This window comes from Metaclostridioides mangenotii (genome assembly GCF_017873185.1).
Classification (GTDB): domain Bacteria; phylum Bacillota; class Clostridia; order Peptostreptococcales; family Peptostreptococcaceae; genus Metaclostridioides; species Metaclostridioides mangenotii.
The window spans coordinates 517,046-1,277,818 of record NZ_JAGGJX010000001.1 but is presented as its reverse complement, the minus strand read 5'-3'; the positions used below and the strand labels follow the sequence as shown (position 1 = coordinate 1,277,818).

The window sequence follows — 760,773 nt, the reverse complement described above, 5'->3', positions numbered from 1 at the left end:
AGTGCAGCAATGTATGGAGCTTATCGATACTAATAGATCGAGGACTTGACCTGATTTTAGATGATTTACTAAATTATATATGTAGTTTTTAGAGTGCTAACAAATTAAAGTGCTGATAAAATCTTCATATGCTGGTGTGGCTCAACGGTAGAGCAGCTGACTTGTAATCAGCAGGTTGTAGGTTCGATTCCTATCACCAGCTCCAAATGGATTGTGTTTATACATAATCTTTTTTACTTTAGACCAATGGTTATATTTAGGACTATAAAATTGATAGTTGTATCAGTTTAAAATTCATTAATATGATTATAAAAACAAACAAATTGCAAATAAATTTATTAATCAAGTAAATCAGATAATCGCAAGTAGTTATGCTACTTGAGGAAAGTCGGAGCTCCATAGAGCAAAGGTGCTAGGTAACGCCTAGTGGAAGCGATTCTAAGGATAGTGCAACAGAAATAAACCGCCATTTATATGGTAAGGATGGAAAGGCGAGGTAAGAGCTCACCAGCGGTTAGGTGACTAGCCGGCTATGTAAACCCCACCTGGAGCAAGACCAAGATAGGATTAAAGAGTGCTGCTCGTACTCTCCGGTAGGTAGGTTGCTTGAGCTTATCGGTGACGATAGGCCTAGAAAGATGATTATCTAATACAGAACTCCGCTTATAGATTTGCTTGATTATAATAAATTAAATAAAAAAATGCTTTACAATGAAATTTAAGATTTTATTGTAAAGCATTTTTTTATTTGTATAAATATTATTTAAAGAATATACGGCAATATATATGTTATTTTTTAATATAAACAATATTTTTGTTTATTAAATTAAGAATATATATAGATTTTGAAGAGTAAATTATAATGTATTAGTTATATAAATTTCTGGTGGTATATAGAAATCTTGACAAATGAGTTTTATTGAACTACTATAAACTCGTAAAAACAAAAGAAACATTTATAATAGCCTATTTTAATAAAATGGAGTTAAATTAGGTAGAAATTTTATAATAATATTTAGACCATAAGCAGGAATATAAATGTGTCAGGGGTGATAAAATGGAAGAAAAAATAACTTTAGTTATAGGAGTTATTGGAGCAGATGTACACGTAGTTGGAAATAAAATACTCAATTACGCATTCACAGAAGCTGGATTTAATGTAATCAATTTAGGTGTAATGGTTTCTCAGAAAGAATTTATTGAAGCAGCAATAGAATCAGATGCAGATGCGATTGTCGTTTCATCACTTTATGGACATGGGGAAATCGATTGTAGAGGGTTAAGGCAAAAATGTGATGAAGCTGGACTAAAAAGTATAAAACTATATGCTGGTGGAAATTTAGTTGTCGGTAAAGCAGATTTCGGTACTGTTAAACAAGTATTTCTGGACATGGGATACGATAGAGTTTATCCTCCTGGAACTTCCCCAGAAATCACCATTTCAGATATTAAAATAGATTTTGGATTGGAGTTATCTAATGAAAGTATACCTAACATCTGATTTTGGAAGTACATTCACCAAACTAACAGCTATAGATATAGAAAGCAGGGAAATTATAGGTACCGCTAAATCATTTACCACCGTAGATACAAACGTAATAAATGGTTTTAAATCTGCACTAGATGAAATAACTAATCAATGTGGCAATATCAATTTTGATAAAATGATAGCGTCGAGCAGTGCAGCAGGTGGACTAAAAATGGTATCCTCTGGGTTAGTTGACGATATAACAGCTAAAGCTTCGCGTCTTGCAGCTACAAGTGCTGGTGCAAAAGTATTGAAGACTTATTCTTATGAATTAAGTAAAAAAGAACAACAAGAAATATATAATATAGAACCTGAGATTGTTTTACTGTCGGGAGGAATAGATGGAGGAAATAAAGATGTAATACTCCATAATGCTAGAATGATATCTGAAATTGAGAAAAAATTTTCTGTGATTATCGCTGGTAACAAATCGGCTTCAGATGAGGCGGCGGAAATAATAAATAGATCTGGAAAGGAAACAGTTGTATGTGAAAATGTAATGCCAGTATTTAATAAGCTAAATATACTACCTGCTAAGAAAGCAATACGCGATTTGTTTATTAAAAATATAATATCAGCTAAAGGGCTTGAAGAAGTTCAGGAACTTATGGCTTATGAAATTATACCTACTCCTCTAGCAGTTTTTGAGGCATCGCAATTATTGAGTAGGGGAACAGAAAAACAAGCTGGATTGGGCGAAATAATGGCTTATGATGTAGGGGGAGCGACAACAGATGTTTATTCATTGTCAGATGGCAATCCATCAAGACCTAATGTGTATATGCAGGGAATAAATGAGCCCTATGCTAAGAGAACTATAGAAGGGGATATCGGCGTTAGATATAGTATAAGCTCTTTGGTTGAAGAAGCGGGTCTTGACCGTATATGTGTTGAATCAGGGGCTACTGAGGATGAAGTTAATTTATGGATCGAAAGTTGTAGTAAAAATCCTGAGATTTTACCAACAGGATTAGAAAAAAATATAGATGAAGCAATGGCAAGTGAAGCTATAAGGATTTCTGCAGCGAGACATTGTGGATTTACTGAGACCACTTTTTCAACTATAGGAGAGGTTTTAATTCAAACTGGTAAAGATTTGACTGGAGTAAAATATATTATTGGTACAGGGGGTTCGGTTGTAAATAGCCGAAGTCCTATAAATATTTTAAAGAAATCTGTCTATGTACAATCTGATATAAATTTATTGAAGCCTATTAGTCCTAAATTTTTATTAGATAAAAGAAATTGCTTTGCGGCTATGGGATTATTGGGAAGAATAGAGCCAGAGATAGCTTTAGATATTATGAAAAAAGAATTTGTTGAAATTAATTAAGTATAACTGACATTTAAATATTATCATTCTTAAACGTATATAAAGTATTTTCGAATTTGATTATAAGAAATAATGGGAACTATATAATTTATAGGGAGCGATTAATTGTATGAATACAGATTTAAGAAATGAAAAATTAAGTGATGATTTATTTTGCAGTATACAAAAAGAAGTATTTGATCAATGGAATACATCAAAAGGTATCGACTTTAAAGAAGCAGTGGAATATCAAAAGAAGATACCTGATAATAAGCGTTTTTCTGATAAACTCAATAATGCAGAAAATAACGGGGTGACATTGATACAACCACGTGCAGGAGTTGCACTAGTTGACGAACACATTGAGCTTTTAAAATATCTAGAAGATGAAGGTAGGGCAGATTTACTACCTACAACTATTGATAGCTATACTCGACTTAATCGCTACGAGGAAGCCGAAGTTGGAATTAAAGAAAGTCAAAAATCAGGGCGTTCAATGCTCAATGGCTTTCCAGCAGTAAATTACGGCGTAGATATATGTAGAAAAGTAACTAGTGCTGTTAAAAGTCCAGTACAAGTACGCCATGGGACTCCGGATGCAAGACTATTGACTGAAATTTGCATAGCTGGAGGATTTACCTCTTATGAAGGCGGAGGAATTTCTTATAACATACCTTATTCAAAAAATCATTCCATAGAAAAGACCATATTTGATTGGCAGTATTGTGACCGCTTGGTTGGTATATATGAAGAAGCTGGGATTACTATAAATAGAGAGCCATTTGGTCCATTGACTGGTACATTAGTACCACCTTGTATATCTAATGTTGTTGCTATAATCGAAACCTTGTTAGCTGCTGCTCAGGGGTGCAAACATATAACTGTCGGATATGGACAGTGCGGCAATATTATTCAAGATATTGCGGCAATTAAAAGTTTAAAAAAGATGACTAAAAAATATCTAGATATAAATGGATTCTCTGATGTAACAGTCACAACTGTATTACACCAATGGATGGGCGGTTTTCCACAAGATGAATCTAAGGCTTTTAGCGTAATATCATGGGGAGCTGCTACGGCTTCCCTTGCAGGAGCAACAAAAGTAATTGTTAAGACACCACATGAAGCTGTGGGGATACCTACAAAAGAAGCAAACGCAGCGGGGTTAAAAACAACAAAGCAGATAGTATCTATGTTAAAAGATCAAAGTTTATTAAGTCTTAAAGAAGTTATTGATGAGTGTAGAATCATTGAAGCAGAGATGGAGAATATACTTTCTATTACAGAGGAATTGGGCAAGGGAGATTATGCTATTGGCACTGTCAGATCATTTGAAGCAGGAATCATAGATATTCCATTTGCACCAAGTAAGTACAATATGGGCAAAGTTATGCCAGTTAGAGATAATAATGGAGCAGTACGTTTCTTAGAATATGGCAATATACCTTTTTCAAAAGATATTATAGATTTTCACAGAGCTAAACTTGATGAAAGGGCAAAGAAAGAAAAACGCGATGTGAATTTCCAGATGGTTATAGATGATATTTACGCTATTGGGAAGGGGTATTTAGTTGGAAGGCCAAGACAGTAAATTAAGATAGTAAACCAATACAGTTTATTAGTTAACCAATACAGTAAATCAAACATATTTGTAACTAAAATATAGGAGGTGTATATATGAAAATTATAGATTTGATTTGTTCAAAAGGTAAGACAGGTTTTTTCTTTGATGATCAAAAAGCTATTAAGCTAGATGCCGAGGCAGACGGAAATACATATGTTGGTAAACCTGAGTTGCCAGGATTTAAGAGTATTAGAGTTGCAGGTGAATCTATATCTGTTATGTTTTTATTAGAAGATGGTCAGGTGGCATATGGAGATTGTGCAGCTGTTCAATACTCTGGTGCAGGAGGTAGGGATCCACTGTTTTTAGCTGATGATTTTATACCGATTATAGAAAGATGTATTAAACCTATATTTATTGATAAAGACATCACAACTTTTAGGGAGATGTCAGAAGTGGTAGACGGTTTAGAAGATGAAAAAGGTAACAAACTTCATACAGCTATACGTTACGGTGTAACTCAGGCTGTTCTAGATGCTGTAGCTAAATCAAAGCACAAGTTAATGGCACAGATTATAGCTGAAGAGTACGGACTAAAAGTATCGGATAAACCAATACCTATATTTTCACAGTCTGGAGATGATAGATACTTAAATACCGATAAAATGATTTTAAAATCTTCAGATATTCTTCCTCACGCTTTGATTAATAATGTAGATTTAAAACTCGGTAAAAATGGTGAAAAATTAAAAGAATACATTGGATGGCTTAGAGATAGAATTATTGATAAAAGACCTTATGGAAATTATTATCCAATACTTCATATAGATGTTTACGGTACATTAGGAATTGCGTTCAACATGGACTTTGAAAAAATAGTAGATTATTTAGGAGAGTTAGAAAAAGAAGCGAGACCATTTAAGTTGCGCATAGAAGGGCCTGTAGATGTCGGCGGTAGAGAGGCGCAGATGGAAGCATTGAAAATTATACGCAGTATGGAAGAAGAAAAGGGAATTAGCGTAGAGATTGTTGCGGATGAATGGTGCAATACTTATGAGGATGTACGCTATTTTACAGACAATAAATCTGGACATATGGCACAAATTAAAACACCCGATTTAGGCGGAATAAATAATACTATTGAAGCTGTAGTGTACTGTAAGGAGAATGGTATGGGAGCATATCTTGGAGGAACATGCAATGAGACAGATCGTTCAGCTCAAGTATGTGCACATATTGCAATGGCGACAATCCCAGATCAATGTCTCGCAAAACCAGGGATGGGTGTTGACGAAGGATACATGATTGTTTACAACGAGATGCAGAGAATAATTATGCTTAATGATAAAATGGGGGGTAATTAACATGAAGGAGTTAAGAGTACTTTCACCTACAGCTATATTAGGCTATGGATTTCCAGAGGAATCTTTTCTTGAGGGGATAAAAAGAAATCCTCATGTAATAGCGGTTGATGCTGGATCAACAGATCCAGGGCCATACTATCTAGGGGCGGGGGTTTCATTTACCGATAGAAATGCAGTTAAAAGAGATATGGAGTATTTGCTAAAAGCTGCTGTAGAAAAGAATATACCAGTGATTATAGGAACGGCTGGTGGATCAGGTGCGAATTGTCATCTCGAGTGGAATCTAGAAATACTTAAAGAGATTGCTAAAGAAAATCAGCTATCTTTTAAGATGGGCATAATTGAAGCAGAAATAGATAAATCTATCGTTATGCAGGAACTAAAAAATGGGAAAGTCAACCAGCTTTACCCCGCACCTAAAACAACTGAACAAGATGTTGAAGATTCAGTAAGAATTGTAGCGCAAATGGGTGTGGAACCTTATCTTAAAGCTTTGGAAGGAGGAGCGCAGGTAATTTTAGCAGGAAGGACTTATGACCCTGCTGTATTTGCATGTTTAGCGGTTAAAGAAGGTTTTGATAAGGGGCTAGCTATCCATATGGGGAAAATACTAGAATGTGCTGCTATTGCTGCTACTCCGGGAAGTGGAAGCGATTGTATGTTTGGATATTTAAGAGAAGATCATTTTGAATTAGAGCCATTGTCATCTATACGCAAGTGCACAACAATGTCTGTTGCAGCACATACTTTATACGAAAAGAGCAACCCAACTAGTCTACCAGGCCCAGGGGGAATATTGGATTTATCGGATACTAAATTTGAACAGTCTAAAGAAAATACAGTTATAGTGAGAGGAAGTCGTTTTATACCGACAGATGGCACTTACTATGTGAAGTTAGAAGGAGTTAAAAAAGTAGGATATAGAACGCTTTCTATTGCAGGTGTTAGAGATTCAATAATGATAAGTAAAATAGACGAGATTATTGATACAGTTAAAGATATGGTGTGGTCTAACTTTGAAAATTTCAATTCCAACGAATTCTTCTTGGATTTTAAGATATACGGTAAAAATGGAGCTATGGGTATATTTGAAAATCTAGATTTTGAAAGTGGTCAAGAGATTGGAATTGTTATTGAAGCTGTGGCACCGACACAAAAATTAGCAAATACTATCTGTAGTTTTGCTAGATCTACCTTATTGCATTTTGGATATGATGGTCGAATCTCAACAGCGGGCAATTTAGCATTTCCGTTTTCTCCTTCAGATTTTAAGGCTGGGGAAGTGTACGAGTTCAGTGTATATAGTTTAATGGAATCACCTGATCCATGTAAGTATTTTCCGGTAGAAATTAAGATGTGTAACAAGGGGGAATTAAATAATGTATAAATTAATTGATGTTGCGGATGTTATAAGGAGTAAGAATTCAGGACCCCATGAATTGACTTTTGATATAATATTTTCTGAACTTGAAGTATATAATAAATTTTCCAAGGCTAATGTAATAACTAAAGAATCTTTTGCAAAATTATATAAAATTGATATTAAAGATGTAATAGATGTTATATACTTTGATCCTGCCAAGGCAGTTAAAATAACAATAGTTAGACCTATAAGTTCAGGAGCACTTGGAGAAACAGATGTATATGGAGCCCAACAGCATTCTCCACTGTTAGATTTCAAATTCGATCTTTAGAATTTTTTAAGTATTAACCCAGAAAAATTTTCTAATGATAACATATTATTATAAATTTGGAGATGATTTAATGAGAGCACTGCACGAGTTTCATATATACTCTGTGTACTTTGCCCCGAGGGGAAGAGAGAGGCTTCTAAAGATGGGAGATCAGATTTCACAATGGTATTTAAGTTATGAGGATAGATTAATCGGTATAGTCGGTGACTCCGGAAGTGGTAAATCGCTAATATTAAAGGGGATGTTTCCGGGCGTTGACCTTTCTAATGATGATGATGGACTGGATATACATAAGGTAATGCAGGTTCGCAATGGTCTAGATCAAAATTATAGAAATGCGTCTTATCATATAGATATGAGATTTCAACTGGCTTTTGCACAGATGTATGAAATCGTTGATTTTGTAAAGGGTGCACTAGAAAACGGTAGAAGGGTTATTATTGAACATTTTGATTTGATTTATCCATATTTGAAAATCAATGCAGATTTACTATTGGGTATTGGAGAAGAGATTATAGTAACCAGACCGAACCTGTTTGGCCCTCTGCCTAAAGATATCTACAATATAGTTATATCTTCATTAAAATACCGAAGAATGGCCCATACTGCGGAAGATTTGACTACCTTAGTTTTAACTAAGGATTATGAAAAACCATTTAAGCCAATAAATAGTGATGTCAGGGGTGGATTTATTCTAAACTTTGAGAAAGAACCTGATATTAATATAGAAGAGTTAGAAAATAAAGTAAAAAATATGATATCCAAGAATTTGGACATTAGTTATCGAGATGAAGAACATATATGTATTGGAGAGTCAGAGATAGTGAATTGTACAGGGCCAAGGATACATGTTAGAAACACATCAGAAATAGAAAACTTTAATTTGTTAAAAGAGTTTAAATACGACCGTTCGATAGATTTATACTCTTTAGTAGGAACTGTAGGGAAGCGCAGGACTGACATTGAAGGTGACGATTTAAATAAGATCTTCTGGAAGGAAATGTAATCTATTCAAAGGGATATCAGCGTGATAATATTAGATTATAGCCTTAAGATATAATTAATGTAATATACTTATAAAACCTTATATTGTAAATTTTATATAAAAATATAGTTACCTATATAATTGTACAATTATATAGGTTTTTTATTTGTCTTTTTTAAAAATATAAAAATAAAGTAAAAACTTCTTTTGTAGAAACTTATAAAGTCGTATATAGTAAAAAATGTTATAATAAAATAGTTATCTGAAAAAAATGATATGTTATAATGGAATATGAGTAAGTATGTAATAATTGAAACTTATCTGAATTTTAATTAAAAAGTGAGAAAGATCATTTAACATAGATTACAGTAAAAATACATTGTTGAGGAGTGGAGAATTTGGAAGAAAAGAATAACTTAATAAAAAATACTGTTTTGAATGTAGCATCGAATTTCTTAAAACAAGAGACTAAGATAAATGAAAAAATGGATGCGACTCTAAATAAAAAATTCGAAAAAGTAGATCTAAATGAAAGTAAATATGTTGAACTACTTAAGTTTAATATACTATTCTATAAAACTCTGTCTAGAAACATAGAGCCTTTGATAGGCAAGTGGATAACTGACAAGTACATACCTAATATAGACGAGCTAGAAAAAGATCTTGAATTAATCACCGCAAAATGTAGAAAGTATGTAAATAAAGCCATGAAAGAAGATATAAAGCTACTTAAAGTAGACGATTTAAGAAGCTTCTTGGCTTATGATAAGATGGAGATTAATGAGAAGAAGAGAAGGCTAGAAAAAGATTATAAGGTACTTAATCTATACAAAGATCTTTTAAATATTCTATTTAGAAAAATAAGTTTAGATAGAGATGAATTTGAATTTATATACGATTTAGACTATGTAGAAGTAAAGAGAGATCTTAAAAAAGAAATAATTATATGTGTAAATAAGATATTATCAGATTCAAAAGCAGAAATTGTAGGAGATTCTCTAGATGATGAAGATGAGTTTGACTACTCAGAGGAAATGGAGCTTGTGTCTGAAGAAAAGAACGATCAGTTTAAAGATCACAGTGAGCATTCAGGTATAAACGATGTTGAGGTTACGTATCTAACCAAACTTGGAGGCCTAAGTGCGAATAGCATAGAAAAGTACATAAACAATGAGTACAAGAAAATTTTAAAGCTAGAGGATATAACTAATGATGAAGCTCTAGGATTCGGTACAGAGGGAATAATTGACTTCGCTGCGGGATCTATTATTCTCGAGTTTTTAAATAATAAGAATAGAGACCTAATTGAAGGCGCTATGAGACTAGTAGCAATAGGTGAATTTGGAGAGAAGAACTTCAAGGACTACATGAAATCCATTATTAAGGATGAAACAGTTATAAATCTTGAAGTATGGAACGAAGCTTGTAAGATAATTAAAAAGAATTTTAGCAATATAGTGGGTTCAGAAATCGCATCGAAAAATGTAGCTAGTTTTAATGATATAGATATGGATGAATACGTCTATATGATAAAAAATGCAGATAAAAATAAGCACTTTAAAGATAGCTTTGCTGTAAGAGAGATAGTTACAGCTAAAGAAAAAATCGACAAAAATCAAGCTATGAACGATAATAAAAGCAATAATACTCATCCAGAAGAGACAAAAGTATTTAAAGAACTTGAAATACTTAAATCAATGGGAGAGAAAGATGGAGAAGATGTTGAAAGAAACGAAAAGCATAAGTTTGTTGAATTAGCTGATAGTATTGAGGAAAAAGAAAATTATAAAGAGAGTCATAAGGGTGATGAATTAGAAAATGATGTATATGTACCTGGATTTGAAGATTTAGAAAAATTCAATGAAGAGTACAAAAAAAATACAAGCTTTGGCAATTCAAGCCATAGTGAAGATGAAATAATGTCTGAAGATATAGTAATTAATGAGCAAGTAAGCTCAAATAGCGATGACGAAGACGATAGAGACGTAGATGGTGAAGCCCTTCCGAAGACAAGAAGAGTTAGGGATGCTATAGTAGCCATAGCGGTAGTAGCAGTGGTAGTTGTGATTTACTTTACAACAGTTAAAGGAAGCAATAGACCAGATCAAAGTGCATCAAATAACACTCAAACTCAGAGCCAAAATACAAATAACAGCTCAAATAACAGTTCAAAAAAAGAAGTAGACAAGAAAGCTGCAGCTGAAAAAAAGGCTAAAGAGGCTGAAGCAAAAAAAGCAAAAGAAATGGAAGCTCTAAAAGACGGTGGCGGAGAGTACTACAGAGTGTATGCTGGAGCTCACAATAGTGAGAGTAGTGCTAAAGAAGCTCAGGAGAAGTTTTCTTCTAAGGGAATTGATACTAAAATAGTTAAGAGCAATGGATACTTCAAAATAGATGCAGGCGATTTTGACGATTACAATGAAGCTACTGAAAGAACTAGTGAACTTTCAAAAAAATCGATTGATACGTATATTGCTAAATATGATAAATATTACGACTACAAAATAGATGAATTTAAAAAATCTGCAAAGAAGATGAGTGACGAAGAATTAAAAGAAGAGTACAATGATCTTAAAGACGAATTAAAAGGTAAATCTGGTTCTGCTTACAGAGAATACTCTAAGAACTTAGATGAGATTTACAACGAACTTCAACAATAGTATTGGTGTAAATTATTATTTATTATAGTTAGTGGTGTTTTGTAATTACAAATATCTGTTAGGAGTGTGTAATTATGCTAAAATTAGGTGAAAAAGTTATATATGAATTAGATTCGGACTATTTTGATCTCAAAGGAATAAATGGTTTTTCTAAAACAAATAAAAATCTATTTATAACTAATTTAGGGAATATAGTAATTGGAGAGGGTTCAGATTTAGATGACTTAGTTGGAATTAAGTATATCTACAGTTTTTCTGAAAATAAAGAAAAGCTTGTATCATATTTAAAGGATAATAAAATATTTGTTGAAGGTATAGATTTTTCATTTTATTTGGAGAATGATGGATCTAAAAAAAGAGCTAGAGCGGATTTGAAGATGGTTTTAGGAGTAGTTGATTATGAGATGATCTGCGCTAATCAGAGGGATTTTATATTTGCTATAAAAGATAGTGCAACTATACTCAGCATCGATGGTTCTAAAAACTTTATAGGTGGTATAAATTGTGATCACGAAAAATTCGTATTTATGGGCAGTAAAAATAGATTTGAGATATACTTTTCAGATATTGAGAGGGATGTTGTAGAAAATGGATATGTTTCTTTAAAAGGATACTTTCATATAGAGAGAGAAGGAATTGTAGCAAGATCTATCACAATATTCAACGATAATATAAAAAATATAATTCCATCAAATATAGAGGAAACAGTAAAAGAGAACCATAAAATCGGTAACTTACCTCCAGAATCGGATGTAGTTTTTTGTAAAGTTACTGGCAATATACAGGGTTGTGACTATAAAAACGCAAATACCCTTATGATAAGATTCCAAGGTCAGCTTATATTTATAAATAAAAAGACTAAGAAACAATTACTTTCTGTCGATGAAAATAGATGTTACAAGCTTTCATTAGATAAAGACTTAATTGTGTTCGACGGAAAAAATGTTTTTAATTTATATATAAATGATAAAAATAGAGATATAATGAGAATTGACAGTTTAAATGATATTGAAGACGAAAAAGTCGGTTATACGGGAAACCATACGCCATTTTTTATAGAACAAGTCGATGACAAGCTTAAGATAAGCAAGTATAAGGATTTAGATATACTATCTATAGATGATGAAAAAATTCTAGATATAGTAGTAGACAACAATAAAGTAATTGTAGATAAGGGCTATGTTGAAACCAAGATAGTGTTCCAAAACCAAGTTGTAAGTATGTACTTGAGAAAGACTATGACAGAAAAACTTATAAAGGATACATATAGATTTTCAAAAGAATCACTTCTGAAAGAAATGACTACCGAAGTCGTTTTTGACAACTGGGCAAAAGCTATGAATGATATGCTTCTTTACAATTTCTTCTCTAATATGTTCTATATAAAAGAAGAATTAGATAAAAGTTTGGCTAGTCAATTAAATGATGAAATCAGAATCGATTTAGTCAATAAACTTTATCGAGATATACAAATTCAAAAAAATGACTTAGATTTGATTTCAGCTTACTATCCTAGAGTAATAGAATCTCAAAATAATTCTATGTTAGGTAAATTTGGGGTAGACTTTAATAGCGATACATTTAATGTTTTACTTAGTATAAAAAGTGTGGCTTTAGATTTGTTAGATAAATTTTATAGACACTTAAATCAGATAGAAGATAGTCTCAATAAAATTATATTTGTTATCTCTGAGGATGAGCATAAAAAGTACAATTACAGAATGCTTAAAGAAACTGATAGCGATAAACTAGATATATTTTTAAGACAAGCATCAAAAAAGCTAAATCATTTAGTAAAAGATATGTACCCATACTATATTGAAGAAGCTAGCCTATCGATAAAAAGTGTTTTTGACTCATTAAAGAAATACTATGTAGATATAAAAAGCGATGGTATAAAAGATATATTATTTGATAAAATCACAGAGACATATGTATTTAAGCAATTACCTATAAATGAAGAGACAAATTATAGAAGAAAAGATATAATTGAAGATATGTACAAGCTTATAGGGAATGGACTAAACAATTTGGATAATAAAAAGTTCTTTATTGGAGAAAATACATATATTACAAATTCTACTGTGTGGAATCTGGAATATAAATTATTAGATTTAAGCTCTCAAGATAGAGATGAGACATCTTCTTACATTGAAGTTGATTTGGATAAAGAGATCTATGAAAATTTAGTAGAAGAAGAGAGCATCGATGAAATAAGTGGGGATGAGAGTATACTAAGAGAAATTATAACAGAAATGGATATAGACGATGAATCTAGTATAGATATGGCATATCAAGAGCTTGATGTGGATATTGACGAATTAGATTCGGATTTAGACGATGTAGATTTTGATATAGATATAGATGACGATATAAAAGAGCTATTAGATGATATATAAGGCTCAATTAGAAAATATTAGTAAAATATTTACAAAATATGATAAAATTAAGATGAGAATCAAAGTTTAGGAAAGAGGTAAAAAAATGACAGTTTTAGTAACCGGAGGCGCAGGGTATATTGGAAGCCATACCTGTATAGAATTGTTAGAGGCAGGTCATAATGTTGTCATAGTAGACAACTTGTGCAACAGCAATAAGATTGTTGTAGATAGAATTGAAGAATTGTCTGGAAAGAAACCTGTATTCTACGAATTCGATGTAACTAATGTGGAAAAAATGGAGACGGTTTTTAGAGAACAAAAAATAGATTCTATAATACACTTTGCGGCTTTAAAAGCAGTTGGAGAGTCTGTAAAAAAGCCTATTGAATACTACAGCAACAACCTTATAAGCACGTTAGTGCTATTCGATTTAATGAAGGCTTTCAACGTGAAAAATTTTGTTTTTAGTTCTTCAGCTACAGTTTATGGAGAACCGGAGACTTGTCCTATATTGGAGGATTTCCCACTATCAGTGACAAATCCATACGGAAGAACAAAGCTAATTATAGAAGAAATGCTAACAGATATATATAAGTCTGATCATTCTTTTAACATAGCACTTCTTAGATACTTTAATCCTGTAGGTGCGCATAAAAGTGGTAGAATAGGCGAAGAGCCAAATGGTATTCCAAACAACTTAATGCCTTATATTACTAAAGTGGCAATTGGAACATTACAAGAATTAAGTGTGTTTGGAGGAGATTATCCTACTCACGATGGAACTGGGGTAAGGGATTATATACATGTACTAGATTTAGCATCTGGACATGTGAAAGCACTTGAAAAACTAAAAGAAAATCCAGGACTTGTAATATACAATTTAGGTACAGGTAAAGGCTACAGTGTAATTGATTTAGTAAAAGCTTTCTCAGAAGCTAGTGGGAAGGATATTCCATACAAGATAACGGACAGAAGAGATGGAGATGTAGCTATTTGCTATGCAGATTCTTCTAAAGCATATAAAGAACTTGGTTGGAAAGCTAAATACCAATTAGATGAAATGTGCAAAGATTCATGGAGATGGCAAAAAATGAATCCAAATGGTTATGAAGATTAATTATAAATGATTTGATTGTAAGTAATTTGATTATAAGTAATTTGATCTTAAATAGTACAATTATAAATAGTTTAATTTTAAATAGCAAAAAGCATTGAGATATGGAATTATAAAATCCACAACTTAATGCTTTTTTATTTTTAAATTTATTTTATAAAGTTGATTTTGTGAACTTGAGTTAAATAACGCTTATAGATAGAAAATAGCTATATTTGTGCAGTTGATTATCCGAAATTTGTATACAAATTTTGGATACAAATTTAACTATATTATATATAATATTATTTGGTATAGAATAATTTGTCGACTTTAAGTGTAGTTACTTTGATTGGTTCATTTGAATTTATGCCATTTCTACCCCTTGTTTTAACATTACTGGCTTTAATTACAATAGTTTTATTCAGCGACTTAAAGATGTTAGATCTATTTAAAGCGGTAAAAGTATTTATAATAATGTCTATAGGTTATATGGGATTTATATTATTAGCTAGATATATTAGCGGTCAGCCTCTTATGATTATTACGGTTTTGGGATTAGGTTTTAAAATAATTTTAATAAGCGTTTACTCAGCAATATTTGTAAAGACTACTGATCCTACTGAGTTAGTTATATTGCTTATAAAGTACTTTAAAATTAGTCCGAAATTTGCATACGCATTTTTAACTGCATACAGATTTTTACCAACATTTAAGGAAGAATTTGAAATCATTAAACACGCCCACCAAGTAAGAGGTATAGAAGAAAGCAAAAATATTTTATTAAAGATATGGAATACAAAAAGATACATTATTCCTATGATGGCTAACGCAGTTCGTAAAGGGATAAGAATATCTATGTCTATGGAGACGAGAGCATTTGGAAAAACAAAAAGTAGAACTTACTATAGAAAACTGACTTTACACAAAGATGAAATAATTTATACATTAATTTACATTTTAGCAGTATTGTCAATTACTTTGATTCTTTCATATTTTGGGCTTACTAATTTAGGTCTAAAATTTGTTTCATAAATATATAAGAGGGGGTGATGAATATGCCAATTAAGAATAAAGCAATATCCTATGGTCTACCACAAGATAAATTCAACACAGAGCTTGTAAAGGAATACTGTGAGGATCTAAATTGTATACTGGATATGCCAAGGAAGCCTGTTGGGGTAAAACTTTTATTTACAGAGGAAGAATACGACGATATAGAATGGAAAGAGCCAGGAGGGCAACTTGCTTACTGTTGTATAGTTGAAAAAGCTACTAGGGGAATGTCGTTTAAAGCTAGATTAAAACACATAAACTGCGATGGAGGTACAACTGCACTAGCTTTAGAGCCATCAACGCCTAGAATAGAATCTGGTGCTGAGTATTTTTCATATAATTTATACGCTACTCAAGCCACAGCTAGAAGAGTAAGAGAAGGAGTTAAAGGACTTTATAGAACTGGATCACCTACTTATGGAATTGCAGTAGCACCATTAGAAGATTTTGAGATTACACCAGACGTAGTTATACTTATAGTAAATCCATATCAAGCGATGAGATTGCAACAAGGCTATGTATATCATACAGGAGAAAGAATAAACTCAACAGTAGCAGCAATGCAAGGTATATGCTCAGAGGTGACTGTTGAGCCGTATATGGAAGGAAGAATGAATATATCTACTCTATGTCCAAGTACTAGATTCTTGGCTAAATGGAATGCTGAAGAGATGGCGATTGGGATACCTTTTGAGAAATTTACTAGCACTGTTGAGGGAGTATTAGCCACTTTAAACACAACTGACAATGTAGATAAAAAAGAAGAAATAGCTAAGAGGTTTAAAGAGAAAAATAAAGATGCTAGTTTCATTACATATGACGTACAATAATATGCAAAAAATATATAACAAATAATACAAAAAAATATACTAAATTAGTAAGCAAAAAGAGAGCTGGGGAAGCTCTCTTTTTGCTTTACTAATGATTAAATTAAAATTAAAAACATTATATTATCTTAGGATTAAGTTAACATCAAGTTTACTGCTGCTAAAATTCCGATTATCCAAAGTGTGATGCTTATCTTATTAGTCTCTTTAGCTACTATGTGCATAAGTACATAGGATATAAATCCGAAACATAGTCCAGTACTTATACTGTAAGTAAGAGGCATCATTATTATTGTTAAAAATCCTGGTACAGCGATCTTCATATCCGTAAAGTCTATATTTTTAATGTTTTGGAACATAAACACTCCAACCATTACTAATGCTGGTGAAGCTGCATATGTTGGAACTATTCCCAATAGCGGAGTAAATATCAAAGCAAGTATGAATAGAGACGATGTTACTACTGTTGCAAGTCCAGTTCTCGCTCCTGCTGCAATACCTGATGCTGATTCAGCATAAGTAGTTACAGTACTAGTACCTAAGAATGAACCTAAGATTGTTGCAGATACGTCTGCGTAAAGCATTTTATCTAATCCTTTTATGTTTCCGTCTTTGTCCTCTAACCCCATTTTCTTACAACAAGTAATTAATAGTGATAGAGAATCGAATAAATCTATAAACATAAAAGAGAAAATTGGTCCGATTAATGAAAATTTAAGTGCCGCCATAATATCTAATTTAAAGGCTATTGGAGCTATACTTGGTGGCATAGATATAATTGCTTTTGGTAATTCTGTAAAACCAAATATTATTGAAATTATTGTAGTAATTATTATACTTATCAGAATACTTCCTGTAACCTTTTTATATTCTAGGGCAGCCATAAGTGCAAGACCTAAAATTGATATCAAAACTGTTGGAGTAAATTTACCCATAGCTACAATAGTGTCAGGATTTGAAGTTACAAGTCCCATACTTTTAAGCCCAACGAATGATATAAAAAGACCGATACCTGCCGCAGCTGCCTGAGCTAAATCTTTTGGTATAGCGTCTGCTACAGCTTTTCTAAGTCCAGTTACAGCTAGAACTAAGAACACACATCCAGATAAAAATACAACACCTAGAGCTGTTTGCCATGGTATGCCGGCTCCAAGTACTAATGAGTATGTGAAAAAGGCATTTAATCCCATACCAGGCGCCAATGCGAATGGTGCATTTGCTATAAGTGACATTATCAATGTACCGATTGCTGATGCTAATATAGTAACTGTTATAAGTGCTGCTTTGTCCATTCCAGTAGTTGATAGTATTGCGGGATTTACGAATACTATGTACGCCATAGTTAAAAATGTAGTTATTCCGGCAATTACCTCAGTTTTGATATTAGAACCACGCTCACTTATTTTAAAGTGCTTGTCCAAAAAAACTGAAAGCTGACCATTATTGTTATTTGACATTGCTTCATATACCTCCATGTGTTATTTATAACTTTTTATTTATATTTTGTATTATAAACCAAAATAAGATTATTTGCAATAAATAAACGTATAATATTCGTGTTTATCACTTTAAGAACAGGCAAAGGGATATTAAAACAAAATAATATTCGTATTTATTGATCAGATTTTAGATATCTAATGATAGAAATTGATCGTTTAGATCATAGTTTGATTCTATAGCTTCTAAAAATATTTTATTATAGTATTTTGTTCATTTTTCAAGTATTATATTAATAGTTTATAGTATTGGAGGGAATATATAAGTGGTAAAATTAATAAATATTGATAAGCCAAAAATATCAGAGGTACTTACTTAGACATCAGACGTTTACGAGGAATTGCGGAGTAAATATAGTTCAATCTGATTTTTCTGAAGCTGTATTTCAAGAAATAAAAAATGAAAAATTTGCTGTGGATCAAGTTGAATTAAATCGAGCTATTTTTACAGGATCAAAGTTAAAAAATCTAGATATATCATCGAGCAGTATAGAGGATATAGATGTTCGTATTGAAGATATAAGAGGTGTTAAATGCAGTGTTGCTCAAGCATTAGATTTTACTAGATTTATGGAAATTAAAATCAAATAAAAAAAGAATATATTTAACAGAAAATTTAATCTATTTAATGAAATCTAAAAAATTGACAAAATTCTGCAAATTATATTATACTTTATTTCTGGGATAAAAAAATTAATTAATTTAGGATTGGAGGTTGGCTTATGAGTAAACAGATGAAAGACATTATAATAGTAGGATTTGCACTTTTTTCAATGTTCTTTGGAGCTGGTAATTTATTGTTTCCACCGTATTTAGGTTTAGTATCTGGGCAGAATTGGCTTTTATCAATATTTGCGTTTGTTTTAGCAGATGCTGGTATCGCACTTTTAGTTATAATCGCTTCAGCTAAGTGTTCGGGAAGTCTTGACGATATACTTTCTAGGTCAGGTAAAACTTTAGCAAGAATTATAAGTATTGCAGCGCTTTCGTGTCTTGCTCTACTAGTAATACCAAGAACAGCGGCGACAACTTACGAAATGGGAATAATGCCTATAATAGGTGATTTTGGAAGTCTATCAAGAATAATTTGTTCGATGATATTCTTTGCGCTTACACTTGTTTTAACAATAAAAGGTTCAAGAGTAATCGACATTATAGGTAAGTTTCTAACACCTGCATTATTATTAGTACTATTTATATTAATTATTAAAGGAATTATTACTCCAATAGCGGATCCAAATCCAGCACAGTTGATAGATCGAAATTTATTTGCAGAAGGATTTACGCAAGGATATCAGACTATGGACGCGTTGGGCGCTGCTTCAATGGCAACTATTATGTTGTTATCTTTAGCACATAAAGGATATACAGACGAAAAACAAAAAATAAGCATGACTATTAAATCCGGGGTAGTAGCTTGTGTATTCTTAGGTCTTGTGTACGGTGGTCTTGCATTCTTAGGATCTACAGTATCTACGATGTTTGGTACAGATGTACCACAAGCGTCTTTACTAGTTGAAATCACAAACTTACTATATGGATATACTGGCAAAGCTATACTTGGTCTTATAGTAGCACTTGCTTGTTTGACTACTGCAATAGGGCTTACTTCTGCTATAGCAAACTATTTTGCCGGAATAACAAAGATCAAGTATGAGCAATATGTAATTGGAATATGTGTGGCAAGTACAGTAATAGCAAACTTAGGTGTTGATTTTATAATTACGTTTTCAGTACCGATACTTCAACTTGTATATCCAGTACTTCTTGTGTTAGTATTGATGACTCTTGCAGGAGCTCACATTAAAAATGACAATGCCTTTAAAGGGGCTGCATATGCGACACTAGCTACGAGCATGTTTAATATACTTTACAGTTTGACTGGTATATGTGGATTTATAAATCAAATTCCACTTACAGATTTAGGTTTCAACTGGATTATACCAGCAGTAATATTTGGGCTGATAGGATCTTTTATAAATATAGGATCAAACAATCATTCTCAAAAGGCTGAAAGTTAAAAAATAAAGTGAATTAGAAAAGCTTGTGAATTTATATAAAAACCTATGAAGAGCTCAAAGAAAATTTTGAATTCTTAATAGGTTTTTTTTGATGCTATCATTCCTATATAAATTTGACATAAAATATGATAAAATTATAAGATAGTTAATTTGTTGATATTAATATAATTTGCGATAATTTAATGCAATCAGGAGGCTTTATAAATATGTTTAAAAAAGTTACAGCACTACTGATGACGATGACATTAGTGGTTATGACGTCAGGATGTAGTATGTTGACAAAGAATAAAAATAAAAAAGAAGAAGTAAAAGATTTTAAGGTTATTGTGTTTACCGAAAGTAAAAGTGCAAATAAGGATCAATACAATGCCGTAAATACTTTAGTAAAAGACTTTAAAGAAAAGAACAAATTAAAAGAAGATGAGAAAGGCAAGAAGAAGCCAAAGAAGGAGATAATTCACGAAGTTCTTCCAGCGAATTTTGAAAATAATCCATATGAAACTGAAAAGAAGATAGATAAATTTACAAAGGATAAAACTGTACAAGCATTTGTAATTGCTACAGATAAGCCAGGTCTTTTACTTGCTTTAAAGAATGTTAAAAAGAAAAGACCTGAAGTAATAACTATGTCTGCACCAATGGGAGAGAGTGTAAACGATTTAAGTGAATATGTAGATGTGAACTTAGGAATGAATCCAAAGCAGAGAGCTATTTCGATGGTTAAATTAGCTAAAAAGCTTGGAGCAAGGACGTTTGTCCACTACTCAACACCACAAGATCTAACTGATAAGAAAATATTAGAAAGAAAAGATCAAATTAAAATTGCTTGTATAGATGAGCAAATAGGATTTGTGGAAATCGGACTACCGGACTATACAAATGACCAAGAGAAAAAGGCTATGAAGGATTTTTTAGAGAAAGATATTGATAGCCAAGTCAAAAAATTTGGTATAGACATAAATGTGTTTGGAGCTAATGAAGATTTAGATACTATTATACTCGACAAAGCTAAGGATTTAAAATATATTGTAGCTGAGCAAAGTACTCCAAATCCAACTAAGAGTTATCCAGAAGTTATGGGATTTAAAGTTGCTAAAAAGGATGAGGAAAACTACGAGAAGTTAAATGATAAAATAAGCGAAGGTGCAAAAAAATATGGTCTATCTAGCAGGCTTGGAGGATACACAATGCCTTATAATGTATTCTTGACAATGTTTGCTACAGAATTAGCTGTAGAGATGGTTACAGAAGACCTTACTCAAGAAGATGTATGCGATGATGAGTATTTAGAAGCTTTTGCAGAGATTAGGTTCGGAGTTGGGACAAAGTTTGAAGATTTTAGTGATACAATTTATAATTATCAACTTATGGGTCTAGATCCGTTAATATATTAAGTAGCTTGCCGCAAAATATATTGATTTAAAAACTATGATTTTTAACTTTCTTGGAGGTGTTTGAATGGGTAAGTATGATTTTGACAAAATAGTAGATAGAATAGGTACAGATTCTGTGAAGTGGGATTTTAGAACTATGTGCTCTCCTAAGGCTCAAAAGGATGGTCTACCTCTGTGGGTTGCCGATATGGATTTTGAATGCGCTGATCCTATAATAAAGGCGCTACACGATAGAGTTGATCATAAGATTTTTGGCTATAGCTCTAATAATTCTGGTGAGTATTTTGATGCGTTTTGCAATTGGTACAAAAGAAGATTTGGCTGGGAGATAGATAGAAAAAGTGTTGTATTCGCTCCTGGTGTTGTTCCTGCATTAGCTATACTAGTTAGAATTCTTACAAATCCTGGGGATGGGGTTATTATACAAAGACCTGTTTATTATCCTTTTACTAATAAGATTGAAAAAAATGATAGAAAAGTTATAAATAACTCTTTGATTTATGATGATGGTACATATAAAATGGATTATGATGATTTAGAAGAAAAAGCAAAGGATCCAAAGAATAAGGTTTTAATTTTATGCAGTCCTCATAATCCAGTCGGTAGGGTTTGGAGTGAAGACGAGCTTATAAGAGTAGTTGATATATGTAAAAAACACGATGTATGGATAGTTGCTGATGAAATACACTCTGACCTTGTAAGAAAGGGAATTAAGCATACACCGATACAGTTACTTTGTGATGATTACAAGGATAAGATTGTGACTTGTGTTGCTCCAAGTAAATCTTTTAACTTGGCAGGAATGCAATCATCAAATATTATTATAAATAATGCTGAACTTAAAAAGAAATATCTAGATGAGGTAGTTTCAACTGGTGGGGTACATTCTCCAAATCCTTTTGCGATAGTATCTACAGTAGCGGCGTATAATGAAAGCGAAGACTGGCTTGATGAATTAAACGATTATCTAGATAAAAATATTGATTTTATTAAAGAGTATTTAGAGAATAACCTTCCTAAGGCGAAGTTGATTTATCCAGAGGGAACTTACTTAGTGTGGATAGATTTGACTACTTACGGATTAAGCGAAGTGGAACTTGAAGACCTGATGTTTAAAAAAGCAAATATTCTTCTTGATGAGGGATATATATTTGGAAAAGAGGGAATTGGTTTTGAAAGAATCAATGCAGCTTGCCCAAAATCAATACTTGAGGAGTGCTTAATTAGAATGAAGGATGCACTTGACTCATTATAGGATTTAAAACAATATTTAAAAAATTCAAAATAAAATGTATTGACAAAAGATAATTAATATCTTATTATAGTCAATAAGAATTAATAGACCTGATAAAGACTTTGAAGGGAAGAGTAAATACGGTTTAGAGTTTTAGCGAATTGGTGATGGTGAAAGACCAATAACAATATCTGTATTGAAGAACGTCCCGGAGTTTCTAACCGAAAGCTTTTAGTTAGTAGGCTTAGACGGAGCCAAACCGTTACAATATTGGAATGTATCGAGATAATCTGTACATATGAGAGAGTTTAATTATAAACTAATTCGGGTGGTACCGCGGAAGAGTAGCCTTTCGTCCCTTTATAGGGATGAGGGGCTTTTTTTATTGAAAATTATTAGATATAAATTTATATTATAAGGAGTGTAGCGACATGAAAAAGATAATACCAGCAGGATATAAAAGCGATTTGGGAACTTTAGAAACTCAAATAGCTATAAAAGAATTAAAGGACTTTTTTGAGTCTAATTTAAGTAAAGAATTAAATTTAACGAGGGTATCTTCACCGTTATTTGTTCTACCAGAGACTGGGGCAAACGACAATCTTAATGGAGAAAAAGCAGTTAATTTTGATATTCCTTTTATGGGAAAAAACGCTGAAATAGTGCAATCTCTTGCTAAGTGGAAGAGACTTGCCCTAAAGAAATACGGATTTCCAGTAGACAGTGGAATATACACTGATATGAACGCTATAAGAAAAAATGAAGAGCTAGATAATATACATTCACTTTACGTGGATCAATGGGACTGGGAATTTGTAATCGATAAAGAGAGCAGAAATATAGATAAATTAAAAGAGACGGTTAGCAGACTATACAAAGTGTTTAAGAACACAGAAGAGTATGTATGCGGTCTTTACGATATAAAACCGATTCTTCCAGAAGAAATATACTTTTTAACTTCTCAGGAACTACTTGATATGTATCCTGATTTAGATCCAAAAGAGAGAGAAAATGCAATAGTAAAAGATAAGAAAGCTGTATTCTTGATGCAAATAGGAGTTACATTAACTTCAGGGCAAAAACATGATGGAAGAAGTCCAGATTATGATGACTGGGAATTAAACGGAGATATACTATTCTATAACCCAGTACTCGATGAAGTTTTAGAACTATCATCAATGGGAGTTAGAGTAGATGAAGAGACTTTAGACAATCAGTTAAATATAACTGGATGTCAGGACAGAAAAGAACTTGACTACCATAAGATGTTACTTAATGGAGAGCTTCCATACACTGTAGGTGGAGGTATTGGCCAGTCTAGAATATGTATGTTCTTCTTGAGAAAAGCTCATATAGGAGAAGTTCAAGTTGGAATATGGCCACAGTATATGATAGATGAATGCAAAGCATCTGGAGTTAGATTATTATAATATAAATTTTAAGACTGTATTTATACATACCTATGGGTTATGGTACAGATTTACAAGTTCAATATCTCAATTATCACTAATGCAGTTTCGTATTATACTATTTCATCAGATTAAAAATGGCAAAATGTAGGTGCATAATAAAACCTTGTTTACCTTAATTTATAATGGTACAATTTAATTACTATTAGATAAATAAAAAATTAAATGAGATATGGGGCTAGTGATGAAAATCAAACACACGTAGTCAGCTTGGAAGGTGATAAATATGGATATTTTCATTAATATATTAAACAGAATTTTAGATTTCTTTAAGAAAATACTAGTTCGATTTAAAAATGCAAAATTTGGGATTTTATTTATTACAGATATATTCAAACTGCCAGAATTTTTATTTGACGCAAGAGCGAGTATATTTAGCAAAATGAAAGTAATTGGTTCGTTTGTATTCACTTTAGTATATTTTGGCTCTCCTGTAGATCTAATGCCAGAAGCTATTTTCGGAGGATTTGGATTTATCGATGATCTAATAATTCTGATTTGGTTTTTAGGGATTATGAGCGAGGAAATACAAAAGTACAAAAAGAGTATTGGCGGAGCAAAAGATCCAAACGTTATAGACGATGTAAATTTTAAAGTAAAAGATGAAGATTAATGTCGAGGTTGAAGTTGAAGCCATAATTTAGTTCGAAATCGAGTTAAAAAATGAAATCAAAAATATTCTTAAATAAAAGACCTATATATAGTTTAGAATCAAAATAGCTGTTTCAAAATAATTTGAAACAGTTTTTTTTATGTAAATATAATTAAATAGAACGAAATCAAAAGTTATGTTTTAATTATTTTTTTAAAAATTTGATATATTTTAAATTTAGGAAAATTAGACATAATCTTGACTAGAGTGATTAAATTTACTATGATATAGATATTGCATTTGTTAAAATGATGTTATATTTGTTAGAAATGTAATGAAAATGTTATATTTGTTAGAAATGTAATGAAACCGTTAACTATGCAAAAAAATCAAGGGGGAAAAGAATTATGAAAAAGAAAAAATTAGGTTTGGTACCTAAGCTAATTTTAGGTATCATAGCCGGTATTCTTATCGGTAGCTTTTTACCAAAAGGATTCGTTCAAGTTTTAGTTACGATCAGTACTCTGTTTTCTGCATTCTTACAATTTGTTATACCATTTATAATTATTGGATTTGTAACAGCTGGTATAGCAGAACTAGCTACTGGAGCAGGAAAATTATTGGGAATAACAACTGCAATATCTTATAGTTCAACACTAATAGCAGGTCTTATAGCTTTTACTATTGCAACATTAGTATTCCCATCGTTTATAGACCCTAGCGCTGCTAGTCTAATAGGCGATCCAGAGGCAGGAATGTTATCTGCAATATTCACGATACCACTTGAGCCAATGGTAGATGTAACTGCTGCGATAGTGTTTGCATTTATGATGGGTCTTGGGATATCAGCACTTAGAAATAATGGAAAAGGAGAAGTAATGTTTAATTTCTTCCAAGATTTCCAAGAAATAGTTACTAAAACGTTGTCAACTGTAATTATACCTTTATTACCATTATACATAGCTGGTACGTTTGCCAATATAACTTACGCAGGACAAGTTTGGAATATACTTAATATATTCTGGCGAGTGTACTTAATTGTTATACCTCTGCACTTAATATACGTTGCTTGTATGTTTGTAGCTGCAGGAGCTTATTCAGGTAAGAACCCTTTCCAACTTATAAAAAATCAAGTACCAGGTTATTTAACAGCTATAGGAACTCAATCATCTGCGGCTACTATACCAGTTAACGTGGAATGTGCTGAAAAGAACGGAGTAAGCAAGCAGATAAGAGAGTTTGTTGTTCCACTTTGTGCTACTATACATCTAGCTGGAAGTATGATATCTATCACTTGCTTTACAGTTGCTGTTTTAATGATGAACGGTATGCCATTCGGGCCGGCAGTAATATTCCCATATATTGCTATGCTAGGAGTTGCTATGGTTGCAGCGCCGGGAGCACCAGGTGGAGCGATAATGAGTGCACTTCCATTCTTACCAATGGTTGGAATACCTTCAGATGGAGGATTAGCAAGTTTAATGATAGCTTTATACTTAACTCAAGACAGTTTCGGTACTGCTGCCAATGTATCTGGAGACAATGCAATAGCTGTAATTGTCGATAAGATAAACAACAATCTTAATAGAAAAAATGGCGGAAAAGAAAAGACTGCCTAGTCTCAATCGAGAATATTTAATCTCGAAAAAAGTACAAAAAAATAATACAAATATTTTAAACATAAGTAAGGGATGAACAAGTTGTTTTTAGACTTGTTCATCCCTTAATTTTTTGAAGTAAAATACCTATAAATTCTATCGACTAATTACAGAAAATTTCATTTAACGATTTAATTAAAAGCTTATTCTCTTCGTGCTTTAATGTACACACCCTAAAGAAACATTCATCCAACCCTTCAAATGAAGCACAGTCTCTGACAATAATCTTATTTGGAATAAGCTTCATTCTAAGGTCAGCAGCAGTCATAAGACCGGATTTTATCTTGCAAAGTATAAAGTTTCCTTGAGTATCAAAAGCTTCGATTTTATCTATTTTACCTAGTTCGTTTAAAAGATATGATCTCTCATCGCTTATAGCATTTATTGTTTCGCTTATATAGCTTTCATCTGCAAACATTATTTCGCCCATATTAGATGCGATAACATTTATATTCCACAGATCCATATGGCTTTGGATTTTATTTTTAATATCGTCATTTGAAATAAGTCCGTATCCAAGTCTAATTCCAGGAGTAGAGAAAAATTTAGAAGTACCTCTAATTACAAAAAGATTTGGATAATCGTCTACTAACTGTGTAGCTGAGTAGATATCGGTATCAGTAAACTCGATGTAAGTCTCATCAACCATTATAAATGTATCTGTTGATTTTAGTATTTTTTCAAGTTCAGTTTTAGTAAAAGCAAATCCCGTTGGATTGTTGGGATTGCAGATGACTATAATATCGTACTTGTTGTTTGATATATGGGAAATTAAGTTGTCCACATTTATTTTGAAGTTATCTTCAGATTTATTGAAGTACTTATCAATTTTTGATCCAATCAAGTTTAGTTCTTTTTCGTACTCAGAATAGGCAGGAGATAAAAGCAGTGATTTTTTTGGCTTAATTGTGTTTATATACTGAGATATAAGTTCTGTAGCACCACTTCCAAGTATCATGTTTTCTTTTTTACATTTACAGTATCCTGATATAGATTTTTTTAAATTTATATAATCAGGGTCTGGGTACATAGATACAAAATCTATATTATTTATAATAAAATCTTTTGCTTTTTGGGATGCCCCAAAAGGATTTATATTCGAGCTAAAGTCCATAAACTCTTCTTTAGAGAATCCATATTTTCTAGATAGATCGTACAAATTTGCACCATGGTTATTTTTCATTTTAAATCCTCCATTATTATTATCTATTTGATATAGTAATTATAATATAAATAATAGTTTATTCCAAATTTTTATCAAAAATTTAAATTATATCTAATTTAGCATCAAAATATCTGAAATTTATTCAATTTGAGATTTTCATATGTTATACTTTATATGAGTTGATTTTTGAAACGGAGGATAAAAATGTATAAGATCACAGGGGTAATGTTGTCAGAAGAAGAGATAAAAGCTAAAGTAATTGAATTAGCAAAACAAATAGAGAAAGATTATAAAGGTGAAGATGTCCTTGTAGTTGGAATCTTAAAAGGAGCAAGTGTATTTGTTGCAGATCTAATCAGATGTATCGATTTAGATGTAAATATCGATTTTATGAGCGTATCTAGTTATGGTGCAGGGACTCAAACATCAGGTTCAGTTAAAATATTAAAGGATCTAGATGTAAATATCGAAGGAAAAAATGTTTTAGTAGTTGAAGATATAATAGATTCAGGTCTTACACTTAGCAACTTGGTTGCGACTTTAGAGACTAGAAAGCCAAAGTCTTTAAAACTATGTACACTTTTGGACAAACCAGAAAGACGTACAGCAGATATATATGTAGATTATGTAGGATTTGTTATTGAAGATAAATTTATAGTTGGATATGGAATTGACTATGATGAGAAGTATAGAAATCTACCTTATATAGCTATAGTAGAAGATATATAAGATTTAAGTGTTTAAATACAGAGGCTTACCTTAATTGGTAGGCTTTTACTTTTTAGTTTTTTGTGAATTTTAAATAATTTACTAGGAGATAAATATGGATATTCAAATGGATATACTACTGTTTTTGCAAAGTATTAGATCAGATTTTTTAAATATGCTATTTCTAATGTTTTCAATTAGTGCTGAAGTTATTATAGTGTTTATAACTGCTATTGTATACTGGTGCATAAATAAAAAATTTGGACAAAAGATTTTGTTTTCACTATGTGGTAATATAGCATTAAATTCTTTTATAAAGGAATTTGTAAGGGCTCCTAGACCAATTGGTAGCCCAGGGTTAAAGTCGTTGAGAGTGGAGACTGCAGGAGGTTATTCGTTTCCGAGTATGCACACGCATATGGCAACAACATTTTGGATTAGCATTTCAAATTGTTTTAAAAAGAAGTTTTTATATGTAATTGCATTCATTATGATAGTAGGTGTTGGAGTATCAAGACTGTATTTAGCAGTACATTGGCCAGTAGATGTACTTTTCGGTTGGATTTTCGGCATAATTTTTACAATTTTACTTGGAAAAGTTTTTGACTACGTGGATGGTACAAAAAACTACACACCTATGATTTTAATGTTTATAGCGTTTTTTGTATACGTTTTATTTATACAGAGTCATGAGTTTTTAAAAATGTTTGGTGTATATACAGGGTTTATAATTGGATATATCGTAGAAGATAAGTATATAAATTTTAGTACAGATTTAAGTAGAAAATCAAGACCTGGAGTAATCGGAGGAAAGTATGGAAGATTTTCCAGCAGAAGGTCAGTAAAAGAATTAGCAGAAATGTACGTCAAGAGACTAGTTTTTGGGCTTTTTACTCTAGGAGCTTTATATATTATATTAAAATTTTTAACAGTTTTTATAACTGGCAATTTAGGTTTGGAGTTTTTAAGCTGGATTCTTGACTATACAAGGTATGCAGCGGTTGTTTTTTACGCAATAGCAGGAGCACCTGCGCTTTTTAAGGTTATTAAATTAGATTAGAAGAGAGTGGATTATTTGAAGAGAATAATAGTGATTGGCGGCGGTCCAGCTGGAATACTAGCTGCTTGTACTGCCTCAGATAGAGGAGAAAAGGTAACATTAATAGAAAAAAATCACAAGCTTGGAAGAAAGCTTTTGATAACAGGAAAAGGGAGATGTAATATTACTAATGACTGTGATACGGAAGATTTTATAGAAAATGTTCCTACAAACGGTAAATTTTTGTACAGTGCATTTTATACATTTACAAATTACGATGTAGTCAAAATGTTTAACGATGATGGAGTAGCTACAAGAGTTGAAAGAGGAAAGAGAATATTTCCAGAGAGCGATAAAGCAGTAGATGTAGTAAAATGCCTTGAGAGAAAGTTGAAAAAAAGCAATGTAGAAGTGTTATTAAACACAAAGGTACTAAAGATTGTAGCAGAAGATAAAAAAATTAAAAAAGTAATGTTGGATAATAACAAAGAGATAGAATGTGATTCAGTTATTATTGCTACTGGTGGAGTAAGTTATCCACTTACAGGATCAACAGGTGATGGATATAAATTCGCAAAATCACAAGGACACACAGTTGTTGATACAAAGCCATCTCTTATTGGAATAGAGGTTCAAGAAAAGTTTGTGTCATCGCTTGAAAAGCTTTTGCTTAAAAATGTGAGTATAGATGTGTACAACAGTAAACATAAAAAAGTGTACACTGATTTTGGCGAGATGGAATTTACTAAATTTGGACTAGATGGAGCGATAATAAAATCAGCAAGCTCTAGAATGAAGGATACAACTAAAGAAAATTACACTATTACAGTAGATCTAAAGCCAGCTTTGGACGAAAGTAAATTGGACAGCAGGATTCAAAAAGATTTTAAAAAGTACAACAATAAAAAATTTGAAAATTCTTTAGATGATTTACTTCCTAAAAAGATGATTCCTATAATTATAGAGCTCAGCGAAATAGATCCGTATAAACCAGTGCACCAAATTTCTCGTGAAGAGAGAAAAAATTTAATCAATCTACTTAAAAATCTTAAATTTACTGTAAAAAGATACAGACCAATTGAAGAGGCGATTGTTACTTCTGGAGGAGTAAAAGTAAATGAGATAAACGCAAGTACGATGGAATCGAAGTTAGTAAAAGGATTGTACTTTGCTGGAGAAGTTATCGATGTAGATGGCTACACTGGGGGATTTAATTTGCAGATAGCTTTTTCAACTGGATACTTAGCCGGGTTAAACTGTTAGATAAAAAGATACTTGAAATAAAGGATTTGCTATAAAAATTAAAGCTTTTTATTATTTAATTTTTTTGTTAATAATTACCTGAATTAAAAATGATTATCTTCACATAATATAATCAGCAACACAAATAAATCAACAGAAGGAAGGTAATCATTATGGCAAGTAATAACAACAGTTCAAACAGAGTAGTAGTTCCAGGAGCTAAACAAGCTTTAAACCAAATGAAAATGGAGATAGCTAACGAGTTAGGAATGAACAACTACCAAGCTATGGACAAAGGAAATTTAACATCAAGAGATAACGGTTATGTAGGTGGTTACATGACAAAAAGACTAGTTGAAATGGCTGAGCAACAAATGGCTGGTAAACAACAACAATAGTCTATAACAATTTAAAGAGCTACAAGATGTAGCTAGAGCTATCTCAATTTTGGAGTTAATCTTCGAAATGGAGATAGCTCTTTTATTTTTAAAAAAATGTAATAAAAATTTTATTTGAGGATAGACTAATAACAAGAGAATTATCTAATAAGGAGTGAAAATGATGGTAAATTTTGAAGAAATAAAAACTCAATTTATAAATGCAGATTTAGATGAAAAAATAAGAATTTATACGACTACAGAAGGTTTAACAGTGGAACAGTTTAAAGAATTACTTAGATACTATCCAATACAATACTTATCCAAATTAGAAAAGGCACTTGGATAAAACAAAAAAGCCGATATGTAAATTTTAAAAAAATTTGCATATCGGTTTTTTTAATTATTTTTTATTTATCTAAATATTTTTTATAATTGAGATTTCATTTTTACATTTTCGATGATTCCAGTATGTGTTTGAAAGTTAAATAGTTTAGCGTATTATATGATAATTTATAAAATTAGGATAGATTATGTAAATATAAATATATTTATGTATAGATACAATCGATTGGATTACAAGTGATTGGCAGTGTAGACTAGTGATAAGAAGGTATTCACAATAGACTGTATACTAGTTTAGAAATATAAGGATGTTTAATTATAAAATCTTTATGACAAAATTTTGGAGGGAAGTAAATGAATTATGAAGAACTTTTAAAAGATATGGAAAATTATAAGGATACTATGACAGATGAAGAGCGCTTGACAGCTTATTTTAAAGGAGAAGAAGTCGACAGGATTCCATTTAACTTGATGGAACTTGAGAATTCAGCACCGCTTTACGGCTATACAGTGGGAGAGTTTAGAAGAGATATTAATGTTCAGTGTGAAGTTATGGGTAAACTGGGAGAGGAATTTGGGTACAAAACTATACCAGCCAATCTTGGGTTAAAAGCTATTGGAGAAGCTGCTGGTTCTATTTTAGAATACCCTGAAGAAGGTATTGATTTTATAAAAGAGTACATATTAGATAATTATGAGAAACTAGATTCTATGAAAATCGTAGATCCATATAAAGACGGAAGTTTGCCGGCTACATTAAAAAGAGTTAAGTGTATGAAAGAAAGATTTCCTCAAAATGAAGTGAGTATTGAAATAGCTGGGCCACTTACAACAGCAAGTGCGGTCAGAAAACCTGAACTTATACTTAGGGACATAATTAAAAATAAAGAGAGATTACACCAATTATTGAACTACAGTGTAAAATCTACACTTGCATGGGTAGATGCGGTCTGTAAGGAATTTGGACCTTCAGAAGTTACTATTTGTGATCCTGTTGCTTCGATGAGTTTGATTAATATAAAGCAGTTTGATGAATTCTCAAAGCCGTACCTGAAAAATTTAATAGATGGAATCGTAGAAATATCTGGTATACCTCCAGTTGTTCATATCTGTGGTAAATCAAAAGCTATATGGAAACCAATTGTAGATTTGGGAGTTTCAACTTGGAGTATAGACAACTGTGAAGATATAGAAGAAGCTAAAGATTTAATTGGAGATTATGTAACGATAGCAGGAAACATACCACCAGTGGAAATTATGAAGTATGGAAATATTGATGATGTAGTAGAATCTGTTAAGGAGTGTATTAAAAATGGAAGCGATAGCCCAAAAGGATATATACTTTGGTCGGGGTGTGAAATTCCAATGGGAACTCCAAAAGAAAACCTATACGCGTATATTTATGCAGCGAAAAAATACGGCAGAGGTGCTCAAATAGGTAAGATTTGCAAAGGCGTTTTGGAAGAAGTAGATAATGTAAGCACAATATAAACAAGCTGTGTGATAGCAGTGTATATATAAATAGATAATTTAAATATAACGATTGGAACATATAGATACAACCGATTTGATTAGCGTTAATTGTAAGTGTAGACTAATAATAGACAATGATAAAATAGCTAAACTGTACTGTTTAAAGATAAATCCTAAAGGGGGAATTTTATGAATTACGAAGAGCTTTTACGTGATATAGATAATTATAAAGATACTATGACAGATAGTGAACGTATGGCAGCCTATTTTAAAGGCGAGTTAGTCGATAGGATACCATATAAATTGATTGGTCCAGACGTTTCTGCTCCACTTTACGGCTATTCAATAGGAGAGTTTAGAAGGTCTTTAGATGTACAGTGTGAAGTAATGGATAAGTTAGAAAGTGAGTTTGGATTTGGTGGTATAGATGTAAGTTTAGGATTAAAAGCAATTGGAGAAGCAGTCGGATCTACTTTAGAGTATCCAGAAGACGGTATGGATTTTTTATCAGAATACGCATTAGATGATTACGCAAAATTAGATTCTATGGAGATTGCAAATCCATATAAAGATGGAAGACTTCCTGCTATGCTTGAAAAAATAAAATATATGAAAAAACGTTATCCGCAAAAAAGTATAAGTACAGGTGTAGCTGGACCAGTTACTACAGCAGCTGCAATTAGAAAACCAGAAAACGTGCTTAGAGATGTTATTAAAAATAAAGAAAGACTACATCAACTGATCGACTTTGGAGTTAAATCTTCATTGGCATGGGTAGAAGCCGTATGCAAAGAAGTAGGCCCAGTGGCTGTTTCTATTTCAGATCCAGTAGGTTCGCTTAGTCTTATAAACGTAAAGCAGTTTGAGGAATTTTCAAAGCCACATTTAAAAGAGTTAGTAGATGGGATAATAAAAATAACAGGTAAACCCCCTACAATACATATATGCGGAAAGACAAAGGGAATATGGAAACATGTAGCTGAGATTGGAGTATCAATGTGGAGTATAGACAATATTGAGGATATAGAAGAAGCTAAAGCAGAAATCGGAGATATGGTTGCTATATCTGGAAATGTACCTCCAGTGGAAGTTATGAAGTATGGAACTATAGATGATGTTATAAATTCAGTAAAAGAGTGTCTTATAAAAGGAAGCGACAGTCCTAAAGGATATGTGCTTTACTCAGGATGTCAAGTACCTCTTGGGACTCCAAGAGAAAATATACTTGCATTTATATACGCTGGTAAGAAATACGGAAGAGGAGCTCAGATTGGCAAGCTGTGTCAAGGTCTTGATGGAGAGAAGCTTTCTGAAACAAGTATTTCTGAAGTAAGTCTTTCTGAAGTAAGCCTTTCAGAATAAATAAGAACTTTGGAGATGTATTAAATGACTAAGATACATGTGATTTCGGGATTTTTAGGGTCAGGGAAGACCACATTAATAAAGAAGTTAATTGAGAAACTAGATGGAAAAAAAGTAATAATAGAAAATGAATTTGGAGAAGTCGGAATAGATGGAGAGATTATAGGTAGAGAAAGCTACGATGTCGTTGAGTTAGCTCAAGGATGTATATGCTGTTCTATGAAAACCGATTTTGAAGAGGCTATACTATCTATATTAAAGGATTTAGATCCAGATCATATAATTATAGAGCCTACAGGAATTGGTATGTTGAGCCATGTATTAAGTATACTTAAATATAAAGAAATTAGGGACAAGTGTATGGTCATGTCTCCTATAACTTTGGTAGATACACTGGATTATTTTGAACAACTAGATAATTTTGGCGGATTCTTTACTGATCAAATTGGTAATGCAGGTACAATAGTTTTCAGTAAGGTACAGTTAATAGAAGATGGTAATATAGATAAGATCGTAGATTCAGTTAGAGAGTTGAATAAAAATGCTGAAATTATCTCATGTGACTGGGATAACTTTGATGAAGTAAATTACAACTCTCTTACAAATGTACAGTATGATTTAGACGAAATGTACACAAGTTTTATAGAAAATTCAAATGAAATAAGCGAAGGAATATACAGTATAAGTGTAAAAGAGCCGAAGAGATTCAGTAAAAGTGAATTAGAACAAATGTTGGCAAATATATCAAATGATGAATATGGAATTGTAATAAGGGCTAAAGGATTTATCACTGGTAATGATGGAGACTTTGAATTTAGCTATGTTAATGGGAGATACACTATTACAAAAAACATTCTCAGCAATTCTGAGAGAATCTGTGTAATAGGTAAAAATCTCGACGAAAATAATATATTTAAATTACTATTAAATCAAGGGAGAGAAAATTATGGGTAGCAAAAAATTATTCCAAGAAATAAGTGAAGCATTGATTGATATGGATGATGATATAGTAGAGGATCTTTGTAATGAATCATTAAAACTATCTATACCAGCAGAAGAAACTATTACAGAAGGATTATTAGTTGGAATGAATAGAGTTGGAGAACTTTATGAAGAAGAGGAATACTTCCTACCTGAGGTAATGATATGTTCAGATACACTAAATATAGGTTTAGACATACTGAAGCCTCATATTAAGACAGATCACACTGATGAACCTATAAAAATAGTTATGGGAGTTGTCGAAGGAGATACTCACGATATAGGTAAAAACTTAGTAAAAATAATGAGTGAAGCATCTAATATAGAAACTTACGATTTAGGAAAAGACGTTCCATTAGATAAATTTATAGAGACGGCTGAAGAAGTAAATGCAGACTTTATATGTATGTCTACGCTTATGACTACTACAATGTCAGGAATGGAAAGAGTTATAAAAATGCTTGAAGAAAGAAATCTTAGAGATAAATACAAAGTTATGATAGGCGGAGGTCCAATATCTCAAAAATTTGCGGACTCAATAGGTGCCGATGCGTATACAGAAGATGCTAATGAAGCTGTTAAGAAAATAAAAGAGCTAGTAGTTGCAGTATAAAAAAGGAGTAAGAGATGCCTAAAATAGACTTTTTAAATGAATCAAGATGTATTGATGTAGAAGAAGGTTCTCTTTTACTAGATGCAATAAGAAGCGCCGGATTAGATATAGAGACTCCATGTAATGGAAGTGGAACTTGTGGTAAATGTAAGGTAATTGCCACAGGAGAATTATCAGATCCAAACGATAGTGAAAAGAAAATAATAGATTTAGCTAAAGATGAGAGATTGTCATGTATGGCGCTTGTGTATGGCGATGTTGAAGTAGAAGTAATTAAAACTGACAAAAATCTTAAAACTATCAATAGAGGAAAGAGTATTGAGTTACCTGTAGATAGTTCTGTAAAAGTAGTTAAATTACCGAATATTGATAGAACCAACAAAAGTCCATATATGGACATATTAAACTACGATGTAAATTCTTTGAAATTGTACAACGAGATTTCAAAGATAGATTTTAATTTTGTAGATGATATTTGGGGGATATTATTTGAAGAAGAGTTACTAAATATATATAAAGATAAAAAACGCATACTGGGAGTTTCAATTGATATTGGTACGACTGGAATATCGTATTACTTGGTAGATATAGAAAGTGGAGATATTATCGATAAATTTTCATCTCTAAACCCACAAACAAAATACGGAAGTGATGTTTTAACTAGGATTACATTCTGTATGGAAAATTCAAATGGCGCTGAGCTGCTGCAAGAGTTAATAGTAGAGGAAATAAATCTCTCAATAAAGACTTTATCTAGTAGATGCAATTTAGCTTTAGATGATATTTACCATATAACTGTAGCGGCAAATACAACAATGATGCACCTGTTATTGGGAATAAGTCCAAAATCATTGGCTAAATCACCGTATAGACCGATTTTTCTAGATACTAAAGACACTAAAGCTATAAACCTAGGTATAAAGGTAAATGATGAAGCTATACTCAGTATTGTTCCCGCTGCATCTGCATATATTGGAGGGGATATACTAGCTGGAATTATAGCTTTAGATCTTCCTAAGTACGATGGAGCTGTGTTTATAGACATCGGAACCAATGGAGAGCTTGCGGCGCTAAAGGATGGAAAGATAATATGCACTTCTACAGCAGCAGGACCAGCTTTAGAGGGTATGAATATTGAATGTGGATGTAGGGCTGAAAAAGGAGCTATAGAGTCTTTTAGCATAGATGAGGACTATAATATGATCTATGAGACTATAGGTGGCAATAAAGCAAAAGGTATTTGCGGAAGTGGGCTTATAGATATAGCTGCGTCCCTAGTAAATAGAAATATTTTAACCAAGTCTGGAAGATGGAATAAGAACTTAGATGAAAGAATATCAGATAGATTAAGAGATAAGAAATTTTATATAACTAATGATGTTTACATATCTCAAAAAGATATAAGGCAAATTCAGTTGGCAAAAGGTGCTATATCCACAGGTGTCGTTATGATGCTTAAAGAAATCGATCTTAAATTAGAAGATGTATCTAAAGTATTTATTGCAGGTGCATTTGGATTTCATATAAATCCAGACAGTATTAGATCAATAGGATTAATTCCCAAGGAAGTAAAAACGGATATAGAATTTTTAGGAAATACTTCTCTTGAAGGGGCTAGATTAGCTCTTATAAATAGAGAATGTTTAAAGGGTTTACATAATCTAAATGGCGATATAGAGGTATTGGAATTATCTCTTAAACCAGAATTTCAAGAAGAATTTATAGGACAGTTAAATTTTTAGAAAAGGTGATAGTATGTCTATTAAAAATATTTTTAAATGTATTGGCAGCGATAATACAACTGTTTCCGATGAGATACTCGATAAGTTGGGAGTAAGTTTTGAAGTTGCTAATAAAGATTCAAAGAAAATGGCAGAATTGTCTAGAGAATTAAAGCGTGATATGGGGATTGTGTACTGCATAGTTCCATTTTGCCACACTGCTGAAGCCGATGCTTTTGGAAGTACTGTTGTATTTGATTCAAAGGCAGGGAATAGAATAAACCAGTCATTTGTTAAGGATGTTGAGTCATTGGAAAGCATAGACCCGATAGATTTCAGTACTGGTAGAATACACGAGATATTAGAATCTATAAAAGAGCTAAAGGATGCTGGCGAAAAAGTATGTTTAAATGTTACAGGTCCAATAACAATAGCGACAGCAATAGTAGATAATAGACTTTTTTATAAATTAGTTAGAAAAGACAGGGAAGTTGTAGATAAACTTCTCGGTAAGATTGAGGAAAGCTTAGTTGAATACATTACTAAAGGTGTAAATGCTGGTGTCGATATTATCTCATTTGCAGATCCTGCTGGAACTCTTGATATTGTAGGCCCTAAAGTATATGAAGACCTTTCAGGTAAGTCTACTTTAAGGGTATTTAAAAGAGTAGAAGGTGTACTTGGGGATTCGGTAGTCCATATATGTGGTAAAACTTCTACATCTCTTGAAGAGTCTGGCTTAATAAATAGCAGAAAAGTAAGTTCTCATGGAAATAGTTATGGGGAGGTTATTGAAAACTATAAAAGCGAAGATGGAGATGTAAAGTTTATAGGTCATTGGTGTATTAAAAGAGAAAAAAATGATAAGAGTTTAGTATGTTGTGACTTATTGTAAAATTAAAAGATGATAAGAAGTTAATCTGTTGCGCTATTGTAAAATTTAATAATAAAAAATTATAGATTATTGAAAAGATGCCTAGAAATGGGCATTTTTTGCTTAAACAGGTTGCTCTTTTTTATAATAAGAAAAAACAAAAAAAGCAAAATGACACATTATAATGTCATTACTGCTTTTTAATAATATTTACTGATCAGAAGATTTCTGAACATGAATATTTTATCTATGCTTACTTCAGCTTGTAGACGTAATTGTAGAATCTTTCATCGCCGAGATCAATAGACCCCGTCATTATAAATTTAGATAATGAATCTATATCATCAGCTGTTAAATACGTATCTGGAATGTTAAGCTTATACCCGCTAGAAGCAAGCAAATGCTTAAATTCAATTCTTTTTTTTATTTCATCAGATTCTTCTGTTTTGCCGTTGAGACATTTTTTATGGTCGGTTAAACTCTTGTTTTGATTGTCGATAAGTATGTTGATATAGTCAACATATGAATGTTTGAAGTTTTGATTTGACAGAAGACTTTCGTTGACGACATTAGTTATTGATCCATCTTCAAGTATATTATCAATAAATTTTTCCGCAGTCAGCTTACCTGAACTAACACCTTTTTGATACTTTCTAAGTACTTTTTTTGTTTCGCAGTAGATCTTATTTCTAGTTTCTAGATCAAAGTCCTTAATTTGCATTAAAACACTTCCTTCTAATTATTTTACATAATTGTATTATTTATCGATATTTTGCCAATAATTGAGAGAATAGATTTATTGTCTAACTCTATTATAACCAATATTGAGTGCAATATGATGGAAAACAAGAAAAGAAATTGTAAAACTTTAGAGGTGATTGTATGATAAATGGATTAATTAAGCTTTTTTACTCAGAAATTGTAAAAACTAAGATGAAAAGTATGAATTCAAATGGCTATGATGTAAGGGATGAATATAAAGGAATAAGGGATATTACTTTAAAGATAGATAGTGTATTCTTTAAAATGCTAAAATTAGCCTTGGGTTGTATAGTGATTTTACTAGCGTACAGCATAAATAAAATCTTATCTGTAGGGGTAGTGCTGGTAGGCATTATTTACATTATTTACAAAATAAAATTAGAAGAAGAAATAAAAGAGTACATTGCAAATATTAAAACGAATATTGAAGTTTCAAAAATAGCGAATATAAAAGAAAAAGGCAGGGTTGGAATAAATGCGCTGATCACTCTGCTAGTTATAGGATTTCTTACAGGGTTCAATATATTTATAGTTTGTAGTTTCGCAATAGTTTTTATGTTTACTCTTAAAAATATATGTTAGAATACTTGTATGTAGTTTAAAAGTTTTAATGGGGGAATTTAGATGAGCAATGAAAGTTATAAAATGAAAAATTTAGTTGAAATAACAGCTATTGTAACAGAATCAACAGACTTTTATAGTATAAAAGATAAAATAGTAGCAAAAATGCTTGAAGTTGTGCATCCGGCGAAAGCTTGTGTTAATTTATTCTACGAAAATGATTATAATAATGCTTATTTGGTGTGCTCTAGCACACTTGAACATGTGCCTGGCATATTCCCAGCTAGTGATAGAAAGGGCGCTAAAATAGATTTTGATACGTATTCACAGTATATTCACGATGCTGTTGAACAAAAGAAGGTTATATATGTAGAAAATGTATTTGAAGATGATAGAGCTATTAATGAAAGGGATCTGGCTAAAGACGAGGGTTATCTAGGGAGAATAGTATTTCCTCTTATGGTAGATGGAAAAGTTGTAGGGTTTATGACTTGCTTCTTAACAAAAGATGATTATGTAACAGAAGAAGATATAAACTTTATAGCATCAATTGCATCTCTTCTTAGTTTATCTATTGAGATAACAAATAAAAACAACAGTGTACAAAGTTTGATCGATAAGTTTAGAGTGGCTATCAGTTATATTAATGATGCGACTAAAAAGCTATACCAAAACAAAAGTATAACTGAGTTTTTAGAGAATCTAAGTAAACAAGCTTGTAATATCACTAATAGTAGAGAGTCTCTTATAATACTCGATGAGCACGACAACTTTCAAAAGATGATGAGCTGTTACAACAAGGATGAGAACAAAACAAATCTCTATCCAATAAAAAACAAAATTTTATCGAATGAATCTCTAGGTGGATTTGTCAATGATATTAAAAGTGAGAATGCTATAAAAGTTGATAGTTATATATACTATAAATTGCAAGATAAGGACAAGATAATCGGCTGTATAGTGTGTGCTAACAGTAAAAATTATACCAATGACGACCTAAATATACTTAGAATATTAGCGAGTCAGGTATCGGTTGCAATGCAGCTTTACGAGTACAATGATCAAGAGGTAAAACACAAGGTTCTTGAAAAAGAATTAAATATTTTGAACAAGCAGCAACAACTTATTATGGACAAAGGTAAGATGGAGTTTAACTCAGAGAAGGAATTGTATTTTTATCACAGACCTGCGAAAGTTGTAGGAGGCGATTTCTACTACGCAATGGATTTAGATGAAAAGCATGTTGTATTTATTGTGGCGGATGTTATGGGGCACGGTATTGTTTCGAACTACGTTGTAGCTATGATAAAAGGAGCGTTTAAAGTTCTTTGTCACCAGTACGAATCTACTAGCGAAATACTTACAAACCTAAATAAAATACTATACGATGAGTTTGATAAAATGGGTGTATTTACTACATGTTTAGTGGGAATAATAAATACTGAACACAATATAATAACAGTGTCAAATGCAGGCCATTACTCTCCTATAATCGTTACAAAAAAAGGCGATATAGTAAAAAACAACAACTGCAATAAAGGTATTCCTATAGGAGTAATGCAAGATGCTTCGTATGATGAAAATTCATTTAGTATTGTTAACTACTCAATGCTTTGCATGTATACTGATGGAGTGTTAGAAATTAAAAATGACTCAAAAGAAGAGTACGGAATAGCAAGATTAGAAGAGTTTTTAAAGAATAACTACACGCTTAATCAAGAAGTAATTGTTGAAAATTTAAAATCAGACTTACAAGAATTTTCGTCTAAAGATTATTTTGAAGATGATATATTGGTTGTTATGTTAAAAGATATTTAATTAAATTGACATTAACTATTATATTTATATTGATACATTGAATTTACATCTATTTGAATTGACTTTTTTTAATAGATGTAAATTTTTGTGCCAATTTAACAAAAAATTAACAAATACTGGGGAAAACGATTATAGCTTTATTCTATAAAAAGACTGGTCATTATTGATTGTTAATTCATATTATTAAAAGAAATTTGTTAGTTATTGTAGAGATATTGTAGAGATAAGTATATTCCAATGCTTTGGTATATACGAATTTTCAGAAGTTTATAGAAAAATTAGAAAATTGAGAGATTTACTTGTCAAAAAATACATTAAGTCGTATAATAAAATTGATTTTATATAAATCTTTATGTATAATCGAAGTGTAAGTAGGTTAAAAGTAAGTTAAAAGAAATTTAGTAATATAGGAGGTATTATATGAATTTACCAATAGCTTTGTCTAATAAACATATTCATTTAAGTCAAAATGACATAGATGTATTATTTGGAAAAGGACACCAATTAACAGAATTTAAACCATTATCTCAACCAGGGCAATACGCATGTGAAGAGAAAGTGGATTTAGTAGGTCCAAAAGGAACTATAAAAGGAGTTAGAGTACTAGGTCCAGCAAGACCACAAACTCAACTAGAAGTTTCTTTAGCTGATGGATTCTCACTTGGAGTAAAAGCTCCAATTAAAGAATCAGGTGATTTAGCAGGATCTCCAGGTGTTAAATTAGTTGGACCAGCTGGTGAAGTTGATTTAGCTGAAGGAGTTATTGTTGCTGCTAGACATATACATATGAGTACTGCAGATGCAGAAAAATTTGGTGTTAAAGACAAGCAAATTGTTAAAATAAAAACTTCAGGGGCTAGAGCACTAGTATTTGAAAATGTTTTAGTTAGAGTTAGTGATAAGTTTAATTTAGAAATGCATGTTGACCTTGAAGAGGGAAATGCTGCCGCTGTTAGAAATGGGGATTTAGTTGAACTAATAGCTGAATAATTAAACTTTATTTACTATGGAAAAATTTAACTGAATAATTTTAAATTTATGATATAATGTATGAGATTAATAAATCGATTATTTATTTTGAATAATTTTAAAATTTAACACAACTATTTTAAAGTATTTATAAAAAATAATTGGATTTTATTTAATTTGTAGTATCATAAAGATAAGGTGATTATTTGCATATTTTTGTGCATTTATATATTTATTCTTAATATAATATTTTTAATTTTAGATGATTTTAGTAGATAGTTTTGATATAAGCGTAAGAAAAAAATGTATTACAAGGGAGGATGTATTTAATGGCTAAATTTATGAAAACAGTTGACGGTAATACAGCTGCAGCACATGTTGCGTATGCGTATACAGAAGTAGCGGCTATATACCCAATCACACCATCTTCAACTATGGCAGAATTAGTTGACGAGTGGGCATCACAAGGAAGAAAAAATGTATTTGGAGAAATTGTAGACGTTGTTGAAATGCAATCTGAAGGGGGAGCGGCTGGTGCATTCCACGGTTCTCTTCAAGGTGGAGCATTAACATCTACATTTACTGCATCTCAAGGTTTACTATTAATGTTACCAAACATGTACAAAGTAGCAGGAGAATTATTACCAGGAGTATTCCACGTAACAGCTCGTGCCCTTGCATCACAAGCTTTATCAATATTCGGAGATCACCAAGATGTTATGGCTGCTAGAGCAGCTGGCGTTGTTTTACTTGCTTCTGGATCAGTTCAAGAAGTTGCTGACATAGCTCCTGTTGCACATTTATCTGCAATAGAAGGTAGATTACCATTTATCCATTTCTTTGATGGATTTAGAACATCTCACGAAATACAAAAGGTTGAGCTACTAGACAATGAAGAATACGCTTCATTATTAGACTTCGACGCAGTACAAGCATTTAGAGATGGAGCATTATCTCCAAATCATCCTGTAACTCGCGGTACAGCTCAAAACCCTGATATATACTTCCAAACTAGAGAAGCTTCTAACAAATACTATGACAACATAGTTGGAATTGTTGAGAAGAACATGAAGAAAATGAGCGATTTAACTGGTAGAAAGCACTGTCTATTTGATTACTACGGAGCAGAAGATGCTAAACATGTAATCGTAGCAATGGGATCAGTTACTGAAGCTATAGAAGAAACTATAGATTTTGCAAATGCAAACGGAGAGAAATTCGGTTTAGTTAAAGTTCATTTATACAGACCATTCTCAATGAAACATTTCTTAGATGCTATGCCATCTACAGTAGAAAGAATCTGTGTACTTGATAGAACTAAAGAGCACGGAGCTAATGGCGAGCCATTATACTTAGATATTAAAAATGTATTCTACGGAAAAGAAAATGCTCCATTAGTAGTTGGTGGAAGATATGGATTAGGATCAAAAGATACTACTCCTTCAGATCTAAAAGCAGCATTTGATAACTTAGTATCAGCTGAGCCAAGAGACGGATTCACTATAGGTATAGTTGATGATGTAACTCATACTTCATTACCAGTAAAAGAAGAAGTTAAGATAGCTTCTAAAGGTACTGTAAGATGTAAGTTCTGGGGATTAGGATCAGACGGTACAGTTGGAGCTAATAAACAAGCTATCAAGATTATCGGAGACCATACTAACAAATATGCTCAAGCATACTTCGACTATGACTCTAAAAAATCTGGTGGTATAACAATGTCTCACTTAAGATTTGGAGACGAGCCAATAAGATCTACATACCTAATAGACGAAGCTGATTACATAGCTTGCCATAAGCAATCATATGTTAACCAATACGATTTATTAAAAGGTCTTAAAAAAGGTGGTACATTCGTACTAAACACTATATGGGATCAAGAAGGATTAGAAGAAAACCTTCCAGCTCATATGAAACAATATATAGCTAAGAATGATATCAACTTCTATACAGTTAACGCTGTTAAATTAGGACAAGAAATCGGACTTGGAAACAGAATAAACATGATAATGCAATCTGCATTCTTCAAACTAGCTGAAATAATACCAGTTGAAGATGCTGTTAAATACTTGAAAGAGTCTATAGAGAAGACTTACGGTAAAAAAGGTGAGAAGATACTTAACATGAACTACAAAGCAGTTGATGCTGGTATAAACTCACTAGTTAAAGTTGAAATTCCAGCTGCATGGACAAATGCAGTAGATGCTCCAAAAGAAGAAACTAACGAACCAGAATTTATCAAAAATATATTAAGACCAATGACTGCACAAAAAGGTTATGATCTACCAGTAAGTGCATTCAACGGTTACGAAGACGGTACATTCCCTAATGGTACTGCAGCTTATGAAAAACGTGGAATAGCTGTTAATGTTCCAGAGTGGCAAATAGAAAACTGTATCCAATGTAACCAATGTTCTTTCGTATGTCCTCATGCTACAATAAGACCATACTTATTAACAGAAGAGGAAGTTTCTAATGCTCCTGAAGGATTAGATGCTAAGAAGGCAATTGGTAAAGGATTTGAAGGATTACAATACAAAATACAAGTAAATACTATGGACTGTACTGGTTGTGGAAACTGTGCTGACGTTTGTCCAGCTAAAGAAAAAGCTTTAATTATGAAGCCAATCGAAACACAACTTGATGTACAAGTACCTAATTGGAATTATATAAGCGATCCTAATAAAGTTGCTCCAAAAGGTGATTTAATGGCTCCAACATCAGTTAAAGGTAGTCAATTCAGACAACCATTACTTGAGTACTCAGGAGCTTGTGCTGGATGTGGTGAAACTGCATATGTTAAGTTGATCACTCAATTATTCGGAGATAGAATGATGATAGCTAATGCTACTGGATGTTCATCAATTTGGGGAGGATCAGCACCATCAACTCCTTACACTACAAACCATGAAGGTAAAGGTCCATCTTGGGCAAACTCATTATTTGAGGACAATGCTGAGTATGGATTCGGAATGTACACAGCTGTTAAGCACTTAAGAAACAAAATAGCTGGAGACATGAAGAAATTATTAGAAATGGAAATATGTGATGAGTCTAGAGCTGCTTACACTGAGTGGTTAGAGGCATTCAACGATGGAGATGCTTCTAAAGTTGCAAGTGCTAAAGTTATAAGCTTCTTAGATAACTTCGATTACAGTAAATTTGATTCAGAAATGGAAGCAATCAAATTAATTAAAGATATAGATAACAACAGAGATTACCTAGTTAAGAGATCTCAATGGATCTTCGGTGGAGACGGTTGGGCATATGATATCGGTTACGGTGGATTAGACCATGTTCTTGCATCAGGAGAAAATGTAAACGTACTTGTTATGGATACAGAGGTTTACTCAAATACAGGTGGTCAAGCTTCTAAAGCTACTCCAGCTGCTGCTATGGCTAAATTCGCAGCCTCTGGTAAAAAGTCTAAGAAGAAAGACCTTGGTATGATGGCTATGACTTACGGTAACGTATATGTAGCTCAAGTTGCTATTGGAGCAGACAAAAACCAATTTGTTAAAGCACTTATAGAAGCTGAGAAACATGAAGGACCATCTATCATAATAGCTTACGCTCCATGTATAAACCATGGTATAAAAGAAGGTATGGGAAGAACTGTAGCAAATGAAGAGCAAGCTGTTAAAGCTGGTTACTGGCATTTATACAGATACAACCCAGAGCAAAAAGTAGATGGTAAGAGCGGATTTACACTAGATTCTAAAGCTCCATCTGCAAGCTTCAGAGATTTCATACTTGGGCAAGTAAGATACGCAGCAATAGCTCAACAATTCCCAGAGCAAGCTGAAGGTCTGTTCACTATGGCTGAAGATGATGCTAAAGACAGATACGAAGGATACAGAATCCTAGCAGAAAGAAACTAATATAAAATAATATTTTATAATATAAAAGGCGACTTCAATAAATGAAGTCGCCTTTCTTTTATATGTCTCTCAAATAACTCAAGTGCCTTAAATGTTTTAAGTATCCCAAGTATTTCTAGTTTTTTTATTACTTTAATTGATTTAAGTGATTTAATTGTTTTGTGTTTACTTACAATAGTTTAGGTAATAAAGTATAATGTATTTAAGATAAATTACAATTGCAAAGAAGGGAATGAAGAATATGAAAATAGGATTTATTGGAGCAGGACATATGGGTGGAGCCATGATTGAAGGTTTAATTAAAAGTGAATACATACCTGCTGAGTCAGTAGTAGTAAAAGGCGGTAGAAGTAAAACTACATCAAATCTTCAAGAAAAATTACACTTTACATTAATTAATGATTATAAAAGCTTTTCAGATTGCGATATTGTAGTTATAGCTACTGGATCAAATATAGTATTAAAAGTGTTAGAGGAATTTAAGTCTGAGATAACATCAAATCCTATAATTGTATCTGTTGCAGCAGGTTGTTCAATGGATGAAATGAAGACATTATTAGGGGAGTCTTTCTCGATAGGACATGCTATTCCAAATACACCTGTAAGCGTTAATGCAGGTATGACTGGTATATCATTTAGTGAGAATTTCACAGAGGATGATAGAGACAAGGTAATGGGTATGTTTAAGGCATTAGGTGGTACTGTAGAGGTTGAAGAGAGGTTATTAGGTACATTTGGTACTGTAGCTGGATGTAGCCCTGCATTTGTCGATGTATTTATGGAAGCTCTTGCCGACGCGTCTGTTATGAATGGACTTCCAAGAGACTTATCTTACGAAGTAGTAGCTCAGATGATGCTTGGCTCTGCTAAGTTAGCTTTGGATTCTAAAAAGCATCCAGGTGAGTTAAAGGATGGTGTTTGCTCTCCAGGTGGAACAACTATTAAAGGTGTTGCTGCTCTAGAGAAAAATGGATTTAGATATGCGGTAATAGATGCTGTAAATGCAGCTAATAACTAATATAAAATGATACTTATGAAATGATATATAAAAAATTATATATTAAAAAGCTGATTTTTAGGATCAGCTTTTTTATTTATGTGAAGTGCTAGCGATTATATTCAAATTGTCTGATCTTCTTCAATAGGGTTTAACATATTTTTCATTTTTCTATCCATCAGATAGTAGAACATAACGTTTCTGTGATTGAATTTAAAGACTGCAAGCTCGATATCCTTTTCGTAAGGCTTCATATATAAGTCTTCGTTTTTATACATCTCTTTATCACTTCTTGGATAGTATCCAAGCTTCTCATAGAAACTCCATGCGTTATCCCTAGCATCTAATACGATCCTTTTAAATCTAAAAAACTTAGCTATTTTTTCTGCACTAGTCATTAATTTTTTTCCAATACCATGACCTTGTAGTTTTGAGGAAATAGCAACTTGTCTAATTTGTACAGCGTCCGAAGACAGTCTGTCGATAGATAAAGTACCTACGATCTCATTTTTATAATATGCTGCTAAAATAATGAATTTCTTCTCGTTTTTAGGCATACTTTCTATCAAAGGTAGGTTAGAAGGTTTATTGAGTATTTCATTTCTAAGTTCCAAAACCTGTTTATAAGATTTAGACCCCCATGTTACTGGTCTTATTTTAATTTTTCCTGCCATAGACATTCCTCCTTTTCTCTTAGGTACCTAACTAATGTGTAAACTAGTAAAAATACAGATTATCTATCTAGTTTTGAATCTATACTTTTATTTAATTCTTTAAGCTTTGAACATAAAGTAGACTGTTCTTTTTCAGTTAAAGAATCAAATATATCTTTAGTCATATCTCTGTACAATACTATGAATTTTTGAACTTCTCGCATCCCTTTTTCAGTTAAAAAAATATTTGTAACTCGTTTATCATCAGGATTTATTCTTCTTTCGATTAATTTTCTATTTTCGGCTTTCGTGACTAACTCACTTAGTGATCCTGGTCGAATTTCCAACATTTCTGAAAGTTCTTTTTGTGCGATTCCGTTGTTATTATGTAAACATTCTAATAGTCTTCCTTGGCTCATAGCAGTACGACCTATTTTATGTTTTTTTAATAATTCTATTTGTCTGAGTCTTGATAAAATCACAAAGTCCCTGAACTCATCAAATAAAATTTCTGATATTTCTTTGTGCATTTAAATTACCTCAATTTTTTATATAGTTAGGTGCCTTAGTAATATTTTATTATTTTCTTTTTAAGTTGTCAATATTTTTTTTTATAATTTAAATTAAATTTTTTTATTCATCAGTAGTACTTATATCGCCGAACAAATTGCTTTCTGTTTTATAGTTTTTTGGAGAAACTCCATAAGCTTTTTTAAAAGCTCTTACAAAGCTAGAATAGTCGTTAAATCCACATTTATTGCATACATCCATCATTAAATTTCCTTCTTTGATCAGGGACTTAGCCATTAAAAGTCTTTTTTGTACTATGTAATTGTGTATAGAAGTACCTGTTTGTGACTTAAATTTCCTCATAAGGTAGTATTTACTTATATAAAATTCTGTCGAAAGAGTATCTATAGAAAGATCCCCACCGATGTTCTGTTCAATGTAATAAAGTACATTTTCAACTGTGCTATCGTATTTGACATTTCTATCATCGCTTTCAGAGCTTAATAGAGATCTATTTAAAAATACCATCAACTGTAAAAACAATGAATTTCTAAGAACATCGCTTCCAAAGCCAGAGTCTTTTTCGGCAGCTTGAATTTGTTCAATATAACTTCTTAAAGTATCTATTTTGGGATCGCTAAGTGACAATATATAATGTTTATTGTCTTTAGAAATTTCAAAGCATTTGTTTAAGTTATTATTTCCTTTATTATATTTTTGAAAACAATCTGGGTTTATCCAAATTGCTATCCTGTTATAATTTACATTAGGGTTTATAACTGGTTTATGAATTTCGGTATTACTTATAAATAGTATATCTAATGGTTGTAGCTTGTACTGTTTACCTTCTATAAAATATGTAACATCGCCGTCTAAAAAAATGATTATCTTGTCAAAGTCATGATGATGGTATTCGAATTCTATGTCTTTTTTATCGTTTATACTAAATATTTTAAAATCCTCATTTAAATATCCTATTTTATTATGTTTATCTCCCATATTTACCCTCACAAAGTTTTTATATATATAATAGGGCATTTTTTACAATATTTCAAGCATTATTAGCAATTTACTTAGCAAATAGATAACAATATAATGGGGAAAGGAGGATTTTAAATAATAGTAATGTGGTGGAACTTTTGTTGATATGTAGATATTCGCTACATGTCAGACAAAGTGCGTCTGAAAATGGCGCGAGTATCTACATATCAACAAAAATCCCACCGCATTACTATTATTTAAAATCTCCATTGAAGTAAGACCGGAAGGTCAAGAACAAAGGCAAGAACGAATAATAATTTATGATTATGGTATTTGAAGTTGTAGAGTATATAAGATTGATTTTAAATAATAGAGATGTTATTTTTATTGATATATAATATGAAGGGCATGTCAGACAAAGTGTGTCTGAAAATGGCACGAGTATTTACATATCAACAAAAATCCCACCGCATTACTATTATTTAAAATCTCCATTGAAGTAAACCGGAAGGTCAGAACAAAGGCAAGAACGAAGAATACCAAGTGCGAATATTAATTTATGATTATGGTATTTGAAGTTGTAGAGTATATAAGGTTGATTTTAAATAACATCGTATTACTATTATTTAAAATTACTAATGAAGTAAAGGCGAAGAGCAAAAGCAAGGAACAAAAATAAAAGAATTGAAATATATCTATATGATATGAAGTTATAGAGTATATAAAGTATGAAAAATTAATGATTGTTTAAAATAGGCGTTTTTAGGAGGAAGTTTAATGTTGTTACGTGATATGATTAAGGGACTTGATGTTGTTAGTGTTGTGGGAGATTTGGATGTTGAGATAGAAGATTTTCAGTACGATTCTAGAAAGGTTTCTGAGGGAACTTTGTTTGTGTGCGTTAAGGGATTTGTATCTGATGGACATAAGTATATAAATAGCGCGATTGAGAAAGGTGCAAAGGCATTTTTAGTAGAGGATGATGTTTTTGTCGAAGGCTGTACTTTTGTAAGAGTTGATAATTCTAGAAGGGATATGGCTAAGGTAGCTGATAATTTTTACAGTCATCCATCTACTAAGTTTGATGTTCTTGGAGTTACGGGTACTAATGGTAAGACTAGTATAACTACTTTTTTGAATGAGATTTTGTCACGTGCACAAAAAAGAGTGGGTCTAATTGGTACTATTAAAATATTTGATGGTATTCACGAGGTTACTTCTAGTTCGACTACTCCTGAAAGTGTGGATCTTCAACATATTTTTGATAGTATGCTAAATAATAAGTGCGATTATTGTGCTATGGAGGTTTCTTCTCATTCGCTTGCTTTAAACCGTGTTGATGAGACTAAGTTTAAGCTTGGTATTTTTACTAATCTTACTCCTGATCATCTCGATTTTCATAAGGATTTAGAGGATTATAGACAGGCGAAGGAAAAGTTGTTTTATATGACTACTGGAGCCAATATCATAAACATAGATGACGAGGGCGGACAAAAGATTTATGAGAATATTAAAGATTTAGATACTCCTTGTTATACTTACGGTATCGAAAATCAAGCTGATTTTATGGCTAAGGATATAAAGTCTGATTCTGATGGTGTATCTTATAGACTTATAACTCCAACTTATGAGGAGGTTATATTTGTTCCTGTTCCTGGTATGTTTACTGTTTACAATACTCTTGCGGTGATAGCTGCATGTTACAATTTGGATATAGAAAAATCTGTATATAAAGAAGGGCTTAGAGTTACTAAAGGTGTATCTGGAAGATTTGAAACTGTGCCTAATGATAGAGGTATGAGCGTTATTGTAGATTATGCACATACTCCAGATGCTTTGGAAAATGTACTTAAAACTAGTGAGGAATTTGCTAAAGGTAAGGTTATTTCTGTATTTGGATGTGGCGGTGATAGGGATAGTGAAAAGAGACCTCTTATGGGTAAAATAGGGCAGAAGTACTCTGATGTTTGTTTTATAACTTCGGATAATCCTAGAACAGAAGATCCAAATGCTATACTAGAGGATATCGTTAAAGGTATAGATAAAAATGTAGATAACTACAATGTAGTTGTGGATAGAAAAGATGCTATTGAAAAAGCTATAGCGATGGCAAAAGAAGGGGATGTTGTTATTATTACTGGTAAAGGACACGAAGATTATCAGATAATAGGTACTACTAAACATCACTTCGATGATAAGGAAGTTGCGAGAGATTTTTTAGATAGTTTGGATAGATAGAATACAATATAGTTAATGAATATTGCAAAATGGATGTCTCAAAAATTGATATTTTAATCAGTTTAGAGACATCTCATTTTTATTGTTTTGATGATAGCTTATAGAAATCAGCGGGTGATTTTTCATAGGGAATTATCACAGAAAATGATTGATTTTTTCTATCCTCAAATGTAAAAGTGTTCCATGGATTTTTTTAGTCTCATTTATTTTAGCAAACTTTTTTGATTACATTAAATTTATATTGATTCCATATAAGAAAATATTTAATGTAGACAATTCATTTTCTCTCGTAATAGTTATGCTTTTTTCTCCTTGTCGAATAAAACCATGACTATCATAGAAACCATAATTACATGTTGTATCAGTGAATAGATAAATATTATTAGTAGATTTATATTTAAGATATTGAAAAAGATTATTTAACAATTTATTACCAACACCATAACCTTGACATTCTTGTGTAACAGCGAAAAGAGTAAGAACGCCATCAAAATCTTTTTCACTGTCTATAAGAAGCTCTTTATATGTTTTACGCAAAATTTTATATTCATTTATATCACATTTAAATAGTTTAGCTGTAGTTATCATTAAAGAAGAATAGAATCCCAGTAAGAGTAAATAAGGTAAATGTTTTATATATTGATAATCTTTTTTCGATTGACCTAATATAACACCAACAAATTTTCCGTTTTTTTCTGCTATACAATTAAAAGTTTGCTCAACTAGACAACTATATAGATAAGTTTTTAGAAAATACCTTAATACTATAGGATTATCTACATATTTATATAGGCCAAAACTTTTATTTATAATTGACTCAATTTCTCTAAAGTCACTTTTTCTTATTTTTCTGAATAGTACTTTATCCATTTTGTAATTCGTCATATTTATTAAACTCACCTGCCCATTCAAAAGCCTTTTTAGAAATTATAACAGCTATAATTTCATTGATAACTGCAGCTGCAGCTATTGTACCTTGAATAATTTTTGCACTCTCAGGAGCTGGAGTGGATAATACGGAGACGGCAATACCAGTAAAAACTAATGACACACCTGAATGGGGTAATAATACAAGTCCTAAGTACTTCTTAACGGTGTTAGGCGAATTGGTAATCTTCGCTCCATAGTAAGCGCCACTGTATTTTCCTATTGATCTTGCCAGAATATATATAACAGTGTATAATCCTGCTCCAAAAACTAACCTAAAATCAAGTGGTGTACCAAGATTTAAGATAACTATTATCATTGAAATACCAAGTATAGGATTAAATGAGAGCATAATTTTATTTAAATTTTCTTCAGTAATTAAATTAGCGAAAGTAGCTGAAAAGGCCATACCAATTAACATGAAATTAAGTACTGGTTTTGGTAAAACAAAATTGTTGAAAAAGAAACCAATACTTGAAGCAATTAATAATGTACTTATCAAAATCAAATTTGAAATATAAGGAGGATATTCTTTTTTAAAAAATAAGCCTACAATGAATCCAAATATTACTCCAATTATTATAGGTAATAAGATTACTACTAGTATCATATATAAAGGAAGTTTTTGATCTGATATATGATTAGACACTACGGAAATCGTTGTAAAGAATACAATAACAGCTACCACATCATCAAGTGCTGCCATAGGGATTAACGTTTTTGTAACAGGACCATCTGTTTTAAATTCACGTACAATTGAAAGCGCTGGTGCCGGTGCTGTTGCAAGTGCAATACCTCCAAAGATAACTGAAAGATAAAGTGGGACACCTGTAAAATAAAATGCAATGCAAAATATTATGCTAACAACAAAATAAGTACCCAGTGATTGAGTCAATGTTGTAATAATGATTTGTTTTCCAGTTTTTTTTATTCTATTCCAGATTAGTTCTGTACCAATTAATAAACCGACTGTACATTCTAATATATTAATAATGGTTTTATACCAATTTGAATTTAAGAGTTCATTATTGATAAGACCTAAAGCATGAGGTCCCAAAAGCATTCCTGCTAAAAGCCAACCCAAAATTGATGGTAATTTAGTTTTTGATACAATCTTACCGACTAAAATTGCTAATGCAATTGAGACAATAAGACGTATTAATAATATAATCAAATTTAATTTTCCTCCTTTGCTATTCCATAAAGTATAATATCAAGTAGTTTAGATAATTTTAATTCATGCATCTCGACCAAAGTGTTAAAGTCTGAGTTTTCAAATGATTTATTTTGAAAATAACCATTATACATTTCCTGAAATATTACGAAAAATTCCAATGCCTCATTTTCTGTAATTTCATCTCTTAATGGAATGTTATTAATTATCTTCTTATAATATTTAATATTTATATGATCAAATTCTTTTCTAAGTTCTTTAATTTGTTCTCTTAAATGTCTCGGAGGTTGTATAATTGATTGAAAAAATATATTACTATATAAAGGATTAATATAGAAAAAATGTTCCCTTCGATCTAGGTAAATTTTTATACTATTTGTGCTTTTGTTAGGTATAATATTACTTTCTTCTACGTCTTTTAGAAATTCCGTAAGTTTATCAAAACAAGATTTTACACATGTTAGATATAAGGCTTCTTTATTTTTAAAATAATGATAGATTAATCCTTTAGATATTCCATTTTCAATGCATATATTATTGATTGATGCACCTTCATAACTTTTAGTACCAAATTCCACTAGTGCCGAGTTTAGTATTTTTTCTTTACTGATTTTATTTTTTTCTTTTTGTTTCATAAAAATCCTCCAACAATACAAAATTGACTGTGTAGTCTATTTTGTATTATATTAGAAACAAACCGGGTAGTCAATATTATTTAATAATTAATGCGAGCCAAATCAAGTAAGACATTCTTTTAGCAAATTGATAAACTATTACACAACTTTGATAAGAAACTTATTTTTGTTGGTTTACAGGGAAGTTATCAAAGGGGTGTGGCAACTGAAGAGAGTGACTTTGATGTCGTAGTAAAACTTGATGATCTAAGAATTGATGATTTTAGCTCGTATAGGAAAATTGTAAGTACCATGCCAGAAAGTGGTGCAAGAAGATTATTAACATGGAAAATTATTAAACTAAAATGAGCGATCAATAATATTATTGATCGCTCATTCTTATTTTACAATCTATTAAACGTTAAATCTAAACAGGATAACATCTCCATCTTTAACGATATAGTCCTTACCTTCAAGTCTAACAAGACCTTTGTCTTTAGCAGCAGACATAGTTCCATGTTCGACTAAATCGTCGAATGCTATAGTTTCTGCTCTTATGAAACCTCTTTCGATATCAGAGTGAATTTTACCACCTGCTTGAGGAGCTTTTGTTCCAACTTTTACAGTCCAAGCTCTAACTTCTTGTGGCCCAGCAGTTAAGTATGATATAAGACCAAGTAGTGCATAAGAAGATTTTATAAGTTTATCTAGACCTGATTGCTCAAGACCAAGAGTTTCTAAGAACTCTCTTTTCTCTTCATCAGAATCAAGTTCAGAAATTTCAGCTTCTATTTGCGCGCAGACAACTACAACTTCAGCATCTTCAGTAGCTGCATAATCTCTTACGATTTTAACGTATTTATTGCTATCTCCATCATCAGCTAAATCGTCTTCGCCAACATTTGTTGCGTATATAACTGGTTTTGAAGTTAGTAGGTTTAATGAATTTACAAAAGTTTGCTCATCTTCATTAAATTCCATAGTTCTCACACATTTGTTGTCTTCAAGAGTAGCTAAGATTGATTTTAAGAACTCTAGCTCAGAAGCAAGAGTTTTATCAGCTTTAGCAGCTTTTTGAGTTTTTTGTACTCTTCTTTCTAATATTTCTATATCAGAGAATATAAGCTCTAAGTTTATAGTCTCTATATCTCTAAGTGGATCTACAGAACCGTCTACATGAACTACGTTTGGATCTTCAAAACATCTTACAACGTGAACTATAGAGTCAACTTCTCTGATGTGAGATAAAAATTTGTTTCCAAGTCCTTCACCTTTAGAAGCACCCCTTACAAGACCTGCTATATCACAGAATTCTATTGCAGTAGGCACTAATTTTTTAGAACTGTATAGTTCTTGTAATTTATTTAGTCTTTCATCTGGAACAGATACAACACCAACGTTTGGATCTATTGTACAGAAAGGATAGTTTGCAGATTCAGCTCCTGCTTGAGTTATTGCATTGAATAGCGTACTTTTACCGACATTCGGTAATCCAACTATACCTAATTTCATTATGATCTTCCTCTCATTTGTTTTATATAAATTTAAACAATTTTGTCTAATTGTAAATTTTAATTATAGACATATACGTTAATTATAACATAAACAAATAGTATGTTGTTTAGATTTCAATAAAATTTGTTGGATTATATGGTAAGAATTCTACGATTGCCGATAATTTAATAGCTTTCCTGTTTACTTTTCGGACAGTAAAGCGGAAAGTTAATTAAGTCTGTATCCTCCTGCATCCTAAGTCTTGTTATATTTTTGAAAGGACTTTATCCATTTCGTCTACTTCATTACACACGAGTTACAATATGGATATTAAAAGATATTATAAAGGTATAAAATTTTATGAAAAAAATGTATTTTCACCTTTCTGCAGGAAAGTTTAAATTGGAGCGTATAGTAGATAAAGTAAAACATAAAATAAAAATTATAAATGAAAAATGAAATATCGAGATCATATAGCCAAAAATACATAGCGATGTAGTAAGATTATTTTGTAAAAATAGGTTACTTAAACCAAAAATTAACCTATTTTGTTTTTTGTGGGGAATATTATTTAAAATATTGGTAAATATATAAATGTAAGTTAAGAAATTTTGTGTAAAACAAAAAATAGTATTTTATAAAAGGAGTAGTTTATATGGAATATGAAAATGAAAGAAGAACCGGTAAAGATAATAGCGTGTTAAGATGGCTAGGAAGATTTGTATTAGTTGCAATCATTTTAGCAATAACATCATTTGTAACTCCAGGATTTTCAATATCTGGAATGTGGTCATATTTAATAGCAGCGGTAGTAATATCAGGGATAGATTATTTAGTAGAGATGTTTATAGGAGTCGATGCATCTCCTTTTGGAAAAGGAATAAAAGGATTTGCAATTGCAGCAATTATAATATACTTAGCACAATTTTTAGTTCCTCATATGAATGTATCTATTATGGGTGCAATATTGGCTGCTGTAGTTATTGGTATTTTAGACGTAGTATTTCCAGCTAGAGCTATGTAATTTTAATTACCTATGTATAAAATTATAAGTTCTATGGAAAATACGTCAAGCTAAACTATTAAGAATTAAATTAATTTTAAAAATTTGTTAATAAAATAGGTTAACAAAAAAATATCGTTTATATTTATTGTTGAGAACCGTATCATAGGTAAGTGATACGGTTCTATTTATAATCATCTAAGTCAGAGGAATACGAAAAGTCTGAATTAAGACTTTCTACAATTAAAGAGATAAAGAAAAGCGCGAAGTATCTGGCTAATAGTCAATAATTCGCGCCTTTTTAATTAAAATATTGTAGTGTTTTAAATTCAAAAATGGGTATAAATTAGTAAATATAAAGTCTATCATATTAAATATTATAATTATTGGTTATAATTAATATATAAAGATATAGGAGGTAGCTATGAGCGATTTAAAAAGAGTAGATTTAGGTAATAATATAAATTTGACGTTGATAAAGACTTCAAAATTTAAAACGAACTTAGTAAGTGTTTATATTCAAAGAGAATTAGATAGAGAAGATGTTACTAAAAATGCGCTGTTGCCATCTGTAATAACTAGCGGTAGCAATAAATATCCAACTTTAAGAGAAATATCACATAAGTTAGATAGTCTTTATGGTGCATCACTTCTGTCAAATGCAGGGAAGAGATCAGAAAAACAGATACTAGAGTTTAAGATATTGGGTATTAATGATAAATTTATTGATGAAGATATATTTAAAGATATGATTGAGTTTTTAAATGAAATAATAAATAATCCATTTATTGAAGATGAAGGATTTAAAGAAGAATATCTTAATCTGGAAAAACAAAACTTAAGAGATAAAATAAAGGCAGCTATAAATGATAAAAAATCATATGCGCAAAGCAAATGTGTTGAAGCAATGTGTAAAGATGAAAGATATAGTATAGATGAAAATGGTTATGAAGATGACATCGACTCTATTACAGCGGTGGATCTATACAATCACTACAAAAATATTCTTAAAACATCTCCTATCGATATAGTGGTAGAAGGTAATTTCGATGAGGATTTTGTAGTAGAGTCTATAAAACAAAACTTCAAGTTTGAAAGAGGAGAAATAATCGAAATACCTAGAGGGGAATTTTCTAAAAAGGTAGATGAAGTAAAAATAGTCGAAGAAAAAATGGATATTACTCAAGGTAAGTTGGTTATGGGATACAGAGCAAATGTAGATTACATGGACAACGATAAATACTATTCATTGGTAGTAGGAAATAGTGTTTTTGGTGGAGGCGCTCACTCAAAACTGTTTAACAATGTAAGAGAAAAAGAAAGTTTATGTTACTATGTTTATTCATCAGTTGAAAAGTACAAGAGTATAATGTTTGTTTCATCTGGTATAGAAGCTCAAAACTACGAAAAAGCGGTTAAAATAATAAAAGAGCAACTTGAAGATTTAAAAAATGGAAAAATAACTGATCAAGAAATTTCAAATAGTAAGAGCGCACTAATCAACTCGGCTAAATCTGTTACAGATAATATTGGCGGCATGTCAGAGTTTTCTTTTGCACAATCTTTTGCTAAAACTAACTCAACAGTCGAAGATTTAATCAAAAGTATAGAAAAAGTTACAGTAGACGATATAGTAAATGCTGTAAAAGACATAGAGCTTGACACAGTTTACTTTCTTAGAAACTAGATGAGGAGGATTATATGAAAAAAATAGTCAACGATATATTAAAAGAAGAAATTTATTATAAAAAGCTAAAAAACGGTTTAGATGTTTATTATATGCCTAAAAAGGGATTTACAAAAAAATACGCAATATTAGGAACTAATTATGGATCAAATGAATTAGAGTTCGTTCCAATAGGAGAAAAGGAAAAGTTTAGAGTAAATGAAGGGATAGCACATTTCCTAGAGCATAAAATGTTTGAGCAGCCAGATGGAGGAAATGCCTTTGATGAATTTTCAAAGCTTGGAGCAAGTGCTAATGCTTTTACAAACTTTACTATGACTGCATATTTATTTACAGCAACAGAGAACTTCTATGAAAGCCTTGAACACTTGATAAAGTATGTTCAAACACCTTATTTTACAGATGAAAATGTAGAAAAAGAGAAAGGAATTATAGAACAAGAAATAAAAATGTACGACGACGATCCAAATTGGAATGTTTACTTCAATTGCCTTAAAGCTATGTATGAAAATTATCCTGTTAAAATCGATATAGCTGGAACAGTTGAAAGTATATACAAAATCACTAAAGATGAATTATACAAGTGCTACAATACATTTTATAACCCGGGAAATATGGCATTATTTGTAGTGGGAGATTTAGACGAAAATAAAATTATGGAAGTAGTAGAACAGTCTAATAACTACGATGTAGAGAAATTAAACCATGAAATTGAGAGATTTTATCCAGAAGAACCTACAACAGTAGCTCAGAAAGAAGTTGTAAAAAAATTCCCTATATCAATGCCTATGTTTTATATGGGATTCAAGGACGATAAAGTAGGTATTAGTGGAAGAGAGCTTCTTAAAAAAGAAGTAACAACAGATATACTACTTGATATGATATTTGGAAAAGGCGGAGAGCTTTTTGAAGAACTCTATAAGACAGGTCTTATAAATGAAAACTTTGGAGCAGGATTCTCATCACAAGTAGATTATGGATTCTCATTAGTTGTGGGAGATTCTAAAGATCCGAGAAAAGTTCAAAGAGCTGTATTTGATCAAATAAATAAATTGAAAAAAGAAGGGTTATCAAAAGAAGATTTCGACAGAGTTAAAAAGAAGAATACAGGTCAGCTTCTTAAGAGCTTTGATTCAATAACTAATATAGCAAACAGTTTTATTTCTAATAATTTTAAAGGTATAAATATACTTGATTATGTAGATGTAATAAAAGAAGTTAGTTTTGAGGATGTTGTGGATAGATTAAATAATCACCTTAAAGAAGAACTTAGCGTAATATCTATAGTTGAACCTAAGTAAGAAGAATTAATAAACGGCAGTGTCTCCATTTGGATTTAGATATTATATATCTAATGAAAATAGAGATGCTGTCATTTTTCGAAAGCGTTTATGAGGGGGCGTTTGTATGAATACTACAAATATAAAAAAGTACATATTTAGTTTTTTAGGAGCGTTATTGATATCTTTAATTACAGTATTTGTTTTTGTTTTTTTAATGCTTTTCGAAGAAGTCAACTTTTTATTTTCAAATCAAATCATCGGTAATACATTACTTTTTACAGCTTCTTTGGTAGTGATATTAATATTAGCTATAGTTTATAATGATGGAATTTACAATAATCCAACTAAAAAAATATCTGTAAAAAGTTTTTTTAGCTATGATAAAAAATATGTGTTATTAGTACTGTCATTAATAATAATTTCAATATTATTTGTAGAGACTATACACATAATAACTTCGAAAATAAGTCAGGGACATGATGCCGACATAAAATTTAGTACTGTTGATTTAATAGGAGCGTTTACATATACCCCGTTCATAGAAGAATTAATATTTAGAGGTATATTTTTCAATCTTGCTTTTAACAATTTGGATATGGAAAAGAAAATAGTAAAATACATTGTTATTATAGTTAATATTATGTGTTTTCTGGTTATACATTATATTGATTATGGATCATATTTTGTATCAATATTGATATCATTGCTTCCGAAACTAGCGATCTCAACATCACTCGTATTTGTATATTTAAAAACAAGAGATATAAAATACAATATTATTTTACATATGTTGTACAATTTTATTATTATTTTTGTTTCGTATATAAATTATTAATAAACGGATTATCAAGAAATAAAGAAATGAAAAAAGGATTGTGATTGGGCTTGTAACATCTCGGGACGCCCAATCACTTTGGAGTAAACCAACAACCATGATATATGGTTAAGGTTTATGAATATATATTTAAATTTACATTATAATTATGAAGTAATTATGAAGAAAATCTAGTCTTTAGAAAATCTATATAACTAAAAGAATCCCTGTAGATTTATATTGAAAACTACAGGGATGATTTTTCTATTTACTCAATAAACTAAGAAAGCTTGTCCTGCTGACTGAGTTTTAGATATTTAGTGTAGGAATTAAAGTTCTCATTCCGAGTATAGTTTCAGAGATAAGTTCGTCCAGTGTCCAGCCCAGTTCCTCTGCACCTTGTTTAATTACATCTCTAGAACATCCGGCAGCGAAGCCTTTATCTTTAAATTTCTTTTTAACTGATTTAAGTTCTATATCTACAACACTTTTTGAAGGTCTCATTATTGCAGCTGCTCCTATTAATCCAGTAAGTTCATCTGATGCGAATAAAATTTTTTCCATCTGTTTTTCTGGTTTCGCAACTGACCCAGTAAGGCCGTAACCATGAGAAGTTGTAGAAAATATTACTGAGTCGTCTATATCCTCAGACTTCATAATTTCAACTTGCTTTACACAGTGTTCATCTGGATAAAGTTCAAAATCTAGATCGTGAAGCACTCCTACAATCTCCCAAAAGTCCGTGTTATCAGGATCATATTTCTCGGCGAAATACTTCATAACTCCACCAACTATAAGTCCATGTTTGATGTGAAATTCATCCTTGTTGTATTTCTTTAATAGTTCAACAGCTTGATCGTAATTTGGTATATAAGCCATATTATGCCTCCTACTTGTACTAAAAATTTTGTGTTTACAAATATTTAAATATTTGTAAACAGTTTTTAAGATAATAAATATTGAATGTTATTCTAACATAGTAATTGTTCAAAATCAATGTATTAGTGTAAATATTCTGATATTGAAATGTGTATTAAATTTGAAATTTAATTTAAATCTAATATAAACATCGTAGTTAGTGGAGTATAAACTTGTATTAAAGATAATAATGTAGATATAGATTTGTATAGTTATATTGAGAATAGATATGCGGGAAGATATTATTTTAGAGTATCGCTTTAGCTTATAAATAATAATAGAAATTTTTTTGTAATAAGATTGTCTGTTATGTTATTATGATTTAGAGGTTGATCTATTAGTATTGATTTTAATAAATTTAAAGTATCAGTTTATTTGAACCCAATCATGTTAAAGGAGAAATTTAATGAAGAAAAAGAGAATAATCATGATAGTACTAGTAGTTGCTTGGATGGGGTTGATTTTTAAATTTTCTAGCGAACCGGGCAATATATCTACTCATAAATCAGATTCAGTTATAAAGGCGATACAAGGTATTAGTAAAAATACACTGTCAAATGAGAAAAAGAAAACTGGTTTTGGATATACAGTTTCTATTAGAAAGACAGCTCATGTGTGTTCATATTTAATTCTTTCTATATTAATATTTACAGCAAGTACATACATTACAAAATCCCAGCTAAAATCATACAGAAACGCATTTATAATATCTTTTATTTATGCGGTATCAGATGAAGTGCATCAGTTTTTTATTCCCGGGAGGACGGCTACAGTAAGAGATGTATTTATTGATATGTTTGGTGTAGTTTTGGGTATGTGTATTGTAGCGATTGTATTAAGTATATATAAACATAAATCGAATAAAAAAATAGGTCAAAGAGGTGTATAGATGGATAGAGTAGCTTTTAGTTTATTTGGCATAGATGTAATGTGGTATGGTATTTTGATGGCAGCAGGAATGATGACCGCTATATTAATTGCATTAAAGGAATCCAAAAGAGTTGGAATAGACGAAGATGATGTAATTAATATCGCTATAATTGCCATTCCTGTTGGCTTAATATGCGCAAGGATTTACTATGTAGTGTTTAATTGGAGTGATTATGCTGGAAATTTTATGGAGATGATAAATGTCAGAGGTGGGGGTCTTGCAATTCATGGAGGTCTTATCGGAGGAATTTTAGCGGGATTTTTATATACTAAATTCAAAAAGATGAATTTCTTTAAAACAGCGGATTCTGTGATGCTAGGAATGCCACTAGCTCAAGCAATTGGTCGTTGGGGAAATTATATAAATGGGGAAGCACATGGAGGCCCTACTGATCTACCTTGGGGAATTATGGTCGATGGAATGAAGGTACATCCAACATTTTTATATGAATCTGTCTGGAATTTATGTGTATTTGCATTTTTAGTTTTTACAAGAAAGAAAAAGAAGTACGAAGGTCAGATAATGGTAAATTATATTGTTCTTTACTCTCTAGGACGATTTTTTATAGAGGGGCTTAGAACAGATAGCTTAATGTTTGGTCCTCTTAGAATGGCCCAAGTAATCAGTTTAATTGGAATAATAGGTGGGGTAATAGCTCATTTTTATCTAAGCAATAAAAGTAAAGTCAATAAAGTAGAAAAAGGAGATAATTAGATGGAATTTCATCATGTATCCGTGCTTTTAAACGAATGTATAGACGGTTTAAACATAAAACCAGATGGAGTATATGTGGACTGTACAATGGGTGGAGCAGGACACTCAATAGAGATAGTAAAAAAATTATCGAGTGAAGGTCTTTTTATAGGATTTGATCAAGATATCAATGCAATAAATACAGCTAAAGAGAGACTGAGTGAATACAGTGACAGAGTAAAATTTGTACACAGTAACTTCGAAAATATAAAGTCTGAACTTGAAAAACTAGGAATTACAAAAATCGATGGAGTTTTGGCAGACCTTGGAGTTTCTTCTCATCAACTCGATGAAGCGGACAGAGGTTTTTCATATATGCAGGATGCTCCTTTAGATATGAGAATGGATGTTAGAAGCGAGTTCAGCGCTTATGATGTTGTAAACAACTATAGTGAAGATGAGTTGAATAGAATTATTAAAGATTACGGAGAAGAGAACTGGTCAAGACGTATTGCAAAGTTTATAGTCGAAGCAAGAGAAGAATCCCCTATACAAAATACTGGAGAATTGGTAGATATAATAAAAAAAGCTATACCTAAAAAAGCTAGAATAGATGGACCTCACCCTGCAAAGAGAACTTTCCAGGCTATAAGAATAGAGGTAAACAACGAACTCGGTGTAATAACTAGTTTGATAAGGGATGTTGCGTCTATTATGAATAAAGGTGGCAGGATTTGTATAATCACTTTCCACTCATTAGAAGATAGAATAGTAAAAAATGAATTTAAATACTTAGCAATAGACTGTATTTGCCCACCGGAACTTCCAATGTGTCAATGTGATAAGGAAAAAGAAGTAAAGGTAATCACTAGAAAACCGATACTTCCAAGCGATGAAGAAGTAGAAGTAAATCCTAGATCAAGAAGTGCAAAGTTAAGAGTAGCAGAGAAGATATAGATAAAATCTATATCTTTTCTTATATATATAGATAAAGATGATAAATAATGTCTGAAATTTCAACAAATTTTTTGATATAATTAAATAAATATATTAAACTTATGGAGGAATAATTATGAAACTTAAGACAAGCAAAAAAATAGTATCTTTATTGATTGTTATAATGTTAGGTATCTCTGTTGCAGCATGTTCAAATAAAGAAGATAAAGCAGCGGATAAACCTAAAGAGGAAAAAACGCAACAAACAGAATCTAAAGATGAAAAAAATGTAACGACAAAAGATGAATATACATACGATAACAACGAATATCTTACAAGTATAGCTTGGTTAGAGAAGAATATGAAAGATAATAAAAATCTAGTTATAATTGATGCTAGAAGCGATAAAGACTATGCAAAAGGTCATATACCTGGTGCAGTAAACGTTGCATGGCAAGGGCTTTCTAAAATGGAAGGTAAAGCAGGAGATAAAGACTGGGGAACTCTTCAAGGTGAAGAAGATCTATCTAAAGCTCTAGGTGCTTTAGGAATATCTAAAGACAGTCAAGTAGTTGTTTATGCAAACAAAGATGCTTGGGGAGAAGATGGGAGAGTGACTTGGTCTCTAAAAAGAGCTGGTGTAGATGCGAGAATGTTAAATGGAGGATTTGATCTATGGTCTTCTGAAAAGAAAGAAACTACTAAAGATGTACCAGAAGTAAAACCTTCAGAAATGACTGTATCTGAAATTAAACCAGATATGAATATATCTACTGACGATTTAAAGAAAGAATACAAAGACCTAAAGGTTATTGATACTAGAGCAAAAGACGAGTACGACGGCGCTGTTAATTTCGGTGAAGCGAGAGGCGGACATTTACCAGATGCAATAAATGTTCCATTTACTGAGTTATACAATGAAGATGGAACTCTAAAAAATAAAGATGAAATAGTTAAGATAATGGAAAAGGCTGGAGTTAAAAAAGAGGACAGTATAGCAACTTACTGTACAGCTGGGATAAGATCAGCTCATATGGCTTTAGCTCTTAAAAATGCTGGTTTTGAAAATGTAAGAAACTATGATTCTTCATTCTACGAGTGGGCTGCTGATGAATCTAATGAAGTAGTGAAGTAGTGACGTGGATAAAATATATAGAAATATAGAGAAAGACTTATTATAAAAGCTTTCTTGTTGGTTGTACAGGGTTGTATGTAGAGTGCATCCCTGTGCAACCTTTTTTAAACGAAATTATAAGGAGTGATTTTGATAAAACATATGTATAAAATTTATATTAAAAAAATCGTCTTTATATTAGTCGTATTAGGTCTGTATTTACTGTTGCCTCAAGTAAAGTCATTTGTGAACCAGGTTGTATTTTACTTGAGTATGGATAATATCTATGCTATGAATGGGTATATTGCTTCTTTTGATTCAACATCTTACCTTATGTCAACGCTTCTAATGGTATTTCAAGCGGTGATTGCTCTGCTTTCATCTACAACTATTATGCAGGCGAATAACGATGTATTTGGTATGGCAGTAGGGGTCGTAGTTTCATGGATAGGGCTTTTAGCTGGATCTACAGTTTGCTTTTTATTGGCTAAATTTTTGTTAGGGTATTTTGTGAAATTTATAATCAAAAAATTTAAGCTAGAAAAAATAGGCGATTTCGTAATTAAAAATGGAGATAGTATAGTGTTATTATCTAGAATGTTGATCTTTTTACCTTTTGATGTGATAAGTTATATACTCGGTTTATCTAATGTTAGTTTTAAATCTTATATAAGATCGACAACTTTGGGATGTATTCCATATTTAGCGATGCACTCTTATTTCGGAGTAAATTTAACTGTTAGTATAAAATATTCTATATACGGGGTGTGTATTTTAATAGCTTTGTCTATATTGATTTTATTATTAAAGAAAGTAAGGATATAAGTAAATAAGATTATGGAATAGATCTTACAGAGAAATAGCGCAAAATATAGAATCTATACTTACAAGCTTATAAATTAAGTATTATTTAGTTATTAAGAAGGAGGTTTTTATATGCCGAGAATAAAAGAATCTAATTTGGGGTTAACAAACTTTCAGAAATTACTTGGTCATAATCAAAATATACTAGATTTACACAAGTATTTCTAGCTGATCCAAAATCAGTACCTGATTCTTCTTTTGAAATCTTAAAAGAATACTTTTCTGATGAGGAGATAAATGAACTTTGCACTTTTATTACATTTACTACTGCATCTCAATACTTTGGTTCTTTAATAAAATTAAAATAAAGTACAATACTCAAAAATAATAGCATCTTTTTTCTTTTTTTAATAATTCAATATTTACTCCATTGGATTCAAAAAAATTTTCACCTTCTATACTTAAACACAAACCAGATAATGTCTTTACTATATAATTCTTATTAAGCATCCAATCCGTAATCTGTACGCCGATTTTTCCAGCTAAGTGATCATAACATGTCCTACCTAAATACAACTTCTGATCTTCAATACTTTGAGTTAATGACCTTGAAGGTTTTAAAGGAGAAATCTGAAGCCAATTTTCAAGCATTTGAGCCAATTCATCATTATTCATTTGATAATAATGAAATCATCCATGTTTTTCCATAACTATCCATTGTGATTCATTAAGCCTTTCTAAATGATAAGAAGCAGTATGAGATTTAATTCCAGCAGCTCTGGCCAACTCATTAACTGTATGAAATTCTCCATCCATCATCACCATAAGAATGGTAGATCGTGATTTGTCAGCTAAAATTTCTGCTAATTGTGATATTTGTGGAGTTTCAGTCATAATTATATTCTCCTAATAATTTCATATATCGATGAGTATTGATCTATCTATAGTATATAATAGCTTATATAAATTGTAAAAGGATTGGTATTATGAAATATAAATTTCTAAATAATATTAATCATGAAAGGATGAAAGATATGGATATTAGAAAACAATCATACTTAGCAAAACAATTTCAAGAAATGCACCGTCGTAATAAAATGTTTATACTCCCTAATGCGTGGGATGTTGGTAGTGCAGTTATATACGAAAAACTCAATTTTCCGGCAGTTGGAACAACAAGTGCTGGGTTTGCTTATAGTTTAGGATATTCTGATGGAGAAAAAATTGATTTTGAATACATTGTTCAAAGTATAAGCAAAATGACTCAAAGAATATCTGTTCCTGTGAGCGTAGACATTGAATTAGGTTATGCTGACACAATTGATGGAATAGTAGAAAATGTAACTAAGATTATTAAAGCTGGCGCAGTTGGAATTAACATTGAAGATGGATATTCCAAACCAACTCCTCATCTAGAAAATCTTGATTTTCAAATAAAAAAAATACAAGCGATATCTAAGCTTAGAGAGACGTTGAATATTCCTTTTGTTATTAACGCCAGAACTTGCGTGTATTTCATTAATGCAGGAAAAGATGATGAGGATAGGCTATCAATTGCTATTGAAAGAGGTAAAGCTTATCATAAATCAGGAGCTGATTGTATATTTATACCTGGAGCAATTGAAGAATGTAATATTTCAAAATTAGTAGAAAATATACCTTCACCAATTAATCTCCTTGCTACGCCTACAACAAATAATCTAAAAAAATTAGATCTATTAGGAGTTAGGCGTTTGAGCCTTGGTTCTGCTCCAGTTAGATCTGCTTATTCAAACTTAATTGAAACAACAAAACAGATACAGGATGAAAACAAAATTTCAAAGTTATTAGATCACGATTTTTCTTATGATATAGCAAATAAACTATTTGAACGTTAACAGTTAATTCAATCTTTTAATTTCCAATATAAATTTAAACTACTTATTTTAAATTTATATTGGAAATTCTTGATATAACTTAAATAAAAAATAAGGATAGCATAATAAGCTATCTATTTACCTTATTAAGAGTCTATGAATTAATCTATTACAAGTTATTTTATTATCTTCTTTATTTTATTTTTTAAAATATAATCTAATTGATTATCGGATTTTAAAATCTAATGTCATGATATCCGTGCTGTGAATTTTTGCTGCCCAATAACCTCTATCACTAGCGTTTAAACTAAATAATCCTATACTGTTATGCCCATTTTTGTCTATTAGATATCTGTCGTTGTATTGATACAAAACTTCATCTTGATTTGTGATAGAAACTAGCTTGCCAATATTTTTTTCATTTAACACTTCCCATATTTTCATAAGTGTCCTCCGTAACAAATTTTATTTTATATTGATTTGGGTCTATTTCTATAAAGACATGTATTCAGTTAGTTTTATAATGTTATAACAAGTAGCTGATAACTCACTGTATAAATATATTCATTTATATCTAAAAATAATTACTAATTAATTTCTTCAATTTCTAATCTTTTTACCTATTTCTAGCATATATTTTCATTTGTAAGCTTTTTTGAAACTTACTAATCTTTAAATTTTTGTTTAAAAATCTATTTTATAATTGCTTATGATGATGCTAATTTTTACAATAACTACTATTATTAGGATTGCTGATAATACTATACATATAAATGCCAAATTTTTAATTAAATTCTCCATTATTTAATAAATTTTAAAACTATTTTATAAAATACTATAATGTTTTTGCAGCTTAGTACGAATATAATATTGTAAGGTATTATTAACTTACATAAAAATGGCAAGGATGCCGATAAAAAACTATGGAGGGTAATATAATGAGAATTAACAACAACGTAAATGCTTTAATAGCAAACAATCAAATGAATAAAAATACTGCTTTACAAAGTAGATCAATGGAGAAATTATCTTCTGGTCTAAGAATCAAAAGAGCGGCAGATGATTCAGCAGGTTTAGCAATATCTGAAAAGATGAGAAATCAGATTAAAGGATTAAATCAAGCAGGATTAAATGTACAAGATGGTATATCTGTAGTACAAACAGCAGAGGGTGCTTTAGAAGAAACAGGGAATATTCTAAAGAGAATGTCTCAATTATCTGTTCAAGCTGCAAATGAGACAAATACAGCTTCAGAAAGAGAGAAAATTGTTAACGAATTAACTCAATTAAATGACGAAGTAGTTAGAATGTCAAAAACTACAGAATTTAATGGTAAACAATTATTAGATGATTCTTATGATAAAATAAGTCTACAAGTAGGTACAAGTGGTGATTCGAATAATCAAATTGATATAACATTAGTTAATACTGCTAGTTTAATGGATACAGCCGGTATTACTCAAGCTAATATAGACTTGATGAAAACTGATGACGATGCTGGAACTACTGCAGCTAAGACAATGATGGCAAACATTGATAAAGCTCTTGCTAGCGTAAACTCTGCAAGATCAACTATAGGTGCACAACAAAATAGACTTGAGTCAACTCAAGTAAACTTAACTAATACTGCAGAGAATGTTACTGCTGCAGAATCTAGAATAAGAGATACAGATGTAGCTAGTGAAATGGTTCAATTATCTAAATTAAACATATTAGCCCAAGCATCTCAATCGATGTTAGCACAAGCTAATCAACAACCACAAAGTGTATTACAATTAATGCAATAATCAATAATTTCTTTATAAAGAGTAGGGTTTTTTATCTACTCTTTATTTGTATTTTAAAATTTAATTCTTGAAGACACATATCCTAGTAAGATATATAAGTAAATAAAATTATAAATCAATTTTACATCGAAATCTGATTAAGTTGTATACAGAATTAGCCATATACCAAAGACCCGTTTATAGCGGGTCTTTTATTTTGTAACTGAATAAATGAATTACCAAAAAATTGCATAATATCTCAAAAAATTACAAATGTCATAACATTAGTTGACATATCAATTAATTGAGCGTATAATAGTTGACATATCAACTAAGGGGGTGTAGATATGCCTAGAAGTATAGGAAGATTAATCTCTATTCTTTATAGAAAAAATCAAGTTTATATGAATATAGCTCTAAAAAAATATGGGATTACATCGGCTGAACAGCCCTTTTTAACAAGTCTGTATATTAGGAACGGGGCAACACAAGATGATATATCAAATCATCTGAATATAGACAAAGCTGCAACGACGAGAGCAATACAATCGCTTATGGAAAAAGGTTATGTTACAAAAGAAAAAGATCCTAATGACAAGAGATGCAACAGAATATATACTACATCTAAAGCTGAAGATATCAAGCTAGAGATCATACAGCGATTATGGGATTGGAATGATTTTTTGACTGAAGACATGGATGAGGCTTCAAAAGACTTTGTGTATTCAGCGCTAGAAAATATGGTTTTAAAAGTAGAAAGTACAGATTTTAAAAAGAAATGGAGGGATAAATAATGGAGATAGTCAATCCACTAGGAGAAGATAAAGTATCTAAATTATTAATGAAATTTTCAGTCCCTGCTATTGTAGGTATGATGGTAAATGCTGCTTACAACATTATTGACAGGATATTTATAGGCAATAGTCCTGACTTAGGGGCTAATGGTCTGGCAGGTATAACAATAGGTTTTCCAATTATGATAATCCTTATGTCTATAGGGATTTTATTTGGCGTTGGTGGAGCTACGTTATTTTCAATTAAACTAGGAGAAGGAAAAAAAGAAGAAGCCGAAGAAGTTTTAGGAAATGCTTTTGCAATTTTAATTATAAGTGGTATAGTTTTTATGATCATCGGTGAATTATTTCTAGAGCCAATATTAATTTTGTTCGGTGCAAGTAAAGAAGTGCTTCCGTATTCAATGACATTTATGAGAATAATTTTCTTGGGTGCAGTATTCCAAGTAGTAAGCATGGGTATGAATAGCTTTTTGCGTGCTGATGGTCAACCAACACTTGCGATGATTACTATGTTTATGGGCGCAGGGACTAATATTATTCTGGACGCTATACTTATAAATTGGTTGAGAATGGGTATGGCAGGAGCAGCGATAGGTACAATTACAGCTCAATTCATATCATCAGTTTGGATTGTTTCATATTTCTTTGGAAAGAGATGTAATACTAAAATAAAATTTAAAAATATGAAATTAAAACGCAGTATTTTAGAAAAGATAACTTCACTGGGTATGCCTGGTTTTTTAATGCAGTTAGTCAACAGTTTACTAAATGTAATTTTGAATAAGAGCTTATTTGTTTTCGGTGGAGACCTTGCAGTATCAGGTATGGGTATAGTTAACAGTTTACAGACGATTTTACTTATGCCGGTTACAGGACTTAACCAAGGTGTTCAACCTATAGTAAGTTTCAACTTTGGAGCTAAAAAGTACCACAGGGTTAAAGAAGCAGAAAAACTTGCAATCACAGTTGCTACAGTAATTGTAGTCGTGGGTTACGTTGTGACAAGAGTATTCCCAGTACAGCTGGTTTCCTTATTTAACCAAGATCCAAAATTAGTTGAGTTTTCAAGCTATGCACTTAAAACTTGGTTTATGAGTTTACCAGTAATAGGATTCCAGATACTTGCTTCAAACTTCTTCCAATCAATAGGAAGATCAAAAACAGCAATATTCTTGACTCTTACACGTCAGGTAATTCTATTGATACCAGCTATACTTATTTTCTCAAATGTTTGGGGTATAACTGGATTACTACATTCAGCTCCATTTTCAGATTTAGGTTCTGCAATACTTACAGGAACTTTCTTCTACTTTGGGATTAAAAATCTCGGCGAAAATGACAGATTGCCAGAAGTTGAAACAGCAGAGAAAATAGGATAATAGATAGATACTATAAAAATTAACTATGGAGTATTCAAATAAAGTAAAATACAGATTAATACCGTTTATATGGTAGGCTATTGCCGAATAAGTAATTTAACTACTTGATAACGAAATGATTATGGTAATATACATAAGGATATTTATTTACGGATATTTATTTACAGACTAACTTGTAAATAAATATCCTTTTTTATTGACAAAGAACCGTCCAGACGGTATAGTAAAAGTGGCGTAATATGATAAGATTATACAAGAGGATAGGAGTATACATGATGAATAAAAAGAATGTTACTAAAGAAAAATTACTTGATTCAGCGTCATTTATTATTCAAAATCGAGGTATGGCCCACTTTACTTTAGAATCAGTTGCTTCACATGCCGGTGTAAGTAAGGGTGGTCTTTTGTACCATTTTCCAAATAAAGAAGCGTTAATTACAGGGATTTTAGATCGCTTAATCGATAGCTATGATAATGAGATTGCAAAACATATAGATAAGTTTGAAGATAGGAAGGGCGAGTGGAGCAGAGCTTATATGGAATATACATTTAAGGATATGATCAAAGACAAAGATATGGGTACCGCATTAATAGCCTCAGTTTTTTCAAATCCTGATCTTTTGAATAAATTAAAAATTCAGTATGAAAACTGGCAACACAATATAGAAAATGACGGAATAGACCCAGTAACAGCAACTATAGTCAGATTGGTATCTGATGGATTGTGGTTTGCAGAGATTTTCGGTCTAGCTCCGATCGATGAAGATTTAAGAATTAAGGTATTTAACAAATTGCAAAATATTATTGAAGAAGGTGATAACTAATGGCATACATGCATTTATTTTTTGCAATTATCGGTGAGATTTTTGGAACGTCTCTATTAAAGATGTCGGATGGTTTTTCAAAATTAATACCTACCATAGCATCCATGACTTCTTTTGTATTGGCGTTTTATTTTTTATCAATGTCATTAAAATCAATTCAGCTAAACACAGCATATGCAATGTGGTCAGGTGTAGGAATTGTAATTACGACAGCGGTTTCTGTATTATTATGGAAGGAAAGCATTAATTTCGCAAGTTTTGCAGGTATAGGCTTGATACTTGTTGGAGTTATTGTTTTAAATTTATACGGACCTAGTCATTAGGATTATAGTGTATAATTTATTAAATAGAAATAGAAATAGAAATAGAAATAGAAATAGAAATAGAAATAGAAATAGAAATAGCGAGAGAGATATTTTGAGTATTATACTTAGAATATCCCTCTCGCTATTTCTATGCTTAAGATAATTGACATAGATGTATAATAATGATAAAGTAGTTTCCAAAAGGAAATCATATTTACTACGGAGGGATATATTTTGAAGGGATTTTTAAAAACAGCCTTGGCAAATCTGCAATGTGAGTTTGTAGCTGAAAGAAATAGTGTCAACTCTAAAGAGATCACATGGTTTCAATACGATATACTTGCTATTTTAAAGGAAGAAGGGTCTTGCTTACCAGCTTACTTAGGTCAAAGATTAGGCGTAACTCGTGTAAAGTTGTCAAAAGGATTAAAAGGGCTAAAAGATAAAGGTTATATTGTGCAACAAAAGGGAGAAGATGATGGTCGAGAGATGATAACAAAACTTACAACGAAAGGAATTCAACTGTTGAATAAAATAGATACTGCACACGATGATTTAAAAGATACAGTAGAACAAGTATTATCGAGTGAAGAACAATTGATCTATACTGAATTATCGGTAAAAATTACTCAGGCGTTAAAAGAAAGAAGGCTTTCTAATGAAAAATGAAATAATTGAGATCGTTCATGCTAATGAAAATAATTTGAAAAATGTCTCGCTTAAAATACCTAAAAACGAGATAACAGTAGTTACTGGAGTATCTGGTTCAGGAAAATCATCTCTAGTTTTTGATACATTAGCGGCAGAGTCACAGCGAATGTTAAATGAAACTTATTCTAGCTATGTTCAGCAAATATTACCACATTACAGCCGTCCTGATGTAGAAAAAATCAGAAATTTGCCTGTATCGATTGTTATCAATCAGAAGAAACTAGGAGGAAATGCTCGATCTACAGTAGGAACGGTTACTGATATTTATACATTATTACGCTTATTGTTTTCAAGAATCGGAGCACCATTTGCAGGCTACTCAATGGTTTATTCATTCAACAATAAGCAAGGTATGTGCCCCTACTGTCAAGGGCTTGGTGTAAAAAAAGAAATAAACTTACATAAATTAATTAATTTTGATAAAAGTCTGAATGAAGGAGCTATTCAGTTTCCTACATTTCAACCTGGAGGCTGGAGGCTTTCTCGTTATACTGAATCAGGTTATTTTGATCAAAATAAAGCAGTTGCAGACTATTCTGAAGAAGATCTCAACCTTCTTTTGTATGGAAACGAAAGAACTCCTGATCATCCAACACAATACTGGCATAAAACAGCAAAATATATCGGTATCATCCCTCGTTTAAACAAATCATTTTTAGAAAAGGAACAAAATCAATATAAAGAAGAAATAGAGAATATAGTTAATGAACAAGTTTGCTCATATTGTAATGGTCAGAGACTCAATGAAAAAAGTTTATCAAGTAAAATAAACGGAAAATCGATTGGTGACTGTTCTGAAATATCTGTAGGAGAGCTAATTTTGTTTATCGAATCAATTAAAGACTCAAAGGTACAAGGTGTAGTAGAAGATATCATCGACCGTCTAAGATCTATTGAATACGTCGGTTTAGATTATATAAATTTAAACAGAGTCACAAGTACTTTATCAGGTGGAGAATCACAACGTATCAAGATGGCAAAACACCTCAATAGCAGTTTAAGCGATATTATGTATATTTTTGACGAACCGAGTACAGGATTACATCCCTATGATATTGAAGGTGTAAATAAAATATTTCAAGGACTGCGAGATAAAGGAAATACAGTTATTATCGTAGATCACGATCCAGATATAATTAAAATTGCCGATCATGTGATTGATATGGGTCCTAAATCAGGTATTTGCGGTGGAGAGTTACTCTTTGAGGGAAGTTATGAACAATTGTTGTTAAGCGATACTTTGACTGGAAAAGCTATGGTAAGTAAACATAGATTAAAGCTAAAGAAAAAGACTTTTTCCGACTTCTATATTTTAAATAATGTTTCAAAGTTTAATCTTAGAGATGTTTCAGTTAAAATCCCAAAACAGGCATTAACTGTCGTGACAGGCGTGGCGGGTTCTGGTAAAAGCACTTTGATTTCAAAAGAATTTAAAGAAGTTCATCCAGATAGTATTTTGTTGGATCAGCGAGCAATCAATGGATCGACACGCTCTACTATAGTTACGTACTTAGGAATTTTTGATGAAATAAGAAAGGTATTTGAAAAAGAAAGCGGTAAATCTGCTTCACTATTTAGCTTCAATGGAAAAGGTGGATGTTCTTTATGCAAGGGGAGAGGTTTTATAAAAACTGATCTAGCATTTATGGGAGATGTCGAAGAAGTTTGCGAGTTATGCAATGGGAAACGATATAGCAAAGAAGCAATATCCTATAAATATAAAGGATACAACATCGGAGAAATCTTAGAATTAACAGTCAATGTGGCATTATCTGTTTTTGAAGAGGTAAAAATAACAAGAGGTTTAAAAGCCCTTGTTGAAGCGAATTTAGGATATATTAAGTTGGGACAATCTCTGAATACATTTTCGGGCGGTGAGATTCAAAGACTTAAATTAGCAAATATATTACTTGAGCTAAAAGGGAATATTTTGATATTGGATGAACCAACTACAGGTCTTCATGAATCAGATATTGAAAGTTTGATTGAGCTGTTACAAAGAATTATAGATAGAGGTGTAACCGTTATTGCTTTAGAGCATAATCTGTCAGTTATGTGTGAAGCAGATTGGATTATCGATCTGGGTCCAAAGGGAGGCTCTAAAGGCGGTCATATAATGTTCATGGGTCATTTAGGAGATTTTGTGCACTGTGAAAATTCCTTTACTAAAGATAGACTAGTTCAATATGTAGAAAGTAAGAGTATAATTGTATAAAAAATTATAAATCTAAAAAGGATTTTTAGATCTCACAAAAAATGAGAGATAAAAATCCTTTTTTATTTTTGTAGAATTAAAAAAACAAATTAATACAATATTTCTTACAGTATTAAAAATAATGTATTAATTTAACGACAAGTTATTAGAGGAAGAAGCACCTAAATACACAAATATAATTATAGATATAAAATAATTTTAGCAGAGGTGATTAGCATTGAGTCGAAGTAAAATGAGTAGGGAAAAGAAAATAAATAGAACGAGCAAAGTAAGAAACATAGATGAATATAAAAAGGATAATAAGAATAATTATAAAAAAAGAAAAGGAAATAAAGCTAAGAGGAAACTTCCGAAATTTTTAATCTTTGCTGCAACATTTGGAGTTATCATTTTAAATTTATGTGGATATGCAAAAATATCAGAAATGAAGTACGACATTCACTATCTGGAGCAAGATCTTAGGAAGAAAGAGATTACACTTGATGAATTAGAAACTGAACACAAAAAAGATGAATCTATTACTGAAGTAGAAAATAATGCTAAAGAGACATTAAGTATGGACTATCCTAAAAAAGAGCAGATTGAATACATCAATCTAAGTGAGTAGGGGGTAAGGGTTTGAAAAAAGTTAATCGAGTTAGTAAAAAGAGACTTGTTCTTGTGCTCGTTTTGGCGTGCGTACTATTTTTTGTTTTAGTTCTTAGAACTGGGTATCTTCAACTTATAAAAGGAGATTGGCTCACATCAAAAGCTATGGAGCAACAGACGAGAGATATTCCAATAGAGCCTAAGAGAGGTACTATATACGATAGAAATATGAAGGAAATGGCAGTAAGTGTAACAAAGTATACGGTTTGGTGTAAACCAGTAGAAGTAAAGGATAAAAAAGGAGCGGCTGAAAAAGTATCTAATATTATAGACGAAGATTACAAAAAAGTTTACGATTTAGTTAATAAAAAGAATATGGCACTTGTAAAAGTTAAGAGATGGATTGATGACGATAAGGCAAAGGAAATAAGAGATGCTAAATTACCTGGAATTTGGGTTGCTGAGGACAATAAAAGGTACTATCCTTATGGAAATTTTGCATCATATGTACTAGGGCATACTTCAGATGATGCTACAGGGATTGCTGGTATTGAGATGCAGTACGACAAAAAACTTAAAGGCAAGGATGGAAAGTTAATAGTTAGTACAGATGCTTCAGGTAGAGAGATTCCACAGGGGATGGAGAAGTACTATGAACCGGTACAGGGAAATGGATTGGTACTTACAATAGATGAAGCGGTTCAACACTACTCAGAAAAAGCAGCACAAAAAGCTTATGAACTAAATAATGCAAAGAGAGTAACCGTTATTGCAATGGATCCTAAAACAGGAGATATACTATCTATGGCATCAAAACCTGATTACGATCCAAATGATTCTAGAACACCGATATACCCATATTATGAAGATGAATTAAAAAAATACAGCGATAAAGATAAGATAAAAGGGTTATTCCAAATGTGGAGAAATCCGGCTGTAAATGATACATATGAGCCAGGATCTACATTTAAACTTCTTACAACTTCAATTGCAATAGAAGAAGGAGTAGTTAAGGACGGAGAAAAGTTTACATGTACAGGAAGTGTAACCGTTGGTGGAAGAAAATTAAAATGTTGGAGACACTACAGACCTCATGGTTCGCAAACTCTTGAAGAAGCAGTACAAAATTCTTGTAACCCGATTTTTGTTGAACTAGGGACTAGAGTTGGCGTTAAAAAGATGTACCATTATTTAGATGCTTATGGATTGATGGATAAAACAGGAATAGATCTTCCGGGAGAAGCAAAAGGTATTGTTTATAATCAAAAAAATGTAGGTCCTGTAGAACTTGCAACAATGTCATTTGGTCAATCGATATCAGTTACACCTCTTCAGCTATTGACTGCTATATCAGCACTAGGTAATGATGGACAATTAATGCAGCCTAGATTAGTAAAGTCGTACACAGATAATAAAGGTAATGTAACAAAAACGGTAAAGCCGAAATTAGTAAGAGAGGTAATTCCAAAAGAGTCGGCAAATAAAATGATGGAAATAGCGGAATCAGTTGTAAGTAAAGGTTCTGGTAAAGCAGCTTATATACCAGGATATAAAATAGGTGGAAAAACTGGTACAGCTCAAAAAGTTATAGATGGAACATATGCACAAGGTAAGTATATCTGTTCATTTGTAGGTATTGCCCCGACAGATGATCCGAAGATAGCCGTTATAGCTATTGTAGACGAACCTAATGGCGTAAGCGCATTTGGTAGTACAACAGCTGGACCGATAGTAAAAGAAGTACTTGGCGAATCACTGGAATACTTTGGAGTGAAGCCGGTTTATCAAGGTGAAGAGAAGAAAGAGTTTGAAAAGAAAGAGACTAAAATCCCAGATATTAGAGGTCTGGCAATTGAAGATGCAGTTAAAGTGCTTGAAGATTCAAAGCTTAAGGCTAATTTAGATACTGATATTACTATTCCTAAGGGAGCAAAGGTAAAAGATATTTTCCCAAAACCAGGTGTAAAAGTATATGAAGGATCAAATATAACAGTCTACACTTAAAGTTGTAACAAATTGGGCTGTCTAGGTTAAAATTTTAATCATTTTCAAAATTATTCCAAATTTTTTATATCATTATTGTAATATTATAGAAAAATTTGGAGTAATTTAGTAAAAAAGTAACAGATAATTAACATATCACTATAAACACCTTCAAAAATTGATAAATATAGTATATAATTAAAAAGTTAAGAGTTTATCGTAGGGCAATGTATATATCGGTATACATTGCCTTTTATTGCTAGAGAATATAGAAATTAGTAAGGAGGAATATTAGGCGTGAATATGTTAACCATAGAAGAGTTAGTAATAGCAAGCGATGGTAAACTAGTATGTGGAGAGCCTACAGATACTATTGCTGATATTGTCATAGATAGCAGGGAAGCAAAAGTTAATAATGGTTTTGTAGCAATTATAGGCGAGAATTTAGATGGACATACATTTATAAATTCTGCAATTAAACAGGGTTGTAAAACTATCATAAAAAATAAAGATTATGAAATAGATCTAAATGACAAAAATATAAATATAATAGAAGTAGATGATACTACTCTGGCGCTGGGAACTATGTCAAAGTTCTATAAAGAAAAATTTGATATAGATTTTATTGGTGTCACAGGTAGTGTTGGTAAAACTACGACTAGAGATATGATATACTCAGCGCTATCTTCAAAATTAAATGTATTAAAAAATCAAAAAAATTTAAACAATCATTTTGGAGTACCGCTTACATTATTTAAATTGGACGATAGCCACGATTGTGCAGTTATAGAGATGGGTATGTCACATTTTGATGAAATCAAATACTTAGCAGATATTGTAAATCCAAGGATTGGGGTTATTTCTAATATTGGATTATCTCACATAGAAAACTTAGGATCTCAAGAAGGAATACTAAAAGCAAAAATGGAAATTTCATTAAACTTCGATGAGAATAATATACTAATAGTAAATGGTGACGATAAGTATTTATCTACACTAAAAAACAAAAAATTACCGTACATATTGAAAACATTCGGTTTTGAAGAAGACAATGACGTGTATTGTGAGGAATTTACTTTAGACGAGAAAAGCACAAGATTTACTTGTGTTATAAATGGCAAAAAACATGAAATATTTATACCTATAATGGGGGAACATAATATATATAATGCCATGGCTGCTATATTAGTTGGACTCAGCCTAAATCTATCCATAGAAGATATGAAAGAAGGTCTTAAAAATTTTGAAGGAACTAAAATGAGACTAGATATTGATGACAATGGCGATTATGTTGTGATTAATGATTCTTACAATGCCAGCCCTGACTCAATGTCGGCTGCGCTTAAGATATTAGGAAGATACAAAAAAAGAAGGATAGCTATTTTAGGTGATATACTTGAAATGGGTGACTTTGTTGAAAGTGGACACAGATCAGTTGGAAAATCAGTAGTTGAAAATTCTGATGTTCTTATAACTATAGGAAAAGATTCCGACTATATAGGAAAAGAGGCACTTGATCTAGGTTTCGATAAAAAAAATGTGCATCATTTTTCTAGTAGGGATGAGGCAATAGAAAACCTAGATGATATACTTAAAAAAGACGATGTAGTACTAGTTAAGGCTTCGAGAGGAATGAAGCTTGAAACTGTGGTAGAATATATAAATAATAAATAGATTTTATTATCTAAAAGTTGATATATAACTATTAAAATATTCAATGAAAGATATTAAGAAAGATAATAAATATCAAACAATAAATAACAATTGACAATTAACTTTAACTTAAAATATACGAAGTTATGACAAGGGAGAGGAGTTTAATATGTTAGGAATAACAGAGCTTACGTATACGTCGATTATATCATTTCTAATAGTGATAATATTAGGACCAATATTTATACCTATGCTTTCAAAATTTAAATTTGGGCAGACAGTTAGGGACGACGGACCACAAACACATTTAGCTAAGAATGGGACACCTACAATGGGTGGGGTTATAATGATCTTAGCGATACTTATAACAGGACTTACAAGAAACAGAGTGAGTAGCGATATGGCAATAGGACTTTTGTGTATCACTGGCTTTGGATTTGTAGGATTTTTAGACGATTTTATAAAAATAAAAATGAAGAGATCTATGGGGCTTAGAGCTTATCAAAAGATAATACTTCAAGTTGCATTAGCTTTTTATATTGCATACTATCAGTATACTTCTTCACCTGGAGCTACTCAGCTAATTATTCCTTTTACAGATTTATTTATAAACTTAGGAATATTCTATATACCTGTGATGATGTTTGTTATCATTGGTACTGTTAATGCTGTAAATCTGACTGATGGATTGGACGGACTAGCATCAGGGATTACACTAGTAGTATCTGCATTTTTCATGTTGTTTGCTGTAACTATATCAGCAAACACTGAAGTCGCCGTACTAGCCGCTGCAACAGTAGGAGCGTGTTTAGGATTTTTAGGATTCAACTCATATCCTGCAAAAGTATTTATGGGAGATACTGGATCTATGGGTCTTGGTGGCGCAGTAGTTGCATTTGCTGTACTTACAAACTCAGCTTTATTGATACCAATCGTAGGTGGTATATACTTTGCTGAGGCTATATCGGTAATACTTCAAGTTGGATCATTTAAAATGACAGGAAAAAGAATATTTAAAATGGCTCCAATACACCACCACTTTGAGCAATGTGGTTGGCCAGAGACAAGAGTTGTATTTGTGTTCTGGATTGTAACTGTAATACTAGCTTGGATAGGAATAATATCCGTATTTTAGATTTAGGGGGAGTAAAAATGGACTTGGCAGACAAAAAAATATTATTGGTAGGACTTGCTAAAACAGGTGTATCTGTGATTAAGTGTTTAGATAAATTAGGAGCACATGTTGTAGTTAATGATGTAAAAACAAAAGAAGACTTAAAAGATATACTTAAAGAACTAGATTCTTTAAAAAATGTAGAATACATATTAGGCAGTCACCCAGAGAGAATTGAAAATATAGACATGGTCGTAGTGTCACCAGGAGTCCCGCTTGATCTACCTTTTATACAAAAGCTATACAAATTAAACAAAGAAATCATAGGGGAAGTTGAACTTGCATACAGGCTTTCAAAAGAACCCACTTTTATAGGCATAACAGGAACTAATGGAAAAACTACGACTACAACTTTAGTCGGAGAGATATTTAAAAGAGCAAACAAGGACACTTATGTATCTGGAAATATAGGTTCACCAGTTATTGACACTGTTGAAAAAGCAGTTAGGGATTCATATGTAGTAACAGAACTTAGCAGCTTTCAACTCGAAAGTACAAAGGAATTTAGACCTAGAGTTAGTGCAGTTCTAAATATTACAGAAGACCATTTAAATAGACACAAAACTATGGAAAATTACATAACTGCAAAATCTAAAATATTTACAAATCAAACTAAAGATGATTTTTGCATTTTAAACTATGATGATGAAAATACTAAAAATCTAGAAAAGGACTGTGCTGCTAAAGTGATATTTTTCTCTCATAAAGAAAAAATCTCTGGCGGAGTATATTTAGATGAAAATAATAATATAATTATAGATATAGATGACAAAATTATATTATTAAACAAGGACGAGATTAGCTTGCCAGGAATTCACAATCTAGAAAACTGCATGGCTGCGATTGCTATGTCATATGTATGTGGTATAGAAGTAGAAGTTATAAGAGATACAGTAAAAACATTTGAAGGCGTTGAACACAGACAAGAGTTTGTAAAAACTTTAAATGGAGTAAACTATATCAATGATTCAAAAGGTACTAATCCAGATTCAAGTATAAAAGCATTGGAGTCATATAAAAATCCGATAGTATTAATAGCAGGTGGTATGGATAAAGGAAGTAGCTTTGATGAAATGTTAGAAGTAGCTAAAGCAAATGTCAAAGCCATCATACTTATGGGAGAAACGGCCATTAAAATAGAAAAATCTGCTAAAAATAAAGGGATTAATGATACCTATATCGTAAATGATATGGAAGAAGCAGTAAGGATTTCTCATCAGATATCTAAAGAAGGTGATATTGTGCTTCTTTCGCCAGCTTGTGCGAGTTGGGGTATGTATGAGAATTTTGAAGTAAGAGGTCAAGACTTCAAAGATAATGTGCACAATTTAAAATAATCTCTTATCTCGAAACTTACTTAAATGCAAGAATGGAGGTAGGTTTTTAGTTGCCTAGAGAAAAGTTAAAAAAGCAAATAGGAATAGGAAAAGATACTGAGTTCGATGGAGTTATTTTTTATACTACAATGATCTTAGTATTTATAGGAATAATAATGGTGTTTAGTGCAAGCTATATACAGTCTTCATTTAAACACAATGACTCATACTACTTTCTTAAGAAAAATATTGTATACGCTACATTAGGATTTATAGTCATGATGGCTACATCAAAGATAGACTATAGATTTTGGAAAAAGAACGCTAGTTATGTAGGAATTATAGCAGTAGTGTTTTTAGTATTAGTTTTAACTCCTCTAGGAATAGAGGCAAATGGAGCTAGAAGATGGCTTGGTATTGGAGCGCTTACGTTTCAGCCCGCAGAGATTGCCAAATTCGCAACTATATTGCTTACAGCAAAGCTTATAGAAAAAAAGTATGACCAGATTAAGTCACTGACAAAGGGAGTTTTACCGCTCTTAATAGTTCCGTGTGTATTTTTCGCCCTTATTATCCTTCAGCCAAATCTTTCAACTGCTGGAACAGTAATACTCGTTACGTTTGTAATGATATTTGCTGCAGGAATGGATATGAAGATAATCTTTACTATGATTGGGCTTGGCGTGGCATTATTTGCAGTGTTAGTAATTGCTGAACCGTATAGACTTAGTAGAGTTACATCGTTTTTAGATCCGTTTCAAGATCCTCTTGGAAGCGGCTATCAGGTTATTCAGGGACTATACGCATTAGGATCAGGAGGAATCTTTGGTCTTGGTCTTGGACAGAGTAAACAAAAATATTTTTATATTCCTGAGCCACAAAATGACTTTATATTTGCTATAATAGGAGAAGAGCTAGGCTTAATAGGATGTATAGTAGTAATTATGTTATTTATAATATTAGTATATCGATGCGTTAGAGTAGCACTTAAAACAACTAATGTATTCGCCTGTATGGTCGTAATAGGAATAGGGGCGCAAATCGGTATACAGGCTGCACTTAATATTGCAGTCGCAACTTCTTCTATGCCAGCTACAGGAGTTGCACTTCCGTTTATAAGTTATGGAGGTACATCGCTCACCATCTTTATGGGGGCAGTTGGTATAGTACTAAACATCTCAAAGCATGTCAAAATTAATAATTAACAGGGGATGATTAAAGAATGAAAGTTATGTTATCTGGAGGAGGTACTGGAGGCCATATTTATCCAGCGATATCTATTGCCAATAGAATTAAGGACGAATATCCAGATGTTGAAATACTCTTTGTAGGAACAGAAAAAGGAATAGAATCTGAAATAGTGCCAAAGAACGGTTTTGAGCTTAAAACTGTTACTGTTCAGGGTTTTAATAGAAAAATAGATCTTGAGAATATAAAAAGAGTCTTTAGGCTTTTTAAAGGTATGGAACAGGCTAGAAGGGTAATAAAGAAGTTCAAACCAGATGTGGTTATTGGTACTGGTGGATACGTAAGTGGTCCTGTACTATTTAATGCTTCTATGAAAAAAATCCCGACTATAGTTCATGAGCAAAATTCTTTTCCAGGAGTAACTAACAAAATACTAGCCAAAACTGTTACTAAAGTTTTGACTAGTTTTGAAGATTCTCACAAGAGATTTCCAGAATCTACTAGAGAAAAACTTGTTTTTACAGGAAATCCTGTTAGAAAAGAGATACTTATCGCTAGAAAAGATAATGCTAGGAAAAACCTTGGTATAAGTGAAGATAAAAAAATGGTTCTTTGCTACGGAGGTAGTGGAGGATCTAGAAAGATAAATAATGCCATGAAGCTACTTATCGAGAATATGGTATATGAAGATGTAGCTTTTGTATTTGCAACAGGAACTAAATTTTATGATGAATTTATTGAAGAAATAGGCTATATAAATCTAAAGCCTTATCAAAAGGTTGTACCGTATTTAGAAGACATGGCAAATACGCTTGCAGCTAGTGATTTAGTAATAGGTAGTGCAGGTGCGATATCCTTAGCTGAAATTACAGCTCTTGGAAAACCTTCAGTAATAATACCAAAGGCTTATACAGCAGAAAATCATCAGGAGTACAATGCAAAGAGTATTGAAAAGCAAGGTGGAGGTGTTTGCATACTTGAAAAAGAGCTTACACCAGAAAAATTAAATGCTACAGTGTTTAAATTGCTGGGAGACAGAGAAGCGTTAATAGACATGTCTAGAGCGAGTAAAGATATTGGAAAACCAGAAGCTATCGATTTGATTTTCGATGAAGTTATGAAGGTTGTAAAATCAAATAAAAAACAGGATTCTAATTCGAGCAGTAAGGTTAGTAAAGAAGAGAAAAAAGTACAAGAGACCTTTAGCGATTCAAAAACAGAGCCTAAAGTTATCGGAATAAAGAAAAAGTAGATTTATTTAAGAAGGAACAGATCGTTTGATTACCAAGTTAAAACTATAAGTTGTAATTTAAACTAAAATAAAAACTTAAAATAGTACGATAAAATACCCTTAAAATTTACATTAATCAGTTTGTTAAGACTAAGAAATGTGTAAATTTTAAGGGTATTTTTGTGTATTTAAGTGTTTTTAACAAAGAATGGCGCAATATGTCTAAAAATAACGCTCTTTTTTTGTAGGAGTTACAATTACTAAAGTTGTATTTAATTACAGAAGGGAGATGACAAAATGAAAAAAAAGCAAAAAACTAAAAAGAGACTTAATCCAAGTAGGGTAATGATAGTGTTGGTGTTTGTACTAATGTTTTCCTTTTCAATATGTGCAGTACTTGTGAGTGATATTTTTAATGTTAAGTATATCGAAGTAAGCGGAAATGAAAAAGTAACAAAATCAAGTATACTAAATACAATAGGCACAAAAAAAGATAAAAATATATTTATGTACAGTAAAAAAGATATTATCGAAGGAATAAAGAAAAATTCATATATAGATACTGTAGAAGTAGATAGAAAACTACCAAATAAAATTATTGTAAAAGTGGTAGAAAAAAAGGTTTTTGTTACATTAAAAGACGGAGACAACTACTGCTATATAGATAGAGATGGTAATTTATTAGAAGAGCTAAAAGGTACAAATGAGAGTAGAAACGATAAAATTATCGAAATAGATTACTCTATAGAGGACTATAAAACTATAAAGTTTAAGGACCAAAATTCAAAAAATAAATTCTTTTTACTTATGTCTGTTTTAGAAAAATATGGTATGTATAACGAGACAAAGCAAGTAAATATGCAAAAAGATAGCAATATAGACGTGTTGACTAGAGGAAATATAAAAATCTTACTACCTAACGATGACAATTTAGATTATAATATACATAGAGTTAGTAAAGTCGTTTTAGACTTGAACAACAAAAAAATTAGCAGGGGTTCTGTAGACTTAACACAAAACAAATACGCAGTTTATAGTCCAGAATAATAGGATAGTAAGGACGTGGTAGGGTTTGAAAATGAAGTTTTCTAATAAATATATAGTAATAGCATGTGTAGTATTAGGATTTCTGGTCACTTCACAGCTTAAATCTATAAATTTAGAAAATAAAGGTGTTTCGACGAATAGAAGAGGCGAAGAGTTGACAAGTGAGTTGAAATCACTAAATAATAAAGAAGATAAATTAGAAGAAGAGATATTGGAGACTAAGAAAAAATTAGATACATATAAAAATAGCGGGGATGAAGGTGCTCTAAAGCAAGAAATAGATAAATATGAAAGGTTATCTGGATTGACGGATGTCGAGGGAAAAGGTATAGAAGTAACCATAAATCCCATTAATCAAGGCGATAGACTAGCCGATAGCAAAAATATAATGTATAATTATGATTTAATATTGTCTATTATAAACAAACTAAACTCAGCTCAAGCGAGTGCTATCTCTGTAAATGGAAATAGGATTGTTTCAGATACATACCTGCATTTAGAAGGAGATCAACTTTACATAAATGAAAATAAGCTCAAGAGTCCACTGGTAATAAAGGCTATTGGGGATTCAAATACACTAGCGTCGGCACTTAATATCAAATACGGTATTGTCTGGGAAATAGAGCAGCATTACAGTGCAAAGGTGGATATTGATAAGAGCGATAATATAAAAGTAAATTCACATAGTGGAAAAATAAATTTGGCTGGTAAATAAAATATGAAAAATAAATTTGTTGTACTGGGTACATTTATACTTGGAATAATGATCTCTATATTTATAAAATCATTTGATCCAGACAAGATATATATGACTTTAGATCAAGTTGGAAAAATTGAATCTGAAATTGATGCCAAGAAAGAAAAAATTAACTTGCTTGATAAAAAACTGGGAAGATATGAAGAAGATCTAAAAAAATATGAAGATAGAACTAGATCCAAGGAAATAAAAGATGTAATGGAAGATGAACTTTCGAGCTTAAAAGATAGAAGTGGACGAACAGACATTGAAGGGGCTGGCATAATGATTACTATGAACGACAGCGATCGTGACGTAGAGAGTGGAGAAGACCCGAATGATTTAATAATTCACGATATAGATGTTCTTAGGCTTATAAATGATCTTAGGAAATCAGGTTCAACAGCGATCTCGATAAATGGAGAGAGAGTTTTAGGTAAAACTCAGATAAAATGCTCTGGATCAACTATAACAGTGAACGATACTACATATGGTCAACCTTTTGTAATTAGGGCGTTAGGTGATGTAGATGATCTAAATGCTGCGGTTTTATCTCCGGATTCATACGCATATTCGCTAAAGGAAATATACAGCATAAATATTGAAGTTGAGAGTATGAATAATATGAAAATTAAGAGAATTAGTTAATAATTTAAAATTTATTTATAGAAAATACTTAAAAATTTGTATAAAATTTTACAAAACCATTGTATAATTTTACTAGTTTAAGTAGAATAAAGAAGGAGACTAATATGATTTGGATATTATCAAGTCTAGCACTTGGAGTAGCGGTAGGATATTTTGTTCCATTTACGTATCCAATTGACTACACAATATATGTTTCTGTAGCTATACTTGCAATAATGGACTCAGTCTTTGGAGCAGTAAAATCGAGTTTCGAAGATAAGTTTGAGAATATTATCTTTATTACAGGTTTTTTAGGTAATACTCTCTTAGCCGTAATAATGACATATATAGGTGAAAAATTAGGTGTACCACTTTACTATGTGGCTGTTTTAGTTTTTGGGATGAGAATATTTAATAATTTCTCAATAATAAGAAGATATGTGATAAAAACTATAACGAATAAAGAATAATAGTAAATAATTAATTTATTACATAAAGTTATCAATTTAGTATTTATTAAATAAAGTTATAAAATAAGAGGAAAATTTGTATATTTGTGGAATATGAAAAATTATAGAACAACAAAAAACTCAAAAAAATGGTATAATCATTTCATACGATTATTTTGAATCATGATATAAGGAGGTTTATAGATGCTAAACTTTGACGTAGAATTAGATGAAAGTGCAAAAATCAAGGTAATAGGTGTAGGTGGCGGTGGTAATAATGCTGTAAACAGAATGGTTGAGGCCCAACTAAAGGGAGTAGAGTTTATAGCAATTAATACAGATAAACAAGCTTTAGTTACATCTAAAGCTGAATATAAAGTACAAGTAGGGGAAAAACTAACTAGGGGACTTGGAGCTGGGGCTAACCCGGAAGTTGGGAAAAGAGCAGCAGAAGAGAGTAAAGATGAGATAGTTAATTTACTTCAAGGATCAGATATGGTTTTCGTAACTGCCGGAATGGGTGGCGGAACTGGTACTGGAGCAGCTCCAGTAGTAGCAGAATTGGCCAAAGAAATGGGAATACTTACTGTAGGGGTTGTTACAAAGCCATTCGCATTTGAGGGTAAGATAAGAATGAAAAATGCTGAGGGAGGAATCGAAGCATTAAAAGCTAAAGTCGATACCCTTATAACTATACCAAATGATAGATTATTGCAAATAGTTCAAAAAAGTACATCTATGTTAGATGCGTTCTCTATTGCTGACGATGTTTTAAAACAAGGTATTCAGTCAATATCTGACCTTATAGCTGTTGAAGGTCTTATAAACCTTGACTTCGCCGATGTAACTACAATCATGAAGGATAAAGGACTTGCTCATATGGGTATAGGAAATGCAAGTGGAGAAACTAGAGCTGTAGATGCAGCAAGACAAGCTATCCAATCTCCACTACTAGAAACTTCGATAAAGGGCGCAAAAGGCGTTCTGTTAAATGTTACAGGTGGATCTAACTTAGGTCTATTTGAAGTCAACGAAGCTTCGACTTTAGTTATGGAGTCTTGTGACCCAGAAGCTAACGTTATATTCGGAGCATCTATCAAAGAAGATTTAGGCGACGAAATAATGATTACAGTAATTGCAACCGGTTTTGAGGGTATTAGAGATGATGTTATAGAGTCTAAACCAAAATCTAGTGTTAGATCATCTTTAGACACTACAATTAAATCTTCAATCAGAGATATAGATGAGGATGAAGAAATATCAGAAAAACTTGATGATGCTAAAAATACAGATATTGTTGAAGACGACAGTATGGAAATACCAACATTTTTGAGAAGAAGAAGATAGTTCTAACAAGTATTTTTTGTCAGTTGTATATTATAAAAATAATATTTATACTTTACATAAATTATGCGGGTTACGTTCAAGAAACGGTAACCCGTATTTTTTGTAGAAATTTAAGTCATCTTAATAATGAAAAATTACGTTAAATTTTATATAATCATAAGTAAGAATTGATAGGAGGTGAAGCGTATCATTATTCGTATAGCTATATGTGAAGATGAAGAAGAGCAGCAAAATATTTTAAAAAGTCATTTAGATCTAATATTTAAAGAATCTAAATATGACTATGAGTTGTTTGTTTTTAGCTCAGGTGAAGAACTTATGGAGAATTATCCTCGAGAAATAGATATTTTTTTGCTGGATATCTATATGGGAGAGATAAATGGTATTGAGGTAGCTAAAAATATAAGAAAGATAGATCAAGACTGTGAAATTATATTTATTACTTTTTTTCATGGTCATGTCAGGGAAGGGTATGAAGTTAGAGCGTATCGTTATTTAACAAAGCCAGTTGAATTTTTAGAACTTAAGAAACATCTATTGAGTTGTATTGAGAAAATCATTGAGTCAAAAAATAATGAATTAATAGTATTTGATGAGGATAATGTATACAAGATAAGTATAAATTCTATTTTGTACACACAGAATTTAAAAAATGATATGGTAATACATACCTTAAAAAGAGAATTTAAAATTAAGAACAAAATTGATTTAATAGAAGAAGAGCTATTAAAGTATTTTTTTATAAAATGCAAGAAAAATTATATTATAAACTTAAAGTATATATGTTCAGTTAAAGAAAATGTAATTGAGTTAATTAATGGAGAGACTATACCTTTCAATAAAAAAAATGTAAAAGATCTTCAAGAGAAAATAATAAATATGACGTATTAGAGGTAAAGGCATTTATGTATAAATTTGTTTATATTATTGCATATAAAAAATGACGCAGCTAGTCAATATAACTAGATGTGTCATTTTTTATTGCAAAAATTAGGCGCAATAGATTTTGATGGAACTTAATGACAGATTAATAAAGAATTTGTTTTGAATTCGACCATCAAAAGTGACATAAAATTTTATGTTACTATCCTATAATGGATTTATGGAAAAAAGGGGATGAAACAAATGTATTTTGAGTACTATGTTTTAGAAAACCTTATAGTAAATTATATTATTATAAGTTGTACATCTATTCTTACTAAAAAATATAATTCCCTAAAAAATAAAATACTAGGAGCGTCTTTAGGAGCAATATATGCAGTTGCATACCTGTATCCTTCACTTGGCATTCTTTTCACAATACCATTTAAAGTTCTACTTATGACATTTATTATTTTTGTATCATTTAAGCACTACGGTAAAAGAGACTTTATTAAGACATCTTTAGTATTTTATTTGGTGAATGTATTTATTTCTGGGACTACATATTTTATTATTTATTTTACTGGTATAAGCCATATGAAGATATCATTTTTAATAGTATGCGCTTATGCAAGCTGCGAACTTCTTAAACATATTTACAAGGATATCAAGATGATCAAGTATATCGACAATTTGACTAAAAGCATAAGGATAAAAATATTTGACAATGAATTTGACTGTAAGGCTTTAGTAGACAGCGGAAATATGCTTAAAGATCCTTTTAGTAAGAGTGAGGTTGTTATGGTGGATGCAAGTGTCGTTAAAAATATGATGCCTAGTTTTTTAATGGGTGTAGACTATGCTGACCTAGATATCGAAAGAGCAGAAGAAGTAATCCGAGATTTGGACAAAGAGATCTCAAAAAAAGTTAGGTTAATACCTTACAAACATGCAGGAAGCTCAGAATCAAAAATAGTACTTGGATTTAAGGCTGATTATATTGAAGTTGATGACCAAAAAGTCGGAGATATAGTCCTAGGAATTGCAGACTTAGAAGAATCTGATTACAAAGCTATAATGAGCCCAACTTTATTACCAAATATTTAATTATAGGGGGAAAGAGATGTTTAGATTAAAAGAAAAAATAATGAATGTGATACTAAAGATAGGAATTAAGCTAAAGATAATCAAGCCCAAAGGAGTTTACTATATGGGTGGAGCAAACATACTTCCTCCACCATTAAAAGCGCATGAAGAAATTGAACTATTAAAAAAATTAGAAAATGACGAAAGTGTAAAGTCTATATTGATCGAAAGAAATCTAAGATTAGTCGTATACATATCTAGAAAATTTGAAAATACGGGCATAGATGTAGAGGACTTGATATCTATAGGTACAATTGGTCTAATAAAGGCTGTAAATACTTTTAAACTCAATAAAAACATCAAACTCGCTACATATGCGTCTAGATGTATTGAAAACGAAATACTTATGTACCTTAGAAAAAACAACAAGAAAAAGACAGAGGTATCATTCGATGAGCCGTTAAATGTAGATTTAGATGGCAACGAGCTTCTTTTGTCAGATGTGCTCGGAACAGATAATGATGAAATATACAAAATTATCGAAGAAGAGATAGATAGAGACTTGCTTCTTATGGCTCTAGATCGATTAAACGACAGGGAAAAGCAGATTATGGAATTAAGATTTGGTTTAATAGATAAAGGTAATGAAAAAACACAAAAAGAAGTAGCTGGAATGCTTGGTATATCTCAGTCCTACATATCTAGACTAGAAAAGAAAATAATCTCCAGATTACAGAAAGAGATGAAAAAATTTGTATAAAAAGAAATAAATATCTTTTAAAAGTATAAAAAATTGGGAAATGTAAATAATTTCATTAAGTAATACTTTTAAGAGAGGACTGAAATAAATGAAAGTTAATAAGGTTGAGATATGCGGTGTCAACACATCCGAGCTTCCAGTTCTTAAAAATAAGGAAATGAATGAACTTCTTGTAAAAATAAAAAATGGAGATAAAGAGGCAAGAAGAGTCTTTGTAAGGGGAAATTTGCGATTAGTTCTTAGTGTTATAAAGAAATTCAACAACAGAGGCGAAAATATAGATGATTTGTTTCAAATTGGTTGCATTGGATTAATAAAATCCATAGACAATTTCGATTTAAGTCAAAACGTCAGATTTTCCACTTATGCAGTACCTATGATTATAGGTGAGATAAGACGATATCTAAGAGATAACAATCCGATAAGAGTCAGTAGGTCTTTAAAGGACACAGCATATAAAGCACTTCAAGTTAGAGAAAGATTGATAAGTGAAAATTCAAAAGAACCGACAGTTACAGAGATAGCAAAAGAATTAGAGCTGGAAGTTGAATATGTTGTTATGGCACTTGATGCTATACAAGATCCTATTTCGCTATTTGATCCAGTATATCAGGACAATGGAGATGCAATTTATGTAATGGATCAAGTTCAAGATAAAAAAGATACAGATGAAAATTGGCTTCAGGAAATTTCATTAAAAGAAGCCATAAAAAAATTGAATAGCAGAGAGAAGTTAGTTCTAGATTTGAGATTCTATAAAGGGCGTACTCAAATAGAGGTCGCTGATGAGATTGGAATATCGCAAGCTCAAGTATCTCGTATTGAGAAAAACGCACTTAAAAATATGCGAAAGTACGTCTAAATAATTGATGAAAAGCATAGAAAAATAACGTAAAAATAGATTGAAAATGTAGAAAATAATTTTATGAACAAGAAATGACCTGAAAAGGTCATTTTTTTTTATGCTAGTACATATTTATTTTTATAGGAAGGGTGAGTATAATATGATTAGAGTATCTGATATAATGGAGAAGGAAGTAATAAATGTTAAAAATGGAAAAAGACTAGGATATATTACAGACATAGATATGGATGTGTACGAAGGAAAGATAGTATCATTTACTATTTATGGCGATGATAGCAGAAGTTTTTTTTCAAGAGGTGGAGCTGAAGAAGTTATTTTCTGGCATGACATACTTAAAATAGGATGTGATACAATAATAGTAAATATAGGCTCTGAACTTAGCCTCGATGAATTAGAAATTTAATTAACTGAGGAGGAAACCAATGCAATGTCCTTACTGTAAATACAAAGAATCAAAAGTAATAGATTCTAGACATACAGATCCTAAGTCAATAAGACGAAGAAGAGAATGTGAAAGTTGCAAAAAAAGATTTACAACTTATGAAAAAATAGAACTTACACCTCTAATGGTAATCAAGAAAGATAAAAGTAGACAGCCTTTTGATAGAGACAAGATCAAATATGGAATCCTAAGAGCGTGTGAAAAAAGACCTATATCAATAGACAGTATTGATGGTGTAGTCAATAATATTGAAAACGAACTCAACAAAGGTTTTGTTGAAGAGATCGAAGCGACAGAAATAGGCGAGATGGTTATGGATCAACTTAAAAACTTGGATGAAGTAGCTTATGTAAGATTTGCATCAGTTTATAGGCAGTTCAAAGATATAAATACATTTGTAAATGAACTGGAAACAATATTAACAGAAAAGGGTGACTAAAGTGAAAGATTATATTAACATAAACTATATTGATGAAATAAGCGATTCTTTTAATTTAGCCGTAACTTATAAAAGCCTAGATGCAAAATTAAAAGAAGATATGAAAAATGTATGTGACGGATGTGGTTTCACTTTCGAAAATATGACTAGTAATATCCAAATACATTCTGATATAGTCAATGTAGTGGATGAAAGTAGTATTTGTGATAAAGAAGAAGGAGATGCACTTGTTACAAATTTAAAAAATGTACCGCTTTTAATATTTACAGCGGACTGCGTACCTATATCAATTATAGATAATGTAAATAAGGCGATAGGACTTGTTCACGCGGGTTGGAGAGGCACTTATGAACAAATATCTATGAAGACTATAGAAAAGATGCAGGAGCTATATAATTCGAAGCCTGAGGACCTTGTATGTATTATAGGTCCATCGATAGGACCATGCTGTTACGAGGTATCAAAAGATTTAATAGATAAATTCGTTGATAGATTTGAAAAAACTACCGATAATATATACGAAAGTCACGATGAAAGTGTATTTTTAAATTTATGGTCAGTTAACAAATCTATACTTAAAAATAGTGGAGTTAAAGAGGAAAATATTCACGATATGAATCTTTGCACAAGTTGTAGATCGGATGAATTTTATTCTTATAGAAAAGACGACAAAACTTTAGGAAGAATTGGTACAATACTAGAGATAAAATAGGAGGATCAAAACGAATGAAAAATAATAAAGTGCTTGTAATAGACGATGAGAAATATATAGTTGAGCTACTGAAATTTAATTTAGAAGTAGATAACTACGAAGTAAGCTACTCTTACGACGGATTTGATGGATTTATTAAAGCGAAGGAAAATAAACCAGATCTTATTCTTCTAGACTGGATGTTGCCAAATATCAGTGGAATAGAAGTTCTAAAAAAAATTAGAAGCGATAAAGATTTAAAAGACGTGCCTGTTATAATGCTTACAGCTAAAAACATGGAAAACGACAAGGTAGAAGGTCTGGATATAGGTGCAGATGATTATATAACAAAACCATTTAGTATAAAAGAATTAATGGCTAGGATAAACTCAGTTCTAAGAAGATACAATACTACAAGTAGCGATGAGCAAGATATACTATCTGTAGGTGATTTAGAGCTGGATTTAAACAAACATCAAGTTACAAAGGGAACAGAAAAAATAGAACTAACATTAAAAGAGTTTGAGCTCCTTAAACTTCTTATTCAAAATAGAGGGAAAGTACTTTCTAGAAACTATTTACTTGATAAGATTTGGGGATATGAGTATTATGGAGAAACTCGTACAGTTGACGTACACATAAGATATCTAAGAAAGAAAATAGAAGATGAAAATAAAGCAGAAAGATATATAGAGACAATAAGAGGCGTAGGATATAAAATAGACTAAAAATAAGTTTTTTACCGTAGTTGAAATTATAGTAACGACGGTTGAGATTATAGTAACAAAGTTTAAATTGTAGTAATAACAGTTAATATTATAGTTACAATAGTTGGCTATAAAATAGGTCATAATAAGATTTAGAGGTGTATAATATGGAAGAATTAGGTAATATATATATTCTTGTGATGATGCTTTCTGTAGTAGTAGCGATTCTATCATTGAGATACACTTTAATACTTAGAAAATATTTGAGAGAGTTTACGATAGTTTCAAAAAAAGTAAGTAATCAAGAATTTAACGCTAGGTTAAATATATCTGCAAAAGGTGAACTAGGTGAGTTAACTAGAAATTTTAATTACATGATAAAGAATATGGATAATGCGTTTGAGGAAGTTAAGAATAAACACTTACAACTTATATCCATATTACAGAGTATTTCACATGGAATACTCGCTATAGATATAAATGGCAATATTATGTTGATAAACGATGAAGCTAAGAGAATGATAAAAAGCGATCTAGAGTTGCCAGTTGAAGATTACAATATCAATATTATTATTAAAGAAAAGCAAATTCTAAAATCAATACTAAACTTTATGGGATCTAACAAGAGTGAGAAAGTTCAAACCACTACTAAACAAGGGATTGTTTACAAAATCAAGCAAGATCCAATTTATCTGCAAAACTCAAGCAATGTTATGATAGGTTCTATTGTTAATATTGAAGATATAACAGAAAGAGTAAGACTAGAAAATATGCGTACAGATTTTGCAGCGAATGTAAGTCATGAGCTAAAGACACCACTTACTTCAATAAGCGGTTTTGTTGAGACTTTAAAGTCAAATGAAGATATTGATAAGGATACAAGAAACAGATTTTTATCTATTATTGAAGGAGAGTCTGACAGATTGACGAGGTTGATAGATGATATACTATTTATTTCATTCCTAGAAGGAAAAGACGGGGTACCGGTTGAAGAGGTAGTAATGTACGATGTATATAGCGAAATTAAACAAATTACATCACATGCAGCTGAAATAAAAAATATAGAAGTCAATTGTGAATGTGAAGATAAAACACTTTCTATAACTACAAATCGAGATTACTTAAAACAAGTTTTCTTGAATCTGATGGATAATGCCATTAAGTACACTCAAAATAATGGATATGTAAATGTAGAAATTGAAGATGAGGTCGACTTTATATCTATAAAAGTAAAAGATAATGGGGTCGGAATACCAGAAGATGAAGTAGATAGAATATTTGAGAGGTTTTATCGCGTAGATAAAGCTAGAAGCAGGGATGTCGGAGGTACAGGACTTGGACTTGCGATAACTAAGCATATAGCTAAATCACTACAGGGAAGTGTTCATGTAAATAGTAAACTCGGTGAAGGTAGCGAATTTGTGTTTAGTATTCCTAAACAGATGAAAAAGAAACAATAAAAACTATAAATAACAATTAAGATCATAAACAATAGTAATAAAGTGATATAAATAGCAATAGAAAAACATATAAATTATAATATTAAAAAATTTCCTTGATAAAAAGGAAATTTTTTTTGTTTTTTGAACAAACTATATACAAAGGAGTTGAGATAATGGAAGAAAGTTTACTTAGTTCCACTGTATTTAGACAATCGTTACTAGTTTCGGTAGTAATAGGAATTTTATGTAGAGGTCTAGTTTTAGTGGTTAAAAACAAACAATACCCTTCAAGACCTCAAGATTATTTAGAACAAATAATATCTTCTGGACTATCCGCTGCACTTGGAGCGATTGTATTACCTGCAATTTTAGATAAAGAGTACGCGGCGCTTACTTTTTTTGCAATTGCAATACAACAGTTTCAAGGGCTTGCAGATCAAGAGAGGATAACACTTAAAAATACAGACAATGAGGAGATAGTTCCTAAAGGCGATGCGTATGTGGAGGAAATTGCTTCGACATATGAATCGAGAAGTTATATAAGTTTGTTTTCTGCTTTGGCGGCATCTGTTGCTTATATAGGAGTATTTAGAAAATTTGATTCTGGATTCTTAGTTTGCACTATTTCGGCTATTGTAGCAGGTGGAATAGTAGGATTGGTATTTAGAAAGTATCTAAAGAGAAAGAGTTTGGATGAAGTTGCAACCGTAGTACCTGCTAAAATAATTTTCGATGGTCCGCTTCTAAAAGTAAATGATACTGTTATTACTAATATAGGGCTTGATGATATGAAGAAGAAGTACATTGAAAAGGGACTTGCTATTGAGATAAAACCTAAAAATAAAGAAATGTTTGGAATTATAAATGATCTTGGACAGAGACAGGCTATAATACATAATATCTTTATTCATCTCGGTATTGACAAAGACTTGGATGAATTCGATATTGTAGCAATGTCAAAAGTTGACCCGAAAAAACAAACAATAGTAATACCTTATGTTCCTATTTTAAAAGATATGGAAGAGATGATTAAATCAGCTAAAAGTGCTCCTATTTTAGAAATATCAAAAGGCAAAAAAGGATATTTAAAGACAGAAGCAAAGTAAAAGTAAAATAAAACTTAGATGAAAAGTAAAAAATTAATAAATATATAACTGTAGATTCTCGAATTAGAACTCTAAGTATCTAAGTAAAAAATTTGTAATAGGAGTGATTACATGGATTTAGCATTTTATATGGGGGTTATTGTCGGTATAGTGTCGAGAATTTTAATGCTCAACACAGATCAAGAGCAATACCCAACATATCCAAATATATTGATATCTCAGCTGATACTTGCATTCGTAGCTTCAGCGCTTGGCGCACTTCTTGTCCCGGCACTTGTCGCTAGATCTTATACATCTATAACTTTTTTATCACTAGCAGCTGAACAATTCAGACAAGTTAGGGCAAATAGAAGAAATACACTTCAAAATGTGGAACCAGCCCAATTGGTAGATAGAGGAGAAGCGCTTATAGAGGAGATAGCAAGAGCTTATGAAGTTAGAAACTACATGTGTATAATTACATCGTTTATAACAGTAGGGCTTAATAGATTGATAACCGTTGAGACAGGAATTAACGATACAGTAAGTATTATTATAAGTGCAGTTGCGGGGCTTGCACTGGCATTTGGGCTTAAAAAACTTCTTACAAGGAAAAGTATTAGCGATATTGCCGAAGTTGTTGCAGTTCCAATAACATTTAGCGACGAATCGATACTAAATGTGGGAGATGTAAAAGGAATAACAAATATAGGTCTAAAACAAGATAGAGATGTGTATATTAATAAAGGTATAGGAATAGAAATAATTCCAAAAGATAGGGACTATTTAAATGCAGGAATTATCTATAATTCGGGACAAAGACAAGCTATAGCATTTAATATTTACTCAAGACTCGGACTTTATGGTGATAGTGATGACCCAGCATTTACTCCAATTTTAAGAAGAAATGCAGAAAAAGAGAGTATAGTTCTTGCGTATATTCCGGTTTATGGAGGATTGGAAGAAGTTATTGAGGCCGTCAAATCTTGTCCAATACTAGAAACAGCTAAAGGGAAAAATCTATCTCTAAAGAATTACAAAATAGGGTCTTTGAATAAGGAGGTAAATTAGATGTTTACTAATATAGGTATTAATGACTACACGCTAGCTATAATAACAACTGATAAAGATATGAAAATCAGTGGAGGATGTCCGATTTTCTACGCAAATGATGAAGCTGACCTTCAAAATAAAGCGATGCTAATATCGAAGTGTGTTGGTGGAATGGTGCACGATATGACAAATGGGACTTTGATAGTAGTAAAACATTAATTATATATTATTTAGGTTGTATATTAGGTGAGTATTAGTTCTAATGTACAACCTAATTTTATTTATAGATTTAATTGCAATTAAAATGTGACTAGGCAATATATATAGGGCTAGTTGACGTCAAATAAAGAAGTATGATAACATAAAAAGATATGTATAAAAAGAGTGGTGAATAAGATGGAAGTAAACGTAAAAAATGCTAATAATATAATAAATAAGGTATCTAAAGGTAGTATCGCAGAAGAATTAGATATTGAAGTAGGAGATTTACTTGTATCTATAAATGAACAACCAATACGTGATATAATAGAATACAGATTTCTATTAAGTGATGAATATTTAGAGGTTGAGATTGAAAATAAATACGGGGAATTGTATTTATATGAAATAGAAAAAGACTACGATGAGGATCTTGGTATTGAGTTTTCAAATCCTATTATCGATATGGCAAAGAGTTGCAGAAATAAGTGTATGTTCTGCTTTGTGGATCAATTGCCAGAGGGTATGAGAGAGACTCTGTACTTTAAAGATGACGATTCTAGGCTTTCATTTTTACAGGGGAATTTTGTTACTCTAACTAACATGAGTGATGATGATATAGAAAATATTATAAAATATAGAATTAGTCCGATAAATATCTCTGTTCATACTACAAATCCAGAGTTACGACAAAAAATGATAAGCAATAAGTTCGCCGGGAAAGTTTACGGCATCATGAAGAAACTGGCAGAGGCTGAGATTACTATGAACTGTCAAGTTGTTTTATGTCCAGGTGTAAATGATGGAGAAGAATTAAGAAGGACTGTCTACGATTTGATCGAATTATATCCATATGTAAATAGTATAGCGGTGGTTCCAGTTGGAATAACTAAATACAGGGACAACCTCCCTAATCTTGAAATATTTTATAAATATAATGCAAAAACAACTATAGACCAAATACATAAAATTCAAGAAGACTTATTGGAAAAAGTTGGGACAAGGTTTGTGTTTTTATCAGATGAATTTTATGTTTTAGCTGATAGAGATCTATTAGATTACGATGATTACGAAGGGTTTTTACAGTTTGAAGATGGAGTAGGTATGATCAAAAAAATGGGGACTGAAATTAGACAATACCTAGATTCGCTCCCTTCAAATAAACCTGTAGAAAAAAGAAAAATCTCTATAGCAACGGGTCATTCTGCATATAAATTTATGAGAGAAATGTCTAATTTAGTAATGAAAAAATACTCAAATATAGAGATTAAAGTTTATGAAATAAAAAATAAGTTTTGGGGTGAAACTATTACTGTATCAGGCTTAATAACTGCAAAAGATATTGTAGAGCAGTTGAAAGGCGAAGATATAGGAGAAGTTTTATACATTACTAGAAGTATGCTAAAAGCTGATGAAGAGATATTTTTAGATAATATTACATTAGAAGAGTTACAAGACATTATGAAAATAAAAATTATTCCATGTTTAAACGAGGGAAAAGATTTTGTAGATAAAATTATCGATTAAATATGTATAAAAGGAGATAAATATATGAACGTAAGTAGACCGATTGCTGCAATAGTTGGAAGGCCAAATGTTGGTAAATCAACGTTATTCAATAAGTTTGCAGGCAGAAGAATTTCAATAGTTGAAGATACCCCAGGTGTAACAAGAGACAGAATATTTGCTGAGGTAGAGTGGTTGAACAAATATTTTACACTAATAGACACAGGAGGAATAGAGCCTGAGAGCGAAGATATTATACTTTCACAGATGAGAGATCAAGCTATGCTTGCTATGGATATGGCGCATGTAATTCTCTTTATAGTCGATGGTAAAACAGGGCTTACTCCTGCTGATAAAGAGATAGCACAAATTCTTAGAAAAAGTAAAAAACCGGTTATTTTAGTTGTAAATAAAATAGACAGTCAAAGCCAAATCAACAATATATACGATTTCTACGAACTAGGATTTGGAACTCCATTCTCAGTTTCAGGTGCAAATAGTATGGGTCTTGGAGACCTACTTGATGAAGTAGTTGAAAATTTCCCAGCAGGACTTGATACAGAATACGACGAAGAGTTAATAAAGGTTGCTATTACTGGTAAGCCAAATGCAGGAAAGAGTTCAATCCTAAACAATATTCTTGGAGAAGAGCGTGTTATAGTAAGTTCAATAGCAGGAACAACTAGGGATGCAGTAGATACTTACTTTGAGAAAAACGATCAGAAGTTTTTACTTATAGATACTGCTGGTATAAGAAGAAAGAGTAAAATATACGAAAAAATTGAAAAATACAGTGTTATAAGAGCTATGAGCGCCGTTGACAGAGCAGATGTAGTGTTAATTGTAATAGATGCAGTTGAAGGCCCTACAGAGCAGGATACAAAGGTTGCAGGAATCGCCCACGATGAAGGTAAGGCTTGTATATTTGTAATAAATAAATGGGACTTGCTAGAAAAAGACAATAAAACTATGAAAAACTATCAAATAGATATAAGACAAAAATTCCCGTTTATGATGTATGCGCCTATAATTTTCGTATCGGCAATTACGAATCAAAGAATGAACAAAGTGCTTGATACAGTTGTATACGTATCAAATGAACATTCAAAGAGAATGTCAACATCAGCTCTTAACGATGTTATAGGGGAAGCTGTAATGTTAAATCAGCCGCCATCAGATAAAGGAAAGAGACTTAAGATATACTATGGAACACAGACGGATATTAGACCTCCAAAGATTACACTGTTTATAAACGATAAGGAATTAACTCATTTCTCTTATCAAAGATATCTTGAAAACAAGATCAGAGAAAACTTTGGTTTTGAAGGAACTACAATAAGATTTGATTATAAGCAAAAGGCTAAAAAATAATAGACTTATAGCCTAAGGAGGTACAGAAGTGGTTACATTTGGATATATTGCAATTGCTGTAATTGCATATCTTTTAGGAAATATATCGACTTCTTATATTATAGCCAAGAAATTTTCAGGAGTTGATATAAGGACACAAGGTTCAGGAAATGCAGGTTCTACAAATGTACTTAGAACTATGGGAAAAAGAGCGGGTGCTGCTACTTTTATTGGAGATTTATTAAAGGGTACAATATCTGTTCTAATTGGAGAGATTATTGGTAATTTTATAGGTGTTGACAGAACTATTGCTGGATACGTAGCTGTGATATTTGTAGTTGTAGGTCACAATTGGCCGGCTTTTCTAGGATTTAAAGGTGGGAAAGGTGTTGCAACATCCCTTGGGGCAATGCTAGCTATCAATCCTATTATTGCACTATCATGTCTGGGGATATTTATAGTTGTAGTTGCAGTCTCTAAGTACGTATCCCTTGGATCGGTAGTAGGAATAGCATTTTCAGCTCCATTCATGTTGATAAGTAAGAATAATCCTGGGTTTGTGGTAGCTTTATTTTTAACTCTATCTGTAATGTATACACATAGAGCCAACTTAAAAAGACTTATAAAGGGTGACGAAAACAAAGTTGGAAGAAAAAAAGAAGAATAATTTAATAAACATAAAATAACAGTTAAACAAGAATAGTTAAAATTAGGGGTGTTTGATGTGGAAAAGGTATGTGTATTAGGTGCAGGTAGCTGGGGAAGCGCATTAGCTCTAGTTCTTGCGAAAAAGGGTTATGAAGTATGTATGTGGACTAGACATTCGGATCAAGCTGAAGAAATTAACAAAACTAGAGAAAATACAGCTTATCTTCCTGGGATAATATTTCCTGAAAATTTAAATTTAACTTCAGATATTGAAGAAGCAGTAAAGGGATGTAATATGATAGTATCTGCGGTTCCTTCACAAGCTTTTAGAAGTACTTGCAAAACTATTAAACCTTTTATTAATGAAGATCAAATAATTATAGATGTAGCGAAGGGATTAGAAAAGGGGACTGGACTTAGATTATCAGAAGTTTTCAAAGAAGAGCTTCCAAATAATCCATATGTTGTTTTATCAGGGCCTTCTCATGCCGAAGAAGTAGCTAGAGATATTCCAACTACAGTAGTAGTAGCATCTGAGGATATAAAAATAGCTGAAAAAGTTCAAGATCTATTTATGGCTCAAGCGTTTAGAGTATATACTAACCCTGATATAGTAGGTGTTGAACTTGGAGGAGCTTTCAAAAATATAATAGCTTTTGGAGCTGGAATCTGTGACGGTATAGGTTACGGCGATAATGCCAAAGCAGCACTTATGACTAGAGGAATAAGTGAAATGAGCAGATTAGGAGTAGCTATGGGAGCAAATATGACTACATTTGCAGGTCTTTCAGGAATAGGAGACCTTATAGTTACATGTACAAGTATGCACAGTAGAAACAGAAGAGCTGGTATTTTAATCGGACAAGGAAAAACTCTAAAGGAAACATTAGACGAAGTAAAAATGGTTGTTGAAGGAATAACTGCAACTGAAGTTGCTTACGAAGTAGCCAAAAAACTTGGAGTAGATGTACCGATTACAAATGCTATTTTTGCAGTACTCGACCAAGGTAAGAATCCAAAAGAAGTTGGAATTGAGCTTATGGTTAGACAGAAGAAACATGAAATGGAAGAGATAATAAATCTATAAATTAATAGATAATAAAATTTAATATCTCCATCATTTACAATAATGATTATAGAAATATTGTAAATGTTAATTAGGCAAATAGTTAAGTGATCGTCGCTTCTATTTGCCTTTTTATTTATAAAAGAAGGTGATTTATTGAAAAATGTACTAAATTAGCTCAATCTTATTTATTATGTAATTAAAATTCTATAATTTAAAATTTACTTAAATACAATGAATTTTTTATTATAATTACTCCATACAGTGCATGGGAACTTGCTAAAATAAAAGGTGCTAAAAAGCATTTCAGTAATAGATAATTTAAACGTTATATCAAAAAGCTCAGGAGTCATTTGAAAATATATACCGTCTTCTTCTAACATATATTTATTTATATAATCTATATTATCTTGGCTTAAAGCGGAATTGACTATATTTCTTTCTTTAGAATTCAATCTGCTATAATAGAAATCTACATATGTATTTCCCATACCATTTTCATTAATTTTTTGTAGTAAGAACTCTTCAAGTTCATTATCATTTCCTTCTATAAAATGATGCTTTAGGTTATTAAATCCTTTATCAATGCTCTCTATATAGAGGCAGTTTTTTTCTTTTAGCTCTTCAAGACTTATACTCACAAGTTTGTTATTTTCTTTCATAATTTCACCTCGCTCTGATCATTTAAATAATATCTAAATTAGCATATTTAATTGAACCTTAGATTATAAAATATATAAATATTAATAAAATTTGCAGTTATTTTCTAATAAACCTATTTATAAACTTATAATATTGATGGGTAAATAGTCCGAATACTACTCCGTAAAGAGTAAAAAATAGTTGGTTGTAGCTATATAGATCTGGTAATAAATACTGCATTACATTTAACGTAAGTATAGCAAAATTAGCCAATACTAACACTGAAATAATTTTTCTAATCATATTAATTTTTCTCCTATAACTTTATTATAACTAATTTTATGAAAAAATATAGCCCCTATCAATAGTAGGAGCTAGTTTCTATTTATGCAATTTTTATTACTTTGACTATTTTATTGACCTGATTATATTAATTTGGTTACTCTGTAAGAAACGTGGAAAAGATAATTATAATAATGACGTGAGGATTGTAATTTATGTATTTATAGATATTTGGTTTATATATATTTGTCTAAGGGTATAAAGACTTGTATGTAAATAAAAGTTAAAATTAAATGAAAAGGAGAAATAATTATGAATAGTTTATTTGATCTTAGTGGAAAAGTAGCTGTAATAACTGGAGCATCGTCAGGACTTGGAATACAATTTACAAAAGCACTTGCTGGGCAAGGGGCAGATGTAGCGATACTTGCTAGAAGAAAAGAAAAATTGGATGAATTGTCAAAAGAAATATCTTCAACTGGTAGAAAGTGTCTAGCTATAAAATGTGATATTACAGATGAAGAAGAAGTGATAAATGCAGTAAATGAAATTAAAGATTATTATGGAAAAATAGATATATTAGTAAATAATGCAGGAGTTGCAAATGCAAAAAAAGCAGAAGAGCAAACACTTGATGAGTGGAACACAGTAGTAGATGCTAACTTGACTGGTGTTTATTTAATGGCAAGAGAAGTTGGAAAGGTGATGATTGATAACAAATACGGTAAGATTATAAACTTAGGTTCTATTCACAGTAACTTAGCTATAGGAACTAATACAATATCGTCATACTGTGCAACTAAAGGTGCAGTTCAGATGCTTACAAAATCATTAGCATCAGAGTGGGCTAAGCATAATATTACGGTTAATGCTATAGGCCCAGCATACTTTGAGTCGGAGATGACAAAAAGAGCAGTGGAGAATGATGCATTTAATGAGTTTGTTAAATTTAGAAGTCCAATGGGAAGAATAGGTAAGCCAGGTGAGTTAAATGGAGCACTTATTTACTTTGCTTCTGATGCGTCAAGTTATACGACAGGACAATTGTTGAATGTTGATGGTGGCTGGAATACTATATAGTGGAAATGGTGAATTAATTAGGGTTCGATAGATTTAATTTAAATAGCGGTATTTAATTGAGAATGCGACTACCACAGCTTGGGAAAAAGGCTGTAACTGTAGTCGCATTCTTATTTAAATCCCACTATTTTAAAAAAAATCCACCAAACCCGAATTAATTTCCATTAGAAGTAAGTAAGTGCGTATTGGAAAAGTCAAATTCAATTCTACCAACAAATAATATATAACAATTGTTATTTAGGTGTATATTTTTATTCTAGAATTGTAGCAAGACTTAAAATAAATAATATAACTGCCCTGTTTTGCCTATTAAATGACCAGTTTTGCTAAATTAAACTTAATGAGGAAGAAGTTTAGTATAATACATCTATAATAGGAGAACATAGCATGATTATTGTATATTCAAAATAAATCTTTTATTCCTGTAACAAATTATAAGCTAGAAGTGTAAGAAATATCAATTTGACGTTTGTATAATTAATATAAACGATAATCGTATTAGTTTAGTTATAAATTTTAAACTACATTATAGGATATTTTTCTCTGACCATATAAAATTTTACAATACAAAAAGTACCTTAAAATAAAGACATTAAAACTAAATTAATATTTGTGAACATATGGAGGTGAAAATATGTGACGAATATTTTTAAAGTACAAATTTGACATCACGGACATAACGTAATTAAAATTTTAAAGGAGATGAAGTTTAAATGATTAAAAAAAATTTAGCAATTTTAACATTAACAGGTTTAACTTTTAATTTTTTAGCACCTATAGTTAGTTACGCAGATAGTCAAACAAATGTAGATTTACAAAAAACATATAGTATTAACTCAGAAAAAGATTTAAAGGATGTATTAAAAGGTGTTTCAGGTGAATATAGTATAAAAAATAACTCCGATCAATACGAATTAGTTAAAAAAGAAAAAGATGAGCTAGGATTTACTCACTATACTTTAAGGCCAAAAGCTGATGGATACTTCGCTGAAAAGTCGGAAGTTAAAATACATACAAATGAATCTGGAAAGGTTGTTTTTGTAAATGGAGATCTAGATCAAGGTAAACTTGAGGTTGAAAACAAAACTATAGTAGATAAGAACAAAGCTATTGATTTAGCTTTTAAGTCAATAGAAAAATCACGCAGTGAAGTTAAAAACTTATCAGGTACAGATGTTATAAAAGAAGCCAAAATTGTTGTTGATGAAGAAACTAACAGATCAGTTTATAGTTTGGAAATAATATATAGTTTACCTGAACCAGCTCATTGGGTAATTAAAGTAGATACAGAAAATGGTGAAATAGTTGGTAAACAAAATCGCTTAGAAAATGCTACGATAACAACAGGCTCTGGGATTGGATCAAATGGAAAGGTTAAATCTCCGTTAAACTTGACAGAGGAGAGTGGTAACTTTTATTTATTAGATAAAACTCAGAAAGGTACTATAGGTACTGTAGGCTTTAAATATTTTGAAGAAAATAATATAATAGGTAGCATAATTTCTAATGCATTAAATTCTTTTAATGATGATAAATTTAAAGCAGGTGTAGATGCTCATTACTTTACAAACCATGTCTATAAATACTATAAAGATGTACATAATAGAGAAAGTTACGATGGAAAAGGAGCAGATATATATTCTTATGTAAATGTACCTGATCCAGAAACAGGCGGGAATTGGAGTAATGCTGCATGGACTGGTGCAGAAATGATTTATGGCGATGGTAATCCAAAAACTGAATATCCTTTCTCTGCAGCAGATGATGTTGTAGCACATGAAATCACACATGGAGTTACATCAGCAACAGCTGACCTAGTTTATGAATTCCAGCCAGGAGCATTAAATGAGTCTTTTTCAGATGTGTTTGGCTACTTTGTAGACGATGAAGATTGGACAATGGGTGAGGATTTATATAAAGCACCTAATACAGCTATGAGAAGTTTAAAAGAGCCTAGAAAGTATAATCAACCAGACCATATGAGAAATTATTTAAATCTCAGTATAAATACTGATTATGGTGGAGTTCACATCAATAGTGGAATTCCTAATAAAGCTGCATATAATACTATTACAAAATTAGGAAAAGAAAAATCAGAACAAATTTATTACAGAGCTCTTACAAAATATTTAACAAGACAGTCAAATTTCTCGGAAGCTAATCGAGCTTTAATTCAATCAGCAAAAGATCTTTATGGAGCACAGGAAGCCTCAGTTGTTAAACAAGCATGGAGTGCAGTTGGGGTAAATTAACATAGTAGAGTATTAAATCAATATATTTAAAAAAAGTGGAAAAACTTATAGTAATATATTTGTAGTTCGTATATTTGTACATACCTGAATGTATACAGTATACAATAGTTCAAAAAAATATCTTTAAAAAGTAAGGATGGATAAAAATAGTTGCTTTGAAATAAAGCAACTATTTTTGTTGTACTGAAATCTAGTTATACTTTTTATCATATAGCAATTTCTATTTAGCTGGAGGAGTGATAACATAGTACTACAATCTCCATTTTACAAACCGATGGATTAGAATTGCCATCGTCCGCAATTTGTGATTGAACCTCAGATAACATCAACCACACAATATCTAAAAAAACTGTAATATTAAAACCTACATACAAATATACTTTAATAAGATTAAATGCATGGAGGGAATAATATGAATAATAATATATACGAAGACATAGCAAAAAGAACGCAAGGGGATATCTACATAGGTGTTGTTGGTCCTGTTAGAACAGGGAAATCGACTTTTATCAGAAAGTTTATGGAAAAGCTGGTTATTCCAAATATTGATAATGAATTTAAAAAAGAGCGTACTAGAGATGAAATTCCTCAAAGTGGATCTGGTAAAACCATTATGACTGTTGAACCTAAGTTTATTCCTGCAGATGGTGTGGAGATAAAGATAAGAGACACTATGTCCTTTAATGTTAGGATGGTGGATTGTGTTGGTTACATAGTTGATGGAGCACTTGGTCATGAGGAAGATGGAAAGCAGAGACTTGTTTCTACTCCTTGGTCACAGGAAGCAATGAGTTTTGAAAAAGCTGCTGAAATCGGAACTAAGAAGGTTATCAAAGATCACTCTACTATAGGTATTGTTATGTTGACTGATGGTACTGTTACTGGGATTGAAAGAGATAGCTACGTTAATGCTGAGGAAAGGGTTATTAAAGAATTAAAGGAACTTGATAAGCCATTTGCTGTAGTTTTAAATACTCTTAATCCGAATAGTGATGAGACTGATATGCTTAGGAAGGAATTGGAAGAAAAATATGAGGTGCCAATTATGCCGCTTAATGTAATTGAGATGGAAGATAAGGAAATAGAGGGTGTTATGGAAGCTGTTTTAAATGATTTTCCTATTACTGAGGTTAGAATAAATCTTCCTAAGTGGATTGAAGGTTTGGAAAAAGACCACTGGATTAAGAGTGAGATTATATGCTCTCTAAGACAAAACATAGCTGATTTAAATAAGATAAGAGATATAAATGATATTATGAATGGATTTTCTGAGCTTGAGTTTTTAAATTGCCCAGGGGTGGATAATGTTAAGCTTGGTGAGGGCGTTGTAAATATAGATTTGGAAACTAAACAGGACTTATTTTACAATGTTCTAGAGGAAAAGAGTGGATTTAAGATTGAGGGAGATTATCAACTATTGAGTTTGATAAGCAGATTGTCTAAGATTAAAAATGAATATGATAAAATAGAGAGCGCTCTTATAGATGCAAAGATTGGCGGTTATGGTGTTGTTGCTCCGTCTTTAGATGAGCTTACTCTTGAAGAGCCTGAGATTATGAAGCAGGGTAAACAATACGGCATAAAACTTAAAGCAAATGCGCCTTCTCTTCATATAATTAAGGCAGATATTTCTACAGAAGTTTCTCCTATTGTTGGAAATCAAAATCAAGGTGAAGAGATGATTAAGTATTTACTTGATGTGTTTGAGCAAAATCCAAGTGATTTATGGGAGTCAAATATGTTTGGGAAGTCTTTAAATGATCTTGTTAAAGAGCAGTTACAAAGTAAGCTTTATACAATGCCAGAAGAGATTAGATTCAAAATGCAAAAAACTCTACAAAAAATAGTTAATGAGGGAAGTTCGAATATTATAACTATAATTCTTTAATTGTCGATTGTTGTAGAAATGGCATACCTGAAATTTTTGTGTAAACCTCCTGATTGGTGTAAAATAAAATTATACTAATTGGGAGGTTGTTTTTATCTATACAATCTATTGTTTATGTATAGATTAAACATTCACTTGACATCTTTTTTATATCATCCTAGTAAACGTTTATAAGGATATCGGAGATTGATTTTAGGGAGGGATTATTATAAATAGTAAGATCGGTATAATAGTCTGTAGCAATGAGTCAAGAGTAAGATTAGAAGAAATTTTTAAACGTGATGTAAAACAAGGGTATGTAGTAATTGGCGATTTAGATAAAATTACATTTGAGGGACAGGTCTTGAGACTTGTAGATATGGGTGCAGGCGTGATTGTTGTTATAGGTGGAGGTGATCACTTAACTTTTGAAAAGATTGGTGTGCCTATAATAAATTTAAATTTAAAAACAGAAGATATTTTAAAGGCACTTTATAAGTCAAAAAAATATTTAAAGACAGTAGTATTAATAAAAGATAATAATAAAACAAACTATGATTATAAGATGTTGAAAGAATTATTAGACATTGACATCGTGGAGGATTTCTTCGATCTTGAATCTGAAGTAGAAAACAGTTTATTGAAGTATTTAGACCGAAAAAATGAAGTTGTTATAGTTGGAGAGAGTAAAGTATGCGATTTAGCTGAAAAATATGGTATAGATAATAAGCTATCGAGGTAGGTGAAAAATCTATAAGAGAAGTTATTAACTACAGCAAAAACATACTTAAAGCAGCGGATGGTAAAGTAATTGCTCTCGATCAGGGGAAAGAAGGACTTAATTCTAGATATACATTTCAGGATTTTAAATATAAAGATAGGGTTACAAAAGAATTTATAGAAGAAGCTAAAATTGTTGGACAAACTGATTATACTCTTCTTCTTTACGGAGAAAGTGGATCGGGGAAAGAAATTATAGCTCACAGTATACATGATATTAGTAAGAGAGGTTTGAATAATTTTGTTCCAATAAACTGCTCTGCTATTTCAGAAAGTTTACTGGAAAGTGAGCTCTTTGGTTATGAAGAAGGTGCATTTACGGGCGCGAGAAAAGGTGGAAAACGCGGTATATTTGAGCTGGCGAATAAGGGAACGTTATTTTTAGATGAAATAAATACTCTTCCTCTAAGTATTCAAACGAAATTACTTAGAGTTATAGAGGAGAGACAGATAATGAGAATTGGATCAGATCATTTGATTCCTCTAGATATTAGAATTATTGCAGCAACAAATGAGCATTTAATAGATAAAATTGAACAGGGTTTATTTAGAGCGGATTTATTCTATCGTTTGAGCAGTTTGGAATTAAATATTCCACCTCTGAGGGAGAGGAAGAAGGATATATTGCTTTTATTTAGAAATTTTGTATATGAGACTATGCTAGAAAATTCTATGGATAAATTGAATGGAGTGAATGGGATCAATTTAACTGATAACGAGATAAAAATATTAAATGACTACAACTGGCCAGGTAATGTGAGAGAATTAAAAAATGTTGCTAGAAAATATGTAATTACTGGGAAGATAAAATTAGGTAAATACAAAAGTAGCTCTCTTTATGTGGTTAAAAATGAAAATGTCGATAATGAAGTGACTGAATATGATGTTGGCGATATAAATAGTTTAAATATTGATATTAAGGAAATTCAGAAATCAGTTGAAGTTAAAATAATAGATATGATGATAGAACAGGGATTATCTAAAAATGAAATTGCAAAAATTTTAGGTATAAGTAGAACGTCTCTTTGGAAAAAGTACAATCAAAATGTATAAAAATTAAAAGCTTGAGTAATCTTTAAAATTATGATTATACGATTTTTTACAAATAATGTTTAGATAAATTAACATTTGTTCATTTATCTAAACATTATTTTTTTTATTTAAAATAATTATTTAACACATAAATTGGAAGATTCAGAAAATTGTATAATCCATTAATTATTATAAGATATAAGTCTAAATTTAATTAAAGATTTAAGGTTTAAATAGAGAAAGCAATAGATGGCATACTAATTGCTCATTTAAATTATGAAACTATTATACAAAGGAGTGATTTTTTATGAATTCAAGTATGGCTGCAAAGCATGCAATATGGCCTAGAAAGAAGGATATAATCTTTGGTTTAGCGGGAAGAGCACAGGAAGCAGAAAAAAAGTTAGGCAGAGAAAACGTTATCAACGCTACACTCGGTTCGATTGTTGAAGATGATGGAAAAATAGTTGCATTTAAAACTGTGTACGACGAATATAAATCATTTGATAATGCCGAATTTTGCGCATATGCATCTATTGAAGGTCAGCCAGACTATCTTGAAGCAGTAAAAAAAGCATGTTTTAAAGATTATACTCCAAATGGATATATAAAAGCAGTGGCATCTCCTGGAGGAAGTGGAGCGATTAAGCTAGCTCTTTGGAATTATACTAATTATGGCGATAATGTTCTTACATCAGACTGGTTCTGGGGTTCTTATACTAGTATCGCTGAAGAGGGTGGTAGAGGTGTCGTAACTTATAAGCTCTTTGATGAAAATGGGGAATTTAACTTTCCATCATTTAAAGAGAGTTTCCTCAATTTAGCTCAGAAACAAGACAGAATATTTACGATCATAAACACACCAGCTCACAATCCAACAGGCTATAGTGTAACTGAGGATGAGTGGGATCAGATTTTAGGGCTTGCTAAAGAAGTATCTAAAAATGATAACAAGAAGATAATATTTTTAGTAGATGTAGCATATATTGATTATGCAGGTGATGATAAACAAAGTAGAGGTTTCTTTAAGAAGTTTTCAGATTTGCCAGACAATATCTTTACAATTGTAGCATACAGTATGTCGAAAGGATTTACAGCGTATGGAATGAGAATGGGAGCTGTAATTGGAATTAGCTCAAATTCAGAAGTGGCTGAAGAATTCTACTACTCATGTACCCACACTTGTAGAGCTACTTGGTCAAACTGTAACAGAAGTGCAATGACATTATTGTCGAATATAATTAACAATCCAGAAAAGATGATTGCGTATGAGGCTGAAAAAGAGAAGTACAAAAAGTTATTAGAAGTTCGAGCTAAGGCTTTTGTAGATGAAGCTGAGAAAATAGGGCTTGAAATACTGCCTTACAGAGTTGGATTCTTTATAAGTATTCCTTGTGATGACCCAATGACAGTCGTTGATGAATTGGCAAAACATAATTTATTTGCAGTTCCATTGGAAATGGGCGTTAGGTTTGCTATTTGCTCTGTAGCAGAGGATAAATGTAAAGCTTCACCAAAAATCATAAAGAACGTACTAGAAGAAATGGTAGCAAGTGGAAATATGTAATTAATTTATAAGGTGATGGAGGAATTTATTATGAAAAAATTAATGACAGGAAATGAAGCTATAGCTCGTGGAGTATATGAGGCGGGAGTGAGATATGCTTCGGCTTATCCAGGTACTCCAAGTACTGAAATATTAGAGAATATAGCATTATATAAAGACGATATAGTGGCTGAGTGGGCACCGAATGAGAAGGTTGCACTCGAGGCTGCTGTAGGAGGTTCTCTAGCTGGAGCGAGAACGTTTGCTTCTATGAAGCACGTTGGTGTTAATGTGGCAGCAGATCCTCTATTCACATATTCGTATATAGGTGTAAATGGTGGAATGGTATTGTTATCGGCAGATGAGCCAGGTATGTACTCATCTCAAAATGAACAGGACAATAGAAACTATGCTAAGTTTGCTAAAATTCCACTTATTGAGCCTTCAAATAGTCAAGAGGCAAAAGATATGATAAAAGTTGCTTATGAAATAAGTGAAGAATTTGATACACCAGTTTTAGTTAGAACAACTACAAGACTTGCTCATTCTAAGAGCGGTGTGGATTGTTACGATAGAAAAGAAGTAGAGATAAAAGAATACATAAAAGATGTTCAAAAAACTGTTACTGTTCCAGCAATTGCTCAAAAAAGAAGAGTTATTGTAGAGGAGAGATCTAAAAAGCTTTACGAATTCGCAAATAAAACGAATTTAAATTTCTCTGTGATTAACAGTACAGAAATAGGTGTTGTAACTTCGGGAATGTGCTATAATTTCGCGAAAGAAGTATTTGGGGACAGCGTTTCATATATGAAGTTAGGATTTACTAATCCTATGCCTATAGAAAAACTTAAGGAATTTGCCAACAAAGTAGATAAAGTTTTTGTAATAGAAGAAAATGATCCGTTTATAGAAGAACAATTAAGGGCAAATGGAATCGATTGCATAGGTAAGGATGTATTCCCTCCTTATGGCGAAATGACTCCAGATGTTATAAGAAAATCTTTATACGGGGAGTCAAATGAGACTATAGATTATAAGAAAGATTTAGTTGTTCCAAGACCTCCAAGTTTCTGTGCAGGATGTCCACATAGAGGTTTCTTCTATGCTCTAGGAAAGAGAAAGAATGTAGTTGTTTCAGGAGATATAGGATGTTATTCTCTAGGATTTGCAGGTCCTTATAATTCACTTGACTGGATTATATGTATGGGTGGAAGTTTGAGTGCAGGACATGGGGCTCAAAAAGTATTTAATATGAACAAAGACAATAAGAAGAGAGTCGTAGGAGTTTTAGGTGATTCTACATTCTTCCACACAGGAATCAATTCACTTTTAGATGTAGTTTACAATAAAGGAAACACAATATCTGTAATTCTGGATAATAGAATAACTGGAATGACTGGCCATCAAGATAATCCAGGAACAGGATATACTCTTCAAGGAGATCCAACTACAGAAGTTGATATAGAAGCGATGGTGAGAGCTTGCGGTGTCAAACATATAAGAGTTATAGATCCAAATATACTAAAAGAAGTAAATGAAACACTAGACTGGGCATTAGCACTAGATGAACCTTCAGTAATAATTACTAGATGGCCTTGCGCTCTTAAAAAATTCTCTGAAGAAGATAAAGAGGAGTTTAAACCTTTGTTCACTACTAAAAATAGAGTAGACCACGATCTTTGCATAGGATGTAAGATGTGCACTAAGACAGGTTGTCCAGCGGTAGTATTTGATCACGAAAAGAAAAAATCAAATATAGATAGAGAACAGTGTGTTGGATGTAATGTCTGTGCACAAGTTTGTCCAAAAGACGCAATAGTTAAGGAGGAGAATTAATATGACTAAGAGTATACTTTTGGTAGGTGTTGGTGGTCAAGGAACTATCCTTGCAAGTAAGCTTTTAACTACAGGTCTATTAGAAGCTGGATACGATGTGAAAATGAGTGAAATTCATGGTATGAGCCAGAGAGGAGGATCAGTTTCTTCTCAAGTTAGATATGGTAAAGAGGTTTTCTCACCAGTTATAGAGGTTGGAGGGGCAGATATCCTAGTTTCTTTTGAAAAGATGGAAACTCTTAGATGGGTTGAGTATCTAAAGCCAGATGGGCATATAATTTCAAATAACTTTAGGATAAATTCGATACCAGTTTTGACAGGAGCTGCAGAGTACTTTGAAAAAGATATCGATGAAGAGTTAAAGAGACTAAATGCTGCAGTTATAGATGCTGGAGAAAAAGCTGTGAAACTAGGTAACTCTAAAGTAATGAATATAATTCTTTTAGGAAGTCTGGTAAAAATAATGAAGTTGGAAGATATTAATTGGGAAAAAATTATTAGAGAAAATGTAAAAGAAAAATTTATAGATATTAATATAGAGGCCTTCAATTTAGGTAAGGAATTAGCTGTTAAGTAATAAAATAAATATAAAGTATATACAGCATTTTATTAAAAATATATTTAGCATAAAGTAATGAAAAGAATATACAAGATTATATAATAAAAATAATATGCAGCTTTAAATAATAAAAAGTGTACAGAATTATAAAAAAATCTAGAGATAAATTCTAATTCAAATATATCATAAATAAATATATTTGAATTAGAATATCTTAATTAATACTGAAAGGGAGTAGAAATATGTCATATAGGATTTTAGCCATAAACCCAGGATCAACATCTACAAAAATAGCTGTTTACGATAATGATATTTTGAAGATGTCGAGCTCAATAGAGTATTCTTCTGAAGAAGTAGATAAATTTGAAAAAGTATTCGATCAATTTGAGATGAGAAAAGATTCTGTTTTAAAATCTCTTGAGGAAAACAATATTAATATAAATACTTTAAGTGCTGTAGTTGGAAGAGGTGGAGCACTTCCTCCTGTAAAATCAGGGGCTTATAAAGTAAATGAAGCGATGTTAGATTATTTAGAAAATAGACCAGCTTTAGAACATGCTTCAAACCTAGGTGCTGTTATAGCTAGTTCAATAGCAAAACCTCTAAATATAGATGCTTACATATACGATTCTGTAGCTGTGGATGAGATGGAGGATATCGCTAGAGTTACAGGTATATCATCTATTGAGAGATCGAGTACAGGACATGCACTAAATACAAGAGCAATGGCTTTAAAGTACGCCAAACATTCAGGCAAAGATTACAAAGACTTAAATTTAATTGTAGCCCATATAGGTGGTGGAGCGACTATATACCTACATGAAAAGGGAAGAATGGTAGATATGTTGTCAGATGATGAAGGTCCGTTTTCACCTCAGAGATCTGGTAGAGTTCCTGGGACTAAATTAGTGAAATTGTGTTTTACTGGTGAGTACAGTCAACATGAGATTCTTAGCTTGATCAGGGGAAAAGGTGGTATTGTATCGCATTTAAATACTGCTGATGTAAGAGATGTAGAAAAGATGATAGAAGACGGCGATGAAAAAGCCAAATTAATATACAATGCAATGATATATCAAATAGCCAAGGGTATAGGAGAAATGGCTACAGTGGTTGATGGCAACGTCGACGCTATAATAGTTACGGGTGGAATAGCTTATTCTGAAAAGTTCACATCTCAGCTTGAGAAAAAGGTTAAGTTTATATCTCATGTCGAAGTTATGCCTGGTGAGAATGAACTTGAATCGCTTGCTTATGGAGTACTAAGAGTTTTAAGAAAAGAAGAATCTTATTGGGATTTTAAAGAAAATAAAAATTAACCTTTTTAAAGGATTGGGGGAAGAAACATGAGCAAACAGATGAAAGATATCATAATCGTTGGATTTGCACTTTTTTCAATGTTTTTTGGCGCAGGTAACCTACTGTTTCCACCATATTTAGGTCTAGTATCAGGTCAGAGTTGGCTAATAGCAATAGTAGCCTTTGTCCTTGCCGATGCAGGTATTGCACTTTTAGTTATAATCGCATCTGCTAAGTGTTCTGGAAGTCTAGATGATATTTTATCTAGATCGGGTAAAACCTTAGCGAGAATAATCAGTATTGTAGCTCTATCGTGTCTTGCACTTCTAGTTATACCTAGAACAGCTGCTACTACTTATGAAATGGGTGTAATGCCTATAATAGGCGATTACGGAAGTCTAGTTAGGATACTTGCTTCAGCTATATTCTTTGCACTGACACTAGTTCTTACAATTAAGGGATCTAAAGTTATAGATATAATAGGGAAATTCTTAACTCCTGCATTGTTATTAGTGTTGTTTATACTAATAATTAAGGGAATCATATCTCCAATAGCAGATCCAAATCCTGGGCAATTGATAGAAACAAATCTATTTGCAGAAGGATTTAAACAGGGATATCAAACAATGGACGCTTTAGGGGCTGCATCTATGGCGACGATTATGCTACTGTCTCTAGCCCATAAAGGTTACACTGATGAGAAAGAAAAGATAAGTATGACTATTAAATCGGGTATTGTTGCATGTGTCTTCTTAGGACTTGTATACGGGGGTCTTGCATTCTTAGGATCAACAGTATCTACAATGTTTGGTACAGACGTTCCTCAGGCATCTTTGTTAGTCGAAATCACCAATTTGATCTTTGGATATACTGGTAAGGTTATATTAGGGGTTATAGTTGCTCTAGCTTGTTTAACTACATCAATAGGTCTTACTTCTGCTATATCAAATTACTTTGCAGGCATAACTAAATTCACATACGAACAATATGTTATAGGTATATGTGTAGCGAGTACAGTTATAGCAAATCTAGGCGTTGATTTTATTATTCAATTCTCAGTTCCAATACTGCAATTAGTTTATCCAGTGCTTCTTGTACTAGTTTTAATGACACTTGCTGGAGATTATATTAAAAACGACAATGCCTTTAAAGGTGCAGCATATGCTACGTTAGTGACGAGTTCACTAAATGTAATATTCAGCTTGACAGGAAACTTCGGATTCGTTAATAAGCTTCCTCTTACTGGACTAGGCTTCAACTGGGTAGTGCCAGCGTTGATATTTGGGATAATCGGAGCATTTATTAATAGCAACTCAAATAAAACTAAGGCAGGTGCCTAATCGATTAACTAGAAATAAAAAACATAGTACTGTCAAATCTATAATAATAGCCCCGGTAAGGGGCTTTTTTTGTTGCCTATTACATTAAATAATAACAATGAGACAGCACTGTTAAACCATTAATAATTTTTTATACAAATAAAATAATAAATTGATTGACATAGAGTAAGTTTTTTATGCTATATAAACGCGAATAAAAGGGATTGAGGAAATATAGATAGATATAGAGTTAATATAGGTCAAATAAAGGAGGAATTAGTAAATTATTTCTCAAAGGAAAATATATTAAAAAGAAGAACTATTTATGTAAGAAGAAGTATTTATTTTACAAAGGTCAATGTCAATTATTCTTGGAAGTGATAGATAATTTCTAGAGATGGCTTATAGTGACTACAATCTATGGTTTGAATACTTAAAAGTATGCTCTTAATAGGGGGAGAGACATTGAGAAAAATCAACAAATCTAAGCTTTTAATTTTAGGGTTAATTTTATACTTATTTTTTAATGCAGTAATAGCTTTGATCGGTAAAAATGTGGATCTTTTGACAGTTGAAGCTAAAGAATACGATTTGAAAAACACCGTTAGAGGAATGATAGAAAAAGATTTAAACAGCGAAAAAACTTTTTTAACGACGTATCTAGATGACAATAGTGTAAAGACGTATGAAGAAGGTCAAAGAGTAGAAATAAAGTATAATGAGGTCGATATTGATGCAATTGTATACAAAATTTATCATAATAGTGGAAAAAACTTGCTTAGATTAAAAATAAATGACGAAAATGTTGTAAATTACAGTACAAGAGAGCAAGAATTTGATATAATATATAAGCATATAGACTGTTTTAGAATACCTAAGACTTCAGTTGAAATTAAAAATAATAAGCAAGGTGTGTTTGTTGTAGAGGAAGAATACCATCGTGCAAAATTTAAATATCTAGAGAATATTATTCATGATGATGAAGATTACGTTTACGTAGACTACTATAAAAACGAAAAAGAAAAGATAGATACAGTAAGTTTGCACAATAGGATCATTTTAAAACCTAATAGCATAAACACAAATATAAGAATAAAGTAGGTGGTAAAATGGAGTCTATTAAAGATAATTTGTTTGAAATTAGAAAGTCTATTAAAGAAGCTGCCAATAAAGCAGATAGGTCTGAAAATGGAGTTACTCTGTTAGCCGTTACAAAAACTGTTGAAACCGATGCTATACAAGAAGCTATGGCAAATGGGGTTACAGAAGTTGGTGAAAATAAACCGCAAGAGCTAGTTAGAAAGTACGACATTATAGGTGACAAAGTAAAGTGGCATCTAATAGGTTCTTTACAGACAAATAAAGTTAAGTATATAATCGATAAAGTGCATATGATACATTCTTTGGACAGGATTTCTCTAGCTAAAGAAATTCAAAAGCAGGCTGAAAAAGTAGACAGGACTATCAAATGCTTAGTTCAGGTTAATATTTCTAAAGAAGAATCCAAACACGGTATATATGTAGAAGATGTGGTAGATTTTGTAAAGGAAGTTTCAAATAACTTTAAAAATATCAAAATTGAAGGCATGATGACCATGGCGCCATTTACTGAAGATGAAATTGAAGTAAGGAGCGTATTTAAAGGTCTTAAAGAACTATCAAACGAGATAAAAGATCTGAATATACCAAATGTCGATATGGATGTTTTGTCTATGGGGATGAGTCATGACTATAAAATAGCTATTGAAGAAGGAGCTACTATTGTAAGAGTAGGAACTTCGATATTTGGAAAAAGAGATTATAGTATAAATAAGTAAAATAGTATAAAATAGGTAAAAATATGAATTATATTAACTAAGGAGGTCGTAACAGTGGGAGACGGAATAATATCAAAATTTAAAAATTGGATAGTTGAGGAAGATGAAGAGTTCGTAGAAGAAGAATACGAAGAAAGCGTAGAATCTGTTCTTGGGGAAGAGGATTTAAACAACGCATTTAACGCTTCTAAGGGAAGCAAAATAGTTAATCTACATACAGCAAATCAAATGAAGGTTGTAATTGTTGAACCAAAAGTTTACGATGATGCTGCTACAATAGCTGATCATTTAAAACAAAGAAGGGCTGTTATAGTTAACCTTGAAGGTTTAGCGAGTACAGAAGTTCGTAAATCTATATTTAACTTTATGAACGGAGCTGTATATGTATTAGATGGAAGTATACAAAAGGTTTCTAAATCTATATTTATATTAGCTCCAAACAACGTAGATATAGACGCTAATATGAAAAAAGAGTTAGAGAGCAAAGCGTTTTTCCCTTGGCAAAATAAATAATAAAAGGTGGTTGAAACATGGGAAGTTTACAGTTTACTATCTTAAATATCTTATTAAAGCTATTGCAAGTCTTGACTTGGGCTATAGTTATTAAAAGCTTAATGACTTGGTTTCCGGGTGGAAGACAAAGTAAAATCTACGATTTTTTAGATACTTTGACTTACCCGATAGAAAATCCAATAAGATCTTTAATGTATAGATACACAAATGGGCCTATAGATTTTTCTCCTATGATTGCGATATTAGTGTTGATTGCTATAGAAAGAATAATAATATCTATTTTTAGTTAAAAAGCTATGGACAAACTAACATTAACTAATCATATAAGAGATATAGATTTAAAAAACAAAATGTTTAAAGTTATTGATAAGGCAAACGGCTGTATGAAAAACTACGATGTAAGGTTTACTGAATTTATGAACCCATTTGAAGTAACAAATGCCACTTCGATTTTAAATTCGTATACTGATATAAAATACGGTATTGATGGCGGATTCAATGAAGCCGAGAGAAGCGTAGTATCAATCTATCCCTACTATATGGAAAGTGACGATGTAGAAGCAGGAATTAGATTTTTACAAGTAGAAGGTAACTTTAAATTTAAGAGTATTTCGCATAAGGATTATTTGGGTGCAATTTTAAATCTAGGTATCAAAAGAGAAAAAATAGGGGATATAATTATACATGATGAATTTTGTCAGGTGGTAGTCGACAAGGATATTTGTGATTTTGTGATCATGAATTTAGAAAAAGTCTCTAGAAATACTGTAAAGGTAACGGAGATTTCAAGGGATGATCTTATCATGTCTGACCATAAATATAAAGAAAAGAGTATGACTGTTCAAGCGGATAGGCTGGACTGTGTTATAAGTGCGGTGTATGATATATCTAGGCAGGACAGTCTAAAATATATAAGTGCAAATAAAGTTCATGTAAACTTTGAGAGCATTTCCTCTAAATCGAAGTCAATAAAAAGCGGAGATTTGATTTCTGTTAGAGGAAAAGGCAGGGTTGAGATAGAAGATATAGGTGAACTAACAAAAAAGGGGCGCCTCAAATTAAAAGCGAGGTTACTTGTTTAGTAATAATTATTGTAGCAGGGAGGAAAATCGATGTTAACTCCAATGGAAATAGAGAACAAAGAGTTCAAAAAAGGACTTAGAGGCTATAGAGAAGAAGACGTTGATGAATTTTTAGATATTGTAAAAGAAGATTATGAACAACTTACTAATGAAAACAGAAACTTAAAAGAAAAAGTTGATCTGTTTAGAGATCAAATAAACAAATACGAAAATATTGAGGAGACTTTAAAGGCAACTTTAATAACTGCTCAAAGTACTGCCGAAGATACTTGCAGTGCAGCAAACAAGAAAGCTAAGATAATTGTTGAAGAAGCGGATCTAAAATCTAGACAGATTATAGAGCAAGCCAATAATCGTGTCGTTGAAATAAGAAAAGAGTACGACTCTCTAGTAAAAGAATTTAAAATTTTTAGAAATAAATTCAAATCTCTTCTTGATGATGAAACTAGAAGTATAGACGAAATTTTTTACGATGTAGATGATAATTGTGGAAATGTTTTTGAGGGAACTGCAGTTTATAAGTATGAAAATACTAGTTTAAAAGATCTTGAAAAAATATCAAATACAGATCCTCTATCTGTTGATATAAAGCTTAAAAAATCAAAAAATATAGACGATGAAGCAGCTACTACACTGTAGTAATTGCCTGATAATTTTTGAATTTTAAAAAATGTATTGACTATTCAAACAATTTGATATATAATTTCGTAATATACACATTAATAGATAATAATGACTAAGATGGAGACAGTAAACTTTAAGAGATTTTACAGAGAATTGGATTAGCTGAGAGCCAATAAGTTTAATAAAGTTGAATATCACTCCTAAGTTGCAGGCTGAACGATAAATTTCTACTAAGCTGTGCCGGGTAATTCCGTTAAAGATACCAGAGTGCTAGACTATTGTCTAGAATTAGGGTGGTAACGCGATCACAACTCGTCCCTTATATTTTATAAGGCGACGAGTTTTTTTAGTTCCCAAAATTATTAAAATTAGAAAACCATTAGAAAGGGTGATATATATGGCAAAATTTAAGCAACTATTTGACGGAACAGTAAGTCAAGCTGAAGAGAATGTATTTGACTATTGGCAAAACATAAAGTTACTTGATAAAACTATAGAAAAAGGTGAAAATGATCCAAGTTATGTATTTTACGAAGGACCGCCAACTGCAAATGGAAATCCTGGTGTTCACCACGTGCTATCTAGAACTTTAAAAGACTCAATGTGTAGATACAAAACAATGAGTGGTTACCAAGTAAAGAGAAAAGCTGGATGGGATACTCACGGTTTACCAGTTGAGATTCAAGTTGAGAAGCAATTGGGATTAACTAGTAAACAACAAATAGAAGAGTACGGTATAGCTGAATTCAACAAAAAATGTAGAGAATCGGTTTTCTCTTTTGAAAAGCAATGGAGAAAAATGACTGATAGAATGGCTTATGAAGTTGATTTAGACGATCCTTATATAACACTTGACAATGACTATATAGAATCAGTATGGTGGATACTTGATAAATTCAATAAGGAAGGTTATATCTACGAAGGACACAAAATACTTCCTTACTGCCCAAGATGTGGAACAGGTCTTGCATCTCATGAGGTAGCTCAAGGGTATAAAGAAATAAAAAATAATACTTTAGTAGCTAAGTTTAAAAGAAAAGGTGCTGACAACGAGTACTTCTTAGCATGGACGACAACTCCTTGGACACTTCCATCAAATGTAGCTTTAACAGTTAATCCAGATGTTGACTATATAAAAGCTAAAAAAGGTGAAGAGGTATACTATGTTGCTAAAGCTTTAGCGGATAAAGTATTAGGTGAAGATTACGAAGTTTTAGAGACATTAAAAGGAAAAGATTTAGAGTATATCGAGTACGAACAATTAATGCCTTTTGTAGAAGCAGATAAGAAAGCTTTCTTTGTAACATTAGGCGACTACGTTACAACAGAAGATGGTACTGGTATAGTTCATACAGCTCCAGCTTTTGGTGAAGATGACTACAATATAGGTAGAAAGTACGGGTTGCCAATTTTACAACCAGTTGATGAAACAGGTAAATTTACAACAACTCCATGGGAAGGTAAATTCGTAATGGAGGAAGGGCTAGACGTTGAAATAATCAAATGGCTAGCTAAAGAAAACAAACTACACAGTAAAGAGAAAGTTGAACACAACTATCCACACTGTTGGAGATGTCAAACTCCACTACTATACTACGCTAAACCAAGCTGGTATATAGAGATGACAAAACTTAAAGATCAATTAATAGAAAACAACAATACAGTAGAGTGGTACCCAGCTTTCGTTGGAGAAAAGAGATTTGGTAACTGGTTAGAAAATCTTAATGACTGGGCGATATCTAGAAGTAGATATTGGGGAACTCCATTCCCAATCTGGAGATGTGATTGTGGACATATAGAATCAGTTGGATCAAGAGCTGAACTTGCTCAAAAAGCTATAGAAGAAGTAGATCCAAAGACTATAGAACTTCACAGACCATATGTAGATGATATACATTTAAAATGTGATAAGTGTGGGGGATCAATGACTAGAGTATCTGACGTAATAGACTGTTGGTTTGATAGTGGTTCAATGCCTTTTGCACAACATCACTACCCATTTGAAAATAAAGAAAGATTTGAAGAATTATTCCCAGCAGACTTTATATCTGAAGGAATAGATCAAACTAGAGGTTGGTTCTACTCACTTATAGCTATATCTACATTTGTGATGGGTAAAGCACCTTACAAGAGAGTTCTTGTTCCTGATCTAGTGCTAGACAAAGATGGTAAGAAGATGAGTAAGTCTAGAGGAAATACAGTTGATCCAATGCAGTTATTTGAAGAGTACGGAGCAGATGCTGTAAGATTTTACTTACTTTATGTATCTCCACCATGGACACCAACTAAATTCGATAAAGAAGGATTAAAAGAGATCCAAAGTAAATTTACAGGAACAATGAAGAATGTGTACAATTTCTTCACTCTATATGCAAATATGGATGAAGTAGATCCTAGTGAATTCTTCGTTGAATACAAAGATAGACCAGAGTTAGACAGATGGATTCTATCTAAGTTCAACAACTTATTAAAGCAAGTAGAAAAAGATCTAGATATATTTGAATTAAATAAAGTACTGAGAATGATGTTAGACTTTATAAACGATGATTTATCTAACTGGTATATCAGAAGATCTAGAAGAAGATTCTGGGCTACTGAGCTTACAGCAGATAAAAAAGCTGTTTACAACACAACTTACGAGTTGTTAACAGGAATAAGTAAAATGATAGCTCCTTTTGCACCATTTATGTCAGAAGAGCTATACAGAAACTTAACTGGAGAAGAATCAGTTCATCTATCAAGCTACCCAAAAGCTGATGAAAGTCTATTAGATGCTAAACTAGAAGAAAAAATGGATTTAGCAAAAGATCTTGTTACACTTGGTAGAGCTTCAAGAGAATCTGAAAGAATAAAAGTTCGTCAACCACTTCAAAAAGTACTAGTTGATGGAAAATACGAAACTTTAATAGGCGATTTAGTTGAGCTTATAGAAGAAGAGCTTAATGTTAAAGAAGTAGTATTCGAAAAAGATCTTGGAGAGTTTATGAACTTTAGCTTAAAGCCGAACTTTAAGGAAGTTGGTCCAGTACTTGGAAGTAGAATAGGTGCTTTCACTAAGGTATTAAACGGGCTTGACGGACATGAAGTTGTATCAAAACTTGACAATGGCGAGACGTTAACAGCAAACCTAGATGGTGAAGATTTTGAATTCGGAAAAGAAGCAGTTCTTACTAACATAACTGCAAAAGAAGGATTCAATGTAGTTCTTGAAAATAACTTATTCGTTATATTAGATACTAAGATAACAGATGAGTTGAAGAACGAAGGATTTGCAAGAGAGTTTGTATCTAAGGTACAGCAATTAAGAAAATCAAATGACTTTGAGGTTCTTGACAACATAACTGTTGACTACTGTGCTGATGAGGAGATAGCAAAAGCTGTTGAAAACTTTGAAGATTACATCAAGTCAGAAACTCTTGCTTTAGAATTAAATAGAGTAGAAGATGAGTCACTTGAGAAGCAAAATCTTAATGACCATATGACTGGAATAAAGGTTACTAAAAAGTAGTTTACACAAATTAATTGCCACAAAAGCCATCGATTGTTGAGTTCAATCCAAGGGAATTTTATCGGCACGAAATTGATTGTCGCTAATTCAACAAGTCGATGACTTTTGTTAGTTCAATATCTTTGTGGTAAAGGCCGAAAGGTAAAAATCGAGAAGCGAAAAAAGCAAATATAAAAAGTCGGGAAATATTAAGTTTCCCGACTTTTTACATTTTAATTAGTTTATATCTTATTAATATATCATAAGATTTTGTGCAAATACATTTCCCTCTGAATTTAATCCGACAACACAACCATCCAGTAAATAAATATCTGTAATATTATGCCAATTTTCTAAATCTGAAAATAGCGATTTATCTTCTAAATATGAAGCTGTTGAAACTGAACCATCTTGTTTAACTCCAATTACATATTGGTATCCCATTACATTATCTGAAGCATATTCAGGGTCAATTTTTCCAGTTGCCGTTTTTTTTATATCAGACCAAATATCTATATCATCATCATAAGGAAGAGTGAAACCTTTTATTAATACCGTTCCATCTGATTTGGTAGCTACTATTGATGTCTCTGTTGAATAAACATCTGCAATATCGCTCCAATCAGAGATACTATTTTCATTGTATATATCATGCCCTTGTGATACCAACGTTTTATCTTTTTTAAGACCTATGATACCGTAGTCGCTATCAGTGTAGAGTTTCTCTATATCGGTCCACCCTGACACATCAATATAATCAAAATTTTCACCAGCTGATACAACTGTTCCATCCTTCTTTAGCCCAAAAACAGAGTCTGCTAGGGTATATATGCTTGATATATCGACCCAATCTTTTTTATTGTAGTGGTAATTTACATAATTATCTTCATCGAGAAGTCTACCAGCCATTAAAACCGTACCATCGCTTTTTAAACCGATTGTATTACCATCTCCAGCCTTAACATCAACTAAGTTATTCCAGTCGTAGAGATCGCATTCAGAGTAATTGTTGTATCCAGATGCTACAGCAGTACCGTCATTTGTAAGACCAACTATATGAGATGACTTTGATGATATAGATTTAATATTATTCCAATCTAAAATATCATTGAAAACATACTCATCGTTTTCATCAGAAATTGTATATACGACAGTCCCATCATTCTTAAGCATGTATACAACCTGAGTTAAATATGAATCAGAGTTTGTAAAATCATACTTAGAAGTAACTATCTGCTTAACATCATTGTAATCAGAATTTAAGGATTCAACCATACTATCCATACTGTAATAGTAATCTTCATGTGTAGTTAAACTGTCTTCAGAACCAGATCCAGAACCAAAATCAAATATAGATATCAAGAAGAAAATAATAGCAATTACAATTCCTAGAGCACTAAACTTTTTTTGATTATCATTAGAGCTAGTTTCTTTGTCACTTTGAGGATTATCGCTTTTCCTAGGTATTTTGTATTTATTTTTTGCAAGTTTGATTTTTTCTTTAGTGCTCAAGCCAGATTTTCTTATTTTGTCTGTTTTTCTTTTTTCTGATGCCAAAACTTTTTGTGCATCCTGTTGATCTTTACTTAGGTTTTTAGATTTGTTTTTCATATTGTTTTGTTTATATGGATCATAATTGTCTTTAGATTCAATATGCTCAGTTTTAATTTGATTGTTGTATTTTTTTTTAGTATTTGTAGACTTATTTTTAGCGTTATAAGTATTAACAGAAGCGTTGTTTTCAACATTAGAATCTGCATATTTATTTGGTTGATTTAGTGAAAAATTTAAATCGCCAATTTTTTCTGTATTAGTCTCATTCCATGTATTAGAGTAGGTATCAAATTCTATTGCTTTATTATTTGAATACTTAATGAAGCTTAAATCATCAAACTCTATTTTTTCCAGAGATATTTCAATATTTTTCACTTTTTTACTTTTAAGAGGAATAGAGTCGTCCTCACCAAATGAATTTCCAGGTTTTATATTGATAAAACTATATGAATATTTTACTTCTTCAGGTAATGTTCTTCCAGATTCATCAATACAGCGAATATTTAAATTTACTTCTTTTATATTTTTGCTTGAAATATTTTGAACATTTAGTTGTAAAATTAGTTTATCTCTATACTTATCGAAATATATAGTCCCATTTGTTACTTTGATACCCCAGTCTTTATATGAAAACTCTTTGTTAATATTTTTAACTATTTCGTACCTAGACCTCAACATATTATTCCCTCACTTTTTTAGTTATAGAATAGAAAATATTCTTAGTAATTTCGGCGTATTTTAAAAATTGATGTATAAGTATATTACCATTTGCGTCTAAGCCAATTATCCATCCATCTATTATATGAATTTTCTTTGATATATTTCTATTTCAGAGAAAATATTTTTATTATCATGCTTACAAGTAAAATTCCCAATAGTATCATTATACTTAATTTGGTGTTGATTTTATATATAGTTTATTTAAGTTAGGAGAATAGGGAAGTAATAAAGATTTTATACAAGAATTAAATTGGGGAAAATAAAAATCGGGAAAGCAAAGTTTCCCGATTTTTATAATATTTGTACTTGTTTTATCCAACCACGCATATTTCTTTTGTATAGTTGTTTAATATTTCGCATCCATCTTCAGTTACTAATACTAAGTCTTCTATTCTAACTCCAAGATCTCCTGATAAGTATATACCTGGTTCTATTGAGAATATCATACCTGGCTGAACTTCATCAGTGTTTATAGCAGATACGTCACCTTTATCATGACATTCAAGTCCTATAGAGTGACCAGTTCTGTGAGTAAAGTACTCACCGTATCCTTTTTCGGTTATATAGTCACGAGCAGCTGCATCTATGTCACAGAATCTAACTCCTGGTTTTATAATTGATATAGCTCTCTTGTTTGCTTCAAGAACTATTTCAAATATTTCTCTACCTTTTTCTGGTATTTCTTTGTAGAATACTGTTCTAGTCATATCAGAGCAGTAGTTGTTTTTAACACATCCTATATCTAATATTACAGTATCACCTGGTTTAGGAAGGTCTTTTCCTGGCATTCCATGTGGGTTGGCAGCGTTTGCCCCAAATCCAATTATTGGATCAAATGAGAATCCATCAGCTCCTAGGTCTTCGTATATATTAGATAGTATACCAACTAATTGTTTTTCTGTGCGATCTCCAGTTACAGATTCTTTAAGTTTAGCCATAGCTTGGTCATTTAATTTCGAAGCAAGTCTCATTGCGTCTTTTTCTTCTTCATCTTTGAATGTTCTTAGTGTATCTATTATGTAAGAAGTATCTATAAATTTGCTTCCTCCACCTAATTCCATTAAGTTTAATAAGAATCTAGCTGGCCAGTTTTTATCAACACCCATAGTTGCATTTTTATCTACTTCTTTAGCAATTATTTCTATAGGATTTTGGTTGTCGTTGAAGTAAACGATTTCAATACCTAAATCTTGATGTATAGGGAACAGCCCATTGATGTATAATTTGTGTTTTCCGTTTACATTTAAGTAAAGTGATAACAATCTTTCACCTGGATGAACTAATTCTTCTGTTAAATAGTATATTGATGTTGGATCACTTACTAACATTTGAGTTAGATTGTCTTTTTTCATTTGTTCTAAAACTGCGTTCAATCTTTGAGTTTTCATAAAATTCTCCTCCTAAGTATAATTAACCACACTTCAATTTTATCACTAATAATATGAAAAAAGTATAGATTTATGAAAAATATAAGTAATAATTATAATTTTAAAATTATGAATAATCTGATATTAATTTTGGTTTTTAAATTAATATGTATTATAGTGAATCACTATGATATATTAGGGTAAAGCTTAGATAAAAGATAACTATTGATCGAGGTTATTGTATTTGATGTTAATATGTTGATGACAAGCGGAGGAATAGAATATGAACACTGTAATAGTAAAAAATATTACTTTAGGGGAAGGAAAACCTAAAGTTTGTGTGCCTATGATCGGTAGAAATATCGATTTATTAAAAGAAGAAGCCCGTATATTAAAGTATATAGATGCTGATTTGATAGAGTGGAGAGTAGATTATTTCGATGATGTTAATGATATAGACAAAGTAGAAAAAGCACTATCTGAAATAAGAAAAGATTTAAAAGATATACCTTTACTGTTCACTTTTAGAAATGAAAGAGAGGGTGGGGAGTGTAGTGTAAGCGGGGGATACTATTTCAAATTATACGATTATATAATGAAAACTGGTGAAGTAGACATAATAGACATAGAGCTATTCAGCAAAGAAAGTGAAATAAGAGAATTGATAGAAAAAGCACACGGAGCAGGCGTAAAGGTAATTGTATCTAACCATGATATCTATAAAACTCCACCAAAAGATGAGATAATATCGAGACTTTGTAAAATGCAAGAAATAGGAGCTGATTTACCTAAGATTGCAGTTATGCCAAAGAGTTCAGATGATGTGTTGACGCTTTTAGAGGCGACTAATACAATGAAACAGAAATGCTCAACTAGACCGATAATTACTATTTCTATGGGAAATTTGGGAGTAATCAGCAGGTTGTCAGGAGAATTATTCGGATCTTGTATGACATTTGGATCGGCTAAAGCCGCAAGTGCTCCAGGCCAGATTGAAGTTAAGGAATTAAAAAATATCTTAGATTTGTTACATGTAAAATAATATACAGTTGACAATTTAAACTTGAAAGCATATCATAAAAATATAAATAATTAATAATTAAAAATATAAGTCCTGTGAAAAGGAGTAGTAGTTAAATATAGTATCAATACAGAAAGCTGAGAACGATGAGATCTCGCAAGAATTATTTAATGAATGGACCTTGGAGGTATTGAGTGAACATATATTTAGCAAGTAGTGAATATATAATTAGCTCAAATCGTAGCTGAGCGTTAAATCAGAACTAGAGAGGCATAGTAATTTATGCAATTTAGGTGGTACCACGGAGATACGTCCGTCCTATATTTTTAGGGCGGATTTTTTAATTTAAAAAAACATAAGAGAAATAAAAGATAAAAAGGAGTGTTATTATATGAAAACAATAGGAATAATTGGAGCTATGGACGAAGAGGTAAGTATACTTTTAGAGCTAATGGAAGTACAAAAAACTGTGAATAAAGCTAGTTTAGTTTTTAATCAAGGAATAATTGAAGGAAGAAATGTTGTTTTAGTTAAATGCGGAATTGGTAAGGTAAATGCAGCACTTTGTGCACAGATACTTATAAGTGAATTTGGAGCAGATGCAATAGTAAACACTGGTGTTGCAGGTGCCCTTAATGAGCAATTGGATGTAAATGATATAGTTATATCTACTGATGCTGTAGAACACGATTTTGATGCAATAGCATATGACTATCCAAAAGGAGTAATACCTCGTATGGAGACTTCTGTTTTTAAAGCTGATGAAAGGCTAATTGAGGCTGCATATAGTTCATCAATTAACAGTACAAAACATAATGTATTCAAAGGAAGAATAGCGACAGGTGATATATTTATTGCATCTAAAGAACTAAAAGATTCAATAGTAGAAGAGTTCGGAGCTTACTGTGGAGAGATGGAAGGTGGAGCAATAGCACATGTTTGTTATTTAAATAATACTCCATTTGTAATAATTAGAGCAATGTCAGACAAAGCTGATGATAGTGCTAATGTTACATACGAAGAATTTGTAATTGAAGCAGCACATAACTCAAAAGATATAGTATTAAACATGCTAAAATCAATATAATTTAAAATAAGAAAATTAGGAGGCGAGAAAATGAGCGAAAAAAAAGTAATATTTAGTGGGGCTCAACCATCTGGAAAGATGACTTTAGGAAACTATTTAGGAGCGATAAAAAATTGGACCCTACTGCAAGATGAGTACGAATGTTACTATGGTGTTGTAGACCTTCATGCTATAACAGTTCCTCAAGAAGCGAAGACTTTAAGAGCAAATACAATGGAGCTTCTTGCTCAATATATAGCTTGTGGACTTGATCCAGAGAAGAACACAATATTTATACAGTCACATGTAAAGGAGCATTTAGAGCTAATGTGGGTCTTAAATTCTATGACTTATATGGGTGAACTCAACAGAATGACTCAATTCAAAGATAAATCTCAAAAAAATGAAGCTAACTTAAATGCTGGTTTATTCACTTATCCTGTACTAATGGCAGCGGATATTCTTCTTTACCAAACAGATTTGGTTCCAGTTGGTGAAGATCAAAGACAACATCTTGAGTTAGCACGTGATCTTGCTAATAGATTTAACAACAGATATTCACCTACTTTTGTAGTGCCAGAAGGATATACACCAAAAGAGGGTGCGAGAGTTATGAGCTTACAGGAGCCAACTAAGAAGATGAGCAAATCAGATGCAGATGAAAATGCGTTTATACTTTTAGCTGACGATGCTGATACTATTAGAAGAAAAATCAAAAAAAGTGTTACAGATTCAGTTGGAGTTGTAAATTACAGTGATGAACAACCGGGATTAAAAAATCTTATAGATATATATTCAAATCTAGAAGAAAAATCAGTTGATGAAATTGTAGCTATGTATGAAGGTAAAGGTTATGGAGACTTCAAAGCAGATGTAGCAGAAGTTGTTGTAGAGTCACTTAGACCTATAAGAGAAAAATATATATACTTATTGGATAACAAAGATTATCTTAAAGAGATATACACTATGGGTGCTGAAAAGGCTCAAAGAAAAGCTGTAAAAACTTTAAGAAAAGTATACAAAAAGGTAGGATTCACTTCTCTTTAGATATAAATAAAAAAAAGCGTGATATTTATTAAGTCATAAATCATTTGGTTAGTAAAAAGTTTTAGTATTTTTAAATTGCTTTCTTCACATACTACTCTATATTAGTAGGTTTAATTTATAAAAAATTTTATAAAATAATCTAAATATCAGAATAGAGGTGCGAGATGGATTTCAATAAATACAAAGAAGAATTATTAAAAGAAAAAGATAAATTAAATAAATTAATAGGAAAAATGGAAGACAATACTGTTTTTGGAGATACAACAAAACACACTAGTGAGAAGTATACATCTGGTGAGTTGTCTAGTTATGACAACCATATTGGAGATATAGGAACAGATGTATTTATGCAGGATATGCAAAATAGCCTTATAACTCATGAAGAGGGAAGGTTGTATCAAGTGGATAAAGCATTAGATCGTATAGATGAAGGAACTTATGGAACTTGTGAAGAATGTAAAAGCAGTATAGAAAATGATAGACTCGATATTATTCCAGAGACAAATTTATGTAATAAGTGTGCAAAAGAGATGGATAATTTTCCAGATGATAGAAGGGATTTAGATAGAAATCTAATAAATAAAAAGCAACATTTTTATTCTGAATACCTTACAGATTTAACTGATTTAAACAAAAATAATGATTTAGAGGATTAAACTGATGAAATAGATAGACAATGTAAAAATAAAAAAATAAGAGGATATTCCAGATGGAATTCCTCTTTAAATTTTAGTTATTTTGATGTGATTATTATTTATTTGCTTTATATATTTATCTAACATATATAATATATATTTAAATATTATTCATTTAACAATGATTTATCTGGTGTAACAATTATCTTAACCTGTTTTTTCTTGTCAGGACCTGTTAGTGTACCAAATCCTTCTTCAACTATATCGTCGAGATATACTTTTTTAGTTATATATCCATCAGCTTTGATTCTGCCATCATCCATTAATGCAACTGTTGCAGGGAATTCATGTCTGTATGCTAAAGTACCCACTATTTTCTTTTCTGTAAATACTAATTGATTAGGGTTAAAACTTACATCGCCTTCCCAAATACTAGTTATTATCATAGTCCCATTATATTTCAAACTATTAAGTCCTGTATCAAATCCGATTTTAGCTCCTGTAGTTTCAAATGCAAAATCTACACCCACGCCACCAGTAAGCTTTTTAACTTCTTCAGCGATATCAACAACATTAGGATCGAGTACAACATCTGCACCTGCTCTTTTTGCATACTCTTGTCTTATAGATTTCCTTTGTAAAACCACCACTAATTTTGCTCCAGCAGCTTTTAAGCATTCTATAGTTGCAAGACCAATTGGACCTGAACCAAGCACTATAGCAGTGTCTCCTACATTGAAATTGGCAATTCTTATAGAGTGCAGAGCGACAGCCATTGGCTCAATTAATGCCCCTTGTTCATAAGTCATGCTGTCCGGTAGTTTATGTATATATTCTTCTGGGAATACAGTGTACTCTGCAAGTCCGCCACCGCTACCACATAGACCATGGAATCCTAATGAAGAACATAAATTATATTTGCCTTCTAAACAAGCAGGACATTCTCCACAAACAACCATGGGTTCTACAACAACTCTGTCGCCAGCTTTAAAGTTAGTTACACCTTCGCCTATTTCGACTACTTCTCCTGAAAACTCATGTCCAAGAACTACTGGAGCTTGATTCTTACTTAATGCATGTGGTTGGTCAACTGGTATAAAAATAGGTCCTCCTAGATACTCATGTAAGTCTGAGCCACATATCCCACACCATTTAACCTTGATTTTTACATTTCCTTTAGTAACTTTAGGTTCATCGATTTCTTCGACCCTAATATCGTTTTTATTGTACCAAAGCGCTGCCTTCATAGTAAAAATTACCTCCTAATTATTATGATTGAATATATAGTTAAATTTCTAACATATAATTAGAGCAAATTTTATACCAAATTTCGATTTTGTATAATTTTCTTATTAAATATTTTTGTTTCTTTTATTTATTTCTTTATAAACGTTTATAATCAGCTATTTATATTACGGATTTTGTAGAAATTTTATAAAAATATAATTCTAATTTAGAATATTAAATTTATAAATTAACGAATAATCTCACTTTGATACAATTTGATGTGGTTCAAAATGAGACTAATTATAATGTAATCTCATTTTGATACATTATGTGTTTGTTCTAAGTTTATTTCTTTTATATTGTATTTTTTGAACTTCCTATATATAGTAGCCCTGCTTATACCTAACAATTCTGCGGATTTCAATATATTTCCATCACAGAAATTAATAGCTTTGATTATATTTTCTTTTTCCAAAATATCAAGTGGAACTATTTTATCTGCATCAGCTAATTTGACCTCGAGTATATCTTTTTTTATATGTACTCTATCTGTAGATGATATAGAAATTATATTATTTTCACTGGAGTAAAAATCTCTCTCTATAACATTTCTTAACTCCCTAACATTTCCCGGCCAATCGTACTTTTTTAGATGATTTATATAATCATTTTTTATAATCTTGTATTTAGACTTATTTTTTAAATTGAGATTATCTATAAAGTACTTTGCTAGAAGCTCTATATCTTCTTTTCTTTCCTTTAATGGAATTGTTTTGATATTCATTACATTTAACCTGTAATACAGATCTTCTCTAAAAGTTTTATTAGCAATTTCATCCTTCAACTTTTTATTTGTTGCTCCTATTATTCTAACATCTAATTTCTTCTCATAATTTCCGCCGACTCTGACAATAGTATTATTATCTAAGACTCTCAGCAGTTTTGATTGCATGTCTAATGGCAGCTCTCCTAATTCATCTAAAAAAATAGTTCCACCATCTGCAAGCTCAAACTTACCAGGATGTCCTTCTTTAGCAGCTCCAGTGAAAGCTCCTCTGTTATAACCAAAAAGTTCGCTTTCCATTAACTCTCTTGGTATAGAAGCACAGTTTATAGCTACAAATGGACCATTACATCTGTCGCTATAGTTGTGTATTGATTGAGCAATTAGCTCTTTGCCAGTACCACTATCGCCCTCGATTAATATATTACAATCACTCGAAGCTGCCTTTTTAGCAAAATTTATCATGTACTGCATATTATTATTATTGGTAATTATGTCTTTGAAATTGTAAGTAGCGTTATAGCCTACTACCTTACTTACAAACTTATGTACAGATTTACTTTCTCTAAACGTTATAACTAAACCCATAAATTTACCGTTTACATTCATAGGTACTACGTTTGAGATACATTTAATTATATTGTTTTTAATATAAAAATCACATTCTATACTGTTGAAATGTTCGTTGCTATTTTCGGTAATATAATCGAAGTTTAAATTTTTTAATACCTTTTTAATATCTAATTTAAGAATTTTATCTCGATCGAGATCTAGAATACTTTCTGCTATATTATTAACTCTTTTAATATTGAATTTTTCATCAATAACTATCATACCTTCTACTATAGAATCAAAGGTTATATTTAATAAGTTATAGGACATCACAAGCTCTAATTGTTTCTCTATAGATTTTGCAGCAGCAATAACTATTCCCAAAGTATGCAAATGTGCATCCTTATATATACCGGACATATTAATACATCCTAAGATATTACCATCACTATCATGAACTGGCGCTGATGAACATGTCCACGAATGCTGTTTTATTCCATAGTGTTCAGCGCCTATAGTTTGAATAGGTTCGTTTAAATACAGACAAGTTCCAATTGCATTAGTACCTACTGTCTTTTCTGACCATAAAGCTCCTTTAGTAAACCTCAATTCTTCAGCCTTATTTAAAATACTATCATCGCCAATAACCTCTAATATATATCCTTCTTTGTCAGTAAGGAACAAGGCAAAACCTGAACCGGATATAGTTTTATATAAACTGTCCATTATCGACTGCGCCGCAGATACTAATTCGATATTCTCCTTTATCTTAATTTCTACAGGAATTTTATATTTATCAAGACCACTGCCATCCATGTAATTAACATTATATTTTTTACACCTTACCCAAGAATCTACTATATTTTTCTTTACTGTCTTATCGACTTTACCGTATTCAACAAAATCTCTCCATGACTTTACATTTAATTCCTTACATTTATTCATAAAATCACCCTTATCCTAGAAATATATAAATAAAAGCTTTTGTAACTTATATTGCAGTTAATTCTCTAAGTATATATCATAACTTATTGATTATTTTTCATCACACAAATTTTTTAATTTCTCCTTATCTACAATGGAGATTATTCCACGTTTTGTTTTTATAATACCATCTTTTTGCATATAATTCAAAAGACGACTAATTACCTCCCGAGCAGTTCCAAGGTGTTTTGCAATTTCTTCGTGGGTTATACTTAAATCTACCATATTATGATACATGTATTCTTCATGCAAAAATAAGGATATACGACTAATCATGTTTTTATTTAAAATCTGGTCTAATAGCCACATTATATCAGAAAAGCGGGAAGACATAAGTTCATTAGTATAATTTGAGACAGATAAAGAGGTTTTCATTAGGTTTTCATATATATGTGCTGGTATTACGAAAACAGTTGTATCCTCTTCTGTTTCTAGCATAATATCAAATGTTATGTCTTTAAAAATGCAAGATGATGAAAATAAACACATATCATAGTTGAACAGCTTAAATAATGTTATTTCTTTTCCGCTATCAGATATTGTGTACACTCGCAGTTTTCCGCTCTTGATTATAATAAATCCATTACATTTTTCATTTTCATTGATTAGACTTTTAGAAAGATATTTTTTTTCAGAACAATTATTTTGAATTAGTTGCTTTTCTTTGGAAGATAATTTATTCCAAAATGGTAAATATTCATTTATATTCATAATTTCCTCCTTATCATTTCGTGACAATATCACATACAAGATTTATTATAAATGATAAATTTATATAGCACAATGAAAACGGATAGGAGGAAATAGAATGTTAACCTCAACACTTTTGGGTTTAATCACTATGTATTTATTTAGACCTAGGTCTTGGTGCGTATACTGTCCTATGGGAACAATGACACAAAATATTTGTAAAATAAAAAACAAATTTGGGCGATAGCAGAAGAAATTCAAAATGCACTATGGAATGGGTCTATATATCACATGTCGATTTCAGTGGTGATTTATATGTATCTAATTCAAAAACTAAAGGTGGGGGATTGGTAAGTATTAGAATACCGATTAGGAAAATTAAGAGTCAATAATAACAATCATGGTGTTATGCAGTATAATACGTACATATGCGATTTGCATATTGTACATGTGAAAATTGCATGTCGCTATGGCTTTTTGTATAATATAATAATATTTGGATAATTAATTAGTAGGAGGAACGAGTATTGATATATGCGTTCCATAGTGTTCAGTGCCTATAGTTTGAATAGGTTCGTTTAAATACAGACAAGTCCCAATTGCATTAGTGCCTACTGTTTTTTCTGACCGTAAAGCTCCTTTAGTAAACCTCTCTTATCAACTTTACCGTATTCCACAAAATCTCTCCATGACTTTACATCTAGTTCCTTACATTTATTCATAAAATCACCCTTATCCTTGAATTATATAAATAAAAGCCTTTGCAACTTATATTGCAGTTAATACTTTAATCATACATCATAACTTTCAACTTTTTACGCTCAAGAGCTCATGCTTTTAGCATAATAAAAATATCATTCTTTCAACATAACTGTTAAAAATTATTTGAATTATTTATTTGAGTTTAATATCGAAATTTAAGTCGGATAACTTTTTTGATCTATTTAGTTTTATATTACAATAAAAATTATAATCTTTTTATAAATCCTTATAAATTCCTTAAAATTGTTTCTTATAATGAAATAACTAATGAGGGAGGTATTAAATATGAACAATTATATATTACAAACTACAAATTTAAGTAAAACTTATAAGGAGCAACAAGCAGTTAAAAATGTTTCTATAAATATAAAGAAAAATTCAGTCTATGGTCTTTTAGGACCAAATGGTGCAGGCAAATCTACACTGCTAAAGATGATTACTGGAATGATTAAACCAACTTCAGGAGAAATATTTTTCGATGGAGGAAAGTGGAGCAGAGATGATTTAAATAATATTGGATGCTTAATTGAGTCGCCACCACTTTACGATAACTTGACAGCTAGAGAAAATTTAATGGCTAGAACATTGCTTTTAGGTATTCCAGATTCTAAAATAGACGAAGCTTTAGAAATAGTGGATTTAAAAAACACTGGTAAGAAAAGAGCTGGTCAATTTTCAATGGGGATGAAGCAAAGACTTGGAATTGCAATAGCGCTTTTAAATAATCCAAAACTGCTTATATTAGATGAACCTACAAATGGGTTAGATCCTATAGGTATACAAGATTTAAGAGAGCTTATCCACAGTTTCCCACAAAAAGGAATTACTGTTATAGTATCTAGCCATATACTCTCAGAAGTTGAAATGATAGCAGACCACATCGGTATAATAAGTGATGGGGTACTTGGTTATGAGGGTGAATTGGAAAGAGGGCAAGATTTAGAGAAGCTATTTACTGATGTTGTTAAAAAAACTAGGAGAGAAGGGGTATAATATGTTAAATTACTTAAAATCAGAAAACTTAAAAATGAAAAGAACATTTGGAAAAAAGTTAATATTTATACTACCATTAGCTCTATTAGCGTTGACTTTATCACTAGGAGCTATGTACTTTCAAGTTAATTCTTTGAATTGGTGGTACACTACGCTGTTGCCGGGATTAATAGCTTTATATTCAGCTATGGTAAATCAAAAAGAAAATAAAAAACTCTCTTACAGAGCTGTTTTATCACTTCCGGTGGATATGCAAAAAGTTTGGATTTCTAAGATAATATTAATACTATTAAGTATATCAGTAGCTTCAGCATTTGTAGTATTAGGAGTATTTGTAGGGGGATTATTTTTACCAAAACTAATAGATTACACTACATCACAGATTCTACTTGCATTTGTAGCTATGGTAGTAACAACTATGTGGCAGATTCCTTTATGTTTATTTATAGCTAAGAGATTTGGTTTTATGTTGACTTTACTATTTAATGTAGTGCTTTCAATTTTTGGTACGATCACAGCAGTGGAATCATTGTGGTGGTTATATCCTTATGCCTGGACACCGCGTATAATGACTACAATTGTAAAAATTCTTCCAAATGGATTATTGGCAGAACCTTCAAATTCTATGATAGATACAAGTACGGTTCCGACTGTTTTATTGTCTTCATTGATAACTTTTACATTAGTTACATTTATTACTACAAGATGGTTTAAAGGACAAGAGGTGAAATAATATGGATGAATTGTATAGATGTTTAAAATCAGATTATTATAAGTTAAGACATACTTCAGTATTAAAGTTACACATTGTTATACCAGTGGCTATAAGTTTTATATTTTTAATGTACTTTAAGATTACAAATTATAATATAAGCACTATGGTAAGCGCTTATTTAGAAGTAGTGGCGGTAGGATTCCCGCTTATTATATCTATAATGACTAGTTTAGTAGTAGATCAAGAAGAGGGAGCGGGTCAATTTCAAGTACTCCTTGCAAGTACTAAGAAAAAATCAGTGACATTTTTAAGCAAGTTAACTTTACTTATATGTTTAGCAATTATATCTGTTGTAATTTCTGTTGGTATATTTGGGATTGGTATAAAAGGAATGAGTATTTACTTTTATATAAAATCAGTTTTATATTTAGTAGTAAGTAATATTTTTATATACATACTACATTTAATTTTAAGCTTAAAGTTTGGAAAAGGGGCATCGATAGGAGTAGGATTAGTTGGAACACTAACATCTGCATTAATGTTAACAGGTCTTGGTCATAAAATTTGGGCATACACTCCATGGGCTTGGGGAGGCAGATTTTCCGACTATATTGTTTTACAAGAGGTCGATCAAAATTTAGTCTCTATAGTTAGCGCTGAGATTAAAAGAGGTTTAATTCCAATGTGTGTTTTAACCGTATTGATTTTAATATTTTCAACTATATGGTTTAAAGGTTGGGAAGGAAGAAAAGTTTACGAATAATTTGATATATTTTAAATAAATACAAATAGCTAAATTAAAATATGTTATTATTAATAATTAATAGAGGTATTTAAACAAAATAATTGAATCAGATTGATTTAAAGTATTTTAAAGGGGATATGCAATACGGTTATATATACTTATATAATGCAGTTATACAAAGGAGTTCATTATGGGGATGATACTAGCAATTGATGATGAAGAAGATATATTAGTTTTAATTAAAAATATACTGAATAAAGATGGGCATACTGTTACAACTATAAATGATTTAACCATGTCAGATATGTCATTAGATAGATTTGTAGATTACGATCTAATACTTTTAGATGTAATGATGCCAAATATAGATGGATTTACTCTGTGTGAAAAAATTAGAACTAAAGTAGATTGTCCAATAATATTTTTGACTGCCAAGACTATGGAAAACGACATAATGTACGGTTTAGGTCTTGGAGCTGACGACTATATCACCAAACCTTTTGGTGTTGGAGAATTGCGAGCTAGAGTAAATGCTCATATAAGAAGAGAACAGCGAGAAAAGCACAGTTATCTAGTGGTTTCAGATGTAAAGTTCAGCTTGGCGGGCAAAGAGGTATTTGTAAAGGATGAACGTGTAAATTTTACAAAGAGCGAGTACACAATATGTGAGTATTTGGCAAAAAATAATGGACAGGTATTTTCAAAAGACAGAATTTATGAAGCCGTTTATGGTTACGATGGTGAAGGAAATAGCTCAGCGATTGCTGAACATATAAAAAATATAAGATCGAAGTTTGATTCAGTTGGATTATCTCCAATAGAGACTGTTTGGGGAGTTGGTTATAGGTGGAAGTAAAGGTGAGAGCTGATTCATTGAGAATGACATTTTTAAAATTTATTGCTTCGGCAGGTATCGCAGTATGTATAGTTGCTGCCATACTTATAGTATCATCTATGAGCTATATCGATAATGCAGGGTTTATTCTACCAGCTAATTATAGTGAACAGCTAGCCATGAAATCGAAAGATACATTGTCTAGTGCGAGTAAAATTACACCTAATGTAATACCTGAAGGAAGTGAATATGCTTTAATCGACAAAAACTATAGTATAGTAGACTCAGATATAGACCCCAAGTTACTAAATAATGTACTCGAGTATGTTAAATCAGATGATAAACAAGATAACGGTATAAGTCACAATGATTTTTTGTATCAGATAGATAGAAAAGACGGTTATTTAGTACTTAAATACACCTTGGAATCTAGATATAAGTCAGAGACTCTCAATCGAGTACTTCCAAAAAGCGATAACGTTATTCTAGCTGTGTGGGTTATAGTAGAAGCTGTTACAGTTATTGCTGTAGCAATTTACTTTGCAAATAGATTAAAAAGAAATCTAGATCCTTTAATAAGAGCGACTGATAAAATAAAAGAACAAGACCTAGAGTTTGAAATAGAAAAGACTAAAATTAAGGAATTCAACGATGTTATTTATTCATTAGATGAACTAAAAGTTGAGCTAAAAAAATCACTAGAAGAGCAATGGAGAGTAGAAGAGAGTAAAAAAGAACAGGTATCATCTCTTGCTCACGATATAAAGACACCGATTACTATAATAAAAGGAAACTCCGAACTGTTGTTGGAATCTGAGTTAGCAGAAGATCAGCAGCTTTATCTTAAATATATATTGAAAAATTCAAATCAAATCGAGGAGTATTTAAAGAAATTAATTGAGATATCACAAGAGGGAAAAGGTGACGAAATCAATATTGAAAAAGTTAATAGCTCAGAGTTTTTAAAAGATATCAACGATCAAATAATAGCGATCTGCAATACTAAAAATTTAAAATTACACCTAAAAGAAAAAGATGTTCCAGAAGAGTTGTATTTAGACCGCGATTTGTTAAGTAGAGCTATTATGAATCTTGTATCAAATGCGGTAGATTATTCGTCGCATAACAGTATATTAACATTTTCAGTTAGAAAAATGGTATCTGAGAATGAAGAAGATAGAAAAAAAGTCGGAAGTGAAGAGAATAGACAAGGAAATAAAGGCAGTAAAGAAGGCCGCATAAAAGTCGGAAAAAAAGATGCTAAAAAGGGCAGTAATGAAGGTAGCAGAGAAGATTTTATAGAGTTTGCGGTAGAAGATAGTGGAAGTGGATTTTCTGAGAAGAGCATAGCACATGTAACTGAGCAATTCTATATGGACGATAACAGCAGAAATTCAAATATGCACTATGGAATGGGTCTATATATCGCAAAGTCGATTTCAGTCAAACACGGTGGGGATTTATATGTATCTAATTCAAAAACTACAGGCGGTGGATTAGTAAGTATAAAAATACCGATTAGGAAAATTTAAGAGTCAATAATGACAGTCATGGTGTTATGCAGTATAATATATGTACATACGCAATTTGCTTGTACATGTTAAAATTGCATGTCGCTATGGCTTTTTGTATAATATAATAATATTTGGATAATTAATTAGTAGGAGGAACGAGTATTGATATATGCGTTAATAATAGTAGTACTTTTAGGGATAGATCAGATATCAAAGTTATTGGCACTAAAACATTTACAAGATGTATCGACAATACCGATTATAAATAATATATTCCACCTGACTTATGTGGAAAATAGAGGTGCCGCATTTGGTATGTTGCAAAACAATCAAATAATATTTGTTGTAATAGCTTTAATAGCATCGATTTTTGGAATTTACTATTTATGTACTAAAAAAATTCACATAGTTGGTAAAATAGGAATAATGCTTTTGATATCAGGAGCATTAGGAAATCTTATAGATAGAATGAGACTTGGATTTGTTGTAGATTTCTTAGATTTTAGAATAGTATGGCAGTACGTATTTAATATAGCTGATGTTTTTGTTGTTGTCGGAACGATTCTTCTGTGTACTTTCATTTTATTTTTCGACAATAAAGAGAAGGTGAAGTAATGGAAGAAATTAAGATTTTTACAGTTGAAGATTTTGATGGAGAGAGATTAGATGTATACATATCGGAAAAATTTCAAGATTTTTCAAGAAGTGCTGTACAGAAAATAATAAAAGATCAAAAGGCTAAAGTAAATGGAAAGATAGAGAAACCTAGATATACAGTTAAACTTGGGGATCGTATTGAAGTTGAAATTCCAACGTCTTCTAAAATAGAGATAGTACCTCAAAATATACCGCTCAACATAGTATATGAAGATGAGGATCTATTAATCGTAAATAAAGAGCAGGGAATGGTCGTTCATCCTGGCGCAGGAAATTACGAAAATACATTGGTAAATGCACTTTTATTTCATACAGATGGTAAATTATCAACTATTAATGGAGATGATACAAGACCTGGAATAGTTCACAGAATAGATAAGGATACATCCGGATTATTGATGGTAGCTAAAAATGACAAATCTCATATATTTTTGGCAGAGCAGTTAAAAGAGCACTCAACAAAGAGAGAGTACCAATTTATATGCTATGGTGTTGTAGATGAAGACAATATAACTGTAGATAGACCAATTGGAAGGAATCCAAAAGATAGGCTGAAGATGGCAGTGGTAGAGGGCGGAAAAAATGCAATAACCCATTTTGAAGTTATTGATAGATTTGATAAGTTTACACATATGAAGGCTAGGCTAGAAACTGGAAGAACACATCAGATCAGAGTTCATGCGAACTATATAAAACATCCACTTTTAGGTGATAGCGTGTATGGTCATAAAAAAGAAAAAATTAAACTAAATGGTCAGGTTTTACATGCTAAAAAACTTGGATTTGTACATCCGACTACTAGAGAATATATGGAGTTTGATTCAGAGCTCCCAGAGTACTTTAGAGATCTTTTGATAAAGTTAAAGTCTTTGTAGATTTACACAGTATTAAAAAGAGGTTGAAAGATCTTAACAAAAATTGTATACTTAAATATACTAGTAGCGAATTTTAGAAGTCTTTAAATGATACAGAGATGTCATAAGCCCGAGGAAGAATACTTTATTTTTTCGATATTTAGGAGATTATAACTTCTTGTCTTATGATAAGAAGTTTTTTTATTTACATAAAAGAACTTTGCAATAATATACTAAAAAATTCAGTTAAATATTAATTAAAAGGGAGGAGCTTTGTCAAAGTAGAATTTCAGATCTAATAATTATTTTTTAAATCTAATAATTATTTTGACAATACTAAAACTATGGTTGAAAAAGCATTATTGATGGATGAAAAAGCTATGGCGAGGGCAATAACTAGAATAAGTCATGAGATAATTGAAAAAAACAAAGGTGTAGAAGATGTAGTATTAGTAGGAGTTAGGACTAGAGGAGTCCCAATTGCAAAAAGAATAGCTAAAAAGATAGGGCAAATAGAAGGTGCCGAAGTTAAGACAGGATTTATAGATATAACACTTTACAGGGATGACCTTGTAAAAATAGATACTGAGCCTATTGTAAATGGGTCTTATCTTGATTTCGATATAAATGGTAAAACAGTTGTGTTGGTAGATGATGTGCTTTACACTGGAAGAACTGTTAGAGCTGCTTTGGACGCATTGGTTGATATAGGAAGACCTAATGCTATTCAGTTAGCCGTTTTAGTAGATAGAGGGCATAGAGAGCTTCCGATAAGAGCTGACTATGTCGGTAAAAATGTGCCAACTTCTACACAGGAAATAATATCTGTAAAATTGATTGAAGCAGATGGAGAAGATTCAGTTACTATTAACGAGTAATTATAAATATATTTTAAAAGTATTAGACTTATATTGAATATTTTGATATAATTACCTTGAAATCAAATACGTGTAAAGAAAGGGTAAGGAACTAAGAATATGAGAATGTAATTTATTTGAATTAATTTAAAGCACAGAAATTAAAAAAATCTATTTATATAGATTTGATATTGTGATGCTTAAATTAAGGAGAGTAAGTTATTTCATAATAGCTTAGTTTGCATACCCTTTTTTGGTGTCTCTCTTTATATTTAAGTATCTATGAGGAGGGATTTTTTTGTTATTAAATATAAATAAATTAAAGAAAGTTTACGGTGATAGAACAATTTTAAATATAGATACTTTCAATGTTTTTGAAGGTGACAGAATAGGTTTAGTCGGAGGAAATGGAGAGGGGAAAAGCACTTTATTGAAGGCTATAATAGGCGAGGTAGATATTGATGAAGGAAGTATATATTTAGACGACAGTTACTCATATATTTCTCAGTTAGACAATAATTTCAATGCTTGTGAAGATAGTAAAGCAAAAAGTCTGTTAAATGCACCTGGAGATTTTAGAGACACTCTATCAGGAGGAGAAAAGACAAAACTCAAAATTGCACAGGCATTAAAAGATGATAAAAAACTTATTATAGCAGATGAACCTACTGCTAATATTGACACAAAGAGTATAGAAATACTGGAAGATATGTTTAAAAGCTTTAGAGGAGCTATGATTATAGTATCTCATGATAGAGAGTTTTTAAATAAGCTGTGCAATAGCATAGCGGAATTAAAATGTGGAGAGTTAAAGATTTATCCAGGCAACTATTCAGATTACTTAAACCAAAAGAAGCTTGAAACAGATAGAGAAGACTTTGAATACCAAAGTTATATAAATGAGAAGAAGAGACTTGAAAAGGCAATGTTAGGTCAGAAGAAGATGAGCAAGAATATTAGAAAAACTCCAAAGAGAATGGGGAATTCTGAAGCCAGACTTCATAAGATGGGTGGACAGCAACAAAAGAAAAAAATTGATAACACTGTAAAATCGATTCAGAGTAGAATTGACCACCTAGAAGTTAAACATAAACCTAAAGCAGATAGAGAAATCAATATAATAATAAAAGAAGGTCTAGAGGTAGTAGGTAAGAATGTACTTGAGGCAAAAAAACTTAGTTTAAAAGTTGATGATAAACTTTTATTAGATGAAACCTCATTTAAGGTAAAAAGAGACAGTAAAGTGGCTCTAATCGGTGAAAATGGCACAGGAAAGACAACTTTACTTAAGGAGATCATAAAAAATGATAACGAGAACTTGAGGTTAAATCCAAGGGTTGTAATAGGTTATTTTGATCAAGAACAAAGAACTTTAGATGACGATAAAAGTATTATAGAGAATATAAAATCGAAGTCCTCTTTTGACGAAACTTTTATAAGGATAAATCTAAATCTATTTGGATTTTCTCAGGACGATATCTATAAAAAAGTAGGAGTTTTAAGTGGAGGAGAGAAGGTTAAAGTATCTCTTTGCAAGATTATACTTGAAGATAACAATCTGCTCGTTTTGGATGAACCGACGAACTATTTAGATATTGTATCTATTGAAGCTTTAGAGCAGGCTATAAAAAGTACTAATAAAACCGTATTGATAGTATCTCATGATAGGGATTTTATTTCGAACACTTGTGATACCGTACTCAAAATAATGGATAAAAAGGTTGAAGAGTATAATTCAGGTTATGAAGATTACCTTATTTTTGAAGAAAGTGGTAAAAAAAGCTGTAAGGATAAAAAGGACCTGAAAAGTGATGAGATATTAATTCTTCAAAATAAATTGAGTTTTTTAATATCTAAAATGTCTATAGAAAATGATGAAAAGAAAAAAGACAAACTTGAAGATGAGTATAAGTCTTTACTTGAAAATATAAAGGATTTAAAAAGTTTATAGTGTATATAAAATAAATTAGAGTTAGTCAATCGGCAGGTAGAGCTGTCGTTGGCTAACTCTTTTTATTGATGTTATGGTTAGTACATTTATTCGTCTTTTGGTTTTAATTTAGCTACCATTTCTTCAGTTGGAGTTACATAAAGAGTACTGTTTGTTTCGTAGATTACCATTCCGGGCTTAGAGCCACTAGGTTTCTTAACATTTTTCTTTTTAGTGTAGTCTACAGGAACTTTTGATGACATTTTTGATTTACTAAAGTATGCAGCAAGCATAGCTCCTTCAAAGATTGTATCATCGCTTACTTCTTTGCCTGCACATTTTATAATTACGTGTGATCCTGGGATATTTTTAGTGTGCATCCAAATATCATCGTAATCGGCAATTCTAAGTGTCAAATGATCATTTTGTTTATTGTTCTTACCTACAAGTATAGTAGTTCCATCTGATGATATAAATTTATGCGGTGAAGTTGTAAGAGCTGTTTCCTTTTTGGGTTTAGCTTTACCTTGTGCTTTTGCATATCCAAGTTTTATTAATTCTTCTCTTATATCCTGTAGTTCATCCATATTCTCACAGTTATCTATACTTAGAATAATATTTTCTAGATAGTTTATCTCTTCTTCATTTATAGCCATTTGATGTGTTATCTCTTTTTTAGCGGTTTTTAGTTTATTGTACTTTTTGAAGTATTTTTGGCTATTTTCAGAAGGCGTAAGATTTTCGTTCAACGGAATTTTTATATTTGAATAATCTGGAGAGTAGAAGTTTTGAACTTCGATCTCCTTCATACCTTTTTCTACCATATAAATGTTGGCAGTTAAAAGTTCACCTTTTAATTTGAATTCATCTGCATGTTCAGAATCTAAAAGTTCCTCATTCTGCTTTTTCTGTTTGTTGTAAAGCCTATCAAGTTTTATTGAAATACTTTTTCTAAGGTCAGATGCACGCTGATGGATCCTATCCTTTACATCTCTAGTTAAATAGTAGTTTTCAAGGATTTCACACATACTTTCTCTCGATATAGATTCTAAATCATTGTAAAGAGTTAAGTTTACACAACTGAAATCCATATACTTATCAATGCTTCTATCCACTATTATTGATGGAAGGTATTTGTTGTTGGATATATCCTTAAATAGTCTATCAAATTCAAGATATAAATCACCTAGATCGCTGTCTGAAACTTCTGTAACGTCCTTTTTTGGATCGACATCTGCTCTAAAACAAATTTCCTTGGCAATAATTGGACTAATACCTAAAAATTTAGAATAAAGACCTTTAAAAACAGGACCTTCATAAGTTTTTATTGATTCAATAAATTTACCTTTATTTACTTTATCTAGAGGATTGATTTTATCCTGTGCAGGAGGAAGCTCATATGTAAGTCCAGGTAGAATTTGACGAACTCTACTTATACTTACTGGAACTCTCTTTGCAGAATCAAAGATTTTACCGCTCTCTGATTGAGCAAGTATTATATTGCTGTGTCTGCCCATTATTTCTACAATAATATCTTTAGAAGTTTTTTCTTTTAATTCATCATAGGATTCTACACTTATTTTTATGATTCTCTCAAACCCTATCTGAGAAACTCCTGTAATAATTCCGCTCTGTATGTGCTTTCTAAAAAGCATACAAAACACGGGTGCTTTTTTAGGATTTTCTTTTTTATAATTGTTTGCAATGTAAACTCTCGGGTTAGATGCACTCGCACTGAGTACTAATTTATAGTTATTTGGATTATTTCTTATATTTAAAACAATTTCATCGTTTTCTGGTTGAGATATTTTATCGACCTTTCCGCCGACTAGTTTTGATGATAATTCGTCCACTATAGAATGTATAACTAAGCCATCTAAAGCCATAAAACTCACTCCTTTCATAGGCACTTAGTGCCAATAAACTAATTATACTAAAAACACCCCGAAATAGAAACTTATATTTAAATTAGCTATATGTATTATTTTGCAATTATTACTGTTAATATCCCTATACAAGAGGTATAATATAGTATTAGGATAAACTAAAATAAGGAGCGATATTATGAAATTCTGGAAGTTACATGGAATTGGGAATGATTTTATTGCTATAGATGGAAGGTTTGATGGAATTGATCCAGCAGACTATTCCGCACTTGCTAAAAAAGTGTGCAATAGAAGATTTTCTGTCGGAGCAGACGGTTTGCTAGTTGTAAAAGATACGGATAAGGCTGACACTGAAATGGTTTACTACAATTCTGATGGATCGCGTGGAGAGATGTGCGGGAACGGTCTTAGATGTTTCTGTAAATATGTGTACGACAACAGTATATTTAGAAAAGAGACAATTAGCGTGGATACGCTTGATGGAATCAAAAATGTAGTTTTAAGTACAGACAGTGGAAATCTAAATTCTATAAAGGTAAATATGGGAAAAGGAAGTTTCTGTGCAAAAGATGTTCCTGTAGTTACGGACAAGGAAATGTTTATAGATGAAGAAATCGTAATTTTAGATAAAAAGTTAAAAGCGACTTCTATTCTTATGGGGGTACCTCACACTGTAATATTAGTAGACGATCTAGATGTAAATTTTACAAAGAAATACGGAAGAGAAATTGAGAAAAGCGATCTATTTCCCAATAAGACAAATGTTAACTTTGTAAAGGTAGATGACAGGAACAACATATCTGTAAGAACTTGGGAGAGAGGTTGTAGCTATACGTTAGGTTGTGGAACGGGTATGACAGCTTCAGCGATGGTATGTGATTATCTAGGTAAAGTTGAAAAAAGTGTAAATGTAACTTCTGAAGGTGGAACGGTTAGAATTGATATAGAGGACTCAATGTATATGACAGGTCCTGCAGTAAAAATATGTGAAGGATTTTTGGAGGTTTAGTATGGCTATAAGTATGACTGGCTTTGGTAGGGGTGAGTATAAAGACGACAACTACTACTTTTTAGTTGAGTGTAAAACTATTAATCATAAGTATTCGGATATAAATATAAGAATGCCGAGAAAGATATTATTTTTAGAAGAAAAAGTTAGAAATATTGCTAAGAACTATATTCGCAGAGGTAGAGCAGATATATATATCAAATTTGAAATATTGGGAAATGAAGATGTAAATTTAAAGCTCGATGAAAATTTGGCTGCTCAATATGTGGACATACTAAAGAAATTAAAGGATAAATTCGACTTAGTCGACGATATTAGTGTAATGAGTGTAGCGAAGTTTCCTGATGTAGTATCAACTGAGGAGAAAGAAGAGGATGAAGATCTTATTTGGTCAAAGTTAAATGAAGCTCTTGAAGAGACATTTATAAAGTTAAAAGAAATGAGATCTGAAGAAGGAAGTAAATTAGCTGAAGATATATCTATGAGATGTGATTTCTTAAGTAAATACATCGAAGATATAGAAGGATTTTCAGATAGAGTTGTTGAGGATTACAAAGAAAAACTCAATGCAAGAATCAATGACTTGTTAGATGATCCTAGCGTAATAGATGAAAGTAGACTAGCTCAAGAAGTTGCTATATTTGCTGATAAGAGCAGTATAACTGAGGAGATAGTTAGATTTAAGAGTCATATTGATCAACTTAAAAAGACTGTTGTAAAAAATGAGTCGATAGGTAGAAAAATAGACTTTTTAATTCAGGAGATGAATAGAGAGACAAACACTATTGGATCTAAATCATCAGACTTAAATATAACTAACTTAGTAGTAGAAGTAAAGAGTGAACTAGAAAAAATTAGAGAACAGATACAAAATATAGAGTAAAATAATGATATAATTTAATAACATAATGTTTTAATTTAGAAGGGAATTAAGTAGATGTTTAAGAGAAAGGGACTTTTGCTAGTTGTATCAGGACCATCAGGTGCTGGTAAAGGAACAATTTGTAAGGCGTTGCTTAAAGCAAATGAAGATATAAAGCTTTCAGTATCCGCTACTACTAGAAAACCTAGAGTTGGCGAAGTAGATGGAATTAATTATCATTTTGTAAGTAAAGAAAAATTTCAGGATATGATTTCTCACAATGAATTTTTGGAGTATGCTCAGATTTATGATAATTTTTACGGAACACCTAAGTCGTCTATTATGGAAAGCTTAAATAATGGACAAGATATATTATTAGAGATAGAAATGCAGGGTGCTATGCAGATAAAAAATGTATATCCTGAAGGAGTATTTATATTTGCTCTTCCGCCTTCACTTGAAGAACTAAAAAACAGAATAGTAGGAAGAGGCACAGAAACAATGGAAGAAATAGAAAAAAGATTTGGATGTGCCTATGAAGAAATTAAACTAATAGAGGATTATGACTACTTTATATTTAATAAAGATATTGACACATCTGTTAAAGAGATACAAAATATAATAGCATGTGAAAAAAATAGAGTTAAAAGATACAAAGATATTATTTTAGATAAATTTAAGGAGGAATTATAATTATGTTAAAACCATCTATAAATGAAGTTCTTGAGAGGATAGACAATAGATATTTCTTAGTAGGAACAGTAGCGAAGAGATCTAGAAATTTAATCGACGGTGCAGAGCCGCTTGTACCGACTAAAGATAGAGAAAAACCTGTCAGCATAGCTACTAGAGAGGTTGCAGACGGTCTTTTAACTTACAGATTGCTTACTGAAGAAGAAATAGAAATAGAAGAAGCTAGACATTACGAAGAACAACATCAACATTTGAGGGAAGAAGACTAAAATGTTAAATGGTAAGACAGTTGTTTTAGGAGTAAGCGGTGGTATTGCAGTATACAAATCATGTGATATAGTAAGTAAACTAAAAAAATTAGGGCTAAATGTTCACGTAATAATGACCGAATCAGCTACGGAGTTTGTTTCACCGTTGACATTTCAGTCGTTAAGCCAAAACTATGTAGTTTCAGATATGTTTGCTGAACCGAAAACTTGGGATGTAGAACATATTTCTTTAGCAAAAAAAGCCGATTTATTTTTAATAGTTCCTGCTACAGCCAATGTAATAGGAAAAATTGCAAATGGTATAGCTGATGATATGCTTACAACTACAGTTATGGCGACAAAAGCACCAATATTATTAGCTCCAGCCATGAATACAAATATGTATGAAAATGTTATAGTTCAAAAAAATATAGAGTTTTTAGAAGGTCTTGGATACAATTTTGTAGAGCCAGATAGCGGAAGATTAGCATGTGGAGATATAGGGTCAGGGAAACTTGCCAATGTAGATACTATAGTGAGTAGAGTTGTAGATATGCTAAATGTAGAACAAGATCTTAAAGGTCAAAAGATAGTTGTGACTGCTGGACCAACTGTAGAGAGAATAGATCCAGTGAGATACTTATCTAATCGATCTACTGGAAAAATGGGTTATTCAATAGCAACAGAAGCAGCTAAAAGAGGCGCTGAGGTAACTCTAATTTCTGGACCGACAAATCTAAAAGCTCCAAACGGTCTATCAAAATACGTACAGATTGAGTCTGCAGAGGATTTATATAAAGCAGTTGTAGATAATTTTGACGACAACAAGGTGTTTATACAGAGCGCCGCTGTGGCTGATTATAGGCCGAATGAGTATTCTGTTAAAAAGATTAAAAAGAGCGATGATGACCTAGTTATAAATTTAGGTAGAAATAAAGATGTCGCATATGAAATCGGAAAAAATAAAAAAGATAAAGTGTTAGTAGCATTTGCAGCTGAAACTAACGACCTAGTCAAACACGCTAAAGGTAAGATTACTAAGAAGAATTTAGATTTTATTGTTGCAAATGATTTGACACAAGAGGGCGCGGGATTTAAAGCTGATACTAATATAGTTAAAATAATAGATAGAGAAGGCAGTATTGAAGAATACCCTATTATGAAAAAAGAAGAAGTGGCAAATATAATATTAGATAAAGTAAAAAATATTTTATAGAAATTAAATGATCTGTCTGTGTTGGCAAAATAAATGAGCCTATACATAGATAGATTATTTTATTTGGTGTAAAATAAAGGATAGAGATAAAAAAGGTAGGGAGAGGGATTAGAAATGGCAAGTTACGCTGAGGTTGTTGTAAGAAGCAATTCTACGTATACCGATAACCTATTTACATATCAAATCCCTGATTATTTTGAGGGCAAAATAGAAGTCGGTCATAGAGTACTCGTACCATTTGGGAGAGGAAATAAACCAGTTGAAGCTTTTGTGTTCAAATTGATTAATAAATTTGATGAGGCTTTTAAAGTTAAGAATATAGTTGAGATACTAGATGAAAATCCGATTTTTAGAGAAGAAGATATAGAGTTGGTATCTTGGATGAAAAATAGATATTTGTGTACTTATATAGACTGTATAAATCTTATATATCCAAAAGGCTACAAGTTGAATAATTATAAAGTTATTTCTCATGGAGTTAAAATTAAAAACATTGACGTGGATTTAACTCAAGAACTATTGGATGAATTAAAAGAAGATGAAAAAGATGTAGTAGAAAAACTTCTTTTTAGTAAAGGAAAAATAAAGGTTGATAAGTTAAGTTATATAAAGAATGTAAATAATGTGATAAATAGGCTTGAGAAAAAGGAATATATAAAACTAGGCTGGGAGTATGACGATAGAGAAAATGAAAAGATGTTATGCTATGTATCACTTTGTTTTAAGGGTGTAGAACTCGAAAAATACATTGAAGACAATAAAATTCGAATAGGAAAAAGCCAGAAAAAAGCGATCGATTTTTTAAATGACAATGACGATGTAGAGATTAATGATTTAATGGAAATACTAGGAGTATCTAGACAGAGTATAAACACACTGTCGTCAAAAGGTGTTATAGAATTGGATTTCAAACCTTACTATAGAGAACCTGAGTTTAACTTTAAATCAGAAAATAAAAAAGTGAATCTGAATGAAGAGCAGAAAAATGCTGTAAATATAGTGACTTCTCAGATGTTTGAAGATGATAAAAAACCTTATTTGATACACGGAATAACTGGAAGCGGTAAAACAGAAGTGTATATGGAGATTATAGATCATGCGCTTAGTCAAGGGCTTAGCAGTATTTTATTAGTTCCAGAGATATCTCTTACACCTCAGACAATATCTAGACTTAAAAATAGATTTGGACCTATTGTTGGAGTTTACCACAGCAAACTTTCAGAAGGGGAGAGACACGATGTATATAAAGCTATAAAAGCTGGTAAAGTAAGAATACTTATAGGAGCAAGATCAGCTTTATTTGCGCCTTTTGATAACTTAGGGGCGATTATTATAGACGAATTCCATGAGACATCTTATAAAGCCGAAAATAACCCTAAATTTAGTGCGATAGAAGTCGCTAGATACATGTCTATAAAAAATAATATAACATTAGTATTTGGATCGGCTACTCCTTCAGTTGAGGAGTACTACAGAGCAAAAACAGGAGAGTACAACTTAATTGAAATAAATAAGAGAGCGAACAACAAGCCGCTTCCAAAGATAAAAATAGTAGATATGAAGAAAGAACTTGATGTAGGAAACACAAGTATATTTAGCAGTGAACTCATCAAAGAGATTAAAAGGACAATAGAAAGTGGTAGTCAAGCGATTCTATTCTTAAATAGAAGAGGCTATGCAAATTTTGTATCTTGTAGAAAATGTGGGTATGTATTCAAGTGTAACGACTGTGATATATCGCTTACTTACCACAAGTACAATAATTCTGGAGTATGTCACTACTGTGGTTACGAGACCACAATTCCCAAGACTTGCCCAGAATGTGGAAGTGAACATATAAAGCCTTTTGGTACTGGAACCCAAAAGATTGAAGAGGAATTAAAGACTATTCTTCCAGATGTAAAGACACTTAGAATGGATAAAGACACTACATCTAAAAAAGGTTCTCTAGAAAAAATTCTAAATAAATTTAAGGATAGGGAAGCGGATATCTTAATCGGAACTCAAATGCTAAGTAAAGGTCTAGACTTTGAAAATGTAACGCTTGTCGGGATTTTGTCTGCAGATATGATTTTAAATTTCCCTGATTTTAGGAGTTTTGAATCTACTTTTCAACTTATAACTCAAGTTTCTGGGAGAGCAGGAAGGTCGGATAAAGAGGGAGAGGTAGTTCTCCAGACTTATGATACTGATCATTACGCTATTATACATGCGATTAATTATGATTATGAAAGCTTTTACGAGGATGAAGTAAAAATAAGAAAGGCTTTTGGATACACACCTTTCTGCAATATGATGAGGGTTGTGGTAAGTGGTGAAGACGAAGTAGATGTAAAAAAGAGTATCGACAACTTACACAGTTCATTAGTATACTTATTAAAAGAAAGAGGAATAGACAATTTTGATTTTATATTAGGGCCAAATCCATGTTCTATAACTAAAATTAAGCAAAACTATAGATGGCAAATATTATTTAAAGACGACAATATTGAAATTAATCTATTAAAGGGTATAATAAAATATATATGTATAACAAAGAGGGATTTTGTCTTTAATAAAAAGGTAAATGTTTCAATTGATATAAATCCAAACACAATATTATAGTAAAATATTTTGTGGTTAAATAAATTAGAAAAGTAGAGATTGTAAATAAATATAGAGATTTTATGTACAAGTTAAGAGGAGGATAAAATGGCACTTAGAAGAATTGCACAAATTGGAGAAGAGGTACTTAGAAAAAAATCGAGAAAAGTAGAAAAAATAGATGATAGAATACTACAGTTATTAGATGATATGGCGGAAACAATGTATGAAGCAGAAGGTGTAGGACTTGCAGCACCTCAAGTTGGAATTCTAAAGAGAGTAATAGTGATAGATATAGGAGAAGGTTTGATTGAACTTATAAATCCTGAAATAGTTGAGTCTTCTGGTGAGCAAATAGACCCTGAAGGTTGTCTAAGTGTTGATGGAGAATCAGCAGACGTAAAAAGACCAATGTACGTTAAAGTAAGAGGTCTTAATAGAGAAGGTGTGGAGGTAGAATACGAAGCTGAGGAATTTTTAGCTAGAGCATTCTGCCATGAGACTGACCACTTAGAAGGTGTACTTTTTGTAGATAAGATAGAAGAGTAAAAAGTTGTTTTAGTTGTTATGGCTATACGTTTAACAAATAAAAGCAGTGACTTTAACAAGTTAAAGGGGGGCGAATAATGGCACTTAGAAGAATTGCACAAATTGGAGAAGCAGTACTTAGAAAGAAATCAAAAAAAGTAGAAAAAATAGATGATAGAATAATACAGTTACTAGATGATATGGCAGAAACAATGTATGGAGCTGAATGTGGTGGCGGACTTGCTGCACCTCAAGTTGGAATACTTAAAAGAATGATAGTAATAGATTTAGGAGAAGGATTAATCGAACTTATAAATCCTGAGATAATAGAGTCTTCAGGCGAACAGATAGGACCAGAAGCTTGTTTAAGTGTGCCGGGAAGATCAGAAGAAGTAAAAAGACCGATGTATGTTAAGGTTAGAGGGCTGAATAGAGAAGGTGTAGAGATTGAATACGAAGCTGAAGGATTTCTAGCTAGAGCATTTTGCCATGAGACAGATCATTTAGATGGCGTATTATATGTAGATAAAATAGAGAAGTAATAGGAGCTGATATTTATGAAGATTGTTTTTATGGGAACACCAGAAATAGCAGTCCCATGTTTAGAAAAAATTATAGATGAAAAACACGAAATTTTAGGTGTTGTAACTCAGCCAGATAAACCAAAGGGTAGAGGGAAAAAACTTGCAATGTCGCCTGTAAAGGAGCTTGCAGTTAAGCATGATATAGATGTTTATCAACCAAAGAGAGCTAGGGAAGAAGAATTTATCAATGAGATAAAAAATCTCTCTCCAGATTTAATAATAGTTGTAGCTTTCGGTCAGATACTTCCAAAAGAGATACTGGAAATACCAAGATACGGTTGCGTAAATGTACACGTTTCACTGCTTCCTAAGTACAGAGGTGCTGCGCCTATTAACTGGGTGATAATAAATGGCGAAGAAAAGACAGGAGTATCAACAATGTATATGGATGAAGGCTTGGACACTGGTGATATTATACTGCAGAATGAGATAGATTTGAACAACGAAATTACGGCTGGAGAGCTACACGATAAGATAATGTATATCGGGGCTGATTTACTTAAAGACACAGTTGAAATGATAGCTAAAGGTACTGCTCCTAGAACAGTCCAAATTGATGAGGAGTCGTGTTATGCACCGATAATGAATAAAAGTCTTGGTAAAATAGATTTTTCTAAATCAGCTAAAGAAATTCATAACTTAGTTAGAGGTGTAAATCCTTGGCCTAGCTCTTATACAACTTATGAAGATAATACAATGAAGGTTTGGAAGACTAAAGTAACAGATAAAGACAGCGGGGACAAACCAGGAACTATTGTCGAAGTGGATAAAGAAGGTATAGGAGTCTGTACAAAAGATAAAGTTATACTTTTAGAAGAGATTCAGATGCCAAACAAAAAAAGAGTATTGGTAAGTGAATATATAAAAGGTAACACAATAAAAACTGGGGTAGTGTTAAACTAGGTGAGAATATGACTGAGATAAAGAAGTACTCAGCGAGTATATGTATTTTGATTTTAGTGCTTGGAGTTTTAGTAGGAGTGGTAGATTTATTTGTGACTAGCTATAACGATATGTTTTCAAAGTTAATTATAGGTTTATTTGTAGTAGTTGTGACGATTATTATTTTTTCAACATATGTAACGTATTTGATTGTAAACGAAAAAAAAGTAAATTCAACTATTATGAGATTTAACTTTAAGATAGTAAATATACTGTTTCCTATTGTTACATATATATCCTCAGTACTTAAGATATCAAAAGATGATATGAGAAGGGTATATATTAAGCTAAACAATGAATATATATACAGTGGTAAATATAATTTTGAACCAGAGGATATAATAATACTTATACCTCACTGTGTTCAAAATAACTTATGTAAATTAAAAATAACTAATGATATAGATAACTGCAATAAATGTGGTCTTTGCAGTGTAAAAGATTTAGTTGCTCTTAAATTTAAACATAATGTAAAAGTATTTGTAGCTACAGGTGGAACTTTGGCTAGAAAGATAATTATAGATAATAGGCCAAAAGCAGTCATAGCAGTAGCTTGTGAAAGAGACCTTACATCAGGAGTTCAGGATGTAAATAAAATACCAGTGTTAGGAGTTTTTAATAAAAGGCCAAACGGACCTTGCTTTAACACTGGTGTAGATATAGAGGATGTGGAAGAGGCAATTGATTTTTTGAGGGGAAACATTGGTTTTAAGCACTGTGAATATTAATTTTCAAATAATTAGGAGAGTGTTATATAAATGTATTACGGATACTGGGGATTTGACCCAACTATGATTATATTAATACCAGCTTTATTGTTCACTATGTATGCTCAGTTTAAAGTTAGTTCAACTACTAATAAATACTTAAAAGTACGCGCTTACAGTGGATATACAGGAGAGCAGGTGGCTAAAAGAATACTTAGTGTAAATGGATTAAATGATGTTAGAGTAGAGCCTATAGGAGGCCATCTGAGCGATCACTACGATCCTAGAAAGAAAACTGTAAGATTATCTAAAGATGTGTACTCAGGAACATCGATAACTTCGATTTCAGTTGCAGCCCATGAGTGTGGGCACGCTATACAACACGCTCACGGATATGTACCGCTAAACATAAGAAGTTCGCTAGTTCCAGTTGTAAACTTTGCATCAAACGCTTCGTGGATACTTATTATACTAGGATTTATAATGAGTGGTCCATTTTTGAAATTTGGGATACTTTTATTCTCACTTACAGTTTTATTCCAAATAGTTACACTTCCAGTTGAATTTAACGCTTCTAGTAGAGCAGTAACTCAGCTTGCTAGTCTAGGGATAGTCGATGAAGGTGAAAAAAGACAAAGTAGAAAAGTTCTTACTGCGGCAGCACTTACTTACGTTGCAGCTGCTCTGACAGCAGCACTTCAACTACTTAGATTAGTTTTGATAGCTCAAAGAAGAAACGATTAATAAGAAAATAAACAATAATTTTAGGCTGAAAATATCGATTTACTTCCAACGAGTAGATAAACTCGTAATGTCAGTTATGAGATATTTTTAGCCTAATTTACTTTTACTAGCTTGAGGAGAGAAAAATTATGAACGCAAGAGAGTTTGCATTTAAAGTGATATGTGATATAGAGACGAACAAAAACTATTCAAATATCTCAATTAATAAGCATTTCAAAAATATCGAAATTAAAAATGCAGAACGTGGTTTTGCAACAGAACTAATCTACGGTGTAGTAGAAAATAAATACTACATAGACTATATAATCAATAAGCTTTCAAAGATAAAAGTAAAGAAAATGTCTACATTTGTTAAGACTATACTTAGAATGGGAACGTATCAAATATTGTTTTTAGATAGTATCTCTGACTACGCAGCTGTGGATGAGTCTGTAAAGCTTGCTAAAAAATACGATAAGAGATCATCTGGGTTTGTAAATGCGATCCTGAGAAATGAAATAAGAAACAAAGAAACTATTAAAAATATTGATGAAAAAGATGAAGTGAAGGCTCTTTCGATAAAATATTCGTATAATCCATGGATGGTTCAAAACTGGATAGAAAAATTCGGCTTAGATTTTACTAAAGATTTATTGGAAGAAAACAGTAAAAAGCCAAATCTTTATATACGTGTAAACACTACAAAAACTACTAGAGATGAACTTATAGAAAAGTTAACTAAAATGGGAGTTGAGTGTAGTAAGATAAGCTTTATAGAAGAGGCAGTAGAAGTTAAAAACTTAAAAAATATCGAAAATAACGAATTATTTAATCAGGGATTATTTACAATTCAAGATATAAGTTCTATGATAGTAGGGAAAACTATTAATCCAAAAGAAAACTCTTTAGTTTTGGATGTATGTAGTGCGCCTGGTGGAAAGACTACGCATGTTGCTACAATTATGAATAATACAGGAAAAGTTGTTGCTAGAGATATTTTTAATCACAAGTTGAAGCTTATTAAATCTTCTGTAACTAGACTTGGACTAAACAACGTAGATGTGGAAGAATACGATGCACTAAAGTTCGATGAAAAAAGTGTAGATAAGTTTGACTATGTACTTACAGATGTGCCTTGTTCAGGGCTTGGAATAGTTAAAAGAAAGCCCGAGATAAAGTTCAAAGAAAAAGAAGATCTAAAAGAATTACCTGCAATTCAGAGGAAAATTCTCGATAATGCCTCAAAATATGTAAAGATAGGTGGCACACTTGTGTACAGTACATGTACGATTCAAGACGAAGAAAATATAAATGTTGTCAAAGCATTTTTAAAAGATAATGAAGGATTTAAATTAGATCCTATAGATTCAGTAGAAATAGATTTAGAAGAACAAAACAGCGGAGTGCTGAAGATTTATCCTAATGTGCACGCTATGGATGGATTCTTTATAGCAAAATTAGTGAGAGTTAGGTAGTGATATAGTGGAAGATAAAAAAGTAGCGATGAAAAATTTTACCGAGGATGAGATAAAGGAATACATGAAGGAAATCGGAGAAAAAGCATTTAGAGGAAGTCAGATTTTTTCATGGATATATAAAGGTGCAGAAAATTTTGATGATATGAAAAATATTCCCAAATCTTTAAGAGAAAAATTAGAGCAAAACGCTTATATAGGAACTTTAGAACAGGAATTAAAACTAGAGTCTAAGATAGATGGAACAAAAAAATATTTGTTTTTATTGGCGGACGGAAATATAATAGAAACAGTGATGATGGACTATGGAGATAGAACGACAGTATGTGTCACTAATCAGGTAGGATGCAGAATGGGATGTAACTTCTGTGCATCTACAATCGATGGTCTAGTCAGAAATCTGGAGCCGTGGGAAATTTTAGATCAGATTATGCAGGTTCAAAAAGACACTGGTAAGAGAGTATCAAATGTAGTAATGATGGGAAGTGGAGAGCCGCTAGATAATTTTGAAAACTCTAAAAAATTCCTGGAAATTGTTAACGAAGAGAATGGCTTAAACTTAGGATACAGGCATATAACACTATCGACTTGTGGTATTGTACCTAAGATTTACGAGCTTGCAGATTTAGAAATACCGATAAATCTTGCAATATCTCTCCATTCGCCATATGATAGTATTAGAAAAGAGATAATGCCTGTTGCAAAATCTTACACTATCGATGAAATAATAAAGGCTTGTCGTTATTATATAAAAAAGACAAATAGAAGAATCACTTTTGAGTACTCTTTGATAAAAGGTGTAAATGACTCTGAAAAAGAAGCAGATGCACTTGCTAAGCTACTTAAAGGTATGTTATGTCATGTAAATCTTATTCCTATAAATAAAGTCGATGAAAGGGAATACGAAAAGCCTGATAAAGTATATATTTACAAATTTAGAGACAATCTTGAAAAACACAATATACCTGCCACAGTTAGAATATCAAGAGGTTCTGATATAAGTGGAGCTTGTGGTCAGTTGAGGAGAAAATATAAGTGATAACAAGGAGGAAATCGTATGGATTATAGTTGTGCCTCCCATATAGGAAAAATAAGAAAGAACAATGAAGATTACTGTGAGGGAGAAATTATAGAAACAGAATTTGGGCCTATGGGCATATTTGCAATAGCTGATGGTATGGGTGGCCATAACAAAGGCGAAGTTGCGAGTAAATTGGCAGTTTCCAACATAATTAAATTTCTAAAAGAAAATCTATTGCAGAGGGAAAGTATTAAAATTGACTATATCGATGACGTTCTAAAACAAGCTTATAACAATGTAAATACGATAATACACAATAAATCTAAAGAAGCTTTGGAATTTGATGGTATGGGTACAACACTAGTAACTGCAATAATCTACAACAACAACATCTATGTTGCAAACGTAGGCGATAGTAGGTGCTATTTGTTACACGACAGAAAATTTGATAAAATAACAATAGACCATTCTGTAGTTGAAGAACTTATAATGGCAAAAGTTATTACAGAAGAAGAAGCAAAGACTCATCCTCAAAGAAACCATATAACTCGTGCTGTAGGCACAGACGATATGGTTGTTGTAGATATATTTAAAAAGAAGCTGAGAGAAGGAGATTTTATTCTCATGGCTACAGATGGGCTTATTGGATTTGTAAATGATAATGAAATAAGACAAACAATAATTGAATTTAAAGAAGAAGATATAGATGAAATAAGCGCTAAATTGATAAATATGGCAAATGATGTTTCTGGTAAAGATAATGTTTCTGTTATCTTAATAAGAGTATAATTAGGACGGTGATAATGTGGGAGAAACAATTTTAGGAAATAGATATGAGATCATCAGAAAGATTGGCGATGGGGGTATGGCCTTTGTTTACGAGGCTAAAGACAAGTTGCTAAATAGAACCGTAGCTCTAAAGGTCCTTAGACCAGAGTTTGTTGATGACGAGGAATTTTTAACAAAATTTAAGAGAGAAGCTGAAGCGGTAGCTAGTTTATCTCACCCAAATATAGTTAATGTGTACGATGTAGGCGAAGATGGCAAAGTTCACTATATAGTAATGGAGTTTGTAGATGGTCAAAACTTAAAGGAGATTATACAAAACGAGGGAACTTTAGATGAATACACTGCTTTAGATATAACCAAGCAGATTGCATTAGCTCTTGGTGCTGCCCATAAAAAGGGTATAATACATAGAGATATAAAGCCTCACAACATACTTATCTCAAATGAAGGTAGAGTAGTTAAGGTAGCTGACTTTGGTATTGCGAAAGCTGTATCGAATACCACTGTAACTAATATAGGAAGTGTTATAGGATCTGTTCACTATTTTTCACCAGAACAAGCTAAAGGTAAGTTTGTGACTAATAGTGCAGATTTATACTCATTAGGTATAGTTATATATGAAATGTTATTAGGAAAAGTTCCTTTTAGAGGTGACAGCCCTATTTCAATAGCGCTTCAACATATTAACGATGATATCGAGTTTACATCTGATGAAAAAGTTAGTATACCACAGAGCGTTAGAACTTTAATAAAAAAATTAACTGAGAAATCTGCTTCAGATAGATATCAAACTGCTGAAGAATTAATTGAAGATATTGATTACATTGAAAAAAATATAGATCTAGATTTTATCAAAGAGTACAATGACTTTGAAACTAAAAAGATAGATCCTAAAAAATTAAACTTAGAAAACCAGTCGGTATCAGAAAAGTTAAATCCAATGTCAATTCCAGATATGGAAGAAGACGATAGTTACTTTGAAGATGAGTACGAAGATGAAGATGAGTACGAGGATGATGACGATGACGACTATGAAGAAGAAAAGAGAAGATCAAAAAGGCGAGAGAGAAGAAAGAAGAAGAAAAAGAAAGATAGTCCAAAGACTAAAAAGAGATTAAGAATTGCAGCTGTAATACTTATAATTATATTAATGGCTCAATTCGCATTTGCATATAAAATGTTTATAAAACCAGCACTTGGAGGGGACTCTGTTGCTCCAAATCTTGTAAATATGACATTAGACGAAGCTAGGACAGAGTTAGATAAAATGGGAGTAAGCATTAAAGTAAAAAGCAGTGAATACAGTGAAGATGTAGAAGAGGACTGTATAATTTCACAGACACCTCCAGCAGGTACAAAGTTGGATAAAGGAGATGTAGTAGCTGTAGTATTAAGTAAAGGAGCAGATAGTATATCGGCTCCAGATGTTGTAGGGCTTACGCTGAGCGATGCAAAAGAGGCTCTTAAGGATGCAAATCTGAAACTGGGAACGGTCAAATACGAATACAGTACAAATGAAAAAGAAGGAACTGTACTAAGTCAAAGTCCAAGAGCGGGATCTACAAACGTAAAAGAGGGAGATAGAATAAACCTTGTTGTAAGTAAAAAATCAGATGAATCTGAAGTTATAGATCCAAATGAAAACAAAAATGATGATAATAATACTACTCAACCGCCAGATCAAGGCACAGGTAATGAATCAGGAACCGGAACAAATCCAGGAACTGGAACAAATCCAGGAACTGGAGGTGAAACAAATCCAGGAACTGGAACAAATCCAGGAACTGGAACAAACCCAGGAACTGGAACAAATCCAGGAACTGGAACTGGAAATGGATCAGAAACAGGCTCAGGAAATGGATCAGAATCAGGTGGTTCTGGGTCGGGCTCAGGAAATGGATCAGGTGGATCTGGAGGATCTGGCAGTACAGATACTGAGTAATAGGGAAGCCACATAATTTATCGATTGTTGAATTTAATAAAAATACAATGTATTTTTATAGGGCTGTCTCAAAATTTTGAGACAGCCCTGATTTTATGTAATAAAAATATATTTAAATATAAATAAATTTTTGAGGTGAGATTGATGATACAAAAGAAAACCGTTTTAATTACAGGGTCATCTAGGGGCATTGGAAGCAATATGGCAGAAAAGTTTGCTAGGGAAGGCTATAATGTTTTAATAAATTACAATAAGTCTAAGGATAAGGCTAAGGAACTACAGACTAGATTAGAAGGCGAAGGTCTTTCTGTTAAAACATTTAAGGCTGATGTAAGCAAGAGAGATGAAGTTGAGTCTATGTTTGAGTACTGTTTAAAAGAGTTTGGAGATTTAGATGTTCTTGTAAATAATGCGGGTGTAGCTAAGGGAATGCTATTTACTGATATTTCTGATGAGGACTGGGACAACCTTATGAATGTAAACTTAAAAGGAGTGTTCCATTGCGCACAAACTGCTCTTAGACATATGATTTCTGAAAAAAAGGGTAAAATAATAAATATATCTTCTATATGGGGAATAACTGGTGGATCTTGTGAAGTACACTATTCTACATCAAAGGCGGGAATAATAGGTCTTACAAAGGCACTTGCAAAAGAAGTTGGACCTTCTAATATACAGGTAAATTGTATAGCTCCCGGCGCTATAGTTACGGATATGTTAGAGCAAATAGATGGAGATGACCTTGAGTTATTTAGACAGGAGACTCCTTTGATGAAACTTGGAAAACCTGAAGATATATCTAATTGTGCACTGTTTTTAGCATCAGATAAGGCTGATTTCTTTACAGGACAAGTAATAAGTCCAAATGGTGGAATTGTTATTTAGGTAAAAATATATTAAAATTATAGATAAGATAGAGAAAAGTATTATTTTGGTAAATAATACTTTATATAAAAACGAAACTATAAAAAGAGGAGGTATTTAATGTTAAAGGGACAAATTGTGAAAGGAATAAGTAGTTTTTATTACGTAGATACAGAAAATGGACTTTACGAATGCAAAGCTAGGGGAATACTTAGAAAAGATAAAATCACACCACTAGTTGGCGATAGAGTAAAGATAAATATACTAGATGAAGTGGAGAAAAAAGGAATAGTGGAAGAGATTGAGGACAGAGATTCTGAACTTATAAGACCTCCTATAGCAAACGTAGATAAGGCACTAATTGTATTTGCAATAAAAAACCCAAACTTAAATTTATCCCTTTTAGATAGATTTTTGGTTCTTTCTGAGAGAGAAGGATTGGAAACTGTAATTGTATTTACAAAGATAGATTTGGATTCAGAAAAATCTTTAAAAAGTATTAAAAATGTTTATGAAAGATGTGGATACAATGTAATACCTGTAAGCAATGTGGACAATTTAAATGTAGATAAAGTAAAAGATGAGTTGAAGGATAGTATAACTGTTTTTGCTGGCCCATCTGGAGTTGGTAAGTCGAGTTTGCTAAATGAAATAGATGAAGATTTTAAACTTCAAACAGGAGAAGTAAGCAATAAGATAAAAAGAGGAAAGCATACTACAAGACATGCTGAGCTATTTAAACTTGAATTCGGCGGAATGGTTGCAGATACGCCGGGATTTAGTTCTCTTTCTGTAGACGATATAGAGGAAGATGAATTAAAAGATTACTTTATTGAGTTTGGAGATTACGGAAATTGTAAATTTGGAAATAAATGTATACACGAAAATGAACCGAAATGTGGAGTAAAAGAAGCTGTAGAGAATGGAGATATATCTAAAGAAAGATACGACAGCTATTTGCAGCTTTTAGGTGAAATTAGAGAATTCAACAGTAGGAGGTATTAATATGATGAAGTTAGCACCGTCGATATTATCGGCTGATTTCGCAAGATTACTTGAGGATGTAAAAAAGGTTGAAACTGCAGGTTGTGAGTACTTACACATAGATGTAATGGATGGTCATTTTGTACCAAATATAACTTTGGGACCAGCAATAGTAAAGAGTTTAAGAAAAGATGTAGATATGGTATTTGACGCACACCTTATGATCGAAAATCCAGATATGTATATAAAGGATTTTGTGGATGCAGGATGCGATATTATAACAGTTCATCAAGAGACTTGTGTACATCTTCACAGAACGATACAAAATATAAAATCTTATGGAATCAAGGCAGGAGTATCGTTGAATCCAGCTACACCAGTGGAGAGCATCAAACATGTACTAGAAGATGTAGATATGGTTCTTTTAATGTCTGTTAACCCTGGATTCGGAGGTCAATCATTTATACCGTGTGTACTGGATAAAATTAAAGAAGTAAAGAGAATAATCGATGAAAAAGGTCTTAATGCAGATATAGAAGTTGACGGTGGAGTTAAAAGTTCAAATATTGGAGATGTAGTAGCTGCTGGTGCAAATATAATAGTTGCGGGATCAGCAATATTTAACAGTGACAGTATTGAAGGCGCTGTTATATCATTGAGAGAAAATGCTGCAAAAAGTCAGGCGAAACAAGTATGAAAATAGGTATAATACTTAACGGAGAAATAGATGATTATAAAAATATCAAAAAAATTATGTTGGATGAAAAATACAATTGTATTATTTGCTCTGATGGTGGGGCTAATCACGCTTATGAAATGGATATAAATCCAGACTATATACTTGGAGATTTGGATTCAATCGACCCAGATAGAATTGATTATTATAAAGAGGCAGGAGTATCATTTAAGAAGTTTCCAGCTAAGAAGGATGAAACAGACACGGAGTTATGTATTTACTTAGCCAAGACCCTTGGAGCGGATCAAGTAGATTTTTATGGTGCTCTTGGAGGACGAATAGATCATACATTAGCAAATGTTAAGTTGCTATACTATACAAAAGAAGAGGAAATTTATTCTAGAATTTTATCGACTAAGGAAGACGTATACTTAATAGAAGATAGTGAGATGGTATTACATGGGAACAAAGGCGATACAATCTCTGTAGTAGCTGCTAAGGGCGATGCTGAGGGCGTTACACTACTAGACTTGGAATATCCCCTTGATAGGTATTATATGAAGTACTCAAAGCCTATTGGGATATCAAATGTTATGTTAAAGGATACCTGTAGAATTAAGGTTGAAAAAGGATGCTTATTGGTAATTAGAAATAAATAGTTTTAAAAATTTTACGAAATAAAAATTGATTATTAGATCACTCGAATGTTTAAGTTAAAAAGGACATTTAAGTGATCTTTTATATAATTGAACAATAGTAGATAATTGCTTAGATAAGGTTACTTATATTATTTGAAATTAGGTGAGTTAGAGAAAAGATCTTATATTAATTGTTATCCCTTCCGAAGCCAAAACAACAACCAAAAATCAAAATTTATTCAGTATAAGCATAGATAGCGTCTCTAAGGAACTCAGCGAGCCCAGGTTGATCTCTATCATAATATGCGGTAAATCTCTCGTCATCCACATACATCTGCGCTAAGCCCCTATGAGCTTCTTTAGAATAGCTACTCCAAGTGAAACCTAACCAACTTCTGTGTAAATCTGCAACTTCATGTGCCAAAGCAGATTTAGGATCTCCAATTTTATAAGCTTCATTGAGTTTTTCAAGAATTTCTTTACTCATTTCCTCCATAGCTCGGTAATCATCTTCTGACATGCCTTTAAACTTTTTATACGACTCATCTACGCTTTCCTTACCGTACTTTTCTCTTATTTCATCGCCGTACTTTTTATCGTTTTCGCTAATAAGCTTATCTTTAAAGCCTTCAAATTTTTCTTTATCACTCATTTTTAATTTACCTTCTTTTAATTTTATAGTTTTTTCAACATTGGCAAGTAGCAGTTCTATCTGTTGTTTTTTCTCTATTAGATTTTTATGGTGATCTTTAAGTGCACCTAATTCGTCAAACTTATTTGAGTTTACAATGTGTTTAATACTATCTAATTTTAGCCCAAGTTCCCTGTAAAAGAGAATTTGTTGAAGTTTATTTACTTCTTGCTCTCCATATATTCTGTACCCTGAAGAATTAACTCTACTTGGTTTTAATAGATCAATTTCATCGTAAAATCTTAAAGTTCTTGAACTAATGCTGGCTAATTTAGATAATTTGTTTACTGTGTACTCCATTAAAGCACCTCTTTTCTAATTGTTGTATATTGTTTACCGATGTTAATTTTTAATATACACCTTTACGTAAGGTAAGAGTCAAGAGTTAAAAAATATTTTTAAAAATTTTTCATTATGGTATAAAGAGAATTGAATTTGAATAAGTTTAATATATAGAAAGGTTTATGTACTAAGGATATGTGGAGGTGTGCTATGAGAAACAACAACAAATCTAAAGTTTTAATAGGTATGCTTTGTTTATCTATAGGTGTAGCTACAATTTTATCAATAATACTACCTGGTTGGATTTGGTCCACACTTACTGCATTGATACTTATTGGATGTGGAGCGCTATTATTTTTTTGTTAAGTGATTTTACTATATAGTCTGGGGTGATTGTCGGTGAAAATAGTTACAATTAGATTGCCGAGATGGATATCTAATATAATACTTAGATTTATGAGAAAATTTAAAAGAAAATAAAAAGTAAAAAAGCCTACTTTCGGAAGTAGGCTTTTATAGTATAAGTCAAATTTGACTTATGCTCTTTCAACTTTACCAGAACGTAGACATCTAGTACAAACTTTTACTCTTCTAGGAGTTCCATCTATTAGAGCTCTTACATTTCTTAAGTTAGCTGACCATGTTCTTTTATTGTGTTTATTTGAATGTGTTACTTGGTTTCCTGATACTCTACCTTTTCCACATACACTACATATTTTTGCCATTTCTGTACACCTCCTTAAATGATAACTATTTAGAGACTAAAAACATATTTATATTATCATAAATATCAAAGACTTTCAATAGAAATATATATATTTACTTAACATATATTGAAGAAATTCCAATTATCATATAAAATTATATATATATTTTCTTTTAAAGTAAATACGTTTGGCGTAAAAAATTTAATAAATATTTAAATTATTTGCTACATTTTAGCTAAACGCGTTTAAACGAGAAGAGAAGGTTTAAATTATTCTTTATTTATAGTATGATATGATTATATTTTATAATACAATTAGAAAGAATAAAGAATATAATAAAAATTTAAGGGGGTTAAAGTATGAATGCTATAACTAACCAATATGGATATATAAGAATAGATAATCAAGTGATTGCACAAATAGCTTATAGAGCGGCTATGGAGAGCTACGGTCTTGTTGGGCTGGCTTTTAAATCTAAAGGGATAGTAGAACTTTTAAAAGGCGAGAATGCTACTAAAGGTGTAAGAGTAGAGGAATTAGAAGAAGATACCATTGCAATAGAGCTTTATGTTATAATACAATACGGTACAAATATATCTACAGTTGCCAACAACATAATTGAGAGAGTTAAGTATGTTGTTGAAACTATGACTAGCTTAAAAGTGGGCAGAATAGATATTAATGTACAAGGTATCAGAGTTAAGTAATTTCGCGGGAGGAAGAATATGATTCAATATATAGATGGAAAAAAGCTTAGAGAGATGTTTGTATCAGGTGCAAACAATCTTCAAAATCACAAGGATTTAGTTGACAAGCTGAATGTTTTCCCAGTTCCAGATGGTGATACAGGTACTAATATGTCTCTTACAATATCTTATGCCATGCAAGAACTGTCTAAAGTAGAAAATGATGATATTACAGATATAGGGAAGGCTCTTTCTAAAGGTTCTCTTATGGGAGCTAGAGGAAACTCTGGGGTAATTCTATCTCAGATAATAAGAGGTATAGCTAAATCAATAGAAGGAAAAGAAAAACTTTCTACACAAGATTTAGCAAAGGCATTTAAAAATGGTTCAGATACTGCATACAAGGCAGTAATCAAACCAATAGAAGGAACAATTCTCACAGTAGTACGAGAGAGTGGAGATTATGCTGTAAAGTTAGCAGCTAGAGAAAAGGACATAGTTAGATTTATGTCTCTACTTGTTAAAGAATCAAACGCATCTCTAAAGAGAACTCCAGACCTTCTAAAAAATCTAAAAGATGCTGGAGTTGTAGATTCTGGAGGAAAAGGTCTAGTATGTATATACGAAGGAATGTACGAGACTTTACTTGGAAATTCAATAGTTAAAAATGATAGATCAGCAAGCTCAGTTTCAAGTGTACCAGTACTACATAATGCAAATATATCGAGTGAAGATATAAAGTTCCAGTACTGTACAGAATTTATACTAGAGAGCGATAAAGTAGAAGACACGACAATTAGAGATATAATGTTAAACTACGGAGATAGTTTAGCTGTAGTTGGCGATGACGGAGTTATAAAAGTACATGTCCACACTAATGATCCAGGAAGTGTACTACAAGAAGCTCTTCAATACGGTCAACTTATTACTACAAAGATAGAAAACATGAAACTACAACATGAAAACACTTTATTAGAGATAGGTAAAGAATCAGAACAAGTAAGTGCTACAGTAGAAGAGAGAGACTTCGGATTTATAGCTACATCTATGGGTGAAGGTCTTGCAAAGATATTTAAAGACTTCGGCGTGGATCATGTTATTGAAGGCGGTCAAACGATGAACCCTTCTACGGAAGATTTTATGAAGGCTATAGATAAAATAAGTGCCAAAAATATTTTTATACTTCCAAACAATGGAAATATAATTATGGCTGCTAATCAAGCAAAAGAGTTGAGTGACAAAAACATAATAGTACTTCCTACTAAAAACACTCCACAAGGTTTCTCTGCTTTAGTAAGCTTTAACGGAGAAGCAAGTGCAGAGGAAAATGAAGAAGCTATGTTAGAAGCACTTAAGTCTGTTAAATCAGGCCAAGTTACATTCGCTGTAAGAGATACAGTTATGAATGAGATTGACGTTAAAGAAGGCAATATAATAGGTATAGCAGAAGGAAATTTACTTGCAGCAGGCGAAGATGTAGAAGAGACTACTGTGAGATTGGTAGAAGACCTAGTTAATGAAGACACTGCAATTATAACTTTATTCTATGGAGAAGATGTTACAGAAAGTCAAGCTTCTGATTTAGGAAATATACTAGAAGCTAAATACGAAGATATTGATATTGAACTATATTATGGAGGACAACCTCTTTATTACTATTTAATTTCAGTTGAATAATGATATTAATAGTCCTGTATAATCAGATTACTTTTTTAAGTAGGATTATACAGGACTTTTGTATAGTAGGTGATAGTGTGAATAATTTAAATAAAGATGTGCAATATATCAAAGGTATCGGTCCACAGAGAGCTACAAAACTTGCAAAACTAGGAGTATTCACTCTTAAGGATTTACTATATTATTTTCCGAGAACCTTTGAAGATAGAAACAACATCAAAAAAATTGCTCAGTTAGAAGATGATGAAAAAGTAACAATAAAAGCGATTATTACAAACGTAAATACTTTTAGCCCGAGAAAGGGTATGACGATAACCAATATAAATGTAAAAGATGAAACAGGACATGCTAGACTATCTTTTTTTAATAGAGGATACATTAAAAATACATATAAATCAGGGGACAGTATCTTAGTATTTGGAAAAGTGAAAATAAGAAATGATAGGATCGAATTGAATTCCTGTGAAATAGAATACCTTACAAATGCTCCAAAACAGACTGGAAGACTTATGCCAGTGTATCCTCTTACATATGGTGTTACAAATAAAGATGTAATGAATATGGTGAAGACAGCTATAGAATCAGAGGAAATTGAGATAGAGGAATACATGCCAAAAGCTATAATAGATAAGTACAATCTGTGCGATATCAAATACGCTATAAAAAATATACATGCACCTGCCAGTAAAGAAAATTTAAAAGTAGCTCTATATAGAATTATTTTTGAAGAACTTTTAATCCTCCAGCTAGGTTTGTTTATGTTTAAAAGCGGTAGAAGTGAGTCAAAGGGAATTGAGTTTAAAAGAGACGAAGGTCTCGAGAAAATTCTGGATTCATTGGCATTTAAACTTACCAAGGCACAATCGAATTCTCTAAATGAGATAATTGAAGATATGGAGTCAAATAAAGTAATGAACAGATTGGTGCAAGGGGATGTCGGTAGCGGTAAAACTATAGTAGCTATGTTAGCACTTGCCAACTGCGTTCTAAACGGTTTTCAAGGTGCAATAATGGCTCCTACAGAGATCCTAGCACATCAGCACTATGAATCGTTTAACGAGGTGTTAGGAGGCTTTGGTATTACAAGTGAACTTCTAGTTGGAAGTTTAACTAAGAAGCAAAAAGAGAATATACTTGAAAGAGTAAAAAATAAAGAAATAGATATATTAATAGGTACTCATGCTTTGATTGAAGATAAGGTGGAATTCGATAATATTGGATTAGTTGTAACTGATGAGCAACACCGCTTTGGAGTAATGCAGAGAGGCAAATTGTCTCAAAAGGGAGACAATCCAGATATACTAGTTATGACTGCGACTCCAATTCCAAGAACATTGGCTCTTATTCTTTACGGGGATTTGGATATATCTATTATAGATGAATTGCCTCCCGGAAGAAAACCTATTGAGACTATTGCAATAGAACAGAAAAAAAGAGATTCTGCGTACAATACATTGGTAAGAGAAGAGGTAATGAAGGGCAGACAGGTGTATATAGTTTGCCCGCTTGTGGAAGAGAGTGAAGCTATTGAAGCTCAGTCTGCGGTTGAACTAGTAGAAGATTTGAGGATAAACTACTTTGATGATTTAAGATTGGGTCTTATTCATGGAAAGATGAAGGCAAGTGAAAAAGATAGTGTAATGAGTGATTTTAAAGAAGGTAAAATAGATATACTTGTATCCACAACTGTTATAGAAGTTGGAGTGAATGTACCAAATGCTACTCTGATGATAATAGAAAATGCAGAAAGATTTGGACTAGCTCAGCTTCACCAGCTTAGAGGTCGAGTGGGTAGGGGAAGTCATAAGTCTTATTGTATACTGATTTACAAGTCAAAAAATGAAATTTGTAGACAGAGAATGGCTATAATGGAAGAGACCAATGATGGATTTAAGATTTCTGAAAAGGACTTAGAAATCAGAGGACCTGGTGAGTTCTTTGGGACTAGACAGCACGGCTTACCTGAATTAAAAGTTGCAAATCTATTTCAACATATGAAGATATTAAAACTAGCTCAAAAAGAAGCTAGATATATGCTTGGAGAAGATAGAAAACTTCAACATAGAGAGAATAAGTTACTAAAAAAAGAAATTTTAGAGAAATTTAAAGATATATTAGAAGAAGTAGCTCTTAATTAATCAAAATTTATGTTAAAATATATTTTGAGCTGAATTTTGTAATAAGAAGGAGAACAAAAGATGAGGATAATTTCTGGTAGAGCAAGAGGACTAAAACTCAATGCTCCGAAGAATAACGATATACGCCCTACAACGGATAGAATAAAAGAATCTTTATTTAACATTATAAATCCGTATGTACTCGATAGCGAGGTTTTAGACCTATTTGCAGGCACAGGTTCACTTGGACTTGAATGCCTTTCAAGAGGGGCAAAAAAATGTGTATTTGTCGATTCTAGCAAAGAGAGTATTAAGGTCTTGAATTCAAACATAAAAAAGGCAAACTTTGTAAGTGAAAGCCAGGTTCTAAATTATGAATTTAATAATGCTCTAAACTCACTAAAACTAAAAAATAGAAAGTTTGATATAGTATTTTTAGATCCTCCATATTACGAAAATATGTTTATAGAGGCGATAAAAAAGATTGATAGCTTTGATTTAATAAATGAGGATTCAATAATAGTAGTTGAGCACGACAGCGTTGATAAATTTCCCGATACTTTGGGAAGATTAAAAAAACACAGAGATAAAAAATATGGAAACACTACACTAACTTTTTATAAATTGGAGGATAAAAATGAATAAGCAAGTAAGGAAAGCGATGTTTGCTGGTAGTTTTGATCCAATAACAAATGGACATTTAGATATAATCAATAGAGCGGCTCATATATTTGATGAACTTCAGATAGGAGTTCTAAATAATCCAAATAAACAAGGTCTATTTACATTTGATGAGAGAGTAAATTTAATCGATTCGTGTATTGGGCATTTAGATAATGTAAAGGTTGTTTCTTTTAATGGACTTCTTGTAAAGTACTGTGAAGAAAATGGAGTAGATACCTTAGTTAGAGGGATTAGGACTGGAACTGATGTAGAATATGAACTTCAAATGGCTAGAATGAACAAAGAGCTAAGTCCTAACATAGAAACTATAATGTTACCAAGTAGTACCAATTATTCTTTCATAAGTTCTTCCCTTATAAAAGAAGTATTGATATTTGATGCAGACATCAAAAACTTGGTTCCAGAGATTGTTTTAAAAGAATTAAAGAAAAAGAACCAAAAGGGGGATTAGTTATGAAGATAGATTTAGAATTATTAGATTTATTTGCAGAATTAGAGGGGATAGTTAAAAACGCTTCAACTCTTCCTTTTTCTCAAAAATGTACTGTAGATAGAGAAGAAATTATGGCTGTGGTAAACGATATAAAGACCTTAATTCCAGAAGAAATCAATCAAGCTGTATGGATCAATAAAGAGAGACATAAACTTATAAGTGAAGCTAAACAAGAGGCGTCAAACATAGTTGAACAAGCGAATAAGGAAGCTGAAAGAATTAGAAGAGATTATACAGATGAAGTAGAGAGCATGAAGAAGAATTCTGAAGAAGCTGTTAAAGCTTATGTAGAGTCTAGTGAGCCTATGAAAAAAGCTGAAGTACAAGCTAGAGATCTTGTAGAAAAATCTGAAAACGTCGCACATGAAATTAGAGTAGGAGCTATTGAGTACGCAGAAGATGTACTTTCTAGTGTAGAGTACAATTTAAAGAATATATTAGAAGAAATAGCGGAAAATAGAAAAGAATTAAAACCAAAAAAGTAAATTTAAAAGACTTAGAAGATTGTTAACTTCTAAGTCTTTTTTAGATATCATATACAGGTTATTCAATAAAGAAATTTTCATATGCTTCATCCACAGGTTGTTTTGAAGCGCCGATATATTTTTGAGTAGTTTCTATAGAGCTGTGATTTAATAACTCTTTTACTATTTCAAGGTTGTAATTGTTGTTTTTGAATTGAGTAATTGCAAATAACTTTCTAAAACTATTTGTACTGATATTTTGTAGTCCCAGATAATTACATATGATTCTTAGCTGTTTTTGTATAGTTTTAACTCTTATGTCAATCAAGTAATCATCTTCTAGAAGAGTTCTGTAATCTACGTATTCTTGAACTACTTCAACTATATTTTTGTTTATAGGTCGACTTTGAAGTTGGCCAGTTTTTTTATTTTCTGTTTCTAAAGTATTGCCTTTAAAATTTGAGACCTTAAGTTTAAGGATATCCGTTATTTTAAGACCTAAATTTGCTTCAAGCATCAGAGCCAATGCAATTCTTTCGTTTTTTCTGAAAATCTTTTCTTGGCCATTTTCAAGATATTTAAACCCCTTGTGTAATAGTTTCATTATTTTCCTGTATTCATCAATTTCGACAGCCCTTGTTAACATAATTAATCACTCCAATCAGTTTGATAATCTATGTATATATAATGATCCTCTGATAAGATTAATTATACTATATTTAACATCTAATTAGTTAATTTTATTAAACTTTTTGCAAAAATATTTAGAAAAGTATCTAAATTTGTTCATCTTTAATGTAGCAGATACTAGATAAGTCGAAATTGTTATGTAAATAATGATTTTGTAGTAGTTCATGTAGGATACCCATAAGACATTGTCGAATATTATGTTGTTTGACAGATTAAAAGTTGACGTAACTACTGAAGTTTTAAAAATAGGGTATAGTAAAAATAAAAATACTGCGGCAAATAGTCCGTGCAATAGTTTACTCGATATGTAGAGCCTTATATTGATATCTGTTTTAGCGAGGAAAGTACAGCATTGTGATAGTATTGAAAGTCCACTAAATCCTATTAAAAAGCTGGCAAGTGTAGCCTTAATTTGTTCAGAGCTACCCATAACCTGTGAGATCTTGTTACACCCGATCGTTATTTCAAATATACCGCTTATAAATGCGTTGCAGAGTTCTTCGGTAATGCCGAACACAGATAGAGGGATATGTATTATAAATGAAATAATATGTATTATATTGAATAGAGTCAAAACTCTAAATACTACAGAAAATATAATTACAAATCCTCCTATTGTGAGTAGCGTATTTACTCCGTTATAAACTGCATTTCCAAACATAACGAAGAAATTGCTATTAGAATATTTAGTTTCTACAACATTTTTGATATTTGCTTTTAAAGATTTTTTATTTTCAGGAAGAGATTCCCATCCATAGTTTCTAAATAGAAGTCCGACCGTAATTGTGCCTAGGTAGTGGCAAATAATCATTAAATAACCTAGAGCAGAATCTTTAAACATTCCAGTTCCTACAGATCCGATGATAAATAAAGGCCCAGAAGTAGAGCAAAAGGATACCAGCCTTTGAGCCTCAGTTTGTGATATTTGATCTTTAATTCTAAGTTCAGAAGCTAGTTTCGCTCCGACTGGGTACCCAGATATAGTTGAAATTGCAAAGACTAAAGCGCCTTTTCCGGATACGTTAAATACGAATTTTGTTATAGGATTTATAATAAAACCTATAATATCTATAACTTTTAAATCTACAATCAAGCTTGCCCCTACTATAAAAGGAAGGAGGGAAGGAACTAATATATCGATCCATATGTCAATTCCTTCTTTGGCAGCAGATATAGCTTCAACAGGAAATATCACAATTCCAATTATGAGTATTAAAACAACTAAAGCTGGGGCCAAGAATACAAAGATTTTTTTATTATTCATATACATAAATCACCTAATTATAATATTTTATTTCTATACAGAATGTATATTAGTAAGGCGTTATTTTTATGAATAAGTAAATTACTCATTTAGATAAAATGGTTGTACATAGTAGTCGTAAGGGCCCTTAAATTTATTCCCGGTTCTTTTAAAATATACTGCGTTGTATATATTTGAAGCTTTTATATCGCTTTCGATAAGAGTTTTAAACATTGGATTATTTAATAAGAACTCTATATTTGAGAATTTATTTATTATATTGATATCAGAGTTAATTTTAATTTCTTTAATAATCTCTCGGCCCTTGTTGTTAAATGCTAGAATTCTAATATAAGGCATCTTATCTATTTCCTTTGCTATTTTTATTTCATCTTTTGTTATGCCGAGAAGGATGTTATTTAGAATCCTTTTTACTTTAGTCATGGTATACCTTTTGCTTTTAACTGAATTAACGAGATTATAAGTATTGATTGCTGAAAAAGCTTCTGTATATATTTTGTTTTCAATGCCTTCATTTACCTCGAAAAAATCAGAGAGTCTCTCTTTATCTCTAAATACGGAAGTTTTTAGAGAGTCAAAAAACATTTCATCGTACATAAGTGGAATATTTTCTTCTAATTTATCTTTTAGTATTTTGTAGGAAGTAGACGGCATTGTATCGATTAATGTATCTAAATTGTCTTTGTAATAGGCAGCGCTGCTATTGCCAGATTCGCCAGTACTTCTGTTGTTAGAATTAAAAAAGTTGTTGCTATTTGAGACAAATGCACTCTTGTTACTGTTTGAATCAAATATACTATTATTTTTTAATTTATTTCTTATTGCAGTTGCAGATGATATATTTCCCGTTATCTCTGTTGAATTGTATTCCGACTGAATTCTTTTTATAGTTTGGGGTTTAATAGAACTATTTAATTTTATAAGTCTTTTAATGTATTCTATACCGAGTATGTTATTTGGATTGTTTAAAACTTTTTCAATATCATCAATATCATCTAAGAACGTGTTGTATTTAGAAAAATAAGTAGCTTCTTCGCCCGTATAGTTGTCATCTGATTTAATTTGTCCTATATAATCTATAAGAGCTTTACTTCTAGCAACTGGAAAAAGCATTCCAAGGTCTAGATAACTTTTTAGAAAAGTTTTAAATTCTAAAGGTTCAGATGATAAAATATCGGCAATTGTATATAAAATGCCTATATCCCCGACTTCGCTACCAAAACAAATAGAATTTACACAGTTCAATGAATTTAATGTAGTTATGGCGCCTTGTGAGAACAGCTCAGCGCTTTGACAAGCGTAAAGAGTAGGTAACTCTACAACTAGATCTACTCCAGCTCTGACAGCCATTTCTGCTCGAGTATGCTTATCTAAAATCGCAGGTTCCCCCCTTTGTAGAAAATTTCCGCTCATTACAGCTATAGTATGGGTGGAATTAGTTTTTTTCTTAGATTCATTTAAATGAAACAGATGGCCATTGTGAAATGGATTGTATTCAACTATAAGTCCTAATATATTCATAAGATTCTCCTTCTAAGATCTATCATTAAATATCTATCATTATATATAAATTTTACCAAAAGTATTTGTATAATGTAACTATACTTATTGATTATAATTTGTAGATAAAATATGATTACATCTTTATTATAGCAAAACTATACACACATAAAATTATTGTTATAATGTTTTTATATTATTCGTATAAAAAATGCCATATAGTTGCATGATTCTGAAAATAATGCGTGAAAGGTATATACTTTTATATAAAAAAGTGGTATATTGTTTATGTTAAAATCGTTAATAATATAGTGAAATAGCTATATTAATGAATATAACTTAATTATTTGTCAAATATAGAGTTGTATACATAACTGTTATAAAATTTAGGAGGATGAAAATGAAAGTATTAGTATTAAACTGCGGAAGTTCTTCACTAAAGTATCAATTAATAGATACAAACGGTGAAGAAGTATTATGTATAGGATTAGTAGAAAGAATTGGGATAGATGGATCAATTCTTAAACATGAAAAACAAGGTAAAGACGATAAACTTGTTATCGAACAACCTATGAAAGATCATAAAGATGCTATAAAGCTTGTACTTGACGCTGTAGTAGATGCAGAGTACGGTGCAGTTAAAGACATGAAAGAAATAGATGCAGTTGGACATAGAGTTGTTCACGCTGGTGAGAAATTTGCATCTTCTGTAGTTATAACTCCAGAAGTAGAAGAAGCTCTTAAAGAGTGTATAGATTTAGCTCCACTTCACAACCCAGCAAATATAATGGGAATAGATGCTTGTAAAGCAATACTTCCAGGTGTACCAATGGTAGGAGTATTCGATACTGCATTCCATCAAACAATGCCAGAATCTTCATACCTATATGGATTACCTTATGAGTTATACACTAAATACGGTGTAAGAAGATATGGATTCCATGGAACTTCTCACGATTACGTATCTCAAAGAGCTGCAGAAATGCTAGGAAAAGATAGAAAAGATCTTAAAATAGTAACTTGTCACTTAGGTAATGGTGCTTCTATAGCAGCTATAGACGGAGGAAAATGCGTTGATACATCAATGGGATTCACTCCTCTTGAAGGATTAATAATGGGAACTAGATGTGGAGATATAGATCCAGCTATAATACCATTCTTAATGAAAAAAGAAAACTTAGACGCTGACGGAATAGACAACCTTATGAATAAACAATCAGGAGTTTACGGAATGTCAGGAGTATCTGCAGACTTTAGAGATATAGAAGATGCAGCAGCTAAAGGAGATAAAAGATCTCAAGTAGCTCTAGAGACTTATGTTAAGAGAGTTCAAAAATATATAGGTTCATATGCAGCAGAAATGAACGGATTAGATGTAGTAGTATTCACAGCTGGTGTTGGTGAAAACGGAAAAGCTTTAAGAGCGGAGATGGCTTCTAATATGGAATTCTTAGGAATGAAATTAGATAAAGAAGCTAATGACGTTAGAGGTAAAGAAACTGTAATATCAACAGCTGATTCAAAAGTTAAGATATTATTAATTCCAACTAATGAAGAATTAATGATAGCTAGAGATACATTAAGACTAGTAAAATAATTATAGAAATTTATTAATAAAAAGTCGTAACATTTGTCATAATAATTATGACAAATGTTTTGGCGTTTATTGAATTTTTCGAAAAACATCTATCAAGTAAAAATACTTGACAAATAAATGCTGGATTTGTATAATAAGTTTGGTAAAGTTTTGAGGTGAATTTTAATGATAATCAGTGTTGAAAAACTTAACAGAAAAGAAACTGAAAAGACAGTCTTGAATTTTAGTGAAAATATTGGTACTATTAGTTATCGTGGAGATGTTTTTAATTTAGCATCACCTTTAAATCTTCAAGGTACGATAACAAAGTCGAAATCTGGATTATACATAGATGTTGATGTTGATTTCACTATTGTTGAAAATTGTTCAAGATGTCTAAAAGATGTTAAAGTGCCTTTAAATTACAATATACAAGGTTTCCTTGTTAAAGAGGAAAACTATGTAGAAGACGATTTCGAAGATTTCGATGCGTTTTTCTACGATGGATCTGAAATGGATCTATTAACTATAGTAGAACAGACCTTGGATTTTAATTTACCGAGCAAGGTTCTTTGTGATGAACAGTGTAAAGGCCTATGTTACAAATGCGGAGCTGATTTAAATATAAAAGAATGTTCTTGCAATGGAGATACAAATGACGAGGGCAATATTGACCCGCGTTTTGCTAAATTAAAAGACTTATTTAAAAATGACTAAGGAGGTGGCGTAAATGGCAGTACCAAAGCGTAAAACATCTAAATCAAAAAGAGATATGAGAAGAGCAGCTAACTCAAAAATGGAAGCAACTAGTTTCGTAAGTTGCCCACAGTGTCATGAGCCAAAATTATCACACAGAGTGTGCCCAGATTGTGGATATTATAAAGGTAAAGAAGTAGTATCTAAATAGTATTTAAAGAGGTTGCCTCAAAACTGATTGACCGACTGCTTGTGTTTTAAAGCAAAATTTATTGCTTTTAATTAGACTGTTTAGTACAAGCGATTGGTCAATCAGTTTTGATGGATTCAATCTTATGGGAAAAGGCTTAAAATAAAAATATTTAGTATTTTTATGATTGTAAAAAGGTTGTTTTAAGAGCGATTATTAAATCGCTTTTGAAACAACCTTTTTTGAGTGTGAATCTAGAATAATAGAGACTGAATATATAGTTTTAATTTAAGGTATTATAGTAATTAACAGCAAAAAAATAAATTTAGATAATATAAATTCAAATTAATTAATATAAAATAAGCAATTTAGTGTTGAAAAACTTTATTTGATATTATATACTACTATTAGTAGCTGGTACTAATTACTGCTATAAATTTGGAGGTTATATGAAGAAAAAGAGTAAGGCCCAAAGACAGAAAGAGCTGGTTAAGATCTTAGAAGGGGATCCTTTCTACACTGACGAAGAGCTATCTAGTGTATTTAATGTCAGCATCCAAACGATAAGGCTTGATAGGATGAGTCTAAACATCCCAGAACTTAGGGAGAGACTTAAAACTATAGCAGAAACTCAAGGCTCCAAAGTTAAGACTCTTGGAAAACAAGAGATAATAGGAGAGATAATAGAGTTATCTGTTGGGCAACTTGGTATATCCATGCTAGAGATCACGGATGATATGATTTATACAAAGACCAATACAGTTAGAGATGCATATGTATTTTCTCTGACAAGTTCGCTTGCAATGGCGATAGTTAACGCTCCAAAGGTAGTACTAAGGTCTGCAAATATAAATTGTATAACAATGATAGAGAATAAAGATAGACTCATAGCAAAAGCGGAAGTCCACAAGAAAGAGGACAGAAAGCATTTTGTAAAAGTCGTTGTAAATAGTAGAAATCACGATCAAGTATTTAAAGGAGATTTTATATTTGAAGAGATAGACTAGTATATACGATTTCAAAATGAGTATGTACTAGTCTAACTGTTTGCATAAAGTTTCGTGAATATAGGAGGCAAAGATATGAAAATAGTTATTGATGGAATGGGCGGAGATAATGCACCTTCTTCAAATGTTGAAGGAGCGGTTGAGGCAATTAAGGAATACAATATAGATATTGTAATAACAGGAGATAAAGAAATATTAGAAAAAGAATTCTCCAAATATGAATTTGATAAAAGTAAATTAGAGATATTGGGAACTACTGAAGTTATAGAAAATGAAGATAAACCCGTTAAAGCTATAAGAAAGAAGAAAGATTCTTCAATGGTAGTAGCACTTAACCTTGTAAAAGAGGGAAAAGCGGATGCGGTAATTTCAGCTGGTAATACAGGTGCACTTCTTGCAGGTGGACTGTTTGTAGTTGGAAGAATTAAAGGAGTAGATAGACCATGTCTTTGTTCGGCGATCCCGAATGTAAAAGGCGGAATGACTTTAATTGCAGACTGTGGAGCCAATGCAGATTGTAAACCGAAAAACCTTTGTGAGTTTGCAGCTATGAGCAGTATATACTCTAAAAAGGTACTGGGTATGGATAACCCTAGAGTTGCTACTGCAAATGTAGGGCTAGAAGAAGGTAAAGGAAATGAGTTAGTTAAAAAATCTTTTGAAGATATTAAAAAATTAAAACTAAACTTTATCGGAAATGTTGAAGCTAGAGAGATACTTAATTCTTATACAGACATAATAGTATGTGATGGATTTACAGGAAATATGCTTCTTAAATCAGCAGAAGGTGTTGCGCTTTCAGTGCTAGATCTGATAAAGCAGACTTTTGTATCTAGTACTAAGAGCAAGATAGGAGCACTTTTATTAAAAGATGAACTAAAAAAACTGAAGAACTTTATGGATTACGCTGAGTATGGAGGAGCCCCTCTTTTAGGTTTAAAAGGCGGAGTTATAAAAGCTCATGGTAGTTCAGATTCTAATGCTATAAAAAACGCTATAAACCAAGGTATAAAGTTTTCTAAAGGTGAAGTAGTAAAGGATATAGAAGAGTTTATAAAAGATTATTCAAAAGAAAGTGATAACGACAAAGACGATAACGATGTAAAAGGTAGCAACAAAAATAGAGATGAAGAGTAAAGCTCTTTGGAGGTTTAATATAGTTATGAAGATAAAATCTGGAATATTAGGGGTTGGAAGCTATTTACCCGAAAAATGTGTTGATAACTTTTACTTTGAAGGTATTATGGATACATCTAATGAATGGATTACAACTAGAACAGGGATAAAAGAGAGAAGAGTTGCAGCTGAAGAAGAAGCTACATCTGACTTAGCTATAAAAGCTTCATTAAAGGCTTTAGAATGTGCCAATTTGGCTCCTGAAGATATAGACCTTATAATTTTAGCTACTCTTACTCCTGATATGCTCTTACCGTCGACAGCTTGTATAGTTCAAGAAGGAATTGGTGCAGTTAATGCTGCTGCATTTGACATTTCAGCCGCTTGCACAGGTTTTGTATACGCTCTTACTATTGCAAAACAGTTTGTGGAAAACGACACTTACAAAAATATTCTTGTTGTTGGATCAGAAACTAGTTCAAGAGTTTTAAACTATGAAGACAGAGCTACATCTGTGCTGTTTGGTGATGGATCAGGTGCTGCTGTAGTTGGTAGAGTCGAAGACGGCGGAATACTTTCTACATACCTAGGAGCAGATGGTAAAGGAAAAGACTATCTTAAAATACCAGCAGGTGGTTCAAGAAATAAAGCAAGTCAAGATACTGTACAGAACAACATGCATACAATACACATGGCTGGTAGCGATGTGTTCAAATTTGCAGTGAGAAAGATGGCAGAAACTTCTCAAATAGCAATAGAAAAAGCAAATTTGGAAGCAAAAGATATAGATTTATACGTACCTCATCAAGCAAATGCGAGGATAATAGAGGCATCGGCTAAGAGATTGGGACTTAGCATGGACAGTGTATTTGTAAATTTAGATAAATATGGAAACATGTCAGCTGCTTCTATACCAGTAGCCTTAGATGAAGCATATAGAGAAGGAAAAATAAAAAAAGGTGATAAGATAGTGGTAGTTGGATTTGGTGGGGGTCTTACATGGGGATCGTCGGTAATCGAATGGACATTATAAGGGAGGTTATTTATGAATAGAATATGTGAATTATTGGATATTAAATACCCTATAATACAAGGTGGAATGGCTTGGGTTGCAAATGCGCCTCTTGCTGCTGCAGTATCAAATGCAGGAGGGTTAGGAATAATAGCCGCTGGCAATGCACCTAAAGAAGTTATAAAAAATGAGATTGATAACTGTAGAAAATTAACTAACAAAACTTTTGGAGTAAATGTAATGCTACTTTCTCCATTTGCAGATGACATTATAGACTTAGTAATAGAAGAAAAGATTCAAGTAATAACAACAGGAGCGGGAAACCCTGCAAAACATATGGATAGATTAAAAGAAGCAGGAGTAAAGGTAATACCTGTAGTTCCGACTACAGCACTAGCTCAGAGAATGGAAAGATTTGGAGCTACAGCAGTTATAGCTGAAGGAACAGAAGCTGGTGGACATATAGGTGAAGTTACAACGATGGTACTTATACCTCAGATATCAGACAGTGTTAGCATACCAGTTATAGCAGCTGGAGGAATAGCTGACGGTAGAGGAATAGCAGCATCATTTGCTTTAGGTGCTCAAGGTGCTCAAATCGGAACAAGATTTATATGTAGTGATGAGTGTACAGCTCATGAAAACTACAAACAACTTGTTATAAAAGCTAAGGATAGAGATGCAGTAGTAACTGGAAGAGTAACAGGACATCCAGTAAGAACTTTAAAAAATAAATTATCAAAAGAATTTATTAAAATGGAAGCAGCAGGTGCTACACCAGAAGAATTAGAAGCAAAGGGTGTAGGTGCACTAAGATTGGCTACTGTAGATGGTGATAAAGATAAGGGATCATTTATGGCAGGTCAAATAGCTGCAATGGTTAAAGATATAAAACCATGTGAAGAGATAGTTCAAGATTTAGTTAAAAAGGCAAAAGAAGTAATGCCTAACATAAATTTATAGGAGGAATGTTATGGCAAAAATAGCACTAGTATTTCCAGGTCAAGGAGCACAGTATACAGGTATGGCAAAGGATCTGTATGAAGGTAACGCTATAGCTAAAAATATAGTGGACACTGCGTGTGAGAATCTCAACATGAATATTAAAACTATAATGTTTGAAGGTCCAGATGAAGAGCTTTCAAAAACAGAAAATACTCAGCCTGCGATATTGATACACAGTATAGCAGCTTATGAAGCCTTAAAAAGTGAAATAGATCTAGAATTTGATGTTTGCCTGGGATTGTCTTTAGGTGAATACAGCGCGCTTGTTACAGCTGGTGTACTAGATTTCAGCGATGCTGTAAAGCTTGTTAAAAAAAGAGGAAAGTACATGCAAGAAACTGTACCTCTTGGAAAAGGTACTATGGCAGCGATTTTAGGTATGGAAAGAGAGCCTTTAAAAAAGATAATAGATGAAATAAAAGGAGGGGTTGTAGAAGTTGCAAACTACAATTCTCCAGGTCAGATAGTGATTTCAGGTGAGACAGAAAAAGTTCGCGAAGCTATGGAAAAATGTAAAGATAGTGGAGCTAAGAGAGCTGTCGAGCTAAGTGTAAGCGGTCCATTTCACTCGTCTATGTTAAAAGAAGCGGGAGAGAAGCTGTCTTTGGAGTTGGATAAGGTGAATATAAAAGATTCTAGCATAAAAGTAGTATCAAATGTCAATGCTGGCTACTACAATGGAAATTGCAAAGAACTTTTAGTGAAACAAGTTAGTTCATCAGTGCTTTGGGAGGATTCAATATCTAAACTTATAGATGAAGGTTACGATACATTTATTGAAATCGGTCCAGGAAAAACACTTAAAGCATTTATAAAGAAAATATCCTCACAAAAAGATGCAAAAGTAGAAATTCACAATATTGATGGCATAGATTCTTTTGATAAATTTGTAAATAACTATAGAAATGGGGAAATCTAATGATGAATTTTATAGATAGAACAGCCGTTGTTACAGGGGGATCACGTGGTATAGGTAAAGAAGTTGCTAAAAAGCTGGCATCTTTAGGAGCCGATGTAGTGATCAACTATACTTCAAACGAAGAACAGGCGAATATTACTAAATCTGAGATAGAAGGTATGGGAGTTAAGTGCTTGGTTGTACAGTGTGACGTATCTAAATCAGATCAAGTAGCTGAAATGATGGACTCAGTAGTAAAGGAATTCGGAAAAATAGATATACTAGTAAACAATGCTGGTATAACAAGAGATGGGCTTCTTATGAGAATGAAGGAAGAGGACTTTGATAAAGTAATAGATATTAACTTAAAAGGAGTTTTCAACTGTACAAAAGCTGCTACTAAGTACATGATGAAGAAAAAGTATGGTAAAGTTATAAACATGGCATCTATAGTTGGAATTATGGGAAATCCAGGACAGACAAACTACTGTGCATCAAAAGCAGGAGTTATAGGATTTACTAAGGCGTCTGCTAGAGAGCTTGCATCTAGAAATATAAATATTAATGCAGTAGCACCTGGATTTATCGATACAGATATGACTCAAGTACTATCAGAAGATATAAAAAAATCAATGCTTGCTAATATTCCTAAAAAAACTTTTGGAAAGCCGGAAGATGTTGCAAACTTAGTTGCATTCTTAGCAAGTGATATGTCTGAATATATAACTGGCCAAGTTATAAATGTAGACGGCGGGATGGTAATGCAGTAGACAATAGAATTGTGAAATGGTAACATGATAACTTGAAAAAGTTATTTTAATTAAAATATATTAAATAGAAAATTAGGAGGAAACATAATGTTTGATAAAGTTGTAGAAATAATAATAGACCAATTAGGTGTAGAAGATAAGGTAATAACAGCAGAAACATCACTAATGAAAGATTTAGAGGCGGATTCACTAGACGCTGTAGAAATAATAATGGCTCTTGAAGACGAATTCGAATTAGAAATACCAGATGAAGATGCTGAAAACTTTAAGTCAATCGGAGATATAGTTAAATATATCGAATCACAAAAATAGTAGTAGGCTGACAAATAGTGGAGGTATTCTATGAACAATAGAAGAGTAGTTATAACTGGGCTTGGATGTGTTACACCAGTTGGAAATGACAAAGATGAATTCTGGAAGAACATCAAATCAGGAGTATCTGGAATAGATACAATAACTAAATTTGATGCTAGCACATACCAAACACAAATAGCTGGAGAAGTAAAGAACTTTGATCCAGAGCAGTTTATAAGCAAAAAAGAAGTAAAGAGAATAGATAGATTCACACAATATGCAATTGCCTCTGCAAAGATGGCTGTTGAAGATTCTAAACTAGACTTAGAAAAAATAGATCAATATAGATTTGGAGTTATAATAGGGTCTGGTATAGGTGGAGTGGAAACAATAGAGACACAACACAAGATTATGTTAGAAAAAGGAAATAAAAGAGTAAGCCCATTCTTTGTTCCAATGATGATCGGTAATATGGCAGCAGGCCAAGTATCGATATTCTTAGGTGCAAAGGGACCAAATACAAATGTGTGTACGGCTTGTTCATCAGGAACTCACTCAATTGGAGATGCCTTTAAGATAATACAAAGAGGCGATGCTGATTTAATGGTATCTGGAGGTTCAGAAGCTGCTGTTACAGGTCTTGCATTTTCAGGATTCTGTAATATGAAGGCGATGTCTGTTAGAAATGACGATCCAAAGGCTGCATCTCGCCCATTTGACAAAGACAGAGATGGGTTTGTAATGGGAGAGGGAGCAGGGATACTTATTCTTGAAGAATTAGATCACGCTTTAAATAGGGGAGCAAAGATTTACGCTGAGGTTGTAGGATATGGATCTACTGCAGATGCGTATCATATAACTACACCTGCTGAAAATGGTGAAGGCGCAGCTAGATCTATGCAGATGGCAATAGATGATGGAAATATAGATATAGGTGATGTAGATTATATAAACGCGCATGGTACATCAACTCCATATAATGATAAGTTCGAGACAATGGCTATAAAGTCTGTCTTTGGGGACAAAGCGTACGATTTATGTGTGTCATCGACAAAATCTATGACAGGACACTTACTAGGAGCCTCAGGGGCAATAGAAGCCGTTGTATGTGCACTTAGTATAGACGAAGGATATGTGCCGCCTACAATAAATCTAGATAATCAAGATGAAGAACTTGATTTAGATTATATTGCCAATGTAGGAAGAGAAAGAGAAGTCAAATACGCTCTATCAAACTCATTAGGTTTTGGTGGTCACAATGCAACATTAGCATTTAAAAAATACTAAGGAAATTTTTACAAAACTGATTGAATTATTGGATTCGCTCCACGGCCTGTTATGGTATGAAACAAAGTGCCGCGAAACACAATGATTTAATCAGTTTTTTTATGTCATAAAAAAGTTTATAGGTAAATAATATTTGAATTATGTTTAAATTATATTCGAAAATACTTTAAAGTTAGAGATGTATTACATTGCTTTTATTTGCATAATTAACTCATTATGTTATAATCATTTAAACAACTTATATTATTAAATAAGGTTGTTTGTAGCGGCAAGAGGAGATGATTTTATATGATAGAGATAAAAAATGTAACGAAAAAAATTGGAAATAAGACTATATTAAAGGATATTTCACTATCGATAGATAAGGGAATGTTGGTTGTACTTATAGGATCTAGTGGTTGTGGAAAGACAACAACACTAAAGCTTATAAATAAATTAATCAAACCAACATCTGGAGAAATATATATTGACGATAAACCTATTTCAAAACAAAATGTTATAGATTTAAGAAGGAATATTGGGTATGTGATTCAGAATACAGGTCTGTTTCCACATCTTACAATTAAAGAAAATATTGAATTAATTCCAAGATTGAAGAAAGAAAAATCAATAGAGGAAATAGAGCAAAAGACTGTAGATTTACTTAAAATGGTCGATTTAGATAGTAGTGAGTACTTAAACAAATACCCTTCAGAATTAAGTGGTGGTCAGCAACAGAGAATAGGTGTTGTAAGAGCGATAGCAACAGATGCCGATATAATACTTATGGATGAACCATTTAGCGCACTAGATCCGATAACTAGAACTACACTTCAGGAGGAATTATTCAATCTTCAAGAAGAACTAAAAAAGACAATAATATTTGTTACTCATGATATGGATGAGGCATTAAAGATTGCAGATAAGATTTGTATAATGGAAAATGGTTGTATAGCGCAGTTTGATACCCCTGAGAATATACTTAGAAAACCAGCAAATGATTTTGTAAAAGACTTTGTAGGAGAAAATAGACTTTGGGATAATCCTGAGTATATAAAAGCTAAGGATATAATGATAAAAAACCCTATATCTGTTAAGGGAAACCGTAGAGTTACTCAAGGAATTGAGATAATGAGAACTAGTAAGGTAGATAGTTTATTGATAGTAGACAAGGAATATCACTTGGCTGGTATAGTAACAGTAAAAGATATAAAAGCTACTTTTGATAAATCTACTACACTACAAGATATAATGTCAAAAGATCCACTATATGTAAATGAAAGTGATACACTAGTAGAAGTCTTAGAAGTCATGAATAAAAATTCAGTAGGATATATGCCTGTTATTTCATCTAAGGGGACATTAGTAGGGTTAATCACACGAAGTAGTTTGCTTTCAGTATTGAGTGAACAATTCCTTGAGATGGAGGTGAGTATACTTGGATAGTTTATTTAATTTCTTAATACAACAAAAAGGTAAAATTATAGAGTTATTTATTCAACATATTAGCTTAACTGCATCAGCGATAATAATAGCTATAATAGTTGGTGTTCCTCTTGGTATTTTGATATCTAGGGCTCCGAGACTTAGAAAAATAGTATTAGGTTTCGTAAACTTGGTACAAGCTGTTCCATCTATGGCGTTACTTGGGTTACTTGTTCCTATCCTTGGTATAGGAAGCAAGCCAGCTATATTTTCAGTAGTTATATACTCGCTACTACCTATTGTAAAAAATACGTACATAGGTATTAGCAGTATTGATCCTGTAGTATTGGAGTCTGCAAAAGGTATTGGACTTACAAAAAATCAGACATTATTTAGAATACAATTTCCACTAGCTCTACCAATAATAATGGGAGGGGTCAGAATATCGGCTGTAACAGCAGTTGGACTAATGACACTTGCAGCATTTATAGGAGCAGGTGGGCTTGGATACTTAGTATTCTCTGGGGTTCAAACTGTAAATAACAGTATGATACTTGCAGGGGCAATACCTTCATGCATTTTAGCACTTTTGGTCGATTATATATTCTCGCAGATAGAAATAGCAGTAACTCCAAAAGGCTTGGATCTAAAAAGACGTAAAAAGAACTTTATAGGCTTAAAGGTTGTAAGTGTTATACTTATTGTAACAATAATCTTTACGGGAATAGTTCCAGCGATATCTGGCAAAAAAGATACGATAACGATTGGTTCAAAAAACTTTACAGAGCAATTAGTTCTAGGTAATATGTACGCTGATTTAGTAGAGGAGCATACAGATTTAAATGTAGAGAGAAAGTTAAACTTAGGTGGATCTTCAGTAACATTTAACGCTCTTGATAGTGGAGAATTAGATATGTATGTCGATTATACTGGTACTATATTATTGAATATAATGAATCATGAAATAATCAGAGATCCTGATAAAACGTATAAAACAACTAAAGATTTTATGGAAAAAGAACATAAGATAACATTGCTCGATCCTCTAGGCTATAACAACACATTTACACTTGCTATGAAACCAGAGGTTGCAGAAAAATACGGTATAAATTCGATGTCTGACTTAAGTAAATTCAGTAAGAATATGATTCTCTCATGTACACTTGAGTTTGAAAATAGAGAAGACGCTTATATTGGATTATCAAAATTATACGATATGAAATTTAAAGATGTTAAAGCAGTAGATGGAAGTCTAAGATATCTAGCTATTGAAAATAACGAGGCTGAAGTAATAGATACTAACTCTACAGAGGGTCTTATCAAAAAATACAAACTTAAAATACTAGAGGATGACAAGGGATTCTTCCCACCATACTATGCAACACCGATGGTTAGAGAAGAAACTCTAGAAAAATACCCTGAGCTTAAAAGAGTTTTAAACATGTTGTCTAATAAAGTTGATCAAGAAACTATGATAGAGCTTAATTACCAAGTAGACGAACTTGGAAAATCTCCAGAAGATGTAGCTCATGAATTCTTAGTAAAAGAAGGACTAATAAAATAGGTACAATTTTGAACATTAGAGCGAAATATTCCGCATGGGTATTCATTAGACTATCAAAGTGAATATTTAAAATATAATAGTTAGGCAATTGAACATAAATAAAACAAAAGTGACCTTTTAGATAAGGAGATGCCTGAAAAGTTATTTAATTAAACTTTTTAGGCATCTCTTTTTAATTCAAAAAACTCAGCCCATTTAATTACTCATTTTATTTAATATACGTGAGAAGTTTATCTGATAAACTTTCTCTGGACGACCTCTATGTTTCTTAGAAACATTTGAATTGGCTAATGTTGCAACTCCAGATTCGTGAAGTACGTTTAATATGCGATTAGCAGTTCTTAGTGTAACATTTAAGTAGTCGGACAGTATTTTGGCTGTAATCTCATTTGTACCTCTCTCATCAATCACTGACATTATTTTAGATATATTTGCACTCGATAGTGGAATATACGATGTAAGTTTATCTACAATAAGGCTGTCAGCGGCATTGATAATTTTATTTTCTGAGTAAAGCGGACCAATCAATTGATTGGTGTCATCTATAATATAAGTGCAATTTCCTCCAAGTTCTGCTGATTTAATATTTGCATTTCTAGCATTGCTTTCAGAGTGTGTCTTTGTATTTCCTATTCCCCATCCGATATTTATGTTGTAGCGAATATTATTTAGTACATCATCGATAAAGAAATCTCTATATCCGTTTGTTAATTTATACAAAGTGTCTTTAGTAGTGTGTATTTCAATTTTCATGGAACTTTTAATTACCTGAATATTGTAGTAACCATTTTTAACTAATAAATCTGAAACTAGACTGCAAAGCCTAGCTAAAATTTCATCATTATCAAATACAAATTTTTCATCACTGTACTCAGTGCTGTCGATTGTTATAATTCCAGTAGCGAGTTTGTTTTTATCTAATCTATCAAATTCTAATTTATTAAGCACATTTGAAAAAGTATTTAATATAGATTCAGATGATGGAGACATGTATACGCACTTGTATCCTAAGTCATTTAAGATATTGCTGAGTATATAGTTTCTAGTTATTGATAAATTTATCTTGTTATTTTTCCATAAATCTAGATGAATGTCTAAAAGTGTATCATTGAGAATTTTAAAGTCGCGTACTGGTTGATCAATATTGAAATCGCGAATTGTATACGGACACTTTTCATGGTCTATCAATGAGTATATATCGTAGTAGTTGTTATCCATCCTTAAAAAATCCATGAACATTTTAGATATGTCTAAGCTTCTGTCTTCAATCAATTCTTTAAAGATATATTTGTAGAAATCTCTATCTCCTAGCCTTAAGTAATCCATTGGTACAGCAATATATTCAATGCTTTCTTTAATCATTGAATACGTTATAACACCACTGAATACAAAGGCATCATATTTCTTTACATTTTCATTGTAGATGTTAATAAGTTTTGTGTAAGAATCGAAATTATCTACTACAATAAGATCTACTTCGCACTTATCGCTTATTTTATCTATAGTCTTATAAAACCAATCATTTATATAATAATCAGTAGTAATGAAACCTATTCTATATTTCATTTTTTCCTCCTTAAATTTCATGCCAAGAAGTACTAGTCCAAATCAATTCTATAATAGTCTTTAAATAGAGTCAATATTTTCTGAAAATAAATAGAAAAATATGTTGTTAAATAAGATAAACATGTAAAATAACAAAAATTCAGAAAATAAAAAAAGTATTGACGAATTAAATGAAATGGTGGTATCCTTATTACAAGACTAGTCTTTAAACATTTCCAAAATAAAAAAAGTCCTTGAAAGTATGACAAACATAGTAAATAGCAATAAGGCGAAATTAAACAATTAGGGGTGAATATTTTGAATAATTATTTAAATGAAATTAATGGATTTATCGACAGTAAAAAAGATGAAATTATCGATTTATGGAAAGAGATAGTTAACCTAGAAAGTTTTACTGCTGACAAACAGAGTGTAAACGTTGTAGCCAACAGATTGAAAACTGAATTTGTAAAAGAAGGATTTGATGTAGAGCTGATAGATGTTGGACCAAACGGAAATACATTAGTTGCAACTCTAGGATTGGACAGAGGTAAAGAACCAGTAATATTCTCTGGACATATGGATACTGTTTTCAAAAATGGAACTTTTGGAGAAAATCCTTTTAGAATCGAAGGCGATAAGGCATATGGACCTGGAGCCTTAGATATGAAAGGCGGAATCGTAATAGCATTATACGTAATTAAGGCTTTAAACTCAATTGGATACGATGAAAGACCATTAAAAGTAATATTATCAGGAGATGAAGAAAGTGGACATGAAGGTTCAACTGGAGAGAAAGCATTACTTGATGCAGCAAAAGGTGGATATTGTGCATTCAACATGGAGACAGCACTAGTAGATAACAGCTTATGTACTGGAAGAAAAGGTAGAATTGGATGTGTTGTTGAGATTGAAGGTGTTGAAACACATGCAGGAAATGACTTTGCAGGCGGAAGAAATGCTATTGAAGAAATGGCTCACAAGATATTAGAAATACAAAAATTAACAAATCTTGATGAAGGTATAACAGCGAGTGTAAGTGTTATTAGCGGTGGTAGAATACCAAATGCAATACCAAAAGATTGCAAAATAGATGTAGACATAAGATTTGACAAAGTTGAAGATATGGATTCAATAAAACAAAAAGTAAATGATATTTGTACTAAAACATATGTAGATGGTACAACAACTAAAGTAAGATACATAGCTCAATTAATGGCTTTTGAAACTACTGAAAATGTTATGAAATTCTATGATTTTGTAAATGAAGTTTGTGAGGAGAATGGTTTCGAGAAGTTTGGATCTAAGATACTCGGGGGAAGTTCAGACGCAAGTTATTTAACTATTGCAAACGTTCCCACTATATGTGCATTCGGTGTTCAAGGTCAATGGAATCATACAGCTAGAGAGTATGCGCTTGTAGATTCAATGTTTGAGAGAGCAAAGATAATATCAACAATTGTACTTAACTTAGATAAATTTAAATACTAAAAATTGTAGGGGGAATTAAATATGGAAAAAGCAAAAGAGCCAAATAAGGTAACTTGGAAAGGCTACCTGTCACTATTTTTTCTTATAGTATTATTCTCTGGGGTTTTCAAAGATGCAAATAGCTTTTTAAAGGCATTTGACTTCGCAAACCTTACAGGAAGTTTTGGACAGATAGTTGATGGAGTAGACTTTACAGGTAAAGGAGGATCTGGAGCTAAAGATGGATTTCTATTCGCTTTAACATTAGTACCTACTGTATCACTTGCAGTTGGACTTATAGATGTAGTTGAATCAATGGGGGCAATGAAGGCTGCAGCAAAGCTATTCAACCCAATTCTTAGACCGTTACTTGGTATACCAGGAACTGCCGGTATAGCTTTCGTATCTTCTTTCACTAGTTCAGACGTAGCTTCTATAATGACTAAAGAGCTTGTTGAGAGTGGGGATCTGACGGATGATGAACGTACAATATTCGTAGCATACCAGTATGCAGGTTCAGCTGTAATACTTAATACAATAAATACACAGGCACCTTTACTTCCAATAGCACTTATGGCAGTTGGTCCGATAATCTTAATAGAGATATTCTGTAAGTTATTAGGTGCAAATTTAATAAGACTTTATATCAATATAAAGAATAAAAAGCAAGGGAGTGTTGCATAATGACTCAACAAACAGGTAATGTAGTAGAGAACAAAAAACCAAAGAAGTCTATAGTTGAGATATTTATGAACGGTGCTAAAAAAGGATTTTATATAGGTGTAGAACAAATACTACCTGCCATGATAATGGGTTATATGATAGTTACAATATGACAAGTGTTAAGGTTGAAAGCTTTAAATATCAACGTTTATCGAGGGTTAGATATATAGAAAATACTAGATTGCCACCATATTGCCACCGCAAAACTAAATGACGGCAATTTAACCATTGATATAATTTTCAAAAGTATCTACTGCGATTTTCTGTGATTCTTTTGTGGAGTGACCGTAAGTATCTAATGTAATAGATATTTTTGCATGTCCTAATCTTTTTTGCACTTCTTTAATATTAACCCCTGACTGAATAAGCATAGTAGCGTGTGTATGCCTTAACATATGAAACGTGAACTCAAAGCCAAGTTCCTTTTTTGCAATTTTTCCTATAATGCTAGAGGTAGATTTAGGAGTAGTATAATTCCCACTTTCTGAAGTACATACCATTCCTTTAGCAGGATAATCTTTGTCTAAGTAAAACTCACCATATTTTAATTTGTTTTCTTTTTGCAATATTTTATGTTCTTTTAATATTTTAACTAAAGTATCCCCTATTAAAATAGTTCTGTTAGATGTTTTTGTTTTAGTAGTCCCAAACGAAAAGCCATTACGCAAATTATATACAAGAGTTTTATTAACGTTTATCGTCTTTTTAGTCAAGTCTATATCGTCCCATGTTAAAGCACATATTTCCCCGATTCGCATACCGGTATGATAACCTATTAGCAATGGCATATTTAACAGGCGACCTTTTGGAAATTTCTCTAATAAGATATTAAATTGATCTTTAGATATAGTTTTAACCTCATGTTCAGCAGTATCATTGTATTTAGGTATTTTTACATTTACACAAGGGTTGTATTTAAGTAGTTGCATTGGGTTAACGGCATACTTTAAAGAATTATATATAACAGATACATATTGCGATAGACTACTTTTGCTATAACCATCTTTATACTTAGTATTACAAAAGTCTTGAAGTAAAGCAGAATTTAAAGCGTTTAATTTGTAACCACCAAGCGTTGGCTTAATATGCTTATCAATTACTAACCTGTATTTTTGTTTAGTGGTTGTTTTACAATTAAGTTCAACGTAGTTTTCATACCAGTAATCAAGGTAATCATTAAAAGTCATATCACTTTCATCTACATAAGTTCCAGTATCGTCAAACTCGCTAAGTGCTTCTCTTAAAGCTTTTTCTGCTTCTTTTTTAGTATCACCTCCTACGCGTTCAACTCTTTTTCTTTTTCCATCTACAATACCAAGATCGAAGTAATAGTACCATTTCTTACCTCTTTTTCTTACGCTTCCTTTCATGCTTTATCCTCCTGAAATTCTTGAATTATTACATGACTATATAATATCACAAAAAGAACATACATAGAAAATTACATTTTATGACAAAACAATCGTTTTCTTTGTTGTATAATCAATAATATATATATTATTGAGGGAGGAAGTTTTTATGAAATTCAAACAATTAGTAACAATTGCATTATCATGTGCGTTATTATTATCGTCAAATATAACCACTGACGCTTATAACAAACCTAATGTTGAAAAAATAGTAGGTAAAGACAATTACGAAACAGCAGCATTAATAGCAGATAAACAGAAATATAACACAGCAATACTTGTAAATCTAGATAATTCTATAGCAGATGGCCTTAGTTCAAGTGGTTTATCAGGAGCTGTAAATGCACCAATATTATTAACTAAAAAGGATAGTATTCCAGGCGTGACAATGACTAGAATTACTAATGTAAAGAAATTATATATTATCGGTGGAGTAAATTCAGTAAGTCCAAGTGTGGAGAATAATTTAAAATCAAAGGGTATAACAGTAATAAGAATACAAGGTCAAGATAGAATTGAGACTAGTTTAAATGTAGCTAGCGAGATCAAAAAGTATAGCGATTCAAAGTATGCGTTTTATACAAATGGCTTTAAAGGCGAGGCTGATGCAATAAGCATTGCCCCTATCGCTGCTAGATATAAGGCTCCTATCATACAAACCGATGGAATAAAAACATCTTATAAGTCTAATGCAAATGAAAAGTATGTTATAGGTGGAGTGGCATCTATGAGTGAATCATTGGTTAAGCTAACAGGATCATTCAGAATAGGCGGAAAGGATAGATTTGAAACAAACTCATTTATAAATGAAGGAATATATGACAAAAATGGAGAGGGTATATTTTATGGTTTTAACCATGAATGGGAAGCGGGAATGCCCAAACGAGAAGGAATTACATATGTATGTGATGGGTATAATTTAGTTCCAGGATTAGTGAGTGCGCCGCTTGCAAAATGGGAAGAGTTTTATCTTGTGTCAAAGGGAGCTAATACAAGCGCTTTAGATCGTGATAACATTAGGATATTAGGGAATATTGATAAAGACTTAGAAGATAGATTAATGAAGGCCGATCCATTAGTTGAAGATTTGCTTGGATTATGGAAGATGGGAACAGATAATTTCTGTTCTATGGGAAAATTCACTTTTAACGATTCATATGCGGGTATATATAGTGCTAATTATGATATTATAAATATAAATAGAAATGATGTTGAATGGGTTGAAATTCTAATTAAAGATGGAAATGAGAAACGTATAGCAGCTGTTGGTTTTACAGATAAATCACACACTTATATTTTTGTAAGTTATTTAAATAAAGAAAATGGAAAATTCGAAAATGCACACACATATAAAAGAGATAGTCAAAGTTCATGGGTTTATATGGAAGAAGCTGAAAAAATTGCAATAGATGCTTGTTTAAATAGGTATAAAGGTGAGATAACAAGAAAAGATATCTCTATAAGATATATAGGGATGGAGTCTGAATTAATAGGGGTAGGAGAACCTACGTATGCTTTTGCACTCGAAATAAAATATGATGGAAGACTAGTGAATAAGTATATATATGTAAATCAGAGGACAGGTGAGGTTTATGGGAACTTGACGGATAACCTAAATTTGTCATAATCTAATATAAAAAACACCTTGCAGTAATAAAGGCTGCAAGGTGTTTTTTTATTATAAAACGAAAATATATTACAATAACTGACAAAATTTACCAAAAGGAAATATTTTCCAGTTATAGAATTGTATAAATATAGCCTTAAATAAAACATTAAGGAGGTACATATAAAACTATAGTTTAAATTTTATTAAATATAATATTGTGGTTGTGTAAATAAAAAGTTTGGTGTATTATAAAAATATAGAACAGGTGTTTGATGTATTCGGCAGAAATTGAAATTGGAGGGGTTTCATTGAGAGAAGAAATTATACATAATTTACTATTAGCATTGGATAACATTAGTTTACCAAATTTAAAGCTAATGCTTAGATTTGCAGAAAGATTAAACAATAAAAAAGACGCTTAAAGGCGTCTTTTATTTTTTTACCATATTACTCATCAATTCCGTTAGGAATTCTTTTTGTTCATCGGTTAATTCACTGAAAACTTTTATCATATTTTTCATAAACTTATCATCATTAGCAATAATATCGCCCATAACACCAGCTATGTATTCATCTTCTGTAGTATCAGCGAATATTTTCCCTTCACCTGTTCTAAGCCAATCTTCGTTAATTCCATATTCATCGCAAATATCAGAGATAACCCTATCCGTCATTGAAATATTACCACGTTCTATATTACCAAGATTAGACCTGCTTATATTTATAGGTTTTGAGAATTCTTCTTGTGTAAGTTTTAATATATCTTTTCTTAATGTTCTTATCCTTTCGCCCAAAATTGCACCTCCGCAAAACATTTTATTGTTAATTTAATAATATCATCAAAACAAAATGTTTGCAACAAGCATTTTTGATTAAAATAATACAAATTATTGCTTGACAATAGCAAAAATACGAAATACAATGGTTATAACAAGCAAAAGGAGGTGAAAAAATGAAAAACATAAAATTTTTGGACAATTTAACAGATCATGACAAAACAACTGTAGCAATGACATTATTATTTCAGAAATTAAATCCTGAGCAGAAAAATTATATAGCGGGAATGAGTGAAGGTATGTTAAAAGCAAATGAAATGTTTGAAAACGCAAAAGAGACTCAAAAAAATTAATTAACAAATTTCTAAAGTTTAAATTTAAATTTAGAAATTACATAATGAAAGGGGATAAACATGAATAATTTAGAGCCAATAAACTTTAAAAATCAAAACGTAATAACAACAGAGCTACTAGCAGAAGTATACGGAACAGACACAAAGAATATTAGTAATAATTTTAATAGAAATATAAATAAGTTCGAAGAAGGGAAGCACTATTATTTTCTAGAGGGCATGGAATTAAGAGAGTTTAAAGGTAATCATCTTTTAGAGGACAACCTTAAGTTTGCTCCTAAACTATACCTTTGGACAGAAAGAGGAGCAAGTAGACATTGCAAGATTTTAGATACAGATAAAGCATGGGAACAATTCGATAACTTAGAAGAAACATATTTTAAAGTTAAAGAAAATCCACTTTTAAATATGTCAAAAGAACTACAGGCAATATTTTTGGTAGACAAGAAACAACAAGAACTAGAAAAGGGTCAAGAAGTTCTAACTAAAAAAGTTACTAACTTAGAAAATAAAATGACTATCAATTATGAACTAGCCGAGAATATCAGATCAGAGGTTAGTGCGAAAGCGGTACATAGTTTAGGTGGTTATAACTCACCAGCATATAAAAAACTAAGCAAGAAAGCATACAGTGCGCTTCATAGAGATTTAAGAGGTTACTTTAAAGTTAATAGTTATAAAAACTTATCTGTAAAAAGATACGAAGAGGCAATTAATTACATACAAGGATGGACACCAGGAACAAATTTAAGACTTGAAATAAAGGAAATAAATAATCAAATAGAATTTGAGATGGTTAATTAGGAGGGATTAATATGACAGATGAGCAGTTCAAAGAGCTAAAAAGGATTACTAGACTAAACAACCCAAATGATTATTTACTATCTGTTACAGATGTAGCAGATAGGCTGGGTGTAGGTACTAAGCAAGTATATAAGTTAATAGATGGCGGAAAACTTCCTTATTTAACATATGGAAATGGTTACGCACACAAAGTTACTAACAAAAAGTTAAATGAGTTTATAGAACAGTTAAACGGTAAAGATTTATCGGAGTTTTTTAAAAAATAAAATGGATAAGCAGGAGGATTTTAAAATGAGTAAATTATCAAAAATTATAGCAGGAGCCTTAATATTATTAAGCTTAACAATCGGAGCAGTAGCAACTTATAACATTAATCATATATACGATAGGATCGCAGAACTAGAAGAGGTTAATAGCCAACAATACCACAGAATTTTAAGGTTGGAAAATAAATAAGAAAGGAGTGATGTTTAATGACTAGATTAGAATATGTAAAAGAAAGATTCGCTTTTAAGGAAGATTTTGTTATACAACATATACACCCAACATCAGAAGAAAATTACGACCCTTCAAAAAGTAATTTTGACAACTGGAATATGGAAATGACAAAAGAAGATTACAAACACTGGGGGAAGAGCTTGAATAGAGTAGATGAAATGTTAATAAATCAACAGAATACAATGGTACAAATAGGAGGTAAATAAATGAACTTTATAACTTATCTAATAGGTTGTATCAAACATAGAGAGAAACCGTCTCTAAAGCACTACGTAGATTGTGTAAATACAATAGAAAACGCTAAATCAGAGTTAAAGGAGTGGATATAAATGAACAAGTTAAAAGGAAGCATGATGGTTGTTGATTCGAATATTAACACAGTAGAGGAAATGCTAAAGGATAATGAAATAAGATTGTCAGAAATTAAGCGAACTGCAGTTAAATATTGTTCACGAGATGAGGGCAAAATAGAAAATCAGCAATTAGTTGTAAATGATTTAAAATCGCAACTTAAGATGGCAAAGACAATCAGAAAAGATCTAGTACTAACACAAGAAAGAGAAGAACAAAAAGAAAAGAGCCACGGCAATGGCTCAATTCAAGACTTGCAAAAATTAATTACGTTAATTATACCACAGGAGGCATAATTATGAAAATAAAAGACTTAGAAACAGATATATTACTTACAAAATTAGATACTAGTTTTGTGGATGAAGATTACAAAATGGGATATATCAACGGTTTAGAATCATTCACTAAAAGATATAAGCAAAATTACAGTTTAATTGATTTAAAGAAACATTTAATAGATTCTACAGAAGGATTCAAAGGAAGTTATATAGATGGCTTTGTACTTGCATATAAAAGCAATCTTACAAAGCTAGAGAAGGAATTAAAACATTAATATATTGGGGGAATTAATTATGAATAACAATAGAGATATTGTTTTAAGACAAGTAAATAATTTTACTGGAACTTTATTAACAAAAGAAGAAGAGGCACTACCTAAAGGATTTAATCCACTTAGATTTAGACAAAATGCAATTACAGTACTTAACGATACAAAAGATATAGAGAAACTAAAAGGGCAAGAATTTCAGATAGCTAGAACACTAATGAAAGGTGCTTACTTAGGATTAGACTTCTTCAATAAGGAATGTTATTGCATTATATACGGCGGAAAACCAAGCTTTCAAACGGACTATAAGGGCGAGATAAAACTTGCTAAAAAATACAGTATGAATCCTATAAAAGATATATATGCAAAGTTGGTAAGAGAAGGCGATGATTATGAGTCGGAAATTATAAACGGGCAGCAGACAGTACATTACAAGCCTAAACCATTCAACAATGGAGATGTTATAGGAGCTTTTGCAGTTTGCCTATTTCATGATGGAAGTATGTTACATGATGATATGAGCAAAGAAGAGATAGAGGAAACTAGAAGGAATTACTCAAAAATGCCTAATGGTCCAAGTTGGACAAAGAGTCCAGGAGAAATGTATAAAAAGACAATTTTAAGAAGGTTATGCAAATTAATAGAACTGGATTTTGATAATATAGAGCAAAAAAGAGCATTTGACGAAGGTGGAGACGCTACATTCGATAATGCCGACGAAATAAAAGAAGCTAAGGAAAAATCAGTATTTGATGATGATAAGGAAGATGAAGATACAATTCAAGATGCGGAATTTAAAATAATAGATGATAGTGAGGAGCTTGAAGGGCAAACAAATATGTTTGGAGGGGATGAAGTTGCTACAGATAAATAAGGATAACTACTTTAGTTTAGAAGCTGACAGGGAATATTTCTCTGTCTCCCAATTCAAAAGCTTTAGAAGTTGCGAAGCTAAGACGATGGCTAAGCTTAACGGAGAATGGTCAGACGGAGACAACGATGCTTTCATATTAGGATCTTATGTACATGCTTGGAATGAGGGAGCTAACTTAGGGGAATTTAAAGCGAATCATCCTCAAATGTTTAAGAAAGATGGTTCTTTATTAGCTAAGTATGCAATAGGCGACAAGATGATTGAGACATTGCAAAACGATCCTTTCATACAACGAGTTAGAGAGGGAGAAAAAGAAGTAATAATGACCGCTGAATTGTTTGGGGCTCCTTGGAAAACAATGCTTGATATATACAATCCAAATAAAGAATACTTTGCAGATTTAAAGACTACAAGAGATATAAGGTCAAAGATATGGAATGAAAATGCAAAGACTAAACAGAACTTCATAGTTGCTTATGATTATGTACTACAGATGGCAGTATATGCAGAAATAGAAAGATTAAACAGAGGTGGAGACAAACACCTACAATCTTTCATAATAGCGGTATCTAAAGAAGATATCCCAGATAAGGAAGTAGCTTGGGTTAAGGAAGAATATATGCAGGACAAGCTCGTGGAAGTAGAAATAAGGCTACCACATTACATAGAAGTTAAACAGGGATTAGTAAAGCCAACTAGATGCGAATGTTGCGATTACTGTAGGAGTACCAAAGTTTTAAAAGGTCCAATTAGTTTTACAGAATTATAAAAGTAGGTGGTGGGATTGAGCGAAAAGACAGAAGTAAAGATCGAAAACAATAGCATATTAAGCAATGGATATGGCTTAATCCCACAGATGGTGGCAAGAGATAAGACCATATCCATAGGAGCAAAAGGATTATATTCTTACTTGTCTAGTATGGCAGGAGCAACAAAAAGAACTTGCTATCCATCAAGAGATTTAATAACACACGAATTAAATATTGGTAAAAATACATTTACTAAATATTTAAATGAATTAAAAAAGAGCGGATATATAAGAGTAAAAATAAATCGACAGGATGGAAAAAGGTATAACAATATTTATGAAATTTTATTTGATGTAGATGAAATACATAAAGAAAGCGAGTTGCAAAAAGATAAAAAAATAGCAAAGCAATGTACCAAAAATGAGGACATAGAGCAATGTATCGAAAAAGAGGACATAGAGCAACGTACCAAAAATAGCGACATAGATGTAAGTATTGAAAACAAGCCAATCTTTCAACGTACCAAAAATGAGGACATAGAGCAACGTACCAAAAAGCAAGACGTTGAAAATGAGGACAGTAATAGTAACAGTATTAATATTAATTGTTGTTGTAGTAGTAATATATCTATTTATGATAAGGACGAGCCTGTGGATAAAAAAAATGAGGACAATAAAAATAATCCAATATATCCAATTGCTAGGTATGAAGTCATTAAACGCTTTGATTATTTTAGCAACATAGAAATAGAAAAAGTAGTTGATTCATTTATCGAGAAAAAGAAACCTATACCTTATTTAATTGAAAAAATGAATCTGGTTTTGAATACGAGAAATTTGGACAGCATAGTTGGGTTTCTGATAAAAGCAATTAAAGAAGATTATAAACAATATGGAGCAGAGAAAATACTTGAACAGAAGATTCAAGAATTAGATAAAAGGAATTAGCAAGAAAGATATCAGAAATGCAAAGATAAGACATCAAGATAAGTTGCTTAAACGTAAATGGGGATTAGGAGAATATATTAATTTATAGGAGGGTTGTATATGAGAAGTAAAGTATTACAAATGGCAGCTGCAGAAGCAAGTAAAAAATATGGAAAAGAAACAGTGGAAGCTGTTTTGAAAGAGGTAGACAAAGCTAGAGAAAATCGAAAAAGCGGAGAAAATAATGATAGTAAAACTAGAAGATAGGCAAGCCTTAATAGATCTAGCAAGGGTATATTGGCTTGATGAAGGATTTAATATTCTTGAAGCGTTAATTAAGGCTGAGAGAGATTTGGAGGGTGAATATGATTAATGATATAGCAATCGTAATAATACTTGTCTTAGTGGCGATAGGGACGTTAATTGCAGTATTTTTACTTGGGCGTTGGGTTGAATGTAAAAAGCACTCAGACGATAAGGAATTATCAGATGATGTATTTAATAGATGTATGGATTTGGACAAAGAAAATAGATATTTAAGAGGTCGATTAGGGTTAGATAATTTAACTAATGAGGTCAGCAATGTTAAAGATAAATCGAATCTATAATATGGACTGTTTAGAAGGTATGAGGCGGATTGAGAATAAGTCGATAGATATGATTTTGTGTGATTTGCCTTATGGACAAACTAAAAATCACTGGGATATTCCAATACCATTAGATCTACTATGGAAACACTATAAAAGAATAATCAAAGATAACGGAGCTATAGTGTTATTTGCAAGTGGTATGTTTACTGCAGAACTTATGCAAAGTAATAAAGAAATGTGGAGATATAACTTAGTCTGGGATAAAGTTCTAACGACAGGTTTCTTGGATGCGAACAGAAGACCTCTAAGGAGACATGAAGATATATGTATATTTTATAAACAGCAACCATCATATAGTCCACAAAAGACTATAGGAAATGTAAATCACTCAATGGGATATTCAACTAAATACAGAACTAATAACAACTTTGGGGAGTTTGAATTTAAAGATAATCGAGAAGAATTGGGAGTCTTGAAACATCCGACTTCAATACTAAAGTTTCCAAAGAATCATCCAAGTAAAATGCAGCATCCTACAGAGAAGCCAATTCCATTGTTCAGATGGTTAATAGAGTCTTTTTCTAAAGAAGGTGACTTGATTTTAGATAATTGCATAGGAAAAGGAACAACTGCAGAGGCTTGCATCGAATTAGGAAATAGAAATTTTATAGGATTTGAAAATGATATAGATATGTTTAATATAGCTAATAAAAATATAAGAAATGTTCAAAGAAAATTAATAATTTAACTGAGGATGATATGTGGAGGTAAGTAATATGGAAAAAACTTGTGATAACTGTTATTGGAGCATTAGCGAAGATCAATGTATAAAAAAACTAGAACCTAAAAATAAATGCGAAGAACATAACTATGAATGTTTTTATTGTAATAGTGAGGCAGAATATATTTCGGATGATAAATCTTACTGTACAGATTGCCTTATACAAAGTTTTTGCCTTGAGACTAACACAGTGACTCATTATAGCCTTGATGGAACATATTTAGGATCTGACGATGATATAAACGAGGTTATAGAAGGAATTAAAAACAGTGGTTATGATGTTAAGAATGTTTAGGAGGCTAGTGATATGAGTTTTGAATGCACAAAAGGTGATAAAACAGAGTTTGCTTGTATTAACTGTGAAGGCTGGGAAGAACAAGAATTTGTTGAATATTTCTTTGCGAAAGAAGAAAACAAGACGAAAGAAAGGTGGAAATGTTGCAACTGTGAAGGTATTAATGATGTCTATCAATTAAAAGATATGAATAGATAAATTGGAGGGTTAAAGCATGCACGAGCTTTATACGATTACAGATGGTGAATTATTTTTACATACAAATTTTACACATACTTTCACAGAAAATATAGTTGAGGCACTTAGGTTCAAAACGCAATAAGATGCAAAGTATTATATTAAGAAATTCAATGATAGATGGGCGAATGATATCGATTTTAAAATGTTAAAAGTAACATGTACTTTGGAAGAAGTGGGGGCATAGAACATGAATAACATAACTTTAGTTGGAAGATTAACAAGAGATCCTGAATTAAAATATTTCCAAAGTGGTACTGCTAAATTAACATTCAGTATTGCAGTGGATAGGGATTATAAAACAAAAGATGGTAATAAGCTTACAGATTATATACCAGTTGAGGCATTAGGTAAGTCGGCAGAAACATGGTCTAATTACTTAGGAAAAGGAAGACAAGTAGGGATACAAGGTTCTATGTATGTAGACAGATATACAGATGAAAGCGGAAACAACAGGACATTTACTAAAGTTCATGCTAAGAACGTGGAGTTTTTAGATTCTGGAAAAGATAAAACAAGCAATGAACCACAGTTTGAACCTCAAGGATTAGATCCACAAGGATTTCAGGCTATAGATGATGATGATATACCGTTTTAAATAAGGGAAATAAATAAAAGTTCAAGGTCGGTATGGTAAAACTTAGACTGATCTTGACTATGAGGGAGGATTCAAGTATGGCTAAATACAAACATAAGAAAAGCAAGATGATTATAGATGCAGCACCTTATGCAAATGGACTAGAAGATGGATTTATGGATGGTAAGCCTTTTATATATGCAACATTAGGAAAAATTAAGCAAGAGGTTAAAGAATGGGATTACATAGCTGAGTTAGAGGATGGTAGTAAGTATTTATTTTGCAAGGTAGCAATAGAGAAAAATTATAAGAAGGTGGGAAATTAGTATGGCTAAGTATAGAAAGAAACCAGTTGAGGTAGAAGCCTTTGAACTTGGTAAAGATGAAGTTCCAAATTGGTTCAGGGAAGAAGGAAATATAGAGATTGAATTTGATTGTAACGGTTATCAAAACGAAAATAGAATGACACTCAATGGAAATACCATTGTTACAGTAGGAGAATTCATAATAAGAGATGCTTATGGCGAAATTTATTCATGTGAAGCTGGTAAGTTTAATACGACTTATGAGAAGGTGGAGGATTAGAGTATGGCTAAGTATAGAAAAATACCAGTAGTAATTGAAGCAGTTAGATGGACAGGCAATAATGAGAGAGAAGTGTTTGATTTCTTAACACAAACTAAAGATAAGACTATTGATCTACGAGGTGAAAACTTTAGAATTGATTTATGTAACGGAGGTTGCCAAGTAGGTGATTTATACATAAAAACATTAAATGGAGAAGTGAAGGCAGACATAGGAGAATATATTTGTAGAGGTGTAAAAGGTGAATACTACCCATGTAAAGCTGATATATTTGATATGACTTATGAGAAGGTGGAAGATAAAAATAGTGTGATTATAAATAATTTCAAGCTAAAAAATGAAGAAGCAAAGGCTTTGATAGAATTTATGGGCGAGCTAAGTCTAGGTATAATAGGGAAAATTAATGATACTTATGACATAGGATCAAAAGATATAAAACTTGTAGCAAAAGGTATAGAAAAAATATATTCGAGATTAAAGTTAACAGATGATGAAGTAGACGAAAAAGAGATTGAACAATTCGAATTTCTGAATGAGCTTGAAGATAAATTAAAAGGTCTTTGGAGGGATTAAAAATGATTATACATAAATTTATAGTACATGTTTTAGATAAAAATAGTGATGTACCAATACTGAATGATTTTGAAGGAAAGATTACACAAGAGGTTGATGGATTCTTTCAGAAAATAATTAAAAGAGTTAGTAAGGATGATGATGTAAGAAAGGCAGTATTTAAAGAATATAACGATAATACAATTAAAAATTGCTGTGAACAAATAATATATAATTCAGATACATTTTTAGATAACTCAAAAGAGATAGCATCTTATTTATTTGAAATTATGAGGATTAATTCAGAATTAGAATCTTGTGACTTGGCTATATGCTTATACACCAATAAAGACGAGAATAATGTTGCAATACTAAAGTTAGACTATAAAAAACTTTACAATCATTCAATAGAGTTTGTAGATGAAAAGTTTAATATAAATTTTAAATCTAATGAAGTTGGAGTCATTGAAACACAAAAACCTAAACAATGTGCTTTGATAGGGGTTAGTGGAATAAATGGCGAGTATCATCTTAAAGTATTGGACAAGATCTCAGAAAAAGAGGGAATTGAAACTAAATTTACAACACAATTTCTGAATATTGAGAAAATACTTGATGATAAATATATGACTAAGGCATTTAAAAAGAGTGCGGATAATTGGATTACTAATGCTATAACTGATATAAAGGTGGCTGAGAGTGTAAGAGGCGGGTTAAATTATGTACTTAAGGAAAATGATGAAATAGATATTAAAGATTTTGCTGATGGTTTTTTACAAGAGGATAAAAAAGAAAGCTTTATTGAACTCATGGAAGAAAAGGAAATAGAAAATTTTTACATAGATAAAGATTGGGTTAACAAGAAAGTTAAAAAGAGAAAAATCAAGACGGACAACGGATTTAGTATAGATGCAAATATAACGGATTTTGAAGATCCGATGAAGTACAGTATTAGAAAAAATGAGAACGGAACAGTTGATGTTGTTATTAAAAATGTTTGTTTCTATGAAGAGAGATAGTGAAATTATGAAAATGAAAACTAAAAAAACACAAAGTAAATACAGGTCTAAAAAGGTTGTTGTTGATAATATTAAGTTTGATAGTAAGTTTGAAGCTGAATATTATACTGATCTTAAAAGAAAAAAAGAAAAGGGCGAAATAAAAGATTTTGGTTTGCAGTATAAATTTGAATTACAGCCAAGTTTTAAAAAAGATGGAAAAACTAAACGATCAATTACATATATAGCTGACTTTGCAATATATCATAATGATGGACAAGTAGAATACATTGATACGAAAGGTTTTTCAAGTGATGTTGCGAAAATAAAACGAAAGATGTTTGACTATAGATACCCAGACAGCAAATTAACATGGATATCTAAAAGTTTTAAATATGGCGGTAAAAATGGATTAATTGAATATGATGAATTACAGAAAAAAATAAGAGAAGCAAAGAAAGTGAAGGAAGTTATTTAAGTAAGGGGGAGTATTTGGGTATGACTAAAAAAGATTTATACAAAGTGGTAGAAGCAAGATTACATAATTATAAGAACTTAGATATGGAGATAAACCGTACCAAATTAGATATAGAAAGTTACAAGGCTGAGTTTATAGGATGTAAAGCTATAACGTATCAAGAGGATTCTGTAAGTCCTACAAATAAGTTTAACTCAACAACAGAAAATGAGGTTTTGAATAGAGAAAAAGAATTAGACATTATGCAAAAAGAGTTAAAGAAAAAGGAAATAGAGAAATTAAGAATTGAAAATGCTCTAACATGTTTAGATAGCAGAGAAGAAGAGTTCTTTAAATTATATTTTGAAAGTAAAGACAAATATAAGCACAGCATGGTAAGTATTAGCTTAGATTTATGTATGGACAGAAAGACATGTTACTTACTTAAAGATAAAATTATATATAAAATGATGGACATGTTATACCCAAAACTTAAGGAAATGGAATTACCTTTGTTTAAAGTGAAAAATTCCACACTTTTTCCACACTAATTCCACATTTATTCCCCAATCATGCCCCATTTTATTAATATAACCATGAGATAATTGTATTGTGGAAAAATATTCCACGACAAACAATTTCATAACTGGCTAGGCTTCGTTAAAGGGACTTGTCTAGCCAGTACATGCAAGTAGTGGATCCCGTAGGTTCGATTCCTACGACTTGCACCTCCTTGATTAATATATATAGTGGGTGAGGTTGGTTACCTCACCCTAACGTGTGAAGTGCAGTATTAATCTATGTGCAACTCATAGACTTCGCTTAACAATTATATTTTGTATTCATTTTAGCTAATGGATGCAACCTCTTTAGGAAAACTAGGCATCTATTGTTAAATAATGTCAAATTATATATAATTAAGTAAAATATATAAGGGAGGATATTATGGTTACAGTAATTAATTTCACCATCGGAGCAGTATCGTTATCGGGTTTGATTTACTTTATATTTAAAAAGGCTTTTGAATATTGGTTAAAAGCAAAAGAGACAGAGCATAAAAAAGAACTAGACAAGCAACTAGAAGAATTTAAGTTAAAAAAACAAAGCGAATTAGATTTAAAAAAAGAAGGTTTTAAAATCGAAAGAACTAGGTTATTAGAACAGAGTAAATTAAGATTTACTAAGTTGCATGAAGATAGAGCTTTTGCTATTAAAAAACTTTATTTAACGTTGTTGAGCTTAACTGAGAAACTTAATGTTTACTTGAATTTTGCTATGGATAGAGAAGACTTCATAATTGATGGCGAAATAAAAGAGGAGTATATTGCAAGGCTAGAAATATTAGAAGAAAATCTAAAAAATAAATTCGAGGAATTTTTAAACATTTCTGACATAAATTTAATTTATTTTAGTGCTGACACAGAGAAAGTATTAGGAAATATTAATTATTCAATAGATTTAGTTTTAAAAGATTTTGAGTCAAATAAAATTTTTAAAAGACTTAAAATAACTTCGAAAGAGAAAGAAGCAAAACAAGAAGCAGATGAAATATTAAAAAATGCAAAAAAACTATTAGTATTAGAATTTAGAGAAATACTAGGAGTAGAATAGGCAGAAAGAACTCTAGAGATAGGGTTCTTTTTTAATGCAATAAAATAAGTAGGAGAGGATAATGAGTAAAAAGAAAGTTTGGGTTGATGCAGGACTCATAGGAATGACTATAGATTTACCTAATGAGGAACTAAGAACGATAAATAAAGACATGAGGAAGATACCTAAGAGTCCGAAGGTAACTAGAAAAAATAAATAAAATAGCTTTTGCGAGGTGAGGTGATGGCTAAAGGCAAGTATCATGATTGGATAACAAGAGAAGGATTGATTAAGATTGAAGGTTGGGCAAGGGATGGCTTAACCAATAAACAAATTAGCCAAAATATTGGCATATCAGAAGAAACTTTATATAAATGGATAGTTAAGTATACTGAGTTATCTGAGTCCCTAAAAAGAGGCAAAGAAGTCGTTGACAGAGAAGTTGAGAATGCTTTATTGAAAAGAGCTTTAGGTTATGAATATATAGAGACAACAAGAGAAGGTATAGGCAGTCAACTAAAAGTTACTAAAGAGGTAATAAAACAAGTTGCCCCAGATGTTACAGCACAGATATTCTGGTTGAAGAATAGAAAGCCTGAAGAATGGCGAGAAAAGAAAGAAGTAGAACATACAGGCAATATAAATAATCCATACGAGAACCTTACAACAGAGCAGTTGCTTAAACTTGCGGAAATAGAGGATGCAGAAGATGGATAAGAAAATGATTAGTCTCGGAGCTAAGATAGAATTAGCTAAGCGAGATTTTTTTTATTATTGCCAACTTAGAGCGCCAGACTTTTATAAATCAGATAGAGCATATCTTAAAGAACTTTGCAGAGCCTTTCAGGACTTCTATGAAGGTGACGACGAGGTTCTTATATTAAACATCCCTCCAAGACATGGGAAAAGCCGTACAGCTGGGTTATTCGTTGAGTGGGTGTTAGGTAAGAATCAAAATGAAAAGATTATGACTGGATCTTACAATGAAACATTATCAACTATGTTCTCTAAGAATGTAAGAAATGCTATCCAGGAAGAAAAAGCAGATAAATATAAACCTGTATACTCAGATGTATTTCCTTGTGTCTGTATTAAACAAGGTGACGGAGCTATGAACTTATGGAGTTTAGAAGGTGGATATAATAACTACTTAGCTACTTCTCCAACAGGAACAGCTACAGGCTTTGGAGCTAGTATGTTAGTTATTGACGACCTTATTAAAAATGCTGAAGAAGCCTATAACGAGAATGTATTAGATAAACATTGGGATTGGTACACAAATACGATGTTGTCACGTCTTGAAGAGGGCGGAAAGATAATCATAATAATGACTCGTTGGGCATCTGGTGACCTTGCAGGCAGAGCAGTAGAACATTACAAGGAAGAGGGCAAGAAGGTACGACATGTTGTTATGAAAGCCTGCGAAGATAATGGCACAATGCTGTGTGATGAAGTCTTATCTCTTAGGAGTTATAAATCTAAAGTAAGAGCAATGGGAGAAGATATCGCAAGTGCTAACTATCAACAGGAGCCAATTGATATCAAAGGTAAATTATATTCAAGCTTCAAGACGTACACAGAATTGCCACCACATTATGAATCAATACAAAGTTACACAGATACGGCGGATGAAGGAAGTGACTATTTATGTTCTATTGTATTTGGTGTGTTTAAAAAAGAAGCCTATATATTGGATATTTTATATACAAAAGAGAGCATGGATATAACAGAGACAAAGACTGCTAAAATGTTTTACGAAAATAAAGTTAATGTAGCAACTATCGAAAGCAATAGCGGGGGTAGAGGTTTTGCAAGAAGCGTAGAAAGAATATTATTAGATGAATTTGAAAGCAATTATACTTTTGTAGATACGTTCCATCAATCTAGAAATAAAAAAGCAAGGATCTTATCTAATGCTACATGGGTAATGAAACATATATATTTCCCTTGGAATTGGCGAGATAGATTTCCAGAGTATTATAAAGCTATGGAATCCTACCAAAAAGAAGGTAAGAATAAAAACGATGATGCTCCGGACGCTACAACAGGAATTGCAGAGACTGTTATAAATGGCGATAACTTTAGCTTTGATTAAAGGTAGGTGATTATATGTTTAGATTCATTAGAAAGGGGGTTGCCAAGCTGAATAGTGTATTAAATAAACCACAAGAACAGTCGCCGAATAATATAAGATACTTGGAATATGAAATAAACCAGTGGAAGCGTTCAAACACTCGTAAAATGCAAGTGATTGGCGAGGAATATTACGACGACAAGCACGATATCTTAAAAAGAAAAAGAACTGTAATCGGCGAAGATGGACAATTAGAAGAAGTCGATAATTTACCGAATAATAAAGTTATGGATAATCAATATAGTAAGCTTGTAGATCAAAAGGTTAACTACTTATTTGGTAAGCCGTTTACATATGAGACAGATAGTGAAAAATATACAGAAGCATTAAAAAAAGTCTTTAATAAAAAGTTTCTAAGGATGTTTAAAAATTTAGCTGAGGATTCTTTAAACGGTGGTTTAGGTTGGTTACATCCTTACTATAACGACATTGGAGAGTTAAGTTTTAAACGGTTTGAAGCTAGAGAAATACTTCCTTTTTGGAAAGACTCAGAGCATACAGAGCTAGACTTTGCAATTAGACTTTATGAAACGGATATATTTGAAGGTAGCGGAAAACAAACAGTTGAAAAGGTAGAAGTATATTCAACAAGCGGTATTGATAGATATATTTTAAGAAATTATTGCTTAATACCTGATTACGAGAATCCTCATTCATCACATCTTACTATAGTAGAAAATGAGAAGTTGCAAGAGGTCAATTGGGAGAGAGTTCCGTTAGTTGCTTTTAAATATAACAACAATGAAACACCATTAATCAAACGAGTGAAGTCATTGCAAGATGGTATAAATATAATGCTATCCGACTTTGAAAATAACATGCAGGAAGATGCTAGGAATACTATATTGGTGCTTATAAACTATATGGGGCAGAACTTAGGTGAATTTAGAAAGAATCTAGCAACCTATGGAGCTGTTAAAGTTAAATCAAGCGATGGTGGAAATGGTGACGTTAAAACATTAGAGGTTAAAGTTAATGCTGAGAACTATAAAGCTATTTTGGACCTGTTCAAGAAAGCTATCATTGAAAACGGTCGAGGATATGATGCAAAGAGTGATAGAATGCAGAATAACCCGAATCAGATGAATATACAGAGTATGTACTCGGACATAGACTTAGATGCTAACGGAATGGAGACAGAGTTTCAAGCTTCATTTGAGGATTTACTTTGGTTTATTAATGCTCACCTTGTCAATACAGGCGAAGATAATTTTTTCAACGAAGAAGTAAATATTATATTCAACAGAGATATTCTTATTAATGAAACTGAATCAATTGAAAACTGTCAGAAATCTGATGGGATTATTTCAAGAAAAACTATCATTACTGAACACCCTTGGGTAAAAGACGTTCAGACGGAATTAGATAGAATTGAAGACGAAGAAAAAGACAACCTAGAAGATGAAATGAATAGGATTCCAAAAGACATTGATGATCTTAATAAACAATTAGGTAGTGGTCAGCATGGGGAATAAATCTAAGATTAAAGCTAGGAACAGTAAATATTGGCATGATAGATTTGTAAATTTAGAATTAGCAAGATTAAATAAATCGAAGAAAATATATAGAGAAATTGAGAAGGAATATATTAAGGCAATAAGAAATATCGAAAAAGATATATCAAAATGGTATATAAGATTTGCAGAGAATAATTCGATAAGCTTTACTGAGGCTAAGAGATTACTTAGCTCTAAGGAACTAGATGAACTTAGATGGGATATAAAAGAATATATTAGCATTGGTAGAGAAAATGCAGTAAATGAAATGTGGATTAAAGAACTAGAGAATGCTTCAGCTAAGTATCACATAACAAGGCTTGATAGCTTAAAACTGCAAATGCAACAACACCTGGAAGTGTTATTTGGTAATGAATTAGATAGCGTTGATAAATTGATTAGGGATACTTATTCTAGTGGCTATTATCATACAGCCTTTGAAATAGCAAAAGGTACAGAAATAGCAGTTAATCTAGTTGCGCTAGACACAAATAAAATTGAGATGATAATATCTAGACCTTGGACCAGTGATGGGACCAATTTTAGTAAGAGGATTTGGGGAGAACGTAGACCTGAGCTTATTAATTATCTAAATAAAGAATTAACTCACAGCATTATACGTGGTGAAAATCCAAAGAAACTTATAAGTAAGATGGCCAAGAAATTTAATACTAGTAAAAGTAGAGCTGGTAATCTGATAATGACGGAATCAGCTTTTTTTGCGTCCGCATCAAGGAAAGACTGTTTTGAAGATTTAGACGTAGAAAAATACGAAGTTATATCGACGCTAGATTTCAAAACATCAGAGATATGCCAAGATATGGATGGAAAAATATTTGATATGAAAGATTACGATATTGGTTCAACTGCACCACCGTTTCACCCAAGATGCAGAACTACTACTGCTCCTTATTTTGATGATGAAATAGGGGAAAGAGCAGCAAGAGGGAAAGATGGGAAAGTTTATTATGTACCAAGTAATGTAAGCTATAGCGAATGGTATAAAAAATACGTTAAATAGGAGGTAGTTAATGAATAATAAAAGATGCGAAAAAATATGTACCTTAAAGAGAATGGAAGCAGTATTTAATTCTAGAAATGAATTAATAAGACAGCAAGATGGTCTACATACTATTGAAGATACTAAACAATCTAAGGAGCTATCAAAGGCATATGATAACTTTGAAGAGTCATACGTAGATATTATATTAGCAGAGTCGAGGTATTTACAGGGGTTAAAGGAAAACAAAAATATTGAGAATGCTAAAAAGTTAATTAAAGGAGATATAAAAGAAGCACAGGAATTATATAAAGCATACGATAAGGATATATTTAATTGCAAACAGCGTGTCAAGGAATCAGAAAAGAAAAAAAAGGATCTTAAAGAGCCTATAACATGCCGTCCTATTGAAATATACATAGACATGAGTAAAGACATAAAAGAAATAGACGTAGAAGAAATAACGGATCAACTTGCTAAACAGGTTAGAGAGAGGATAAAAGAAATCGAACAATTACTATAACGCACCTAATAGGGTGCTATTTTTATGCGGCAAATTCGTCATTTTGGTATTTTGGACGAAAACTATAAAGACAAATATACGCAGACTGAACTGTGATAACAAATGTTTTTGAAAGGTGGTAAAAAGAATGACTAAGAAAGAACTTATAGAGCTTGGTTTAAGCGAGGAAGATGCTAAGAAGGTTGAGGAAGCGTCAACAAATGAATTAAAGAGTTTTATACCTAAGAACAGTTTTGACGAGGTTAATAACAGAAAAAAACAGCTTGAGACTGATGTGACTGAAAGAGATAAACAACTTGAAGATCTTAAGAAGAATGCAGGAAACACCGAAGAGTTAACTATGCAAATTGAGAAACTTCAGGCTGAGAACAAAGTAAATAACGAAAAGCATGAGGCAGAAGTTAAAGAAATAAAGATATCTAATGCTATAGAGAAATCTCTTGCTGGCGCAAAAGCTAAGAATCTTAAAGCTGTAAAAGCTCTGTTAGATTTAGAGAATGTAGATTTACTTGAGGATGGCACTATCAAAGATTTAGATAAGCAAATAAAAACTTTAAAAGAGAGTGAAGAATCTAATTTCTTATTTAACTCAGATGAGAATAATACTAATTTCAAAGGATTTAAACCGGGTGAAGGCAATCCTAATCCAACACCTAAACCAATGAACGAAATGAACTATGCAGAACTTTGCGAGTACATGGAAACCAACAACCAACAACTATAAAAAAGAAAGAAGGTAATAAATAATGGCAGATACTAAATTTGATGCAAAAAGCTTTAATCCCGAGGCATTTGGAGCTTATATTGAAAATGTACCAAACTTAAAAAGAAATGAACTAATAAAGTCAGGAGTTTTAAAAAGAAATACTGAGATAGCAAATGCTTTCAGTTCCCAGACAGGAACAGCTTATGCGAGATTGCCTATGTTTGGGAATCTAGATGGAGAAGCGCTTAATTATGATGGAATAACAGATATAGTTGCAACGACAACGACAACTTTTGAGAGAGGCGTAATTGTAATAGGTAGAGCTAAAGCGTGGGTTGAAAAAGACTTCTCTTCTGATATTACTGGTGGAGTTGACTTTATGTCTAACGTTGCGAACCAAGTTAGTGCATATTGGGAGGAAATAGATCAAGATACATTACTAGCAATAATCAAAGGTATATTCTCTATTACAGGTGCAGAGAATAAGAAATTTGTTGATGAACATACTTTTGATATTTCAACTCAAGATGGTGAGTCTGCTATATTAGCAGCAGATACACTAAATAAAGCAGTTCAAAAAGCTTGTGGAGATAATAAAGGAGCCTTTACATTAGCGATAATGCACAGTGCTGTAGCAACTAACCTGGAAAATTTACAATTACTTAAATATTTCACATACACTGATTCAAATGGCATGCAAAGGGATCTAGCAATGGGTAGTTGGAATGGACGTGTTGTATTAATCGATGATGCAATGCCAACTAAGCAAGTACCTAAAAACGGAGAAGTTGAAGGCTATACTGCTTATACAACTTATATACTAGGCGATGGAGCTTTTGATTTTGAGCCTATAGGTGCAAAAGTACCACATGAGATGGCTAGAGATCCTTACAAAAATGGAGGTCAAGATACATTAATAACTAGACGAAGAAATGTATTTGCGCCTTATGGAATTTCTTATGAAAAGAAAGCACAATCAAGCTTGTCTCCTACCAATGCAGAGTTAGCAAATGGTACTAACTGGACGCTAGTAAATGACGGAAGTTCTAATTATATTGATCGTAAATCTATAGCAATAGCCCAGATAGTGTCAAGAGGATAGGTTATGATTAAAATAGAAAAAGATTTATTATTAGAAGATATAAAAAACAGGCTTGAGTTCTTCGGATATACCTTACTTGACTCCGATAGCTTAGCTTTAGACTTTGTAATAGATAAAGTAGAAAACTCAATAAAGAATATATGTAGTATAACTGAAATTCCTGACGGACTTTATCAAGTAGAGATTGATAGGATTTGTGGGGAATTTTTATTTGCAAAGAAACAGTCTGGCCAATTAACTGAATATGATTTTGAAGCCTCAATTAAAGAAATAAAAGATCTGGACACAACCGTTGTATATGCGGTTGGTTCGGACTCTTCAGAAAAACAATTTGATTTACTTATTGATGGTCTTAGAAATTGTGGTGAAGGAGAGATATTAAGCTTTAGGAGGTTAAGATGGTAGAACAAATATCTAAAGCTAAGAAGGCTATTCAAATGCTATATTTTGATAGATGTACAATTTACGGAATACAAAAACATAAAGACCCTATTACAAAAGAAATAATAGAAAAAGATGAAGATGTTATATATTCTGATATGCCTTGCAAATTAAGTTATAAAGACGTTTCGCAAGCTTATAATGACGGCATATCGAGTACAGTTAATCAAGTTATAACTTTAAAGTTGGATAATGAGCTAGTTGTTAAGCCTGGTTCAAAGATTGTTGTAACTAGAAGCGGAAGCACTACAACGTACAAAAATAGCGGCGCCCCAGCTATAGGAGTAAATCAGCAAATTATAACTTTAGAATTGTTTAAGGAAGAGGCATAATCATGTCTAACAATCTTGATATAAGACAACTGAAAAGAGTTAGAGATAAAATGCAAAGGGCAACTAACAATATAGATGGCTTATGTATAGATATAGCAAAAAGACTCACAGCCAGCCTATTAGGAATGGCAATTAGACGAACTCCTGTTGATACTGGTTTCCTACGACAAAGTTGGAATACAAGAGACTATGTTATTAGAAAAATAGGTAGTGTATATAAAGTTGAGATAATCAACTCGGCGTTATATGCAAGCTATAGGGAGCATGGACATAGAAAACGTGGTGGTAAAGGTTGGGTACAGGGAAGCTTTATGCTTACTATATCCGAAAAACAGTTAAAAACCCTAGCACCAAGAATAATAGAAAAGAAAGTAAATGATTATTTAAGGGAGTGTTTTAAGTAATGCTAAATGAAATGATAACAGGCATTAGGCAAAAGCTAGATAAAATAAGTAAAGGTTTAGATGTCTATACAGAAAATACTCAGCAAAACTATACATTTCCTAGTTTTTTTATTTACGCAGTAAGTAGTGAGTTATCTTATGCGTTAGACAATAGGAGAGATTACAAATGCACATTTGAAATTATGTATAGGCCTGATGAGGATTGCAAAAGTCCTAATAAAGAAATGAACACTATAGCTGATATGTTGTATGAAGGTTTAGAGGTTGTAGTGATTGAGGGTGAAAAGTTTAGGGCTGAAAAGATGGAAACTAACATAGATCTAGATGTTCAGTTGCATTTTTATGTGGACTATACCGCAACGCTTACAGAAGAGGTTGCTAAAGATAATCCAATGGAGGATTTAGTCATATACGGTGGATTAAATAAAGAGGAGGCTTAATAAATGGATGAAAATGAAAAAGTTGAGATAAAGAAAAAAACAACAAAAGAAGAAAAAGATAAATTTACTAAAGGACAGTTAGTAAATTCTAAAAAGTATTTTAAAAAGAAATACTTAATAAAGGCTTTACTAGATGATGAGAAATCTTATTCACATGATGAGGTGGACCAACTGTTGAAAAAGTTTTATGAAAAAGAGGTGAAGTAGATGAGCTTAGGCGGAGGAATATTCGAGAGCCAAAATCACAATATACCTGGTACATGGACAAACTTTGTAAGTGCAGAAAGAGCAAAAGGGGATATTGGTATTAGAGGTACTGTAGCGGTCCCATTTGAATTTGAATGGGGAGAACAAAACAAAGTTGTAGAATTAAGTTACGATGACTTTGTTAGGGAGTCTCAAAAGTTATTTGGTTATAAATATAGCCACGAAAAGATGCTTCCTATAAGAGAATTATTTAGGAATGCTACAAAGTTATTAGTTAGCAGAATTAATGGTGGTTCTATTGCTACTTGCGAGTTGGGGGAAGCTAGATATCCAGGTACTAGAGGGAATAACGTAAAAATAGTAGTACAGACGAATGTGGATGATGTTTCTAAAAAAGATATTTACACATACCTAGATTATGACTTGGTTCACAAGCAAACTATAAAAGATAAAGATGAAATAAGAGATAATGACTATATAGTATTTAATAAAGAGACTGAATTAACACTAACGGCTGGAACACCTCTAGAGGGTGGAACAAACGAGGCTGTACAAGGTGAATCTTACAGTCTCTTTTTAGATGCAGTAAGTTCTTACGGATTCAATGTTTTATGTTGTCCAGCAACAGATAAGGATATAAAACAAGTTTTCTTAGAGTTTACAAAATATATGAGGGATTCTCTAGGTGTTAAGTTCCAAACTGTAGGATATAAAGTGGTTGATGCCAATTATGAAGGAGTCGTTTCTGTTGAAAATGATATATCAACAACTGGAGCAGACAAGCATAATTTAGTTTACTGGACTGCTGGTGCATTAGCTGGTTGCAACCTTAACGAAAGTTGTACAAATAAAACATACAATGGAGAATACGAAATAAACACAAATTACTCTCAAATAGAATTAGAAGAATTTGTTACTATGGGGAAATTTGTGTTCCATAAAGTAGGGCAAGAGTTTAGGGTGTTAAAAGATATTAATACATTGGTTGAGTTCACAGATGCTAAAAATGACGAGTTTGCTAGTAATCAATCTATTAGGATCTTAGATTATATAGCAAACACCTCGGCTGCTTTATTTGGCAACAATTATTCCGGCAAAAGACAAAACACAGAAGATTCTAGAATAGCTTTATGGAATGAAGAAGTAAATATGCTCTCAGAACTATTAAACATAGGCGCTCTAGAAGATTTTGAGCCGGAGGATGTAACTGTAGAAAAGGGCGAAAGCAAAAATGCAGTCATTGTTAATATTGCAATTATATTAGTGGGTGCTATAGAAAAAATGTATATGAATGTAATAGTTGCGTAGGAGAGGAGGAGTTATAATTTATGAGAACAATGACAAGTAGGGATATAGTAAATGGTGCTTTGGCAAAATGCTTTATCACACTAAATGAAAATAGATATGAATTAGCTAATATAAAGAACTTAAAAGCTACAGTAACATTCAACAAACAAGAAGAAAATATTATGGGTACTACGGCAACAATAAATATAGCTACAACATGGAAGGGTACATGTGAGGGTGAGATGTTTTATAACTCGTCAATTCTTGCAAAAATGGCTGAGGAATTTCAAAACACAGGTAACTTGCCATACTTCGAGATAATGACAGTAAATGAGGACCCTTCAAAATCAGTTGGCAGAAATACAACTATTCTAGAAAACTGTTTACTTGATGAAGTTGTTATAGCGGCAATTGATGTAGATAATGCAACACTTAAGCAAGACTTTAAATGTACTTTTGAGAAATTCAAATTACCTGAGACATTTAAGGATTTACCTTTAGCGTAATATAAATAAATATAAAACATAAAAGAATGGAGATTGATAGAATGAAAAATTTAGAAAGCTTTTTAAATCGTAGTAAAGCAAACGCCGATAATATTAAATTTGTTGTTGATGAGAACATTATAGATGAGGAAGGGAATCCTATTGAATGGGAATTAAGGAAATTAAAAGCAAAAGATGGAGACTTGGCACGAGACGAAGCATTGCAATTAAATGTAAACACACAAGAAGCAAAATTCAATCAAAGACTTTATACCAATAAAATAATGGCTATGTCAGTTGTTTATCCTGATTTAAATAATGCCGAGTTACAAGATGCTTACGGAGTTCGTACCCCGGAAGATTTGTTGGTATCTATGCTTGATCTAGTTCCATATCAAAAATTAGAAAAACAAGTAGATTTAATAAACGGATTTAGAAAATCATTTAATGAAGATAAAAAAGAAGCAAAAAACTAATAAGGAGCGATCCAGAAAGTTGGATCGCTCATTTATGTTTGCATAAGTTTAATATACTTCCATGGGATTATACAGAGTTATCTCCTGAGCGCAGAGCGTTTTTAGCAGGCAGTTTGGAAGTACAATACGAAGATAAAAAAGAAGCATTAGATAAAATCAATTAAAGGGTATGCCGATTTTGGTATACCCTATTATTTTTAAAGAAAGGAGGATGTGTAATGGCAACTATACAAAGTTCTATAGGCTTAACGGACCAGATGTCACCAATCCTACAGGGTATAACTAATACACTTAATATGACTATTAGTGCTATGGAACAATTAGGCAGAGAATCGGAAATATCTTTTAATACAGACGGTTTTGCTAGTGCAAGGGCTGAACTTAACCAAGCTGAGATAGCTATGAGTCAAATAGGATCTTCTATTAATAATAATACAACTGGACAGTCTAATTTTAACGAAGAAATAAGAGAAGGAAATAGCTTAGCAGGGAATATGCTTGGATCTTTAAAATCCATGTTAGGTGTTTATATGGGCTTTCAAGGGATTAAGATAACGCTAGGTATTGCAGATGAATTTTCAAGTATAACGGCAAGACTTGGAAATATAAAGGATAGCTTGCATACAACTAATAGTTTTACACAAGAGGTTGCGGATTCAGCTATGCGTGCTAGAGGTAGCTTTTCTTCTATGGCTCAAACAATTTCTAGAATTGGTTATACTGCAAAAGGTTTATTCAGTAGTGATGAATTAATTCAATTCACTGAGAATGTTCAAAAAGGTTTCGTTATAACTGGGGCAACAGCAGATGAAGCAAGTAACGCTATGTTGCAATTATCCCAAGCGATGGCTTCGGGTCGAATGCAAGGAGACGAGTTAAACTCTACGCTGGAAAATAACTCAGCCGTTTCGAAAGCACTAGCAGATCATCTTGGGGTAAGTATTGGACAACTAAAAGAACTAGGTGCAGATGGTGAAATAACTTCAGAAATAATAAAAGAGGCAATACTTAATGCCACAGATGAAATTAATCGCGACTTTGAAAAAATGCCTCTCACTTTTGGTCAAGCTATGGAAAATATAAAGACTCAAGCTCAATTAGCATTTGCACCAGTTTTGTGGGTAGTTCAACAAATAGGAGTTGGAGTTGCAAGTGCTGCTAGTGGAATAATAAGTGTATTTAGTGAAATATCACCAGTCGTATATGGGGTAGCTACTGTAGCGGCTGCAGGATTTGGTACCTGGGCTACTGCGATGCTTATTGCTAAAATAGCTAGTTTAGATTTAGGCAGAACACTTTATTCATTAAATGTTCAAATGGTACTTGGTCAAGTAGCTGCCCAAGGTTTTGCTGGTAGTCTTATTTCAGCTTTTATGGCAGTTCTTGGTCCTGTAATATTATTAGGCTTAGCAATAACTTCCGCAGTAGGGTATTTAACCAATTTAGGAATGACCTTAACGCAAGTATTTGAATATGCGGTCGGTATAATAGGATCTGTTATAGCTATACTTGGTTTTCTAGTAGTAGCTTTTTCTTTAGTACAACTTGCCATTAATGCTGTGTCAATAGCCACTTTGATATGGAGTGCCATAGTATCAACAAACCCTATTGTTTTCTTAATAATGGCTATAATAGCAGGCTTAGCGGTAGTGATAGCAGCCCTATATCAAACTGGTGTAACCACTGGTCAAGTACTCGGATTTATGGGCGGGATGTTTAGCATGCTGTATACCTTAATTAAGAATATACTTAAAAATCTATGGAATGGTTTCGCCAGCATAGCCGAATTTTTTATGAATGTGTGGAGGCATCCTATTGTCTCAGTTGCGGGTCTTTTCGTACATATGGTTAGTGGCATATTAGACAATTTATCATCTTTAGGAAGCGGTTTAGACCAAGTAGGAACTTGGATAGCTCAAGCTTTTGTATGGGGTGCAAATAAGGCTATAGGAGCTATTAATTGGATTATAGATGCTCTCAATAAAATTCCTGGCATTGATATAGGCAAGAAAGATCTTTTAGCAGATCCAGGAAAAATGACAGGTGCAGGAGATGCCCTTCGAAAAGCATCTAGAGATGCAGAAAGTGAATTCGCTGATTGGGCTAATGAGAAAACTGGCGGAGAGTATATATTCACTAAAAAATTTGAAATGGAAGATTTAGGGGATTCATTTAATAAAGGTTATGATTGGGGAAGCAAATTAGATCTCGGTAATTTACTTGTTAATCCTTTTGGAGACAATGTATTCGGCGATAAATCCAACGACAAAGTAGATAATTGGGGTTCAGGCTTAGATAGCAACCCCTTAAAAGGTGGAAGTGATGCAGAAAAAAGGACAGCGGATGCAACAGAGAAAATGGCCAAGAGTATGGAGGCATCTAAAGATGATCTAAAATATCTTAGAGATATCGCTGAACAGGAAGCCATAAGTAGATACACATCTCCAGTTATAACGATAAATCTAGAAGCCTCATACAATGGCCAAAATGTTGATAATGATGTAGATGGATATCATCAATCGTTAGCCGACACAATAATAGATAGGTTAAATTCGTCATATGTGGGGGTGTAGAGATGACAGATAAGGAAAAATTAATCGAGAACTTAGAATTAGCAGCAGAGATAGCAGAAGGAATGCTATACAACAAAGGTGGTTATGGCGGAGCATATGAGTTTTGGCTAGATAATTTATTGCTACCCATAACCCCTTCAAAAATGAAAGTTAATATAAAAAACAGAAACACAACCGTTGATCTAGTGAACGGTGACGAGATTAATATACTTAGAAAGCCTGGATTAACAGAGATAGAGTTTGAATTTAGGCTTCCAGCAAGCGGATATTATTATTTAAATAGTTTATACACTCCTGCAATGGTTTTAAAAAGACTTGAGAAAATGAAAAACAGAATGAGGACCAGTTTAAGGACATATTCAGACAATGCACTTGAAACTGATTTTTTAGCTCCTGTTATATTTCGTGTAATAACTAATGACAATAGAATTGGTTACTATACAAAAGGTGTATCTATTGAAGATTACTCAATTGTACAGGATGCGTCAAAAGGTAAAGATATAACTGTATCGATAAGATTAAAAGATTATAAATATTACAGAACAATAGTGTACAAAGAGATCAAACCCGACAAGCCTGCACAAACTGAAACAGAACGTCCAGTCAGCAATAACAATCCAAACGCTAACACGACTCCTGCGGGAACAAAACATGTTGTTAAGGGTGGAGAAAACCTCAGTGATTTATGCTTGAGATATATGAGAGACGGAAGCAAGGCAATGACAGATAAAATGTATCAAAAGAATAAGGCAACTATGGATGATTGGAATAAGAAAAATGGACAAACAAAATATCCAAAGATGATTTATTCAGGGGAGGTGTTGTATTTTGGGTAGCTCCCATGTTGATGCTAGGTTATTAATAGCACACTTCGATAATTTTTATGAACCTATTACATACGATGAAATAGTTTTATCTATAGAAAGAAAAGGAACACCTTCTAAACTAGAGTTTACCGTTGTTAATGACAATGTTGCAGATATGAAATCCGGCGCAATTGATTACTTCTGTGAGGGGAACTCGGTTAGGTTAGTAATAGGCAATAGGGTTATATGGCACGGTCGTATCTTTGCTAAGAAAAGAGATAAACAGCAGCATATAAAGGTTACGGCATATGATAAAATGTTTTATTTAAAAAAAGAGTCTTACAACTTAGTTGTTGAGAATACTACTGCATCACAGATTATATATTATATGTTTAAAAACACGCCCTTTTATCAGAATGCTAATATCGGAAAATTTGATGATACCAAGCACAAAATACCTTCTGTTGTATTTTCATGTGTACCTTGTCTTGACGCTATTCAACAGGTTTTAGACACAACAGTGGAGGCGACACAGAAAATATATACATTATTCGATGATGCTGGGATTGTTAACCTAAAAGAGTTAGGAAATATGGAACTAGATTATTACTTAACTAATGAAGTGTTTGAAGATTATGAGTATAATAGCACAATTGCGGATTCAACATATAATGCGGTTTGTTTATATAGAAAAGAAAAAGACACTGTAACAGAAAAGGTTGTTTACACTGATAATAATTTTAATAAGAAGAATAAAGAAACATATGAAGGTTACGAAAATTTTTATAGAGATTCTATTAGGGCATGGGGACATTTGGCTCATAGCGAAGAGGTGAATTCGCCTGAAATAAATTTAAGAGAAAAAGCTTTAGCAATGCTTAGAACGCATAATCAAAAATTTAAAACTTTAACAGTAAAAGGTTGCTTCGGGAGAATTGATGTAAGGGCTGGGTGTTTAATACCAGTGCATCTAGATTTAGGGGACTTGACATTAAATAATAAAATGATGGTTGAGAACGTAAAACATAAATTCAAGCATGGGCATCATACGATGGATATGCAGTTAGTTGGAAACGAATTTGTTTCTAGTACTATAGAGAGTGCTGGTAGGGCGCAAGAGGAAAATAAAACACTAGATATTAGGTTTAATGGTGGCAGCTCTAGCGGTTCTGGACAAAAAATACTAAACGGTAAAAAAATACAAGTTCAATTTACAGCTTACTGTCCAGGTGGTGGGGGAATAGAAGGTCCACAAAAAGATATGTATGGTAGAAAACTTATGCCTGGTGAAATGAAAATGGCAATACCACGAGGTTTGTGGCAAGAGCTAGGATACAATAAAGAAACGATAAAGGATAGGCAGGCTCAAATAGGGAATACCGGAACTGATAAAGATGGACAAGTACGATTGATCGTTGATACGCTTGATAATTCTAAACCTAATATAGTAAAAAGAGACGGCAAATGGGTATGTGATCTAGTTTTCCCAAGTATGAAAGAAGCTAATCAATGGGGGAGAAAAAACGGAACATTAATAATAAGTGATGGAACTGGTTTTACTTACCCGACTACTGCAAATGGCGACTCAAGCATGCCACCAAAAGTTCAGCAACTTATTAATGTAGCTAAAACAAAAATAGGCTGTAAATATGTATACGGTGCAGCGAGGAATCCAAGCAATAAAGGGCAGAGTGTATTTGACTGTAGTAGTTTTGTACAATGGTGTTACTACCAATTAGGAATAAAAATTCCTGGTGATACTGGTAGCCAACTAAAAGCAGGAACTGCGGTATCTTGGGAAAATAGAAAACCAGGAGATATAATTATAAGTCAAAGTAGTTCCAGCGGCTCAGGTAGACACGTTGTTCTATATATCGGAAATGGGGAGACTATAGAGGCGCGTGGAACAGCATATGGAGTAGTGAAATATAAAGAACGTTCTAAAGGCAGCGTATTGTCTGTAAGGAGATTTATATAATGCCAGATATATATGATGCACTAAAAAAATTATGTCATGAAGTAGTAAAAAGTTATAATCATACGTCTGTTTTATATGCTAAAGTTATACAAACTAAACCTCTAAAAGTTCAGTCAGATTCAGAATTATTTTTTAGTGAACCGTTACAATTGATATTAACTAGTAGAATTGAAGAGTTGAGAAATGAATCAAAACTAAAAAACGGCGACATGGTAGCTTTAATAAGTTATGCTAATGGACAAAAATATTTAGTAATAGATAAGGTGTGATAATATGGAATATAACAATTATTTAGATGATCCATGGGAGACATTTGGGGACTTTGAAATTGGTACATATCCAACTAAAACATATAAGTTGCATTCTGAGAGGGAAAATGGAATTTACAACCATGCCGATGGCATAGAAGCTGTCAAGCAAGCTGTATATAAAATACTCAATACTGAGAGATATGACAATCTAATCTATAGTTGGAATTATGGGGTTGAGTTAAATCACATTATAGGCAAACCACTAGGTTTTGCAACTAGTGAAATTGACAGAGTAATAACAGAAGCATTAACTCAAGACGATAGAATTGATTCAGTGAGCAACTTTAATTTTAATAAGGTTCAAGGTAAAAAGAATGCTATAGAGGTATATTTTACTGTTAATTCAATTTTCGGTGAGTTTAAATCAGGTTCTATAGTTCAAATATAAAAGGTGGTGAGTGAATGATATATAGCGATGTATCTTTTAATGCGATACTTTCAAGGATGCTAGACCAAGTACCTGATACTATGGACAAAAGAGAAGGTTCTATTATTTATGATGCTTTGGCACCTGCGGCTTTAGAGCTGGCTCATTGTTATGTAGATTTAGAAGACTTCTTCAACGAGTGCTTTGTTGACACATCTAGTAGATACTATTTAGAACTTAAATGTAAAGAAAGAGGAATAACTCCTTACCCAGCTACTTATGCAGTCGGAAAGGCTGAGTTTGATAAAGAGGTCCCTATCGGGAATAGGTTTAGTTTAGGAAGCGTAAGTTTTGTAGTAGTAGAAAAAATAAGTGATTTAGTTTATAAAGTAGAATGTGAACAACCAGGAGAGTCAGGGAACGTAACAGGGAGATTGATAGCTATAGATTTTGTGCAAGATTTGGAAACCTCTATTTTGACACAAATAATTATTCATGGCGAGGAAGAAGAGGAAACAGAGTCTCTTAGGAAGAGGTATTATAATTCGCTTGATGCACAAGCATATGGAGGAAACACAGCAGATTATAAAGAAAAGGTACAAGGTTATCAAGATGTTGGGGGAGTTAAGGTATATCCTTGCTGGAATGGTGGCGGAACTGTAAAGATAGTATTTTCAGATAGCAAAGGAGAAGCGCCATCACAAGAGTTTGTAGATATTATGCAAGATATAATTGACCCCATAGAAAAAACAGGCGAGGGCATAGGAATAGCTCCTATAGGACATAAAGTTACAGTTGAAGGTGTAACAGATCAAGTAATTAATATAGGTTTGGACCTATTATATAAAGATGGATATACCTTCGAGGATGTAAAAGGCAGTATAGAGGAAGTTATTAGGTTGTATTTAGAGGAATTGAATTTAAGCTGGGCTGATGAAGACAACATAATAGTTAGAAAGAGTAGAATAGAAACCCGTTTAATTGATTTAACGGGTATTTTGGATGTTACAAAAATCATAATTAATAACGTAGATGAAAACTTTACAGTTGAAAGCAATAGTATAGCAGTGTTTGGGTCAGTAGGTGAGATAGATGCTTAATAAGGTTAACTTAAATGAATATCTTCCTAAATATTTAAGAGAAGTCAAAGAACTAAAGCAGATAACAGATATAGAAAATAAAGAATTTGAATTGTTGAAAAATGAATTAAATATGTTTGTTCAAGAAAACTTCATAGATTTAATGGAGTCAGAAGGATTAAAACGATGGGAACAGATACTCAAAATAAAGCCATTTGCAAGTGATACGGTTGAGGATAGAAGGTTTAGAATAAAATCACGTCTTCTTGATAGATTGCCTTATTCACTTCCATCTTTAAGATTTAGGCTAGATGCAATGCTGGGTGAGGGCAAATATAAACTTAACATTGATTATGACAAATATATATTAACTTTAAAATTAGAATTAACAGTAAAGAGTCAGTTTAATGATGTTGTAAGCATGTTATACAATGTGTTACCAGCTAATATGTTACAGCATATAGAATTGGCATACAACCAGCACCAAACATTCTATAAATACACACATGCAGAGTTGCAAGCTAAAACCCATAATCAACTTAGGGAAGAGGTGATTTAATGAAATATACAGAGAAATTAGGTTTAAAGAAACCAGATCAAACAGACTTTTATAATGTAGAAGATTCTAACTTTAACATGGATAAAATCGACTCAGAAATAACTATTTTAAAAGATGGCATTGAGGAAACTAAGGAGAAAGTAGACAATATAGAGCTTACAGGAAACAAAGTAACTATAGCGGACGCAGAGAACAATTTTACGAGCGTAAATGTAGAAGGTGCATTGCAAGAATTAGCAAACAAAGATAAGGAGCTAACAAATAAGGATAAAGCACTAGATACCAAGATAGATACAACTAAAAGTGCATTAGAAACGGCTATAGCTAATAATAAGACAGAGATAGACGGAGAAATAGCCAATTTAAAGCAATCTGTCAGTGATGGTAAAGAGTTAATCGCTACCGCCACTACTGGTAGAGGTGTACCGACAAATGGTAGCGATTCGTTTCAGAAGATGGCGGATAATATAGATAGTATTAAGACAAAGTTGCCTATTTTGGAGGGTGATGTTGGGGTTACTGAGGATGCTGAGGGTAATGTATATGGGGTAGAGAAAATAGTAGAGAGATTATATTATGAAGCTCCAATTGTTTTGAATAAGTATTTCTCTGAGAAACCTACAGATGTGGGGAAACCTACATATATATTTCCAGACAAGGGTGGTGGTGTATATTGCGGATGGGATAAATACCTAAATAGAATATCTTCAAATGCAGATACAATATGGAAAGCTACGTTTTCAAATTCTGTTATAAAAACCCTTATTGATAGCTTAGGCAACACGTACACTATATTCGGAGGAATTTCTATACAAAAATTTTCTCCAAATGGGGAATTGGTGTGGGATAAAGAGTTGGTAAATATTAAAATAAAAGATATAAGCATAGATAAGAGTGATAATATTTATATTATTACTGATAATGAGATTAAAAAAATAACAGACGAAGGTAATATTATTTGGTCAAAAGGCACTGACGTATTATTGTTATTTGTCTATACAGATATGTATAATAATGTTTATCTTGTAGATTCAAATAACAATATATTAAAATTAACAGAAAACGGTGAAGAGATCAGCAAAGCGGCATTGAATAATTTGGGTAGTTCGATAGTTCAAGATTCTATTATAGTAGATAATGAAGGTAATATTTATTATGGCACAATTGATAATTCTAAAGCAATTGTAAAGTGCAAGAGTACTGGTGAGGCTATATTTCAAAAAGCACTTAGTCCTGACGGGAGTTACTCTTATGCTTATGCTTATGCAAGATTATGTTATATAGATGAATTTAATTACCTTTATACTGTACATTATGATGGTACTATGCGTAAATTTTCTCCTTCAGGTGCTGAATTAGGCAAACACCCAAGAGTGGCTACATCGAGAGCTATAACTGCATTTAATGGCACAATTTATTTATTTATCCGATATGATTCATCATTAGCTAGTTTTAAGTGTGTTAAAGACAATTACGTTTTGGAAAAGGTAGCAATATTAAAAGAAAGAGAGGTTCAATAATGATATTTTTAGGAAATTTAGAACAAATAAAAGATAATAAATACAAAGTTGGTTTAATACACTATAAACCAGAACTATTACAAGATACAAGTAATGGTATATTAGTAGAAAACCTACCAGAGCCTACACAGCAAGATGGAAAGGTAGCTGTATTATATGTGAATATAGATACAAAAGAAGCTTTTTACGAGTATGAAGATGCTCCGATTTCAGAAAATGATAAAATAGACTTTCTAGAAAAGCAAGTTGCGGATTTAACATTTATGATAATGCAACTGCAAGGAGGTATTAACTAATGAATTGGTATTTTAATATAAATTACTTCTATAACAATAAGTTATGGACGATATCACAAGTTAAACTTGCAGTAGATTTAAACAAGATAACAGAAACACAATATAAGGAAATAACGAGCGAGGACTATACTAAGTAGAGTTCTTTTTTATTGCATAAAAAAAGTCAAAGTGAATATAATAAAATATAATATTGATTAAATCACAACAAACTCATGAAGTATCAGTGTTATAAACATAATTATACCTTGAAAAAACACCTTGATATAAACGAAAAAAATTATTCACCTCAGGATAGAGGTGTTTTTTCTTTGCAATTATGTATTAAATTGGAACTGAAAATGGTTAGAATTAATATATTATATTAGCACTAAAAACATCGTTACCTCTTAATTATATAGTGCTAGCTAGATTGTTATATTTACTGAATTCAAAGAGCATCTACACTTGTAGGTGCTTTTTTATTACAAATTTAGGGATAGAATTATTTCAAATGGAGGTATTTATGGAAGATTTCGTTGCACAATTTATTAACGTGGGTGCAATCGGTGTTATAGCATATGTTTTATTTAAAAACACGCTAGAAGAAAAGAAACAGGATCGAGAATTATACAGAAAAAGTGTAAATACATTTACTGAGACTTCAAAACAATATGCTGATAGTATACAGAACTTGAGTTTACGTATGGAGAATGTAGAAGAGGGTAACGAGAGGATCGAAAATAAACTTGATAAAGTTTTAAATAAATAAAAGGGGTGATTTTATGGATATTATGAGTTTTATACCAGAACAGTTAATTATATTGGTAGTAACGTTAAATGTGCTAGGATTTGCATGTAAGAGCGTACCTAAACTAGATGATAGATGCATACCGATTGTTTTATTAGCTATCGGAATAGTATTTAGTACTTGTATTGTAGGATTCTCTGTAACTGCAATTATGCAAGGTATCTTGTGTTGGGGTGTGGCTATAGGAGCAAATCAAACAGTTAAACAATTTAAACAATAGATAAGGGGGAGTAATTTATGGGTTTAATGCAAAGTTTATTACCGAGTTCAAAATATAATAGGAAGTGTCCATATAGTATGACACCTATAGGTGTATGTGTTCACAACACATATAACGATGCCCCAGCTATAAATGAAATAACATATATGAAGAATAACGACAGTAGTACAAGCTACCATATTGCAGTAGATGATAAAGTAGCAATACAAGCTATTCCGTTTAATCGCAACGCTTTTCATGCTGGCGATGGCGGCAATGGCACTGGAAATAGAAAATATATAGCTGTAGAGATTTGTTATTCTAAGAGTGGTGGCGAAAGATTTAAGAAAGCAGAGTCTAGAGCAGCTAGTGAAGTTGCTACAATACTTAAACAATATGGTTGGGGAATAGAAAGGGTTAAAGCACATAGAGACTTTGCTAAGAAGGATTGTCCGCATAGAACAAATATGACTGAGTTTAAAAAACTAGTTCAAGATGAGTTGAATAAATTGACTAATAAAACACAGCAACAACAAGGTTACGAAAATGCAATAATCTATAGTGGAGATAGAGACAAAGCAGCGGCAATTATAATGAGAGAATATCTCCCTAATTCAACTATAGTAGATATTGCAGACTATAAGAGTTACATGTGTAGAAATGCTTACGCTATAGGTGGTGGAGCAAGTAAAGGGTTAGAGAAGTTTCCAGACAATGTTACTAAGTTTGTAGGTAATAACTTTAAGGAGACATATAGGAAAGTAGTAAAGTGGTTGGAAAATAGAAAATTGATGTAGATAGTAAAAGGGTAGCTTATTGCTACCCTTATTTTTTATTAAGTTATTTTCATTTAATATTGTTAAAATAGCTTTTTATAAATTAAAACTGGCAACTCTTTTTCATACAATGCAAGTTTCTCTACCAAAGTAATGAAATGTGGCATTTTCGTATGTCGTTGCAACGCTTCTATATCTTCCCATTCCTCAATGAGGGTAAGGTTATTAGAATTGTCTAGTTCTTGAAATAGCTCATAAGAGACACATCCTTTTTCTTTTAACGTCTCCTTTACCAATAACTGATACAGATTCAGAGCATCAGATAAACAGTTCTCTTTTATGACACTTCGTTGAATTACTTTTATCATTTACATTTCTCCTAACGTTTTTTTCGGATAACTCAGTATTTAGTATAAAAGATACCCTTATTTTTATTAATCAAGCACATGTATTATAACATTAATTTGAATATTGTTTTACAAAATGAATGCTTAAAATAACCTATCATTGATCATACTACACCTAAGAGGTGATAGTATGGATATATTCGACGAAAAAGGAATCAAGCCAATGCTAATAGCAGAACAACAAGAGGCATTTGACTCTCCGGATTATATATTTGAATTAAAATTAGACGGTATTAGATGTATAGCGTATTTAGATAAAGATAATACAGATTTAAGAAACAAAAGAGATTTTAAGTTGATACCAAGGTTTCCAGAGTTAGACCAGCTACATAGATACGTGAACGAAAAGTGTATACTTGATGGGGAACTTATTGCAATGAATAATGGAGTTCCAGACTTTTACGAATTGCAAAGAAGGACATTATTAAATGATCCCTTTAAAATGCAACTAGCAGGCAAGAAGTATCCAGTAAGTTTCATTGCATACGATATAATCTACTATAAGGATAAGTTAGTTACAGATTTACCTTTAATAGAACGAAAGAAGTTATTAGATAAGACTATAAATGAAATGGATAGATTTGCGATATCTAGATATATAGAAACTAACGGAAAAGCACTATATCAAGTAGCTGAACAACAGAAGCTTGAGGGTATTGTTGCAAAGCATAAAGATAGTAAATATTGGTTTGATAAGAAATCAAAAGAATGGATAAAAATTAAATACATGAAGGATGAGGACTTTGTGATTTGCGGTTATATTTTAAAAGAGAACAATATGACTAGTTTAATAATAGCCAAATACAATAATGCTAATGAGTTAGTATATAAAGGACATGTTACTTTAGGTGTTAGTCTTAGAAAACTCAATCAATATAAATATAAAAAGACTGAAATACCACCTATTAAAGAAGTTCCTACTGGAAATGAAGTTGCAGTTTGGATAGAACCTACCTTAGTTGCTACAGTTGAGTATATGCCAAACGAAAGAGGTTCATTAAGGCAACCTGTTTTAAAAGGAATTAGGCAAGATAAGTTACCGAATGAGTGTATAGAATAAATAAGAGTAGCGTAATAGCTGCTCTATTTTTTTATGTAAAAATTCAACAAGGACACGCAATAAATGAATATAACTTACATAAGATTAAGTAAGCAGTATATAAAGTTACTTAAAAGGAGTTGATTTTTTGGCTAAAAAAGGGAATGTGTATCAGGTATCTTTTAAAGAAAATATACAAGAGATAGAGCTGATGGATTACATGTTAGATAAGGCAGAAATCATGGGGATTAGTACTTATATTAAAATGTTAATCAAGAGTGATATGGAAAAGAACAGAAACATTGAAAAAAATTTATAAATTAAAAGAGCCACAGGACTGGACCTCCATATGGCTCTAAACACTGATTGAATTATTAAAAATAATTCTTATATATAATTCTACAAAATTTTAATAATTCCTTCTTATTTATACAATTATCCTAAAAAAGTTCTTTGTAATATATCTATTAGGAGAGCAGCTCCAAACCACATAAAAGCTTCCATTTTATAACCTCTAGATAAAATTTTATATTAATAGTCTAACCATATTAAGGGGGATTTATTTATGTTATTAAAAAAGAAAGTTGTTGATACTTATACATTTAGAGAATTTAAAAAGTTAAATGAGTTAGAGACTATAACTTTACTAGATAAAAGCATAGATTATTTAAAAACCAATAAAAAATTATATTTAAAAATAGTAGTTATTATGGCATTAACTTTGCACTATAGCGTCAATCCTATCTATGCACAGAATATAGAAAATACTTTAAATAGCACATTTAAGCAACTTATTAATCTATTAATGAGCTTTGCCAAATACGGTTGTATCGCAATGGGTTTAAAGTCAGCAATTGAAAGTATGTTAAATGGTGGTAGTTTTAGAAATGCAACTATGTCTGGACTTCAATATTGGGCAGGTTATATTTTCTTACAGTTATACCCTAAATTATTTGAAATGATAAAAATATCTTAAAGGAGGGTTTAATATGAAAGGATTTGTAACAGAACAATTTGACAGTATTTTAGGTGCAATGAACAACGCTAGTTACAATGTACTGTTAATAGCTGGATTAGCAGCAGCTATTATGTATATTTTCGGATGGGATAAAGGTAAAAAAGTAGCTACTTTATGCCCAATCTTATATCTCCTAATAAAAATAATAGGGGGTGCATTACTTGTTTAAGAGAACTAAAATAATGAGGTTTAGTGAGCTAGTTGAAGTTAGAAAATCAGAATATGTAACGCTTCAATTAATACCCACTAAATCAAATAAAAATAATCAAACAGGAACGATTACATCCCTTATAAATAAAACATTTATGAAGTTATTCGGACAATTACTTAGATTGGAAGATAAGAAACTTATAATAGAGCATAGATCTAAAGTAAGTTTTTATATACGAATTACTAAAAAGGAAACACAATTCTTTTTTATGATACCTAAAATTCATTTAAATTTATTTAAAACTAAATTTGCATCTATATGGAAAAATATAGAGATTAAAGAGATAGATCAATTGCCTATAAATATAAATGATTTTTATAAATATCAACTCAAGTATAAATTTAAGGATTCTCTATCTTTAAACGTAGATAAAAGAAGCAATGACTTATTATCATCAAACATGTCTGTATTAGAAATATTAGAGAATGATGAAGAAGTAGGTATATTATATAATTTTATTCCAGTTAGAGAAAAGGAAACTAATTATTTTAAAACAGTTACTTATAAGAATGATATAAAAGATTACAAGAGCGGAAAGAATCTTAAACAATCTAAGAATGTAATTGATTTAGGAGTAATAACATTAAAGTTTTTCATAGATTATTTAAATGAGTTTATAAGTGGATTTTCAAATAAAAAGACTCTGTATAGAAGTACTTTTCTATCGGCTCCAAAGGAAGTATCTAGTAGCACAGAAAGAAAAATTAAGGGTGACTTATGTAAAACACAAATCGTTGTATTGACTAAATCTAAGGATATTAGTAGGGGAGAACAATTAGCAACATCTACATGTAATAGTTTTAAGGCTATATCTGATGATAACGAATTAGTGAGTAAAAAGATAACCAAACAAATTAATATTAAAAGTACTGTTTTACAAGGAGTAAAAGAAAATCACACATCAGAAGATGAATTACAAAATTTCATATCCTTACCTGGTAAAGAGTTGATAGAAAATTACAAGAATATAAATCATAATGAGATTGTTGAAAAAGCTGTGCCTGAATGCTTACAAAAAGGAGATATGCTTATCGGAAATGTTAAATACAAGGACAATAAACAGAAAGCGTACTTTAGTAGTCATGAACAGATTAAAAGAGCAGAAAGGGTTTTAATAGGTCCAAAAGGTAGCGGAAAATCACATAAAACAATTAACATGGCAGTAAATGCTATAAATATAGGGAGAGGGGTACAAGTAATAGATATAATAGAAGATTGCAAGATATCACAGGAGATTGCTAAAAATACACCTGTAGATAAATTGGTAAGGGTTAATTGTGCTGATATTAATTATATTCAGGCCTTCTCTTACAACGAAATACCAATTAATAAAGATATGGAGCCATTCGAAATAGTGTCAAATTCGATTAAAAGAGGTCAACAGTTACATGTATTGTTAGATTCTATTAACTCAGATACAAGTCAACTTACTGCAAGAATGATTAAGTACTTATATGCTGCATCTGCTATTGTTTATAGCGTTAAACCAAATGCAAGTTTAACGGATATTATAGATTGCTTATCTTGCGTGGAAATAAGAGATAAATATATTAATATGCTTAGTGATGAATTAAGAGATTTACTAGAAAACAGAATTAAGAAATTGAATGAACTTAATAAGGTAGAAAAAACTAAAATTGTAAATTGCGACAGTAAGGTTGATGGAATACTAGATCGTGTTTCTATGCTAGAATTGTCACTTGAAACTGAATTAGCGTTAAATAAAACAAGTGATAATAATATCAATTTTGTAGATGTCATACAACAAAATAAGGTGGTATTGATAGAAATACCAGAAGATGTATTTACCAACAGTGCATTAAAAAACGTTATGGCCACTTTCTTTTTAAGCAAAATATGGCTCGCTAAAAAGCAATTAGCAAAAGATCAAAAAGCTGAAACAGAACTGTTCTTCGATGAATTTTATAAATGCCCTAATGCAACACAAATTTTTGAAGAGATATTTGCAGAGGGTAGAAAATATAACCTTATTAGTACAGTGACACTACACAGTGTATATGAACTTAATAATAAATGTAGATCCCAACTTAGAAGTGGCGGAGCGTCATATATGTTATTGTATGGATGCGATATACAGAATTTTAAATACTTAAATGAATATTTTAGCAATTGCGGATATGAAGAAGATGACTTAATTAACTTAAAAGAATATCATGCTTTATGTTTAATAAAAAATGAAGAGAAGAATTATTCTAGTTTTATTGCGAAACTACCTGCTTAATTGTAGGTAGTTTTTTTATGTAAGAATTAATGAACTTTAATTAAACTTATACAAAAAAATAGAGAAATCAAAATAAATAGATTTCCCTCAAGGTCACTTTAATCGATTACACTTAACGTTTATAACATCTTAAAACAAGTTTAAGAACGCTACGCTTGTAATTCACTTGTGTAATAAAGTGTATGCGTATTAATTGTTAAATGTGCATGTCCTACAATAGAATTCTAAGAAAAAATATAAAAGACATCCAAATAGTTAGATCTTTTATTTTGCCGTCATTTTGCCACCGTAAATAATAAATATAAGAGTCTAAATAATAGATATATATATACTATAAGTTGACAAGTTGTTTACTTTAAACCGTTTAAAATTCAATGTATATAGTCTTTATATATACTACATATATGATATATATTAACAAGTTGTGGTAAGATAGTTACATTCTTACAATTAACAGGACTTGTCGATGTATTTGGTAAGGTATTTGGACCAGTTATGGGTATCTTTGGACTGCCTGGAGAATCTGTTGTTGTATTGATATCAGCATTCTTTGCGAAAGCAGCAGGTGCTGCTACGGCGGCAAACCTGTTTGCTCAAGGTCTAATAACAGCTCCACAAGCTACAATACTTATAATGCCATGTATGTTAATGGGTACACTAGTTGGACACTATGCAAGAATAGTGTTAGTTGCAAATACTAGTGCAAAATATAGAGGAATATTGCTATTAGTTCCTATATTCGACTCAGTGGTAGGTATGTTACTTATGAGATTATTCTTAACTTTATCAGGGCTTATGTAATTTAATTATTCTTAAGTTTGAATATAAAAAATACAACGTTTGCATAAAAATGTTTATATAGTTTACAAAATATCAAATGCAGTTTATAACTGCATTTGATATTGATTTTTAAATATAAAATCTTAAATTATTATATTGTAAACCTTTAAAATTGGTGATAACATATTTTTAGATACATTAATTTAGGAGGAATTGACATGAAAGAGATATGCTTAAAAAATGATACTAAAGTTGCTATTAGAGATGGAAAAAAAGAAGATGCACAAGCGGTAATCGATTTCTACAATGAAGTGGGCGGAGAAACTCCATTCTTATCTTTTGGAAAAGGAGAATACAAAGCGTCTCTAGCTGATACAGAGTCTGGTATTGAATCATCAAAGTCTTCAGACAACTCAGTCATGCTGATTGCATTTGTAGGAGATGAAATAGCTAGTATAGCTACTATTGATTCTAATCAAAAGGCAAAGGGCAAGCACGTAGGAGTATTAGGTATAGTTGTAAAAGAAAAGTACTGGGGAATTGGACTTGGCAAAGAACTTATGATAGATCTAATAGAATGGTGTAAGGGCAACGGAATCACTAAGAAAATAACTCTTGTTACCAATGAAGAAAATACTAAAGCAATTGAACTTTACAAAAAAGTAGGGTTTGGTGTAGATGCAATACTTGTAAAAGAGAACTTCTATGGTGGTGAGTACACTAATTTAGTAAGAATGTCTTTACTTTTAGGCATATAGACTTTTTTATGATTTTTTTCTTGCAATAAATTAATTAAATTACAATATTAAAAGACTAGATACATATCTAGTCTTTTTGACGTTTTTTGTATTAATTTATTGCAAAAATACTAATTAATATAATAAATAAAGAAAATTAATTATATTAATTAGTTTTAAAATGTGAATAATTAAATCTCTGTAGTTGTATTAATTTAAGGTTTTTAGAATTATGTAGTTGCGTGTGTTTTATGATATAATCAATACATAAAACTAATAAATTTCTAAGATAATTTGGAGGAATAAAATGAAAAAGTTGTCTAATATATCTTACGAATATTTGAACAGCAAACTTAAATATTTGAGATTATTATCAAAGACCTACCCTAGCATTTCAGAAGCTAGTGCAGAAGTAATAAATTTAGAAGCAACTCTAAATCTTCCAAAAGGAACTGAGCATTTTGTAACCGACTTACATGGTGAATATGAGCCTTTTGTACACGTATTAAAAAATGGATCTGGAGTTATCAAAAGAAAGATAGAAGAGCTTTTTGCGGAAACACTATCTGAAAAAGAAAAAAAGATGTTAGCTACATTAGTGTACTATCCTGAGCAAAAACTAGACCTTATAATAGAGCAAGAGACTAATATGGAGGAATTCTACAGACTAAATATATACAGACTTATTGAACTTTGTAGATACGCTTCTAGTAAATACACGAGATTAAAAGTAAGCAAACTCTTACCTGATGAATTTAAATATATAATAGAAGAATTATTACACGAAGATATAAAGAGTGAACATAAGGAAAAATACTTTAAAAGCATAGTAGAGACAATTATAGAAGTCGATAGAGCTAAGGAATTTGTAATAGACATATCTACTGTTATACAAAAACTTGTAGTGGATAGATTACATGTTATAGGTGATATATACGACAGGGGACCTAGACCTGATATAATAGTAGACAAACTTATGGAGCATCACTCTGTAGATATACAGTGGGGAAATCACGATATACTTTGGATGGGGGCTGCTGCTGGAGAGAAAACTTGTATAGCCAATGCCCTTAGGATTTCTGCTAGGTATGCAAACTTAGATATACTAGAAGATATTTATGGAATAAATCTTCTTCCGCTAGCTACATTTTCACTAGATACGTATAAAGACGATCCATGTGATCAATTTATGCCGAAAATAAGTGACCAAAACTTTACAACTAGAGAAAAGTCTTTAATGACTAAAATGCACAAGGCTATAAGTATAATTCAGTTTAAACTAGAGGGAGAAGTTATCAAAAGAAGACCAGAGTTTGAAATGGAAAATAGGCTTCTGTTAGATATGATAGACTACGATGCGTCTACAATAAATTTAAAGGGAAAGACTTACGAGTTAAACGATACTAATTTCCCTACAATAGATAAAAACGATCCATATAGACTTTCTGAAGAAGAAAATATGGTAATGGAGAGATTGGCAACTTCGTTTAAAGGAAGTGAGAAGCTACAAAAACATATTTCATTTTTATTTTCCAAGGGAAGTATCTATTTAAGAGCAAACTCAAATCTGCTTATACATGGATGTGTACCGTTAAATGAAGATGGAAGTTTTATGTCTATGAGTATAAAAGGAGAAGAATTCTCTGGAAAAGAACTAATGTTAAAAATGGAGTCTACAATTCGAGAAGGATTTTTTATGCAGAAGAGATGTCCTAATAAGCAATACGGTATGGATATGATGTGGTATATGTGGACTGGTAAATGTTCTTCACTGTTTGGAAAAGACGATATGACGACATTTGAGAGATATTTTATAGATGATAAAGAGTCACATAAAGAAAAGAAAAATCCGTACTACAAACTTAGAGAAGATGAAAAAGTTTGTAGAAGTATATTCGATGAATTTGGCTTAGATTATGAAGAGTCTCATATTATCAACGGTCATGTTCCTGTTGAAAGTAAAAAAGGAGAAAGTCCTATAAAAGCCAATGGAAGAATTCTAGTAATAGATGGAGGTTTTTCTAGAGCTTACCAGAGAAAGACTGGTATAGCTGGTTATACACTTATATACAACTCGAGAACTCTACAGCTAGTATCACATGAGCCGTTTAGCTCTGCAGAAGAAGCTATAGAGAATGAGAGCGATATACTTTCAACTACTGTTGTAGTTGAGCATAAAGCCAATAGAAAAATGATTAGGGATACTGATGATGGGGAAGTTATTCAGGAAAAAATAGACGACTTAAAACTACTCCTTTTGGCTTACAAAAAGGGGTTAATTAAATCAGGCCAAGATAATTTGGTTTAAATATAATTTAAAAAGGGGATAAAGTCTATGAAAACCAAAGAATTGTCTACACCAAACTTTATATTAAATCTAGATGTACTAGAGAATAATATAAAAACTGTTCAGGAGTTGAGCGACAAAAATAAAAAAGAGCTTTGGCCAATGACGAAGACTCATAAATCATCTGCAATAGCAAAGATGCAAATTAAATATGGAGCTAAAGGTCTTTTAGTAGGAACTGTGGATGAAGCGGAGTCTTTTATAAAAGCTGGAGTAAAAGAGATTACTTTTCCATATCCGATAGCTAATCCAGTCGATATAAAAAGAGTTATAGACCTTACAAAAAGGGGAAGAGTTATACTTAGTTTTGATAATGTTGAAAGTGCAAAAATCTGGAATGAAATGTTAGTGGAAGTAGACTCTACATTAGAGTATTTTATTTTAATAAATTCAGGACTTAATAGATTAGGGGTACTTCCAGAAGATTGTGTATGGTTGGCAAAGAAATTATCAGAGTTTAAAAACTTAAAGTTAATCGGTATAAGTACTCACCCAGGACATGTCTATGGAATCACTTCTGGTAGTGGGGTAGCTGAAATATCAAGACAAGAAATCGCTACTATGTCTACAGCTAAAAATCTACTAGTGGAAAATGGTTTTGAAGTAGATGTAGTTGCTTCAGGAAGTACACCTACATTCTTTGATGTTGTAGACGATGAAGCTTTGGATGTACTTAGACCAGGAAATTACGTGTTTTACGATAATATTCAGCTGTCGCTAGATGTATGTAAAGAAGAGGATTGTTCTCTGACTGCTCTTGGAACAATAATATCAAGACCAAGTGAAAATCTATTTATAGTAGATGTTGGAAGTAAGTGTTTGGGATTGGATAAAGGAGCTCATGGAAGTGCTTTGATAACTGGTTTCGGAAGAGTTAAGGGACACAATGAATTAAGTGTAATCGGCTTATCTGAAGAAGTTGGAAAAATACAAATAGAAGGCGATACAGATTTAAGTATTGGCGATAAAATAGAGATAATACCAAACCACTCTTGTTCTTGTTTAAATATGACAAGTTATGTTGTTGGATATAGAGGGGATGAGGTGTCTGAGATAATAGATATCGATGTAAGAGGTAACTCTAAAAAGCCAGTTATATAAAATTGTTTAAGAATAAGCCCCTAAATTACAATTTAAAAGTTGTAATTTAGGGGATTTTATTTATATATTGACCTATCCCCTAGGGTTCGATTTAAAATGGTGATTTTTATAGCAGCAATGAAAAAAATAAGAGTTTTTTGAAAAGTTAAATACATTTTAGAAAAATTAATTGAAGTATTTCCAGAGGTTTTGGAAGGCGAAAAATGAAATAAATTAAAAATAGAGTAAATTAAAAGAGGTAGGAATTTTATATCAATTGTAATTAAGGTTATTAGGCTTTAATTTACTAGTTGATATTGAGATGCCTACCTTTTTGTGTTCATTTAAAATTTCTGGTTATATTTTAGGACATGTAAAAATAGAATTATATAAACAAGAGAGGAGGACAAGGAATGAATAAATTACCAAGAGAAATAATCAAATCACTGTCGCCACACATAAGAGAAATCATAGAAAAAATATCTAAAGAAGATGTAAGAATTACAGGAAATTTTGAAATAGAAGAGATAAGATTAAGAGCTAATAAACCGCTTATATTAAATGCAAACAATACAGACTACTTTTACGATGCAGATACAGAGGGTCTAAGTATCTATCCATTAAATCCTTATATAGTTACGAAGGAGGATGTGGAGCAGACTTTTCAAATAATTTGCAAGTACTCAATACACTCTTTTATGGACGATATACAAAAAGGATTTATTACACTTAGCGGAGGGCATAGAGTTGGCTTAGTTGGAAAAGTAATAGTTGAAAATGGACAAGTAAAGAATATCAAGCACATATCATCTCTAAATATAAGGGTTTCAAGGGAGATTAAGGGATGTGCCGATAAGATATTAGGATATATTATAGAAGGAAAAAATAAAGTTAACAATACAATAATAATATCTCCTCCACAATGTGGTAAGACAACGCTTTTGAGAGATATAGTTAGAAATTTAAGCAACGGAAATGAACAACTAGGATTTCATGGTATGAAAGTATCTCTTATAGATGAACGTAATGAGATAGCCGGATCGTATTTAGGAATTCCTCAAATGGACGTTGGAATTAGGACAGACATAATTGAGACATGCCCTAAAGAACTCGGAATAACGATGTTACTTAGATCGATGTCGCCAAATATAATAGTTACAGATGAAATAGGAAGTGAGCAGGAAGTAAAGTCATTGTACACGGCTCTAAATGGAGGTGTAGGTCTGATAACAACTGTACATGGGGATTCTATTGAAGATATAAAAAATAGAAGAGAGCTAAGCAGGCTGCTTGACGAAGAGCTATTTAAAAAAGCTATAATACTCTCCGCAAAAAATGGAGCGGGAACAATTGAAAAAATATATGATCTAGAAGAAAAGAGATGGTATTTTGCAAATTAAAATAATGCTGATAGGATTTTTGATAGGTAGTAGTTATTTGATAGGTGAATACATCTATAAAATGTATGTAAGTAGGCACAGGCAAATAAATGACCTTATAAGAATTCTTGAAATAATAAGGATGGATTTATCATTCGGAATGTACACATTAGAAGAGATATTCGACAGAGTTGGGGATAAAGATTCTTCAGTTTACTCTAGATTTTTTAAAAGCATGTCGTACGGTTTAAAGAGTGATGATATAGGGACTCTCGATGATATATTAACTAGTAATATTGTTATTTTAAATAAAGATACGTATTTAGCATCTAAGGAAGTAGATGAAGTGAATAAATTGATCGCGACTTTGGGAAAAAGCGATGTAGAATCTCAGCAAAGGATGATAGACCTTACAATTGAGAATTTGAAGAAACATACTAGTGAGACAAAAGAAGATATAACAAAAAAAGGAGTGCTTTATAAAAAGTTAGTGACATTTGTAGGTATTGGTGTATGTATAGTTTTATTTTAAAACAAAATAAATTCTACTTAGGGGTGATAATGTGGATATAACTTTAATTCTAAAGGTAGCAGGTATAGGAGTTCTTATTTCAGTGTTAAATATGGTTTTAGAAAAGACTGATAGAAAGGACTGGACGGGACTTACAACTTTAGCTGGCGTAATAATAGTTCTTGGACTTGTAATAACAGAGATTAGTACGCTTTTTAACACTGTTAGAACTATGTTTCAACTTTACTAGTAGGTGGTGATAATTTGGAAATAATGCAATTAATCGGAGTTGCACTCGTTTCAACTACACTCTGCTTAGTAATAAAAAAAGATAGACCTGAAATAGCAAACTTTATAGCAATTATTACAGGCGTAATAATATTAATGTCTGTAGTATATAAACTCAATTTTATTATAGAGGGAATACAGGGATTAGCAGACAAAGCAAATATTCCTACAATGTATATATCCTTAATTATAAAATTGATAGGAATAGCGTATCTAGTGGAGTTTGCTATTTCACTTTGCAAGGATTGTGGGGAAAATAATATAGCCTCAAAACTTGAATTTGGAGGGAAGATAGTTGTAATGTCGATGTCTTTTCCAATTTTATTATCTATTGTGGAGATGGTACTTAGTATTATTCCATCGTAATAAATGAGAGTGCAAAATAAATACTTATAGCTAATGCGAGGAGTAGATAACTTATGAAAAAAACTTTTTTTAAGTTAATGTTGATTTTTCTAACCACTCTATTGTTGTTAAATGCACTGTCACTAAATAGCCATGCAGAAGGACAAAGTGAATTTGATGGAACACAAAAGAGTATTGACAGCTATATTAATGGGCAATTGGACAAAGTAAATATTGATGAAATACAAAAATATTTAAATGAAGATGATGTATTAAATGATGTAGATTTAAAGACATTTATAAAAGATCTCTTTAAAGGAGAAAAGAATATATTTGATCTATTTAGCAAAGATGGCATTAAGATATTGCTATTTGACGAGTTTAAAGCAAGCTTAAAGGTAGTTTCGGTGATATTAGTACTAGCACTACTATCGGCTATTCTAAAAAGTTTAGACAACTCATTTGCATCTGGAGCAGTAAGCCAGATAGCCACATACATAATTTTTATAACCATGGTCTCGCTTACCTTGGTCGGATTCAAGGACGTGCTTGAAATATGCTACAGCAGTATCGACAGGACTATTTCACTTATGCAGATAATGATGCCGATACTTATAAGTTTCTTGCTCTTGATTGGTTTTCCAATTACATCGACTACTTTAAATCCTATATTTCTAGGTGGAGTTACATTTATAAATGTAGTATTTAAAAAGTTCTTATTTACATCAATGATAGTTGCTTTTGGAGTACTTATAATAAATAATCTATCGAAAAACTTAAAGCTAAAGAAGATGTTTTCATTTATAAAGCAATTTAATCTAGTTTCTATAGGAGCTATGTTTACAGTTTATTTGGGACTAGTGTCACTTCAGGGGCTTTATGTAACTAGTTTTGATAAGTTTAGTATGAAGACTGCTAAATTTGCTGTAGGAAATTTTATACCAGTTGTAGGAGGATTTGTTTCAGATTCTATAGATATAATTCTTTCGTCTTCGCAGCTTATAAAAAATATATTTGGGGGAATTGGACTTGTTATACTTATAGGTCTGTGTATCGTGCCAGTTATAAAAATTATATCTGTAATATTCGTGTACAAGGCAGTTGCAATTGCAGTAGAGCCAATAGGTGAAGAGAGTATTTCTACTTTTTTAAATGAGGTCGCAAATCTTATGATAATAATGTTGGCTTCAGTTATCGCAATATCTGTAATGTTTTTCGTCACAATAGCCATTCTCACATCAATAAGTGTTGTTGGTCGGGGATAATCGTATGGGCTAAAGTTTAGATTGAGGTGTATTTTATGTTCGAGAGCGTTAAATTGTGGATAGTTAGTGTTTTGATAGGTGCTTTTATAGTAAACATAGTCGATATGCTTTTGCCTAAGTCTTCTATAAAGCCTTATATAAATTTAGTTCTGAATTTTATATTCGTATTTATAGTAATAACTCCAGTAGTAAATTTTTTTAGCAATAATATAAGTATGGAAGATAGAATTTTAAAATCTATGAATGAATACAATAAGAAGTATGAGGATAGTTCAAATTATTTAGCAAAAGAGACCGGGACTACTTCTAGTCTCTCAAGTGGATATGAAGAAAGCCTAAAAGAGGTTATAAAACTCAAACTAGATGATTACGGATATGATTTAGAAGATATAGAATTAGATGGATCGAAGATAAATAATATAAAAATAAAAGAGAAAAATAGTAATAAAGAAAGTCAGACAAACATAGAATCTAGTGAAAAAGAAAATTCTAAAGAAGTCTTTAATAAGAAAGATGAACATAAGCTAAAACTAAACCAAGACAAACTTAAAAATGATTTAGTAAAAGTACTGGATGTTTCAGTAGAGACAATACATATTGATAAATAGGAGTTGAAAAGATGTTTAAAAACTTTTTTAAGAATCTGAATGAAAAGGATAAGAAAAAGCTTTACTCACTGGTTATAGTAGCAGGAATTTGTGTAGTATCCCTGGTGTTGTTATCAGTATTTCCTAACGGTTCCAAAGATAAAGAGGAAGCTGATGAAGGAGCTGCAGATGAAAATGTAAGTGTTTCTGAGAACTCAAATCAAGCAGATATGGAAAATAAATTGACGAGAATACTTACAAAAATTGAAGGTGCCGGAGATGTCGATGTAATGGTTACTTTTGAATCGAGTGAAGAGATTCAACCAGCATATAATTCTAATCAAACTACCGAAACGACAGAAGAGAAGGATGCGCAGGGAGGAGAGAGAACTGTTACTACATCGAGCGAAAACAAAACAATGATTACATCTGGATCAAATGATTCTGTGGTAATAAAAACTATAGAGCCGAAAATTAAAGGTGTAATAGTAGTAGCTAGCGGTGCAAGTAGTCCTAAAGTTAAAGAAACTCTTTATAGCGCAGTGCAGACTTCGTTGCAAATAGCAGGACATCAAGTTGAAATATATTCTAAGTAAGCGAATTTACAGTCTGTATTTAAGTAAAATAATCAAAATAACTTGTTTTAAAAAATAAATTATTATTACATATATGGGGGGAAGAATATGAAATTTAATTATAAAGGAAGAGGATTTGTTGTACTATCACTTACAGTAATGCTTATAGCTGTAGGTACAGTAAACTATAAACTTAGTAAAAAGTCACTACTTGAAACATCACAAGAATTTAAGGCGTACGAACAAGCGCAATACGAAAAAAACACTGAAAATGCTAAAACTGATGAAGCAGATTCAAAAGATACAGTGAACAAAGAAACAGCTAAAACAGAAGCAGAGAATAAAGAAACAGAAATACAAGTAGTAGATAGCAAAAACAGCAAAATAGATGAAAAAGTAACAGAGACAAGTAAACAAATCAAAGAGCAATTATCATCAGAAAAGAATATGAAAAAATCCACTTACATACTTGATATGAAAATGACTAGAGAAAAACAGAGAAATGAGCTTGTTCAGGATTTAAATGAAATGATAAATAATCCTTCTACTACAGAAGAATCTAGAAAAGAAGCATCAAATATGAAACTTAGCTTAGTTAAGAGTCAAGATACCGAGCTGAAGATAGAGAACATACTCAGTACAAAGGGATATGAAGAAGCCCTAGTTTATATAAGCGATGGCAAAGTAAATGTAGTAGTAAATGAAAAGAAAATAGATAAAACTGATGCAGCAAAGATATTTGACCTTGTTGCAGAGCAGGCAAATGTTGAGTATGAAAATATAAAACTTACAAATAATAGTAAGTAAAAGTTTAGGGGCATTATGCCCCTTTTTTATTTATAAATTATAGGTACTGAGTATAGAGTAAAATAAAGAATTACTAAAGCATAAATTATCTACCTTAAGAAAAAAAAAGCAGATTTTAAACTTTTTTATATCTATTGTAAAATATTTTATAGTATAGATAAGTTTGGTTATAAAAAACAAGAAACTACATAAACTAAATATTAAATATAGTTTTAGTCAACCCTACCTTGCAAATATCGGTAGTATTTGGTATCATTATACTTATAAAAAAACTACCTTAAAATGGGAGGTAAATGTTAATGGAAGAGAATAAATTTGGACAAGTAAAGATATCAAATGATGTAATAGCTACAATAGCTGGAATAGCAGCATTAGAGGTTGATGGTATAGAGACATCTACAACTTTTACAGATAAATTGTTAAAAAATAATGGCGTTAAGATACAGGTTGATGATGATGATGTTAGCCTAGATGTAATGATCGTTATAAAACATGGCAAACCAATACCAGAAGTAGCTGCAAAGGTTCAAGAAAACATAAAAAATACTGTTGAAACAATGACAGGGTTAGTAGTTTCTCAAGTTAATATTCACGTTCAAGGAATCAGCTTTAAGAAAGAAAAAGTTGAGAAAGAAGAAACGTCTAAAAAAAGCTAATCTATACCCTCTGATATTTCAGAGGGTTATTTGTTTTTATATATATTATAATTTAAAGGAGAATCACATTTAATGAAAAATGATAGAGCACAAAAGGTAACTACCAGAGAGTATATGATGAAGTTTATGTATCAGGTAGAAATAAACAAGAAGGAAGAGGAAGACTTATTAGAGTTAGTAGAAGAGTTTTTAAATTCAAATACAGAGTTCATAATAGAGAGATACAAAGAACTTAGAGAAAAGTATTCAAATGATAAGAAACTTGAAATAGATGTTGAAGAGATAGAACTTGAAGATGCAGTAGATAAAGACTACGTTGTAAGTTTTTGTGTAGCAATAAATGAAAATAGATTAAATATAAATCGATTAATAAATAAATACGCTAAAAACTGGACAGTGGACAGAATGCCTAAAGTAGATTTATCTATACTTAGAATATCTATATGTGAAATTCTTTACATGAATTTGCCTAATAAAATTTCTATAAATGAAGCTGTCGAGCTTGCAAAGATTTACTGTGATGACAAATCTCCAAAATTCATAAATGGAATACTTGGAAGTATTGTAAATGAAAACGAAAAATAACATAGTAATTGGAATTGACACTAGCTGCTATACTACTTCAATAGCAGCTATATCTTTTGATAGAGATATTATTTTAAATGAAAAGATAATGTTAAAAGTCAAAAAAGATTCTAAGGGGCTTAGACAGAGCGAGGCAGTTTTCCAACATGTAAATAATCTGGGATATATAAGTGACCAATTGAATAAAATACTAGAGGAATGCAATGTAGTAGCGATTTGTGCATCTTCAAGACCTAGGCCTATTGAAAACTCATATATGCCTGTTTTTACAGTAGGTCATAATTTCGCGAAGCTATATTCAACGATATCAGGTTCTAAGTTTTATGAGACAACACATCAAGAAAATCATATAGAATCAGTTATACTAAATTCTAGGATTAAAAACACAAAAAGATTTTTATCAGTTCATATATCTGGAGGAACCACAGAGATTTTACTATCAGAGAAGTTGAGTGAAAATTCAGTAAATGGAGATTATAATATAGAAATAGTAGGTGGAACTAGAGATGTGAGTTTTGGGCAGCTTATAGATAGATTGGGAGTTGAATTTGGATATGAATTCCCTTGTGGAAAATATATTGACGAAAATTCTTTGAATTGCCACTTAAATATAGATAAGGGATTAAAGACCTCTGTAAAAGACGGTTATATGAATCTATCAGGGATTGAAAATCAAATAAATAAATTTATAAAAGAAAAGTATAAGGATATAGAAAGTGCGGACAAAAATTACGTATCAAAATTACTAATGGATACTCTTTCTAGAAGTCTTTCTAAATCACTTATTTATATATGTGAAAAATACGAAGTATATGAGGTATTATTTGCAGGCGGTGTTTCTGCTAGTAAATATTTATCAAAAAGCATAACAGAAAAGCTCTCTGAAAATGGTATTAAAGCATATTTTTCAGAGCCTAAGTATTCAACAGATAACGCAGTGGGTTGTGCTATAATAGGTTTAAACAAATTTTTAGGAGAATAAATATGGAAATTAGAGCTTTGGATATAAGTGAGGCAAATTCATATATAAAGAGAATATTGATAAACGATCCCATACTGGATAACCTAAAAGTAAAGGGCGAGATATCGAATTTTAAAGTGCACAGTAGTGGAAATGTCTATCTATCTTTAAAAGATGAAAATTCTAAGCTAAACTGTGTAATATTTAAAAGCAACTACAATAAAAACTTAGATCTAGACAATGGAACTAATGTTGTTGCAAAGGGATATATTTCTGTATATGAAAGAGATGGAGCGTATCAACTATATATAAATGAAATAGAAATAGAAGGAATAGGAAACCTCCATATCGAGTTTAATAAATTAAAGGAAAAGCTGAATAAGGAAGGCCTGTTTGACCCAAAATATAAAAAGGCTATACCGAAAATGCCTAGCTCTATTGGAGTAGTAACATCGCCCACTGGAGCTGTAATTAGAGATATAATAAATGTAATAAAGAGAAGATTCCCTAAAGTTAATATCAAACTTTACCCAGTAAATGTACAGGGAAGTAAATCTAAAGATGATATTTGTGAAGGCATAAGATTTTTTAATAATATAGAAAATGTAGACACAATCATAGTTGGACGTGGAGGAGGATCTATAGAAGAGCTTTGGTCTTTTAATGAAGAAGATGTAGCAAGAGAGATATTTAAATCAAAGATACCGATAATATCTGCAGTTGGACATGAGACCGATTTTACAATATGTGATTTTGTATCGGATATGAGGGCTCCAACGCCATCTGCTGCAGCTGAACTTGCAACTCCATCTATTGATGAAATAAATTATAAACTAATAAATATAAAGAATAGAATATCAAAATCTTTAACAAATCAGATCAATATTGATGAATACAAGCTAATGACTACATTTGATAAAATAAATAGCTATTTAGAGTCGTATATTATTAAAGATAAAATTATACAACTAGATAAGATATATGATAAAATAACCTTTGGGGTAGAAAATAATCTCAAATTTAAAATCGAAAAACTTGTGAATACAGGTGCAGTTTTACACAATTTAAGTCCTTTAGCAACTATGGATAGAGGATATAGTATTCTCCAAAAGGACGGAGATGTGGTTAAGAGCGCGAATGATCTAAAGGTAGATGAAAAAGTCGACATTGTGCTAAAAGATGGTAGCATAAACTGCACAATTGATAATATAAAAGTAGATGAGGTATAGATAATGAACCTAAAATATGAAGAAGCATATTTGAGACTTGAGGAAATACTTAGAGATTTAGAGTCTAATAACGCTAGCCTCGACGAGTCATTAGAACTTTACGAAGAAGGTATTGCTCTTTACAAGCACTGCAATAAGCTTTTAGAAGACGCACAACTTAAAATAAGCAAGTTCAATAGACTTGGTGTAGAAGAAGAGCTAGATTTAGGGGAGGAATAATATGGAATTCAACAGTTCATTGAAAGAAAGAGCAAGTCATATTGAAAATATTTTAAAAGAAAATATGCCAAAAGAAGAGGGCTATCAAAAAACTGTAATAGAAGCTATGAACTACAGTCTTAGCGCAGGTGGAAAAAGACTAAGACCAATCCTAACTTTAGAGGCTTGTAAAATTGTCGGAGGAATTGAAGAAGATGCGATTCCATTTGCAGTTGCAATAGAGATGATACATACATACTCACTTATACACGATGATCTTCCTGCGTTGGATAACGACGACATGAGAAGAGGCAGACCGACAAATCATAAGGTATACGGTGAAGCTATGGGAATTTTAGCTGGAGACGCGCTTTTAAATTACGCATTTGAAATTATGTTAAAAGGATCTCTTGGCAAAAATAACCCAGAAAAGTATTTGAGCGCAGTGTATGAAGTAGCTAGGCATGCTGGAATATACGGCATGATTGGCGGTCAAGTAGTAGATGTTGAAAGCGAAGATAAACAAATAGGTAAAGAAAAATTAGATTATATACACAACAATAAAACCGCTGCTATGATAATTGGATGTATGAGAGCAGGAGCAATAGTTGGTGGAGCTGATCAAGTCGAGCTTGAGAGCGTTACTAATTATGCAAAAAATATAGGTCTTTCATTCCAAATAGTAGATGATATTTTGGATATAGTAGGCGATGAAGAGAAGCTGGGTAAAAAGGTAAACAGTGACATAGAAAATAATAAATCAACATATCCATCTTTACTAGGATTAGAAAAATCTAGAGATATTGCGACAGAATTGATATCAGATGCTAAGAATAGTATAGAAACTACATTTGAAAGCGTGGATTTTTTGAAGGGATTAGCTGATTATATTATTTCACGAGAATGTTAAAATCAAATCTGTAGAATTCTTAGGAGGGTGACATGGAATTTTTTTTAGAGCTTCTAAATAACGGCGCTTTGGGTATAAGTATAGTAGCTTGTTTTTTAGCTCAATTTATAAAGATATTCACAGGGAAAAACAAAAGAATAGAGCTAACAAGAGTACTGACATCAGGTGGTATGCCGAGTTCTCACAGTTCATTTGTAACTAGTTTAGCAACAGTTGTGGGGCTTGAGAAGGGCTTTAATTCAACAGACTTTGCTATAACAGCAGTTTTGGCTCTAATAATAATGTACGATGCCGCTGGTGTTAGAAGGGCTGTTGGAAAGCAAGCTATTATATTAAATCAAATAGTAAATGATATTCAGCATAATAAGCCGATAGAGCAGAAAAAACTAAAAGAACTTATAGGTCACACTCCTATGGAAGTTTGGTTTGGTGGACTGCTTGGGGTACTGACTGCTTTAGTATTAATTTAAGCGTAAACTGTCTTGAAAAAAGTTGTTTTTGGGACAGTGAATTTTTATATATAAATGTATTTTAAAATTAAGCAAAAGGTGTGAATAATATGTACGAGTATTTAGATAAAGTCAATTCTCCACAAGATATTAAAAATATGAATATAGATAGTATTGATTTACTTGCAAAGGATATACGCAAATTTCTAGTTAAATCAATATCTGAAACTGGTGGTCACCTAGCATCAAATCTGGGGGTTGTTGAATTGACTTTGGCTTTACATAAAGTTTTCGACAGTCCAAAAGATAAGATAATCTGGGATGTAGGACACCAAGCGTACGTTCATAAAATAATCACTGGAAGAAAAGATGCGTTTCCAACACTTCGCCAGTTAAATGGGCTTAGTGGGTTTCCAAAAGAAGAAGAGAGTGAACATGATATATTTGACACAGGTCACAGCAGTACATCGATATCTGTAGCAGTAGGTATAGCGTGTGCACGAGATATTAAAAAAGAGAAATACGATGTAATTCCCGTTATTGGGGATGGTGCTATGACAGGTGGAATGGCTTTAGAAGCCCTAAATTACTTAGGCGATATAGGAACTGACATGACAGTTATTCTAAATGACAATGAGATGTCAATAGATAAAAATGTTGGAGGTATGTCAAAGTACTTCTCAAGTCTTATAAAAAATTCAAGTGTAGATATATTTAAAGATGAATTTGAAAAACTTTTAAGTGTTACATCTACTGGAGAGTTTATTTCAAAAACTGCTTATAAATTAAAAGACACAATAATTAATAGCTTTTCACCACAAGAGAGTGAATTCTTTGATTCAATAGGTATAAAGTATATAGGGCCTATAGATGGTCATGATACTAAACAGCTTATAGAGTCTATGACATATGCTAAATTTTTAAAAGGTCCAAAGATACTACATGTAATAACAAAAAAAGGTAGGGGTTACAGGTACGCAGAGAATCATCCAGATAAGTATCACGGTGTTTCAAAGTTCGATATAAAAGAAGGTGTAGTACCATCTGGTAAGCAGTCTATTTCAGATGCAGTTGGTGAAAAACTTATAGAAATGGCATCGCGTGATGACAAGATTGTTGGCATTACAGCTGCTATGCCATCTGGAACAGGTATGAATCTATTTGAAAAAGTTTATCCAGATAGATACTTTGATGTAGGTATAGCTGAGCAACACGCTACTACTTTTGCAGCCGGACTTGCTAAAAATGGACTTAAACCGTATTTTGCAGTGTATTCTACATTCCTTCAGAGGGCTTACGATCAATTAATTCACGACGTCTGTCTTACTAAAAAGCCAGTGACATTTATGATTGATAGAGCAGGTCTTGTAGGAAACGATGGTGAAACTCATCATGGAGTTTTCGATCTAAGTTATTTAAATCCAATACCAAATATTGTGGTTATGGCTCCAAAAGATACAAAAGAGCTAGAAGCTATGATGGATTTATCTCTTAAATTAGATTCTCCAGTGGCTATTAGATATGCTAGAGGTAATAGTTATTGTCTAGATACTGGACACTACGGAGAAATAAAACTAGGAGAATATGAGGTTTTAAATCAAGGTGAAGATGTAGCTATTTTAGCTATAGGAAATATGGTTAAACAAGCACTTGGTGCTTGTGAGGAACTTAAGAAGAAAAACATAGACGCAACAGTTGTAAATGCTAGATTTTTAAAACCGATGGATGAAGAGCTTCTAAAAAAATTATTTAAAGACCATAAAAATATTATAACAGTTGAGGACAACTCAAAAGTAGGCGGTTTTGGAAGCAGAGTAAATAATTTTGTAATACAAAACAACTGCAATGTAAAGGTAGTTAACTTGGGTATTTCTGAGGAGTTTATAGAGCACGGAAGCCAAGATGAGCTCTATGAAATAGTGAGTATATCATCAAGTAAAATCGCTGAGGAAGTAGAAAAGATTTTAGAAAGGTAATCTTATGAAAAAAAGAATAGATGTTTTACTAGTTGAGCAAGGTTTTTTCGACAGTAGAGAAAGAGCAAAAAAATCACTTATGGCAGGTCTTGTATTCGTCGATAATCAGAGATGTGATAAGGCAGGCACAGAAGTTAAAATAGATTCTAAAATAGAAGTAAAAGGAAATCCAATTCCATATGTAAGCAGAGGAGGGTTAAAGCTGGAAAAAGCTTTAAAAAACTTCGATCTTACACTAAAGGACAAAGTCTGTATGGATATAGGATCATCCACAGGAGGATTTACAGATTGTATGCTCCAGAATGGTGCAACAAAAGTATTTTCTATAGATGTTGGCTACGGACAGCTTGCTTGGAAGCTTAGACAAGACGAGAGAGTTGTATGTATGGAGAGAACTAATATAAGATATGTTACTTTAGAAGATATAGGTGAGCCTGCTGATTTCGCATCGATAGACGTATCATTTATATCACTAAAGCTAGTTCTTCCTAAAGCAAAGGAACTTTTAAGAGAAGGAGGAGAAGTAGTAGCTCTTATAAAGCCACAATTTGAAGCTGGTCGTGAAAAAGTAGGTAAAAAAGGCGTAGTTAGAGAGAAATCAACTCATATTGAAGTAATAGATATGGTTTCGAGATTTGCATTAGAAAACGGATTTGAGATACTTGAGTTGGACTTCTCACCTATTAAAGGGCCTGAGGGAAATATAGAGTATTTAATTCATTTAAAGAGCACAGATGCAAAGAATATGTTTGATGAGGAAAAATATAAAATCAAGATAGAAGAAATTGTTGAAAAGTCACATACGATGGATAAGTAGTTATAAGTAGGATATTAAAGGGGGCTATATTTTGATCCTTGAGATGTACATGAGAAATTGTGCCTTGATAGAAGAACTTAGGCTTAGTCTAGATGAAATGTTAAACATACTTACTGGAGAAACAGGTGCAGGTAAATCAATTATAATTGACGCACTAAACCTAACTCTTGGGAGTAAATATGATAGATCTTTTCTGAGAAAAGGAACTGATAAAGGGCTTATTGAGATAGTATTCCATACAGAAAACAAAAAGATCTTAAATTATTTAGCAGCGAATGAAATCGATGTAGAAGATGACCATTTGATCATAGTCTCTAGAGTGATTTTCTCAGATGGTAAAAGCTCAGCAAGAATCAATGGAAGAACGGTTAAAATATCTACTCTTAAATACATAACTGGGATGATGGTTGATGTTCACGGACAGCATCAAAATAACGCCCTACTAGATGTAGAAACTCATATTGAGTTCTTAGATTTATTCGGTGGCGATTATCTCGACAAGTATAAAGATAACTACAGATCTATTTACAATAAATACAGTGAAGTAAGAAGATCTTTAAATATTTTAACTGAGAATAAAGATGATATGCAGATTCAAAGAGAGATAGACTTACTAAATTTTCAAATCAATGAAATAGAGTCTGCAAATTTAAATGAAGGTGAGTATCAAGAACTTCTAAAAAAAAGAGATGTATATAGAAATAGCGAAAAAATTTACAATAAATTAAACCTCAGTTACGAAGGACTTCACAATGGAGAGATTAATATTGTAGATTTAATTGGAGTAGTATCCAAAGAGTTGCACGATATAGCTCAATACGATACTAAATTAGAAGAGTACAGCAATGATGTTGAGAGAATAATGTACGAATTGCAAGATATTTCTTCTGAGATTAGGGATTATAAAGAACATATAAACTTTGAACCTTATGAACTTGAGCAAGTAGAAATACGAATAGACGAGATAAATAATTTAAGACGTAAATATGGAGATACAATAGAAGATATACTGAAGTATTACGACAAGATTGTATGTAGATTAGATGAGATAATAAATAGAGATGAAAGAGTTGAGGAGCTAAAAAGAGAGTTGGCTGCTCTGGAAGAAGATCTCATAGTAAAAGCTGCAGACTTAACGACTGCCAGAAAAGAATTGGCGCTTGAATTGGAGAAACTTTTATTAGTTGAACTGGACAGCTTGAATATGAAACATGTTTCATTTAAGGTTGAGTTTTCTAAAGGTGTATTTACATATGAGGGTAAAGATAATGTTGAGTTTATGGTTTCATTCAACTTAGGTGAAGATATGAAGCCAATAAATAAAGTTGCATCTGGAGGAGAGATGTCTAGATTTATGCTTGCATTTAAGACTATTTTAGCGGATATAGACGGAACCGATACTCTGGTATTTGATGAAATAGATACAGGTATAAGTGGAGTAGCAGCTCAAATAGTTGGCGAAAAGCTTTCAAATATTTCTCTCAAAAAGCAGATAATATGTATAACCCATCTTCCGCAAATTGCAGCAAATGCTACAACACATTTCTGTATAGAAAAGCATATACAAAATAACAGGACGTTTACTAATATTAAAAAGCTCGATGAAAGCAGCAGAGTCGATGAAATAGCTAGGTTGATTGCTGGAAGTAAGATAACTGAGAAGACTATTGACCATGCAAATGAGATTATAGAGACGGCTAGAAAGTAAGGATAGAATATAAAATCATTCTAAATTAGATTGATTTTATATTCTATTTTTTTATTTAATGTAAAACTATAAATTCTTTGATTGAATGAAATTATTATTTGATTTGTGATAAATGGGTATAAGTATTGAGTATAGCTAATCGTTAAAAATATTTAAAAGTTAATATATAATAATTATTTATTATTTTTAATGATTAGTATAAAAAGTTGATAGGAGTGAATAAGTATGTCTATATACGATTTCAGTTTTAAAGATATAAATGGGAAAGACGTATCAGTATCAGATTTCAAGGAACAAGTTATATTGATAGTAAATACAGCCAGCAAATGCGGTTTTACGCCTCAGTATGAGGGGCTTGAGAAATTGTATAAAGAATACAAAGATCAGGGGCTAGTGGTAATAGGATTTCCTTGTAATCAGTTTGCTGAACAAGAGCCGGGAAGTAATATTGAGGTTGAGGAATTTTGTAAGATTAGATATGGAGTTTCATTTCCTCTTTCTGAGAAGATAGAAGTTAGAGGCGAAAATATAGATCCTATTTTTGAGTATTTAACTGATAACACATCATTTGAAGGATTTGGAAAAGGAATAAAAGCTATAGGATTAGGATTGGCGCTCAAGAAAAAATACAAAGAAGAATATAGCGATAATTCTATCAAATGGAATTTTACTAAGTTTTTGATAGATAGAGGGGGGAATATAATAGGTAGATATGAACCTACTGCTACTCCCGAAAGTATGGAGCCTATTATTAATAAATACCTTAAGAAATAAAAGTGATAGAAGTCTGAAATATAATAAAAGTTTAAAAATGTGCTACAAAATAAAATTCCTGGGTATATAAGTTATTACAGGCTGATAGAAAATAAGAAATAACATAATGAAGAAAATAGATCATAAAAAATATAATTAAAAGGAATGGTGGAAAATATGTCGATTTACAATTTTAAATACCAAACAATAGAAGGTAAAGAAGCATCTCTTGCAGATTTTAAGGACAAGGTAGTGTTAATAGTAAATACAGCTAGTGAGTGTGGGTTTACTCCTCAATATGAAGGTCTAGAAAAACTTTACAAGGAGTACAAAGATCAAGGTTTAGTAGTGATAGGATTTCCATGTAATCAATTTAATGGACAAGAGCCGGGAAGCAACAGCGATGTAAAAGAGTTTTGTTCAATAAGATATGGAGTTACATTCCCATTATCTCAAAAAATAGAAGTAAGAGGCGAAAACCAAGATCCGCTTTACAAATATTTAACTGATAATACAACTTTTGAAGGATTTGGAACAGGAGAAATGGCTGATTTACTTGATGGAATTGCTAGAGAAACATATCAAGATGAGTATAATGACAGTTCAATAAAATGGAACTTTACTAAGTTTTTAATAGGCAGAGAGGGTAATATTATAGCTCGTTTCGAGCCAACTGTTGATCCATCAAGTATAGAAAAAGATATCAAAAGTGCACTGTAAGTTTCACAAATTCTTTTGTATATAATTAAGAGCTAAAAAATTATTAAATATAAAAAATTAGATATATATTATATTAATACACAGATTTTATTTAAAGAATAAATTTGTGTATTATTTTTTGTTAAAAATTGGTTAAATATGATTAAAAAGAGTGATATAATATATACTTAAGGAATTATATAACAAAGAAATTTTAATAAAAATACAATTTTATTTTATATTTTTTATCTTAATCTAAATTAGAATTCTTACGCTTTAGTTTTGTATAAACTGACAAATAATAATTCATGGAATGATAAACAAATTTAAAATTAAGGAGGATGTTAAGTTTGAATACGATATACTTTGTTATACCTTGCTACAATGAAGAAGAGGTCCTTAATGAGACAGCAAAAAGATTAAAAATCAAGTTGAATTATCTCATAGAAAATAATAAGATTTCTGACTCTAGTAGGGTGGTTATGGTAGATGATGGTAGTAAAGACCGTACTTGGCAAATTATTGAAGAATTAAATGATAAGGAAAGCTTGTTTGAAGGGATTAAACTATCTAGAAATAGAGGACATCAAAATGCTCTTCTAGCAGGTTTACTTACAGCAAAAGAGCATTACGATGCAGTTATATCTATGGATGCAGATTTACAGGATGATATAGATGCAATAGATGAATTTATTGAAAAGTATATTCAAGGTTGTGATGTTGTATACGGAGTGAGAAACAGTAGAAAGAAGGATTCATTTTTTAAACGAAATACAGCTCAGATGTTTTATAAAGTAATGAGTTCTTTAGGAGTAGATATTGTTTATAATCATGCTGATTATAGACTAATGAGCAAAAGGGCTGTGGATTCACTTTCTAACTATAGAGAAGTAAACTTATTTTTAAGGGGGATTGTACCTCTAATAGGTTTTAAGTCTGATAAGGTATATTATGAAAGAAATGAACGTTTTGCAGGTGAATCTAAATACCCACTAAAGAAAATGATATCTTTTGCATGTGAGGGCATAACATCTTTAAGTGTAAAGCCTATAAGAATGGTGCTAACAGTAGGATTTATTGTTTTTATATGTAGTTTGCTAGTTTTAATTTACTCATTAATACAATGGGCAATAGGAAATACGATAACAGGCTGGACAACTACAGTTGCATCAATATGGACTCTTGGTGGTATACAAATTTTGTGTATTGGGATTGTTGGAGAATATATAGGAAAAATATATTTAGAGACTAAGGATAGACCAAAGTTTATTGTTGATAAATACATAAGAAATTAGAAATAATAATTGATTTGATTGGAGTAGAAAATGAAATATAAAACTATTAGAGAAGGTATACTAAAGCTATTTACATTAGTGTTTATAATAACTTTTATATATATAGTCTATATTGCTATATTTAATTGTAGTATTGAAAACTTCAAGATTAATTCAATAGGAGTTTTTGTAGGAAGTGTTTTTCTAATATTGATTTTATATATTTTAGATAAATACTTTGTAAAACTAGATGAGCATGTACTTTTTAAGATTAGGATTTTTAGTATTATAACTATGATTTTTTTACAAATTGCCTTTATTATCTTCTTAAGAGTAGGATTAAGTTGGGATTATGGGGCTATTAATAATGCAGCTTTTGAATTTGCACTTGGGAAAGAAATGCTACCGGACTATTTTTACCTTTTATATCCAAATAATATAGGATCAACTCTTTTCCTTGGATATATATATAAATTTGTAAGTATCTTTACGAACGATAAAGAGATATTTCTGAGAGTTGGAATTATATTAAATCTTTTAATGATAAATTTATCGATTTTCACAACATATTTTTTAATAGATAAAATATTCGGAGAGAGTAGAGCTACATTATTTAGTGTGTTTTCACTGACGATAACTCCTTTATACGCGTATTCTCAAATTGTATATACTGATACACTTACAATGTTTTTTCCAGTAGGAATGCTTTTGTTGCTTTATAAATACAATGAAATCATAAAACACAGTGCAAACTCTAAGTATAGGAAGATACTATATTTGATTGGAATCGGTATTTTAGGAGTTATAGGTACTAACCTTAAAACAAACATAGTAATTTGCCTAATTGCAATAATAATATTTTTACTATTAACATCGAGTATTTTCGATGGATTAAAAAGGATGACTTTCATCTTACTACCTTTTATCGTAGGTAGTATTATTATTCATTCTATTTTTTCACTTTATATACCAGTTTCATATAAAGATGCTGGACTTCCATATACTCATTGGATTATGATGGGTCTTAGCGGAGCGGTAGGAAGTTATTCAGAAGATGATGTAGCAAAGTCAAGAGAAGTTAAAGAAAAGTATGGAAAAGAGGCAACAGCTGAATATAATAAGAATGTTATAAAAAGTAGATTAAAAGAGTTTGGAGTAAGCGGATATACCAAGTTTTTAAAACAAAAAACTTCACTAACATGGGGTGATGGTACATATTATTCTACTAATAAATTAGGTAGACTACCCTTTAAAAAAACAGACCTTTACTATCACGTGGTTGAAGGTAATAACGATGTGTTTGTTTACATAAGTCAAATTTCACATACAGTTTTAATGTCTGGAATATTAATAGCAGCAATTGGTTATTACAAAAAGTCGTTTGATTTTATAAAAGTGCTTCTTATAGCTATTTTTGGAGTATTTCTATTTTTGATTCTTTGGGAAACAAGACCTAGATATTTAGTCTGTTTCTTGCCAGTAATCATAATAACAGCATTTTACGGATTAGATTGTATCTTTAAGTTTATAGATAAAATTAGATCACCTCAAAACTAATAAGTTTTGAGGTGATTTTTTATATCCAAGACCATTACTTTTTCACCTTTGGTATCAAGTTCACCATTGAATTCAAATCCATAAGTTTTATATAATTCAATAGCATTTATATTGTCTTCATAAATACTTAAATAAATTTCTTCGCATTCATACTCTCTATATAAAGAATCTATTAGAAATTTCAATGATAATTTTCCATAACCTCTTCCTTGAAATTTGTGATCAATCATAAATCTATCGAGCCAGACTCTGTTGTCTTCAAGTTTTCCGTACATAGAAAAGCCGATTAATATATCATCATTGTAAATTCCAACAGTTTTCCAAGCTTCTTCAAATTTTGACTCAGCAATAGAATAAAGATTGCTCTCAATAAAGTTAGACTGATTGTTTTTTACAGATAAATTAATTAAATCTATCCAATTACACTTATCTGCATATCTTATCTCTAAGCCCACACTTTAACCACCTTTCAAATACTTATATATTTTATTATATCAATAATTTTGTTGCATTATAATTAGCAAAAAATAAAAATATAAAAAATAATATATAAAGCAAAAGAAATACAATAAAAATAAAAATTTATACTGAATAAATAGACACCCCAATAGGAATTATAAATGTATACAACTTAGGGAGTGATAAATCTATGAAAAAAAATAAGTACAATAAAAAGTTTTTGGTAAATATAAAAATTTTTACGGCGATAATCACATTTACATTAATAATAGTTTGTGGACATATTTATTATAACAATGGATTTGTCCTTAACAATTTAACAACTTTTATAGATAACAAAATAAAAGATAAAGAAGTCTGCAGTTTTAAAAAAGAGAATAAAAAATTTGTGTATCCACTTGGTAATATTATTGGAATCAAAGCAGATACAGACGGTGTACTGGTAATAGGTTATGAAGAAGAGAATGTTGAGTATATTGGCGGAATACAAATAGGGGATAATATAGTAGAAATCAACAAAGAGAGGGTAAAAGATAGTCAAGATGTGTTTGAGATTTTAAAGAATTTAAATAAATTAAACAAAAACCCCGATATGGTGGAAGTTAAATTTGAAAGAGATAATATTTACAAAAAAGAAAATATTAAGCTTAAAAATGATGGAGAAAAACTTAAATTAGGACTTTGGGTAAGAGATAAGATATCTGGAGTTGGGACAATGACATTTTACAATCCAGAAAACAACAAAATCGGAGCGATTGGACATGCAATAAAAGATACAGATACAAATGAGCTTTTAAAAATAAGGAATGGACGGATATATCGACCTAAAAATATTAGAATTGTAAAATCTACAGAAGATAAGATTGGATACATCAAAGGAGACTACGAAAACTCTGATATTGTTGGAAAATTTTTAAATAACGCAGATATTGGTATAAGCGGAGAATTTGTAAGTGAAAAAGGTAAGGATTTGAAATTAGGGCATAAAGAAATGCAGCTTATGGAGGTTGGAGATGTAAATGAAGTAAAAAAAGGTAAAGCTTATATATTATTTGAAGATAAAAATAAAAATATAACATCTTTTGAAATAAAAATAGAGGATATTGTGACTTCCCGTGGAAATCATAAAGAGATCATAATAAATGTAGTAGATAAAAATTTGATTGATTACACTGGAGGTATTGTACAAGGTATGAGCGGCGCTCCAATAATACAAAATAACAAAATAATCGGAGCGGTTACACACGTATCTAAAGAAGATTCTAAAAAGGGCTATGGTATTTTAATTAACGAAATGATAAAATTATAGAGAATCTAATAAAATTTTTTATTTCTTTGAAGGAATATAATTTATGTGTGTCGAATAAAGATACTAGTATGATAATTATAAACCAGTTTAGTGTATGAAGTTTGATTTTTCTGTATAATTAAATGTTTTTGATGGGGGGATTTTTAGTGAACGAAAAAATCAAGATAGTTTTGGCAGATGACAATAAGGATTTCTGTCAAGTATTAAATGAGTATTTATCAAATGAAGATGATATCGAGGTCTTAGGTATCGCAAAGGATGGAATAGAGGCATTAGATTTAGTTAAAAAGACTCAACCTGATTTACTGGTATTAGACATTATAATGCCACATTTAGACGGATTAGGTGTAATTGAAAAGCTTAACAGCATGGATATTGCAAAGTTTCCTAAGATTATAGTTTTATCTGCAGTTGGCCAAGACAAGATAACACAAAACGCTATAAGTTTAGGTGCAGATTACTACATTGTGAAACCGTTTGATTTTGTTGTATTTATAAATAGAATCAGAGAATTAGTGTCAAACAAGTCAGTAAAAATTGAACCAAAACAAAATTACGAAACTCAAATGACTAGAAGTGATTTTGTGAAGAATGTTGGAAACATAGAAACAGAAATAACTAACATTATACATGAAATAGGAGTTCCAGCTCATATTAAGGGCTATTTATATCTAAGAGAAGCCATTAAGATGGTTATAGAGAATGTAGAGCTTTTAGGCGCGGTAACTAAGGAATTATACCCAAGTATTGCAAAGAAATTTAATACTACTCCTAGTAGAGTTGAAAGAGCCATTAGACATGCAATAGAAGTTGCGTGGAGCAGAGGTAAAGTAGATACTATAAATCAATTGTTTGGATACACAGTTCATAACACAAAAGGAAAACCAACAAACTCAGAGTTTATTGCTATGATTTCAGATAAACTAAGATTAGAGCACAGTATGGTTAAATAATTGTAATGTAATAGCAAAGTCCTCTTTTTAGAGGACTTTCTTTTTTATATATAAAAACATAAAATACAGTAAAAACTTAGATAAATAAACTAAAATGATCTTTAGATAAATATAATTAAGGAAGAAAAACGTAGAAAATTGTATACATAAGCTCGAATATACTTAAAACATTTATTTTATTGTTAACTAATGCTATAATATAATGTGATTTTAAAATTGATGGCGGAGGTTTAAAAATGAGAGTCGAAGCTCCAATAAAAGTAGATAGGAAGACAAAAAAGCTTGCTAAGAGACTTGTCAGTGGAGATATAGCAGTAATCAATCACATTGATATTGATGAAGTCGCTGCAAATTCTCTAGTTGAAGCTAAAATAAAGCTTGTTGTAAATGCGGCTCCTTCTATAAGCGGTAGATATCCCAATAAAGGCCCTGGGATACTAACTGAAAACAATATATTAATCATAGATAACATTGGTGAAGAATTATTCGATGAATTAAATGAAGATCAAATTATCGAAGTTATAGATGGGAAGATATACAGAGAAGGTGAATTATTAGGCGAAGGAGAAGTTTTAAATTTAGAACTTGTTGGAGAAAAAATTAAGAAAGCCTATGAAAACTTATCATTTGAACTAGATAGATTTATAGATAATACAATCGAATATGCTAAGAAAGAAAAAGGTTTTATATTAGGTGAAGTAGAAATACCACAGGTTAATACAGAGTATGCAAATAGACATGTACTTATAGTGGTAAGAGGTCAAGACTACAAAGAAGATTTAAGCACGATGATCTCCTATATAGAAGAGGTAAAACCTGTATTAGTTGGAGTAGATGGTGGGGCAGATGCTTTAATAGAATTTGGATACAATCCCGATGTAATAGTCGGCGATATGGATAGTGTAAGTGATTTTGCTCTTAAACAGGCAAAAGAGATAGTTGTACATGCTTATCCTGATGGTAGGGCACCTGGACTTGAAAGAGTTAAAGATTTGGGGCTAGACGCAATTGTATTTCCAGCACCAGGTACAAGTGAAGACATTGCTATGCTTATAGCATATGAATACAAAGCAGAACTTATAGTAGCAGTAGGGACTCATTCCAATATGATTGACTTCCTAGAAAAAGGTAGAAAAGGTATGGCAAGTACATTTTTAGTTAGACTAAAAATAGGGGCAAAGCTAATAGATGCAAAAGGAGTTAACTTACTGTACAGAAGTAAGCTCAAATTTAAATATATAATTGCACTTCTTGCAACAGCTTTATTCCCTGTATTGATACTCGCATATTTATCACCGGGAGTTCAACATTTTATTCAACTGATGCAGTTAAAGTTTAAACTGCTTTTACAGATGTAGATAGAGGAGGATTACAATGCATATTAATATGAAATACTACATTGTTACCATAGGTGCTATATTTATAGCTTTAGGAATAGGTATACTAGTAGGGTTTAATCTAAACAATAATGAACAATTAAGTGAACAACAAGCAAATATGATAAATGATTTAGATGAAAAATTCGAATTGTTAAAGGATAAGAATGATTCTTTAAAAGGTGATTTAAGTAAATCTACTGAAAAATACAACAGGGCAGTTGCTTTTATCAATAAAAATGTAGATAAATTAATAGATTCTACATTAACTGGTAAAACTGTAGGTATTATAACATTAAATGAAAATTATGATTTCAGCGAAGGAATAACTACTACCCTTGATAAGACAGGTGCGAAAGTTGGATTTAATATTGTTCTTAAAGACTCTATTAAACAAACTGCTAAGTTAAAGGAAGTATCTCAAAAGGTTGGTGTAGATTTGAGTACTACAGAAGGGGCAGTAAAATATATTACAGATGCTCTAAATACTGAAGATGCAAGTACAAAACTGGAGTATTTACAAGAATTAGATGTAATAAAGCTTAACTACTTAGGCAGTACTTATTTAAATTATGATTCTGTAATACTATCTGCTGGAGATGATTCAAAAAACGCTGAAAAAGATTTTGGGAAGTTGGATACTTATTTAATCGATTCTTTTAAAGGTCAAAACAAATATATAGTTGAGGTGCAGAATTCGGATGTAAAGACATCTTATGTAGAATTCTATTCTAAAAAGAAGGTTGCAACTATTGATAACATAAATGAAGGTAGCGGAAATATATCGCTAGTAACACTTTTAAAACAAGGAAATAAAATAGGTAACTTCGGTACTTCAAAAACTGCAGAAAGTTTAATTCCTTCAGAAGATTAAGTAGATTTAAGGAGAGAATGTAATGAACCAGTATATTAGTATAATAATACCAGTTTACAATGAAGAAAAATTTATAAAAGATACTTTAGATGGAATAAAAGATATAGATGACATATCTGAAATAATAGTCATAGATGACGGATCTAGTGACAATACTGCAAAAATTATCAGTGAGTACTCTTTGGATAAGGTAAAATTTCATAAACTAGATAGAAATAGAGGCAAAGGCTATGCTCTAAACTACGGTTTAAAAATTGCTTTACAAAATGCGGATATAATAGGATTTTTAGATGGAGACTTGGGAACTTGTTCTTCCGAAGTAGAAAAACTAATACTTCCTGTGAAAAACAATGAAGTAGACGTAACTATTGCTAGATTTCCATCCGCTAAGAAAAAAGGCGGCTTTGGTCTAGTAAAAAGTTTAGCTAGAAATTCTGTATTTGAGTTGACTGGAGAAGATTTGACATCTACAATTTCAGGTCAGAGAGTCTTTAAGAGAGAAGTGCTTGAAAAATTCGATGAAATGCCATATGGATACGGTGTTGAAGTCGGAATGACTATTGATATACTTAAACATGGATTTAAGATAAAAGAGATACTTGTGAATATGACTCACAATGAAACTGGAAGAAGTTTAAAAGGTTTTATCCATAGAGGTAAACAATACTACCATATAAAGAAAATAGTAAAAGAGAAGAAAAAAGAGTGGAGGTAGTATAGATGATAGTATTAGATACTTATTTGCTGTATATAATGCTGCTTTTAACAGGTTTGCTTGGAACTTATATATGTATACCTTTATTTAGAAACATGATGATATCAGGCGATATTATAAGGCCTAATTACAATAAAGAAATGATACCTGTGAGCATGGGAATTGTATTTTTACCTATGCTAGTTATAAATAGTATTATATTGGCGTTCTTGACAATTAACTACGAGAGTTTGTTGTATATATTTATGTTCGACTTTTCGCTTATTTCAATGTTCTTTGCAGGAGTTCTCGATGATATTATAGGAAATCGAAATGTAAGTGGTCTTAAAGGACATTTTAAGAGTTTATTTAAAGGGACTCTTACTACTGGTGGATTTAAAGCGTTATTTGGTGGAATAGTAGGCCTTTTGATATCTGTTACAATAACAAAAGATATTGTGAACATAATCGTAAATACGCTGGTAATCGCCCTTTCTACAAATCTGATGAATTTATTGGATTTAAGACCTGGAAGAGCCATAAAAGTATATTTACTTATAATGGCCGCAGTATTTTTAACTGTAGGAGGATTTGTACAAGTATTGCCGCTGTTAATAGTACCTAATGTACTTGCATATTTCAATCACGACTTAAAAGCAAAAGCGATGATGGGAGATACCGGTTCAAATGTTCTAGGTATGTCTATAGGGCTTGTGATAGTATTTGGATACTCATTTGAGATTAGAGTTGGTTGGCTTGTATTTTTAATATTGATTCATATTCTGACAGAAAAGTATTCGCTAACTAAGATTATTGAAAAGGTAAAAGTACTAAATTTCTTAGATAGATTGGGAAGGTAGCTTATGATAAGTAAAAGATTAGGAAAAGTAATATCGATAATCAGCCAAAATGGAGATTTAGACGATCTGATTGTAGTTGTAAACGGAGAAGAACAGAGAGCTTACAACTATCCAAAGATGACTGGAGAAATAAGTGTAGGCGATGAGGTGCTTTTAAACACAACTGCTGTGGAGTTAAGTTTGGGAACAGGTGGATATCACTTTGTAATTTCAAATTTAAATAACTTAGAATCCCAACTTACAGAAGGTGGACATATCATGAAACTTAGATATACACCTTTTCAAATTAAAGTGGATGCAGTTGAAGAACAAGAGAGCGAGTACCACAGCAAATTTTCAGAGTTTAAAAATTTAAAGAATATGCCTGTGGTTGTGGGAACTCTACACAGCATGTTAACACCGTTTGTAGCATCTTATAAAAAACATAATCAAGATAAAAAATTGGTGTATATAATGACTGATGGAGCCGCACTGCCAATGTATTTAAGTAAAAATGTAGAAAACCTAAAAAATAAGGGATTGATAGATAGTACAATTACAATAGGAAATGCGTTTGGTGGAGATTACGAGTGTGTAAATATCTACACAGCTTTGATTACAGCAAAGGATATATTAAATGCAGATGCAGTGTTTGTAAGCATGGGTCCTGGAATAGTAGGAACAGGGACGAAATATGGGTTTACAGGCATAGAACAAGGACCGATACTGGATGCAGTAGCTAAACTTGGCGGCTTTCCTGTAGCAGTACCTAGAGTTAGTTTTGCAGATAAGAGAGATAGACACTATGGAATATCTCATCATAGTATCACAGTATTTAAAGAGATTGTAAATGAAAAGGTACACATACCTCTGACTAAATATGAGCAAGATAAACTATGTAAGGTTAAAGAGCAAATAGAAACAAATGGATTAAATAAAAAACACAATCTTGTATTTATAGAAAATAACAATACAAAAGAGGATTTAGAGCATTTTAATCTAAGAGTTAAAAGTATGGGCAGAGGTTATAATGAAGATAGAGAATTCTTTGAAGCTGCAAGTACAGCTGCATATTATATAACGGAGGTAGAAAATGGTATTAGAAGAGAAAACTATTAAAAGTGATAAGATATATACAGGAAAAATAGTTAGTCTAAGAGTTGATACTGTTGAGATTCCAGAAAAAGGATACAGCAAGAGAGAGATAATCGAGCACGGTGGTGCTGTAGGAATAGTGGCTATAACTGATGATAATAAAATAGTTTTGGTTAAGCAATTCAGAAAACCTATTGAAGATGCTCTTGTTGAAATACCTGCAGGTAAACTAGAAATAGGTGAAAATCCAAAAGAGTGTGCAATAAGAGAACTTCAAGAAGAGACTGGATATACGGCAGAGAATATAAAACTTATTCATAAATTTTATTCGTCAGCAGGATTTTCCAATGAAAAAATATTTATATATCTAGCGACAGGATTGACGCCTGGTGAAACAATGCTTGAGAGCGATGAATTTTTAGATGTAATGGAAATTGACGTAAAAGAAGCGTTTGAAATGGTTATAAAAAATGAGATAGAAGATGCAAAGTCTACTATAGGAATATTAATGACAAAAGATTTAATTTAAGAATAACCCCCTGTCCAAAAGCATAAAAATATATAAAGGACAAGGGGGGATAAATTTTGAGAAAAACTTCGAGAAAAGATGATTTTGATTCACTGAACAGAAGTATAATGATTGTTGGAATATTGTTTATAATTTCAGTTGCGATAGGTACTTATTTAAACAAAATAATCCCTGGATCAGGGAATATGATAGATAACATAAATCCAACTGTAAATTATTATAATTCTGGGATAAGTGTAGTGCAAACGGTTTTTGCAAACTACAAATCCGATTTGCTATTTATGGGGATAATGGCTATTTGCGGATTATTTGTAATTACAGTTCCATTAGCTGGACTAGTTTTTATTTTGAAGGGGATATCAATAGGATACGCTATTAATAGCTGTATAATAGCGTTAAAAGTAAAGAGTACAAGTTTAGTTGTACTAGTAATAATTAAGAATTTAATTATTATACCAGGGGGGATTTTATTATTATTACTTGCTATAAATTATTTTAGAGAACTTATTTATAGATACAAGAGAGTAAGCAATAGGAATATTTTTTCACTGGTAAAGAGATATGTATTTAATGTACTGATTGTGATAATAGTTTCTACAGGCCTACAATTGGTATTAAATACAGTTAGTATTGGTATTATGAAGTTCCTAGCTAGATAGAAGGAGTTTATTATGGACGTTATAGAGGGATACATAGATTATATAAAAAATAAAAAAAAGCTATCAGAGAATACAGTTTCATCATATTTTATGGATATAAAGAGATATAGAGAGTACATTGTAAAAAATAATATAGAATTACATGATATTGTAGAAAATGACATAATCAGCTTTTTAATTCAATTAGAAAAGGAGAATATATCTGTTGCTACAATAGCTAGAATGATATCTTCTATTAAGTCTTTTCATGAATATTTATTTTTTAATCATATATGTAGTGACAATCCAGCACAAAATATGAAAAAACCGAAAATAAAAAAAGATAGTGTGGAAATACTAACAGAGGAAGAAATAGTATCTTTATTAGATTTTCCTAAACTTGATACTCCAAAGCTTATAAGAGATAAAGCAATTTTTGAACTTTTGTATGGAACAGGTATAAGAGTATCTGAACTTGTAGATATGAATTTAGTTGATGTAAATTTTGATCTAGAATATATTGATTGCAATGCTTGTAAAAACAAGAGGGCAATACCTTTATTTGACACTACGAAGTACTATCTACAGATGTATATCAATGAATCTAGATCAAAGTTGGCATATGAATCTGAAGAAGCTCTATTTGTAAGCTCTTTGGGATATAGATTTACAAGACAAGGACTTTGGAAGATAATCAAGAAGTATTCAAAATTAGCAAATATAGATAAGAATATCAATCCTACGATGCTTAGACATTCATTCGCTATACATCTTTTGAACAAAGGTGCAAATATCGGTGTTGTAAGCAAGATACTCGGAAATTCAAATTTGTCTAGTCTTCAGGTATATATAAATCAGGTTGATCAAAATATTCGAAGGGAACTTAAAGATAAGCATCCTCGAAAATAATAAATAAACGGCTAGCTAATTTATGTTTATAACATTTTAGCTAGCCTATATTTTTGTATAGTTTTTTTATATATGTCTTTAAATTAAGTATTTTTCTGCATTTATATGTTAATATATTTTTAAATGTGTTCTTAATAATGATTTATTACATATAATATATGTAGAATTTTTAAGGAGTTGATTTTATGAGTAGGATTATTTGGATAATAATTGATAGTGTGGGTATTGGTGAGCTTCCTGATGCAGATAAGTTTGGGGATGTAGGTTCTAATACTATTGGAAATATTGTTAAATCTCAAGGAGATATCATTATGCCCAATATGATTGATATGGGTATTGGTAATATTGATGAAGTTGACTTTTTAGAGAAAAAAGATATGCCATCTGCTGTTTTTGGAAAGTGTGCAGAGGTTTCTCAAGGAAAGGACACTACAACTGGACATTGGGAAATGGCTGGAATTATTGTAGACAAACCATTTAAAACTTTTCCTAATGGATTTCCTAAAGATATAATTGAGGAATTTGAAAAACAGACGGGTAGAAAAGTTGTAGGAAACAAACCTGAGTCAGGTACTGTTATTTTAGATGAATACGGTGAACACCAGATGAAGTCTGGCGATGTAATCGTATATACATCTGCAGATAGTGTTTTTCAAATCGCTGCACATGAAGAAATAATTCCTCTTGAAGAACTTTACAGTATGTGTAAGATTGCAAGAAAGATAATGAGTGGCGATAACGCCGTTGCTAGGATAATAGCCAGACCATATATAGGAGATAAAAAGGGAAACTTTGAAAGAACTTCAAATAGAAGAGACTATTCTGTAGATCCTTTTGACACTACTGTATTAGACAATATTAAAGATGCAGGCCATGATGTAATAGCTGTAGGAAAGATTGAAGATATTTTTAATGGGCAAGGAATCACTGAGGCTGTTCATACTAAGGATAATATGGATGGAGTCGATAAAACAATAGAATACATCGAGTTGAACAATAGTGGTCTTATATACACTAATCTGGTAGATTTTGACTCAAAATACGGACACAGAAGAGATGTAAAAGGGTATAAATATGCCATAGAGGAATTTGATGCTAGGTTGCCTGAAGTATTTGATGCTATGAATGAAGATGATATATTGATAATAAATGCCGATCATGGGAACGATCCTACTTACAAAGGAACTGATCATACTAGAGAGTATATTCCGCTATTAATATATGGCGGCAAGATAAAAAAAGGAGTAAACTTAGGAATAAGAAATAGTTTCTGCGATATTGGAGCTACTATTGCAGATATTTTAGGAGTAGAAAAGACTAAGCATGGAGTTAGTTTTAAAGAAGAATTATTCTAAACATTTTGGAGGCTGTTAACTATGTACGATAAAATTGTAGAGAGTTCAAAATATATAAAGGATCAGTTAAATGCTAAGCCTAAAATAGGATTAATCCTTGGATCTGGTCTAGGTTCTATTGTAGATAGCATCGAAGACGCTGTGTATTTAAATTATAAAGATATACCTAATTTCCCTGTTTCAACAGTTGTAGGACATGAAGGAAGGCTAGTCGCGGGTAAATTAGAAGGTAAATATGTAGTGGCGATGCAGGGTAGATTTCACTATTATGAAGGTTACTCTCAAAGAGAGGTTACTTTTCCAGTTAGAGTTATGAAGGAACTTGGAGTAGAAACTCTTATAGTTACAAATGCTGCAGGAGGAGTAAATAGGGATTTTGTACCTGGGGATCTGATGATTATCAAAGACCACATTAATTTTAGCGCAAATAATCCTTTAGTAGGTTCAAATGACGATAGATTGGGAGATAGATTTCCGGATATGTCAAATGGATATACAGGTAAATATATAAATTTAGCTAAGGAGTCTGCAAAAAAACTAGATATAAATATAAAAGAAGGAGTCTATATGTTCTTTAGTGGGCCAAACTACGAAACTCCTGCTGAAGTTAGGATGGCTGGAATTTTGGGTGCTGATGCAGTTGGAATGTCAACTGTACCGGAAGTCATTGTAGCTTCACATTCGAAATTAGATGTAATAGGAATTTCTTGTATAACAAATATGGCAGCGGGTATACTCGATAAACCTTTGTGCCATAAAGAAGTAATAGAGACAACTCAGAAGGTAAAGTTGGATTTTATGAAATTAGTTAAGAGTATAGTACAAAAATTATAGCTTAGGTAAAGGAGATTTCGCATTGAGAATTTACGATATAATTAAGAAAAAAAGAGACAACCGTGAGCTTACAAAAGAAGAGATATATTATTTTGTAGAAAAGTATTCTAAAGATGAAATACCGGACTATCAAGCGTCTGCACTTCTTATGGCAATTTATATCAATAAGATGACTGAAAAAGAAACAATCTATCTAACAGAAGCTATGATGAAGTCAGGAGATATGATAGATCTATCTAATATAAATGGAATAAAAGTCGATAAGCACAGTACAGGTGGAGTGGGAGACAAGACTACTATTGCCTTAGCACCATTAGTAGCTGCGTGTGGAGTTCCAGTGGCTAAAATGTCTGGAAGAGGACTTGGGCACACTGGTGGAACCTTAGACAAGTTAGAATCTATTGAGGGATTTTCTATAAATATGAGCGGAGATGAATTTATCGATTCTGTAAACAAGCATAAAATAGCAGTTTGCGGGCAGAGTGCAGAGGTAGCAGTAGCAGACAAAAAACTTTATTCACTTAGAGATGTCACAGCTACCGTAGATAATATATCGCTAATTGCATCAAGTGTGATGTGTAAAAAATTAGCTTCAGGAGCAGATGCTATAGTGTTAGATGTAAAGACCGGCGAAGGTGCCTTTATGAAGACAATAGATGATTCTTTTGAACTTGCAAAATCTATGGTGGAAATCGGAAATGGAATGGGAAGAGACACAATAGGTGTTGTAACAGATATGAGTGAACCCTTAGGCTTTGCAGTTGGTAATTCATTAGAAGTAATAGAAGCTATAGAGACGTTAAAGGGAAATGGACCCGAAGATTTTGCTAAGCTTTGTGAAACTCTAGGAGCATATATGTTACTGTTAGCAAAAGTTGTCTACAGTTTTGATAAAGGGGTTGTAAAGATAAGAGAAGTTATTAAATCTGGAGCAGCAATAGATAAGTTAAAAGAGTTTATTGAAAATCAAGGTGGAAATAAAGATGTAGTAGACGATTACTCTCTATTTAAAAAATCAGATTATATTTACGAGCTAAGATCAGATCAAAACGGTTACATAGAAAAGATAGAAGCAGAGGAAGTCGGTGTAAGTGCGATGATCTTAGGGGCGGGTAGAGAGACAAAGAATGATGCGCTAGATCTTACTGTTGGAATTATTTTAAATAAAAAAGTTGGAGATAGAGTAAGTGATGGAGAGGTACTTGCATATATCCACTACAACAACGATCAAAAACTAGAAGTAGCTAAAAAAAGATTAAAAAACTCTTATTCAATATCTAGCAACAAAGTAGATAAGAATAAACTTATCTATGGCATTGTGTCGAAGGATGGAGTTATAAAGGTCGATTAAAATTATAAAACTGCCAAACGGCAATAAAATCCGTTTGGCAGTTTTATTTTGCAATAAATAATTCTAATACTATATATTATTTATATTGTAACTTTAAGTGTCATATGGTTCATTTTATACATTTCATATTTGATTCCAGATAAATATGTTCTGCTACATAAAAAATGTTGTAAATCGAAGAAAATTTGCTCCTCTTCAAATGATTTTTTAGAATATTTGCGTATAGAGAACTAAATAAAGTGGATTATAAGGTCTATTTTAGAAATATTATAACAAAAATTGGTATTGTTCAATTATTACTAGGGCAATCTATAGTAATAATCAGTTATTTAGCTAACTTGAAAATTATCTTAGTAAGATTTATAATATAGAAAGTGTAAATACGCATAAGGAGTAGAAAATACTATGATACGTAAAAACAAAAAGTTGAAAATAGTTTTACTGTCAGTGCTAGTGATTGCAGTAGTTGCTTCGGTAGCTGTAGTAAATCAAATAGGTCCGTACAATAAAAAAAATAAAACAGATGTCTTAGTAGAAATACCGAGTGGATCGTCGATTTCTAGTATAGCTAAAGTTTTATCCGAAAAAAAATTGATTAAAAATGAATTTTTGTTTAAAATTGTAGCTAGAACAAATAATGAATATTCAAATGTTAAAGCGGGAACTTACATGATTAATCAAGGTTATTCTAATAAAGATATTTTAGATACGCTTGTTTTGGGTAAAGTTCATAATGTGGGCACAAAAATTGTAGTTCCTGAAGGGGCAACTTCTAAAGAAATCATTGCTACATTAGTGGACAAGAACTTGGGAGAAAAAGAGGTTTTTGAGTCTCTAGTTAAAGATTCGAAGCAGTTCTCTAATGAATTTAAATTCTTAAAAGAAGATGGAATAACAACTCTTGAAGGTTTCTTATATCCTGCTACTTATTATTTTGAAGAAGGTAAAATTTCTGAAAAAGATATAATAATGAGTATGTTGTCTAGATTTGATAATATGTACACTCAAAAGATTAAACTTGAAAAGGAAAAATCTAAATTAAGTTTAAAAGATATTATGAGTATGGCATCTATAATTGAAAAAGAAGCTGTTTTAGACAAGGATAGACCTATTATTTCCAGTGTATTTTATAATAGAATAAAAATAGGTATGCCTTTGCAGTCTGATGCTACGATTCAATATATATTCAACGAAAGAAAGAAGATAGTTACTTATGCAGATCTTAAGATAGATTCACCGTACAATAGCTATAAAAATAAAGGATTGCCTCCTACACCGATTGCAAATCCTGGAATTGGATCTATTGAAGCGGCTATAAAACCTGCAAAAACTGATTATCTGTATTTTGTTGCTAAAGTTGACGGTGGAAACAACTATAGTAAAACTTATGAAGAACACTTAAAGTACGTTAAAGAGTATAAAGATGATAGAGATAAGTTAAATAAAGATAAAAAAGTGAATACATCAGATCAAAATTCTAATAAAGACCAGAATGGTGAAGAAAAACAAGATAAAAAACAACAATAAAATATTAGTATTTTATGTTTATCTAGGAGATTTATTTATGAGTAATATTGTTAATGAAAAAGTAGAAGATTATATAAGAAATACACTTAAAGATAAGACAGGACTTTTAAAAGAGTTAGAGGATTATGCACATGAAAACAATGTACCGATAATACACAAAGAAGTGTCTGATATGCTAAACGTGCTTTTAAAAGTACAGAAGCCAAAGAGGATACTTGAAGTAGGCTGTGCAATAGGATATTCATCTATATTTTTTGCAGATACACTAGATGGAGATGTAGAGATAATTACGGCTGAAAGAAATGAACAGATGATAGAAAAAGCAAAAGAAAACTTTAAAAGAGCAGAACTCGAGAATAAAATAACTATACTAGAAGGAGATGCTGAAGAGAATCTCGCTAAAGTTGAAGGTGAATTCGACATGATTTTTATCGATGCAGCAAAGGGACAGTATAAGTTGTTTTACGATATGGTTATAGATAAGCTAAAAGTCGGAGGACTTTTGATTTCCGACAATATTCTGTACAAGGGAATGATAGCTCACGACGATTTTGTAGTAAGAAGAAAGAGGACTATAGTTAAGAGAATGAGAAACTATTTAGACTTTATATGTAATTGCGATTACCTTACTACATCTCTAATACCTATTGGTGACGGAGTTGCTTTGAGTTATAAAGAGAAAGAAGAGGGGAAGTAATGAATTTGAATAAAGTAGAACTTTTAGCTCCAGCAGGAGATTTAGAAAGATTAAAAATAGCAATAACTTACGGTGCTGATGCAGTTTACATAGGTGGAGAGATCTTTGGAATGAGAACTGCAGCGAAAAATTTCAGTAAAGAAGATATGAGAGAAGGGGTTATTTTTGCCCATGAAAGAGGAAAAAGAGTATTTGTAACAGTTAATATAATTCCTCACAATGAAGACTTTAAGGAACTTCCAGAGTATCTGAAAGAACTTGAGGAAATCGGAATAGATGCGGTTATATTAGCAGATCCGGGTGTACTGAGCGTAGTTAAAGAAGTTATTCCGAATATGGAGGTACATATTAGTACACAAGCCAATAATACAAACTACATGAGTGCAAATTTCTGGTACAAGCAAGGAATTAAAAGAGTTGTTATGGCAAGAGAAATGTCATTTGACGAAATAAGTGAAATAAGAGAAAAAACTCCAAAGGATATGGACATAGAAGCATTTGTTCACGGTGCAATGTGTATATCTTATTCTGGAAGATGTTTAATAAGCAACTACATGACAGGAAGAGATGCGAATAGGGGATCTTGCGCGCAATCATGTAGATGGCAATACCACTTAGTTGAGGAGAAAAGACCTGGAGAATACTTCCCTATCTATGAAGATGAGAGAGGTACATTCTTCTTTAACTCAAAAGATTTATGTATGATCGAGCATATACCTCAAATTATACAATCTGGAATCTACAGTTTAAAAATAGAGGGAAGAATGAAGACTGCTTACTATGTAGCATCAGTTGTTAGAGCATACAGAATGGCAATTGATGAGTACTACAAAAATCCTGAGACTTGGGAGTTTAATCCGATGTGGTTAAAAGAACTAGAAAAAGGAAGCCACAGACATTTTACAACTGGTTTTTATGTAGACAAGCCAGAAGCTTCTGAGCAAAATTACGACTCTGCATCTTATGTTAGAAACTACGACTTTATCGGTATAGTTAGAGACGTTGAAGATAGCGGATTAGTAATTACTGAGCAGAGAAACAAAATGTGCGTAGGAGATGAAATAGAGGTTATGGGCCCTTATAAAGAGACTACATATACAACTATTGAAGAAATGTACAATGAAGATGGTGAGCCAATTGAGTCAGCTCCACATCCAAGACAGATTGTTAAACTAAAAATTGGTGTTGAAGTAGACAAGGATTATATGTTAAGAAAGATAATTGAAGAAAAAGTAGAAGGCTAAGCCTTTTAAATCACAGGATGTAGTAATTATGTAGGAATAAAATTAAATTTAATCCCTATGTAATAACTACATCCATTTTATATTTTAAAGCAGAAATTATATCAATAAATATAAAACTCGTTAAATATGTCCAAAAATATTAGCATAAAACGTTATATAGTTACTATTAAAACATTTATTTATACAATATTTATTAAATAATTATAAGTATGAGGAGGAAATAGAATGAATTATATACAACCAATTTACGATGTGAATTATTACTTTAATATTTACTTTTATTTATCTGCATTTCTTATAATTACAAACTCGATCTTTTTTTTAAAGAAGCAACAAGATATAATTGCATATATAATAAATTCGTTTTTTTGCATAGCCTTTACAGTATCTACTACATATCTGTCAGCAGTATTTATAGATGAACATAATGGCGATGGAAATCCAATATGGCTTTATTTCTTGATAGGGGAAGTGGTAGTTACGATTGTAGTTATTTGTATTTATTCAAGAAAGAATAGAAAGAAAGAGCACAGAAATAGCAGAGAGAAATTATAACAAATAAGAATAACAAGTAAAATGGCTTATCTGAAATTTACAATTTTAATGATTGAATTACTAAGAGACTATTATAAAATAAGTGTAGTATAAAAATTAAAATATATGGCTTTAATAAGGGTTATGTGATTTAATCTTTATGAATAAGAAGGAAAGCAGGTAGTTTTGTGATGGATATAAACAATATTAGAGATATGATAAAATCAAAGGAAGTATTCGATTACAATATAATGCTTATAGGTTTTATGGGAGCTGGTAAAACCACAGTATCTAAACATCTATCTAAAATCCTAGGTATGAACTGTATAGAGATAGATGAATATATAAAGAATGAACAAGGAATGTCTATATCTGGCATATTTGATAAGTATGGTGAAGATCACTTTAGGGATCTAGAAAGTAAAGCAATTGAAGATTTGAAAAAAAAATCTGGAAATATAGTTTCATGTGGAGGAGGAGTAGCACTTAGAAGCTGTAATATCGATGCTATGAGGTCACAAGGAAAAATCATACTACTAACAGCAAATTCACAGACTACATTAGATAGAGTGAAAGAGAGCGATGAAAGACCGATACTAAATGAAAATATGAATGTGGATTTTATAGAGAGCCTTATGGTAGCGCGTAAAGAGAAGTACTTAGCATCAGCAGATATTATTGTAGATACAAATAAAAAATCTGTTGAAGAAGTATGTGAAGAAATCGTAGAAAAACTAATTGATCTTGAAAAATAATTTGTATAAAAGAGTATTAGCCCCTTGCAATTGGTCAATATTATAATTGTTAAGGGGTGATTCCATGTCTAGATTAAAAAATTCATCTTCTGGTGTTATGGGCAGAAGAATATATATATTATTTATTGTATTAGTTATGGTTTTTGGGATATTGATATACAGGATTGTAGATATTCAAGTTTTAAAGAGCGAGAAATACAGTAAAAATGCAGAAAATCAAAGTGTGGAGAAAGTAGAACTAAACAGCGGAAGAGGTATTATATACGATCGAAATGGTAAGAAGTTAACAGATACTGTTAAAAAGACTGTACTAGTTGTAGAAAAAGAAAAATTAAACAACAATTACAAACTAATAGATTTAATCAAGAAAGCTACAGGAATTACAGAATTAGATATTTATAAAGCTATTCAGCAGCAGATGGATAAGACTCTTGTAGAATTAGAAGTGAAAAAAATAGACAGCAAGTATACAGCTCAATTAATAAAAAATGGAATTTTGATTGAAGAGAAAACTTCAAGGTATTCTAAAGATAATTTACTATCCCATACAATTGGATATATAAATAAGGTAGACAATGTTGGAAAAATGGGAATCGAAAAAAGTCTTGATAAAGTTCTTAAAGACTCAAATGAGAAGTATGTAAGTGTATTTAAAGCTGGACGTATTGGAAATAAAGATGATTTAAATATCCTAAAAGGTGGTATAAAAAAAGTAGTAGAAAATGCAAACGACAAACATGTAAAACTTACAATAGATTCAGTCATTCAAAAAAAGGTGGAAAAAATCGCAGATAAAGAAGAGCATCCAACGGCGATAATTGTATCAGACGTAAATACTGGAGAGATACTAGCTATGAGCTCTAGACCTAATTTCGATCCGAATAACCTTACTAAGAGTTTGCAGGGAAAAGATAGAGAATTTGAAAACAGAGTAATAAAATCGACATATGCCCCAGGTTCCGTTTTTAAAATGGTAGTGCTATTCTCTGCATTAGAGAATGGAATAGTTGATGACAATTATACCTATACGTGCACTGGACAAACTAAGGTTGGAAACACCAATGAAATTCTAAAATGCCATAAGCACAACGGCCACGGATTTCAAAATTTAAATAATGTATTTTCAAATTCATGCAATCCTGCTTTTTTAGATATAGGTATTAAACTTGGGAGTGAAAAAATTCTGAAGACTGCGGAGAAACTTCATTTATTTGAAAAGGTAGACATTGGATTAGATGAGGAAAATATGAGGAAAAAACCAGAGAAAATATTCCTTAGAAATTTAGCAATAGGTCAAGAAAACATGGAATTTACTCCAATACAAATAAATCAAATGACACAAATTATAGCTAATAACGGTACTTATAAACCATTAAAGCTTTTTGATAGTATTGTAGATAATGAGGGTAAAAGTATAAAAACTTTTAAATCCAATAAAACAGTGGAGATTATATCACCTTATGTTAGCACTAGAGTGAAAGATATGATGAAATTAGTTTCTACTGTTGGAACAGCAAAAGTTTTAGAAGATTTAGAAGGCGGTTCAGGAGTCAAGACTGGTACCGCTCAATCAAATATTAATAAAATACCAATAGAGCATGGGTGGACAACTGGATATTATCCGGCGGATAGACCGAAGTATGTCATAACAGCAATTGTCGAAGGAAATACAAAGGGAAATAAATCAGCAGTGCCTTTATTCAAAAAGATATGTCAAAGTTTAAATTAATTACACTATAAATAAACTAATTTAACTCTAGTAAAAAGAGGACACCTTATAACAATAAGGTGTCTTTAATAATTTGTAATTTATTATTAATAGAATTGAATTAGATATAAAAAGAGATTTTATAGAAGAACATTATATATATAACAAAGATGATAGTATAATTAGAAAAAATGTAAGATATAAGGCATCAAAATATAAAAATGTTAATATTATATTAATGATGTATACTAATATTATTTAGGAGGGCATATTGTGGATGATTTAAAAATGTATATCAATGGTGAATGGATAATAAATACCAATAATAAAAAGAGAAAAATAATAACACCTATAGATGGAAAAACAATAGCTATAGTCACAGAAGGGGATAATAATTGTGTAGATAAAGCAGTGAAAGCTGCCAAATATACCATATCAAAAGATCATCAATGGAAAAATATATCATTAGGAGAAAAAAGTTATATATTAAATAAAATAGCAGAGCTAATAGAATCTAAAGCAGAATTAATAGCTGAAACAGAAACTAGAAATACAGGAAGGCTATATAAAGAAACTATAAATGATGATGTAATGGGTGCAGCAGCTGAATTTAGAAATTATGCAGGCATATTGTCTGAAATAAGTGGAAAAACACACAGCCAATACTCCGGATTATTTTCATTGAGCATAAGAGAACCTATAGGAGTATGTGGAATAATAGTACCTTGGAATTATCCTCTACTTACAGCCTCATCTAATATAGCAGCTGCTTTAGCAGCAGGAAATCCGATAGTTGTAAAACCATCCTCATATACACCGCTGACAACAATACTATTATTTGAAATATTTGAAGAAGCAGGACTGCCTAAAGGGGTAGCAAACTTAGTTCTTGGATCAGGTAATGAAGTAGGTATGAGTTTAGCAACACACGAAGATATAGATATGTTAGTTTTTACAGGGAGCACTAAAACAGGAAGTAAAATTATACAAAGCTCTAAAAATACTAAAAAAATGTTAATGGAATTAGGTGGTAAATCTCCCATATTAGTATTTGATGATGTAGATATTGATACAGTTGTTGATAATATAATGCTTTCCATATTCCTAAGTCAAGGTCAAGTATGTATATCAGGTTCTAGGGTATATGCACAGGATACTATATATGAACATTTAATAAATAAACTAGTTGAGAGAACTAAAAAAATAAAACTAGGAAATCCTATGGATGAAAAATGTCAGATGGGACCTATATGTACAAAATCTCATATGGAAAGTATTTTAGATTATATAGATAGTGGAATAAATGAAGGGGCAAAATTAGTTTGTGGAGGGAAAAGAGCACAAGGAAATGGATTAGAAAATGGATGGTATATAGAGCCAACAATATTTACAGATTGTAAGCAAGATATGAAAATAGTTCAAGAAGAGATATTTGGACCAGTGTTAACAGTTCAGAAATTTACAACTGAACAAGAAGTTATAGATATGGCAAATGATACTAAATATGGATTAACCGCTCAGGTATACACTAATGATTTAGGTAAAGCTATGAGAGTAGCAAATCAAATAGAAGCAGGTATGATATGGATAAATACTTATTTAGAAGGGAATGCAGGATGTTCAGTTAGTCCATATAAACAAAGTGGACTTGGTACTGTGGGAGGAGTTACAGGCTTATTAGAGTTTACTAAAAGTAAGTTAATACACATAAGAACTGAAGTGAAAAGAACGGGATGGTTTGATAATTAAAAGGTGATTGCCTTGGAATTTGGCTTTTTTATCTGATGATGTTTGGATAGTCAATGATTTTAAAGAGACATATAGATTTGTTGGAAAAGATAAATTAATGTAGACAGTAAAGGGTAGCTTAATTGCTACCCTTTTTTTGTGTCCTCCCACCCCCTAGGGAGATTCTCTCTAAGCTAATATTGTTTTGTTTTTTAATATCTTAAATATTTCTTAATTAATTTGCACAATAGAATTAATGGATATTACTATATAGTTATTATGGATAACACTATTATCTCTATTAGTATTTACATAATAGAGATAATATAAATAAAATATATGAGATTGTAATAAATAAAATAAAACATGAGATACTAAGAGATGAAAAAGATTTAAATGAGGTAACTGAACTTAAAAAATTAATATAAAGTATAAAGAAAAAGTATTCAGAAGTAGTAAGAAGCTATGAGAGTTATGAATATTAAAAATATTTACATAATCTCTATTATAGATTTTATACATGTTTCTTCTGATGACATAGGAAGGAGAATATTTATTACATGTCAAATACAAAACAGGTACCACAAGATAGAAGCTTAGATAATACTCTTGCTTTGATGCGCGAAGGGTATCAATTTATTAAAAACAGGGTTAATCAGTATCATTCTGATATATTTGAGACTCGCTTATTTGGTCAAAAAGTAATTTGCATGAGCGGGGAAGAGGCTGCGAAGATTTTTTATGATTCAGAGCTATTCATTCGAAAGAATGCGACCCCAAAACGAATACAGAAAACATTATTTGGTGTAGGTGGAGTTCAATCTTTGGATGGTGAAGCACATGCTCATAGGAAGAGACTATTCTTATCACTAATGACTTCAACACAACAAATTAGACTTGCTAACCTTGTCATGGAGAAGTGGTTAGATTCCGTTAAAAATTGGGAAGGGGTAAAGAAGATTGTACTTTTCGATGTATCAAATGAGATTTTATGTAGTGCAGCATGTCAATGGGCAGGGGTTCCGCTTCTGGAAACTGAAGTAAAAGAGCGAGCAGAGGACTTTAGTTCAATGGTTAGCGCCTTCGGTGCGATTGGACCGCAGCACTGGATAGGAAAAAGAGCTAGAGCCAGAGCTGAAAAATGGATAAGAGGTGTCATAGAAGATGTCCGTGCAGGTAAGATTAAAACTGAAAAAGGATCTGCGCTTAATGCTATTGCTTTTCACAGAGAATTAGATGGCAATCAACTGGATGCCCAAATCGCTGCGGTAGAACTTATTAATGTATTACGTCCTATTGTTGCTATTTCAACCTTCATTACCTTTTCAGCTTTAGCGTTGTATGAGAATCCAAAGTGTAAAGAGAAGCTAAAAACAGGTGAAAGTAATGAGTTTAAAATATTCGTACAGGAAGTTCGACGCTACTACCCATTTGGGCCATTTCTAGGTGCAAGAACGCGAAAAGATTTTATCTGGAATCAATGTGAATTCAAAGAGGATATGCTAGTACTTCTTGATATCTATGGTACTAATCATGATTCCAGATTATGGGATAAACCTGATAAATTTAGGCCTGAGCGTTTTAAGGAACGAAATGAAAACTTATTTGATTTTATACCTCAAGGTGGTAGCGATCCTGCTAAAGGGCATCGCTGTCCAGGGGAAGGTATTACTATTGAAATCATGAAAACTAGCATAGATTTTCTTGTTAATAATATTGAGTTTGAAGTACAAGACCAAGATTTAGGTTATAGTCTTGAAAAAATGCCCACACTACCTAAAAGCGGATTTGTAATGAGCAATATTAAACGAAAAACTCCGATTGGTAGGGAATAAGTCAAATGAACGATAGCTTACATTGGCATTTAGGGTGAGTTAATAGAAACGACTAAATGGTTTCTAATCCTGAAAGTCCTGTAATAAAAGACCAAAGTATGTTATAACAGCGATTGTCGAAGGAAATACAAAGGGAAATAAATCAGCAGTGCCTTTATTCAAACAAATATGTAAAAATTTGGAGTAATGTAAAAAATATGTTAAATATTTAGATTATTTTAAGGAAATAATTGACAAAATAATACAAAAAATCAAAATACTCTTGCAATTATATAAAAAAATTGTAAAATTAAAATTAATATAAATATATCTATATTTTATTTAAGATTATTTAATAAGAGGAGGGTTACAATGAAAATATTAGTAACAGGATTTGATCCATTTGGTGGAGAAAAAACAAACCCAGCTGAAGAAGCTGTAAAGCGTATTAGTAACAATATAAATGGAGCAGAAATTGTTAAGGTAATAATACCAACTGTTAGAGATAAGTCACTTCAAGTTATAGAAAAAGCGATTGAAGCTAACAAGCCTGATATAGTTATATCTATAGGTCAAGCAGGAGGTAGATTTGAAATAACTCCAGAAAAAGTTGCTATAAATATTGATGATTTTAGAATAGAGGACAATGAGGGAAATCAACCAATAGATGCTGCAATTAGAGAAGATGGCGACATTGCGTACATGACGAGTTTACCAGTAAAGGCTATGGTAGAGCATATGAAACAAAACGGTATACCATCATCATTATCGTATACAGCAGGTACATTTGTGTGTAATCATGTAATGTATGGAGTTCTTTATATGATCGACAAAAAATATCCAAATATAAAAGGCGGATTTATACATATTCCGTTTTCGACTAGTCAAGTAATTGATAAGAAAAACACTCCATATATGTCTTTAGACGAGATTGTAAAGGGATTAGAATTAGCTATAGAAGCTTGTACTCTACACTCTGAAGATATAAAGGTTAAAGGTGGTGAAATTTGCTAATGGAAAATCTTGAGGAATTATTAAACGAAAAGAATTTTTTTTACTACGATAAAAAGACATGTGAAATTGATGGGTTAAATGGCAGTATAATTATTCCTAAAAATGCGACTTTAGAAGATAAATTAAAGGCAATAGATTTATGTGCATTAGTTGGATTTAAAAGTACAGCACTCGATTTACCAATAGTTAAAATATCTGAAGAAAATGAAAGTTTAAGCGAGAGCGATTTAAAAATATCTGAAGTGGATATTTCTGATTTAAGTAAAAACTTTATATCTGGTTCTAAAGTTGTTGAAATTGTAAAAAAGGAAAAGTTAGCTTCATCTGAAAAAGTATACAATATGAAGTTAGAAGATTTAGAAGATATATCCTCTTTAGAAAAGGGGCTTTTAATTGATACAGATAATGATTTTTTAGCCGATGAAATTAATGCAAAAATAGTTTTAGCAAAAGACTGCTCAAATCAGGAATTTGTAGCGGCTTGTAATATTGCGACAATTTTTGGATTAAATAGTTTAGGTTGTAATATTCCACTTGCATGTGCTGAAGATGAGTTGGACAAAGACTGCGACAAAATAAAGGTATTCGTAGGCAAAAAATTTAAAAATAGAAACAATAATGATTGTGAAAATAATATCTCAGTTAATTGTGAAAATAATTCTTTGATCATATCTGGATATAACGATGAAATAATTGAGACTTCAGAGTTTTTCTGCAAAAACTACGAGTATTTAATCAAAGAAAATGAAGTATCTATAAAAGAATTTAAACGTGATATAGTCGACTTCTTAAAACCTCAAACAAATACTGAAATAGAAAATATTTTTGTGAAAGAGTACAACTTTGATTGGGAAGTTGATGAAGTTAAAGAGATTTTCAAAGATAAATTATCAGGTAAATTATCTGCTAATGATGATGTAGAAGTTAAGATCTTAGTTAGTGAAGAGAAAGAAATTAGAGATGATCTAAAAGAATTTGTTTTTGATTTCTTAGATAGAGAAAATATAAAATTATCTAAATGCAATGTGTTTTGTTCATATAAACAAGGGTTAAGTTGGATAACGGAAGAACTAGTTCCACAAATGAAAGAAAAATTAAGTTTAGACAACATTGGAAAGATAGACCTTTATTTTAAGCCGTTTTTACCGGAGGGCAAGACGAGTTGGAATGATGAAGATGGATCTATTCCAAATATAGATGCTTCTAGATCGGACGATCCAGAAAAATTCTTTGATTTACCTATAAGACTTGTTCAAGAGCTATTCCCAGTAGATGATTTGATTGAACAAGAGATAGGTTTATCTAGAGATAATATCGAGTTTAAAATGCAAGAAAATGGAAATACCGATTATGAATTTATCGTTTACGATAAGTGTGGGCAAATTATATATAAAGATGTATTCGATGTCGAGTATTCAGAAAGACCTTATCTAGATGAGTTCCCGGGAATAGGAAAAGTTCATCCAAATACAGGACTTGTTGAGGTAAAGGTAAATGGAGAAATTGTATTAAAACAAACTGTAAAAACTGATGTAGAGAGAATATGGGACGTTTACCAATCGGAAATACTAGAAGATTGTAAAAAATATATTTTAGATAAAACTGATGGAAATCCTATTATGGAGAAACAGCCTTTCTTCAATACTCTTAGATTAGAAATACTTACTAGTGAGCCAGACTACAAGCTAGATATTAGACAAGATATTATATCTGTACTAAGTGCACTTCATGAAGATATGTATTTTGCAGGGCTAGATTTCTTCAAGACATTGGGAATCAAAACTGTTGGACAGGCATTGGAAGAGCCAGGTTTAATACTTCCTATTATCAAGAAGAGAAATGGTCAAGGAACGTATATGAAAGCTACATTAGAGGTATCAAGAGATGAAGAATATGACAGAAATTGTGTAATTGTAGATATAGATAAAGTTTATGTAAAAGAAGGATTGCTAGATAATGTTTATGTAGATATAAAGACGGAAGATACAGACAATATAGAGTTAATGAATAGAGTTAAGGCAATCGAAGAAAAAATATTACCTTCACAATATGGATTTAAAACGTTACATATAAATATAAACGGTAAAGACGTCGAACTTATAAATAGCAATAGATTTGTAAAACAAGAAGGATCTATAGATATAAGGGATATAGATATACCTCAAGATAGAGTTATAGGCTACGACGAGTATATAGATATATTGGACAAACTTAAAAAAGTAGACGGAATCAAGGTTTGGAAGGCTTCGAAATCTTATCAAAATAGAGATATTTACGCTATAGAGATAACAAAAGAATACAAGTCTAGTATTGTTTCTCGAGCTAAACTTATAAATAACAAACCTGTATTCCAGATAAACAACAGACACCATGCTAATGAGATATCTAGTACAAATTCATCATTCTTACTATTAGAGCAACTTTTACATGATGAAAAGTATAGAAGTTATTTAGATAAATTAAATATAGTTATGATACCTTTTGAAAACGTAGATGGAGGATATATACACTACGAACTTCAAAAAGACAATCCAGAGTGGCAACTTCATATAGCTAGATTTAATAGTGTTGGAAAAGAATTTGCAAAAGAGTACTTCAAAGAAGACAGCAAATACACAGAGAGTAGAGCACTTACAAAACTATGGTATAAATGGCTACCAGATATACTTGTCGACAACCACGGTGTCCCAAAACACGAATGGGATCAACAGTTCTCAGGTTACACATCACCTTGGTTTAAAGGATTCTGGTTACCTAGAGCGCTATTCTACGGATACTTCTGGTATTTAGATTCAGAAAAATATCCTGACAATAAGATACTTAGTGAAGCACTACAAGATGTAGTAAGCGATCAGATAAATGGAGATAAAGAAATAAAGGGATGGAATTTAGATTGGCAAAATAGATTTGAGAAGTACGCTCATCAATGGATGCCGAAACTATTCCCAGCTAATTACTACAAAGATTTAATTTACTACTGGATACCTTACCAACCAGATCCAAACGCATGGCACGTATCTCATAGATACCCTTGGATAACTGCACTTGACTGGACAACAGAGGTTTCAGATGAGACAGCTCAAGGAAAATATTTAGATCTTTGCAGTAGAACACATAATATCTCAGATATAGCAACTATAGATATGATGGCTAATGCTAAGTATAAATTTAGAGAAGATGTTGTTAAAAAAGACAATCAAGTAGTACTTAAAAATGTAAGAATAAGACCAATACAGGTATAGGGGCTTATAATTGAGGAGGAAAATAAATGATTAAATTAATCGGAATTTTGATTATAGTTGTTGGATTTGCTTTAAAGTTTAATTCAATAGCTATTGTAATGGCAGCCGGTATAGTTACTGGCTTAGTTGGAGGAATGTCAATAACAGATATACTTACAACATTAGGGGAGACATATGTTGCAAATAGATATATGGCTATATTTATTATCACATTGCCTGTTGTTGGAGTGCTCGAGAAAAACGGACTGAAGCAAGTTGCTGGGGATCTAGTTAAGAAGATGAGCAAAGCTACACCTGGTATATTAGCTATAGGATACACAATTATAAGAGGTTTCCTAGCGGCATTCAACGTAAGTTTTGGTGGAGTTGCAGGATTTATAAGACCAGTTATATCACCGATGTCAGAGGCTTCTGTTGAAAAATACGGTAAAAAGCTTGATCCTAAAGATCTTGATGAGATCAAAGGTATGAACAGTGCTGCGGAGAACGTGAGCTGGTTCTTTGGTCAGGTTCTATTTATTGCAGGATCAGGAATACTTCTTGTTAAGAGTACGCTAGACCCAGTTGGCTATACTATAGATCCAGTTGCGGCAGTTAGAGCAGAAGTACCAGTATTTATAATAGCAGTTATAGTTTCAGCATTCTTCTTTATGATGACAGATAGAAAGATCATGAAGAAATACAAAAAATAACAGACAGGAGTGATGGATATGGAAACAAAAGATATTCTAATGGAAATTATATATATTGCATGTGCTCTTATGTCTGCATATATAGGACTTAGAGCCCTAAATGATAAAGAACAAAAAAATAGAGCAGGTACAGCTATATTCTGGCTAGCGCTTGCAGCAGTATTAGGATTAGGTAATTTTATTCCTCCAATAGCATCAGGAATACTTGTAGTAATAATGACTTTACCACCTATATTAAACAAAGTATCTATAGGTGTAAATAAAGAAATATCAGAAGATTTTAAAAGAAAAATGGCAGATAAATTAGGGAACAAGATATTTATTCCAGCTCTATCAATGGGAATACTAGCTTTAGTATTTGGTATTGCACTTCCAAACCTTGGAGCGTTAGTTGGATTAGGATTTGGTATACTAGTTTCTGCGATAATGATACTTATAATGGCAAAAGACAAAGTAAGTGCTATACCATCTGAAGGTAAAAAACTTTTAGAATCAGTTGGACCGCTTGCAATACTGCCACAGTTACTAGCTTCATTAGGAGCTATATTTGCTGTAGCTGGAGTTGGTGAAGTTATAGCAGGAATTGTAGGCAATTTTGTTCCAGAGGGAAATGTAACAATAGCAATAATCATATATGCAGTTGCAATGGCTCTATTTACAATGATCATGGGAAACGCATTTGCGGCATTCTCAGTAATAACTGTAGGTATAGGTATACCATTTATACTTAAGTTTGGTATGGATCCAAACGTAATAGGTATAATAGGTTTAACAAGTGGATACTGTGGAACATTACTGACTCCGATGGCAGCAAACTTCAACATAGTTCCCGTCGCTATATTGGAGATGAATGATAAATACGGAGTTATAAAGAAGCAATTACCAATTGCTCTTGTAATGTTAGCAGCGCAAATAGTTTTAATGATAGTAATGGGTTAATTAATGAAAGCTTTTAAGATCTTTGTTTACGGAACCCTTATGAAGGGTTATCGTAACTACGACAAATATTTAGACGGACATATTAATTCAATAAAAAGTGCATATGTACATGGGAAGATGTATCATTTACCTGAAGAAGAGTGCCCGGCCATAGTAGAAGGAAACGAAAGAGTCTATGGTCAGGTATTGGAGGGTATAGATGACGACAAAGGTACAATACTTAACTCTGTAGATGTGCTTGAGAAGTATTTTGGAAACAATTCCTCTGTTATGTACGAGAGAAGAAAGAAGGAAGTTTTTTATGAAGATGGTACTAGCGAGATGCTGGATATGTACATATTTGTAAATAATGACTATCTTGAAGCTCACGATTCCATTTACATTGAGGATGGAGATTGGGATAGCTTTAAAAAGGCTATTTAATTAAAATTAAAATTTATATTTTTAGATCACAGCTCCTTATCTGTTTAATTAAATTAAGCAGATAAGGGGCTTTTTAGTGAATTAAAAATAAGCAAATAAGTTTTTGAGTGCAAATGAATTGCAAATAAGTTCTTTATTAGAATTAGATTAGAAATACTTATAAATGAATCTTCCAATTTTAAATCATGTTATAATAAAAGTCAAATAATGGAAATTACAATAAAATGTTAAGGGGATTGGGTGATTTTATATTGAAAAAAAAGAAAATTAAAATATCTTTACTGTTATTAGTTTTGATAGTCACAACGTTATTTGGTACAACCTTGTTTTCTGAAGGCGGTAATACTGACAGTAAAGATAAGAAAATTGAAGAGCTAATAAACGGAGTAATGCAAAAGTCTAAGATTCCAGGGGTTTCTATAGCCATAATAGATGAAAATAATAAAAAATATCAATCGTATGGGTATTCAGATCTTAAAAAGAAAACAGATGTTTCTGAAAAAACTCTTTTTCAAATTGGTTCATTATCGAAATCATATACAGCATTAGCTATACTATCGCTTGAAGAGGAAGGGGAATTGTCCTTAAATGACAATGTAAGTAAGTATATTCCTTGGTTTAAAGTACAATATAACAATAAAAACGTAGAGTTAAAAATTTCGGATTTACTTTATCAGAGGAGTGGATTTACAAATAATAAAGGTGATTACGAATTACCAGATACCAATATTAGTTTAAAAGATACTATTAAAAATTTAAGCAGATCTGAATTATCCTTTTATCCTGGAACAAAGTATACTTACTCAAATATTAATTACAATATATTAGGTTTAATAGTAGAGTCAGCTTCTGGAGAGTCTTATGAAGATTTTATGAAACATAATGTACTTTTACCACATGGACTCAGAGATACATATATTAATCCAGAAAAGGCATATAGCTCAAAAAATATGTCTACTGGCTATAAATTATCATTTTTAAAAGCGAAGCAACTTGATAACGAAATAATAACTGGGAAAATCCCCGCAGGTTATATTATCTCTGATATTAGAGATTTGAGTAGCTGGCCTTATGCTACATATGCGTTCAGATGAAACTAAAAATGAAACTAAAAATAATGTTTCTAATGTTTTACAAAAATCACATGTTCCTGATTTATCTGTAACATCAGTAGAAGGGAATCATTACGCTGCTGGTTGGTTTATAAAAGATAATGAAAATACTATTTATCATACAGGTGGAACTTCTAATTATTCTTCTACCATGATTATAGATAGTGAAACTAAAAGAGCTGTTTGTGTACTTGCAAATATGAATTCAGCTAGTGATGTTCAATATATAGGAGAGAATGTTTTAAATATTTTAAATGATAAAGATACAACCTTATACAAGCACGATATAATATATATTTTTGATATGATCTTTATGATAATAACGGCTATATCTTTTGTATTAATTTTGTTATTTATTGCATGGAGAGTTGGTTTAGTAAAACAAATTAAAGGAAAGAAACGTACTACATTTGCAATTATACCCGAAAAATATAATTACAAATAAAATCTAATTTTTAATATAAAGATAAGTAATTAAATTGGAATAGTCCCATCTAGAACTATACGTATTCTAGATGGGACTATATAGGGGGATTTAGAGCTTAAAGAATAGGTAAACTGATTAAGACTAAAATCTGCTTAAGATTCTTTACTCATTTCTTTCTGAAGTTTATTTAACGCTTTCTTCTCTATCCTAGATACATAAGATCTAGATATGTCTAATTTTTGTGCTATCTCTCTTTGAGTTTTATATCCAAGGGGTGTGAGTCCATATCTCAATTGCACAATTTCTCTTTCTCTAGGAGTGAGTATATCGTTCAATTGTTTGTATAGTTTACCAACTTCTACTTTTAATTGAACCTCATCGATCACGTAGTCGATATCTGTTCCTAGGATATCAAGTAAATTAATTTCATTACCTTCTCTGTCTGTTCCTATAGGGTCTTGAAGTGACACCTGGACCTTATTCTTTTTATTTGTCCTTATATGCATCAAGATCTCATTTTCGATACATCTAGATGCATATGTAGCTAGTCTAGTACCTTTGTCGATTTTGAAAGTGTCAATGGCCTTTATAAGCCCTATAGTGCCTATTGATATTAAATCATCTTGATCTTCTGCGGCATTGTTGTACTTTTTTGCTATATAGGCCACTAATCTCATGTTTCTCTCTATTAAAATATCTTTAGCATTTCTGTCTTCCTCTATTTTAAACTCAGTTAAATATTTGATTTCCTCTTCAGGGGTTAGTGGTTTTTCAAACGATTTAGCAGTAGTCAATAAGTCACCCCCTTTATACGGTCACCTTAAATTATATGAAGAGGACTTATCCAAGTTGACTGATATAGCTAAAATAAAAGAGTAATAATACGGACTTAATAAATATATTTAATTGTTGTTTATAATTTGCATGGTGAAGTTAATGATTTATTAAGGGGAGAGCATATAAAATAAACTTGGTTATATTTACGAATAATAACTATTCGGGTAATATTAAGGATATATTTGAATAAATACAATAAAATTTGAAATTATATAAGATATATTTGGAATCACAAATAGGTATAATTGTACATATCAATGTCAATAAAATAAAGGAGAACAAGTTATGGAAATAAATGCAAAAACAAAAACTACATGTCTTTTTGGACACCCAGTGGATCACAGTTTTTCTCCAGTTATACACAACTACCTTTACGAAAAATATCAACAAAATATTTTATATGAATGTTTTGATGTGAGTAAAGAAAATATAAAAACCGCTGTAGAGGCTATAAAGGTTTTAGGTATAATTGGGTTAAATGTTACGATTCCACATAAGGTAGACATTATGAAATGTTTAGATTTTTTAGATAAAAAGTCTGAGCTAGTAGGGGCAGTTAATACTGTTAAAAATGAGGGAGGTGTTTTGACAGGATACAATACTGATGGAGTAGGGTTCGTTCAGTCTATATACGATAAAGGATGTACTGTAAAAGGAAAGAAAATACTTATACTGGGTGCAGGCGGGGCTTGTAGAAGCGTATCTATAGAACTTGCAATTGAAGGTGCAGAGACTATTGAGATAAGAAATAGAAGTTTAGAAAATGCAAATAGTATTGTAGAAATAATAAATTCAAACTTTGAAACTAAATCTAGCTGTAGTAGTAAACAGGTTTCTAAGGAGGATCTTCAAAGTATAGATATACTTATTAACACAACCCCAATAGGCATGAAAAGCAAAGACTGCCCAATTGATGAGAATATATATATAGATAAAGATATTCTTGTATGTGATATAGTGTACAATCCTCATAATACAAGTCTTATAAAGTGGGCGAAGAGTCAAAGTTTGGACACAATGCACGGAATTGATATGCTTGTAAACCAAGGTTTGGCGGCGTTTTATATATGGACTGGAATCAAACCATCTTTGGAAGATAAAGAAAAAATAAAAGAGCTTTATGAAAAATCAATGTAGTATTTTAAAAATAACATATTGATGCAGTAGCTTTAAAATACTATATAATGCTGTACGTTGGAGAATAATGAGTAAATTGAGTGAAATTTGGATTTTTGAGAGGAGAATCTATTGAGAAAAAACAAGGGTTTTATCGTTATAGAGTGTGTAGTAAGCCTTTCGATACTGACTATATCAGTCTATTTGGTATCTACAGCTCTTCAGAATAGCTATAGGCATATTGTAAACAATGAAAAGAATAGAACGATGTTAAACTTGGCGAAATCTCACCTAGTATATCAAAAATACAAGATAAAGAATACAGAAAATGAAGTAATAGAAATAAAAGCTTTAGATATAGAAAGCAAAGGAATTGGAGAATACGAAGTTTCAAGTACAGTTATACCAAATGATAATTTTTATAAAAACTACAAAGTAAGTGTGAAAGTTGTAGGAGATAAGAGAACTATGGAGTTGGTTAGCTATGTTACGAAACAATAGAAACAGTAAAGGGTCGGTATTGATTGTTTCGCTTTTGGTATTCTCTATAATAAGTACAATAAGTATTGTTAGTATTAGTTGGATATTTACAAATAGCAAAATATTTAGTTTGGAATATAAAGATAATCTTCTAAAGGAAGGTTCACTGAGTGGATCGGAAATAGCAAAGAGCAATATATTAAGAAATATAAGAAAAGCTATAGATACAACTTCTAATGAAAGCGGGTTTAATGAGTATTTCTTAGGAAATAACATGGAAAGTTTTATTAATGATATAAAGAACATAAGCAGTAGCGGATTAGAAAATGTAACTCTTAAAGTAAGGGATAATAGAGTTACTGAAGAAAATGGATATTTGGCATTTGGGATTGTAAGCACATCAAAGGACGGAAATTATTATAAAACAGTAAATGTCGATGTAGCGATTAAAAATCCATATAGAATAGAGGATGACACTATAAATCTAGAACCTGATAATAGTGAAGTAAGCCAAACTGAAAACTATGTGAAACAAGAAAATAATACAGAAGAAAACAATTCAAGAGAAAATGATACAAAAGAAAACAATGACTTCGACGAGTGTGACTTTCTTAGATTCTATAATTACAGGGGGCTTTAATTTGAAAAGAGAAGGAATGTGACCGTAGTTGAACTTGTTGTAACAATAAGCGTAATTATTTTAATATCAACTTTGTGTATTCCAAAAGGGAGTGTAGATAATAGGGCGATTAACTTATTCTCAAGGCAGTTTTGTTCGGATATTAGGTTTGTGAGGCGAGAAAATATGCTTGGAAACTATAATACTTACATATACTACACTAAAAAAGAGCGTGTAGAAGGATATATTTTAAGAAAGGATGGGGAAGATATAAAGACCAACCTTTTACCACAAGATGCAAAGATAGACCATAGTTTAAGTACTATAAAATTTAAAATTGATGGATCTCCCGCAGAAAAGGGATCTACTATTGAGGTGTATAAGAAGAAATACTGTAGGTACATTACTATAACGCCTGTAAGTGGAAGAATTCTTCTTAAGGAAGATAAGTATGAAAGTTAAAGATACGTTTCATAAGGTGCATATGAAACTTATGAAACGAAATTCAAATGCTTTTAACACTCATAATTCTAATGGATATTTGTTAATTGAAGGTGTAGTCTCATTGTCTGTAGTTGTAGTTATATCTTTTACTCTTTACTCACTTCTAAGTATTAGTTTAAATTTAAAAAATAAAATGAACGATTCTCTTGAACTTCAACAACAAGCTGTTGAGATGACAAAGCATATTGAAAGTATAATTTCAAATAGCAAGGGAATTATAAGTATAGTTCCTAGAACAAATAGCGAAGGTTCTAAAGGAAGAAATGTTGAGGAATCTGGAGTTGGAAACAGTGAAGAAGTAGAATATATAAAAAATGGAGAAATTGGCAAAGATTTATTTGTAGATACTAGCTCAATTAAGCTAAAATATTCATCTGAAGACAATAATATAGATGATAAAGAAATTTATTTAAATGAAAATAGAGATAAAGTATTCGTAACTTCAATGAAAAACGGATCTAGCCAACCTGGTGGGTATGAAATTGGCGACTATGTAGATAATATGTTTATACAAAACTCAGTAGACGGTAGGTATATTAAAGTTCTTTTAAAACTATCTAAAAACTCGCAAAAATATACAACAGAATTTGATATAAATATGTTGAATTTTGAGTAAAAGGCAAAATATATAGCATATATTATGCAAAATACACTAAATCGTATTTAATATTAAAAAATAAAGCTATAAGCTGTGTCAAATCCTTGTTATATGTGTGTATTTTGTGATATGATAATACTAGAAAAATTTGTAATCATGTACTTTAAGAATTTATAGGATATGATTTAAATAAAGTATGGTTAATGCTACCGTAATTATAAGATTTTAGATGGAGGAATAAACATATGGTATCAGCAGGAGATTTTAGAAAAGGTATAACATTTGAAAAAGACGGACAACCATGTCTAGTTGTAGACTTCCAACATGTTAAACCAGGTAAGGGAGCGGCTTTTGTTAGAACAAAATACAAAAACTTAAAAACTGGGGCTACAAGAGAAGAAACTTTCAACCCAAGTGAAAAGTTCCCAAAAGCTATAATTGATACAAGACAAATGCAGTATTTATATAACGATGGAGAATTATATTACTTCATGGATGAAGAGACTTATGAGCAAATTCCTTTGGACTATAGCCAAGTAGAAGAAGCTGTTAAATACTTAAAAGAAAATGAAGTAGCTACAATAAGATTCTACCAAGGTCAACCTTTCCAAGTAGAGGCTCCAAACTTTGCAGAATTAGAAATTGTTGAAACTGAGCCTGGTATAAAAGGTGATACTGCAAGTAATGTTACCAAAGCAGCTACTGTAGAAACAGGAGCAGTTGTACAAGTTCCATTATTTATAAACGTTGGTGACAAGGTTAAAATAGATACTAGAACAGGTGATTACTTATCAAGAGTATAAAAAGATTTATTAAATAGGTATATAAAAGCTTATATGTCTTAATAATATAATATAAGATGTATAGGCTTAAATTATATATTAAATATGAAAGTGAGGAGACTATATGAAACATTTATATGAAGAAGTTGCTTATTTAAAGGGATTAGCAGAAGGAATGGATATCGACAAAGAAAGTAAAGAAGGAAAAATGATACATAAGATAGTTGATGTATTAGAAGTTTTTGCTGATTCTATAGTAGTCTTATCAGAAGATCAAGATGATTTAAACGATTATGTTGATTCGATAGATGAAGATCTAGCTGATGTTGAAGATAGTTTAGAGGAGATATTCGAAGATGAAGATGATGAAGATTATGACGATTTAGATTTCATCGAGATGGAGTGCCCTAACTGTGGAGAATTAGTAGATATAGACGAAGACTTACTATACGATGAAGATGTTGATATAGTGTGCCCAGAGTGTGATGCAGTGATATTATCTTCTGAAGACGATGAAGAAGTTTGTGGTTGTGGTAATTGCACAAGCGACGAAGAGTAATAGATTTGTAAAATTCAAAACTGCCTATGAGACTCAATATTATGTGTTTCATAGGCAGCTTTGCTTTTATGAATATTATATTTAGTTTTTGCAATAGTTAGCGAAAAATAGTAAAATATACAGTATATAAGTATGTTTTGGAGGTGAATTATGAAAATTAATAGAAAATTAATAGAAAATATACAATGTTTTGAAAAAGTTATAGGTTACGACTTTAAAAATAAAGATTACATCCTTGAAGCGCTTACTCATAGTTCATATTCTAATGAGAATAAGAGATTTAACTTCAATGAGAGGTTTGAGTTTCTAGGAGATTCTGTATTAGGTGTTGTAGTAAGTGACTATTTATTCAGATCAGAGCAAAATTTACCAGAAGGTGAACTTACAAAACTTAGAGCAAATATAGTTTGTGAAGAATCACTAAATGAAGTTGCTACAAATATAAATTTAGGTGATTATATGTTACTTGGAAAAGGTGAAGAGGCGACAGGAGGAAGACAGAGAATTTCTATTCTGGCAGATGCCACTGAAGCCGTAATAGCTGCAATATACCTAGATGGAGGATTTGAGTGTGCTAGAGATTTTATCCTTAAATTTATGGGGGATATAATCCAAGATACTAGAAAAGGAAATATATTTAGAGATTATAAAACTCACCTACAAGAATTACTTCAAAGTCGAGGAGAAAACAATATTTGGTACAATCTGATAGAAGAAAAAGGGCCAGACCATAATAAGAGATTTGTCATGGAAGTTGGTATAAATGATGATGTTTTAGGTGTGGGAGAAGGCAAAAGTAAAAAAGAAGCTGAACAATTGGCTGCTAGAGCGGGACTTAAAAAGATCCGATAGTTATACAACTAATTTATGAATTACAGAGGATGATAATAATGAAGAAAAAAATAATTCCTATATTTGTACCTCACGAAGGATGTCCTCACGACTGTATTTTTTGCAACCAGAAAAAGATAACAGGAGTGAGTACCAATGTAACAGAAGAAACGGCTAAATCAGTAATTGAAGAATGTCTTGAGTATATAGATAGAGATTCAAATATAGAAATTGCGTTTTTTGGAGGAAGTTTTACTGCCATAGATATAGATATACAAAGAAAATTATTGGCAGTAGCTAAAAGTTATATAGATAGCGGGGATGTCGATTATATTAGATTATCGACAAGGCCTGATTGTATAGATGAGCAAATTTTAAGTATGTTAAAAGAGTATGGAGTCAGAATTATAGAGCTTGGAGTGCAGTCACTTGACGAAGATGTACTGGACGAGAGTATAAGGGGACATAAAAGCGAAATAGTCTATGAAAGTGCAAGATTGATAAAAGACGCTGGATTTGAGCTTGGATTACAGATGATGCTTGGTCTTCCTACAGATACTGAAGAGAAGTGTCTCTACACTGCAAAAGAATTTATAAAAATGAATCCTAGTTGTGTAAGAATTTATCCTACACTAGTTGTTCAGGAAACAGGGCTTGAAAAATTGCTTTCAGAAGGAAAGTACACTCCTTTTACTTTGGAGAAAAGTATAAGTATAGTTAAAAAATTGCTGGTGCTTTACTATATAAATAATATTAATGTGATAAGGGTTGGGCTTCAAGCGACAGATGACATTCAGATGGGAGAGGCGGTAATAGATGGACCGTACCATCCAGCTTTTAGAGAGCTTGTGGAGTCAGAAATGATAAAAGACTACATAGAGAATGAAGTAATAAGCAATTACAAGTTTGATAAAGAGTTAGTAATTAGGGCCAACAAAAAGAATATATCAAAACTTGTAGGCAATAAAAAGTCAAATAAAAATTATATTATGAAAAAATTTGGACTTAAATTAAAGATAGAAGAGACAAATATAGATGAAGATCAACTACACATTTTGATAGATCAAAGAAATATACTGGAAATAAGTATGAGCGATATTTACTCTAAATTGTTTAGTGTTTATAATCTTTAGAGAAATAATTGATTAAGGAGAAAGACATTGTACTTAAAGAGATTAGAATTAAAGGGATTTAAATCATTCCCAACGAAAACTGATATTTTTTTCAACAAAGGAGTTACATCTATAGTAGGTCCTAATGGTAGTGGAAAAAGTAATATATCGGATGCAGTAAGATGGGTTTTGGGAGAACAGAGTATAAAGAGCCTTAGAGGCGATAAGCTAGAAGATGTTATATTTATTGGTACTGAAACAAAAAAGGCTATGAATTATTGTGAAGTTGAGCTAACTATTGACAACTCAGACAATGAAATGAATATTGATTTTAGTGAGGTTACAATAAAAAGAAGAGCATATAGAAATGGCGAAAGTGAATTCTATTTAAATAACAAAGTTTGCAGGTTGAAAGACATAAAAGAGCTTCTTTTAGATACAGGAATAGGAAAAGATGGATATTCTATTGTAGAGCAGGGTAAAGTTGATGAAATAATTAGCAACAACCCTCAAAATAGAAGAAAGATATTCGATGAAGCTTGTGGTATATCTAAATACAGATATAAAAAGAATGAAGCAGAAAAGAACCTACTAAATACGAAAGAAAATCTTGAGAGAATACAAGATATATACATAGAAATAGAAAAACAAATAAAACCTCTATACAATCAACAGTTAAAGGCTAAACAGTATAAGGAATTTACAGAGAGGTTAAAAAAACTTGAAGTAAATAGCTTTTTAAGAGATATTGAGAATTTGGACAAAGAGATCGCTGAGCTTGTTGAACACAGCAATATGATAGAAGCAAATCTCAAAGAGAGAGAAAAGGAAAAAGAAACTGTAGAAAATGAGGCAGCTGAACTAGATAGAGAGTCAAAAGTTTTAGATGAATCAATAGAAAAGGCTGTAGAGTATATTAATTCTATAAAGGAAGTTATATCAGAAAGAGATATGCAAATCAACCTTATAAATGAAAGAATTAAAAACTTTAAGAGAGAGATTAACGCAAAACAAAAAGAATCTTCTGAAGCTGATGAAAAACTTAAGGTGTATAAAGGCAACTTGATAAATCTTGAAAGAAGCCAAGAAGAAAATAATCAATTAGTTGAGAAGCTAAAATCTGAAATAGAAGAACGAGAAGCAAACAATTCAGATAAGAAGTCTTCAATACAAGGTCTAACAGAAGAAATTGAAAACTTAAAGGAAGGCATAATAGACATTCTTAATATGAAGCAGGAACTTAGTAATAGGCTATCTGCGATGACAGCAAATAAGGAAAATATGCTTTCAAGATCAACAGATATTGAAGTTGAACTCGATGAAATTCTGTTTAAAGTAAAAGGGAAAAATAAGGAACTTGAAGAAAGTCTGTCAAGCGTGGAAAACAGTAAGACTGCATTTAATAAGTTAATTGGAAGTAGAGATTCTGAGCTAAATGAAGTAAGAAATCTAAAAAACTTTGCACTTGAATTGGAAGGTAAAATACAAAAAAATAATTATACTTTAAACGACTATAAATCTAAAATAAACATTTACAATGAAATGGAAAATCACTATGAGGGATTTAATAGAGGCGTAAAGGAAGTTTTAAAAAATAAAGGTCTTGATGGAATTCATGGAGCGCTTGGTCAGCTTATTGGAGTGCCTAGAGAATACGAAAAAGCGATAGAATCAGCACTTGGTGGTTATCTGCAAAATATAATTACAAAAGATGAAGTAAGTGCAAAAAATGCAATAAACTACCTTAAGAAAAACAATCTAGGGAGAGTTACATTTTTACCTATAAGTATAATAAAAGGAAATCCAATAAACCTAAAGGCTGTAAATACTAAAAATAAGGCTATAGGAATTGCAAGTGAGCTGGTTTCATACGATGTAAAATATAAAAATATTTTAGAAAGTGTTTTGGGTAGAACTGTAATTGTAAAAAATATGGACACTGCAATTGGGTTTGCAAATGAAACTGGGCATAAGTTTAAAGTAGTAACACTTGATGGAGAAGTTCTAAATATAGGAGGATCTCTGACAGGTGGTAGTTTGAAGACAAATGGAAATATACTTTCTAGAAAAAGAATAATAAGCGAATATAAAGAGAGCATAAAGAAACTAGATAAAGAGATAGCTACAACTCAAGAAGAGCATAGATATATAGCTAAAGAAATAACTGATAAAGAACAAAATCTTACAGTATTAGAAGCGAAAATTAAGGATTCTGAGAAACAAATTTTTGAATTAAATCTACAAAATAGCAACTTAAAGAACGATATAGAAACTTTTGAAATTAGCCATGGAAAATTAGTAAAAGAAAAAGCAGGTATCTCTGAAAATCTAGCGTATACAATGGAAAGAATAGACTTAATAAATAATGATATTAAGGCATTGGATGAAAAACATTCGAAAAACAAGCTGAATATAGAAAAAAATACTGAGTTGCTTAAAAATCAAAATGATGTATTTGAAGGGGATAAGATCAGCTTTGATAAACTCAAACTAGATCTTGTTAAGTACAGTCAGACATCTGAAACAATAGCTAAAGATATAGAGAGAATTAAAACTGAATGCTCAGAACTTGAATCTAAAAAAGAAGTTCTAGAAGTATCTGTAGATAAGTTGAAAGAAGAAATTAGAGAGCTATCTGAACAATCAAAACTAGAAATCGATGAAAAAAATAATTTAGAAGAACAGCTAACAGAAAGCGAAAATAGTTTAGATAATAAGCGCATTTCAAAGGTAAGTATAAAAGAAAAGTTTGAAGAGGCTAATAAAAAAGTCAAAATCATCGATAGACAGTATATACATTTCAAAGAGAGTTTATTTAAAGTTGATTCTAAACTTGACAGAGTAAGAGCTAACCATGAATTTTGTCTTAATAAACTTAATGAACTTTACGGCCTTACCTATATATTGGCAAATGAACTTAAAGATGAAGAATTGAATGTAGATAAAAAAGTTATATATAGCCTTAAAAGAGAAATAAAAGAACTTGGAAATATTAACTTGGATTCTATCAAAGAGTATGAAGAGATAAAAGAAAGATATGATTTCTATAGTGTTCAAAAGAAAGACCTCGAGGATTCAATAAAAAGTATAGAGGAAATAATAAATTCGCTTGAAAAAAATATGAAGGATGAATTCGAAGTTCAGTTTGACAAAATTAATGAAAAGTACAAGTATGTACACGACAGATTATTTGGGGGTGGACATGGAGAACTTATACTTGAAGATAAAGAAAATATTTTGGAGAGCGATATAAGTATAGTTTCACAACCGCCTGGAAAGAAAATGAAAAATTTAAACCTATTATCTGGTGGAGAAAAGGCACTTACAGCGATAAGTATATTATTTGCAATACTTATGACTAAACCGACACCGTTTTGTATACTGGATGAGATAGAAGCACCACTTGATGATGCTAATATCTATAGATTTGGAGAGTTTCTAAAGGATTTATCAGAGGATACACAATTTATAGCTGTAACTCATAGAAGGGGTACTATGCAGGCTTCAGATTTTATATATGGAGTTACGATGCAGGAAAAAGCTATATCAAAGATTATTGGTCTAAAACTTAGTGAAGCTGAGAAGATATCAAATGCTATGTAAGTCATAATGAAGAAGTGGAAATTTACTTAAATTAAATAAATTGCTTAATCAGGAGGAAGATAAGTGTTCAAAAAGTTTTTTAAATCGAAGAAACAAGAAGCTAATCAAGATGAAGTTAAAGATATAGAACAAGTTTCACAAGAAGCAGATGAATCTCAGGAAGTTAATAAATCTGAAGAAATTAGTGAATCACAACAGTCTCAGGAAGCTATTGAAGAAGTTACATTAAAAGAAGGCTACATTAAAGAAACGGACATTAAAGATACAGATATTAATGATACAAATAATGATGTTAAAGAAAAAGATAATAAAGAAGTGAAAGAAGTTGAAGTATCAGAAGAAGTTGAAGAATTTGAAAAAACTGATGAAAGTGTAGATTTTGTAAAGGGAGCAGAAGTCGCAGAATCAGAAGAAGTAGACAGTGAAGTTCTTCAAGAAGAATTAGATTCAATTCAAGAAGAAGTTCAAGAAGAAGTTCAAGGAGAGGATTCTGCAGAAGAAAACCTTAATATGTTTGAAAGGCTTAAACAGGGCCTTACGAAAGCAAAACAGGGAATAACTTATAAAATAGATACTATACTTAAGTCTTACACAAAAGTAGATGAAGAGTTGCTTGAAGATCTAGAGGAAATTCTTATAACATCTGATGTAGGAGTAAATACTACAATGGGTATAATTGATTCTCTTAGAAGTAGAATCAAAGAAAAAGGTATCACAGATCCAATGGATGTTAGGATAGAGCTGAAAAGTATAGTAGAAGAGATTCTATCAGAAGAAAATACTAAATTAGATATAAATCCATCTCCGTGTATAATACTTATGGTAGGAGTTAATGGAGTTGGAAAAACAACTACAATAGGAAAACTTGCAACTAGATATAAAAAAGAAGGAAAAAAAGTTTTACTTGCTGCAGCGGATACGTTTAGAGCAGCAGCTACTGAGCAGTTGGATATATGGGCTAAGAGAGCAAATGTCGATATAATTAAGCATAATGAAGGAGCAGATCCCGGAGCTGTAGTATTTGATGCAGTTAAGGCTGCAAGAGCTAGAGGCGTAGATGTTCTTATATGTGATACTGCAGGGAGACTTCATAACAAAACAAATCTTATGAATGAGCTTGGTAAAATATTTAAGATAGTAGATAGAGAATTCCCAGAGGCTAAGAGAGAAGTACTTCTAGTAGTAGATGCTACAACAGGACAAAATGCTGTTTCACAGGCAAAGACATTTAAAGAAGTGGCAGATATAACTGGTATAGTTCTTACCAAATTAGACGGTACTGCAAAAGGTGGAGTAGTGATTGCAGTTAAGTCTGAAGTGGATGTACCTGTTAGACTTATAGGTGTAGGAGAAAAAGCGGAAGATCTTCAAGACTTTGATGCTAAACTGTTCTCAGAAGCTCTATTTGGAAATTAATATACAATAGGATAATGCTATAGTTAAGGTATATTTTGATTTCAATAGTATGTTGAGATAATTAATAGCTAATAGAGTGAAATTAATTGTTGACAATGTAAAATTTATAAGTTAAAATACAATGTGTAAAGTAAAAGAACTTTACAGTATGATGTTTGGAAGTGTTTGATATGAATATCGAAAAAATGGTTGAAGTAGGTTTATTATTTGAACAGTATAGAGAGTTGCTAACGAAGAAACAGAGTGAAATAGTTAGTTTATACTACGAAGAAGACTACTCACTTGGAGAGATAAGTGAGAATTTAGGTGTTTCAAGACAGAGTGTGTACGATACGCTTAAAAGATCAGAAAAGATACTTAGAGACTATGAAGATAAACTTCAATTAGTTTCTAAACTTCAAGAACACGAACAAAGCATAAAATTGATACATGAAGAACTTGTCAATTTAAAAGAAAGTTTAAAAAGCAAACAAGACTGTGATGATTTAATCCCTAAGTTGGAAAGTATAGAAGATATATGTAGGGGGATGATAAAATGATATTTGAAGGTTTATCTGATAAACTGCAAGGAGCATTTAGTAAGCTAAAATCAAAAGGAAAACTTACTGAAAGCGATATAAAGGATGCAATGAGAGAAGTTAAACTGGCATTACTTGAAGCCGATGTTAACTTTAAAGTTGTTAAAGACTTTGTTAGAAAAGTGCAAGAGAGATGTGTTGGTCAAGAAGTTATGCAGAGCTTAACTCCAGGTCAACATATAATAAAAATAGTTAATGAAGAGCTTACTGAGCTTATGGGCGATGTTCAAAGCAAAATAAGTATATCTTCAAAACCGCCTACAGTAATAATGATGGTTGGTTTGCAAGGTGCTGGTAAGACGACTACATCTGGTAAATTAGGGGGATACTTTAAGAAACAAGGTAAAAAACCTCTATTAGTTGCCTGTGACGTATACAGACCAGCGGCTATAAAACAATTACAGGTAGTAGGTGAAAAACTGGATATCCCAGTGTTCAGCATGGGAGATAAAGAAAAGCCTCTTGACATAGCAAAGGCAGGATTTAACCATGCTACTAAAAATGGTAATGACATAGTTATAATAGATACAGCAGGACGTCTTCATATAGATGAAGTTCTTATGGAGGAGTTACAGTCGATAAAGACTGAGGTCAAACCACATGAAATACTTCTTGTAGTTGACTCAATGACTGGACAAGATGCTGTAAATGTCGCTGAAAGCTTCAACGAGACACTTGGAATCGATGGAGTAGTACTTACTAAACTTGATGGTGACACTAGAGGTGGAGCAGCTCTTTCAATAAAAGCTGTAACACAAAAGCCGATCAAATTTATAGGTATGGGCGAGAAGCTTGAAGATTTAGAACCTTTCCATCCAGATAGAATGGCTTCAAGAATTCTTGGAATGGGCGATGTACTTAGCCTTATAGAAAAGGCACAGGAGTCAATAGATCTTGAAAAAGCAAAAGAATTAGAGCAAAAAATAAAGAAACAAGATTTGGATTTTGAAGACTTCCTAGAGCAAATGGAACAAATTCAAAATATGGGTCCATTAGATAAAATATTGGGTATGGTGCCAGGTATGGGAAATGTTAAAGACCAACTTGGAGACGTAGATGTCAACGGCAAAGAAATGAAGAGAACTAAAGCTATAGTTCAAGCGATGACAGTTTATGAGAGAAGAAACCCAGCAGTGCTAAACGCATCGAGAAAGAAGCGTATAGCAAGAGGTAGTGGAACTAGTGTTCAAGATGTAAACAGGCTTATAAAGCAATTCAATGAAATGAAAAAGATGATGAAGATGTTTACAGGAGCACAAAAAGGCATGAAAAAAAGAGGCGGCCTGGGAGGTTTACCTTTTTTCAAATAAATAATAAAAAATAACAATTTTTGGAGGTGCTGTAAATGGCAGTTAAAATAAGATTAAAAAGAATGGGTGCAAACAAAAAACCTTTCTACAGAATAGTAGTAGCAGATTCTAGATCACCAAGAGATGGAAAATTCATAGAGGAAATAGGATACTACAATCCAGTTTCTGAACCAAAACAAGTGAAAATAAACGATGAAAAAGCTGTAGCGTGGTTAAAGAATGGTGCTCAACCAACAGAAGCAGTTAAAAACTTACTTGCTAAAAATGGAGTAATGGAGAAATTCGAAGCTTCTAAATAATAAAATATTTTTATTAGGAGATGTATGATATGAGGGAGTTAGTTGAAGATATAGCTAAAGCTCTAGTTGACAAGCCCGATGAAGTTGTCGTTAATGTAACTGAAGACAAAGGTGTTACTATCTTGAAGCTTACAGTCGCAGATGACGATATGGGTAAAGTTATCGGAAAGCAAGGTAGAATAGCAAAAGCTATAAGAACTGTTGTGAGATCGGTAGCAAACAAAGAAAAAATCAAGGTTACTCTTGAGATAATATAGAGACGGGGGTTAGGTATTCACCTAATCCTTTTTGTTTATAGTATATAATAGTATAATATTTATATAACTATACATATTAATTAAAGAAGGTGAAAATATGGATGAGAAATTGGCTCACTTTAAGATTGGACAGATAGTAAATACTCAAGGACTAAAGGGAGAAGTAAAGATATATCCACTTACCGACGATATAAATAGATTTGACGACTTAGATAAATTTTATTTAGATAAAGATCTACAAAAAGAATGGGAAGTAGAGAAAGTAAGATATAAAGGAAAAATGGTCATAATGAAGATAAAGGCCATAGATTCGATTGAAGATGCAGAGAGACTTAGAAATAAATTCATCTGTGTAGGAAGAGAAAGCACTAGAGAGCTAGACGAAGATGAATTTTTTATAGCAGATATGATAGGAATAGATGCTTTTACTGTTGATGGAGATCGTTTAGGAGTACTTAGAGAAGTTCTTCAGTACTCAGCGAACGATGTTTACGTTATAGAAGGCGATGGTAAGGAGTATTTGATACCTGCCATATTAAAGTTTGTTCCAGAAATAAATATGGCAGAAAGAAAAATGATCATAGACCCAATAAAGGGAATGATAGACTAGGTGATAATATGAGATTTCATATAATGACGCTCTTTCCAGATATATTTACTTCTTATATGAATGAAAGCATAATGAAGAGGGCCGTTGAAAAAGAAATTATAGAAGTACATGTGTACAATATAAGAGATTATTCCGAAAATAAGCACAAGAAGGTAGATGACTATCCGTTTGGAGGTGGAGCCGGTATGGTTATGACTCCACAGCCTATATACGATACTTACAGACATATAATAGATGAATTTGATATAACAGATCCAAAAGTTATATATCTAACTCCTAAGGGAAGAGTATTTAAACAACCTATAGCAGAAGAACTATCAACAGATGAGGATGTAATACTGTTATGTGGTCACTACGAGGGTGTAGATCAAAGGATAATCGATTTAATAGTTACAGATGAGATATCGATTGGCGATTATGTACTGACTGGAGGAGAGTTGCCAGCGCTTATAATGATCGATGCAATATCTAGACTTATTCCTGGAGTTTTAAACCAAAATGAATCTTTTGAGGAAGAATCTTTTAAAGATGATCTACTTGAATATCCACATTATACAAGACCGAGGGAGTTTAAAGGTTTAAAAGTTCCAGATGTGTTGCTTTCAGGAAATCATAAAAATATAGATAAGTGGAGAAATAGCGAGTCTATAAAGATAACCAAAGAGAGAAGAGAAGACTTGTACAAGAAGTCTTTAAAACGATAGAATCTATAAATATAAATTTTATATAAATTGTTTTTAAATGCAAATATTTCTAATAAAGACTATTATTATCGCAAAAAGCTTGTAAAGAGGTACTTTATATAGTATAATATAAAATGTTGAAAATACGGGCGTTCCTCTGTTTACAATGGTCAAGTAGTTAAGAACGTCTATGATATCAGGAGGAAGAAAGATGAACGAATTATTAAAATCATTAGAGCAAGAACAGTTAAAAAGTGATATCCCTAACTTTGGACCTGGGGACACTGTAAAAGTACACGTAAGAATCATAGAAGGTAAAAGAGAAAGAGTTCAGGTATTCGAAGGTGTAGTTTTAAAGAGACAAGGTGGAGGAGCAAGAGAGACTTTCACAGTTAGAAAAATATCTTTCGGTATAGGTGTAGAAAGAACTTTCCCAGTTCACTCTCCAAAACTAGAGAAGATAGAAGTAACTAGAAAAGGTAAAGTTAGAAGAGCTAAACTACATTACTTAAGAGGTAGAGTAGGTAAAGCTGCTAAGATAAAAGAAGCAAGAAGATAATTTTAGAGGCTTTACTTTAAATAGGGGGGACTGAGTTTTCAGTCCCTTTTCTGTTTTAATTGATAGAGTAATGTTTAATTAATAAAATATATAGCATAGATATTATTTATATAAATAGGAGTATTTAACGCTTCTAAACTTACGAGGAGGTAGTAAGATGTCTAAAGATTTCGATGAGTATTTATTGGACGACAACCTGCATATAAACTGGTATCCTGGACATATGAAAAAGACTAAGGAATTGGTTCAAAACAACTTAAAACTTGTTGATGTAGTTGTAGAGCTTTTGGATTCGAGAATACCGTTTAGTAGTAAAAATCCAGAAATTGATGAATTAGTAGGGAATAAACCAAGAGTAGTTGTTTTAAACAAGATAGATATGGCAGATAGAGAGAAGACAGATAGATGGATTAAGTACTATGATAAATTAGGTATAAAGGCTATTCCAGTAGACGCTATGAAGGGGATTGGAGTAAATAAAATAATAGACGAGTGCAAAAAGGCGAATAAGGAAAAAATGGATCACCTTATAGAAAAAGGAAGAAAAGAACGTGCTGTTAGGCTTATGATAGTAGGGGTTCCTAATGTTGGAAAATCGTCGTTAATAAATAAGTTAACTGGAAGAAGGAGCACTCAGACAGGAGACAAGCCTGGAGTTACAAAAGGGAAGCAATGGGTGAGGTTAAAAGGAAACTTAGAACTTCTAGATACACCAGGTATCTTGTGGCCAAAATTTGAAGATCAAGAAGTGGCTCTTAATCTTGCTTTTAGTAGAGCTATAAAAGATGAAGTGTTAGATGTGGAAACTTTAGCACTTAGACTAATTGAAAAACTTATGTTAATAGAGCCTGAAAAGCTTAAAGAAAGATATAAATTAGATTCATTAGGTGAAACACCTATAGAGACTATGGATATGATAGGTATAAAAAGAGGATTTAGAGCTGGAAAAAATGAGCTGGATTACACGAGAATAGCGACTACAGTTTTAAATGAATTTAGAGAGGGAAAAATAGGGAAAATAACTCTTGAAGATGTAACCGATATTAAAAATGTGTAAAAAGTATATAAAAAATTAAAAAAATATATAGCAATTTAAAACGAGCAGTATAGTGTAGAAGTTAAGGTGATTTTGTCTTAACTTCTATTTTTTTTAATTAATTATATTATTAAAAATAAAAAAACTATAAAAAAAATTTAAAAAGATAATTTTCATACTTAAAATGCTATTGGGAATTTTTTAACAATTCAAAACCTTCTTGACACTTGAATTTCAAAACTATATAATAATCTTGAAATGTTAAGAAAACGTTAACTAATTAAAACTAAATTTATTCAATTAACAAAATTAACTATTTCTTAATGAACGCATTTATAATTATAAAACTTACTTAAGGCAACTTAAGTACAAAAAAATTAGGAGGTTTACAATGGAAACGACCAGTGTAAGGGGAAAAGACGTAATAGTTTTCGGATTTGCTTTATTTGCAATGTTCTTTGGAGCAGGTAACTTAATATTTCCACCGTATCTAGGAATTATAACAGGACCAGAATGGTTGACAGGATTTATAGGATTTACACTAGCAGACGCAGGGCTAGCTTTATTGGCTGTAATGGCTACAACAAGATTTAACGGTGATGTTAACAAAATGTTCGAAAGATGTGGTAGAAAACTAGGTATAGTTATAGCGTGTGCAGATATCCTATGTATAGGGCCTTTTTTGGCTATTCCGAGAACTGGAGCAACAACGTTTGAAATGGGTATAACTCCACTATTTGGAAACTCTATACCAGTATTAGCGTTTTGTATAGTATTCTTTATTCTAACTTATATACTTACGATAAAGCCATCAAAAGTTGTTGATATAGTTGGTCAGTACTTAACACCAGCATTATTTATAGCACTTACAGTAATCATAATTAAAGGTATAGTTGATCCAATAGGGCCAATTGTAGATAAGCCGATGATAGATGGTGTATTTGCAGAAGGTATAGGTCAAGGTTACCAGACTATGGATGCGTTTGCAGCCATAGCTCTAGCATCTGTACTTATAGTATCTTTAAACGAAAAAGGATATAAAGGGTCAAAAGTTAAATTGAAAGCAATACTTGTATCAGGCATAGTTGCATGCGTTGGTCTAGCTCTAGTCTATGGAGGTCTTTGTTTCTTAGGTGCGACAGTATCAACTATGAATGATGTAAATGCAGTTCAAACTCAAGTTATAGTTAATATAACTTTCCAACTGCTTGGAAGTGTAGGTAAATCAATACTTGCAATTGCAGTTGCACTAGCTTGTTTAACCACATCAATAGGTTTGACTTCAGCGACAGGGCAATACTTTGCAAAGCTTACAAATGGAAAAGTTACTTACGAAAAAGTAGTTTTAGCTGTTTGTATATTCAGTGCAGTAGTTGCATCTATGGGTGTTGGAAATATTATAAAATTGGCTTCTCCAGTACTTAGTGTAGTTTACCCACCTTCAATAGTACTTATAATATTAGCATTCTTTACTGAAAAAATTAAAAATGATAATGTATTTAAATTCTCAGTTTACATGTCTCTTGTAGTAAGTATAGCGACTGTATTGACTACTTATGGAGTGAGTATACCGATATTAAAAGTTTTACCATTTGAATCTCTTGGATTTAACTGGGTTGTACCGGTTATTATAGCTGGTATAATAGGAAACTTTGTACCGTCTAAGAGCCAACAAAGAGAATATGTAATAGAAGAAGCATAAAATTTATAGATGTTTAATAGTTTAAAAATTAGTGATTAAGTCTTAATAAATAAAAGATGATTTCTCAAATCAGAAATCATCTTTTTAATTTATAAACTAATAAAAAACCTAAATATAATAGGCTACCTTTAATTACTCGGTAATATAAGGTAGCCTTAATTGGTATTAAATTAATAAATTAATTAACAGCCATTTTTGGCAATACGTTATTAGCACTATCATTAGTAGTCAATACGTCTTTAACACAGCCTAAACTTATGCTAACGATATTATCAACTGCTGTTGTAGTGAAATAACCGATATGGTGAGTAAATAATACATTTTCCATACTAAGCAATTTCTTTATTTGTGGATCAGTAAGATCGTGGTGAGGGATTATTTGGTTTAAGAAAGCTCCCTCAGTCTCAAATGTATCTAGGGCCGCACCACATATGATACCGTTTTCCAGGGCGTCGATTAAATCATCAGTATTGATAATTCCACCACGTCCTGCATTTACTATAAATGAGCCCTTTTTCATAAGTTTTAGATTGTCTTTATTTATCATGTGTTTTGTATCTTCAGTAAGTGGTGTATGAAGAGAAATTACATCTGCTTCTTTAAGAACCTCTTCTAAAGTATTTTTATAAGTTAAAATATCTTTTAAAGAATCGTTTTCGTAAGCATCATAAGCTATTACATTAGCTCCTAAGCCTTTAAATAATTTAGCAGCAGTAGAACCTATTTTACCAGTACCAACTACACCCACAGTTATTGATCTTATCTCTCTAGCTATTAGGTTAGCTGACCATCTAAAGTCACCAGCAGATACATTTCTATTTATTAGATGCATATTTCTAAGAAGATTCATTGTTTGAGTTACAGCTAACTCTGCAACAGAGTTTGGAGAATAAGCTGGAACATTTGTAATTATAAGACCGTTTTTTATAGCCTGATCTAAATCGATCATATCAACACCAGCTGTTCTTGAAGCAATTTGTTTTATTCCAAATTCTTTTAACTTCTCGTAAACTTCTACTTCGCTGATCGGATTAGTTTGTTGGATTGCAATTCCATCATACCCTTTAGCTTTATCTACAGTTGCAGCAGATAAACCTTCAGCAATTGTATCAACTTGAATATTACTTCCATTTTCCTCAACCCACTTTGATATTGCTGGTAATTCATGTTCACGTGTACTAAACATCAATATTTTCATATTAAAGCCCCCTTATTGTTTTGATAGACAAGCGATCATACAATTAAAAATATAAACGTAATATATTATAAATAGAAACTATATAGATATATGATTTATGCTTTATCTATTTATTAATATTTCTATAATGATTCTAAATGTAGTTTCAAAACCTAGAATCACTATTTGTAAAAATGCACACTGCTAAAAAATAGCACATTGGTAAATAAAAAATTAACCAAAAATGTGATTTGATGATTACATGATAGCATGCGGTTGTTAAAATTACAACAAGATAAATGTTAAATTTTTCAACAAAATATTTGTATTTATTTAAAATAAAAATCCATATGTTGGTAAAAACTTGCACAATGCAAGACTGAAGTGGTCTTTTGCAATGAATTTAGTTTTTATAGCGATATATATAAATTCTATAAAACCCATGAGAATGTGTAAAAATTAACGATATCTATGAAAAATACCAAGTTGGCACGTTAAATGCTTAACAGTATTGTGAGTAAAATAAAATTTAAGCTCAAAATATAAAAATTTTATTTTTTAAAAGTTCTTAATTACAAAATTCAGTATTATATAAATTTAAACTATGCAGGAGGTTGGGTTATGGAAAACAATGGATTATTAAAAGGGGTAAGAGTTGTAGAGCTTTCGAGTTTCGTTGCAGCTCCTTGCTGCGCTAAGCTACTAGGAGACTGGGGAGCAGAGGTAATAAAAATTGAGCCACTTGGCGGTGATGGGATAAGAGTTATGGGTGGAACTTTTAAATCACCGTATACAGATGAAGAAAATCCAATGTTCGAACTAGAAAATGGAAATAAAAAAGGTATAAGCGTAAACGTTAAAACAAAAGAAGGGGTTGAAGTACTTCACAAACTTCTAGAGAAATCAGATATATTTGTTACTAATGTAAGAGAGCAAGCTCTTGCAAAAATGGGTCTTACTTACGATCAACTTAAAGATGCTTTCCCAGGACTTATTCATGCACACATATTAGGGTATGGAGAAGAAGGTCCATTAAAAGATAAACCAGGATTTGACTATACAGCATACTTCGCTAGAGGTGGAGTTAGCCAGTCATTAATGGAAAAAGGAACTTCACCATGTAATACAGCAGCTGGATTTGGTGATCATTATGCAGGTATATCTCTTGCAGCAGGAATCATGGCAGCTCTTTATAAGAAACAAAAAACTGGTGAAGGAGACAAAGTAACAGTAAGCTTATTCCACACTGCACTTTATGGAATGGGAATGATGGTTACTACATCTCAATACGGAAATGAAATGCCAATATCAAGAGCAGAGCCAAACAGTCCACTTATGACAACTTACAGATGTAAAGACGATAAATGGATACAACTTGCTCTTATCCAATACAATAAATGGCTTCCTAAATTCTGTGATGTTATAAACAGAAAAGATATTATGGAAGATGATAGATTTAACGATATAAGTGTAATGCCACTACATGTAAATGAAATGGTTGAAATAGTAGAAAAAGCAATGCTTGAAAAAACTCTTGATGAATGGTCAGTACTTTTAGAAGAAGCAGACCTTCCTTTTGAAAAAGTTCAAAGTTGTGAAGATCTACTTACTGATGAACAAGCATGGGCAAACGATTTCTTATTTAAAACTACTTATGCAAATGGAAATGAAGGTGTACTTGTAAACGGACCAGTTAAGTTTAAAACTATGGGAATAAAAGAATACTCACCAGCTCCAAGAATAGGAGAGCATACAGAAGAAGTGCTTAGAGAGTTAGGATACAGCGATGATGAAATATCAGCTATGGTAAACTCACAAGCTATAAAAGTAGATGCTGTAAAAGAATTAGTCTAGATTTAAAAAGGAGACATGAAAAATGTACACAATGGGATTGGATATAGGGTCGACTGCATCTAAAGGACTAATTTTAAAAGATGGAAAAGAGATCGCGGCTTATTCAACAATTCCTTCAGGCACAGGGACTAGCGGGCCTGCTAGAGTTCTTGAAGAGTTGTTTTCAAAGTTAAATATAACTGAAGGTGATATCGAAAACACTGTAGTAACTGGTTATGGTCGTATGAAATACGCAGATGTTCACAAACAGATAAGTGAGTTAAGCTGTCATACAAAAGGCGTAAAGTTCTTAATACCTACAGTTAGAACAGTGATAGATATCGGAGGTCAAGATGCTAAAGCTCTTAAATTAGATGAAAATGGGGTAATGCTTAACTTCTTGATGAACGATAAATGTGCTGCAGGTACTGGAAGATTTTTAGATGTAATGGCTAAGATTGTCGAAGTAGATGTATCTGATCTTGGTAATATATCAATGAAATCTCAAAATGAAGTACCTATAAGCAATACTTGTACAGTATTTGCTGAATCAGAAGTTATATCACATTTATCAAACGATATAGCTATTGAAGATATAGTAGCTGGAATTCACACTTCAGTGGCTAAAAGGGTTGCCAGTTTGGTAAAGAGAATTGGCGTTAAAGAAGATGTAGTAATGGTTGGGGGAGTAGCTAAAAATCCAGGTGTAGTAAAGGCTATGGAAAAAGAATTAGGAACAAAGATAATAGTTCCAGAGATACCTCAACTTACAGGTGCCTTAGGGGCAGCTATATATGCTTATAATGAAACAAAAAAATAATAATAAAGAGGGATGAAAATGTCTGAAAAAAAAGATGCTAAAACAGTAATCAATGAGCTCTTAGCTGAGCAGTATGCAAATGCTTTTAAAGCAAAAGAAGAAGGTAGACCAGTTGGTTGGGCAACTTCAGTATTTCCTCAAGAATTAGCAGAAGTTTTCGACTTAAACTTATGCTATCCAGAAAACCAAGCAGCAGGAGTAGCAGCTAAAAAAGAATCTTTAGAGTTGTGTGAAAAAGCAGAAGCGGAAGGATATTCTATAGACTTATGTGCTTATGCTAGAACAAACTTTGGTTTCCTAGAAAAAGGAAAAAGTGATACTTTAGACATGCCTACACCAGATTTTCTACTTTGCTGTAACAACATATGTGACCAAGTTATCAAATGGTATGAAAATATCTCAAAAGAGTTAAAAATACCTATGATAATGGTAGATGTTCCTTTTAATAATGAAGATCATGTTACAGAAGAGAGAATTGAATACATTAAAGCTCAGTTTGAAGAAGCTATAAAAGAGCTTGAAAAAATATCAGGTAAAAAATTTGACCCTAAAAAATTCGAAGAAGTTATGAAGATATCTTCTGAGAATGGTAGACTTTGGAAGTACTCAATGAGTTTACCAGAAGGTTCTGATCCATCTCCAATGAATGGATTTGATCTATTTACTTACATGGCAGTTATAGTATGTGCAAGAGGTAAAAAAGAAACTACTGAAGCATTTAAGATATTGATAGAAGAATTAGAAAGCAATAAGGAGAACAAAGTATCTTCATTTAGAGGTGAAGAAAAGTACAGAATAATGATGGAAGGTATACCTTGTTGGCCTTCTATTGGATATAAAATGAAAACTCTAGCAAAATATGGAGTAAATATGACTGGTAGTGTTTATCCACACGCATGGGCACTTCAATATGAAGTTAACGACCTAGATGGAATGGCAAGAGCGTACAGCGGAATGTTTAATAATGTCAACCTAGATAAAATGACAGAGTTTAGAGTTAACTCTCTAAGAGATGGTAAATGTGATGGAGCTTTCTATCATATGAATAGAAGTTGTAAGCTTATGAGTTTAATCCAGTACGAAATGCAGAGAAAAACTGAAGAAATAACTGGTATACCATCAGCAGGTTTTGACGGTGACCAAGCAGATCCAAGAGCATTTACAAAAGCACAATTTGAAACTAGAATTCAAGGTCTAGTCGAAGTTATGGATGAGAGAAAAAATCTTAATAGAGGTGAAATATAATGGAAGCTATTTTATCTAGAATGCAAGAAGTAGTTGATAATCCAAATGAGGTAATCAAAAAATTTAAAAAAGAAACTGGAAATAAAGCTATCGGATGTTTCCCAGTATACTGTCCAGAAGAAATAATACATGCAGCTGGCATGCTACCTGTAGGTATATGGGGAGGACATACCGAATTAGATTTAGCAAAACAGTACTTTCCAGCATTTGCGTGTTCAATAATGCAATCGGCATTAGAATTTGGACTTAAAGGGGCCTACAACGAACTTTCAGGAGTCATAATTCCTGGAATGTGTGATACATTAATATGTTTAGGCCAAAACTGGAAATCGGCAGTACCACAAGTACCTTATATAGCGCTAGTATATCCACAAAATAGAAAATTAGAATCAGGTGTAAAGTACCTTGTAAATGAATACAAAAATATTAAAACTAAACTTGAAGAAATATGTGGACATGAGATAACAGAAGAAAAATTGCAAGAAAGTATTGAAGTGTACAACGAGCACAGAAAAGTTATGCAAGAATTCGTTGAGTTATCTCCTAAATATGCTAATACTATAAAACCTTCAGTTAGAAATTTAATTATAAAAAGTGGATTCTTTATGAAAAAAGAGGAACATACTGATTTAGTTAAAAATTTAATTGCCGAATTAAATAAAAAGCCAGTTGAAGAGTGCACTGGAAGTAAAGTAGTACTTACTGGGATATCTCTAGATTCGAAAGATATATTAGATATATTAGAAGAAAACAATATGACTGTTGTAGGAGACGACTTAGCTCAAGAAACTAGACAATTCAGAACTCTAGTTCCAGATGGAAAAGAGGCTCTAGAAAGACTGGCTAGACAATGGTCAAACATTGAAGGATGTTCATTAGCTTACGATCCAGATAAAAAACGTGGATCTATGATAGTAGATGAAGTTAAAAATAAAGATGCTGACGGTGTTGTATTCTGCATGATGAAATTCTGTGATCCAGAGGAATACGATTACCCTGTAGTTAAGAGTGATATAGAAGCTAGTAATATTCCAACTCTATATATAGAAATAGATCAGCAAACTTCAAATAATGAGCAAGTTAGAACAAGAGTTCAGGCCTTCACTGAGATGCTTAGCTTAGCATAAACCTATATTTGTAACAATCGAAATCTCTATACTTAATAAACTAAGACATAAATTATATGCAAATTTGAAGATAGCTATTATTTATAGAGATTTCGTTTTAATAATACCTCATATCAAAAATAAGAGAATATAAAAATGGAGGAGACTATGTTATTTAATAAAGAGCAAGAACTTTTAAGAAAAGCCGTAAGAGACTTTGTAAGTAGAGAATTGGCGACATTACCAGAAGAAATAGATAAGACTGGTGAAATGCCGAGAGAGCTATTGGACAAAATGGCACAAGCTAAATACACAAGCTGTACTGTACCTGAGGAATACGGGGGAGCAGGTGCTGGATATGTGTCGTATGCAATAATAATGGAAGAACTTAGTAGAAGATGTGCTTCAACTGGAACTTATGCAACTGCAGCAGCATCTCTAGTATCTCTACCAATACTTAACTTTGGAAATGAAGAACAAAAACAAAAATATTTAAGAGGTATTGCATCAGGTGAAATGATAGGTGCATTTGGTCTTACTGAGCCAGGAGCTGGATCTGATGCTTCAGCACAACAAACTACAGCAGAACTTGATGGAGATCATTATATATTAAATGGTAGAAAAACTTTTATAACAAATGCTCCTATATGTGATGTTGCTATAGTAATAGCTGTTACAGATAGATCAAAAGGATTAAAAGGAACAACAGCATTTATAGTTGAAAGTAAATGGGAAGGTTTCTCTTGCGGAGCTCATGAAGATAAAATGGGTATCAGAGGAACTCAAACTTCTGACTTAATATTTGAAAATGTAAGAGTACCTAAAGAAAATCTTCTAGGAAAAGAAGGTATAGGATTTAAAATAGCTATGAATACTCTTGACGCTGGTAGAATAGGAGTAGCTGCTCAAGCTCTAGGAGTTGCTCAAGGGGCACTTGATGAAGCTATAAAATACACAAAAGAGAGAGTCCAATTTGGTAAAACACTTTCAAAATTCCAAAATACTCAATTTACTTTAGCTGATATGGAAACAAAAGTAAATGCAGCTAGAGGGTTAGTTTACGATGCAGCACAAAAGAAAGATGCTGGAATAGAAATGACTAAAGAATCAGCTATGGCTAAATACTATGCAGCTGAAATTGCCAATGAAGTTGCATACAAAGCGCTTCAACTACACGGTGGATACGGATTTATAAAAGATTATCCAATCGAGAGAATATATAGAGACGCTAGAATAATGTCTATATACGAAGGTACATCAGAAGTTCAAAAAATGGTAATCTCTTCAAGTATTTTAAAATAAACTCAGCATTTTAAAATAATTTATACTAGTTAAATGGAGGTAAAGACTTTGAAAATATTAGTTTGCGTAAAACAAGTTCCAGATACTAATGAAGTTAGAATAAACAAAGAGACGGGGACACTTATAAGAGATGGTGTTCCAAGTATACTAAATCCTGACGATGCAAATGGATTAGAAGAAGCTCTAAAGTTAAAAGATAAACACGAGGGTTCAACTATAACTGTAATTACAATGGGACCTCCTCAAGCAGATTTTATGCTTAGAGAGTGCTTAGCTATGGGTGCTGATGAAGCTATACTACTTAGCGATAGAGCATTTGGAGGAGCTGACACTTGGGCAACTTCAAATACTATAGCTGCAGGTATCAAAAAAATTGGCGACTACGATATAGTATTTGCAGGAAGACAAGCGATAGATGGAGATACAGCTCAAGTTGGTCCACAAATTGCTGAAAAACTTGATATACCTCAAGTTACTTATGTACAAGATTTCTCTATAGATGGAGATACAGTTACGGTTCAAAGACAGTTAGAAGATGGATATGAAGTTATAAAAGTTAAAAAACCAGTTCTTTTAACAGCTGTTAAGGAATTAAATGAACCAAGACATATGTCTGTTGATAAAATAGTAAAAGCATTTAAAACAGAAGTGAAAGTTTGGTCAATAGATGATTTAGACGTAGAAAAAGAAGAAGTAGGATTAAAAGCATCACCAACTAAAGTATTTAGATCGTTCACTCCTGACCCAAGAGGTAAGGGAGATATACTTAGAGGCAATCCAGAAGATATTGTCAATACAGTACTTGTAGGACTAAAACAAAAGCACATTATATAAGTTGGAGGTTAAGATGGATACAAAAATGAATGAAACTATAAAAGACTTTAGCTCATACAAAAATGTTTGGGTATTTGCGGAACAAAGAAATGGTGAAATAACGCCAGTTGTTATAGAGTTACTAGGTGAAGGAAGAAAGTTAGCTGATGAAATAGGAGTAGGCCTTTGCGCTATACTACTTGGAAAAGATATCGATGGCTTAGCCAAAGATTTAGTTGCTTATGGGGCAGATACAGTTTACACTGCTGATGATGCACTTTTAGAAAAATACACAACAGATGCTTATACAAAAGTTATAACAGATGCAATAAACGAAATAAAACCAGAAATAGTTCTTTATGGAGCTACACATATAGGAAGAGACTTAGCTCCTAGAATAGCATCAAGAGTAAGTACAGGCTTAACTGCAGACTGTACTAAATTAGAAATAGATCCAGAAGATAAAAAACTAAAACAAACTCGTCCTGCTTTTGGTGGAAATATAATGGCTACAATTATATGTCCTAATACAAGACCTCAAATGTCTACAGTTAGACCAGGAGTTATGGATAAAGCAGATAAAGATACTTCTAGAGATGGTAAAATAGTTCCAATCGCTTTCAATATTAGCAAAGATGATATAAGAGTAGAAGTAATAGAAACAGTAAAAACAAAGAAAGATCTAGTATCTTTAACAGATGCAAATATAATAGTATCTGGTGGACTTGGAATAGGAGGTCCAGAAGGATTCGATATGTTGAAACAGTTAGCTGACAAATTAGGTGGTGTAGTTGGAGCATCTCGTGCAGCTGTAGATGCTGGATGGATAGATCACTCTCACCAAGTTGGGCAGACAGGAACGACTGTTAAACCAAACCTATATATAGCTTGTGGTATATCTGGAGCGATACAGCATTTAGCTGGTATGCAGTCTTCTGACTTTATTATAGCTATAAATAAAAACGAAGTGGCTCCTATACTTGATGTAGCAGATTATGGAATTATTGGAGATGTTAAAGAGATAGTTCCTCTTCTTATAGAAAAACTTGATAGTGTTGACGATTTAGTAGCGCTTGTTAATGCTTAGAATTTGATCGATATGTATAAAATTTATACTTTATAGTAGGCCTAACCCGAATAATCCTTGTATATAAGAATTTTATTATTATATACAAGGATTATTTGATTCAGTATCTAAATATATAGTTAATCAAATACAAGCTAAGTATTTATAATTAATTATATAAAAAACATAATAAAATATAGTAAATTCGACAAAATAACAAATTTAATAATAAATTAACAATTAGAGCAAATATAAACATTTTAACATGCTATAATATTATTAAGTCTTAAAAGTTGTATTTTATATTTCAACGGAGTTTTAATTTACTAATTTAGGAAGGGCTGAATAAAGTGTACAATGATTTTAGAGGCTTTATTAATCATTTAGAAAATCCAGCAATTTTATGCAGAGAAACTGGTGAAATACTCGAATTCAATGCACAGATGAAAAAGATTTTTAATTTTGTCGATGTAGACAAGCCATTGAATATAGCTGAATTAGACAGTACTTTTAATGGGAAGGACTACTTCTCAAGTAATAGAAAAAAGGTAAAACTCAGAGATTTAAAAATGTTTGTAGATGTATACTCAATTAGAGATTACAAAAATGAGACCAATTACATTTATCTATTTGAAAAATCTATGATAACAGATAATGTTGTAGAAGATATTATCGAACATATCGATGAGGTCGTTGTTGTATTTAATAAAGATGGCGTTATTGAAAAAATGAACAGTATTTGTGATGAAATCTTACCTTTTAGAAGAAAAGATGTTCTTGGTCGAAATATAAACAAGTTAGTTTATATGGGAATGGTAGAAGATCCTATAATTCTGAACATGTTGAACATTAAAAAGAAAACCTACAAAAATATAATTTATCCTGGTGGAAAAGTAATTGCGTATACTGCTGTTCCTATATGTGATAATAAGGGAAATGTAAAAGGCGGGGTTCTTACGGGTAGAGATATATCTAGAGTCATAAATCTAGAATCACATGCAAAACACCATGGAGTAGTTGTAAATTCAGAGTACATAAGTAAAAGTAAAGTTATGGAAAACATTAAAAATGTTGTCAAAAGAGCTGCGGCTTCTGATTCATCGATATTTATAACAGGAGAATCTGGAGTAGGTAAGGAGATAATAGCTAGAGAGATATGTAAGTACAGTCCTAGAAGAGATAACCCTTTTATAGCGATTAACTGTGGTGCAATACCAAATGAATTGTTAGAGTCAGAGTTCTTTGGATATGAAGAGGGATCGTTTACAGGAGCTAAAAAGAGTGGAAAAAAGGGAATATTTGAACAAGCCAATGGAGGGACTATCTTCTTGGATGAAATAGGTGAGTTGCCGCTTCAAATGCAGAAGAAGCTACTTAGGGTAATTCAAGAAAACACTATTACCAGAGTAGGAGGAAGCAAACCTATAAAAATTGATGTAAGGTATGTTAGTGCTACAAATATCTCGAATGAGGATCTTCATGACAATTTAAAGTTCAGACAGGACTTATACTACAGACTTAGTGTAATTCCAATAAAAATACCGCCATTAAGAGAGAGGAAGGAAGATATAGTCCCTCTGGTAGAACATTTTTTGGAGTTGTACAATGGCAAATACAATAGAGAGATAGAGATTTCTCCTGATGTAATGAATTTATTAAATGAACATTCATGGCCAGGCAATATAAGGGAGTTAAAGAATATAATAGAAAGGTTTATAGTATTGTCAGTTAAAAATACTATAGGCGAAGATGAGTTTAACATGCTTCTAGATCTAGACAATTTATCGGAGGAAAACGATTTGACATCGCCGATAGTTATCAACGGTATTGTAAATCTAAATGATGCTTACAAGATAGTAGATCAAATAATTATACCTCGGGCTATAGATAGGTATGGTTCTATTACTAAAGCATCAGAGAAGATAGGAATAGATCCTTCCACAATACACAGAAAGATAAAAAGCGGACATATTAGTCTTTAGAATAATAGGCTATTTTAATAGAGCGATATAAATATTCGCGTTCTACTAATATTTGTGATGTATAACAGAATGTATATTGATAATGTAAATGGATATGAAAATATTTAAAATCGTATAAATTTTGGAGTTATTTGTAAATTGTAGATATTTTAATGAATTGTGCGAAAAATTTAACAAAAGAAACATAAGCTGCATAAATTTATTGACAAATACTTCTCTAAAACATTATAATATTACACATGATCCTTAAGTTTGGCTTAGGGATCGTGGTATTATTTATAAAACCAAATTAAGTAATGAGGAGGAATTTTATGGGTGGTAAACGAATGAAAGATATGATGGTAGTAGGATTTGCTCTGTTCGCCATGTTCTTTGGTGCAGGTAATCTTATATTCCCTCCATATCTCGGAGTTCTATCTGGTACGCAGTGGTGGATCGCATTTTTAGGATTCGTTTTTGCAGATGTAGGACTAGCGTTACTTGCAGTATTAGCTGCGACGAAATTCAATGGAAATACGGAAGAGATGTTCAAGAGAGCAGGAAAAGGTTTGGGGATATTGCTAGGTTGTGCAATAGTGATATGTATAGGTCCACTTTTAGCTATCCCTAGAACAGCGGCAACAACATATGAGATGGGTATTGTGCCAATCTTTGGAAGTGGATTTAGTCCAATTTTATTCTCGATTATATTCTTCGCTATAACTCTTTTCTTAGCGATAAGACCTTCAAAGGTTGTCGATATAGTTGGACAATATCTTACACCAGCGTTACTTGTAGCTTTAGCAATACTTATTATAAAAGGTATCTTTGCACCACTTGGAGAAATCAGGGACAGTACTTTGATTAACGGAGTATTTGCAGAAGGTATTGCACAAGGTTACCAAACTATGGATACGCTTGCAGCGATAGTATTTTCTACTGTTATTATACTTTCGGTAGTTGGCAAAGGTTATACTGAAGAGAAGGACAAATTAAAGATGACTGTAGGATCTGGGGTAGTAGCAGCCATTGGTCTTGCTCTTGTATATGGTGGTCTTGCATACCTTGGAGCAACAGTTTCTAAAGTATATGGACAAGACATAGCTCAGACTGAGCTAATAGTTAGCATAACAGCTTCTCTACTTGGAGATACTGGTAAAATACTATTGGCGTTAATAGTTGGACTAGCATGTCTTACAACAGCTATAGGGCTATCATCTGCAGCCGGTCAATATTTCTCAGATATAACTAGAGGAAAGTTAAAATATGAGTATATTGTAATATTTGTCTGTGTGTTTTCTGCTGTAGTTTCAAACTTTGGAGTAAGTACAATTATAAAATTTGCAGCTCCAATATTAAGCATAGTATACCCAGCTACACTTACTCTAATAATACTATCTTTATTTGGCGATAAAGTTAAAAACGACAATGTATTCAAGTGTTCAACATACATGGCGTTACTAGTAAGTGTCCTAACAGTTGCTACAGAGTATGGAATCAATGTTCCACTTGTAAATAGTTTACCATTACATGAATTAGGATTTAACTGGGTAATACCTGTTCTAATTGCGGGAATAATTGGAAGCTTAATTCCTTCTAAAACTTCTTTAGCTAAAACCAATTAAACAAAGTAAAATAAGATAATTTATTATAATCGTCGATACTAAAAAGTATTGGCGATTTTTTTAGCTTATATAGCTTCATATTACACTTTTTACAAGCTAATTTGAACATATATAACAGATGTTTAAATTAGTTAACGCAAAATTAACTTTTTAACACAATGTTAACGCTATATGACAATACTCTCGTAAAATTACATGATATAATATTATTGCCACGAAAAAGCAAGAAATCATTCATAAAAACTTAATAATAATAAATAGTGCTAAAGTTAGAGCTTTGGTTTCGGTTTATCATAATCTTGTAATACTACTTATAGTCTTAAAATATCTGAAAATTTTGAGAGTATAGTATTATTTATAAAAAATAAAGAAGTAATAGGGAGGAAATTTTGTATGGGTGGTAAACAAGTAAAAGACATGATGGTAGTAGGATTTGCACTATTTGCTATGTTCTTCGGTGCAGGAAATCTTATATTCCCACCATATCTAGGTGTTTTAACTGGTCCTCAGTGGTGGATATCGTTTTCAGGGTTTGTATTTGCGGACGTTGGTCTAGCACTATTAGGAGTAATTGCATTAATTAAGTACAATGGTAACGCAGAAGCGATGTTATCAAGATGTGGTAAAAAATTAGGTATCTTAATGGGAACAGTAATAGTAATATGTATAGGGCCTCTAGTAGCAATTCCTAGAACGGCTGCATCTACATATGAAATAGGTATCTTACCTACGATAGGTCCAGGGTTTAATCCGATATTATTCTCAATAATATTCTTTGCGATTACTCTTGCTCTATCAATAAGACCTTCAAAGGTTGTTGATATAGTTGGTCAATATTTAACACCAGCACTATTAGTAGCGTTAGCTGTACTTATAATTAAAGGTATAATAACTCCACTTGGAGATATCAGACCAGATTCACTAATTGATGCAACGTTTGCAGAAGGTATTACTCAGGGGTACCAGACTATGGATGCTTTAGCGGCAATTATCTTCTCTTCAGTAATAATTCTATCTGTTGTGGATAAAGGTTATACTGAAGAAAAACAAAAATTCAAGATGACAATAGGTTCTGGTATAGTTGCAGCTATAGGACTATTTTTAGTATACGGTGGTCTTGCATATCTTGGGGCTACAGTTTCTAAACAATATGGTGCAGACATAGCTCAAACTGATCTAGTAGTTAAAATAACTGGTGCATTATTAGGAAACGGTGGTAAAGTGCTTCTAGGACTTATAGTAGCCCTTGCATGTCTAACAACCGCAATTGGACTTGCTTCAGCAGCCGGACAATATTTTGATGACCTTACTAAAGGAAAATTAAAATACGAGTATGTAGTAATATTCATATGTGTATTCTCAGCAGTAGTATCTAATTTTGGAGTTAGTACAATAATAAACTTTGCAAGCCCAATACTTAGCATAGTTTACCCTGCTGCAGTAACAATGATTATACTTTCATTATTTACTGAGAGTATCAAAAATGACAACGTATTTAAATTCGCTACATATATGGCATTACTAATAAGTGTTCTTACATTAGCTAATGTTCCGTTTGTAAATAGCTTACCATTTGCACCTCTTGGATTTAACTGGGTTGTTCCAGTTGTAATAGCTGGAATTATAGGTTTCTTTGTTCCAGACAAAAGTGCAAAGATAGATAGTAAGGTCATAACAAAGTAATAATAAAAATAAAATAGTATAAAAATGTATAATTTAGATCGTCGATACCAATAATATTAGTATCGGCGATTTTTTTATTTACAAATAATACCTTTTCTCAATAGTATATAGTCTTAATGCTTAAAACAGTATAGATTGATAATTGTGTATATTGCTTTAATAAAAATTATTATTTATTTTCTGATTTATGAATGATTTTTATCTATTTTATAATTCAATTCTATACTTTAAGAGTAAATGGATAAACTGATATAACCAAATTTTAACCTATTTAACAGATAATTAACGCAATATAACAATACTCTCCAAATAAAAAATGATATAATATTGCTAAGATAAAAAAGAAGTATAAAATAATTGAAATGAATACCGATATTGAGATAGTCGACTAAATGTTGAAAATTAGACGATTTAAATGTCGAAATAGTTATGTTTTATCAATAAATGTCAATATATTTGTAGAATTTACCGGGAATGAGGATTTTACTCATGTGGTATTTTTTTATAAAACTTTAAATTTATTGAATTTAGTTAAAAATAGAAAAAAGGAATAATTTCTTGCAATATATTGACGAAAAAGTTTTTTCTAACTCTATTTAATGCTACTCAGTCTTTAATGTTGGGGATTGTAGTATTAATAATAAATTTAAAAGGTAATAAGGAGGAAAATTTTATGGGTGGTAAACAGATAAAAGATATGATGGTAGTTGGATTCGCGTTATTTGCAATGTTCTTTGGCGCAGGGAATCTGATATTTCCACCATTCCTAGGTGTATTAACCGGAGTTGATTGGTGGATTGCATTCTCAGGATTTGTATTTGCAGATGTAGGTCTTGCACTACTAGCAGTAATCGCATTAATAAAGTACAATGGTAATGCAGAAGCAATGTTATCAAGATGTGGCAAAAATTTAGGTATTATAATTGGTTGTGCAATAGTAATCTGTATAGGGCCTCTAGTAGCAATTCCTAGAACAGCGGCATCAACTTACGAAATAGGTATATTACCTACGATAGGTCCAGGGTTTAATCCAATATTATTTTCAATAATATTCTTTGCAATTACTCTTGTTTTATCGATAAGACCTTCAAAGGTTGTCGATATAGTCGGTCAATACCTTACTCCAGCATTATTAGTAGCTCTTGCAGTGCTAATAATTAAAGGAATAATGACTCCGCTTGGAGATATTAGACCAGATTCACTTATCGATGCAGCTTTTGCAGAAGGAATTACTCAAGGGTATCAGACCATGGATGCTCTAGCGGCAATTATATTCTCATCAGTAATAATTCTTTCTGTAATAGGTAAAGGATATACTGAAGAAAAAGAAAAGTTTAAGATGACGTTAGGTTCTGGAATTGTCGCAGCTGTAGGACTGTTCTTAGTATACGGTGGTCTTGCTTATCTAGGTGCTACAGTTTCTAAACAGTACGGTGCAGATATAGCTCAAACAGAATTAGTTGTTAATATAACTGCCGCTTTATTAGGAAATGGTGGTAAAGTGCTTCTAGGAGTTATAGTTGCTCTTGCATGTCTAACAACTGCAATAGGTCTTGCTTCAGCAGTTGGGCAATACTTCCACGATCTTACTAAAGGAAAATTAAAATACGAATACGTAGTTATATTTGTATGTGTATTCTCTGCAGTAGTATCTAACTTCGGTGTTAGTACAATTATAAACTTCGCAGGTCCTATACTTAGTATAGTTTACCCTGCAGCAGTTACAATGATAATTTTATCGTTATTTACTGATAAAATTAAAAACGATAATGTATTTAAATTTGCAACATATATGGCATTGCTAATGAGTGTTCTTACTGTTGCTATAGACTATGGATTCAATGTTCCATTTATAATGAGTTTCCCTCTAGCTCCACTTGGATTTAACTGGGTGGTTCCAGTAGCTATTGCAGGAGCGATAGGATTCATGGTACCATCTAAAAGCTCTACAGTTAGCAAGTAAATTTTAATTTCAAAAAATTATAATATATTTACAAAAATCGTTGGTGCTCAGCTGAGTGCCAGCGATTTTTATGTTTTTTCCAAAAATACTAGACTTTAATATAAAAAATTAAATAGTATAATATAAATATAAGTTTAATCTACAATGTGACAGTGAAGAATAAAATATTTAAAAACTTTCAACAAAAAATGTTTTAGATTAACGAAAAGGGTTATTAATTAGATGTAGAAATATTTTGGAGGGGACCTATGAATCAGATAATAAAAAGAGACGGAACGACAGAATTATTTAGTAAAGACAAAATAGAGGACGCAGTATATAAAGCGAGTATAAACAGCGAAAAAGGTGCTGATCGAGAAATTGCAATTGAAGTCGCTGATAAAATAGATAAAAAATACGCGCTAGGTGGACAAAATCCATCAGTTGAAGAAATACAGGATTTAGTTGAAGTCTTACTAATGGAGACAGACAGAAAAGATATAGCAAAGCACTATATATTATATAGAGAGAAAAGATCTGAAATAAGAAAGAAATCTTGGGAGTTGGACGAGCTTCAAAGTTCTATTTGGAAAAACAAATACAGATTTAATAATGAAAACTTTGACCAATGGATCAACAGAATATCAAATAAAAATCCTAGAATTTCAAAACTTATAAGACAGAGAAAGTTTTTATTTGCAGGAAGAATTTTAGCTAACAGAGGTCTATATAAAACTGGTAAGAAGGTTACATATTCAAACTGTTATGTTATAGAGCCGCCACAAGATAGTATAGAAGGAATATTTGATACAGCTAAAAAACTAGCTAGAACTTTTAGTTATGGTGGAGGTGTTGGAATAGATATTTCAAAACTTAGACCAAAGGGCGCTCTGGTAAATAATGCAGCTAAGCATACTACTGGTGCTGTTTCATTTATGGATCTTTATAGTTTAACAACAGGTCTTATAGGTCAAAGAGGTAGAAGAGGAGCTCTTATGATATCTATGGATGTAAGCCATCCTGAAATTGAGGAGTTTATAGATATAAAAACAGATTTAGAAAAAGTAACTAAGGCGAATATATCAGTAAAAATTACAGATGATTTTATGAAAGCAGTAAAAGAAAGAAAACCATTTGACTGCACATTCTATGTAGATACTACTGGTGAGACTGTAGTTAAAACTATGGATGCCTTTAATTTATTCAACAAGCTTGTAAAAAATAACTGGGATTATGCAGAGCCAGGAATTCTTTTCTGGGATAGAATAGAAAAGCACAACTTTATGAGTGAGGATGAGACATTCTCATTTGCAGGTGTTAATCCATGTGCGGAAGAGCCACTACCAAGTGGAGGAAGTTGTCTACTTGGATCTATAAACCTTTCTGAGTTCGTTATACAGCCTTTTGGTGATCACGCTACATTTGATATGAATAAACTTAAATCTTGCGTTAGAGAGTCTGTTATAGCGTTAAATGATGTACTTGATGAGGGATTAAATCTACATCCTCTTGAAGAACAAAGAGAGAGTGTAGGAAAATATAGACAAATAGGTTTAGGAGTTATGGGAATCGCTGATATGCTTATCAAGATGAGCATGAAATACGGTTCAGATGATTCGCTTAAATTATGTGAAGATATAGCTAAAACTATATTAAATGAATCAGTTATACAATCGGCTTTAATAGCAAAAGAATACGGTCCATTTAGCGAGTATAAATACGATAAAATATCTAAATCGAAATTCTACATTAACAACTTAGATGATGAAGCTAAAGAAATGGTTGAGAAGTACGGTCTTAGAAACTCTCAACTGCTTACAATACCGCCAACAGGGTCTATATCAACTATGATTGGTATAAGTGGAGGAATTGAGCCGATATTCAACCTTTCGTATATAAGAAAGACAGAAAGTTTACACGATGAAGATGTGTACTACAAAGTTTACACTCCAATAGTAAAAGAATACATGGATATTAAAGGAATTACAGAGGAAGAAGATTTACCTGATTTCTTTGTAACTGCAATGAATATAGATTATAGTGGTAGAATAAAGATGCAAAAAGTATGGCAGGAATATGTTGATGCTTCTATATCGTCAACAATCAATATACCATTTGAAACTACCATTGAAGATGTATTCAATATATATATGGATGCTTGGGAAGCAGGGCTTAAAGGAATCACAATATTTAGAGATGGATGCAAGAGAAGTGGTATACTAATAAATGAAAAGCCAGAAAAAGACTCTAAAGATAAAAAAGGATCTGATAATGCTAGAGAAGAGTTAGCTTTAACTGTTGAAGAAGAAAATGTAGACCTTATAAATGAAGAAATAGGTCAAAGTGAAAAATTTGTTTGCCCTGAATGTGGTAATGAAGGAATAGCTAACACAGGCGGATGTAGTATATGTCTAAAATGTGGTTACAGTGCTTGTAGTTAATATTAAATTTACATTTGCTAGCTACTATTAGACAGGCAAACTTCATATAAGGAGACGTCATGGATAAGAAAAGTGTAAAAGAGATTAAAGAAGCAATAGAAAATTTAGAATTAAGTAGATATATGGAGTACATAGATTTACTTAGATCAGATGATAGAAAATCGGTACAAAATTTAGCTCTTAAGCTAGCAAAAAAACTTGATAAAATCAGAGCCGAAGACGAAAGGCTAGAAAAAATAAATATATATGAAAATGAAGGCTACAACAAAGGCTACCTGTATATAGGTGGTATAGATGAAGCCGGGAGAGGTCCTCTTGCAGGTCCTGTCGTGGCTTCTATAGTAGTTTTCGGTAAAGATACAAAAATAGAGGGAATTGATGATTCGAAGAAATTAAGTGAATCAAAAAGAGAAGAGTTGTTTGAGATAATAAAAGAGAAGGCTCTAGACTATGGGATTGGGATAGTTAATAACGAAGAAATAGACAGAATCAATATTTTGAATGCGACGTATTTGGCTATGCAAAAGGCAATAAATAGCTTAGAAAAAACTCCAGACTACCTGCTTGTAGATGCTGCACATATTCCAGGAATTGATATAGATCAAAACTCCATTATAAAAGGGGACTCGAAGTCGATTTCGATAGCCGCCGCTAGTATAATCGCAAAAGTGACAAGAGATAACATAATGTATCAGTACGATAGAATGTACCCAGAGTATGGATTTAAATCACATAAGGGGTATGGTACTAAAGAGCATTATGAAGCCATAGATAAAAATGGTATTATTCCTATACATAGAAAGAGCTTTTTGAAAAAATACTTTAAATAGTTAGAATTTTGTTATAATATTAAATTAACAATTATAATTATTGGGGGGTTATGAGATGGATTATAAAGATGTTTTAAAGACTGCAAGAGAAAATTTTGATGGAACTTGTAGAGTCTGTAAGGATTGTAATGGCGTTGTCTGTGCTGGTGAAGTGCCAGGTATGGGAGGTAAAGGAAGTGGATCTTCTTTTATAGAAAATAGTAAAAGTCTAGAAAATGTTAAAATAAATATGAGAGTTATACACAATGTTACTAATCCAGATACATCTATAGAACTTTTTGGTAAAAAGATGGATATGCCTTTATTTGCAGCACCTGTAACTGGTACAACTATAAATATGGGTGGGAAAGTTACGGAAGAAGAGTATATAAATGGTGTTGTAGAAGGCTGTAAAAAAAGTGGAATATATGCTATGGTAGGAGATACAGCAGTTGATGCTTTCTTATTAGAAAATCTTGATACTCTGAAAAAACACAATGGCGATGGAATAGTATTTATAAAGCCTTGGGACAATGAGAATATAATAAGTAAGATAAAACTAGCTGAAGAAGCTGGTGCATTTGCTGTTGGAGTAGATATAGATGCTTGTGGGCTAGTTACACTATCTTTATACGGAAAAACTGTAACGGCAAAGACTGTTGACGAGATCAAAGAGCTAGTAAATTCTACAAAACTACCTTTTATACTGAAAGGCATAATGACTGTAGAAGATGCTTTAATGGCAGTAGAAGCTGGGGTTGATGCAATAGTAGTTACAAATCATGGTGGAAGAGTATTGGACTGTACACCTGGAACTGCGGAAGTGCTTCCTAAGATAGCTGAAGCAGTAAAAGGAAAAGTTAAAGTACTAGTAGACGGTGGAGTTAGAACCGGGGTTGATGTTCTAAAGATGATAGGTCTTGGGGCAGATGCAGTTTTAATAGGAAGACCTTTTGCTACAGCATCATTAGGTGGAGCGACTGAAGGAGTAAAAACTTATGTAAACAACCTAAAGTCAGAGTTAAACAATGCAATGGTGCTTACAGGTTGCCAGACAGTAGAAGATATAGATTCAAAGGTAATATACAAGTAGATCAAAATAATATTATTTAATAATAGTATTATCAAAATATAATTTTAGATGTTATTTTTGAGGAGGTATTTGTATGAATGAGAAATCTTATAAAGAAGCCTTAGATGAATTAAAGACTTTTGTAACCGAAAGAAAAGAAATGGTAATAAAGGCAGAAGACTGTATTGACAGATATATTATGGATAGATCATTGCCTCTAGAGTACAAAGACAAATGTGTTGAATGGCAGCAAGAATTATCTGATGTCATTGAAAAGCAACTGATACAAGCTAAAGAACTAGCTGAAGTACTGGGTTCAAAAATAAATAATTAAGTAATATAAAGATTTGTAAAAAAATAAGAGGGGTTGTATCTATGATTAATACAGCTCCTCTTATTTGTTATTTATTAGTATATTATAGAGATTATAAATCTATTATAAAAATTTTAACTTCTTACGAAATCCCTGAGTTTAAAGCTTCCAGCAGTTAGAAACACAAGCCCTATAAGAAGTATTGATATTAAATTTATTAAGATGTTATTTGTTGACATCAACGCATCTATAGTCCAGTAAAATGGAGTAAACTTAGCCAAGTTATTTATAAAATCAGAATTATACGATGGTATTATTTTATTAATACAAAGGGCGATACTGACTATAGAGTAGAATATTGCAAACATATTCATAGAAGCTAAATTTGATTCAGTTTTAAAAATTCTAACCATAAATATTACAAGTCCAGTCGATGTAAAACAGTTTGCTAGTACAAGAGCAAGCATATTTAGATTTAATTCTACACCTGTAATTATATTCAATAGAACTAGTAAAATGGAGTAGACAATTGCTTGTACTGAGAAAATACTAAAAAACAAACTGAACATTATTTTGAGATTTTTATTTTTAGTAGATAAAAGCCTAGAAAGAACATTTGAATATTTTAACTCCATAAGATCCCTTGATAAAGCGGTTGTAGAAATATACATCATATAACAGATCATAAATACTATTAAAAATGAACTGTCGGGAATTACTGATTTTTTTTCGACTATATGTGAAGCTATCTTGTTGTCTATAACACCAGGAGCTACGAGTTCTTTTAATGAATCATTTATATACGATTCAATCTCGGTTTCTGCAAATAGACTTCCACTTCCTTTAGAGGTTTTTATACATTCTACTTTAGGTTTAATCGGTTTGTTTATATTTTTAGAAAAATCTTTATCAAAAACAAATACTGCTGAAACTTTATTTTCTTTAAGAAGCTTTACCGCTTCTGACTTTTGGTCTAGACTAAATATGTTCTTCTCTAGATTTAATTTTCTAATCAGACCTGATTCATACTCTCCGTTTTGATCTGCAACAATAGCGATTTGTGAAAACATATTAGAGTCGCTTAAATCGTTACTTAGAAAATTTACACCTAGTACTACTACAAATGGCATTAAAGCCATAGAAACAAGTATAGAAGGATTTTTTATATATCTTTTTACATTTGCTAAAATAAGTTTAATTGTACTCATTATATCTCCCTCCAACTAAATTTTTCTTTTACAACTGTTAGAACTATTAAGACAAGCGATACAATAATACATGTATTTACAGTAGTACTTATATTTGCGTAGTTATTGTATAAATTAAAATTACTAAACATTTCATTTATTAGATATGTTGGTGATAAATTAGAAAACTTATCTATTAATGAATCAGAGAAACCGTTAAGCATTCCTCCAAATACAACCTCCAGTACTAATAGAAGGTATGTAAAAACAGTACCAATCTTCTTTGGAAAAACTGATGATATAAAATTTGATAATGCAGCTACAAAAATAGAGGCTACAGCAGAAAGCCAAATTATAACAGCAAAATTACCTTTAAAAGTAATACCTAAAAATCTATAAAACATTATATAAAGTGTTAAGAATATAAATGAATACAGAAATATTGATAGTGTATTGTGAAATAGAAGTTCTACTCTTGATACTGGCAGTGAGTAAGTTCTCTTATATAGGCCTGTATACTGATCTAGGTGAGCACTTACAGCATTTGACATAATCATCATTATAACTAAAAATCCCAATAGAGATAATGCGTAAAATTCATATGAATTTGGCATTATGTCTGGCTTTATATATTCAGTAGCTAAAGCTTTTTTAGTGAATATTTGTTTAAAATTGTTATTATCAGCAGCTTTCACTTTGTTTAGATAGAGCATTTCATGATAGTTATCTAAAACGCCGCTTATTATAGTAGATTTATTTCTATTTTTATCATCAATTTCTTTAATGTATATATTACTTGGAGTTTTACTTTCTACATTACTTGAATAATCACCGGGAATTAAAATTTCTATGTTTGAATCGTTTTCATTTTTAACTATATTTACTAATCCATTTAAATCGTTTTTTATATAATTTTTCAGATTCTCGGAATAAGCTGTGTTGTTTTTGTCGACAATATTTACATTGAATTTCTCAATATCGGCTGGATTCTTAAACATACCATCAGTTATAGCGCCCATAAACCCTGCTAGAAATAGAGGTAGGAGCAAGAGCGTAACTATATACATAATAAAGTTATTTTTTATTCCTTTAAAAAAAGTTTTAATAGATATATAAATTTTCATATTATCACTCCTGTTCTTGAGTTTTGAACTTTTTACCTGTTAGATTTAAAAAGACATCTTCAAGACTCGGTTCGTTGTACGAGATTTTAATTATGCCTGAGTCGTTATTTGCTATAATTTTTAAAGCACTTGTTAGTTCAAAATTTTTATCTATCATAAAAGACAGACTATATCCAGTATTTTCTTTTAGTGAAACAATTCCTTTTGTTTGTAAAAGCTCTTCAATAAGAGTTTTAGTTATATTTTTTAACTCTAAATCTAAAACACTATTTGATGATACCAGAGATTTTAGATAGACGTTATCTCCAAACGCAACTTCTTTTCCTTCGTCTATTATATAGACCTTTGAACATAGATTTTCTACTTCTTCAATGTAGTGGGATGTATATATTACAGTTGTTCCTTGTTCTTTAGAAATCTTTTTTACAAAGTTGAATATTTGATTTCTCGATTGAGTATCTACACCAACAGTAGGTTCATCAAGTATTAATATTTTTGGATGATTTAGTAGTGCAATAGCTATATTAAGCCTTCTTTTCATACCACCAGATAGCTTTTTGACTTTCTTTTTCTTTACATCTTCAAGGCCGGTGATCTTTAAGGCTTCATCAATTCTCTCGTATAGATCTATTCTGTTTAAACCATAAAATGCGCCAAAATACTCTAAATTGTCAAAAGGAGTTAGATGTTCCATTATAGCTAATTCTTGTGGAACAAGACCTATAATAGATTTGGACTTTATTGAGTTTGTTCTTAAATCTAAACCATTTATCTCTACCTTTCCGCTATCAGGAAGCATAAGGTCTGAAATTATACTTATAAGTGTAGATTTTCCAGCTCCGTTTGGACCGATCAAACCAAAAATTTCACCTTCTTCCACTGATAAACTTACATTATCTAGTGCTAATTTATCGTTAAATCTTTTAGTGACATTGTCTATTTTTAAAATATTCATTAACTTCACTCCCTATAATTTTGTTTATGTTTATAGTTTAAATTAATTCTTAGGTTTTATCTATTACGAAAAGTCATAAAAAAAATGACTTAAGTCATTTTTTAAAAGTTTTATTTGGATTTAAATTCATCTATAACACAATTTTATTTTTGTATGCAAATATCGCAAGTTGTGTTCTGTCTCTTAGCTCTAACTTCCCTAAGATAGTGCTGATATTATTTTTAATCGTTCCCTCTGATAAAAATAAATTTTCACTTATCTCTTTATTGCTAAGACCTTCTGCTATCAGCTTAATTATATTCACTTCTTTATTGCTTAAGTTAAACTTATCGAGTACATCGTCACTTGATACAGATTTCTCTGTAGATAAAATTTTCTTTGCGATATCTTTAGCTAGTACAATATTTCCAAGATTAGCAGATCTAATACCCTCATGTATTATGTCATCAGAGCTGTCTTTAAGAAGATATCCAGACGCTCCATAGTTAATAGCATCTTTAATATAGTCGTCATCGCTAAAGGTAGTCAAAATAAGTATGCTAATGGACTTGTCAAACTCTTTGATAAGTTTTGTTCCTAAAACTCCTGAGCATATTTTCATTCTTATATCCATTAGAACTAAATCGACTTCATTTTTTTTACAAAATTCTAGAGCTTCATATCCATCACCTACATCGCCGACTATATCTAAATCATCGTATGAAGATAGTATTATTTTAAGACCTTGCCTAATAAGCTTTTCATCGTCAACTATGAGTACTTTAATCTTATTCAATTAATCCGCCTCCAAATATTCTAGGTACTGTAGCTTTAACTGTAAAACCACTTTGAGAGTTTAAAAACTCTACCTTACCATTTAATTCGTAAATTCTCTCATTTATACTATTTATTCCATTGCCCTTGTCAATTTTGATGCAACCTATACCATTGTCACTTATGGTTGTGATAACATCGCTTTTATTGAACATAATGTATATTTTTACTTCACTAGCCTTACCGTGGCGCAAAGAATTGGAAAGCGACTCCTGGATAACTCTATATAAAGTTATTGATTGCTTTTGAGATAGTGACCAAGTATTTTTGGATATAGTGAGTTTTACATCGCAGTCTGTAAGCTTTTTAAAATTTTCTACTAATTCTTTTATCTTAAATAGATTCTGATAATTTTCGTACTCATCGGGTTTTAAATCAGTAACAGTGCTCCTAACTTCTTGAAAGTTCTCTTTTACAAATTCTCTAAGTCCAGAAACTAGTTCAGCCACTTCAGGTTTGCCTTCTAATAATTTTTCAATAGCGCCTAGCTGAATTATAGTTGTAGACATAGAGTGGCCAACACTGTCGTGGATTTCCCTTGATATCCTATTTCTCTCTTTCAAAATTGCTAGTTGTTCTACAGAACTCGCGTATACTTCTAAATCCTTGTTATTTCTTTTCAATAAATCCTTGGATATCTTTAAATTTTCATTTATCTCTAAATACTTTATTTTAGAAGTATATTCACTGTTAATATATTGGCACAGCGCTATAACAATAGAGTAGATGAAAAATGCCTCTAAAGCGTTAAAAAGCGAAATCTTATAGCTTAGGTACGCTCCTAAGATTAACGATGCAATAAATAGTGTGTATTTATAAATTTTATCTATAAAGAAAGAAATATCTACAATTAAAGGTATCAAAAATAGAGTATTAAAGTTTTTGATATAAGAGCTCAATATAATTAACAGTATAAATTCTAAAAACAATGATATAAACAGAGGAACTTCTCTGTCCTGAAAGCTAAAGAATCTAACTTGATTATTTATTACTATAATAAATAATAATATTATTACAATATCTGGAGCTTGGCTAAATTTTGATAGTGAAAAGGCTATAATCATGATGAGGCATATGTACCTTATATAAATAATTAGCTTGTTTTTGGTCAATATAATGAACCACTCCCTTAGATATATTTAAAACTACATTATTTAGTTAATTATATCTTACAGAATCGTAAATAGTCTATAAGTTTATTAAGTTGTTAAATAATATGAACTTATATGTAAAAAATCTCTTAACTGTAAAGTTGAATACTTACTTCAAGTGATGACGATAATTAAAATAATTAAAATATTTTGAATTGGAGATGGTGTAGATTGAAAAGTAAAGCTTCAAACAAAGAGAAAGGAATTTTTGGAGAGGCTGTGGCAAATGAGTATTTGACTAAAAATGGCGCAGAGATACTTGAAACAAATTTTTCTAGCAACTTTGCAGAGATAGATATAATAGCGAAGTTAGATGGGCAGTTGATCTTTGTGGAAGTTAAATCTAGGACTAGTCTAAAATTTGGTTATCCTTCAGAATCCGTTGACCTAAAAAAGAGGAGAAAGATCATACAACTAGCACAATTCTACATTTCAAAAAATAATTTATTCGAAGTACCTGTGAGATTTGACGTAATAGAAGTGTTTTTAATAGAGACAAAACTTAGACATATAATTAATGCCTTTTAATAAATGTGAGGAGAGTGTTTATGTTAAGTATTGTGAATTCAAGTAATTTAATAGGTATAGATAGTTTTTTAGTAAGGGTAGAAGTCGATATAACAAATGGGATACCAAGTTTCCATATTGTAGGACTTCCAAGTACTGAAATAAAGGAATCCAGAGAACGAGTAAAGTCTGCAATTTTAAACAGTGGTTATAAATTTCCAAGCTCTAGAATAGTTGTAAATTTATCGCCAGCAGATTTAAAGAAAGAAGGAGTATTTTTCGATTTATCCATATGTGTTGGTATATTAAGAGGAGAAATTAATACTGAAAATAAGTTTATTGAAGAGAGTTTGTTTATAGGCGAAATATCTTTAGATGGAAGTATAAAAAAGGTAAGGGGAATACTTCCTATGATACTTGGAATAAAAAAATACAGTATTAAACGAGTTTTTATTCCTGTGGGCAATCACAAAGAGAGCAGTTTTATTGACGGTATTGATATTATACCAGTAAAAAATCTGAGTGAATGTATAGAGATATTGAATAATTTACATAAGATTAAAAAGCGAAAACATAAATATAAAGATTTGGATTTTAAAATTTATCCAAATTACTCTAAAAAAGGAGAGGATATATATGAAGAAGACTTATCTGATATAAAAGGTAACTACTTTATAAAAAGAGGTGCAGAAATATGTGCATCGGGTAATCACAATATGCTCATGATTGGACCGCCTGGTTCCGGTAAGACGATGCTAGCTAAAAGAATAAGAACTATACTTCCAGATATAACTAAAGATGAGATGATAGAGGTCAGCAAGATATACAGTGTACTTGGATTAATAGATCCAGACAAAGGGATAGTTGATAGAAGGCCTTTTAGATCTCCACACCACACAGCGACCAAACAAGCGCTTGTAGGTGGGGGAAGTGATGCAAAACCTGGTGAAGTAACACTAGCGCATAGAGGAGTGCTTTTTTTAGATGAATTAGCAGAATTTGATAGGAAAATATTAGAAACTCTAAGACAACCTATAGAGGAGAAATACATAAATATATCGAGGCTTAAAAACAATATAAGATACCCATGCAATGTGCTTTTAGTAGCGGCAATGAACCCTTGTCCTTGTGGTTACTACATGTCAAACACTGAGTGTAGATGTAGAAATTATGAAGTGGATAGATATCACGGTAGAGTTTCCGGACCGCTCTTGGATAGGTTTGATATATTTGTTGAAGTAAATCAAGTCTCTTTTGAGGATTTTAACGACAATAGAAAATATGAGAGCTCAGATGAAGTAAAATCTAGAGTAAGTAAAGCAAGAGAAATACAGGAATTTAGATTTAAGGGAAGCAATATTAAAGTAAATAGCGAAATAAATTCTTCTCATTTAAATAAATATTGCAATATGAATAAAGATGCTGAAGAAGCTTTAAAAGAAATCTTTAAAAAATATAATTTAAGTAATAGAAGCTACACGAAACTTTTGAAGATGTCTAGAACTATAGCGGATTTAGAGGGCAAAGAAAACATTGGTTATGAGAATATTTTAGAGGCTTTTTCATTTAGAAAAGCCTTTTATAATTATTTTAAATAAAAACTTTCTGAGGTGTGTACTATGGAAAAGAGAGATATGTACTTAATGTTAAAATCTATTGCATGTGTGGGAAATATAGCTATTGAAAAGATCGAAGATAAACTAGGTGATTTGGAAATTTTATTCGACTTATCAGATAAAGAAATATACGATTTAGAAAATTTAAACTTGAATATTAAAAAAAATATAGTAAAATATAGAAGTCAAGCATATTTAGATGAACTAAAGGAAAACTTATATAAAAAGCAAGTTGAGTTTATATGCTCTAAAGACGAACTATATCCTAAAAAATTAAGAAACACTTACAACAATCCAAAAGTACTTTTTTATAAAGGGAATATAGAGAATATAGATAATAATATGAATATAGCTATGATAGGATCCAGAAAACCTACATATTATGGAATTAACTGTGCTAGAAAGATGAGCAGGCAGTTATCAGATGTGGGGATAAATATAGTAAGTGGTCTGGCTATGGGAATTGATTCGTATTCACATTTAGGATGTATTGAAGGAAGATCGAAGACTATTGCTGTTTTGGGATCGGGGGTCGACAACCCTCTACCTAAGAAAAATATAGGTTTAGCGAATAAAATAATTGAAGATGGTGGATTACTATTGTCAGAGTACAATGTAAATTCATCTGTGAAGTCGTGCAATTTTTACAGTAGAAATCGAATTGTAAGTGGGATAAGTGATGGAGTTGTTGTGGTAGAAGCAGCTAAAAAAAGTGGATCGCTTATAACTGTAGATTTTGCTTTAGAACAAGGCAAAAATATATTTTCGGTACCTGGTAATATAAATTCTGACCTAAGTAAAGGTTGTAATAAAATTATTAAAGAAGGTGCAAAATTAATAGAAGATATAGAGGACATTTTAGAAGAGTACAATATAAAAGCAATTAGCAATCAAAAAAAAATATTTGATGTAGATAATTCAAGTTTAAATGCGGATAGTAAACACATTGTATCCTTAATAAAAAAAGAAGGAAACTTGCATATAGATAAAATTTGTGATTATACTGGTATAGATATAAAGTCAGTAAACATAATTTTAAGCAAATTACAGCTTGAAGACATAATAATTGAAATGAATAATAATACATACAGTTTGAATGTATGATTTAAATAGATGGATGGGGGTGTTTGTTTGTGGCTAAATCACTAGTTATAGTTGAGTCACCTGCAAAAGCTAAGACTATAGAAAAATTTTTAGGAAAAAGCCATTATACAGTAAAAGCATCAGTTGGACACGTGAGAGACTTACCTAAAAGTAAATTAGGAGTAGACATAGAAAACAACTTTGAACCTGGTTATATTAATATTAGGGGAAAAGGCGATGTAATTAAGGAACTAAAAAAAGAAGCAAAAAAAGCAAAAAAAGTATATCTCGCAACTGACCCCGACAGAGAGGGAGAAGCTATATCTTGGCATTTAGCACATATACTGAGTTTAGAAGAAGATGATGAATGTAGAATAGAGTTTAATGAGATAACAAAGGATGCAATAAAGAAAGCGATTAAACACCCTAGAAATATAGACCTAGATCTTGTAGATGCACAACAGGCTAGAAGAGTTTTAGATAGACTACTTGGATACCAAATAAGTCCTATCCTTTGGCAAAAGGTAAGAAAAGGTCTTAGTGCTGGTAGAGTGCAGTCTGTTACAACGAAACTTATTTGTGATAGAGAAAAAGATATTAAAGCCTTTATTCCGAAAGAATACTGGACAATAGATCTAAATGCAAAAACTAAAAAGGGTGAAGATATCAACTTTAAGTTCTACGGTAGAGATGGAAAGAAGTTGGATCTCGAAAACGAAGAAGTAGTAAATGAAATACTTAAAGCAATCGAAAATAAAGAGCTTGAAGTAGCTAGTATAGAATCTAAGTCTAGACGTAAATCAGCTCCTAAGCCTTTTACAACGAGTATGTTGCAACAGGAAGGTGTAAACAAACTGTCTTTTACAACTAAAAAGACTATGATGATAGCTCAAGAGCTTTATGAAGGTGTAGATATAAAAGGTGAAGGAACTGTCGGTCTTATATCTTATATCAGAACAGACTCAAAGAGAATCTCTGATGAGGCTAAAGGAAAGGCAATGGACTATATCCTTGATAATATAGGTGAAAACTATTACAAAAAGGAAGTAAAGAAAAAAGAAGCTAAAGAAGGTAAGAAGGTTCAGGATGCCCATGAGGCGATCAGACCTACTTCTGTTGATAGATCTCCCGACAGTGTAAAAGATTCTCTTACTAAGGATCAATTCAAGCTTTACAATTTAATCTGGAGAAGATTCGTGGCAAGTCAAATGGAGGACTCTGTTTTTGATATACTAAATGTTGAGTGTAATATAGACAATATAATATTTAAGGCTACAGGATCTAAAATGAAATTTGATGGTTACACAAAAATATACAACTTCTCAGATAGGGAGGATAGAATTCTTCCAAGTATCAGTGAAGGTGAAAAATTAAAAGTTGATGAAGTACTTCCAGAGCAACACTTTACACAACCGCCTGCTAGATATACAGAGGCGAGTTTAGTTAAGACTCTTGAAGAACTAGGTATTGGTAGACCTAGTACTTATGCACCTACAATTGCAACGATCCTCAATAGAGAGTACGTTGAGAAACAAGGCACTAGTTTACATCCTACTGAACTAGGTATAATAGTGACTGATATATTGGAGAATAATTTCCAAAAATTTATTGATGTAGATTATACAGCCGATATGGAGAGAAAGCTGGATAAAGTAGAGGAAGGAAAGACCGAGTGGAAAGAAGTCGTTTCTGAATCATACGAGCCGCTTAAAGAAGCCATAGAAGTTGCTATAGAAAATATTGAAAAAGTAAACATGGATGAAGAAATAGATGAGATATGTGAGAACTGTGGATCTAATATGGTAATAAAATACGGTAGATTTGGCAAATTTATTGCATGTAAAAATTATCCAGAGTGCAAAACATCCAGACCCCTTGTAAATAAAATAGGCGTTAAATGTCCAAACTGTAAGGATGGGGATATAATTCTTAGAAAGTCTAGAAAAGGGAAAGCTTTTTATGGATGTACAGGATATCCAGATTGTGACTTTGTTTCATGGAACAAACCTACAGGAGATATATGTGAAATTTGTGGGTCATATATGGTTGAAAAGGTTACAAAATCTGAAACTAAGATAGTTTGTTCAAATAAAGAATGCAAGGCTGTAAAGGTAGTTTCTGAAGAAGAAAAAGAATAAAATAATGTAAAAGATTGAAAATTTTAAAAAATGAGAAATTTAGCTTGAAAAAAATTATAATATATGATACTCTTTCAAGTGTACAGATAAAATGATGAATTTAAGCTTAAAATATGAAAATAAAAAGGTAAATAAATGGCCTAGATTTCATGAGGAGATGATTAGATGGCAAGTGAGGTTCTACAAAAGACGAGAAAGATTAATAAAATTTTACAGACAAGTGGCGGTAGCAATGTATCTTTCGATTTACTTTCAAGAGCATTAGGGGAAGTACTTAGTTCTAATGTTTATGTAGTAAGTGCGAAGGGAAAAGTGCTTGGTCTTTATCTTAATGATGCGGAAGATAGTTCAGTTATTGAGGATGAAATGACAAAGCAAAAGAAATTCCCAGATGAGTATACTGAAAACTTGCTGTCTGTAACAGAAACTCAAGAAAACATAACTGGAGACGTTTTATTAAAGATTTTCCCGCTAGAACATAATAGAGTACATAAATACTCTACTGTAGTTCCAATACTAGGAAGTGGTCAAAGATTAGGTACAGTAGTTCTTTCGAGATACGAAGAGTTATACAACGATGACGATTTAGTTGTGTCAGAATACAGTGCGACTGTTGTGGGGCTTGAGATTCTTAGAGCTATCGGTGAAGAGCTAGAAGAAGAGATGAGAAAGAAAGCAGTAGTTCAAATGGCTATAGGAACATTGTCATACTCAGAATTAGAAGCCGTTGAGCATATATTCGACGAATTAGATGGAAGAGAAGGATTACTAGTAGCGAGTAAGATTGCAGATAGAGTTGGTATAACTAGATCTGTAATAGTTAATGCGCTTAGAAAGTTTGAGAGTGCTGGAGTGATAGAGTCTAGATCTCTAGGAATGAAAGGTACTCACATTAAAGTTCTTAACGACAAACTTATTGAAGAACTTAAAAAGCTAAAAAATGATCAATAAGCAATAAGTTATGCACTTAATAAGGTATCTATACTAATAGATACCTTTTTTAATAGAGTTTAAAATGTATGATAATATTGTATTGTACAGATAATTTGTATAGATAAAAGGAAATTAATTTTTGAAATAGAGGAGATGGGACGTATGCCTTTAGCCGATAAAATTAGACCTAATACACTTGATGATGTAGTAGGACAAAGACATATAATTGGAAAGGGAAAAGTACTGACAAAGATTTTGGAGTCGGGTTTTTTGCCTAATATGATTTTTTATGGACCTCCTGGTGTTGGTAAAACTACAGTGTCTGAAATTATCGCAAAAAAGAGCAACAAAGGTTTTTACAAAATAAATGCGACGAACTCTTCGCTTGAAGATATAAAGAAGATAATAGCTAAGTTAGATGAAATCGACAATATAAACGGTATACTCCTTTACATAGATGAGATACAGAGTTTTAATAAAAAACAACAGCAATCTATCTTAGAATTTATGGAAAACGGTCAGATAACTCTTATAGCCAGTACAACAGAAAATCCATACCACTATGTGTACAAGGCATTGATAAGTAGATCTACTGTGTTTGAATTTAAGCCAGTAGAAAAAGCAGAAATACAAAGAGGGCTTAAAAGGGCGATTGACATTTTAAAAGAAGATAGTTTTATGGAAATTGAATACACTGATGCAGCTTTGGAGAGTATAGCAGATATATGTGATGGAGATATGAGAGTTGCACTAAATACTTTAGAAGTTGCCGTTTATTCGACTAAGCCGAATCGAGAAAATATTGTAAAAGTTGATCCAGAGGCTGTCAAAAAATCCAGTTTAAATAAAACTCTAAACTTCGATAGAGATGGAGATAGCCACTATGATATTCTAAGTGCATTTCAAAAATCGATAAGAGGAAGTGATCCTCAAGCTTCTGTTCACTATCTCGCTAGGCTCGTTAAAGGCGGAGACCTTATTAGCATATGTAGACGACTTCTTGTAATCGCATGTGAGGATGTAGGGCTTGCCTATCCAAATGCAATAGTTGTTGTTAAAGCTTGCGTAGACGCGGCTATGCAGCTTGGATTTCCTGAAGCTAGAATACCTTTAGCTCAAGCTACAGTGCTACTTGCTACATCCCCTAAATCAAATTCAGCGTACCTGTCTATCGATAAAGCATTGGAAGAATTGGACAATGAATATGTAGGAGATATACCTTCTTATTTAAAAGGATCTGGAAAGTATTCAAACGATGGTTGTGAAGTGTACAAGTACTCCCATGATTACGAAAATCACTATATAAAGCAGCAGTATTTACCAAACGAAATTAAGGACAGTAAATACTATATTCCTCAGGAAAACAAAACTGAAAAGGGCATAAAAAACCATCTTGATTTTTTAGATAAAAAATGAAAATTTTAATGTTGACAAATTTACTAGGATATAATAGAATAAAGATGAAATCAAATCATACTGTTTTAGTATGAATTAGTTTTCATTATACAGAGGTGATGAAATATGAAGCTATCGACAAAGGGTAGATATGGTCTAAAAGCTATGTTTGTCTTGGCCTTAGAGCAGGACAAGGGGCCTATACCTCTAAAACTAATAGCAAACAGGCAGAATATATCTATGCAGTATTTAGAGCAAATATTTTCTGCACTTAAGAAGGCTAATTTAGTGAAGAGTGTTAGGGGAGCACAAGGTGGATATCTATTAGCTAAGAATGCAAAGGACATAACTGTAGGTGATGTCTTAAATGTCTTAGAGGGTCCAGTGTCTATATCTGAGTGTATGTTGGACGAAGATATATGTGAAAACTCAAATACATGTGTAACTAAAGGAGTCTGGGAAAAAATTAAGAAGGGTATAGAAGACGTTACATACTCTATAACACTTCAAGACATGATAGATGATAATTTAAAGAATATGCAAGAAAAAATATAGAATAATTAAAAGATTTGGAGATGAATTTGATGGAAAAAAGAAGATTATATATGGATTACTCAGCTACTACTCCTGTAAAACAAGAGGTTGTGGATGCGATGCTACCTTATTTTACGGAGTACTTTGGTAACGCATCTAGTTTCCACACATTTGGTAGAGAGGCCAAAGAAGCTCTAGACAAAGCTAGAGAACAAGTTGCTGATCTAATAAATGCTAAGCCAGGTGAAGTGTTCTTCACAGCGGGTGGTAGTGAAAGTGATAACTGGGCTCTAGAAGGTGTAGCTTACGCCAATAGAGAAAAGGGTAATCATATAATCACTACTAAAATAGAACATCATGCTATACTTCATACTTGTGAATACTTAGCTAAACATCATGGATTCGAAATAACATACCTTGATGTAGACAGCGAAGGTAAAATAGATTTAAAAGAACTTGAAGATGCTATAAGAGATACTACAGTACTTATAAGTATTATGTTTGCCAACAATGAAATCGGTACTATCGAGCCGATCAAAGAGGCATGTGCAATAGCTAAAAAACACGACATATTGTTCCACACTGATGCAGTTCAAGCTGCTGGTAATATTCCAGTAGATGTTAAGGATCTTGATATAGATTTAATGAGTATGTCTTCTCACAAGATCTACGGTCCCAAAGGTGTTGGAGCTCTATATATAAAAAGAGGTGTAAAACTTCACAATCTAGTACACGGAGGAGCTCAAGAAAAAGGTAAAAGAGCAGGTACTGAAAATATCCCAGCGGTAGTTGGATACGGAAAAGCTTCTGAATTAGCTAAACAAAATTTACCAAATCATATCGAGACACTAACTAGACTTAGAAAGAAACTTATAGATGGAGTATTAGAAGCGATACCTTTTACAAGAGTTAACGGTAGCTTAGAAGATAGATTGCCGGGAAATGTTAACTTCGCATTTGAATTTATTGAAGGAGAAGGAATACTTCTATTATTAGATATGTTAGGAATAGCTGGTTCAAGTGGATCTGCTTGTACATCAGGATCATTAGATCCTTCACATGTACTTTTAGCTATAGGATTACCACATGAAATAGCTCATGGATCACTTAGACTTACAGTAGGTGATTTTACAACTGATGATGATATAGACTACATCATAGAAAATCTTCCAAAAGTTATAGAAAGACTTAGAAGTATGTCTCCACTATACGATGATGCAAAAAGAGCAGGAAGAGTTAAATAGCAAACAGTATAAACTATATATAGATAAATTGATTGGAGGAACTCATTATGCAACAATACAGCGATAAAGTTATGGATCATTTCCTAAATCCAAGAAATATGGGTGAAATAGAGGGAGCAAGTGGTGTAGGTGAAGTTGGAAACCCTACCTGTGGAGATATAATGAAGGTATATCTTGATATAGATGGCGATACAATAAAAGATGTTAAGTTCAAAACATTTGGATGTGGATCTGCTATAGCAAGTTCATCAATGGCGACTGAGATGATAAAAGGTAAAAAAATTAAAGAAGCATTAGAATTGACAAATAAAGCAGTTGCAGAAGCTCTAGATGGATTACCACCAGTTAAAATGCACTGTTCAGTGCTTGCTGAGCAAGCGGTAAAAGCGGCTTTGATAGATTATGCTAAGAATAATAATATAGATATACCAGAGCTTGATGGATATGTTATAGACGATGCTCATGATCATGAAGTGCCAGAAGAAGAAGACTAAAAAAAGAATATTAATATAACCGTAAAGGCTGAAACATCTGATTTTAATTAATACAAGAACTCTTGTTATTTCAGTTAAAATAATGTTTCAGCTTTTGCGGTTTTGATCTGTAAAGAAGTTTTTGTTATACTGCTATTAAGAGGTGAACTTATGAAGAAGAAGGTAATGATAGGTATGAGTGGCGGAGTAGATAGTTCTGTTGCTGCATATTTACTAAAAGAACAAGGATACGACGTTGTCGGCGTAACTATGAAATTATGGCAAGATGACGATGAAGAGATAGAGCTTGAGGGAGGATGTTGTTCTCTTTCAGCTGTAGAAGATGCCAGACGTGTTGCAAATAATATAGGTATACCGTTTTATGTATTAAATTTTAAAGATGTATTTAAAGAAAAAGTTATAGACTATTTTGTGGACGAGTACTTAGATGGAAAAACTCCTAATCCATGTATAGCTTGTAATAAATATATAAAATTTGACGAATTCTATAAAAAAGCAAGACAAATAGGATGTGACTATGTAGCTACTGGACACTATGCAAAAATAGAAAAAGACGAAGAAACTGGCAAATATTTGCTAAGAAAATCAGTTACTGACAAAAAAGATCAGACATATGCTCTATATAATTTGACATCTGAGCAACTAGAACACACTTTACTGCCTATTGGTGACTATGAGAAGGATAGGGTAAGGGAAATAGCTAAAGAAATGGGAATGCTAGTGTACAATAAACCAGATAGTCAAGAAATATGCTTTGTAAAAGATAATGATTACGTTAATTATGTAAAAAATCATACAAATAAGAGTATTGAAGAAGGATATTTTGTAGATACTAAAGGAAATATCTTAGGAAAGCATCAAGGAATTATACATTATACAATAGGTCAGAGAAAAGGCCTAGGTATTGCATTTGGTAAGCCAATGTTTGTAGTAGATATAAATCCTAAGAACAATACGGTAATCTTAGGAGACAATGAAAATCTATTTAAAACAGAACTTATAGCTAGAGATGTGAATCTAATATCAATAGATAAAATAGAGGAGCCAATGAGGGTTGAGGCAAAGATAAGATACAGTGCAAAGCCATCCCCAGCGACAGTTTACAATAATGGAGATGGAAGTATAAAAATAGTATTTGACGAGCCACAAAGAGCTATAACCAATGGACAATCAGTAGTTATGTACAATGGAGATATTGTTGTAGGCGGTGGAATAATAACTAACGAGTAGAACTATTAAGTAAAAAAATAAAGTTTTACATCGCAACAGTATTGATTAATTTCATAAAATTTAGTATATTAGTATAATAGTATATTTATTAAAATTTAAAAACTAGCTTTGACGAGGAGTAGTAGATTATTTAAGTTCTATCAGAGAGAGGGTATGGTGGAAACCCTTAGAATGTATCAATCGAAGCAGTCTCTGAGCTACAAGTTTGAACTAACAGTAGAATTTGTCGGTAGTCACGTTATAACTGAGGTTTTCCGAAGATACTACAATTTTTGTAGTAATTAGGGTGGTACCGCGATATAGTCGCCCCTATAATTATTTAATTATAGGGGCGATATTTTATTTTAATCAATTAAAATAATAAGAATTAAGATTTTAAACAAAAAAGTATTTTAAATTATAATAATTTATAAAATCAAAAATTATTTAGGAGGAAATGTTATGGAAAAATTAGGTTTGAATGAAATAAGAAGAAGATTTTTAAATTTCTTTGAATCAAAAGATCACTATGTAGTAGAGAGTTATCCTTTAGTACCAAACAACGATAAGAGTTTGTTGCTAATAAATGCGGGGATGGCACCTCTAAAGAATTATTTCTCTGGAGTAGAAGTACCACCTAGTAAGAGAATGAGCACATGTCAAAAATGTATAAGAACTGGTGATATTGAAAATGTCGGAGTTACTGCAAGACATGCTACATTCTTTGAGATGATGGGTAACTTTTCATTTGGAGATTACTTTAAAAGAGAGTCTATAAAATGGGGTTGGGAGTTTGTAACTGAGCACTTAAACATACCTCAAGATAAGATATGGGTTACTGTTTATGAAGAAGATGATGAAGCTTTTGAAATATGGGAAAAGGAAATGAACTTCCCAAAAGAAAGAATAGTTAGACTAGGTAAAGACGATAACTTCTGGGAAATAGGAGTAGGACCTTGTGGACCTTGTTCAGAGATTTATTTTGATAGAGGGGAAGAGTACGGTTGCGATAATCCAGATTGTAAACCAGGATGTGACTGTGATAGATATTTAGAGTTCTGGAACCATGTTTTCACTCAATTTGATAGAGACGAACAAGGAAACTACAATTTACTTGATAATAAGAATATAGATACTGGTATGGGACTTGAGCGTATGGCTTGTATTATGCAAGACGTTGACACTATATTCGAAGTTGATACAATAGGTTATATTTTAAATACAGTTGAAAAACTTACAGAGACTAAATACGGAGAAAATCCAAAGTCTAATATGTCTATAAGAATAATTACAGACCATATAAGAGCTGTAAGCTTTATGATAAGCGATGGAGTACTTCCATCAAACGAGGGTAGAGGTTATGTTCTTAGAAGACTTCTAAGAAGAGCTGCTCGTCATGGAAAGCTTCTAGGCGTAACTGATTCATTCTTATTCAAACTAGTGGATGCTGTAATAGAAGTTAGTGGAGAAGCTTATCCAAACTTAGTTGAAAAAGAAGGATACATCAAAAAAGTAATAAGAATAGAAGAAGAAAAATTCAGCGAAACTATAGATCAAGGTACAGAGATACTTGCTTCTTACGTTGATGAACTTAAAAAATCAGGGAAGAGTGTATTAAGTGGAGAGAACGCGTTTAAACTATACGATACTTACGGATTCCCAGTTGATTTAACTAAAGAGATACTAGCAGAAGAAAACTTAACACTAGATGAAGACGAATTTAATAGAGAAATGGAAGAACAGAAAAAGAGAGCTAGATCAGCTAGAGGGAATATGGAAGGCGAAGGATGGAAAGAGGATCCAATATCTAAATTAGACGAAACTATAGATAGCGAATTTGATGGATATGACGATTTAAGCTTAGATGGAACTGTAGAAGTTCTTGTTAAAGAAGGCGAGTTAGTTGACTTTGCATCTAAGGGAGATAGTTTAATAGTAGTACTTGATAAGACTACATTCTACCCAGAAGGTGGAGGACAAGTAGGAGATAAAGGGCTAATAAAAGCTGACGGAGTTGTTGTAGAAGTTGAGGAAACTAAAAAAGGTGCAAACAACAGTATAAAACACTTCGGTAAGATTTTAGAAGGCGAAATAAAAGTAGGAAGTAAAGTTAAGACTTTCGTTGATAAAGAAATTAGAATGGCATCTGCAAGAAATCACAGTGCTACTCACCTACTTCACAAAGCATTAAAAAATACACTTGGAGACCATGTTAATCAAGCTGGTTCGCTAGTTACTCCAGATAGACTTAGATTTGATATAACACACTTCGAGCCTATTTCAAAAGAGGAACTTTTAAAAATTGAGCAAGAAGTAAATGATGCAATTTTATCGTCATTGGATGTAAAATGTGATATTATGGATATTAAATCAGCGAAAGAAAAAGGAGCTATGGCATTATTTGGCGAAAAGTATGATAATGAAGTTAGAGTAGTTTCTATAGGGGATTATTCATCAGAGTTATGCGGTGGAACTCACTTAAAAAATACTTCACAAATAGGGCTATTTAAGATATTATCTGAAGGTGGTGTAGCTGCAGGAGTTAGAAGAATCGAAGCTATAACAGGTAGAGCTGTTTACAAATACATCTTAGACAAAGAAAATGATATACAAGATATATGTACTGTTCTAAAGACTAAGGAAGAAAATCTTTCTCAAAGGGTTGGAGCTATTTTAGAAGAAAATAAAAACTTAGCTAAAGAGCTACACGATGTTAAGTCTAAAGTAAGCTTACAGTCAGCTGACGCAATTCTAGATTCAAAAGTTGATATAGAAGGAGTAAGTTTGATAACTTATAAATTAGAGAATACAGATATGGAGACACTTAGAGAGACAGCAGATAATTTAAGGGATAAATTAGGCTCAGGAGTTGTAGTTTTAGCCAATATTGCAGATGATAAAGTTAACTTCGTAGTAACAGCTACTAAAGATGTTATAGACAGAGGAATTCACTCAGGTAATATAGTTAGAGAAGTTTCAAAAATAGCTGGCGGTAAAGGTGGAGGTAGACCAAACATGGCACAAGCTGGTGCTAGTGATGTTACTAAGGTCGACGTAGCCTTAAACAGCGCAAGTGAAGTTGTTAGAGGGCAAATTAAATAACAGTATTCACTTTAAGGAGGTTTTTATTTTGGAAAAAGATTTAGACTTTACAATGAAGTTTGAAGGAATTAACGAAGAGAAGTTAAGTGTTAGCGAGACTATTGACTTTGTTCACAAAGCTTTAGTTGAAAAAGGGTACAATCCAATAAATCAAATTATAGGATATTTACTTTCTGGAGACTCAAGTTATATAACAAGCTATAAAAATGCCAGATCTGTGATTAAACAATTTGAGCGAGATGAAATACTTGAAGAAGTCTTAATGTACTATTTAAATAGAAAGTAGGTCGATTATGAAAAAAATTGTGTCTTTGATAGCAGTAGTTATGGTATTAATACTCAATGCTACTCAGTTTGGATATGCTGAGGAAAAAGGAAAAGTTATATTTATAAATATGAATCGAACTAATCTTATAAATATGCGAAAAATACCTATTTTAGAGAATGAAATAGATAGAAGAGGTTATTTAGCATATATGAACATTAGGGGAGATAAGGGTACTAATGATAGAAGATCTTATGCTAGCATGGGCGCAGGTGGAAGGGCTAATGTAAGTAAAATTGAGGATCCGATTATATTCAATAATACGAATAAAGAGGATGCTAAAAAATTCAAGGCTGTTACAGGAAAAGACGCTAAAGAAATAAACTATTTAAATGTTAATAGATCTATAAATGAAAATTATGAAAATGGAGAGTTTGGATCTAGCTTAGGGGTATTAGGTCAAACTTTGTCAGATAATAATTTAAAGACAGCTGTAATTGGTAACTCAGATATAGTTGATAATGGAAAACTATTAGAAAATAGAGATCTGTGTTTAATGGCTATGGATCAATATGGTAGAATAGACATGGGAAATATTGATGACATTAATAAAAAAGATTTAAGTATGCCATTTGGTATCTCAACCGATTATGATAAACTTCTCAATGAAACAAAGAAATACCATTCTCAAAGTGATGTTGTTTATGTAGATTTGGGAGATACTTATAGACTTGACCTCTATAGAAATAGTTTAAATGATAATTCCTTTAATGAAATGAGGAATAATATTGAAAAGAAGATAGATGAATACTTAACACAAGTTTTTAAAATGGCAGGGAAAAATGACATTATTTATATAGCTAGTGGATTTCCAAGTGATATTGATTTTAAGAATAAGAGAAGATTAACTCCGATTGTTAAATTTAAAGGAGATGGTAAAGGCTTAATCTCATCTGCAACAACTAGGAGAAATGGTATTACAGCGAATCTAGACGTTGGAGTGGATATATTAAATGAATTTGGCCTTAAAAATAAATTAATGGTTGGAAAGCCATTTAACTTAATTGATAAAAACAATAATGTAGAGTATTTATTAGGCGAATATGAAAAAATCGTATCTATTACAAATGTACGAGCGACGATTATTAATACATTTGTAAGTGTAATTTCTATCTCGTGGATTATAGCTACAGTTGCGATATTAATTAGAAATCGTATACCAAGTAAAGAAAAAATATTTAATATTTTAAAGGAATTGATAAAACTAGGAATATTGATGCCTTTATCTTTTATGATAGCTACTCTTTTTAACTTTAAATCACAGATAGGAATTTTAGTTGGAATTTTTATGGTTGCTTCTATTTTATATTTACTGGGAAGAGTTTTATTTAAAGATGATTTAAAACATATGGGATTTTTCTCTGGAGCAACGATACTGTTAATAGTATTAGATTCTATTTTGGGTACGTATATGATGAAAAATAATATCATGAGCTACGATGCTATAGTAGGTGCCAGATACTATGGAATTGGTAATGAGTATGGTGGAGTAATTATAGGAAGTAGTATATTTGCTATTTCTGTACTTATGAACTATAAGGAGATTCCAAAATGGACCGTTATATTGGCAAGTTTGGTGATACTGATAACATGTGCATACCCATCAATGGGTGCAAGTGTTGGCGGAGCAATTTCTGAATGTGTTGCATATCTGTTATTTATATTCCTAATATTCAACATGAAAATTGATTTGAAGAGAATATTGATATTAGGATTTTCTGCAGTAGCTGTAGTAGCAATTTTTGCATATTTAGACATTGTTTCTGGTGCTGAATCACACTTAAGTGGTTTTGTTCAACAAATTATGCTTAAGGGTCCAGGGCAGATAATTCAAACATTCACTAGAAAAATTGAAATGAATATAAAAATAGCACAGACGAGTGTTTGGGTAAATATTTTGCTTGCTGGAATAGGTATAATGGCAGTATTAATATTTAAGCCATCGAAGCACTTTAAAAGAGTTATGATAGAGTATCCGATTATATTTAAAGGACTTGTTTCATCAGTAGTAGGATGTGTAGTTGCCTTATTAGTAAATGATTCTGGGATAGTAGCAGCGGCAACAGCATCAATTTATATATTTATACCTGTTGTGATAATAAGTATAAATATGATTATTTTTAATGAGAGTAATACTAGTGAAATTTAGTGATGATAGTACAATGAATGTGTTGTATACTCTAAGAATGAGCACTTTTTGAACAGAAAGTAGGTAAAACAATGAAAAAGAAGATTGTATCTCTGATGGCTGTAGTTATGATACTGTTAGTCACGGCTACTCAATATGGATTTGCTGAGGAGAAAGGGAAGGTTGTATTCATAAATATGAATAGAACTAACCTAGTGAGTATGCGTAAGGTACCTACTCTGAAAAAAGAATTAGACAACAGAGGATATATTGCGCTTATGAATATCAGGGGAGACAAGGGGACTAATGATAGACGATCGTATGCCAGCATGGGTGCAGGTGGTAGAGCAAATGTTACCAAAGATGAAGATGTAATTAACTTTGGTAATGTAAGTAAAGAAAATGCAAAAATATTTGAAGCTGCTACAGGGAAAAAAGCAAAAGGCATAAACTACTTAAATGTAAATAGATCAATTAACGATAACTTTGAAAATGGGGAATTTGGATCTACCCTTGGCAAAATGGGACAAACTCTATCTGATAATAATCTTAAGACAGCAGTTATCGGTAACTCAGACACATTAGAAAATGGGGAAACTGTTAAAAACAGAGATTTATGTCTTCTTGCTATGGACGAGTACGGTAGAATCGATATGGGAAATGTAGACGATATAAATATAAAAGATACAAGTATGCCATATGGAATATCTACTGATTACGAAAAACTTACAAATGAAACAAAAGAATACTACTCAAAAAGTGATGCACTTTTTGTAGATCTTGGTGACGCTTATAGATTAGACGCCTATAAAGGCAGCTTAAACGAAGATACTTATGAATCAATGAGAAAAAATGTAGATGAAAAGATTGATAATTATTTAAAAGAAGTTTTTAATATGGTTGGAGAAAATGATGTAGTCTATGTAGTAAGTGGATTTCCAAGCAATTTAGATTACAAAAATAAGAGAAGACTTTCTCCAGTAGTAAAATTTGAAGGTACAGGCAAAGGTCTTCTAACATCATCTACAACTAGACAGAATGGAATAGTTGCCAATTTAGATATAGGTGTTGATATACTTGATGAATTTGGAATCAAAAGCGATTCTATGGTAGGGAGATCATTTAGCAATGTAGATAAAGAAGAAAATGTAGAGTACCTACTTGGAGAGTACGAAAAGATAGTGTCTATATCCAATATAAGAGGTACTATAATAAACATATTTGTAAGTGTAGTTTCTGTATCGTGGATTATTGGAACAGTTGCTATACTGTTTAGAAACCGCTTTAGACACAAAGAAAAAGTATTCAATGTGTTAAAAGAGTTAATAAAGTTAGGTATAATAATGCCGCTATCGTTTATGATTGCACCTCTAATGAATTTTAAAACTCCTATGGGAATACTGCTTGGTATATTTGCCGTAGCATTGGGACTGTATGTTATAGGAAGAGTATTTATTAAAGATGACCTAAAGCATATGGGATTCTTTGCAGGTGTTACAATAGCGCTTATTGTAATAGATTCTATGTTTGGAACATTTATGATGAAGAACAATATCATGAGTTACGATGCTATTGTCGGAGCTAGATATTATGGGGTCGGCAACGAGTACGAAGGTGTAACTATAGCTAGTGCAATATTTGCACTGTCAGTTCTCATGAATTACAAGAAGATTCCAAAGTGGTCAGTAATAGTAATAAGTTTGATAATACTAATAACAAGTGCTTATCCATCTATGGGTGCAAATGTTGGTGGAGCAATCTCTGAATGTGTAGCATACCTGTTATTTATACTTCTGATTTACGATGTGAAAATCGACTTTAAGAAAATAATCCTTTTGGGATTGTCAGCAGTAGTAGTGGTAGCAGTATTTGCTTTCTTAGATATTAAAACAGGATCAGGTTCTCACTTAGGGGCATTTGTTCAGCAGATTATGGTCAATGGACCTGGTGAGATAATACAGACATTTGTTAGAAAGATTCAAATGAATGTTAAGCTAGCTCAGACTAGTGTATGGGTAAATATACTGCTTGCAGGAATAGCTATAATAGCTGTGTTAATATTTAGACCATCGAAACACTTTAAAAAAGTTATGGTAGACTATCCGATAATATTTAAAGGATTTATATCATCAATGGTAGGATGTATAATTACATTATTGGTAAATGATTCAGGAATAGTAGCAGCTGCTACAGCATCGATTTATATACTGATACCTATTGTGATAATAAGCATAAATATGATAATATTTAATAAAGAGAATATAAGCAAGATGTAATATTTAAGTTAGTCGGGGTTGATGCCCTGGCTAATTTATTTTAATAATAAAAAAAATTAAAATTGGTAAAGCTTATAATGTCAACACAGGTAATATAAGGATATAAGTTATTAGGAGAAATAAAATTATGTTAGATGGAAGAATTATGGGGCTCGATATAGGAGATAAGACCATAGGGGTTGCTGTAAGTGATCTAATGGGATTAACTGCACAAGGAATAAAAACAGTTCATAGAGTTGGAAAAAAGAAAGATATAGAAGAGCTAAAAAAGATTATTGCTGAAAGACAAATTAACAAGATAGTTTCTGGTCTTCCGAAGAATATGAACGGGGATATAGGGCCACAAGGTGAAAAGGTAATGAAATTCTGTGAGCTTTTAAAAGAGGAAACTGGTTTAGAAGTAGACCTTTGGGATGAGCGTTTATCTACAGTTGCGGCAGAAAGATCGCTGTTAGAGGGCGATGTAAGTAGGAAAAAAAGAAAAAAAGTAGTTGATATGCTTGCAGCAGTGATTATCTTACAAGGGTATTTAGATTTTAAAAGACATTAACAGAGTACGCATAAGTATATTAACTGTATAAAAAAGACTAAGGTTTTTACGCCTTAGTCTTTTCTAGTGATTTAAATCGTTTCAATCCCGAAATAGGATAGCTTTAAATATTTATACAAAAACAGAAATAGCTAGTAAACCATACAGTACAAATACTACTACAGCAATTATGAATGTAACAAAACCTGCTCTATTCCATGTTTCTTGAATAGCTAAAAATGTTTCTATATCTTTATCAGTTTTATTCCAAGCCCATTCGTTTCCTTTAAAGCCACAAACAAATACCCATATAAAATTCACAAATGGTATTAAGCATATTAAAGGTAAATAACTCTTATTTCCAAATCCCCAAATTATATTGTGCATAAATGCTCCCCAGTTCCATCCCTGAACTCGTTTTAAATCATCCTGTGTTTCAAATTGCATATTATTATCCATAATATTCATCTCCCTAAAATTGATAAAAGTGCAAGTTTATTTTAACTTTATATATTAAATTATGCAAGAGTTTTTATATAATGCTTGTTTAATATTTTATTTTAAGATATAAAGAGTATGGAATAATGAATATATTACAACAATATCAGGTAGTTTATGTTTATATTAAACGTCTTCGGGTAATAATAATAGCGTATATTAATACATATTAGTAAATAATATGTTGGTAGAGGATATTACAAGAATATTTAGATTATAAAAGAAATTAGTTAAATGATTGTAAAATAGTATCTTAATGATATATAATAGATACAATAATATTTATACGAGGTGAGATCATGGAAGATAACATAATAAGTTTAATTGATGAAGATGGCGAGACTAGCCAATTTGAAATAATATTGACTCTTGAAGCAGAAGGGAAAGAATATGCAATTCTTATGCCTGTAGAAGATGAAGAAGCGGAAGAAGCTCTTATCTTTAGAATAGATCAAGACGATCAAGGGGATATATTACTACCAATTGAGAGTGATGAAGAATACGAAACAGTAGTAGCAGTATACGATACTCTAATGGAAGAAGAAGGTTTAAACTTCGACGACGAACAGTAGAGGTATTGACAAATATTGCTTAATAATCTAAAATGATAGGTAATAAAGATTATCAACTGAAAACGAGGCGATATTATGTTGAATACATTCGATGTATTAAAAGATAGGTTGAAAGAAACTGGATTTAAAATTACTCCTCAAAGAAGAGCTATAGTTGAAGTTTTAATTAAAAACGATTGTTCACACCTGAGCAGTGAAGAAATCTATGATTTAGTTAGGAAAGATTGTCCAGAAATAGGACTTGCAACTGTTTACAGAACAATGCAGCTTCTAGATGATATTGGTGTGATATCAAAACTTAATTTAGACGATGGTTGCATAAGATACGAAATAAATTTACATGATGAAGATTCTCACAATCATCATCATCTTATTTGTAAAAGTTGTGGGAAAATAATAGAAGTAAAAGAAGATTTGCTGGATAATATTGAAAAAGAAATTCAGGAATTATATAAATTTAAAATTGTAGATCATGAAGTCAAATTTTATGGTTTATGTGAGTCTTGTAAAGAGTAATTTAAAAAATAGAGGATATGTTGTATTTGCTCAGATTTTATTTGAATTCTAGCCAATACATGATATCCTCTATTTTTATTTTATTATTTATTTTTGGATTATAATTTATATATTGATAGAAGAACTATAGCAAATAGAACGAGTATAAACAGGTACTCGGCAAAATTGCTGAATTTTCCTCCCACTTTTAAAAATCCAAGAGATATTTTTTTGTCACTTATTGGATAAAATAGTGGGACACCTTGTTTCGTGAATAAATCTCCCATAAATATATGGCTACCGTATCCAATAGTTCCATAAATAGATAAATAGCCCAATCCAGAAACCAATTCAATCTGCTTTAGTATAAAGTAGATCATAATTACTGCGAACAAACTATGGGAAAAGCTTCTATGTTTAAGCCATGGAAAAACTGCAAAAATTAGTGCAAACATAACAAAATATATTTGAACGTTTATAAAATATAAAGAAATAGCTAACAATATAAATATAAGCGATAAAAAAACTTTTCTGATAAGTGTATGAGTGATTTTTGCCTCAATTATTATTATAGCGACAAATGTTATTATAGCGCTTATATAGAAGTTTTCATTTATATTTATAGAGATAAAAAAAATAAGTATATTCACCAAATAAATAAAAATTTTATATATATATTTAGATATATCATTTTTAAATATTAGTTGTGATATAGAAGAATTAGGTTGGTCTAAATCAGGTAAAATTGAAAAAATAGTGGCGACCAAAATACCGACTATCGAAATAGGAATTTTAAATATTAATGATGTCTGTATGGCTGTTAAAAACCCGATTGCACCATGAGATTTGCCGCGCATAAACCCTCCTAATTAGTAACTTTATAGTATTTAGAGAATATCAGAATTAGATAATTTTGTCAAAATAGTACAGTTTATGTATTATAAATATGGCTTAAAATTAAATACAAACTATGTTACAATGTAAGTAACTGGTAAAGAGCGTGTGATTTGATATTAATAGTAATTTTAAAATTAAATAGACAGAAGGAGATGATGCAATTGATCAAAAAAAATGCCAATAAGATCAAGGTAATGGCCTTGGGCGGACTCAATGAAATCGGTAAAAATATGACTGCGATTGAGTATAAAGATGAAATAATTGTAATCGATGCGGGACTGAGCTTCCCGGAAGATGAAATGTTAGGAGTGGATATCGTAATCCCAGATATCACTTACCTTGTGAAGAACAGGGACAAAGTTAAAGGGATATTTATTACACATGGTCATGAGGATCATATAGGAGCACTACCTTATATACTTAAGAAGATAAACGTACCCGTATATGGATCTAGATTAAGTGTAGGGTTGATTCAAGTTAAACTTAAAGAACACAAAATGAATAATATCAAAATAACAACGGTTGCTCCAAGAGAAATAATAAAAGCAGGATGTATGGATGTCGAGTTTATTAAAAATAATCATAGTATACCAGATGCCTACTCCATAGCTGTACACACAGATCAAGGGATAATATACCATACTGGAGACTTTAAGGTTGACTTTACTCCAATAGATGGTGATGTTATGGACCTAGACAGACTCTGTGAGTTAAGCAACGAAGGAGTTCTTTTAATGTTGGCGGATAGTACCAATGTGGAAAAACCAGGATTTACTATGTCGGAGAAATCAGTAGGTGTTGGTTTAGACGATGTATTTGCAAAATCTAAAGACAGCAGGATAATTGTAGCTACATTTGCTTCAAATATTCACAGACTACAACAGATAATATATGCAGCTGAAAAATTTGGTAGAAAAGTCGCAATGTCTGGTAGATCAATGGTAAATGTATTTGCAGTTGCTAAAGATCTGGGGTATCTAGAGATATCTGACGACATGATGATTGATTTAAATGATATATCTAAGTATGAAGACAAAGAATTAGTAATAATAACTACTGGTTCACAAGGGGAGCCTATGTCAGCTCTTGCAAGAATGGCATATTCAGAGCATAAAAAGGTTGAAATCAAAGATGGAGACGTTGTTGTAATGTCTGCTCATCCAATACCAGGAAATGAAAAGTTGATTTCAAAAGTAATAAACCTTTTATTAGAAAAAGGTGCATCTGTTGTTCACAGCGATGTAGCAGATATACATGTATCTGGACATGCTTGCCAAGAAGAATTAAAACTTATTCATACACTAGTTAAGCCAAAATACTTTATGCCAGCTCATGGTGAGTATAGAATGCTAAAAACACACGCAAATTTAGCAAAACAACTTGGTATGAATGAAGATAATATATTTATCATGCAAACAGGAGATATACTTGAATTAGATAAAAATTCAGCTAAAGTTGAAGGAAGAATTCAAACAGGAAATGTATTAGTTGATGGATTAGGTGTAGGAGATGTTGGAAATATAGTTCTTAGAGATAGAAAACACCTGTCTGAAGACGGTTTAATGATAGTAGTGGTTACTATATCAAAAGACGAAGGAAAAGTCCTAGCAGGGCCAGATATAATCTCTAGAGGATTTGTATATGTTAGAGAATCAGAAGATCTTATAGGTGGAGCTAAAGATGTAATTAAAAATGTACTTTTAGAATGCGAAGAAAAGAACATTAAAGAATGGGCTTACCTTAAAAATAATATAAAAGAAAATCTAAAGGATTACTTATACCAAAAAACAAAGAGAAATCCTATGATACTGCCAATAATAATGGAAGTATAGTTGTATGAAAGAGCTTTAATTTTTTAAAGCTCTTTTTTTTTGAGAGGCCGTGAAAAAGTTGGATATTAGATATTCTTTACATGTTAGACAAAGAGTGTCTAAAAATGCGGAGCATATCTAATATCCGACTTTTTAGCTATTCTCTGATAGAAAGAAGAGCTTAAAAAATTAAGACTTCTTTAGGCCACGGAGTGGCATTGATATGTAGAATGAGATTACGTAAATAAGCATAGGAAAATATGAACTGATCATGTAGACAAGTAGCCGTCCAGAATGCTCAGTGCATATTTCCTATGCTTATTTGCTTTGTTGATTTAAAATAGATAGCGATTTCAAAATTTTAGTTTTTATGTAAGGAAATACCATAGTAATATTTAGGAATTTGCAAAAGCTATTTGTGTAACTGATTTTTTGTGAATTTAATTTTTTGGAGGTGTTATCTTTGGAGAAAAAAAATATAGATGATAATGCAATACGGGCCTTGAAACAGCTTAGGTTGGAAGTTGCAAATGAATATGGTGTGGATAGGGAATTTGTTTTTGATGCTTTGGAAAATGCTGCTTCTGGTGGAGTTTTGGAGGGGTATTTTGGAAAATTACCGTCGATAAATAGTGATAAAAAAACTAATGGTAAGGTTAGGGAATAAAAAAACCTAAAATAGAGAAAATAACTGTAAATATATATAAAGAGGTGAGAAAGATTGAAAAAAATAACTAGTATGTTATTGGCGATGATGATTGCACTTACCCCTGTTCGATTTTCGTATGCTAACAATAATGATAGTGAGAAACAAAAGACTGAACTTGCTTCTAAATCGGCTATTCTTATGGATGTTGGAACAGGTAAGGTTCTCTATGAAAAAGATCCCCATAAAAAGCTTCCACCTGCTAGTGTGACGAAGGTTATGACTATGCTGCTTACGGTTGAGGCTATTGATGAGGGAAAAATAAAGCTAAATGACAGTGTTCAAATAAGTGAAAATGCTTCTAGTATGGGAGGTAGCCAGATATTTTTAGAGCCTGGAGAAACTCAGACTGTGGATGATCTTTTAAAAGGTATTGCGGTTGCATCAGCTAATGACGCTTGTGTTGCAATGGCAGAACATATTTCTGGTAGTGTTGAGGAGTTTGTTAAGAAGATGAACTCTAAGGCTAAAGAATTAAATATGAAGGATACAAATTTCGTTAATACAAACGGTTTACCTGTAGATAATCACTACACTTCGGCAAATGATATAGCTATTATGTCAAGGGAATTATTAAAGCACGATATGATTAGTAAATATCTAACGACTTGGATGGATAAAGTTGTTGTTGGAAAGAAAAAGGTAGAAGTCGGTCTTGCTAATACTAATAAAATGATTAAACATTTTAACGGAGCTACTGGCGTAAAGACTGGATTTACTAAAGAAGCTAAGTATTGTCTTTCAGCGTCGGCAAAAAGGGGAAATACCCATTTAGTTGCGGTAACGTTAGGAGCTGAGACTTCTCCTGAAAGATTTAGCGACGCATCTAGTTTACTTAACTACGGTTTTGCAAACTACGAGAGTGTGAAGATAGCTAATAAAAACGACAGAGTCGGAAAACTCAATTTAGATAAGGCTGATGATAATAAAATTGACTTAGTTGTAAAAGATGACCTAACTGCTTTAGTTAAAAAAGGTGAATCTAAAGATTTTAAAAAGGTAATTAAACTTGAGCAAAATCCAAAACTTCCAATTAAAAAGGGAACGGTTTTAGGAAAAGTTCAGATAATGAAGGATAATAAAGTAATAGGTGAAGTCGATCTTATAAATACTAAAGATATTAAGAAGGCAAGTTATATTCAAATGCTTCAAAGAATCATAGAAAATATGATATAATAGTATAATTGTTAAATTAAAAAAGAAGTCTGATGGCTTCTTTTTTAATTTACTTCATAATTTAGATGTAATTTAATAACAACTTTGATTAAACTACAATAAATTGATATAATGAGGAATATAAAAAATTAGGAGAGAGATATATGGGATTAGGAAACTTCGATATAACTACACTGATAAATTCAGTTGTTGCAATAGCCGTAGCGATATCAGTCCATGAATTTGGTCACGCTTTTGCAGCCCATTTACTTGGAGATGATACAGCAAAAGATGAAGGTAGAATGTCTTTAAATCCAATGAATCACGTTGATCCAATTGGTATACTGATGTTGTTTATTTTTCATTTTGGATGGGCAAAACCCGTTCCAGTAAATCCGAATAACTACAAAAATTATAGAGTTGGTAACTTTATAGTTTCTATGGCCGGTGTTGTGTTTAATATATTAACTGCTATACTATGTTTAATTTTGATGAATTTTATAAAAGTATATTATGTTGTAGATATTTTAAATTTAATTATTATGTACTGTATGGGATTGGCTGCATTTAATTTACTTCCAATACCTCCACTAGATGGATGGGGAGTTTTAGCATCGTTTATACCAGATAGATTTAGCGAGTACATGTATCAATTTGAAAGAGTAGGTTTTTTTGTGCTTTTAATAGCACTTGTAACAGGATTATACACTGTAGTGCTAAATCCTATATACAGTGTTATATTTTCAATAGTGACATTCTTTGCAGGATATAGATAAAGAGGTAATAAAATGGAGTATAATTTTCAATTACAAGTATACGAAGGTCCTCTGGATCTTTTATACGATTTAATAACCAAACATAAAATAGAGATAAAAGATATATCTATTGTGGATATTACAAATCAATATATCGATTATTTAAAGATGATGGATAAGATGGACTTGGAAGTAACTAGTGAATTTATAGCAATGGCATCAAAGCTTCTTGAAATTAAGTCAAAGTTTTTATTGTACAATAAAAAAGAAGATGAAGAAGATCCTAGGATAGATCTTATGGAACAGTTAGAAGAATATAAAAAATTCAAAGAGGCATCGCAAGAACTCAATAAAAATATAAGATATATAAACGATAGATTCTATAGAAATCAACAAGAAATAGTGGCAGATGAGTCTATTTCATTTGAAGATATAACCTTAGAAGATATAATGAAAATTTTGCCTAATATTATAAGCTCTAGAAAAATCAAAGATACTGTAGATGAAATTGATGAAAAACTAGATAAGCTTATTAACAACAAAATAGTTCCTATAGAAGAAAAGTCTAAATACATAAGAGAGCTTTTGCAAAAAACAGATGAAGCAAAGTTCTCGAAAATTATTGATGGATACGATATAAATGAAGTAGTAGCTACATTTTTATCTTTGCTCGAGTTAATAAAAGTTAAAGAGGTAGTAGTAGAGCAAGATCTTTTATTCAACGATATTTTAATAAAGAAAAAGCTGGAGAATTAGATTATGAGACGTGAAGATATAAAATATATAATAGAAGCGGTTATGTTTGCATATGGTGATCCAATAACTATAAAAGAGTTAAATAGCATAATCAATGATGAATTATCTCCTAAAGAGATAGAGATCATGTTAAATGATTTAATAAATGAATACAGAGAAAAAGATAGAGGCCTGCAAATAATCAAGTTAGAAGATAAATATCAAATGTGTACAAATACTAAATATGCAAATTTCATAAGCAAAATTATAGAACCTCAAAAGAAAAAAAGTCTGAGTCAGGCAACGCTAGAGACGCTTACAATAATAGCATATAAGCAACCTATCACAAAACTTGAAATAGAAAATATTAGAGGTGTTAAATGTGATAAGGCTGTAAGTACTCTATATGAAAATGACTTGATTGTAGAAGCTGGAAGGCTTGAAAAAATAGGAAGACCAATTATTTATAAAACAACCGAAGAATTTTTAAAGACATTGGGAATCGAAAAGCTAGAAGATCTTCCACCTTTAGATCAGTATAAATTAAAGGAATAATGCAACATGTCTCGAATCGTATAGAAACTTAAAAGATAATAAGAGAGGTCTTGAAAATAATGTATATTATTTTTGAGGCTTTTTTTATTTTTAGATTTTAAGTTTCAATATAATGTTAATGATTTTATGCTATATTTTATTGAAAAGAGTATAGTTATTAGTTTTTTTGATGATAATATAGATATGAAACTTTTTGAATTATATGGAGTCAGTGGAGCAACTTTAGCAATAGTTTTAGTTTTTACACTTATATTTATAATTTCTATTTCTTCTTTAAATATAATTATATATTCTAAGATAAGGAATGAAGATGTAGTTATAAATTTAAATGTAAAATTTCTATTTAATTTAATAAATATAAATAGACAGATTTACCCAGCCGAAGAAAAAGAAAAAAGAGAGAAGGGGAAAGCGAAGTATAAGGAGAAAAATTTATTGCTGGCCGACGACATTTTAAGTATTTACTATTTATTAAGCAAGGTAAAATTAGAGGAATTTTACTCAGATATAGAGTTTGGAAATACAAATATACAGTTTACATCATTTATATTTATACTTATAAATACAGTATACGGTAATATTATAAATCTTATAAAGCCTAAAAAAATATATTTAAACGTAAAGCCAAACTATTTAAAAGATTACTTAGTTGGTAATGTAAAGCTGCATTTAAAACCAAGGATAAAGGATTTAATTTATTTAGGAAGAACCCTTTACAGTATATATAAGAAAAATAAAGGCGAATTTAGGGAAGGTGATAAAGATGAGAGCGACAGGGTCGATCAAGAATCTTATGGAGACAACTGTTGAAACCATTAAAGGTTCTATAGATGCAAATACTATTGTAGGGGATCCAATTCAGACTGAAAGTACTGTAGTAGTCCCTATTTCTAAAGTAACAATAGGATTTGGAATCGGTGGTGGAGAGTACTCCAAAGGGTATGATAAAAATAAAAAAGTAGAAATCGATTTAAATAACAGTGAAGAAAGAAATGATACAAATTTTGCAGGTGCAAGTGCAGGTGCAATTTCAATTCAACCAGTTGCCTTTGTGGTAGTTGAAAATGGCGAAACACGACTTATGAGTATGGACAGCAGTGTAAATTTAGTAGACAATATATTGAACATAACTCCAAAGGTATTAGAGAAAATTCAAAATATGTCGAAAAACAATAAAAAAGAGTGTGATAAAAAGGGAAAGAAACATCATAAAAATAAAAGATAATATTAACTTATAGGAAAAAGACTTTCTAAATAAAATGAGCGATTGATTACTCGTACTATAATCAATCGCTCATTTTGGTTTAGAATTAAATATTAAATCTTTAATCCTAAAAGTTGGCAATCTGAGAATAAATCGAAGATTATCTTATCTGCCTTTTAGGTTTAATTCATCATTAATAGCAACAGGGATATAAATGATGCTTGTAACTATACAGAAAATAAGTATACTAAACACATTGTAGTTTAAAAATGCGTAAGGATAATTCGAATTAGTTATTGTATTCAATATAAATAAAAGAGGAAAATAAAGTGTACATGCAATTAAATTATCCTTAACTGCGGAACTATTTATTTTAAATTTTCTTACCTCTGTCATATATATTAAACAATATATGATTAAACACTTAGTAAATAAAAATAGTCCAGATTCAATACTAAAAAAAGTAGTATCTAGATCTCTAAAGAACCAAATTTCACCGAAAGTGGATACAATACTCCAGGAGAAATACACATTGAATAGGTGATATTTTTTTAATATGAATATAGCAAATGCCAAGTACACTACTATAAAGCTAGTTCCTATAGGCATTGAAGTACCTACACTGTACTCTTTTGAGAAAGTTTTAACCATTTGGTCCAAAACTACAGAAAAAATGAGTAAAACAGAAAGAATCTTTTCAATAAAATAGCTATATGGTAGCATATTTTTTATTAACTTAGGACAAAAAAGTAAAAATAGAGCAAATAAAAATATTACTACTAAATGATTGCCAGAAAAATGGCTGATATCGAACATGTTAACGATCCTCCCTCTAAACACTTAATTGTATATGTATATTCACTAAGACGTAATTTAATATATAATATAATAAATGTATTAAAAAATATTATATATTAAAAATATCAACATAAGATAAAGGAGGTAATTTAGTTGCAAATAAAAAAAGCAGTTCCAGAAAATATAGACAAAATAATGGAAATAGTAATGGAAAATAAAAAAATAATGATAAATGAACACAATACACAGTGGGATGATACATATCCGATGAAGGAGAGTTTTGAAGAGGATATAAAAAATGGGGAACTATATAAAATTTGTGAAGGTGAAGAAATGTTAGGCGTAATTTGCTTAAATGAAGTTGAGGCTAAAGAGTACATAAATGTAAACTGGTCAAAAAAGGGGCCTGCAATAGTCGTACATCGAATGTGTATTACTCCTAATATACAGAAAAAAGGAGTTGGAAGGAAGTTTATAGAATTTGCAGAAGAATTAGCTAAAGAAAAAAAGTACTTTTATATAAAAGCTGATACTTACGATGAGAATATTAAAATGAATAATTTTTTACTTAAATGCGGATTTGTAAAAACAGGTGAGGTAAATTTAAGAAAGAAACCAAAACATTTTAATTGCTATGAAAAATTATTGTAAGAACTAGTTAATACATTACACAAATAAGTCATGAAACATCTGTTTCATGACTTATTAAAATCTATAAATTGTTATTAAAGTCTATTTAAAGGATTGGGTTGTGTAGAAAATTTATAAACCTAATCTTTTTTCTTTATGTAGCCTCTTTTTTCAAGTTTAGCTATATGCTCTTTTCTTATTTCTTCTATATTTATTCCGTATTGTTCTTCAAGTTTAAACATCATTGTGATACAAGTTTGAGCTACATCCATTAATTCTTTTGCTGTTTTTTCTATTATTTCTATTTCATCTAGAGAATTATTTTCTCCGCTTAAATTCCTGTATTTACCTATACATTCAGCTAATTCACCTTGTTCTTCACCCATTTTTATAAATGTAGATTCTAAAGTTGGGCTGAGGTTGTTTAGTTCTGGTAGGGAAATTGTCTTTAATTTCATAATTATCTCCTTTCAGTGGATTAATTTATACTATCAAAAATCCTTTAGACATTATACTAAAAATGTATAATAATATCAAATATTAATCTATTCTGATTCTAGAACTGCCTTATATAATATCTCTCCAACTGGTTCATTGATTACGACACTAGCATTTCCATCGTATCCAGTTTTACTTTTGTTTATAAGTACTATATCTTTTCCCTTATAATAGGATACAAAGCTTGCAGCGGGATATACAACTAGAGAGGTTCCCCCTATGATCAATAGATCGGCTTCTTCTATAGCTCTTATAGCATTGTTTATTATGGTATTGTCTAGTGCTTCTCCATATAAAACAACATCTGGCTTTACTATAGATCCACATTCATCACAGTGAGGCACACTGCCTTCTAAATTTAACATCTCGTTTAAATCGAAAAATTTATTGCAGTTCAAACAGTAGTTTCTATGGACACAACCGTGTAATTCGTACACAGTTTTACTTCCGGCCATTTGATGTAATCCATCTATATTTTGAGTGATCACAGCTTTTAATTTTCCTAATTCTTCTAGTTTTGCAAGAGCTATGTGTGCTTTATTTGGTTTTGCATCTTTGTATATTAGTTTGTCTTTGTAAAATTTGTAGAACACATCAGGATACATAACAAAGAAAGAGTGTGATACTAATTCTTCTGGAGAAAAGTTTTTATTTAGCTTTTCATTAAAAAGCCCTGAGGCACTTCTAAAATCAGGGATATCTGATTCTGTAGATACTCCAGCTCCTCCAAAAAACACTATATTATTCGATATATCTATAAGTTCTTTTAATTTATCTATACACATATTGATCTCCCTTCTGAAACAAATACTTCATTCATATTATTAGATTGTATAAAACGAGCTTATTATTACATTATATCAAACTAGTAAAGTTATTGGTATTACCGTAATTTTCAAGCTAATATACACGGGCAACGTGTGTTCTGTATTTACCTTTTAAAATAATTGTCGTATAATATAAAAGAAATAGTTACAAATTTATTACAAAATAAGAAAAAGGTGGGAGATTGAGTGAATAAAAAGACTTTTATAACTACGCTGATAGTTTTACAGATGGCAGCTCTTAGTGTCAATGCTACAGGTAATCAGACGGTTTTAGATAATAATGCTAATAAGACAGCACAAAGCACAACAAAATCCAAATGGGATTCTGTTTATTCAAATATGGTTGAGGCCGGAAAAATAGGAGATAGAATTTTAAATCCTGGAGATGAAAATACAGGAGAAGATGACGGTAAGGTAATAGATATGGATGGAGCAGTGGTAAACCACAGTCCTCTTGATTATTCATTATCAAATCATGTTGATAAACAACTTTCTCAAGGAACAAACTTGGTAAACAAAAATGCATCAAAAAGCAGTGAAATGATGACTACTTATTTGATGAAACAATTGTCTAGATCATATGTAAATGCAGAGAGGACTGATTTAGAGTATTACCTAAATCCTTATAACTTTACAGATACAGAAAAAGGTATGATGCAGTTTTTAAAGACCAACACATACAGAGAAGTATCAGTTGATAGATTAAATACATACTTAAATTCAAAGACAACAGATATATTTCACAATAAAGGACAAGCCTTTAAAGATGCAGCTAAGAAGTACAATATAGATCCAGTTTATTTTGTGGCTCATTCAATGTGGGAGACTGGATACGGAAAATCTACATTAGCACAAGGTCAGCTTTTAACAACGTTCAAAGGAGAAAAATTAGAAAAGCCAGTGATGGTTTACAATTTCTTTGGTATAGGAGCAGTAGATGGTACAGCCAATCTATCTGGAGCAGAAGCTGCATATTCAAATGGATGGACTACTATAGATGCAACTATAGATGGATCAGCTAAGTGGATATCTGATAGTTACTCAAATAGCGCTAAGTACAATCAAAATAGTGTTTATAAGATGAGATGGAATTACGATATAACTTGGCATCAATATGCTACAGATGTAAACTGGGCTAACGGAATCTCAGGTGTTATGTACGGGTTAATAAATATTTACGACCCTAACGCTGTTTTAGAATTTGAAATACCACAGTATTGTAAATAAAATTAATTAAGATAGAAAATTTTTTACATAGACTATGAAAGTTAATATATTGATATTAGTATTTAGATACCGAGATGTAAATTGGGTATAAGGTTATAGAGATTACATAAATTTCTATAGCCTTTATTTATTTTGAATCAAATTTATATGATATAATTTACTTTGAGTCAAGCTTAATAAATAAGTAAATGATGCAATATCTCTTTGGAAAGGAATGATTAAATGGATAGTGTTAAAGAATATTTGGACAAACTTGAAATAAACAACAGTATTCTCGATAGGCAGTTGAAAGAAGTGTATATTCAGCGTGTAGTCTACTTTAAGGAAGATAAAATTGTATACTTTCACCTTACATCTAAGGATATAGTCCTTCACGACTTTTTAGACATGCTTAGTAAAGAGCTATCTGGCAAGCTTGGCTATTTTCGAGAGATTAAGATAAAAATTAAATATACAGGTTTAGAAAGATCGAAGAATAAAGATATAGTGAAGAAATATTGGAGTAATATTCTCTATATATTAAAGAGCATCTGTCCAGCCCTCGCAGGTTGGCAAAAACAGGTTGAGTACATGTGTCTAGACGATAACTTAAAAATAAAACTTCCAAAGACTATTTTTTACGATAGACTTATGAGTAAAAATGCTATACATGTATTAAATAATGTTTTTACAGAAGAGCTAGGTATGGATTTAAATATAACACTTGAAAAAGCGGTTGATGCAGAGATTGATATAGATAGCATTATTAAAAACAGCGACAGTGAGCTAGAGGAAAGAATAAAGGCACTCGAGCTTAAGGAGTCTGAAATAGATCAAGAAACTGAAGAAGGTTGTGCTGTTTTAAACGATGAAGTTGATGAAAATATGATTTTTGGCGACAATGTAAATGCACCGGTAGATTCTATCGATAGTTTAAAGGAGTCTTCAGGTACAGTCGGTATAGTAGGCGACATTTTCGATGTTGAGATAAAAGAACTTAGAAACGGTAAGATATTAATGATAGCGCTTATAACAGACTATACGAGTTCTATAGCGTGTAAGTTATTCTTAACTGATACTAACAAGGATGGTGTACTTGATCGTGTTAAAAAGGGTACTTATCTAAAAATTAAAGGGGATGTAATTTTCGATACTTACCAAAGAGAGATAAGTATGACTATAAGCGGAATTAGATTAGAAGAGAGACCTCAGAGATTTGATAAATCCGAGGAAAAAAGAGTTGAACTACATGCACATACTCAAATGTCTTCAATGGATGCTATATGTTCAGTTAAAGAGCTTGTTAATAGAGCAGCTTCTTGGGGTCATAAAGCTATTGCTATAACCGATCATGGTGTAGTTCAAGGATTTCCTGATGCGATGTCTGCTGCTAAGGCAAATGATATAAAAGTTCTTTATGGAGTTGAGGGATATTTAGTAGAAGATGATTTTAAGATAATAGAAGGTGCAAATGACAAAGAACTTTCTCAGTCATTTGTAGTATTTGATATTGAGACAACAGGTTTTTCTAATACGAATGATAAAATTACTGAGATAGGTGCAGTTAAAATACAGGACTTTAAAGTTGTAGATAGATTTAGTGAACTAGTAAATCCAGAAAAAGATATATCCTATAAAATACAAGAACTTACTGGAATAACCAATGATCTAGTTAAGGACAAACCGACTATTGAGGAAGTGCTACCTAGGTTTATGGATTTTATAGAGGATAGTGTATTAGTTGCACATAATGCAGAATTTGATACTGGATTTATATCAGAAAAGTGCAGACAGATGGGCTTAGATTACAATAGCAAAAGCGTAGATACATTGATGCTTGCGAGAGTGCTTCTTCCTGAATTAAAAAGGCATAGACTAAATGTTGTAGCGAAAGCTTTGGGGATTCAACTTTTAAATCACCATAGGGCTGTAGATGATGCTGATGCTACTGCACTCATATTTATTAAATTTTTAGAAATGTTAAAAGAGAAGGGAGCAAATACTTTAAGCGAGGTTAATGATGTACTCGGAAAGATAGACTACACTAAGTTAAACACTAGCCACATAACGCTTATAGCTCAAAATCAAACAGGAATTAAAAATCTTTATAAAATAGTTTCTGATGCACATATAAATCACTTTTACAGAGCTCCAAGAATATTAAGAAGCGTCTTAAATGAATATAGAGAAGGTTTAATTATCGGGTCAGCTTGTGAGGCCGGTGTAGTGTATCAAGCAGTAAAGAAAAATACACCTGATGAAGAGTTAGAAAAAATACTTGAACTCTACGATTACATTGAGATTATGCCGACTGATAACAATCAATTTATGATAGATAAAGGTGAAGTAAGAGGCAAAGAGGAGTTAAGGGATATAAACAGGAAACTTGTAAAAGTAGCAAAAAAATTCGGCAAAATACCAGTTGCAACTGGAGATGTCCACTTTTTAGATAAACATGAAGCAATTCTTAGAACAGTGCTGAAATATTCACAAGGGTTTAAAAATGATGAAGAGGAAACTTACCTTCATTTTAGAACAACAGATGAGATGATTGAAGAGTTTAGCTATTTGGGAGAAGAGTTAGCATACGAAGTAGTGGTTAAAAATACCAATAAAATTGCAGATATGGTCGAAGATGTAAAACCTATACCTGATTCTACATATCCTCCAATTATTGAAGGATCAGATGTTGAACTTAGGGAGATGTGTTATAAAAATGCGATTAGGATTTATGGTGATCCTCTCCCTGATATTGTTAAAAAGAGATTGGATAGAGAGTTGAACTCTATAATAAGCAACGGTTATGCAGTTATGTATATAATTGCCCAAAAACTAGTTGCAAAATCTATGGAGGACGGTTATCTAGTTGGATCTAGGGGATCTGTTGGATCTTCTTTTGCGGCGACAATGAGCGATATAACAGAGGTTAATCCACTTCCTGCACACTATATTTGTGAAAATGAAGACTGTAAGTATTCGTATTTTTACGATGTCGGTGAGTGGGGATCCGGTATAGATTTGCCTGCGAAAGACTGCCCTAAATGCGGAAGACCCCTTGCTAAAAATGGTCAGGATATACCATTTGAAGTTTTCCTGGGATTCGAGGGAGATAAGGAGCCAGATATAGATCTTAACTTTTCAGGAAACTATCAACCCATTATACATAAATACACTGAGGAGCTTTTCGGTGAAGGGTATGTATATAGAGCGGGGACTATAGGTACGGTTGCGGATAAAACGGCCTTTGGATACGCAAGAAAGTATATAGAAGAAAATAATATTACTGTACCAAATGCAGAAGTATTGAGGCTTTCAAGTGGATGTACAGGAGTTAAACGTACATCTGGACAGCATCCTGGTGGCGTTATGGTTATACCGGATTATAAGGATGTTTACGACTTTACACCAATTCAGTATCCAGCTAACGATAGGGAATCAGGGGTTATAACTACCCACTTTGATTATCATTCTATAAGTGGTAGAATTCTTAAACTAGATATACTTGGACACGACGGTCCGACACTTATAAAAATGATAGAAGATATTACTGGAATAAATATATTAGATATACCACTGGACGATGAAAGGACAATGTCTTTGTTTACATCGACAGAAGCTTTAGGGGTAACTCCAGAAGAGATAGGTTGTCCTATTGGTTGTTTAGCTATACCAGAGTTTGGGACTAAGTTTGTTAGACAGATGCTATTAGATACCAAACCTACAACATTTGCCGAGCTGGCTAGGATTTCTGGACTTTCACATGGTACCGATGTTTGGGTAAATAACGCTCAAGACTTGGTTAGAGATGATATAGTGGGGCTTAAAGACGTTATATCAACACGTGATGATATAATGAACTACCTTATATTCCAAGGGCTTCCACCAAAGATGAGCTTTACTATAATGGAGAATGTTAGAAAGGGTAAAGGTCTAAAGCCAGAACACGTTGAAGAAATGGTTAAAAACAATGTGCCTGATTGGTATATTCAGTCATGTAAAAAGATTAAGTACATGTTCCCCAAAGCCCATGCAGTCGCTTATGTTATGACATCTTTTAGGCTTGCATATTGCAAGGTAAATTATCCTGAGGCTTTTTATGCTACTTACTTTACAACCAAAGTAGAGGATTTTGATGCCGATTTGGTTGTGAAGGGAATGGACGCAATTAAAGGAAAGATGAATGAAATAGAAGCTATAGGTAATGATGCTACAACTAAAGAAAAAGGAATGTACACAGTTTTAGAGGTTGCACTAGAGATGTACGCAAGAGGTATAAAGATTTTACCCGTAGATATATATAATTCTGATGCTAAAGAGTTCAAAGTACTGGGAGAAAAAACTTTACTTCCTCCAATGACTTCTTTACAGGGACTTGGTGAAAATGCTGCGATAAATATACAAAATGAGCGTAAAAAAGGAGAATTCATCTCGAAAGAAGACCTTAGAAAGAGAGCAAAAGTTTCAAAACCAGTTATAGAAGTTCTTACAAATCACGGATCGCTAGAGCGAATGAGCGATAGAAATCAGCTTTCTTTATTTTAAAAATTTGCAAATCCAGTAAATGTGTGATATTATGTAATTAAAATATCATACTTGGTCAAAAATAAGAGTGGGGCGTCAGTTCTCACTCTTTTGTTTTATGATATGTTGGATTTACTACAATTGAATAAGGAGGTTTAAAATGAAAAAGAATTTAGAAGCTTTAGTAGAAAGCATAGTAATAGAAGTTACAGACAGTCATGGATTTGAATTAGTAGACGTAGAGTACGTAAAGGAGTCAGGGGAGTACTACCTGAGAATATATATAGATAAACCAGAGGGAATATCACTTGCTGAATGTGAAACAATAAGCAGAGAACTTAGTCCTATACTTGATGAAAAAGACCCAATACAAGAGAACTACTTCTTAGAGGTTTCTTCTCCAGGTCTAGACAGACCTCTTAAAAAAGAAAAAGATTTTATTAGATACAAAGGTAGAGATGTTGAACTTAAACTTTATAAACCTTTAAATGGCAGTAAGCAATTTGAAGGGACACTTTTAGAATTGACACCAGAGAATATTATAAAATTAGAGATAAACGGAAGTACAGTTGAATTTGATAAAAAAGATGTCGCTATAATAAGATTGGCGATTAAGTTTTAAAGGTATAATAAAACTATGGAGGAAAATGGGAAAATGAATCACGAGTTTATGGAAGCATTGGATGAATTAGTAGTTGATAGAGGAGTAGATAGAGACATATTAATTGACACTATTGAGCAAGCAGTTTTAACTGCATACAAAAAGAACTTTGGATCAGCTCAAAATGTTAGAGTAGAGTTTGACAAAGAAAATGGAATAAGAGTTTTCTCTCAGAGAACTATAGTGGATGAATCTGACTTATACGATGCTTTTTTAGAAATCGATATAGAAGATGCAAGAAAGATAAATCCTAACTATGAACTAGGGGATATAATTGAAAATGAAGTTACTCCTAAAGACTTTGGAAGAATAGCAGCTCAGACAGCTAAGCAAGTAGTAGTTCAAAGAATAAGAGAAGCTGAAAGAGAAATAGTATACAATGAATTTATAGAAAAAGAAAATGAAATAGTAACAGGAGAAGTTGCAAGAGCAAACAAGAATGTTGTTCATGTAAACTTAGGAAGAATAGAAGGCGTTATGACTCAAAGTGAGCAAATACCTCAAGAGTTCTATAAAGCGGGACAAAAAATGAAGTTCTTTATACTAGAAGTTAAGAAAACTAATAAAGGGCCACAAATTGTTGTGTCTAGAAGTCATCCAGGACTTGTTAAGAGATTATTTGAAGAAGAAGTACCTGAGATTTACGAAGGTATTGTTCAAATAAAATCTGTAGCTAGGGAAGCTGGATCTAGAACTAAGATGGCTGTTAGGTCTATAGATGAAAAGATAGATCCAATTGGAGCATGTGTTGGCCCAAAAGGACTTAGAGTAAAAAACATAGTAGACGAACTTGGCGATGAGAAAATAGATATAATCAAGTACGACGAAGATCCAGCTGCATTTATATCAGCTTCACTTAGTCCATCTAAAGTAGTTAAAGTTGATGTAAACGAGGCAGAAAAATCAGCTCTAGTAATTGTTCCAGACTATCAATTATCATTAGCCATAGGTAAAGAGGGACAAAATGCAAGACTTGCAGCTAAACTTACTAACTGGAAGATAGATATAAAGAGTGAATCTCAAGCTGAAGAGGAGATGCTGGCAGCTGCAAATAAAAAAGAAGAAGTTTTATCTGAAAATGTTGAAGATGTAGACAAATTAGATGAAGCAATGGATTTTGAAGATATAAATGAAGTAGTAGATACAGATGAGATAGATGAAGTTCAAGAAAATGAAATAGATGATGATAATTTAGACGATTAGAGATAATAAGGAGGGGTTATTTTTGAAAAAGGTAAAGAAAGTGCCTCAAAGAAAATGTATCTCATGTCAAGATAGAGATTCTAAAAAAGAGCTTATGAGAATAGTTAAAAACAAAGATGGAGAAATCTTTGTGGACAAAACTATGAAGGCAAATGGAAGAGGAGCTTATATTTGTAAAAGTGAAGAATGTATAAAAAAAGCTATTAAAAGCAAAGCTTTAAACAAGGCTTTCAAAATGGAGATTCCAGACGAAGTTTATGACAGTATATTATCGGAGTTAGACAGCGATGATAAATAATGTAGATAAATCAAAAAAAGTCTGTTCATTTATAGGGCTTGCTATGAGAGCAGGAAAAGTTGTATCAGGAGATGATTCAACTCTGTTAGAATTAAAGAAGGGCAGAGTTAAATTAGTCTTAATAGCCGAAGATGCTTCAAAAAACACTCAAAAACTATTCAAAGATAAGTCATCATATAGAAATATACCATATATAATCTGTTTAACTAAAAACGATATGGGATTATCTATGGGAAAATCTCCTAGAGCCGTAGTTGGAATAAAGGATGAAGGTTTTGCAGATAGTATTAAGCGATTAATGGAAGTTTAAAATATAATAGGGGGTGATCTTGTGTCAAAAACAAGAGTATACCAGGTAGCAGAGAATTTAAATGTATCTACGGAGGATTTAATAAAAAAACTCGCTGAAATAGATATAAACGTAGAAAAAGATGATGTTCTAGAAGATGAAAACCTAGAGCTTGCGATGGAATTATTTGGGTCGGAAGACGAAGATAATGGAAATAAAATAGTAGTAGAAGGTGAAATAACAGTTAAGGACTTAACTGAGAAATTAAATAAACCAGCTTCAGAAATAATAATGAAACTCATGAAAATGGGAACAATGGCAACAATAAACCAAGAGATTAGTTTTGAGATGGCTTCTTTAATAGTAAATGAGTATGGATTTGAATTAATTCAGTCAGAAAACGATGAGAAAGAAGCTCAAGAAATAGAAGAATTAATGCAAATAGAAGAAGATAAAGAGGAAGATTTAAAACCTAGACCACCAGTAGTAACAGTTATGGGTCACGTTGACCACGGTAAGACTTCTCTACTTGATGCTATAAGAGAATCGAATTTTATATCAGCAGAAGCAGGTGGAATAACTCAACATATAGGTGCCTCTGAAGTAATGGTAAATGGTCAAAAGATAGTATTCTTAGATACACCTGGACATGAGGCCTTCACTTCAATGAGAGCTAGAGGGGCTCAAGTTACGGATATAGCGATACTAGTAGTTGCCGCAGATGATGGTATAATGCCTCAAACTATTGAAGCTATAAACCATACTAAGGCTGCTGGAGTTCCGCTAATAGTAGCAATAAACAAAATAGATAAACCAGAAGCAAACCCTGACAAAGTAAAACAAGAGCTTGCTGATCAAGGTTTACTAGTTGAAGACTGGGGTGGAGAAGTTATATCTGTACCAGTATCAGCAAAAAAGAGAGAAGGAATAGACACTCTTCTTGAGATGGTTCTATTAGTTGCTGAAGTTGAAGAATTAAGAGCAAACCCTGACAAGAGAGCTGTTGGAACAGTAATAGAAGCAGAATTAGATAAAGGTAGAGGACCAGTTGCAACTGTACTTGTTCAAGGAGGTACTCTAGAAGTAGGAGATCCGATAGTTGCAGGAGCTGCAAGTGGTAAAGTAAGAGCTATGATAAACTCAAAAGGTAAAAGAGTAAAAGTAGCTGGACCATCTACAGCAGTTGAAATATTAGGACTTTCTGAAGTTCCTCAAGGTGGAGATCAATTCGTTGAAGTTCCAACTGATAAAATAGCTAGAAGCGTCGCTGATAGAAGAAAACAAATGCAAAGAGATGAGCAAATGAAATCTTCTCAAAGATTGTCTCTAGATGCACTATTTGAACAAATGAACGAAGGAAATGTAAAAGATCTTAACATAGTTATAAAAGCAGACGTACAAGGTTCTGTACAAGCTGTTAAGCAATCACTAGAAAAACTTTCAAATGAAGAAGTACAAGTTCAAGTTATTCACGGTGGAGCAGGAGCTGTAACAGAGTCAGACGTACTACTTGCAGCTGCATCTAATGCGATAATCATAGGATTTAACGTAAGACCAGTTCCAGGGGCTGAATCATTAGCACAAAAAGAAAAAGTAGATGTAAGAACTTACACTATAATCTACAAAGCTATTGAGGATATACAGCAAGCAATGACTGGTATGTTAGACCCAGAGTACGTTGATGAAGAAACTGGTAAAGTTGAAATCAGAGAAATATACAAAATATCTGGAATCGGTACAGTTTGCGGATGTTATGTAACTTCTGGTAAGGTATTTAGAAATTGTAAGGTTAGAATAGTAAGAGATAGTATTATAATTCATGAAGGTGAGATCGCTGCACTTAAGAGATTTAAAGATGATGTTAAAGAAGTTAATACTGGGTATGAATGTGGTATTAGTATCGTTAACTATAACGATCTAAAAGAAGGCGATATTATAGAGGCGTATATAACTAAAGAAGTACAGAGAAAATTATAAAATATCAAATACCTAAAATATCAACAGATAATTTAAGGTTAGATAAGTAATTTTAAATAATTATACAATCAGTATTAATAGTTATAGGCCAAATTTTGTATAAAGAAGGTTGATAGCATGGCATCATACAATAGAACAGCTAGAATAGCTGAGGAAATAAAAAAAGTTGTAAGCACAATGTTGATAAGTGGAGTAAAAGATCCACGTATAAATTCTATGGTAAGTGTAACAGATGTAGAGGTTACAAACGACCTTAGATACGCTTATGTTTACGTTAGCATACTTGGTGGAGATCAAGATTCGACTCTTTTGGGACTTAAAAGCGCTGGCGGATATTTAAGAAGAGAATTAGGTAAAAGTATAAAACTTAGATACATTCCTGAAATAATATTTAAGGTTGATGACTCTTTAGAGAGAGGAATGTACATGGAAAAACTTATAAATAGTGTAAATAAGAAAAGCTCAGATAAAGTAGAGGTAGAAGACGATGACAAATAGTATAGACAATATACTAAAGTGTATAGAAGAAAATGAAACTTTTCTTGTAACATCTCATGTCAGCCCAGATGGAGACAATCTGGGGTCTACACTGGCTACTTACTACGCATTAAAAAAACTAGGTAAAAAGGTATTTTATGTGCTTGATGATACTATTCCTCTAAACATGAATTTTCTAGTTGATGGAGTAGAAAAACTTAGTTCACAGGAATTTAGTCAAAATGACTATGTAGTAATTACACTAGACTGTGGAGACAAAAATAGAATATGTATAGATAAAACTTTAATTGAGGGTGCAAAAGTACTTGTAACTATTGATCATCATGCAAGCAACGATGGCTACGGAGATATAAACTTTATAGATACTGAAGCTTCATCTACATGTGAGCTTGTATATAGACTTTTAAGTAGATATAAAAAACTAAACGGAGTCAATCTTATAGATGAGAAAATCGCTACAGCACTTTACACAGGTTTAGTTACAGATACAGGTAACTTCTCCTATACAAATGCAGATGAAGAGAGCTTCGAAGTAGCAAGAAACCTTCTAATGATGGGTGCAAAAAAAGAAGACATAATAATCAATGTATTTCAAAGCAATTCATTCAGCTACTATAAGCTGTTAGGTGAAGCTCTAAATACATTAGAAGTGCACGGTTCAGAAGTTGCATGTATAACCTTGACTAAGGATATGCTGGATAGAAACGATATCAGTTACAATGATGTCGACGGTATAACTACTTACACTAGAGATATTAAAGGAATAAATATAGGTATTTTATTCAAGCAGAGAAATGAAAATGAAGTTAAAGTAAGTTTGAGATCTAAAAACAATACAGATGTTAGTAAAATTGCACAAGTATTTGGAGGCGGAGGTCATACAAGAGCTGCAGGATGTACTATTGCAGACTCTGTAGATGTCGCTAAGAAGAAAGTACTAGATGCAGTTTTAAACACATTACAAGGTGAGATCAATGAATAAAGTTATTAATATTCTAAAACCAACTGGTATGACATCGCATGATGTTGTAAGTGCAGTCAGAAAAATTTTGAACACTAAAAAAGTTGGTCATACAGGAACACTGGACCCAGACGCATCAGGAGTACTTCCAATATGTGTAGGGAAAGCCACAAAGATAAGTGAATTTATACTTAGTAAAGACAAAGAGTACTTATGTGAGATGACTTTAGGAATAAGTACAGATACTTATGATTCATCTGGAACAATTTTAAATAGATCGGATAATATAGATTTTGACATCGAAGATATAGAAAAAGCCTTTGATAAACAGAGGGGTGAAATTGAACAATTTCCCCCAGTTTATTCGGCTTTAAAGATAAATGGAAAGAGAATGTGCGATTTAGTCAGAAGTGGTAGGGAAGATGAAATCGTACTAAAATCTAGGAAAGTAAATATAAAAAATATAGAAATTCTTAGATTTGAAAGCAACAAAGTTGTGTTTAAAGTAGAGTGTTCAAAGGGTACATACGTTAGAAGTATATGCCATGATATAGGTGAAGAACTAGGATGTGGAGCACATATGTCTCTGCTTATAAGGACTTCTTCAGGAATGTTCAAGTTAGAAGATTCAATTACACTTGAAGAATTAGATGCCAAATTTAAAGATGGATCACTTGAGGATTATCTTAAAGATGGAGATGTAGACTTTGTGCTTAGAGAGTATAAATATATTTTGTTAAACGACAATGCCTTAAAATACTATACAAATGGCGGCGCTATTGATGAGAGAAGATTTTTAAAATCAGACTACAGAGATAACGATGAATTTGTAAGGGTTTATAGCAAAGATGAGTTTATAGGAATTGGGAAATTGACTAAAAGTAATAACATAACTACAGTTAAAAGTGTTAAAATGTTTGTGTAGACTATATTTTTGACGAGGATATTTATATGGAAATAATTAAATCATTAGATAAAATTAAAGATATTTCACACAGTGCTGTTACCATAGGAAATTTTGATGGAGTACATAAAGGGCATCAAGTTTTGATAAATAAGACTGTAAAAGCCGCCAAAGAAAACGGCGTAAAGAGTGTTGTTTTTACTTTTGAAAATCACCCAGTAAACTTTTTTAAGTTAGATACTGTAAAAAATATAATTAGCAACGAGGATAAACTCAAAATTTTTGAGTCTATGGACGTAGATGTAGCTGTAATTGTTCCGTTTGATCATTATATGACTACTGTAGATCCAACTGCATTTGTAGAGGATATTTTAGTAGACAAGCTGCATGCTAAGTTTATTATTATAGGTCATGACTTTAGTTTTGCAAAAGAAAAAATGGGAAACTCTAAGTTTTTACAGAGTGTACAGGATAAATATAAATTTGATGTAGAAATTGTAGAGCCAGTTATGATAAGGGGCAAAAGGATAAGTAGTACATATATCAGAGAGCTAGTATCAAATGGCAGAGTAGAAGAAATAAAAGAATACCTTGGCAGAAACTATAAAATCAGTGGGGAAGTAATCCATTCTAAAAAGTTGGGTAGAACCATCGGATTCCCAACTGCAAATATAAGCATGGACAAAGGTATGCTTACGCCAGACATTGGAATATACGCATCAATAGTAAATATAGATAAAGAGTTGTATTTTGGCGCGACTAATGTGGGATATAATCCTACTGTAAATGGCCAGAGCTTATCTCTAGAGACCAATATAATAGACTTTGATAAAGACATATATGGAAAAATTATAGAAGTTGAATTTTTGGAAAAGATAAGAGATGAAATAAAATTTGACGGTATAGAAGGTCTTAAAAATCAACTTGCTAAGGACGTAGATTACGTTAAGAGAAACTATGTTTGCAAAATAAAATAATTTATGTTAAAATAGTTTAGGAAAATAACCATTACTCGGCATTTGAATACTCCAATCAATGCTTAGTATTTGGCGATTATTAAATATAATGGAGGTTTTACAAATGAACAAAGAAGTAATCATAAATGAATATGCAAGAAAAGAAGGAGACACAGGTTCTCCAGAAGTACAAATAGCTTTATTAACTACTAGAATCAATGAGTTAAACGAGCATTTAAAGATTCATAAAAAAGATCACCACTCAAGAAGAGGACTTCTTAAAATGGTTGGTAGAAGAAGAAATCTATTAGCTTACCTAAAAGAAAAAGATCTTGAAGGATACAGAGCATTAATAGCAAAATTAGGATTAAGAAAGTAATTTATTTCTATATTAAAGCAGGTATTTAAGATACCTGCTTTTTTGTAATTTTTATCGAAATCCCAAATATCTACATATTTTAAGTAATTTCCGATTTTTTAAGAGGTATAGTGTATAAGTCGTATACAATATTTAAATTATTTAGTATTTATTAATAGAAATTCGTACATATTGAACTTATAGAGGAAAAACATAACTTATATAGAAATTTTATTATATGAAGGAGGAGATTATTTTGAAGATAAAATTAGTTTGTGATAGTCTGTGTGATATACCAAAAGAAATAATGGAGAAAGAATACATTGAAATAGTTCCGCTTACTATAATGGTTGATGATAAGGAATTTAGAGAAGGCGTTGATATAAATAAACAAGAGTTTTACGACTTGGTAAAAAAAATAAATGTTATACCAAAGACGTCTCAAGCCACATATATGGAATTTAAAGAGGTTTTTGATAAGTATATCGCAGAGGGTTATGAAATTATTTGCCTGACAGGTGCAGCGAATACCTCTGGAACATTTCAAAGTGCTACATTAGCTAAAAATGATACAGATCAAGATAAGATACATGTATTTGACACACGCAATTTATCTCTTGGAAGTGGACAGTATGTAATTAAAGCATGCGAACTACTTGAGAGCGGAATGGATGCAAATGAAATAGTTGAAGAATTAGAGTCAATTTATAGCAGTGTTAGACTAATATTTATGCCTTACACTCTAAATTTCTTAAAGAAAAGTGGCAGAGTACCAATTACTACAGCTTTAGTAGGAAATATGTTAAATATAAAACCTATATTTTTCTTCGATGATGGAGAAGCTAAGCTTGTCAATAAAGTAAGAGGATCAAAGCAAGTTGCTACTAAACTTGTAGATATGATATTAGAGCTTTGTAAAGGAAAAAATATAGAAAATATGATATTTACTATAGGTTGTGGAGATAATATAGAGGATATAGACAAATTAGAAGAAGAAGTTAAGAAGAGAATAAATTGCAGAAGGCTTTTATTTACTAGAGGTGGAGTTGCAATTTGTTCACATACAGGTCCGGATATACTTGCTATAAGTTGCTCAAATTAAGTGCTTTATTGATATACAAGTATATTTATATTGTCTAATTATACTATTTTTGATAATATATTACTTAGGACTATGAACGTGTTTTTATATAAGAGGAGGACAAGCATTAATGTTTGAACATAAAATTTATAAAATGGATTTCGCAGGAAGAGAGCTTTCTGTTGAAATAGGCAAGATTTGTGAACTATCAAGCGGTAGTTGTATTGTAAGATACGGTGACAGTATGGTAATGGTGAATGCAAGTAAATCATCTAAGCCAAGAGCCGGGATAGATTTCTTCCCACTAAGTGTGGATTTTGAAGAAAAGTTATATTCTGTAGGTAAGATACCTGGAGGATTTTTAAAGAGAGAAGGAAAACCTTCTGAAAAAGCTGTACTTACTTCTAGATTAATAGATAGACCGATAAGACCATTATTCCCAGATGGATTTAGAAATGATGTTCAAGTTGTTGCTACAGTTTTATCTGTGGACCAAGATTGTACACCTGACATTATGGCTATGATAGGATCATCAATATCATTATCAATATCTGAGATACCTTTCAACGGGCCAACAGGATCAGTTTGTGTAGGGCTTGTTGATGGAGCTTTTGTTGTAAATCCTAACGTAGAGCAAAGAGAAAAGAGCAGTATGCACCTAGTTGTATCTGGTACAAAAGATGCGATAATGATGGTTGAAGCTGGCGCTGATGAAGTTCCAGACGACGTTATGTTACAAGCTATACTATTTGCTCATACTGAAATCAAGAAGGTTGTTGAGTTTATAGAAGGTATAGTAGCAGAAGTAGGTAAAGAAAAATTAGATATAGAATTACACTGTGTAAATGAAGACATAGATAAAGCTGTTAGAGACTTTGCAACTGACAAGATGAGTGCAGCAGTAAAAACAGTTGAAAAGATGGAAAGACAAGAGAAGATGGATCTAGTTAAAGAAGAAACTCTAGGTCATTTTGCTGAGAAAATAGATGACTTCGAAGATTTCCAAAGCGATATAGAAGAAGTTTTACAAGGGATAATAAAGGAAGAAGTTAGAAAGTCTATAGTACATGATAATCTTAGACCAGATAACAGAAAACCAGAAGAGATAAGACCTATATGGTCAGAAGTTGGAATGGTCCCAAGAACTCATGGTTCAGCTATATTTACTAGAGGTCAAACTCAAGTATTAAATATTGCAACACTAGGTGCATTAGGTGATGTTCAAAAACTTGATGGACTAGATGAAGAAGAAAACAAGAGATACATGCACCACTACAACTTCCCGGCTTACAGTGTTGGTGAAGCAAGACCTTCAAGAGGTCCAGGTAGAAGAGAGATCGGACACGGTGCTTTAGCAGAGAGAGCGTTAGTTCCAGTTATACCTTCAAAAGAAGATTTTCCATATGCAATAAGATTAGTATCAGAAGTACTTAGTTCAAATGGATCTACATCTCAAGCGAGTGTTTGTGGATCTACACTATCACTTCTTGATGCTGGTGTACCTATAAAAGATATGGTTGCAGGTATAGCTATGGGTCTTATCAAACAAGACGGTAAAGTAGCAGTACTTTCTGATATACAAGGTATGGAAGATCACCTAGGAGATATGGACTTCAAGGTTGCAGGTACAGAGCATGGAGTTACAGCTATACAAATGGATATAAAAATCGCTGGTATAGATGAAGAAGTTCTTAGAAGAGCTTTAGCTCAAGCTAAAGAAGGTAGAATTCATATACTAAACGAAATGAGAAAGACAATATCAGCTCCAAAATCAGAATTATCACCATACGCTCCTAAGATCGTTAAGATGATGATAGATCCAGACAAAATAAGAGATGTAATAGGGCCAGGTGGAAAAATTATAACTAAGATAATAGACGAAACTGGAGTTAAAATAGACATAGAGCAAACAGGTGAAGTATTCATATCTGGAATAGAGGCTGAAATGATAGCCAAAGCTCAAGAGTTAATCAACAATATAGTTGTAGAGCCAGAGGTTGGACAGGTTTATAAAGGTAAAGTAAGTAGAATAATGAATTTCGGTGCCTTTGTAGAGATACTTCCAGGTAAAGAAGGATTACTTCATATTTCGCATATAGCTCATGAGAGAGTTGCTAAAGTTGAAGACGTTTTAAACATCGGAGATGAAGTAGAAGTTAAAGTAACTGAGATAGATGAAAAAGGTAGAGTAAACTTATCTAGAAAAGTTTTACTTCCAAAACCTCAAAAATAATTACTTTTGTATTGAAAAGAGTGGTTTAATTAAAAGAACAATAAGCTGATTAGTTGTTTCAACTGACTAGAATGTATTTGATTTTAGTCAGTTACAAAACACTATTCAGCTATTTTTATGTCTTTTTTTAATTTATTTTCCAAGTGAGGATGTTGAATATTTATTTGATAATCTAAATGATTGTTTAATGGGACTGTTTATGAATTTAATATCAGCAGTTCTTTTTTATATTGTGAATTATATATTAAAGTTTTAATCTAAAGAACATGCAAATTAAGTTATAATATACGTATGGGGTCTAATTTGAGGAGGAAATGAAAGTGAAATCGATATTACTACTAGAAGACGATGAAAATCTAAATAGGGGAATTAGCTTGAGATTAGAAAGAGAAGGATACATAGTTTACTCTAATTACGGAGTAAGTGAAGCTATAGATTGTTTTAATAAGCATGCAATAGATTTGATAATAAGCGACATATCCTTAGGTGATGGGAGTGGAATAGATTTTTGTAGAGAAATAAGAAAACAGAGTGATGTGTATATAATATTTTTAACAGCTTTAAATCAGGAGATTGATATTGTAAATGGATACGATATGGGAGGGGATGACTATATAACCAAGCCATTCAGCTTGATGGTTCTTATGTCCAAAGTAAATGCACTGATGAGGAGAATAGATAGTCCAGATAGGCTAACTCTTGTTTCTGAGGAAATAAGAATTTCATACAAAGATATGAAAGTTTTCAGGAACGATGATGAAATACAACTCAGCAAAACTGAGCTTCAGCTTCTTATTTACCTTATGGAAAATTCAAAGCAGATTGTCTCTAAAGAGCAGATATTAACCCATGTATGGGATAGCGAAGGGCAGTTTGTGGACGACAATACGGTTTCTGTAAATATCAGTAGACTTAGAAATAAGTTGGGGGCTGATTATATTCAAAATGTGAGAGGAATGGGCTATATATGGGTAAAGGGAAGCAACAAAGAGTAATTATTATCTTATTTCTATTATTTCTAGTCGTGTTTGCAAATTGTGTGATTTTATATAATTTTAATAAACATATACAGTATGAAGATAATAGGAAACTTGGAATTTTAATCAATAAACACCCTGAGTTAGAGAAAGATCTGATTGAAGTATTTGAAGGAGATAGGGCTTACTCAAATTCTGATGTAGACTCTGGAAAGTTTTTAGAAGATAAATACGGATACACAATTAAAAATAGGAAGAGCACGGTGATTATAAAAACATATACAAAGTTTATTGTAATGAGCATCTTGCCTGTTGGAGTATTTGTATTACAAATAGATAGGTCTATTCAAAAGAGAGAGGATAGAAGTAATATTAAAGAGATTGAAGATTTTATTCAGTGTATACGACATTATAAAGATAATATATACAGTTATAAATTTGAAGAACATGACCAAAAATCTAGTTACAGTTTATACTTTAGAAAACTTGAAAACGAATTATATGAACTCGGTGGCAAATTAAATGTACTTAGAGATAATATGGTAGCTGAAGAACGTGATACTAAAGAGATGGTTACAGATATATCACATCAATTAAAGACGCCTCTAGCATCGCTAAAAATGAGTTATGAGATAGCAGATATAAATACTTTCTCAGAAGAAGAGAGAAGTAGTTTTTTAGCTAAAGGATTTGATGAAATAAAGAAACTTGAAGGGCTTTTAGATGCTTTGATAAATGTATCTAGGCTTGAAGCTAATATGATTGAAATAAAACCCACTTCTTATAGTATAAAAACGACTTTAAAGGAATCAATGAGCACTGTATTTATGAAGGCTTTTGATAAAAACATAGAAATTATTACTGAAGAATTTGAAGATATCAATATTTTACACGATCCAAAATGGACGAGAGAAGCTTTTGTAAATGTATTAGATAATGCAGTTAAGTATTCTGAAAGTGGGACAAGTATAAAGTTAAGAGTTCAGAAATTGATCAACTATATTATAGTAGAAATAGAAGATGAAGGAATTGGAATTGATAAATCAGACTATACAAAGATATTTAAAAGGTTTTATAGAGGTAATGCTAAAAAAGTTGTGGAGTCTGAAGGATCAGGTGTTGGGTTATACTTAGTCAGAAGAATTTTAGAAGAGCAAGGCGGAAGTATTAGAGTAAAAAAATCACTTTCTGGAGGAAGTGTATTTCAGTTGACTTTGCCAATAGAAAAGATATAAAATCAATTGATTTATATATTAAAAAGAAGTCTTACAAAACTGTAGACATATTGAAAGCCTCCTGTAAGATTGTCTTAGTAAACTAAATATAGACAGAGGGATAACAAATAGGAGGTATGGAGATATGAATGCGATACTTGAGGTAAGAAATTTAGTGAAACATTACGGGTCAGGAGAGAACTTAGTAAAAGCTATAGATGATACAAATCTTGAAGTAAAAGAAGGAGAATTTATAGCTATTGTAGGGAGGTCTGGATCTGGAAAAAGCACACTTTTACATATGATTGGTGGTCTTGATAGACCGGATTCAGGAAAGGTATTTATTGCAGAAAAAGATATATTCAAATTAAAGGATGAAAAGCTAGCTGTTTTTAGAAGAAGAAAGATAGGATTTATTTTTCAAAATTATAATCTTATCCCATCTCTTAATGTTTGGGAAAATATTGTGCTTCCAATAGGTCTTGATGGAAATAAAGTCGACGAAAGTTTCGTTATGGAGATAATCAGAAGTGTAGGTATGGAAGAAAAATTAAAATCACTTCCGAACACTCTTTCAGGAGGTCAACAGCAAAGAGTAGCAATTGCACGAGCACTAGCTTCTAAACCGGCAATTATACTTGCAGATGAACCTACGGGAAATCTTGACTCTAAGACTGAAATGGAAGTTATAACACTTCTTAAATCTTGTGTAACAAAATACGGACAGACTTTAATCCTTATTACGCACGATGAGACTATTGCTCAGATGGCAGATAGAATCGTAGTTATAGAGGACGGCAAGGTGGTGAGCGCGCATGAAGACTGTAACTAAAACTGCGCTTGCGAACTTAAAACAAAATAAAGGCAGAAATATACTTTCGGGTATTGCAATAGTTCTAACTACAATTCTTATGCTTGCTACAATGACTTTTGGATTTGGTATGGTTAAACTACAAGCAACTGCAGTTAATAAGGTTTATCCAACATGGCACGTAATGTACAGAGATATGCCTGAGCATAAAGTAGAAGCATTAAAACAACATGCAGATGTAGAAACTTTGGGTAAAAGAATAGATATAGCAGAAGCGACTGTAAAGGACAGTAATGTAAGACTTATCAATTTGGACAAGACATCTGTTGAGTTAAATAAAGTAGTGTTAAAGTCTGGAAAAATGCCAGTTAGTAAAAATGATATAGCTTTAACGCAAGGTCTACTTAATAAATTTGGAAAAAATTTAAAGGTGGGAGATCTAGTGTCGCTTCCATATCAGATTATAGAAAAAGATGGGCTAGGTTATGAAAAACAAGCCGAGTTTAGAATTTCAGGTATTATAAAAATAGATGGTGAAAAGCCAGATCAAAAACAGTTTGCTGGTTACATATCAAGTGAGTTTATGAAAGATCAGTTACCAGAGGATGAACGACTTTATAGAGTTATGTATAGGTTGTCTAATGCAGATAAAATGACTACAGATGATATTAATGCTTTAACTAAAGAGATAGCGGCAAATTTTGGAGTTAAAGATGCTGATATAGTTGAAAATAGCGAATACCTTTGGGCAAATTATGTGGATCCAGATATATTTTCGATAATAGCAATTATAGTTTTAGTTATTGCTTTTGCGGGAGTTCTGACAGTGTATAGTATCTACTATGTTTCTAATATTCAGAAGGTGCAGGAATTTGGAAAACTTAAAGCTCTGGGAGCTACAAAAAGACAGATTAAAAATATTATATTGAAGGAAGGTCTATTAGTTGCATGTATAGCGATACCTGTAGGGCTGATACTTGGATTTATAATAAGCAATATATTCTTTAAGTATTTCATTACTTCAGTAAATGCGGATAATGCTCTCAGTAAAGTTATGGTAGAGTTGATAAAAGATGGATCAGTTTCTCTATTCAATATATATATAATTCTGTTGACTGTAGTGATAACTTTTATTACAGTATTCATATCGCTTTTAAAGCCTATGATTACAGCAGGTAAGATATCTCCAGTTGAAGCGATGAGATACGGAGGAGATGTCAAGATTAAGGCTAAAATAAGACAAGGGTCGAAAGAAATAACTATTGGAGGTTTGACTAAAGCAAATTTATTACGAAATAAAAAGAGAACAACGATAACGATATTTACACTAGGGGCAACAGGTATACTATTTATGGTAATTGCGACTGTACTTTCTTGTGCAAATCCAAGAGAGATGGCTAGGCAAGAGATATTATATGATCATCGTATTCAAATTGAATCTTCAAATCACGACAAAATGAAACCAGAACTGAGTTGGGACAATATCCCAAAAAATAATCCTCTAAATGCAGAGTTTGAAAAACGAGTTTTGGATATAGATGGAGTTAAAGAAATAAAGAAGACAAAGTCATTAGATGCGACTCTAGATGATTTTAAAGAAGACACTAAAATGTATCCAGTGTCTGTAGATGGGTACGATGATAGCTTTGCAAAAGAATTTGAAAAGTCAGTAGTAGAAGGAAAAGTTAAATATAGTGATTTAAAAAATAGCGATACTATAATGTTGTCCAATCGTATTACAAGATGGTTTCCAGAAATAAAGGCTGGGGATAATTTAAATTTAACTCTAAGTGTAGATGGAAAAAAGGTAAAGAAAACATTTAAAGTAGGAGCAATAGTAGAGTTATCGTTCGCGTATACAGCAGACATAGTGATGCCAATCTCAGAGTTAGAAAAACTGACTGACAATAACATTACTTATAGTTACGAAATAATAGCTGATAAAGAGAAGGGCGAAAAAATAGAGAATGAACTAAAGTTGTTGACTAAAGATCAAGAGATATTAAAATACTCTAGTTATCAAGAACAATTGGAAAAGTGGGAAAATCTAATGGATATAACATCAAAAGCCTGTTATGCTTTTATGATTATAATTTCTGCTGTTGGTGTTATGAATCTTATCAACACTATGATAAATAGTGTTTATACAAGAAGACGTGAACTTGGGATTATGCAGGCAATAGGTCTTTCGAATAAACAACTTATAAAAATGTTCCAAATAGAAGGGATATTCTATACAGTGGGAACTCTAGTAGTTACGCTTGTATTAGGTAATATAGCTGGATATGCGATGTTTCTAAATGCTAAAGCTGAGCATATGCTTAATATAAAAACTTACAGCTATCCGCTCGTTCCAACAATACTGCTAATTATAACAATTGTGATTATACAATTTGTACTTACTTATGCGATTAGTAGAAGCTTTAAAAAGCAAAGTTTAATAGATAGAGTGAGATTTTCTGAATAGAAACTTTTAACTAAAAAATTAATAATACAATATGGAGAACCTATATATAAGATAATTGTAGCTTTAACTAAAGATTATCTGCTATGTAGGTTTTTTATTTCCATTTATAAAAATTAAAAAATAACCATCTGAAAAATAGACAATAAAAATGATATGTCTATCAGTGAAATGATTTGTTTAATTATCTACAATAAGCATACAAATGAGATAAAACATTACAAAACATAACAAAACAATACAAAAACTTAGACATCGTTTTCACATTATGATATACTAAAAAAGAATTTAAATTTAAAGTAAGAGTACTATAGAAAATTTAAATTAAAAAATAAAGGAGAAAGATTATGATAAAAAAGATCGCAGTAATTGCTTTAGCACTATTTATATCAATAGGAGCTACTGCATGTAATTCAAAAGGTGAAGATCCAAACGATAAGGCTAAGACAGAAACTTCTACTAATAAAGAAGCAAGTGCAAAAGATAAGGAAAAACAAGAGACACTTTTTGTTTACTCAGGTGCAGGGCTTAAAAAGCCAATGGATGAAATAGCACAAAAATTTGGTGATGAAAATAATGTGAAAATCGAGTGCAGCTATGCTGGATCAGCTCAACTTATAGCTCAACTTGAGACAAGCCAAAAAGGAGACGCATTTGTAGTCGGGTCTGAGCCTCTTTACATAAAAGCAGAGGAAAAAGAACTAGTTGGCGATCATAAAGTAGTAGCTCATCATACACCAGCAATAGTTGTACCAAAAGGAAACCCTGCTAAAATAGAAAATTTAGATGACCTTTCTAAAGACGGAGTTAAGCTTGTACTTGGAGATAAAGAAGCGAATGCTATAGGAAAAACTACTCAAAAAATACTTGAGAAGAATGATTTAAAATCAGTAAACGACAATGTAGTTTCTACAGCAGCAACTGTAAATGAAATGGTTATGCAGCTTACAGCTGGCGATGCTGATGCTACTATAGCTACTAAAGATTCAGTATTTGGAAATGATGATGTTGAAGTAGTTGAGATAGATCCAGACAAGAATATAGATCAAATTATATCCGGTGGAACAGTTGAATACAGTGAGAAAAAAGATATGGCACAAAAATTTATAGATTTTATTGCGTCAAATGAAGGAAAAGAAATATTTAAAAAATACGGTTTTGAACCAGTTAAGTAGTGGTGTAAAGTTTGAAAAATAAAATTTTTGATGTATTATTGACAGTATTTTTTGTATTAGTTTTATTATTTATTGTATCTCCACTTGGAATGCTTATAATAAGAGGCATTAGCTATGTACCTGTATGCCTAGGATCTGAAGAAGTGCAATTTGCTATAGCATTAAGCATGAAAACATCATTTATTTCAACAGTTATATGTTTAATATTGGCATTACCGACTTCATATTTTTTACATACTAAAAAAATTCCCTTTAAAAAATTAGTAGTTCAGGTTATAAATTTACCGATGTCTTTACCTCATTTAGTTTCGGGGATAGCACTCCTTCTTTTATTTGGAAGATTAGGAATAGGAAATGATCTTCAGCAAATAATTAATCTTGATTTTGTATTTACAAAACAAGGGATTGTTCTCGCTCAAGTATTTGTTAACTTACCGCTTACAATAAAGATTTTAAATACTGCTTTGAGTGAGAGCAATGAGAAGATGGTATTTGTCGCAAGAACTCTTGGATGTAATAGTTGGCAGGCATTTAGGCATATAACCCTTCCAAATTTAAAAAGGGGAATAATATCAGCTACTGTAATGACTTGGTCGAGAGCATTAGGTGAATTTGGTGCAGTTGCTATGATTGCAGGTTCGACACGAATGAAAACTGAAATCATTCCAACATCGATATATTTAAATATGTCAACTGGAGATGTGGATATAGCAGTTGGAATAGCTGTGATTTTAATAATAATATCCATTACATGTATGACAATTTTTGAAGTATTATTTAATAGGGAGGTCGGGGAAAAATAATGTTAAAAATAGAAAATCTATCACTCGAACTCCCTTCCTTTAGTCTTAGAGATAATAGTTTGAGTATTGATGGTTGTAAATACTTTGTATTGTTGGGATCTAGTGGATCGGGAAAAACACTATTTCTAGAAACTTTAGCTGGAAGGTATAAAGATGCAAAAGGAAAGATCTTATGCGATGATTTAGTTATTTCTGATTTACCGCCAGAGAAAAGAAATATAGGTTTTGTATATCAGAATTTTGAGCTATTTCCAAATATGAATGTAGAAGAAAATATAAAATTTCCTCTACAATTAATGAAAGTCAACCTTGATATACAGAATGAAAAAGTAGATAAATTAGTCGACTTGCTACAAATTAAAGGTCTAAAGAAGAGATATCCAAAGAATTTGAGTGGTGGGGAAAAACAACGTGTAGCTTTTGCAAGAGCTTTAGTTGCGGAGCCATCTATACTTTTATTAGATGAACCCATGAGCTCACTAGACTATATTACTAAAAAACGTGTAAGCAGCATTCTTAAAGATGTGTATACAGAGTATAAGCCTACAGTTATTCATGTCACACACGATATATCAGAGGCAATGTTCTTTGCTCACAATATAGGTATAATGAACAACGGTAAAATAGAGCATATTTTTAAAATAGATGATGAAATAAAGCAGAAGGGGGAGTCCTTTTTTTATGAATATATTTGATACATTGAGAGATTATCTTATTAAAGAAGCGCAATACAATGACTTAGATTTAGATATGGTTAGTATAGTATCGAAATCATTAACACCAGATGAGGCAATAGGAGATACAACTCGAAAAGATTTTCCAATATTAATAGGAAAAGAGATAATGCTTGAAGCAGACTTTAAAGGTGCAAAAGGTCAGGCATTTACATCAACGCCATCTATGTTTGAGGGGACATTAAAAGAAATCCTAGCACTTGATTTAAATGGCAATCCGTACAATAGGAGTTTATTTATAGCATCGTTAAACGCAGTATTGAGATATTTAAATCAAACAGACAGGACTATTCATTGTAAAAACAACGAGCCTGAGGAATGTGCAAAGAATTTCCCGGGATTTATCAAAAGTAAATTCAATACTCCAAAGGTAGCTATAGTAGGATATCAACCTGCAATTATAGACAATATTAAGGATTTTTACGATACTAGAGTTTTAGATTTAAATCCAGACTTTGTAGGAACGGTACAGTACAATGTCAAGATAGAAGATGGAATAAAAGATTACGAAGATGTAGTAGAGTGGGCAGATGTTATAATTTGTACAGGAAGTACGCTATGTAATAATTCTATTTTAGATTTTATGTATTTAGATAAACCAGTATATTACTATGGAACTACAATAGCTGGTGCAGCTGATATACTAGGATTAGAGAGATTGTGTTTTTGTAGTAAGTAATTAGCTTGAATTAAAGCCAAATCAAAAATATAAAAAATTATTTAATAAAAAACTCAAAATTCAAATCAATGATTAGAATAAATTTTCATAATTAACTTGATATGATTTCGGAGTTTTTATTTATATTGTACTACTTTATAACTGGTTTTATTTTACGCTGCTCATAAAAATAAAGGAAGTTACATCCTGGTCAGAGAGTTTGATTTAACTTTATATACACAAAGTAAATACACTAAATAATATCATAAAAACACTTGTCTATTAATAGTATTAAATAGGAAATAAATTTGTCCATAGATTGGGGGAGTATTTATGATGATGGTGGTTCTCACTAAAAAAAAGCTGAAAAAAATTATTACAATTATCTTAGCTTTAGTTTTGGCCATTGCAGGCGGTGTATTTTTGTTAAATAAAGACAGTAAAACCGTTTTTAGATTTTTAGATTTAAACGCACCATATGAAAGGGGGAACAAGAAAGATAGCGGTTATGTTGCACTTACATGCAATATAGATTTAGGTTGGGAGACAGAGTACATAGAAGGTATACTAGAAGTTCTTAAAAAAGAAGATGTAAAGATTACTTTTAATGTTACAGGTAAGTGGGCGGAAAAAAATAAAGAAGAGCTTCTGAAGATCAAGAAGGCTGGTCATGAGATAGGAAATCACGGATATGAACACTTGAACTATTCAACATTATCTTATGAGGATAACTTGAAACAGATAAGCACTTCTAAAAAGATAATCGAGGGTATAATAGGTGAAGAGACTAAATTTTTCCAAGCTCCTGCAGGTTCATTTGGGGATGAGACAGTAAAAGCTGCAAAGAAACTGAATTATATTCCTTTTAAGTGGGATGCTGACACAATTGACTGGAAGTATAGGGAACAACCAGATATAATAGTAGATAGAATAAAAGGTAAGGATCTAAAAGATGGAAGTATAATATTAATGCATCCAACTAAAGCGACTACTCAGTGCATTGATGATATAATTAAAATAGTTAAAGACAAAGGACTTAAGCCTGGAAGACTTGGTGATGTTTTTAAAACTGAGGTGTAATCGATGAAAAACTTAGCAAATTTACAGTGAAGTCATTAATTATAAAACTTTATGTATTTTTCAGCTAGAAAATAAATTTTTGGAGGAATATAATGTATAAAGTAAAGACATTAGAAAATGGGTTGACCATAATAGGAGAAGAGATACCGTATTTGAGATCGGTTAGTATGGGGGTATGGGTTAATGTTGGGTCTCGCATGGAAAATACTTCAACTAGTGGGACATCACATTTTATAGAGCATCTACTGTTTAAGGGAACCAAAAATAGAACAGCTAAAGAGCTAGTTAGTGAAATTGACAATATAGGTGGGCAAATAAACGCATTCACGAGTAAAGAATGTACATGTTTTTATGTAAAGCTATTAGATGAGCATATAGATGTAGGTCTAGATATTTTAAGCGATATGGTATTAAACTCTGATTTTGATGAAGAAGAGATAAAAAAAGAGAGATCTATAATAATTGAAGAGCTTAAAATGTATGAGGATTCACCTGATGATTTGTCATACGACCTATTGGTTGAGAATATATATAAAGGTCATAGTTTAGGCATGAATATAATAGGCACTGAGGAATCACTTGAAGCTATGACTAGAGATTCAATATTCGATTTTTTCAACGAATACTATGTACCAAATAATACTGTTATTTCTATATCCGGCAATTTTGATTTTGATAAAATAGTTTTAGATATAAGTGATAAGTTTAAAGATTGGAAGAAAAAAGAAGTATGTATAGAATTTACAGAGGCTGAATTTAAGCCATGTTTTGTTACAAAGAATAAAGACACTGAGCAAGTAAATCTTTCATTGTGTTTGAAGGGAATTCCAATGGAAGACGACAAAGAGAGTTATGCGATATCAGTTATAAACAACATATTTGGTGCGAGTATCAGCTCTAGATTATTTCAAAAGATAAGAGAAGAACAAGGTTTAGTTTATTCTATATATTCAAGTCAGACTCTTTACAGAAAGTGTGGAGAGTTAGGTATTTTTTCGAGTATGAGCAACGAAAATGTAAAAGAAGTATACAAATTGATTTTAGAGGAAATAGAAGATTTAAAGAAAAATTATATAACTGAAGAGGAACTTGAGTTTAGTAAAGAGCAATTAAAAGGAAGCTATATTTTGGACTTAGAGAGTACAAGCAGCAGAATGATGATGATTGGGAGATCAATGCTTCTAAATAAAAGAGTAAAAACTACAGATGAAATACTAGATTGTATAAATAAGGTCGACTTAACTACAGTTAAAAACGTTATAGATAAAGTTTTTGATGTAACCAATAAAGGAATTTGTTTGGTTGGAAGAGATGTAGAAGAGATAGACTGCTTAGATTAAATTTAAAGTAAATCTGTGGAGGGGTATTTATGAATTTATCTGAAATAGCGGGTAAAGAAATAGTTAACTTGGTAACTGGCGAGAGATTAGGTATAATAGGAGAGTGCGATCTGATTTTAGACGAGACAACTGGGAGTATTTTAGCTCTTTTAATACCTCAAGAAAGAGGATTTTTTAGTAGAAGAAGAAATGATTTATTTCTTGAAGTGCCGTGGAGAAATGTTAAAAAAATCGGAAACGACATGATAATTATAGAATACGATGGTCATATATAGGAGGACATTATGGAGATTTTGGTGCAGAAATTTGGTGGTACATCAGTTGAATCATATGATAAAATGGCAAAAATTTGCCAAATAGTAAAAACTCAAAAAGACAAAGGTTTGGATTTGGTACTGGTTGTATCAGCTATGGGGAGAAAAGGTGCTCCATACGCAACTGATACACTAATAAATCTCTGCGGTGATATAAATTCAAATCCATCAAAGAGAGAGATGGATATTATAATGTCTTGTGGAGAGATGATATCTGGAACAATTCTTGTAAATATGCTTATTGCAAATGGAATAGAAGCTGAATTTTTAACAGGTCAGCAGGCTGGGATTTTAACTACAGATACTTATTCGGATGCTAGAATAAAATACATCAATCCTAGTAGAATAAAACAAGCTCTTAAGCAAGATAAGGTTGTAGTTATTGCAGGGTTCCAAGGAGTTACAGATGAAGGTGAGATTACAACACTTGGAAGAGGTGGAAGTGACACTTCGGCTGTTGCTATAGGAAAAGCACTTGAATGTGATACTGTGGAAATCTACACAGATGTAGATGGAATAATGACTGCAGATCCGAGGATAGAGCCTGAAGCTAAGATATTAGACTTTATAGATTATGAAGAAGTATTTCAAATGGCAGATAAAGGAGCGAAAGTTATACATCCAAGAGCAGTTCAACTTGCTAAGAGCGGAAATATAACACTAGCCATTAAAAATGCCATGAATCCAACTTACAAAGGAACTAAGATTGGATATATGAATAGCTACACTTTAAATGATGATGAATACGAAGAAGAAAATGAACTTAAAGTAGCAGTAGCTCATAAAGATAATATTGCACAGGTTAGAATTAAAACTGAGGAAGACAAGTTTACAGAGATTCTAGATGAGATAGTAAATAAAAATATAAGCATAGATATGATAAACTTCTTTATAAAGGAAAAGACTTTTGTAGTTGATGAAGTTAATATCGAGGAATTAAAGGTTGTGCTTGATAGTTTTAACCTTGATTATGAGATAATAAGAGATTGTGCTAAGGTAACGCTTATAGGTTCTAAGATAGTTGCAGTTCCTGGAATAATGTCTAAAATAGTGAGAGGTTTATCTAAAGATGGAATTTCCCTACTTCAGACATCTGATTCTCATATGACTATTTCATGCTTAGTAAACAGAGAAGATATGAAAAAAGCAGTTCATGCAATTCACAATGAGTTTTATATAAAATAAAATACTTTTAGAAAGAATATAAAAATGGATTGAGTATTCGATTATTTATAATATATTAAAGTTGTAGATTTAATATATGTATTATATAGTCAATTACTCAATCCATTTTCTATAAGCTCTTTATTTTTTCTGAGCTATAAAATTTGAAACTATTGTAGATACACCCGCAATACAGCTACCAGAGCCCAATAATGACTTACCCTTAACTATTTCTATAGCCCCAACTACAATCATGATAACACCTAGGGTTTTACCCACATTGCAGCCTATTCTATTGATATGAGCTGGTGGAGAAGTTAAAATATTAACCTTTTTAAAAGATTTTTCTAATGATTTTTGAGATATATCTTTTGTTTTATCTATTAAGTTTTTGTTATAATTTTTCATTTTGCCTCCATTATATATTTATTATACCAACCGTTGGTATGTATAAAAGTAAAATATATTCTTTTCATAAAATTGTAGCTTTACAAAAAGAATAATTGAAATTTATTTAATTTTTAAAAGCATTCATATTTTTATAGGTATTAACGAATATATCGATTATTTCATCAGTTATTATATCAGCACCAAGTTGTTTCATTAGGTTTTGCAGTACAATTAACCTCTGTTTTGTTTCTTCTATGGATCGACTATATATAACTGGATTTATCCATATATTGATAAGAAGCATAAAAACTTCACTGCATTCAAGAGGATACTCAGTTTTAATTGAGCCATCTTCTCTTCCTTCTATAAATAACTTAGAAATAATCTGGGCGTCATCAATAACAGAAGCTTGAATACCAGCAACCACAAATTGAGGATTTTTAATTTGAGATGATAAAATGGTATCAATTGAATGGTTTTCCTTATCTTTTGAAATTTCTAGTATGATCTTTTTTAACTTTTCTTTTGCATTTTCTGCTTTTGTATTTACGATCAAGCTATTTAAAAGATCTTTCGCGTAACTAGAACGCCTCTCTATAATCGCGTTTAGTATATCTTCTTTTGATTTAAAGTGGTGATATATAGCGCCTTTTGACATCTTTAATTCATTTAAAATATCTTGTATAGTAGTTTTTTCATAGCCGTTTTTATTAAATAGAGTAGTAGATATAGCCAATATCTGCTCTACAGTTTGCTCTGGATATTTATTTCTTGACATAGCTTTATAATACCCCCTTTATACCAACCGTTGGTATGTTTAATTTAACATTTTGATTTAATAATGTCAATAGTTATATTTTTAGTAGATATATTTAGCGATTTTGGTAAAACTAAGTTAAATATATTTATTGATAGGAGCATTTATTATGGAGAATTATAAGAATAATATTAATGAAGATGAATCCGAGGATACTTTCGAAGATGAAGATTTGGAGAATATAAAGGAACTTGGTAGACCAAATGGAATCCCAGATACGAGTAGAGATATAGAGTGTATTACTATAATCGGAGAAATTGAGGGTCATTATATGAACAACCCTCAAAAAAAGGCTACAAAATACGAACATCTAATCCCACTTTTATATGCAGTTGAAGAGAGTGATGAAACCAAGGGGGTTCTTGTTATATTAAATACCATGGGTGGAGATATTGAAGCTGGACTTGCGATTGCAGAGTTAATAAACAGTTTATCAAAAAAAGTTGTATCACTCGTACTAGGAGGAAGCCACAGTATAGGTGTCCCATTAGCTACTGCTGGGGATTACTCTTTTATTGCGCCAACAGCTACTATGGTAATTCATCCAGTTAGGACAACAGGTCTAGTAATAGGTGTAAACGAGACATTTGAGTATTTTAAAAAGATGCAGGAGAGAATCACACAGTTTATAACTAGAACTTCAAATATAAAAAAAGAGGATATAGAAGGACTTATGCATTCTAGAGATGAACTCGTTAGCGATGTAGGAAGTGTACTAATTGGAAAAGAAGCAGTAGAGTACGGATTAATAGATGAGGTCGGTGGGCTTAAAGACGCAATAAATAAACTGAGAGAATTAATAAATGAAGAAGAGGTTTAAAGATTACTAATTTGTAACGAAATCAAATAAGTTTGTTTATTTTAGATACTTTATGCTATAATTATGTAAGCAAAACAGAGGTGTTAGTGTTTAGACATTAGCACTTTTTGTTTTTAAGGCTTAAACATGTAAAAATGGGGAGTGATTTTTTATGGCCACTAAGAAGAAAAAGAAAAAAAAGAAAGGCAGTAAGTTAGGCTTTAATTCTGAATACCATAATCTGATTACAATATTTATAGGAATTTTTCTTTTATATAGTTTAAATTCTAATACGAATGGATGGCTGCCATCAGTGATGCAGAGTCTATTTAAAGGTCTATTTGGTGGACTTTCTATAGTAATTCCTTTATTATTTATCCTTACAGGAATATTGGGATTTTTCGATGGCAACGAATACATATACAGATTTAGAAAGACCAAACTATATTATGTAGCAATATTGTTTATATTCGTATTTTATGGTTTATTAAATGTGCGAAGTCTTCCAGTGGATAGTCCACTTAAGGCTAGCATGATAAGTGATGTTATGGATATGGGGGTAAAGGGCACAGGTTGTGGACTTATTTCCAGTACAATATCATTTTATATGACTAAAGTATTTGGTATATTTGGCGCATGGCTTATAAGTTTATTTATGCTTATATTAGCAGTTTTATTTATCTTCAATATATCTATAAAAGATATGATAAATGGACTAAAATTTATGTCAAACAATCCTGAAGCTAGTAAGATGAGCTTTAAAGAAAAGATGGCTAGTATGAAAAAGTCAGCCGTAAATATTATGACAGATGAAGTTGATGAAGCTACTGTTCCTCAAAAAACAGGTTTTTTCAAAAAGATGTTTTCTAAAAACCAAGATAATGAAGGAACAACAAATGTAGATGATAGTAATGTAGTAGATGAGGATGTATTAGACGACAATGTAGATGATAAAACTATCAAGATTGTTGGATTTAATAAGGCAGAAGATGAATACCTTGAAATATTAGAGGGAACAGCAAGTATGCCGGAATTAGATGTACTTAAAGAATTACAAAAAGCAGGGGATAAACCTGATAAAGTTGAAGAGAAGAGCAATGCAACAGTTGCTGATTTAAATAAAACAAGAAATAGTAACAGTACTGATGATATTAAGATCTTTGATTCAACTCAACCTATGGGAGTTGAAAAAACAAACTATGATAATTACAAAAAGCCTAGCGTAGATCTTTTAAACAAGGCTCCTAAAAAAGCAGATGAAAACGGCAAGAAAAAAGTATTAAAAAATGCTGCCCTGCTTGAAAAGACGCTTGCTGATTTCGGAGTAGAAGCCAAAATCAATCAAGTAACTGTTGGGCCTACAATAACTAGATACGAAATACAGCCAAGTCCTGGTGTAAAAGTTAGCAAGATAGTTAACCTGACAGATGATATAGCTCTTAGCTTAGCTGCAAAGAGTATAAGAATAGAAGCTCCTATACCTGGAAAAAGCGCAATAGGAATAGAAGTTCCAAATGAAGAGGCTCAAATGGTAACTGCTAGAGAGATTCTAGAGAGTGATGAATTTAATAATTTCAATTCTCCACTAGCAATGGGTCTTGGTAAAGATGTTGCAGGAAATATAATAATTGGAGATATAGGAAAGATGCCTCACCTTCTTATAGCTGGTTCTACAGGATCAGGTAAGAGTGTGTGTGTAAATACGCTTATAAGTAGTATACTTTACAAGGCAAATCCTGATGAAGTAAAACTTCTTTTAATAGATCCAAAAGTTGTTGAACTTGCAAACTACAACGGTATACCACATTTACTTATACCAGTTGTAACTGATCCAAAGAAAGCTGCAAATGCTCTTAACTGGGCGGTAGTAGAGATGAATAGAAGATACAAACTATTTGCAGAAAACCAAGTTAAAGATATTGGCGGATACAATGAAAAGGTAGTAGATGATAAACTACCTAAGATAGTAATAATAATAGATGAGCTTGCAGATTTAATGATGGCGAGTGCAAATGATGTTGAGGATTATATATGTAGATTAGCTCAGATGGCAAGAGCCGCTGGAATGCACTTGATTGTAGCTACTCAAAGACCATCAGTAGATGTAATCACAGGTGTAATCAAAGCAAATATACCATCTAGAATAGCTTTTGCTGTTTCATCACAGACAGATTCAAGAACTATACTAGATACAGGTGGAGCTGAAAAACTTCTAGGAAAGGGAGATATGCTATTCTACCCACTAGGTGCGGCAAAGCCAGTAAGACTTCAAGGTGCATTTATATCTGAAGGCGAATCTGAGAGAGTTATAGATTTCGTTAAAGATCAAGTTAAAGACGAAGTACAGTATGAAGAAGACATAATTGAGACAATTTCTAAGGTCACTACTTCTAAAACAGATGATGAAGATGAGTTTCTACATGAGGCTATAGAACTCGTAGTAGATAGCGGTCAAGCATCAGCATCTATGTTACAGAGAAGGTTTAAAATAGGATTTAACAGAGCTGCTAGACTCATAGACTCAATGGAAGAAAGAGGAATAGTCGGTCAAAGTGAAGGAAGCAAACCTAGAAAAGTATTAATAAGTAAAGAGGATTTAGAAGGTGAAAATTAGATGACAGTAGAGATTGAAGAAGCTCTAAACTTAGAAAAAGTAATTTTTGTAGATGTAAGAACGGAAAGCGAGTATGAGGAAGACCATATATTAAATGCTATAAACATGCCTCTATTTATGAACGATGAGCACAAAGATGTAGGTACTATATATAAGATGCTTGGAAAACATGAAGCTATACAGAAAGGCTTTGATTACGTATCATATAAACTTAAAGATATGTATTTAGAGCTTTCTAAGCTTGCAAATGAATACGATAATATGGTTGTTTACTGTGCAAGAGGTGGGATGAGAAGCGGAAGCATTACCAATGTCATATCATCTCTAGGCGTAAATGTCTACCAACTAGAAGGTGGATACAAGTCGTACAGAAACTTTGTTTTAGATTATTTTAAGACTGCTATGGAGAAAAAGAAACTTGTATCAGTACATGGACTTACAGGCGTAGGTAAAACAGATTTACTTCATATGTTGGAAGAAAAAAATGTAGACGTATTAGACCTTGAAGGAATAGCTAAAAATAGTGGATCTATTTTTGGGTTTATAACATTTGAAGAGAAATCTCCATCTCAAAAGTTATTTGAGACAGAAATATTTGAAAAACTATATTTTTCAAAAAAAGATTTTATCTTTGTTGAAAGTGAAAGCAAGCGTGTAGGTCATAACTCTGTACCGAACGAGATATATGAGTCTATGATAGGCGATTGTCAACATATAATACTTGAAGTTAGCCTAAAAAACAGGGTAGATAGGTTGTGTAGAGATTATATTTATTCTAAAAATGAGGATAATATAGATGATCTTAAAGAGTGCATAAACAAATTTAGAAAAAGACTAAGCAATAAAGTAGTAGATGAGTACATTGAACTTTTAGAGACTAAAAAATATGAAGAAGTAGTAGAGAGGTATTTACTTGAATACTACGACCCGCTTTACACACACTCTATAGAAAAGTATGAATACGACGAAGTTATAAATTTTGATGATGAATCTAAAGCTTTAGTTAAAGTATTAGATTACTACAATCGATTGATTGTAAAAGACAGTTAGAATTTAAGATATTATTGTAAATTTAAGGAGATGTTTATATGAACTTACCCAATAAGTTGACTCTATTTAGAATCTTATTGATACCAGTTTTAGTATTATTAATTCTATTAGAAGTTCCAAATAGATTCCTTATATCTAGTGTTATATTTATAATTGCATCTATTACAGATGCTCTAGACGGGTATATAGCCAGAAGAGATAACTTAGTAACCGATTTTGGGAAATTTATGGATCCACTTGCTGATAAGCTGTTGGTTATTTCGGTTCTGATATGTATGGTTGAAGTAGATCTTGTAAGCAGCTGGATGGTCATTATAATAGTTGCTAGAGAGCTTACAGTAAGTATACTAAGAGCTATTGCTGCAGCTGATGGAAAAGTTATAGCAGCTGGAGGAAGTGGAAAGCTGAAGACGATAACTCAGATGGTTTCTATAGTGGTATTATTTTTAGGAGCGCATTTTTACAATGTCTACTTGCTTAATTTTGGTACAGGTCTAATATTTATAGCTACACTTCTTACTCTTTATTCTGGATGGGAGTATCTATACAAGAATAAAGAAGTATTTATGGAGAGCAAATAGTATATTTAGAAATAGGATAAAAATAATATTTAAATACAAATAGTTAAGAGTTGATAGGTATGTAATTGGATATAATATATTAAGCGTATGGTTAAGCAGCAGCTAGAGCCAAGCTTGGGATATTCGCATTCAATTTCATGCCTATTTTCTATTTATATATTGAATGTGTTGTACAAAGATTATATGATTATTTTCTGGAAAGAAATTTTATGTTTAATGAAGGGCAAAAATGTTAATAAATAAGATAGGGAAAATAAAAAATAAAAAATCAGGAGTAATGTATTTTTTAAATTGACTCTATTAATATTATGATATATAATTAATGTACAACAAAGAACAAATGTTTGATTTTATATATATGAAGGGATGGTATTGAGATGAGCGTTGATCAAGAAAAATTAAAAGCCTTAAACGAGGCACTGGGGAAAATTGAAAAAGACTTTGGAAAAGGATCTGTAATGAAACTTGGAGAAGCTACTTCTATGTCTATAGATGTAATATCAACAGGAGCTTTAGGGCTTGATATAGCTGTAGGTATAGGTGGACTTCCAAGGGGAAGAATAGTTGAGATATACGGACCAGAATCATCAGGTAAAACAACTGTTGCACTTCACTGTGTAGCAGAGGCTCAAAGAACGGGTGGGATTGCAGCATTCATAGATGCAGAGCATGCGCTTGACCCTATTTATGCAAAGGCGCTTGGCGTTGATGTAGACAACCTTATAATTTCACAACCTGACACTGGAGAGCAGGCACTAGAGATAGCTGAAGCTCTTATAAGAAGTGGAGCTATAGATATAATAGTAGTCGATTCAGTTGCAGCTCTTGTTCCAAAAGCGGAGATAGATGGAGACATGGGAGATTCTCACGTAGGTCTTCAAGCTAGACTTATGTCGCAAGCTCTTAGAAAATTAACAGGATCTATCAAAAAATCTAACTGTGTAGCAATATTCATAAATCAACTTAGAGAAAAAGTTGGAATCATGTTTGGTAACCCTGAGACTACAACAGGTGGACGTGCTCTTAAGTTCTATTCATCAGTGAGACTTGATGTAAGAAGAATAGACAGCATCAAACAAGGTGACAAAATTGTGGGCAACAGAACTAGGGTAAAAGTTGTAAAAAATAAGGTTGCACCTCCATTTAAACAATCAGAGTTCGACATAATGTATGGAGAAGGTATATCTAAGTCTGGAGATCTACTTGATATAGCTGCGAATGTTGATATAGTTAAAAAATCTGGTTCTTGGTACAATTATGAAGATACTAAACTAGGACAAGGTAGAGAAAATGTTAAAAAATTCTTAGAAGATAATCTAGATTTAACTGAAGAAATAAACAAAAAAGTTAGAGCGTATTATGAGCTAGATGCCACTGATGAAGTAGATGGCGAAGACAAAAAGAAAAAGGTAGATGTAGAACAAGTTAAAATTGAACAATAGACTTAAGAAGATTATATATAATTAATAAGTAATAAAAGGCATTCCACACTCCTGATTAGCTTGACACAATATAGAAAAGATTATAAAATTAAAAGAGGGTAAAATATATAAATTTAATTAGATAGAACAGTTTGACTATAATTAATGAGGATATTTTTATCATATTTACGACGTTTTGGTATACTAAATGACGTTTTAGTTTAATAACTAATGAAAAGGAGGTGGATGTCATAGAGATTGTAATAGGTATTATATGTGCAATTATTGGTATTTTAGCAGGATATATTGTTAGAAAAAACGTATCTGAAGCAAAAGTTGGCCAAGCTGAAAACTTAGCTAAAGAAATAATAGATAAAGCACATCGAGACTCCGAAACGGTACAAAAGGAAAAATTATTAGAAGCAAAAGAAGAGATCCACAAATGGAGATCTGAAGCTGAAAGAGAGAATAAAGAAAGAAGAAGCGAAGTACAAAGATATGAAAAAAGAGTTATTCAAAAAGAAGAAGTTTTAGATAAGAAAATACAAGGATTAGAAAACAAAGAATCTAATTTAGCAGAAAAGGTTAAATTAGCAGAGGCAAAAGAAATAGAAATAGAAGATATCAAAGCACAACAACTATCTAAATTAGAAGGTATTTCAGGTATAACATCTGACAGAGCAAAAGAGATAATCTTAAGCAATGCTGAAAGAGATGTTAGACGTGAAATGTCTATGATGATTAAAGAAGTTGAAACACAAGCAAAAGAAGATGCAGAGAAAAAATCTAGAGAGATTATTGGATATGCAATTCAAAAATGTGCTGCTGATCATGTAGCAGAGACTACAGTTACAGTAGTAAATCTTCCTAATGATGAAATGAAAGGTAGAATAATTGGTAGAGAAGGTAGAAATATAAGAACCTTAGAAACTCTAACTGGTATTGATCTTATAATAGATGATACTCCAGAAGCAGTAATTTTATCAGGATTTGATCCAATAAGAAGAGAAATTGCAAGAATTGCCCTTGAAAAACTTATAGCAGATGGAAGAATACACCCTGCTAGAATAGAAGAAATGGTAGAAAAAGCTAAAAAAGAAGTCGACAATATCATCAAAGAATACGGTGAACAAGCTGCATTTGAGACAGGTGTTCACGGACTTCACCCAGAGCTTATCAGACTTCTTGGTAGACTTAACTACAGAACAAGTTATGGACAAAATGTACTTAAACACTCTATTGAAGTTGCCCATTTAGCTGGTATCATGGCTGCAGAAATAGGTGCAGATGTTAGATTAGCTAAGAGAGCAGGATTAGTTCACGATATAGGTAAGGCTGTTGACCACGAGATGGAGGGTACACATGTAGAAATAGGTATGGATTTACTTAGAAGATATAAAGAATCTAAGGATGTAATTCACGCTATGAGTACTCATCACGGTGATTACGAGCCTCAGTCAGTTGAAGCTGTTTTAGTAACAGCAGCAGATGCTATATCAGCAGCTAGACCTGGAGCTAGAAGAGAGACTCTAGAAGCTTATATCAAGAGACTTGAAAAACTCGAAGAAATAGCTAGTTCATACGATGGTGTAGAGAAGTCATATGCAATACAAGCTGGTAGAGAAATAAGAATCATGGTTAAACCAGAAGATGTTAACGATGAGGAATTACACTTACTAGCAAGAGATATGACTAAGAAAATTGAAGATGAACTTGAGTATCCAGGACAAATAAAAGTAAGCATAATAAGGGAAACTAGAGCAATAGAATATGCTAAATAATTAGAAGTAAAGGCCACAATTAATAGATATCATTCTATTTATTGTGGTTTTTTATATAAAAGCTTAGTTTTAAATGTTATAATTATTTATAACATAAGGAGGTAGTTATAAGTGATTCAATATGTAGATATAAAATCCCAACTAGATGCCCTAAAAATAAAAGAGATTGAAAGAACTTTCTATGAAAAGTTAGACAAAAATACTAAGATTATTCCAAAGGTTACTCCTTTTAAAGGTATAAATACAGACTTGCTGTATATAAAAGACAATAAGCCGTTATTTATAAAATTTGTGGATACTACTGAAGATTTATTTTCAATACTAGAAGAAGAGCTAATAGAAGTTATGGATGAAGAGTTTGGTCTATTAAAAAATAAAATGAACCTTAACTTTAGAAATATAAGTTACAACTACATTTTCATCATGCCTTATGTAGAGATCGATGATAATTTTGGTTTTGATGAATTTATAAAAAATCACGTTATAGATAAAAATAAACTTTCAGATATAATCGGTGGAAAAATATCTTTAGATGAATATTTACAAGATGAGAACGATGGAGTAAGTCTAAATTTATATCTGTTAGATGTTTGTTCGGAGTATTATTTGATAAATGATTCTCTGCATCTAAATGAAAACTTTAAAAAAATTTCTTTTTACAATGATGACTATGAGTATACAGCGACAATGATGGAGGAATCTCAGATAAAAGAGGCTATATCTATAAATTATGGAAACTCTCTAATCGAAGGGGCTTCGGGTACTGGTAAGACATCAATAATGCTTTCTAGAGCGATAAAATTATCAAAAGTATACCCACATCATAATTTTCTGATCTTTACCCACAACAAACAGTCATGCAATGAATTAAGAGAGCTGCTTGAGATACTATATAAAGACAATAATAATTTAGAAGTGCATACATTTGGGTCATTTATTTTCAAATTAGCTAAAAAATACAGCCTGATACTTGACTACACTATGTTAAAAAATGATTATGAGAAGACATTTAAAAATCTGGTTAAACAAGCAGAGAATATTATAAAAAATAAAAATATGTTCAAAGGAATATTTATAGATGAAGCTGAGTGTTTCGCAGATGATGATATAAAATTTATACAAGAGTTTTTGTACAAGGCTAAATATATCTTCAACATTTACTCATGTGGATCTTTAAATATCTCAAACAATCTAAATATATTTAAGACTCCATATGAGTATATAGAGTTTGACGAAAACTTATTTCTTAATTGCAACTATAGACAGACTAAAGAACTTGCGGGGTTTGTAAATAAATTTGCAGAGAACTCAAACAAATTTATAAGAAATCTAAAGAGCAATGTGGATTACGATATTTTCTACAAAATGGATGCTATAAGGAGTTTGGATAGCTCAGTGGATATAATTAAGGTAAGCGATCTAGACGATCAAATAAGCTCTGTTATTTGGGAAATAGAGTATCTTACAAGTAAACTAGGAATAAAGCATGAAGAAATAGCTGTAATATATCCGTATAACAAGAAAAGACTGAAAAATGGAAATACAATATACTTTCAGTACATGTTGAAAAAAGCATTTGAATCAACTAATATACCATATATATATGCAGACGAAAACTTGACCAATCTAAGCAAGAAGATGGGAGTTACGCTATCTAATATATACACAATAAAGAGTTTAGAGTACAAGGCTGTTATTGTATGTGAATTGGAGATGTTGTACAACCAAACTATAGCTGATACGGATCAGGACTATCAAGTTAATGATTTTGTTGGAGATTTAAATAAGATTTATCTTTCTTTGAGCAGGGCTTCCAACTGCCTTAAGATCGTTACGACTTTTGATGAAGATGGTAGTGACCTTGTGAAACTTATAGTGGATTCTAAATAAGCGAAGGTTGAGAAAAGGGATGTTGATGGAGATAGATTTAATATATCACCATCAACATCCTTTTTCTCTTCCTTGAACTAAAATATAATACGGAGGATGATTTAAAGTCTAGTCTTATGTTTGATATAGTATTTGAAGAAGGTCAGAAACAGTAGACTCCGACTCTAAGTGATGGTGAATCTCAAAGGATTAAACTTGCCAAAGAGATTGGCAAAAGGCGTAAAGGTAATATTCTTTATTTACTAGATGAGCCAACTACTGGCCTTAGTCTATAATACCGCAATGCTATTCAGTTATTGGATGAACTCGTAGTAAACTGAAATCCAGTCATTGTTGTTGAGCAAACCTCGAGATATATGGCAACTAATTAAGAATTATATCCTTCCAGCTATAAAAAGCTAACAGCATACAACAATTCTCACAAAAGAATAGTTTTATATGCCTTTAAACTAATGTTTTGCACTATATAAAACCAAATGAGAAGAATAATTGAATAAGGCACAAAATGTAAAAGATGAAGGTGTCCAACACAGTTACAGACTTTTTCCAAATCTGTGGTGCTGGACATCTTCATCTTTTATAGTTTGAATTATTTAATTATTCTTTTACCTCATTATTTTAAAACAAAGAAATAAGCCAAAACAATTATACCTAATACTATACGGTAGTAACCGAATGGTTTGAAGTCATGTTTTTTGATATAATCCATAAATAATTTTATAACTACTACAGAAACTAAGAATGCAACTACTGATCCGATAAGTAGTACAAGCCATTCAAAGCTTGAAAATGCAAATCCTGTTTTTAAAAGCTTTAATGCACTGGCACCTAACATTGTAGGGATCGCCATAAAGAATGAAAACTCAGCAGCTACAAATCTTGATGTTCCAAGTAAAACGGCACCTATTATTGTAGAACCAGATCTTGATGTTCCTGGTATAAGGGCTAAACATTGAAATAACCCTATCGCAAAAGCTAATTTATATGTAACGTCTTTGAAGCTGTTAAACTTAGGTTTTTTATTTCTGTTTTCTAACATTATCATTATTATACCGTATACTATAAGAGCTATAGCAACTACGGTAGAGTTGAAGAACAATTCATCTATTTTGTCTTCGAATAATACTCCTATTACTCCTGATGGAATTATAGCTATTATTACTTTTATCCATAAATCGATAGTTTCATTTTTTTGTATAGAAGTTTTATCTTTGTCAAATGGATTTAACTTCTTAAAGAATATCAATAATACTGCAAGAATTGAACCGAATTGTATTACAACTAAAAATGTATTTATAAAACTCGCAGAGAAGTTTAGTTTAATAAACTCATCGACTAATATCATATGCCCTGTACTACTTACTGGTAACCACTCTGTGATTCCCTGAACAATACCTAAAACGACAGCTTTAAGTATCTCAATTAAACTGAATCCTTCCAAATTTTACTACCCCCAATACTAATTTTTTTCAATAGTTATTATATGCTAAGTTTACTAATTTATAATATCATAGCATTGATAAGTAGACAATAGTAAGTAATTTTCATTTTAAGTATATTTAAGATATGATATAGTAATGTTATACATGAAAGTAATGGTAGGGGTGATTAGATGAATAATGTGAAAATGTTAGAAGATTTTGAGTATGAGGTTTTTAATAATTTTTCTGTAAAGATGAATCCCAATACAAAGTACGATTATTTTTCAAAGCTTGTACAATTTAAGAAGTTTATAGGTGGTAAAAATTTTGTAGATGTAGATAAATACGATTGTGAGAAGTTTATGGAATTTGTAAAGAAAACTTATGCTAAATCTACTTCAGAAAAAGTATACAGTTATTTGCATAGCTATTTCAACTACCTAAATAGGGAGAAGTATGTTAAGATTAATCCTTTTAGAAGTATTGAAAAACCGACTGTTACTAGGATTAAAAATAAAGATGATGTATTAAATATAGAGGAAATAAATAAACTTTTAAGTATAGTTCCAAAATTAAAAGTAAGAGATAGAGCTATTATAGTTTGCCTGATAACAACTGGATGCTTGCTAAATGAGCTTGTAAATCTGAAATGGAAAGATATCCATAAAGATCCAAATGGAGAGGTATATATTAAATTAGGAAAAGGAAGAAAAGAGAGATCGATGTTAATTCATCCATACCTTTTATTTACTTTAGAAGAGTATAGAGCTTCTTTGGGTCTTGGAGAAAATATAGATAACTGTGATAGTTTTATTTTTACAACTCAAAAGAGCGATTTTATAACTGATAGAAATGTTAGAATTATTGTAAGAAAAGCTCTCGATATGGCTGAATTACCACAGTACTCAGCTAGAGACTTTAGACATTCCTACGCTGCTATAAATTTGATGTTTGGGCTTGATGAAGAGGAACTAAAAAATAAACTTGGATGGAGTGATAAACACTATGCTCAGAGATACAAGTATGTTTTAAACTTTATGTCTGATGGGAAGGTCGATAATATTATAGAGTTTTAATAGTAAAAATAAAAGAAAAAGTTATAAAATATGAATAAAAGCTTTAAAATACTTGTTATTGTTCGTGAAATTTCATATAATTATTATGTTGATATAATTATTTAAATATATTAGGAGGACTTATTAATGGTAGACAATAAATATACTACGTATACAAACCCGTTGACAGATAGATATTGCAGTAAAGATATGAGTTATATATTTTCACCGCAATTTAAATTCTCAACATGGAGAAAATTATGGGTTGCACTAGCTGAAGGAGAACATGATCTAGGTTTAAATATAACTGAAGATCAGCTTAATGAGCTTAGAGAAAATATAGATAATATAAATTTTGATGAAGCTAGAAAAATAGAGAAAGAAGTAAGACACGATGTTATGTCTCACGTTAAAGCTTTTGGATTACAGTGCCCAAAAGCTAAGGGAATAATACATCTTGGTGCTACTTCAGCTTATGTTGGAGATAATACTGATGTTATCCAGATGACAGAGGGTCTTAAACTTTTAAGAATTAAATTAGCTAATTTAATAAATAACTTAAAGAAATTCTCTTTAAAGTATAAAGATATTCCAACTCTTGGATTTACACATTTCCAAGCGGCGCAGTTGACTACTGTTGGAAAGAGAGCTTGTCTTTGGGCACAAGATTTATTGCTTGATTTAGAGGATTTAAACTATAGACTTGATAATATGAAGCTTAGAGGGGTTAAGGGTACTACTGGTACTCAAGCAAGCTTTTTAAGTTTATTCGATGGTGACCACGATAAAGTTAAAGAATTAGATAAAATAGTTTGCGCTAAGATGGGATTTGAATCATCATACGCTGTAAGTGGACAAACTTATACTAGAAAACTTGACTACCAAGTTATAAGTATACTTTCAGGAATTGCTCAAAGTATGCACAAGATGACTAATGATATAAGACTTTTACAACATTTAAAAGAATTAGAAGAGCCATTTGAAAAAAATCAAATAGGATCATCAGCTATGGCATATAAGAGAAATCCAATGAGAAGTGAAAGAATATCTTCGCTGAGCAAGTTTATTATATCTGAATCGCTAAGCCCTGCTATGGTTCAATCAACTCAGTGGCTGGAAAGAACACTAGATGATTCTGCAAATAAGAGACTTGCTATACCTCAAGCCTTTATGGCAGCAGATGCAATACTAGATATAGGTATCAATGTAACAGATGGTATGGTAGTTTATGAAAATATGATAAATAAACATGTAAATGAAGAATTGCCTTTTATGGCTACGGAAACAATTCTTATGGAAGCTGTAAAAAGAGGTGGAGATAGACAAGAACTTCATGAAATTATAAGAGAGTACTCAATGAAAGCGGCATATAGAGTTAAGCATGAAGGCTTAGATAACAACCTTATTTCTCTAATAGTTGAAGACGATTCATTTAAAATGAGCAAAGAAGAGATATTGTCTATAATGGATCCAAAGAACTTTACAGGAAGATCTAGTGAGCAAGTAGATGACTTTGTTAAAGATGTAATTGATCCGGCTCTAAAAGATTATGAAGATGAACTTGATAAGGTAGATGTTGATTTGCGAGTATAGAAAATGTATTATAAAAAGCTGACTTAAATGTTTCGCTCCATTGCAAAATAATCGGTACGATTTTGAATGGCGAAGTTTTTTAGATTAAAACTATATAGTAAAAAGGAATCTGTTTTAATATAAATTAGACGGATTCCTTTTTTATTTACTTCTTATTTTTAAATAGAGTTTTAATTAACTATATTTAATAATACAGTGCAAAAAATGCCAATACAAAATGTAGTAACCAACCTTTGTAATAATATTGTAATTGAAAAAAATAGATAGAATAAATATAATTAATATATTGGCTAAAAAATTAGAATCCAATATAGATTAAAATAAGTTACTATGAAATAGTATAATCTATGGATATATGAGAAGTAGTAAAAATTATTAAAAACACAGTAATAAAAAGCATTTTTTATACAATATATACAAAATGGAGGGGTTTTTATGGAATACTATTTACTTGATGTTTTTACAACTGAAAAATTTGGAGGAAATCAATTAGCTGTATTTACAAATCAACAAAAAAATGAACAATTACTACCAGATCAAATGCAAAAAAGGAATATTACAATCTGAAGATTCTGGGGAATATATATGGAATTTAGAAGAAAATGTTGGAACTATCCCAGTAAAAATAGTTAAAGAAAATGCTAAAATCGTCAATGTTGAAATGAGTCAACCATTACCAACTACTGGAGAGAAGTTTAAAGACTTAAAAATCATAGCTCAACTATTATCAGTGGAAGAAACAGATCTTGATGATAGGTTACCTATAATTAGTATGTCTGCAGGCGTTCCATTTATATATATACCTTTAAATTCTGTCGATGCTATGAAAAAATTCAATTTAGACAGGATATATGGGAAAAATATTTTAAAGTGACAGAGGATTTTAAACATATATTTACATTCACAACGAATACAGGTGATTTGCCTGTTGATGTTTACAGCCGAATGTTTGCGCCTGCCATGGGAATTAATGAAGATCCTGCAACAGGAGCTGCAAGTGGTCCTCTAGGAGTGTATTTAAGTAGGTATTATTATAAAGACAGCGAACCAAACAATATAGAAAGAATAGTAAGCTTACAAGGGGTAGATATTTGTAGACCTAGTAGGATTACTATCAATGTAGGGAAGTGTAATTGCGAAATTATTAGTATTTCAATTGCAGGTACCTCAGTGATTATGGGGAAAGGTCAGTTATTTTTATAAGTTAAGTTAATTAGCATAATCAATATTAGTGCATATATAAATTGCGTATATGAAAATAAAAAGAGCAGCTATTAAAACATATTTTAGTTTTGAGAGCTGCTCTTTTTTATTTTAATTAATTTATCTTTATATATTAAGCTTTAGCTTTTAATGCAACGTATTGCTCTAAACCTTCTTTAAGTAGAGTAGCTGCATTTTGAAGATCTGTTTGGTTAAGGATGTAAGCAAGTCTTATTTCGTTTCTTCCCAAACCTGGAGTTGCATAGAATCCTTCAGCTGGAGTAAACATTACTGTAGAATCATTTTTACAGAAGTCATTTAACATCCAGATAGCGAAATCTTCTGCATTGTCAACTGGAAGTTTTGCAACTATGTAGAATGCACCAGTTGGTTTTTCGCAGATTACTCCGTCAACTTTGATTAATTCGTTGTATAAAACATCTCTTCTTTTTCTGTACTCTTCGTTAACTTCTTTGAAGTATGAAGCTGGAGTTTTGTAAAGTGCAACAGCACCGACTTGATCTAGTGTAGGAACACAAAGTCTTCCTTGGCATAATTTAAGTATTTCAGCAATAAGTCCTTTGTTTTTAGATGCTACAGAACCAATTCTAGCTCCACAAGCACTGTATCTCTTAGAAACACTATCTATTATTATAACTCTATCTTCAATATCTTTTAAGTTTCCGCAACTTGTATACTCAAGCCCATCGTAAACGAATTCTCTATACACTTCATCAGCTATTAACCAAAGATTGTTTTCTTTAGCTATATCAGCCAACATATGAAGTTCATCTGTTGTATATATAGCTCCAGTAGGATTACCTGGATTAGATATTAATATAGCTCTAGTTTTGTCGTTTAATTTAGAAACTATCTCTTCTTTAGGTGGTAAGTGGAATCCGTTTTCTGCAGTTGTAGTAACAGGGTTCATTTCTACGTTAACTGCCTGACCAAATCCATTGTAGTTAGTGTAGAATGGTTCTGGAACTAGGATATTATCGCCTGGATCACAAACAGCCATCATAGTGAACATTAATGCTTCACTACCTCCGTTTGTTACTAGTATTTCATCTTTATCAAAATCAATATTATATGTCTTGTAGTAATTTTGTAGTGCTTCTATTAATTCGGGAATACCTTCTGAACCAGCATACTCTAGAACTTCGCTTTTAAATTCTTTTACTGCATCAAAAAATCCCTGAGGAGTTTTGATATCAGGTTGACCTATATTAAGGTGATAAACTTTTGTTCCTCTTTTCTTAGCAGCTGTAGCATAAGGTGCAAGTCTTCTAATTGGTGAAGATTGCATAGATGTTAATCTTTTAGAATATTTCATAATAAATACCTCCCAATAAAAATATTAAAATGTAATAAAGTCTTTCTATGCGTCGAACATAAAAATATTTAAATACAACTTTATAATATCATAGAATAATTTAAAAATCAGCATAAATTAAAATATAATTTTAAATTTTTCAGATTATTTATACAAATTGTTGCGAAAATAACAGAATATTGGGAATTGTCGTTATTGTAAAATAAAGTAAATCTATTTAATCAATATCCTAAATAACATATAATAGAGATATATGTAAAAACAATTTTATTGGCGAGGTGTATTTATGAAAGAATTAAGGAGAGATAAAATTACTGATGATTTAATAATTTTTGCAGCCGATCGAATTAAAAGACCGCATGACAAAAGTTCTAATCAAATAGAAGAATCAGAAGAAGTGGGGATTTACAATGAATGGTGCCCATTTTGTAGGGGAAATGAGAAGTATACTAGTGAGCCTACTTTCGAATTAAGAAAAGATTCGGAGTGGTATGTAAAATCGGTGTACAATAAGTTTCCTATAATAGATGAATCATCATCTCAGATATTTGGAAAACATGAGGTTATGGTCGATACATATAGACATAACGGGAGCTTTTACAACATGACAGAAGAAGAATTTGAAGATATGTTTATCATGTTTAAAAATAGGTATAAATCATTAATACAGGAAGAAAAAGTAGAGTATGTAAATATATTTAAAAATTTCTTGAGAAAAGCTGGAGCATCACTTATGCATCCACATTCTCAGATAATGTCGATGTCTTTAGTGCCGCCAGAAGTGCAAAATGAATTAAATATAGCGCTTAAATACTATGAAGAAAATGCAAGATCTCTTTATAGCGATATCATCAAAGAGGAATCAGAGTTTAAAAATAGGGTTGTATATAATGGAAATTCATTCTTGGTAATAGTTCCATATGCTACTAAATACAGTGGAGAGGTTAGAGTTATATTTAAAGATAATATTAAATTTGAAAACTTGACTGATGGAGATATAAAAGAGCTTTCTTATACATTTAAAAAATTATTTGGAAATATATATGAGATGAATGGATATATGCCATTTAATTTATGCTTTCATACTCATCCTAAAAATATAGATACAGAAGATTACTTCAATGCACACATTCATATAATACCGAGAAGGTTTAATTTCGGAGGTTTTGAGTTGGGCGCAGATGTGCATGTATCATCGATAGACGCTGAAGAACTAACACTTGCTTTAAGAATTTAGTGATAAAATTTATTGCTAAAATCTATTTTAGAAAAAGCAAACAATAAACAATTGTGTGATGAGAATTATAAGATATAAATAAAATCTTAATTAAATAAACTAGTTGGTTATAATTAATGTTGTTATAACAAAAGCAATCAGGAGGATAAAATGAAATTAATATCGTGGAATGTAAATGGTATAAGAGCGTGTGTCGGTAAAGGGTTTGTAGACTTTTTTAATGAGGTAGACGCTGATATATTTTGTATACAAGAAAGTAAACTTCAAGAAGGGCAGATAGATTTAGAGTTAGAGGGTTACCATCAGTACTGGAATTACGCTGAAAAAAAGGGATATTCAGGGACTGCAATATTCACTAAACAAGAGCCTCTAAATGTTTCTTACGGACTGGGGATTGAAGAACATGATAAAGAGGGTAGAGTTATAACTTTAGAGTTTGAAGATTTTCATATGGTTACAGTTTACACTCCAAACTCTCAAAATGAGTTAAAAAGACTTGATTACAGAATGAAGTGGGAAGATGACTTTACAGACTACCTTATTAGATTGGACAATATAAAACCAGTAATAGTTTGTGGAGATTTAAATGTAGCCCATCAAGAGATAGATTTAAAAAATCCAAAAAACAACAGAAAAAATCCTGGATTTACTGATGAAGAAAGAGCAAAGTTTACAAATTTACTAGATAGAGGATTTATAGATAGTTTTAGATACTTCAATCTAGAGCTTGAAGGTGCGTATTCTTGGTGGTCTTATAGATTCAATGCTAGAAAGAACAATGCAGGATGGAGAATTGACTATTTCTGCGTATCTAAAAAATTAGAGGATAGACTAGAAGGTGCAAGCATTCATACAGAGGTATTAGGTTCAGACCATTGTCCTGTAGAACTTGTTCTTAAATAATGCAATTTTTTACAGGGTTCTTTTAATAATAAAAATATTGAGAATTTGGCTGAACTATTATATAATAATTAATAACAAAGAAACAAAACACGAATATTGTCAAGAAAAAAATGTTCAATGTTTGTTAATATAGGTAATATTGTATATATAGCTTAGCGAATAAATTCATAAAAATGGGAGAGAGAATGAATGAAGGAATTACTGTATTTTATTGAAAAAGAAAACTATACTGACGATGAGCTTAAAACTGTATTAAGTGAGAATTCAAATATTAAGTTTGTATCACTTATGGGTGTCGATCTTGGGGGCAATGCAACAGATGTAAAAATACCGATAAACTTATTTTTAAAAGATATTAAAAAGTTTTTATCTTCTGCTATTCAGACTGATGGATCAAGCGTTGAGCTATATGAAATAGCTACTTTAAACAATGCAAAAGTCGATCTAATGCCTGATTCAGAAGCAAGATGGTATATTGATTACAACAAAGAGAATATCGATGAAAATACTGGGCTTCCAGTTGGAACGTTGATAATACCAGCATATTTAATTCATGATAATAAAAAAGTTTGCTCTAGAGGAATTATTGAGAAGGCCGATGAGTATTTTAAGGAATCTCTTCTAAAAATCTTTAGAGAGTATCCTCATATGATTAATAATTTGGGAATAGACTCTGTAGACGACATTGTAGACATATCGCTTACTACAGCAACAGAATTAGAGTTCTGGGTAAATACTCCAGAAGACAAGGCAAACTTAGAAAAGCTTTATGTTTCGCAAAGTTTAAAAGAGCAATATTGGAAGAGAACACATGGAGTAATTAGAACTTGTCTTGAAAAGACTCTTTCAGAGCTTCAAAAATTAGGAATCGAGCCGGAGTTGGCACATAAAGAAGTTGGAGGAATTCCAAGTTCAATAAGTATAGATGGTAAAATAAATCACGCTATGGAGCAATTAGAAATTTCTTGGAAGTTTGCTCGTCCATTGCAAGCATGTGACAACGAACTTTTAGTTAGAAATGTAATAGACGATGTATTTTCTTCACATGGATTAGAAGTTACATTCAAAGCAAAGCCAATTGAAAAGGTTGCAGGCAGCGGAGGACATACACATATAGGAGTAAGTGCGAACCTAAAAGACGGTAGAGGTATAAACTTACTTGCGCCTAAAAAACTAGAAGATGATTACCTTAGTGAAATAGGATATGGGGCACTTATGGGAATACTTAAAAACTATGAGGTATTAAGCCCGATAGTTACATCTACTAGCGATGAGTTCAATAGATTAGTTCCGGGGTTTGAAGCTCCAGTTTGTACTGTTGCCACACTAGGTCACGCATATGAGATTCCTTCTAGAAATAGATCAGTATTAATAGGCGTAATTAGAGATTTAAAGAGCCCTAGAAATATGAGATTTGAACTTAGATCTCCAAGTCCTCTTTCAAATACATACCTTGTAGCAGCTGGATGCTATCAAATGATGCTTGAAGGTATTAAAGCAGTTGCAAAGAGTGGATTAGATACTAAAGTTCTCGAAAAAGAAATATCTAAAGATGTAGGAGATGAGAGTTTCTACTTAGAAAAAGATAGAGCGTATAGAGATGAGAATAATATATTTAATTACTATACAGAAGAAGAGAGAGTAAAAAGATTTGGGGTTCCGCCTAGAACTGTATTTGAAAATATGAAAAATTTAGATAAGCATAAAGATAAGCTAGAATCTTTAAAGCAAGGTGGAGTTTTTACAGATATAATAATAAACTCTTTCAAAGTTGGAGCATTAGATAAATGGCAAAAGCAACTTACTTCTAGAATAATAAGAAACGACGTAAAGATTATCAGAGGCATAGAAAAAAGACATACAAATGACAATATGGATGCTCTTGATGAAGTAAACTGGAATGCTATATCAGATCTTAAATACGATATAATGAAGGATACTTTAACAAAAAAATCTCTTTTTACTAGAATTAAAGATGCAATAAACGAAAAGGATTACGAAGCAGCTTCTAATTTACAGTTAGAGCTTAAAGATAAGATAGATGAAATCCAAGAGCTTTACCTAGTTTATAAGAAAAATATATTCTAGAAAATGTATTTCAGAGTATATATCCTTTAAGTGTAGTAAAAATACAGTGAAAATTAAACACTTGAAATAATATGCTGAAAATTTTAACTTTACCATATTAACTAGGTATAGGTTAATAATAAAATTAAGATCGATTGTTGTATAGAAATATTAGATTAAATATAATATTCTAGCCAACAATCGATCTTTTTATTTTAGTAATTCTTCTAAGTAATCGGGAATTTTATCTGGATGTATTAACTGCATAAACTCATCTAGGTTTTCTTTAGCATAGTCTATAAAAGAATCTAATTCGCCCTTTACAAGTTTTTCTAGGAGTACTTGAAGATCTTTATCCGTTTTATATACAGAACCTATTCCCTTATCAATTATAAATTTAGCGTTTTCAATTTCCTGACCGACCTTTGGATACTTTAAAATAACAGGTGTTTTAGAATTGATGGCTTCAAATAAAGTTGCACCTCCAGGTTTAGTCAACATAAGGTCATGATTAAGTATCAATTCATACATATTTTCAACAAATCCAAGTACCTCTATATTTTTTAGAGGATATTTCTCAGTAAGAGTCTTGTACAATTTATGGTTTTTACCAGTTACTATTGTGACCTTCATAAGGTATTTGTATCTAGAGACAAAACTGTCCAGCCAGTATATAAAGTCTTCATCAAATTCAAAGAGGCCCCTTCCGCCTCCGAGAAGTAGAAGTCTATATTTATATTGTGATTCGGTTTTTTCCTCTGAGCTAAATCTCTTATCTACAGGAACTCCAGTGACCTTTATAGATTCAGGAGATATACCTTTGTGAACAAATCTATTCTTTATTTCATTTGTGGGTACAAAGTACATATCTGTTTTTTCATAGATCCATTCATTGCTGTCTACAACATCCGTTACAACTGTTACACTTGGAATATCTATGTCTGGATTTTTGAGCTTAAACTCATTAACACAGCCACATGCAACTGGAAATGTAGAGACTATAATATCAGGTTCAATTTTTGATATGTACTCTGAAACCTTTGGAGCATACAGCCTGTGTGATATATCGTGTTTTGTATCAACTGATTTCCTAAAATAGTAATATGAGTTGTATAAAGCAGGAGTATACTTGGTATTGTTTTCGTAAAGTGTGACCATAGGTTTATTCATTTGAGGTATGCTGATTGTTATAAAATTTCTAATGATAATATTGTAATCTGGATTTTTATCAAGTAAATAATCTTTAATTGCATTAGCAGCACTCGTGTGTCCAGCACCAAATTGGGCAGTAAGAATTAGTATGGTCTTGTTGTTATCTTTCAATTTTAGGCACCTCCGTAAATTAAAGATGTTAGTGTAATTATACATTTCAGAGAGTTTTTATTCAACATTTATATAAAAATATATCAATCTCTATTGTGTGTTACACAGTACTGTGTTATTATAAATACATAAACAATAGGCATACTTATTAGATGTGCAAAAATTTTTAATATACTACTGTGTATTGCATACTACTATGTATGATAAATTATATAGCAAGGAGGAAATGTATGAATACACAATTCAAAAAGGGAGTGCTTGAGATTTGCGTACTGGCGTTGATTGATAACAGAGATATGTATGGATATGAAATTGTGCAAAACATCTCTAAGGTCATAGATGTAAACGAAGGTACAATATACCCGATACTTAGAAGGCTTACAAAAGATTCATACTTTGATACATACATTTTAGAATCTTCAGAAGGTCCTGCCAGAAAGTACTACAGGATCACAGAGATTGGAAAAAATAATTTGAAAGAAATGTTACACGAGTGGAGAGCATTTATAAAAGCAGTTGATGTGCTTATTAGCAATGATGGAGGAGGTAGTGGCTTTGAGTAAACAAGAATTTCTAGAAATTTTACGAGATTATTTAAAGAAAGATTTTTCTGATGATGAAGTAAACGATATAATAAGGGATTATGAAGAATATTTTGTAGACGGAATAATAGAAGGAAAAAGCGATATGGAGATAATATCTCAACTTGGATCCCCAAAGACCATTTCCGAGGAATTTGTATCTCAGATTAAAGGAGATAAGATTTCAGAAGATAATGATCAGATAGTAAACAAAAGAGTATTAAATAGCAAGATTAACGATGCTAAGCATAAGACTGGTAGAGGTATAAAACAAATTGGTATAAAGATAAGTGAATTTTTTAAAAAATCACAAAAATGGTTCACAGAACTGTTGACTTTAAATATTGAAAAAGAAAGAAAAAGAAATTCTGGAGGTATAAGCAGAGCTTTAGTTTTTAGTGCTTTAATAATACTTACCATGTTTATGTTACTTCCTTTTGGTAGTTTAATATTATTTATACTTTCAACATTAGCTGGATTAGTTGCATCTGCAATTACATCTATTATTATGATTCCATTCGTATTTAAGTTTATCGGCATAATCCCAGATACATGGCTGGTATTTGTATTTGGATATATAGCCTTTGTAGGTTTTCAAATATTGGCATGGCAAATCGTGATACTTGTAGTGACATTTTGCAAAGGGCTAGTTAGAAAATATGTCCATTGGATTAAGACAAGAGGAATATATATAAGAGCTTCAAAGAAAAAAGATATTAGATACAAGTCTGTTGATTTAAGCAAAGGAGATGGAGAGCGTGAATAAAAAAATATCGATAGTGGCAATAGTTATGTTAGTTGTAGGTATAATTGGAACTGCTTGGTCTTTTCTATATGCTACTCCAAGTATATCTGATTTTAAAGCTGAAAAAGAGTATCAAGCGAGCCAAGAGTATAATATTTTTGAGGAAAAAGTGGATATAGATAAGTTGGCAATTAACTCATACTCAACAAATATAACTATAAAACACCACAATAAAGATAGCGTACTAGTTACTAAAAGAGGTGTTACTAATAATTTAAATTACAGTATTTCAAACAAAGATAAGACTTTGATCGTAGAAGAAGATAAGAATAGAATTTACGGTAAAGAAATAACGGATATAGACTCAATGGTAAGAACTTTCATAGATGAAATATTTGTTTATGAGGATATCTCTATAATAATTTATTTGCCAAATAAAGTAGACTTAAATCTAGCTATAGGTAGTGGCGATTTAAATATAAAAGATGATATATTTTTAAATGAATTTAAATTAACTTCTGACAGTAGCTTCATAGGAGATTCGCTACCTAAAGAAATTCAGAATTTAAAAACTTTAAATATAAAGTCTTATAGCGAAATATCAATGCCTGTAAAAAGTATAATTGGAATAAAGGACATAACGCTTACATCTAATTCAGTTGGAATTTACTCAAATGATGATGAAATGATAATAGAGGATGTAGAATCTAAATTGCCAGAGAATATAACTATATTAGAGCAAGATGTTGGTGAAGATGGTAGAGGGGAAGTTAGCATTGATTCACAAGTACCAGTAGCTAAAAATTTAAATATTGAAGCGCCAAATTCACAATTAACTTTAACACTTCCTACTAATAAATATAAGTTTAATTACAATGTCCACTCAGAGCAAAGAAATGATATTAACTTTGATGGTCTTGAATATGATGAAGATGGAAATGAAATAAAAGAAGAAAAAATAGATATAAACGGAATAGTAGACAAAGCTTTAGAAAATTTAGAGACTCAATATAATGTAAAAGCAAATGTAGGTTATCTAAATAAAAACTAAAATTGTATACTTTATAAAAAGGGGATTGATACAACATCAGAGCAGAAATGCACTATGGATGAAAGCATTAAGTTTAGCTCTAAGAGTATTAAGAGTGAATACGAAGATTAATAATAATATTAAATAAAAAAAGTAAAAAATGGGATGTAATTAAAGTGATTGAATACAGCTTTAATTACATCCCATTTAGTTTTTTAGGAACCTACAAAAATGCGAGATCACCTAAGAAATTCTCAAACATGACCCCTTCATTTCTGTCAGTGTCAAATTTAGAAGTATATGTAATAGTTTTATATATAAACTCATTTGCAGTGTTTACTGCTAATTCAAAATCGAAATCATTAGTTAACATACCGCATAAGATAGATGCAAATATATCGCCAGTTCCACTGTAAGACTTATTATTGTACTTAGAAGTTGTAAAAAACGTCTTATCAGTGCTTCTCTCGTAGGCAAAATTAAGAACATTTCCATTTCTAACAATTCCGGTAATAACTACCTTTTCTGGACCTAGATCTGATACTTCGTGGGCAATTTTCATAATTTCCTCATCTGTATAATCTAGTTTTGAATAATCCTCACTAGCTAAATAACACGCTTCTGTTAAATTTGGAGTTGTTAAATGTGAATGACAGACTAATTTTCTTAGCTCAATTCTCATATCTTCATTAAAACAAGAATACATTTCTCCATTATCTCCCATAACTGGATCTACAACTACAAAAGAATCCGGATGATTTTCTATAAAATCTGAAACAATATCGACCTGCTGTTTTGAACCTAAAAATCCAGTGTATATAGAGTTGAACTCAAATCCTAATTTATCCCAAACTTTTGTATATTTTGGCATCTCATCAGTTAAATCTAAAAAAGAGTACTCTGGATAACCTACTTGGTTAGATAATACTGCTGTTGGAAAAGGACAACATTGTACCTTTAGTGCTGAAAGAACAGGTAAAGCTACTGTCAATGAACATTTCCCTACACCCGAAATATCGTGTATAGCAGCAACCTTTTTTTGCATAATATTCCCTCCATTGCTATAAATTGATCAGTGTGCCTAAAATTTTATGCACAAATACTAATATAACTATATTACTACTAATAGCATAAAAAAAGTAGTTTATTAATTAAAATTATCTAAAAAATATAGTGTTTTGATACAATTTATTGTTAAATCTGGACATAATAGAATATATGAACGTCAAAATTAAGAAAAGATGTACTGTTTGGAGGTGTAGTTTTGAAAAAGCTTAATTTAAAAAATAAGTACATCAAAGGAGTAGTTGGACTTGTACTTTTAGTTGTTTTCTTTGGAGCAGGATTTTATACATTAAGAAATACTGATTTATCAGAGGAAAGTTTAGAATCAAGTAAACTTATCGATACAAAGGATGATAAAGGAAAAGAGGTAAAGGAAGATAATAAAAACAAACTAGAAAAGGAAACTAAAGAAGAGAGAAAAGCTAGAGAAGAAAGAGAAGAATATAAAATTATACTCGAAGATTTATTTGATTTTAGAAATACGGCTATTTTGAATAAGAATGAAAATATACTAAAAGGTATATTTGATACAGATAAAAAATTCGGACTTTGGGCATATGAGCATGAAATCAAAAAAATGAAGTATCTAGAAAACTGGTCTAGTAAACAAGGTGTTAAATTTAAGAATATAAAGACTAAAGTAAATGTTAGAAAAGTTAGGGAAAGAGAGAAGAATCTTTACGGCGTAATTTGCTCTGTATCAACAGAGTATAAATACACATATACAAATCAAAAAAATAAAGTGAATACGTTTAGAATTGGGACAGAACACTATCTACATGTAAAGAAAGTAAAAAATAAATATATTATTACTAAAGAGTGGTATACGGACCCTTTTGCGGATTCTTTAAATTTAGAGAATATAAAGTCTGATGACATTAGAAATTTTATAGACTCTAAGAAAGAGGTAGAACTAAACCTAACTCCCGAGCAGAAAAAAGGTGTTTCTTATGCTCACAAATATGCTGGATCAGCAGCTGATGAAGAAGATGGACTTAAGTTCAATGAAAACTATAGAAACTATAACCCTGAAGGTGGGGACTGTGCAAATTATGCCTCACAGATAATGTTTGAAAGTGGACGTTTTGAAAAAAATGCGACTTGGAATTACAGTGAAGGTGCAGGCACAAAAGCATGGGTAAATGCACAGGCGTTCAAAAATTATTTGCTTTATAGTGGAAGAGGATCGCTTTTAACAAAGGGAACTTTTGAAGAAGTCTACAAAGAAGCATACTTTTTAAGACCTGGCGATATCGTGGGATATGAAAAAGGTGGTAGGATAACACATGTATCGACTGTTACTGGTCTTGACTCAAAGGGATATCCTTTGGTGACTTGTCACAATACAGATAGACTTTTAGTTCCGTGGGACTTAGGATGGAGCGATAAAGACATTAAATTTCATATTATTAAAGTAAATTATTAAATTATTAAAAAAATAAAGAATTTAACAATGTATAGTTTAATATTAATTGACAAAGGTAAGTCAATGTGATAAAGTAGAACTAAGGTTACAGATAAAGTAGCTAAATTTGTTTGTTTTTAGGAGGATTTATTAATGAAAACTGGTGTAGTTAAATGGTTTAACAATGAAAAAGGTTTTGGATTCATATCTGTAGAAGGTGAAGACGATGTATTCGTACACTTCTCAGCAATACAAGGTGACGGATACAAGTCATTAGAAGAAGGACAAAGCGTAGAATTCGAAGTAGTTGATGGTGCTAAAGGACCTCAAGCTGCTAATGTTGTTAGATTATAATTAAAAATTCATATATATTAGTATTCTAGTAATATGAGAGATTAACCGCTTTTTAGCGGTTTTTTCTATTTTTTAAAAAAATAAATTTAATATAAACAAATCAATCAAAATCAATAAATCAATTACCAAAAAATAATTCATATAAAAATAACAATAAAAGCGTTAATTAACCTTTAAATGTGTTAAAATTAAGTGGAGTGGTAAGAAACTTAGATTTAAAATAATAAATTTAAGTATTTTAATAAGTTTGGGGGTGTATAGTGTAATGAATATATTGTTTTTTCTTACTCCAAAGAGTGAGGTTGCATACATATATGAAGACTACACTATAAAACAAGCTATAGAGACGATGGAGCACTATAGATATTCTTCAATTCCGATAATTAATAGAGATGGTGAGTATATAGGAGCTATTACAGAAGGAGACTTCTTATGGTCATTAAAAAACAGAGATACTCTAAATCTGAAAGAATTAGAAAAAATGCCTGTTACTGAAATTAAAAGAAAAAAAGATAATGCACCAGTAGCGATAAATGCTAAGATAGAGGATTTAGTAATAAAATCTCTAAATCAGAATTTTGTACCTGTAATCGATGATCAAAATATATTTATTGGGATTATCAAAAGAAGAGATATAATAGGTTACTGTTTTGAGAGAATGAGCCTTGAAGAAGAAATTGTACTAGATAGATAGTTAATATAAAATTGAATTAAAAAGTAAAAAATAGGAATATTATTATATGAGTACATCATTAAAGATGTGAACTATAATGATGTTCCTATTTTTTTGCTATAAGCTTTTTAATCAACGCTATTATTAATCATAGCGAAATATAAAAAGAAAGGTGATAGCACATTGCTATCCTGCTGAATTTCCGGACAATGTAACTAAGTTTGTTGGTAATGACTTTAAAGAGACTTGATATATCTATCTTTTTATTCAATTTGAGAATACATAAGATAAACAGAAAATATAATAATAAGGGGTTTAATAGACTAGATATTAAATAACTACAATAAAATGAGGAGTGGTTATTAATGACTAATAGTAATGATTATAGATTAGATGGAAATAATAATGTTATTTATGATATAAATGTAACATTTACACCTAATTTTTTTAATGAGTTTGAATCAGCTGGTTTCCAGTACGATTTCATGAGATTAACTGATGATCTTGGAGTGCTGCGTTTAAGTGAAGAAACTTATTCACAAGGGTTAGAAAATATATTAGCATTGCGATCAGTGATTAGTATTGAGAGAACTGTAAGGATGGCACCACTATCCAAAGTTAGTCTAGGGGTTGAAAATGGAATTGTAGCAACTGAAGAGATAGGAGTTAATTACTTTAAAAATAACCCCAATATATCTATAACTGGTAGAGGAGTAATAATAGCAGTTGCAGATAGTGGTATAGATTATTTACATCCGGACTTTATATATCCAGATGGGACGTCAAAAATACTCTATTTATGGGATCAGACAAAAGATGGTATACCTCCAGAAGGATTTTATTTTGGAACAGAGTATACAAGGGAAGACATTAATAGAGCTATACAGAATAATGATTCAAGTTTATCTCAAGATGAAATAGGAAGAGGAACGATGATTAGCGGTATATGCGCTGGTATGGGAAACGTAAATCCAGAATATGCAGGAGTTGCATATGAAGCCGATTTGATTATTGTAAAACTTGCTACGTTAGAAGGATTCTATAACAATGCGATGTTGTTTGCATCAACAGAGTATGCATATAGAAAGTCTAGACAATTAAGAAGGCCTATAGTTATAAATATATCTTATGGAAGTAATAATCTTATAGGGCTTACAAACATAAATACAACAAGATACTATGAAAGAGGTTATTGTGAGGTTGCTGGGGCTGGAGATGAGGGAGATACACAAACACATACTACTGGGAGACTACAATTTAATGGAGATACAGCCAGTGTCGAGATTGAGCTTAATGAAGATGAAGAGGATCTAACTATAGACGTGTGGGTGCAAAGGCCAGATTTAATAGAACTAGAAGTAGTTTCACCATCAGGTGAAATTACTAGGGGGGTAAGTGCTTATTATAATTACCTTGAAGTAAGAGGACTACTTGATTTAGAGGGTACTTATTATACAATAACCTCGAGATACCCTACAACCGTGTCAGGTCAACAATTTATACAAATATATTTACGAAATGTAGTACGTGGTATTTGGACGATAAGACTTACTGGAATTAATATAATTAATGGAAGATATAATATATATTTGCCAAATAGAATATTTATAAATAGTGGAACAAGATTTAGAAATTCTGTTCCATCTTATACCATAAATTATCCTGCGATTAGAGAAGAAATTATAACCGTAGGTGCATATAATTCATTAAACAGAAGTCTATGGAATAGTTCTTCAAGAGGTCCAACTATCCAAAATTGGGCAAAGCCAGATATCATTGCTCCAGGAGTAAATATTATCGCTCCTTTACCTGGAAATACTTATGGGACTATAACAGGGACAGGAGCATCAGCAGCACATGTTTCAGGGGCGGCAGCATTGTTTTTTCAGTATACACTTGTGGATGGAAATTACTATAATCAAGGGTACCTATCTAATTTCAAGACATTTATAAAATTGGGTGCTGATCGTTCTTTAAATATAGTTTATCCGAATTATAGTTATGGATACGGAGTTTTAAACGTAAGAAGAATGTTTGATTTTTTTAGATAGGAGGTAAATATGGAAAAATCATTTTATATAGTGTACCAAGAAGGTTTAGACTTAGCATCCGCTCTTAGGGAGAGAGGTTTAAATAACTTTATTATATTAAATGAAAGGCTTGCTGTCCTATACACGCCATTAGATTTCAATTCAAATATATTAAGAAGTATATATGAAATCTCTTGGTTCAATGAATCTGATCCAATGAGCTCTTTGATAGATTTAACAGACTATGTTGAAGTTGGAGATGGAGCAAGAAGTGTTTCCGGAGCGAATTATCTTTATAATAATATTTATAATGATATTACAGGAAGAGGAGTCCTTATTGCAATAATAGATTCAGGAGTCAATTATTTACATCCTGATTTAACTAGAGATGATGGATCAAGTAAAATAATAAGGTTATGGGATCAAGAAGGCAGCATAAATCCTCCGCCGGAAGGATATTTGTTTGGAAGCGAATTTTCAAGAGAAGAATTAAATGCTGCTATAGCAAGAAATGACGGTAGTCTAAGTAGAGATGATGTAGGAACGGGTACAATGGCTGCTGGTATTACAGTAGGTAGCGGAAGGGTAAACTCTAACTACAAAGGAATTTCAGAAGGATCTGATTTAATTGTTGTAAAATTAAGATCATATCCAGGACGATATTATGTTGAAAAGCGTAATTATACAACATCTGATTTTTTGGCTGCGTTTTCATATGTTATAAACGTTGCACTTAGGGAAGAAAAGTCTCTTATAATAAATTTAACTGTTGGGCAGAGATCTTCATTGGGATTTATAACAGCCTTAAACACATTTACTGAATTAGATTATCCAGGGATTGTTGTGGTAAGCGGTGCAGGAAATCAAAGGAATACTTATATACATTATGCTGGTAAATTTAGAAATCAGATGGATGTAAATGATATTATTATTGAATTCGGGGATGGTCAAAATTTAGATATTTATCTCGAAGGGAGTGACTTAGATAGAATAAATGCAACTATAATTTCGCCGTCAGGAGAAGAGAGTTATACAGCAATTTATGCTCCGGATTACTATGAATACATAGGAAAATTCAATTTAGAAAATACAACATACAGGATTAGATACTTTTATCCTCGGTTATCTACAGGATCTGAATTTCTGGAGATAAACCTTAGAAATATGAAACCTGGAGCGTGGACCCTTAGAGTTAGATCTGATGTATTCCTAAATGGAGAATATCATGTTTATTTACCAAACAAAAATCTTTTAGGCGCTAATGATGGGTTTATAGATACCAGTTCTTTTTCAACTATAACCTTTCTTGGAACTGGCGAAAATATAATTACTGTTGGTTCTTATGACAATAAATATGATAGCATATATGTTGGTTCATCAAAGGGCCCAACAAAAGGAGTTTCTGTGAAACCTGATTTTGTAGCTCCTGGTGTAAATATTATATCAACTCACGGTAATGATAGCTATAGATCAGGTACAGGAACTGGTATTAGCAGTTCTGTTACATCTGGCATGTTAGCACTAATTATGGAGTTTTTAAGTAAACAAAGTAGATATCCAAAATTATTATTATATACCCATGTTTTAAAAACATATTTAATGATAGGAGCAACAAGAAATGAATTATACGAATATCCTAACGATTCTCGAGGATATGGATTAGTCGACTTTAGAAGAACCATACAAATAATATCTGATACTTTATAAAGCAATATAAAAGAGATCCTATTATTAGGATCTCTTTTATATTTGCCGTCATTTTGCCACCTAAAAACACAGAATTTAGAATACACATTATAGCATTCTATAGTTCGATATGTTAGAGTTGGCAATTTTAAATATAATATTTTCAATAGGTTGAATCTATTTAAAATATATTCTATAGTTAGTTATAAGATAGCAAGAAGTATAACACATTGCTATCACCTTTTTCTTTTTATATTAACGTATTATTCTTTGTGGCTTACAAGATTACCGTATTTAGCATTTAAAGAAGCTATTTTTTCACCGTAAACTTGGTTTTGTTTTTGGTACATTAAGTTCTTTTCTATTTCTCCTTCAACTTCTTCAAAAGTTGATTCTCCACCAGCTTGAACATCATCTAATTTTATTAAGTGGTATCCAAATTGAGTTTTAACAGGTTCGCTTACTTCACCTTTATTCATGCTGAATACAACTTCTTCAAATTCTGGAACCATTTGACCTCTAGAGAAAGTTCCTAAATCCCCACCAGCTTCGTTAGAAGGACAAGTAGAGTGTTGTTTAGCAGCATCTTCAAAAGATACATCTCCAGCTTTTATTTGAGAAAGTATTTCTTTAGCTTGATCTTCTGATTCTACTAATATATGTTTAGCTGAAGCGTTTTCAGGTTTTACAAAAGAAGCTTTATTTTCTTCAAAGAAAGCTAATTTCTCTTCTTGAGTTAAGCTTACTCCTGACAATACTTTGCTTATTGCAACTTGCTTTAATAAGTTAGCTTTAACTTTTTCAAGTTCAACTAAGAAAGCTTCTTCTTTATCTAATCCATCTTCTACTGATTCTAAATAGAATAGTTCTTGGTTTATTAAGTCATCTAGTAATTGTTTTTTACCTTCATCAGTCCCAAAATGCATCGCTTGGTATTGATCCATTGTTCTAAGCGCACTGTCGATATCTAAATTAGTAATTTCTTTTTCTCCAACTGTTGCAAGTACTTTTATTTCCATAATTATTTACTCCTTTTTATTCTTGTATTGTGTCAAACCACTAATTAAAATGATATCAGAAAAGTCTCCTTATGTCTAACATAAAAATCCAGTAATTAATTTGATTTTTAATAAAATACTGTAATCACAGCAAGAAGTAGCGATGCCATTATCCCTACAATTCCTTCTTCTCTTTTGTATCTAATTGCTTTTAATACTGAAAAATAGAAGTAAGCACCAATTAGAGCTATTTTTATGTATAGAAAAGTTAAGTTTTTTGGAAATATTAAAAAACTGTATAAGGTGCTTATAAATGCGAGTATAGTGCTAAAGTTATAGTAAACTTCTATTTTATCAATTTCATAATTACACTTAGTTTTTAAATATACATAGTAAACTGTATATACAATACAAAGAATAGAGTAGATTGTAACTAACGATATTTCAATAATCTCATTTGAGATAACTATCCATTTGTACCAGATTATCGGCCAAAACACTAGGGATAATATTTTGAAATAGTTATCGATATATTTTGTATCTTTCATTGTAATTCCCTTTCTATGCAGTATTATAATAATAATTTATTTTATGTAATTAATATCATTATAACAAAGTATTTAAGATATCGATAAAAAATAAGTTTACAAGATTCTCTTAAATTCACTAAAATTTGTTACTGGAGTATTTTATTTAGTATGATATTTAAAAATATAACCTAATTATTAGAAAAAATTCTAGCAAATCAATTTTTTAGTTGACTCATTTATGCTCGTAATGTAAACTATAGATAACAAAATACGAACAGATGTTCTAGTTTATAATAGTAGGAGGTTCTATATGGATAGAAAAGAATTATTTAAAAGTATTGAAGGTAAACTGTTCAGTTATAAAAATATCGATAATGAAATTAAAGCTTTAGAGTTGGAAATTGAAGATGTAAAGAACGAATACAGAGGATGTAAGTCAATTGTATACGAAGAGAAAGTTAATAATTCTTTAGCTAAATCTTCTAGCATCGAAAATGAAGTTATAGCTAAAGAAAGAAAAATAGAGCATTTAGAATACACAATGAGAAAAAAAGAAATAGAACGTAAAAAGATATCAAATGCTTTAGAAACACTTGATAAACAGGAAAATGAGTTTTTTGAATACTTTTATCTTCCAGAAAGGAAACCTAGCTTTGTATCTATTTCTCAAAGGATGTTTATTGACAGAAGTCAATGCTATAGGGTCAGAGATAAAGTCGTAGATAAATTCGCAAAGATGATATACCCAGATTATGAGATTTAAAGATTGTATTACGGTGAGGCATTTATGAAACACTTTTACTACAAATAAGAGAAATTTTACTATTTCTACTTGATATACTGTTAATATAGAAATTTATATAAATTTACTAAAAAGTACTTATTGTAAACAATTAGGTATTATAAAATTGCCCAAACTTGTTATGGCATAAAAATGTTCATGGAAAAAGTCTACAGAGACTAAAAACTTGGAGGAATACATGAAAAAACAAAAGAATATAAAGGTTTTTACTCAAGGCGAGTTAGATGAAATAATAAAAAAGAGAGTAAAGAGAGAGGCTAACAAGAATTCTAGAGTAGAAGCTGAAAATCGTGTTTTAAAAGATCAAGTATTTAAACTTGAACAAGAACTAGAAAAATACAAATTTATAAATTTAAGCGAGGACATATTTTCATATAAAAATCCAGCTAAAGAGTTATATTTATGTCCTTTTAGAGTTAAGAGGTGATCGATTGCTTACAAACCAGATGATCTTAAACAAGTATGTAGAAATAATATCAGAAAATTTTATCGATAAGGTCTGTATCAATGGTGACAATGAACAAGACCAAGGCTTGCCTGAAGATCATTTTTCAGTACAGATATCTACAACGAGTACTACTGCTTCAACATTCAGATCAAATCTCAAAAGTATTTCCATATCAATTAAATATTTTCAGAAATTTAATAAAGAAAAAATTTATATATATGAGATATTGGACAAACTTGAAAGACTATTTAATAGAAGTCTAAAGGTTGAAGATAGAACTTTAGAGTTTACAAAGTCAAGCACAGAAATAAAGAAGCAAGAAGAAGTAAAAGATGGATATGTACTAGATTATTCTACCTTTATAGATTTCTATGGTGATATCTACCAAGATGAAGAGAATAATGAAGTTATGCAAAATATAAAATTAAAGTTAGGAGAGTGACGTAAAATTATGGGTTTACCAAATATTAATATATCTTTTAAAGAGTTGGCTTTAACTGCTAAAGAACGTTCTGCTAGGGGGATAGTGTCATTAGTACTTAGAGATAAAGATGCTTTAGGGTTTAAAGAAATACATGAATTAGATGATATACCATCAGGTTTGTCAGAAGATAATAAAAAACTTGTTGATTTAGCACTTATAGGAAATATTAACTCACCAAATAAAGTAATAATATATGTATTAAGCGAAGTGGGAGAGGTATTAAATGAAAGTAGTGAGATTCGATCTGCGTTAGATTTCTTAGAGACAAAGGAATTTAATTACATTTGTATGCCTACAGCAACTGATGAAGAAAAAGCAATAATAAAAACATGGGTACAGAAACTTAGAGATGAAGATAGAGTTAAAGTAAAGGCGATTTTAGCAAATGTAGATGCTGACTATGAAGGTGTAATTAACTTCACGACTGATGATATAAAGCAAGAAAGCGAAAGTTTTACTACGGGAGAATTTACTGCTAGGATAGCAGGTCTTATAGCTGGAACTCCTCTATCTCAATCAATTACTTATGCAAAGCTTGAAGATGTTGACGATATACCGAAGATGACTAGACAAGAAGCAGAGGCGAAAATAGACTCAGGAGAATTAATACTTATAAAAGAAGCCGGAGCTATAAGAATAGCAAGGGGAGTTAACTCAAGAAAAACCTCTACTCCTGATAAGGGAGAAATATTCCAAAAGATAAAGATAGTAGATACATTAGATTTAATACATAATGATATTAAAAAGGTAATTATAGATGAATATATAGGAAGAGTCACTAACAATTACGACAATAAATGTTTGCTTGTAGTAGCAATCAAAGAATATCTAGAAGAATTAGAAAAAGAGCAACTTATAATGCCTTCTTCAGTAGTAGATATAGATATGGATGTTCATAAAACATACTTAAAATCGAAAGAAATAGATATATCTAATATGTCAGATCAAGAAATAAAAGAAGCTAACACTGGTTCTAATGTATTCCTAAAAGCCAAGGTAAAATCACTTGATGCAATGGAAGACGTAGAATTAGCGATAGAAATATAGGGGGTGCTTATTAATGAGTTCAAGAGGAAGAATAGAAGCTAGAAATGTAATGAGTGGTACAAGCGGTGAACTTTGGTTAGATGGAGATAAAGTAGCTGAGGTTAAAAAATTCCAAGCAAAACTAGAGTTAACAAAAGAAGAGGTAGTTATAGCAGGTCAAATGGGTACTGATACTAAGTATATGGGATACAAAGGTAAAGGATCCATAACGCTTTACAAAGTTAGTTCAAGAATGGCTAAACTTATTGGAGAAAAGCTTAAAGTAGGTGAAGACCCAAGATTCACAGCGATAAGTAAATTAAACGATCCAGATGCTTTTGGATCTGAGAGAATTGCAGTAAAAAATATAAGTTTTGACGATTTAACTCTTGCAGATTGGGAAGTTGGTGTAAAAGGAGAGGTAGAAGCTCCATTTACATTTACTGATTACGATTTTATAGATTTAGTATAGGCATAGAAGGAGAATATATATGAGTACATTATCAAAAAAACAAAATATAGTGGATTTACTTTTAAACGCAGATTTGAATGAACTGGAAAGACCAAGTAAGATAGTAGAGATAAAAAGATTATCAGAAATTTTTGGTTCGGAATTTAAAGTTAAGTGTATAGCACTTTCTCCAGCAAAAGACGCTGAGATATCAGATATGTGTATAAGCTTTGATGAAGGAATGAAGACTGATATTGATATATCTGAAATGCAGGTACTTACACTTATTGAAGGTGTTTGCGATTTAGAAGGAAAACCTCTATTTAAAAATAAAGAACTTATGGATAAATTTGGATCACCGACTCCAAAAGAGCTTATAAGAAAAGTGCTTTTACCTGGAGAGCAAAGTAATCTGTACAAAGTTATACAAGATGCTATGGGATATGGTAAAGGCACTGTAGTAGAAGAAGTAAAAAACTAATAAGGACGGATAATAAAACCTCAATAATGTACTATTATTGGAAGAAAAAGGGTATTATGCCGTCCTTTTTCTATACGATGGATAAGGGCGAGTTTAAGCTAATAGAAGCATTTTTTACTATGGAGTTAGAGGAAGAGATAGAAAAGATGAAAAGCGGCTACGGCTTTTGTCCATTTATAGGAGGTGGTGAATAGTGATAATAGATGAAGTAGTAAATGAAAGTGTTATAACAACAAGAGTTGAACTTATTGATAATTACACTTCAAAAATGCAAAGTATAATTCAAATAACTGAGAGATTCACAAGAACCACAGAAAAGGTAGCAACGTATACAAAAGATATGTCCAAAAAAATGGAATCAAATTCTAAAGTATCACAGGTAGCTTTTTCGAATATAGGATCTGCGGCAAAATCAGCTAGCTTAAATGTAGTTGGGTTGTCTAATAGCGTTGATACTGTTGCAGGTAGCTTTAGTAATGTAATTGCAAATGCAAGTACATTTTCTGGAATTATTGTTGGAGCTAGTATTGTTGCAAATATGGTTAGTACGAGCTTTAAAAGGCTTGCAAGTAGCATAAGTTTTGTATCTGCTAGTATGGGATCAATGGGAACGAATATGAATTCATCCATGATTTCAACTTCAAAATCTGTAAATGGACTTACAGCTAAAGCGACAGCATTAAAAGCTAGTATGTCTTTACTTAGGTCAATAACTAATAAAGCTAATCAGTTTAAGGTAAATATAAATGCAAAAGAAAATGTAAGAAAAACAGTTGGAAGTATTATGATAGGCTTAATTTCATTACAAAATATGGCTAAAGCTAATATAGAAGTTAAAGCAATTAAAGGTAGCAAGGCAGCTCAAGGTGTACAGAGTTTAATAGGCAAGTTACAAAATCTTAAGTCTGGAAAATGGTCCGCAGTAATTTCTGCTAAAGATATGGTTACAGGAGTTGCTAATCGTGCTTTAGGTGGACTTAGAAACATTGGAGGAAAAGCTTGGAACACTACAATCAGGGCTGTAGATTTGGTTTCTGGAGTCTCTAAATTAGCGTTTAATGGCATTAAAAAGTTAACTGGTAAGGTTTGGAACATAACACTTAGAGCAACAGATATGGTCACTAAAATTATAGGTGGAATAGCTGGTAAACTTGGGAAGCTAGCAAAGGGAGTAACTGTAGGTATAAAAGCAGGGGTTCAAGGTCTAGGAGAGGACCAGCTTAGAAATGTTACTATGAGTAGAGTAATAACAAATTCTGGAACAGGAAAAGTTCAATCTAAAGAAAAAGCCAAAGCATATGATAGAGATATACAAAAAATAGGGGCATCTGCTTTGTTAAACAGAAGTGATGCAGGATTGCTTGGAACTAGAGGTTTGATGATATCAGGTGGAAATACTGAAAAAGCAAAACTCGCAACTAGAAATATGGCTAGTGTAAAAGCATTTACTGGTAGCACAAGGACATCATTTGAAATTGCAGAGGCTTTTAGTAGTGCAAAATCCGGAGATTTAAGCAGTTTAAATAATATGTTAGGTGAGGACTATTCTAGCTTTGAGGATGCGATGAAGGGAATTCAAGAAAAACAAGGTGGGATTTTAGACGAGTACGAAAAGACGATACCCGGAAAATTCTCAATGTTGAAGCACAGTATGCTTACTGGTATGATAGACGCAGTAGCGCCATTTGAAGGTGTTATAGTTGGAATGATGGATAAAGTTATGTCTATGATTAATACAGTTGGTCCTGGACTTAAAGATTTCTCTGAAAGAATAGCAACCGTTATGAGTGGTGGGGAACTTACTGAAGGTAATCCTATGATAAACCAAATAGCAACTATAATTGGAAGTATACCAGAGGCAATTTCCAATGTTATGAGTATGCTTACTGAAAGTATTGACTTTGAAGCGATTCTTGCAGTTTTCCAACCTGTATTTGATCTTGTAACTTGGTTTTTAGATGATATAAACAATAATTCTGGTGTTGCATCTGGATTAATGAGCATACTTGGAACAGTTATAACTACAGCATTTGAGATGATGGGACCTGTAATTGAAGCAGTTGCACCGATTATTCAAAGTATATTAACTTTTATTGCAGAGCACAGTCAATCAATAAATAATATAATTTCTGCTCTAGCAACTATATGGGCGGCTGTATGGGGAGTTGTTGGTCCAATTTTACAAACAGCTTGGGATCTTATTTCTCCAATATTAGGAAAAATACTGGATCTTGTAGGCGGCGTAGCTGGTCATATAGTTTCTTTAGGTGATAACTGGAAAAAATTGAAGGCGAAATTCGCAGAAAATCCTGTAGTGGGAACAGTAACAACTATATTTAGTAAAATTGGAGAATTCTTTGGTGCAAGTGCAGGAAAGGCTGCTGGCGGTACAGCAAAAAGAGCAGCTGGTACTGGAAATGCGTTTGGTTTAAGTTATGTTCCATATAATGATTATATGACTCGTCTTCACGAAGGTGAGATGGTGCTTACTAAACAAGAGGCCAACAAATATAGAAGTAAAAATGGTTCAAACATGAATATTGGAAAACTCGCAGATACAATTGTAATTCGTGAAGAAGCAGATATAGATAAAATAACATCAAAATTAGTGCAAAAACTTAATGATAATAGAATTGCGTATGGAGGTGCTTTTTAATGGAAATGTGGCTTAGCCAAGCAGATGATAAATTCAGATTTCCAGTGTTCCCTCCGTCATTTAATCTAGATGGAAAGGCAGTGCTCGATAATACAAATATTGTAAAGCTCGGTGAAATGAATATTTTTGGTGGTACATCACTTAGATCTATTGAAATAAATACCATGTTTCCGAATAAACAGTATTCTTTCTGTGATTACAATGACTTTCCTAAACCGTACGATTGTGTAAATAAATTGGAACGATGGATGAAGGAAGGTTTTATACTCAGGTTTACAATAACTGAGACGAACATCAACTTAGAAGTAATTATCGAAAGTTTTAAATATGGAGAAAAAGACGGAACTAGGGATGTTTACTTTACTCTACAATTAAAAGAGTACAAGAGATTTAAAATAAATAAAATTGAAGATAAACCAAATGAAACTAATAAACAAGAGACGACTAGGCCAGATAAAAATGATACTGCTAATAAGACAGAAAATAAACAGAGAACCCACAAAGTAACCTCAAATGACTGTTTGTACTCACTTGCAAGAAAATATTATGGGGATGGAAGTTTGTATATGAAAATATTTGAAGCTAACCATGATAAAATCAAAAATCCGAATGTTATCTATGACGGTGATATTTTGATTATACCTTAAGGTGAAGTACCATGATTGAAGTTATAATCATAAAAACTAATGGAGATAAGTTTGATATATCTCCATTAGTGGAAAAAATAACTTGGAGTGGGGATTACAAGCAGAGTGCAAGAAAACTTGAGTTTTCGTTGATGGCCAGCAGTTGCGATATAAATGTTGCAAGTGTTGATATACCTCTTGGAAGTGCAGTTGTATTTTATGAAAATCAAAAAGAAATTTTTAGGGGTACTGTATTTACTAGAAGTAAAAATTCCTCTGAAAACAGTATCGATTACCTAGCTTATGATCGTGGCGTTTATTTACTTAAAAATAAGGGAGCATATAATTTTACAGATACTCCAGCAGAAAAAATAGTAAATAAAATAGCTGAAGACTATAAGTTATTTGTAGGAAATATAGTTGAAACAAAAATAAAGGTAACAAAAATTTTTATGGATGTAAATCTATATGAAATTATAATGTCGGCATATACGATTGCAGCAAAAGAGAACAAGAAAAAATACATGTGTTTCTTTAAGCAAGATAAATTATATTTAGAAAAAAAAGGCATTACAAAGTTAAAAATTGCTTTTGAAGAGGGAGTAAATATAAAGTCTACGGACTATTCTGAGAGTATTGAAGACATAGTGAATAAGGTTCTAGTGGTAGACGAAAGTTCTAATAAAGTTGCGGAATACAAAAAAGACAATATACCTCTTTATGGAACTTTTCAGGATATACTCCAAGTTAAAAAAGGTGAAGATACAAAGAAACAGGCAGAGGAAAAATTCAAAGATGTTGAAAAAAGCTGTAGTTTAAGTGGTTATGGTAATACAGATTGTATTACGGGCTATGGAGTAGAGGTAAAGGATTCATACACTGGTTTAGTTGGACATTTTTATATAGACAGCGATAAACACAGTTGGAAAAAGGGTGAGTATTCTATAGATTTGAAGCTAAACTTCCAAAATCTCATGGATGAACACGAAGCAGGAAAAGACGAAATAGAAAGTGAAGAACTAGAAGGTGGAATGAGCTTAAATGGTACTAAAGTAAAAGCTTTATTCACAGCATACTATCCACACAACAGTAAAATGGAAGGTGGATTCTACGATTGTCAGGGAAAAAGACTTAACCCATCTAAAAAAACTTGTGCTGCTCCTAAAAGTATAGCTCTTGGAACAAAAATTCAAGTTCAGGGAACTGGTACATCTAGGGATGGAGAAGTTTATAAAGTAAACGATAGAGGTGGAGCTATAAAAATCAGAAATGGAGTTTATCAGTTCGACTTACTCATGAGCTCTGGTTCTGAATGTAATCGTTGGGGTAGAAAAAATGGAAGTGCTGTTTTAGGCGATGGTTCAGGTTACTCTCCTGGAAGTATAGGAGGATATACTGCAACCGGAAAGGCTGCAGATTTAATAAGGGTAGCTATGGCTAAGAGAGGAAAAAGATATGTATGGGGTGCAACTGGGCCTAATACATTTGACTGCTCCGGACTTACTCAATGGTCACATAAACAAATAGGAATTAATATTCCGAGAGTTGCAAGAGCTCAAGCTGCTAGTGGAAAGTCTGTAAGTAAAAACAGCATGAAGCCTGGAGACTTAGTTTTCTTTAAAAAAGGAAAAAATCCAGTACACCATGTAGGAATATTTCTTGGAAATGGAGAGTATCTACATGCACCGCAAACTGGCGATGTAGTAAAGGTGAGCAAACTTAGTTCGAGAAGAGATTTCTACAGCGTAAGAAGATATGTGTAGGAGGTGATATTTATGGCAGATGCAATCAACGATCTAATAGGGATCATGAGAGAAGAGGGAAATGTAAACTACGAAAATCCTTTTTTAATTGGAGTTATAACAAGAGGATATCCAGATATAATGGTCAAGATAGGAAATATTGAACTAAGTAAGCAAAACCTAATGATAGATAAATGGTTGCTGGATAGAAACGATGTAAGAATATCATCTAGTCAAGATAATATAACACATAACATAAGTGACAGAATAGAAGAGGGCGATAAGGTCATAATGATCAAATCAGGTGAGAAGTATATAATAACGAATAAGGTTGTGAATCTATGAGTGAATTATTTCCCTTTATAACCGTTCCAGAAGATTTCAGACCACCTAGCAGTAGAAAGTTAGAGAAATTTAAAGAAATTGCATGGGATTTTGAAAAAAATGAGCCTATTATTGAGAATAATAAATTTAAGATAATAGAAGGAAATGAAGCCCTAAAAGTATGGATATACAAATGTATAAAGACAAATAGATACGAATACGAAGTATACAGCTGGGACTATGGAACTGAGATATCGGATTTAATAGGTCAGAGGTATACAAAAGGGTTAACAGAGAGTGAAGCCAATAGATATATAAAAGAAGCGCTAGAAGTTAGCCCTTATATAACAAATGTAGATACAGTTAACAGTAATTTTGAAAAAGACGTTTTAAGTGCCAGTGTAAAAGTCACAACTATATACGGGGAGGTGGAAGTAAATGTATAGTAAGCAGACCTACGAAGTAATCAAAAATAGAGCTTTATCCAATATAGACTTAGATCTGTACAAAGGAGAGGGCTCTTTTTTAAATAATATGATAGCTGGAACCAGTACAGAACTGGCCAAAATGTACATAGAATTATCTAATATACATAAAATGGCTTTTATACAGGAGACATATGACACCTTCCTTGATGCCAGAGTAAACGAGTTCGGTATTTACCGAAAAATGGGAACAGAAGCTACAGGCGAAGTTGAGTTTATAGGCAAGGAAGGTAGAGAAATAAGCAATGGAACAATTATCTCGTACAATGACCTTATGTATATAGTTATAAAAGATGTAGTAATTGGATCAGAAGAGGGAAACACAAGTCCAGTACAAGCTCTTGAAATCGGAGTCGAATATAATATCCCATCTGGCACAGAGTTTGAGTTGATGGATGAAATAAGAGATATAGAAAGAATAACAAACTTAAAAGACTTTACTGGTGGAACTGAGATTGAAGACGATGATGAACTAAGAGATAGATTTTATAGGCTACAAAGAGACCCTGCCACGTCAGGAAATATAGCTCATTACGAGCAATGGGCTTTAGAAGTTGAAGGCGTGTACAATGTGAAAGTATATCCTAGATGGGATGGCCCGGGCAATATAAAAGTAATGGTACTTGGAAATGACAATGTAGCAGTTGACGAAGAAATTGTTCAAAGAGTAAAGGATCATATAGAAGAAGAGATGCCTATTGGAGTAACTCTGACAGTAGTTACACCTACTAATTTAGATGTAGTGATAACTGTTTCTATTGAGGTTGAATCTGGATATACACTTGAGTCAGTCAAAATATTATTCTTAGAAAATATAAGCACTTATCTTAGAAATGTAAGGGAAGAAATTATTTATACAAAAGTAAGTGCAATACTAGGTCTTACCGATGGTATAAAAGATTTTATAGATTTAACAATAAACGGAAGTACAGAAAATATTTTGGTATCAGAAGACAAGATACCATCAGTTAAAGAGATCGATATTAGAGAGGTGGTTTAATGAAATTAATAGATAAACTACCATCCTTTGAACACAACCCTGTAGGCTATGAGATACAGGGTTCTTTTGATAAAGAATTAGATATATTATCAAATATAAAAGCAGAGACTTTTGATCAATTATTTGTAGATACAGCAACTTGGGGACTAGACTTCTGGGAAGATATACTATCGATAAAAACCAATAACAGTCTTAGATATGAAGTAAGAAGAAGCAATATCAAAGCTAAAATGAGAGGTAGAGGAACAACTACAAGTGAAGTAATAAAAAATATTTGTGAGGCTTACATAAAAAATGAAGCGAAAGTTAGACAGTATCCAAATGAATTTTTATTTGTACTTGACCTTATAGTAAACAAAACAGACTACAAAACTCTTTTAGAACTAGATAAGTTTGTAGAAAAGATAAAACCATGTCATCTTGAGCATAGGTTTAACATGATATTGCAGAGCAAGGACAATAGCTACGTTGCAAGTATTTGCAATAGTGGAGATCATACAACAATATATCCTTGGCTACCAAGTGATATAGAATTAAGAACAGATATAAAAGTTGGAGTTAATAATGATATTAGTATAGACAACACAACAATATATCCGAGAGAGGTGATTTAATGGCACAGCAAAAGTACTACACAATTCTTACAGAAGTAGGAAAGAGTAAAATAGCAAATGCAACAGTGCTAAATGAAAAAGTACAATTTTCTAAGATGCAATTAGGAGATGGTGGTGGCAGTCAGTATGAGCCACATGAAAAACAGACAGAGTTAAAAAATAGAGTTTGGGAAGGCAGTATTAGCAATGTAAAGGTTGATGAAAACAACCCTAACTGGATTGTTGTAGAAACAGCAATACCAGGAAATTCAGGTGGATTTACGGTTAGAGAAGTTGGACTTTTTGACAATGCAGGTGAATTATTAGCTGTAGGTAAATACCCAGAAACATACAAGCCTGTTGTAGATGATGGTTGCGTAAAGGATTTATTTGTCCGAGTAATTCTAATGGTAGTAAACACATCGGCTATTACTTTAAAAATAGATCCGACTGTTATACTTGCTAGTATGAAGGATTTAAATGATTTAAGAAAAGAAGTAAGCACTAAAATTGATACAGCTAAGACAGAGTTAAATAGCAAGATATATGAAGTGAGAAGTGACCTAGATAGTATTGAACTTACAGCTGAGAAAGTAAGTGTAAAAGATGTAAATAATAATTTTACTAGCGCTAATACAGAGGGCGTATTACAAGAATTAGCAGGTAAGGATAAAAGTTTAGATACTAAAATTGATTCAACAAAATCAGATTTAACTAATCAATTCGATCACTTCACAGGAGAAATAGACAATTTAAAGCAATCTGTCAGTAGTGGGAAAGAGTTAATCGCTACCGCTGTTACTGGCAAGGATGTACCGACAAATGGTAGCGATACGTTCCAGAAGATGGCGGATAATATAGATAGTATTAAGACTAAGTTGCCTATTTTGGAGGGTGATGTTGGGGTTGCTGAGGACTCTGGGGGTAACGAATATAATGTAAAATTATTTTCAGATAGAAGAAAAAAAGTAGGATCAACTTATACCGATATTATTGTCAACGATGGAACAAGCTCATACAACAATATAGTTGAACTCAAAGAAAATCTGTTAATAATTAAAGTCGGAGATAGATTGCAAAAATATGATTTTGATTTAAATAATATAGGTCAATTTATTGGGTCTGCATATAATCAATATATAGCTTTAGATGGCTTTATATATGGAGTTGCTTCAAGTAGAATAGATCAAATAGATGAAACTGGAAAAATAATTAAAACTACTATAGTCGAAGATAAAAAAGTTATGAAATGTCTAGTATATAGTAATGGATATTTTTATATTGGTTCTAGTACTGGAGAAATCTATAAAATTTCTAAGGATTTTACAAAAAACACAAAAATAACACCTTATAGTTTAAGCATTCAATCAATAACAACAGATAAAAATAATAATGTTTATTTTGGAAATGAAAAAAATAGACTTACAAAATTAAATGGTAATAATGAATTTATATGGACTAAAGAATTTGAAAATACAACAAAAAGAATTGAAGATGTTGAAGCAGATAGTAGAGGTGATATATATATTGTTGGAACAGATAATATATTAAGAAAAATAAATTCAAATGGTAATATTATTTGGTCATATGAAAATGGTTATAATGCATATTTTAGAACAATATTTATAGATGAAGAAGATTTTATTTATGTTGGATCATATCCTTCACCTTCTTCATCTGCAATACAAGAGATACCAGGTATGATGTTTGTATTTAGTCCTAACGGAGATATACAATATATAAGACCACAAAGAAGAAGGGAACTAAATTCTATATATAAAAAGGATAAGAATAATTTATTTATTGGTGGTTCTTTTTCAACACTTGAGAAAATAAAAGAAAATTATACAGTCGAAAAAAATGCAATTGCATTATTAGAAAGGAGAATATAAAAAATGATATATATTAAAATTGATAACAATAATACAGTAACAACGCAACACTTCTATCCTTTTGATATAGAATTAGGATATGGAAAAACAGAAGAAGAATTATTAAAAACTGGTTTTTTAGTAGAAACTATTCCAGAAGGAGAAAACATACCAGGAAAAGAAACAATTTTAAAATATGATAAAGAAAGTAATTCTTTTTATTTTGAATATGAAGACATTCCAAAGAACGAAGAGGAATCACTAAAAGATAAAATAAAAGTGCTAGAAAAACAAGTAGCAGATCTATATTTCATGCAATTGCAAGGAGGTACTAACTAATGAATTGGTATTTTAATATAAATTACTTCTATAACAATAAGTTATGGACAATATCACAAGTCAAACTAGCAGTAGATTTAAATAAGATAACAGAAACAGAATATAAGGAAATAACGAGCAAGGACTATACTAAGTAGTCTTTTTGGTACGATAAAAGTGTAATTGTTTACATCAGAAACGATGAGACATTTGCACTTATTTTAATTTATAATATAGGTGTAATTTGTTTGACGATAGTTTTTTTGGATTAACCACATCCGGAATAAAAACTGTTAAACATCTCCTTATTATAAAGATTCGATTAAGCAGGTTGAAACCCTAGGGCTTTCGTGTAACGAACCAAAATGAATTGTAATAAGTGCAGGTGTCTACAATTACAATATATTTATTGGGGGTGATCGCATGATAAGTGTAGGAATTGACGTATCAAAAGGAAAAAGTACTGTATGTATATTAAAGCCATATGGCGAAGTGATTAATTCACCATATGAAATTAATCATACCGAAACAGATCTTTTAAATTTGACAAACACTATTTTTAACTTTAATGAAGAAACAAAGGTTATAATGGAGGCGACTAGTTCATATCATTTGCCACTGATTAGTTACTTAATAGAAAAGGGCATCTTTGTATCTGTAATAAATCCATTAGTAATGAAAAAGTATGTATCAATGACACTAAGAAAAGGTAAAACTGACAAGTTAGATTCAGCGAAAATAGCAAACTATGGAATAGATAATTAGTTTCGTTTAGAGAAGTTCAAAGTAACCGATGAGGTGTATTTAGAGCTTAAGTTACTTGGAAGACAATATTCTCATTACATAAAAATGAGAGTAGAAAGCAAATTAATGCTTAGTAATATTCTTGATAAAACAATGCCTGGCATTAAAAATTTACTAAGAAGCAATTCTTCTAAACCCGATAGGGATAAGTTAAATGACTTTGTTGAAGAGTATTGGCATTTTGATAATATAACTAAGAAAAGTGAAAAGCAATTCTCTATCCATTATCTTAAATGGGCAAAGAAAAAAGGATACCGTCAAAGTGAAACTAAGGCTAAAGAGATTTATGCGTTAGCGTTAGATGGAATCCCAATAATATCATCTAGTACACCATCTACCAAAATGTTAGTACTAGAATCTGTTAGAGTTCTCAAAGAGATAGAGAAAACTATCACACTAATTTTAACACAGATGAAGGATTTAGCAAAAGGATTAAAAGAGTATGAAATTGTTAGGAATATGCTAGGGGTTGGAGAAACACTTGCTCCTAAGTTAATTGCTGAAATTGGGGATGTAAGGAGATTTAAAAATGGTAAATCATTAATTGCTTACGCTGGTATAGATGCTCCGCCTTATGAATCTGGAAACTTTAAAGGAACAAAACGAAGGATATCTAAACGGGGGTCTGCACTATTAAGAAAGACTGGTTATGAAACGATGAAGTGTATAAAAAGTTGTAAACCTCAAGAAGATCCAGTATATCTATTTATGATTAAAAAAGAATCGGAAGGGAAACCTTCAAAAGTTGCCAAAATAGCAGCATTAAATAAATTTCTAAGAATATATTATGCAAAAGTTAAAGAGATTTACTCTGCTTAATATACAAAAATAATAATTGATTAGAAGGCTAAAAAGTGAAATCTTCTTAGTCTTAATTTTAATGCAAATAAACGGCAAAAAAATTAATAAAAAAACCTGCTATAAGAACTTGATTTTACTTAGCAGGTTTTTATTGCAAAAATAATTAAATTAAAATACCAGCTCAGATTATCTGAGCTGGTATTTTATAAACTAAAACTTCTTAGCAATTTCAGAAGCCTTATCCTTAGCGGCACCCATAATTTCATCTTTCTTATCAGGTGCGGCATCAATCCCGTCAATATGAATAGCTTCGTAGTCGAATATACCGAAGAATCCCATCATATGCTTTAAATAAGCGTCACCAAAATCAACAATAGGAGCACCTTCAGAACGGTCGTAAACTCCACCACTTGATTGTATGTGAAGAACTTTCTTGTCCTTTAAAAGACCAACTGGACCTTCTGCAGTGTAAGCAAATGTCTTTCCAGCAACACATAAAATATCTATATAAGCTTTCAAAACTGGAGGGAAGAATAGGTTCCACATAGGATTTACAAAAACTATCTTATCGGCCTCCATAAATTGGTTTAATAATTCATCATTTCTTCTAACTTTTTCTCGATCTTTTTTTGGTAAAGTATATACTGATTCACCACTTTTCAATACTGACCAAGCATCAAATATATCTTGGTTTAAAAATGGGATATCGCCTTTAAATAAATCTAATGTTTCTACATTATCGTTAGGATGGTTGGCTTTCCAATCATTTAAGAAATGATCTCCAACATTCATTGATTTTGATTTTTCGCCTGTTAGCGGACTAACAGTTACATATAATAATTTTGACATTGATTTACTTCCTCTCGTTAATTAAGTTTAATATTTTTCAGCTAAATCTTCAAACAGTTTGTATATAAACTCACGTTCTTCTTCTGTATATTTTTCAAAGAGTTGAGTCTTATGTCGAACCTCATCTTCATGCCTTTTAGCGGCAAGTTTGAAAAGGTTTTCGCCTTTACAAGTTAATGTTAATTCAAATTCTTTTAGATTGTCTCGTTTGCAGTTTAGAGCAATCAGTTCTTTTGATTGTAGCTTTTTGCAAATCTTTGATGTAGCACCTCTAGTTATAAGCATTAGATCTGATAATTCACTTTGATTGATTCCATTATTTGCACCTATATGGTAAACAGATTGAATTTCAGATAAAGTTAAGTTGTTCTCCAAGTCAATTTTCTTTGAAATTTCTTGTATAACTTTTTTTGTTTCTTCCTTAGTTTTCTCTCTTCTTCTAAGAAATTTAAATAGACTGGCTAAAACTTTTTCAGTATTGATACTAATCACCCCAAATATTGTTTCTTGGAAACTATTTTACTATTTAAATGATCGAAAGTCAATATTAAATGATAAAAATTATCAACTAATGCATTTTCGCAATAACCACAATAAAATACATTGAAATTTTAAGCTTTACTTAATTATGGAATAAATTTATATCAAAAAAATCTATACAATTAACCTGAGTGGGTATAAAATAATTTAAGTGATAAATAAAAGAAAAATGACAGGAGTGATAGCAGTGGCTAATTTATATACAAAAACAGGAGATAAAGGTCAGACAAGTTTGTTTGGTGGAAATAGGGTTAAAAAAGATAGCTTAAAGGTTGAGAGTTATGGAACTTTAGATGAGGCAAATTCAATGTTAGGTCTTGCGTACTCACAAATTACAGATGAAAAAATTAAAGAATATATAGATAAAATTCAGAGAAAGATCTTTAGTGTTGGAGCAGAGCTTGCGAGCGATGATAGGGGATTTAAGATGCTAAAAGATAGCGACAAAGTAACAGAAGAAGATGTTACAGCATTAGAAAAAATAGTCGATGAATGTACTGAAATAGTTGGAGTTCAGACTTATTTCGTAATTCCAGGGGTTAATTTATCTTCGTCTGCTTTGCACGTAGCTAGAACTATAGTAAGAAGAGCTGAAAGATGTGTGGTTAAATTAAAGAGGACTGAAGATGTAAGACCGGAAGTTGTGAAGTATATAAACAGATTGTCAGATACAATATATGCTCTTGCGAGATTAGAAGAGCATAGAAGTTCAAATACAGAAGATAATAGAAAACTTTAAGGCCCTGTATAGAATCGAATTACTGTAGTTAGTTTAAAGTTATAATACAACTTTGAATTGTATTAACTTAAACAATGAAAACGAGCTTAATAAAATAAGCTTAAATTAAATAAAAAGAGCTGTATCAAAATCGATTACTATCGCTTGATTACAGCTCTTAAATTACATTTTATTAACTAAAACAGCTATTTTAGCTTCTGGGTTGTAGCTAATCTGAACAATTTGATTCTTCTTAAGATTTTGAAGATCCTCACCGCCGTAAGATATTTGTAGTTTAATAGGTTGTTTACCTTGTTTAATTATCGCAACAAAATCTTTCTTGCCCTTTTTATCAAGACTTATCAGATTGCCTGCGTAAGGTTTGAAGTTTTGGTACTTCTTGCTAGAGCTTCTTATGTAGAAGAATGCTCCAACAGCTACTAAGATATTTACACCAAGTAAAATCCATCCATTAATCTTAAGGAAATTACCTCCTAATAGCACTATAAACATTAAAACAATAGGGATAATAGCCTTTTTCATAAGTAGTTTCCCGATAATTTCGTTAGCCTTTTTCTCAGGGCCGCTCATAGTCTTAGATCTAGCAAATGACTGTGCGAATTTGTCCTTAAAGCCCATGTTAATCCTCCTAATCCAATTAAAAAATAATTTAGTTATAATGACGATATTTTTTCTCCTAGCGCATGTACAATTTTTTACACATGCACTTAAAATTATATCGATGTAAAGCAAAACATAATAGATATTTTAACATATATTTGCAGAAAAGAAAATGATCGAAGAACAAATATATGATTTAAAATATTTATTCTATAAATAAATACTATTATAGTAGCTAAATAAGCAATTTTAATATGATTTAAGTAAATATTACAGCTAAATTTATATTTAAAATAACTGATATAATAATTTTATGTAGTTTATATTTGAGGTGAGATCGTGTCATACAAGGCGAAAAATAAGATTTAAACTTTATATTTCATCACTCTCACAAGTATTTTCATTATCACATATATCCTCGGTGATAGTATTTTCTAATTCTTGGCTTTCAAAAATTTTTAGCTCAATCATACCTTCAATTTTTATTTGATCCTTTTCGCGAAGTTGTCTAAATAGTTTTAAAAGATTTTCCTCATCATGAGTAATTTTTATAGATGGATATTTTTCATTATCCTCTTTCACAAAGCTAACTCTCTTTGGTTCTTCATCTAAACACAACAGGTAGTCAGTAGTTACATCGAAATACCTAGCAATAGATTTCAGAATTGTGAAATTAGGTTCTCTTAAATCCTTTTCATATTTACTTAGATTGTCAAAATCTAGAATCTTCATTAATTTGTCCTGAGTTAGGTTATTATCTTTTCTCAGCTTAGCAATCCTTTTTCCTAATGTATCCATAGTGACCCCTTTCTTTTAAAAGTCAATTTGACTTTGATATAATTTCTGAATACAGTATTTTTTACAAAATAAAGTCTAAATGACTAAAAAAGTATTGACTTAAAGTCGTTTTGACATTATAATGTAGTTATTGATACGAATTCATATCATAATTTTAGCATATATTTACATCAAATAGGGAAAGTTTTATTTTGATGTTTTTTTATAATATTTACTAAAGTATATAGAAATATACAGTTGGCAGAATTATGCGCAGAAGGGCTTTATTTAAATACTATAAAAAATTCACACTTAGTTTTTATATGAATTGTATTAAGGAGGTCTTGTAATTGACGGCTAGAAAAAAAGATATACCTATGTTTGGGATAAACGTGAAAAAGAGACTTATCGAATTAAGGATGACACAGCGCGAACTTGCAAAGGATATAGGAGTGAGCGAAAACTATTTGACGGACATACTTAGTGGCAGAAGATCTGGTAAGAAGTACAGACATTTAATTTACAAAAAAATAGGACTAGATGATCCTGATTTGCTATAAATAGACAATAAAATTATAGTATAAATACATACAATATAGTAAATGGAGCTAAAGAAAATTACGGATGGTTCTTTATACCTATATGGAAATAGAATGATCTGGAAATTTGTCGCAATATTAAGAAAAATAGTTCTATCTATGTAAAAATAATTGAGATATAATATATTTATAGTTCATTATAAAAAAGCTGGTTACTAATATGTAAGCAGCTTTTTTATAAAACGATACAAAGATATCAAAATGACAACTTTAGTCTTAGCATATCAATATTCAAATAATGTATTTACTTCGTATAAAGCTATAGAATAGTTAGTTTTATATAAATTATTAAATTTGTAAATCAGAAGGAGAAGTGATGTATTGTTAAGAAAAGGGGATTTTATATGGATAGGCGTTTTACTTGTATTTATAGCTATATTAGCAATTCCTAGCAGTAGAGAAGGATTTATTAATGTAACAGAAGCACATCCGTATATTGGGGGATTTTTTAAGTTTGCTGTTCTAGCTACAATGGGAGACTTATTGGGAGCTAGGGTTTCATCAGGTTATTACAAAAAGCCAGTTGGATTTCTACAAAGAGCAGTAGTCTGGGGATTTATAGGGGTAGTGACAACTTTGGCTCTTTCAATATTTCCAGCGGGTGTTGCATTTGCACAAGGTAAGGGGATGTTGCCTCTAGAGGGAAGTATATTCTTTAAGGCTCTGTTTACAAGTATGGTGATGAATATAATACTATCACCAGTAATATTTATGTTCCACAAATTTACAGATACATATATAGATACTAAATATACAACTGAAGTCCATAAAATCACTTTGAGGGAGATTGTTGATAGGATAGATTGGTTTACTTATGTAAACTTTAGTTTGTTCAAAACTATTCCGTTTTTCTGGATTCCATGTCATACAATAGTATTTTTATTCCCAACAGAGTACAGGGTAATTGCCTCTGCATTTGCTTCAATTGCGCTTGGGCTAATCTTAGCACTTGCAAACAGCTCTAAGGCTACTGCAGAGTAAGGTGTAATAGAATTTAAATATGAGAAAACGCGAGAAAACAAATAAAATGAATGAAAAAATAGCAAATAATATTTACTAAATAACGAATAATAATAAATAAATGAATGAAAAATTATCTTAAGTAGAAATTTACTCTCTTAAGATAATTTTTTGTTTTTATAATAAATTAGTGTAAAATAAACATAGATAAACTTTATTCTTAAAATAAAATCAAAGGAGAGTTGTTATGGAAAAAAACTATATCATGGCTCTTGACCAAGGAACTACGAGCTCTAGAGCTATAATTTTCAATAGAGAAGGCGAAATAGTAAGAGTGGCGCAGAAAGAATTCTCTCAAATATTTCCCAAGCCAAGTTGGGTCGAGCACGATGCAATGGAGATCTGGGGATCACAGAGTGGTGTTCTAAGAGAGGTAATAGAGACTGCAGGTATTAGACCTGATGAAATAGCTTCTATTGGAATTACAAATCAAAGGGAGACTACTGTAGTGTGGGATAAGCACTCTGGAAAACCTGTGTACAACGCTATTGTATGGCAGTGTAGAAGAACTTCTGAGATATGTGATGATTTAAAAAATAGAGGTTTAGAAGATAAAATAAAAGAAAAAACAGGGCTTTTAATAGATGCTTATTTTTCTGCTACTAAATTAAAGTGGATATTAGATAAAGTAGATGGAGCTAGAGAAAGAGCAAAAAAGGGTGATTTGTTATTTGGAACTATAGACACTTGGCTTATTTGGAATTTGACGCGTGGAAAGGTGCATGTAACTGATTTTTCAAACGCATCTAGAACTATGATGTTTAATATAAATACTTTAGAGTGGGATGAAGAAATTTTAGACGAGTTAGACATACCTAAGTGTATGCTACCTGAAGTAAAGCCATCGAGTTATCTATATGGATATACTGATGATCATATGCTTGCAGGTGCAGAAATACCTATATCGGGATGCGCTGGAGATCAACAAGCAGCTCTATTTGGGCAGACTTGTTATGAAGAAGGAACAGCTAAAAATACCTATGGCACAGGATGTTTCTTACTTATGAACACTGGTGAAAAACCAGTTAGATCTAAAAATGGACTTCTCACTACAATATCATGGGGAATTAACGGAAAGATTAACTACGCACTTGAGGGAAGTATTTTTGTCGCCGGGGCATCAATTCAGTGGCTTAGAGATGAATTAAACATTATTAATACTGCTGAAGAGAGCGAAGAGTATGCAAGTAGAGTAGAGGATACAAATGGAGTGTATGTGGTGCCAGCTTTTACTGGGCTTGGTGCACCATATTGGGATATGTACGCTAGAGGAACTATATGTGGATTGACTAGAGGGGCTAAGAAAGAGCATATTATAAGGGCAACTTTAGAATCTATAGCTTATCAAACTAAGGATGTACTTCAAGCTATGCAGGATGACTCGGGTATAGATCTTAAAGCTTTAAAAGTAGATGGTGGAGCTAGTAATAATAATTTTTTAATGCAGTTTCAATCAGATATCTTGGATGTAAAAATATTTAGGCCTGAGATTGTAGAGACGACAGCTTTGGGGGCAGCGTATCTTGCTGGTCTTGCTGTAGGTTTTTACAATGATAAAGATGAGATAAGCTCAAATTGGAAGATTAAGAGAGAATTTAACCCTCAGATGAATGAATGTGTAAGAGATGATAAGTATGCTGGATGGAAGAAGGCTATCTCGAGATCGTTGGGGTAAGACTACTTTAAATATAAAAAGCTGGAGAGCATACGAACAGATTGAATGATATATAGACTTATGTCTAATTATCAATAAACTCGTACACCCTCCAGCGTATGACTATTTTTTGTCATATAAAAACATAGGAACTGAATTGTATATGTGTTGGTCTCCAACGGCAAGAACTATGTCACCCTCCAAGAACTCTATGTAAGGTCCTGGTGAAATTATAAGCTCTTCACCTCTTTTAATTGCTACAATAGTAGCGCCTGTATTCTGCCAGAAATTTGTGTTTGCCGCAGTGTCGCCTATATATTTACAATCACTCTTAATTTCAAATTGAATAGGAACTAAAGGGTTAATTATTTCGAGTCTATTAGAATAATCAATAATTTTTCCAATAGTATCAATAATTTTAACATCTATATCAGCTTTACTATCAATTAAATCTCTAAGAGTAGACTTGTACGAAGAAATATTAGTTATATCTTGGTATTTCTTTATAAATGAGTAAGCCTTTTCAGAAGATAAAACTATAACACCCTTACCTTTCACACTTTTAACGACATCAATATCTTCTAATATTTTTACTGCCCTTCTGATAGTTTCAGGAGAGACGTTGTATTTTCCGGCAAGAATAGAACGACCGTATAAAATCGTATCTTCTTTAATCTCACCAGTATAAATCTTGTTTGCAACATCCAAAGCTATTTTTTGGTATATTGGCATGGTATAATTGTTGTCCATAACATCCTCCTTGCATAATAATATAACACTTAAATATGGCTTAATTTAAATGTCCTTATTTCCATTGTATAATGTAATATTTTATATGTCTAGTTTATGATTGTAATTTTATAAAAATATAGACAAATCTTTTTATAATTTAAAGAAAGTATAGATGTTTTTGAAATAAAGTAATGTGTTTTAATGAAAAATGTAAAATTATGTTGAAATATAAAAAGACCAAGATGGAACTCAGTCTCTTATATTTATTGAAAACTATCTTTCTTATGTTTTTTTTTCTTGCCATCTTTATTGAAGTATTGACCACACTCTGATAATAGATGAGATAGTATAGCGAATAATACTTCAGTTCTAAATGGAATACTTATTGAAGTCATTATTTCATCCAATATATTCATAGTTAAAAATGTAAGTGTGAAATCCAATACGAAATCGCTAAGTTTATAAAGCCAGTAAGGAAGTCTATTTGAATATCTAAATACATCTAAGAATGTAGTACATGCAAAATCTATAGGTCCTGTGATACAAAAGTATATTAAAAAGAAAATAATTACAGAAAAAATTGATTCATACTCAAAACCAAGGAATGATAAAAATCCTATACCTACAAATGTGAATACAATAAAGGACAGTCCGAAGAAAAAGGCAAATACCATAATTAAGTAAAGAAACTCTGAAAAAGGAATTTTTCTCTTGTTGCCTATTTTAATCACCCCTTTACAATAAGATTTGTATTTACTTATATAAACAATAGCATTCTAAGTACCTCATAGTAATCATCTGTTTCAAATAGTACTGTATGAGCATCTATTTTTTTCATATTTGGATAAAATGATGCTTTAAATGCTTTGTAGTGTTCTTTATATCTAAGTTCAACTTTAAAGTGTTTAGGTAGTTCTATTAAATGTCTTGATAAATCTCCTTGAAGAGATTCTTTGACTCCGTTTTTAATTTGTTCTACAGCTAAGTTAGGATGAATTGATATCGATCCATTTCCGTATCCCTTTAGTACAGGTACTGTAACTATATTAGGATTTAATTCTTTTGCAGTTTTGCAAAGTTCTTCATCGCCACTTAAAAAGGCTATAGGTACTTTGTGGTAAGCGCAAGCATAAGCATTAAAAGTAAATTCTGAAGCGGTTTTATCGTTTATTTTTATGTGGCTGAAATCTAAATCCATTGTATGCGCCAAAGGATTTCCATCGGTAAATGCAGCAGAGTGATATCCAGTAAATAGGCAGGCATCAAAACTACAATCAAGCCCAGACACCATAACTTGTGGATCCTTTGACCAGCCTCTAAATATTTTTGAACATTCAGGAAGCGTAGCAGGATTTATATTTCTTGCGCTATCATGTGCATCTTTTACTAGAACTTCTTTAGCACCAGCCTCATTGGCACCAGTACAAGCTGCTGATACTTCTTTACTCATTTGATTTCTGCATTGAGTTGAGGATTCGTTTTCTAAAATTGTTTCTGACCAGTCGACAATACCGCATGTGCCTTCAATATCAGCACTTAAGTATATTTTCATATAATAGCCCCCCTATTTATTAGTGTAAGATAAAACATTTTTAACATGTGTCATAACTCCGTATTTCAAACAATCTTCGTCTATATTGAAAGTAGAAGAGTGTAGAGGAGACCCTATATTTTTATCGGTATTTTTGCAACCAATATGATAAAATGCACCATCGCATATTTCTAGATAATAAGAAAAATCTTCTGCTCCAAGACAACCACTTTCTCTAATTATTATTCTATCATGTTCAAACAGTTCTGTAGCGTTTTTTTTAACATAATCAATAATTTTATTTGTGTTTTTTAGGACAGGGTAGCCTTTTTCTATATTTATACAGGCATTTCCACCTAAACTCTTTGAAGATAGTTGTGCTATCTCAATGATTCTTTTTTTTGTTAAACATCTAACATCTTCGTTTAAAGTTCTAAGAGTTCCTCTAATATTTACTTTATCACATAAGATATTTTCCTTTATACCTCCATTAATTATACCCATAGAAAGGGCAACTGAATCTAGTGGGTCCACATTTCTACTGGATATAGTTTGCAAAGATGTGATTACATTTGCTGCAATCACTATAGCGTCAGTTCCTAAATGAGGGTAGGCTGCATGGCATTTTTCACCTGTAACTGTTATATCAATTGTATCTGTAGAAGCATTTAGTGTGTTATACTTTAGCTCGAGAAATCCTGTATCAAGCCTTGGATCTACATGTAGACCAAAAATACAGTCGACTTTTGGGTTATCCATACATCCATCTTTTATCATAAGTTGAGCTCCACCTACCGTCTCCTCTGCGGGTTGAAAAAAGAATTTTACATTTACATTTAACTCATGTCTTAAGTTGTATAAAATCTTACATGTTCCCAGTAGGATTGCAGTGTGAGCATCATGTCCACAAGCGTGCATTTTTCCTGAATTTGTAGAACTATATGAAAGATTTAGATCCTCGGTTATTGGAAGCGCATCTATATCTGCCCTTATAGCTACAGTTTTTTCCTTACCTGAGTCTATATATGCAGTTACACCAGTATGATCATCGTAAATTTTGTAATCGATACCTATCTCATCTAGATACTTTATTATTTTTTCTTTTGTAACAAATTCTTCTAAGCCAAGCTCTGGAGTTATATGTATATCTCTTCTAGCATCTATAATCCATTTTTCAATTTCAGTACATATATCTTTGATATTTAACATAACATTTCCTCTCTATGAGTATATTTTTTTATCTACCTATACTAAACTATATTATATGAAGATAAAATATTGAACAGACATACACGAGTATTGGTTAAATATATTATAAAAATGCTCTAAGTATCATATCTTGTAACTGAGAGATACACATATGAATAAATATGAGGTGATAATATGATAGGAATAGTTGCTCCATCAGGACCTTTAAGGGATGGAGACTTAGAAGATATAAAGAAATGTATAGAAAGCTATGGACAAAAAGTGAAATTTAGCAGAAGCTGTTATCTAAATCACAAAGGATATTTAGCGGGCGATGACTTCGCTAGATGTAGAGATCTAGAAGCGATGTTTCTGGATGATGAAGTGGATGTTGTTATGTGCCTCAGAGGTGGATATGGTGCAATGAGGATTCTCGACATGATCAACTACGATATAATTAGATCTAATCCTAAGATATTTATAGGATTTTCAGATATTACAGCTCTGCACTTAGCATTTTATAAAAAATGTGGTCTTAAAACTTTTCATGGAATAATGGGAGCAAGTTCTCCAAGATGGGATAAGTTTTCTTATAAGTCATTAGTAGATGCTATTAATTTCAAAAATGAGCTGGTTTTAAAAAATCCTAAACATCAAAAAATACATAAAATTTTTGGTGGAATTGCTGAGGGTGAAATTGTAGGAGGAAATCTGGCACTTATTGTATCTACGCTTGGAACAGAATATGAAATAGATACAAAGGGCAAAATACTTTTTATTGAGGACATTGGTGAACCACTTTATAAACTGGATAGAATGATGACCCAACTTAAAATGTGTAAAAAATTAGATGAATGTAATGGAATCATTTTCGGAGACTTTAAAGATTGTGCTGATGAAAAAGATATATACAATCTTTTAAAAGAGACATTAAAAGATTGTAAGAAGCCATCAATATTTAATTTGAAATCTGGGCACTGTATGCCCATGCTTACAATTCCGCTGGGTGAGAGATGTGTTTTAGATGCAAACGAAAAGAATATCAAGATTTCAAGAAAAATTTAAATAATTAAAAATTTATTTTATGATAATATATATCCTAAAAAGTCAATGTTTTTCAAATTATGACGATAAAATATGTTATAATCTTTACAAAGTAGATTTTTATAGCAAGGAGGAATAAATATGTCTGATGACAGAATTATAGATTTTAATGAATTAAAGAATAAAGTTAAAGATAGCGATGTAGATAAATTTGAACAATATATATATAACCTTTATTTCTCAGTAATGGATGGAAATATTACTATGTCGGAGTTTTCGAATAAGATTGTAGATTATATGAAAGACAACAATATTTCTGAGAAGAAGTTTATGAATATCCAAAAGCAGTTTATGGAAAGATATGGCATGGACACCAATGAAATAGAGAGTCAACTTAAGGGTTTTGGAATAGATCCAGCAAACTTAGGTCTGAGTAATGATGGTAATAATTTTACAGAAGAAAATATAGATGCTTTAAATAATAGCATTGGGTTTTACGAAATATACGGGAGCAAAATTGAACCTAAGAGTTGTATATTTACTACTATTAAGAATGACACAAACGACATAGAAGTTATAATAGATCAAGAAAAAATTATGTTGTGCAGTGATAAAAAAATAAATCTTATGGATTCTGAGTTAAACGAGTTTTTATTGGCATATAAAAAGATGTTTGATAAAAAAATAAGAGTAGTTATGTGTGAGACAACGAATAAATACGATTACTAAAATATTATAAAAGTAGATTATACAAGACGGTAGTTTGATTTTTTATCAGCTATCGTCTTATATAAATATATTGGAAATTTATTTGAAAAATATATCGAATTATACATATCTTTTACTAAAAAAAGAAAGCGTTATCTCAGAATAACTTTGTGTGTATAAATAAAATATATGTAAACAATATGAAGTATAGTGAATATACATAGAGATTAAGCAGCTAATACATAAAAGCGTAAATTTGATTTTGAAGAGAGGAGGGGACGAAAGTGAGTGAATTTAATTTAAATTTAGAGACGAAGTATTGGAGCGACTTATTAGACAGTTATACAAATGTAGCAAAAATACCTTACGATTATTTTAATAAAGAGTCCGATGAAAAGCTATTGTTTAAATCGCTTATATTAGAAGAAAGTATATACAAAAAGCTTATTGATTTTTCAAGCAGAAATGGAATTTCAATAGAGATTATAATTGAAACTATATACGGTTTGATACTTCAAAAATATACTTACGTAGAAGATGTCGTCTTTGGAAAGACACTAGATTTTGTCCCTTTAAGAATATACTATAAAAATAATTGCAGTTTTATGAAACTGTTAAAGAAGGTGCAGCATCAGTGGATTAGATCACTTGAATACGCAAATAATCCATTTATATATATAGAAAATGAAAGTCTTTTAAAAGATAAACTTATTAATACAGTCCTTTTTTATAAGGAGATGGATATGCAAGATTGTATCGAGAGGTTTGATAAATTATACGAATTTTTTGTGGTATTGTCAGCAAGAGATTGTCTGGAAATCCAGATAGGATATAATAATGCAGTATACAAATCAGAGACAGTAAATAGAGTACTTGGGGAATTTAGAGATATAATTGAACAAATTCTAAAAGATGAAAACATATTAGTTGATGATATAGAATTTATATCGAAGTCTGAAAAAGATGTTGTTCTAAACAACTTTAACAACAATCAAAGAGATATCCCTATAAACAAAGACTACATATCTCTCTTTAGAGAGTGTGTAGACAAGTACCCCGAAAATATAGCAGTAAGAGATGAATATAAATGTATTAATTATAGAGAATTAGATAAATTAACTGATAAACTTGGAGGATACTTAAATCATATAGGAATTCATGCTGAAGATATAGTTGCTGTTATGTTGCCTAGAAATTTAAATATAGTGGTTGCAGCAATTTCAATAATGAAGGCTGGAGGAATATTTTTTCCTATAGATATAAACAACCCAAAAGAGAGAATAGAATATCTACTTGAGGATAGCAATGCAAAGGTTGTAATAACCTCTGATGAGCTTAAATACAAGGTTAAATCCATAGATACAACGATAGTAGATATAGATAGTAACTGTTACTTAGATAGGGTTTACAAACTTACAGAAACAATAACTCCAGATAATGGAGTGTACACAATATCTACTTCAGGATCTACAGGAAGACCAAAGACTATGACAATCGAACACAAAAGCCTAATAAATATGTGTTTCCACAGTATAGAGTCTATTGAAATAACAGAAGAAGACATATGCGGCGTATATTTGAGCTTTAGTTTTGATGCAGTTATGAAACAGATATTTCCTTACTTATTAGTAGGTGCATCAGTAGATATAATGCCAGAAGAATCAAAATTCAACGAATACACAGTAAATGAATACTGTGAGGAAGAAGATATAACGGTCTTGGCTCTACCTACAGCTATCGCAAAGCTTTTTATAAAGAACTGTAACAATTTCTCTATAAGAGTTCTTCAAACAGGAGGAGAGCGCCTAAAGGGGTACAAACACAGGGACTATAAACTCTATAACGAATATGGACCAGCAGAATTCACAGTAATATCGACTTCATTTCTAGTAGATAGAGAATACGATAGAGTTCCAATTGGAAAGCCAATATACAACACTTACGCATATGTATTAGATAAAACAGAGAAAGTCTGTCCAATAGGTGTACCAGGAGAACTATGTTTATCTGGAGTTCAAATTTCTAGGGGATACCTAAGAGACGAAGAACTTACAAAGAAAAGTTTTGTACCAAATCCATTTAGAAAAGACGAGTATACAGAAAAGATGTACAGAACAGGAGATCTTGTTAGGTGGCTTGAAGACGGGAGCCTAGATTACATTGGAAGACTTGACAACCAGGTTAAAATAGGAGAGTTCATAATAGACTTGTATGAAATAGAAAATACAATAAACAGAATTAAAGAAATAAAGAGTTCAGTATGTGTATCTAGAGAAGATGAAGAAGGCGAAATGTATTTAATAGCTTTCTATGTAGTTGACGATCACGATTACGACGATGTGAATTCAAGGTCTATAAGGTATTATTTGGAAAGGCAATTACCGAGTTATATGATTCCAAAGATAATTGTTAGGATTGATAAAATTCCAGTTACTCCTATCGGTAAGGTCAATAAAAGGGCACTTCCTATGTAGTATGGTTGGCTATTTAAATCCGGGCAATGCAATCAAAGTGGATATATTGCACCACAGATTGGGAAAAAGTCTGTAATTGTGCAAGATATCCTCTTTACTTACATTGCCCGGATTTAAATAGCCTTCCTTATAATAGGTGCGTTAAGAGCGGAATGGCTAAATCACCCTTAAAGCAATGTTTTCAGATCTTAGGTTTGGACTTTTTTCCACCAAAATGGGAGGAAAATAATAATTAAATAATGCAAAATATAAAGGGTGGAGATGACCAGCACAGTTACAGACTTTTTCCCAATCTGTGGTGCTGGACATCTCCATCCTTTATATTTTGAGCTATTTAATTATTATTTTCCTTCATTTATCTCTTCTACAAGATTATTCAGATATTCCCATCTTTCATACTTATGTTCTAGCTCGCCTTCCAATTCAGCTTTCTCATCTAGTATTTCCTGTAGCTTTGTAAAATCTGTAGCAAATTCTGATGTGCTGTTTTCAAGAGCTTCTATTTTTTTCTCAAGAGTCTCGATATCTTGATCAATGTTGTCGTACTCTCGCTGTTCATTGTACGAAAGTTTTACTTTTTTCTTTTCTTTTGGTTTTTCTGAGCTTTGTTTTACAGTACTTTTTTCTGGGGTTGAGCTTAATTTAATATCTTCTTCAAATTCGATATTTTGTATTTCCCTGTAAATAATGTAGTCAGAGTAGTTCCCTGTGTATATATAGATTTTACCATTTCCTTCGTAAGCGAATATTTTACTACAAACTCTGTTTAAGAAGTATCTATCGTGTGAAACAGTTATTATAACACCGTCAAAACTGTCTAAATAGTCCTCTAAGATATTTAAAGTAGTTATGTCTAAGTCATTGGTAGGCTCATCTAGTAGAAGAACATTAGGAGCCATCATAAGGACTCTGAGTAGGTGAAGTCTTCTTCTTTCACCACCAGATAGTCTGTTTATTTGGGTGTACTGCATTGAAGAGCTAAATAAGAATTTTTCACACATTTGAGATGCTGTGATTCTAGTTCCATCTGCTGTTTCTATATAGTCACTTGCCTCTTTTACATAGTCTATTGCCCTCTGATCTGGGTCCATATGACTGTCATCTTGTGAGAAGAATCCTATTCTTACGGTTTCACCTATCTCTATTGTTCCGCTGTCTGGTTCGATAGTTCTGTTTATTAAGTTAATAAGAGTAGATTTACCTAAACCATTTTTTCCTATTATTCCAATTCTGTCGTTACGGGCAATTGTGTAGTCTAAATTATCTATTACCTTTTTATCTCCAAATGATTTTGAAATATTGTTTATTTCAATTATCTTTTTACCTAATCTACTTGAAGATACTGAAATATCTATGTTTTCATCTTGCTTTGAAGTTTCTTTATTAACGAGATCGTCGAATCTCTGAAGTCTAGCCTTTTGCTTTGTACTACGTGCTAGAGCGCCTCTTCTTACCCATTTTAACTCTGTTCTTATTAGGTTTTGTCTTTTATCCTCTATACTGGCTTCCATAGCAAGTCTCTCTGATTTACGCTCTAAATAAGTAGAGTAGTTGCCATCGTAGCTAAATAGTCTACCTTTATCTAATTCTATTATCCTATTTGTTACTGCATCTAGGAAATATCTATCGTGAGTTATCATTAGCAAAGAACCTTTTCTAGAGTTAAGATACTCTTCGAGCCAATCTATAGTGTCGTTATCTAGATGGTTAGTAGGCTCATCTAATACCAATAAGTCACACGGAGTAATTAATGCAGACGCTAGTGAAATTCTCTTTTTCTGACCTCCTGATAATTCTTGTATCTTTTGAGAAAAATCATTTATTCCAAGTTTTGTAAGTATTGATTTCGCTTCACTTTCTAAATCCCATAGGTTTAAATCTTCGATAATTTCCTGTACTTTTAATATTTTTTTGTTGAGTTCATCGCTCTGATTTTTACTAGATTTTTCAAGTAAGTCATTGTATTCACCTATTATTTTAAGTTCTTTTGAAGAACTGTTAAATACTTGCTCTAGTACATTTGAATTTTCATCGTAGTTTGGATTCTGAGGTAGGTACTTGATTCGAAGTCCGTTAGTTTTGATTATTGAACCAGAATCGCTAATTTCTGCTCCTACTATTATTTTTAGTAGAGTAGATTTACCAGTACCGTTAACTCCGATCATACCAATTTTCTCACCTGAATTTATTCCAAGTGAGATGTTGTTAAGTAGCGGTTTTTCTGAATAATTCTTGCTTATATTTTCTAAAGTTATTAAATTCATAAATTTCACCTTTAAGTTTTATTTTCATTCAATATACAATATAATAAATTTATTTTTAGATTTTAATATAATATCTTATAAACTTACTAAATCGATTATTTATTTTTCGAAATGCTGATAGTCTGGATTTTTCCAGTGACCTCCCCAGCCCCAACCCCTGTTAGTGAAAGCTTTATAACACAGGTCGTATTTTTTTATCATTCCTATTTTAATATCATCTCTATTTGCATATGACTCAGAACCCTGTGGTAGCACAGCAGTTTCTGTTACATGAGGATTTTGTTTGGGATTGATGTCTATTGCAAGTCCTTTAGCATGATTTGAAAGAGTATCTGTTCCAGCAATTACTCTGTAACAAAATGCAGAGGTATTGTTATCTTCCATAGAAGCCTCATCATCTCCGTCGTAGTCATCGATTAACTTCATTTTTTCTATAGGATATTTTTTTTCATAAAGTTCTTTAAATATACTTACAGCTTCTGCTGCGACTTCTTTGCTTACAACCATTTCACCGTTATGTATCTTGTTGTCAAATCCGTAGTAAGTTAATTTTAAATAAGAAAGATCGCTAAATTTTATTAAACTATCTTCCTTAGGCATAGATTTACCTACCATTCTGAGCCTAACTTCATAAGGTATTTCAGAATGAGTGAAGATAACTTCTACTTTTTCCTCTTCTTTAGTTTCTTCTTCTTTAACTTTATTAGAATCAGAAGCTTCTTCATCTTTTTTAGCTTCTTCTGTAGGTTTTTCTTGATTAGGTTGCTCCCCTTTGGTTTCTGGTTTAGCACTTTGTGACGCAATTACTTTAGAGGTTGTCTTAGGATCCTCTTTGGATTTTAACATTGTGTAGATCTTAAATCCTCCAAATGCCAAACCTGATATTATTCCGATTAATACTAACAGAGTAAGCATTAATTTTGCTTTATTAATCTTTTTTTGTTTTTTATATTTTTTAGCCATTTTTAACTCTCCTGTTTACATATAAACTATATATATTATAACTCAAAAAAACGAACTAGGCTAACAGTTTTAGTTAGTTTAGTCCATTTCTCTGACTGTTTCTCCTATAATTTTTATTCCTTTTTCTATTTCTTCATGTGTCAGCCTTGAAAATCCAAGTCTAAGTGTATCGTGTCCTTTTCCGTCAACTGAGAATAGATCACCCGGCATAAAGATAACTTTTTTCTTGTAACACCTATTCAATAGTTTTCTGGAATCTATATTTTTAAGTTTTATAAAAAGATGAAGTCCACCATCTCCTAAGATGTACTCATGTAATATATGTTCTTTAGCACATTCATATGCAAGATTGAATTTATCGCCGTAAACTTTTCTTATCTTTTTAATATACTTTTCGAAAGCATCGTTTTTAAGATAGTCAAATAGTATAGCTTGATCTAAAAATGACGTGTGTATGCTTCTACATCTTTTAACGCTCTCAAGCTTATCAATGACATGTTTATCCGCAAATATCCAACCAATTCTAAGCCCTGGGAAAAGTATTTTTGAGAAACTTCCGATGTATATTACACCGTTGTTTTTATTGTCTAGAGAGCAGATAGGGAATATATGAGAGCTGTTGTAGAGAAGCTCTTCATTAAATCCATCTTCTATTATAGCTATGTTGTGTTTTCTCATTATTTTGTAGAAATTGTATCTGTCTTCAGGCATCATAACAGTTCCGGTAGGATTATGGTATGATGGTGTTATATATGCAAATTTAATTTTTTCTCTGTTAGCAGAGATTTTCGATTCTAACATGTTAAAATTTAGTCCATTTTCGTCTATATCTACACCTTGCATCTTTAAACCATGTGTTTTCATAAGCTTAATTGATGTGTTGTGAGTAGGGTTTTCACAGATAATTGTGTCACCTGGGACGGTAAAGGAAGAGAGAATCATATCAAACCCTTCTGTAAATCCATTTGTAATAAGGATATCTTTATTTGTTGTATCGACGCCTTTTTCTTTCATATAATTCAATAAATAGTCAATAAGAGGTTTATATCCTTTGGCATAACCATAGTTTAAAAGTTTGTGGCTCTCAAGTGAGATTCTGTTTAAAAAGGATTTTTTTAGTTCTTCTATATCGAATAGTTCTCCATCTGGTGAGATACTTTTAAATGATATTAAATCAGAGCTCCATGGAATTTCATTTTTTACTATATCCAACTCATTTGCAGATTTTGAATAGTCGTTTTCTAGGTTGCTCCAATTTATTGACCATGGAGTAGTGGATATAAAGTTTTCAGAGTTAACAAAAGTCCCTTTTCCAGACACTGAGTAAATTAAACCTTCAGCTTTAAGTTCGTCGTATGTAGCTATAATTGAATTTCTACTTACATTTAGAAACAAGCTTAGCTCCCTCGTTGAAGGGAGCTTACTGTTGTTTGGAATAAGACCTTTCGAGATCATATCCCTTATATATGTTTTAATCTGTATATAAACAGGTTCATCATCGTTTAGTTTTAGATTTGAAAATAACAAGTTATCACCTCTAATTAATTTACTGTAATGAATTAATATTACTATTAATACAGATAATTTTCAAATCTTTCTGATAGAGTTAATAAATTACTGTAAAGAGTATTCTATAATTTTATCTAAAAGTTGAGAATAGCCAATTCCTCTAGCTGCTGCACTTCTTGGTATCAAGCTAGTTTTAGTCATTCCTGGAAGAGTATTAAGCTCTAGCACATATATATTATCTCCATCGATGATTACATCTATTCTTACATAAGCCTTGCAGTTAAATATTTTCCAACACTCTTCAGATATTTTGTTTAATTTCTTTTGAAGATCCTCGTCTAGGTATACAACTTCTTCAGTAGCTCCGTTATCAAGAGAGTACTTTGATTCATAGTCGAAAAACTCAGAATCAGATTTTATAGATATTGTAGGGAAGACCTCTCCATTTAATACAAATGAAGTAAATTCTCCACCTGGTATATATTTTTCTATCATTACAAATTCATCGACCTCAAGTCCTTCTTTTACTGCGTTTTCAACATCATCTTTGTGTTTTACAAAGAATGTAGCTACACTTGATCCACCAGAGTTTGGTTTTATAAATACAGGATAACCCATGTTTTCTATAAAATCGTAGTCAATCTCGTCAACTGATTTTACAACTGTCCATGGAGCAGTAGGTAAGTTTGAATCTCTAAGCATTTTTTTACTTACGTTTTTATCCATGCACATACCACTGCAAAGTGATCCACATCCTGAGTAAGGTATATCCATAGTTTCTAAAAGGTGCTGAACACACCCATCTTCACCGAATTTACCGTGAAGTGCTAAAAGTGCAAAATCTATATCATCTGTAATTTTAGTGAATACATCTTTTTTATCGTCTATTATTATTTTTACAACATCGTATTTATCTCTATTTAAATTATTGTAAACTTCATTTCCTGAATTTAAAGAAACTTCTCTTTCAGAAGAAATACCACCCATTATAACTGCTATTTTCATAATTTACCTCCAACTATTTTAATTTTAAAGTTTTTTTATTTGATCGTCTTAATAAAGTATATGTTTTTATAGATTTATTTGAAAGTACCACTAAGATGTAAGTTTTAGTGAGTAGTGGTTTAATATTTAATTTTTAGGTATATTAATAATGTGAAAAAGTTGAAAATATGTTAACTGATTATTTACTCAATTGATATGTAAGTGCAAATTTGCTAAAATCAAAGTTATACAAAATATGCAGCATTTAAGTGTTGGACTAAAAGGAGTGTTGAATGTGAAAGCAGAAATAATAAGCGTTGGAACAGAGCTTTTGCTAGGGGATATAGTAAATACAAATTCTCAGTATATTGCTAAAGAATTAGCATCTATTGGAATAGAGGTCTACCACCAAAGTACAGTAGGAGACAACGTAGAAAGGCTATTCGAGTGTTTTAAAGAGAGTATAGAGAGAAGCGATGTTGTCATCACAACTGGAGGGCTTGGGCCTACAACTGATGATTTAACAAAAGAAGTAGCTGCAAAATATTTTGGACAAGAGCTTGAGCTTCACGAACCTTCTTGGGAATATATTAAATCTCTTATAGAGAGAAGAGGAAGAAAAGCTGCCCCAAACAATAAAAAGCAGGCGTATTTCCCAGAAAGTGCATTAGTTCTTAAAAATAACAACGGAACTGCACCAGGCGCTGTTTTGAGAAAAGACGATAAGGCAATAATAGTGCTTCCTGGGCCACCAAGAGAGATGGTTGCTATGTTTAATGAAAGTGTTATGCCGTATTTAAAACAATTTACAGATGATAAGTTGATATCAAAAACTCTAAGACTTTACGGAATAGGAGAGTCGGATCTTGAATTAGAGATAATCGATATAATAAATGGACAAAATAATCCAACAGTTGCGCTTTATGCAAAAGAGATGGAAGTAACTATAAGAATTACTGCAAAGGCAAAAGATGAAGAAGAAGCTGAACGATTAATTAAACCAGTAGAGGACAAGATAAAGGATAGAGTAGAAAAGTTTGTTTATACTAATGATGATAACTACAGTGGAGAAAGCAAAAATGTACTTGAAGAAGTAGCTGCAAAACTTCTTGTCGATAAAAACTTGAAAATAGCTGTAGCAGAGTCGTGTACAGGAGGTATGGTATCTTCTGCGTTAATAGATTACCCGGGAATTTCATCGGTGTTTGTCGAGGGTTGTGTAACCTATTCAAACGAAGCAAAGATCAAAAGACTGGGGGTAAAAGAAGAAACATTAAATAAATTTGGTGCAGTAAGCGAAGAAACTGCAATAGAAATGGCAGAAGGAGTTTCTAGAGGATTTAATACAGATATAGGAATCTCTACAACAGGAATTGCTGGGCCTGATGGTGGATCAACTGATAAACCAGTAGGGCTTGTGTATACAGCGGTACACATAAAAGGAGAAACAAAAGTTTTTAAAAATATTTATAATGGTGATAGACAAAAAATAAGGGCAAGAGCTACTAGAGATATATTAAATAATTTAAGAATAGAACTTTTAAAGTTGAGCTAGGGGGCATGGTTATGATAAAACAGATTTTTTGTGATTTAGATGGCACTCTATACAATGATGATAAGATAAGCACAGAAGACATAGAAGCTATCAAAAAAATAGAAGAAAAAGGTGTTATTTTTAATGTAGCGACTGGAAGAATGTTTAGCCAAGCAAAAAAGATAGTAAAAGAAGATCTAGAAATAGATGGATATTTCATATGCGAAAATGGAGCATTTGTATACAATAACAAAGAAGAGCTAGTATTTAAGGGAACTATAGATGATATGCTTGTAAAAAAAGTTATAAATAGGTTTGAATCAAAAGAGGCAGATATGTACTTTAAATATAAAGGAAAAGCTATTGTTTTAGATGAGGATTCAGATTTTAAATTTTTTTCAACAAATTTTATTGTAGATCCAGACTTTATAAATAGAAATAGTTATGAAAATATGGTAGGGAACATTGGTATAGCATCTAAAAACCCTGAAGAGCTAGCTAGACTAGAGCTTTACCTAACTAGTGAGTTTGGTGAAGTACTGGATATCTATCTATCAAGTGATATAACGCTAAATATTGTACCTAAGAAGGTTTCTAAAAGAGCTGCGATAGAATATGTATGTAGATTGTCAAATACTGATATGGATGAAGTTATGACTATTGGAGATTCTCCAAACGATATTTGTATGTTAGATGGATTTAAAAATAGTGTAGCGATGTCATCATCGAGAGAGGATGTTAAAAGCTGTGCAAAATACACTGCTGATAGCGTTGCCGAGGCGATAGATATAATAATTAAAGAGTATTAAAATCAAGTTGTGTTAGAAATCTATGGCTAGTCTGTAATTTTCTAAGAAGTTGTAAACTAGATTATTAAAAAGAATTAGATATATACAATTGAAAAAATAATAAAATGAAGATATAAAAAGGAGATTTAAATTTGAGCTTTACTACATCAAATTTAAATCTCCAGTATTTTTTTTAGTATATTTATAATCCTTAACCACAATTTGCGATGTTGTATGAAGCTACAGTATTAGATAGTATATTATCTAATATGTAATTTACTACACTTTTACACATATAAGTAGAAAACCTTAAATCATTATAATGATTTTTATTTGCTTCGTATTCTTTATATAAGTTATTGAAGAATGTTTCAAAACTGTTTTTTATTTCCATAGGTTTAAAAATTGAGAAGTCTATTTCCTTAGCAAAAGATGAAAGTTCTCTTTCGTATACAACATGTCTATTCATACTGTGTTTAAACTCCCAACGTTCATTGTGAGCTATACAGAAAAAATCGCACAGGAAGTGACATATAACCCCTAGCTCTTGGCTGAGTCTACTTATAGAAAAATACTTAGTCATATAGTCTAAAGTCAGTGAACTAAGGTGTTTAATCTTTTCAACAACCATATCTAGAGATTCTTCCATGTAGTGTTTTTTTAGTTTATACTTAGAAAAAGCATCCGGTTTAATATTTCCATAAATAAAATTTTTATCACTCAAAAAAAAGCTTTTATTATCATCCATATTTTCTAGTATTGATCTTGCTATAGTAAAATGGGTATTCATTAACATAGTTACACCCCTTAGATTCATAAGATTTTTAATACATACATTATATAGTATGGCTCCGTTTGTAAAAGTTTAACCATAAAACTCTCAACTCTTTCAATAATAGCAGTTAATATGGATTTTTACAATATGAAAATAGTGTAATTATTAGTAAAATTTTTGATAAAATAATAAACTTCTATTAATATTTTTGATCGATATCTTTTGTTAAATTTTTTGATAAAACAATGGATTATTAGGAGTATTTCCAAACGATTTATATCTACTGTGTATGTTCCAATTTCTTTCCTTGATACGAATCCCTAGACTTCAAAGTATCATCTATTTGGTTTAGTACTTCCCATTTTTTTAGGCTCCAGAGTGGTCCAGCTAATTCATCCCTTTTTCCGTCACCTGTCAGTCTGTGTATGATCATCTCTTTAGGTAAAATTTCCAATTGATCGCACACTAAATTTATATATTCATCTTTTTCCATAAGTTTTAGTGATCCATTTTTTAACATTTTCTCCATAGGAGTATCGTATATTACGTGGAGTAGGTGTATTTTGATGCCATCTACGCCCATTTCTCCTACTGCTTTTGCAGTTTCCATCATCATGTTGTAGTCTTCGCCAGGAAGTCCATTTATTATGTGGACTACGGTTTTTATATTCTTAGATTTTAATTTTTCTACACCTTCGAGGAATTCTTTGTAGTCGTGGCCTCTGTTTATTATTTTAGATGTCCCGTCGTGTATAGTTTGAAGTCCTAATTCCACCCAAAGGTTTGTCCTTTTGTTTAGTTCTCCAAGGTATTCTACTACATCATCAGGTAAACAGTCAGGTCTAGTTGATATTGATAAACCAATTACATCATCCAGTTCAAGTATTGTTTCATACTTTTCTTTTAAAACATCTACGTTAGCATATGTGTTAGTAAAAGCTTGAAAATAGCCTATGTACTTAGCATTATGCCATTTTTTGTGCATCATTTCTTTTATTTTATAAAATTGATCTATTAGATCATCTTTTGGATTACCAGCAAAGTCTCCAGAACCTTCCTTACTACAATACGTACAACCCCCATGGCTGATTGTTCCATCTATGTTTGGGCATGTAAACCCAGCGTTTATAGATACCTTAAAGACTTTTTCTCCAAAAGTCTTTTTTAGATAATAATTCCAAGTATGGTATCTTTTATTATCAAATGCATATTCAAATTTTTTCAAATCATTCACCTTTTCAATTTATAAATAATAGTTAAATTCCAACAAAGATATGTTATCACAAATCAGCTCGTGGTACAAACGGAGTATAGTAATTCTTATAAGTTAAAAGTAAAATTTAAAGGAGTATATAGTACTTATCCAATTTTATTAACCATATAATTAATATTATACAAACTTTAGGAGGTAATTCCGTGTACAAATTTGCTTCTATAATATTTGCTTTGCTAGCAGGAGGTTCAACTGCGTTAGAGGCTTTTATCAATGGAGAATTAGGAAAAAACACAACAGCTCTTGTAGCTACTTTTTTTAGTTTGCTAGTTGGAGCTGTATTTTTTTTGATAAGTATTGTACTAGCTGGGGATGTTAAGGAATTGGTATTTATTAGAGACGTAAATCCAAAATTTCTACTTGGAGGTATATTTGGCGGGCTTATAATTTACTTTACAATTATGGCAATTCCATCATTGGGAGTGTCTAATACCTTGGTAATAATCCTAGTCTCTCAGATTCTGCTTGGATTTTTTATTGATTCTATTTTGCTAGGTGAAGTGACTATGCACATTTATAAATATATAGGAATAGCACTAATGGCTATTGGAGCATTTTTTATATTAAACTAAAATACAATAAGTTTTTAGGACAGGATAGTGTATGATTTGGTATACTTATTTTATACAATTTATAGGAGGATTCAAATTGGATAATAATAAGTTTGTTTTATCTTTTAGCGGAGGAAAAGACAGTATACTCTCGCTTTATAGAATGATTAAAAATGGTAATAAGCCTGTAGCACTTCTTACAACTGTTAATAAAGCTGAGGGAAATTCTTGGACACATAGTTTAGAAGATAATATATTACATAGAATTAGTAAAAGCCTAGATATTCAGATTTTGTATGCCGAGTGTAGTGTAGAAGACTACGAAGTGAGTTTTGAAGAAGCTTTAAATAAGGCAAAGCACTTAGGAGCTACTATGTGCGTATTCGGTGATATAGATATAGCAGATCATAGAAAATGGGATGAAGATAGATGTAAATCAGTCGATCTAAAACCAGTGTTTCCGCTTTGGAATGAGGATAGAGAATCTATTGTAAATGATTTTATAGATTCTGGTTTCACTGCTATTATTAAAAAAGTAAATTTAGAATATATGGATGAAAGTTTTTTAGGAGAAGAATTGACTAAAGAAGTCTTATCAAAAATCAAGGATACAGGATCTGACTGCTGCGGAGAAAATGGGGAATACCATACAGTGGTTGTGGATGGACCTATTTTTAATACAAGGATAGAACTAAATAAAAAAGAAATTTCAGTAGATCATGGATACGGAAATCTTGTAATAGAATAGAAATGAATTGACTTATATTAAAAAAATCGTATATAAGTAGTATAAAAAAAGTTTGAACAACAGTTATTTTACTGTTGTTCAAACTTTTTATCAGTTTTACTTATAAAGTACTACTTAGATTCGGATACAGGTACGCTTATAAGTTTATAGTTTCTCTTTAAAAGAATTAATGATATTATCATACAGATAAATTCAGAAACTATTGTTGAATACCAGATTCCCTCTCCGCCGAATAAGAATATCATCGTAAATAGAGATACAGTTACTATTATCAATCCTCTACCAAGAGAAATTATAGTCGATATAAGTGGGCTTTCAACAGAAACGAAGAAAGCGGATACTATGACATTCACTCCTAAAAATAAGAATGATACCGAGTATATCCTAAATACTCTAACAGCTTCATTAAATAGAGCAGTTTCACTTCGATGTATAAATAGTGATACTATAGGTTCACTAAAGACTATGCAGGCTAAAAATACGACTACGGACGCTGTGATTATAGACTTTGATCCCATCTTAAACAGTGTTTTTACATTTTTGAAATTATTGGCTCCAAAATAGTAGCTTGAAAGAGGTTGCATACCTTGAGCGATACCAATCATCGTCATAAGTACAAGTATATTTATGTAGTTTATGACGCTGTAGTATATTAAGCCAGACTCGCCGATATACCTTTGGATATTTAAATTAAATAAAAGAATTACCACTCCAGCACTTAGCTCAGTTAAAGAATCAGGAAATCCTATAGCAGCTATTTTACCGATAGCTTTGAAATCGACTTTAAATCTAGTAAAATTTAGAGTAGAACTTTTTCTAAAAAAGTGAACTAAAAAGAAAGCAGTAGCCATGACTTGTGAAATACCAGTAGCGTATGCAGCTCCTTTAACACCCCATCCAAATTCCAGTACGAAAAAATAATCTAAGATTATATTTGTAATAGCCGAAATAACAACTCCAACAGTTGCTAGTATTGGAAAACCATCTGTTTTAATAATAACCTCTAAAGAATAAGACACTATAAAAAAACCATTGAAAAACATTACTATTCCAAGGTAGTCTTTGACCATGTCTACAGTAGAGTCTGTGGCACCTAAAAACATAGCAAGACTGTCGAGATTAAAATATGCTAATATAAGAATAATTGCCGATAGAACAGTTATAAAGACTATATTAAAAGTAAACACTTCATTAGCTGACTTTATATCTTTTTTACCAAGTAAAACTGCAATAACAGTAGATGCTCCTGTAGAGAAGAGAAGGGATACTGCAAAAATAAAGTTTATAAAAGGCATAGAGATATTTACAGATGCCAACGCTAGTTCTCCAACTCCTTTGCTTACGAAGATACCATCGACCATAGTGTAGAGTGAAAACACCCACATTGATACCACAGATGGTCCGAGATACCTTATAAATTTTTTCTTAAGACTAATATTTTCATTTGACAAAATATTCGAGTCCATATTACCACTCCTTGTGCTAATTAATTTAACGTAAAATTGAGATAATACATCTTATAGCTATAATAGATAATAAACTATGGTATAATACCAAGGTCAATGGAATTTTATAATTTTCAAATAAATTTCAAAATTATTTTGAGCATAATTGTAAATATAATACTTTATAAAATATGATTAGGAGAAAATATGAAAGAATACTATAAGATTGGAGAAATTTCAAAGATATACAATATAGGAAGAGACTCATTAATGTACTACGAAGATATCGGGATACTAAATCCTCTAAGAGATACGAATGGTTATAGAATGTACAGCCTGTCTGATATATGGAAACTTAATATGATAAAGGAGTTTAGGCTGTTAGATTTTCCTATGAAAAGAGTAAAAGAGTACATAGATGACAGAACGATAGATTCTACAAAACAGATTTTAAATGAAGAATTAGGATTGATAGACCAAAAATTAGATGAACTAATAAAGCATAAAAAAAATATAAAAAAGAGATTAATATCAATTGAAAATGCGCTTGAAAATGTAGTAACAGAAAATGTAGGAGTAAAGCATATTAAAAGCAGAAAGGCATTTATACTAAATGCAGACATAAAAAAAGATGAAGACTTTGATATCCTAATTCAAAAACTACGAAAAGAGCATGAGGGAAAATTCGATATAATTGGAAACAATAATTTAGGAGCAGTATTTTCTGACGACTCAATAGCAAATAATCTCTACAACGAATTCAAATCGGCGATATGTTTTTTAGAAGAAAGAGAAGATGCCTACGATATTGTGTTTGAAGAAGGTTATTACGCATCACTTAACTACACTGGAAGCTACACAAATAATAAAGAATGTATAGAAAAAATTTACAAATTTGTGAAAGAAAATGATTTCAAAATAACAGGAAGTGCAATTGAAATATACAAGATTGATATTCATGAAACGGGAGAAGAAAGAGAATTTATAACAGAGATTCAAGTACCAGTTCAAAAGCTTTTATAAAAAATTGGTTAATTGGTACTTGATAAGAATAATAATAATTTAATTTATTAAAAAGGTATATTTCTAAGTTAAATATGTTTTATTTTAAATCTATCACAGAAAATGTCTAAAATAAATATATTATAAATTAAACATCTCTTGGAATGTCTTAAAAATAAATAAAGAGGCTATTAAGCCTCCTTTATTTACTAGTTTTTAGGTAAACTATCTAAAGTTTTTAATTTGTAACCTTCTTTTTCCCAATGAGTGATGACTTCATCAAGAATCTCTGTATTAGTTTTAGAATTAGGATGAAGTAAAACTATTGCACCTGGATGAGTCCTTGAATAAATCTTTTCTTTTGCAAATTCATGTGTAGGTTGATTATCTTCATACCAATCTACATATGCAAAGCTCCAAAAAATAGATTTATATCCGAGATCTTGAGTGTATTTAAGTGAACGTTCACTAAATTTACCCATCGGAGGTCTAAAGTACTTAGGCATATCCTTACCAGTAACTTTTTTATAAGCTTTCTCAACGCTGGTAATCTCTTCTTTAAATTTTTCGAAATCTGTTATCCCAGCCATAGAAGGGTGCGTTTTAGAGTGATTGCAAACTAGATGACCTTCTTTGACCATTCTTTTAATTATTTCAGGATTTTTTTCAATGTAACTCTCAACTACGAAAAATTGAGCTTTGGCATTGTGTTTCTTTAGCGTATCAAGTATTTTTTCTGTGTTTCCGCTTTCATATCCGGCATCAAAGGATAGATAAAGAACTTTTTCATTATTTTTACCTACGTAATGTGAGTCGTATTTCTTAAAAAATTCAGCTTCTTTAATCGGTGTTGGCTGTTTACCATCTTCTCTTGGGTTAAAATACCAATTGTACTCCGTAGTACTTAAATCAGATATCTGCGTTTTAGTTTTGCTTAAAAAACTAGAATCAAAAAAAACCATTCCGCAAATAATTAATCCAAATAGTCCAAGGAAAATATATTTCTTATAATTTATATCCTTCACAAAATCACCTCTTATCAAATGTACATATTTATTAGTTATAGTTTTGATTATTGAGGTTAAAATTATTCATAGATAACTTTAAAAATTTAATTTTACTTTTAACACAACATAAACTATAATTTTTTTAGGAGATAAGTAACTATAATAAAATATTTGGAGGTCGTATTCTTGTCAAATAAAAAAGTTTATGCCGTTAGAAATGGTAAAAAAACAGGGGTATTTAATACTTGGGATGAGTGTAAGGAACAGGTAAATGGTTTTAAAGGTGCAGAATATAAGAGCTTTAAGACATTAGAAGAGGCTAAAAATTATGTATATGGAAGCGATTTAAAAAAATTTGAAATAGATGAAAATACAGTTGAAGCTTATGTAGATGGAAGTTATGAACATTCTATTAAATTGTACGGATCAGGTGTAGTTATACTAAAAGGTGATGAAGAAATAACATCTTTTAGTGTAAAAGGTAACGATAAAGATTTAGTAGATATGAGAAATGTAGCAGGAGAAATAGAGGCATCAAAAATAGCTATGAATTACTGTATAGAAAACGGTATAAAAAACTTGATACTGTACTTTGACTACGAGGGAATAGAGAAGTGGTGTATAGGAGCTTGGAAGACAAATAAAGTAGGAACTATCAATTACAAAAAATACTACGACAGCATTAAAGATAATTTAAATGTTAAATTTGTAAAAGTTAAAGCGCACAGTGGCAATAAGTACAATGATGAGGCGGATAGACTTGCTAAACTATCAATTGATAAATAAAATGTAAAAATAAAAGTGTTTATGAAGGATAGTAATTAATACTACTTATATTATATTAAGGGAGCAAAGAATATGTCTAATATGTTAAAAAGAATAATTTTAATTTTTTCTCTTATAGTATTTATTATTGGACTTGTATATATTGTAAACGATATAAGTAAAAAATATCTAAGTGCAAATGATAAAAATTCTATTAAAGATGTAGTAGAGGTTTTTGTTAAAGAGGATTATAACTTTAATGGAGGGAAGAATACTTTTTCAACAGTAGCTTCTGATGAATTTAAGCAATATTTAAAAGCTAGAAATGATTTAAAGAAAACAAATAATGATATCAATGGCTATAAGCCATTTGAAGGAAAGTTTGAGTTTGATTTTAAGAGTATAACTAAATATAAAGATACTGTTAAAGTTAATGTATATGTATCAGAAAATTTTTCTTATGATTCAAAGGGAGAGATAGTAAATGATGCTGGAGCTGGTAATGATTATGTGATTTATCTCTCAAAACTAGATGATTCCTGGAAAATTATGTCTGCAACAATAGATGCAAATGTAGATCCAGTAGATTCTTATTTTAATGTTAATAAAGAATTGGGTTATGAAAAAAATAAAGGACAAAAAAATAATGATATAAATGAAAATTTAAAAAAGATGTTGAAAAAAATTTATGAAATTAAGATAAACTTATATTCATAAATATATTATTGTAAAGTTAATGATCATACTTTGTGTAACCTCCCGATTGGTATAGGATAAAAATATACTAATTGGGAGGTTTTTTAAAGTTTACACAAAGCTTTAGGATTTACCTATTTAAATATTAATTCATCTTACCTTTTATTAAAGTTAATATTCTAAGTGAATATACCGTAGACACCTTCCAGTTCTTCTCTTAGAATCTCCGGATCATTTATTCCTTGATACATTGTATTACCTAATATATTTGCCTGATCGTAAGTAGAAGTCCACGAGAAAATTCCTCCAAGACATCTAGTAAGGACGTATTGTGTTTTCAAGAATAGAGATAAAGAATCTTCAAACGACATTGCAAATTCTCCCTCTTTAGTTAAATACGGAACAAGTGCTTCTTGATCGAATCTATATTGGTAACCGTTTTTATTTATATAATCTCTTCTAAGTTGATCGTAGGATCTAGTTAAATAAGATCCTAATCTACCGTAGAAAGGAACTCCTAAGAGTATCTTTTCAGGAGGCATCCCTGCATTTATTAGGTTATCTACCATCGAATCCACACTGTATCCAGCTAAAGATAGATCTGATGGATATAGGTTAGCGTGGTGTTTCCTAGCGTTAGCGCCAGTTTCACCAGCTGTGAAATCGTAGCTCATTAAGTTGAAGTAGTCAATTATAGGGGCTATTTTTTCTATTTCAGCACTGTTGTTTATATATGCATTATCTCCAGTACCCGCAACGCTTAGCCACTTGTTTGGACCTATAACGTCTCTTATTGCCGTAAGTAATAGCGTGAAATTTTCTCTGTCTTGCGGTCTAGATTTTATACCGGCAGCGCTAGTACCAGGATATTCCCAGTCTATATCTATTCCATCTAGATTGTATTCATTTATTAAAGCGTTTACTTCTCTTGCAAAATTATACCTTGATGTAGGTGTAAGAGCAGCGTCGCTAAAACCATCTTTGGAGTGCCCCAAAAAAACACTAGTATACTTTTAATTTTATCTCTAAATTACACTCATCTGTCTTATGAGCTTCATCTTTGTAATAATAAACTTCATCAATTATACTTTTTAACAATTTATTTTTCTCTTTAGGAGTTTTAGCTAAATCATAATATTCTAATACATTTCTTAATTTTAAAACAACTTTACTGTAGTCATTTTCCTGATAATTTTTTAAGTTAGAGTTTAGATTTCTTAGATTTTTATTTATGTTTTCAATTTTATCTTTTATATATTCTGAACGATCTAAAAAAGTATCTTCATCGTAAATTCCTCTTTCAAGAAAATTGAATAAGTTAATTTTTTGTTTTTCTAATTCATCTAATTCAGAATTTAATTTTTTAATTAATTTTTCATCTAGTATCTTTTTCTCATCAACAGTTTTATTTTTAATATCTTCTTTTCTGACCATAACTTGATAGTTGTTTAAAGTATCTTCTAAAAACTCTAATAATAATTTTTCTAAATAACTGATCCTAATTGAAAGATTACCACAACTGTGTTTACACCATAGATATGTTCTTTCTTCATCTTTAACTTTTCTTTGCATTGCATGATTGCATGTTTTACATTTTAATATACCGGCAAATGGATTTTGTAGCGCATGATGTCCTCCAAAATGTAAGCTTTTTATACGGTTTTCTCTGATTTCTTGTGCTTTTTCCCAAGTTTCAATATCAATTATTGGTTCATGTTTCCCCTCATAGCAGAGTACATTTTCAGCGGAGTTTTTAACTCTAATTTCATTGCCATTTTCATTATATTTTTTAGTGTTTACTATTTTACTATACATAATATATCCACAATAAGCCTTGTTCTGTATAATTCTGTTTATCGTAGAAGGTGTCCATTTATCTATTTTTATGGGGCTTAAACCTTTATTGTTTAAATGATTTGCTATTTTATAAATTCCCATGTCCTCATTAACATATAAATCATAGATTAATTTAATTATGTAAGCTTTATCATTTTTTATAAGTATCTTTTCTTTCTTATCGTTTTTTGCAATGTCATATCCAATAGGTGCAGTACCGAATATAAATTTTCCTTCTTCAATACTTTTTTTACGACCTCGTTCTAATCTTTTCTTTATCATTTTTAATTCTTGTCTAGCGATAAATGATTCTAACTCAGTATATTGTTCATCTAAATCATTTTCTAAATCGTATATTTTTTGTGGAGTTATAATCTTTGTATTACTATTTTTAAAGGTTTCTAATATAACACCTTGGTCTTTCATACCACCACGACCTAAACGGTCAATATCCATTACTAATACAGCATCATACTTTTCATTTTCTACCTCTTGTAATAATTCAATCATTCTTGGTCTATGTATTATGGATTCGCCACTTACTAGCTCTTCTTTGATTTCAACAATATTATATTTTTCTTTCTTGGCTAATTTCAGAAGTGAGGATTTATGCCTTTTTAATGTCTCGAATTCGCCATTTTTCTCAGCTTCTAAATCAGCTCGTGATTTACGTAGGTATATTGCTACATTCATACTAATACCTCCTTATACAGTATCTATATTCGTTTTAAGGATATTTTATTATGTATTTGACTTAAAAAAATGATAACTGATTGAAATCTTCTTTTCATTTATTTAGCAATAAAAACGTTAACGATATGGTTTGAAAATGGCATATTTCCAATAAAGATAAGTTTGTTGATCTAAAATGAATAGGACAAATTTTATTAGACATATACCTATTTAGGGAGGTGGACTCTTATGAAAAATAATGATAAAGTTGTCCCAATTGATGAAAATGTAATACAGGGTGAAAAGGTAGTTGATAAATTACTAAAGCGAGGGGGTAGTACAGGATACATTATACTTCCGAAATATACATGTGATGAAGATAGAATCAAAGCAAATGAAAAAGTAAGAAAGATATGTGCTGAAATAGTAATGAATAGAGCTGATGAAGGAGTATATCTATAAAAAAGAGGTGATTCAATGGCCTCTTTATCTTAAAATGGACAAGCTAAGAATTTTATACGCTATGGATTACTTGATGAACTTGAAGAAACAATGCAAGAAAATTTTAAAGCAATTTATGAAGGGTCTGATGTAATTGCTAAGCAATTAAATCTGTTCAATACTATAACATTATGTAATCAAGACGATATTGAAGGTTTGAAACATGTAAAAGAATATTCATTTTTACATTAAATATATTGAATTTATTTTATTCACATCAAAAAAACAACATCTTACAACATAAAGGATCAAAATTTTTATTGATTATGCTATAATTTACCAAAGTCCAAAGAAGCATAATTTTAAACTTTATAATAGGTCTTTTAAATTAACAAAAAGGGGGTGAATTAAGTGTGTTTAAAAATTTCAAGTTAGTAATTTCTATATTCCTAAGCATTATTCTTTTAATTAATCCGGTATCTAATATTTATGCAATTTCAAGTAACAATGATTTTTATAATAGAGAAATTTTATCAAAGAATCTCGATGAAAATGATGAAGTCTCTAGTAACAAAAGTTTAAAAGAAAACTCTAATGGCATAGAAATTAATAACTCACAAACAAAAGAAAATACTTTAATAGAATCTTTTGCGGATGCGGGTGAGGTAGAGGTATCTAATTGGAGTGAATTTGAGAGTGCATATAATGATGCTAGTGTCGAAAAAATAAAACTTACAAGTGATATAGAAAAAACTACAACTGCAGCATTAAAAGCAAGAAGCACTAGCATTGAAATTGATGGGCGTCGTGTACATCCAGATGAGAATGGTAACTATTATTATAAACTAGCCTTATCTTTTAATAATACCAATTCAACTCTTCCATTTAAGGCTGCAACTGAGGTTCAGATTTTTGATATGCATGATTTAATAATATCGCAAAAAGGAATAGGCAGTATTACTGCAGGTAATGGTCCTACAACAAAGAAAGCCTTTATAACACAAAGCGCTCTTGCTGATAGTAGAAATTGGAAATTTAGATTTGGAAATATATCTACTGATAATACCGCAGATATTGAAGGAGCAGCTATTGGAAGATTATTAATGGCGATTAGCGCAGAAATAACATTTTATGGCGCTGTAAATCTTAGAACTACAGCTGAAATAGCATATCCAGGTAGTGTTGTTTTTGAGAGAAATACTGAGTTTATGGGGAAAGTTGTGGCAAAAAATGTGTCGTGCTTTTGGTACTATAGCTCTACAGGAGGAACTGGAAGTAGTAGAAACTTTACAGCATTAGATGGTGCAAAAGTAAATCTTCAAGGATCAAATGGTACTACATATCCAGCTATCTATGAACAATATAATACTGTTGAAATAGGTGAAGAAAATGGTTCTGGAGCTGATTTTTCTATAACTATGAAAGGTTATCCGTATGATACCTATAAAGTAGGTCAAAAATTTATAGCAAATGCAAATTCAAAAGTAAATATTACAACTACAGGTACAAGTAATGTAATAAATTTAGATGCGGCTAATTCAGAATTCCATATACGTAAAGATGCAGAATTTTATGCTATAGCTAAACCGAATTATTATATTATAAATATCACAGGTGGAAATTCTGTCTTTAAGATAGATAGTGCAGCAAAGTATGATATAAGACATATGGGGAAAGGACAAGCGATAAATAATTATTACAATACTTCCCATGTGTATCTAAATAACGTAGATATATCCTTTTGGGATAAGGGTAAAGATTATATGGGGCCAGCAACTTATGACTTTGGCGATATTGAATCATTTGATGGACCTGGAGGAACAACAGCAGCGACATCTAGTAGTGAAAATCTAGCGAATAAGTTTAATGAAACAGAAAATAGATTAGCTAAGTTTCAAAAATATTCGAGAATATCAGGTATCAACACAAAGCCAGAAGTGGAATTTGTCACGAGAGAAGAGGCTTCTACTTCAACTAATTGGGTACCAAGCCCTAATGATTCTAATAGAATATTCTCTGTTACTGATGCCGATAAAAAAGTTGAGGCAAGAGTGATTAAAGGATGGGTACCAGATGATAATGGAATAGATGAGTTTGGTAATGTAAACTTAATACCTGTATATACTGAAAGTAGTTATGCTGATATAACTTTATATAGCAGCATAGATAATGAAGAGCATACAATGACAGCAGATTCAGAGGGCTTATATAAATATACATTGTCAGATTACTACCCAGCTGGAACTATAATTAAAGCATATGCTACTAAAAAATTAGATAATTCGCAAGATAATAAAGGGCAAGTGTCTGAAATTGAGGTTAGAGATGCAACACCACCAGATCCAGTAACTTTAATCACAAATGTTGATATGCTTACAAAAAAGATTGTAGGTACAGGTGAGCCTGGTGCTACTATAACATATAAGATTAATGGAACTGATGCTAATGAGAATGGTGCTCAAATAACGGCTATAGTTGATGAAAATAGAAAATGGGAAGTCAATACGCCAGAAGAAACAGGTGCTAGCGGGCAAGTATTTGAAATAGGAGATATTCTTCAATTTTTTTCTACTGATTCAGTTGGAAATACAACGCCAATCAATCAAGTAACCTATAGGGATAGAACTTTTGAAAAAGGTACAATAATAACAATTGTAGACGGAAGTCTAACGTTTCAGGTGCCTTCAAGTATTACATTTGGAGACATATATTATACTGTCCAAAATGGTGCAAAGGGGTGGGGTAATATAGCAGACCAAACTCTTGATGTAACTGATACTAGAACAGTAAAAAAAGAATGGACTTTAAAAGCAAGGATGTCTAAACAATTGACTAATACAGATGGAACAAAAACTTATGACAATGCTATATATTATGTTTTTAATAATGACAGTAGACAAGCTTTAACAGACAATTTGATTCTGATAAAAAGTCATAAAAATGAGGACAATGCTCCATTTGTTCTACTAGAAAACGATAGGAAAAATGGTCAAGGCTTATATATTGATGTGCCTGCAACCAGAATTATATCTGGCGAGTACAGCGCAACAATAGAATGGAATTTAGAAGATGTTCCTATAATACCTTAGTTTGCAAAAAAATCTCTAAAATAAAAATTAATTATTGAAGGGAGTAAAAATGAAATTTAAATTATTGTCAAAGATAGGAATTTGTATTTGTGTGATGACTCTTTTGCCTGTAGGTACAGCTTTTGCTAATGATGATTTTGTAAAAAGAAAATCAAATTCTGATGTTGGAATTAGATTTGAAGATAGTGGCAATTCAGGTGGCGGTGGAGTGAAACCGGAGCCAAAGACATCATCAGTGGTGCTGGCAAGTGGTGAGAAATATACAGATATTTTAACGTCTACAGTACTTGCCAACGAAAAAGATGCTTCAATCCTCTTAACTCAAAAAAATAACATAGGGCTATCAACTTTGGAAGAAATCGAGAGACTTAAAGTTAAAGATATAATAATTGTTGGTGGAGAAGAATCGGTGTCTAAAAATGTGGAAGTACTTATTAATAATTATGGGGAAAAGACAAATTCAAGCTATAAAATAACAAGATTAGCTGGATCTGATAGATACGATACAGCGGTTAAAGTTGGCAATGAAGTAAGAAAAATAACAAAGAAGTTAGACGATTCAGTATTAGTTGATGGAACTAATTTTTCAGATATAATAACAATATCTTCATATGCATCACAAAAAAGGATACCTATACTTCTAACAGAACCAAAAAAAATAAACCCAACTACATATGAAGCTCTGTATAGATGGGGAATAAACGATGTGACAATAGGTGGAGGATATAATTCAGTTTCTGCATCTATTGAAAAGGATCTAGAAGATTTTAAAAGAATAAGACTTGCCGGATCTGATAGATACGAGACTGCCACAGTAATAGGCGAAGAGATAAGGAAGTTAACTGGAAATAAAAAAGATTTAGCTTTAGTAGATGGGACTAATTTCCCAGATGGGATAACGATAAACCCTTTGGCAGTTGATATTGGGGTCCCTATATTACTTACAAATCCGAAAAAACTTACAGATATAACCAAATCTAAGATTAAGGATTGGAAAATTGAAAAAGTAATAATTGGTGGAGGATATGATTCAGTTTCAAAAGAAATTCAAAATCAACTGTCAACTTTAAAAAGTGAGAGGATTTCAGGAAAAGATAGATACGAGACAGCAGTAAAAATATCTCAAAGACTTAGAAAGTAAAACTATTTAAAATAAAAAATATTTGATTTATATTAATTGGAGGGAATAATTATTATGAAATTTAAAAAATTATCAAAGTTAGTAGTTGTATCGGGGTTAGTAATGGCATTTGGAACAAGTTCAATATTTGCAGTAGATGGAGGAGTTAAAGACTCAAATGTAGGAGTTAGATTTGTAAAATCAGATGTTCCAACACCGCCTGTAGATCCAGAGAATCCAGACGAAACAATAGATCCATTTCCAGAGGGCGGTGGAACTAATGGGCCTTTATCAATAGATTTCGTTTCGGATCTTGACTTTGGAGAACAAAAAGTATCAAGTCAAGATGAAACGTATTATGCTTTACCACAAAAAACATGGGCAGCTGGACAAAATAAAGTTAATGAAGAGCCAGCTGGGCCAGAAAAACCAAACTTTGTTCAAGTTACAGATAGTAGAGGGCTTGAAACAGGATGGGAATTAACTGTTAGCCAGAATGGACAACTTAAAACAAGCGACGATAAAGCATTAACTGGAGCTGAGTTAAGATTTAGAAATGCTAATATAGTTACAAATGCAGAATCAGGAAAACCTATAATAGGGGGAGAGGCTGACACAAGTTCATCTATAGCAGGCGCTACTAAATTTGCATTAAATACGGATGGAAGTAAAGTATCTGTTATGAAAGCTGAAGATGGAAAAGGTGCAGGAACATTTCTTACTGTTTTTGGAAATACTAGCACTAAAGATTCAAGTATAGAGTTATTTGTACCAAAAGCTACTACTAAATATGCTGGTAAAGACTATAAAACTACATTAACTTGGACATTAACTGATACTCCACAAATATAGACTAAATGATGATTTAAGTAAAAAATTATATCAGACAAAATAGTTAATTCAATTATGAATTAATCGATTTTATAAATTTTAAAATACAGGGAGATTAAATTATATGAAAAAAAAATTGACATCGATTATATCATCATTTCTTGTTGTTTTTATGATGTTTACAAATACATCTTATTCAGCTGAGTTAAATTTCTCTGTTTATACTGTAATACCAGAAAACCAAATAGACAAGAGTAAAACATACTATAATCTTTTAGTGAAACCTAACAATGAACAAGTGTTAAAAATGGTTCTTAAAAATACTACAGATAAAGATAGAGTTATTAATGTTTCTATCAATTCGGCTACGACAAATACAAATGGGGTAATTGATTATGGAGAAAATAATATAAAAAACGACCCTACTTTAAAATATGACATGTCTGAAATAGTTTCCGTACCATCAGAAATAACTGTTCCTAAACATGGAGAATATACATTAGAGATGAATGTTAAGACTCCTATTGAGGTCTTCGATGGTGTTTTAGCAGGAGGTATTCAGTTACAGGAGAAAGAAACAGAGGCTAATAAAGATAAAAAATCTATGATAACAAACAAATACAATTATGTAGTAGGTATTTTACTATTTGAAAACATAGATCAAGTTATAGATCCTGATCTTAAGTTACATAAAGTAATGCCTACACAGGATAATGCTAGAAATGTTATATCATCCAATCTTCAAAATATAACACCGACTTTTGTAAAAAATATGTCAGTGCATACAAAGGTATATAAGAAAGATGATAAAAATAAAAATGTAATGTATTCTTCTGATAGTGAAGATATGCAGATGGCACCCAATTCAAACTTCAATTATTTAACTAGACTTGAGGGTAAAAAGTTAAAACCAGGTGTTTATATTTTAAATTTGGTGGCGACTTCTGAAAAGAACAAATGGGAGTTCAATGAAGAGTTTGTTATAAAAGGTGATGTAGCTAATAAATTAAATTCTAGTGATGTCAGTATAGACGACAGCTTTAATTGGATTTATATTCTAGTTGGAGTACTTGTTTTTGTAATAATATTATTAATAGGTTTATTAATAAAATTATTAAATAAAAAGAAAAAAATGAGTGATTTGTAAAAAATACAAATTTATATAATTATAAAAGAGTCCCCATTATATTACTTAAAAGTTATATAGATGGGGACTTTTAATTTAACTTACTGATTATCATATTCAACATATATAAGATGGTAAGTATAAAATACAATTAGATAAAATATTAGAATAGATATCAAATGCTGATATGCTATAAAACTTATAATTCTTACTACTAATTTTAAAAAATGGGCCTATGATCTAATCTTAAATTATATTAGATTTTAAAAATTGTAGAAAAAAATAGGTGAAAAAAATAACGATAGATTGTTGCAATTTATAATTTGAGTGCTATCATCATAAATATAAGTATAAATATAAAATTAATCAAACACATATAACATATAATTACTCAAAAGATGGAGACCTGTAGGATACATAATGGTATTCGAGTATTATCTAAAGTTTGTGACTAGAGTTAAAAAAAGTTTATGAAACCAGGTATAGGTATGCAGTAAAAAATCATTTTAATAAGGGAGGATATTATGATAATAAATGATGTTAAAGTTTATGAAAATTTAGCTGTTGAATTAAATGATCGTATATGTACAGTGAAAGTGAATAGACCTCAAGTACTTAATGCGATAAATGCAAAAACTTTAAAAGAACTTTATGAAATATTTGAAGACATCAATAATGATGAAGATATTGATGTAGTAGTGTTAACTGGTGAAGGAAAAGCATTTGTTGCTGGAGCTGATATTGCAGATATGAAAGACTTAAATTCTTTGACTGCTAAAGATTTTAGTAGACTTGCAAGCAAGGCTTTTAAAGAAATTGAAGATAGTAAGAAAATCGTAATAGCCGCTGTAAATGGATTTGCTTTAGGCGGGGGATGTGAGATAGCGATGGCATGTGATATAAGAATTGCTTCTACTAAAGCTGTATTTGGTCAACCAGAAGTATCTCTTGGCGTAATACCAGGGTTCGGTGGAACTCAAAGGCTTACAAGATTGGTTGGAATGGCAAAAGCAAAAGAGTTAATCTTTACTGGGCGAATTATTAAAGCAGACGAAGCTGAAAAGTTAGGTTTAGTAAATAAAGTTGTTGAGCCAGAAGTTTTAATTGAAGAAGTTGAAAAACTAGCAAAAGCAATAGCAAAAAATGCTCAACTTGCTGTCAGATATTCTAAGGAAGCTATAAAACTTGGTTCTCAAACTGATATAAATACTGGAATAGATATAGAGACTAATTTATTTGGGCTCTGTTTTTCAACTAAAGACCAAGAAGAAGGTATGTCGGCTTTTATTGAAAAGAGAGACGCTAAGTTTATAAAAGGATAATTAAACTATTAAATTAAATATATTAACTAGATTAAATAAACTGTTTAATTTAACAGTTATAAATACTATAACAGGAGGTATATCTATGAAATTAGCAGTAATAGGAAGTGGAACTATGGGTAGTGGTATTATACAAACTATAGCAAGTTGTGGCCAGGATATATGTTTAAAGAGTAGAAGTAAAGAATCTATAGACGAATGTTTAACTTTATTAAATAAAAATTTATCAAGATTAGTTTCTAAAGAAAAAATAGATGATGCTAAAAAAGAAGAAATATTAAGTCATGTTAGCTCAACTATTGACTATGAAGATTTAAAAGATATGGACCTAATAATAGAAGCATCTGTAGAGAATATGAATACTAAAAAAGATATTTTTAAATTATTGGATGAATTATGCCATTCGGAAACTATTTTAGCGACAAATACTTCGTCACTATCTATAACAGAAATAGCCTCTGCAACTAAAAGACCAAACAAGGTTATAGGGATGCATTTTTTTAATCCAGTCCCTATGATGGATTTGGTTGAAATTATAAGTGGTCAATTAACATCAAAAGTAACTTTTGATACAGTCTTTGAATTATCTAAGAGTATCAATAAAGTTCCAGTAAATGTATCTGAATCTCCTGGATTTGTAGTAAATAGAATACTTATACCAATGATAAACGAAGCTATCGGTATATATGCAGATGGTGTTGCAAATAAAGAGGAAATAGACGAAGCAATGAAGCTAGGTGCAAACCATCCTATGGGACCTCTAGCATTAGGTGATTTAATAGGATTAGATGTTGTTTTGGCGATAATGAACGTTTTATATACTGAATTTGGAGATACTAAATACAGACCACATCCACTCTTGGCTAAAATGGTTAGAGCAAATCAACTAGGAAGAAAAACTAAAATAGGATTCTATGATTATAATAAATAGAAATAGATAAGAGGAATAAGGAATACTTACAAGAGAGGAGATCTATGTGGATATAAAGCATCTAAAATATTTTGTTGAGATAGTAAAATGTGATTTAAATCTTTCGTTAGCATCAAATGAATTACACATATCACAACCATATCTAAGTCAGATAATAAAAAATTTTGAAGAAAATGAAGATGTGTATCTATTTGACAGGTATAAGGGAAGATTAAACGACCTAACACCAGCAGGAGAGAGATTTTATGTTAACGCAGAAAATATCTTAAATGAGTATGAAAATATGATGGAGGATTTGAGAGAGGATTCTGTTAAATTCAAAGGTAAAGTAAGAATAGGGATACCACCTTTAATACTTGGAATAGTGTTTTCAGATGTAGTTGCACAACTTGTTGCAAATAATCCAGATATAGAGTTCGATATTGTAGAGAAGGGGGCACATGAGTTAAATAGTATGCTTATTTTACGGGAATTAGACTATGTGGTGCTCCTACAACCAACCGGAATTGATAAAAGTGTAATTACAGAACATATACTTCAAGAAGACAAGCTTACTGCATTTTTAAATGTCAATCATCCACTTGCTCGAAATAATAAAATAGATTGGAAAGACTTAAACGAAGAATTGCTTGCAATATTTGATCCAACATTTATGATACATCATAAATTAATGCAGAAATTTACTGATGAAAATGTGAAACTAAAAAGGTATATCATGTCAGGTTCGTGGGATTTTCTGCTGCAAACAACTACAAATTCTGAATTCATAACTATTTTACCATCACCTGTGCACGACTTCTTTAAAAATGATCAGATTGTAGAAAGATCATTTAATGATCCCATAACATGGAAAGTATTATTATGTAGACCCAAGAAGGATCGATATAGTCATGTAAATCAACACGTATTCAATTTTATAATTGATTTCTTTAAGAATAAAAATACTTAAATTGTTTTTCAGATAGAATCTCAAGAATTAGTTGAACACTCAGAGTATACGGAATAATCTCTGAGTGTTCAACTAAATACTTTTTTTGCATTAAAAACGGCATTTAAGTTGTGAGACATTTGCACTTATTTTAAATTCAAGCTATTTATTTTTCATATATAGTTTTTACTTATATATCATATAACAAATACGACTTAGACAATAACGTTGTTTTTACATTAATATATACTTAGAGCATTAAAATTTGATATAGAAAATATCATAAGAAAATCGAAATGCTTACACATCAATTTGTTACCTCAATTGCAATAACAAGCTGAACTAAATTTTAATTTCAGGTAATAACCATTATGAAAAAACAATTATCATTTTAGAAAAAGTAATTAATTATATGATTATTTACAAATTGTTTATTCAAAATCTAACATTCAATTCTAGCATAAGTTAAGTAATTAAAAGAATTTATTACTAGATCTAACGTTAAATATACTTATGACACAAATATCCAAATTATATAAACAATTAAATGAAATCCTAGTTAACTAAATAACTGTATTTGAAGAGTTCAGTATGTGTATGAAACAATATTGATATTACAAGGAGGGGTTATTTATGAGAGAAATAGTTATACTATCGGCAGTCAGGACGCCTATAGGGTCTTTGGGTGGTGCTCTTAAAGATGTAAGTGCTGTGGATTTAGGAAGTATAGCAGCTAAGGAAGCTATCAAAAGAGCAAACATAAAATCACATATGATAGATGAAGTACTAATAGGTAACGTATTGAGTGCTGGCCTTGGGCAAAATGTAGCTAGGCAAGTTGCTATAAAATCTGATATTCCTGTTGAGGTTCCAGCTCTTGCTATAAATAAAGTTTGCGGTTCTGGACTTAGAGCAGTTAGTATGGCAGCACAGTTTATTGCACTTGGAGATTGCGATGTAGTTTTGGCTGGTGGATGTGAAAGTATGAGTAATGCTCCGTATTTATTAAATAAAGGTAGATATGGATATGGCTTAGGTGATAATAAATTAGTAGATTCGTTAGTAAATGATGGATTAACTGATGCATTTAATGATTACCATATGGGAATAACTGCCGAGAACTTAGCAGAAAAATTTGGAATAAGTAAAGAAGAGCAGGATAGATTTGCACTTTTAAGTCAAGAAAAAGCAAAAAATGCTCAATTAAACAACAGATTTAAAGATGAAATAGTAGAGGTTAAAGTGCCACAGAAAAAAGGCGATCCTATAGTAGTAGACACTGATGAACATCCAAAACATAATACTACAATAGAGAAGTTAGCCAAGTTAAGAACTGCATTTAAAAAAGATGGGACTGTAAGTGCAGGTAATGCATCTGGAATAAATGATGGGAGTGCTATGGTTATTCTAATGAGCAGGGATAAATGCGATGAATTAGGGCTAAAGCCATTAGCAAGTATTGTTTCTTATGCCTCAGCAGGGGTTGAGCCATCTATAATGGGATATGGTCCAGTTCCAGCCACAGAAAAAGCTCTGAGAAAAGCAAATCTAAAATTAGATGATATAGATTTAATAGAAGCTAATGAAGCATTTGCAGCTCAAGCTTTATCAGTTGAAAAAGGGTTGAAATTTAACATGGAAAAAGTAAATGTAAATGGAGGGGCAATAGCACTTGGCCATCCAATAGGAGCTAGTGGATGTAGAATATTAGTTTCTTTAGTTCATGAAATGCAAAAAAGAGATACAGCACATCTAGGACTTGCTACACTTTGTATAGGTGGAGGTCAAGGCACTAGCTTAATAATAAAAAAATGCTAATAAATATAATTACTTAAAATAAGGGAGATATTTATGCAAAAATATGAATTATTAAAACAAATGTATAGAGAGTTTACTATAAACGAAGTGGCTCCTATCGCGCATGAAATTGATGAAGAAGAAAGATTTCCGTATGAAACTGTTGAAAAAATGACTAAATGCGGGATGTTAGGAATACCTTTTCCAAAAGAGTATGGTGGTGAAGGCGGTGACTATTTAGGTTATGCAATGGCAGTTGAAGAACTATCAAAAGCTTGTGGAACTACAGGTGTAATAGTATCTGCTCATACCTCATTAGGAGCGGCTCCAATATTTCAATTTGGATCAGAAGAACAAAAGCAAAAATTCTTAACACCTTTGGCTAAAGGTGAGAGATTAGGTGCATTTGGTTTAACAGAGCCAAATGCAGGAACAGATGCAGCAGGTCAACAAACAACGGCAGTATTAGATGGTGATAATTACATATTAAATGGAACAAAAATTTTTATAACTAATGCAGGTCCAGCAGAAATTTATGTAGTTATGGCAATGACTGATAAATCTAAAGGAACTCGCGGAATATCAGCCTTTATAGTTGAAAAAGGTACAGAAGGATTTAGTATAGGCAAGAAAGAGAAGAAACTAGGCATAAGGGGTTCAGCAACTTGTGAACTTATATTTGAAAATTGTAGGATACCTAAAGAAAACTTGTTAGGAAAAGAAGGTCAAGGTTTTAAAATAGCTATGAAAACTCTAGATGGTGGTCGTATAGGTATAGCAGCTCAAGCACTAGGTATCGCACAAGGTGCATTAGATACTACAGTAGATTATGTTAAGGGGAGAAAGCAATTTGGAAGAAGCATATCTTCTTTCCAAAATACCCAATTTGAACTAGCTAATATGAAAACTAAAATTGAAGCTGCAAGACACTTAGTCTATGAAGCTGCAAAGAAGAAAGATGAAGGCAATTCATATAGCGTAGAAGCTGCAATGGCTAAACTTTATGCAGCGGAAGTTGCAGTGGAAGTTACAACTAAAGCTGTTCAACTTCACGGAGGATATGGATATACTCGTGAATACGATGTAGAAAGAATGATGAGAGATGCAAAAATAACCGAGATATATGAAGGAACAAGCGAAGTACAAAAAATGGTTATAAGTGCAGATCTATTAAAATAGTTTTTCAGGAGGAATCGTATGAATATTTTGGTTTGTGTGAAACAAGTACCAGATACAACAGAAGTAAGATTAGACCCAAAAACTGGGACATTAATAAGAGATGGTGTACCGAGTATAATAAACCCAGATGATAAAGCTGGAATAGAGGAGGCCGTAAGGTTAAAAGAAAAAATAGGGGCTACAGTTACTGTATTATCAATGGGACCTCCTCAAGCTAAAAATGCATTAAAAGAAGCAATAGCTATGGGTGCAGATAGAGCAATACTTCTTACAGATAGAGCATTTGCAGGGGCAGACACATTAGCTACTTCAAAAACTATAGCAGGAGCAATTAAAAAATTAGACTATGATTTAATAATAGCAGGTAGACAAGCGATAGATGGAGATACTGCACAAGTTGGTCCTCAAATAGCAAATCACCTTGATATACCATCTATAACTTATGTTGATAAGTTGGATGTAGAGGGAGATTATGTAGTTGTAAATAGGGCTTTTGAAGATGGATATCAAGTTATTAAGGCAAAGATGCCAATTCTTATAACTACTTTGCAAGAGATGAATTCTCCAAGATATATGAAAGTTTCTAGAATATACGATTGTATGAATAATAATATGATTGAAACTTGGACATTAAAGGATATTGATGTTGGCTTAGAAGAGATAGGTTTAAAGGGTTCTCCTACAAAGGTTAAAAAATCATTTACAAAGGGAGTAAAAGCTAAAGGAACTGTCCACGTTGTAGACGAGAGAGAAGGAGCATCAATAATAATAAATGCTCTTAAAGAAAAACATATAATAACAGAAGTAAAGGTTAGTAATATATAATTTGATGAATTTTCTCTTAAAAAGTAGTGATTATGGAGGTAGATTTATGAGTGTAATGGTTTTTGTAGAACAAAGAAGCGGTGAAGTACAAAATGTCTCTTTGGAATTATTAGGGAAAGGCAAAGAGTTAGCAGATAGATTAGATGATAAAGTATGTGCTGTATTATTAGGATACAATGTTAAGCGATTATGTGAAGAACTTATACAATATGGTGCAGATGAAGTTGTTTGCGTCGATGATGAAAACTTAGATATATATGTAACAAGCACTTACACAAAAGCATTTTGTGAAGTTATAAAAAAGAAGGATCCAGATATAGTTTTAGTAGGCGCAACTACAATAGGAAGAGATTTAGCGCCGAGAGTTAGTTCAAGTGTTGAGACAGGACTTACAGCTGACTGTACATCACTTGATATAGATGATGAAAATAATGGATTACTTATGACAAGACCAGCATTTGGCGGAAATATAATGGCTACTATAATATGTCCTGATCATAGACCTCAAATGAGCACTGTAAGAGCAGGTGTTATGAAAAAATTAGAAAAAGACTCATCTAGAACTGGAACGATAGAAGATTTCTCAGTTGATTTATCTAATGAGGGAAAAAGTATACAAGTTATGGATTTTATAAAAGAAAATATAAAGCAAGTTAAAATTGAAGATGCCAAAATACTTATATCAGCTGGCAGAGGTCTAGGATCTAAAGAAAACCTGGATGCCTTATATGAATTAGCAGATATATTAGGAGCTGAAGTTAGTGCATCGCGTGCTGTAGTTGATGCTGGATGGGTTGATAAAAATCGTCAAGTAGGTCAAACTGGAAAAACTGTAAGACCTGACTTATATATCGCATGCGGTATATCAGGAGCAATACAACACATAGCTGGTATGGAAGGATCTGAGTATATAATAGCTATTAATACAAATCCTGATGCTCCTATATTTGAAAACGCTGACCTTTCTATAGTAGGCGAAGTCAACAAAGTTGTGAAAAATTTAATACAAGAATTAGCATAGTATATACAACACATATTTCAAAATACAAATAATCTGATTAAAGGAGAATGTACATATGAAATCAATGATTAGAATGAGAATGAGCAGCCATGATGTTCATTACGGTGGAAATTTAGTAGATGGTGCAAAGATGCTTCAATTGTTTGGGGATGTTGCGACTGAACTATTAATACAAAATGATGGAGATGAAGGCTTATTTAAAGCTTATGATAGTGTAGAATTTATGGCCCCAGTATACGCAGGAGATTATATAGAAGCTGTAGGTGAAATTGTTAATGTCGGAAATAGTTCTAGAAAAATGGTGTTTGAAGCTAGAAAAGTTATAATACCGAGAAATGACATAAATGATTCAGCAGCAGAGGTTTTAAAGGATCCAATAGTAGTTTGTAAAGCTAGTGGAACTTGCGTAGTACCAAAAGATAAGCAAAGATTATAGTTTATTTAAGGGGAGGATTTAATATGCAAAAGGTTATAATAACTGCGGCTATATGTGGTGCTGAGGTAACAAAGGAGCATAATCCAAATGTACCGTACACTGTAGAAGAAATAGCGAGAGAAGCAAAGTCAGCTTATGATGCCGGAGCAAGTATAATACATCTTCATGTAAGAGAGGATAATGGTGCTCCTACACAAGATAAAAACAGATTTAAAGAGTGTATAGATGCTATAAAAATTGCATGTCCAGATGCCATTATTCAACCTTCAACTGGAGGTGCAGTTGGAATGAGCAATGAAGAAAGAATACAACCTGTAGATCTTTATCCTGAAATGGCAACATTAGATTGCGGAACATGTAACTTTGGTGGAGATGAAATATTTGTAAATACCGAAAATACTATAAAAGAGTTTGGAAAAAGAATGATAGAGTTAAATATTAAGCCAGAGATAGAAGTATTTGACAAGGGTATGGTAGACATGGCTATTAGGCTTAATAAAAAAGGGTTTATTAATGATAATATGCATTTTAACTTTGTTATGGGCGTTAACGGGGGGATAGGTGCAACTTATAGAGATTTAATGTTTATGAGAGAAAGTATACCTCAAAATTCCACGTTTACAGTAAGTGGTATAGGGAGATATCAATTTGACATGATAGCCTTAGGTGTATTAATGGGTGGACATGTAAGAGTTGGTTTTGAAGATAATGTTTATATGAAAAAGGGAGTACCAGCTTCATCTAATGGTGAATTTGTTCGAAAAGCAGCAAATATTGTAAGGGAACTTGGAAGAGAAGTTGCAACGCCGGAAGAAGCTCGTCAAATACTTGGTCTAGAAGCTAAGATATTAAGAACACAAGAAGCTTAGAATACATTGAGGGGGTGTCTAAAATGAATAAAGTTATATCTTTGGAAACACTAAAGGGACTTTTTAAAGATGATATGACTATTATGATAGGCGGATTCTTAGGATGTGGAACAGGAGAAGTCCTTATCGATTCACTTATAGAATCAGATGTGAAAAATTTAACTATAATAGGGAATGACACTTCCTATGTAGATGAAGGGATAGGAAGACTTATTGTTAATAATCAAGTTAAAAAGGTTATAGCTTCTCACATAGGTACAAATTCAGAAACCGGAAGACTGATGAATGAAGGAAAACTAGATGTTGAGCTATCTCCACAAGGAACGCTTATAGAGAGGATAAGAGCAGGTGGATATGGTTTAGGTGGAATATTAACTCCTACAGGAGTAGGCACTATTGTAGAAGAAAATAAACAAATAATAACTATAGATGGAAAAGAATATTTATTAGAACTTCCATTAAGAGCCGATGTTGCTCTTGTAAATGGGAGTTTGGTAGACGAGTTTGGAAATACAGTATATAAAGGTACAACTAAAAATTTCAATCCAATGATAGCTATGGCAAGTGATATAGTAGTAGTCCAAGCTGAAGAATTAGTAAGTGTAGGAAATATAGATAAAGAATTGATAATGACTCCAGGTGTAGTAGTAGATTACATTATAAAGGAGGAAAAATAATGAATCCTAAAGAGGTTATAGCTAGAAGAGTAGCTAAAGAATTAAAAAACAATCAACTAGTAAATTTAGGAATAGGGCTTCCCACATTAACCACAAATTATATAGAAGAAGGTGTAAATTTAACTTTCCAATCAGAAAATGGAATGGTTGGAATGGGTAAAGTTGCGAATGAAGATGAAATTATTCCATATATAACTAATGCAGGTGGTCAATATGTAACTATAAACGATAATGGCGCTTTCTTCGATACATCAGTGTCTTTTGGAATCATAAGAGGAGGACACGTAGATGTAACAGTACTAGGAGCACTAGAAGTAGATCAACATGGAAACTTAGCTAATTGGATAGTACCTGGAAAAATAGTGCCAGGTATGGGTGGGGCTATGGATTTAGTAATTGGTGCTAAAAAAGTTATAGTTGCCATGTTACATACCGCAAAAGGTAAATCTAAAATCCTAAAAAACTGTACTCTTCCATTAACTGCAAAAGGTGTAGTTGATATGATAATAACTGAATTTGCAGTTATGAATGTTACAGAAGAAGGATTAATCTTAACTGAAATAAGTGAAGATATAACGATAGAAGAATTAAAAGAAATGACAGATGCAGATTTAATAATATCTGATAATTTAGTGTATACGAAAGCACAATTAGTATAAAAAGAGGGGGTTAGAAATGAAAGGATGCAAATATGGAACACATAGAGTTATTGGTGAAAATTCACTTCCACAACCAGCAAAAAAAATAAACAACGATATGAATATATATGATAATGAAATCTTAATAGATGTACACGCATTGAATATAGACTCAGCAAGTTTCAACCAAATAGAAGAAGAATGCGATCATGATATAGAAAAGATAAAGTCAAGAATATTAGAGATAGTAGAAGAAAAGGGAAAAATGCAGAATCCGATAACGGGCTCTGGAGGTATGTTAATAGGAACTATAGAGAAAATAGGTCCTGACTTAGTAGATAAAATAGATTTAAAAGTAGGAGACAAGATAGCAACATTAGTATCACTATCATTAACACCGTTAAAAATAGAAGAAATAATAGATATAAAAGCCGATATAGACAGAGTTGAAATTAAGGGAAAAGCAATTTTATTTGAGAGTGGAATTTATGCTAAGTTACCAACAGATATGGAAGAAAACTTAGCATTAGCGGCACTTGATGTTGCTGGAGCACCTGCGCAGACACAAAAATTAGTTAAAGAAGGAGATAGTGTTTTAATACTTGGAGCTGCTGGAAAATCTGGAATGCTTTGCTGTTATGAAGCTAGAAAAAAAGCAGGTGAAAGTGGAAGAGTAATTGCTCTTGTTATAGATGACGAACAAGCGACATTCTTAAAGGAAAATAATCTTGTAGATTCAGTAATAGCTGTAGATGCTAAAAATCCTACAGAAGTTCTTAAAAAAGTATTAGAGGTAAATGACGGTAAAGAGGTTGATTTAGCGATAAACTGTGTAAATGTTCAAAATACAGAAATGAGTACAATATTGCCAGTTAGAAATGGTGGAGTAGTATACTTTTTCTCTATGGCAACAGTATTCACAAAAGCAGCTCTAGGAGCTGAGGGTGTAGGGAAAGATGTAGATATGATAATAGGAAACGGGTACACTAAGGGGCATGCAGATGTCACGTTAACTGCTTTGAGAGAAAGTGCGACATTAAGAAAAATATTTAAGAATTTATATATATAACTAGGGAGGATATAAGTTATGGAAAGAAAAATATTTACAAATGTTAGCAATGAATTATGGAATGATTGGAATTGGCAAGTAAAAAATAGAATAACTACAGTTGAAGAATTAAAAAAATATATTCCACTTACAGAGCATGAAGAGCAAGGTGTTAAGGAATGTCTTAAAACTTTGAGAATGAGTATAACACCGTACTACTTATCATTAATTGATCCAACAAACCCTAATGATCCTGTTAGAAAACAAGCAATACCAACATCAGATGAGTTGAAAGTATCAGATGCTGACTTAGATGATCCGCTTCATGAAGATGGAGACTCACCTGTTCCAGGCCTTACACATAGATATCCAGATAGAGCTTTGCTTTTAATAACAGATCAATGTGCGATGTACTGTAGACATTGTACTAGAAGAAGATTCGCAGGACAAAATGATGGAGCACAACCAGTTGATAGAATAGACAAGGCTATAGAATATATAAGAAATACACCTGCTATAAGGGATGTATTATTATCAGGTGGGGATGCACTTTTAATGAGTGATGATAGACTTGAATACATTATAAGGAAGTTAAGAGAAATACCACATGTTGAAATTGTGAGAATTGGAAGTCGAGTTCCTGTTGTTATGCCACAAAGAATAACTGACAATTTAGTAAATATGTTGAAAAAATATCACCCTGTATGGTTAAATACACATTTTAATCATCCCAAGGAAATAACACCTGAGGCTATAGAGGCTTGTACTAAAATGGTAAATGCAGGTATACCTCTGGGTAACCAAAGTGTTCTACTAAGAGGAGTAAATGACTGTATGCATGTAATGATGAAGTTAGTAAATGACTTGGCAAATATAAGAGTTAGACCATACTATATATATCAATGTGACTTATCTAATGGAATAGAGCACTTTAGAACACCAGTAGCCAAAGGCATAGAAATTATGGAAGGCCTAAGAGGCCATACATCAGGATATTGCATCCCAACATTCGTAGTAGATGCACCAGGTGGTGGTGGTAAGACTCCAGTTATGCCTAATTATGTAATATCTCAAAGTTATGATAAAGTTATCCTTAGAAATTTCGAGGGAGTGATTACTACTTATACAGAGCCAAGTAATTACAGTCATACATGTGAGTGTGAAGTCTGTAAAGGTGAAAAAGTAGTCGAAAAGGTAGGGGTAGCAGGACTTATAAATAATCAAAGAAGTGTACTTGAGCCAGTTGGATTAGAAAGAAAGAAAAGAGAACTTAGTGCTCAATTAGGATAAAATAATTTTTAAAGTACCTGAGATTTATTATAAAAATTATAATTTTGGGTCGCATATTGATGTTTATTTCTTAAAATTGCAGTTCAAAGATTTAACAAAGATATTATAAACTCGCATGAGTTTATAATATCTTTGAACAATAAATGTACGCCGATTATAAAAATCAATTTTAGTTTTAAGGATATGATTATGAACATATTAGATGAAATACTAAGATATAATAGTCTATCTATTATAGGTAACTACAAAAATGTGGGCAAAACTACTACTTTAAACTATATTTTAAAAGAATGCTTAAATAAAAATATAGTGTTAGGACTTACATCGATAGGTGTAGATGGAGAAAGTTTAGATGTTGTTACTAAAACTCAAAAGCCTAGTATATATGTAAACAAAGAAACTATAATAGCTACAGCTACAAACTTAGCTTTAAGCAGTGATATAACTAAAGAGATTTTAGAGTTAACAGGCATAACGACACCCATGGGAAATATAGTTATATTTAGGTCTTTAAGTGATGGATATGTTGAGCTTGCAGGACCATCTATAAATACTCAAATAAAGTACATATGTGAAAGGTTAAAATATTATGGAGCAGACCTGAGTATGGTTGATGGAGCTTTATCAAGAAAAACATTAGGTTCGCCATCTATTACAGATTCTACAATATTTTGTAGTGGAGCTGTAATTGATAAAGACATAAATAAAGCAGTTGAAAAAATAGTATACGAAGCTAATATTTTAAATCTCGCTAAAATTAATGACGAAAGATTTTATAAAATCTATGAAAATTTAAAAACATATAAGGTAAGTTTAGTAGATAAAGACTATTCATTTAAATTTATAGATATAAAGACTACTTTAAATTCTTCAAAAGAAATTATAAAGAGAGTAGACAAAAATACTAAATATGTAGTTGTAAATGGTATAGTAAGCAATGAATTTATAAACAACTTTATAAAAAGTGGCAATGAATATAAAAATATTACTATATTGGTTAGTGATAGCACAAAGATATTCTTAGATAAAGAAATATTTGATAAGTTTATAAAGCTTAAAGGGGATATAAAAGTAATAAACAAGATAAATTTAATAGGATTAAGTATAAATCCAACATCAATAGAAGGGTATAGCTTTGATAATAAGTATTTTACAGAGAGTATACAGAACAAAACAGACATAAAAGTGTTTAATGTTGCTAATATATAAAAATAAGTTTTTATAAGCAAGAAGGTGATTATATATCAAATCATTTATAATGAATGAAGTAAATACGATAACACCATATGGTGGGAAAGAAAAAGCTAATATAAAAATATATAAAAAAGAAAATAGTAAGAAGCTTACAAAGGAGCTTAATTATATAGAAAAAATAATTAATGGATTAAATGAAAATAAAGCTGTTTATAACGATATAGAGTATGCATTTTGTAAAACTAAAAATATAAAAAATACTATAGAGAGATTAAAAAATAATAGTGTATTAGATGAACTAGAATTATTTGAAATAAAAAATTTTGCTATAAATACTAACGAGATAATTAGTAACTACCAAAAATTAAACATAACTATAGATTATATAAATTTTAAAGATCTAGAAGAAGTTGTTAAGTTATTAGATCCAGACGAACTTAATTTAGCCACATTCCAAATATATAATTCCTATAGTAAAAAATTATCTTCCATTAGGAAAAATAAGCTAAATATAGAAAAAAAGATTTTTATTGAAACAAATCCAGATAGAATAGAAACATTTAAAAAAGAAAGATTAAATATTGTTTTAAATGAAGAAAAAGAAGAATTAAAAATTAGAAAATATTTAAGTGAAAAACTATTTAACTATATAAATAATATTGATGAAAATATGAAATCTATAGGTAAATTGGATTTGCTTATTGCCAAGGCAAACTTAGCAATTAAGTACAATGCAGTAAAGCCTACTATAAATAATGAAAATAGGATTTGCTTTGAAAATCTTGTAGATCCAAATCTTAAAGAAATTTTAAATTCGCAGAATAAAGAATACATTCCAATTAGTATAGATATAGATAATAAAATTACTATAATAAGTGGTGCTAATATGGGCGGTAAGAGTGTAAGTATGAAAACAATAGCCCTTAATCTATATTTATTCCAATGTGGTTTTTATGTATTTGCTGAGGAGGCTAATTTATGTGTATTAGACTTTATATATTTAATAAGTGATGACATGCAAGATATAAATAAAGGACTAAGCACATTTGGAGCTGAAATTATAAAATTAAAAGAAATAATAAAACTTATGAAGGTAAGAGACGGATTTGTAGCTCTAGATGAGTTCGCCAGGGGTACAAACCCAGTAGAAGGAAGAATGCTTTTAAAAGCCATATGTGAATATTTTAAAAATTATAATTCTATCAGTTTAATATCTACACATTTAGATGATATAAATATAGATGATGCTACGTATTATCAAGTGATAGGTCTTAAGAATGTAGACTTTAATGGACTAAAACGTCAAATAGATTTGAAGGTTGGGATGGGTCTAAATGAGAACTCAAATGGAATAAAATTACTTCAAGAATATATGGATTATAGACTAGAAAAAGTTAGTAAAGAAACTAAAGTTCCAAAGGATGCTTTAAATGTATGTAAGTTATTAGGACTAGATAATGAGATTATAGAAATAGCTGCAAACTGGATAATAAAGCTTGAGGAGGATTAATATGAGTAAACTAAATTTAGATTACAAAATAGTAGAAAAAGTTCGTAAATCAGCACGCAATATAGTATTAGATACACAAGAGTTTATAAATAAAAACACCACAGTATCAGTTGAAAGAACAATACTAAGATTACTTGGTGTAGATGGTGTAGATGAATTTGGAGTGCCTCTACCAAATATTGTAGTTGATAGCATTAAAAACTCAAATGATGGATCTTTAGGAATGGGTGTTGCCTATTACATAGGTAATGCAATGATAAACACAGGTCTTACTCCACAAGAAATAGCAGAGAAGGTATTAAATGGAGATTTAGATTTATGCAACATTAAAGAACATGATGTTTTTGATGTTAAGCTTAAGATAAATGATATAGCTAAAAAAAGTGTAGAACAAATAAAAGTTAACAGAAATAAAAGAGAAGAATATTTAAATGAATTTGGTGATAAGAAAGGCCCGTATCTATATTTAATAGTTGCAACTGGAAACATATATGAAGATATAACACAAGCAGTTGCGGCAGCTAAACAAGGTGCAGATATTATAGCTGTTATAAGAACAACGGGTCAAAGCTTACTTGATTTTGTACCATATGGTGCTACCACTGAAGGTTTTGGTGGGACTTATGCAACAGGTGAAAATTTCAGACTTATGAGAGAAGCACTAGATGAAGTTGGAGTTGAGCTAGGAAGATATATTAGACTTTGTAACTACTGTTCTGGTTTATGTATGCCAGAAATAGCAGCTCTTGGCGCACAAAATAGACTTGATGTTATGTTAAATGACGCTTTATATGGAATATTATTTAGAGATATAAACATGAAGAGAACTATGATAGACCAATTTTTTTCAAGAATAATAAATGGATTTGCAGGGGTTATAATAAATACAGGTGAAGATAACTACTTAACAACAGCAGATGCAGTAGAAGAAGCGCATACCGTTCTTGTATCTCAATTTATAAATGAACAATTCGCACTTGTTGCAGGACTTCCAGAAGAACAGATGGGGCTTGGACATGCTTTTGAAATAAGTCCAGACGTTGAAAATGGTTTCTTATATGAATTAGCCCAGGCTCAGATGGCTAGAGAAATATTCCCTAAGGCACCTCTAAAATATATGCCTCCTACTAAGTTTATGACTGGTGATATATTTAAAGGTCAAGTACAAGATGCTTTATTTAATATGGTAACTATAATGACAAACCAAAAGCTACACTTACTAGGGATGCTTACAGAAGCTATACATACACCATTTATATCAGATAGAGCAATTTCAATAGATAACGCTCAATATATATTCAATACTATGAAAGATATTGGAGAAGAAATAGAATTTAAAAAAGATGGATTAATGTGTAACAGAGCTGATGAAGTTTTGAATAATGCATATGATTTAATATCTGAAATAGAAAAAGATGGATTATTTAAAACTATAGAAAAAGGTAAGTTTGCAGGTATAAAAAGACCGATAGATGGTGGAAAAGGACTTGATGGAGTTGTTATGAAAGATAGTGTATACTTCAACCCATTTATAGATTTAATGTTAGGAGGTAAATGCTAATGAGTGGATCATATTCTTTGGAAAATAAGGAATACGACAAAAATCTTGATTTAAAAAATGTTAAACCTTATGGTGATACATTAAATGATGCTAAAGTACAAGTTAGCTTTACATTACCAATAAAAGACGATGAAAAAGGTATAGAAGCTGCAAAACTTACTGTTATGAATATGGGACTAGGTGATATAAATGTAGCTCATCATAAAGCACTTGACAAGGAATTTACTTTCTATGTTGTATATGGAAGCTTAGAAAAGGGTGTTAATTACGAGGATATTCATGTAGAAGTAGCGCAAGAAGATACTATGGACAAGAAAGAAATAGAAAATTACATAAAAGAAAATATAAAAAGGGATGTAGTGATAGTAGGAGCAAGTACTGGAACTGATGCGCATACAGTTGGAATAGATGCAATAATGAATATGAAAGGATATGCAGGTAATTATGGTTTAGAAAGATATGAAGGAATAGAAGCGTACAACCTGGGTAGTCAAGTTACTAACGAAGAATTTATAAAAAAAGCAGTTGAACTTGAAGCTGACGTGTTGTTAGTTTCTCAAACTGTAACTCAAAAAAACATTCATATAGAAAACCTAACAAATCTAGTAGAATTGCTAGAAGCCGAGGGTTTGCGTGATAAAGTTATACTTCTTTGTGGTGGCCCAAGAATAAGTCATGAACTTGCAAAAGAACTAGGTTATGATGCAGGGTTCGGAGCAGGTAAATTTGCACAGGATGTTGGAAGCTTCTTTGTAACTGAATTAGTTAATAGAAATTTGGCATATACAGAATAAAGTTCATAGCCTAATTGAAAGATCATCATACTGCAACATCTAGCTAAAATAGTTAAACTTAGTAAAATTGAGTATATAAAAATATATTATATCAGGAGGCCTCATTCCATGAGAGTTTTGATTGGATTTTTTAAGTTTTCACCAGTATTTGTACTGGCAGGTTTAATGATTTCAGGTATGAATTGTTTAATTGCAGCTCCAATTGCTACGGTATATGCGTTTATTGTAGCAACAATAACAGATAAATTGAAATTTGATGAATTAGTTGATTGCGCAGTTGACAATGTAAAACATTTAAATTTAGTTTTCTTTATATTGATGCTCGCTTACGCTATGGCAGAGATATTCATGGCAACTGGAGTTGGTGCGGCTATAGTTAACATTGCACTTTCTTTAGGCGTTACAGGTAGATCAGTGGCAATTGTTGCATTTGCAGTTACATGCACACTTTCTGTAGCTACTGGAACTTCATGGGGAACTTTTGCTGCATGTGCACCAATATTCTTATGGTTAAACCATATGGTTGATGGCAATATATTACTGACAACTGCATCAATAGCAGGTGGTGCTTGTTTTGGCGATAATATAGGTCTTATATCAGATACAACAGTTGTAAGTTCTGGGATACATAATGTTGAAGTAGTAGATAGAGTAAAGTCACAAGGACCTTGGTCTGTAGTATGTCTAGTAATTGCAGCAATTCTTATATATATAATAGGCATACATATGGGATTACCAACAGAGGCTGCAGATGCTTCATTAGCGATAGAAAAGATTCCTACACAAGTAATGGTCGATTTAAAGGCACAAAGGCCATCAGCGGTAGATCTATTAAATCAAGTAAAAACTGGAGTACCATATTATATGGCGATACCATTAGTACTTGTTTTAATCGTAGCGTTTAAAGGATTACCTACGTTATTATGTCTATCTGTGGGTATAATTTCATCATATATACTTGGTATTTTTGCTGGGACAGTTGAATCATTAAATAGCTTTTTAGCTTTAATAATGACAGGGTTTGAGGGAGCAGGTTCTTGGGTTATAGTCATGATGATGTGGGTTGGAGCATTCGGGGGAGTAATGTCTAAGATGAAAGCTTTTGAACCTTTATCAATCTTAATATTAAAAATTGTTAGAAATGTTAGGCAATTAATGTTTATGAATGGTCTATTATGTTTAGCAGGGAATGCAGCTCTTGCAGATGAAATGGCACAAATTGTCACAGTAGGACCTATAACTAAAGAATTAGTTGAGAAAAATGTAGAAGGTAGTAAGGAAGATATATACACATTACGATTAAGAAATTCCACATTTGCTAGTTCTCTTGGGGTATTTGGCTCTCAATTGATACCATGGCATGTTTATATAGGTTTTTATATTGGTATACTTACAGCAGTATATCCGCTTTATCAATTTAAACCTTTTGATATAATACAATACAATGTAATGGCATTTGTTACAGTAGGATCGATACTTATACTAACATTAACTGGATTAGATAGATTTATTCCTAAGTTTGGTTTACCTAGAGAGCCAGATGTAAAGTTAAAGAAAAAAGAAGTGGAAGAATACGCATCAGACAAGTAGATCAATGTAAAAATAATTAACAATTTGAAGTGAGATCCTAAAGTAGGGCTTAATTGAATAAATCTTAATTTTTGTGAATCTCCGATTTAGTATATATAAAGATATATTATTTCGGAGATTTTTCATTAGTTGAAACTAAAGAAATGAGAAGATTATGAAACTTATTGATATGGTTAGATATAGATAGATTAGGACATTATTTAGTTCAGAGAGGAATATGACAGAATTATAAAAAATTAGTACCATTAGCCTTTCAAATGAATAGTAATAATTATATATAGTAAAAGTGATAAGTTTTATACGTATCACTTTTTAAGTATGCGTTTATTTAAATTTGGAGGATAATATTATGAAAAAATTTATTAACGATATTTATACCAAGATATCAGAAAACAAATCGAGTCAATTTCCTTTCAAAATCGAAGTCATTGCTGAAAATTTATATGTACCCTGGGCTATAGATATAAGCGATGAAGGCAATCTATATTTTACTGAGCGTTCTGGTACAATTAGAGTTATTAAAGATGGTAAACTTAATCCACAACCACTCATAACACTTAGTGCGCCCTTTGTAAATCAAGGTGAAGGAGGTTTGATGGGTATTGCTCTAGACCCAAATTTTTCGCAAAATAAATATATATATGTTATGCATTCATATGCAGAAGGCAATCAGATTTTTAACAGAGTTGTCAGATTAGTAGAAAAAGAAAACATGGCATATATAGACCGAGTTCTTCTGGATAAAATCCCTGGAGGACAATTTCATAATGGCGGAAGAATAAAGATAGGGCCCGATCAGAATTTATATATAACAACAGGAGATTCAGGTATTTCTGCATTAGCACAAGATCCCACAAGTAAAGCCGGAAAAATACTACGAATACAATTAAACGGAAGCATCCCTGAAGATAATCCGATTATTAATTCACCTATTTATAGCTTAGGTCATAGAAATCCCCAAGGCTTAGCATGGAATTCAAAAAATGTATTATATGAATCAGAGCATGGCCAGTCAGCACATGATGAGATAAACATAATACATCCAGGTGCTAATTATGGTTGGCCTCTAGTTCAAGGGGATGAAGAATCCACGGAAGTTACGGTTCAAAAGCCTTTGATACACAGTGGAGAAGATACATGGGCACCTTCTGGAATTGCCTTCGTAAATCAAGGACCATGGCAGGGAAAATTACTAGTTGCTAATTTGAGAGGACAGCAACTACTAGTTATCTCGCTAAATGATAAAGGAACAGCAGTGAAGAATGTAGAATTTTGGCTAAAGAATGAGTTTGGTCGTTTACGTGAGGTTATACAGAGTAAGGATGGATCAATTTATATAACAACAAGTAATAGAGATGGAAGAGGTAATCCTGATATAAAAGATGATAAAATTATACGCCTAATTCCGAAATAAATTAAGGACTTCTTCTAAATAGTATGAGTAAATCCCATTCATGAAGATATAAAAGGTACAAAGATTCTAATACGCTAACTAGAGCATGCCATTTATTCATTTTATTACTCCCTTGTTAATTGTACTTGATAATAGATTTTCAGATTTCTATGAAATATAAATAAGGTAATGATGAGTCTCTTTAAATTCAGTAAGATTATATTTTAAAGAAAAAAGTATGACTGCATTAGTTATTGCACAATATAACAAATGAGCGTTCAGTAAATAGTTTGCTGTTTGGAAAGAACCAAATTTAGTAGCTACTGTAACTTAGATAAGCATCCAAAATTAAAATAATCTAAAGAGGTGATTTTATGTATCCAATTTATGAGCCAATTGGTACAAAAGAAGAATGTAAAGAGGTAAATATAGGTTTCCCTCCTCAACAACAAGAGTTACCAGGATTTGAGTATAAAATGTGCCCTAGACCTATATCCGATAATACTGACTACATTGGAAGCGGCAAACTCAAGGATAAGGTAGCAATAATAACTGGTGGTGATAGCGGTATAGGTAGAGCAGTAGCTTATGCATTCGTTAAAGAAGGTGCACACGTTGCCATATCGTATTTAGATGAGCATATTGATGCTAACGAAACAAAGGCAGCTATAGAAAACTCTGGTGGTAAATGTATATTAATACCCGGTGATTTAAGATATCCTTCTACCTCTAAAGAAGTAGTCGAGAAGACACTAAACACCTTTGGTAAAATAGATATACTAATAAATAACCAAGGAATGCAAGTATATCAGGAAAGTATACTAGATATAAGTATAGAACAATTAACAAAAACTTTTGAGACAAATGTTTTTGGATATTTCTATCTTACTCAAGCAGTTCTTCCTCATCTAAAAAAAGGTGCTACTATAGTTAATACAACATCTATAACTAGTTATGAGGGAAATGCTAACATGATTGACTATAGTGCTACAAATGGTGCTAGAACATCATTTACTAGATCTCTAGCTCTATCATTAGTAGATAAAGGTATACGAGTTAATGGAGTTGCCCCTGGACCTATTTGGACTCCTCTTCAACCCTCATCACAACCGCTAGATGAGATAGTGATATTTGGATCAGCTTCTCCTATGGGTAGAGCTGGTCAGCCATTTGAGGTTGCGACTAGTTATGTATTTTTGGCATCTGATGATTCTAGCTATATGACTGGTCAAGTACTTCATCCTAATGGAGGTACAATAGTAACTGGGTAACATTATTAATAGAGAGCTAAAGATAGAGCAGTGTATATTTAAATTGCTCCTATTTTTAGTTCTTTATATTTATTCAAATATTATATTCTTATAATATAGAGTTATTCCATACATTTTCTGTAGAATATTATCAATCTTATTCCAATTATTACACATTTTTTATAAACAACAATTAAATAAATATAAAAATTTTAGTTTCTATTTCTAAAATCAATGTATAAAAACATTATCAATGACAATATTAAAAATAAGAATAGAGAAGAAATGGATATCTTATTGTTTTTACATTCGTAATACAGTTAGTAATCAAATTTAATTATTTAGAATAAGAGATTTACATTTTTATGAATAATCCTAGGAGAGGTGATATGTGTGAGTTCTATATGGAGAAGTGAAGTTCCCAGGGATAAGTTGGTGATAACAAAAAAGAAGATAAAAAATCATACCAAAGCAGATGTTGTGGTTATTGGTGGCGGTATGGCTGGGATTTTAACTGCATATCTTCTTCAACAGAGTGGCGTGAACGTTATCGTAATTGAAGCAAATAAAGTTGGTTCAGGGCAAACAGAAAATACTACTGCAAAGATAACTGCATTACATGGTCTAAAATATAATAAACTCCTAAATAAAATGGGAGAGGAAAATGCAAATAAATATTATCAGGCTAATTCAAAAGCAATTCAACAGTATAGATCTATAATTGAAGAAAATAATATAATTTGTGATTTTGAGGAGAAAGATAGTTATGTATATAGTAGAAATAATATAGAAAATATTGAGAATGAACTAAATGCGATCGATGCTTTAAAGATTCCAGCTGATTTTGTTAAGGACACGAAGTTACCATTTTCAATAAAAGGTGCTATAAGATTTCGTCATCAAGCTCAATTTCATCCTTTGAAGTTTTTAAATTCTATAAGTGAGTCATTAACAATATATGAGGATACAAGAGTTATTTCTGTAGAAGAGAATATAGGCGATAATAATAATAATAAATTAAAGATTTTTACAGAAGATGGGACTATTTATTCTGATTGGTGCGTTGTGGCAACTCATTTTCCGTTTATAAAATTCCCTGGACTTTACTTTACAAGAATGTATCAAGAGCGCTCATATGTGGTAGCATATGATAAAGCACCGGATGTAAGTGGTATGTATATTGGCGATAGTATAAGTGATTATTCTTTTAGAAATTATAATGGACATTTAATAATGGCTGGAGGAAATCATAGAGCGGGTGATCCTTTATCAAGCAATAGTTATCAAATAATAAGAAAAGCAGCTAAAGAGTTTTATCCTAAAAGTCTAGAAAAATACCATTGGTCAGCCCAAGATTGTATGACTCTCGATTCTATACCATATATAGGTTGTTATTCTTCTTCTTTAGAAAATGTTTTAGTTGCTACAGGATTCGAAAAATGGGGTATGTCGACCTCTATGGTCGCTGCAAATATATTAAAAGATAAAATAATTGGTAGAGAAAATGAATTTTCAGATACCTTTTCTCCACAAAGATTTGATATGTCTGCAGTATCTAGCAATTTAATGAAAAATACCATAGAAGCAGTGAAAGGAATCTCTAAAGAAGGTTTATCAATACCTTTAAAAGAGGTAGAGGATATACAAAAAGGACAAGCAAAAAGAATCCTGTACAATGGCAAAAAAATAGGTGCATATCGAGATGACAATGATAAGATTCACTTAGTATCTACAAAATGTACACATTTGGGATGTCAATTAGAATGGAACCCGAATGAATTAACTTGGGATTGTCCATGTCATGGTTCAAGATTTAACTATAAGGGAAATCTATTAAATAATCCTGCTATGGAGGATGTATGTATTGATGGCATAATTGAGAAAAATTAGCTTAATATATTTGCTGCTTAATATATCTTAATTTAAGTAAGATATGTGAAATATTAAAATATCAGTTATATTAGACTTCTAAATGAAAAATATTAGAGAATTTACCATATTCTTTTTTAAATATTACACAATAATTGAAAGGCAGTACTTGCAATGCTTTGAGGTTTGGGGTGCTTAGTAGATGGTTTTCTAAAGCCATCAACACCCCATCCGCCAATTGCTGCAATTATTTTTAAACTAGGTTTTTCGGCTTTTAAATTGATCATTTGTCTTAAAAAGTTTGGTGTAGGTACAAGAAGGGTACCATCAGGTCTTATTTCAACAAAAGCATAGATAGCCACATCCAGTAACTGTGCATCTAGATTTGTAGGATTTCCAAATACATACTGTGCTACAATTCTGTCTAAATCAGGACAATCAAGTTCTTCATTTATAACATTGTACAAATCAGATATTTGAGGTCTGTTGACATTTTTCTTCTTACTGTAACTGCTTAGCGTTTCTTTAGCTATGCTCTTTATATTTTTATTTTCATCGTAGTCATGGTTTTTGTAGTTATCGTCGTAAAAATTTGAAACATCCTCTTCTATTTTTAAATCCTTATCTAAATCATGGCATGAATCCATATCTTTATTATCTTGTATTTTGTTTTTTTGATCTTTATTATCTTTGTTATCTTTAACTTTATTATCTTTAACCTTATCATCTTTATCTTTTGAAATTTTATTGTCAAAGAAATTCTCTTTGTATGCTGAAGCGTTGGCGCTATCATGAGGAACAAAGCATAAATACCAATCCATAGATGAATATTTTTTGCTACAATTTTTTAGACTGTTTTTTAAATCCTTATATTTTTTCGGATGGGGAAGAATAACTGGCTGCCCTGGAAACCAATTCCGAGGTATGACGTGAGTACAAATAGGTATTAATTTTCAATGACTTTTAATTCAACGTATAGGTCAAAATTATCGTTTCTTTGATCAGGTCTTTTATAATATATTGCTTCTTTGATAACGGATTTTAATAAATTATTTTTTTCTTTAGCTGAATCAGTAATAGGATATAATTCTAAAACTTTTCTTATTCCGGCCACAATCTGCTTATCATCTTTCATAACTGTTTTCATTCTAGCGTTTATTTCATCAATGCTTTTATTTAGAGTCTCAGTTCTGGACTGTATAATTTGAGTTCTTTCTAAAAAAGTGTCATCGCCATAAATGCCTCTTTCAAGTAAGTCGAAGAGTTTATTTTTTTGCCTTCCTAGTTCTTCAAGTTCTTTTTTAAGTTCATTAAGTGCCTTTTCATTTATATCTTTCTCAGAATATGTTTTTATACTTGCGATATCGGAATTAGCTATTTTAATTTCATAGTTATTTAAATATTCTACAAGTGAGTCAAGGAGAGCTTTCTCAACATATTCAAATCTAGCGCCTTTGTTTCCACATCTACCTCTACATGTCATGTGTCTTATTCCTCGACCGAGGTGAGAAAACATTACTTTTCCACAAATTTTACACTTCAGAACTCCAGCAAGCGGATTACTTAGTTTATTAGTGTGATTTGTATGAGTATGCGACTCCCTTATTTTTCTAGCTTTTTCCCAGATTTCTTCTGTAATTATTGCAGGATGTTTGCCTTTTGAAACTATTACATTTTTATCATCATTTTTAATTCGGACAGAATTTCCATTCTCGTTCATTTGTTTTGTAGTTATATTTTTTTGCCATTCCAAAACTCCTGTATAAATTCTATTTTGTACTATATTTCGTATCGAAGAAACAGACCAATTATCACTTTTGTAAGCAGGTAAATGTCTATTATTTAAATATCTAGCTATTTTTGTGTACCCCATATCTCCGTTAATATATAAATCGAAGATCAGTTTTACGGTTTCAGCCTGTTCATTAGGTTCTAATGTCCTTTCCTTTTTACTTATATTTACGATATTATAACCGAATGGAGCATCGGTATAAATGTAGTTTCCCTCCTCGATACTTTTTATACGACCTCTCTGCATACGTCTATTTATAAGTTTAAGCTCCTTACGTGCCATAAAAGCTTCAAACTCAGAATATTCTTCGTCAAACTCATCCATTAAATCATAGGTCTTTCTTGGAGTTATAATTTTTGTTCCGCTATCCTTAAAAGTTTCTAGAATAACTCCTTGATCTTTCATATCACCACGGCCAAGACGATCTATATCCATAACTAAAACAGCATCATATTTTTTTGCTTCTACTTCTTTTAAAAGATCAAGCATCTTTGGTCTATGCAGAATAGATTCACCCGATACAATTTCTTCTTTTATTTCAACTACATTTAAATTGGTTTCTCTAGCTAATTTTAAAAGTGTAGATTTATGTCTATTCAACGTCTCGAATTCGCCGCTTTTTTCGGCTTCTAAGTCTGCACGAGACTTACGCAAGTATATTGCTACATTCATATGTATTCCCCCTTAAAACCTATCTATAGTAATTATATTAATATGAACATTTTGTTATCACTTATGCTTAATTGATATCCATCTTAGAGAACTTAAGTACGAGAATTATATAATGAAAAATGGCACTTAGACGATACAGTCTTGTTGTATTGTGCAAATATTTATTTGAAAAATGTTATGAGAAGGTGGAGGAATAAAATATTGGATCAATTTAGTAGAAAATTAATAAAATAAATATTGTAAGCTTCTTTTGACTTTGAATAATTTTCACTCAAAGTTTATAGCTTTACAAACAAAAATAAAAATAAGATTGAATAAGTTTAATCAATCTGTCTTAGGAAGGATTGTAAAATGCATAGACAAACTCCTTGCGAACACAAATTCACAAGAACTCGCAATATACAGATAGCGTATAGAAAAAACGAGCAGATTATTAAATACTATGATTTGTATATCTGCAATTTTTGTTGTTATTCGTATGAAATAATCACGAATGAAAAAAATATAATAATTAAATAGTTTATAGAAGGTGCTTTTACTTTCACTAAGCACCTTCTAATCTAAAATAATAAAGTAGATATAATTGATAGTTAATTTTCAATATCAGGGGAGTGTGTCAGCCAAGATAGGCCAAGATTTCATAATGGACATGCTCGAACGACAGATAAAACGAGATATTTTGAACAGTCAATTAAGTATTTATATGGAAAGAGACACTATTTCGAGGGATTAATTAAAGTAAGTATAGTCATTTATTTAAAAATACCTAAGAAACCGAGCTCTGAAAGACAAACTAAAAAGGATATAGACAATATGGTTAAGGTGTACTGCCTCGCATGTAGACTTTAGTACTAGGTGCAACTTCTGAAGTTTGCGAAATAGTTTTTCCTCCCTTAAACAGAATATAAGGAAATAACTAATGAGGACTATACTAAGTATTCTTTTTTTATTGCATAATATCAAGTTCGATTTAATATATTGTAATAACATCATTAGATAAATCTAAAAAATATAAACTATAAAAATTATTCTGTTAACACTAAAAAGCATCTTTAATATATGAGGTGTTTTTTAGTATTAAATTTAATAATTGTATATAATATGTAACACAGGATTATTGATTCACATCGTATTTATCCTTACATTTTGCATTATGTATTATATATTCATGAAAAAGCACCGTTTTATGTGGTGTTTTTTTATTGCAAATTATGGGGTAGATAATCTTCCCTTATATAAATTATAAAGTTCGGAGGTATTTGAATATATATTCAGAGAAAGTAAGCACTATTGTAACTTTAATATGCACAGCTCTAACGTGGATGTTAGGCACATGGGATATAGCTATAACAGTACTTTTAATGTTTATAGTACTAGATTATGCGTTAGGGCTAATAAAAGGTAAAGTCCATAAGAGGTTAAAAAAATGGGTTTATTGGTTTAGCGAAGGAGAGTGCAATATTTATAGTATTAATAGTAGCGTGGTATGCTTAATCACTTAATAGGTAATGGCACATGGGTGTTTAGAACTTGTATGGTTATGGAGGATTAGATATTATAGATATGTTCAATTTATTTAGATAGGTTTTTAAGAAAGTAAGCTATATGATATCGACACTTTTTTGCATTAAATTTCATTAACAAAAAGGAATCTCATCTTTAATGTAGAATATTATCAAAAATTATTCTAATAATGGTGGTGGAATGTTATGAAAAAATTGGCGAACTTAAGTAAAAGATTTAAAAGTATTAAATACGACTTATGGGGATACAGTAAGATGAAGGAATTTTTCATTGAAAGTGCAATAAAAGCTATAAAAAGAGGAGAAAATAGAGTATACATAACTTTTGAACCTTATCATCCTATTAATGATTCAGAAATATTTCATAGAGATGTGAATGGTTATATTATATTTAAGTATCCTTTTCGTTTAAATGGATCTCTTGTAAATAAAGAGGTGGTTATGGACGTTATGAAAAATTGGTTAATGTCTGAAGGATTAGTTGTATTAGATGATGTAGAACATTTAAAAGTGGAGCTATAATTGTTAATTTTATAATTAATGGAATGTATATATTTAATAAGTGAATAGAATAATCTAAAAAACTCCATAGATCATAATAAAATAACATACCATATTAATAAACGTAAATAAGAGGGCATGTTACCTTACTATTATTTTCCTAAAACATTTATAGGAATGAATTAAAAATTTACTTTGTTACTTATAAGTAAAAAGCTTAAAGAAAGTAGTCCTTTTATTAGAGCTAATATAAAAAGGTTTAATAGTATGGGACTTATTTTTTTCATTGAAGCAGTAGTTCAAGCAATTTATAGTTCAATATTTACTCCTAATGAAGGTTTAGCTCAAATACTTGGACTTAATATAACTATAGAGCTAGTAACATTGGCAATTTTTTCTATAACATTCTTTTTAATAGCAGATGTATTTGAAAAAGCAGTAAAAATAAAAGAAGATAATGACTTGACTATATAGAATAGGATCGATAATATGCCGATTATAGTTAATTTAGATGTAATGATGGCAAAAAGAAAAATCTCTCTTAAAGATCAAGCAGATAAAATAGAACTTACAAATGCAAATTTATCAATATTAAAAACAGGTAAGGAAAAGCTATAAGTAAAGAAAAAGAGTCAGACCAGATCAGGTAACTGAGTTTGTAGGTAATGACTTAAAGAAACATATAATTTAGTTTTAAAATGGTTAAAAGATAAGAAATAAATATAAATATGTATAAGGGTAGCTTAATTGCTACCCTTATTTTTTATGTAAGTAAGATACATTATAAATTGAATAACTCGTTAAAATTCAAAGTTAAATAATTCTTTAATCGGAGTATCTAAAACTTTTGATATTCTAACGGCTAATTCAAGTGAAGGATTATATTTAGCATTCTCTAAACGTGCGACAGTTTCTCTTCTAACATTTACTTTATCAGCTAATTCTTGTTGAGTTAATTTTTTAAGTTGGCGATATTTTTTTAAATTACTTATAAACTTCGTCATTTCCATGTGGCTGAGTTGTAAATTATAACTTTAAGCAAACTTATAGAGATATTAATATAATGTACTATACTATAAATAAGTTTTTATATTGTTAAATGTCATATTTCGTAACAATTAGGTATAAGATTCATAATATAATATTGTGAGGAGCTTTAAATATCTCACAAACAAATTTAAAGGAGATAGATATATTATGGGCTGTCATAGAAGAGACCATTGCGATAGAGATAGAGATAGAGACAGAGACAGAGACAGAGACAGAGATTGTTTCGATAGAGATAGAGACAGAGATAGAGACAGAGACAGAGATTGTTTCGATAGAGATAGAGATAGAGACAGAAGAAGATGTCATAACAATTGGAATAGTTGGAATAGATGTCATTGTTCAAACAGATGTAATAATTGGCATTGGTGTATTAAATGTAGTGGTAGAGATAGAGATAGAGATAGAGATAGAGACAGAGATTGTTTCGATAGAGATAGAGATCGCTGCGATAGAGACCACTGCAGATGTCACTGCTGGTAGTTATTAATAGGGTAGCAATTAAGCTACCCTATTTTTGTGATTTATTTTATATTTGAAATTTTTATAAGTATATAATTATATAAGTTTGCATTATTTAATTCATCAGATATTATACTGAAAATAATACGCCTATCATATTTATTGAATACTGCTATGGAATAGGATTCGGTTAAATGTATTCATACATAATAAACCACCTAAGTATTTTTATATAAATATATGGCTAATTAACGTTATGTATACTTTAATAAAAATGAAGCTTATAATTACCAACCTTTGTCTATACTAATCACAGGATGGAGATAATATGATATATTCGATAAAAAGGAATTAAACCAATGCTAAAAGCGGGTTGTTAGAGTTAGTGGTTATAAAATAGAAAAATGTGAAAGTGGGTAGCGTAAGCCGCACACTTTCACATTAATAAACCAGAATATTTAATACGTTCATTGTTGATTATCTAATTTTTTTATAATTGAGTTATCAATTTCACTTTTTTCTATTTTTTTATTACTAGAGACAATTTGGCGTTTCTCTTCCCATTGGATTAAATAATACTGATTTTGTTCTAATTTACTTTTAGTAGAGAGAATTAGTTTTCTAGGTTTAGCATCCTTGTTATATACTGTAGCCTCATATTCGTAGTAACCTTCAGTAAATTTTGGTTCAGATACAATTTTTACATAATAATCTATTGTTGAATAAATCCCATTATTTGAAAACAACGCGTACCAACCTCCAAAAATCACAATTGTAATTATTATAGCTATTATACTTAAAAAACGTTTCATAATTTATCACCACCTCGACATTATTATAAATTATGATTAATAATATATCTATCGATATAACTAACATAATACTAACAATATTGTAAGTTTTTAATTTGTAATATTTCTTGACGATGAGAGGAATAGGTCTTGTTTACTAAGAGCTGTCTCATATAAATCCTAAAGATAATCATGTGTATATCCAACTGCGTTTAGATGATATGTGAAGTGATGTACCCATGTCGTACCTGGAAACCAATTTGCTGGAGTGAATACGTCTTTATCATCTGATGTCTGAAGAGCATCTACTATTCTAAGTATTTCTGGTATATTTCTTCCCGTAGAAACAGGGTAGTATAAAATTGTTCTTAAAATTTGGTTGCAGTCGATTATAAACACAGATCTTAAGCAGTAAGTTTCTGTAGGTTTAGAAATCATTCCATAGGTTCTAGATATTCTAAGATCTCTATCTTCTATAATAGAGAAAGGAATTTCTACACCAGTAATCATAAAAATATTGTACATCCACGCTAAATGAGAATTGTTACTGTCATTATTAATAGCAAGAAGTTCTGTATTTCTATCTGCAAATTCCTTGTGGTACTTTGTAAATTCTAAAAATTCTGTTGTACAAACTGGTGAAAAATCGCTTGGATGAGAAAATAGTACAACCCACTTTCCTTGAAAGTCTGATAGCCTAATAGGACCATTAGTAGAATTAGCCGTGAAGTCAGGAGCTTTGGATCCTAGGTTTGGCAGATTTGGCATGTAAATCCCCCCTTATATATATCGTCTACCCTATACTATTAAAGAAATTTTATTAATGTTACGGCTAAAAATTAATATATTAAAAAATATTGACTTTTTTTTAGATAATTTGCAATAAGAATTGCTATTTTACAACATTTTTGGTATAGTTATGTATAACGATAAATGTCAGAATTATGAAAAGCATGGGGGGATTAGGTTGAAAAAAATATCAAAAATATTTGTTAAGTCAGCATTAATATGTTTTTCCGTGACTTTCGCTCTTATATTAATTAACTCAATAATGGGGGTACATGTAGGCCTAGATTACTATTTCATGGCTGCTTGCGTATTTACAATGTTTTTAACTATAGGTACAGTGCTATGTAACTCTAGAAGAATATTTGCAAAACACAAGAAGGTTGTTAGAAGAAGTAGACCAGTGGCGTCACCTCAAAGAAGTACAGCGGGAGTGGCAAGAAGAAAAATATCATAATCTATGTATACACTTTAGTGTGGTGTGACATTATAAGTATAAAGTAAAAACACAAAAGTAAATGTGTTTTTATTTTTTTTTCCAATATTATGCTATAATAAAAAATAGGGATGAATTTGAGTTAAAAATAAATATTTGTAAGCGGAGAGGTTAAATAATGAACTTGAAAGAGTTATTTGAAAAAGCTATGGATTTTATTGAGACCCACAGTAAATCGATAGTAAGAATTTCAGTATCTATATTGGGATTGATAGCTTTACTCATCGTGTTACTACTTAATAATAATTCAGGTGTGAGAAATGAAGCGACTACTTTAGTCAATAATATTGAAAATAGGCAGTATTCGATTGCACTAGATTATTATAACAATTTAGAGAAAAAGTTCTCTAAATCTAAGATGAATAGATTTAATAAGGTTGTTTCCAAGAAGATAAACAAATTGCTTATAACTAGCGGAGATAAATATATACAGGGGCAGATATCCAAAGAACAGTTTATAAACTTAGTAAATACAATAAACTCATTAGATAAGGTTGAAATAAAACTGGATGATATAATAGACCAGGCAAGCAGAGTTAGCGACGTATACGAAAAAGAAAAAATCGATTATGATATGGCGATATCGTATATCAATTCTGTTTCGATCTTAAAAAATGTGGGTAAAGAAATTGATAAATACAAAAAAAATATAGAGACTTTCCATGAGTCTAGAGAAGTGTACAAAAATGGAGTAGAAAATCAAAAGACATACAACTATGTTGAAGCCATTGAAGAGTACGAGAAGGTCTTAAAGGAAGATAAGAAAACTTATGACTTAGCTCAAAAAGCGAAGAAAGAATGTATAGATGAGATGTACGATTACTACATTAAAAAATCAAAAGAAACAAATATTTCTGGAGACTATGAAGGGGCTCTTGAATATATTGAATATCTAAAAACATATTACCCAGATGATACCGATGTTCAAACTTTAGAGAAAGAATACCAAAAGAATTTATCCTTGTATACGTTAACTAATGAAGATATTTTAAATATCGTTTCAAAAGAGAGTAAAATTGAGAAGAACAAGTTATCTATAACTTCTCTTCCTCAAATGATTAACGATAATAAATATTACTATGTGGAAGTATATGAGGGGGATGAACTTATCAATGAAGCATTAATTAGCGCCCAAACTAAAAATCTTTATTCATATAAATACGGTAAAAAGGACTACAATATTCCTTATGGAAAAGGATATTTTATGATTGAGGAGAATGGAAACTTTAAGTTCAGCATTAAAGAGGACGATGCAATTATACTGTTAAAAAATAGTTTAAATGAAAATAAAAATGAATACAAAAAAGTTGAAATTGTAGACCAAAATAAAGCTAATAGATATATTGACAGTGATAAAAAGATTGAAGGTATTTTGGGAGATAAAGAAAACATATACTATCTTGCTGTAGCTAACCAGGGATTCTTTAAAAAGAAAGAGATTTATGCAATTAATATTTATACAAAGCAGGTATACTCTGTTACTAATGGAAAGCTTAGTAAGTATTAAGGCAGCAATTTGGGATTGTTAGATAATATGTGCTTTAAATATAGATTTGGAAAATAAATTGGGGTAAGGAGATATTATGTAATGGAAGGTAAGAAAAAAATAGCAGCTATAACTACAGCTGTCATAGGGGTTATATTAATTGTATTTTTAGTCATTATGTCGCTAAATATAAGTAACGATAAGGTTGTTAAAAACACTTATATAGGTAATGTAGAGATAGGTGGATTAACTAAAGAACAAGCTAAACAAGAAATTCAAAAAAACTATAAGTTCCAAGATATTAAATTAGAATACGATGGAAAAGAGTGGTACATTGCACCAAGTCAAATAGACATAGATTTCGATTTAAATAAAACAGTTGAAAATGCTTTTAATTCGAATAGAAAAGACGGCTATTTCACTAATTTAAAAAATACTATATCATATTGTTTTGGAAGTAAGAATACTGTATTAGCAGTAATAAGTTATGATGAAACTAAACTTAAAAACGAGATGAATGCTATTTCTAAAGATATAAATAGAGAAGTAGAAAATGCAACTATAAATGTGAATGAACAAGTAACAGTAGTTCCAGAAAAAAATGGTAGAAAACTAGACATTGATAAGAGTATAAAAACTCTTAAAGCTCAAGTAGGAAAAGGAAAGTTCGAAGATAAGTTAGCAGTAAATGAAGAGCAGGCTAAGGTTAAAAAAGAAGATTTAAAAGACATTAACACAACTTTATCTTCTTACTCTACGACTTTTTCTACTGGCCAAGTAAATAGAAGTTACAATATAGCTATAGCATCTAAGAGTTTAAATAATATAGTGCTAAAGCCAGGTGAAGAATTTTCGTTCAATAAGACGACAGGAAAAAGAATTAAATCAAATGGATATAAAAGTGCTCCTGTTATAGAAAACGGAGAAATGCAACTCGATTACGGCGGCGGAGTTTGTCAGGTATCTTCGACACTTTATAACTCGGTGCTTTTATCAGGACTTGATATAGTACATGTAAAAAATCATACTATTCCATCAAGTTATGTTATTAAGGGAAGAGATGCAACCGTTGCAGATAGTGGAATAGATTTACTATTCAAAAATAGTTTTGATCATCCAGTTTTTATAAAGAGTCATGTTGATGGGAATACTCTTTACACTGAAATATACGGAAATAAAGCAGATATGAAAGATGTTGAAATAACAACGAGTGTAGATGGAGTTTCACCTACTGGATACAAGAGAGTTAACGATCCAAGCATGCCTGCTGGTAAAGAGAAAATAGATAAAAATGGAAGAAATGCCTACTCTGTTTCTACGTATAGAATATTTAAGGATAAAGATGGAAAAGTTATAAAGAAAGAAAAAGTAGCATCTTCATACTATCCTAAAAAAGAAGGAGTTATCTTAGTAGGGACAGCGAAAGCTCCTGAAAATGCTGACAACAATACAAATGAAGGTGAATCTAATACGCCAAATCCACCATCTGGCGGAGGATCAAGTTCAGGTGGATCAGGATCAGGTGGAAGTTCAGCCGGATCTGGGTCAGGATCAGGTGTATCAGATGGATCAGGTTCTGAATCTGGAGGATCTGGCGGAGGTACACCAGAGCCACCAGCAGAAGGACAATAGATATAAATTTTGACACATTAGGAGGGATTACTTTGAATTTGAATAACATAACAAATTATATTCAGAGTATTTGTGAGAATATTTCTAATGTACTCGACGTAGATGTAACTCTGGTTACTAATGATTTAACAAGAATAGCAGGAACAGGAATATTCAAAGATAAGATAGGTGAGACTATCACTGAAAAGTCTGCCTACTCTATGGTTTTGCAGACTGGTGAGTCATATGTTATCGTCAAAGAGCTGGATGAAAAATGTAATAATTGTTCAAACAGAGAGAGTTGCAAAGAGCTTGCAGATATCTGTACACCTGTTAAACTAGAAGATCAAATACTTGGAATTTTGGGCGTTGCTGCTTTTAGCGAAGAGCAAAAGCACAATATACTATCAAAGGACAAATATCTTACAGAGTTTATTATGAGTATGTCCGATCTGATTTCGTTTAAATTAGATGAGATGTACGATCAAGAAATAAAAACCATGTCTGATGTGGAAAAAGAAGTTATAGAAAAAGCCATTAAGAAATACGGAAGCAATACTGAGGCAATGAAACAGATAGCAGATGTTTTAAATATTGGTATCGCTACGCTTTATAGAAAAGTTAAAAAATACAATTTGAATAATTAGTATTTATTATTTTGAAGAGGTTATCCATCTAAGTTTGGATAATCTCTTTTTTTATGAGCAAATTATAAAAATTTATTGAAATATGCTTTAAAGAGATTCAAAGTTGATTATACTATTAGTATAAGCAATTTATAATTTAGTTAATTTAGTTTAGATAAAGAGGTGTAAAATGGAGAGAATCGATTACATAGATGATATACTTGATATTCAAAGAAAGTTCTATAGTTCTGGTAAAACTAGAAAAGAAGAGTTCGTTTTAACGCAATTAAACGCACTTAAAATGACAATTATTGAGAATGAGGATATAATATTAGAAGCACTTAAAAAAGACCTAAACAAGAGCAATTTTGAAGCTTATGAAACTGAGATAGGAATTATTATTTCAGAAATAAATTATGCAATTAAAAACGTTAAAAGATGGAGAAGACCCGTAAAAGTAAAAACACCTATAATTAATTTTGGATCAAGGGGTTATATTTATAATCAACCTTATGGAAATTGTCTAATAATATCTCCATGGAACTATCCTTTTCAACTGACATTATCGCCTCTCATTGGAAGTATAGCTGCGGGAAATTGCAGTGTAGTAAAGCCTTCAGAGATGTCTCAAAACACTTCTAAAGTTCTAAAAGCTATACTAGAAAAATCATTTGAAAGAGGATATATTGATGTAGTTGAGGGTGGAATTGAGGTAAATGAGTATCTACTAAACAGCAAATTCGACTATATATTTTTTACAGGAAGCCCTAGTATAGGGAAGATAGTAGCTAGGCAAGCATCCGAAAGTCTAACGCCTTTTACATTAGAACTTGGAGGTAAGAGCCCATGTATAGTAGATAAATCTGCGGATATAAAATTAAGTGCTAAGAAGATAGTTTGGGGAAAGCTTATTAATGCGGGACAAACTTGTATAGCTCCTGACTACATATTGGTGAATAGCGAAATAAAGCAAAAACTAATTGAAGAGATGATCTTTTATATAGAAAAGTTCTATACCAAAAATACATTGAGTTGTGATGATTACGTAAGTATCATCAACGAAAAACATTTCAGTAGACTAATAGGATTAATTGATAAAACTAAGGTTGTTTATGGTGGAAATTACAAAAAAGATGCACTTAAAATAGAACCGACAATTCTAGAAAATGTAGTATTAAATGATGAAATTATGCAAGAAGAAATATTTGGACCATTGATACCTATCATAGAATATGGTAATTTTAATAACATAGAAAAAATTGTGTCGGCAAATAAAAACCCTTTGGCATTATATGTGTTTTCAAAAGATAAAGAGTTTGTAAATAAAGTTATAGAAACTATTTCTTTCGGGGGTGGATGTGTAAACGACACTATAATGCATATTACTAACTACAATTTGCCGTTTGGAGGAATCGGAAGAAGTGGTATAGGATCATACCATGGTAAAAAGAGCTTCGATTCATTTTCACATAAGAAGAGTATAATGAAATCAAACTCAAAGATGGATATAAAGTACAAGTACCCACCTTACACTGAAAAAGCTTACTCGCTTATTAAAAAAGTGTTTAATACCCTATAAAGTGTCGGTATAAGATATGGATTTTAACAAAAGGTTTGTTAGTTTAAAAGTCGAAGATTTATTTTTGAAAATTTGAAAGGAAGTGATTGAAATTTTAGGTATAGATATTATTGCAGATATAAAAAAAATGCAGCCCAAAGAATTAGATATAAGTTTAATTGAAGTGAATGAAGATCTAACATTTTTTAAGGTAAAAAATGAAGAGGAAGATAAACTTTCTAGGATTTTACTAGAAAGTTTGATAACAGAAAATATAAAAAAAGAAACTTTAGATTCTTTAGAATTTACAGCAAGTGATGATATTAGAGAAATAAGTGATGAAAAAATATTAAAATCATATGAACTATACAATAATGCTTTAAGTCTGGCATCTGCAAATTACATAACTGGAGCAGAAAGACTTATTGACAAGGCGTATAAAATTTACAACAGAGATGTAGATATATTAAATTTAAGAGGTATTATAAAATTATTAAAATGCGATTTTTCACAGTCATTTAATAGTTTTTACATAAGTTCAGCCTATAAAGATGTAAGTATTTCTAAAAAATATATAGATATATTTACATCAGATGAATTTGAGGTGTTTCTAGAGAGGTACAATCATGCGGCTAGATTTATAAATGAAGGGCTTAACTATGAAGCTATAGAGATACTAGAGAACCTAATCGAGGAGGAACCAGAGTTTTTAAATCCTTATGTAATGCTTTCGCTTATGTTTAATAAGGTAGATAAGTATGAAAAAAGCAATTTAGTGTTGGACAAACTTAGATTTATAGATATAGATAATGAAGTAGTTCAAAAAAGAAGTTTAGATATAGAAAGGGAAGAAGATCAAAAAATAAATGCAGTGTCGAAGTACAAAAGTGATAAAAAGAGTGATAACAAAACATGGAACTCTCCGAAGTTAGCTATCGGAATTTCAATTGTAGCCTTGCTAGCAATAGTTTTTGTATACAACAATAACAGTAAAATAGATGATCTCAACAATAAATTAGAAAAGAAAGAAGCTAAACTAAGCATGCTAGAGGATAAAGTAAATAAAGGTAACGGAGATAAAGAAGCTAAAAAGGTTACAGATAAAGAAGCAGATAAAGAGATAAGTAAAAAGCTATCAAATAAGGATGAAGATGATTTATTTGAGAATGCTTTTAAGCTTAGAAAAGTAGAAGACTACGAAGGAGCTATAAATTACTTCCAGAAGATTGTAGATAATGGAAATAGAAAAAAGTATATCTCAGAGTCTATGTACCAACTTGCAGTGCTTAATTCCAAGATAAAGAACGATGATGAAGCTATAAAGTACTACAAAAAATATATAAATACTTATTCAAAGAATGATACATACTATGATGATTCATATTATGAACTTGGTATGATGTACTATAAAAATGGGGATTTAAAGAATGCTAAAAAGACATTTTACAGTCTAAAAAGCGAAGTACCAGATAGTATGTACAATAATTCAAAAATAAAAGAAATACTTAAAGAAAATTAGAATTCCTCCGTAAAAATGATAAAATAGCTGTTAGTTTGGAAAATATAATAAAAAATTTAAAAAAAATTTAAGAAGTAAAATGAAAGCATCTATATGTAGAAATCATTTTATGAACAATAATAAAATAAAAATTGCATTTATAAGGATTAAAAACCTAAAAAAATATATAAGTTGGCATCTAAATTGCATGTATATTAAAAGTTTATAGGCAAAACCTATAAATATAAATAAATGTTTACTTTTGCAAGTTATATAAAAAAATGGTCAGATTTTGGCAGAAGTAAGATCTCCTGTTCAATAGTATAAGTTATTTGTCAAATAGCGAAAAATAGAGTCTAGACATATAAAATAAAGAGAATATAATATACATGTAATATAGAGGTTTGAGTATTTTATTAATTCTTAATTTACTATTAGAAATAATAAGTGTTTGAGGATGTAAATCCTGAAGGGAGAATACAATGAGTGAAGTGAGAGACGTCCTACATGAGCGTCAATGGTTAAGATTTAGTTTTATGATTTTGGGGATGGTGGTTTCGGCATTAGGTATAAATGGTTTTTTAAGACCAGCGCACTTACTGAGTGGAGGAGCTACAGGGATTTCTACGTCAATAAACTACATTACAAATATAAATGTAGGATTGTTAACATTTTTAATCAATATACCAATTTTTATTTTAGGTTTTATATATCTTGAAAAAGAGTTTTGCATAATAAGCATGATAAATATGGTGATATTTTCTGTGCTTCTAGGTTTAACTCAAGATATAAGTCAGTATATACCTATACATGATATTTTACTTCAAAGTGTGTATGGAGGAGTGCTATCTGGTCTAGGTGTTGGAATGGTTCTTCGAACAAGATCATCTCAAGGTGGTACAGATATTATCGCGGCAATATTGAAGATAAAAAGAAATATTGAGATGAAAGATACAGGTTTTGCAATAAATGCAGTTATTGTACTTGTAGGAAGCTTTTTATTTGGTTTAGATTTAGCACTGTACACATTAATAGGTTTATTCTTAAATGCGTACACAATGTCATTTATAAAAGATGCACTTAATTATCAAAAATCAGTTATGGTTATATCTAATGAAAATGATATTATAGCTGACGAAATAATGAGGAGTTTAGTAAGAGGCGTTACTTTCTTAAAAGCAGAAGGTGCTTACACTCATGAAAATAAAAAAATAATTTATACAGTAGTTTCTTCTTGTGAGATTCCAAAGATTAAGAGAATCGCACTTAAATACGATAAAAAAGCTTTTATATCTGTAAATGATGTAACTGAAGTTAAAGGTAGAGGATTTAAGGCAAAAGATCTTTAGGATATAAGCGAAAACCGTCGATACTGTTGCTAAATCGAGGTTTGCATAAGTTGGATAAGCAAATAAAAATATTTTATATTTTTACAAGGAATTGTACTAAGATAATTAAAAATTATTTTAGTACAATTTCTTTTTTATTTTATTTTTTGAAATTTAGATTTTTAACTGGATCTTATAAGATAGACTTTATTTTAACCCGAAATTATAATGATTTTGCTTAATACAAAAAACTGCAGAATATATAAGTTATGCAATATATATAGGAAATTCCTTAGCGTTGATATATAATAAAACTATGATTTAGTTTAAGTGACATTGGGGGAGTAGTTTATGAAATTATCTAGTGAACATATGGATGCTTATAGACAGTATCTTAAGTATATAAATGATGTAAATAAATTGGTTAAAAGCGTTGAGAATATGAAGAAGCATTCGTATAAAAAGGAACTTTACGCTACTAGTGAAGAGATATATGAGCTTGAAGGTAAAAAGGAGCTGGAAGAGGAAAATTTGTCTAAGAAAGTGAAACACAAAATTTATAAGTTTTCAAATGGCGACGTCTATATAGGCGAAGTTGAAGGCAGAAATATGAATGGAAAGGGTTTTTATGAATTTTTCCATGTAGATGGTGAAGAAAACTTTATTACCTATTCTGGAGAATTTAAAGAAGGTGAAAAGTACGGGTGTGGAGAATTTAAATTTGAAAATGGAAATGTGTATACAGGATCATTTGAAGAAGATACTATGAATGGTATTGGTCAAATTATGTACAAGAGCAACGATGTATATATTGGAAATTGGAAAGATGGCAAAAAAAATGGATTCGGGATATACATTTGGAGTGATAACTACATTTACGCGGGAGACTTTAAGGACGGAAAAATGGATGGTTATGGCGTTTGTTACGATGAATTTGATGAGATAATTTACAGTGGAGAATGGAAGAATAGCCTAATTGACGGTGTAGGAGTGTATAATTGGGGAAATGGGAAAAGATATGAAGGAGAGTTTTTCCAAGGTAAAAAACATGGAAAGGGAATTTTCTATTTAAATGATGAGCTTGTTTACGATGGGACATGGAAATTTGATAAACCATCTATATTTGATAAAAGTTTAGATGAAATTTTTTCTTTTAGATTGTAGACTAGTACAGCAGTATTTAATGGGGGAGTGTTATATTGAAAAAATTAATAACTGTAATCTTGGTGATTGCTATATTTATATTTTATGACCAAGATATAGTAAATCAATTAATAAATTTAGATACTGTCGATAAAACAAAACAAGAGCAAAGTGTAGTTCAAGATGAACATGTTAATCAGCAGACAGATACAAGTATCGATAATTTTTATAACTTGCAAATTGGAGATAGTGAAAAAACTTTAATCAATGCAATTGGCGATCCTGCAAGAGTTGATAAAAGCGAATACGATTTCAATTGGTATGTATACAATCAGTTCGAAGCTAAATTTTGCATGGTCGGCGTAGAAAATGAAAAAATCGTCGCACTGTACAGTAATAGTATAGACTCAAAAGAGATAAAAAATATAAAAATAAACGGAAATAAAAACCTAATCAGAGAAGTTTACACACCTCTAAAACGAATTAAAAAGGGAAATACTAATTATGTTATTAATTCTAAGGAACAGTATGATATTGTTGAAATTGGAGATAAGTATGTTACAGTTTTTTACGACATATATGAGGGAAATAGAATAACTTCATATGAAGTCGTTACTAAACAGGTTGAAGATAAAATAGCACTTTTTCCAAAAGAGAGTGGAGAGCTTAGAAAATCTTATGAACTTGAGATAATTGATATGGTAAATAGCGTCAGGCAACAGAGAAACTTAAAGAGCCTTGATTACAGTCAAAAAGCTACGATAAGTTCTAGAAAACACTGTAAGGATATGAAGGTCAATAAATTTTTTGATCATATTAATAAAAAAGGCAAGGGACCAGGCGATAGGATGAAAGCTGAAGGTATTATATTTACTTTAGCAGGAGAAAATATTGCAGCAGGTCAATTTAATTCAATTTACGCACATGAAGCGTGGATGAATTCTGAAGGACATAGAAAAAATATTTTGGGGGAATATAAATATATAGGAGTTGGAGTAGAATTTGGTGGAAGTTATAATATGTACTATGGCCAAAACTTCTATAAATAGCAAAATATTTTGAAGGGACTTTAGTTATAATGAAAAAATTAAATATTTCAATGAAGCCAATAAAAGTTACATTCAAGTCAAGTGTTATTGTAGTTTTGGGTATTTTACTTTCAATGGGCCTTTACGCGTGTGATAAGGATGGAGCTAAAGAAACCGTAAAAATGAAAGAAGCAGATAATATCGTTGTTGATCATGGTTCGAGGGAGAAAAAGGTAGTGGCCCTAACTTTTGATGATGGACCTCATCCAAAAGAGACAGATCAAGTGCTTGATGTGTTAAAAGAATACGATATAAAAGGAACTTTTTTCATCGCTGGGAAACATGCTGAGTGGTATAAGAAGCCTCTTATACGAGCTAGCAAAGAAGGTCATGAAATAGGGAATCACACTTTTAATCATTACGATATTAGTACTCTTAGTAGTGAACAATTAGAAGAAGAGATTTTAAAGTGTGAAGAAGCAATAAAATCTGTAACTGGAAAGAAGACTAAATTATTTAGACCTCCTTTTGGAAGCTATAGAAAAAACAATCTAGTGGAAATAGCAGAAAAAAATGGATATAAAATCGTACTCTGGACTGGATTTGACGCTAAAGACTGGAAAAATCCATCAGCAGGAGACATAGCCGATAATATATACAAAAATGTAAAAAATGGAGATATAATATTACTCCATGATTATGGAACAAAAAATACTGTAGAGGCATTGAAAATATTAATACCTAAGATGAAAAAAGATGGGTATAGATTTACTACAGTTTCGGAACTTATAAAGTAGACTTGAAAAATTTAGAGTTTTTTGTTTTGGGGTGATGTTATGAGGGATAATATATATTCTAAATATATAGATGAAGTAAATAAAATTAAACAAAATAGCGGAGTTTACGCTATTTTTTTAGTTGGATCAAGTAAAGCTATAGATTTGAAAAAAGTTGGACAAAGTGTGAATGACATAGACATATTTGTTATTTGCGATAGTGAAGAAAAACAGGTTAGAGTAATAAAAGATATTGATGGGTTAAGTTTTGATATAAATTATTTTTCTAAAAAATATTGCGATGAGATGATAGAAAAAAGAGAGATTTTTTTTATTAATGAGATGGTTGATGCAAAAGTTGCGTATGATAGTATGAATATCTCAAAAGATTTAATAAAATCATGTAAAGATTCATTTGCTAAAGGTCCTAAAAAGTTGATAGCAAGCGAAAAGGACTATATAAAGCAGGAATTATACACTAATCTTTTGAAACTTGCAGATAAACAAAAATATAATGAGATAGAATATCATTTTTTGACGAATTTATTTTTAAAAGATATAATAATTGGGTACTTTAGTATAAACGACATATGGTTGCCGAAAGAAAAAAAATTGCTTAAAGCTTTACATAAAGAAAATAGAGAGCTTTATATATTGTTTGAAAATGCGTACAGAACGAAGGATTATATAGATCTGAATAAAATTTATATATATGTATTTAGAGATGTAGATATTAAAAAATATATTAAGTTAATTTACTAATTAATGAGGTGATATTATGAACCAAGAAAATAAGGATAAAATAAGAAATGCTGTAAGAGATATATTAGAAGCTATTGGAGAAGATCCGACTAGAGAAGGATTAGTCGATACACCTGATAGAGTTGTTAGAATGTATGAAGAGATTTTTTCGGGGTTAAATGAGGATGCTAGTGAACATTTAAAAGTTGTATTTCACGATGAAGATCATGAAGAGCTTGTTATAGTTAAAGACATTCCTTTTTATTCATATTGTGAGCATCATTTAGTACCGTTCTTTGGTAAAGCTCATATCGGATATATACCGAAAGCTGGTAGACTTACTGGTTTATCTAAAATAGCTAGAGTAGTTGAGACTCTTGCAAAAAGACCTCAATTACAGGAGAGAATAACTAAAGAAGTTGCTGATTTAATAATGACTGAATTAAAACCTTATGGAGTTTTAGTTGTAATAGAGGCTGAACATATGTGTATGACTATGAGGGGCGTTAGAAAACCAGGATCAAAAACGATTACATCTGCAGTAAGAGGTGTGTTTGAAAAGGATTTAGCAGTAAGATCTGAGGCTATGAGTTTACTGACAATGAAAAGCTAGTTAGGGGTGGATTTTTTGTTAGAATACGGTAAAAAAACTTATATAATGGGAATTTTAAATGTAACACCAGACAGTTTTTCGGATGGTGGAGATTTTGATAATGTAGATAGAGCTTTAAAACACGCTAAAGAAATGGTAGAACAAGGTGCAGATATTATAGACTTAGGCGGCGAATCTACTAGACCAGGTCACACAGTTATAAGCTCACAAGAAGAAATAGAGAGAATTACTCCTGTAATTAAAAGACTAAAGACTGAAACCTCTATATGTGTTTCTGTAGATACATACAAGTCTGTTGTGGCAGAAGCTGCTTTAAAATTAGGCGTAGAAATGATCAATGATATTTGGGGATTACAAAAAGATGATCTTATGGCTGAAGTAATTGCTAAGTACGACGCGGAAGTTTGCATTATGCACAACCAAGACGGCACTGAGTACAAAGGTGATATAATGGCATCTATTAAGTCTTTTTTAAATAAAAGTATAGAAATTGCATTAAATGCTGGAGTAAAAAAAGAAAAGATAGTACTAGACCCGGGAATAGGGTTTGGAAAAACATTTGAGCAAAATATAGAAGTTTTAAAGAGAATGGTTGAGTTAAAGGATCTTGGATATCCAATACTTTTAGGAACCTCTAGGAAAAGAGTCATTGCAAATGTACTAAATACAGATCCTAAAGATAGAATGGAAGGTACCGTAGCTACTACAGTTTTGGGTATAAAAGACGGGGTAGATATAGTTAGAGTACATGATGTTCTTGAAAACTCTAGAGCTGCTAAGATGGCTGATGCAATTATAAGATAAGGTGGAGAACTATGGATAAAATTTTACTTAATAATTTAGGCTTTTATGGATATCATGGGGTATTATCTGAGGAAAATACTTTGGGACAAAAATTTTTTTTAGATATAGAGTTGTATTTAGATATTCATGAAGCAGGTATATATGATGATATGGATAAGTCTGTTAGCTATGCAGATGTGTACAGTGTAGTAAAACACATAGTTGAGGAGAGAAGATACAATCTTATTGAAGCGTTGGCAGAAAATATTTCCTCAGAAATCTTATCTAAATTTGAATTGATCAAAGAAGTAATGGTGAGAGTTAAAAAACCTGAAGCACCAGTTAACGGTATATACGATTACTTCGGTGTTGAGATAAGGAGATGCAGAGATGAATAAAGTTTATTTGGGCCTAGGGACAAATATGGGTGATAGACATTTAAACTTAAGAAATGCTGTTGAGTTCTTAGATGAATACGAGGGTATAAATATAATAAAGCAGTCTAACGTTTACGAAACCAAAGCTTGGGGATATACTGAACAAGATGATTTTTTAAATATGTGTGTAGAGATTGAAACAGAAATAGATAAATACGACTTGCTTAAAATTTGTCAAGAAGTAGAACAGAAGCTACACAGAAAAAGAATTATTAGATGGGGACCTAGAACGATAGATGTGGATATATTATTTTACAACGATTTTGTATCGGATGATGAGGAACTTATATTACCGCATCCAAGAATAAAACAGAGGGCTTTTGTTTTAATACCTTTGTTGGAATTAGATGAAGATATAATTTTGGAGGGGGAAAATCTTAGACATTATTTAAAACTTCTACCTCGTGGGGATATAGAAGGAGTAAAGGAGTTATAGTAGATGAAGGAAAATATAATAAATGACAAACAGAAAATAATTATTAGATCATTTGATAATGTCATTGATTTAAATAAAGATAAATTGCTAATAGCTGGTCCATGTGCTATCGAAAGTTACGACCAGCTTGTAGAAACTGCGAAATTTGTCAAAAAAACAGGATGCAATGTACTAAGAGGCGGGGCATATAAACCTAGAACTTATCCAGAATCTTTTCAAGGTTTAGGTAAAGAAGGCTTAGAAATACTTAATTCTGTGAAAAACGAGATAAAGATACCAGTTATTACTGAACTTATGGATGTAAGAGACTTAGAATCTTTATACGATGTTGCAGATATAATTCAAATAGGTTCTAGAAATATGCAAAACTTTACTCTGCTTAGTGAAGTTGGGAAGCAGGACAAACCGGTAATGCTCAAAAGAGGGATGTCTTCGACAATTAGAGAATGGATAGGTGCATCTGAGTACATTGCCAACGAAGGAAATAATAAAGTAATAATGTGTGAAAGAGGCATAAGGACTTACAATGATTACACAAGAAATACATTGGATTTGGCAGCAGTGCCAATTATACACAAGGAGACCGGTTTTCCAGTTATTGTAGATCCAAGTCATTCGACAGGAATTAGATTTTTAATAGAACCTATGTCAAAGGCTGCATTAGCTTGCGGTGCAGATGGTTTGATGATAGAAGTTCATCCAGATCCAGATAATGCACTGTCGGATGGAGCACAATCGTTGAATTTTAAAGAATTCGAAGATCTTGTTAAGTCTATAGATTTGTAAATACACCTTTATTAGGGACATTAATCTTTAATAAAGGAGACTCTAATCCACTTTTTTATTAAAGATTAATAGAAAAACACATAAAAAGTCAAATTTAATTAAAATATTTCAAAATAAATAAAAAAATTTATTTTTTAAGAAGGATATCAACATAAAAAGTCGAATTATGTACAAGAGTGATTGACAAATTTACAATATCGTGTAAAATGGAAATGTTAACATAAAAAATAATCACACCAGAAGGTGATAATATGAATGATATGAAAGACATTATAGATGAGGTTAAATCTAGATGTGAGATATCAAGTATAATTTCAGAGTATATGGCAATTAAGCAGTCTGGCTCAAATTATAAGGGATTATGTCCTTTTCATGGTGAAAAGACACCTTCATTTCATATAAACACATCTAAGCAAATTTATAAATGTTTTGGTTGTGGCGAAGGTGGAGATGTAATAAACTTTGTAATGAAGATGGAAAACTTAGACTTTATGGATTCGGTAAAGCTATTAGCTAGTAAATGTGGATTAGAAATAAATACCAATATAAGTGATGATGCTAGATTAAAAATAGAGAAATCCAAAAAGTTTCAAGATGTATACACTGAAGCCGCAAGATTTTATTTTTCGAACTTAACTGAAGGAAGAAATAATGGTTACGATTATTTGAGAAATAGAGGTTTAAGTGACAAAATCATAAAAAAGTTTGGCCTTGGGTTTTCTAAAGATTCATGGAGTAATCTAAAAGAGTTTTTACTTTCAAAAGGATACAATGAAGAGGAATTGCTCGAATGTGGTTTGATTTTAAAAAATAAGGACGGAAGTAATACCTACGACAGATTTAGAAACCGAGTTATGTTTCCTATTTTTGATTATAGGGGAAATATAATAGCTTTTGGTGGTCGAACTTTAGACAATTCAATTCCCAAATATCTAAATTCACCTGAAACATTGATATTCAATAAAAGAGAAAATTTATATGGACTAAATTTTGCTAGAAAGAAAATTGACAATAGAACTATTATACTGGTTGAAGGGTACATGGATTTAATTTCTTTAGTTCAATATGGAGTAGAGAATGTATCCGCAACGCTTGGTACAGCACTTACAGATCAGCAAAGCAGTTTGATAAAAAGATATGTAGACAATGTAGTCATTTCGTACGATTCAGATTCAGCAGGTGTACAAGCTACACTGAGGGCAATTGATATACTTGTAAGATCAGGTATAAACGCCAAAGTATTAAATCTAAGAGATAGCAAGGATCCTGATGAATTTATCAGAAAATACGGAGTTGATGAATATAAGAAAGAAATAGAGAGTGCAAGTCACTATATAAAGTACAAAATCGATAATCTTAAAGGAAGCTATAACCTAAATAGAGATGAGTATAAAGTAAAGTATATAAAAGAAGCTTGCAAGATAATAAAGGCATTAAAGAGTCCTATAGATTCAGATTATTATATAAGTTACTTAAGTCAAACTATGGGCATAAGTATTGACTCTATAAAAAGAGAAGTTTATGGAAATAACTATAATAAATCATATAACAGTAAATTTAATAATAAAATAAAGGAAAAACCTATTGAAAAAGTTGAAGTTAGAACTGATGGTAAAATGGTTTCTGAAAAGTTATTGTTGAGAATAATGTTAGAAAACAAAAAAATAAGGGAAATAATACTATTAAAGATCAATAGCGAGGACTTTTTCTTTGAAAAAAATATAGAATTTGCAAATTTTATTATTAAAAATCGAGAAATGGATAAAATAACTATTGACAAAAATGAAAGTTTTTGTATAGACGAAGAATATATTGAAGATATTAATTCTATATCCTTAAATAATATTGATTTCGAGAATACAAAGGAAATAGATGAAATAATAAATACAGTAAAAAGAAATACACTTGAAACACAAATAGGGAACTTATTAAAAGAGCAAAAAGAACTAGAGAATAATCATGATGCGAAAGAGGTAGATGGTAAAATTATGGAAATAGCTTTGAAAATTGTTGAGATAAATAAAATGTTAAAGAGTTTGTAGTGAAAGGAGGTTTAAGTGTGGAGAATAAATCTATTAAAGAAACAAGTAAAATTGCCGCTAAGAATTTAATTGAAAAAGGGAAAAAACAAGGATCTCTTACACTACAAGAAATTGTAGAAGCACTTTCAGAGACTGAGTTAGATAAAGATAAAATAGAAAGTCTTTATGAAACATTTGGTAACTTTGGAATAGAAGTTATTGATACAAAAGATGGAAAAGCTAGTGCAGATTTCTCATCTAAGGATGATGAACTAGATGTAGGAGCTATTGATGTTCCTAAAGTAGATGAGGATGCAGAAGATGAAGTAGCATCTCCTGAAATAGAAAAAGTTGATTTATCTTTACCTAAAGGTATAAGCATTGATGATCCAGTTAGAATGTACCTAAAAGAAATAGGAAAAATACCTCTACTTAAACCACATGAAGAAGTTGAGTATGCAAAGAGGATGAACGACGGAGACGAGATAGCAAAGCAGAGATTGGTTGAAGCCAACCTTAGACTTGTTGTAAGTATAGCTAAAAGATACGTCGGAAGAGGGATGTTGTTCCTTGATTTGATTCAAGAAGGAAACTTAGGACTTATAAAAGCAGTTGAAAAATTCGACTATACAAAAGGCTATAAATTCAGTACTTATGCAACATGGTGGATAAGACAAGCAATAACTCGTGCAATAGCAGACCAAGCTAGAACTATAAGAATACCGGTTCACATGGTTGAAACGATCAATAAACTTATAAGAGTATCAAGACAATTGCTTCAAGAGTTAGGAAGAGATCCTAAGCCAGAAGAAATAGCTAAAGAAATGGAAATGACTGAAGAAAAAGTTAGAGAGATAATGAAGATAGCTCAAGATCCAGTATCTTTAGAAACTCCAATAGGTGAGGAAGAGGATAGTCACTTAGGTGATTTTATTCCTGATGATGATGCACCAGCACCAGCTGAAGCAGCAGCATATTCTCTACTTAAAGAGCAGATAGAGGATGTACTAGATTCTCTAAACGAAAGAGAGCAAAAAGTATTAAAATTAAGATTTGGGCTTAAAGATGGAAGAGCGAGAACTCTTGAAGAAGTCGGAAAAGAATTCGATGTAACAAGGGAAAGAATTAGACAAATAGAAGCCAAAGCTTTAAGAAAATTGAGACATCCAAGCAGATCGAAAAAACTTAGAGATTACTTAGATTAATATAGAAGAGCTGATAATTAACAGCTCTTTTATAGTTTAAACTTATATAAGATACAGAGGAGGAAGTTTTAACTTGAAATTGACGAGTAGATTAGAAAAGATAGCATCGCTAGTTACAGAAGGAAAAAAAATTGCTGATGTAGGTACTGATCACGGATATATACCTGTATACTTACTAAAAAAAGAAATTATTCCATTTGCAGTACTATCGGATGTAAATAAAGGGCCCCTTGACAATGGTAAGAAATTGGTAATGAAGAACAATTTAATAGAAAAAGTCGATTTCAAACTTGGTTCGGGGATAGATGTACTAGAAAAAGATGAGGTAGACGAAGTTATAATTGCTGGAATGGGTGGAATGCTCATTGCAGATATATTAGAAAATAAGAAGAGTGTATCACATCATTTACAGAAGTTAATTCTACAACCAATGCAGGCACAGTCAAGTTTAAGACAGTATCTTCTTGAGAATGGATATAAAATTATAGATGAAGTACTTGTAAGAGAGGATTTTAGAATATACGAGGTAATTGTAGCTAAATATACAGGAAAAAATACTGTTGTCAAGGATGATATATATTTTGAAGTTGGAGAGCAACTTGTTCAAAATAGAGATCCTCTATTAAAGGATTTTGTAGAAAAGAAGATAAAGTCTTATACAGATATACTTGAGCATTTAAAAGATATAGACAGTGAATCAATAGAAAAAAAGAAAATTGAGACTAAAGCTAAAATAGTTAAACTTGAGGAAATTATAAAAACTATTGAGGAGTGATCAAATGAAATTACAAAAATTAGTAAAAGTAATTGAGGAGAAATATCCAGTTAATTTGGCCTACGGTTGGGATAATGTAGGTTTGCTAGTTGGAGATTTGGACATCGAAATAAAAAAAGTACTAGTTAGCATTGAAGCCAATGATAAACTTGTTGAAGAGGCAATAGAGAAAGATGTGGATTTAATAGTTACACATCACCCATTTATATTTAGCAAAATAAATAGGGTTACTACTTCTGACTATAAGGGTAAGCTGATACATAAACTAATAAAAAACGATATAGCAATCTATAGTACACATACCAATTTTGATATCGCATTTGACGGATTAAATGATTATTTTATGACGTTATTGGGAATCGAGGAAAGTGCAATACTAGATGTGACGTATTCAGAGCAGCTTTACAAACTAGCTGTATATGTTCCAAAAGATCACGTGGAGAATGTTAGAGATACGATATGTGATGCTGGAGCTGGATATATAGGCAATTATAGCCACTGTACCTTTAATATAGATGGTAATGGTACATTTATGCCACAAGAGGGCACTAAACCTTTTATAGGGGCTATAAACGGTTTAGAGAGAGTAGAAGAAATTAAGGTCGAGACAGTTGTACCTCAAAAGATTTTAAATAATGTTTTAGGCGAAATGTTAAAATCACATCCATATGAAGAAGTTGCATATGATTTATATAAAATAGAAAATAAAGGTAAATCTTTTGGCCTTGGAAGAGTTGCGAACTTAAATGAAAAAATAACATTAGAAGAGCTGGCAAATTTAATTAAAGAAAAATTAAAAATGAAGCATATAAGAGTTGTAGGAGACTTAAATACAGATATAACGAGGGTTGCAGTGGTAACGGGGTCAGGAAGTAGCTATGTTAAAGACGCTAAAAATAAAGGCGCTCAAGTTTTAATTACAGGCGACCTTAAATACCATGAGGCTCAGGACGCATTAGATATTGGAATGACTATAATTGATTGTGGCCATTTCGAAAGTGAGTATATATTTAAAGATATTATGAAGGCATTTTTAGTCGAAAAAGTCGATTTGGAAGTAATTCAAAGCGAAGTAGATTTAAATCCAATTAAAACAATATAATTTTAAAATAATTTCAATATAGATTTAAAAGTCCATTTCAACTAAAATAATATATACAGTTTTTTTAAAAAAGATATTGACAATTTTATGAAAATTGAATATTATTATATCAATACAAAAATAAATAATAACCCTTTGATGAGGGAGAGTAATCAAATTTAGGTTCAAAATAGAGAGTTGAGGGTGGTGGAATCTCAACAAGAAAAAATTTGGTGAATGGGCCTCTGAGGAATTGACTGAAATTGTGCAAACAATACTAGGTTTAATCGGGATGACGCACGTTATAGCGGATAGGGTATGATAGTACCTGAAAATGAGATGTATAGAGATTTTAATATATTAGAATCACTGTATAATTTAGGTGGCAACGCGGATAATCTCCGTCCTATTGATTTAGGACGGAGTTTTTTTATTTTCAAAATATAATATGGAAAGTTAAAATTTATCATTAAAGAATATTAATCTTACAGGAGGTGAAGAGATGTTGTGAACAGTGAATGAATACAAGAATAAGTACAATTTTAAAACAAATACAAATAATTTAAATTTATGGAGGAAAGAATATGAAAACAAATACAAGAAAATTAGTTTTAAACTCAATACTACTGGCAATAGGTTTACTGTTACATCAACTTACACCAGCCTTAGGATTTCCAATACAGCCTGATATGGCACTTGCAATGATGTTTGTAATAATGGTTTTAAATAAAGACGATTATAAAACTTGCCTGGTAGCAGGAATAATAACAGGAGTATTTACAGCACTGACTACAAAGTTTCCAGCAGGTCAAATACCAAATATCCTTGATAAGACAATAACTGTAAATGTAATGTTCGCTTTTATGTATATTGTTTACAGATTACCTTTTTTAAAAAAATTAAGCGAAAAGAAAAAAGATACGATAGTAACAAGCTTACTTCTTCCAATAGGAACTCTAGTAAGCGGAACATCATTTTTACTTGCAGCAAAGCTTATAGTCGGTCTACCAGGACCGTTTTCAGCTTTATTTGTGGTAGCAGTGCTTCCTGCAACAGTTTTAAATCTAGTAGCTGGATTATTCCTATTTAAAGTGGTTAAAATGACATTGAGTAGAGCTGTTTCTGCATAAAATAATAATTTTACAAATTTGTTAAAATATTCAAAAAATGTCATAATTAAAAAATTTATATATTTTGTATCTAGTTGTAAATAATGTATTTGACTTAAACCATAATTTTTATTTAAATTATACAAATACTAATTACAGAAACATAAAACTAGAGAGGAGAAAATATAAATGTTTAATATGTCAAAAAAATCAATGATGGCAGAAGCAGTAATGCCGAAAAAAAGATCAATGATGAAGACTTCAATGATGATAACAGGAGCCACACTAGCTGGAGTAGGAGCATATGCGTCATACAAAGCTATAAAAAACCGCAATGAACAAAATCAAATGAACATGGCATTTGACGATGATTATGGATACAACGATTTTGACTTTGACTACAGTCCACACTACGATAATTGTCATAGACAACACAAAAATGATTATAATGAATTAAAAGAAAAAGTAAATGAATTCAACAATTCTCATAAAGTAAGTAGTGGAGATCATAATCATCAACACCATCATGAAAATCATAGTGGACACAATTTTCATATAAAAGCAAAAGAAGAAGTAGAGAAAAGTGACCCAGTAAAATTTGAAAGCAAAGTGGATAATAAAGAAGAAAGCAAGAAAAATAACAATGCAATTAAATAAAACAACTTTGCTATTAATAAAAAATTAGAGTGATATTAAATAAATCACAATATAAAAAAGATCTATAAATTATAAATTTATAGATCTTTTTTTATATCCTTTAGTGGCCAGTGAGTCTACTTTGACCAAATTTTTCTTTAAGAGGAGTACCGAATTTATTGATAGGTCCCTTCAAGAATACATTGACTCCAATTGCAACTAACATAAATATAAGCATTGCAATAATGTCTTTGATCAAGTTTGGCATATAAATGCCACCGAGAGCTTCCCTAGACGCTGATATAGCATAAGTAAATGGTAGTATGGGATTTATTAATTGGAAGAACTTTGGCGTAACTTGTATAGGGAATGTTCCCCCAGCAGCGGCAATTTGAAGTACTAATAGTACAATCGCCATAGCCTTTCCAATATTACCAAATACTGAAACCAGTGAGTAAACTATAAAGTTAAATACCATACTAGTAAACATTAAAAGCAATACAAATAGTATTGGATGAACCATCTTTACTCCGAGTAAAAGTATATCCCCGACTCCAATTATAAAACCTTGAATCAGAGCTATACTTAAAAATGTAAGCGCTCTTCCAAAATAAGCTTCATAAGGTTTATAATTTCCTTTAACAGTTGTAGTTAAAAGAGCAGATAATAGTAAAATTCCTACCCAAGTTGATAATACACTGTAAAATGGAGTCATAGCAGCCCCATAATTTTCTATAGGGAAAAGCTTGTTGGTTTCTACTTTGACAGGTTCCCTTAAAAATTCTGATTTAGATAAAATGTCGCTTTCTAGAAGTTCAACTAACTTTTGCATATCTTCGCTATTATTTATCTTATCTAAAACATCTACAATTTCGTCGACCATTCCTTTAGCAACAGGAAGTTTTTCTTGGACAAGTTTAATTGTATCATCAGCATCTTTTGATAGATCTAAACAAAGTGTAAGTATTTCTTCAACTTTTGGAAGTTTGTTCTCAGCTTTGTCTAGTACTTTTATAATATCATTGGCAACCTTAACTCCACCTTCAAATATGCTGTTTATAGGTTTCATAATATCTCTGTCAAAATTATTTAGTAAATTTGATCCAAGTGAACCTATATCATCACAAATCTTTTTAAGATTATTTAAAGAATCAATTGAAGGTTTTTGTCCATTTGCAATCTGTGTTTTAATATCATTTACTGTGCTTATAGCACTGTCTGTATTTGAGTTTATATTTTCTAATTTATTAATTACATTTGTAAATGAATGTAGGCTCGATAATTCATCTAGCTTTCTAACAAAATCCAACAGAGTTTGGTTTAGAGACTTAATGCTCGATAGTTTGTTGTATATATTATCGAGTATCTTAGCAGCGTCTTCACTTCCGTTATTAACTGCATTTACTAGATCTGATGTAAGTGTCGAAGCAGAAGAAGATATATCTACAATCAAGTTTAGATCCGATTTAATTAGTGGAGCTATTCTATTTGCATTATTATTTGTATCTTGTAAGAATTCTTTTATATCATTTGATAGATTCTTGGTATCATTAATAGTATTCTTTATTGTAGGTAGATCGCTTTTTACATCGTTTATTGTATCATTTAATTTTGATGTAGCTTTAGAAGCAGTTCCCATTGTTTTATCTATGTTTGAGAATTTTCCCTGTAAATCTTTAAGTGAATTCTCTACTTTAGATAATTTTGGCAGTTCTTTTTCTAATCCTACCCCGATTTCATTTGAAAATCCTAGAATGATTTCACTTACAGTTTTAATTACTGTTTGATTTACCTGAAGTTGGATAGTTGATGCTCCTTTTTCAGTAATTTTTGGTGCAATTGCGTTTATTTTTTCATTTACAGTATAGATGATAGTACCTTTTTTCACATCCGATGTTATTAAAGAAGTTAAATCTTTTGAAAAATCTTCTGGAATAATTACTGAGGCGTAGTATTTACCACTTTTAACGCCTTCAATCGCTGTCTTTTCATTTACAAATTGCCAACCTAAGCTGTCGTTGTCATGAAGTTTTACTATTAACTGATCACCGACATTAATCTTTTGGTTTGATATTTCTGTCCCCTTATCTTTATTAGTGATAGCAACTAGCATATTTTTTGTATTTCCATATGGATCCCATGATGCTTCTATATTAAACCATGCGTACAGTGATGGAAGTAGTGCTAGACCTGTTACAATAACAAGGACAGTGTAGTTTCCCTTGATATCTTTTAAATCACCTTTAAAAATTTCAAGAATATTCTTCAAAAATCTCACCTCCTTAGCGTATATTCTGAAAATAAATTTTTATAATCAATAGTAGATTATATTCCTTTTTTTGCAATTAGTAAAGTGGTATTTTACGTATCATTGAAATACTAATATTTCTGAAAAATTAATCAAATTAAAATATCTAAAAAAAATGTATTTGCCACCGTAACCAGCAGCTCGGTAGAAAAAAGAATTTAGGCTATTTTACCATTGAGTCTAATATATTTGCAACTATACGTGAAGATGTATCATAAGAGTGAGTGTAAGAATTTCAAATTAATGTTATGTATACTTTTATAAAAATGAAGCTTAAATTAACCAACCATTGTCTATACTACTCATAGGAAGGTGATTGTATGGATACATTTGATAAAAAAGGGGAGATAATGTGGGTTTCATACAAACTTAACAATTGCAAGGTTCTTATTACTATATTATAATAAAAAAGCAGATTATTTATAATACGGTAACATCGTTTATTATATATAGGAATTATATATAGGAAAGACTTATTGGTATAGAATCACTAAATTTTTAAATGAAAGTAGGTGATGGGTTAATTCTTCCACATTCTTAAATGAAATGCTGGTTTTCCTAACCTTTAAAATATGAAAAAACTTAAAATGAATTGGAATTTATGGACGGAAGGACTTCTTTTTGTCATTACCGTTATTTTTATTTATAAAGTTGTTGCTAATTTACAACCGATTATAGAAAATATTCGGAGCTTTTTAGGTGTTATTTCTCCATTTATTATTGGAATCATTATCGCTTATTTTTTGAATGTTCCTTGTAATTTGGTGGAAAAGCAAATTTCTAAAGTAAAATACCAATTTATAGTAAAACGAGCTCGGATTATTAGTGTGCTAGCAATATATTTGGGTGCAATTCTTATAATTATGCTTATTATCAGTTATGTTTTTCCAATTATAATAAAAAATATTTTAGAAATTGCTAGAGATATTCCTTTTTACCACTATGACATTATTCAGTGGGTTGGAAATTTAGATGTAAGTAGTTTTATAGGTTTTTTTGATTTAAAAGCTGCTTTGGAATCTTTCCTTAGTACATACTCAGTGCAAGACATACTTATTCATATTACTACAGGAATTGGTTCTATTAGTGGATATGCGTTGGGGATGACTTCAAGGGTTGTTAATCTTTTTTTAAGTATTATTATTTCTATATATACATTATTATATAAGGATCTTTTAATAGCGACAATAGATAGAATTGCAAAATTATTTATAAAAAAGCGCTCACTTGAAATTATTAAATCGTATCTCTATCAAACAAATGAGATTTTTTACAAATTCATTTCTACACAATTTTTGGATGCGTGTATTTTAGGAGTACTGGCTACAATTATATTAGCATCAATAGGTGTCAAATATGCCGTAACATTAGGTATTTTATTAGGTATATGTAATATGATACCTTATTTTGGCTCTATGTTTGCATCTATTGTAACGGTAATTATTACCTTTTTAACAGGTGGAGCAACCCTTGCGATTATAACTGGAATTTCTTTATTAATTTTACAGCAAATTGATGGAAATATCATTGGACCAAGATTAATGGGAGGCGCTCTGAATATGAATCCAATTTTGATTATTCTTTCTATCACTATTGGAGGAGCTTATTTCGGAGTTATAGGTATGTTTTTATCTATTCCAATTGCAGCAATGCTAAAAATTATATTTAATAACTTTATCGAATTGCGTGAGAAAAAAATATTTACTAATGAAGGTAATAAATATAAATAAACATTTTTAAGGACTAGGACTAGATTAACATACTAGTTCTTTTTTTATGCTTAAATACACCATACATTGACTATACTACTTATAGGACGGTGATAGTATGGATATAAACTCTCTGCAAAAAAGTATACAGATTTAGATACAATATGTATAATAGTATATAAAATATAGGTGCATTCGAAAGGGTGCGCCTATAATACTTTTACATAGAGGTGATATTAAAATGGAATTTAAAAACAATAGTATAAAAGAAAAATTAACAACAGTTGAAAAAGAATTAACCGATAGACTTATTGGACAAGATAAATTTATTTCAGATTTATGTAGCTTCTTCTACGAGAAGTTTAAAAATAATGAATGTGGGATGTTATTTTTAATAGGCGATGAAGAGACTGGAAAGAAAACTAGCGTTAGGACAATCTTTGAATCAATTGATTACTCAAAGCCCCAAAACTCAAACAGCTCAAATAATACAAAGATAGTTGAGCTTGATCTATCATCATACAGTTTTAACTTTGGTTACTACGCATTCTTGACTGATTTATATGAGGCGTTGAATAGTGATACAGAATGTATACTATTTAAGCACGCAGATAAAGCTGATGCAGATACGATCAGGATACTTTCGAAAATACACCCAAATAGCCATATCGAGCTTGACGATGAGTATGTAGTAAAAAATAAATTTATGGTTAAAGCATCTGATGGCGATAAAAATTCTATAAAGAGTATGGATTGTAAAGATAAATTTTTAGTATTTACAGCAAATGATCTTTTCTTTGATTTAGAAAAAACTATGGGAAGCGAGTTTATCAAAAAAGTAGATGCACTTCTTTACACTAAACAATTAAACAAAGAAGAAAAGAGTGAGCTTCTTGAAAGAGAAGTAATAAATGCAATAAAAACAATTGAAAGTCAGTTTAAGGTAGATATAGTGGCTCAAAGAGGAGATACTGATGAATACACAAAACTGTATAAATTTATTCAAAAGAATTACAGAAGAGATAGTAACTTTGGTGTTTCAGAATATGTATCGTATATTTTTACAAAACCTATAACTAACTTAATGTATAGAAAGTCAGATGAAGGAATTAAAACTGCTGCGATATACGTGGAAAATGAAGATATATTCTGTAAATTTCACGGTGAAAGCTACAATCTAAGAGACTATTCGACGCCGACTTTAGAGGAAGCCAAATACAAATTAAATTCAATAATAGGAATCAAAGATTTGAAGAATTTTATAGACAACATAAAGACAAATTACAAAGTACAAAAGATAAGGGAGAGACTTGGGCTTCAAACTTCAAATATATCTCTTAATATGATATTTGCTGGAAATGCAGGAACTGGAAAAACAAATGTTGCAAGGATTACTTTTGAGTATTTAAATGCACTAGGAGTGTTGTCAAAAGGAGTATTTAAAGAAGTAAGTAAGGCAGACTTTATAACAGAAAATACTGCTGATGTAGCTAAGAGAACAAATGATATAATAACTTCGGCTATTGGTGGAGTTTTATTTGTAGATGAGGCATATTCACTTTGTGAAAGCGATGAAGATAAGGTTGGAAAAGAAATTGTAGATGCACTTTTAAAGGGAATAGAAGACAATAGAGATGATTTAGTAGTGATACTAGCTGGTTATGAAGAAGATATGGAGAAATTTTTAAGCTTTAATCAAGGACTTAAATCTAGATTCCCAAACTGGATTCATTTTGAGGACTACAATCCAAGAGAAATGTACGAAATAGCTGTAAATATAGCAGATTCTAAAGGATATAGAATAGCTAATGATGTAAAGATAGGACTTATTGATCTGTTTGAGAGAAATCAGTTTGCAGGTAAAAATGATCTGGGAAATGCTAGATTTGTAAGAAATGTAGTTGAAAACGCGATAATGGATGCTTCTAAAAAATACTTAACAAATAGAGAGAAAGAAATAGATTTACTAGAAAAGGATAACTTCAACTTTAAAGTAAACACTAAGTTTGATCTTGAAAATAAATTAAAAGAACTTATAGGACTACCACAAGTTAAAGATTTACTTAGAAGTCAGTACAAACTTATAATAGCTCAGGAGAAACGAAGAGCTGCAGGTATAAATACAAAAGTAGAGCAGAATTTAAATATGGTATTTGTAGGAAATTCAGGTACTGGTAAAACTAGTGTTGCAAGGATTGTAGCCGAAATGTTAAACAGTATGGGAGTACTTAAGTTAGGACAGCTTATAGAGACAAATAGATCTAGTTTTGTGGCGGAAACTCTTGTAGACACTCCTAAAAAAACTGAAGATAAGTTCAAAGAAGCAATAGGTGGGATACTTTATATTGATGAAGCTTATACACTTTGCAGTGATCACATAGGAAAGCTTGCATTTGAGAACTTGCTAAATTTAATAAACACATATTCGGATGATGTAATAGTAATTTTATCTGGCCATGAAGATAAGATGAAGGAGTTTTTTGAATCAAATAGTGGATTGCAATCTAAATTCCCTCTTTGGACAGTTTTTGAAGACTACGAGCCTAATGAACTTTTTGACATGGCAACTAGACTTATAGAATCAAAAGGATTTAGAATATCAAACTCTGGATTTAAAGCACTGAAAAATAGCTTTATATTTGTAAGCGATAGCATAGAAGAACAGTCTAGAAATGGCCGTTTGGTTAAAAATTATGTTGAAGATATAATAAGAAATCAAAGTATAAGAGTTGCTGAAAAAGAGTCGAATATTTATGATATGAACTTAATTATTTCTACAGATATAGATAAAAGCAATATAATAAATACAGACAGTGAATTTAATTTAGAGGACAATTTAAATAGATTAACTTTTAACGAAGATATTAAGAAATTCTTTAGAGAACAGTATAAATTCATAAAAATACAAAATAAAAGAAAAAAATATGGGCTTTATAGAGATTCTAGAAATTATCAAAATATGATTTTGGTTGGAGAACAGGGGACAGGTAAAAAACCTGCAATTAAATTGATTTCTAAAATGTACTATTCTTTAGGGTTTATTGATTACAAAAAACCTGTAATTTTAGATAGCGCAGAGATAATAAGCGCATACGAAAATAAAGAGAGCGTATACGATTTACTAAATAAACATCTAGGAAAAATACTGATAATAGACAGAGTAAATAAGTTTTTTGAAGATAATAGACACAAAGAAATACTGCAATATGTTTATAAATTTGTTGAGGAAAACAGCAAAAAAATAATAGTTGCCTTTATCGATGAATCTGAAAAATACGATAAAAATTTAACAGAATATAAATCACAGAATTATATATTTCCTATACTTCTTAAGTTTGGAAATAGAGGACCTCATGAGTTATATAATTTGACACATAATCTAATAAATGAAAGCGGGTTAATGTTAGAAAAAGATATAGAATGTTTCCTTGAAAAGACCATTGAAGATTTGTATTTTAGCGATTTAATAGGTCTGAAAAACAGTAGAATAGCTGAGGCTTTTGTAGATGTTTTAATCAGAGTTCAGAGTTCTAGAATTTTTGATAATAAAATTGGATTTGAAGGCATAAACTTAATAAACAAAGATGATGTAGTGGGAAGTAAAGAAAGAATAATAGACCAATATAAAAAATAGAGAATCTTCTTCTAATTTTTAGTGATTAGTAAATAAAATACGTAAATTTAGAAATACTATCTAATACAGCGTAAATTATAGCTAATAATAAAATTTTAGGAGGAAAGTAGATATGAAACTAAAGAAATTGTCTTTATTAGGTTTATCGTTGCTATTATCACTTAGTGTAGTAGCTTGTACCAAAAAAAATCAAGAAAGAGTTGGCGATGATGCTAACAGAGCTAAAAACAATGTGGAAGCAAAAGTTGATGACTATACAAATTACTATACAACAGCTTACAACGATTATTCTATGGGTATGGATAAATACTCTATGTATAACACTGTAGAGAGTGTAAACAAAGTTTATGAAACAAAAGAATATCCAGGGAATGAAAAATATCTAAAAGAAGTGAAAGATGCTTACAAAGATTCTAGAGATAAAACTCAAAATTTTGTAAATTCACTTAAAAAAGATGGAAAGACTGAAGACAAAGAGCTTAAAGGAATGCACGATAAACTTATAGCTGAAGGTGAAAAAACTGTAAAGGAAATGGATGTTAGAATTAATAGACTAAATGAGATTTCTGATGAAGATATGAAAAGAGATCAAAATGGATTTATAACATTAGTCCACGGAATTACTCATACAGGAAACGATATACAAACAGGATTTGGCAACATGGTTAATGACATGAATAAAAGACTTGGGATAAATATAAATAAAAAATAAGTTTTTTAAATAAAGTGTTTTAAAATATCGATATAAAAAACTAAAAAAGTTGTTGACAATTATAATTAATCAATATAATATGTATTTAACAACAAAACGAAACAACAAAAAAACTAAAAAAGAAAAATTAATAAGTGTACGTCTTATCAAGAGAGGTGGAGGGACTGGCCCTGTGAAACCCGGCAACCAGTATATATTTATATACATTGGTGCTAAATCCTGCAACTAATATAGTTGATAGATGAGTATAAATAGAGTCTTTAAGGCCTGAGTTTATACTCAGGCCTTATTTAATTTTTAAATTATATTTCCTAGTTTAAATATAAATTTAAAGAATCTAGAATCTATGATTTAAGCAGGTAAAATGATATATAAATTTACTTATATAGGTGATGATTGGAGTAGTTTTAGCAATTGGAAGGGGGCATTATAATGATTACCATAAATAAAGTCAATAAGTTTTATGGGGATACACAGGTTCTTAACGATGTAAGCATAGATATAGAATCTGGTGAAATATTTGGAATTATAGGTCACAGTGGGGCAGGGAAATCAACACTTCTGAGATGTATAAACGGTCTAGAGGAATACCAAGGAGGAAGTGTCAAAGTAGATGACAAAGAAGTAAACTCGCTTGACGAAAAAGAAACTAGAAACTTAAGAAAAGATCTTGGAATGATATTTCAACACTTTTCTTTGCTTGAGAGAAAGACGGTTTTTGACAATGTAGCATTACCTTTGGAATGTTTTGGATATACAAAGCAAGAAATTAAAGAAAGAGTGCTAGAATTATTAGATTTAGTAGGTATCTCTGAGAAGAAGAATGAAAAACCAAGGAACTTAAGTGGTGGACAAAAACAGAGAGTGGCAATAGCGAGGGCACTTGCGCTAAATCCAAAAGTTCTTCTATGTGATGAAGCAACATCAGCGCTAGATCCAAATACTACAAAATCAATACTTTCTTTGCTAGAAGATATAAATAAAACTCTAGGTATAACTATAATAATGGTAACTCACCAAATGGAGGTTATAAAACAAATATGTTCTAGGCTTGCAATTATGGAAGATGGCAAAGTACTCGAAATTGGAGATACAGAAGAAATTTTCTTACAAAACAATAAAAGCTTAAGAAAGCTTATTGGAGAAGAGAGCATAATTCTACCTAAAGGAACTAACATAAAAATACTGTTTGCAAAAGATATATCAAATGAATCTATTATAACTACGATGGCTAGAGAATTAGATATAGATGTATCGATTATATTTGGCAAACTTGAGCAGTTTAAAGACGATATACTTGGATCTTTGATTATTAACATACCATCTGAAAATGGAGAAAAAGTAAGAGAATTCTTAAGAGACAAGAATATTAGATGGGAGGATTTGACTAATGGCACTGAGTGATTTTTTAAGCAATATTTTTATAGAAGCACTTTTACAGACATTGTACATGATAATAGTACCTACAATAGCAGCGACTATTCTGGGATTTATACTTGCAATTATACTAGTAGTAACAGCTCCAAATGGACTGAAGCCAAATAATTCAGTGTACAATGTACTTGGATTTATAGTAAATGTATTTAGAAGTTTTCCGTTTATGATACTTATAGTTGCACTTATACCAGTTACTAGAGTGATTGTTGGCTCAGCGATTGGAGAAACTGCTGCAATAGTTCCAATAACTATAGGGGCTGCTCCATTTATTGCTAGGGTAATAGAAAGCGCTTTAAATGAAGTGGATAAAGGGCTTATAGAAGCGGCAAAATCTTTCGGGGCGACTAAAAGACAAATAATATCTAAAGTCATGATAAAAGAGGCGCTGCCATCTATAATTTCAGGTATAACTTTATCGGTAATATCTATACTTGGATACACTGCAATGGCAGGAGTGGTAGGTGCAGGTGGACTTGGTAATGTAGCATTAGTGTATGGACACCAACAGTTTGATACACCAGTAATAGTCTATACAGTAATTGCACTTATAATTTTAGTCCAAATAATACAGGGTATAGGAAATATACTCTACAAGAAACTTAGATAAAACAGTACTATTTTGTCTAAAAAGGAATTATGTAGAATTATTAAATATATAAATATAAATTATATATTCTATAAATATAAAATTAAAACAGGGGGTATTACTATGAAAATTAAAAAGGTTTTAACACTAACACTGTCACTACTGCTTACGGCTTCAATGATAGGATGTTCACCAGCTAAAGGCGATGACAAAGAGGATACAAAGGCAGCATCAAAAGAGGATAAAGTAATAACAGTAGGAGCAACTGCAAATCCACATGCTGAAATACTAGAGGAAGCTAAACCACTTCTTAAAGAAAAAGGATATGATTTAAATATAAAAGTATTTAACGATTATGTGCTTCCAAATACAGCATTAGATGAAGGATCTTTAGATGCCAACTTCTTTCAGCATATTCCTTACTTAGAGGAAACAGTTAAAGAGAAAGGATATAAGCTTACATATACATCTAAAGTTCATTTAGAGCCAATGGGATTCTATTCAGAAAAGCTTAAAGATATAAAAGATATAGCTGATGGATCTACTATCGCAGTACCAAATGATCCTACTAATGGAGCTAGAGCACTTAAATTACTTGCTGACAATGGTGTTATAAAAGTAAAAGACGCTGAGTTAATAACTAAAAATGATATAACAGAAAATCCTAAAAATATAAAGATAAAAGAGATGAATGCAGAGCAATTACCTACAGTACTTAAAGATGTTGACGGCGCAGTAATAAATACTAACTACGCATTAAACGCTGATTTAAATCCTTTAAAAGATGCTCTTGCTATAGAATCTAAAGATTCTCCTTACTCAAATATATTAGCATGTAGAGAAGATAATAAAGACAGTGAAAAAATAAAAGCCCTATCAGATGTATTAAATAGTAAAGAAGTTAAAGCATTTATAGAAGAAAAATATCAAGGTAGTATAATACCTTCATTTGAATAATAAAAAGTAATTTTGGATAATTAAAATTTGATAAATTTAGAAAAAGTAAGTAAAATTTTTTACTTACTTTTTTTATTATTCAGAAACTGACAAAATTTTCTCTTAAATCATGATAGTATATTCATGTATGAGACAAAAAATATATAAAGAGAGGCATGTTATGAGATTTAAAACAGCTTTACAGGAAAATAAGATGTTTATTGTTTTCACTATATTACTTAATGTTATGGCATTTTATAGTATAAATATGTATATGTTCTTCATAAATGTATTTAAAATAACTTTATTATGTATATTTGGATATTCTATTGTTTATTCTAGAGGGCTAAAGCAAGATATGTTTATGAACAACCTCAAGATTAGCTGTACAGTTTTAATTATAGTAGGTATATTAGGCGTTAGTGTCGACATAGAGGAGTATATTAGGTTTCTGTTGCTGACACTTACCGTAAATAATTTCTCTATATTTGCTTATAAAGTTTTGATTAAAAGACTTGATTTTGGAAGATACAAACTGCTATTTACGTATTTATCAATTATTATTTTAGAGTTTGTAGCAAGAAACTTTTTTTACGATATAAATGTAAATAATCAGATAGCGATTATAAATTTAATATTATGTTTAATCAATTTAATGTTAGTCTTATATAGCAATACAAATAAAAATATCGATTACGAAAATATATTGAAGCGTCTATCTGCAGTAGCAGTACTTTCCACAACTGCATGTATATTTGCAATAAAAAGTGTGGCTCTTATAGATAAATTAAAATTCTCGTGTTTATCTCAATTTTTACTTTGTATAAGTGTATATATATCTTATACATTCAGTGTAAGACAAAAAGTAGTAGTTCCTTATTCTGAACTTCATGTAAGCAATGAAAAATTAAATATAAATAAAAACCGACTAGATAAGCTTAATTCGGCTATAGAAAAAGACATACATATTCAACAGACTCTAAAAAATCACATAATTCACAGGAAAGAGCTATTGATACAAGCTCTAAATAATATGCCAGATGCGTGGGCTATAATGAACTATGACCTTAGTATAGTTTACAGCAACTTTAAATTTAACAAAGAGTTTATGAGAGATAAAATCTATTTAAAGAAACTTTTAGAGACTATAAAACAGGAAAAAGAAATTTTTGACAGCAATAGTGAGACATTTAATTTTAATGATAGAAGGTTAGTTTTAATTGAGAGAATCTATCTACTTAGTATCAACTATAATATTGAAGAAGATGAATATCTAGTGAGTTTAACTGATATTACGCAAGAATCTATAATGGATAAAAGAATTAGAGATATAAATGAAGACTATGAGAAAATAATCTTAAATATACCATGCCCTATAATGGTTAGGACTACAGAAGCACCCAATGGCGATAATACAATTGTGAGTATAAATAAAAGCTTTGAGAATAGTTTCGGAGTTACAGCAAAACAATTTAGACATATGACAATAGAGAACTATATTTCTGGGTTTAATATAGATTTATTTGATAATAGGAACTTCAAACGACTTGGTTTAAATATAGACGAGAGAGAAGATATAATTAACTATGGATCCGCGGCCAACTGCATTGTAAACTTCGCAATGAAAGATAATTTCGGTGAGGAGCGGGTTGAGGAAGTTAGAGTTGGAGATTACTATTCAGACAATAGACTCTATAAATTGCTTACTTTTAGAAACATTACTAAAGAGATTAATATACTAAAAGATACTAACGACCAAAAGATCGTGTATGAAAAATTACTCGATGCGATACCAGAAGCATTATTTTTAGAAAATATGTCAACTTCACGTGTAATTTATACAAATGTGGCATTTAATAAATTATTTGGTATTGAAGATGATGTTTTAGGGGTAAATACACAAAAGTATAGAAATATTTTAGTAAAAAAATACATAAACAATCTTAAAAACGGGGATAAGAGAAAGAGTATACATCTTGTAAACGAAAAAAACCAAATAAAAGAAGTCGAGATGATATCAAGGAAGCTTTACTTTGGACAAAAAGAGAGTAGAGTAAGAAAAATAAGGGATTTAAGTGTGCAAAGGGAATCAGAAAGACTTAAAAATGCACTGCTTAAGCAGAGAAAGTACGATCAAATGAAGATGGAGTTTTATGCTAATATTTCGCATGAACTGAAGACTCCTCTAAATAATATCTACAGTTCTTCACAACTTATAGAAAAACTATTTGATAAAGGAAAGATAAAAGAAACTCAAAATATATTAGAAGAACATTTAAAAATAACGAAACAAAATATGTTTAGACTGATGAGACTTATAGATAATATTATAAATATTTCTCAAGTAAAATCTGAAATATATAAAGTAAGAGCTGTAAACTTCGATATTATAGAGATTACGGAAGGCATAGTCACATCAATTAGCAGTTATTCTAGATCTAAAGAGATCGATGTTGTATTTGATACAAATGAAGAAGAAATTATGGTTGGACTAGATCCTGAATCAATAGAAAGGATAATCCTAAATTTAATATCAAATGCAATCAAATTTACTCATAGCGGCGGTGAAATATTAGTTGGAATTTACAAGCGCGGAGAAGAAGTTCAAATAGTTGTAAGAGACAGTGGTGTAGGTATAGAAGCTGAAAAGCTCAAAGACATATTCAAGAGGTTTAAACAAATAGAAAACAGTGGAATTTCTAATGAATTTGGTAGTGGTATTGGACTTTGTTTAACAAAATCTCTTGTTGAGATTCAAAATGGAAATATAGATATTTCCAGTAAATTAGGGGAAGGTACTGAAGTTACAGTTATATTCCCAATAAAAGAAGTTGTAGAGGAAATATCAGATATAAGAGAATACGACAACAATATTGAAAAATTTGAAATAGAATTTTTCGATATTTATAAAGAAGGATAGAAATTCTTTCGGCATAATAATTTTATATATAAAATTGTAGTTAAGATATAGACAAATCCTAGCTAATAAATTATATTTAAATTAGCAATGTTGAGAAAATACAGTTACATATAAATTTACTATAACTATAAAAATATGGAAGATAATATTAGAGGTGGCAATTTTGAATAAAGATATAGGTGCTAAAATAAAACAACTTAGAACGCAGAAACAGATGACTTTAAAATATATGAGTGAGCAGACAAATTTATCTATAGGATTTCTATCTCAACTAGAAAGAGGATTAACTAGTGTAGCTACTGATTCCCTAGCTAAAATAGCAGATGTACTAGAAGTTGAGCTTACATACTTTTTTATGAGACCAAAAGAAAGAAAGAGAAGGGTACTTAGAAGTTACGAAAAAGAAGTTTTCGATATATCAAACTCAATGTTTATCCATTATCATTTATCTGCAAGTTTAAAAGATAAACAACTTCTTCCGAGACTTATAGAAATTCTTCCAAATAAAACCGACGAGGAGATTTGCAGTTATATTCATGAGGGAGAGGAGTTTGTATACGTATTAGAAGGTGTTTTGACCGTATTTTTAGGTGATGAGCAGATAGATATGTATCCTGGAGATTCTATACACTACGATAGCGAGAAAAACAAGCACAATTGGGCAAATTACACTAATAAAATGGTTAAGATATTAGTGGTAAGTATTCCGAACCCATTTAGAGAAGATCAAATATAGAATAACAGATATAAAAGATTAAATATAGAAGAAATATTAAACGGGAAATTTAAAACCGCCTCATTTTTTGAGGCGGTTTTTTAGTGATCCATTATACTTTTGTATCTTACTATATTCTATACTTTAGTTAATATTAGAATAAACCTTTTACCCAGTTTACGAGTTTAGTGAAAAAACCATCTTCTTGGTTTTCTTTATTTTGATCATTTGAGTTGTTTTCTAATTCGTTATCTTTATCTCCTGCATTTTGATCAGCATCACTGTTACTCGTACTGTTGTCTGTATTATTATCTGAACTATTATTAGAATTGCTATTTGCATTATCTGAAGAATTGTTTGATGTATTTAACACATCTTTATCTGTTGAATCTATTACTGCGTTAGATCCTAGTGCATCGTCATTTGTATTATTTAGGATACCTACATTGCCACTTCCTCCAGAGAATAACCCTGCAAACCAATCTTTTACTTTTGTGAAGAATCCTTCAGTGTTTCCTTCGCCTATATTGTTTAACTCTTCGTTTACATTATCCTTTACATTTTCAAGAGTATTTTTCATACTGCTATAGTCGTAATCTTGTTTAGATATTTTAGACATTATATCTTCTATTTGTTTTTTCTGTTCAGGTGTAAGTGTAATATTGTAGTTGTTAGTTATGTTATTTATTGTATCGGCTATTTGGATAACATCTGAAGTACCATTTTTTATTATCTCTGATTTTATATCATTCATAACTCCAGTAGCTTTTTCTTGTCCAACTTCATCTCCTAAGTTTCCAGTGACTACTAATTCTTCTGAAGCTATTTCCTTTTTAGTTTCGTCTAGTTTTTCTCCTGAGGCATCTTCAAATGCTTTCATTATACCAGTTAATGCACCAGTTCCACTTACTTTGTATGGAGCAGCTGCTATTACGTTGGCATTGTCTAGTCCTGCAGTTGATAAAGTTGATGCTATCATTGAACTTGTTACCCATGTTAAATTAGCAGTTTTAACATTTATTCCACCTTTTGAAGTAGGTTCAACATATGAACATGAGATAGTAGCTTTACCTAATTGAGCTTCACTTGCCACTCCTTGTAGGTACTTTCTCTCCTCAGCGTTTGTAACATCTAAAGTCAATACCTCATCTTTATTAACACCGAAATAATCTAACATTTGTTGTTTTTGAGAAGGTGTTAAGTTTACACCGAGAGTAACGACGTTAGATCCATCTGCATAAGCTAGGTTGAAGCTTCCTAAAACTACCATTGCAGATACGATTATTGAACTCGCCATCTTTTTTAATTTCATAATAGACCTCCTAGTAAACTATATTTACATAGTAATTGTTTTTTTGCAAAAACTAATTTAGATATTCGCATTTAAGTGTATATCAAAGTTATACCTAATATAAACTAAAATAAAAACTAATGCGATTACAAGATTGTAATAAAAGATTGGAGATATGTCAAATATAATTTATGTATTATGTAAATTTTAATAAATATGAATTTACACTATTTTGCTCAACCAATTGAAAAATTAATACATTTATTATACTATAAGAGATGGAGTAAAATTTGTAACTTTTAGTTTGAAAGGAGAAAAAATGTCTAAAGAATTAGTGAAAGATAGAGTGATAAAATACTTCATTGAGGATTTATTAGTACCACAAGATATGATAGATACAAATGTAGAATTGTCAGAGTTTGAAGAAGGTGCAGAAGGAGTAATTGATATTGTTGTAAATGCAGTTGACGAGGATGATTACTATGTACCTGTAATGATTTGTCAGTGTTTAGATGAAGATATACCGTTAGAAGGCGATATACTTGAAAAACAAATAGATTTCTTGGAAGAGATTGACAATATAACTACATCTGGTAGACTTGTTCTAACAAATGGAGATGAAATGATGTATGCAGATTGGAAAGGTGAAGAATACGATACTGAATCTGCTCTACCAAACTATGAGACTATGGTTAAGGAATTTAAAGAGTCAGAAAAAATGGCTCTAGCTTTTGAACAAGAGCACAATCACGATCATGAAAATTGCGATTGCTGTGACCACGATCACGACCACAAATAAAAATCGATTGTAAGTTAGAAGTTTAGTCTTGCTTACATTTTTAGTATGATTAAGCCAGAAGACTTTAATATGTTTTCTGGCTTAAATTATTGTAGAATAGCTTTAAAATTAATATATTCAGAGGTTAAATAATCCTTAAATTTGACACATAATGAAACTTATTTATTTAAAATGTAGAAATTTATATAATATAGGGAGGAAAATGAAAATTAAAGCAGAATATATTTATATAGTTTTTTATCATTATAACATTTCAAAATACACATAACAAATTTGAAATATAAGTATAGTTTATAGTGAGTAAAATAAAATGTTAGTTTGATAAAGGGGTGGACTTATGAATGTATTAGAAGGAAATTTAAAGCGAAATAATTCCTACGACAGCGTTTCAAATGCGATGAGGATGTATCTTAATGATATTGAAGGGTATGAAATGCTTACTGCAAAAGAAGAAGTAGAACTTGCAAAACAGATAGTTAATTCTTCGAGTACTGCTAAGGAAGAGTTTATAAATTCTAATTACCGTCTCGTTGTAAGTATTGCAAAAAAATACAAGAGAGAAAGTATGGATATGCTCGATTTAATTCAAGCTGGCAATATTGGACTTATAAAAGCTGTAGACAAGTACGACTATAAAAAAGGATTTAAGTTTAGTACTTATGCTACTTGGTGGATAAGGCAAAGCATTACTAGGTATATAGATGACTGTGAGTATATAATTAGATTACCTGTTCATCTACAGCAAAAAATAAGCATGTTAAAAAGAAAAAAACAAGAATTTGTAAATATATACCTAAGAGATCCAAATGTAGAAGAGTTGGCTGATTATTGTGACTTGGATGTCGACAAGGTAACAGAAGTGCTGAATAACAATAAAAATATAATATCTTTAGATAGCCCTATTAAAGATGACGAGGACGGAAGTCTAGTAGAATTTATTCCATCGGATGATACTTTAAATGATATTGTTATAGATGAAGTTGAAAAACACAATTTACAAGAGAAAATAGACGAGGTCCTTTCGTTTTTAACAGATCAAGAAGAAGAGGTATTAAGAAGTAGGTTTGGGCTAGGCGAAAGCGAACCAAAGACACTTGAAGAAATTGGAAAAATATTTGGAGTAACAAGGGAAAGAATAAGACAGATCGAGGCTAAAGCTTTGAGAAAACTTAGACATCCAAGTAAGCTAAAGCAACTTGAGAATTTTTACTAAGGAGAACTATTAATGATAGATATAATGAGTAAGGTAGATTTGACACTTCTGAAAGCTACAGCTAAGTGGGAGGACATAAGAAATTTATGTGATGAAGCTAAGGGTACAAAGGCATTTTCGGTTTGTGCTCCACCGATTTATGTAAAGAGGGTATCGGATTATTTAAATGGCGATATAGCAGTTTGTACTGTTATTGGATTCCCACTTGGATATCAAACGACTGAGCTTAAAGTTTACGAAACAGAGATCGCGTTAAAAGAAGGCGCAGATGAGATCGATATGGTTGTAAATTTAACAGATCTTAAAAATAGAGACTACAGTAAAATAGAAGATGAAATAAGAAGAATAAAACAAGTAGTAGGAGACAATATTTTAAAAGTTATAATAGAGACTTGTTATCTAGATGATTCTGAAAAGATAAAGATGTGTGAAATAATAAATTCTGCTAAAGCTGATTTTGTAAAAACTTCAACTGGTTTTGGAACATCTGGGGCAACTTTGGAAGATATAAAGCTTTTATCAGACAACATATCAGATAGTATCAAAATTAAAGCATCTGGCGGGATAAGGACGAAAGAATTTGCCGAAGAACTAATTAAAGCTGGAGCTTCGAGAATTGGTTGTAGCTCTGTATTAAATGATTAAATATTTAATGCAAACACTTTATGTGCTAGCTTGTAAATAACTGAACACTGCCAAGTTGGAGTATTCGGATTTTTATTAGCTAGCACATTTATATATTGAGATTATTAATAGGTATTATTTATTGATATCATTTATATATAATTATTTATATATTACAATCAAAATACTTTTATTATTTATTATCGAAATATTTTTGTGCTTTATAATTTATATGATTAAGTTGTAAATTTGTGTAGTTAAGAAACAAACTGCAAAGGCGATTGCAGTAGGAAGTAAAAAGCCTACAAGCGTCCATTTATTGCTTTTAGTTTCCTTTCTTATAGTAAGTAAAGTAGTAGCACATGGCCAGTGCAACAAACTAAACAACATTACATTTAAAGCTGTTAAGTAAGTCCAACCATTATCCAATAAAACCTTTCCGAGTGCATCAAAAGAATCTAATTCTATCATAGATCCGGTAGCTAAATAGCACATCATAAGTATAGGTATTACTATTTCATTTGCAGGAAAACCAAGTATAAAAGCAAGTAGAATAAAACCATCCAATCCGATAAGTTTGGCAATTGGATCTAAAAATGAACCGATATGTGATAGTACACTTATGTCACCTACATATAAATTAGCCAGAATCCAAGTTATTACACCAGCTGGAATTGCAACTATTACAGCTCTTCCGAGAACAAATATGGTTCTATCGATTATAGACGTATAAATAATTCTACCAACTTTGGGAACCCTGTAAGGAGGGAGCTCCAATGTAAATGTAGATGGTACACCTTTTAATAAAGTTTTTGATAAAGTATAAGAGACTAAAAGTGTCGTTATTACCCCTAATATCATAATACCAGTTACTGAAAGCGCCGTAATAACACTTGAAGTAAATGAGTTGGTTACGACTGAGCTGAAGAATATTGTTGAAATAGCTATCAAAGTTGGGAACCTTCCATTACAAGGTACAAAGTTATTTGTAAGGATTGCAATAAGCCTTTCTCTCGGGGAGTCAATAATTCTACATCCAATAACCCCTGCTGCATTACATCCAAAACCCATGCACATAGTTAGGCACTGTTTTCCGTGTGCACAAGCTTTTTTAAATAGATGGTCTAAATTGAATGCAACTCTAGGTAGGTATCCTAAATCCTCTAGCAATGTAAATATAGGGAAGAATATAGCCATTGGAGGAAGCATTACAGATACAACCCATGCTAAAGTTCTATAAAGGCCTTGTACAAGCATATTATTTAACCACTCTGGTGCATTTAAACTAGACAGTAGAGCAGATAAATTAGGTTCTCCACTAAACAGTACATTTGCAAGAAGCTTAGACGGATAGTTCGATCCTTGTATAGTAACCCAAAGTATGGCTCCGAGAAGCAATAACATTATTGGAAGCCCGAACAATTTTGATGTAAGAATTCTGTCGACTTTTTCTTCTTTATCAAGAAGATCACCTTTACTGTTTGAACTAACTTGCTGACTTAGTTTTTGTGCGTAATCATAGTTGATTCTGGTAAATTCATCCCTGATAAATTGTTTGTCTAGATCATCTGGGATCATTTCTTTTATCTTATTGATACTATCGATAGTATCTTTAGTAAGATAATTGTTCATAGATTCAAATATACTTTCGTCTTGGTCGATTAATCTAAGACTTAGCCATCTAGAATTAATATCTGGAATAATTTGCTTTATCTCTGGTTCAATTAAATTTACTATTTCTTCTATTTTTTCATTATAATATATAGTTTTTACTTTTTTAGAAGAGGTACTTGAGGATATTGTATCTATACTTAAAAGCAATTCGTTCATACATTCCCCATTTCTAGCTGCAGTCAAAACAACTGGAATCCCAAGTTCTTCTTCTAATAAATCTTTGTCTATAACAATTCCTTTTTTTCTGGCTTCATCTACAAGATTTATACATAAAATCACTTTATCTGTCAGTTCCATTACTTGAAACAGTAAATTTAAATTTCTTTCAAGACATGTTGCATCGCAGACGACTACGACAGCATCTGGGTTACCAAAACATATAAAATCTCTTGCAACAATTTCCTCTTGGGAAAGTGCAAAAAGCGAGTAAGTTCCTGGCAAATCAACTAAAATAAAGTCATTGTCATTGTATTTGAAACTTCCTCTAGCCGTTGCTACAGTTTTTCCAGGCCAGTTGCCAGTATGCTGTTTTAGACCAGTTAAGTAATTGAATACAGTACTTTTTCCAGTATTGGGATTACCCGCCAAAGCAACCATAGTCTCACTATCTTTTTTTTCGATATTAAACATATCTTTTAAAGAATTGATCTTTGTTGAGCTATGTGTCAAACCCATTTAATTAATCCTCCTGTTGATGTATTTATTTATTAGAGACCAAAATAAGATTACTTTCTTCTTTTCTTAGAGCAATTTTTGTTCCTCTTACTTTATAAACAGTTAAATTGTTCTTTGGTCCTTTTCTAATAACATCTATAGAAGCTCCCCTAGTTAATCCTAAAGCGAGCATTCTCTCTCTTAAATTACCGCTTGATAGAAGGGTCTCAACTTTTACTGTGTTGCTTTCTTTAATATCGCTGAGTTTTTGCATAGTGACACCTCCTTAAAATATTTAGATTTAGATTGAGTTGATCGTTCTATTTTAAACTATGTATATCTGTGTCATTTCGTTACGGCTTTTGATAAAAGAAAATAATAAATACTTTTTAAATTCAACTAGATTATCTTAAATATTTAAGCAGAGTAAAGTATAAAAAATAAAGTGAAAATGCGTGAAAGGTGAGAATATAATTTGAATATTTGTTTATAATATAGAAAAAGGTTGACAATTTAAAGAAATCCTAATATATTATAATTAATATATAAAAGAATAAAGCTATGATAGGAAGAAGTAGAATTAAAATTGGTTTTGCAGAGAGTCCCAGTTTGGTGAAATGGGATAGATTGATTTAATTTGAATACATCCTAGAGCAGTATCTCTGAACATTACAGTAGGAGTATATCGTTTAGTACGCGTTACAGTACTTGAGTATGTCTTTTTGAATACTTATTAAGGCTAGTGCTGAAAAGCATTGGTGAAATTAGGTGGTAACACGTGAGTAATACTCTCGTCCTTTTATAGGATGGGAGTTTTTTTATATTTAAAACGAAATTATACAAGATTAAAGGAGGATTCATATGAATAATTTAGATGACAAAATGAAAATAATCATGAAGGGTGTAGACGATTTAATAGATGAAAAAGACCTTAAGGAAAAGCTAATTAAATCTGAAAAGGAAGGGAAACCCCTTGTAGTTAAGTTGGGACTAGATCCAAGTGCACCAGATATACACTTAGGTCATACGGTAGTTTTAAGAAAGATGAGACAACTTCAGGATTTAGGTCACCAGATAGTAATAATAATAGGTGACTTCACAGGAAAAATAGGTGACCCTACAGGAAAGTCTAAAGCTAGAAAAGCTTTATCAACAGAGCAAGTACTTGCAAATGCGAAGACTTACGAAGAACAAATATTTAAAGTTTTAGATAAAGAAAGAACAATAGTTAGATTTAACAGTGAGTGGCTAGCGAAATTAAACTTTGAAGATGTAATAAATCTTGCAGCTACAATAACAGTAGCTAGAATGTTAGAAAGAGAAGACTTTAAAAAGAGATACGAAGGACAAATGCCTATTTCAGTGCACGAATTTTTCTACCCTTTAATGCAAGCATATGATTCAATAGCTATAAAAGCTGATATAGAGTTAGGTGGAACAGACCAAAGATTCAACCTGCTTATGGGAAGATCATTACAAAAAGAATTCGATATGGAGTCTCAAATCGTTATAATGATGCCTCTACTAGAAGGTTTAGACGGTGTAGAAAAGATGAGTAAGAGTTTAGGAAACTACATTGGAATAGATGAAGAAGCTGGTCTAATGTACCAAAAATCAATGGAGATACCTGATGAACTTATAATAAAATACTACAATTTAGTTACTGATGTTCATCCTGATGAAGTAGAAAAGATTAAGTCACAGTTGGATAACGATGAAGTAAATCCAAGGGATATAAAGATGAGACTAGCGAAAGAAATAGTTACTTTATACCATGGTGAAGAAGCCGCTAATCAAGCTGAAGATAGATTTAAGAGCGTATTCCAAAAAGGACAAATACCTTCAGATATACTAACAGTAGAAGTTGCAAAAGAAAGCCTTGATATAGCTGCTGTTGTAGTTGAAAATGGTTTGGTTCAAAGTAAGAGTGAAGTTAGAAGACTTGTAAGCCAAGGCGGAGTTAAGATAAATGGAGAAAAAGCGACTGATCTTAACAATATACCTGATGAAGCTGAACTAGTTATACAAATAGGTAAGAAAAAATTTATAAAATTAGTTCTTAATTAATAGCTGCTATGCAAATTATCGATTGTCGGTATTACTACATTGTGAAAATCAGACAAGATTTTGAGTGTTGTGGGATCGACGATCGTCAAACAGCGCTGGTAGCCTAATTTTTTTATTAAAGTAAAAAAATATTTTCTAAAGGTGTTTACAAAAATCAATTAATATATTAATGTATTATTATAGACAAATATTCATAAAAAATTCGTCATAACACATTTTTGTTGTGCCACGATGCTTATAGAAAAACTCTCTGCATTTTTAGGGGGTTTTAATTTTGCAAAAAAACGATAAAGGAGGTAGTCTATATGAAAAAATATTATGGAGAATTAGGATTAATAATAGTATCTATTGTATGGGGAGGCGGGTATGTAGCTACTCAGTTTGCACTAGATGGAGGACTTACACCACTTCAGATTATAACTATGAGATTCTTTTTAGCAGCAGTATTTATCAATGTAATATTCTTTAAACATATTAAAGCTAATATAGATAAGAGAGCTTTAAAATCTGGAATCATGTTAGGTACATTTTTATTTGTGGCATTTACGCTACAAACTATAGGTCTTATGCATACTACACCATCTAAAAATGCGTTTATTACATCGGCGAATGTCGTAATTGTGCCATTTATAGGACTTTTAATATACAGAAGAAAACTTGATAAATTTGGTGTAATAAGTAGTTTTATAGCATTAATAGGAATAGGAATACTATCATTAGAGTCTGACTTTAGTATTAATTACGGAGATATGCTTACATTATTATGTGCATTTGGGTTTGCTTTTCACATCTTCTTTACTAGTGAATTTGTAAAAAACAGTAGCCCTATAGTTTTAACTGCTATTCAATTTACAGTTGCATTTGTGCTTTCTGCAATTGTTCAGGTAGGTTCAGGACAGTGGGGATTTGTTGCAGAGCCAAAAGGATACTTGGGAATATTTTTCCTAGCAGTATTTAGTACTAGTATTTGTTTCTTTTTACAGACAGTTTGCCAAAAGGTAGTGGATGGAACAAAAGCAGCTATTATTTTATCAACTGAAGCAGTATTTGGAACTATTTTTTCGGTTATAGTACTACACGAGTTACTTACGGCTAAATTAATAGCAGGAAGTATACTAATATTTGTAGCTATAATTACAGCTGAGACTAAGTTATCATTCCTAAAAAGAAAAGATAGAAGAGATACTGAAGAATTGGAAGAAGAAAGACCAATTGAAGTTGCCAAATAATCCATTTTATACTAAAATTAATCTTAAGGTAATAATTAAAAAATTTAAATTTTTATGTTTAATATAATTCATCTAGGGTATTAATAATGATGTAGCAATATTTATTAAAATAAAAATTTAAATGAAAAATTAATTTTAGGAGGAAATGAAACATGAAAAAATGGGTTTGTACAGTATGTGGATATATACACGAAGGGGAAACTGCTCCAGAGCAATGTCCAGTATGTAAAGTAGGAGCTGATAAGTTCGAAGAAATGAAAGGTGAAATGGTTTGGGCTGACGAGCACAGAATAGGTGTAGCTCAAGGTGTTGACGAAGAAATAGTAGAAGGATTGAGAGCTAACTTTACAGGAGAATGTACAGAAGTTGGTATGTACTTAGCTATGAGTAGACAAGCGGATAGAGAAGGACATCCAGAAGTAGCTGAAGCTTACAAGAGAATAGCTTTTGAAGAAGCTGAGCATGCTGCAAAATTTGCTGAGTTATTAGGAGAAGTTGTTGTAGCTGACACTAAAGAAAACTTAAGAGTTAGAGTTGACGCTGAGTACGGTGCAACTGATGGAAAATTAAAATTAGCTAAGAGAGCTAAAGAATTAGGACTAGATGCTATACATGATACAGTTCATGAAATGTGTAAAGATGAAGCTAGACATGGTAAAGCATTCTTAGGATTATTAAACAGATACTTCGAAAACTAAGAATAGATAAGCATTATCAATGCTTTTAATAAAAAATATAACGAAAAAAATGTATTTGCCACCGATTTACCACCGAAAGGTATAAGTTGGTGGCAAATTTATTTTATATACCTTTCATACATATCAATTGTATTTCTTTGAGAATCTTCATAATAGTGCGCATATATATAGTAATTCTAATATTGGCATGCCCTAATCTTTTCTGTATCTCTTTTAGGTTCACGCCACTGTTCATTAACATTGTTGCATGCGTATGTCTTTATCAATATATTTATAGTACTGTCCGTATCTCAACTTAATTTCCAGTTGATACTTTTTATGATCATTTAAAATACTCATTAAAGTATCGCCTATTATAATAGTACGGTTTGAAGTCTTATATGTGTAGAAATGCTTACGCTATAGGTGAAGGGACATGAGAGGATTAGAGAAGTTCCCAGACAATGTAACTAATTTTGTAGGTAATGTTCAAGGAGATATATAGTAAAGTGGTTGGGTGGTTGAAAAAGAGAAAATTGTTGTAGATAGTAAGAGGGTAGCTTAATCGCTACCCTCTTACTATCTCTTTTTTGTGAATTGGTAAATTGACTACAGTGATAGTATATCAACAAAGAGGTATTTGTTTATTAACATTTTTTAAAAATAAAATTTTTCTACAAATAAATACATAAACATACATGTAACAACAATAATATAATATCATATATATTTATTATAGTGGATTATTAAAATTTACTATAGTTTACTAATATTGCAGGAGGAAGATAATATGAATAGATTTGAAAAATATAATTATAATAATGTAAATTATTATAAGAAAAAAGGAAATATAAACAATTATTGGCAAGATGATTGTGATTGTTGCGAATGCTCACATGAGTGTAATTGTTGCGAATGCTCACATGAATGTAATTGTTGTGAATGCTCACATGAATGTATTTGTTGTTGTAAAGGAGCAACAGGAGCAACAGGAGCAACAGGAGCAACAGGAAGAACAGGAGCAACAGGAGCAACAGGAAGAACAGGAGCAACAGGAGGAACAGGAGCAACAGGAGGAACAGGAGCAACAGGAAGAACAGGAGCAACAGGAGGGACAGGAGCAACAGGAAGAACAGGAGCAACAGGAGGAACAGGAGCAACAGGAAGAACAGGAGCAACAGGAGGAACAGGAGCAACAGGAGGAACAGGAGCAACAGGAGGGACAGGAGCAACAGGAGCAACAGGAGGGACAGGAGCAACAGGAGCAACAGGAGGAACAGGAGCAACAGGAGCAACAGGAGGGACAGGAGCAACAGGAGTAACAGGTCCACCTACACCACCATGTGGTAAATCAGGAATATCAGCAGCATTGACAGCTTTACAACAAGCAGTACTAGAAGGTACAACAACGAAACCAAATGTAATAATATCCACTCTTAATCAAAATATAACAGGAACAATAGAAAATGTTTCGGCTGATATAGTGACAGTAAATAATAACCAAGGAACTTTTTTAATATCAATTTGTAACATTACTTTAATAGACTTTCTGGAACAACAAGGTGGGCTTGATGTTATTGTAACACCAGCTTGTGATCCAAATGCACCTCAATGTGAATGTGATGATGGTGTACACGATATAATTGCAGCTAAAGGTGCTAACGCATATACTCTGGCTGTAGTAGATAATAATAGTTCACCAATAGCAAATGTAACTACAGTGCTATTATGTAATGATGTTGTATGGGTAGAAAATAATAATAGAATGTTTATAATACCACTTAATAATATATTCTTTGTACATTAATTAGAAAATAAATGTATCTTATGAAATAAGTTTATAAATTAATTAAGTACTTTCCTAGATTGATATATTAATAATAGTTATTTTTCGTAAGTGGTTATAAGAAAGTAGCAGCTATAAAAAATTTTTAAAAGTTGATAAGAAAAAAGTCTTTATGGGTTACATGTAATCAATAAAGTTAATGATAATATTCAATGTTTAAAGCATCCGATTTGGCAACGGGTGCTTTTTATTTTCTTTAGTAGATAATAAGGATTAAGTCAAACATATAAACATTAATAGGATAGCTTAAATGCTACCCTCCTTATATTTTATTGGATAAGTGAATATAATAGACTAGATAAAATTACCCCTCCAGATAAATAAATCGAATTATTGAACAATAAATAACCGATACAACCAAAAGATATAGTTAAAGATGACATACTACACATAGGAGGTTGATAGTATGGATATATTTCGTGAAGATTTTAAGTATAGACATTAAGAATAATTTATCGCGTCGACCTAAAAATGGTATAATTGAATTAGATGAACTTATGATAAGGGGGATTTACTGTGATTTTAATAAAAAATGGAAGACTTATAGATCCTAAGACGAGGGTAGATGCCAATTTAGATATAGTTATTAAAGATGGCAAAATATATAAAATAGGATCTTTTGATGAAGGCGATTATAGTGAAGTTATAGATGCAAAAGGATGTGTAGTTGCCCCAGGGCTTATAGATGTACATGTTCACTTTAGAGATCCGGGATATACATATAAAGAAGATCTAGAAACAGGAGCAAATTCTGCTGCTAGAGGAGGGTTCACTACTGTAGTTTGCATGGCAAATACTAAGCCAATAGTAGATAATGAAGAAACTCTTAAATATATATTAGAGAAATCTAAAGAACTCCCAATAAATGTTTTACAATCAGCTTCAATAACAAAGTCGTTTTCTGGAAGACATATTGTTGATATGGAGAAATTAAAAGATTTAGGGGCTGTTGGTTTTACAGATGATGGACTTCCTATTATGGACAGCAAGGTTGTAATGGACGCTATGTTCAAGGCTAAAAATTTAAATGTACCACTTAGCTTTCACGAAGAGGATCCATCGCTTATAGAAAATACAGGAATCAATAGAGGCAAAGCAGGAGAGAAATTAGGAATAATTGGAGCTCCAAGAGTAGCGGAAGATGTAATGGTAGCTAGAGATTGTATGTTAGCGCTTCATACAGGCGCTAAGGTAAACATACAGCATATAAGTTCAGTAGTAGCTGTAGAATCGGTTAGAATGGCAAAAAAATTGGGCGCAGATGTAGTTGCTGAGGCTACACCACATCACTTTACTTTAACAGAGGATAGCGTTCTAAAATACGGTACAAATGCAAAGATGAATCCGCCACTTAGGACCGAAGAAGATAGATTAAGTATAATAGAAGGTTTAAAGGATGGAACAATAGAAGTAATTGCGACTGATCATGCACCTCATACTAAAGAAGAAAAAGGCGGAGATTTTATAGATTCGCCTAGTGGAATAATAGGGCTTGAGACATCACTTGGGTTGGGTATAATGAGTTTAGTAGATGAAGGGCATCTTACACTTATGGAATTACTAGAAAAGATGACCATAAATCCAGCAAAAATTTACGGACTTGATGTTGGATCAATAGAAGAAGGAAAAAAAGCAGATATAGTTATATTTGATATAGAAAAAGAATGGAAAGTAGAAGAGTTTGCATCAAAAGCATGTAATACGCCATTTCTTGGTTGGATTTTAAAAGGAAGAGTAGAGTACACAATTTGCAATGGAGAAGTAGTGTATAAACACGATTAGAAAAAAATATGAAAATTAATAAAGAGCGGTTCTTAGAAAAGAGCAAAGCATAATATCAATTATAAAAGGCAGTACTATAGTATATAAAGTATACTATGTACTGCCTTTTTATTAATTTCTATTTGTATATTGCTTTGATAGGATCGAGTTTTGATGCTTTATATGCAGGAATCATACCGAATACGATTCCGGTAATGATAGTCGCAAGTGTTGCGTAAAGAACACTGTTAAAGCTTGGAATAACCTCGAAACCAATTCGAGGTGATACATAGTTTGTAGCCGCAAGCCCAACAAATATTCCAAGTATCCCTCCTACAACTGTAATGAATATAGCCTCAGTTAAAAATTGAAGTAAGATCGATATAGGTTTAGCACCTATAGCTCTTCTGATACCAATTTCACGTTGTCTTTCCATTACAGAAACATACATTATGTTCATTACTCCAATACCTCCGACAGACATTGCAGCAACCGTTATAAATGAAACCACTTTATTAGTACTAGATGTTATAGTTTCTAGTGCCTGCATTTGTTCTGTAGGATCTGGAGTTGTGTAGGAACCATTTATATCTGGATGTAACTCATACAATTTTTCGATAATAGTATTCGCTACTTCAAATACATCATAACCATCTGAAACTCTCAAATCTACCATTTGTATATCTGTATTGTAATTGCTTTGATCATTCATCAAATCGTTAAAAGCTTTTTTAGGAGTAATGGCAGTTGGATATTGTCCACCCATAGGTCCCATAGCAACTTGATTGTTTTGGGCATTTGGATCAGAGCTATCATCTACGACTCCGATAACTTCAAAAATAGAACCACTTATAGTAATTCCAGAACCGATTGCTTTCTCTGGGTCTCCAAATAAGTCAGTTGCATTTTGAAGAGTTATAAGAACAACTTTTCTTTTTTCATCATCTAGAGTAATTCCTCTACCAGCAACTAAATCTATTTTTGTATCTTTTTTCATAGGGCTGACTTCAATAGAAGTAGATTTTTTATCAAAAGTTGCTTCATTGTAGTAGGCGCCAGTATCGAATACTCCTTTACTAGGAGAAAGTTTTTCAATGCCTTCAACAAAAGAGAGCTCTTCTAAATCTTGAGTAGTAATGGGCTTTAAAAAAGCAGTTAAATCATCCATACTTTGATCATTAGGTTCAAAATAAATTACAGTTTGCTTTGAATTTGCAAGACTTACAGATTCGGTTATTTGTTTTTCAAAACCATTACCAACAGAGCTTACTACAATCACAGATGTAACACCTATTATGATAAATAAAAGAGCTACAGCTACACGCAGTTTATGACCTTTTAAGTTTGCCAGTGAGTTTTTTATTAAATTCATGACTACACCTCCGATTCCGAAACGAATACACCATCTTTAAGTCGTATAACTTTTGTAGCATACCTAACCATATCTTGATCGTGTGTAACCATAATTATAGTTTTACCTTTTCTATTTAGATCTTTTAGTAATTCCATAATATCAGAACTTGTTTCACTATCTAGAGCACCAGTAGGCTCATCTGCAAATATAATTTGAGGATCATTTACAAGAGAACGCGCTATAGCGATACGTTGTTGTTGTCCACCTGATAATTGCAGGGGTTTCATTTTAATCTTATCTAAAAGACCAACAGCTCTAAGTTTATCTTCTACAATTGATTCTCGTTCATCTCTCTTTAGAGAAGAGTTGTATGTAAGTGGTAATTCAACATTTTGATAGATACTTAGTGTTTCTATCAAGTTAAACTGTTGGAATATAAATCCAATATTGCTGTTTCTAAAATCGGAACGTTGATTTTCACTTAAATTTGTTACATCTTTGCCATTAAAAAAATAATGTCCTTCGTTAAATCTATCTAAGAACCCTAAAATATTTAGAAGGGTAGTTTTACCACTACCCGATTTTCCCATTATTACTACAAATTCACCTGAATTAATCTGTAGATTTAATGATTTTAATACATGAATTTCTTCTTTCCCTACTTTGTAATACTTCTGTATATTCTCTAATGAAATCAGCATATACTAACCTACAGTTGGAAAATCTTCTTCAGGTTCAGGGTCTGGTTGGTTTTCAAATGGGTTGTCTATACCGCCATCTTTATCAGTATTTCCAGGAGATCCCGTTGATCCTGGAACAGGATCGCCTTCTTTCATATCTTCTGTAGGGAATTTAATTATAACATCATTTTCTTCAAGTCCACTTCTTACTACTGCCGAATTTTCAGTATGAGTTGATACATCGACTAATTGTTTTTTGATAACTCCGTCCATATCTTTAAAGACATAAGTATTTCCTTTTTTATCCTCTTGGATAGCTGAAGCTGGTATTTTAAAGCTAGAGTTTTCAACTTTTACTGATGCTTGTATATGGAATCCGTTTACTAAATTTTCTTGGCTGTCAAATTGTACGCTTATATCGTAATAAGACATTGTAGAACCCTGCTGTCCATTCATATTTGCAACAGAATTAGAAGGTCTATCAGAAATAGAACTTATACGACCAGCTAATGTTTCATCAGTTGAAAATACTAGAATTTCAACTGTTTGATCAATAGCTAACTTAGGAAAATCTTGTTCGCTAGCTTGTCCCTTCATGTACAATTCAGTACTTTCTAAAGATATAAGCGAAGACGACACAGGTTGTTCTAAGTTTTGTGCTTGAGACTCTGAGTCATTTACATATACCTTACCATCAAACGGAGCAGTAGTTTTTGTATAAGCCTTGTTGTTAAGAGTAGATATTTCTTTATTTAATCTACTTATATCACTGTCTAAAGTTTTTATAGTGATGCTATTTTCAGGAGTATTAGGTAGATCTTTCTTTTGTTTTTTATACTGTTCTACCTGTGTTTTTAAGCTGTCTATTTGAGAGACTATAGCTTCATTTTTGCTTGTAAAAAGTAGTGCTCCTTTGCTAACCTCCTGTCCATCTTGAACACTAACGCTGCTTAGCTCTGAACCTGCTGGTACATCGAAATCTTTTGATTGTTTTGGCACCACAGAACCATTTATAAAGATTTTTTCACTTTCAGGGATAGTGTATGTTTCAGTTAAGTTATTTTGCACATCTTCAACATTTTTTTTCTTATCAATAAAAGATAGTATCCCTAGACAAATACATATAATAATTGCAATCCCTATGTAAATTTGTAATCTTCTATTTTTAAACCTTTTTAAAAACGACATTTTTTCCTCCTTAATATTTACAGACACACTTTAAGATATTACATGTTAACGTTAAATTCGATAGTAAATAGAGTATATTTTCCGTACTCAGATTCAACTTTAATATCGTGTTTTAATTTATCAGAAAGTTCTTTCACCAAATATAATCCAAGACCTGTAGACTTAGCATTGTACCTACCATTGTTTCCAGTGAAACCTTTATCAAAGATTCTACTTAGGTCCTCTTTTTTTATGCCACAACCATGGTCTTCCACCTTTAATTGTAAATAATTTTTTGTTTTTTTGCAAGTAATAGATATATCATTGTTTGAAGAAATATACTTTAGTGAATTTCCAACAATTTGTTCCAAGATAAATGTCAGCCATTTTTTATCCGAAAGCACTGTGTAGTCAAGGTTTTCAAGTTTTAAAGAAATTTTTTTATTTATAAAATATGTTGAATATTTTTTTACAACATCTTTTACAATTCGCTCTAAATTTACATCTTGTATAAAGAAATCTTTGTGAAAGCTGTCAAGTCTAGAAAAATACAAGACTCTCTCAAGTGCATTTTCGATTCTGAAAATTTCAGTGTTTATGCCTGTGAGTACTTCATCAAATTCCTCATCTTCGTTATCTTCGATAATTAATTTTACTATGGATATAGGAATCTTTACATCGTGAACCCATAAATTTATCATGTCTTTATTTTCTTCAAGCTCTTTTTTGTTATCGTTTAATATCTTATTAGAGCTATCTTGATATTCTCTCAACAAATTTAAGTAAAATTTTTCTTCTTCATTTGAATTGAATATAGTAAGCTCATTAAAATTATTATTATCTATACCTTCTTTTAATTTATTTATAAAAACTTTTTTATTTAGGTATTTTAGACTCAAATAGGTAGTTGTAAGTACTACATCTATTAAAGAGATGTACATAATAGTATCCATAAAGACATAATCAATTGGAGAGAAAACTAGAGTAAGTGTTATCAAAAGCAAAAGTGTTAGATTGTATATAAAAAAACTGTAGTTATCTTTTAAAAATTTTTTTATAGTCATTTATTCACCATACCCAACTACATTATTATGTAGCCTAGACCTCTCTTGGTTTCTATAAAGTTTTCTAACCCTATGTCTTTTAACTTAGACCTTATTCTATTTACATTTACAGTAAGCGTATTATCATCTACAAACCAATCGCTGTCCCACAACTTTTTCATGAGCTTGTCTCTACTAACAATTTTCCCGTTTGACTTCATAAGTTCATGTAAAATTTTAACCTCATTTTTTGTAAGTTCAATAGAATTATTACTGAATTCTATTGAAGCAGTCGATAAATCTAATATAACTCCATTGTGTACTATTTTATTAGAGTTTGATTCTGCAAAATTATAGGTTCTTCTAAGTAGAGCATTTACTTTCGCAATTAGTATATCTATAGAAAATGGTTTTTGTATATAATCATCCGCACCTAAATTAACACCCATAATCACGTCCATATTTGAATCTCTTGAAGATATAAATATTATTGGAGTTTTTGAAAATTTTCTTATTTCATTACACCAATGAAAACCATCGTAAAACGGAAGATTTATGTCAAGCAGTACAAGGTGAGGATCGTATAATTTAAATTCTTCTATAACATTTTCTAGGTCGTTGATAGGATACACTTCGTAACCCCACTTAGTTAGAGACTCAGCTACCTTTTTTTTGAGTGTAGAGTCGTCTTCAATTATCATTATTTTAAACATAGTTTACCTCCGAATTTATTAATCTACCTTACATAATTGTAACATTACTTTAATGAAGATGAATGGTTTATTTTTATGTAGGTAGATATAATATTATTATAATTAACTTAGGAGGTAAATTTATGAGAGATATTTTAGTTGTAGAAGATATAAAAAAAGGATTTGGAAAAAGAGGAGCTAAGTATGAGGCCTTAAAAGGAGTAAGTTTTAATGTGAAAGAGGGAGAGTTTATAGGTATAATGGGTGCATCTGGAGCAGGAAAGTCTACTCTTTTAAATATAATATCAACTATAGATGCACCAACTTCTGGAAATGTATTTATAGATGGAGTTGATATAAATTCGATGAATGATAATGGGATAGCAGATTTTAGGAGGGACCATCTAGGATTTGTTTTTCAAGATTCAAATTTACTAGAGACACTTACAATAAAAGAGAATATTATGTTACCTTTAGCACTTCAAAATGAAAAAGTAGATGTTATAGAAACAAGAGTTAATGAAGTCGCAAAAGCGTTAAGTATAGAAAATACTTTAAACAAATATCCAAATGAAGTATCAGGAGGGCAGAAGCAAAGAGGTGCAGTGTGTAGAGCTATTGTAGGAAAGCCATCGCTAGTACTTGCAGATGAGCCGACAGGAGCTTTGGACTCAAAGTCTGCCAAAGAGTTGCTTCAATCTTTTTCTAATTTAAACAAAGAGAACAAAACCACTATATTAATGGTAACTCATGATGCTGTAAGTGCCAGTTACTGTGACAGAATACTTTTTATAAAAGACGGTATTATATTTACAGAATTAGTTAAAGGCGATAGTACAAATGAATTTTACCACAAAATTATGGATACATCAGCAATGCTTGTGGGGGTAGATAAAAATGAAACTTTATAATATTTCTATAAAGAACTTAAAAAATAGCGTTTCAAATTACACAATGTACTTTGCATCGATAGTGTTTTGTGTATTTATATTTTTTAGTTTTAAATCTATTCAGTATAATGAGGCATTAAACTCTGCAGGAGTTAAAGTTTCTGCAGCTGTAAATGTAGGATCTATAATAATAGCAGGATTTGTTTTTCTATTTATATACTATTCAAATTCATTTTTTATAAACAGAAGAACTCAAGAAGTAGGTACCTATAGTCTGCTTGGTATGAGAAAGAATAAAATAGGACAAATATTTTTACTAGAAACAATAATTATGGGATTTGTGGCAACTGTAATAGGAGTCGTCTTTGGATTTTTATTTTCAAAGCTTATAACAATGATGCTTATGAAATTAATGAACCAAATGGTAGTAGTAAAAATGTCGTTTAGTTTTATGGCGTTGATTCAAACTGTCTTGATATTTTTGATAATTTTTATAGTTATTGGAGTTAGAAACTTTTTAGTTATAAGAAATAAAAAACTTATCGATCTATTTAAAAAAGCTCCAGAAAAAGTGTCAAGTGGTAAATCGACTACGATTAAAGGTATACTGGGTACAGTTTTAATTTTGATAGCTTACTATATGGCAACTGGGAAGTTTATAGAAAATCATATAGATTCTGTATTTTTAATATTAATACCTGTAATACCTGGAACATTTTTGTTCTTTTCATCAGCTGTAAGTTTGATAATAAATATAATTAACAAAAATAAAAAATATTATTACAAGGGAAGAAACCTAGTAGCATTTTCAGAACTTAGATATAAGATACAAAAAAACAGCAAGATACTTGCTACTATTGCTATACTTATTGCAGTTAGTGCAACAGTATTTGGGCTTACAACATCATTTTACTACAATATAAGCAGTATCTTAAAAGAAGATTATAAGTACAGTTTTGTTGTGAATGTATCTAATGACAGTGTAAATACACAAGTTGATAAAATATTAAAAAAATATGATGATAAAAATAAAGTAATATTTGATAAAAAAGTAAAACTATTATCTTATAACGATAAGTATAACTCTGTGAGAAAGGGTACTGGAAAACCTATCTCATCAGGGAGCGATACAGATATAATTAGAGAGAGTGACTTTAAGGATTTGATGGACTACCAAAAAGAGAGCTTTACAGGAATAGGGTCAGACGATGAAGCTATAATTATATCGAATAGTATGGTTGCTAAAAATTTTGAAAAAGCAAATGGAAATGATTTAAAATTAATTCCTTTTGAAAATAAAAGCGATAAAGTTTACAAATTCAAAATACTTGATGAAATTCAAAATACAAAGATCAATACTAATACTACATATTCATTAACTGTAGTTAAAGATAGTGTTTTCAATAAACTTTTAAAAGATGGTGAAGAAAGAGAAATAAGACTTGTAGATGTAAATAATAAAACCAACTCAGAAGAATTATCTACAGATCTAAGAAAACTTATGGATAGTAGTTATACTTCAGAATATCCTTTTAATTTTTCATCATATGTGGAAAACTACAATGGTATGTATAATTCAATTGGATTAGTATTGTTTATAGGAATGTTTTTAGCTGTAGTATTTATGCTTTGTACAGGAAGTATTATATTTTTAAAACAATTATCAGATATATACGACGATAAAGATAGATATATAATGCTTAAAAAAATTGGAGCAAGCAACAAAGATATAGAAAAAATTCTATCTAAACAGCTTAGACTAGTATTTTTACTTCCACTGTTTGTAGGAACTATTCACAATATATTTGCAATGACTATAACACAAAGACTTTTATCAAATTCAATAGTAGTACCTATAACAATAACTCTTTTAGTTTATTATATAGGTTACTTCCTGTATTATATAGCAACTTTAAAATACGCAAAAAAACTTATTATAGAATAAGAAATAAACAATCAATTAAAATAGTGAAGAACCTTAAAAGAAGGGTTGTTTCCGTAGTATGTAACTGACGGAGACAACCCTTCTTTTTTAGTATATAATAAATCTATAAGTACTATAGAATATAATTTAATTGGGAGGTAGTTGGATGAAGTTTGACGTTGAGAATCATGTATACAATTCAAAGAGAAATGTTGTCTTTGGAAAAAGTGGAGCTGTGGCTACTTCAGTACCATTATCATCACAAGTAGGATTAGAAATACTGAAAATGGGAGGAAATGCAGTTGATGCAGCTGTAGCAACTGCCGCGGCTTCTGCAGTAGTCGAACCAGTAAACAACGGCATAGGAGGAGACGCATATGCGCTCGTTTGGATAGAAGAAGAAAAAAAGCTTTACGGCCTTAACTCAAGTGGCTTTGCTCCAGAAAAGATGACGCTTGATAACTTTAAAGGATTAGATGAAATGCCAAAGTACGGTTTAAAACCTGTAACAGTACCTGGAATACCTGCAGCTTGGGCTGAGCTAAATAAGAAATTTGGGAATCTTTCATTGATGGACTGTTTAAAGCCGGCAATTAATTATGCAAGAGAAGGATTTGTAGTGTCGCCAACCGTTGCAAAAATATGGGAAAAAGACTACAAGCTTTACAAAAAAGAGTTTAAAGGTGAGGAATTTGAACCTTGGTTCGACACATTCTCTAAAAATGGTAGAGCACCTGTAGCTGGTGAAATTTTCAAATGTGAAGATCAGGCTAGGACTCTTGAGGAAATTGCTAAAACTAATGCAGAGAGTTTTTATAGAGGAAGTATAGCTGAGAAGATAGATGCTTTTTCTAAAAAATACGATGGATTTATACGAAAGTCGGACTTAGAGCAATTTTATCCAGAGTGGGTTGAACCGATTACTACAGATTACAGGGGATACACGGTATCAGAAATACCCCCAAACGGACATGGATTAACAGTGCTTATGGCACTTAATATATTAAAAGGATTCGATTTAAATGGATCGAGAGAAGATAGCGATAATTTACATAAAATTATTGAAAGTTTAAAACTAGCATTTGCAGACACAAAGACTTATGTAACAGATATAAAACACATGAAATTAGAACTAGAGGCTTTACTAAATCAAAGCTACGCAGATAAAAGAAGAGAATTAATAAAAGATAAAGCAATTCAACCGGAATCCGGAGATCCATACTGTGGTGGAACCGTGTATTTATGTAGTGCAGACAAAGACGGAAATATGGTCTCTTATATACAAAGCAACTACATGGATTTTGGATCTGGAATAGTAATTCCGGAAACAGGAATAGCTCTACACAATAGAGGAAATAACTTTAGCTTAGATCCGGAGCATCACAATGTAGTAGCGCCATTGAAAAAACCTTACCACACTATAATCCCAGGATTTCTAAGTAAGGATTCAGAAGCTGTAGGAGCATTTGGAGTTATGGGGAAATTTATGCAACCACAAGGTCACATTCAAGTTTTAAGCAATATGATAGACTTTGGATTAAATCCACAAGATGCTCTAGATGCACCAAGATGGCAGTGGATCAAAGATAAAGAAATAGAAGTGGAGCACGAGATGCCTATAAATTTAATTTACGACTTAGCAAAAAAAGGTCATGATGTCAAAGTGATATATGATAATCTAAACATGGGAAGAGGACAGATAATAATAAAAAACGAGCATGGTAGCTATGCTTGTGGAACAGAATCGCGTTGCGATGGATGTGTGGCGGTTTATTAGAATTTCGAAGTAATAGTAAAAGGATTAATTAAAGCTTCTAAAAAAAGGATAGATCAAAGTTCCTAAAAAAATAAGTCATAGACTATGTCTATGACTTAGAAAATTTATATTATGTACGATCACAGGGCTTGACCCAACATTTACTCTTCGCCTACCATTATTGAGTTTCCCTCGTAACTTATCCAATCGCTGAAGCTCCCAATATATATTTTATGTGGGATATCTAATTCTCTAAGTGCAAGACTGTCCACACATGCAGAAATTCCAGAACCGCATGATAGTATTATCTCGCTGTATTTATTTAACTCCTCAAAATGGTTTTTTAAGAATTCAATATCTTTAAGCGATCCTTCGTCATAGTTATTATTTAAAAGATCCTTGCAGAAATAATTTTTCGCACTAGGTATGTGCCCGGCTTTTTCGTATGCTGGTTCTGTGATACCTTGGTATCTTTCGTTTGAACGGCAATCCACAATCACTGTTTCATCACTGTAAAGTTTAGATTTCACATATTCCATAGGTACTACCAAGCTGTCATCTACATTCACATCTAGAGTTTTTCCAACCACTTGTGGTTCATTAATCTTTGTTTCAATTTTGCCACCGTTTTTTATATACGATGTAAGTCCGCCATCTAGTACATATATATTTTTTAGTCCCATATATTTTAACTGAAAGAACAGTCTTGAGGCACCGTTTAAATCTCCATCATCATAAGCAATTACAGTAGTGTCATTATCGATACCTAATTTTTCTAGCTTTTCTTTCAAAATATACGGATCCTGGATTGGATTTTTGCCACCGTGCTTTTCGGCTGGTTTAGACAAATCTTTATCAAGGTCTAGTATAAAACTACCTGGGATATGGCCTTTTTTATAAGAGTCTATTCCGTAAGTTCTATTTATTAAATCAAATCTACAGTCTATAACAACTAAATTGTCTTCTTTATCTAAAATGTCAATTAGTCTTTTTGCTGATATTGTGTTGTTCAAATTAACCGCCTCCATTTAATAGTAGAATTTTTAAAACCCTTCTTATTCATTATGTTATTATAAAAATTGTCTCAAGTAAATATATATTTTTATATTACAAAAACAAAAAAATATAGTATAATCATAGTTGAGTATATAGTTAAATTTCTAATTAAACAAGATCATGACATAAAACTAGAATTAACTTATTTTATCATTTTAATGCAGACACATTAGTTAATTTAAATTAGTCTTTGCAGCTTTATGTCTGAATTTATATTTTTTGTTTAAGTTTTTTATTATGATGTGAGTTAAAAAATATATTTTTTAGAATGGAGAGTTGAGAGATGAGTTACAAGATAGTTAGCAAAAGAGAACTTACAGATAACATTTACTTAATGGATATTGAAGCTCCTAGAGTTGCGAAATCTGCTAAGCCAGGTCAATTTATCATAATCAAGACTGATGAGAAAGGTGAAAGAGTTCCCCTTACCATAGCTGATTACGATAGTGAAAAAGGAACAGTAACTATAGTTTTCCAAAGCGTTGGATCATCAACTAAAAAATTAGCTCAATATGAAGAAAATGAATATGTTATGGACTTTGTAGGTCCATTGGGGCAGCCAAGTGAGTATATTCATGAAGATATAGATGAGTTAAAGAAACAAAACATTCTGTTTGTAGCAGGTGGTGTTGGTTCTGCTCCAGTATACCCACAAGTAAAGTGGTTTAAAGAAAATGGACTAGATGTAGATGTTATAATAGGCTCTAGAACTAAAGATTTAGTAATTTTAGAAGATCAAATGAAAACAGTTGCCAAAAACGTTTATGTTGCAACTGATGATGGAACATATGGATTTAATGGTAGAATTCCTGATTTAATTAGAGATTTAGTCGAAAATCAAGGTAAAAAATACGATCATATAATAGCAATTGGGCCTATGATCATGATGAAGTTTGTATGTCTATTGACTAAAGAGTTAAATATACCTACAACAGTTAGTTTAAATACAATAATGGTAGACGGAACTGGTATGTGTGGAGCATGTAGAGTAAGAATTGGTGACGAAATTAAATTTGCATGTGTAGACGGACCAGAGTTTGATGGACATTTAGTTGACTTTGATGAAGCGATGAGAAGACAAGGAATGTATAAGACTCAAGAAGGAAAAGCAGCTTTAGAGTCTGAAGATGGTGGTAACAGTCACCATGCTAATTGTGAGTGTGGGGGTGACAAGTAATGAGTGCAAAAGTTAGAGTGCCAGTTAGAGAACAAGATCCTAAGGTTAGAGCTACAAACTTTGATGAGGTTTGTCTAGGATATAATATAGAAGAAGCGGTTGAAGAAGCGCAAAGATGTCTTGGATGTAAAAAGCCTAGATGTGTTGAAGGCTGTCCAGTTAGCGTTGATATACCAGGATTTATACAAAAGGTTAAAGAAAAAGATATAGAGGGTGCTGCAAAAGCCATTGCAAAAAATAGTTCATTACCTGCAGTCTGTGGTAGAGTTTGCCCACAGGAAACACAATGCGAAGGTGTTTGTATAGTTGGAATAAAAAATGAGCCAGTATCAATAGGAAAACTAGAAAGATTTGTTGCAGATTGGTCTAGAGAAAACAATGTAAACCTTTCTGAAACAGAGCCCAAAAAGGATGCTAAAGTTGCTGTTATTGGAAGTGGACCAGCGGGGCTTGCATGTGCAGGCGACTTAGCTAAAAAAGGATATACTGTAAAGATATTTGAAGCAATGCACGAACCAGGAGGAGTTTTAACTTACGGGATACCTGAGTTTAGACTTCCAAAGAGCGGAGTTGTACAACCTGAAATAGAAAACATTAAAAAACTTGGCGTTGAATTAGAGACAAACGTAATCGTTGGTAGAACAATCACTATTGAGCAGTTACAAGATGAAGGATACAATGCTATATTTATAGGATCAGGCGCAGGATTACCTTCATTTATGGGTATTCCAGGTGAAAATGCTAACGGAGTATTTTCAGCAAATGAATACTTAACAAGAGTAAACTTAATGAAGGCTTACAAAGCAGATTATGATACACCGATTAGATCGGGTAAAAGAGTAGTGACTGTAGGTGGAGGGAATGTTGCAATGGATTCCGCAAGAACAGCACTTAGACTTGGATCTGAATCTTATATAGTTTACAGAAGAAGTGAAAAAGAGCTTCCAGCGAGAATTGAAGAAGTTCACCACGCAAAAGAAGAAGGAGTAGTTTTCCATACTCTTACTAACCCTAAAGAAATTCTAGTAGATGAAACTGGAAATGTTAGAGGAATGGTATTAGTTAAGATGGAGCTAGGAGAGCCAGATGATTCTGGAAGAAGAAGACCTATAGAGATAAAAGGATCTGAATTTGAAATAGAGGCGGATACAGTAATAATGTCTCTTGGTACTAGCCCAAATCCACTTATTTCATCAACTACTAAAGGACTTGAAGTAAATAAGAGAAAGTGTATTGTTGCAGATGAGTCTGGTCATACGACAATAGATGGTGTTTACGCAGGTGGAGATATAGTAACAGGAGCTGCTACAGTTATATCAGCAATGGGAGCTGGTAGAAAAGCTGCTGCATCTATAGATGAATATTTAAAAGAAAATGTTTTAAATAAAAACTAATAGAAACATAAAAAAATATAAATATATAAATAATAAAGAAAATTTTTACCCTAGCATAGCCTCTTGTAAAGAGGTAGTGCTAGGGTTTTGATTTACAATTGAAAATGAAAATCTAGTAGGATTAACCATTGGTTTTTTAAATTAGATAGTATATAATAATTAATTGAGGTTATATAAAATTACGTTTTTTAGATAAGAGGGGAGCATTTCGCTTCCCTTGAATCATGTTCAAAAATTTTATTCAAGGAGGACAATGGATGGTTAGTCAACAAATACTTGGTACAGAGCGCATTAGCAAACTTCTGATAAAATATTCAATACCAGCGATAATAGGTATGTTGGTAAATAGTTTATACAATGTTGTAGATAGAATATTCATAGGAAATATAGAAGGCGTAGGCTCTTTGGCTATAACAGGTCTTGGTGTTACAATGCCTATAATGACTATAATATTAGCTTTTGGTATGTTAATAGGAATAGGAACAACAACTACGATTTCCCTAAAACTAGGTGAAGGAAAGGTAGAAGATGCACGTAAATTAATTGGAAATGCTATGACACTTTCAGTGGTAGTAGGAATTATTTTAACTATAATAGGACTTGTTTTTCAAGATCAAATATTAATTTTATTTGGAGCAAGTGAAAATACAATTTTCTATGCAAAGGAATATATAAATATTATTTTAATGGGTACAGTAGTGAATCTACTTGCATTTTCTTTAAATCACTCTATAAGGGGAGATGGGGCACCTGCAATTTCTGCTGGTATCATGATAGTTGGGTGTTTAACAAATATAATTTTAGACTATGTCTTAATATTTATTTTTGGAATGGGTATTAAAGGAGCTGCTATAGCAACTGTTACATCACAAGCTTTAACGGCAGTTTTAACTATAGCTTACTATGTAAGCGGTAAATCTAACTTAAAGTTTGAGAAGAAAAGCTTAAAATTAGAATCCCATCTAGTAAAAGCAGTTTTTGCAATAGGTATGTCTTCATTTGCTATGCAGCTTGCAGCTAGTTTGGTACAAGTTGTATCAAATCACGCCCTTAAAAGTTATGGAGGAGATTTAGCTATAGGGGCTATGGCTACAGTTTCATCAATAGCTATGTTCTTTTTAATGCCTGTTTTTGGAATGAACCAAGGAGCGCAGCCGATAGTTGGATTTAACTATGGTGCTAAACAATACGATAGAGTTAGGAAAGCCTATATGGGATCACTAGCCGCTGCAACTATTTTGCTTACATTTGGATTTTTAGCTGTACAGTTATTCCCACATGCAATCGTAGGTATATTTAACAAAGACCCTGAGCTTATGGCGATATCTGTAAATGGGCTTAGAGTATACCTATTCATGTTGCCTATAATAGGGATATCAATTATCGGTGGAGTATTTATTCAGTCAATAGGTAAGGCTAAGATGTCAATGATACTTAGCTTACTTAGACAGGTTATACTATTGATACCATTTATAATTATACTTCCGAGATTTATGGGGTTAAAAGGAGTTTGGATGGCTCAACCGTTATCAGATTTAATTGCGGTAATTCTTACTGGATATGTAGTTAACAAGGAATTAAAGCGTCAAAAGCAGTTGATGATAGATCAAAATAAAGCTATATAAAAATAAATTGTCTTTGTTTAAATAAATTATTTTTTTCTAAAAATTGTAAAGATTAAGTATTTATGCTAAAATTAAATCACTTTAGGTTAAAGAAATTAGATGTTATGGAGTGATTAAATGAATTTTTTGGATAAAGATATATTGTCAAATGCAAGGGTTAGTATGAAAGTAGTAAAAACTCTTTCTAAAATAAATGAATTTAAAGGTAGACAGATCGTATATAAAAAACAAAATAAAGAAATTTTAGATAATTTGTGTGAAACTTCTTTAGTCGATTGCGCGTTATCTACTCATATAGGTCAAAATTCAAGAAGAAGAGAAATGGATATAGAAAAACTTGTGAATGGTGAAAGGATACCATCTACAGAGGATGAGTGGAGTGTAGTTGAATATAGAGATCTAGTTAAGACTATCAATAGTGCGTACTATACTATGAATTTAGATGCAAAGTTAATTGCGGAACTACACGGTTACTTGTACAAGTACTCAAATCAAAGGGGCGGATTTTTTAGAGTAGATCTAAGTTCTGAAGTTGAAAATCTCTGCGATTCATATCACAAACTTTTGGAAGAAGACGAGGTTGATGTACTTATATTAATAGCTACGATTGTACTAGAGTTTATATTACTTCATCCTTTTAATAAAGGAAATGTAAAAATGGCCAGGGTACTAATGCTACTTACTTTAAATCAAAATGGTTACGAGGTCGGAAGATATATTAGCTTAGGTAAAGTATTTGATGAAAGTTCTTTAGAGTACTTTGAGAGGATAAAAATCTTGAGCTCGCATCTTGGTAGAGGTGAGTACGATATAAACACTTGGCTTGAGTATTTTTTAGAAAGCATACTTATAGCTTATCAAAAGCTAAATGATAGCTTGAACATAACAGATAAAGATAAAGTAACAAAAACTCTTAGAATAGAAACTTATATCAATTCTACTCTTGGATACTTTACCAAGCAAGATATAAAGGATTTGTGCCCAGATATACCTGATCCTACTATTAATAGAGTATTTAATAATCTTAGAAGAGAAGATAAGATTGAAGTTATTGCTAGAGGTAGAAATGCTAAGTGGAGAAAAAAATATTAGTACAAGCAGTAAAATTGTATAAATCTATGAAATATTAATTTATAAAACTATTAAGGCACACCTAAAGTTAATTTAAAACTTTTTGTGTGTCTTTTTGATTTCAATAATTTAACTTTAATGACTATTTGTTTGTCTACTTGTATAAAAGGTTTTTCAATAGAGATACTAATAGAAAGAAATAAGGAGGTAACTATTTTGAAAAAAAAACTACTTTATATAAGTGTGAATTCAAAACCCGAAGATTTATCTTCAAGTAAAACTGTTGCAAGAAAATTTATAAATAGATTTTTAGAGAGAAATCCAGATTTTATTTTAGAAGAAATAGATCTGTATAAAAATCATATCCCAAAATTAGAATATCAATATTATGAAAAAAGAAATTCACTTGTAAAAGAAGATAAACTTACAAATTTAGGAGAACAAGACAAAAGAGAAATAAATATAATAAACGAACTTTGTGATCAGTTTGTGGAAGCCAGAGTATATGTAATATCTTCTCCAATGTGGAGTTTATCATTTCCATCACAATTAAAAGCTTACATTGATTGTATAGTTCAAGATGGAAAAACTATTACATTTGATGACGATGAAAAACCAGATGGATTATTAAATGATTTTGACAGAAGTGTAGTGTATGTACAATCGTCTGGAGCCAAAATACCGTGGATTATGAAACCGATATTAAATAAAGGCTTAAATTATATTGAAAGTATAATGAAGTTTATAGGCATAAAAAAATTTGAGGAATTATTAGTTGATGGGACAGGAACTACAGAAGAAGAGAGGCAAAGTTCTTTGAAAAATGCCTATGACAAGATAGATGAGGTTATAGATAGTTTGAAGTTTTAGCATTTTATTTAAACTAATAGGAAATTTAAAGCGTTTGAAATTTAAAAACCTGCTTTGTATGAAGAATTATCCATATAGAAGCAGGTTTTCTTTTATTGTGGCATTTAAATCTATATATTACAATATCCAATATACTTATAGTCACTAGGGATATTATATGTTTTGTCAGTCTTTTCTAATGTCCAACTTGTATCAAATAATGTAGTTCTTACAATTGATTCGAAAAATAGCATTACTATACCAGCATCTATTTTTGATTCATAAGTGTTTGTATACTCATCATTTCTTACAGCTAGTATAACTTTTCCTCCATCAACTATAAATCTCCATGGTTGTCTATTTAAAGTCGAAGGGGCCATTCTTGCATAGTTAAAGGCATCTAGTAAAGCTCTTTCAGCTAATGTTTCAGCATCAATATTTTTACCCCATTCATCAATATAAACTATTTCTTCTACACCAAGTCTTGTAGATGTATCGTTGTCAACTATCTCCATATTTGATAGTGAGTAGCTTTCACCAGTTTTAGTCGGGTTAACTATTTTTTTCTTATAAGAAGTAGCTTCGTAGCCAAGTGCTATTATTGCTGAAATATTTTTGTTAGAACTGATCTCAAGTTTGTCTAATATTTTCTCGCTGTCTTCAAAAGTTATCCAACAAGAGTCAATTTCAATTTCTGTTGCTTTTAATACTATGTTTTCTCCAATATAACCAGCATTTTCAATGTGGTTATCAACAACTTCTGATAGAATAAATATGTAGTTTGGAGCTTCTATCATATTTCCCTTATAACCAGCTATATTTTGTAGCTTTTCGGATACTTTGTCCCTAGAGTTGTCAAGTAGCTTGATTTCTACTTCGATGTTTGGAACAAGCTTTTTACAAGAATCTGAAAACTTTTCTAATTCAACAAGTTGCTCTTGCTTTATCGGAGTGTCTTTAAATTCTCTTATTGATTTACGATTAGATATAAGTGCTTTGTAATCCATTATATTAAACCTCCTAATACTATATTTAGCATAAATATATTATTAAATATTTTAGTTCTTATATAGATAATATCATTATAAATTCTATATAGTCAACAAATATAGAATAAGTGCAATTAAACTTATTAAATTTTATATTACAGTAAATATACATGAAATTTATCCACACAATAAAAACCTATATTGATTAAAACAGTTTCAATATAGGTAAAGTATATAAATAAAAATCCACGAAATAAATACTATCTACATGCGCAAGATCCCGCTATATGTTTTTCTTGTATTGCGTATAACTTTAATTCATGTACTACCATTATATCTTCTAAATTATCTGAAATACTTACAATTCTTAAACATTTGTTTCTTATTTCAGGTGGTAATTCAGGATCATCTGTTAAATTTACATAGTCATCATATCTATACATAAAATCATCCCTTTACATTTAATTAAATATATTATACTATATTTAAGGAAATTTTATTTAACTTTAATTAAAGCTTTTACAATTAATTAGTTTTTTATACAAACTTCCTTTATATTATTGCAAAAGAATCTATTTAATGATGTGAAAACGATTTAATTTTAACTAAATTTCTAGAAATATAAAATTTTATAAAGTAATATGAAATTAAAAATATATTTAATATTAACTTTAGATTATTTTAACTGCTTCTTAATATTATTATACTATAAATTATTTTTAGTTTAGAAAAAAAGTTTATTGGTTAAAATAATCGATTTTAAAGAATAGTTTTAAATGTATGTAAAATTTTTAAAATATATTTGAATTTTTAGAAATTTATATTATACTTATTAAAGTATATAAAATATTTGTATTATAAAAGTTTGTATTAAAAATTGAAAATTAGGAGGGAATTATATGAGTAATGAACTTAAAAAGACGCTTGGACTGTCAGCAGCAATGTCGACAGTTATTGGTTCAGTAATTGGATCTGGTGTGTTCTTTAAGCCTCAAGCAGTTTACGCACTGACTGGCGGTGAGCCTGGCCTTGGAATGTTAGCATGGCTATTTGCAGGACTTATGACAATTGCAGCTGGTTTAACAGCGGCAGAAGTTGCAGCAATGATACCTAAAACTGGTGGAATGATGGTATATATTAAAGAAATTTATGGAGACAAATTAGGATTTTTAGCAGGATGGATGCAAATAGTGTTATTTTTCCCTGGTATGGCTGCGGCTCTTGCTGTTATATTTGCACAGCAATTTACTGAAATGATTGGAGCTACACAATTTCAATTGCCAGTAGCAATTGGTTTAATAATTATAGTTGCTTTCTTAAACACGATGGGATCTAAAACTGCAGGTGGAATACAAACAGTATCAACTGTATGTAAGTTAATTCCTCTAGTAGTTATAATGGTATTTGGTTTCATAAAAGGTAGTGGAGAAGCTGACGTGTTTAGACCGCTTGTAGGTTCAGGTGTTAGTTTAGGAAGTGTAATTGGGCAAGTTCTTATAGCTATACTATTCGCTTATGAGGGTTGGATGAATGTTGGGGCTATAGCTGGAGAGATGAAGAATCCAGGAAAAGATTTACCAAGAGCTATAATAGGTGGTCTTACAATAACAACTGCAGTATACTTTGTTATCAACTTAGCTTACTTATGGGTTTTACCTGCTAGTCAATTAGCACTAGAAACATCACCAGCTTCAGCTGTTGCTACAAAAATATTTGGCGATGTGGGCGGTACTATAATATCTGTTGGTATACTAATATCAGTATTTGGTACATTAAATGGATACCTATTAACAGGACCAAGAGTTGTATATACATTAGCTGAGGATAAAACTCTACCGTTCTCTGATAAATTAGCAAAGTTAAACGGTGCTAAAGTTCCGGCAAACGCTATTATATTTATGGCTACAATAGCTGGTATATACGCTTTAACTAACCAATTTAACTTACTTACAGACTTAGCAGTATTTGCAAGTTGGTTATTCTATGTACTTACATTTATAGGAGTTATCAAACTAAGAAAAACACAACCAGATACTCCTAGAAGTTATAAAGTTCCGCTATATCCAATTATACCGTTAATTGCTATAATAAGTGGATCTTTTGTATTAATAAATCTATTATTATTCTCTGGTTGGGGACCTAGATTGGTAGCTTTCGGAAGTTTAGGTATTACTGCATTAGGTTTACCAATATACTTAATGAATAAGAAAAATTAGATTAAAAAAATATATTTAAGAATTAAAATATTTTATATAAAAAAGTCCTAGTTTAACTAGGGCTTTTATTTTGCTATAATATAATTATACAAATTAATATTAAATTTGATAATTATTTTAAAAAATTTAAAACTTTTTGTAGAAACAAAACGTCTATATATTAGGTCGTTTTTTATATGCGGGGTATATAAGCGTAAATAGCAAAATTTGGAGGAATTGCAATGAGGAAAAAGAATATATACAGTAGAAACAGTAGAAACAAGAAAAAAAGAATTAATGGAAAGAAAGTATCGATAGTATTGGGAGGAATTGTTGTAGTTGCAGCTGCCGCGTTCGGTATAATAACTTTTAAAAACAATGCTAATGTAGAAGAAAAGGCTGTAAGAGACTCTGAGCTTGCGAATAGTACTGTAATGAGTATTGTTAGCAACGCCTCTGGAGAAATCAATAAAGGGCCAAGCAAGAGCGCAGGAAAGGTAGCATATATAACTATAGATGATGGACCGTCACAGTTTACCGATCAATTGATTAAAGTTCTAGAAAAGCATAATGCTAAGGCTACATTCTTTATGATTGATGGTAACATGAAAGCATATCCAGAGCAGGTAAAAAATATAGTTAATAGTGGAAATACACCTGGATTTCACAGTGTAACACACGATATAAAAAAGCTATATAAAACTCCGACTTCTGCTAAAGAAGAATTTGATCAAAATGATAGAACACTACATGAAATAACAGGAACAAATTCAAAAGTAATCAGAATACCTTATGGGAGTAAGCCTTATACACCACAAGCTTCTTATGATGCCATGATCGCAGCTGGGTATAAAATTTGGGACTGGGATTTAGACACTATAGACTGGAAAGCTAACTCTACTCAGATTGTGGACAGTGTAAAAAATCACGATCCTTCAGCAGACAGAGTAATTGTTCTTATACACGAAAAGCAACAGAGTTTGGACGCATTGGATCCAATGCTTACGTATCTAGCTTCTCAAGGTTATGAATTTTTACCAATAGAGCAAAACCAAACTCCACATAATTATTGGCTTAATAACTTAAAATAGAAGTAATAATTATATTTTGAATTATAAATAAGAATTGACGAGGTGCATTATATTGAAAAAAATAATCTACATAGGAATTATAGGACTGATTTCTATTTCGCTTACAGCATGTAGTGGGAAGAGCATAGCGACTGTAAATGATGTTGAGATAACAAAAGAAGGTTTTGAAAAGACTAAATCAATACTGTCTTTGACAAATGACTACTTAAACGGGGAAACTTTTGATGATATGAACAAGTCATTAGATAAAAAAGGAAAAAAAGATTTGGAAAATATGTTAATATCATTTATGATAGATAATGAACTTTTATATCAAGAGGCTAAGGATAAAGGATTTTCTCCAAGCAAGGCAGATATTAATTCTAAATACGAAGAATTAAGCAGAGATATAGAATCAAACGCAAGCTATAAGAAAGAGTTGGATAAAGCAGGTGTTGATAAAGAGTACTTACTAAAAGAGATATCTAGAGATTTGACAATTGAAAAATACAGAAAAGATTTTATAGATAAGTTGAATATCAGTGAAGAAGAAATTCAAAATTACTATAGAAACAATAAAGATGAATTTAAAGTACCTGAAGTCGACGCATCACATATATTGATTTCGACTTTGGATAAAGAGAAAAAAACTGTTAATGATACTGAAAAACAGAAACTTAAAGAAAAAGCAGACAAAGTTTTTACTGAGCTTGAAAATGGTGCAAATTTTGAAGCATTGGCTAAAAAGTATTCAGATGATAAATCTACTGGAAAAAACGGTGGTGGGCTTGGATATTTTACTAAAGATAGTAAAAATGCCGAGTTTACAAAACATGTTTTTAGTTTAGAAAAAGGTAAAACTTCAAATGTATTTGAAACTAGTTATGGATACCATATTGTAAGGATTAATGACAAGAAAAATAAAAATTTAAGTTTTGAAGATAGCAGAAGTATGATTAGAGAAAAAATTATTAATGGAAAGTTTTTAAAACATTTAGATTCATTGGAAAAAAATGCTGATATAAAAAAATAGTATAAGTTTAAATCTTAGAAAATCGTCCTAGCCTGTAATCGAGAGGAGATTTACAGGATGTTTAAGAGTGATAACAGAATAAAAGCTGAGGAGTATATTATTGAAAACAAAAACTCGTTTTATAGAGTCGCATATAGTTATACAAAAAATGAAGACGATGCACTTGATGTAGTACAGGAGTCGATATATAAAGCTCTTTACTCCGTTGATAATCTTCAGGATATAAATTATATAAAGACATGGTTTTATAAAATACTTATCAGAACAAGCATTGACAATATTAGAAAAAATGCTCGATATAAAAATTTAGTTTCTACTGAACTACCTTTAGATCAAGATGGTGTATACGATAAATATACAGATATTGACTTAAGAAAAGCTTTAGAAGAGCTTCCAATAGAGTATAAATCTATATTGTTACTGAGATTTTTTGAAGATTTAAAAATTGAAGAAGTTGCAGAGATACTGGATGAGAATGTAAATACAGTAAAAACCAGACTTTATACAGCACTTAAAAAATTAAAATATAAAATTAAAGAGTAGGCGTTGCTAAATGGATAAATTCGAGGCCTTAGAAAAATTAAAAACGGACTATAAAAATATGATTATACCGAGTAAGTTAGATAATTTGATCAATAAAAATACTATTGATAGCATGTCAAATATTATTTTGGTTAAAATAAAGAGAGAAAATTTCGGTAATATAGATAATAATTCATATTGAGAATTAAATAAATAAAGTTAGTGATGTATATAACTTAACTAAAAATACAGAGGAACTGACCTCTGTATTTTTTTATCGTAAGTTTAATTATCAATAGGATATAATATATACAAAGAATTAAAATAAAAGTAATGTTATATGTTAAAATTAAATAAAAATGAAAAAAACACCATATAATCAAATATAAGTGTAATTTTTTATAAAGATATTTTAAAAGGAGAGATTTATGTTATCTATATATAATAAATTTAGGGAAATAGTAAATAGATTAAATTACAGTGAACTCAGTTCAAGAACTGCAGAGCTATCGTTTTTTATTTTACTTTCTATATTTCCATTTTTACTTTGTTTTATAAGTGGAGTTGCTTATATTCCTGAATTTCATTTAAATAAATACTCAGGGATGTTTGCAAGTATTATGCCTACAAGTGTATTTGATGTATTATCATCGATTATAGTTTCTGCAATTGACAATAGGAATTTAAAGTTTCTTTGCATGAGTTTAATTTTGACAATGTGGACTACTTCGAGAGCCGTAAAAGCATTAATTAAAGGGATGAACAAGTCTTATCGTGTAAAGGAAACAAGGTCGTTCTTTAAAATAATGTTTATATCTTTTTTCTTTACATTTATTCTTCTTTTGTTAATCTTTATGTCTATAATATTTTTAATTTATGGAGAAAAAATAGGTCTTTTCTTATTTACATTTGTGGGTCTTGATAATGTATTTTTAACCTTGTGGAATATACTTAGATACAGTATAACAATAATAATGATAATAGTTGTGTTCACAATACTTTACAAGTATACTCCAAATAAAAAAATAAATTTTAGAGAAGTAGTTCCTGGATCAGTATTTGCGACATTTTCGTGGTTTTTGGTATCATACGTATATTCTTATTATACAAATCACTGGGCAAATTACGAAGCTATATACGGAAGCATAGCCGAGATTATAGTTCTTATTACATGGATTTATTTTAGTAGCTGGGTAATAACTATAGGTTATGAATTGAATATAAGACTTTACTACAGAAGAAATACTATATTAACAAAGAAAATTAGAGAAAATTTACAAAACTGAAGACTATATTAAAAAGTAATATAAATACAGATAGTATTATATTGATTTTTAACCATTCATATAATGATGTATACTATATACAAAAATATGATTATATAAGATGCAAAAATAGCTATGAACAATGATAAAGAGTAGATAAATTGTAAAAATATGTTATAAGTATGTTATAATTAAATAAATATGTCGTAATATACATAAATTAACACTTTATTCTATAATAAGGAGAATCGATTTAAAATGGGAACTTTTGTAGGATTCTTAGATTATTTAAAAAATATGCCTATTCCAGCCATACTTTGTAATAAGTATGTGATTGAAAATAAAGAAGTATTTGAAGTAAAATACGTAAATGATAGTATGCTAAATATTACAGATAGTAAAATTGGCATAGGAAGCATTGATTTTACTAAGTTATTTAATTTAACTGAACAAAATAATATAAATAAAGACATGCAATGTAAATGCGATAGAACTTATAAATATATACCTAAGTTAAAAACATGGTTTTGTGTAGAGTCACAGGTACTGAGTGATAGTGAAGTTGTATTTTATTTTAAAGAGATTATTTTAAATTACAATAATTTAAACAATGGATTTATATATAGAGAAGATTATTATAATTTTATTTCAGACAATATAGATAACTTTTTACAATGTATCAGGAAGATGGAAAAGGGTTCAGTTAGGTATAATGAAACGATGGATCTATTTTTAACTTTTATAGATGAAAATGAGATTTTAAGAGAAGATATAGAAGAAGATGTTTATTTAAATAAAATGGGAGATTTTACAAATATAGTACATGAGCTTATAACTCCTATAAACTTGATATATTCATCCTTACAAGTTATTGAAAAAAACGGATACGATTTACTGGAAAGCAATCAAGCGATAAGAAGAAACATAAATATCATGAAGTTGAATACTACAAGAGTGCTAAATCTTGTAGAGAATATAATTGATTTTACCAAGCTTGAATCAGGGTACAACGACTTCAATCCGGAAACTGCTAATATTGTAAGCTTTATTGAATCAACATGTCTTTCTATAGTGGAATTCGCATCCGAAAAGCATATTCAACTTATTTTTGAGTCGGAGACAGATGAGTTGTTTTTAAGTTTCGACAAGGACAAGATAGAGAGAATACTACTTAATTTATTGAGCAATTCAATTAAATACAATAACGAAAATGGTATAATTAAGATAAATTTATCTATTAAGGAAGATTATTTCAATATCAAACTAATTGATAATGGGATAGGAATACCTAAAGATAAAATAGATAAGATTTTTGATAGATTCGAAAAAGTTAACAGAGTCGGAATAAGTAGACCTAGGGGTAGTGGGATAGGACTTGCATTAGTAAAATCCATGGTAAATATGCATAATGGAAAAATAAGCCTTAAAAGCGAGGTCGATGTTGGAACTGAATTTATAATATCGCTTCCTATATAGTAATACATAAATTAATATATGATTTAAAGCTCTTATTTGATAAATATCAGAGAAGGGCTTTTATATTAGAAGTTTAATATAGATTTTCGACTAAATCCGATAAAATCACTAAAATAATAGCAAATTTTGCAACTCAAAATTATAGTTATTTTGACTAAGAATTTAAACATCTATTTTATTTTAGAGCGTTAAGCCAGGATATGTAAGTATCCTGGCTTAACATTTTTTTATTTAAATTTACTAGCTTGCTTTTAATTCTATTTCTAAATTTTTTCCGTGATAGTAGATAAGATCTATTATTTTACTGCTTATAGTAACGGCAATTATTGAGTAGAATACATTAAAGGCAGATAAGTATAAAAGCGATAATAATAGTATCGAAATATCTGCAATAAGATAAATTTTTCCGAGCCCTAAAGATGTAGTCTTAGAAATCACTAATGCAATGGCATCATCTCCTCCAGCTGCACAGCCTGCTTTAACTATAAGCCCGACCCCGATACCTACTGTGGTACCAGCAAAGATTGTAGATAATAACATACTATCAAATCTGGGCACTATTGGACCGATAATTTCAAAGCAGTAGTAAAGAACTGAGAAACTTACCGATGCGATAATTGAGTAAATAAAGAATTTTTTACCAAAGAATTTATATCCGACCAATAACAGTGCAATATCTATAACCACATTGGCAATTGATGGCTCTATATTAAATAAATTTTTCAGCAGTAGTAAAAGTCCTAACACTCCACCTTCTGTAATATTGTTTAAATAATAAAAATTGTAAACTCCAAATGCAAGTATGGAAGAACCTATAAAAATTAATAGTATTCTCTCCATGTTCGTCCGGCTAATCATAAAAAACCTTCCCTTCTTTTAACTTATATCTATTATATGCGATAAAAATAGGTTTGTATATGCAGATTTTAAAAACTAAATATTATACAGTTTTTTATAAAAAAAATCAATAGTTTTTATTGAAAAAATTATAAAAATTTAGATTTGAATTATAAGTTAGTATTTGCAATGCTTTTAAGAATAAATAGACGCCAAAAGTTTTTAATAATTAATTTAAGGTTTAGTATAATTAACCGTTGAGTTTATATTAATTTTTTATTTGTTTACATATACTAAGTATTTAGCGATATCGTTAATATACTTAGTTTATTTTAAAAATGTGACTAATTTTTCAAAAAAATTAAATATTTTAAAAAAGGGTTGTATTATCAAATTGATAATACTATAATGTATTTATTATTATCAATTTGATAGTAAGATTAATTTTTAGGAGGAAGTATTATGATATATGAAAATATTTTAGATTTAATTGGAAATACACCATTGTTTAAAATTAACAATTTGGAGATAAAAGATAAAAACACTGATATATATTTAAAATTAGAAAAATCAAATCCAGCGGGTAGTGTTAAAGATAGAGCAGTATTTGGTATGATTGAAGGTCTTGAGAAAAGAGGAGAACTTAAAAAAGGAGATGTACTTGTAGAAGCTACTAGTGGAAATACAGGGATAGCTCTTTCTATGGTCGGCAGAGTAAAAGGATATGAAGTTGTAATAGTGATGCCTGAGACAATGAGTGTAGAAAGAAGAAACCTTATGAAGGCGTATGGAGCAAAGCTTATACTTACAGATGGTAAAGAGGGAATGGCAGGGGCTTTAAATAAAGCTCAAGAGCTTTTAGATAGTAATTCGAATTACAAGTCATTGAAGCAATTTGAAAACGAAGACAATCCAAATATACATTATAGAACAACAGCGGTAGAAATATACAATGATCTAGAGGATATAGATATATTTATTTGTGGAGTTGGGACATCAGGAACACTTACTGGAGTAGCAAAATATTTAAAAGAGAAAAAACCTGATGTTAAGGTTATAGCAATAGAACCAACTAAATCACCTGCAATATCAGAGGGTAAATCAGGTCCTCACAAGATACAGGGTATAGGAGCAAACTTTGTACCTATAAATTATGATGAAACTTTAGTAGATGAGGTATTAACTGTTCATGACGATGATGCTTTTGAGACCGTAAGAGTATTAGCTGAAAAAGAAGGTCTTTTAGTTGGAGTTTCATCTGGAGCAAATGTATTTGGTGCTATCGAGATTTCTAAAAAGTATCCGGGTAAAAAGATTGTTACTATAGCTCCGGATGGTGTAGATAAGTATATGTCCATGGGTATATTTGATTAATATATATAATTTATATTAAAAAGGGAGTTGGGTTATTTGTTTAGGAGAATAAACAAAGATTTGGAATATATTATGGAAAATGATCCCGCGTCTAAGTCAAAAATTGAAGTATTTTTACTTTATCCTTCTGTTCACGCCATGATTATGCATAGGGGAGCTCATTTTTTATATAAGAAAAAGAGATTTTTTTTAGCGAGGCTTATGTCTCAATTATCTAGATTTTTTACTGGGATTGAGATACATCCTGGAGCTGTAATTGGAGAGGCTATATTTATAGATCATGGAATGGGAGTTGTAATAGGTGAAACAGCTATAGTAGGCAATAGAGTTACAATATTCCATGGAAGCACATTAGGAGGCACAGGAAAAGACAAAGGAAAGAGACATCCAACTGTTGGAGATAATGTGCTTATAGGAGCAGGAGCGAAGGTATTAGGGCCTATAAATATAGGATCTAATGCTAAGGTAGGTGCTAATGCAGTTGTGCTTCGAGATGTTCCAGATGGTGCTACAGTTGTAGGTATACCTGCCACTGTGGTGAATAGGCAAAATATAGGAAAAAATAAAATAATTTAATAATTACTTAAAAAAATATTCGAGCTATTGTGAAAATTGAAACTAGTATTTGCAATAGCTCTTATTATATGTTAAATTTGCTTAACATTTCTTTACATATACTTTACTTGACCATGTTCTCAAAGAAGATTATTATATTAGAAAATAAAGAAAACGTTTCTATAGTATAGTAGAGCTTTGCAATTATAAAAAAATTAAAACGTTTCCATAGCTTTTTCTTAACTATAGAAAACTTTATTTTGGACTTGAAATGATTTAAATTGGGAGGGGAATTTACTATGGAGTCTGAACAGCAACTGGAAAGAGGTTTAAAGAACCGTCACGTGCAGTTAATTGCAATTGGAGGTGCCATAGGAACAGGTCTATTCTTAGGATCAGGTAAGTCAATACACTTGGCAGGGCCATCAATACTTTTGGCATATCTGATAACTGGTGTAATTTGTTTCTTAATAATGAGAGCTTTAGGAGAGCTATTGCTTTCTAACTTAAATTATCACTCGTTTGTGGATTTTGTTGGTGATTATCTAGGAGACGCTTTTGCATTTGTTACTGGATGGACGTATTGGTTCTGTTGGGTATGTATAGCAATGGCAGACTTAACTGCTGTAGGTATGTATATTCAGTTTTGGTTTCCAACCGTACCGCAGTGGGTGCCAGGTTTAATTTGTTTAGTTATACTTGTAGCAATGAACTTAGCCACAGTCAAACTTTTTGGAGAGATGGAATTCTGGTTTGCTCTAATCAAGATTATTGCTATCTTAGCATTGATAGTTGTCGGAATAGTCTTAATATTTAAAGGTGTTGAGGCAGGTGGAACCAAGGCTAGCTTCTCGAACTTGTGGAATCACGGTTTCTTTGCAAATGGTATAAATGGATTTGTACTATCGTTCCAAATGGTTGTGTTTGCATTCGTTGGAATAGAGCTCGTTGGTCTTACAGCTGGTGAAACAGCAGACCCAGAAAACGTAATACCAAGCGCTATAAACAATATTCCTATACGTATACTTATATTCTATATAGGAGCTCTAGCTGTAATCATGAGTATCTATCCATGGAATCAAGTTGATCCAACTGCCAGCCCATTTGTTAAGGTATTCGCAGTTATAGGTATAACAGGAGCAGCGAGTGTAGTAAACTTCGTCGTGTTAACTTCAGCAGCTTCAGCTTGTAATAGTGGGGTATTCAGTACAAGCCGTATGATATTCTCATTAGCAAAAGAAGGAGATGCACCAAAACCTTTTAGTAAATTAACAAAAAACAAAGTTCCAGCAAACGCTCTATATTTTTCAGCAGGAGTAGTTACGGTTTCAGTTATACTTAATTATGCTATACCAAGTGCTGCAACAGTATTTACACTTATAACTAGTGTTTCAACAGTTTGTTTCATATATATTTGGGGAATAACTGTAATTTGTCACCTTAAATATAGAAAAACTAGACCTGAGTTAGCAGCTAAAAATAAATTTAAAATGCCTCTATATCCAGTGTCTAACTATATAATACTAGCATTTTTAGCATTTGTATTAGTAGTGTTAGGTCTGGCTGATGACACAAGATTTGCTTTATTTGTAACTCCAGTATGGTTTATTGGATTGATTATTTGTTACAAATTAAAGAAACCAAAAACTAATAGTCAGGATGCAAAATAATACTGAATTTTAGATAGTATACCTAATAATTGAATCCGTATTGTATAGAAAAATTTTGGATAATGATATAAAATGATATTTATAGAAGCATTATTAGGTGGTGATCATTTGTTTTATACTTATATCGTTAGTTGTAGAGATGGAAGCCTCTATACAGGTTACACGACTGATATAAAGAGAAGAGTAGAGGAACATAAGAAAGGTGTAAATTCTAAATACACTAGAGCGAAAGGGTTTTCTGAGCTAAAAGTTTTGTTTCTAAGTTCTAGCAAAAGCAAAGCAATGAAGCTTGAATATTCAATAAAGCAATTGGATAGAAAGAAGAAGCTAATGCTAATTGAAGATCCAGAGTTACTCAAAAAATATTTAGAAGGAGCTTTAGAATATACAATTTGTGATATAAGTAATATATAAACGCAATATACAATTGTATTTCATAACTTGACATAAAAAAACAGTGTACTATAATTATATATAGATATAATTAAATAGAAAAAGCTAGGGGTGCAATTTGCTGAGAGGATGTTCCGACCCTTTAGACCTGATCTGGGTAATTCCAGCGTAGGCAAGCTACACTTAGATTTTGATATATAAATATTTATAATTTAAAAGCTATGCCATATCGGGCATAGCTTTTTTTAGTGCACAATATTAATAAAATTTAGGAGGAATAGTTATGCAAAAGTACAGAGTACCAACACTTACAATAGCTACTTCAGATTCATCAGGAGGAGCTGGAATACAAGCGGATTTAAAAGCATTTAGTGCATTAGGAACTTACGGAATGAGTGTAATAGTAGCTATAACGGCGCAAAATACAGAAGGAGTATACGGTATTGAGGCACTTAGTACAGATATAATAGAAAAGCAAATGGATGCTGTTTTTACAGATATATTTCCAAAGGCAGTGAAGATTGGAATGGTGTACAGCTCTGATATAATTTTACAAGTTGCTGAAGGGTTAAAGAAATATAAACCAGAGTATGTCGTGTTGGACCCAGTTATGATTTCTAAAAGCAACTGCCCTCTTTTAAAGCAAGATGCAATGGAAAATTTAATAAAGAATCTAATACCTCTTTCTTATATACTGACTCCAAATGTACCTGAAGCTGAAGAGATAACTGGAATAAAAATAGAAAACATTGAAGATATGAAAAAAGCTGGTGAAAAAATACTTGAAATGGGAGCAAAAAATGTTCTTATAAAAGGTGGACATTTAGAAGGTGATGCTACGGATGTGCTTATGGGTAAAGACTTGCTGGAAGTTTATGAAGGGAAGAGGTACGACAGAAAAAATACTCATGGAACAGGGTGTACTCTGTCATCATCAATAGCTTCATACTTAGCTTTAGGATACGATATCAAAGAAGCCATAAGACTGAGCAAAATATACATTTCTGAAGCTATTGAGCACAGTTTCGATATTGGTAAAGGTGTAGGGCCTGTACATCATTTCTATAAGTTTGAATAGATTTTAAATAAATTATAGAGCAAAATTTAAATAGAAAAGGAGGAATTTATATGAAAGATTTATTTATTTTAACGGATAGGGTTAGACAAGCTAAGCCTCTTGTAGTTCAGTACACAAATAAGGTAACTATTAATGAATGTGCAAATGTGACCTTAGCTATAGGAGCTAGCCCTATTATGAGTGCATCGATCGATGAAGTAGATGATTTGGTGAGCTCAGCGAATTCATTAGTAATTAACATAGGGGATATGGAGTCTGGGGAGTTATTTATTAAAGCTGGTAAGGCTGCCAATAAGTTTAATATTCCAGTAGTTTTAGATCCAGTTGCAGCATTTGCATCACAAAAAAGAAGAGAGCTAATCGAAGTTCTATTAAAGGAAGTTGATTTCACTGTAATAAAAGGAAATATATCAGAAATGAAGTTTTTAGCTGGATATGAGTTCAATGGTAGAGGTGTAGATTGTTTTGATGAAGATGATCCTACAGAAGTAGCAATGCTTTTAGCTAAGAGATACAAGTGTATTGCAGCGGCAACAGGTAAAATAGATGCAATAAGTGATGGCAAAATTACATATAAAATTTTTAATGGAGATGAAAATTTACAAAGAGTTACAGGTACAGGGTGTATGTGTACAAGTTTAGTGGGATCATTTTTAGGTGCGACTGAAAATACACTAAATGCTGCTACTATGGGGATATTGTCAATGTCACTCAGCGGAGAGTTAGCTGGAATTAACGATCCCGGTATAGGTACTTTTAGGGTTAATTTAATGGATAATTTGAGTAGTTTAAGCGTAGAAAAATTAGAGGCATTTGCAAAAATTGAAAAAATATAAATCGAAAGTTTTTATGGAGGCGGAATTTAGTGGTAGATAGAGAGAAATTAAAAAAAGAGCTTAAGCTTTATCTGATAACAAATTACGAGATGGTAAAAGAAAGAGATTTCTACAGTTGTATTGAAGAAGCACTTAAAGGTGGAGTCACTATATTACAACACAGGGAAAAAAATGTATCAGGTAGAGAGTTTCTAGGTAGAGCGTTAAAACTTAGAGAGCTCACTAGAAAATATGGTGTAAAGCTGATCATAAATGACAGAGTAGATATCGCACTTCTATGTGATGCAGATGGAGTTCATGTTGGACAAAGCGATATAGATGCAATAAATGTAAGAAAGTTAATTGGTGATGATAAAATTTTAGGAGTATCAGCTAAAACTGTAAATGAAGCTGAGAAAGCTTTAGCTGATGGAGCAGACTATATAGGCATAGGAGCTATGTTTACGACTAATACAAAGGGCGATGCAGAATATTCTTCATTTGAGACTGTCAAAGAGATAAGGGCAAATGTAGATATTCCATTTGTTTTAATAGGGGGAATAAGTTTAGAAAATGTAGATCATCTAATACCGTTAAATGCCGATGGGTATTCAGTAATATCTTCAATACTTAAGGCAGATGATATTTACAATCAAACAAAAAAATGGATAGCAAAAATTAATTAAATTGAAAAAGTGACTTATGTCACTTTTTTTAATTACTTTATTAATTGGAAAAATATTGAAATAATTGATATTATAGTTAATGGGGAAAATTAATATAGTAGTCAATATTGAGAAAGAGGGAAGTGATAAAAATGATTGAGGTAAATTCTCTTAGTAAGATTTTTACAAAAGAAGTAAAAGATAAGAAGAATAAAAAGAAGAGATTTAAAACTAAAAAAGAAGACTTTTTAGCTGTAAATAATGTAAGCTTTAAAGCCAATAGGGGTGAAATAGTAGGGATACTGGGCCCAAATGGTGCAGGCAAGACGACACTATTAAGAATGCTTGGAGGAATACTTACACCTACTTCTGGAGAGATAATAGTAGGTGGACATGATTATTTAGTTGATAAAAATTTGGCTAAAAAAGAAATAGGATATCTATCAGGAAATACAAAACTATATGGTAGACTTTCTCCAAGAGAGCTTATGAATATATTCGGGAACCTATATGAGATGGATAAAAGTGATATAGAAAGAAAAATAGAATCTATAATAAGAGTTATGGATTTGGAAGGATTTATTGATAATAGAATAGAAAATTTGTCCACTGGCCAAACACAGCGAACATCAATAGCTCGTTGTCTTATTCACTCGCCTGAAGTGTATATATTTGATGAACCTACTCTTGGTTTAGATGTACTGAGTAGTTCGTCGATTATAGAATTTATGAAGTATGAAAAAGCAAATGGAAAAACAGTTTTATACTCGACACATTATATGGAAGAGGCAGAGACACTCTGTGATAAAATCATAATGATTCACCAAGGAAGAGTAATTGCTCAAGGTACATCTGAAGAGTTAAAGCAAAAGACAGATAAGAGTAATTTAAGAGATGTATTTATAGAGCTTGTCAAGGAAAGAGGTGAATACGATGAGATTTAATATAGTAAAACAAGTTTTTAAAAAAGAAATGATAGATATATTAAGAGATAAAAAGACGTTATTTATGATGATAGTACTTCCTATAATTTTATATCCTCTTATGATGGTGGGGACATCACAAATAATGATGATGTCTATGAACGATATAAATAAACAAGAGATAAATATTGCCTTTAGTTCAGAGCCAGACAAAGAATTGGTAAATACTATAAAAGATCCAAAGTCTGAACAGAGAAATATCAAGGATGAAAAGCCATCAAAAGTTAATGTAATTAAAGTAAAAGATTATAAAAAGGCAATATCTGATGGAAAGATAGATGCGTATGTAGATATCCAAAAAAGTGAAGACAAAATGGACTACAATGTATACATAGATTCATCTGCAAATAAAGCTTCAGTTGTATCTAATAGGATTGAAGATGCTTTTAATGAGTATAAAGGTGAGTTAGTAGATAAAAATATAAAAGAAAGTGGTATGAGCCCAGATAAAGTACTTAATCCGATAACTTATAAAGAAGTAGATGTAGCGAAGAGCGAAGAAGTAGCTGGTAATCTTTTAGGTAGAATTCTTCCATTTATACTGGTTATAGGGATACTTATGGGGGCAATATATCCAGCAATTGATGTAATGGCAGGAGAAAAAGAGAGAGGTACTCTTGAGACATTATTTACTTTGCCTATATCTAATTTAGAGCTAGTTATAGGTAAATATCTGTCGGTGTCATTAATAGCTATACTTTCGGCTGTATTCAATATACTATCGATGGTCATGTCGATAGCTTTAATAATTAACAGCTCCGGTGATTTAGGAGAAATGGGATTTGCTTTTTCTAATTTTAGCAGTTTAACATTACCTATAATAATTACATTAGTTTGTATATGTATATTTGCAATGGTAATATCTGCAGCTAGTATGTGTGTGTGTTCTCTAGCTAAAAGCTTCAAAGAAGCACAAAATTATATTACTCCATTAATGCTTTTGGTGATGATGCCTTCATATGTATCTATGGTGCCAAATATGGAGTTAAATGGAATTAATGCGATGATACCAGTTGTAAATATATCATTGCTTATAAAGAGTGTACTTTCATTTAACAGCAGTTTTGCTCTTATAGGTGTAGTACTTCTATCAAATATAATCTTTGTTATAATAGCTTTATTAGTACTATCAAAACTATTTAATTCAGAGGAAATTCTATTTGGTAATGGAAGTGGATTTTCTTTCTTAGAGAAGAGATCAAATATCAAAAAAGGTACCTTACCTAAACCTAGTGATGGATTTGCCGCGTATATACTTGCTCTTGTTTTACTTATATTTGTAGGAAGTTATGTACAAATGAAATACGGCATGTATGGTATTGTAATGACACAGGCTATATTTATAATCATTGTATTTTCATTTATTTTTTATATAAAGTCAAATCCTATAGAAGTTTTAAGCTTGAGAGCGCCTAAAATATTACATGTAGTCGGTTCTTTAATTCTCTATATAATAGGCTATATTATGATAATAATGATTACAAATACGCTTCTTAAATTGCTCCCAGAAAATATGAAGGTTGTTGAAGCTTTAAATGATGCACTTTATATAAAGGGAAATCTGCCTTTAAATATATTGATTATTGCAGGAACTCCAGCGATTTGTGAAGAGCTGTTATTTAGAGGATTTATATTCTCTTCTCTAAAAAATATTCAAACTAATAAAAAAGATAGCAAGAAAGCAATTATTTTTGCTATATTAGTAAGTTCATTGCTGTTTGGTATAATGCATATGAACTTTATAAGAATAATACCTACTACAATACTGGGGATAATTTTTGCTTATACACTGCATAAATCTGGTTCTATATTTGTGCCAATGCTTTTACATTTTATCAATAACTCTATATCTGTAATAGGAATACATTTTCTAAAAGCCAATCCACATTTAGGATTTATAACTATGCAAAATGATTTGTTAGATTTTGATTTATACAGGTACTTAGCGATATTTGCAGTGTACTTTGTAATATTTCAGAGTATTAAGTTTATTAAGTCAAAGAAAAAAGTAATAATCAGTGAGTGAAAAATAGTGTAATAATATTCTGCTTATTAGTAAATAATAGAATTAAAATAAGGAGGTTATTATTATGAAAAAAATTAGTACATTATTAATAATGCTGGTATTTGTATCTTCTTTATCAGCTTGTGGTATGAATACAAATAAAGAAAGGGCAAAATCTGATAAACAAAGTATAACGAGTAATGTTAAAGATGAAGTATATGAAAATAATCAAGAAGCAGATAAAGTATCAAAAGAAGATAATTTAAAAGATAAAAAATTAAAATTATCTTATACGGAGGCTATAGAAAAGTTCAGAGAAAAACACAAAAATACTGACATTGTAGAACTAGAGCTTGATAAAAATCACAATTACTATCTTTATGATGTAGAAGCCGTTGATGATGAAAACAAGTATGAGTTCAGTATAGACGCACAAACCTCTAAAATCATAAAAGATGAAACTGAGATGCTTGATGAACATGAGAAAAACGGAGTTGCAAGAGAGCAAAAAATCAATTTTGACGAAGCAATAATACCAAGTAAGGCTATGGATATCGCTACTAAAAAACAAAGTGGGGTAGTAAAAGAGTGGTCTTTAAAAAATAAAAATGGTATAACTTACTATGAAGTAAAAATAATAGAAAACAAAACAGAGCATAAGGTAAAAGTTGACGCTAAAAGTTCCGAAGTATTAGAAGTAAAAAAAGATTAATAATATATAAAAATTTAAAGGCTATATTCATAAGTAATTTACTGTGCTTTTGATATAGCCTTATTTTTTTACTTTATTTCACTATTTATAATTGAGCATTTAATTTAGATCTATTTGAGTTTATTATTTCGCAAAAAACAAATTTTTCGAATATTTTTGAACTTATTTTAAATTTCTTGTTTAAGAATTAACTTACATGGTATAAATATAACAATATAACTGGGAGGGGATAATTATGTCACTAAAATCGTTAGAAATTAAAAAGAACTTACATTGGGTTGGAGCACTAGATCCAGGTCTTAGAGTGTTTGATATTATAATGTATACTCCATACGGAACTACATATAATTCTTATGTTCTAAAAGGCAGTGAAAAGACAGTATTATTTGAAACTGTTAAAGACAAGACATTTGACCAATACATTGAAAGACTAAAAGATTTAGAAATTGACTTGAACACAGTTGACTACATAGTAATAAGTCACACAGAACCTGACCATGCGGGTAGTGTTGAAAAAATGCTAGACTTAGCGCCAAATGCTAAGATAGTTGCATCTGAAAGAGCTGTTACTTTCCTTAAGGAAATCGTTAACAGAGATTTTGAATACACAACTGTTGAAGATGGAGATACTCTTTCATTGGGAGATAAAACTCTAGAGTTCTATTCAGTACCGATGTTACACTGGCCAGATACTATTTACACATATATCAAAGAAGACAAGACATTAGTTACTTGTGATTCATTTGGTAGCCACTACAGCAATGAAAAAATAGTAAACACTTTAAATGAAGAAGAAGAAAAGAACTACCTTGACGCTTTAAGATACTACTACGACAATATAATGGGTCCATTTAAACCATTTGTTGTAACTGCAGTCGATAAAATAAGAGATTTGGATATCGATGTGATCTGTCCAGGTCACGGACCAGTTCTTACTGAAAACCCAAGAAGAATAGTAGATTTATACTACAAGTGGAGTTCTGAAGAGCAATTAGTTTTAGAAAAAGAAGTTACAATATGCTATGTTTCAGCTTATGGATATACGAAAACTGTAGCAGATACTGTAAAAGATTATATAGAAAAAAATACAGATTATAAAGTAAATACTTTTGATTTAGTAGATAGCAAGTTAGAGGAAGTTATGCCTAAAGTCATAAATTCTCAAGGAATTATACTTGGTACACCTACAATATTAGGAGATGCGTTACCACCTATATGGAACATATTAATGTCTCTTAACCCAGTAATTCACGGTGGAAAAGTTGCATCTGTATTTGGATCATATGGTTGGAGTGGTGAAGGTACTGAAAACCTTATGGAGAGATTAAAACAGTTGCGAATGGTTACTATAGAGCCACTAGCTGTTAACTTCAAGCCATCACACGAAGAGATTGGGTATATAAATCAATACGCTGACAAATTTGTAGAAAAATTAAAGCATACATTCTCTAAGAAAAAAGGTAAGAAGAGATTTAAATGTGTTATATGTAATGAAATATTTGACGGTGATGAGCCACCGCAAGTTTGCCCAGCGTGTGGAGCTAAAGAAGATCAATTTATAGAAGTTTACGAAGAGGAAATCCTTTACCATAAAGATACTAATGAACACTATGTAGTTGTTGGAAATGGTGGAGCTGGATTCTATGCAGCAGATGCAATAAGAAAGAGAAACAACACTTGTGATATAACTATGATAAGTGATGAGAGCGAATTAACATACTACAGACCAGCACTTTCTGATGGTTTAAACGAAGTACTAGGAAAAGATTTCTTCATAGCAGATAAAAAATGGTATGAAGAGAACAATATAAAAGTTAGATTAGAAACAAGAGTAGACAAGGTAAACGATAAAGATTCTACTTTATCAATAGGAAATGAAACATTAAAATACGATAAACTTATAATAGCCACAGGAAGTAGCAACTTTATACCTCCAATAGCTGGTCATGACTTTGACAATGTATATACACTTAGAAATAAAAAACACCTAGAAACTATAAAAGTTGCAACAGATAAAGCTAAAAAAGTTGTAGTAATAGGTGGAGGACTTCTTGGACTAGAAGCAGCTTGGGAGTTCAAACTAAAAGGATTAGAAGTAGTAGTAGCTGAAGCTATGGACAATATTCTGTGCAGACAACTTGACACTGAAGGAAGTGCAATACTTAGAAGTTGCATAGAAGAAGATGCTAAAGTAACAGTTATGACTGGCGTTGCAGTCGAATCAATAGAAAAAGCTAACGGAACTACAAATGTCGTATTTAAAGATGGAAACAAAATTGACTGTGATATGGTAGTGTTCTCAATAGGAGTAAGATCAAACATAGGAATAGCGAAAGACACATCATTAGATGTAGAAAGAGGAATAGTAGTAAACAGAAACATGAAGACTTCAGTAGACAACATATTCGCATGTGGAGACGTAGCGCAAATAGAAAACGCAGTACTAGCAATCTGGCCAACAGCAATAGAAATGGGTAGAATTGCAGGAGCTAATGCGTGCGGTGACGAAATTGAGTTTGAAAATGAAAGCTACCCAGTATCACTAGATGCTATGGAGGCAAAAGTTTTTACTCTAGGAAATATACAAAATTATGATGGAGAATTAAGCTTGAAAGATCCTAAGAACAAGATTTACAAAAAGTTATTTATGAAAGATGATAAGTTAGTTGGAGCTATATTAATAAATGATATGAGCTCAACTGTTAAGGTAATGAGACTTATGGGGCAGGGCGCTAATACGAATGAAGTTGCCAAAGAACATATTATATAAATGGGAAAATAAATGTATTGATTAAGATAAATTAAAAAAATCAAATGAGACATACTGCACCACAGATTGGGAAAAGTCTGTAACTGTGCAATATGTCTTATTTGTTTTCACTTTATATTAATCGATCCATTATTTTCTGCTATTTCCACCATTAAAATTCACAAGAGCTTGTTTCCAATTAACTACATTAAACCAATTATCAATATAATCAGCTCTAACATTCTTGTATTTCAAATAGTAAGCATGTTCCCAAACATCTAACCCAATCACAGGGGTTAAATTATCTGACACAGGGCTGTTTTGATTCGGTGTAGTGACTATTGATAGCTTTCCACTAGAATCCTTCACTAACCAAGCCCAGCCAGATCCAAATACGCTAGAAGAGGCATGTTTAAATTGTTCTTTAAAATTTTCAAAAGATCCAAAATCTCTTTCTATAGAAGCCCTCAGTTCTTCTGAAGGTTCGGTTTTTTCAGGTGACATTATGTCAAAGAAAAAACCGTGATTATATGCTCCACCTGCGTTATTTAAAACAGTTTTTTGAATATCTTTAGGTAGTGTGTCGATGTTTTGCAGAAGCTCAACTAGAGAGTATTTGTATAACTCTGGATATTTTTCTAAAGCTTTGTTTAGATTATCGACATATGCTTGATAGTGCTTATTGTGGTGCAAAATCATAGTTTCTTTGTCAATATACGGCTCTAATGCGTCGTAAGCGTATGGCAAAGGTTTAACTTTAAAAGCATTTTGATTAGGTGCTAATGCAATTGAGTTAGTTAACGATGAAATTGTAAAAATAAATGATAAAACAAGTGTAACTAAAAATTTTTTCTTCATAAAATCACCTCATTAATAGTATATCTATGTTATATAAAACTATTAGGACATTTAATGGAATTTATTCAATAAAATTCTTTTTTGATTTTTTTATTTTAGGTTAAATCATTAGAATCTTATTAGAATAGCTGCGATTTTGAGGACAAATCAGTAGTAAAAATGATATAATACTATTAATAATGAAGGAAACTTTAATAAATAAGATAAGTAAGGAGATTAAAACTATGGGTATAACATTGGCAAAAGGACAAAAAGTAGATTTGACAAAAACTAATCCAGGTCTTAAAGACATTTTAGTTGGATTGGGTTGGGATACTAATAAATACGATGGTGGCTCTGATTTTGATTTGGATTCAGCCGTTTTTTTGACTGGATCTAATGGTAGTGTTACGAATGATGGTGATTTCGTATTCTACAATAACTTGAAGCACAGTTCTGGTTCAGTTGAGCATTTGGGTGACAATAGAACTGGTGAAGGTGATGGAGATGATGAAGAGGTTTTAGTTGATTTATCAAAGGTACCAAATAATATAGATAAAATATCATTTACTGTAACTATTCACGATGCTTTAGAAAGAAGGCAAAATTTTGGACAAGTAAGTAATTCATATATAAGAATAGTAGATAAAGATTCAAATGAAGAACTTATCAAATACGAACTTGGAGAAGATTTTAGTATAGAGACTGCAGTAGTTGTAGCAGAACTTTACAGACACAATGGCGAATGGAAATTTAATGCTTTAGGAGCTGGATTCGAAGGTGGACTTGCAGCACTTTGTGGAAACTTTGGTATAAACATATAGCTGTTTAGCATATATAAAAAGAGTTTTAAATTTGAATTTTGACGGGGGGATTTTATGGCAATCGTACTTAAAAAAGGACAAAAAATAGACCTTACTAAAGGAAATCCAGGTCTTAAAAAAATAAAACTTGGACTTGGATGGGATACTAATTCATTTGACAGCGGACATGACTATGACTTAGATGTTAGTGTATTTATGGTTGGGAAATCTAATAGAGTAGAGAGAGATGAAGACTTTATATTCTATAACAATTTAAAGCACAGCTCTGGTTCGGTTGAGCATTTAGGAGACAATAGAACTGGTGAAGGTGATGGAGATGACGAGGAAATCGTAATGGATTTACCTAAAATACCAGAACATATTGATAAGGTTGCAGTAACTGTAACAATATACGACGCTGAGCAGAGAAGACAGAACTTTGGACAAGTTTCAAATTCATATGTAAGAGTAATAAACAATGAAGATGATGAAGAGATACTTAGATATGACCTTGGAGAAGAGTTTAGTATAGAGACTGCTATAACTGTTTGTGAAATATATAGATACAATGGCGAGTGGAAATTTAGTGCTGTTGGCGCAGGTTTTGAAGGCGGGCTTGAGGCACTTTGTAGAAACTACGGATTAAGTGTTTAGAATATTATAAAGCAAAAAATGGAGGTTTAGTATGTCAATTAATTTAAATAAAGGTGATAAAATAGATTTAAAAAAATCTAATCCAGGTTTGAGCAAGATTACTGTTGGTCTTGGATGGGACCCCGTTTCTGAAGGCGGAGGAGGTTTTTTAAAAGCTCTATTGGGTTCTAGTAAAGCTAATATCGATTGTGATGCTTCTGTTTTTATGTTAGATAATAACGGAAAGCTAGACAATGTAAAGGATTTAATTTATTTTGGAAACTTAAAGAGTAAATGCAGATCTGTTATCCACACTGGAGATAATTTAACTGGCGATGGAGATGGAGATGACGAGCAGATATTAGTCGAACTTGACAATATACCAAGTAGAATACATAAACTGCTATTTGTGGTAAATATATACGATTCTACTCGTAGAAATCAGCACTTTGGTATGATAAAAAATGCTTTTATAAGAGTAGTAGATCAAACTACTCGTAAAGAAATAATTAAATACAATTTATCTGATAATTACGCTGATAAGACTACATTAATAGTTGGATGTATATTTAGAAAAGATGGTAGTTGGCAATTTGCAGCGATAGGTGAGGGAACTAAAGATTCAAGTCTTACAGAAGTTTTAAAAAATTTAGACAAGATTGAGAGAGGTTATGGAATCTAAGAGTATGGAAAATAATAAAGAAAAAATGAAGTATTTTAATCACACCGGTCTTGAAGTTCTGGAAGAACTATCAGTTGATTGGGAAAAAGGTCTATCAGATGAAGAAGTTAAGATTAGGAGAGAAAAATATGGCTTAAATGAATTTACACCAAAAGCGGAAGAGAGTTTTTGGGATAATTTAAAAGATGCCTTAACTGAACCTATGATCTTAATACTTATAGTGGCTGCAATAGTAAGTGCATTAATCGGTGAGACTCACGATGCTATTGGTATAATAGGAGCAATATCTATAGGTATAGCAATAGGTATGATAACGGAAGGTCGTTCAAAAAAAGCTGCAGATGCCCTTTCAAAAATGACAGAAAATATTGAAGTTAAGGCTATGAGAAATGGAAAGATACATCAAGTTTCTAAGAGTGAATTAGTACCTGGTGATATAGTTTATGTCGAAACTGGTGATATGATTCCAGCAGATGGAAGACTTATCGAGTGTGTTAATATCAAAGCAAGAGAAGATATGCTTACAGGTGAATCAGACGATGTTTCTAAGAGATGTGAAGTTGTAGTTGAAATGGAGGAAATAGAATCTAAAGGAAATATTATAATTCAAGACCCTATTCCTGCAAAACAGATTAACATGGTATTTGGTGGAACTCTTATAGCATACGGTAGAGGTATAATGGTAGTAACTGATATAGGTGACGAAAGTGAAATGGGTAAAATAGCTCAACATCTTTCAGATCCAGATGAAGAAACACCGCTACAAATAAAACTTGGTAACTTAGGTGGAATGATCGCTAAGATATCTAGTGCTGTAGCATCTTTATTGTTTATATATATGATTTTCCAATCAGCTAGCAAAGGTATACTTAATGTTGATACATCAGGATTTATGCCATTCCTAGAATCTATAGGGCCTGCTAAAACTGCGTTTACAGTGTGTGTTGCATTAATAGTTGCAGCTGTTCCAGAGGGCCTTCCAACTATGATAAATATGACACTTGCAATAACAATGCAGAAGATGGCCAAGATCAATGCCCTTATAACTAAAAAAGAGGCTTGTGAGACAATAGGTTCAGTATCAGTAATCTGTTCTGACAAAACTGGTACACTTACTGAAAATAGAATGACTGTTGAAGTTGTAAATGTTGATGGTGAGTATATTGATGGCAGTATTACAAAATCAAACAGTTACTTTATAGAAAACTGTATAATAAATTCAACAGCAGATATAGAAAAAGTAGAAGGTGAAGTTAAATATCTAGGAAGTGCAACTGAGTGTGCTCTTTTACTTTACAATGATGATAAAGATTATATAGGTATCAGAAGTTATTCAGAAGTGGCTGCACAAAGTCCATTCTCTTCTGAAACAAAGAGAATGACATCTCTATATAAAGATAATGGTAATTATGTATTGCTATCGAAGGGTGCTCCTGAAATAGTACTTGATCTATGTTCACATGTTCAAAAAGGAGAATATATAGTACCTATTACAGATACAATAAAAAATGAAGTACTAGAAGAAATCAAAAAGCTCCAAGTAAAATCAATGAGAAGTTTAGGTTTTGCATATAGAGAGGTATCATTAGCAGATGAAGAAGCTGCGATTACAACAGAAGATAAATTCGTTAATGTAGAAACTTTAGAAGAAAACTTAGTATTTGGTGGATTTGTCGGTATAAGAGATCCATTAAGAAATGATGTAGTTGAATCTGTTAATTTAGCAGGGCATGCTGGTGTATCTGTAAAAATGCTTACAGGAGACAATATAATAACAGCTAAAGCTATAGGTGAAGAATTAGGTCTTTTAAAAGATAATATGAGAGCAGTTGAAGCTTCTTATATAGATACTTTATCAGACGAAGAATTAAGAGAAGAAATTAAAGATATCGCTATAGTTGCAAGAAGTAAACCAGAGAGTAAGATGAGAATAGTAACAGCTCTTCAAAAATCAGGTGAAGTAGTAGCGGTAACTGGTGACGGAATAAATGATGCACCTGCACTTTCTAAGGCAGATGTTGGTATAGCGATGGGTATAAGTGGTACTGAGGTTTCTAAAAATGCTGCAGACATTATACTTACAGATGATAGTTTTAGTACTATTGTTCAAGGTATTAAATGGGGTAGAGGAATTTACGATAACTTCCAGAGATTTGTACAGTTCCAGCTTACAGTTAATATAATTGCATTCTTAGTGGCGATAGTATCTCAAGTAATGGGACAAGAAATGCCATTTACAACAATACAATTACTTTGGGTTAATATAATCATGGATGGACCACCAGCGCTTGCACTTGGCCTAGAGCCAGTTAGAGATTATGTACTTAACAGAAAGCCAGTTAATAGAAATGCAAATATAATTTCTAAAAAGATGATGTATTCTATTTTATCAAATGCTTTACTTATAACAGTACTTATAGTAGCTCAATCTACATTTAACTTCTTAGGTGTTGATGAAGCTCATAAAGGAACTGTAATGTTTGCACTATTTGCATTCTGTGCACTATTTAATGCGTTTAACTGTAGAGAATTTGGATCTGACAGTATAATACCAAACTTTACTAAGAACAAATTAGCTGTACAGATAATTCTAATCACAGGGATAGCACAAGTAATCTTTACACAAGTGTTCCAAGACTTCTTTAACTCAGTTGCAATGGACGTAGTAACTTGGCTAAAAGTTATAGGAATATCATCACTAGTAATTGTTGTTAACGAATTAGTTAAATTCTGTGTAAGGATAGTAAATGTAAAAGAAGAAGCTTAATTTTGAATATCAAATAAATAAGAATAATAAAAAAAAATAAGAAATAAATTGGAAATTATAGAAAATTTAAATTAGCTAAAAAATAATTAAATAAATGATAATATATTATAGCTAAAATGTAAATTTAATAGTAATATTATATTACAGATTGCCTCAAAGAGAGCTTTTAAAAGTTAAACTAAGTAATCTTTGGGGCATTTTTCATAATTTTTGAGGGATAGGAGGGTAAAAATTGAAAGATTCATCGGTGTTTGGAAAAATATTTTCCAGTCAATCGGACAGAGGTAATTACACTCCTTCAAAAGCTTACTTAAGTTACTTTATTTTATACTTTGGAGTTGGTGAGGAAAATCTGTACAACTTAGAGATATACAAAACTAACTACAATATAGAAAATAGAAAAGATATAGCTCTATTTACAGAAACAATTCCAAATCCCAGCGATTTTGATCTTATAAACTATTTTAAAGACGGACTAAAAAATTACAGAAATAGTTTGGAAGAATTAGATTTAGAGATTATAAAAAACGAAGAAATAAATCTAAAGATAAAAAGGGCAATGGACTTAGTATTAGATGAAGAAAAAAGTGAATTTGCTAATGATAGAGTAAAACAAAACTTTATTATAAAATTAATGTCTTGGATAAATGAGTATATAGGTGAACTAAACATAGATAAAAACGATCCCCCAAAAGTTGTTTTTTATGGGGATGCAAAGAAGCACGAACTTCTTTTTATGTTAACTCTACATCTTTCAGGGTTTGATATACTTTACCTAAATCCAAACTCTAAAGCTGATACAAGTTTTTTGAAACAAGATAAACACAATATAGAAATTGAAGAAGGAAATATCGTTGACGAAGTAATTTCATTTGAAGATAGAAATGAAATGGGCGAAAAAGTAGATAAAGGATCAATTAAAAAGGCCTATACTATTGGAGCAGAAGCTTCTAAGAGGATAAGCGAAGAGCTTTTAAATGAGTCAGGTTTTATAAAGCCGTGGCAGCTACAAGATAGGATGATTAAAAATCTACTTTTAAGTACTACTGTAGACGAAATATCTATTTACTGGAATGAGCCGTCTAAGCTTAGACCTGGTTTTAAATTTGATTCGTATTTTGTAGATATGCCAGTATTTTTTTCTAAGATTGATGGAATTTACAGTGATAAGATGGAGTATGTAGAGTTTATAGACAAGCTTAGAAATTCTACTTATACGTATTTTATAGAGTACAATGGTTATACAAATGTGTTTGCTAGAGAATTTATAAAAAATGCTTTTAGCCTTTCATTTTTACTGTCTACGGATGTAAAACTAGATAAAAAGCCTATTATAAATAACCAAGATTACACTATATCAACTCTTAGCATACAGCAGCAAATAATGATTTTAGAAAAAGTAGAAGAGTTATTTGAAGGTAATATGTTTATAGAAGGGCTAAACATCGAGGATAAGATAAGAGGACTATACACAGTGCTCCATATGGATAAGCAGTTTGTTAGGATGATAAACAACTTCGATTATTCAGGTATAAATCCTAAGTTGGTTTTATATATTGGTAAGAGCTTTTTACTGAGTAAAGAAATTTGTTTCTTAATGATTTTACTAAGTAAGATAGGATTTGATATAATTATTTTGTCCCCTGGAGGAGAAAATACTGTAGAGAATATTATAAACAGCAGTTTAATAGATCGACATAGATTAGACAGAATGGAATACGATATGAGATTAAATGATCTAAATGAGGATGTTCCTTTATTTAAAAAGTTATTTGGGAAAAGGAGAAAATATTAATGGCTATTAACATGAACAGTCTATCAAAAGATAACAACAATCAACCAGAAGTGGTTGAAGGAAATGCATTAGTAGTAGAAGATAACTTTGATATTGTGGAGTACACTAACACAAAAAAGAATGAACTTAGAAAATCCAGAGAAGTTGAAGCACTTACATCCCTTATAGAAGTAGAAAACCCAGATTCAATACTTAAGTTTGGTCGTGACGCTTCACAAGGAGTTGCTAAGGTTTCAGACAATCTATTAAATACTATTAGAGTTAATAAAAACGAAGAAAACTCTAAAATGTTACAACACTTAGCAAAAATAATGGACAAGTTTGATATAGATGATTTTCAAGATACTAAAGAACCCAATTTTATACAAAAAATCTTTAAAAAGGCAAACAATGCTTTAGAGATGATGTTCCAAAAGTATGAAACTCTAGGTGGAGAAGTAGAGAAAATACAAATAGAGCTTGAAAAGTATGAAAGAGAAATAGGAATGTCAAACAAGCAGTTGGGAGCTATGTTAAATGAAAACTTTGATTTCTACAACGAGCTTCAAAAATATATAGTAGCTGGTGAAATGGCAGTAGAAGAGATGGACAATGAGATCCTTCCGCATTATAAGCAGTTATCAGAGACTAGTGGGGATCAAATGGATTTAGTTAACTATCAAGATCTACTTAAGATATACGATATGTTAAACCAAAGAGTGTACGACTTGAGAATAGCTGAAAATATATCTATTCAAACTATTCCTATGTTAAAGGGGATGCAACACAATAACTACAATTTAATTAGAAAAATAAATAGCGCCTTTGTAGTTACACTGCCAGTATTCAAGCAATGCTTATCACAAGCGATACTTCTTAAAAAGCAAGAGCTTCAAGCACAATCACTTAAAGCATTAGATGATAAAACTAATGAGCTTTTACTAAAAAATGCACAAAATGTAAGTCAACAAAGTGCTCAAATTGCTAGAATGGCAGGTTCAAGCTCTATTCAGATAGAAACTCTTGAAAAAATGCACAATACTATAAAATCAGGAATTGAAGAGACTATGAGAATAGAAGAAAACAGCAGAGTTTCAATAAAAGATAATACGAAGAGATTAGAAGAACTAAATACTAGTATTATTTACAATAAATAATAGTTAAGGGCTGATTTGTATAAAGTCAGCCCTTAAAAGTATTAGAGGTGGATATTTTGAGATATTTTGATTATCTAAGTGAAGATACTCTGAACAGAGTATTTTATAAAAAGCCCATTGAATTTGATAAAAAAACTGATAGAAATATTTTAAAATACGCTCTTGGTGCATTTTTATATATGCCAGCTACTCAGTATGATATGATACAGAAGAACATTTCAAGTGAGTTAAAAGGTGCAAGGCCCCTAGCTATATGCTTAGAAGATGCAGTTGGTGCCAGTGGAGAAAAAGAGGCTATAGAAAATGTGGAGTCAATATTAAATGAAGTAAGGCAAAGTAGCCTTAAAAATAATTTTAAACTGCCGATAATCTTTCTAAGAATAAAGAATCTGGATCAATTCCAGAAGATCAAAGATATAGTTTATACAAATCAATCTATAATTACAGGATTGCTTATTCCAAAGGCAAACTCAAAGATTATAGAGTCTTTTATTGAGCTTATGGATTCAAATAACATAAAAGATATATATATTATGCCTATTATCGAGACAAGTGAATTTATATACAGGGAATTAAAAGACAAAAGCTTTTTAGAGCTGTACGATACAGTTCTAAAACACAGGGAGAGAATACTTAGTCTTAGAATTGGACTTACCGATATACTCGGACTGTTTGGAGTTAGAAGAAGCGAAAAATTCTCTATATATGAAAACAATATATGTTCGGCATTTATCAGTGATATGGTTACTTATCTTAACAGACCAGAAATAGATATACCGATATCTGGTGGAGTGTCAGAATTTTTTAACATGAATGATGCAGAGATTAAAGAAAAATATATAAAGGAAATAGAGCTAGACAAGTTTCATGGCTTAGTAGGAAAAACTGTTATACATCCTAAGCAAATACGAATTGTACAAGCTCTGTGTTCAGTTAGCTTTGAAGATTATTTTGATGCGGTTAACATTATTGAAAGCTTTGGCGGAAAATATGGCGTAAGTAAAAGTGCATCTGGAAAGAGGATGAATGAAACTAATCCTCATTTAATTTGGGCAAAAAGGACAATAATGTTATCAAAAATCTATGGAGTATTAAATGAAGGAGTAACATATGAGGAATTACTTAAATTTTAACTGTACAATGGATATAACTGAAAATCCTATGGATCTAGACATAAATGACTTTTTAGATATTGCAATCAGAAATAATAAAAAGAGAAGATTTTTATTTGTGTCTAAAAATTTAGGAAAACATCTAGCCTGTAAACCGAGTAAAATGGATGAGTTAGGGAAGATGATTGTAGATATGTACAATAAAACTGTAGAACCTAGTTGTGGTACAGTAATTGCATTTGCAGAGACTGGAACAGGCCTTGGGCATAGCTTTTTTGATCATATAAAGGGTGATTACGAGTTTGTACATACTACAAGAGAAGAAGTAAAGAGTTTGAGGAAGTTAGAGTTCTTAGAAGAGCACTCACATGCTACGGATCAAAATTTATACTATGATAATTTAGTACAGTTTAAATCTGGCGATGAAATTATATTGGTAGATGATGAAATTACTACAGCAAATACTTGTTTAAATATTATTAAAAAAATACAATCCATATACCCGAAAAAGAGATATACGATATGTTCAATCTTAAATTGGGTAGAAGGAGAAAATATTGAAAAAGTAAAGAAATTAGAAAAAGAGTTAGAATGTAAAATTGAGTTTGTGTATTTATTTAAAGGCAAGTTCAAATTCGATATGGATGATGAAGAAGTATATAGATTAGAAGATATAACAGAACTTGAGATAGCATCTACTGTGACTGATGAAAATAGCTGTATTTCAGATGTAGATACTAAAATACCTAGCGATAAATTAACTCTTGACTATGTAAGTTTGGGTATGGATGACTATATAGATCAAAAAGAGTATATAAAGTACACTGGCAGATTTGGTATAGATAAAAAAGATCAATCTAGGTTAAAGGAAATAGTTAAAAGAGAAAATAAAAAACTTATTTTTGATATTAATAAATACGAGGGTAAAAAAGTTCTGTTTTTAGGAACGGAAGAGCTTATGTACATACCAATGTTGTTTGCAAAGGAGAATGAAAAAAATATTGACTTGTACTACCATTCAACTACGAGAAGCCCGATAATAGCAGTAGATGATCAAAACTATCCGATTAAAACTAAAAATCTTATAAATAGTTTCTACAATTCAAATATAGATAATTATATTTACAACATAGACAAGGATGGCTTTGAGGAGTGCTTTTTATTTGTAGAATTGGCAAAAGAAAAAGAAGAATTCTATGATTTTATTGAGTTATTAAAAAACACAAGTATAGAAAAGTTAACTGTGGTGAGTTTTAATAAGCTGCATTAAACGCGCTGTTTTTGACATATAAGACTTTAGACGAATTTTACTTGCAGAGGAGATGATAAATTGAAGAAGTTTGGAACGTATTCACAAGATGATGTAGTGTTTTTATTAAAAGATATTTCAGATAATATTGAAGAACAGGGAAACAAAGAACGTGAATTAAAGATACAGAGTGGAACTCATTATTCAGAGATGATACCTATAGAATATGAAGTAAGTGAAGAGTATTTAAAATTGTACCGTGAAAAACTAGAAGAGACAAAAGATAAATTGTCCTATGCGATAGGCATGATGTGTGAAAAAATAATAACTAAAAATGGAAAAGATGTCGTACTTGTTTCGTTGGCGAGAGCGGGTACCCCTATAGGAATACTTGCTAAGAGATATTTAAGGGATAGATACAATTTAAATCTCAGCCATTACACTATATCGATAATTCGAGACAGAGGAATAGATTTGAATGCTATGTCTTATATAATAGAGAATCATAAAGATTCAGAAATTCAGTTTATAGATGGTTGGACAGGTAAGGGAACTATTTCGCGTGAATTAGAAAAGGCGTGCAAGGTTTTAGAAGCTAAATTTGGGAAGAAATTTGATCCTACACTTGCAGTTTTAGCTGACCCTGCTGGATACTCAAGTCTATATGGAATAAGAGAGGATTTTTTAATTCCTAGTGCATGTCTTAACTCTACTGTATCTGGCTTAGTTAGCAGAACTGTTCTTAGAAGCGACTTGATTGGAGAAAACGACTTTCATGGGGCTAAGTTTTACGACCATTTAGTAGATAAAGACGTATCTATAAATTATGTTGAGACTATTGAAAATTGTTTTGAAGATCAATACAAAACTATAGATGAAGGCATGAGTAAATGGACGGAAGATAAACTTACTAAAGACGGCGATAAAGATGTTGCAATGATAAAGAGCGAGTATAAAATAGAGGATGTTAACTTTATAAAACCTGGGGTTGGAGAGACTACTAGAGTTTTACTTAGAAGGATTCCGTATAAAATACTTGTAAAAGATCTAAATGATGAAACTCTGGACCATATTTTTATTCTAGCTAAAGAAAAAAATGTAGAGGTTGTAGAGGCAGATTTAAAAGCCTACAGATGTTGTGGGATAATAAAGAATATGAAGGATATTTAGATTAATACTATATTAAAATTAATTTTTAGTAGGAATAAAAATATTGAAATAATTATAAATTAATTAATCTCAGTGAAAGCGAGATTATAATATAATGAAATTCAAAGATATTCTTACTAAAAATATAAAGGAGCAGTGCATGTTAGTTTTTTCTGATCTAGATAGAAGCATAATATATTCAAATAAATTTTTAAATACAGACGTTGATTATTCAAATATAGAAGTATTTGAAGGTAGAGAAATATCATATGTTTCAAAGCTTACTATAGATATGATTAAGCAGATACAAAAAAGGGGTTTGTTTATTCCAGCTACTACTAGGACGCTAAATCAGTTCAACAGGATAGAATTTTCAAAGTTTGGTATAAATTTTCCGTGGGTTATTACTTCCAACGGTGGAGTTATCCTAAGAAATGGTGAGGTATTAGAAAGTTGGAAAGTTAAATTGAAAGAAGTTCTGTCAAAGTCGAAATCGATTGACGAAGTAGTAGAGAGTTTTGAAAAATACAAAGATTGTCCGGGTATTTTGAAATTTAGAAAGGCTGAAGAATTGTTTTTCTATTTGGTTGTGGATTTAGAGGTTTTCAAAATAAATATGTTACAGGAATTTACAGATACACTTGATACGATAGGTTGGAAGGTATTTGTGAGTGGCAGAAAGATATACTTTCTTCCAAGTGGATTGACTAAAGAAAATGCTGTTGAATATTTGGCTAAAGAGGTTGGAATAGAGACGTTTTATTCGATAGGGGATTCATTGATGGATGATGGTATGTTGTCACTATCTGATAATCCATATACTTTAAAGCATGGAGAGCTATCTAATATTGCTTTAGTTAGAGGCTTTGAGTCAAGCGAATCTGTGGGAATGAAGGGCACTGAAGAGATTTTAAAAAGTATAATTATAAAGGTAAAGATAGGCGAAGAATTAAATACTGTGAAAGCTTAGTGTAAGCAATAGGTCATACTATACTGCACTTTATGTTATTTAAAATCTAAGATTGGAAAATTTGTGGTAAAGAGGGATATATATGAACTATGAAGAGTTATTAATAGAGATGGAAAAGTACAAAGATACTATGACTGATATGGAGAGAGGGCTAGCTTATTTTAAAGGTGAAGAGGTAGATAGAATACCGTATACGCTAATAGACCATGACACAGCAGCTCCATTATACGGTTATACAATTGGAGAGTACAGAAAGTCTATGGATGTGCAATGTGATATTATGGAAAAGATGAAGATAGAGTTTGATTTAAGTGGATCAGAAGTAGGCTTAGGTCTTAAGTCTATTGGAGAAGCATTAGGATCAACAGTAGTATATCCAGAAAATGGGATGGATTATGTATCTGATTTTGTTTTAAAAGATTACAGCATATTAGATACTATGAATATAATAGATCCGTACAAAGACGGAAGATTGCCGGATTTAATCGATAAAATAAGATTTCTTAAAAAGCACTATCCAGAGATGATAATAGCCACAGATGTAGCAGGTCCATTTACAACCGCTGCATCTATTAGAAAACCAGAAAACGTTCTTAGAGATGTTATCAAAGATAAAGAGAATTTACATAGACTGCTTGACTTCAGTGTGAAATGTTCACTTGTATGGGTTGAAGCAGTGTGCAAAGAACTTGGGCCAGTACCTGTAAATATAGGAGATCCTGTTGGATCACTTAGCCTTATTAATGTCAAGCAATTTGAAGAATTTTCAAAGCCGCATTTGAAGGATTTAATTGATGGAATTAAAAATATAACTGGATTTACACCATCGATACACATCTGTGGAAAGACTAAAGGAATATGGACACACCTAGTAGAAATAGGAATTAAATCTTTAAGTATTGATAACTGTGAGGATTTAGAAGAGGCTAAACTTTTAGTTGGAGATAAATTAGCTCTAGCTGGAAATGTACCTCCTGTTGAAGTTATGAGAGATGGAACAATAGATGATGTTATAGAAGCGGTAAAGGTATGTTTAAGAAAGGGAAGCGACAATCCTATGGGATATATGCTATTTGCAGGATGTCAAGTTCCTTTGGGTACTCCTAGGGAAAATTTACACGCATTTGCATATGCTGCTAAAAAGTATGGAAGAGGAGCACAAAGAGGAGAATTGTGCAAAGGTTTATTTGATTAATTTGATACAATATTTTAATAATTATAGGTCTTCTTTGGATCTGTTATCAATGTATTTATGTTTTAATAAAGATTGATAGTAGTAAACAAAGTAGACCTATAGTTATTTTTGGATATTGTAGTTGTATAACTATTTAATCATATAATATAATAAAGTAGAGATATTGTAAGAATATTTAAAAAATATTGGGGAGGTATAAGATGAAGAGTTTGATAAGTTCCGATAATATATGGGTCTTGTGGGCTATAATAACCGGTTGGGCTGCTTTTAGTATATACTTAGAGCAAAAGTACGATTGGGCTTCTAAAGTCTCTGGTGCAATAATAGCTTTAGTTGGAGCAATGGTACTATCTAATTTAAAAGTCATTCCAACTGAATCGCCAGTTTACGATCAAGTTTGGGGTTATGTAGTACCATTAGCAATTGCTTTACTTTTATATCAATGTAATATTAAAAAAATTTGGAAAGAAAGTGGAAGGCTGCTTATTATATTTTTAATAAGTTCTGTAGGAACTATGACTGGTGCAGTTGTAGGATTCTTAGCACTTCAAAAACTAATTCCAAATTTGTATATGGTTGCAGCAATGATGTCTGCATCTTATATAGGTGGTGGAGTCAACTTTGCAGCGATGTCAGGTGCATTTGAGGTTCCAGGTGATTTGGTGTCTGCTGCTGTAGTAGCTGATAATCTATTAATGGCATTATATTTCTTTGTATTGATATCTATACCATCTATAGCATTCTTCAGAAAGCACTTTGAACATCCTCATGTAGTTGAATTTGAGAGTATGGAGGTTAAGTCAGGAGAGACAGCGGCATCGAGCTATTGGAGCGGTAAGGAAATTGCACTTAAAGATATAGCTTTTGCAATTGCGAGTGCATTTATAATTGTGGCAGCTTCTGTACAGTTGGCAGCTTTACTCGCATCGATTATACCTACTTCAAATCCTTTATTTTCGATGCTAAATACTCTATTTGGAAACCAGTATCTAATTATAACAACTATAACGATGTTGCTTGCTACATTTTTGCCTAAGTTCTTTGCAGGAATAAAGGGAGCACAAGAGATTGGAACATTTTTAATTTATCTCTTCTTTGTAGTTATAGGTGTACCAGCTTCTATAGGATTAATTATTCAAAAATCTCCGCTGTTGCTTTTATACTGTGTAGTAATGGTAGTTATAAATATGATAATCACTTTTGCAGGCGCTAAAATATTTAAATTTACTCTTGAGGAAGCTATACTTGCATCAAATGCAAATATAGGTGGGCCGACAACAGCTGCAGCAATGGCTATTTCTAAAGGGTGGACTAAACTAGTGGGGCCTATACTTATTGTCGGGACTCTTGGGTATATAGTTGGAAATTACTTTGGACTTTTTATAGGAAATATATTGATGTAATTTGAGATTTGCAATAATTGACTTAAAAAATGTAATGCTAATGCTATAATTAATGATTATTATGACATTGGAGGGTATATATACTTAAATTATATGCTGGATAAGATGGTTGAAATTTAAACTGTTTTATCCGGCTTTTTTTATTTACCGACCTACATAATAACATTGCTCCATTAAGAACAGCTAAATAACCGATTAAACATAAATTAAAAACGAAATTTATTTTATTGAGTTAATTCTTTAAAAAACTTGCATTATCAAAATGATAGTTGTATAATATACAATGAAATTATCAATTTGATAGTTGATTAATCATTATCAATGTTAGTATATTTCGGTAGGGTCAATATGCCGATATAAGTAATTAATAAATTATAATAAAAAGGAGATTTACAATGGCAAAAAGTTCGTTTTTTTCAAAATTTCTAATGATTACAGATTTAAAGACAATATTTTTCATAGCTGTATTATTAGGAATGTTTATTTTTGTTAATAAATTAGGGAAGAAGAAAGTTAACTTCTCCATGAGGACCATTATTGCAACAATTATGGGGCTCGCATTAGGTATAATAATACAATTGGTTGCTGGTATGCCAGATGACCCGACTAAAGTTGTATGGTTGCAGGAGGTAACTAAATGGTATGGTCTATTTGGAAGTGGATTTATGGCTCTATTAAAAATGCTAGTCGTTCCAATTGTATTTATATCAATACTTAGAGTAATAATCAACATGGAGGATGGAGAAAATTTAAAATCTATGACATTTAGAACTATAGGAATGTTATTAGGAACTACAGCGATAGCAGCAACTATAGGAATTGTTGTAGGAAAATTTATGCACTTAGGAGAAGGATTTAAAGGTATTGTAGACAATACTGCACAAATGAAAGAGATAACTTCGGTAGTTGATACATTAATTGGATTATTACCAACAAATCCAGTTCAAGCTATGGCAGATGCAAATATAGTTGCTATAATTATATTTGCTGCATTCTTAGGTCTTGCAGTTAAGGAATTAAATAAAAAATATGAAGATATAATAAAACCATTTGTGGACCTAGTAGAGGCACTTTATAAGATCATAGTAAGTGTCGCTATGACAGTTATAACATTGATGCCATATGCGGTTGTAGCGATGCTTGCAAATACTATAACATCAGGTGGGATAGGGTCAATGTTATCAGTATTAGAGTTTGTTCTTGCACTTTATGTTTCTACAATTATACTGTTTATAGTTCACTTAATAATAATAGCACTTAATGGTTTGAATCCTATAAAATATGCTAAAAATGCAATAGAGCCATTAGTATTAGCTTTTACATCTCGTTCAAGTTTAGGAACACTTCCTGTAACAATAAATAACTTAGTTGAAAAACAAGGTGTAGAAGAAAGCGTATCAAGTTTTGCTGCAAGTTTAGGAGCTAATATGGGTATGAATGGTTGTGCTGGTATATATCCTGCTCTTATGGCTGTGACAATAGCAAATATGGCTGGAATAGAAATGAATGCTACGTTCTATGCAATGTTATTTATAGTTATAACAATAGGCTCTATAGGTATAGCAGGGCTCCCAGGCACAGCTACAATGGCAGTATCAGTTGTATTATCTGGAGTTGGGCTTGGTCCATATTTTCCGTTGGCAGCAGGAATACTAGCGATAGATCCTATATTAGATATGGGTAGAACTATGATAAACGTAAATGGATCTATAGTTACTTCAATAATTGTTGGAAAGTCTTTAGGAAAAGTAAATAAAAATATTTATTATAAGGATGGAGTGGAAAACTAGTGTAGGCGCTCTGCCTTGGACAAATTACATCTTTGGTCTCGGAAATATTTTACTATGGAGCACTCTGATATCTATTATTGGCTGGGTTATTCTATTAAAGTCGAAGTTAAATACAAAAAGTATAAATTAAACCTTAATAATAGAATTTATTGCAGTATCAAATAAATAACTTTATATTACTTTAATGAAGAAGAGTCTATCTTAATTTTTAGGTTAAGATAGACTCTTTTCAATTATATAACTAATATATGAATATAGATTTAAAAATGACAAATTTATATATAATGCGACCAATATAGACTAAATTATATTCAGAGTTTGCTCAGTTATTTTTGCAGAGTATTGGAGATATTATAATGCTTAGATTATATTAAAAATTGGAAACATTATACACATACACTTATATTGTGATGTATAGTACTATCGAATATAGTGTGGATTTTGCTGTTAAAGTATTTTTTTTCCAAACAAACCTGCGACTAGCACCTCAGTATTACCTCCAAGGAAGTATTCATCGATATCTATTTTATCTAAAACTGATCTTATAGCGCCTTCTTCATGGTTTACTCCAGTTAAAGCATCTTCAACAAAAGAAACATCTCTTCTGCCGAAAAAGTCCCCATATAATTTAATCTCAGTTATAACGCCCTTATCTACATTTAAGTTGAATTCTACATTTCCACCTGGATATTTAAGTTCATTAGTAAAGTTATACTTTGGAGATTTCCCAAAGTTCCATTCCCAAGTTCCGTATTTTTCATCAACTAATTTTTGTATGTTTTCTATATCGCTCTCACTTAAAGTATAAGGCTCGTTATCTGGATTTGTTTTAGATAGATAATCCATAATAGTATCTTTAAATTCTAAAATATCCATTTCGATTTTTAAGTGATCACTTATATTTGTAACACGCGCCTTAACAGATTTAATTCCCTTGCCTTCTAGTTTTATAGGTTTAACCTTTAATGCACTAGAAAGATCGTTTATCTGAGAAGAAAACATTAACGTTCCGTGGTGCATAGTTTTATTTTTATAGTTGTACTGTGCATTTCCAGAGAACTTTTTGCCTTCTATAAGTAGATCATTTCTGCCAGAAAATTCGGCGTTTACATCCATAGTTTTAAGTAGATCTATTATAGGTTGAGTAAATCTTCTAAAATCACTGAAACTGTTGTCATTTGATATAAAAGTGAAGTTTATATTTCCTAAATCATGGAAAACAGCTCCTCCACCAGATTGTCTTCTTACAACTGGAATCGAATGTTCTTCGATATAATCTAAATTAATCTCTGATAGTATATTTTGATTTTTTCCTACAATTATTGAAGGTTCATTTCTCCAAAGTATAAACAAATCACTGTCGAAATTTTTTAGCAAGTATTCTTCCATAGCTAAGTTAAAATACGGTCTTGTCTTATCATTATAAATTAGTAACATAATATTTCTCCCTCTTTAAATTTTGCGTATTTGAGATTTCGTTTGTCAGTCTCTATACTATACATCTGAAATCTAATATTTAACCGTCTTGTAATTATTGATAAGTACTATTTAAATTAATCTGTTATGTACAGTAAATTACAAGCACTAAAGATTAATTTTTTACTACCTTATATGTATAGAATATTATAACATGTATTCTTAGTTCGTAATATATAAAGACATTAGTAAAGTCGTAGAATTCTTGTGAATTTCTATAGATTATAAATTATAATTTTGCTGAAATTATTGTATAATAAAGGTATAACATCTCTAATATACTAACAAATGACATATCTTTATACAGTATTCTGTTTTATCTAATATAAAGAAACTGTATGTTGGTTTTTAAAATCTAATAAAAAGGATGAAGTTTAAAATGGATAAGATTATTGTGTGGTCAAAGCAGCATGTAAATGTGCTAAATGAACTTCAAGAAACTGGTAGATACATTGCAAAAAAAGAGTACATAAAAAAGGACCTTAAAGAACATGCTAACTTGGTACTTGAAGTGTATGATTGGTATGTAGACAAAGCCTCAAAAAGTATAAAAAGGCCAAAAGATGCTGAGTATCCAATTTGGGTGTCGCTATCTAAAGAAGCGACTATGTTGCCTAGCAAAGACACTGTAATATTAGAATTAGAACTTGATCCAAAAATCATTATGCCCGTAAATATAAACAAGTGGGGAACTATACTAAATTATTCTTACATTCCAAAAGATGAAAAAGATTCGAAGAGGCATAAAGAAATTTTAAAGATTTATGGGACTAATGATGCTCAGGCATATATGTCTCAATTCTATCCTGGCATAAAAAAAGAAATCGTAAAGAGTTGGGATCTATTGTTTGATGATTCTGTTGTTATTGATAAAAATAAAGAAAAATACGGAACCATATGGGAGGTTAGAAGTGAATGGATAGCAAGTGTAATACAGTAAGGTTATTTGCTTCACTAAACAATTCAGTTTTAGATATCATTGAAAGAGAAGGAATATGTTTTTCAAAAAAGGAATTTATTAAAAGAAAGTATCAAGAGAGTTCTAAGATATTTATTACAGCCTACAGCTGGTTTGCTGAAGAAGCTAGTAAAATTGTAGAAAAACCTGATAGAGCGGAGTATCCATACTGGGTTTTTATAGACTTGTATAACCTAGAGAGATTTCCGAATACAAGTATTTTAGAATTAGAAGTTCCTATTGGTGAAGTCTTATTTTTTGATATGTACGACTGGAACAAAATTCTTAGTTTAGAATACATAGCTCAAGATAAAAATGATGATAAAGAATTTAGAGATATGTTAAAACAATACGGCATTAAGCATGACAGTGATATAATGCTTACAAGTTTTTACCCCCAGCTAAAGAAACAGGTTACAGATAGTTGGTCTAAATTATTTTTGCATAATGAAGAGATTAAATCTGGGGATTATTCTTGTGTTAAGTCTGTTCAAGCATCAGTTTGGCAGATAAAAAAAGAGTGGATTGTCGACTATGATTGTTAAGTGAAATTTAACCTTATGTTCAGATATATACGCTTGAAAGATAACAATTTATAAGCTATACTAAAGCAAGTGAAAATTGAATAAGTGAAAATTGAGGTAGAGGAGCAGTATCCATAAGTAATAGCGAGGAGTTAAAGCGCGTTGATTTGCTATAAAAGGGGATGTTGCCGAAGTTAGTGGCTGAAGCTTTTAGGTCATTTGTCTGGGTATGTATAGAATATATACATAACTGTCACATTAAATTTTGTGGTGAGCTATCATTTGAGGAATTATAAATAATACATATTGATTTTGCATATGTCGATTATGCCTTGGGTGTTTAAGCCTGAGGCTTTTTTAGTTTCCCTATAAAAATCTCGACCAAATTTATTCACAGCATAGAAGGAGAGGGTTTAAGTTATATGTGGAATAAAAAATTATATACAATTCTGACTACAATAATTATATTTTCGATGTTTACCGTTATAGGGTTTGCAGAAGGAAGTGATGTAGCAGCAATAAATGCACAGAAATTTGGAGTGTTGACATTAATACCTCCACTAGTAGCAATAATATTAGCATTTGTGACAAAGAATGTTGTTATTTCATTAATGCTTGGAGTTGTTGCAGGAAGCTTTGTGCTTCAAGTAACTGGAAACAATGTATTTGTTGCATTGATATTGTCAATTTTGGATTTAGTAAATAGATCGATAGAGTCGTTATCTGATCCGTGGAATGCAGGAATAATCTTGCAAGTACTTGCAATCGGTGGAGTAATTAACCTGGTTGCTAAAATGGGTGGTGCCCAAGCTATAGCAGAGGTACTAGCTAGAAAAGCTAAGACAGCAAAGGGAACACAACTTATTACATGGTTTTTAGGACTGTTAGTTTTCTTTGATGACTATGCAAACTCTTTAATAGTCGGTCCAATAATGAGGCCAGTATCTGATAAAATGAAGATTTCAAGAGAAAAACTTTCATTTATAATAGACTCCACAGCAGCTCCTGTTGCTGGGCTTGCAATAATTTCTACTTGGATTGGACTTGAAGTCGGTCTAATAAATGACGCATTTAACAGCATAGGGATAGAGGTAGATGCTTTCGGAGTGTTTTTACAGACTATACCATTCAGATTTTACAATATACTGATACTAGCATTTATAGTTATTTCTGCAATACTTCTTAAGGATTTTGGACCAATGAGAGATGCTGAAATCAAGGCGAGAAGAGGTGGAAAATCTGCAGGTTATGATTCATCAGGTAAAGTAGAAGATGACTTAGCTCCTAAAGAAGGTGTTAAGCTAAGCGTTTGGAATGCAATAATACCAATAGGAACATTGATAGTAGTAGCTCTTATATCTTTCTATTACAGTGGTTATACAGCAATTGAGGAATCTGGTGATGCGACTCTTACTGCTTTATTTAAAGATGCACCATATTCTTTTATAGCTATTAAAGAAGCTTTTAGTGCTTCTAACGCATCGTTAGCTCTATTCCAATCTGCATTTGTAGCGAGTATTGTAGGTATAGCTATGGCAGCAGGTAAAAAGATATTTACTGTTTCTGAAGCCATAGATGTTTGGATCGACGGGATGAAGACTCTAGTTATAACAGGTGTAATACTTATATTAGCCTGGTCATTGAGTTCAATTATAAATGAACTTGGAACAGCTGCATATATGATTCAAATGTTATCTGGATCTTTACCAAACTTCTTATTGCCATCGCTTATATTTGTACTTGGATCTATAATATCATTTGCAACTGGTACTTCTTATGGAACTATGGGAATACTTATGCCTTTGGCGATACCTCTTGCATACTCAATGAATCCAGATATGGGTTATATAATCGCAAGTACGAGTGCTGTTCTTACAGGAGCGATATTTGGAGATCACTGTTCACCAATATCGGACACAACTATACTATCGTCAATGGGAGCAGGTTGTAATCACTTAGATCATGTCAGAACTCAAATGCCTTACGCTCTATTTACAGGGGTTATTACTATTGTATTCGGTTATATACCAGTTGGACTTGGGCTTCCAATATATATTGCATTACCATTAGCCTTAGCAGCTATATTCATAGGTATACAAATATTTGGTAAGAGTGTAGAAGATGATGATGTAGAGATTGAAAAAACTATTGCTGAATAGCCAAAGATATTTAATTGAAATTATTAGTTTAATAAAAAAACAATAAAATAGATAACATTAGAATTATAAAAATAGCTTGAATCTCCAAGCTATTTTTATTTTTAAGAAATTTTATTGTACAAAGTATAATATAAAAATATTAAATTAACTTGAAAAAAGGATTATTATGATATATACTGAAACATGATGTTAAATATATGTTAATTACGTTAACAATATTAAAGAATTATAAATGAATACTAGGTAGAGGCGCAGTATCTATTAGTAATGGTGAGGAGTTAAGCACGTTGATTTGCCATAAAAGGAGATATTGCCGAAGTCAATGACCAATGCTTTAAGGTCATTAGTCTGGGGATGTATAGAATATATACATAACTGTCACATATATTTGTGATGAGCTATCATTTGAGGAATTATACTTTTATTCAAGTAGTCGATTTATGTATATCAAAACCTTAGGTGCTTTAGCCTAAGGTTTTTTTTGTTCTCAGGTCGCAATATCTGTATTCATAAAATATAAAAGGAGGAGTAAATATGAGAAACAAAAAACTTTATACGATTTTGACTACGATAATTATATTTACAATGTTTACTATTATAGGTTTCGCAGAGGAAGTCGATGTAGCACTTATTAATTCGCAAAAATATGGGGTGTTGACACTTATACCGCCATTAGTCGCGATAGTATTGGCATTTATGACTAAAAACGTAGTAATTTCATTAATGATAGGAATAATGTCTGGAAGTTTTATACTTCAAATTAGTGGAAACAATGTTCTTATAGCATTTATCAAGTCATTTTTAGATCTTGTAAACAGATCAGTAGAATCTCTATCGGACCCATGGAATGCGGGAATAATTCTACAGGTACTTGCAATAGGGGGAGTAATTAATCTAGTTGCAAAGATGGGTGGAGCAAGAGCTATTGCTGAGTTACTTGCAAATAAAGCTAAGACAGCTAGAGGAACACAACTTATTACATGGTTTTTAGGTCTTTTAGTATTCTTTGATGACTATGCAAATTCATTGATAGTTGGACCAATAATGAGACCAGTATCCGATAAAATGAAGATTTCAAGAGAAAAATTAGCATTTATAATAGATTCAACGGCAGCACCAGTAGCAGGTCTTGCCATTATTTCTACATGGATTGGACTTGAAGTAGGGCTTATAAACGATGCTTTCAACAGTATTGGAATTCAAGTAGACGCATTTGGTGTATTTATACAGACTATCCCTTTTAGATTTTATAATATATTAGTACTTGTATTTATAGTTATTTCAGCTGTTCTTCTTAAAGAATTTGGTCCCATGAGAGATGCAGAGATAAGAGCTAGAAGACTAGAGAAATCAGATGTTGAGTTAGCCACTAGTAAAGAAGAGGATGATTTAGCTCCTAAAGAAGGTGTTAAACTAAGCATTTGGAATGCAATAATTCCTATAGGTACATTAGTAGTAGTTGCTTTAATATCATTTTACTACAGTGGATACACAGAGATAATGGCTTCAGATGACACAGTACTTATCAACATACTTAATAATTCACCGTATTCATTTTCGGCTATAAAAGAGACTTTTAGTGCCTCAAATGCCTCTTTAGCATTATTCCAATCAGCATTTATAGCGAGTATTGTTGCTATAGTTATGGCTGTATCTAAAAGGATCTTTAATGTATCAGAAGCAATCGATGTATGGGTTGACGGTATGAAGACATTAGTTATAACAGGAGTAATATTAATACTTGCTTGGTCTTTAAGTTCAATTATAAAAGAGCTTGGAACAGCTAAATTCCTTATTAAATTATTGTCGGGATCGCTTCCAAATTTCTTATTACCATCGTTAATATTTATACTTGGAGCAATTATATCATTCGCAACAGGAACTGCTTATGGAACAATGGGTATTCTTATGCCGCTGGCGATACCTCTTTCATACTCAATGAATCCTGAAATGACTTATATACTAGCTAGTACAAGTGCCGTACTAACAGGAGCAATATTTGGTGACCACTGTTCACCTATATCTGACACAACTATTCTTTCATCGATGGGAGCGGGATGTAATCACATAGACCACGTTAAGACACAGATGCCTTATGCACTTTTTACAGCAGTAATATCAGTTGTATTTGGATATATCCCAGTAGGACTTGGACTACCTGTATATATAGTTTTACCAGTTGCAATTGTAGCTGTATTCGCTGGAATTCAAATTTTAGGTAAAAAGGTAGATGTAAATGACGGTGTTGAAGATACAACTGAGAGCATAAAGATTTAAAATATAAATTTTAATATTTCTTTCTTTCATTAAAAAAATATAAAAAAAACTTGCAATATTGTTCAAAAGATAGTACACTATAAAAGTGGTAAAAATCACATAAGCGGATGTGGCGGAATTGGCAGACGCACTAGACTTAGGATCTAGCGCCTTTGGCGTGGGGGTTCGACTCCCTTCATCCGCACTACTAAAGCCCAGAGCTTAGATTATATCTAAACTTTGGGCTTTTTATTTATTAGATGACTTTTATATTTTGAAATGCTAGAATAAATAGTATGTGAATAATAAAAAATATGGGAGTGATTTTATGAAAAATAAATATGCTTTTTTGCTAATGGGACCTCATTATAATCCTGATGAGCACTTTGCCTGTTTTGAAACGAAAAATCAGGTCACTTATATCTGTACAGTTAGAAATTTTAAAGAAGCTTACTTAAAAGCAGTAGAGTTACAAAAAGATGGAGTAGGTGCAATAGAACTTTGTGGAGCATTTGGTGAAGGTGAAGCACAAAAGATAATTGACCTTACAAACAACGAGGTAGCTATCGGATTTGTAGTACATAAGTCAGAGCAAGACAGCTTATTTGATAACTTCTTTTCTAAATTTTAATATTTGAGCTATGGCTTTCTAAAATAAATTATAGTTATTTTTGGAAAGCCTTTTTATTTATTTTTGAATATGACATATAGTAGTCAATATGAGCTAGAGGATGTTTTGTCATTAATTGAAATTAGAAAAAAGCCTTTAAAAATATTATAGCGTGAATATTAGATGATGTCTTAATATCTACGCTATGATATTTCTATTTATTTTTTTTACTTATATTAATTAAAACCATCAGTACTTGAACTAGAATAATAGCAATCAATCCTAAAATAGTAAAATAATAACTTGTGTAGCTCTCAACGCTAAAGGCATATAAAAAGTACAGGGATAATGATGAAAATACTATTAATGTTAATGAGCTGATTTTAGCTCGTTTTTTTACTACTAATAAAATCGAGAATATAATCGATATAACTAATACTATGCTGAAAATCTTTAATAAACTATCTAATGGATAGTTTGTAGCCCATTCTATATTTTTAGACATAACATGCCTAACCATTCCCATTCTTGTTTCTGTAAAGTACTGAACAGCTATACAGTACACTATTAATGAAAACTGTAAAAAGGCTAAGAGGTGATTGATAATTTTTTTCATGAAGTTTAAACCTACTTTCTATTTTCTAGATTAATCATATAAAATTTGAATAATTAAGTCAACACAAGTATGTATGACCACTTAGAAATAAACAATACATTGAAAAGTTTTAATGAAATTGAAAAAATGTGGGATGAGCGGGATATTATAATGGCGTTTGGTATGCGTGGGTAAATGAAAAAATCTTCCTATACAGATTGGAGATCGTAGAAAATAATTGAATACAATAGTATAAAAGAAGATTTAGAAGCAAAATTATGTATTTTTATATTTATTTCGTTATTTTCATAGAATTTTCTGAAAAATTTTGATATTATAAAATATATGTAAAAATGATACGTACAATGTCAAAAATTGGAGGGGAAAAATATGAAAATTAATAAAATGTTTTTTATAGGTTTAGGAGTAATTTTATTTGTGGCGACTCTAGGTGGGTTGTTTTCTAGAAAAGTGCTTAAATAAGTTTTTTAAACCATACTTGCTAAAAAAGCAAGATATATAACTAACATAATGCTAGATAATACTGATAGATATGATTTATTAAATATTGACTTAAATTAAGATAAAAAAATAGTGGGCCTCGATTTAAGATTTAAAATTACTAGAAATAAATTTGATTTAATCTTGATCGAGGTCGATAGTTCTAAGTGGAAATAGTAGAGATAGAAGCTATTCTAGAGTACAAGTAGAATTATTTAACGACAGTTTTTAATAAACTGTCGTTTTTTGTCGATCCATTTTAGTGTAAACATTTAAGAGATCATAGATTATAAATCAATCAGTTGGTTAAATAATTTTATCATGGATTTAGAGATTCAATAGTAATAACTCACTCCACCTCCCACAAGCATAATATCATGTTAAGCATATCAACTTTTCATATTTCTTGCTTATTATTTTTAATCACTAAACAATAGATAATTTAAATAATAAAAAAATATATATAGATAATTTGTATAGTGAATCAATTACCTTCTAATTATTTGACTTTAAAGAAATTATTGCTTATAGTTTTATTGTACATTTGTATATTTTATTGAATAATTAGATAGAAATATGAGAGGATTTGGGTTATTGAAAGCAGCAATCATAATATTTACTAGAACCCCAATTCCGGGGAAAACAAAAACAAGATTACAAAATTATTTAACACCAATAGAGTGTGCACAACTTCATAAAAACTTTATAAAGGATGTATATGTTTCGTGCAAAGATACGGGTAAGGATATTTTTATATTCTATACACCTGATGAAGGACTTGAAATACTTAAAAAGATATTTATTGATGAATTGAGGTATTATCCTCAAACAGGAAGTGATATTGGAGTTAGGATGGGAAATGCAATAGATACAATTCTAACACTTGGATATGATCGGTGTGTGTTGATTGGAACTGATATCCCGACTATAAAATCTAAAGATATAATTAGTGCACTAGATAAACTTGATGATAGTGATGTATCCTTGATACCCACTTATGATGGTGGATACTGTTTAATTGGAATGAAAAAAAGCAATATGGATGTGTTTATACACCAATCTTATGGACACAGTGAAGTTATTGAAAATACAAAGCATAACTTAGATAAGTTGGGACTTATTTATTATTTATGTAACCCATGTTTAGATATTGATGAAAAAGAAGATCTGATAGAACTTTGGAACAATAAAAATAATAAAGAATACTACTGCGGACATACACAAAAATACCTTGAGACAATCTCGAGCTTGTTCAGGTGAGGATGATAAAATGAAAATAGATCAAATAAAAGAGTATATCAATAATAATGAAGTTAGAAAGTCATTAAATATACAATCTAATAAAGAGATTGAAGTATCATTGTTGGGACAAGGAGAGTATAATGTTAATTTTCTATTTATAAATCCTGATAATAATAAGAAGTTAGTACTGAGATTAAATACTGCAAGTCAAATGAATTTAGACGATCAAATCTCTTATGAGTTTAATGTATTAAAAATGCTTGAGTTGAGTGGAAGAACACCAAAGCCGATATTTGTTGACTCAAGTATGGATAAACTACCTTATGGTTTATTAGTAATGGAATTTCTTCCAGGAGTTTCATTAGACTATAAAACCGATTTAGAGATAGCTGCAAGTTGTTTGGCCGATATTCACTGTGTTGACTTTAACAAAAACAATCACCTTATTACTCCAAAGAACCCATTAAAAGCAGTGCTTGAAGAGTGCGTAGAGATGTCATCAAAATATTTGAATTCAGATATTGGTGATAAAAATATAAAAATTATAATAAAGAGATTGATTGAAAAAAGTGAAAGAAGTGTTTTAAATATCAATGAAAATTTAAATAAATACCATATTATAAACACAGAACTTAATTCAGGTAATTTTCTGATAAATGGAAAGGGTAAAAATAATTATATTATTGATTGGGAGAAACCTATATTAGGTGAAGTTGAACAAGATCTGGGACATTTTCTTGCTCCTACGACAACATTCTGGAAGACAGATGTTATACTTACAAGAGCGGAGATGGAAGAGTTTGTGAGAATGTACATAGAAAAAGTTAATGGTAGGTTTGAAACTAATAATTTATGGGACAAATTAGAAAAATACATTATAATTACTTGCTTAAGAGGGATTACTTGGTGTTCAATGGCGTGGGTAGAATATCAAGCCCCAGATAAACTTATTAGAAATGAGTTTACATACAATAAGATAGAGAATTATTTAAAGGAAAGCTTTTTGTTAAATATTGAGGATGAGTACTTTAATAAATTATAAAGAGTTTAAATTTGTAATACATCAAAATACTGTAAGAAAGAGGTTTTTATGAAGAGAAAAAGTAAAATTAAATTAATAACAGTTGGTATTATTCTGCTTTTTTTATTGATTTATATGTTTGTACCTTCAGTCAAAGGTCAAATTAATGAAGTTGTCTATATTTTATCTAGTATGAATGTAGATGGAGTTATAGAGTATATAAGATCATTTGGTGCGTGGGCTGTAGTAATATCGTTTTTACTTATGATATTTCAGTCAATTGCCGCTCCAATACCTGCATTTTTAATAACATTTGCCAATGCAGCCATATTTGGTTGGTGGCAAGGTGCAATTTTATCGTGGACGAGTGCTATGGCTGGAGCTGCACTGTGTTTTTACATAGCAAATATTCTTGGTAGAGATGCTGCTGAAAAATTGACAAGCAAAACGGCATTAGAAAGTGTAGACGGTTTTTTTGAAAAGTATGGGAAACATACTATATTGATATGTAGATTGCTTCCGTTTATGTCTTTTGATATTGTAAGTTATGCTGCAGGCCTTACTTCTATGTCGTTTATTTCTTTCTTTGTTGCTACAGGTATTGGTCAATTACCAGCAACTATTATATATTCTTATGTAGGTGGAATGCTTACAGGAGGTATTAAAAAACTAGTAATGGGACTTCTTATATTATTTGCAGTTTCAGTACTTGTTTTTATGATTAAGAAAATTATTAATGATAAGAAAAAAATGGACAACGGTGCTCAATAGTAGACGTGATTTGAAGGGATGATTTTATGTCAAAGAAAAATAAAAAGCTTATTGTTACTGTATCTTTAATTGCAGTATTTGTTGCAGTATATTTTACCTGCTTTAGAGATATAGGAGCTGAAGACATACGAAATTACGTGAATTCTTATGGATATTGTGCTCCTATTATATACATTGTTATTTTTACATTTTTGCCAATAGCTTTTTTTCCAGTGCCAATACTAGCGCTCGCGGCTGGTTTGGCTTTTGGGCTTTGGAATGGGACACTTTATACAATTATAGGGGCTGGGCTAAACAGTGCAATAATGTATTATATGGCTAAGTTTATGGCAAAAGATTTAGTAGTAGAATTTCTTAAAGGTAAGTTGGCAGAAAAATGGTGGGATTTATTTGAGGAAGCGGATTCAAAGAGTGGATTTTTAGTGGTATTTGTTTTAAGGCTAATACCGTTGGCTCCATATAATGTGATAAACTATGGAGCTGGGCTTACATCTATTAGTTTTAAAAATTATATTGTAGCGACCCTAATAGGGATACTTCCAGGAACATTGGTATTTTTAAATATCGGGGACAAGGCTATCGATGCAAAAGATCCAGCATTTATAGTTTCAATAGCGCTCTTAGTGATGTTGACAGTAGGATCACTTTATTTGGCAAAAAAGGTTACTCCAAATAATTTTACCAATAAAAAATAGTTTGTGATTTTGAGGTGTTAAGGTATTGAGGTTTTCGATAATTATTCCTGTGTTAAATGAAGAAAAAAATATAGGGTCTATAATTGATAATATATTAAAAGTTAAAGGAGATTATGAGATTGTATTTGTAGATGGTGGAAGCAATGACAATACAGTTTCTATTATAGGAGATAAATATAAGGTGATTTCATCTGAAAGAGGGAGAGCAAAACAGATGAATCAAGGTGTCTGCGAAAGTAAAGGAGAGGTTTTATTGTTTCTTCACAGTGACAGTATACTTCCAGAAAGCGCTTTAAAAGATATTGATAAAGTACTTAAAAGCGGATACAGAGTTGGTTGTTTTAAAGTGAAATTTGACAGTAATAGGCTGCTTATGAAGTGCTGTGGTTTTATGTCAAATATGAGAGTTAGGTATAGGCAGATAGTTTTTGGAGATCAAGGTATGTTTATTTATAGAGATGATTTTTATAAGATTGGAGGTTTTATGGACCTTCCTATTATGGAGGATTATCAATTTTCCCTTGAGGCTAAAAAACACTACTCTATTGGGCAGACTAAATCTAAGATAATAACATCTAGCAGGAGGTTTATAAAAAAAGGTGTTATTAGAACTATGTGGAAGATGCAGCGACTTCAGTGGATGTTTAGAAATGGTGAGGATATTGAGAAAATTGCTTCTATGTACAGAGATGTAAGATAAGGAAAATAATTAATAAATAAAAAAATGCTATTTTATTAAATCTATATAAGATTGAATATAGAGTTAGGAGATTTGATATGGAAACTTATTATAATAAAGAAGATTTAGGGAAATTTGGAACTATGGGAGAAAACGCTCCAGAATTATGGGAAAAGTTTATGGCGTACTATGGAGAGGTTTTTGAAGAAGGTGAGCTCACAGCTAGAGAAAAAGCTCTCATTGGACTTGCTGTTGCTACAGCAGTTCAGTGCCCATACTGCATTGATTCATATACTCAGTCATGCTTAGAGCATGGAGTAAACCAAGAGCAAATGGTTGAAGCAATACATGTGTCTGCTGCTATAAAAGGTGGAGCGACTTTAGTGCATGGAGTTCAAATGAAAAATGTAGCTAAAGGGTTAGAACTTTAATGTTATAAAACAGGGATAATTAAGAGTGAAAATAATACGAGTATAATTAAAGTGAGGACTGAGAATGAGTAGAAACAATTTAGTTGATAATTTGGAGTATATACAAAAATTTACTGATAGAGTTGAAAATAAGGAATTGCTGTATACAAAGGGCAACTTGTCAACAATGCAGTTAAATATTGGTAAGCTTTGCAACTTAGCTTGTAAGCACTGCCATGTCGAAGCAGGTCCAAACAGAACTGAGCTTATGACATTGGAGACAATGAAGGATTGTATGGACGTTTTTGAAGAAAATAATTTTTCTGTTTTAGATATAACGGGTGGCGCTCCAGAAATGAACCCAAATCTGAAGTACTTAATTGAAAGTGCAAGAAAACTTGGAAGTAAAATAATGGTTCGTTCAAATTTAGTGGTACTAGACGATCCTAAATACGCTGATTTAATGGAGTTTTTTGCAAGTCATAAAGTTGAAATTGTCTGTTCGCTTCCTTATTACACTAAAAGCGATACAGATCGCCAAAGGGGAGAGGGAGTTTACGAAGATTCTATAAATATACTAAAAAAATTAAATGAACTCGGATATGGAATTAAAGATGATCTTGTACTAAATCTTGTATATAACCCAGGAGGAGCATTTTTACCGCCACCGCAAGAAGCTATAGAAAGAGAGTATAAAGTTAAACTCGATAAAGATTGGGGAATTAAATTCAATAGCCTATTTGCGATAACAAATAACCCAATAGGTCGTTTTGGAATTTTCTTAGAAAGAACTAAAAATCTTCAAGGATATATGCAGAGACTTTCAGATAGTTTTAATTCAGGAACCGTTGAAAGTATGATGTGTAGAGATCAGATTTCTATAGGTTATGATGGTAAATTGTATGATTGTGATTTCAATCAAACATTAGAACTGACTACTGAAGGTATAAACAATATTGTCGATCTAAAAGGTAAAAAGCTAGAGAGAAGAAAAATAAGTGTTGGAAACCATTGTTACGCTTGTACAGCAGGAAGTGGCTCTAGCTGTGGAGGTACAACAGCTTAAACAAACTAAGAGGTTTTGTTTTAAACGAAATGATTTATAATAACATAAAAGAACCCATTTAAGTTAAAATAACTTTTAGATTAACTTTAATGGGTTCTTTTAATTAATTATGTAAATGATTCTATAATATTTCCTCTAATATCTTTGTAGTTTCAGTAACAACCTTAGGGCAGAAAGTATTTAGTAAATTTTTTTCGTGAATTTTTTCTGCATCTTTAGGATCACTTATATCGAATCCCAATAAATTTTTACAGACAACAGAGTCGTATTTTTCTAAAAATTTATATCTAAACTCCATAAGTTTTTTAATATTTAAACCTTTTGCCTCACCATCATCCGGTAAGTAGTGTCCGTACTTTAACCCTATTGCCATAAGTGCACCTGTTACAGCACCACAAGTTTCCCCCTCGAACATACCAGCTCCAAAGCATGCAGCTACTTTATTTGCAGTTTCATTATCTATATCTAGTATCTCAGATGCGCAGCTGAGTACTATTTGAGCACAATCAAAACCTTTGGAAAACTGATCTAAAACTTCTTTTTCATCCATAAAATAACCTCCTATACAAATCTCGCACATGTCAAAATTGAGTATATATTAGGAGGATATAATTGTCAATATAATGAATATAGATATAATCTATACTAATATTTATATAAATAATGTAAAACTATACATATTAATAAAATTAAGTTTAAAATAAAATCTATACTACTAAATGGAATAAAATAAAGGGATTTTGGCTATTGATATAAAAATAACTGAGTTGACATTTGGGCTAAAAATTCATACAATTTATATACAAAGTATGTGATAAATTTTGATTTAATCAATTTATTGAGCATAAAATAATTTCACAATAAAAAATTAGAGATTTTACATCTAAAGGTTAAATTAACGGTATATGAATATATAATTGCTACTTCATATATCTTTTTTTGTATAGGTATGTAAATTATTTTATAAACATTGAAATATATAAGTCAATATTTATTGTATGTTATAACTAAAAATATTGAGGGGGGTACTATAATGGAAGAACTAAAAAGAACTTCGCTTTATGATACTCATAAGGAACTAGGCGCGAAACTAGTGGACTTCGCTGGTTGGGAAATGCCGTTGGAATATGAGGGAATCAATAAAGAACATGAAATGGTTAGAAGCAGTGCTGGATTATTCGATGTATCACATATGGGTGAAGTAGAGGTAAAAGGTGAGAATTCTGAAGAGTTTCTACAGTACTTACTGACAAATGACTTTAGTAAGTTAAAAGAGAACTCTATTTCATACACACCAATGTGCTATGAAAACGGAGGCGTTGTAGATGATTTACTAGTTTACAAGTTGGCTGATAAGCACTATATGCTGGTGATAAACGCTTCAAATATAGATAAAGACTTAGAATGGATAAAAAAACACAGTACAAACTTTAATGTTGATATAAATGATTGCTCTGGAGAAACATCTCTAGTAGCTATCCAGGGCCCAAAGGCACAAGAAATACTCCAGAAAGTTGTTGAGATAGATTTAGAATCGATTAAATTCTATAAGTTTGCTCAGAATGTTAAAGTGTGTGGAAGGTCTTGCTTAGTTTCTAGAACTGGATACACAGGAGAAGATGGGTTTGAAGTATATTGTGAGAATGAAGATTTAAAGGCAGTTTGGGATTGTTTACTAGAGATCGGAGGGAAGGAAATATCACCTGCTGGACTAGGAGCTAGAGACACTCTTAGGTTTGAAGCAGGACTCCCTCTGTACGGCCATGAGATAAGTGAGCATATATCTCCTGTGGAAGGTGGTATTGGATTCTTTGTTAAATTTGATAAACCAAATTACATAGGTAAACAAATACTTGAGCAAGAAAAGAAAGAGGGAAGTAAGAGAAAAATCGTTGGATTTGAAATGAAGGGAAAAGGAATGCCAAGAGGCGGTTTTGATATAAAGATTGGCGATGAGACTGTTGGTTTTGTCACTACTGGATGTGCATCTCCTACAACGGGCAAAATTTTAGGATTGGGATTAATAGATGCAAAGTATCTTGAAATTGGAACAGAAATAAATATAGCTATAAGAAAAAGGGTCGTACCAGCTGTAATAGTTGAGAAACCTTTCTATAAAAAAAAGTACAAAAAAGATGATGTAAAAATAGTCGAAGAAAAGAAGGATAATAATGTGTCAGCAAATATAAATAAATTTAAATACATACCAGCGACATTTGAAGATAAAGAAAAAATGCTAAGTGTAATTGGATTAAAGTCTACCAAGGACTTATTTTCAGACATACCAAAAGAAGTAAGGCTTGGAAGAGAGCTAAATCTAGATACAGCAAAATCAGAGCTAGAAGTCGCTAAAATTGTAAAAGGGCTTGCAGATGAAAATGTAAACCTTGAAGACTTAGTTTGTTTCTTAGGGGCTGGGTCATACGATCATTACATTCCGTCTGTAGTTAAACATGTGACAGGTAGATCAGAGTTTTATACATCATATACACCTTACCAAGCAGAAATAAGCCAAGGAACCCTACAAGTTATATTTGAATTCCAATCAATGATAGCTGAAATAACAGGTATGGAAATCGCAAATGCATCGATGTATGATGGTGCTACAGCATCTGTAGAGGGATGTATTATGGCTATGGCTCAAACTAAAAAAAATAAGATAGTAGTTGCTAAGAGCGCTCATCCGGAAACTCTTGAAATTCTACACACTTACTTAAGATTTAAAGACTGTGAAATAGTAGAAGTAGATTTCTCTGATGAATACGGATCTACTGATTTAGATAAACTTAGAAATGTAGTTGACGATAAAACTGCATGTGTGTTTGTTCAAACTCCAAACTTCTTTGGAATTATAGAAGATCTTAAAGAAATAGAGAGGATAACTCATGATAATAAGGCAATGTTAGTAGTTGGAGTTGATCCTATATCTCTTGGAGTACTAAAAAGCCCTGGAGAATTGGGGGCAGATATAGTAGTTGGGGAAGCTCAATCACTAGGAAACTCTATGAACTTTGGTGGACCATATGTAGGATTTATGGCAAGTAAATCAAAATATACAAGAAAAATGCCTGGTAGAATAGTCGGTCAGAGTTTAGATAGTCATGGAAAACCTGCATACGTTTTAACTCTTCAAACTAGAGAGCAACATATAAGACGTGAAAAAGCAACTTCTAATATCTGTTCGAATCAAGCACTCAATGCTCTTGCTGCCTCTGTATACATGGCTACTATGGGTAAAGAAGGACTTAGGGAAGTTGGACTTCAGTCTATGAAAAAAGCACACTATACTTTAAATAAACTAGTGGAAACTGGAAAGTATAAGCTAGCTTTTAAAGGACGATTCTTTAAAGAGTTTGTAGTTAAAAGTGAAAATAGTGTAGTAGATATAAATCAAAAGCTTTTAGAAGGAAATATACTCGGCGGATATGATATAGAAAAGGATTTTAAAGATCTTAAAAACTCTTCTTTAATTTGTGTTACTGAAAAGAGAAGCAAAGATGAAATACATAAATTAGTTGAAATAATGGAGGGGATATAATGAAGAATTATAATAGTTTACTTATAGATATTTCTAAAAAAGGTAGAAAAGCCTATTCACTTCCGCAATTGGATATCGACGATATAGACCTGACAGATATGGTAGATGCTCATTTGATAAAAGAAACTGAACTTGGATTGCCAGAGATAAGTGAGGTTGATCTAATAAGACACTACACTCAATTGTCTAATAAAAACTTTGGAGTAGATACAGGATTTTATCCTCTTGGATCTTGTACGATGAAGTACAATCCTAAAATAAATGAAGATATGGCTAGAATGCCTAGCTTTACAGAATTACATCCTTACCAACCAGTAGATACAGTTCAAGGTTCACTAGAACTTATGTACAATTTATCTCAGATGTTGTGTGAGATTACAGGTATGGACGATGTAACACTTCAACCATCTGCTGGTTCTCACGGAGAGCTTACAGGACTTATGCTTATTAAAGAGTACCATCTGAATAGAGGAGATACTAAAAGAACAAAGGTTATAATACCTGATGCAGCTCATGGTACAAATCCTGCTAGTGCTGCTATGGCAGACTTCGATGTTGTACAAATAAATTCAAATAAAGATGGATCAGTAAATATGGAAGAGCTAAAATCTATATTAAATGATGAGATTGCAGCTTTAATGCTTACAAATCCTAGTACTCTTGGATTATTTGAGGAAAACATAAAGGAAGTAGCAGAACTTGTGCATAAAGCTGGCGGTCTGCTTTACTACGATGGGGCAAATATGAATGCTATTATGGGAATAACTAGGCCAGGAGATATGGGATTTGATGTTGTTCACTTAAATATACACAAGACTTTCTCAACACCACACGGTGGAGGGGGTCCTGGAAGTGGTCCAGTTGGAGTTAAAAAAGAGCTGATTCCATTCTTACCGGTACCCACAATCGAAAAGGTAGATGGAAGATATGAATTAAACTACAATAGAGAGAAAACTATAGGTAAGATCAAAAACTTCTATGGAAACTTTGGGGTATTGGTAAGGGCATATACATATATTCTGACAATGGGTGGCGATGGACTTAAAGAAGCCAGCACAATGGCAGTTCTCAATGCCAACTACATCAAAGAAAGTTTAAGAGAAGACTATATATTGCCAATCGATAGAGTTTGTAAACATGAGTTTGTACTTGGAGGACTTCCTAGGGGAGAAGCAAATATTAAGACTTTAGATATTGCAAAGAGACTTCTTGACTACGGATACCATCCACCAACAATTTACTTCCCGCTTATCATAAAAGAAGCACTTATGATTGAGCCTACAGAGACAGAGAGTTTAGAGACTATAGATGAATTTATAGTTGCAATGAAGCAAATAGCTAAAGAAGCTGAAGAAAACCCTGAGATATTAAAGAATGCACCTCATAATACCATTGTGGGTAGAATTGATGAGGCAAGAGCGGTTAAAAAACCAATACTAACTTGGAAGCAAATCGAAGCTTAATGTCGCTACACTCGAAAAATCGATAAGTTTGTTGTTTTAAGCTTTAAGGAAGAAGTAAAAATTATAGGGATACAATAAAGCAGATGAAATCTGCTTAATTGTATCCCTAATAGTTTTGTACTTCTTTTACTTCATTTACTTAATTAAAAAATCGGTCTAACAAAATATTGGCTCTTTTATTAGGTTACCTTGTACATATCTATCTACTATATTTCTATCGTCTCCAATGTATATAAATCTTTCAAGTCTTTCTATTATAGAGTAATTATCATGGTTTAGGTTGCAATCATCGATTACTAATGCGTCGAATTCAAAACCTTCTTCAAAGCTACCAACCATACCAAAGAAACTTCCACCGCTTTTTGTAGCCATGTAAAACGCTTCTGATAGTGTTAAGAAGTCGTACTCTTTATCAGATTTAACCCACCATAGTTTTGATACTTGAATTGCTGAAACTATTGCATCAAATATAGATAGCGAATGTCCTCCGCTAATATCTGATCCCAACGATACTTTTACACCGTTATTCATTAATTTTCTAACTGGCGAAATTCCACTTCCAACATTGAAGTTTGATGCTGGGCAGTGAACTACTGTTACACTGTTTTCCTTCATCAGTTCTATCTCTTCGTCAGATGAGTACACACAGTGAGCCATAAGCGTAGGAGTTTGACCGAATAGGTTGTATTGATTGTAAGCATCACCGTAAAACTTTGACTTTGGCTCTAGCTCTTTTACCCATTCAATTTCACCTAAGTTTTCTGATAGATGAGACTGGCTAGGGACATTGTATTTTATACATAAATCTCCAAGACCTTTTTAGGAGATCGCTTGTACAGCTTGGTACAAATCTAGGTGTAATTATAGGTTTTACAATAGAATCTTTTTTACTGTATTCTTTTAGTATTTCTTCAGTATCTCCTAGAGATTTAAATGTGTCTTCAAGCAAAGGATCTGGACAGTTCATATTCATGTTAACTTTACCAACGTACGCACCAAGTCCTGCCTTTTCAAATAAATTCATAAGCTCCCTAGTAGAATCTTTGTGAACTGTAGCAAAGACAGATGCTCTAGTCGTTCCTGCTCTCCACATCTCTTTTACAAATTTTGGGTACATATTTTTAGCATAATCTATGCTTTCGTATTTTGATTCTTCTGGGAATGTATAACTGTTTAACCATGGAAGAAGTTCTTTGTCCATAGCCATACCTAAGTTTCTAAACTGCGGTGCATGACAATGTAGATCATTCATCCCAGGTATTATTATTTTGTCAGTATAATCTATTACATTGATATTTGAGTACTCGCTTGGAAGTTCATCAAATATTCCTTTAGTTTTACCGTCTTCTATAACTATATAGTTGTTTTCAAATACTTTAAACTCTTTTGGAGTTTCAGTGAAAACTATATTTCCTTTTAGTATATTAACCATGCTAGACTCCTTATATTTATTAATTATATTTTAAAAAAGTGTACATTAAAACAAATTAATTCGATTAAATTCGTATATATGGGTATTATAACATAAATTTAAGAAATCAAGGACTCAATTTTGTAGAATTAAGTAGTAGAATTGAAAAATTTGAAAGATCTTGTTTGTTATACTTTTTTTAGCAGTACATTTTATGATACAATGGGTAGAAAGAGAAATTTAGGAGTGTAAAAAATTGATACTAAATAGAGCAAATTGGAACAAAAAATCTTATACAGATCTTCTAAGTTACATTGAAGATTTACAGGAAGCCGAGTACAGGGATTTCAATAAAAAACTTATTCCTGGAGAAGATCATATACTAGGAATTAGAATTCCAGTTTTAAGAAAGATGTCTAAAGAAATTATCGAAGGGAATTGGAGAGAATATTTAAGCGTTTGCGAAGATACATACCATGAGGAACTACTACTGCAAGCGATAATTATATCAAGTATTAAGAGTGAATATAATGAAGTAGAAAAATATATAGTAAAGTTTGTACCTAAGATTAGAAATTGGTCAATATGCGATACATTCTGTTCGGGATTGAAAGTAGCTAAATTAAATAAAGAAAGGATGTACAAACTTGTCAAAGAAAATATCTATTCAGAAAATTTTTGGCAGGTCAGATTTGCTATTGTAATGCTTTTGGAATATTATATAGATGAAGCTTACTTAAAGGATATATTTTGTTTTTGCGATGATATTAATTCAGAGGAATATTATGTTCAAATGGCAATAGCTTGGTTAATATCTATGTGTTATGTGAAATTTGAGGGAGAAACTCTAAATTATCTAAACAATAACAACTTAGATAATTTTACTTATAATAAAGCTCTACAAAAAATTGTAGAGTCATACCGTGTAGATAATGAAAAAAAGAAGATAATAAGAAGTATGAAGAGAAAAACTAGAAATTAAAAAATTATGGAGGTCTTTAGATGGACGTAAACGAAAGAATCGATAACTTTTTAAAACTTCAAGAAAAAAATTTAAAGTTTGTTGATATATCGAAAGAACTTGGAATAAGTCAAAGCACTTTAAGAACCTTTCTAAATAAAAAAGGATATAAGTCCATAAAAGGCAAATATATATTAAAAAATGATTTTAATGACAAAGTTGAAGATAAGTTAAATGACAAAAAAGATAACAATATAGAAAAAAACGTAGAACAACTTGATTTCGCTAATGTAACGGGAATAGATGATGTTAAAGAAAACAGCAGCAATACTAAAGCTAAATTAAAAATAGAAGAAATGGCAAAAAAAGATGATAAAAAAGCACAGTCAAATACTAAAAAACAAGTATCAAAAAAAGAAACGACAAAGCAGACAACTGATAAGACAGTAAACAACAAGACAACTAGCAATCATACAAAGACTAAACAAGAAGAAAATAAAACATCAACTAGAAAAAATACAACAACTAAGCAGTCTGCTTCTAAACAAACAACTAAAAAAGAGTCTGTAAAAAAAGATAGTACAAAAGAAAACTCTGCAAAAAAAGATACTGTAAAGAAAACAAAAACAAGAGTTGATAGAAAAATAAATGTGACTCAAGAAGACTTAGATAAGTTATGTGAGGTGTATGATTGGTATTTGCAGGTTAAAGATTACGCCAATGATATAAATAAAATTAAAAAATCTGATGAAAAAGATATATTTGTAGAAGATGAAAAGATAGTAGAATTTAAATCTACATCTATTAGGGTAGATATAAATACATGGAATGAATTTGATAGACTATGTAGTAATTCAAAATATAGCAAGTCGGTGATATTAACACAGGCATTAAAGGATTTTATGAAAAAAAATAAGGATCTGCTATAAAAATAATATCCACAAGAGGTGCTAAGACAATGAAAACATCAAAAATTGTTTATATAGTATTATCTTTGGTTGTAATCACTTTTTCAGTAAGTGCTTGCAAGCAAAGTAGTGATACAAGTAAAAAAATAGAAATAAAACAAGATGAAGAAGATAATATTGATATCGATAAAAATAATGCAGAAGCCATTAATATAGAAAAGATTAAATTTGATGACGTAGATAAAGACACCACTAACAAAAGATTGACAAGAACAAAGGTAGAAAATAATTCTATTTTTAATCTATCAAACATAAAGCTTGTGTATAGTGAGTACGATAGAAATGGTAATTTAATTTCAACAGATTCAAATGCTTTTCTTGGTATTACTTTGCGTCCAGGGGAGACTGCGTATGTTGATTTAGAGCATAAAGAATTTGCAAATATTATCGAAATTACATCTTATAGTTATATTGCTGAAGGAAAAAGAGTTAGTGTCAATATGAGAGACAGTAAGATTGACATTAAAAAGTCAAAGATAGTTACAGAAAATAGTAAATCGTACGAAACTTTAGTACTATCTGACTTCAAAAAACTTAACGATGCAGATGAGGGAAATACTTATAGTTTGAAAATGAAAAACTCGTCTTCTAAAGATCTTGGAAACTTGATATTAAAGGTAGCTGAAATTAATGAAAATGGTGATTATATCAATTTGGAGCATATAGCCTACAATAGTGTATTAAAGGCTTCTGAGGAAGCAGAGATAGATGTTATAAGCTCAAAAGAGACAACAAAATTAGAAGTAGTTGGTTATATATACAATGATGCCGACCAAAACTTAAATGTAGACATAGATTTTAAATCGCATAAGGCTATAATAGACTAGGTAGCATTTATTATTATTGGAGGAAACAATGAAAATTTTAATTGTCGAAGATAATAAAGAACTTTTAGAGACCATTTCAAGTGAACTTAACTATTACTTTGAAACAGAAGTCAGTAGAGATGGTGAAGAAGCATTATACTTGATAAATCAAAAGATATACGATTTAATTATTCTAGACTTAATGCTTCCAAATCTAGGAGGTATGGAAATTCTTAAATCGATGAGGGACAATAATATTGAAGTTCCAGTTTTGATTCTCACTGCAAGAGAAGAGTTAGATGACAAAGTTGAGGCATTTAAAATAGGCGCGAACGACTATCTTACAAAACCATTTTATATGGAAGAACTTGTCGCACGAGTGTATGCAATATTAAGGACAAATGGAAAAATAAAAGATGAAAACTCTCTAAAATTTAAAGAGATGTATATGGATTTAAGCAAAAAGAAAGTGTTTATCAATGATGAAGAAATAAAGCTTCAAAATAAGCAATTTAATCTTTTAGAGTATTTTATGCTAAATAAAGGTTCTATTTTGCTTAAAGAGCAGATATATGACAGAATATGGGGTATAGATTCTGATGCTACAATCGAGATTGTAGAAGTTTACGTGAGTAATCTCAGAAAAAAACTTAGCAAATTTAATTACGACAAATATATAAAAACTAAACGCAAGGTAGGTTATATGTTTGATGATAAATAAAAATATATTTTCTGAAACTAAAAATAATTTAATTAAGATGTACATATTGGTAGTTGGCAGCTTTATGATAATTTTTTCGTTTTTTATTTTCTTATATTTCACTGCTATGACTTATGGTAGTGTAGATAATGAGATTAAAAGTGAATACAATTATATAATGATGCAACTAAAGAGTACATCTTTTTTTGAGCCTATCAGGCTTGAGGACCCAAAGGATATGGTGTATGTCTATGAAAATGATAGAATAAGATACTACACGCGAAACGAGTATTTTGATGAAATACTACCAAATATAGAAAGTGAGAAAATTAATAACTTTTATAAATATACAAAGAATGGACATACATTTAGAGCTTTAAGTGTAATAGAGGGAAAATATAAAATACAGATTATAAGAAATATTGATTCGGAACTAAATTCTAGAAGACAGATTACATCTGCACTATTGATTGCCGTATTGGCATCGATAGTAATAACATATTTTGTGGCAGTGTATCTTACTAGAAAGGCATTAGTCCCAATTGAAAACGTATGGAAGAATCAAGCTAAGTTTATTCAAGACGCTTCTCATGAGCTTAGAACCCCAATAACCATAGCTTCCTCTAAGTTGGAAAGTGTGCTAAAGCATCCAGACAATACTATCAATGATGAAGTCGAAAAAATAGCAGTTGCTATGAAGGAGACAAGAAAAATTAAAAAGATGGTAAATGATCTGTTGAGCCTAAGTAAAGAAGATACAGTTGTAAATATCAATCTAAAAAAAGTGGATTTAGTATCTTTGATAAAAGAAATAGCAGATGATTATATAGATATAGCAGAAATTCAAAAAAAGAATTTTGAGTTCGAATCTGATTTTGAGGAGTTGGTTATAGATACTGATCAAAACAAACTTAGAAATTGTATACTTGTATTTATTGACAACGCATTTAAATATACTAAATCTGGAGACAGCATTTCTATAATTTTGAAGGAAAATCTGTCAGTGGGTGGACTAAGTATCTGTATAAAAGACACTGGGTGTGGAATTAAGGATAGCGAAATACCCTATATATTTGACAGGTTCTTCAGAAGTGAAAACGTTAGAGATAAAGATATCGATGGATCAGGGATAGGTTTATCAATTGCAAAATTAATCAGCAAAAATTTATCAATAAAAATAAATGTTAAATCAAAGCTAGGTGAGGGAACGGAATTTGAATTATTAGTTCCTTATAAAAATCTATAAAATTTAAAAAATTGTTTTTTACAATAAACAATGGGTATAATATTATCATATAAAAATATTAAAAGATTTTATTAGTCAAATTTTTTAATACTAAACATATTATAATATATAAATATATAACAATTTAGTGGGAGGTAATTTAATATGGCAAAAATTATTAATACAGCAGAATTTAGAAATCAGGTTGAAGATGGAAGAGGAGTAGTAGTGGTAGATTTCTTCGCTACATGGTGTGGACCTTGTAATATGTTAGGTCCAGTATTTGAAGAATTAGGTGAAGAAATGAAAGAAGAAGCTAAATTCTTAAAATTAGATATAGATCAAAGTTTAGAAATAGCACAACAATTCAATGTTTCAACTGTACCAACAATGATGGTTTTCAAAGATGGTAAAGCAGTTGACACTATGGTTGGATTTATGCCAAAGGATAAGATAGAATTAAAAGTAAAATCTCATTTATAGAATAGGTGAAAAAATATGCGTTATGATATAGCAATAATAGGCAGTGGTCCTGCTGGCTTATCAGCTGCAATAAATGCTAAGATAAGAAATAAGAGCTTTATCTTGTTTGGAAACGACAACCTAAGTACTAAGCTTACAAAAGCTGCGTCGATAGACAACTATTTAGGATTTCATGAAATAACGGGAGAAGACTTAAAAGAGAAATTTGTAGAACATCTTGAAAAGATGGAGATATCTATAACTAATAAAAGAATAAACAACATCTACGCGATGGGAGAGTACTTTACTTTACTGTGTGGAAGCGAGATGTTTGAAGCGACAACAGTGATACTTGCCACTGGAGTGGAGTATACTAAGCCTATCAAAGGTGAAGAAGAGTTTTTAGGAAGAGGAGTTAGCTATTGTGCTACTTGCGATGCACCTCTTTACAGAGACAAGAATGTCGCTGTTATAGGATACAATGATGAATCACAAGAAGAGGCTAATTTTTTAAATGAACTTACATCAAAAACTTACTTTATTCCTATGTATAAGAGCGAATTTCTTATGAGAGGATCAAAGATATTAGAGGATACAATTGAAGTAATAAATGATAGACCAGTTGAAATTAATGGTGATAATCTTGTAAACAATATACAGTTTAGAAATATAGAAGAACTTGCAATAGACGGAGTATTTGTTATAAAAGATAGTACATCTCCTGCATCGCTTGTTCCTGGGATAGATATTGAAGACAGACATATAAAAATTGATGCTATGATGAATACAAGCATAGCTGGATGCTTCGCCGCTGGAGATTGTGTGGGTAGACCCTACTCATACATAAAAGCTGCCGGACAAGGTCAGATAGCGGCTCTAAGTGCAGTATCTTATTTAGACAAACTTAAACTAAAAAATAAGTAGATATATACAAAACTATATGAACTATATAAATAAAAAGATCCTCTCAAAAGTAATGTAATTATTTTTGAGAGGATCTTTTTTATTTATAGATTAAAATATTTATAGTTTCTTTGAGTTTTTTTCTGATTTAGATATATTTCTTAGAATTTTATCTAGATTTTCGTTTAAATCTTTTAAATCTTCACTATCCACATTGTAATTTAAGAATAGTCTTTCCATTTCTTCATTTATTGAATTTACCTTGTTAGTAACTTCTACAAAAGTAGAGAAGTTACTGCTATTTTTAGCATTTTCAAATTTATTTAAATCTTTGGTGATAAAAGATACAACCTCGTATTCATCGGTAAATACACCTTGTGGGATCGGATATGGCTTTATCCTTTGAAGGAAAAACTGATCCTTTGTATTGATATTGTACGAGTAAGTTACTTTCCACTCTTCACTTAATTTAAATTCGATAAAGTATAAATAGCTTCTTACTTTACTTATTTTAGTAGCTCCAAGTTGTCTGAGTAGAACTTCTATCGAGTCTCCTATTGCCGTGTTTTCGTTCATTAAAACATCCCCTTTATTATATTTTAAATAAATTTAATTACCAAATATACTGTTGAAATAGCTACTGACAGAAGCATTATAGGGAATCCAACTTTAAAGAATTCCTTAAATGTTATGGGATAACCGTGTCTCTGACTCACTCCTGCTAAAACTACATTGGCTGATGCACCTATTAGAGTCCCATTACCGCCTAGACAAGCTCCGAGAGAAGTTGCCCACCATAGTGGCGTAACATCTATGCCTTGAGCCTGCATAGTGAGAATAAGCGGTATTATTGTAGCTACAAATGGAATATTATCTAAGAATGAAGATACAATCGCAGATAACCATAGGATTATAAGCATTGTAAGAATCATATGACCTTCAGTCGCCCCGATTATTAATTCGGCTAAACTATTTATCAGACCCACTTCTACAAGGCCTCCAACTACTATAAAAAGACCCATAAAGAAGAAGATAGTAGACCACTCTACATCCAATAATATTTCATCTACATCTTGCTTACCTATAAGAAGCATTACTACTGCTCCAGTTAGTGCTACTACACAAGATTCTATTTTTAGAGAACTATGGAATGCAAATCCAAATAAAATAAAGAACATTACAACAAGACTTTTTATCATAAGTGTTTTATCTTTTATAGATTTTGTTTCATCAAGTTTTAAAATTTTGTTTCTAGCTTCATCGTCTACCACAAGTTTTTTAGCGTATAAGAATTTACAGCATATGATCATAGCTATAAGTATTACAATTATTACTGGTGAAAGATTTACCACAAAGTCCATAAAGCTTAGGTTTGCAGCGCTACCTATCATTATATTTGGTGGATCACCTATAAGTGTCGCCGTACCACCGATATTAGATGCAAGTATTTGTGATAGTAAAAATGGTACTGGATTTAGTCCTAAAATTTGTGTGATTGTGATAGTCATAGGACCTATAAGTAAAACTGTTGTTACATTATCTAGTAGAGCAGATAAAACTGCAGTTATAATTATAAAGTACACCATGATTTTCCAGGGATCACCTTTTGTCTTTTTTGCTGTCCAAATTGCAATATACTCGAAAAGACCCGAGTTTTTAACTACTCCTACATACAACATCATTCCTACTAAAACCCCGATAGTGTTGAAATCTATATGACTTAATCCTTTGTCAAAGGTCAATATGTTGAATAAGATCATAAGTAGTGCTCCACCAAGAGATGCAACAGAGCGATTTATTTTTTCTGTTATAATGGCAGCCATTACTATTAAAAAAATACTAAGTGCTATAATTTGTTGTACTGTCATAAATAATACCTCCATTTTAAATTATTACTAGTTATTTCTAGTTAGCAATATTTATATTAGCCCTTTTTGCAATATAATTCAATGGAAGTTGAAAAGTAGTTTTTTTAACACAATATTAACAAATTTAAACTCTTATTAACAGGAAATCGCTGTTTATAACAATCCTGTTGATAAAATTATAACATAATAATGTTGGGATTTGATCTAAAATCAATATTTTCACCATTTAAGTAAGTATGAAATTATCATCAAAGATTAAAAAATGAATAATTAAAAAAAAATTATGCAATATTTCGCTTGATAATTATTTTTCATAATATTATAATTGTATTAATGAAATTTTTTAAATAAATAATTCATTTTGTAAATATTATTATTTATTTTGAATTTGTCAATTATTATAAAAAGAAGGGAATTGAGTTATGGAAATTTCGAATTATATAATATCATTTATTAATAATAAAGTTGTATTAGTAAATGACTACTTATGGTCTTATATTCTTATCATTATGTTGGTAGCTACAGGAATTTATTTTACTTTTAAGACTAAATTTGTACAATTTAAATATTTCTTTGAGATGTTTAGATTATTGGGGGACGGATTTTCAGACAAAGATGTAAAGAAGTCTGGAAGTATATCATCTTTTCAGGCGTTTTGTATTAGTACATCATCTAGAGTAGGTACTGGAAATATTGCTGGTATAGCGATAGCAGTTGCTATTGGGGGGCCAGGATCTGTATTTTGGATGTGGGTCATTGCATTAATCGGTTCAGCATCTAGTTTTGTCGAGAGTACACTTGCTCAAATATATAAAATAAAAGATGGAAAATCATTTAGAGGTGGACCAGCCTATTATATGGAGCAAGGTTTGAATAAAAAGTGGATGGGTATTGCGTTTTCAATACTGATATCGATTTGTTACGGTTTTGTTTTCAATGCTGTTCAAGCTAATACTGTTTCATTAGCTTTTAACAACGCATTTGGGATAAGCAAGGTTACGATGGCTATTGCTCTTGGAGTTCTTACTGCTTTAGTAATTTTTGGAGGCGTGCACAGGGTTGCAAAAGTTTCTGAAGTTATAGTTCCAGTATTTGCGAGTCTTTATATACTTGTAGCTTTAGTTATAGTACTTATAAATATTACTGAGGTTCCAGCAGTGATTAAATTAATTGTCAGCAGTGCATTTGATTTTAAGAGTATGGCTACTGGAGGATTTATTGGAACTCTTATGACGGGAGTAAAAAGAGGCCTTTTCTCTAATGAGGCGGGTATGGGTAGTGCGCCTAATGCAGCAGCTACAGCAGACGTAAAACACCCTGTAGTTCAAGGGCTTATACAGTCACTAGGTGTATTTACTGATACAATAATAATATGTAGTTGTACAGCTTTTATGGTTCTTCTTTACTCAGGATACTCTACTAGTAAAGCTACTGGAATAGAGCTAGCTCAGGAGGCTCTAACATCTCATGTCGGTGCACTTGGAGCAATATTCGTTGCAGTTTGTATATTCTTATTCGCGTTTAGTTCAATAGTTGGGAACTACTACTATGGAGAGTCAAATATTGAGTTTATGAGCGGAAGTAAAGTTAAGCTAAATATATTTAGAGTTTTTGTAGTTGCTATGGTTTGTTTTGGATCAATAACACAAGTAGAAGTAGTTTGGAACTTAGCGGACTTGTTTATGGCTCTTATGGCTATCATAAATATTATTGCTATATTATTCTTAGGTAAATACGCATTTATGGCACTTAATGACTACACAAAGCAGAAAAAGGCTGGAATAAAAAATCCTGTATTTACAGTAGATGATATTCCAGAGCTTCAAAATGTTTCTGAGTGGCATGGGGATAAAAAATAAAACATATAATTATATAATTAATTTCACCTTATTTAGGTAAATGATAAAGACATATAAAAGTAACAATACTTGTGCTTTTAATATGTCTTTATTTTATTGTGATATAATAAATTGTATAATTTAAATAATAGGAGAGTGGATATATGAACACGAGACCTTTGGACATACTATCCAAATTTTACGGATATAAAAACTTTAGAAGAGGCCAAGCGGAAATAATAAATTCTATAATAGATAAAAAAGATGTAGTAGCTATAATGCCTACTGGAGGGGGTAAGTCTATATGTTATCAGATACCTGCTTTGGTATTTGATGGGCTTACTATAGTGGTTTCTCCTTTGATATCGCTAATGAAGGATCAAGTAGATGCACTTAATGAAATAGGAGTAAAAGCAGGATTTATAAATAGTTCACTTACAGCAAAACAATTTGGTAAAGTTTTAGATGAAATAAAAAATGATGAGCTGAAGCTTATTTACATTGCGCCAGAGAGGTTAGATAGTGATGAATTTATAAACTTAGTTTGGGATAAAAATATTAGTCAAGTTGCAATAGATGAAGCTCACTGTGTTTCACAGTGGGGACATGATTTCAGACTTAGTTATAGAGAGATACCTAAATTTATAAAAATATTAAAAAGTAAACCAGTTGTTACTGCTTTTACAGCGACTGCTTCAAATGAAGTCAGAGAAGATATAGAGAGACTGCTACTATTAGAAGATCCAGAATGTTTTATAACTGGATTTAATAGAGAAAATCTTACTATCAATATAGTTAGAAATTCCAATAAAAGAAAATATATGTTAGATTACATACAGAACCATAAATCGGAATCAGGTATAGTTTACGCAGCTACTAGAAAAGAAGTAGAAAAAATCCATGAAATTTTGGAATCAAAAGGATTTTCAGTAGCTAGGTACCATGCTGGATTGGGTAACAAAGAGAGAACGAGTAATCAAGTTGAATTTATAAAAGACGATATAAATATCATGGTAGCGACAAATGCTTTTGGTATGGGTATAGACAAGCCCAATATAAGATGGGTAATACATTACAATATGCCTCAAAGTATAGAAAATTACTACCAAGAGATAGGTAGAGCTGGTAGAGATGGAGAAAAAAGTGAATGTATATTGATGTTTACTCCTGGAGATATTCAAGTTCAAAAGTACTTAATTGATTTAGGTATAGATAATCCAGATCGTAAACTACATCAACATAAAAAACTTCAACAGATGATAGACCTTGTATATACTAATTCTTGCTACAGAAAAAATATACTGACTTATTTCGGAGAAAACTTCGAAGAGGACTGTGGTAATTGTAGTAACTGTTTAAATTCTGGTGAGATGGTGGATAAGACTGTAGATGCTCAGAAAGTTATTTCATGTATTTACAGGATGAAAAGATCTTACGGAATAACTACTATTGTCGATGTACTAAGAGGTTCTAAAAATAAAAAAGTGCTACAATTTGGTTTTGACAAACTATCTACATATAATATAATGAAAGATTATTCTAGTGATGATTTAAAGACTTTTATAAATACATTGGTTTCACATGGTTATTTGGATATGGTAGAGAGCCTTGGATCTGGAGGAAGGGGAAGTTTTCCGACAATCAAGTTAAATGATATATCAATGGATATACTTAAAGGTAAAATTCAGGTTGAATTTAAAGAAGATGTAATAACAGAGGTTATTGAGGTTAAAGATGAGCTTTATGAAAGCCTTAGAGAACTTAGAAAGAAAATATCTGTATTACAAAAGATTGCTCCTTATATGGTATTTGGTGATGGGACACTTAAAAGCATGTCTATGAAAATGCCAACTACACAAAAAGAGATGTTAAATATATCTGGAGTTGGTCAAGTTAAATACGAAAAGTATGGAGAGCAATTTGAAAATGTAATTAAAGAATATATGGATAAAAACGGAATTGAAAGAAAAGTAGATAAAAAATCTCTTGAGGAAAACGATGAAGAGGCCGTAAAAGAAAAATTAAGCTCTAAAAGAAAATATGAAGAAGTTGAAATAGAGGACGAGTTTTTTAGAGTTGAGTCCAATAAAGTATTGTATGATGTGTTAGACATATTTAGAAAAAAGTGTGCTGAAAAAGAAAGAAGTTTACCATCAATGGTTTTATCTAAAGATACTATTAAGGAAATAAGTGGCAGATATCCAATAAATCAGGAACAGCTATCAGATATAGGTGGGATAGGGCCTACTAAAGTTAAAAAGTATGGAAAAAGTATAATTAATATTGTTAATGAGTATATTGATAAAAACTCAATAGATACTTTATGGACTGTTAAAAAGAGAAAGACATTGATACTTGATGGAGAGAGCAGAAAGAAAAATGAAATAGCTTTAGATTTATTAAACCAAGGTCAAAACGTAGAAGAAGTAGGAGAATTTTTGGAAACTTCACAGTCTACAGTCTTAGGTTATGTACACGCTTATTTGGAAGAGGGAAATAACCTGACATTTGATTTAGACATAAATGGATACTACGATGTGCAAGAAAAAGAAATGATATTAGATATGTGTAGTAAGCACGGTGACAAAAACTTAAATATTTTAAAGAGAAAACTGCCGGACAATATAAAATACGAAACTATACGAGCTGTCTTGTTGGATAAATTGCTCGAAGATATGAACAAAAAAATGTAAAATTGTGATTTATGCCGTAAGTTTTTTTCATAAATAAGCAAGTTTTGATATGAAATAGATTAAATATGCGAAATAATGCACTAAAAACTATTTTAAGAACAATTATTGTTATGGACAACAAAAGTATCAAAGAATAATGCCGAAACGCATAGAGGGTGTAAATATTGCCTGGGAAATGGGAATATATATGAAAGACGATATTAAGAAATGTGAAACTTGTAAATAGTTTTCATACTATTAATATAGTATATAGCATATTTAGAGTTTCGTTTGAATTATATGTGAATTTTAGTTTGTAATACTCAAATAGCTTTAAAAAAATGTTAGAATAAATATGTAACAAAAAATACAGATCGACTACGAGAATTACAGGAGAATTAATTATGGGATTAAAAGAATTTGACTTTATTGAAGAATCTATAGAGATGTTGAGAACGATGAGTCCTGCTCTAGAGAGTATATCAGATGAAATAAAGGATCACTTTGAAGAAATTTTAAAAGAAAAAAATCAGGAGTATATAAACCTTACTTCTAGGATTAAATCTGAACCGAGCTTGAGAGAGAAGATTATAAGAAATAGATATATCAAGAAGTACAGTGAAGCTGGAGATTTGATTGACAATATGTCAGATATAATCGGTATTAGAATAGAGTGCAGGTTTATAGAAGATGAAGCTAAAATATATAGATTGTTTCGTAGACACTTCAATAAAACAGATGACAAGATATACTACTACAATAAAGATAATAAAAGTATCAAACTAAAGTTATCAGAAAAACAACCTAATAAGCAGAAAAATGGTTTTGAAATATACAAGATCGACGGTGTTTATGACTATTTAAATAAAGAAGTAAATTTTGAACTTCAGATAAAATCACTGGTAAATGTGTTCTGGAGTGAAATTGAACATAAAATAATATACAAAAATAATACGTATTTACTTGCGGATAAATTTATAAAAGATATGATGTCTTCGATTAGAAGCAATTTAACAATGATCGATGGACAGCTGCTGAGTCTTTATAAAAACTTTAATTCAAATCAAAAGTTCAATATGAATACTAGTAAGATGGAGATGGAAAAGCTGTTTGCAAAGCTTGTGTACGATGTATTCTACGATAAGATGGACAGCAGTATAGGTTTTGTAGTGGACTTTAAAAAGCCATGTGAGACTATACTAAACTACTCATTTAGCAAAAAGGAAATTGAAGAAGACGATTTAGGTGAATTCATGTTGGAAGAATTCTTGAGGTTAGGTGAGATTGTAAATAAAGAAATCGACTTTAATGAAGAGTTAGTATTTGTAAACGAACCAGATTTTGAGGATGATTTTTGTAAAACAGTTGGAGAACATTTTAGAAGTAGATTGAATACAGAGTTCCCTTGGAATTTGTTCTTTAGGATTTTATTTGAGATAGAGCAATGTGATAACAAACAAGATTTTGAAAATTTTGTACTATATATAAAAGAAAATATTATAAGTGTGGAAATCAAGGAACAACTTCAAAGTTACTTTAAAGAAGATTCCGATAAGATTGTAGATGAAATATATAAATGCGTTGCTGAAAGCATAACTAAAATAGACAGCGTAGAGATATTATATAATTATAACTTAGAAAAGATAGCTTTCAACTGCGGTGAAGTAGTAGGATTGATATGTAGGGAATTTGATACTTATGAAGAGTATACAAATAGCAAAGAAGATCTGCTGACATCATTTAAGGAAAAGATAACTCAAATATTTGAATAAATTTTTAACAACACTCATATATTAATTTGCAAAAGGAGAGGAGTCAAAATTCAACCTATACAGAAGACTGGAGTTATTTTAGCTGGGGGTAAAAGTAAAAGAATGGGTAAAAATAAAGCATTTTTAAAATTTAAAAATAGCAACTTTATTGACATTGCCATTGAAGCCTTTAAAAATTTTGATGAAGTAATAGTCATATCGAATGAAAAAAACTTATTTTCAAATTATAACGTCAAAGTATATGAAGATGAAATAAAAGAGTTGGGACCTATAGGTGGTATATACACAGCTTTAAACGTTTCAAAATACGATATTGTTGTTGTTGCCTGTGATATGCCTTTTGTAAATAGCTTTGTAGTTGAAAAGATTGCAAAGCAGATGTATGATATAAGTATAGTTTCTGTATACGATGAAAAAATACAGCCATTGTGTTCTGGTTATAAAAAAGAAATATTAAAAGAAGTAAAATTATGCATAAGCAAGAATAATTTGAAGCTTAAAAATCTAGTAGACAGAATAGATAAAAAACATGTATACTTTAACCTAAGCGAAAATTATTTCAAAAACATCAATACTATAGAAGAATTTGAGAATATAGATAGAATATAAAATAGTATGGTAAATTTATAAGATATGCTTAAGTATGGAAGGAGATATATATGAATCTTAATAGATACAATTCATGGGCTGTTGTAACTGCTGAGTGCAGTAAAGAGAGCAAAGCTTTTTCAATAATTAAAGAATTACAGGATAAGGATTTTAAAGTAGTCGCTATAGATGAAAATTTAAATCCAATAGATGGAGTAGAGGTGTACGAAAGCCTTAAAGATGTACCAAACAATATCGATGTTGTCACAATCGTTGAAAAATACACTATGATAGAATCTATTTTTGATGAAATGGAACTTTTAGACATAAGAAATCTGTGGTTTGAAGAGGGAAGCTTTAATGCAGCAATTTTAAAGAAGGCTAAAGAGCTTAAATTAAATATAGAGCATGAATCAGATCTTTGCAGAGAACTTAACGATCTATAAGATCGATAGTTTTTTTGTGAAATAAATAGTTTTGTAGAGTTAATAAATAGCTTTATCAATATAAAAGTATATTATAATTTAAAATAAATTGAAAGAAATCATTAAACTTTACAGATGATTTCTTTTTTTATGTAGATTAAGTATGAATATAGGGATTTATATTATATAATGTATATGTAGACTTTAATTTTTTATTAGTATGTATTAAAATAATAATTAATATATAAATTAAAACAAATGAATAATTTGTTTTGAGGAGGATATATGTTTAATGTAGCAATTATAACTCTTAGTGATAAAGGATCTCGCGGAGAAAGAGAAGATATTACTGCTAAGAGACTTATAGAATTTGTTGAAGGTAAAAAAATATATAGAGTTGTAAAGTATTTATTGCAAAGTGACGATTGCGATGAATTAAAAGAGAATTTAATAAAATTATGTGATAGCAATGAAGTGGATTTGATTCTTACCAATGGCGGTACAGGGTTTTCGCAGAGGGATAATACTCCAGAGGCAACTAAGGCTGTTATAGAGAGAGAAATACCGGGACTTAGTGAGTACATGAGAATGAGATCGACAGAAATAACAAAGCAAGCTATTTTAAGTAGAGGTGTTAGTGGTATAATAAAGAATACAATAATAGTAAACTTGCCGGGAAGTCCTAAAGGAGCCATTGAAAATTTAGAGTTTATTATAGATGTGTTGCCTCATGGTATTAAGATATTAAAGGGAGAAGCTACAGAATGTGCCACTAATGACAAAAAATAATTAGCAAAGAGGTAGATTCAATATGGTAGATAATTATGGAAGAGAAATAAACTATCTTCGAATATCGCTGACTGATAAATGCAATTTAAGATGTCTATATTGTATGCCAAATGGTGTAGAGTTTGATGATGAGTATATAAATGATTTTTTGAGTTTTGATGATTATAAATTTATTATAAGCTCTATGGCTGAAATGGGAATCAATAAAGTTAGATTTACAGGTGGAGAACCTCTTTTATATCCTAAATTAGAGGAACTTATAAAGCATGCTAAAGATTCTGGTATAGATGATGTGTGTATGACTACTAATGCGATAGGGTTGACTGAAAGACTTCAAACGTTGAAACAAAATGGGCTTAGAAAAGTAAATATTAGTCTAGATTCTTTAAAAGAGTATAGATACAAGTCTATAACTCAGGGTGGAGAGTTGAAAGATGTACTATCGGCTATAGATAAATGTATTGAACTCGGAATAAAAGTTAAGATAAACTGTGTTGCAATCAAAGGATTTAATGATGATGAGATACTAGATCTTATGAATATGACTATAAGAAAATATGTAGATGTTAGATTTATAGAATTGATGCCGCTTGGAGAAGCTAGGAAAATATACAAAAAAGGATATTTAAATATTAAGGATATGATAAACTCAGTTGATGGCCTAGAAAAAGTTGAAGATACTGAAAATAGTACAGCTGATTACTATAGATTTAAGAATTCAAAGGGAAAAATAGGTGTAATTACACCTTTAAGCTGTTCTTTTTGTGATACTTGCAGTAGACTTAGACTTACATCTAGAGGATTTATCAAAACATGTCTACATTCTAAAGAAGAAATAGACATAAAACCTTTTATAAATAAGCCACTACTGTTTAAGGCTGAAATGAAAGACATTGTAAAATCTAAACCTGAGAGACATCATTTAATAGAAAATAAAACTACAGATACTGATAGATGTATGTACGAAATTGGAGGTTAGAATGTTAACTCATATAAATGAAAAAGGTTATGCCAAAATGGTGGATATAAGCGATAAAGATGATACACAGAGAGTAGCCATAGCAACAGCTACAATAACTCTGAGCAAGGAAGCATTAGAAAAGGTAAAAAATGGTCAAATTAAAAAAGGTGATGTTTTGTCAGTGGCACAGGTTGCAGGTATTATGGGCGCAAAGAATACATCCAATAATATACCTATGTGCCATCAAATAAACCTAGTAGGATGCGATCTAGACTTTGAGATAGACGATGAAAACTCTTGTATAAAGATATATTCGACATGTAAATCAATGGGTAAAACAGGAGTTGAGATGGAAGCATTAAATTCATGTTCCATAGCGGCTCTTACAATATACGATATGTGTAAAGCAGTAGATAAGAAGATGGTAATAAGCAATATCCATCTAATAGAGAAAACTGGTGGAAAATCAGGTGACTTTAAATTTTAGGGTGAGGTAGGAGATTATGGCTAAGGTAGTATCAATTAACATTAGTGAAAAAAAGGGAGTAATAAAAGTCCCTGTAAAGAGTGCTGAACTAAAAGTAGATCATGGAATAGTAGGAGATGCTCATGCTGGCAATTGGCACAGACAAATAAGCTTACTTGGTGATGAGAGCATTGACAAGATGAGACATGCAAAGTCTGATTTAAAATCAGGTGACTTTGCTGAAAACATAACTACAACTGGTATAGAAGTATTCACTCTTCCGATTGGGACAAGACTTAAGATGGGCGAGTGCGAAGTAGAAGTAACTCAGATAGGTAAAAAATGTCACAGCGGATGTGAAATAAAACAGATTACAGGTGACTGTATAATGCCTAGAGAAGGTATATTTGTTAAAGTCATAGTAGGCGGGGCTTTAAATGTAGGAGATGAAATAACAATCCTTTAGTTTATATTCTACTAAATTTGGGAAATACTTTAAAGATTAAACGGTATTCGTTAAGTACGGTGCCGTTTTTTTATGTGCTATTTTTAAAAAAAGTCATAAAGAAGCGATTGTGCGAATAGAATCTAATATTTAGATAATGTATTTAGGTGGTGATTTTATGGCGTCAAAAGGTTTACCTAGAAATTCAGATGAGAAGTTTTTAAGGATAAGAGTTCTATCACACACTGGTGACAAGGTTAATATAAAGTTGCCGATAGAATTTTCTAAGCAGATGATTCAAGACAACGCTTTGGATTTTTTTGAAGAAAATGATGGAGTAATAGACGGCAAGAAGATAACAGATATGTTAATAAGCGCTTTCGACTACGATCTGACAGGTGAGATAGTTACCTTTGAAAGGAAGAATAAGGATATAATAAAGGTATTTATCGGATAGAAGTTTAGATAAGATAATCTGTAAAACTAAAAATCACTTCCAGTATTGTAGATTTAAAATGTTGTGTATTTAAATCTATAAATATTGAAAGTGATTTTATTTTGTATTTAAATATTAATATATTTTTAAGTTAAATGTTTATTGGAAATCTAGAACCATTCTAGCGATATTTTTACAGTGGTCCGAGATTCTCTCTATATTTGTAAGTAAATCTAAGAATATTACTCCGGCATCTATAGTACAATCGCCTTCGTTAAGTCTAGTTATATGAGCTTTTCTATATGTTTTTTCTAAATAGTTTACTTCTTCTTCAGTTTTTAATACTTCATTAGCTAAGTTGAAATCCATATCGTTAAGAGCTGTCAAAGAGTACTCTAGATTTTTCAATGTTTTACCGTAGATTTCATTTATTTCTTTGATAGCAGTTTCAGAGAATACTAAATCGCTCTTGATCATTTCTCCTGCTAATTCTGCTATATTTTCTGCGTGATCTGATACTCTCTCGATATCATTTACAGTATGGTAAAGTGAATCTATCATAAATCTCTCATCATCTCTTAGTGGCTCTTTTGAAAGCTTTAATAGATAACTGAGTAGGTCTTTCTGAAGCTTATTGACCGTCTTTTCAGATTCAAATGCTTTTTTGAGTACAATATTATCTTTATCGATTAAGGCGCTCATCGAATACTTTAGAGTATTTGTAGATTTATTCCCCATTCTAACGACTTCTTGTACTGAGTTTGCAAGAGCTATTGAAGGTGTTTCGAACATTCTATCATCAAGGTATTTTGTATTGCTTGAAATTTCATCTTCATTCTCTTTAATAGGCATAATCTTAGTAGAAAGTTTTACTATGTATTTAGAGAATGGAAGCAAGATAATCACGTTTGTTAAATTAAACAGTGTATGTGCATTTGCAAGTTGTCTAGCCGTATTTCCCGGATCTAGGTATGTTACAATTGCTGAGATAGGTTTGTTTAATATAAGCATAAATATAATTGTTCCGATTACATTAAAAGATAGATGCATTATAGCTGCTCTTCTAGCGTTTCTACTTGCACCAACGCTTGATATAAGAGAAGTAACACAAGTACCGATGTTATCTCCATAAAGTATAGGCAGTGCAGCAGATAGTGGAAGAATTCCCTGAGATGCTAAAGCTATTAGCATACCCATAGAGGCGCTGGAACTCTGAATAATACCTGTAATCATAAAACCGGCTACAACTCCTAGAATAGGGTTCTTACCAAAGTATAAAAGGGCATCAGTAAAAGACTTATACTGAGCTAGAGGTTCCACTGCATTTTTCATAAATTCCATACCAGTAAAAAGTATACCAAAACCTATAAGAATTTCAGCAGTATGTTTTACTTTATCATTTGTAGCAAATAAATAAAATATAATACCTATACCAAGTGCTAATGGAGCCAATGCGTTAAGATCGAAAGATACCAATTGTGCAGTAACAGTAGTACCGATATTAGCCCCCATTATAATACCTATTGCCTGACTCAAGTTCATAATACCTGCATTTACAAATCCTACGACCATTACCGTAGTTGCACTAGAACTTTGGATAATACCTGTTACGACTGCTCCAACGAGAACTCCCATAACGACATTGCTTGTTAGCATTTCGATTATTTTCTTTAACTTATTTCCGGCAGATTTCTGAAGTCCTTCACCCATAAGGTTCATTCCGTAAAGAAATAGACCAAGTCCGCCCATAAGGCTAATTGCTATATTCACTTGTATCCTCCTAAATGATTATTTAATTTTTATTTTTGGCATAAAAAAGTCTCACAGATATAGAATAACAAATTTGCTCAAAGATAATATTAACATACTGTTAAGTAAAAGTTAAGAAAATGTTAAATAAAGGTTATGAAAATTTATTAAATTTGTTAAATTTGTTATAATATTTAACAAAAAGTTTAGAATTAGGTTTAATTTAAAAAAGATTTAATATTTCACAAATCCTTCCATTTGAAGTATAATAAGAGGTAGAGATTAATTTTAGGAGGTTGCTTTGAAATACATACAAATAATGATTCTATCAATGATACCAATTACTGAACTCAGGGGAGCGATACCAATAGGCATAGCTATGGGTTTAAACCCGATTGCAGTATATATAGTGAGTGTGATTGGATCGACTTTAGTTTCAATACCACTTGTGCTGACTTTTAGGCAAATGATGCACTATTTAAAAAGAAAAAAACTGTTCACTAAAATAGTAGAAAAGATAGACCGAAAAATAGATACTGGAATCAAAAAATTAAAGAGCGCAACAATGATCGGTCTTATAATATTTGTCGGAATACCACTTCCGACTACTGGAACATGGACGGCTTCTGCTATTGCCTCTATACTAAAGATGAGGATAAGGGATGTGCTATTTGGAGTGTTTGTAGGTAATGCTATCGCTGGAGTTATAGTTTCTGCTATTTCTTTACATCTGATATAAAATATCAAAATCTATCCTTTGGATTGTAAGCCGTAGCGTAAAACCTACGGCTCTTTTTAATTCTATTTAAATTATAATTATGGGGGAAAAATATGTTAAAGTACTTACAAAAACCACCTATTTACACTCAAACTGGTATTAAATTTTGTACACAATATGTAGGGGTTAGAGGTCATTACTACATTATAGAAAGGTTTTTAAATATTTCCATATAGAAAATAAAATGATTTTTTTAATTTTATAAGTTTTGTAGGGAGGAAATTAGATTTGGCGCCAAAGTATAAAGTGTGCTGCCAAATCTTATTTAATTTATATATATTTTTTTGGATAATAAATCACTTTATAAAATTAAGTTTATACATGTGATTTGACAAGTTAGAACTTAATAATTAAAATAATAGATGTAATTAATTAATTAAGATAATTAACTTCATTTTAATTATAAATTTCTGATAAGGGGTTGAAATATGAAACTATCAACTAAAGATTTAATTTTATGTGGTATATTTGCAAGTATTACGGCTATTCTCTCTCAGATATCTATACCGCTTCCTTTCACTACTGTTCCTCTTACAATGCAGACTTTTGCAGTAGGACTAACTGGAGTAGTACTCGGTGCTAAAAGAGGATTTATATCCCAGCTTATCTACGTTTTAGTTGGAGCAGTAGGATTGCCAGTATTTGCTCAGATGACAGGAGGAATGGGAATTGTATTGGGTCCTACAGGAGGTTATATACTAGGGTTTCCGATTATGGCACTTATAGTTGGTTATTTTAAAGATAAATTTGATTCAAAGATTGCAATTATATTTGGTATGATTTTAGGACTACTGGTGGATTACACACTTGGAACTGTAATGTTTATTTTTATAACAAATATGACCTTTGTTCAAGCTTTACTTGCATGTGTAGTTCCATTTATTCCACTGGATTTAGTAAAAGTAGTATTTGTTTCTGTAATAGGGACAACTTTATCTAAAAGATTGTATTTAAGTAAGGTTTAAATTAAAATGATATAAAGATGAATTAATGGAGATTCTAATTATGGGATCTCTATTATTTTGTAGCATCTTTTTATAAAATACAACAGGTGAATTTTAAGAATTTTATTTAAATTATTCTTTAAATTTTGAGGAGAGAAAAATGGAAAAAGAAGATTTTTACTTTATGTTAAGAACACTGTATGAGAATTGTGATGGAAGAGAGAATAAAATAGACAGAGAGCTAATAAAGATGTATATATACGATTTTAAACCATTTGATGAAAATTTTTTAGTTTTACAGCCAAGTGAGCCAATAGGGGAAAGCCGTTACTTACAAATGGCACCATCGAGAAAAAATGAAGAACTAGAAGTAGAGACTAGAATCTACTTCTCAAATTCAGATGATGAATTTAAACACTACAGAAAGAGTTTTGGATTTTCTGAGAATGAATTTAATGAGATATATACAATTTTTTGCAGCTATTTAGATAAAAAAGTTCCGGATTTAAAGTCGTGGAATGATGTAACTGAAGAATTTTAATATACTAAATAATAATTAACAATGAACAGAGGAGATAAAGATATTATGGAATCATTAAATATATACGCTATTTCTAGCGATGATGGATTAGATATGTTGGGACAACTTTTAGAGAATATGGATTTTTCAAATTTCAGGCTAAAAGATATGATTGAAAACTTGGAAAGGGACAATGCTTTTGAATACGAAGAAAGAGGGGATATTGCAGCGATACTTTTGGCTGAGATTGTATCCATTTACAAAAAAGAGCTAGAAGATGGGTTTGGAATAACTTTTAGAGATAAATCGAGTATATTGATACTTGATAACGACAGTTTGTTGATGATATTGAAGAGTTTAGAAATAATAGATGAACAACATGAGATATACGAAATATGGAGTGAAGATGAAGATGGGGAAGACTGGTTTTCACATTTAGAAAGAATGAAATCAGTTATCGATGATACTTTAAAACAAAATATAGATATTTTAGAGTTATATTAACATAATTATATCTTATTTTTACAATACAGATATAATTTAGAGAGGTATAATAGTACAAAAGATGTCTTGAATGATATAATAAAAAACATTTGGAATTAATAAAAAGATGTTTGAAAGGATTTAAAATATGATAGAAAAATACAATTGGATAACTGAAAAAGCTAATTCTTTAAAAGGGTCAAATATAACATTTAAAGAAGAATGGGATGCACATGTTTTTAAAATAGCTGATAAAATGTACGCTTTTATAGGGCATGATAATGAAGGTCGAGATATTTTAAATATAAAAGGGCTTCCTGAAGCAAATGAAGAGCTTAGAACTTTTTATAAGGGTATAATACCTGGATATTATTCAAATAAAGTACATTGGAACTCTATCTTGCTAGCGAATGATGATGCACCAGAGAATAACGTAGTATTGGATTTACTTCAAGAATCTTATGAATTAGTATTTTCTAAACTTACTAAAAAAGTAAGGGCTGAGATTGAAGGAAAATAAGTATACGAGCATTAGAATAAAAAATTTTAAAAATAAGTACTGTAAGTAATATGCAAAAGCCTTAATATGTTAGGGCTTTTTATTTTTTGTAAAATTAAAGTATAATATTAATAGCAACTAACTTTTAAATAAATAACTTAGAGAAATTTATTATATTAACTAGACAAATTACATAATAAATAATTAAGGAGAATATATGATAAAAATAAGACCGCATCATATTTTGTGTATGAGAGCATATCAAGGCAACGGATATAGTGAAGAGTTCAATATTAATATGAAAAAGGTAATTAAAGATGTCGATTTATACAATATGATCTATAACAAAAATCCCGATATTTCTAAAGATACCCAAGTCGAACTTATTTTTGGATTAGATTCACTTTGCTGTACCTGTCCAAATAATTTAGGCGAAGAATGTAGAAGCCAAGAAAACATAAATAGCATAGATAAAAATACAATAGAGATATTCGATTTAAAAGAGGGCGTATACTTATATAAAGAGTTAGAAGAGAAGGTATATAAGAATATAAATAGTGATTTTTTTGATCAAATATGCAGTAAATGTGAATGGAATATCAGTATGAAGTGTAAAGACTTTGTGGTTTCACAGTATTAATTAAATGTACATTAGAGTGGGGTCAAAAGATTATGTTTAACAGGATATTTGATAATAATATTTAATTAATATTATATATAGTTAGTCAAAATATATTATTTTAAATAAAAGCTATAGGAGGTATTATTATGAAATTGAGAAAATATATAGCAATATTTGTTGCTGTATCACTACTGGGCCTTGTCGGGTGCTCTTCAAATGACGAAGCCACTGGTGAAAAAAACAATATTGCAAAAGCAAATACTAAAAGTGAAACTACTAAAGAAGACAATGATCAAAATAGATCAGAAACTGAGGATTTATACGGTATAGAAATAAAACCTACATACAATAAAGAGAAATTAAATCAATCTGGTCAAGTAGACAGTATAAAGTATAAAATAACAGATATACAAGTTTCTAAAGGAAAGGTATCAGACGAAGTTAGAGCAAAAGAATTAGAGGTTGAAAAGGATAAGGAATTTACTGTAGTTACTTTATTTGCAGTATTTGAAAATAAAACAGATAGAATAGTGACTTACTATCCAAGTTCATCTACTTTAGTTGCAAAGACAGATGGCGGTGAAACAGATAAAGCAGATTTTGCAAATTTAATCGATGAAGAGTTAGATGAAGATTATGTAGCTAAAGACAAAAAAGAAGGATCGTTTTTCTTTATACTTAAGAATACTAACGTAGAAGATTTAAATAGCGTCGATTTATCTTTAGATGTTCCGCTTCAAAGTTATGTAGATCAACCAGTAATCAGTATCAATACAAAATAAAGTTTGGAGAAACTCTCAAAAGATAAAATATATTATCTTTTGAGAGTTTCTCCTTTATTTTATAATTATTGCTATCATTTTTTAGAGATTGGGATTAGTAGCTCGGAAATCCAAATGTAGCATATCTATTCCGTAGTAGTGCTTAGTGAATTTACCCACAACTTCCATCCCATTTCTCTTTGCAACATTTTGAGAAGATATATTGGTATTAGAAAAGCACTCGATAAATCAGAAGATGCTATTGAAGAATACACTGATGAAATCAATAATTAACATATATAATACTACATAGAATAATCAATTTGAATGTCGAGAAAACCTCTAAAAATAAGGGGATTTCTTGGCTTTTTTTATTTAAAACTATTTACATTGAATATTTCAAAATATATTTTCTGGAGCTATTTATTATCAAAGAAGTATTTATATTTTTTATTAAAAAATGAGTTCCAAAGAGATTAGAAATATTAATACATGAGAATGAATTTCGTTATTGTTTTTTTTAAGTATTGATGTTATAATGACAATAGTTAAATATTGCTAGTACCTTAATTGGTGAGCATATAGTTATTATTTAAACACTAAGGATGGTGAAAGTTTATGATGCCGCTTACAATGTTACGTTCAGGTGAGACCTTTTCCGTTAAGAAAATAACAGGAAAAGATGAAATAAAACATCATTTAGAAAATCTAGGATTTACGGTAGGAACAGAAGTTACTGTTGTTGCAGAAAATGCTGGAGGAATAATCTTAAATGTTAAAGGTTCACGTATAGCAATAAATAAATCTATGGCAAAACGAATTATGATATAAATACAAGGGGTGAGGGTTTATGAAGACACTTAGGAATGTTGCAAATGGCGAAACTGTACGTGTAATTAAGATACATGGACAAAGTGATATCAAGCGCCGTATTATGAATATGGGTTTAACAAAGGGTACTGAGGTACTAGTACGTAAAGTTGCTCCTCTAGGGGATCCAATTGAAATAAATGTACGAGGTTATGAACTGAGTCTGCGTAAAGATGATGCAGAAATCATCGAAGTTGAGTAAAACATACTAAAGGAGGAGATTAGATGTCATTGAAGATTGCACTAGCTGGAAATCCCAACTGTGGAAAAACGACAATGTTTAATGACTTGACTGGAAGCTCGCAATATGTGGGTAACTGGCCAGGTGTAACTGTAGAGAAAAAAGAGGGAAAATTAAAAGGGCAGAAAGATATTATTATACAAGATTTACCGGGAATTTATTCATTATCACCGTATACACTAGAAGAAGTTGTATCAAGAAATTATTTAATTCATGATAAGCCAGATGCTATTATAAATATTGTTGATAGTACTAACATTGAAAGAAACTTATTTTTAACTACACAATTGATTGAAATAGGCTTACCTGTTGTTATAGCCTTAAATATGATAGATATATTGAAAAAAAATGGAGATACAATTGATACAAAGAAATTAAGTGAACATCTTGGATGTGAAGTTATTGAAACTTCGGCACTCAAAGGCATTGGTTCAAAAGAAGTGGTAGAAAGAGCTATATCGGTTTCAAAAAGAAACTCTAGTTTTGGACAAAAGGGTATTTTTTCAGATCAAATTGAAACAGCATTAGAAAAAATAGGAGACTTAATCAAAAGTAACCTAGATGGCGAAAATATACGTTGGTACTCAATAAAATTATTTGAGCGCGATAGTGAAATAATGAAACAAATTAAACTTGATGAGTCCACTAAAAGTGAAATAGAAAGTATAATCGACCAGTGTGAAACTGATTTAGATGATGACAGCGAAAGTATAATCACAGATTCACGTTATACTTATATAACTGATATAACTAAAAAATGCGTTAAACATAAAAATAGAAATAAAGAGTCAGTATCGGATAAGATCGATAAGGTTGTTACGAATAGAATACTTGCACTGCCAATATTTGCAGCTATAATGTTCCTTGTTTATTATATTTCTATATCTACAGTTGGTACGTGGATGACAGACTGGGTAAATGACAGTTTATTTGGAGATAGTATGATACCAGCAGCTATAGGAAGTTTCTTAGATAGTGTTGGTACAGCTGAGTGGTTAAACTCACTAATACTTGATGGTATTGTTGCTGGGGTTGGAGCTGTTCTTGGATTCTTACCACAAATGCTTACTTTATTCTTATGTTTATCAATCTTAGAAGATTGTGGTTATATGGCTAGAATAGCATTTATTATGGATAGAGTTTTCAAGAAATTCGGTTTATCTGGTAAATCTTTTATACCTATACTTATAGGTACTGGTTGTGGAGTTCCTGGGATAATGGCATCTAGAACCATTGAGAATGAAAGTGATCGCCGAATGACAATTATTACCACTACATTTATACCATGTGGAGCTAAACTTCCAATTATAGCACTGATTGCAGGAGCTTTATTCCCTGGTTCAGCTTGGGTTGCCCCTTCTGCATACTTTATTGGAATTGCAGCTATTATTACTTCAGGTATTATATTAAAGAAAACAAAGTTATTTGCTGGAAACCCAGCACCGTTCGTTTTAGAGCTTCCACCATACCATATGCCTGCTCCTAAAGGTGTTTTAATCCATATGTGGGATCGTGGGAAAGCATTCGTTAAAAAAGCAGGAACAATTATATTACTTGCAAGTGTATTAATATGGTTCTTAAGCACATTCAACTGGTCTATGCAGATGGTTGAAACAAATGAATCGATGCTTGCTACATTAGGAAAATTAATTGCTCCACTATTTGCACCATTAGGATGGGGGAATTGGAAGGCCGCAGTTGCTTCAATAACAGGATTAATTGCTAAAGAAAATGTTGTTGGAACATTTGGAGTACTTTATGGATATGCCGAAGTTGCTGAAGACGGTTTAGAGTATTGGGCAACATTAAGAGCAGAGTATACTCAACTTGCAGCATACAGTTTCCTAGTATTCAACTTACTGTGCGCTCCTTGTTTTGCTGCGATAGGTGCAGTTAGAAGAGAAATGATGTCAGCAAAATGGACTTGGTTTGCAATTGCTTACCAAACAGGATTTGCATATATAGTTTCACTTACTATATATCAATTAGGTATGTTCTTTACTGGTAACGGGTTTGGATTTGGAACTGCAGTGGCAATTTTAATAATAATAGCATTTATTTATCTTCTGTTTAAAAAATCTTATATACCAGAGGAAAAAGTAAAAACTGCTGCATCACATGCAAGTCGTTAAATTAGGTTTTATTATAGAAAAGTGGTGAGAAAAAATGGCTACTATAGTTATTGCTTCAATTGTATTTATCTGTATTGCATTTGCAGGATACAATACATTTAAATCATCAAAAAAAGGCCCTGGTTGCAGTTGCGGTTGTTCTGGCTGCGACAAAGCTAATGGGTGTCATTAATTCAATTTATAAGGGTGCAGATAAAGTTCTGCACCCTTAATATATTTTACATTTATAAATAACAGTATATTTTATTTTATACACTGTTTATTAGAAAGGACATATATGAATTTAATATCCAAATTACAACCAGTATTTATTATCATAGCTGGAATAACAGGTATCATTCTGGGACAAAATCATTTTATTGCATCAGTATCAGCACACTTTATTGAGTTACTCTTGATGTTTTTGTTATTTTTTATATTTTTAGGGATAGATATAAAAGATATAACTAATTCATTTAGCAATATAAAATTTTCGATATCTAGCTTGATCATTAACTTTATGTGGACGCCTATTATAGCTTTGATATTGGGCAAAGTTTTTCTTTCAAATGAAGTTGATTTACAAATAGGTTTATTAATGCTACTTGTAACACCATGTACTGATTGGTATCTTATTTTTACAGGAATATCAAAGGGGAATATACCTTTAGCATCATCTATTCTCCCTTTAAACTTGGTTCTACAAATTTTATTACTTCCTGTGTACTTATATTTTTTAATTGTAGTACAATATCTTTTGACATTATGCAAATAATATATAGCATTATTATCGTTTTGGTAATTCCTTTAACTGTTGCGACAATAATGAAGCGGATACTTAGCAAATCCACTAAAGGTGCGAGCATTTACGGCATGTTTAAAGAAAATGAGGATAATGTACAAATTACTGTATTATGCTTAGCAGTGGTGGCTATGTTTGCATCACAAGGTGAATTATTGGTAGATAATCCTCCGTTATTTTTAATGATGTTAATACCGCTTATTTTATTTTTCGTTATAAGTTTTGTATTAGCACTTTTTATAGGGAAATGCTTAAAAATGCCTTATAGTGATAGGATTTCATTGTTATTTACTACTTCTGCAAGAAATTCGCCGATATCTCTTGCCATTGCTACCGTCACTTTTCCAGATCGTCCGGTTATATCCTTGGCATTAGTTATTGGACCATTAATTGAATTGCCTATCTTGTCTATATACACATACATCGTACAGAGAATAAAGAATCGAATTAATAGTAAGTCTTAGAATAATAATTTCGATTTTTAAAATACGATACTGATTAATATATTATGAAAGTAAAAAATAGACCTTTACTGCTATAAACACTTATCAGTAAAGGTCATTTTATATAAAATTTAAAATTTATTATGTAAAATTAAGTCCTAGCTAAAAATGTTTATAAAGAACAATATACATGGTACGCTCACAATGTCTAAAAGAAAAGAACTTACCATGGGAACAACTAGCAAAGCCTTTGGAGACGGACCGTATTTATCTGTGAGTGTAACCATATTAGACATAGCATTTGGAGTAGCACCGATTCCATGGCCTATAAGCCCACTTATTATTACTGCAGCATCAAATGTTTTTCCAAGAACCTTAAAACATATAAAGACCCCATATACGATTATAAAAATTACCTGACAGATGACCATAAACAGTATAAGTGGAAGCAGTGAAGAAAGCTTATACAGGTCTATATTCATTAAAGAGATAGTCAAAAAAAGCCCTAGTGAAATATCTCCAATAAAAGTTATAATATTAAAGTCGATTTTAAAATATTTAACTCTATCATTTACATTTCTAAAAATTACAGCAATAAACATACATGTAACAACTATAGGTAAAACAAATCCATTTAGTTTAAATGCTAATTTGCTTATTAGATCGCCTGTATTTATACACAGAAGTATTATCATAAGATGTTCCATAAAAACTAAAGGGTTTAAATTGAAGGAAATATCTTTTTTTACAGTTGATTTATTTTTATTTGATGAACGTCTATTTGTATTTAAATCAACATTAGGTTTTAAATTATGTCTTTCTATTAACAACTTGCCAACTGGTCCACCTAAAATACCTCCAAATATCAATCCTAAAGTGGCGGCAGTAACTCCAAAACTTATCGCATTTTCAACTCCAAAGCTTTCTATTGTCTGACCAAAGGCAGCTGCGTATCCGTGTCCCCCTTCCATTGAAATACTCCCACACATCAGACTTAGAAGCGGATCTATATTCAGGAATTTGGAGAGAGCTAAAACCAGTATGTTTTGAGAGAATGCCAGAAAAGCACATAAGACCCAGTATCTGAATAGAAGATTACCTCCGTTTTTAATGAGTTTAGTACTTATGCCTAGACCTATAGTGGTGAAAAATAGATATATAAACATAGTAGTATAATGTGCGCTAATAATAATTTTAATTAATCCCAGCTGTTGAAGTATTAAATTCAGAAGTGAAAATAAAATTCCCCCTATAATTGGAGAAGGAATACAGAGGTTATTTAAAAATTTTATTTTGTTTCTTAAAAAATTCCCAATCACAAAAAAAATTATAGCAACCATTAGTGTTTGAGCGGTATCTAACTTTAAAATCAATTTAATTACCCCCGTATCGTTAATAAAGTAATACATTTTTACATTAGTTAATATTTAAAAAATAATATTCTTATTAAATCTATGATTGTTTTATTGTGTAATATAACCATTTAACAAATTTGATAAAAATCAATTAAATATATTTGGCATTGATGCATCGTAATAGAGTATAGTCTAATTTATCTAAAAAACTTATAAGGGATGAATCAGATGCAAAATATTTAGAATTTTATTATCTATATTATTAAAAAATCAATTAAAATAGTTGAATTTAAATGGGCTTTGTTATATATTATATATAACAAATAGATTGAAGTAATTTTCTCTGTTTGTATATTCGCGTATGAAATGGAGTGGTTTAATTTGGGGAATCTGGGTTTGCTATTAAAGATAGACTTAATAAATTTATTGAAAATAAATAATCTAAAGTCAAATAAGAGCAAAGATAACAAAAAAATGATAGCATTTGCTATTATTTGTACAATAATTTTAGGATTTATAGGTTATTTTTTTTATAATATATCTTCAGGGATTATAACATTATTGATTGAATATAATAATCAGAACTTTGGACCGGAGATTGTGTTGTTAGGAGGATTTTTTCTATCAATTCTAATTACGTTTTTTACTTCGATTTATAAAGCTCCATCGTATTTATTTCATTTAAGAGATTTTGATATACTTACTAGCTTACCTATAAAAGATTCTACGATACTTGTAAGTAAGATAGTTGGGATGTTGTATACAAATTACTTTTTTTCGTTTTTTATAATGGTTATTCCTTCTATAGCTTACCATGTACAGCTAGGCAGCTATCCTTTATTTGGATTAGTTCTTTTTTTACTTTTTTTAACTACTCCGCTATTGCCAATTACAATATCTGCTATTATATCTTATATACTTGGAGGTATATCATCAAAGATCAAGTATAAAAACCTTATTTTAATATTTGGAAGTATGGTTTTACTTATAGGTTATATGATTCTTATGATGAAAATTCAGTCTTCATCAACATATTTTATTGAAAATGGGTCATCTATTATCAGAACAATTGAAACGGTGTACCCGCCGAATTTCTATTTTGTTGATGCACTGAAAAATTGTAACATTATATCGCTTATAATATTTTCTTTGTACTCTTTAGTTCCTTTTGCTATTTTTATATTGATTTTTTCAAAAGGATTTAGAAAAATCAATTCTAGAATGAAGGGAATTGGTAGCGCTTCAACTTACAGTGTAGGAAAAATCAAATCATATTCATTGATAAGAGCTTTGGTAAATAGAGAGTTTAGAAGATATTTTGGTATTTACAGTTATATAGTAAATACATCTTTTAGTCTTGTCATGCTAGTTGTAGCTTCAGCAGCATTGATTTTATTTGGAGTTGATAAAGTTGGAGATTTTTTAGATGTTGAAATTATTATGAATATAATACAACTGCAAATACTAATTTTTATACTTCTTATTTTGTTATTAACATGTACAACATACTGTTCGATATCTTTAGAAGGAAAAAATCTCTGGATACTAAAATCTAGCCCTATAGAAGAAAAAGATATATTTAAGAGTAAAATATATATGAATACAATACTGAATACACCTATCACTGTATTTAGCTTTATACTCTTATCAGCTTATTTTAAATTTGATTTAGTTTTTAGCATTATTTCAATTATAGGCATTATAGCTTTTGCATTTTTAGTAGCTATAATTGGATTGGTAGCAAATCTTATGTTCCCAAATCTAAATTGGAAAAATGAAGTCGCAGTAGTTAAGAGAAGTGCTAGTATGTTTTTTACTTGGATAGCAATTGCTATATACTTAGGCGTATTTTTCATTGTAGGTACACTTACTAATTTTAATAATGTAGACTTATTCATACTATTGGCTGTTTTGATAACAGTTTTTATAGATTTAGTTATTTGGAAATGGCTTAAAGTTAAAGGATCGGAAATTTTTAGATCATTGTAATAGAGAAGGAAGTCTTATTAATGAGTTCATCTTTCAAAAGCAATAAAAACCGGTTATATTTTAATTATTTTATTGCTTAAAATAGATTAAAGATAACTTATATTTATGTTATCTATACTGATTTTTAAAAAACTTAGAATCATCAATACACGAACTTTAATATAAATATGAGATATGAATATTTATAGGAATATATACAATAATAAAAGTAAATACAAAAATAATTTACTGGAGAAGTGTATATGAATATAGAAAATAGAACTATTAAAGAAATAAAAAAATCGAAAAAAATTGATAAAGATAAATTTGAAATTTCTAAAGAATTAACTGATGTCAAAAAGATTGGAGATATATTGGGAGATAGAGTAAAGAACAAGAAAAGAAATTTACCATCTTAATGATATATAATAGATTTTATGTTTGATAAATACTATAAATTTGTTATAATGTATAAGTAGAAAGAATTTTGTAGAAACAAATAAAATCATCAAAAATTGAATATCAACACTATTTGTAAGATTCCCTTGTAAATATCATATACGAACATTAAAGTTTTATATGACATGTGGTATAAGGGTTTTTTATATTTTATGGCGATAATTTGGAAAAAACTTTGTTTTGTAATACTTTTTATATTAAACTTAGAGACTTTAGGAGGATGATGGTGTGTTTACTGTTATGGATATAGAGCAGCCTACCACTGAACAAGAAGCCTATTCTATACTGACAAAGAGAAAGAACAATCAAGTTATAGGTGGAAGTGCTTTCTTGAGAATGGGAAAAAAGAGAATAGGGACAGGAGTAGAACTATCTAAATTAAATTTAGACTATATTAAAGAAGTTGATAACTACGTGGAAATAGGGGCTATGACGACTTTAAGAACATTAGAAACTAGTACTATATTAAAAGAGTCATTTGGAGAGATAATAAGTGATTCACTAAGGGATATTATTGGTGTACAATTTAGAAATGTTGTAACAGTAGGAGGCACAGTCTTCTCAAAATATGGATTTTCTGATTTAATAGTTGCGCTGCTATCTCTTGACACTGAGGTAGAACTATTTAATGCAGGAAGAATGAAATTAGATGATTTTTTAGTTAAAGAATGTGAAAAAGATTTACTTACAAAGATATACATAAAAAAGGCAGATAAGAAAGCTGCATATAAATCTCTTAGAAATGCTAAAAGCGACTATCCAATATTAAATGTGTCTGTATCTAATGATAAAGGTGGATTTAAGATATGTATAGGAGCTAGACCTCAGAGAGCCGTTGTTGCAAGACTAGCTAGTGACTATTTATCAAGAAATGAGCTAAATGATGCAAATATAGATAAAGCTCTTGATTTGATAACTGAAGATGTTAGTTTCGGAACTAATATGAGAGGAACTAAAGAGTATAGAGAAGCTATTAGCAAGGTTCTTGTAAAAAGAGCTATTACGGAGGTTATTTAATGTTTGTAGAATTAAAGATAAATGGAAAAATAAAAAAGATAGATATAAAACCAGATGAATGCTTAGTTGATACACTTAGAAACCTTGGAAATTTAAGCGTAAAAAGAGGTTGTAATACAGGAAACTGTGGACTATGTTCAGTTTTAATTAATAAAAAACCAGTCCTATCTTGTGCAATGCTTACAGTTAGAGCTGTTGGTAGTGAGATAGTTACTATAGAAGGTATGGAAGAAGAAGTGGCTAAATTTGCGGATATACTTGCAAGTCAAGGTGCCGAGCAGTGTGGATTCTGTTCTCCAGGGTTTATACTTACGGTTATAGCAATGAAGAATGAACTTCAAAATCCAACTGATGAAGAAATAAAACATTATTTAACAGGCAACCTATGTAGATGTACAGGATATATGGGTCAGCTTAGAGCAATAAAAACTTATCTAGGGGGTGAGTAATATGAGAATAGTCGGAAAAGGAATCAGAAAAATTGATGCAATGTCAATAACTACAGGGAAAGCTGTATATACAGACGACTTAGCTTCTAAAGATGCACTTGTAGTTAAAATTCTTAGAAGTCCTCATGCTTACGCCAAAATAAAAAATATTGACACAAGTAGAGCTGAAAAGCTAGAAGGTGTGGAGTGTATACTTACGCACAAAGATGTACCAGATACAAGATTTACTCTTGCTGGTCAAACTTATCCAGAACCGTCTCCATACGACAGACTTATACTTGAAGATGTTGTTAGATATGTAGGCGATGAAGTAGCGATAGTTGCGGCTGTAGATGAAAAAACTGCGATTAAAGCAATGAATATGATAAAAGTTGATTATGAAGTGTTAGAGGCAATTATAGATTTCGAAAAAGCTATAGAAAGCAACGTAACAGTTCACGAAGAAGAAGTAAAGTGTAACTTTGATATAGGATTTGATTCAAAGAAAAATATAGCTTCTAAGCAGGAGTACGCTAAAGGAGATGTAGTAAAAGTTTTAGACGATTGCGATATAGTCGTAGAAGAAACTTACTACACTCAAGCTCAAGCTCACGCTATGATGGAGACATACAGATCGTACAACTATTTAGATCATGCGGGAAGATTAGTAGTGATAAGTTCTACTCAAATACCTTTCCATGTAAGAAGACATTTATCGAGAGCTTTAAATATACCTGCGAGCAAAATCAGGGTAATAAAGCCTAGAATAGGTGGAGGTTTTGGTGGAAAGCAGACTGCATGTACTGAGATATTTTCTGCAATAGTTACATTAAAAACTGGAAAGCCTGCTAAGATAATTTACGATAGAACAGAGACTTTTAATTCAACTACTAGCAGACATGCAACAAGAATTAAAGTTAAGATTGGTTCAAATAAAGATGGAATAATAAGAGCAATAGATATAGAGGGACTTTCAGATACAGGAGCTTATGGTGAACACGCTTCGACTACTTTCGGTTTAATAGGTGAAAAGACATTACCTCTTTACAATAAACTAGAAGCGGCTAGATTTGCTGGTGATGTTGTTTATACTAATAAAATGCCAGGTGGAGCTCTGAGAGGGTATGGAGCTACTCAAGGTAACTTTGCTGTCGAGTCTACAGTAAACATGCTTGCAGACAGATTAAATATAGATCCTACAGAACTTAGAATGAAAAATGTTGTAGCTGAAGGTGAGACTACATTTGCATATGGAAAACATGTACAAAGTGCTGATTTAGAGAGATGTATAAATAGAGGTAAAGAATTAATCGGTTGGGATGATAAATATCCATCTATGGATCTTGGAAATGGAAAAGTTAGATCAGTAGGTATGTCCCTTACTATGCAGGGATCAGGTATACCTAATTTAGATAAATCATCTGTTGAAGTAAGACTTGATGATTATGGAAGCTACGTACTTATGGTAGGATCGACAGATATGGGAACCGGTAGTGATACTGTTCTTGCACAGATGGTAGCTGAGGTTCTTTTAACAGATATGGATAGAATAACTGTTATAGCATCTGATACAGATATGGTACCATATGATCCAGGTTCTTACGCATCAAGTACTACTTATGTTACAGGAATGGCAGTTGTTAAAGCAGCTGAAGATCTTAGAGATAAAATTATAGAGTCTGCTTCAAATCAATTAGAAATAGACATAGAAAATTTAGAATTTGATGGAAATAAGGTGTTCTCAGTAGAACACAGTAAAGAAATATCAGTGTTTGATATATCTGTAAACACTACAATAGGAAATAGATGGGAACAACTTATAGGATTTGCTTCATATGGAAGTAGTGTTTCTCCTCCTCCGTTTATAGCTGGATTTGCAGAGACAGAAGTCGATAAAGAGACTGGAAAAGTTGATTTAATCAATTATGTTGCAATAGCTGATTGTGGTACAGTTATCAATGAAAACCTTGCAAAGATTCAAGTTGAGGGTGGTATTGTACAAGGTATAGGTATGGCGATGTTTGAGGAAGTTAGACACACTGATAATGGATATATGGATACAAACACGTTTATGCAGTACAAGATACCTTCAAGAGAAGACGTTGGCAATATAAAAGTTGAATTCGTTGAGACTTATGAACCAACAGGTCCATTTGGGGCTAAATCAATAGGTGAAGTAGTAATAAACACTCCTCTTGCTGCAATACAAGATTCAGTATTCAATGCTGTAGGTGTAAGAATTAATAACCTACCTATAACTCCAGAAAAAGTATTTATGAAATTAAATAAATAATCAAGCAAATAATTAAATATATAAATAAGAAAAAGATAAGGCTCTTTTATGATGTTAAAGCATAGAGGGGTCTTGTTTTTATGCAAAATTAGACTAACATAATTATATTCATTAAGGTGAGAATAATGAAATAGAGGTAAGTCTATACCTAAAGAAAATCAAAAGCAAAGAAGTGAAAAGGTTAAAAAAGATATAATAGATGTCGCATTAGAATTAGCTCTTTCTAAAGACTTTGAGGCATTATCTATGAGAAAATTAAGCAAAAAAATACAGGAGAATTAAACATTGAAGATATTGATAGAAACATTTACAATATGGAGTTCATTTTTAGGATTCAACTTAAATATAAGCAGGCTGATAATATATCTGTAGAAGAAGCAGATATATTATTTGATATACATATAAAGATGGTATTTGAAGGTATTAGAAAATAATATTTATTTGTTAAATTGTAGTCAAAAGGTGATTTTTTAGAGTATAATAATAGTAAGAAGACAAACATAGTTTAAATTAAATTTATGCGTTTTCTTTAATCATTAAAAGCTTGTATGTACTTCTAATATTATCGATTAGGAGGGGATACTATGGAACTTAGTTCAAAGGAAAGATTATTTTTATTTAATCAATACGAGATACTTAAACATTTAGATAAAGATAATGTTAAAACTTACTTGGAGTATCAGGAAATCATAAGAAAAGGTTTTAAATACAATTATATCGATTTAATAGAAAATATCAACAGTAAAGGCACTGAAGAAGATGTATCAAAGTTTATATTTGATGTATTTGAAATGTATAGAATGCTTATCAGGTCTTATAATGATTTAAGTCGAATAGACAAAACTAGAATAAATAAATACGATATTGTATTTAGAGGGTTTGACATACTTGAAGAAATAAATTACTACACTTATGCTAAATTTATCATTGAGGATTTAGAGCTATATAAAGATATAATCAGAGAAGAAGGATTTAAAATGGATTCAAAGACTCCAATGGTAGAGATTTACAAAAAAAGAATTGATAAATGTAGAGAAGATATTGAAGAGCCTTATAGCGTTTTAAGCTTAAAAGAGCTAAAAAGTATAATAAATATTAATTAATAACCGCATCAAAACTTAACTATAGTTAAGTTTTGATGCTTTTTTATATTTGATATGTTTTCCTTAGTACCTGATAGAGTTATCTTTTTCTAATTTAGGGGAACAAGGGTTAGGACTGCAGTTAGAATATAACTTGTAAAAATTAATAGGTGTAATTTATTGAAAAATAGTATATAATGTATATTGAAATTAATAAGACAGTTCGTGAGCCTCCTGTCTCTAAATAAAACTACGGTGAATGATATACATTTATTATATAGATGTATTATTTTGTGTCAAAAAACCGTAGAATTTCTCTGCGGTTTTATTTTGATTACAATTATATTTACGTACTCTAGGCTTAATATTTAAAAAATATTAGGAGGAAAAAAATGAAAGGAAATACAAAAAAAATTGCTGTTACAGCTTTAATAGCAGCAGTATACGCAGTTCTTACAATCTCTCTTGGATTTATGAGTTACTCAAATATCCAGTTCAGAGTTGCTGAAATTATGATACTTTTGGCGTTTGTAGACAAAGACTACATACCAGGACTTACTTTGGGATGTTTTTTGGCAAATATATTAGGAGTTTACGGTATACCAGATACGATATTTGGTACACTTGCAACATTTATAAGTGCATGTTTAGTATATCAGACAGGCAAACAAATGGGAAAAAGTACGATGTCACTTATAATAGCATCTCTGTTGCCAGCATTAGTCAACGCTCTTATAATAGGTTGGATGTTGAACAAGTTTGTGGGATTGCCTTTAATCTTATCAATGGCGCAAGTTGGAATTGGAGAGTTTGTTGTTATTACTATAGCAGGTATACCACTTTTTAAAGCGGTTGAAGGTAAATATGGTGTTTTAGTAAAAAACGCTTTTAATTAATAAAAGTAAATAAAATATGTATTTTTGAAGGATATATGAGATAATATTTCATATATCCTTGTTTGTAAAAAATATATATAATTTAAATATAAATTTTAAAAATTAGAAAATATATTGTAAAATTTAATTATAGAGGATTATAAATGTAAAAAATATACAACAGTTAGGAGCATTTAAATGGAAGAAATAGTAAAGAGCGCTAAGATTATAGCTATAGGTGATGAAGGAATAAATAACTTAAAACATATAGAAGAAGATATTATAGGAAATATGGATATTGATAAGATTGAAATAAATCAAGATGTAGACAAAGATTATATTAGAAGTATTTTCGATGGTATTGAAATGCTGTTTTTAATCTACTCATCAGAAGATAAAAGGACTAGTGATATTGTAAAAGCAATATCTTATATGTCTACAGAGAGAAGAGTTTTATCGATAGGAATAAACACTTCATCTAATGATAAAAAAGAAGAGATGGGTGTAAATAGAGAGTTTAGATTACATGCTGAAGAACTTAGTGAGTTTACTAACATGATGAATTTGATTGTAGAATCGATTTCTGATTTAACTCTACTGTACTTAGATAGAACAGATTTAAAAGAAGTGATAGCAAACGAAAAGGGTATAGGTTACTCTTATGTGGAATTTAAACCAAATGATGATTACTATGATGTAGCAAAAAATATAATCGGCAGTATGAAATCTATAGGTAATGAATTTTTAAACAAGAAAAGCCTTATGTTTATTGAAGGAAAAATAAGTCTAGAGGATGTAAATAAACTTACTGATTGTATTAATGATGTAAAAGAAGAGAAGTACGATATAATTTTTTCTCTAAATCTAAAAGGAAATGATGATAATAAAGTGAAAATTGGATTAATTCATAATTAATTTACAGCTTAATAAGAACTTAGCTTTTATATGATATAATATATTGATATATATTTTAATAATTTGGAGTTGGTATAATTGTTAAGACAGGATGATTCAACAATTTATGAAGGAATAAAAGTACACAATGTCTGGGGAACTACTACAGTTGACTCTATAATTGGCGAATCTGATGTAATGATTGCACTAAAGAATCGAATAAAGAAAATAGGCAATAGCGATTCTACAGTTGCAATAATGGGAGAGAGCGGTACAGGAAAAGAGCTTATTGCTAGAGCAATACACCTAGCAGGCAATAGAGGAAATCAAATGTTTGTTGCTCTAAACTGTGCAGCTATACCAGAGCCACTCCTTGAGAGTGAACTGTTTGGATATGTAAAGGGTGCATTTAGTGGTGCAGATGCTAAGGGTAAAGTAGGAAAATTTGAACTAGCCAATGGCGGAGTAGTTTTTCTAGATGAAATAGGTGATATGCCACTTCAGCTTCAATCAAAACTTTTAAGAGTACTTCAGGAAAAGAAATTTACAAGAATAGGCTCAAATGAACTTTTGGATATTGATGTTAGAATTGTATCTGCAACTAATCAGGATTTATATAAACTAGTTGAAGAAAAAAAGTTTAGAGAAGATTTATACTATAGATTAAATGTAATACCAGTAGAAGTTCCCCCATTGAGAGAAAGGGGAGAAGATATACAGATACTGATTGATAATTTTATAGATAAATACTCTAGAAAGTTGAAGAAAAATGTCACTTCTATAGACCCTGAAGTAGAGTATATTTTTAGTCACTACCCGTGGCCTGGTAATATTCGAGAACTTGAAAATGCTATTGAGTTGGCTATTAATTTGCTTGAGAGCGATGGCGTTATTCACAAAGGTCTAATTAATAGAAATATAATTGAATACTTTAAAATGAATAAAAAACAAAATAAGTTTTTAGTAGATGGTATATGCGATATATCAAACAGCCAAGAGATACTAACGCTTAACGAATTTGAAAAATTGTACATAAAAAAGGTAGTTGAACATTTCGGAAATGATACTAAATCAAAAAAATTAGCTGCAAAAAAACTAGGAATATCTTTAGCAACGCTATATAGAAAAATTGAAGGATAAGATTTTTCTTTTCTCAATTTTAAAAACTGTTATAAAAATATTAGAAAAAGTACTTTGAAATCGATTTCAAAGTACTTTTTTACTATTTAAAGGAGTTTTTCGGAAAGAATTGAATAATTTTAACAAATAATTAACAAAGTCTAGAATTAGACTTATAAGACTTCGTGATGATTATTTGAAAAAATAAAACTAATTTTATATAAAAAATAAAAATTTGGCATCATTTATGCTTTAAATTAAGTCAAAGGCAATTGACATAAAACATATATCTAAACTTAAATTGACCTTATAAAATTGTTAGGAGTGATTTTAGTTGGAAAAGAACAAGGTTACAAATGAATCTGTATTTGATCTTGAAGGAAAACCGCCTTTGTTAAAATGTCTGCCGCTATCGTTACAACATATACTCGCTATGATAGTTGGTACAGTAACCGTTCCAATAGTAGTTGGGAGCGCAGTGGGTGTACCAGGAGATCAGATAACGCTATTAGTACAATATGCACTGATAACAGCAGGTGTGGCTACCCTAATTCAGCTATATCCGCCATTTGGATTTGGATCTGGTTTACCAATAATCTACGGTATTGGTTTTACCTATGTACCAACATTAGTGGCAGTGGCAAAAGGATATGGTATAGCTAGTATATTTGGTGCACAGATTGTAGCAGGTATTGTAACAATAATAATTGGTATCTGTATTAAGAGAATAAGAAAATTATTTCCAAACATTGTTACTGGCACGGTAGTTCTTACAATTGGCCTATCATTATTCCCAGTAGGTGTAAATTATATTGCAGGTGGTACTGGTAACGCCAACTATGGATCATTAGCAAACTGGGCTTTGGCTACATTTACACTATTTGTAGTAATTGGATTAAATCAATTTGCAAAAGGATACGCTAAGTTAGCATCGCTATTTTTAGGAATTATGATTGGTTATGTTGTTGCATTTGTATTTGAAATGGTTGATTTATCTCCTATCAAAGAAGCGGGATGGGTGGCTCTGCCAAAACCATTATCGTTTGGGATACAATTTGATCTACCAGTTGTGTTATCTGTAGCAATAGTAAGTATTGTAAACGCAATTCAAAGTATAGGAGACCTATCAGCTACAACTATAAGTGGAATGGATAGGGATATAACAGGAAAAGAGCTATCAAGAGGAGTTATAGGCTCTGGCATTGCAACTATATTCGGATCAATATTTGGAGGACTTCCACCATCAGCATACAGTCAAAATGTTGGGATTGTAGCTATGAATAAGGTTATAAGTAAATATGTATTCGCTATTGCTGGAATATTCATGCTATTAGCTGGATTTATACCGAAATTTGGTTCACTTATGACTACTATTCCATATGCTGTTTTAGGTGGGGCTACAATGTCGATCTTCAGTATGATTATGATGACAGGTATGAGACTTATATTTACTCAGGAGTTATCATCAAGAAATACAACTATAGTTGGTCTGGCAATAGCCCTAGCAATGGGAATAACTTCGGTACCAGAAGCACAAGTATTATTCCCTGAGTTTGTACAGATGGTATTTGGAGAATCGCCAATAGTAATAGCTGCGATAGTTGCATTTACTCTAAACTTAATAATACCTGAGAAGAGTTTAGCTCAAGAATCCAAGGAAAGGGCAGAAATGGTATCAGCAAAGAAGTCGAAAATTAAAGAATTGAAGAAGGAAGTGTAATAAGTTCATAAGCATAAAAATATTTAAAAAATATTTATGTATGGGAGGATTTATTTTATGAAAGTAAACAACACATCAAAGTATGATTTAGATGGGATTCCACCTTTAAAAGAAGCGGTACCACTAGCTTTACAACATTTACTAGCGATGATAGTGGGAAATATGGTTCCTGCAATTCTTATTGCAAACGTTGTCGGACTTAATCAAACGCAGTCAACTATGCTTATACAAGGATCTATGTTGGCGGCGGGATTAGCAACATTTTTACAATTATATCCTATTCCTTTATTTAAAGGATATAAAATTGGAGTAAGGCTTCCACTGATGATGGGTATGAGCTATGTATTTTTAGGAGCATGTATTTCAGTAGCAGCAGAGCATGGTCTTGCAGCACTATTTGGAGCACAAATTGCAGCAGGAGTAATAGTTTTCTTTATAGGATTTATTATCAAGAAGATTAGACATATATTTACGGCTGTTATCTCGGGAACTATCATTGCATGTATGGGAATTGGACTTTTCTCAACAGCTATAAAAAACTTGGCTGGCGGTGAAGGTACTGAGCTCTTTGGTAACCCAATTAACTTTTTAATTGGTGGATTCGTAGCGATTATAATAATTATGATCAATAAATTCGGAAAAGGATTAGTAAAAAATTCATCAATACTTATAGGAATTGTAGTAGGATATGCGGTTTCTCTTGCAGCTGGAATAATTGATTTCTCTGCAGTACAAGGGGCAGCTTTTATATCTCTACCGACACCAGTAGCATTTGGATTAGAATTTAAACCTGAACTAATAGTTATGTTCACTATAATTTATATAATAGGAATCGTAGATATGATGGGCGCAACTACAATAGTTACAATGGGAGCAATGGACAGAGCGGTTACAGATGAAGAACTATCCTCAATAGTTTTAGGTAATTCAATATCATCAATAATATCTTCAGTTTTCTCAGCATTACCGACTGGAGTATTTAGCCAGAACACAGTAATAGTTTCAATGAACAAAGTGATAAGTAGATATGTAATAGCTTTAGGTGCGGCAGTTTTATTACTAGCAGGTGTATCACCATATTTAGGGGCTATTATGACTACAATTCCTAACTGTGTGATAGGTGGAGCTACAATAGTAGTATTCTCATCTATAGCAATGTCAGGATTCTCAATTATAGGTTCAGACGGATTTACAGAAGAAAATAACCTTATAGCTGGAGTTTCTATAGCAGTAAGTATAGGTGTATCTACATTCCCGCAGGTATTAAATCAGTTCCCAGATATTGTACAGACAATAGTAGGAAATTCTTATATAGTATCAGGAGCTGTTATAGCAATTCTTCTTCAAACAGTATTTAAACTAAAGTTATTTAGTAAAGATGAAATAGCTGCTTCAAAGGAGAAAATCGGATAGTATTTGAAGAAATGTATTATAATAATAAATTTTATTTCAAATGGAGGGGACTTAAGTGATCGATATACTTATAAAAAATGCAATAATTGTTACGGTAAATAAAAATAGAGAGGTTTTATTTGATGGAGCTATAGCAATAAAAGACGACAGAATACTAGATATAGGAAATTCTAAAGATTTAGAATTAAAATATACAGAAGTTAAAAAGGTAGTAGGAGGAAATGGAAAAGTAATCTTCCCAGGATTTATAAACACTCATAACCATCTTTTCCAAGTGCTTCTTAAGGGGCTTGGAGATGATATGGCATTAGACGGGTGGTTAAACAGCATGATGTTCCCGTCAGCTAAGTTTTTAACTGAACAAGACACCTATGATGCAGCTATGCACGGATGTGTAGAAGGACTGAAGAGTGGAATAACTACAATGGTTGACTACATGCACACTCACAATAGAGCTGGTCTAACAGATGGAATTATAAAAGCTTATCAAGATTTAGGTATAAGAGGTGTAATAGGAAGAGGATGTATAGATCTAGGTATTCACAAAGAACTAATTGAAGATGTAGTAACAGTAGAAAAAGATCTTAGAAGATTATTCGATAAATATCATAACTCTTATAATGGCAGAATCAAACTATGTGTAGCACCTTCTTCAATGTGGGCTATATCAGAAGAAATGGGCAGAATGTTGTGGAAGATAGTTAAAGAATACGATTCATATTTTACAGTTCACTTATCAGAAACTGATTTTGCAAGAAACAAAACAAAAGAGATACATGGAGAAATAGATATTAAACTACTTGAAAAGTGGGATATATTAGGTCCTGAAGTTGTAGCGGTGCACTGTGTATGCGTTGATAATGAAGATATAGAAATTCTTAAAAAATACAACATCAAGGTTTCACATAATGTTGCAAGTAATATGTATTTAGCATCAGGTGTGGCTCCGGTTCCCGAAATGTTAAAGGCTGAAATAAATGTAAGTTTAGGATTGGATGGCGCCGCTAGTAACAACTCACAGGACATGGTAGAGCTTATGAAACTTACAGCACTTCAACATAAAGTAGACAAATGTGATCCACTAGCCATATCAGCTGAAAAAGTTTTAGAGATGGCAACTATTGAAGGGGCTAGAACTCTTAGAATGGAAGATGAAATAGGATCGCTTGAAATTGGTAAAAAAGCAGACTTAGTAGTGTTTAATTCGATGCTTTCTCCAAAATCGATACCACTTCACAACCCAGTATCTACATTAGTTTACTCATCTACTATGGACAATATAGAAACTGTAATAGTAGATGGAAACATGATAATGGAAGATGGAGACATTAAAACAATTGAAAGTGAAGAAAAAGTATATAAAAATACACAAAAGGCAGCAGAAGAATTATGTAAAAGAGCTGATATAAGTAATAGGATGGAAGGCCATACATGGAATAGCTTGTTCTAAGACAGATTTAAATTAATATTTCAACTTGTAAATTACATAAAAGCGCTTATTTATTCTTAGGAGGTTAAATATGAAACAGATAAAATTAGATGTAAATAATTACATTTACGATGTATATATAGAAGAAAATGAAACTCTTTTATATGTACTTCGTGAAAAGTTAAATTTAACGGGGGCAAAAATAGGATGCAATAGCGGTAGTTGCGGAGCATGTAAAGCTTTAATAGACGGTGTTGATAGGAAAACTTGTAAAGCGCTTGCTAAAGACTTTGAAGGTAAAAAGATTGTTACAATTGAAGGATTTGCAGATGGAGATAAGCTTCATCCAATACAGAAATCATTTATTGAAGTGGGGGCAGTTCAATGTGGCTACTGTACTCCGGGAATGATTATAACAACACAGGGACTTCTAAATAGAAATCAATCACCTAATGAAGATGAAATTAGAGAAGCTTTCAAAGGAAATCTCTGTCGTTGTACTGGATATGTAAAAATTATAGAAGCAGTTAAGCTATCTGCTAGAAAGTTAGGAGGTAAGTAATATGGAAAGAGTTATAGGTAAATCTTATCCTGTGAAAGATGCAGCTCTAAAAGTAACAGGACAACTGAAATACGTTTCAGACCTTAAACCTCAAAACGTATTACACGCTAAATTGCTCCTAAGTCCTGTTGCACATGCAAAGATAAAGAGTATAGATGTGGATGAAGCTTTAAAGGTTGAAGGTGTAAGAGCAGTGGCAACACATTTAAATTCTTCCAATATAAGATACAACGGAGCACTTAGATTCTTTGAACACGATATACCAAAAGATGAAGCAGTGTTTAATAAAACTGTTAGATATGTAGGGGATAGGATTGCAGCTGTTGCAGCCGAGACAATTGAAGCGGCAGAAAAAGCTGTGAACCTAATAAAAGTTGAGTACGAAGAGTTGCCAGCAGTGCTTACTATACAAGATGCAATAAAAGAAGGTGCGGATTTAATTCACGGTAAAACAAATAAAATCGCAGAAATGGAGATAGATGCGGGGAATGTAGATGAAGCTTTTGAAGAATGTGATAATGTATTTGAAGATGAATACAATGTACCTGCAATACACCATGGTGCAATAGAAACACATTCAGTAATTGCTCACTATGACTACAACCACAATTTAACAGTTTATACTCCTTGCCAAAATACATTTGCATTTAGAATAATACTTTCTCAGATATTTGAGATGCCACTTCACAAGATTAGAGTTGTAAGACCGGCAATAGGCGGATCATTTGGTGGAAAACTTGAGATGACGATAGAGCCAGTGGCAGCAGTACTATCTATAATGACAAAAAGACCTGTAAAGCTTGTATTAAATAGAAAAGAATCTATTATAGCTACAAGAACTCGTCATGGTGCTTATGTAAAAATAAAAACTGGTGTTAAAAATGATGGAGAGATATTAGCGCAAAATATTGAAATATACACAAATACAGGTGCATACGCATCGAGTGCGCTTAATGTTATGGGTGCACTAAGCCACAAGGTATACAAAGTATACAAAATTCCTAACATGAGATTTAAAGGGATTCCTGTTTATACAAATACGCCTATAGCCGGTGCTATGAGAGGTTATGGATCTCCACAAGTATTTATGGCTCAGCAAGCACAGATCGGTAAAATAGCAAAGACTTTAGGATTGGATTTAACTTATGTTCAAGAGAAGAATTCAGCTGAACCTGATAGTGTAGATGTAAGATTTAACGCACCTCTTGGAAATCCAAGAATACTAGACTGTATTGAAAAAGGAAAAGAGTTATTTGGATGGGATGAGAAAAAGAGACTACCTAAAGAAGAAGAAAAGTACTACAGGGGAGTCGGAATGGCCATAGGTGCTCACGGAAACGGAGTTTTTGGAGCTCATAGAGATGTAATAACTCTGACTCTTAAGCTAAACGAAGATGGAACTGCAACACTTATCACTGGTGTTCACGATATGGGTAATGGAGTTGCTACAATGCAGACTATGATGGTTTCAGAAGTTTTAGGTATAAGACCAGAAGATGTTGAGACTTATGAAGCAGATACAGATGCGTGTACATTTAACTTAGGGGACTATGCGAGTAGAGGCGTGTTTGTAGAAGGTGCAGGAGCTAAAAAGACTGCTGAAAAATTAAGAGAGATGATATTAGTAGAAGCAGAAAAATTAATGGAAGTTCCAAAAGAGAATTTAATACTTGAGGATGGTTTAGTTGTAAATAAAGAAGACAAAAATCAAAGCAAGACTCTATCAGATGTAGCGGTATTTACTCAAAGTAAATCATTGAAAGAACTATCTGTTGTAGAGAGCTTCTCATCTCCAGCGGGGATAACATCCTATGGAGTGCACTTTGCAGAAGTACTAGTAGACAAAGAAACTAAGAAAGTAAAGGTTGAAAATTTCGTGGCAGTCCACGATGTTGGAACAGTAATTAATCCTATGAATCTACAAGGACAGCTAGAGGGCGGAATTCATATGGGTCTAGGATACGCTCTTAGTGAAGAAGTAAATTTCGATGAAAAAGGAGTTCCTTTAAATGATGAGTTCACATCTTACAAAATGCTTAGAGCAAATGAAATGCCCGACATAAGGATTCATTTTGTAGATGGATTTGAAAAAGATGGACCGTATGGAGGTAAGAGTATAGGTGAATGTGCAGTAGTGCCATCAGCACCAGCAGTTGCTAATGCCGTGCTAGATGCTACTGGAATAGAAGTTCATTCATTGCCAATAAAACTATAATAATTAATCTTAAAGGCTTATAGAAATGTTGAGTAATCTAAATCATTAATTTAAAAATTATAATATAGAGATGAAAAGGGGAGACATTATGGCTAAAATATTAGGAATTTGTGGAAGTCCAAGAAAAGGTGCAACGGAATACGCACTTATGGAAGCTTTAAAAGAGGTTGAAAAGATACCGGGAATAGAGACAGAATATTGGTCAGTTAGAGGTAAAAAAATTGGACCTTGTGTTCACTGTGATGCCTGTATTAGAAATAAAACTATGTGTATCATAAAAGACGATATAGTAGAGCTAGAAAAGAAAATACTTGAAGCTGATGGGATAATAGTTGCTTCACCAGTTTATGATATGAGCATTACAGCTCAACTTACAGCGGTATTTAATAGATTAAGACCGATGTACTTAGTTCACTCAGGAGAGTTACAAAACAAAGTAGGAGCTGCTATAACAACTGGTGGAACTAGATATGGCGGAGAAGAACTCGCTAAACTGCCAATAATAAACTTTTTTCTAATGCACGAAATGCTAGTAACTGGTGGACTTGGTGGATGTTATATAGGCGGTACAATATGGAGTAAAGACGAAAAAGCTAAAGGAGCAAAAGAAGATGAAGTAGGAATGGATTCGGTTGTAAGACTTTCAAAAGGTGTAGCTGAAGCTGTAATGGTTTCAAAGTGCGGATTAGAAATCTGGAATAAGCAGAAACAAGAGTTAAACTTAGCACAAGATGAAAAATCTCCACTCAGAGATCACTTATCGACAATATAAAAAAATTCATAAATAAAGGTCTGATGTTGATGTTACATCAAAAGCAAAATAAAATAAATTTATGAGGTGAAAAGATGATCGATATTCTTATAAAAAATGCAATAGTAGTTACTGTAAACAAAGAAAGAGAAGTACTATTTGATGGGGCAATAGCAATAGAAGGAAATAAAATACTTGATATCGGAAGTTCAGAGGAAATAGTTGATAAATATTGCGATGCTAAAAAAGTTATCGATGCAAAAGGTAAGGTTATATTCCCAGGATTTATAAATACACACAACCACTTATTTCAGACCCTGTTAAAAGGATTGGGAGATGATATGGTTTTAAAAGATTGGCTTGAAACTATGACATTCCCAGCAGCTAACTATTTAGAGCCAAAAGATACTTACGACGCAGCTATGTTGGGATGTGTTGAAGGACTTAGAAGTGGAATAACAACTATGGTTGATTACATGTATCCTCATAGTAAGCAAAATTTATGTGATGGGATAATAGACGCCTATAAAGAACTAGGAATAAGGGGGATACTTGGAAGAGGATGTATGAATACTGGAGCACAGTTTGGAGTTCATCCAGGAATAATGCAAGATGTAGAGACAGTTGAAAGAGATGTAAGAAGACTTTTTGAGAAACACCACAATTCAGAAAATGGAAGAATAAAAATTGGAGTTGCACCAGCGGCAATATGGTCTAACTCACAAGATATGTTAGAGATGCTATGGAGAATAACTAAGGAGTACGATAATGCGCTATTTACAGTACACATTTCAGAAACACCTTTTGATAGAGAGGCGGCAAAAGAGCTTCACGGAGAGTATGATATAAATGTTTTAGAAAAATTAGGAATACTTGGGCCAAATGTGCTTATGGTTCATTGTGTATACCTAACTGAAGATGATATGGAACTTACTAAAAAACACGATATGAAAGTATCTCACAACACTGCAAGTAATATGTATCTTTCTTCAGGGGTAGCTCCAGTTCCAGAGATGCTTAAAAAAGGTATCACTGTTAGTTTGGGAGTAGATGGTGCTGCTAGCAACAATTCACAGGATATGTTAGAACTTATGAAGCTTACAGCGCTTCAGCATAAGGTTAACAAATGTAATCCTCTAGCTATTTCCGCAGAAAAAGTTCTTGAACTTGCGACAATAGACGGTGCGAGGGCTATAGGTATGGACGATGAAATTGGATCTTTAGAAGTTGGGAAGAAGGCAGATTTACTTATATTCAATCCGATGTTATCGCCTAAAGCTATACCTATGCACAATCCAGTTTCTACATTAGTTTACTCATCGAGCTTAAAGAATATCGAAGGAGTAGTAGTAGACGGAAATGTAATAATGGAAGATTCAAAAATTCTTACTACAGATGAAGAGAGAGTGCTTAGAGACGCACAAAATACAGCTGAAAGACTATGTGAGAGAGGATCAATAAAAAATAGAATGGAAGGCCACAAGTGGAATAGCCTTTACTAATAAATTTTGAGTTAATTATATTTACTATACTGAATTTGGAGTGATATATTTGATTATTAAATGTACTATAAATGGGAAAAAGAGTGAATTAAATATTAATCCAGATGACTTTTTAGCAGATACACTTAGAGAAAACGGGTATGTGAGTGTTAAAAAAGGTTGCGACACTGGATCATGTGGCCTATGCACAATAATGATAAATGATAAAGCAGAGCTATCATGCAATTTCCTTTCAGCTAGAGCAGATGGTCAGAATATCACAACTCTAGAAGGGGTGCAGAAAGAGGCAAAAGAATTCGGAGATTTTCTTGCAGAAGAGGGAGCAGATCAATGCGGATTCTGCGCTCCGGGATTTATAATGATGGTTTTAGCTATGAAGATAGAGTTAAAAAATCCTACTGAAGAAGAAGTTATAGATTATCTAAATGGAAATTTATGTAGATGCACTGGATATAAGGGTCAACTTAGAGCTATACACAGGTACCTAAATTCAGTGAAATAACAATTACTTAAACTATAATAAGTAATAAGATATTAGAAATAAAAAATTCATACAAGAGGGGGATATTATGGTAACCATAAAGGAGTATGTGGTCCCAACGAGTTTAGACGAAGCTTATGAATTATTAACATCTAAAAGAAACAACGTAGTACTAGGCGGAAGTAGTTTTCTAAAATTGGGCAGTAAAAATATAGGGACAGCAATTGATCTTAAAGATATAGATTTAGACTATATAGATGAAGACGATGAAAATATACTTATAGGTGCAGATGTAAGCCTTAGAAAATTAGAACAAGATAACTTAATAAAGACTTACTGTGGAGGTATAATCTCATGTGCAGTATCTAATATAGTGGGAGTGCAGTTCAGAAATGGAGCTAGGATTGGTGGTAGTGTTTTTTCAAAATATGGATTTTCTGATTTAATTCCCCCATTACTGGCAGTTGGAGCTAAGGTTAAACTTTACAAAAGAGGTACTTTAGATTTAGAAGAGTTTTTAGAAAGCGACTACGAGAAAGATATACTTGTAGAGGTTATATTAAAGAAAAAAAAGGCTAAAGGAATATTCGATTGTATAAGAAAATGTACAGGTGATTTCCCAGTATTAAATGGAGCTATAGTCTGTGAGGATGAAAAGTACACAATTGTAATAGGTGCTAGACCTCAAAAAGCAGTAATAGCTAAGAAAGCCAGTGAAGTACTAACTATTGAAAAGGATATAGAAAAGGCATCGGATTTAGTTAAAGAAGAGTTGTCGTATGGCAGCAATTTAAGAGGTAGTAGAGAGTATAGATCTGATATGGCTAAGGCACTGGTGACAAGAATGTATATGAGTATTGGATGTGATAAGGATGATAAATAAAGGGATAAGAAAAATTGATAGCGAGGCAATAGTTACTGGTAAACCTATATATACTGAAGATCTTATAATGCATAAAGATGTACTTACAGTTAAATTAATGAGAAGTCCTCACGCATTTGCGAAAATTAAAAATATAGATGTAAGTAAAGCTCTTAAAGTTGAAGGTATAGTAGATATATATACGTACAAGGATGTACCCAATTATAGATATTCAATGGTGGGGGAGTCTTATCCAGAAGCTTCTCCCCATGATCAGCTAATTCTTGAAGATGTAGTCAGATATGTAGGAGATGAAGTAGCCATAATCGCAGCTGAAGATGAAGAATCGGCTTTAAAAGCAATGAAACTTATTAAAGTTGAATACGAAAAGTTAGAGCCGATATTGGATGCTACTAAATCAGAAAATAACCCGATATTAATTCACACTGAGGACGATCTATTTTCTCCGTTCGACTTTGGACTTGACGCAAGTAGGAATATAGTTTCAAGAGAAAAATTTTCAAAGGGTGATGTAGATAAAGAGTTTGAAAACAGCGATGTGGTTATAGAGAGATCGTATATAACTCAGCCTCAAGCTCACTGCATGATGGAGACGCATAGGGCGTATACATACATCGATGCAAACGCTAGATTAGTAGTTATATCTGCCAACCAGTCAGCTTATCATATGAGGAGACAAATAGCCAGAGCTATAGGTTTAAAGCACTCACAAATAAGAGTTATAAAACCTAGAATCGGAGGTGGATTCGGAGGTAAAAATATAGCAGTAACTGAGATATATGCTTCTTTTGTAACTTGGATGACTAAAAGGCCTGCAAAGCTTATATACACTAGAAAAGAAACTTTTGCTATGACAAATACAAGACATCAAATGTTCTTTGATATAAAATTAGGTTCAGATAAAGAAGGAAATATAAAAGGTATAGAGCTTAGGGCGTTAAATAATACTGGAGCATATGGAGATAATGGCCCTTCTGTTTGCTCAGAGTCAGGTCATAATACTCTACCTGCTTATAACGATGTGCCAGCAATAAAGTTCGATGGAAGAACTGTATATACAAATTTGGTTCCAGGTGGAGCACTTAGAGGATATGGAGCTACTCAAGGTACATTTGCTCTAGATAGTGCTATAAATGAGTTGGCTCAGGAACTGGGAATGGACCCAATAGATCTTAAACTTAAGAACATAATAAAGGATAAATCGGATGGAGGAATAATGAACTTTCCGATTAGAACCTGTAAACTGGATGAGTGTATCAAAAGAGGTAAAGAATTGATAGGATGGGATGAAAAATATCCTATTAGAGAAATTGGAAATAACAAAGTTAGAGCGGTAGGAATGTCTATAGCAACCCATGGATCTGGTATCTCAGGGATTGATATGGCTATTGTAAATATGAGAATGGACGAAGATGGAACGTATAAACTTATGTCCGGATCGTCAGACCTCGGAACTGGTTCAGATACTATATTAGCTCAAATAGCAGCTAAGGCATTAAATACTACTTTAGATAGAATATCTGTTCATACAGGGGATACCGATATGTGTCCATACGATACAGGTGCATTTGCATCTTGTACGACTTATGTAACAGGAAGTGCAACAATAAAATCAGCGGAGAGTTTAAAAGCAAAGATATTAAAAGTAGCAAGCAAAAAACTCGAAATTCCAACAGAGGACTTGATGTTATTTGAAGACAGAGTTTGCAGTATAAATGAAATTGATAAATTTGTACTTCTTGAAGAGTTAGGAAGGGAATCAGTTGGAGGTGGAGACCAAGAAGTACTTTATTCATCCGAAAGTTTTGGAATAAAAGAGAGTGCCAAACCTTTCTTGGCGGGATTTGTTGAGATAGAGCTAGACAAAACTACAGGTGAGTTTGAAATAATAGACTACGTTTGTACAGTAGACTGTGGAGCGGTTATGAACCCGACACTTGCGAGGATACAAGTAGAAGGTGGCGTTACTCAAGGGATCGGTTTAGCGGTCTATGAAGAGCCAAGACATGATGAGGATGGGAATCTTCAAACAACTAGTTTCCTTCAGTACAAAGTCCCAACTAAAAAAGAAGTTAAAAATATACAAGTAGAGTTTATAGATAATTACGAGCCATCGGGCCCTTATGGAGCAAAATCGCTTGGAGAAATAGTAATACACACTCCAGCACCAGCGCTAGCAAATGCAGTATACAATGCTGCAGGAGTAAATATTAGGGAATTGCCAATAACTGCTGAAAAAGTATATATGTCTATGAAGAATAAAAAATAGGGGGTAAGCATTTATGATTGCAATAAAAAGTAAGTTCTTAATGTCCTCTGTAGATGATATATACGCTGATCACGCTGTAGTTATAGAAGACGAGATTATAAAAGATATAATTCCAAATGTGGAGTTAAGAAGTAAATATCCTGGTGTAGAGATTATTGACAAATCAGAAGCAGTGGTAATGCCAGGATTTATAAATGCTCATATGCACCAGTATGGAGTTCTATCTAGAGGAATTCCAGCCAATGTTGAATTTAATGATTTTGAAGGTTTTTTAAATGACTATTGGTGGCCATTTATAGAAAATAGAATAGGTTTAAGGGAAGTTAAGGCAACTACTGTCACTTCAGCAATTGAGCTAATTGAATCAGGTGTCATAGGTTTATGTGACACTCTAGAAGCTCCGAATACAGAAGAAGGAACTCTCATAGAACAAGGTAAAATTATAGAAAACTTAGGAATGAAAGCAGTAATATCCATTGAAAGCTGTGAGAGGATAGATTGTGAAAATGGACTTAAGTGTTTAAAAGAAAATGCTGATCTTATAAGATGGAGCAAAGAAAATAGTAAATTGATTTCAGGGATGATGTGTACTCACACTAGCTTCACATGTTCAGCAGATTTTATAAAAAAAACCAAACAAATGGCTCTAGTATTAGACGCTCCAATGCAGTTTCACTTATCCGAAAGTACTTACGAACCAAATTACACAGCTAAATACTTTGGAACAAAACCTGTAAAGTACTACAATGATTTAAATATTCTAGATGAAAATATACTTGTATCGCAATGTGTTAAAGTTGACGATGAAGAAATAGAGATATTAAAGGAAAGAGGAACGAAGGTAGTTCATATGCCACTGAGTAACTGTGAAATAGGAGGAGGTTTTTCGCCAGTACAGAAAATGCTAGATGAGGGTATAAAAGTCGCGCTTGGAACCGATGGATATATTAATGATTTCTTTGAAGTAATGAGAGGGGCTTTTTTAATACATAAGTCGGTTGCAGAAGATACGACAGTCATGTCTGCAAAGACCGTACTTCAAATGGCTACTGAACATGGAGCATACGTTTTAAACTTAAAAGACTCCGGAAAGATAAAAGTTGGAAATAAAGCAGATGTAATTGTCTTAGAAAATAAATTCAAAACACCTATAAACCTTGATAATATATATGATCAAATAGTTGTGCATGGAAGAAAAGAGTTTGTATCAAATGTATTTATAAATGGAAAGAGGGTTTTAAAGGATTACGAATTATCTGGTGTAGACAAAAAATCTGTTGAAGAAGATATGAAAAAAGTAGCGGAAGATTTCTGGAAGTTTTAATTAAGTTATATAAATAAATATCGATAAGATGGGAAAAGAGGCATAGTATGTATAATTTTTTAGGAAAAGAATTAAAATCACCATTAATAATAGGATCAGGGCCTTTAACATATAGTGCTGAAGGATGTAAGATACTTAGCGATTCAGGTGCTGGTGCTGTGGTCACTAAAACTATAAGGAGATTAAGAGCTATAAATCCAGCTCCACATATGGTTAGAAACACAAATAATGCACTAATAAATAATGAAAAATGGACTGACTTTGAGCCAGATCAATGGATAGATTACGAGATTCCAAAGATGAAGGAAAATGGGACTGTTTGTATAGCATCAATTGGTCACACTCTTGAGGAAAGTAGCGAGCTTGTAAAAAAAGTGGAAGTAGCAGGAGCTAATTTTATAGAATTGGTTTCTTACGATTATAACGATCTTATCCCGATGCTTAAAGATGCAAAAAGCAAAGTAAAAATACCCATAATAGTTAAACTGCCGCCAATGGCTGATGATATATCAAATCTATGTAAATCATTAGAAGAAGCAGGAGCTGATGCTATAACAGCTTGTGACTCTGTGGGACCTGCTTTTAGGATTGATATAGAGACAGGAAGACCTCTTTTAGGTGGAGATGGATTTGGATGGTTAAGTGGAGATGTTATAAAACCAATAACGCTTCATAAAATATATGAAATACGACAAAAGGTAAGTATACCTATAATAGGTCTTGGAGGATGTGTAAGCGGAGATGATGCTGTAGAGATGATTATGGCTGGTGCCGACTTTGTTGGAATCTGCTCGGTAGTTATATTAAAAGGACCTGAAGTAATAACTAAAATCCACAAAGATCTAAATGCAAACTTAGATAGATTAGGTTATGGAAGTATTGAAAACGCACGTGGGGTAGTCCACAAACACATGGGAACTGTAAACGAGAGAGAGAGTTTTGAGTTTACTTTTGTAGAAGATAAATGTGTGAGATGTAGAATGTGCGAAAAAGTATGTGCGTATCAAGCTAGAAAGCTAAATGACAAGATGGAGTTAGATGAGAAAGAATGTAGATACTGCGGACTATGTTTATCAGTATGTAAGCCAAAGGCACTAGGAAGAAAGTTAGATACGTTAAAAGTTATTGTTTAATAAAATATCGATCGACTAGAGCTGATGAATTAAAGGAGCTGTATCAAAAAAATTTTTGAGACAGCTCCTCTATTTATTTTTATTATATTTTGTAGTAGTATAACTTAAAGAGATTTTTTATTTCAAATAGATATTTAAAGAAACTATGGATTGAACAAATACAACTTCTCGATATTTATCGAGTGGGCTTTTTTATTTTTTATGAAATGTAGGGAGAGTGATAAATTGAAGGTAAACAGTAAAAGAATACAAAATGCAATAGAAGTGATTGGACAGTATAATTCAACACTGGGAAATGGCTGTACTAGATTTCGGATGAAGAGGGATAGGTATTAAAAATGTTAAATATAAAATTATTTTTTAAAAATTTAATCAGATATTTAGAAGTAGTATCTATACCCAGTTTAATAATACTTCTAATTTTGATTCCGATACTTTCAAGTGTTACAACATTTATACTAGATATAAGTGGGATATCTTTTATATCGTATACGAATATAAAAGATATACTATTAAATCATCCTATAACATTATTGGGGTTATTAACAGTATTTTCTATAGTGATAATAACGGTATTTCTAGAATTTACTTTTTTACTTTTAAGTGTTTACTACATAAGGATGGATAAAGATATAAAAATTGGGAGGATAGTAGCATTAACTGTTGATCAAATTAGTAAAGTTTCGCCGGGATCTTTTGTATTCTTTATATTTTATTTTTTACTGATACTTCCATTTAGCGGATTAGGGTATTCAACAGCATTGTTATCAAAAGCCGCTATACCAAATTTTATTATCGATTACATATTTGAGGGAAAGTTTGTATATATAGCACTACTTGCTATTTTCTATTTCGTTATGTTCTACCTTGCAATTAGATTGGTATTAGTTTTACCACTTTTGATTTTAAAAAAGAATACTATAAAATCAGCAGTAGTTGAAAGTTGGAATATCACAAAAGGTAAAATTCTTAAAATCATTTTTAGGTTTATGTCGGTAGTAGTAGTTTTTGTATTTGCAGTGATTTTAGTATTTTTTTTACTTTACCAAATGCAAGTATTTTTTGACAATAACTTACCTGATTTAGCACTTTACAGTGCAGTAGTGTCTCTACTTTTAATTCAGCTTATAGCAATCGTTTTAACAGCATATATAACAGTCTACTTTTTTGAACTGTTACTTGAAATTCTATTTAAAAGTAAAGCGATTAAATGCCAACCAAATAATAGTCTTAAGTACCATAAAGATAAATACAATAAAATAAAAATTAACGATATATTGATTAGAATAAGTGTGCTTATAACTATAGCTGGTGTTTTATATTTCAATTTTGCTTATATGCAGGGGCTTTTGACATCAAAACCTATGACGATATCTCATAGGGGAGTTAGCTTGAGAAATGGTGTTCAGAATACTTTAGATTCATTAAATACTATAGTTGATCACAGTCCAGACTATGTAGAGATGGATATTCAAGAAACTAAGGATCATAAATTCGTAGTTATGCACGACAATTCTCTAAAGAAACTAGCTGGATTAAAAGCGAATACCTCCAAGCTTACTTTAAAAGAGCTTGAAGAAATAACTATACGTGAGAATGGATTTGAAGCTAAGATACCAAGCTTTGATGATTACTTGAAAGAAGCAAAACTAAAAAATCAAAAACTTTTGATAGAAATTAAAACAACTAAATATACTAGTGATGATATTGTAGATTTATTTATAAAAAGATATAAAGCTAACATATTAGAAAATGAGCATATAGTACAGTCATTAGACTATAAAGTTGTAACAGAATTAAAAGAGAAATCACCTGAGCTAAATGTAGGTTACATACTTCCATATAATTTAGCGGGTATGCCGAGCATTAGGGCAGATTTCTTTACTGTAGAATATACTACTATAGGAGGTAGGTTTGTAGATAAAGCTCACAAGTTAGGTAAAAAAGTTTTTGTGTGGACGGTAAATGATGAAGAGGTTATAAATAATATGATATTCCTAAATGTAGATGGAATTATAACTGACAATATGACTCTACTAAATAGGGTTATAGAGGATGAGACTAATTCTCCGACTTATGCGAATAGATTATTAAGTTTTATATCCGAATTATATGGTTAAATTAATACTATAAAGTTAAAAAATATCCTAAAAGTATTTTAATTAATGCCTTTAGGGTATTTTAATATATAAACAGAATATGTATAATTTTTATTTACAAATCAATTTGCTTCAAGCATGGAACAATATTTATAATATTGAGATGAGGTGTCAATTTAATATTATAATAATAATATAAAAGTGAATATGAATTAATAAATACATGTTGTAATTAATTGAGGAAAGCAGAGGGATGCTTATGAGTTTAGATAGTTTAATTGATATAAAAAACAGTATGGATAAAAAAGAAATAATAACCGTAGTAGGGGCGGGGGGAAAGACATCATTTATAGATTCGATAGCACAAATATATAGAAAAAAATCTAGAGTGCTTTTAACTACTACTACAAAAATTTTTGTTCCGTGTGAAGCTTCCTATGAAAATATGATCTTACTGGATGATATTTCTGAAGAGGAACTTTCAAATTTAAATTTTGTAAAAGGTATTACAGTATGCGGAAAATGTATTAATGAAGACAATAAAATTGTAGGAATCGATTTTAAAGATCTAAAAAAGCTTGAGGATAAATTTGATTTGATCTTAATTGAGGGTGATGGATCAAAGAAAAAGAAACTAAAGGGATGGAATGACAACGAACCTATAGTATATGAAAATACCACAAAAACTATCGCTATATTAGATATCACTTCTTACAATATGAAGATAAATGAAGAGAATATACACAGATTAGATAAGTTTATAGATCAAATAGGATATAAAAACAATCTATATAAAAAATTAAACAAAGGTGTAGATGTATCTGATCTAGTAAAGATTGTATTAAATAAAAAAGCTCTATTTAAAAACTCAAAAGGGGAAAGAGTACTATTTATAAACAAAGTTGAAAATAATGGAAGAGAAGCTATAGCTAGAGAAATTATGAAATCAATTATAGAAAAAGATGAAAATATAAAGTTGTATTTTGGGAGTATTAAGCAAAATACATGTACACTATACAAATAAACTATATTTAAATGTGGAAATATAGTTGAAATAAATACTATAATGTATTTTAATATAATTATGTAGAATTATGAGGATGATATTATATGATAAGTGCGATTATTATGGCTTCTGGATTATCTAGAAGGATGGGTGAGAATAAATTGCTGTTAAGGTACGGCAATTCTATTTTGGCTGAGAATGTATTTAGAGTAGTTAAAGAGATGAATTTTGACGATGTAGTCGTAGTTAGCCAGTATGAAGAAATTTTTAAACTAAGTGATAAATATAATTTTAAGATTATATACAATAAAAATGCTGAAGTAGGTCAGAGCGAGTCCATAAAATTGGGATTAAATAATGTTGTGAATTCTAAGGGATATATGTTTTTTGTAGCGGATCAGCCTTTTTTTGATATATTTTATTTAAAAGAGCTAGTTGAAGAATTCAAAAATGATCCTGAATATATTGTGATACCGAGAAGCAATGGAAAAACTGGAAATCCAGTCATCTTTCCGTGTAATAAAAAGGGAGAGCTAATGAATTTACAAAATGATGAAAAAGGTAAAAAAGTGATAGTTCAATCATCCAAAATAAAATACGTAGAAGTACCTGAAAAGATGTTACTTGATATTGACACAATAGAAGACTACAAAAGGTTGGGAGGAAATAAAGATGAAATTAATTAATACAGTTGATGCAGTTGGGCAAGTTTTGCTACACGATATAACTCAGATAATTCCTGGAGAATTTAAGGGAAGAAAGTTTAAAAAAGGACATGTTGTAAGTGAAGAGGATATTCCTGTACTTTTATCACTAGGTAAAGATCACCTTTATGTGTGGGAAAAAGAAGAGGGTATGGTTCACGAAAACGATGGAGCAGTATTTTTAAGGGAACTAGCAGCTGGTGAAAATCTAGATTTTTCTGAGCTAAAAGAAGGAAAGATAGATTTCTTTGCGGCTTGTGATGGATTGCTTAAAATAGATAAAGAAGCTTTATTTGATTTAAACTATGTAGATGAGATTATGATGGCTACTCTTCACGATAATTTTGTGGTTAAAAAAGGGTTAAAAGTTGCTGGAACTAGAGTTATACCTCTTCTTATACACGAAGATAAACTTAAAGAAGTAAAAGAAGTTGTTGGAGATAGAAAAATAGTAAATGTGGTACCGTTTAAGCCTAAAAAAGTTGGTATAGTTACTACAGGGAATGAAGTATTTTACGAGAGAATAAAAGACAAATTCGGTCCAGTTATAGATAAAAAAGTTAAAGATTTCGGATGTGAAGTTATCGGACAAACAATCTGTCCAGATGATAAAGAAGTCATAACAAAAGCAATAAAAGACTTTATAGATCAAGGTGCTGAGCTTGTATGTTGTACTGGTGGTATGAGTGTAGATCCAGATGACGTAACTCCTACAGCTATAAAAGATACTGGGGCCGATCTTGTAACTTATGGTTCTCCAATACTGCCAGGTGCGATGTTCTTACTTGCATACTATGGAGAAGTTCCAATAGTAGGAATACCGGGATGTGGAATGTACAGTAAAATAACAGTATTTGATGTTGTTTTACCTAGACTATTAATAGATGAAAAGCTTACAAAAAGAGATATAGCAGCTTACGGTCATGGTGGGTTATGTATGAATTGTGAGGTATGTACTTACCCTGCATGTAACTTCGCGAAAATATAGTGATATTAAGGCTTGCGCCTTGACTTAATCCTATATTTATTATATGATAACAATGTTGCGTAAATATAAAAAGAAGAAAGGAAATATCATTAATGTTACAAGTTACGGATGTAGGTCTAAGATTTGGTGATAAAGAATTATTTAAAGAAGTTAATTTAAAATTTACAAAAGGTAACTGTTACGGGATAATCGGAGCTAATGGTGCAGGTAAATCTACGTTCTTAAAAATATTATCTGGTGAAATAGAACCAAATAATGGTAATGTATCTATTACAGATAAAGAGAGAATGTCAGTACTTAAGCAGAATCATTTCGAATACGAAGAAGAAACAGTTATAAATGTGGTAATTAGAGGTCATGAAAGACTTTGGAATATAATGAGCGAGAAAGATGCTCTATACATGAAAGAAGATTTCAGTGAAGAAGATGGTATAAAAGCTGCGGAATTAGAAGGAGAATTTGCTGAACTAGATGGATGGGATGCAGAGACTAATGCAGAAAAAATACTAATGGGTCTTGGGATAAACAAAGACATGCACTATAAACTAATGAAGGAATTAACTGGGGGAGAGAAAGTTAAGGTATTATTAGCTCAATCTCTATTTGGTAAACCAGAAATACTACTAATGGATGAGCCGACTAACCACTTGGATTTCAAATCAATCAACTGGTTAAATGACTTCATAATGGATCTTGAAGATTCAATTGTAATCATAGTTTCGCATGATAGGCATTTCTTAAACAAGATATGTACAAACATAGTAGACGTAGACTTTGGTAAAATCCAAATGTACGTAGGTAACTACGACTTCTGGTACGAATCAAGTCAATTAGCATTACAACTATCAAAAGATCAAAACAAAAAGACTGAAGAAAAGATAGCTCAATTAAAAGAGTTCATAGCAAGATTTAGCTCAAATGCTTCTAAAGCAAAGCAAGCTACATCTAGAAAGAAACAATTAGATAAATTAGAACTTGATGATATACAACCTTCTAGAAGAAGATATCCATACGTTGGATTTACTCCAGCCAGAGATATCGGTAACGAAGTACTTGAAGTTCACAATTTAACAAAGACAATAGACGGAGTTAAAGTATTAGATGATGTATCATTTAGATTAGCAAGTGACGATAAAGTCGTATTCCTAGGTGATGAATTATCAACTACTGCTTTACTTAATATACTTATGGGTGAGCTGGAACCAGATAGTGGAAGCTTCAAATGGGGAGTTACAACTACTCAAGATTATCTACCAAAGAACCACAATAAATTCTTCGATGGTGTAAGTTACTCACTAGTAGATTGGTTAAGACAGTTCTCTGAGGAGAAGAGTGAAAGCTTCATAAGAGGTTTCTTAGGTAGAATGCTTTTCTCTGGAGAAGAAGCTCTAAAAGAAGCTCAAGTATTATCTGGAGGAGAAAAAGTAAGATGTATGCTTTCTAAGTTAATGCTATCTAATGCGAACGTGTTAGTATTAGACGATCCAACTAACCACTTGGATCTTGAGAGTATAACTTCAGTGAATAAGGGGCTTGAGAAGTTTCCTGGAGTACTTCTATTTACTTCTCATGACCATCAATTTATTTCTACTCTAGCTTCTAGAATTATTGAGATTACCCCAAGTGGTCTTATGGACAGAACTATGGATTTCGATGAGTATCTAGATAGTGATGATATTCAGAAACAGTTAAAAGAGATGTATGGAGATGCTAAGAAGTAGATTGATTTAAGAAAAAATGATAGATGAGTGCTATCTAAATTATATTGTATAACAAAAAATATCTTTTTATTTAATCTAAGATGAAAAAATGTGTGCTAACATTTTTGATTTTTAATTTATTTAAAGAGGTATTTTTTTATGCAATTAAACGAATTGATTGAGGAATTTTTAATGGAGCTAGAAATACGGAATTCCAGTAAAGAAACTATAAGGAGTCATAAAAATAGTTTGAAAATCTTTAATGAGTATTTGGGTGATGTTGAAATTGAAGAAGTAAAATCTATTGATGTAAAAGCTTTTACTATATTTAATAAAGAAAGAGGGTTGAAACAGAAGTCACAAAATATATATATTTCTTCAATTAGGGCTTTATATTCCTATTTGATTGAGGAAGATATAGTAATGAAATAGTAAACCTAGAGTTGTACCAATATCTAAGAAATTAATAAAACTTATGATGAAGTATGAGAGAGTTTACAGTCTAAGATTGAATATGTAATCGTTGAAATATTTCAAAAAAATATTCAAACATTAACTGAAAGTAAAATGGGTTAAAAAAGATATATGTTAAAACTGTTTAACCCATAGAAAATATTCAAATAATATTAAGTGGTATAATTCAAAACATAATAAAACAAAACAAACCTAGAATTACTCATAAAAACAAAAAAATGAATAAAAACATTTATTTTGATTTATTTGGCATACCTGTTGCTATATATAATTAATAACTCTGAACTTACCAGAGAATAAATTTTAAATTTTAGGAGGATATTATTATGAAAGTAACAGTAGTAGGAAGCCATTTATGCCCAGACACATTATATGCATTATGTCAATTAAGAGACAAGAATATAGAGGTTGATTTCAAAGATTTATCATCAAGCTTACCAGATTTAAAAGAGTACCTAACTCTTCGTGATGGCCTAGAAATCTATAACAGTATAAAGGCTGAAGGTGGAATAGGAATCCCATGCTTTATACAAGAAGATGGAAGTAAAACATTCGACTTGCATGAAATTTTAGCAAAATAATCAAATATGGATGTTTCGATAAATACAATCAATAAAAAAGGGGATGTCTCAATAAAATGGACCCTTTGTCAAGTATACTATAAAAAAAAGGGTGCTATGAGACTCCAAGAAGTTGATTCCTGTATTGTACAGGAGTCAGCTTTCTTAAATTCCACTGACAACGGTCATTATTATAATAATCCATATAATCATCAATTAAAATTTTAAGTTCTTCTAATGTTGTACAGTTTTTACAATCAATTTCATCCTTCATATGTCCAAAGAATGACTCCTGCGGAGCATTATCCCAACAATTACCCCTTCTAGACATAGACTGGCCTAAGTTGTTTTTCTTAAGTAGTTTTTGAAATATTGGACTTGTATAATGAGAGCCTTGGTCAGAATGAATAAAAGCATCTTTAATTAGGTATAAATTAAAAATAGGTAAAGAATTAGAAATGAGAATTTTTGATTTATAAATAAATTATTGTTATAATCGATTGTAAGTTATATATTATTGCAGTATAAGGAGTTGCTATGGAAACTAGAGAACTGGCTATAATAACATTAAAAAAAGATGCAGGGGAAATTTATGCAAATCAAATAAAGTATTTTTTAGGTGACAATACAAAAATAAACTTATACTCCTTTGAAGAGGGGAATGTTAAATTTTTTAATGAAAAGGTTATACTTATTTCTGTAAAGTTAAAGTATGATGATATTACATCGATATGTTCAAATGATACACAAATCATAATACCAAGCCTAACTTTTGAAAAATCTAGTTTTAAAAAGATCTCAAATATAGATAAGAATAAGACTGTATTTGTATATAATTTATCTAAAAGTATGGCACTTGAAACTATAACCATAATACGTAGATTAGGGATTAATAAACCTAACCTTTTACCTAGTTATCCTGGATCTGATAATATTTTGCCTAATTCTGTAGTTTTGACTCCAGGAGAAGAAATTTTAATCGAATCTTATAACAGTGAAATAATAGATCTTGGCTATAGAATAATAGACTTAGGTTGTATAGCTGATATAGCAATTAAGTTAGACCTAGAGCATTTAATTAAAGAAGATTTACTGAATAAATTTATAGATAAAATCGTCCCGACTAGTTATATTACAGAAAAACTTTTAGTAGGTCAAACTAGATTAGAAAATAAGTTTGAATTTTTACTATCTTCTATCGATGAAGGATTAGTTTGTATAAGTGAAGATAAGATTGTTCAGTTTTATACCCATGAAGCTAGAGAAATATTAGGTGTAAATGATAATGACATGATTGGAAAATACATTGGTAACTATATAAAATCTTTTGATTTTAGTCAAATAAAAAAGGAGACAAAAAACCAACAAAAACTTGTTAAGGTTAATAATATAGATATAAATTTAGAAATTAGATATGCAGATATAAATGGATTTAGTGGGTTTATAATAAAACTAGCTAAGTTTTATGAGGTTGAAAAAAAGCAAGCAAAGCTTAGGACCCAGCTTTTAAGTTCTGGTAATGTAAGTAGATATAGTTTTGATGATATAATTGGTTATAGTGAGGATATAATAAATAGTAAAAAAATTGCCTATAAAATGGCACAATCAAATTCATCTATATTAATAATAGGTGAAAGTGGAACAGGTAAAGAGCTTTTTGCTCAATCAATACATAATGTATCATCTAGAAAACAAGGGCCATTTGTTGCGGTAAACTGTAGTACTTTTCAAGAAGAACTTTTACAAAGTGAGCTATTCGGATATGATGATGGAGCCTTTACAGGGGCTAAAAAAGGTGGGAAGATAGGTCTATTTGAGCTTGCCAACAAAGGGACTATATTTTTAGATGAAATTGGAGAGGTGGACTTAAATTTACAGGCAAGTCTACTTAGAGTTATTCAAGAAAAACAAATTAGAAGGATTGGTTCAGATAAAGTTATTGATGTAGACATTAGAATCATAGCCGCTACAAATAGAGATATAAATAAATTAGTATGTGAAAATAAATTTAGAAAAGATCTATTTTATAGATTAAATGTTCTTCCTTTAAAAATAAGTCCCTTAAGAGATCGCATCGGAGATCTATTTTTAATATTCGATTCGTTTAAGAAAAACTTAGATGCTCACTTTAACCTTTCTGATGAAGTTGTAGATATATTTAAAAGATATAATTGGGAAGGAAATATAAGAGAATTAAGAAACATATCTGAATATTGCTCTTATTTAGATAAGAGTTTAATTGAAGTATCTGACTTACCTGACTATATATTTGAATCTTTAGGAGTTAAAAATAAATGTTTAAAATTACTAAATGAAAAAGATCTAGATAAGTTTAAATTTAAGAGAGATTTAACTGATTATATTTTTGTTTTGGATAAAATATATCGAGCTTATAATCTTAAACATAGGATAGGACGAAGAAAAATATATGAATATGCAATAGAGGAAAAGGTATTTTTAACTGAACAGCAAATTAGGAGTATTCTTATTGAACTTCAGGACTTTCAACTTGTGAAAATCTTATCGGGTCGTGGAGGAACTATAATTACTGAAAAGGGAAGAGAATTTCTAAAACAATACTAGTTAAAATCTACCTCGTCTATACTATTGATAGAATCCACGGAAAAGCGAGTGTTTCAGAATTAATTTTTCAATTAGTTTTGAAATACCCTCTTTTTAGTTTTGATATATTATTATAATATATCAAAACTTAGTATTAATTGATAGAGTTATGAATGATGCAAAGTCGAAATAAAGTGAGATAAAATTAGAAAATAAAATATAAGCTAAGACAACATAAAACCATATAATATAGAAGATAATCATTATTTAACAAAAAAATTTTATTATTTTATTTTTAAATTTACTAGCGCCAGATAATAAAAAAATTTACATAATATGTAGAAGTTTATCAATGTTTAAATAAAATTCGATACAAAATTTAGAGAATTATATGAATTATATGCGAAACTATAATAGAATTAAAGATTTGTATTATAAAGTTTTCAATATAAAAGAATAGCTTTTTAAGCTTGGAATATTTATGTTATACTTACTATATATAACTATTTTGGAAATTTAAGGGGGATGAAATGAAGAAATTATTAGCTATTTCACTAACAATTTGCTTAATACTTAGCAATATTATAGCATTTATAAATCCTGTAAAGGCAGACGAGAAAAAAAGCATACTGGACTCAGCAAAATTAATTCATAGTGATTCAATAGAAAATCATGTATGGGGATTATCTGAAGCAGTGACACTAGAGTACAAATGGTCTATAAAGAGCAAAGAAAAGGATTTCAAAGAGACGTTTAGTATTCCAGATGAGCTAAAGATAGAGAATGAGTTTAATTCCAACATACTTACTTCAGAAGGTATTGATTTGGGTACACTTAATGTAACTACTGATGGAAAAGTGACAGTGCATTTTACTGATCAAAGCAATTATATCGAGAAGAATAATGATATTAAGGGTGTATTTACGTTTAATACTATATTTAATCCTAAAGTAGTAGACAAACCAGGAGATTATAAAATTGATTTTGGTATAGGTCCTGATACTTATAATATAAAAATTGTTAATAAGGAAACATATTCATACATTGATGAAAAAAATGGTGACAAAACATCGGATAAGTCAACTGGAAATGCAGATGTTGTACTAACTACTGTAGATTCTATAGATAAAAATAAATTATATGGTGCTATATTTGATCTATTAGATGAAGCTGGAAATATGATTAGAGAAGGATTGACTACAAATGGTGATGGCATAATAATTATAAAAGATTTAAAACCTGGCAAATACAACTTTGTACAAACAAAAGCCTCTGATGGTTATGTGTTGGATTCAATGAAAATTTCCTTTGAGATAAAAAGCGGTCAGCATGCATCTATAAATTTAATAAAAGAGAATGATAAAGAAGATATGATAAAACCTAATACAGGAAGCGTTATGCTTGTTGCTGTAGATTACAAAAGTGATTACAATATACCAGGTGTTGAGTTTAAATTGCTAGATTATAAAGAAAATATGTTAGAAGAAGGATTAGTTACAGATAGGAATGGAAAGATAACAATAAAGAATTTAAAACCAGGAAAATATATATTTGTACAGACAAAGGCTTCTGAGGGATATAGATTGGACAGTAAAAAGATTGAATTCCAAATTAAAAATGGAGAATTAGTTGTTGTAAAATCAGTAAATTATAAAAATGGTGTTTATCCACCTGGTACAGAGACAGGAGGAAACAATAACAATTCTGGAAATACGAATAACACTGGTAAGCTTACTGGACTAAACACAAATAAACCAGCGACTTTACCTCAAACAGGAGGAGTTCTAGGAAGCGTAGGCATCTTGTTTGCCGGATTATCTATGGTAGGTTTAGGAGTATATCTATTTAGAGTTAAAAAAGCTTAGTTATAAATAGATATAGTATTAAAGATATTTAAAGTTATCTATTTCAAATCAGATAGAATCTTTTTATAACATTAAATAAATATAAAATTTACATCGCTATTATAAAAAAATAACCTTATGTTAAAACTATTATGTTTTAACATAAGGTTATTTTAATTAGTACTGAAATAAATTACATAGTTGATATTGAATCTTCACTTTTACTGATCAGTCTAAAACAAACAATTCCAGCAATTATAATTCCTATTCCACCGATAATTCCAACAGGAGAAGGCCCTATAAATGGATTGGGATTAGTTATAGATGAAAATAGCAATCCAGATGCAGCAAAACCATTGAACATGGCATGACATATAACCGCAGGAATACAGCTTTTAGCCTTTATAGTTACATATGAAAATATAGAGCCCAGAAATACACAGAATACTGTCATAGAGAAAATCCCACCAAAAGGATAAGACGGATATCCAAGTCCATAGTTATGTCCCATTGCTATAAGAGGCGCATGCCAAACTCCCCATATTACACCACTGATTAGAGTAGCTTTAAGCGCAGAGAACTTCTCTAAAAGATTGGGAAGTAAAAAACCCCTCCATCCTAATTCTTCACCTAGACATGGAATAAAGTTTACAACGGGTGCAATAAATACTGCCAGTACCAATTGGCTAATTAATGACATTTTAATCTGTTGGTCATTTGGTATAGGGCGGTTAGCAGATGCCATTTGAGATTTAGTTGCCTCTATCATAGTAGTCATATTTAAATCTAATTGATTAGGAAATACTAGGAAGTAAATAACAGCACCTAAGGCTATAAGTACTGCTGGTAAAATCCAAGCAATAAAATAGTATTTTTTATTATTTTTAAAATTAGGCTTTAACCATAGATCCTTGAAATTTTCCTTTGTTATAAGTGTAGTGATTATAACACCGATAGCTGGCATAAACATACATGTCATTACAATTATAGTAGAATTTGGATTTTGATATCCGCCATTAGCCATTAAACCGAATGCAATTGACCAAGTAAGAATAAAAGTTATTATTACAAAAATACTTATCTTTTTCATATAATAATACCCCCTTAAAATCATATTTGTTATAGTTAAAGTATAACAGCTTGTTTTTCTATATGCAATAAACGAATAGAAAAAAGATTGTGAAAATTAAATTCAGTATAGAATTATATGAAAATATAACAGATTTGAGAAATATGGGTTATGTGGTATACTTAATTTGTAAAAATCTATGGAGGAAATAAAATTAATAAATATGTAATCCGAACGCAGAAAAAAGGAAAGTATTTCTCTAACGAACACCTTTACGATGATGCGTTGGAAAATAAGGTTTTAGGAAACTGTTATTAGATAATATAATTTGGAAATAAATTATTATTAAATAAAGAAAGGAAGTTACAAGGGAGATATATTAAAAGCTTGAAACAGAATTTTTAATACTTTCAGTAACAATTTATATATGAATATAAAAAGACTAATAGGAATTATTATAATAGCAATGGGAATAGGATTAATAGGATTTTCTTTCTATGCAAGATGGGATACAGATAATGAAAATAATAAATCTATAGATAAATTTGAAGAGGTTTTATTGGAAAAGAAAAAAGGAAAAACCAATGACAAAGTCGATCTCAATGATGGAATAGGTATAATAAGCATTTCTAAAATAGATCTGAAAGTAATTATAAAAGAAGGGACTGATATGAAGACTCTTAGACGTGCAGTCGGTCATTTTGAAGGGACACCAATGCCTTGGGAAAATGGGAATTTTGCAATTGCAGGTCATAGACAGTATACATACGGAGAGTTTTTTAATAGAGTTGATGAAATTGAAACAGGGGATTTAATAGAGATACAAACTTTAAATGGAAAATTTGAATATAAAGTTGATGGAAAGAAAGAGGTTGAAGCAACTCAAGTTGAAGTGTTAGATAACACACCAGAAGATAAGATTACTATTGTAACATGTGTTAAAGGCGGTAAAAAACGAGTAGTTTTAACTGCTTTAAAAGTTGGAGTTCAAATTTAAGCTATTAATTTAGTAAATAATTATATGTGCGTATCTTAAAATTGATGAAAAATAATGGGAACAAATAGAAAAGGATTTAGAGTTTTTATAGAAGAAAATGACTAAAACCTTTAACTTCTAACAACTGTAATTTAACCTAGATAAGGAATTGATTATTTTGATAACAGGATAAAAGAGATGATTGATAAATTAAAAAATAAATATTGACTATATCTAGTGTTTTAAATCATATAGATACTTTTTATGTATACAAAAAAATTTCTGCATTAACATATTTAAAATATAAATTATGTTAATATAATAGTATAGAGAAATTTTACTGAAGCTGAATTCCAGCAACAAATGTCCAGTATAATAGTAAAGAATAAAATAAATAGTAAAATATGGGGGAGATAGAAGTGGACAAAAATCTTAATTTTGTAAACGAAAAAAAAATAGAGAGAACTATTAAATCACTAGAAAAAAATAATATGAATGGTTACCTAGTCAAAGGAAAAGAAGAACTTATACAAAAAATTGAAGAACTAGTGGATCAAGGGGCTACTGTAGGTATAGGTGGATCTATGACACTCTTTGAAACAGGCATAATAGACTATTTAAGAACAGACAGATACAAATTACTAGATAGATATGCTGACGGTCTTAATGGCGATGATATGAAAAATATATTTAGACAGTCTCTTTTGTCAGATGCATATTTTACAAGCACAAATGCTATAACTGAAGACGGTGGTCTCTACAATGTAGATGGAAATGGAAATAGGGTGGCTGCCATGCTTTACGGACCAGACAAGGTTATAATTATAGCTGGTGTAAATAAAATCGTTAAAAACGAAGCAGAAGCGGTTGAAAGAGTAAAGAATATTGCTGCACCAGCAAATACGAAACGACTTGGAATTAAAACTCCTTGTGAAGTTACAGGTAAATGTATAGATTGTTCAAGTGAAGGTAGAATTTGTTGCGAGTACACTACAATAAAAATGCAGAGAGCAAAAGGAAGAATACATGTAATTTTCCTAAATGAAAGTTATGGATATTAATAAATTAAGTATTTTATTTATCTAATTATTATTTAGGGGAACTATCTCGTTTTCCACTGTTTAATACAGTTTTAAGTAAAAAACTTGTCGTGTAAATATCTCATTTTTTAAGCTGTATAGTGATTATGCTATACAGCTTTTTTTGAAAAGTAAGAGATTTTTTTATGAAAGCCGTCATTTAAAATCAAATGATAGCAAATGAAAGGTTAGTGCTTTAGTTATAATTAAAATTTTTAATGTAAATAAGGAGGTCATCATGGAAAAGATAATTACTCGAGATATTGTTCTTGATGAATCACTAAAACTATTTTCAGTGCGTGGATATGACGGTGTGGCAATAAGTGACATTGCAGAAGAGATGGGTATAAATAAAGATTATGTCTATAAATTTTTTAGCACAAAAAAAGATATATTTAAAGCAATAATAAAAGAAGTTACACTTAGAGTTGACGCGGTTTACAAAAAAATGTCTGTTCCTATTGGCAGCTATGCTATAGAAGAGTATGCAAATATGTCATTTCAGAGATTAGAAGATTTATGTTTTGAAATTTTTGATATGTATTTAAACGATGAGGTTGTATCTAAGTTTAGAAAAATGCTTACGATACAGCAGTATTCAGATTTACATATATCGAAAATATATAATGGAATTTTTATAGATGGTCCTTTGAATACCGAGGTAGAATTGTTTAAGGGATTAAAAGAAAAGGGTGTGCTTAAAGATGCAGATCCGCATATAATGGCTTTACAGTTTTACGCACCACTTTTTCTATTATTTTATAAATTCGATTATAGACCATACGATGAAAAAAGGATAAGAGAATTGATAAAAAAACAGATATCATCTTTTTTAGATAATTATTTGGTTAAGATAGAGAATTGAACGATTAAGCGATTGGAAATTTTAATAGACGACCTTTACTACTTAAAGATCGCCTTTTATTAAATAGCGATATTAATAAATATTAACTAATATTAAATACCAATATCGTTTAAAAGTTTATTAAATTTCTTTTCGCTAAGTATTTCATTTGTAACAAATTCTCCATTGTAAAATAAGCTGTAACTTGTAAATGGTGATGGAGCACTTTGAGCTTCATCAGTAGTTTCAAACTTTACTAATTCAAATTTTATATTTCTATTATCGGCGATTTCTTTGATAATAGGCGCGTATTTATGCGAATGTGGACATTGATTAGCGTAGTATAAAACAAATCCATTTTTATTATCTATGTATTTACTAACCCATTTTTTAAATTTTGGTACATCTACATCTTCCTTGAAGGGAAGGTAAAGAAGCTCGAAGTATGGATCAGCGTAGTCTGCAGTAATAAAGCCTTTATACTTTAGGTACTTAGGATCAGATAAAAAAGGCATTTTTTTCTTTGATGAGATTACAGTAAGGCCATCTTTCCCCTTAGACTTTGCATCTAAAATACATTCATTAAGAAGCTCATTAGCATAACCTTGTCCCTTAAATTTTCCTGAAACCCAAAAACAGTTAATATGTATAAAATTATTAGCATCTATAGGACACCAAGCTTTTTCAGCTGGAATATACTCAATTAAAACTTTTCCACGCTCATCTAATTTTTTGAAAACTAGTCCGTCATTAAATCTTTGTGACATCCATGATTTTTTAGAAGATACACATGTTTCTCCTTTTTTTTCTGATATAGCACAACATATGTGTTCATTTTCTAAATTCTCTAAAGTTACGTCTATTATAGGCAAAATATTCTCTCCTTAATTAGAATTCCAACGCTTTAAAGTTGGCGAAAAACCATTCATCATTTTTCTAGCTTCTTCTTCTGTCATTTCAGAATTTCCTGACATCATATGTGGAATGCAAATCTCAATCATTTGTTCCATAGTCACATCTGATGTAAATTCACCATTATCATAACAGTATTTACAATAATCATCGTTTAGAGAAGCATCCTTATTTTTTCCACAAAGATCTGCATCATTCATAGGCATTGCACAAGATTGACAAATTTTTATATTCATATTTAATCCCCCTAATAATATATTTATTATCATAATATCATATAAAGATGACAATATATGTCATATTAAAATAAATATTTGTTTAACATAGAAATTAATTTTTTTAGCATAAAAATCGCAGTTAGATTATACATTGTACTAGTCACATAAATTTTTCTACAAGTTAATAAACTTTAGATAGTAAATTAGATTTAAAAACTTAGAAAATAAATTGGAGGATTAGTATGATTGAAAAATTGCTTAGAAATACAGTTAAGGATTTGAACCAGTATATTCCTGGAGAGCCTATAGAGAAAGTTAAAGAGAAGTATGGAGTGGATGAGATAATAAAACTAGCTTCAAATGAAAATCCATTAGGGGCATCACCAAAAGCTATTAAGGCAATGAAAGACATGTTAGATATATCGCATCTATATCCCGATCCAGAGGCAAATGATCTTAGAAGAAAGCTAGCATTTAGTTTAGGTCTTAAACAAGATAACTTTATAATAGCAAATGGGGCAGATAATATAATAACACTTTTAGGTGAGGGATTTGTAAATAAAGATGATGAAGTAATCTACTGTAGTCCATCTTTTCCATCTTATAGAACTGCAATAATAAAAAATGAAGGAATACCTGTAGAAGTTCCGCTTACTCCCGACTACAAATACAATTTAGATGGAATTTTAGAAAAACTTAATTCTAAGACAAAAGCAATATTTATATGTAATCCAAACAATCCAACTGGAACTCTATTAGACGATAAAGAGTTGGATAATTTTATCAAAAAAGTTCCGGAAAATGTGATAACAGTTATAGATGAAGCGTATATAGAATTTATAGAAGATAAAAATTACAAAGATTCAGCAGACTATGTAAAAGATAATGAAAACGTTGTTGTAGTAAGAACATTCTCTAAAATATATGGATTGGCAGGATTGAGAGTAGGTTATGCAATTGCAAACTCAGATATAATCAAAAGTTTATTTATGGTTAGAGAGACGTTTGCTGCAAACAGAATCGCTATAAGTGGTGCAGTAGCTGCTTTAGATGATGAAGAATTCTTAATCGAGACTTACAATGTAAATAAAGAAGGCAAGGGATACCTAAAAAGAGAATTCATAAAAATGGGATTTGATGTAGTCGATTCTCAGGCAAACTTTTTATATGTAGATATGAAGACAGACATAGATAAATTGTTTGAAGATTTAAAGAAGAAAGGATTTGTAATACGACCAAGCAAGACACACGTTCGTGTAACTATAGGAACTATGGAGCAAAATAAAAAGTTTATAAATGCTTTAAAAAATGTATTAAATAAATAGAAATAAGGCTATCTCATCAGTGAGATAGCCTTATTTTAATTGCTAGATCTTGCAACAGTTAAATCATGTTAAATATTCTACCTACCAGCCTTTAAATATGATAATCGATAAATTTTGCATAAATTTTACTTAATTTTAAATGAGCTTTTAAGTGGAACGACTCTATTAAATACAAGTTTGTCCTCAGTAGTATATTTATTATCTATACTGAAAAATCCATTTCTAACAAGTTGGAATTTATCGAAAGGTTTAGCATCTTTTATTTGAACAGACTCAACAAAACCTTGAAGTATATCAATAGAATTAGGATTTATTTGGTCTAAAAAGTGCTTACCTTCATTTTCTGGAGCGTCATCCAAGATTAATGGTTCAAATAATCTAAACTCACAAGGTTTAGAATCATTAGCATCAACCCAATGAATAGTAGACTTTACCTTACGACCAGTAAATCCAGAACCACTCTTAGTCTCAGGATCGTAAGTACAATGAACTTCTACTACATTTCCATTTTCATCTTTTATAAAATCATTACACTTTACAAAGTAAGCGCCCTTTAGGCGAACTTCGTTTTCTGGGAACAACCTAAAGTATTTTTTAATCGGTTCTTCCATAAAGTCATCTTGCTCTATATACAATTCTCTAGAGAAAGGAACAAGTCTCTTTCCTTGAGTTTCATCTTTAGCATTGTTTTCTATTTCTAACATTTCAACTTTGCCTTCAGGGTAATTAGTAATAACTAATTTAAGTGGCTTCAAAATACCCATAGCAAGAGGAGCTTTGCTTTGTAGATCTTCTCTTAGGAAGAAATCGAGCAGTTGGCTGTCAACTTGAGAGTTAACCTTAGACACACCGATCTCTTCACAGAAATTACGTATAGATTCTGGAGTATAACCTCTTCTTCTAAGCCCTGATATTGTTGGTATTCTAGGATCATCCCATCCATCTACAACATTGTTATCAACTAATAATTTCAGTTTTCTTTTACTCATAACAGTATTATTCATATTAAGTCTTGCAAACTCTATCTGTCTTGGAACTTTTTCCATTTCACATTCTTTTACGAACCAATCGTAAAGCGGTCTTTGGTCTTCAAACTCTAGTGAACATAGAGAATGTGTTATTCCTTCAATAGCATCTTCTATTGGATGTGCAAATGAGTACATAGGGTATATACACCATTTATCTCCAGTATTGTGATGATCAGCATGAGAAATTCTATATATTACTGGATCTCTAAAGTTTATATTAGGAGATGACATATCGATTTTGACTCTTAAAACTTTTTGACCATTTCCAAATTCACCATCTCTCATTTTTGTAAAGAGATCTAAGTTCTCATCAATAGATCTATCTCTGTAAGGGCTGTTTTTACCAGGTTCTGTAAGAGTACCACGGTGTTCTCTTATCTCATCGGCAGTCAAATCATCTACATATGCCTTGCCTTTTTTTATTAAAACTAAAGCTCTTTTGTACATTTCGTCGAAGTAGTTTGATGCGAATAAAAGTTCATCCCATTCAAATCCTAACCATTCGATATCTTCTTGTATTGAGTTAATATACTCTACATCCTCTTTAACAGGATTAGTATCATCAAATCTTAAATTTACTTTTCCTTTAAATTCCTCAGCTAGACCAAAATTTAGACAAATACTTTTTGCGTGTCCAATATGTAAATATCCATTTGGCTCTGGAGGAAAACGAGTTATAATACTTTTGTGCTTTCCAGTCTCTAAGTCGTCTAGAATTATATTTTTTATAAAGTTAGACGAAGTTGTTTCATTTGACATATTATAATAACCTCCTTAAAAATTTATTTATATTGAAATATAACAATATATTACATTTCATTCCATAATACTAATTCTAATTCAATATTGGAAAAAAATAAAGATATAATTAAAGTATTCAGCTAAAAATGCTTTTTTATACTAAAATACTCACTGATTGCTTCAAAGGTATTTAAATTTAATTAAAAGCTATTTTATATTTCAATTAATAAATTATAGCACATGATTTCACTTCAAGCTCTATTCATTCGTGGTAGTGTGTATTGAAAATATGTAGTATTATGTATATAATGTTAAAAATATAGATTACAAATTTAAAAATTGTATGGTTTATGTATTTTATTAGTTAAGGAGAATCTTATGAGAAAGTTTATTAAAGGAATATCTTATATAATAGTTGCTCTTCTGCTTCTTGGGGGTATAATGTTGTATTTATTATCTCCTTCAAAAAAAGCAGAAATTGATTACAGTGAAAGTAAAACTATGACAATTGAAGACATAGTTAAAAAATCAAATATTGGATCAATGGAGATACTTAAAAATCCTACAAGGTTAAAAGGAGAAGTAAATATCGGCAACAAAGATTTAAAAGATATAGTCTATACTGTTCTACTTAAATCTGGAGTTGATGAGTTAATGTACAATGAAGTTGAAATAGTAGACGATTCTATCGCGGTAAAAGTTCCGTATAAGGTAATGGGATTTATACAAACACAAGTAGATTTTGAATTAATTCCAGAAATTCAAGGTGAGGACCTAATATTTGAAATAAAGGATATACATGTAGGTAAACTACCTATCAGCAATAGTTTATTTGAAAAATCTCTAGATTATATTCAAGCAAATAAAGATTTCAGGATAAAAGACAATAAAATTATAATAGATAAGAGTTATGTTTACCCAGCTAAATTAAATAAAGTCACGGTAAAAGATAATAAGTTAAATTTGGATTTAGAGATGGAAATTGGAAGTGTACTAGATTTTTTAAATAACGGAAGATAAGAAGTATAATGAGCTATTCATTTTAATACAATTAATGATGAATAGCTCATTTTTTTATAAATATAGGTAATTGTAAGAATTCATTTTTTATGGTAAAATTAAAAGGTTATTATACATTTTTTTAATTATATTAAAATAAGAGAATTTATCGATGTTGCTTATATATTTGTTATATTAAATTTTAGACAAGAATGTATAACAGATGTAAGGGGGGAAGATATGAAGAAAATTTATATTGTTACGACATATACTGGTACGGTATTATCATATATTATAAGAAATTTTAGTGGCAAGCAGTATTCACATGTATCACTTGCTATTAGTGAAGATTTGAATCCAATGTACTCATTTGGTAGGCTAATTCCAACAAACCCGATTTTTGCAGGATTTGTTGAAGAGAATATAGATGAAGGGCTGTACGCTATAAAAAAAGGAACTGTATGTAGAGTTTATTCATTGGAGGTAACTGACTTTCAGTATGAAGAGCTAGGGAGAAATATAAAGAGAATAAAGAAAAATAGAGATAAATTTGATTACGATAGAAGAGCACTTTTATGTATACCTTTAAACGTAAACAGACAACGTCCGTTTAAGTACGTATGCTCAAATTTTGTTGCAACTATGTTAGATAGAAGTGGTATAGACATCTTAGATAAACCATCTTATAATGTTAAGCCAAATGATTACTACGATCTTGAGGGGCTTAATCTAGAATACGAAGGTTTAATTTCTCATTACAATAGAAGAGTTAAATCCACTATACCAGAAATGCTTAATTACTAATCAAAAATTAAATTTTAATCATTAATAATAATTTGTAGCTATAGTTGCAAATTATTATTTGTTTTTTGTAAGAATATGGATATAATAAGTATTAATCAATACAATAAACAGGAAAGGGGTATTGAATGAAAAGATATCTAAAAACATATGGAGTTGCATTTTTAGTTGTTGCGTTATATGCTTTTGTAAAGCTGCCTGTTATCAGCTTTAACTTTACATCTACAATATCTGTAGGAGTAATATTCTTTGTAATTGCTGGTTTCCTCGACATGATGTTGGATAAAGGTGAGACTACATCAAAGACAGCTAAGTACAACTTTACTATAGCTATTGGATTGGCAGTAATTATGTTTGTAATTCCTTTTATTACTACAACGCCAATACTTCATGCTAAGGCATACAGAAACTTAATTGGCGAAGTGAAGGAAAGCGAATTCACAAACGATATTAGCCCAGTAAGTGTAAACGACATCCGCCTTGTTGACGAGGAGATGGCTAGAAAACTAGGTGATAAAAAACTTGGTGAGGTACCAGCTATAGGAAGTGTTTCGAAATTAGGTAAGTTTCACGTTCAAAATGTAGATGGGGAGCTTTACTGGGTAGCGCCACTTGTACATAGAGATATTATAAAGTGGGCTACTTCGCTTAGCGGATCAAGTGGATATGTAAAAGTTTCAGCTAGCAATCCACAAGATGTACAACTTGTACAAAAAGTTGGGAATAGAGATATAAAAATAGTTTACCAGCCAGAAGCTTATCTGCACCAAGATCTTCAAAGACATTTATATATACATGGAATAATGAATGTAGGTATGTCTGACTTCACATTAGAGATAGACGATGATGGCATGCCGTATTGGGTAGTAAGTTTGTATAAGAATAAAATTGGTTTCGGTGGATCAAACGCAGTAGGAACTGCTATAGTTGATGCTGAAACGGGAGAAATAAAAAGATATTCTGTTGAGGATACACCAAAATGGGTAGACAGGATTCAACCGAGTGAATTTGTAACAAATCAGATAGCAGATTGGGGCCTTTACGTAAATGGTTTTATAAACTCAATGTTTTCTGAAAAGGGAGTTTTGGTTCCAACTGAAGGTATATCTTTAGTTTATGGAGATGACAATAAATCTTACTGGTATACGGGTATAACATCATCTGGTGGAGATGAATCTACTATTGGATTTATGCTAATCGATTCAAGGACTAAAGAAGCAAAACTGTACAAACAACCAGGAGCAACAGAACTTGCAGCTATGAAATCAGCTGAAGGTAATGTTCAAGAAAAAAATTACGAAGCGACTTACCCTATTATGTATAATATTTTGGGTAATCCAACGTATGTATCCTCACTAAAAGATAAAGCTGGCCTTGTAAAAAGGGTAGCATTTATATCAGTTGAAGACTACAATGTACTTGGAATTGGAGAAAATAAAAATGAAGCTCTTAGAAATTACAAAGAAGCTTTAGAGTCTAAGGGCAATGATCTTGTAATAGACAACAATGCCGATGGTATAAAGGACAATACAATTGAAGGGATAGTTACTAGAATAAGCCCAGATGTTAAGGGTGGAAATACATCTTACTATATAACTATAGATTCAAAAGTTGATGTTATATTTAAAGAGACTTCTAAGATATCAAATAAATTACCACTTACTCAAGTAGGCGATAAAGTAAGTATAAATTACGAAAAGGCCGAGGATGGAATCACCGAAATGACTAAGTTTGACAACTTGAGTATAGGGGATGTAGCTAAACCAAAAGAATAAAAAATATAGGATTGATATAAAGTGCAATATCTATATAAGGGTCTGCCTCAAAAGCGTTATAATTTGCTTGAGAGTCAGACCCTTATTATTTTATCGCATTATGTCAATATTTCTTATCTCAAAATTAGTAAATTAAATCGACCCTATTTAATATAATAGTAGTACAACTTTGAAATTTTATAGACTTCAAGGAGATTAAAAGCAATGACAAATTTAGAAAAAGACATATTACTTTTAATTAGCAGGGTTCGTTGTGTAACTGAAACTCAGATAAAAAAGATCTATGGCAATAAAAAAACATATCCTAGAAAAAATTTTAAAAAAACTTTAAGGAGAATGTGTAATGAATATACTCTTAAGAAATATTATTGCAATATAGATAATTCTATATTCAGTGATACCTATGTTTATTATTTAAATGGCGGTAATATATATGAAGGAGAAGATTTGTTCAAAGCGCTTTTGGGGACAGAACTTTTGATCAAACTCAAAGGCGCTGGTTATAATATAAATAGATTTTACAGAAATGTAAGCGTTGACAATAAGACGTATGATATTTATGTGCTTTATACAGACAGATCAGGAGAATTAAAGCAGCTTATATGCGATATATATATTGACGACGTAGAGTGTGAAGATATAGACCTTTACAAATATAGAAATATAAACAATCAAATTGAGAGATCTACAATCCCGTTTTTTGAAATTCCAAAAGTTTTGATAATATCATCTAATAAAATATGCGATTTATCAGAAAAGTACTTATATAGAGATTTTTTGAATATAGATTTTGTAGATTTAAATCTAAATAAATTGTTTAAATATTTATAAAAATTTAAGTAAAAAAAACGTATAATTTTTGGTAGATGAAAAAAATACTTGTTGCAATATTTTAACTTATGTGATTAAATTAAATATATCAAATTAATAAAAATGTACCTGAGGTAGAGGCGCTGTATTTATAAGTACTCATTCGTAGTCGGCAGATGTTGATGATTGAGGAAAGGAACTACAGCCGAAGTTGATCTGTTGGCAAACATGTCTTCTGGACTTATACATAATATGTATGAGGCTGTCACTTTCCATAGTGGTGAGCTACAAGGTTACTTGGTTTATGTAAATTATTACGTCCAAAGTATACCTTTGGGCGTTTTTTATTATATATTTATCATTTGAAGGAGAGGCTTTATTATGGGGATAATTGTTCAAAAATACGGAGGAAGCTCAGTTGCTAGTACTGAAAAAATAAGATCTATTGCTGAGAATATAATAACTAGAAAAGATGAAGATACTAAAATAGTAGTCGTTGTATCTGCAATGGGAAAAACTACTGATGAATATATAAAGCTTGCAAAAGAGCTTAGCAATAAGCCAGATAAGAGAGAGCTTGATGTTTTAATGTCAACAGGAGAGATGATATCTGCATCCCTCTTAGCGATGAGTTTAAATGAGCTAGGGCATAAGGCAGTTAGCTATAATGCTTACCAACTGGATATTCAGACAAGTGGATTACACGGTAAATCACTTATAAATGATATAAATGTAGAAAAAATTGAAAGTAAACTTCAAGATAATAATGTAGTTATTGTTACGGGATTCCAAGGTATAAATAGTGAAGGTGATGTTACAACTTTAGGAAGAGGTGGATCTGATACATCAGCAGTTGCTTTAGCTGTAAAATTAAATGGAAAGTGTGAAATATATACAGATGTTGATGGAATATTTTCAGTAGATCCTAGAAAATACGATAAAGCTAAAAAACTCAATGAGATAGAATATGAAGAAATGTTGGAATTAGCCAGTCTTGGAGCTCAAGTCATGCACTCTAGAAGCATTGAATTAGCTCAAAAATACGACGTTGAAATTTATGTTGGACGTACATGTGGTAAAGAAAAAGGTACATACATAAGGGGGAAAGGTCAAATGAATTTAGAAAGCAAAGTAATTACAGGGATTGCAGCAAGCGATGATGATAGCGCTATTACAATAAAAGATTTTAAATTAGAGGATGTTGCAGGCTTGTTTGAAGATATAGCAAATAAAGGTATAAGTGTAGATATGATAAGTCAAACAGCACCAATAGAAGGGCGTATAAATGTATCATTTACAATTCCGAAAGAAGAAGTTAATTTATGTAAAGAAATGGTACAGGCTTATTCAGACGGAGATAATATGCTTGTAGATAATAATATAACTAAATTTTCATTAGTAGGTCTTGGAATGAAGGATACTTCTGGAGTTGCGTCTAAAGTATTCAAGATTTTTAAAGAAAATAATATTGTAGCAAAACTTATAACTACATCTGATATACGTATTACATGTGCCATTGATTCTAAGAAAAAAATGGTGGCAATAAACAAAGTCGCGGGCGAATTTAATTTATAATTAGGAGGTAGTTATGAGACTACATGGGAGCATGCAGATAATAGAAAATGAACTTAGTATAGGAGGGGTACCTTGTACAGAGCTTGCAAAAAAATATTCAACTCCACTATATGTAATAGATGAAAAACTTATAAGACAAAACTGTAGAGAATATATAGATAATTTAAATGTTAAAGAAGGTAAAAATAAAGTAGCTTATGCAGGAAAGGCATTCTTACCTACAAATATGTGTAAGATCATAGATGAAGAGGGAATGAACCTTGATGTTGTATCAGGAGGAGAACTTTATACTGCTTACAAGGCAGGTTTTCCTATGGACAAGGTGTTCTTTCACGGAAACAACAAGACAAAAGAAGAAATAAGCATGGGGATAGAATTTGGCGTTGGAAGATTTGTTGTAGATAACTTCTATGAACTAGACTTGATTGAACAGATTTGTGAAGAGAAAAACAGAGAACAAGAGATATATTTTAGAATCACTCCAGGGATAGAAGCTCATACTCATGAGTATATAAAAACTGGGCAAATAGATTCAAAATTCGGATTCGCTCTTACAAATGGTGATCTAGGTAGAGCTATAGAAAGACTTCAAAACTACGGAAAAATAAAATTAGTTGGACTTCACGCTCATATAGGTTCACAAATATTTGAAATAGAGCCTTATCTAGATACGGTAGATATAATGATGAATTTAGTAAAAGAAGTAAAGGAAAAGTACTCTCTATCTCTTACAGAAGTAGATCTAGGCGGAGGAATGGGAGTTTACTATACAAAGGAAGATTCTCCTATAGAAATAAAAGACTTCTGTAAAGCTATAGTAAATAGAGCCGAAGAAACATGTAAAAACTTGAGTATAGATGTTCCAGTGTTGGTAGTTGAGCCAGGGAGATCTATTGTAGCAAATGCAGGAAGCACACTTTATACTGTGGGATCAATAAAAGATATAAAGGACGTTAGAGTGTATGTAAGTGTAGATGGAGGAATGACTGATAATGTTAGACCTTCTTTATACCATGCAGGGTATGAATGTAGCATTGTAAACAAAGTAAATAACGAAACTGTAAATAAAGTTACTATAGCGGGAAAATGTTGTGAGAGTGGAGACATATTGATAGCGGATACTGACATAATGGATATAGAGAGTGGAGATATATTAATAACTACTTCGACTGGTGCTTATGGTTATTCTATGGCGTCAAATTACAATAAAATACCTAGATCAGCAGTAGTTACAGTATTAGAAGGAAATGATAGATTGATATGTAAAAGAGAAAGTTATGAAGAATTACTGTCTTTAGAAGTTAGATAACATTTAAAATATATTTTACAATATTCTATGTTTTATTAAGTATAAGAGACATTTAATAACAAAAAATGTAATTGTATTACATGATTTGATAATTTAACTTACTTTTCACTATTTCAAAATAAATCCAATTGTGATAGAATTTATACTATATAGTGAGGGGGGTTTAGATGAGGACAAAGATTATATTGATGATTACATTAGTATCTCTGCTTTTTGTGGGATGCTCATTTAACAATAAAGATGTAGACTACTATGAAAAAGGCACACAAGAATTAGAAGACAGCAAATATAAAGAAGCTATGAAGAGTTTCTCGACTGTTCTTGATGAAGACGATACAAATCAAAATGCTAAAGCGATGTATCTGCAAGCTATGAGGATGTCTAAAGCTCTTAATTTTAAAGAAGAAGATGATTATCGAAGTGCGATAGAACAACTTGAATTTATATCTAAAATAAAAAATGGTTCTTCTACAGTAAAAAGTAAAGCTATTAAGCTTAAGAAGCAGTTTAAGGATGAGTTAGAAGAAGAAAATAAAAATAAAGAAAGTAGAAAAGAGAGTGCTAAAAACAGTGCTAAGGGCGACTTAAGCAGGGTTGAGCAAGATGCGACAAATTCGCAATACGGTAGAAAAGTAAAAAAAGATAAATATAAAAATAGTTACAATAATTCAAACAGCAATCATAGCTCTGGAGATTCCGGAGAATCAAATGAAAACTCAGGAGGAACATCAGGATCGGGTGGAAATCCTGAATCAGGGAGCTCAGGAGGGTCAAATGAATCGGGAGGAACATCAGGATCAGGCTCTACTAATACTGAAGGAGGGTCAAATGGGGCCGCACCTCAAACAGCTCAATAGAATTAAATTTAAATAATAAATTAAAACCTGCTTGGTCTTAGGTAGACCAAGCAGGTTTTTTATAACATGAATTAAGATTGAACAACTGAATTAAAATCGGCTGTTTAAACTATTATTGCAATCTCTTTTTAATGTAGTCACTTATCTGTAGATTAATTATGGCAGCAATCGGAATAGATATAAATAGTCCAACCAGACCAAATAACTCTCCTCCAATAAGAACTGCACTTATAATCCAAAGAGGATTTAAACCTACCTTGTCACCTACAACCTTTGGGCCGATAAAATTTCCGTCTAATTGTTGAACTACTAATATAAATACGGCAATCCAAAATGCCTTTACAGGACTGTAAATTAGAGTCATACTTATCGGTAAAAACGCTCCAATAAAGGGTCCGAAGTATGGTATCATATTGGTTATAAATATAATAAAACTAAAGAAAAAAGCATTTTCTATTTTAAATACAAATTGAAATCCTAAAAAGACTATTGCCCCAACGATTAGTGATTCTATAATCGTTCCAACTAAATAGTGGTAGAAAATTTCATGTGACATTTTAAAGAACTCAATAGTCTTATCTGTACGACCTTTTTTCAGAGAGGCGTACAAAAGTCTTTTAAATCCTCTGGCAATTTTCTCTTTATCAAATAACATATATATCGACAAAATAACTCCCATAATTATATTAAATATAATAGATGTTATACTAAAAATATAAACTATTAAATTTGTAGATATATTTGTAAGTGTATTTACACCTTTACTCAGTAATTCATTTAAGTTTTGTTGAAGGTGAGGTAGAGTTGCCTCAAAAAATTCTTGTTTGGATATTCTTTTCTCCAAGGCGGTATTTAAAAACTCAATGTAGTTAGGGATTTCCTTCATAATACTATTTAAAGTGTTTATAGTAGCTGGGATAAGTAATTTAAAAATTATAAAAATTAGTATTGTTATAATTATATATGAGAATAATATATTGACTAACCTATGTGTTTTAAATCTATTCTCAAAAAACATTACAAGTGGATCTATAAGCAAAGCAAGCAGTATACCTATTAAAAATGGACTGAAAAATCTAGCTATACTTCCAATCCCAGATATAAAAATCCTTGGGTTGTCGATGATTTTGAATATCAAAATAGATATTGAGATAACTATTACATAGTTTTTAATATTTTCTTTTGTAAACATGTTACCTCCCATAATTTATTTAAATTTGTAGCAATGATATATATAGTATTGCTATAAATCTTGAATAAATTACATATAATTAAAATTTAATAGATATTAAATTTATTTTTATGTTGGGATATAGTAAAATATAATTAATATCGATTGAATAATATAAATTCAATTAGAAATAGAAGGTGGAAATATGAGAATTAATAAATATATTGCAAGTTGCGGAATTGCATCTAGAAGAAAAGCAGAAGAACTTATAACTGCAGGAAGAGTAAAGATTAATGGAGAAGTAATTTATGAATTGTCGTATAAAGTTGACGAAGAGAATGATAAAGTAGATGTCGATGGAAATACAATATCTCTTAGCAACAATAATGTATATATTGTACTTTACAAACCAGAAGGTTACATAACTACAGTTAAAGATCAATTTGACAGACCTAGTGTCTTAGATTTGGTTAAAGATATAGATGAGCGACTTTACCCAGTTGGAAGGTTGGACTATGAAACTAGCGGACTTTTGATACTCACAAACGATGGTGATCTCACTTATAAGTTGACTCACCCAAAGCACAATGTAGATAAAGTGTATAATGCAAAGTTGAAAGGAATACCAAACGACATTGAAATAAAGAGATTTGAAACAGGGCTTGAGATAGAAGACTACAAGACCGCGCCAGCTAAAATAAAAATACTAAAGACATTTAGAGACAAAGGCTACTCTGAATGTGAGATAAGAATACATGAGGGCAGGAACAGACAAGTTAGAAAAATGTGTAGAGCCATAAACCACCCTGTACTTAATCTTAAAAGAGTCAATATGGGAAAAATAGGACTAAAAAATCTTAAAGTAGGCGAGTATAGGCATTTAAATTCGGAAGAAGTAAGTTATTTAAAGAATATAAGATAGTGTAAATAACGCTGAATAATTACATTTTATAATGATATTTAATTTAGAAGTAGAATTAAATTAGGACTGCTATAAATTGAGGAGTAATAAATGAAAAGAGCTAAATATTTAACTAAAATAACGGATATAAACAAAATTTACTTAGAGAAGATTGTAAAAAGTGGAGATATCGTAGTTGATGCAACAATGGGAAATGGCTACGACACTAAGCACTTAGCAGGAGTTGTAGGTAAAAATGGTTTTGTGTATTCATTTGATATTCAGGAAAGTGCATTGGAATCCACTAGAAAATTACTAGAAAAATCAAATTTAGACAGCAATGTTAAATTGATCCACGATGGTCATGAAAATATTTTAAACTATGTTTTTGAAGAAGTATCTTGTGTTTTATTTAATTTAGGGTACTTACCTAGGGCAAATCATGATATAATAACTAAGCCAGAGACTACGATAAAAGCGATAGAGGGCAGTCTAAAATTGTTAAAACCAAATGGTGTAGTTAGCATAGCAATTTACACTGGACATGAGGGTGGATTAAATGAGAGAAATGCAGTATATGAATTTGCAAAAAATCTTTCACAAGATGAGTTTAATGTATTAGAATGTGCATTTTTAAATCAGGTAAATGATCCTCCACAACTTTTAATGATCGAGAAGAAAATGTAACTGAGAGATCAAGAAAAACTTGACATTAAAAAATTAATAGATATCATATATATTGAAGGGTGTACAATTAATAGATTTTAATTTTCATAGAATTAAAGTACGCCGATAGGTCGAAGTAAAGTTACAGAAAATTCAGGGAATTGATTCTTAAAATTGATAGGGAATTAATTTCAGAAATTTAATTTAGAAACAACTTAATCTCTTAAAAGACTTTAAATAAAGTATTAAAAAGAGATTTTATATACGAAAGGAAGATAAAAATGGATGATATAAAAGATATGAAAGATGGGAAGCACTTAATATCAACTATTCAGTCGCAGTATACAAGGCTAAGTAAAGGCCAGAAACTTATAGCTCAGTACATTTTGAATAATTACGATAAAGTGGCGTTTATGACTGCATGTAAATTGGGAGAGACAGTTGGAGTTAGTGAATCTACAGTAGTTAGATTTGCAAATGCTCTTGGATACAATGGTTATCCAAAACTACAGGCAGCTTTACAAGAGTTAATAAAAAATAAGCTTACAACAGTTCAAAGGGTTGACATGGCAAATGAATACTCAAGTGATTTTGCAATATTAAATAAAGTCTTAAAAAGCGATATAGATAATATAAGAGTTACTCTTGAAGAAATAGATGAGAAAGCTTTTGAAGAGGCTTCAAATAAGCTTCTTAAAGCTAGAAAAATATACATCTTAGGTGCTCGAAGTTCTTTTGTAATAGCTCAGTACTTAGGATTCTATCTTGATGTTATACTGGACAATGTTCATGTTATTAGAATGGATATGGGGGATGCTTTTGAGCAAGTTGTAAGAATGTCTGAAGAAGATGTAGTTATAACTATTAGTTTCCCGAGATACTCTAAAAAATCTTACCAAATAGTTAGTTATGCGAAAGAAAAAGGTGCACACGTAATATCTATTACAGACAGTTTATTCGCACCAGTTGCATCACTATCAGATAATACACTTCTAGTTAAAAGCAATATGGCGTCTTTTGTGGACTCTCTAGTTCCGCCTTTAAGTGTTGCGAATGCCCTTGCTATTTCAGTTGGTATGAAAAAGAAAGAAGATATAAAACAGCACTTTGATGATTTAGAGCAGATATGGAAGAAATACTCTGTATACGAATAAAATTACTAAAAAATCAATTTTTTAAATATAAAATATATCTATAAATAAAATTGGATAAAATATTTAATTTTAATATTAAAATTAAAACAAGAAATTAAAGCTAGCTGAATTTAGTATTTGGCTAGTTTTTTAGTTGACAATGTATTTAAAATAAATTAATATAGATAGAAATAATAGAAAAATAAATCCTGGGAAGAAGAGAAGTAGCAGTAAGCTAATTTATAGAGAGCCGAGATAGGTGGAAGCTTGGCAGTGATGTTTATGTGAATAGAGCTTTGGAGGATATTGCAGGAAATTAGTATTGCAATAGGTGTTCTCGCCTTAAGAGATCGAGTGGGTAAGATATTTTTATCAATAAGTGTGGTAACGCGGGTTATATTCGTCTCTTGGTCTTTGACTGAGGGTTTTTTTAGTTGTATCAATATTTATGTATTTAAATTTACGATGCAAATTAATATATAATTGGGTTAGCGCGCTATTGTTAGAATGTTTTACTAAGAAGAGTGGTACCGCGCAAAGTCGCCTCTTAGCATTAATTGCTGAGGGGCTTTTTTAATACAAAATTTAAAAAGAGGTTAGGTGAGTGAAATAATTATGAAAAGTATGAACAATATAAGTTTAAAAGGTAGAAATTTTTTAACACTGAAAGATTATACTAGGGAGGAAATTAAGTATCTGTTGACTCTAGCGAGTTATTTAAAAACAAAGAAAAAGGTCGGTATAAAAGGAGATTTGCTTGAGGGAAAAAATATAGCTCTGCTATTTGAGAAGACATCTACTAGAACTAGATGTTCATTTGAAGTCGCAGCTCACGATGAAGGGGCCTTAACTACATATCTTTCGCCTGCTGATTGCCATATGGGCAAAAAAGAATCTGTTAAAGATACAGCGAAAGTATTGGGGAAATACTACGATGGAATACAATTTAGAGGCTTTAAGCAAGAGACAGTAGAGACTTTATCTGAGCACTCAGGGGTACCTGTATGGAACGGTCTAACCGATCAATACCATCCGACGCAAATACTAGCAGACTTCCTTACAATAACTGAAAATGTAGATAAAGACCTCGATAAAATAAAACTTGTCTATGTTGGAGATGCAAGAAATAATATGGGTAATTCTCTCTTGATAGGATGTGCAAAGGTGGGAATTCACTTTGTAGCTTTAGCTCCAAAAGAACTTTGGCCAGTTAAAGAATTGATTGAAGAAATGAAAGAGGTATCTAGAAAGTCACATGGTAAGATAACATTGACTGAAGATATAAATGATGTAAAAGGTGCAGATGTAATATATACAGATGTTTGGGTTTCGATGGGTGAAGAAAATATGTACGAGTCGAGAATAAATCTTTTGACAGATTATCAAGTAAATATGGATATGATAAAGAAGACAGAGAATAATAATGTGATTTTCTTACACTGTTTACCAGCATTTCACGACTTAGAAACAGAAGTAGGGAAGGAAATATACGATAAGTTTGGGCTTAAAGAGCTTGAAGTAACAGATGAAGTATTCAATTCAAAACACTCAAAAGTTTTTGAAGAAGCGGAGAATAGAATGCACACGATCAAGGCTATTATGGTTTCTACTATCGCTGGTGCAAATATGGATAATAAATTTTAAAATATTATAAATGAATAAATTGTAGAGTGGTCATTATTAATTAGTAAAAGTGATACGATATAAAAAATAATCAATTTATTAATACCTAGTAGGAATAAAAATAATTTTTTTTAAAAGATTACATAAAATATTATAAATTAGGACTAAAATAATTGAAATTAGTCAAAACTTATAATGACAAAAGTTAAGTGATAAGACTAATAAAAGTTTACCTCATTGCTTAACTTTTGTCGTTTTTAGTTTTGACAAGCTTATTTTTTTGTAATATATTTACTTTAGATAAAAGTGAAAGAAGGTGAGGATAATTTTTAATTCGAATAAAACGGGTAAAAAAGATTTAGAAGATCATTATACAGAGAGTAGGAATGTGCTTTTTGAAAAAAATAAATACTCAAACATATCTATTAAAAACTATTTAAAAGTTGTAGAAAAATCCTATACAAAGAAGGACTTGATTCCCCTTATGCTTTTGAGTCTTATGGATAAAAACAACAAGATTTATATGACACTAGATGAACTTTCAAAAGAATTTGATTATCCAAAGACAACTCTTTCAACAAATTTCACTGAACTAAAAAAAAGAGATTTTTTGCAGAGAGTAAAAAATGGGGAATATATGATAAATCCATCCATTTCGTATAGAGGAAGTAAAATGGATAGAGATAGGCTGTTAGATGAATACAACGGCTTAAAGGTTAAAAAAGGAAATGATTCAAGTAACAAAAAAGCTTATAAGGGAAGAAGGTAATAAGATGAGTTTAAAAGTTGATAGAAATATATTACAGTGGTTTGATCGTTTTTTTGAAGAAGGATCTACTACACTTAGACAACATAATTTCCTTAGTAATCTTAGCCAAAATAATGTTTATAATAAAAACAACGTAGCATTTACTCTTAAAAAAAGCAATTCTAACTACTGGAAACTCTATTTTGAACTTTCAAATGATTATATAATCAAACTAAGACAAAATGTTCACCCTCTGTTTAGAGAGTATATATATGAACAAATCTCAATATATAACAATAGCCAAATTTACAACTTTATTAATACAAATATACTTAGAGTGTTTAAGAATGTATCTAATTACGAGTACGACTACATTGAAAATATATACGTAATAGATTACAGTCAGAAATTTTTAGAAAAATGCGAGAATTTATTGGTTGGAGAAAGTAGATTTTTAACCAATGATTTATATATAAATGCCGACAAAAAAGACAGTATAGACTTCTTTAATGGAGATAAAAGTTTTATACTAACGCTTCAATTTAACCCAGACAATAATGAAAATTTGCTAGATAGTCTCTTGGATCTTAGAAAATCAATAATAATAAATGAAAAAAATTAAATCAATTTAAAATAATCAAGACTAAATAATATAGAAAAAATATGAACTATTATCTAAATATAATAATTAAAAAGAAAAAGGAGTGATTTAAATGGACGTAGAAAAAATGACAGTGAGAGTTCAGAAAAGTTTAAATGAGGCATTTAATGAAGCAGTTAAAAATCACAATCAACAAGTAGATGTAATCCATCTTTTTTCAGCGCTTGTAAATCAAGAAGATGGGCTTATTCCAAATATAATCGAAAAAATGAATGTATCCATTGATGCACTTAAAAACTCAATCTACTCTGAGATTGATAAGCTTCCAAAAGTATACGGAGATGGTGCAGATTCTCAAGGAGTAACTGCTACAAGACGTATTAATGAAGTTCTTATAAAAGCCGAGAGTATATCAAAAGAATTTAAAGATCAGTATATAAGTGTTGAACATGTAATGCTGGCAATTATTGATCTAGAATCAAAAAATACAGTTGGTAAAATATTGAAAGAGTACAATATAACTAAAAGTGAATTTTTAAAAGTTCTTCATCAAGTTAGAGGGAACCAGAGAGTTGATTCGTCAGATCCTGAGGGAACTTACGATGCACTTGCAAGATACGGTATCAATCTAGTTGACTTAGCAAAAAAACATAAATTAGATCCAGTTATAGGCAGAGACGAAGAGATAAGAAGGGTAGTAAGAATACTTTCAAGAAAGACTAAAAACAACCCAGTATTAATCGGTGAGCCAGGTGTCGGTAAGACAGCTATAGTAGAAGGGTTAGCCGAGAGAATAGTAAGAGGGGATATTCCAGAAGGATTAAAGGATAAAATTGTATTTTCACTTGATATGGGTTCACTTATAGCTGGTGCTAAGTATAGAGGTGAATTTGAAGAGAGATTAAAAGCGGTACTAAAAGAAGTTCAGAGTTCCGAAGGCAGAATAATTCTCTTTATTGATGAGATTCATACAATTGTAGGCGCTGGAAAAACGGAAGGTTCTATGGACGCAGGTAACTTAATAAAACCAATGCTTGCTAGAGGTGAACTGAATTGTATAGGTGCAACAACTTTTGATGAGTACAGAAAATATATTGAGAAAGATAAAGCTCTAGAAAGACGTTTCCAACCTGTTGTAGTTTCTGAACCAACTGTAGAAGATACAATTTCAATACTAAGAGGGCTTAAAGAAAGATTTGAGATTCACCACGGTGTAAGAATTCACGACAGTGCAATAGTAGCAGCGGCAAAATTATCAGACAGATATATCCAAGATAGATTTTTACCAGATAAAGCTATAGACTTGATAGATGAAGCTGGAGCAATGATACGTAGTGAAATAGATTCTCTTCCTACAGAGCTAGATGTAGTTAGAAGAAAGTTATTTACTCTAGAGACAGAGAGAGAAGCTCTTATTAAAGAAAAAGATGAAGACAGTATACAAAGATTAGAGAATATACAAAAAGAAATAGCAGAACTTAAATCTAAAAACGATGAAATGACTGCAAAATATGAAAAAGAAAAAGGTAATATACTAGAGATTAAAAATTTAAAATCACAACTAGACGACGCTAAAGGAAAAGTTGAAAGATACGAAAGAGAGTACGATTTCAACAGAGCAGCAGAGGTTAAGTACGGTGAAATACCTACCCTAGAGCAAAAGATAAAAGACTATGAAGAAAAAATGGAGGAAAGCTCTGAAAATGCTCTTCTTAAAGAGGAAGTTACAGAGGAAGAGATATCAGATATAGTATCTAAATGGACTGGTATACCTGTTACTAGACTAGTAGAAAGCGAAAGACAGAAATTATTAAAACTTGAAGATGAACTTCATAAAAGAGTTATAGGTCAGGACGAAGCTGTAACAGCAGTATCAAATGCAGTAATTCGAGCGCGTGCTGGTCTTAAAGATGAGAAAAAACCTATTGGATCATTTATATTCTTAGGGCCAACTGGCGTTGGTAAGACAGAGCTAGCTAAAACTTTGGCTAGAAACCTATTTGATGATGAAGACAGTATAATTAGAATTGATATGTCTGAGTATATGGAAAAACAAGCGGTTTCTAGACTTGTAGGACCTCCTCCAGGATATGTCGGATATGAAGAAGGTGGACAACTTACTGAAGCAGTAAGAAGAGCTCCATACTCAGTAATTCTATTTGACGAAATTGAAAAAGCACATGAGGATGTATTTAATATGTTCTTACAAATACTTGATGACGGTAGACTTACAGATAACAAAGGTAAAACAGTAGATTTCAAAAATACTCTAATAATTATGACTTCAAATATAGGAAGTAACTATCTATTGGAAGCTGGTGGAAATATCACCGAAGAAGTAAATAGCATGGTTATGAGAGAGATGAAAATGAGATTTAAACCAGAGTTTTTAAATAGGGTCGATGACATAATTATGTTTAAACCACTTGATAGAAAAAATATCAAAAAAATTATAGATATATTTATGAAAGACTTAAAAAACAGACTTACCGAAAAGAATATAAATGTAGAAGTTACAGAATCTGCAAAAGATATTATGGTAGAAGAAGGTTACGATCCAGTGTACGGTGCGAGACCATTAAAAAGATATATAGGAAATGTATTAGAGACTACTATAGCTAAAAAGCTAATAGCAGGCGAATTATATAATGGTTGTACAATACTTGTAGACAGTATAGATAATAGTATTACTGTAAATTTAAAAGAGTAGTATAAATGCATATATTGATATAAAGTAAAACTTAAAATAAAGCTTGAAATAAAAGAGTATTTGAATAAAGCTAGAAATATTCGAATAAAATAAATGGTTTCAGATAAATAATCATATTGAGAGGATTTAAGATTCGTTAATTCAATATGAATCATTTAACTGAGACCATTTTTCGTTAATTTATATGTTATTTGTCATACATTTTAAATCCATTACCTACGGCTTCATGAATATCAGTAATTATAATAAATGAATTTGGGTCTGTTTCCTTGACCAGTTTTTTCAGTTTTACTACTTCTTTTTTTGCCACTACAACCAGTATAACTTTCTTATCTGAACCTGTGTACGCACCTTCGCCATTTAAAATAGTAGCTCCTCTTTCAAGGTCTTCTATAATAATCTGATTTATCTCTTTGTACTTATCAGATATTATCATAAATGATTTTGAATAATCAAATCCTTCGATCATAAGGTCGCTCATTTTAACGATAATATAAAGAGCAAGGGTTGAGTAAAGAGCTATTTCTATCCTTCCTGTAACAATACCAGATAAAGCGACAACTACAGAGTCTACAATCCCCATCAATACTGGCACACTAAGGCTTGGGATATATTTATTTAGAAGTAAACCTATAAGGTCTGTTCCACCAGTAGTACCGTTTATTCTAAAGATAAGGCCATGTCCAAATCCCATAAGAATAGAACCAGATATAATAGCGAGTATTATATCATTTGTTACATCTATCATAGCTAGGTTATCGGTAACTTTTAGGGCAAGTGTTAGAAGCAAAATGCCGAGCACAGTTTTTATACAGTCTTTTCTGCTTAGAATTTTAAAAGCGAGTACAAATAACGGTATGTTTAATACTAGGTTTACTACCCATAGAGGAATTGGCGAAATAGTGTTTATTACTACAGCTAGACCAGTAAGCCCACCTGGTGCTATTGAATGAGGATTAAAAAATAAATTAAGTGATGCAGCCATCAAAAAACACCCGACTACTAATATTAAAACTTCTGAAATAGTTATTCTATCTTTTTTCATTACATCACTCCTTTGTTTATATATAGTATACTTTACATTATTTAACTTATTTATAATCCTTGAATACAAAATACATAAAATAACAAATAAATAACATAATACTAAGATATGAGAATGTAGTAATTTATAAAACAGCATAATACTTTAACGGTTGCAATTTCGACGTTTTTAATTTTAAAAGTCGTTGCACCTGACTGACATTTAACTGATTAATCGTCCCAGAGCTTTTTATAAAGATGGAATTAATTTTTTAGCTGGCGGTACGAATGATTGGGGTTATGGCACTAACATAGCATATACTTATATACCTTAAATGAAAGGGGAAAAATAAAATGAAAATACAAATATGGGATAAAAAAAGCAAGATAAATAATATAGATAAAGAATATATTTAAAAAAATAGTTTGCTTAATGAAGGAGATGTTTTTTTAGTTAACAGCACAACAATATAAGCAAATAACGAGCGAGGACTATACAAAGTAGAGTCCTTTTTTATAAATAAAAGAGATTAAAGTGAATATAATAATATTATACTGAACATAATTAATACCATTATTGATCAGTAACTTTGTCATTGTTTTTTCGTATGAATAAAAAGTTGAGTTCTTTTTTATGAATAAAAATAATTAATGTACGCATTATACTACCTTGGTTTCCCTATACTAAAGGTGTTTTTTCGTTTGCTTCTACAATTGTAGTTGCTTTCTTATTGCATAATATGAAGATAAATTTAATATATTGTATGGACACCGAAATAAGATATATATTTATAATCTTTCAGTGTTATTTTATAGTATTTTCCTATCAAAAAAACACCTTATATTTTTAAGGTGTTTTTTGGTATTATATTGTATATAATATGTACACAGGATTATGGGTTCACTTAATCGTGTTTCTCCTTACATTTTGCATTATGTATTATATATCATGAAAAAGCACCGCTTTATGTGGTGTTTTTTTATTGCAAATTTTGGGGTAGATTAGTCTATCCCTTATATAAATTATAAGATTCGGAGATGAATGAGGAACTGATAAAACATCAGATTGAGACACATAAATGTAGAATCGATAACCACTCAGAAAGATTAGACAAACTAGAACAGCAACAAGCTGCTTTTGCTATACAAATAGAAACATTATGTAGCGATTTAAAGGGATTAACAGGAGTGCTTAAATGGTTAGTAGGTGTATAATTACAACACTTATAGGGTTCTTTATATATATGGTGCAAGCAGGATTAATTAGATAAAAGGGGGTGATTATATGGATATTATGATCCATAGGAGGTTGATAGTATGGACATATTCGATGAAAATGGAATTAAGCCAATGTTAATAGCGGAGATGCAAGAGGTTGCGAATTTAATAGTTGCTTAGTTGCTATTCTATTTTTAATTTTGAAAATAAAAACTCTTTTCGACACATTTTTTAAGTTATTTTTTTAATACATTGTTATAATAAAATAGTTATTAACTCAATCGATATCATCTTAGTTGAATTATGATTTTACCAGACAGACAGTCAGTTAGGGGGCAAGGTGCTTTATTTAAATTATTTAAAAACTGAGTACCGATTATTTAATGAGAAATAAGTTAACTTTTTCAAAAAAAAGAAAAACAATATATTCTTTTTTCTGTAATAAAAATGATTCAATAGAATTTGCATTAACTTTTATACCAGCTTCTATTATTATATCTATAATTGAAGATATTTTAAATTTTAAAAAGACACTTATTACTGGTGTGATTTATTTTTTTATATTTATGGTTATTTATATGTTTATAAATTTTTGTATAAAAAAAGTATTAAAATATTTATTAGAGACTTATCATTGCAGTATTTTTTCAAAAATAATAACTTGGGCATTATGTGCTTTAACATGTTTTATTTACATTTTCTTTATTGTAATAATTCTCATAGTAATTTGGATTGGATTCTGTTATTTTACAGATATGCTTTAAGTGTGAGCCTTAGAAAACTTAATCAGTATAAATATAAAAAGAAGGGATTGGCGCCACCGATTAATTACGTACCTAGTGGTAATAATTAGGATGCTGTATGGTTAAAATCGAAACTTGTTTGTACTTTTGAGTATATGCCGAATGACAAAGGGAGTTTAAGACAGCCAGTTTTAGGAGATATAAGAGATGATAAATTACCAACAGAGTGTAGAGAATAGTAAAAAGGGTAGCTAAAATTGCTACCCTTCTATTATTTACATCAATTAACATTATTAAATTTAGTCTCTGCAATAAGTGCAACATCTTGAACATTATGAAGAAAGTATAAATTTTTAAGTTTTATTAATACATTTCTTTAACAGTAAGTTCTTCGGTAACATTAAATCCAAACCCATCTTTGCGGATTCTATTTACTGTTTCTTTCACAAATTTATCTGCATTTTCTATTGCCTCTTCAGCAACCATAATACCTTTTTTAGTTATTTCACCTTTACCTAACATTTCAGCGCCGATGATTAGTGGTATTGCTGTAAGTGGAGCCATATTTCCTGCTACTCTTCCTATATAAGAGATGTTTTTACCATCTTTTTTACCGTGTAGCTCTGTGGCTGCACAAGCGGTAACTCCCTTTAAAAATTCCTTAAGTTCCTCTTCTGTCATTACTGGTTGATTAGATTTTTGTTTTAATAATACAGCTAGTGCAAAATCACGAGGTGATACAGGATTACCATTGATGTTGAGTGGATAATTTGATGTAAGACCTGCTAAGCTTAGTTCTTTAAAACCTTCGTATGCTGAGGCTGGTTCAAGGCTGAATCTTACTGATACGTTTTGAATTCCTGATGAGTATCTAGGGAATGTAAATACTTCAGGATGACCTATTCTAGTAACTTTACGAATACCATAAGGTTTTCCAAAGTCGAAATCCCATTCTTCACGGAATGAAGGTTCATTCAATTTCACTCCATTTTTAATGTATGGAGCATTATGTACACATTCTAACATATGTCCAAGTACTGCAGGACCACCTGGTTCTTTCTCATCACATGCAAAGTAAAATATAGCTTCGTTTACTGAGTCAAAATAACGTTGTTCTGCACTACATGCTAGTACTGATAGAAATCCTGGGCTAGCACCCAGACCCATTATCATACTAAGACCTTTTTCTTCGGCTTTCTTTGGCAAGTCTGATTCAAATATTTTATTAAATGCTTCGATGTCATCGCAGAAATCAATATAGTGTTTGCCAGCTTTAATTGTAGTTTCAATAATCTTATATGCAAAAATATGATAAGGACCTGTACAGTTAGCAACTACATCACAATCCTTTATAAGTTCGTATAATGCATCTTCGTCAGAAACATCAACTTCTGCTGCTTTCACTATTGGTGAGTTAAGATTTTCTACAATTTTCTTATTTTTTTCAAGATTACGAGATGAAATTATTACCTCGTCAAAAATACTACTATGATTAATTAAATCCTTAATGCCATAAAGTGCTTGAGAACCTGCTCCACCTAATACGACTAGTTTCATAATAATCCTCCTAAATTTATATTTATGTATTCCTCTATAAACTTTTCGTTATAACATTATATTCAATAAATATAAAAGTATTATAAATTTGAAGTTATTGTAATTTATTTTTAATTTCCGAACATTTGAAACTACCCGATTTTAAGTAAATTATGCTAATCGTAGGACAAGAAATTGAGGCACATCATTACCCTTTTTGTGCCAGTTAGAAAACTTGGGGTACGTGCTTGTAATTTATCTAATTCTAATTATGTATCTCATCTATTTTCTCATACCTTTACATGTCAATAAAACGCTTATCAAATGACATTTATAGATAAACTTAAATATAGATTCGGACATTATGCAGTTCAAAGAGGCATTGCTCTAGTAGATACTGAGTTATCACATATTAATCCTATCGATGATCATGTAATATATTCTACTGCATTCAGATAACGTAAAAAGATCTGGATGCTAATCCATTAATCCGACGTTAAACAATATATACGATATAATGAAAACAAAAACATCGGAGGAATAAATGAATACAACAAATGAAACTGAAGAACTAAAAACTGAAATTATAAATATGATAGAAGAAATAGCAGAAACACTAAATGATGAAGAGTTGGAAGAGTATGTATTTAAATAATTTACTTTTACACAAATTTTCTGATAATTAGTGGAATTTGCATATTAAATAAGTTATAATAGAATGATTCAGTATTAAATATACAATATCAGAGGTGATGAATATGGCTAGTTTGACTTTAGAACATATAAAGGGAAATACATATTATATTCCACTTCCTACGATTGTAGGAGTGTATGTAGATAATGGCGATGCTATTTTAGTAGACAGTGGGAACAATAAAGACACTTCTAGAAAAATACTTAGGCTTTTGGAAGAGAATAATCTTAAAGTAAAATTAATTATAAACACTCATTCTAATGCCGATCACATAGGTGGAAATTCTTATTTTAAAAATCAAACAAATTGTGAAGTTGCAACGACTAAATTAGAATCTTATTTTACAGAAGATCCTATACTTGAATCATCGTTTTTATACGGAGGGAATCCAAGCAAGGCGCTAAGAAATAAGTTTCTACTTGCTAAAGAGAGTAAAGTAGATCATATTATAGAGGCGGATGGGAAAATACTAGACACAGATTTTGAAGCTATATCACTGCCTGGTCACTACTTTGAAATGATAGGGATAAGAACTCCAGACGATGTAGTATTTATTGGCGATAGTTTGATGCCGCAAAATATAATCGAAAAATACCACTTATTTTATTTATTGGATATAGAATCTCAGTTTAAGACGCTAGATAAACTTGAGGATCTAGAAGCTTCATATTATGTTCCAAGTCATTATGTACATATGGAAGATATAAAAGATCTAATAAACGTAAATAGAGAAAAAATGAATGAAATATTAAATAACATAGAAGATATATGTGTTGATCCACTTACAATTGATGGAGTACTTGCAAGAGTCTGTAAGCTGTATTCTATAAAGCTTGATGCAAATCAATATGTGTTGCTTGGAAGCACTATAAGATCGTATATTACCTATTTATATGAAAACAATAGAGTAGAGTATATTTTTGAAGAAGGCGAGATGCTTATAAACAAAGTGAAATAATCGAACTTAATTAAATAATTTAAAAAATCAGGTTGTAGCTTTTAGCTATTAACCTGATTTTTATTTAAACCATTTAATTGTTAAATAATAAAAGTATTAGATATACGGTTAAGATTTGATACTTTTGACAATATCGAAGACAGCGTATATCAGCAATAATGCTATCCCTATATATATAATCTTACCTATAGGATTAGCTGCGTTGATAGTCCAACCAACTCCGAATCTTTTTGGAATCATTAATGAAGGATCATTTTTATTATAGTATACAAGACCAAATATCCAATTTTCTTCTTTGTCATCAGGCGTAAAAGATGAACTAGATTTAAGGTTTGATGATTTAACAAATTGTACTATCAGTAATATGGCAGATAAAATCATTAGAACAGTACTAATAATATAAATATAGAAATTTATATCAGTGCCATTTATGATTGAATATACTGAATTTATATATATTATACTTAAAGAGATTATAAGTCCCAAGAATGAATAGCCAAGGTAATTTAAAAACTTTAAAGTTACTTTTTTGCTTGAAACTATATCTTCAGTGTCTATTTTAATTCTTGACTTCATAGTTGAAATAGACATTAAGGTTAAAATTAGTACAATAAATAATAATAGCCCGATTTGCAATAAAAAGTTTCTAAAAGTATTTTCTACAAATCCATCTGCTACACCGTTGAAATTCCAATGTATAGGGATTAATTCGAGCGTACTGTTGTAGTTTGCAATTGAGTAAATAGTAAAGATTACAATTAAAATAAAGTTAACAGCAAAGTATATCTTAAATTTATTTATTATTTTATTTCTTTCAGAAAGTACGCTTGTATCAACCATTGCAACTATTTTAGATGGTTCTAAATTATCTTTTAATTTATTTTTTAGGTTCTTAGCAGAAGTATGAGTTTTTATATATATAACTGTTTCAAAAACTAAAAATAAAAGGATTGGAACAGATAGAACTATACTATCACTACTAATTCTTAAAATAAGAACATAGGAAAGAGCTATTGTAAAGAAGTAACTTAGAGTAAGCAGCTTTTTAAAATTTTGGTCTAAAGCTTTTAATTCATTTAAATCTTTGTACTTTTGATCTATCATAATTCCATAGAAATGTTTTTTTGATGTAAGTTTTGTCATAAATAAAAACATCAAGTACATTAAAGTAAGAGTAAATAATAGAATTCCTATATTTAATCCATTATTCATATCTTTTCACCCCGCAGTTATTATAAAATTTGTCAGATAAAGACAAAAATTCCTCTTTACTTATACCAGAGAGATAAGATTTGGCTATCAAGAGCTCTAAATCTTGTTTGTTATTATTCATAGTAGGATTGTCTTTCTTTAATGGTAGATCCGCGACGATAGCTCCTTTTCTTCGATCTATATTTAAATATCCCTCACTTTTAAGTTCATTATACGATTTATTAACAGTATGAAGGTTAACCCCAATGTTTTCTGCCATTACCCTTACAGAAGGCAGAGATTCATTAACTTTTAGATTACCAGAAGCAATACCTTTAATAATTTTATTCTTAATTTGTAAGTATATGGAGGTATCGCTATTAAAATCTAATTCTAAAATCATTTTATCACCTCCGATTTAAAATTTATGTATATATATTATATAATATATATAACAGATTGTCTATATGTGCTTAGTTTCAATATCGTTCTTTATGATAAACTTAAATAAATATTTTAGATACATAATATAACTACTGCAAAAAAATTATCTATATCTGTTATAATAAAGCTTTGAGGGTAGTTATATTATGCCTTTAATGTTATTTAAAAGTATTGGTAAATACAATTCTACTAACTAAAAAAAGATTATTAATAGAAGAGGTGAGCTATTGAGTTTTAATATGAATAAAGCATATGATAAGTTGTATCTTTCTTATAAAAAAGATTTTGAAAAAGATAGTCCTTTTAATTACGATTATGAAAGACCTGCTATGATGAAATTATTAGATGAATCATTAACGGGAAAATCTATATTAGATGCTGGATGTGCTGGTGGTTGGTATAGAACCGAGGCCAGAGGTGAGTTTTAAAGAAAAAGATCCTAATAACTACAATAGATTGATGTTAAATCCAAATTTCTTGATAATTAAAGCATCGAACAATTAATTGTAGAACATCGAGGACTTAGTTTTTTTATAACTTGCTTTTATGATATAATAAAGTGTTAAATAATAATACATTTTTATTTAAATTGATTTAAATAGTGGGAGGAAATAATGGGAAATATATTTTATATAGTAAGGCATGGACAGACAAACTGGAATATACAAGGAAAAACTCAAGGTCATGGTAACTCTGACTTAACAGAAAGTGGAGAAAGCCAAGCAAAACAACTAGCTGAGAGTTTAGTTGATCACAATATAGATTATGTTTTTACAAGTGATTTAGGACGAGCAGTTCAGACAGCAGAAATAGTGGGAAATAGACTTGGATTGAAAGTAGAGAAAACTAATGGTCTTAGAGAGATGGGATTTGGAGTTTGGGAAGGTCTACTTATAAAGGAAATTCAAAAAGACTATGCAGAGATTTATAATACATGGAGAAATGAGCCACATTTAGTGAATATACCTGGTGGTGAGACCCTACATATAATCAAGGAAAGAGTAGATAAATTTATTGAAGGAATAAATGAAAAATACGATAATAAGCGCATCGTACTAATAACGCATTCAATAACGCTTCGTGTAATGCTTTTATCTTTCCTCAACTCAGGGATGGAGAATGTATACAGAATTAAGCAGGACAATACGGCTCTTAATATTGTAGAATTTAAAGATTATGGACCAGTTGTTGAAAAGATGAATGATACAAGTCATTTAAGAAATCATACAAATATAAGCAACTCAGCTTTAGAATAGAGACTTAGTTTTATAATAATAGATTTTGAGGAGAATTTTATGTCTAAAATATTAGTTGTAGGTGGTGGGCCGTCTGGAATCATGTCTGCCATAACTGCTGCAAAAAATGGTCATGAAGTTGTTTTACTTGAGAGAAATGGAGAACTCGGTAGAAAACTTAAGGCCACAGGTGGAGGAAGATGTAATTTTACAAACTACAGAGAAATAGAAGATTTTTTTGATAAAATAGTTACCAATAAAAAGTTCTTGTACAGTAGTTTTTATACTTTCACAAACAGGGATTTGATCTCGTTTTTTGAAGAAAATAGTCTTGAGTACAAGGTTGAAGAAGAAAATGATTTTAAAGTGTATACAAAAAATGATAAATCAGTTGAATTGATAGATACTTTAAATAAGATACTTATAAATAACAAAGTTAAAATCATGTACAACAAAAAAGTAGAGGATTTTATAGTAGAAAATAATGAAGAAAATTCTAAAGTTACAGGAGTTTTACTTGATTCAGGAGAAAAAATCTACTCAGACAAAGTGATTGTCTCTACAGGTGGTATGAGCTATACTTACACAGGATCAGATGGTTCTATGTACAGTGTATTAGCGAAGTACGGACACGATATCAAAAAAATATATCCAGCTTTAGTGCCACTTAAAATAAAAGATCAGTGGATTAAAAACCTACAGGGAGTATCCATGAAAAATGTAGATGTAATGTGGAAGGTGAAAAAGAAAAAATTCCACAAAGTAGGAGATATGTTATTTACTCATTTTGGAATCACAGGACCATGTATACTAAAAGTATCTTCATATATAAATAAGATATTAGAAGAAAATGAAGTAGAGCTAACTATTGATTTCCTTCCCGAGATTTCAGGTGAAGAAATAATAAATGTAATCAAAAAACAACCGAGTAGGAATATAGTAAATAATTTAAAAGAAATTTTACCACAAAACTTCTCTAAGGAAATAATTATAAAATTAAACCTATCAGATAAAAAAGCATCTGATATGACAAAATCTGAAGAGCAGATGATTATTGAAGAAATAAAGAATATGAAATTAGTATGCGACGGTACTACTGGTCTGAATACTGCAATGGTAACTTCTGGAGGGGTTTCTGTAAAAGATATAGATTCATCTACTATGAAATCTAAAAAAATAGACGACTTGTATATTACAGGAGAATTAATTGATATTGATGCAGAAACTGGTGGTTACAATTTACAAATAGCTTTTTCTACTGGATATTTAGCAGGTTTAAGCGTTTAATAATAAAAATTGAGGTGTATTAGTATGAATAATTTAGTAATTGCTGTAGATGGACCTGCTGGAGCAGGCAAAAGCACTATAGCTAAAATTATTGCAGATAAGCTTGGTATAAACTATATAGATACTGGAGCAATGTATAGAGCTATAACTTACAAATGCTTAAAAAACAATATAGATGTTGAAAATACAGATGAAGTAGTAAAGTTAGCAAAAAATACAGATATAGATTTTAAAGATAACAATATCTACTTGGACGACAAAATAATAAATGATGAAATCAGAACAGTAGATGTGAGCAACAATGTCTCTAAAGTATCAAAAATTAAAGAAGTAAGAAATTTGTTAGTAAATGTTCAACGAAATATCGGATCAAAAAGTTCAGTGATACTGGATGGTAGAGACATTGGATCAGTAGTATTTCCAAATGCCGATTACAAATTTTACATTGTAGCTACTCCTGAAGAAAGAGGCTCTAGAAGATTTAAAGAGATGAAAGAAAAAGGTTATGACGTAAACCTTGACGAAATAATAAAAGATATAGTTGATAGAGATAAAATGGATATGAATAGAAAATTTGCACCTCTGGTTAAAGCAGATGATGCGTTAGAAATAGACACTACAGGTAAATCGATTGACAAAGTTGTTGCAGAAGTTGTATCGAAAATTAAAGCCTAAAATAATTGTTTTAGTTAGGAGAGATAAAATTGAATTTTTATAAATTTGCTATATATCTGTTTAGAGGGTTTTGTAAGATATTTTTCAGGTATGAAATAATAGGTGCTGAAAATATACCAAAAGAGGGAAATTTGGTAATAGCATCAAATCATAAATCAAATTTTGATCCAGTGTTTTTGGCAGCATCAATTTTAAATAGAGAAATTGCAGCAGTAGCAAAAAAAGAGTTATTCGATATAAAAATATTAGGATTTATACTTAAAAAATTAAATGTTATACCGATAAACAGAGATAAGCCAGATGTATCTACTGTAAAAAATATTTTAAAAGCTATTAAAAACGGGTATGTACTTGGTATATTCCCAGAAGGTAAAAGGATTAAAGGAAATGAATTTGGAGACGCTAAAGCTGGTCTTGCTTTATTTGCGATAAAAAGCAAAGCTGATGTAGTTCCAATAAGTATAATTTCAAATTATAAAATATTTAGCAAAGCTGTAGTTTACATGGGAGAACCTATATCATTAGAACAGTATTATGGCAAAAAATTGAGTAATGAAGAGTATGAAAAAATTTCACAAGAAATTTTGGATGTAATCAAAGATAATTACTTTAAATATTCTAAATAGGGAGCATAGATATGAATATAAAAATATCAAAAAACGCTGGATTTTGTTTTGGCGTTAAAAGAGCTATGAAGATGGCATGGGATGAGGTTGAGAGTGGAGATGACGGCATATATGCACTTGGACCCCTTATCCACAACAAACAAGCTGTCGATAAGTATGAAGAAAAAGGTCTTAAAACTGTAGATGAAGTTAGCGATGTGCCTCCAAACATGAATATGATAATAAGATCGCATGGGGTTGCTGAAAAGATTTACAATGAAGCCTTAGAAAAAGATATAAATATTGTAGATACAACGTGCCCTTTTGTTAAGAAGATACATAATATAGCTAATGAGCACTACAATAAAGGGTACAAAATAATTGTTATAGGTGATGCTAAACATCCAGAGGTAATAGGAATAAACGGTTGGTGTGATGACTCAGCAATAGTTATCAAAACTCTAGAAGAACTAAATGACATAGATTTTGATAATACACTTAAATACTGTGTTGTAGCTCAAACTACAATAAATTCAGTTTTGTACAATGAAATTACAGATTCTTTAAAAGAGAGTTTAAAAGAAGTTGTGTTCAACGATACAATTTGTTCTGCTACCAAATCTAGACAACAAGCTGCTAGAGATTTATCCAAGGAAGTGGATTGTATGATAGTTATTGGAGGGAAACACAGTTCTAACACACAAAAATTAGTAAAAGTTTGTGAAGAATACGTCCCTACTTTTGCAATAGAAACGAAGAATGAAATTGATAAAGACGAGATTTTTAAATACAGTGAGGTTGGAATTACGGCTGGGGCATCGACTCCAGACTGGATAATAGAAGACGTACTGGAGTACTTGAAATCTCTATAATTTAATAAAATGTTTACTAATTGATCTATGTGGTTAGAATTTTATTAGTTAATTTTAAAAATAGGAGATGATATTATGGAGCTTATAATATCTGCATCTGAAGAATCTTTTCTACATGTAGGATCAATGATTGGGTTTTTCATATTGCTTTTTGAATATATAAACCACAAAACAAGTGGTAAATTCACTAGCGCCATTTCAAGCAACAAGAAATATCAGCCAGTTTTTGGTGCCTTGATAGGTGCAATACCTGGTTGTGGAGGTACTTTAGCAATAGTACCGCTTTATATAAGTGGAAATCTAAGCTTTGGTACCATAATAGCAAGTTTAATAGCAAGCTTAGGAGATGCCGCATTTGTTTTAATTTCGGCAAACTTTAAATTATTTATATTTATTACAATACTTACAACTATAACTGGTATAATAACCGGCTACATAGTTGACGGTTTTAAACTCGGTGAAAAACTTGGTCTTGGAATTTACAATAAAAAAAGAACTGAAGAAAAAGACATTAAGTTAAATAATGGACATAGTCACTCGCACAGTCATGGACACAGCCATGTAAATAATGATGGCAAAAGTCATGAAGGATCAACTATGGATAAAATGTCAGCTGAGCACGGAACAGTAAACAATTTTGCTTTTGTTATAACCCATGGTATAGGATATAAAGTATACATCTCTATGCTTATAATAGGATTTCTGCTTATGGTAGTTTCTCATTCTGGATTAAACTTGCCATTTAAAGAAGCTATACATACATTAGAGGAGCTTATATCTGTTTTAGGTATACTTTTATCAATAGTGTATATGTGGTGCTTTAAAAAGGTATTTAAGAACGAAAATACGCATGAAGCTGAAAATAAAAAGTTATCTCTTAGAGAGATGTTAATTCACTCAGTAGGTGAAATTTCATTTGTTATAACTTGGATTTTTGTAGCATATTTTGTATATGATATAATTATACTTTTATTTGGAGGAGATCAATTCTTAGTAAATCTAGTATTGTCGACAGGAGTAATAAGTGTATTTATAGGTGCTGCTCTAGGATTAATTCCAGGCTGTGGTATACAGATAGTATTGATGTCGTTTTATCTAAAGGGGAATATTCCACTAGGAGCATTGGTAGCAAATGCAATCTCACAAGATGGCGATGCGCTATTTCCAATTTTGGCTATGGATAAGAAAGCAGCAATGTGGTCAATGATAATAACTACCATTCCCGCCGTATTTGTTGGGGGCATTGTATATATGGTATTTGGATAGTTTTGTATTAAAATAAATAAATATGTATTAAAAAATGAGCGATTGATAGTTTCTAATGACATAAAGATTTCACCTACGAAATTCAATGTAACTAGAAACAGGCAATCGCTCATTTTTGATGAGTATATTCTATCAAATACACCTTATAGCATTATACATTTGAAGTATAGTACATTAATTCTCTATGATTTAGAATCATTGTGATTTAAAATATAAAGTTTTCAGCTTAAAAAACACATTAAAACATTAAAAAATAAAATTTCATTGTATTTTTAGTAATAATATTAAAAAAACTTACTAACTAATGATTGTTTTTGGATTTTCTTTAAGTAATGTTATTGTAAACTTGATCTATAAGTATTTATCATAGTTAAAATAATGAAAATTAGGCATTAAAACGATGAGCAAAGTTTACACTATCTTATCTAAATAGTATAATGAACGAGTTGGAAAATGGAGTGATCTTCAAAAAATTATCTAGATAATAATTTAATATTTAGAAGGAGTTTTTATGCAAAATAATAGAGCTATAAATACAAAGGAATTAGTATTGTGTTCACTTTTCACAGCTATGATTGCAATTGGAGCTTTTATCAAGATTCCTATACCTTTTATGGATTATTTCACATTACAGTTCCTTTTCGTAATATTGGCTGGAATGATTCTAGGCCCTAGATTGGGAACTATTTCAGTTACAATATACATAGTTATAGGGTTAATGGGCTTTCCTGTGTTTGCGGCAGGCGGTGGTATCCAATACATACTAAAGCCGAGCTTTGGCTACCTAATAGGATTTGGCGTCTGCGCATTTGTCATTGGATATATCTGTGAAAAAATAAAAATACCAAACTTCAAACAATACCTTATTATTTCATTTATAGGAATGTTTTTTACATATTCAATCGGTTTTATTTACAAATATTTAATCCTTAATTTATATATGAATGAAATTACTCCTATAGGTGTGATAGTGTTGTCTGCATTTCCACTTGATATTCCAGGAGATGTAATTTTATGTATCGTCGGCTCGAGTATTGCAAATCAATTACGCCATGCACTAAAAAAGGAGTATACACTATGATAACTAATTTAAAGAAACAAATATTATATGGTTATAAAATCACAAAACAAGAAGCATTAAAATTGATTGATGTTGATTTAGATGAACTCTGTGATGCTGCAAACGACATCAGACTTCATTTTTGCGATAATTCATTTGATATATGTACTATAGTTAACGGAAAAAGTGGAAAATGTTCGGAAGACTGTAAATACTGTGCTCAGTCTTCTTATTACTCAGCAAATATAGAAGAGTATCCTCTTTTAAATACTAAAGAACTCAAGCGTGAAGCCATTTATAATGATGAAAATGGGATACTTAGGTATTCAGTAGTAACATCAGGCAGAAATCTATCGGACATAGAATTAAGTGAAATATGTATTAGTTATAAAGAAATCAAACGAAGTTGTGAAATCTCTCTTTGTGCTTCACATGGACTTTTAACATATGACCAATTTGTAAAACTTAAGAGTTGTGGTGTAATGAGATATCACAACAATCTTGAATCTTCGCGTAAATATTTTAAAAATATTTGTACAACACATACTTACGAAGACAAGGTAGAAGCGATTTTAAATGCACAAAAGTCTGGATTAGAAGTGTGTAGCGGTGGAATTATAGGTCTTGGAGAAACTATGGAAGATAGAATAGATATGGCATTTGAACTTAAAGATCTACATATCAATTCAGTTCCTATTAATGTCCTTAATCCAATAAAGGGAACTCCATATGGAGATTTAGAGGTACTTGATTACGATGAAGTTCTAAGACTTGTAGCTATATTTAGATTTATACTGCCGAATGCTGCACTGCGTCTTGCAGGAGGTAGGGGGCTACTTTCAGATAAAGGAGAGAAGGCTTTTATGTCGGGTGCAAATGCTGCAATATCAGGTGATATGTTGACTACATCTGGTATAAGTATAAAAGAGGATATGCAAATAGTAAAAAATCTTGGATTTGAGGTGAAGAGAATATGAGTAAAGGAATATTTGTAACTGCAACTGGTACAGATATTGGAAAGACTTATATTTCTTCTTTATTAG

735 protein-coding genes, 2 tRNA genes, 1 other RNA gene, 3 pseudogenes, 5 riboswitches and 7 other annotated features (1 of these 753 running past the window's edge) are annotated in these 760,773 nt (G+C 31.3%); of the genes and pseudogenes, 631 read left to right on the top strand and 110 right to left on the bottom strand.

Going from position 1 to position 760,773, the window contains the following annotated elements; genetic code table 11:
* Nucleotides 1–130: 130 nt before the first annotated feature.
* From J2Z43_RS06195 to J2Z43_RS06130, 14 genes are all read left to right on the top strand, one after another.
* Nucleotides 131–205, top strand: a tRNA-Thr gene (locus tag J2Z43_RS06195).
* 138 nt (nucleotides 206–343) lie between these two features.
* An RNA gene (gene rnpB, locus J2Z43_RS06190) (RNase P RNA component class A) lies at nucleotides 344–682 on the top strand.
* Between the two features lie 375 nt (nucleotides 683–1,057).
* Nucleotides 1,058–1,501, top strand: a complete 444-nt coding sequence (glmS, locus tag J2Z43_RS06185; RefSeq protein ID WP_209456316.1) for a methylaspartate mutase subunit S — start codon at nucleotides 1,058–1,060, stop codon at nucleotides 1,499–1,501.
* Complete coding sequence (gene glmL, locus J2Z43_RS06180) at nucleotides 1,479–2,861, top strand: methylaspartate mutase accessory protein GlmL (RefSeq protein WP_209456315.1); 1,383 nt, start codon at nucleotides 1,479–1,481, stop codon at nucleotides 2,859–2,861. Before glmS ends, glmL begins: the two co-directional genes overlap by 23 nt.
* Nucleotides 2,862–2,970: 109 nt before the next feature.
* Nucleotides 2,971–4,431, top strand: coding sequence for a methylaspartate mutase subunit E (locus tag J2Z43_RS06175; RefSeq protein WP_209456314.1), 1,461 nt, complete (start codon nucleotides 2,971–2,973; stop codon nucleotides 4,429–4,431).
* 86 nt (nucleotides 4,432–4,517) lie between these two features.
* Nucleotides 4,518–5,768, top strand: a complete 1,251-nt coding sequence (locus J2Z43_RS06170) for a methylaspartate ammonia-lyase (RefSeq protein WP_209456313.1) — start codon at nucleotides 4,518–4,520, stop codon at nucleotides 5,766–5,768.
* 1 nt (nucleotide 5,769) lies between these two features.
* A complete protein-coding gene (locus J2Z43_RS06165) occupies nucleotides 5,770–7,155 on the top strand; it encodes an acyclic terpene utilization AtuA family protein (protein WP_209456312.1) in 1,386 nt (461 codons plus the stop codon).
* Nucleotides 7,148–7,462: a DUF4387 domain-containing protein gene (locus J2Z43_RS06160; RefSeq protein ID WP_209456311.1), complete on the top strand. Its 315-nt coding sequence runs from the start codon at nucleotides 7,148–7,150 to the stop codon at nucleotides 7,460–7,462. Before J2Z43_RS06165 ends, J2Z43_RS06160 begins: the two co-directional genes overlap by 8 nt.
* Nucleotides 7,463–7,532: 70 nt before the next feature.
* On the top strand, nucleotides 7,533–8,468 hold the full coding sequence (locus tag J2Z43_RS06155; protein WP_209456310.1) for an alanine-tRNA synthetase second additional domain-containing protein: 936 nt from the start codon (nucleotides 7,533–7,535) through the stop codon (nucleotides 8,466–8,468).
* 368 nt (nucleotides 8,469–8,836) lie between these two features.
* Complete coding sequence (locus J2Z43_RS06150; RefSeq protein WP_408631516.1) at nucleotides 8,837–11,107, top strand: SPOR domain-containing protein; 2,271 nt, start codon at nucleotides 8,837–8,839, stop codon at nucleotides 11,105–11,107.
* Between the two features lie 74 nt (nucleotides 11,108–11,181).
* On the top strand, nucleotides 11,182–13,506 hold the full coding sequence (locus J2Z43_RS06145) for a hypothetical protein (protein WP_209456309.1): 2,325 nt from the start codon (nucleotides 11,182–11,184) through the stop codon (nucleotides 13,504–13,506).
* Between the two features lie 85 nt (nucleotides 13,507–13,591).
* Nucleotides 13,592–14,605 carry a UDP-glucose 4-epimerase GalE gene (gene galE / locus J2Z43_RS06140; protein WP_209456308.1) on the top strand — a complete coding sequence of 338 codons (1,014 nt, stop codon included), beginning with the start codon at nucleotides 13,592–13,594 and terminating at the stop codon, nucleotides 14,603–14,605.
* Nucleotides 14,606–14,905: 300 nt separating this feature from the next.
* On the top strand, nucleotides 14,906–15,616 hold the full coding sequence (locus J2Z43_RS06135; RefSeq protein ID WP_327786924.1) for an energy-coupling factor transporter transmembrane component T family protein: 711 nt from the start codon (nucleotides 14,906–14,908) through the stop codon (nucleotides 15,614–15,616).
* Nucleotides 15,617–15,639: 23 nt separating this feature from the next.
* Nucleotides 15,640–16,467, top strand: a complete 828-nt coding sequence (locus J2Z43_RS06130) for a DUF169 domain-containing protein (RefSeq protein ID WP_209456307.1) — start codon at nucleotides 15,640–15,642, stop codon at nucleotides 16,465–16,467.
* Between the two features lie 131 nt (nucleotides 16,468–16,598).
* Here J2Z43_RS06130 and J2Z43_RS06125 read toward each other — a convergent pair whose 3' ends face one another.
* On the bottom strand, nucleotides 16,599–17,921 hold the full coding sequence (locus tag J2Z43_RS06125) for an NCS2 family permease (protein WP_234925981.1): 1,323 nt from the start codon (nucleotides 17,919–17,921) through the stop codon (nucleotides 16,599–16,601).
* 324 nt (nucleotides 17,922–18,245) lie between these two features.
* Between J2Z43_RS06125 and J2Z43_RS06120 the strand changes: the two genes are divergently transcribed.
* From J2Z43_RS06120 to J2Z43_RS06090, 7 genes are all read left to right on the top strand, one after another.
* The gene (locus J2Z43_RS06120; RefSeq protein WP_209456305.1) at nucleotides 18,246–18,551 is read left to right on the top strand and encodes a hypothetical protein; all 306 of its coding nucleotides are present in this window, start codon (nucleotides 18,246–18,248) and stop codon (nucleotides 18,549–18,551) included.
* A gap of 131 nt (nucleotides 18,552–18,682) precedes the next feature.
* A complete protein-coding gene (brnQ, locus tag J2Z43_RS06115) occupies nucleotides 18,683–19,981 on the top strand; it encodes a branched-chain amino acid transport system II carrier protein (RefSeq protein ID WP_209456304.1) in 1,299 nt (432 codons plus the stop codon).
* A gap of 206 nt (nucleotides 19,982–20,187) precedes the next feature.
* Entirely contained in the window at nucleotides 20,188–21,375 is a 1,188-nt protein-coding gene (locus J2Z43_RS06110) for a DUF3798 domain-containing protein (RefSeq protein WP_209456303.1), read from the top strand.
* Nucleotides 21,376–21,439: 64 nt separating this feature from the next.
* The gene (locus J2Z43_RS06105) at nucleotides 21,440–22,630 is read left to right on the top strand and encodes a MalY/PatB family protein (RefSeq protein ID WP_209456302.1); all 1,191 of its coding nucleotides are present in this window, start codon (nucleotides 21,440–21,442) and stop codon (nucleotides 22,628–22,630) included.
* Between the two features lie 92 nt (nucleotides 22,631–22,722).
* Nucleotides 22,723–22,972 (top strand) — a binding site (T-box leader).
* A 68-nt stretch (nucleotides 22,973–23,040) separates the two neighbouring features.
* Nucleotides 23,041–24,039: an aspartate--ammonia ligase gene (gene asnA, locus J2Z43_RS06100; protein WP_209456301.1), complete on the top strand. Its 999-nt coding sequence runs from the start codon at nucleotides 23,041–23,043 to the stop codon at nucleotides 24,037–24,039.
* A gap of 265 nt (nucleotides 24,040–24,304) precedes the next feature.
* A complete protein-coding gene (locus tag J2Z43_RS06095) occupies nucleotides 24,305–24,691 on the top strand; it encodes a YkvA family protein (RefSeq protein ID WP_209456300.1) in 387 nt (128 codons plus the stop codon).
* A 386-nt stretch (nucleotides 24,692–25,077) separates the two neighbouring features.
* Nucleotides 25,078–26,289, top strand: coding sequence for a dicarboxylate/amino acid:cation symporter (locus tag J2Z43_RS06090; RefSeq protein WP_209456299.1), 1,212 nt, complete (start codon nucleotides 25,078–25,080; stop codon nucleotides 26,287–26,289).
* Between the two features lie 142 nt (nucleotides 26,290–26,431).
* Here J2Z43_RS06090 and J2Z43_RS06085 read toward each other — a convergent pair whose 3' ends face one another.
* Complete coding sequence (locus tag J2Z43_RS06085) at nucleotides 26,432–27,511, bottom strand: pyridoxal phosphate-dependent aminotransferase (RefSeq protein ID WP_209456298.1); 1,080 nt, start codon at nucleotides 27,509–27,511, stop codon at nucleotides 26,432–26,434.
* Nucleotides 27,512–27,697: 186 nt separating this feature from the next.
* Between J2Z43_RS06085 and hpt the strand changes: the two genes are divergently transcribed.
* The 11 genes from hpt to J2Z43_RS06030 all read left to right on the top strand — a co-directional run bounded on the left by hpt (nucleotide 27,698) and on the right by J2Z43_RS06030 (nucleotide 38,249).
* The gene (gene hpt / locus J2Z43_RS06080; protein ID WP_209456297.1) at nucleotides 27,698–28,222 is read left to right on the top strand and encodes a hypoxanthine phosphoribosyltransferase; all 525 of its coding nucleotides are present in this window, start codon (nucleotides 27,698–27,700) and stop codon (nucleotides 28,220–28,222) included.
* A gap of 94 nt (nucleotides 28,223–28,316) precedes the next feature.
* On the top strand, nucleotides 28,317–29,261 hold the full coding sequence (locus J2Z43_RS06075; RefSeq protein WP_209456296.1) for a phosphatase PAP2 family protein: 945 nt from the start codon (nucleotides 28,317–28,319) through the stop codon (nucleotides 29,259–29,261).
* A gap of 15 nt (nucleotides 29,262–29,276) precedes the next feature.
* Nucleotides 29,277–30,503 (top strand): BaiN/RdsA family NAD(P)/FAD-dependent oxidoreductase, encoded by a 1,227-nt coding sequence (locus J2Z43_RS06070; RefSeq protein WP_209456295.1) that lies wholly within the window; start codon nucleotides 29,277–29,279, stop codon nucleotides 30,501–30,503.
* 152 nt (nucleotides 30,504–30,655) lie between these two features.
* Entirely contained in the window at nucleotides 30,656–30,880 is a 225-nt protein-coding gene (locus J2Z43_RS06065) for an alpha/beta-type small acid-soluble spore protein (protein ID WP_209456294.1), read from the top strand.
* A 160-nt stretch (nucleotides 30,881–31,040) separates the two neighbouring features.
* Nucleotides 31,041–31,208, top strand: a complete 168-nt coding sequence (locus J2Z43_RS06060) for a hypothetical protein (protein ID WP_185748224.1) — start codon at nucleotides 31,041–31,043, stop codon at nucleotides 31,206–31,208.
* A 350-nt stretch (nucleotides 31,209–31,558) separates the two neighbouring features.
* The gene (locus J2Z43_RS06055) at nucleotides 31,559–32,695 is read left to right on the top strand and encodes a uroporphyrinogen decarboxylase family protein (protein ID WP_209456293.1); all 1,137 of its coding nucleotides are present in this window, start codon (nucleotides 31,559–31,561) and stop codon (nucleotides 32,693–32,695) included.
* A 171-nt stretch (nucleotides 32,696–32,866) separates the two neighbouring features.
* Complete coding sequence (locus tag J2Z43_RS06050; protein ID WP_209456292.1) at nucleotides 32,867–34,039, top strand: uroporphyrinogen decarboxylase family protein; 1,173 nt, start codon at nucleotides 32,867–32,869, stop codon at nucleotides 34,037–34,039.
* 24 nt (nucleotides 34,040–34,063) lie between these two features.
* Nucleotides 34,064–34,993, top strand: a complete 930-nt coding sequence (locus J2Z43_RS06045) for a CobW family GTP-binding protein (RefSeq protein ID WP_209456291.1) — start codon at nucleotides 34,064–34,066, stop codon at nucleotides 34,991–34,993.
* Nucleotides 34,986–35,633, top strand: coding sequence for a corrinoid protein (locus J2Z43_RS06040; protein ID WP_027701439.1), 648 nt, complete (start codon nucleotides 34,986–34,988; stop codon nucleotides 35,631–35,633). The genes J2Z43_RS06045 and J2Z43_RS06040 overlap by 8 nt, the downstream gene beginning before the upstream one ends.
* 14 nt (nucleotides 35,634–35,647) lie before the next feature.
* Complete coding sequence (locus J2Z43_RS06035) at nucleotides 35,648–37,375, top strand: ASKHA domain-containing protein (RefSeq protein ID WP_209456290.1); 1,728 nt, start codon at nucleotides 35,648–35,650, stop codon at nucleotides 37,373–37,375.
* Nucleotides 37,376–37,388: 13 nt separating this feature from the next.
* Nucleotides 37,389–38,249, top strand: coding sequence for a uroporphyrinogen decarboxylase family protein (locus J2Z43_RS06030; protein ID WP_209456289.1), 861 nt, complete (start codon nucleotides 37,389–37,391; stop codon nucleotides 38,247–38,249).
* A gap of 232 nt (nucleotides 38,250–38,481) precedes the next feature.
* Here J2Z43_RS06030 and J2Z43_RS06025 read toward each other — a convergent pair whose 3' ends face one another.
* The gene (locus J2Z43_RS06025; RefSeq protein ID WP_209456288.1) at nucleotides 38,482–38,949 is read right to left on the bottom strand and encodes a hypothetical protein; all 468 of its coding nucleotides are present in this window, start codon (nucleotides 38,947–38,949) and stop codon (nucleotides 38,482–38,484) included.
* 161 nt (nucleotides 38,950–39,110) lie between these two features.
* Here J2Z43_RS06025 and J2Z43_RS06020 point away from each other — a divergent pair, with 161 nt between their 5' ends.
* From J2Z43_RS06020 to proC, 5 genes are all read left to right on the top strand, one after another.
* Nucleotides 39,111–39,572, top strand: coding sequence for a hypothetical protein (locus tag J2Z43_RS06020; RefSeq protein WP_209456287.1), 462 nt, complete (start codon nucleotides 39,111–39,113; stop codon nucleotides 39,570–39,572).
* Nucleotides 39,573–39,614: 42 nt separating this feature from the next.
* A complete protein-coding gene (locus tag J2Z43_RS06015; protein ID WP_209456286.1) occupies nucleotides 39,615–41,369 on the top strand; it encodes a GAF domain-containing SpoIIE family protein phosphatase in 1,755 nt (584 codons plus the stop codon).
* 420 nt (nucleotides 41,370–41,789) lie between these two features.
* A complete protein-coding gene (gene pduL, locus J2Z43_RS06010) occupies nucleotides 41,790–42,359 on the top strand; it encodes a phosphate propanoyltransferase (RefSeq protein ID WP_209456285.1) in 570 nt (189 codons plus the stop codon).
* A gap of 308 nt (nucleotides 42,360–42,667) precedes the next feature.
* The gene (nifJ, locus tag J2Z43_RS06005) at nucleotides 42,668–46,219 is read left to right on the top strand and encodes a pyruvate:ferredoxin (flavodoxin) oxidoreductase (RefSeq protein ID WP_209456284.1); all 3,552 of its coding nucleotides are present in this window, start codon (nucleotides 42,668–42,670) and stop codon (nucleotides 46,217–46,219) included.
* A 232-nt stretch (nucleotides 46,220–46,451) separates the two neighbouring features.
* A complete protein-coding gene (gene proC / locus J2Z43_RS06000; protein WP_209456283.1) occupies nucleotides 46,452–47,237 on the top strand; it encodes a pyrroline-5-carboxylate reductase in 786 nt (261 codons plus the stop codon).
* A gap of 101 nt (nucleotides 47,238–47,338) precedes the next feature.
* Here the strand turns inward: proC and J2Z43_RS05995 are convergent, their stop codons facing one another.
* The 3 genes from J2Z43_RS05995 to J2Z43_RS05985 form a co-directional block, all read right to left on the bottom strand.
* A complete protein-coding gene (locus J2Z43_RS05995; protein WP_051599190.1) occupies nucleotides 47,339–47,890 on the bottom strand; it encodes a GNAT family N-acetyltransferase in 552 nt (183 codons plus the stop codon).
* A 59-nt stretch (nucleotides 47,891–47,949) separates the two neighbouring features.
* Nucleotides 47,950–48,399 carry a MarR family winged helix-turn-helix transcriptional regulator gene (locus J2Z43_RS05990; RefSeq protein ID WP_051599191.1) on the bottom strand — a complete coding sequence of 150 codons (450 nt, stop codon included), beginning with the start codon at nucleotides 48,397–48,399 and terminating at the stop codon, nucleotides 47,950–47,952.
* Nucleotides 48,400–48,502: 103 nt separating this feature from the next.
* On the bottom strand, nucleotides 48,503–49,378 hold the full coding sequence (locus tag J2Z43_RS05985; RefSeq protein WP_209456282.1) for an AraC family transcriptional regulator: 876 nt from the start codon (nucleotides 49,376–49,378) through the stop codon (nucleotides 48,503–48,505).
* Between the two features lie 759 nt (nucleotides 49,379–50,137).
* On the opposite strand from J2Z43_RS05985, the gene J2Z43_RS05980 reads away from it, so the two are divergent.
* On the top strand, nucleotides 50,138–51,598 hold the full coding sequence (locus J2Z43_RS05980; RefSeq protein WP_209456281.1) for a UDP-N-acetylmuramoyl-L-alanyl-D-glutamate--2,6-diaminopimelate ligase: 1,461 nt from the start codon (nucleotides 50,138–50,140) through the stop codon (nucleotides 51,596–51,598).
* 225 nt (nucleotides 51,599–51,823) lie between these two features.
* Here the strand turns inward: J2Z43_RS05980 and J2Z43_RS05975 are convergent, their stop codons facing one another.
* From J2Z43_RS05975 to J2Z43_RS05965, 3 genes are read right to left on the bottom strand one after another with little or no spacing between them, the layout of a single operon-like run.
* Complete coding sequence (locus J2Z43_RS05975) at nucleotides 51,824–52,468, bottom strand: GNAT family N-acetyltransferase (RefSeq protein WP_209456280.1); 645 nt, start codon at nucleotides 52,466–52,468, stop codon at nucleotides 51,824–51,826.
* On the bottom strand, nucleotides 52,461–53,699 hold the full coding sequence (locus tag J2Z43_RS05970) for a cation:proton antiporter (RefSeq protein ID WP_209456279.1): 1,239 nt from the start codon (nucleotides 53,697–53,699) through the stop codon (nucleotides 52,461–52,463). Before J2Z43_RS05970 ends, J2Z43_RS05975 begins: the two co-directional genes overlap by 8 nt.
* A gap of 2 nt (nucleotides 53,700–53,701) precedes the next feature.
* Nucleotides 53,702–54,334, bottom strand: a complete 633-nt coding sequence (locus J2Z43_RS05965; RefSeq protein WP_209456278.1) for a TetR/AcrR family transcriptional regulator — start codon at nucleotides 54,332–54,334, stop codon at nucleotides 53,702–53,704.
* 126 nt (nucleotides 54,335–54,460) lie between these two features.
* Here J2Z43_RS05965 and J2Z43_RS05960 point away from each other — a divergent pair, with 126 nt between their 5' ends.
* Nucleotides 54,461–54,682 carry a nucleotidyltransferase domain-containing protein gene (locus J2Z43_RS05960; RefSeq protein ID WP_209456390.1) on the top strand — a complete coding sequence of 74 codons (222 nt, stop codon included), beginning with the start codon at nucleotides 54,461–54,463 and terminating at the stop codon, nucleotides 54,680–54,682.
* Nucleotides 54,683–54,727: 45 nt separating this feature from the next.
* On the opposite strand, the gene ychF is transcribed toward J2Z43_RS05960, so the two are convergent.
* Together ychF and J2Z43_RS15305 are read right to left on the bottom strand one after the other, a co-directional pair.
* Nucleotides 54,728–55,825, bottom strand: coding sequence for a redox-regulated ATPase YchF (gene ychF / locus J2Z43_RS05955; RefSeq protein WP_209456277.1), 1,098 nt, complete (start codon nucleotides 55,823–55,825; stop codon nucleotides 54,728–54,730).
* Between the two features lie 167 nt (nucleotides 55,826–55,992).
* A complete protein-coding gene (locus tag J2Z43_RS15305; RefSeq protein ID WP_334299287.1) occupies nucleotides 55,993–56,076 on the bottom strand; it encodes a cysteine-rich KTR domain-containing protein in 84 nt (27 codons plus the stop codon).
* Between the two features lie 386 nt (nucleotides 56,077–56,462).
* Here J2Z43_RS15305 and J2Z43_RS05945 point away from each other — a divergent pair, with 386 nt between their 5' ends.
* From J2Z43_RS05945 to J2Z43_RS05930, 4 genes are all read left to right on the top strand, one after another.
* Nucleotides 56,463–56,831, top strand: a complete 369-nt coding sequence (locus J2Z43_RS05945) for a phage holin family protein (RefSeq protein ID WP_209456276.1) — start codon at nucleotides 56,463–56,465, stop codon at nucleotides 56,829–56,831.
* Nucleotides 56,832–57,234: 403 nt separating this feature from the next.
* Entirely contained in the window at nucleotides 57,235–58,497 is a 1,263-nt protein-coding gene (gene yfmF, locus J2Z43_RS05940; RefSeq protein ID WP_209456275.1) for an EF-P 5-aminopentanol modification-associated protein YfmF, read from the top strand.
* 14 nt (nucleotides 58,498–58,511) lie between these two features.
* The gene (yfmH, locus tag J2Z43_RS05935) at nucleotides 58,512–59,798 is read left to right on the top strand and encodes an EF-P 5-aminopentanol modification-associated protein YfmH (protein ID WP_209456274.1); all 1,287 of its coding nucleotides are present in this window, start codon (nucleotides 58,512–58,514) and stop codon (nucleotides 59,796–59,798) included.
* Nucleotides 59,799–59,904: 106 nt separating this feature from the next.
* Nucleotides 59,905–60,615 (top strand): CPBP family intramembrane glutamic endopeptidase, encoded by a 711-nt coding sequence (locus J2Z43_RS05930; protein ID WP_209456273.1) that lies wholly within the window; start codon nucleotides 59,905–59,907, stop codon nucleotides 60,613–60,615.
* A 288-nt stretch (nucleotides 60,616–60,903) separates the two neighbouring features.
* Here J2Z43_RS05930 and J2Z43_RS05925 read toward each other — a convergent pair whose 3' ends face one another.
* Nucleotides 60,904–61,473 (bottom strand): hydrolase, encoded by a 570-nt coding sequence (locus tag J2Z43_RS05925; RefSeq protein ID WP_209456272.1) that lies wholly within the window; start codon nucleotides 61,471–61,473, stop codon nucleotides 60,904–60,906.
* A gap of 445 nt (nucleotides 61,474–61,918) precedes the next feature.
* Between J2Z43_RS05925 and J2Z43_RS05920 the strand changes: the two genes are divergently transcribed.
* The 5 genes from J2Z43_RS05920 to J2Z43_RS05900 all read left to right on the top strand — a co-directional run bounded on the left by J2Z43_RS05920 (nucleotide 61,919) and on the right by J2Z43_RS05900 (nucleotide 66,011).
* Nucleotides 61,919–62,401, top strand: coding sequence for a VanZ family protein (locus J2Z43_RS05920; protein WP_209456271.1), 483 nt, complete (start codon nucleotides 61,919–61,921; stop codon nucleotides 62,399–62,401).
* Nucleotides 62,402–63,157: a prolipoprotein diacylglyceryl transferase gene (lgt, locus tag J2Z43_RS05915; RefSeq protein ID WP_209456270.1), complete on the top strand. Its 756-nt coding sequence runs from the start codon at nucleotides 62,402–62,404 to the stop codon at nucleotides 63,155–63,157. It begins immediately after the preceding gene.
* Nucleotides 63,158–64,093, top strand: coding sequence for a 16S rRNA (cytosine(1402)-N(4))-methyltransferase RsmH (gene rsmH, locus J2Z43_RS05910; RefSeq protein WP_209456269.1), 936 nt, complete (start codon nucleotides 63,158–63,160; stop codon nucleotides 64,091–64,093).
* Between the two features lie 115 nt (nucleotides 64,094–64,208).
* Nucleotides 64,209–65,207, top strand: coding sequence for a sulfurtransferase (locus tag J2Z43_RS05905; RefSeq protein ID WP_209456268.1), 999 nt, complete (start codon nucleotides 64,209–64,211; stop codon nucleotides 65,205–65,207).
* 252 nt (nucleotides 65,208–65,459) lie between these two features.
* Nucleotides 65,460–66,011, top strand: coding sequence for a TVP38/TMEM64 family protein (locus tag J2Z43_RS05900; RefSeq protein WP_209456267.1), 552 nt, complete (start codon nucleotides 65,460–65,462; stop codon nucleotides 66,009–66,011).
* 357 nt (nucleotides 66,012–66,368) lie between these two features.
* Here the strand turns inward: J2Z43_RS05900 and J2Z43_RS05895 are convergent, their stop codons facing one another.
* Nucleotides 66,369–66,665 carry a hypothetical protein gene (locus J2Z43_RS05895; RefSeq protein ID WP_209456266.1) on the bottom strand — a complete coding sequence of 99 codons (297 nt, stop codon included), beginning with the start codon at nucleotides 66,663–66,665 and terminating at the stop codon, nucleotides 66,369–66,371.
* A gap of 15 nt (nucleotides 66,666–66,680) precedes the next feature.
* Nucleotides 66,681–66,884, bottom strand: coding sequence for an ArsR/SmtB family transcription factor (locus tag J2Z43_RS05890; protein WP_209456265.1), 204 nt, complete (start codon nucleotides 66,882–66,884; stop codon nucleotides 66,681–66,683).
* 140 nt (nucleotides 66,885–67,024) lie between these two features.
* Here J2Z43_RS05890 and J2Z43_RS05885 point away from each other — a divergent pair, with 140 nt between their 5' ends.
* Nucleotides 67,025–67,867, top strand: coding sequence for an isocitrate lyase/PEP mutase family protein (locus tag J2Z43_RS05885; protein ID WP_234925980.1), 843 nt, complete (start codon nucleotides 67,025–67,027; stop codon nucleotides 67,865–67,867).
* 204 nt (nucleotides 67,868–68,071) lie between these two features.
* Here J2Z43_RS05885 and J2Z43_RS05880 read toward each other — a convergent pair whose 3' ends face one another.
* Nucleotides 68,072–68,290 (bottom strand): hypothetical protein, encoded by a 219-nt coding sequence (locus J2Z43_RS05880; RefSeq protein WP_027701461.1) that lies wholly within the window; start codon nucleotides 68,288–68,290, stop codon nucleotides 68,072–68,074.
* Nucleotides 68,291–68,784: 494 nt separating this feature from the next.
* On the opposite strand from J2Z43_RS05880, the gene J2Z43_RS05875 reads away from it, so the two are divergent.
* The 35 genes from J2Z43_RS05875 to J2Z43_RS05705 all read left to right on the top strand — a co-directional run bounded on the left by J2Z43_RS05875 (nucleotide 68,785) and on the right by J2Z43_RS05705 (nucleotide 103,402).
* Nucleotides 68,785–69,633 carry a flagellin N-terminal helical domain-containing protein gene (locus J2Z43_RS05875; protein ID WP_209456263.1) on the top strand — a complete coding sequence of 283 codons (849 nt, stop codon included), beginning with the start codon at nucleotides 68,785–68,787 and terminating at the stop codon, nucleotides 69,631–69,633.
* Nucleotides 69,634–69,959: 326 nt separating this feature from the next.
* Entirely contained in the window at nucleotides 69,960–70,406 is a 447-nt protein-coding gene (locus J2Z43_RS05870) for a MarR family winged helix-turn-helix transcriptional regulator (protein WP_027701463.1), read from the top strand.
* Entirely contained in the window at nucleotides 70,406–71,788 is a 1,383-nt protein-coding gene (locus J2Z43_RS05865) for an MATE family efflux transporter (RefSeq protein WP_209456262.1), read from the top strand. Before J2Z43_RS05870 ends, J2Z43_RS05865 begins: the two co-directional genes overlap by 1 nt.
* A gap of 275 nt (nucleotides 71,789–72,063) precedes the next feature.
* Complete coding sequence (locus J2Z43_RS05860; RefSeq protein WP_209456261.1) at nucleotides 72,064–72,612, top strand: TetR/AcrR family transcriptional regulator; 549 nt, start codon at nucleotides 72,064–72,066, stop codon at nucleotides 72,610–72,612.
* Complete coding sequence (locus J2Z43_RS05855; RefSeq protein WP_209456260.1) at nucleotides 72,612–72,935, top strand: DMT family transporter; 324 nt, start codon at nucleotides 72,612–72,614, stop codon at nucleotides 72,933–72,935. Before J2Z43_RS05860 ends, J2Z43_RS05855 begins: the two co-directional genes overlap by 1 nt.
* A gap of 216 nt (nucleotides 72,936–73,151) precedes the next feature.
* Nucleotides 73,152–73,586, top strand: coding sequence for a MarR family winged helix-turn-helix transcriptional regulator (locus tag J2Z43_RS05850; protein WP_209456259.1), 435 nt, complete (start codon nucleotides 73,152–73,154; stop codon nucleotides 73,584–73,586).
* 325 nt (nucleotides 73,587–73,911) lie between these two features.
* Nucleotides 73,912–75,843, top strand: coding sequence for an ATP-binding cassette domain-containing protein (locus tag J2Z43_RS05845; protein ID WP_330617459.1), 1,932 nt, complete (start codon nucleotides 73,912–73,914; stop codon nucleotides 75,841–75,843).
* A gap of 217 nt (nucleotides 75,844–76,060) precedes the next feature.
* Nucleotides 76,061–76,450, top strand: a complete 390-nt coding sequence (locus tag J2Z43_RS05840; RefSeq protein WP_234925979.1) for a hypothetical protein — start codon at nucleotides 76,061–76,063, stop codon at nucleotides 76,448–76,450.
* An 11-nt stretch (nucleotides 76,451–76,461) separates the two neighbouring features.
* The gene (locus tag J2Z43_RS05835) at nucleotides 76,462–78,435 is read left to right on the top strand and encodes a stage V sporulation protein D (protein ID WP_209456257.1); all 1,974 of its coding nucleotides are present in this window, start codon (nucleotides 76,462–76,464) and stop codon (nucleotides 78,433–78,435) included.
* 282 nt (nucleotides 78,436–78,717) lie between these two features.
* On the top strand, nucleotides 78,718–80,088 hold the full coding sequence (locus J2Z43_RS05830) for a UDP-N-acetylmuramoyl-tripeptide--D-alanyl-D-alanine ligase (RefSeq protein ID WP_234926091.1): 1,371 nt from the start codon (nucleotides 78,718–78,720) through the stop codon (nucleotides 80,086–80,088).
* Nucleotides 80,089–80,236: 148 nt separating this feature from the next.
* Entirely contained in the window at nucleotides 80,237–81,202 is a 966-nt protein-coding gene (gene mraY / locus J2Z43_RS05825; protein WP_209456255.1) for a phospho-N-acetylmuramoyl-pentapeptide-transferase, read from the top strand.
* A gap of 17 nt (nucleotides 81,203–81,219) precedes the next feature.
* A complete protein-coding gene (gene murD, locus J2Z43_RS05820) occupies nucleotides 81,220–82,578 on the top strand; it encodes a UDP-N-acetylmuramoyl-L-alanine--D-glutamate ligase (RefSeq protein ID WP_209456254.1) in 1,359 nt (452 codons plus the stop codon).
* Between the two features lie 50 nt (nucleotides 82,579–82,628).
* Complete coding sequence (gene ftsW, locus J2Z43_RS05815; RefSeq protein ID WP_209456253.1) at nucleotides 82,629–83,762, top strand: putative lipid II flippase FtsW; 1,134 nt, start codon at nucleotides 82,629–82,631, stop codon at nucleotides 83,760–83,762.
* A 17-nt stretch (nucleotides 83,763–83,779) separates the two neighbouring features.
* Nucleotides 83,780–84,997 (top strand): undecaprenyldiphospho-muramoylpentapeptide beta-N-acetylglucosaminyltransferase, encoded by a 1,218-nt coding sequence (gene murG, locus J2Z43_RS05810; protein ID WP_209456252.1) that lies wholly within the window; start codon nucleotides 83,780–83,782, stop codon nucleotides 84,995–84,997.
* A gap of 276 nt (nucleotides 84,998–85,273) precedes the next feature.
* Nucleotides 85,274–86,023, top strand: coding sequence for a cell division protein FtsQ/DivIB (locus tag J2Z43_RS05805; RefSeq protein ID WP_027701475.1), 750 nt, complete (start codon nucleotides 85,274–85,276; stop codon nucleotides 86,021–86,023).
* A gap of 31 nt (nucleotides 86,024–86,054) precedes the next feature.
* Nucleotides 86,055–86,738 carry a DUF881 domain-containing protein gene (locus J2Z43_RS05800; protein ID WP_234925978.1) on the top strand — a complete coding sequence of 228 codons (684 nt, stop codon included), beginning with the start codon at nucleotides 86,055–86,057 and terminating at the stop codon, nucleotides 86,736–86,738.
* A 3-nt stretch (nucleotides 86,739–86,741) separates the two neighbouring features.
* The gene (locus J2Z43_RS05795; protein ID WP_209456250.1) at nucleotides 86,742–87,407 is read left to right on the top strand and encodes a DUF881 domain-containing protein; all 666 of its coding nucleotides are present in this window, start codon (nucleotides 86,742–86,744) and stop codon (nucleotides 87,405–87,407) included.
* Nucleotides 87,408–87,511: 104 nt separating this feature from the next.
* The gene (locus J2Z43_RS05790; RefSeq protein ID WP_209456249.1) at nucleotides 87,512–87,856 is read left to right on the top strand and encodes a small basic family protein; all 345 of its coding nucleotides are present in this window, start codon (nucleotides 87,512–87,514) and stop codon (nucleotides 87,854–87,856) included.
* A 183-nt stretch (nucleotides 87,857–88,039) separates the two neighbouring features.
* The gene (gene ftsZ / locus J2Z43_RS05785; protein ID WP_027701478.1) at nucleotides 88,040–89,182 is read left to right on the top strand and encodes a cell division protein FtsZ; all 1,143 of its coding nucleotides are present in this window, start codon (nucleotides 88,040–88,042) and stop codon (nucleotides 89,180–89,182) included.
* A 177-nt stretch (nucleotides 89,183–89,359) separates the two neighbouring features.
* On the top strand, nucleotides 89,360–90,073 hold the full coding sequence (locus J2Z43_RS15135) for a LytR/AlgR family response regulator transcription factor (RefSeq protein WP_209456248.1): 714 nt from the start codon (nucleotides 89,360–89,362) through the stop codon (nucleotides 90,071–90,073).
* A gap of 225 nt (nucleotides 90,074–90,298) precedes the next feature.
* Nucleotides 90,299–91,150: a sigma-E processing peptidase SpoIIGA gene (locus tag J2Z43_RS05775; protein WP_234925977.1), complete on the top strand. Its 852-nt coding sequence runs from the start codon at nucleotides 90,299–90,301 to the stop codon at nucleotides 91,148–91,150.
* A gap of 16 nt (nucleotides 91,151–91,166) precedes the next feature.
* Nucleotides 91,167–91,889: an RNA polymerase sporulation sigma factor SigE gene (gene sigE, locus J2Z43_RS05770; protein WP_027701481.1), complete on the top strand. Its 723-nt coding sequence runs from the start codon at nucleotides 91,167–91,169 to the stop codon at nucleotides 91,887–91,889.
* An 88-nt stretch (nucleotides 91,890–91,977) separates the two neighbouring features.
* Complete coding sequence (sigG, locus tag J2Z43_RS05765; protein WP_027701482.1) at nucleotides 91,978–92,751, top strand: RNA polymerase sporulation sigma factor SigG; 774 nt, start codon at nucleotides 91,978–91,980, stop codon at nucleotides 92,749–92,751.
* A gap of 142 nt (nucleotides 92,752–92,893) precedes the next feature.
* Complete coding sequence (locus J2Z43_RS05760) at nucleotides 92,894–93,157, top strand: YlmC/YmxH family sporulation protein (protein WP_024621846.1); 264 nt, start codon at nucleotides 92,894–92,896, stop codon at nucleotides 93,155–93,157.
* A 19-nt stretch (nucleotides 93,158–93,176) separates the two neighbouring features.
* The gene (gene nrdR / locus J2Z43_RS05755) at nucleotides 93,177–93,635 is read left to right on the top strand and encodes a transcriptional regulator NrdR (RefSeq protein ID WP_027701483.1); all 459 of its coding nucleotides are present in this window, start codon (nucleotides 93,177–93,179) and stop codon (nucleotides 93,633–93,635) included.
* Nucleotide 93,636: 1 nt separating this feature from the next.
* On the top strand, nucleotides 93,637–94,347 hold the full coding sequence (gene pgeF / locus J2Z43_RS05750; RefSeq protein WP_209456247.1) for a peptidoglycan editing factor PgeF: 711 nt from the start codon (nucleotides 93,637–93,639) through the stop codon (nucleotides 94,345–94,347).
* Between the two features lie 14 nt (nucleotides 94,348–94,361).
* A complete protein-coding gene (locus J2Z43_RS05745; RefSeq protein ID WP_209456246.1) occupies nucleotides 94,362–95,054 on the top strand; it encodes a winged helix-turn-helix domain-containing protein in 693 nt (230 codons plus the stop codon).
* A gap of 146 nt (nucleotides 95,055–95,200) precedes the next feature.
* A complete protein-coding gene (locus J2Z43_RS05740; RefSeq protein ID WP_209456245.1) occupies nucleotides 95,201–96,493 on the top strand; it encodes a HAMP domain-containing sensor histidine kinase in 1,293 nt (430 codons plus the stop codon).
* Between the two features lie 155 nt (nucleotides 96,494–96,648).
* Complete coding sequence (locus J2Z43_RS05735; RefSeq protein WP_209456244.1) at nucleotides 96,649–97,581, top strand: YIEGIA domain-containing protein; 933 nt, start codon at nucleotides 96,649–96,651, stop codon at nucleotides 97,579–97,581.
* Nucleotides 97,582–97,692: 111 nt separating this feature from the next.
* Complete coding sequence (locus J2Z43_RS05730; RefSeq protein WP_209456243.1) at nucleotides 97,693–98,631, top strand: YIEGIA domain-containing protein; 939 nt, start codon at nucleotides 97,693–97,695, stop codon at nucleotides 98,629–98,631.
* Nucleotides 98,632–98,832, top strand: coding sequence for a capping complex subunit for YIEGIA (locus J2Z43_RS05725; protein WP_209456242.1), 201 nt, complete (start codon nucleotides 98,632–98,634; stop codon nucleotides 98,830–98,832).
* A 177-nt stretch (nucleotides 98,833–99,009) separates the two neighbouring features.
* The gene (locus J2Z43_RS05720) at nucleotides 99,010–100,338 is read left to right on the top strand and encodes a DUF512 domain-containing protein (RefSeq protein WP_209456241.1); all 1,329 of its coding nucleotides are present in this window, start codon (nucleotides 99,010–99,012) and stop codon (nucleotides 100,336–100,338) included.
* 24 nt (nucleotides 100,339–100,362) lie between these two features.
* Nucleotides 100,363–101,688 carry a ribosome biogenesis GTPase Der gene (gene der / locus J2Z43_RS05715; RefSeq protein WP_027701490.1) on the top strand — a complete coding sequence of 442 codons (1,326 nt, stop codon included), beginning with the start codon at nucleotides 100,363–100,365 and terminating at the stop codon, nucleotides 101,686–101,688.
* A 28-nt stretch (nucleotides 101,689–101,716) separates the two neighbouring features.
* Nucleotides 101,717–102,334, top strand: a complete 618-nt coding sequence (gene plsY, locus J2Z43_RS05710; protein ID WP_209456240.1) for a glycerol-3-phosphate 1-O-acyltransferase PlsY — start codon at nucleotides 101,717–101,719, stop codon at nucleotides 102,332–102,334.
* A gap of 57 nt (nucleotides 102,335–102,391) precedes the next feature.
* Nucleotides 102,392–103,402 (top strand): NAD(P)H-dependent glycerol-3-phosphate dehydrogenase, encoded by a 1,011-nt coding sequence (locus J2Z43_RS05705; protein WP_209456239.1) that lies wholly within the window; start codon nucleotides 102,392–102,394, stop codon nucleotides 103,400–103,402.
* Between the two features lie 200 nt (nucleotides 103,403–103,602).
* Here J2Z43_RS05705 and J2Z43_RS05700 read toward each other — a convergent pair whose 3' ends face one another.
* Both J2Z43_RS05700 and J2Z43_RS05695 read right to left on the bottom strand, forming a co-directional pair.
* Nucleotides 103,603–104,043, bottom strand: coding sequence for a hypothetical protein (locus tag J2Z43_RS05700; protein ID WP_209456238.1), 441 nt, complete (start codon nucleotides 104,041–104,043; stop codon nucleotides 103,603–103,605).
* A 97-nt stretch (nucleotides 104,044–104,140) separates the two neighbouring features.
* Nucleotides 104,141–104,326, bottom strand: coding sequence for a hypothetical protein (locus J2Z43_RS05695; protein ID WP_027701494.1), 186 nt, complete (start codon nucleotides 104,324–104,326; stop codon nucleotides 104,141–104,143).
* 291 nt (nucleotides 104,327–104,617) lie between these two features.
* Between J2Z43_RS05695 and J2Z43_RS05690 the strand changes: the two genes are divergently transcribed.
* From J2Z43_RS05690 to ileS, 17 genes are all read left to right on the top strand, one after another.
* Nucleotides 104,618–105,385, top strand: coding sequence for a glucose 1-dehydrogenase (locus J2Z43_RS05690; RefSeq protein WP_209456237.1), 768 nt, complete (start codon nucleotides 104,618–104,620; stop codon nucleotides 105,383–105,385).
* A 713-nt stretch (nucleotides 105,386–106,098) separates the two neighbouring features.
* A complete protein-coding gene (locus tag J2Z43_RS05685) occupies nucleotides 106,099–107,637 on the top strand; it encodes a M4 family metallopeptidase (RefSeq protein ID WP_209456236.1) in 1,539 nt (512 codons plus the stop codon).
* A 412-nt stretch (nucleotides 107,638–108,049) separates the two neighbouring features.
* Nucleotides 108,050–109,525, top strand: a complete 1,476-nt coding sequence (gene spoIVA, locus J2Z43_RS05680) for a stage IV sporulation protein A (RefSeq protein WP_209456235.1) — start codon at nucleotides 108,050–108,052, stop codon at nucleotides 109,523–109,525.
* A gap of 343 nt (nucleotides 109,526–109,868) precedes the next feature.
* Nucleotides 109,869–110,246 (top strand): PrpR N-terminal domain-containing protein, encoded by a 378-nt coding sequence (locus J2Z43_RS14745; protein ID WP_234925976.1) that lies wholly within the window; start codon nucleotides 109,869–109,871, stop codon nucleotides 110,244–110,246.
* Entirely contained in the window at nucleotides 110,237–111,337 is a 1,101-nt protein-coding gene (locus J2Z43_RS14740) for a sigma-54 interaction domain-containing protein (protein ID WP_327786931.1), read from the top strand. The genes J2Z43_RS14745 and J2Z43_RS14740 overlap by 10 nt, the downstream gene beginning before the upstream one ends.
* A 286-nt stretch (nucleotides 111,338–111,623) precedes the next feature.
* Nucleotides 111,624–112,883 (top strand): pyridoxal phosphate-dependent aminotransferase, encoded by a 1,260-nt coding sequence (locus J2Z43_RS05670; RefSeq protein WP_209456234.1) that lies wholly within the window; start codon nucleotides 111,624–111,626, stop codon nucleotides 112,881–112,883.
* A gap of 30 nt (nucleotides 112,884–112,913) precedes the next feature.
* Nucleotides 112,914–114,698 carry an indolepyruvate ferredoxin oxidoreductase subunit alpha gene (iorA, locus tag J2Z43_RS05665; RefSeq protein WP_209456233.1) on the top strand — a complete coding sequence of 595 codons (1,785 nt, stop codon included), beginning with the start codon at nucleotides 112,914–112,916 and terminating at the stop codon, nucleotides 114,696–114,698.
* 1 nt (nucleotide 114,699) lies between these two features.
* A complete protein-coding gene (locus J2Z43_RS05660; protein ID WP_209456232.1) occupies nucleotides 114,700–115,275 on the top strand; it encodes an indolepyruvate oxidoreductase subunit beta in 576 nt (191 codons plus the stop codon).
* Nucleotides 115,276–115,499: 224 nt separating this feature from the next.
* Nucleotides 115,500–116,576: a butyrate kinase gene (buk, locus tag J2Z43_RS05655; RefSeq protein WP_209456231.1), complete on the top strand. Its 1,077-nt coding sequence runs from the start codon at nucleotides 115,500–115,502 to the stop codon at nucleotides 116,574–116,576.
* Nucleotides 116,577–116,603: 27 nt separating this feature from the next.
* Nucleotides 116,604–117,896, top strand: a complete 1,293-nt coding sequence (brnQ, locus tag J2Z43_RS05650) for a branched-chain amino acid transport system II carrier protein (RefSeq protein WP_209456230.1) — start codon at nucleotides 116,604–116,606, stop codon at nucleotides 117,894–117,896.
* A 444-nt stretch (nucleotides 117,897–118,340) separates the two neighbouring features.
* Nucleotides 118,341–118,976 (top strand): HlyD family efflux transporter periplasmic adaptor subunit, encoded by a 636-nt coding sequence (locus tag J2Z43_RS05645; protein ID WP_209456229.1) that lies wholly within the window; start codon nucleotides 118,341–118,343, stop codon nucleotides 118,974–118,976.
* Nucleotides 118,977–118,984: 8 nt separating this feature from the next.
* On the top strand, nucleotides 118,985–119,692 hold the full coding sequence (locus J2Z43_RS05640) for a YggS family pyridoxal phosphate-dependent enzyme (protein WP_209456228.1): 708 nt from the start codon (nucleotides 118,985–118,987) through the stop codon (nucleotides 119,690–119,692).
* A gap of 54 nt (nucleotides 119,693–119,746) precedes the next feature.
* Nucleotides 119,747–120,205, top strand: a complete 459-nt coding sequence (locus J2Z43_RS05635; protein WP_024621870.1) for a cell division protein SepF — start codon at nucleotides 119,747–119,749, stop codon at nucleotides 120,203–120,205.
* A gap of 17 nt (nucleotides 120,206–120,222) precedes the next feature.
* Nucleotides 120,223–120,495: a YggT family protein gene (locus J2Z43_RS05630; protein ID WP_024621871.1), complete on the top strand. Its 273-nt coding sequence runs from the start codon at nucleotides 120,223–120,225 to the stop codon at nucleotides 120,493–120,495.
* Nucleotides 120,496–120,501: 6 nt separating this feature from the next.
* The gene (locus J2Z43_RS05625; RefSeq protein WP_209456227.1) at nucleotides 120,502–121,287 is read left to right on the top strand and encodes a YlmH family RNA-binding protein; all 786 of its coding nucleotides are present in this window, start codon (nucleotides 120,502–120,504) and stop codon (nucleotides 121,285–121,287) included.
* Between the two features lie 30 nt (nucleotides 121,288–121,317).
* Nucleotides 121,318–121,926 carry a DivIVA domain-containing protein gene (locus J2Z43_RS05620; protein WP_209456226.1) on the top strand — a complete coding sequence of 203 codons (609 nt, stop codon included), beginning with the start codon at nucleotides 121,318–121,320 and terminating at the stop codon, nucleotides 121,924–121,926.
* Nucleotides 121,927–122,016: 90 nt separating this feature from the next.
* Nucleotides 122,017–122,234, top strand: a binding site (T-box leader).
* A 74-nt stretch (nucleotides 122,235–122,308) separates the two neighbouring features.
* Nucleotides 122,309–125,419, top strand: coding sequence for an isoleucine--tRNA ligase (ileS, locus tag J2Z43_RS05615; RefSeq protein WP_209456225.1), 3,111 nt, complete (start codon nucleotides 122,309–122,311; stop codon nucleotides 125,417–125,419).
* Nucleotides 125,420–125,650: 231 nt separating this feature from the next.
* On the opposite strand, the gene J2Z43_RS05610 is transcribed toward ileS, so the two are convergent.
* Both J2Z43_RS05610 and J2Z43_RS05605 read right to left on the bottom strand, forming a co-directional pair.
* Entirely contained in the window at nucleotides 125,651–127,630 is a 1,980-nt protein-coding gene (locus J2Z43_RS05610; RefSeq protein WP_209456224.1) for an RCC1 domain-containing protein, read from the bottom strand.
* Nucleotides 127,631–127,983: 353 nt separating this feature from the next.
* Nucleotides 127,984–129,060, bottom strand: a complete 1,077-nt coding sequence (locus tag J2Z43_RS05605; protein WP_209456223.1) for a M24 family metallopeptidase — start codon at nucleotides 129,058–129,060, stop codon at nucleotides 127,984–127,986.
* A gap of 262 nt (nucleotides 129,061–129,322) precedes the next feature.
* On the opposite strand from J2Z43_RS05605, the gene aroD reads away from it, so the two are divergent.
* From aroD to J2Z43_RS05585, 4 genes are all read left to right on the top strand, one after another.
* Nucleotides 129,323–130,081 carry a type I 3-dehydroquinate dehydratase gene (aroD, locus tag J2Z43_RS05600; RefSeq protein ID WP_209456222.1) on the top strand — a complete coding sequence of 253 codons (759 nt, stop codon included), beginning with the start codon at nucleotides 129,323–129,325 and terminating at the stop codon, nucleotides 130,079–130,081.
* A 65-nt stretch (nucleotides 130,082–130,146) separates the two neighbouring features.
* Nucleotides 130,147–130,384 (top strand) — a binding site (T-box leader).
* 67 nt (nucleotides 130,385–130,451) lie between these two features.
* Nucleotides 130,452–131,147 (top strand): 5'-methylthioadenosine/adenosylhomocysteine nucleosidase, encoded by a 696-nt coding sequence (locus tag J2Z43_RS05595; protein WP_209456221.1) that lies wholly within the window; start codon nucleotides 130,452–130,454, stop codon nucleotides 131,145–131,147.
* Between the two features lie 30 nt (nucleotides 131,148–131,177).
* The gene (trpS, locus tag J2Z43_RS05590) at nucleotides 131,178–132,173 is read left to right on the top strand and encodes a tryptophan--tRNA ligase (RefSeq protein ID WP_027701514.1); all 996 of its coding nucleotides are present in this window, start codon (nucleotides 131,178–131,180) and stop codon (nucleotides 132,171–132,173) included.
* Between the two features lie 164 nt (nucleotides 132,174–132,337).
* A complete protein-coding gene (locus J2Z43_RS05585; protein ID WP_209456220.1) occupies nucleotides 132,338–132,829 on the top strand; it encodes a TraR/DksA C4-type zinc finger protein in 492 nt (163 codons plus the stop codon).
* Between the two features lie 146 nt (nucleotides 132,830–132,975).
* Here the strand turns inward: J2Z43_RS05585 and J2Z43_RS05580 are convergent, their stop codons facing one another.
* From J2Z43_RS05580 to J2Z43_RS05570, 3 genes are all read right to left on the bottom strand, one after another.
* Entirely contained in the window at nucleotides 132,976–134,055 is a 1,080-nt protein-coding gene (locus tag J2Z43_RS05580) for a 2,3-butanediol dehydrogenase (RefSeq protein ID WP_209456219.1), read from the bottom strand.
* Between the two features lie 293 nt (nucleotides 134,056–134,348).
* Nucleotides 134,349–136,316 (bottom strand): sigma-54-dependent Fis family transcriptional regulator, encoded by a 1,968-nt coding sequence (locus J2Z43_RS05575; protein ID WP_209456218.1) that lies wholly within the window; start codon nucleotides 136,314–136,316, stop codon nucleotides 134,349–134,351.
* Nucleotides 136,317–136,406: 90 nt separating this feature from the next.
* Nucleotides 136,407–137,066, bottom strand: coding sequence for a Crp/Fnr family transcriptional regulator (locus J2Z43_RS05570; protein WP_209456217.1), 660 nt, complete (start codon nucleotides 137,064–137,066; stop codon nucleotides 136,407–136,409).
* A gap of 97 nt (nucleotides 137,067–137,163) precedes the next feature.
* Here J2Z43_RS05570 and J2Z43_RS05565 point away from each other — a divergent pair, with 97 nt between their 5' ends.
* The 10 genes from J2Z43_RS05565 to cplR all read left to right on the top strand — a co-directional run bounded on the left by J2Z43_RS05565 (nucleotide 137,164) and on the right by cplR (nucleotide 146,928).
* Nucleotides 137,164–137,292 carry a 4Fe-4S binding protein gene (locus tag J2Z43_RS05565; protein WP_330617454.1) on the top strand — a complete coding sequence of 43 codons (129 nt, stop codon included), beginning with the start codon at nucleotides 137,164–137,166 and terminating at the stop codon, nucleotides 137,290–137,292.
* A gap of 800 nt (nucleotides 137,293–138,092) precedes the next feature.
* Complete coding sequence (locus tag J2Z43_RS05560) at nucleotides 138,093–138,800, top strand: lantibiotic protection ABC transporter ATP-binding protein (protein WP_209456216.1); 708 nt, start codon at nucleotides 138,093–138,095, stop codon at nucleotides 138,798–138,800.
* A gap of 1 nt (nucleotide 138,801) precedes the next feature.
* A complete protein-coding gene (locus tag J2Z43_RS05555; protein ID WP_209456215.1) occupies nucleotides 138,802–139,533 on the top strand; it encodes a lantibiotic immunity ABC transporter MutE/EpiE family permease subunit in 732 nt (243 codons plus the stop codon).
* 1 nt (nucleotide 139,534) lies between these two features.
* Nucleotides 139,535–140,278: a lantibiotic immunity ABC transporter MutG family permease subunit gene (locus tag J2Z43_RS05550; RefSeq protein WP_209456214.1), complete on the top strand. Its 744-nt coding sequence runs from the start codon at nucleotides 139,535–139,537 to the stop codon at nucleotides 140,276–140,278.
* Between the two features lie 172 nt (nucleotides 140,279–140,450).
* Nucleotides 140,451–141,116: a response regulator transcription factor gene (locus J2Z43_RS05545; protein WP_209456213.1), complete on the top strand. Its 666-nt coding sequence runs from the start codon at nucleotides 140,451–140,453 to the stop codon at nucleotides 141,114–141,116.
* A complete protein-coding gene (locus tag J2Z43_RS05540; protein WP_209456212.1) occupies nucleotides 141,107–142,627 on the top strand; it encodes a sensor histidine kinase in 1,521 nt (506 codons plus the stop codon). Before J2Z43_RS05545 ends, J2Z43_RS05540 begins: the two co-directional genes overlap by 10 nt.
* A gap of 144 nt (nucleotides 142,628–142,771) precedes the next feature.
* Entirely contained in the window at nucleotides 142,772–143,224 is a 453-nt protein-coding gene (gene lspA / locus J2Z43_RS05535; protein WP_209456211.1) for a signal peptidase II, read from the top strand.
* Nucleotides 143,224–144,141, top strand: coding sequence for an RluA family pseudouridine synthase (locus J2Z43_RS05530; protein ID WP_209456210.1), 918 nt, complete (start codon nucleotides 143,224–143,226; stop codon nucleotides 144,139–144,141). The genes lspA and J2Z43_RS05530 overlap by 1 nt, the downstream gene beginning before the upstream one ends.
* A 323-nt stretch (nucleotides 144,142–144,464) precedes the next feature.
* Entirely contained in the window at nucleotides 144,465–144,998 is a 534-nt protein-coding gene (gene pyrR / locus J2Z43_RS05525; protein WP_209456209.1) for a bifunctional pyr operon transcriptional regulator/uracil phosphoribosyltransferase PyrR, read from the top strand.
* A gap of 277 nt (nucleotides 144,999–145,275) precedes the next feature.
* The gene (cplR, locus tag J2Z43_RS05520; protein ID WP_209456208.1) at nucleotides 145,276–146,928 is read left to right on the top strand and encodes an ABC-F type ribosomal protection protein CplR; all 1,653 of its coding nucleotides are present in this window, start codon (nucleotides 145,276–145,278) and stop codon (nucleotides 146,926–146,928) included.
* 86 nt (nucleotides 146,929–147,014) lie between these two features.
* On the opposite strand, the gene J2Z43_RS05515 is transcribed toward cplR, so the two are convergent.
* Complete coding sequence (locus J2Z43_RS05515; RefSeq protein ID WP_209456207.1) at nucleotides 147,015–148,793, bottom strand: Rqc2 family fibronectin-binding protein; 1,779 nt, start codon at nucleotides 148,791–148,793, stop codon at nucleotides 147,015–147,017.
* A gap of 178 nt (nucleotides 148,794–148,971) precedes the next feature.
* On the opposite strand from J2Z43_RS05515, the gene dapF reads away from it, so the two are divergent.
* The 19 genes from dapF (at nucleotide 148,972) to J2Z43_RS05420 (ending at nucleotide 167,298) form a co-directional block, all read left to right on the top strand.
* A complete protein-coding gene (gene dapF / locus J2Z43_RS05510; protein WP_209456206.1) occupies nucleotides 148,972–149,802 on the top strand; it encodes a diaminopimelate epimerase in 831 nt (276 codons plus the stop codon).
* Nucleotide 149,803: 1 nt separating this feature from the next.
* Entirely contained in the window at nucleotides 149,804–150,685 is an 882-nt protein-coding gene (locus J2Z43_RS05505; RefSeq protein ID WP_209456205.1) for a YicC/YloC family endoribonuclease, read from the top strand.
* A gap of 54 nt (nucleotides 150,686–150,739) precedes the next feature.
* On the top strand, nucleotides 150,740–151,357 hold the full coding sequence (gmk, locus tag J2Z43_RS05500; protein ID WP_209456204.1) for a guanylate kinase: 618 nt from the start codon (nucleotides 150,740–150,742) through the stop codon (nucleotides 151,355–151,357).
* Between the two features lie 2 nt (nucleotides 151,358–151,359).
* Entirely contained in the window at nucleotides 151,360–151,626 is a 267-nt protein-coding gene (rpoZ, locus tag J2Z43_RS05495; RefSeq protein WP_027701534.1) for a DNA-directed RNA polymerase subunit omega, read from the top strand.
* Nucleotide 151,627: 1 nt separating this feature from the next.
* The gene (coaBC, locus tag J2Z43_RS05490; RefSeq protein ID WP_209456203.1) at nucleotides 151,628–152,821 is read left to right on the top strand and encodes a bifunctional phosphopantothenoylcysteine decarboxylase/phosphopantothenate--cysteine ligase CoaBC; all 1,194 of its coding nucleotides are present in this window, start codon (nucleotides 151,628–151,630) and stop codon (nucleotides 152,819–152,821) included.
* A 114-nt stretch (nucleotides 152,822–152,935) separates the two neighbouring features.
* On the top strand, nucleotides 152,936–155,425 hold the full coding sequence (gene priA / locus J2Z43_RS05485) for a primosomal protein N' (RefSeq protein WP_209456202.1): 2,490 nt from the start codon (nucleotides 152,936–152,938) through the stop codon (nucleotides 155,423–155,425).
* An 87-nt stretch (nucleotides 155,426–155,512) separates the two neighbouring features.
* A complete protein-coding gene (gene def / locus J2Z43_RS05480; RefSeq protein WP_209456201.1) occupies nucleotides 155,513–155,953 on the top strand; it encodes a peptide deformylase in 441 nt (146 codons plus the stop codon).
* A gap of 77 nt (nucleotides 155,954–156,030) precedes the next feature.
* Nucleotides 156,031–156,474 carry a peptide deformylase gene (gene def, locus J2Z43_RS05475; protein ID WP_209456200.1) on the top strand — a complete coding sequence of 148 codons (444 nt, stop codon included), beginning with the start codon at nucleotides 156,031–156,033 and terminating at the stop codon, nucleotides 156,472–156,474.
* 15 nt (nucleotides 156,475–156,489) lie between these two features.
* The gene (fmt, locus tag J2Z43_RS05470; RefSeq protein ID WP_209456199.1) at nucleotides 156,490–157,419 is read left to right on the top strand and encodes a methionyl-tRNA formyltransferase; all 930 of its coding nucleotides are present in this window, start codon (nucleotides 156,490–156,492) and stop codon (nucleotides 157,417–157,419) included.
* An 8-nt stretch (nucleotides 157,420–157,427) separates the two neighbouring features.
* Complete coding sequence (locus J2Z43_RS05465; protein WP_209456198.1) at nucleotides 157,428–158,186, top strand: DUF116 domain-containing protein; 759 nt, start codon at nucleotides 157,428–157,430, stop codon at nucleotides 158,184–158,186.
* Nucleotides 158,187–158,216: 30 nt separating this feature from the next.
* Nucleotides 158,217–158,909 (top strand): zinc metallopeptidase, encoded by a 693-nt coding sequence (locus J2Z43_RS05460; protein ID WP_209456197.1) that lies wholly within the window; start codon nucleotides 158,217–158,219, stop codon nucleotides 158,907–158,909.
* A gap of 128 nt (nucleotides 158,910–159,037) precedes the next feature.
* Complete coding sequence (gene rsmB, locus J2Z43_RS05455; protein ID WP_209456196.1) at nucleotides 159,038–160,363, top strand: 16S rRNA (cytosine(967)-C(5))-methyltransferase RsmB; 1,326 nt, start codon at nucleotides 159,038–159,040, stop codon at nucleotides 160,361–160,363.
* A gap of 7 nt (nucleotides 160,364–160,370) precedes the next feature.
* A complete protein-coding gene (gene rlmN / locus J2Z43_RS05450) occupies nucleotides 160,371–161,402 on the top strand; it encodes a 23S rRNA (adenine(2503)-C(2))-methyltransferase RlmN (protein ID WP_209456195.1) in 1,032 nt (343 codons plus the stop codon).
* An 18-nt stretch (nucleotides 161,403–161,420) separates the two neighbouring features.
* Complete coding sequence (locus J2Z43_RS05445; RefSeq protein WP_209456194.1) at nucleotides 161,421–162,173, top strand: Stp1/IreP family PP2C-type Ser/Thr phosphatase; 753 nt, start codon at nucleotides 161,421–161,423, stop codon at nucleotides 162,171–162,173.
* A gap of 16 nt (nucleotides 162,174–162,189) precedes the next feature.
* Nucleotides 162,190–164,115 carry a Stk1 family PASTA domain-containing Ser/Thr kinase gene (gene pknB / locus J2Z43_RS05440; RefSeq protein WP_209456193.1) on the top strand — a complete coding sequence of 642 codons (1,926 nt, stop codon included), beginning with the start codon at nucleotides 162,190–162,192 and terminating at the stop codon, nucleotides 164,113–164,115.
* Nucleotides 164,116–164,262: 147 nt separating this feature from the next.
* Nucleotides 164,263–165,000: an elongation factor P 5-aminopentanone reductase gene (gene ymfI / locus J2Z43_RS05435; protein ID WP_209456386.1), complete on the top strand. Its 738-nt coding sequence runs from the start codon at nucleotides 164,263–164,265 to the stop codon at nucleotides 164,998–165,000.
* 99 nt (nucleotides 165,001–165,099) lie between these two features.
* Nucleotides 165,100–165,984, top strand: coding sequence for a ribosome small subunit-dependent GTPase A (gene rsgA / locus J2Z43_RS05430; RefSeq protein ID WP_209456192.1), 885 nt, complete (start codon nucleotides 165,100–165,102; stop codon nucleotides 165,982–165,984).
* A gap of 1 nt (nucleotide 165,985) precedes the next feature.
* The gene (gene rpe, locus J2Z43_RS05425) at nucleotides 165,986–166,660 is read left to right on the top strand and encodes a ribulose-phosphate 3-epimerase (protein ID WP_209456191.1); all 675 of its coding nucleotides are present in this window, start codon (nucleotides 165,986–165,988) and stop codon (nucleotides 166,658–166,660) included.
* Nucleotides 166,657–167,298, top strand: coding sequence for a thiamine diphosphokinase (locus tag J2Z43_RS05420; RefSeq protein WP_209456190.1), 642 nt, complete (start codon nucleotides 166,657–166,659; stop codon nucleotides 167,296–167,298). Before rpe ends, J2Z43_RS05420 begins: the two co-directional genes overlap by 4 nt.
* 214 nt (nucleotides 167,299–167,512) lie before the next feature.
* Here J2Z43_RS05420 and J2Z43_RS05415 read toward each other — a convergent pair whose 3' ends face one another.
* Nucleotides 167,513–168,268 (bottom strand): MerR family transcriptional regulator, encoded by a 756-nt coding sequence (locus J2Z43_RS05415; protein ID WP_209456189.1) that lies wholly within the window; start codon nucleotides 168,266–168,268, stop codon nucleotides 167,513–167,515.
* Between the two features lie 192 nt (nucleotides 168,269–168,460).
* Between J2Z43_RS05415 and J2Z43_RS05410 the strand changes: the two genes are divergently transcribed.
* Complete coding sequence (locus tag J2Z43_RS05410; protein ID WP_024620702.1) at nucleotides 168,461–168,616, top strand: hypothetical protein; 156 nt, start codon at nucleotides 168,461–168,463, stop codon at nucleotides 168,614–168,616.
* A 170-nt stretch (nucleotides 168,617–168,786) separates the two neighbouring features.
* Here J2Z43_RS05410 and rpmB read toward each other — a convergent pair whose 3' ends face one another.
* On the bottom strand, nucleotides 168,787–168,975 hold the full coding sequence (gene rpmB, locus J2Z43_RS05405) for a 50S ribosomal protein L28 (protein WP_027701553.1): 189 nt from the start codon (nucleotides 168,973–168,975) through the stop codon (nucleotides 168,787–168,789).
* 341 nt (nucleotides 168,976–169,316) lie between these two features.
* Here rpmB and J2Z43_RS05400 point away from each other — a divergent pair, with 341 nt between their 5' ends.
* The 6 genes from J2Z43_RS05400 (at nucleotide 169,317) to J2Z43_RS05375 (ending at nucleotide 175,099) form a co-directional block, all read left to right on the top strand.
* A complete protein-coding gene (locus J2Z43_RS05400) occupies nucleotides 169,317–169,664 on the top strand; it encodes an Asp23/Gls24 family envelope stress response protein (protein WP_024620704.1) in 348 nt (115 codons plus the stop codon).
* Between the two features lie 18 nt (nucleotides 169,665–169,682).
* A complete protein-coding gene (locus tag J2Z43_RS05395) occupies nucleotides 169,683–171,320 on the top strand; it encodes a DAK2 domain-containing protein (protein ID WP_209456188.1) in 1,638 nt (545 codons plus the stop codon).
* A 77-nt stretch (nucleotides 171,321–171,397) separates the two neighbouring features.
* The gene (gene recG, locus J2Z43_RS05390) at nucleotides 171,398–173,458 is read left to right on the top strand and encodes an ATP-dependent DNA helicase RecG (RefSeq protein ID WP_327786923.1); all 2,061 of its coding nucleotides are present in this window, start codon (nucleotides 171,398–171,400) and stop codon (nucleotides 173,456–173,458) included.
* A gap of 60 nt (nucleotides 173,459–173,518) precedes the next feature.
* On the top strand, nucleotides 173,519–174,082 hold the full coding sequence (gene rsmD / locus J2Z43_RS05385) for a 16S rRNA (guanine(966)-N(2))-methyltransferase RsmD (RefSeq protein ID WP_209456186.1): 564 nt from the start codon (nucleotides 173,519–173,521) through the stop codon (nucleotides 174,080–174,082).
* Nucleotides 174,075–174,572: a pantetheine-phosphate adenylyltransferase gene (gene coaD / locus J2Z43_RS05380; RefSeq protein ID WP_027701557.1), complete on the top strand. Its 498-nt coding sequence runs from the start codon at nucleotides 174,075–174,077 to the stop codon at nucleotides 174,570–174,572. The genes rsmD and coaD overlap by 8 nt, the downstream gene beginning before the upstream one ends.
* Before the next feature lie 2 nt (nucleotides 174,573–174,574).
* Nucleotides 174,575–175,099, top strand: coding sequence for a hypothetical protein (locus tag J2Z43_RS05375; protein WP_209456185.1), 525 nt, complete (start codon nucleotides 174,575–174,577; stop codon nucleotides 175,097–175,099).
* Nucleotides 175,100–175,157: 58 nt separating this feature from the next.
* Here J2Z43_RS05375 and J2Z43_RS05370 read toward each other — a convergent pair whose 3' ends face one another.
* The 3 genes from J2Z43_RS05370 to J2Z43_RS05360 all read right to left on the bottom strand — a co-directional run bounded on the left by J2Z43_RS05370 (nucleotide 175,158) and on the right by J2Z43_RS05360 (nucleotide 178,553).
* A complete protein-coding gene (locus J2Z43_RS05370) occupies nucleotides 175,158–175,724 on the bottom strand; it encodes a tyrosine-type recombinase/integrase (protein WP_209456184.1) in 567 nt (188 codons plus the stop codon).
* An 84-nt stretch (nucleotides 175,725–175,808) separates the two neighbouring features.
* On the bottom strand, nucleotides 175,809–177,032 hold the full coding sequence (gene ylbJ / locus J2Z43_RS05365) for a sporulation integral membrane protein YlbJ (RefSeq protein WP_209456183.1): 1,224 nt from the start codon (nucleotides 177,030–177,032) through the stop codon (nucleotides 175,809–175,811).
* A gap of 81 nt (nucleotides 177,033–177,113) precedes the next feature.
* Nucleotides 177,114–178,553 carry a nucleotidyltransferase gene (locus tag J2Z43_RS05360; protein ID WP_209456182.1) on the bottom strand — a complete coding sequence of 480 codons (1,440 nt, stop codon included), beginning with the start codon at nucleotides 178,551–178,553 and terminating at the stop codon, nucleotides 177,114–177,116.
* A 379-nt stretch (nucleotides 178,554–178,932) separates the two neighbouring features.
* On the opposite strand from J2Z43_RS05360, the gene J2Z43_RS05355 reads away from it, so the two are divergent.
* From J2Z43_RS05355 to J2Z43_RS05295, 13 genes are all read left to right on the top strand, one after another.
* Nucleotides 178,933–180,129, top strand: coding sequence for an acetate/propionate family kinase (locus tag J2Z43_RS05355; protein WP_209456181.1), 1,197 nt, complete (start codon nucleotides 178,933–178,935; stop codon nucleotides 180,127–180,129).
* A gap of 165 nt (nucleotides 180,130–180,294) precedes the next feature.
* Entirely contained in the window at nucleotides 180,295–180,825 is a 531-nt protein-coding gene (locus J2Z43_RS05350; protein ID WP_209456180.1) for a YceD family protein, read from the top strand.
* Between the two features lie 13 nt (nucleotides 180,826–180,838).
* A complete protein-coding gene (gene rpmF / locus J2Z43_RS05345; protein WP_024620715.1) occupies nucleotides 180,839–181,015 on the top strand; it encodes a 50S ribosomal protein L32 in 177 nt (58 codons plus the stop codon).
* Between the two features lie 428 nt (nucleotides 181,016–181,443).
* Entirely contained in the window at nucleotides 181,444–182,001 is a 558-nt protein-coding gene (fapR, locus tag J2Z43_RS05340) for a transcription factor FapR (protein WP_209456179.1), read from the top strand.
* A 75-nt stretch (nucleotides 182,002–182,076) separates the two neighbouring features.
* Nucleotides 182,077–183,138, top strand: a complete 1,062-nt coding sequence (plsX, locus tag J2Z43_RS05335; protein WP_209456178.1) for a phosphate acyltransferase PlsX — start codon at nucleotides 182,077–182,079, stop codon at nucleotides 183,136–183,138.
* Between the two features lie 25 nt (nucleotides 183,139–183,163).
* A complete protein-coding gene (locus tag J2Z43_RS05330; RefSeq protein ID WP_234925974.1) occupies nucleotides 183,164–184,150 on the top strand; it encodes a beta-ketoacyl-ACP synthase III in 987 nt (328 codons plus the stop codon).
* Nucleotides 184,151–184,162: 12 nt separating this feature from the next.
* The gene (fabK, locus tag J2Z43_RS05325; protein ID WP_209456177.1) at nucleotides 184,163–185,092 is read left to right on the top strand and encodes an enoyl-[acyl-carrier-protein] reductase FabK; all 930 of its coding nucleotides are present in this window, start codon (nucleotides 184,163–184,165) and stop codon (nucleotides 185,090–185,092) included.
* Nucleotides 185,093–185,102: 10 nt separating this feature from the next.
* A complete protein-coding gene (gene fabD / locus J2Z43_RS05320; RefSeq protein WP_209456176.1) occupies nucleotides 185,103–186,053 on the top strand; it encodes an ACP S-malonyltransferase in 951 nt (316 codons plus the stop codon).
* Between the two features lie 2 nt (nucleotides 186,054–186,055).
* Nucleotides 186,056–186,802 carry a 3-oxoacyl-[acyl-carrier-protein] reductase gene (gene fabG / locus J2Z43_RS05315; RefSeq protein WP_408631521.1) on the top strand — a complete coding sequence of 249 codons (747 nt, stop codon included), beginning with the start codon at nucleotides 186,056–186,058 and terminating at the stop codon, nucleotides 186,800–186,802.
* A gap of 87 nt (nucleotides 186,803–186,889) precedes the next feature.
* Nucleotides 186,890–187,114 (top strand): acyl carrier protein, encoded by a 225-nt coding sequence (gene acpP, locus J2Z43_RS05310; protein WP_024620722.1) that lies wholly within the window; start codon nucleotides 186,890–186,892, stop codon nucleotides 187,112–187,114.
* Nucleotides 187,115–187,144: 30 nt separating this feature from the next.
* Nucleotides 187,145–188,383 (top strand): beta-ketoacyl-ACP synthase II, encoded by a 1,239-nt coding sequence (fabF, locus tag J2Z43_RS05305; RefSeq protein WP_209456174.1) that lies wholly within the window; start codon nucleotides 187,145–187,147, stop codon nucleotides 188,381–188,383.
* 288 nt (nucleotides 188,384–188,671) lie between these two features.
* Nucleotides 188,672–189,808 (top strand): ABC transporter ATP-binding protein, encoded by a 1,137-nt coding sequence (locus J2Z43_RS05300; protein WP_209456173.1) that lies wholly within the window; start codon nucleotides 188,672–188,674, stop codon nucleotides 189,806–189,808.
* Entirely contained in the window at nucleotides 189,801–191,351 is a 1,551-nt protein-coding gene (locus J2Z43_RS05295) for an ABC transporter permease/substrate-binding protein (protein WP_209456172.1), read from the top strand. Before J2Z43_RS05300 ends, J2Z43_RS05295 begins: the two co-directional genes overlap by 8 nt.
* A 195-nt stretch (nucleotides 191,352–191,546) precedes the next feature.
* Here J2Z43_RS05295 and J2Z43_RS05290 read toward each other — a convergent pair whose 3' ends face one another.
* Entirely contained in the window at nucleotides 191,547–192,917 is a 1,371-nt protein-coding gene (locus J2Z43_RS05290; protein WP_209456171.1) for a hypothetical protein, read from the bottom strand.
* A gap of 288 nt (nucleotides 192,918–193,205) precedes the next feature.
* Between J2Z43_RS05290 and J2Z43_RS05285 the strand changes: the two genes are divergently transcribed.
* From J2Z43_RS05285 to J2Z43_RS05275, 3 genes are read left to right on the top strand one after another with little or no spacing between them, the layout of a single operon-like run.
* Nucleotides 193,206–194,387, top strand: coding sequence for a M20 family metallopeptidase (locus J2Z43_RS05285; protein WP_327786922.1), 1,182 nt, complete (start codon nucleotides 193,206–193,208; stop codon nucleotides 194,385–194,387).
* 21 nt (nucleotides 194,388–194,408) lie between these two features.
* Entirely contained in the window at nucleotides 194,409–195,050 is a 642-nt protein-coding gene (locus J2Z43_RS05280) for a nucleoside recognition domain-containing protein (protein ID WP_209456169.1), read from the top strand.
* On the top strand, nucleotides 195,050–195,202 hold the full coding sequence (locus tag J2Z43_RS05275; protein WP_234925973.1) for a hypothetical protein: 153 nt from the start codon (nucleotides 195,050–195,052) through the stop codon (nucleotides 195,200–195,202). Before J2Z43_RS05280 ends, J2Z43_RS05275 begins: the two co-directional genes overlap by 1 nt.
* A 108-nt stretch (nucleotides 195,203–195,310) precedes the next feature.
* Here J2Z43_RS05275 and J2Z43_RS05270 read toward each other — a convergent pair whose 3' ends face one another.
* Nucleotides 195,311–196,459: a tyrosine-type recombinase/integrase gene (locus J2Z43_RS05270; protein WP_209456168.1), complete on the bottom strand. Its 1,149-nt coding sequence runs from the start codon at nucleotides 196,457–196,459 to the stop codon at nucleotides 195,311–195,313.
* A gap of 148 nt (nucleotides 196,460–196,607) precedes the next feature.
* Here J2Z43_RS05270 and J2Z43_RS05265 point away from each other — a divergent pair, with 148 nt between their 5' ends.
* Nucleotides 196,608–198,125, top strand: coding sequence for a cell wall-binding repeat-containing protein (locus J2Z43_RS05265; protein ID WP_209456167.1), 1,518 nt, complete (start codon nucleotides 196,608–196,610; stop codon nucleotides 198,123–198,125).
* Between the two features lie 413 nt (nucleotides 198,126–198,538).
* Here J2Z43_RS05265 and J2Z43_RS05260 read toward each other — a convergent pair whose 3' ends face one another.
* Entirely contained in the window at nucleotides 198,539–198,901 is a 363-nt protein-coding gene (locus J2Z43_RS05260) for a helix-turn-helix domain-containing protein (protein ID WP_234925972.1), read from the bottom strand.
* Between the two features lie 158 nt (nucleotides 198,902–199,059).
* On the opposite strand from J2Z43_RS05260, the gene J2Z43_RS05255 reads away from it, so the two are divergent.
* From J2Z43_RS05255 to J2Z43_RS15130, 55 genes are all read left to right on the top strand, one after another.
* Complete coding sequence (locus J2Z43_RS05255; protein WP_209456165.1) at nucleotides 199,060–199,236, top strand: hypothetical protein; 177 nt, start codon at nucleotides 199,060–199,062, stop codon at nucleotides 199,234–199,236.
* Between the two features lie 60 nt (nucleotides 199,237–199,296).
* The gene (locus tag J2Z43_RS05250; protein ID WP_209456164.1) at nucleotides 199,297–200,040 is read left to right on the top strand and encodes an ORF6C domain-containing protein; all 744 of its coding nucleotides are present in this window, start codon (nucleotides 199,297–199,299) and stop codon (nucleotides 200,038–200,040) included.
* Between the two features lie 11 nt (nucleotides 200,041–200,051).
* Nucleotides 200,052–200,306 (top strand): helix-turn-helix domain-containing protein, encoded by a 255-nt coding sequence (locus J2Z43_RS05245; RefSeq protein ID WP_209456163.1) that lies wholly within the window; start codon nucleotides 200,052–200,054, stop codon nucleotides 200,304–200,306.
* 25 nt (nucleotides 200,307–200,331) lie between these two features.
* On the top strand, nucleotides 200,332–200,496 hold the full coding sequence (locus J2Z43_RS05240; protein WP_209456162.1) for a hypothetical protein: 165 nt from the start codon (nucleotides 200,332–200,334) through the stop codon (nucleotides 200,494–200,496).
* A gap of 17 nt (nucleotides 200,497–200,513) precedes the next feature.
* Nucleotides 200,514–200,744, top strand: coding sequence for a hypothetical protein (locus tag J2Z43_RS05235; protein WP_209456161.1), 231 nt, complete (start codon nucleotides 200,514–200,516; stop codon nucleotides 200,742–200,744).
* Entirely contained in the window at nucleotides 200,745–200,867 is a 123-nt protein-coding gene (locus J2Z43_RS15025) for a hypothetical protein (protein WP_268828387.1), read from the top strand.
* Nucleotides 200,868–201,185, top strand: a complete 318-nt coding sequence (locus tag J2Z43_RS05230) for a hypothetical protein (RefSeq protein WP_209456160.1) — start codon at nucleotides 200,868–200,870, stop codon at nucleotides 201,183–201,185.
* A 2-nt stretch (nucleotides 201,186–201,187) separates the two neighbouring features.
* On the top strand, nucleotides 201,188–201,442 hold the full coding sequence (locus tag J2Z43_RS05225) for a hypothetical protein (RefSeq protein WP_209456159.1): 255 nt from the start codon (nucleotides 201,188–201,190) through the stop codon (nucleotides 201,440–201,442).
* Between the two features lie 19 nt (nucleotides 201,443–201,461).
* Entirely contained in the window at nucleotides 201,462–202,310 is an 849-nt protein-coding gene (locus J2Z43_RS05220) for a RecT family recombinase (protein WP_209456158.1), read from the top strand.
* Nucleotides 202,288–203,079 (top strand): PD-(D/E)XK nuclease-like domain-containing protein, encoded by a 792-nt coding sequence (locus J2Z43_RS05215; protein ID WP_209456157.1) that lies wholly within the window; start codon nucleotides 202,288–202,290, stop codon nucleotides 203,077–203,079. Before J2Z43_RS05220 ends, J2Z43_RS05215 begins: the two co-directional genes overlap by 23 nt.
* 15 nt (nucleotides 203,080–203,094) lie before the next feature.
* On the top strand, nucleotides 203,095–204,006 hold the full coding sequence (locus J2Z43_RS05210; protein ID WP_209456156.1) for a helix-turn-helix domain-containing protein: 912 nt from the start codon (nucleotides 203,095–203,097) through the stop codon (nucleotides 204,004–204,006).
* Between the two features lie 99 nt (nucleotides 204,007–204,105).
* Nucleotides 204,106–204,252 (top strand): hypothetical protein, encoded by a 147-nt coding sequence (locus tag J2Z43_RS05205; RefSeq protein WP_209456155.1) that lies wholly within the window; start codon nucleotides 204,106–204,108, stop codon nucleotides 204,250–204,252.
* Complete coding sequence (locus J2Z43_RS15020; RefSeq protein ID WP_268828386.1) at nucleotides 204,230–204,358, top strand: hypothetical protein; 129 nt, start codon at nucleotides 204,230–204,232, stop codon at nucleotides 204,356–204,358. Before J2Z43_RS05205 ends, J2Z43_RS15020 begins: the two co-directional genes overlap by 23 nt.
* Entirely contained in the window at nucleotides 204,351–204,593 is a 243-nt protein-coding gene (locus tag J2Z43_RS05200; RefSeq protein WP_209456154.1) for a hypothetical protein, read from the top strand. The genes J2Z43_RS15020 and J2Z43_RS05200 overlap by 8 nt, the downstream gene beginning before the upstream one ends.
* Nucleotides 204,568–205,323, top strand: coding sequence for a DNA-methyltransferase (locus J2Z43_RS05195; protein ID WP_209456153.1), 756 nt, complete (start codon nucleotides 204,568–204,570; stop codon nucleotides 205,321–205,323). Before J2Z43_RS05200 ends, J2Z43_RS05195 begins: the two co-directional genes overlap by 26 nt.
* 28 nt (nucleotides 205,324–205,351) lie before the next feature.
* Nucleotides 205,352–205,651, top strand: coding sequence for a hypothetical protein (locus J2Z43_RS05190; protein WP_209456152.1), 300 nt, complete (start codon nucleotides 205,352–205,354; stop codon nucleotides 205,649–205,651).
* 12 nt (nucleotides 205,652–205,663) lie between these two features.
* On the top strand, nucleotides 205,664–205,849 hold the full coding sequence (locus J2Z43_RS05185) for a hypothetical protein (protein WP_209456151.1): 186 nt from the start codon (nucleotides 205,664–205,666) through the stop codon (nucleotides 205,847–205,849).
* A gap of 229 nt (nucleotides 205,850–206,078) precedes the next feature.
* Nucleotides 206,079–206,486, top strand: a complete 408-nt coding sequence (locus tag J2Z43_RS05180; protein WP_209456150.1) for a single-stranded DNA-binding protein — start codon at nucleotides 206,079–206,081, stop codon at nucleotides 206,484–206,486.
* A 77-nt stretch (nucleotides 206,487–206,563) separates the two neighbouring features.
* A complete protein-coding gene (locus J2Z43_RS05175; protein WP_209456149.1) occupies nucleotides 206,564–206,791 on the top strand; it encodes a hypothetical protein in 228 nt (75 codons plus the stop codon).
* 1 nt (nucleotide 206,792) lies between these two features.
* A complete protein-coding gene (locus tag J2Z43_RS05170) occupies nucleotides 206,793–207,050 on the top strand; it encodes a hypothetical protein (protein ID WP_209456148.1) in 258 nt (85 codons plus the stop codon).
* 3 nt (nucleotides 207,051–207,053) lie between these two features.
* Nucleotides 207,054–207,623: a hypothetical protein gene (locus tag J2Z43_RS14735; RefSeq protein WP_234925971.1), complete on the top strand. Its 570-nt coding sequence runs from the start codon at nucleotides 207,054–207,056 to the stop codon at nucleotides 207,621–207,623.
* 2 nt (nucleotides 207,624–207,625) lie between these two features.
* Entirely contained in the window at nucleotides 207,626–208,621 is a 996-nt protein-coding gene (locus J2Z43_RS05160) for a nucleoid-associated protein (protein ID WP_209456147.1), read from the top strand.
* Nucleotides 208,608–209,078, top strand: a complete 471-nt coding sequence (locus J2Z43_RS05155; protein ID WP_234925970.1) for a DUF1064 domain-containing protein — start codon at nucleotides 208,608–208,610, stop codon at nucleotides 209,076–209,078. Before J2Z43_RS05160 ends, J2Z43_RS05155 begins: the two co-directional genes overlap by 14 nt.
* Nucleotides 209,079–209,098: 20 nt before the next feature.
* On the top strand, nucleotides 209,099–209,608 hold the full coding sequence (locus tag J2Z43_RS05150) for a hypothetical protein (RefSeq protein WP_209456146.1): 510 nt from the start codon (nucleotides 209,099–209,101) through the stop codon (nucleotides 209,606–209,608).
* A gap of 394 nt (nucleotides 209,609–210,002) precedes the next feature.
* Complete coding sequence (locus tag J2Z43_RS05145; protein WP_209456145.1) at nucleotides 210,003–210,668, top strand: hypothetical protein; 666 nt, start codon at nucleotides 210,003–210,005, stop codon at nucleotides 210,666–210,668.
* A gap of 61 nt (nucleotides 210,669–210,729) precedes the next feature.
* Nucleotides 210,730–210,867: a hypothetical protein gene (locus tag J2Z43_RS05140; RefSeq protein WP_209456144.1), complete on the top strand. Its 138-nt coding sequence runs from the start codon at nucleotides 210,730–210,732 to the stop codon at nucleotides 210,865–210,867.
* A 23-nt stretch (nucleotides 210,868–210,890) separates the two neighbouring features.
* Nucleotides 210,891–211,364, top strand: a complete 474-nt coding sequence (locus J2Z43_RS05135; RefSeq protein WP_209456143.1) for a transposase — start codon at nucleotides 210,891–210,893, stop codon at nucleotides 211,362–211,364.
* The gene (gene terL / locus J2Z43_RS05130; protein ID WP_209456142.1) at nucleotides 211,357–212,742 is read left to right on the top strand and encodes a phage terminase large subunit; all 1,386 of its coding nucleotides are present in this window, start codon (nucleotides 211,357–211,359) and stop codon (nucleotides 212,740–212,742) included. The genes J2Z43_RS05135 and terL overlap by 8 nt, the downstream gene beginning before the upstream one ends.
* A 14-nt stretch (nucleotides 212,743–212,756) precedes the next feature.
* Complete coding sequence (locus tag J2Z43_RS05125) at nucleotides 212,757–214,256, top strand: phage portal protein (RefSeq protein WP_209456141.1); 1,500 nt, start codon at nucleotides 212,757–212,759, stop codon at nucleotides 214,254–214,256.
* Nucleotides 214,246–215,298, top strand: a complete 1,053-nt coding sequence (locus J2Z43_RS05120; RefSeq protein WP_209456140.1) for a minor capsid protein — start codon at nucleotides 214,246–214,248, stop codon at nucleotides 215,296–215,298. Before J2Z43_RS05125 ends, J2Z43_RS05120 begins: the two co-directional genes overlap by 11 nt.
* Nucleotides 215,299–215,308: 10 nt before the next feature.
* On the top strand, nucleotides 215,309–215,800 hold the full coding sequence (locus J2Z43_RS05115; protein ID WP_209456139.1) for a hypothetical protein: 492 nt from the start codon (nucleotides 215,309–215,311) through the stop codon (nucleotides 215,798–215,800).
* 127 nt (nucleotides 215,801–215,927) lie between these two features.
* Complete coding sequence (locus tag J2Z43_RS05110) at nucleotides 215,928–216,524, top strand: phage scaffolding protein (protein WP_209456138.1); 597 nt, start codon at nucleotides 215,928–215,930, stop codon at nucleotides 216,522–216,524.
* Nucleotides 216,525–216,546: 22 nt separating this feature from the next.
* Nucleotides 216,547–217,608: a phage coat protein gene (locus J2Z43_RS05105; protein WP_209456137.1), complete on the top strand. Its 1,062-nt coding sequence runs from the start codon at nucleotides 216,547–216,549 to the stop codon at nucleotides 217,606–217,608.
* 3 nt (nucleotides 217,609–217,611) lie between these two features.
* Nucleotides 217,612–218,013 carry a hypothetical protein gene (locus J2Z43_RS05100; RefSeq protein ID WP_209456136.1) on the top strand — a complete coding sequence of 134 codons (402 nt, stop codon included), beginning with the start codon at nucleotides 217,612–217,614 and terminating at the stop codon, nucleotides 218,011–218,013.
* Nucleotides 218,007–218,381 carry a hypothetical protein gene (locus J2Z43_RS05095; RefSeq protein WP_209456135.1) on the top strand — a complete coding sequence of 125 codons (375 nt, stop codon included), beginning with the start codon at nucleotides 218,007–218,009 and terminating at the stop codon, nucleotides 218,379–218,381. Before J2Z43_RS05100 ends, J2Z43_RS05095 begins: the two co-directional genes overlap by 7 nt.
* Nucleotides 218,382–218,383: 2 nt before the next feature.
* Nucleotides 218,384–218,785, top strand: coding sequence for an HK97 gp10 family phage protein (locus J2Z43_RS05090; protein WP_209456134.1), 402 nt, complete (start codon nucleotides 218,384–218,386; stop codon nucleotides 218,783–218,785).
* Nucleotides 218,785–219,225: a phage tail terminator family protein gene (locus J2Z43_RS05085; protein ID WP_209456133.1), complete on the top strand. Its 441-nt coding sequence runs from the start codon at nucleotides 218,785–218,787 to the stop codon at nucleotides 219,223–219,225. The genes J2Z43_RS05090 and J2Z43_RS05085 overlap by 1 nt, the downstream gene beginning before the upstream one ends.
* 3 nt (nucleotides 219,226–219,228) lie before the next feature.
* Nucleotides 219,229–219,432, top strand: coding sequence for a hypothetical protein (locus J2Z43_RS05080; RefSeq protein WP_209456132.1), 204 nt, complete (start codon nucleotides 219,229–219,231; stop codon nucleotides 219,430–219,432).
* Nucleotides 219,433–220,740: a phage tail sheath family protein gene (locus J2Z43_RS05075; protein WP_209456131.1), complete on the top strand. Its 1,308-nt coding sequence runs from the start codon at nucleotides 219,433–219,435 to the stop codon at nucleotides 220,738–220,740.
* 20 nt (nucleotides 220,741–220,760) lie between these two features.
* Nucleotides 220,761–221,225 (top strand): phage tail tube protein, encoded by a 465-nt coding sequence (locus J2Z43_RS05070; protein WP_209456130.1) that lies wholly within the window; start codon nucleotides 220,761–220,763, stop codon nucleotides 221,223–221,225.
* Nucleotides 221,226–221,266: 41 nt separating this feature from the next.
* Complete coding sequence (locus J2Z43_RS05065; RefSeq protein WP_209456129.1) at nucleotides 221,267–221,680, top strand: phage tail assembly chaperone; 414 nt, start codon at nucleotides 221,267–221,269, stop codon at nucleotides 221,678–221,680.
* Nucleotides 221,681–221,718: 38 nt separating this feature from the next.
* A complete protein-coding gene (locus J2Z43_RS15015) occupies nucleotides 221,719–221,844 on the top strand; it encodes a hypothetical protein (protein WP_268828385.1) in 126 nt (41 codons plus the stop codon).
* A gap of 54 nt (nucleotides 221,845–221,898) precedes the next feature.
* Entirely contained in the window at nucleotides 221,899–224,253 is a 2,355-nt protein-coding gene (locus J2Z43_RS05060) for a tape measure protein (RefSeq protein WP_209456128.1), read from the top strand.
* A gap of 2 nt (nucleotides 224,254–224,255) precedes the next feature.
* Entirely contained in the window at nucleotides 224,256–225,089 is an 834-nt protein-coding gene (locus tag J2Z43_RS05055) for a hypothetical protein (protein ID WP_209456127.1), read from the top strand.
* Nucleotides 225,082–227,037, top strand: coding sequence for a C40 family peptidase (locus J2Z43_RS05050; RefSeq protein WP_209456126.1), 1,956 nt, complete (start codon nucleotides 225,082–225,084; stop codon nucleotides 227,035–227,037). The genes J2Z43_RS05055 and J2Z43_RS05050 overlap by 8 nt, the downstream gene beginning before the upstream one ends.
* Nucleotides 227,037–227,306 carry a DUF2577 family protein gene (locus tag J2Z43_RS05045; RefSeq protein ID WP_209456125.1) on the top strand — a complete coding sequence of 90 codons (270 nt, stop codon included), beginning with the start codon at nucleotides 227,037–227,039 and terminating at the stop codon, nucleotides 227,304–227,306. The genes J2Z43_RS05050 and J2Z43_RS05045 overlap by 1 nt, the downstream gene beginning before the upstream one ends.
* A gap of 4 nt (nucleotides 227,307–227,310) precedes the next feature.
* Nucleotides 227,311–227,736, top strand: a complete 426-nt coding sequence (locus J2Z43_RS05040; protein WP_209456124.1) for a DUF2634 domain-containing protein — start codon at nucleotides 227,311–227,313, stop codon at nucleotides 227,734–227,736.
* A 14-nt stretch (nucleotides 227,737–227,750) separates the two neighbouring features.
* Entirely contained in the window at nucleotides 227,751–228,815 is a 1,065-nt protein-coding gene (locus J2Z43_RS05035; protein WP_234925969.1) for a baseplate J/gp47 family protein, read from the top strand.
* Nucleotides 228,808–229,353: a putative phage tail protein gene (locus J2Z43_RS05030; RefSeq protein WP_209456123.1), complete on the top strand. Its 546-nt coding sequence runs from the start codon at nucleotides 228,808–228,810 to the stop codon at nucleotides 229,351–229,353. Before J2Z43_RS05035 ends, J2Z43_RS05030 begins: the two co-directional genes overlap by 8 nt.
* On the top strand, nucleotides 229,353–230,873 hold the full coding sequence (locus J2Z43_RS05025; RefSeq protein ID WP_209456122.1) for a hypothetical protein: 1,521 nt from the start codon (nucleotides 229,353–229,355) through the stop codon (nucleotides 230,871–230,873). The genes J2Z43_RS05030 and J2Z43_RS05025 overlap by 1 nt, the downstream gene beginning before the upstream one ends.
* Complete coding sequence (locus J2Z43_RS05020; RefSeq protein ID WP_209456121.1) at nucleotides 230,873–231,169, top strand: hypothetical protein; 297 nt, start codon at nucleotides 230,873–230,875, stop codon at nucleotides 231,167–231,169. The genes J2Z43_RS05025 and J2Z43_RS05020 overlap by 1 nt, the downstream gene beginning before the upstream one ends.
* Entirely contained in the window at nucleotides 231,169–231,306 is a 138-nt protein-coding gene (locus tag J2Z43_RS05015; protein WP_209456120.1) for an XkdX family protein, read from the top strand. Before J2Z43_RS05020 ends, J2Z43_RS05015 begins: the two co-directional genes overlap by 1 nt.
* 365 nt (nucleotides 231,307–231,671) lie before the next feature.
* Nucleotides 231,672–231,917, top strand: a complete 246-nt coding sequence (locus J2Z43_RS05010; RefSeq protein ID WP_209456119.1) for a hypothetical protein — start codon at nucleotides 231,672–231,674, stop codon at nucleotides 231,915–231,917.
* Between the two features lie 13 nt (nucleotides 231,918–231,930).
* Nucleotides 231,931–232,176, top strand: a complete 246-nt coding sequence (locus J2Z43_RS05005) for a phage holin family protein (RefSeq protein WP_209456118.1) — start codon at nucleotides 231,931–231,933, stop codon at nucleotides 232,174–232,176.
* A 17-nt stretch (nucleotides 232,177–232,193) separates the two neighbouring features.
* Entirely contained in the window at nucleotides 232,194–232,952 is a 759-nt protein-coding gene (locus J2Z43_RS15130; RefSeq protein WP_209456117.1) for a peptidoglycan recognition protein family protein, read from the top strand.
* A gap of 62 nt (nucleotides 232,953–233,014) precedes the next feature.
* On the opposite strand, the gene J2Z43_RS04995 is transcribed toward J2Z43_RS15130, so the two are convergent.
* On the bottom strand, nucleotides 233,015–233,299 hold the full coding sequence (locus J2Z43_RS04995; RefSeq protein ID WP_209456116.1) for a putative quinol monooxygenase: 285 nt from the start codon (nucleotides 233,297–233,299) through the stop codon (nucleotides 233,015–233,017).
* Between the two features lie 169 nt (nucleotides 233,300–233,468).
* On the opposite strand from J2Z43_RS04995, the gene J2Z43_RS04990 reads away from it, so the two are divergent.
* The 31 genes from J2Z43_RS04990 (at nucleotide 233,469) to J2Z43_RS04840 (ending at nucleotide 262,321) form a co-directional block, all read left to right on the top strand.
* Nucleotides 233,469–234,398 carry an ATP-dependent DNA ligase gene (locus J2Z43_RS04990; RefSeq protein WP_209456115.1) on the top strand — a complete coding sequence of 310 codons (930 nt, stop codon included), beginning with the start codon at nucleotides 233,469–233,471 and terminating at the stop codon, nucleotides 234,396–234,398.
* A gap of 127 nt (nucleotides 234,399–234,525) precedes the next feature.
* On the top strand, nucleotides 234,526–234,696 hold the full coding sequence (locus J2Z43_RS04985; RefSeq protein ID WP_209456114.1) for a hypothetical protein: 171 nt from the start codon (nucleotides 234,526–234,528) through the stop codon (nucleotides 234,694–234,696).
* 246 nt (nucleotides 234,697–234,942) lie between these two features.
* Complete coding sequence (locus J2Z43_RS04980) at nucleotides 234,943–235,353, top strand: hypothetical protein (protein ID WP_209456113.1); 411 nt, start codon at nucleotides 234,943–234,945, stop codon at nucleotides 235,351–235,353.
* A 13-nt stretch (nucleotides 235,354–235,366) separates the two neighbouring features.
* Nucleotides 235,367–235,564 carry a hypothetical protein gene (locus J2Z43_RS04975; protein WP_209456112.1) on the top strand — a complete coding sequence of 66 codons (198 nt, stop codon included), beginning with the start codon at nucleotides 235,367–235,369 and terminating at the stop codon, nucleotides 235,562–235,564.
* Nucleotides 235,557–237,848, top strand: a complete 2,292-nt coding sequence (locus J2Z43_RS04970) for a hypothetical protein (RefSeq protein WP_209456111.1) — start codon at nucleotides 235,557–235,559, stop codon at nucleotides 237,846–237,848. Before J2Z43_RS04975 ends, J2Z43_RS04970 begins: the two co-directional genes overlap by 8 nt.
* Before the next feature lie 411 nt (nucleotides 237,849–238,259).
* The gene (locus J2Z43_RS04965) at nucleotides 238,260–238,649 is read left to right on the top strand and encodes a nucleoside recognition domain-containing protein (RefSeq protein WP_209456382.1); all 390 of its coding nucleotides are present in this window, start codon (nucleotides 238,260–238,262) and stop codon (nucleotides 238,647–238,649) included.
* 197 nt (nucleotides 238,650–238,846) lie between these two features.
* Complete coding sequence (locus tag J2Z43_RS04960) at nucleotides 238,847–239,386, top strand: GNAT family N-acetyltransferase (protein ID WP_209456110.1); 540 nt, start codon at nucleotides 238,847–238,849, stop codon at nucleotides 239,384–239,386.
* A gap of 286 nt (nucleotides 239,387–239,672) precedes the next feature.
* Nucleotides 239,673–241,673 carry a fructose-1,6-bisphosphatase gene (locus J2Z43_RS04955; protein ID WP_209456109.1) on the top strand — a complete coding sequence of 667 codons (2,001 nt, stop codon included), beginning with the start codon at nucleotides 239,673–239,675 and terminating at the stop codon, nucleotides 241,671–241,673.
* Between the two features lie 27 nt (nucleotides 241,674–241,700).
* A complete protein-coding gene (locus J2Z43_RS04950; protein ID WP_209456108.1) occupies nucleotides 241,701–242,813 on the top strand; it encodes an alanine racemase in 1,113 nt (370 codons plus the stop codon).
* Between the two features lie 392 nt (nucleotides 242,814–243,205).
* Entirely contained in the window at nucleotides 243,206–244,192 is a 987-nt protein-coding gene (gene spoIIIAA / locus J2Z43_RS04945) for a stage III sporulation protein AA (RefSeq protein ID WP_209456107.1), read from the top strand.
* Nucleotides 244,182–244,703 carry a stage III sporulation protein AB gene (locus J2Z43_RS04940; protein WP_209456106.1) on the top strand — a complete coding sequence of 174 codons (522 nt, stop codon included), beginning with the start codon at nucleotides 244,182–244,184 and terminating at the stop codon, nucleotides 244,701–244,703. The genes spoIIIAA and J2Z43_RS04940 overlap by 11 nt, the downstream gene beginning before the upstream one ends.
* A gap of 31 nt (nucleotides 244,704–244,734) precedes the next feature.
* Nucleotides 244,735–244,932 carry a stage III sporulation protein AC gene (gene spoIIIAC, locus J2Z43_RS04935; RefSeq protein WP_024620734.1) on the top strand — a complete coding sequence of 66 codons (198 nt, stop codon included), beginning with the start codon at nucleotides 244,735–244,737 and terminating at the stop codon, nucleotides 244,930–244,932.
* Between the two features lie 23 nt (nucleotides 244,933–244,955).
* On the top strand, nucleotides 244,956–245,336 hold the full coding sequence (spoIIIAD, locus tag J2Z43_RS04930; RefSeq protein ID WP_234926066.1) for a stage III sporulation protein AD: 381 nt from the start codon (nucleotides 244,956–244,958) through the stop codon (nucleotides 245,334–245,336).
* Nucleotides 245,337–245,389: 53 nt separating this feature from the next.
* Complete coding sequence (gene spoIIIAE / locus J2Z43_RS04925) at nucleotides 245,390–246,580, top strand: stage III sporulation protein AE (protein ID WP_027701583.1); 1,191 nt, start codon at nucleotides 245,390–245,392, stop codon at nucleotides 246,578–246,580.
* Nucleotides 246,581–246,615: 35 nt separating this feature from the next.
* Nucleotides 246,616–247,188: a stage III sporulation protein AF gene (locus tag J2Z43_RS04920; RefSeq protein ID WP_209456104.1), complete on the top strand. Its 573-nt coding sequence runs from the start codon at nucleotides 246,616–246,618 to the stop codon at nucleotides 247,186–247,188.
* An 11-nt stretch (nucleotides 247,189–247,199) separates the two neighbouring features.
* A complete protein-coding gene (locus tag J2Z43_RS04915) occupies nucleotides 247,200–247,763 on the top strand; it encodes a stage III sporulation protein AG (protein ID WP_209456103.1) in 564 nt (187 codons plus the stop codon).
* Between the two features lie 87 nt (nucleotides 247,764–247,850).
* A complete protein-coding gene (locus tag J2Z43_RS04910) occupies nucleotides 247,851–248,549 on the top strand; it encodes a SpoIIIAH-like family protein (RefSeq protein ID WP_209456102.1) in 699 nt (232 codons plus the stop codon).
* 299 nt (nucleotides 248,550–248,848) lie between these two features.
* Entirely contained in the window at nucleotides 248,849–249,205 is a 357-nt protein-coding gene (locus tag J2Z43_RS04905) for an Asp23/Gls24 family envelope stress response protein (RefSeq protein ID WP_027701587.1), read from the top strand.
* A gap of 72 nt (nucleotides 249,206–249,277) precedes the next feature.
* Nucleotides 249,278–249,790: a transcription antitermination factor NusB gene (gene nusB / locus J2Z43_RS04900; protein WP_209456101.1), complete on the top strand. Its 513-nt coding sequence runs from the start codon at nucleotides 249,278–249,280 to the stop codon at nucleotides 249,788–249,790.
* Nucleotides 249,774–250,772 carry a Kae1-like domain-containing protein gene (locus J2Z43_RS04895; RefSeq protein ID WP_209456100.1) on the top strand — a complete coding sequence of 333 codons (999 nt, stop codon included), beginning with the start codon at nucleotides 249,774–249,776 and terminating at the stop codon, nucleotides 250,770–250,772. The genes nusB and J2Z43_RS04895 overlap by 17 nt, the downstream gene beginning before the upstream one ends.
* 2 nt (nucleotides 250,773–250,774) lie before the next feature.
* Nucleotides 250,775–251,980 (top strand): exodeoxyribonuclease VII large subunit, encoded by a 1,206-nt coding sequence (gene xseA, locus J2Z43_RS04890; protein WP_209456099.1) that lies wholly within the window; start codon nucleotides 250,775–250,777, stop codon nucleotides 251,978–251,980.
* Nucleotides 251,981–251,983: 3 nt separating this feature from the next.
* Nucleotides 251,984–252,199, top strand: coding sequence for an exodeoxyribonuclease VII small subunit (gene xseB / locus J2Z43_RS04885; RefSeq protein ID WP_024620744.1), 216 nt, complete (start codon nucleotides 251,984–251,986; stop codon nucleotides 252,197–252,199).
* 1 nt (nucleotide 252,200) lies between these two features.
* On the top strand, nucleotides 252,201–253,088 hold the full coding sequence (locus J2Z43_RS04880) for a polyprenyl synthetase family protein (RefSeq protein ID WP_209456098.1): 888 nt from the start codon (nucleotides 252,201–252,203) through the stop codon (nucleotides 253,086–253,088).
* 32 nt (nucleotides 253,089–253,120) lie between these two features.
* Nucleotides 253,121–253,558, top strand: coding sequence for a divergent PAP2 family protein (locus tag J2Z43_RS04875; protein WP_209456097.1), 438 nt, complete (start codon nucleotides 253,121–253,123; stop codon nucleotides 253,556–253,558).
* Between the two features lie 89 nt (nucleotides 253,559–253,647).
* Nucleotides 253,648–255,513, top strand: a complete 1,866-nt coding sequence (gene dxs / locus J2Z43_RS04870; protein ID WP_209456096.1) for a 1-deoxy-D-xylulose-5-phosphate synthase — start codon at nucleotides 253,648–253,650, stop codon at nucleotides 255,511–255,513.
* A 4-nt stretch (nucleotides 255,514–255,517) separates the two neighbouring features.
* The gene (locus J2Z43_RS04865; protein WP_209456095.1) at nucleotides 255,518–256,330 is read left to right on the top strand and encodes a TlyA family RNA methyltransferase; all 813 of its coding nucleotides are present in this window, start codon (nucleotides 255,518–255,520) and stop codon (nucleotides 256,328–256,330) included.
* Nucleotides 256,331–256,361: 31 nt separating this feature from the next.
* A complete protein-coding gene (gene recN, locus J2Z43_RS04860; RefSeq protein WP_209456094.1) occupies nucleotides 256,362–258,038 on the top strand; it encodes a DNA repair protein RecN in 1,677 nt (558 codons plus the stop codon).
* Nucleotides 258,039–258,263: 225 nt separating this feature from the next.
* On the top strand, nucleotides 258,264–258,812 hold the full coding sequence (locus tag J2Z43_RS04855) for a glutathione peroxidase (RefSeq protein WP_209456093.1): 549 nt from the start codon (nucleotides 258,264–258,266) through the stop codon (nucleotides 258,810–258,812).
* A 156-nt stretch (nucleotides 258,813–258,968) separates the two neighbouring features.
* Nucleotides 258,969–259,511 carry a glutathione peroxidase gene (locus J2Z43_RS04850; protein ID WP_209456092.1) on the top strand — a complete coding sequence of 181 codons (543 nt, stop codon included), beginning with the start codon at nucleotides 258,969–258,971 and terminating at the stop codon, nucleotides 259,509–259,511.
* Nucleotides 259,512–259,840: 329 nt separating this feature from the next.
* Nucleotides 259,841–260,785, top strand: coding sequence for a glycosyltransferase family 2 protein (locus J2Z43_RS04845; protein WP_408631515.1), 945 nt, complete (start codon nucleotides 259,841–259,843; stop codon nucleotides 260,783–260,785).
* A gap of 30 nt (nucleotides 260,786–260,815) precedes the next feature.
* Entirely contained in the window at nucleotides 260,816–262,321 is a 1,506-nt protein-coding gene (locus J2Z43_RS04840; protein ID WP_209456090.1) for a glycosyltransferase family 39 protein, read from the top strand.
* Here the strand turns inward: J2Z43_RS04840 and J2Z43_RS04835 are convergent.
* Complete coding sequence (locus tag J2Z43_RS04835; RefSeq protein WP_209456089.1) at nucleotides 262,318–262,776, bottom strand: GNAT family N-acetyltransferase; 459 nt, start codon at nucleotides 262,774–262,776, stop codon at nucleotides 262,318–262,320. The two genes, J2Z43_RS04840 and J2Z43_RS04835, sit on opposite strands and share 4 nt — an antisense overlap.
* Nucleotides 262,777–262,970: 194 nt before the next feature.
* Between J2Z43_RS04835 and J2Z43_RS04830 the strand changes: the two genes are divergently transcribed.
* The 28 genes from J2Z43_RS04830 to J2Z43_RS04695 all read left to right on the top strand — a co-directional run bounded on the left by J2Z43_RS04830 (nucleotide 262,971) and on the right by J2Z43_RS04695 (nucleotide 293,410).
* Entirely contained in the window at nucleotides 262,971–264,089 is a 1,119-nt protein-coding gene (locus J2Z43_RS04830; protein WP_209456088.1) for a SpoIVB peptidase S55 domain-containing protein, read from the top strand.
* Between the two features lie 131 nt (nucleotides 264,090–264,220).
* Nucleotides 264,221–265,042 (top strand): sporulation transcription factor Spo0A, encoded by an 822-nt coding sequence (gene spo0A / locus J2Z43_RS04825; RefSeq protein WP_027701602.1) that lies wholly within the window; start codon nucleotides 264,221–264,223, stop codon nucleotides 265,040–265,042.
* 236 nt (nucleotides 265,043–265,278) lie between these two features.
* On the top strand, nucleotides 265,279–266,400 hold the full coding sequence (steA, locus tag J2Z43_RS04820; protein ID WP_209456087.1) for a putative cytokinetic ring protein SteA: 1,122 nt from the start codon (nucleotides 265,279–265,281) through the stop codon (nucleotides 266,398–266,400).
* A gap of 16 nt (nucleotides 266,401–266,416) precedes the next feature.
* On the top strand, nucleotides 266,417–267,292 hold the full coding sequence (locus J2Z43_RS04815; RefSeq protein ID WP_209456086.1) for a copper transporter: 876 nt from the start codon (nucleotides 266,417–266,419) through the stop codon (nucleotides 267,290–267,292).
* A gap of 22 nt (nucleotides 267,293–267,314) precedes the next feature.
* The gene (locus J2Z43_RS04810; protein ID WP_209456085.1) at nucleotides 267,315–268,007 is read left to right on the top strand and encodes a glycosyltransferase family 2 protein; all 693 of its coding nucleotides are present in this window, start codon (nucleotides 267,315–267,317) and stop codon (nucleotides 268,005–268,007) included.
* A 5-nt stretch (nucleotides 268,008–268,012) separates the two neighbouring features.
* The gene (locus J2Z43_RS04805) at nucleotides 268,013–268,846 is read left to right on the top strand and encodes a glycosyl transferase (RefSeq protein WP_209456084.1); all 834 of its coding nucleotides are present in this window, start codon (nucleotides 268,013–268,015) and stop codon (nucleotides 268,844–268,846) included.
* Nucleotides 268,847–268,849: 3 nt separating this feature from the next.
* Nucleotides 268,850–269,944 carry a DUF3866 family protein gene (locus J2Z43_RS04800; protein ID WP_209456083.1) on the top strand — a complete coding sequence of 365 codons (1,095 nt, stop codon included), beginning with the start codon at nucleotides 268,850–268,852 and terminating at the stop codon, nucleotides 269,942–269,944.
* Nucleotides 269,919–270,449 (top strand): NUDIX hydrolase, encoded by a 531-nt coding sequence (locus J2Z43_RS04795; RefSeq protein ID WP_209456082.1) that lies wholly within the window; start codon nucleotides 269,919–269,921, stop codon nucleotides 270,447–270,449. Before J2Z43_RS04800 ends, J2Z43_RS04795 begins: the two co-directional genes overlap by 26 nt.
* 56 nt (nucleotides 270,450–270,505) lie before the next feature.
* On the top strand, nucleotides 270,506–271,108 hold the full coding sequence (locus J2Z43_RS04790; RefSeq protein ID WP_209456081.1) for a hypothetical protein: 603 nt from the start codon (nucleotides 270,506–270,508) through the stop codon (nucleotides 271,106–271,108).
* Between the two features lie 12 nt (nucleotides 271,109–271,120).
* Nucleotides 271,121–271,996: a tyrosine-type recombinase/integrase gene (locus tag J2Z43_RS04785; protein ID WP_209456080.1), complete on the top strand. Its 876-nt coding sequence runs from the start codon at nucleotides 271,121–271,123 to the stop codon at nucleotides 271,994–271,996.
* Nucleotides 271,997–272,181: 185 nt separating this feature from the next.
* The gene (locus J2Z43_RS04780; RefSeq protein ID WP_209456079.1) at nucleotides 272,182–273,351 is read left to right on the top strand and encodes a phosphopentomutase; all 1,170 of its coding nucleotides are present in this window, start codon (nucleotides 272,182–272,184) and stop codon (nucleotides 273,349–273,351) included.
* 21 nt (nucleotides 273,352–273,372) lie between these two features.
* Nucleotides 273,373–274,185 carry a purine-nucleoside phosphorylase gene (locus tag J2Z43_RS04775; RefSeq protein ID WP_209456078.1) on the top strand — a complete coding sequence of 271 codons (813 nt, stop codon included), beginning with the start codon at nucleotides 273,373–273,375 and terminating at the stop codon, nucleotides 274,183–274,185.
* 22 nt (nucleotides 274,186–274,207) lie between these two features.
* On the top strand, nucleotides 274,208–275,536 hold the full coding sequence (locus J2Z43_RS04770) for a pyrimidine-nucleoside phosphorylase (RefSeq protein WP_209456077.1): 1,329 nt from the start codon (nucleotides 274,208–274,210) through the stop codon (nucleotides 275,534–275,536).
* A 405-nt stretch (nucleotides 275,537–275,941) separates the two neighbouring features.
* Nucleotides 275,942–277,063 carry an endolytic transglycosylase MltG gene (gene mltG, locus J2Z43_RS04765; RefSeq protein ID WP_209456076.1) on the top strand — a complete coding sequence of 374 codons (1,122 nt, stop codon included), beginning with the start codon at nucleotides 275,942–275,944 and terminating at the stop codon, nucleotides 277,061–277,063.
* A gap of 37 nt (nucleotides 277,064–277,100) precedes the next feature.
* Nucleotides 277,101–277,760, top strand: coding sequence for an O-methyltransferase (locus J2Z43_RS04760; RefSeq protein WP_209456075.1), 660 nt, complete (start codon nucleotides 277,101–277,103; stop codon nucleotides 277,758–277,760).
* Entirely contained in the window at nucleotides 277,760–279,004 is a 1,245-nt protein-coding gene (locus J2Z43_RS04755) for a peptidase U32 family protein (protein WP_209456074.1), read from the top strand. Before J2Z43_RS04760 ends, J2Z43_RS04755 begins: the two co-directional genes overlap by 1 nt.
* 225 nt (nucleotides 279,005–279,229) lie before the next feature.
* Nucleotides 279,230–279,559, top strand: coding sequence for a hypothetical protein (locus tag J2Z43_RS04750; RefSeq protein ID WP_209456073.1), 330 nt, complete (start codon nucleotides 279,230–279,232; stop codon nucleotides 279,557–279,559).
* A gap of 170 nt (nucleotides 279,560–279,729) precedes the next feature.
* Entirely contained in the window at nucleotides 279,730–280,293 is a 564-nt protein-coding gene (locus J2Z43_RS04745; protein ID WP_234926063.1) for a shikimate kinase, read from the top strand.
* A 64-nt stretch (nucleotides 280,294–280,357) separates the two neighbouring features.
* A complete protein-coding gene (locus J2Z43_RS04740) occupies nucleotides 280,358–282,022 on the top strand; it encodes a peptidoglycan D,D-transpeptidase FtsI family protein (protein ID WP_209456071.1) in 1,665 nt (554 codons plus the stop codon).
* Nucleotides 282,023–282,274: 252 nt separating this feature from the next.
* Entirely contained in the window at nucleotides 282,275–283,750 is a 1,476-nt protein-coding gene (locus J2Z43_RS04735) for an aldehyde dehydrogenase family protein (RefSeq protein WP_209456070.1), read from the top strand.
* Between the two features lie 539 nt (nucleotides 283,751–284,289).
* Nucleotides 284,290–285,564, top strand: coding sequence for a cytochrome P450 (locus J2Z43_RS04730; protein WP_209456069.1), 1,275 nt, complete (start codon nucleotides 284,290–284,292; stop codon nucleotides 285,562–285,564).
* A 351-nt stretch (nucleotides 285,565–285,915) separates the two neighbouring features.
* Nucleotides 285,916–286,557: a pyroglutamyl-peptidase I gene (gene pcp, locus J2Z43_RS04725; protein WP_209456068.1), complete on the top strand. Its 642-nt coding sequence runs from the start codon at nucleotides 285,916–285,918 to the stop codon at nucleotides 286,555–286,557.
* Nucleotides 286,557–289,799, top strand: coding sequence for a M14 family metallopeptidase (locus tag J2Z43_RS04720; protein WP_209456067.1), 3,243 nt, complete (start codon nucleotides 286,557–286,559; stop codon nucleotides 289,797–289,799). Before pcp ends, J2Z43_RS04720 begins: the two co-directional genes overlap by 1 nt.
* 26 nt (nucleotides 289,800–289,825) lie before the next feature.
* A complete protein-coding gene (locus tag J2Z43_RS04715) occupies nucleotides 289,826–290,491 on the top strand; it encodes a DUF969 domain-containing protein (RefSeq protein WP_209456066.1) in 666 nt (221 codons plus the stop codon).
* Nucleotides 290,492–290,509: 18 nt separating this feature from the next.
* Nucleotides 290,510–291,430 (top strand): DUF979 domain-containing protein, encoded by a 921-nt coding sequence (locus J2Z43_RS04710; protein WP_234925968.1) that lies wholly within the window; start codon nucleotides 290,510–290,512, stop codon nucleotides 291,428–291,430.
* A 3-nt stretch (nucleotides 291,431–291,433) separates the two neighbouring features.
* Nucleotides 291,434–291,853, top strand: coding sequence for a gamma-glutamylcyclotransferase family protein (locus tag J2Z43_RS04705; protein ID WP_268828384.1), 420 nt, complete (start codon nucleotides 291,434–291,436; stop codon nucleotides 291,851–291,853).
* Between the two features lie 251 nt (nucleotides 291,854–292,104).
* Nucleotides 292,105–292,947: a serine hydrolase domain-containing protein gene (locus tag J2Z43_RS04700; protein WP_209456063.1), complete on the top strand. Its 843-nt coding sequence runs from the start codon at nucleotides 292,105–292,107 to the stop codon at nucleotides 292,945–292,947.
* Nucleotides 292,934–293,410, top strand: a complete 477-nt coding sequence (locus J2Z43_RS04695; RefSeq protein ID WP_209456062.1) for a hypothetical protein — start codon at nucleotides 292,934–292,936, stop codon at nucleotides 293,408–293,410. The genes J2Z43_RS04700 and J2Z43_RS04695 overlap by 14 nt, the downstream gene beginning before the upstream one ends.
* A 134-nt stretch (nucleotides 293,411–293,544) precedes the next feature.
* On the opposite strand, the gene sigK is transcribed toward J2Z43_RS04695, so the two are convergent.
* Nucleotides 293,545–294,186, bottom strand: coding sequence for an RNA polymerase sporulation sigma factor SigK (gene sigK / locus J2Z43_RS04690; RefSeq protein WP_209456061.1), 642 nt, complete (start codon nucleotides 294,184–294,186; stop codon nucleotides 293,545–293,547).
* A gap of 328 nt (nucleotides 294,187–294,514) precedes the next feature.
* On the opposite strand from sigK, the gene aroE reads away from it, so the two are divergent.
* From aroE to brnQ (J2Z43_RS04590), 20 genes are all read left to right on the top strand, one after another.
* Nucleotides 294,515–295,366, top strand: a complete 852-nt coding sequence (aroE, locus tag J2Z43_RS04685) for a shikimate dehydrogenase (protein WP_209456060.1) — start codon at nucleotides 294,515–294,517, stop codon at nucleotides 295,364–295,366.
* Nucleotides 295,367–295,477: 111 nt separating this feature from the next.
* Nucleotides 295,478–295,846 carry a type II secretion system protein gene (locus tag J2Z43_RS04680; RefSeq protein WP_209456059.1) on the top strand — a complete coding sequence of 123 codons (369 nt, stop codon included), beginning with the start codon at nucleotides 295,478–295,480 and terminating at the stop codon, nucleotides 295,844–295,846.
* The gene (locus J2Z43_RS04675) at nucleotides 295,830–296,465 is read left to right on the top strand and encodes a hypothetical protein (protein WP_209456058.1); all 636 of its coding nucleotides are present in this window, start codon (nucleotides 295,830–295,832) and stop codon (nucleotides 296,463–296,465) included. Before J2Z43_RS04680 ends, J2Z43_RS04675 begins: the two co-directional genes overlap by 17 nt.
* Nucleotides 296,466–296,483: 18 nt before the next feature.
* Entirely contained in the window at nucleotides 296,484–296,906 is a 423-nt protein-coding gene (locus J2Z43_RS04670; protein WP_027701627.1) for a pilus assembly FimT family protein, read from the top strand.
* Entirely contained in the window at nucleotides 296,896–297,564 is a 669-nt protein-coding gene (locus J2Z43_RS04665; RefSeq protein WP_234925967.1) for a hypothetical protein, read from the top strand. The genes J2Z43_RS04670 and J2Z43_RS04665 overlap by 11 nt, the downstream gene beginning before the upstream one ends.
* Before the next feature lie 227 nt (nucleotides 297,565–297,791).
* Nucleotides 297,792–298,349: an elongation factor P gene (efp, locus tag J2Z43_RS04660; protein ID WP_024620780.1), complete on the top strand. Its 558-nt coding sequence runs from the start codon at nucleotides 297,792–297,794 to the stop codon at nucleotides 298,347–298,349.
* Between the two features lie 103 nt (nucleotides 298,350–298,452).
* On the top strand, nucleotides 298,453–298,887 hold the full coding sequence (locus J2Z43_RS04655) for a CD1247 N-terminal domain-containing protein (protein ID WP_209456057.1): 435 nt from the start codon (nucleotides 298,453–298,455) through the stop codon (nucleotides 298,885–298,887).
* Nucleotides 298,888–299,037: 150 nt separating this feature from the next.
* A complete protein-coding gene (gene rnc / locus J2Z43_RS04650; protein WP_209456056.1) occupies nucleotides 299,038–299,739 on the top strand; it encodes a ribonuclease III in 702 nt (233 codons plus the stop codon).
* A gap of 38 nt (nucleotides 299,740–299,777) precedes the next feature.
* Nucleotides 299,778–300,851, top strand: a complete 1,074-nt coding sequence (locus J2Z43_RS04645; protein WP_209456055.1) for an elongator complex protein 3 — start codon at nucleotides 299,778–299,780, stop codon at nucleotides 300,849–300,851.
* 27 nt (nucleotides 300,852–300,878) lie between these two features.
* A complete protein-coding gene (smc, locus tag J2Z43_RS04640) occupies nucleotides 300,879–304,433 on the top strand; it encodes a chromosome segregation protein SMC (RefSeq protein ID WP_209456054.1) in 3,555 nt (1,184 codons plus the stop codon).
* A 63-nt stretch (nucleotides 304,434–304,496) separates the two neighbouring features.
* Complete coding sequence (gene ftsY, locus J2Z43_RS04635; RefSeq protein WP_209456053.1) at nucleotides 304,497–305,849, top strand: signal recognition particle-docking protein FtsY; 1,353 nt, start codon at nucleotides 304,497–304,499, stop codon at nucleotides 305,847–305,849.
* Between the two features lie 170 nt (nucleotides 305,850–306,019).
* On the top strand, nucleotides 306,020–306,388 hold the full coding sequence (gene ylxM, locus J2Z43_RS04630) for a YlxM family DNA-binding protein (protein ID WP_209456052.1): 369 nt from the start codon (nucleotides 306,020–306,022) through the stop codon (nucleotides 306,386–306,388).
* The gene (ffh, locus tag J2Z43_RS04625; RefSeq protein ID WP_209456051.1) at nucleotides 306,385–307,737 is read left to right on the top strand and encodes a signal recognition particle protein; all 1,353 of its coding nucleotides are present in this window, start codon (nucleotides 306,385–306,387) and stop codon (nucleotides 307,735–307,737) included. Before ylxM ends, ffh begins: the two co-directional genes overlap by 4 nt.
* Nucleotides 307,738–307,772: 35 nt before the next feature.
* Nucleotides 307,773–308,036 carry a 30S ribosomal protein S16 gene (gene rpsP, locus J2Z43_RS04620; protein ID WP_024620788.1) on the top strand — a complete coding sequence of 88 codons (264 nt, stop codon included), beginning with the start codon at nucleotides 307,773–307,775 and terminating at the stop codon, nucleotides 308,034–308,036.
* Between the two features lie 29 nt (nucleotides 308,037–308,065).
* On the top strand, nucleotides 308,066–308,293 hold the full coding sequence (locus tag J2Z43_RS04615; RefSeq protein WP_027701637.1) for a KH domain-containing protein: 228 nt from the start codon (nucleotides 308,066–308,068) through the stop codon (nucleotides 308,291–308,293).
* Between the two features lie 97 nt (nucleotides 308,294–308,390).
* Nucleotides 308,391–308,903, top strand: a complete 513-nt coding sequence (gene rimM, locus J2Z43_RS04610; protein ID WP_209456050.1) for a ribosome maturation factor RimM — start codon at nucleotides 308,391–308,393, stop codon at nucleotides 308,901–308,903.
* An 8-nt stretch (nucleotides 308,904–308,911) separates the two neighbouring features.
* Complete coding sequence (gene trmD / locus J2Z43_RS04605) at nucleotides 308,912–309,607, top strand: tRNA (guanosine(37)-N1)-methyltransferase TrmD (protein WP_209456049.1); 696 nt, start codon at nucleotides 308,912–308,914, stop codon at nucleotides 309,605–309,607.
* A 190-nt stretch (nucleotides 309,608–309,797) separates the two neighbouring features.
* On the top strand, nucleotides 309,798–310,145 hold the full coding sequence (rplS, locus tag J2Z43_RS04600) for a 50S ribosomal protein L19 (RefSeq protein WP_209456048.1): 348 nt from the start codon (nucleotides 309,798–309,800) through the stop codon (nucleotides 310,143–310,145).
* Nucleotides 310,146–310,302: 157 nt separating this feature from the next.
* Nucleotides 310,303–311,202, top strand: coding sequence for a ribosome biogenesis GTPase YlqF (gene ylqF, locus J2Z43_RS04595; protein WP_209456047.1), 900 nt, complete (start codon nucleotides 310,303–310,305; stop codon nucleotides 311,200–311,202).
* Nucleotides 311,203–311,572: 370 nt separating this feature from the next.
* Nucleotides 311,573–312,883, top strand: a complete 1,311-nt coding sequence (gene brnQ / locus J2Z43_RS04590) for a branched-chain amino acid transport system II carrier protein (protein ID WP_209456046.1) — start codon at nucleotides 311,573–311,575, stop codon at nucleotides 312,881–312,883.
* 178 nt (nucleotides 312,884–313,061) lie between these two features.
* Here brnQ (J2Z43_RS04590) and J2Z43_RS04585 read toward each other — a convergent pair whose 3' ends face one another.
* Nucleotides 313,062–314,081, bottom strand: a complete 1,020-nt coding sequence (locus J2Z43_RS04585; protein WP_209456045.1) for a D-2-hydroxyacid dehydrogenase — start codon at nucleotides 314,079–314,081, stop codon at nucleotides 313,062–313,064.
* A gap of 600 nt (nucleotides 314,082–314,681) precedes the next feature.
* Between J2Z43_RS04585 and J2Z43_RS04580 the strand changes: the two genes are divergently transcribed.
* The 15 genes from J2Z43_RS04580 to J2Z43_RS04510 all read left to right on the top strand — a co-directional run bounded on the left by J2Z43_RS04580 (nucleotide 314,682) and on the right by J2Z43_RS04510 (nucleotide 334,112).
* The gene (locus J2Z43_RS04580; RefSeq protein WP_209456044.1) at nucleotides 314,682–315,914 is read left to right on the top strand and encodes a CaiB/BaiF CoA transferase family protein; all 1,233 of its coding nucleotides are present in this window, start codon (nucleotides 314,682–314,684) and stop codon (nucleotides 315,912–315,914) included.
* A gap of 22 nt (nucleotides 315,915–315,936) precedes the next feature.
* Nucleotides 315,937–316,713 carry an acyl-CoA dehydratase activase gene (locus J2Z43_RS04575; RefSeq protein ID WP_209456043.1) on the top strand — a complete coding sequence of 259 codons (777 nt, stop codon included), beginning with the start codon at nucleotides 315,937–315,939 and terminating at the stop codon, nucleotides 316,711–316,713.
* A gap of 18 nt (nucleotides 316,714–316,731) precedes the next feature.
* Nucleotides 316,732–317,958: a (R)-2-hydroxyisocaproyl-CoA dehydratase subunit alpha gene (gene hadB / locus J2Z43_RS04570; protein ID WP_027701646.1), complete on the top strand. Its 1,227-nt coding sequence runs from the start codon at nucleotides 316,732–316,734 to the stop codon at nucleotides 317,956–317,958.
* On the top strand, nucleotides 317,958–319,085 hold the full coding sequence (hadC, locus tag J2Z43_RS04565; protein WP_209456042.1) for a (R)-2-hydroxyisocaproyl-CoA dehydratase subunit beta: 1,128 nt from the start codon (nucleotides 317,958–317,960) through the stop codon (nucleotides 319,083–319,085). Before hadB ends, hadC begins: the two co-directional genes overlap by 1 nt.
* Before the next feature lie 147 nt (nucleotides 319,086–319,232).
* Nucleotides 319,233–320,366: a putative isocaproyl-CoA dehydrogenase AcdB gene (acdB, locus tag J2Z43_RS04560; RefSeq protein WP_209456041.1), complete on the top strand. Its 1,134-nt coding sequence runs from the start codon at nucleotides 319,233–319,235 to the stop codon at nucleotides 320,364–320,366.
* A gap of 48 nt (nucleotides 320,367–320,414) precedes the next feature.
* Nucleotides 320,415–321,200 carry an electron transfer flavoprotein subunit beta gene (gene etfB / locus J2Z43_RS04555; protein WP_024622056.1) on the top strand — a complete coding sequence of 262 codons (786 nt, stop codon included), beginning with the start codon at nucleotides 320,415–320,417 and terminating at the stop codon, nucleotides 321,198–321,200.
* A gap of 25 nt (nucleotides 321,201–321,225) precedes the next feature.
* Nucleotides 321,226–322,266, top strand: a complete 1,041-nt coding sequence (locus tag J2Z43_RS04550) for an electron transfer flavoprotein subunit alpha/FixB family protein (protein WP_209456380.1) — start codon at nucleotides 321,226–321,228, stop codon at nucleotides 322,264–322,266.
* 329 nt (nucleotides 322,267–322,595) lie between these two features.
* Entirely contained in the window at nucleotides 322,596–324,227 is a 1,632-nt protein-coding gene (locus tag J2Z43_RS14725) for a sigma-54 interaction domain-containing protein (RefSeq protein ID WP_209456040.1), read from the top strand.
* Between the two features lie 311 nt (nucleotides 324,228–324,538).
* Complete coding sequence (gene brnQ / locus J2Z43_RS04540; protein WP_209456039.1) at nucleotides 324,539–325,831, top strand: branched-chain amino acid transport system II carrier protein; 1,293 nt, start codon at nucleotides 324,539–324,541, stop codon at nucleotides 325,829–325,831.
* Between the two features lie 393 nt (nucleotides 325,832–326,224).
* Entirely contained in the window at nucleotides 326,225–327,514 is a 1,290-nt protein-coding gene (gene brnQ, locus J2Z43_RS04535; RefSeq protein ID WP_209456038.1) for a branched-chain amino acid transport system II carrier protein, read from the top strand.
* A gap of 673 nt (nucleotides 327,515–328,187) precedes the next feature.
* Nucleotides 328,188–329,477 carry a branched-chain amino acid transport system II carrier protein gene (gene brnQ, locus J2Z43_RS04530; RefSeq protein ID WP_209456037.1) on the top strand — a complete coding sequence of 430 codons (1,290 nt, stop codon included), beginning with the start codon at nucleotides 328,188–328,190 and terminating at the stop codon, nucleotides 329,475–329,477.
* 248 nt (nucleotides 329,478–329,725) lie between these two features.
* Nucleotides 329,726–331,897, top strand: a complete 2,172-nt coding sequence (locus J2Z43_RS04525) for an adenosylcobalamin-dependent ribonucleoside-diphosphate reductase (protein ID WP_209456036.1) — start codon at nucleotides 329,726–329,728, stop codon at nucleotides 331,895–331,897.
* A gap of 59 nt (nucleotides 331,898–331,956) precedes the next feature.
* Nucleotides 331,957–332,727, top strand: coding sequence for a ribonuclease HII (locus J2Z43_RS04520; protein ID WP_209456035.1), 771 nt, complete (start codon nucleotides 331,957–331,959; stop codon nucleotides 332,725–332,727).
* 55 nt (nucleotides 332,728–332,782) lie between these two features.
* A complete protein-coding gene (locus J2Z43_RS04515; RefSeq protein WP_209456034.1) occupies nucleotides 332,783–333,799 on the top strand; it encodes an alpha-hydroxy-acid oxidizing protein in 1,017 nt (338 codons plus the stop codon).
* A 73-nt stretch (nucleotides 333,800–333,872) separates the two neighbouring features.
* Nucleotides 333,873–334,112: a hypothetical protein gene (locus tag J2Z43_RS04510; RefSeq protein WP_209456033.1), complete on the top strand. Its 240-nt coding sequence runs from the start codon at nucleotides 333,873–333,875 to the stop codon at nucleotides 334,110–334,112.
* A 113-nt stretch (nucleotides 334,113–334,225) separates the two neighbouring features.
* Here J2Z43_RS04510 and J2Z43_RS04505 read toward each other — a convergent pair whose 3' ends face one another.
* The 5 genes from J2Z43_RS04505 to J2Z43_RS04485 form a co-directional block, all read right to left on the bottom strand.
* Complete coding sequence (locus tag J2Z43_RS04505) at nucleotides 334,226–335,299, bottom strand: ABC transporter permease (RefSeq protein WP_209456032.1); 1,074 nt, start codon at nucleotides 335,297–335,299, stop codon at nucleotides 334,226–334,228.
* Complete coding sequence (locus tag J2Z43_RS04500; protein WP_209456031.1) at nucleotides 335,299–336,402, bottom strand: ABC transporter permease; 1,104 nt, start codon at nucleotides 336,400–336,402, stop codon at nucleotides 335,299–335,301. Before J2Z43_RS04500 ends, J2Z43_RS04505 begins: the two co-directional genes overlap by 1 nt.
* Nucleotides 336,403–336,406: 4 nt before the next feature.
* Entirely contained in the window at nucleotides 336,407–337,357 is a 951-nt protein-coding gene (locus J2Z43_RS04495; protein WP_209456030.1) for an ABC transporter ATP-binding protein, read from the bottom strand.
* A 130-nt stretch (nucleotides 337,358–337,487) separates the two neighbouring features.
* Complete coding sequence (locus tag J2Z43_RS04490; protein WP_209456029.1) at nucleotides 337,488–338,132, bottom strand: response regulator transcription factor; 645 nt, start codon at nucleotides 338,130–338,132, stop codon at nucleotides 337,488–337,490.
* The gene (locus tag J2Z43_RS04485; protein ID WP_209456028.1) at nucleotides 338,125–339,234 is read right to left on the bottom strand and encodes a sensor histidine kinase; all 1,110 of its coding nucleotides are present in this window, start codon (nucleotides 339,232–339,234) and stop codon (nucleotides 338,125–338,127) included. Before J2Z43_RS04485 ends, J2Z43_RS04490 begins: the two co-directional genes overlap by 8 nt.
* 258 nt (nucleotides 339,235–339,492) lie before the next feature.
* Here J2Z43_RS04485 and J2Z43_RS04480 point away from each other — a divergent pair, with 258 nt between their 5' ends.
* The 15 genes from J2Z43_RS04480 to ruvX all read left to right on the top strand — a co-directional run bounded on the left by J2Z43_RS04480 (nucleotide 339,493) and on the right by ruvX (nucleotide 358,855).
* Nucleotides 339,493–339,849: a YraN family protein gene (locus J2Z43_RS04480; protein WP_209456027.1), complete on the top strand. Its 357-nt coding sequence runs from the start codon at nucleotides 339,493–339,495 to the stop codon at nucleotides 339,847–339,849.
* A gap of 20 nt (nucleotides 339,850–339,869) precedes the next feature.
* Nucleotides 339,870–341,426 (top strand): YifB family Mg chelatase-like AAA ATPase, encoded by a 1,557-nt coding sequence (locus J2Z43_RS04475; protein WP_209456026.1) that lies wholly within the window; start codon nucleotides 339,870–339,872, stop codon nucleotides 341,424–341,426.
* 21 nt (nucleotides 341,427–341,447) lie between these two features.
* Nucleotides 341,448–342,548, top strand: coding sequence for a DNA-processing protein DprA (gene dprA / locus J2Z43_RS04470; RefSeq protein WP_209456025.1), 1,101 nt, complete (start codon nucleotides 341,448–341,450; stop codon nucleotides 342,546–342,548).
* Between the two features lie 29 nt (nucleotides 342,549–342,577).
* Complete coding sequence (gene topA, locus J2Z43_RS04465) at nucleotides 342,578–344,665, top strand: type I DNA topoisomerase (protein ID WP_209456024.1); 2,088 nt, start codon at nucleotides 342,578–342,580, stop codon at nucleotides 344,663–344,665.
* Between the two features lie 165 nt (nucleotides 344,666–344,830).
* Nucleotides 344,831–345,616, top strand: coding sequence for a GTP-sensing pleiotropic transcriptional regulator CodY (gene codY, locus J2Z43_RS04460; protein WP_024622042.1), 786 nt, complete (start codon nucleotides 344,831–344,833; stop codon nucleotides 345,614–345,616).
* A gap of 144 nt (nucleotides 345,617–345,760) precedes the next feature.
* Nucleotides 345,761–347,014: a replication-associated recombination protein A gene (locus J2Z43_RS04455; RefSeq protein ID WP_209456023.1), complete on the top strand. Its 1,254-nt coding sequence runs from the start codon at nucleotides 345,761–345,763 to the stop codon at nucleotides 347,012–347,014.
* Nucleotides 347,015–347,119: 105 nt separating this feature from the next.
* Nucleotides 347,120–347,548, top strand: a complete 429-nt coding sequence (locus tag J2Z43_RS04450) for an RrF2 family transcriptional regulator (RefSeq protein WP_027701669.1) — start codon at nucleotides 347,120–347,122, stop codon at nucleotides 347,546–347,548.
* A 29-nt stretch (nucleotides 347,549–347,577) separates the two neighbouring features.
* The gene (gene nifS, locus J2Z43_RS04445) at nucleotides 347,578–348,771 is read left to right on the top strand and encodes a cysteine desulfurase NifS (protein WP_209456022.1); all 1,194 of its coding nucleotides are present in this window, start codon (nucleotides 347,578–347,580) and stop codon (nucleotides 348,769–348,771) included.
* Between the two features lie 47 nt (nucleotides 348,772–348,818).
* On the top strand, nucleotides 348,819–349,265 hold the full coding sequence (gene nifU / locus J2Z43_RS04440; protein ID WP_024622039.1) for a Fe-S cluster assembly scaffold protein NifU: 447 nt from the start codon (nucleotides 348,819–348,821) through the stop codon (nucleotides 349,263–349,265).
* Nucleotides 349,266–349,415: 150 nt separating this feature from the next.
* Nucleotides 349,416–350,495, top strand: a complete 1,080-nt coding sequence (gene mnmA, locus J2Z43_RS04435) for a tRNA 2-thiouridine(34) synthase MnmA (protein WP_209456021.1) — start codon at nucleotides 349,416–349,418, stop codon at nucleotides 350,493–350,495.
* A gap of 99 nt (nucleotides 350,496–350,594) precedes the next feature.
* Nucleotides 350,595–350,809 (top strand) — a binding site (T-box leader).
* A gap of 127 nt (nucleotides 350,810–350,936) precedes the next feature.
* Nucleotides 350,937–353,576 (top strand): alanine--tRNA ligase, encoded by a 2,640-nt coding sequence (alaS, locus tag J2Z43_RS04430; protein WP_209456020.1) that lies wholly within the window; start codon nucleotides 350,937–350,939, stop codon nucleotides 353,574–353,576.
* Between the two features lie 28 nt (nucleotides 353,577–353,604).
* Nucleotides 353,605–353,862, top strand: coding sequence for an IreB family regulatory phosphoprotein (locus tag J2Z43_RS04425; protein ID WP_327786920.1), 258 nt, complete (start codon nucleotides 353,605–353,607; stop codon nucleotides 353,860–353,862).
* Between the two features lie 7 nt (nucleotides 353,863–353,869).
* A complete protein-coding gene (locus tag J2Z43_RS04420) occupies nucleotides 353,870–356,050 on the top strand; it encodes a hypothetical protein (RefSeq protein WP_234925965.1) in 2,181 nt (726 codons plus the stop codon).
* A 71-nt stretch (nucleotides 356,051–356,121) separates the two neighbouring features.
* A complete protein-coding gene (locus J2Z43_RS04415; protein WP_209456019.1) occupies nucleotides 356,122–358,305 on the top strand; it encodes a hypothetical protein in 2,184 nt (727 codons plus the stop codon).
* Between the two features lie 127 nt (nucleotides 358,306–358,432).
* Nucleotides 358,433–358,855: a Holliday junction resolvase RuvX gene (gene ruvX / locus J2Z43_RS04410; protein WP_024622035.1), complete on the top strand. Its 423-nt coding sequence runs from the start codon at nucleotides 358,433–358,435 to the stop codon at nucleotides 358,853–358,855.
* A 111-nt stretch (nucleotides 358,856–358,966) separates the two neighbouring features.
* Here ruvX and J2Z43_RS04405 read toward each other — a convergent pair whose 3' ends face one another.
* Nucleotides 358,967–359,293 carry a ribonuclease G gene (locus J2Z43_RS04405; protein ID WP_209456018.1) on the bottom strand — a complete coding sequence of 109 codons (327 nt, stop codon included), beginning with the start codon at nucleotides 359,291–359,293 and terminating at the stop codon, nucleotides 358,967–358,969.
* A 338-nt stretch (nucleotides 359,294–359,631) separates the two neighbouring features.
* On the opposite strand from J2Z43_RS04405, the gene J2Z43_RS04400 reads away from it, so the two are divergent.
* Both J2Z43_RS04400 and J2Z43_RS04395 read left to right on the top strand, forming a co-directional pair.
* Entirely contained in the window at nucleotides 359,632–359,904 is a 273-nt protein-coding gene (locus tag J2Z43_RS04400) for a DUF1292 domain-containing protein (protein WP_027701679.1), read from the top strand.
* Nucleotides 359,905–359,979: 75 nt separating this feature from the next.
* Complete coding sequence (locus J2Z43_RS04395; RefSeq protein ID WP_024622033.1) at nucleotides 359,980–360,420, top strand: Fur family transcriptional regulator; 441 nt, start codon at nucleotides 359,980–359,982, stop codon at nucleotides 360,418–360,420.
* A 98-nt stretch (nucleotides 360,421–360,518) separates the two neighbouring features.
* On the opposite strand, the gene J2Z43_RS04390 is transcribed toward J2Z43_RS04395, so the two are convergent.
* Nucleotides 360,519–361,256: a metal-dependent hydrolase gene (locus J2Z43_RS04390; RefSeq protein ID WP_209456017.1), complete on the bottom strand. Its 738-nt coding sequence runs from the start codon at nucleotides 361,254–361,256 to the stop codon at nucleotides 360,519–360,521.
* A gap of 195 nt (nucleotides 361,257–361,451) precedes the next feature.
* Between J2Z43_RS04390 and J2Z43_RS04385 the strand changes: the two genes are divergently transcribed.
* From J2Z43_RS04385 to J2Z43_RS04350, 8 genes are all read left to right on the top strand, one after another.
* Nucleotides 361,452–363,128 (top strand): ribonuclease J, encoded by a 1,677-nt coding sequence (locus J2Z43_RS04385; RefSeq protein ID WP_185748337.1) that lies wholly within the window; start codon nucleotides 361,452–361,454, stop codon nucleotides 363,126–363,128.
* A 442-nt stretch (nucleotides 363,129–363,570) separates the two neighbouring features.
* On the top strand, nucleotides 363,571–363,774 hold the full coding sequence (locus J2Z43_RS04380) for a CD1290 family small acid-soluble spore protein (RefSeq protein ID WP_234925964.1): 204 nt from the start codon (nucleotides 363,571–363,573) through the stop codon (nucleotides 363,772–363,774).
* Between the two features lie 54 nt (nucleotides 363,775–363,828).
* The gene (locus tag J2Z43_RS04375) at nucleotides 363,829–364,989 is read left to right on the top strand and encodes a D-alanyl-D-alanine carboxypeptidase family protein (protein WP_209456016.1); all 1,161 of its coding nucleotides are present in this window, start codon (nucleotides 363,829–363,831) and stop codon (nucleotides 364,987–364,989) included.
* A gap of 143 nt (nucleotides 364,990–365,132) precedes the next feature.
* The gene (locus J2Z43_RS04370) at nucleotides 365,133–365,744 is read left to right on the top strand and encodes a site-2 protease family protein (RefSeq protein ID WP_209456015.1); all 612 of its coding nucleotides are present in this window, start codon (nucleotides 365,133–365,135) and stop codon (nucleotides 365,742–365,744) included.
* A gap of 12 nt (nucleotides 365,745–365,756) precedes the next feature.
* Nucleotides 365,757–366,479, top strand: a complete 723-nt coding sequence (locus J2Z43_RS04365; RefSeq protein WP_209456014.1) for a segregation and condensation protein A — start codon at nucleotides 365,757–365,759, stop codon at nucleotides 366,477–366,479.
* Nucleotides 366,480–366,482: 3 nt separating this feature from the next.
* Nucleotides 366,483–367,013 carry an SMC-Scp complex subunit ScpB gene (scpB, locus tag J2Z43_RS04360; protein ID WP_209456013.1) on the top strand — a complete coding sequence of 177 codons (531 nt, stop codon included), beginning with the start codon at nucleotides 366,483–366,485 and terminating at the stop codon, nucleotides 367,011–367,013.
* Nucleotides 367,014–367,196: 183 nt separating this feature from the next.
* Nucleotides 367,197–367,823 carry a DUF2953 domain-containing protein gene (locus tag J2Z43_RS04355; protein WP_209456012.1) on the top strand — a complete coding sequence of 209 codons (627 nt, stop codon included), beginning with the start codon at nucleotides 367,197–367,199 and terminating at the stop codon, nucleotides 367,821–367,823.
* Complete coding sequence (locus J2Z43_RS04350) at nucleotides 367,777–368,238, top strand: spore germination protein GerW family protein (protein WP_209456011.1); 462 nt, start codon at nucleotides 367,777–367,779, stop codon at nucleotides 368,236–368,238. The genes J2Z43_RS04355 and J2Z43_RS04350 overlap by 47 nt, the downstream gene beginning before the upstream one ends.
* Before the next feature lie 144 nt (nucleotides 368,239–368,382).
* Here J2Z43_RS04350 and J2Z43_RS04345 read toward each other — a convergent pair whose 3' ends face one another.
* Complete coding sequence (locus J2Z43_RS04345) at nucleotides 368,383–369,033, bottom strand: TMEM164 family acyltransferase (protein ID WP_209456010.1); 651 nt, start codon at nucleotides 369,031–369,033, stop codon at nucleotides 368,383–368,385.
* A gap of 135 nt (nucleotides 369,034–369,168) precedes the next feature.
* Here J2Z43_RS04345 and J2Z43_RS04340 point away from each other — a divergent pair, with 135 nt between their 5' ends.
* A complete protein-coding gene (locus tag J2Z43_RS04340) occupies nucleotides 369,169–369,666 on the top strand; it encodes a GNAT family N-acetyltransferase (RefSeq protein WP_209456009.1) in 498 nt (165 codons plus the stop codon).
* Between the two features lie 119 nt (nucleotides 369,667–369,785).
* Here J2Z43_RS04340 and J2Z43_RS04335 read toward each other — a convergent pair whose 3' ends face one another.
* On the bottom strand, nucleotides 369,786–370,103 hold the full coding sequence (locus tag J2Z43_RS04335; RefSeq protein ID WP_024620660.1) for a MazG-like family protein: 318 nt from the start codon (nucleotides 370,101–370,103) through the stop codon (nucleotides 369,786–369,788).
* A gap of 87 nt (nucleotides 370,104–370,190) precedes the next feature.
* On the bottom strand, nucleotides 370,191–370,928 hold the full coding sequence (locus tag J2Z43_RS04330) for an NAD-dependent protein deacylase (RefSeq protein WP_209456008.1): 738 nt from the start codon (nucleotides 370,926–370,928) through the stop codon (nucleotides 370,191–370,193).
* Nucleotides 370,929–371,156: 228 nt separating this feature from the next.
* Between J2Z43_RS04330 and J2Z43_RS04325 the strand changes: the two genes are divergently transcribed.
* From J2Z43_RS04325 to dapG, 26 genes are all read left to right on the top strand, one after another.
* Entirely contained in the window at nucleotides 371,157–372,197 is a 1,041-nt protein-coding gene (locus tag J2Z43_RS04325; RefSeq protein ID WP_327786919.1) for an N-acetylglucosaminidase, read from the top strand.
* 222 nt (nucleotides 372,198–372,419) lie between these two features.
* Nucleotides 372,420–376,718 carry a PolC-type DNA polymerase III gene (locus tag J2Z43_RS04320; protein WP_209456007.1) on the top strand — a complete coding sequence of 1,433 codons (4,299 nt, stop codon included), beginning with the start codon at nucleotides 372,420–372,422 and terminating at the stop codon, nucleotides 376,716–376,718.
* Between the two features lie 139 nt (nucleotides 376,719–376,857).
* Nucleotides 376,858–377,319, top strand: a complete 462-nt coding sequence (locus tag J2Z43_RS04315; RefSeq protein WP_209456006.1) for a ribosome maturation factor RimP — start codon at nucleotides 376,858–376,860, stop codon at nucleotides 377,317–377,319.
* Between the two features lie 33 nt (nucleotides 377,320–377,352).
* Nucleotides 377,353–378,561 carry a transcription termination factor NusA gene (gene nusA / locus J2Z43_RS04310; RefSeq protein ID WP_209456005.1) on the top strand — a complete coding sequence of 403 codons (1,209 nt, stop codon included), beginning with the start codon at nucleotides 377,353–377,355 and terminating at the stop codon, nucleotides 378,559–378,561.
* A 22-nt stretch (nucleotides 378,562–378,583) separates the two neighbouring features.
* Complete coding sequence (gene rnpM / locus J2Z43_RS04305) at nucleotides 378,584–378,859, top strand: RNase P modulator RnpM (protein ID WP_027701696.1); 276 nt, start codon at nucleotides 378,584–378,586, stop codon at nucleotides 378,857–378,859.
* The gene (locus J2Z43_RS04300) at nucleotides 378,849–379,169 is read left to right on the top strand and encodes a L7Ae/L30e/S12e/Gadd45 family ribosomal protein (RefSeq protein WP_209456004.1); all 321 of its coding nucleotides are present in this window, start codon (nucleotides 378,849–378,851) and stop codon (nucleotides 379,167–379,169) included. The genes rnpM and J2Z43_RS04300 overlap by 11 nt, the downstream gene beginning before the upstream one ends.
* Before the next feature lie 21 nt (nucleotides 379,170–379,190).
* Nucleotides 379,191–381,125 carry a translation initiation factor IF-2 gene (infB, locus tag J2Z43_RS04295; protein ID WP_209456003.1) on the top strand — a complete coding sequence of 645 codons (1,935 nt, stop codon included), beginning with the start codon at nucleotides 379,191–379,193 and terminating at the stop codon, nucleotides 381,123–381,125.
* A gap of 117 nt (nucleotides 381,126–381,242) precedes the next feature.
* A complete protein-coding gene (gene rbfA / locus J2Z43_RS04290; RefSeq protein WP_027701699.1) occupies nucleotides 381,243–381,623 on the top strand; it encodes a 30S ribosome-binding factor RbfA in 381 nt (126 codons plus the stop codon).
* Nucleotides 381,613–382,605, top strand: coding sequence for a DHH family phosphoesterase (locus tag J2Z43_RS04285; protein ID WP_209456002.1), 993 nt, complete (start codon nucleotides 381,613–381,615; stop codon nucleotides 382,603–382,605). Before rbfA ends, J2Z43_RS04285 begins: the two co-directional genes overlap by 11 nt.
* Nucleotides 382,598–383,509, top strand: a complete 912-nt coding sequence (gene truB, locus J2Z43_RS04280; RefSeq protein WP_209456001.1) for a tRNA pseudouridine(55) synthase TruB — start codon at nucleotides 382,598–382,600, stop codon at nucleotides 383,507–383,509. The genes J2Z43_RS04285 and truB overlap by 8 nt, the downstream gene beginning before the upstream one ends.
* Nucleotides 383,510–383,535: 26 nt before the next feature.
* Entirely contained in the window at nucleotides 383,536–384,465 is a 930-nt protein-coding gene (locus J2Z43_RS04275; protein ID WP_209456000.1) for a bifunctional riboflavin kinase/FAD synthetase, read from the top strand.
* A 103-nt stretch (nucleotides 384,466–384,568) separates the two neighbouring features.
* Nucleotides 384,569–384,823 carry a 30S ribosomal protein S15 gene (gene rpsO / locus J2Z43_RS04270; RefSeq protein ID WP_077065764.1) on the top strand — a complete coding sequence of 85 codons (255 nt, stop codon included), beginning with the start codon at nucleotides 384,569–384,571 and terminating at the stop codon, nucleotides 384,821–384,823.
* 235 nt (nucleotides 384,824–385,058) lie between these two features.
* Nucleotides 385,059–385,904, top strand: coding sequence for a DegV family protein (locus J2Z43_RS04265; RefSeq protein ID WP_209455999.1), 846 nt, complete (start codon nucleotides 385,059–385,061; stop codon nucleotides 385,902–385,904).
* Nucleotides 385,905–386,013: 109 nt separating this feature from the next.
* Nucleotides 386,014–388,116, top strand: coding sequence for a polyribonucleotide nucleotidyltransferase (gene pnp / locus J2Z43_RS04260; RefSeq protein ID WP_209455998.1), 2,103 nt, complete (start codon nucleotides 386,014–386,016; stop codon nucleotides 388,114–388,116).
* 314 nt (nucleotides 388,117–388,430) lie between these two features.
* Nucleotides 388,431–389,111, top strand: coding sequence for a response regulator transcription factor (locus tag J2Z43_RS04255; protein WP_234925963.1), 681 nt, complete (start codon nucleotides 388,431–388,433; stop codon nucleotides 389,109–389,111).
* 44 nt (nucleotides 389,112–389,155) lie between these two features.
* Entirely contained in the window at nucleotides 389,156–390,328 is a 1,173-nt protein-coding gene (locus J2Z43_RS15125) for a sensor histidine kinase (protein WP_209455996.1), read from the top strand.
* A 124-nt stretch (nucleotides 390,329–390,452) separates the two neighbouring features.
* Complete coding sequence (locus tag J2Z43_RS04245) at nucleotides 390,453–391,139, top strand: ABC transporter ATP-binding protein (protein ID WP_209455995.1); 687 nt, start codon at nucleotides 390,453–390,455, stop codon at nucleotides 391,137–391,139.
* Nucleotides 391,123–393,585, top strand: a complete 2,463-nt coding sequence (locus J2Z43_RS04240; protein WP_209455994.1) for an ABC transporter permease — start codon at nucleotides 391,123–391,125, stop codon at nucleotides 393,583–393,585. The genes J2Z43_RS04245 and J2Z43_RS04240 overlap by 17 nt, the downstream gene beginning before the upstream one ends.
* A 344-nt stretch (nucleotides 393,586–393,929) precedes the next feature.
* Nucleotides 393,930–394,757, top strand: coding sequence for a molybdate ABC transporter substrate-binding protein (gene modA, locus J2Z43_RS04235; RefSeq protein ID WP_209455993.1), 828 nt, complete (start codon nucleotides 393,930–393,932; stop codon nucleotides 394,755–394,757).
* Between the two features lie 11 nt (nucleotides 394,758–394,768).
* The gene (locus tag J2Z43_RS04230; RefSeq protein ID WP_209455992.1) at nucleotides 394,769–395,560 is read left to right on the top strand and encodes an ABC transporter permease; all 792 of its coding nucleotides are present in this window, start codon (nucleotides 394,769–394,771) and stop codon (nucleotides 395,558–395,560) included.
* Nucleotides 395,560–396,255, top strand: a complete 696-nt coding sequence (locus tag J2Z43_RS04225) for an ABC transporter ATP-binding protein (RefSeq protein WP_209455991.1) — start codon at nucleotides 395,560–395,562, stop codon at nucleotides 396,253–396,255. The genes J2Z43_RS04230 and J2Z43_RS04225 overlap by 1 nt, the downstream gene beginning before the upstream one ends.
* A complete protein-coding gene (locus J2Z43_RS04220) occupies nucleotides 396,242–396,973 on the top strand; it encodes a Rossmann-like domain-containing protein (RefSeq protein WP_209455990.1) in 732 nt (243 codons plus the stop codon). The genes J2Z43_RS04225 and J2Z43_RS04220 overlap by 14 nt, the downstream gene beginning before the upstream one ends.
* 312 nt (nucleotides 396,974–397,285) lie before the next feature.
* Nucleotides 397,286–398,032: a polysaccharide deacetylase family protein gene (locus tag J2Z43_RS04215; RefSeq protein WP_209455989.1), complete on the top strand. Its 747-nt coding sequence runs from the start codon at nucleotides 397,286–397,288 to the stop codon at nucleotides 398,030–398,032.
* A gap of 92 nt (nucleotides 398,033–398,124) precedes the next feature.
* Complete coding sequence (locus J2Z43_RS04210) at nucleotides 398,125–399,372, top strand: M16 family metallopeptidase (protein WP_027701714.1); 1,248 nt, start codon at nucleotides 398,125–398,127, stop codon at nucleotides 399,370–399,372.
* 29 nt (nucleotides 399,373–399,401) lie between these two features.
* Nucleotides 399,402–399,647 carry a YlmC/YmxH family sporulation protein gene (locus tag J2Z43_RS04205; protein WP_027701715.1) on the top strand — a complete coding sequence of 82 codons (246 nt, stop codon included), beginning with the start codon at nucleotides 399,402–399,404 and terminating at the stop codon, nucleotides 399,645–399,647.
* Nucleotides 399,648–399,656: 9 nt separating this feature from the next.
* Complete coding sequence (gene dapG, locus J2Z43_RS04200) at nucleotides 399,657–400,871, top strand: aspartate kinase (protein WP_209455988.1); 1,215 nt, start codon at nucleotides 399,657–399,659, stop codon at nucleotides 400,869–400,871.
* Between the two features lie 120 nt (nucleotides 400,872–400,991).
* Here the strand turns inward: dapG and J2Z43_RS04195 are convergent, their stop codons facing one another.
* Both J2Z43_RS04195 and J2Z43_RS04190 read right to left on the bottom strand, forming a co-directional pair.
* Complete coding sequence (locus tag J2Z43_RS04195) at nucleotides 400,992–401,258, bottom strand: hypothetical protein (RefSeq protein ID WP_209455987.1); 267 nt, start codon at nucleotides 401,256–401,258, stop codon at nucleotides 400,992–400,994.
* A gap of 106 nt (nucleotides 401,259–401,364) precedes the next feature.
* Nucleotides 401,365–402,018, bottom strand: coding sequence for a TetR/AcrR family transcriptional regulator (locus J2Z43_RS04190; protein WP_209455986.1), 654 nt, complete (start codon nucleotides 402,016–402,018; stop codon nucleotides 401,365–401,367).
* A 148-nt stretch (nucleotides 402,019–402,166) separates the two neighbouring features.
* Here J2Z43_RS04190 and J2Z43_RS04185 point away from each other — a divergent pair, with 148 nt between their 5' ends.
* From J2Z43_RS04185 to J2Z43_RS04155, 7 genes are all read left to right on the top strand, one after another.
* Entirely contained in the window at nucleotides 402,167–402,877 is a 711-nt protein-coding gene (locus tag J2Z43_RS04185) for a ClpP family protease (protein ID WP_209455985.1), read from the top strand.
* Between the two features lie 151 nt (nucleotides 402,878–403,028).
* Nucleotides 403,029–405,470 carry an FtsK/SpoIIIE family DNA translocase gene (locus tag J2Z43_RS04180; RefSeq protein ID WP_209455984.1) on the top strand — a complete coding sequence of 814 codons (2,442 nt, stop codon included), beginning with the start codon at nucleotides 403,029–403,031 and terminating at the stop codon, nucleotides 405,468–405,470.
* Entirely contained in the window at nucleotides 405,471–406,520 is a 1,050-nt protein-coding gene (mnmH, locus tag J2Z43_RS04175; RefSeq protein ID WP_209455983.1) for a tRNA 2-selenouridine(34) synthase MnmH, read from the top strand.
* Nucleotides 406,521–406,558: 38 nt separating this feature from the next.
* Nucleotides 406,559–407,101, top strand: coding sequence for a CDP-diacylglycerol--glycerol-3-phosphate 3-phosphatidyltransferase (gene pgsA, locus J2Z43_RS04170; protein ID WP_209455982.1), 543 nt, complete (start codon nucleotides 406,559–406,561; stop codon nucleotides 407,099–407,101).
* A 377-nt stretch (nucleotides 407,102–407,478) separates the two neighbouring features.
* Nucleotides 407,479–408,543 (top strand): recombinase RecA, encoded by a 1,065-nt coding sequence (recA, locus tag J2Z43_RS04165; protein ID WP_209455981.1) that lies wholly within the window; start codon nucleotides 407,479–407,481, stop codon nucleotides 408,541–408,543.
* A 221-nt stretch (nucleotides 408,544–408,764) separates the two neighbouring features.
* The gene (rny, locus tag J2Z43_RS04160; protein WP_209455980.1) at nucleotides 408,765–410,303 is read left to right on the top strand and encodes a ribonuclease Y; all 1,539 of its coding nucleotides are present in this window, start codon (nucleotides 408,765–408,767) and stop codon (nucleotides 410,301–410,303) included.
* Nucleotides 410,304–410,414: 111 nt separating this feature from the next.
* Complete coding sequence (locus tag J2Z43_RS04155; protein ID WP_209455979.1) at nucleotides 410,415–412,193, top strand: UvrD-helicase domain-containing protein; 1,779 nt, start codon at nucleotides 410,415–410,417, stop codon at nucleotides 412,191–412,193.
* 613 nt (nucleotides 412,194–412,806) lie between these two features.
* Here the strand turns inward: J2Z43_RS04155 and J2Z43_RS04150 are convergent.
* The gene (locus J2Z43_RS04150; protein ID WP_209455978.1) at nucleotides 412,807–413,634 is read right to left on the bottom strand and encodes an undecaprenyl-diphosphate phosphatase; all 828 of its coding nucleotides are present in this window, start codon (nucleotides 413,632–413,634) and stop codon (nucleotides 412,807–412,809) included.
* Nucleotides 413,635–413,805: 171 nt separating this feature from the next.
* Between J2Z43_RS04150 and J2Z43_RS04145 the strand changes: the two genes are divergently transcribed.
* From J2Z43_RS04145 to J2Z43_RS15000, 5 genes are all read left to right on the top strand, one after another.
* Nucleotides 413,806–414,690, top strand: a complete 885-nt coding sequence (locus J2Z43_RS04145) for a tyrosine-type recombinase/integrase (protein WP_209455977.1) — start codon at nucleotides 413,806–413,808, stop codon at nucleotides 414,688–414,690.
* Nucleotides 414,691–414,816: 126 nt separating this feature from the next.
* Nucleotides 414,817–416,262: an adenylosuccinate lyase gene (gene purB / locus J2Z43_RS04140; RefSeq protein ID WP_209455976.1), complete on the top strand. Its 1,446-nt coding sequence runs from the start codon at nucleotides 414,817–414,819 to the stop codon at nucleotides 416,260–416,262.
* 435 nt (nucleotides 416,263–416,697) lie between these two features.
* Nucleotides 416,698–416,829: a PhzF family phenazine biosynthesis protein gene (locus J2Z43_RS15010; RefSeq protein ID WP_209455975.1), complete on the top strand. Its 132-nt coding sequence runs from the start codon at nucleotides 416,698–416,700 to the stop codon at nucleotides 416,827–416,829.
* Complete coding sequence (locus J2Z43_RS15005; RefSeq protein ID WP_209455974.1) at nucleotides 416,780–417,136, top strand: PhzF family phenazine biosynthesis protein; 357 nt, start codon at nucleotides 416,780–416,782, stop codon at nucleotides 417,134–417,136. Before J2Z43_RS15010 ends, J2Z43_RS15005 begins: the two co-directional genes overlap by 50 nt.
* Entirely contained in the window at nucleotides 417,133–417,465 is a 333-nt protein-coding gene (locus tag J2Z43_RS15000; RefSeq protein ID WP_209455973.1) for a PhzF family phenazine biosynthesis protein, read from the top strand. Before J2Z43_RS15005 ends, J2Z43_RS15000 begins: the two co-directional genes overlap by 4 nt.
* A gap of 133 nt (nucleotides 417,466–417,598) precedes the next feature.
* On the opposite strand, the gene J2Z43_RS04120 is transcribed toward J2Z43_RS15000, so the two are convergent.
* Entirely contained in the window at nucleotides 417,599–418,801 is a 1,203-nt protein-coding gene (locus tag J2Z43_RS04120; RefSeq protein ID WP_209455972.1) for a pyridoxal phosphate-dependent aminotransferase, read from the bottom strand.
* Between the two features lie 286 nt (nucleotides 418,802–419,087).
* Here J2Z43_RS04120 and galT point away from each other — a divergent pair, with 286 nt between their 5' ends.
* The 3 genes from galT (at nucleotide 419,088) to J2Z43_RS04105 (ending at nucleotide 423,029) form a co-directional block, all read left to right on the top strand.
* Nucleotides 419,088–420,038: a galactose-1-phosphate uridylyltransferase gene (gene galT / locus J2Z43_RS04115; protein ID WP_209455971.1), complete on the top strand. Its 951-nt coding sequence runs from the start codon at nucleotides 419,088–419,090 to the stop codon at nucleotides 420,036–420,038.
* A gap of 150 nt (nucleotides 420,039–420,188) precedes the next feature.
* Nucleotides 420,189–420,941: an exodeoxyribonuclease III gene (locus J2Z43_RS04110; RefSeq protein WP_209455970.1), complete on the top strand. Its 753-nt coding sequence runs from the start codon at nucleotides 420,189–420,191 to the stop codon at nucleotides 420,939–420,941.
* 189 nt (nucleotides 420,942–421,130) lie between these two features.
* A complete protein-coding gene (locus tag J2Z43_RS04105) occupies nucleotides 421,131–423,029 on the top strand; it encodes a type I glutamate--ammonia ligase (RefSeq protein ID WP_209455969.1) in 1,899 nt (632 codons plus the stop codon).
* A 189-nt stretch (nucleotides 423,030–423,218) separates the two neighbouring features.
* Here the strand turns inward: J2Z43_RS04105 and J2Z43_RS04100 are convergent, their stop codons facing one another.
* Complete coding sequence (locus J2Z43_RS04100) at nucleotides 423,219–424,331, bottom strand: MGDG synthase family glycosyltransferase (RefSeq protein ID WP_234925962.1); 1,113 nt, start codon at nucleotides 424,329–424,331, stop codon at nucleotides 423,219–423,221.
* A gap of 230 nt (nucleotides 424,332–424,561) precedes the next feature.
* On the opposite strand from J2Z43_RS04100, the gene J2Z43_RS04095 reads away from it, so the two are divergent.
* Genes J2Z43_RS04095 through J2Z43_RS04085 form a run of 3 tightly spaced genes read left to right on the top strand, consistent with a single transcriptional unit; the run spans nucleotide 424,562 to nucleotide 426,708 of the window.
* Nucleotides 424,562–424,894, top strand: coding sequence for a PadR family transcriptional regulator (locus tag J2Z43_RS04095; RefSeq protein ID WP_027701734.1), 333 nt, complete (start codon nucleotides 424,562–424,564; stop codon nucleotides 424,892–424,894).
* Nucleotides 424,887–425,678 carry a DUF1700 domain-containing protein gene (locus J2Z43_RS04090; protein ID WP_209455967.1) on the top strand — a complete coding sequence of 264 codons (792 nt, stop codon included), beginning with the start codon at nucleotides 424,887–424,889 and terminating at the stop codon, nucleotides 425,676–425,678. The genes J2Z43_RS04095 and J2Z43_RS04090 overlap by 8 nt, the downstream gene beginning before the upstream one ends.
* Nucleotides 425,671–426,708, top strand: a complete 1,038-nt coding sequence (locus J2Z43_RS04085; RefSeq protein ID WP_209455966.1) for a DUF4097 family beta strand repeat-containing protein — start codon at nucleotides 425,671–425,673, stop codon at nucleotides 426,706–426,708. Before J2Z43_RS04090 ends, J2Z43_RS04085 begins: the two co-directional genes overlap by 8 nt.
* A 202-nt stretch (nucleotides 426,709–426,910) precedes the next feature.
* Here J2Z43_RS04085 and J2Z43_RS04080 read toward each other — a convergent pair whose 3' ends face one another.
* The gene (locus J2Z43_RS04080; protein ID WP_209455965.1) at nucleotides 426,911–427,732 is read right to left on the bottom strand and encodes a pyridoxamine kinase; all 822 of its coding nucleotides are present in this window, start codon (nucleotides 427,730–427,732) and stop codon (nucleotides 426,911–426,913) included.
* A 219-nt stretch (nucleotides 427,733–427,951) separates the two neighbouring features.
* On the opposite strand from J2Z43_RS04080, the gene J2Z43_RS04075 reads away from it, so the two are divergent.
* The 5 genes from J2Z43_RS04075 to cspC all read left to right on the top strand — a co-directional run bounded on the left by J2Z43_RS04075 (nucleotide 427,952) and on the right by cspC (nucleotide 433,921).
* The gene (locus J2Z43_RS04075) at nucleotides 427,952–429,178 is read left to right on the top strand and encodes an amidase domain-containing protein (RefSeq protein WP_209455964.1); all 1,227 of its coding nucleotides are present in this window, start codon (nucleotides 427,952–427,954) and stop codon (nucleotides 429,176–429,178) included.
* A 132-nt stretch (nucleotides 429,179–429,310) separates the two neighbouring features.
* Nucleotides 429,311–429,511, top strand: a complete 201-nt coding sequence (locus tag J2Z43_RS04070; RefSeq protein WP_024620614.1) for a cold-shock protein — start codon at nucleotides 429,311–429,313, stop codon at nucleotides 429,509–429,511.
* Nucleotides 429,512–429,776: 265 nt separating this feature from the next.
* Complete coding sequence (locus J2Z43_RS04065; protein ID WP_027701738.1) at nucleotides 429,777–430,205, top strand: CBS domain-containing protein; 429 nt, start codon at nucleotides 429,777–429,779, stop codon at nucleotides 430,203–430,205.
* A gap of 344 nt (nucleotides 430,206–430,549) precedes the next feature.
* Nucleotides 430,550–432,235, top strand: coding sequence for a S8 family peptidase (locus J2Z43_RS04060; RefSeq protein ID WP_209455963.1), 1,686 nt, complete (start codon nucleotides 430,550–430,552; stop codon nucleotides 432,233–432,235).
* A gap of 9 nt (nucleotides 432,236–432,244) precedes the next feature.
* Entirely contained in the window at nucleotides 432,245–433,921 is a 1,677-nt protein-coding gene (cspC, locus tag J2Z43_RS04055; RefSeq protein WP_209455962.1) for a bile acid germinant receptor pseudoprotease CspC, read from the top strand.
* A 242-nt stretch (nucleotides 433,922–434,163) separates the two neighbouring features.
* Here cspC and J2Z43_RS04050 read toward each other — a convergent pair whose 3' ends face one another.
* Together J2Z43_RS04050 and J2Z43_RS04045 are read right to left on the bottom strand one after the other, a co-directional pair.
* The gene (locus tag J2Z43_RS04050) at nucleotides 434,164–434,919 is read right to left on the bottom strand and encodes a peptidylprolyl isomerase (RefSeq protein WP_209455961.1); all 756 of its coding nucleotides are present in this window, start codon (nucleotides 434,917–434,919) and stop codon (nucleotides 434,164–434,166) included.
* Nucleotides 434,920–435,026: 107 nt separating this feature from the next.
* Nucleotides 435,027–435,446, bottom strand: a complete 420-nt coding sequence (locus tag J2Z43_RS04045) for a hypothetical protein (RefSeq protein WP_209455960.1) — start codon at nucleotides 435,444–435,446, stop codon at nucleotides 435,027–435,029.
* Between the two features lie 292 nt (nucleotides 435,447–435,738).
* On the opposite strand from J2Z43_RS04045, the gene J2Z43_RS04040 reads away from it, so the two are divergent.
* The 18 genes from J2Z43_RS04040 (at nucleotide 435,739) to J2Z43_RS15255 (ending at nucleotide 450,358) form a co-directional block, all read left to right on the top strand.
* Nucleotides 435,739–436,191 carry a hypothetical protein gene (locus tag J2Z43_RS04040; protein WP_209455959.1) on the top strand — a complete coding sequence of 151 codons (453 nt, stop codon included), beginning with the start codon at nucleotides 435,739–435,741 and terminating at the stop codon, nucleotides 436,189–436,191.
* Nucleotides 436,192–436,408: 217 nt separating this feature from the next.
* Nucleotides 436,409–436,657 carry a hypothetical protein gene (locus J2Z43_RS04035; protein ID WP_209455958.1) on the top strand — a complete coding sequence of 83 codons (249 nt, stop codon included), beginning with the start codon at nucleotides 436,409–436,411 and terminating at the stop codon, nucleotides 436,655–436,657.
* A 4-nt stretch (nucleotides 436,658–436,661) separates the two neighbouring features.
* Nucleotides 436,662–437,120, top strand: coding sequence for a phage tail terminator family protein (locus J2Z43_RS04030; protein ID WP_209455957.1), 459 nt, complete (start codon nucleotides 436,662–436,664; stop codon nucleotides 437,118–437,120).
* Nucleotides 437,121–437,129: 9 nt separating this feature from the next.
* Nucleotides 437,130–438,209: a phage tail sheath subtilisin-like domain-containing protein gene (locus J2Z43_RS04025; protein WP_209455956.1), complete on the top strand. Its 1,080-nt coding sequence runs from the start codon at nucleotides 437,130–437,132 to the stop codon at nucleotides 438,207–438,209.
* 13 nt (nucleotides 438,210–438,222) lie between these two features.
* Nucleotides 438,223–438,660 carry a phage tail tube protein gene (locus tag J2Z43_RS04020; protein WP_209455955.1) on the top strand — a complete coding sequence of 146 codons (438 nt, stop codon included), beginning with the start codon at nucleotides 438,223–438,225 and terminating at the stop codon, nucleotides 438,658–438,660.
* 19 nt (nucleotides 438,661–438,679) lie between these two features.
* Nucleotides 438,680–439,120, top strand: coding sequence for a phage tail assembly chaperone (locus J2Z43_RS04015; protein WP_234925961.1), 441 nt, complete (start codon nucleotides 438,680–438,682; stop codon nucleotides 439,118–439,120).
* Between the two features lie 193 nt (nucleotides 439,121–439,313).
* A complete protein-coding gene (locus tag J2Z43_RS04010; protein ID WP_209455954.1) occupies nucleotides 439,314–441,776 on the top strand; it encodes a hypothetical protein in 2,463 nt (820 codons plus the stop codon).
* Nucleotides 441,776–442,423: a LysM peptidoglycan-binding domain-containing protein gene (locus J2Z43_RS04005; RefSeq protein WP_209455953.1), complete on the top strand. Its 648-nt coding sequence runs from the start codon at nucleotides 441,776–441,778 to the stop codon at nucleotides 442,421–442,423. The genes J2Z43_RS04010 and J2Z43_RS04005 overlap by 1 nt, the downstream gene beginning before the upstream one ends.
* An 11-nt stretch (nucleotides 442,424–442,434) precedes the next feature.
* Nucleotides 442,435–444,165, top strand: a complete 1,731-nt coding sequence (locus tag J2Z43_RS04000; RefSeq protein ID WP_234925960.1) for a C40 family peptidase — start codon at nucleotides 442,435–442,437, stop codon at nucleotides 444,163–444,165.
* 12 nt (nucleotides 444,166–444,177) lie between these two features.
* Nucleotides 444,178–444,489 (top strand): DUF2577 family protein, encoded by a 312-nt coding sequence (locus J2Z43_RS03995; protein WP_209455952.1) that lies wholly within the window; start codon nucleotides 444,178–444,180, stop codon nucleotides 444,487–444,489.
* On the top strand, nucleotides 444,486–444,914 hold the full coding sequence (locus J2Z43_RS03990) for a DUF2634 domain-containing protein (RefSeq protein WP_209455951.1): 429 nt from the start codon (nucleotides 444,486–444,488) through the stop codon (nucleotides 444,912–444,914). Before J2Z43_RS03995 ends, J2Z43_RS03990 begins: the two co-directional genes overlap by 4 nt.
* On the top strand, nucleotides 444,907–445,953 hold the full coding sequence (locus J2Z43_RS03985) for a baseplate J/gp47 family protein (protein ID WP_209455950.1): 1,047 nt from the start codon (nucleotides 444,907–444,909) through the stop codon (nucleotides 445,951–445,953). Before J2Z43_RS03990 ends, J2Z43_RS03985 begins: the two co-directional genes overlap by 8 nt.
* A complete protein-coding gene (locus tag J2Z43_RS03980) occupies nucleotides 445,953–446,567 on the top strand; it encodes a putative phage tail protein (protein ID WP_209455949.1) in 615 nt (204 codons plus the stop codon). The genes J2Z43_RS03985 and J2Z43_RS03980 overlap by 1 nt, the downstream gene beginning before the upstream one ends.
* The gene (locus J2Z43_RS03975) at nucleotides 446,567–448,438 is read left to right on the top strand and encodes a phage tail protein (RefSeq protein WP_209455948.1); all 1,872 of its coding nucleotides are present in this window, start codon (nucleotides 446,567–446,569) and stop codon (nucleotides 448,436–448,438) included. The genes J2Z43_RS03980 and J2Z43_RS03975 overlap by 1 nt, the downstream gene beginning before the upstream one ends.
* 3 nt (nucleotides 448,439–448,441) lie before the next feature.
* Nucleotides 448,442–448,756 (top strand): hypothetical protein, encoded by a 315-nt coding sequence (locus J2Z43_RS03970; protein ID WP_209455947.1) that lies wholly within the window; start codon nucleotides 448,442–448,444, stop codon nucleotides 448,754–448,756.
* Entirely contained in the window at nucleotides 448,756–448,893 is a 138-nt protein-coding gene (locus tag J2Z43_RS03965) for an XkdX family protein (RefSeq protein WP_209455946.1), read from the top strand. Before J2Z43_RS03970 ends, J2Z43_RS03965 begins: the two co-directional genes overlap by 1 nt.
* A gap of 265 nt (nucleotides 448,894–449,158) precedes the next feature.
* Entirely contained in the window at nucleotides 449,159–449,500 is a 342-nt protein-coding gene (locus J2Z43_RS15260) for an IS110 family transposase (RefSeq protein ID WP_330617447.1), read from the top strand.
* Nucleotides 449,501–449,584: 84 nt separating this feature from the next.
* On the top strand, nucleotides 449,585–450,358 hold the full coding sequence (locus J2Z43_RS15255) for a transposase (RefSeq protein WP_330617446.1): 774 nt from the start codon (nucleotides 449,585–449,587) through the stop codon (nucleotides 450,356–450,358).
* Between the two features lie 192 nt (nucleotides 450,359–450,550).
* On the opposite strand, the gene J2Z43_RS03955 is transcribed toward J2Z43_RS15255, so the two are convergent.
* Complete coding sequence (locus J2Z43_RS03955) at nucleotides 450,551–451,189, bottom strand: FMN-dependent NADH-azoreductase (protein WP_209455945.1); 639 nt, start codon at nucleotides 451,187–451,189, stop codon at nucleotides 450,551–450,553.
* 27 nt (nucleotides 451,190–451,216) lie between these two features.
* Nucleotides 451,217–451,681, bottom strand: a complete 465-nt coding sequence (locus J2Z43_RS03950) for a MarR family winged helix-turn-helix transcriptional regulator (RefSeq protein ID WP_209455944.1) — start codon at nucleotides 451,679–451,681, stop codon at nucleotides 451,217–451,219.
* A gap of 235 nt (nucleotides 451,682–451,916) precedes the next feature.
* On the opposite strand from J2Z43_RS03950, the gene J2Z43_RS03945 reads away from it, so the two are divergent.
* Entirely contained in the window at nucleotides 451,917–452,468 is a 552-nt protein-coding gene (locus J2Z43_RS03945; protein ID WP_327786918.1) for a cob(I)yrinic acid a,c-diamide adenosyltransferase, read from the top strand.
* Between the two features lie 162 nt (nucleotides 452,469–452,630).
* On the opposite strand, the gene J2Z43_RS03940 is transcribed toward J2Z43_RS03945, so the two are convergent.
* Both J2Z43_RS03940 and J2Z43_RS03935 read right to left on the bottom strand, forming a co-directional pair.
* Nucleotides 452,631–453,086, bottom strand: coding sequence for a hypothetical protein (locus tag J2Z43_RS03940; RefSeq protein WP_209455943.1), 456 nt, complete (start codon nucleotides 453,084–453,086; stop codon nucleotides 452,631–452,633).
* A gap of 354 nt (nucleotides 453,087–453,440) precedes the next feature.
* Complete coding sequence (locus J2Z43_RS03935) at nucleotides 453,441–453,866, bottom strand: helix-turn-helix domain-containing protein (protein ID WP_209455942.1); 426 nt, start codon at nucleotides 453,864–453,866, stop codon at nucleotides 453,441–453,443.
* 329 nt (nucleotides 453,867–454,195) lie between these two features.
* Here J2Z43_RS03935 and J2Z43_RS03930 point away from each other — a divergent pair, with 329 nt between their 5' ends.
* From J2Z43_RS03930 to glpK, 3 genes are all read left to right on the top strand, one after another.
* Complete coding sequence (locus J2Z43_RS03930; RefSeq protein WP_027701747.1) at nucleotides 454,196–454,405, top strand: helix-turn-helix domain-containing protein; 210 nt, start codon at nucleotides 454,196–454,198, stop codon at nucleotides 454,403–454,405.
* Between the two features lie 360 nt (nucleotides 454,406–454,765).
* Nucleotides 454,766–455,425: a hypothetical protein gene (locus J2Z43_RS03925; RefSeq protein WP_209455941.1), complete on the top strand. Its 660-nt coding sequence runs from the start codon at nucleotides 454,766–454,768 to the stop codon at nucleotides 455,423–455,425.
* A gap of 226 nt (nucleotides 455,426–455,651) precedes the next feature.
* Entirely contained in the window at nucleotides 455,652–457,139 is a 1,488-nt protein-coding gene (gene glpK, locus J2Z43_RS03920) for a glycerol kinase GlpK (RefSeq protein WP_209455940.1), read from the top strand.
* Nucleotides 457,140–457,241: 102 nt separating this feature from the next.
* On the opposite strand, the gene J2Z43_RS03915 is transcribed toward glpK, so the two are convergent.
* The 4 genes from J2Z43_RS03915 to J2Z43_RS03900 form a co-directional block, all read right to left on the bottom strand.
* On the bottom strand, nucleotides 457,242–457,868 hold the full coding sequence (locus J2Z43_RS03915; RefSeq protein ID WP_209455939.1) for a TrkA C-terminal domain-containing protein: 627 nt from the start codon (nucleotides 457,866–457,868) through the stop codon (nucleotides 457,242–457,244).
* Nucleotides 457,869–458,113: 245 nt separating this feature from the next.
* On the bottom strand, nucleotides 458,114–458,581 hold the full coding sequence (locus J2Z43_RS03910) for a regulatory YrvL family protein (protein ID WP_209455938.1): 468 nt from the start codon (nucleotides 458,579–458,581) through the stop codon (nucleotides 458,114–458,116).
* 26 nt (nucleotides 458,582–458,607) lie between these two features.
* The gene (locus tag J2Z43_RS03905) at nucleotides 458,608–459,402 is read right to left on the bottom strand and encodes a M55 family metallopeptidase (RefSeq protein ID WP_209455937.1); all 795 of its coding nucleotides are present in this window, start codon (nucleotides 459,400–459,402) and stop codon (nucleotides 458,608–458,610) included.
* A 12-nt stretch (nucleotides 459,403–459,414) separates the two neighbouring features.
* Nucleotides 459,415–460,590, bottom strand: coding sequence for a M20 metallopeptidase family protein (locus J2Z43_RS03900; RefSeq protein WP_209455936.1), 1,176 nt, complete (start codon nucleotides 460,588–460,590; stop codon nucleotides 459,415–459,417).
* A 174-nt stretch (nucleotides 460,591–460,764) separates the two neighbouring features.
* Here J2Z43_RS03900 and J2Z43_RS03895 point away from each other — a divergent pair, with 174 nt between their 5' ends.
* From J2Z43_RS03895 to J2Z43_RS03885, 3 genes are all read left to right on the top strand, one after another.
* On the top strand, nucleotides 460,765–461,634 hold the full coding sequence (locus J2Z43_RS03895; protein ID WP_209455935.1) for a S66 peptidase family protein: 870 nt from the start codon (nucleotides 460,765–460,767) through the stop codon (nucleotides 461,632–461,634).
* A 120-nt stretch (nucleotides 461,635–461,754) separates the two neighbouring features.
* The gene (locus J2Z43_RS03890) at nucleotides 461,755–462,342 is read left to right on the top strand and encodes a DUF3867 domain-containing protein (protein WP_024620600.1); all 588 of its coding nucleotides are present in this window, start codon (nucleotides 461,755–461,757) and stop codon (nucleotides 462,340–462,342) included.
* Between the two features lie 263 nt (nucleotides 462,343–462,605).
* Nucleotides 462,606–464,795, top strand: a complete 2,190-nt coding sequence (locus J2Z43_RS03885) for an amino acid adenylation domain-containing protein (RefSeq protein WP_209455934.1) — start codon at nucleotides 462,606–462,608, stop codon at nucleotides 464,793–464,795.
* 341 nt (nucleotides 464,796–465,136) lie between these two features.
* Here J2Z43_RS03885 and J2Z43_RS03880 read toward each other — a convergent pair whose 3' ends face one another.
* From J2Z43_RS03880 to J2Z43_RS03865, 4 genes are all read right to left on the bottom strand, one after another.
* Complete coding sequence (locus J2Z43_RS03880) at nucleotides 465,137–467,059, bottom strand: ABC-F family ATP-binding cassette domain-containing protein (protein WP_209455933.1); 1,923 nt, start codon at nucleotides 467,057–467,059, stop codon at nucleotides 465,137–465,139.
* Between the two features lie 99 nt (nucleotides 467,060–467,158).
* On the bottom strand, nucleotides 467,159–468,022 hold the full coding sequence (locus J2Z43_RS03875) for a M15 family metallopeptidase (protein ID WP_209455932.1): 864 nt from the start codon (nucleotides 468,020–468,022) through the stop codon (nucleotides 467,159–467,161).
* A gap of 78 nt (nucleotides 468,023–468,100) precedes the next feature.
* A complete protein-coding gene (gene pdxR, locus J2Z43_RS03870) occupies nucleotides 468,101–469,549 on the bottom strand; it encodes a MocR-like pyridoxine biosynthesis transcription factor PdxR (RefSeq protein WP_209455931.1) in 1,449 nt (482 codons plus the stop codon).
* A gap of 87 nt (nucleotides 469,550–469,636) precedes the next feature.
* Entirely contained in the window at nucleotides 469,637–470,536 is a 900-nt protein-coding gene (locus tag J2Z43_RS03865; RefSeq protein ID WP_209455930.1) for a D-alanine--D-alanine ligase, read from the bottom strand.
* Between the two features lie 274 nt (nucleotides 470,537–470,810).
* On the opposite strand from J2Z43_RS03865, the gene J2Z43_RS03860 reads away from it, so the two are divergent.
* Both J2Z43_RS03860 and J2Z43_RS03855 read left to right on the top strand, forming a co-directional pair.
* A complete protein-coding gene (locus J2Z43_RS03860) occupies nucleotides 470,811–472,070 on the top strand; it encodes a competence/damage-inducible protein A (RefSeq protein WP_209455929.1) in 1,260 nt (419 codons plus the stop codon).
* A gap of 11 nt (nucleotides 472,071–472,081) precedes the next feature.
* Nucleotides 472,082–472,858 carry an HAD family hydrolase gene (locus tag J2Z43_RS03855; RefSeq protein ID WP_209455928.1) on the top strand — a complete coding sequence of 259 codons (777 nt, stop codon included), beginning with the start codon at nucleotides 472,082–472,084 and terminating at the stop codon, nucleotides 472,856–472,858.
* Between the two features lie 190 nt (nucleotides 472,859–473,048).
* Here J2Z43_RS03855 and J2Z43_RS03850 read toward each other — a convergent pair whose 3' ends face one another.
* Together J2Z43_RS03850 and J2Z43_RS03845 are read right to left on the bottom strand one after the other, a co-directional pair.
* Complete coding sequence (locus J2Z43_RS03850) at nucleotides 473,049–473,633, bottom strand: zinc dependent phospholipase C family protein (RefSeq protein WP_027701762.1); 585 nt, start codon at nucleotides 473,631–473,633, stop codon at nucleotides 473,049–473,051.
* Between the two features lie 259 nt (nucleotides 473,634–473,892).
* Nucleotides 473,893–474,837 carry a TIGR01212 family radical SAM protein gene (locus J2Z43_RS03845; RefSeq protein WP_209455927.1) on the bottom strand — a complete coding sequence of 315 codons (945 nt, stop codon included), beginning with the start codon at nucleotides 474,835–474,837 and terminating at the stop codon, nucleotides 473,893–473,895.
* 191 nt (nucleotides 474,838–475,028) lie between these two features.
* On the opposite strand from J2Z43_RS03845, the gene J2Z43_RS03840 reads away from it, so the two are divergent.
* A complete protein-coding gene (locus tag J2Z43_RS03840; protein WP_027701764.1) occupies nucleotides 475,029–475,457 on the top strand; it encodes a DMT family transporter in 429 nt (142 codons plus the stop codon).
* Nucleotides 475,458–475,533: 76 nt separating this feature from the next.
* Entirely contained in the window at nucleotides 475,534–476,184 is a 651-nt protein-coding gene (locus J2Z43_RS03835) for a Dph6-related ATP pyrophosphatase (protein ID WP_209455926.1), read from the top strand.
* Between the two features lie 110 nt (nucleotides 476,185–476,294).
* Here the strand turns inward: J2Z43_RS03835 and J2Z43_RS03830 are convergent, their stop codons facing one another.
* Nucleotides 476,295–477,650: an MATE family efflux transporter gene (locus tag J2Z43_RS03830; protein ID WP_209455925.1), complete on the bottom strand. Its 1,356-nt coding sequence runs from the start codon at nucleotides 477,648–477,650 to the stop codon at nucleotides 476,295–476,297.
* Nucleotides 477,651–477,836: 186 nt separating this feature from the next.
* Here J2Z43_RS03830 and J2Z43_RS03825 point away from each other — a divergent pair, with 186 nt between their 5' ends.
* The gene (locus tag J2Z43_RS03825; protein ID WP_209455924.1) at nucleotides 477,837–478,652 is read left to right on the top strand and encodes a MerR family transcriptional regulator; all 816 of its coding nucleotides are present in this window, start codon (nucleotides 477,837–477,839) and stop codon (nucleotides 478,650–478,652) included.
* Nucleotides 478,653–478,840: 188 nt separating this feature from the next.
* Here J2Z43_RS03825 and pdaA read toward each other — a convergent pair whose 3' ends face one another.
* A complete protein-coding gene (gene pdaA, locus J2Z43_RS03820; RefSeq protein WP_209455923.1) occupies nucleotides 478,841–479,656 on the bottom strand; it encodes a delta-lactam-biosynthetic de-N-acetylase in 816 nt (271 codons plus the stop codon).
* Nucleotides 479,657–479,824: 168 nt separating this feature from the next.
* On the opposite strand from pdaA, the gene J2Z43_RS03815 reads away from it, so the two are divergent.
* Entirely contained in the window at nucleotides 479,825–480,424 is a 600-nt protein-coding gene (locus J2Z43_RS03815) for a ribonuclease H1 domain-containing protein (RefSeq protein ID WP_209455922.1), read from the top strand.
* A 72-nt stretch (nucleotides 480,425–480,496) separates the two neighbouring features.
* A complete protein-coding gene (locus J2Z43_RS03810; protein ID WP_209455921.1) occupies nucleotides 480,497–481,120 on the top strand; it encodes a hypothetical protein in 624 nt (207 codons plus the stop codon).
* A gap of 158 nt (nucleotides 481,121–481,278) precedes the next feature.
* On the opposite strand, the gene J2Z43_RS03805 is transcribed toward J2Z43_RS03810, so the two are convergent.
* Together J2Z43_RS03805 and J2Z43_RS03800 are read right to left on the bottom strand one after the other, a co-directional pair.
* On the bottom strand, nucleotides 481,279–482,094 hold the full coding sequence (locus tag J2Z43_RS03805) for a glycoside hydrolase family 18 protein (protein WP_234925958.1): 816 nt from the start codon (nucleotides 482,092–482,094) through the stop codon (nucleotides 481,279–481,281).
* Nucleotides 482,095–482,101: 7 nt separating this feature from the next.
* Nucleotides 482,102–483,628, bottom strand: a complete 1,527-nt coding sequence (locus tag J2Z43_RS03800) for a recombinase family protein (RefSeq protein ID WP_209455920.1) — start codon at nucleotides 483,626–483,628, stop codon at nucleotides 482,102–482,104.
* A 228-nt stretch (nucleotides 483,629–483,856) separates the two neighbouring features.
* On the opposite strand from J2Z43_RS03800, the gene J2Z43_RS03795 reads away from it, so the two are divergent.
* From J2Z43_RS03795 to J2Z43_RS03665, 27 genes are all read left to right on the top strand, one after another.
* Nucleotides 483,857–484,069, top strand: coding sequence for a hypothetical protein (locus J2Z43_RS03795; protein WP_209455919.1), 213 nt, complete (start codon nucleotides 483,857–483,859; stop codon nucleotides 484,067–484,069).
* Nucleotides 484,070–484,159: 90 nt separating this feature from the next.
* Nucleotides 484,160–484,300, top strand: coding sequence for a hypothetical protein (locus tag J2Z43_RS03790; RefSeq protein WP_209455918.1), 141 nt, complete (start codon nucleotides 484,160–484,162; stop codon nucleotides 484,298–484,300).
* A gap of 161 nt (nucleotides 484,301–484,461) precedes the next feature.
* Nucleotides 484,462–487,137: a pectate lyase-like adhesive domain-containing protein gene (locus tag J2Z43_RS03785; RefSeq protein WP_209455917.1), complete on the top strand. Its 2,676-nt coding sequence runs from the start codon at nucleotides 484,462–484,464 to the stop codon at nucleotides 487,135–487,137.
* A 49-nt stretch (nucleotides 487,138–487,186) separates the two neighbouring features.
* On the top strand, nucleotides 487,187–488,278 hold the full coding sequence (locus J2Z43_RS03780) for a cell wall-binding repeat-containing protein (RefSeq protein ID WP_209455916.1): 1,092 nt from the start codon (nucleotides 487,187–487,189) through the stop codon (nucleotides 488,276–488,278).
* 54 nt (nucleotides 488,279–488,332) lie between these two features.
* Nucleotides 488,333–489,109, top strand: a complete 777-nt coding sequence (locus J2Z43_RS03775) for a WxL domain-containing protein (RefSeq protein ID WP_234925957.1) — start codon at nucleotides 488,333–488,335, stop codon at nucleotides 489,107–489,109.
* Nucleotides 489,110–489,212: 103 nt separating this feature from the next.
* Nucleotides 489,213–490,235, top strand: a complete 1,023-nt coding sequence (locus J2Z43_RS03770; RefSeq protein WP_209455915.1) for a DUF916 and DUF3324 domain-containing protein — start codon at nucleotides 489,213–489,215, stop codon at nucleotides 490,233–490,235.
* A 503-nt stretch (nucleotides 490,236–490,738) separates the two neighbouring features.
* A complete protein-coding gene (locus J2Z43_RS03765; protein ID WP_209455914.1) occupies nucleotides 490,739–491,536 on the top strand; it encodes an enoyl-CoA hydratase-related protein in 798 nt (265 codons plus the stop codon).
* A gap of 85 nt (nucleotides 491,537–491,621) precedes the next feature.
* A complete protein-coding gene (locus J2Z43_RS03760; RefSeq protein ID WP_209455913.1) occupies nucleotides 491,622–492,467 on the top strand; it encodes a 3-hydroxybutyryl-CoA dehydrogenase in 846 nt (281 codons plus the stop codon).
* A gap of 46 nt (nucleotides 492,468–492,513) precedes the next feature.
* A complete protein-coding gene (locus J2Z43_RS03755; RefSeq protein WP_209455912.1) occupies nucleotides 492,514–493,416 on the top strand; it encodes a LysR family transcriptional regulator in 903 nt (300 codons plus the stop codon).
* 612 nt (nucleotides 493,417–494,028) lie between these two features.
* Nucleotides 494,029–495,213 (top strand): acetyl-CoA C-acetyltransferase, encoded by a 1,185-nt coding sequence (locus tag J2Z43_RS03750; protein WP_209455911.1) that lies wholly within the window; start codon nucleotides 494,029–494,031, stop codon nucleotides 495,211–495,213.
* A 33-nt stretch (nucleotides 495,214–495,246) separates the two neighbouring features.
* Nucleotides 495,247–496,371 (top strand): acyl-CoA dehydrogenase, encoded by a 1,125-nt coding sequence (locus tag J2Z43_RS03745; protein WP_209455910.1) that lies wholly within the window; start codon nucleotides 495,247–495,249, stop codon nucleotides 496,369–496,371.
* 18 nt (nucleotides 496,372–496,389) lie between these two features.
* Nucleotides 496,390–497,196: an electron transfer flavoprotein subunit beta/FixA family protein gene (locus J2Z43_RS03740; RefSeq protein WP_209455909.1), complete on the top strand. Its 807-nt coding sequence runs from the start codon at nucleotides 496,390–496,392 to the stop codon at nucleotides 497,194–497,196.
* 46 nt (nucleotides 497,197–497,242) lie between these two features.
* Nucleotides 497,243–498,217, top strand: coding sequence for an electron transfer flavoprotein subunit alpha/FixB family protein (locus J2Z43_RS03735; RefSeq protein WP_209455908.1), 975 nt, complete (start codon nucleotides 497,243–497,245; stop codon nucleotides 498,215–498,217).
* A gap of 55 nt (nucleotides 498,218–498,272) precedes the next feature.
* A complete protein-coding gene (gene kal, locus J2Z43_RS03730) occupies nucleotides 498,273–498,653 on the top strand; it encodes a 3-aminobutyryl-CoA ammonia lyase (protein ID WP_209455907.1) in 381 nt (126 codons plus the stop codon).
* Between the two features lie 23 nt (nucleotides 498,654–498,676).
* A complete protein-coding gene (kce, locus tag J2Z43_RS03725) occupies nucleotides 498,677–499,522 on the top strand; it encodes a 3-keto-5-aminohexanoate cleavage enzyme (protein ID WP_209455906.1) in 846 nt (281 codons plus the stop codon).
* Between the two features lie 23 nt (nucleotides 499,523–499,545).
* On the top strand, nucleotides 499,546–500,199 hold the full coding sequence (gene atoD / locus J2Z43_RS03720) for an acetate CoA-transferase subunit alpha (protein WP_027701785.1): 654 nt from the start codon (nucleotides 499,546–499,548) through the stop codon (nucleotides 500,197–500,199).
* Nucleotides 500,199–500,858 carry a 3-oxoacid CoA-transferase subunit B gene (locus J2Z43_RS03715; protein ID WP_209455905.1) on the top strand — a complete coding sequence of 220 codons (660 nt, stop codon included), beginning with the start codon at nucleotides 500,199–500,201 and terminating at the stop codon, nucleotides 500,856–500,858. Before atoD ends, J2Z43_RS03715 begins: the two co-directional genes overlap by 1 nt.
* A 16-nt stretch (nucleotides 500,859–500,874) precedes the next feature.
* Complete coding sequence (gene kdd / locus J2Z43_RS03710) at nucleotides 500,875–501,906, top strand: L-erythro-3,5-diaminohexanoate dehydrogenase (protein ID WP_209455904.1); 1,032 nt, start codon at nucleotides 500,875–500,877, stop codon at nucleotides 501,904–501,906.
* A gap of 18 nt (nucleotides 501,907–501,924) precedes the next feature.
* Complete coding sequence (gene kamA / locus J2Z43_RS03705) at nucleotides 501,925–503,175, top strand: lysine 2,3-aminomutase (protein WP_209455903.1); 1,251 nt, start codon at nucleotides 501,925–501,927, stop codon at nucleotides 503,173–503,175.
* Nucleotides 503,176–503,364: 189 nt separating this feature from the next.
* Nucleotides 503,365–504,384: a lysine 5,6-aminomutase reactivase subunit KamB gene (gene kamB / locus J2Z43_RS03700; protein WP_209455902.1), complete on the top strand. Its 1,020-nt coding sequence runs from the start codon at nucleotides 503,365–503,367 to the stop codon at nucleotides 504,382–504,384.
* A gap of 49 nt (nucleotides 504,385–504,433) precedes the next feature.
* Nucleotides 504,434–505,879 (top strand): lysine 5,6-aminomutase reactivase ATPase KamC, encoded by a 1,446-nt coding sequence (kamC, locus tag J2Z43_RS03695; RefSeq protein WP_209455901.1) that lies wholly within the window; start codon nucleotides 504,434–504,436, stop codon nucleotides 505,877–505,879.
* 1 nt (nucleotide 505,880) lies between these two features.
* Nucleotides 505,881–507,440 (top strand): lysine 5,6-aminomutase subunit alpha, encoded by a 1,560-nt coding sequence (gene kamD, locus J2Z43_RS03690; RefSeq protein WP_209455900.1) that lies wholly within the window; start codon nucleotides 505,881–505,883, stop codon nucleotides 507,438–507,440.
* On the top strand, nucleotides 507,440–508,234 hold the full coding sequence (gene kamE, locus J2Z43_RS03685) for a lysine 5,6-aminomutase subunit beta (protein WP_330617442.1): 795 nt from the start codon (nucleotides 507,440–507,442) through the stop codon (nucleotides 508,232–508,234). Before kamD ends, kamE begins: the two co-directional genes overlap by 1 nt.
* A 108-nt stretch (nucleotides 508,235–508,342) precedes the next feature.
* On the top strand, nucleotides 508,343–509,824 hold the full coding sequence (locus tag J2Z43_RS03680) for a Na+/H+ antiporter NhaC family protein (RefSeq protein ID WP_209455898.1): 1,482 nt from the start codon (nucleotides 508,343–508,345) through the stop codon (nucleotides 509,822–509,824).
* 349 nt (nucleotides 509,825–510,173) lie between these two features.
* Nucleotides 510,174–511,238 carry a PQQ-dependent sugar dehydrogenase gene (locus J2Z43_RS03675; RefSeq protein ID WP_209455897.1) on the top strand — a complete coding sequence of 355 codons (1,065 nt, stop codon included), beginning with the start codon at nucleotides 510,174–510,176 and terminating at the stop codon, nucleotides 511,236–511,238.
* 353 nt (nucleotides 511,239–511,591) lie between these two features.
* Entirely contained in the window at nucleotides 511,592–512,488 is an 897-nt protein-coding gene (locus J2Z43_RS03670; RefSeq protein ID WP_209455896.1) for an SDR family oxidoreductase, read from the top strand.
* Nucleotides 512,489–512,860: 372 nt separating this feature from the next.
* Complete coding sequence (locus tag J2Z43_RS03665) at nucleotides 512,861–514,357, top strand: FAD-dependent oxidoreductase (protein WP_327786917.1); 1,497 nt, start codon at nucleotides 512,861–512,863, stop codon at nucleotides 514,355–514,357.
* A gap of 116 nt (nucleotides 514,358–514,473) precedes the next feature.
* On the opposite strand, the gene J2Z43_RS03660 is transcribed toward J2Z43_RS03665, so the two are convergent.
* Both J2Z43_RS03660 and J2Z43_RS03655 read right to left on the bottom strand, forming a co-directional pair.
* Complete coding sequence (locus tag J2Z43_RS03660; RefSeq protein ID WP_209455895.1) at nucleotides 514,474–515,157, bottom strand: hypothetical protein; 684 nt, start codon at nucleotides 515,155–515,157, stop codon at nucleotides 514,474–514,476.
* A gap of 125 nt (nucleotides 515,158–515,282) precedes the next feature.
* Nucleotides 515,283–516,800 carry a recombinase family protein gene (locus J2Z43_RS03655; RefSeq protein ID WP_209455894.1) on the bottom strand — a complete coding sequence of 506 codons (1,518 nt, stop codon included), beginning with the start codon at nucleotides 516,798–516,800 and terminating at the stop codon, nucleotides 515,283–515,285.
* A gap of 600 nt (nucleotides 516,801–517,400) precedes the next feature.
* Here J2Z43_RS03655 and J2Z43_RS15420 point away from each other — a divergent pair.
* The 5 genes and pseudogenes from J2Z43_RS15420 to J2Z43_RS03630 form a co-directional block, all read left to right on the top strand.
* Entirely contained in the window at nucleotides 517,401–517,649 is a 249-nt protein-coding gene (locus J2Z43_RS15420) for a RusA family crossover junction endodeoxyribonuclease (RefSeq protein WP_209456370.1), read from the top strand.
* 473 nt (nucleotides 517,650–518,122) lie between these two features.
* Nucleotides 518,123–518,302, top strand: coding sequence for a phage holin family protein (locus J2Z43_RS15415; protein WP_408631520.1), 180 nt, complete (start codon nucleotides 518,123–518,125; stop codon nucleotides 518,300–518,302).
* A gap of 207 nt (nucleotides 518,303–518,509) precedes the next feature.
* A complete protein-coding gene (locus J2Z43_RS03640) occupies nucleotides 518,510–518,845 on the top strand; it encodes a hypothetical protein (protein ID WP_209455892.1) in 336 nt (111 codons plus the stop codon).
* Nucleotides 518,846–519,019: 174 nt separating this feature from the next.
* Nucleotides 519,020–519,298 (top strand): DUF2975 domain-containing protein, encoded by a 279-nt coding sequence (locus J2Z43_RS03635; RefSeq protein WP_209455891.1) that lies wholly within the window; start codon nucleotides 519,020–519,022, stop codon nucleotides 519,296–519,298.
* A 15-nt stretch (nucleotides 519,299–519,313) separates the two neighbouring features.
* Nucleotides 519,314–519,436 (top strand): annotated as a pseudogene (locus J2Z43_RS03630) (helix-turn-helix domain-containing protein); the annotation flags it as partial.
* A 188-nt stretch (nucleotides 519,437–519,624) separates the two neighbouring features.
* On the opposite strand, the gene J2Z43_RS03625 reads toward J2Z43_RS03630, so the two are convergent.
* Nucleotides 519,625–519,828: a helix-turn-helix transcriptional regulator gene (locus J2Z43_RS03625; RefSeq protein ID WP_209455889.1), complete on the bottom strand. Its 204-nt coding sequence runs from the start codon at nucleotides 519,826–519,828 to the stop codon at nucleotides 519,625–519,627.
* 193 nt (nucleotides 519,829–520,021) lie between these two features.
* Here J2Z43_RS03625 and J2Z43_RS03620 point away from each other — a divergent pair, with 193 nt between their 5' ends.
* Nucleotides 520,022–520,354 (top strand): hypothetical protein, encoded by a 333-nt coding sequence (locus J2Z43_RS03620; RefSeq protein ID WP_209455888.1) that lies wholly within the window; start codon nucleotides 520,022–520,024, stop codon nucleotides 520,352–520,354.
* Between the two features lie 446 nt (nucleotides 520,355–520,800).
* On the opposite strand, the gene J2Z43_RS03615 is transcribed toward J2Z43_RS03620, so the two are convergent.
* Entirely contained in the window at nucleotides 520,801–521,145 is a 345-nt protein-coding gene (locus tag J2Z43_RS03615) for a DUF1093 domain-containing protein (protein ID WP_209455887.1), read from the bottom strand.
* Between the two features lie 159 nt (nucleotides 521,146–521,304).
* Complete coding sequence (locus J2Z43_RS03610; protein ID WP_209455886.1) at nucleotides 521,305–521,892, bottom strand: peroxiredoxin; 588 nt, start codon at nucleotides 521,890–521,892, stop codon at nucleotides 521,305–521,307.
* Between the two features lie 199 nt (nucleotides 521,893–522,091).
* Between J2Z43_RS03610 and J2Z43_RS03605 the strand changes: the two genes are divergently transcribed.
* The 22 genes from J2Z43_RS03605 to J2Z43_RS03500 all read left to right on the top strand — a co-directional run bounded on the left by J2Z43_RS03605 (nucleotide 522,092) and on the right by J2Z43_RS03500 (nucleotide 544,104).
* Nucleotides 522,092–522,367 carry a hypothetical protein gene (locus J2Z43_RS03605; RefSeq protein ID WP_234925955.1) on the top strand — a complete coding sequence of 92 codons (276 nt, stop codon included), beginning with the start codon at nucleotides 522,092–522,094 and terminating at the stop codon, nucleotides 522,365–522,367.
* Nucleotides 522,368–522,524: 157 nt separating this feature from the next.
* The gene (locus tag J2Z43_RS03600) at nucleotides 522,525–523,913 is read left to right on the top strand and encodes a UbiD family decarboxylase (protein WP_209455884.1); all 1,389 of its coding nucleotides are present in this window, start codon (nucleotides 522,525–522,527) and stop codon (nucleotides 523,911–523,913) included.
* Between the two features lie 81 nt (nucleotides 523,914–523,994).
* Nucleotides 523,995–525,524 (top strand): VanW family protein, encoded by a 1,530-nt coding sequence (locus J2Z43_RS03595; protein ID WP_209455883.1) that lies wholly within the window; start codon nucleotides 523,995–523,997, stop codon nucleotides 525,522–525,524.
* Between the two features lie 32 nt (nucleotides 525,525–525,556).
* Complete coding sequence (locus J2Z43_RS03590) at nucleotides 525,557–526,150, top strand: GAF domain-containing protein (protein WP_027701844.1); 594 nt, start codon at nucleotides 525,557–525,559, stop codon at nucleotides 526,148–526,150.
* A gap of 169 nt (nucleotides 526,151–526,319) precedes the next feature.
* The gene (locus tag J2Z43_RS03585) at nucleotides 526,320–527,708 is read left to right on the top strand and encodes an aldehyde dehydrogenase (protein ID WP_234925954.1); all 1,389 of its coding nucleotides are present in this window, start codon (nucleotides 526,320–526,322) and stop codon (nucleotides 527,706–527,708) included.
* 82 nt (nucleotides 527,709–527,790) lie between these two features.
* Nucleotides 527,791–529,206 carry a tetratricopeptide repeat protein gene (locus J2Z43_RS03580; RefSeq protein ID WP_327786916.1) on the top strand — a complete coding sequence of 472 codons (1,416 nt, stop codon included), beginning with the start codon at nucleotides 527,791–527,793 and terminating at the stop codon, nucleotides 529,204–529,206.
* Between the two features lie 461 nt (nucleotides 529,207–529,667).
* A complete protein-coding gene (locus J2Z43_RS03575; protein WP_027701847.1) occupies nucleotides 529,668–530,534 on the top strand; it encodes a YitT family protein in 867 nt (288 codons plus the stop codon).
* 330 nt (nucleotides 530,535–530,864) lie between these two features.
* Complete coding sequence (locus J2Z43_RS03570) at nucleotides 530,865–531,677, top strand: MORN repeat-containing protein (RefSeq protein ID WP_209455882.1); 813 nt, start codon at nucleotides 530,865–530,867, stop codon at nucleotides 531,675–531,677.
* Nucleotides 531,678–531,712: 35 nt separating this feature from the next.
* Complete coding sequence (locus J2Z43_RS03565; RefSeq protein ID WP_209455881.1) at nucleotides 531,713–532,705, top strand: CAP domain-containing protein; 993 nt, start codon at nucleotides 531,713–531,715, stop codon at nucleotides 532,703–532,705.
* Between the two features lie 29 nt (nucleotides 532,706–532,734).
* Complete coding sequence (locus J2Z43_RS03560; RefSeq protein ID WP_234925953.1) at nucleotides 532,735–533,481, top strand: polysaccharide deacetylase family protein; 747 nt, start codon at nucleotides 532,735–532,737, stop codon at nucleotides 533,479–533,481.
* A gap of 39 nt (nucleotides 533,482–533,520) precedes the next feature.
* Complete coding sequence (locus J2Z43_RS03555) at nucleotides 533,521–534,222, top strand: hypothetical protein (RefSeq protein WP_209455880.1); 702 nt, start codon at nucleotides 533,521–533,523, stop codon at nucleotides 534,220–534,222.
* A 16-nt stretch (nucleotides 534,223–534,238) separates the two neighbouring features.
* Nucleotides 534,239–534,814: a GTP cyclohydrolase I FolE gene (folE, locus tag J2Z43_RS03550; RefSeq protein WP_024620553.1), complete on the top strand. Its 576-nt coding sequence runs from the start codon at nucleotides 534,239–534,241 to the stop codon at nucleotides 534,812–534,814.
* Between the two features lie 15 nt (nucleotides 534,815–534,829).
* Nucleotides 534,830–535,618 (top strand): dihydropteroate synthase, encoded by a 789-nt coding sequence (gene folP / locus J2Z43_RS03545; RefSeq protein ID WP_209455879.1) that lies wholly within the window; start codon nucleotides 534,830–534,832, stop codon nucleotides 535,616–535,618.
* An 11-nt stretch (nucleotides 535,619–535,629) separates the two neighbouring features.
* Entirely contained in the window at nucleotides 535,630–535,995 is a 366-nt protein-coding gene (gene folB / locus J2Z43_RS03540) for a dihydroneopterin aldolase (RefSeq protein WP_209455878.1), read from the top strand.
* The gene (folK, locus tag J2Z43_RS03535; protein WP_209455877.1) at nucleotides 535,988–536,470 is read left to right on the top strand and encodes a 2-amino-4-hydroxy-6-hydroxymethyldihydropteridine diphosphokinase; all 483 of its coding nucleotides are present in this window, start codon (nucleotides 535,988–535,990) and stop codon (nucleotides 536,468–536,470) included. Before folB ends, folK begins: the two co-directional genes overlap by 8 nt.
* 3 nt (nucleotides 536,471–536,473) lie before the next feature.
* Nucleotides 536,474–537,256: a 3-deoxy-7-phosphoheptulonate synthase gene (gene aroF, locus J2Z43_RS03530; RefSeq protein ID WP_209455876.1), complete on the top strand. Its 783-nt coding sequence runs from the start codon at nucleotides 536,474–536,476 to the stop codon at nucleotides 537,254–537,256.
* A gap of 251 nt (nucleotides 537,257–537,507) precedes the next feature.
* Nucleotides 537,508–539,298: a DNA primase gene (dnaG, locus tag J2Z43_RS03525; RefSeq protein WP_209455875.1), complete on the top strand. Its 1,791-nt coding sequence runs from the start codon at nucleotides 537,508–537,510 to the stop codon at nucleotides 539,296–539,298.
* A gap of 17 nt (nucleotides 539,299–539,315) precedes the next feature.
* Nucleotides 539,316–540,482, top strand: coding sequence for an RNA polymerase sigma factor RpoD (gene rpoD / locus J2Z43_RS03520; RefSeq protein WP_209455874.1), 1,167 nt, complete (start codon nucleotides 539,316–539,318; stop codon nucleotides 540,480–540,482).
* Nucleotides 540,483–540,555: 73 nt separating this feature from the next.
* Nucleotides 540,556–541,257, top strand: a complete 702-nt coding sequence (locus J2Z43_RS03515) for a tRNA (adenine(22)-N(1))-methyltransferase (protein ID WP_209455873.1) — start codon at nucleotides 540,556–540,558, stop codon at nucleotides 541,255–541,257.
* Nucleotides 541,258–541,261: 4 nt separating this feature from the next.
* Nucleotides 541,262–542,359 (top strand): Nif3-like dinuclear metal center hexameric protein, encoded by a 1,098-nt coding sequence (locus tag J2Z43_RS03510; RefSeq protein WP_209455872.1) that lies wholly within the window; start codon nucleotides 541,262–541,264, stop codon nucleotides 542,357–542,359.
* A gap of 126 nt (nucleotides 542,360–542,485) precedes the next feature.
* Nucleotides 542,486–542,750: a binding site (T-box leader), on the top strand.
* Nucleotides 542,751–542,922: 172 nt separating this feature from the next.
* A complete protein-coding gene (locus J2Z43_RS03505) occupies nucleotides 542,923–543,468 on the top strand; it encodes a tryptophan transporter (protein WP_209455871.1) in 546 nt (181 codons plus the stop codon).
* A gap of 168 nt (nucleotides 543,469–543,636) precedes the next feature.
* Nucleotides 543,637–544,104 (top strand): hypothetical protein, encoded by a 468-nt coding sequence (locus J2Z43_RS03500; RefSeq protein WP_209455870.1) that lies wholly within the window; start codon nucleotides 543,637–543,639, stop codon nucleotides 544,102–544,104.
* Between the two features lie 100 nt (nucleotides 544,105–544,204).
* On the opposite strand, the gene J2Z43_RS03495 is transcribed toward J2Z43_RS03500, so the two are convergent.
* Nucleotides 544,205–546,361 carry a YhgE/Pip domain-containing protein gene (locus J2Z43_RS03495; protein WP_327786915.1) on the bottom strand — a complete coding sequence of 719 codons (2,157 nt, stop codon included), beginning with the start codon at nucleotides 546,359–546,361 and terminating at the stop codon, nucleotides 544,205–544,207.
* 602 nt (nucleotides 546,362–546,963) lie between these two features.
* Between J2Z43_RS03495 and J2Z43_RS03490 the strand changes: the two genes are divergently transcribed.
* The 8 genes from J2Z43_RS03490 to J2Z43_RS03455 all read left to right on the top strand — a co-directional run bounded on the left by J2Z43_RS03490 (nucleotide 546,964) and on the right by J2Z43_RS03455 (nucleotide 559,061).
* Entirely contained in the window at nucleotides 546,964–548,121 is a 1,158-nt protein-coding gene (locus J2Z43_RS03490) for an AI-2E family transporter (protein WP_209455868.1), read from the top strand.
* A 220-nt stretch (nucleotides 548,122–548,341) separates the two neighbouring features.
* On the top strand, nucleotides 548,342–551,734 hold the full coding sequence (locus J2Z43_RS03485; protein ID WP_209455867.1) for an AAA family ATPase: 3,393 nt from the start codon (nucleotides 548,342–548,344) through the stop codon (nucleotides 551,732–551,734).
* Between the two features lie 112 nt (nucleotides 551,735–551,846).
* Complete coding sequence (locus J2Z43_RS03480) at nucleotides 551,847–552,446, top strand: hypothetical protein (RefSeq protein ID WP_209455866.1); 600 nt, start codon at nucleotides 551,847–551,849, stop codon at nucleotides 552,444–552,446.
* A 140-nt stretch (nucleotides 552,447–552,586) separates the two neighbouring features.
* Nucleotides 552,587–552,694, top strand: a riboswitch (SAM riboswitch).
* 184 nt (nucleotides 552,695–552,878) lie between these two features.
* Nucleotides 552,879–553,850 (top strand): methionine ABC transporter ATP-binding protein, encoded by a 972-nt coding sequence (locus tag J2Z43_RS03475; RefSeq protein ID WP_209455865.1) that lies wholly within the window; start codon nucleotides 552,879–552,881, stop codon nucleotides 553,848–553,850.
* Complete coding sequence (locus J2Z43_RS03470; RefSeq protein WP_209455864.1) at nucleotides 553,837–554,490, top strand: methionine ABC transporter permease; 654 nt, start codon at nucleotides 553,837–553,839, stop codon at nucleotides 554,488–554,490. Before J2Z43_RS03475 ends, J2Z43_RS03470 begins: the two co-directional genes overlap by 14 nt.
* A 102-nt stretch (nucleotides 554,491–554,592) precedes the next feature.
* Nucleotides 554,593–555,426 carry a MetQ/NlpA family ABC transporter substrate-binding protein gene (locus J2Z43_RS03465; protein ID WP_209455863.1) on the top strand — a complete coding sequence of 278 codons (834 nt, stop codon included), beginning with the start codon at nucleotides 554,593–554,595 and terminating at the stop codon, nucleotides 555,424–555,426.
* A gap of 160 nt (nucleotides 555,427–555,586) precedes the next feature.
* Entirely contained in the window at nucleotides 555,587–558,325 is a 2,739-nt protein-coding gene (locus J2Z43_RS03460; protein WP_209455862.1) for a sensor histidine kinase, read from the top strand.
* Nucleotides 558,326–558,479: 154 nt separating this feature from the next.
* On the top strand, nucleotides 558,480–559,061 hold the full coding sequence (locus J2Z43_RS03455) for a helix-turn-helix domain-containing protein (RefSeq protein WP_333782934.1): 582 nt from the start codon (nucleotides 558,480–558,482) through the stop codon (nucleotides 559,059–559,061).
* A gap of 133 nt (nucleotides 559,062–559,194) precedes the next feature.
* On the opposite strand, the gene J2Z43_RS03450 is transcribed toward J2Z43_RS03455, so the two are convergent.
* A complete protein-coding gene (locus J2Z43_RS03450; RefSeq protein ID WP_209455861.1) occupies nucleotides 559,195–560,352 on the bottom strand; it encodes a DUF1002 domain-containing protein in 1,158 nt (385 codons plus the stop codon).
* Nucleotides 560,353–560,650: 298 nt separating this feature from the next.
* Between J2Z43_RS03450 and J2Z43_RS03445 the strand changes: the two genes are divergently transcribed.
* The 3 genes from J2Z43_RS03445 (at nucleotide 560,651) to deoC (ending at nucleotide 562,988) form a co-directional block, all read left to right on the top strand.
* Entirely contained in the window at nucleotides 560,651–561,130 is a 480-nt protein-coding gene (locus J2Z43_RS03445) for a type I restriction enzyme HsdR N-terminal domain-containing protein (protein ID WP_209455860.1), read from the top strand.
* Between the two features lie 337 nt (nucleotides 561,131–561,467).
* A complete protein-coding gene (locus J2Z43_RS03440; RefSeq protein ID WP_209455859.1) occupies nucleotides 561,468–562,343 on the top strand; it encodes a sigma-70 family RNA polymerase sigma factor in 876 nt (291 codons plus the stop codon).
* A gap of 12 nt (nucleotides 562,344–562,355) precedes the next feature.
* A complete protein-coding gene (gene deoC / locus J2Z43_RS03435) occupies nucleotides 562,356–562,988 on the top strand; it encodes a deoxyribose-phosphate aldolase (protein WP_209455858.1) in 633 nt (210 codons plus the stop codon).
* Nucleotides 562,989–563,195: 207 nt separating this feature from the next.
* On the opposite strand, the gene feoB (J2Z43_RS03430) is transcribed toward deoC, so the two are convergent.
* Nucleotides 563,196–565,316 carry a ferrous iron transport protein B gene (feoB, locus tag J2Z43_RS03430; RefSeq protein WP_209455857.1) on the bottom strand — a complete coding sequence of 707 codons (2,121 nt, stop codon included), beginning with the start codon at nucleotides 565,314–565,316 and terminating at the stop codon, nucleotides 563,196–563,198.
* A 25-nt stretch (nucleotides 565,317–565,341) separates the two neighbouring features.
* Nucleotides 565,342–565,569: a FeoA family protein gene (locus J2Z43_RS03425; protein ID WP_024620050.1), complete on the bottom strand. Its 228-nt coding sequence runs from the start codon at nucleotides 565,567–565,569 to the stop codon at nucleotides 565,342–565,344.
* Between the two features lie 278 nt (nucleotides 565,570–565,847).
* Nucleotides 565,848–566,097: a binding site (T-box leader), on the top strand.
* 59 nt (nucleotides 566,098–566,156) lie between these two features.
* Between J2Z43_RS03425 and tyrS the strand changes: the two genes are divergently transcribed.
* The 3 genes from tyrS to J2Z43_RS03410 all read left to right on the top strand — a co-directional run bounded on the left by tyrS (nucleotide 566,157) and on the right by J2Z43_RS03410 (nucleotide 569,289).
* Entirely contained in the window at nucleotides 566,157–567,362 is a 1,206-nt protein-coding gene (tyrS, locus tag J2Z43_RS03420; RefSeq protein WP_209455856.1) for a tyrosine--tRNA ligase, read from the top strand.
* Between the two features lie 305 nt (nucleotides 567,363–567,667).
* Entirely contained in the window at nucleotides 567,668–568,591 is a 924-nt protein-coding gene (locus tag J2Z43_RS03415; protein ID WP_209455855.1) for a DMT family transporter, read from the top strand.
* 152 nt (nucleotides 568,592–568,743) lie between these two features.
* Nucleotides 568,744–569,289, top strand: coding sequence for an NADH peroxidase (locus J2Z43_RS03410; RefSeq protein WP_027701876.1), 546 nt, complete (start codon nucleotides 568,744–568,746; stop codon nucleotides 569,287–569,289).
* Between the two features lie 103 nt (nucleotides 569,290–569,392).
* Here the strand turns inward: J2Z43_RS03410 and J2Z43_RS15410 are convergent.
* Nucleotides 569,393–569,536, bottom strand: a pseudogene (locus J2Z43_RS15410) (hypothetical protein); the annotation flags it as partial.
* Between the two features lie 522 nt (nucleotides 569,537–570,058).
* Between J2Z43_RS15410 and J2Z43_RS03400 the strand changes: the two are divergent.
* A complete protein-coding gene (locus J2Z43_RS03400; RefSeq protein ID WP_209455853.1) occupies nucleotides 570,059–571,075 on the top strand; it encodes a hypothetical protein in 1,017 nt (338 codons plus the stop codon).
* A 555-nt stretch (nucleotides 571,076–571,630) separates the two neighbouring features.
* Nucleotides 571,631–572,896 (top strand): dihydroorotase, encoded by a 1,266-nt coding sequence (locus tag J2Z43_RS03395; RefSeq protein WP_209455852.1) that lies wholly within the window; start codon nucleotides 571,631–571,633, stop codon nucleotides 572,894–572,896.
* A gap of 118 nt (nucleotides 572,897–573,014) precedes the next feature.
* Here the strand turns inward: J2Z43_RS03395 and J2Z43_RS03390 are convergent, their stop codons facing one another.
* Genes J2Z43_RS03390 through J2Z43_RS03370 form a run of 5 tightly spaced genes read right to left on the bottom strand, consistent with a single transcriptional unit; the run spans nucleotide 573,015 to nucleotide 577,832 of the window.
* Nucleotides 573,015–574,247 carry an ABC transporter permease gene (locus J2Z43_RS03390; protein ID WP_209455851.1) on the bottom strand — a complete coding sequence of 411 codons (1,233 nt, stop codon included), beginning with the start codon at nucleotides 574,245–574,247 and terminating at the stop codon, nucleotides 573,015–573,017.
* Between the two features lie 2 nt (nucleotides 574,248–574,249).
* A complete protein-coding gene (locus J2Z43_RS03385; protein WP_209455850.1) occupies nucleotides 574,250–574,930 on the bottom strand; it encodes an ABC transporter ATP-binding protein in 681 nt (226 codons plus the stop codon).
* 3 nt (nucleotides 574,931–574,933) lie between these two features.
* A complete protein-coding gene (locus J2Z43_RS03380) occupies nucleotides 574,934–576,097 on the bottom strand; it encodes an efflux RND transporter periplasmic adaptor subunit (protein WP_209455849.1) in 1,164 nt (387 codons plus the stop codon).
* A gap of 38 nt (nucleotides 576,098–576,135) precedes the next feature.
* Nucleotides 576,136–577,140 (bottom strand): sensor histidine kinase, encoded by a 1,005-nt coding sequence (locus J2Z43_RS03375; protein WP_209455848.1) that lies wholly within the window; start codon nucleotides 577,138–577,140, stop codon nucleotides 576,136–576,138.
* A gap of 17 nt (nucleotides 577,141–577,157) precedes the next feature.
* Nucleotides 577,158–577,832 (bottom strand): response regulator transcription factor, encoded by a 675-nt coding sequence (locus J2Z43_RS03370; protein ID WP_027701881.1) that lies wholly within the window; start codon nucleotides 577,830–577,832, stop codon nucleotides 577,158–577,160.
* Nucleotides 577,833–577,954: 122 nt separating this feature from the next.
* On the opposite strand from J2Z43_RS03370, the gene J2Z43_RS03365 reads away from it, so the two are divergent.
* The 3 genes from J2Z43_RS03365 to J2Z43_RS03355 all read left to right on the top strand — a co-directional run bounded on the left by J2Z43_RS03365 (nucleotide 577,955) and on the right by J2Z43_RS03355 (nucleotide 582,402).
* Complete coding sequence (locus J2Z43_RS03365) at nucleotides 577,955–578,722, top strand: ABC transporter ATP-binding protein (RefSeq protein WP_209455847.1); 768 nt, start codon at nucleotides 577,955–577,957, stop codon at nucleotides 578,720–578,722.
* Nucleotides 578,709–580,646, top strand: a complete 1,938-nt coding sequence (locus J2Z43_RS03360; RefSeq protein WP_209455846.1) for an ABC transporter permease — start codon at nucleotides 578,709–578,711, stop codon at nucleotides 580,644–580,646. The genes J2Z43_RS03365 and J2Z43_RS03360 overlap by 14 nt, the downstream gene beginning before the upstream one ends.
* A gap of 145 nt (nucleotides 580,647–580,791) precedes the next feature.
* Nucleotides 580,792–582,402 carry a gamma-glutamyltransferase family protein gene (locus tag J2Z43_RS03355; RefSeq protein WP_209455845.1) on the top strand — a complete coding sequence of 537 codons (1,611 nt, stop codon included), beginning with the start codon at nucleotides 580,792–580,794 and terminating at the stop codon, nucleotides 582,400–582,402.
* 140 nt (nucleotides 582,403–582,542) lie between these two features.
* Here J2Z43_RS03355 and J2Z43_RS03350 read toward each other — a convergent pair whose 3' ends face one another.
* Nucleotides 582,543–583,394, bottom strand: coding sequence for a sulfurtransferase (locus J2Z43_RS03350; protein WP_209455844.1), 852 nt, complete (start codon nucleotides 583,392–583,394; stop codon nucleotides 582,543–582,545).
* Between the two features lie 326 nt (nucleotides 583,395–583,720).
* On the opposite strand from J2Z43_RS03350, the gene J2Z43_RS03345 reads away from it, so the two are divergent.
* The 5 genes from J2Z43_RS03345 (at nucleotide 583,721) to J2Z43_RS03325 (ending at nucleotide 589,574) form a co-directional block, all read left to right on the top strand.
* Nucleotides 583,721–584,614 (top strand): sulfide/dihydroorotate dehydrogenase-like FAD/NAD-binding protein, encoded by an 894-nt coding sequence (locus J2Z43_RS03345; RefSeq protein ID WP_209455843.1) that lies wholly within the window; start codon nucleotides 583,721–583,723, stop codon nucleotides 584,612–584,614.
* The gene (gltA, locus tag J2Z43_RS03340; protein WP_209455842.1) at nucleotides 584,614–586,008 is read left to right on the top strand and encodes an NADPH-dependent glutamate synthase; all 1,395 of its coding nucleotides are present in this window, start codon (nucleotides 584,614–584,616) and stop codon (nucleotides 586,006–586,008) included. Before J2Z43_RS03345 ends, gltA begins: the two co-directional genes overlap by 1 nt.
* Before the next feature lie 257 nt (nucleotides 586,009–586,265).
* Nucleotides 586,266–587,633: an MATE family efflux transporter gene (locus tag J2Z43_RS03335; RefSeq protein WP_209455841.1), complete on the top strand. Its 1,368-nt coding sequence runs from the start codon at nucleotides 586,266–586,268 to the stop codon at nucleotides 587,631–587,633.
* Nucleotides 587,634–587,750: 117 nt separating this feature from the next.
* The gene (locus tag J2Z43_RS03330; RefSeq protein WP_209455840.1) at nucleotides 587,751–588,725 is read left to right on the top strand and encodes a Fic family protein; all 975 of its coding nucleotides are present in this window, start codon (nucleotides 587,751–587,753) and stop codon (nucleotides 588,723–588,725) included.
* Nucleotides 588,726–588,920: 195 nt separating this feature from the next.
* The gene (locus J2Z43_RS03325) at nucleotides 588,921–589,574 is read left to right on the top strand and encodes an FMN-dependent NADH-azoreductase (RefSeq protein WP_234925952.1); all 654 of its coding nucleotides are present in this window, start codon (nucleotides 588,921–588,923) and stop codon (nucleotides 589,572–589,574) included.
* 110 nt (nucleotides 589,575–589,684) lie between these two features.
* Here the strand turns inward: J2Z43_RS03325 and J2Z43_RS03320 are convergent, their stop codons facing one another.
* Both J2Z43_RS03320 and J2Z43_RS03315 read right to left on the bottom strand, forming a co-directional pair.
* Nucleotides 589,685–590,560 carry a nitroreductase family protein gene (locus J2Z43_RS03320; RefSeq protein WP_209455838.1) on the bottom strand — a complete coding sequence of 292 codons (876 nt, stop codon included), beginning with the start codon at nucleotides 590,558–590,560 and terminating at the stop codon, nucleotides 589,685–589,687.
* A 242-nt stretch (nucleotides 590,561–590,802) separates the two neighbouring features.
* Nucleotides 590,803–590,985, bottom strand: coding sequence for a hypothetical protein (locus J2Z43_RS03315; protein ID WP_209455837.1), 183 nt, complete (start codon nucleotides 590,983–590,985; stop codon nucleotides 590,803–590,805).
* A 456-nt stretch (nucleotides 590,986–591,441) separates the two neighbouring features.
* Here J2Z43_RS03315 and J2Z43_RS03310 point away from each other — a divergent pair, with 456 nt between their 5' ends.
* The 7 genes from J2Z43_RS03310 (at nucleotide 591,442) to J2Z43_RS03280 (ending at nucleotide 598,103) form a co-directional block, all read left to right on the top strand.
* Nucleotides 591,442–592,758 carry an APC family permease gene (locus tag J2Z43_RS03310; protein ID WP_209455836.1) on the top strand — a complete coding sequence of 439 codons (1,317 nt, stop codon included), beginning with the start codon at nucleotides 591,442–591,444 and terminating at the stop codon, nucleotides 592,756–592,758.
* Between the two features lie 221 nt (nucleotides 592,759–592,979).
* Entirely contained in the window at nucleotides 592,980–593,828 is an 849-nt protein-coding gene (locus tag J2Z43_RS03305) for a polysaccharide deacetylase family protein (protein WP_209455835.1), read from the top strand.
* A gap of 52 nt (nucleotides 593,829–593,880) precedes the next feature.
* Nucleotides 593,881–594,840, top strand: coding sequence for a peptidylprolyl isomerase (locus J2Z43_RS03300; RefSeq protein WP_209455834.1), 960 nt, complete (start codon nucleotides 593,881–593,883; stop codon nucleotides 594,838–594,840).
* A gap of 57 nt (nucleotides 594,841–594,897) precedes the next feature.
* A complete protein-coding gene (locus J2Z43_RS03295; RefSeq protein ID WP_027701896.1) occupies nucleotides 594,898–595,383 on the top strand; it encodes an RNA polymerase sigma factor in 486 nt (161 codons plus the stop codon).
* Between the two features lie 10 nt (nucleotides 595,384–595,393).
* Complete coding sequence (locus J2Z43_RS03290) at nucleotides 595,394–595,564, top strand: hypothetical protein (protein ID WP_209455833.1); 171 nt, start codon at nucleotides 595,394–595,396, stop codon at nucleotides 595,562–595,564.
* 226 nt (nucleotides 595,565–595,790) lie between these two features.
* Nucleotides 595,791–596,648 (top strand): YihY/virulence factor BrkB family protein, encoded by an 858-nt coding sequence (locus tag J2Z43_RS03285; RefSeq protein WP_209455832.1) that lies wholly within the window; start codon nucleotides 595,791–595,793, stop codon nucleotides 596,646–596,648.
* A gap of 237 nt (nucleotides 596,649–596,885) precedes the next feature.
* Nucleotides 596,886–598,103 carry a sensor histidine kinase gene (locus tag J2Z43_RS03280; protein WP_209455831.1) on the top strand — a complete coding sequence of 406 codons (1,218 nt, stop codon included), beginning with the start codon at nucleotides 596,886–596,888 and terminating at the stop codon, nucleotides 598,101–598,103.
* Between the two features lie 240 nt (nucleotides 598,104–598,343).
* Here J2Z43_RS03280 and J2Z43_RS03275 read toward each other — a convergent pair whose 3' ends face one another.
* On the bottom strand, nucleotides 598,344–598,961 hold the full coding sequence (locus J2Z43_RS03275; protein ID WP_209455830.1) for a YitT family protein: 618 nt from the start codon (nucleotides 598,959–598,961) through the stop codon (nucleotides 598,344–598,346).
* Between the two features lie 441 nt (nucleotides 598,962–599,402).
* On the opposite strand from J2Z43_RS03275, the gene cysK reads away from it, so the two are divergent.
* The 11 genes from cysK (at nucleotide 599,403) to J2Z43_RS03220 (ending at nucleotide 611,960) form a co-directional block, all read left to right on the top strand.
* Nucleotides 599,403–600,314, top strand: a complete 912-nt coding sequence (gene cysK, locus J2Z43_RS03270; protein WP_209455829.1) for a cysteine synthase A — start codon at nucleotides 599,403–599,405, stop codon at nucleotides 600,312–600,314.
* Between the two features lie 36 nt (nucleotides 600,315–600,350).
* Nucleotides 600,351–600,890, top strand: coding sequence for a serine O-acetyltransferase EpsC (gene epsC, locus J2Z43_RS03265; RefSeq protein ID WP_209455828.1), 540 nt, complete (start codon nucleotides 600,351–600,353; stop codon nucleotides 600,888–600,890).
* A gap of 278 nt (nucleotides 600,891–601,168) precedes the next feature.
* Nucleotides 601,169–602,539 (top strand): amino acid permease, encoded by a 1,371-nt coding sequence (locus J2Z43_RS03260; RefSeq protein ID WP_209455827.1) that lies wholly within the window; start codon nucleotides 601,169–601,171, stop codon nucleotides 602,537–602,539.
* Nucleotides 602,540–602,647: 108 nt separating this feature from the next.
* Complete coding sequence (locus J2Z43_RS03255) at nucleotides 602,648–602,953, top strand: GIY-YIG nuclease family protein (protein WP_209455826.1); 306 nt, start codon at nucleotides 602,648–602,650, stop codon at nucleotides 602,951–602,953.
* Nucleotides 602,954–603,029: 76 nt separating this feature from the next.
* Nucleotides 603,030–603,124, top strand: a riboswitch (TPP riboswitch).
* A gap of 91 nt (nucleotides 603,125–603,215) precedes the next feature.
* Entirely contained in the window at nucleotides 603,216–604,010 is a 795-nt protein-coding gene (gene thiD, locus J2Z43_RS03250) for a bifunctional hydroxymethylpyrimidine kinase/phosphomethylpyrimidine kinase (protein ID WP_209455825.1), read from the top strand.
* Nucleotides 604,011–604,060: 50 nt separating this feature from the next.
* On the top strand, nucleotides 604,061–604,846 hold the full coding sequence (gene thiM / locus J2Z43_RS03245) for a hydroxyethylthiazole kinase (RefSeq protein WP_209455824.1): 786 nt from the start codon (nucleotides 604,061–604,063) through the stop codon (nucleotides 604,844–604,846).
* A 29-nt stretch (nucleotides 604,847–604,875) separates the two neighbouring features.
* Nucleotides 604,876–605,511 (top strand): thiamine phosphate synthase, encoded by a 636-nt coding sequence (thiE, locus tag J2Z43_RS03240; RefSeq protein ID WP_209455823.1) that lies wholly within the window; start codon nucleotides 604,876–604,878, stop codon nucleotides 605,509–605,511.
* 131 nt (nucleotides 605,512–605,642) lie between these two features.
* The gene (locus J2Z43_RS03235; protein WP_209455822.1) at nucleotides 605,643–606,434 is read left to right on the top strand and encodes an ABC transporter ATP-binding protein; all 792 of its coding nucleotides are present in this window, start codon (nucleotides 605,643–605,645) and stop codon (nucleotides 606,432–606,434) included.
* Complete coding sequence (locus tag J2Z43_RS03230; RefSeq protein ID WP_209455821.1) at nucleotides 606,424–608,499, top strand: ABC transporter permease subunit/CPBP intramembrane protease; 2,076 nt, start codon at nucleotides 606,424–606,426, stop codon at nucleotides 608,497–608,499. The genes J2Z43_RS03235 and J2Z43_RS03230 overlap by 11 nt, the downstream gene beginning before the upstream one ends.
* Before the next feature lie 64 nt (nucleotides 608,500–608,563).
* Nucleotides 608,564–609,190 carry a PepSY domain-containing protein gene (locus J2Z43_RS03225; protein ID WP_209455820.1) on the top strand — a complete coding sequence of 209 codons (627 nt, stop codon included), beginning with the start codon at nucleotides 608,564–608,566 and terminating at the stop codon, nucleotides 609,188–609,190.
* A gap of 235 nt (nucleotides 609,191–609,425) precedes the next feature.
* Complete coding sequence (locus tag J2Z43_RS03220; RefSeq protein WP_209455819.1) at nucleotides 609,426–611,960, top strand: FAD-dependent oxidoreductase; 2,535 nt, start codon at nucleotides 609,426–609,428, stop codon at nucleotides 611,958–611,960.
* Nucleotides 611,961–612,089: 129 nt separating this feature from the next.
* On the opposite strand, the gene J2Z43_RS03215 is transcribed toward J2Z43_RS03220, so the two are convergent.
* Nucleotides 612,090–612,797: a superoxide dismutase gene (locus J2Z43_RS03215; protein ID WP_209455818.1), complete on the bottom strand. Its 708-nt coding sequence runs from the start codon at nucleotides 612,795–612,797 to the stop codon at nucleotides 612,090–612,092.
* Nucleotides 612,798–613,021: 224 nt separating this feature from the next.
* Here J2Z43_RS03215 and J2Z43_RS03210 point away from each other — a divergent pair, with 224 nt between their 5' ends.
* The 13 genes from J2Z43_RS03210 (at nucleotide 613,022) to J2Z43_RS03150 (ending at nucleotide 629,460) form a co-directional block, all read left to right on the top strand.
* A complete protein-coding gene (locus J2Z43_RS03210) occupies nucleotides 613,022–613,600 on the top strand; it encodes a TerD family protein (protein ID WP_209455817.1) in 579 nt (192 codons plus the stop codon).
* 54 nt (nucleotides 613,601–613,654) lie between these two features.
* Entirely contained in the window at nucleotides 613,655–614,233 is a 579-nt protein-coding gene (locus J2Z43_RS03205; protein WP_209455816.1) for a TerD family protein, read from the top strand.
* Between the two features lie 31 nt (nucleotides 614,234–614,264).
* A complete protein-coding gene (locus tag J2Z43_RS03200; RefSeq protein WP_209455815.1) occupies nucleotides 614,265–614,894 on the top strand; it encodes a TerD family protein in 630 nt (209 codons plus the stop codon).
* Nucleotides 614,895–614,919: 25 nt separating this feature from the next.
* On the top strand, nucleotides 614,920–617,661 hold the full coding sequence (locus J2Z43_RS03195) for a calcium-translocating P-type ATPase, PMCA-type (RefSeq protein ID WP_209456366.1): 2,742 nt from the start codon (nucleotides 614,920–614,922) through the stop codon (nucleotides 617,659–617,661).
* A 232-nt stretch (nucleotides 617,662–617,893) separates the two neighbouring features.
* The gene (locus tag J2Z43_RS03190; RefSeq protein ID WP_209455814.1) at nucleotides 617,894–619,456 is read left to right on the top strand and encodes a YceG family protein; all 1,563 of its coding nucleotides are present in this window, start codon (nucleotides 617,894–617,896) and stop codon (nucleotides 619,454–619,456) included.
* The gene (locus J2Z43_RS03185) at nucleotides 619,456–620,592 is read left to right on the top strand and encodes a toxic anion resistance protein (RefSeq protein ID WP_209455813.1); all 1,137 of its coding nucleotides are present in this window, start codon (nucleotides 619,456–619,458) and stop codon (nucleotides 620,590–620,592) included. Before J2Z43_RS03190 ends, J2Z43_RS03185 begins: the two co-directional genes overlap by 1 nt.
* Nucleotides 620,593–620,648: 56 nt before the next feature.
* Nucleotides 620,649–621,725, top strand: coding sequence for an HpcH/HpaI aldolase/citrate lyase family protein (locus tag J2Z43_RS03180; RefSeq protein WP_209455812.1), 1,077 nt, complete (start codon nucleotides 620,649–620,651; stop codon nucleotides 621,723–621,725).
* Nucleotides 621,703–622,974 (top strand): phosphoribosyltransferase family protein, encoded by a 1,272-nt coding sequence (locus J2Z43_RS03175; RefSeq protein ID WP_209455811.1) that lies wholly within the window; start codon nucleotides 621,703–621,705, stop codon nucleotides 622,972–622,974. The genes J2Z43_RS03180 and J2Z43_RS03175 overlap by 23 nt, the downstream gene beginning before the upstream one ends.
* 60 nt (nucleotides 622,975–623,034) lie before the next feature.
* On the top strand, nucleotides 623,035–624,123 hold the full coding sequence (locus tag J2Z43_RS03170) for a cysteine protease StiP family protein (protein WP_209455810.1): 1,089 nt from the start codon (nucleotides 623,035–623,037) through the stop codon (nucleotides 624,121–624,123).
* Between the two features lie 94 nt (nucleotides 624,124–624,217).
* Nucleotides 624,218–625,072 carry an HAD family hydrolase gene (locus J2Z43_RS03165; protein WP_234925951.1) on the top strand — a complete coding sequence of 285 codons (855 nt, stop codon included), beginning with the start codon at nucleotides 624,218–624,220 and terminating at the stop codon, nucleotides 625,070–625,072.
* A gap of 82 nt (nucleotides 625,073–625,154) precedes the next feature.
* Nucleotides 625,155–626,267, top strand: a complete 1,113-nt coding sequence (locus tag J2Z43_RS03160; protein ID WP_209455809.1) for a uroporphyrinogen decarboxylase family protein — start codon at nucleotides 625,155–625,157, stop codon at nucleotides 626,265–626,267.
* A gap of 200 nt (nucleotides 626,268–626,467) precedes the next feature.
* Nucleotides 626,468–627,670, top strand: a complete 1,203-nt coding sequence (locus J2Z43_RS03155) for a DUF819 family protein (RefSeq protein ID WP_209455808.1) — start codon at nucleotides 626,468–626,470, stop codon at nucleotides 627,668–627,670.
* Between the two features lie 395 nt (nucleotides 627,671–628,065).
* Nucleotides 628,066–629,460 (top strand): cation:dicarboxylate symporter family transporter, encoded by a 1,395-nt coding sequence (locus J2Z43_RS03150; RefSeq protein ID WP_234925950.1) that lies wholly within the window; start codon nucleotides 628,066–628,068, stop codon nucleotides 629,458–629,460.
* A gap of 447 nt (nucleotides 629,461–629,907) precedes the next feature.
* Here the strand turns inward: J2Z43_RS03150 and J2Z43_RS03145 are convergent, their stop codons facing one another.
* Entirely contained in the window at nucleotides 629,908–630,897 is a 990-nt protein-coding gene (locus J2Z43_RS03145; protein WP_209455807.1) for a lipoate--protein ligase, read from the bottom strand.
* Between the two features lie 418 nt (nucleotides 630,898–631,315).
* Here J2Z43_RS03145 and J2Z43_RS03140 point away from each other — a divergent pair, with 418 nt between their 5' ends.
* The 6 genes from J2Z43_RS03140 (at nucleotide 631,316) to J2Z43_RS03115 (ending at nucleotide 637,464) form a co-directional block, all read left to right on the top strand.
* A complete protein-coding gene (locus tag J2Z43_RS03140; RefSeq protein WP_209455806.1) occupies nucleotides 631,316–631,876 on the top strand; it encodes a DUF3841 domain-containing protein in 561 nt (186 codons plus the stop codon).
* On the top strand, nucleotides 631,852–632,439 hold the full coding sequence (locus J2Z43_RS03135) for a DUF3841 domain-containing protein (protein WP_209455805.1): 588 nt from the start codon (nucleotides 631,852–631,854) through the stop codon (nucleotides 632,437–632,439). Before J2Z43_RS03140 ends, J2Z43_RS03135 begins: the two co-directional genes overlap by 25 nt.
* Nucleotides 632,440–632,528: 89 nt before the next feature.
* A riboswitch (Lysine riboswitch) is annotated at nucleotides 632,529–632,704 on the top strand.
* A 136-nt stretch (nucleotides 632,705–632,840) separates the two neighbouring features.
* Nucleotides 632,841–634,577 (top strand): Na+/H+ antiporter NhaC family protein, encoded by a 1,737-nt coding sequence (locus J2Z43_RS03130; RefSeq protein ID WP_209455804.1) that lies wholly within the window; start codon nucleotides 632,841–632,843, stop codon nucleotides 634,575–634,577.
* A gap of 236 nt (nucleotides 634,578–634,813) precedes the next feature.
* A riboswitch (Lysine riboswitch) is annotated at nucleotides 634,814–634,986 on the top strand.
* A gap of 125 nt (nucleotides 634,987–635,111) precedes the next feature.
* The gene (locus J2Z43_RS03125) at nucleotides 635,112–636,854 is read left to right on the top strand and encodes a Na+/H+ antiporter NhaC family protein (protein WP_209455803.1); all 1,743 of its coding nucleotides are present in this window, start codon (nucleotides 635,112–635,114) and stop codon (nucleotides 636,852–636,854) included.
* A gap of 103 nt (nucleotides 636,855–636,957) precedes the next feature.
* Nucleotides 636,958–637,038: transfer RNA gene (locus tag J2Z43_RS03120), tRNA-Leu, on the top strand.
* A 123-nt stretch (nucleotides 637,039–637,161) separates the two neighbouring features.
* The gene (locus J2Z43_RS03115) at nucleotides 637,162–637,464 is read left to right on the top strand and encodes a DUF6506 family protein (protein WP_209455802.1); all 303 of its coding nucleotides are present in this window, start codon (nucleotides 637,162–637,164) and stop codon (nucleotides 637,462–637,464) included.
* 193 nt (nucleotides 637,465–637,657) lie between these two features.
* Here the strand turns inward: J2Z43_RS03115 and J2Z43_RS03110 are convergent, their stop codons facing one another.
* A complete protein-coding gene (locus J2Z43_RS03110) occupies nucleotides 637,658–638,059 on the bottom strand; it encodes a hypothetical protein (protein ID WP_209455801.1) in 402 nt (133 codons plus the stop codon).
* A gap of 1,074 nt (nucleotides 638,060–639,133) precedes the next feature.
* Between J2Z43_RS03110 and J2Z43_RS03105 the strand changes: the two genes are divergently transcribed.
* From J2Z43_RS03105 to arsS, 7 genes are all read left to right on the top strand, one after another.
* Nucleotides 639,134–639,799: a TIGR04282 family arsenosugar biosynthesis glycosyltransferase gene (locus J2Z43_RS03105; protein WP_209455800.1), complete on the top strand. Its 666-nt coding sequence runs from the start codon at nucleotides 639,134–639,136 to the stop codon at nucleotides 639,797–639,799.
* Nucleotides 639,800–639,809: 10 nt separating this feature from the next.
* Nucleotides 639,810–640,823, top strand: a complete 1,014-nt coding sequence (locus J2Z43_RS03100) for an aminoglycoside phosphotransferase family protein (RefSeq protein ID WP_209455799.1) — start codon at nucleotides 639,810–639,812, stop codon at nucleotides 640,821–640,823.
* Nucleotides 640,824–640,871: 48 nt separating this feature from the next.
* Entirely contained in the window at nucleotides 640,872–641,573 is a 702-nt protein-coding gene (locus J2Z43_RS03095) for a TVP38/TMEM64 family protein (RefSeq protein WP_209455798.1), read from the top strand.
* Between the two features lie 26 nt (nucleotides 641,574–641,599).
* Nucleotides 641,600–642,268: a TVP38/TMEM64 family protein gene (locus tag J2Z43_RS03090; RefSeq protein WP_209455797.1), complete on the top strand. Its 669-nt coding sequence runs from the start codon at nucleotides 641,600–641,602 to the stop codon at nucleotides 642,266–642,268.
* Nucleotides 642,269–642,293: 25 nt separating this feature from the next.
* A complete protein-coding gene (locus J2Z43_RS03085; RefSeq protein WP_234925949.1) occupies nucleotides 642,294–642,968 on the top strand; it encodes a TIGR04283 family arsenosugar biosynthesis glycosyltransferase in 675 nt (224 codons plus the stop codon).
* 77 nt (nucleotides 642,969–643,045) lie between these two features.
* The gene (locus J2Z43_RS03080; protein WP_024620118.1) at nucleotides 643,046–643,378 is read left to right on the top strand and encodes an arsenosugar biosynthesis-associated peroxidase-like protein; all 333 of its coding nucleotides are present in this window, start codon (nucleotides 643,046–643,048) and stop codon (nucleotides 643,376–643,378) included.
* 64 nt (nucleotides 643,379–643,442) lie between these two features.
* Entirely contained in the window at nucleotides 643,443–644,423 is a 981-nt protein-coding gene (gene arsS / locus J2Z43_RS03075; RefSeq protein WP_209455795.1) for an arsenosugar biosynthesis radical SAM (seleno)protein ArsS, read from the top strand.
* Between the two features lie 121 nt (nucleotides 644,424–644,544).
* Here the strand turns inward: arsS and J2Z43_RS03070 are convergent, their stop codons facing one another.
* Nucleotides 644,545–644,973, bottom strand: a complete 429-nt coding sequence (locus tag J2Z43_RS03070) for a C-GCAxxG-C-C family protein (RefSeq protein WP_209455794.1) — start codon at nucleotides 644,971–644,973, stop codon at nucleotides 644,545–644,547.
* A 483-nt stretch (nucleotides 644,974–645,456) separates the two neighbouring features.
* Between J2Z43_RS03070 and gcvPA the strand changes: the two genes are divergently transcribed.
* Together gcvPA and gcvPB are read left to right on the top strand one after the other, a co-directional pair.
* Complete coding sequence (gcvPA, locus tag J2Z43_RS15250) at nucleotides 645,457–647,961, top strand: aminomethyl-transferring glycine dehydrogenase subunit GcvPA (protein ID WP_209455793.1); 2,505 nt, start codon at nucleotides 645,457–645,459, stop codon at nucleotides 647,959–647,961.
* On the top strand, nucleotides 647,961–649,424 hold the full coding sequence (gene gcvPB / locus J2Z43_RS03060; protein WP_209455792.1) for an aminomethyl-transferring glycine dehydrogenase subunit GcvPB: 1,464 nt from the start codon (nucleotides 647,961–647,963) through the stop codon (nucleotides 649,422–649,424). The genes gcvPA and gcvPB overlap by 1 nt, the downstream gene beginning before the upstream one ends.
* 156 nt (nucleotides 649,425–649,580) lie before the next feature.
* Here the strand turns inward: gcvPB and J2Z43_RS15245 are convergent, their stop codons facing one another.
* Nucleotides 649,581–650,171 (bottom strand): amidohydrolase family protein, encoded by a 591-nt coding sequence (locus J2Z43_RS15245; RefSeq protein WP_330617464.1) that lies wholly within the window; start codon nucleotides 650,169–650,171, stop codon nucleotides 649,581–649,583.
* Between the two features lie 31 nt (nucleotides 650,172–650,202).
* Entirely contained in the window at nucleotides 650,203–650,856 is a 654-nt protein-coding gene (locus J2Z43_RS15240; protein ID WP_330617436.1) for an amidohydrolase family protein, read from the bottom strand.
* Nucleotides 650,857–651,091: 235 nt separating this feature from the next.
* Here J2Z43_RS15240 and J2Z43_RS03050 point away from each other — a divergent pair, with 235 nt between their 5' ends.
* The 7 genes from J2Z43_RS03050 (at nucleotide 651,092) to J2Z43_RS03020 (ending at nucleotide 656,881) form a co-directional block, all read left to right on the top strand.
* Nucleotides 651,092–651,817, top strand: coding sequence for a DNA alkylation repair protein (locus J2Z43_RS03050; RefSeq protein WP_209455791.1), 726 nt, complete (start codon nucleotides 651,092–651,094; stop codon nucleotides 651,815–651,817).
* A 20-nt stretch (nucleotides 651,818–651,837) separates the two neighbouring features.
* Nucleotides 651,838–652,725 (top strand): DNA-binding protein, encoded by an 888-nt coding sequence (locus J2Z43_RS03045; RefSeq protein WP_209455790.1) that lies wholly within the window; start codon nucleotides 651,838–651,840, stop codon nucleotides 652,723–652,725.
* A 29-nt stretch (nucleotides 652,726–652,754) separates the two neighbouring features.
* Nucleotides 652,755–653,591 carry a hypothetical protein gene (locus J2Z43_RS03040; protein ID WP_209455789.1) on the top strand — a complete coding sequence of 279 codons (837 nt, stop codon included), beginning with the start codon at nucleotides 652,755–652,757 and terminating at the stop codon, nucleotides 653,589–653,591.
* A gap of 28 nt (nucleotides 653,592–653,619) precedes the next feature.
* Entirely contained in the window at nucleotides 653,620–654,291 is a 672-nt protein-coding gene (locus J2Z43_RS03035; protein ID WP_209455788.1) for a response regulator transcription factor, read from the top strand.
* Nucleotides 654,281–655,516 carry a sensor histidine kinase gene (locus J2Z43_RS03030; RefSeq protein WP_209456363.1) on the top strand — a complete coding sequence of 412 codons (1,236 nt, stop codon included), beginning with the start codon at nucleotides 654,281–654,283 and terminating at the stop codon, nucleotides 655,514–655,516. The genes J2Z43_RS03035 and J2Z43_RS03030 overlap by 11 nt, the downstream gene beginning before the upstream one ends.
* 144 nt (nucleotides 655,517–655,660) lie before the next feature.
* On the top strand, nucleotides 655,661–655,978 hold the full coding sequence (gene trxA, locus J2Z43_RS03025; RefSeq protein WP_209455787.1) for a thioredoxin: 318 nt from the start codon (nucleotides 655,661–655,663) through the stop codon (nucleotides 655,976–655,978).
* 15 nt (nucleotides 655,979–655,993) lie between these two features.
* Nucleotides 655,994–656,881, top strand: a complete 888-nt coding sequence (locus J2Z43_RS03020) for an NAD(P)/FAD-dependent oxidoreductase (RefSeq protein ID WP_209455786.1) — start codon at nucleotides 655,994–655,996, stop codon at nucleotides 656,879–656,881.
* A gap of 99 nt (nucleotides 656,882–656,980) precedes the next feature.
* On the opposite strand, the gene J2Z43_RS03015 is transcribed toward J2Z43_RS03020, so the two are convergent.
* Together J2Z43_RS03015 and J2Z43_RS03010 are read right to left on the bottom strand one after the other, a co-directional pair.
* A complete protein-coding gene (locus J2Z43_RS03015) occupies nucleotides 656,981–657,436 on the bottom strand; it encodes a hypothetical protein (protein ID WP_027701946.1) in 456 nt (151 codons plus the stop codon).
* Between the two features lie 23 nt (nucleotides 657,437–657,459).
* Complete coding sequence (locus J2Z43_RS03010; protein WP_209455785.1) at nucleotides 657,460–658,728, bottom strand: ArsB/NhaD family transporter; 1,269 nt, start codon at nucleotides 658,726–658,728, stop codon at nucleotides 657,460–657,462.
* A 422-nt stretch (nucleotides 658,729–659,150) separates the two neighbouring features.
* On the opposite strand from J2Z43_RS03010, the gene J2Z43_RS03005 reads away from it, so the two are divergent.
* The 10 genes from J2Z43_RS03005 to J2Z43_RS02960 all read left to right on the top strand — a co-directional run bounded on the left by J2Z43_RS03005 (nucleotide 659,151) and on the right by J2Z43_RS02960 (nucleotide 669,141).
* A complete protein-coding gene (locus J2Z43_RS03005) occupies nucleotides 659,151–660,587 on the top strand; it encodes an alanine/glycine:cation symporter family protein (protein ID WP_209455784.1) in 1,437 nt (478 codons plus the stop codon).
* 143 nt (nucleotides 660,588–660,730) lie between these two features.
* Nucleotides 660,731–663,259: a DNA helicase RecQ gene (recQ, locus tag J2Z43_RS03000; RefSeq protein WP_209455783.1), complete on the top strand. Its 2,529-nt coding sequence runs from the start codon at nucleotides 660,731–660,733 to the stop codon at nucleotides 663,257–663,259.
* Nucleotides 663,260–663,642: 383 nt separating this feature from the next.
* The gene (locus J2Z43_RS02995; RefSeq protein WP_209455782.1) at nucleotides 663,643–665,010 is read left to right on the top strand and encodes a GTP pyrophosphokinase; all 1,368 of its coding nucleotides are present in this window, start codon (nucleotides 663,643–663,645) and stop codon (nucleotides 665,008–665,010) included.
* A complete protein-coding gene (locus J2Z43_RS02990; protein ID WP_327786928.1) occupies nucleotides 665,011–665,619 on the top strand; it encodes a molybdenum cofactor guanylyltransferase in 609 nt (202 codons plus the stop codon).
* A gap of 50 nt (nucleotides 665,620–665,669) precedes the next feature.
* Complete coding sequence (locus J2Z43_RS02985) at nucleotides 665,670–666,044, top strand: CoA-binding protein (protein WP_051599227.1); 375 nt, start codon at nucleotides 665,670–665,672, stop codon at nucleotides 666,042–666,044.
* Between the two features lie 264 nt (nucleotides 666,045–666,308).
* Nucleotides 666,309–666,812: a MogA/MoaB family molybdenum cofactor biosynthesis protein gene (locus J2Z43_RS02980; protein WP_209455780.1), complete on the top strand. Its 504-nt coding sequence runs from the start codon at nucleotides 666,309–666,311 to the stop codon at nucleotides 666,810–666,812.
* A 22-nt stretch (nucleotides 666,813–666,834) separates the two neighbouring features.
* Complete coding sequence (gene moaA / locus J2Z43_RS02975; protein ID WP_209455779.1) at nucleotides 666,835–667,791, top strand: GTP 3',8-cyclase MoaA; 957 nt, start codon at nucleotides 666,835–666,837, stop codon at nucleotides 667,789–667,791.
* 1 nt (nucleotide 667,792) lies between these two features.
* On the top strand, nucleotides 667,793–668,260 hold the full coding sequence (gene moaC, locus J2Z43_RS02970; protein ID WP_209455778.1) for a cyclic pyranopterin monophosphate synthase MoaC: 468 nt from the start codon (nucleotides 667,793–667,795) through the stop codon (nucleotides 668,258–668,260).
* Nucleotides 668,261–668,276: 16 nt separating this feature from the next.
* Entirely contained in the window at nucleotides 668,277–668,705 is a 429-nt protein-coding gene (locus J2Z43_RS02965; protein ID WP_209455777.1) for an MOSC domain-containing protein, read from the top strand.
* Between the two features lie 157 nt (nucleotides 668,706–668,862).
* Nucleotides 668,863–669,141, top strand: coding sequence for a hypothetical protein (locus J2Z43_RS02960; RefSeq protein WP_209455776.1), 279 nt, complete (start codon nucleotides 668,863–668,865; stop codon nucleotides 669,139–669,141).
* Between the two features lie 138 nt (nucleotides 669,142–669,279).
* Here J2Z43_RS02960 and J2Z43_RS02955 read toward each other — a convergent pair whose 3' ends face one another.
* Nucleotides 669,280–670,890, bottom strand: coding sequence for a Na/Pi cotransporter family protein (locus J2Z43_RS02955; protein WP_209455775.1), 1,611 nt, complete (start codon nucleotides 670,888–670,890; stop codon nucleotides 669,280–669,282).
* Between the two features lie 280 nt (nucleotides 670,891–671,170).
* Here J2Z43_RS02955 and J2Z43_RS02950 point away from each other — a divergent pair, with 280 nt between their 5' ends.
* The 14 genes from J2Z43_RS02950 to J2Z43_RS02890 all read left to right on the top strand — a co-directional run bounded on the left by J2Z43_RS02950 (nucleotide 671,171) and on the right by J2Z43_RS02890 (nucleotide 679,964).
* Entirely contained in the window at nucleotides 671,171–671,608 is a 438-nt protein-coding gene (locus tag J2Z43_RS02950) for a COG2426 family protein (protein WP_234925948.1), read from the top strand.
* Between the two features lie 92 nt (nucleotides 671,609–671,700).
* Nucleotides 671,701–671,823 carry a hypothetical protein gene (locus J2Z43_RS14990; protein WP_268828383.1) on the top strand — a complete coding sequence of 41 codons (123 nt, stop codon included), beginning with the start codon at nucleotides 671,701–671,703 and terminating at the stop codon, nucleotides 671,821–671,823.
* A gap of 252 nt (nucleotides 671,824–672,075) precedes the next feature.
* Nucleotides 672,076–672,612, top strand: coding sequence for a biotin transporter BioY (locus J2Z43_RS02945; protein WP_209455774.1), 537 nt, complete (start codon nucleotides 672,076–672,078; stop codon nucleotides 672,610–672,612).
* Between the two features lie 139 nt (nucleotides 672,613–672,751).
* Nucleotides 672,752–673,132, top strand: a complete 381-nt coding sequence (locus J2Z43_RS02940) for a hypothetical protein (RefSeq protein ID WP_209455773.1) — start codon at nucleotides 672,752–672,754, stop codon at nucleotides 673,130–673,132.
* Between the two features lie 45 nt (nucleotides 673,133–673,177).
* Complete coding sequence (locus tag J2Z43_RS02935) at nucleotides 673,178–673,615, top strand: hypothetical protein (RefSeq protein ID WP_209455772.1); 438 nt, start codon at nucleotides 673,178–673,180, stop codon at nucleotides 673,613–673,615.
* 127 nt (nucleotides 673,616–673,742) lie between these two features.
* Nucleotides 673,743–674,114, top strand: coding sequence for an MmcQ/YjbR family DNA-binding protein (locus J2Z43_RS02930; RefSeq protein ID WP_209455771.1), 372 nt, complete (start codon nucleotides 673,743–673,745; stop codon nucleotides 674,112–674,114).
* 196 nt (nucleotides 674,115–674,310) lie between these two features.
* Nucleotides 674,311–674,733 carry a DUF1284 domain-containing protein gene (locus J2Z43_RS02925; RefSeq protein WP_209455770.1) on the top strand — a complete coding sequence of 141 codons (423 nt, stop codon included), beginning with the start codon at nucleotides 674,311–674,313 and terminating at the stop codon, nucleotides 674,731–674,733.
* Between the two features lie 128 nt (nucleotides 674,734–674,861).
* Complete coding sequence (locus J2Z43_RS02920) at nucleotides 674,862–675,497, top strand: hypothetical protein (RefSeq protein WP_209455769.1); 636 nt, start codon at nucleotides 674,862–674,864, stop codon at nucleotides 675,495–675,497.
* Nucleotides 675,498–676,094: 597 nt separating this feature from the next.
* Nucleotides 676,095–676,307, top strand: a complete 213-nt coding sequence (locus J2Z43_RS02915) for a FeoA family protein (protein ID WP_024620152.1) — start codon at nucleotides 676,095–676,097, stop codon at nucleotides 676,305–676,307.
* Nucleotides 676,308–676,326: 19 nt separating this feature from the next.
* Nucleotides 676,327–676,548: a FeoA family protein gene (locus tag J2Z43_RS02910; RefSeq protein WP_024620153.1), complete on the top strand. Its 222-nt coding sequence runs from the start codon at nucleotides 676,327–676,329 to the stop codon at nucleotides 676,546–676,548.
* Between the two features lie 23 nt (nucleotides 676,549–676,571).
* Nucleotides 676,572–678,719: a ferrous iron transport protein B gene (feoB, locus tag J2Z43_RS02905; RefSeq protein WP_209455768.1), complete on the top strand. Its 2,148-nt coding sequence runs from the start codon at nucleotides 676,572–676,574 to the stop codon at nucleotides 678,717–678,719.
* A 34-nt stretch (nucleotides 678,720–678,753) separates the two neighbouring features.
* Nucleotides 678,754–678,891, top strand: coding sequence for a FeoB-associated Cys-rich membrane protein (locus J2Z43_RS02900; RefSeq protein WP_081800306.1), 138 nt, complete (start codon nucleotides 678,754–678,756; stop codon nucleotides 678,889–678,891).
* Between the two features lie 105 nt (nucleotides 678,892–678,996).
* Nucleotides 678,997–679,473, top strand: coding sequence for an arsenic resistance protein (locus J2Z43_RS15405; RefSeq protein ID WP_209455767.1), 477 nt, complete (start codon nucleotides 678,997–678,999; stop codon nucleotides 679,471–679,473).
* Nucleotides 679,464–679,964 carry an arsenic resistance protein gene (locus J2Z43_RS02890; RefSeq protein ID WP_234925946.1) on the top strand — a complete coding sequence of 167 codons (501 nt, stop codon included), beginning with the start codon at nucleotides 679,464–679,466 and terminating at the stop codon, nucleotides 679,962–679,964. Before J2Z43_RS15405 ends, J2Z43_RS02890 begins: the two co-directional genes overlap by 10 nt.
* 137 nt (nucleotides 679,965–680,101) lie before the next feature.
* Here J2Z43_RS02890 and J2Z43_RS02885 read toward each other — a convergent pair whose 3' ends face one another.
* Nucleotides 680,102–681,352 (bottom strand): sodium/glutamate symporter, encoded by a 1,251-nt coding sequence (locus J2Z43_RS02885; RefSeq protein ID WP_209455766.1) that lies wholly within the window; start codon nucleotides 681,350–681,352, stop codon nucleotides 680,102–680,104.
* A gap of 372 nt (nucleotides 681,353–681,724) precedes the next feature.
* On the opposite strand from J2Z43_RS02885, the gene J2Z43_RS02880 reads away from it, so the two are divergent.
* The 28 genes from J2Z43_RS02880 (at nucleotide 681,725) to J2Z43_RS02745 (ending at nucleotide 714,667) form a co-directional block, all read left to right on the top strand.
* Nucleotides 681,725–683,287, top strand: a complete 1,563-nt coding sequence (locus J2Z43_RS02880) for an ABC transporter permease (protein ID WP_209455765.1) — start codon at nucleotides 681,725–681,727, stop codon at nucleotides 683,285–683,287.
* A gap of 242 nt (nucleotides 683,288–683,529) precedes the next feature.
* Complete coding sequence (locus tag J2Z43_RS02875) at nucleotides 683,530–683,685, top strand: hypothetical protein (RefSeq protein WP_209455764.1); 156 nt, start codon at nucleotides 683,530–683,532, stop codon at nucleotides 683,683–683,685.
* A 268-nt stretch (nucleotides 683,686–683,953) separates the two neighbouring features.
* A complete protein-coding gene (locus J2Z43_RS02870; protein WP_209455763.1) occupies nucleotides 683,954–684,742 on the top strand; it encodes an FAD binding domain-containing protein in 789 nt (262 codons plus the stop codon).
* On the top strand, nucleotides 684,742–685,191 hold the full coding sequence (locus J2Z43_RS02865; RefSeq protein ID WP_209455762.1) for a (2Fe-2S)-binding protein: 450 nt from the start codon (nucleotides 684,742–684,744) through the stop codon (nucleotides 685,189–685,191). Before J2Z43_RS02870 ends, J2Z43_RS02865 begins: the two co-directional genes overlap by 1 nt.
* Nucleotide 685,192: 1 nt before the next feature.
* A complete protein-coding gene (locus tag J2Z43_RS02860) occupies nucleotides 685,193–687,463 on the top strand; it encodes a xanthine dehydrogenase family protein molybdopterin-binding subunit (RefSeq protein ID WP_209455761.1) in 2,271 nt (756 codons plus the stop codon).
* A gap of 584 nt (nucleotides 687,464–688,047) precedes the next feature.
* Nucleotides 688,048–688,566, top strand: a complete 519-nt coding sequence (locus J2Z43_RS02855; RefSeq protein ID WP_209455760.1) for a YfbU family protein — start codon at nucleotides 688,048–688,050, stop codon at nucleotides 688,564–688,566.
* 371 nt (nucleotides 688,567–688,937) lie between these two features.
* Nucleotides 688,938–689,441, top strand: a complete 504-nt coding sequence (locus J2Z43_RS02850) for a QueT transporter family protein (protein ID WP_209455759.1) — start codon at nucleotides 688,938–688,940, stop codon at nucleotides 689,439–689,441.
* Between the two features lie 177 nt (nucleotides 689,442–689,618).
* Nucleotides 689,619–690,335 carry a cell division protein gene (locus tag J2Z43_RS02845; protein WP_209455758.1) on the top strand — a complete coding sequence of 239 codons (717 nt, stop codon included), beginning with the start codon at nucleotides 689,619–689,621 and terminating at the stop codon, nucleotides 690,333–690,335.
* Nucleotides 690,336–690,413: 78 nt separating this feature from the next.
* Complete coding sequence (locus tag J2Z43_RS02840; protein WP_209455757.1) at nucleotides 690,414–691,454, top strand: sigma-54 interaction domain-containing protein; 1,041 nt, start codon at nucleotides 690,414–690,416, stop codon at nucleotides 691,452–691,454.
* Between the two features lie 313 nt (nucleotides 691,455–691,767).
* The gene (locus J2Z43_RS02835; RefSeq protein WP_209455756.1) at nucleotides 691,768–693,153 is read left to right on the top strand and encodes a uracil-xanthine permease family protein; all 1,386 of its coding nucleotides are present in this window, start codon (nucleotides 691,768–691,770) and stop codon (nucleotides 693,151–693,153) included.
* Between the two features lie 57 nt (nucleotides 693,154–693,210).
* Nucleotides 693,211–694,566: a uracil-xanthine permease family protein gene (locus J2Z43_RS02830; RefSeq protein WP_209455755.1), complete on the top strand. Its 1,356-nt coding sequence runs from the start codon at nucleotides 693,211–693,213 to the stop codon at nucleotides 694,564–694,566.
* Nucleotides 694,567–694,621: 55 nt separating this feature from the next.
* On the top strand, nucleotides 694,622–696,016 hold the full coding sequence (locus J2Z43_RS02825) for an amidohydrolase family protein (RefSeq protein ID WP_209455754.1): 1,395 nt from the start codon (nucleotides 694,622–694,624) through the stop codon (nucleotides 696,014–696,016).
* A gap of 70 nt (nucleotides 696,017–696,086) precedes the next feature.
* The gene (locus tag J2Z43_RS02820) at nucleotides 696,087–696,557 is read left to right on the top strand and encodes a (2Fe-2S)-binding protein (RefSeq protein ID WP_209455753.1); all 471 of its coding nucleotides are present in this window, start codon (nucleotides 696,087–696,089) and stop codon (nucleotides 696,555–696,557) included.
* A 1-nt stretch (nucleotide 696,558) separates the two neighbouring features.
* Nucleotides 696,559–698,772, top strand: coding sequence for a xanthine dehydrogenase family protein molybdopterin-binding subunit (locus J2Z43_RS02815; protein ID WP_209455752.1), 2,214 nt, complete (start codon nucleotides 696,559–696,561; stop codon nucleotides 698,770–698,772).
* A gap of 88 nt (nucleotides 698,773–698,860) precedes the next feature.
* Nucleotides 698,861–699,544: a flavodoxin family protein gene (locus J2Z43_RS02810; RefSeq protein WP_209455751.1), complete on the top strand. Its 684-nt coding sequence runs from the start codon at nucleotides 698,861–698,863 to the stop codon at nucleotides 699,542–699,544.
* A gap of 74 nt (nucleotides 699,545–699,618) precedes the next feature.
* A complete protein-coding gene (locus tag J2Z43_RS02805) occupies nucleotides 699,619–701,025 on the top strand; it encodes an amidohydrolase family protein (protein WP_209455750.1) in 1,407 nt (468 codons plus the stop codon).
* A gap of 49 nt (nucleotides 701,026–701,074) precedes the next feature.
* Nucleotides 701,075–701,527, top strand: a complete 453-nt coding sequence (locus J2Z43_RS02800) for a (2Fe-2S)-binding protein (protein ID WP_209455749.1) — start codon at nucleotides 701,075–701,077, stop codon at nucleotides 701,525–701,527.
* Nucleotides 701,528–701,594: 67 nt separating this feature from the next.
* The gene (locus tag J2Z43_RS02795; RefSeq protein ID WP_209455748.1) at nucleotides 701,595–702,389 is read left to right on the top strand and encodes an FAD binding domain-containing protein; all 795 of its coding nucleotides are present in this window, start codon (nucleotides 701,595–701,597) and stop codon (nucleotides 702,387–702,389) included.
* Nucleotides 702,379–704,658 carry a xanthine dehydrogenase family protein molybdopterin-binding subunit gene (locus tag J2Z43_RS02790; RefSeq protein WP_209455747.1) on the top strand — a complete coding sequence of 760 codons (2,280 nt, stop codon included), beginning with the start codon at nucleotides 702,379–702,381 and terminating at the stop codon, nucleotides 704,656–704,658. Before J2Z43_RS02795 ends, J2Z43_RS02790 begins: the two co-directional genes overlap by 11 nt.
* Before the next feature lie 13 nt (nucleotides 704,659–704,671).
* Nucleotides 704,672–705,982 carry an amidohydrolase family protein gene (locus J2Z43_RS02785; protein ID WP_209455746.1) on the top strand — a complete coding sequence of 437 codons (1,311 nt, stop codon included), beginning with the start codon at nucleotides 704,672–704,674 and terminating at the stop codon, nucleotides 705,980–705,982.
* A 47-nt stretch (nucleotides 705,983–706,029) separates the two neighbouring features.
* Complete coding sequence (locus J2Z43_RS02780; protein WP_209455745.1) at nucleotides 706,030–707,115, top strand: dihydroorotate dehydrogenase; 1,086 nt, start codon at nucleotides 706,030–706,032, stop codon at nucleotides 707,113–707,115.
* A 338-nt stretch (nucleotides 707,116–707,453) separates the two neighbouring features.
* Complete coding sequence (locus J2Z43_RS02775) at nucleotides 707,454–709,235, top strand: glycerophosphodiester phosphodiesterase (RefSeq protein ID WP_209455744.1); 1,782 nt, start codon at nucleotides 707,454–707,456, stop codon at nucleotides 709,233–709,235.
* Nucleotides 709,236–709,473: 238 nt separating this feature from the next.
* The gene (yqeC, locus tag J2Z43_RS02770) at nucleotides 709,474–710,238 is read left to right on the top strand and encodes a selenium cofactor biosynthesis protein YqeC (RefSeq protein ID WP_234925945.1); all 765 of its coding nucleotides are present in this window, start codon (nucleotides 709,474–709,476) and stop codon (nucleotides 710,236–710,238) included.
* Nucleotides 710,239–710,324: 86 nt separating this feature from the next.
* Nucleotides 710,325–710,906 carry a molybdenum cofactor cytidylyltransferase gene (mocA, locus tag J2Z43_RS02765; protein WP_209455743.1) on the top strand — a complete coding sequence of 194 codons (582 nt, stop codon included), beginning with the start codon at nucleotides 710,325–710,327 and terminating at the stop codon, nucleotides 710,904–710,906.
* Complete coding sequence (locus J2Z43_RS02760; protein ID WP_209455742.1) at nucleotides 710,893–711,912, top strand: molybdopterin-binding protein; 1,020 nt, start codon at nucleotides 710,893–710,895, stop codon at nucleotides 711,910–711,912. Before mocA ends, J2Z43_RS02760 begins: the two co-directional genes overlap by 14 nt.
* 92 nt (nucleotides 711,913–712,004) lie before the next feature.
* Complete coding sequence (locus J2Z43_RS02755; protein WP_209455741.1) at nucleotides 712,005–713,633, top strand: ABC-F family ATP-binding cassette domain-containing protein; 1,629 nt, start codon at nucleotides 712,005–712,007, stop codon at nucleotides 713,631–713,633.
* A gap of 138 nt (nucleotides 713,634–713,771) precedes the next feature.
* A complete protein-coding gene (locus tag J2Z43_RS02750) occupies nucleotides 713,772–714,044 on the top strand; it encodes a site-specific integrase (protein ID WP_209455740.1) in 273 nt (90 codons plus the stop codon).
* A gap of 368 nt (nucleotides 714,045–714,412) precedes the next feature.
* A complete protein-coding gene (locus J2Z43_RS02745) occupies nucleotides 714,413–714,667 on the top strand; it encodes a glutaredoxin (protein ID WP_209455739.1) in 255 nt (84 codons plus the stop codon).
* Nucleotides 714,668–714,761: 94 nt separating this feature from the next.
* Here the strand turns inward: J2Z43_RS02745 and J2Z43_RS02740 are convergent.
* Nucleotides 714,762–715,073 (bottom strand): annotated as a pseudogene (locus J2Z43_RS02740) (IS3 family transposase); the annotation flags it as partial.
* Nucleotides 715,074–715,183: 110 nt separating this feature from the next.
* Between J2Z43_RS02740 and J2Z43_RS02735 the strand changes: the two are divergent.
* Together J2Z43_RS02735 and J2Z43_RS02730 are read left to right on the top strand one after the other, a co-directional pair.
* A complete protein-coding gene (locus J2Z43_RS02735) occupies nucleotides 715,184–717,229 on the top strand; it encodes a sigma-54 interaction domain-containing protein (protein ID WP_209455738.1) in 2,046 nt (681 codons plus the stop codon).
* Between the two features lie 509 nt (nucleotides 717,230–717,738).
* On the top strand, nucleotides 717,739–719,073 hold the full coding sequence (locus tag J2Z43_RS02730; protein WP_209455737.1) for a SpaA isopeptide-forming pilin-related protein: 1,335 nt from the start codon (nucleotides 717,739–717,741) through the stop codon (nucleotides 719,071–719,073).
* 172 nt (nucleotides 719,074–719,245) lie between these two features.
* Here J2Z43_RS02730 and J2Z43_RS02725 read toward each other — a convergent pair whose 3' ends face one another.
* Nucleotides 719,246–720,142: a CPBP family intramembrane glutamic endopeptidase gene (locus J2Z43_RS02725; RefSeq protein ID WP_209455736.1), complete on the bottom strand. Its 897-nt coding sequence runs from the start codon at nucleotides 720,140–720,142 to the stop codon at nucleotides 719,246–719,248.
* 406 nt (nucleotides 720,143–720,548) lie between these two features.
* Between J2Z43_RS02725 and J2Z43_RS02720 the strand changes: the two genes are divergently transcribed.
* The 3 genes from J2Z43_RS02720 to J2Z43_RS02710 all read left to right on the top strand — a co-directional run bounded on the left by J2Z43_RS02720 (nucleotide 720,549) and on the right by J2Z43_RS02710 (nucleotide 723,041).
* A complete protein-coding gene (locus J2Z43_RS02720; RefSeq protein WP_209455735.1) occupies nucleotides 720,549–721,118 on the top strand; it encodes a class D sortase in 570 nt (189 codons plus the stop codon).
* A gap of 398 nt (nucleotides 721,119–721,516) precedes the next feature.
* A complete protein-coding gene (locus tag J2Z43_RS02715) occupies nucleotides 721,517–722,158 on the top strand; it encodes a lactate utilization protein (RefSeq protein ID WP_209455734.1) in 642 nt (213 codons plus the stop codon).
* A 256-nt stretch (nucleotides 722,159–722,414) separates the two neighbouring features.
* Complete coding sequence (locus tag J2Z43_RS02710; RefSeq protein WP_209455733.1) at nucleotides 722,415–723,041, top strand: TetR/AcrR family transcriptional regulator; 627 nt, start codon at nucleotides 722,415–722,417, stop codon at nucleotides 723,039–723,041.
* Between the two features lie 92 nt (nucleotides 723,042–723,133).
* Here J2Z43_RS02710 and J2Z43_RS02705 read toward each other — a convergent pair whose 3' ends face one another.
* Together J2Z43_RS02705 and J2Z43_RS02700 are read right to left on the bottom strand one after the other, a co-directional pair.
* The gene (locus J2Z43_RS02705; RefSeq protein ID WP_209455732.1) at nucleotides 723,134–723,892 is read right to left on the bottom strand and encodes a GNAT family N-acetyltransferase; all 759 of its coding nucleotides are present in this window, start codon (nucleotides 723,890–723,892) and stop codon (nucleotides 723,134–723,136) included.
* Nucleotides 723,893–723,904: 12 nt separating this feature from the next.
* A complete protein-coding gene (locus tag J2Z43_RS02700) occupies nucleotides 723,905–724,168 on the bottom strand; it encodes a zinc ribbon domain-containing protein (RefSeq protein ID WP_209455731.1) in 264 nt (87 codons plus the stop codon).
* Nucleotides 724,169–724,392: 224 nt separating this feature from the next.
* On the opposite strand from J2Z43_RS02700, the gene hisC reads away from it, so the two are divergent.
* Entirely contained in the window at nucleotides 724,393–725,475 is a 1,083-nt protein-coding gene (gene hisC / locus J2Z43_RS02695; RefSeq protein ID WP_209455730.1) for a histidinol-phosphate transaminase, read from the top strand.
* Nucleotides 725,476–725,600: 125 nt separating this feature from the next.
* Here hisC and J2Z43_RS02690 read toward each other — a convergent pair whose 3' ends face one another.
* The gene (locus tag J2Z43_RS02690) at nucleotides 725,601–727,262 is read right to left on the bottom strand and encodes a glutamine--tRNA ligase/YqeY domain fusion protein (protein WP_209455729.1); all 1,662 of its coding nucleotides are present in this window, start codon (nucleotides 727,260–727,262) and stop codon (nucleotides 725,601–725,603) included.
* A gap of 360 nt (nucleotides 727,263–727,622) precedes the next feature.
* Here J2Z43_RS02690 and J2Z43_RS02685 point away from each other — a divergent pair, with 360 nt between their 5' ends.
* The 7 genes from J2Z43_RS02685 (at nucleotide 727,623) to J2Z43_RS02655 (ending at nucleotide 735,370) form a co-directional block, all read left to right on the top strand.
* A complete protein-coding gene (locus J2Z43_RS02685; RefSeq protein ID WP_209455728.1) occupies nucleotides 727,623–728,264 on the top strand; it encodes a hypothetical protein in 642 nt (213 codons plus the stop codon).
* Nucleotides 728,265–728,483: 219 nt separating this feature from the next.
* Nucleotides 728,484–729,047: a hypothetical protein gene (locus J2Z43_RS02680; protein WP_209455727.1), complete on the top strand. Its 564-nt coding sequence runs from the start codon at nucleotides 728,484–728,486 to the stop codon at nucleotides 729,045–729,047.
* 125 nt (nucleotides 729,048–729,172) lie between these two features.
* Nucleotides 729,173–730,819, top strand: a complete 1,647-nt coding sequence (locus J2Z43_RS02675; protein ID WP_209455726.1) for a hypothetical protein — start codon at nucleotides 729,173–729,175, stop codon at nucleotides 730,817–730,819.
* Nucleotides 730,820–731,023: 204 nt separating this feature from the next.
* Nucleotides 731,024–731,650 (top strand): hypothetical protein, encoded by a 627-nt coding sequence (locus J2Z43_RS02670; protein ID WP_209455725.1) that lies wholly within the window; start codon nucleotides 731,024–731,026, stop codon nucleotides 731,648–731,650.
* A 106-nt stretch (nucleotides 731,651–731,756) separates the two neighbouring features.
* Nucleotides 731,757–731,925: riboswitch (Lysine riboswitch) on the top strand.
* Nucleotides 731,926–732,010: 85 nt separating this feature from the next.
* A complete protein-coding gene (locus tag J2Z43_RS02665; RefSeq protein ID WP_209455724.1) occupies nucleotides 732,011–733,204 on the top strand; it encodes an aspartate kinase in 1,194 nt (397 codons plus the stop codon).
* Nucleotides 733,205–733,217: 13 nt separating this feature from the next.
* Entirely contained in the window at nucleotides 733,218–734,513 is a 1,296-nt protein-coding gene (gene lysA / locus J2Z43_RS02660) for a diaminopimelate decarboxylase (RefSeq protein ID WP_209455723.1), read from the top strand.
* Nucleotides 734,514–734,680: 167 nt separating this feature from the next.
* Nucleotides 734,681–735,370 carry an outer membrane protein assembly factor BamD gene (locus tag J2Z43_RS02655; protein ID WP_209455722.1) on the top strand — a complete coding sequence of 230 codons (690 nt, stop codon included), beginning with the start codon at nucleotides 734,681–734,683 and terminating at the stop codon, nucleotides 735,368–735,370.
* 112 nt (nucleotides 735,371–735,482) lie between these two features.
* On the opposite strand, the gene J2Z43_RS02650 is transcribed toward J2Z43_RS02655, so the two are convergent.
* Nucleotides 735,483–736,562, bottom strand: a complete 1,080-nt coding sequence (locus J2Z43_RS02650; RefSeq protein WP_209455721.1) for an AI-2E family transporter — start codon at nucleotides 736,560–736,562, stop codon at nucleotides 735,483–735,485.
* A 184-nt stretch (nucleotides 736,563–736,746) separates the two neighbouring features.
* On the opposite strand from J2Z43_RS02650, the gene J2Z43_RS02645 reads away from it, so the two are divergent.
* From J2Z43_RS02645 to clpB, 7 genes are all read left to right on the top strand, one after another.
* The gene (locus tag J2Z43_RS02645; RefSeq protein ID WP_209455720.1) at nucleotides 736,747–737,463 is read left to right on the top strand and encodes a pseudouridine synthase; all 717 of its coding nucleotides are present in this window, start codon (nucleotides 736,747–736,749) and stop codon (nucleotides 737,461–737,463) included.
* Between the two features lie 90 nt (nucleotides 737,464–737,553).
* On the top strand, nucleotides 737,554–738,129 hold the full coding sequence (locus J2Z43_RS02640) for a tRNA (mnm(5)s(2)U34)-methyltransferase (protein WP_209455719.1): 576 nt from the start codon (nucleotides 737,554–737,556) through the stop codon (nucleotides 738,127–738,129).
* Nucleotides 738,130–738,389: 260 nt separating this feature from the next.
* Nucleotides 738,390–739,262 (top strand): MurR/RpiR family transcriptional regulator, encoded by an 873-nt coding sequence (locus J2Z43_RS02635; RefSeq protein WP_027701996.1) that lies wholly within the window; start codon nucleotides 738,390–738,392, stop codon nucleotides 739,260–739,262.
* 181 nt (nucleotides 739,263–739,443) lie between these two features.
* Nucleotides 739,444–739,652, top strand: a binding site (T-box leader).
* A gap of 213 nt (nucleotides 739,653–739,865) precedes the next feature.
* Nucleotides 739,866–740,885: an ornithine carbamoyltransferase gene (gene argF / locus J2Z43_RS02630; protein WP_209456360.1), complete on the top strand. Its 1,020-nt coding sequence runs from the start codon at nucleotides 739,866–739,868 to the stop codon at nucleotides 740,883–740,885.
* A gap of 295 nt (nucleotides 740,886–741,180) precedes the next feature.
* Nucleotides 741,181–741,633 (top strand): replication/maintenance protein RepL, encoded by a 453-nt coding sequence (locus J2Z43_RS02625; protein ID WP_327786914.1) that lies wholly within the window; start codon nucleotides 741,181–741,183, stop codon nucleotides 741,631–741,633.
* Between the two features lie 4 nt (nucleotides 741,634–741,637).
* Entirely contained in the window at nucleotides 741,638–742,234 is a 597-nt protein-coding gene (locus J2Z43_RS02620; RefSeq protein ID WP_209455718.1) for a hypothetical protein, read from the top strand.
* 91 nt (nucleotides 742,235–742,325) lie between these two features.
* Nucleotides 742,326–744,923 (top strand): ATP-dependent chaperone ClpB, encoded by a 2,598-nt coding sequence (gene clpB / locus J2Z43_RS02615; protein ID WP_209455717.1) that lies wholly within the window; start codon nucleotides 742,326–742,328, stop codon nucleotides 744,921–744,923.
* Between the two features lie 187 nt (nucleotides 744,924–745,110).
* Here clpB and J2Z43_RS02610 read toward each other — a convergent pair whose 3' ends face one another.
* Nucleotides 745,111–745,968, bottom strand: coding sequence for a YitT family protein (locus J2Z43_RS02610; protein ID WP_209455716.1), 858 nt, complete (start codon nucleotides 745,966–745,968; stop codon nucleotides 745,111–745,113).
* Nucleotides 745,969–746,984: 1,016 nt separating this feature from the next.
* Between J2Z43_RS02610 and J2Z43_RS02605 the strand changes: the two genes are divergently transcribed.
* Entirely contained in the window at nucleotides 746,985–747,161 is a 177-nt protein-coding gene (locus tag J2Z43_RS02605) for a hemolysin XhlA family protein (protein ID WP_234925943.1), read from the top strand.
* Nucleotides 747,162–748,270: 1,109 nt separating this feature from the next.
* On the opposite strand, the gene J2Z43_RS02600 is transcribed toward J2Z43_RS02605, so the two are convergent.
* A complete protein-coding gene (locus J2Z43_RS02600; protein WP_209455715.1) occupies nucleotides 748,271–749,464 on the bottom strand; it encodes a saccharopine dehydrogenase family protein in 1,194 nt (397 codons plus the stop codon).
* A 303-nt stretch (nucleotides 749,465–749,767) separates the two neighbouring features.
* Between J2Z43_RS02600 and J2Z43_RS14985 the strand changes: the two genes are divergently transcribed.
* Nucleotides 749,768–749,902, top strand: a complete 135-nt coding sequence (locus J2Z43_RS14985) for a hypothetical protein (protein ID WP_268828382.1) — start codon at nucleotides 749,768–749,770, stop codon at nucleotides 749,900–749,902.
* A 299-nt stretch (nucleotides 749,903–750,201) separates the two neighbouring features.
* A complete protein-coding gene (locus J2Z43_RS02595) occupies nucleotides 750,202–751,095 on the top strand; it encodes an MBL fold metallo-hydrolase (protein ID WP_209455714.1) in 894 nt (297 codons plus the stop codon).
* A gap of 108 nt (nucleotides 751,096–751,203) precedes the next feature.
* On the opposite strand, the gene J2Z43_RS02590 is transcribed toward J2Z43_RS02595, so the two are convergent.
* Nucleotides 751,204–752,307, bottom strand: a complete 1,104-nt coding sequence (locus J2Z43_RS02590; protein ID WP_209455713.1) for a DUF5808 domain-containing protein — start codon at nucleotides 752,305–752,307, stop codon at nucleotides 751,204–751,206.
* Entirely contained in the window at nucleotides 752,300–752,689 is a 390-nt protein-coding gene (locus tag J2Z43_RS02585; RefSeq protein ID WP_209455712.1) for a GntR family transcriptional regulator, read from the bottom strand. Before J2Z43_RS02585 ends, J2Z43_RS02590 begins: the two co-directional genes overlap by 8 nt.
* Nucleotides 752,690–752,957: 268 nt before the next feature.
* Here J2Z43_RS02585 and J2Z43_RS02580 point away from each other — a divergent pair, with 268 nt between their 5' ends.
* The 10 genes from J2Z43_RS02580 to bioD form a co-directional block, all read left to right on the top strand.
* The gene (locus J2Z43_RS02580) at nucleotides 752,958–753,158 is read left to right on the top strand and encodes a hypothetical protein (protein WP_209455711.1); all 201 of its coding nucleotides are present in this window, start codon (nucleotides 752,958–752,960) and stop codon (nucleotides 753,156–753,158) included.
* A gap of 186 nt (nucleotides 753,159–753,344) precedes the next feature.
* Nucleotides 753,345–753,986 (top strand): histidine phosphatase family protein, encoded by a 642-nt coding sequence (locus J2Z43_RS02575; protein ID WP_209455710.1) that lies wholly within the window; start codon nucleotides 753,345–753,347, stop codon nucleotides 753,984–753,986.
* A 39-nt stretch (nucleotides 753,987–754,025) separates the two neighbouring features.
* Nucleotides 754,026–755,252 carry a BaiN/RdsA family NAD(P)/FAD-dependent oxidoreductase gene (locus tag J2Z43_RS02570; RefSeq protein WP_209455709.1) on the top strand — a complete coding sequence of 409 codons (1,227 nt, stop codon included), beginning with the start codon at nucleotides 754,026–754,028 and terminating at the stop codon, nucleotides 755,250–755,252.
* A gap of 24 nt (nucleotides 755,253–755,276) precedes the next feature.
* Nucleotides 755,277–755,927 carry a (d)CMP kinase gene (gene cmk, locus J2Z43_RS02565; RefSeq protein ID WP_209455708.1) on the top strand — a complete coding sequence of 217 codons (651 nt, stop codon included), beginning with the start codon at nucleotides 755,277–755,279 and terminating at the stop codon, nucleotides 755,925–755,927.
* Between the two features lie 29 nt (nucleotides 755,928–755,956).
* On the top strand, nucleotides 755,957–756,553 hold the full coding sequence (locus J2Z43_RS02560) for a lysophospholipid acyltransferase family protein (protein WP_209455707.1): 597 nt from the start codon (nucleotides 755,957–755,959) through the stop codon (nucleotides 756,551–756,553).
* Nucleotides 756,554–756,564: 11 nt separating this feature from the next.
* Complete coding sequence (locus J2Z43_RS02555) at nucleotides 756,565–757,404, top strand: 4-hydroxy-3-methylbut-2-enyl diphosphate reductase (protein WP_209455706.1); 840 nt, start codon at nucleotides 756,565–756,567, stop codon at nucleotides 757,402–757,404.
* 75 nt (nucleotides 757,405–757,479) lie between these two features.
* The gene (locus tag J2Z43_RS02550; RefSeq protein WP_209455705.1) at nucleotides 757,480–758,670 is read left to right on the top strand and encodes a putative manganese transporter; all 1,191 of its coding nucleotides are present in this window, start codon (nucleotides 757,480–757,482) and stop codon (nucleotides 758,668–758,670) included.
* A 511-nt stretch (nucleotides 758,671–759,181) separates the two neighbouring features.
* Complete coding sequence (locus J2Z43_RS02545) at nucleotides 759,182–759,751, top strand: biotin transporter BioY (protein WP_209455704.1); 570 nt, start codon at nucleotides 759,182–759,184, stop codon at nucleotides 759,749–759,751.
* A complete protein-coding gene (bioB, locus tag J2Z43_RS02540) occupies nucleotides 759,748–760,707 on the top strand; it encodes a biotin synthase BioB (protein WP_209455703.1) in 960 nt (319 codons plus the stop codon). Before J2Z43_RS02545 ends, bioB begins: the two co-directional genes overlap by 4 nt.
* A protein-coding gene (bioD, locus tag J2Z43_RS02535) for a dethiobiotin synthase (RefSeq protein ID WP_209455702.1) crosses the window boundary here: on the top strand, nucleotides 760,704–760,773 show its start. It continues 614 nt past the right edge of the window; 70 of the gene's 684 nt are visible here — the first part of the coding sequence; it begins with the start codon at nucleotides 760,704–760,706; its stop codon lies off the right edge, out of view. The genes bioB and bioD overlap by 4 nt, the downstream gene beginning before the upstream one ends.

Excerpts from the sequence above, each read along its gene's own strand:
- J2Z43_RS04240 (WP_209455994.1), top strand. The coding sequence starts at position 391,123 with ATGAAGACTGTAACTAAAACTGCGCTTGCGAACTTAAAACAAAATAAA.
- J2Z43_RS02725 (WP_209455736.1), bottom strand. The coding sequence starts at position 720,142 with ATGAAAAAGATAAGTATTTTTGTAATAATAACTTTTATTCTTACTTGG.
- pgsA (WP_209455982.1), top strand. The coding sequence starts at position 406,559 with ATGAACTTACCCAATAAGTTGACTCTATTTAGAATCTTATTGATACCA.
- J2Z43_RS05465 (WP_209456198.1), top strand. The coding sequence starts at position 157,428 with ATGACTGAGATAAAGAAGTACTCAGCGAGTATATGTATTTTGATTTTA.
- J2Z43_RS06105 (WP_209456302.1), top strand. The coding sequence starts at position 21,440 with ATGGGTAAGTATGATTTTGACAAAATAGTAGATAGAATAGGTACAGAT.
- J2Z43_RS03035 (WP_209455788.1), top strand. The coding sequence starts at position 653,620 with ATGAAAATTTTAATTGTCGAAGATAATAAAGAACTTTTAGAGACCATT.
- J2Z43_RS02925 (WP_209455770.1), top strand. The coding sequence starts at position 674,311 with ATGATAAAAATAAGACCGCATCATATTTTGTGTATGAGAGCATATCAA.
- J2Z43_RS05010 (WP_209456119.1), top strand. The coding sequence starts at position 231,672 with ATGGAAGATTTCGTTGCACAATTTATTAACGTGGGTGCAATCGGTGTT.
- arsS (WP_209455795.1), top strand. The coding sequence starts at position 643,443 with ATGAGTAGAAACAATTTAGTTGATAATTTGGAGTATATACAAAAATTT.
- J2Z43_RS05870 (WP_027701463.1), top strand. The coding sequence starts at position 69,960 with ATGCCTAGAAGTATAGGAAGATTAATCTCTATTCTTTATAGAAAAAAT.
- tyrS (WP_209455856.1), top strand. The coding sequence starts at position 566,157 with ATGAATAATTTAGATGACAAAATGAAAATAATCATGAAGGGTGTAGAC.
- J2Z43_RS02875 (WP_209455764.1), top strand. The coding sequence starts at position 683,530 with ATGAATATAGAAAATAGAACTATTAAAGAAATAAAAAAATCGAAAAAA.
- J2Z43_RS15130 (WP_209456117.1), top strand. The coding sequence starts at position 232,194 with ATGGGTTTAATGCAAAGTTTATTACCGAGTTCAAAATATAATAGGAAG.
- J2Z43_RS03005 (WP_209455784.1), top strand. The coding sequence starts at position 659,151 with ATGGAAATTTCGAATTATATAATATCATTTATTAATAATAAAGTTGTA.
- J2Z43_RS03115 (WP_209455802.1), top strand. The coding sequence starts at position 637,162 with ATGAAAAATAAATATGCTTTTTTGCTAATGGGACCTCATTATAATCCT.
- galE (WP_209456308.1), top strand. The coding sequence starts at position 13,592 with ATGACAGTTTTAGTAACCGGAGGCGCAGGGTATATTGGAAGCCATACC.
- J2Z43_RS03155 (WP_209455808.1), top strand. The coding sequence starts at position 626,468 with ATGAAGAGTTTGATAAGTTCCGATAATATATGGGTCTTGTGGGCTATA.
- spoIIIAD (WP_234926066.1), top strand. The coding sequence starts at position 244,956 with ATGCAATTAATCGGAGTTGCACTCGTTTCAACTACACTCTGCTTAGTA.
- J2Z43_RS03940 (WP_209455943.1), bottom strand. The coding sequence starts at position 453,086 with ATGGGCTTTAAGGACAAATTCGCACAGTCATTTGCTAGATCTAAGACT.
- J2Z43_RS05225 (WP_209456159.1), top strand. The coding sequence starts at position 201,188 with ATGAAAATAAAAGACTTAGAAACAGATATATTACTTACAAAATTAGAT.
- J2Z43_RS02570 (WP_209455709.1), top strand. The coding sequence starts at position 754,026 with ATGTCTAAAATATTAGTTGTAGGTGGTGGGCCGTCTGGAATCATGTCT.
- ychF (WP_209456277.1), bottom strand. The coding sequence starts at position 55,825 with ATGAAATTAGGTATAGTTGGATTACCGAATGTCGGTAAAAGTACGCTA.
- J2Z43_RS03480 (WP_209455866.1), top strand. The coding sequence starts at position 551,847 with ATGAAACTAAAGAAATTGTCTTTATTAGGTTTATCGTTGCTATTATCA.
- purB (WP_209455976.1), top strand. The coding sequence starts at position 414,817 with ATGGTAGACAATAAATATACTACGTATACAAACCCGTTGACAGATAGA.
- pnp (WP_209455998.1), top strand. The coding sequence starts at position 386,014 with ATGTTTGAACATAAAATTTATAAAATGGATTTCGCAGGAAGAGAGCTT.
- J2Z43_RS05155 (WP_234925970.1), top strand. The coding sequence starts at position 208,608 with ATGAAGAGAGATAGTGAAATTATGAAAATGAAAACTAAAAAAACACAA.
- recA (WP_209455981.1), top strand. The coding sequence starts at position 407,479 with ATGAGCGTTGATCAAGAAAAATTAAAAGCCTTAAACGAGGCACTGGGG.
- plsX (WP_209456178.1), top strand. The coding sequence starts at position 182,077 with ATGAAAATAGTTATTGATGGAATGGGCGGAGATAATGCACCTTCTTCA.
- J2Z43_RS05395 (WP_209456188.1), top strand. The coding sequence starts at position 169,683 with ATGATTCAATATATAGATGGAAAAAAGCTTAGAGAGATGTTTGTATCA.
- J2Z43_RS05695 (WP_027701494.1), bottom strand. The coding sequence starts at position 104,326 with ATGATTAGAAAAATTATTTCAGTGTTAGTATTGGCTAATTTTGCTATA.
- J2Z43_RS05005 (WP_209456118.1), top strand. The coding sequence starts at position 231,931 with ATGGATATTATGAGTTTTATACCAGAACAGTTAATTATATTGGTAGTA.
- J2Z43_RS05805 (WP_027701475.1), top strand. The coding sequence starts at position 85,274 with ATGAAAAAAAAGCAAAAAACTAAAAAGAGACTTAATCCAAGTAGGGTA.
- J2Z43_RS04920 (WP_209456104.1), top strand. The coding sequence starts at position 246,616 with ATGTTCGAGAGCGTTAAATTGTGGATAGTTAGTGTTTTGATAGGTGCT.
- acdB (WP_209456041.1), top strand. The coding sequence starts at position 319,233 with ATGTTATTTAATAAAGAGCAAGAACTTTTAAGAAAAGCCGTAAGAGAC.
- J2Z43_RS03905 (WP_209455937.1), bottom strand. The coding sequence starts at position 459,402 with ATGAAAATATACTTAAGTGCTGATATTGAAGGCACATGCGGTATTGTC.
- J2Z43_RS03410 (WP_027701876.1), top strand. The coding sequence starts at position 568,744 with ATGAAAAAATGGGTTTGTACAGTATGTGGATATATACACGAAGGGGAA.
- J2Z43_RS03510 (WP_209455872.1), top strand. The coding sequence starts at position 541,262 with ATGAAATTACAAAAATTAGTAAAAGTAATTGAGGAGAAATATCCAGTT.
- J2Z43_RS05020 (WP_209456121.1), top strand. The coding sequence starts at position 230,873 with ATGATATTTTTAGGAAATTTAGAACAAATAAAAGATAATAAATACAAA.
- pcp (WP_209456068.1), top strand. The coding sequence starts at position 285,916 with ATGAAAATATTAGTAACAGGATTTGATCCATTTGGTGGAGAAAAAACA.
- J2Z43_RS03595 (WP_209455883.1), top strand. The coding sequence starts at position 523,995 with ATGGAAGGTAAGAAAAAAATAGCAGCTATAACTACAGCTGTCATAGGG.
- J2Z43_RS02750 (WP_209455740.1), top strand. The coding sequence starts at position 713,772 with ATGCAATTAAACGAATTGATTGAGGAATTTTTAATGGAGCTAGAAATA.
- J2Z43_RS03610 (WP_209455886.1), bottom strand. The coding sequence starts at position 521,892 with ATGCCAAATCTGCCAAACCTAGGATCCAAAGCTCCTGACTTCACGGCT.
- J2Z43_RS02855 (WP_209455760.1), top strand. The coding sequence starts at position 688,048 with ATGGAACTTAGTTCAAAGGAAAGATTATTTTTATTTAATCAATACGAG.
- feoB (WP_209455857.1), bottom strand. The coding sequence starts at position 565,316 with ATGGGTTTGACACATAGCTCAACAAAGATCAATTCTTTAAAAGATATG.
- moaC (WP_209455778.1), top strand. The coding sequence starts at position 667,793 with ATGTTAACTCATATAAATGAAAAAGGTTATGCCAAAATGGTGGATATA.
- J2Z43_RS05085 (WP_209456133.1), top strand. The coding sequence starts at position 218,785 with ATGCTAAATGAAATGATAACAGGCATTAGGCAAAAGCTAGATAAAATA.
- J2Z43_RS03505 (WP_209455871.1), top strand. The coding sequence starts at position 542,923 with ATGAAAACAAATACAAGAAAATTAGTTTTAAACTCAATACTACTGGCA.
- J2Z43_RS05080 (WP_209456132.1), top strand. The coding sequence starts at position 219,229 with ATGGATGAAAATGAAAAAGTTGAGATAAAGAAAAAAACAACAAAAGAA.
- J2Z43_RS05505 (WP_209456205.1), top strand. The coding sequence starts at position 149,804 with ATGGCTATAAGTATGACTGGCTTTGGTAGGGGTGAGTATAAAGACGAC.
- J2Z43_RS03735 (WP_209455908.1), top strand. The coding sequence starts at position 497,243 with ATGAGTGTAATGGTTTTTGTAGAACAAAGAAGCGGTGAAGTACAAAAT.
- J2Z43_RS04815 (WP_209456086.1), top strand. The coding sequence starts at position 266,417 with ATGCATATTAATATGAAATACTACATTGTTACCATAGGTGCTATATTT.
- J2Z43_RS04045 (WP_209455960.1), bottom strand. The coding sequence starts at position 435,446 with ATGAAAGATACAAAATATATCGATAACTATTTCAAAATATTATCCCTA.
- J2Z43_RS03475 (WP_209455865.1), top strand. The coding sequence starts at position 552,879 with ATGATTACCATAAATAAAGTCAATAAGTTTTATGGGGATACACAGGTT.
- J2Z43_RS04865 (WP_209456095.1), top strand. The coding sequence starts at position 255,518 with ATGAAAAAAAGAATAGATGTTTTACTAGTTGAGCAAGGTTTTTTCGAC.
- J2Z43_RS06165 (WP_209456312.1), top strand. The coding sequence starts at position 5,770 with ATGAAGGAGTTAAGAGTACTTTCACCTACAGCTATATTAGGCTATGGA.
- J2Z43_RS04745 (WP_234926063.1), top strand. The coding sequence starts at position 279,730 with ATGGATATAAACAATATTAGAGATATGATAAAATCAAAGGAAGTATTC.
- J2Z43_RS04070 (WP_024620614.1), top strand. The coding sequence starts at position 429,311 with ATGAAAACTGGTGTAGTTAAATGGTTTAACAATGAAAAAGGTTTTGGA.
- J2Z43_RS02795 (WP_209455748.1), top strand. The coding sequence starts at position 701,595 with ATGGTAACCATAAAGGAGTATGTGGTCCCAACGAGTTTAGACGAAGCT.
- kamB (WP_209455902.1), top strand. The coding sequence starts at position 503,365 with ATGAACATATTAGATGAAATACTAAGATATAATAGTCTATCTATTATA.
- gmk (WP_209456204.1), top strand. The coding sequence starts at position 150,740 with ATGTTTAAGAGAAAGGGACTTTTGCTAGTTGTATCAGGACCATCAGGT.
- J2Z43_RS05160 (WP_209456147.1), top strand. The coding sequence starts at position 207,626 with ATGATTATACATAAATTTATAGTACATGTTTTAGATAAAAATAGTGAT.
- J2Z43_RS05060 (WP_209456128.1), top strand. The coding sequence starts at position 221,899 with ATGGCAACTATACAAAGTTCTATAGGCTTAACGGACCAGATGTCACCA.
- J2Z43_RS04005 (WP_209455953.1), top strand. The coding sequence starts at position 441,776 with ATGGAAATGTGGCTTAGCCAAGCAGATGATAAATTCAGATTTCCAGTG.
- J2Z43_RS05350 (WP_209456180.1), top strand. The coding sequence starts at position 180,295 with ATGATAATCAGTGTTGAAAAACTTAACAGAAAAGAAACTGAAAAGACA.
- J2Z43_RS03655 (WP_209455894.1), bottom strand. The coding sequence starts at position 516,800 with ATGAATGTAGCAATATACTTGCGTAAGTCTCGTGCAGACTTAGAAGCC.
- J2Z43_RS02885 (WP_209455766.1), bottom strand. The coding sequence starts at position 681,352 with ATGTATTACTTTATTAACGATACGGGGGTAATTAAATTGATTTTAAAG.
- J2Z43_RS03570 (WP_209455882.1), top strand. The coding sequence starts at position 530,865 with ATGAAATTATCTAGTGAACATATGGATGCTTATAGACAGTATCTTAAG.
- J2Z43_RS04995 (WP_209456116.1), bottom strand. The coding sequence starts at position 233,299 with ATGATAAAAGTAATTCAACGAAGTGTCATAAAAGAGAACTGTTTATCT.
- J2Z43_RS03345 (WP_209455843.1), top strand. The coding sequence starts at position 583,721 with ATGAGTTACAAGATAGTTAGCAAAAGAGAACTTACAGATAACATTTAC.
- J2Z43_RS03675 (WP_209455897.1), top strand. The coding sequence starts at position 510,174 with ATGAAAAAATTTATTAACGATATTTATACCAAGATATCAGAAAACAAA.
- J2Z43_RS05065 (WP_209456129.1), top strand. The coding sequence starts at position 221,267 with ATGAAAAATTTAGAAAGCTTTTTAAATCGTAGTAAAGCAAACGCCGAT.
- J2Z43_RS05925 (WP_209456272.1), bottom strand. The coding sequence starts at position 61,473 with ATGGCTTATATACCAAATTACGATCAAGCTGTTGAACTATTAAAGAAA.
- modA (WP_209455993.1), top strand. The coding sequence starts at position 393,930 with ATGATAAAAAAGATCGCAGTAATTGCTTTAGCACTATTTATATCAATA.
- J2Z43_RS03380 (WP_209455849.1), bottom strand. The coding sequence starts at position 576,097 with ATGTCGTTTTTAAAAAGGTTTAAAAATAGAAGATTACAAATTTACATA.
- J2Z43_RS05545 (WP_209456213.1), top strand. The coding sequence starts at position 140,451 with ATGGGGATGATACTAGCAATTGATGATGAAGAAGATATATTAGTTTTA.
- J2Z43_RS02915 (WP_024620152.1), top strand. The coding sequence starts at position 676,095 with ATGATGCCGCTTACAATGTTACGTTCAGGTGAGACCTTTTCCGTTAAG.
- moaA (WP_209455779.1), top strand. The coding sequence starts at position 666,835 with ATGGTAGATAATTATGGAAGAGAAATAAACTATCTTCGAATATCGCTG.
- J2Z43_RS05905 (WP_209456268.1), top strand. The coding sequence starts at position 64,209 with ATGAAACTTAAGACAAGCAAAAAAATAGTATCTTTATTGATTGTTATA.
- J2Z43_RS04015 (WP_234925961.1), top strand. The coding sequence starts at position 438,680 with ATGAGTACATTATCAAAAAAACAAAATATAGTGGATTTACTTTTAAAC.
- J2Z43_RS04780 (WP_209456079.1), top strand. The coding sequence starts at position 272,182 with ATGAGTAGGATTATTTGGATAATAATTGATAGTGTGGGTATTGGTGAG.
- fabD (WP_209456176.1), top strand. The coding sequence starts at position 185,103 with ATGGCAAAAATAGCACTAGTATTTCCAGGTCAAGGAGCACAGTATACA.
- J2Z43_RS04370 (WP_209456015.1), top strand. The coding sequence starts at position 365,133 with ATGGGATTAGGAAACTTCGATATAACTACACTGATAAATTCAGTTGTT.
- galT (WP_209455971.1), top strand. The coding sequence starts at position 419,088 with ATGAAAGAATTAAGGAGAGATAAAATTACTGATGATTTAATAATTTTT.
- hpt (WP_209456297.1), top strand. The coding sequence starts at position 27,698 with ATGTATAAGATCACAGGGGTAATGTTGTCAGAAGAAGAGATAAAAGCT.
- J2Z43_RS02655 (WP_209455722.1), top strand. The coding sequence starts at position 734,681 with ATGAGGACAAAGATTATATTGATGATTACATTAGTATCTCTGCTTTTT.
- J2Z43_RS05240 (WP_209456162.1), top strand. The coding sequence starts at position 200,332 with ATGAGTAAATTATCAAAAATTATAGCAGGAGCCTTAATATTATTAAGC.
- ileS (WP_209456225.1), top strand. The coding sequence starts at position 122,309 with ATGGCAAAATTTAAGCAACTATTTGACGGAACAGTAAGTCAAGCTGAA.
- J2Z43_RS03205 (WP_209455816.1), top strand. The coding sequence starts at position 613,655 with ATGGCAATCGTACTTAAAAAAGGACAAAAAATAGACCTTACTAAAGGA.
- J2Z43_RS03975 (WP_209455948.1), top strand. The coding sequence starts at position 446,567 with ATGGCACAGCAAAAGTACTACACAATTCTTACAGAAGTAGGAAAGAGT.
- J2Z43_RS03855 (WP_209455928.1), top strand. The coding sequence starts at position 472,082 with ATGATAAAACAGATTTTTTGTGATTTAGATGGCACTCTATACAATGAT.
- J2Z43_RS05995 (WP_051599190.1), bottom strand. The coding sequence starts at position 47,890 with ATGGCAGGAAAAATTAAAATAAGACCAGTAACATGGGGGTCTAAATCT.
- rpsO (WP_077065764.1), top strand. The coding sequence starts at position 384,569 with ATGAACAAAGAAGTAATCATAAATGAATATGCAAGAAAAGAAGGAGAC.
- J2Z43_RS15255 (WP_330617446.1), top strand. The coding sequence starts at position 449,585 with ATGAGAGTAGAAAGCAAATTAATGCTTAGTAATATTCTTGATAAAACA.
- J2Z43_RS05445 (WP_209456194.1), top strand. The coding sequence starts at position 161,421 with ATGGATTATAGTTGTGCCTCCCATATAGGAAAAATAAGAAAGAACAAT.
- J2Z43_RS02850 (WP_209455759.1), top strand. The coding sequence starts at position 688,938 with ATGAAAGGAAATACAAAAAAAATTGCTGTTACAGCTTTAATAGCAGCA.
- J2Z43_RS05360 (WP_209456182.1), bottom strand. The coding sequence starts at position 178,553 with ATGAATATATTAGGACTTATAGTTGAATACAATCCATTTCACAATGGC.
- J2Z43_RS04450 (WP_027701669.1), top strand. The coding sequence starts at position 347,120 with ATGAAGCTATCGACAAAGGGTAGATATGGTCTAAAAGCTATGTTTGTC.
- J2Z43_RS02670 (WP_209455725.1), top strand. The coding sequence starts at position 731,024 with ATGACAAATTTAGAAAAAGACATATTACTTTTAATTAGCAGGGTTCGT.
- rsmH (WP_209456269.1), top strand. The coding sequence starts at position 63,158 with ATGGAATTTCATCATGTATCCGTGCTTTTAAACGAATGTATAGACGGT.
- J2Z43_RS03440 (WP_209455859.1), top strand. The coding sequence starts at position 561,468 with ATGAATGTATTAGAAGGAAATTTAAAGCGAAATAATTCCTACGACAGC.
- J2Z43_RS03130 (WP_209455804.1), top strand. The coding sequence starts at position 632,841 with ATGTGGAATAAAAAATTATATACAATTCTGACTACAATAATTATATTT.
- J2Z43_RS05105 (WP_209456137.1), top strand. The coding sequence starts at position 216,547 with ATGGCAGATACTAAATTTGATGCAAAAAGCTTTAATCCCGAGGCATTT.
- J2Z43_RS03450 (WP_209455861.1), bottom strand. The coding sequence starts at position 560,352 with ATGAAATTAAAAAAGATGGCGAGTTCAATAATCGTATCTGCAATGGTA.
- J2Z43_RS04510 (WP_209456033.1), top strand. The coding sequence starts at position 333,873 with ATGAATGAGAAATCTTATAAAGAAGCCTTAGATGAATTAAAGACTTTT.
- J2Z43_RS05040 (WP_209456124.1), top strand. The coding sequence starts at position 227,311 with ATGGAATATAACAATTATTTAGATGATCCATGGGAGACATTTGGGGAC.
- J2Z43_RS04355 (WP_209456012.1), top strand. The coding sequence starts at position 367,197 with ATGAAACTTTTTGAATTATATGGAGTCAGTGGAGCAACTTTAGCAATA.
- argF (WP_209456360.1), top strand. The coding sequence starts at position 739,866 with ATGAACAATATAAGTTTAAAAGGTAGAAATTTTTTAACACTGAAAGAT.
- spo0A (WP_027701602.1), top strand. The coding sequence starts at position 264,221 with ATGGGGGGATTTTTAGTGAACGAAAAAATCAAGATAGTTTTGGCAGAT.
- J2Z43_RS06035 (WP_209456290.1), top strand. The coding sequence starts at position 35,648 with ATGCCTAAAATAGACTTTTTAAATGAATCAAGATGTATTGATGTAGAA.
- kamD (WP_209455900.1), top strand. The coding sequence starts at position 505,881 with ATGAGTAAACTAAATTTAGATTACAAAATAGTAGAAAAAGTTCGTAAA.
- J2Z43_RS04210 (WP_027701714.1), top strand. The coding sequence starts at position 398,125 with ATGTATAAAGTAAAGACATTAGAAAATGGGTTGACCATAATAGGAGAA.
- mnmA (WP_209456021.1), top strand. The coding sequence starts at position 349,416 with ATGAAGAAGAAGGTAATGATAGGTATGAGTGGCGGAGTAGATAGTTCT.
- thiM (WP_209455824.1), top strand. The coding sequence starts at position 604,061 with ATGAAAGATTTATTTATTTTAACGGATAGGGTTAGACAAGCTAAGCCT.
- J2Z43_RS03315 (WP_209455837.1), bottom strand. The coding sequence starts at position 590,985 with ATGTATAGATATGATGACTATGTAAATTTAACAGATGATCCTGAATTA.
- J2Z43_RS05045 (WP_209456125.1), top strand. The coding sequence starts at position 227,037 with ATGCCAGATATATATGATGCACTAAAAAAATTATGTCATGAAGTAGTA.
- J2Z43_RS03230 (WP_209455821.1), top strand. The coding sequence starts at position 606,424 with ATGAGATTTAATATAGTAAAACAAGTTTTTAAAAAAGAAATGATAGAT.
- J2Z43_RS14985 (WP_268828382.1), top strand. The coding sequence starts at position 749,768 with ATGACATTTATAGATAAACTTAAATATAGATTCGGACATTATGCAGTT.
- J2Z43_RS03670 (WP_209455896.1), top strand. The coding sequence starts at position 511,592 with ATGTATCCAATTTATGAGCCAATTGGTACAAAAGAAGAATGTAAAGAG.
- J2Z43_RS03585 (WP_234925954.1), top strand. The coding sequence starts at position 526,320 with ATGGAGAGAATCGATTACATAGATGATATACTTGATATTCAAAGAAAG.
- J2Z43_RS06040 (WP_027701439.1), top strand. The coding sequence starts at position 34,986 with ATGGGTAGCAAAAAATTATTCCAAGAAATAAGTGAAGCATTGATTGAT.
- J2Z43_RS04245 (WP_209455995.1), top strand. The coding sequence starts at position 390,453 with ATGAATGCGATACTTGAGGTAAGAAATTTAGTGAAACATTACGGGTCA.
- J2Z43_RS03390 (WP_209455851.1), bottom strand. The coding sequence starts at position 574,247 with ATGAATTTAATAAAAAACTCACTGGCAAACTTAAAAGGTCATAAACTG.
- J2Z43_RS03980 (WP_209455949.1), top strand. The coding sequence starts at position 445,953 with ATGAAATTAATAGATAAACTACCATCCTTTGAACACAACCCTGTAGGC.
- J2Z43_RS03235 (WP_209455822.1), top strand. The coding sequence starts at position 605,643 with ATGATTGAGGTAAATTCTCTTAGTAAGATTTTTACAAAAGAAGTAAAA.
- gcvPB (WP_209455792.1), top strand. The coding sequence starts at position 647,961 with ATGAAGAATTATAATAGTTTACTTATAGATATTTCTAAAAAAGGTAGA.
- J2Z43_RS06110 (WP_209456303.1), top strand. The coding sequence starts at position 20,188 with ATGTTTAAAAAAGTTACAGCACTACTGATGACGATGACATTAGTGGTT.
- J2Z43_RS03750 (WP_209455911.1), top strand. The coding sequence starts at position 494,029 with ATGAGAGAAATAGTTATACTATCGGCAGTCAGGACGCCTATAGGGTCT.
- J2Z43_RS03995 (WP_209455952.1), top strand. The coding sequence starts at position 444,178 with ATGGCAGATGCAATCAACGATCTAATAGGGATCATGAGAGAAGAGGGA.
- J2Z43_RS06145 (WP_209456309.1), top strand. The coding sequence starts at position 11,182 with ATGCTAAAATTAGGTGAAAAAGTTATATATGAATTAGATTCGGACTAT.
- J2Z43_RS04755 (WP_209456074.1), top strand. The coding sequence starts at position 277,760 with ATGAATTTGAATAAAGTAGAACTTTTAGCTCCAGCAGGAGATTTAGAA.
- J2Z43_RS04525 (WP_209456036.1), top strand. The coding sequence starts at position 329,726 with ATGAATCAGATAATAAAAAGAGACGGAACGACAGAATTATTTAGTAAA.
- J2Z43_RS03625 (WP_209455889.1), bottom strand. The coding sequence starts at position 519,828 with ATGACGAAGTTTATAAGTAATTTAAAAAAATATCGCCAACTTAAAAAA.
- J2Z43_RS05630 (WP_024621871.1), top strand. The coding sequence starts at position 120,223 with ATGGGAAGTTTACAGTTTACTATCTTAAATATCTTATTAAAGCTATTG.
- J2Z43_RS02645 (WP_209455720.1), top strand. The coding sequence starts at position 736,747 with ATGAGAATTAATAAATATATTGCAAGTTGCGGAATTGCATCTAGAAGA.
- terL (WP_209456142.1), top strand. The coding sequence starts at position 211,357 with ATGGATAAGAAAATGATTAGTCTCGGAGCTAAGATAGAATTAGCTAAG.
- J2Z43_RS03305 (WP_209455835.1), top strand. The coding sequence starts at position 592,980 with ATGAGGAAAAAGAATATATACAGTAGAAACAGTAGAAACAAGAAAAAA.
- J2Z43_RS02735 (WP_209455738.1), top strand. The coding sequence starts at position 715,184 with ATGGAAACTAGAGAACTGGCTATAATAACATTAAAAAAAGATGCAGGG.
- J2Z43_RS04275 (WP_209456000.1), top strand. The coding sequence starts at position 383,536 with ATGGAAATAATTAAATCATTAGATAAAATTAAAGATATTTCACACAGT.
- gcvPA (WP_209455793.1), top strand. The coding sequence starts at position 645,457 with ATGGAAGAACTAAAAAGAACTTCGCTTTATGATACTCATAAGGAACTA.
- xseA (WP_209456099.1), top strand. The coding sequence starts at position 250,775 with ATGGAAATTAGAGCTTTGGATATAAGTGAGGCAAATTCATATATAAAG.
- nusA (WP_209456005.1), top strand. The coding sequence starts at position 377,353 with ATGAATCACGAGTTTATGGAAGCATTGGATGAATTAGTAGTTGATAGA.
- J2Z43_RS03965 (WP_209455946.1), top strand. The coding sequence starts at position 448,756 with ATGAATTGGTATTTTAATATAAATTACTTCTATAACAATAAGTTATGG.
- J2Z43_RS03770 (WP_209455915.1), top strand. The coding sequence starts at position 489,213 with ATGAAAAAAAAATTGACATCGATTATATCATCATTTCTTGTTGTTTTT.
- J2Z43_RS04110 (WP_209455970.1), top strand. The coding sequence starts at position 420,189 with ATGAAATTAATATCGTGGAATGTAAATGGTATAAGAGCGTGTGTCGGT.
- J2Z43_RS06170 (WP_209456313.1), top strand. The coding sequence starts at position 4,518 with ATGAAAATTATAGATTTGATTTGTTCAAAAGGTAAGACAGGTTTTTTC.
- J2Z43_RS05560 (WP_209456216.1), top strand. The coding sequence starts at position 138,093 with ATGAACAATTATATATTACAAACTACAAATTTAAGTAAAACTTATAAG.
- J2Z43_RS06025 (WP_209456288.1), bottom strand. The coding sequence starts at position 38,949 with ATGCAAATTAAGGACTTTGATCTAGAAACTAGAAATAAGATCTACTGC.
- J2Z43_RS03020 (WP_209455786.1), top strand. The coding sequence starts at position 655,994 with ATGCGTTATGATATAGCAATAATAGGCAGTGGTCCTGCTGGCTTATCA.
- J2Z43_RS05930 (WP_209456273.1), top strand. The coding sequence starts at position 59,905 with ATGAATACTACAAATATAAAAAAGTACATATTTAGTTTTTTAGGAGCG.
- hadB (WP_027701646.1), top strand. The coding sequence starts at position 316,732 with ATGTCTGAAAAAAAAGATGCTAAAACAGTAATCAATGAGCTCTTAGCT.
- kamC (WP_209455901.1), top strand. The coding sequence starts at position 504,434 with ATGAATGAAGTAAATACGATAACACCATATGGTGGGAAAGAAAAAGCT.
- J2Z43_RS05410 (WP_024620702.1), top strand. The coding sequence starts at position 168,461 with ATGAGAAACAACAACAAATCTAAAGTTTTAATAGGTATGCTTTGTTTA.
- J2Z43_RS04415 (WP_209456019.1), top strand. The coding sequence starts at position 356,122 with ATGAAAAAGAAGATTGTATCTCTGATGGCTGTAGTTATGATACTGTTA.
- J2Z43_RS03660 (WP_209455895.1), bottom strand. The coding sequence starts at position 515,157 with ATGGATTGGTATTTATGCTTTGTTCCTCATGATAGCGCCAACGCTTCA.
- J2Z43_RS05980 (WP_209456281.1), top strand. The coding sequence starts at position 50,138 with ATGTTGTTACGTGATATGATTAAGGGACTTGATGTTGTTAGTGTTGTG.
- J2Z43_RS05245 (WP_209456163.1), top strand. The coding sequence starts at position 200,052 with ATGACAGATGAGCAGTTCAAAGAGCTAAAAAGGATTACTAGACTAAAC.
- J2Z43_RS05030 (WP_209456123.1), top strand. The coding sequence starts at position 228,808 with ATGCTTAATAAGGTTAACTTAAATGAATATCTTCCTAAATATTTAAGA.
- aroF (WP_209455876.1), top strand. The coding sequence starts at position 536,474 with ATGAAGGAAAATATAATAAATGACAAACAGAAAATAATTATTAGATCA.
- J2Z43_RS03400 (WP_209455853.1), top strand. The coding sequence starts at position 570,059 with ATGAATAGATTTGAAAAATATAATTATAATAATGTAAATTATTATAAG.
- J2Z43_RS02890 (WP_234925946.1), top strand. The coding sequence starts at position 679,464 with ATGCAAATAATATATAGCATTATTATCGTTTTGGTAATTCCTTTAACT.
- J2Z43_RS04705 (WP_268828384.1), top strand. The coding sequence starts at position 291,434 with ATGAAAGCTTTTAAGATCTTTGTTTACGGAACCCTTATGAAGGGTTAT.
- J2Z43_RS05170 (WP_209456148.1), top strand. The coding sequence starts at position 206,793 with ATGGCTAAGTATAGAAAGAAACCAGTTGAGGTAGAAGCCTTTGAACTT.
- J2Z43_RS05855 (WP_209456260.1), top strand. The coding sequence starts at position 72,612 with ATGGCATACATGCATTTATTTTTTGCAATTATCGGTGAGATTTTTGGA.
- coaBC (WP_209456203.1), top strand. The coding sequence starts at position 151,628 with ATGTTAAATGGTAAGACAGTTGTTTTAGGAGTAAGCGGTGGTATTGCA.
- J2Z43_RS06090 (WP_209456299.1), top strand. The coding sequence starts at position 25,078 with ATGAAAAAGAAAAAATTAGGTTTGGTACCTAAGCTAATTTTAGGTATC.
- ylbJ (WP_209456183.1), bottom strand. The coding sequence starts at position 177,032 with ATGAATAATAAAAAAATCTTTGTATTCTTGGCCCCAGCTTTAGTTGTT.
- hadC (WP_209456042.1), top strand. The coding sequence starts at position 317,958 with ATGGAAGCTATTTTATCTAGAATGCAAGAAGTAGTTGATAATCCAAAT.
- J2Z43_RS05370 (WP_209456184.1), bottom strand. The coding sequence starts at position 175,724 with ATGTTAACAAGGGCTGTCGAAATTGATGAATACAGGAAAATAATGAAA.
- J2Z43_RS05070 (WP_209456130.1), top strand. The coding sequence starts at position 220,761 with ATGAGAACAATGACAAGTAGGGATATAGTAAATGGTGCTTTGGCAAAA.
- mocA (WP_209455743.1), top strand. The coding sequence starts at position 710,325 with ATGATAAGTGCGATTATTATGGCTTCTGGATTATCTAGAAGGATGGGT.
- J2Z43_RS04060 (WP_209455963.1), top strand. The coding sequence starts at position 430,550 with ATGACTAATAGTAATGATTATAGATTAGATGGAAATAATAATGTTATT.
- J2Z43_RS04065 (WP_027701738.1), top strand. The coding sequence starts at position 429,777 with ATGAATATATTGTTTTTTCTTACTCCAAAGAGTGAGGTTGCATACATA.
- J2Z43_RS05015 (WP_209456120.1), top strand. The coding sequence starts at position 231,169 with ATGAATTGGTATTTTAATATAAATTACTTCTATAACAATAAGTTATGG.
- kce (WP_209455906.1), top strand. The coding sequence starts at position 498,677 with ATGCAAAAGGTTATAATAACTGCGGCTATATGTGGTGCTGAGGTAACA.
- J2Z43_RS06060 (WP_185748224.1), top strand. The coding sequence starts at position 31,041 with ATGATGGTAAATTTTGAAGAAATAAAAACTCAATTTATAAATGCAGAT.
- J2Z43_RS06160 (WP_209456311.1), top strand. The coding sequence starts at position 7,148 with ATGTATAAATTAATTGATGTTGCGGATGTTATAAGGAGTAAGAATTCA.
- thiD (WP_209455825.1), top strand. The coding sequence starts at position 603,216 with ATGCAAAAGTACAGAGTACCAACACTTACAATAGCTACTTCAGATTCA.
- J2Z43_RS03780 (WP_209455916.1), top strand. The coding sequence starts at position 487,187 with ATGAAATTTAAATTATTGTCAAAGATAGGAATTTGTATTTGTGTGATG.
- J2Z43_RS05270 (WP_209456168.1), bottom strand. The coding sequence starts at position 196,459 with ATGAAAGGAAGCGTAAGAAAAAGAGGTAAGAAATGGTACTATTACTTC.
- glpK (WP_209455940.1), top strand. The coding sequence starts at position 455,652 with ATGGAAAAAAACTATATCATGGCTCTTGACCAAGGAACTACGAGCTCT.
- J2Z43_RS03470 (WP_209455864.1), top strand. The coding sequence starts at position 553,837 with ATGGCACTGAGTGATTTTTTAAGCAATATTTTTATAGAAGCACTTTTA.
- folK (WP_209455877.1), top strand. The coding sequence starts at position 535,988 with ATGAATAAAGTTTATTTGGGCCTAGGGACAAATATGGGTGATAGACAT.
- J2Z43_RS04345 (WP_209456010.1), bottom strand. The coding sequence starts at position 369,033 with ATGTTCGATATCAGCCATTTTTCTGGCAATCATTTAGTAGTAATATTT.
- J2Z43_RS04880 (WP_209456098.1), top strand. The coding sequence starts at position 252,201 with ATGGAATTCAACAGTTCATTGAAAGAAAGAGCAAGTCATATTGAAAAT.
- J2Z43_RS05195 (WP_209456153.1), top strand. The coding sequence starts at position 204,568 with ATGTTAAAGATAAATCGAATCTATAATATGGACTGTTTAGAAGGTATG.
- J2Z43_RS03200 (WP_209455815.1), top strand. The coding sequence starts at position 614,265 with ATGTCAATTAATTTAAATAAAGGTGATAAAATAGATTTAAAAAAATCT.
- J2Z43_RS05860 (WP_209456261.1), top strand. The coding sequence starts at position 72,064 with ATGAATAAAAAGAATGTTACTAAAGAAAAATTACTTGATTCAGCGTCA.
- nifS (WP_209456022.1), top strand. The coding sequence starts at position 347,578 with ATGGAAAAAAGAAGATTATATATGGATTACTCAGCTACTACTCCTGTA.
- truB (WP_209456001.1), top strand. The coding sequence starts at position 382,598 with ATGAATAAAGTTATTAATATTCTAAAACCAACTGGTATGACATCGCAT.
- J2Z43_RS05125 (WP_209456141.1), top strand. The coding sequence starts at position 212,757 with ATGTTTAGATTCATTAGAAAGGGGGTTGCCAAGCTGAATAGTGTATTA.
- brnQ (WP_209456046.1), top strand. The coding sequence starts at position 311,573 with ATGGAAACGACCAGTGTAAGGGGAAAAGACGTAATAGTTTTCGGATTT.
- J2Z43_RS02640 (WP_209455719.1), top strand. The coding sequence starts at position 737,554 with ATGAAAAGAGCTAAATATTTAACTAAAATAACGGATATAAACAAAATT.
- J2Z43_RS04190 (WP_209455986.1), bottom strand. The coding sequence starts at position 402,018 with ATGTCAAGAAATAAATATCCAGAGCAAACTGTAGAGCAGATATTGGCT.
- rplS (WP_209456048.1), top strand. The coding sequence starts at position 309,798 with ATGAACGAATTATTAAAATCATTAGAGCAAGAACAGTTAAAAAGTGAT.
- J2Z43_RS03125 (WP_209455803.1), top strand. The coding sequence starts at position 635,112 with ATGAGAAACAAAAAACTTTATACGATTTTGACTACGATAATTATATTT.
- J2Z43_RS04145 (WP_209455977.1), top strand. The coding sequence starts at position 413,806 with ATGAATAATGTGAAAATGTTAGAAGATTTTGAGTATGAGGTTTTTAAT.
- asnA (WP_209456301.1), top strand. The coding sequence starts at position 23,041 with ATGAAAAAGATAATACCAGCAGGATATAAAAGCGATTTGGGAACTTTA.
- J2Z43_RS04215 (WP_209455989.1), top strand. The coding sequence starts at position 397,286 with ATGATGATGGTGGTTCTCACTAAAAAAAAGCTGAAAAAAATTATTACA.
- J2Z43_RS03680 (WP_209455898.1), top strand. The coding sequence starts at position 508,343 with ATGAGAGTTTTGATTGGATTTTTTAAGTTTTCACCAGTATTTGTACTG.
- J2Z43_RS05725 (WP_209456242.1), top strand. The coding sequence starts at position 98,632 with ATGTTTACTAATATAGGTATTAATGACTACACGCTAGCTATAATAACA.
- J2Z43_RS05215 (WP_209456157.1), top strand. The coding sequence starts at position 202,288 with ATGAAGTTGCTACAGATAAATAAGGATAACTACTTTAGTTTAGAAGCT.
- J2Z43_RS05670 (WP_209456234.1), top strand. The coding sequence starts at position 111,624 with ATGAATTCAAGTATGGCTGCAAAGCATGCAATATGGCCTAGAAAGAAG.
- J2Z43_RS05605 (WP_209456223.1), bottom strand. The coding sequence starts at position 129,060 with ATGAAAACTCAAAGATTGAACGCAGTTTTAGAACAAATGAAAAAAGAC.
- brnQ (WP_209456037.1), top strand. The coding sequence starts at position 328,188 with ATGGGTGGTAAACAGATAAAAGATATGATGGTAGTTGGATTCGCGTTA.
- J2Z43_RS06085 (WP_209456298.1), bottom strand. The coding sequence starts at position 27,511 with ATGAAAAATAACCATGGTGCAAATTTGTACGATCTATCTAGAAAATAT.
- J2Z43_RS05570 (WP_209456217.1), bottom strand. The coding sequence starts at position 137,066 with ATGAATATAAATGAATATTTACCATTTTGGAATAAATTATCTTCCAAA.
- J2Z43_RS03850 (WP_027701762.1), bottom strand. The coding sequence starts at position 473,633 with ATGTTAATGAATACCCATTTTACTATAGCAAGATCAATACTAGAAAAT.
- J2Z43_RS05235 (WP_209456161.1), top strand. The coding sequence starts at position 200,514 with ATGACTAGATTAGAATATGTAAAAGAAAGATTCGCTTTTAAGGAAGAT.
- J2Z43_RS05730 (WP_209456243.1), top strand. The coding sequence starts at position 97,693 with ATGGATTTAGCATTTTATATGGGGGTTATTGTCGGTATAGTGTCGAGA.
- J2Z43_RS05795 (WP_209456250.1), top strand. The coding sequence starts at position 86,742 with ATGAAAAATAAATTTGTTGTACTGGGTACATTTATACTTGGAATAATG.
- mltG (WP_209456076.1), top strand. The coding sequence starts at position 275,942 with ATGATACGTAAAAACAAAAAGTTGAAAATAGTTTTACTGTCAGTGCTA.
- J2Z43_RS04795 (WP_209456082.1), top strand. The coding sequence starts at position 269,919 with ATGGTATTAGAAGAGAAAACTATTAAAAGTGATAAGATATATACAGGA.
- J2Z43_RS05055 (WP_209456127.1), top strand. The coding sequence starts at position 224,256 with ATGACAGATAAGGAAAAATTAATCGAGAACTTAGAATTAGCAGCAGAG.
- J2Z43_RS03330 (WP_209455840.1), top strand. The coding sequence starts at position 587,751 with ATGAATTTTTTGGATAAAGATATATTGTCAAATGCAAGGGTTAGTATG.
- J2Z43_RS03045 (WP_209455790.1), top strand. The coding sequence starts at position 651,838 with ATGGACGTAAACGAAAGAATCGATAACTTTTTAAAACTTCAAGAAAAA.
- J2Z43_RS05740 (WP_209456245.1), top strand. The coding sequence starts at position 95,201 with ATGGAAGAATTAGGTAATATATATATTCTTGTGATGATGCTTTCTGTA.
- ylqF (WP_209456047.1), top strand. The coding sequence starts at position 310,303 with ATGTCTAAAGATTTCGATGAGTATTTATTGGACGACAACCTGCATATA.
- J2Z43_RS02680 (WP_209455727.1), top strand. The coding sequence starts at position 728,484 with ATGAAGAAAATTTATATTGTTACGACATATACTGGTACGGTATTATCA.
- J2Z43_RS03865 (WP_209455930.1), bottom strand. The coding sequence starts at position 470,536 with ATGAAAATAGCAGTTATAATGGGTGGTATTTCTTCTGAAAGAGAAGTT.
- J2Z43_RS05890 (WP_209456265.1), bottom strand. The coding sequence starts at position 66,884 with ATGACTGAAACTCCACAAATATCACAATTAGCAGAAATTTTAGCTGAC.
- J2Z43_RS03175 (WP_209455811.1), top strand. The coding sequence starts at position 621,703 with ATGAGGAATTACTTAAATTTTAACTGTACAATGGATATAACTGAAAAT.
- J2Z43_RS05095 (WP_209456135.1), top strand. The coding sequence starts at position 218,007 with ATGGTAGAACAAATATCTAAAGCTAAGAAGGCTATTCAAATGCTATAT.
- J2Z43_RS05075 (WP_209456131.1), top strand. The coding sequence starts at position 219,433 with ATGAGCTTAGGCGGAGGAATATTCGAGAGCCAAAATCACAATATACCT.
- J2Z43_RS04850 (WP_209456092.1), top strand. The coding sequence starts at position 258,969 with ATGTCGATTTACAATTTTAAATACCAAACAATAGAAGGTAAAGAAGCA.
- J2Z43_RS03485 (WP_209455867.1), top strand. The coding sequence starts at position 548,342 with ATGGAATTTAAAAACAATAGTATAAAAGAAAAATTAACAACAGTTGAA.
- cspC (WP_209455962.1), top strand. The coding sequence starts at position 432,245 with ATGGAAAAATCATTTTATATAGTGTACCAAGAAGGTTTAGACTTAGCA.
- rsmD (WP_209456186.1), top strand. The coding sequence starts at position 173,519 with ATGAGGATAATTTCTGGTAGAGCAAGAGGACTAAAACTCAATGCTCCG.
- J2Z43_RS04855 (WP_209456093.1), top strand. The coding sequence starts at position 258,264 with ATGTCTATATACGATTTCAGTTTTAAAGATATAAATGGGAAAGACGTA.
- J2Z43_RS05975 (WP_209456280.1), bottom strand. The coding sequence starts at position 52,468 with ATGGATAAAGTACTATTCAGAAAAATAAGAAAAAGTGACTTTAGAGAA.
- J2Z43_RS04520 (WP_209456035.1), top strand. The coding sequence starts at position 331,957 with ATGGATAAGAAAAGTGTAAAAGAGATTAAAGAAGCAATAGAAAATTTA.
- J2Z43_RS03935 (WP_209455942.1), bottom strand. The coding sequence starts at position 453,866 with ATGGATACATTAGGAAAAAGGATTGCTAAGCTGAGAAAAGATAATAAC.
- J2Z43_RS05895 (WP_209456266.1), bottom strand. The coding sequence starts at position 66,665 with ATGAATAATGATGAATTGGCTCAAATGCTTGAAAATTGGCTTCAGATT.
- J2Z43_RS02545 (WP_209455704.1), top strand. The coding sequence starts at position 759,182 with ATGCAAAATAATAGAGCTATAAATACAAAGGAATTAGTATTGTGTTCA.
- J2Z43_RS15415 (WP_408631520.1), top strand. The coding sequence starts at position 518,123 with ATGTTAGGCACATGGGATATAGCTATAACAGTACTTTTAATGTTTATA.
- J2Z43_RS05720 (WP_209456241.1), top strand. The coding sequence starts at position 99,010 with ATGGAAGTAAACGTAAAAAATGCTAATAATATAATAAATAAGGTATCT.
- J2Z43_RS03285 (WP_209455832.1), top strand. The coding sequence starts at position 595,791 with ATGTTATCTATATATAATAAATTTAGGGAAATAGTAAATAGATTAAAT.
- J2Z43_RS03010 (WP_209455785.1), bottom strand. The coding sequence starts at position 658,728 with ATGACAGTACAACAAATTATAGCACTTAGTATTTTTTTAATAGTAATG.
- J2Z43_RS02845 (WP_209455758.1), top strand. The coding sequence starts at position 689,619 with ATGGAAGAAATAGTAAAGAGCGCTAAGATTATAGCTATAGGTGATGAA.
- murD (WP_209456254.1), top strand. The coding sequence starts at position 81,220 with ATGGACTTGGCAGACAAAAAAATATTATTGGTAGGACTTGCTAAAACA.
- kamA (WP_209455903.1), top strand. The coding sequence starts at position 501,925 with ATGGAAAGAAAAATATTTACAAATGTTAGCAATGAATTATGGAATGAT.
- J2Z43_RS05945 (WP_209456276.1), top strand. The coding sequence starts at position 56,463 with ATGGAATATGAAAATGAAAGAAGAACCGGTAAAGATAATAGCGTGTTA.
- J2Z43_RS05265 (WP_209456167.1), top strand. The coding sequence starts at position 196,608 with ATGAAATTCAAACAATTAGTAACAATTGCATTATCATGTGCGTTATTA.
- J2Z43_RS02590 (WP_209455713.1), bottom strand. The coding sequence starts at position 752,307 with ATGAATAATGGATTAAATATAGGAATTCTATTATTTACTCTTACTTTA.
- J2Z43_RS05990 (WP_051599191.1), bottom strand. The coding sequence starts at position 48,399 with ATGCACAAAGAAATATCAGAAATTTTATTTGATGAGTTCAGGGACTTT.
- trpS (WP_027701514.1), top strand. The coding sequence starts at position 131,178 with ATGAGCGAAAAAAAAGTAATATTTAGTGGGGCTCAACCATCTGGAAAG.
- J2Z43_RS03890 (WP_024620600.1), top strand. The coding sequence starts at position 461,755 with ATGTCTGATGACAGAATTATAGATTTTAATGAATTAAAGAATAAAGTT.
- J2Z43_RS03145 (WP_209455807.1), bottom strand. The coding sequence starts at position 630,897 with ATGTTACTAATTTATAATGATAAGACAAGACCGTATTTTAACTTAGCT.
- J2Z43_RS15020 (WP_268828386.1), top strand. The coding sequence starts at position 204,230 with ATGATAGTAAAACTAGAAGATAGGCAAGCCTTAATAGATCTAGCAAGG.
- J2Z43_RS02865 (WP_209455762.1), top strand. The coding sequence starts at position 684,742 with ATGTTTGTAGAATTAAAGATAAATGGAAAAATAAAAAAGATAGATATA.
- J2Z43_RS04035 (WP_209455958.1), top strand. The coding sequence starts at position 436,409 with ATGAAAAAACAAAAGAATATAAAGGTTTTTACTCAAGGCGAGTTAGAT.
- J2Z43_RS03040 (WP_209455789.1), top strand. The coding sequence starts at position 652,755 with ATGAAAACATCAAAAATTGTTTATATAGTATTATCTTTGGTTGTAATC.
- J2Z43_RS03015 (WP_027701946.1), bottom strand. The coding sequence starts at position 657,436 with ATGAACGAAAACACGGCAATAGGAGACTCGATAGAAGTTCTACTCAGA.
- J2Z43_RS02935 (WP_209455772.1), top strand. The coding sequence starts at position 673,178 with ATGGAATCATTAAATATATACGCTATTTCTAGCGATGATGGATTAGAT.
- J2Z43_RS06015 (WP_209456286.1), top strand. The coding sequence starts at position 39,615 with ATGAGCAATGAAAGTTATAAAATGAAAAATTTAGTTGAAATAACAGCT.
- rpmB (WP_027701553.1), bottom strand. The coding sequence starts at position 168,975 with ATGGCAAAAATATGTAGTGTATGTGGAAAAGGTAGAGTATCAGGAAAC.
- J2Z43_RS05900 (WP_209456267.1), top strand. The coding sequence starts at position 65,460 with ATGGATAATATCTATGCTATGAATGGGTATATTGCTTCTTTTGATTCA.
- dnaG (WP_209455875.1), top strand. The coding sequence starts at position 537,508 with ATGAATGATATGAAAGACATTATAGATGAGGTTAAATCTAGATGTGAG.
- J2Z43_RS05175 (WP_209456149.1), top strand. The coding sequence starts at position 206,564 with ATGGCTAAATACAAACATAAGAAAAGCAAGATGATTATAGATGCAGCA.
- J2Z43_RS03760 (WP_209455913.1), top strand. The coding sequence starts at position 491,622 with ATGAAATTAGCAGTAATAGGAAGTGGAACTATGGGTAGTGGTATTATA.
- J2Z43_RS04710 (WP_234925968.1), top strand. The coding sequence starts at position 290,510 with ATGGAAACAAAAGATATTCTAATGGAAATTATATATATTGCATGTGCT.
- J2Z43_RS04095 (WP_027701734.1), top strand. The coding sequence starts at position 424,562 with ATGAATACACAATTCAAAAAGGGAGTGCTTGAGATTTGCGTACTGGCG.
- J2Z43_RS04775 (WP_209456078.1), top strand. The coding sequence starts at position 273,373 with ATGTACGATAAAATTGTAGAGAGTTCAAAATATATAAAGGATCAGTTA.
- J2Z43_RS02790 (WP_209455747.1), top strand. The coding sequence starts at position 702,379 with ATGATAAATAAAGGGATAAGAAAAATTGATAGCGAGGCAATAGTTACT.
- J2Z43_RS02710 (WP_209455733.1), top strand. The coding sequence starts at position 722,415 with ATGGAAAAGATAATTACTCGAGATATTGTTCTTGATGAATCACTAAAA.
- kdd (WP_209455904.1), top strand. The coding sequence starts at position 500,875 with ATGAAAGGATGCAAATATGGAACACATAGAGTTATTGGTGAAAATTCA.
- fmt (WP_209456199.1), top strand. The coding sequence starts at position 156,490 with ATGAAGATTGTTTTTATGGGAACACCAGAAATAGCAGTCCCATGTTTA.
- glmS (WP_209456316.1), top strand. The coding sequence starts at position 1,058 with ATGGAAGAAAAAATAACTTTAGTTATAGGAGTTATTGGAGCAGATGTA.
- J2Z43_RS02595 (WP_209455714.1), top strand. The coding sequence starts at position 750,202 with ATGGCTAGTTTGACTTTAGAACATATAAAGGGAAATACATATTATATT.
- J2Z43_RS04805 (WP_209456084.1), top strand. The coding sequence starts at position 268,013 with ATGATAGTATTAGATACTTATTTGCTGTATATAATGCTGCTTTTAACA.
- folB (WP_209455878.1), top strand. The coding sequence starts at position 535,630 with ATGGATAAAATTTTACTTAATAATTTAGGCTTTTATGGATATCATGGG.
- J2Z43_RS03640 (WP_209455892.1), top strand. The coding sequence starts at position 518,510 with ATGAAAAAATTGGCGAACTTAAGTAAAAGATTTAAAAGTATTAAATAC.
- J2Z43_RS03880 (WP_209455933.1), bottom strand. The coding sequence starts at position 467,059 with ATGAATTTAATAACTTTAGAAAATATAAGCAAGAATTATTCAGAAAAA.
- J2Z43_RS05090 (WP_209456134.1), top strand. The coding sequence starts at position 218,384 with ATGTCTAACAATCTTGATATAAGACAACTGAAAAGAGTTAGAGATAAA.
- brnQ (WP_209456230.1), top strand. The coding sequence starts at position 116,604 with ATGAGCAAACAGATGAAAGATATCATAATCGTTGGATTTGCACTTTTT.
- J2Z43_RS03275 (WP_209455830.1), bottom strand. The coding sequence starts at position 598,961 with ATGATTAGCCGGACGAACATGGAGAGAATACTATTAATTTTTATAGGT.
- J2Z43_RS02650 (WP_209455721.1), bottom strand. The coding sequence starts at position 736,562 with ATGTTTACAAAAGAAAATATTAAAAACTATGTAATAGTTATCTCAATA.
- J2Z43_RS03210 (WP_209455817.1), top strand. The coding sequence starts at position 613,022 with ATGGGTATAACATTGGCAAAAGGACAAAAAGTAGATTTGACAAAAACT.
- ylxM (WP_209456052.1), top strand. The coding sequence starts at position 306,020 with ATGAATATCGAAAAAATGGTTGAAGTAGGTTTATTATTTGAACAGTAT.
- J2Z43_RS02550 (WP_209455705.1), top strand. The coding sequence starts at position 757,480 with ATGGAGCTTATAATATCTGCATCTGAAGAATCTTTTCTACATGTAGGA.
- brnQ (WP_209456304.1), top strand. The coding sequence starts at position 18,683 with ATGAGTAAACAGATGAAAGACATTATAATAGTAGGATTTGCACTTTTT.
- J2Z43_RS05985 (WP_209456282.1), bottom strand. The coding sequence starts at position 49,378 with ATGGGAGATAAACATAATAAAATAGGATATTTAAATGAGGATTTTAAA.
- J2Z43_RS15005 (WP_209455974.1), top strand. The coding sequence starts at position 416,780 with ATGAACAATTACTACCAGATCAAATGCAAAAAAGGAATATTACAATCT.
- J2Z43_RS04505 (WP_209456032.1), bottom strand. The coding sequence starts at position 335,299 with ATGAGTACAATTAAACTTATTTTAGCAAATGTAAAAAGATATATAAAA.
- J2Z43_RS02900 (WP_081800306.1), top strand. The coding sequence starts at position 678,754 with ATGGCTACTATAGTTATTGCTTCAATTGTATTTATCTGTATTGCATTT.
- J2Z43_RS05865 (WP_209456262.1), top strand. The coding sequence starts at position 70,406 with ATGGAGATAGTCAATCCACTAGGAGAAGATAAAGTATCTAAATTATTA.
- J2Z43_RS06075 (WP_209456296.1), top strand. The coding sequence starts at position 28,317 with ATGGATATTCAAATGGATATACTACTGTTTTTGCAAAGTATTAGATCA.
- J2Z43_RS03225 (WP_209455820.1), top strand. The coding sequence starts at position 608,564 with ATGAAAAAAATTAGTACATTATTAATAATGCTGGTATTTGTATCTTCT.
- J2Z43_RS02700 (WP_209455731.1), bottom strand. The coding sequence starts at position 724,168 with ATGAATATAAAAATTTGTCAATCTTGTGCAATGCCTATGAATGATGCA.
- J2Z43_RS02610 (WP_209455716.1), bottom strand. The coding sequence starts at position 745,968 with ATGAAAAAAGATAGAATAACTATTTCAGAAGTTTTAATATTAGTAGTC.
- J2Z43_RS02555 (WP_209455706.1), top strand. The coding sequence starts at position 756,565 with ATGAATATAAAAATATCAAAAAACGCTGGATTTTGTTTTGGCGTTAAA.
- spoIIIAA (WP_209456107.1), top strand. The coding sequence starts at position 243,206 with ATGAATAAATTACCAAGAGAAATAATCAAATCACTGTCGCCACACATA.
- rpoZ (WP_027701534.1), top strand. The coding sequence starts at position 151,360 with ATGTTAAAACCATCTATAAATGAAGTTCTTGAGAGGATAGACAATAGA.
- J2Z43_RS04875 (WP_209456097.1), top strand. The coding sequence starts at position 253,121 with ATGGAATTTTTTTTAGAGCTTCTAAATAACGGCGCTTTGGGTATAAGT.
- J2Z43_RS02685 (WP_209455728.1), top strand. The coding sequence starts at position 727,623 with ATGAGAAAGTTTATTAAAGGAATATCTTATATAATAGTTGCTCTTCTG.
- J2Z43_RS05275 (WP_234925973.1), top strand. The coding sequence starts at position 195,050 with ATGACTCAACAAACAGGTAATGTAGTAGAGAACAAAAAACCAAAGAAG.
- J2Z43_RS03555 (WP_209455880.1), top strand. The coding sequence starts at position 533,521 with ATGAGGGATAATATATATTCTAAATATATAGATGAAGTAAATAAAATT.
- J2Z43_RS04225 (WP_209455991.1), top strand. The coding sequence starts at position 395,560 with ATGTTAAAAATAGAAAATCTATCACTCGAACTCCCTTCCTTTAGTCTT.
- J2Z43_RS04585 (WP_209456045.1), bottom strand. The coding sequence starts at position 314,081 with ATGAAAATATTGATGTTTAGTACACGTGAACATGAATTACCAGCAATA.
- aroE (WP_209456060.1), top strand. The coding sequence starts at position 294,515 with ATGGAAATAAATGCAAAAACAAAAACTACATGTCTTTTTGGACACCCA.
- J2Z43_RS05745 (WP_209456246.1), top strand. The coding sequence starts at position 94,362 with ATGAAAAATAATAAAGTGCTTGTAATAGACGATGAGAAATATATAGTT.
- J2Z43_RS03895 (WP_209455935.1), top strand. The coding sequence starts at position 460,765 with ATGATAGGAATAGTTGCTCCATCAGGACCTTTAAGGGATGGAGACTTA.
- J2Z43_RS04915 (WP_209456103.1), top strand. The coding sequence starts at position 247,200 with ATGTTTAAAAACTTTTTTAAGAATCTGAATGAAAAGGATAAGAAAAAG.
- cysK (WP_209455829.1), top strand. The coding sequence starts at position 599,403 with ATGATATATGAAAATATTTTAGATTTAATTGGAAATACACCATTGTTT.
- J2Z43_RS03970 (WP_209455947.1), top strand. The coding sequence starts at position 448,442 with ATGATATATATTAAAATTGATAACAATAATACAGTAACAACGCAACAC.
- J2Z43_RS06065 (WP_209456294.1), top strand. The coding sequence starts at position 30,656 with ATGGCAAGTAATAACAACAGTTCAAACAGAGTAGTAGTTCCAGGAGCT.
- J2Z43_RS04615 (WP_027701637.1), top strand. The coding sequence starts at position 308,066 with ATGAGGGAGTTAGTTGAAGATATAGCTAAAGCTCTAGTTGACAAGCCC.
- J2Z43_RS02810 (WP_209455751.1), top strand. The coding sequence starts at position 698,861 with ATGGCTAAAATATTAGGAATTTGTGGAAGTCCAAGAAAAGGTGCAACG.
- J2Z43_RS02755 (WP_209455741.1), top strand. The coding sequence starts at position 712,005 with ATGTTACAAGTTACGGATGTAGGTCTAAGATTTGGTGATAAAGAATTA.
- J2Z43_RS04400 (WP_027701679.1), top strand. The coding sequence starts at position 359,632 with ATGGAAGATAACATAATAAGTTTAATTGATGAAGATGGCGAGACTAGC.
- J2Z43_RS04905 (WP_027701587.1), top strand. The coding sequence starts at position 248,849 with ATGGAAGAGAATAAATTTGGACAAGTAAAGATATCAAATGATGTAATA.
- ftsZ (WP_027701478.1), top strand. The coding sequence starts at position 88,040 with ATGCTAAACTTTGACGTAGAATTAGATGAAAGTGCAAAAATCAAGGTA.
- sigG (WP_027701482.1), top strand. The coding sequence starts at position 91,978 with ATGAAAGTTAATAAGGTTGAGATATGCGGTGTCAACACATCCGAGCTT.
- codY (WP_024622042.1), top strand. The coding sequence starts at position 344,831 with ATGGCAAGTGAGGTTCTACAAAAGACGAGAAAGATTAATAAAATTTTA.
- J2Z43_RS04810 (WP_209456085.1), top strand. The coding sequence starts at position 267,315 with ATGAACCAGTATATTAGTATAATAATACCAGTTTACAATGAAGAAAAA.
- J2Z43_RS05120 (WP_209456140.1), top strand. The coding sequence starts at position 214,246 with ATGGGGAATAAATCTAAGATTAAAGCTAGGAACAGTAAATATTGGCAT.
- J2Z43_RS05575 (WP_209456218.1), bottom strand. The coding sequence starts at position 136,316 with ATGAATAAATGTAAGGAATTAAATGTAAAGTCATGGAGAGATTTTGTT.
- J2Z43_RS05965 (WP_209456278.1), bottom strand. The coding sequence starts at position 54,334 with ATGAAACAAAAAGAAAAAAATAAAATCAGTAAAGAAAAAATACTAAAC.
- coaD (WP_027701557.1), top strand. The coding sequence starts at position 174,075 with ATGAATAAGCAAGTAAGGAAAGCGATGTTTGCTGGTAGTTTTGATCCA.
- J2Z43_RS03160 (WP_209455809.1), top strand. The coding sequence starts at position 625,155 with ATGAACTATGAAGAGTTATTAATAGAGATGGAAAAGTACAAAGATACT.
- J2Z43_RS02585 (WP_209455712.1), bottom strand. The coding sequence starts at position 752,689 with ATGATTTTAGAATTAGATTTTAATAGCGATACCTCCATATACTTACAA.
- J2Z43_RS05660 (WP_209456232.1), top strand. The coding sequence starts at position 114,700 with ATGACTAAGAGTATACTTTTGGTAGGTGTTGGTGGTCAAGGAACTATC.
- J2Z43_RS06175 (WP_209456314.1), top strand. The coding sequence starts at position 2,971 with ATGAATACAGATTTAAGAAATGAAAAATTAAGTGATGATTTATTTTGC.
- J2Z43_RS05100 (WP_209456136.1), top strand. The coding sequence starts at position 217,612 with ATGATTAAAATAGAAAAAGATTTATTATTAGAAGATATAAAAAACAGG.
- brnQ (WP_209456039.1), top strand. The coding sequence starts at position 324,539 with ATGGGTGGTAAACGAATGAAAGATATGATGGTAGTAGGATTTGCTCTG.
- feoB (WP_209455768.1), top strand. The coding sequence starts at position 676,572 with ATGTCATTGAAGATTGCACTAGCTGGAAATCCCAACTGTGGAAAAACG.
- fabG (WP_408631521.1), top strand. The coding sequence starts at position 186,056 with ATGAATTTTATAGATAGAACAGCCGTTGTTACAGGGGGATCACGTGGT.
- J2Z43_RS04120 (WP_209455972.1), bottom strand. The coding sequence starts at position 418,801 with ATGAAATATTCTAAAAGATTAACATCTATGCAATCTTCACCAATTAGA.
- J2Z43_RS04185 (WP_209455985.1), top strand. The coding sequence starts at position 402,167 with ATGGAGAATTATAAGAATAATATTAATGAAGATGAATCCGAGGATACT.
- J2Z43_RS05330 (WP_234925974.1), top strand. The coding sequence starts at position 183,164 with ATGAAGATAAAATCTGGAATATTAGGGGTTGGAAGCTATTTACCCGAA.
- J2Z43_RS05150 (WP_209456146.1), top strand. The coding sequence starts at position 209,099 with ATGACTAAAAAAGATTTATACAAAGTGGTAGAAGCAAGATTACATAAT.
- J2Z43_RS02940 (WP_209455773.1), top strand. The coding sequence starts at position 672,752 with ATGGAAAAAGAAGATTTTTACTTTATGTTAAGAACACTGTATGAGAAT.
- J2Z43_RS04285 (WP_209456002.1), top strand. The coding sequence starts at position 381,613 with ATGACAAATAGTATAGACAATATACTAAAGTGTATAGAAGAAAATGAA.
- priA (WP_209456202.1), top strand. The coding sequence starts at position 152,936 with ATGGCAAGTTACGCTGAGGTTGTTGTAAGAAGCAATTCTACGTATACC.
- J2Z43_RS04550 (WP_209456380.1), top strand. The coding sequence starts at position 321,226 with ATGAATGAAACTATAAAAGACTTTAGCTCATACAAAAATGTTTGGGTA.
- fabF (WP_209456174.1), top strand. The coding sequence starts at position 187,145 with ATGAACAATAGAAGAGTAGTTATAACTGGGCTTGGATGTGTTACACCA.
- der (WP_027701490.1), top strand. The coding sequence starts at position 100,363 with ATGAACGTAAGTAGACCGATTGCTGCAATAGTTGGAAGGCCAAATGTT.
- J2Z43_RS05110 (WP_209456138.1), top strand. The coding sequence starts at position 215,928 with ATGACTAAGAAAGAACTTATAGAGCTTGGTTTAAGCGAGGAAGATGCT.
- J2Z43_RS02665 (WP_209455724.1), top strand. The coding sequence starts at position 732,011 with ATGGGGATAATTGTTCAAAAATACGGAGGAAGCTCAGTTGCTAGTACT.
- J2Z43_RS05220 (WP_209456158.1), top strand. The coding sequence starts at position 201,462 with ATGAATAACAATAGAGATATTGTTTTAAGACAAGTAAATAATTTTACT.
- J2Z43_RS02815 (WP_209455752.1), top strand. The coding sequence starts at position 696,559 with ATGGAAAGAGTTATAGGTAAATCTTATCCTGTGAAAGATGCAGCTCTA.
- J2Z43_RS05375 (WP_209456185.1), top strand. The coding sequence starts at position 174,575 with ATGAAGATAGATTTAGAATTATTAGATTTATTTGCAGAATTAGAGGGG.
- rnc (WP_209456056.1), top strand. The coding sequence starts at position 299,038 with ATGAAAATTAATAGAAAATTAATAGAAAATATACAATGTTTTGAAAAA.
- ruvX (WP_024622035.1), top strand. The coding sequence starts at position 358,433 with ATGTTAGATGGAAGAATTATGGGGCTCGATATAGGAGATAAGACCATA.
- J2Z43_RS02930 (WP_209455771.1), top strand. The coding sequence starts at position 673,743 with ATGATAGAAAAATACAATTGGATAACTGAAAAAGCTAATTCTTTAAAA.
- dxs (WP_209456096.1), top strand. The coding sequence starts at position 253,648 with ATGTACGAGTATTTAGATAAAGTCAATTCTCCACAAGATATTAAAAAT.
- J2Z43_RS04315 (WP_209456006.1), top strand. The coding sequence starts at position 376,858 with ATGAAAAAGAATTTAGAAGCTTTAGTAGAAAGCATAGTAATAGAAGTT.
- J2Z43_RS15240 (WP_330617436.1), bottom strand. The coding sequence starts at position 650,856 with ATGGTTAATATACTAAAAGGAAATATAGTTTTCACTGAAACTCCAAAA.
- J2Z43_RS04050 (WP_209455961.1), bottom strand. The coding sequence starts at position 434,919 with ATGGAAATAAAAGTACTTGCAACAGTTGGAGAAAAAGAAATTACTAAT.
- J2Z43_RS03900 (WP_209455936.1), bottom strand. The coding sequence starts at position 460,590 with ATGTTAAATATCAAAGATATATGTACTGAAATTGAAAAATGGATTATA.
- J2Z43_RS03195 (WP_209456366.1), top strand. The coding sequence starts at position 614,920 with ATGAAGTATTTTAATCACACCGGTCTTGAAGTTCTGGAAGAACTATCA.
- J2Z43_RS04720 (WP_209456067.1), top strand. The coding sequence starts at position 286,557 with ATGGAAAATCTTGAGGAATTATTAAACGAAAAGAATTTTTTTTACTAC.
- J2Z43_RS15010 (WP_209455975.1), top strand. The coding sequence starts at position 416,698 with ATGGAATACTATTTACTTGATGTTTTTACAACTGAAAAATTTGGAGGA.
- J2Z43_RS05145 (WP_209456145.1), top strand. The coding sequence starts at position 210,003 with ATGGTTACAGTAATTAATTTCACCATCGGAGCAGTATCGTTATCGGGT.
- J2Z43_RS04665 (WP_234925967.1), top strand. The coding sequence starts at position 296,896 with ATGAAAGTTAAAGATACGTTTCATAAGGTGCATATGAAACTTATGAAA.
- efp (WP_024620780.1), top strand. The coding sequence starts at position 297,792 with ATGGTATCAGCAGGAGATTTTAGAAAAGGTATAACATTTGAAAAAGAC.
- J2Z43_RS02920 (WP_209455769.1), top strand. The coding sequence starts at position 674,862 with ATGAAATTGAGAAAATATATAGCAATATTTGTTGCTGTATCACTACTG.
- J2Z43_RS03465 (WP_209455863.1), top strand. The coding sequence starts at position 554,593 with ATGAAAATTAAAAAGGTTTTAACACTAACACTGTCACTACTGCTTACG.
- J2Z43_RS03100 (WP_209455799.1), top strand. The coding sequence starts at position 639,810 with ATGAAAATAGATCAAATAAAAGAGTATATCAATAATAATGAAGTTAGA.
- J2Z43_RS05530 (WP_209456210.1), top strand. The coding sequence starts at position 143,224 with ATGGAAGAAATTAAGATTTTTACAGTTGAAGATTTTGATGGAGAGAGA.
- atoD (WP_027701785.1), top strand. The coding sequence starts at position 499,546 with ATGAATAAAGTTATATCTTTGGAAACACTAAAGGGACTTTTTAAAGAT.
- J2Z43_RS05565 (WP_330617454.1), top strand. The coding sequence starts at position 137,164 with ATGTTAACCTCAACACTTTTGGGTTTAATCACTATGTATTTATTTAGA.
- J2Z43_RS03830 (WP_209455925.1), bottom strand. The coding sequence starts at position 477,650 with ATGGACTCGAATATTTTGTCAAATGAAAATATTAGTCTTAAGAAAAAA.
- J2Z43_RS03800 (WP_209455920.1), bottom strand. The coding sequence starts at position 483,628 with ATGAATGTAGCAATATACCTACGTAAATCACGAGCTGATTTAGAAGCT.
- pyrR (WP_209456209.1), top strand. The coding sequence starts at position 144,465 with ATGGTTGAAAAAGCATTATTGATGGATGAAAAAGCTATGGCGAGGGCA.
- bioB (WP_209455703.1), top strand. The coding sequence starts at position 759,748 with ATGATAACTAATTTAAAGAAACAAATATTATATGGTTATAAAATCACA.
- J2Z43_RS05775 (WP_234925977.1), top strand. The coding sequence starts at position 90,299 with ATGAAACAAATGTATTTTGAGTACTATGTTTTAGAAAACCTTATAGTA.
- J2Z43_RS05515 (WP_209456207.1), bottom strand. The coding sequence starts at position 148,793 with ATGGCTTTAGATGGCTTAGTTATACATTCTATAGTGGACGAATTATCA.
- murG (WP_209456252.1), top strand. The coding sequence starts at position 83,780 with ATGAAAGTTATGTTATCTGGAGGAGGTACTGGAGGCCATATTTATCCA.
- acpP (WP_024620722.1), top strand. The coding sequence starts at position 186,890 with ATGTTTGATAAAGTTGTAGAAATAATAATAGACCAATTAGGTGTAGAA.
- J2Z43_RS04645 (WP_209456055.1), top strand. The coding sequence starts at position 299,778 with ATGAAGAAAAAAATAATTCCTATATTTGTACCTCACGAAGGATGTCCT.
- J2Z43_RS02965 (WP_209455777.1), top strand. The coding sequence starts at position 668,277 with ATGGCTAAGGTAGTATCAATTAACATTAGTGAAAAAAAGGGAGTAATA.
- J2Z43_RS04330 (WP_209456008.1), bottom strand. The coding sequence starts at position 370,928 with ATGTGTATAGATAAATTAAAAGAACTTATAGATATATCGAATAATATA.
- gltA (WP_209455842.1), top strand. The coding sequence starts at position 584,614 with ATGAGTGCAAAAGTTAGAGTGCCAGTTAGAGAACAAGATCCTAAGGTT.
- J2Z43_RS03110 (WP_209455801.1), bottom strand. The coding sequence starts at position 638,059 with ATGAAAAAAATTATCAATCACCTCTTAGCCTTTTTACAGTTTTCATTA.
- J2Z43_RS05700 (WP_209456238.1), bottom strand. The coding sequence starts at position 104,043 with ATGAAAGAAAATAACAAACTTGTGAGTATAAGTCTTGAAGAGCTAAAA.
- J2Z43_RS05180 (WP_209456150.1), top strand. The coding sequence starts at position 206,079 with ATGAATAACATAACTTTAGTTGGAAGATTAACAAGAGATCCTGAATTA.
- J2Z43_RS04785 (WP_209456080.1), top strand. The coding sequence starts at position 271,121 with ATGGACGTTATAGAGGGATACATAGATTATATAAAAAATAAAAAAAAG.
- yfmH (WP_209456274.1), top strand. The coding sequence starts at position 58,512 with ATGAAAAAAATAGTCAACGATATATTAAAAGAAGAAATTTATTATAAA.
- J2Z43_RS02720 (WP_209455735.1), top strand. The coding sequence starts at position 720,549 with ATGAATATAAAAAGACTAATAGGAATTATTATAATAGCAATGGGAATA.
- J2Z43_RS03280 (WP_209455831.1), top strand. The coding sequence starts at position 596,886 with ATGGGAACTTTTGTAGGATTCTTAGATTATTTAAAAAATATGCCTATT.
- J2Z43_RS05640 (WP_209456228.1), top strand. The coding sequence starts at position 118,985 with ATGGAGTCTATTAAAGATAATTTGTTTGAAATTAGAAAGTCTATTAAA.
- J2Z43_RS04980 (WP_209456113.1), top strand. The coding sequence starts at position 234,943 with ATGTTATTAAAAAAGAAAGTTGTTGATACTTATACATTTAGAGAATTT.
- J2Z43_RS04800 (WP_209456083.1), top strand. The coding sequence starts at position 268,850 with ATGATAAGTAAAAGATTAGGAAAAGTAATATCGATAATCAGCCAAAAT.
- J2Z43_RS05200 (WP_209456154.1), top strand. The coding sequence starts at position 204,351 with ATGATTAATGATATAGCAATCGTAATAATACTTGTCTTAGTGGCGATA.
- yfmF (WP_209456275.1), top strand. The coding sequence starts at position 57,235 with ATGAGCGATTTAAAAAGAGTAGATTTAGGTAATAATATAAATTTGACG.
- J2Z43_RS03030 (WP_209456363.1), top strand. The coding sequence starts at position 654,281 with ATGATAAATAAAAATATATTTTCTGAAACTAAAAATAATTTAATTAAG.
- J2Z43_RS06030 (WP_209456289.1), top strand. The coding sequence starts at position 37,389 with ATGTCTATTAAAAATATTTTTAAATGTATTGGCAGCGATAATACAACT.
- J2Z43_RS06020 (WP_209456287.1), top strand. The coding sequence starts at position 39,111 with ATGATAAATGGATTAATTAAGCTTTTTTACTCAGAAATTGTAAAAACT.
- mraY (WP_209456255.1), top strand. The coding sequence starts at position 80,237 with ATGTTAGGAATAACAGAGCTTACGTATACGTCGATTATATCATTTCTA.
- rpe (WP_209456191.1), top strand. The coding sequence starts at position 165,986 with ATGATGAAGTTAGCACCGTCGATATTATCGGCTGATTTCGCAAGATTA.
- trxA (WP_209455787.1), top strand. The coding sequence starts at position 655,661 with ATGGCAAAAATTATTAATACAGCAGAATTTAGAAATCAGGTTGAAGAT.
- xseB (WP_024620744.1), top strand. The coding sequence starts at position 251,984 with ATGAACCTAAAATATGAAGAAGCATATTTGAGACTTGAGGAAATACTT.
- J2Z43_RS04675 (WP_209456058.1), top strand. The coding sequence starts at position 295,830 with ATGTTACGAAACAATAGAAACAGTAAAGGGTCGGTATTGATTGTTTCG.
- J2Z43_RS04080 (WP_209455965.1), bottom strand. The coding sequence starts at position 427,732 with ATGCAAAAAAAGGTTGCTGCTATACACGATATTTCGGGTGTAGGGAAA.
- dprA (WP_209456025.1), top strand. The coding sequence starts at position 341,448 with ATGGAAAAGAGAGATATGTACTTAATGTTAAAATCTATTGCATGTGTG.
- J2Z43_RS03295 (WP_027701896.1), top strand. The coding sequence starts at position 594,898 with ATGTTTAAGAGTGATAACAGAATAAAAGCTGAGGAGTATATTATTGAA.
- J2Z43_RS05595 (WP_209456221.1), top strand. The coding sequence starts at position 130,452 with ATGAAAACAATAGGAATAATTGGAGCTATGGACGAAGAGGTAAGTATA.
- J2Z43_RS04195 (WP_209455987.1), bottom strand. The coding sequence starts at position 401,258 with ATGAAAAATTATAACAAAAACTTAATAGATAAAACAAAAGATATATCT.
- J2Z43_RS04750 (WP_209456073.1), top strand. The coding sequence starts at position 279,230 with ATGAATTATATACAACCAATTTACGATGTGAATTATTACTTTAATATT.
- J2Z43_RS15260 (WP_330617447.1), top strand. The coding sequence starts at position 449,159 with ATGATAAGTGTAGGAATTGACGTATCAAAAGGAAAAAGTACTGTATGT.
- J2Z43_RS03375 (WP_209455848.1), bottom strand. The coding sequence starts at position 577,140 with ATGACTATAAAAAAATTTTTAAAAGATAACTACAGTTTTTTTATATAC.
- dapF (WP_209456206.1), top strand. The coding sequence starts at position 148,972 with ATGAAATTCTGGAAGTTACATGGAATTGGGAATGATTTTATTGCTATA.
- kamE (WP_330617442.1), top strand. The coding sequence starts at position 507,440 with ATGAGTGGATCATATTCTTTGGAAAATAAGGAATACGACAAAAATCTT.
- J2Z43_RS06050 (WP_209456292.1), top strand. The coding sequence starts at position 32,867 with ATGAATTACGAAGAGCTTTTACGTGATATAGATAATTATAAAGATACT.
- J2Z43_RS03615 (WP_209455887.1), bottom strand. The coding sequence starts at position 521,145 with ATGAAACGTTTTTTAAGTATAATAGCTATAATAATTACAATTGTGATT.
- J2Z43_RS05255 (WP_209456165.1), top strand. The coding sequence starts at position 199,060 with ATGAAAAACATAAAATTTTTGGACAATTTAACAGATCATGACAAAACA.
- J2Z43_RS05585 (WP_209456220.1), top strand. The coding sequence starts at position 132,338 with ATGGATTTCAATAAATACAAAGAAGAATTATTAAAAGAAAAAGATAAA.
- nifJ (WP_209456284.1), top strand. The coding sequence starts at position 42,668 with ATGGCTAAATTTATGAAAACAGTTGACGGTAATACAGCTGCAGCACAT.
- J2Z43_RS04335 (WP_024620660.1), bottom strand. The coding sequence starts at position 370,103 with ATGAAATTAAAGACAATTTCCCTACCAGAACTAAACAACCTCAGCCCA.
- J2Z43_RS03790 (WP_209455918.1), top strand. The coding sequence starts at position 484,160 with ATGCAAGAAAATTTTAAAGCAATTTATGAAGGGTCTGATGTAATTGCT.
- J2Z43_RS02780 (WP_209455745.1), top strand. The coding sequence starts at position 706,030 with ATGTATAATTTTTTAGGAAAAGAATTAAAATCACCATTAATAATAGGA.
- J2Z43_RS05610 (WP_209456224.1), bottom strand. The coding sequence starts at position 127,630 with ATGTTGAGGTCTAGGTACGAAATAGTTAAAAATATTAACAAAGAGTTT.
- J2Z43_RS04895 (WP_209456100.1), top strand. The coding sequence starts at position 249,774 with ATGAAAACGAAAAATAACATAGTAATTGGAATTGACACTAGCTGCTAT.
- J2Z43_RS04500 (WP_209456031.1), bottom strand. The coding sequence starts at position 336,402 with ATGAAAATTTATATATCTATTAAAACTTTTTTTAAAGGAATAAAAAAT.
- J2Z43_RS04320 (WP_209456007.1), top strand. The coding sequence starts at position 372,420 with ATGGATAGTGTTAAAGAATATTTGGACAAACTTGAAATAAACAACAGT.
- brnQ (WP_209456038.1), top strand. The coding sequence starts at position 326,225 with ATGGGTGGTAAACAAGTAAAAGACATGATGGTAGTAGGATTTGCACTA.
- J2Z43_RS02600 (WP_209455715.1), bottom strand. The coding sequence starts at position 749,464 with ATGAAACTAGTCGTATTAGGTGGAGCAGGTTCTCAAGCACTTTATGGC.
- rpmF (WP_024620715.1), top strand. The coding sequence starts at position 180,839 with ATGGCAGTACCAAAGCGTAAAACATCTAAATCAAAAAGAGATATGAGA.
- J2Z43_RS04385 (WP_185748337.1), top strand. The coding sequence starts at position 361,452 with ATGCAATTGATCAAAAAAAATGCCAATAAGATCAAGGTAATGGCCTTG.
- J2Z43_RS02805 (WP_209455750.1), top strand. The coding sequence starts at position 699,619 with ATGATCGATATTCTTATAAAAAATGCAATAGTAGTTACTGTAAACAAA.
- J2Z43_RS03290 (WP_209455833.1), top strand. The coding sequence starts at position 595,394 with ATGGATAAATTCGAGGCCTTAGAAAAATTAAAAACGGACTATAAAAAT.
- cmk (WP_209455708.1), top strand. The coding sequence starts at position 755,277 with ATGAATAATTTAGTAATTGCTGTAGATGGACCTGCTGGAGCAGGCAAA.
- J2Z43_RS02675 (WP_209455726.1), top strand. The coding sequence starts at position 729,173 with ATGAAAAGATATCTAAAAACATATGGAGTTGCATTTTTAGTTGTTGCG.
- J2Z43_RS03425 (WP_024620050.1), bottom strand. The coding sequence starts at position 565,569 with ATGCAAAAACTCAGCGATATTAAAGAAAGCAACACAGTAAAAGTTGAG.
- buk (WP_209456231.1), top strand. The coding sequence starts at position 115,500 with ATGTCATATAGGATTTTAGCCATAAACCCAGGATCAACATCTACAAAA.
- rbfA (WP_027701699.1), top strand. The coding sequence starts at position 381,243 with ATGGCATCATACAATAGAACAGCTAGAATAGCTGAGGAAATAAAAAAA.
- J2Z43_RS02745 (WP_209455739.1), top strand. The coding sequence starts at position 714,413 with ATGAAAGTAACAGTAGTAGGAAGCCATTTATGCCCAGACACATTATAT.
- rsmB (WP_209456196.1), top strand. The coding sequence starts at position 159,038 with ATGAACGCAAGAGAGTTTGCATTTAAAGTGATATGTGATATAGAGACG.
- J2Z43_RS03185 (WP_209455813.1), top strand. The coding sequence starts at position 619,456 with ATGGCTATTAACATGAACAGTCTATCAAAAGATAACAACAATCAACCA.
- J2Z43_RS02945 (WP_209455774.1), top strand. The coding sequence starts at position 672,076 with ATGAAACTATCAACTAAAGATTTAATTTTATGTGGTATATTTGCAAGT.
- J2Z43_RS02985 (WP_051599227.1), top strand. The coding sequence starts at position 665,670 with ATGAATCTTAATAGATACAATTCATGGGCTGTTGTAACTGCTGAGTGC.
- J2Z43_RS04025 (WP_209455956.1), top strand. The coding sequence starts at position 437,130 with ATGGGTTTACCAAATATTAATATATCTTTTAAAGAGTTGGCTTTAACT.
- J2Z43_RS05550 (WP_209456214.1), top strand. The coding sequence starts at position 139,535 with ATGGATGAATTGTATAGATGTTTAAAATCAGATTATTATAAGTTAAGA.
- ffh (WP_209456051.1), top strand. The coding sequence starts at position 306,385 with ATGATATTTGAAGGTTTATCTGATAAACTGCAAGGAGCATTTAGTAAG.
- rpsP (WP_024620788.1), top strand. The coding sequence starts at position 307,773 with ATGGCAGTTAAAATAAGATTAAAAAGAATGGGTGCAAACAAAAAACCT.
- J2Z43_RS06125 (WP_234925981.1), bottom strand. The coding sequence starts at position 17,921 with ATGTCAAATAACAATAATGGTCAGCTTTCAGTTTTTTTGGACAAGCAC.
- J2Z43_RS05800 (WP_234925978.1), top strand. The coding sequence starts at position 86,055 with ATGAAGTTTTCTAATAAATATATAGTAATAGCATGTGTAGTATTAGGA.
- J2Z43_RS03560 (WP_234925953.1), top strand. The coding sequence starts at position 532,735 with ATGAAAAAATTAAATATTTCAATGAAGCCAATAAAAGTTACATTCAAG.
- J2Z43_RS03575 (WP_027701847.1), top strand. The coding sequence starts at position 529,668 with ATGAGTGAAGTGAGAGACGTCCTACATGAGCGTCAATGGTTAAGATTT.
- fapR (WP_209456179.1), top strand. The coding sequence starts at position 181,444 with ATGAAGAAAAAGAGTAAGGCCCAAAGACAGAAAGAGCTGGTTAAGATC.
- sigE (WP_027701481.1), top strand. The coding sequence starts at position 91,167 with ATGTTTAGATTAAAAGAAAAAATAATGAATGTGATACTAAAGATAGGA.
- J2Z43_RS04000 (WP_234925960.1), top strand. The coding sequence starts at position 442,435 with ATGATTGAAGTTATAATCATAAAAACTAATGGAGATAAGTTTGATATA.
- J2Z43_RS14735 (WP_234925971.1), top strand. The coding sequence starts at position 207,054 with ATGGCTAAGTATAGAAAAATACCAGTAGTAATTGAAGCAGTTAGATGG.
- J2Z43_RS05400 (WP_024620704.1), top strand. The coding sequence starts at position 169,317 with ATGAATGCTATAACTAACCAATATGGATATATAAGAATAGATAATCAA.
- J2Z43_RS03165 (WP_234925951.1), top strand. The coding sequence starts at position 624,218 with ATGAAATTCAAAGATATTCTTACTAAAAATATAAAGGAGCAGTGCATG.
- yqeC (WP_234925945.1), top strand. The coding sequence starts at position 709,474 with ATGAGTTTAGATAGTTTAATTGATATAAAAAACAGTATGGATAAAAAA.
- J2Z43_RS03095 (WP_209455798.1), top strand. The coding sequence starts at position 640,872 with ATGAAGAGAAAAAGTAAAATTAAATTAATAACAGTTGGTATTATTCTG.
- J2Z43_RS03620 (WP_209455888.1), top strand. The coding sequence starts at position 520,022 with ATGGGCTGTCATAGAAGAGACCATTGCGATAGAGATAGAGATAGAGAC.
- J2Z43_RS02995 (WP_209455782.1), top strand. The coding sequence starts at position 663,643 with ATGGGATTAAAAGAATTTGACTTTATTGAAGAATCTATAGAGATGTTG.
- J2Z43_RS15025 (WP_268828387.1), top strand. The coding sequence starts at position 200,745 with ATGAACTTTATAACTTATCTAATAGGTTGTATCAAACATAGAGAGAAA.
- J2Z43_RS05760 (WP_024621846.1), top strand. The coding sequence starts at position 92,894 with ATGATTAGAGTATCTGATATAATGGAGAAGGAAGTAATAAATGTTAAA.
- J2Z43_RS05300 (WP_209456173.1), top strand. The coding sequence starts at position 188,672 with ATGATAGAGATAAAAAATGTAACGAAAAAAATTGGAAATAAGACTATA.
- spoIVA (WP_209456235.1), top strand. The coding sequence starts at position 108,050 with ATGAATAATAATATATACGAAGACATAGCAAAAAGAACGCAAGGGGAT.
- J2Z43_RS05115 (WP_209456139.1), top strand. The coding sequence starts at position 215,309 with ATGAATAATAAAAGATGCGAAAAAATATGTACCTTAAAGAGAATGGAA.
- lysA (WP_209455723.1), top strand. The coding sequence starts at position 733,218 with ATGAGACTACATGGGAGCATGCAGATAATAGAAAATGAACTTAGTATA.
- J2Z43_RS04420 (WP_234925965.1), top strand. The coding sequence starts at position 353,870 with ATGAAAAAAATTGTGTCTTTGATAGCAGTAGTTATGGTATTAATACTC.
- J2Z43_RS03445 (WP_209455860.1), top strand. The coding sequence starts at position 560,651 with ATGTCTAAAGAATTAGTGAAAGATAGAGTGATAAAATACTTCATTGAG.
- J2Z43_RS06155 (WP_209456310.1), top strand. The coding sequence starts at position 7,533 with ATGAGAGCACTGCACGAGTTTCATATATACTCTGTGTACTTTGCCCCG.
- J2Z43_RS03080 (WP_024620118.1), top strand. The coding sequence starts at position 643,046 with ATGGAAACTTATTATAATAAAGAAGATTTAGGGAAATTTGGAACTATG.
- J2Z43_RS04365 (WP_209456014.1), top strand. The coding sequence starts at position 365,757 with ATGGAGTATAATTTTCAATTACAAGTATACGAAGGTCCTCTGGATCTT.
- steA (WP_209456087.1), top strand. The coding sequence starts at position 265,279 with ATGAGAGTCGAAGCTCCAATAAAAGTAGATAGGAAGACAAAAAAGCTT.
- trmD (WP_209456049.1), top strand. The coding sequence starts at position 308,912 with ATGAGATTTCATATAATGACGCTCTTTCCAGATATATTTACTTCTTAT.
- J2Z43_RS05790 (WP_209456249.1), top strand. The coding sequence starts at position 87,512 with ATGATTTGGATATTATCAAGTCTAGCACTTGGAGTAGCGGTAGGATAT.
- J2Z43_RS04220 (WP_209455990.1), top strand. The coding sequence starts at position 396,242 with ATGAATATATTTGATACATTGAGAGATTATCTTATTAAAGAAGCGCAA.
- J2Z43_RS14990 (WP_268828383.1), top strand. The coding sequence starts at position 671,701 with ATGTTAAAGTACTTACAAAAACCACCTATTTACACTCAAACTGGTATT.
- J2Z43_RS04455 (WP_209456023.1), top strand. The coding sequence starts at position 345,761 with ATGCCTTTAGCCGATAAAATTAGACCTAATACACTTGATGATGTAGTA.
- J2Z43_RS03825 (WP_209455924.1), top strand. The coding sequence starts at position 477,837 with ATGAAAGAATACTATAAGATTGGAGAAATTTCAAAGATATACAATATA.
- alaS (WP_209456020.1), top strand. The coding sequence starts at position 350,937 with ATGGAAAAATTAGGTTTGAATGAAATAAGAAGAAGATTTTTAAATTTC.
- rsgA (WP_209456192.1), top strand. The coding sequence starts at position 165,100 with ATGTTAAAGGGACAAATTGTGAAAGGAATAAGTAGTTTTTATTACGTA.
- J2Z43_RS04255 (WP_234925963.1), top strand. The coding sequence starts at position 388,431 with ATGAAAGTGAAATCGATATTACTACTAGAAGACGATGAAAATCTAAAT.
- J2Z43_RS03135 (WP_209455805.1), top strand. The coding sequence starts at position 631,852 with ATGGATAGCAAGTGTAATACAGTAAGGTTATTTGCTTCACTAAACAAT.
- J2Z43_RS03070 (WP_209455794.1), bottom strand. The coding sequence starts at position 644,973 with ATGGATGAAAAAGAAGTTTTAGATCAGTTTTCCAAAGGTTTTGATTGT.
- J2Z43_RS05830 (WP_234926091.1), top strand. The coding sequence starts at position 78,718 with ATGTTAACCATAGAAGAGTTAGTAATAGCAAGCGATGGTAAACTAGTA.
- clpB (WP_209455717.1), top strand. The coding sequence starts at position 742,326 with ATGGACGTAGAAAAAATGACAGTGAGAGTTCAGAAAAGTTTAAATGAG.
- J2Z43_RS05420 (WP_209456190.1), top strand. The coding sequence starts at position 166,657 with ATGAAAATAGGTATAATACTTAACGGAGAAATAGATGATTATAAAAAT.
- J2Z43_RS03745 (WP_209455910.1), top strand. The coding sequence starts at position 495,247 with ATGCAAAAATATGAATTATTAAAACAAATGTATAGAGAGTTTACTATA.
- J2Z43_RS05875 (WP_209456263.1), top strand. The coding sequence starts at position 68,785 with ATGAGAATTAACAACAACGTAAATGCTTTAATAGCAAACAATCAAATG.
- J2Z43_RS02980 (WP_209455780.1), top strand. The coding sequence starts at position 666,309 with ATGTTTAATGTAGCAATTATAACTCTTAGTGATAAAGGATCTCGCGGA.
- J2Z43_RS05880 (WP_027701461.1), bottom strand. The coding sequence starts at position 68,290 with ATGAAAATATGGGAAGTGTTAAATGAAAAAAATATTGGCAAGCTAGTT.
- J2Z43_RS15405 (WP_209455767.1), top strand. The coding sequence starts at position 678,997 with ATGAATTTAATATCCAAATTACAACCAGTATTTATTATCATAGCTGGA.
- J2Z43_RS02820 (WP_209455753.1), top strand. The coding sequence starts at position 696,087 with ATGAAACAGATAAAATTAGATGTAAATAATTACATTTACGATGTATAT.
- J2Z43_RS04580 (WP_209456044.1), top strand. The coding sequence starts at position 314,682 with ATGGAAAACAATGGATTATTAAAAGGGGTAAGAGTTGTAGAGCTTTCG.
- J2Z43_RS04575 (WP_209456043.1), top strand. The coding sequence starts at position 315,937 with ATGTACACAATGGGATTGGATATAGGGTCGACTGCATCTAAAGGACTA.
- J2Z43_RS04840 (WP_209456090.1), top strand. The coding sequence starts at position 260,816 with ATGAAATATAAAACTATTAGAGAAGGTATACTAAAGCTATTTACATTA.
- J2Z43_RS03090 (WP_209455797.1), top strand. The coding sequence starts at position 641,600 with ATGTCAAAGAAAAATAAAAAGCTTATTGTTACTGTATCTTTAATTGCA.
- J2Z43_RS03600 (WP_209455884.1), top strand. The coding sequence starts at position 522,525 with ATGAACTTGAAAGAGTTATTTGAAAAAGCTATGGATTTTATTGAGACC.
- J2Z43_RS03365 (WP_209455847.1), top strand. The coding sequence starts at position 577,955 with ATGAGAGATATTTTAGTTGTAGAAGATATAAAAAAAGGATTTGGAAAA.
- recQ (WP_209455783.1), top strand. The coding sequence starts at position 660,731 with ATGAACACGAGACCTTTGGACATACTATCCAAATTTTACGGATATAAA.
- J2Z43_RS03915 (WP_209455939.1), bottom strand. The coding sequence starts at position 457,868 with ATGGACAACAATTATACCATGCCAATATACCAAAAAATAGCTTTGGAT.
- deoC (WP_209455858.1), top strand. The coding sequence starts at position 562,356 with ATGATAGATATAATGAGTAAGGTAGATTTGACACTTCTGAAAGCTACA.
- J2Z43_RS03500 (WP_209455870.1), top strand. The coding sequence starts at position 543,637 with ATGTTTAATATGTCAAAAAAATCAATGATGGCAGAAGCAGTAATGCCG.
- J2Z43_RS05620 (WP_209456226.1), top strand. The coding sequence starts at position 121,318 with ATGTTAACTCCAATGGAAATAGAGAACAAAGAGTTCAAAAAAGGACTT.
- J2Z43_RS04960 (WP_209456110.1), top strand. The coding sequence starts at position 238,847 with ATGAAAGAGATATGCTTAAAAAATGATACTAAAGTTGCTATTAGAGAT.
- J2Z43_RS04740 (WP_209456071.1), top strand. The coding sequence starts at position 280,358 with ATGTCTAGATTAAAAAATTCATCTTCTGGTGTTATGGGCAGAAGAATA.
- J2Z43_RS06095 (WP_209456300.1), top strand. The coding sequence starts at position 24,305 with ATGGATATTTTCATTAATATATTAAACAGAATTTTAGATTTCTTTAAG.
- J2Z43_RS02760 (WP_209455742.1), top strand. The coding sequence starts at position 710,893 with ATGAAATTAATTAATACAGTTGATGCAGTTGGGCAAGTTTTGCTACAC.
- J2Z43_RS04040 (WP_209455959.1), top strand. The coding sequence starts at position 435,739 with ATGGATAGAAAAGAATTATTTAAAAGTATTGAAGGTAAACTGTTCAGT.
- J2Z43_RS05625 (WP_209456227.1), top strand. The coding sequence starts at position 120,502 with ATGGACAAACTAACATTAACTAATCATATAAGAGATATAGATTTAAAA.
- J2Z43_RS05250 (WP_209456164.1), top strand. The coding sequence starts at position 199,297 with ATGAATAATTTAGAGCCAATAAACTTTAAAAATCAAAACGTAATAACA.
- J2Z43_RS02910 (WP_024620153.1), top strand. The coding sequence starts at position 676,327 with ATGAAGACACTTAGGAATGTTGCAAATGGCGAAACTGTACGTGTAATT.
- J2Z43_RS03875 (WP_209455932.1), bottom strand. The coding sequence starts at position 468,022 with ATGGCTAAAAAATATAAAAAACAAAAAAAGATTAATAAAGCAAAATTA.
- J2Z43_RS05580 (WP_209456219.1), bottom strand. The coding sequence starts at position 134,055 with ATGAAGGCAGCGCTTTGGTACAATAAAAACGATATTAGGGTCGAAGAA.
- J2Z43_RS03490 (WP_209455868.1), top strand. The coding sequence starts at position 546,964 with ATGAAAAAACTTAAAATGAATTGGAATTTATGGACGGAAGGACTTCTT.
- J2Z43_RS04760 (WP_209456075.1), top strand. The coding sequence starts at position 277,101 with ATGAGTAATATTGTTAATGAAAAAGTAGAAGATTATATAAGAAATACA.
- J2Z43_RS03335 (WP_209455841.1), top strand. The coding sequence starts at position 586,266 with ATGGTTAGTCAACAAATACTTGGTACAGAGCGCATTAGCAAACTTCTG.
- J2Z43_RS02830 (WP_209455755.1), top strand. The coding sequence starts at position 693,211 with ATGAAAGTAAACAACACATCAAAGTATGATTTAGATGGGATTCCACCT.
- J2Z43_RS03985 (WP_209455950.1), top strand. The coding sequence starts at position 444,907 with ATGTATAGTAAGCAGACCTACGAAGTAATCAAAAATAGAGCTTTATCC.
- J2Z43_RS03715 (WP_209455905.1), top strand. The coding sequence starts at position 500,199 with ATGAATCCTAAAGAGGTTATAGCTAGAAGAGTAGCTAAAGAATTAAAA.
- J2Z43_RS03140 (WP_209455806.1), top strand. The coding sequence starts at position 631,316 with ATGGATAAGATTATTGTGTGGTCAAAGCAGCATGTAAATGTGCTAAAT.
- J2Z43_RS04485 (WP_209456028.1), bottom strand. The coding sequence starts at position 339,234 with ATGATTATAGCCTTTTCACTATCAAAATTTAGCCAAGCTCCAGATATT.
- J2Z43_RS05685 (WP_209456236.1), top strand. The coding sequence starts at position 106,099 with ATGATTAAAAAAAATTTAGCAATTTTAACATTAACAGGTTTAACTTTT.
- J2Z43_RS03795 (WP_209455919.1), top strand. The coding sequence starts at position 483,857 with ATGAAAAATAATGATAAAGTTGTCCCAATTGATGAAAATGTAATACAG.
- J2Z43_RS03775 (WP_234925957.1), top strand. The coding sequence starts at position 488,333 with ATGAAATTTAAAAAATTATCAAAGTTAGTAGTTGTATCGGGGTTAGTA.
- J2Z43_RS05025 (WP_209456122.1), top strand. The coding sequence starts at position 229,353 with ATGAAATATACAGAGAAATTAGGTTTAAAGAAACCAGATCAAACAGAC.
- J2Z43_RS04205 (WP_027701715.1), top strand. The coding sequence starts at position 399,402 with ATGAATTTATCTGAAATAGCGGGTAAAGAAATAGTTAACTTGGTAACT.
- J2Z43_RS04715 (WP_209456066.1), top strand. The coding sequence starts at position 289,826 with ATGATTAAATTAATCGGAATTTTGATTATAGTTGTTGGATTTGCTTTA.
- J2Z43_RS03355 (WP_209455845.1), top strand. The coding sequence starts at position 580,792 with ATGAAGTTTGACGTTGAGAATCATGTATACAATTCAAAGAGAAATGTT.
- J2Z43_RS03220 (WP_209455819.1), top strand. The coding sequence starts at position 609,426 with ATGTCACTAAAATCGTTAGAAATTAAAAAGAACTTACATTGGGTTGGA.
- nifU (WP_024622039.1), top strand. The coding sequence starts at position 348,819 with ATGCAACAATACAGCGATAAAGTTATGGATCATTTCCTAAATCCAAGA.
- rimM (WP_209456050.1), top strand. The coding sequence starts at position 308,391 with ATGGATGAGAAATTGGCTCACTTTAAGATTGGACAGATAGTAAATACT.
- J2Z43_RS04390 (WP_209456017.1), bottom strand. The coding sequence starts at position 361,256 with ATGCGCGGCAAATCTCATGGTGCAATCGGGTTTTTAACAGCCATACAG.
- J2Z43_RS03415 (WP_209455855.1), top strand. The coding sequence starts at position 567,668 with ATGAAAAAATATTATGGAGAATTAGGATTAATAATAGTATCTATTGTA.
- J2Z43_RS05190 (WP_209456152.1), top strand. The coding sequence starts at position 205,352 with ATGGAAAAAACTTGTGATAACTGTTATTGGAGCATTAGCGAAGATCAA.
- aroD (WP_209456222.1), top strand. The coding sequence starts at position 129,323 with ATGAACACTGTAATAGTAAAAAATATTACTTTAGGGGAAGGAAAACCT.
- J2Z43_RS02605 (WP_234925943.1), top strand. The coding sequence starts at position 746,985 with ATGAATGAGGAACTGATAAAACATCAGATTGAGACACATAAATGTAGA.
- J2Z43_RS05920 (WP_209456271.1), top strand. The coding sequence starts at position 61,919 with ATGAAGAAAAAGAGAATAATCATGATAGTACTAGTAGTTGCTTGGATG.
- scpB (WP_209456013.1), top strand. The coding sequence starts at position 366,483 with ATGAGACGTGAAGATATAAAATATATAATAGAAGCGGTTATGTTTGCA.
- J2Z43_RS03370 (WP_027701881.1), bottom strand. The coding sequence starts at position 577,832 with ATGTTTAAAATAATGATAATTGAAGACGACTCTACACTCAAAAAAAAG.
- J2Z43_RS05355 (WP_209456181.1), top strand. The coding sequence starts at position 178,933 with ATGAAAGTATTAGTATTAAACTGCGGAAGTTCTTCACTAAAGTATCAA.
- J2Z43_RS05415 (WP_209456189.1), bottom strand. The coding sequence starts at position 168,268 with ATGGAGTACACAGTAAACAAATTATCTAAATTAGCCAGCATTAGTTCA.
- J2Z43_RS03765 (WP_209455914.1), top strand. The coding sequence starts at position 490,739 with ATGATAATAAATGATGTTAAAGTTTATGAAAATTTAGCTGTTGAATTA.
- J2Z43_RS03740 (WP_209455909.1), top strand. The coding sequence starts at position 496,390 with ATGAATATTTTGGTTTGTGTGAAACAAGTACCAGATACAACAGAAGTA.
- J2Z43_RS04950 (WP_209456108.1), top strand. The coding sequence starts at position 241,701 with ATGAAAACCAAAGAATTGTCTACACCAAACTTTATATTAAATCTAGAT.
- J2Z43_RS03310 (WP_209455836.1), top strand. The coding sequence starts at position 591,442 with ATGAGTAATGAACTTAAAAAGACGCTTGGACTGTCAGCAGCAATGTCG.
- J2Z43_RS05185 (WP_209456151.1), top strand. The coding sequence starts at position 205,664 with ATGAGTTTTGAATGCACAAAAGGTGATAAAACAGAGTTTGCTTGTATT.
- J2Z43_RS02775 (WP_209455744.1), top strand. The coding sequence starts at position 707,454 with ATGTTAAATATAAAATTATTTTTTAAAAATTTAATCAGATATTTAGAA.
- J2Z43_RS04830 (WP_209456088.1), top strand. The coding sequence starts at position 262,971 with ATGAAAAAAAATAAGTACAATAAAAAGTTTTTGGTAAATATAAAAATT.
- J2Z43_RS03320 (WP_209455838.1), bottom strand. The coding sequence starts at position 590,560 with ATGGATTACAAAGCACTTATATCTAATCGTAAATCAATAAGAGAATTT.
- J2Z43_RS04180 (WP_209455984.1), top strand. The coding sequence starts at position 403,029 with ATGGCCACTAAGAAGAAAAAGAAAAAAAAGAAAGGCAGTAAGTTAGGC.
- def (WP_209456201.1), top strand. The coding sequence starts at position 155,513 with ATGGCACTTAGAAGAATTGCACAAATTGGAGAAGAGGTACTTAGAAAA.
- J2Z43_RS02690 (WP_209455729.1), bottom strand. The coding sequence starts at position 727,262 with ATGTCAAATGAAACAACTTCGTCTAACTTTATAAAAAATATAATTCTA.
- def (WP_209456200.1), top strand. The coding sequence starts at position 156,031 with ATGGCACTTAGAAGAATTGCACAAATTGGAGAAGCAGTACTTAGAAAG.
- J2Z43_RS05135 (WP_209456143.1), top strand. The coding sequence starts at position 210,891 with ATGGCTAAAGGCAAGTATCATGATTGGATAACAAGAGAAGGATTGATT.
- J2Z43_RS05555 (WP_209456215.1), top strand. The coding sequence starts at position 138,802 with ATGTTAAATTACTTAAAATCAGAAAACTTAAAAATGAAAAGAACATTT.
- iorA (WP_209456233.1), top strand. The coding sequence starts at position 112,914 with ATGAAAAAATTAATGACAGGAAATGAAGCTATAGCTCGTGGAGTATAT.
- J2Z43_RS03460 (WP_209455862.1), top strand. The coding sequence starts at position 555,587 with ATGAGATTTAAAACAGCTTTACAGGAAAATAAGATGTTTATTGTTTTC.
- J2Z43_RS02635 (WP_027701996.1), top strand. The coding sequence starts at position 738,390 with ATGGATGATATAAAAGATATGAAAGATGGGAAGCACTTAATATCAACT.
- nrdR (WP_027701483.1), top strand. The coding sequence starts at position 93,177 with ATGCAATGTCCTTACTGTAAATACAAAGAATCAAAAGTAATAGATTCT.
- hisC (WP_209455730.1), top strand. The coding sequence starts at position 724,393 with ATGATTGAAAAATTGCTTAGAAATACAGTTAAGGATTTGAACCAGTAT.
- J2Z43_RS03385 (WP_209455850.1), bottom strand. The coding sequence starts at position 574,930 with ATGCTGATTTCATTAGAGAATATACAGAAGTATTACAAAGTAGGGAAA.
- J2Z43_RS04955 (WP_209456109.1), top strand. The coding sequence starts at position 239,673 with ATGAAAAAGTTGTCTAATATATCTTACGAATATTTGAACAGCAAACTT.
- J2Z43_RS05140 (WP_209456144.1), top strand. The coding sequence starts at position 210,730 with ATGAGTAAAAAGAAAGTTTGGGTTGATGCAGGACTCATAGGAATGACT.
- J2Z43_RS04975 (WP_209456112.1), top strand. The coding sequence starts at position 235,367 with ATGAAAGGATTTGTAACAGAACAATTTGACAGTATTTTAGGTGCAATG.
- J2Z43_RS03955 (WP_209455945.1), bottom strand. The coding sequence starts at position 451,189 with ATGTCAAAATTATTATATGTAACTGTTAGTCCGCTAACAGGCGAAAAA.
- J2Z43_RS03215 (WP_209455818.1), bottom strand. The coding sequence starts at position 612,797 with ATGAAGAAAAAATTTTTAGTTACACTTGTTTTATCATTTATTTTTACA.
- J2Z43_RS05230 (WP_209456160.1), top strand. The coding sequence starts at position 200,868 with ATGAACAAGTTAAAAGGAAGCATGATGGTTGTTGATTCGAATATTAAC.
- J2Z43_RS05885 (WP_234925980.1), top strand. The coding sequence starts at position 67,025 with ATGGATATTAGAAAACAATCATACTTAGCAAAACAATTTCAAGAAATG.
- J2Z43_RS04405 (WP_209456018.1), bottom strand. The coding sequence starts at position 359,293 with ATGGATAATAATATGCAATTTGAAACACAGGATGATTTAAAACGAGTT.
- J2Z43_RS04105 (WP_209455969.1), top strand. The coding sequence starts at position 421,131 with ATGAAGGAATTACTGTATTTTATTGAAAAAGAAAACTATACTGACGAT.
- J2Z43_RS05035 (WP_234925969.1), top strand. The coding sequence starts at position 227,751 with ATGATATATAGCGATGTATCTTTTAATGCGATACTTTCAAGGATGCTA.
- J2Z43_RS06055 (WP_209456293.1), top strand. The coding sequence starts at position 31,559 with ATGAATTATGAAGAACTTTTAAAAGATATGGAAAATTATAAGGATACT.
- J2Z43_RS04300 (WP_209456004.1), top strand. The coding sequence starts at position 378,849 with ATGATAAATAATGTAGATAAATCAAAAAAAGTCTGTTCATTTATAGGG.
- nusB (WP_209456101.1), top strand. The coding sequence starts at position 249,278 with ATGAAAAATGATAGAGCACAAAAGGTAACTACCAGAGAGTATATGATG.
- J2Z43_RS04990 (WP_209456115.1), top strand. The coding sequence starts at position 233,469 with ATGGATATATTCGACGAAAAAGGAATCAAGCCAATGCTAATAGCAGAA.
- J2Z43_RS03990 (WP_209455951.1), top strand. The coding sequence starts at position 444,486 with ATGAGTGAATTATTTCCCTTTATAACCGTTCCAGAAGATTTCAGACCA.
- J2Z43_RS04395 (WP_024622033.1), top strand. The coding sequence starts at position 359,980 with ATGTTGAATACATTCGATGTATTAAAAGATAGGTTGAAAGAAACTGGA.
- J2Z43_RS04020 (WP_209455955.1), top strand. The coding sequence starts at position 438,223 with ATGAGTTCAAGAGGAAGAATAGAAGCTAGAAATGTAATGAGTGGTACA.
- J2Z43_RS04695 (WP_209456062.1), top strand. The coding sequence starts at position 292,934 with ATGCGTTCAGATGAAACTAAAAATGAAACTAAAAATAATGTTTCTAAT.
- J2Z43_RS04475 (WP_209456026.1), top strand. The coding sequence starts at position 339,870 with ATGTTAAGTATTGTGAATTCAAGTAATTTAATAGGTATAGATAGTTTT.
- J2Z43_RS04515 (WP_209456034.1), top strand. The coding sequence starts at position 332,783 with ATGGATTATAAAGATGTTTTAAAGACTGCAAGAGAAAATTTTGATGGA.
- J2Z43_RS04730 (WP_209456069.1), top strand. The coding sequence starts at position 284,290 with ATGTCAAATACAAAACAGGTACCACAAGATAGAAGCTTAGATAATACT.
- J2Z43_RS04655 (WP_209456057.1), top strand. The coding sequence starts at position 298,453 with ATGAAACATTTATATGAAGAAGTTGCTTATTTAAAGGGATTAGCAGAA.
- J2Z43_RS02730 (WP_209455737.1), top strand. The coding sequence starts at position 717,739 with ATGAAGAAATTATTAGCTATTTCACTAACAATTTGCTTAATACTTAGC.
- J2Z43_RS05735 (WP_209456244.1), top strand. The coding sequence starts at position 96,649 with ATGGAAGAAAGTTTACTTAGTTCCACTGTATTTAGACAATCGTTACTA.
- J2Z43_RS02860 (WP_209455761.1), top strand. The coding sequence starts at position 685,193 with ATGAGAATAGTCGGAAAAGGAATCAGAAAAATTGATGCAATGTCAATA.
- folE (WP_024620553.1), top strand. The coding sequence starts at position 534,239 with ATGAACCAAGAAAATAAGGATAAAATAAGAAATGCTGTAAGAGATATA.
- fabK (WP_209456177.1), top strand. The coding sequence starts at position 184,163 with ATGAATAGAATATGTGAATTATTGGATATTAAATACCCTATAATACAA.
- pduL (WP_209456285.1), top strand. The coding sequence starts at position 41,790 with ATGAATTTACCAATAGCTTTGTCTAATAAACATATTCATTTAAGTCAA.
- J2Z43_RS02785 (WP_209455746.1), top strand. The coding sequence starts at position 704,672 with ATGATTGCAATAAAAAGTAAGTTCTTAATGTCCTCTGTAGATGATATA.
- J2Z43_RS04910 (WP_209456102.1), top strand. The coding sequence starts at position 247,851 with ATGAAATTTAATTATAAAGGAAGAGGATTTGTTGTACTATCACTTACA.
- J2Z43_RS05290 (WP_209456171.1), bottom strand. The coding sequence starts at position 192,917 with ATGAAATATAGAATAGGTTTCATTACTACTGATTATTATATAAATGAT.
- lgt (WP_209456270.1), top strand. The coding sequence starts at position 62,402 with ATGGATAGAGTAGCTTTTAGTTTATTTGGCATAGATGTAATGTGGTAT.
- J2Z43_RS04350 (WP_209456011.1), top strand. The coding sequence starts at position 367,777 with ATGAGAGCGACAGGGTCGATCAAGAATCTTATGGAGACAACTGTTGAA.
- glmL (WP_209456315.1), top strand. The coding sequence starts at position 1,479 with ATGAAAGTATACCTAACATCTGATTTTGGAAGTACATTCACCAAACTA.
- J2Z43_RS03260 (WP_209455827.1), top strand. The coding sequence starts at position 601,169 with ATGGAGTCTGAACAGCAACTGGAAAGAGGTTTAAAGAACCGTCACGTG.
- J2Z43_RS03810 (WP_209455921.1), top strand. The coding sequence starts at position 480,497 with ATGTCTAATATGTTAAAAAGAATAATTTTAATTTTTTCTCTTATAGTA.
- J2Z43_RS02620 (WP_209455718.1), top strand. The coding sequence starts at position 741,638 with ATGAGTTTAAAAGTTGATAGAAATATATTACAGTGGTTTGATCGTTTT.
- kal (WP_209455907.1), top strand. The coding sequence starts at position 498,273 with ATGAAATCAATGATTAGAATGAGAATGAGCAGCCATGATGTTCATTAC.
- J2Z43_RS06130 (WP_209456307.1), top strand. The coding sequence starts at position 15,640 with ATGCCAATTAAGAATAAAGCAATATCCTATGGTCTACCACAAGATAAA.
- proC (WP_209456283.1), top strand. The coding sequence starts at position 46,452 with ATGAAGAATATGAAAATAGGATTTATTGGAGCAGGACATATGGGTGGA.
- J2Z43_RS02960 (WP_209455776.1), top strand. The coding sequence starts at position 668,863 with ATGGCGTCAAAAGGTTTACCTAGAAATTCAGATGAGAAGTTTTTAAGG.
- J2Z43_RS04495 (WP_209456030.1), bottom strand. The coding sequence starts at position 337,357 with ATGAATATTTTAAAAATAGACAATGTCACTAAAAGATTTAACGATAAA.
- spoIIIAE (WP_027701583.1), top strand. The coding sequence starts at position 245,390 with ATGAAAAAAACTTTTTTTAAGTTAATGTTGATTTTTCTAACCACTCTA.
- J2Z43_RS05280 (WP_209456169.1), top strand. The coding sequence starts at position 194,409 with ATGGAAAAAGCAAAAGAGCCAAATAAGGTAACTTGGAAAGGCTACCTG.
- J2Z43_RS05690 (WP_209456237.1), top strand. The coding sequence starts at position 104,618 with ATGAATAGTTTATTTGATCTTAGTGGAAAAGTAGCTGTAATAACTGGA.
- J2Z43_RS02575 (WP_209455710.1), top strand. The coding sequence starts at position 753,345 with ATGGGAAATATATTTTATATAGTAAGGCATGGACAGACAAACTGGAAT.
- J2Z43_RS03150 (WP_234925950.1), top strand. The coding sequence starts at position 628,066 with ATGGCAAAAAGTTCGTTTTTTTCAAAATTTCTAATGATTACAGATTTA.
- J2Z43_RS03360 (WP_209455846.1), top strand. The coding sequence starts at position 578,709 with ATGAAACTTTATAATATTTCTATAAAGAACTTAAAAAATAGCGTTTCA.
- J2Z43_RS05460 (WP_209456197.1), top strand. The coding sequence starts at position 158,217 with ATGTATTACGGATACTGGGGATTTGACCCAACTATGATTATATTAATA.
- J2Z43_RS06045 (WP_209456291.1), top strand. The coding sequence starts at position 34,064 with ATGACTAAGATACATGTGATTTCGGGATTTTTAGGGTCAGGGAAGACC.
- J2Z43_RS05205 (WP_209456155.1), top strand. The coding sequence starts at position 204,106 with ATGAGAAGTAAAGTATTACAAATGGCAGCTGCAGAAGCAAGTAAAAAA.
- dapG (WP_209455988.1), top strand. The coding sequence starts at position 399,657 with ATGGAGATTTTGGTGCAGAAATTTGGTGGTACATCAGTTGAATCATAT.
- mnmH (WP_209455983.1), top strand. The coding sequence starts at position 405,471 with ATGACAGTAGAGATTGAAGAAGCTCTAAACTTAGAAAAAGTAATTTTT.